Origin of the sequence: Pseudomonas mendocina, assembly GCF_003008615.1 — a bacterium.
Lineage (GTDB): Bacteria > Pseudomonadota > Gammaproteobacteria > Pseudomonadales > Pseudomonadaceae > Aquipseudomonas > Aquipseudomonas mendocina_C.
This window is the reverse complement of record NZ_CP027657.1, coordinates 1016493-1923800: the sequence shown is the minus strand read 5'-3', so window position 1 is coordinate 1923800 and position 907308 is coordinate 1016493. Positions and strand designations below refer to the sequence as shown.

808 protein-coding genes, 7 tRNA genes, 3 rRNA genes, 1 other RNA gene, 5 pseudogenes and 4 riboswitches (2 of these 828 running past the window's edge) are annotated in these 907308 nt (G+C 62.9%); of the genes and pseudogenes, 426 read left to right on the top strand and 398 right to left on the bottom strand.

The genetic code is table 11. The annotated features are described in order from the left end of the window. Positions 1–261, bottom strand: the beginning of a protein-coding gene (locus tag C7A17_RS08885) for an aminotransferase-like domain-containing protein (RefSeq protein WP_106737691.1). It extends 1194 nt beyond the left edge of the window; only the first 261 of its 1455 coding nucleotides appear in the window; the start codon lies at positions 259–261; the stop codon falls past the left edge of the window. A 183-nt stretch (positions 262–444) separates the two neighbouring features. Between C7A17_RS08885 and C7A17_RS08880 the strand changes: the two genes are divergently transcribed. The 3 genes from C7A17_RS08880 (at position 445) to C7A17_RS08870 (ending at position 1983) form a co-directional block, all read left to right on the top strand. Beyond that, on the top strand, positions 445–669 hold the full coding sequence (locus C7A17_RS08880) for a DUF1127 domain-containing protein (RefSeq protein WP_106737690.1): 225 nt from the start codon (positions 445–447) through the stop codon (positions 667–669). Between the two features lie 47 nt (positions 670–716). Continuing rightward, positions 717–1358: a LysE family translocator gene (locus tag C7A17_RS08875; protein ID WP_106737689.1), complete on the top strand. Its 642-nt coding sequence runs from the start codon at positions 717–719 to the stop codon at positions 1356–1358. A 133-nt stretch (positions 1359–1491) separates the two neighbouring features. Then, positions 1492–1983 carry a LysE family translocator gene (locus C7A17_RS08870; protein WP_234035898.1) on the top strand — a complete coding sequence of 164 codons (492 nt, stop codon included), beginning with the start codon at positions 1492–1494 and terminating at the stop codon, positions 1981–1983. Between the two features lie 150 nt (positions 1984–2133). On the opposite strand, the gene C7A17_RS08865 is transcribed toward C7A17_RS08870, so the two are convergent. Then, positions 2134–3447, bottom strand: a complete 1314-nt coding sequence (locus C7A17_RS08865; protein ID WP_106737688.1) for an NAD(P)/FAD-dependent oxidoreductase — start codon at positions 3445–3447, stop codon at positions 2134–2136. 233 nt (positions 3448–3680) lie between these two features. Between C7A17_RS08865 and C7A17_RS08860 the strand changes: the two genes are divergently transcribed. The 4 genes from C7A17_RS08860 (at position 3681) to C7A17_RS08845 (ending at position 8196) form a co-directional block, all read left to right on the top strand. Further along, positions 3681–4034, top strand: coding sequence for a YkgJ family cysteine cluster protein (locus C7A17_RS08860; RefSeq protein WP_013713450.1), 354 nt, complete (start codon positions 3681–3683; stop codon positions 4032–4034). A 60-nt stretch (positions 4035–4094) separates the two neighbouring features. Next, positions 4095–4631 carry an RNA polymerase sigma factor gene (locus C7A17_RS08855; RefSeq protein WP_106737687.1) on the top strand — a complete coding sequence of 179 codons (537 nt, stop codon included), beginning with the start codon at positions 4095–4097 and terminating at the stop codon, positions 4629–4631. A gap of 3 nt (positions 4632–4634) precedes the next feature. Then, entirely contained in the window at positions 4635–5477 is an 843-nt protein-coding gene (locus tag C7A17_RS08850) for a FecR family protein (protein ID WP_106737686.1), read from the top strand. A 205-nt stretch (positions 5478–5682) separates the two neighbouring features. Beyond that, the gene (locus C7A17_RS08845) at positions 5683–8196 is read left to right on the top strand and encodes a TonB-dependent siderophore receptor (protein WP_106737685.1); all 2514 of its coding nucleotides are present in this window, start codon (positions 5683–5685) and stop codon (positions 8194–8196) included. 61 nt (positions 8197–8257) lie between these two features. Here the strand turns inward: C7A17_RS08845 and dadR are convergent, their stop codons facing one another. Then, complete coding sequence (gene dadR / locus C7A17_RS08840; RefSeq protein WP_017678280.1) at positions 8258–8746, bottom strand: transcriptional regulator DadR; 489 nt, start codon at positions 8744–8746, stop codon at positions 8258–8260. 156 nt (positions 8747–8902) lie between these two features. Here dadR and dadA point away from each other — a divergent pair, with 156 nt between their 5' ends. From dadA to C7A17_RS08805, 7 genes are all read left to right on the top strand, one after another. Beyond that, the gene (gene dadA, locus C7A17_RS08835; RefSeq protein ID WP_106737684.1) at positions 8903–10201 is read left to right on the top strand and encodes a D-amino acid dehydrogenase; all 1299 of its coding nucleotides are present in this window, start codon (positions 8903–8905) and stop codon (positions 10199–10201) included. Positions 10202–10240: 39 nt separating this feature from the next. Further along, on the top strand, positions 10241–10588 hold the full coding sequence (locus C7A17_RS08830) for a RidA family protein (RefSeq protein WP_079784941.1): 348 nt from the start codon (positions 10241–10243) through the stop codon (positions 10586–10588). A gap of 164 nt (positions 10589–10752) precedes the next feature. Further along, positions 10753–11826, top strand: a complete 1074-nt coding sequence (gene alr / locus C7A17_RS08825; RefSeq protein ID WP_106737683.1) for an alanine racemase — start codon at positions 10753–10755, stop codon at positions 11824–11826. Between the two features lie 103 nt (positions 11827–11929). After that, complete coding sequence (locus C7A17_RS08820; RefSeq protein ID WP_106737682.1) at positions 11930–12478, top strand: cupin domain-containing protein; 549 nt, start codon at positions 11930–11932, stop codon at positions 12476–12478. Positions 12479–12633: 155 nt separating this feature from the next. Further along, positions 12634–13173 carry a sterol desaturase family protein gene (locus C7A17_RS08815; RefSeq protein WP_106737681.1) on the top strand — a complete coding sequence of 180 codons (540 nt, stop codon included), beginning with the start codon at positions 12634–12636 and terminating at the stop codon, positions 13171–13173. A 138-nt stretch (positions 13174–13311) separates the two neighbouring features. Next, positions 13312–13734 (top strand): c-type cytochrome, encoded by a 423-nt coding sequence (locus tag C7A17_RS08810; protein WP_106737680.1) that lies wholly within the window; start codon positions 13312–13314, stop codon positions 13732–13734. Positions 13735–14098: 364 nt separating this feature from the next. Further along, positions 14099–16234: an acetyl-CoA hydrolase/transferase C-terminal domain-containing protein gene (locus tag C7A17_RS08805; protein WP_106737679.1), complete on the top strand. Its 2136-nt coding sequence runs from the start codon at positions 14099–14101 to the stop codon at positions 16232–16234. Here the strand turns inward: C7A17_RS08805 and C7A17_RS08800 are convergent. After that, the gene (locus tag C7A17_RS08800; protein ID WP_106737678.1) at positions 16231–16803 is read right to left on the bottom strand and encodes a xanthine phosphoribosyltransferase; all 573 of its coding nucleotides are present in this window, start codon (positions 16801–16803) and stop codon (positions 16231–16233) included. The genes C7A17_RS08805 and C7A17_RS08800 overlap by 4 nt on opposite strands. Before the next feature lie 159 nt (positions 16804–16962). Further along, entirely contained in the window at positions 16963–18588 is a 1626-nt protein-coding gene (locus tag C7A17_RS08795; RefSeq protein WP_106737677.1) for an NADP-dependent glyceraldehyde-3-phosphate dehydrogenase, read from the bottom strand. A 572-nt stretch (positions 18589–19160) separates the two neighbouring features. Here C7A17_RS08795 and C7A17_RS08790 point away from each other — a divergent pair. The 3 genes from C7A17_RS08790 to C7A17_RS08780 are packed head-to-tail and all read left to right on the top strand — an operon-like array spanning position 19161 to position 23244. Further along, positions 19161–20576: an NAD(P)/FAD-dependent oxidoreductase gene (locus C7A17_RS08790; RefSeq protein WP_106737676.1), complete on the top strand. Its 1416-nt coding sequence runs from the start codon at positions 19161–19163 to the stop codon at positions 20574–20576. Then, positions 20563–21801, top strand: a complete 1239-nt coding sequence (locus C7A17_RS08785) for an NAD(P)/FAD-dependent oxidoreductase (protein ID WP_106737675.1) — start codon at positions 20563–20565, stop codon at positions 21799–21801. Before C7A17_RS08790 ends, C7A17_RS08785 begins: the two co-directional genes overlap by 14 nt. Positions 21802–21828: 27 nt before the next feature. Next, a complete protein-coding gene (locus tag C7A17_RS08780) occupies positions 21829–23244 on the top strand; it encodes a glycerol kinase (RefSeq protein WP_106737674.1) in 1416 nt (471 codons plus the stop codon). A gap of 8 nt (positions 23245–23252) precedes the next feature. Here the strand turns inward: C7A17_RS08780 and C7A17_RS08775 are convergent, their stop codons facing one another. Next, positions 23253–24059 carry a DeoR/GlpR family DNA-binding transcription regulator gene (locus C7A17_RS08775; RefSeq protein ID WP_106737673.1) on the bottom strand — a complete coding sequence of 269 codons (807 nt, stop codon included), beginning with the start codon at positions 24057–24059 and terminating at the stop codon, positions 23253–23255. Positions 24060–24470: 411 nt separating this feature from the next. Here C7A17_RS08775 and eutH (C7A17_RS08770) point away from each other — a divergent pair, with 411 nt between their 5' ends. Both eutH (C7A17_RS08770) and C7A17_RS08765 read left to right on the top strand, forming a co-directional pair. Then, the gene (gene eutH, locus C7A17_RS08770) at positions 24471–25703 is read left to right on the top strand and encodes an ethanolamine utilization protein EutH (protein ID WP_106742820.1); all 1233 of its coding nucleotides are present in this window, start codon (positions 24471–24473) and stop codon (positions 25701–25703) included. 49 nt (positions 25704–25752) lie between these two features. Beyond that, positions 25753–26109 (top strand): DUF1937 family protein, encoded by a 357-nt coding sequence (locus C7A17_RS08765; protein WP_106737672.1) that lies wholly within the window; start codon positions 25753–25755, stop codon positions 26107–26109. A gap of 111 nt (positions 26110–26220) precedes the next feature. Here C7A17_RS08765 and C7A17_RS08760 read toward each other — a convergent pair whose 3' ends face one another. Together C7A17_RS08760 and rep are read right to left on the bottom strand one after the other, a co-directional pair. Then, positions 26221–26703 carry a UPF0158 family protein gene (locus C7A17_RS08760; RefSeq protein WP_106737671.1) on the bottom strand — a complete coding sequence of 161 codons (483 nt, stop codon included), beginning with the start codon at positions 26701–26703 and terminating at the stop codon, positions 26221–26223. A gap of 153 nt (positions 26704–26856) precedes the next feature. Further along, a complete protein-coding gene (gene rep, locus C7A17_RS08755) occupies positions 26857–28866 on the bottom strand; it encodes a DNA helicase Rep (RefSeq protein ID WP_106737670.1) in 2010 nt (669 codons plus the stop codon). Positions 28867–29140: 274 nt separating this feature from the next. Between rep and C7A17_RS08750 the strand changes: the two genes are divergently transcribed. After that, positions 29141–30814 carry a putative bifunctional diguanylate cyclase/phosphodiesterase gene (locus C7A17_RS08750; protein ID WP_199796406.1) on the top strand — a complete coding sequence of 558 codons (1674 nt, stop codon included), beginning with the start codon at positions 29141–29143 and terminating at the stop codon, positions 30812–30814. Positions 30815–30844: 30 nt separating this feature from the next. On the opposite strand, the gene C7A17_RS08745 is transcribed toward C7A17_RS08750, so the two are convergent. Then, positions 30845–32230: a NorM family multidrug efflux MATE transporter gene (locus C7A17_RS08745; RefSeq protein WP_106737668.1), complete on the bottom strand. Its 1386-nt coding sequence runs from the start codon at positions 32228–32230 to the stop codon at positions 30845–30847. Positions 32231–32369: 139 nt separating this feature from the next. Here C7A17_RS08745 and C7A17_RS08740 point away from each other — a divergent pair, with 139 nt between their 5' ends. Next, positions 32370–33290 carry a LysR substrate-binding domain-containing protein gene (locus tag C7A17_RS08740; RefSeq protein WP_106737667.1) on the top strand — a complete coding sequence of 307 codons (921 nt, stop codon included), beginning with the start codon at positions 32370–32372 and terminating at the stop codon, positions 33288–33290. Positions 33291–33463: 173 nt separating this feature from the next. Further along, positions 33464–35440 carry a methyl-accepting chemotaxis protein gene (locus C7A17_RS08735; RefSeq protein WP_106737666.1) on the top strand — a complete coding sequence of 659 codons (1977 nt, stop codon included), beginning with the start codon at positions 33464–33466 and terminating at the stop codon, positions 35438–35440. A 5-nt stretch (positions 35441–35445) separates the two neighbouring features. On the opposite strand, the gene C7A17_RS08730 is transcribed toward C7A17_RS08735, so the two are convergent. Together C7A17_RS08730 and C7A17_RS08725 are read right to left on the bottom strand one after the other, a co-directional pair. Further along, a complete protein-coding gene (locus tag C7A17_RS08730) occupies positions 35446–36939 on the bottom strand; it encodes a YifB family Mg chelatase-like AAA ATPase (RefSeq protein WP_106737665.1) in 1494 nt (497 codons plus the stop codon). Positions 36940–37029: 90 nt separating this feature from the next. Then, positions 37030–37287, bottom strand: coding sequence for an accessory factor UbiK family protein (locus C7A17_RS08725; protein ID WP_021487638.1), 258 nt, complete (start codon positions 37285–37287; stop codon positions 37030–37032). Positions 37288–37695: 408 nt separating this feature from the next. Between C7A17_RS08725 and glnK the strand changes: the two genes are divergently transcribed. The 5 genes from glnK (at position 37696) to sutA (ending at position 41684) form a co-directional block, all read left to right on the top strand. After that, complete coding sequence (gene glnK / locus C7A17_RS08720; protein ID WP_003096476.1) at positions 37696–38034, top strand: P-II family nitrogen regulator; 339 nt, start codon at positions 37696–37698, stop codon at positions 38032–38034. Between the two features lie 44 nt (positions 38035–38078). After that, positions 38079–39395 carry an ammonium transporter gene (locus tag C7A17_RS08715; protein WP_106737664.1) on the top strand — a complete coding sequence of 439 codons (1317 nt, stop codon included), beginning with the start codon at positions 38079–38081 and terminating at the stop codon, positions 39393–39395. A gap of 111 nt (positions 39396–39506) precedes the next feature. Further along, complete coding sequence (locus C7A17_RS08710; RefSeq protein WP_106737663.1) at positions 39507–40763, top strand: ammonium transporter; 1257 nt, start codon at positions 39507–39509, stop codon at positions 40761–40763. A 97-nt stretch (positions 40764–40860) separates the two neighbouring features. Beyond that, entirely contained in the window at positions 40861–41286 is a 426-nt protein-coding gene (locus C7A17_RS08705; protein ID WP_106737662.1) for a secondary thiamine-phosphate synthase enzyme YjbQ, read from the top strand. Between the two features lie 77 nt (positions 41287–41363). Next, positions 41364–41684, top strand: a complete 321-nt coding sequence (sutA, locus tag C7A17_RS08700; RefSeq protein WP_106737661.1) for a transcriptional regulator SutA — start codon at positions 41364–41366, stop codon at positions 41682–41684. Between the two features lie 209 nt (positions 41685–41893). On the opposite strand, the gene C7A17_RS08695 is transcribed toward sutA, so the two are convergent. The 6 genes from C7A17_RS08695 to lptM form a co-directional block, all read right to left on the bottom strand. Next, positions 41894–42595: an HAD family hydrolase gene (locus C7A17_RS08695; protein ID WP_106737660.1), complete on the bottom strand. Its 702-nt coding sequence runs from the start codon at positions 42593–42595 to the stop codon at positions 41894–41896. After that, positions 42592–43539 (bottom strand): tyrosine recombinase XerC, encoded by a 948-nt coding sequence (gene xerC / locus C7A17_RS08690; protein WP_106737659.1) that lies wholly within the window; start codon positions 43537–43539, stop codon positions 42592–42594. Before xerC ends, C7A17_RS08695 begins: the two co-directional genes overlap by 4 nt. Positions 43540–43618: 79 nt before the next feature. Continuing rightward, the gene (locus C7A17_RS08685) at positions 43619–44317 is read right to left on the bottom strand and encodes a DUF484 family protein (protein WP_106737658.1); all 699 of its coding nucleotides are present in this window, start codon (positions 44315–44317) and stop codon (positions 43619–43621) included. Beyond that, the gene (gene dapF / locus C7A17_RS08680; protein WP_106737657.1) at positions 44314–45144 is read right to left on the bottom strand and encodes a diaminopimelate epimerase; all 831 of its coding nucleotides are present in this window, start codon (positions 45142–45144) and stop codon (positions 44314–44316) included. The genes C7A17_RS08685 and dapF overlap by 4 nt, the downstream gene beginning before the upstream one ends. A 10-nt stretch (positions 45145–45154) precedes the next feature. Next, positions 45155–46402, bottom strand: coding sequence for a diaminopimelate decarboxylase (gene lysA, locus C7A17_RS08675; protein WP_106737656.1), 1248 nt, complete (start codon positions 46400–46402; stop codon positions 45155–45157). A 13-nt stretch (positions 46403–46415) separates the two neighbouring features. Continuing rightward, positions 46416–46541, bottom strand: a complete 126-nt coding sequence (lptM, locus tag C7A17_RS08670) for an LPS translocon maturation chaperone LptM (protein ID WP_017361215.1) — start codon at positions 46539–46541, stop codon at positions 46416–46418. 181 nt (positions 46542–46722) lie between these two features. On the opposite strand from lptM, the gene C7A17_RS08665 reads away from it, so the two are divergent. From C7A17_RS08665 to C7A17_RS08645, 5 genes are all read left to right on the top strand, one after another. After that, positions 46723–47760, top strand: a complete 1038-nt coding sequence (locus C7A17_RS08665; RefSeq protein WP_106737655.1) for an AraC family transcriptional regulator — start codon at positions 46723–46725, stop codon at positions 47758–47760. A 67-nt stretch (positions 47761–47827) separates the two neighbouring features. Further along, positions 47828–48160 (top strand): iron donor protein CyaY, encoded by a 333-nt coding sequence (cyaY, locus tag C7A17_RS08660; RefSeq protein WP_106737654.1) that lies wholly within the window; start codon positions 47828–47830, stop codon positions 48158–48160. Beyond that, positions 48150–48347: a DUF1289 domain-containing protein gene (locus C7A17_RS08655; RefSeq protein ID WP_106737653.1), complete on the top strand. Its 198-nt coding sequence runs from the start codon at positions 48150–48152 to the stop codon at positions 48345–48347. The genes cyaY and C7A17_RS08655 overlap by 11 nt, the downstream gene beginning before the upstream one ends. A gap of 118 nt (positions 48348–48465) precedes the next feature. After that, positions 48466–48873: a nucleoside diphosphate kinase regulator gene (gene rnk, locus C7A17_RS08650; protein WP_106737652.1), complete on the top strand. Its 408-nt coding sequence runs from the start codon at positions 48466–48468 to the stop codon at positions 48871–48873. A gap of 57 nt (positions 48874–48930) precedes the next feature. Next, complete coding sequence (locus C7A17_RS08645) at positions 48931–49731, top strand: lipase family protein (RefSeq protein WP_106737651.1); 801 nt, start codon at positions 48931–48933, stop codon at positions 49729–49731. Positions 49732–49790: 59 nt separating this feature from the next. Here C7A17_RS08645 and C7A17_RS08640 read toward each other — a convergent pair whose 3' ends face one another. From C7A17_RS08640 to argH, 7 genes are all read right to left on the bottom strand, one after another. Beyond that, on the bottom strand, positions 49791–52649 hold the full coding sequence (locus C7A17_RS08640) for a class I adenylate cyclase (protein WP_106737650.1): 2859 nt from the start codon (positions 52647–52649) through the stop codon (positions 49791–49793). A 119-nt stretch (positions 52650–52768) separates the two neighbouring features. Continuing rightward, a complete protein-coding gene (locus C7A17_RS08635; protein WP_106737649.1) occupies positions 52769–53023 on the bottom strand; it encodes a TIGR02647 family protein in 255 nt (84 codons plus the stop codon). Then, positions 53020–53838 carry a substrate-binding periplasmic protein gene (locus C7A17_RS08630; protein WP_106737648.1) on the bottom strand — a complete coding sequence of 273 codons (819 nt, stop codon included), beginning with the start codon at positions 53836–53838 and terminating at the stop codon, positions 53020–53022. Before C7A17_RS08630 ends, C7A17_RS08635 begins: the two co-directional genes overlap by 4 nt. Positions 53839–53924: 86 nt before the next feature. Then, positions 53925–54200, bottom strand: a complete 276-nt coding sequence (locus C7A17_RS08625) for a hypothetical protein (RefSeq protein ID WP_106737647.1) — start codon at positions 54198–54200, stop codon at positions 53925–53927. Between the two features lie 10 nt (positions 54201–54210). Beyond that, entirely contained in the window at positions 54211–54696 is a 486-nt protein-coding gene (locus C7A17_RS08620; RefSeq protein ID WP_106737646.1) for a GNAT family N-acetyltransferase, read from the bottom strand. Between the two features lie 119 nt (positions 54697–54815). Beyond that, entirely contained in the window at positions 54816–55277 is a 462-nt protein-coding gene (locus tag C7A17_RS08615; RefSeq protein WP_106737645.1) for a sn-glycerol-3-phosphate transporter, read from the bottom strand. A gap of 63 nt (positions 55278–55340) precedes the next feature. Beyond that, positions 55341–56735, bottom strand: a complete 1395-nt coding sequence (gene argH, locus C7A17_RS08610; protein ID WP_106737644.1) for an argininosuccinate lyase — start codon at positions 56733–56735, stop codon at positions 55341–55343. A gap of 376 nt (positions 56736–57111) precedes the next feature. Between argH and C7A17_RS08605 the strand changes: the two genes are divergently transcribed. The 8 genes from C7A17_RS08605 to rsd all read left to right on the top strand — a co-directional run bounded on the left by C7A17_RS08605 (position 57112) and on the right by rsd (position 64510). Continuing rightward, entirely contained in the window at positions 57112–58194 is a 1083-nt protein-coding gene (locus C7A17_RS08605) for a sensor histidine kinase (protein ID WP_106737643.1), read from the top strand. After that, positions 58191–58937: a LytR/AlgR family response regulator transcription factor gene (locus C7A17_RS08600; RefSeq protein ID WP_106737642.1), complete on the top strand. Its 747-nt coding sequence runs from the start codon at positions 58191–58193 to the stop codon at positions 58935–58937. Before C7A17_RS08605 ends, C7A17_RS08600 begins: the two co-directional genes overlap by 4 nt. Positions 58938–59032: 95 nt before the next feature. Next, positions 59033–59971 carry a hydroxymethylbilane synthase gene (gene hemC / locus C7A17_RS08595; RefSeq protein ID WP_106737641.1) on the top strand — a complete coding sequence of 313 codons (939 nt, stop codon included), beginning with the start codon at positions 59033–59035 and terminating at the stop codon, positions 59969–59971. Next, positions 59968–60741: a uroporphyrinogen-III synthase gene (locus C7A17_RS08590; RefSeq protein ID WP_106737640.1), complete on the top strand. Its 774-nt coding sequence runs from the start codon at positions 59968–59970 to the stop codon at positions 60739–60741. Before hemC ends, C7A17_RS08590 begins: the two co-directional genes overlap by 4 nt. Positions 60742–60753: 12 nt before the next feature. Further along, the gene (locus C7A17_RS08585; RefSeq protein WP_106737639.1) at positions 60754–61887 is read left to right on the top strand and encodes a uroporphyrinogen-III C-methyltransferase; all 1134 of its coding nucleotides are present in this window, start codon (positions 60754–60756) and stop codon (positions 61885–61887) included. Beyond that, positions 61884–63131, top strand: a complete 1248-nt coding sequence (locus C7A17_RS08580; RefSeq protein ID WP_106737638.1) for a heme biosynthesis HemY N-terminal domain-containing protein — start codon at positions 61884–61886, stop codon at positions 63129–63131. Before C7A17_RS08585 ends, C7A17_RS08580 begins: the two co-directional genes overlap by 4 nt. A gap of 115 nt (positions 63132–63246) precedes the next feature. Beyond that, entirely contained in the window at positions 63247–63738 is a 492-nt protein-coding gene (locus tag C7A17_RS08575; protein ID WP_106737637.1) for a disulfide bond formation protein B, read from the top strand. 298 nt (positions 63739–64036) lie between these two features. After that, positions 64037–64510 carry a sigma D regulator gene (gene rsd / locus C7A17_RS08570; protein ID WP_106737636.1) on the top strand — a complete coding sequence of 158 codons (474 nt, stop codon included), beginning with the start codon at positions 64037–64039 and terminating at the stop codon, positions 64508–64510. 22 nt (positions 64511–64532) lie between these two features. Here rsd and C7A17_RS08565 read toward each other — a convergent pair whose 3' ends face one another. Further along, on the bottom strand, positions 64533–65180 hold the full coding sequence (locus tag C7A17_RS08565; RefSeq protein ID WP_106737635.1) for an FKBP-type peptidyl-prolyl cis-trans isomerase: 648 nt from the start codon (positions 65178–65180) through the stop codon (positions 64533–64535). A gap of 191 nt (positions 65181–65371) precedes the next feature. Here C7A17_RS08565 and C7A17_RS08560 point away from each other — a divergent pair, with 191 nt between their 5' ends. Continuing rightward, positions 65372–66490: an AlgP family protein gene (locus tag C7A17_RS08560; protein WP_106737634.1), complete on the top strand. Its 1119-nt coding sequence runs from the start codon at positions 65372–65374 to the stop codon at positions 66488–66490. Here the strand turns inward: C7A17_RS08560 and C7A17_RS08555 are convergent. Further along, on the bottom strand, positions 66487–66930 hold the full coding sequence (locus C7A17_RS08555) for a TIGR02444 family protein (RefSeq protein ID WP_106737633.1): 444 nt from the start codon (positions 66928–66930) through the stop codon (positions 66487–66489). The two genes, C7A17_RS08560 and C7A17_RS08555, sit on opposite strands and share 4 nt — an antisense overlap. 50 nt (positions 66931–66980) lie before the next feature. Between C7A17_RS08555 and C7A17_RS08550 the strand changes: the two genes are divergently transcribed. The 7 genes from C7A17_RS08550 (at position 66981) to C7A17_RS08520 (ending at position 74070) form a co-directional block, all read left to right on the top strand. Beyond that, positions 66981–68894: an ATP-binding cassette domain-containing protein gene (locus C7A17_RS08550; RefSeq protein WP_106737632.1), complete on the top strand. Its 1914-nt coding sequence runs from the start codon at positions 66981–66983 to the stop codon at positions 68892–68894. Further along, a complete protein-coding gene (locus tag C7A17_RS08545) occupies positions 68894–69433 on the top strand; it encodes a mechanosensitive ion channel family protein (RefSeq protein ID WP_106737631.1) in 540 nt (179 codons plus the stop codon). Before C7A17_RS08550 ends, C7A17_RS08545 begins: the two co-directional genes overlap by 1 nt. A gap of 134 nt (positions 69434–69567) precedes the next feature. Beyond that, positions 69568–70329 (top strand): TerC family protein, encoded by a 762-nt coding sequence (locus C7A17_RS08540; protein ID WP_106737630.1) that lies wholly within the window; start codon positions 69568–69570, stop codon positions 70327–70329. A gap of 59 nt (positions 70330–70388) precedes the next feature. After that, a complete protein-coding gene (gene rhtB, locus C7A17_RS08535; protein WP_106737629.1) occupies positions 70389–71021 on the top strand; it encodes a homoserine/homoserine lactone efflux protein in 633 nt (210 codons plus the stop codon). A gap of 181 nt (positions 71022–71202) precedes the next feature. After that, complete coding sequence (locus tag C7A17_RS08530; RefSeq protein WP_106737628.1) at positions 71203–73092, top strand: FTR1 family protein; 1890 nt, start codon at positions 71203–71205, stop codon at positions 73090–73092. Between the two features lie 114 nt (positions 73093–73206). Then, positions 73207–73542: an enhanced serine sensitivity protein SseB C-terminal domain-containing protein gene (locus tag C7A17_RS08525; protein WP_106737627.1), complete on the top strand. Its 336-nt coding sequence runs from the start codon at positions 73207–73209 to the stop codon at positions 73540–73542. A 78-nt stretch (positions 73543–73620) separates the two neighbouring features. Further along, complete coding sequence (locus tag C7A17_RS08520) at positions 73621–74070, top strand: YaiI/YqxD family protein (RefSeq protein ID WP_106737626.1); 450 nt, start codon at positions 73621–73623, stop codon at positions 74068–74070. Positions 74071–74175: 105 nt separating this feature from the next. Here C7A17_RS08520 and C7A17_RS08515 read toward each other — a convergent pair whose 3' ends face one another. Then, positions 74176–74643, bottom strand: a complete 468-nt coding sequence (locus C7A17_RS08515) for a thioesterase family protein (RefSeq protein WP_106737625.1) — start codon at positions 74641–74643, stop codon at positions 74176–74178. A 211-nt stretch (positions 74644–74854) separates the two neighbouring features. Further along, on the bottom strand, positions 74855–75514 hold the full coding sequence (gene elbB / locus C7A17_RS08510) for an isoprenoid biosynthesis glyoxalase ElbB (protein WP_106737624.1): 660 nt from the start codon (positions 75512–75514) through the stop codon (positions 74855–74857). Between the two features lie 180 nt (positions 75515–75694). Between elbB and C7A17_RS08505 the strand changes: the two genes are divergently transcribed. Then, positions 75695–76945: a sterol desaturase family protein gene (locus C7A17_RS08505; RefSeq protein ID WP_106737623.1), complete on the top strand. Its 1251-nt coding sequence runs from the start codon at positions 75695–75697 to the stop codon at positions 76943–76945. Here the strand turns inward: C7A17_RS08505 and C7A17_RS08500 are convergent. Further along, positions 76913–77467 (bottom strand): DedA family protein, encoded by a 555-nt coding sequence (locus C7A17_RS08500; RefSeq protein WP_106737622.1) that lies wholly within the window; start codon positions 77465–77467, stop codon positions 76913–76915. The genes C7A17_RS08505 and C7A17_RS08500 overlap by 33 nt on opposite strands. Positions 77468–77684: 217 nt before the next feature. Here C7A17_RS08500 and hemB point away from each other — a divergent pair, with 217 nt between their 5' ends. Together hemB and ppk1 are read left to right on the top strand one after the other, a co-directional pair. Further along, positions 77685–78698 (top strand): porphobilinogen synthase, encoded by a 1014-nt coding sequence (hemB, locus tag C7A17_RS08495; protein WP_106737621.1) that lies wholly within the window; start codon positions 77685–77687, stop codon positions 78696–78698. A 19-nt stretch (positions 78699–78717) separates the two neighbouring features. Further along, a complete protein-coding gene (ppk1, locus tag C7A17_RS08490) occupies positions 78718–80919 on the top strand; it encodes a polyphosphate kinase 1 (RefSeq protein ID WP_106737620.1) in 2202 nt (733 codons plus the stop codon). Positions 80920–81171: 252 nt separating this feature from the next. On the opposite strand, the gene ppx is transcribed toward ppk1, so the two are convergent. The 6 genes from ppx to C7A17_RS08460 all read right to left on the bottom strand — a co-directional run bounded on the left by ppx (position 81172) and on the right by C7A17_RS08460 (position 86114). Continuing rightward, complete coding sequence (gene ppx, locus C7A17_RS08485; RefSeq protein WP_106737619.1) at positions 81172–82674, bottom strand: exopolyphosphatase; 1503 nt, start codon at positions 82672–82674, stop codon at positions 81172–81174. A 94-nt stretch (positions 82675–82768) separates the two neighbouring features. Continuing rightward, positions 82769–83272, bottom strand: a complete 504-nt coding sequence (locus C7A17_RS08480; protein ID WP_234035897.1) for an ureidoglycolate lyase — start codon at positions 83270–83272, stop codon at positions 82769–82771. 5 nt (positions 83273–83277) lie between these two features. Further along, positions 83278–84009, bottom strand: a complete 732-nt coding sequence (locus C7A17_RS08475; protein ID WP_106737617.1) for an amino acid ABC transporter ATP-binding protein — start codon at positions 84007–84009, stop codon at positions 83278–83280. After that, positions 83996–84646 (bottom strand): amino acid ABC transporter permease, encoded by a 651-nt coding sequence (locus tag C7A17_RS08470; protein WP_199796442.1) that lies wholly within the window; start codon positions 84644–84646, stop codon positions 83996–83998. Before C7A17_RS08470 ends, C7A17_RS08475 begins: the two co-directional genes overlap by 14 nt. Then, entirely contained in the window at positions 84643–85308 is a 666-nt protein-coding gene (locus tag C7A17_RS08465) for an amino acid ABC transporter permease (RefSeq protein WP_106737615.1), read from the bottom strand. The genes C7A17_RS08470 and C7A17_RS08465 overlap by 4 nt, the downstream gene beginning before the upstream one ends. A 20-nt stretch (positions 85309–85328) precedes the next feature. Next, on the bottom strand, positions 85329–86114 hold the full coding sequence (locus C7A17_RS08460; RefSeq protein ID WP_106737614.1) for a transporter substrate-binding domain-containing protein: 786 nt from the start codon (positions 86112–86114) through the stop codon (positions 85329–85331). A gap of 287 nt (positions 86115–86401) precedes the next feature. On the opposite strand from C7A17_RS08460, the gene C7A17_RS08455 reads away from it, so the two are divergent. The 5 genes from C7A17_RS08455 (at position 86402) to C7A17_RS08435 (ending at position 91690) form a co-directional block, all read left to right on the top strand. Next, positions 86402–87106: a FadR/GntR family transcriptional regulator gene (locus tag C7A17_RS08455; RefSeq protein ID WP_106737613.1), complete on the top strand. Its 705-nt coding sequence runs from the start codon at positions 86402–86404 to the stop codon at positions 87104–87106. 110 nt (positions 87107–87216) lie between these two features. Then, positions 87217–87543, top strand: coding sequence for a thioredoxin TrxA (gene trxA, locus C7A17_RS08450; RefSeq protein WP_003458627.1), 327 nt, complete (start codon positions 87217–87219; stop codon positions 87541–87543). Between the two features lie 319 nt (positions 87544–87862). Then, entirely contained in the window at positions 87863–89122 is a 1260-nt protein-coding gene (gene rho, locus C7A17_RS08445; protein WP_003458629.1) for a transcription termination factor Rho, read from the top strand. Positions 89123–89255: 133 nt separating this feature from the next. Then, complete coding sequence (ubiD, locus tag C7A17_RS08440) at positions 89256–90722, top strand: 4-hydroxy-3-polyprenylbenzoate decarboxylase (RefSeq protein ID WP_106737612.1); 1467 nt, start codon at positions 89256–89258, stop codon at positions 90720–90722. Further along, a complete protein-coding gene (locus C7A17_RS08435; RefSeq protein WP_106737611.1) occupies positions 90722–91690 on the top strand; it encodes a CDP-6-deoxy-delta-3,4-glucoseen reductase in 969 nt (322 codons plus the stop codon). The genes ubiD and C7A17_RS08435 overlap by 1 nt, the downstream gene beginning before the upstream one ends. Positions 91691–91752: 62 nt before the next feature. Here C7A17_RS08435 and C7A17_RS08430 read toward each other — a convergent pair whose 3' ends face one another. Beyond that, the gene (locus C7A17_RS08430; RefSeq protein WP_106742818.1) at positions 91753–92733 is read right to left on the bottom strand and encodes an NADPH:quinone oxidoreductase family protein; all 981 of its coding nucleotides are present in this window, start codon (positions 92731–92733) and stop codon (positions 91753–91755) included. A gap of 155 nt (positions 92734–92888) precedes the next feature. Here C7A17_RS08430 and C7A17_RS08425 point away from each other — a divergent pair, with 155 nt between their 5' ends. Beyond that, positions 92889–93293: a flagellar basal body-associated protein FliL gene (locus C7A17_RS08425; protein WP_106737610.1), complete on the top strand. Its 405-nt coding sequence runs from the start codon at positions 92889–92891 to the stop codon at positions 93291–93293. A gap of 81 nt (positions 93294–93374) precedes the next feature. Here C7A17_RS08425 and C7A17_RS08420 read toward each other — a convergent pair whose 3' ends face one another. From C7A17_RS08420 to C7A17_RS08400, 5 genes are all read right to left on the bottom strand, one after another. Further along, positions 93375–94499, bottom strand: a complete 1125-nt coding sequence (locus tag C7A17_RS08420) for an ABC transporter permease (protein ID WP_106737609.1) — start codon at positions 94497–94499, stop codon at positions 93375–93377. Further along, positions 94499–97204, bottom strand: a complete 2706-nt coding sequence (gene rbbA / locus C7A17_RS08415; RefSeq protein ID WP_106737608.1) for a ribosome-associated ATPase/putative transporter RbbA — start codon at positions 97202–97204, stop codon at positions 94499–94501. Before rbbA ends, C7A17_RS08420 begins: the two co-directional genes overlap by 1 nt. Then, the gene (locus C7A17_RS08410; protein ID WP_106737607.1) at positions 97201–98262 is read right to left on the bottom strand and encodes an HlyD family secretion protein; all 1062 of its coding nucleotides are present in this window, start codon (positions 98260–98262) and stop codon (positions 97201–97203) included. The genes rbbA and C7A17_RS08410 overlap by 4 nt, the downstream gene beginning before the upstream one ends. Positions 98263–98333: 71 nt before the next feature. Next, on the bottom strand, positions 98334–100190 hold the full coding sequence (locus C7A17_RS08405) for a sensor domain-containing diguanylate cyclase (RefSeq protein ID WP_106737606.1): 1857 nt from the start codon (positions 100188–100190) through the stop codon (positions 98334–98336). Between the two features lie 52 nt (positions 100191–100242). Next, complete coding sequence (locus C7A17_RS08400; RefSeq protein ID WP_106737605.1) at positions 100243–100692, bottom strand: EVE domain-containing protein; 450 nt, start codon at positions 100690–100692, stop codon at positions 100243–100245. A 194-nt stretch (positions 100693–100886) separates the two neighbouring features. On the opposite strand from C7A17_RS08400, the gene C7A17_RS27185 reads away from it, so the two are divergent. Continuing rightward, the gene (locus C7A17_RS27185; protein WP_013713530.1) at positions 100887–101018 is read left to right on the top strand and encodes a hypothetical protein; all 132 of its coding nucleotides are present in this window, start codon (positions 100887–100889) and stop codon (positions 101016–101018) included. A 48-nt stretch (positions 101019–101066) separates the two neighbouring features. Here the strand turns inward: C7A17_RS27185 and C7A17_RS08395 are convergent, their stop codons facing one another. The 4 genes from C7A17_RS08395 to C7A17_RS08380 form a co-directional block, all read right to left on the bottom strand. Continuing rightward, the gene (locus C7A17_RS08395) at positions 101067–101663 is read right to left on the bottom strand and encodes a 5-formyltetrahydrofolate cyclo-ligase (protein ID WP_106737604.1); all 597 of its coding nucleotides are present in this window, start codon (positions 101661–101663) and stop codon (positions 101067–101069) included. Positions 101664–101718: 55 nt separating this feature from the next. Then, a non-coding RNA gene (gene ssrS / locus C7A17_RS08390) (6S RNA) lies at positions 101719–101897 on the bottom strand. 67 nt (positions 101898–101964) lie between these two features. Next, a complete protein-coding gene (locus C7A17_RS08385; protein WP_106737603.1) occupies positions 101965–102270 on the bottom strand; it encodes a cell division protein ZapA in 306 nt (101 codons plus the stop codon). Next, the gene (locus C7A17_RS08380; protein ID WP_074857487.1) at positions 102267–102476 is read right to left on the bottom strand and encodes a TIGR02449 family protein; all 210 of its coding nucleotides are present in this window, start codon (positions 102474–102476) and stop codon (positions 102267–102269) included. The genes C7A17_RS08385 and C7A17_RS08380 overlap by 4 nt, the downstream gene beginning before the upstream one ends. Before the next feature lie 193 nt (positions 102477–102669). Between C7A17_RS08380 and C7A17_RS08375 the strand changes: the two genes are divergently transcribed. From C7A17_RS08375 to C7A17_RS08305, 15 genes are all read left to right on the top strand, one after another. After that, positions 102670–103224, top strand: coding sequence for a YecA/YgfB family protein (locus tag C7A17_RS08375; RefSeq protein ID WP_106737602.1), 555 nt, complete (start codon positions 102670–102672; stop codon positions 103222–103224). 19 nt (positions 103225–103243) lie between these two features. Continuing rightward, complete coding sequence (gene pepP, locus C7A17_RS08370; RefSeq protein ID WP_106737601.1) at positions 103244–104578, top strand: Xaa-Pro aminopeptidase; 1335 nt, start codon at positions 103244–103246, stop codon at positions 104576–104578. A gap of 4 nt (positions 104579–104582) precedes the next feature. Then, positions 104583–105767 (top strand): 2-octaprenyl-6-methoxyphenyl hydroxylase, encoded by a 1185-nt coding sequence (ubiH, locus tag C7A17_RS08365; RefSeq protein WP_106737600.1) that lies wholly within the window; start codon positions 104583–104585, stop codon positions 105765–105767. Between the two features lie 75 nt (positions 105768–105842). Then, positions 105843–107060, top strand: a complete 1218-nt coding sequence (locus C7A17_RS08360) for a 2-octaprenyl-3-methyl-6-methoxy-1,4-benzoquinol hydroxylase (protein WP_106737599.1) — start codon at positions 105843–105845, stop codon at positions 107058–107060. Positions 107061–107171: 111 nt separating this feature from the next. Beyond that, positions 107172–108173: an extracellular solute-binding protein gene (locus C7A17_RS08355; protein WP_106737598.1), complete on the top strand. Its 1002-nt coding sequence runs from the start codon at positions 107172–107174 to the stop codon at positions 108171–108173. Between the two features lie 169 nt (positions 108174–108342). Beyond that, the gene (locus tag C7A17_RS08350; protein ID WP_106737597.1) at positions 108343–109959 is read left to right on the top strand and encodes an ABC transporter permease; all 1617 of its coding nucleotides are present in this window, start codon (positions 108343–108345) and stop codon (positions 109957–109959) included. A 411-nt stretch (positions 109960–110370) separates the two neighbouring features. Beyond that, complete coding sequence (gene gcvT / locus C7A17_RS08345; RefSeq protein ID WP_106737596.1) at positions 110371–111453, top strand: glycine cleavage system aminomethyltransferase GcvT; 1083 nt, start codon at positions 110371–110373, stop codon at positions 111451–111453. A gap of 92 nt (positions 111454–111545) precedes the next feature. Then, positions 111546–111935 (top strand): glycine cleavage system protein GcvH, encoded by a 390-nt coding sequence (gcvH, locus tag C7A17_RS08340; protein WP_106737595.1) that lies wholly within the window; start codon positions 111546–111548, stop codon positions 111933–111935. Between the two features lie 199 nt (positions 111936–112134). Beyond that, positions 112135–112449 (top strand): ArsR/SmtB family transcription factor, encoded by a 315-nt coding sequence (locus tag C7A17_RS08335; RefSeq protein ID WP_106737594.1) that lies wholly within the window; start codon positions 112135–112137, stop codon positions 112447–112449. Beyond that, the gene (locus C7A17_RS08330) at positions 112446–112880 is read left to right on the top strand and encodes a YeeE/YedE family protein (protein ID WP_106737593.1); all 435 of its coding nucleotides are present in this window, start codon (positions 112446–112448) and stop codon (positions 112878–112880) included. Before C7A17_RS08335 ends, C7A17_RS08330 begins: the two co-directional genes overlap by 4 nt. A 2-nt stretch (positions 112881–112882) precedes the next feature. Then, a complete protein-coding gene (locus C7A17_RS08325; RefSeq protein ID WP_106737592.1) occupies positions 112883–113320 on the top strand; it encodes a DUF6691 family protein in 438 nt (145 codons plus the stop codon). After that, on the top strand, positions 113317–113463 hold the full coding sequence (locus tag C7A17_RS08320) for a YgaP family membrane protein (RefSeq protein ID WP_106737591.1): 147 nt from the start codon (positions 113317–113319) through the stop codon (positions 113461–113463). Before C7A17_RS08325 ends, C7A17_RS08320 begins: the two co-directional genes overlap by 4 nt. Positions 113464–113479: 16 nt before the next feature. Then, positions 113480–114343: an MBL fold metallo-hydrolase gene (locus tag C7A17_RS08315; RefSeq protein ID WP_106737590.1), complete on the top strand. Its 864-nt coding sequence runs from the start codon at positions 113480–113482 to the stop codon at positions 114341–114343. Next, entirely contained in the window at positions 114333–116036 is a 1704-nt protein-coding gene (locus C7A17_RS08310) for a SulP family inorganic anion transporter (protein WP_106737589.1), read from the top strand. The genes C7A17_RS08315 and C7A17_RS08310 overlap by 11 nt, the downstream gene beginning before the upstream one ends. 122 nt (positions 116037–116158) lie before the next feature. After that, the gene (locus C7A17_RS08305; protein ID WP_106737588.1) at positions 116159–117148 is read left to right on the top strand and encodes a cytochrome-c peroxidase; all 990 of its coding nucleotides are present in this window, start codon (positions 116159–116161) and stop codon (positions 117146–117148) included. A 102-nt stretch (positions 117149–117250) separates the two neighbouring features. Here C7A17_RS08305 and aguA read toward each other — a convergent pair whose 3' ends face one another. From aguA to C7A17_RS08280, 5 genes are all read right to left on the bottom strand, one after another. Then, entirely contained in the window at positions 117251–118357 is a 1107-nt protein-coding gene (gene aguA / locus C7A17_RS08300; protein WP_106737587.1) for an agmatine deiminase, read from the bottom strand. 70 nt (positions 118358–118427) lie between these two features. Then, positions 118428–119312 (bottom strand): N-carbamoylputrescine amidase, encoded by an 885-nt coding sequence (gene aguB / locus C7A17_RS08295; RefSeq protein ID WP_106737586.1) that lies wholly within the window; start codon positions 119310–119312, stop codon positions 118428–118430. A gap of 266 nt (positions 119313–119578) precedes the next feature. Continuing rightward, on the bottom strand, positions 119579–120220 hold the full coding sequence (locus tag C7A17_RS08290) for a TetR/AcrR family transcriptional regulator (protein ID WP_106737585.1): 642 nt from the start codon (positions 120218–120220) through the stop codon (positions 119579–119581). A 69-nt stretch (positions 120221–120289) separates the two neighbouring features. Then, positions 120290–121348, bottom strand: coding sequence for a polyamine ABC transporter substrate-binding protein (locus C7A17_RS08285; RefSeq protein WP_106737584.1), 1059 nt, complete (start codon positions 121346–121348; stop codon positions 120290–120292). A 322-nt stretch (positions 121349–121670) separates the two neighbouring features. Then, complete coding sequence (locus C7A17_RS08280; RefSeq protein ID WP_106737583.1) at positions 121671–123050, bottom strand: glutamine synthetase family protein; 1380 nt, start codon at positions 123048–123050, stop codon at positions 121671–121673. Positions 123051–123847: 797 nt separating this feature from the next. On the opposite strand from C7A17_RS08280, the gene C7A17_RS08275 reads away from it, so the two are divergent. The 8 genes from C7A17_RS08275 to C7A17_RS08240 all read left to right on the top strand — a co-directional run bounded on the left by C7A17_RS08275 (position 123848) and on the right by C7A17_RS08240 (position 133193). Next, the gene (locus C7A17_RS08275) at positions 123848–125206 is read left to right on the top strand and encodes a glutamine synthetase family protein (RefSeq protein ID WP_106737582.1); all 1359 of its coding nucleotides are present in this window, start codon (positions 123848–123850) and stop codon (positions 125204–125206) included. Between the two features lie 85 nt (positions 125207–125291). Beyond that, the gene (locus C7A17_RS08270; protein ID WP_106737581.1) at positions 125292–126665 is read left to right on the top strand and encodes an aspartate aminotransferase family protein; all 1374 of its coding nucleotides are present in this window, start codon (positions 125292–125294) and stop codon (positions 126663–126665) included. A gap of 132 nt (positions 126666–126797) precedes the next feature. Beyond that, complete coding sequence (locus tag C7A17_RS08265) at positions 126798–127895, top strand: polyamine ABC transporter substrate-binding protein (protein WP_106737580.1); 1098 nt, start codon at positions 126798–126800, stop codon at positions 127893–127895. A 67-nt stretch (positions 127896–127962) separates the two neighbouring features. After that, a complete protein-coding gene (locus tag C7A17_RS08260) occupies positions 127963–129057 on the top strand; it encodes a polyamine ABC transporter substrate-binding protein (protein ID WP_106737579.1) in 1095 nt (364 codons plus the stop codon). A 68-nt stretch (positions 129058–129125) separates the two neighbouring features. After that, positions 129126–130217, top strand: a complete 1092-nt coding sequence (locus C7A17_RS08255; RefSeq protein ID WP_106742815.1) for a polyamine ABC transporter substrate-binding protein — start codon at positions 129126–129128, stop codon at positions 130215–130217. A 53-nt stretch (positions 130218–130270) separates the two neighbouring features. Beyond that, positions 130271–131425, top strand: a complete 1155-nt coding sequence (potA, locus tag C7A17_RS08250; protein WP_106737578.1) for a polyamine ABC transporter ATP-binding protein — start codon at positions 130271–130273, stop codon at positions 131423–131425. Next, the gene (locus C7A17_RS08245; RefSeq protein WP_394337064.1) at positions 131422–132330 is read left to right on the top strand and encodes an ABC transporter permease subunit; all 909 of its coding nucleotides are present in this window, start codon (positions 131422–131424) and stop codon (positions 132328–132330) included. Before potA ends, C7A17_RS08245 begins: the two co-directional genes overlap by 4 nt. After that, entirely contained in the window at positions 132327–133193 is an 867-nt protein-coding gene (locus C7A17_RS08240; protein ID WP_106737577.1) for an ABC transporter permease subunit, read from the top strand. Before C7A17_RS08245 ends, C7A17_RS08240 begins: the two co-directional genes overlap by 4 nt. Positions 133194–133304: 111 nt before the next feature. Here the strand turns inward: C7A17_RS08240 and C7A17_RS08235 are convergent, their stop codons facing one another. Beyond that, positions 133305–134666, bottom strand: a complete 1362-nt coding sequence (locus C7A17_RS08235) for a CYTH domain-containing protein (protein ID WP_106737576.1) — start codon at positions 134664–134666, stop codon at positions 133305–133307. 199 nt (positions 134667–134865) lie between these two features. Between C7A17_RS08235 and C7A17_RS08230 the strand changes: the two genes are divergently transcribed. The 4 genes from C7A17_RS08230 (at position 134866) to argA (ending at position 139489) form a co-directional block, all read left to right on the top strand. Continuing rightward, entirely contained in the window at positions 134866–135543 is a 678-nt protein-coding gene (locus tag C7A17_RS08230; protein WP_106737575.1) for a TIGR00153 family protein, read from the top strand. 38 nt (positions 135544–135581) lie between these two features. Then, on the top strand, positions 135582–136847 hold the full coding sequence (locus tag C7A17_RS08225; protein ID WP_106737574.1) for an inorganic phosphate transporter: 1266 nt from the start codon (positions 135582–135584) through the stop codon (positions 136845–136847). A gap of 110 nt (positions 136848–136957) precedes the next feature. Next, positions 136958–138124: an acetylornithine deacetylase gene (gene argE, locus C7A17_RS08220; protein WP_106737573.1), complete on the top strand. Its 1167-nt coding sequence runs from the start codon at positions 136958–136960 to the stop codon at positions 138122–138124. Between the two features lie 66 nt (positions 138125–138190). Then, positions 138191–139489: an amino-acid N-acetyltransferase gene (argA, locus tag C7A17_RS08215; protein ID WP_106737572.1), complete on the top strand. Its 1299-nt coding sequence runs from the start codon at positions 138191–138193 to the stop codon at positions 139487–139489. Positions 139490–139589: 100 nt separating this feature from the next. Here the strand turns inward: argA and rmf are convergent, their stop codons facing one another. From rmf to C7A17_RS08195, 4 genes are all read right to left on the bottom strand, one after another. Next, complete coding sequence (gene rmf / locus C7A17_RS08210) at positions 139590–139781, bottom strand: ribosome modulation factor (protein WP_106737571.1); 192 nt, start codon at positions 139779–139781, stop codon at positions 139590–139592. Between the two features lie 209 nt (positions 139782–139990). Then, on the bottom strand, positions 139991–141571 hold the full coding sequence (gshA, locus tag C7A17_RS08205; protein WP_106737570.1) for a glutamate--cysteine ligase: 1581 nt from the start codon (positions 141569–141571) through the stop codon (positions 139991–139993). 103 nt (positions 141572–141674) lie between these two features. Next, positions 141675–142061, bottom strand: a complete 387-nt coding sequence (locus tag C7A17_RS08200) for a PaaI family thioesterase (protein WP_017678389.1) — start codon at positions 142059–142061, stop codon at positions 141675–141677. Then, positions 142058–144385 (bottom strand): Tex family protein, encoded by a 2328-nt coding sequence (locus C7A17_RS08195; RefSeq protein WP_017678390.1) that lies wholly within the window; start codon positions 144383–144385, stop codon positions 142058–142060. Before C7A17_RS08195 ends, C7A17_RS08200 begins: the two co-directional genes overlap by 4 nt. A gap of 204 nt (positions 144386–144589) precedes the next feature. Between C7A17_RS08195 and ompR the strand changes: the two genes are divergently transcribed. From ompR to C7A17_RS08180, 3 genes are all read left to right on the top strand, one after another. Beyond that, the gene (gene ompR, locus C7A17_RS08190; protein WP_017678391.1) at positions 144590–145324 is read left to right on the top strand and encodes an osmolarity response regulator transcription factor OmpR; all 735 of its coding nucleotides are present in this window, start codon (positions 144590–144592) and stop codon (positions 145322–145324) included. 101 nt (positions 145325–145425) lie between these two features. Next, entirely contained in the window at positions 145426–146742 is a 1317-nt protein-coding gene (locus C7A17_RS08185) for an ATP-binding protein (protein WP_106737569.1), read from the top strand. A 107-nt stretch (positions 146743–146849) separates the two neighbouring features. Then, complete coding sequence (locus tag C7A17_RS08180; RefSeq protein WP_234035896.1) at positions 146850–150614, top strand: bifunctional diguanylate cyclase/phosphodiesterase; 3765 nt, start codon at positions 146850–146852, stop codon at positions 150612–150614. Between the two features lie 7 nt (positions 150615–150621). On the opposite strand, the gene C7A17_RS08175 is transcribed toward C7A17_RS08180, so the two are convergent. The 3 genes from C7A17_RS08175 to rimB are packed head-to-tail and all read right to left on the bottom strand — an operon-like array spanning position 150622 to position 152887. After that, the gene (locus C7A17_RS08175) at positions 150622–151518 is read right to left on the bottom strand and encodes a S66 peptidase family protein (RefSeq protein WP_106737567.1); all 897 of its coding nucleotides are present in this window, start codon (positions 151516–151518) and stop codon (positions 150622–150624) included. Further along, the gene (gene rimK / locus C7A17_RS08170; RefSeq protein ID WP_106737566.1) at positions 151515–152420 is read right to left on the bottom strand and encodes a 30S ribosomal protein S6--L-glutamate ligase; all 906 of its coding nucleotides are present in this window, start codon (positions 152418–152420) and stop codon (positions 151515–151517) included. The genes C7A17_RS08175 and rimK overlap by 4 nt, the downstream gene beginning before the upstream one ends. Then, positions 152417–152887, bottom strand: coding sequence for a retropepsin-like aspartic endopeptidase RimB (gene rimB, locus C7A17_RS08165; protein ID WP_106742810.1), 471 nt, complete (start codon positions 152885–152887; stop codon positions 152417–152419). Before rimB ends, rimK begins: the two co-directional genes overlap by 4 nt. Before the next feature lie 117 nt (positions 152888–153004). Between rimB and C7A17_RS08160 the strand changes: the two genes are divergently transcribed. Then, positions 153005–153433: an RNA-binding S4 domain-containing protein gene (locus C7A17_RS08160; protein WP_106737565.1), complete on the top strand. Its 429-nt coding sequence runs from the start codon at positions 153005–153007 to the stop codon at positions 153431–153433. Between the two features lie 132 nt (positions 153434–153565). Here the strand turns inward: C7A17_RS08160 and C7A17_RS08155 are convergent, their stop codons facing one another. Then, on the bottom strand, positions 153566–154360 hold the full coding sequence (locus C7A17_RS08155) for a phosphatase PAP2 family protein (protein ID WP_106737564.1): 795 nt from the start codon (positions 154358–154360) through the stop codon (positions 153566–153568). Between the two features lie 217 nt (positions 154361–154577). Between C7A17_RS08155 and hslO the strand changes: the two genes are divergently transcribed. The 3 genes from hslO (at position 154578) to C7A17_RS08140 (ending at position 159431) form a co-directional block, all read left to right on the top strand. Then, positions 154578–155465, top strand: coding sequence for an Hsp33 family molecular chaperone HslO (gene hslO, locus C7A17_RS08150; protein ID WP_106737563.1), 888 nt, complete (start codon positions 154578–154580; stop codon positions 155463–155465). Positions 155466–155622: 157 nt separating this feature from the next. Further along, complete coding sequence (locus C7A17_RS08145) at positions 155623–157164, top strand: phosphoenolpyruvate carboxykinase (RefSeq protein ID WP_106737562.1); 1542 nt, start codon at positions 155623–155625, stop codon at positions 157162–157164. Positions 157165–157511: 347 nt separating this feature from the next. Next, on the top strand, positions 157512–159431 hold the full coding sequence (locus tag C7A17_RS08140) for a RecQ family ATP-dependent DNA helicase (RefSeq protein ID WP_106737561.1): 1920 nt from the start codon (positions 157512–157514) through the stop codon (positions 159429–159431). Positions 159432–159533: 102 nt separating this feature from the next. Here C7A17_RS08140 and C7A17_RS08135 read toward each other — a convergent pair whose 3' ends face one another. From C7A17_RS08135 to C7A17_RS08115, 5 genes are read right to left on the bottom strand one after another with little or no spacing between them, the layout of a single operon-like run. Further along, positions 159534–160136, bottom strand: a complete 603-nt coding sequence (locus C7A17_RS08135) for an ABC-type transport auxiliary lipoprotein family protein (RefSeq protein ID WP_106737560.1) — start codon at positions 160134–160136, stop codon at positions 159534–159536. Next, the gene (locus C7A17_RS08130; protein WP_106737559.1) at positions 160133–161050 is read right to left on the bottom strand and encodes an MlaD family protein; all 918 of its coding nucleotides are present in this window, start codon (positions 161048–161050) and stop codon (positions 160133–160135) included. The genes C7A17_RS08135 and C7A17_RS08130 overlap by 4 nt, the downstream gene beginning before the upstream one ends. Continuing rightward, positions 161051–161836 carry an ABC transporter ATP-binding protein gene (locus C7A17_RS08125; RefSeq protein ID WP_106737558.1) on the bottom strand — a complete coding sequence of 262 codons (786 nt, stop codon included), beginning with the start codon at positions 161834–161836 and terminating at the stop codon, positions 161051–161053. It abuts the gene before it with no gap. After that, the gene (locus C7A17_RS08120; protein ID WP_106737557.1) at positions 161833–162972 is read right to left on the bottom strand and encodes an ABC transporter permease; all 1140 of its coding nucleotides are present in this window, start codon (positions 162970–162972) and stop codon (positions 161833–161835) included. Before C7A17_RS08120 ends, C7A17_RS08125 begins: the two co-directional genes overlap by 4 nt. A gap of 46 nt (positions 162973–163018) precedes the next feature. Beyond that, on the bottom strand, positions 163019–163495 hold the full coding sequence (locus tag C7A17_RS08115; protein WP_106737556.1) for a hypothetical protein: 477 nt from the start codon (positions 163493–163495) through the stop codon (positions 163019–163021). A gap of 107 nt (positions 163496–163602) precedes the next feature. Between C7A17_RS08115 and C7A17_RS08110 the strand changes: the two genes are divergently transcribed. The 4 genes from C7A17_RS08110 to C7A17_RS08100 all read left to right on the top strand — a co-directional run bounded on the left by C7A17_RS08110 (position 163603) and on the right by C7A17_RS08100 (position 167849). Continuing rightward, positions 163603–165087, top strand: coding sequence for a flavin-containing monooxygenase (locus tag C7A17_RS08110; RefSeq protein WP_106737555.1), 1485 nt, complete (start codon positions 163603–163605; stop codon positions 165085–165087). Between the two features lie 145 nt (positions 165088–165232). Continuing rightward, complete coding sequence (locus C7A17_RS26900; protein ID WP_199796404.1) at positions 165233–165400, top strand: hypothetical protein; 168 nt, start codon at positions 165233–165235, stop codon at positions 165398–165400. A gap of 243 nt (positions 165401–165643) precedes the next feature. Next, a complete protein-coding gene (locus tag C7A17_RS08105; RefSeq protein WP_106737554.1) occupies positions 165644–166564 on the top strand; it encodes an aldo/keto reductase in 921 nt (306 codons plus the stop codon). Between the two features lies 1 nt (position 166565). After that, positions 166566–167849 (top strand): NTP/NDP exchange transporter, encoded by a 1284-nt coding sequence (locus tag C7A17_RS08100; RefSeq protein ID WP_106737553.1) that lies wholly within the window; start codon positions 166566–166568, stop codon positions 167847–167849. A 10-nt stretch (positions 167850–167859) separates the two neighbouring features. Here the strand turns inward: C7A17_RS08100 and C7A17_RS08095 are convergent, their stop codons facing one another. Continuing rightward, positions 167860–168762, bottom strand: coding sequence for a LysR family transcriptional regulator (locus tag C7A17_RS08095; RefSeq protein ID WP_106737552.1), 903 nt, complete (start codon positions 168760–168762; stop codon positions 167860–167862). Positions 168763–168860: 98 nt separating this feature from the next. Between C7A17_RS08095 and C7A17_RS08090 the strand changes: the two genes are divergently transcribed. The 7 genes from C7A17_RS08090 (at position 168861) to C7A17_RS08060 (ending at position 176717) form a co-directional block, all read left to right on the top strand. After that, entirely contained in the window at positions 168861–170102 is a 1242-nt protein-coding gene (locus C7A17_RS08090) for a 3-hydroxyacyl-CoA dehydrogenase (protein WP_106737551.1), read from the top strand. Next, positions 170099–171889 carry an acyl-CoA dehydrogenase C-terminal domain-containing protein gene (locus C7A17_RS08085; RefSeq protein ID WP_106737550.1) on the top strand — a complete coding sequence of 597 codons (1791 nt, stop codon included), beginning with the start codon at positions 170099–170101 and terminating at the stop codon, positions 171887–171889. Before C7A17_RS08090 ends, C7A17_RS08085 begins: the two co-directional genes overlap by 4 nt. A gap of 197 nt (positions 171890–172086) precedes the next feature. After that, the gene (locus C7A17_RS08080; protein WP_106737549.1) at positions 172087–173079 is read left to right on the top strand and encodes a CE1 family esterase; all 993 of its coding nucleotides are present in this window, start codon (positions 172087–172089) and stop codon (positions 173077–173079) included. Positions 173080–173098: 19 nt separating this feature from the next. Further along, complete coding sequence (locus C7A17_RS08075; RefSeq protein ID WP_106737548.1) at positions 173099–174262, top strand: iron-containing alcohol dehydrogenase; 1164 nt, start codon at positions 173099–173101, stop codon at positions 174260–174262. A gap of 85 nt (positions 174263–174347) precedes the next feature. Then, positions 174348–174782: an acyl-CoA thioesterase gene (locus tag C7A17_RS08070; RefSeq protein WP_106737547.1), complete on the top strand. Its 435-nt coding sequence runs from the start codon at positions 174348–174350 to the stop codon at positions 174780–174782. 106 nt (positions 174783–174888) lie between these two features. Next, the gene (locus C7A17_RS08065) at positions 174889–175953 is read left to right on the top strand and encodes a DUF2157 domain-containing protein (protein WP_106737546.1); all 1065 of its coding nucleotides are present in this window, start codon (positions 174889–174891) and stop codon (positions 175951–175953) included. Next, positions 175950–176717 (top strand): DUF4824 family protein, encoded by a 768-nt coding sequence (locus C7A17_RS08060; protein ID WP_106737545.1) that lies wholly within the window; start codon positions 175950–175952, stop codon positions 176715–176717. Before C7A17_RS08065 ends, C7A17_RS08060 begins: the two co-directional genes overlap by 4 nt. Here the strand turns inward: C7A17_RS08060 and C7A17_RS08055 are convergent. The 4 genes from C7A17_RS08055 to C7A17_RS08040 form a co-directional block, all read right to left on the bottom strand. Next, positions 176711–177154 carry a hypothetical protein gene (locus C7A17_RS08055; protein ID WP_106737544.1) on the bottom strand — a complete coding sequence of 148 codons (444 nt, stop codon included), beginning with the start codon at positions 177152–177154 and terminating at the stop codon, positions 176711–176713. The two genes, C7A17_RS08060 and C7A17_RS08055, sit on opposite strands and share 7 nt — an antisense overlap. Before the next feature lie 83 nt (positions 177155–177237). After that, on the bottom strand, positions 177238–179577 hold the full coding sequence (locus C7A17_RS08050) for an FdhF/YdeP family oxidoreductase (RefSeq protein WP_106737543.1): 2340 nt from the start codon (positions 179575–179577) through the stop codon (positions 177238–177240). Beyond that, positions 179574–180389: a formate dehydrogenase accessory sulfurtransferase FdhD gene (gene fdhD / locus C7A17_RS08045; protein ID WP_106737542.1), complete on the bottom strand. Its 816-nt coding sequence runs from the start codon at positions 180387–180389 to the stop codon at positions 179574–179576. The genes C7A17_RS08050 and fdhD overlap by 4 nt, the downstream gene beginning before the upstream one ends. 94 nt (positions 180390–180483) lie before the next feature. Beyond that, a complete protein-coding gene (locus C7A17_RS08040) occupies positions 180484–181374 on the bottom strand; it encodes a LysR family transcriptional regulator (RefSeq protein WP_106737541.1) in 891 nt (296 codons plus the stop codon). A 119-nt stretch (positions 181375–181493) separates the two neighbouring features. Between C7A17_RS08040 and lysM the strand changes: the two genes are divergently transcribed. After that, entirely contained in the window at positions 181494–181931 is a 438-nt protein-coding gene (gene lysM, locus C7A17_RS08035) for a peptidoglycan-binding protein LysM (RefSeq protein ID WP_106737540.1), read from the top strand. A 56-nt stretch (positions 181932–181987) separates the two neighbouring features. Here the strand turns inward: lysM and yrfG are convergent, their stop codons facing one another. Then, positions 181988–182650, bottom strand: coding sequence for a GMP/IMP nucleotidase (gene yrfG / locus C7A17_RS08030; RefSeq protein WP_106742808.1), 663 nt, complete (start codon positions 182648–182650; stop codon positions 181988–181990). 310 nt (positions 182651–182960) lie between these two features. On the opposite strand from yrfG, the gene nudE reads away from it, so the two are divergent. Further along, the gene (nudE, locus tag C7A17_RS08020) at positions 182961–183527 is read left to right on the top strand and encodes an ADP compounds hydrolase NudE (protein WP_017678423.1); all 567 of its coding nucleotides are present in this window, start codon (positions 182961–182963) and stop codon (positions 183525–183527) included. Then, complete coding sequence (gene cysQ / locus C7A17_RS08015; protein WP_106737539.1) at positions 183524–184345, top strand: 3'(2'),5'-bisphosphate nucleotidase CysQ; 822 nt, start codon at positions 183524–183526, stop codon at positions 184343–184345. Before nudE ends, cysQ begins: the two co-directional genes overlap by 4 nt. Before the next feature lie 63 nt (positions 184346–184408). Here cysQ and C7A17_RS08010 read toward each other — a convergent pair whose 3' ends face one another. From C7A17_RS08010 to gshB, 8 genes are all read right to left on the bottom strand, one after another. After that, positions 184409–186316 (bottom strand): beta-ketoacyl synthase, encoded by a 1908-nt coding sequence (locus tag C7A17_RS08010; protein WP_106737538.1) that lies wholly within the window; start codon positions 186314–186316, stop codon positions 184409–184411. A 284-nt stretch (positions 186317–186600) separates the two neighbouring features. Next, positions 186601–187872 carry a dihydroorotase gene (locus C7A17_RS08005; protein ID WP_106737537.1) on the bottom strand — a complete coding sequence of 424 codons (1272 nt, stop codon included), beginning with the start codon at positions 187870–187872 and terminating at the stop codon, positions 186601–186603. After that, complete coding sequence (locus C7A17_RS08000) at positions 187872–188879, bottom strand: aspartate carbamoyltransferase catalytic subunit (protein WP_106737536.1); 1008 nt, start codon at positions 188877–188879, stop codon at positions 187872–187874. The genes C7A17_RS08005 and C7A17_RS08000 overlap by 1 nt, the downstream gene beginning before the upstream one ends. 11 nt (positions 188880–188890) lie before the next feature. After that, positions 188891–189394 (bottom strand): bifunctional pyr operon transcriptional regulator/uracil phosphoribosyltransferase PyrR, encoded by a 504-nt coding sequence (pyrR, locus tag C7A17_RS07995; protein WP_106737535.1) that lies wholly within the window; start codon positions 189392–189394, stop codon positions 188891–188893. 202 nt (positions 189395–189596) lie between these two features. Further along, positions 189597–190034: a Holliday junction resolvase RuvX gene (gene ruvX, locus C7A17_RS07990; protein WP_106742806.1), complete on the bottom strand. Its 438-nt coding sequence runs from the start codon at positions 190032–190034 to the stop codon at positions 189597–189599. Beyond that, the gene (locus tag C7A17_RS07985; RefSeq protein ID WP_106737534.1) at positions 190031–190600 is read right to left on the bottom strand and encodes a YqgE/AlgH family protein; all 570 of its coding nucleotides are present in this window, start codon (positions 190598–190600) and stop codon (positions 190031–190033) included. Before C7A17_RS07985 ends, ruvX begins: the two co-directional genes overlap by 4 nt. 175 nt (positions 190601–190775) lie before the next feature. Then, positions 190776–191672, bottom strand: a complete 897-nt coding sequence (locus tag C7A17_RS07980; protein ID WP_106737533.1) for an energy transducer TonB — start codon at positions 191670–191672, stop codon at positions 190776–190778. A gap of 207 nt (positions 191673–191879) precedes the next feature. Then, on the bottom strand, positions 191880–192830 hold the full coding sequence (gshB, locus tag C7A17_RS07975; protein WP_106737532.1) for a glutathione synthase: 951 nt from the start codon (positions 192828–192830) through the stop codon (positions 191880–191882). A gap of 241 nt (positions 192831–193071) precedes the next feature. Here gshB and pilG point away from each other — a divergent pair, with 241 nt between their 5' ends. The 8 genes from pilG to C7A17_RS07935 all read left to right on the top strand — a co-directional run bounded on the left by pilG (position 193072) and on the right by C7A17_RS07935 (position 206300). Beyond that, complete coding sequence (gene pilG, locus C7A17_RS07970; RefSeq protein WP_003458788.1) at positions 193072–193479, top strand: twitching motility response regulator PilG; 408 nt, start codon at positions 193072–193074, stop codon at positions 193477–193479. A 47-nt stretch (positions 193480–193526) separates the two neighbouring features. After that, on the top strand, positions 193527–193892 hold the full coding sequence (gene pilH, locus C7A17_RS07965; protein ID WP_013713612.1) for a twitching motility response regulator PilH: 366 nt from the start codon (positions 193527–193529) through the stop codon (positions 193890–193892). 45 nt (positions 193893–193937) lie between these two features. Next, on the top strand, positions 193938–194474 hold the full coding sequence (locus tag C7A17_RS07960; RefSeq protein WP_106737531.1) for a chemotaxis protein CheW: 537 nt from the start codon (positions 193938–193940) through the stop codon (positions 194472–194474). Positions 194475–194558: 84 nt separating this feature from the next. Next, positions 194559–196595: a methyl-accepting chemotaxis protein gene (locus C7A17_RS07955; protein ID WP_106737530.1), complete on the top strand. Its 2037-nt coding sequence runs from the start codon at positions 194559–194561 to the stop codon at positions 196593–196595. A 60-nt stretch (positions 196596–196655) separates the two neighbouring features. Continuing rightward, positions 196656–197516, top strand: a complete 861-nt coding sequence (locus C7A17_RS07950; RefSeq protein WP_106742803.1) for a protein-glutamate O-methyltransferase — start codon at positions 196656–196658, stop codon at positions 197514–197516. Between the two features lie 25 nt (positions 197517–197541). Beyond that, the gene (locus C7A17_RS07945; protein ID WP_106737529.1) at positions 197542–204783 is read left to right on the top strand and encodes an Hpt domain-containing protein; all 7242 of its coding nucleotides are present in this window, start codon (positions 197542–197544) and stop codon (positions 204781–204783) included. Beyond that, positions 204780–205799, top strand: a complete 1020-nt coding sequence (locus tag C7A17_RS07940; protein WP_106737528.1) for a chemotaxis protein CheB — start codon at positions 204780–204782, stop codon at positions 205797–205799. The genes C7A17_RS07945 and C7A17_RS07940 overlap by 4 nt, the downstream gene beginning before the upstream one ends. 30 nt (positions 205800–205829) lie before the next feature. Beyond that, positions 205830–206300, top strand: coding sequence for a chemotaxis protein CheW (locus tag C7A17_RS07935; RefSeq protein WP_106737527.1), 471 nt, complete (start codon positions 205830–205832; stop codon positions 206298–206300). 224 nt (positions 206301–206524) lie between these two features. Here C7A17_RS07935 and C7A17_RS07930 read toward each other — a convergent pair whose 3' ends face one another. The 3 genes from C7A17_RS07930 to C7A17_RS07920 form a co-directional block, all read right to left on the bottom strand. Further along, positions 206525–208024, bottom strand: coding sequence for an alanine/glycine:cation symporter family protein (locus C7A17_RS07930; protein WP_106737526.1), 1500 nt, complete (start codon positions 208022–208024; stop codon positions 206525–206527). Between the two features lie 208 nt (positions 208025–208232). Continuing rightward, on the bottom strand, positions 208233–208958 hold the full coding sequence (locus C7A17_RS07925) for a 16S rRNA (uracil(1498)-N(3))-methyltransferase (RefSeq protein ID WP_106737525.1): 726 nt from the start codon (positions 208956–208958) through the stop codon (positions 208233–208235). A 58-nt stretch (positions 208959–209016) separates the two neighbouring features. Beyond that, a complete protein-coding gene (locus C7A17_RS07920) occupies positions 209017–210420 on the bottom strand; it encodes an adenosylmethionine--8-amino-7-oxononanoate transaminase (RefSeq protein ID WP_106737524.1) in 1404 nt (467 codons plus the stop codon). 258 nt (positions 210421–210678) lie between these two features. Here C7A17_RS07920 and C7A17_RS07915 point away from each other — a divergent pair, with 258 nt between their 5' ends. Both C7A17_RS07915 and C7A17_RS07910 read left to right on the top strand, forming a co-directional pair. Next, positions 210679–211224: a cytochrome b gene (locus C7A17_RS07915; RefSeq protein ID WP_106737523.1), complete on the top strand. Its 546-nt coding sequence runs from the start codon at positions 210679–210681 to the stop codon at positions 211222–211224. 59 nt (positions 211225–211283) lie between these two features. Next, complete coding sequence (locus C7A17_RS07910) at positions 211284–211859, top strand: YceI family protein (protein WP_106737522.1); 576 nt, start codon at positions 211284–211286, stop codon at positions 211857–211859. A gap of 156 nt (positions 211860–212015) precedes the next feature. Here C7A17_RS07910 and C7A17_RS07905 read toward each other — a convergent pair whose 3' ends face one another. The 5 genes from C7A17_RS07905 to ahcY all read right to left on the bottom strand — a co-directional run bounded on the left by C7A17_RS07905 (position 212016) and on the right by ahcY (position 218707). Further along, a complete protein-coding gene (locus tag C7A17_RS07905; protein ID WP_106737521.1) occupies positions 212016–213899 on the bottom strand; it encodes a DEAD/DEAH box helicase in 1884 nt (627 codons plus the stop codon). A gap of 188 nt (positions 213900–214087) precedes the next feature. Further along, positions 214088–214846 (bottom strand): substrate-binding periplasmic protein, encoded by a 759-nt coding sequence (locus C7A17_RS07900; RefSeq protein ID WP_106737520.1) that lies wholly within the window; start codon positions 214844–214846, stop codon positions 214088–214090. Positions 214847–214897: 51 nt separating this feature from the next. Further along, a complete protein-coding gene (gene ppnN, locus C7A17_RS07895) occupies positions 214898–216271 on the bottom strand; it encodes a nucleotide 5'-monophosphate nucleosidase PpnN (RefSeq protein ID WP_106737519.1) in 1374 nt (457 codons plus the stop codon). Positions 216272–216351: 80 nt separating this feature from the next. Then, on the bottom strand, positions 216352–217197 hold the full coding sequence (gene metF / locus C7A17_RS07890) for a methylenetetrahydrofolate reductase [NAD(P)H] (protein WP_106737518.1): 846 nt from the start codon (positions 217195–217197) through the stop codon (positions 216352–216354). Positions 217198–217297: 100 nt separating this feature from the next. After that, positions 217298–218707: an adenosylhomocysteinase gene (ahcY, locus tag C7A17_RS07885; protein WP_106737517.1), complete on the bottom strand. Its 1410-nt coding sequence runs from the start codon at positions 218705–218707 to the stop codon at positions 217298–217300. Between the two features lie 8 nt (positions 218708–218715). Next, positions 218716–218797: riboswitch (S-adenosyl-L-homocysteine riboswitch) on the bottom strand. Between the two features lie 183 nt (positions 218798–218980). Between ahcY and C7A17_RS07880 the strand changes: the two genes are divergently transcribed. From C7A17_RS07880 to C7A17_RS07865, 4 genes are all read left to right on the top strand, one after another. Continuing rightward, positions 218981–219370 carry an acyl-CoA thioesterase gene (locus tag C7A17_RS07880; RefSeq protein WP_106737516.1) on the top strand — a complete coding sequence of 130 codons (390 nt, stop codon included), beginning with the start codon at positions 218981–218983 and terminating at the stop codon, positions 219368–219370. 368 nt (positions 219371–219738) lie between these two features. Continuing rightward, positions 219739–220125 (top strand): MAPEG family protein, encoded by a 387-nt coding sequence (locus C7A17_RS07875; RefSeq protein ID WP_106737515.1) that lies wholly within the window; start codon positions 219739–219741, stop codon positions 220123–220125. 198 nt (positions 220126–220323) lie between these two features. Then, the gene (locus C7A17_RS07870; protein ID WP_106737514.1) at positions 220324–221913 is read left to right on the top strand and encodes a methyl-accepting chemotaxis protein; all 1590 of its coding nucleotides are present in this window, start codon (positions 220324–220326) and stop codon (positions 221911–221913) included. A 111-nt stretch (positions 221914–222024) separates the two neighbouring features. Continuing rightward, on the top strand, positions 222025–222474 hold the full coding sequence (locus C7A17_RS07865; RefSeq protein WP_106737513.1) for a c-type cytochrome: 450 nt from the start codon (positions 222025–222027) through the stop codon (positions 222472–222474). On the opposite strand, the gene C7A17_RS07860 is transcribed toward C7A17_RS07865, so the two are convergent. The 4 genes and pseudogenes from C7A17_RS07860 to C7A17_RS07845 form a co-directional block, all read right to left on the bottom strand. Then, complete coding sequence (locus C7A17_RS07860) at positions 222468–222863, bottom strand: DUF1090 domain-containing protein (protein ID WP_106737512.1); 396 nt, start codon at positions 222861–222863, stop codon at positions 222468–222470. The two genes, C7A17_RS07865 and C7A17_RS07860, sit on opposite strands and share 7 nt — an antisense overlap. A 113-nt stretch (positions 222864–222976) precedes the next feature. Beyond that, a pseudogene (gene ligB, locus C7A17_RS07855) lies at positions 222977–224626 on the bottom strand (NAD-dependent DNA ligase LigB); the annotation flags it as partial. Positions 224627–224764: 138 nt separating this feature from the next. After that, entirely contained in the window at positions 224765–225955 is a 1191-nt protein-coding gene (metK, locus tag C7A17_RS07850; protein ID WP_106737510.1) for a methionine adenosyltransferase, read from the bottom strand. Continuing rightward, a complete protein-coding gene (locus C7A17_RS07845; protein WP_106737509.1) occupies positions 225956–226957 on the bottom strand; it encodes an ArsR/SmtB family transcription factor in 1002 nt (333 codons plus the stop codon). 267 nt (positions 226958–227224) lie between these two features. Between C7A17_RS07845 and tkt the strand changes: the two genes are divergently transcribed. From tkt to C7A17_RS07795, 10 genes are all read left to right on the top strand, one after another. Then, on the top strand, positions 227225–229225 hold the full coding sequence (gene tkt / locus C7A17_RS07840; RefSeq protein WP_106737508.1) for a transketolase: 2001 nt from the start codon (positions 227225–227227) through the stop codon (positions 229223–229225). 117 nt (positions 229226–229342) lie between these two features. Next, positions 229343–230410 (top strand): erythrose-4-phosphate dehydrogenase, encoded by a 1068-nt coding sequence (gene epd / locus C7A17_RS07835; RefSeq protein WP_106737507.1) that lies wholly within the window; start codon positions 229343–229345, stop codon positions 230408–230410. Positions 230411–230413: 3 nt separating this feature from the next. Continuing rightward, complete coding sequence (locus tag C7A17_RS07830; protein ID WP_106737506.1) at positions 230414–231574, top strand: phosphoglycerate kinase; 1161 nt, start codon at positions 230414–230416, stop codon at positions 231572–231574. 104 nt (positions 231575–231678) lie between these two features. Further along, entirely contained in the window at positions 231679–231864 is a 186-nt protein-coding gene (locus C7A17_RS07825; protein WP_106737505.1) for a hypothetical protein, read from the top strand. Positions 231865–231876: 12 nt separating this feature from the next. Next, entirely contained in the window at positions 231877–232203 is a 327-nt protein-coding gene (locus C7A17_RS07820; protein WP_106737504.1) for an MliC family protein, read from the top strand. 123 nt (positions 232204–232326) lie between these two features. Continuing rightward, on the top strand, positions 232327–233391 hold the full coding sequence (fba, locus tag C7A17_RS07815) for a class II fructose-bisphosphate aldolase (protein WP_106737503.1): 1065 nt from the start codon (positions 232327–232329) through the stop codon (positions 233389–233391). 55 nt (positions 233392–233446) lie between these two features. Next, the gene (locus tag C7A17_RS07810; RefSeq protein ID WP_106737502.1) at positions 233447–233881 is read left to right on the top strand and encodes a hypothetical protein; all 435 of its coding nucleotides are present in this window, start codon (positions 233447–233449) and stop codon (positions 233879–233881) included. A gap of 81 nt (positions 233882–233962) precedes the next feature. Next, a complete protein-coding gene (locus C7A17_RS07805) occupies positions 233963–234439 on the top strand; it encodes a hypothetical protein (RefSeq protein ID WP_106737501.1) in 477 nt (158 codons plus the stop codon). A 12-nt stretch (positions 234440–234451) separates the two neighbouring features. Continuing rightward, complete coding sequence (locus tag C7A17_RS07800; RefSeq protein WP_106737500.1) at positions 234452–235552, top strand: PQQ-dependent sugar dehydrogenase; 1101 nt, start codon at positions 234452–234454, stop codon at positions 235550–235552. Positions 235553–235591: 39 nt separating this feature from the next. Beyond that, entirely contained in the window at positions 235592–236086 is a 495-nt protein-coding gene (locus C7A17_RS07795) for a YgjP-like metallopeptidase domain-containing protein (protein ID WP_199796441.1), read from the top strand. A 95-nt stretch (positions 236087–236181) separates the two neighbouring features. On the opposite strand, the gene C7A17_RS07790 is transcribed toward C7A17_RS07795, so the two are convergent. The 4 genes from C7A17_RS07790 to yccS all read right to left on the bottom strand — a co-directional run bounded on the left by C7A17_RS07790 (position 236182) and on the right by yccS (position 241027). After that, positions 236182–236415, bottom strand: a complete 234-nt coding sequence (locus tag C7A17_RS07790) for a DUF2789 domain-containing protein (protein WP_106742801.1) — start codon at positions 236413–236415, stop codon at positions 236182–236184. 61 nt (positions 236416–236476) lie between these two features. After that, positions 236477–236947, bottom strand: a complete 471-nt coding sequence (locus C7A17_RS07785) for a GreA/GreB family elongation factor (RefSeq protein ID WP_106737498.1) — start codon at positions 236945–236947, stop codon at positions 236477–236479. Between the two features lie 54 nt (positions 236948–237001). After that, the gene (locus C7A17_RS07780) at positions 237002–238798 is read right to left on the bottom strand and encodes a diguanylate cyclase (RefSeq protein WP_106737497.1); all 1797 of its coding nucleotides are present in this window, start codon (positions 238796–238798) and stop codon (positions 237002–237004) included. Positions 238799–238855: 57 nt separating this feature from the next. Beyond that, a complete protein-coding gene (yccS, locus tag C7A17_RS07775; protein WP_106737496.1) occupies positions 238856–241027 on the bottom strand; it encodes a YccS family putative transporter in 2172 nt (723 codons plus the stop codon). A gap of 155 nt (positions 241028–241182) precedes the next feature. On the opposite strand from yccS, the gene C7A17_RS07770 reads away from it, so the two are divergent. The 6 genes from C7A17_RS07770 to ald all read left to right on the top strand — a co-directional run bounded on the left by C7A17_RS07770 (position 241183) and on the right by ald (position 246598). Beyond that, positions 241183–242550 carry an NfeD family protein gene (locus C7A17_RS07770; protein WP_106737495.1) on the top strand — a complete coding sequence of 456 codons (1368 nt, stop codon included), beginning with the start codon at positions 241183–241185 and terminating at the stop codon, positions 242548–242550. Next, a complete protein-coding gene (locus C7A17_RS07765; RefSeq protein WP_106737494.1) occupies positions 242550–243311 on the top strand; it encodes a slipin family protein in 762 nt (253 codons plus the stop codon). The genes C7A17_RS07770 and C7A17_RS07765 overlap by 1 nt, the downstream gene beginning before the upstream one ends. A gap of 88 nt (positions 243312–243399) precedes the next feature. Beyond that, positions 243400–243939 (top strand): TetR/AcrR family transcriptional regulator, encoded by a 540-nt coding sequence (locus C7A17_RS07760; protein ID WP_106737493.1) that lies wholly within the window; start codon positions 243400–243402, stop codon positions 243937–243939. A gap of 64 nt (positions 243940–244003) precedes the next feature. Further along, a complete protein-coding gene (locus C7A17_RS07755) occupies positions 244004–244705 on the top strand; it encodes a glutathione S-transferase family protein (protein WP_106737492.1) in 702 nt (233 codons plus the stop codon). Then, on the top strand, positions 244702–245385 hold the full coding sequence (locus tag C7A17_RS07750) for a glutathione S-transferase N-terminal domain-containing protein (RefSeq protein ID WP_106737491.1): 684 nt from the start codon (positions 244702–244704) through the stop codon (positions 245383–245385). The genes C7A17_RS07755 and C7A17_RS07750 overlap by 4 nt, the downstream gene beginning before the upstream one ends. Positions 245386–245476: 91 nt before the next feature. Beyond that, positions 245477–246598, top strand: coding sequence for an alanine dehydrogenase (gene ald / locus C7A17_RS07745; RefSeq protein ID WP_106737490.1), 1122 nt, complete (start codon positions 245477–245479; stop codon positions 246596–246598). Between the two features lie 16 nt (positions 246599–246614). On the opposite strand, the gene C7A17_RS07740 is transcribed toward ald, so the two are convergent. Then, a complete protein-coding gene (locus C7A17_RS07740; RefSeq protein WP_106737489.1) occupies positions 246615–247799 on the bottom strand; it encodes a BaiN/RdsA family NAD(P)/FAD-dependent oxidoreductase in 1185 nt (394 codons plus the stop codon). Positions 247800–248007: 208 nt separating this feature from the next. Here C7A17_RS07740 and C7A17_RS07735 point away from each other — a divergent pair, with 208 nt between their 5' ends. After that, complete coding sequence (locus C7A17_RS07735; RefSeq protein WP_106737488.1) at positions 248008–248739, top strand: substrate-binding periplasmic protein; 732 nt, start codon at positions 248008–248010, stop codon at positions 248737–248739. Here the strand turns inward: C7A17_RS07735 and C7A17_RS07730 are convergent, their stop codons facing one another. The 3 genes from C7A17_RS07730 to mdtD are packed head-to-tail and all read right to left on the bottom strand — an operon-like array spanning position 248740 to position 252864. Continuing rightward, positions 248740–249975: a GGDEF domain-containing response regulator gene (locus tag C7A17_RS07730; RefSeq protein WP_106737487.1), complete on the bottom strand. Its 1236-nt coding sequence runs from the start codon at positions 249973–249975 to the stop codon at positions 248740–248742. A 41-nt stretch (positions 249976–250016) separates the two neighbouring features. Beyond that, a complete protein-coding gene (gene dbpA / locus C7A17_RS07725; RefSeq protein WP_106737486.1) occupies positions 250017–251393 on the bottom strand; it encodes an ATP-dependent RNA helicase DbpA in 1377 nt (458 codons plus the stop codon). A gap of 49 nt (positions 251394–251442) precedes the next feature. Beyond that, positions 251443–252864, bottom strand: a complete 1422-nt coding sequence (mdtD, locus tag C7A17_RS07720; RefSeq protein ID WP_106742798.1) for a multidrug transporter subunit MdtD — start codon at positions 252862–252864, stop codon at positions 251443–251445. Between the two features lie 131 nt (positions 252865–252995). Here mdtD and torT point away from each other — a divergent pair, with 131 nt between their 5' ends. Beyond that, on the top strand, positions 252996–254015 hold the full coding sequence (gene torT / locus C7A17_RS07715; protein ID WP_106737485.1) for a TMAO reductase system periplasmic protein TorT: 1020 nt from the start codon (positions 252996–252998) through the stop codon (positions 254013–254015). Here the strand turns inward: torT and betA are convergent. The 11 genes from betA to C7A17_RS07660 form a co-directional block, all read right to left on the bottom strand. Beyond that, positions 254004–255710, bottom strand: coding sequence for a choline dehydrogenase (betA, locus tag C7A17_RS07710; RefSeq protein ID WP_106737484.1), 1707 nt, complete (start codon positions 255708–255710; stop codon positions 254004–254006). The genes torT and betA overlap by 12 nt on opposite strands. Positions 255711–255876: 166 nt before the next feature. Then, positions 255877–257349 carry a betaine-aldehyde dehydrogenase gene (gene betB, locus C7A17_RS07705; RefSeq protein ID WP_106737483.1) on the bottom strand — a complete coding sequence of 491 codons (1473 nt, stop codon included), beginning with the start codon at positions 257347–257349 and terminating at the stop codon, positions 255877–255879. A gap of 199 nt (positions 257350–257548) precedes the next feature. Next, on the bottom strand, positions 257549–258139 hold the full coding sequence (gene betI, locus C7A17_RS07700; RefSeq protein ID WP_106737482.1) for a transcriptional regulator BetI: 591 nt from the start codon (positions 258137–258139) through the stop codon (positions 257549–257551). Between the two features lie 105 nt (positions 258140–258244). Then, a complete protein-coding gene (locus C7A17_RS07695) occupies positions 258245–258595 on the bottom strand; it encodes a hypothetical protein (protein WP_106737481.1) in 351 nt (116 codons plus the stop codon). Between the two features lie 7 nt (positions 258596–258602). Further along, positions 258603–259007, bottom strand: coding sequence for a hypothetical protein (locus C7A17_RS07690; RefSeq protein WP_199796403.1), 405 nt, complete (start codon positions 259005–259007; stop codon positions 258603–258605). Positions 259008–259254: 247 nt separating this feature from the next. Continuing rightward, positions 259255–259725: a hypothetical protein gene (locus C7A17_RS07685; RefSeq protein ID WP_106737479.1), complete on the bottom strand. Its 471-nt coding sequence runs from the start codon at positions 259723–259725 to the stop codon at positions 259255–259257. A gap of 145 nt (positions 259726–259870) precedes the next feature. Next, positions 259871–260722, bottom strand: coding sequence for a glycine betaine ABC transporter substrate-binding protein (locus tag C7A17_RS07680; protein ID WP_106737478.1), 852 nt, complete (start codon positions 260720–260722; stop codon positions 259871–259873). 348 nt (positions 260723–261070) lie between these two features. Then, entirely contained in the window at positions 261071–262015 is a 945-nt protein-coding gene (locus C7A17_RS07675) for a choline ABC transporter substrate-binding protein (RefSeq protein WP_106737477.1), read from the bottom strand. A gap of 30 nt (positions 262016–262045) precedes the next feature. Next, on the bottom strand, positions 262046–262930 hold the full coding sequence (locus tag C7A17_RS07670) for an ABC transporter permease (RefSeq protein ID WP_106737476.1): 885 nt from the start codon (positions 262928–262930) through the stop codon (positions 262046–262048). Then, entirely contained in the window at positions 262923–264128 is a 1206-nt protein-coding gene (locus C7A17_RS07665; protein ID WP_106737475.1) for a quaternary amine ABC transporter ATP-binding protein, read from the bottom strand. The genes C7A17_RS07670 and C7A17_RS07665 overlap by 8 nt, the downstream gene beginning before the upstream one ends. Positions 264129–265104: 976 nt before the next feature. After that, entirely contained in the window at positions 265105–266049 is a 945-nt protein-coding gene (locus C7A17_RS07660) for an ABC transporter substrate-binding protein (protein ID WP_106737474.1), read from the bottom strand. Between the two features lie 243 nt (positions 266050–266292). Here C7A17_RS07660 and C7A17_RS07655 point away from each other — a divergent pair, with 243 nt between their 5' ends. Together C7A17_RS07655 and gbdR are read left to right on the top strand one after the other, a co-directional pair. Beyond that, positions 266293–267669: an L-serine ammonia-lyase gene (locus tag C7A17_RS07655; RefSeq protein ID WP_106737473.1), complete on the top strand. Its 1377-nt coding sequence runs from the start codon at positions 266293–266295 to the stop codon at positions 267667–267669. A gap of 409 nt (positions 267670–268078) precedes the next feature. Then, positions 268079–269173 (top strand): choline metabolism transcriptional regulator GbdR, encoded by a 1095-nt coding sequence (gbdR, locus tag C7A17_RS07650; RefSeq protein WP_106737472.1) that lies wholly within the window; start codon positions 268079–268081, stop codon positions 269171–269173. Between the two features lie 87 nt (positions 269174–269260). Here the strand turns inward: gbdR and C7A17_RS07645 are convergent, their stop codons facing one another. The 8 genes from C7A17_RS07645 to C7A17_RS07605 form a co-directional block, all read right to left on the bottom strand. Then, entirely contained in the window at positions 269261–269512 is a 252-nt protein-coding gene (locus tag C7A17_RS07645; RefSeq protein WP_106737471.1) for a hypothetical protein, read from the bottom strand. Positions 269513–269537: 25 nt separating this feature from the next. Beyond that, the gene (gene etfB / locus C7A17_RS07640) at positions 269538–270311 is read right to left on the bottom strand and encodes an electron transfer flavoprotein subunit beta (RefSeq protein ID WP_106737470.1); all 774 of its coding nucleotides are present in this window, start codon (positions 270309–270311) and stop codon (positions 269538–269540) included. Between the two features lie 47 nt (positions 270312–270358). Further along, positions 270359–271588, bottom strand: a complete 1230-nt coding sequence (gene etfA / locus C7A17_RS07635) for an electron transfer flavoprotein subunit alpha (protein ID WP_106737469.1) — start codon at positions 271586–271588, stop codon at positions 270359–270361. A gap of 121 nt (positions 271589–271709) precedes the next feature. After that, positions 271710–273671 (bottom strand): dimethylglycine demethylation protein DgcB, encoded by a 1962-nt coding sequence (gene dgcB, locus C7A17_RS07630; RefSeq protein ID WP_106737468.1) that lies wholly within the window; start codon positions 273669–273671, stop codon positions 271710–271712. Positions 273672–273778: 107 nt separating this feature from the next. After that, positions 273779–275839: a dimethylglycine demethylation protein DgcA gene (gene dgcA / locus C7A17_RS07625; protein WP_106737467.1), complete on the bottom strand. Its 2061-nt coding sequence runs from the start codon at positions 275837–275839 to the stop codon at positions 273779–273781. A 92-nt stretch (positions 275840–275931) separates the two neighbouring features. Further along, positions 275932–276462: a DUF5943 domain-containing protein gene (locus C7A17_RS07620; RefSeq protein ID WP_106737466.1), complete on the bottom strand. Its 531-nt coding sequence runs from the start codon at positions 276460–276462 to the stop codon at positions 275932–275934. 121 nt (positions 276463–276583) lie between these two features. Continuing rightward, on the bottom strand, positions 276584–277561 hold the full coding sequence (locus C7A17_RS07615) for a dipeptidase (protein WP_106737465.1): 978 nt from the start codon (positions 277559–277561) through the stop codon (positions 276584–276586). Between the two features lie 253 nt (positions 277562–277814). Continuing rightward, positions 277815–278762: a GlxA family transcriptional regulator gene (locus C7A17_RS07605; protein ID WP_106737463.1), complete on the bottom strand. Its 948-nt coding sequence runs from the start codon at positions 278760–278762 to the stop codon at positions 277815–277817. 318 nt (positions 278763–279080) lie between these two features. Between C7A17_RS07605 and choX the strand changes: the two genes are divergently transcribed. The 4 genes from choX (at position 279081) to C7A17_RS07585 (ending at position 282680) form a co-directional block, all read left to right on the top strand. Then, positions 279081–280013 carry a choline ABC transporter substrate-binding protein gene (choX, locus tag C7A17_RS07600; protein WP_106737462.1) on the top strand — a complete coding sequence of 311 codons (933 nt, stop codon included), beginning with the start codon at positions 279081–279083 and terminating at the stop codon, positions 280011–280013. 96 nt (positions 280014–280109) lie between these two features. Then, entirely contained in the window at positions 280110–280997 is an 888-nt protein-coding gene (gene cdhC / locus C7A17_RS07595) for a 3-dehydrocarnitine:acetyl-CoA trimethylamine transferase CdhC (RefSeq protein ID WP_106737461.1), read from the top strand. Between the two features lie 122 nt (positions 280998–281119). Further along, positions 281120–282085: an L-carnitine dehydrogenase gene (locus tag C7A17_RS07590; RefSeq protein WP_106737460.1), complete on the top strand. Its 966-nt coding sequence runs from the start codon at positions 281120–281122 to the stop codon at positions 282083–282085. 112 nt (positions 282086–282197) lie between these two features. Beyond that, positions 282198–282680 carry a thioesterase family protein gene (locus tag C7A17_RS07585; protein WP_106737459.1) on the top strand — a complete coding sequence of 161 codons (483 nt, stop codon included), beginning with the start codon at positions 282198–282200 and terminating at the stop codon, positions 282678–282680. A 59-nt stretch (positions 282681–282739) separates the two neighbouring features. Here the strand turns inward: C7A17_RS07585 and C7A17_RS07580 are convergent, their stop codons facing one another. Next, positions 282740–283135, bottom strand: coding sequence for a YkgJ family cysteine cluster protein (locus C7A17_RS07580; RefSeq protein WP_106737458.1), 396 nt, complete (start codon positions 283133–283135; stop codon positions 282740–282742). Positions 283136–283395: 260 nt separating this feature from the next. Between C7A17_RS07580 and C7A17_RS07575 the strand changes: the two genes are divergently transcribed. From C7A17_RS07575 to C7A17_RS07545, 7 genes are all read left to right on the top strand, one after another. Then, the gene (locus tag C7A17_RS07575; protein WP_106737457.1) at positions 283396–287010 is read left to right on the top strand and encodes a DUF2339 domain-containing protein; all 3615 of its coding nucleotides are present in this window, start codon (positions 283396–283398) and stop codon (positions 287008–287010) included. A 23-nt stretch (positions 287011–287033) separates the two neighbouring features. Beyond that, the gene (locus C7A17_RS07570; RefSeq protein ID WP_199796440.1) at positions 287034–288356 is read left to right on the top strand and encodes a DUF3999 domain-containing protein; all 1323 of its coding nucleotides are present in this window, start codon (positions 287034–287036) and stop codon (positions 288354–288356) included. 227 nt (positions 288357–288583) lie between these two features. After that, on the top strand, positions 288584–290257 hold the full coding sequence (locus C7A17_RS07565) for a histidine kinase N-terminal 7TM domain-containing diguanylate cyclase (RefSeq protein ID WP_106737455.1): 1674 nt from the start codon (positions 288584–288586) through the stop codon (positions 290255–290257). 62 nt (positions 290258–290319) lie between these two features. Continuing rightward, complete coding sequence (locus C7A17_RS07560) at positions 290320–291327, top strand: class 1 fructose-bisphosphatase (RefSeq protein ID WP_106737454.1); 1008 nt, start codon at positions 290320–290322, stop codon at positions 291325–291327. Continuing rightward, positions 291327–291929 carry a DUF924 family protein gene (locus C7A17_RS07555; RefSeq protein ID WP_106737453.1) on the top strand — a complete coding sequence of 201 codons (603 nt, stop codon included), beginning with the start codon at positions 291327–291329 and terminating at the stop codon, positions 291927–291929. The genes C7A17_RS07560 and C7A17_RS07555 overlap by 1 nt, the downstream gene beginning before the upstream one ends. A 70-nt stretch (positions 291930–291999) precedes the next feature. Continuing rightward, positions 292000–292251 (top strand): outer membrane protein assembly factor BamE domain-containing protein, encoded by a 252-nt coding sequence (gene bamE / locus C7A17_RS07550; protein ID WP_017360545.1) that lies wholly within the window; start codon positions 292000–292002, stop codon positions 292249–292251. Between the two features lie 12 nt (positions 292252–292263). Next, positions 292264–292806 (top strand): lipocalin family protein, encoded by a 543-nt coding sequence (locus tag C7A17_RS07545; protein ID WP_106737452.1) that lies wholly within the window; start codon positions 292264–292266, stop codon positions 292804–292806. 75 nt (positions 292807–292881) lie between these two features. On the opposite strand, the gene C7A17_RS07540 is transcribed toward C7A17_RS07545, so the two are convergent. Beyond that, positions 292882–293319: a hypothetical protein gene (locus C7A17_RS07540; RefSeq protein ID WP_106737451.1), complete on the bottom strand. Its 438-nt coding sequence runs from the start codon at positions 293317–293319 to the stop codon at positions 292882–292884. A gap of 78 nt (positions 293320–293397) precedes the next feature. Here C7A17_RS07540 and pip point away from each other — a divergent pair, with 78 nt between their 5' ends. Together pip and dtd are read left to right on the top strand one after the other, a co-directional pair. Further along, positions 293398–294369, top strand: coding sequence for a prolyl aminopeptidase (gene pip / locus C7A17_RS07535; RefSeq protein ID WP_106737450.1), 972 nt, complete (start codon positions 293398–293400; stop codon positions 294367–294369). Beyond that, positions 294366–294803: a D-aminoacyl-tRNA deacylase gene (dtd, locus tag C7A17_RS07530; protein WP_106737449.1), complete on the top strand. Its 438-nt coding sequence runs from the start codon at positions 294366–294368 to the stop codon at positions 294801–294803. The genes pip and dtd overlap by 4 nt, the downstream gene beginning before the upstream one ends. Before the next feature lie 169 nt (positions 294804–294972). On the opposite strand, the gene C7A17_RS07525 is transcribed toward dtd, so the two are convergent. Genes C7A17_RS07525 through ubiE form a run of 9 tightly spaced genes read right to left on the bottom strand, consistent with a single transcriptional unit; the run spans position 294973 to position 300900 of the window. Beyond that, entirely contained in the window at positions 294973–295683 is a 711-nt protein-coding gene (locus C7A17_RS07525) for a 16S rRNA (uracil(1498)-N(3))-methyltransferase (protein ID WP_106737448.1), read from the bottom strand. After that, positions 295680–296471 carry a twin-arginine translocase subunit TatC gene (gene tatC / locus C7A17_RS07520; RefSeq protein WP_106737447.1) on the bottom strand — a complete coding sequence of 264 codons (792 nt, stop codon included), beginning with the start codon at positions 296469–296471 and terminating at the stop codon, positions 295680–295682. Before tatC ends, C7A17_RS07525 begins: the two co-directional genes overlap by 4 nt. Beyond that, positions 296468–296857: a Sec-independent protein translocase protein TatB gene (tatB, locus tag C7A17_RS07515; RefSeq protein ID WP_106737446.1), complete on the bottom strand. Its 390-nt coding sequence runs from the start codon at positions 296855–296857 to the stop codon at positions 296468–296470. The genes tatC and tatB overlap by 4 nt, the downstream gene beginning before the upstream one ends. Positions 296858–296866: 9 nt before the next feature. Next, a complete protein-coding gene (locus tag C7A17_RS07510; protein ID WP_106737445.1) occupies positions 296867–297130 on the bottom strand; it encodes a twin-arginine translocase TatA/TatE family subunit in 264 nt (87 codons plus the stop codon). A 22-nt stretch (positions 297131–297152) separates the two neighbouring features. After that, positions 297153–297488 (bottom strand): phosphoribosyl-ATP diphosphatase, encoded by a 336-nt coding sequence (locus C7A17_RS07505; protein WP_106737443.1) that lies wholly within the window; start codon positions 297486–297488, stop codon positions 297153–297155. Next, complete coding sequence (gene hisI, locus C7A17_RS07500; protein ID WP_106737441.1) at positions 297481–297882, bottom strand: phosphoribosyl-AMP cyclohydrolase; 402 nt, start codon at positions 297880–297882, stop codon at positions 297481–297483. The genes C7A17_RS07505 and hisI overlap by 8 nt, the downstream gene beginning before the upstream one ends. Before the next feature lie 53 nt (positions 297883–297935). Then, positions 297936–299516, bottom strand: a complete 1581-nt coding sequence (gene ubiB / locus C7A17_RS07495) for a ubiquinone biosynthesis regulatory protein kinase UbiB (RefSeq protein ID WP_106737439.1) — start codon at positions 299514–299516, stop codon at positions 297936–297938. Further along, complete coding sequence (locus tag C7A17_RS07490; protein ID WP_106737437.1) at positions 299513–300130, bottom strand: ubiquinone biosynthesis accessory factor UbiJ; 618 nt, start codon at positions 300128–300130, stop codon at positions 299513–299515. The genes ubiB and C7A17_RS07490 overlap by 4 nt, the downstream gene beginning before the upstream one ends. After that, complete coding sequence (gene ubiE, locus C7A17_RS07485; protein ID WP_106737435.1) at positions 300130–300900, bottom strand: bifunctional demethylmenaquinone methyltransferase/2-methoxy-6-polyprenyl-1,4-benzoquinol methylase UbiE; 771 nt, start codon at positions 300898–300900, stop codon at positions 300130–300132. Before ubiE ends, C7A17_RS07490 begins: the two co-directional genes overlap by 1 nt. Positions 300901–301047: 147 nt before the next feature. On the opposite strand from ubiE, the gene C7A17_RS07480 reads away from it, so the two are divergent. The 3 genes from C7A17_RS07480 (at position 301048) to C7A17_RS07470 (ending at position 302835) form a co-directional block, all read left to right on the top strand. Continuing rightward, the gene (locus tag C7A17_RS07480) at positions 301048–301323 is read left to right on the top strand and encodes a polyhydroxyalkanoic acid system family protein (RefSeq protein ID WP_017678522.1); all 276 of its coding nucleotides are present in this window, start codon (positions 301048–301050) and stop codon (positions 301321–301323) included. A 170-nt stretch (positions 301324–301493) separates the two neighbouring features. Further along, on the top strand, positions 301494–301940 hold the full coding sequence (locus C7A17_RS07475) for a phasin family protein (protein WP_106737433.1): 447 nt from the start codon (positions 301494–301496) through the stop codon (positions 301938–301940). Between the two features lie 10 nt (positions 301941–301950). Next, the gene (locus C7A17_RS07470; protein ID WP_106737431.1) at positions 301951–302835 is read left to right on the top strand and encodes a phasin family protein; all 885 of its coding nucleotides are present in this window, start codon (positions 301951–301953) and stop codon (positions 302833–302835) included. 173 nt (positions 302836–303008) lie between these two features. On the opposite strand, the gene C7A17_RS07465 is transcribed toward C7A17_RS07470, so the two are convergent. The 10 genes from C7A17_RS07465 to C7A17_RS07420 all read right to left on the bottom strand — a co-directional run bounded on the left by C7A17_RS07465 (position 303009) and on the right by C7A17_RS07420 (position 316035). Continuing rightward, the gene (locus C7A17_RS07465; protein ID WP_106737430.1) at positions 303009–303623 is read right to left on the bottom strand and encodes a TetR/AcrR family transcriptional regulator; all 615 of its coding nucleotides are present in this window, start codon (positions 303621–303623) and stop codon (positions 303009–303011) included. Positions 303624–303693: 70 nt separating this feature from the next. Continuing rightward, positions 303694–305376: a class II poly(R)-hydroxyalkanoic acid synthase gene (gene phaC / locus C7A17_RS07460; RefSeq protein ID WP_106737429.1), complete on the bottom strand. Its 1683-nt coding sequence runs from the start codon at positions 305374–305376 to the stop codon at positions 303694–303696. 326 nt (positions 305377–305702) lie between these two features. Next, positions 305703–306560 carry a poly(3-hydroxyalkanoate) depolymerase gene (phaZ, locus tag C7A17_RS07455; protein ID WP_017678527.1) on the bottom strand — a complete coding sequence of 286 codons (858 nt, stop codon included), beginning with the start codon at positions 306558–306560 and terminating at the stop codon, positions 305703–305705. Between the two features lie 139 nt (positions 306561–306699). Continuing rightward, on the bottom strand, positions 306700–308379 hold the full coding sequence (gene phaC, locus C7A17_RS07450) for a class II poly(R)-hydroxyalkanoic acid synthase (RefSeq protein WP_106737428.1): 1680 nt from the start codon (positions 308377–308379) through the stop codon (positions 306700–306702). Positions 308380–308675: 296 nt separating this feature from the next. After that, on the bottom strand, positions 308676–309047 hold the full coding sequence (locus C7A17_RS07445; RefSeq protein ID WP_106737426.1) for a gamma-butyrobetaine hydroxylase family protein: 372 nt from the start codon (positions 309045–309047) through the stop codon (positions 308676–308678). Between the two features lie 161 nt (positions 309048–309208). After that, positions 309209–310549, bottom strand: coding sequence for an HslU--HslV peptidase ATPase subunit (gene hslU, locus C7A17_RS07440; RefSeq protein ID WP_106737425.1), 1341 nt, complete (start codon positions 310547–310549; stop codon positions 309209–309211). A gap of 75 nt (positions 310550–310624) precedes the next feature. Further along, a complete protein-coding gene (hslV, locus tag C7A17_RS07435) occupies positions 310625–311155 on the bottom strand; it encodes an ATP-dependent protease subunit HslV (RefSeq protein ID WP_004372920.1) in 531 nt (176 codons plus the stop codon). 96 nt (positions 311156–311251) lie between these two features. Beyond that, positions 311252–311929 (bottom strand): SPOR domain-containing protein, encoded by a 678-nt coding sequence (locus C7A17_RS07430; protein ID WP_106737423.1) that lies wholly within the window; start codon positions 311927–311929, stop codon positions 311252–311254. Further along, positions 311930–313681, bottom strand: coding sequence for an arginine--tRNA ligase (argS, locus tag C7A17_RS07425; protein ID WP_106737421.1), 1752 nt, complete (start codon positions 313679–313681; stop codon positions 311930–311932). 134 nt (positions 313682–313815) lie between these two features. Beyond that, the gene (locus C7A17_RS07420) at positions 313816–316035 is read right to left on the bottom strand and encodes a primosomal protein N' (protein ID WP_106737420.1); all 2220 of its coding nucleotides are present in this window, start codon (positions 316033–316035) and stop codon (positions 313816–313818) included. Between the two features lie 158 nt (positions 316036–316193). On the opposite strand from C7A17_RS07420, the gene rpmE reads away from it, so the two are divergent. The 4 genes from rpmE to C7A17_RS07400 all read left to right on the top strand — a co-directional run bounded on the left by rpmE (position 316194) and on the right by C7A17_RS07400 (position 320082). Further along, positions 316194–316406: a 50S ribosomal protein L31 gene (rpmE, locus tag C7A17_RS07415; protein WP_003459015.1), complete on the top strand. Its 213-nt coding sequence runs from the start codon at positions 316194–316196 to the stop codon at positions 316404–316406. A 26-nt stretch (positions 316407–316432) separates the two neighbouring features. Then, positions 316433–317233, top strand: coding sequence for a thermonuclease family protein (locus C7A17_RS07410; protein ID WP_106737419.1), 801 nt, complete (start codon positions 316433–316435; stop codon positions 317231–317233). Further along, on the top strand, positions 317230–318666 hold the full coding sequence (locus C7A17_RS07405) for a M48 family metalloprotease (RefSeq protein ID WP_106737418.1): 1437 nt from the start codon (positions 317230–317232) through the stop codon (positions 318664–318666). The genes C7A17_RS07410 and C7A17_RS07405 overlap by 4 nt, the downstream gene beginning before the upstream one ends. A 147-nt stretch (positions 318667–318813) precedes the next feature. Then, complete coding sequence (locus C7A17_RS07400; RefSeq protein ID WP_106737417.1) at positions 318814–320082, top strand: malic enzyme-like NAD(P)-binding protein; 1269 nt, start codon at positions 318814–318816, stop codon at positions 320080–320082. 56 nt (positions 320083–320138) lie between these two features. Here C7A17_RS07400 and C7A17_RS07395 read toward each other — a convergent pair whose 3' ends face one another. After that, a complete protein-coding gene (locus C7A17_RS07395) occupies positions 320139–322550 on the bottom strand; it encodes a penicillin-binding protein 1A (RefSeq protein WP_106737416.1) in 2412 nt (803 codons plus the stop codon). A 181-nt stretch (positions 322551–322731) separates the two neighbouring features. On the opposite strand from C7A17_RS07395, the gene C7A17_RS07390 reads away from it, so the two are divergent. From C7A17_RS07390 to C7A17_RS07345, 10 genes are all read left to right on the top strand, one after another. Continuing rightward, positions 322732–323796 (top strand): pilus assembly protein PilM, encoded by a 1065-nt coding sequence (locus C7A17_RS07390; protein WP_106737415.1) that lies wholly within the window; start codon positions 322732–322734, stop codon positions 323794–323796. After that, positions 323796–324368, top strand: coding sequence for a type 4a pilus biogenesis protein PilN (gene pilN, locus C7A17_RS07385; protein WP_106737414.1), 573 nt, complete (start codon positions 323796–323798; stop codon positions 324366–324368). Before C7A17_RS07390 ends, pilN begins: the two co-directional genes overlap by 1 nt. After that, positions 324365–324985, top strand: coding sequence for a type 4a pilus biogenesis protein PilO (gene pilO, locus C7A17_RS07380; RefSeq protein WP_106737413.1), 621 nt, complete (start codon positions 324365–324367; stop codon positions 324983–324985). The genes pilN and pilO overlap by 4 nt, the downstream gene beginning before the upstream one ends. Continuing rightward, entirely contained in the window at positions 324985–325509 is a 525-nt protein-coding gene (gene pilP / locus C7A17_RS07375; protein ID WP_106737412.1) for a type 4a pilus biogenesis lipoprotein PilP, read from the top strand. Before pilO ends, pilP begins: the two co-directional genes overlap by 1 nt. 57 nt (positions 325510–325566) lie before the next feature. Continuing rightward, positions 325567–327648, top strand: coding sequence for a type IV pilus secretin PilQ family protein (gene pilQ / locus C7A17_RS07370; RefSeq protein ID WP_106742795.1), 2082 nt, complete (start codon positions 325567–325569; stop codon positions 327646–327648). 5 nt (positions 327649–327653) lie between these two features. Then, complete coding sequence (aroK, locus tag C7A17_RS07365) at positions 327654–328172, top strand: shikimate kinase AroK (protein ID WP_106737411.1); 519 nt, start codon at positions 327654–327656, stop codon at positions 328170–328172. Positions 328173–328223: 51 nt separating this feature from the next. Beyond that, positions 328224–329327 carry a 3-dehydroquinate synthase gene (gene aroB, locus C7A17_RS07360; protein ID WP_106737410.1) on the top strand — a complete coding sequence of 368 codons (1104 nt, stop codon included), beginning with the start codon at positions 328224–328226 and terminating at the stop codon, positions 329325–329327. Positions 329328–329337: 10 nt separating this feature from the next. Further along, the gene (locus C7A17_RS07355) at positions 329338–330903 is read left to right on the top strand and encodes an AAA family ATPase (RefSeq protein WP_106737409.1); all 1566 of its coding nucleotides are present in this window, start codon (positions 329338–329340) and stop codon (positions 330901–330903) included. Positions 330904–331143: 240 nt separating this feature from the next. Further along, complete coding sequence (gene gltB / locus C7A17_RS07350) at positions 331144–335592, top strand: glutamate synthase large subunit (protein WP_106737408.1); 4449 nt, start codon at positions 331144–331146, stop codon at positions 335590–335592. A gap of 34 nt (positions 335593–335626) precedes the next feature. Next, entirely contained in the window at positions 335627–337045 is a 1419-nt protein-coding gene (locus C7A17_RS07345) for an FAD-dependent oxidoreductase (RefSeq protein ID WP_106737407.1), read from the top strand. Here the strand turns inward: C7A17_RS07345 and C7A17_RS07340 are convergent. After that, on the bottom strand, positions 337030–338961 hold the full coding sequence (locus C7A17_RS07340) for a sigma 54-interacting transcriptional regulator (protein ID WP_106737406.1): 1932 nt from the start codon (positions 338959–338961) through the stop codon (positions 337030–337032). The genes C7A17_RS07345 and C7A17_RS07340 overlap by 16 nt on opposite strands. A 291-nt stretch (positions 338962–339252) precedes the next feature. On the opposite strand from C7A17_RS07340, the gene C7A17_RS07335 reads away from it, so the two are divergent. The 5 genes from C7A17_RS07335 to hemE all read left to right on the top strand — a co-directional run bounded on the left by C7A17_RS07335 (position 339253) and on the right by hemE (position 343973). Next, complete coding sequence (locus tag C7A17_RS07335; RefSeq protein ID WP_106737405.1) at positions 339253–340620, top strand: CmpA/NrtA family ABC transporter substrate-binding protein; 1368 nt, start codon at positions 339253–339255, stop codon at positions 340618–340620. Further along, positions 340620–341456 (top strand): nitrate ABC transporter permease, encoded by an 837-nt coding sequence (gene ntrB / locus C7A17_RS07330; protein WP_106737404.1) that lies wholly within the window; start codon positions 340620–340622, stop codon positions 341454–341456. Before C7A17_RS07335 ends, ntrB begins: the two co-directional genes overlap by 1 nt. 4 nt (positions 341457–341460) lie before the next feature. Beyond that, positions 341461–342369 (top strand): ABC transporter ATP-binding protein, encoded by a 909-nt coding sequence (locus C7A17_RS07325; protein WP_106737403.1) that lies wholly within the window; start codon positions 341461–341463, stop codon positions 342367–342369. Further along, positions 342362–342802 carry a cyanase gene (gene cynS, locus C7A17_RS07320; RefSeq protein WP_106737402.1) on the top strand — a complete coding sequence of 147 codons (441 nt, stop codon included), beginning with the start codon at positions 342362–342364 and terminating at the stop codon, positions 342800–342802. Before C7A17_RS07325 ends, cynS begins: the two co-directional genes overlap by 8 nt. A gap of 103 nt (positions 342803–342905) precedes the next feature. Then, positions 342906–343973: a uroporphyrinogen decarboxylase gene (gene hemE, locus C7A17_RS07315; protein WP_099522778.1), complete on the top strand. Its 1068-nt coding sequence runs from the start codon at positions 342906–342908 to the stop codon at positions 343971–343973. Between the two features lie 36 nt (positions 343974–344009). Here the strand turns inward: hemE and C7A17_RS07310 are convergent, their stop codons facing one another. Beyond that, on the bottom strand, positions 344010–344492 hold the full coding sequence (locus tag C7A17_RS07310) for a DUF2141 domain-containing protein (RefSeq protein ID WP_234035895.1): 483 nt from the start codon (positions 344490–344492) through the stop codon (positions 344010–344012). A 32-nt stretch (positions 344493–344524) separates the two neighbouring features. On the opposite strand from C7A17_RS07310, the gene C7A17_RS07305 reads away from it, so the two are divergent. From C7A17_RS07305 to darH, 4 genes are read left to right on the top strand one after another with little or no spacing between them, the layout of a single operon-like run. After that, positions 344525–345442, top strand: coding sequence for a hypothetical protein (locus C7A17_RS07305; protein ID WP_106737400.1), 918 nt, complete (start codon positions 344525–344527; stop codon positions 345440–345442). Positions 345443–345461: 19 nt separating this feature from the next. Further along, positions 345462–346619: a beta-ketoacyl-ACP synthase III gene (locus tag C7A17_RS07300; RefSeq protein WP_106742793.1), complete on the top strand. Its 1158-nt coding sequence runs from the start codon at positions 345462–345464 to the stop codon at positions 346617–346619. Continuing rightward, on the top strand, positions 346609–347016 hold the full coding sequence (locus C7A17_RS07295) for a DarG family dialkylresorcinol biosynthesis protein (RefSeq protein WP_106737399.1): 408 nt from the start codon (positions 346609–346611) through the stop codon (positions 347014–347016). The genes C7A17_RS07300 and C7A17_RS07295 overlap by 11 nt, the downstream gene beginning before the upstream one ends. Then, positions 347013–348014: a BtrH-related acyltransferase DarH gene (darH, locus tag C7A17_RS07290; protein ID WP_106737398.1), complete on the top strand. Its 1002-nt coding sequence runs from the start codon at positions 347013–347015 to the stop codon at positions 348012–348014. The genes C7A17_RS07295 and darH overlap by 4 nt, the downstream gene beginning before the upstream one ends. A gap of 111 nt (positions 348015–348125) precedes the next feature. On the opposite strand, the gene C7A17_RS07285 is transcribed toward darH, so the two are convergent. Genes C7A17_RS07285 through C7A17_RS07260 form a run of 6 tightly spaced genes read right to left on the bottom strand, consistent with a single transcriptional unit; the run spans position 348126 to position 352496 of the window. Further along, positions 348126–348677: a hypothetical protein gene (locus tag C7A17_RS07285; RefSeq protein ID WP_106737397.1), complete on the bottom strand. Its 552-nt coding sequence runs from the start codon at positions 348675–348677 to the stop codon at positions 348126–348128. Next, positions 348674–349783 (bottom strand): beta-ketoacyl synthase N-terminal-like domain-containing protein, encoded by a 1110-nt coding sequence (locus tag C7A17_RS07280; protein ID WP_106737396.1) that lies wholly within the window; start codon positions 349781–349783, stop codon positions 348674–348676. The genes C7A17_RS07285 and C7A17_RS07280 overlap by 4 nt, the downstream gene beginning before the upstream one ends. Next, complete coding sequence (locus C7A17_RS07275; protein WP_106737395.1) at positions 349780–350046, bottom strand: acyl carrier protein; 267 nt, start codon at positions 350044–350046, stop codon at positions 349780–349782. Before C7A17_RS07275 ends, C7A17_RS07280 begins: the two co-directional genes overlap by 4 nt. Then, on the bottom strand, positions 350028–351218 hold the full coding sequence (locus C7A17_RS07270) for an ABC transporter permease (protein ID WP_106737394.1): 1191 nt from the start codon (positions 351216–351218) through the stop codon (positions 350028–350030). The genes C7A17_RS07275 and C7A17_RS07270 overlap by 19 nt, the downstream gene beginning before the upstream one ends. Further along, positions 351215–352099 carry an ABC transporter ATP-binding protein gene (locus C7A17_RS07265; RefSeq protein WP_106737393.1) on the bottom strand — a complete coding sequence of 295 codons (885 nt, stop codon included), beginning with the start codon at positions 352097–352099 and terminating at the stop codon, positions 351215–351217. The genes C7A17_RS07270 and C7A17_RS07265 overlap by 4 nt, the downstream gene beginning before the upstream one ends. After that, positions 352092–352496: a hotdog family protein gene (locus C7A17_RS07260; RefSeq protein WP_106737392.1), complete on the bottom strand. Its 405-nt coding sequence runs from the start codon at positions 352494–352496 to the stop codon at positions 352092–352094. The genes C7A17_RS07265 and C7A17_RS07260 overlap by 8 nt, the downstream gene beginning before the upstream one ends. A gap of 63 nt (positions 352497–352559) precedes the next feature. On the opposite strand from C7A17_RS07260, the gene C7A17_RS07255 reads away from it, so the two are divergent. Beyond that, positions 352560–353114: a methyltransferase family protein gene (locus C7A17_RS07255; protein WP_106737391.1), complete on the top strand. Its 555-nt coding sequence runs from the start codon at positions 352560–352562 to the stop codon at positions 353112–353114. A gap of 43 nt (positions 353115–353157) precedes the next feature. Here C7A17_RS07255 and C7A17_RS07250 read toward each other — a convergent pair whose 3' ends face one another. The 22 genes from C7A17_RS07250 to C7A17_RS07145 form a co-directional block, all read right to left on the bottom strand. Beyond that, entirely contained in the window at positions 353158–353598 is a 441-nt protein-coding gene (locus tag C7A17_RS07250; protein WP_106737390.1) for an excinuclease, read from the bottom strand. A 41-nt stretch (positions 353599–353639) separates the two neighbouring features. After that, complete coding sequence (locus C7A17_RS07245) at positions 353640–354032, bottom strand: hypothetical protein (RefSeq protein ID WP_106737389.1); 393 nt, start codon at positions 354030–354032, stop codon at positions 353640–353642. A gap of 23 nt (positions 354033–354055) precedes the next feature. Then, positions 354056–355282, bottom strand: coding sequence for a beta-ketoacyl-ACP synthase (locus C7A17_RS07240; protein ID WP_106737388.1), 1227 nt, complete (start codon positions 355280–355282; stop codon positions 354056–354058). Then, complete coding sequence (gene fabG, locus C7A17_RS07235; RefSeq protein ID WP_106737387.1) at positions 355282–356025, bottom strand: 3-oxoacyl-ACP reductase FabG; 744 nt, start codon at positions 356023–356025, stop codon at positions 355282–355284. Before fabG ends, C7A17_RS07240 begins: the two co-directional genes overlap by 1 nt. Then, positions 356018–356491, bottom strand: coding sequence for a hotdog family protein (locus C7A17_RS07230; RefSeq protein WP_106737386.1), 474 nt, complete (start codon positions 356489–356491; stop codon positions 356018–356020). The genes fabG and C7A17_RS07230 overlap by 8 nt, the downstream gene beginning before the upstream one ends. Continuing rightward, on the bottom strand, positions 356488–357690 hold the full coding sequence (locus tag C7A17_RS07225) for a beta-ketoacyl-[acyl-carrier-protein] synthase family protein (RefSeq protein ID WP_106737385.1): 1203 nt from the start codon (positions 357688–357690) through the stop codon (positions 356488–356490). The genes C7A17_RS07230 and C7A17_RS07225 overlap by 4 nt, the downstream gene beginning before the upstream one ends. Further along, positions 357690–358184 carry a hypothetical protein gene (locus tag C7A17_RS07220; RefSeq protein WP_106737384.1) on the bottom strand — a complete coding sequence of 165 codons (495 nt, stop codon included), beginning with the start codon at positions 358182–358184 and terminating at the stop codon, positions 357690–357692. The genes C7A17_RS07225 and C7A17_RS07220 overlap by 1 nt, the downstream gene beginning before the upstream one ends. Further along, the gene (locus C7A17_RS07215) at positions 358184–358903 is read right to left on the bottom strand and encodes a class I SAM-dependent methyltransferase (RefSeq protein ID WP_199796402.1); all 720 of its coding nucleotides are present in this window, start codon (positions 358901–358903) and stop codon (positions 358184–358186) included. Before C7A17_RS07215 ends, C7A17_RS07220 begins: the two co-directional genes overlap by 1 nt. Positions 358904–359059: 156 nt before the next feature. Further along, a complete protein-coding gene (locus C7A17_RS07210; RefSeq protein WP_106737383.1) occupies positions 359060–360307 on the bottom strand; it encodes an NAD(P)/FAD-dependent oxidoreductase in 1248 nt (415 codons plus the stop codon). Then, positions 360294–361442 (bottom strand): cation:proton antiporter, encoded by a 1149-nt coding sequence (locus C7A17_RS07205; protein WP_106737382.1) that lies wholly within the window; start codon positions 361440–361442, stop codon positions 360294–360296. The genes C7A17_RS07210 and C7A17_RS07205 overlap by 14 nt, the downstream gene beginning before the upstream one ends. Further along, on the bottom strand, positions 361439–363766 hold the full coding sequence (locus C7A17_RS07200; protein ID WP_106737381.1) for an MMPL family transporter: 2328 nt from the start codon (positions 363764–363766) through the stop codon (positions 361439–361441). Before C7A17_RS07200 ends, C7A17_RS07205 begins: the two co-directional genes overlap by 4 nt. Then, positions 363750–364343, bottom strand: a complete 594-nt coding sequence (locus C7A17_RS07195) for an outer membrane lipoprotein carrier protein LolA (protein WP_106737380.1) — start codon at positions 364341–364343, stop codon at positions 363750–363752. Before C7A17_RS07195 ends, C7A17_RS07200 begins: the two co-directional genes overlap by 17 nt. Before the next feature lie 92 nt (positions 364344–364435). Further along, positions 364436–364861, bottom strand: coding sequence for an acyl-CoA thioesterase (locus C7A17_RS07190; protein WP_106737379.1), 426 nt, complete (start codon positions 364859–364861; stop codon positions 364436–364438). A gap of 68 nt (positions 364862–364929) precedes the next feature. Continuing rightward, a complete protein-coding gene (locus tag C7A17_RS07185; RefSeq protein ID WP_106737378.1) occupies positions 364930–366471 on the bottom strand; it encodes an HAL/PAL/TAL family ammonia-lyase in 1542 nt (513 codons plus the stop codon). After that, positions 366452–367399 carry an LpxL/LpxP family acyltransferase gene (locus C7A17_RS07180; RefSeq protein WP_106737377.1) on the bottom strand — a complete coding sequence of 316 codons (948 nt, stop codon included), beginning with the start codon at positions 367397–367399 and terminating at the stop codon, positions 366452–366454. Before C7A17_RS07180 ends, C7A17_RS07185 begins: the two co-directional genes overlap by 20 nt. Further along, entirely contained in the window at positions 367396–368142 is a 747-nt protein-coding gene (locus tag C7A17_RS07175) for a glycosyltransferase family 2 protein (RefSeq protein ID WP_106737376.1), read from the bottom strand. The genes C7A17_RS07180 and C7A17_RS07175 overlap by 4 nt, the downstream gene beginning before the upstream one ends. Further along, positions 368135–369799: an acyl-CoA synthetase family protein gene (locus tag C7A17_RS07170; protein WP_106737375.1), complete on the bottom strand. Its 1665-nt coding sequence runs from the start codon at positions 369797–369799 to the stop codon at positions 368135–368137. The genes C7A17_RS07175 and C7A17_RS07170 overlap by 8 nt, the downstream gene beginning before the upstream one ends. Next, complete coding sequence (locus tag C7A17_RS07165; RefSeq protein ID WP_106737374.1) at positions 369796–370341, bottom strand: COG4648 family protein; 546 nt, start codon at positions 370339–370341, stop codon at positions 369796–369798. Before C7A17_RS07165 ends, C7A17_RS07170 begins: the two co-directional genes overlap by 4 nt. Positions 370342–370345: 4 nt before the next feature. Next, entirely contained in the window at positions 370346–370612 is a 267-nt protein-coding gene (locus tag C7A17_RS07160; protein WP_106737373.1) for an acyl carrier protein, read from the bottom strand. Between the two features lie 11 nt (positions 370613–370623). After that, on the bottom strand, positions 370624–370884 hold the full coding sequence (locus C7A17_RS07155) for a phosphopantetheine-binding protein (RefSeq protein WP_017678587.1): 261 nt from the start codon (positions 370882–370884) through the stop codon (positions 370624–370626). Then, positions 370865–371674 carry a lysophospholipid acyltransferase family protein gene (locus C7A17_RS07150; protein ID WP_199796401.1) on the bottom strand — a complete coding sequence of 270 codons (810 nt, stop codon included), beginning with the start codon at positions 371672–371674 and terminating at the stop codon, positions 370865–370867. Before C7A17_RS07150 ends, C7A17_RS07155 begins: the two co-directional genes overlap by 20 nt. Next, complete coding sequence (locus tag C7A17_RS07145) at positions 371647–372363, bottom strand: beta-ketoacyl synthase chain length factor (protein WP_106737372.1); 717 nt, start codon at positions 372361–372363, stop codon at positions 371647–371649. The genes C7A17_RS07150 and C7A17_RS07145 overlap by 28 nt, the downstream gene beginning before the upstream one ends. Positions 372364–372609: 246 nt before the next feature. Between C7A17_RS07145 and C7A17_RS07140 the strand changes: the two genes are divergently transcribed. Next, entirely contained in the window at positions 372610–373383 is a 774-nt protein-coding gene (locus tag C7A17_RS07140; protein ID WP_106737371.1) for a ParA family protein, read from the top strand. 92 nt (positions 373384–373475) lie between these two features. Here the strand turns inward: C7A17_RS07140 and C7A17_RS07135 are convergent, their stop codons facing one another. From C7A17_RS07135 to C7A17_RS07085, 11 genes are all read right to left on the bottom strand, one after another. Further along, positions 373476–374117, bottom strand: a complete 642-nt coding sequence (locus C7A17_RS07135) for a flagellar biosynthesis protein (protein WP_106737370.1) — start codon at positions 374115–374117, stop codon at positions 373476–373478. Positions 374118–374356: 239 nt separating this feature from the next. Continuing rightward, entirely contained in the window at positions 374357–375154 is a 798-nt protein-coding gene (locus C7A17_RS07130; protein WP_106737369.1) for a universal stress protein, read from the bottom strand. Between the two features lie 122 nt (positions 375155–375276). Further along, complete coding sequence (locus tag C7A17_RS07125; RefSeq protein WP_106737368.1) at positions 375277–375720, bottom strand: YiiD C-terminal domain-containing protein; 444 nt, start codon at positions 375718–375720, stop codon at positions 375277–375279. A gap of 173 nt (positions 375721–375893) precedes the next feature. Continuing rightward, positions 375894–376328, bottom strand: coding sequence for a thioredoxin TrxC (gene trxC / locus C7A17_RS07120; protein WP_106737367.1), 435 nt, complete (start codon positions 376326–376328; stop codon positions 375894–375896). Between the two features lie 55 nt (positions 376329–376383). Beyond that, positions 376384–377661 (bottom strand): bifunctional O-acetylhomoserine aminocarboxypropyltransferase/cysteine synthase, encoded by a 1278-nt coding sequence (locus C7A17_RS07115; RefSeq protein WP_106737366.1) that lies wholly within the window; start codon positions 377659–377661, stop codon positions 376384–376386. 115 nt (positions 377662–377776) lie between these two features. Continuing rightward, complete coding sequence (locus C7A17_RS07110; protein ID WP_106737365.1) at positions 377777–378757, bottom strand: sulfite exporter TauE/SafE family protein; 981 nt, start codon at positions 378755–378757, stop codon at positions 377777–377779. Positions 378758–378947: 190 nt separating this feature from the next. Beyond that, entirely contained in the window at positions 378948–380411 is a 1464-nt protein-coding gene (gene selO, locus C7A17_RS07105; protein ID WP_106737364.1) for a protein adenylyltransferase SelO, read from the bottom strand. Positions 380412–380499: 88 nt separating this feature from the next. Continuing rightward, positions 380500–383790, bottom strand: coding sequence for a mechanosensitive channel MscK (mscK, locus tag C7A17_RS07100; protein ID WP_106737363.1), 3291 nt, complete (start codon positions 383788–383790; stop codon positions 380500–380502). Positions 383791–384079: 289 nt separating this feature from the next. Then, positions 384080–385885 (bottom strand): acyl-CoA dehydrogenase, encoded by a 1806-nt coding sequence (locus tag C7A17_RS07095; protein WP_106742786.1) that lies wholly within the window; start codon positions 385883–385885, stop codon positions 384080–384082. 133 nt (positions 385886–386018) lie between these two features. Next, the gene (locus C7A17_RS07090) at positions 386019–387065 is read right to left on the bottom strand and encodes an NAD(P)H-dependent flavin oxidoreductase (RefSeq protein ID WP_106737362.1); all 1047 of its coding nucleotides are present in this window, start codon (positions 387063–387065) and stop codon (positions 386019–386021) included. Positions 387066–387079: 14 nt separating this feature from the next. After that, positions 387080–388246 carry a YbfB/YjiJ family MFS transporter gene (locus C7A17_RS07085; RefSeq protein WP_106737361.1) on the bottom strand — a complete coding sequence of 389 codons (1167 nt, stop codon included), beginning with the start codon at positions 388244–388246 and terminating at the stop codon, positions 387080–387082. 93 nt (positions 388247–388339) lie between these two features. Here C7A17_RS07085 and C7A17_RS07080 point away from each other — a divergent pair, with 93 nt between their 5' ends. Together C7A17_RS07080 and C7A17_RS07075 are read left to right on the top strand one after the other, a co-directional pair. Then, the gene (locus tag C7A17_RS07080) at positions 388340–389227 is read left to right on the top strand and encodes a LysR family transcriptional regulator (RefSeq protein ID WP_106737360.1); all 888 of its coding nucleotides are present in this window, start codon (positions 388340–388342) and stop codon (positions 389225–389227) included. 26 nt (positions 389228–389253) lie between these two features. Then, the gene (locus C7A17_RS07075) at positions 389254–390102 is read left to right on the top strand and encodes a 23S rRNA (adenine(2030)-N(6))-methyltransferase RlmJ (RefSeq protein WP_106737359.1); all 849 of its coding nucleotides are present in this window, start codon (positions 389254–389256) and stop codon (positions 390100–390102) included. 194 nt (positions 390103–390296) lie between these two features. Here C7A17_RS07075 and C7A17_RS07070 read toward each other — a convergent pair whose 3' ends face one another. The 4 genes from C7A17_RS07070 to C7A17_RS07055 all read right to left on the bottom strand — a co-directional run bounded on the left by C7A17_RS07070 (position 390297) and on the right by C7A17_RS07055 (position 395256). Then, entirely contained in the window at positions 390297–391550 is a 1254-nt protein-coding gene (locus C7A17_RS07070) for an HD-GYP domain-containing protein (protein WP_106737358.1), read from the bottom strand. Between the two features lie 82 nt (positions 391551–391632). Then, positions 391633–391830, bottom strand: coding sequence for a putative motility protein (locus tag C7A17_RS07065; protein WP_106737357.1), 198 nt, complete (start codon positions 391828–391830; stop codon positions 391633–391635). Positions 391831–391846: 16 nt separating this feature from the next. After that, complete coding sequence (gene msrA, locus C7A17_RS07060) at positions 391847–392500, bottom strand: peptide-methionine (S)-S-oxide reductase MsrA (RefSeq protein WP_106737356.1); 654 nt, start codon at positions 392498–392500, stop codon at positions 391847–391849. A 50-nt stretch (positions 392501–392550) separates the two neighbouring features. Beyond that, positions 392551–395256, bottom strand: a complete 2706-nt coding sequence (locus tag C7A17_RS07055) for a putative bifunctional diguanylate cyclase/phosphodiesterase (RefSeq protein ID WP_106742783.1) — start codon at positions 395254–395256, stop codon at positions 392551–392553. A 165-nt stretch (positions 395257–395421) separates the two neighbouring features. On the opposite strand from C7A17_RS07055, the gene C7A17_RS07050 reads away from it, so the two are divergent. Further along, entirely contained in the window at positions 395422–395928 is a 507-nt protein-coding gene (locus C7A17_RS07050; protein WP_106737355.1) for a hypothetical protein, read from the top strand. Between the two features lie 96 nt (positions 395929–396024). Here the strand turns inward: C7A17_RS07050 and aceF are convergent, their stop codons facing one another. After that, on the bottom strand, positions 396025–397995 hold the full coding sequence (gene aceF, locus C7A17_RS07045; RefSeq protein WP_106737354.1) for a dihydrolipoyllysine-residue acetyltransferase: 1971 nt from the start codon (positions 397993–397995) through the stop codon (positions 396025–396027). Between the two features lie 11 nt (positions 397996–398006). Beyond that, positions 398007–400652 (bottom strand): pyruvate dehydrogenase (acetyl-transferring), homodimeric type, encoded by a 2646-nt coding sequence (gene aceE / locus C7A17_RS07040; RefSeq protein ID WP_106737353.1) that lies wholly within the window; start codon positions 400650–400652, stop codon positions 398007–398009. A 272-nt stretch (positions 400653–400924) separates the two neighbouring features. Here aceE and glnE point away from each other — a divergent pair, with 272 nt between their 5' ends. The 15 genes from glnE (at position 400925) to C7A17_RS06965 (ending at position 418898) form a co-directional block, all read left to right on the top strand. After that, positions 400925–403867, top strand: a complete 2943-nt coding sequence (gene glnE, locus C7A17_RS07035; protein WP_106737352.1) for a bifunctional [glutamate--ammonia ligase]-adenylyl-L-tyrosine phosphorylase/[glutamate--ammonia-ligase] adenylyltransferase — start codon at positions 400925–400927, stop codon at positions 403865–403867. A gap of 63 nt (positions 403868–403930) precedes the next feature. Continuing rightward, positions 403931–404854 carry a branched-chain amino acid transaminase gene (locus C7A17_RS07030; protein ID WP_106737351.1) on the top strand — a complete coding sequence of 308 codons (924 nt, stop codon included), beginning with the start codon at positions 403931–403933 and terminating at the stop codon, positions 404852–404854. 60 nt (positions 404855–404914) lie between these two features. Beyond that, positions 404915–405958 (top strand): lipopolysaccharide heptosyltransferase II, encoded by a 1044-nt coding sequence (gene waaF, locus C7A17_RS07025; RefSeq protein ID WP_106737350.1) that lies wholly within the window; start codon positions 404915–404917, stop codon positions 405956–405958. Between the two features lies 1 nt (position 405959). Further along, entirely contained in the window at positions 405960–406964 is a 1005-nt protein-coding gene (gene rfaC / locus C7A17_RS07020; RefSeq protein ID WP_106737349.1) for a lipopolysaccharide heptosyltransferase RfaC, read from the top strand. Between the two features lie 9 nt (positions 406965–406973). Then, entirely contained in the window at positions 406974–408098 is a 1125-nt protein-coding gene (locus C7A17_RS07015; RefSeq protein WP_106737348.1) for a glycosyltransferase family 4 protein, read from the top strand. Continuing rightward, positions 408095–408901 carry a lipopolysaccharide core heptose(I) kinase RfaP gene (rfaP, locus tag C7A17_RS07010; protein ID WP_106737347.1) on the top strand — a complete coding sequence of 269 codons (807 nt, stop codon included), beginning with the start codon at positions 408095–408097 and terminating at the stop codon, positions 408899–408901. The genes C7A17_RS07015 and rfaP overlap by 4 nt, the downstream gene beginning before the upstream one ends. Beyond that, the gene (locus C7A17_RS07005) at positions 408902–409885 is read left to right on the top strand and encodes a glycosyltransferase family 9 protein (RefSeq protein WP_106737346.1); all 984 of its coding nucleotides are present in this window, start codon (positions 408902–408904) and stop codon (positions 409883–409885) included. A gap of 2 nt (positions 409886–409887) precedes the next feature. Continuing rightward, complete coding sequence (locus C7A17_RS07000) at positions 409888–410619, top strand: lipopolysaccharide kinase InaA family protein (protein ID WP_106737345.1); 732 nt, start codon at positions 409888–409890, stop codon at positions 410617–410619. Continuing rightward, on the top strand, positions 410616–411359 hold the full coding sequence (locus C7A17_RS06995) for a lipopolysaccharide kinase InaA family protein (protein WP_106737344.1): 744 nt from the start codon (positions 410616–410618) through the stop codon (positions 411357–411359). Before C7A17_RS07000 ends, C7A17_RS06995 begins: the two co-directional genes overlap by 4 nt. Continuing rightward, on the top strand, positions 411359–412804 hold the full coding sequence (locus C7A17_RS06990) for a lipopolysaccharide kinase InaA family protein (protein WP_106737343.1): 1446 nt from the start codon (positions 411359–411361) through the stop codon (positions 412802–412804). The genes C7A17_RS06995 and C7A17_RS06990 overlap by 1 nt, the downstream gene beginning before the upstream one ends. A 12-nt stretch (positions 412805–412816) precedes the next feature. Beyond that, complete coding sequence (locus tag C7A17_RS06985; RefSeq protein ID WP_106737342.1) at positions 412817–414571, top strand: carbamoyltransferase family protein; 1755 nt, start codon at positions 412817–412819, stop codon at positions 414569–414571. Next, complete coding sequence (locus C7A17_RS06980; RefSeq protein WP_106737341.1) at positions 414558–415694, top strand: glycosyltransferase; 1137 nt, start codon at positions 414558–414560, stop codon at positions 415692–415694. The genes C7A17_RS06985 and C7A17_RS06980 overlap by 14 nt, the downstream gene beginning before the upstream one ends. Then, positions 415640–416734, top strand: coding sequence for a hypothetical protein (locus tag C7A17_RS06975; protein WP_158704646.1), 1095 nt, complete (start codon positions 415640–415642; stop codon positions 416732–416734). The genes C7A17_RS06980 and C7A17_RS06975 overlap by 55 nt, the downstream gene beginning before the upstream one ends. 87 nt (positions 416735–416821) lie before the next feature. After that, entirely contained in the window at positions 416822–417781 is a 960-nt protein-coding gene (locus C7A17_RS06970; RefSeq protein ID WP_106737339.1) for a glycosyltransferase family protein, read from the top strand. A gap of 19 nt (positions 417782–417800) precedes the next feature. Then, positions 417801–418898, top strand: coding sequence for a glycosyltransferase (locus C7A17_RS06965; RefSeq protein WP_106737338.1), 1098 nt, complete (start codon positions 417801–417803; stop codon positions 418896–418898). Here C7A17_RS06965 and C7A17_RS06960 read toward each other — a convergent pair. After that, positions 418895–419503 (bottom strand): BUD32 family EKC/KEOPS complex subunit, encoded by a 609-nt coding sequence (locus tag C7A17_RS06960; protein WP_106737337.1) that lies wholly within the window; start codon positions 419501–419503, stop codon positions 418895–418897. The genes C7A17_RS06965 and C7A17_RS06960 overlap by 4 nt on opposite strands. A gap of 704 nt (positions 419504–420207) precedes the next feature. On the opposite strand from C7A17_RS06960, the gene C7A17_RS06955 reads away from it, so the two are divergent. The 7 genes from C7A17_RS06955 (at position 420208) to C7A17_RS06925 (ending at position 429772) form a co-directional block, all read left to right on the top strand. Then, positions 420208–421389, top strand: coding sequence for an O-antigen ligase family protein (locus C7A17_RS06955; RefSeq protein ID WP_158704645.1), 1182 nt, complete (start codon positions 420208–420210; stop codon positions 421387–421389). A 129-nt stretch (positions 421390–421518) separates the two neighbouring features. Next, on the top strand, positions 421519–423348 hold the full coding sequence (gene msbA / locus C7A17_RS06950; protein WP_106737335.1) for a lipid A export permease/ATP-binding protein MsbA: 1830 nt from the start codon (positions 421519–421521) through the stop codon (positions 423346–423348). Beyond that, positions 423348–424244, top strand: a complete 897-nt coding sequence (locus C7A17_RS06945) for a GNAT family N-acetyltransferase (protein ID WP_106737334.1) — start codon at positions 423348–423350, stop codon at positions 424242–424244. Before msbA ends, C7A17_RS06945 begins: the two co-directional genes overlap by 1 nt. 4 nt (positions 424245–424248) lie before the next feature. Continuing rightward, the gene (locus tag C7A17_RS06940) at positions 424249–425631 is read left to right on the top strand and encodes a PIG-L deacetylase family protein (protein ID WP_106737333.1); all 1383 of its coding nucleotides are present in this window, start codon (positions 424249–424251) and stop codon (positions 425629–425631) included. Positions 425632–425692: 61 nt separating this feature from the next. Continuing rightward, positions 425693–427114: a bifunctional D-glycero-beta-D-manno-heptose-7-phosphate kinase/D-glycero-beta-D-manno-heptose 1-phosphate adenylyltransferase HldE gene (gene hldE, locus C7A17_RS06935; RefSeq protein ID WP_106737332.1), complete on the top strand. Its 1422-nt coding sequence runs from the start codon at positions 425693–425695 to the stop codon at positions 427112–427114. A 152-nt stretch (positions 427115–427266) separates the two neighbouring features. Then, the gene (locus tag C7A17_RS06930) at positions 427267–428547 is read left to right on the top strand and encodes an acyl-CoA dehydrogenase family protein (protein WP_106737331.1); all 1281 of its coding nucleotides are present in this window, start codon (positions 427267–427269) and stop codon (positions 428545–428547) included. Positions 428548–428560: 13 nt separating this feature from the next. After that, on the top strand, positions 428561–429772 hold the full coding sequence (locus C7A17_RS06925) for an acyl-CoA dehydrogenase family protein (protein ID WP_106737330.1): 1212 nt from the start codon (positions 428561–428563) through the stop codon (positions 429770–429772). A gap of 52 nt (positions 429773–429824) precedes the next feature. Here the strand turns inward: C7A17_RS06925 and C7A17_RS06920 are convergent, their stop codons facing one another. From C7A17_RS06920 to C7A17_RS06865, 12 genes are all read right to left on the bottom strand, one after another. Further along, positions 429825–430550: a PqiC family protein gene (locus tag C7A17_RS06920; RefSeq protein ID WP_106737329.1), complete on the bottom strand. Its 726-nt coding sequence runs from the start codon at positions 430548–430550 to the stop codon at positions 429825–429827. A 172-nt stretch (positions 430551–430722) separates the two neighbouring features. Then, positions 430723–432972, bottom strand: a complete 2250-nt coding sequence (parC, locus tag C7A17_RS06915) for a DNA topoisomerase IV subunit A (RefSeq protein ID WP_106737328.1) — start codon at positions 432970–432972, stop codon at positions 430723–430725. A gap of 7 nt (positions 432973–432979) precedes the next feature. Further along, positions 432980–433504 carry a retropepsin-like aspartic protease family protein gene (locus C7A17_RS06910; RefSeq protein ID WP_106737327.1) on the bottom strand — a complete coding sequence of 175 codons (525 nt, stop codon included), beginning with the start codon at positions 433502–433504 and terminating at the stop codon, positions 432980–432982. Next, on the bottom strand, positions 433501–434484 hold the full coding sequence (locus C7A17_RS06905) for an esterase-like activity of phytase family protein (protein ID WP_106737326.1): 984 nt from the start codon (positions 434482–434484) through the stop codon (positions 433501–433503). Before C7A17_RS06905 ends, C7A17_RS06910 begins: the two co-directional genes overlap by 4 nt. Next, complete coding sequence (gene parE, locus C7A17_RS06900) at positions 434484–436382, bottom strand: DNA topoisomerase IV subunit B (protein WP_106737325.1); 1899 nt, start codon at positions 436380–436382, stop codon at positions 434484–434486. Before parE ends, C7A17_RS06905 begins: the two co-directional genes overlap by 1 nt. Before the next feature lie 15 nt (positions 436383–436397). Then, positions 436398–437009 carry a YqiA/YcfP family alpha/beta fold hydrolase gene (locus tag C7A17_RS06895; protein WP_106737324.1) on the bottom strand — a complete coding sequence of 204 codons (612 nt, stop codon included), beginning with the start codon at positions 437007–437009 and terminating at the stop codon, positions 436398–436400. A 61-nt stretch (positions 437010–437070) separates the two neighbouring features. Continuing rightward, positions 437071–437886, bottom strand: coding sequence for a 3',5'-cyclic-AMP phosphodiesterase (gene cpdA, locus C7A17_RS06890; protein ID WP_106742780.1), 816 nt, complete (start codon positions 437884–437886; stop codon positions 437071–437073). Positions 437887–438090: 204 nt separating this feature from the next. Next, positions 438091–438543 carry a DUF1249 domain-containing protein gene (locus tag C7A17_RS06885; protein WP_106737323.1) on the bottom strand — a complete coding sequence of 151 codons (453 nt, stop codon included), beginning with the start codon at positions 438541–438543 and terminating at the stop codon, positions 438091–438093. Beyond that, the gene (locus C7A17_RS06880; RefSeq protein ID WP_106737322.1) at positions 438534–439151 is read right to left on the bottom strand and encodes an NUDIX domain-containing protein; all 618 of its coding nucleotides are present in this window, start codon (positions 439149–439151) and stop codon (positions 438534–438536) included. Before C7A17_RS06880 ends, C7A17_RS06885 begins: the two co-directional genes overlap by 10 nt. 81 nt (positions 439152–439232) lie before the next feature. Continuing rightward, positions 439233–445193, bottom strand: a complete 5961-nt coding sequence (locus C7A17_RS06875) for a hemagglutinin repeat-containing protein (protein ID WP_106737321.1) — start codon at positions 445191–445193, stop codon at positions 439233–439235. Between the two features lie 11 nt (positions 445194–445204). After that, positions 445205–446893, bottom strand: coding sequence for a ShlB/FhaC/HecB family hemolysin secretion/activation protein (locus C7A17_RS06870; protein WP_158704644.1), 1689 nt, complete (start codon positions 446891–446893; stop codon positions 445205–445207). 223 nt (positions 446894–447116) lie between these two features. After that, the gene (locus C7A17_RS06865; protein ID WP_199796400.1) at positions 447117–449126 is read right to left on the bottom strand and encodes a sensor histidine kinase; all 2010 of its coding nucleotides are present in this window, start codon (positions 449124–449126) and stop codon (positions 447117–447119) included. A gap of 80 nt (positions 449127–449206) precedes the next feature. On the opposite strand from C7A17_RS06865, the gene C7A17_RS06860 reads away from it, so the two are divergent. After that, entirely contained in the window at positions 449207–449890 is a 684-nt protein-coding gene (locus C7A17_RS06860) for a response regulator transcription factor (protein WP_106737319.1), read from the top strand. A gap of 45 nt (positions 449891–449935) precedes the next feature. Here the strand turns inward: C7A17_RS06860 and thiC are convergent, their stop codons facing one another. After that, positions 449936–451819 (bottom strand): phosphomethylpyrimidine synthase ThiC, encoded by a 1884-nt coding sequence (gene thiC / locus C7A17_RS06855; RefSeq protein ID WP_106737318.1) that lies wholly within the window; start codon positions 451817–451819, stop codon positions 449936–449938. Positions 451820–451913: 94 nt separating this feature from the next. After that, positions 451914–452020, bottom strand: a riboswitch (TPP riboswitch). Positions 452021–452240: 220 nt separating this feature from the next. On the opposite strand from thiC, the gene C7A17_RS06850 reads away from it, so the two are divergent. Further along, a complete protein-coding gene (locus C7A17_RS06850; protein ID WP_106737317.1) occupies positions 452241–453677 on the top strand; it encodes a TolC family outer membrane protein in 1437 nt (478 codons plus the stop codon). A gap of 161 nt (positions 453678–453838) precedes the next feature. Here C7A17_RS06850 and waaA read toward each other — a convergent pair whose 3' ends face one another. After that, positions 453839–455104, bottom strand: coding sequence for a lipid IV(A) 3-deoxy-D-manno-octulosonic acid transferase (gene waaA / locus C7A17_RS06845; RefSeq protein WP_106737316.1), 1266 nt, complete (start codon positions 455102–455104; stop codon positions 453839–453841). Positions 455105–455147: 43 nt separating this feature from the next. Beyond that, positions 455148–456035: a LysR family transcriptional regulator gene (locus C7A17_RS06840; protein WP_106737315.1), complete on the bottom strand. Its 888-nt coding sequence runs from the start codon at positions 456033–456035 to the stop codon at positions 455148–455150. Between the two features lie 88 nt (positions 456036–456123). On the opposite strand from C7A17_RS06840, the gene C7A17_RS06835 reads away from it, so the two are divergent. The 4 genes from C7A17_RS06835 to C7A17_RS06820 all read left to right on the top strand — a co-directional run bounded on the left by C7A17_RS06835 (position 456124) and on the right by C7A17_RS06820 (position 459553). After that, positions 456124–456456 carry a DMT family transporter gene (locus tag C7A17_RS06835; protein WP_106737314.1) on the top strand — a complete coding sequence of 111 codons (333 nt, stop codon included), beginning with the start codon at positions 456124–456126 and terminating at the stop codon, positions 456454–456456. 63 nt (positions 456457–456519) lie between these two features. After that, positions 456520–457695, top strand: coding sequence for an NAD(P)/FAD-dependent oxidoreductase (locus C7A17_RS06830; protein WP_106737313.1), 1176 nt, complete (start codon positions 456520–456522; stop codon positions 457693–457695). Further along, complete coding sequence (locus tag C7A17_RS06825; RefSeq protein ID WP_106737312.1) at positions 457692–458501, top strand: aldo/keto reductase; 810 nt, start codon at positions 457692–457694, stop codon at positions 458499–458501. The genes C7A17_RS06830 and C7A17_RS06825 overlap by 4 nt, the downstream gene beginning before the upstream one ends. A 146-nt stretch (positions 458502–458647) precedes the next feature. Next, positions 458648–459553 (top strand): metal ABC transporter ATPase, encoded by a 906-nt coding sequence (locus C7A17_RS06820; protein WP_106737311.1) that lies wholly within the window; start codon positions 458648–458650, stop codon positions 459551–459553. Between the two features lie 65 nt (positions 459554–459618). On the opposite strand, the gene C7A17_RS06815 is transcribed toward C7A17_RS06820, so the two are convergent. Beyond that, a complete protein-coding gene (locus C7A17_RS06815; protein ID WP_106737310.1) occupies positions 459619–461145 on the bottom strand; it encodes an AhpA/YtjB family protein in 1527 nt (508 codons plus the stop codon). 174 nt (positions 461146–461319) lie between these two features. Between C7A17_RS06815 and serB the strand changes: the two genes are divergently transcribed. Next, on the top strand, positions 461320–462534 hold the full coding sequence (gene serB, locus C7A17_RS06810) for a phosphoserine phosphatase SerB (protein ID WP_106737309.1): 1215 nt from the start codon (positions 461320–461322) through the stop codon (positions 462532–462534). 63 nt (positions 462535–462597) lie between these two features. Here serB and C7A17_RS06805 read toward each other — a convergent pair whose 3' ends face one another. The 5 genes from C7A17_RS06805 to C7A17_RS06785 form a co-directional block, all read right to left on the bottom strand. Next, positions 462598–464667 carry an EAL domain-containing response regulator gene (locus tag C7A17_RS06805; RefSeq protein ID WP_106737308.1) on the bottom strand — a complete coding sequence of 690 codons (2070 nt, stop codon included), beginning with the start codon at positions 464665–464667 and terminating at the stop codon, positions 462598–462600. A gap of 63 nt (positions 464668–464730) precedes the next feature. Further along, positions 464731–466533, bottom strand: coding sequence for a molecular chaperone (locus C7A17_RS06800; protein ID WP_106737307.1), 1803 nt, complete (start codon positions 466531–466533; stop codon positions 464731–464733). A 162-nt stretch (positions 466534–466695) separates the two neighbouring features. Next, entirely contained in the window at positions 466696–467556 is an 861-nt protein-coding gene (gene asd, locus C7A17_RS06795; RefSeq protein WP_106737306.1) for an archaetidylserine decarboxylase, read from the bottom strand. Positions 467557–467625: 69 nt separating this feature from the next. Beyond that, a complete protein-coding gene (locus C7A17_RS06790) occupies positions 467626–468441 on the bottom strand; it encodes a rhodanese-like domain-containing protein (RefSeq protein WP_106737305.1) in 816 nt (271 codons plus the stop codon). A 50-nt stretch (positions 468442–468491) separates the two neighbouring features. Next, the gene (locus C7A17_RS06785; RefSeq protein WP_106737304.1) at positions 468492–470015 is read right to left on the bottom strand and encodes an HDOD domain-containing protein; all 1524 of its coding nucleotides are present in this window, start codon (positions 470013–470015) and stop codon (positions 468492–468494) included. 119 nt (positions 470016–470134) lie between these two features. Here C7A17_RS06785 and motA point away from each other — a divergent pair, with 119 nt between their 5' ends. Then, positions 470135–470986, top strand: a complete 852-nt coding sequence (motA, locus tag C7A17_RS06780; protein WP_106737303.1) for a flagellar motor stator protein MotA — start codon at positions 470135–470137, stop codon at positions 470984–470986. A gap of 16 nt (positions 470987–471002) precedes the next feature. Then, positions 471003–472034, top strand: a complete 1032-nt coding sequence (motB, locus tag C7A17_RS06775; RefSeq protein ID WP_106737302.1) for a flagellar motor protein MotB — start codon at positions 471003–471005, stop codon at positions 472032–472034. Here the strand turns inward: motB and rsgA are convergent. Then, the gene (gene rsgA, locus C7A17_RS06770; RefSeq protein ID WP_106737301.1) at positions 472028–473059 is read right to left on the bottom strand and encodes a small ribosomal subunit biogenesis GTPase RsgA; all 1032 of its coding nucleotides are present in this window, start codon (positions 473057–473059) and stop codon (positions 472028–472030) included. The two genes, motB and rsgA, sit on opposite strands and share 7 nt — an antisense overlap. An 88-nt stretch (positions 473060–473147) precedes the next feature. Between rsgA and C7A17_RS06765 the strand changes: the two genes are divergently transcribed. Together C7A17_RS06765 and orn are read left to right on the top strand one after the other, a co-directional pair. Beyond that, positions 473148–473942: a class I SAM-dependent methyltransferase gene (locus C7A17_RS06765; RefSeq protein ID WP_106737300.1), complete on the top strand. Its 795-nt coding sequence runs from the start codon at positions 473148–473150 to the stop codon at positions 473940–473942. 31 nt (positions 473943–473973) lie between these two features. Continuing rightward, complete coding sequence (orn, locus tag C7A17_RS06760) at positions 473974–474516, top strand: oligoribonuclease (protein WP_106737299.1); 543 nt, start codon at positions 473974–473976, stop codon at positions 474514–474516. Between the two features lie 89 nt (positions 474517–474605). Here orn and queG read toward each other — a convergent pair whose 3' ends face one another. Beyond that, positions 474606–475670 (bottom strand): tRNA epoxyqueuosine(34) reductase QueG, encoded by a 1065-nt coding sequence (queG, locus tag C7A17_RS06755; RefSeq protein ID WP_106737298.1) that lies wholly within the window; start codon positions 475668–475670, stop codon positions 474606–474608. Positions 475671–475731: 61 nt separating this feature from the next. Here queG and C7A17_RS06750 point away from each other — a divergent pair, with 61 nt between their 5' ends. The 13 genes from C7A17_RS06750 (at position 475732) to C7A17_RS06690 (ending at position 490822) form a co-directional block, all read left to right on the top strand. Continuing rightward, the gene (locus tag C7A17_RS06750; protein ID WP_234035894.1) at positions 475732–477231 is read left to right on the top strand and encodes an NAD(P)H-hydrate dehydratase; all 1500 of its coding nucleotides are present in this window, start codon (positions 475732–475734) and stop codon (positions 477229–477231) included. Next, positions 477219–477686 (top strand): tRNA (adenosine(37)-N6)-threonylcarbamoyltransferase complex ATPase subunit type 1 TsaE, encoded by a 468-nt coding sequence (tsaE, locus tag C7A17_RS06745; RefSeq protein WP_106737296.1) that lies wholly within the window; start codon positions 477219–477221, stop codon positions 477684–477686. Before C7A17_RS06750 ends, tsaE begins: the two co-directional genes overlap by 13 nt. Before the next feature lie 10 nt (positions 477687–477696). Beyond that, complete coding sequence (locus tag C7A17_RS06740) at positions 477697–479121, top strand: N-acetylmuramoyl-L-alanine amidase (protein ID WP_199796399.1); 1425 nt, start codon at positions 477697–477699, stop codon at positions 479119–479121. Between the two features lie 8 nt (positions 479122–479129). Then, entirely contained in the window at positions 479130–481001 is a 1872-nt protein-coding gene (gene mutL, locus C7A17_RS06735; protein ID WP_106737294.1) for a DNA mismatch repair endonuclease MutL, read from the top strand. Continuing rightward, positions 481001–481975, top strand: coding sequence for a tRNA (adenosine(37)-N6)-dimethylallyltransferase MiaA (miaA, locus tag C7A17_RS06730; protein WP_106737293.1), 975 nt, complete (start codon positions 481001–481003; stop codon positions 481973–481975). Before mutL ends, miaA begins: the two co-directional genes overlap by 1 nt. Before the next feature lie 100 nt (positions 481976–482075). After that, a complete protein-coding gene (hfq, locus tag C7A17_RS06725; protein WP_106737292.1) occupies positions 482076–482336 on the top strand; it encodes an RNA chaperone Hfq in 261 nt (86 codons plus the stop codon). 12 nt (positions 482337–482348) lie between these two features. Continuing rightward, positions 482349–483650: a ribosome rescue GTPase HflX gene (hflX, locus tag C7A17_RS06720; RefSeq protein WP_106737291.1), complete on the top strand. Its 1302-nt coding sequence runs from the start codon at positions 482349–482351 to the stop codon at positions 483648–483650. Between the two features lie 97 nt (positions 483651–483747). After that, on the top strand, positions 483748–484917 hold the full coding sequence (hflK, locus tag C7A17_RS06715) for an FtsH protease activity modulator HflK (protein ID WP_106737290.1): 1170 nt from the start codon (positions 483748–483750) through the stop codon (positions 484915–484917). Next, a complete protein-coding gene (gene hflC, locus C7A17_RS06710) occupies positions 484917–485786 on the top strand; it encodes a protease modulator HflC (RefSeq protein WP_106737289.1) in 870 nt (289 codons plus the stop codon). The genes hflK and hflC overlap by 1 nt, the downstream gene beginning before the upstream one ends. 105 nt (positions 485787–485891) lie before the next feature. Beyond that, positions 485892–486077 carry a DUF2065 domain-containing protein gene (locus tag C7A17_RS06705; RefSeq protein ID WP_106737288.1) on the top strand — a complete coding sequence of 62 codons (186 nt, stop codon included), beginning with the start codon at positions 485892–485894 and terminating at the stop codon, positions 486075–486077. A gap of 37 nt (positions 486078–486114) precedes the next feature. Beyond that, positions 486115–487302: an ATP phosphoribosyltransferase regulatory subunit gene (locus C7A17_RS06700; protein WP_106737287.1), complete on the top strand. Its 1188-nt coding sequence runs from the start codon at positions 486115–486117 to the stop codon at positions 487300–487302. 56 nt (positions 487303–487358) lie between these two features. Continuing rightward, the gene (locus C7A17_RS06695) at positions 487359–488654 is read left to right on the top strand and encodes an adenylosuccinate synthase (RefSeq protein ID WP_106737286.1); all 1296 of its coding nucleotides are present in this window, start codon (positions 487359–487361) and stop codon (positions 488652–488654) included. 233 nt (positions 488655–488887) lie between these two features. After that, a complete protein-coding gene (locus C7A17_RS06690; protein ID WP_106737285.1) occupies positions 488888–490822 on the top strand; it encodes a methyl-accepting chemotaxis protein in 1935 nt (644 codons plus the stop codon). A 101-nt stretch (positions 490823–490923) separates the two neighbouring features. On the opposite strand, the gene C7A17_RS06685 is transcribed toward C7A17_RS06690, so the two are convergent. Together C7A17_RS06685 and C7A17_RS06680 are read right to left on the bottom strand one after the other, a co-directional pair. Beyond that, positions 490924–491010: transfer RNA gene (locus C7A17_RS06685), tRNA-Leu, on the bottom strand. Positions 491011–491093: 83 nt separating this feature from the next. Then, positions 491094–491180: transfer RNA gene (locus C7A17_RS06680), tRNA-Leu, on the bottom strand. A 207-nt stretch (positions 491181–491387) separates the two neighbouring features. Between C7A17_RS06680 and rnr the strand changes: the two genes are divergently transcribed. From rnr to alr (C7A17_RS06640), 8 genes are all read left to right on the top strand, one after another. Beyond that, entirely contained in the window at positions 491388–493898 is a 2511-nt protein-coding gene (gene rnr / locus C7A17_RS06675; RefSeq protein ID WP_106737284.1) for a ribonuclease R, read from the top strand. Continuing rightward, the gene (gene rlmB / locus C7A17_RS06670) at positions 493895–494647 is read left to right on the top strand and encodes a 23S rRNA (guanosine(2251)-2'-O)-methyltransferase RlmB (protein ID WP_106737283.1); all 753 of its coding nucleotides are present in this window, start codon (positions 493895–493897) and stop codon (positions 494645–494647) included. The genes rnr and rlmB overlap by 4 nt, the downstream gene beginning before the upstream one ends. A gap of 449 nt (positions 494648–495096) precedes the next feature. Beyond that, positions 495097–495519 (top strand): 30S ribosomal protein S6, encoded by a 423-nt coding sequence (rpsF, locus tag C7A17_RS06665; protein WP_003246846.1) that lies wholly within the window; start codon positions 495097–495099, stop codon positions 495517–495519. Between the two features lie 28 nt (positions 495520–495547). Further along, complete coding sequence (gene rpsR / locus C7A17_RS06660; protein WP_003246847.1) at positions 495548–495778, top strand: 30S ribosomal protein S18; 231 nt, start codon at positions 495548–495550, stop codon at positions 495776–495778. 36 nt (positions 495779–495814) lie between these two features. Then, positions 495815–496702 carry a YybS family protein gene (locus C7A17_RS06655; protein WP_106737282.1) on the top strand — a complete coding sequence of 296 codons (888 nt, stop codon included), beginning with the start codon at positions 495815–495817 and terminating at the stop codon, positions 496700–496702. Between the two features lie 21 nt (positions 496703–496723). Next, positions 496724–497170 carry a 50S ribosomal protein L9 gene (gene rplI, locus C7A17_RS06650; RefSeq protein WP_106737281.1) on the top strand — a complete coding sequence of 149 codons (447 nt, stop codon included), beginning with the start codon at positions 496724–496726 and terminating at the stop codon, positions 497168–497170. 118 nt (positions 497171–497288) lie between these two features. Continuing rightward, positions 497289–498683, top strand: coding sequence for a replicative DNA helicase (dnaB, locus tag C7A17_RS06645; protein ID WP_106737280.1), 1395 nt, complete (start codon positions 497289–497291; stop codon positions 498681–498683). Between the two features lie 176 nt (positions 498684–498859). Beyond that, positions 498860–499936: an alanine racemase gene (gene alr, locus C7A17_RS06640; protein WP_106737279.1), complete on the top strand. Its 1077-nt coding sequence runs from the start codon at positions 498860–498862 to the stop codon at positions 499934–499936. A 39-nt stretch (positions 499937–499975) separates the two neighbouring features. Here the strand turns inward: alr (C7A17_RS06640) and C7A17_RS06635 are convergent, their stop codons facing one another. Next, a complete protein-coding gene (locus C7A17_RS06635) occupies positions 499976–501883 on the bottom strand; it encodes a diguanylate cyclase (RefSeq protein ID WP_106737278.1) in 1908 nt (635 codons plus the stop codon). A gap of 287 nt (positions 501884–502170) precedes the next feature. Here C7A17_RS06635 and C7A17_RS06630 point away from each other — a divergent pair, with 287 nt between their 5' ends. Then, positions 502171–504471, top strand: a complete 2301-nt coding sequence (locus tag C7A17_RS06630) for a YgiQ family radical SAM protein (protein WP_106737277.1) — start codon at positions 502171–502173, stop codon at positions 504469–504471. A gap of 120 nt (positions 504472–504591) precedes the next feature. Here the strand turns inward: C7A17_RS06630 and C7A17_RS06625 are convergent, their stop codons facing one another. Next, complete coding sequence (locus tag C7A17_RS06625; protein WP_106737276.1) at positions 504592–505320, bottom strand: class I SAM-dependent methyltransferase; 729 nt, start codon at positions 505318–505320, stop codon at positions 504592–504594. Positions 505321–505499: 179 nt separating this feature from the next. On the opposite strand from C7A17_RS06625, the gene C7A17_RS06620 reads away from it, so the two are divergent. Together C7A17_RS06620 and C7A17_RS06615 are read left to right on the top strand one after the other, a co-directional pair. After that, on the top strand, positions 505500–506741 hold the full coding sequence (locus tag C7A17_RS06620; protein WP_106737275.1) for a parallel beta-helix domain-containing protein: 1242 nt from the start codon (positions 505500–505502) through the stop codon (positions 506739–506741). 2 nt (positions 506742–506743) lie between these two features. Beyond that, complete coding sequence (locus tag C7A17_RS06615) at positions 506744–507850, top strand: SO2930 family diheme c-type cytochrome (RefSeq protein WP_106737274.1); 1107 nt, start codon at positions 506744–506746, stop codon at positions 507848–507850. 4 nt (positions 507851–507854) lie between these two features. Here the strand turns inward: C7A17_RS06615 and C7A17_RS06610 are convergent. Further along, positions 507855–509082 (bottom strand): annotated as a pseudogene (locus C7A17_RS06610) (TolC family protein); the annotation flags it as partial. Between the two features lie 443 nt (positions 509083–509525). On the opposite strand from C7A17_RS06610, the gene C7A17_RS06605 reads away from it, so the two are divergent. The 3 genes from C7A17_RS06605 (at position 509526) to C7A17_RS06595 (ending at position 516306) form a co-directional block, all read left to right on the top strand. Then, complete coding sequence (locus C7A17_RS06605; RefSeq protein WP_106737273.1) at positions 509526–512822, top strand: transglutaminase family protein; 3297 nt, start codon at positions 509526–509528, stop codon at positions 512820–512822. A 107-nt stretch (positions 512823–512929) separates the two neighbouring features. After that, the gene (locus C7A17_RS06600; protein ID WP_106737272.1) at positions 512930–515416 is read left to right on the top strand and encodes a circularly permuted type 2 ATP-grasp protein; all 2487 of its coding nucleotides are present in this window, start codon (positions 512930–512932) and stop codon (positions 515414–515416) included. Further along, a complete protein-coding gene (locus tag C7A17_RS06595; RefSeq protein WP_106737271.1) occupies positions 515413–516306 on the top strand; it encodes a transglutaminase family protein in 894 nt (297 codons plus the stop codon). The genes C7A17_RS06600 and C7A17_RS06595 overlap by 4 nt, the downstream gene beginning before the upstream one ends. Before the next feature lie 56 nt (positions 516307–516362). On the opposite strand, the gene azu is transcribed toward C7A17_RS06595, so the two are convergent. From azu to C7A17_RS06575, 4 genes are all read right to left on the bottom strand, one after another. Continuing rightward, positions 516363–516812: an azurin gene (gene azu, locus C7A17_RS06590; RefSeq protein ID WP_106742776.1), complete on the bottom strand. Its 450-nt coding sequence runs from the start codon at positions 516810–516812 to the stop codon at positions 516363–516365. 390 nt (positions 516813–517202) lie between these two features. Next, the gene (locus tag C7A17_RS06585) at positions 517203–518129 is read right to left on the bottom strand and encodes a DUF808 domain-containing protein (protein WP_106737270.1); all 927 of its coding nucleotides are present in this window, start codon (positions 518127–518129) and stop codon (positions 517203–517205) included. Positions 518130–518194: 65 nt separating this feature from the next. Continuing rightward, positions 518195–518782: an LOG family protein gene (locus C7A17_RS06580; protein ID WP_106737269.1), complete on the bottom strand. Its 588-nt coding sequence runs from the start codon at positions 518780–518782 to the stop codon at positions 518195–518197. A gap of 236 nt (positions 518783–519018) precedes the next feature. Beyond that, positions 519019–519633 carry a LysE family transporter gene (locus C7A17_RS06575; RefSeq protein ID WP_106737268.1) on the bottom strand — a complete coding sequence of 205 codons (615 nt, stop codon included), beginning with the start codon at positions 519631–519633 and terminating at the stop codon, positions 519019–519021. A 240-nt stretch (positions 519634–519873) separates the two neighbouring features. Here C7A17_RS06575 and C7A17_RS26720 point away from each other — a divergent pair, with 240 nt between their 5' ends. Further along, positions 519874–520098 carry a hypothetical protein gene (locus tag C7A17_RS26720; RefSeq protein ID WP_158704643.1) on the top strand — a complete coding sequence of 75 codons (225 nt, stop codon included), beginning with the start codon at positions 519874–519876 and terminating at the stop codon, positions 520096–520098. A gap of 49 nt (positions 520099–520147) precedes the next feature. Here the strand turns inward: C7A17_RS26720 and C7A17_RS06570 are convergent, their stop codons facing one another. The 6 genes from C7A17_RS06570 to C7A17_RS06545 all read right to left on the bottom strand — a co-directional run bounded on the left by C7A17_RS06570 (position 520148) and on the right by C7A17_RS06545 (position 524493). Then, positions 520148–521062 carry a glycerophosphodiester phosphodiesterase gene (locus tag C7A17_RS06570; RefSeq protein ID WP_106737267.1) on the bottom strand — a complete coding sequence of 305 codons (915 nt, stop codon included), beginning with the start codon at positions 521060–521062 and terminating at the stop codon, positions 520148–520150. 197 nt (positions 521063–521259) lie between these two features. After that, a complete protein-coding gene (locus C7A17_RS06565) occupies positions 521260–521832 on the bottom strand; it encodes a HupE/UreJ family protein (protein WP_106737266.1) in 573 nt (190 codons plus the stop codon). Positions 521833–521852: 20 nt separating this feature from the next. Then, positions 521853–522467 (bottom strand): urease accessory protein UreG, encoded by a 615-nt coding sequence (gene ureG, locus C7A17_RS06560; protein ID WP_013713893.1) that lies wholly within the window; start codon positions 522465–522467, stop codon positions 521853–521855. Positions 522468–522481: 14 nt separating this feature from the next. Beyond that, positions 522482–523156: an urease accessory protein UreF gene (locus C7A17_RS06555; protein ID WP_106737265.1), complete on the bottom strand. Its 675-nt coding sequence runs from the start codon at positions 523154–523156 to the stop codon at positions 522482–522484. Between the two features lie 37 nt (positions 523157–523193). Continuing rightward, the gene (gene ureE / locus C7A17_RS06550) at positions 523194–523694 is read right to left on the bottom strand and encodes an urease accessory protein UreE (protein ID WP_106737264.1); all 501 of its coding nucleotides are present in this window, start codon (positions 523692–523694) and stop codon (positions 523194–523196) included. Between the two features lie 163 nt (positions 523695–523857). Continuing rightward, positions 523858–524493, bottom strand: a complete 636-nt coding sequence (locus C7A17_RS06545) for a TetR family transcriptional regulator (RefSeq protein ID WP_106737263.1) — start codon at positions 524491–524493, stop codon at positions 523858–523860. A gap of 145 nt (positions 524494–524638) precedes the next feature. Here C7A17_RS06545 and C7A17_RS06540 point away from each other — a divergent pair, with 145 nt between their 5' ends. Both C7A17_RS06540 and C7A17_RS06535 read left to right on the top strand, forming a co-directional pair. Further along, the gene (locus tag C7A17_RS06540) at positions 524639–525727 is read left to right on the top strand and encodes a ferredoxin reductase (RefSeq protein WP_106737262.1); all 1089 of its coding nucleotides are present in this window, start codon (positions 524639–524641) and stop codon (positions 525725–525727) included. After that, complete coding sequence (locus C7A17_RS06535; RefSeq protein ID WP_106737261.1) at positions 525724–526800, top strand: fatty acid desaturase family protein; 1077 nt, start codon at positions 525724–525726, stop codon at positions 526798–526800. The genes C7A17_RS06540 and C7A17_RS06535 overlap by 4 nt, the downstream gene beginning before the upstream one ends. A 50-nt stretch (positions 526801–526850) precedes the next feature. Here C7A17_RS06535 and C7A17_RS06530 read toward each other — a convergent pair whose 3' ends face one another. Continuing rightward, positions 526851–527492, bottom strand: coding sequence for a DUF4148 domain-containing protein (locus tag C7A17_RS06530; RefSeq protein WP_106737260.1), 642 nt, complete (start codon positions 527490–527492; stop codon positions 526851–526853). A gap of 276 nt (positions 527493–527768) precedes the next feature. Between C7A17_RS06530 and C7A17_RS06525 the strand changes: the two genes are divergently transcribed. After that, positions 527769–528668 carry an AEC family transporter gene (locus C7A17_RS06525; protein WP_106737259.1) on the top strand — a complete coding sequence of 300 codons (900 nt, stop codon included), beginning with the start codon at positions 527769–527771 and terminating at the stop codon, positions 528666–528668. A 37-nt stretch (positions 528669–528705) separates the two neighbouring features. Here the strand turns inward: C7A17_RS06525 and C7A17_RS06520 are convergent, their stop codons facing one another. The 6 genes from C7A17_RS06520 to C7A17_RS06495 all read right to left on the bottom strand — a co-directional run bounded on the left by C7A17_RS06520 (position 528706) and on the right by C7A17_RS06495 (position 533670). Continuing rightward, the gene (locus tag C7A17_RS06520; protein ID WP_234035893.1) at positions 528706–529092 is read right to left on the bottom strand and encodes a bleomycin resistance protein; all 387 of its coding nucleotides are present in this window, start codon (positions 529090–529092) and stop codon (positions 528706–528708) included. Between the two features lie 43 nt (positions 529093–529135). Continuing rightward, complete coding sequence (locus C7A17_RS06515) at positions 529136–529669, bottom strand: hypothetical protein (protein ID WP_106737257.1); 534 nt, start codon at positions 529667–529669, stop codon at positions 529136–529138. 202 nt (positions 529670–529871) lie between these two features. Then, positions 529872–531137 (bottom strand): Hsp70 family protein, encoded by a 1266-nt coding sequence (locus C7A17_RS06510; RefSeq protein WP_106737256.1) that lies wholly within the window; start codon positions 531135–531137, stop codon positions 529872–529874. A 147-nt stretch (positions 531138–531284) separates the two neighbouring features. Continuing rightward, on the bottom strand, positions 531285–532262 hold the full coding sequence (locus C7A17_RS06505; RefSeq protein ID WP_106737255.1) for a lysylphosphatidylglycerol synthase transmembrane domain-containing protein: 978 nt from the start codon (positions 532260–532262) through the stop codon (positions 531285–531287). Positions 532263–532494: 232 nt separating this feature from the next. Continuing rightward, positions 532495–532932 carry a YqaA family protein gene (locus tag C7A17_RS06500; protein ID WP_106737254.1) on the bottom strand — a complete coding sequence of 146 codons (438 nt, stop codon included), beginning with the start codon at positions 532930–532932 and terminating at the stop codon, positions 532495–532497. A 12-nt stretch (positions 532933–532944) separates the two neighbouring features. After that, the gene (locus tag C7A17_RS06495) at positions 532945–533670 is read right to left on the bottom strand and encodes a VC0807 family protein (RefSeq protein WP_106737253.1); all 726 of its coding nucleotides are present in this window, start codon (positions 533668–533670) and stop codon (positions 532945–532947) included. Between the two features lie 166 nt (positions 533671–533836). Here C7A17_RS06495 and C7A17_RS06490 point away from each other — a divergent pair, with 166 nt between their 5' ends. The 7 genes from C7A17_RS06490 to C7A17_RS06460 all read left to right on the top strand — a co-directional run bounded on the left by C7A17_RS06490 (position 533837) and on the right by C7A17_RS06460 (position 539345). Beyond that, the gene (locus C7A17_RS06490; protein WP_106737252.1) at positions 533837–534760 is read left to right on the top strand and encodes a substrate-binding domain-containing protein; all 924 of its coding nucleotides are present in this window, start codon (positions 533837–533839) and stop codon (positions 534758–534760) included. An 88-nt stretch (positions 534761–534848) separates the two neighbouring features. After that, the gene (locus C7A17_RS06485) at positions 534849–535613 is read left to right on the top strand and encodes a substrate-binding periplasmic protein (protein ID WP_394337069.1); all 765 of its coding nucleotides are present in this window, start codon (positions 534849–534851) and stop codon (positions 535611–535613) included. Between the two features lie 54 nt (positions 535614–535667). Next, positions 535668–536426, top strand: coding sequence for a substrate-binding periplasmic protein (locus C7A17_RS06480; protein WP_106737250.1), 759 nt, complete (start codon positions 535668–535670; stop codon positions 536424–536426). A gap of 55 nt (positions 536427–536481) precedes the next feature. Then, positions 536482–537483, top strand: a complete 1002-nt coding sequence (locus C7A17_RS06475) for a type II secretion system F family protein (RefSeq protein WP_106737249.1) — start codon at positions 536482–536484, stop codon at positions 537481–537483. A gap of 127 nt (positions 537484–537610) precedes the next feature. Then, entirely contained in the window at positions 537611–538483 is an 873-nt protein-coding gene (locus tag C7A17_RS06470) for an isocitrate lyase/PEP mutase family protein (protein WP_106737248.1), read from the top strand. A gap of 76 nt (positions 538484–538559) precedes the next feature. Next, a complete protein-coding gene (locus C7A17_RS06465; RefSeq protein ID WP_106737247.1) occupies positions 538560–538826 on the top strand; it encodes a DksA/TraR family C4-type zinc finger protein in 267 nt (88 codons plus the stop codon). A gap of 75 nt (positions 538827–538901) precedes the next feature. Next, positions 538902–539345, top strand: a complete 444-nt coding sequence (locus C7A17_RS06460; protein WP_106737246.1) for a hemerythrin domain-containing protein — start codon at positions 538902–538904, stop codon at positions 539343–539345. Positions 539346–539461: 116 nt separating this feature from the next. On the opposite strand, the gene ureC is transcribed toward C7A17_RS06460, so the two are convergent. The 5 genes from ureC to C7A17_RS06435 form a co-directional block, all read right to left on the bottom strand. Next, a complete protein-coding gene (gene ureC, locus C7A17_RS06455; protein WP_106737245.1) occupies positions 539462–541162 on the bottom strand; it encodes an urease subunit alpha in 1701 nt (566 codons plus the stop codon). Between the two features lie 77 nt (positions 541163–541239). Continuing rightward, entirely contained in the window at positions 541240–541545 is a 306-nt protein-coding gene (locus C7A17_RS06450) for an urease subunit beta (RefSeq protein ID WP_106737244.1), read from the bottom strand. Between the two features lie 7 nt (positions 541546–541552). Then, the gene (locus C7A17_RS06445; RefSeq protein ID WP_106737243.1) at positions 541553–542053 is read right to left on the bottom strand and encodes a GNAT family N-acetyltransferase; all 501 of its coding nucleotides are present in this window, start codon (positions 542051–542053) and stop codon (positions 541553–541555) included. 3 nt (positions 542054–542056) lie between these two features. Then, on the bottom strand, positions 542057–542359 hold the full coding sequence (gene ureA, locus C7A17_RS06440) for an urease subunit gamma (protein ID WP_106737242.1): 303 nt from the start codon (positions 542357–542359) through the stop codon (positions 542057–542059). Positions 542360–542401: 42 nt separating this feature from the next. Beyond that, entirely contained in the window at positions 542402–543238 is an 837-nt protein-coding gene (locus C7A17_RS06435) for an urease accessory protein UreD (protein ID WP_106737241.1), read from the bottom strand. A gap of 180 nt (positions 543239–543418) precedes the next feature. Here C7A17_RS06435 and C7A17_RS06430 point away from each other — a divergent pair, with 180 nt between their 5' ends. Beyond that, positions 543419–544129, top strand: coding sequence for a sulfite exporter TauE/SafE family protein (locus C7A17_RS06430; RefSeq protein ID WP_106737240.1), 711 nt, complete (start codon positions 543419–543421; stop codon positions 544127–544129). A gap of 111 nt (positions 544130–544240) precedes the next feature. Here the strand turns inward: C7A17_RS06430 and C7A17_RS06425 are convergent, their stop codons facing one another. From C7A17_RS06425 to C7A17_RS06405, 5 genes are all read right to left on the bottom strand, one after another. Continuing rightward, complete coding sequence (locus tag C7A17_RS06425; RefSeq protein ID WP_106737239.1) at positions 544241–544999, bottom strand: SDR family NAD(P)-dependent oxidoreductase; 759 nt, start codon at positions 544997–544999, stop codon at positions 544241–544243. Positions 545000–545137: 138 nt separating this feature from the next. Further along, a complete protein-coding gene (locus tag C7A17_RS06420) occupies positions 545138–545896 on the bottom strand; it encodes an amino acid ABC transporter ATP-binding protein (RefSeq protein ID WP_106737238.1) in 759 nt (252 codons plus the stop codon). After that, positions 545889–546551, bottom strand: coding sequence for an amino acid ABC transporter permease (locus tag C7A17_RS06415; protein ID WP_092379825.1), 663 nt, complete (start codon positions 546549–546551; stop codon positions 545889–545891). The genes C7A17_RS06420 and C7A17_RS06415 overlap by 8 nt, the downstream gene beginning before the upstream one ends. A 10-nt stretch (positions 546552–546561) precedes the next feature. Further along, positions 546562–547203, bottom strand: coding sequence for an amino acid ABC transporter permease (locus tag C7A17_RS06410; protein ID WP_106737237.1), 642 nt, complete (start codon positions 547201–547203; stop codon positions 546562–546564). 189 nt (positions 547204–547392) lie between these two features. Beyond that, positions 547393–548274 (bottom strand): transporter substrate-binding domain-containing protein, encoded by an 882-nt coding sequence (locus tag C7A17_RS06405; protein ID WP_106737236.1) that lies wholly within the window; start codon positions 548272–548274, stop codon positions 547393–547395. Between the two features lie 176 nt (positions 548275–548450). Here C7A17_RS06405 and pdxR point away from each other — a divergent pair, with 176 nt between their 5' ends. Then, a complete protein-coding gene (gene pdxR / locus C7A17_RS06400) occupies positions 548451–549944 on the top strand; it encodes a MocR-like pyridoxine biosynthesis transcription factor PdxR (protein ID WP_106737235.1) in 1494 nt (497 codons plus the stop codon). Between the two features lie 360 nt (positions 549945–550304). On the opposite strand, the gene C7A17_RS06395 is transcribed toward pdxR, so the two are convergent. After that, entirely contained in the window at positions 550305–551624 is a 1320-nt protein-coding gene (locus C7A17_RS06395) for an aspartate aminotransferase family protein (RefSeq protein ID WP_106737234.1), read from the bottom strand. A 182-nt stretch (positions 551625–551806) separates the two neighbouring features. Here C7A17_RS06395 and C7A17_RS06390 point away from each other — a divergent pair, with 182 nt between their 5' ends. Beyond that, positions 551807–552592 carry an aldolase gene (locus tag C7A17_RS06390; protein ID WP_106737233.1) on the top strand — a complete coding sequence of 262 codons (786 nt, stop codon included), beginning with the start codon at positions 551807–551809 and terminating at the stop codon, positions 552590–552592. 164 nt (positions 552593–552756) lie between these two features. Here C7A17_RS06390 and urtE read toward each other — a convergent pair whose 3' ends face one another. The 7 genes from urtE to atzF all read right to left on the bottom strand — a co-directional run bounded on the left by urtE (position 552757) and on the right by atzF (position 561290). Next, on the bottom strand, positions 552757–553455 hold the full coding sequence (gene urtE, locus C7A17_RS06385) for an urea ABC transporter ATP-binding subunit UrtE (RefSeq protein WP_106737232.1): 699 nt from the start codon (positions 553453–553455) through the stop codon (positions 552757–552759). Between the two features lie 107 nt (positions 553456–553562). Continuing rightward, on the bottom strand, positions 553563–554405 hold the full coding sequence (urtD, locus tag C7A17_RS06380) for an urea ABC transporter ATP-binding protein UrtD (protein WP_106737231.1): 843 nt from the start codon (positions 554403–554405) through the stop codon (positions 553563–553565). Then, positions 554402–555490 (bottom strand): urea ABC transporter permease subunit UrtC, encoded by a 1089-nt coding sequence (urtC, locus tag C7A17_RS06375; RefSeq protein WP_106737230.1) that lies wholly within the window; start codon positions 555488–555490, stop codon positions 554402–554404. The genes urtD and urtC overlap by 4 nt, the downstream gene beginning before the upstream one ends. A 126-nt stretch (positions 555491–555616) precedes the next feature. Continuing rightward, positions 555617–557188, bottom strand: a complete 1572-nt coding sequence (gene urtB / locus C7A17_RS06370) for an urea ABC transporter permease subunit UrtB (RefSeq protein ID WP_106737229.1) — start codon at positions 557186–557188, stop codon at positions 555617–555619. A 248-nt stretch (positions 557189–557436) separates the two neighbouring features. After that, positions 557437–558702, bottom strand: a complete 1266-nt coding sequence (urtA, locus tag C7A17_RS06365; RefSeq protein WP_106737228.1) for an urea ABC transporter substrate-binding protein — start codon at positions 558700–558702, stop codon at positions 557437–557439. A gap of 75 nt (positions 558703–558777) precedes the next feature. Beyond that, positions 558778–559482 carry a GntR family transcriptional regulator gene (locus C7A17_RS06360; RefSeq protein ID WP_106737227.1) on the bottom strand — a complete coding sequence of 235 codons (705 nt, stop codon included), beginning with the start codon at positions 559480–559482 and terminating at the stop codon, positions 558778–558780. An 8-nt stretch (positions 559483–559490) separates the two neighbouring features. Further along, positions 559491–561290 carry an allophanate hydrolase gene (atzF, locus tag C7A17_RS06355; protein WP_199796396.1) on the bottom strand — a complete coding sequence of 600 codons (1800 nt, stop codon included), beginning with the start codon at positions 561288–561290 and terminating at the stop codon, positions 559491–559493. A gap of 322 nt (positions 561291–561612) precedes the next feature. Here atzF and C7A17_RS06350 point away from each other — a divergent pair, with 322 nt between their 5' ends. From C7A17_RS06350 to pcaC, 16 genes and pseudogenes are all read left to right on the top strand, one after another. Beyond that, on the top strand, positions 561613–562458 hold the full coding sequence (locus tag C7A17_RS06350) for an IclR family transcriptional regulator (protein ID WP_106737225.1): 846 nt from the start codon (positions 561613–561615) through the stop codon (positions 562456–562458). Positions 562459–562668: 210 nt separating this feature from the next. Then, positions 562669–563613, top strand: coding sequence for an AraC family transcriptional regulator (locus C7A17_RS06345; protein WP_106737224.1), 945 nt, complete (start codon positions 562669–562671; stop codon positions 563611–563613). Positions 563614–563807: 194 nt separating this feature from the next. Continuing rightward, positions 563808–565169, top strand: coding sequence for a benzoate 1,2-dioxygenase large subunit (gene benA / locus C7A17_RS06340; protein WP_106737223.1), 1362 nt, complete (start codon positions 563808–563810; stop codon positions 565167–565169). Next, positions 565170–565658, top strand: coding sequence for a benzoate 1,2-dioxygenase small subunit (benB, locus tag C7A17_RS06335; protein ID WP_106737222.1), 489 nt, complete (start codon positions 565170–565172; stop codon positions 565656–565658). An 81-nt stretch (positions 565659–565739) separates the two neighbouring features. Then, positions 565740–566750 carry a benzoate 1,2-dioxygenase electron transfer component BenC gene (benC, locus tag C7A17_RS06330; RefSeq protein ID WP_106737221.1) on the top strand — a complete coding sequence of 337 codons (1011 nt, stop codon included), beginning with the start codon at positions 565740–565742 and terminating at the stop codon, positions 566748–566750. A 180-nt stretch (positions 566751–566930) separates the two neighbouring features. After that, positions 566931–567695: a 1,6-dihydroxycyclohexa-2,4-diene-1-carboxylate dehydrogenase gene (locus C7A17_RS06325; RefSeq protein WP_106737220.1), complete on the top strand. Its 765-nt coding sequence runs from the start codon at positions 566931–566933 to the stop codon at positions 567693–567695. A gap of 74 nt (positions 567696–567769) precedes the next feature. After that, positions 567770–569110, top strand: a complete 1341-nt coding sequence (locus C7A17_RS06320) for an MFS transporter (RefSeq protein ID WP_106737219.1) — start codon at positions 567770–567772, stop codon at positions 569108–569110. 100 nt (positions 569111–569210) lie between these two features. Then, positions 569211–570425, top strand: a complete 1215-nt coding sequence (locus C7A17_RS06315) for a benzoate/H(+) symporter BenE family transporter (RefSeq protein WP_106737218.1) — start codon at positions 569211–569213, stop codon at positions 570423–570425. A 174-nt stretch (positions 570426–570599) separates the two neighbouring features. After that, positions 570600–571880 (top strand): OprD family porin, encoded by a 1281-nt coding sequence (locus C7A17_RS06310; RefSeq protein WP_106737217.1) that lies wholly within the window; start codon positions 570600–570602, stop codon positions 571878–571880. A 538-nt stretch (positions 571881–572418) separates the two neighbouring features. Then, a pseudogene (locus C7A17_RS27325) lies at positions 572419–572835 on the top strand (methyl-accepting chemotaxis protein); the annotation flags it as partial. 99 nt (positions 572836–572934) lie between these two features. After that, positions 572935–573786 (top strand): CoA transferase subunit A, encoded by an 852-nt coding sequence (locus C7A17_RS06300; RefSeq protein WP_106737215.1) that lies wholly within the window; start codon positions 572935–572937, stop codon positions 573784–573786. After that, complete coding sequence (locus tag C7A17_RS06295; RefSeq protein ID WP_106737214.1) at positions 573786–574568, top strand: CoA-transferase subunit beta; 783 nt, start codon at positions 573786–573788, stop codon at positions 574566–574568. Before C7A17_RS06300 ends, C7A17_RS06295 begins: the two co-directional genes overlap by 1 nt. Next, a complete protein-coding gene (pcaF, locus tag C7A17_RS06290) occupies positions 574565–575770 on the top strand; it encodes a 3-oxoadipyl-CoA thiolase (protein WP_106737213.1) in 1206 nt (401 codons plus the stop codon). Before C7A17_RS06295 ends, pcaF begins: the two co-directional genes overlap by 4 nt. A gap of 238 nt (positions 575771–576008) precedes the next feature. Further along, complete coding sequence (locus C7A17_RS06285) at positions 576009–577361, top strand: 3-carboxy-cis,cis-muconate cycloisomerase (protein WP_106737212.1); 1353 nt, start codon at positions 576009–576011, stop codon at positions 577359–577361. 8 nt (positions 577362–577369) lie between these two features. Continuing rightward, positions 577370–578158 (top strand): 3-oxoadipate enol-lactonase, encoded by a 789-nt coding sequence (gene pcaD / locus C7A17_RS06280; protein WP_106737211.1) that lies wholly within the window; start codon positions 577370–577372, stop codon positions 578156–578158. Positions 578159–578247: 89 nt separating this feature from the next. After that, entirely contained in the window at positions 578248–578643 is a 396-nt protein-coding gene (pcaC, locus tag C7A17_RS06275) for a 4-carboxymuconolactone decarboxylase (RefSeq protein ID WP_106737210.1), read from the top strand. Between the two features lie 57 nt (positions 578644–578700). Here the strand turns inward: pcaC and C7A17_RS06270 are convergent, their stop codons facing one another. Next, positions 578701–582921 (bottom strand): EAL domain-containing protein, encoded by a 4221-nt coding sequence (locus C7A17_RS06270; protein WP_106737209.1) that lies wholly within the window; start codon positions 582919–582921, stop codon positions 578701–578703. A 457-nt stretch (positions 582922–583378) separates the two neighbouring features. Here C7A17_RS06270 and ettA point away from each other — a divergent pair, with 457 nt between their 5' ends. Beyond that, positions 583379–585043 (top strand): energy-dependent translational throttle protein EttA, encoded by a 1665-nt coding sequence (ettA, locus tag C7A17_RS06265; RefSeq protein ID WP_106737208.1) that lies wholly within the window; start codon positions 583379–583381, stop codon positions 585041–585043. Between the two features lie 150 nt (positions 585044–585193). Here the strand turns inward: ettA and C7A17_RS06260 are convergent, their stop codons facing one another. Beyond that, positions 585194–585526, bottom strand: coding sequence for a PilZ domain-containing protein (locus C7A17_RS06260; RefSeq protein ID WP_106737207.1), 333 nt, complete (start codon positions 585524–585526; stop codon positions 585194–585196). A 9-nt stretch (positions 585527–585535) separates the two neighbouring features. Beyond that, positions 585536–587872: a DUF1631 domain-containing protein gene (locus C7A17_RS06255; RefSeq protein ID WP_106737206.1), complete on the bottom strand. Its 2337-nt coding sequence runs from the start codon at positions 587870–587872 to the stop codon at positions 585536–585538. 206 nt (positions 587873–588078) lie between these two features. On the opposite strand from C7A17_RS06255, the gene C7A17_RS06250 reads away from it, so the two are divergent. The 3 genes from C7A17_RS06250 (at position 588079) to C7A17_RS06240 (ending at position 588321) form a co-directional block, all read left to right on the top strand. Further along, a tRNA-Asn gene (locus tag C7A17_RS06250) sits at positions 588079–588154 on the top strand. A gap of 9 nt (positions 588155–588163) precedes the next feature. Next, a tRNA-Pro gene (locus C7A17_RS06245) sits at positions 588164–588240 on the top strand. Between the two features lie 5 nt (positions 588241–588245). After that, positions 588246–588321: transfer RNA gene (locus C7A17_RS06240), tRNA-Lys, on the top strand. 48 nt (positions 588322–588369) lie between these two features. On the opposite strand, the gene C7A17_RS06235 is transcribed toward C7A17_RS06240, so the two are convergent. The 5 genes from C7A17_RS06235 to C7A17_RS06215 form a co-directional block, all read right to left on the bottom strand. Beyond that, complete coding sequence (locus tag C7A17_RS06235; protein ID WP_106737205.1) at positions 588370–590250, bottom strand: potassium transporter Kup; 1881 nt, start codon at positions 590248–590250, stop codon at positions 588370–588372. Positions 590251–590438: 188 nt separating this feature from the next. Then, complete coding sequence (locus tag C7A17_RS06230; protein ID WP_106737204.1) at positions 590439–591740, bottom strand: NAD(P)/FAD-dependent oxidoreductase; 1302 nt, start codon at positions 591738–591740, stop codon at positions 590439–590441. 63 nt (positions 591741–591803) lie between these two features. Further along, a complete protein-coding gene (locus C7A17_RS06225; RefSeq protein ID WP_106737203.1) occupies positions 591804–591977 on the bottom strand; it encodes a DUF3094 family protein in 174 nt (57 codons plus the stop codon). A 207-nt stretch (positions 591978–592184) separates the two neighbouring features. Next, positions 592185–592679 (bottom strand): MOSC domain-containing protein, encoded by a 495-nt coding sequence (locus C7A17_RS06220; protein WP_106737202.1) that lies wholly within the window; start codon positions 592677–592679, stop codon positions 592185–592187. Further along, positions 592676–593305, bottom strand: a complete 630-nt coding sequence (locus C7A17_RS06215; protein ID WP_106737201.1) for a DUF1780 domain-containing protein — start codon at positions 593303–593305, stop codon at positions 592676–592678. The genes C7A17_RS06220 and C7A17_RS06215 overlap by 4 nt, the downstream gene beginning before the upstream one ends. Positions 593306–593778: 473 nt before the next feature. Here C7A17_RS06215 and C7A17_RS06210 point away from each other — a divergent pair, with 473 nt between their 5' ends. Beyond that, complete coding sequence (locus C7A17_RS06210) at positions 593779–594468, top strand: energy-coupling factor ABC transporter permease (RefSeq protein WP_106737200.1); 690 nt, start codon at positions 593779–593781, stop codon at positions 594466–594468. Between the two features lie 103 nt (positions 594469–594571). After that, the gene (locus C7A17_RS06205; protein WP_106737199.1) at positions 594572–594787 is read left to right on the top strand and encodes a hypothetical protein; all 216 of its coding nucleotides are present in this window, start codon (positions 594572–594574) and stop codon (positions 594785–594787) included. A gap of 88 nt (positions 594788–594875) precedes the next feature. Here C7A17_RS06205 and yacG read toward each other — a convergent pair whose 3' ends face one another. The 5 genes from yacG to pilB form a co-directional block, all read right to left on the bottom strand. After that, positions 594876–595070, bottom strand: coding sequence for a DNA gyrase inhibitor YacG (yacG, locus tag C7A17_RS06200; RefSeq protein WP_106737198.1), 195 nt, complete (start codon positions 595068–595070; stop codon positions 594876–594878). Continuing rightward, positions 595067–595675: a dephospho-CoA kinase gene (gene coaE, locus C7A17_RS06195; protein WP_106737197.1), complete on the bottom strand. Its 609-nt coding sequence runs from the start codon at positions 595673–595675 to the stop codon at positions 595067–595069. Before coaE ends, yacG begins: the two co-directional genes overlap by 4 nt. A 177-nt stretch (positions 595676–595852) precedes the next feature. Continuing rightward, positions 595853–596722, bottom strand: a complete 870-nt coding sequence (locus tag C7A17_RS06190; RefSeq protein WP_106737196.1) for a prepilin peptidase — start codon at positions 596720–596722, stop codon at positions 595853–595855. Between the two features lie 6 nt (positions 596723–596728). After that, positions 596729–597958 (bottom strand): type II secretion system F family protein, encoded by a 1230-nt coding sequence (locus C7A17_RS06185; RefSeq protein WP_106737195.1) that lies wholly within the window; start codon positions 597956–597958, stop codon positions 596729–596731. Positions 597959–597961: 3 nt separating this feature from the next. After that, entirely contained in the window at positions 597962–599665 is a 1704-nt protein-coding gene (gene pilB / locus C7A17_RS06180) for a type IV-A pilus assembly ATPase PilB (RefSeq protein ID WP_106737194.1), read from the bottom strand. A gap of 229 nt (positions 599666–599894) precedes the next feature. Here pilB and C7A17_RS27380 point away from each other — a divergent pair, with 229 nt between their 5' ends. Continuing rightward, the gene (locus tag C7A17_RS27380) at positions 599895–600245 is read left to right on the top strand and encodes a type II secretion system protein (protein ID WP_106737193.1); all 351 of its coding nucleotides are present in this window, start codon (positions 599895–599897) and stop codon (positions 600243–600245) included. A gap of 161 nt (positions 600246–600406) precedes the next feature. Here the strand turns inward: C7A17_RS27380 and nadC are convergent, their stop codons facing one another. Further along, on the bottom strand, positions 600407–601255 hold the full coding sequence (nadC, locus tag C7A17_RS06170) for a carboxylating nicotinate-nucleotide diphosphorylase (RefSeq protein WP_106737192.1): 849 nt from the start codon (positions 601253–601255) through the stop codon (positions 600407–600409). Positions 601256–601678: 423 nt separating this feature from the next. Here nadC and C7A17_RS06165 point away from each other — a divergent pair, with 423 nt between their 5' ends. The 4 genes from C7A17_RS06165 (at position 601679) to C7A17_RS06150 (ending at position 608112) form a co-directional block, all read left to right on the top strand. Further along, positions 601679–603985: a DUF1631 domain-containing protein gene (locus tag C7A17_RS06165; protein ID WP_106737191.1), complete on the top strand. Its 2307-nt coding sequence runs from the start codon at positions 601679–601681 to the stop codon at positions 603983–603985. Between the two features lie 214 nt (positions 603986–604199). Then, positions 604200–604751 (top strand): 1,6-anhydro-N-acetylmuramyl-L-alanine amidase AmpD, encoded by a 552-nt coding sequence (gene ampD / locus C7A17_RS06160; protein ID WP_106737190.1) that lies wholly within the window; start codon positions 604200–604202, stop codon positions 604749–604751. A 2-nt stretch (positions 604752–604753) separates the two neighbouring features. Next, positions 604754–605587, top strand: a complete 834-nt coding sequence (gene ampE / locus C7A17_RS06155; RefSeq protein WP_106737189.1) for a regulatory signaling modulator protein AmpE — start codon at positions 604754–604756, stop codon at positions 605585–605587. Between the two features lie 494 nt (positions 605588–606081). After that, positions 606082–608112, top strand: a complete 2031-nt coding sequence (locus C7A17_RS06150) for a methyl-accepting chemotaxis protein (RefSeq protein WP_106737188.1) — start codon at positions 606082–606084, stop codon at positions 608110–608112. A gap of 80 nt (positions 608113–608192) precedes the next feature. Here the strand turns inward: C7A17_RS06150 and C7A17_RS06145 are convergent, their stop codons facing one another. Continuing rightward, complete coding sequence (locus C7A17_RS06145; RefSeq protein WP_106737187.1) at positions 608193–608972, bottom strand: TatD family hydrolase; 780 nt, start codon at positions 608970–608972, stop codon at positions 608193–608195. A 136-nt stretch (positions 608973–609108) separates the two neighbouring features. On the opposite strand from C7A17_RS06145, the gene C7A17_RS06140 reads away from it, so the two are divergent. Further along, complete coding sequence (locus tag C7A17_RS06140; RefSeq protein ID WP_106737186.1) at positions 609109–611163, top strand: AsmA family protein; 2055 nt, start codon at positions 609109–609111, stop codon at positions 611161–611163. Between the two features lie 91 nt (positions 611164–611254). Here the strand turns inward: C7A17_RS06140 and cra are convergent, their stop codons facing one another. Then, positions 611255–612247: a catabolite repressor/activator gene (cra, locus tag C7A17_RS06135; RefSeq protein WP_106737185.1), complete on the bottom strand. Its 993-nt coding sequence runs from the start codon at positions 612245–612247 to the stop codon at positions 611255–611257. A gap of 238 nt (positions 612248–612485) precedes the next feature. Between cra and ptsP the strand changes: the two genes are divergently transcribed. The 4 genes from ptsP to C7A17_RS06115 all read left to right on the top strand — a co-directional run bounded on the left by ptsP (position 612486) and on the right by C7A17_RS06115 (position 620332). Continuing rightward, positions 612486–615347: a phosphoenolpyruvate--protein phosphotransferase gene (ptsP, locus tag C7A17_RS06130; protein WP_106737184.1), complete on the top strand. Its 2862-nt coding sequence runs from the start codon at positions 612486–612488 to the stop codon at positions 615345–615347. Further along, on the top strand, positions 615347–616267 hold the full coding sequence (gene pfkB / locus C7A17_RS06125; protein ID WP_106737183.1) for a 1-phosphofructokinase: 921 nt from the start codon (positions 615347–615349) through the stop codon (positions 616265–616267). Before ptsP ends, pfkB begins: the two co-directional genes overlap by 1 nt. 12 nt (positions 616268–616279) lie before the next feature. Next, complete coding sequence (locus C7A17_RS06120; protein ID WP_106737182.1) at positions 616280–618007, top strand: fructose-specific PTS transporter subunit EIIC; 1728 nt, start codon at positions 616280–616282, stop codon at positions 618005–618007. 147 nt (positions 618008–618154) lie between these two features. Continuing rightward, positions 618155–620332 carry a hypothetical protein gene (locus C7A17_RS06115; protein WP_106737181.1) on the top strand — a complete coding sequence of 726 codons (2178 nt, stop codon included), beginning with the start codon at positions 618155–618157 and terminating at the stop codon, positions 620330–620332. Positions 620333–620520: 188 nt separating this feature from the next. On the opposite strand, the gene cobB is transcribed toward C7A17_RS06115, so the two are convergent. Further along, entirely contained in the window at positions 620521–621228 is a 708-nt protein-coding gene (gene cobB, locus C7A17_RS06110) for a Sir2 family NAD+-dependent deacetylase (protein WP_106737180.1), read from the bottom strand. A gap of 202 nt (positions 621229–621430) precedes the next feature. Here cobB and C7A17_RS06105 point away from each other — a divergent pair, with 202 nt between their 5' ends. Both C7A17_RS06105 and C7A17_RS06100 read left to right on the top strand, forming a co-directional pair. Further along, positions 621431–622774 (top strand): DEAD/DEAH box helicase, encoded by a 1344-nt coding sequence (locus C7A17_RS06105; RefSeq protein WP_106737179.1) that lies wholly within the window; start codon positions 621431–621433, stop codon positions 622772–622774. Positions 622775–622875: 101 nt separating this feature from the next. Beyond that, on the top strand, positions 622876–624018 hold the full coding sequence (locus tag C7A17_RS06100) for an IS481 family transposase (RefSeq protein WP_106742723.1): 1143 nt from the start codon (positions 622876–622878) through the stop codon (positions 624016–624018). A gap of 121 nt (positions 624019–624139) precedes the next feature. Here the strand turns inward: C7A17_RS06100 and C7A17_RS06095 are convergent, their stop codons facing one another. The 3 genes from C7A17_RS06095 to C7A17_RS06085 form a co-directional block, all read right to left on the bottom strand. Beyond that, positions 624140–624565 carry a PAS domain-containing protein gene (locus C7A17_RS06095; protein WP_106737178.1) on the bottom strand — a complete coding sequence of 142 codons (426 nt, stop codon included), beginning with the start codon at positions 624563–624565 and terminating at the stop codon, positions 624140–624142. A 4-nt stretch (positions 624566–624569) separates the two neighbouring features. Beyond that, the gene (locus C7A17_RS06090) at positions 624570–625571 is read right to left on the bottom strand and encodes a response regulator (RefSeq protein ID WP_106737177.1); all 1002 of its coding nucleotides are present in this window, start codon (positions 625569–625571) and stop codon (positions 624570–624572) included. A 175-nt stretch (positions 625572–625746) separates the two neighbouring features. Beyond that, the gene (locus tag C7A17_RS06085) at positions 625747–626985 is read right to left on the bottom strand and encodes a TIGR03862 family flavoprotein (protein WP_106737176.1); all 1239 of its coding nucleotides are present in this window, start codon (positions 626983–626985) and stop codon (positions 625747–625749) included. A 113-nt stretch (positions 626986–627098) separates the two neighbouring features. Between C7A17_RS06085 and C7A17_RS06080 the strand changes: the two genes are divergently transcribed. Next, a complete protein-coding gene (locus C7A17_RS06080; RefSeq protein ID WP_106737175.1) occupies positions 627099–628232 on the top strand; it encodes an aminotransferase class V-fold PLP-dependent enzyme in 1134 nt (377 codons plus the stop codon). 72 nt (positions 628233–628304) lie between these two features. Here the strand turns inward: C7A17_RS06080 and C7A17_RS06075 are convergent, their stop codons facing one another. Further along, complete coding sequence (locus C7A17_RS06075) at positions 628305–629225, bottom strand: histone deacetylase family protein (protein WP_106737174.1); 921 nt, start codon at positions 629223–629225, stop codon at positions 628305–628307. Between the two features lie 58 nt (positions 629226–629283). Between C7A17_RS06075 and C7A17_RS06070 the strand changes: the two genes are divergently transcribed. The 4 genes from C7A17_RS06070 to C7A17_RS06055 are packed head-to-tail and all read left to right on the top strand — an operon-like array spanning position 629284 to position 632898. Beyond that, entirely contained in the window at positions 629284–629844 is a 561-nt protein-coding gene (locus C7A17_RS06070) for a GNAT family N-acetyltransferase (protein WP_106737173.1), read from the top strand. Beyond that, positions 629841–631445 (top strand): SagB/ThcOx family dehydrogenase, encoded by a 1605-nt coding sequence (locus C7A17_RS06065; RefSeq protein ID WP_106737172.1) that lies wholly within the window; start codon positions 629841–629843, stop codon positions 631443–631445. Before C7A17_RS06070 ends, C7A17_RS06065 begins: the two co-directional genes overlap by 4 nt. Continuing rightward, positions 631442–632311, top strand: a complete 870-nt coding sequence (gene tesB / locus C7A17_RS06060; protein ID WP_106737171.1) for an acyl-CoA thioesterase II — start codon at positions 631442–631444, stop codon at positions 632309–632311. The genes C7A17_RS06065 and tesB overlap by 4 nt, the downstream gene beginning before the upstream one ends. Then, positions 632308–632898 (top strand): HAD family hydrolase, encoded by a 591-nt coding sequence (locus C7A17_RS06055; RefSeq protein ID WP_106737170.1) that lies wholly within the window; start codon positions 632308–632310, stop codon positions 632896–632898. Before tesB ends, C7A17_RS06055 begins: the two co-directional genes overlap by 4 nt. 87 nt (positions 632899–632985) lie before the next feature. Here C7A17_RS06055 and ypfJ read toward each other — a convergent pair whose 3' ends face one another. The 3 genes from ypfJ to C7A17_RS06040 form a co-directional block, all read right to left on the bottom strand. After that, a complete protein-coding gene (ypfJ, locus tag C7A17_RS06050) occupies positions 632986–633846 on the bottom strand; it encodes a KPN_02809 family neutral zinc metallopeptidase (RefSeq protein WP_106737169.1) in 861 nt (286 codons plus the stop codon). A 53-nt stretch (positions 633847–633899) separates the two neighbouring features. Further along, positions 633900–634334, bottom strand: coding sequence for a DUF411 domain-containing protein (locus C7A17_RS06045; protein ID WP_106737168.1), 435 nt, complete (start codon positions 634332–634334; stop codon positions 633900–633902). A 103-nt stretch (positions 634335–634437) separates the two neighbouring features. After that, positions 634438–635787 (bottom strand): hypothetical protein, encoded by a 1350-nt coding sequence (locus tag C7A17_RS06040; RefSeq protein ID WP_106737167.1) that lies wholly within the window; start codon positions 635785–635787, stop codon positions 634438–634440. 407 nt (positions 635788–636194) lie between these two features. Between C7A17_RS06040 and C7A17_RS06035 the strand changes: the two genes are divergently transcribed. Then, a complete protein-coding gene (locus tag C7A17_RS06035; RefSeq protein WP_106737166.1) occupies positions 636195–636578 on the top strand; it encodes a DUF4345 family protein in 384 nt (127 codons plus the stop codon). A 96-nt stretch (positions 636579–636674) separates the two neighbouring features. Here C7A17_RS06035 and trmA read toward each other — a convergent pair whose 3' ends face one another. After that, complete coding sequence (trmA, locus tag C7A17_RS06030) at positions 636675–637763, bottom strand: tRNA (uridine(54)-C5)-methyltransferase TrmA (protein ID WP_106737165.1); 1089 nt, start codon at positions 637761–637763, stop codon at positions 636675–636677. A gap of 222 nt (positions 637764–637985) precedes the next feature. After that, positions 637986–639275 (bottom strand): NCS2 family permease, encoded by a 1290-nt coding sequence (locus tag C7A17_RS06025; RefSeq protein ID WP_106737164.1) that lies wholly within the window; start codon positions 639273–639275, stop codon positions 637986–637988. A 177-nt stretch (positions 639276–639452) separates the two neighbouring features. Here C7A17_RS06025 and C7A17_RS06020 point away from each other — a divergent pair, with 177 nt between their 5' ends. Continuing rightward, complete coding sequence (locus C7A17_RS06020) at positions 639453–640004, top strand: DJ-1 family glyoxalase III (RefSeq protein ID WP_106737163.1); 552 nt, start codon at positions 639453–639455, stop codon at positions 640002–640004. A gap of 92 nt (positions 640005–640096) precedes the next feature. Here C7A17_RS06020 and ada read toward each other — a convergent pair whose 3' ends face one another. Continuing rightward, the gene (gene ada / locus C7A17_RS06015) at positions 640097–641119 is read right to left on the bottom strand and encodes a bifunctional DNA-binding transcriptional regulator/O6-methylguanine-DNA methyltransferase Ada (protein ID WP_106737162.1); all 1023 of its coding nucleotides are present in this window, start codon (positions 641117–641119) and stop codon (positions 640097–640099) included. A 172-nt stretch (positions 641120–641291) separates the two neighbouring features. Between ada and C7A17_RS06010 the strand changes: the two genes are divergently transcribed. Then, positions 641292–642464 carry an HD domain-containing phosphohydrolase gene (locus C7A17_RS06010; RefSeq protein ID WP_106737161.1) on the top strand — a complete coding sequence of 391 codons (1173 nt, stop codon included), beginning with the start codon at positions 641292–641294 and terminating at the stop codon, positions 642462–642464. 17 nt (positions 642465–642481) lie between these two features. On the opposite strand, the gene C7A17_RS06005 is transcribed toward C7A17_RS06010, so the two are convergent. From C7A17_RS06005 to C7A17_RS05975, 7 genes are all read right to left on the bottom strand, one after another. Beyond that, a complete protein-coding gene (locus C7A17_RS06005) occupies positions 642482–643453 on the bottom strand; it encodes a peptide ABC transporter ATP-binding protein (protein ID WP_106737160.1) in 972 nt (323 codons plus the stop codon). Beyond that, complete coding sequence (locus C7A17_RS06000; RefSeq protein ID WP_106737159.1) at positions 643453–644415, bottom strand: ABC transporter ATP-binding protein; 963 nt, start codon at positions 644413–644415, stop codon at positions 643453–643455. The genes C7A17_RS06005 and C7A17_RS06000 overlap by 1 nt, the downstream gene beginning before the upstream one ends. Positions 644416–644481: 66 nt before the next feature. Further along, the gene (locus tag C7A17_RS05995) at positions 644482–645384 is read right to left on the bottom strand and encodes an ABC transporter permease subunit (RefSeq protein WP_106737158.1); all 903 of its coding nucleotides are present in this window, start codon (positions 645382–645384) and stop codon (positions 644482–644484) included. Between the two features lie 120 nt (positions 645385–645504). Beyond that, a complete protein-coding gene (locus C7A17_RS05990; protein ID WP_106737157.1) occupies positions 645505–646515 on the bottom strand; it encodes an ABC transporter permease subunit in 1011 nt (336 codons plus the stop codon). Between the two features lie 145 nt (positions 646516–646660). Beyond that, positions 646661–648250: an ABC transporter substrate-binding protein gene (locus C7A17_RS05985; protein ID WP_106737156.1), complete on the bottom strand. Its 1590-nt coding sequence runs from the start codon at positions 648248–648250 to the stop codon at positions 646661–646663. 54 nt (positions 648251–648304) lie between these two features. Then, positions 648305–649903, bottom strand: coding sequence for an ABC transporter substrate-binding protein (locus C7A17_RS05980; protein ID WP_106742773.1), 1599 nt, complete (start codon positions 649901–649903; stop codon positions 648305–648307). A gap of 221 nt (positions 649904–650124) precedes the next feature. Further along, positions 650125–650838: an SIMPL domain-containing protein gene (locus C7A17_RS05975; protein WP_106737155.1), complete on the bottom strand. Its 714-nt coding sequence runs from the start codon at positions 650836–650838 to the stop codon at positions 650125–650127. A 340-nt stretch (positions 650839–651178) separates the two neighbouring features. Here C7A17_RS05975 and C7A17_RS05970 point away from each other — a divergent pair, with 340 nt between their 5' ends. The 3 genes from C7A17_RS05970 (at position 651179) to C7A17_RS05960 (ending at position 654288) form a co-directional block, all read left to right on the top strand. Then, positions 651179–652432 carry an ATP-binding protein gene (locus tag C7A17_RS05970; protein WP_106737154.1) on the top strand — a complete coding sequence of 418 codons (1254 nt, stop codon included), beginning with the start codon at positions 651179–651181 and terminating at the stop codon, positions 652430–652432. 15 nt (positions 652433–652447) lie between these two features. After that, entirely contained in the window at positions 652448–653008 is a 561-nt protein-coding gene (locus C7A17_RS05965; protein WP_106737153.1) for a response regulator transcription factor, read from the top strand. A gap of 338 nt (positions 653009–653346) precedes the next feature. Next, entirely contained in the window at positions 653347–654288 is a 942-nt protein-coding gene (locus tag C7A17_RS05960) for an AEC family transporter (protein WP_106737152.1), read from the top strand. Between the two features lie 63 nt (positions 654289–654351). Here C7A17_RS05960 and C7A17_RS05955 read toward each other — a convergent pair whose 3' ends face one another. From C7A17_RS05955 to gatC, 5 genes are all read right to left on the bottom strand, one after another. Beyond that, a complete protein-coding gene (locus C7A17_RS05955; RefSeq protein WP_106737151.1) occupies positions 654352–654729 on the bottom strand; it encodes a carboxymuconolactone decarboxylase family protein in 378 nt (125 codons plus the stop codon). A gap of 18 nt (positions 654730–654747) precedes the next feature. Next, the gene (locus tag C7A17_RS05950) at positions 654748–655173 is read right to left on the bottom strand and encodes a septal ring lytic transglycosylase RlpA family protein (protein WP_106737150.1); all 426 of its coding nucleotides are present in this window, start codon (positions 655171–655173) and stop codon (positions 654748–654750) included. A gap of 72 nt (positions 655174–655245) precedes the next feature. Beyond that, positions 655246–656694: an Asp-tRNA(Asn)/Glu-tRNA(Gln) amidotransferase subunit GatB gene (gene gatB / locus C7A17_RS05945; RefSeq protein WP_106737149.1), complete on the bottom strand. Its 1449-nt coding sequence runs from the start codon at positions 656692–656694 to the stop codon at positions 655246–655248. Between the two features lie 11 nt (positions 656695–656705). Further along, positions 656706–658157, bottom strand: a complete 1452-nt coding sequence (gene gatA / locus C7A17_RS05940) for an Asp-tRNA(Asn)/Glu-tRNA(Gln) amidotransferase subunit GatA (protein ID WP_106737148.1) — start codon at positions 658155–658157, stop codon at positions 656706–656708. 16 nt (positions 658158–658173) lie between these two features. Continuing rightward, on the bottom strand, positions 658174–658461 hold the full coding sequence (gene gatC / locus C7A17_RS05935; protein ID WP_106737147.1) for an Asp-tRNA(Asn)/Glu-tRNA(Gln) amidotransferase subunit GatC: 288 nt from the start codon (positions 658459–658461) through the stop codon (positions 658174–658176). A gap of 238 nt (positions 658462–658699) precedes the next feature. On the opposite strand from gatC, the gene mreB reads away from it, so the two are divergent. The 9 genes from mreB (at position 658700) to C7A17_RS05890 (ending at position 670040) form a co-directional block, all read left to right on the top strand. Next, the gene (mreB, locus tag C7A17_RS05930; RefSeq protein ID WP_013714086.1) at positions 658700–659737 is read left to right on the top strand and encodes a rod shape-determining protein MreB; all 1038 of its coding nucleotides are present in this window, start codon (positions 658700–658702) and stop codon (positions 659735–659737) included. A 131-nt stretch (positions 659738–659868) separates the two neighbouring features. Beyond that, positions 659869–660870: a rod shape-determining protein MreC gene (gene mreC, locus C7A17_RS05925; protein WP_106737146.1), complete on the top strand. Its 1002-nt coding sequence runs from the start codon at positions 659869–659871 to the stop codon at positions 660868–660870. Further along, on the top strand, positions 660870–661358 hold the full coding sequence (mreD, locus tag C7A17_RS05920) for a rod shape-determining protein MreD (protein ID WP_106737145.1): 489 nt from the start codon (positions 660870–660872) through the stop codon (positions 661356–661358). The genes mreC and mreD overlap by 1 nt, the downstream gene beginning before the upstream one ends. Before the next feature lie 211 nt (positions 661359–661569). Continuing rightward, positions 661570–662163 carry a Maf family protein gene (locus tag C7A17_RS05915; RefSeq protein WP_106737144.1) on the top strand — a complete coding sequence of 198 codons (594 nt, stop codon included), beginning with the start codon at positions 661570–661572 and terminating at the stop codon, positions 662161–662163. Positions 662164–662210: 47 nt separating this feature from the next. Further along, positions 662211–663668, top strand: a complete 1458-nt coding sequence (rng, locus tag C7A17_RS05910; protein WP_106737143.1) for a ribonuclease G — start codon at positions 662211–662213, stop codon at positions 663666–663668. A gap of 17 nt (positions 663669–663685) precedes the next feature. Then, positions 663686–667507: a YhdP family protein gene (locus tag C7A17_RS05905; protein ID WP_106737142.1), complete on the top strand. Its 3822-nt coding sequence runs from the start codon at positions 663686–663688 to the stop codon at positions 667505–667507. Positions 667508–667555: 48 nt separating this feature from the next. Next, complete coding sequence (locus C7A17_RS05900; protein ID WP_106737141.1) at positions 667556–668404, top strand: carbon-nitrogen hydrolase family protein; 849 nt, start codon at positions 667556–667558, stop codon at positions 668402–668404. Positions 668405–668406: 2 nt separating this feature from the next. Then, complete coding sequence (gene tldD, locus C7A17_RS05895; RefSeq protein WP_106737140.1) at positions 668407–669849, top strand: metalloprotease TldD; 1443 nt, start codon at positions 668407–668409, stop codon at positions 669847–669849. Further along, positions 669849–670040, top strand: coding sequence for a hypothetical protein (locus tag C7A17_RS05890; RefSeq protein WP_106737139.1), 192 nt, complete (start codon positions 669849–669851; stop codon positions 670038–670040). The genes tldD and C7A17_RS05890 overlap by 1 nt, the downstream gene beginning before the upstream one ends. A 28-nt stretch (positions 670041–670068) precedes the next feature. Here C7A17_RS05890 and yjgA read toward each other — a convergent pair whose 3' ends face one another. After that, positions 670069–670587 (bottom strand): ribosome biogenesis factor YjgA, encoded by a 519-nt coding sequence (gene yjgA, locus C7A17_RS05885; protein ID WP_106737138.1) that lies wholly within the window; start codon positions 670585–670587, stop codon positions 670069–670071. A gap of 115 nt (positions 670588–670702) precedes the next feature. Between yjgA and pmbA the strand changes: the two genes are divergently transcribed. The 6 genes from pmbA (at position 670703) to C7A17_RS05855 (ending at position 676099) form a co-directional block, all read left to right on the top strand. Then, positions 670703–672049 carry a metalloprotease PmbA gene (gene pmbA / locus C7A17_RS05880; RefSeq protein WP_106737137.1) on the top strand — a complete coding sequence of 449 codons (1347 nt, stop codon included), beginning with the start codon at positions 670703–670705 and terminating at the stop codon, positions 672047–672049. Between the two features lie 158 nt (positions 672050–672207). Further along, complete coding sequence (locus C7A17_RS27055; RefSeq protein ID WP_234035892.1) at positions 672208–672600, top strand: FagA protein; 393 nt, start codon at positions 672208–672210, stop codon at positions 672598–672600. Further along, the gene (locus C7A17_RS05870) at positions 672593–673969 is read left to right on the top strand and encodes a class II fumarate hydratase (RefSeq protein ID WP_106737136.1); all 1377 of its coding nucleotides are present in this window, start codon (positions 672593–672595) and stop codon (positions 673967–673969) included. The genes C7A17_RS27055 and C7A17_RS05870 overlap by 8 nt, the downstream gene beginning before the upstream one ends. 130 nt (positions 673970–674099) lie before the next feature. Next, positions 674100–674552: a hypothetical protein gene (locus tag C7A17_RS05865; RefSeq protein WP_234035891.1), complete on the top strand. Its 453-nt coding sequence runs from the start codon at positions 674100–674102 to the stop codon at positions 674550–674552. A 12-nt stretch (positions 674553–674564) separates the two neighbouring features. Continuing rightward, the gene (locus C7A17_RS05860; RefSeq protein WP_106737135.1) at positions 674565–675176 is read left to right on the top strand and encodes a superoxide dismutase; all 612 of its coding nucleotides are present in this window, start codon (positions 674565–674567) and stop codon (positions 675174–675176) included. A 20-nt stretch (positions 675177–675196) separates the two neighbouring features. Beyond that, positions 675197–676099: a ZIP family metal transporter gene (locus C7A17_RS05855; protein WP_106737134.1), complete on the top strand. Its 903-nt coding sequence runs from the start codon at positions 675197–675199 to the stop codon at positions 676097–676099. A 50-nt stretch (positions 676100–676149) separates the two neighbouring features. On the opposite strand, the gene C7A17_RS05850 is transcribed toward C7A17_RS05855, so the two are convergent. The 10 genes from C7A17_RS05850 to C7A17_RS05805 form a co-directional block, all read right to left on the bottom strand. Then, the gene (locus tag C7A17_RS05850; protein WP_106737133.1) at positions 676150–676422 is read right to left on the bottom strand and encodes an HPr family phosphocarrier protein; all 273 of its coding nucleotides are present in this window, start codon (positions 676420–676422) and stop codon (positions 676150–676152) included. A 15-nt stretch (positions 676423–676437) separates the two neighbouring features. Beyond that, positions 676438–677295 carry an RNase adapter RapZ gene (gene rapZ / locus C7A17_RS05845; protein ID WP_106737132.1) on the bottom strand — a complete coding sequence of 286 codons (858 nt, stop codon included), beginning with the start codon at positions 677293–677295 and terminating at the stop codon, positions 676438–676440. A gap of 2 nt (positions 677296–677297) precedes the next feature. After that, positions 677298–677762, bottom strand: coding sequence for a PTS IIA-like nitrogen regulatory protein PtsN (gene ptsN, locus C7A17_RS05840; protein ID WP_106737131.1), 465 nt, complete (start codon positions 677760–677762; stop codon positions 677298–677300). 12 nt (positions 677763–677774) lie between these two features. Continuing rightward, positions 677775–678083, bottom strand: a complete 309-nt coding sequence (gene hpf, locus C7A17_RS05835) for a ribosome hibernation-promoting factor, HPF/YfiA family (protein WP_106737130.1) — start codon at positions 678081–678083, stop codon at positions 677775–677777. 93 nt (positions 678084–678176) lie between these two features. After that, positions 678177–679673, bottom strand: coding sequence for an RNA polymerase factor sigma-54 (locus tag C7A17_RS05830; protein ID WP_106737129.1), 1497 nt, complete (start codon positions 679671–679673; stop codon positions 678177–678179). A gap of 136 nt (positions 679674–679809) precedes the next feature. Beyond that, entirely contained in the window at positions 679810–680535 is a 726-nt protein-coding gene (gene lptB, locus C7A17_RS05825; RefSeq protein ID WP_106737128.1) for an LPS export ABC transporter ATP-binding protein, read from the bottom strand. Next, complete coding sequence (lptA, locus tag C7A17_RS05820; protein WP_106737127.1) at positions 680535–681074, bottom strand: lipopolysaccharide transport periplasmic protein LptA; 540 nt, start codon at positions 681072–681074, stop codon at positions 680535–680537. Before lptA ends, lptB begins: the two co-directional genes overlap by 1 nt. Further along, entirely contained in the window at positions 681061–681627 is a 567-nt protein-coding gene (lptC, locus tag C7A17_RS05815) for an LPS export ABC transporter periplasmic protein LptC (RefSeq protein WP_106737126.1), read from the bottom strand. Before lptC ends, lptA begins: the two co-directional genes overlap by 14 nt. Before the next feature lie 8 nt (positions 681628–681635). Then, entirely contained in the window at positions 681636–682157 is a 522-nt protein-coding gene (locus tag C7A17_RS05810; RefSeq protein ID WP_106737125.1) for a KdsC family phosphatase, read from the bottom strand. After that, entirely contained in the window at positions 682157–683131 is a 975-nt protein-coding gene (locus tag C7A17_RS05805; protein WP_106737124.1) for a KpsF/GutQ family sugar-phosphate isomerase, read from the bottom strand. The genes C7A17_RS05810 and C7A17_RS05805 overlap by 1 nt, the downstream gene beginning before the upstream one ends. 240 nt (positions 683132–683371) lie before the next feature. On the opposite strand from C7A17_RS05805, the gene C7A17_RS05800 reads away from it, so the two are divergent. The 10 genes from C7A17_RS05800 (at position 683372) to hisC (ending at position 691436) form a co-directional block, all read left to right on the top strand. Continuing rightward, positions 683372–684181 carry an ATP-binding cassette domain-containing protein gene (locus C7A17_RS05800; protein ID WP_106737123.1) on the top strand — a complete coding sequence of 270 codons (810 nt, stop codon included), beginning with the start codon at positions 683372–683374 and terminating at the stop codon, positions 684179–684181. Next, a complete protein-coding gene (mlaE, locus tag C7A17_RS05795; protein ID WP_106737122.1) occupies positions 684181–684978 on the top strand; it encodes a lipid asymmetry maintenance ABC transporter permease subunit MlaE in 798 nt (265 codons plus the stop codon). The genes C7A17_RS05800 and mlaE overlap by 1 nt, the downstream gene beginning before the upstream one ends. Next, positions 684978–685448 carry an outer membrane lipid asymmetry maintenance protein MlaD gene (gene mlaD, locus C7A17_RS05790; protein WP_106737121.1) on the top strand — a complete coding sequence of 157 codons (471 nt, stop codon included), beginning with the start codon at positions 684978–684980 and terminating at the stop codon, positions 685446–685448. Before mlaE ends, mlaD begins: the two co-directional genes overlap by 1 nt. 14 nt (positions 685449–685462) lie before the next feature. After that, positions 685463–686095 (top strand): MlaC/ttg2D family ABC transporter substrate-binding protein, encoded by a 633-nt coding sequence (locus tag C7A17_RS05785; protein ID WP_106737120.1) that lies wholly within the window; start codon positions 685463–685465, stop codon positions 686093–686095. After that, a complete protein-coding gene (locus C7A17_RS05780; protein ID WP_106737119.1) occupies positions 686092–686418 on the top strand; it encodes an STAS domain-containing protein in 327 nt (108 codons plus the stop codon). Before C7A17_RS05785 ends, C7A17_RS05780 begins: the two co-directional genes overlap by 4 nt. A gap of 219 nt (positions 686419–686637) precedes the next feature. After that, positions 686638–686877: a BolA family protein gene (locus C7A17_RS05775; protein ID WP_106742767.1), complete on the top strand. Its 240-nt coding sequence runs from the start codon at positions 686638–686640 to the stop codon at positions 686875–686877. A 22-nt stretch (positions 686878–686899) separates the two neighbouring features. Next, positions 686900–688165, top strand: a complete 1266-nt coding sequence (gene murA, locus C7A17_RS05770) for a UDP-N-acetylglucosamine 1-carboxyvinyltransferase (RefSeq protein WP_106737118.1) — start codon at positions 686900–686902, stop codon at positions 688163–688165. A 69-nt stretch (positions 688166–688234) separates the two neighbouring features. Continuing rightward, a complete protein-coding gene (gene hisG, locus C7A17_RS05765; RefSeq protein ID WP_106737117.1) occupies positions 688235–688870 on the top strand; it encodes an ATP phosphoribosyltransferase in 636 nt (211 codons plus the stop codon). 123 nt (positions 688871–688993) lie between these two features. Continuing rightward, positions 688994–690301, top strand: a complete 1308-nt coding sequence (gene hisD / locus C7A17_RS05760; RefSeq protein ID WP_106737116.1) for a histidinol dehydrogenase — start codon at positions 688994–688996, stop codon at positions 690299–690301. A 79-nt stretch (positions 690302–690380) separates the two neighbouring features. Then, positions 690381–691436 carry a histidinol-phosphate transaminase gene (gene hisC / locus C7A17_RS05755; RefSeq protein WP_106737115.1) on the top strand — a complete coding sequence of 352 codons (1056 nt, stop codon included), beginning with the start codon at positions 690381–690383 and terminating at the stop codon, positions 691434–691436. Positions 691437–691507: 71 nt separating this feature from the next. On the opposite strand, the gene algW is transcribed toward hisC, so the two are convergent. Continuing rightward, complete coding sequence (gene algW / locus C7A17_RS05750; RefSeq protein WP_106737114.1) at positions 691508–692650, bottom strand: Do family serine endopeptidase AlgW; 1143 nt, start codon at positions 692648–692650, stop codon at positions 691508–691510. 109 nt (positions 692651–692759) lie between these two features. Here algW and C7A17_RS05745 point away from each other — a divergent pair, with 109 nt between their 5' ends. The 3 genes from C7A17_RS05745 (at position 692760) to cysN (ending at position 696480) form a co-directional block, all read left to right on the top strand. Then, positions 692760–693518, top strand: coding sequence for a Nif3-like dinuclear metal center hexameric protein (locus tag C7A17_RS05745; RefSeq protein WP_106737113.1), 759 nt, complete (start codon positions 692760–692762; stop codon positions 693516–693518). A gap of 136 nt (positions 693519–693654) precedes the next feature. Continuing rightward, the gene (gene cysD, locus C7A17_RS05740; RefSeq protein WP_106737112.1) at positions 693655–694572 is read left to right on the top strand and encodes a sulfate adenylyltransferase subunit CysD; all 918 of its coding nucleotides are present in this window, start codon (positions 693655–693657) and stop codon (positions 694570–694572) included. 12 nt (positions 694573–694584) lie between these two features. Next, complete coding sequence (gene cysN / locus C7A17_RS05735; protein ID WP_106737111.1) at positions 694585–696480, top strand: sulfate adenylyltransferase subunit CysN; 1896 nt, start codon at positions 694585–694587, stop codon at positions 696478–696480. A gap of 97 nt (positions 696481–696577) precedes the next feature. Here the strand turns inward: cysN and lipA are convergent, their stop codons facing one another. The 3 genes and pseudogenes from lipA to arfA all read right to left on the bottom strand — a co-directional run. Continuing rightward, positions 696578–697630, bottom strand: a complete 1053-nt coding sequence (gene lipA, locus C7A17_RS05730; RefSeq protein WP_106737110.1) for a lipoyl synthase — start codon at positions 697628–697630, stop codon at positions 696578–696580. 169 nt (positions 697631–697799) lie between these two features. Then, positions 697800–699056, bottom strand: a complete 1257-nt coding sequence (locus C7A17_RS05725) for a lytic murein transglycosylase (RefSeq protein ID WP_106737109.1) — start codon at positions 699054–699056, stop codon at positions 697800–697802. 80 nt (positions 699057–699136) lie between these two features. Further along, positions 699137–699283, bottom strand: a pseudogene (gene arfA, locus C7A17_RS05720) (alternative ribosome rescue factor ArfA); the annotation flags it as partial. A gap of 233 nt (positions 699284–699516) precedes the next feature. Here arfA and C7A17_RS05715 point away from each other — a divergent pair. The 4 genes from C7A17_RS05715 (at position 699517) to C7A17_RS05700 (ending at position 703237) form a co-directional block, all read left to right on the top strand. Further along, on the top strand, positions 699517–700158 hold the full coding sequence (locus C7A17_RS05715; protein WP_106737107.1) for a TetR/AcrR family transcriptional regulator: 642 nt from the start codon (positions 699517–699519) through the stop codon (positions 700156–700158). Next, the gene (locus C7A17_RS05710) at positions 700155–701804 is read left to right on the top strand and encodes an acyl-CoA dehydrogenase family protein (RefSeq protein WP_106737106.1); all 1650 of its coding nucleotides are present in this window, start codon (positions 700155–700157) and stop codon (positions 701802–701804) included. The genes C7A17_RS05715 and C7A17_RS05710 overlap by 4 nt, the downstream gene beginning before the upstream one ends. Positions 701805–701817: 13 nt before the next feature. Continuing rightward, positions 701818–702249: a PaaI family thioesterase gene (locus tag C7A17_RS05705; RefSeq protein ID WP_106737105.1), complete on the top strand. Its 432-nt coding sequence runs from the start codon at positions 701818–701820 to the stop codon at positions 702247–702249. A 52-nt stretch (positions 702250–702301) separates the two neighbouring features. Further along, positions 702302–702504: riboswitch (cobalamin riboswitch) on the top strand. Positions 702505–702556: 52 nt separating this feature from the next. Further along, entirely contained in the window at positions 702557–703237 is a 681-nt protein-coding gene (locus C7A17_RS05700) for an energy-coupling factor ABC transporter permease (RefSeq protein ID WP_106737104.1), read from the top strand. Between the two features lie 9 nt (positions 703238–703246). Here the strand turns inward: C7A17_RS05700 and C7A17_RS05695 are convergent, their stop codons facing one another. Continuing rightward, positions 703247–703966, bottom strand: coding sequence for a hypothetical protein (locus C7A17_RS05695; protein WP_106737103.1), 720 nt, complete (start codon positions 703964–703966; stop codon positions 703247–703249). A 127-nt stretch (positions 703967–704093) separates the two neighbouring features. On the opposite strand from C7A17_RS05695, the gene amn reads away from it, so the two are divergent. Further along, on the top strand, positions 704094–705566 hold the full coding sequence (gene amn, locus C7A17_RS05690) for an AMP nucleosidase (RefSeq protein WP_106737102.1): 1473 nt from the start codon (positions 704094–704096) through the stop codon (positions 705564–705566). A 122-nt stretch (positions 705567–705688) separates the two neighbouring features. Here the strand turns inward: amn and C7A17_RS05685 are convergent, their stop codons facing one another. Continuing rightward, the gene (locus C7A17_RS05685; RefSeq protein ID WP_106737101.1) at positions 705689–706660 is read right to left on the bottom strand and encodes a threonine dehydratase; all 972 of its coding nucleotides are present in this window, start codon (positions 706658–706660) and stop codon (positions 705689–705691) included. Positions 706661–706740: 80 nt separating this feature from the next. On the opposite strand from C7A17_RS05685, the gene C7A17_RS05680 reads away from it, so the two are divergent. Then, positions 706741–708084: an aminotransferase-like domain-containing protein gene (locus tag C7A17_RS05680; protein ID WP_106737100.1), complete on the top strand. Its 1344-nt coding sequence runs from the start codon at positions 706741–706743 to the stop codon at positions 708082–708084. A 137-nt stretch (positions 708085–708221) separates the two neighbouring features. Here the strand turns inward: C7A17_RS05680 and C7A17_RS05675 are convergent, their stop codons facing one another. Together C7A17_RS05675 and ahr are read right to left on the bottom strand one after the other, a co-directional pair. Next, positions 708222–708668 carry a GNAT family N-acetyltransferase gene (locus C7A17_RS05675; RefSeq protein WP_106737099.1) on the bottom strand — a complete coding sequence of 149 codons (447 nt, stop codon included), beginning with the start codon at positions 708666–708668 and terminating at the stop codon, positions 708222–708224. Positions 708669–708727: 59 nt separating this feature from the next. Beyond that, entirely contained in the window at positions 708728–709759 is a 1032-nt protein-coding gene (gene ahr, locus C7A17_RS05670; RefSeq protein ID WP_106737098.1) for an NADPH-dependent aldehyde reductase Ahr, read from the bottom strand. Positions 709760–709882: 123 nt separating this feature from the next. On the opposite strand from ahr, the gene C7A17_RS05665 reads away from it, so the two are divergent. After that, complete coding sequence (locus tag C7A17_RS05665; protein WP_106737097.1) at positions 709883–710503, top strand: pseudouridine synthase; 621 nt, start codon at positions 709883–709885, stop codon at positions 710501–710503. Positions 710504–710701: 198 nt separating this feature from the next. Here the strand turns inward: C7A17_RS05665 and C7A17_RS05660 are convergent, their stop codons facing one another. The 5 genes from C7A17_RS05660 to C7A17_RS05640 all read right to left on the bottom strand — a co-directional run bounded on the left by C7A17_RS05660 (position 710702) and on the right by C7A17_RS05640 (position 713641). Next, positions 710702–711094: a globin gene (locus C7A17_RS05660; RefSeq protein WP_106737096.1), complete on the bottom strand. Its 393-nt coding sequence runs from the start codon at positions 711092–711094 to the stop codon at positions 710702–710704. Between the two features lie 75 nt (positions 711095–711169). Then, positions 711170–711388 carry a DUF2788 domain-containing protein gene (locus C7A17_RS05655; RefSeq protein WP_003240295.1) on the bottom strand — a complete coding sequence of 73 codons (219 nt, stop codon included), beginning with the start codon at positions 711386–711388 and terminating at the stop codon, positions 711170–711172. A 90-nt stretch (positions 711389–711478) separates the two neighbouring features. Beyond that, on the bottom strand, positions 711479–711958 hold the full coding sequence (locus C7A17_RS05650; RefSeq protein WP_004424680.1) for an Lrp/AsnC family transcriptional regulator: 480 nt from the start codon (positions 711956–711958) through the stop codon (positions 711479–711481). Between the two features lie 377 nt (positions 711959–712335). Next, a complete protein-coding gene (locus tag C7A17_RS05645; protein WP_106737095.1) occupies positions 712336–713217 on the bottom strand; it encodes a cation diffusion facilitator family transporter in 882 nt (293 codons plus the stop codon). A gap of 4 nt (positions 713218–713221) precedes the next feature. Then, on the bottom strand, positions 713222–713641 hold the full coding sequence (locus tag C7A17_RS05640) for a polyribonucleotide nucleotidyltransferase (protein ID WP_106737094.1): 420 nt from the start codon (positions 713639–713641) through the stop codon (positions 713222–713224). 148 nt (positions 713642–713789) lie between these two features. On the opposite strand from C7A17_RS05640, the gene hrpB reads away from it, so the two are divergent. Next, positions 713790–716324 (top strand): ATP-dependent helicase HrpB, encoded by a 2535-nt coding sequence (gene hrpB / locus C7A17_RS05635; RefSeq protein ID WP_106737093.1) that lies wholly within the window; start codon positions 713790–713792, stop codon positions 716322–716324. Between the two features lie 47 nt (positions 716325–716371). On the opposite strand, the gene C7A17_RS05630 is transcribed toward hrpB, so the two are convergent. Together C7A17_RS05630 and C7A17_RS05625 are read right to left on the bottom strand one after the other, a co-directional pair. Further along, positions 716372–717619 carry an OprD family porin gene (locus C7A17_RS05630; RefSeq protein WP_106737092.1) on the bottom strand — a complete coding sequence of 416 codons (1248 nt, stop codon included), beginning with the start codon at positions 717617–717619 and terminating at the stop codon, positions 716372–716374. 237 nt (positions 717620–717856) lie between these two features. Further along, positions 717857–718834 (bottom strand): hydroxyacid dehydrogenase, encoded by a 978-nt coding sequence (locus C7A17_RS05625; protein WP_106737091.1) that lies wholly within the window; start codon positions 718832–718834, stop codon positions 717857–717859. A 262-nt stretch (positions 718835–719096) separates the two neighbouring features. Between C7A17_RS05625 and C7A17_RS05620 the strand changes: the two genes are divergently transcribed. Both C7A17_RS05620 and C7A17_RS05615 read left to right on the top strand, forming a co-directional pair. Then, positions 719097–720320, top strand: coding sequence for an MFS transporter (locus C7A17_RS05620; RefSeq protein ID WP_234035890.1), 1224 nt, complete (start codon positions 719097–719099; stop codon positions 720318–720320). 157 nt (positions 720321–720477) lie between these two features. Next, the gene (locus C7A17_RS05615; protein ID WP_106737089.1) at positions 720478–721227 is read left to right on the top strand and encodes an IclR family transcriptional regulator; all 750 of its coding nucleotides are present in this window, start codon (positions 720478–720480) and stop codon (positions 721225–721227) included. A 64-nt stretch (positions 721228–721291) separates the two neighbouring features. Here C7A17_RS05615 and C7A17_RS05610 read toward each other — a convergent pair whose 3' ends face one another. Continuing rightward, positions 721292–721966 (bottom strand): RraA family protein, encoded by a 675-nt coding sequence (locus C7A17_RS05610; RefSeq protein WP_106737088.1) that lies wholly within the window; start codon positions 721964–721966, stop codon positions 721292–721294. A gap of 673 nt (positions 721967–722639) precedes the next feature. Here C7A17_RS05610 and C7A17_RS05605 point away from each other — a divergent pair. From C7A17_RS05605 to C7A17_RS05590, 4 genes are all read left to right on the top strand, one after another. Then, a complete protein-coding gene (locus tag C7A17_RS05605; RefSeq protein WP_106742764.1) occupies positions 722640–723614 on the top strand; it encodes a Bug family tripartite tricarboxylate transporter substrate binding protein in 975 nt (324 codons plus the stop codon). A gap of 73 nt (positions 723615–723687) precedes the next feature. Beyond that, entirely contained in the window at positions 723688–724143 is a 456-nt protein-coding gene (locus C7A17_RS05600; protein WP_158704642.1) for a tripartite tricarboxylate transporter TctB family protein, read from the top strand. Continuing rightward, positions 724143–725651 (top strand): tripartite tricarboxylate transporter permease, encoded by a 1509-nt coding sequence (locus C7A17_RS05595; RefSeq protein WP_199796394.1) that lies wholly within the window; start codon positions 724143–724145, stop codon positions 725649–725651. Before C7A17_RS05600 ends, C7A17_RS05595 begins: the two co-directional genes overlap by 1 nt. Positions 725652–725858: 207 nt before the next feature. Then, positions 725859–726665 carry a TlpA disulfide reductase family protein gene (locus C7A17_RS05590; protein ID WP_106737085.1) on the top strand — a complete coding sequence of 269 codons (807 nt, stop codon included), beginning with the start codon at positions 725859–725861 and terminating at the stop codon, positions 726663–726665. A 4-nt stretch (positions 726666–726669) separates the two neighbouring features. On the opposite strand, the gene C7A17_RS05585 is transcribed toward C7A17_RS05590, so the two are convergent. Both C7A17_RS05585 and C7A17_RS05580 read right to left on the bottom strand, forming a co-directional pair. After that, positions 726670–727404, bottom strand: a complete 735-nt coding sequence (locus C7A17_RS05585; RefSeq protein ID WP_106737084.1) for a substrate-binding periplasmic protein — start codon at positions 727402–727404, stop codon at positions 726670–726672. Positions 727405–727497: 93 nt separating this feature from the next. Beyond that, positions 727498–728589 carry an endonuclease/exonuclease/phosphatase family protein gene (locus C7A17_RS05580; RefSeq protein ID WP_106737083.1) on the bottom strand — a complete coding sequence of 364 codons (1092 nt, stop codon included), beginning with the start codon at positions 728587–728589 and terminating at the stop codon, positions 727498–727500. Positions 728590–728792: 203 nt separating this feature from the next. On the opposite strand from C7A17_RS05580, the gene C7A17_RS05575 reads away from it, so the two are divergent. Further along, on the top strand, positions 728793–729536 hold the full coding sequence (locus C7A17_RS05575) for a substrate-binding periplasmic protein (protein ID WP_106742762.1): 744 nt from the start codon (positions 728793–728795) through the stop codon (positions 729534–729536). Between the two features lie 7 nt (positions 729537–729543). Here C7A17_RS05575 and C7A17_RS05570 read toward each other — a convergent pair whose 3' ends face one another. The 3 genes from C7A17_RS05570 to C7A17_RS05560 form a co-directional block, all read right to left on the bottom strand. Then, the gene (locus tag C7A17_RS05570) at positions 729544–729981 is read right to left on the bottom strand and encodes a VOC family protein (RefSeq protein WP_106737082.1); all 438 of its coding nucleotides are present in this window, start codon (positions 729979–729981) and stop codon (positions 729544–729546) included. 58 nt (positions 729982–730039) lie between these two features. After that, on the bottom strand, positions 730040–730705 hold the full coding sequence (locus C7A17_RS05565) for a YciC family protein (RefSeq protein WP_106737081.1): 666 nt from the start codon (positions 730703–730705) through the stop codon (positions 730040–730042). Positions 730706–730768: 63 nt separating this feature from the next. Beyond that, entirely contained in the window at positions 730769–731254 is a 486-nt protein-coding gene (locus tag C7A17_RS05560) for a YbaK/EbsC family protein (protein WP_106737080.1), read from the bottom strand. Positions 731255–731358: 104 nt separating this feature from the next. Between C7A17_RS05560 and C7A17_RS05555 the strand changes: the two genes are divergently transcribed. Next, positions 731359–731838: a LabA-like NYN domain-containing protein gene (locus C7A17_RS05555; RefSeq protein WP_106737079.1), complete on the top strand. Its 480-nt coding sequence runs from the start codon at positions 731359–731361 to the stop codon at positions 731836–731838. Positions 731839–731845: 7 nt separating this feature from the next. Next, entirely contained in the window at positions 731846–732442 is a 597-nt protein-coding gene (locus C7A17_RS05550) for a 3'-5' exonuclease (RefSeq protein ID WP_106737078.1), read from the top strand. A gap of 131 nt (positions 732443–732573) precedes the next feature. On the opposite strand, the gene C7A17_RS05545 is transcribed toward C7A17_RS05550, so the two are convergent. Continuing rightward, positions 732574–734157 (bottom strand): peptide chain release factor 3, encoded by a 1584-nt coding sequence (locus C7A17_RS05545; RefSeq protein WP_106737077.1) that lies wholly within the window; start codon positions 734155–734157, stop codon positions 732574–732576. A gap of 245 nt (positions 734158–734402) precedes the next feature. Here C7A17_RS05545 and C7A17_RS05540 point away from each other — a divergent pair, with 245 nt between their 5' ends. From C7A17_RS05540 to C7A17_RS05520, 5 genes are all read left to right on the top strand, one after another. Then, positions 734403–736934 carry a sulfite reductase flavoprotein subunit alpha gene (locus C7A17_RS05540; RefSeq protein ID WP_106737076.1) on the top strand — a complete coding sequence of 844 codons (2532 nt, stop codon included), beginning with the start codon at positions 734403–734405 and terminating at the stop codon, positions 736932–736934. Positions 736935–737352: 418 nt separating this feature from the next. Next, positions 737353–738516 (top strand): type III PLP-dependent enzyme, encoded by a 1164-nt coding sequence (locus C7A17_RS05535; protein WP_106737075.1) that lies wholly within the window; start codon positions 737353–737355, stop codon positions 738514–738516. Positions 738517–738750: 234 nt separating this feature from the next. Continuing rightward, positions 738751–741054, top strand: coding sequence for a TonB-dependent receptor (locus tag C7A17_RS05530; RefSeq protein ID WP_106737074.1), 2304 nt, complete (start codon positions 738751–738753; stop codon positions 741052–741054). Between the two features lie 133 nt (positions 741055–741187). Continuing rightward, positions 741188–741856 (top strand): Fe2+-dependent dioxygenase, encoded by a 669-nt coding sequence (locus C7A17_RS05525; RefSeq protein ID WP_106737073.1) that lies wholly within the window; start codon positions 741188–741190, stop codon positions 741854–741856. Positions 741857–741934: 78 nt separating this feature from the next. Continuing rightward, positions 741935–743047 (top strand): alpha-hydroxy acid oxidase, encoded by a 1113-nt coding sequence (locus C7A17_RS05520; RefSeq protein WP_106737072.1) that lies wholly within the window; start codon positions 741935–741937, stop codon positions 743045–743047. A 174-nt stretch (positions 743048–743221) separates the two neighbouring features. Here C7A17_RS05520 and C7A17_RS05515 read toward each other — a convergent pair whose 3' ends face one another. Beyond that, positions 743222–745426 (bottom strand): TonB-dependent receptor domain-containing protein, encoded by a 2205-nt coding sequence (locus C7A17_RS05515; RefSeq protein ID WP_106737071.1) that lies wholly within the window; start codon positions 745424–745426, stop codon positions 743222–743224. Positions 745427–745654: 228 nt separating this feature from the next. Here C7A17_RS05515 and C7A17_RS05510 point away from each other — a divergent pair, with 228 nt between their 5' ends. After that, positions 745655–746398: a 5-oxoprolinase subunit PxpA gene (locus tag C7A17_RS05510; protein ID WP_106737070.1), complete on the top strand. Its 744-nt coding sequence runs from the start codon at positions 745655–745657 to the stop codon at positions 746396–746398. A 4-nt stretch (positions 746399–746402) separates the two neighbouring features. Here the strand turns inward: C7A17_RS05510 and C7A17_RS05505 are convergent, their stop codons facing one another. Together C7A17_RS05505 and C7A17_RS05500 are read right to left on the bottom strand one after the other, a co-directional pair. Continuing rightward, positions 746403–746693 (bottom strand): DUF2218 domain-containing protein, encoded by a 291-nt coding sequence (locus C7A17_RS05505; RefSeq protein WP_106737069.1) that lies wholly within the window; start codon positions 746691–746693, stop codon positions 746403–746405. Positions 746694–746752: 59 nt separating this feature from the next. Beyond that, positions 746753–747394 carry an NAD(P)-dependent oxidoreductase gene (locus C7A17_RS05500; RefSeq protein WP_106737068.1) on the bottom strand — a complete coding sequence of 214 codons (642 nt, stop codon included), beginning with the start codon at positions 747392–747394 and terminating at the stop codon, positions 746753–746755. 99 nt (positions 747395–747493) lie between these two features. On the opposite strand from C7A17_RS05500, the gene C7A17_RS05495 reads away from it, so the two are divergent. After that, positions 747494–748381, top strand: coding sequence for a LysR family transcriptional regulator (locus C7A17_RS05495; protein WP_106737067.1), 888 nt, complete (start codon positions 747494–747496; stop codon positions 748379–748381). 86 nt (positions 748382–748467) lie between these two features. Next, entirely contained in the window at positions 748468–749355 is an 888-nt protein-coding gene (locus C7A17_RS05490; protein ID WP_106737066.1) for a PA4780 family RIO1-like protein kinase, read from the top strand. Positions 749356–749454: 99 nt separating this feature from the next. Here the strand turns inward: C7A17_RS05490 and cueR are convergent, their stop codons facing one another. The 10 genes and pseudogenes from cueR to C7A17_RS05435 form a co-directional block, all read right to left on the bottom strand. Beyond that, complete coding sequence (cueR, locus tag C7A17_RS05485; protein ID WP_106737065.1) at positions 749455–749892, bottom strand: Cu(I)-responsive transcriptional regulator; 438 nt, start codon at positions 749890–749892, stop codon at positions 749455–749457. A 39-nt stretch (positions 749893–749931) separates the two neighbouring features. Further along, the gene (locus C7A17_RS05480; protein WP_106737064.1) at positions 749932–750564 is read right to left on the bottom strand and encodes a hypothetical protein; all 633 of its coding nucleotides are present in this window, start codon (positions 750562–750564) and stop codon (positions 749932–749934) included. 328 nt (positions 750565–750892) lie between these two features. Then, positions 750893–751168 (bottom strand): hypothetical protein, encoded by a 276-nt coding sequence (locus tag C7A17_RS05470; RefSeq protein ID WP_106737062.1) that lies wholly within the window; start codon positions 751166–751168, stop codon positions 750893–750895. 10 nt (positions 751169–751178) lie between these two features. Beyond that, on the bottom strand, positions 751179–752123 hold the full coding sequence (locus tag C7A17_RS05465; RefSeq protein ID WP_234035889.1) for a DUF6708 domain-containing protein: 945 nt from the start codon (positions 752121–752123) through the stop codon (positions 751179–751181). A 286-nt stretch (positions 752124–752409) separates the two neighbouring features. Continuing rightward, entirely contained in the window at positions 752410–753030 is a 621-nt protein-coding gene (locus C7A17_RS05460) for a hypothetical protein (protein WP_106737060.1), read from the bottom strand. A 2726-nt stretch (positions 753031–755756) separates the two neighbouring features. Next, a pseudogene (locus C7A17_RS27315) lies at positions 755757–756224 on the bottom strand (toxin VasX); the annotation flags it as partial. Beyond that, positions 756221–756784 carry a DUF4123 domain-containing protein gene (locus C7A17_RS05450; RefSeq protein WP_106737058.1) on the bottom strand — a complete coding sequence of 188 codons (564 nt, stop codon included), beginning with the start codon at positions 756782–756784 and terminating at the stop codon, positions 756221–756223. The pseudogene C7A17_RS27315 and the gene C7A17_RS05450, both read right to left, overlap by 4 nt. Then, positions 756781–758823 carry a type VI secretion system Vgr family protein gene (locus C7A17_RS05445; protein ID WP_106737057.1) on the bottom strand — a complete coding sequence of 681 codons (2043 nt, stop codon included), beginning with the start codon at positions 758821–758823 and terminating at the stop codon, positions 756781–756783. Before C7A17_RS05445 ends, C7A17_RS05450 begins: the two co-directional genes overlap by 4 nt. A gap of 108 nt (positions 758824–758931) precedes the next feature. Next, positions 758932–761301: a heavy metal translocating P-type ATPase gene (locus C7A17_RS05440; protein ID WP_106737056.1), complete on the bottom strand. Its 2370-nt coding sequence runs from the start codon at positions 761299–761301 to the stop codon at positions 758932–758934. A 64-nt stretch (positions 761302–761365) separates the two neighbouring features. Beyond that, the gene (locus C7A17_RS05435) at positions 761366–761740 is read right to left on the bottom strand and encodes a hypothetical protein (protein ID WP_106742759.1); all 375 of its coding nucleotides are present in this window, start codon (positions 761738–761740) and stop codon (positions 761366–761368) included. A 132-nt stretch (positions 761741–761872) separates the two neighbouring features. Between C7A17_RS05435 and C7A17_RS05430 the strand changes: the two genes are divergently transcribed. Continuing rightward, positions 761873–762070 carry a heavy-metal-associated domain-containing protein gene (locus tag C7A17_RS05430; protein ID WP_106737055.1) on the top strand — a complete coding sequence of 66 codons (198 nt, stop codon included), beginning with the start codon at positions 761873–761875 and terminating at the stop codon, positions 762068–762070. A gap of 39 nt (positions 762071–762109) precedes the next feature. Here C7A17_RS05430 and C7A17_RS05425 read toward each other — a convergent pair whose 3' ends face one another. Continuing rightward, positions 762110–762730, bottom strand: coding sequence for a TetR family transcriptional regulator (locus C7A17_RS05425; protein ID WP_106737054.1), 621 nt, complete (start codon positions 762728–762730; stop codon positions 762110–762112). 124 nt (positions 762731–762854) lie between these two features. Between C7A17_RS05425 and C7A17_RS05420 the strand changes: the two genes are divergently transcribed. The 3 genes from C7A17_RS05420 to C7A17_RS05410 all read left to right on the top strand — a co-directional run bounded on the left by C7A17_RS05420 (position 762855) and on the right by C7A17_RS05410 (position 768476). Beyond that, positions 762855–764003: an efflux RND transporter periplasmic adaptor subunit gene (locus tag C7A17_RS05420; protein WP_106737053.1), complete on the top strand. Its 1149-nt coding sequence runs from the start codon at positions 762855–762857 to the stop codon at positions 764001–764003. 5 nt (positions 764004–764008) lie between these two features. Next, a complete protein-coding gene (locus C7A17_RS05415; RefSeq protein ID WP_106737052.1) occupies positions 764009–767155 on the top strand; it encodes an efflux RND transporter permease subunit in 3147 nt (1048 codons plus the stop codon). Between the two features lie 151 nt (positions 767156–767306). After that, positions 767307–768476, top strand: coding sequence for a Bcr/CflA family multidrug efflux MFS transporter (locus tag C7A17_RS05410; RefSeq protein ID WP_106737051.1), 1170 nt, complete (start codon positions 767307–767309; stop codon positions 768474–768476). Positions 768477–768479: 3 nt separating this feature from the next. Here C7A17_RS05410 and C7A17_RS05405 read toward each other — a convergent pair whose 3' ends face one another. Continuing rightward, positions 768480–769574: an alpha/beta hydrolase family protein gene (locus C7A17_RS05405; protein ID WP_106737050.1), complete on the bottom strand. Its 1095-nt coding sequence runs from the start codon at positions 769572–769574 to the stop codon at positions 768480–768482. Positions 769575–769629: 55 nt separating this feature from the next. Then, the gene (locus C7A17_RS05400) at positions 769630–770586 is read right to left on the bottom strand and encodes an SDR family oxidoreductase (RefSeq protein ID WP_106742757.1); all 957 of its coding nucleotides are present in this window, start codon (positions 770584–770586) and stop codon (positions 769630–769632) included. A 106-nt stretch (positions 770587–770692) separates the two neighbouring features. Between C7A17_RS05400 and C7A17_RS05395 the strand changes: the two genes are divergently transcribed. Further along, positions 770693–771304 (top strand): TetR/AcrR family transcriptional regulator, encoded by a 612-nt coding sequence (locus C7A17_RS05395; protein ID WP_106737049.1) that lies wholly within the window; start codon positions 770693–770695, stop codon positions 771302–771304. A 96-nt stretch (positions 771305–771400) separates the two neighbouring features. On the opposite strand, the gene adeC is transcribed toward C7A17_RS05395, so the two are convergent. From adeC to C7A17_RS05380, 3 genes are read right to left on the bottom strand one after another with little or no spacing between them, the layout of a single operon-like run. Further along, the gene (gene adeC / locus C7A17_RS05390; RefSeq protein ID WP_106737048.1) at positions 771401–772834 is read right to left on the bottom strand and encodes an AdeC/AdeK/OprM family multidrug efflux complex outer membrane factor; all 1434 of its coding nucleotides are present in this window, start codon (positions 772832–772834) and stop codon (positions 771401–771403) included. Further along, positions 772831–775974, bottom strand: a complete 3144-nt coding sequence (locus C7A17_RS05385) for an efflux RND transporter permease subunit (protein WP_106737047.1) — start codon at positions 775972–775974, stop codon at positions 772831–772833. Before C7A17_RS05385 ends, adeC begins: the two co-directional genes overlap by 4 nt. A gap of 14 nt (positions 775975–775988) precedes the next feature. After that, on the bottom strand, positions 775989–777137 hold the full coding sequence (locus C7A17_RS05380; protein WP_106737046.1) for an efflux RND transporter periplasmic adaptor subunit: 1149 nt from the start codon (positions 777135–777137) through the stop codon (positions 775989–775991). Positions 777138–777317: 180 nt separating this feature from the next. On the opposite strand from C7A17_RS05380, the gene C7A17_RS05375 reads away from it, so the two are divergent. After that, a complete protein-coding gene (locus C7A17_RS05375) occupies positions 777318–777956 on the top strand; it encodes a TetR family transcriptional regulator (protein WP_106737045.1) in 639 nt (212 codons plus the stop codon). A gap of 71 nt (positions 777957–778027) precedes the next feature. Here the strand turns inward: C7A17_RS05375 and C7A17_RS05370 are convergent, their stop codons facing one another. The 3 genes from C7A17_RS05370 to C7A17_RS05360 form a co-directional block, all read right to left on the bottom strand. Further along, positions 778028–778210, bottom strand: a complete 183-nt coding sequence (locus tag C7A17_RS05370; protein ID WP_106737044.1) for a hypothetical protein — start codon at positions 778208–778210, stop codon at positions 778028–778030. Between the two features lie 209 nt (positions 778211–778419). Next, entirely contained in the window at positions 778420–779436 is a 1017-nt protein-coding gene (locus tag C7A17_RS05365; RefSeq protein ID WP_106737043.1) for a zinc-binding alcohol dehydrogenase family protein, read from the bottom strand. A 22-nt stretch (positions 779437–779458) separates the two neighbouring features. Further along, entirely contained in the window at positions 779459–779752 is a 294-nt protein-coding gene (locus C7A17_RS05360; RefSeq protein ID WP_106737042.1) for a putative quinol monooxygenase, read from the bottom strand. A 105-nt stretch (positions 779753–779857) separates the two neighbouring features. On the opposite strand from C7A17_RS05360, the gene C7A17_RS05355 reads away from it, so the two are divergent. The 9 genes from C7A17_RS05355 (at position 779858) to C7A17_RS05315 (ending at position 789120) form a co-directional block, all read left to right on the top strand. Then, positions 779858–780772, top strand: coding sequence for a LysR family transcriptional regulator (locus tag C7A17_RS05355; RefSeq protein WP_106737041.1), 915 nt, complete (start codon positions 779858–779860; stop codon positions 780770–780772). A 105-nt stretch (positions 780773–780877) separates the two neighbouring features. Then, on the top strand, positions 780878–781273 hold the full coding sequence (locus C7A17_RS05350) for a DUF2946 domain-containing protein (RefSeq protein WP_106737040.1): 396 nt from the start codon (positions 780878–780880) through the stop codon (positions 781271–781273). Positions 781274–781346: 73 nt separating this feature from the next. After that, positions 781347–783503 (top strand): TonB-dependent receptor, encoded by a 2157-nt coding sequence (locus C7A17_RS05345; protein WP_106737039.1) that lies wholly within the window; start codon positions 781347–781349, stop codon positions 783501–783503. Positions 783504–783508: 5 nt separating this feature from the next. Further along, complete coding sequence (locus C7A17_RS05340) at positions 783509–785002, top strand: PepSY domain-containing protein (protein WP_234035928.1); 1494 nt, start codon at positions 783509–783511, stop codon at positions 785000–785002. Between the two features lie 109 nt (positions 785003–785111). Beyond that, the gene (locus tag C7A17_RS05335) at positions 785112–785606 is read left to right on the top strand and encodes a copper chaperone PCu(A)C (protein WP_106737037.1); all 495 of its coding nucleotides are present in this window, start codon (positions 785112–785114) and stop codon (positions 785604–785606) included. After that, positions 785606–785980 (top strand): DUF2946 domain-containing protein, encoded by a 375-nt coding sequence (locus C7A17_RS05330; RefSeq protein ID WP_106737036.1) that lies wholly within the window; start codon positions 785606–785608, stop codon positions 785978–785980. Before C7A17_RS05335 ends, C7A17_RS05330 begins: the two co-directional genes overlap by 1 nt. Positions 785981–786042: 62 nt before the next feature. After that, positions 786043–788133 carry a TonB-dependent copper receptor gene (locus C7A17_RS05325; protein ID WP_106737035.1) on the top strand — a complete coding sequence of 697 codons (2091 nt, stop codon included), beginning with the start codon at positions 786043–786045 and terminating at the stop codon, positions 788131–788133. A 184-nt stretch (positions 788134–788317) separates the two neighbouring features. Continuing rightward, complete coding sequence (locus tag C7A17_RS05320) at positions 788318–788584, top strand: PepSY domain-containing protein (RefSeq protein ID WP_106737034.1); 267 nt, start codon at positions 788318–788320, stop codon at positions 788582–788584. After that, entirely contained in the window at positions 788584–789120 is a 537-nt protein-coding gene (locus tag C7A17_RS05315) for a cytochrome b/b6 domain-containing protein (protein WP_106737033.1), read from the top strand. Before C7A17_RS05320 ends, C7A17_RS05315 begins: the two co-directional genes overlap by 1 nt. 76 nt (positions 789121–789196) lie before the next feature. On the opposite strand, the gene C7A17_RS05310 is transcribed toward C7A17_RS05315, so the two are convergent. The 4 genes from C7A17_RS05310 to acs all read right to left on the bottom strand — a co-directional run bounded on the left by C7A17_RS05310 (position 789197) and on the right by acs (position 794543). Next, entirely contained in the window at positions 789197–790144 is a 948-nt protein-coding gene (locus C7A17_RS05310) for an adenosine deaminase (protein ID WP_106737032.1), read from the bottom strand. A gap of 190 nt (positions 790145–790334) precedes the next feature. Next, positions 790335–791516: an acetyl-CoA C-acetyltransferase gene (locus C7A17_RS05305; RefSeq protein WP_106742754.1), complete on the bottom strand. Its 1182-nt coding sequence runs from the start codon at positions 791514–791516 to the stop codon at positions 790335–790337. 155 nt (positions 791517–791671) lie between these two features. Next, on the bottom strand, positions 791672–792535 hold the full coding sequence (locus C7A17_RS05300) for an oxygenase MpaB family protein (RefSeq protein ID WP_106737031.1): 864 nt from the start codon (positions 792533–792535) through the stop codon (positions 791672–791674). 70 nt (positions 792536–792605) lie between these two features. Beyond that, the gene (gene acs / locus C7A17_RS05295) at positions 792606–794543 is read right to left on the bottom strand and encodes an acetate--CoA ligase (RefSeq protein ID WP_106737030.1); all 1938 of its coding nucleotides are present in this window, start codon (positions 794541–794543) and stop codon (positions 792606–792608) included. Positions 794544–794793: 250 nt separating this feature from the next. On the opposite strand from acs, the gene C7A17_RS27050 reads away from it, so the two are divergent. Next, positions 794794–795108: a helix-turn-helix domain-containing protein gene (locus C7A17_RS27050; protein ID WP_234035888.1), complete on the top strand. Its 315-nt coding sequence runs from the start codon at positions 794794–794796 to the stop codon at positions 795106–795108. Positions 795109–795137: 29 nt separating this feature from the next. Here the strand turns inward: C7A17_RS27050 and pgi are convergent, their stop codons facing one another. The 10 genes from pgi to dksA form a co-directional block, all read right to left on the bottom strand. After that, positions 795138–796802 (bottom strand): glucose-6-phosphate isomerase, encoded by a 1665-nt coding sequence (gene pgi, locus C7A17_RS05280; protein ID WP_106737029.1) that lies wholly within the window; start codon positions 796800–796802, stop codon positions 795138–795140. Positions 796803–796881: 79 nt separating this feature from the next. Further along, positions 796882–797739, bottom strand: coding sequence for a pantoate--beta-alanine ligase (panC, locus tag C7A17_RS05275; protein ID WP_106737028.1), 858 nt, complete (start codon positions 797737–797739; stop codon positions 796882–796884). Next, positions 797736–798536: a 3-methyl-2-oxobutanoate hydroxymethyltransferase gene (gene panB / locus C7A17_RS05270; protein ID WP_106737027.1), complete on the bottom strand. Its 801-nt coding sequence runs from the start codon at positions 798534–798536 to the stop codon at positions 797736–797738. Before panB ends, panC begins: the two co-directional genes overlap by 4 nt. A gap of 268 nt (positions 798537–798804) precedes the next feature. Further along, complete coding sequence (gene folK, locus C7A17_RS05265; protein ID WP_106737026.1) at positions 798805–799293, bottom strand: 2-amino-4-hydroxy-6-hydroxymethyldihydropteridine diphosphokinase; 489 nt, start codon at positions 799291–799293, stop codon at positions 798805–798807. Then, a complete protein-coding gene (locus C7A17_RS05260; RefSeq protein ID WP_106737025.1) occupies positions 799290–800687 on the bottom strand; it encodes a polynucleotide adenylyltransferase PcnB in 1398 nt (465 codons plus the stop codon). The genes folK and C7A17_RS05260 overlap by 4 nt, the downstream gene beginning before the upstream one ends. Before the next feature lie 770 nt (positions 800688–801457). Continuing rightward, positions 801458–802891 carry a sigma-54-dependent transcriptional regulator gene (locus C7A17_RS05255; RefSeq protein WP_106737024.1) on the bottom strand — a complete coding sequence of 478 codons (1434 nt, stop codon included), beginning with the start codon at positions 802889–802891 and terminating at the stop codon, positions 801458–801460. Between the two features lie 53 nt (positions 802892–802944). Beyond that, positions 802945–805899, bottom strand: coding sequence for a sensor histidine kinase (locus tag C7A17_RS05250; RefSeq protein WP_106737023.1), 2955 nt, complete (start codon positions 805897–805899; stop codon positions 802945–802947). Beyond that, positions 805883–806059: a hypothetical protein gene (locus C7A17_RS05245; protein ID WP_106742752.1), complete on the bottom strand. Its 177-nt coding sequence runs from the start codon at positions 806057–806059 to the stop codon at positions 805883–805885. The genes C7A17_RS05250 and C7A17_RS05245 overlap by 17 nt, the downstream gene beginning before the upstream one ends. Positions 806060–806194: 135 nt before the next feature. Then, a complete protein-coding gene (gene gluQRS / locus C7A17_RS05240; RefSeq protein ID WP_106737022.1) occupies positions 806195–807079 on the bottom strand; it encodes a tRNA glutamyl-Q(34) synthetase GluQRS in 885 nt (294 codons plus the stop codon). A gap of 62 nt (positions 807080–807141) precedes the next feature. After that, complete coding sequence (gene dksA / locus C7A17_RS05235) at positions 807142–807588, bottom strand: RNA polymerase-binding protein DksA (protein WP_013716970.1); 447 nt, start codon at positions 807586–807588, stop codon at positions 807142–807144. Between the two features lie 258 nt (positions 807589–807846). Between dksA and C7A17_RS05230 the strand changes: the two genes are divergently transcribed. Together C7A17_RS05230 and sfsA are read left to right on the top strand one after the other, a co-directional pair. After that, positions 807847–809028 (top strand): pyridoxal phosphate-dependent aminotransferase, encoded by a 1182-nt coding sequence (locus tag C7A17_RS05230; protein ID WP_106737021.1) that lies wholly within the window; start codon positions 807847–807849, stop codon positions 809026–809028. Continuing rightward, positions 809018–809725: a DNA/RNA nuclease SfsA gene (gene sfsA / locus C7A17_RS05225; protein WP_106737020.1), complete on the top strand. Its 708-nt coding sequence runs from the start codon at positions 809018–809020 to the stop codon at positions 809723–809725. Before C7A17_RS05230 ends, sfsA begins: the two co-directional genes overlap by 11 nt. A gap of 54 nt (positions 809726–809779) precedes the next feature. On the opposite strand, the gene C7A17_RS05220 is transcribed toward sfsA, so the two are convergent. Next, complete coding sequence (locus tag C7A17_RS05220; RefSeq protein WP_106737019.1) at positions 809780–810097, bottom strand: Rieske (2Fe-2S) protein; 318 nt, start codon at positions 810095–810097, stop codon at positions 809780–809782. Positions 810098–810471: 374 nt separating this feature from the next. Here C7A17_RS05220 and C7A17_RS05215 point away from each other — a divergent pair, with 374 nt between their 5' ends. The 5 genes from C7A17_RS05215 to C7A17_RS05195 are packed head-to-tail and all read left to right on the top strand — an operon-like array spanning position 810472 to position 814543. Next, positions 810472–811371, top strand: coding sequence for a heme/hemin ABC transporter substrate-binding protein (locus tag C7A17_RS05215; protein ID WP_106737018.1), 900 nt, complete (start codon positions 810472–810474; stop codon positions 811369–811371). Then, positions 811368–812408 (top strand): FecCD family ABC transporter permease, encoded by a 1041-nt coding sequence (locus C7A17_RS05210; protein ID WP_106737017.1) that lies wholly within the window; start codon positions 811368–811370, stop codon positions 812406–812408. Before C7A17_RS05215 ends, C7A17_RS05210 begins: the two co-directional genes overlap by 4 nt. Then, positions 812408–813175 (top strand): heme ABC transporter ATP-binding protein, encoded by a 768-nt coding sequence (locus C7A17_RS05205; protein WP_106737016.1) that lies wholly within the window; start codon positions 812408–812410, stop codon positions 813173–813175. Before C7A17_RS05210 ends, C7A17_RS05205 begins: the two co-directional genes overlap by 1 nt. Before the next feature lie 15 nt (positions 813176–813190). Continuing rightward, positions 813191–814075, top strand: a complete 885-nt coding sequence (locus tag C7A17_RS05200; RefSeq protein ID WP_106737015.1) for a ChaN family lipoprotein — start codon at positions 813191–813193, stop codon at positions 814073–814075. A gap of 60 nt (positions 814076–814135) precedes the next feature. Beyond that, entirely contained in the window at positions 814136–814543 is a 408-nt protein-coding gene (locus tag C7A17_RS05195) for a nuclear transport factor 2 family protein (RefSeq protein ID WP_106737014.1), read from the top strand. Between the two features lie 269 nt (positions 814544–814812). Here the strand turns inward: C7A17_RS05195 and C7A17_RS05190 are convergent, their stop codons facing one another. The 4 genes from C7A17_RS05190 to C7A17_RS05175 all read right to left on the bottom strand — a co-directional run bounded on the left by C7A17_RS05190 (position 814813) and on the right by C7A17_RS05175 (position 818079). Further along, on the bottom strand, positions 814813–815610 hold the full coding sequence (locus C7A17_RS05190; protein ID WP_106737013.1) for a cyclic nucleotide-binding domain-containing protein: 798 nt from the start codon (positions 815608–815610) through the stop codon (positions 814813–814815). 105 nt (positions 815611–815715) lie between these two features. Then, complete coding sequence (locus C7A17_RS05185) at positions 815716–815988, bottom strand: TfoX/Sxy family protein (protein WP_106737012.1); 273 nt, start codon at positions 815986–815988, stop codon at positions 815716–815718. A 99-nt stretch (positions 815989–816087) separates the two neighbouring features. Beyond that, entirely contained in the window at positions 816088–816432 is a 345-nt protein-coding gene (locus tag C7A17_RS05180) for a pentapeptide repeat-containing protein (protein ID WP_106737011.1), read from the bottom strand. Positions 816433–816516: 84 nt separating this feature from the next. After that, a complete protein-coding gene (locus tag C7A17_RS05175) occupies positions 816517–818079 on the bottom strand; it encodes a bifunctional aminoglycoside phosphotransferase/ATP-binding protein (protein WP_106737010.1) in 1563 nt (520 codons plus the stop codon). Positions 818080–818193: 114 nt separating this feature from the next. Here C7A17_RS05175 and mrcB point away from each other — a divergent pair, with 114 nt between their 5' ends. From mrcB to C7A17_RS05160, 3 genes are read left to right on the top strand one after another with little or no spacing between them, the layout of a single operon-like run. After that, positions 818194–820512, top strand: a complete 2319-nt coding sequence (mrcB, locus tag C7A17_RS05170; protein WP_158704641.1) for a penicillin-binding protein 1B — start codon at positions 818194–818196, stop codon at positions 820510–820512. Positions 820513–820555: 43 nt separating this feature from the next. Continuing rightward, complete coding sequence (locus C7A17_RS05165) at positions 820556–821260, top strand: tetratricopeptide repeat protein (protein WP_234035887.1); 705 nt, start codon at positions 820556–820558, stop codon at positions 821258–821260. Then, a complete protein-coding gene (locus tag C7A17_RS05160; RefSeq protein ID WP_106737008.1) occupies positions 821260–821589 on the top strand; it encodes a YqcC family protein in 330 nt (109 codons plus the stop codon). Before C7A17_RS05165 ends, C7A17_RS05160 begins: the two co-directional genes overlap by 1 nt. A gap of 18 nt (positions 821590–821607) precedes the next feature. On the opposite strand, the gene C7A17_RS05155 is transcribed toward C7A17_RS05160, so the two are convergent. Continuing rightward, complete coding sequence (locus C7A17_RS05155; protein ID WP_106737007.1) at positions 821608–822042, bottom strand: DUF4124 domain-containing protein; 435 nt, start codon at positions 822040–822042, stop codon at positions 821608–821610. A gap of 401 nt (positions 822043–822443) precedes the next feature. Between C7A17_RS05155 and C7A17_RS05150 the strand changes: the two genes are divergently transcribed. Next, positions 822444–824168 carry an acetolactate synthase 3 large subunit gene (locus C7A17_RS05150; RefSeq protein ID WP_106737006.1) on the top strand — a complete coding sequence of 575 codons (1725 nt, stop codon included), beginning with the start codon at positions 822444–822446 and terminating at the stop codon, positions 824166–824168. Between the two features lie 2 nt (positions 824169–824170). Further along, positions 824171–824662: an acetolactate synthase small subunit gene (gene ilvN, locus C7A17_RS05145; protein ID WP_106737005.1), complete on the top strand. Its 492-nt coding sequence runs from the start codon at positions 824171–824173 to the stop codon at positions 824660–824662. Positions 824663–824716: 54 nt separating this feature from the next. Here the strand turns inward: ilvN and ilvY are convergent, their stop codons facing one another. Further along, positions 824717–825598 carry an HTH-type transcriptional activator IlvY gene (gene ilvY, locus C7A17_RS05140; protein WP_106737004.1) on the bottom strand — a complete coding sequence of 294 codons (882 nt, stop codon included), beginning with the start codon at positions 825596–825598 and terminating at the stop codon, positions 824717–824719. 125 nt (positions 825599–825723) lie between these two features. Here ilvY and ilvC point away from each other — a divergent pair, with 125 nt between their 5' ends. The 12 genes from ilvC to C7A17_RS05075 all read left to right on the top strand — a co-directional run bounded on the left by ilvC (position 825724) and on the right by C7A17_RS05075 (position 839010). Then, the gene (gene ilvC / locus C7A17_RS05135) at positions 825724–826740 is read left to right on the top strand and encodes a ketol-acid reductoisomerase (protein ID WP_106737003.1); all 1017 of its coding nucleotides are present in this window, start codon (positions 825724–825726) and stop codon (positions 826738–826740) included. Positions 826741–826887: 147 nt separating this feature from the next. Then, on the top strand, positions 826888–827703 hold the full coding sequence (gene pssA / locus C7A17_RS05130; protein ID WP_106742747.1) for a CDP-diacylglycerol--serine O-phosphatidyltransferase: 816 nt from the start codon (positions 826888–826890) through the stop codon (positions 827701–827703). Positions 827704–827769: 66 nt separating this feature from the next. Further along, positions 827770–828780 (top strand): protein-methionine-sulfoxide reductase catalytic subunit MsrP, encoded by a 1011-nt coding sequence (gene msrP, locus C7A17_RS05125; RefSeq protein WP_106737002.1) that lies wholly within the window; start codon positions 827770–827772, stop codon positions 828778–828780. Next, complete coding sequence (msrQ, locus tag C7A17_RS05120) at positions 828780–829406, top strand: protein-methionine-sulfoxide reductase heme-binding subunit MsrQ (RefSeq protein ID WP_106737001.1); 627 nt, start codon at positions 828780–828782, stop codon at positions 829404–829406. The genes msrP and msrQ overlap by 1 nt, the downstream gene beginning before the upstream one ends. Before the next feature lie 547 nt (positions 829407–829953). Beyond that, positions 829954–831490 (top strand): 16S ribosomal RNA (locus tag C7A17_RS05110). An 85-nt stretch (positions 831491–831575) separates the two neighbouring features. Next, positions 831576–831652: transfer RNA gene (locus tag C7A17_RS05105), tRNA-Ile, on the top strand. Between the two features lie 20 nt (positions 831653–831672). After that, positions 831673–831748: transfer RNA gene (locus C7A17_RS05100), tRNA-Ala, on the top strand. 253 nt (positions 831749–832001) lie between these two features. Further along, positions 832002–834896: ribosomal RNA gene (locus tag C7A17_RS05095) — 23S ribosomal RNA — on the top strand. A gap of 141 nt (positions 834897–835037) precedes the next feature. Further along, a 5S ribosomal RNA gene (gene rrf, locus C7A17_RS05090) occupies positions 835038–835153 on the top strand. The 16S, 23S and 5S rRNA genes sit together here with 2 tRNA genes alongside, the layout of an rRNA operon. Positions 835154–835450: 297 nt before the next feature. After that, positions 835451–836110 carry a paraquat-inducible protein A gene (locus C7A17_RS05085; protein ID WP_106737000.1) on the top strand — a complete coding sequence of 220 codons (660 nt, stop codon included), beginning with the start codon at positions 835451–835453 and terminating at the stop codon, positions 836108–836110. Beyond that, the gene (locus tag C7A17_RS05080) at positions 836097–836714 is read left to right on the top strand and encodes a paraquat-inducible protein A (protein WP_106736999.1); all 618 of its coding nucleotides are present in this window, start codon (positions 836097–836099) and stop codon (positions 836712–836714) included. The genes C7A17_RS05085 and C7A17_RS05080 overlap by 14 nt, the downstream gene beginning before the upstream one ends. Then, positions 836707–839010, top strand: a complete 2304-nt coding sequence (locus C7A17_RS05075; RefSeq protein ID WP_106736998.1) for a PqiB family protein — start codon at positions 836707–836709, stop codon at positions 839008–839010. Before C7A17_RS05080 ends, C7A17_RS05075 begins: the two co-directional genes overlap by 8 nt. A gap of 126 nt (positions 839011–839136) precedes the next feature. On the opposite strand, the gene mksF is transcribed toward C7A17_RS05075, so the two are convergent. The 3 genes from mksF to mksB all read right to left on the bottom strand — a co-directional run bounded on the left by mksF (position 839137) and on the right by mksB (position 843983). Continuing rightward, complete coding sequence (gene mksF, locus C7A17_RS05070) at positions 839137–841968, bottom strand: Mks condensin complex protein MksF (RefSeq protein WP_106736997.1); 2832 nt, start codon at positions 841966–841968, stop codon at positions 839137–839139. Beyond that, on the bottom strand, positions 841965–842657 hold the full coding sequence (mksE, locus tag C7A17_RS05065; protein WP_106736996.1) for an Mks condensin complex protein MksE: 693 nt from the start codon (positions 842655–842657) through the stop codon (positions 841965–841967). The genes mksF and mksE overlap by 4 nt, the downstream gene beginning before the upstream one ends. A gap of 84 nt (positions 842658–842741) precedes the next feature. Beyond that, the gene (gene mksB / locus C7A17_RS05060) at positions 842742–843983 is read right to left on the bottom strand and encodes an Mks condensin complex protein MksB (protein ID WP_106736995.1); all 1242 of its coding nucleotides are present in this window, start codon (positions 843981–843983) and stop codon (positions 842742–842744) included. A gap of 325 nt (positions 843984–844308) precedes the next feature. On the opposite strand from mksB, the gene C7A17_RS05055 reads away from it, so the two are divergent. The 6 genes from C7A17_RS05055 to C7A17_RS05030 all read left to right on the top strand — a co-directional run bounded on the left by C7A17_RS05055 (position 844309) and on the right by C7A17_RS05030 (position 852068). After that, positions 844309–845337 (top strand): DUF6160 family protein, encoded by a 1029-nt coding sequence (locus tag C7A17_RS05055; RefSeq protein ID WP_106736994.1) that lies wholly within the window; start codon positions 844309–844311, stop codon positions 845335–845337. Positions 845338–845339: 2 nt separating this feature from the next. Then, positions 845340–846395 (top strand): hypothetical protein, encoded by a 1056-nt coding sequence (locus C7A17_RS05050; protein WP_199796393.1) that lies wholly within the window; start codon positions 845340–845342, stop codon positions 846393–846395. Next, a complete protein-coding gene (locus C7A17_RS05045; protein WP_106736993.1) occupies positions 846382–846972 on the top strand; it encodes a DUF6160 family protein in 591 nt (196 codons plus the stop codon). The genes C7A17_RS05050 and C7A17_RS05045 overlap by 14 nt, the downstream gene beginning before the upstream one ends. Before the next feature lie 11 nt (positions 846973–846983). Then, positions 846984–849311: a DUF6160 family protein gene (locus tag C7A17_RS05040; protein ID WP_106736992.1), complete on the top strand. Its 2328-nt coding sequence runs from the start codon at positions 846984–846986 to the stop codon at positions 849309–849311. A 271-nt stretch (positions 849312–849582) separates the two neighbouring features. Next, on the top strand, positions 849583–850680 hold the full coding sequence (locus tag C7A17_RS05035; protein WP_106736991.1) for a carboxynorspermidine decarboxylase: 1098 nt from the start codon (positions 849583–849585) through the stop codon (positions 850678–850680). Between the two features lie 143 nt (positions 850681–850823). After that, positions 850824–852068 (top strand): saccharopine dehydrogenase family protein, encoded by a 1245-nt coding sequence (locus tag C7A17_RS05030; protein ID WP_106736990.1) that lies wholly within the window; start codon positions 850824–850826, stop codon positions 852066–852068. A 42-nt stretch (positions 852069–852110) separates the two neighbouring features. On the opposite strand, the gene C7A17_RS05025 is transcribed toward C7A17_RS05030, so the two are convergent. Beyond that, positions 852111–852935, bottom strand: coding sequence for a dienelactone hydrolase family protein (locus C7A17_RS05025; protein WP_106736989.1), 825 nt, complete (start codon positions 852933–852935; stop codon positions 852111–852113). A gap of 98 nt (positions 852936–853033) precedes the next feature. Between C7A17_RS05025 and C7A17_RS05020 the strand changes: the two genes are divergently transcribed. The 3 genes from C7A17_RS05020 (at position 853034) to rimI (ending at position 855603) form a co-directional block, all read left to right on the top strand. Further along, positions 853034–854029: a GlxA family transcriptional regulator gene (locus tag C7A17_RS05020; RefSeq protein WP_106736988.1), complete on the top strand. Its 996-nt coding sequence runs from the start codon at positions 853034–853036 to the stop codon at positions 854027–854029. A 138-nt stretch (positions 854030–854167) separates the two neighbouring features. Beyond that, complete coding sequence (locus C7A17_RS05015) at positions 854168–854965, top strand: energy transducer TonB (protein WP_106736987.1); 798 nt, start codon at positions 854168–854170, stop codon at positions 854963–854965. Between the two features lie 185 nt (positions 854966–855150). Further along, positions 855151–855603 carry a ribosomal protein S18-alanine N-acetyltransferase gene (rimI, locus tag C7A17_RS05010; protein WP_021488733.1) on the top strand — a complete coding sequence of 151 codons (453 nt, stop codon included), beginning with the start codon at positions 855151–855153 and terminating at the stop codon, positions 855601–855603. Between the two features lie 281 nt (positions 855604–855884). Here rimI and C7A17_RS05005 read toward each other — a convergent pair whose 3' ends face one another. From C7A17_RS05005 to hmpA, 3 genes are read right to left on the bottom strand one after another with little or no spacing between them, the layout of a single operon-like run. Beyond that, positions 855885–857060: an NnrS family protein gene (locus C7A17_RS05005; RefSeq protein WP_106736986.1), complete on the bottom strand. Its 1176-nt coding sequence runs from the start codon at positions 857058–857060 to the stop codon at positions 855885–855887. Next, a complete protein-coding gene (locus C7A17_RS05000) occupies positions 857047–857298 on the bottom strand; it encodes a transmembrane sensor/regulator PpyR (RefSeq protein ID WP_106736985.1) in 252 nt (83 codons plus the stop codon). Before C7A17_RS05000 ends, C7A17_RS05005 begins: the two co-directional genes overlap by 14 nt. An 18-nt stretch (positions 857299–857316) precedes the next feature. After that, entirely contained in the window at positions 857317–858498 is a 1182-nt protein-coding gene (gene hmpA / locus C7A17_RS04995) for an NO-inducible flavohemoprotein (RefSeq protein WP_106736984.1), read from the bottom strand. A 194-nt stretch (positions 858499–858692) separates the two neighbouring features. Between hmpA and norR the strand changes: the two genes are divergently transcribed. Next, on the top strand, positions 858693–860243 hold the full coding sequence (gene norR / locus C7A17_RS04990; protein ID WP_106736983.1) for a nitric oxide reductase transcriptional regulator NorR: 1551 nt from the start codon (positions 858693–858695) through the stop codon (positions 860241–860243). Between the two features lie 65 nt (positions 860244–860308). On the opposite strand, the gene C7A17_RS04985 is transcribed toward norR, so the two are convergent. The 3 genes from C7A17_RS04985 to C7A17_RS04975 are packed head-to-tail and all read right to left on the bottom strand — an operon-like array spanning position 860309 to position 861999. After that, entirely contained in the window at positions 860309–861238 is a 930-nt protein-coding gene (locus tag C7A17_RS04985) for a class I SAM-dependent methyltransferase (RefSeq protein WP_106736982.1), read from the bottom strand. After that, positions 861231–861569, bottom strand: coding sequence for an FKBP-type peptidyl-prolyl cis-trans isomerase (locus C7A17_RS04980; RefSeq protein ID WP_106736981.1), 339 nt, complete (start codon positions 861567–861569; stop codon positions 861231–861233). Before C7A17_RS04980 ends, C7A17_RS04985 begins: the two co-directional genes overlap by 8 nt. A gap of 1 nt (position 861570) precedes the next feature. Further along, complete coding sequence (locus C7A17_RS04975; protein WP_199796392.1) at positions 861571–861999, bottom strand: group II truncated hemoglobin; 429 nt, start codon at positions 861997–861999, stop codon at positions 861571–861573. 168 nt (positions 862000–862167) lie between these two features. Between C7A17_RS04975 and C7A17_RS04970 the strand changes: the two genes are divergently transcribed. From C7A17_RS04970 to C7A17_RS04960, 3 genes are all read left to right on the top strand, one after another. Next, positions 862168–864528, top strand: a complete 2361-nt coding sequence (locus C7A17_RS04970) for a DNA polymerase II (protein ID WP_106742741.1) — start codon at positions 862168–862170, stop codon at positions 864526–864528. Positions 864529–864726: 198 nt separating this feature from the next. Continuing rightward, on the top strand, positions 864727–865713 hold the full coding sequence (locus C7A17_RS04965; protein WP_106736979.1) for a TerC family protein: 987 nt from the start codon (positions 864727–864729) through the stop codon (positions 865711–865713). 64 nt (positions 865714–865777) lie between these two features. Then, positions 865778–866083 (top strand): hypothetical protein, encoded by a 306-nt coding sequence (locus C7A17_RS04960; protein ID WP_106736978.1) that lies wholly within the window; start codon positions 865778–865780, stop codon positions 866081–866083. Positions 866084–866118: 35 nt separating this feature from the next. Here C7A17_RS04960 and C7A17_RS04955 read toward each other — a convergent pair whose 3' ends face one another. Both C7A17_RS04955 and C7A17_RS04950 read right to left on the bottom strand, forming a co-directional pair. Beyond that, the gene (locus tag C7A17_RS04955; protein WP_106736977.1) at positions 866119–866775 is read right to left on the bottom strand and encodes a DsbA family protein; all 657 of its coding nucleotides are present in this window, start codon (positions 866773–866775) and stop codon (positions 866119–866121) included. Then, a complete protein-coding gene (locus C7A17_RS04950) occupies positions 866772–867203 on the bottom strand; it encodes a disulfide bond formation protein B (RefSeq protein ID WP_106736976.1) in 432 nt (143 codons plus the stop codon). Before C7A17_RS04950 ends, C7A17_RS04955 begins: the two co-directional genes overlap by 4 nt. A gap of 154 nt (positions 867204–867357) precedes the next feature. After that, positions 867358–867522: riboswitch (yybP-ykoY riboswitch) on the top strand. A 5-nt stretch (positions 867523–867527) separates the two neighbouring features. On the opposite strand from C7A17_RS04950, the gene mntP reads away from it, so the two are divergent. Next, on the top strand, positions 867528–868097 hold the full coding sequence (gene mntP / locus C7A17_RS04945) for a manganese efflux pump MntP (RefSeq protein ID WP_106736975.1): 570 nt from the start codon (positions 867528–867530) through the stop codon (positions 868095–868097). Between the two features lie 2 nt (positions 868098–868099). Next, the gene (locus C7A17_RS04940; RefSeq protein ID WP_234035885.1) at positions 868100–869017 is read left to right on the top strand and encodes a hypothetical protein; all 918 of its coding nucleotides are present in this window, start codon (positions 868100–868102) and stop codon (positions 869015–869017) included. A 7-nt stretch (positions 869018–869024) separates the two neighbouring features. On the opposite strand, the gene C7A17_RS04935 is transcribed toward C7A17_RS04940, so the two are convergent. The 7 genes from C7A17_RS04935 to C7A17_RS04905 form a co-directional block, all read right to left on the bottom strand. Then, complete coding sequence (locus C7A17_RS04935; protein ID WP_106736974.1) at positions 869025–869462, bottom strand: hypothetical protein; 438 nt, start codon at positions 869460–869462, stop codon at positions 869025–869027. Then, entirely contained in the window at positions 869447–870586 is a 1140-nt protein-coding gene (locus C7A17_RS04930) for an NAD(P)/FAD-dependent oxidoreductase (RefSeq protein WP_106736973.1), read from the bottom strand. The genes C7A17_RS04935 and C7A17_RS04930 overlap by 16 nt, the downstream gene beginning before the upstream one ends. Before the next feature lie 74 nt (positions 870587–870660). Further along, a complete protein-coding gene (rhlB, locus tag C7A17_RS04925; RefSeq protein ID WP_106736972.1) occupies positions 870661–872103 on the bottom strand; it encodes an ATP-dependent RNA helicase RhlB in 1443 nt (480 codons plus the stop codon). Positions 872104–872213: 110 nt separating this feature from the next. Continuing rightward, complete coding sequence (locus C7A17_RS04920) at positions 872214–873377, bottom strand: dipeptidase (RefSeq protein ID WP_106736971.1); 1164 nt, start codon at positions 873375–873377, stop codon at positions 872214–872216. 104 nt (positions 873378–873481) lie between these two features. Then, positions 873482–874420, bottom strand: coding sequence for a GGDEF domain-containing protein (locus C7A17_RS04915; RefSeq protein ID WP_106736970.1), 939 nt, complete (start codon positions 874418–874420; stop codon positions 873482–873484). A gap of 191 nt (positions 874421–874611) precedes the next feature. Beyond that, positions 874612–876513, bottom strand: a complete 1902-nt coding sequence (locus tag C7A17_RS04910; protein WP_106736969.1) for an acyl-CoA synthetase — start codon at positions 876511–876513, stop codon at positions 874612–874614. A 109-nt stretch (positions 876514–876622) separates the two neighbouring features. Continuing rightward, positions 876623–877282 (bottom strand): alpha/beta hydrolase, encoded by a 660-nt coding sequence (locus tag C7A17_RS04905; protein ID WP_106736968.1) that lies wholly within the window; start codon positions 877280–877282, stop codon positions 876623–876625. A 479-nt stretch (positions 877283–877761) separates the two neighbouring features. Between C7A17_RS04905 and C7A17_RS04900 the strand changes: the two genes are divergently transcribed. The 4 genes from C7A17_RS04900 (at position 877762) to C7A17_RS04885 (ending at position 882163) form a co-directional block, all read left to right on the top strand. Next, complete coding sequence (locus C7A17_RS04900) at positions 877762–878790, top strand: amino acid ABC transporter substrate-binding protein (protein WP_106736967.1); 1029 nt, start codon at positions 877762–877764, stop codon at positions 878788–878790. Positions 878791–879030: 240 nt separating this feature from the next. Then, positions 879031–880215, top strand: coding sequence for an amino acid ABC transporter permease (locus C7A17_RS04895; RefSeq protein WP_199796391.1), 1185 nt, complete (start codon positions 879031–879033; stop codon positions 880213–880215). Positions 880216–880224: 9 nt separating this feature from the next. Further along, complete coding sequence (locus C7A17_RS04890) at positions 880225–881322, top strand: amino acid ABC transporter permease (protein WP_106736966.1); 1098 nt, start codon at positions 880225–880227, stop codon at positions 881320–881322. Between the two features lie 79 nt (positions 881323–881401). Continuing rightward, entirely contained in the window at positions 881402–882163 is a 762-nt protein-coding gene (locus tag C7A17_RS04885) for an amino acid ABC transporter ATP-binding protein (RefSeq protein ID WP_106736965.1), read from the top strand. Between the two features lie 108 nt (positions 882164–882271). Here C7A17_RS04885 and C7A17_RS04880 read toward each other — a convergent pair whose 3' ends face one another. From C7A17_RS04880 to C7A17_RS04865, 4 genes are all read right to left on the bottom strand, one after another. After that, positions 882272–883612 (bottom strand): sigma-54-dependent transcriptional regulator, encoded by a 1341-nt coding sequence (locus tag C7A17_RS04880; protein ID WP_106736964.1) that lies wholly within the window; start codon positions 883610–883612, stop codon positions 882272–882274. 2 nt (positions 883613–883614) lie between these two features. Further along, complete coding sequence (locus C7A17_RS04875; protein ID WP_106736963.1) at positions 883615–885207, bottom strand: sensor histidine kinase; 1593 nt, start codon at positions 885205–885207, stop codon at positions 883615–883617. Then, positions 885197–885439 carry a PP0621 family protein gene (locus C7A17_RS04870; RefSeq protein WP_106736962.1) on the bottom strand — a complete coding sequence of 81 codons (243 nt, stop codon included), beginning with the start codon at positions 885437–885439 and terminating at the stop codon, positions 885197–885199. Before C7A17_RS04870 ends, C7A17_RS04875 begins: the two co-directional genes overlap by 11 nt. Positions 885440–885615: 176 nt before the next feature. Then, the gene (locus C7A17_RS04865) at positions 885616–886608 is read right to left on the bottom strand and encodes an outer membrane protein assembly factor BamD (protein ID WP_106736961.1); all 993 of its coding nucleotides are present in this window, start codon (positions 886606–886608) and stop codon (positions 885616–885618) included. Positions 886609–886746: 138 nt separating this feature from the next. Here C7A17_RS04865 and rluD point away from each other — a divergent pair, with 138 nt between their 5' ends. The 4 genes from rluD to C7A17_RS04845 all read left to right on the top strand — a co-directional run bounded on the left by rluD (position 886747) and on the right by C7A17_RS04845 (position 890310). Further along, positions 886747–887721, top strand: coding sequence for a 23S rRNA pseudouridine(1911/1915/1917) synthase RluD (rluD, locus tag C7A17_RS04860; protein ID WP_106736960.1), 975 nt, complete (start codon positions 886747–886749; stop codon positions 887719–887721). Beyond that, the gene (gene pgeF, locus C7A17_RS04855) at positions 887718–888449 is read left to right on the top strand and encodes a peptidoglycan editing factor PgeF (protein ID WP_106736959.1); all 732 of its coding nucleotides are present in this window, start codon (positions 887718–887720) and stop codon (positions 888447–888449) included. Before rluD ends, pgeF begins: the two co-directional genes overlap by 4 nt. A gap of 133 nt (positions 888450–888582) precedes the next feature. Beyond that, entirely contained in the window at positions 888583–889173 is a 591-nt protein-coding gene (locus tag C7A17_RS04850; RefSeq protein WP_234035884.1) for a TetR/AcrR family transcriptional regulator, read from the top strand. Between the two features lie 27 nt (positions 889174–889200). Continuing rightward, entirely contained in the window at positions 889201–890310 is a 1110-nt protein-coding gene (locus C7A17_RS04845; RefSeq protein WP_106736957.1) for an NADH:flavin oxidoreductase, read from the top strand. A 156-nt stretch (positions 890311–890466) separates the two neighbouring features. On the opposite strand, the gene C7A17_RS04840 is transcribed toward C7A17_RS04845, so the two are convergent. Both C7A17_RS04840 and bsrA read right to left on the bottom strand, forming a co-directional pair. Continuing rightward, positions 890467–891696 carry a glycosyltransferase family 4 protein gene (locus C7A17_RS04840; protein ID WP_106736956.1) on the bottom strand — a complete coding sequence of 410 codons (1230 nt, stop codon included), beginning with the start codon at positions 891694–891696 and terminating at the stop codon, positions 890467–890469. 34 nt (positions 891697–891730) lie between these two features. Continuing rightward, a complete protein-coding gene (gene bsrA / locus C7A17_RS04835; RefSeq protein ID WP_106736955.1) occupies positions 891731–892633 on the bottom strand; it encodes a LysR family transcriptional regulator BsrA in 903 nt (300 codons plus the stop codon). 79 nt (positions 892634–892712) lie between these two features. Here bsrA and C7A17_RS04830 point away from each other — a divergent pair, with 79 nt between their 5' ends. After that, complete coding sequence (locus tag C7A17_RS04830; RefSeq protein WP_106736954.1) at positions 892713–893822, top strand: SRPBCC family protein; 1110 nt, start codon at positions 892713–892715, stop codon at positions 893820–893822. Here C7A17_RS04830 and cysZ read toward each other — a convergent pair. Beyond that, positions 893796–894560: a sulfate transporter CysZ gene (gene cysZ, locus C7A17_RS04825; protein WP_106736953.1), complete on the bottom strand. Its 765-nt coding sequence runs from the start codon at positions 894558–894560 to the stop codon at positions 893796–893798. The two genes, C7A17_RS04830 and cysZ, sit on opposite strands and share 27 nt — an antisense overlap. Before the next feature lie 271 nt (positions 894561–894831). On the opposite strand from cysZ, the gene trxB reads away from it, so the two are divergent. Then, the gene (gene trxB / locus C7A17_RS04820) at positions 894832–895779 is read left to right on the top strand and encodes a thioredoxin-disulfide reductase (protein WP_106736952.1); all 948 of its coding nucleotides are present in this window, start codon (positions 894832–894834) and stop codon (positions 895777–895779) included. Between the two features lie 100 nt (positions 895780–895879). Here the strand turns inward: trxB and C7A17_RS04815 are convergent, their stop codons facing one another. Beyond that, complete coding sequence (locus tag C7A17_RS04815; protein WP_106736951.1) at positions 895880–896824, bottom strand: GlxA family transcriptional regulator; 945 nt, start codon at positions 896822–896824, stop codon at positions 895880–895882. 200 nt (positions 896825–897024) lie between these two features. On the opposite strand from C7A17_RS04815, the gene C7A17_RS04810 reads away from it, so the two are divergent. From C7A17_RS04810 to C7A17_RS04795, 4 genes are all read left to right on the top strand, one after another. Then, positions 897025–897495, top strand: coding sequence for a nuclear transport factor 2 family protein (locus tag C7A17_RS04810; protein ID WP_106736950.1), 471 nt, complete (start codon positions 897025–897027; stop codon positions 897493–897495). 100 nt (positions 897496–897595) lie between these two features. Beyond that, positions 897596–898315, top strand: coding sequence for a phosphatidylcholine synthase (gene pcsA, locus C7A17_RS04805; protein WP_106736949.1), 720 nt, complete (start codon positions 897596–897598; stop codon positions 898313–898315). Continuing rightward, complete coding sequence (locus C7A17_RS04800) at positions 898312–898593, top strand: GIY-YIG nuclease family protein (RefSeq protein ID WP_106736948.1); 282 nt, start codon at positions 898312–898314, stop codon at positions 898591–898593. Before pcsA ends, C7A17_RS04800 begins: the two co-directional genes overlap by 4 nt. 64 nt (positions 898594–898657) lie before the next feature. After that, positions 898658–899593, top strand: coding sequence for a glutathione S-transferase family protein (locus C7A17_RS04795; protein WP_106736947.1), 936 nt, complete (start codon positions 898658–898660; stop codon positions 899591–899593). A gap of 6 nt (positions 899594–899599) precedes the next feature. On the opposite strand, the gene eutC is transcribed toward C7A17_RS04795, so the two are convergent. From eutC to exaC, 4 genes are all read right to left on the bottom strand, one after another. Next, entirely contained in the window at positions 899600–900412 is an 813-nt protein-coding gene (gene eutC, locus C7A17_RS04790) for an ethanolamine ammonia-lyase subunit EutC (protein WP_106736946.1), read from the bottom strand. A 15-nt stretch (positions 900413–900427) separates the two neighbouring features. Next, positions 900428–901822 carry an ethanolamine ammonia-lyase subunit EutB gene (locus tag C7A17_RS04785; protein ID WP_106736945.1) on the bottom strand — a complete coding sequence of 465 codons (1395 nt, stop codon included), beginning with the start codon at positions 901820–901822 and terminating at the stop codon, positions 900428–900430. A gap of 75 nt (positions 901823–901897) precedes the next feature. Then, the gene (eutH, locus tag C7A17_RS04780; RefSeq protein ID WP_106736944.1) at positions 901898–903157 is read right to left on the bottom strand and encodes an ethanolamine utilization protein EutH; all 1260 of its coding nucleotides are present in this window, start codon (positions 903155–903157) and stop codon (positions 901898–901900) included. A gap of 160 nt (positions 903158–903317) precedes the next feature. Continuing rightward, positions 903318–904838: an acetaldehyde dehydrogenase ExaC gene (gene exaC, locus C7A17_RS04775; RefSeq protein ID WP_106736943.1), complete on the bottom strand. Its 1521-nt coding sequence runs from the start codon at positions 904836–904838 to the stop codon at positions 903318–903320. A 351-nt stretch (positions 904839–905189) separates the two neighbouring features. Between exaC and qhpR the strand changes: the two genes are divergently transcribed. Beyond that, positions 905190–906260: an AraC-like transcriptional regulator QhpR gene (qhpR, locus tag C7A17_RS04770; protein ID WP_106736942.1), complete on the top strand. Its 1071-nt coding sequence runs from the start codon at positions 905190–905192 to the stop codon at positions 906258–906260. A gap of 4 nt (positions 906261–906264) precedes the next feature. Here the strand turns inward: qhpR and C7A17_RS04765 are convergent, their stop codons facing one another. Together C7A17_RS04765 and yejK are read right to left on the bottom strand one after the other, a co-directional pair. Beyond that, complete coding sequence (locus tag C7A17_RS04765; protein ID WP_106736941.1) at positions 906265–906585, bottom strand: glutaredoxin family protein; 321 nt, start codon at positions 906583–906585, stop codon at positions 906265–906267. A 187-nt stretch (positions 906586–906772) separates the two neighbouring features. Beyond that, positions 906773–907308 carry the 3' portion of a nucleoid-associated protein YejK gene (gene yejK, locus C7A17_RS04760; RefSeq protein ID WP_106736940.1) on the bottom strand. The gene runs 472 nt beyond the window's last position, so only the last 536 of its 1008 coding nucleotides appear in the window; the start codon falls outside the window, past its right edge — the gene reads right to left on this strand; its stop codon occupies positions 906773–906775.

The following is a 907308-nucleotide window of genomic DNA, read 5'->3' as shown; positions in this document are numbered from 1 at the left end:
CTCGACCGGTCTTTGTGCTGCACGGCTGATCTGCGGCAGTGCGGGCACTTGCCGCCCCAGAGGGACGAAGTAGCCGGACTTCGGTCGTGGCGAGGCCAGGCCCATGTCTTCCAGGTGGCGGTAGGCCTGCTGCACCGTGCTGAGGCTGACGCCGTGCTCCTGGCTGAGGCTGCGTACCGACGGCAGGCGGTCGCCGGGGCGGTACAGCCCCTGCTCGATGCGGGTGCCGAGCAGCTCGGCCAGATTCAGATAAAGCGTCATGACAGTCGTCCGGTTCGTACAGGGTGTATTGGCTGAGACCAGTACAGATCAATGCAAAAATTCCCATTCAGGGAAAAATTTGCGAAATCTGTATGGAGTTAATAAGAGTTTTTTGAATCTGTCATGGACTTTCTGTTCTCGGCATTCTGATCACCCATGACAGAAGGCAACGGGAGCGCAAACATGACCGGGTTCAGCAAGACAGATTTTGCCGCAGTGGGCGAGGTTGTACGGGTAGCGGCCGGGAAGGGCGAGGTTCGCTACTTCGGCCGCGACTGGCCGGCTTTCTGGCGGCGTCTTAACACCCGTCGCGTTCTGCTCAAGCTCAATGACCAGCAACTGCGCGATATCGGTCTCAGCCGCGCTCAGGCCGAGCGCGAGGCGAACCTGCCGTTCTGGAAGCTGTGAATGACACCCTGTCGTCGATAGGCGTGCGTTGAAATTCGGAGACACAGATGGTTCCGCTGAACGACTTGCTGCTCTTCGCCGGGGCAGCATTGTTGATGGTGCTGACGCCGGGCCCGAACATGATCTACCTGATCTCGCGTTCCATTTGTCAGGGGCGCAAGGCAGGCGTGATCTCGCTGCTGGGTGTCATCCTGGGCTTTCTCGTGCACATGTTCGCCGCAGCACTGGGCATCACGGCCCTGTTTCTGGCGATTCCCATCGCCTATGACCTGCTCAAATGGGCGGGGGCAGCCTACCTGCTTTACCTCGCCTGGCAGGCTGTCCGGCCCGGTGCACGATCACCTTTCGAAGCCCGGCAATTGCCGGCAGACCCGCCCTCGCGGCTGCTGCTGATGGGGTTTCTGACCAATGTGCTGAACCCGAAGATCGCTGTGTTCTACCTGTCGATCTTCCCGCAGTTCGTATCGCCTGAGCATGGCTCGGTATTCCAGCAGAGCATCCTGCTCGGGCTGACCCAGATCAGCGTCAGCTTCACGGTCAATCTGCTCATCGCCCTGTTCGCCGGCAGCCTGTCGGCGTGGCTGGTGGGCAGGCCACGCTGGCTGGTCGCGCAGCGCTACGTGATGGGCGGCGTGCTGGCCGGGTTGGCGCTGCGTCTGGTTTCCGAGCAACGCAGGGTCTCGTCCTAGCGCCCGACACGGATACATGTCGGTGCTCTGCGCTAGGGTGCGCCGCGTGCACCCGTTTTCGGGCACTGCCGTTCTGGAGGCTGTAAGCCCGGATTGCATTTGAGCCTGGTTAGTGAGACGGCTTTGGTGGGTTATGGATTGGCATTTGCTGTTGTTGTTTTCTGCGGCCTTCACGGCCGCAGTTGCCGTGCCTGGGCCGAACGTTGCGTTTGCGGTTGCGCAGGCGCTCAAGCATGGAGTCAGGGCGACGTTGCCTGGCGCATTCGGCTTCGGACTGGCGACCGCCGTCCACGCGACCGTGGTGCTGTTGGGCGTCGGTTTGCTCATCCATGACAACCGTTGGGTGCTGACTTATTTGCGTTGGGGCGGGGGGATCTATCTTGCCTCCCTGGCGTTCGGCTCCTTCTTCACCACGTCCGGATCAAGCGACGCGAAGACGGAGATGTCGAGCCAAAGGAAGATGTTCGCCGATTCCTTTCTTGTCTCCTTGACCAACCCCAAGGGGTGGTTGGCAAGCCTGCTCATTTACCCCGGCTTCATCAGCCCGCATTTTTCGTACGTCATCCAGGCTGTCGCCCTGAGTCTGACGGCGATGATCATTTCGCTGTCGATCTATGGCGGATAAATGTTTCTCGCCCACAAGGCGCGTGCGGCTTTCGACAACAGAGCCGCACTCAACAAAGTCACCGGTGTGATTTACGCAACGGTCGCGTTGTGTCTGGTGCTACTTCCGTATTGAGCGCCCGCAATCAACGGCGCCTTATCGATCACGGCACTACAGCAGTTCTTTCAACCGATGCCAGGCCATTCCCAGCGCCAGCAGTGGTGAGCGCAGGTGCTTGCCGCCGGGGAAGGTCATGTGCGGCACCTGGGCGAACAGGTCGAAGCCGCGACTTTCCTGGCCGGCAATGGCTTCGGCGAGCAGCTTGCCGGCCAGGTGCGTGGCGTTGACGCCGTGACCCGCATAGGCCTGGGCGTGGAAGACGTTGGCTTGATCCTTGAGTCGGCCGATCTGCGGCAGGCGGTTGGCACCGATGCCGATCATGCCGCCCCACTGGTAGTCGATGCGCACGTCGGCCAACTGCGGGAAGACCTTGAGCATCTTCGGCTTCATGTAGTCGGCGATATCGGCTGGATCACGCCCCGAGTAGTGGCAGGCGCCGCCGAACAGCAGGCGGCGGTCGGCGGAGAGGCGGTAGTAGTCCACGGTCACGCGCTGGTCGCACAGCGCCATGTTCTGCGGGATCAGCTGGCGAGCCTGCTCTTCGGAGAGTGGCTCGGTGGCGATGATGTAGCTGCCGGCCGGTAGCACCTTGCCGCTGAGGGTTGGATTGAGCCCGTTGATATAGGCGTTGCAGGCCAGCACCAGGTTTTTTGCACGCACCTGGCCGTTGGCGGTGTGCACGCGCACCTCGCTGCCGTAGTCAATGCGCGTCACTGGCGACTCTTCGAACAGCTGCACGCCCAGCGACTGGGCGGCGGCGGCTTCACCGAGGGCCAGGTTGAGCGGATGTAGGTGCCCCGAGCCCATGTCGATCATCGCGCCGCAGTAATTGTCCGAGCCGACTACTTCATGGATTCGCTCCGGCGGTACCAGACGGATCTCATGGCGATAGCCGAGACTTTCCAGCTCGGCCTTGTCCTCGGCGAAACCTTCGTAATGAGCAGGCTTGTTGGCCAGGTCGCAGTAACCCCAGGTCAGGTCGCAGTCAATCTGGAACTGTTCGACGCGGTTGCGCACGATCTCCACCGCTTCCAGGCCCATCAGCTTGAACTGACGCACGCCTTCCTTGCCCACCACGGCTTCGAACTGTTCGACATCATGACCGACGCCACGAATCAGCTGTCCGCCGTTGCGTCCGCTGGCGCCCCAACCAATCTTGCGCGCTTCCAGCAGTGCTACCGAGAAGCCTTTCTGGGCCAGCTCGATGGCGGTGTTCAGGCCGCTGAAACCGCCGCCGACGATGCACACGTCCACCTGCAGATCACCTCCCAGGGGCGGGTAGGCCTGCTGGCGATTGACGCTGGCGGCGTAATAGGAGGCGGCATGCTGTGGGCTGTGGACGGGCTGTTGAACGCGGGCGTTCATGTGCGAAATCCTGATTTTGTTGTGTGGAAAATTCAACGCAGCATAAGCGCGTGATCCGTCCTGCGCCAAGTGTCAGTCGGAAAAAACACGCGGGACAGTAGGGTGACGTCGTGCGCTTCGCTCGGGGATCGTTGTGCAGCGCGATGCGCCCTTCAGGGGGGCGGGCCGTCACCCTGCGGGCAGGCGCCTGCACGGCGCGGTAAACTGTCGCCTTCGTTTCCAGGCGCCCGCGCATGAGTTGCACAGACCGCAAGATCGATCACCTGCGTCGACAGATTCCACGCTTCGACTGCGTGCCCGGCTGCCACGACTGCTGTGGGCCGGTCACGGCGTCGTCCGAGGAACTGGCGCGCCTGCCGGTCAAGAGCGATGCCGAACATGATGCGGCGCTGGCCGAATACAACTGCGTGCATCTGGGGCCGAACGGCTGCGAGGTGTATGACCAGCGCCCGCTGATCTGTCGTCTGTTCGGCACGACACCGCGTCTGCCTTGCCCGCATGGCCGCGGGCCGGAGCAGCCGATCGAACCAGCGGTGGAGCGCCAGGTGCACCGGCTGATCGCCACGACGCGACAACGTCTGGTGTAGTGGATTTCTCAGTGCGTGGATATAATGCGACTCAATTTCAATTAGTCGTGTGTCGCCGCCATGACCAAATCCTCCTCCAGCGTCGAGCTGATCGGCGCCCTTGCGCTGCATTACGATGAGCTGGTCGAGTACATTCGTCGGCGTTTCCAGGGCAGCCAGTTCGCCCGTGAGGTGGTGCACGATGTCTGTCTGCAGCTGCTGGAGAAACCGCCGCAGCAGCCGGTGAACCTGCCTTTTTCCTTTCTGCGCCGCGCTTCGTTCAATCGTGCCATCGACCGCCGTCGTGCCGATAACACGCGCAACGCCTACTTCGAAGTGACCGCCGAAGTGCCGGACTGGCACGTGCACGAGCTCGATGGCGCCGCCGCACTGGATTTCGAACAACAGCTCGAAGCCCTGTTGGCCATCATCGACGCTTTGCCGGCCCGCGCCCGCCAGGTATTTCTGCTGCACCGCATCCACGGCATGCCGCAGCGCGAGATCGCCGACGAGCTGGGCATTTCCACCAACATGGTGACCCAGCATTTCTCCCGCGCCATGCGCAGCATCGCCAGCGACTGGGAGCCGGCGCGGCGAGCGCTGGCCGGGCGGGGCTGAGGCATGGCTCAGTCTGATCGTTCCGACGGCGTAGCCGGCAGCGACCCGCTTGCGCCATTCGAGCACGCACTGCGCAACCGCGTGCCCTCGCGCGATGCGCTGCTTGCGGAAGCCAAGGCGCAAAGCGCTCGCCAGCGTCGGCGCAAGCAGGCGCTGGGTGGTGGTCTGGCTACGTTGTTGTTGGGTTTTACCGTATGGAGTTTCGATCCCGCCTGGCATAGCGAAGATGTACGTACCGCCGTCGGCCAGCGTGACAGCCTGCAATTGGCCGATGGCAGTCGGGTAGTGCTCAACAGCGCCACGCATCTGCGCATCGAGCAGCGCCTGCGCAGTCGGCAGATCGAACTGCTGAGCGGCGAGGCGACCTTCACCGTAGAGCATGGCGACAAGCCCTTCATCGTGCGCAGCCAGGATGTCTCGGTGCGTGACATCGGCACCGTGTTCAATGTGCGCAGCGATAGCCGTGGCGTTGCCGTTGCCGTGCTGGAGGGAGAGGTTGAGGTCTCCACCCGGCAGTCAGCGCCTCAGCGTTTGCAGGGTGGTCAGCAGACATTGGCTCATGCGGGCCGGGTTGGTGCCGGCGAGGCGGCGAACATGGAGCGCGTCACTGCCTGGCAGCACGGCAAGCTGCGCTTCGACGGCACGCCGTTGAGTGACGTGATTGCCGATATCCAGCGTTATCGCCAGGCGCCGGTTCGTCTGGCCGACCCGCGTATCGCCAGCCTGCGCGTATCCGGCGAGTTCGACAGCGATGCCGTCGAGTCGCTGCTCGACCTGCTGCCGGCGATCCTGCCGGTGGCGCTCATGCGCAGTGCTGATGGCAGCGTGACGATCAGCGGGCGCTAGCTCTTTCAGCTTCGTTTGGGAGGGGCTTTAGCCGCGAGCTTTTGACTCTGTACCGAGGCAGTCGCGGCTAAAGCCCCTCCCACGATTGCCGATACCAGTCCCGAGAAGGTAACGAGAATTTTTTGCATCTCGACCTCAACATCGCCCGACGCTCATCCGCCACTCCCTGTGAACGTCATTTCTGATCGCGTCACCGGGGAGATTCATGAACACCAAACCATCATCGCGCCGTTCTCGGCTGAGTCGTCTTTCACTGCTGGCGGCTGGCATCGTGCTGGCGTCCACCCTGAATGCGCAGGAGGCCACCTACACCCTGAAACTGCCAGCGCAACCGCTGGATCAGGCACTCAATGCGTTGGCCGGACAGACCGGTAGCCGCATCCTGTTCGCCACCGAGATTGCCGCTGACCAGCAGGCGCCTGCCTTGAGCGGCGAATTGACCCTGCAACAGGCCCTGCAGCGTCTGCTTCAGGGTACTGGGCTTACGGTGCAGGAGACCGGTGATGGCAGTTACGTGATCGCCGAGCTCGCTTCGGCTGGCGCCACGCTGAACCTCGGCGCGATCACCATCCAGGGGCAGGGCATGGGCGAGGCGACCGAGGGATCGGGTTCATACACCACTGGTCTGGTCAGTGTTGGCTCCAAGACCCCGGTCAGTCTCAAGGACACCCCACAGACGGTGTCGATCATCAGTCAGCAGATGATCGAGGATCAGCGCATTACCACCTTGCCGGAGGCTATGAAGCGAGCGCCGGGCATCACCGTGCGCAACAACAACTATCACGTTCAGCAGTTCTATTCGCGTGGCTTCGGCATAGACAACGTGCAGATTGACGGTGCTTCGCCGATGGATATCGGTACCGGACTGGGCACGTTCTATAGCGACCGTCTTTACGACATGGCGCCCTATGACCACGTGGAGGTGCTGCGTGGCGCCAGCGGTCTGTTGGGTGGCACGGGTGATCCGGGTGGCATCGTCAACCTGGTGCGCAAGCGGCCATTGGACAGCTACCAGCTGAAGTTAAATACCTCTGCCGGCTCGTGGGACAACTATCGACACGAGATCGACCTCACCGGCCCGTTGGCTTTCGACGGCAAGCTGCGTGGACGTGTGGTGGCCGCGTACACGGATCGCCAGTACTTCATGGATAACCGCAGTACCGAGAAGCCCTTTCTCTACGGCATCTTCGAGGCCGATCTCAGCGACGACACCATGCTCACGGTGGGCGGCAGCTACGACAAACTCAAGGAGAACGGCACGGGTGACGGCCTGCCGCGTTACAGCACCGGCGGTGATCTGAAGTTGCCTCGCAGAACCTGGTACACCACCGGTCAGGCCTGGTCCGATAGCTACACCCGTGAGTGGTTCATGAAACTCGATCACCACTTCAATGAGGATTGGAAGCTCAACACTTCTTACACGTACTCCTACAACGGCTCCATCACCGAGGGCATCATCCCCTACGGCTCCGTGGACGAGACCACCGGCACTGGCCCGTACTGGTGGGGCAGCTACGTCTCCAGCTGGAGCAAGCAGCAGGTGTTCGATGTGAACCTTTCAGGGTATTTCGATGCCTTCGGACGGCAGCACGAGCTTCTCGTCGGCGGTGATTATCAGAAGGTTACCAGTCGCTGGCGTGCAGCCCAGGGCATGCTGGGTAAGGGTGACCTGATCGACATCTGGAACCCTGGGGCCACACCGCTGCCGCACCACAATACCAACCACAGTTTCTGGCGCGACTACCACCCCAACGGTCGTGAACAGTACGGCCTGTACTCGACGCTACGCCTACAACTGACCGATCCGCTGAAACTGGTGATCGGCGCCCGCGCCCAGCGCTACAAGTTCGAGCAGGCCTACAGCATGCGTGCGCAGGACGGAACCGGGCCGTGGACGCTGCAGGATGATGTGTTCGAGCGCCAGCCGACCACGCTTGTGCCCTACGGTGGCTTGATCTATGCGCTGAACGATGAATGGTCGACCTACGTCAGCTATGCCGAGGTGTTCAAGCCTCAGGCGCAGAAGCTCCAGGGGCCATTGGATGCGAAGAAATCCATCGAACCCATGACCGGCAAGACCTACGAAACCGGTATCAAGGGCGAGCTGCTTGGCGGCAACCTGAATGTCAGCGCCGCGCTGTTCTACACCACGCGTGAGAACCAGGCGGCGGAGGATCCGGCCTACCCGAACCCTCCGTTCAGCTACAGCGCTTCATGCTGTTTCCTGGCTCAGGACAAGATCACCAGCAAGGGCATCGATCTCGAAGCGACCGGGGAAATTGCGCCAGGCTGGGACATCATGGCCGGCTACACCTACAACCAGATCCATAACGACACCGAGGAGAGGCTCTACAGCACCGTTACGCCCAAGCACCTGTTCAAGCTGTGGACGCTGTACAACCTGCCGGGTGAATTGTCCGACTGGCGTATCGGCGGCGGTGTGACCGTGACCAGCCCGACCTATGTGGAAGGCCAGGCATATCGTTTCGACAGCAGTTGGAACGTCATCGACAGCCGCGACTACGATTTCAGTCAGTCGGGCTACGCGGTCTACGATGCGATGGTCGAGTACGACGTCGACCAGAATTGGACGGTCGCTCTCAACGGCAACAACCTGTTCGACCGCCGCTACTACGCCAGCGTCGGTACGTCCGAGTACGGCAACTACTACGGCGAGCCTCGCAATTTCACCCTGACTCTGCGCGGTACCTTCTGGTAAGCCATTTGCGCTGCACAAGAACGCCCGCAGCGATGCGGGCGTTCTTCGTTCTGCCGCTGTTCTACTCCGGCACCGGCAGCGCCAGACTCTCCTTCACCTCTTCCATGACGATATAGCTCTTCGATTCGCGCACGTGCGGTAGCTTGAGCAGGATGTCGCCGAGCAGCTTGCGGTAGCTGGCCATCTCGTTGATGCGCGCCTTCACCAGGTAGTCGAAGTCGCCGGACACCAGGTGGCACTCCAGCACGTGCGGCAGCTTGAGCACGGCGCGACGGAATTCCTCGAAGGTGTCACCGGACTTGTAGTCCAGGCTGATCTCGACGAACACCAGCAGGTTGGCCTTGAGGTTCTGCGGATTGAGGCGGGCGTGGTAGCCCATGATGATGCCTTCGCGCTCCAGGCGGCGTACGCGCTCGGTGCAGGGCGTGGTCGACAGCCCCACCCGCTCGCCCAGTTCGGTGAAGCTGATGCGCCCATCCTCCTGCAGGATACGGAGGATGTTGCGGTCGATCTTGTCCAGTTCACGACGGCTTTGATGCTGGGTTCTCATGGGGAATCCGCCTCTGTAAAACGGCTTTTTGCCAAGAATTCTCGCCAAATATAGCTGTGTATATGGTGAAAAGCACTGCGTTGCTCTTCCTATACTGCGGCCATCGACAACAATGGCCTGTAACGTACGTGCCTTGGGCGCGGCGGGGAGAAAAACATGCGTGTTCTGGTTCTCGGCAGCGGTGTGATTGGTACCGCCAGTGCTTACTACCTCGCCCGTCAGGGTTTCGAGGTGGTGGTGGTCGACCGCCAGAATGGCCCGGCGCTGGAAACCAGCTTCGCCAACGCTGGCCAGGTTTCTCCCGGTTATGCCTCGCCCTGGGCTGCTCCGGGTGTGCCGCTGAAGGCCATCAAGTGGCTGCTGCAGAAGCACGCGCCACTGGCGATAAAGGCCACTGGCGACGTCGACCAGTACCTGTGGATGGCGCAGATGCTGCGCAACTGCACCGCCAGTCGCTACGCGATCAACAAGGAGCGAATGGTGCGTCTGTCCGAGTACAGTCGCGATTGCCTCGACGAGCTGCGTGCCGAGACCGGCATCGCCTACGAAGGTCGCCAGCTCGGTACCACTCAACTGTTCCGCACCCAGGCTCAGGTCGATGCTGCTGCCAAGGATATCGCCGTACTGGAAGCCTCCGGTGTGCCGTTCGAGCTGCTCGACCGTGACGGCATCGCCCGCGTCGAACCGGCCCTGGCTGGCGTCAAGCACAAGCTGGCCGGCGCCCTGCGCCTGCCCAACGACCAGACCGGCGACTGTCAGATGTTCACCACCAAGCTGGCGGACATGGCCAAGGGGCTCGGCGTCGAGTTCCGCTTCGGTCAGAACATCCAGCGTCTGGACGCGGTCGGCGACCGCATCAACGGCGTGTGGATCGACGGCAAGCTGGAAACCGCCGACCGCTACGTGCTGGCTCTGGGCAGCTACAGCCCGCAACTGCTCAAGCCGCTGGGCATCCGCGCACCGGTTTACCCGCTCAAGGGCTACTCGCTGACCGTGCCGATCACCAACCCGAACATGGCGCCGACCTCGACCATTCTCGACGAGACCTACAAGGTCGCCATCACCCGTTTCGATGGCCGTATCCGCGTTGGCGGCATGGCCGAGATCGCCGGTTTCGACCTGTCGCTGAACCCGCGTCGTCGCGAAACCCTGGAGATGATCACCTCCGACCTCTATCCGGAAGGCGGCGACCTGCAGCGCGCCGATTTCTGGACGGGCCTGCGCCCGGCTACGCCCGACGGAACTCCCATCGTTGGCGCCACCGCCTACCGCAACCTGTTCCTCAACACCGGTCACGGCACCCTGGGTTGGACCATGGCTTGCGGCTCCGGTCGTTTGCTCGCCGACCTGATGGCCAACAAGCGTCCGCAGATCAGCGCTGATGGCCTGGATATCTCGCGTTACTCGCGCAAGGCGCGTGAAGTGCACAGTGCACCGCAGCCGCTGCGCACCTGATAGCCTTCGCGCTTTCGCAATCCAAGGAGCTTTACCCCTATGTCGATCCAGCGCCTGCATGTGGCCAAACGCTACAGCGAAGTGGTGATCCACAACGGCACGATTTACCTCGCCGGCCAGCTGGCCGACGACTTCGACGGTGACATCCGCGAGCAGACCCGCCAGACCCTGGCCAACATCGACAAGATGCTGGCCGAGGGTGGCAGCGACAAGAGCAAGATCCTGTCGCTGACCATCTTCCTCAAGGACATGGCGGACTATGACGGCCTCAACGCCGAGTACGACGCCTGGGTCGCCGACGGCAACGCGCCGGCCCGCGCCTGCGTCGAGGCGAAGATGTACAAGCCCGAAGTGCTGGTGGAAATGTGCGTGGTGGCTGCCGTCTGAGGCGGCCATCGTCTGCACGCAGATCTTTTTGTGTTGGCTTTTCACCCGGCTCCCCCGCCGGGTTTTTTTTGAATGACGACGTGCCTGCATGTAGCCCGGATGCAATCCGGGAACTGCCAACGAAAAAACTGTCGCCTCAGTGAATGATTGAGAGATAACGAACCATGCGTCCCGCCCGTGCCCTGATCGACCTCGATGCTCTGCGTCATAACTACCGTCTAGCCCGCGAACTGAGCGGTGCCCGCGCGCTCGCCGTGGTCAAGGCCGATGCCTATGGGCATGGCTCGGTGCGCTGCGCGCAGGCACTCGAAGCTGAGGCCGACGGCTTTGCCGTGGCCTGCATCGAAGAGGCGCTGGTGCTGCGCGAGGCCGGCATTCGTGCGCCGATCCTGTTGCTCGAGGGCTTCTTCGAGGCCGACGAACTGGCGCTGATCGATCAGCATGACCTGTGGTGCGTCGTCCACTCGCAGTGGCAGATCGAGGCTATCGAGCAGGCGCAGTTGAGCAAGCCGCTGACCGTCTGGCTCAAGCTCGACAGCGGCATGCACCGTGTCGGCCTGCACCCGGCGGACTACCAGGCGGCCTATCGGCGTCTGCTGGCCAGCGGCAAGGTCAGCAAGATCGTGCTGATGAGCCACTTCGCCCGCGCTGACGAGCCCGAGTGCGAACGCACCAGTGAGCAACTGGCAGTATTCCAGAAGGCGCGTGAAGGTCTGAGCGCCGAGGTCAGTTTGCGCAATTCGCCGGCCGTGCTCGGCTGGCCGCAGGTGCCGAGTGACTGGGTACGCCCCGGGATCATGCTCTACGGCGCTACGCCATTCGAGCAGGCACAGGCGCAGGCCGCGCGCCTGCAGCCGGTGATGACCCTGGAGTCGAAGATCATCAGCGTGCGCGAGCTGCCGGCCGGTGAGCCGGTGGGGTATGGCGCACGTTTCGTGTCCGAGCGGCCGACCCGCGTCGGTGTGGTCGCCATGGGCTATGCCGACGGTTATCCGCGCCACGCGCCGACCGGTACGCCGGTGGTGGTGGACGGCCGGCCGACCCGCCTGATTGGCCGGGTATCGATGGACATGCTTACCGTCGATCTGACCGACCTGCCGCAGGCCGGCCTTGGCAGTCGCGTCGAGCTGTGGGGCAAGCAGGTGCTGGCCAGCGACGTAGCCGCGGCAGCTGGCAGCATTCCCTATCAGATTTTTTGCAACCTACGCCGCGTGCCGCTGCTCTATCTCGGGACTTAGACCTGCGGTGTAGGCGAAGGGTGAACGGGAGTGTTGTAAATTCCGAACGCTATGCCATGATACGGACACTTTTCCGTCTCATATCCCAAGGGGGATTCCAGCATTGGACGTCGGCGTTCGACTGCAATCGATTCGTAAGCTCAAAGGCCTATCCCAGCGTGAACTCGCCAAGCGGGCGGGCGTGACCAACAGCACCATTTCCATGATCGAGAAAAACAGCGTCAGCCCCTCGATCAGTTCACTGAAAAAGGTGCTCGGCGGCATTCCCATGTCGCTGGTGGAATTCTTCTCGCTGGACATGGAGCAGGAGAACCAGGTTCAGGTGGTTTACCGGGCATCCGAGCTGACTGATATCTGCAGTGGCGCCATCACCATGAAGCTGATCGGCAAGGCCCATCCGAGTCGTGCCATCTCCTTTCTCGACGAGACCTACCCGGCCGGCACCGACACCGGTGACGAGATGTACGCCCACGAAGGCGAAGAGGCCGGCATGCTGGTCGAAGGCCGGCTGGAGCTGACCGTTGGCAACGAGGTGTTCGTCCTCGAGCCGGGCGACAGCTACTACTTCGAGAGCAGCAAGCCGCATCGCTTTCGCAATCCCTTCGACGTTCCGGCGCGCCTGATCAGCGCCACCACTCCGGCGAATTTCTGATCCGGATGGGCGCTCCTTCCTGGTGAAGGGGCGCTCGTCGGCGTGTGCCGATTCGCCAACTCGTCGAGCGTCAGGCTGCTGGCCGAACGCTAGACTGGCGCGCTTTCTCAATGGACTAGCCCGGTTTCGATCCGGCATGGCAAGGAGCCTGCAGCATGGCAGCCAGCAACAAGTGGTTGATGTCGTCGTTCGCCTATTACCTGGATTTTTTTACCGTCCCGCTGCTGGTCGTGGCCGCTTTGCTATGGGGGCCGGTGCTGTTCTGGCAGATCGCGGCCGGGGTGTTGATCTGGAGCTTCGTCGAATATGCCATGCACCGCTTCCTGTTCCATGCGTTGTACCGACGTGAGCACTGGACGCATCATCTCGACGTCCTGGCCCTGATCGGCATATCCAGCTGCAAGACCACAGCGACCTTCATCGTGCTGCTCGCCCTGTTCCAGGCTCTGGGGCTGGCCTCCCTGATCGCCGGGGTGATGCTTGGCTATCTGGCCTACATCTCGCTGCATTACGTCATGCACCGCCCCGAACACCCTCTCTATCGGCTCATGCCCGGCTTGGTGATGAACCACGACCTGCATCATCAGCGCGGTGTGGAAAAGAATTTCGGCGTTTCCTCCCCGCTCTGGGATCATGTTTTCGGAACCTACGTACGGGTGCGAAACGACGCGCTCACGCAAAGCGTGGAGAGCTGAGCGGGCTGTGCTGCTATCGTTGGTGTCAATATCCCTGCGACAATATGGGTTGTTTCGGCCGGGGCTGCTTGCCGTTATACTGTCGCCCGCTCGCGAAACCGTGGCCGCGAGCGTGACTAGCCACGAAGAGGGTTTACCGTGAATCTGATGAAGAAAATGCTGGCAGTACCGGCTGCCGTATTGGCCCTGTGGGCAGTGACTGCTCAGGCCACGACCGATGACGCAATCGCCGAGCGCCTCAAGCCAGTCGGCGAGGTGTGCATCATGGGCGAAGAGTGCAAAGGCGTCGAAACCGTTGCGGCTTCCGCCGGTGGCGGTGCCCGCTCCGCTGACGACATCATCGCCAAGCATTGCAATGCCTGCCATGGCTCTGGCGTCCTGGGCGCACCGAAGATCGGTGACACCGCTGCCTGGAAAGATCGCGCCGATCACCAGGGCGGTCTCGACGGCATCCTCGCCGCCGCCATCTCCGGTATCAACGCCATGCCGCCGAAAGGCACCTGCGCGGACTGCTCGGAAGACGAACTGCGCGAAGCGATCAAGAAGATGTCCGGTCTGTAAGACTCGCCTCTTCCATGAAAAACCGCCCTCTGGGCGGTTTTTTCGTTTAGAGCCTGCTCACGAGCTCGCGAGCTAGAGCCACCGATGGCGGCCCCGCAAAAACAGGCGAGGAGCGGCCGGAGTCGCGCTCGACTTTACGAGCTGTAAATGAGCAGTACTCGCTTCGCTCGCCCCTTCGGGGGGCGCACTAAAGTGCGTTAGCCACAAGCGGCTTCCGACCGGGCTGGCGCGCCAGCCTGTTTTTAACGCAGTAGGGCCGACGCGCAGCAGATCGTGAGCAGGTTCTTAAGGCGATGGCATGCAACCATGCCGGCGGCCATGCAGTCCAAGCAGCATTCGTCATGGATGTCGCGAGGAGCGTCAGATGCCGCACACCTGTACCCTCGAACAAGCTGTAGACCGCGTATTGAGCGAGATCGACGGGCCGATTCATCTGGGCCTGCCGCTCGGCCTGGGCAAGCCCAATCGCTGGGTCAACGCGCTGTACGCGCGGGTGCGCGACATGCCCGAGCGGCAACTGACCATCTACACCGCGCTGTGCCTGGCGCGCCCGCGTGCCGGCCAGGATCTGCAACGGCGCTTTCTCGAACCTTTCGTCGACCGCGTTTATGGTGATTATCCCGAGCTGGCGTTTCTCGCCGATCTGCATAGTGGTGATCTGCCGGCCAACGTGCGGGTCGAGCAGTTTTTCTTCCAGCCTGGAAGCCTGCTCGAATGCGAGCCGGCGCAGCAGGACTACATCAGCAGCAACTACAGCCATGTTGCCCGCGACCTCAATGCCAAGGGCCTGAACCTGGTCGCCCAACTGGTCGCCGCCGATTCCGCACAACCCGAGCACTTCAGCCTGAGCTGCAACCCCGACGTGACGCTCGACCTGTTGCCGCTGCTGAACAAGCGTCGTGAAGCTGGCGAGACCGTGCTCAGCGTGGCCCAGATACACGGCGACCTGCCTTACATGGCGGGCGATGCCCAGGTGCCGCGCGACACCTTCGATATTCATATCGTCGAGGATGAGCGCACCACGCTGTTTTCCACTCCAAATATGCCGGTAACCCTGCAGGATCACTGCATTGGCTTGTTCGCCAGTGCCCTGGTGCGCGACGGTGGCACCTTGCAGATCGGCATTGGCTCCATGGGCGATGCCCTGGCTGCGGCGTTGATGGCCAGGCAAAGCGATAACACTCGTTACCGTGAGCTGATGCAGGCGCTGCAAGCAGGCGAAACCTGGGCGGACGAGATCGCTGCCAGCGGTGGCCTCGCACCTCTCGAGCAGGGCCTGTATGGCTGCAGCGAGATGTTCGTCAATGGTCTGCTGGCCCTGGCCGAGGCAGGCCTGTTGCGGCGTCAGGTGTACGCGGATACACGGTTGCAACGCCTGACATTGGCGGGGGCGCTGGATCAGCAGGGGCGCCTGCAGAGCGTCCAGGCGTTGGTCGATGCCGGGCTGCCGACGATGTTGCAGCCAGGTGATCTGGCCTGGCTATGCGACAGCGGCTTGCTATCAGGCGATATACGGCTGGAGGAGGGTGAGCTGCATCTGCCTGACGGCGGCCGTATCGTGGCGGATCTGAGCGATCCACAGACGCAGGCTCGCCTGCAATCCTGCCTTGGCCGAGCCAGAGGCGGTGTCGTGCTGCATGGTGGCTTCTTCCTCGGCCCGGAAAGCTTCTACCGACGTTTGCGCGAGCTGGATGAGGCCGAGCGCCAGCGCTTCGCCATGACTGGTATCCGCTATATCAACGAGCTGCATGGTCAGGAGGAACTCAAGCGTCTGCAGCGTCGCGATGCGCGCTTCATCAACACGGTGTTCACCATGACCCTGCTCGGCGCGGGTGTCGCCGATCAGCTGGAAGACGGTCGCGTGCTCAGCGGGGTGGGAGGGCAATACAACTTCGTGGCCCAGGCCCATGCGCTGGAGGATGCCCGCTCGATCCTGCTGCTGCGCAGTTGGCGCGAGTCCGGCGGCGAGGTCAGTTCGAACATCGTCTGGGAATATGGCCACACCACCATTCCCCGGCATCTGCGCGACATCGTGGTGACCGAGTACGGCATCGCCGATCTGCGCGGCAAGACCGACGCCCAGGTGATCGAGGCGCTGCTCAATATCAGCGATTCGCGCTTTCAGCCCGGGCTGATCGAGCAGGCGCAGCAGGCCGGCAAGCTGCCTGAGGATTTTCGTCTGGAGGAGCGCTTCACGAACAATCTGCCGGAGCGTCTGCAGCGGCTGCGCGACGAATATCCGACGCTGTTTGCCGAATACCCGCTGGGCAGTGACTTCAGTGCCGTGGAGCAGGATCTGCTGCGGGCGCTGAGCTGGCTCAAGAGCAAGCTGCGCCTGACCGAGGTGCTGGAGCTGGGCAAGGCCACGCTCGATGCGCCTGAGCCGGCCGCCTACCCCGAGCACCTGCGCCGCATGAGCCTGGAAGCGCCGGACGGTGTGCGTGAGGCGCTGTATCAGCGCCTGCTGCTAGGTGGCCTGCAGGCTACCAGCGTGTCTTAATCGAGGAAGCGCACCTGACCATTTTCCAGCGCTGCGACACGGGCCAGCGATTCGACGCGGTAGCCTTCGTTTTCCAGCAGGTTGCGACCGTCCTGGAAGGATTTCTCGATGACGATACCGATACCTGCGACTTGTGCACCGGCCTGCTGGATCAGGTCGATCAGCGCCTTGGCGGCGTGACCGTTGGCGAGGAAGTCATCGATCACCAGCACCTTGTCGGCTGCGGTCAGGTGACGTGCGGAGATGGCGATGGTGCTTTCGGTCTGCTTGGTGAAGGAGAACACCTTGGAGATCAGCAGGTCGTCCTTGAGCGTCAGCGACTGGAACTTGCGTGCGAAGATCACCGGGATACCCAGCTCCAGGCCGGCCATCACCGCCGGGGCGATGCCCGAGGCTTCGATGGTGACGATCTTGGTGATGCCCTGGCCGGCGAAACGTTGGGCGAACTCGTGGCCGATCTCCTGCATCAGGCGCGGATCGATCTGGTGGTTGAGAAAGGCATCCACCTTGAGTACATGCTCGGACAGCACGATGCCTTCGCTGCGAATCTTCTGTTTCAACGACTCCACGGTCGATCCTCTGGTTTGAGCAGAAAAGCTGCGGATTTTCGCTCAAAATGCCCTGCATTGTGTAGTGCAAGCACAGACTGTCCGACGGTCGTAGCGACCGTCGCCAGTGGTGCACGGGGCATCAGCCGTACATGAATAACTGACCGGGTCGGCAAATTTTCAGAAGATATAGTCCGTAGTCAGGAAACTGGACTCCCGATTGCGGATGATCTCGCTGATCAGCGCCTTGTTGTCCTCGTCGAAACGGGTGGCCACGAGCGTGCGGATGGAGAAGACGCGCAAGGCATCGTGCACCGACAGGGTGCCTTCGGCGGAGTCCTTGCGTCCGTTGAACGGGTAGGTGTCCGGGCCGCGTTGGCACTGGGCATTGATGTTGATGCGTCCGACCTGGTTGGCGAAGGCGTCCACCAGCCTGCCCACGGTTGCCGAGTCGTTACCGAAGATGCTCAGTTGCTGGCCGAAGTCCGATTGCAGGACGTAGTCGATCACGGTCTTCAGGTCGCGGTAGGGGACGATGGGGACGACCGGGCCGAACTGCTCTTCCTGGTACACACGCATCTGCGGCGTCACCGGATACAGCACCGCTGGGTAGAAGAACGAGCCACGGACGTCACCGCCCCCTGCGTTGGTGATGCTGGCGCCGTGGGCCACGGCATCGGCTACCAGGTCACTGAGGTAGTCGGTCTTGCCCGGCTCGGGCAGCGGCGTCAGGGCCACGCCGGGCTCCCAGGGCATGCCCGGTTTGAGGCTCGCCAGCTTGCTGTTGAAGCGTTCCAGGAAGGCATCCACCACCGCTTCATGGACGAACAGGATCTTCAGCGCGGTGCAGCGCTGGCCGTTGAACGACAGGGCGCCGGTGATGGCCTCGTTGACCGCGTTGTCCAGATTCACCTCGGGTAGCACGATGCCGGGATTCTTCGCATCCAGGCCCAGGGCCGCGCGCAGGCGGTGCGGTTTGGGGTGCAGCTTCTTCAGTGCGCTGGCCCCCTTGTTGGTGCCGATGAAGGCGAAGACGTCGACCTTGCCGCTGGCCATCAGGGCGCTGACGGTCTCGCGCCCGCTGCCGTAGATGACGTTGATGACGCCGGCGGGGAAGCTGTCGCGAAAGGCTTCGAGCAGGGGGCGGATCAGCAGTACGCCGAACTTGGCGGGCTTGAAGACCACGGTGTTGCCCATGATCAGTGCCGGAATCAGCGTGGTGAAGGTTTCGTTGAGCGGGTAGTTGTAGGGCCCCATGCACAGTGCCACGCCCAGCGGCACCCGGCGGATCTGCCCGAGCGTGCCCTGCTCCAGTTCGAAGCGGCTGGAGCGACGATCCAGCGCCTTGAGCGCTTCGATGGTGTCGAGGATGTAGTCGCAGGTGCGGTCGAACTCCTTTTCCGAGTCCTTGAGGTTCTTGCCGATTTCCCACATCAGCAGCTTGACCACGGCATCGCGCTGCTCGCGCATGCGCCTGAGGAAGGTTTCCACGTGCTGGATACGCTCGGCCACGCGCATGGTTGGCCAGGCGCCCTGGCCGCTGTCGTAGGCGCGCACGGCCGACTCCAGTGCCGCCAGTGAGGTTTGCGCGTCGAGCAGAGGTGTGCTGCCGAGGATGACCTGCTCCTCGCCTGCCTCGGTTCGCAGGTGGATCGGGCTGCGCACGCTGGCCAGTGGCCCAGACCAATGCTGCAGGGTGCCGTCGATCAGGTATTCGCGTTGTACGATCGGTTCGCCCAGGCGGTACTGCTCGGGGATGTCGTCAAGGGAGGGAAAAAGCTGGGCGAGCGAGCAGGTAGCGGTCATGTCTCTTACCTCGTGATGATCAGTGGCAACTACGCACCCGGCATGCCAGCGTTTATTTATTTGTTGGTATCTGTGTTCTGTTTGTGGAATTCACGCAGTTTTGTCAATGAAACCTGGCGATATCGAGCGTGCTGAAATGTGTGGAAGTCGTTTTTGAATTACACAGGATCATCCATGAAGACGTCGGTGTTTTTCGCTAGGTGTCTGAATGAATTGATCTTTGTGAGTCGAAATGTAGCAATGAATGCACCAGTGTGTAGCGCTGTATCAGGCGTAGGCTGCACAGCGGAACCCCCGGAACGGTGACAGTTCCGATAACGTGCCTGAATGAAAACAGCTCTCCTGAAAAGCCTCGACTCGCCCCTGGCAGTGCGCTGCGCTCAGGAGATACGAGGGGACTGGCGACCCGTCGGCCCTGTTGCAGTCTGGCGCCTGACTTGTCGCATGGGCAGTCACCGACTGTTATTGACCGGATAAAACCACATATCCACAAAATTATGCTCGATGGCATGTGCACTGCACTGGCTATCCGTCATCACGGTCGAGATGGCCGAAGTCAAACAGGCAATGCAATGAATGATCTGAATCCCAAGCCCAAGCCGGACAGCGCCTATGATGTCGTCGTCATCGGTGGCGGTGTCGTCGGCTGTGCGATGGCCCGCCGCTTCACGCTGGAGGGTGCCAGGGTGCTGTTGCTCGAGAAAGGTGAGGACATCCTGTCCGGGGCCAGCAAGGGCAACAGTGCGATTCTCCACACGGGTTTCGATGCGCCCTCGGGCAGTGTCGAGCTGGAATGCATGCAGGCCGGTTACCGCGAATACCTCGACATCCATCAGCGGATGAACCTGCCGGTGCTGCGCACCGGCGCGATGGTCGTGGCCTGGACTGACGAGGACATGAGCAAGCTGGACGGTATCGTGCAGCAGGCGCATGCCAATGACGTGAGCAATGTGCGTTTCATCGATGCCGAGACCATTCGCCGGCGTGAACCGCACCTGTCGACGCGTGCCTTGGGCGGCGTCGACGTGCCGGGCGAGTTTCTCATCGACCCCTGGTCCGCGCCGCTGGGTTATCTGCTCCAGGCCATGCTGGCCGGCGCCCAGGCGCGCTTCGGCACGGAAGTGCTGGGCGGCTTCTTCGATGGTGGCCACTGGGTACTGGAAACCTCCACCGGCTATGTCACGGCTACGACGGTGATCAACTGCGCCGGGTTGTTCGGCGACCAGCTGGAGCAGCGTCTGTTGGGTGAGGCGTCCTTCAGCATTCACCCGCGTAAGGGGCAGTTCGTCGTTTTCGACAAGGCCTCGGCGAAGCTGCTCAACGCCATCGTTCTGCCGGTGCCGAACGAGCGCACCAAGGGGATCGTGCTGACCCGGACGATCTTCGGCAACCTGCTGGTCGGTCCGACCGCCGAGGAACAGGACGATCGCCTGCATGCCGGTCTGGAGTCCGAGACGCTGGCGCAACTGGTCGAGGCTGCAGTCGAGCGGGTGCCGGGGTTGGCCGGCATGCCGGTCACGGCGACCTATGCGGGGCTGCGCCCGGCCAGCGACAAGAAGCATTACCGCATTCACCCGGTGCCGGGGCGCAACTGGATCAGCGTCGGCGGCATTCGCTCCACCGGTCTGACGGCTGCACTGGGCATCGCCCAGCATGTATTCCGGCTTTACCAGCGCCGCCATGAGGCGCTCGACGAGCAGACCCTGAAGTGGCCGAGCATGCCGAACCTGGCCGAGCATCAGCCGCGTGATTACCAGCGGCCCGGCTATGGCGAGATCGTCTGCCACTGCGAGATGGTGACCCGCCGCGAGATCGAGAATGCTCTGCAAGGGCTGTTGCCGCCTGGCGACCTTGGCGGGCTCAAGCGCCGTACGCGGGCCTGCATGGGGCGCTGCCAGGGTTTCTATTGTGGGGCGCAGGTCGCCGAACTCAGCGCCGGCCGCCTGGCCGTTCCACTCGCAACAGGTGTTTGCCATGAAAACCACTGATATGCATAACGTCGATGTCGCGATCATCGGTGGTGGTCCGGCGGGCCTGGCCGCCGCCGTGGAGCTGCGGCGCCAGGGTATCGACGATGTGGTGGTGATCGAGCGCGAAGCGGCCGCCGGTGGCATTCCCCGTCACTGCGGGCATCCGCCGTTCGGTTTCCGCGAATACGGCCGAATCTACAGCGGGCCGGACTACGCGCAGCGCAACGTCGAAGAGGCGGAAAAGGCCGGTGTGCGCATCCTGCTCGGGCACAGCGCCACCCGACTGGCTGCTGGCGGATGCATCGAGGGCGTGTCTGCGGAAGGCGCATTCCGTATCCAGGCCCGGCGCGTGCTGCTGGCGACCGGGGCACGCGAGGCGCCGCGCTCCGCACGTCTACTGGGCGGGGATCGGCCGGTCGGCGTGATCAACACCGGCGCGTTGCAGTCCTATCTGTATCTGCAGCACCTGAAACCCTTCGAGCGTCCGCTGATCGTCGGCACCGAGCTGGTCAGCCTGTCAGCCGTACTCAGTTGCCGTCGGGCCGGTATCAAGCCAGTGGCGATGATCGAGCGCAACGCGCGGGCGACTGCGCGCTGGCCCTTGTCGCTGTTCCCGCGGTTGTGTGGCGTGCCGATGCACTATGGCGCCGAGCTGGTGCAGATCAACGGTCTCGGCCGGGTCGAGTCGGCCAGTGTCAGGCTGGCCAGTGGCGAGGTGCGCGAGTTCGAGTGCGATGGCGTGCTGTTGACCGGCGAGTTCACGCCCGAGTCGAGCCTGGCGCGCATGAGCGACCTGCGTATCGACAACAGGAGCGGTGGGCCAGTGATCGACCAGTTCGGGCGTTGCTCGGATCCCGCCTATTTTGCGGCCGGTAATCTGCTGCGCCCGATCGAGACGGCAGGCTGGTCGTTCCGCGAAGGGCGGCGTATCGCGGGGCTCATCGTGCGGGATCTGCATGGCGAGCTGCCGCCCGTCGAAGATGGCGTCGACGTCCGCTGCGGCAGCGCCCTGAAACTCTGCGTGCCCCAGGTGCTGGTGCCGGGGGCCATCGCGGGGCTCAGGCACCTGCAACTGCGGGTCAGCACGGCCACCTCGGGGCAACTGGTGGTGCGGGCCGATGGCCGGGACATCTGGTCAAAACCGCGATCCTGCCTGCCCGAGCGGCGCATGCTGGTGCCCATTGCCGAGCTGGGGATTCCCGAGGGAACCCGGCAACTCGAAGTCGACTTCATCCGCCGTTAACAGCCTCTGCCGAGGGGAGTTAAAACCTTGCGTATCGCAGCTCTAGACCAGGGAACCACCAGCACCCGCGTGCTGGTGGTTTCACCCAACGGCAGCGCCGACATTCAGCTCGCCCTGCGCCATCAGCAGCACCATCCTCACCCGGGCTGGGTCGAGCATGATCCGCTGGAGCTGTTGAACAACCTGCAGCGCTGCCTCGAGGCAACCGGTCGCGTGGATGCCATCGGCCTGGCCAACCAGGGGGAAAGCTGCCTGGCGTGGGATGCCCGCACTGGCGAGCCGTTGTCACCGGTCATCGTCTGGCAGGACAACCGCACCGCCGACGAGATCAACCGCCTGCGCGCGGAGGGTGGCGAGGCCCTGACCCTGGAGCGCGCCGGGCTGCCGCTCGACCCCTATTTCTCTGCATCCAAGCTGGCCTGGATTCTGCGCAACCTGCCCGCTGCAAAGCAGGCCCAGCGTGAAGGTCGGCTGCGCCTGGGCACCACCGATGCGTATTTCCTGGATCGCCTGACCGGGGTCTTCGCCACGGACGTCACCACTGCCTCGCGTACCTCGCTGATGAACCTGGCCACCGCTCAGTGGGATCCCGAGTTGTGCGCGCTGTTCGGCGTGCCGCTCGAAGCCTTGCCGGAGATCCGCGATACCGTGGGGCATTTCGGCGAGGTCGGGGCCACGCCGGTGACCGCCTCGCTGGTCGATCAGCAGGCCTCGCTCTACGGCCACGGCTGCCGCAACCCTGGCGATGCGAAGATCACCTTCGGCACTGGTGCCTTCGCGCTGACGCTGACCGGCGAGGAGATCATCCGTGCACCCGAGAAGGGCCTGCTGGCGACCATCGCCTGGCAGATCGACGGCAAGCCGCAGTACGCCATGGACGGTGGCGTTTACGACGCCAGCGCGGCCGTCGAATGGGCGGGCCGGCTCGGGCTGTTCAGCGACTTTTCCGAGCTGGCGGCATTCGACCAGGCGCCGGCCATCGGTCGGCAACTGGCCTTCGTGCCGGCGCTTTCAGGCCTTGCCTGTCCGCATTGGGATCGTAGCGCGGCCGCGCTGTGGGTCGGCATGAACGCCGCTACCAGCCGGCAGGACATGTGCCAGGCGCTGCTGGAAGGTGTGGCACTGCGCAGTGTCGAGGTGATTTCGGCGATGGACGGCTTTCTCAACGTCACCGACCAGTTGTCCATCGATGGTGGCCTGGCGCGCAGCCCTTACTTCGCCCAGTTCCTCGCCGATGCCCTGCAACGCTGCATCGTGACTCAGCGCTTCGACGAACTGACGGCCTTCGGTTGTGCGGCGTTGGCGGCTCGGGGTGTAGGCGTCGATCTTGCGCCGCCGCGCAACACCAGCACCAGCTTCCGGCCGAAAGTCGAGGCCGGCGTCGCCCGCCAGTGGCGTGAGACGTTCGCCGATGCGGTGACCCGTTGCCGTAGCTGGCGCTGAGGCAGCGCTCAGCGCTTCAGGCCCGCGCCCAGCGGGCCTGACTCCATCCGGTTCAGTGCAGGCGCTTCGTGCACCTCGACGTGGGCAGCCTGCAGGGCCTCGGCCAATGCTCCCAGCGGCTTGCGATCAGTGATCAGTCGGTCGATACGGCTCAGCGGAAAGACCTCGAAAAGCGCCCGACGGCCCATCTTCGACGAGTCGGCGATGACCGTCAGGTAGCGGGTTCTGGCGATCATCGCACGGGTGATCTCGGCCTCTTCGATGGAGAAGTCGAAGGCGCCATCCGGGTTGAGGGCGCCGATGGTGACCACCGCATGCTCGGCGTTGAACCGGGCGATCTGCTCCAGGGCTAGTGCACCGGTGTTCTGCGCGGACTCGGGGCGGTATTCACCACCGATCATGAACACGCGATTGCCGCTGGCGCCGATGCTGGTGGCGATCTGCAGCGAGTTGGTGATCACGGTGATGCGGCTCAGGCGGGCCAGCTCGCGCGCGAAGAACAGCGTCGTGGTGCCCGTGTCGATCAGGATGCTGTCGCCCGGTGCGTAAAGTCCTGCGGCATAGCGGGCTACGGCTTTCTTCTCGCTGGCGAACTCGTTCATCCGTGTCTGGAAGGCGTTTTCATGCTCGCCGCTGGGGGGCAGGGAGGCGCCGCCGTGGTACTTGGTCACCTGGCCACTGTCGGCCAGCTCGGCGAGGTCGCGACGAATGGTTTCCTGCGAGGTGCCCAGGAGTCGGGCCAGTTCATCCACCGAGATCCTCTCGCGCTGGCGAAGCAGTTCGAGAATGTGTTGCCGTCGTTCATTGGGGCGCATATCGCATCCTGAAGCTGTTACCTGACCGCCACATAACGGGGCGAGTGTGTGTTACCTCGGCACACCTTTGAGGCGAAAGAAGAGAACAATGCCGCTGGGCTGGCGTGTGCAAGGACGCCGGTTGCGGGTTTCGTGCTTTCACGCCTCGGCGTCCAGCGCTGTGGTTGCGGGCATTATAGACGGAAATCACAGGAATGATGACTGATTTGGTGGTTATCAACGGTCATTCCCACATTTAAACCTCAAAATGGCATGCATAGTGGTTGATATTCCGCTGTCTCACAGGGCTGGTCGAGATGGCTCGCAAGAGCGACGAGAACGATAGGACACGCCTCTGCGTGAGAGGCGCCATATAGAAAGAACCTTGCGTTGGCGGTCTGGGCGTCAAGTAAGAAGACTAGGGTGAATGTGATGGCTGAGTTCGGAAACTTCGTTATCTACCTGATAATGATTGGCGCAGTGGTGGGGGCCTTCGCTTCGGTGGTTCGACCACAGAGCGGACTGGGGAAGGAGTTCGTCAACGGCATCCATTCCATAGGCCCGGTGTTTCTCGCGCAGGCAGGGATCATGATTTCGATCCCCTATCTGTCGAAACTGATTTCGCTGGTGCTCGGCCCGTACTTCGCGGCCATGGGTTCGGACGTATCCATCGCGGCCCTGTCCATCATCGCCGTGGACATGGGCGGTTATCAGTTGGCCGATGCGCTGACGGCCAACCGTGATATGTGGATCGCCGCGATGATCGTCGGCTACACCTCCGGTGCGACCATCGTTTACCTGATCCCGGTCGGGTTGATGATGCTCGAGCGCAAGGATCACAAGTACCTGGCCCTGGGGGCCATGGCCGGCCTGATCAGCATCCCCTTCGCGGTGCTGGCGGCGCTGATGATGATCACCCTGTTCAACCTGCCGGTGCGCGACATCGTCTCGACCAGTTCGCAGGCCACGCATCTGCTGACCCTCGACTTCGTCGGTGCGCTGAAACTGCTGGCGCCGCTGTTCGTCTTCTGCTTCCTGCTCGCCGCTGGCCTGCGCTACCGCGCGACCATGATGGTCAACGGCTTCCTGATCTTCGGCAAGCTGATGGACGCCTTCATCAAGATGATCCTGGCCTTCGCCATCGTCGAGCATTTCACCGGGTTCTTCTCGAAGACCGTGGGTTGGGGCTTCGACCCGATGTTCGCCGACGAGAAGGAGCTGTTCCGCGCCATCGAGATCGCCGGCTACATTGGCATCATGCTCGCCGGTACCTTCCCGATCTGCTACCTGTTCAACAAGTACTGCCGTCGTCCGATGGAAATGCTCGGCCGCCAGCTGGGTCTTTCCGCGCCGGGTGCCGCAGCCTTCGTCATGGTGCTGGCGAACATCATCGCCGTGTACCACATGTTCAAGAGCATGAATGCCCGCGACAAGGTGCTGTGCGTCGCCATGGGCGTCTGCGCCCAGGCCACCATCGGCGATCACCTGGCCTTCACCGCCAACTTCCAGCCCTCGCTGATCATGCCGATCCTGCTGGCCAAGCTGTTCGGTGGCCTGCTGGCGGTCTTCATCGCCGTGAAGATCTCCGTCCCGGCAGCCAACCGCTATGAGGCTGAGGAGCGCAAAGCCGAGCCTGTCGGCAGCTCCGAGTTGAGCCCTGCCTGATTTACCCGGGGGCTTCGGCCCCCGACTCCCCCGTAGAAAGAGGTTCGTCATGCGTAAGATTTTTCTCGCCTGTCCCTACAGTCATGCCGATGCGGAGGTCGTTTATGAACGCTTCCTGGCATGCAACGTAGTGGCGGCGACCATCATCGAGTCAGGCCACTGCGTGTTCAGCCAGGTGTCCATGTCTCACCCGATCAACCTGGCGTTCGAGAACAGGGACAGCGCCGCTATCGGTAAGCTCTGGGGCCCTGTGGATGCCGTGTTCATGGAAGCCATGGAAGAACTGATCATTCTGGATCTGCCCGGCTGGGATCTGAGCTCCGGCATCAAGCGTGAGATCGCCTTCTTCGAACAGAAGGGGCGTCCGGTAAGCCTGTGGTCGAAGGTGGCCACGCAGTTCGAGTGAGTGGCATCCGGGTTCCATCGCCCGAACCCGGCTCGTCTCCCGTGTTCTTCCAGTGCAGCGGCCTCGCTGTCTGGAAGGCTGTCCCAGCCGCGCGGCGCTCGCCGTCGGCCTTCAGGCGCTCTTGTTGAGCCTGCGCAGGATATCCCTGGGAATGCCCCGGGTATCCAGCGGTATCCTGTCCGGCGCGGGTTCCAGGCCAAGTTCATAGAGCCAGTTGAGTGCGTACTCGCGCAGTTGCTTGAGTTCGTAGGCCTGCCATTGCTCGCGAATGGCTGGAAAAGCCTCGATCTCGTAGTCGAACGAGCGCAGTGGTTTGCGGCTGACCAGCGCGGCGCTGAGCAGTGGATGGGCGTGCAGGTCGTCGAGGGTGAACAGGAAGGACTCGCGCATGGCCACGCGCTGCGGCACGTCGAGGTTGGGTATCTGCGTATAACGATCCGGATCGAGCTCCACCTGCTGGCGCTCGTCGCTGTACTGATCGTCCGGCGACAGGGTCAGAACGCTGCCGCTTTCCAGATCCAGCCAGTTCTCCTGCTGTTCACGGCCATTGATCAGTTGAGTCAGGGCGTCGAGGTCGAGCGTGAAGGTGCGCATGGTTTCAGTCCCTGTTTCTGAACGATGTTTTCTTCTGACTGGCAAATATGACGAGGGTGCCAATGGCATTGAAGTGGTGGGCTTAAGCGGATCGCCGGGTAGGGTGGGCCGGGCGGCGATCCGCTTTAGCCCACCAGACAGCAATACTCGGCTTCAGCGCTTGAGCATCGCCCGCATATTGGCCAGGGCGTCATTGCCGCGTGCGGCCTTGACCTCCACGGGCGCCTCTTCCAGTCCTTCCCACACCAGGTCTTCCGGCGGCAGTTCATCGAGGAAGCGGCTCGGCGAGCAGTCGATCACCTCGCCATATTGCTTGCGCTTGGCGGCGAAGGTCAGCGCCAGGTTGCGCTTGGCGCGGGTGATGCCGACGTAGGCCAGGCGCCGTTCCTCCTCGATGGTATCGGCCTCGATGCTGGAACGGTGGGGGAGAATCTCCTCCTCGAAGCCGATGATGTATACCGAGGGAAACTCCAGGCCCTTGGAGGCATGCATGGTCATCATCTGCACGCCTTCTGCGCCTTCTTCCTCTTCCTGCTGGCGTTCGAGCATGTCACGCAGCACCAGCTTGCCGATGGCGTCCTCGATGGTCATGTCGCCGTCTTCGTCGCGCTCCAGGGTACTTTTCAGTGCGTCGACGAGGAACCAGACGTTGCCCATGCGGGCATCGGCCACCTTGTCGCTGGAGGCGTTCTGGCGCAGCCAGTTCTCGTAGTCGATGTCCATCACCATGCTGCGGATGGCGGCAATCGGGTCGTTCTGCGCGCATTCCTGGCGCACGCGATCCATCCATCTGGTGAAGCGTTGCAGGCGCTCGGTGAAGCGCGCCTCGAGGTGTTCGCCGAGGCCGATCTCGCCAGCGGCGGCGTACATGCTGATCTTGCGCTCGTTGGCGTAGTTGCCGAGTTTTTCCAGGGTGGTGGAGCCAATCTCGCGGCGCGGCACGTTGATCACGCGCAGGAAGGCGTTGTCGTCATCCGGGTTGACCAGCAGGCGGAAGTAGCTCATCAGATCCTTCACTTCCTGGCGAGCGAAGAAGCTGGTGCCGCCTGACAGGCGATAGGGAATCTGGTGGTGCTGCAGTTTCAGCTCCATCAGCTTGGCCTGGTAGTTGCCGCGATAGAGGATGGCGAACTCGCTGTACGGGCGCTGGGTGCGCAGGTGTTCAGTGAGGATTTCCAGGGCCACGCGCTCGCACTCGGCGTCTTCGTTGCGGGTACGGATCACGCGGATCTCGTCGCCCATGCCCATGTCGCTCCATAGCTGCTTTTCGAACACGTGGGGGTTGTTGGCGATCAGCACGTTGGCGCATTTGAGGATGCGGCTGGTGGAGCGATAGTTCTGCTCGAGCATCACCACCTTGAGCGACGGGTAGTCTTCCTTGAGCAGGTTGAGGTTCTCCGGCCGCGCACCGCGCCAGGCGTAGATCGACTGATCGTCGTCGCCAACCACGGTGAACTGGTTGCGCATGCCCACCAGCATCTTCACCAGCAGGTACTGGCTGGCGTTGGTGTCCTGGTATTCGTCGACCAGCAGATAGCGGATGCGGTTCTGCCACTTTTCCAGGATGTCGGCGTGCTCCTGGAACAGCTTCACCGGCAGCAGAATCAGGTCGTTGAAGTCCACCGCGTTGTACGCCTTGAGCGTGCGCTGGTAGTGCAGGTAGACAATGGCGGCGGTCTGCTCCTTGGGCCCGCGGGCACCCGCCAGTGCCTCGTCGGGCAGGATCAGGTCGTTCTTCCAGCTGTCGATGTAGTTCTTGATCTCGTCGGCACCGTCATCGCCGGAATACTCCTTCTGCATGATGTCGGTGAGCAGGGCCTTGATGTCGCCGTCATCGAAGATCGAGAAGCCGGGCTTGTAGCCCAGGCGTGCGTATTCCTTGCGGATGATGTTCATGCCCAGGTTGTGGAAGGTCGACACCGTCAGGCCGCGGGCTTCGGCGCCCTTGAGCAGGGTGCCGACGCGCTCCTTCATCTCGCGCGCGGCCTTGTTGGTAAAGGTCATGGCGACGATGTGCTGGGCACGGATGCCGCAGTTCTGCACCAGGTGGGCGATCTTGCGGGTGATCACGCTGGTCTTGCCGGAGCCTGCACCGGCGAGCACCAAAAGAGGGCCGCCGACGTAGTTCACGGCTTCTTGTTGCCGGGGGTTCAGTCGGGACATGGGATCATCGTTCGCAGGAAAAAGGCCGCGCATTTTAGCAGGCCTGGCAACTTCTGCCGCGACCGTCTGGAACTGTGGCCTGGCGCACGGAATTGAATGTTGGCGCGCTGGGTTATGCGGAGCTATGCAGTACTCTGGTTCCACTTGCCGGTTTTTTGGCAATACCTCAGGATGTGCATCTATTTTCACCCGGATGTGATTGATTAGACGTCGATTACGACGCGTTCAGGCGATGCGATTCGCCATTCTTCTTGTGGTCATTGGGGGAGGTTGCTTGTCCACGCTCGTCGAACCCATGCGCTTGATTCTGCTTGCGAACTCGCCTGACTGGGCCGAATTGTTGCGCGAGCAACTGGGCGCACTGGGCAGCCCCTCCCCGTTGATCACCGCGCCCTCCTGGGAAGCGGCCAGCAACCTGTTCGATGACCACGCCAGTGGCCTGCTGCTGGCGACACCGGATCGGCTTCCTCAGCCCAATCAATGCCCGTTGCCGATGGTGCTGCTGCTCGATGAAGAGCCCAGCGAAGAGCCGGAAGGTGTCAGTGACTGGCTGGTACGCAGTAGCCTCAGCCTCGATATGCTGCGCCGCTGCCTGCGTTATGCGCGCGAGCAGGGCAACCTCAAGCAAACGCTGCAGCGTCTGGCCGAGCAGGATCCATTGACCGGCATCGCCAACCGCCAGGGTTTCCAGACCTTGCTCGCCGTACGTCTGGGGGAGTGCAACGGTCGCGGCCTGGTGCTCGGCCATCTCGATCTGGACAACTTCCGTCATGCCAACGACGCGCTCGGCTATCAGGGCGGAGACCGGCTGATCATGCAGGTGGTGGCGCGGCTCAAGGGTTTGCTGCAGCCCTGTGATCAACTGGCCCGTCTGGGCAGTGACGAGTTCGCCCTGCTCCTCGATGTGCGCCGCGACCCGCAGCGCGTCGAGCGTCTGGCCGAACGCATCACCGAGGTGCTGGCCGAGCCCTATTGGGTGGACGGCGAAAGTCTGTTGGTCGGTTGTAGCCTTGGCCTGGCCCATGCGCGTGCTGGCGAGGGAGCCGACCCATTGCTGTGGCATGCGCATATCGCCATGCAGCAGGCCAAGAATCAGCAGGGCTGCGTCTTTCACGTCTATGACGAACGCCTGAATCGCAGTGCGCGCAGCCAGGCCGACCTGGAGAGCGAACTGCGTCGCGCCCTGCGCCGCGACGAGCTGGAGCTGCACTATCAGCCACGGCTGTGCCTGAAGACTGGGCGCATCGTCGGCCTGGAGGCGCTGGTGCGCTGGCAACACCGCGAGCGTGGCCTGCTTTCGCCCAGCGAATTCGTGCCGCTGGCCGAAGAAACCGGGTTGATCGTACCGCTCGGTTACTGGGTCATTTCCCGTGCCCTGCGCGACATGCAGTGGTTGCGTGGGCGCGGTCTGCCGGCCCTGCATATGGCGGTCAACCTGTCGTTCCGCCAGTTTCAGGACAGCCAGTTGCTGGCCACGCTCAGCCGTCTGATCGAAGAGCGTGGGGTGGATGCACAGTGGCTGGAGTTCGAGTTGACCGAGACCGCGGTGATGCGCCGCAGCGACCAGGTGCAGCAGACCATGCTGGCACTGGGGCGGTTGGGCGTGCGCTTCTCGCTGGATGACTTCGGCACCGGTTTCTCTTCGTTCGTCCACCTCAACAGCCTGCCGATCACCCTGCTGAAGATCGATCGCAGCTTCGTCGGTGGCATGGGTGAGCGCGCCGAGAATCGCCAGTTGGTGCGGGCGATGATCAACCTGGCGCACAACCTCAATCTCGAGGTGGTGGCCGAAGGCGTGGAGAACATCGAGCAGCTCGACATGCTGCGCCAGTTCGGCTGCGATCAGGTGCAGGGCTACCTGATCAGCAAGGCCGTGCCGCTGGCCGAGTTGGCGCGTTTTCTGGTGTTCGGCATGCGCCAGCCGTTGCTGACCGGAGGCCCGGCGTAGGGGGCGCTGTGCGCGCCGGCCGAATGTCGGTTACGGCAGGCAGGCCGCGCCCGCTACCCTGTTCGGCCGTTGCAGGCGCGCGGTCTTCCATTGGAAGCCCAGCACCAGGCCGGTTGCCGTCACCGCCAGTCCCGCCGCCAGTCCCCACCAGACGCCATGTGCACCCCAACCGAGCGGGAAGGCGAACAGCCAGGCCAGTGGCGCGCCAACGCACCAGTAGCCTGCCAGACCGATCACCAGGGTGGTTCGGCCGTCGTTGAGCCCTCGAATCGCGCCCATGGCGATGCTCTGCAGGCCATCGAACAACTCGAACCAGGCGGCTATCGCCAGCAGGCTCACCGCCAGGGCGACGATGTCGGCGAAGGCCGGATCGTGACGGTCGAGGAACAGACCGATGATCCACTCTGGCGCCAGCCAGAACAGCAGGGCGAACAGCAGCATCAGCGACGCGCCCAGGGCCATGCCCAGGTGCCCGGCCAGGCGCGACAGGTGTAGGCGTTCGGCGCCGTAATGCAGGCCTACGCGGAAGGTTACGGCGTAGGACAGCCCCTGCGGCACGATGAACGCCAGTGCCACCGTTTGCATGGCGATCTGATGCGCCGCCAGTTGCACGCTGCCCAGGGCGCCCATGCACAGGGTGGCGAAGGTGAACAGCCCCTGCTCGGCAGCGTAGGTGCCGCCGATGGGCAGGCCAAGGCGCAGCAGTGCACGCATTTCCGCGCGCTGTGGACGACCCAGACCACCCCGCAGTGGGTAGCGCTGATAGGTCGGCGAAAGCAGGATGTACAGCGCCAAGGCCAGGGCCATCGCACTGCTGACCAGCGCAGTGGTCATGCCGATGCCGCTCAGGCCCAGGCTGGGCAAGCCGAACCAGCCCTTGATCAAGGCGTAGTTGATGACGAAGTTGGCAGCGGTGCCGACGATGCTGATGGCCATCACCGGGCCGGGATGGCCGATGGCGCTGGTGAAGCCGCGCAAGGCCATGAAGCACAGGTAACCAGGCAGGGCCAGCGACAGCGGGCGGAGAAACTCCATGGCCTGGCTGGCGGCTGCCGGATCCTGGCCAAGGTGAGGCAGCAGTGGGCCCAGGCCATTCAGGCATAGCGCACTGACGATCCCCAGCGATATGGCCAGCCATAAGCCGTTGCGGAGCAACCGCGTGACGCCGCCAGGGTCACCGGCGCCATGGCGGATGGCGACCAGGCTGCCCACCGCGGCAATCACTCCGGTGCAGAAGATCGAGAAGATGAAATAGCAGGTGGCGCCCAGTGCGCCGCCGGCCAGCTGCTGAGGGCCGAGCATGGCCATCATCAGCGTGTCGGTGAAAATCATCAGTGCGTGGGCCAGCTGGGCGGAGATCAGCGGGCCAGCCAGGCGCAGCAATGCGCCCAGTTCGTGACCAAGGGAATTCTTCATGATGAGTAAAACTTCGGCAGGGTAAGCATCCCCAGGCTGTCGGGGAATGAGCAATGACGGCTATTCTCTGGTTTGTACGGATTACCCACAAAAGGAAAATAGCCATGTCTGGCATGATTAAAACTCATGGTTTGATGCCGTGACCCGGCGACTGCCACCGCTATACGCCCTGCGCGCCTTCGAGGCCGCGGCACGGCATGCCTCGTTCACCCGTGCCGCGGAAGAACTGGCCATCACCCAGAGCGCAGTGAGTCGGCATATCCGCACTCTGGAGGACTACTTCGCCTGCCGCCTGTTCGAGCGTCGTGGCCGCAGCCTGCAACTGACCGACCCTGCCCGCGCCTTGCTGCCAGGGTTGAGCGACGGCTTCGATGCGCTGGAACGCGCCAGCGCCGCCCTGCGTGCAGACGACGAGGTGCTGCGTCTGAAGGCGCCGTCGACCCTGACCATGCGTTGGTTGCTGGCGCGCCTGTCGCACTTTCGTCTGGCCAACCCGGACAGCGAGGTGCAGCTCACCAGCGCCTGGATGGATGTGGACAAGGTCGACTTTCGCCACGAGCCCTTCGACTGTGCGGTACTGCTCTCCGATGGCCAGTTTCCGGAGGAATGGGAAAGCGTGCTGCTGTTCGAGGAATGGCTGATCCCCGTGTGCGCGGCGGCCGATACCGAGGCCGGGCCTTGGTCGTTGGCGCGCCTGCAGGCGGCGGAGCAGTTGCACCCGACCCCGGATCGTCGTGACTGGCGCCGTTGGTTGCAGGCCACGGGCCTGGGTGAGCAGGTGCCGCTGAAGACCGGCCAACTGTTCGACATGCTCGAGCTGGGGATCGTCGCCGCCGCGCGCGGTTACGGCGTATCCATCGGCGATCTGTTGATGGTGGCCGAAGACGTGGGCGCCGGCCGGCTCGGCTTGCCCTGGCCGACAGCGGTGTTCAGTGGCGACAGCTACTATCTGGTATGGCCACGGGGCCATCGCGCACAGGCGCGCTTGCAGCGTTTGCGCGATTACCTGCTGGCGGAAGTGGCAGCGATGCAGCTGCCGTTGGTGCAGCGAATGCTTTGAACGGTAATGCAGATGGGTTTTGATAATAAATGATGGCCATTCGGCAGCCGTCAATTGACCTACCATACTGCTCAGGTATCCTGCCGCGCCTTGACCTGGGTCGTATGATGACTCGGCCCATTCATCCCCTGTTCCGTTCGGCCTGCCACCTGCTCAGGCCTTGAGAGGCCTAGATGACCCCTCCTCGTTCTCGCATCGCCCTGCAGCTGGCTGTGGCCCTGGCGCTGATGCTGGTGTTGCTGATCAGTGTCAGCACGCTGTTCGCCCTGCGCTCACTGAACAATGCCAACCTGGTGACTCGTGCCGAGCACCTGGGCAGTGAGGCGCGCCTGTTGGCCGATCAGCTCGATACCTTCCACGGTAGTCTGCGTGACAGCACACAGCGCCTGGCCGGGCTGTTCGAGCAGCGCTTCAGTGGTGGCTTGCAGGTGCGCAACGACGAGCGTGTCACCGTCGGTAGTCTGCAGACTCCGGCGCTCTATCTGGGCGCGACGCGACTCAATAACGAGTTCAGCGAAGTCGACGATTTCACCCGCATGACTGCAGGTGTTGCCACGGTATTCGTGCGTGATGGCGAAGAATTCGTGCGCATTACCACCTCGCTGACCAAGCAGGACGGTACCCGCGCACTTGGCACCGTGCTCGATCATCAACACCCCGCTTACCAGCGCCTGTTGGCCGGGCAAAGCTATGTGGGGCGCGCGCTGTTGTTCGAGCGCTTCTACATGACCCAGTACACACCGGTGCGCGATAGCGGCGGACGGGTGATCGCGGTGCTGTTCGTCGGCTTTGACTACACCGACGCGCAGAACCTGCAGATGCGTAACCTCTCCGACTTCCGCATCGGCAGCACGGGCTCGCTGGCACTGCTCGACGAGCAGGGCAAGTGGCTGGTGGCGCCAGCCGGTGCGATGGCGATGAGCAGCCTGCCCGATTCGCTCGCCGAGCTGATCGGCAACAGCGGCAAGGGCGGTTTCTGGACTGACGGTCGCGAGGAGTTCTATAGCGTTGCCATGCCCTTTGCTGGTGGCCCCTGGACAGTGCTGGCGAGCATGCCGCGCGAGGAAATCCAGGCCGTCACCTGGCATGTCGGCACCCAGCTCGCCATCGGCAGTGCATTGACCCTGTTGCTGGCGGTGATCGCCGTGGTCTGGTTGTTGCGGCGCAAACTGCGTCCGCTGGGCGATCTGGTGCAGCAGGCCCAGGCGCTCGGTGCCGGTGATCTCGGTGCGCGCATGGCACAGTCCAGCGACGATGAGATCGGTGAACTGGCACGCAGCTTCAACCGCATGGGCGAAGCCCTGGCGAGCATGGTGGCGGGTATTCGCAGCGCGGCCCAGGATGTCAGCGCGCGCTCACAGGCGATGTCCACGCTGTCGCGCGATGCCTATCAGGGTATCGATCAGCAATCGGGCGAGATCAGCAGCATGGCTGGCGCGGTGGAGGAGTTCAGTGCCACCTCGCAGAACATTGCCGACAACATGCGCAGCACCGAGCGCCTGGCCAGCGACAACGCTCAGCAGACCCGTATCGGTCGCACCTCGATGGATCAGGCCTCCGAGGCGCTGGTACAGATTGCCGAGGCGCTGGAGCAGACCTCGAAGGTGGTCAATGGCCTCGGCCAGCGCTCCCAGGAAATCGGCGGCATCGTCAGCGTGATCACGGCGATTGCCGATCAGACCAACCTGCTGGCGCTCAACGCCGCCATCGAGGCCGCGCGAGCTGGTGAGCAGGGCCGTGGTTTTGCTGTGGTCGCCGACGAAGTGCGCAACCTGGCCGGGCGCACCCGCGAGGCGACCAACGAGATTTCCACCATGATTGGCAGCATCCAGAGCGAGACCAGCAGCGCCATCGCTACCATGGAGCAGGGCCGGCAACTGATGCAGGACGGTCTTGAGCGCAACGCCAAGGTGGCGTCAGCGCTGGCGCAGATCAGCGAGCAGAGCGAGGCGGCTGGTGAGCAGTTCGCCGCCATCACCACCGCTACCAGTGAGCAGAGCAGCACCGCGACCGTGCTCAGTTCCAACCTGCAAAGCATCGCCCAGGCCAATGGTGAGCAGCGTGAGGTGGTGGCCAACCTGGCCGAAACCGCGCGCGAGTTGGATCGCCTTGCCGCTCAGCTAAGACAGGAGGTCGAGCGCTTCCGCTGAGCTGCTCAGTTGGTTGAGGGGCGGTATTGCAACGCTTCGGCCAGGTGCGAACGGGCGATGTGCTTCTCCTCCGCCAGGTCGGCCAGGGTGCGCGCGACCTTGAGCACACGATGGGCGGCGCGCAGGGACAGGCCCAGGCGCTCGCAGGCGCTTTCCAGCCACTGGCGGTCCGTATCGCTCAGCGCGCAGTGCTGACGTAGCCCCGGCAAGTCGAGAAAGGCGTTGGCCACGCCCTGGCGCTGCAGTTGCCGCTCACGCGCCCGCGCCACTTTGGCCGCCGCCTGTGCAGTGCTTTCACCATCCTGTGGCGGAGCATTCAAGGCCGTCGTCTCGCGGGCAACCGTCAGGTGCAGGTCGATGCGATCCAGCAGTGGCCCGGACAGTTTGGCGCGATAGCGCTGGATCTGCTCGGGCGTGCAGCGACAGCGATTGCTCGGGTCGCCGAGATAACCGCACGGGCAGGGGTTCATCGCTGCAACGAGCTGAAAACGCGCCGGGAAGCGCACCTTGTCCCGCGCCCGGGCGATGACGATATGACCGCTTTCCAGCGGTTCGCGCAGCACCTCGAGCACTTTTCTATCGAATTCCGGCAGCTCATCGAGAAACAAAATACCCTTGTGGGCCAATGTGATTTCACCAGGCTGTGGGCGACTGCCACCGCCGACCAGTGCTGGCCCGGAAGCGCTATGGTGGGGGGTACGAAAAGGCCGCTGCGGCCAGTGTTGCAGCGGCGTATGACTGGCCACCGAGTGAATCGCGGCGACCTGCAGTGCCTCGTCTTCGTCCAGCGGTGGCAGCAGGCCGGGCAGGCGGCTGGCCAGCAGCGTCTTGCCGGTACCGGGCGGGCCGCTGAGCAACAGGTTGTGCGAGCCCGCGGCGGCCACCAGCAGCGCACGTTTGGCAGCCAGTTGCCCCTGTACTTCGGCCAGATCCGGATAGGGCAGGCTCTGCCGGAGCAGACCTTGTGCCGCATAGGGCTCGAGTGGGGCACTGCCGTTGAGGTGCGCGGCGATCTGCAGCAGATGCTCGATGGCAATCACCTTCAAGCCCGAGGCCAGGCTGGCCTCTTCGGCATTGGCCTGCGGCACCAACAGGGTGCGCCCGGCTGCACGTGCTGCCAGGGCGGCTGGTAATACACCCTGCACTGGGCGCACTGCGCCGGACAGCGCCAGTTCGCCGAGGCACTCGTATTCGTCCAGTGACTGAGCAGGCACCTGGCCGCTGGCGGCGAGGATACCCAAGGCGATGGCGAGGTCGAAGCGACCGCCGTCTTTCGGCAGATCAGCCGGTGCCAGATTCAATGTGATGCGTTTGCTGGGAAACTCGAAAGCGGCATTGAGGATGGCGCTGCGCACGCGATCCTTGCTTTCCTTGACCGCCGTCTCCGGCAGGCCCACCAACGTCAGGGATGGCAGGCCGTTGGCCAGGTGCGCCTCGACGGTGACGGTCGGTGCTTCGACGCCGACCTGGGCGCGGCTGTGGACTATCGCCAGGGACATGATCACTCCTTGATCAGGTGGGGCAGTGCCTGCAGGAGCGGCTTCAGCTTCGAAGCCTGTTCGTGGCTGAAGCCGCTCCTACAACAAACCTTAGTCTGCCGCGGTGAGCTTGGCTTCCAATTCGGCGACCTTGGCTTCCAGCGCCTCGAGGCGGGCGCGAGTGCGGGCCAGAACCACCATCTGGCTATCGAACTCATCCCGGCTGACCAGATCGAGCTTGCTGAAGCCACTCTGCAGCAGGGCCTTGAACTGGGCTTCCAGTTCGGCGCGAGGAAGTGGGCTGTCGCCACTGAACAGGCGCGAGGCGTGGCTACTGAGGGTGTCGAGCAGAGCTTTGGGCGGGAGCATGGGCAGGTTCCAGATACAGACGGCGGGCAGTGTAGCACGCAGGCGAAAACCGCGACCTGGCGCCAAGGCGCACAGTTTTCGAGCGCGTGTGGATGGTTCGTTGCACCAATTCTGTGCGCTGCTTCTGTCATGAATGCCCGGTCACCTCCTCGGCACCGGTGCAAAGTCCTGAAACATCAGGCTTTTGATGTAGCTGGCAAGCTTTCTGCTTAGCCCCTGGTGACGCATGCACCGATGCAGTACCGGTGCGTCAGGCGAAGCGTGGGGAGTGTTTCGCCAGGAGCGGTTGATGGATGTCGACCACGCCAGCTAGGGCGGTCGGTGCATTACAAAAGCCGGACACTGCGCTTAGACTTGTCGAGGGCTGAGAATTCCTGGGGCAAGTCAACCTAATACGGGAGAGAGTTCATGAAGCTAGTCACTGCCATCATCAAGCCGTTCAAGCTGGACGACGTCCGCGAGTCGCTGTCGGAAATCGGCGTGCAAGGCATCACCGTTACCGAAGTCAAAGGCTTCGGTCGCCAGAAAGGTCACACCGAGCTGTATCGCGGTGCTGAATACGTTGTCGACTTCCTGCCCAAGGTGAAGATCGACGTGGCCATCGCTGACGACCAATTGGATCGCGTCATCGAGGCCATCACCAAGGCTGCCAACACCGGCAAGATCGGTGACGGCAAGATTTTCGTGGTCAACCTGGAGCAGGCGATTCGCATCCGTACCGGCGAAACCGATACCGACGCGATCTAAGCCCAACGCCGCCCCACCCCCAGAATCGTCCCAGGAGTTAAATCATGACTCTGCGAAAAATCGCAGGGCTTGGAGCCCTTTTGTCTCTGCTTTCCCCCGGCCTAGCCATGGCTGAGGAAGCGACGCTGAATTCCGGTGACACAGCTTGGATGCTGACCGCCACCGCGCTGGTTCTGTTCATGACCATTCCGGGCCTGGCCCTGTTCTACGCTGGCATGGTGCGTTCCAAGAACGTCCTGTCGGTGATGATGCAGTGCTTCGCCATTACCGCTCTGATGAGCATCCTGTGGTTCGCCTACGGCTACAGCCTGGCCTTCGACACCACCGGAATGGAAGCTGGCGTCACCAACTTCAGTTCCTTCGTGGGCGGCCTGGGCAACATGTTCCTGGGTAATCTGACCAAGGAATCGTTGACGGCGGCGTTCCCGGAAAGCGTGTTCGTCACCTTCCAGATGACTTTCGCCATCATCACTCCGGCCCTGATCGTCGGGGCCTTCGCTGAGCGCATGAAGTTCTCCGCGATGCTGGTGTTCATGGCCGTCTGGTTCACCCTGGTCTATGCACCGATCGCCCACATGGTTTGGGGCGGTGATGGTGCTCTGATGTGGGACTGGGGCGTACTCGACTTCGCCGGTGGCACCGTGGTGCACATCAATGCCGGTATCGCTGGCCTGGTGGCTTGCATCATGCTCGGCAAGCGCAAGGGTTACCCGAGCGTGGCCATGGCGCCGCACAACCTCGGTTACACCCTGATCGGTGCTGCGATGCTCTGGGTCGGCTGGTTCGGCTTCAACGCCGGCTCCGCTGCCGCCGCTGACGGCACCGCTGGCATGGCCATGCTGGTTACCCAGATCGCCACCGCCGCCGCCGCTCTGGGCTGGATGTTCGCCGAGTGGATCAGCCACGGCAAACCGAGCGCCCTGGGTATCGCCTCCGGCGTGGTTGCCGGTCTGGTCGCCATCACCCCGGCTGCCGGCACCGTCGGCCCGGTAGGTGCGCTGGTCATCGGTCTGGCCTCCGGCGTGATCTGCTTCGTCTGCGCCACCAGCCTGAAACGCAAGCTCGGCTACGACGACTCCCTGGACGTCTTCGGCGTGCATGGCGTGGGTGGCATCGTCGGTGCCCTGCTGACCGGCATCTTCGCCGCGCCGGCCCTGGGTGGCTTCGGTGAGGTGGATAACATCGGCCTGCAACTGTGGATTCAGTTCAAGGGCGTGGCCTTCACCGTGATCTACACCACCATCGTCACCTTCGTGATCCTCAAGGTCATCGACGTGGTCATGGGGCTGCGTGTCACCGAAGAAGAAGAGTCGGTCGGCCTCGACCTGGCTCAGCACAACGAGCGTGGCTACATCCTGTAAGTACGTGGGCCTGTCGCTGGCAGGCCTGAAGCACACGGAGTGCGCCCGGAGCCAACCCGGGCGCCTCGACCGAATAGCGCATCAATAAAGCGCTCCGGCAAGAGGTGAAAAATGGATAACACAGCATTGACTGCATTGCAGTACGGCTTCGATACCTTCTACTTTGTAATTTGCGGTGCCCTGGTGATGTGGATGGCGGCAGGCTTCGCCATGCTCGAAGCCGGACTTGTCCGCTCCAAGAACACCACCGAGATTCTGGTCAAGAACGTGGCCCTGTTCGCCACCGCCTGCATCATGTACCTGCTGGTCGGCTACTACATCATGTATTCCAGCCCCGAGGGCGGCATCCTGCCGAGCCTGGGCTTCCTGATTGGCGATGAGAACAGCGTCGATGCCGTTCTGGCCGGTGGTGACGACGCGCCTTACTACGCCGCTCGTGCTGATTTCTTCTTCCAGATCGTGTTCGCCGCGACTTGCATGTCGATCGTCTCCGGTGCCGTCGCCGAGCGCATGAAACTGTGGCCCTTCATCGCCTTCGCGATGGTGATGACTGCCTTCATCTACCCGGTTCAGGGCTACTGGAAATGGGGCAGCGGCTTCCTCAACGAAGCGGGTTTCCTGGACTTTGCCGGTTCCACCGTCGTTCACCTGGCTGGCGCTTCCGCTGCTCTGGCTGGTGTCCTGCTGCTGGGCCCGCGTAAAGGCAAGTACGGTTCCAATGGCCAGGTCAACGCCATTCCCGGCGCCAACCTGCCGCTGGCTACCCTGGGCATGTTCATCCTGTGGATGGGCTGGTTCGGCTTCAACGGCGGTTCGCAGCTGAAGATGAGCACCATCGAAGACGCCAACGCCGTCGCTCAGGTATTCGTCAACACCAACATGGCCGCTGCCGGTGGTCTGGTCGCTGCGCTGATCGTGGCCCGCCTGCTGTTCGGCAAGGCTGACCTGACCATGGCCATCAACGGTGCACTGGCTGGTCTGGTCGCCATCACCGCCGAGCCGCTGACCCCGACTGCCCTGCAAGCCACCCTGATCGGTGGTGTTGGTGGTGTGCTGGTGGTGTTCGCCATCCTCGGCTTCGACAAGATCAAGATCGACGACCCGGTCGGCGCCATCTCGGTACACGGCGTGGTCGGTATCTGGGGCACCCTGGCGGTCTGTCTGACCAATCCTGATGCCAGCCTGGGCGCTCAACTGCTGGGTATCGTCAGCGTATTCGCCTGGGTCTTCGGTGCCAGCCTGATCATCTGGGGCATCATCAAGGCCGTCGTTGGCTTGCGTGTCAGCGAAGAGGAAGAGTACGAAGGCGTGGATCTGGTCGAGTGCGGCATGGAAGCCTACCCGGAGTTCACCAGCAACAAGAAATAAGCGCTGCTGGTAAATGTAAAGGGCGCCTTTTGGCGCCCTTTGCTTTTTCTGATAGCGCGTTAGAATGCGCGCGCTGAAGTCTGCAGGAGATACGACGATGTGGTGGCAACGGACTCTGACCTTGCGTCCACGGAGTCGGGGATTTCATCTGATAACCGAGGAAATCCTCGCCGCACTACCGGAACTGCAACAGGTGCGAGTGGGTCTTTTACACCTCTGGCTCCAGCACACTTCGGCCTCGCTGACGGTCAACGAGAATGCCGATCCTGCGGTGCGACGCGATTTCGAGCGATTCTTCAATCGCTTGGTGCCGCAAGGCGACGCGGGGTACGAACACGATTACGAAGGGCCGGACGATCTGCCGGCACATTTCAAAGGCAGTCTGCTGGGGTTTCAGCTGCAACTGCCGATACAGGATGGACAGTTGGCCCTGGGTACCTGGCAGGGGATTTACCTCGGTGAGCACCGTGATCAAGGCGGCGCTCGGCGAGTGGTGGCGACCCTGCATGGCGAGGCTATTTGAATTTTTTCCGGTCGGGCAGTGAAGCCTGCGCGACTGGTCTATAACTAACCTGCTTTTCGCAAGTCATGAGGTTGAACATGAGCGACGAAGACCTGGAACAAGACGATCTGGAAGGGGCTGACGAGGACGACGGCGAGGAGCTGGCTGCTGCCGACGACGGTGACAGCAGCGACGATGGCGACGGCGAAGTCGTAGCTACTGGCAAGAAGAGCAAGGCAAAAGCGGTCGAAGTCGACGAGTTGCCGAGCATCGAAGCCAAGCAGAAGGAGCGTGATGCGCTGGCCAAGGCGATGGAGGAATTCCTCTCGCGCGGCGGCAAGGTGCAGGAGGTCGAACCCAATGTGGTTGCCGACCCGCCCAAGAAGCCCGATAGCAAATACGGCAGCCGCCCCATCTGAGGACGGTATGCTGCAGAGAACCCGCCAATTTGGCGGGTTTTTTGTGCTCAGCACATCCCTGTGCCTCACCCCTTCGGGGCTTGCGCAAAATCACTCCCGGCGATTTTTTGTGGCCGCGATCAACGCGTATCGCGGTACGGCATAGGGTGCGCCGTGCGCACTGATCTTGTTCGTGTATCAGGCGGTGCGCGCAGCGCACCCTACGGGCGTTAGCGCGTCCAGCTAGCGAGCAGCGCTGGTAGCTCGGCCAGGCTGCCAATCTGCGCGTCGGGCAGCGTATCGGCGTCCCAGGTTCGTCCTTGCGGGTTGAACCAGATCGCGCGCATCCCGGCTGCCTGGGCGCCGGCAATGTCGTCGCTGGGGTGATCGCCGATGTGCACGGCTCGCTCGGCAGCAATGCCGCCTGCGCGGCTGAGCGCTTCGCGAAAGGGTTTCGGGTCGGGTTTGCCGATCCCCAGTTCTTCGGCGCACAGCGCGAACCGGAAATACTCCGACAGGCCCAGACGGCGCACATCGGCATTGCCGTTGGTGATCACGCCGAGCATGAAGCGCTCGGCGAGCGCTTCCAGTGTCGGGTGCACCTCGGCGAACAGTTCGACCTGGTGACGAGCGCTGAGGAAGACCTGAAAGCCGGCTTCGGCCAGTGCCAGTGCCTCGTCATGGGAATAACCCGCGCCCTCCAGAGCATGGAAGAGAATGCGCCGGCGCAGTTCGCTGAGGCGATGCTTGAGCATCGGTTCTGCGTCCAGCAGGCCGCTGCGGATCTGCCACAGGTGCTCGACCGGCACGGCGCCGAGGCGAGGGGCGTGCAGGGCCAGCCAGTTGCGCAGCGCCGCTTCGGCGTCCTGCATCACCGGGCTGACGTCCCACAGGGTGTCATCGAGGTCGAAGGTGATCAGTTCAATGCTCATTCGGAACCGCCTTTGCGCTTGGCACGCGGATGGGCCTGGTCGTAGACGTTGGCCAGGTGCTGGAAATCCAGGTGAGTGTAGATTTGCGTGGTGGCGATATCGGCATGGCCGAGTAACTCCTGCACCGCGCGCAGATCCTGCGAGGACTCCAGCATATGACTGGCGAAGCTGTGCCGCAGCATGTGTGGATGCAGGTGCTGGCCCAGTTCGCGTACGCCGGCCTGGCGCACCCGCAGCTGCACGGCGCGAGGGCCGAGGCGGCGTCCCTGCTGGCTGATGAACACCGCGCCGTCGCCAGGATTGGCCAGCTTGCGCAGCGCCAGCCATTGTTCCAGCGCCTGGCGCGCCATGCTGCCGACTGGCAGTTCGCGCACCTTGTTGCCTTTGCCGCGCACGCGTACCAGGCCGGCGGCGAGGTCGAGGCCGTCGAGGTCGAGGCCGACCAGTTCAGATAGGCGCAGCCCGGAGGAATAGAACAGTTCGAGCATGGCCTGATCGCGGCGGGCGATGAAGTCGTCCTCTACTGCGCCGTCGAGCAGTTGTGCGCTGCGGTCGGCGTCCAGGGTGCGCGGCAGACGTCGTTCGCGTTTCGGTGGGCTGAGGCCGGTAGCCGGGTCATGGCGGCACAGGCCCTCGCGCAGCAGGTACTGATACAGTCCGCGGGTGGCCGAGAGCAGGCGGGCCAGGCTACGGCTGGCCAGGCCTTGCTGATGCAGGCGAGCGACCAGCCGGCGCAGGTTGCGAGTGTCCAGCGCTGCCCAGTCTTTCAATCCTTCCGCCTCGCAGAAGGCCAGCACCTTGCCGAGATCACGCCGATAGCCGTCGAGTGTGTGCGGCGATACCTGGCGCTCGCGGCGCAGGTATTCGATATAGGCTTCAAGGTTGGCTTCAAGTGTCACGTGCCGGGCTCCGCGCGGGCCGATAGTGGATGAGCGTTGCGCCATCCACCCTACACGCTCTGGCAGGCAGTTGGAAAACAGCCTGCGTTGCGATCATGGCGTTAAGAACAGTCTCGGACGGCTTCTAGCGTACCGAGCGCAGCGGCGTGGCGAAGCTCGGCAGCACGCGTGCCAGCACTTCGGCGATGTAACCGAGGAACAGCGTGCCGAGCGAGCTCTTGTAATGCTGTGGATCGGCGCTGCCGATGGCCAGTACGCCATGCAGACCCTGGTGAGTGAGGCTGACGACGGCAGCAGAGCCGACCTTGCCGGCTTCTTCGGCGCCGAACAGGAATTCCAGCTCATGCGGGCGTAATACCCCGCAGATGGTCTTGCCGCCGCTGATCAGGCCGCCGATCTGCTGATGTGCCTCGGCCGAACTGACCGAGCGGCCCACCGGCAACTTGTTGTCGCTGAACAGGATCAAGCCGACGAAGGGCACCTGAAACTCATGGCGCAGGCTGTCTTCCACGGCGCCGACCACCTCTTCCAGGCTGCCTGCATCGAGCAGGTCGAGCACCAGGCGGCGGGTCTTGTCGAACAGGCGGTCGTTGTCACGCGCCACGTCCATCAATTGGCCGAGGCGATGACGCATCTCGATGTTGCGTTCGCGCAGCAGTTTGACCTGACGCTCTACCAGCGACACGGTATCGCCGCGCTGGTGCGGAATGCGCAGCTCGGGAATCAGCTCATCGTGATCGATGAAGAACTCCGGATGCAGGCGCAGATAAGCTGCGACCGTTTCCGAGTCGAGCGGCTTGGGAGAATCCTGCTGGTCGGTCATAGGCGAACCTGTCCTTCGTATACGCGTGCAGCGGGCCCGGTCATCATAACGGGCTGACCTTCGCCTGCCCACTCGATGGACAGTTTGCCGCCCGGCAGCTCCAGTTGCACCGGCGAGTCCATCCAGCCCTGGCGAATCGCCGCGACGGCAGCCGCACAGGCGCCGGTGCCACAGGCCTGGGTTTCGCCCGCGCCACGCTCCCACACACGCAGGCGGGCATGTTTACGATCCTGCACTTGCAGGAAGCCGACGTTGACTCGTTGCGGGAAGCGCGGATGGTGTTCCAGCTTCGGCCCCAGCTCGTGTACCGGCGCGCTGTCGACGTTGTCGACGCGCAGCACGGCATGCGGGTTACCCATCGACAGGGCCGCCAGATCGACGGTCTGCCCGTCGACTTCAACGCGATAGCTCAGTGCAGCCTGCTCGGCCTGGAAGGGCACCTGCGCTGGATCCAGGCGTGGCGGGCCCATGTCGACGCAGACCTGGCCGTCGTTCTGCACGCGCAATTCGATGATGCCGCTCTTGGTTTCGACGCGAATGACCTTCTTGGTGGTCAGGCGCTTGTCCAGCACGAAGCGAGCGAAGCAGCGCGCACCGTTGCCGCATTGCTCCACTTCCGAACCGTCGGAATTGAAAATGCGGTAGCGGAAGTCGACGTCCGGGTGATTCGGCGGCTCGACGATCAGCAACTGGTCGAAGCCCACGCCGGTGTGGCGATCGCCCCACTGTTTGGCATGTTTCGGCTGCACGTGGGCATGCTGACTGATCAGGTCGAGAACCATGAAGTCATTGCCCAGGCCGTGCATCTTGGTAAAGCGCAATAGCATGACGTCGCCCTCAGGCCGGCAGCAGGCTTTCGCCGGCGTAGAGCTCTTGGACGGTCTCGCGGCGCCGCACTTCATACGCCTGCTCGCCATCTACCAGCACCTCGGCGGCTCTGCCGCGGGTGTTGTAGTTGGAACTCATGACGAAGCCATAGGCGCCAGCCGAACGCACGGCCAGCAGGTCGCCTTCGGCCAGCACCAGTTGACGATCCTTGGCCAGGAAGTCGCCGGTCTCGCAGATCGGCCCGACCAGGTCGTAGTTGCGTGCCTCGCCGTCACGCGGCTGCACCGGCGAGACGTCCATCCAGGCCTGGTACAGCGCCGGGCGGATGAGGTCGTTCATTGCCGCGTCGATGATGGCGAAGTCCTTGTGCTCGGTGTGCTTGAGGTATTCGACCTGGGTCAGCAGCACGCCGGCGTTGGCGACGATGAAGCGACCCGGCTCGAACACCAGGGCCAGGTCGCGGCCTTCCAGGCGCTTGCGCACGGCGGCGATGTAGTCGCCGGCCAGCGGCGGTTGTTCGTCGCGATATTGCACGCCGAGGCCGCCGCCGAGATCCAGGTGCTTGATGGTGATACCGCGCGCAGCCAGCTTGTCGACCAGCAGCAGCAGGCGATCCAGCGCATCGAGGAAGGGCTCGAGGGTGGTCAGTTGCGAGCCGATATGGCAATCAACGCCGATCACTTCCAGGTTCGGCAGCTCGGCGGCGCGGGCGTAGACCGCCTCGGCCTGCTCGATGTCGATGCCGAACTTGTTTTCCTTGAGACCGGTGGAAATGTACGGGTGGGTGCCGGCGTCCACGTCGGGGTTGACCCGCAGCGAGACCGGCGCCTTGACGCCCAGTTCGGCTGCCACCTTCTGCAGACGCTCCAGCTCGACGCTGGACTCGACGTTGAAGCAGTGCACGCCGACTTCCAGCGCACGGCGCATGTCGTCACGGCTCTTGCCGACGCCGGAGAAGACGATGTGGTTCGGTTCGCCACCAGCGGCCAGCACACGCTCCAGCTCACCGCTGGAGACGATGTCGAAGCCGGCACCGAGGCGCGCCAGGACATTCAGCACACCGATGTTGGAGTTGGCCTTGACCGCGAAGCAGACCAGGTGCGGCATGCCGGCCAGCGCATCGGCATAGGCGCGATACTGCCCTTCGATGTGGGCGCGGGAATAGACATAGGTGGGCGTGCCGAAGCGCTGGGCCAGCGCGGACAAGGCAACGCCTTCCGCGAACAGTTCACCGTCGCGGTAGTTGAAGGCTTCCATGGGGCAGCTCCTGTCAGAGTTCGAAACGGTCTCGGCTGTTGCCGGCGTTGTCATCGCCCGGCAGGTACAGCGGGCCTTTCTGACCGCAGCCGGCCAGCAGGCAAACGGCGGCGAGGAGCGCGAGGGTCAGTCGCTTCATGGGGCAGTCCTTGAAAATAAGCGTGAATTGCGCCGGAGTATACCGACCCCCCGTCACCTTGCCTATGCGCCCGCCGCCCGCCTGGCGGGGCGCTGGCTCAATTTGCGTCCGTGCCTGGCGTTCGCCTCGGCGGCATTTGTTCTGGCTTGGGTTAGCATGCTGCGAGTAACGAGGAGCCTCGATGGACAATCCCGCGATTCTCGCCGGTTCGGTTTCGGTGGCCTACCTGCAAGGTCTGATCGATCATTTGCAGCGCCAGAGGGTGGCCCCCGAGGTGCTGCTTGCCCATGCCCAGCTGACGCCCGAGGTACTGGCGCAGCGCGATCAGCGCGTGGCTGCCAGCGCTTATCTGGCATTGCTCGGCGAAGGCGTGCGGCTGAGCGGTGACGACTGCCTGGGCCTGCACCTGGGTGAAGCCGTGCGGCCCGGCTACTACGGCGTGCTTGGTTATCTGATCATGAGTTGCGCCACGCTGGCCGATGCCCTGCACCGGCAGGCGCGCTACGCTGCGTTGGTCGGCAATCTGGGCGTGGTCGGTCTCGACGACGAGCCGTCGCGGCCCGGCTGCGAGCCGCTGGTGGCCCACAGCTGGCAACCGCTTTTGCCGCAACAGCAGCGTCAGGTGAGTGAGGAAACCCTGGCCGGTTGGGTCAGCTTCGGGCGCTGGATCAGTGGCCTGGACATTGCGCCGACCGAGGTGCGTTTTCAGCATCCGGCGCCGGCTGACACCTCCGAGCATCAGCGCATCTTTCGTTGCCCTGTGTTGTTCGGTCAGGCTGACAATGCGTTGATCTTCCCCAAACGGCTGCTCGGTGTGCCGCTCGGCCAGGCCGATGCGCAGGTGCAGGGTACGCTCGATGCCTACGCCGATCGCCTGCTCGGTGAGCTCAAGCAGGGACATCACGTGCTCGACCAGGCGCGTATGCAACTGGCCCGGCAGTTGCCCGAGCAGGGGCCTGATCTGGAAGCCATTGCCAGCGCGTTGGCCCTCAGCCCGCGTACCTTGCAGCGGCGTTTACGCGAGGCTGGCCTCTCGTTCAGTCAATTGGTGGATGAAACCCGCCAGCAGCTGGCGTTGCACTATCTGCGTGATCCGGCGCTGGAGCTGGCGGAAATCGCCTTTCTGGTCGGTTTCAGCGAGCCTGGCTCGCTGGCCCGCGCATTTCGTCGCTGGACGGGAACGAGCCCGGGCGAGTACCGTCGCCACCTTTGCAGCTAGGCCTGGCTACACCGGCCTGGCGTTTTCGCCTATTTTTGCAGTCGCTGCACCTTGTGAGGAAAACCCGATGAGCCTGAGCGAAGCCCGCTTCCACGATCTGGTCGATGCCACCCAACAGGCGGTGGAAGACATCTTCGACGACAGCGGTCTGGACGTTGATCTGGAAAACAGCGCCGGTGTGCTCACGGTGCGTTTCGACAACGGCAGCCAGTTGATCTTCAGTCGCCAGGAGCCGATTCGTCAGCTGTGGCTGGCGGCCCGCTCCGGTGGCTTCCACTTCGACTACGACGAGTCCGAAGGGCGCTGGATCTGTGACACCAGCGATGAGCAGTTGGGCGAGATGCTGGTGCGTATCACGCTCGAGCAGTGTGGTACCGAACTGGAGTTCGATGAGCTCTGAGCCCGGCGAGGCGCCGCTGGTCTCGCCATGCCGGCGCCAGTGTTGCCTGGACGAGCGCGACCAGTGCATCGGCTGTGGCCGCACCCTGCAGGAGATTCTCGACTGGGGTTCGGCCGACAATGCCCGGCGCCGGGATATCTGCCAGGCGGCCATCGAGCGTTTGCGCCAGCGCAAGCCAGCCCCCTGACCAGGTGGTCTTGTTTATTTGTCCGGCTGTGTTAGGGTCGACAAAACATTCTGCTGAACCCCGCCTTCGGGCGGGGTTTTGCTTTTTTATGGATTAGGCAAGGAGATCGCCCGGCATCATGAACAACACACCTACCATCACCATTACCCGCCTCGACCTGCAGCGTCTGGAGCGCTTGCTCGACAGTCTGGACGAGTTCGGGCCCGGCGCGGTTGCATTGCAGGCCGAGCTGGATCGTGCCGAGGTGGTGGGGCACGACGAGGTGCCGGCAGGGGTGGTGACCATGAATTCGCGCGTGCACTGCCGTGAAGAGAGCAGCGGCAAGGATTACCACCTGACCCTGGTCTACCCGCAGGACGCTGGCGGCGAAGGCAAGGTCAGCATTCTCGCGCCGGTGGGTTGCGCATTGCTCGGTCTGTCCGTGGGGCAGCATATCGACTGGCCGGCGCCCGGTGGCAAGCAGCTCAAGCTGACTCTGCTGGAAGTCGAATATCAGCCGGAAGCCGCAGGCGAATACGACCGCTGACGCTCCGCTCAAGCTGGACTAGAGTGAGGTTTCCGCCAATGGCAAGGAGGCCTCGCCATGTCCAGTCTGCCCCTGTATTTTCCGCCTACCTACCAGCTCTCGCGCGCCCTGCTCTGCGCTGAACTGGTGATGGCCGCCTACGATCAGTACGCGCAATGGCTGGCGCAGCAGCGCCCACGCAAGCCCGAACAGTTCCAGTGGAAACAGCCGCCTCTGGAGGGCTGGCAGCTTTCTGCGCCGATCTGGAGCGTGCTCAGTGAGTGGCACGTGTTCAATGAGTCCGAGCCTTTCGGCTTCGCCGCCCGTGATCCGCAAGGTGATTGCTACCTGGTGTTTCGTGGCACCGAGTCGGTGCAGGACTGGCTCGATGATCTCGACCTGGATCAGCGCGACTATCCCTGGCAAGCCAATGTCGGCCTGGTGCACGACGGCTTTCTCAAACTCTACACATCCCTGCGCGACCAGGCCCTGCTGGCACTGGATGACCTGCAACCGCAAGCGCGCCTGTGGGCCTGCGGTCACAGCCTGGGCAGTACCCTGAGCACGCTGGCCGTGCCGGATTTGCTTAAGCGCTGGCCTCTGCTGCTGTTGCAGCATTACAACTTCGCCAGCCCGCGCGTGGCCTCACCGGCCTTTGCCAATTACTACAACGCTCTGGCCGTACCGACCTATCGCCTGGTCAACGACAGCGACCTGGTGCCCGAGGTGCCGCCAGCGGACAGTGATCGCTGGTTCTACCAGCACCTGGGCCTGCCTGTGACCTTCACCGCCAGCTATGGGGGCGTTGCCGCCAACCACAGCATGGGCGACTGCTACCTCTATGCGCTGAACAATCCCGATGCGCCAATGAAAAGCTAGGTCGACCTGATGGTAGGGCGGGTGCAACCCGCCACACCGCTATGGATCTATCGTCTGGGCTAAATCTGCTGCAGGGCCGCGTTCAAGGCATCTTCCAGTTCGCTCTTGTAACGCAGGTAATGCACGGTCTGCGCCTGCTGCCCGGCGAGCACGGCGGAAAGATCCAGGTCGGTGATGTAGAAGGGGTAGCGTTCACCACCGGAGCGCTGGGCAAGAATGTGCTGCGCCACGGCGCGATACAGATCGCGGCCGTATTCCAGCTCGGAAAATTCGCGGTGGTTGCAATACAGGGTGACGTGACGCTGACGCCCGTCACCCGGCTCGACGATCGCCTGCACATCGTAGAAGGGATGGCTGAGCGGCGCCTGAGGTGCTGGACGGCGCTCCACGCTCTGCGCGCGCAGTGGCGCATCGGGCAGTAGTTGGTGGTAGAGCACGTCCAGAGGGACGTCGCCGACGGGGTTGTCCAGCGGCAACTGGGCGTTGCGCCGGTATAGCAAAGATTGCAGAAAACGCTGCAACGGCGTGAGCAGGCTCTGCTCGTCGCGGTAGGGCAGGCGCCTGCGCCAGAGCGCGTTGTGCTCGTCGAGCACGGTCAGCTCGGCTTCGCTGTTCTGTTCGTTCAGACGATAGAACACCTGGATCGATTGCGGCTTGCCCATTGGCAGTATCAATGCCAGGTCATTGCCTTCGAGGGCGTAGCGATCCAGATTCAACGGGCTGTACAGCTCCTGCTCGGCGCCGAGGTGATCGAGCAGCGCCGGCAGATCGCCCAATGCGGTGTGGCGGACTTGGCCGGGCACCAACTGCAGAACGTGGTAATGCTGGCGCACCTGGACCAGATAACGTGATGGCTGACCGCTGGCGTAATTGTCGAGTAGGTCGCGCAGTAGCTCTTCGACTCGGGTGGCGATGGCTACCGCGCGGTTGCGGCAGTAGCAGCGCACTTGCACCTCGGGCACGGGGCCGTCCAACGGCAGGCTGTTGAGCAGGTCGCTGAGGCAGTCGAGCAGCGCGTCCTCTCCGTCATAGCGAGCGACCTGTAGCTCGTTCCAGCTATTGAGGCTGACCTGGTCGAGGGTCAGCACCAGGTTCTCCCGTACCCCCGAATAGCCGAGCGCATCGGTGCGCCCGGTGGTCATGTGCACGTTCATCTGGCTGTGCTGCTTGAGCGGGTCGACACCCACGTTGACCAATAACAGCACCCGGCTCGGTACGCTCGCGCGCAGCAACGCGGCCTCTTCCACGGGAGGGGGCGGCAGGGGGAAGCACTGTTGCAGGCTGCCGATCAGGTTGGACAGTTCGAAATCGGTCAGGTCACTGCTGCCAGGGTGTTGCGACAGCCGTGTGCTGGCATCGATGACGCCGTTACGGTGGCACCAGGCAAGCAGTTCGATCAGTTCGCGGGTGCGTTTGATCGGAGCGAAGTCCGGCCATTCCTGAGCGCTGAGGTTGCCGCTGAACAGCGCCCACTGATATTCGTTCGGCGTTTCGCTGCTCGGCTGCTGCACCAGGGTGAGGGTGTCTTCGGCCAGATCCGGGGCGATGCCGGGGTTGATGAATTCCACCTTGCCTGCCTTGCGTTCGAAGGCCGCGTACAGGCGCCGGCCCAACACGTTGAGGTCGCGGTGGTTCAATGAACTGCCGACCTGAGCACTGCGGGCGAACTGGGTGAGGAAGCGGTAGCTGTAGGTCAGCTCATTGACCAGCACGCGGCGTTCGGCGGCGACCTGGCGTACCTTCCACTGGCTGCGGCTGTCGAGCACGGCAAGTTGTCGGGTTTCCCAGCCCCACTCAGCGGTCAGGCGTTCCAGCAGCAGGCGTTGCCAGCTCTTGCTGCGGCCGCGCGCCGGTGGCCGGCTGATCTTCTTGTTCACCTTCAGGTACAGACAGCGTCGCACCAGTTCCAGGCGTTCACGGTCGCCACGATTGCCGAGGTACTCCTCCAGACGGCGGTAGACCACGATATAAGGATCGAGCTCGTCGAGATCGAGACGGCCTTCGAATACGCTCTGCTTGAAACGCAACGCTAGGCATTCGACCTTGGGATGTTCGCTGGCGTAGACCTCGGTGAGCAGCAGCTTGAGCGCGGATTTGTAGGGCGACTCGATGCCCTTGTACAGCTGCCACATGCCGGCACCGACGAACTCCTGCGGCGGAATCTGCGCCAGATGGCCGAGGTCGAGCACATCATCCTCACGTACGAAGCGTTTGCTCAGCAGGGTGCGGCAGTAATCGTGGTAACGGTTTTCCTCGTACACCGGCACCAGCCACCAGATCGGCGTGCGCCCGCCTAGCCAGATGGCGGTGCGGTAGAACTCGTCGAGCAGCAGATAGTGCTGGGTGGTACCGCAGTCGTCCGAGGTCAGCTGCGCTTCGCGCGCGCCCTGGATGAAGCGCTGGGGATCGACCAGAAAGACATGCACCTCGGCGCCCTGAGTGGCGGCCCAGCTTTCCAGCAGGTCGCATTTCTTGCGCAGATCCTGCAACTCCTGCACGGTCAGATTTGACGCGTGACATAGCCACAGATCCATGTCGCTCTGTTCGGCTTGCGCCACGGTGCCCAGGCTGCCCATCAGGAACAGGCCATGCAGCGGTGCGGCGCCCTGGCCACGACGGGGCTTGTAAACGAATGAGCGGGTCAGGCGCTGGACTTCGGCCAGGCTGTCGTCGTCCGGCTCGAAACCGCTGAGGCCTGCCGGGGTGCTGGCGGAAACGTAGCCTGGTAGCAGTGGATGGTTGACGTGCAACAGCAGCGGCAACAGCTTGAGCACCAGTTGCTGGCGTGTGGACAGTGCTTCCATGGCCCGCTGCAGGCGGCCCTGGTTGATTTTCAGAAAGCGCGCGCGCAGTTGTGCGAGCACCTTGCGGTCGATGCCGTCGTCGATGTCCGGGCGGATTTCGTGGTTGCGCGTCATGCTCGAACTCTACTGGTAATGCTGCAAGCCTATCAGCGGCGTGCTCGCCAGTGCAGTGTCTGTGACGCTATATCGCCCGCCGCGCCTTTCCCTGAAGGGCGACGGGCGGGCGCTATGGATTAAGCGGGGGTGGCTTGCCGGGTGGAAAGAATCGTCAGCAGGGCTTGCGCATGTTCGGCGGCATCGATGCCCAGGCTGGTCAGATAGCCGCCATCGGCCTGGCTCACCAAGCCCTTCTCGTAAAGGCGGGTGATGGCGCCCTGAGCCTTGAACGAAGCGTTGTTGTGCACCTTCAGCCCTTCCTGATGGTTGTCCAGGTTGTACAGGGCGAGGATTTCCAGCTCGTCGATCAGGTCGGTATTGAATGACTTCATGGTAACTCCGCTTTTTTATTATGGCGTTCGTTCAGTGTAGAGCCATGCGCCGTGGTTTGCCCGTCGGAAAGCTGCCAGTGCGCGAGAATCCGCTGATAGGTGCCATCCTGGCGGATCTGCCGCATGCCGGTGTCGAAGCGCTGCAGGAGTTCTCTGGCCTGCGGATGGTGGCGGGAAAAGGTCAGGTACAACTGGGGACGGTACACCGTCGCCAATGAGGTGAATTGCCCGACCAGCTCCGGGTTGTCATCCAGGAGTGCCTGGGTGGTGCCACGAAAAGCGACGACATAGTCCACGCGTCCCCGCTGCAGCATGAGAAAACCGTTGAGGTCGCGACGTACCGCGATACGCTGGATGTTCGGGTAGTTGTCGAAGCGTTCGCCATAGGTGTAGCCGATGGTGACGGCCACCCGCTTGCCGACGAGGTCTTCGAGGTCGCTGACCGGAAGCTCGCCGGCGCGGCCCCAGAGGATGATGTCGTCGCTGAACAACATCTCCTGTGGCAGCAGAAACTGCGCTTTGATACGTGAGTCGGGGGTGGTGTTGAAGCAGGCCGCCAGGCTACCTGAACGGGCCAGCTCCATGCAGCGCGAATAGGGGTAGGGCGCCAGCTCGATGGGCGTATCGCTGGCGGCGAAGGCGGCGCGCACGATATCCGCCGACATGCCTTCGACCCGCTCATTGCGCCAGGCGGTGTAGGGATACCAATCGTCCTCGGCACCGATGCGGGGCGTCTCGGCCAGCGGCGCGCGGGCCCAGAGCAATGGCAGCAGCAGGGCGAGCAATGCAGCGATGCGTGGCAACGGACAGGCCATCGAAGGCGGTACCTTCTCGGTCGAGACTGGGGGTGACAGTAGCAATCTGCCTGCCAGTCCGACCAGTGGCCTGGATCAATCCTGGCTCAGTTTTCTTCCGGCAGCTCAGGCAATGCGCGCAGCGCCTGCTCATACCAGGCGCCGTCGAAGGGGCGATCCTCGCGCAGCATGGCGTCGACCTCATGGGCGAGCACCAGTGCCATCAGCTCAAGAATCTCTTCGCGCTCGTAACCAACCAGGGTCAGCTTGTTGAATACCGCTTTGGCAGCGGCGGGTTCGCCGCTTTCCAGCTGGTTCTCGATGGCCTGGATCAGAGTGGCTTCGGCGAAGTCTTCGTCTTCCTGGTCGTTGTTTTGGCTCATGTTCGTTTCCTCATTGATTGCCAGCAGCAAAATCCAAAAGGGCCTGGCCGGTCAGGCGATAGCCGACCCACTCGCTTTGCGGGCGGGCGCCGAAGGATTCGTAGAAGTCGATGGCGGGCTTGTTCCAGTCCAGTACCGACCACTCGAAGCGGCCACAACCGCGTGCCACGGCCAGTTGCGCCAGATGGCGCAGCATGGCCTTGCCTGCGCCCAGGCCACGCGCTTCGGGGCTGATGTAGAGGTCTTCCAGATACAGGCCGTGCTTGCCCAGCCAGGTGGAGTAGTTGAAGAAGTACACCGCGTAGCCTATGGGCTGGCCCTCGTGCTCGCAGATCAGGCCATGAGCGGTGCTGCCTTCGGCGAACAGGCTGTCGCGAATACCGGCAGAATCGGTTTTCACCTCATGCTCGGCCTTCTCATAGATGGCCAGCTCGGTGATGAAGCGCAGGATCAGTTCGGCGTCGTCAGCGGTAGCGGGGCGGATGTGCAGGGACATGGATCTCTCCTGGCGCGACAGGCAGTGCAAGCGCTGCCGCATGGTTGGACGTGTACTGGAAACGGTGGTGTTGTCGATCCGCGGTGTGTTCGCTGATAGCGCTCCGTCGTTCTGATCCGTCAAAGGCGCAGGCCGAGGTTGACCATCAGCGCGGCGTTGCCCAGCAGCACCAGTTCCGCCGCCATGCCGTGGCTTTGCACGCCCAGCGAGGGAATGATGGCGGGTGCCACGCCCAGATGGTTGAGTGGGATCTTGTCGCGGTACTCGCCACGGTAACCGTGCAACAGACCGCCGGTCAGCTTGGCATAGAACGGATGGCGGTCGCTTTCGAAGCGCCGGCCTACGTAGGCGTACTGCGAATTTTGGTCGAACGAGTTGCGAAAAACCGCCCCGCCCCAGAGGTTGCCGGAGGCATAACCACGTTCCAGGCCGATCAGGCGCTGATGATTGTTGTGGTCAGGCTCTGGGTTGTAATGGCGGGTGTAAACGCTGGTCTGCACTTGCCAGTGATCGCCTTCGTTAGCCAATACCGGCGTTGCCAGCAGGCTCAGTAGCAGGGTCGTAGGGAGTGTGTAACGCATGACAACCTCCTGGTCGAATGGCCTGCCTTGGCAGGGGCGACTTAGCGCCGCCCCTTTGCGACCTCAGCGGCTGGCGAGAAGTTCGCGGCCACGCACGACTGCGGCGCGTACCTGATTCGGCGCCGTGCCACCGATATGGTCACGAGCGCCAACCGAGCCTTCCAGGGTCAGTACGGCGAACACGTCGTCGGCGATCTGGTCGCTGAACTGGCGCAGTTCGTCCAGGCTCATCTCGGCCAGATCCTTGCCGCTCTGTACGCCGTACTTCACGGCATGACCGACGATTTCGTGGCAGTCGCGGAAGGGCAGGCCCTTGCGTACCAGGTAATCGGCCAGGTCGGTGGCGGTGGAGAAGCCGCGTAGCGCCGCCTCGCGCATGATTTCGCGCTTGGGCTTGATTGCCGGCACCATGTCGGCGAACGCGCGCAGGCTGTCGCGCAGGGTGTCGGCAGCGTCGAACAGCGGCTCCTTGTCTTCCTGGTTGTCCTTGTTGTACGCCAGCGGCTGGCCTTTCATCAGGGTCAGCAGGCCGGTCAGGGCGCCGAACACACGGCCGGTCTTGCCGCGCACCAGCTCTGGCACGTCCGGGTTCTTCTTCTGCGGCATGATCGAGGAGCCGGTGCAGAAGCGATCCGGCAGGTCGATGAACTGGAACTGCGCGCTGGTCCACAGCACCAGCTCTTCGGAGAAGCGCGACAGGTGCATCATCGCCAGCGAGGCGGCGGCGCAGAATTCGATGGCGAAGTCGCGATCGGAAACACCGTCCAGGGAGTTGCCGCCAACGGCGTCGAAACCCAGCAATTCAGCAGTGATCTCGCGGGCAATCGGGTAGGTGGTGCCGGCCAGTGCGGCCGAACCCAGCGGCATGCGGTTGGTGCGCTTGCGGCAGTCGACCAGGCGCTCGTAGTCACGCGAGAGCATCTCGAACCAGGCCAGCAGATGATGGCCGAAAGTCACCGGCTGCGCGGTCTGCAGGTGGGTGAAGCCGGGCATGATGGTGTCCGCTTCGGCTTCGGCCAGGCCCAGCAGGCCCTGCTGCAGGCGGGTGATCTCGGCAAGGATGATGTCGATCTCGTCGCGCAGCCACAGGCGGATGTCGGTAGCTACCTGGTCGTTGCGCGAGCGGCCGGTGTGCAGCTTCTTGCCTGTGACGCCGATGCGGTCGGTCAGGCGCGCCTCGATGTTCATATGCACGTCTTCCAGATCAACGCGCCAGTCGAACTGACCGGCTTCGATCTCGCCCTGGATCTGCTTGAGGCCGTCGACGATGGCGTCGCGCTCGGCATCGGTGAGCACACCGACCTTGGCCAGCATGGTGGCGTGGGCCATGGAGCCCATGATGTCGTGGCGATAGAGGCGCTTGTCGAATTCCACCGAGGCGGTGAAGCGTGCGACGAAGGCGTCGACGGGCTCGCTGAAGCGGCCGCCCCAGGATTGGTTGGTTTTTTCGCTGCTCATGATGTGGGCTCGGGATCGGGCAAGCCACGTTCTCAGACCATGTGAAAGCTACTGCGCTCGGTCATGCTGCGTTAAAAACAGGTTCAGAATGCTCATTTACCACTTGTAAACAGCGCTTCTTCGCCTGTTTCTGCCTTGCCTGACCTTCGCTCGCTACATTTCACACGGCCTGTTCGGCGGCCGGCATGGCGGACAAAGTGCGTCGATAATAACAGGGTCAGAAGGCGTTTCGCCGGGCTGCGTTAGCCGTCGGGCGCTCAGTGGCGTTGTCGGCTGCTTCACAGTTTTGCCCTCAAGGTGGCATTTCGGTGCTTTATTTTGTCCGGCGGGAGCCGTCTGGCTTGCCGGCCCGTCAGGCGACACGGAAACTGCGTCGATGCACACACAATCCTTTGCCAAGAATAAACACAGCACCGCTATCGACGACTTCTTCGTCCCTGAACTGTGCCAGCCGGAAGCGCTGCTGAGCATGGTACTGCTGGCCGAGCTGCTGGTACTGGTGCTGGTGCTCGCCGAACCGATGACGCCGGGATTCGATTGGGTGCGCCTGGCCCTGACTTCGTTGTTCGTGCAGTGGATCGTGCTGCTTTCGGCCGCCGTGCTGTGTCGTCTGCGGCCTTTGCTGGCGCGCCTGCGCCCCGCGCTGGCGGGCTGCCTGTGCTGCGTGCTGGTGGTGATGCTGACCCTGAGTTGTACGGCGGTGGCCGACTATTACGAACTGGGCGGGCCGCTGCCGCGCAGTGGCGAGGTAAATCTTTATCTGCGCCATGCGCTGATCAGCCTGATCATGTCCGCACTGCTGCTACGCTATTTCTATCTGCAGAGCCAATGGCGTCGGCAGGAGCAGGCCGAGCTGCGCGCGCGCATCGAATCGCTGCAAGCGCGGATCCGACCGCATTTTTTGTTCAACAGCCTCAACAGTATCGCCAGCCTGGTTACGGTTGACCCGTTCAAGGCCGAGCAGGCGGTGCTGGATTTGTCCGATCTGTTTCGCGCCAGCCTGGCCAAACCCGGCAGCCTGGTGCCGTGGAAGGAGGAACTGGAACTGGCGAAACGATATCTATCGATCGAGCACTATCGGCTCGGCGAGCGACTACAGTTGCAGTGGGAGGTCGAAGGTGTGCCGGAGGATCTGCCGATTCCCCAGCTGACCCTGCAACCTCTGTTGGAGAATGCGCTGATCTATGGCATCCAGCCGCGTATAGAAGGTGGCTTGGTGCGGGTCGAAGCGGATTACCAGGATGGAGTGTTCAGCTTGTGTGTCAGCAATCCGTATGAAGAGCGGGGCGAGCAGCACCCGTCACGGGGAACGCACCAAGCGCTGAGTAATATCGATGCGCGCCTGGCGGCACTTTTTGGGCCGCGCGCGAGTCTCAGCGTGGAGCGCCGTGACGGCCGTCATTACAGCTGTCTACGCTATCCTTGTGCGAGACTCACGCAGGAAGCCAGAGCAATATGAATGTCCTGATCGTCGATGACGAACCCCTTGCCCGCGAGCGCCTCAGCCGCATGGTCGGTGAGCTCGAGGGTTACCGGGTACTGGAGCCCGCCGCCAGCAATGGCGAGGAAGCTCTGACCCTGATCGATAGCCTCAAGCCGGACGTAGTCCTGCTCGATATCCGCATGCCTGGTCTGGACGGTCTGCAGGTGGCCGCCAAACTGTGCGAGCGTGAGGCACCCCCTGCGGTGATTTTCTGTACCGCTCATGACGAATTCGCCCTGGAAGCCTTCCAGGTCAGTGCGGTCGGCTATCTGGTCAAACCAGTGCGCTCGGAAAGCCTCAGTGAAGCCTTGAAAAAGGCCGAGCGGCCCAACCGCGTGCAACTGGCTGCCCTGACCCGCCCCGCGGCGGAAACCGGCGGCGGTCCGCGAACCCATATCAGTGCGCGAACCCGCAAGGGCATCGAACTGATCCCGCTGGATCACGTGGTCTATTTCATCGCTGATCACAAGTACGTCACCCTGCGTCACCAGGGCGGTGAAGTCTTGCTGGATGAGCCGTTGAAGGCGCTGGAAGACGAGTTCGGCGATCGCTTCGTGCGTATCCATCGCAATGCTCTGGTCGCCCGCGAACGCATCGAACGTCTGCAGCGCACGCCGTTGGGGCATTTCCAGTTATTCCTCAAGGGGCTCGATGGTGATTCGCTGGTGGTCAGCCGCCGGCATGTGGCTGGAGTTCGCAAGCTGATGCAGTCGCTCTAGGTCATGTGGGGAGCTGCGGCCGATGGCCGCCTCCCGAAGCCCTGGAAAGACGAGCCTGCTATGATTCGCGGCAATTTGTTCTGTGGAATTGCCCCATGTCCCGCGAAATTCGCATCGCCACCCGTAAGAGCGCCCTGGCCCTGTGGCAGGCTGAATACGTCAAAGCCCGTCTGGAAGAGGCTCATCCGGGTCTCAAGGTCAGCCTGGTGCCTATGGTCAGTCGTGGCGACAAGCTGCTCGACGCGCCCTTGGCGAAGATCGGCGGCAAAGGCCTGTTCGTCAAGGAGCTGGAAACCGCGCTGCTGGAGAACGAGGCCGATATCGCCGTGCATTCGATGAAGGATGTGCCGATGGACTTTCCCGAGGGCCTGGGGCTGTTCTGCATCTGCGAGCGCGAAGACCCGCGTGATGCTTTCGTCTCCAACACCTTCGAGAGCCTCGATGCGCTGCCGGTCGGTAGCGTGGTCGGTACCTCCAGCCTGCGTCGCCAGGCCCAGTTGCTGGCGCGCCGGCCTGACCTGAAGATCCAGTTCCTGCGTGGCAACGTGAATACTCGCCTGGCCAAGCTCGATGCCGGCGAGTACGACGCCATCATTCTCGCTGCTGCCGGTCTGATCCGTCTCGGTTTCGAAGATCGTATCCGCAGCTCGATCAGTGCCGAGGACAGCCTGCCGGCCGGCGGCCAGGGCGCCGTGGGTATCGAGTGCCGCAGTGCCGATGCTGACGTGCATGCCCTGCTGGCGCCGTTGCATCACCGCGAGACTGCCCTGCGTGTGACTGCCGAGCGAGCCCTGAACAAGCGCCTCAATGGTGGCTGCCAGGTACCTATCGCCTGCTATGCCCTGCTCGAAGACGATCAGCTGTGGTTGCGCGGTCTGGTCGGCCAGCCCGATGGCGGCCTGCTGCTGCGTGCCGAGGGCCGTGCTGCCAGCGGCGACGCTGAAGCCTTGGGTGTACGTGTGGCCGAGGATCTGCTGGAGCAGGGCGCCGAAGCCATTCTCAAGGCGGTGTATGGTGAGGCCGGTCATTCGTGAGCACCTGGCGCCTGCTGTTGACCCGTCCTGCCGAAGATTGCGCGGTACTGGCGCAGACGCTGGCCGAGCGAGGGATCGTCAGTAGTTGCATGCCGTTGCTGGCCATCGAGGCACTGGATGAGACGCCTGAGCAGCGCCGCACCTTCTCCGAGCTGCAGCGCTACTGCGCTGTGATAGTCGTCAGCAAGCCTGCGGCGCGCTTCGCTCTGGCGCTCCTGGATCGTCGTAGCATGCGAGCCGCGGCGCGGCAACCCTGGTTTGCCGTCGGCGGCGCGACTGCAGCGTTGCTTGCGGAACAGGGGCTGAGCACTCACTACCCGCCGCAGGGTGATGACAGTGAAGCGCTGCTCGCCCTGCCGGCTCTGCAGCAGAGCATTGCTGCCGCTTCTTCCCCGCGGGTACTGATCCTGCGTGGCGAGGGTGGCCGAGAATTCCTGGCCGAGCGCTTGCGCGGCCAAGGTGTGACGGTCGACTATCTGCCACTGTATCGCCGCGTGCTGCCGCATTATGCGGTGGGGGAGCTGAGCCGGCGGCTGCGAGCGGAACGCCTGAACGGCCTGGTTGTCAGCAGTGGACAGGGTTTCGAACACCTGCTGCAGCTGGCAGGCGATGACTGGCCGGCTCTGGCTCGGCTACCCTTGTTCGTACCCAGCCCGCGTGTCGCCGAGCAGGCGCGCAATGCGGGTGCGGAGATCGTTGTGGACTGTCGCGGCGCCAATGCCGCGGCCTTGCAGGCAGCTCTGGAGCAGTTTCCGGCTGCCGCCCTCTAAAAGGACGGATACGTGAGCGAAGCATCCACCCCGAAGACGCCAGAAGAGAAACCGGCCAGCGAAGCCGTGAAAGCCACGCCTACACCTGCACCCGCGAAGGCGCCGCGCAATGGCAGCGGTAACGGCCTTGCCGCGTTCGCCCTGCTGATCGGGCTGGCCGGTGCCGCTGCTGGTGGCTGGAGTCTCTGGCAACTGCACCAAATGCAGAACCGAGATCAGCAGCAGGCTGAGGATCTGCAACGTACGCGTGACGATAGCGCGAAGAAGGTGGAGGAGCTGGCCCAGCGCCTGGACTCGCGTCTTTCAGCCCTGCCCAGTGCGGCCGAACTGGATGAACGACGCCGCCTGCTGGCCAACCTGCAGAATGATCAACAGCGCATGAGCCAGCGCCTGGAGTCGGTGCTCGATGGCAGTCGCCAGGATTGGCGTCTGGATGAGGCCGAGCACTTGCTGCGCCTGGCTACCCTGCGGCTGTCCGCATTGCAGGATGTGGCCACCGCCGAGGCGCTGGTACAGGCTGCCGACGACATTCTCCGTGAGCAGGATGACCCTGCCGCCTTCGCTGCACGCGAGCAACTCAGCCGCAGCCTCGAAGCCCTGCGTACTACGGCGCGTCCGGATCGCGTCGGTTTGTTCCTGCAGTTGGGCGCCCTGCGTGAGCAGGCGGCGACCCTCAATCCGCTTGCGCCCACATTCGACGGTCAGGGCGATGTGCTCTCCGATCTCGCTGCCGAAGGTGATGGCAGTGCCTGGTGGGGCGAGTGGGTGAAGAAACTGTCGGATTACTTCCGTATCGAGTTCGATGCCGATCGCAACGTGCGTCCGTTGTTGTCCGGACAGAGCCTGTCGCAGGTGCGTCTGAGCCTCTCGCTGGCGCTGGAGCAAGCGCAATGGGCTGCACTGCATGGCCAGACCGGTGTGTACCAGCAGTCGCTGAAGCAGGCGGAAGAAATCCTCGACGCTCATTTCAACCTGGATAACCCCGATAGCCGCGCCCTGCGCCAGCGCTTCGGCGAGTTGGCCGACGCCAGTGTCGAGGTCAAGGTGCCGGACCTGAGCGACTCGCTCGACGCGTTGCAGGCTTACCTGCAACGTAAGCAGGCACAACGCCGGCAGGGGGCCGCCGCGGCCGGGGAGGCGCAATGAAACGCCTGATCTGGCTGCTGTTGCTGCTGGCCGTCGCCGCCGGTCTGTACGTGCTCAGTCTGGCCATCGATGCCGACCGCGGTTACGTGCTGTTCGCCTACAAGGGCTTCCGTTACCAGTCCGGTCTTTGGGCTTTCCTCGGTCTGGTACTGGTCGTCGTGCTGCTCTACTACCTGATCAAACTGACGTTGCGCCTGCTGCTCAGCTCGACGCGTCTGGCCAACCCATGGTCGCGATTGCACCGCACTCGTCGTGTCCGCCAGGCCTCCGAGCAGGGCATGCTGGATCTCGCCGAGGGACGCTGGGCGCGTGCTCAGCGCCAGTTGACTCGCGCTGCCGAGGCCGACAGCCAGCCGCTGATGTATTACCTGGGTGCTGCACGTGCGGCGAACAAGCTTGGCCAGCATGAACAGAGCGATGCATTGCTCGAGCGCGCGCTGAACAAGCAGCCGCAAGCGGAGCTGGCCATTGCCCTGACGCATGCCGAACTGCAGCGCAGTCGTGGTGACAGCGACGCCGCCCTGGACACCCTGCAGGCGATGCGTGAACGCCATCCGGGCCATCACTTGGTGTTGCGCCAGTTGCAGCGCTTGTATCTGCAGCGTCAGGACTGGTCTGCCTTGCTCGGGTTGCTGCCGGAGCTGCGCAAGGAAAAAGCCCTGCCTGCCGCCGAACTCGACGAACTGGAGCGCGAAACCTGGCGCGGTCGCCTGGCTGAGGCCGGTCATGCTGGACAGGGCGAGGGTGAAGCTGCATTGCAGCCGTTGACGCAAGCCTGGCAACAGCTTTCCGCGCCGTTGCGTCAGGAGCCGGAGCTGATCGCCACCTATGTCGAGCAGTTGCGTCGCCTGGGGGCGCAGGAGGAGGCCGAAGAGGTGCTACGCAGTGCGCTCAAGCGTGGCTACGACAGCCGCTTGGCACGCTTCTATGGTGTGCTGCGGGGCGCCGATCCGGCGCGCCAGCTACAGACAGCCGAGCTCTGGCTCAAGCAGCACCCGCAGGATCCGGCGTTGCTACTGACCCTTGGCCGGTTGTGCCTGCAGAATCAACTCTGGGGCAAGGCGCGCGATTATTTCGAAACCAGCCTGAAGGTCGAGCGTCACCCGGAAACCTGCGCCGAACTGGCCCGCCTGTTGGCGCAACTGGGTGAGCTGGAACGCAGCAATCAGTTGCTGCTCGAGAGCCACGCTCTGCTGCACCAGGGCTTGCCCAGCCTGCCGCAGCCTCAGAGTGCGAGCATCTGAGCGGACGGAGGGGCATTCCGTTCGGACGAGTAGCCGTTCGCCATGCATGAGGCGCCTTGAAAGGCGCCCATGCTTTCCTCTACCGTACTGCCCTCGATTTCCCTCCGGAGCCATCATGCAATTGGCCAGTCCGCGTCCCCTGTTCTTCCTGGCATTTCTCGGCTGCGTGCTGCTCATGGCAGTGGCTCTTTATCTGGAGCATGCAGTGGGGCTGGAGCCCTGCCCGATGTGCATCGTCCAGCGCATCTGCGTGATCGGGTTTGGTCTCGTCTGCCTGGTGGCCGCGATCCATGGCCCAGGGCGCCTTGGCCAGCGCATCTATGCCGTGCTGGCGTTGTTGTTCGTACTCATCGGTGGCGCTACGGCTGGGCGGCAAATCTATCTGCAGAGCGTTCCGGCCGATCAGCTCGAGGCCTGTCTGCCGAGTCTGGAGTTCATGATGCAGGCCCTGCCGATGCAGGACGTCGTGCGCCTGGTGTTCCAGGGCACGGCGGATTGCGCAGAGGTCAACTGGACCTTGTTCGGCATGAGCATTCCCGAGTGGAGCCTGCTGGCGTTCATCGGCATGTTCGGCTTCTGCCTGTTGCAGCTGCTGCGTCGTCGTTGAAGCGTAGAGGGCACGGCACTCTGGTCGTGCCGATCAAACGCGCGTATTAAATTTCTCGCCAAGGTGCCTTGATGGTGTGTGCCTGCGGGCATAATCTGGCTCGCACGCACCGCCGGAAAAACGCCATTTTGCGGTTTCCTTTCCGTGATCAGCTGGCAATTGACAAAAAAACGGCGTGAGCAGTTTTCTACGTTGCATCGCGACGGTCGAAAGGATAGTGCCCAGGATGGCCGACCCTATAAACGTCTCGGGAGTGGACGTATAACAGGCATTACCGATAAGGGAAGCGAGGTTCATCATGCTTGAGAGTTGTCAGAACGCACAGGAACGTTGGGGTGGTGTGCACCAGCTGATTGACCGTTGGCTGGGTGAGCGCCGTGAGCTGGTGCTGGCCTATACCGATCTGACCAAGGCGCCGCAGGCCCCTACGATCAATGGCGAGACTTTGCAGGGCTTTTGCGAGTTATTGGTGGACTACGTGTCGGCCGGACATTTCGAGGTCTACGAGCAGCTCACCAACGAGGCCAAGGCCTTCAACGATCAGCGCGGCCTGGAACTGGCCAAGCAGATCTATCCACGGATCGAATCCATTACCGAGGTGGCACTGGCATTCAACGATCGTTGCGATAACGGCGACTGCCGTGACAACGCTTCTTTGATGGCCGAACTCAATCGCCTGGGGCAACTGCTGCATGAGCGTTTCGAGTTGGAAGACTGCCTGATCGAGGTGTTGCACAACGCCCATCAGGAGCAGGCCGCGGTATTGGCCTGACTGGTTGGCTCGGCGTGCCGGCTCAGTTGGCGACGTCGAGCAACTCCAGATCGAACACCAGTGGCGCGTGCGGTGGAATCAGGTCCCCCGCGCCTTCTTCGCCGTAGGCCTGAGCCGACGGCACTACCAGCCGCCAATGGGCGCCTTTGGGCATCTGTAGTAGCGCGCTACGCCAGCCGGCGATCAGACTGTCCAGACGAAACCACTGCGGTGAGTTGCTCTCATCGAAGACGCTGCCATCAGCCAGGGTGCCACGGTAGCGAACCTGAACTCGGCTGCTGGCGGTGGGTTTGGCGCCGCTCCCAGCGCGCAGTTCCGTGACCAGTACACCGCTCTCGAGTGCACGCACATTGGGCAGTGCGCGTTGCTCGGCTAGGAAGCGCTGTTCCACTTCGACGGCCCTGGCGTGGTGCTGCGGGCTGGCGGCGATGCTGGCTTCGTGGGCATCGAGCAGTTGCTCGATCCGCGCGTCCGGGAGCCGCAATGGCTTGCCTTCATAGGCCTGGCGCAAGCCTTCGAGCAGATCGTTCAGTGGTAGATCCGGAACTTCGTCCTGCAACCGCTCACCCAGACGTACGCCAAGGCTGTAGGCCAGATCCTGCCTCTGCTGGTCGGCCTGAGCGCCGAGGCTGCAGCAGAGGGCGAGGGCGGCGAATACGGCGCGGCTCATGACGATGTCTCCCGATCAAGATGCTAGGGCTGTTAAGGTTTCGCAGCGACATGAGGTTCGCCGGCGCATCAAAAGGCCTTGGCGATTATGCCAGTGCACGTCGGTATCTGCTCGGATCGCCAAAAGGCCTATGGCGAGGGCTCGCGCCTGCGTCTAGTATGGGCGCATCCACATCCGCCTGGAGGCGCGCCATGTCGGCCAAGAAGAAGTCCATCACTACCCCGCTGCATTTGCTTCATCAACTGTCTGCCAGCCTGCTCGAACATCTGGAAGGCGCTTGTTCGCAAGCGTTGGTCGATGCCGAGAAACTCCTCACCAAGCTTGAGAAACAGCGCGGCAAGGCCCAGGAAAAACTGCACAAGGCCCGCAGCAAGCTGCAGGACGCCGCCGTGGCCGGCAAAGCCAAGGCGCAGGCCAAGGCCAAGGATGCAGTCGCTGAGCTGGAGGAGTTGCTTGATGCGCTCAAGTCCAGCCAGAGCGAGACTCGCACCTATATCGCCCAACTCAAGCGTGATGCTCAGGAAAGCCTGAAGCTGGCTCAGGGTGTCGGTAAGGTCAAGGAAGCAGTAGGCAAGGCACTGTCGGTACGCGAGGCCAAAGTGGTTGCACCTGCCGCCAAACCTGCCAGCAAACCCGCTGCTGCGAAGAAACCGGTAGCTGCCAAGGCTCCGGCTAAGAAGGCTCCGGCCAAGCCTGTGGCTAAAGCACCTGCTGCCAAACCGGCGGCTGCGAAAGTCCCAGCCAAGCCCGCTGCCGCCAAGCCAGCTGCTGCCAAAGCCCCGGCTAAACCCGCTGCTGCCAAGCCAGCTGCTGCCAAAGCCCCGGCTAAACCCGCTGCTGCCAAGCCAACTGCTGCCAAAGCTCCGGCTAAACCCGCTGCTGCCAAGCCAGTTGCTGCCAAAGCTCCGGCTAAACCCGCTGCTGCCAAGCCAGCTGCTGCCAAAGCTCCGGCTAAACCCGCTGCTGCCAAAGCTCCGGCCAAACCCGCTGCCGCCAAGCCAGCTGCTGCGAAAGCTCCGGCCAAACCCGCCGCCGCCAAGCCAGCCGCTGCGAAAGCCCCGGCCAAGCCCGCTGCCGCCAAGCCAGCCGCTGCGAAAGCGCCGGCTAAACCCGCTGCCGCCAAGCCAGCTGCTGCGAAAGCGCCGGCTAAACCCGCTGCTGCCAAGCCTGCCGCTGCCAAAGCCCCCGCTAAGCCGGCACAGCCCAAGGCCGCGGCAGCTCCCGCAGCTCCTACTGCTCCAGCGGTCGCTCCGGCGCCTGCCGCGGCCACCAATGGTGCCGCTGCTCCTGGTGCATCGAGCGCGTCCTAACGAGTGATAACGGCGCCGCGCAGCACTTGCAGCGCGGCGTTGTCATTTCCGGCAAGGTGTCGCAGCCAGTCACTGCCGGCGCTCTCGCTTGGCCAATCCTTGGTCAGCGCTTCCAGCCTTTTCAGTAACAGCCGTTCGGCTTCCAGTTCCATTTGCTTGAGCTGCTCGCGCAGGGTCGTTAATTCGACATCCTGGCTCGCGGCTGTTCGCCATTGCCGGCGTGCTTGCCGCAATGGCATGACGACGTTCTGCTGCCAGGGCTGCGCCAGGTCGCGCAAGGCCTGCAAATAGTCGTCCCGGCAAGGAATGCCACGTTGCTCGAGCCAGGCGCCGGCCAGTAACAGGCAGACGTCACAGCCTGAATCCTGCAGTTCCAGGCAGGCACTTTCCACACCCGGGCGAGCGTAGAGCTGTACGGCGAAATTCCATAGATCCTGCACGCGGCCTCCCAGGCGATTTCGGGGCGAAACTGATAGACTCCGCCGCCATTATGATCCGACTCCAGAACCTCACTCTACAGCGTGGTCCGCAACGCCTGCTCGAAGGCGCCGAGCTGACCCTGCACGCCGGTCACAAGGCCGGCCTGATCGGCGCCAACGGCGCCGGTAAATCCAGCCTGTTCGCCCTGTTGCGCGGCGAGTTGACCCCGGACGCCGGCGATTGCCTGCTGCCCGGCGACTGGCGCATCGCCCATATGCGTCAGGAGGTCGATACCCTCGACCGTCTGGCTGTCGACTACGTGCTCGACGGCGACCACAACCTGCGCCGCGTGCAGGCCGAACTGGCCGCCGCCGAGCAGAGCCATGATGGTGCTGCCATTGCCCGTCTGCACAGCGAGCTGGACAGCGCCGATGGCTATACCGCCGATGCCCGCGCACGCAAATTGCTGGCTGGCCTGGGCTTCGAGAACGCGCAGATGGATCGTCGTGTCGGCGACTTCTCCGGTGGCTGGCGGATGCGTCTGAACCTGGCCCAGGCGCTGATGTGTCCGTCCGATCTGCTGTTGCTCGACGAGCCGACCAACCACCTGGATCTGGACGCGATTCTCTGGTTGGAAGGTTGGCTGCAGAGCTACCCCGGCACCTTGCTGCTGATTTCCCACGACCGCGATTTCCTCGATGCCGTGGTCGATCACGTCGCCCATGTCGAGCAGCGCAAGCTGAACCTGTATCGAGGTGGCTACACGGCCTTCGAGCGCACCCGTGCCGAACGCCTGGCCCAGCAGCAACAGGCCTACGAGAAGCAGCAGGCGCAACGCGCGCACATGGAAAAGTACATCGCCCGCTTTAAGGCCCAGGCTACCAAGGCCCGCCAGGCGCAGAGCCGTATCAAGGCCCTGGAGCGCATGGAAGAGCTGAGAGCGGCGCACGTCGACTCGCCGTTCGATTTCGTGTTCCGCGAGGCCGACAAGATTTCCACGCCGCTGCTCAGCCTCAGCGAAGGGCGCCTGGGTTATGGCGACAAGACCGTGCTGCAGCAGGTCAAGCTGAGCCTGGTGCCCGGTGCGCGCATCGGCCTGCTCGGCCCCAATGGCGCGGGCAAGTCGACGCTGATCAAGAACCTTTCCGCCGAGCTGCAGCCGCTGAGCGGCAGCCTGACCCGCGGCGAAAACCTGGTGATCGGCTATTTCGCCCAGCACCAGCTCGATGCCCTGGACGACAAGGCCAGCCCGCTGCTGCACCTGCAGCGCATCGCGCCGGCCGAGCGCGAGCAGACGCTGCGCGACTTCCTCGGCGGTTTCGACTTCCGCGGCCCGCGTTGTGACGAGCCGGTGGTGAACTTCTCCGGTGGAGAGAAGGCCCGCTTGGCCCTGGCACTGATCGCCTGGGGCAAGCCCAATCTGCTGCTGCTCGATGAGCCGACCAACCACCTCGACCTGGAAATGCGCCTGGCGTTGACCATGGCCCTGCAGGAGTTCGCTGGCGCCGTGGTGGTGGTCTCGCACGATCGCCATCTGCTCAAGAGCACCACCGACGAGTTCCTGCTGGTCGCCGAAGGTCGCGTGGTGCCGTTCGATGGTGACCTCGACGACTACGCGCGCTGGCTGGTGGATTACCGTCAGCGCCAGGCGCCGGTCAGTGCTCCGGTAGAAGGTGCTGCGGACAAGACCGACAAGCGCGCCCAGCGCCAGGCCGCCGCCGCGCTGCGCCAGCAACTCGCCCCGCACAAGAAGCAGGCCGACAAGCTGGAGCAGGAGCTGGGCAAGGTGCAGGAAAAGCTCGCCGCCGTGGAAACCCAACTGGGCGACAGCGGTCTCTACGAGGCTGCGCGCAAGGATGAGTTGCGCGATTGTCTGGCGGAGCAGGCGAAGTTGAAAGCCCGTGAGGCCGAGTTGGAAGAGTCATGGCTGCTGGCGCTGGAAACCCTGGAAGCGCTACAGCAGCAGTTGGAGGAGAGTGAGTGATGGAACAGCTCGAGCTGCTTGCAGCCTGGCGTGACCCCCTGGTGCGTACTGGTCAGGTGCTGCTGATCCTGGCGCTGGCCTGGCTTGCCCAGCGCATCCTGACTCGCGCCATCAGCCGCCTCGGTGCGCGCTACAGCCTGTTGCCGCCAGAGGTTCTGCAGCCGCTGCGTGGCCTGGTGCGCTGGCTGATCATGGGCAGCGCGCTGCTCATGGTGCTGGAGCGCCTGGGCGTGTCAGCGACGGTATTGTGGACGGCCCTGACCGGTTTCACGGCCGTGGCAGCCGTGGCGTTCTTCGCCATCTGGAGCGTGTTGTCGAACATGTTCTGCGCGCTGCTGATCTTCACCATGGGGCCGTTTCGCATCGGCGATACGGTCGAGGTGATCGACAGTGCCGACAAGCCTGGCGTGAAAGGTCGGGTAATCGCCATCAATCTGTTCTATACCACCTTGCAGGATCTCAGCGAGGACGCAGCAGGCGCGGTGTTGCAGGTACCCAACAGCCTGTTCTTCCAGCGATCCGTACGGCGCTGGCGCTGAACTCGGGCGCATCGAGAAAAAATTGCACAACCTAGGGTCTGTACGAAAGGTGCCTGTACGGGACGAGCATTCGTGCCTCGCAGTCGGCAGCCACCTTTCCTACACAACCTAACCCCTCTGTGGAGTAACTCCGAATGGAATGGCTTAGCAACCCGGAAATCTGGGTCGCGTTCCTGACCCTGACCGCCCTGGAAATCGTTCTGGGCATCGACAACATCATCTTCATTTCCATTCTGGTCAGTCGTCTGCCCAAGGAGCAGCAGCCCAAGGCGCGTTTCTTCGGTCTGGCACTGGCCATGGGGACGCGAATCCTGCTGCTGCTGTCGATCGCCTGGGTGATGCGCCTGACGGCCGATCTGTTCCATGTCTTCGGTGAGGGCATCTCGGGGCGAGATCTGATCCTGTTCTTCGGCGGCCTGTTCCTGTTGTTCAAGAGCACGGCGGAGATCTACCACAGCCTCGAAGGTGCGGAAGAGGGTGGGCCGGATGGGCCGAAGAAGACCTACGGTTTCATGGGCATCATCGTGCAGATCGCCATCATCGACATCGTCTTCAGTCTTGACTCGGTCATCACCGCTGTCGGCCTGGTCGAACATGTGCCAGTGATGGTGGCGGCCATCGTCATCTCGGTGATCGTGATGATGCTGTCGGCCAGCACCATCAGCGACTTCATCGACAAGCACCCGAGCCTGAAGATGCTGGCGCTGTCGTTCCTTATCGTGGTCGGCACGGTGCTGATTGCCGAGAGCTTCGATGTGCATGTGCCGAAGGGCTACGTCTACTTCGCCATGGCCTTCTCCCTGGCGGTCGAGGCGATCAACATTCGTTTGCGTGGACGGATGAAAAAGCAACAGCAGGCCGAGCCGGTGCAGCTGCGCAAGGGCTCGCCGGATTGATCGGGCGGGAGTAGGCTTGAGGGCGTGCTCCCGCTTTTTCTTTTCCGAGGTAATTCGCCATGGCTCTCGAAACCTGGCTCGCTTTTCTGGTCGCCTGCTGGGTGATCAGCCTCTCGCCAGGCGCAGGCGCCGTGGCGTCGATGTCTGCCGGCCTGCAATACGGTTTCTGGCGGGGTTACTGGAACGCCTTGGGGCTGCAGATCGGCCTGGCGTTGCAGATCGCCATCGTTGCTGCCGGCGTGGGGGCGATTCTCGCGACGTCGGCGCTGGCATTCAGCGTCATCAAATGGTTTGGCGTGGCGTATCTGGTCTACCTCGGTTACAGGCAGTGGAAAGCCCTGCCTACCGATCTGGATACCGGCGCCGCCGAAAGACCGATTGGTCGACCGCTGACGCTGGTGTTGCGGGGCTTTCTGGTCAACGCCAGTAACCCCAAGGCGATCATCTTCATGCTCGCGGTACTGCCGCAGTTCATCACCCCGCATGCGCCGCTGGTGCCGCAATACCTGGTGATGGGGGTGACCATGATCGTGGTGGATCTGATCGTCATGGCCGGCTACACCGGGTTGGCCTCTCGTGTGCTGCGGGTGCTGCGTACGCCGCGCCAGCAGCGGGTGATGAACCGCAGCTTCGCCGCATTGTTCGTGGCGGCAGCTGGGTTGTTGGCGACGGTCAAACGCGCCGCGGTGTGAACCCTTTGCTGTACTGATCGGCCGCCATCCAGGCGGCCGATTCGTTTTCGGCATAAAGTTCCCGGCGCTTTCTGGAACAGTGCGTTCGTCTGCTTGTTACAAGATATTTCCGATATTCCTTGTGCCCAGGCGTCTGCGCGGCAACAATTTGATGCCACCCATTCGCGTTTGGGATGCATTGATGTCTCGTATTCGTTCTCTTCTTTCCTGGCTGCTGCTGCCCGTTCTGGCTGGCTGCAGTCTTCTCGCCGTCGGCGAACCCCTCGACGGCGCAGCCCAGGCCCTGCATCTGCTGGGCTATATCGGCGCCGACTATCCCGCTACCGTATCGGCCGGCCAAATCGTCGATAGCGGCGAGTATCAGGAGCAGCTGGAGTTTCTCGGCGTGCTGCAGGGGCTGGTCGTGGCCCTGCCGGCACGGGCCGAGCGTAGCGAGCTGGAGCAGGGCGTCAGCGCCTTGCGCGATGCCGTTACGCAGCGCCAGCCTGGCGAGCAGGTCGCAGCCGAGGCGCGTCGTCTGGGCGCCCGCCTGGCTGAGCTGTACGCAATTTCCCAAAGCCCGGTGCTGACCCCCGATCCCGAGCGTGGCGCACCGCTGTATGCGCAGCACTGCTCGGTCTGCCATGGCGATAGCGGCGCGGGTGACGGCCCGGCGGGGATCGGTATGGAGCCCGCACCGGCCAATCTGCGAGATGGCGCGCGCCTTGATCGCTTGAGCCTTTATGACCTGTACAACACGGTTGGGCTGGGCATCGAAGGCACCGACATGCCGGCATTCGCCGATCAGCTGGACGAGCGCCAGCGCTGGGATCTGGCGACCTATATCGCCGGTTTCACGGCCACTGCGGGGCAAGGCAAGGCTACCTTCTCCATGGCGGATCTGGCGGGGCGAACGCCTGCCGAAGTCGCCGCAGCCGGTGGTGACGTTGCCGCGTTTCGCGCTCAGCGAGCCAAACCGCAGATCGAGCAGCGTGGGCCGCAGCAGTTGATCGGTTATACCCGCGACACCCTGGAGCGCAGCCTGGCGGCCTACCGCGCAGGGGATCACGAGCAGGCCTATGACCTGTCCGTGGGCGCCTATCTGGAAGGCTTCGAGCTGGTGGAAAGTGCCCTCGACAACCTCGACGCTGCGCAGCGCAAGACCACCGAGAAAGCGCTTATGGCCTACCGTCAGGCGTTGCAGGATGGCGCCAGTGTCGCTCAGGCAGCCCAGGCGTTGGAGCTGGCCAAGGCCGAGTTGGGCAAGTCGGCGGCGTTGCTGGAGGAAGGTGCGATGGACGACAGCCTGAGCTTCTTCGCCAGCCTGCTGATCCTGCTGCGTGAAGGGCTGGAGGCCATCCTCGTGCTGGCGGCGATCCTTGCCTTCCTGCGCAATACCGGTCAGCAGCAGGCGGTGCGCAGCGTGCACATCGGCTGGGGGCTGGCGCTGTTGGCCGGCGTCGCCACCTGGGCCGTGGCAGCCTATCTGATCGATATCAGCGGCGCTCAGCGTGAATTGCTCGAAGGCGCCACCGCGCTGTTCGCCAGCGTGGTACTGCTGTGGGTCGGTGTGTGGATGCATGACCGGCGCCACGCGGCGGCCTGGCAGGACTACATCAAGAGCAGCCTGGTCGGTGGCGGCGGTCGCTTCGGTTTTGCCGTGCTGGCGTTCTTCTCGGTGTACCGTGAGCTGTTCGAGGTGATCCTGTTCTACGAGACCCTCTGGCTGCAGGCTGGCCCTGCCGGACACGGCGCCGTACTGGCGGGCGCGGCTGCGGCCCTGGTGCTGCTGATTGGCCTGGCCTGGGTGATCCTGCGCGGCTCGCGCAAGCTGCCGTTGACCACCTTCTTCGGTATCAATGCCGTGCTGCTGTGCGTACTGTCGGTGGTGTTCGCCGGCCACGGCGTGGCAGCGCTGCAGGAAGCCGGCGTGCTGGGCACACGACCGGTGGCGTTCTTCGACTTCGACTGGCTGGGCATTCATGCTGATGCCTGGAGCCTGTCAGCTCAAGGACTGGCACTGGCAGGTATCGCGCTGCTCTACGGGCGTAGCCTGTTGGGCGAACGACGCCGGCTGGCCGAGCAGCATTGAGGCGTGACCGGGGGCGGCATTTGCCGCCCTCGTTGCATCAGAGCGTGAACCGCTGCCACGACAGCTGGTCTCAGTGCACCTAGGCTGGTTCCGATCCCTTTGCCGAGTGCGCGCATGTCCTCCACGATTCATTCCACCCATTACGCCGACAGCCCTGATCTGGCGTTGGCCGCGTTGCGTCATCCCACTCTGGAGCAGGCGCTGTCCAGTGCCTGTGCTCAGCTTGCCGTGCGTGAGGCCTACCTGGCGGCCTTGCGCGACCCGGCCATCGGACCGCAACCGCGGCTGTTGCTGGCGATTTCCGGCGCGGATGTCCGTGGTCAGCGCCGGCTGGCCGCACTGGTAGCAGAGCTGCTGCCCGATGAAGTGGAGTTGGATCTGATCGAGCTTGCCGACGATAACCTGTCGCGCGCCGTGCGTGAGCGCTGCCAGGCGTTCTACTGCGCCTGAGCAACGCGCACCCTACCCGCACAGCAGGGCGGCCAGGCATACTGGCGCCCTGTTTGGTCGTCAGGGGCAGCGCTAGTCATGCGTGTCTGGATCGATGCCGACGCCTGCCCCAGGGCAGCGCGGGATCAGGTGGTGAAGTTCGCTCTCAAACGCGGTTTCGAAGTGGTGCTGGTGGCCGGGCAGGCCGTCGCGCGCCCAAACTTTGCCTGTGTGAAACTGATCGTGGTGCCCAGCGGCCCGGATGCGGCCGATGATTATCTGGTCGAACACGCCGTGCCCGGCGAACTGGTGATCTGCAGCGATGTGCCGCTGGCCGACCGCCTGGTGAAAAACGGCGTCGCCGCGCTTGATCCGCGTGGACGCGAGTTCGACGAGCGCAACATGGGCGAGCGCCTGGCCGTGCGCAATCTGTTCACCGATCTGCGTGAGCAGGGTCAGGTGGGTGGCGGTCAGGCGGCTTATTCGGACAAGGATCGCCAGGCTTTCGCCAACTCACTCGATCGGATTCTCACGCGTCTGAGCCGATAACGCTCCAGGTTGATCCGGCTACGGGCTTTGGCATTTTTTGTAGGCGGCGTTTTAGTGGCTACCGACTCAGTGCTCGTCGCGGCTAAAGCCCCTCCCACATCATCCTCACCCGCACAGATAGGTGCCGGTGCCCACGGCAACCAGCACGCCTTCATCGTTGTGCAATTCCATGCGGATCACCGCTACCTTGTTGCCGGCGCGCAGGGGCATGGCGGTGGCGATGAAGCGCTGGCCGCGGCCGGGTCGCAGGTAGTCGATGCGCAGGTCGATGGTGCCGAGTTTGGACAGCTTGCTCATGCGTTCGGCCGCCGGCAGGTGCTGGTGGTTGGCGAAGGCACCGATCAGCGCCATGGCGCCACCGCAGACGTCGAGCAGCGAAGAAATCACCCCGCCATGCAGGATGCCGTGGACGAAGTTGCCGATCAGTTCGGGCTTCATCGGCAGGTGCATGGTCACCCGTTCCTCGCCCAGTTCATCGATCTCGATGCCGAGAAACTGGTTGAACGGGATACGTTGGAAGAAGGCAGTCACCGCCTGTTGCAGGTCGGCGTCCAGGCTGAAGGCTTGCGGCATCGTGGCACTCCGGAAATCACGTACCTGTCACGCTGCCGCAGCCAGGCGTGCTTGGCCAGGGCTGCGGCCGGAGTGCCCTGGCCAATGACCGAAGCGCCGTGTGAACGGCGCCCGACGCCGATCAGCGGGTGGGCCGGGCGGCGTTCCGCTTTAGCCCGCCAATGGCGATCAGCGTGTGCTGAAACGGAACGCCCCTCGTCCGCTCCGACGGTCAGTGGTGCGCCAGTTCCAGCACCCGGTCGACCAGCTTGTTGATGCCCGACGCCGCTTCGGCGATGGACTGGGCGAGCATGTAGGCCGGCGTGGTGACCAGCTTGCGCGCTTCGTCCTCGACGATGTCGCTGACGTCGCACTCGTGGTGCTCGGCGCCCATCTGGGTCAGTGCGCTGGCGGTGTCTGCATCGTTGCCGATGGTGCAGATCACCCCGGCGCCGAAGATTTTCGCGGCCAGCGCCGGGGCGATGCAGATCAGGCCGACCGGTTTGCCGGCGTCGACGAAGGCCTTGCAGGCGGCCAGCACGTCGGGCTGCACGGTGCAGCCCGCGCCGCTGGTGGCGAAGTCGGAGAGGTTCTTCGCCACGCCGAAGCCGCCGGGCAGGATCAGTGCGTCGAAGTCGGCGACGTGCAGCTGTTTGACGTCCTTGATCTGGCCACGCGCGATGCGCGCGGATTCCACCAGCACGTTGCGTGTCTCGTTCATCTCGTCGCCGCTGTAGTGATCGACCACGTGCAACTGCGGCACGTTGGGAGCAAAGCACTGCACTTCGGCACCGCGTTGGTCGAGGCGCAGCAGGGTGATCACGCTTTCGTGGATCTCGGCGCCATCATAGACGCCACAGCCGGACAGAATCACTGCCACTTTTTTGCTCATGCTCGACTCCTGGTGAGGAAAGACGCGTCCGTGAGGCGGGCGCGGTTGTTACCAATTCTTGGGCCTGGCTGTCGTCAAATGCCACTCGGACTGTCATTTGCCGCCGCGAAGCATAACGGGCCGGCGCATAGGATGAATAACAGCTCATTCCCGAGACAAGTACAACGATATGGCGCAGTCATGAATTACATCCTCTATGCGGTGCCCTTCTTCTTTCTCCTGATCGGCCTGGAGTTGTTCGCCGATCGCTGGCGCGGCATGCGCACCTACCGCCTGGCCGATGCCCTCAACAGTCTCAGCGCCGGTGTCCTGTCGCAGGCTACCGGCCTGGTGACCAAGGTCGTTGGCTTGTTGACCTACGCCTTCGCTTGGGAGCATCTGGCGCTGTTCACGCTGGATGCCGGCAGCCTCTGGGTGTGGGTCTTCGCCTTCGTCTTCTACGACTTCTGCTACTACTGGAACCACCGCCTGGGCCATGAGCGCAACGTGCTCTGGGCCGCGCACTCGGTGCACCATCAGAGCGAGGACTACAACCTGTCCACCGCGCTGCGCCAGACCAGCACCGGCTTTATCTTTGGCTGGATCTTCTACCTGCCGATGGCGGTTGCCGGCGTGCCGCCGCTGGTATTTCTCAGCGTGGCGGCACTCAACCTGCTTTATCAGTTCTGGGTACACACCCGGCATATCCCCAAACTGGGCTGGTTCGAGTGGCTGTTCATCACACCCTCCAATCACCGCGTGCACCACGCGCAGAACCCTATTTACATGGATCGTAATTACGGCGGTGTGTTCATTGTCTGGGATCGAATTTTTGGCACCTTTCAGGAGGAGTTGGACGAGGAGCCAGTAGTCTTCGGCGTCACCGTGCCGCTGGCCAGCTGGAACCCGCTGTGGGCGAATCTGCAGGTCTATGCCGGCCTATGGAGCGATGCGCGGCGTAGCGAGTCCTGGTGGGATCGGCTGCGTATCTGGTTCATGCCCACCGGCTGGCGCCCGGCCGACGTGGCTGCGCGTTTTCCACAGGAGAAGGCCGACCTGAGTCGCTTCGTCAAATTCGAGGTGCCGCTGGGCCGTGGTCAGCAGTGCTACGCCGCGCTGCAGTTCGTCGTCTACCTGCTCGGCGGTACCTGGCTGCTGGCGCAGGCCGAGGTGTTGACGCCGGTCGGGATGCTGCTCGGCTGCGCCTGGGTTGCGTTGGGCCTCTACAGCATTGGCGCCTGGCTGGAGAACCGCAGCTGGGCCATGCGTCTGGAGCTGTTGCGCCTGCTGGCCAATCTGCCGCTGCTGGCGCTGGCCGATGTGCTTGGCATGCTCACGGCTGGCACCGGCGCCTGGACGCTGCTGGCAGGCTACCTGCTGCTCAGCCTGATCGGTTTGTGGGGTGTGCGGCGCGGTTCGTCAGTCGGCCCGACGCTGGCGCCGCCGGTATAGCCAACCGAGGGCGATCAGCAGCGCCACGCCAGCGGCCAGGTAGAGCTGGGCGTGACGCACGTCTTCCAGCAAGCCGCTCATGGCATTGCCCAGGCGATAGGCGATCAGGCTCAGACCGCCGGCCCACAGCGCCGCACCGATGCAGTCGAAGAGCAGATAGCGGCGCCAGGAATAGCCGGACAGGCCGATGGTGACCGGCATCACCGTGCGCAAACCGTAAAGGAAGCGAAAGCCCAATACCCACAGGTCGGGATGGCGGCGCAGCAGGGCGCTGGCGCGTTCGCCCAGCGGTTGCCAGCGCGGGTGGCGTTGCAGCAGGGCGCGGCCATGGCGACGGCCGAGGTGGAACCACAGCTGGTCGCTGGCGAAGGTGCCGAGGAAGGCGCACAGCGCCACCAGTTCGATGCTGAGCAGGTTGCGCACAGCCAGGTAGCATGCCACCAGCAACGACACCTCGCCTTCGAGGAAGGTGCCCAGAATCAACGCCGGGTAGCCGAACTGGCGAATCAGGTCTTGCAGCATCGTACGTGCTCATGGTGAAGGTGAGGCAGATTACTCCGACCGTGAAAAAGCCGGAAGGTGGCGTCCCGTGCCACAATGGCCAGGTTTCGTGGCATTGCCGCCGCCGTTTGCGGCTGCGACCCGCAGTCGCATCGCGTCATGCGGCTGTCATCATTTAGTCATAATGCCCGCTTATAACCGTCACACTGGCCCGTCCGTGCGGGCTCTGGAGTCTGCCGTGAGCGTTACCCCCGCCAACCGTCTGTTCCCTGCTACCCGTCTGCGTCGCAACCGCCGCGACGAGTTCTCTCGCCGTCTGGTGCGCGAGAACCGCCTGAGCGTCGATGACCTGATCCTGCCGGTATTCGTCCTCGACGGCGAAAACCGTCGCGAAGCCGTACCGTCCATGCCGGGCGTGGAGCGTCTGTCCATCGACCTGCTGCTCAAGGAAGCCGAACACTGGGTCGCGCTGGGCATTCCGGCGCTGGCGCTGTTCCCGGTCACGCCGCTGGAGAAGAAATCCCTCGACGGCGCCGAGGCCTGGAACCCGGAAGGCATCGCCCAGCGTGCGATCCGCGCCCTGCGCGCGAAATTCCCCGAGCTGGGGGTGATCAGCGACGTGGCCCTCGACCCGTTCACCACCCACGGTCAGGATGGCATCCTCGACGACGACGGCTACGTGCAGAACGACATCACCGTCGATGCGCTGGTCAAACAGGCGCTGTCGCATGCCGAGGCCGGCGCCCAGGTCGTGGCACCGTCGGACATGATGGATGGCCGCATCCAGGCGATCCGCGAGGCGCTGGAGCTGGCTGATCACGTCAACGTGCGCATCATGGCCTACTCGGCCAAGTACGCCAGCGCCTACTACGGTCCATTCCGCGATGCGGTCGGTTCGGCCGCCAACCTCGGCAAGGGCAGCAAGAACACCTACCAGATGGATCCGGCCAATGGTGACGAGGCGCTGCACGAAGTGGCCGCCGATCTCGCCGAAGGCGCCGACATGGTCATGGTCAAGCCGGGCATGCCCTACCTGGACATCGTCTGGCGCGTGAAGGACGCCTACAAGGTGCCGACCTTCGCCTATCAGGTCAGCGGCGAGTACGCCATGCACATGGCCGCGATCCAGAACGGTTGGCTGAGCGAAGCGGTCATACTGGAGTCGCTCACCGCCTTCAAACGTGCCGGTGCCGATGGCATCCTCACCTATTTCGCCGTGCGTGCGGCAGAACTGTTAAAACCGGGGCAATGACGCCCCCAGGAACCCAGCGATGAACACCGAAGGACTCAACAGCGAATTGCTAGACGGATCAGTGGCGCAGGCCGAAACCCAGGCGGAAGTCGCCGCCGAGCCGACTGTCGCGGAGGTACCGGCACCCGCCCCCGTGGTGGTGCCGAGCCTGGATGACAGCAGCCTGTACATCCATCGCGAGCTGTCCCAGCTGCAATTCAACATCCGCGTGCTGGAGCAGGCGCTGGACGAGTCCTATCCGCTGCTCGAACGCCTGAAGTTCCTGCTGATCTTCTCCAGCAACCTCGACGAGTTCTTCGAGATTCGCGTTGCCGGCCTGAAGAAACAGATCAATTTTGCCCGTGAGCAGGCCGGTGCCGACGGCCTGTTGCCGCATCAGGCACTGGCGCGGATTTCCGAGCTGGTGCACGAACAGGTGGATCGCCAGTACGCCATCCTCAACGACACCTTGTTCCCGGCGCTGGCCAAGCACAACATCAACTTCATCCGGCGTCGTTACTGGACGACCAAGCTCAAGACCTGGGTTCGCCGTTACTTCCGCGACGAGATCGCGCCGATCATCACGCCGATCGGCCTCGACCCGACCCACCCGTTCCCGCTGCTGGTCAACAAGAGCCTGAACTTCATCGTCGAGCTGGAAGGCGTCGATGCCTTCGGTCGCGACTCCGGTCTGGCGATCATCCCGGCGCCGCGTCTGCTGCCGCGCATCATCCGCGTACCGGAAGAGGTGGGTGGCCCGGGCGCCAACTACGTGTTCCTGTCGTCGATGATCCACGCGCACGCCGACGACCTGTTCCAGGGCATGAAGGTCAAGGGCTGCTACCAGTTCCGCCTGACCCGTAACGCCGACCTGTCGGTGGACACCGAAGATGTCGAAGACCTGGCGCGTGCACTGCGCGGCGAGCTGTTCAGCCGTCGCTATGGTGATGCGGTGCGCCTGGAGGTGGTCGACACCTGCCCGAAACACCTGACCGATCAGTTGCTCAAGCAATTCGGCCTGGCCGAGAGCGAGTTGTATCAGGTCAATGGCCCGGTCAACTTGACGCGCCTGTTCAGCATCACCGGCCTGGATAGCCACCCGGAGCTGCAGTACACGCCGTTCACCCCGGTGATCCCCAAGCTGCTGCAGAATGCCGAGAACATCTTCAGCGTGGTCAGCAAGCAGGACATCCTGCTGCTGCACCCGTTCGAGTCCTTCACGCCGGTGGTCGACCTGTTGCGCCAGGCCGCGAAAGACCCGCATGTGCTGGCGATCAAGCAGACCCTGTACCGTTCCGGCGCCAACTCGGAGATCGTCGATGCGCTGGTGGAAGCCGCGCGTAACGGCAAGGAAGTCACCGCGGTGATCGAACTGCGTGCACGCTTCGACGAGGAATCCAACCTGCAGCTGGCCAGCCGCCTGCAGGCCGCTGGTGCGGTGGTGATCTACGGAGTGGTCGGCTTCAAGACCCACTCGAAGATGATGCTGATCCTGCGCCGCGAGAACGGTGAGATCCGCCGCTACGCGCATCTCGGTACCGGCAACTACCACGCCGGTAACGCGCGCCTGTACACCGACTACAGCCTGCTCACCGCCGACGTGGCGCTGGGTGAGGATGTGTCCAAGCTGTTCAGCCAGTTGATCGGCATGGGCAAGACGCTGCGCATGAAGAAACTCCTGCACGCGCCGTTCACCCTGAAGAAAACCTTGCTCGACCTGATCGCCAAGGAAACCGCCGCGGCGGCCGAGGGCAAGCCGGCGCAGATCATCGCCAAGTTCAACGCGCTGACCGATCCGAAGATCATCCGCGCGCTGTACAAGGCCAGCCAGACCGGCGTGAAGATCGACCTGGTGGTGCGCGGCATGTGCAGCCTGCGCCCCGGTGTGCCTGGGGTTTCCCACAATATTCAGGTGCGCTCGATCATCGGCCGTTTCCTCGAGCACACGCGGGTGTATTACTTCCTCAACGGCGGCGACGAGATGATCTACCTGTCCAGCGCCGACTGGATGGAGCGCAACCTCGACAAGCGTGTGGAGACTTGCTTCCCGGTAGAGGGCAAGAAGCTCATCACGCGGGTGAAGAAGGAGCTGGAAAGCTACCTGACCGACAACACCCAGGCCTGGGTGCTGCAGCCTGATGGTCGCTACGTGCGCCAGCAGCCGACCGGCAACCAGAACCCGCGCAACGCGCAGGCTGGCCTGCTGGAGAAACTCACCGCCCCGGTAATCGTGACGCGATAAAAAGGCCGCTTGCGGCGATCTGATGACCCTCTCCCATTTATGGGAGAGGGTGCCCGAAGGGCGGGAGAGGGTGTAGAGGTCGCGTGCCGTAGCGCGTAGCCCGGATGCAATCCGGGGCTTTGGCTATTCCCGTATTACAGACTGACGCCACGCAGGGTTTCGCGAGGTCGTCCTGCTTGCGTGCATCAATGAGAGCGACGCGAAACCCCGGTGCGCATGGCGCACCCTACGGGCGGTTGAGTCAGAAGTTGATCAGCGCACGCTCAGGGTCAGGTCGATGCGCTTGAGCCATTCGGCTTCGGCTTCGAAGTCCGCCTGGGTCAGCGGGTTGGCTGCCAGCCAGCCTTCCGGGAAGAGGATTTCCAGGCTGTCGTCGCTGACCTTGAATTGCACTTCCGGCATGCTCTGCGTGCTACGGATGTGATGGAAGAGGATGGCAAAGCGTAGCAGTACGCACAGGCGCATCAGCTTCACGCCTTCCTCGCCGAAGTCGGCGAATTTGTCCTTGGGAATATTGCGCCGATGGCCACGAACCAACAGGGCGAGCATTTGCTGATCCTGGCGCGAGAATCCGGCCAGGTCGGAGTGTTCAATCAGGTAGGCACCGTGCTTGTGGTACTGATAGTGAGCGATATCCAGGCCCACCTCGTGTACCTTGGCGCCCCAACTCAACAGCTCGCGGTGCCAGTCGTCGTTCAGGCCCCAGTCGGCAGCCACCTTGTCCAAGGCTGACAAGGCCTTGGCCTGAACCCGCGCCGCCTGATCCACGTCGACGTGGTAGCGCTCCATGAACGCCGACAGGGTGCGCTCGCGCACGTCCTCATGCTGATGCCGGCCCAGCAGGTCGTACAGTACGCCTTCGCGCAGTGCTCCTTCGGAATGGCTCATGCGCTGAATCTCGCAGGCATCGAAGATCGCTTCGAGAATCGCCAGACCAGCCGGGAAGATGCCGCGGCGATCCGGTTTGATGCCATCGAGATCGAGCTTGTCCACCTCGCCCAGCTTGAACACCTTGCGCTTGAGCCAGGCCAGGCCTTCGGCCGTCACCTCGCCACTGCCCAATCCCGCTGCCTTGATGGTCAGGCCAACCGCCTTGATGGTGCCGGAAGCACCGACAGCGTCTTCCCAGCCGAGGCGGCGCAGGCCCTGCTCGATGCTCATCAGCTCCAGGCGTGCGGCGGTGTAGGCCTGGGCATAACGTGCCGGGGTGATCTTGCCATCCTTGAAGTAGCGCTGGGTGAAGCTCACGCAGCCCATCTGCAGGCTTTCACGCAGCAACGGTTCGAAGCGCTGGCCGATGATGAATTCGGTGCTGCCGCCGCCGATGTCGGCGACCAGGCGCTTGCCGGGCGTGTCGGCGATGCTGTGGGACACGCCCAGATAGATCAGGCGGGCTTCTTCGCGGCCGGAAATCACCTCGACCTGATGACCTAGGATTTCCTCGGCGCGGCGGATGAACACGGCGCGGTTGCGCGCTTCGCGCAGGGCGTTGGTGCCGACGATCCGCACGGCACCTTCCGGCAGGCTGGTGGTGAATTGGGCGAAACGACGCAGGCAATCAAGGCCGCGCTGCATGGCCTCCTCGCTGAGCTGGCGTTCATCGTCCAGGCCTGCCGCCAGTTGCACCTTGTCGCCGATGCGCTCGAGGATGCGAATCTCGTGATTGTCGGCCTTGGCCAGCACCATATGGAAACTGTTCGAGCCCAGATCGATGGCGGCGATCAGGGGAAAACTCTCGGCAGGGGCTTGGGGCATGATTGCGGCATCTCGTTCGATTTCCGCGCATCCTGCCACGACTGAAGCCATGAGCCAACGCATACGGATGTCGCATTTAACTGGTCTAGACCTGTTATTCCGCCAGGTTCAGCATGCTCAGCGGTTGTTTCAGCACCTGTTCATCGCAGTTGTGCCCGGCACCGCCGCGGTCGATCACGAGGAAGCGGCCGGGGTGCTGCAGGCACAGCAACGGGTGGTGCCAGGTGCCGCGGGAGTAGTTCACGCCCTGATCCGGTGCGCTGATGAAGGCGCGGATCTCCGACTCGTCCAGCTCACCGGGCGGTGCGACGACGATCAGCATACGCCCGCCATCCACCGGATAGAAGGCCTGGCTGCCCAGCGGGTGGCGTTCGAGCATGCGGATCTCGATGGGCGCATGCCAGGCCTTGCCCTCGAACAGGTTGACCAGGGTGCGCGGTGCCTCGCCGGCCAGCTCCAACTGCGCCAGGTCGTGATAGCGCGTGGTGGTGCCGGCGTTGATCGGGAAGGCGTTGGCGCCGGCCATCTCGATCACCTCGCCAAAGGGCGCGAAGGCGCTGCGGGTCAGTGGCTCGATACGCAGTGGTTGCGGCGTCATGGCGTTCACAGGTTCACCGAACCGATGAAGTTGCGCAGCTCCTCGGTCTGCGGCGCGGCGAACAGGGCTTTCGGGTCGCCGATCTCGTGCACCTTGCCCTGGTGCATGAACACCAGCTTGTCGCCGACTTCGCGGGCGAAGCGCATCTCGTGGGTGACCATGATCAGGGTCATGCCTTCGCTGGCCAGTTGCTTGACCACCGCTAGCACTTCGTTGACCAGCTCCGGATCGAGCGCCGAGGTGATCTCGTCGCACAGCAGTACCTTGGGCGACATGGCCAGGGCGCGGGCGATGGCCACGCGTTGCTGCTGGCCACCGGACAGGCGCTCGGGGTAGGCGTCGAATTTTTCGCTCAGGCCGACGCGTTCGAGCATCTGTCGGGCGATTTTTTCGGCGTCGGCGCGTGAGGTCTTCTTCACCACCTGCGGCGCCAGCATGACGTTCTCGCCGACGGTCAGGTGCGGGAACAGGTTGAACTGCTGGAACACCATGCCGACTTTCTGCCGCAGGCTACGCAGGTCGGCGCGCGCGGCGTCGATATACTCACCGTCGACCTCGATCACGCCGTCGTTGATCGATTCCAGGCCGTTGAGGGTGCGCAGGAAGGTGCTCTTGCCCGAGCCGCTGCGACCGATGATGGCGACCACTTCGCCTTCCTCGACCTTGAGGTCGATGCCCTTGAGCACGTGGTTTTCGCCGTAGTACTTGTGCAGGGCGGTGACGTTAAGCAGTGACATTCAGCCTCCTTTCCAGGCGGTATGCAGCGAGCGAGAGCGGGTAGCAGAGCAGGAAGTAACCGAGGGCGACGAAGCCGTAGACCATGAACGGTTCGAAGGTGGCGTTGGCCAGCATGCTGCCGGTCTTGGTCAGTTCGGTGAAGCCGATGATCGAGGTCACCGCGGTGCCCTTGACCACCTGCACCGAGAAGCCGACGGTGGGTGCCACGGCGATGCGCAGCGCCTGTGGCAGGATCACGTGGCGCAGGGTTTCCAGGCGGCTCATGGCCAGGCTTTCGGCGGCCTCCCACTGGCCGCGGGTGATTGACTCGACGCAGCCGCGCCAGATTTCGGCGAGAAAGGCGCTGGTGAACAGCGTCAGCGCGGTGGCGGCGGCCAGCCAGGGCGATACGTCGATACCGAGCAGGGCGATACCGAAGAACACCAGGAACAGCTGCATCAACAGTGGCGTGCCCTGGAACAGTTCGATGTAGCCACGGGCGAGGATGCGTGGTGCCGCCAGCGGCGATAGCCGGGCCAGTAACACCAGCAGGCCGGCGATACCGCCGCAGACGAAGGCCACCAGCGACAGCAGCAGTGTCCACTGCAGGCCGGTGAGCAGATTGCGCAGGATGTCCCAGAGAGTGAAGTCCATCAGCGGGCTCCCATGATGAAGCGGCGGCCGATCCAGGCCAGCAGCTGACGAACCAGGATGGCCATGACCAGGTACAGCGCGGTGGTCAGCAGGTAGGTCTCGAAGGCGCGGAAGTTGCGCGACTGAATGAAGTTGGCGGCGAACGACAACTCCTCGGTGGAAATCTGCGAGCACACCGCCGAGCCGAGCATGACGATGATGATCTGGCTCGACAGGGCCGGCCATACCTTGGCCAGAGCCGGGCGCAGCACCACGTAGCGGAAGCTTTCGAAGCGGCTCATGGCCAGTGCCGCTGCAGCTTCCAGCTGGCCATGCGGGATGGCCTGGATGCCGGCGCGGATGATTTCCGTCGAGTAGGCGCCGAGGTTGATCACCATCGCCAGCACCGCGGCTTCCCATTCGTTCAGGCGAAAACCGAGCGAGGGAAGGCCGAAGAAGATGAAGAACAGCTGGACGATGAACGGCGTATTGCGGATCAGCTCCACGTAGGCGCCGAAAATCCGGTCGAACGGGCGAATGCGCCAGGCGCGCAGTATCGCCCCGACGATGCCGAGACCGACGCCCAGCAGGGTGCCGATCGCCGTCAGGCCGAGGGTGAAGGCCGCGCCCTGCAGCAGCAGGTCGCTGTGCTGCAGGACGGCGGCGAAGTCGAACTGGTACGCCATGGCTCAGTGCTCCGTCAGGCTCAGAGGCCGGCCGGCAGAGGCTGCTTCAGCCACTTCTGGCTGATCGCGTCGAGGCTACCGTCGCTCTTGGCGGCGGCGATGATGGTGTTGACCTTGTCTAGCAGGGCGGCCTGATCCTTGTTCACACCCACGTACACCGGCGAGTCCTTGAGCTTGAGTTTCATGCTCGGCACGCGCTTGGGGTTCTTCTCGGAGATGGCCACCATCACCACGTTGCCGCTGGCGATCAGTTCGACCTGGCCGGACAGGTAGGCGGCGATGGTCGAGTTGTTGTCCTCGAAGCGCTTGATGGTGGCGCCTTTCGGGGCGACGTTGCTCAGCTCGATGTCTTCGATGGAGCCGCGGGTGACGCTGATGGTCTTGCCGGCCAGGTCATCGAGGCTGGCGATGGCGGCGTCTTCCGGGCCGAACACGCCGAGGTAGAAGGGGGCATAGGCGGCGGAAAAATCGATCACCGCTTCACGCTCCGGGTTCTTGCCGAGGCTGGAGATCACCAGATCAACCTTGCCGGTGGTGAGAAAAGGAATGCGGTTGGTGCTGTTGACCGGAGTCAGCTCCAGCTTCACTGCCAGCTTGTCAGCCAGCAGCTGTGCGGTATCGATGTCCAGGCCGCGCGGTTTCATATCCGGGCCGACCGAGCCGAATGGTGGGAAATCCTGCGGCACGGCGACTTTCAGCACGCCAGCCTTGCTGATGTCTTCAAGGGCATCGGCATGTGCGGTGGCAGCGCCAAAGGCCAGGGCAGCGAACAGGGTACCCAGCAGGGTGCGGTGAAATTTACGCATGTCGAACTCCCGATGAATGGACGAAAACTGAAGCGTTTTGCGTGATTCGTGCAGTGCATCGCCTGTGCCAAGTTCAATGAAATCAGCACTTGCACCGCTTCAGGCGAGTGAGGACAAGGTCTTACTGGTCTGAACAGTTGGTGTTGCTGACCAATTGGTCAGAAGTTTTTCTGGGCCATCTCGGTGCGTTCGTGAGGTGGGCTGTTCCACAAGGGGGCGTCGCTTGCCTGAAGCGGTCTGATGGCCTTACAAAGGCGACTTCACTGGACTGACCGGCCCGAACAGTCATGAATGCTTCTGCTCCCCGCGCGGTACCCGAATACGCCCTGCAGGCGATCCGTCGTCTGATCGAGGAAGAGGGCTATCGCCCTGGTGATGCCTTGCCCTCGCAGCGTGACCTGGCTGAGCGTCTGGGGGTCAGTCGTGCGTCGTTGCGCGAGGCGCTGTCATCGCTCAGCGCCCTGGGGCTGGTGAACGTGCAAGCCGGCAAGGGCGTATTCGTTCAGGAGACGCCGAAGGCCGAGGCGAATGGTGCTTTCGTCTGGCCTTTCGCTGCACAGGTGTCGGCGGCCGATACTTTCCAGTTGCGTTTTGCCCTGGAGGGTTTCGCCTGTGGCCTGGCCGCCGGGGTGATGACCGCAGAAGAACTGGACATCCTTGAGGACAATGTCGAGCAGATGCGCCGGGAGTTGCGTGCCGAGAATTTCGAGCAGGCGACGCGTCTGGATTTCGAGTTTCACCAACGTATCCTCGCTGCCAGCGGTAACCAGGCGATGTTCACCCTGGTGACCTCCAGTGCCGAGATCTTTCTGGAGAGCCAGAAGCTGCCGTTCATCCGCCCGGAGCGAGCGATGGAAACCTGGCAGGAGCACCGCAAGATCCTCAAGGCCCTGGCCCGGCATGCCGCGGGTTCGGCGCAGAAGGCCATGCAGCAGCATATCCGCGCCGCTGCGCTGCGTACCGGAATCGCTTTCGCCACCTTGGGCGATTGAGGCGTACATTGGCGGCTATTGAAAGGCTCAATCGTCAGTGCCTTTCGGTGTCACTCAAGCCGGGCTATGATGGCGCCACTTTTTTGCTTCCGAATATACGGAGACTCCCCATGAGCGAATTCATCACCAACGTCAGCGACGCCAGCTTCGACCAGGACGTCATCCAGGCTGAAGGTCCGGTTCTGGTCGATTACTGGGCTGAGTGGTGCGGCCCGTGCAAGATGATCGCGCCGGTGCTCGACGAGATCGCCAAGGAATACCAAGGCAAACTGAAGATCTGCAAACTGAACATCGACGAGAACCAGGAAACCCCGCCGAAATACGGTGTGCGCGGTATCCCGACCCTGATGCTGTTCAAGAACGGCAACGTCGAAGCGACCAAGGTTGGCGCACTGTCCAAGTCGCAACTGGCTGCTTTCCTCGACAGCAACATCTGAGGTGCTGAAGAGGTAGAGTGGGCTTTAGCCCACCGAGCTGGTCGCAGTTGGCGTGGTGGTGGGCTGAAGCGGAGCGCCGCACGGCCCACCCTACCGCACTGGAAGAGGCCCTGCTTTTTGCGGGGCTTTTTCGTTTTTAGGGCTAGACGCTGTTTTTTCGCAGTGTTAAATTCGGCCTCGCTGCATCCTCCATGCAGCTCTCTGCATGCCGTCGCCGATTCATACCTATACGAACTCGTTCGCGATCCTGTCGCCTTCTCTGCGGCGCGGCCTCTCAAGCTAACAGCTTTCTTCTCCTCTCGATGATCACGTCATTCCTATGAATCTGACCGAACTCAAGCAAAAGCCGATTGCCGAACTGCTGGACATGGCCGAACAAATGGGCCTGGAAAACATGGCTCGTTCGCGCAAGCAGGACATCATCTTCGCCCTGCTGAAAAAGCATGCCAAAAGCGGCGAGGAAATTTCCGGTGACGGCGTGCTGGAGATCCTCCAGGACGGTTTCGGCTTCCTGCGTAGCGCTGACTCCTCCTACCTGGCCGGCCCGGACGACATCTACGTCTCGCCCAGCCAGATCCGCCGTTTCAACCTGCGTACCGGTGACACCATCGTCGGCAAGATCCGTCCGCCGAAGGAAGGCGAGCGTTACTTCGCCCTGCTCAAGGTCGACAGCATCAACTTCGACCGTCCGGAAAACGCCAAGAACAAGATCCTGTTCGAGAACCTGACGCCGCTGTTCCCCAACAAGCGCCTGACCATGGAAGCCGGTAACGGCTCCACCGAGGACATCACCGGCCGTGTGATCGACCTCTGCGCGCCGATTGGCAAGGGCCAGCGCGGCCTGATCGTCGCCCCGCCGAAAGCGGGCAAGACCATCATGCTGCAGAACATCGCCTCGAACATCACCCGCAACAACCCCGAGTGCCACCTGATCGTTCTGCTGATCGACGAGCGCCCGGAAGAAGTGACCGAAATGCAGCGCACCGTGCGCGGCGAAGTGGTCGCCTCCACCTTCGACGAGCCGCCGACCCGCCACGTGCAGGTCGCCGAGATGGTGATCGAGAAGGCCAAGCGCCTGGTCGAGCACAAGAAGGACGTAGTCATCCTGCTCGACTCCATCACCCGTCTGGCGCGTGCCTACAACACCGTGATCCCGAGCTCTGGCAAGGTACTGACCGGTGGTGTCGACGCCCATGCCCTGGAGAAGCCGAAACGCTTCTTCGGCGCCGCGCGTAACATCGAAGAAGGCGGCTCGCTGACCATCATCGCCACCGCGCTGGTGGAAACCGGCTCGAAGATGGACGAAGTGATCTACGAGGAATTCAAAGGCACTGGCAACATGGAGCTGATCCTTGATCGCCGTGTTTCCGAGAAGCGTGTGTTCCCGGCGATCAACATCAACAAGTCGGGTACTCGTCGTGAAGAGCTGCTGACCGGTGAGGAAGAGCTGTCGCGCATGTGGATTCTGCGCAAGCTGCTGCACCCGATGGACGAAATCGCCGCCATCGAGTTTCTGATCGACAAGCTGAAAGCGACCAAGACGAACGACGAGTTCTTCCTGTCGATGAAGCGCAAATAAGCGGTTCATGTCTTGCCACAAGGCCGGGGAAACCCGGCCTTGTCGTATCTGGAGGCTTTCAAGCCTTCTGAAAGCCTGACTTCGGCGCTAAACTTTGCGGCCGACTCTAGCCTGTCCGACACGAGGCTCCTGCATGCAGTATCGCGACCTGCGCGACTTCATCCGTGAACTGGAAAAGCGCGGCGAACTCAAGCGCATCCAGACTCCGGTATCGCCCGTTCTGGAAATGACCGAAATCTGCGACCGCACCCTGCGCAAGGGCGGCCCGGCGTTGCTGTTCGAAAAGCCCACCGGCTTCGATGTGCCGGTGCTCGGCAACCTGTTCGGCACGCCCAAGCGCGTGGCGCTGGGCATGGGCGCCGAAGAGGTGTCCGAGCTGCGCGAAATCGGCAAGCTGCTGGCCTTTCTCAAGGAGCCCGAACCGCCCAAGGGCCTCAAGGATGCCTGGAGCAAGCTGCCGATCTTCAAGAAGGTCATTTCCATGGCGCCCAAGGTGGTCAAGGATGCGCCTTGCCACGAAGTGATCGAAGAGGGCGACGACGTCGACCTCGGCAAATTGCCGATCCAGCACTGCTGGCCGGGCGACGTGGCGCCGCTGATCACCTGGGGGCTGACCATCACCAAGGGCCCGAACAAGGAGCGGCAGAACCTCGGTATCTATCGTCAGCAGGTGATCGGCCGCAATAAGGTGATCATGCGCTGGCTCAGCCACCGTGGCGGCGCGCTGGATTACCGCGAGTGGTGCCAGAAGCATCCGGACAAGCCCTACCCGGTTTGCGTCGCGCTGGGTGCCGATCCGGCGACCATTCTCGGCGCCGTGACGCCGGTGCCCGATACCCTCTCCGAATACGCCTTCGCCGGCCTGCTGCGCGGTCATCGCACCGAGCTGATCAAGGCGCGTGGTAGCGACCTGCAGGTGCCGGCCAGTGCCGAGATCGTCCTGGAAGGTGTGATCCATCCGGGGGAGACCGCGCCGGAGGGGCCGTACGGCGACCACACCGGCTACTACAACGAGGTCGACACCTTCCCGGTGTTCACCGTCGAGCGCATCACCCGTCGCCGCGATCCGATCTACCACAGCACCTACACCGGCCGGCCGCCGGATGAGCCGGCGATTCTCGGCGTGGCGCTGAACGAAGTGTTCGTGCCGATCCTGCAGAAGCAGTTCCCCGAGATCACCGACTTCTACCTGCCGCCTGAAGGCTGTTCCTACCGCATGGCGGTGGTGACCATGAAGAAGCAGTACCCCGGCCACGCCAAGCGCGTAATGCTCGGTGTGTGGTCGTTTCTGCGACAGTTCATGTACACCAAGTTCGTTATCGTCACCGACGACGATATCAACGCACGGGACTGGAATGACGTGATCTGGGCGATTACCACGCGCATGGATCCCAAGCGCGACACGGTGATGATCGACAATACGCCGATCGACTACCTCGACTTCGCGTCGCCGATTTCCGGCCTGGGTTCGAAGATGGGCCTCGACGCCACCCACAAGTGGCCAGGCGAGACCAATCGCGAATGGGGCCGCGCCATCGAGAAGGATCCGGCGGTGGTGGCGCGTATCGATACGCTGTGGAGCGAGCTGGGAATCGATTGATGAACGTCACCCTGCAACCTTCTGGCGTCACCCTCGCTTTGCAGCCGGGGGAGCGCATTCTCGATGGCGCCCGGCGCCTGGGCTACGAGTGTCCGCAGAGCTGCCGCAATGGCAATTGCCATATCTGCGCCGCTCTGCTGGTGGAGGGCCGGGTCAGGCAGAACGGTATCGAGCTGGATCATGGCGAGTTGTTCACCTGCCTGGCCGAACCGCTGGAAGACTGCGTGCTGCACTGGGACGGTGTGCTGGCGCCGGGGGAGCTGCCGGTGCGCGAGCTGAGCTGCCAGGTGATCGAGTGCCAGGATGTGGGCGGCGAGGTGTGCCGTGTGCGCTTGCGTACGCCAGCGGGTAAGGCGCCGCGTTATCACGCCGGGCAGTACCTGCTGCTGCAGCGCCCGGATGGTGAGATGGCTGCCTTCTCCCTGGCCTCGGCGCCGCACTCGGGGCGTGAGCTGGAGCTGCACATTCTCGCTCGTGAGGACAGCAGTATCACGCTGCTGGAGCATCTGCGCGCCATGGGTATGGTTCGCGTGCAGATGCCCTATGGTGATACCCACCTCGCCGATCTGCCTGATGGCCCGCTGGTGTTGATTGCTGCCGGTACCGGCATGGGCCAGATGCACAGCCTGATCGAGCATTGCCGCGCCGCCGGTTTCGACCATCCGGTGCACCTGTACTGGGGCGCGCGTCGGCCCGAGGATTTTTATGCACTGCCGCACTGGGCCGAGTGGCAGCAGCTGGACAACCTACACCTGCATCAGGTGGTCAGTGACCAGTGCGGCTGGCAGGGCCGTTGCGGCCTGCTGCACGAAGCCGTACGCGAGGACTTTCCCGACCTCAAGGCCTTGCACGTCTACGCCAGCGGTTCACCGGCGATGGTCTATGCCACGCTCGATGCGCTGGTCGAGGCCGGCATGGATGCGCACCAGATGCGCGCCGACGTATTCGCCTACGCGCCGCGTTCATAGTGGTAGGGCGGGTGCAACCCGCCACTGATTGATTCGGCGGGTTGCACCCACCCTGCGCACTGCTATCGCACAGTCACCACCACCTTGCCCACGGCCTTGCGCTGGCCAAGTGCATCGATCGCTTCGCCGCCGCGCTCTAGCGGGAAGGTTTGCGACACCAGGGGCTTGAGCTTGCCTTCGGCATGCCAGGCGAACAGCTGCTGGAAGTTCTCGGCATTGTCCTGCGGCTGGCGCTGGGCGAAGGAGCCCCAGAATACGCCGACCAGGGAGGCACCCTTGAGCAGTGGCAGGTTGGCTGGCAGCGCTGGGATGCCACCGCCGGCGGCGAAGCCCACCACCAGGAAGCGGCCGTTCCAGCCGATGCTGCGGAAGGCTTCCTCGAACAGCGTGCCGCCCACTGGGTCGTAGATCACGTCCACGCCCTGACCGCCGGTGAGCTTCTTCACCTCGTCCTTGAGGCTCTGCTCGCTGTAGTTGATCAGTTCGTCGGCGCCGGCATTGCGCGCCACTTCCAGTTTCTCGGCGCTGCTCGCGGCAGCAATCACCTTGGCGCCCATGGCTTTGCCGATTTCCACAGCGGCCAGGCCGACGCCACCGGAGGCGCCGAGCACCAGCAGGGTTTCGCCCGGTTGCAGGTTGGCGCGCTGCTTGAGGGCGTGCATCGAGGTGCCGTAGGTCATGCCGAAGGCCGCCGCGGTGGTCAGATCCATGCTCTTGGGCACCGGCAGCACGTTGTAGGCCGGCACAGCGACTTCTTCGGCGAAGCCGCCCCAACCGGTCAGCGCCATCACCCGGTCACCGGCGCGCAGGTGGCTGACCTTCTCGCCAACGGCCTTGACCACGCCGGCCACTTCACCGCCCGGGGCGAAGGGGAAGGGTGGCTTGAACTGGTATTTGCCTTCGATGATCAGCGTGTCGGGGAAGTTGACCCCGGCGGCCTGCACCTCGATCAGCACCTCGTTCTTCTTGGGTTCGGGGCTCGGCAGGTCTTCCAGTACCAGGGTGTCGGCGGGGCCGAAGGCTTTGCACAGCAGGGCTTTCATGAAGGTCATTCCTCTTGCAGGGTGCCTTGCAGTGTAGAAAGCGCCCGCCGAGGGTCAACGAGCATGCCGATGCCTGATAGGTCGGCATAAGCGCCGGGCTTGGGTGCTGGCGTGTGGATGGCTATGCTAGGCACATCCCCGATGGAGTGCCGAACGTGAAACTGTTGACCGCCCTGCTGCTGAGTCTGTCGATTTGCCTGCCTGCCCTGGCGTCTTCGGAGAAGAAGGAAGAAGTCCCGACGACGCTCTACTACAACCTGACACCAGCCCTGATCGGTAACCTGGCCGATACCGGTAATCGCCTGAAGTTCTTCAAGGCCGATGTATCGCTGCGCGTGACCGGCACCGAGGCCGAGGACAAGCTCAAACAGCATGAGCCACTGATCCGTCATCAGATGGTGATGCTGTTCTCGGCCCAGACCAGCGAGACCATCAATGCCCCCGATGGCCGCGAGAACCTGCGTCAGCAGGCGCTCAAGCAGGTGCAGGATGCGATCAACGGCGAGGAGGGCAAGCCCATCGTCGAAGACCTGCTGTTCAACAATCTGATCATTCAGTAGCGGCGAATCCCCTTTGCGTTTGGGCTGCTTCTGTGGTGAAGGCCAAAGCGATTCGCGGCTGAAGCCGCTCCTACGGTTTGTTCAGGCCATCTGCGCCAGGGTCTTGCGAAAGCGACTCAGTGCCGCGACGAAGAACAACGTGCCGATGCCGGCGATGGCCAGCATGTAGGGCCAGACGATGGCCAGCCCCGCGCCGCGATAGAGAATGGCCTGGGCCAGCGCGACGAAATGGGTGGTCGGCGCCGCCAGCATGATCTGCTGCACCAGCTCGGGCATGCTCTCGCGCGGCGTGGTGCCGCCGGAGAGGATCTGCAGCGGCAGCAGCACCAGGATGATCAGCAGGCCCAGCTGCGGCATCGAGCGGGCCACCGTGCCGAAGAAGATGCCCATCGAGGTGGTGGCGAACAGGTGCAGCGCCGCTCCGGCCAGGAACAGCGCGATGGAGCCCTCGATCGGTACCTGCAGCCAACCCTGCACCACCAGCAGCAGCGACAGCGCTGCCGCCGTCAGCACCACCAGCCCCATCGACCAGACCTTGGCCAGCATGATCTCCAGCGGCGTTACCGGCATCACCAGCAGGTGCTCCACGGTGCCGTGTTCGCGTTCGCGGATCAGCGCCGCGCCAGTGAGGATGATCGACAGCATGGTGATCTGGTTGATCACCTCCATCACCGAACCGAACCAGGCGCGCGTCAGGTTCGGGTTGAACTGCACGCGTAGCGCCAGTTCCGCCGGCTGCGCCAGGTCGCCACGGTAGCGGCGAACGAACTCGGCCACCTCGCTGGCGCCGATGTTCTGGATGTAGCCGGCACCGGTGAAGGCCATGCTCACCTGAGTGGCGTCGACATTGAGCTGGATCGCCGGGCTGCGGCCGGCGAGCACGTCGCGCTGGAAGTTCGGCGGAATGTTCAGGGTGAAGGTGTAGCGCCCGGAGTCCATGCCGCGATCCATCTCGCTCAGATCGATGCGTTCCGGAGTGCGGAAATAGGGCTCCTGGAAGGCCTGGATCAGCCGTTCGGAGAGTTGCGACTGGTCTTCGTCGACCACGGCAATGGCGGCGTTGTGCAGGCTTTCCGGCATGCTGGTGGCGGCCGAGTAGATGCCCATGCTGAAGGCCCAGACGATCAGCAGTACCAGTGCCAGGTCGTGCTGCAGGCTGCGCAGTTCCTTGATGCCGAGGTGCAGGATGTTGGCCAGGCGTTCCATCAGACCTCCTGTTTGCGCAGCAGGCTGGCGCTGAGCAGCGTCAGGAGCGGGATGGTCAGCGCCAGGGCGAGGAAGTACCCGGCCAGATCATGGAGTTCGAGTGCCTTGGAGAACAGGCCGCGGCTGATCACCAGGAACTGCGAGGTAGGGTAGAGCTGGCCGACCAGCGCGCCGAAGCCTTCCAGCGAGGCGACCGGGTAGATCAGACCAGAGAACTGGATGGCCGGTAGCAGGGTGGCGATGGCGGTGCCGAACACGGCGGCGATCTGGCTCTTGGTGAAGGTCGACATGAGTAGGCCGAGGCCGGTGGCGCAGGCCAGATAGAGCAAGGCACCGGCCAGCAGGGTCAACGGGTTACCCTTGAGCGGCACGTCGAACACAGTGACCGCCAGCAGCACCAGCAGGATGAAGTTGAACAGACCCAGGGCGATGTAGGGCAACTGCTTGCCGAGCAAGAACTCCAGGCGGGTGACCGGGGTGACGTAGAGGTTGATGATCGACCCCAGCTCCTTCTCGCGCACGACGCCGAGTGCCGTGAGCATCGCCGGAATCAGCATCAGCAGCAGCGGGATGACTGCCGGTACCATGGCCTTGAGGCTTTCGACATCTGGGTTGTAGCGGTAGCGCACCTCCAGTTCGGCGGCGTTGGCAGCCTGCGGCTGCGGCGAGCGTCGGGCCAGCTCGCTCAGGTAGTGCTGATGCAGGCCGGTGACGTAGCCCTTGATGGTTTCGGCACGGGTCGGCATGGCGCCGTCGATCCACATGCCGATCTGCGGGCTGGCACCGCGCTTGAGGTCGCGGCCGAAGTGCGGCGGAATCTCCACCGCCAGGCTGATGTCGCCATTGCGCAGGCGTCGCTCCAGCTCGTCGTAATCGTGCAGCGGCGCCTTCTCCAGGAAGTAGCGTGAGCCGGACAGGTTCAGGTGGTATTCCTGACTGGTGGTGGTCTGGTCGCGATCCAGCACGGCGAAGGTCAGGTCTTCCACGTCGAGACTGATGCCATAGCCGATGATGAACAGCAGCAGCACCGTACCGAGCAGGGCCATGCCGCCACGAATCGGGTCGCGCCGCAGCTCCAGCGCTTCGCGTCGGGCGTAGCTGAGCAGACGGCGCAGGCTGAACAACTGGCGTTGCGGTGGCGGTGCCTGCTCCAGTGGCGGCGCCTCGCTGACAGGCTGCTCGCCGACGGCCTCCTGCAGGTAGGCGATAAAGGTGGCTTCCAGGCTGTCCAGGCCGCGTTTGTCCATCAGGCCCTGCGGGGTATCGCTGTCGAGCACCTTGCCGGCGTGCATCAACGAGATACGGTCACAGCGCTGCGCCTCGTTCATGAAGTGGGTGGAGATGAAGATGGTCACGCCGTCCTGGCGCGACAGGTCGAGCATCAGTTGCCAGAAACCGTCGCGGGCCACCGGGTCGACCCCTGAGGTGGGTTCGTCGAGGATCAGGATCTCCGGCTTGTGGATCACCGCCACGGCCAGCGACAGACGCTGGCGGATACCCAGCGGCAGGCGCTCGGGGAGCATGTCCATGACCTCGTCGAGATCGAAGCGCGCGGCCATCTGCGCCACGCGCGGTTCGATCTCGTCTGAAGGGACGTGGAACAGTTGGGCATGCAGCACCAGGTTCTGTCGCACCGTCAGTTCGCCATACAGTGAAAACGCCTGGGACATGTAGCCGACCCGCTTGCGCGTGGCCATGTCGCGTGGGTCGACCGCCTGGCCGAACAACAGTGCCTCGCCTTCGCTGGCCGGCAGCAGGCCGGTGAGCATCTTCATGGTGGTGCTCTTGCCGCAGCCGTTGGAACCGAGGAAGCCGAAGATCTCGCCCCGGCGGATGCGAAACGACACCGAATCGACAGCGACGAAATCACCGAAGCGCATGGTCAGGCCCTTGGCCTCGATGGCGATCTCGTGACTGCCTTGCAGGGGCGGAATCACTACCTGCTGATGGCCGCGGCGGCGCTCTTCGGGCAGCAGGGCGATGAAGGCCTGCTCCAGGCTGTCGCTGCCGGTGCGTGCGCGCAGTTCGGCCGGGCTGCCTTCGGCCAGCACGTGGCCGGCATCCATCGCCACCAGATGATCGAAGCGCTCGGCTTCCTCCATGTAGGCAGTGGCCACCAACACGCTCATCTGCGGACGTTGCGCACGGATGCGGGCGATCAGCTCCCAGAACTGGTTGCGTGACAACGGGTCGACGCCGGTGGTCGGTTCGTCGAGGATCAGCAGATCCGGGTCATGGATCAGTGCGCAGCACAGCCCGAGCTTCTGCTTCATGCCGCCGGACAGCTTGCCTGCCGGGCGTTCGCGGAAAGCGGCCATGCCAGTGCTGCGCAGCAGATCATCGATGCGCCGCTCGCGTTCGGCAGCGTCCTGGCCGAACAGGCGACCGAAGAAGTCCAGGTTCTCGAACACCGACAACGTCGGATACAGGTTCTTGCCCAGGCCCTGAGGCATATAGGCAATGTGAGGACATACATTGCGCCGGTGGCGAGCGTCAGCCATGTCGCCGTCGAGCACTTCGACGCTACCGTCCTGAATCTTGCGCGCCCCGGCGATCAGCGCCAGTAGGCTGGACTTGCCGACACCGTCCGGACCGATCAGGCCGACCATGCAGCGGGCTGGCAGCTCCAGGTCGACCTGTTGCAGGGCGTGGGTCTGGCCGTAGCGCAGGCCGACGCCGCTCAGGCGTGCGACCGGCGCGTTCATTGCGGAACCTTGATCGCCAGATGCGCGGGCCATTCGGCGTCAGGGTCGAGGCGCAGATAGGCCATGCCAGGCACGCCGGTCTTCACCTGCTGCAGGTGCTTGCTCAGGAGATCGGGGTCGATGCGCGCCTTGACCCGGAACATCAGCTTCTCGCGTTCGCTGGCAGTTTCCACGGTCTTCGGAGTGAACTGGGCGACGCTGGCGACATAGCTGACCTTGGCCGGGATCACATATTGCGGCGCCGCATCGATCACCAGGCGTACTTCGCTGCCGAGGGCGACGCGACCGGCCTGGCGCTCGGGCAGGAAGAAGGTCATGTAGACGTCGGTGAGATCCACCAGGTTGAGCAGCTTGCCGCCAGCGCCGAGCACTTCACCCGGCTGGGTCACGCGGTACTGCACGCGACCGGCGCGAGGCGCCTTGAGCTGGCTGTCGTCGATGTCCACCTGCAGTCGTTCGACGCTGGCGCGGGCCGCTTCGGTCGCTGACTGCGCCTCGATGGCTTGCGATTGCGCGGCAGCGATCCCTGCTTCGGCCGAGCTGACCTGGGCCCGCGCTGCGGCTAACGCCGCTTCGGCGCTCTGCAGGCGGGCCAGATCGTCATCCAGCTGCTGCTGGGCCATGGCGTTACGCTTGACCAGCGTGGCGCTACGGGCGTGGCGTTTGCGCGCGGCATCCAGTTCGGCCTGGCGCTGGCGCACCACCGCCTCGGCGGTGAGCTTTTCGCTTTGACGCAGACTGATCTGGCTGGCGGCGGTGTTCTGTCCGTTCTCGGCCTGGCGCAGTTGGGCGCGAGCCTGGGCCAGCTGCGCTTCGAGCACCTGGGTGTCCATGCGTGCGAGGATCTGTCCCGGTTCGACGAAGTCGCCTTCGTCGACTTCGATGCTGGCGATGCGGCCGGCCAGCTTGGTTGCCACGTCCACCTCGGTGGCCTCGATGCGGCCGTTACCACTGGCAAAACCCTCGCCGAGTCCATCCGGGCGCAGTTGCCACCAGGCCACGGCTGCCAGCACGGCGACGCCCGCAGCGATCAGATAGGGCAGAGGTTTTCTGTTCATCGGTCATATCCTTTCGTGAGCCTCGTGACAGAAGCTCCATCAAGAGGTTTCCATTGTCCGTCGCCACCAGTCTAGGTGGTTTGATGCAGGTCAACCGTGGGTTGCTGCCATAGAGCGGTACGGTTGCGCCCCTGATGCTTGGCCTGGTAGAGCGCATGGTCACTGCGGGCGACGAGCTCACCCGATTGCTCGTCCGTGACCGGGTCGACCACGGTCATGCCGATGCTCAGGGTCAGCCGTCCGAACGGGCTGGCGGGATGATGGATCTCGAGGCTGGCGATGGCATCGTGGATGCGAGCGGCGACTTGCTCGGCCCCCTCCAGGCCGGTGTGGGCCAGGATGATGGCGAACTCCTCGCCGCCGTAGCGGCAGGCCGTGTCGCCCTCACGTTGCAGGCTGTCCTGCAGTGCGGAGCTGACTCGGCGCAGCGCATCGTCGCCGGCCAGGTGGCCAAGGGCATCGTTGTAGGCCTTGAAATGGTCGATATCCAGCATCAACAGCGCCAGTGGCGCACCGAGGCGGCGCAGGCGACGCCAGTCGCTCTGCAGTTGCTGATCGAAGTGGCGGCGGTTGTACAAGCCGGTCAGGCCATCGAGTTGCGACAGGCGCTGCAGTTGCGCCTCCAGTTGCAGGCGCTCGCTGTTGTCACGGGAGACGGCGATCAGGTATTCGCGATCATGCAGCTGCACCAGTTGGGTATTGATCTCGGCAGGCTGGCGGCTACCGTCGCGACGAATCAGTTCACGCTGGAATATCCGCGAGAGGTTGGCGCGTTGCGCCTGACGTGCCTGTTCCAGCCAGCGGTGAAAGTCGGGCATCAGCTTTTCCGGGTCGTCACGCAGCAGTTCGGCGAATTGTTCGGGGCGATAGCCGAGCGTGGCGTAGGTGGCCTGGTTCATGTGCAGCAACTCGCGGCTGCTGCTGTCGAAGATGAACAGGCCGTCATGGCTGGAGTCGGTCAGGTCGAGCACCAACTGCAGGCGCTCGCGATTCTCGCGCAGGCGTTGCTCGGTTTCTTCGCGGCGTTCGGCTTCCTGCTTGTGGCGTCGGTTGGCCAGTTGCAGGGCGTGGGCGCGACGACTGTTTTCCAGGGCCAGGGCCAGGGCTGCGACCAGCAGCAGGCTGATTGCCAGGCTGGCGCCGAGCACGACGCCGGGCAGCGGTGAGTCGAGCTGATCGAGCAACTGCTCAGTTGGGCTCAGGCGCAGGCTGAAACCCTGGTTGTTGAGCAGGCTCAGGCCTAGTTGCAAGCTGTGCCACTTGTTGCTGTCCGGCTCGCCGTGGCGAAACAGGCTGTGACCGTTTTCCAGCAGCTCCAGATTGAAGGCATCGCGGTCGATCTGGCTGAGCAACTGCTGCATCAATGGCTCGACGCGAAATACCCCCTGGAGGAATCCGTCGAACACGCGCTCGCCATTCTGCTCGCGGTACAGCGGGGTGTAGAGCACGAAGCCACGGCCACCCTGCACCAGGTCGAAACTGTTGGAGAAGCGCTGTTCTCCGGTCTCGCGAGCCTCCATCGCCAGGGGGTAGTTGGGGTGTTCGGGGTATAGGCGGAAATTCAGCGCTGCTTCGTTACCCGCGACCGGAAGCAGCCAGCGCATGTGCAGGTCGGGGCCGACCCACTGGATCGACTGATAGGCGGGAAAGCCACGTAGCGCGCGTTCCACTTCTTCGTCCCAGGCCGCGCGTGGCAGGCGGCCCAGGCTGTTCCACAAGCGGGCGATGCGCTCGAGGCTGGCAACTTCCAGGTGCAGGGTGCTTTCCAGTTGACGGGCGAGGCTGCGGGCCTGGTAACCCAGTCGCTCGTCAACGCGCTGTTGCTGCACGCCCTCAATCTGACGCCAGAGCAGTACGCTGGCGGCGCTCAGTACCAGCAGGAGTAAGGCCAGCGCCAGGCGCGCGGGCCAGGCGGAAGAGGCTGGCATGGGCGTGCTCCGTAGGCTGTCGCTGTGGTGATAGCACAGCGGTGCGTGGGACTCAACGCATGGCGAGAATCGCCGCCCATTCAGCATCGCTCACCGGCATCACCGACAGTCGACTGCCGCGCTGTACCAAGGCCAGTTCGGCCAGCAGCGGGTTGTTCTTCAGCTGCTGCAGTGCCAGCACCTCGTCGAAGGCTTCGACGAACTCCACGTCCAGCGCACTCCAGGGATTCTTCTCGGTGCTGACTTTGGGGTCGTGATAGTGGCTGTGCGGATCGAGCGCGGTAGGGTCGGGGTAAACCTCGCCAGCGATGCGCGCGATACCGGCGATGCCGGGTTGCGGGCAACTGGAGTGATAGAAGAAGAACAGATCGCCCGGCTTCATCGCCCGCATGAAGTTGCGTGCTTGATAGTTGCGCACGCCGTCCCAGCGTGTTTTGCCCAGCCGTTGCAGGTCGTGGATGGACAATTCATCGGGTTCCGACTTCATCAGCCAATAAGGCATGAACTTTGCTCCTGCAGGTCTGTCCGTAAACGGACGCTCGTTTGAGGGGGATCTCCGACGGCCGGTTGGCGTCGGAAATTGCACAGCGCTCTGCACTGACGGAAAATGCCCGGCTTAACGCTTGGCGTCGCCGTATTGCATACAACAATAACGCGCGACCAACGCGCGCATTGCCTTGAAGGGGGAGGCAATAGATGAAACGCAAACCAGATCTTTTGTGGGTTCTCGTCGTACTGTTCAGTCTGGGCGTGGTTACCACGGGTTACACCCAGAGCTTGTGGGAGCGCCAGAGCGACGCTCCGATCAATGTAACGCAGCAGCCCTGATTCAGCGATTCCAAGCGCCGCAAGGAGCGCGGTGCCGCATCTCTCGACTCAATACCACTTCTTGTCCGTCACCGTAGCCTGCAACGGTACGTCCCAGTTGGCCATCGCCAGTTCATCGACGCGCTGACATTCGTGCGCCAGGCCCAGCAGTGTCGGCATGTGCCAATTTTTGCGCCTATGCAGGTAGGCCAGGCTGCGGTCGTAGAACCCGCCGCCCATGCCCAGGCGCCCGCCGCGGTCATCGAAACCGACCAGTGGCAACAACACCAGATCCAGTGCCCAGACCTTGCGTTGACGCTTGGGCTGCGGGCGTGGCTCAAGGATACGAAAGCGATTGCGCGCCAGCTTTTCGTGCCGGGCAACGTGCTGGAACACCATCTTGGTGCGCGGCCAGGCGCTGAGCACTGGCAGGTAGATACGCTTGCCGCGCTTTTGCGCAGCGGCCAGTAGCGGCTGCGGATCGATCTCGCCGTCGGTGGGCAGATACAGTGCGATATGCCTGGCGCGGCGAAACTGTGGGCTTTGCGCCAGTTGGCGATACAGGTTGCGTGTGGCCAGGCGTTGCTGACTGCGACTGAGCGCACGGCGGCGCTGACGCAGCACGCGGCGCAATTGCGGGCGACTGAGAGTGGCTGGCGTAGTCATGAGATGAGGCTTGGGCGAGGCGGGTAGCAGTGTGGCAGATCACTGCTGGAAAAGATGACTTCCCGGCGTGCCGCTGTCGGTTTAGCCCTTGAACCCGAAAGTTCAAGGTGGAGGTTGCAGGAGGCGTTAAGGCTTTCCGTCAGGCGGACATGCACACCGGCCCCAACTTGCAACCCCCGTGGTTGTGCGTATCGGCTCAGGGACATCACCGACTGGCGCACACCCCAGGAAGTTGCGCCCAGTATACCTGAATAGACCCCCTTGGGGGCGGCCTGCGACGAACTGGCAGGCATGACGGCGCTCAGGAACTCGAGTCGTCGGTCAATGCATGGTCGACGCGATCAAGCAGGTCACGAACCTGCTGGCGGGTGGAGCTGGCGTCCTGATCCAGGCGTTGCTGCTTGTGCAGCAGGTCGTGGGTGATGTTCAGCGCCGCCATCACGGCGACGCGGTCGGCACCGATCACTTTGCCGCTGGTGCGAATCTCACGCATCTTGCCGTCCAGGTAGCGGGCAGCACTTTCCAGGTTGGCGCGTTCGTCCTGCGGGCAGGCGATGCAATATTCTTTGTCCAGAATGTGGACGGTCACGGTGTTCGACTGGGTCATGAGTCCTGCTCCAGGGCTTTAAGGCGCGAAATCATCGATTCGACCTTGTGCCGAGCCAATTCGTTCTTTTCGATCAGATGGGCGCGTTCCTCGCGCCAGGCCTGTTCATTCGCCAGCAGGAGTCGGTTGTGAGCCTTTAGCTGCTCGACACGCTGGATCAGGAGCTCCAGCTTGGCGGTCAATGCGTGCAAATCGGCGTCTTCCATGGGCTCTCGCTATGGGGAGGGAATGGCTGGACTATATAGGCCTGTCCCGGTGAGGGGTCAAACCACGGATGGCAGTGGTGTGATGCAGATGATGTCATCACTCCGGCGGCCTCGGATGGTCTTGCCGCGTCTGCCGGTGCTAGGATACGAGGCCTCCATTCTAGAGATTGCGCCGCCTGGCGCCTAGCTATCTATGTCGATTCCAAGCTCTCCCTACGCCGCCTTCGCCGCTCTTTTGAATAGCGCCGGGCATTCCGTTTCCCCCGCCGAACTGCATGGCCTGCTGCTCGGTCGCAGCTGTGCGGGCGCCGGCTTCGACGCCGATGCCTGGCTGCTCGATGCCGCCGACCTGCTCGGCGGCGAGCCGCAGGACAACGTGCGTCAGGCGCTGATCGGTCTGCAGGAGATGGTCAAGGGCGAGCTGTGCGGTGAAGACATCACCGTGGTGCTGTTGCTGCCGGACGACGAAACCCCGCTGGCGCAGCGTGCAGCAGCTCTGGGCCAGTGGTGCCAGGGCTTTCTCGGTGGTTTCGGTCTGACTGCTCGCGATGGCGCGCTGAGCGCCGAAGCCATGGAAGTGTTGCAGGATCTCTCGGCCATCGCTCAGGTACAGAGCGGCCTGGAGGAGTCCGAGGATGGCGAGAGCGACTACATGGAGGTGATGGAGTATCTGCGGGTCGCGCCGCTGCTGCTGTTCACCGAATGCGCCAAACCCGCTGCGCCTGCCGCCAAACCGTCCCTGCACTGATTCTTCGCCGGAGCCTGCCGTGATCAGCATCCCCAAGTCCGAATATGCCCGTCGGCGCAAGGCGCTGATGGCGCAGATGGAACCCAACAGCATCGCCATCCTGCCGGCGGCGCCGGTGTACATCCGTAACCGCGACGTCGAGCATGTCTACCGTCAGGATAGTGACTTCCAGTACCTCACCGGCTTCCCCGAGCCCGAGGCGGTGATGGCGCTGATCCCCGGCCGTGAGCATGGCGAGTACGTGCTGTTCTGCCGTGAGCGTGACCCGGAGCGCGAGTTGTGGGATGGCCTGCGCGCCGGTCAGGACGGTGCGATCAAGACTTTCGGCGCCGACGATGCCTTTCCCATCGGCGATATCGACGACATTCTTCCTGGACTGATCGAAGGCCGCGAGCGCGTCTATTACGCCATTGGCTGCAACCAGGAGTTCGATCATCGACTCATGGAGTGGGTCAACCACATCCGCGCCAAGGCCCGTCAGGGTGCGACGCCGCCGAACGAATTCGTCGCTCTCAACCACCTGCTGCACGACATGCGCCTGTACAAGTCGGCTGCCGAGGTGAAGGTGATGAAAGAGGCTGCCGAGATCAGTGCGCGCGCCCACATCCGCGCCATGCAGGCGAGCCGCGCCGGCCTGTTCGAGTATCACCTCGAAGCCGAGCTGGATTACGAGTTCCGCAAGGGCGGGGCGAAGATGCCGGCCTATGGCAGCATCGTCGCGGCCGGCCGCAATGCCTGCATCCTGCACTACCGCGAGAACGATGCGGCGCTCAAGGACGGTGACCTGGTGCTGATCGATGCCGGTTGCGAGATCGACTGCTACGCCAGCGACATCACCCGCACCTTCCCGGTCAGCGGCAAGTTCTCGCCCGAGCAGAAGGCCATCTACGAGCTGGTGCTCAAGGCCAACGAGGAGGCGTTCAAGTTCATCGCTCCAGGCAAGCACTGGAACGAAGCCCACGAAGCCACCGTGCGCGTGATCACTGCCGGGCTGGTGGAGCTGGGCCTGCTCGACGGCGATGTCGACGAGCTGATCGCCAGCGAAGCCTACAAACCCTTTTACATGCATCGCGCCGGCCACTGGTTGGGCATGGACGTGCACGATGTCGGCGACTACAAGGTGGGTGGCGAGTGGCGCGTGCTCGAACCGGGCATGGCGATGACGGTCGAGCCGGGCATCTATATCGCCCCCGACAACGACCAGGTCGCCAAGAAGTGGCGCGGCATCGGTGTGCGTATCGAGGACGACGTGGTGGTGACCAAGAAGGGCTGCGAGATTCTTACGGGCGGTGTGCCCAAGTCGGTCGCAGAAATCGAGGCGTTGATGGCTGCCGCGCGTAGCGAGGCGGCTTGAGCCCATGTCACGCGTACAGCTGGCCATAATCGGCGGTGGCCTGGTCGGTGCCAGCCTGGCGTTGGCCCTGCAGGACACGGCACGCCAGCGTGGCTGGCGTATCGCCCTGATCGAGCCCTTCGCGCCGGGCAGCGAATACCAGCCCAGTTATGACGCCCGCTCCACCGCGCTGTCCTATGGCAGCCGGCTGATCTACGAGCGTATGGGCCTTTGGCAAAGCATTGCCCAGCGCGCCGAGCCGATTCAGCAGATCCACGTTTCCGACCGCGGCCGCTTCGGCGCCACGCGCTTGCAAGCCATCGAGGAGGGCGTGCCGGCGCTTGGCTACGTGGTGGAGAACGCCTGGATCGGCCACTGCCTGTGGCAGGCGCTGGATCAGGATGTGATCGAGTGGCGCTGTCCGGCCGAGGTGGTCGCGATGCAGCGTCTGGAGGACGGTTACCGCCTGACGTTGAACGACGAAACCAGTACCGACTGCGACCTGGCGATTCTCGCCGACGGTGGGCGTTCCGGCCTGCGTGAGCAACTGGGTATCGGCGTCAGCATCAAGCCCTATGGACAGAGTGCGCTGATCGCCAACGTGAGCCCGCTCGAGGCGCATCGCGGTCAGGCCTTCGAGCGTTTTACCGATGACGGCCCGATGGCGTTGCTGCCCTTGAGCGACAACCGCTGTGCATTGGTCTGGACACGCGCCGAGGCTGATGCCGAGCGCCTGTTGCGCGTCAGCGAGGCCAGTTTTCTCTGCGAGTTGCAGCAAGCATTCGGCTATCGCCTGGGCGCCTTGCAGCAGGTCGGCGCGCGCCATCTTTACCCGCTGAGCCTGGTCGAGGCGCAGGAGCAGGTGCGACCGCATCTGGTGGTGTTGGGTAATGCCGCGCACAGCTTGCATCCCATCGCCGGTCAGGGCTACAACCTGTCGTTGCGCGATACCCTGGCACTGGCCGAGGTACTGACCGACAGCGATGCGCTCCTGGGCGATTTCGCCACGTTGCAGCGTTATCAGCAGCGGCAGCAGCTCGATCAGCACATGACCGTCGGCTTCTCCGATCAGGTAACGCGCCTGTTCAGCAACGCTCAGCCGCTGCTGACCGCAGGGCGTAATCTTGGCCTGCTCGGACTCGACCTGCTGCCGCCGGCCAAGCGCTGGTTCGCGCGGCAGGCGATGGGCATGGGAACCCGTAATTTATGACCAGCCCAGTAGGGTGCGCTGTGCGCACCAACCGGAAGCCATGGTGCGCAGGCACCCTAGGGTTTAAGGAGTGATATGCGCGCGGATCTGATCATCGTCGGTGCCGGTATGGTCGGCAGTACCTTGGCCCTGGCGCTGGAGCACTGCGGCCTGGACATTCTTATCGTCGACGGCAGTCCGCTGAGCGTGTCGCCGTTCGATGGGCAGGCGCCGTTCGAGCCGCGCGTCAGTGCGTTATCGATGGCCAGTCAGCGCATCCTCGAACGCCTGGGTGCTTGGGATGGCATCGTTGCGCGGCGTGCCAGCCCCTATGGTGAGATGCGTGTGTGGGATGGCTCCGGTACCGGCAGCATCCACTTCGCCGCCGCCAGCGTGCATGCACAGACGCTCGGCCATATCGTCGAGAATCGCGTGGTGCAGGATGCGCTGCTCGAACGCCTGCACGATAGCCAGATCGGCCTGTTGCCCGGTGCGCGCCTGGAGCAGTTGCGCCGCAGTGGCGATGACTGGCTGCTGACTCTCACCTATGGCCGCCAGTTGCGCGCGCCGCTGCTGGTGGCTGCTGACGGCGCCAACTCCGCGGTACGCCGTCTGGCCGGATGCGCCACACGTGAGTGGGATTATCTGCATCACGCCATCGTTACCAGCGTGCGTTGCGAGCGTCCGCATCGGGCCACGGCCTGGCAGCGATTCACTGACGATGGCCCGCTGGCCTTCCTGCCGCTTGATGGCCCGGCGGGTGAGCATTGGTGCTCGATCGTCTGGTCGACCGTGCCGGTCGAGGCTGAACGGTTGATGACACTGGACGACGAAGCCTTTTGCCATGAACTGACCAAGGCTTTCGAGGCGCGCCTCGGCAAGGTGCTGCATGCCGATCGCCGGTTGTGCATTCCGCTGCGCCAACGCCATGCCAAACGCTATGTGGAGCCGGGGCTGGCGCTGGTCGGCGATGCCGCGCACACCATCCATCCGTTGGCCGGGCAGGGCGTCAACCTGGGCTTCCTCGACGCTGCTGTGCTGGCCGAAGTGCTGCTGCATGCTCTGGAGCGTGGCGAGAACCTGAGTGAGGAGCGCGTGCTGAGCCGTTTCGAGCGCCGGCGCATGCCGCATAACCTGGCGATGATGGCGGCGATGGAGGGCTTCCAGCGTCTGTTCCAGGCCGACCCGCTGCCGCTGCGTCTGCTGCGCAACGTCGGCCTCGATCTGGTCGACGGCCAGGCCGAAGCCAAGGCGCTGTTCGTGCGTCAGGCGCTGGGACTTTCCGGTGATCTGCCGGAGCTGGCACGCGCTTGAGCTGACGCAACTTGTAATAACTGGCGCGTTTCGTCTCGCTGTTTACGTTGAGAAGGCAAATAACATTCACTACCATTCAGCCACTTTGCCAATCCGTAAGAGGCTGATCCCATGAAGGCTCGTAACGCGCTCCTCGCTGCATTCACTCTCGGCACCCTGGCCTCCGCCGTTCAGGCCGCTGATGAAGTGGTGGTTTACTCCGCCCGCATCGATGAGCTGATCAAGCCGGTGTTCGATGCCTACACCGAGAAGACCGGGGTCAAGGTGAAGTTCATCACCGACAAGGAAGCCCCGCTGATCGCCCGCCTCAAGGCCGAAGGCGCCAACACCCCGGCCGACCTGCTGATCACCGTCGATGCCGGCAACCTCTGGCAGGCCGAGCAGGAAGGCGTGCTGCAGCCGACCAAGTCCGATGTGATCGATGCCAACATTCCCGCCCAGTATCGTTCCAGCACCGACAGCTGGACTGGCCTGTCGCTGCGTGCGCGCACCATTTTCTACTCCACCGAGCGCGTCAAGCCGGAGGAGCTGTCCACCTACGAAGCGCTGGCCGACAAGAACTGGGAAGGCCGTCTGTGCCTGCGTACCAGTAAGAAGGTTTACAACCAGTCGCTGACCGCCACCCTGATCGAAGCCCATGGCGCGGAAAAGACCGAGGAAATCGTCAAGGGTTGGGTGAACAACCTGGCCACCGACGTGTTTGCCGATGACACCGCATTGCTGCAGGCCATCGATGCGGGCCAATGCGACGTGGGCATCACCAATACCTACTACTACGGTCGTCTGCACAAGCAGAACCCAGGCCTGAAGGTGAAACCGTTCTGGCCGAATCAGGCTGACCGTGGTGTGCACGTCAACCTGGCGGGTGCCGGTGTGACCAAGCATGCGCCGCACGCCGAGCAGGCCAAGAAGCTGCTGGAGTGGATGACCACCCCGGAAGCGCAGAGCATCTTCGCTGGCGTCAACCAGGAATATCCGGCCAACCCTGCGGTGAAACCGTCCGCTGAGGTGGCTTCCTGGGGCACTTTCAAGGCCGACACCGTGGCTACTGAAGTGGCGGGCAAGCGTCAGGCTGAAGCGACCATGCTGATGGATCGCGCCGGCTGGCAGTAAGTCCGTAACGATCTGCTGCGTGTCGACCCTGCTGCGTTGAAAGCAGCAGGGTTCAGCTCGCGCGATCGTATGACTTAAAGGTGTACCTTCGGCGATCCACGCCGCTGCCGTTATACTGCGACGCCCCGCCTAGCCGGGGCGTCGTCATTTCCGTAGTCGAGGAATCCGCGTGCCGCATCCCGTCCAGCGTCGCTGGTATCCCATCGTCCTTGCCGTCGCCGTTCTGGTGCTGATGCCGTTGTCGGTGCTGCTGCTGAGCTGGCATGAGGTGGATCAGCAGATCTGGACGCATCTGTGGCAGACGCAGATGGGCCGCCTGATCGGCAATACCCTGACGCTGGTGATCGGTGTTGGTGTCGGCGTGACCCTGCTCGGCGTCAGCCTGGCCTGGCTCACCAGCCTTTGCGAGTTTCCCGGTCGGCGCTGGCTGGACTGGGCGCTGATGCTGCCCTTCGCCATTCCCGCCTACGTACTGGCTTTCGTCTTCGTCGGCCTGCTGGATTTCGCAGGTCCCGTGCAGACGCTGCTGCGCGAGTGGTTCGGCAGCGGCTTCCGGCTGCCGCGCGTGCGTTCGACCGGTGGCGTGATCATCGTCCTGGTACTGGTGTTCTACCCCTACGTTTACCTGCTTGCCCGTGGTGCCTTTCTGGCTCAGGGCAAGGGCCTGATGGAGGCGGCGCGAGTGCTCGGGCAGAGCCCTTGGCAGGCTTTCTGGCGTGTGGCCTTGCCAATGGCGCGGCCGGCCATCGGTGCCGGTCTGGCGCTGGCGATCATGGAAACCCTGGCCGATTTCGGCGCGGTGTCGGTGTTCAATTTCGACACCTTCACCACGGCCATCTACAAGACCTGGTACAGCTTCTACAGCCTGACCAGCGCCACCCAACTGGCCAGCTTGCTACTGCTCGCCGTCGCGCTGGTGCTTTACGGCGAGCGCCGTGCCCGCGGCGCTGCGCGGCCGGCCAACGAGCGGCCAAGAGGCAAGGCGCTGTATCACCTGCATGGCTGGAAGGCCTTCGCCGCCAGTGCCTGGTGCGGTCTGGTGTTCGCTTGCGCCTTCGTCATCCCGTTGCTGCAACTGCTGGCGTGGTTCTGGCAACGCGGCCGTTTCGATCTCGATGAGCGTTACGCCGGTTTGATCCTGCATACCCTGTACCTGGGCGGCATGGCGGCGCTGATCACCGTCAGCGTGGCGATGCTGCTGGCCTTCGCCCGCCGTCAGGCGCCGAATCGCGGTGTGCGCTTCGGTGTGGCGCTGGGCAACATCGGCTATGCATTGCCGGGCTCGGTGCTGGCGGTAGCGATCATGCTGGCGTTCAGTTTCCTGGATCGCGAGCTGGTGATTCCGCTGTCCACGGCATTGGGGGGCGCCGGTAAGCCGCTGCTGCTGGGCAGCCTGGCGGCGCTGCTGGTGGCCTACCTGATACGTTTCATGGCGGTGGCGTTCGGGCCACTGGAAACCAGCCTGGCGCGGATCCGCCCATCCCTGCCCGAGGCTTCGCGGAGCCTGGGCGTCGGCGGTTTCGGGCTGTTCTTCAAGGTGTACTTGCCACTTTTGCTGCCGGGCACCTTGTCGGCCGCGCTGCTGGTATTCGTCGACGTGCTCAAGGAAATGCCGGCGACCTTGCTGATGCGCCCCTTCGGCTGGGACACCCTGTCCGTGCGGGTATTCGAGATGACCAGCGAGGGTGAGTGGGCGCGCGCTGCGCTGCCTGCCCTTACGCTGGTATTGGTCGGTCTGTTGCCGGTGATTCTGCTGATTCGTCGCTCGGCGCGCAGTTTCGGCTGAGGGTGGTGGTGTCTACTGGCGCTCAGAGCTGGGTGGGTCTCCCTCGCAGGTAGGGTGTACCGGGCGGCGATCCGTTCGCGAAGCAGTACACCATTGGGCTCGATGGCAAGTTGTGGCGCCTTGGCGAATTGTTCGCTGGCGCTCCTGAGCTCGCCCTACGCTCCGCGCGACCTTTGGTCAGATGACCCCCGCCGACCTTGCGGCTACAATGCGCGCCATTCGCGAGCCGGGTAACCCGGCAGACGTGTCGAGAAGCGTAAGCGAGGCCGCCAGTGCAAGGCGCAGACAGGTGAAAAAGCGGAGTGTGCTTTTGCACATGAGCATTTTGAACCTGGTTGCAACGCCGCAATGGCAACGCAGCTAGCTTCTCGGGGGTCTGAATCGCTTCGCCAAGCCCGGAAGGAGATACCCATGGGACAGCGTACCCCCCTCTATGACCTGCACCTGGCGCTGGGGGCCAAGATGGTGGATTTCGGCGGCTGGGACATGCCGCTGCACTACGGTTCGCAAGTGGAGGAGCACCATCAGGTGCGCCGCGAGTGCGGCGTGTTCGACGTCTCGCACATGTGCGTGGTGGACGTCAGCGGCAGCCAGGCGCAGGCCTATCTGCAACGCCTGCTGGCAAACGATGTGGCGCGCCTGCAGGGCATCGGCAAGGCGTTGTACAGCGCCATGCTCAACGAGCAGGGCGGGGTGATCGATGACCTGATCGTTTACCGCAGCGCAGACGGTTATCGCCTGGTGGTCAACGCTGGTACACGCGACAAGGATCTGGCGTGGATGCACGCTCAGGCCGCGGACTTCGACGTGCAACTGCGCGAGCGCCGCGACCTGGCCATGCTCGCCATCCAGGGGCCCAAGGCCCGCGTGCGCACGGCGGAGCTGGTGACCCAGGCTCGCGCTGCCCTGATCCAGGAGCTCAAGCCGTTCGAGGGACTGCCCGAAGGTGACTGGTTCATCGCCCGTACCGGCTACACCGGCGAGGACGGCCTGGAAATCGTGTTGCCGAGCAGTGAGGTGGTGTACTTCCTCAATGAGCTGGTCGGCGCGGGGATCGCCCCCATTGGCCTGGGCGCGCGCGACACCCTGCGGCTGGAGGCCGGCATGAACCTCTATGGCCAGGACATGGACGAGAGCGTATCTCCGCTGGCTGCCAACATGGCCTGGACGCTGGCCTGGGAGCCTGTCGAGCGTGATTTCATCGGCCGAGCCGCTCTGCAGGCGCAGCGCGCTGCCGGTTGCCCGAGCAAGCTGGTTGGTCTGGTGCTGGAGGAGCGTGGCGTGCTGCGTGCCCACCAGGTGGTGCGTGTCGAAGGTGTCGGTGAGGGTGAGATCACCAGTGGCAGCTTCTCGCCGACGCTGAACAAATCCATCGCTCTGGCCCGGGTGCCTGCGGCCACGGGGGATCGCGCCGAGGTGGAAATCCGCGGCAAGTGGTTCCCGGTGCGCGTGGTCAAGCCGAGCTTCGTGCGCCACGGCAAGACGCTGATCTGAACATCGGCTGCGGCGCGAGCTTCCCCTCTCGTCGTGGCCTGCTAAATTGTCCTGACGGCCCACTTGCCGTCATCGCTTACGAGGAATGAGACATGAGCAATATCCCCGCCGATCTGCGTTACGCCGCCAGCCATGAGTGGGCGCGTCTGGAGGCCGATGGCAGCGTGACCGTGGGCATTTCCGACCACGCTCAGGAAGCCCTCGGCGACGTGGTGTTCATCGAGCTGCCGGAAGTCGGCAAGCAACTGAGTGCTGGCCAGGAAGCCGGTGTGGTCGAGTCGGTTAAGGCTGCCTCGGATATCTATGCACCGGTTGGCGGTGAAGTGATCGCCATCAACGAAGCCTTGGCCGACAGCCCGGAAAGCGTCAACAGCGATCCCTACGGCAGCTGGTTCTTCAAGCTCAAGCCGAGCGATGCCAGCGAGCTGGATAAGCTGCTCGATGCCGCTGCCTATCAGGCTGCTGCCGACGCCGACTCCTGATCGCGCCCGCAGCATCGACAAAGACCCGCCTCGGCGGGTTTTTGCTTTTATGGCACTGGCTGGATGTAGCTCGCCAACCACGCTGGCAGTTTTGCCTTCGTCCGCCACCTGGTTTCACTGCGACCGTCGGTCGCCTTGGCTAACGCTCTTCAGAAATACAATATATATTTTTATATATTGTATTGATTGAAGGTGTTCCATGGTCGATTCCCTCGACATCCAGCAACTGCGTGCCAATGCCGATGCCGCCGGGCAGTTGCTCAAGGCGCTGGCCAATCCGGATCGTCTGCTGCTGCTTTGCCAGCTTTCCCAGGGTGAACGCAACGTCAGCGAGCTGGAGGCGCAGCTTGGTATTCAGCAGCCAACGCTGTCGCAGCAACTGGCCGTACTGAGGCGCGAAGGATTGGTCGAGACCCGGCGTGACGGCAAGCAGATCTTCTACCGCATCAGCAGTCCGGCCGCGCTCGCGGTGATCGAGACGCTGTATCGCCTGTTCTGCGAGGGGCAGCAATGAACGTCGATTGGGCCAATTTCACACCTTGGAGCGCCCTGGCTGGTGGCGCGCTGATCGGTTTGGCGGTGGCGCTCTTTGCCCTGGCCAACGGCCGCGTCGCGGGTATCAGCGGCCTGCTGGGTAGTGTGTTGCAGCGCGGTGCCGAGGGGCGTGGCGAGAAAGCCCTGTTTCTCCTTGGCTTGTTGCTGGCGCCCTTGCTCTGGCTGGCGTTCGCCGACCTGCCGCCAGTGCGCTTCGAGGGCGGCACGTTGAGTCTGGTCGTCGCCGGACTGCTGGTGGGCCTTGGTACCCGTTATGGCTCTGGTTGCACCAGTGGTCATGGCGTGTGCGGCGTTTCTCGTCTTTCGCCACGCTCGCTGGTGGCCACGCTGTGTTTCATGGCCAGTGGCTTCGTCACGGTGTTCGTGCTGCGCAACCTGCTGGAGGGCTGATCATGGCCAGGTTCAGTGCATTCGTGGCTGGCTTGCTGTTCGGTTTCGGCTTGCTGTTGGCCGGTATGGCTGACCCGACCAAGGTGCTGGCTTTTCTCGATCTGGCTGGCAACTGGGATCCGTCCCTGGCGCTGGTTATGGCAGGTGCCATCGCTGTTGCAATGCTGCCGTTGAAGCTGGCGGACAAGCGTTCCCGGGCGTTGTTGGGCGGCGCCATGCAGTTGCCGACTCGCCGTGATCTGGATGCCCGGCTGATCGGTGGCAGCCTGCTGTTCGGTGTGGGTTGGGGTATCGCCGGTATCTGTCCGGGCCCTGCGCTCACCTTGTTGCTCGCTGGCCACTGGCAGGCGTTGTTGTTCGTGGCGGCGATGCTGGTGGGGATGCTGATCTTTGCCGCGCTGGAGGGCCTGCGCGGGCGTTGCTCTGGAGGTGCTCGATGAAGAGCAATGTTGGAACCCTCGACCGTAGCCCGCGCATTGCTGTTGGCCTGATCCTCATTGCTCTGAGGTTGGCCACCGGCACTTTCCGCTACTGTCCGGCTTATCCGCTGCCGGGCATCGATACCTGCACGCGCAAATCCTGATCAACCGGGAGTCGCCATGTCCGCCGTCATCACCCCCTTCTTCGATTCGGCCACGTTCACCTACAGCTATGTGGTCAGTGATCCGGCTACGGGCCGTTGCGCCATCATCGATTCGGTGCTCGATTACGACCCCGCTTCGGGGCGTACCTCGCATGCCGGTGCCGAGCGCATCGTCGAACATGTCCGGGCCCAGGGGCTGGCGGTGGACTGGCTGCTGGAAACCCATGTGCACGCCGATCATCTGTCTGCCGCCCCCTATCTCAAGCAGGCGCTGGGCGGTCGTCTGGCCATCGGTGCGCAGATCACCCAGGTGCAGAGCACCTTCGGCAAGCTGTTCAATGCGGGGAGCGCGTTCGCTTGCGACGGCAGTCAGTTCGATCAGCTGTTCAGCGATGGCGAATGCTTTCGCATCGGTGGCCTGGAGGTTCGTGCGTTGCATACGCCAGGGCATACCCCGGCCTGCATGACCTACGTGATCGGCGATGCGGCTTTCGTCGGCGATACGCTCTTCATGCCGGACTACGGCACCGCACGTTGCGACTTCCCCGGCGGCGATGCCCGCGTAATGTATCGCTCGATTCAACGGTTGTTCGGTCTGCCGGATTCGACCCGACTGTTCCTCTGCCACGATTACAAGGCGCCAGGGCGCGAGCATTTTCAGTTCCTGAGCACAGTGGCCGAGCAGCGCGCGCACAACGTGCATGTGCACGAAGGCGTCGGCGAGGACGACTTCGTCGCCATGCGCACCAAGCGTGATGCGACGCTGGGCATGCCGACGTTGATCCTGCCGTCGGTACAGGTGAACATGCGCGGCGGCGAACTGCCCCCGCCGGAAGACAACGGGGTGCGTTATCTCAAGGTGCCCTTGAATGTCCTTTGAGCCCTTGCGCGGCTATTTGCGCAATTCGGCCAGCGCCGATCTGATCGCGGCGCTGCTGGTCTCTCTGCTCCTGGTGCCGCAGGCGCTGGCCTACGCGCAGTTGGCCGGCTTGCCAGCGGTTGCCGGGCTATACGCGAGCATCCTGCCGCTGGCGGTGTATGCCTGGCTCGGTGGCAGTGCCGGTGTGGCGCTGTCGTTGGGGCCGGTGGCGATTCTTTCACTGATGACCGCTGCCGCCCTGCAACCGCTCGGTTTCGCCGGTAGCGCCGCATACATGGCCGGAGCGGTCATGCTGACGGCACTGGTCGGGTTGTTCCTGCTGGCGATGAGCCTCCTGCGCCTGGGTGTGCTGGCCAATTTCCTCAGTCACCCGGTGATTGCCGGGTTCGTCAGCGGCTCGGCGATTTTGATCGCGGCCAGCCAGCTGGGTCATCTGCTCGGTATTCGGGGCGCGGGGCAGAGCCTGCCGGATTTGCTGCCTTCGCTGTGGGCGCAACTCGATCAGGTGCATTTGCCGACCTTGTTGCTGGGGCTGGGCAGTGTCTGCTTCCTGCTGGCCCTCAGGCAGTTGCATTGCTGCGGTTTGCCGGTACGCCTGGCCGGTTGGCTGGTGCGCCTTGGGGCGCTGTTGCTGGTGCTGCTGGGCATTGCCGCCAGTGCTCTGTTTGGCCTGGAGTCGCTGGGCGTACGCGTGGTCGGGACGGTGCCAGCGGGGTTGCCGCCGTTGACCCTGCCGCCGCTCGATCTGCAATTGCTGCGCGAGCTATGGCCGGCGGCGTTGCTGATCGCACTGGTTGGCTTCGTCGAGTCGGTTTCCATCGCTCAGAGCCTTGAGGCGCGCCGGCGGCGTTCGGTCAATCCCGACCGGGAGTTGCGCGGCCAGGCTGGGGCCAACCTGGCGGCGGCCTTCACCGGCGGCTTTCCGGTGGCAGCCAGTTTCTCGCGTTCTGCACTGGCGCTGGAAACGCCGGTAGCCACGCCGCGGGTCGGCTTGTGGGTCGCGGCCCTGATGCTCGGCGCCGCGCTGGGCCTGGCGCCACTGTTGCAGCACCTGCCACAGGCAGTGCTGGCGGCGAGCATCCTGGTTGCGATTCTCGGTCTGATCGACCTGCGTACGCTGCGTCGAACCTGGCGCTACTCGCGGCAGGACGGCGTGGCGCAACTGGTCACCCTGGTCGGTGTGCTCGCCCATGGCGTCGAGGCTGGCATCGTTCTCGGCGTCGGTCTGTCGCTGTTGCTGTTTCTCTGGCGCACCAGCCGGCCGCATATCGCGGTGATCGGTTTGTTGCCCGGCAGCGAGCATTTCCGCAACGTCGAGCGTTTCGACACGCTCGACAGTGCCACGGTGTTGTCGCTTCGGGTCGACGAGAGCCTGTATTTCCCCAATGCCCGTTATCTGGAGGAGCGCATTGCCGAACTGGTTGCGGCACGGCCGCAGGCGCGGCATGTGGTGCTGCAGTGCTCGGGGGTCAACCTGATCGATGCCAGCGCCCTGGACTCGCTGGAGACCATCGGCGCTCGCCTGGCCAGCGCCGGTTTGCAGTTGCACTTCTCCGAGGTCAAGGGCCCGGTGATGGACAGGCTCAAGCGTTCGGACTTTCTCGAGCGCTTCGGCGGGCAGGTGTTCGTCAGCCAGTACCAGGCGCTGGCGACGCTCGATCCTGAGTTGATCGCCCGAAGTAGAGCGCTCTAAGCGGATTTGTTGCAAATTCTTAACGTGCCGGGTGGGGCTTGATCTGGGTCAAGCCCAGGGCAGTGGTTGGCGCGCATGGTCGAGGCATAACCAGATAAGCCAACACCTGAGGAGATATCACCATGCGCACGCTGAGCCTGCTGGCCGGTATGTGTCTGGGCGCCAGCGCCTGGGCCAATGTACCGGTCAACGAACCCGTGGAGCCCATCGCCCCCGCCGAGATCACCGACCCCGCCAAGGTCGAGCTGGGCAAGCAGCTGTTCTTCGATCCGCGCCTGTCGCGCTCGGGCTTCATTTCCTGCAACTCCTGTCACAACCTGTCGATGGGCGGCAGCGACAACCTGCCCAGCTCCATCGGTCACAACTGGCAGCAGGGGCCGATCAACTCGCCTACCGTACTCAACTCCAGCCTCAACCTGGCGCAGTTCTGGGACGGTCGCGCCGCCGATCTCAAGGAGCAGGCCGCCGGCCCCATCGCCAACCCGAAGGAGATGGCCTTCACCCACATTCTCGCCATCGACGTGCTGCGCTCGATCCCGCAATACCGCGAGTCGTTCAAGGCGGTGTACCAGACCGACGAAATCACCCTGGACGAAGTGACCGATGCCATCGCCGAGTTCGAGAAGACCCTGGTCACGCCCAACTCGCGCTTCGACCTGTGGCTCAAGGGCGATGCCAAGGCCATCACCCAGACCGAGCGGGAGGGCTATGAGTTGTTCAAGTCCATTGGCTGTGTGGCCTGCCACAATGGGCCGGCGCTGGGCGGCAACTCGTTCCAGAAGATGGGACTGGTCGCACCCTATGAAACCAGCAACCCCGCCGAGGGCGTGGCCGGCCTGACCGGCAAGGACGCCGACCGCTTCAAGTTCAAGGTGCCGACCCTACGCAACGTAGAGCTGACCTATCCCTACTTCCACGACGGTGCCTACTGGAAGCTGGAGGAGTCGGTGGACATCATGGCGCGCCTGCAGCTGGGTCGACAGCTGAGCGAGGACGAGATCGGCAAGATCACCGCCTTCCTCAAGACCCTGACCGGTGAGCAACCAAGCTTTGCCCTGCCGATCCTGCCGCCGTCGAACAACGATACGCCGCGTCCGCAGCCGTTCGAGTGAGTTGATTGGTAATGAAAACGCCCGGCATGTGCCGGGCGTTCATAGATGTAGGGCGGGTGAAAGCCGCCAGCAGCGGTACGGGTTGCGCCCGCCCTACATGGTTCAGCGCCCTTGCGGCGCCGGCTGCTGCTGGGTGATGCAGTGGATATTGCCGCCACCGAGCAGAATCTCGCGGCCCGGCACCATCACCACGCGATGCTCGGGGAAGATGCGCTGGAGAATGGCGCGGGCCTCTTCGTCCTTCGGGTCATCGAAGCTCGGCGCGACGATGCCGCCGTTGACGATGAGGAAGTTGACATAGGAACCGGCCAGGCGAACCTCCGGGCTGCGCTCCTGGCTGCCATCGACGATATCGACGCCCGCGCACTCTTCGGCCGTGGCGTGGATCGGGCCGGGAATCGGCATCTTGTGCACGGTCAGTTGGCGGCCCTTGGCGTCGCGAGCGCTTTCCAGCACGCTCATGGCGGCCTGGCAGCGTGGGTAGTTGGGGTCATTCTGATCCTCGGTCCAGGCCAGCAGCACTTCGCCGGGGCGTACGTAGCAGCAGAAGTTGTCGACGTGGCCATCGGTTTCGTCGTTGAACAGGCCGTCCGGTAGCCAGATCACCGTGTCGACGGCCAGGTGTTCGCGCAGCACGGTTTCGATCTCTTCACGTGACAGGTGCGGGTTGCGGTTTCTGTTCAGCAGGCACTCTTCGGTGGTGATCAGAGTGCCTTCGCCATCGACATGGATCGAGCCACCTTCGAGTACGAAGCCCTCGGTGCGGTAACGCTTGCAGCCTTCGATTTCGAGAACCTTGCGTGCCACCTGGTCGTCACGCAGCCAGGGCCAGTACAGGCCACCGTCGAAGCCGCCCCAGGCGTTGAACGCCCAGTCCACGCCGCGCACTTCGCCGCTGGCGCTGGTGACGAAGGTCGGGCCGGTGTCGCGCACCCAGGCGTCGTCGGTGGTGATTTCAACCAGGCGGATATTGGCGTCGTCCAGGCGCGCGCGGGCGTTTTCATACTGCGCTGCGGACACGCAGACGGTCACCGGCTCGAACTGGGCAATGGCCTTGGCCACCGCGGCGAAGGCGGCCTGTGCCGGCTTGCCGCCGTTGCGCCAGTTGTCCGGGCGCTCGGGCCAGACCATCCAGGTCTTGCTGTGGGTTTCCCATTCCGCCGGCATGCGGAAGCCATCGGCGCGTGGAGTCGTGGTCAGAGTGGTCATATTTCGCTTCCGTAGAGTGCGCCATGCGCACCGGCAAAGTGTTTGTAGGGCTAGGTGCGCACAGCGCACCCTACGGGATCGAGGGTGTTTCACCGTCGAGCGTGGAAAGCGGCCAGTATAGGTTCGGCCGGCGGTCGCGGAACACACCCCAGGCGGTGCGGATCTTCTCCAGCGCGTCCAGATCGAAGCTGTGTAGCGCAATGCCTTCCTCGGTCTGGTTCAGCTCCTTGACCTTCTCGCCGTACTGATCGGCAATGAACGAGCTGCCATAGAAGGTGATGTCGTAGCCGTCCTGTTCTTCGCGTCCGATGCGATTGCTGGCTACCAGCGGCATCACGTTGGCGCCGGCATGGCCTTGCTGTACACGCTGCCAGTGCTCACGCGAGGTGATGTTGGCATCGTGCGGTTCGCTGCCGATGGCGGTGGGGTAGAAGAGGATTTCCGCACCCATCAGCGCCATGCTGCGTGCGCACTCCGGGAACCACTGATCCCAGCAGATACCTACGCCGATGCGTGCATAGGCGGTGTCCCAGACCTTGAAGCCGGTATCGCCTGGGTTGAAGTAGTACTTCTCGTGGTAGCCAGGGCCGTCCGGGATATGGCTTTTTCGATAAATCCCGAGATTCGTGCCGTCGGCATCGAGGATGGCGATGCTGTTGAAGCGGGCCCGTCCGGCGCGCTCGAAGAAGCTGATCGGCAGCACTACCTTCAGCTCCGCGGCGACCTTCCGGAAGTGCGCGATGGCCGGGTTTTCCTCCACCGTGGTGGCCAACTGGGTGTAGTCGGCGTTGGGCTTCTGGCAGAAGTAGGGGGCCTCGAACAGCTCCTGGATCAGGATGATCTGGGCACCCTGGGCTGCCGCCTGGCGCACCAGTTTCTCGGCATTGGCGATGTTGGCGGGGGTATCCCAGGAGCAGGCCATCTGGGTCGCAGCGACGGTAACGATACGGGACATGGAGCACCTCTTGGCTCGTTCGCAGGCCGCTCCGGCGGCCCATTCAGAGTGCCATGGCTGAACATCGACCAGGGCGGGATGCTCGATTTATATCCGATAAATATCGGCATTAGAAGGTGCTTTTGGTCGGATGAGTGAAATTAATACGATTTTTATCGAATTTATATTGGCTCGGGCCGTGGGTGTCGCTGGTGCGCCTAGAGTGCGTGCAGCGATCGGCCACGCCGTCAGATGCCATCGGTGCGCACGCCGCACCCTACGGGGGATTACGCCAGTGGTGCAGGTCTTTTCGGCAGCGCGGCCGGCAGATACAGGCCCAGGTAGGCGTCGAATACGCGCATGCCTTCTTCGGCCAGGCGCGGGGTGATCTCCCCGTGCAGTTGCACCGAGCGGGCGTAAACACGATCCCCCAGGGACATGGCTAGGGTGAATACGTCGATATCCATCGGCAATTGCGGCAGTGGGAAGTGCCGCTCGAACAGCGCCCGCATCAAGCGGCCCAGCTCCAGATCGTGCTGGTGATCCGCCTGGGTCACCTCGGCCAGACCATGCTGGGCGAGGATCAGCTGCCGTGCGGCGGCATCCTTGGCGTAGATGGCCAGCATGCGTTGCTCGACCAGGCGTGACAGGTCATGCCAGCTATGCAGGTTGGCGTGATCGACCGGTTCGAGCAGGCTGCCACGGAAGGCTGCGTGCACATCCGCAGTCAGCCCTTCGAGCAGGGCCGGCACGCTGGCGAAGAAGTGATACACCGAAGACGGCGGAATACCGGCTCGTTCGGCCACCGTATAGACCGACAGGTTGGCCATGCCCTGCTCGGCCAGCAGTTCGCGGGCAGCCGCGAGGATCACGGCGATACGGGCCTGGCTGCTGGCGCGCGGCTTGCGGGGGCTGGCGGGGCGCGACATGGCGAGTTCCTCGGTGGGCGAGGCGCTATTGGACGTCAGCTGGCGCCGGCGAGGCAAGCCTCGCGGCCGTCAACTGCCTTCGCGGAAACGCTGCCAGACGTTGCTGCGTACCTGCGCGTGTTTTTCCGAGAGCACTTCCAGCGGATACAGGCGGCGTTTGGTGTCCTGATCCGGATACAGGCCGGGTTGTTCCAGCAGTGCGCTGTCGATGAACTGCATGGAATCGGCATTGCCGTTGGGGTAGAGCGTCTCGGCGGTGATCTGGGCGATCACCTGAGGCTGCATCAGGTAGTCGATGAAGCGGTGGGCGAGATCCGGGCGGCTGGCATTGGCGGGAATCACCAGGTTGTCGATGAACAGCACCGAGCCTTCGTCCGGCACCACGAAACGTACCGGCTGACCCGCCTGCGCGGCGGCGAGGGCATCGCCGACCCAGGCCATGGCCAGGCACAGGCGGCCATTGTTGAGGTCTTCGATATAGCGTTCGCTGTCGACGTAGCGCAGGTTCGGGCGCAGTGTGTCGAGCACACCACCTGCGCGCTCGATGCGGCTCGGGGCGCTGCGAGCGAGGCTGCGTCCCTGGTAGTTGAGCAGCAGCGACAGGGTTTCATCCGGCGCATCCAGCACGCTGATGCCGCAACTGGCCAGGCGCTTGCTCTGTTCGGCGTCGAACAGCAGGCTCCAGCTGTCCGGCAGCGGCCCGCCATAGGCGGCTTCGGCTTTGGGTGTATTGATCGCCAGGCCGACCGCGCCCCACAGGTAGGGCACGGCATGACGGTTCTGGGGGTCGACCGCCGCCAGCTTGCTCAGCAGCTGTTTGTCCAGGTGCGTACGGTTGGGGAGCAGGTTGAAATCCAGTGGGCGAATGCGGCCGCCTGCGATCAGCCCTGGCAGGTCATTGTGCGAGGGCACGGCGATGTCGATGGGCTGGCCGCTGCTCAGCGCTGCGCCCAGCTCTTCGGCGCTGGCGAAGGTGTGGTACTCGACCTCGATACCGGTGTCGCGGGTGAAGTTTTCCAGCACCTGCGGCGCGATGTAATCGTTCCAGTTGTAGACACGGATGCTGTCGGCGGCCTGAGCCAGGCCACAGATCAGGCCCAGCAGGACGGCGGCAATAGCGCGTTGCATGAGTAGCTCCCCGATGGATGAAGGCAACAGTATCCGGCGGCCTTGGTCGCCGGAGGTTGATTCATGTCAGCGGAGTCGCCGTGCGGCGAACCGCTGGCCCCGGTGCAGAGCACCGGAGCAGGCAGTTGGCAGTTAGCAGGCAAAAAGAAGCCGGCTCTATTCAGGCCGTGTGAAAACTACTGCGCTCGGTCGTGCTGCGTTAAAAACAGGCTCAGAATGCTCATTTACTGCTTGTAAACTGCGCTTCTTCGCCTGTTTTTGCCTTGCCTGACCTTCGCTCGCTACGTTTTCACATGGCCTTCTACGGCCGGCTTTCTCGGTTTTACACGGTATGCAGGTACCAGTTGTACTCGAGGTCGGAGATGGTGGTCTCGAACTCCTGCAGTTCGGCTTCCTTGCACGCGACGAAGATGTCGATGTACTTGGAGTCGATGTATTTGTTCATCACCTCACTGTCGTCCAGCTCGCGCAGCGCGTCACGCAGGTTGTTCGGCAGGCTGGGTTCGAGCTGCTCGTAGGAGTTGCCTTCGATCGGCTCGCCCGGTTCGATCTGGTTGGTCAGGCCGTGGTGGATACCGGCGAGGATCGAGGCCAGCATCAGGTAGGGGTTGGCATCGGCGCCGGCCACGCGGTGTTCGATGCGCACGGCATCCGGGCTGCCGGTGGGGATGCGAACGGCCACGGTGCGGTTGTCCAGTGCCCAGCTTGGTGCGTTGGGAACGTAGAACTGCGCGCCGAAGCGGCGATAGGAGTTGACGTTGGGGCAGAGGAACGCCATCGACGCGGACATGGTGTCGAGAATGCCGCCGACGGCATGGCGCAACGAAGAGTTCTCCAGCGGATCTTCGGCAGCGAAGATGTTCTTGCCGGTCTTCTTGTCCAGCAGCGAGATGTGCACGTGCAGACCGTTGCCCGCCTGGCCCGGATAGGGCTTGGCCATGAAGGTGGAATCCATTTCATGGTCGTAGGCGATGTTCTTGATCAGGCGCTTGAGCAGCAGGGCGTAGTCGCAGGCCTTGATCGCGTCTTCGACGTGATGCAGGTTGACTTCGAACTGCGCCGGGGCGCTTTCCTTGACGATGGCGTCGGCCGGGATGTCCTGCTCCTTGGCCGCTTCGAGCATGTCCTGCAGGCAGTCGACGTATTCGTCGAGGTCGTCGATCAGGTAGACCTGGGTGGAGTGCGGGCGCTTGCCGGAGATCGGCGAGCGTGGCGGCTGCGGGCGGCCGTTCACGTTCTCCTGGTCGATCAGATAGAACTCCAGTTCGAAAGCTGCGCAGATACGCAGGCCCAGTTCGTCGAACTTCTGCACCACCTGGCGCAATACCTCGCGTGGGTCGGCGAAGAAAGGCGTGCCGTCCAGCTCGTGCATGGTCATCAACAGTTGCGCGGTCGGACGCTTCTGCCAGGGTTCGTTGCACAGGGTATTGGGGATGGGGAAGCAGATACGGTCGGCGTCACCGATGTCCAGGCCAAGGCCAGTGCTTTCGACGGTGGAGCCGTTGATGTCGAGCGCGAAGAGTGAGGCGGGCAGGTTGATGCCTTTCTCGTACACCTTGTGAAGAGCGTTCCGGTCGATGCGCTTGCCGCGCACCACGCCATTCATATCTGCAATAAGAAGGTCGACGAACTGGACCTCGGGATGTTCCTTGAGGAACGCGTTCGCTTCGTTAAGCTGAACGGCACGCGGGGGTACCGACATGATGCAACACCTTTTTGTTAAATATATCAATCATGCGACTGCATGGGTGTGAGTCAATCCGAAACGCACTTTACTGTCAAGCTGGCCCCATGATGCCCTGTAGTGGGGCGTGATGGCCATTTTTGGGGCATTTCAAGGCCTTTCAGAGGGCCTCAGCCGGCGATCTTTCTGGGTGCTCAACGGGGTGTGTTCAATTTTTTACAGAGCTATTGTGTAAAAAAATGAACAAGGCTAAGCTCGGTTCAAACCCATAACAGCAATAATACGGGTGTCTCATGTTTCGCCTGCCGATTATCGGCGTCAGCGCTTGTGCCAGAACCACCGGTCACGCCCTTTCTCCCCTCACTGACGAGGTGAGCATTTGTTTCATGCGAGTTGGCGTGGGTGGCATGTCCCCTATCGTCGAGGCGTGGCAGCGTCCTTCTCCGGCGGCTTCAGCGCCGTTCAGCGTATTTTCTCGAGTCTTCCAGTTACCCGCTACCCTGCACCATAGCGCAGGTGACGCTTCGCTGCTGCGTGGCGCACGAGCTGGCGCGTGCTATGCAACACGCAAGCGTCGTGAACGATTGATATTGTCTGCGCTAGACCGCGAGCTAGACACGTCGTGCTTTGTTCGCGAAGGCGAAGGCTTTTCTTTCGATGGAGTGAAAAGCCAGGTGCCGGAGGTGCTGCGCCCCTAGTAGCATCCACTCGAATATCTCGCCTTCTTCCAGGCCTTTGGTGAGGCTTGCAGGGAGAGGGCGGGGCAACGCTGAACCAGCTATAACCCTAGTTGGTTCTACAACCCTGAGGTCTCTATGAGTACCAAGTTAGACCAGCTCACGAGCTGGCTGAAAGAACGCAAAATCACCGAAGTCGAATGCCTGATCAGCGATCTGACCGGCATTGCCCGCGGCAAGATCTCGCCGACCAACAAGTTCCTCGACGAGAAGGGCATGCGCCTCCCCGAGAGCGTGCTGCTGCAGACCGTGACCGGCGACTACGTCGAGGACGACATCTATTACGACCTGCTGGACGAGGCGGACATCGACATGTTCTGCCGTCCGGACGCCAACGCTGTTTTCGTCGTGCCCTGGGCCATCGAGCCCACCGCGATGGTGATCCATGACACCTTCGACAAGCAGGGCAACCCCATCGAGCTGTCGCCGCGCAACATCCTCAAGAAGGTGTTGCAGATGTATGCCGATAAAGGCTGGAAACCCATCGTCGCGCCAGAGATGGAGTTCTACCTGACCAAGCGCAACAGTGACCCGGACTTCCCGCTGGTGGCGCCGGTAGGCCGCTCCGGCCGCCCGGAAACCGGCCGTCAGAGCTTCTCCATCGACGCGGCGAACGAATTCGACCCGCTGTTCGAAGACATGTACGACTGGTGCGAACTGCAAGGCCTGGATCTGGACACCCTGATCCACGAAGAAGGCCCGGCGCAGATGGAAATCAATTTCCGTCATGGCGACGCGCTGCATCTGGCCGACCAGATTCTGGTGTTCAAGCGCACCATGCGCGAGGCTGCACTCAAGCACGACGTGGCGGCGACCTTCATGGCCAAGCCGATCACCGACGAGCCAGGCAGTGCCATGCACATCCACCAGAGCGTGGTCGACCTGAAGACCGGCAAGAACATCTTCTCCAACGAAGACGGGACGATGAGCGAGCTGTTCCTGCACCACATCGGCGGCTTGCAGAAGTACATCCCCGAGCTGCTGCCGCTGTTCGCGCCGAACGTCAACTCGTTCCGCCGCTTCCTGCCCGATACCTCGGCGCCAGTGAACGTGGAGTGGGGCGAGGAAAACCGCACCGTTGGCCTGCGCGTGCCGGAAGCCAGCCCACAGAACCGCCGTGTGGAAAACCGCCTGGCCGGTGCCGATGCCAACCCCTATCTGGTGCTGGCCGCGACTCTGCTGTGCGGCTACATGGGCATGGTCGGCAACGTCAAACCGGGCGCCCCGGTGAAAGGTCGCGGTTACGAGCGTCGCAACCTGCGCCTGCCGGTGACCATCGAAAGCGCGCTGGAGCGGATGGAAGCCTGCAAGGACGCCGAGAAATTCCTCGGCGAGAAGTTCATCCGCGGCTATGTCGCGGTCAAGCGTGCCGAGCACGAGAACTTCAAGCGCGTGATCAGCTCCTGGGAACGCGAGTTCCTCCTGCTGTCGGTGTAACGGGTTGCCGGCCGCGTGTATCGCGGCCGGCACCACGAATCTCAGCGTAGCGCCGATGGCGTTGCGTGTTAGCAAGGTGTTGGCAATGAACAAGCAAGCGAACAACCCCAAGACTGCCCAGTGGCAGGCCCTGAGCAAGGCCCACCACCTGGCGCCGTTCAGTGATTACAAGCAGCTGGCCGAAAAGGGCCCACGCATCATCACCGAGGCCAAGGGTGTGCATCTGTGGGATAGCGAGGGCAACAAGATCCTCGATGGCATGGCCGGCTTGTGGTGCGTGGCCGTTGGCTATGGCCGCGAGGAGCTGGTCGAAGCTGCCAGCGCGCAGATGCGTCAATTGCCGTTCTACAACACCTTCTTCCAGACCGCCCACCCGCCGGTGCTGGAGCTGGCCCATGCCATTTCCCAACTGGCTCCGGCCGGGATGAACCACGTGTTCTTCACCGGTTCAGGCTCCGAAGGCAACGACACCATGCTGCGCCTGGTTCGCCACTACTGGGCGTGCAAGGGCCAGCCGAATAAGAAAATCATCATCGGTCGCGACAACGGTTACCACGGCTCCACCGTGGCCGGCGCCAGCCTCGGCGGCATGAAGTTCATGCACGAGCAGGGCGACCTGCCGATCCCTGGCATCGCGCATATTCCGCAGCCGTACTGGTTCGGTGAGGGCGGCGAGCAGTCACCGGAAGAGTTCGGCATCTGGGCGGCCGACCAGCTGGAGAAGAAGATTCTCGAACTGGGTGAGGAAAATGTTGCAGCGTTTATCGCCGAGCCGATCCAGGGCGCTGGTGGCGTGATCATTCCGCCGGACAGCTACTGGCCGCGTATCAAGGAAATTCTCGGCAAATACGACATCTTGTTTGTGGCCGACGAGGTGATCTGCGGTTTCGGCCGTACCGGCGAATGGTTCGGCAGCCAGTATTACGGCCTCAAGCCTGACCTGATGACCATCGCCAAGGGCCTCACCAGCGGTTATGTGCCGATGGGTGGCCTGATCGTCAGCGACAAGGTGTTCGAGGTGATCGAGGCGCATGGTGATTTCAACCACGGCTTCACCTATTCCGGGCACCCGGTGGCGGCAGCGGTGGGGCTGGAGAACCTGCGCATTCTCAAGGAAGAAGGCATCGTCGAACGGGTGAAAGCAGAAACGGCACCGTATTTGCAGCGTCGTCTACGTGAGCTGGCTGATCATCCCTTGGTAGGTGAAGTGCGTGGCGTCGGCATGCTCGGTGCGATCGAGCTGGTACAGGACAAAACGACGCGCAAGCGTTATCCGGGTGATGTGGGAGTGGGCATGATCTGCCGTGGCCACTGCTTTAATAACGGTCTGATCATGCGCGCCGTGGGCGACACCATGATCATCGCCCCGCCACTGGTGATCAGCCAGGCGGAAGTAGACGAACTGGTAGAGAAAGCACGCAAGTGCCTGGATCTGACCTTGCGCGACCTGTCGGCCTGAAAAGCCCGCAGTCACGGAAAGTTGTCAGCGGTGCCATGACCTTGCCAGACTGCGCCAGAGTGCGTGAGCCCGTCTGATTCGAGCGGCTCGCGCGTCCTCTGGAATATCGACACAACAACAGGAGCTGTACGCATGAAAACATTCGGCAAGACCCTTCTCGCGTTGTCCCTGACCGCGGCCGTAGCCGGCGCGGCTCAGGCTGACGACAAGGTGCTGCATGTCTACAACTGGAGCGATTACATCGCCGAAGACACGCTGGCCAACTTCGAGAAGGAAACCGGCATCAAGGTCGTCTACGACGTCTTCGACAGCAACGAAGTGCTGGAAGCGAAGTTGCTGGCCGGCAGCTCCGGCTATGACGTAGTGGTACCGTCCAACCCCTTCCTGGCCAAGCAGATCAAGGCTGGCGTATTCCAGAAACTGGACAAGTCCAAGCTGCCGAACTGGTCGAACCTGGACAAGGATCTGCTGCATGCACTGGAACCGAGCGACCCGGGCAACCAGTACTCGATCCCTTACATGTGGGGCACCATCGGCATCGGTTACAACGTCGAGAAGGTCAAGGCCGTACTCGGTGAGAATGCTCCAGTCGACTCCTGGGATCTGGTGTTCAAACCGGAAAACATCGAGAAGCTGAAGTCCTGTGGCGTGTCCTTCCTCGACTCGCCGACCGAGATCTTGCCAGCCGCTCTGCACTACCTGGGCTATGCCCCGGACAGCAGCAAGGCCGACGAACTGAAGAAAGCTGAAGAGCTGTTCCTCAAGGTACGTCCGTCGATCTCCTACTTCCACAGCTCCAAGTACATCTCCGACCTGGCCAACGGCAACATCTGCGTCGCTATCGGTTACTCGGGCGATATCTACCAGAGCAAGGCTCGCGCCGAAGAAGCCAAGAACGGCGTGCAGGTCGGCTACAACATTCCGAAGGAAGGTGCCGGTTCGTTCTTCGACATGCTGGCCGTACCGGCCGATGCCAAGAACGTCGAGGCTGCTCACGTATTCCTCAACTACCTGATGAAGCCCGAGGTGATGGCCAACATCACCAACTACGTGCAGTTCCCCAACGGCAACGCTGCTGCCACCCCCTTGGTGGATGAAGCGCTGCGCACCGACCCGGGCGTATACCCGACTCCGGAAGTGCTGAAGAAGATCTACACCTTCCCGGATCTGCCCCCAGCGGTGCAGCGCAACATGACCCGCAGCTGGACCAAGATCAAGTCCGGTCGCTAAGTAACGAAGCAACGCCGCCTGGCGGGTTCACCCGCCAGGTACCCAAATCGCAAGAAGAGGAAACGTCATGCGTCGTTCTACCCTGCTGGCTGGCCTGATCGCCGCTGCCATTGGCATGTCCCTGGCTCAGGCTGCTGATCGTGTGGTCAAGGTCTACAATTGGTCCGACTACATTGCGCCGGACACCATCGCCGATTTCGAGAAGGAAACCGGCATCAAGGTGGTGTATGACGTTTTCGACTCCAACGACACCCTCGATGGCAAGCTGGCTACCGGTCAGAGCGGCTACGACGTGGTGGTGCCGACCAACCACTTCCTGGCCAAGCAGGTACGTGCCGGTACCTACCAGAAGCTGGACAAATCCAAGTTGCCGAACCTGGTCAACCTCGACCCGACCATCATGGACAACCTGGCCGCGGGCGACCCCGGCAACGATTACTCGGTGCCCTATCTGTGGGGCACCAACGGCATCGGCCTTAACGCCACCAAGGCGCGCGCCGTGCTGGGCGACGATGCGCCGCTGGATTCCTGGGCGCTGCTGTTCGACCCGAAATACGCCGAGAAGCTCGCCTCCTGCGGTATCGCCCTGCTCGACTCGGGCGACGAAGTGCTGCCGCAGGTCGTCAACTACCTGGGCATGTCGCCGCACACCACCAAGCGCGAAGATTACGAGAAGGCCTTCGATCAGGTGATGAAGGTGCGCCCGTACATCACCTATTTCCACAGTTCCAAGTTCATCGGTGACCTGGCCAATGGCGACATCTGCGCCGCCTTCGGCTACTCCGGTGACGTACTGCAGGCCGCCGATCGCGCCGAAGAGGCCGGCCGCACCGATGAGATCATCTACATCATTCCCAAGGAAGGCACCGCCATGTGGGCCGACCTGCTGGCCATCCCCAAGGACTCCAAGAACGTCGACGAAGCGCACGCTTTCATCAACTACCTGCTGCGCCCCGAGGTGATCGCCAAAATCAGCAATTACGTGGCGTACGCCAACCCGAATCTCAAGGCCACCGAGCTGGTCGACGAAAACGTGCGCAACAACCCGGGCGTTTATCCCGGCAAGGACGTGATGGCCAAGCTCTATGTGGCCGAAGAGCGCCCACGTGACGTGCAGCGCTGGCTGACGCGCGATTGGACACGAATCAAGAGCGGTCGCTGATCGACAGACGATTTTCCTATAAAGTGCCGCGCCTTTTTCGGGTGGCACACAAGAACGAGGATGAAACTGTGCGAGTTACCCTGCCCAAGTCTCTGATCGCCCTGGCGGCCTCCGCCTTCTGTGGGGCCGCCCTGGCCCAGTCCACGGTGCATATCTACAACTGGAGCGACTACATCGGCGAAGAGACCCTGGCCAAGTTCGAGGCCAAGACCGGCATCAAGCCGATCTATGACGTCTTCGACTCCAATGAAACCCTCGAAGGCAAACTGCTCGCCGGCCGCAGTGGCTACGACGTGGTGGTGCCGTCCAACCACTTCCTTGGCAAGCAGATTCGCGCCGGCGCGTTCCAGGCACTCGATCGCAGCAAGTTGCCGAACTGGGACAACCTCGACCCGGCCCTGCTCAAACAACTGGAAACCAACGACCCTGGCAACCAGTATTCCGTGCCCTACCTGTGGGGCACCAACGGCATCGGTTACAACGTCGAGAAGGTCAAGGCTGCACTTGGCGTCGACGAAATCGACTCCTGGGCCGTGCTGTTCGAGGCCGAGAACATCAAGAAGCTGAGCCAGTGCGGCGTCGCCTTCCTCGATTCCGGCGACGAGATGATCCCGGCGATGCTCAACTACCTGGGTCTGGATCCCAACAGCACCAACCCTGACGACTACGCCAAGGCCGAGGCCAAGCTGCTGGAGGTACGCCCTTACGTCACCTACTTCCACAGCTCCAAGTACATCGGTGATCTGGCCAACGGCAACATCTGCGTGGCCGCCGGCTTCTCCGGCGACATCCTGCAGGCCGCCGACCGTGCCGAAGAGGCCGGTAAAGGCATCGAAATCGCCTACAGCATCCCGAAGGAAGGCGCCAACCTCTGGTTCGACATGATGGCCATCCCGGTTGACGCGGCGAACCCGGAGCAGGCGCATGCCTTCATCAACTTCCTCCTCGAGCCCGAGGTGATCGCCGAAGTCAGTGACTACGTCGGTTATGCCAACCCCAATACCAAGGCGGGCGAGCTCATGGATCAGGAGGTACGTAACGACCCGTCCGTTTATCCGCCACAAGCGGTGCTGGACAAGCTGTACATCTCCGCCGAGCTGCCGGTTCGCGTGCAGCGCCTGATGACCCGCAGTTGGACCAAGGTCAAATCGGGTCAGTAATCGTTCCTGCCCGGCCGCGGCGGTCGGGCACAATCTTCCGGGAGTTTTCCTAAATGGCTGTTGCCTCCAGCGCCTACAAAAAAGCCCTCGAGGGGGATCAGACACCGAAAGAGGTGCTGGTCAAAATCGATCGGGTGACCAAGAAGTTCGATGAGACCGTGGCCGTCGACGATGTCTCGCTGACCATCAACAAGGGCGAAATCTTCGCCTTGCTCGGTGGTTCGGGGTCGGGCAAGTCGACCCTGCTGCGCATGCTCGCCGGCTTTGAGAAACCCACCGAGGGACGCATCATCCTCGATGGCGTCGACATCACCGACATGCCGCCCTATCAGCGTCCGATCAACATGATGTTCCAGTCCTATGCGTTGTTCCCGCACATGACCGTGGCGCAGAACATCGCTTTCGGTCTGCAGCAGGACAAGATGCCCAAGGCCGAGATCGACGAGCGCGTGTCGGAGATGCTCAAGCTGGTGCACATGACCCAGTACGCCAAGCGTAAGCCGCACCAGCTTTCCGGCGGCCAGCGTCAGCGCGTGGCCCTGGCTCGCTCGCTGGCCAAGCGCCCCAAGCTGCTGCTGCTCGACGAGCCGATGGGAGCGCTGGACAAGAAGCTGCGCTCGCAGATGCAGCTGGAGCTGGTGGAAATCATCGAGCGTGTCGGCGTGACCTGCGTGATGGTGACCCACGACCAGGAAGAGGCCATGACCATGGCCCAGCGTATCGCCATCATGCACCTGGGCTGGATCGCTCAGACCGGTAGCCCGGTGGACATCTACGAGACCCCGGCCAGCCGCCTGGTCTGCGAGTTCATCGGCAACGTCAATCTGTTCGAGGGCACGATCACTACCGATGATGCCGACCACGCCATCATCAGTTGCCCGCAGCTGGACAAGCCGATCTACATCGGTCACGGCATCAGTACCCGTGCCGAGGAGAAAAAGGTCAGCTACGCCCTGCGTCCAGAAAAGCTGCTGATGGCTACCGCCTTGCCGGCCGATCATGAGCATCCCGAGTACAACTGGAGCAATGGGCACGTCCACGATATCGCCTACCTGGGCGGTCACTCGGTGTACCACGTCAAGCTCACGTCCGGGCAGATCGTGCAGTGCTTCATCGCCAACGCCGAGCGCCGCGGCAAGCGTCCGACCTGGGACGATCCGGTCGTGGTGTACTGGGAAGACGACAGCGGCGTGGTACTGCAATCATGAAACTGGCCAAACTCTCGCGCTATCTGCCGAGTGGCCGGCATGCCGTGATCGGTATTCCGTTCCTCTGGCTGTTCCTGTTCTTCCTGCTGCCGTTCGTCATCGTGCTGAAGATCAGCTTCGCCGAGGCCGACGTAGCCATTCCGCCCTACACGGAAATCTACGAATGGGCGGACAACAAGCTGACCATTCTGCTGAACCTGGGCAACTACATCTTCCTCACTGAAGATGCACTGTATTTGTCGGCCTACCTGGGCTCGTTGCAGATCGCCACTTTAAGCACTTTGCTGTGCCTGGTGATCGGCTACCCGATGGCCTATGCCATCGCCCGTGCGCCGAAGGAAAAGCAGACCGTCCTGCTGCTGCTGATCATGATGCCGACCTGGACCGCGATCCTGATCCGCGTCTACGCCTGGATGGGCATCCTCGGCAACAACGGCCTGCTCAACAGCCTGCTGATGGGCATCGGCCTGATCGACTCGCCGCTGCAGATACTCAACACCAACACCGCGGTGTACATCGGCATCGTCTATTCCTACCTGCCGTTCATGATCCTGCCGCTCTACGCCAACCTGGTGAAGCATGATCTGAGCCTGCTGGAAGCAGCTTCCGACCTCGGTTCGAGCAACTTCAACAGCTTCTGGAAGATCACCGTGCCGCTTTCCAAGAACGGCATCATCGCCGGCTGCATGCTGGTGTTCATCCCGGTGGTGGGTGAGTTCGTCATCCCCGAACTGCTCGGCGGGCCGGAGACCCTGATGATCGGCAAGGTGCTGTGGCAGGAGTTCTTCAACAACCGCGACTGGCCGGTGGCGTCCGCCCTGGCGGTGGTCATGCTGGCGATCCTGATCGTGCCCATCATTCTCTTTAACCGTAACCAAGCCAAAGAGCTGGAGGGCCGCCCATGAAACGCTGGAGCTTCTCCAACATCATGCTTTGGGCAGGGTTGCTGTTCATCTACCTGCCGATGGTCATCCTGGTCATCTACTCGTTCAACGCCTCGCGCCTGGTGACGGTATGGGGCGGTTGGTCGGTGAAGTGGTACGTCGGCCTGCTGGACAACACCCAGCTGATGAACGCCGTGATGCGTTCGCTGGAGATCGCCCTGTACACCGCCATCGCGGCGACTGCACTGGGCACTCTGGCAGCCTTCGTGCTGACCCGTATCACCCACTTCAAGGGGCGCACGCTGTTCGGTGGCCTGGTCACCGCGCCGCTGGTAATGCCCGAGGTGATCACCGGTCTGTCGCTGCTGTTGCTGTTCGTGTTGATGGCGCAGCTGATCGGCTGGCCGGCGCAACGCGGCATGACCACCATCTGGATCGCCCACACCACCTTCTGCTCGGCCTACGTGGCGGTAGTGGTGTCGTCGCGCCTGCGTGAGCTGGACATGTCCATCGAAGAGGCGGCCATGGATTTGGGGGCGCGGCCGTGGAAGGTGTTCTTCCTGATCACCGTGCCGATGATCGCGCCATCGCTGGCAGCGGGGGCAATGATGTCCTTCGCCCTGTCGCTGGACGATCTGGTGCTGGCCAGCTTCGTGTCCGGTCCTGGTTCCACCACGTTGCCGATGGAGATCTTCTCCGCCGTGCGACTGGGGGTTAAGCCGGAGATCAACGCCGTGGCCAGCCTGATCCTGCTGGTGGTGTCGTTCGCCACCTTCCTGGCCTGGTTCTTCGCCCATCGCGCCGAGGAGAAACGCAAGAAAGCGCTGCAGCAGGCCATGGACGAGACCACCAACCCGTCCAGCACCAGTCCCCGCGCCAGCTGAGTGACGAAATGCTGAAACGAAAACGGGCCCTGCGGGGCCCGTTTTTCATGGTGTCACTGATGGTAGGGGGCGCCGTGCGTACCAACTTCTTCGCAGGCGCTCGGCTAGCGGTTATACCAGTGCTTTCCAGGCCTTCAGGCTGTTCACGATCTGCGCCTGAGTAGCCCGCAACTGGCGCTGCTCATCGTCCAGCGGTTGCTGAGCGAGAAGGTTCAGCTTGTTCAACTCGCCATACAGGCGGTCGACCTCGGGCACTTCCAGCACACCACGGGCCAGACGCAGCCAGACCAGCAAGCGCTCCAGACGCGGCAGTTGCTCGGCGAGATCCTCCGGCTGCTGCTGATAGCGGCGCAGTTGCAGCGCTGCGCCTTCTTCGCCGAGCAGCGTTGGCAGCCAGTTGCCCAGCGGCGCGTTGCCCTGGCGATTGCCACGGTTGTTGCGTTCCAGCGTCCAGCCACGTTGCAGCAACCAGCGCGACAGTTGCAGTGACAACAAGCCCCAACGGCAGCCATCCAGCTCGGCAGCGAAAAGCGCAGGGGCGTTGCGCCGCATGCTTTCGTCGGTCTGGCCCGCGGCCAGGCGTGGGCGCCAGTCGCCGAGCAGGGCGTCGAGCCCTTCACGCAACTCCCGCGAGCTGGCGCGAGGAGCGGCCTGGCCAAGGCTGGCGAGCAGGGCGCGAAGGTCGATCAGTTGCTGCAACCAGTCTTGCAGCAGGCTCCAGTGACCGCTCCAGCGATACTGTTCGGCCAGGCGCTGGCTGCTGCCCAGCAGGTGCCAGGCGAGGGTGGCGAAGGCATCGTCCAGCACCTGTTCGGCCTGCACTGTCGGCGCGGCCAGGCTCAGGCTGTAACTGCCGGAGTCGAACAGGCGATAGCCGCGTTCGGCCTTGCTGATGTCACAGGGCATCAGCGGCAGCTCGGCGGCCAGTTCGCAGGCCAGCTCCAGCAGGGCTGCGGGGTCTCCCTGGCGCAGTTCCAGCTCCAGCTCGCAGATTTCTTCCTCGCCTTCACCGGCGACTACCTTGCCAAGATCCAGCGCAGCCTCGATGACAACCTTGGCCTTGCCACGACCCCAGGCGATCTCGGCTTTCTCGCGGACGAAATCGGTGGTGAACAGCGGTTGCAGGGTTTTCTTGTCCAGTTCGGCGAGGCTGGCTGGCCAGCAACTGTCATCGAGCTTCTTCAGGTCGAGCTTGGCCTTGCTCAGGTACCAGTCCCACTCGTTGCGCTCGGACAGGCCGGCAACGCTCTGGCCACGGCTCTTGAGCGTCTGGATGAACTGCTCGCCATCACGGCGGATACGCAGGGCGACCTTGGCGCCAGCCAGCTCGCGATCCGGCGTGTCGTAGTACTGGTTGAACAGTTCCACGCGCTGCCAGCCGCTTTTATTGCGTTTCTTCAGCAGCGGGTGCTCACGCAGCGCAGCCAGAGTGGCGCGGCTGGCGCGCAGTTTGATTTCGGTTTCTTTGTTCATCGCGATGACGGGCTCGCAGCGGCGGTGGAAGGCGGAGTTCGGCGGGCGAGGCTCCGGGCGCACAAGGGTAGTGCAAAGGGCGTGCGCTGTCAGGTCGCAGCGTCGGACGTACAGAAATGTGACGAACTGATGACATGCGCTGGCAGGCGCTGGGGACGGCCCGTATACTTGCCGCCTCTTTTCAACCAGGGGCAACCCTATGCCTACCAATCCCTTCGTCAGTCTGTTCGGCCGTTCTCCCATCGGCCCTATGCAACAGCACATCACCAAGGCGCACGAATGCGCGGCCAATCTGGTGCCGTTCTTCGAGGCGGTGATGGCCGAAGACTGGGTTCGTGTCGAGCAGGTGCAGCAGGAAATGGTGCGCCTGGAGCGCGAAGCCGACAAGCTCAAGAAAAGCGTGCGCATGCACCTGCCCAAGAGCCTGTTCCTGCCGGTACCGCGCTCCGATCTGCTGGAACTGCTCAGCGTGCAGGACAAGGTGGCCAACCGCGCCAAGGACATCGCCGGCCTGATGCTCGGCCGTCAGATGGCCATTCCCACTGCTCTGCAACCGCTGATGCTGGCGTATGTGCAGCGTTGTGTGGACGCCAGCGCCCAGGCGCTGAAGGCAATGAACGAATTGGACGAGTTGCTGGAAACCGGTTTCGGTGGTCGTGAAGCCACCCTGGTTCAGCACATGGTCGAAGAGCTCGAGGAGATCGAGCACGATACCGACCGTCAGCAGATCGAGGTGCGTCGCACCCTGTTCAAGCTGGAAAAGGAATTACCCGCCGTTGATGTGATGTTCCTCTACCGGATCATCGACTGGGTTGGCGATGTCGCCGACCGTGCCGAGCGTGTCGGCAACCGACTGGAACAACTGCTGGCGCGCTAGTCGCCAGCTGCCATTCAGGAATCCACAGGTAATCTTTTATGACTCTTGTCGCGGAATACGGCTTCGTACTCCTCGTGCTCGCCTGCTGCTTTGGTTTTTTCATGGCATGGGGCGTGGGCGCCAACGATGTATCCAATGCCATGGGCACCTCGGTTGGCTCCAAGGCGCTGACCATCAAGCAGGCGATTCTGATCGCCATGGTGTTCGAATTCTGTGGTGCCTACCTGGCCGGTGGCCAGGTCACCGAAACCATCAAGAACGGCATCGTCGACAGTACGGCTATCCCGCCTGATCTGTTCGTGCTGGGCATGATGTCGGCGCTGCTCTCCGCCGGTACCTGGCTGCTAATCGCCTCACTGCGTGGCTGGCCGGTCTCCACCACGCACTCCATCGTCGGCGCCCTGATCGGCTTCGCCTCTGTTGGCGTATCGATGGATGCGGTCAACTGGGGTGGTCTGGTGCCGATCGTTTCCAGCTGGGTGGTGACGCCCTTCCTTGCAGGTCTGATCGCCTTCGGCCTGTTCAAGAGCGTGCAGTGGCTGATCATGGATACCGAGGATCCGTTCCGCAACGCCAAGCGCTGGGTGCCGGTGTACATGTTCCTGACCGGCTTCATGCTGGCTCTGATGACTTTCACCAAGGGCCTCAAGCACGTTGGCTTGCACTTCACCACCATGGATGCCGTGATGCTCTCGTGCCTGGTCGGCTTCATCGTCGCCGGTATCGGTATCGCCCTGCTGACTCGCATCAAGGTCGACGCCGAAGCGGACAAGAGCTTCCACTTCGCCAGCGTGGAGAAGGTCTTTGCGGTACTGATGATTTTCACCGCCTGCGCCATGGCCTTCGCCCACGGTGCCAGCGACGTGTCCAACGCCGTCGGGCCGCTGGCTGCGGTGGTCGGTGTGATCGAGGCCGGTGGCGACATGGTCATCGGCGGCAAGTCATCGGTGCCGGGCTGGGTGCTGCTGCTGGGCGCCGTCGGTATCGTGGTCGGTCTGGCCACCTACGGCTGGAAAGTGATCGCCACCATTGGCAAGGGCATCACCGAGCTGACCCCGAGCCGTGGTTTCGCCGCCGAGCTGGCCACCGCCGGCACCGTGGTTGCAGCTTCAGGTATCGGCCTGCCGATCTCCACCACGCACACGCTGGTTGGCGCGGTGCTGGGTATCGGCCTGGCGCGTGGTATCGGTGCGCTGAACCTGTCGGTGGTGGGCAAGATCTTCACCTCCTGGGTGATCACCCTGCCGGTCGGCGCTGTGCTGGCGATCATCTACTTCGAGATCATGATGCTGATCTTCCTTTGATCGTCATCGTTCTCTGATGGAGCCCGGCTTATGCCGGGCTTCATCGTTCTGGGGCTCGCCCTGCGGAATCTTGTTGTTATGATGGGCCGCCGCACCGAGAGAGCCGAGCCATGCCATTACCTTCCCTACGCGAGCAATTCTCGGCGCTGATCGCCGCGCCTTCGGTCAGCTGTACCCAGCCCTCGCTGGATATGTCCAATCGCGCCGTGATCGACCTGCTCGCCAACTGGCTGGGCGAGCTGGGCTTCACCTGCGAGATTCAGCAGGTCAGCCCCGGCAAGTTCAACCTGCTGGCCAGCCGTGGCACAGGGCCGGGCGGCTTGGTGCTGGCCGGGCACAGCGATACCGTGCCTTACGACGAGTCGCTGTGGCGCAGCGATCCGTTGCGCTTGAGCGAGCAGGGGGATCGCTGGGTGGGGTTGGGTGTGTGCGACATGAAGGGCTTCTTCGCGTTGGTGATCGAAGCCGTGTTGCCCCTGCTCGATCAGCCCTTCCAGCAGCCGTTGCTGATCCTCGCCACCTGCGATGAAGAAAGCTCGATGGCGGGCGCGCGTGCGCTGGCCGATGCGGGTCGTCCGCTCGGCCGTGCCGCGGTGATCGGTGAGCCGACCGGGCTCAAGCCGATCCGCCTGCACAAGGGCGTGATGATGGAGCGCATCGACATTCTCGGTCAGAGTGGCCACTCCTCCGATCCAGCGCTGGGTCATAGTGCCCTGGAGGCCATGCAGGACGTGATGGGCGAACTGCGTGGCCTGCGTGCGCAGTGGCAACGAGAGTTCAACAACCCGCAGTTCAGCGTGCCGCAGCCGACCCTCAACCTTGGCTGCATCCATGGCGGCGACAACCCCAACCGTATCTGTGGCCAGTGCGCGCTGGAGTTCGACCTGCGTCCGCTACCGGGCATGGATCCGGAGCAGCTGCGTGCAGCCATTCGCGGCAAGCTGCAGCCGCTGGCGCTCAAGCACCAGGTGCGCATCGATTACGGCCCGCTGTTCCCTGCGGTACCGCCCTTCGAGCAGAAGGCCGATGCGGAACTGGTGCGCCTGGCCGAGCGCCTGACCGGGCATACCGCGCAGGCGGTGGCATTCGGCACCGAAGCGCCTTATCTTCAGCAGCTTGGCTGCGAAACCCTGGTGCTTGGCCCCGGCGACATCGACTGCGCGCACCAGCCTGGCGAGTACTTGGAACTCGCCCGTATCGAGCCGACCGTGGCCATATTGCGCCAGCTGATCCAACACTATTGCCTGACCCGGAGTGAAGACGTGCAGCGACGATGAGACAGACTCTCCAACCGAACATGGCGGGTCGCACCCGCCTACCGTCTCGACGCTAATGGATTGCTCATGCACGACTACGTCACCTGGTTACGCCACGCTTCGCCCTACATCAACGCCCACCGCGACTGCACCTTCGTGGTCATGCTGCCGGGCGAGGGCGTTGCCCACCCGAACTTCGCCAACATCGTCCACGATCTGGTGCTGTTGCACAGCCTCGGCGTGCGCCTGGTGCTGGTGCATGGCTCGCGCCCGCAGATCGAGGCGCGCCTCGCTGCTCGTGGCCTGACCCCGCATTATCACCGCGACCTGCGCATCACCGACGCACCAACCCTGGAGTGCGTGATCGACGCGGTTGGCCAACTGCGCATCGCTATCGAGGCACGCCTGTCGATGGACATGGCCGCCTCGCCGATGCAGGGCTCGCGCCTGCGCCTGACCAGCGGCAACTTCGTCACTGCGCGGCCGATAGGCGTGCTCGATGGTGTCGACTACCACCATACCGGCGAGGTGCGGCGCATCGACCGCAAGGGCATCAATCGTCAGCTCGACGAGCGCAGCATCGTGCTGTTGTCGCCACTGGGTTATTCACCCACCGGGGAGATCTTCAACCTGGCCTGTGAGGACGTTGCCACTCGCGCCGCCATCGACCTGGGGGCGGACAAGCTGCTGCTGTTCGGCGCCGAGGACGGCCTGCTCGACGACAACGGCAAGCTGGTACGCGAGCTGCGTCCGCAACAGGTGCCGGCGCACCTGGCGCGTCTGGGCGGTAACTATCAGGGCGAACTGCTCGATGCGGCCGCACAGGCCTGCCGTGGCGGTGTGAAGCGCAGCCATATCGTCAGTTACGCCACCGACGGTGCACTGCTCAGCGAGCTGTTCACCCGTACTGGTAACGGCACCCTGGTGGCGCAGGAGCAGTTCGAGTCGTTGCGTGAGGCAACCATCGAGGATGTGGGTGGCCTGATCGAGCTGATCAGCCCGCTGGAAGAGCAGGGCATCCTGGTGCGTCGTTCGCGCGAGGTGCTGGAGCGTGAGATCGAGCAGTTCAGCATCGTCGAGCGCGAGGGGCTGATCATCGCCTGTGCGGCGCTGTATCCCATCGCCGATTCCGACTGTGGCGAGCTGGCGTGTCTGGCGGTCAATCCCGACTATCGCCACGGCGGCCGCGGCGATGAACTGCTGGAGCGTATTGAAGCCAGGGCGCGGGCACAGGGCATCAAGACGCTGTTCGTGCTTACCACGCGTACGGCGCACTGGTTCCAGGAGCGGGGCTTCGAGGCGAGCAGTGTCGAGCGCATGCCGGCCGCTCGGGCGTCGCTGTACAACTACCAGCGCAACTCGAAGGTGTTCGAGAAGACGTTGTAAGCGAGGGGTATGAATTGCAGCGAACTGTAGGAGCGAATTTATCCGTGAGCTTCGCGGCTGAAGCCGCTCCTACGGAGCGGATGCTAACCGTAATTGCTCGTCAGGCGCTGTGTTGCTGCAGGCGCATCTGCTCGAAGCCGTCGTCCCAGCCAGCCTCCCAGGCAGCCGCGGGTATTTCGTCAGGGTAGGGCTGGCGGGTTCTGAGCTGGCCAGTAAGGCCGGCCATATAGCCTTGCTGGTAGGCCTTGGTCAGGCTTTCCAGGCTCCATTGCGGCGTGGCGTCTTCGGCCATGGGCGCTGCTCGTCTATCGTCCTTTACCCGGCAATGCTAGCTGGCCGGGCGACCCTGGGTATGGCCGCCCATCCTGGCTTTTGCTCCGCTGGTTGGCTTTGTGACGCAGTCGACGCTTCGTCGCCCGTACGGCGAGCCACGTAGGGTGCGCCGCGCACACCGCGTTTACCTCGATCCGCACGGGGGCGGTGTCCGAACTCCGGCGCGACCTACACGGCCAGAGCCAGGATGCTCGCCTGATAGGCGGCGACGAAGGCGTCGAAGTCACCCTTGGGCTGCGCTTCCAGTTCGGCCTGTCCGGCCAGCGAGTCGTGCGCGGCCTGCTCGAAGCTTTGTTGCAACTCGGCACTGAGCGGTTGGGCACGGAAGTACTCGGCATGCAGCAGGCTCTGCTGCAGGGCGAACTCGGTGAAGCTCTTGCCCTGACGCAGAATCGCCAGCACCTGGGCCGATGGCGTCATCTCCACATCCGCAACCTTGGCTTGCTGCTGTGCCAATGCTTCGACATGCGCACTGCTGCCCTGGCTGCGGTCGAGCAACTCGGCCAGCGGCAGGATACGTTCGAGCAGTTCGCTGGCCCAGACCTTGAGCTCTACCTGCTGACTGCCTTTCTGCAGGTGCAGGCCGGGACGCCGCCCCTCTTTGACCACCTTGAGGAAATTGCTGGTGCAACTGCTGCACTCGCCGTTCTCCAGCAGCGGGCTGTCTTCCAGCGCGCAGAACAGCAGGAAGGCGTCGATGAAGCGCGCCTGGGCCAGGTCGATGCCCAGTGGCAGGAAGGGGTTGATGTCCAGGCAGCGCACTTCCACGTACTGCACGCCACGGCTCATCAGCGCCTGGATCGGTCGCTCGCCGCTGTAGGTGACACGCTTCGGGCGGATGCTCGAGTAGTACTCGTTCTCGATCTGCAGGATGTTGGTGTTCAGTTGCAGCCATTCGTCGCCACGCTTGGTGCCGGCTTCGACGTAGGCCGGGTAGGGCGTGGCCACGGCCAGGCGCAGGCTGTCGGTATAGCTGGCCAGGTCGTTGTAGCAGGGCGTCAGGCCGGACTGCGCGCTGCTCTGGTAGCCCAGGTCGCTCATGCGCAGGCTGGTGGCATACGGCAGGTACAGGGTGCTGGCGTCCAGTTCCTGCAACTGGTGGGGCCGTTCACGCATGAAGCCCTTGTCCAGTGCTGGCGAGGCGCCGAACAGGTACATCAGCAGCCAGCTGTAACGGCGGAAATTGCGGATCAGGGCGATATAGCGCGCCGACTGATAGTCGCGCGCGCTCTGCGTGTCGCCTTCGGCCTGTTGCTGCAGCTGCCACAGCGCTTCAGGCAGGGAGAAGTTGTAGTGGATGCCGGCGATGCACTGCATGGTCTTGCCGTAGCGCAGCGCCAGACCCTTGCGGTACACGTACTTGAGGCGGCCGATGTTGGAGCTGCCGTAGCGGGCGATGGGAATCGTCTCCTCGTCCGGCAGTGCACAGGGCATGGAGGGGCTCCACAGCAGTTCGTCAGCCAGCTTTTCGTAGGCGAAGCGGTGGATGTTCTCCAGCTCGCCCAGCGTCGCGGCCGGGTCGGTAGCCGTGCCGGTGATGAACTCCAGCAGCGACTCGGAGTAATCGGTGGTGATCTGCGCATGGGTCAGCGCCGAGCCCAGCGCCTGCGGATGCGGAGTCAGCGCCAACTGGCCGTCGCGATCAACGCGCAGGCATTCGCGCTCGATGCCATGCAGGCACTCGCCCAGCAGGGACAGGTGAGCCGGCTCGCCGAGCAGGGCCAGGCGGCGGGAGAGAATATCGCTCAAGATGCAATTCCTAACTGGGCAGTCGCCACAATATGGGGATCGCCCCCGCACTCTGCAAGGGGGCGAACGGTTGCCCAGATTAGATCAGCTAGCCTGGTGCTTATTACACGCAGGCGAAGGTGCCTTGTGCCTTGGCGACCAGCTTGTCGCCCTGCAGTACTTCGGCTTCGACCACCTGGGTGCGGCGCCCGGCGTGCAGCACCTTGGCGTGGCATAGCACGCTACCTTCGGAAACCGGGCGGATGTAGTTGATCTTGCACTCCAGGGTCACGCTGCTCGGGCCGCCATCGCCCAGGCTATGGCTGGCCTGGCCCATGGCGGTGTCGATCAGCGAGAACAGTGCGCCGCCGTGCAACTTGCCGTGCAGGTTACGCAGTTCGTCGGTGAGGGTCAGGCGCACGCGCGCCTCTCCGCCGCCGACCTGGAGAATCTCCAGGCCGAGCAGGCGGGAAAAGGCGCTGCTGGCGCCCACGTTGTCGGTCGTACTCATTTCTTCAACTGCTTGGCGTTGGCGAACAGGGCGGCCATGCCGCCAGTGGCGGGGGCCGGTTTGTCCTGGCTGGAATGACGCTCGCTGCGCGGGGCGTTGCCGCCACGGTTGCCACCGCGCGATTGTCCGCCGCGCGGTCCGTCGACCTTCTCGCCGGGAGTGTCGCCCATGCGCATGGACAGGGCGATGCGGTTACGCGGGATGTCCACTTCCATCACCTTGACCTTGACCACGTCGCCGGCCTTGACCGCCTCGTGCGGATCCTTGATGAACTTCTCCGACAGCGCGCTGATATGCACCAGGCCGTCCTGGTGCACGCCGATGTCGACGAAGGCGCCGAAGTTGGTGACGTTGGTCACCACGCCTTCGAGCACCATGCCCAGTTCGAGATCCTTGAGGGTTTCCACGCCTTCCTGGAACTCGGCGGTCTTGAATTCCGGACGCGGGTCGCGGCCAGGCTTGTCCAGTTCCTTGAGGATGTCGCCGACGGTGACCAGACCGAAGCGTTCATCGGTGAACTTGGCTGGGTCGAGGCGCTTGAGGAAGGCCGAGTCGCCGATCAGCGAGCGGATGTCGCGGCTGGTGTCCTGGGCGATGCGCTCCACTAGCGGGTAGGTTTCCGGGTGCACCGCGGAGGCGTCCAGCGGGTTGTCGCCGTTCATCACGCGGAGGAAGCCGGCGGCCTGCTCGAAGGTCTTCTCGCCCAGACGCGGTACCTTCTTCAGGTCGGCGCGCGAGGCGAAGGCGCCGTTGGCATCGCGATAGCTGACGATATTCTGCGCCAGGGTCGCGTTGAGGCCGGAGATGCGCGCCAGCAGGGCGGCGGAGGCGGTGTTCACGTCCACGCCGACGGCGTTCACGCAGTCCTCGACGACGGCGTCCAGGCTGCGCGCCAGCTTGAGCTGCGACACGTCGTGCTGGTACTGGCCGACGCCGATGGATTTCGGGTCGATCTTCACCAGTTCGGCCAGCGGATCCTGCAGGCGGCGGGCGATGCTTACTGCGCCGCGTAGCGATACGTCGAGGTCGGGGAATTCGCGGGCGGCCAGTTCCGAGGCCGAGTACACCGAGGCGCCGGCCTCGGAGACCATCACCTTGGTCAGCTTCAGGCCCGGCACTTTCTTGATCAGCTCGGCGGCCAGCTTGTCGGTCTCGCGGCTGGCGGTGCCGTTGCCGATGGAGATCAGGTCGACGCCGTGCTTGGCGCACAGCTTGGCAAGGATCGCCAGGGTGCCGTCCCAGTCGTTGCGCGGGGCGTGCGGGTAAACGGTAGCGGTTTCCAGCACCTTGCCGGTGGCATCGACCACTGCCACCTTGCAGCCGGTACGCAGGCCCGGGTCGAGCGCCAGTGTGGCGCGCGGGCCGGCCGGTGCAGCCAGCAGCAGATCGTGCAGGTTGCGAGCGAATACGCTGATGGCCTCGTCCTCGGCCTTCTCGCGCAGTTCGCCGAGCAGGTCGGTTTCCAGGTGGTTGTACAGCTTGACCTTCCAGGTCCAGCGCACCACCTCGGCCAGCCATTTGTCCGCCGGGCGGTTGTTCTGGCTGATGCCGAAGCGCTCGCCGATCATCAGTTCGCACGGATGCAGGGCGCCCGGCAGCTCTTCGCCGACTTTCAGGCTGGAGCTGAGAATGCCTTCGTTGCGCCCGCGGAAGATCGCCAGCGCGCGGTGCGACGGCACGCCCTTGAGCGCTTCGTCATGTTCGAAGTAGTCGCTGAACTTGGCGCCTTCGTTTTCCTTGCCCGGTACCACGCGGGCGCTGAGGGTGGCGTTGTCCTTGAGGAAGCTGCGCAGCTTGTCGAGCAGTGCGGCGTCTTCGGCGAAGCGCTCCATGAGGATGTACTTGGCGCCTTCGAGCACGGCCTTGACGTCGGCGAAGCCCTTTTCGGCGTCGATGAAGCGCTCGGCTTCCTGCTCGGGCGTCAGGCTCGGATCATTGAACAGCGCATCGGCCAGCTCGCCGAGACCGGCTTCCAGGGCAATCTGGCCCTTGGTGCGGCGCTTCTGCTTGTAGGGCAAATACAAGTCTTCGAGGCGTGTCTTGGTGTCGGCGAGGTTGATCTCGCGCTTGAGTTCCGGGGTCAGCTTGCCCTGTTCCTCGATGCTGGCGAGGATCGCCACGCGGCGTTCGTCCAGCTCGCGCAGGTAGCGCAGGCGCTCTTCGAGGTGGCGCAGCTGGGTGTCGTCGAGACTGCCGGTCACTTCTTTACGGTAACGGGCGATGAAGGGCACGGTGGAACCTTCGTCGAGCAGGGCCACGGCGGCGGCGACCTGCTGCGGGCGCACGCCCAGTTCTTCAGCGATGCGGTTGTTGATGCTGTCCATAATATAAAGCTACCCACTGGAGCGACAGGGTGGCCGCAAGAATGCAGGCCAGACACGAAAGCGGCGCATTATAAACACCGCACTCGCCCATGCTGGGAACCGTTCGGGGAAAAATCTGCTAACAATGGCTGAAGCGCCCACCCCGGCGCCTGAGTGATAATGCCGCCACTTGCCGTCCTGCGACGGTCTGCCCAAGGAGACGCCATGACCCAGTCCAGCACTACCGCCGAAGGCGAGAAGATTCTCATCGTCGATGACGACGCCCGCCTGCGCCGCCTGCTCGAGCGCTTCTTTGACGAACAGGGCTACCGGGTGCGCGCGGTGGAAAACGTCGAACAGATGGATCGCCTGCTGGCGCGCGAGCTGTTCAACCTGGTGGTGCTGGATCTGATGCTGCCGGGCGAGGATGGCCTTTCTGCCTGCCGTCGTCTGCGTGAGGCGGGCAACCAGATGCCGATCATCATGCTTACCGCCAAGGGCGATGAATCCAGCCGGATTCAGGGCCTGGAGCTGGGCGCCGACGACTACCTGGCAAAACCGTTCAACCCGCGTGAGCTGCTGGCGCGGATCAAGGCCGTGCTGCGCCGCCAGGCTCCGGTGGTACCGGGCGCGCCGGGCAGCGAGGACGAAAGCGTCAGCTTCGGTGAGTACGAACTGTCGCTGGCCACGCGCGAGCTGAAGAAGGGCGAGGAAGTGCACATGCTCACCACGGGTGAGTTTGCCGTGCTCAAGGCGCTGGTGCAGCACGCCCGCGAGCCGCTGACCCGCGACAAGCTGATGAATCTGGCCCGTGGCCGCGAGTGGGACGCGCTGGAGCGCTCCATCGACGTACAGATCAGTCGCCTGCGTCGCCTGATCGAGCCCGATCCATCCAAGCCACGCTATATCCAGACCGTCTGGGGCGTGGGCTACGTGTTCGTTCCCGACGGCAACAAGTAACCGCGCAGTGCGGATGAAGCCACTTCATCCGCCTGGTCGTCTGCTGGAACGTCACCTGGTGGGTTGCCGAGCGCGACCTGCCCCAAGTCTCCCGAGTATCGATGAAAACCCCTTACTGGTTCCCGCAAAGCTTCTTCGCCCGCACCCTCTGGCTGGTGCTGATCGTCGTCCTGTTCTCCAAGGCGCTGACCCTGGTGTACCTGATGATGAACGAAGACGTGCTGGTCGACCGTCAGTACAGCCACGGTGCTGCCCTGACGTTGCGCGCCTATTGGGCGGCCAGTCCCGAGGATCGCGATCATATCGCCGAGGCCGCCGGTCTCAAGCGTATTCCGCGTGACAAGGTGCCGGCCAGCGAGCAGCACTGGCCCTACAGCGAAATCTTCCAGCGGCAGATGCAGACCGAACTGGGGCCTGATACCGAAACGCGGGTACGCGCCACCTCGCCACCGGCACTTTGGGTGCATGCGCCCAGCCTGGGCGATGGCTGGGTGAGGGTGCCTATGTACCCGCATCCGCTGCGTGGTCAGCGTATCTGGAGTGTACTCGGCTGGTTCCTCGGTATCGGCCTGCTGTCCACCGCGGCGGCCTGGATCTTCGTGCGTCAGCTCAACGCACCGCTCAAGCGCCTGGTCTACGCCGCTCGCCAGCTCGGCCAGGGACGCAGCGTGCGCCTGCCGATCAGCGATACGCCGAGCGAGATGACCGAGGTGTACCGCGCCTTCAATCAGATGGCCGAGGACGTCGAACAGGCTGCCCGCGAGCGAGAGCTGATGCTCGCCGGTGTCTCCCATGACCTGCGCACACCGCTGACTCGTCTGCGTCTGGCGCTGGAGTTCATGGAGAACGACACCGAGCTGACCGATGACATGGTGCGTGACATCGAGGACATGGACGCCATCCTCGATCAGTTCCTCGCCTTCATCCGCGACGGGCGTGGTGAGCCAGTGGAGGAGGCCGACTTCTGCGAACTGGTGCGCGAGACACTAGCACCCTACAACCAGGGTGAAGAGCGCGTACGCCTGTGTCTGGAGCCGATCCCGCCCTTCCCATTGCGCCGCGTCTCGACCAAGCGCCTGCTCACCAACCTGGTGGAGAACGCTCTCAATCATGGCGGTGGCGATGCCGTCGAGGTGGTCGCCAGCCTGGCCGGCGATCATGCCGCCCCCTATGTGGTGCTCAGCGTGCTGGATCGCGGCGCGGGTATCGATCCGGGCGAGCTGGATAGCATCTTCAACCCCTTCATCCGTGGCGACCGTGCCCGTGGTGGGCGTGGTACCGGCCTGGGCCTGGCCATCGTCAAGCGCATCGCTGCGTTGCATGGCGGTAGCGTGGAGCTGCGCAACCGCAGCGGTGGTGGACTCGAAGCGAGAGTCAGGCTGCCTTTGGGTCTGCTGTTACCACGCGACGCGGTGTAGCCGGCTGGGCACCGGCCGTCCAGTAGGTCTCTCTGAGTGCTGGCAATATGCTGCCAAGGGCTCTGGCGCTAGGCTATGCTTTGCCAGCGCATCCATTCGAGGCCTGCATGTCCGCCGCGTTGCCCAATCGCTTACCCAAGTGGACATGGTGGCTGCCGCTGCCTCTTTTCCATCTGGGCACCTGGATTTCTCTGAGCACCCGCCTGAATGACGGGGTAGCGCTGTGCTATCTGCCATTGGTACTCGGCCTGGCGCTTTGCCTGTGGTGGGGGCCGCGGGTGCTGCCTGCGCTTTATCTCAATGCCTTGTTCAGCGTGCCATTGTGGGGCCTGCCCTGGCAGTGGGCGCCGCTGTATGCCTTGCCCGAGACGGCTTCCGTTGCCCTGGGCTGGTGGCTATTGCGGCGCGGAGATTTCGATCCGGCGCTGGGGCGGCTGGTCGATCTGCTGCGTTTTCTCGCCTTTGGCGTGCTGGTGCCGGTGACCGTGGTAGCGCTCGGTCTGCAGAGCAACCTGTGGCTGACCGGTTTTCAGAGTGCTGAGCAGTGGGCGCAGGCCAGTTTGTCAGTCTGGTTGACCGACGGCATCAATCTGCTCGCGCTGAGCGCACCACTGCTGGCATTCGCTACCCCATTGCTGCGAGCGCGTGGCTGGTTGCAGGCGCGAGGTGAGAGTTCGGCGCCGACACTGATTGTCAGCCGTTCACTGTTCGGCTGGTTGTTCGCCGTGGGCGCTTTCCTGTTGCTGATGCTGCTGCTCGGCAGCCTGCCGTCACTGCTCGCTCTGCCGTTGCTGGGTATCAGCATGCTGGTGCTGGCGCTGCGACATGCCTTCGCCGGCGCCTTGTACGGCGTGATGCTGGGTTATTGCGCCACCTTGTTGCTGCCGTTGCTGCGCACCGGTCTGAGCCAGGGCGATCTGGATCTGCAGCGCAATCACCTGCAACTCGCCGTGCTGTTGCTGATGGGCGCTGCCTTGCTGGTTGGCCGGGCGCTGAGCGACCTGCGTCAAACTCTGGCGCTCAGTGCGCAGATGCAACAGCAGTTGGCGCGCGCCAACCTGGCGATGGAAGCCAGCCCGCTGGGTGTGACCATTGCCGATGCGCGTCAGGGCGACATGCCCTTGGTCTACTGCAACCCCGCCTTTACTCAAATCACGGGCTATTCCGTGGCGGAGGCCCTGGGGCGCGATTGCCTGTTCCTGGCCAATGATGAGGCCAGTCAGCATGGTCTTCAAAAGCTGCGTAGCGCCCTGCGCGAGGGGCGTGCGGCGCAGGCCGTGGTGCGTAACGTACGCAAGGATGGTAGCCGCTTCTGGAACGAAGTGGTACTGGCGCCGATGCGCGATGAGCGGGGCATCAGCCATTTCGTCGGCTTGCAGCACGATGTCAGCGAGCGCGAGGAGCTGGCCGCGCAGGTCGAGCGGCAGCGCGCGGAAATGCTGCGCCAGAGCCACCTGTTCAGTCAGACCGAAGACATCGCCAATCTGGGCGGCTGGGTGCTGGAGATCAGCGACTACAGCATGTTCTGGAGCGATGGCTGCTATCGCATCGTCGAGCGCGACATCCATCAGGGGCCGCCGACGCTCGAGCAGGTGCTCGATTACTACGACACGCCCAGCCAGGCGCTGATCATGCAGACGTTGCAGGCCGCACAGAACGGGCTCGAAGACCTGGATATCGAGGTGCGTCTGGTGGCGCGGCTGGGCGCTCGCCTGGTGCGCCTGCGCGGTATGGTCGAGCGTGATGACGACGGTAGCCTGGTGCGCCTTTACGGCGTGGTGCAGGACATCAGTGAGCGCAAGCGTGCCGAGTCGCAGTTGCGCGAGCGCGACGAGCGTCTGCGCCTGTTCTTCGAGGCGCCGTTGATCGGCATGGCGCTGACCACCCAGGCCTTTGGCTGGGAGGAGATCAACCAGAAGCTCTGCAGCATTCTTAGTCGTAGCCGCGAGGAGCTGCTGGCCAGTACCTGGCACCAGTTGTCGCACCCGGGCGACATGGCAGCCGAGAAGGCGCGACTGGAACCGGTGTTGCTGGGTAGCAGCGACGGTTTCGAGATGGACAAGCGCTTCCTGCGTGGCGATGGCCAGGTGGTCTACACCCGCGTCAGCCTAAGCGTCGTGCGTGGTAGCGCTGGTCGGCCGACGTTGTTCCTGCTGCTGGTCGAAGACATCAGTGCGCGGCGCGAGGCCGAGGCACGCTACCAAACGCTGGTCGAGCACGCCCCCGAGGCGATCCTGCTGTTCAGTCCGGAGGGTGGCATCGTCGAGTTCAACGAAAACGCTCTGAGGCTGTTCCGCTATCGGCGCGAGGAGTTGCGAGGCCGTTCGATCCAGAGCATCAGCCCGCTGCGCCAGGCCGATGGCCGCCTCTCGTCACGTGCCGGCAAGGAATACCTGCGCCGCGCCATCAAGGGCGAGGCGCCGGTCTTCGAATGGAACCACCGTGACAGTGCCGGCCGTCAGTTGCCATGCGAAGTGCGTCTGGTGCGCATGCCGGGCGAGGAGCTGCTGATTCGTGCCAGCGTTACCGATATTTCCGAGCGTCAGCGCTACCAGCGCGAGATCGAACGCCTGGCCTACAGCGACGAACTCACCGGCTTGCCCAACCGCCGCCTGCTGCTTGACCGACTGCAGCACGCGATGGATCGCGAGAATCGTGAGGGCAGCCTGGGCGCCTTGCTGTTCATCGATCTGGATCACTTCAAGACGGTCAACGACAGCCTCGGGCATCTGGTCGGCGATGCCCTGCTGTGCGAGGTGACCACTCGACTGGCTGCGGAACTGCGCACCGAAGATACCCTGGCGCGTCTGGGCGGCGATGAGTTCGTGGTACTGCTCGAAGCCCTCGGGCACGAGCCGCAAGCGGTCGCCGAGCACGCCGCGGCGGTGGGCGAGAAGCTGCTGCGTGGCTTGCAAGGCAGTTGCCTGATCGATGGTCATGAGCTGGCGATCAGCGCCAGTATCGGGATCGCCCTGCACCCCATGGGTCTGCAGCAGGCTTCGGACATTCTCAAGCAGGCCGATACCGCCATGTACCGAGCCAAGCACGCCGGGCGCAACGCGCTGCACTTCTTCGCCCCGGAGATGCAGGCCGCCATCGACCAGCGTCTGCAACTGCAGAGCGAACTGCGCCAGGCCATCGCGCGACAGCAACTGCAGCTGGTATTCCAGCCGCAGCTGAGGCTGGCCGACGACTCGGTCGCCGGCGCTGAGGTGCTGCTGCGCTGGCGACACCCCGAGCGCGGCGAGATCGGGCCGGATCAATTCATCCCCCTGGCTGAGGAAACCGGGCTGATCCAGGACATCGGCCAGTGGGTGCTGGAGCAGGCCTGCGCGGCGCTGGCTCGCTGGCAGATGCAGTGGCCGCACCTGGTGCTGGCGGTGAACCTCAGCCCGCGCGAGCTGCGCCATGCCGCCTGCGTCGAGCGGGTCGAAGACTGCCTGCGGCGTCACGGGGTGCCGGCGCAGGCGCTGGAACTGGAAATCACCGAAGGCGTGCTGCTGGAGGACGTCGACCGCTGCATTGGCAACATGCAGCAGCTCAAGGCACAGGGCGTGCGTTTCGCCATCGACGATTTCGGCACGGGTTATTCGTCGCTGACCTACCTCAAGCGTCTGCCGCTGGATCGCTTGAAGATCGATCGCAGTTTCGTCTCTGACCTCGATGGAGAGGCCAGCGGGCAGATGCTGGTGCAGACCATCCTGATGATCGCCCGCAACCTGGGTCTTGAGTGCGTGGCCGAAGGCGTCGAGCGTGACAGCCAACTGGCGCTGCTGCGTGAACAGAACTGTGCCCTGGGTCAGGGCTATCTGTTTGGCCGGCCGATGGCCGAGGCGGAGTTTCTGGCCTGGATGCAGGCGCGCCAGGGTTGAGCTGGGTTTACCAGCTCAGGCTGCTGCCGCTCAGCCGCGCCTTTTGGCCATAGGGCCAGGGATAGTTGCTGTCGCCATGGCCGCTGGGGAGATCGCCGTATAGAGGAATGCCTAGCGGGGCGAGGTATTCGCCGATGATCTGCTCCAGGCTGTGATGCACGCCGCGTCGTGGACAATCGGTGAAGCTGCCCAGGCAGACGGCACGCGGCCGCTGACCGGCGAAGCTGTTGAGCAGTTGCCAGAGGCTGCGCTCCAGGCGGTAGTACGGTTCACCGACGTCTTCCAGAATCAGGATCGAGTCCTCTACCAGGCGCAGCTCGGCGCCGGTGCCGCAGACGCTGGCCAGTGCCGTGAGGTTGCCGCCCTGCAGCTGACCGTCTATGGCATGCGCAGGCCCGCTGATATGGCGCACCGGCAACGGCTGGTGCTGACCTTTGAGCAAGGCCCAAAGCGCCTGAGTCGAGGTCAGGCGTTCGCGCTGGCCACCAGGCGCCGACAGCGCCTGATGACCGAGCGCCGTGGCGACCGGGCCATGAATGGCGGGGAGCCCATGCTGTTGGAAGGCGCTGAGCAGGATCGACAGATCGGAAAAGCCGATCAGCGGACGCGGGCTGGCCTGTTGGAGCAGCGGCCAGTCGATCGCCTCCACCAACTGCGCGCAGCCATAACCGCCGCGCAGGCACCAGACGGCGCTGATGTCCGGCAGGCTGAAGGCCCGGTGCAGGTCTTCCAGGCGTTGTTCAGGCGTACCGGCCAGGTAGCGGTGGCGCGCACGCACGTGCTGGCCCAGGTGATAGCGAATGCCGAGTACATCGAGCTGCGCCAGGGTCGCCTCGAGCACGTCTTCGGCGATGGCTGATGCTGGAGTGATCAGCGCCAGGCGGCCGTCGAACAGCGCGCTCATCCGCGACCCTTGGTACGCGTCTGACCTGGCTCGGCATGTTTTTCCAGGTGCTCGATGATCATCCCGGCGACGTCCTTGCCGGTGGTCACCTCGATGCCTTCCAGGCCAGGCGAGGAATTCACCTCCATCACCAGCGGGCCGTGATTGGAGCGCAGAATGTCGACGCCGGCCACGTTCAGGCCCATCACCCGCGCGGCACGCACGGCGGTCATGCGCTCCTCCGGGGTGATCTTTATCAGGCTGGCGGAGCCACCGCGGTGCAGGTTGGAGCGGAACTCGCCGGCCTTGGCCTGGCGCTTCATTGCCGCGATCACCTTGTCACCGACCACGAAGCAGCGGATGTCGGCGCCGCCGGCTTCGCTGATGTATTCCTGCACCATGATGTCCTGCTTGAGACCGAGGAAGGCCTCGATCACCGACTCGGCGGCCTTGTGCGTTTCTGCCAGCACCACGCCCATGCCCTGGGTACCTTCCAGCACCTTGATCACCAGCGGCGCGCCGCCGACCATCTGGATCAGATCCGGAATGTCGTCCGGCGAGTGGGCGAAGCCGGTCACCGGCAGACCGATGCCCTTGCGCGAGAGCAACTGCAGCGCGCGCAACTTGTCGCGCGAGCGACTGATGGCCACCGACTCGTTGAGCGGGAACACGCCCATCATTTCGAACTGGCGCAGTACCGCGCAGCCATAGAAGGTCACCGAGGCGCCGATGCGCGGGATCACCGCATCGAAACCTTCCATGGCCTGGCCGCGATAGTGAATCTGCGGCTTGTGGCTGGCGATGTTCATATAGGCGCGCAGGGTGTCGATCACCACCATTTCATGGCCGCGCTGCTGGCCAGCCTCCACCAGACGGCGGGTGGAATAGAGGCGCGGGTTGCGCGACAGCACGGCGATCTTCATTGGACACCTGGGAGTGAGGGAGGCAGGGCGGGTTTGTCTTGTACGTAGCTGAGCGCCGGGTTGACCAGCAGATGACCGGTGACCAGCGCCTTGGAACCGAGCAATACGCGGTAGCGCATGGTCTTGCGGCAGGCCAGGGTGAATTCCACCGGCCACAGGCGATCGCCCAGGGCCAGCTCGGTACGGATCACGTAGCGGTTCTGCACCTGGCCATTGGAACTCTTGATGCGCTTGACCGACACCAGTGGCGCCTCGCAGCGATGACGGCGTTGCACCTGGGTACCGAGGTAGGCGGTGAACCGCACCCAGTCCTCGCCGTCACGCTGGAACGGCTGGATGTCGCTCGCGTGCAGGCTGGAGGTGCTGGCGCCGGTGTCGATCTTGGCGCGCAGGCCAACGATGCCGAGTTGCGGCAGGTTGATCCATTCGCGCAGGCCGATCACGCTGAGTGGGTCGATGCTGTTCAAGGTGGCGGTGTTCCCGATGGCCGACAAGGCCTATGATTCCGCGCATTCTAGATGCGCCGTGTGACAACTGCATCAGCCAGTACGCAAGCGCAAGGGATGAAACCAACAGAGTGTGAAATGAGCGAGAAAGACGACGACAGGATTCGCCTGGACAAATGGCTGTGGGCCGCACGCTTCTACAAGACTCGCGCCCTGTGCAAGGCGGCTATAGAAGGTGGCAAGGTGCACCACCGCGGCGAGCGTTGCAAGCCGGGCAAGGAGCCGAAGATCGGTGATGAGTACGTGCTGCGTACCGGTTTCGATGAGCGCACGGTGGTCGTGCTGGCATTGTCCAGCGTCCGCCGTGGCGCTCCCGAGGCGCAGTTGCTCTATCGCGAGACCGAGGAGAGCATCGCCCGTCGCGAACAGGCTGCGGCGATGCGCAAGGCTGGCGCCCTCGGCGTGCAGACCGATGGCCGGCCGAGCAAGAAGCAGCGCCGGCAGATCCATCAGTTCAACGAACAGCAGGGCGGTGGCCTGCGTCACCCCTGGGCGGATGAAGACTAGGGGATCGTGGGGCCACCTCGTGTGACGCCACGGAGCAACTGTCGGTCGGACGATTTTTCATAGGGTGCGTCGTGCGCACCAGGCAAGCACTGCGGTCTTCGCGGTGCGCACGGCGCACCCACGGTCTATCGTTCAACGCCCGCTGACGATGCTCAGGCGGCCCAGCAGCGGTAGCTTGGCCAGGCGTGAGGTGATCGGCAGGGTGATTTTCTCCAGCCATTCGCTGGCGTGGTAGCCGAGCGGGGTATAGCAAGCCCAGGCCAGCGCCAGCAGGCTGAGGAACATGCCGCCGACGAAGGCATCCGAGCCCCAGTGAGCACCGGCTACCAGGCGCGGCAGCATGCCGATCACGGCAATCACCCAGACCAGCAGCAGACGCCAGTTACGCGCGAAGAAGGTCATGAAGAATGCCCAGATCAACAGTACCGAGGCATGATCGCCAGGGAAGCTGCGGCTGGCGCTGTCCTTCAGATCCCAGCGCTCCTCCCAGTCAGGGAACAGCTCGGTCAGGCGCGCGCTGCCTTCGACCACCAGTGAAGCGCTGGGGCGCTGCCAGCCCATGGCCTTGACCAGCTCGGCGAAACCTACGCGCAGCAGCAGCAGGGTGACCAGGGCGGTGAGGAAGGCGTACAGCGCTCGGCGCACCTGTGGGCCTTCGAAGACCAGGCCGGCCTTGAGCATCACCGCCAGCATCACCACGCCAACACCGGCATCGACGGGTCGCATGCTACCAATGGCCCAGATCTTGGCCCACAGCCCGGCGGCATGCACAGGGTCGTTGAGCAGCTTGAACAGCCATAGATCGGCGGCGTCCCACAGATCACGAGTGGGCTGCCACACCCAGCTGACGAGCAGCACGATGGCCACGATATGGCAGACCAGCATGGCCCGCGGATGCCAGTGGCGATTGATGAACGTGCTCGACATGGAAGATCCCTTCGCAAATTGATGACAGGCCTACTCCAGGCGCGCGGATGATAGGCAGTGCTAGCGCCAGCACAAGGGCAGCAGCACGGTCGTTCAGTCGGCGTTCAGCGGTTGTTCTGGGTTGCGTGACGAAGGTCACATGACGTTCGGGCCTTGGTTGTGCTGGCATTTGTGCATAAAATCGCCAGCCTTTTTTACAGACCCTGGGCCTGCCGCCATGAACGACTTCAGTCAACGCTTTCTCTTCGACGACACCGATGTGCGTGGTGAGATGGTCGCTCTGCGCGAGAGCTACGCTCATGTGCTGGCCAAGCACGCCTACCCGCAGCCGGTGGCGCAACTGCTTGGCGAGATGATGGCTGCCGCTGCGCTGCTGGTCGGCACCCTCAAGTTCGACGGCCTGCTGGTGTTGCAGGCGCGCTCCGAAGGTCCGTTGTCGTTGCTGATGGTCGAGTGCTCCAGCGCCCGCGAGTTGCGTGGTATCGCCCGTTACGACGCCGAGCGCATCGGTGCCGATGCCGATCTGCAGAGCCTGATGCCTCACGGCGTGCTGGCGATCACCATCGATCCGAGCCGAGGCCAGCGTTACCAGGGCATCGTCGACCTCGATGGCGTCGACCTGGCCGAGTGCCTGTCCAACTACTTCGCCAGCTCCGAGCAATTGCCGACTCGCTTCTGGCTCAAGGCCGATGGCCAGCGTGCGCGCGGCCTGTTGTTGCAGCAATTGCCGGTCCACCACCAGACCGAGCCCGAGGCGCGCCAGGAAAGTTGGAACCACGTGCTGACCCTGGCCGATACCCTGACTGCCGAAGAGTTGCTCGGCCTGGACAACTCGACCCTGCTGCACCGCCTCTACCACGAAGAGAACGTGCGCCTGTTCGACGAGCAGGCACTGCAGTTCCGTTGCAGCTGCTCGCGTGAGCGCTCGGCCAGCGCTCTTGCCAGCCTGGGCCAGGCTGATGCCGAACTGCTGCTGGCCGAGCAGGGGGGGAACGTGGTGATCGACTGTCAGTTCTGCAACGAGCGTTATGCATTCGACGCCGCCGATATCGCCCAGTTGTTTGCGGGTGCTGGCAGCGAGGCGCCATCGCAGACGCGTCATTGACGCTTTTTTCTAAACGATAGGCGTTCTCTATCAGATCGGAGGCTGCCAAGCAGTTCGCTTTTCTGGCATACTCCCGCGACTTTTTTACCGTGTAGCGTAGTTGCCCCTACGCTACACAACGTTCGGAAGACTCGGCCAGCGGCCGACGGGGACCCTCATGACGCAAGCCAACAACGCCGTGTACACCGACATCAGCGCCGCGCAACTGGTCGAAGAAGCCATTCGCCGTGGTGAAGGGGAACTGGCCGCCAATGGCGCGCTGGTCGTACGTACCGGTCATCGCACTGGCCGCTCGCCGGCTGATCGCTTCATCGTTCAAGAGCCGAGCACCGAGGCGCAGATCGCCTGGGGCAACATCAACCGTCCGTTCCCGGCCGACAAGTTCGACGCCCTGTGGGATCGTGTCGAAGCCTTCAACGCCGCCCAGGATCACTTCGTATCCTATGTGCACGTCGGCTCGGCCGAAGAGCACTACTTGCCGGTCAAGATGACCACCGCGACCGCCTGGCAAAACCTGTTCGGCCGTCAGCTGTTCATCAACCCGCCAGCCTACAACCCGGCTGGCCGTACCGAGTGGCAAGTGCTCAACGTCGCCAACTTCGAGTGCGTGCCGGAGCGCGATGGCACCAATTCCGATGGCTGCGTGATCATCAACTTCGCTGCCAAGAAAGTGCTGATCGCCGGCATGCGTTATGCCGGTGAAATGAAGAAAGCCATGTTCTCCGTGCAGAACTTCCTGCTGCCGGAAAAAGACGTGCTGCCGATGCACTGCGCCGCCAACATCGGCGAAGAAGGCGACGTGACCCTGTTCTTCGGCCTGTCGGGCACCGGCAAGACCACTCTGTCCGCCGACGAGTCGCGTTACCTGATCGGTGACGACGAGCACGGTTGGGGCGAAGGCGTGGTGTTCAACGTCGAAGGCGGCTGCTACGCCAAGTGCATCGACCTGTCCGAGAAGAACGAACCGGTGATCTGGAAAGCTATCCAGTTCGGCACCGTGCTGGAAAACGTCGTGCTGGACGAAGAGCGCGTCCCGGACTACGCCGACGACAGCCTGACCCAGAACAGCCGCGCGGCCTACCCGCTGGAGTACGTCGAGAAGCGCAGCGAGAAGAACCTGGGCGGCGAGCCGAATGCCGTGATCTTCCTGACCTGCGACCTGACCGGTGTACTGCCGCCGGTGTCGATCCTCAACAACGAGCAGGCGGCCTACCACTTCCTGTCCGGCTACACCGCGCTGGTCGGCTCCACCGAAATGGGCTCCGGCGGCGGCATCAAGTCGACCTTCTCCACCTGCTTCGGCGCGCCGTTCTTCCCGCGTCCGGCCGGCGTTTACGCCGAGCTGCTGATCAAGCGCATCAATGCCTTCGGCTCCAAGGTCTACCTGGTCAACACCGGTTGGACCGGCGGCGGCTACGGCGTCGGCAAGCGTTTCAACATCCCGACCACCCGCGGCGTGATTGCCGCCATCCAGAGTGGCGCGCTGATCGGTACCGAAACCGAGCACCTACCGATCATCAACCTGGATGTGCCGAAGTCGGTACCGGGCGTCGAGACAAACCTGCTGAACCCGCGCAATACCTGGGCTGACAAGAACGCCTACGACGAAGCCGCCAAAGGCCTGGCCAAGCTGTTCATCGACAACTTCACCAAGTTCGATGTCAGCGACGCCATCAAGAACGCCGGCCCGCAGCTGTAAGCTGAGCCGCGCTCTCTGACAAAGCCGCCTTCGGGCGGCTTTGTCATTTTCGAAGTAGGGTGCACCGTGCCCACCGGCTTCATGCGGCAATATATCGGTGCGCATGGCGCACCCTACGCGACCGCGTTATGGTCAGCGAAGTAGGGCGTACTCGCCGTAGGCAGTACGCCATTGCTGCACTAGGCGTAGGTTATGTGCCGAACCTGGCATGGCCTGGCATGTCGGCGGGCTGTTCGCTGGCGCTCCTGAGCCCGCCCTACGCACTGCAACACGTCGCTGCGCATGACGCACCCTAGCGAACCGCGTTATGGTCTGGGGCCATTCAGCGGTCAATGGAGTGACAGCTCATGTCCACCCTCAAGCGTGTCTTCGGTTTCGATCACCTGCGCCCTGGCCAGGAAACGGTGATCAGTGCCGTGCTTGCCGGTCGTTCGGCAGCGGCGATCTTTCCAACCGGCTCCGGCAAGTCGCTGTGCTACCAGTTGCCGGCCCTGCACCTGCCGCACCTGACCCTGGTGATCTCGCCGCTGCTGGCGCTGATGCAGGATCAGTTGGCGTTTCTGCATGCCCACGGCATTGCGGCGGCCAGCATCGATTCGGCACAGAGCCGCGAGCAGACGGCCGAGGTGATGAATCGGGCGCGATCCGGCGAGCTGAAGATCCTGATGATCTCGGTGGAACGCCTGAAGAACGAGCGCTTTCGCAATTTCATCGCCCAGGTGCCGATCTCCCTGCTGGTGGTCGACGAGGCGCACTGCATTTCCGAGTGGGGCCACAACTTCCGCCCGGATTACCTCAAGCTGCCCGACTATCAGCGCCAGTTCGGCATCGCTCAGGTGCTGCTGCTGACCGCCACGGCGACGCCCAAGGTGATCGCCGACATGCGCGAAAAATTCGCCATTGCCGAAGCAGATGTGGTCACCACCGGCTTCTATCGGCCCAACCTCAATCTGCTGGTCGAGCCGGTGCCTGGCGGCGCCAAGGCGCAGCGCCTGCAGCAATGGCTGGCGCCACGTCGCGGTCAGGCGAGCATCGTCTACGTCACCCAGCAGAAGACTGCCGAGCAGGTGGCCGAGCGCCTGCAAGGCCAGGGGCTGGCAGTCAGTGCCTATCATGCCGGCATGGCCCATGACGTGCGTGAGTCGATCCAGCGCCGGTTTATGGCTGGCGAGCTGGAATGCATCGTCGCCACCATCGCCTTCGGCATGGGCATCGACAAGCGCGACATCCGCAACGTGGTGCACTTCGACCTGCCCAAGTCGGTGGAGAACTACAGTCAGGAAATCGGCCGTGCCGGGCGTGACGGCCAGGCCTCGGACTGCCTGGTGTTGGCAAGCCGTGACGGCCTCAGTGTGCTGGAGAACTTCGTCTACGGTGATACGCCCGAGCTCAGCGGCATTCGCGCCGTGCTCGACGACTTGCAGGCGGTCGGCACGGGCGGGCAGTGGGAACTGATGCTTGGACAACTGGCGGAATTGAGCAATATCCGCGCGCTACCCCTGAAGACCCTGCTGGTGCAGTTGGAGCTGCGCGGTGTCATCGCCCCGCGCTACGCCTACTTCGCCGAGTATCGCTTCAAGTTGCTGCTGGATGACGAGGCGTTGCTGGCAAAGTTCGAAGGTGAGCGGCGTCAGTTCGTCGAATCCATCCTGTCCAGCTCACGCCGCGCGCGGACGTGGAATACCCTGGATTTCGATGTGCTGTATCGCGATCACGGTGCCGAGCGTGCGCGGGTGGTCAAGGCGCTGGACTACTTCCAGGAGAAGGGCTGGCTGGAGTTGGAAAGCAAGCAGATGACCGAGGTCTACGCCGTGCTCGATGGCGGTTTTGACGTCGAAGCCCTGGCCAATGATTTGCACGCCCATTTTCGCGCCCACGAGACCAGCGAGATCGCCCGTATCCAGGCCATGCTCGGCTTGTTCGAGAGCCGCGAATGCCTGAGTCGGCGCCTGGCGCTGTATTTCGGTGACGTAGAGGCGCCCGAACGTTGCGGGCATTGCTCGGTGTGCCAGGGCCGTGTCGCCAATTTGCCGCAACCGCCGGAGCTGCCGCCGTTGAGCGGCCGTGATGCGCAGGCGCTGTGCGCGGCCTTCGTCGAGAAGCACCTGCAGCATGCCGGCCACAAACCAAGCCATGAGTGCCTGACGCGTTTTCTCTGCGGTGTGACCACGCCGCTGTTGACCAAGCTCAAGGCGCGTCAGCTGGCCGGCTTCGCCGCGCTGGAGGATTACCCCTACGCCGAGGTGCGCGAGTGGTTGGCTGTGTAGGGGCAGATAAGGATTGGTGCGCACGGGGCAACCTACGGTAGCTGCATCCATCGCGTAGGGTGTGCTGTGCGCACCGATGATCACGTGTGCGCTGCCATGCGCTTATGGCCGGCGACTGCGTTGCCCTTCGGCCAGCGTCCAGTCCACCAGCTCGCGGGACAATCGATCGCCAGCCTGACCGAAGGCTTTCACTACTGACGCAATCGACGTGTCGCTCGCCGGCTGGCTGACGCTGAAACGGCGGCTGGCCAGGATGCGCTGATCGCGCGCGTCGACCAGGCGCGCGTCGAGCTGGATCAACGCCTCGGGAACGCCATCACGATACTGGCTATGGAAGCTGCGCAGGTCGCTGACCAGCTCCAGGTCGGCCTGCAGGCGTTGCTCTTCGTTACTCAGCGCCTGAATCCGACCATCGTCGTGGAAGGCATCGAGCAGGCGACCGCGCAGCAGTTGCGGTGTGCGCTCGCTCCAACGCACGCCCTGATAGGTGTTGATCCGATCCGGTTCTGGCAACACGACGATGCGCGTGCCATCGAGCAACTGGTTGCTGACCGGGCTGTTGACCCGTAATGACCAGTCGACGCGCTGGGTTTCTGTAGGCAGTGCGGTGCTTGGCAGCAGGTAGATATCCAGCGGTTCGCTCTGTGGCAGGATCGAGCAGGCGCTGAGCAGGCCCGCGGCCAGCAGCAGGGACAGACGCTTCATGGTTGGAACTCCTTGATGCTGTCGTTGCGCAGCAGGTAGCCAGTCGGATCCTGCTCCAGGCGGCGGGAGAAGCCGCGCAGGGCGCCAAGGGTGTCGCGCAGTTCGCCAATCGCGGGGCCCAGCTCGCCCAGGCCCTGCATGCCGCTATCCAATGCGCTGCGGTTGCTCTGCAATAACTCTTCGATATTGCGGCTGCTGCGCTCCAGCGAGGCCATCAGGCGTTCGGCGTTTGCCAGTACCTGGCTGCCTTGACCATCGAGCAGGCGGTTGGCCGTGCGCATCAGTTCGGCCGCTTCACGCGTCGCAGCGCCGGCTTGTTGCAGGGCGGCGCTGAGATCGTCGCGCTGTGCGGCGATGCCGGCGGTGGCCTGCTCCAGATTTTCCAGCGTGCGCGACACGCGGTCGGCGTTCTCGCGCGAGAGCATGCGGTTGGCACGGTTGAGCAGGCGGGTGATGTTGACCACCAGGTCTTCGCCGTTGGCCATCAGTCGTGACAGTGGCGAGCGGTCGGCGATGATGACGCCCGGTTGGCCGTCCTGGCCTTCCAGAGGCAGGCTCTCCGGGCTGCCGCCGTGCAGCTGGATCACCGCCAGGCCGGTGATGCCGGTGATCGCCAGACGGGCTCGCGTGTCCTGTTTGATTGGCGTGTGGCCGACGATGCGAATGCGTGCCCGCACGGTGCGTGGATCGTTGGGATCGAGCCCCAGGCTGATCACGTCGCCGACCTTGATCCCGCTGTATTGCACGGCGCTGCCCTGCGACAGGCCGGTGACCGCCTCGTTGAAGATCACCTCGTAATCGGTGAAGGCGCGATCAGCCCCGGCCTTGTTCAGCCACAGGCCGAACAGCAGCGCAGCGCCCACCGTGAGCACGGTGAACAGGCCGATCAGCACGTGATGGGCTCTGGGTTCCATTCATTGACTCCCTGCCGCTGTGGCGGCCTGTGCAGCCGCGCGTCCACGCGGGCCGTGAAAATATTCCTGAATCCAGGCGTCGTCGGTGGCAGCCACCACATCCAGGCGGTCGGCCACCAGTACCTTCTTCTGCGCCAGCACCGCGACTCGGTCGCAGATGCTGTAGAGCGTGTCCAGGTCGTGAGTCACCAGAAATACACTCAGACCCAGGCTGTCGCTGAGGGTGCGGATCAATTGGTCGAAGGCCGCTGCGCCAATCGGGTCGAGGCCGGCAGTGGGCTCGTCGAGAAACAGGATGTCCGGGTCGAGCGCCAGGGCGCGGGCCAGGGCAGCGCGCTTGACCATGCCGCCGGACAGCGAGCTGGGGTACTTGCTACCTGCATCCTGCGGCAGGCCGGCCAGGGCGATCTTGACCCTGGCCAGGCGTTCGGCGGCGGCGCGCGACAGGCCGGCATGCTCGATCAGTGGCAGGGCGATGTTCTCGCTGACGGTCAGCGAGGAGAACAGCGCACCGCGCTGATAGAGCACGCCGAAGCGTCGCTCCAGCTGAGAGCGGCGTTCGGCTGGCAGGCTCAGCAGCTCTTCGCCGAAAACACGCACGGTGCCGGCATTGGGCTGGCGCAGGCCCACGATGCTGCGCAGCAGCACCGACTTGCCGGTGCCGGAGCCGCCGACCACGCCGAGGATCTCGCCGCGATACAGGTCGAAGTCCAGGTGCTCGTGCACCACCTGACTACCGAAGCGGTTGCTCAGGTCGCGCACCTCGATGATGGTCTCCTGGCTCACCAGCCCATCTCCATCAGGAACAACGCCGCCAGGGCGTCGAGCAGAATCACCACGAAGATCGACTGCACCACCGCCGAGGTAGTGTGTTCGCCCACCGATTGCGCGCTGCCGCTGACCTTGAAGCCCTCCAGGCAGCCGATCAGGGCGATCAGGAAGGCGAAGATCGGTGCCTTGAGCAGGCCCACCAGAAAGTGTCGCAGCAGGTCGCTGTCCTGCAGGATCGACAGGTACATGGTCGCCGGAATATCCAGCGACAGGGCGCACACCAGGGCGCCGCCGAGCATGCCGCTGAGCATGGCGATGAAGGTCAGGATCGGCAGGGCGATGAGCATGGCGAATACGCGCGGCAGCACCAGCAACTCGATCGGGCTCAAGCCCAGAGTGCGGATGGCGTCGATTTCCTCGTTGGCCTTCATCGAACCGATCTGCGCGGTGAAGGCACTGGCGGTGCGGCCGGCCATGAGAATGGCGGTGAGCAGCACGCCGAATTCGCGCAGGAAGGAAAAGGCCACCAGGTTCACCGTGTAGATGCTGGCGCCGAAGTCGGCGAGGATGGTCGCGCCGAGGAAGGCCACCACGGCGCCGACCAGGAAGGTCAACAGGGCGACGATGGGCACGGCATTGAGCCCGCATTGCTCCAGATGCGCGGTCAGCGACGTCAGCCGCCAGCGCACCGGGCGTACGGTTATCGCCAGCATGCTGGTCAGGGTCAGGCCCATGAAGCCGAGCAGGGCACGGCTCTGGTGCCACAGGCTTTCGACCACTTCACCGATATGCCCAAGCACCTCGCGCAGTACCGACGGCTCCGCTGCTGCCGGCGCCTCGCGGCTGCCGGCCATGGCATCAGCCACGGTCAGTAGCAACGCCCGACGTTGCTCGCTGAGTTCGGCCTGCTGGCTAAGCTGGCGCAGGCGTTCACTGCCGAACAGCTCCACGAGCAGCGCCGCGCCGGCGGTATCCAGGGCGGCCAGTTCGCTGAGGTCGACGGTTTCTCCACCCTGCAGGCGTTCGCGCAGGGCCAGCACCTGGGGTTCGAGCTGGCTGTAGTGGGCCAGCGTCCAGTCGCCACCCAGTGTCAGGTCACCGGCGGCTTCCGTGCTGCGGGTCTGCTGGCAGGTCAGGTAGGGTGTGGTCATCGTCACAGCTTAGCGCCGCACGGGCGCATCCGGCCAGTCGCGCTGTTCACTCTGCGTTACCCGCCTCTTCCAGGGCCAACTGCTGGATATAGGCGGCGAAGCCTGGATCCTCACCCCGCAGCAGTTGCGGCAGGCGCTCGCGGAAATCTTCGCGACGGCTCCATTCGCGCATGTAGTCCTCCCAGGAGTGCCAGCGGCGGCGGCGTTTTTCGTCCATCTTCGGCTCGTAGAGCAGCAGGTAGGCGCGCTCGAACAGCGACACCAGCATGTCGAAGATCACCAGCATGCGCTCCTGCTGCTCCTCACTCATGTCGGTCGTGGCGTGCTGGCTGCGCAGACGCAGATCGGGGTTGGCCAGCACCACTTCGAGAAAGTCGATGTAGGCGTCGGACACCTGCTGCCAGGTGGCGTCTTCCTCGTTCTGCCGTTCCTTGCGCTGCTCGAAGAGAAATACGGCGATGGCGAACGGCAACGCCACCACGGTGACGATGTAGGACAGCAGTTCCCAGGTGGCCGTGTTCATGAGCGCTCCCGCTGGTTGTTCATGGCCACTCTAGCCACACTAAAGAACGGATGACAGCGCTCTCGACTAAGGTGAAGCTCAGCATTCATCTCTAGCGAGTGTGTCTCATGTCTGTGGAGCACCTGGATGTCCTGATCATCGGCGCTGGCCTGTCCGGTGTCGGTGCTGCCTGCCACCTCAAGCGTCTGTGCCCGGGCAAGCGTTTCGCCATTCTGGAAGGGCGCGAGGCCATGGGCGGCACCTGGGATCTGTTTCGCTATCCAGGCATCCGTTCCGACTCGGACATGTATACCCTCGGCTACAACTTCAAACCCTGGAGCGACCCGCAGGCCATCGCCGATGGCCCGTCGATCCGCCGCTATATTGTGCAGACCGCCGCCGAGCATGGTGTCGACCGGCTGATCCGTTATCGGCACAAGGTGCTCAAGGCCGATTGGTGCAGCACCAGCGCCACCTGGCAACTGCTGGTGCAGCGTGGCGACGACAGCGAGCCGCTGCGCATGAGCTGCCAGTTTCTGATGATGTGCACCGGCTACTACCGCTACGAGGCCGGCTATACGCCGGAATTCCCCGGCCGCGAGGCGTATCAGGGCACCTTCATTCACCCGCAGCTGTGGCCGGAGGGCTTCGATTGCAGCGGCAAGCGCGTGCTGGTGATTGGCAGTGGCGCGACCGCCGTGACCCTGGTGCCGGCGCTGGCCGAACAGGGTGCGCAGGTCACCATGCTGCAGCGCTCGCCCAGCTACGTGATCAACCTGCCGCAGCGTGATGCGCTGTCCAACGCGCTACGTCGCGTCCTGCCCGAAACCTGGGTGTATCGCCTGGCACGCGGACGCAACGTGACCCTGCAACTGGTCTTCTACAAACTGGCCAAGCGTTTTCCCAATCTGGTGCGCCGGGTGCTGCTGGGGTTGGTGCGGCGACAGTTGGGCGGCGTCGACCTGCGCCACTTCAGCCCCCACTACAAGCCCTGGGATCAACGCGTCTGCGCGGTGCCGGACGGTGACCTGTTCCGCGTGCTGCGTCAGGGCAAGGCGCAAGTGGTGACGGCCGAGATCGAGCGTTTTACCGCGCAGGGGGTTCGCCTGAAGAGTGGCGAGGAACTGACCGCCGATGTCATCGTCAGTGCCACCGGCCTGCAACTGCAGCTGTTTGGCGGTATCGCCGTGAGCGTCGATGGTGCGCCTTTCGAGGCGCCGAAGAGCATGGGCTACCGTGGCATCATGCTGCGCGACTTGCCCAACCTGGCGGTGGTGATGGGTTACACCAACGCCAGCTGGACACTCAAGGCCGACCTCTCCAGCGAATACTTCTGCCGTCTGATCAATCATCTGGATGCTATCGGCATGCGCCAGGTGACGCCGCGTGATCGCCATGGCGAGGTGCGCCCGGAACCTTTTCTCGACCTGCAATCGGGCTATATCGAGCGCGCCTCGCATCTGCTGCCGACGCAGGGCGACCGCGTGCCCTGGAAGCTGCACCAGAACTATCTGCTTGATCTGGCATTGCTGCGCTACGGCAAGCTGGAGGACGACTACCTGGTGTTTTCCGTGCCGCAGAGCGCAGAGCAAACGGCGTTGGTGCAGCCCTGATTGTTAGACAGGTATAGCGAATGTCCTACAAAAAAATGCACAATCGCGCCGCTTACTTTCCTGGCATTGCGCCACTACACTTTTGCGATCTGTATCACGGATGAACCAGCGCGTGCTGCGTCACCCTTTCAACGAGAGGTCGGCTATGAAGGAACAGCGCCATCTACCCGCTCTGCGGGCTCATATCGAGCAATTGCTGAGCAAAGGCTGGATCATCGCCAGCCGCAGCCCTCTGACCCTGCAGAATGGTCATCGCTGTTATCTCGTCTCCCACGGCATGTTGATTAGCGACTCTGGTTCGCGCGCTGCCTGATCAGGGTTTCCCGACCGCTGCGTCGTTCCCCGCCTGACGCAGCGGCGTTTTTGGTTACCGGATATTGCGTTGGTAACCCTCCCCATTTCCCCCTTCCTCCCGTCATAGCGGGTTTGTAGCCATTTGGCTGCATGACTCTCGTTCCCTATCGTCGACTCCGCAGTGGATGTAACGCCTTGGTCTGGGCGCGGTCTGTGCCTATAACGAACCGACCCCCTTCGTCGTTCCCAAAGGAGCCAAGCCATGCCCAGTCGTCGTCGATTCCTGCACGGCAGCGCCAGCCTGGCGGCATTCGCCGCCCTGATGCCCTGGTTGCCGCCATCCGCTTTCGCCGCGGCGCCCTTGTTGAAAAGGGCGATACCCAGTAGCGGTGAAATGTTGCCGGCCATTGGTCTGGGAACCTCGCGAACGCATGATGTGCCGATGGACGACAAGGCGCTGAACCCGCTGCGAGCGGTGCTGCGCAATCTGGTCAATGGCGGTGCCAGCCTGGTCGACACCGCACCCAGTTATGGTCGGGCCGAGGCGGTGTGCGGCGCGTTGGCCGCCGAGGATGGCATGCGCAAGCGGTTGTTCCTGGCCAGCAAGGTTTCCTCCACGGGGCGCGAGGCAGGTGAGCGGCAGGTCGAGGCGAGCTTCGCTGCCCTGCGCACCGACACCGTCGACCTGATGCAGGTGCACAACCTGCAGGACACCAGCACTCAGCTCGGCCTGCTGCGCGAGCTCAAGGAGCAGGGCAGGGTACGTTACATCGGTGTGACCCACTACCTGGACTCCGCTCATGAGCGCCTGCTCGAGGTGCTGCGCAAGGAACCGGTGGATTTCGTCCAGTTCAACTACTCCATCGGCGAGCGCAACGCCGAGCGCGAGCTGTTGCCCTACTGCGCCGACAAGGGTATCGCGGTGCTGATCAACCGGCCGTTCCAGCGTTCTGCGCTGTTCGACCGGGTGCGCGGCAAGAGCCTGCCCGACTGGGCCACGGTGGATCTGGATGCCACGTCCTGGGCGCAGCTGATGCTCAAGTACATTCTCGCCAACCCGGCGGTGACGGCGGTGATTCCGGCCACCTCCAACCCGCGTTACATGGCCGATAACATCCTCGCCGGCCAGGGACGTCTGCCAGACGCGGCGCAGCGCCAGCGCATCATCGAGCTGTTCGCCTGAGATGCAGGCGCTCACGCGGCGCCTGGCGCGGGCGATCAATGCCGAAGGTGAAGAACTGGGCGCGGTGCTGGCCGGCTTCGCCCTGTTCTTCTGTCTGTTCGCCGGTTACTTCATGCTGCGGCCGATCCGCGAGGCGATGGGCATCACCGGCGGGGTGAACAACCTGCAGTGGCTGTTCACCGCCACCTTCGTCGTCATGTTGCTGGCCGTGCCGATGTTCGCCTGGCTCAACTCGAAAGTCCCACGCATCCATTTCATCGACTGGGTGTACGGCTTCTTCTGTCTCAACCTGCTCGCCTTCGTCCTGCTGTTTCGCGTCGATCACGACAGCGTGTGGCTGGCGCGGGTGTTCTACGTGTGGATCTCGGTCTACAACCTGTTCGTCGTTTCCGTGGCCTGGAGCCTGATGGCCGACGTGTTCGATGGTGCCCAGGCGCGCCGGCTGTTCGCCTTCATCGCGGCAGGAGCCAGTGTCGGCGGGCTCTGTGGGCCGCTGTTGAGTGCGCTGCTGATCGGGGCTGTCGGCGAGTCCGGATTGATGTTGATGGCCGCCGTATTGTTGGGTGTGGCCATGGCGCTCAAGGGTTACCTGATGGGCTGGCGCGAGCAGCAAGGTGCTGGCCGCCCTGGGGCGGTGAGCAGCGAGAGCCCGCGACGTCCGGTGCCGGGCAATCCCTTCAGCGGCCTGACGCGCATGCTGGGTTCGCGCTACCTGCTGGGGATTGGCGCGTTCATCCTGCTGCTGACGTCGGTCAGCACCTTTCTCTACTTCGAGCAGGCTCGGCTTGTCGCAGAGTTGTTTCCGGATCGCGCCGCGCAGGTGAAGGTATTTGGTGTGATCGACTTCGTCGTGCAGGCCGGTGCGTTGGCTGCGCAGTTGTTCATCACCGGGCGGGTGGCGCAGAAGCTGGGCGTACGCGTGTTGCTGTCGATCGTGCCTGCGCTGGTGTGCCTGGGCTTTATCGGCCTGGCGCTGGCGCCGACTTTCGCCATGCTGGCGGGGCTGATGATCGTGCGCCGCATTGGCGAATACGCCTTCGTCCGGCCGGGGCGGGAAATGCTCTTCGCCCCGCTGGATGCCGAGAGCAAGTACAAGGCGAAGAACTTCATCGACACCGTGGTCTATCGCGGTGGTGATGCCCTCAGCGGTTGGGCCAAGGCCGGGCTGGACATGCTCGGCCACGGCGCCTGGCTGGTGGCCATGGTCGGTGCGCTCTGTGCTGCGCTATGGGGCGTACTCGGCTGGTATCTGGGCGGCCGCGCCGATAGGCAAGTCGAGAGGTAGGGTGCGCACCCTACGGGTTGGCCACCGCGACGATTTCCTCGATCAGCCACTGCAGCGCGGCATCGCGCTGGCGCTGCGCCAGGCTGACCATCTCCAGGTGGAAGGGGCCGAGGGTAAAGGGCAGGTCGAACAGCTGCAGCGGCAACAGCGTGGCGAAGTGTCGGGCCAGGGCGGTGGGCAGTACGGCGGTTAGCTCGCTGCCAGCGACGATATGCGCCGCCTGCAGGTAGTTCGGTGTGGTGTAGAGAATCTGCCGCGACAGGCCCTGTTCGCCCAGCCATTGATCGACCATGCCGCGGGTCTGCCCACCATGCACCCAGAGGTGCCGCAGGCGCAGGAAGGTGTCCAGATCCATGTTGCCCTGGCGCAGCAGCGGATGATCGCGGCGTGCCGCCAACTTGAGCGTCTCGCTCATCCAGTGGCGACGGGCGAAGCGCGCGGGCATCTCATCGAAGCGGCCCAGCACCAGATCCAGCTCGCCCTTGTCCAGCGCCTCCATCGGCAGGCTCGGGCTGAGGTGGCGAATGTCGATGCCAATGCCCGGCGCCTTCTGGCTCAGGCGGTCGAGCAGGCGCGGCATGCACACCAGCTCCACGTAGTCGGTGACGGCGATGCAAAAGCGCTGGCGGCTTTCTCCCGGCTCGAAGGTCTCGCCAGCACTCAGGCTCTGTTCCAGTTGGCGCAGGGCGCTGCGGATCGGGGCTTCCAGCGCCAGTGCTCGTGGCGTCGGTTGCATGCGCCGGCCCACGCGCACCAGCAGCGGGTCGTCCAGCAGCTCGCGCAGGCGACCCAGCGCATTGCTGACCGCCGGCTGGCTCAGGGCCAGGCGTTCGGCGGCGCGCGAGACGTTCTGTTCGCGCAGCAGAGCGTCCAGCACCCGCAGCAGGTTGAGGTCGAAATTTATGAAATTCATTTGCTGAATACGTCGTATCACAAGACTAAATTTCAAAAATAGTAGCGGCTTGCTTATCGTGACCCAAGCTTTTCTGTTCGTGCACGAGAGGAACAACAATGAATAAAGTCGTCTCGCCGCTTCGCTGTGCCGCCGTGATCGGCGCCGGCACCATGGGCCGCGGCATCGTCATCAGTCTGGCCAATGCCGGCCTGCGCGTGTTGTGGCTGGACAACAACCCGCAGATGGTCGAGCAGGGCCTGGCGATGGCCGAGGAAACCTGGGCGCATAACGTCGCCAAGGGGCGTATCGATGCGGCGCAAGCGGCTGCGCGACGGGCACGTATCGAGGCGGTGGACAGCTACGCGGCCCTGGCCGACGCCGATCTGGTGATCGAGGCGGTGTACGAGAACCTCGACCTCAAGCAACGCATCTTCCGCGAGCTGGACGCGGTGATGAAGCCTGGTGCGATCCTGGCCAGCAACACCTCGGCGCTGGATATCGATGCCATCGCTGCTGTTACTGCCAGGCCGCAAGACGTGCTGGGTCTGCACTTCTTCAGTCCGGCGCACATCATGAAATTGCTGGAAATCGTCCGGGGCGCCGAAACCGCGCCTGCCGTATTGCAGGCCGCTCGGGAGCTGGGCGAGCGCATGGGCAAGGTGGCGGTGGTGGCTGGTAATTGCCATGGCTTCATCGGCAACCGCATGCTGCACACCTACGTGCGCGAGGCGCGCATGCTGCTGCTCGAAGGCGCCTCGCCGCATCAGGTGGATGCGGCGCTACAGGGTTTCGGCTTCGCCATGGGGCCGTTTCGCATGTATGACGTGGTCGGCATCGACCTGGAATGGCGTGCCCGTGAGCTGGCCGGCCAGGGCCAGGACGACCCGGCGGTGCAGGTGGATAACCGCCTGTGCGAACTGGGCCGCTTTGGCCAGAAGAGCGGCAAGGGTTACTACCTGTACGCGCCCGGCAGTCGCCAGGCCGAGCATGATCCGCAGGTGGACGCGCTGGTGCAGGCCGAGTCCGAGCGCCTGGGCTTCAGTCGCCGTGATATCGGTAACGAGGAAATTCTCGAGCGCTGCCTGCTGGCACTGGTCAACGAAGGGGCGAAGATTCTCGAAGAGAACATCGCCGCCAACAGCCACGATATCGATCTGGTCTATCTCAATGGCTATGGTTTCCCTGCCGAGCGCGGTGGCCCGATGGCTTGGGCCGACGGCGAGGGCGTCGGCGCCATTCGTCAGCGTCTGCTGCAACTGGCCGAGCGCTTTGGCAGCCATTGGCAACCGGCGGCGCTGATCGAGCGTCTGGCCGCCGAGAACAAGCGCTTCAGCGACGTACAGGAGGGCCGGGTATGAGCTATCAGGCGCCATTGCGCGATATGCGTTTCGTGCTGCACGAGCTGTTCGATGCTGCCGGCCACTGCGAGCGCCTGGGCAACGGCCTGGATCGTGAGCTGATCGACGGTGTGCTGGAGGAAGCGGCGGCCTTCGCCGCCGGTGAAGTCGCGCCGCTCAATCGCAACAGCGATGAGGAAGGATGCCATCTGGAAAACGGCCAGGTTAGTACGCCCAAGGGTTTTGCCGAGGCTTACCGGCAATACGTGGACAACGGCTGGGCGAGCATGACCGGGCCGGTGGAATACGGTGGCCAGGGCTTTCCACAACTGGTGGCCTTCGCCTTTCACGAGATGCTGATGGGCGCGTCGTTGTCGTTCCGTGTCTACTCCGGGCTGACCGAGGGCGCCGTGCTGGCGCTGCACAAGCACGGCAGCGAAACGCTGAAACAGCAGTACCTGGGCAAGCTGGTCAGCGGTCAGTGGACGGGCACCATGTGCCTGACAGAGCCCCAGGCCGGAACCGACCTGGCGCTGCTGCGCACCCGCGCCGAGCCGCAGGCCGATGGCAGCTACCGCGTCAGCGGCAGCAAGATCTTCATCAGTGGCGGCGAACAGGATCTGTCGGAGAACATCATCCACCTGGTGCTGGCCCGTCTGCCGGATGCACCAGCGGGGGTGAAGGGCATCAGCCTGCTGCTGGTGCCGAAGTTCATTGCCGCTGCCGATGGCACACCGGGTGAACGCAACACGCTGTCGTGCGGTGCCATCGAGCACAAGATGGGCATCAAGGGCGCCTCCACCTGCGTGATGAACTTCGACGGTGCCACCGGTTGGCTGGTGGGCGAGGCCAACCAGGGCCTGGCCTGCATGTTCACCATGATGAACGACGCGCGCTTTCAGGTCGGCCTGCAGGGCCTGGGGATCGGCGAGGCGGCGTTCCAGGGCGCGCTGCGTTATGCCCGCGAGCGCTTGCAATCGCGGGGGCTGACAGGGGCGCAAGCGCCGGAAAAAGCGGCCGATCCGATTATCGTTCACCCCGACGTGCGACGCATGCTGCTGACCCAGAAGACTCTGGTCGAGGGTTGTCGCATGCTGGCCGCCTACACCGCGCGTCAGCTCGACCTGGAGCACGGCGCCGACTCGACCGGGGCGCGCAAGGCCGCTGGCAAGCGTGCGGCGCTGCTGATCCCCATCGTCAAGGCGTTCTTCACCGACATGGGCCAGGAAGTGGCCAGCCATGGTGTGCAGGTTTACGGCGGGCACGGCTTTATTCGCGAATGGGGCATGGAGCAGTTGATGCGCGACAGCCGCATTACTCAGCTCTACGAGGGCACCAACGGCATCCAGGCGCTGGACTATATTCGCCGCAAGCTGCTCGGCGATGGCGGTGCCGAACTGTCCGCGTTGCAGGCCGAGTTCAGCGAGTTGTGCGACGCCCAGACCGGTCGCCCGGCCCTGGCGGAGATGGCGGCTGTCGTGCAGACCCGTCTGGGCGAATGGCGCGATCTGGCTGCTTCTGTGCTCGCGGCCTGCCAGCGTGATCCGCAGGAGATTGGCGCTACCTCGGTGGATTTCCTCCAGTATTCGGCTTATCTGCTGCTGGCCGGTTTCTGGTTGCAGGCCGCGGCGCGAGCGCAGGATGCCCTTGAGGCTGGCAGCGGCGAGGTGGATTTCTATCAGGCCAAGCTGCACAGCGCGCAGTTCTACCTGCGCCGCGTGCTGCCGCGTGCCAGTGCCCATCGCGAGTCTCTGTTAGGCGGTGCTCAGTGCCTGATGGCCATGGCCGAGGAGAGCTTCGCGCTGTAAGAACCTGTTCACGATCTGCTGCGCGTCGGCGCTACTGCGTTAAAAACAAGCTCGGAATGCTCATTTACCACTCGTAAACTCCGCTTCCTCGCTTGTTTTTGCCTTGTATCGCTCTAGCTCGCTAGATCGTGAACAGGTTCTAAAGCGAAGGTGAATCGCAGGGCGGACAATCTCGCCCTGCCAACCCAGAGGCACAGATGAAAACAACAAGAATCGTGCTGAGTGTCGTGTCGCTGATCGGTGTCCTCATCGCCGGCCTGTACGGCTATTACCTCTACACGCCCGCACCAGCGCAGCCGACTCTGAGCGCCACCCTACAGCACGCTCGGATCACCGTCGGTGAGCGTCAGCGTGACTACGCCTACTACATTCCCGCCCAGCGACCGGCCAAGGCGCCGCTGCTGTTCGTTCTGCATGGTTCGCTGCAGACCATCGATGACATCCGTCGTTACAGCGCCTACGAGTTCGAGCGTCTGGCCGACGAGCACGGTTTCATCGTCGTCTACCCGCAGGGCTTCGAGCGCAACTGGAACGACTGCCGGCGCGCCGCTGACTATCCGGCGCGGGCGCAGAACATCGACGACAAGGGACTGATTGCTGCGCTGATCCAGCGCTTCGCCAGCGACCACGACGGCGATGCCCGCCGTGCCTTCCTGACAGGTTATTCCAACGGGGGCCAACTGGGCCTGCGCATCGCCCTCGAGCAACCGCAACTGCTGGCCGGGGTGGCTGCCTTCGCCGCGAACCTGCCGACCGATGACAACCTGGAGTGCAGCCCCAGCGGTCAGCCCGTGCCGGTGCTGTTGATGAACGGCACCCGCGATCCGATCAACCCCTACCAAGGCGGTGTGGTCACCCTGTTCGGCGTGGGCAATCGTGGCACCGTGCGTTCGGCCTACGACTCGGCGAGCTATTTCGCCGAACTCGCCGGCTACCCCCGTGACGCCGGCATCAGCAGCACAACCTGGCAGAACCCGGACGATCCGGCGCAACGCGCCCAACTCGTGCAATGGCAGGCGACAGGCCGCCCCGAGGTGGCGCTGTACAGCCTGATCGGCGGCGGTCACCTGCTACCTCAGGCCGGCTTCCGCGCCCCACGCCTGCTCGGCCCGACTCTGTCTAGTTTCAACGGCCCCCGGGTCATCTGGGACTTCTTCGCCCGCCAGCATCCGACGCCGGCCCCGCTCTGATCCATTGGGAGGAATCACCATGCATCCCTTCAGCTTCGCCACCACTGCGCAGATCCTCTGCGAATCCGGCGCCAGCCTACGCCTGGCCGAACTCTGCCGTGAACGCGGTGCTCGCCGCGTGCTGATCGTCACCGACCCCGGCATCACCCGGCTCGGCCTTCTGGAACCGTTGCTGCCGGGCTTCATCCGTGCCGGCATGGCGGTGCAGGTGTTCGACCAGGTGCTGGCCGACCCGCCCGAAGCGGTGGTGCTGGCCGCTGTGGCCCGGGCCTGTGAGTTGCAGGCGGAACTGGTGGTCGGTTTTGGCGGTGGCAGTTCGATGGATGTGGCCAAACTGGTGGCATTGCTGGCGCAGCCCGAGTGCAGCCAGGCGCTGGGTGACATCTATGGCGTGGGCAATGCGCGTGGTCGGCGTCTGCCGCTAATTCAGGTGCCGACCACCGCCGGCACCGGCTCCGAGGTCACGCCAATCGCCATCGTCACCACCGGCGAGACCACCAAGATGGGCGTGGTCTCGCCGCTGCTGTTGCCGGATCTGGCTCTGCTCGATGCCGACCTGACCCTCGGTCTGCCTGCGGCGGTCACGGCTGCCACCGGCATCGATGCCATGGTGCATGCCATCGAGGCTTACACCAGTGCCTTGAAGAAGAACCCCATCTCCGACCTGCTGGCGCGTGAGGCGCTGCGCCTGCTGGCGGCCAACCTTGATGAGGTGGTGCGCAACGGCAGCAATCGCCAGGCGCGCCAGGCCATGCTGCTCGGTGCTTGCCTGGCCGGTCAGGCGTTCGCCAATGCCCCGGTGGCGGCGGTGCATGCGCTGGCTTATCCCCTGGGTGGCCACTTCCATATTCCTCATGGGTTGTCCAACGCCCTGGTACTGCCGCAAGTGCTGGCCTTCAATGCACCCGCCGCCGCGTCGCTGTATGCCGAGTTGGCGCCGCTGGTAGTGGGAGATCGTTTACGGGCAGGCAGTGCGGCCCTGCAGACCGAGCAACTGATTGAGGCGCTGGCCGGCTTCAGTCAGCGCAGCGGCCTGCCGACGCGGCTGCGCGATGCGGGTGTGAGTGAGGCGATGTTGCCCACGTTGGCGGCGGACGCCATGCTGCAGCAACGTCTGCTGGTGAACAATCCGCGCGAAATGAACGAGCAGCAAGCCCTGGCCATTTATCAGGCTGCTTACTGATTTAGGTCGCGGCTAAAGCCCTTCCCACAGATCCGCAAGCTTTGTGGGAGGGGCTTTAGCCGCGATTCCAACCCAAGGATCATCGATGAACCAACCCCAACACCTGCGTGGCGATTACCGCCACTTCCAGCCGGTCACCACGCGCTGGCACGACAACGACATCTATGGCCACGTCAACAACGTGACCTACTACAGCTACTTCGACAGTGCGGTGAATGCCTACCTGATCGCCGAAGGCGGCCTGGATATCCATGACGGTACGGTGGTGGGGTTCGTGGTCAGCTCCAGTTGCGATTACTTCGCCTCCATTGCCTTCCCCGATGCTATTGAGGTCGGCCTGCGGGTTGGCAAGCTGGGCAACAGTTCGGTGCAGTACGAGCTGGCGATTTTCAAGGCCGGCGAGGATCAGGCATGCGCCGCTGGGCGTTTCGTCCATGTGTTCGTCGACCGGGCGAGCAATCGTCCCGTCGCGATACCCGAGACCTTGCGTGAGGCGTTGGCGGCATTGCTGATGGATTGAAGGTGGTGCGCACGGCCTATCCAATGGCTCACCGGCGTAGGGTGCGCCGTGCGCACCTCTGGATCGGCCTGCTAGGCTGAGGGCAGTCATCCGCCAGGGAGTGCCCATGTCCAATCTCGAGCGCGAACAGGCGCAGCAGCGCGCCGCGCGTATCGCCGCCTTCCGCGAGGAACTGGCCGAATTGCGCCAGGAGCAGGTGTTGCAACTGAGCGAGGCGCAGGAGCAGGCCGTCGCCAACCATCATCGCCAATTGCTGGCGCACTTTCGCCAGACGCTGGATATCGACGCCGATGACCGCGCGCGCCAGTTGTCGTTGGGGATGCGCCTGGCCTCGCTGTTCGGCGCGCTGGCCCTGGCGGCCGGGCTGTTCTTCCTGTTCTATCAGTTCTGGGGGCTGTTCGACGCCTTCGCACAGGTCGCCATCCTTCTCTGCAGCAGCCTGGGCAGCCTGCTGCTGTGCTTCTGGCTGCAGGCGAGTGATGCTTCTGGCTACTACGCCAAGCTGGCCGCCGTGCTGGCGTTCGTCTGCTTCGTACTGAACCTGTCGATGCTTGGGCAGATCTTCAACATCACCCCTTCGGACAAGGCTTTGCTGCCCTGGGGAGCATTGGCCCTGCTGCTGGCCTACCAATGCCGCCAGCGCCTGCTGCTGGTGGTGGCATTGCTCTGCTTCGGCCTGTTCGTCGCGGCTCGCCTGGGCGACTGGGCGGGCTGGCACTGGTGGTCACTGGGCGAACGACCGGAGCTGTTCATGCCGCTCGTGGTACTGCTGTTCGTGCCGCAGTGGCTCGAACAGCGGCGTTATCCAGGGTTCGCGGCCTGTTATCGGGTGGTCGGCCTGCTTTACCTGCTTGGTCCGGTACTGGTGCTGTCCTACTGGGGCGAGGGCAGCTACCTCGGCTGGCCGACGGGCTGGATCGAGGCGTTCTACCAAGCGCTTGGCTTCGCCCTGGTGGGCGCAACGATCTGGTTGGGCATTCGTCGTGGCTGGGGCGATGTGGTCAATACCGGCGTGGTCTTCGCCCTGGTCATGCTCTTCGTCAAGCTGTTCGACTGGTGGTGGCAACTGCTGCCGCGCTACCTGTTCTTCCTTCTGCTCGGGGTGATCGCTGTGCTGCTGTTGGTGGTGCTGCAACGCTGGCGGCGCAGCGCGCCTGGAGGTGAGCAATGAAGCGGGCTGCGTGGTTGGGGCTTGGCGTCGTGCTGCTGAGCAATGCCGTCGCCCTCGGCGGCGTCTGGTACAACCGCAGCGGCGAGCCCGAGGCGCAACTGATGCTCAGCGAGCGCGAATTGCAGCGTGCGTCTGGTGGTTGGTTGCGTGATGAGGATGATGGCGTATTGCGCCTGCAATTGAGCTGGCAGCGCCCCGGCGATGGCTGGCAACTATCCTGGCTGGACGAGGCCAAGCTGCACGAGCTGGGCTTCTCGGCGACTGACGAGTACGCCCTGAACCGGCAGCCAGCGCGTGAGGTCTGGTGGGTGCTGGAGCTGGATGGGCCGTTGTACCGCAGTCAGGTCGAGCAGGCGCGCCAGGCGCTGAGCCTCGCTGAGGCCGAGTTGCAGGCCAAGCCAGAGAGCACGGTATTGCAGCAGGAGCGCGATGATCGTCAGCGCCGCCTGCAATTCGTCGAGCAGCAGGCCAGCCGTCTGATGCTGGTGGATGCGGGGGGGGATGAGCAGGTGCTGCGCCAGCGTTGGCCGGATCGACGACGCCAGGTGCTATTGGCTGGGCGTATCGAACCCTATCGCCACGGTGCGGAGGCTGGTTATGGCGCGACTATTCGGCTGGAGAACGACCGCCTGAGCGTACCCTTCGCCTACCGCGAGCTGGCGCGTGGCTGGGAACGTAGCTACGAACAGACAGGGTTCAAGGCGCAGGTAGAAGTGGCCTTCGGCCGTCGCCATGAACCCTGGGTGCTCAGCATCCGTCAGTGACGGCGCCAGTGTTTGCCGTGCTTCTTGTGTTTCTTGCCGTGGTGGCGGTGGTGCTTGCCGCGGCGATCATCGTCGTAGCTGGCGTTGCCCATGTAGTTGCCTAGCGCGCCACCCGCGCCGCCACCGACTGCTGCACCGACTACACCGCCGGTGTTGCCACCGACCTGCTGACCGACCACGTTGCCGCCAGCTGCGCCCAGCGCGCCGCCAATGGCGGCTTCGGTACGACTGCGGCGGTCGGCACCGACCATGCTGCCGGCTGCTCCACCGAGACCCGCGCCGACTGCTGCGCCGGTGTTGCCTCCAACCTGCTGGCCAACCATCGCCCCCACGGCACCACCCAGAGCGCCGCCCAGGCCAGCCTCGGTATTGCCGGCAAAGGCAAAACCGCCGCTGGTCAGGCCAAGGGAAAGAAAGAAGAGTTGCAGAGACTTCATGGACACCTCGATTACAGAAACCGCCAGATGGCGAGCGTTACGCCATTGACCGGCGATTCCTGTACGAGGTTCCTGGCCGCCGGTCAGCTCGCTGCGCTGCTACCCAGCAGATTGCCGCCGCTGGCCGCCTGCAGGCGGATGGCGACGAACTTGCTGGTCGGCGTGCTGCTGCCGACACCAGCGCTTTCCAGCGGCACCAGCGGGTTGGCCTCGGGGAAGTAGGCCGCTGCCTGACCTGCCGGGATATCGAAGGCGAGCAGGGTGAAACTGCTCACCCGGCGCTCGATGCCATCGTTCCACAGTGAGCGGATGTCCACCTTCTGCCCCGGCTTGAAGCCCAGGCGCAGGATGTCCGCCTCGTTGGCGAAGAGTACGTCGCGCTGGCCGCGCACGCCGCGGTAGCGGTCGTCGAGGCCGTACACCGTGGTGTTGTACTGGTCGTGCGAGCGCAGGGTCTGCAGGATCAGATCCGGTGTTTCGCCGCTCTCGCGCACTTGCGGTGGCAGCAGGTCGGCGAGCAGGGCGTTGGCCTTGAAGTTGGCCTTGCCGGATGCCGTTTTCCACTGCCGCGCGCCGGCCGAGTTGCCAAGGTAGAAACCGCCTGGATGGGCGACGCGCTGGTTGAAGTCGTGGAAGCCGGGGATGGTGTCGGCGATCAGGTCGCGGATGCGGTCGTAATCGGCGATCAGCGCGTCCCAGTCCACAGGGTGGTTGCCCAGGGTGGCCTTGGCGATCCCGGCGACGATGGCTGGCTCCGAACGCATCTCGCTGCCGGAGAGCGGTTCGAGCTGGCCATACGAGGCGTGGATCATGCTGAACGAGTCTTCCACCGTCACCGCCTGCGGGCCGCCGGCCTGGTGGTCGATGTCGGTACGGCCCAGGCACGGCAGGATCAGCGCATCTTGGCCCACGGTGAGGTGGCTGCGGTTGAGTTTGGTGCTGATCTGCACGGTGAGGTCGCAGCTCTGCAGCGCCTTGTGCGTACGCGGACTGTCCGGGGTGGCCTGGGCGAAGTTGCCGCCGAGGCCGATGAATACCTTGGCCTGGCCGTCGATCATGGCGTTGATCGCCTCGACCGTGTTGTGGCCATTCTCGCGCGGCACCTTGAACTGGAAGCGCTTTTCCAGGGCGTCGAGCAGCGTGACCGGTGGGCGGTCGTTGATGCCCATGGTGCGGTCGCCCTGCACGTTGCTGTGGCCGCGCACTGGGCACAGGCCGGCACCGGGGCGGCCGAGGTTGCCGCGCAGCAGTTGCAGGTTGACGATTTCCTGGATGGTGGCCACCGAATGGTGGTGCTGGGTGATGCCCATGGCCCAGCAGATGATGACCCGCTCGGCGCGGCGGTACATGCGCGCCGCCTGTTCGATCTCCATCAGGCTCAGGCCGGACTGGGTTTCCAGCGCTTGCCAACTGGTGTCGTCGAGCAACTGCAGATAGGCCTCGACACCGTCGGTGTGCTCGGCGATGAAGGCATGGTCGAAGACTGCCGGCTCACCTTTAGCCTGCGCCTCGCGCTCCCACAGCAGGAGGAACTTGGCGATGCCGCGCATGGCCGCCATGTCGCCGCCCAGGGCCGGGCGGAAGAACGCGGTATTCAGCGGCTCGGAGCCGTTGGTGAGCATCTCCAGCGCGTGCTGTGGATGCTGGAAACGCTCCAGACCACGCTCCTTCAGCGGGTTGAAGCAGACCACCTGGGCGCCGCGTTTCACCGCCTCGCGCAGCGGTTCGAGCATGCGCGGGTGGTTGGTGCCGGGGTTCTGGCCGAGCACGAAGATGGCGTCGGCATGTTCGAAGTCGGCGAAGGTCACGCTGCCCTTGCCGATACCCACGCTCTGGCCGAGGGCAACGCCGCTGGCCTCGTGGCACATGTTCGAGCAGTCGGGGAAGTTGTTGGTGCCGTAGGCGCGCACGAACAGCTGATAGAGAAACGCTGCTTCGTTGCTGGCGCGGCCGGAGGTGTAGAACTCGGCGTGATCCGGACTTGGCAGTGCCTTGAGGTGCTGGGCGATCAGGGCGAACGCTTCGTCCCAGCTGGTCTGTACGTAGCGGTCGGTGCTGGCGTCGTAGCGCATCGGGTGGGTCAGGCGACCCTGGTATTCGAGCCAGTAGTCACTCTGCTCGCGCAGCTGGCTGACCGTGTAACGGGCGAAGAAGGCAGCATCCACGCGGCGTTTGGTGGCTTCCCAGTTGACCGCCTTGGCACCGTTCTCGCAGAACTTGATATGGCCGTCCTCGGGCGAATCGCCCCAGGCGCAACCGGGGCAGTCGAAGCCGCCGTTCTGGTTGGTTTTGAGCAGCGCGCGCAGGTTCTTGAACGGCTGTTTGCTGTCCAGCCAGAAACGGGTGACGCTCTTCAACGCGCCCCAGCCGGCGGCCGGGCCGCTATAGGGTTTGTAACGCGGGTCGATGGGTTGCAGGCTCATGGTCGTTCTTCTTCGTCAGGCGCAGGGCTGTAGACCCGCGGCGTGCTGTGATGAGGCAGGTGGATCAGGTTGAGGCGATGGCGCCGCGCCCATTCCACGGTCAGGGCGGTGGGTGCGGACAGGCTCACCAGAGTGCCGATACCGGCGCGTACCGCCTTGTGCAGCAGCTCCAGGCTGCAGCGGCTGGTGACCAGGGCGAAGCCACCGTGAATATCGATACGTTCGCGGGCGATGGCGCCGATCAGCTTGTCCAGGGCGTTGTGGCGACCGATGTCTTCGCGGCACAGACGAATCTCGCCGCTGGCGTCAATGAACAGAGCGGCATGCAGCGCGCCGCTGTGGCGTGCCAGCTGTTGCTGATCGCCGATACGTTCGCGCAGGCCTTGCAGGTGTTCGAGCGGCGGCAAGGCTGCGCCAGGCAGTGCCGTCAACGCCGGCAGTGCCTGCTCCAGGGCATCTACGCCGCACAGGCCACAACCGCTGGTGCCAGCCATCTGCCGGCGTTGCTGCTTGAGCGCCCAGAAGGCACGACTGCTGACTTGCAGGCGCGCTTCGCGGCTGTCGCCGATACCGCGCAGCTGGATGTCATAGATGTCGTCGATTGACTTGATCAGGTCGTTGCCAAGACTGAAACCTACGGCAAAATCTTCCAGGTGATGTGGCGAAACCATCATCACCGCCTGGTTCAGGTCGTTGTAGCTGATCGCCAAGGCACATTCTTCGGCCAGAGCAGCGTGCTGCGCGCGACCGTCACCGAGTTCGGCGTAGGCATAGGCACTGGCGATGTGCGGCTGGGCGGCTGGCTTGGCCATCGAGGCACGCTCTGTGACAGATTGACACAGCTAAGCCTAGGCCCATGGGCGGTGAGCGTCTAATCGTTGGCTTTGATGTTCTGATCGATGGGCTCTATCGGTTGTTGGCCAACCACTCCCGCGCTTCTTCGAAGCAGGCTTGCGCGAGCGGCGAGGCAGGGGCGCTGCGCCGCAGGATCAGGCCCTGCGGCGCCAGCGTATGGGCATCTTCTATCGGCAGCAGGCGTAGGTGACCGTCGGTCGGTGAGCCATCCGCCGGCAGTGGCATGACGCTGCAGCATAGGCCGGCACTGACGGCCTGGGTCAGGTGGTGGACGGCATCGGCCTCCAGGCGCACCAGCGGGCTGAGACCGCGAGCACGGAAGCTGTGGTCGATGGACTGGCGAAAGTGCATGCCGGTGGAGAGCAGGCCCAGAGGCAGACTGGCCAGCTGTTCCCAGCGCAGGCTGCTGCTGGTGAAGTGGAAATGGCGCTGGTCGTAGAGCAGCCCCATGCGCGCTTCGGCCAGTTCCAGACTGGTGAAATGCTCACGGTCTAGGCGGTCGAGGTAGGACAGGCCGAGGTCGAGCTGGTTGCGGACCAGGCGCTCGAGAATCTGGTCACTGCTCAGCGCGTGTAGTTGAAAGCGCAGCCCTGGATGACGTTCGGCGAACAGGCTGACCAGGCGCATGGGGTCGAAGCTGGCCAACGGCACTACGCCCAGGCGCAGCGTGCCCACCAGGTGACCGCGGCAGGCGGCTGCTTCGGCGAGCAGGCCATCCTGTGCGGCCAGTACGCTGCGCGCCCAGGCCAGGATGCGTTCACCCTCGGCACTGAAGCCCTCGAAACGTTGCCCACGGCGCACCAGCTCCAGGCCTAGCTCGTCTTCCAGCTGGCGCAGGCGCATGGACAGCGTCGGCTGGGTCACGTGGCAGCGTGCAGCGGCCTGGCCGAAGTGGCGGGTTTCGTCGAGGGCGACGAGAAATTTCAGCTGCTTGATATCCATGGGCGCTCCTGGTCTGCCCGGATTCTAATGCGCGAACGCTAAGCAGGGGTGTTTCCTGAACTAGACTTTGGTCTCCGGGCGGTTTGCCCGGTTATTCACAAGGAACGAGAGGAATTGCCATGAGTCTGTTTGCCTTTGTCAAAGACGCCGGGGTCAAGCTCTGGGAGTCACTGGTGGGTCAGGAGGCGCAGGCCGCCGAATCGCTCAAGGAACATGTCGCCAAGGTTGGCCTGGGCAACCCGAACATCGAGGTCAGCGTCGAGGGCGACAAGGTCATCGCGCGCGGCGAAGTGGCCAGCCAGGAGGAGAAGGAAAAGATTCTCCTGGCGCTGGGCAACGTCGCCGGTGTCGGTGAGGTCGATGATCAGATCAGCGTGACCACCCCCGCGCCCGAAGCGCGCTTCGTCACGGTGAAGAAGGGCGACACGTTGAGCGCCATTGCCAAGGCCGAGTACGGCAATGCCAATGCCTATATGAAGATATTCGAGGCCAACAAGCCGATGCTCAGTCACCCGGACAAGATCTATCCGGGGCAGGTGCTGCGCATTCCCGAATAGGCCTTGGCTCGGCTGCAATCCGGGGCGCTATGTCAGATTGCCCTGATTGCAGCTGGCTACAGGTCTTGCAACAGCTCCTGGTAGTTTTCCACCGCAGCGAATTCTTCGGTGTCCTTCGGGCCGGCCTGGCTGTCCGGCTGACGCACGGCGAGCAGATGAGCGACGCCAAAGCGTCCGGCGCTACGCAGGATTGGCAGGCTGTCGTCGATGAACAGGGCGCGCGCCGGATCGAAGTCGACATCCTGGCGCAGGGCGAACCAGAACTGCTGATCCTCTTTGGGGAAGCCGTAGTCGTGGGAGCTGATCAGACGTTCGAACCAGGGCGCCAGCTCGACGCGCTCCAGCTTCAGCGACAGCGAATCGCGGTGTGCGTTGGTGATCAGCACCACGCGCTTGCCAGCCTCGCGCAGGGCGCGCAGGAACAGCTCGGCATCCGGGCGCAGGGCAATCAGGTGGGCGACCTCGCGCTTGAGGTCGCGGATCGACAGGCGCAGCTCGCGACTCCAGAAATCGGTGCAGTACCAGTTCAGGGTACCGGCGTGTTGGCGAAACAGCGGCAGCAGTTCGGCCTGCGCCAGCGCCAGGCTGACACCATGCTGCTCGGCATAGCGCTGCGGCAGGTGGGTGAGCCAGAAGTGGTTGTCGAAGTGCAGGTCGAGCAACGTGCCGTCCATATCCAGCAGGACGGTGTCGATCTGCTGCCAAGGTAGTACGGGCATGCTCATCTCTCTGATCGGACACCTTAAAAACTAGCTGCGTTGAGAACAGGCTCGGAGGCCGCTTGCGGCTAACACACTTCAGTGCGGCCCCGAAGGGGTGAGCGAAGCGAGTCATGCTCACGTACAAAAGTACACTCCGCGTTCTCGCTTCTGTTCTCGCCTTGCGCTGACTGCCTCGCCTACGTTTTAAAGTTGTCCTATGGGGTAAGGGGCAATCCGTGGCCTGTTTCGCCTTGATGCAATCTCGGCCACGGATAATGGCGAAAGCCGCTGTATGATAACCCGCTCGGTCCCGCCAAGGAGTCGCCTCATGCGCCAAAAGCCCACGGTTCTCGCTCGCGAAATTGTCGCCAGCAGCCGTCTGTTTCGTGTCGAGGAAGTGCAATTGCGCTTCTCCAACGGCACGGAGCGCACCTATGAGCGACTGGTCGGCAAGGGCTCGGGCTATGGCGCGGTGATGGTCGTGGCGATGCTCGACGCCGAGCACGCGGTACTGATCGAGGAGTACTGCGGCGGCACCGATGACTACCAGCTGTCGCTGCCCAAGGGCCTGATCGAGCCGGGTGAGGACGTATTGGTGGCGGCCAACCGTGAACTCAAGGAAGAGGCCGGTTTCGGCGCGCACGAGCTGGAGTACATCACCGAACTGAGCCTGTCGCCCGGTTACATGAGCCAGAAGATTCAGGTGGTGCTGGCGCGCAACCTCTACGAAGAGCGCCTGCCCGGCGACGAGCCCGAGCCGATGCGGGTCGACCGCATCAGCCTGCGCGAGCTGTCCAGCCTGGCCCAGCACGAGCAGTTCAGCGAAGGCCGTGCGTTGGCGGCGCTGTACCTGGTACGCGACCTGCTGACCCAGCGCGGGGAGTTCTGCCCGTGAGTCATCCCTTTATTCCCCAGGTGATCGAGCTGGTTCGCGCTGCGGGCGCGGCGACCCTGCCGTACTGGCGCAACGGTGTAGCGGTGACGGAAAAGGCTGATGCTTCGCCGGTAACCGCCGCCGACCTGGCCGCGCACCATATCCTGCTCGATGGCTTGCAGGCGTTGGCGCCGGATGTGCCGGTGCTGTCGGAGGAGGCTGCCGATATCCCGCTGGCCGAGCGTGCCGCCTGGACACGCTGGTGGTTGGTCGATCCGCTCGATGGCACCAAGGAGTTCATCGCCGGCTCCGAAGAGTTCACCGTTAACGTCGCCTTGATCGAGCAGGGCCGCGTGGTTTTCGGCGTGGTCGGTATTCCCGCCAATGGCCGTTGCTATTACGGCGGTGCCGACCTCGGTGCTTGGTGCAGCGACGCGCCGGGTCTCGAACGATCAATCAGGGTGCGCCTGGCGTCTGCGCAGGGTTTCACCCTGGTAGCCAGCAAGCGCCACTCCAGCCCGGAGCAGGAGCGTTTGCTCAGCGGCTTGGCCACGCGTATCGGTGAGCCGACACTGGCCAATATCGGCAGCTCGCTGAAGTTCTGTCTGCTGGCCGAAGGCAATGCCGATTGCTACCCACGCCTGGCGCCTACATCGCAGTGGGATACCGCAGCCGCGCAGGGCGTGCTGGAAGGGGCGGGGGGCGAAGTGCTGGATCTGGCCGGCGCACCGCTCGCCTACGAAGCGCGCGAATCCTTCCTCAATCCTTCGTTCCTGGCGCTACCGGCTGCCGCTGAATGGCGTGGTGAGCTGATCGAGCTGGCGCGCGGTTTGGCATAAACCTGTGGGAGGCGCTTTAGCGGCGACTGTCGCGGCTAAAGCCCCTCCCACAGTGCAACACGCTCAATCGAGCATATCGCTGTAACGCGCGTCCTTCTTGAATACCAGCGGCTGGTCGAAGCCCGGCACCTTCACTTCTTCGGTGGTGATGGAGATCGCCTGGTCGTCGATCATGTCGTTGCCGAAGTTGTAGATGATGTCCAGCTTGCCCTGTAGCGCTTGGCTGTCATAGGCGGCTGCAGCGGCGCGTGTACCTTCACGGCGCGCCAGGTAGGCGTCGAAAGCGGCCTGGCCATGGCGCTTGCGCAGCATGCGCTCGGCTACGTGCGGAGCCAGCACCAGGGCGCTGGCGTTGTTGCCGCCGAAGCCCTTTGAGTTGATGAAGGCCACGTCCAGCGCTTGCTCGCCGACCTTGCGGTCGTCGGTGGACAGGCTCAGGTGTTCCTGATGCACGTCACCGGCGACGGCGTCGATGGTTTTCAGGCCTGGCACGATGCCGTACTTGAAGGCGCCGAGTGCGCCGATCACCTGGTCGCCGCTGGCGGTGGCCAGGGAATGGCCGACGAAGGCCTTCACCGCGGTGACCGGCCATTGCTCGATGCCGAAGGCTGCCGCGACGCGGTCGAGGATTTCCGACTCGGTGACGCGGTTGGCCGGCGTGCTGGAACCGTGGGCGTGGACGAAGCTGCGGTTGCGCACGGCGTCCAGGCCGAGCAGTTGCACGGCGCTGGCCACGGCCTTGGCCACGGTCAGGTAGTTGCCCGGGCCAGGGGCGGAAATGGATTTCTTGAAGCCATCGGCATTGATGAACACGTCCGGTACGGCGCCGTGAATGTCGGCGCCCAGCTCCAGGGCCAGCTCGTCGTCCATCAGCACCACGAACTGGCAGGCTTCGGCCAGGGTGAAACCGCAGTTGTCGCCGAACGGGCGGCTGGCGCGGCGGAAGTCCACCTCGCTCTTGCCTTCGATCTGGCGCAGACCTTCCTCGGTGGCCAGTGCGCCCATGGCGCCGTAGCCCTCGATGCACTCCTGGTTGATTGGTGCCTCGCTGCTGCCGACGATGACCACGCGCGCCTTGCCGGCGGCGATCTGCTCGATGCCCTTCTGCAGGTTGTAGAGGAAGGTGGCGCAGGCGCCGGTGATGCTGCCGGTGGTGCCAACGCTGCCCAGCACGTAGGCGTTGATGAAGTCCGCCGGCATGGTGTTCAGGCCCAGGGCCAGCTGCTTGGCGGTGACGCGGCCGCCTTTGAGGCGTGACTGCATCATGCCGCCGAAACCGTTCTCGTCGAGCTGGCTCATGATGCAGCTGGCGAATACGGCGATCTCGTCCGGGGCCACGTGCTGGACGATGCGTTGCCAGTCGATGCCCACCGAACGCAGCGCGTCGGTGACGCCGACCACGGTCATGGCCAGGCCGCGTGGGTGGAAACGGGCGTTGTACAGCTCGCTCGGCTCGAAGCCGGTGGGCAACTGGCCGGCGGATTTCACCGCCAGCGGACGATAGCTGTCGACCTTGAATTCGCAGCTGTCGTGCAGGGTGACACGCACTTCGTTGCCTTCGAGCTCTTCGATCGACCAGTTGCTCGGCAGCGGCTCGGGCAACTGCTTGCGCTGGGTAATGAAGCTCAGGCTGGTGCCATCGGCAGGGGCGACGCCGATGTTCTTCTGCCAGTGGGCCGCGTCCGGATCCAGGTGCTGTTTCTCGATACGGCGCACCAGGGTGCCGGCGAGGATCTGCTTGGCGTAGCGGCTCTCGATCTCGGCCAGGCTCAGCGGCTGGCCGTCCTGATCCTGGTACTGGCCATCGACCACGCGCACCAGTTTCATCATCTGCGCCAGACCGGCCAGGGTTTCCTGGCGCGCCTGGGGTTCCAGCGACTCCTGCACGGTGCGACGGAAGCCATGGTGGAAGGAGCTGCGCCCGGCTGCGTTGTAACCCCCAAAACCCACGATCACAGGTAAGCGCGACATAACTCAAAAGCTCCTGAACAAGGCCAGCGCGACGCCAGGCCGGCGCCTCTGGGCGCGAGCAGGGTCATAGGGCGGTGGCATTTGGAAAATTTCGGCTGCCTAACCTGACGTGGATCATGACCGTCGAGTCACTCATTCGTCCAATGTCGTGGCAGGTGAAAGGCGTGTCGCAGGTGGGAGGGGGTTCCGAGTAGGGTGCGCCGTGCGCACCAAGAACCTTCTAGTAGAGGCTGGTGCGCATAGCGCACCCTACGCGAGCCCGCCGATTGGCGGGCTCGAAGGGCTCAGCTCTGGTAGCTGATATGTCCGTCGACCAGCGTGTAGCGCACTGCGCCGGGCAGGCAGTGGCCGATGAACGGGCAGTTGCTGCCTTTGGAGTACCACTGCTCGCCAGCGATGGTGGACGCTTGTGCATCGAACAGTACGATATCGGCAGCGCCGCCGACGCTCAGCTTGCCGGCCGGCAGGCGCAATGCGGCGGCTGGGCCACTGGTCAAACGTGCCAGCAGTGTCGGCAGATCCAGCAGGCCGTCCTGCACCAGGCTCAGGGCTAGCGGCAGCAGTAACTGTACGCTGCTGATGCCCGGTTCGGTGGCGGCGAAGGGCGCCAGCTTGGCATCGCGCTCGTGCGGCTGGTGGTGGCTGGCGATGGTGGAGATGACGCCGGCTTTCACTGCCTCGCGCAGACCATCGCGGTCGGCGCGCGAACGCAGAGGTGGCTGCACGTGGTAGAGGCTGGAGAAGTCGATCAGCGCTTCGTCGGTGAGGATCAACTGATACAGGGCAACGTCAGCGGTCACCGGCAGGCCACGGGCCTGGGCATTGGCGATCAGCTCGGCACCGCGGGCGCTGGTGATCTGGCTGAAGTGCGCGCGTACGCCGCTCTGTTCCACCAACAGCAGGTCACGGGCCAGGGCCACGGTTTCGGCGGTTTCCGGAATGCCGGCCAGGCCGAGGAAGCTGGCGGTCGGCCCTTCATGGGCCAGACCGCCTTCGGCCAGGTCGGCGTCCTGCGAGTGGAAGATCACCTGCAGGTCGAAGGTGGCCGCATATTCCAGCGCGCGGCGCAGGGTGCGGCTGCTGCGGAAGTTGTCGAGGCCGTTGCCGAAGGCGACGCAGCCGGCATCACGCAGCGCAACGAGTTCTGCAAGCTGCTCGCCAGCCAGGCCCTTGCTCAGCGCGCCGATGGGGAAGACCTTGGTGTGCCCGGCTTCGCGGGCGCGGTCGAGGATCAGCTCGGCCACGGCCGAGGTATCCAGCACCGGCTTGGTAATCGGTGGGCAGCACAGGCTGGTGACCCCGCCAGCAGCGGCGGCCAGGGTTTCCGTGGCGATGCTGCCTTTGCGGCTGTAGCCTGGCTCGCGTAGCGCCACCGACAGGTCGACCAGGCCGGGAGCGGCAATCAGGCCCTGAGCGTCGAGAGTCTTGTCGGCAGTGAAGCCGGCAGGTGCCTGGCCGGTGGCGACCAGTTTGGTTCCGTCGATATAGAGGTCGGTGACCTGATCCAGTCCGCTGGCTGGGTCGATTACGCGGGCGCCGAGGATTGCGGTACGCATCAGTTGGCCTCCTCGGCGTTGAGTTGACGTTGGGCGTTCTGCCCGCTCATGGCCATCGACAGTACGGCCATGCGGATGGCGATGCCGTAGGTGACCTGGTTGAGGATCACCGACTGCGGGCCGTCGGCCACCGCCGACTCGATCTCCACGCCACGGTTGATCGGGCCTGGGTGCATCACCAGGGCATCCGGCTTGGCCAGCTTGAGGCGTTGCTCGGTGAGGCCGAACAGGCGGTAGAACTCACCCTCGCTGGGCAACAGGCCGCCCTGCATGCGCTCACGTTGCAGACGCAGCATGATCACCACGTCGACGTCCTTGAGGCCTTCATTGGCATCGCTGAATACGCGCACGCCGTAAGCCTGCTCCAGACCGATCGGCAGCAAGGTCTTCGGCGCGATCACGCGGATGTCCGGGCAGCCCAGGGTTTTCAGCGCCAGCATGTTCGAGCGTGCCACCCGCGAATGCAGGATGTCGCCGACGATGGCCACCGAGAGGTTCTCGAAGTCGCCCTTGTGGCGGCGGATGGTGAGCATGTCGAGCATGCCCTGGGTCGGGTGTGCGTGGCGGCCGTCGCCACCGTTGATGATCGCTAGGTTCGGGCAGACGTGCTCGGCGATGAAGTGCGCGGCGCCGGAGTCGGCATGGCGCACGACGAAGATATCGGCGGCCATGGCTTCGAGGTTGCGCAGGGTGTCGAACAGCGTCTCGCCCTTGCTGGTGGAGCTGGTCGATACGTTGAGACTGATGACGTCGGCCGACAGGCGCTGGGCTGCCAGTTCGAAGGTGGTGCGGGTGCGGGTGGAGTTCTCGAAGAACACGTTGCACACGGTCTTGCCGCGCAGCAGCGGGACTTTCTTCACCGCGCGTGCGCCGACTTCAAGGAAGGAGTCAGCGGTGTCGAGGATTTCGGTCAACAGCTCGCGGGGCAGGCCGTCGAGTGAGAGGAAGTGGCGCAGCTGACCTTGGTCGTTCAGCTGCAGCGGGCGCTTGGCGGCGAGTGGCGTCATCGCAGGGAGTCTCAGTTGGCGAGCGTCTGGAGTTCGAGGGTCAGCGGCGTGGGGCCGGACAATTTTACCCGCTCGTTGGCCGCCAGCGACAGGGTGGCACCGACCACGTCGGGGCGGATCGGCAACTCGCGAGCGTTAAGGTCGAGCAGGCTGACCAGGGTCACACTGGCCGGACGGCCGTAGTCGAACAGTTCGTTCAATGCTGCGCGGATGGTGCGGCCGCTCATCAGTACATCGTCAATCAGCACCAGGTGCTGGCCTTCGATCTCGAACGGCAGCTCGGACGGTTGCACCTGTGGATGCAGGCCGTTCTGAGTGAAATCGTCGCGATAGAACGACACATCGAGGATGCCCAGTGCGTCATCGCGCCCCAGGGCTTGCAGCAGGGCCTGGGCGACCCAGACGCCGCCGGTGCGAATGCCGATGAATCGTGGCTCGCTGATCTGCCGTTGGTTCAGGTGCTGAGTCAGGGTGCTGGCCATGGCCGGCAGCAGATCGTTGGGATTGGGTAGCATGGCGAAACTCCATATATGAACAGCTTCTGAGAGCGTAAGCGAGGCCGCCGAGGCAAGGCAAAAACAGGCGAGGAAGCGCAGTTTACGAGTTGTAAATGAGCATTGCTCGTTTCACTCGTCCTTCGGACCGCGCTGAAGCGCGTCAGCCTCTAACGGCTTTCCGAGCCTGTTTTTAACGCAGCATCGGCAACGCAGGTAGCTCTCAGCCCGTGCAGTTTTCCTCTAGCCAGCCCTGTAGCAATAAGGCGGCGGCAATGGCATCGACCGGGCGCTCGCGATAGCCGCCACTCTGGCCTTCGCGCAGGCGCTGGCCCTTGGCCTCGAAGGTGGTCAGGCGTTCGTCGTGGGTGTAGGCCGGCAGGTTGAAGCGACCGTTGAGGCGGCGGGCGAATTTCTCGGCGCGGGCGCTCATCTCGCTGGGCGTACCGTCCATGTTCAGCGGCAGGCCGACCACCACGGCGTCCGGCTGCCATTCCTTGATCAGTGCTTCGACGCGATTCCAGTCCGGTACACCGTTCTGCGCTTTGAGCACACACAACTCGCGGGCATGGCCGGTGATCACCTGGCCGACGGCGACGCCGATCTGCTTGGTGCCATAGTCGAAGCCCAGCAGCAGGCGTAGTGGCTTGTCGCTCATCAGGCGTGCCCGACCTGCGAACTCAGCAGGCTGAGGTTGACCCCCAGGCGTGCGGCTGCGGCATTGAGTCGCTGGTCGAACGGCAGGTCGAACAGAATACTGCTGTCGGCGGGGCAAGTTAGCCAGGCGTTGTCGGCCAGTTCGGCTTCCAGTTGCCCCGCGTCCCAGCCGGCGTAGCCGAGGGTGATCAGGTAGCGATCCGGGCCGCTGCCATCGGCGATGGCGAAGAGCACATCCTGCGAAGTGGACAGACCCAGCTCACCCAGCTCCAGGGTCGCCTGGAACTGCGCGCCGGCCGGGTGCAGGACGAAGCCACGGTCGGTCTGCACCGGGCCGCCAGCGAAGATCGGCAGGCTGTGGCACAGCGCCGCAGGTTCTTCATCGGGGCGTAATTGTTCGAGCACATCGGCCAGGTTCAGGCCATTTGGCTTGTTGATCACCAGGCCCATCGCACCCTGTTCGTTATGTTCGACCAGGTAGGTGACGGTCTGCGCGAAGTTCGGATCGGCCATGTGCGGCATGGCGATCAGGAAATGGTGCTTGAGCGAGATGGGGGCTGAATTCTTCATGGCCGCTAGTTTCGGCTTTAAGCAGCTGGGCTTCAAGCCATAGGGCTGTTCAGCTGTGGGGCTGGCCGACCCGATGATCGTTCCTGGTGCCAGCACGTAGCCCGGATGAAATCCGGGTGCGGTGAGGGAATTCCCGGATTTCAAGAGCGCCGTAAGGTGCGCCGCGTGTACCGGACTAGTTGCTCGACAACCGATCGCCGCGCTCGAAGCGCCAGGTGCGGATGATTTCCAGGCGGTCGATGTCGGCCAGGTCACCGGTAAAGGGGGCGTAGGGGGCGGCCAGGCGCACGATGCGTTGTGCGGCCTGGTCGAGAACCGCCTGGCCGGAGGATTCAAGCACCTGCACTTCGTACAGAGAACCATCGCGGTTGATCGACACCAGCAGGCGCAGGCTGCCGTAGATGCGCTGGCGACGGGCATCGTCCGGGTAATTGAGGTTGCCGATACGCTCGACCTTCTTGCGCCACTCGTCCTTGTACCAGGCGCCCTTGTCGCGCATGGTCGACGCGGCGTTGAGGCGATGGATCTTCGGGCGTTTGGCGTAGGCCTGAACTTCCTGGGCCAGCTCGGCTTCCAGGCTGGCGATCTCCGCCGAGAGTTGCGCTGAGTCGAATACCGGGGCTGGCCGGGCTTGCGGCACGGGCTTGGTCTCTTCCCGTTTTACCGGGGTCTTCTGCTGTTGCGGGGCGCGGGTAGCGACTGCAGCCTTCGGTGCTTCCGGCTTGGTGGCCGGTTGCTGCGGTGTGGCGGGCGGGGTGACCTTGCGCACCTCGCTGTCCTGGAACAGTGCCTGCTCGGTGGTCTTGGGCGCCGCCGCGTGCTCCAGGGTACCGCTGCCTTGCTGATTGTCCTGGGCGAGGAAGTCAGCCTCCTTGGGCTTTTCTTCGCTCTTGAAGGTAGACAGGGTGATTTCCAGCGTCTTGCTGATTTCCGGCGGTGGCTCGAGGGTGAAGCCGACGCCCAGTATCAGGGCAATATGCAGCGCTGTGGCCAGGAAAAGCGTAAACCCCAGGCGATCCGCCGGACGAACGTCGGCGGTGGAGATGGCGGGAGGGGTGGCTGCTGCGTTCATGACGTATCGAGTCTGCTTTCGAATGACGCGCAGTCTGCGGCGCGGCGCTTCAGGCTGCAAGCCTGAAGCGCCAGGCTGCCACTTGCGTCAAGCTTTATGGCAAGTTTGCTGGTGATGCTGGTGATGCTGGTGATGCTGGTGATGCTGGTGATGCTGGCGTAGGGCGGGTGCAACCCGCCGGCCAGGCAGTGGCGGGTTGCACCCGCCCTACGATCCGCGCTTTGCCGCGATGCAATCCATCAGGCGCTCACCGATACGGGTGTCGAAGGCGGCATCGATTTCGCGAATGCAGGTCGGGCTGGTGACGTTGATTTCCGTCAGGTGCTCGCCGATCACATCGAGTCCGACGAAGATCAGTCCTTTTTCGCGCAGAGTCGGGCCGACGGCGGCGGCGATCTCGCGGTCGCGCTCGGTCAGTGGTCGAGCTTCGCCGCGCCCGCCGGCGGCGAGGTTGCCGCGGGTCTCGCCGGCTGCGGGAATACGCGCCAGGCAGTAGGGGATCGGTTCGCCGTCTATCATCAGAATGCGCTTGTCGCCGTCCTTGATGGCCGGCAGGTAACCCTGCGCCATGATCTGCTGCTGGCCGTGCTGAGTCAGCGTTTCCAGAATCACCGAGAGGTTGGGGTCGCCCTCGCGGTGACGAAAGATCATCGAACCACCCATGCCATCCAGGGGTTTGAGAATGATGTCACGGTGCTCATCGGCAAACTGGCGCAGAATGTCGGGGCGCCGACTGACCAGGGTCGGAGGTGTGTATTGGGGAAACTGGGTGGCGAAGAACTTTTCATTGCAGTCGCGCAGACTCTGCGGCCGATTGACCACCAGTACGCCGTCGCGCTCAGCCTGCTCGAGCAGGTAGGTGGAGTAGACGAATTCGTTATCGAAGGGCGGATCCTTGCGCATCAGGATCACGTCGAGTTCGGCGAGCGGCGTGTCCTGCTCGGGGCCAAGGGCGAACCAGCGTTGAGGATCGTTGAACACCTCCAAAGGCCGCAGGCGAGCACGAGCTCGGCCGCGGGCTTGGTAGAGATCCTGCTGTTCCATGTAGAACAGCGACCAGCCGCGTGCTTGAGCGGCCAGCAGCATGGCCAGCGAACTGTCCTTCTTGAAGGAAATGCTGGCAATCGGATCCATGACGATCCCGAGACGAAGGCTCATGGGGGTAACTCTCCGCGAGATAGAGGGCAAAGGCCCGGTAGTTGCACCGAACGAGGCTTGTCAGGGTGGCGTCGACCGGGGTCTTGGTCAAGGGCTGGAGCTGCTCTGGCGGGCTTATAGCTTGCATGTGGAGAGTGTGCTAAAAAGGCCCGACGATTGGGTCAAGACCCATCGGCGACTGGGCCTCAGGCATACTGATAACGCGAAAATAACGACTCACCGAGGCGATGGTAGGGCGAAAATGGAACAGCATTCCGAGGGTTTGAAAGTGATGGTGATCGACGATTCGAAAACGATTCGTCGCACCGCGGAAACTCTGCTGAAAAAAGTGGGTTGTGACGTCATCACCGCGGTCGATGGCTTCGATGCCCTGGCCAAGATTGCCGACACTCACCCCAGCATCATCTTTGTCGACATCATGATGCCGCGTCTCGATGGGTATCAGACCTGTGCCCTGATCAAGAACAACAGTGCTTTCAAATCCACTCCGGTGATCATGCTGTCCTCCAAGGATGGCCTGTTCGATAAAGCCAAGGGACGCATCGTCGGTTCCGATCAATACCTGACCAAACCTTTCAGCAAGGAAGAGTTGCTCGGTGCGATCAAAGCCCACGTGCCTGACTTCACTCCGGTGGAACAAGCCTCCTGACGTGATGGCCTCAGGGCCTGCGCGCCACTTCTGTATTGGGAAACACCATGGCTCGAATTCTGATTGTTGATGACTCCCCGACCGAGATGTACAAGCTGACCGCCATGCTGGAAAAGCACGGCCATCAGGTACTGAAAGCGGAAAACGGCGCCGACGGCGTGGCCCTGGCCCGCCAGGAGAAGCCGGACGCGGTTCTGATGGACATCGTCATGCCCGGCCTCAATGGTTTCCAGGCGACTCGTCAACTGACCAAGGACGCCGAAACCAGCCACATCCCGGTGATCATCGTCACCACCAAGGATCAGGAAACCGACAAGGTCTGGGGCAAGCGCCAGGGCGCCAAGGACTACCTGACCAAGCCGGTCGACGAAGATACCTTGCTGAAAACCCTCAATGCGGTTCTGGCCGGCTGATGCCGTGCCGTCCGCGTATTAAATAAGAAGAAGGCCACGGCTGGCATGTCGGACGCGCAGACTCCTTTCCAGATCCTCTTCGAGATCGACCAGCGTTGCCGAGCCCTGGCGGCCGGTTTGCCGTCGCAACAGGCGGCGGTGCAAACCTGGAGCGGTATCGGTTTTCGCATGGGCGAGCGATTCTTCGTCGCGCCGATGGGGGAAGTGGGTGAAGTCCTGCATGAACCACGCTACACCCTGCTGCCGGGGGTGAAGGGTTGGGTCAAAGGGGTGGCCAACGTGCGTGGCCGCCTGCTGCCGATCATGGATCTGTGTGGATTCTTCGGCAATGAACTGTCGCCGCTGCGCAAGCTGCGGCGAATTCTGGTGGTCGACCACCAGGAAATCTTCGCTGGCCTGACGGTCGACGAAGTTTTCGGCATGCAACATTTCCCCGTGGATGCATTTTCAGAACAACTGCCGCCTCTCGAGGCGAGCATTGCGCCGTTTATCCACGGAGTCTTTCAACGGGAACAGCCCTGGTTGGTGTTCAGCCCTCATGCGTTGACGGCGGATCCGGGCTTTCTCGATGTTGCCTATTAATAGATTTTCGGTTGGGTCGGTTCTTCCGACCCTTTGGCGTTACATGGGAACCGTAGTGCGGTCGGTCCAGGCGGGGGCCAGATAATGAAAAAATTCAATGCAGGCAATTTGTTGGTCGGGGCACGCAGTAGCACGCTGATCGCGGCGCTGTTCGTCGTGCTCATCGTTTCCATCGTGCTGTTGTTCGCGAACTTCGCCTACATCAACACCCAGTCCAACTACGATACCGAGTACATCAGCCACTCCGGTGAGCTGCGCGTACTGTCCCAGCGTATCGCCAAGAACGCCACCGAGGCCGCGGCGGGTACCGCCGAAGCTTTCGGCCTGCTGCGCGATGCCCGTAACGACTTCCAGCAGCGCTGGGGTTACCTGACCGACGGCGATGCCAGCAGCGGCTTGCCGCCGGCACCCGAGTCGGTGCAGGCGCAGATGGCCGCCGTGCAACAGGACTGGGACAGCCTGAGGCAGAACACCGACGCCATTCTCGCCAGCGAGCAGACCGTACTGTCGTTGCACCAGGTAGCCGCCACCCTGGCGGAAACCATTCCGCAGCTGCAGGTCGAGTACGAGGAAGTGGTCGACATCCTGCTGGAAAGCGGCGCACCGGCTGCCCAGGTATCGGTCGCCCAGCGGCAGTCGCTGCTGGCCGAACGTATCCTTGGCTCGGTGAACAAGGTGCTGGCCGGTGACGAGGACTCGGTACAGGCCGCCGACATGTTCGGCCGCGACGCCAGCCTGTTCGGTCGTGTACTGGCGGCGATGCTCGAAGGCAACGCGGCGATGGAAATCAGCCAGGTGACCGACGAGGAAGCCCTCGAGCGTCTGGCCGAGATTTCCGAGCTGTTCGAATTCGTATCCGGTTCGGTGGACGAGATTCTCGAGACCTCGCCGGAACTGTTCCAGGTGCGTGAATCGGCGAACTCCATCTTCACCGTGTCGCAGACCCTGCTGGACAAGGCATCCGAGTTGGCCAGCGGCTTCGAAGACCTGGCCGACGGTCGTGCCCTCAACACCCTGTTCGGCTACGTGCTGGGCGGCCTGGCGCTGGGTTCGATCATCCTCATCGGCCTGGTGATGGTGCGCGAGACCAACCGTCGTCTGGCCGAAACCGCCGAGAAGAACGAGCGTAACCAGGCGGCGATTCTGCGTCTGCTCGACGAAATCGCCGACCTCGCCGACGGTGACCTGACCGTGGCCGCGACGGTAACCGAAGATTTCACCGGTGCCATCGCTGACTCCATCAACTACTCCATCGACCAGCTGCGTGACCTGGTAGCGACCATCAACCTGACCGCCGTTCAGGTAGCCGGTGCAGCCCAGGAAACCCAGGCCACGGCGATGCACCTGGCCGAGGCTTCCGAGCACCAGGCGCAGGAAATTGCCGGCGCCTCCGCGGCGATCAACGAAATGGCCGTGTCGATTGACCAGGTATCGGCGAACGCCTCGGAATCCTCCGCGGTAGCGGAACGTTCCGTAGCGATCGCCAACAAGGGCAACGAAGTCGTACACAACACCATCACCGGCATGGATAACATCCGTGAGCAGATTCAGGACACCTCGAAGCGGATCAAGCGCCTCGGTGAGTCGTCCCAGGAGATCGGTGACATCGTTAGCCTGATCAACGACATTGCCGACCAGACCAACATCCTCGCACTGAACGCCGCGATCCAGGCGTCCATGGCCGGTGATGCGGGCCGCGGCTTCGCCGTGGTAGCGGACGAGGTACAACGCCTCGCAGAACGTTCCTCGGCGGCGACCAAGCAGATCGAGGCGCTGGTAAAAACCATTCAGACCGACACCAACGAAGCCGTTATCTCCATGGAGCAGACGACTTCCGAAGTGGTGCGCGGTGCCCGCCTGGCGCAGGACGCCGGGGTGGCACTGGAAGAGATCGAGAAGGTATCGAAAACCCTCGCGGCCCTCATCCAGAACATCTCCAACGCCGCCCGTCAGCAGGCCTCTTCGGCCGGCCACATTTCCAACACCATGAACGTGATCCAGGAGATCACCTCGCAGACGTCCTCGGGTACCACCGCCACCGCCAAGAGCATTGGTAACCTGGCCAAGATGGCCAGTGAGATGCGCAAGTCGGTGTCCGGCTTCACCCTGCCAGACGCCTGATAAAGGAGCGCGGTGGCTGGCTGCAGCTACCGCAACACAGCCATGACCCAGGGCGAAGGTATGCAGTCAGCGGGCGTGTGGGCGTTGCGCCCGGTGGCCGATATGTCGCAAGCCGATTTCCACGACTGGCAGACGCTGCTCGAAGCGCGAACCGGTGTGGTGATCAGCGAGCAACGGCGCGCGTTTCTGCAGACCAACCTGAGTGCGCGCATGCGCGAACTGGGCGTCACGGACTACGCCAGCTACTACCGTCAGGTCACCGATGGCCCGCGAGGCGCGGTGGAGTGGTCGACCCTGCTGGATCGTCTGACCGTGCAGGAAACCCGCTTCTTCCGTCATCCGCCCTCCTTCGAGGTGCTGACGCAGTACCTGCAGGAGCGGCTGGCCGCCGGCTTGGGTAAACCCTGGGAATTGTGGAGCGTGGGTTGCTCCAGTGGTGAAGAGCCCTATTCGCTGGCGATCCTGGCGGCCGAGGCATTGCAGGGCAGTGAGTTGCCCGAGCATTTCGCCGTGACGGGTACCGATATCAGCCAGGGGGCGTTGAGCAAGGCGCGTGAGGCCTGCTACTCGCAACGCCGCCTGGAGCAGGTAAGTGACGATCTGCGCGAGCGCTATTTTCTCGCTCAGGCCGATGGACGTTTCAAGGTGGTATCGAGCCTGGCTGCGCGGGTGTGCTGCGCCCGGCTCAACGTGCTGGAACTGGCTAAGGCGCCGATGTCCGGCATGGACGTGATTTTCTGTCAGAACTTGCTGATCTATTTCCGCCGCTGGCGTCGCCGCGACATCCTCAACCGCCTGGCCGAGAGCCTGGCGCCAGGAGGGTTGCTGGTGGTGGGTGTGGGTGAAGTAGCCGGTTGGCAGCATCCGGAGCTGGTACCGGTTGCCGACGAGCGAGTTCTGGCGTTTACCCGCAAGGGATAAGGCCAAGTTTATGAGTGGAGTGGCTATGGGTGATCGGCATGATTATGTCGCCCTGGAGTGGGTCAAAGGCGAAATCGCGGAAACCCTGAAGCAGGCGCGACAGGCCCTGGAGGCGTTCGTCGAGAACCCGCAGGATCCGACGCGTATGCGTTTCTGCCTGACTTACGTGCACCAGGTTCACGGCACCTTGCAGATGGTCGAATTCTACGGCGCCGCTCTGCTCGCCGAGGAAATGGAGCAGCTGGCCAAGGCGCTGATGGAAGGTCGCGTGGCCAATCAGGGCGAGGCCCTGGAAGTGCTGATGCAGGCCATCCTGCAGTTGCCTGTGTACCTTGACCGTATCCAGACCGCCCGCCGCGACCTGCCGATGGTCGTGTTGCCGCTGCTCAACGATCTGCGCGCCGCTCGCGGCGAGAAGCTGCTGTCGGAAACCAGCCTGTTCTCCCCTGACATGTCCGTCCGTCTGCCGGCGTTGTCCGAAGGTGGCCTGGCACACCTGCGTACCGCCGAGCTGCCGGTACTGTTGCGCAAGCTGCGGCAGATGCTGCAGATGGCACTGGTCGGCATCATTCGTAATCAGGATCTGGCCACCAACCTTGGCTACATGGCGCGCGTCTTCGCCCGCCTGGAAAACCTGTGCAAGGAAGCCCCGCTGGGCAGCCTGTGGCAGATCGCCTCCGGTATGGTCGAAGGCCTGGCCAATGGCAGCGTGGTCAACGGCACGTCGGTGCGCACCCTGCTGCGTCAGGTCGACAAGGAGCTCAAGCGTCTGGTCGAGCAGGGCGCCGATGGCATCAACCAGGCCGCTCCCGATGAACTGACCAAGAACCTGCTGTTCTACGTGGCCAAGGCGCCGGCGCAATCGCCACGCATCCGTGCCCTGAAGGAACAATACCGCCTCGACGAAGCCCTGCCGGACACCGAAGTGGTGGACGAGGAGCGGGCCCGCCTGGCCGGCCCTGATCGCGATGCCATGCGCTCGGTGGTGGCGGCGCTGTGCGAAGAACTGGTGCGGGTCAAGGACAGCCTCGATCTGTTCGTACGCAGTGATCGTAGCCAGGCCAGTGAGCTGGACGGTTTGCTCGCGCCACTCAAGCAGATCGCCGACACCCTCGCGGTACTGGGCTTCGGCCAGCCGCGCAAAGTGATTCTCGACCAGATCGACGTGATTCATGGCCTGTCTCTTGGCCAGCGCGAGCCGAGCGATGCGGTACTGATGGATGTCGCCGGTGCGCTGCTCTATGTCGAAGCCACGCTGGCCGGCATGGTCGGCCCGAGCGACGACAACCAGAACGAGCAGAGCCACCTGCCGACCACCGACGTGGCGCAGATTCACCAGTTGGTGATTAAAGAGGCGCGCAATGGCCTGGAACAGGCCAAGGACGCGATCATCGAGTTCATCGCCTCGCAGTGGAACCATGAGCACCTGGCCCGCGTGCCCGAGTTGCTCACCCAGGTGCGTGGCGGATTGGCGATGATCCCGCTGCAGCGCGCGGCCGATCTGCTCAACGCCTGCAACCGCTATATTCAGGAACAGCTGCTGGCGCGCAAGGCCGTGCCCAACTGGCAGAGCCTGGACACCCTGGCCGACGCCATCACCAGCGTCGAGTACTACCTCGAGCGTCTGGCCGAAGATCATGGCACCCAGGGTGACCTGATCCTCGATGTCGCCGAAGAAAGCCTGGAGACCCTGGGCTATCCACTCAAGGAAAAACCGTCGGTCCTCGATCGCGTCGAGCCGCAGCAAGAATCCCTGGCGCCGTTGGCCGATCCGCTTCAGGAAATCGAACTGCTGGGCGCCGAGGACGATCAACTCGGAGAGCCGCTGGCCTTCGAACCGGACGCATTACCGCTGGAAGCCGGTAGTGATCTGGAGTTGCTCGACGCCGAGCCGCAACTGGGCGATATGCCGTCGCTGGGCGAGCCGGCGGACGAGCTCACCTTCGACCTGGGTGAACTCGAAGAGCTGCCGCCTTTGCAGGCTGACGCCGAACTGCCGTCGCTGACAGTCGAAGCCGTACCCGATCTGGAATTCGAAGAGCTGAGCCTGGAGCAACTGGACGCCGCGCCGCAGTGGGATGAGTTGGAGTTGGCCGAGCTGGAGTTGCCGGAGGTCGAGCTACCCAGCTTGCCCGAAGCCACTCTGGAGCTCGAAGAGCCGACCGCGGAGAAACCTCTGTCGATGGCTGACGTGATGGCCGCCCCCGTGCAGGCGATCAACCCACCTGCCGCCGATGTACCGCCAAGCCTGCTACCGCCGCCGGCCGATGAGGAACCGGTTGACGAAGAGTTGCTGGAAGTCTTTATCGAAGAAGCCGGTGAAGTGCTGGAAACCATCGCCGAGTACCTGCCGCAGTGGCAGGCCGACACTGGCAACAAGGACGCGCTGATCGAAGTGCGTCGTGCCTTCCACACCCTCAAGGGGAGTGGGCGCATGGTGCGCGCGCTGATCATCGGCGAGTTGGCCTGGTCGATCGAGAACCTGCTCAATCGCGTGCTGGATCGCAGCATCGAGCCGAACGAGCCCGTGCAGCAGGTGGTGCTCGACGTGGTGGCGCTGATGCCGGCGCTGGTCGACGAGTTCGCCGCCAAGGCGCAGCGCCAGCGTGACGATGTCGATCTGCTGGCTGCCACCGCGCATGCATTGGCCAAGGGGCTGACGCCCCCAAAATCTGACGCCCCGGCCGCCCCACAGGTAGCCGAGCCCGCGGGCGTTATCGACGCTACCGACACCGTCGAGGATCCCTTGTCGCCTGGCGATGAGCTGCTCGATGGCGAGCCCCTCGATCCGCAGTTGCTGGAGATTTTCCGTAACGAGGCGGAAACCCATCTGGATACGCTGGTGGGTTTCCTCGCCGACTGCGCGCAGGAGCTACCACAGCCGGTCACCGACGACCTGCAGCGAGCTTTGCACACGCTCAAGGGCAGTGCCTACATGGCCGGTATCCTGCCGGTGGCGGAAATTGCCGCGCCGTTGGAGAAGCTGGTCAAGGAGTTCAAAACCAACCTGATTCAGGTGGATCTGAGCGCCGCAGAGTTGCTCAGCCGCGCTGAACAGCTTTTCCGTGTTGGTCTGGAAAACCTGGAGAGCCAACCGCTGGCGCCCATCGACGGGGCAGGGGCGTTTCTCGCTCGTGTGCAGGCGCTGCATCATGAGCGTCTGGCCAGTGCAGAGGGCGAGCGCCTGGCGCAGAGCGGCGAAAGCCGCGATCCCCAACTGATCAGCATTTTCCTTGCCGAGGGCATGGATATCCTGCTTGATGCCGAGGATCTGCTGCGCAAATGGCGCGAGCATCCGTCCGAGCGTCAGGAGCTGTCCGCGTTGCTGGAGGAGCTGACCACCCTCGGCCGTGGTGCCGAGATGGCCGAGCTGCCGCAGATCGACGAGCTGTGCGAGGCGCTACTGGATCTGTACGGTGCCGTCGAAGAGGGCAGCCTGGCCGTCAGTGAACGCTTCTTCGACGAGGCGGAAAAAGCTCACGAAGCGCTGATCGACATGATGGATCAGGTTGCCGCGGCGCTGCAGGTTACGGCTCAGCCCGAACGCGTGCAGGCGCTACGCGACCTGCTGAGTGAGGCCATCGATCCCGATACCCTGGCCCTGCTCGCGCCTGGCGCACAGGGGCTTGAAGTGGTCGAGTTGGATCATGCCACTGCCGAGCTGGAACAGTTCGAGGCATTGTCGAGCGAACCGGAAACGGCAGAGCCGAGCGCAGCCCTTGCTTCCTCTGAGCGGGCCGAAGAGCTTGCCGTGGAGCCCGAGGCGCCAATCGGTTTCAGCCCTGCGGAGGCCGATCTCGACGAGGAAATGGTCGAAATCTTCCTCGAAGAAGCTGTCGATATTCTGGAAAGTGCCGGTCAGGCGCTGGAGCGCTGGTTGAGCGAGCCGGACAACACCCTGCCGCTGTCCTCGCTGCAGCGTGATTTGCACACCCTCAAGGGTGGTGCGCGAATGGCTGCTATCCGCCCGATCGGCGACCTGGGCCATGAGCTCGAATCGCTCTACGAAGGGCTGGTTGACCGTCGTTACAACCACTCCGCTGAACTGGGCAGTCTGCTGCAGCAGAGCCATGATCGCCTGGCACTGATGCTCGACCAGTTGCAGGCTCGTCAGCCGTTGGTCTCCGGTGATGACCTGATCCAGGCGATTCGCCAGTTCCGCCAGGGCGGTAGCCCGCAAAGTCTGTCGGCCGCGGCGGTTCAGTTTGAGCCGGCATTCGATGATGCGCCTGAGGAGGTGCTCGACGTCCAGCTGGACGAGGACGAGCTGCCGCCACTGGCGTTGGTCGAAGATGAGAGCGGGCTTGATCAGGTCGCGGAAATCCCGCTCGATGAAGAGCAGGGCTCATCCGATGACGCCCTGTCGATGCCCATTGCTGAAGAACTGCCGGCACTGAGCGAAGCCGTCGCCGAGCCCGAGCCGCCAGCCGTTGCGTCGACGAGCTGGCATGAGGATCGCGATCCCGAGTTGGTGGAAATCTTCCTGGAAGAAGGTTTCGACATCATCGATAGCGCCGGCTCTGCCTTGCAGCGCTGGATGGCCGACGTAGACAACAGCCTGGAACTGGAAGCCCTGCAGCGTGACCTGCATACCCTCAAGGGTGGTGCACGCATGGCCGAGATTCGCGAGATCGGCGATCTGGCACACGAGCTGGAATTCCTTTACGAAGGGCTCGGTGGCGGCCGCCTGCGCGCCAGTCCCGAACTGTTCACCTTGTTGCAGGCCTGCCATGACCGCCTGGCGGAGATGCTCGAAGCCGTTCGCGGCCAGCGTCCGGTGCCCTCGGGTGATGCGCTGATCGAGACCATCAAGCGCTTTCGCGCCAACCCCGATGAGCAGTTGAGCATGCCCTCGGCAGTGCAGCTCAAGGCTGTGGTCGAGAGCGATGAAACCGAGGAGGCTGACAGCGACATCCTCGACATCTTCCTGGAGGAAGGTGATGACCTGCTCGAAGCGATGGAAGCGGCCATCGGCCGTTGGGAAGAACATCGTGACGACGGTAATGCCATCGACGAGATGCTGCGCATCCTGCACACCCTCAAGGGCGGTGCGCGCTTGGCCGGGCAGAAACGTCTGGGCGACATGAGTCATGACTTCGAACAGCATCTCAGCGAGGCCCTGCAACAGGGGGCTCCGTGGCCGGAAAGTCTGTTCCTCGACGTACAGTCCGGTTTCGAGGGGCTGCAACAGGAACTCGATCTGTTGCGTCAGCGGCTCAGTGACAGCCTCGCCGATGAGCCGCCTGCAGCTGCTGAGCCTGTCGAGCCTGAAGCCGCTGTGCCGAGTCTGGTCACTCCGATTGTCGCGGCCAGTGAGCTGCCGTCGCAGGTGCAGGCGCCCAAGGTGTTGCCATTCGTGCAGCGTGCGCAGGAGGCCGCTCAGGAAGCGGCTGCCCGCCGCGCTCCGCAGGAGCTGGTCAAGGTACCGGCCGAGCTGCTCGAAGGCCTGGTCAACCTGGCCGGTGAGACCTCGATCTTCCGTGGCCGCGTCGAGCAGCAGGTCAGTGACGTCAGCTTCACCCTGAGTGAGATGGAAGCCACCATCGACCGGGTACGCGACCAACTGCGTCGTCTCGACACCGAAACCCAGGCGCAGATTCTCAGCCGCTATCAGGCCGAGGCCGAGCGCGCGGGTTATGAGGATTTCGACCCGCTGGAAATGGATCGCCATTCGCAGCTGCAACAGCTTTCCCGTGCGCTGTTCGAATCGGCCTCCGACTTGCTCGACCTGAAAGAAACCCTGGCGGCGAAGAACCGCGACGCCGAGACCCTGCTGTTGCAACAGGCGCGGGTCAACACCGAACTGCAGGAAGGCCTGATGCGCACCCGCATGGTGCCATTCGACCGCCTGGTGCCGCGTTTGCGGCGTATCGTCCGGCAGGTGGCTGGCGAGTTGGGCAAGCAGGTCGAGTTCGTCGTCGGCAACGCCGAAGGGGAAATGGATCGCACGGTGCTTGAACGTATCGTCGCGCCGCTGGAGCACATGCTACGCAACGCCGTCGACCATGGCATCGAATCTGTCGAGGCGCGCCGCGCCGCAGGTAAGTCGGACACCGGCACCATTCGCCTGAACCTCGGTCGTGAGGGCGGCGATATCGTCCTGACGCTGGATGATGACGGCGGCGGTATTCGCCTGGAGGCCGTGCGGCGCAAGGCCATCGAACGTGGCCTGATGGATGTCGACAGCGACCTCAGTGACCACGAGGTGCTGCAGTTCATCCTCGAGGCCGGCTTCTCCACGGCGGAGAAGGTCACGCAGATTTCCGGCCGCGGCGTCGGCATGGACGTGGTGCACTCGGAGGTCAAGCAGCTCGGTGGCTCGATGAGCATCGATTCGGCTGTAGGCCAAGGCACGCGCTTCACCATTCGTCTGCCGTTCACCGTGTCTGTGAACCGCGCGTTGATGGTGTACTCGGGCGAAGACCTCTACGCCATCCCGCTGAATACCATCGAAGGTATCGTGCGCGTTTCGCCCTACGAGCTTGAGGCATACTACGCCCCCGATGCGCCGCGCTTCGAATACGCCGGGCAGGCCTACGAGCTGAAGTACCTGGGGGATCTGCTGAACAATGGTCAGCACCCGAAACTGGTGGGCCAGAGCCTGCCGCTGCCGGTGATCCTGGTGCGTTCCAGCGAACACGCCGTGGCGGTACAGGTGGACAGCCTGGCCGGTTCGCGCGAGATCGTGGTGAAAAGCCTCGGCCCGCAGTTCGCCGGGGTGCACGGTATCTCCGGTGCGACCATCCTCGGTGACGGCCGCGTGGTGGTGATTCTCGATCTGCTCGCCACCATTCGCGTGCTGCACGCGCACCTGCTGACCCAGCTGACTCCACGTCTGGCCTCGCGCCAGGTGGCGATCAGCGAAGAGGTGGAAATCGACCGGCCGACCCTGGTCATGGTGGTGGACGACTCGGTCACCGTGCGCAAGGTCACCAGCCGTCTGCTCGAGCGTAACGGCATGAACGTGATGACCGCCAAGGACGGGGTGGATGCCATTGCCCAACTGCAGGAGCACAAGCCCGACATCATGCTGCTGGACATCGAGATGCCGCGCATGGATGGCTTCGAGGTGGCCACCCTGGTGCGCCACGACGATGGCTTGAAGGATCTGCCGATCATCATGATCACCTCGCGTACCGGTGAAAAACACCGCGAGCGCGCCATGGCCATCGGCGTCAACGAATACCTCGGCAAGCCCTATCAGGAGTCCTTGCTGCTCGACACCATTGCACAGTTGGTGGATAGCCACCGGGTCAAACGGACATGACAGAGAAAACCGCGGCACGTATTGCAGTGATCGCCGACACCTCGCTGCAGCGCCATGTGTTGCAGCAGGCGCTGGCCGGCAGTGGTTATCAGGTGGTGCTCAATAGCGACCCGGCACGTCTCGACGAGGACGCCCTGGCCGCCTGCGAGACCGACCTGTGGCTGGTGGATCTGGCTCAGTCGGAAGATTCGCCACTGGTTGACAGCCTGCTGGAGCATGCCAGCGCGCCGGTGCTGTTCGGCGAAGGCCATGCGCCCGAACGTCATTCTGAAAATTATCCGCGCTGGGAGCGACGCCTGTTCGGCAAGCTCAAGCGTCTGGTCGGCGATCCGGCGGAGGCGGTTGGCCCGAGCCTGCAGGCATTGTTTGACGAGGCGCAGCGTCCAGCTCGCCTGGAATTGCCACAGGCCTTGGCAGACACACCGCTCAAGGCCGGCGAGCCGGCGCGCCAAGTCTGGTTGCTGGCGGCTTCGCTGGGTGGCCCGGCGGCGGTCAAGGCGTTTCTCGACGCCCTGCCGGGTGGACTGCCCATCGGCTTCATCTATGCCCAGCATATCGATGCCAGCTTCGAAGCCGTGCTGCCGCAGGCGGTTGGCCGGCATAGCCAGTGGCGCGTCAATCCGGCGCGCCAGGGGGATCCGGTACGTTGCGGCGAAGTGGTGATTGCGCCCATCGCACGTGAACTGGGATTCGCCGAGGACGGTGCCATGCAGGTCGCTGAACGCGGCTGGCCGGAGCCCTACAGCCCGTCCATCGACCAGATGATGCTCAATCTGGCGCAGCAGTTCGGTGCCCAGTGTGGGGTAATTGCCTTCAGCGGCATGGGCAGTGATGGCAGTGCTGCGGCCGCCTACGTCAAGCGCCAGGGTGGGGTGATCTGGACTCAGCGCGCCGACAGCTGTGCCAGTCCGAGTATGCCAGACAGCCTGCGCGAGGGCGGCTACAGCAGCTTCAGCGCCGACCCGCGTGAACTGGCCGTAGCCCTGGTCAATCATCTTGCGGAAAACTGCAGCTGACAGGGCCGTTGGCCCGTATAGGACATTCTCATGAGCCAAGCCGTCGCCACCCAGAACAGCGCTACCAGCCTCACCAGCTTGCTAGTGCCTCTGGCCGACCGCACCCTGCTGTTGCCCAACGTCGCGGTAGCCGAGCTGATTCCCTACCGCGCCCCGCAGGTCAGTGAAGGCACGCCAGACTGGTTTCTCGGCCAGATCGCCTGGCGTGATCTGCGTCTGCCACTGTTGTCCTTCGAAGCTGCCAGTGGTGGGCAGGCGAAGGTTGCCAGCGGCGCGCGGGTGGCGGTGATCAACGCATTGGGCGGGCGGCCCAAGGTCAAGTTCATCGCCCTGTTGGTACAGGGGATTCCGCGTTCCTTGAAGGTCGGCAACGATCTGGCTGCGGCCGATGTCGATCTGGCGCCGCTGGAATTGGGCGCCGCGCGCGTTGGTGAGGATGTCGTGCGGATTCCCGACCTGGTCGGGCTGGAGCAGTTGCTGGCGGATGCCGGGTTGATCTGACGGTTTGAGTACCCGTCGCTGCCTGATCCAATTCGACATGCCTGCCGGTCATTCGTCAGACGGCTATTGCCGCGACGATTCATTCCCCTGAAAGGGTTGTTGGCTTGGCCGCGCCGAGTACGATTCTGGCCACTATGAAGTGAAAAATCCTGCAAGGGCGAGGCCCTTACAGGATGCGGATGGCCCCGGTGCATACCGGGGCTCACTTGCCTGCGCGCAGACGATCAGTTACGTGGTTGCTGGGCCTCATTGCCTTGCAGGCTGTCGTTCTGCTCGATCCGCAGGTTGATCGCGGCCGGGTCGTTGGTCCAGTAGTCGGCGTTCTTGATGCCGAGCTTCACCGGATCGAACACCGGATCCTTACCTTGCGCCTGCTGCTCCTCATAATCCTTGAGGCACTTGTAGGCAATCTTGTGCATCAGCACGATGGCGATGATGTTCAGCCAGGCCATCAGGCCTACACCGAGGTCACCCAGATCCCAGGCGACGGTGGCGCTGCGCACGGTGCCATAGACGGTCGCGACGATGATGCCGAGTTTCAGCAGCAGGGTCAGAATGGGGCGTTTTACCTTGCGGTTGATATAGGCGATGTTGGTTTCGGCGATGTAGTAGTACGCCAAGATGGTGGTGAAGGCGAAGAAGAACAGAGCGATGGCGACGAAGATGTTACCGAAGCCTGGCATCACGTTCTCCATGGCCGTCTGGACGTAACCAGGGCCGGCTGCGACGCCGGCAATGCCGGTGAACAGCGGAGTACCGTCAGGTGCCTGCACGTTGTACTGGCCGGTGATCAGCAGCATGAACGCCGTGGCGGAGCAGACGAATAGGGTGTCGATATAGACCGAGAAGCCTTGCACCAGGCCTTGCTTGACCGGGTGGCTGACGGCTGCAGCTGAGGAGGCGTGCGGACCGGTTCCCTGGCCGGCTTCGTTGGAATAAACGCCACGCTTGACTCCCCACTGAATGGCCAGGCCAACGATTGCGCCGAAACCGGCCTCGAGGCCGAAGGCGCTCTTGAAGATCAGCGCCATTACGCCCGGCAACTGCTCGATGTGCAGAAGAATGATGACCAGTGCGACCAGGATGTAGCCCAGCGCCATGAACGGCACCACCACCTGGGTGAAGTGGGCGATACGCTTCACGCCACCGAAGATGATCATGCCAAGCAGGATGGCCAGCAGGGCGGCGGTGACGGTGGGTTCCATGCCGAATGCGGTATGCGCACTAGAGGCGATGGAGTTGGCCTGTACGCCTGGCAGCAAGAGGCCGCAGGCGAATACGGTAACGATGGCAAACAGCCAGGCATACCACTTCATGCCGAGGCCGCGCTCGATGTAGAAGGCTGGGCCACCGCGGTACTCGCCGTTGAGTTTCTCCTTGTACACCTGGCCAAGAGTGGATTCGATGAAGGCTGAACTGGCGCCCAGGAAGGCCACCATCCACATCCAGAACACTGCGCCGGGGCCGCCAAAGGTGATGGCCGTGGCCACGCCCGCGATATTGCCGGTACCCACACGTCCAGCGAGGGTCATGGTCAGGGCCTGGAAGGAGGTGATGCCATGTTCATCGGTTTTGCCGCTGAACATCAGGCGGATCATTTCTTTGAAGTGGCGAACCTGGAGGAAGCGGCCGCGCAAGGAGAAGTAGAGTCCGACGCCGAGGCACAGGTAAATCAGCGCAGAGCTCCAGACATACCCATTGAGGGTAGAGACCAGTTCGTTCATGCAATGCTCCTGGGCATGAGGTCGCCTTTTGAGCGAGACTCAAGCCTCTTGATTGTTATTCGAAGGGAGAACGACACCATTAGAGTGCCGAACTTGGTCGAGCACGGTTTGCCGGTAAGACTGTCGTGCATCGGGCGCGCAGAGAATGACAAAGACTTCTTTTCTTGCAATCTTCCAAGGTCGCATTTTGTTACGTCAACGCGACATCCTAGGCCTGCAGGTCGCCCCAGAGCTGTTGGGCGATGCTAAGGGCGACCACGGGAGCAGTTTCCGTGCGCAGTACACGCGATCCCAGGCGTGCTGCCTGGAAACCACTGTTGAGCGCCTGGGTCACCTCATCCTCGCTCAGGCCGCCCTCTGGGCCGATCAGGATCGCTAGGGCGCTTGGTTTCGCGTGGCTCTGCAGGGGGGCTGCGACGGGGTGCAAGACCAGTTTCAGATCCGCCTCGGCCCGCTGCAGCCACGCGTCCATTTCCAGCGGCGGATGGATCACAGGCAGTACCGAGCGCCCGCATTGCTCGCAGGCACTGATGGCCACCTGGCGCCAATGGGCCATGCGCTTGTCGGCGCGTTCGTCCTTCAGGCGCACCTCGCAGCGGGCAGAGACGATCGGGGTGATTTCCGCTGCGCCCAGTTCGGTGGCCTTCTGGATCGCCCAATCCATGCGCTCGCCACGTGACAGGCCCTGGCCGAGGTGAATACGCAGCGGTGATTCGGCCAGGCCGTCGATGGCTTCACGCAACTCGACGCGTACGTTCTTCTTGCCCACCTCGATCAGCTCGCCCAGGTATTCCCGACCGCTGCCGTCGAACAGCTGCACGGCATCGCCTACCGCATGGCGCAGTACGCGGCCGATGTAATGGGCCTGCGCCTCGGGCAGCTCGTGCTGGCCGAGGGAGAGCGGGGCATCGATAAAGAAGCGGGAGAGGCGCATGACGTATCAACCTTGAACAGAGGCGCGAATTCTAGCCGTAGGGTGTGCTGTGCGCACCTCACCCCGGATCGCGATGATCGGGGTAACGGTTGTCCACCGCCACGCTGACGGACGAGCGTGTGGCGATATCGATGCCTTCACTGGCCACCTCGGCGAGGAAGTCGATCTCTTCTGGAGTGATCACGTAGGGCGGCAGGAAATACACCACACTGCCCAGCGGGCGCAGCAGCGCACCGCGCTCCAGTGCGTGCTGGTACACGCGCAGGCCACGCCGCTCCTGCCAGGGGTAGGCCGCCTTGCTGGATTTGTCCTGCACCATCTCGATGGCCAGGGCCATGCCGGTCTGGCGCACTTCGGCGACGTTAGGGTGATCGATCAGGTGTGTGGTGGCGCTGGCCATGCGCGCGGCCAGGGCCTTGTTGCGCTCGATCACGTGGTCATCGCGGAAGATGTCCAGCGTCGCCAGGGCGGCGGCGCAGGCTAGCGGGTTGCCGGTGTAGGTGTGCGAGTGCAGGAAGGCGCGGAGGGTGGTGTAATCGTCATAGAAGGCGCCATAGACCTCATCGGTGGTCAGCACCGCAGCCATCGGCAGGTAGCCGCCGGTCAGCGCCTTGGACAGCACCAGGAAGTCAGGGGTGATGCCGGCCTGCTCGCAGGCGAACATCGTGCCGGTGCGGCCGAAGCCAACGGCGATTTCGTCATGGATGAGGTGCACGCCGTAGCGGTCGCAGGCGTCGCGCAGCAGCCTGAGGTAGATCGGGTGATACATGCGCATGCCGCCAGCGCCCTGGATCAGTGGTTCGACGATCACCGCTGCGACCTCATGATGATGGTCGGCCAGCGTATGCTCCATATGGGCGAACATCGCGCGCGAATGCTCTTCCCAGCTCATGCCCTCCGGGCGCAGATAACAGTCGGGACTCGGCACCTTGAGCGTGTCGAGTAGCAAGGGTTTGTAGGTGTCGGTGAACAGCGACACGTCGCCCACCGACATCGCGGCTACCGTTTCCCCGTGGTAGCTGTTGCTCAACGTGACGAAGCGCTTCTTGCTCGCCTGGCCGCTGTTGAGCCAGTAGTGAAAGCTCATCTTCAGCGCTACTTCGATGCCCGAGGAGCCGTTGTCGGCATAGAACACCTTGTTCAGGCCGGCCGGGGTGATCTGCACCAGGCGCTCGGACAGCTCGATGACCGGTTGATGGGTGAAGCCGGCGAGCATCACGTGTTCGAGATTTTCCAGCTGATCACGGATGCGCGCGTTGATGCGTGGGTTGGCGTGGCCGAAGACGTTGACCCACCAGGAGCTGACTGCATCCAGATAGCGTTTGCCGTCGAAGTCCTCCAGCCATACGCCGGAGGCCTTGCGGATCGCGACCAGCGGCAGGCGCTCGTGATCCTTCATCTGAGTGCAGGGGTGCCACAACACGTCGAGGTCGCGTTGCATCCAGTGGTCATTGAGGCTCATGAGAAATCTCCCTGTGTTCGGCGGCACAGCCTACCAGAAGCGGCCTGTGGGACGCGGTCGATACCGTTGGTCTGCCGCAATATGCCGTCTGCTCCAGAGGTGACGAACTTTGCCACGCAGGCTTCGTACTAAGCTCATCGACTTGAATGCGTCGGGATGAGATATCGCATTTCTCGATGTTTCATAGCAAAATTTTCCGCTTTAAATCGATATATTTGCCGTTAGTCTTGCTCGGACACTGAATTAGGGAAGCCCTCCATGCAATGGCGCAATACCTCTGCTCGTTATGGTCTGGTCAGCGTCGTGCTGCACTGGCTGGTGGCGTTGGCCGTGTTCGGTCTGTTCGCCCTCGGCTTCTGGATGGTGGGGCTCAGCTACTACGACCCGTGGCGTCAGAGCGCGCCTGATCTGCACAAGAGCATCGGCATCGTGCTGTTTGTCGTGATGCTGCTGCGGGTGCTATGGCGCCTGTTCAATCCGGCTCCGGCGGCCCTGGCCAGCCATAGTCAGCTCACTCGCCTGGCCTCCAAGCTGGGTCATGGCGTTCTCTATTTCGGCCTGTTCGGCGTGATGATCTCCGGTTACCTGATTTCCACCGCCGATGGTCGTGGTATCGAAGTATTTGGCCTGTTCAGCGTGCCGGCGACCCTGAGCGGTATCGCGCAACAGGAAGACATTGCCGGTGCGATCCACGAATACCTGGCCTGGGGCCTGGTGATCTTTGCCGGGCTGCATGGCCTGGCGGCGATCAAACACCATTTCATCGACCGCGACAGCACCCTGCTGCGGATGTTCGGGCGCTGACGCATTAATAACCGGGCCAATGCCCACCTAGATCGACAACCTCGCAAGGAGAACACCCCATGTTGAAGAACGCCCTCGCTGCACTGGTTCTGGGCTCCGCTCTGATCGGCGGCCAGGCCATGGCGGCCGACTACGCCATCGACAAGCAAGGCCAGCATGCCTTCGTCAACTTCAAGATCAGCCACCTGGGTTACAGCTGGCTCTACGGTACCTTCAAGGATTTCGACGGCAAGTTCAGCTTCGACGCCGCCAATCCTGAAGCCAGCAAGGTCAGCGTGAGCCTGAAGACCGCCAGCGTCGACACCAACCACGCTGAGCGTGACAAGCACATCCGCAGTGCCGACTTCCTCAATGCGAGCAAGCATGACACGGCCACCTTCGAGTCCACCTCGGTCAAGTCCACTGGCGAAGGCACTGCCGACGTTACCGGTAACCTGACCCTCAATGGCGTGACCAAGCCGGTGGTGATCGCTGCCAAGTTCATCGGCGAAGGCAAGGATCCGTGGGGCGGCTACCGTGCCGGCTTCGAAGGCACCACCACCCTGAAGCTGAAGGATTTCGATATCTCCATGGATCTCGGCCCGGCTTCGGAAACCGTCGAGCTGATTATCTCGATCGAAGGTGTTCGTCAGTAAAGAAAGCGACCGCTTGCGGCCCGCTGATAACCCTCTCCCATTTATGGGAGAGGGTGCCCGCAGGGTGGGAGAGGGCTATTGAGCCGTTTATCCTAACTCTGCCGGCACAAACAAAAACGCCGCCCAATGGGCGGCGTTTTTCATTGGCGTGGCTGCTTACTCTTCGCGGTTGCGCGTCAGCAGTGCGGGTTTTTCACTGCGCGGCCGGCTGCTGTTGCTCAGCTCGTCTAGCTGCTCGGCGCTGGGGAAACGATCCAGGCGGGAGCCTTTGTGCACGATGATCGGCTGCTTTTCACGCGGGTTGCGCACGGCCGCTTCGGCACGTGGCAGTTCGTCACGATCCAGCGAGGTGATGCGCCCATCATGCGCTGGTCGGCCGCGACCACCGCCGTTACGGCCTTGACCGCCCTGGCCACCCTGACGTCGATTCTTGCCGGGGGTGCCTGGGTTGCCGCCTGCGTTGTTGCGCGGTTGCCGGTTGTTACTGTTGGCTTTCTGGCCCGTAGCAGCGCCGTTGCCGGCTGCACCGCCTGAACGACGACCGCGACCTTGCGGCTTGTTTTGCACCGGTACGTAGTCGGCACGGTTACCGAAATTGTCGATTTCGTCGTCGAGGAACTCTTCCGGGTCACGATCCGGCGGCAGTGCAGGAACGGCCGGGGCAGCACCGCGATTCTGGTTGCGAGGCTGCTGGCCACGGCGGTTCTGGCCCTGGCCTTGCTGTTGCGGCTTGGCTTTCTGATCCTTGCCGCCGTCCTTGCCCTTGTCTCTGCGGCCGCCGTTGTTGCGCTCGCCCTTGGGCTTGTCGCCGCCTTCGGCTTTCTGCTTCTTCTGCCCGGCATTGCGCGGTTGACGCGGCTCACGTACTTCCGGGCGTTCCGCTTCCACGGCACTGGCGTCGAAGCCCAGCAGATCACCGTCGGGGATCTTCTGCTTGGTCATCCGCTCGATGCCCTTGAGCAGCTTCTCTTCGTCCGGGGCGACCAGCGAGATGGCCTCACCGCTACGACCGGCGCGGCCGGTACGGCCGATACGGTGAACGTAGTCTTCCTCGACGTTGGGCAGTTCGAAGTTGACCACGTGCGGCAGTTGGTCGATGTCCAGGCCGCGGGCGGCGATATCGGTGGCGACCAGGATGCGTACCTTGTTCGCCTTGAAATCGGCCAGGGCCTTGGTGCGGGCGTTCTGGCTCTTGTTGCCATGGATCGCGGCAGCCGACAGACCGTGCTTGTCGAGGTACTCAGCCAGGCGGTTGGCGCCATGCTTGGTGCGGGTGAAAACCAGCACCTGTTCCCAGGCTCCCTGGGTGACCAGGTGAGCGAGTAGGGCGCGCTTGTGGCTGGCAGCCAGGCGGAACACGCGTTGTTCGATGCGCTCGACCGTGGTGTTCGGCGGCGTGACCTCGATGCGCTCGGGGTTGTGCAGCAGCTTGCCGGCCAGGTCGGTGATGTCTTTGGAGAAGGTGGCCGAGAACAGCAGGTTCTGGCGTTGTGTCGGCAGCTTGGCCAGCACCTTCTTGACGTCGTGGATGAAGCCCATGTCGAGCATGCGGTCGGCTTCATCGAGTACGAGAATTTCCACGTGCGACAGGTCGATGGCTTTCTGGTTGGCCAGGTCGAGCAGGCGACCCGGGCAGGCCACCAGAACATCGACGCCTTTGGCTACAGCCTGAACCTGTGGGTTCATGCCAACGCCGCCGAAGATGCAGGCGCTGACGAATTTCAAATCGCGGGCATAGACCTTGAAGCTGTCATGCACCTGGGCGGCCAGTTCGCGGGTGGGGGTCAGCACCAGCACACGCGGTTGTTTCGGGCCGTGGCGTTGTTCGCGATCCGGATGACCACCTGGGAACAGGCGCTCGAGGATCGGCAGGGCGAAACCGCCCGTCTTACCTGTACCCGTCTGGGCCGCCACCATCAGGTCGCGACCTTGCAACACGGCGGGAATGGCCCGCTGTTGCACCGGAGTGGGTTGGGTGTAGCCGGCGGATTCGACCGCACGGACTAAAGCCTCGGAGAGACCGAGGGAGGCAAAGGACATGAGCAATCCTGTACTAATTGAGGGCGTGGCCCTAGGGGTGTAGAGCCTGGCTTGAATCACGCTTTGGGGGGCATGATCCCGTCCGGTACTGCTGGCTTCTGAGCACCAGCATCCGGGCGCAAGCCTGGCGGGAAGGCCCGAGTATAACAGAGCGTGCGGCTTGCGCACCTATCAGCCTGTCGGTTGGTTCACGGCTTTGGTTGTTGGGGCTTGGCATAGCGTTGTTGCAAGCGGGCATAGGCCGGTTCGCGTTGGAAACGGCGCAATTCGCGAGTGAAGTCGCGGGCCAGCTGTTGCAAGGCCGGATCGCGGCGCAGGGCCAGGTACATATGATCATGACCGACCGCTTTGCGGTTGTAGTCGACTTGCTGCTGCAGGCCCATCTGCGTGCTCAGATAGAGGCCTGCGCGACGGTCGTTGACCACCAGATCGACCCGGTGACGCACCAGCTTGCCCAGGTTGGCCTCGTGAGTTGGCGCCTCCTCGCGGCTGAACAGGGCGGAAGTGCGGAATGTCTCGTCGTTATACCAGTAGCCGGGTGAGATACCGATCACCAGGTCGCGCAGGTCTTCCAGGCGGCGATAGGGATAAGGGCGGTTGCGCGCGTAGAACAGCACGAACTCGACTTCGCTCAGCGGTTCTTCGACGAACAGCATCTGCGCTTCGCGTTCAGGCAGGTGGAAAATGTCGAGAATGCCGTCGGCGTGCCCCTGCTCCAGGGCCAGCAGACAGCGCTTCCACGGTAGGAATTGCAGCTCCAGGTCGATACCCAGGCGGCGCAGAACCTCGCGGCTGATATCGTAGTCGAGGCCGGTGGCTTGGCCGTTTTCTTCATAGACGTAGGGCGCCCAGGCGTCCGTGACCAGGCGCAGCGTTTCACCGCGGGCAGTGAAGGCGAGACAGCACAGCAATAGGGTGGCGATAATCTGGCGCTGGAGTAATGGCATCGCGCCAGATTAGCTACTTTACCTATGCCGTAAAAGGGCGGGGGGATGGCTTTAGTCGATCACCTGATAGCAGGGCTCATAGGCGCTACCACCCGGCAGTTTCATTCGGTGTTGTTCGACGAAGGCCTGTAGCAGGCGATCCAGCGGACGCATGATGGTCGCTTCGCCGCGAATCTCGTAGGGGCCGTGCTCCTCGATCAGGCGAATGCCATTCTCCTTGACGTTGCCTGCGACGATGCCCGAGAAGGCGCGGCGCAGATTGGCAGCCAAATGGTGCAATGGCTGCTCGCGGGTCAGGTTGAGGCTGGCCATCGCTTCGTGAGTGGGCTCGAACGGGTGCTGGAAGCTTTCGTCGATCTTCAGCAGCCAGTTGAAGTGGAAGGCGTCGTTGCGTTCGCGGCGGAAGCGCTCCACCTCGCGAATGCCGATGTGCATCTGGCGCGCGACTTCGGAGGGGTCGTTGACGATCATGCTGTAGCGTTGCTGTGCGGCTTCACCCAGAGTCGCGCCGATGAAGTCGTGCAACTGCTGCAGGTAGGTGCTGGCGCTCTTCGGTCCGGTGAGGATGACCGGGAAGGGCAGATCCTGGTTGTCCGGGTGGGTGAGAATGCCCAGCAGATAGAGGAACTCTTCTGCGGTGCCGGCGCCGCCCGGGAAGATGATGATGCCGTGGCCGACGCGAACGAAGGCCTCCAGGCGTTTCTCGATGTCCGGCAGGATCACCAGTTCGTTGACGATCGGGTTCGGCGCCTCGGCGGCGATGATGCCGGGCTCGGTCAGCCCCAGATAGCGGCCTTTGAGGTTGCGCTGCTTGGCGTGGCTGATGGTGGCACCCTTCATCGGTCCCTTCATCACGCCCGGCCCGCAGCCGGTGCAGATGTCCAGGCCACGCAGGCCCAGCTCGTGGCCGACCTTCTTGGTGTACTTGTATTCCTCGGTACTGATCGAGTGGCCGCCCCAGCACACCACCATCTTCGGTTCGACCCCGGTACGCAGGGTGCGTGCGTTGCGCAGCAGGTGGAAGACGTAGTCGGTGATGCCTTCTGAGCTGTCCAGATCGATGCGTTTGTTCTCCAGCTCGCTCTGCGTGTAGACGATGTCGCGCAGGGCGCTGAACAGCATCTCGCGGGTGCTGGCGATCATTTCGCCGTCGACGAAGGCATCGGCCGGTGCGTTGAGCAGTTCCAGGCGGATGCCACGATCCTGCTGGTGAATCTTCACTTCGAAGTCCGGGTAGGCTTCGAGAATGGTCTTGGCGTTGTCGCTATGCGAGCCGGTATTGAGGATCGCCAGCGCGCATTGACGGAACAGGCGATAAACGCTGCCAGAGCCAGTTTCGCGCAGTTGCTGCACTTCACGTTGCGAGAGGGTTTCCAGGCTGCCCTTGGGGCTGACGGAGGCGTTGATCTTGGAGCGTTTGAGCATGACGGGCGATCCTTCGGCGGCAAGGCGGGAGGGTAAAGCGAGCAGGCTGCCCGTGGCGGACAGCCTGTGAGTAAGCGGCCTTAGCGTGGCAGCTTGAGATTGTTCCAGATGGCCAGGCTGGGGTCGGCCTGGTTCAGGGTATAGAAGTGCAGGCCAGGTGCGCCACCCGCGAGCAGGCGTTCGCACATTTCGCTGATCACCTGTTCACCGAAGGCCTGGATGCTGTCGATGTCATCGCCGTAGGCTTCCAGCTGCTTGCGTACCCAGCGCGGAATTTCCGCGCCGCAGGCGTCGGAGAAGCGTGCCAGCTTGCTGTAGTTGGTGATCGGCATGATGCCCGGCACCACCGGGATATCCACACCTAGTTTCTGTACACGCTCGACGAAGTAGAAGTAGCTGTCGGCGTTGAAGAAGTACTGGGTGATGGCGCTGTTGGCCCCGGCCTTGGCCTTGCGCACGAAGTTGGCGATGTCGTCCTCGAAGTTGCGTGCCTGCGGATGCATTTCCGGATAGGCGGCGATTTCGATATGGAAGTGCTCACCGGTCTCGGTGCGGATGAATTCGACCAGCTCGTTGGCATAACGCAGCTCGCCGCTGGCCATGCCCATGCCCGACGGCAGGTCGCCGCGCAGGGCGACGATGCGCTTGATGCCGGCGTTGCGATACAGGTTGAGCAGCTCGCGCAGTTCGACCTTGCTGTCACCGACGCAGGACAGGTGCGGTGCGGTCGGCACCTTCACGTCGCCATCGAGTTGCAGCACGGTATTGACGGTGCGGTCACGAGTGGAGCCTCCGGCACCGTAGGTGCAGGAGAAGAAGTCTGGGTTGTAGCTCGCCAGCTGGCGCGCCACGTTGAGCAGTTTTTCGTGCCCGGCTTCGGTCTTGGTCGGGAAGAACTCGAAGCTGTAACGGCGTTCTTGTGACATGGGAAAGCCCCGTAGGGTGGGTTGGCCGTAGGCGTAACCCACCTGTGAAATGGCTGGTGGGTTACGCCGCTGCGCGGCTAACCCACCCTACGGTTGTGGATCAGTAGCGGTAGGTGTCCGGCTTGAACGGGCCTTCCACGGTCACGCCGATGTAATCGGCCTGCTGCTTGGTCAGTTGGGTGACCACGCCACCGAAACCCTTGACCATCTCCAGCGCCACTTCTTCGTCCAGCTTCTTCGGCAGCACTTCGACGGTCAGACGCTCGGCCTTCTTCTCGGCGGAGAGGTCGGCGAACTTCTGTTCGAACAGGAAGATCTGCGCCAGTACCTGGTTGGCGAACGAGCCGTCCATGATGCGGCTCGGGTGGCCGGTGGCGTTGCCCAGGTTCACCAGGCGGCCTTCGGCCAGCAGGATCAGGTAGTCGTCGTTGGTCGGATCGAAGCTGCCGGCGCCGGTGCGGTGGATCTTGTGCACCTGCGGCTTGACCTCTTCCCAGGCCCAGTTCTTGCGCATGAAGGCGGTGTCGATTTCGTTGTCGAAGTGACCGATGTTGCACACCACAGCACGTTTCTTCAGCGCCTTGAGCATGCCGGCGTCGCACACGTTGACGTTGCCGGTGGTGGTGACGATCAGGTCGATCTTGCCCAGCAGTGCGGCGTCGATGCTGGCTTCGGTGCCGTCATTGATGCCGTTCTTGTACGGGGAAACCAGCTCGAAGCCGTCCATGCAGGCCTGCATGGCGCAGATCGGGTCGACTTCGGAAACCTTGACGATCATGCCTTCCTGACGCAGCGACTGGGCTGACCCCTTGCCCACGTCACCGTAGCCGATGACCAGCGCCTGCTTGCCGGACAGCAGGTGGTCGGTGCCGCGCTTGATGGCATCGTTGAGGCTGTGGCGGCAGCCGTACTTGTTGTCGTTCTTGCTCTTGGTGACCGCGTCGTTGACGTTGATCGCCGGGACTTTCAAGGTGCCGGCCTTGAGCATGTCGAGCAGGCGGTGCACGCCGGTGGTGGTCTCTTCGGTGACACCGTGGATGCGCTCGAGCATCTGCGGGTATTTCTTGTGCAGGATTTCGGTCAGGTCACCGCCGTCGTCCAGCACCATGTTGGCGTCCCACGGCTGACCGTCCTTGAGGATGGTCTGCTCGATGCACCACTCGTACTCTTCTTCGGTCTCGCCTTTCCAGGCGAATACTGGAATACCGGCGGCGGCGATGGCGGCAGCGGCCTGATCCTGGGTAGAGAAGATGTTGCAGGACGACCAGCGCACTTCGGCGCCCAGAGCGGTCAGCGTCTCGATCAGTACGCCAGTCTGGATGGTCATGTGGATGCAGCCGAGGATCTTCGCGCCTTTCAGCGGCTGGCTGGCAGCGTACTTGCGGCGCAGGCCCATCAGTGCCGGCATCTCCGACTCGGCAATGATCAGTTCTTTGCGGCCCCAATCGGCCAGGGAAATATCGGCGACCTTATAGTCGTTAAAAGCAGCGCTCATACAGAAGCTCTCCATTCGTTGTCTGCGAATGGGCGCCGTTGATGCGTATGGTTAACGCTCCATCCGAGCCTGACAGGTTGCCCTGCTGCAGCGCCCCTCGGACAGGTGGCGGGCGCAACCGGAGCGGTGCCGGTTGCGTGAAACCGGCGAATTATAGCCGTGTGCGCAGCACAGCCCAAGGCTTTCCGTCGCATTTGCCTGACTATGATCGTCATAGCCAGCCTTGTCACGACAAGCGCAGCGTTGCGGGCGCATCATGGGCGCCCAATCTGGCACGGAGGACACTGCATGAATTTCCATACTCGCAAGTGGATCAAGCCCGAGGATCTCAACCCCAACGGCACCCTGTTCGGCGGCAGCCTGCTGAAATGGATCGACGAAGAAGCGGCGATCTACGCCATCGTCCAGCTCGACAATCAGCGCGTGGTCACCAAGTTCATCTCCGAGATCAATTTCGTCAGCTCGGCGCGCCAAAGTGACATCATCGAGCTGGGCATCACTGCCACCGAGTTCGGTCGTACCTCGCTCACCCTGCGCTGCGAAGTGCGCAACAAGGTGACCCGCAAAAGCATTCTGACCATCGACAAGCTGGTGTTCGTCAACCTTGGCGAGGATGGCCAGCCGGCGCCACATGGCAAGACTGCGATCACCTATGCCAAGGATCGCTTCCAGGAGTAAGAACCTGTTCACGATCTGCTGCACGTCGGCTCTACTGCGTTAAAAACAGGCTGGAGCGCCAGCCCGGTCGGAAGCCGCTTGCGGCTAACGCACTTTAGTGCGGCCCCAAAAGGGCGAACGAAATGAGTACTGCTCATTTACAACTCGTAAAATCGAGCGCGACTCCGAGCGTTCCTCGCCTGTTTGCGGGGCCGCCATCGGTATTGCATGGCTCTAGCTCGCGAGATCGTGAACTGGTTCTAAGCGGTGCTGGCCGGGATCGCCGCAGACTTGGCCGAAGCGCCGGCATGATCGGCGGACGCGGCCATGGACGCAGCGGCGCTGCTCGCCCAGGCTTGGCTCCCCGACCTTTCGAGTGAAGCCAAGCCATGACCCTCGCCTACTGGTGCGTTCTGATCGCCATCCTGTTGCCTTATCTGGGCACCGCCAGTGCCAAGTTCCTCGGCCCTGGCTACGGCCCGCGTGCCAATCAGGATCCGCGCGCCTTTCTCGGCACGTTGGAGGGCTGGCGCAAGCGGGCCAACAACGCCCAGCTCAACGGTTTCGAGGTCACCCCGGCATTCGCTGCGGCAGTGATCATTGCCCACCAGGCCGGTGGTGCCGAGCAGGCGTTGCTCGATCAGTTGGCCGTGGCATTCATCGTCAGCCGTGTGCTGTATTTCATCTGCTACCTGGCCGATTGGGGGCCGCTGCGCTCGCTGGTATGGTTTGCCGGCATGGGGCTGATCGTGTCCTTGTTCGTGGTCTCCGCTTGACCGGCTCGGCTGAGAGCTGGCGTGTCGCAAGCCTGTTGTAGGCGATGAGTCAAAGCGGCGCGTGACCGTTTGCTCGTTGCGCCGTTCAGGTGCGTTTGTCGCGGGCAATCGGCCTGCAGTGCGCCTGGCGCCTGGCCATGTTCTTGCTTGCTCCTCATCATTTAGCGGGGATTTCCGCCAACTGCCAGGGAGCCAGCCATGTTCGTCAGCACTTTCTTCGACCGTCTGCTCAGCGCCATTGGCCTGCGCACGCTGAATCAGCAGTTCCTGTTCTCCTACGCGCTGATGTTCCTGCTCGCCGTGGTCGCATCGGTGGCGCTGTACCTGAGCATGTCGGTGTCGCCGGAGACCATCAACGTGGCCGGCGCACAGCGCATGCTCAGCCAGAAGATGACCAAGGAGGCGCTGCTGCTGCGCGAGGGTGTGCTGCCCGCTGCGACCCTGGAGGCGACCATGGCGCAGTTCGATGCGGCCCATCGTGACCTGCTGAGCGGCAACGCAACACGCAATATCAGCGCCATCGCCGAGCCGAGCGTGCAGGCGCAGATGAACAAGGTCGGCGGTCTCTGGCAGGGTTTTCGCGGCCAATTGCAGCGCATGGTCTCCGGCGATACGGCCGTCGACCTCAAGGTGCTCGAGCAGCAGTCGGTCGAGTTGTTGCGGGAGATGAACCAGGCCGTCGGCCTGATGGCCGCCCACGCCGAAGGCAGCCAGCGCCGGCAGATGTGGCTGGCGTTCGGCTGCGTGCTGGGCATCCTGGCGTTGGTGGTACTGGGCCGTCAGTTCGGCCTGCGGCCGCTGATGCACAACCTCAAGGCGGTAGAAGGTGCGCTGACGCGAGTCGGCTCTGGCGATTTCACCCGTAGCCTGGATGGCCATCAGGGCGACAACGAGATCGGCCGCATCTTTGCCGGCTACAACCGTATGCAGGAGCAGGTACGAGGCTTGCTGGCGGAGGTCAAGCGCAGTGGCGAGCGCACCGGCGAGCATGTCGGCAGCGTGGTCGGTGCAGCTCAGTCCGCGGGTGATGGCGTGCGTCGCCAGTACGAGGATCTCGATCAGGTGGCTACGGCGATGAACGAGATGAGTGCCACCGTGGCCGAGGTGGCGCGTCACGCCGCCCATGCCGCCGAGGCGGCACGCAACGCCGATGATCGCGCGCAGAACGGCCGGCAGGTTGTGCAGCGCAGTTCCGCGCAGATAGCCGAGCTGGTCGAGCAACTGCGGCGCAGCGGCGAACAGGTGCAGCGTCTGGAGGCTGAAACCAGTGGTGTGGGCAAGGTGCTTGAGGTGATTACCGGGATTGCCGAGCAGACCAACCTGCTGGCGCTCAATGCGGCCATTGAGGCCGCGCGTGCAGGCGAGGCGGGTCGCGGCTTCGCTGTGGTCGCCGATGAGGTGCGCACGCTGGCCAGTCGTACCCAGCAGTCCACCGGCGAAATCCAGACGATCATTCAGCGCCTGCAAGGCGGGGCGCGCGATGCGGTGCTGGCGATGCAGCACAGTGCGGCCCTGGCTGATGACAACCTGAGCCATATCCGCCAGGCCAGCGAAGTGCTGGAAACCATCGTCGGTGCGGTCGATGGTATCAATGCGCTCAATGCACAGATTGCCACTGCGGCCGAACAGCAGAGCCAGGTGGCACAGGAGATCGACCAGCGGGTGACGAATATCTCCAGCCTGGCCGAACGCAGCCAGGGCGAAACCGAGAGCGTGGTACGCGTCAGTGCGCAGATTCAGGGCGAGGTACAGCAGCTCAACAGCCAGTTGGGACGCTTTCGTACCTGAACCCCGGCTGACTGGTGCGGGTGAAAGATCGCTGTTGTGACAAGAGGTCGCTTGGCCAGGTGGGGGCGAGCCGCGATACTGGCGGCCCTTTGTCGCCCGGAAGTCGTGTCGATGACCCTGAAGAAACTCCTGATGCTTACCTGCGTCTGCCTGGCCCTGGCTGCCTGTGGCGGAGTCGATCCCAACTCGCCACTGGGTAAACGTCAGGCGCTGTTCAAGGAAATGCTCAAGGTCAGCGAGGATCTGGGGGGGATGCTGCGTGGTCGGATTCCCTACGACGAAGCCGGCTTCGTCAGCGGCGCTGCCGAGCTCAATCGCCTGTCACGCGAGCCTTGGCAGCATTTCCCGTCGGTGGCGGATGATGAGCGCAGCAAGGCCAGCCCTGAAGTCTGGCAGCGTCAGGAGCAGTTCCAGAAGATGGCGCGCGACCTGGAGCAGGCCACCGCTGCGCTGGTGCTGGTCACGACCGCTTCGCCGCTGCGTCGCTCTGCGCTCGAACCCGCCGTGCAGGCCGTCGAGGACAGTTGCGAGGCCTGCCACAAGGCTTTCCGCGCTTACTGATCGGCGCGCGCTTCAGCCTCGGCCTGTTCCAGTTCGGCGCGCGACTCGGCCAGTTTGGCCTGACGCTTGGCGATCTTCTCCTGGTCGCCCTTGCCCATCGCTTCGCGCAGATCCATCTCGCGCTCTTGCACTTCCTGGCGAGCCTCTTCCACGCTGGCCAGGCGCTCCTTGTGCAGGGTGGCGTCATCGCAGTGGGCTTCGACGTTGCCCAGCGCCTTTTGTAGCCCTTCCAGCTCGCGCGAGTTGCCGCTCTGGCGGGCGGCCTCGATCTTCTCTTCGATGACCTGACGTTTGGTCGCACAGCCACTGGCGGGTTCGGCGGCCAGGATCGGCACGGCATTCAGATTGGCGGCCAGCAGCAGGCCGAGTAGGGCGGTTTGACGAATCATGGTGTCTCCTCGTGGGTACCTATTTCGAACTGACCCTGGTCGGTGCGCGAGGTTCGACCTGAGTGACCGATCTGCTGGTCTGGGTCAGCCAGGCGGCGATTTCCCCCTGCCTGAAAACTGGCCACGCCGGCATGCTGCAACTGCCTGCCCAGGCGAAGGATCTCGGGGTGGCTGAAGAATGCCAGTAGCCGCTCCGCGCTCTTCTGGCCAATGCCAGGCTGGCGTAGCCAGTCATCTCGCTGGCGTTCGATCAACTTGGCCCAGTCATCCAGCTCGCCATTGTCGAAGCCCGGTGGCGCACCGAGGGCGCGCAGCCATTGTTGCAGCGATCGGTCATGAGCCTGGTTGAATGCCTGCTGCAATTGCCCGGCGCGACGCGGGCCGATACCTGGCAGGCTCCTCAGTTGTTCGGCGTCCAGCTCCAGCCAATCGAGCAGCCCGTCGAGGGGCAGGCGGCTCCACGTGCCTGGGCCGACGCCGGCCAGGGCCAGTCCTTGCTTGCCACTGAGCCAGGCCAGGCGGGCCTGGAACTGTTGTTGGCATTGTGGGCTGCTGCGCCAGCAGCTCAGCGCGTGGTAGTCCGTCGCTCGCGGCACCGCCACCGAGGGACGCTGTGGGCTGCGCCAGATGACCTGGTCGAGTCGGGGGATGGTCAGTCCGGCCAGGCGGATCGCCACCTGGTCGCCCGGGCGTATATCCAGCTTTTCCCAGGTTTGCAGCGAACCAAGAGCTACGCGGCTGATGCGGCGCTCGTCGAGGTCGACCGGCTGTAAGCGCAGCACCGGCGTGATACGCCCGCTGCGGCCAATGTTGAAGTCCACCGCCTGCACCACGGCCAGCGCCTGGCTGGCCGGATATTTCCAGGCAATCGCCCAGTGCGGCGCTTCGGCCTGCCAACGCTGGCCCGGCGGCCGTGTGCCCTGGCGCAGTACCACCCCATCGCTGGCAAATGGCTGTGGCTCGCTGAACCAGCGCTGACGCCAGCGGCGGGCGTCCTCCGCATCCGTGAGTGGCTGGGTGTACTGCAGGCTGTCGCTGAAGCCCAGCGTGTGCAGCGCTTTCAGGCGTTCGGGCATTTGCGCCGGGCCGTCGGGCCAGTCCCAGACGAACAGACCGATGGCGGTGGCCTCCTGCTCGTTCAAGGTCTGTCGGGCTATCATCCCGGCTACTTTGCCGCGGGCTCCGGCGCCGCCAGCATGCACTTGCACGTGGCCTTCCATGCGCCAGTAGAGTTCACCCTGCAGGATCAGGTCGCGCGCCTCGGGCAGGCGTGACGGGACAGCGGGTAGTTGCCGGGCACGTGCTGTCCAGTCCTGCCCGTGGCGTCCATCGCCGCGGCTGATGGCCTGCTGCAAGAAGCCTTCACGGTATACCAGGGTGACGGCGACACCGTCGACCTTGGGCTGAATCCACAGGTCGTCGCGGCTGGCGACCCACTCGCTCACGGCAGCATCGTTCAACTTGCGTAGCCCGGTCTGGGCAACCGGATGTGCGAGCGCGCCGGTGCTGCCAGTCAGTGGCTCTGGCATCGTCTTGCCGGTAGTCGGGAAGCAGCGGTGCCAGGTCTGCAGACGCTCGCGCGCTTGATCGTAGAGTTCGTCGGCGACCAGCGAATGGCCCTGGTTGTGGTAGGCGTCGTCCCATTGAGCGATCTGCTGGCCAAGGGCGTCGAGCTCGGCTCTGGCGCGATCCAGCGGCCAGTCGGGGCAGGAGGTGGCTTGGGCGGTCAGCGGGAAAAGAAGCAGCGCAATCCAACGTTTCATGGCAAGCGTCCGTGCTTGAGGGGATGAAGTCAGCCTAGACGAATTGCTGGCCTGCGCTGGGAGGATGGTGTTCCGTTCGTCAGCCGCTGCAATGAAAAGCCCCGCACTGGGCGGGGCTTTTCGTGTCGCGACTGAACCTTACAGGCCGGCAGCGGCGCGCAGGTCGGCAGCCTTGTCGGTGCGTTCCCAGGTGAAGGTGGTGAAGCTGTCGTCGCCGACGGTCTTGGATTGCGGCGTGCGGCCGAAGTGGCCGTAGGCAGCGGTTTCCTGATACATCGGGTGCAGCAGGTCGAGCATCTTGGTGATGGCGTACGGACGCAGGTCGAAGACTTCACGCACCAGCTGGATGATCTTCTCTTCGGCGATCTTGTGGGTACCGAAGGTGTTGATCGAGATGGAGGTCGGCTGGGCCACGCCGATGGCGTAGGACACCTGGATCTCGCAGCGTTCGGCCAGGCCGGCGGCAACGATGTTCTTGGCCACGTAGCGGCCGGCGTAGGCTGCCGAGCGGTCGACCTTGGACGGATCCTTGCCGGAGAAGGCACCACCGCCGTGACGGGCCATGCCGCCGTAGCTGTCGACGATGATCTTGCGACCGGTCAGGCCGCAGTCGCCCACCGGGCCGCCGATGATGAACTGGCCGGTCGGGTTGATGTGGAACTGGGTGTCCTTATGCAGCAGTTCGGCTGGCAGCACGTGCTTGACGATCAGCTCCATCACGCCATCGCGCAGGTCGTCGTATTTCACTTCCGGGTTGTGCTGGGTGGACAGCACGACTGCGTCGATGGCCGCGACCTTGCCATTCTCGTAGCGGCAGGTGACCTGGGATTTGGCATCCGGGCGCAGCCACGGCAGCAGACCGGACTTGCGCGCTTCGGCCTGGCGCTCGACCAGACGGTGCGAGAGCACGATGGGAGCCGGCATCAGCACGTCGGTTTCGTTGCTGGCGTAGCCGAACATCAGGCCCTGGTCGCCGGCACCCTGATCTTCCGGCTTGGCACGGTCGACGCCCTGGTTGATGTCCGGGGATTGCTTGCCGATGATGTTGAGCACGCCGCAGGTGACGCCGTCGAAGCCGACGTCGGAGCTGGTGTAGCCAATGTCGCAGATGACGTCGCGAACGATCTGCTCCAGATCGACCCAGGCGCTGGTGGTGACTTCACCGGCAACGATGGCTACGCCGGTCTTGACCAGGGTTTCCACGGCCACGCGGGCATGCTTGTCCTGGGCGATGATGGCGTCGAGCACCGCATCGGAGATCTGGTCGGCGATCTTGTCCGGATGCCCTTCGGACACGGACTCGGAGGTAAACAGGGAATATTCGCTCATCTATCGGTTCCTTTCTTGCCGGAGGCTGAAGGCGCTATGCGCATCGGGTTTGGCAAAGTGCCGTAATTGAATCTGAAAGCCGTTTTTCAGGCCTATGTAGAGGCTTTCGCCGGGCGTCAGGCCGGCGGCCGTCGCCCAGCGCGCCAGGTCTTCCTGTTCGAAGCCGAGCCACAAGTCGCCACAGGCTTCGCGCGCCCAGCTCTGGTCGTGGCTGCACAGTTCGCTGAGCAGCAGGCTGCCGCCCGGTGCGACCAGGTCGGCAAGCTTGCGAAAGGCTTCGGCCGGCGTGGCGAAGTGGTGCAGCACCATGTTCAACACCACGCAGTCAGCGGCAAGTTGCTCATCCTGCAGCGCATCGGCCAGCTTCAACTCGACGTTATGCAGGCCGATGGCCGCGCAGCGTTGGCTGGTCAGTTCGAGCATAGCCGGGCTGTTGTCCAGCGCCGTGACGTGGGCGAAGCGACTCGCCAGCTCGGGCAGGAAGGCTCCGTCACCCGGGCCGATCTCCAGTGCTGTGGCGCTTGGGGCGAAGCCCAGCGCATCGAGCAGTGCCAACAGGCTGTCGCGGTACTGCGGCAGGCCGGCGATCAGATCCTGCTGGGCCTGGAAACTGCTGGCCATGCGCGCGAAGAAATCGCGGCTGACGGTAGCGCGCTGCTGGTGCACGGTGGCGATACGTGCCTGCACCTCGCCGGGCAGCGACAGTTCGTCGATGTCCTCCAGCAGGGCGGCGTGCAGGCGGCCGTTGGGCAGGGCACGGCGATAGAAGATCGCGTTGCCCTCGCGGCGCGTGGCCACCAGGCCGACCTGGGACAGTACCTTGAGGTGATGGCTCATGCCCGACTGGCCAATGGCGAAGATCTGCGCCAGCTCCAGTACGCCGAACGAGTCGTTGCTCAAGGCGCGCAGAACGTTCAGACGCAGCGGATCGCCGCCGGCCTTGCACAGGGCGGCGAGCTCGTCGCAGGGGTCGAATTCCAGCTGGGATGCACGCAGGGTCATGGGGCGCAGTCTAGCCGGTCATTTTTCATACAGCAATGCCAATATCAAAAAGTTTTGATATTGGTGCTGTGGCTATTCAGGCGTCTGGCTCTGCTCCAGAAACACTGCAGGCGCCGGGCAGTCCAGCGGTGAGCGTTCTGACCGAGCTGGCAGGTTGATTTAGCCTCTACGACCATCTGTCATTGCCCCGCGGGGCCCGGCTGGGCGAAAATGGCCCCCTTTTTTCGCCCCCTTCATTCAGAAGCAGCCCCCGTAGGAGATTCAGCGATGCCCAGCCGTCGTGAGCGAGCCAATGCCATTCGTGCCCTCAGCATGGATGCAGTGCAGAAAGCCAACAGCGGCCACCCCGGTGCCCCCATGGGTATGGCGGATATCGCCGAAGTGCTGTGGCGCGACTACCTCAAGCACAACCCGAGCAACCCGAACTTCGCCGATCGCGACCGCTTCGTGCTGTCCAACGGCCACGGTTCGATGCTGATCTATTCGCTGTTGCACCTGACCGGCTACGACCTGTCCATCGACGACCTGAAAAACTTCCGTCAACTGCACAGCAAGACTCCGGGTCACCCGGAATACGGCTACACCCCGGGCGTCGAGACCACCACCGGCCCGCTCGGCCAGGGCATCGCCAACGCCGTCGGTTTCGCCATTGCCGAGAAGGTACTGGGCGCGCAGTTCAACCGTGAAGGCCACGAGATCGTCGACCACAACACCTACGTGTTCCTCGGCGACGGCTGCATGATGGAAGGCATTTCCCACGAAGTCTGTTCGCTGGCCGGCACCCTGGGCCTGGGCAAGCTGATCGCCTTCTACGACGACAACGGCATCTCCATCGACGGCGAAGTCGAAGGCTGGTTTACCGACGACACGCCGAAGCGCTTCGAAGCCTACGGCTGGCAGGTGATCCGCAACGTCGACGGCCATGATGCCGAAGAGATCAAGATGGCCATCGAGACCGCGCGCAAGAGCGTGGACCAGCCAACCCTGATCTGCTGCAAGACCACCATCGGCTTCGGTTCGCCGAACAAGCAGGGCAAGGAAGAGTGCCACGGTGCCCCGCTGGGCAACGATGAAATCGCCCTGACCCGCGCCAACCTGGGCTGGAACCATGGCCCGTTCGAAGTCCCGGCCGAGATCTACGCCGAGTGGGACGCCAAGGCCGCCGGTGCTGCCGCCGAAGCCGCCTGGAATGACAAGTTTGCTGCCTACGCCGCCGCCCATCCCGAGCTGGCTGCCGAGTTCAAACGCCGCATCGCTGGTGAGCTGCCGGCCGACTTCGCCGAGAAGGCCGCTGCCTACATCAAGGACGTTGCCGAGAAGGGCGAGACCATCGCCAGCCGTAAGGCCAGCCAGAACGCACTGAATGCCTTCGGCCCGCTGCTGCCGGAGTTCCTCGGTGGTTCGGCCGACCTGGCCGGCTCCAACCTGACCTTGTGGAAGGGCTGCAAGGGCGTCTCCGCTGAAGACGCATCCGGCAACTACATGTTCTACGGCGTGCGCGAGTTCGGCATGAGCGCGATCATGAACGGCATCGCCCTGCACGGCGGCTTCGTGCCCTACGGTGCGACCTTCCTGATCTTCATGGAATACGCGCGCAATGCCGTGCGCATGTCCGCGCTGATGAAGAAGCGCGTCCTCTACGTGTTCACCCACGACTCCATCGGTCTCGGCGAAGACGGCCCGACCCACCAGCCGATCGAGCAACTGGCCAGCCTGCGTGGCACGCCGAACCTCGACACCTGGCGCCCGGCCGATGCCGTGGAATCCGCCGTGGCCTGGAAATACGCCATCGAGCGCGCCGACGGCCCCAGCGCCCTGGTGTTCAGTCGTCAGAACCTGCCGCACCAGAGCCGCGATGCCCAGCAACTGGCTGACGTCGCGCGCGGCGGCTATGTGCTCAAGGACAGCGCTGGCGAGCCGGAGCTGATCCTGATCGCTACCGGTTCGGAAGTCGGCCTGGCCGTGGCTGCTTACGACAAACTGACCGCTGCAGGCCGCAAGGTGCGCGTGGTGTCGATGCCGTCCACCAGCGTGTTCGACCAGCAGGACGCCGCTTACAAGCAGGACGTGCTGCCGCTGCAGGTCGGTGCGCGCATCGCCATCGAGGCCTCGCACGCCGACTACTGGTACAAGTACGTGGGCCTGGAAGGTCGCATCATCGGCATGACCAGCTTCGGTGAGTCGGCCCCGGCCCCAGCGCTGTTCGAGCACTTCGGTTTCACCGTCGACAATATCGTCGCCACTGCCGAAGAACTGCTGGACGCCTGAGTTGAGAACGACGCAGTAACGGTGGTTCGGGGCGCGTAGCTGGCGCCCCGATTCACCGCTACAGCGCCCGGTGGTTCGATAAAGCGCGATCCACCTTACGTTCATCCGAGACCTCTTATGTCCAATCGCCCCTATCGTGTCGCCCTCAACGGCTATGGCCGCATCGGCCGTTGCGTGCTGCGCGCGCTGCACGAGCGTGGCAATTCAGCGAGCCTGGAAATCGTCGCGCTGAACGACCTGGCCGATCAGGCCAGCATCGAATACCTGACCCGCTTCGACTCCACTCACGGACGTTTTCCCGGCGAGGTGAAGGTCGATGGCGACTGCCTGCATATCAACGGCGTTTGCGTGAAGGTGCTGCGCCAGAGCGAGCCCGAGGCCATCGACTGGGCGGCGCTGGACATCGACCTGCTACTGGAGTGTTCCGGGCAGTACGTCACCCGCGATCAGGCGCAGCGTTTCATCGACGCTGGCGCTCCGCGGGTGTTGCTGTCGCAGCCGATGGCCAGCGAGGCGGATATCGACGCCACGGTGGTTTATGGCGTCAATCAGCAATGCCTCAGTGGTGCCGAACAACTGGTATCCAATGCCTCCTGCACCACCAACTGCGGTGTGCCGCTGCTGAAACTTCTCGATGAGGTGGTGGGTCTGGAGTACGTCTCCATTACCACCATCCACTCGGCGATGAATGACCAGCCCGTGATCGATGCCTACCACCACGAAGACCTGCGCCGCACGCGCTCGGCCTTCCAGTCGGTGATTCCGGTGTCCACCGGCCTGGCCCGCGGTATCGAACGTCTGCTGCCGGAGCTTGCCGGGCGTATCCAGGCCAAGGCCATTCGCGTGCCGACGGTCAACGTTTCCTGCCTGGACATCACCCTGCAGACTGCCCGCGACACCTCTGCCGAAGAGATCAACCGCGTGCTGTGTCAGGCCGCAGAAAGTGGCCCGCTCAAGGGGCTGCTGGCCTACACCGAACTGCCGCACGCCAGCTGCGATTTCAACCATGATCCGCACTCGGCCATCGTCGACGGCAGCCAGACCCGCGTGTCCGGCCCGCGCCTGGTCAACCTGCTGGCCTGGTTCGACAACGAGTGGGGGTTTGCCAACCGTATGCTCGATGTTGCCGAACATTTTCTCGCTGTATCCACTTCCTCCGTACAACCAGCCTTTGTGAAGGACTGATCCATGACCGTTCTGAAGATGACCGACCTCGACCTCGCTGGTAAGCGCGTGTTGATCCGCGAAGACCTCAACGTCCCGGTGAAGGACGGTGTGGTCAAGAGCGACGCGCGTATCCTCGCCTCCTTGCCGACCATCAAGCTGGCGCTGGAGAAGGGCGCTGCCGTGCTGGTCTGCTCGCACCTGGGGCGCCCGGAAGAGGGCATCTACAGTGAGGAAGACAGCCTGGCGCCGGTCGCCGCCTACCTGAGCAAGGCGCTCGGCCGCGACGTGCCGCTGGTCAAGGACTATCTCGGTGGTGTCGAGGTCAAGGCCGGTGAGCTGGTGCTGCTGGAGAACGTGCGCTTCAACAAGGGCGAGAAGAAGAACACCGACGAGCTGGCCCAGCAGTACGCCGCCCTGTGCGACGTATTCGTGATGGACGCCTTCGGCACCGCCCACCGCGCTCAGGGTTCGACCCACGGTGTGGCCAAGTTCGCCAAGGTCGCCTGCGCCGGCCCGCTGCTGGCTGCCGAGCTGGACGCGCTGGGCAAGGCCCTGGACAAGCCGGCGCGGCCGATGCTGGCTATCGTCGCCGGCTCCAAGGTGTCGACCAAGCTGGACGTGCTCAATTCCCTGGCCGATATCTGCGACTCGCTGATCGTCGGCGGCGGCATCGCCAACACCTTCCTCGCCGCTGCCGGCCTGCCGGTGGGCAAATCGCTGTACGAGGCCGATCTGGTCGAGACTGCCAAGGCTATCGCGGCCAAGGTCAGCGTACCGCTGCCGGTCGATGTGGTGGTGGCCAAGGAATTCGCCGAATCGGCCTCCGCCACCGTCAAGGCGGTCAAGGACGTGGCCGAGGACGACATGATCCTCGACATCGGCCCGCAAACCGCAGCGATGTTCGCCGAGATGCTCAAGGCCTCGCAGACCATTCTGTGGAACGGCCCGGTCGGCGTGTTCGAGTTCGATCAGTTCGGCAACGGAACCAAGGCCCTGGCCCTGGCCATCGCCGAAAGCCCGGCGTTCTCCATCGCAGGCGGCGGCGATACTCTGGCTGCCATCGACAAGTACGGCGTGGCGGACAAGATTTCCTACATTTCCACCGGTGGCGGCGCGTTCCTCGAGTTCGTCGAGGGCAAAGTGCTGCCAGCCGTGGAAGTGCTGGAACAACGCGCACAATAAACACCAGCTAGGGTGAATGGAGTCACCCTGCGCCACGGCGGATAAAACCCTGACGTGAACGGGTGGTCTGTAGAAGACCGGATCATCGAACAAGGAGTCATGTCATGGACAAGTTAGCCGCTTTGAGCGTCATTGGTATGTTGCTGGCCGGTTGCACCAGCGGTGGTCGGGAGGCGGCCTGCGAGGTATTCAGTCCTGCGCAGATCGAAACCCCGACCACTCAGGATGATCAGCGTGTCGAGGAGAGCACCGGGCAGCCTACTGGCCCGGCGCCGGAACAGCGTTGCTGACGAGGAGAAGCAATGAGCGGGATTAAACTGGCGGGTTTTGCCGCCGTCGCACTGCTGCTTGCGGCGTGCAGCAGCCAGCCGGCGGCGCCGGATCACTGGAATCGCTGGGTTTGCGATAGCCAGACCGAGGTGCAATGGCGTTTCGCCAATGGCGGTTTCGATCAGGTAGATGTACGCCTGGGCGGTGATGACATCGTCTACCGCCTGACCCAGGAGCCGGCGGCATCCGGCGCGCTGTACAGCGACGGACGTCTGTCCTTCCACACCAAGGGTGAGGAAGGCCTGGTCTACTGGACGGCGACCGATGACCTGATCGGCCGCGGCTGCAAGGCGCCGTAACATTCTCGGCGACGCCGAGGCGAGAACTGCGGGCATGCCCGAGCTTCACGAAACTTGAACAACGCCTGCCCCTGCGGCAGGCTTGCACGATTAACGACCTCCAAACCGGGAGACAGAAACACCATGGCACTTATCAGCATGCGCCAGATGCTCGACCACGCCGCCGAATTCGGCTACGGCGTGCCGGCCTTCAACGTCAACAACCTCGAGCAGATGCGCGCCATCATGGAAGCCGCCGACAAGACCGATTCGCCGGTCATCGTCCAGGCCTCCGCTGGTGCCCGCAAGTACGCCGGTGCGCCGTTCCTGCGCCACCTGATCCTGGCTGCCATCGAAGAATTTCCGCATATCCCGGTGTGCATGCACCAGGATCACGGCACCAGCCCGGACGTTTGCCAGCGCTCCATCCAACTGGGTTTCAGCTCGGTGATGATGGACGGTTCGCTGAAGGAAGACGGCAAGACCCCGGCCGACTACGACTACAACGTCCGCGTGACTCAGCAGACCGTGGCGTTCGCCCATGCCTGCGGTGTGTCCGTGGAAGGCGAACTGGGTTGCCTGGGCAGCCTGGAAACCGGTATGGCCGGTGAAGAAGATGGCGTCGGCGCCGAAGGCGTACTGGATCACAGCCAACTGCTGACTGATCCGGAAGAAGCCGCCGACTTCGTCAAGAAGACCCAGGTCGATGCCCTGGCCATCGCCATCGGCACCAGCCACGGCGCCTACAAGTTCACCAAGCCGCCAACCGGCGATGTGCTGTCGATCCAGCGCATCAAGGAAATCCACGCGCGCATCCCCAACACCCACCTGGTGATGCATGGCTCCTCCTCCGTTCCGCAGGAATGGCTGAAGGTGATCAACGAGTTCGGCGGCGACATCAAGGAAACCTACGGTGTGCCGGTCGAGGAAATCGTCGAGGGCATCAAGCACGGCGTGCGCAAGGTCAACATCGACACCGACCTTCGCCTGGCCTCCACCGGTGCCATCCGCCGCATGATGGCCGAGCACCCGAGCGAGTTCGACCCGCGCAAGTTCTTCGCCAAGACCATCGTCGCCATGCGTGACATCTGCATCGCCCGCTACGAAGCCTTTGGCACCGCTGGCAATGCCTCCAAGATCAAGCCGATCTCCCTGGAAGGCATGTACCAGCGTTACGCCAGCGGCGAGCTGAACGCCAAGGTCAACTGAGCCTGATGCGTTACCCGGAGCCCCGCTTTTGCGGGGCTTTTTCATGGAGCAGCCGATGAAGAAGCTGGCGCTTGCCTGGCTAACCATTGCGGCGCTGGCCGGTTGCGCCGTCGCCCCGCCAGTACCCGCACCCAGTCCGGAAGTGGGCGCGTACGCCATCGACCCGTTGCGTTGTGACACTCGTTCCGAGTGCACCACCAAGGTGTCGCGTACCCTGCTGTTCGTGTTCGACTACTCTGCTGCCGGTGCACCGCTGGTGCAGCGAGATGGGCGCCTGCTGTTCACGCCCGAGGATGCCCCCGCGAGCGACTGGCCGGCATTGCGGATTGAGCTGGCCAAGCCGGTCGACGGCCGCTTTTCCCTCCAGAGCGAATGCCGTCAGACGCCCTGCCGAACCTCCCCGGCAGCCCTGCAGGAGGCCTACCAGCATTACCTTATGGGCAAAGGCTGTACCTGGCGGGGTGGTCTGTGCCTGCCGGCGCAGAGGTAAAACCCTGTAAAACTCCCGAAGCATGACGGCGGGCGTGGTACGCCATAATTCGTGGACTGTCGTTCCGGGAAACTGCCACCCATGTCCAGCAAGCCGCGCCTGTTGCTCGCTTTCATCCTCGCCGTGTTGCTGGCCTCGCTGCTTGCCTCGATCTTCCAGACCCAGACCAATCTTGCCGCCTTGCAGGCTCTCGGTGCGCCCATGCCAATGGATGTGCGCCTCGGCACTACCTGCCTCGACCTGCTTGGCTTCGCTCCGACCTTCGCTCTGCTCAGCACATTGGGCTTCATTTTCGCCCTGCCACTGGCTGCCTGGTGCGCAAGGCGCATGCCGACATTGCGTTGGGCGATCTTCCTGCTGGCTGGCGCCATCGCTATCTGGTGTGCGTTGGCGTTGGCCAACACGCTAGCGCCCATGCCGACGTTGATTGCGGCTGATCGCAGCTCGCTCGGCACGCTTGGCCTGATGTTCTGCGGCAGCGTCGGCGCCTTGCTGTTCGGCTTGCTCGGCCGGCGTGCCGGTCGCCCTGCGTCATCGACCTCTTCCGACTCCCTCTGACAAGGCGTGCCCATGTTGAGATTCTCCCGTGCGCTGCTGCTTGGCGCCCTGTTCGGCAGTGCTCCGCTGCTGGCTCAGGACTACCGCATCGAAACCTTCAGCGAGGGACTGGAACATCCCTGGGCAATGGCCTTCCTGCCGGACGGGCGCATGCTGGTCACCGAGCGTGTCGGCCGCCTGCGTATCGTCGAGGCCGACGGTAGCCTCGATCCGGAGCCGGTAGCTGGCGTGCCCGAGGCGTTTATCGCCGCACAGGCGGGGTTGATGGAAGTGGCGCTGGATCCTGACTACACCGATAACCGCTGGCTCTACCTGAGCTATGCGCACGGTTCGCTGGAGGCCAACAACACGCGTCTGGCCCGTGCCCGACTGGTGGATGGTGAACTGCACGACTTCGAAGTGCTGTTCACCGCGCAGCCGCTCAAGGAAGGCGCTGCGCACTACGGCGGGCGCATTGCCTTTCTCGCCGACAAGACCCTGGTGTTGACCCTGGGCGACGGATTCGACTGGCGCGAAGAAGCGCAGAATCCGGCCAATCACCTGGGCAAGATCGTGCGGCTGAATCGCGACGGCAGCGTGCCGCAGGACAACCCGCTGCTGGGCAAGGAGGGCGCGGCCCCGGAGATCTACAGCCTGGGTCACCGTAACGTGCAGGGCATCTTCTTCGACGCCGAGAATGATCGCCTGTATAGCCACGAGCACGGCCCACGCGGTGGCGACGAGCTCAACCTGATCGAGGCCGGCAACAACTACGGCTGGCCGCTGGCGACCTTTGGCGTCGACTACACCGGCGCGCGTATCAGCCCCTACACCGAGCTGCCGGGTCTGAGCGCACCGCTGTTGCACTGGACGCCTTCGGTGGCGCCTTCGAGCCTGACCCTGTATCGCGGCGAGCTGTTTCCCAACTGGCGGGGCGATTTGTTCGCGGCCACGCTGGCCGAGCGCAGCGTCCGGCGCATCCGCGTGCTCGACGGCATGCTGGCGGGGGAAGAGGTGCTATTCGAAGAGCTGGACGAACGTATTCGCGACGTGCGTAGTGGGCCCGATGGCGCGCTCTATCTGCTTAGCGACAGTGCCGAAGGGCGCGTGCTGCGGGTGGTGCCGAGCGAATAGCGCAGCATCCGTTACACTGGCGGCCCTGATGATTGTGGGATCGTATCGGTGAAGTACCTCCAGGGTTATCCCGTTGCCTTGCAGCAGCAAGTCCGCCAACTGATCGCCGATGACCGGCTGGGCGATTACCTGGCGCAGCGCTATCCAGGTCGGCATGAGGTACAGAGCGACAAGGCCCTGTACGGCTATGTGATGGCGCTCAAGCAGGAGCATCTGAAGAATGCGCCGGCCATCGACAAGGTGCTCTACGATAACCGCCTCGACCTTACCCACCGTGCACTGGGGCTGCACACGGCGATCTCGCGGGTACAGGGCGGCAAGCTCAAGGCGAAGAAGGAAATTCGTGTCGCGTCTTTGTTTCGCGACGCGGCGCCGGCCTTTCTGCAGATGATCGTGGTGCATGAGCTGGCGCATCTGAAAGAGAGCGATCACAACAAGGCGTTCTACAAGCTGTGCGACCACATGCTGCCGGGCTATGCGCAGATCGAGTTCGACCTGCGCATGTACCTGACCTGGCGCGAGATGAGTTCGTAGGGGGTGTCGCGCGCACCGATGCCTCGGTGATAGGGAAAAACGGCGCGCACGGCTCACCTACCCGTCCGACCCGGTATTTGATGCCAGGCGCGGTATCAGCTGTGCAGGCGCAGGTTGAGTTGGTCGATCACCTCGGCCCAGTCGGCGTCCTCGAGTATCTCCTCGCGCAGCAGGGCGGCCTGGGCCGGGCTCCAGAACGCGACATCGGCCAGCGAGCGCCCGGCCGGCAGGGGCGAGTGGGTGCTGATGAAGGCGTTGATGCTGGCGGCATCGTTGGGCAGGCCGAGTTGCTTGAACAGGGCGGGCAGGTCGTGAACCGGGGTTTCCATGGCAGCCTCCAGGCGCTGAACGATCACTACTGATTACCAACCCTAGCTCAGATAGTTCCGCTCATTCGACTGCCAGTACCTCGAAGCACTGCTCGCCGAAACGTACTTCGTCGCCCACTGCCTTGCCCAGCAGGGCGTGCCCCAGTGGCGCGGCACTGCCGAGCACCTGGATGGTGTGACCGGCCTGTTGCAGCTTCATGCTCGCGCCCTGTGGGCCGAGGAACAGCCAACGCTCTTCGTCTTGCTCGTCGAGTAGCTGGATCAGCGCGCCCAATTCGATGCCTTGCACGTCATCGAACGGCCGTGGCCTCAACTGCCGCCAGGTGATCAGCGTCTGGCGCAGCTCCTCGACCCGTCGGGCCTGGCCGCTGGCCAGGTAGGCCGCCTCCAGGCCCAGGGTGTCGTACTTGTTCTCGGCGACGTTCTCTTCGTGGGTGGCCGCTTCGTGCGCGCTGAGGGCGGCGAGGGTGGCTTGTTCGAGGTCGGCCTGCAGGTGGGCGAGCACGTCTTGCAACAGCAGATTCTTGTCCATGGTGCGCTTTCGATTACGAGGTGAGGAGCTGGGCCGTGGCCCAGCTTCAAAGGTCTAGGGGGCTAGCTGCACGCGGTTGCGACCTTCGGCCTTGGCCCGGTACATGGCCGCATCGGCCCGGCGAATCAGCGTGGTGGCATCGTCGCTACCATGACTCAGGACGATGCCGATGCTGGCACCGACGCGCACGGTACGATCTTCCAGGTACATGGGCGTGTCCAGCCCTTCCAGCAGGCGCTTGGCCAGATCGCGCGCATGTTCGGCCGATTGCACGTTCTCGCAGATCACCACGAATTCGTCACCGCCCAGGCGGGCGGGAAGGTCGGCGTCGCGCAGGTACTGGCGCAAGCGCTGAGCCACTTCGGCCAGTACCCGATCACCGAATTCGTGGCCATGCTGATCGTTGATCGGTTTGAAGCCGTCCAGATCGATCAGCATCACCGCCAGCAGTTCATTGCGCCTGACGCTGCGCGCCAGTGCCTGATCCAGATGCTGTTGTAGTGCGGTGCGGTTGGCCAGGCCCGTGAGCGGGTCTTGCAGGGCCAGTTCGCTGAGGCGCTGATTGGCCTGTTCCAGCGCCTGGGTGCGTTCGGTCACCCGTTTGGCGAGGATCTGCTCGTTGAGCTGCAGCGCTGCCTCGCGCTGGCGTTTGAGCTCGTTGAAGCGCGCCGCCAGGGCGAAGGACAGCAGGATCATTTCCAGTCCGGAGCCGATCTGCATGGCATACAGGGTGAGGAAGTTCGACGGGATAAGCGCGAAGTTGCGCAGCGCTAACAGTACCGCACCGGTCAGCAGCATCAGCCAGGCCAGGGCGAACAGGCGGGCGCCGGGCACTCGATAGCCGACGCAGACGAAGCTGGTGAGTAGCAGCGTCAGGGTGGCGATCAGGCCGGTCAGCGACATCAACTGCAAGGCACGCTGCACGGGCAGCAGGACGGTGGCCAGTACCGCAGCACCGATGGCGATGCACAGGGCCAGCAGGCCCTTGTCCCAGCGTGGCAGCCACTGGCGGGTGTCGAGGAAGCTGCGGGCGAATACCACCGACAGCAGTGCCGCCGAGGTCAGGCTGACCGGCAACATCCGATTGCTCCAGGGCGCTGCCTGAGGCCACAGGTACTGCGCGCCGAGGCCGTTGAGCGAGAGGACGCTGAGGGCGAAGGCGAACATGAACAGTACGTAGTTGAGGAAGGGGCGTTCGCGCAGGGCGAGGAACAGCAGCAGGTTGTACAGGCCCAAAGCGATCAGCACACCGAAGTAGATGGCGTGTACCAGGTAGCCGTTCTGGCTGTGCTGCTCGAAATCGCGCAGCGACATCAGCCCGCCGCTCAGGGTCATGCTGCCGCGCGAGTCGACGTGCAGGTACAGCGTGCGCTGTTCGCCCGGTTGCAGGACGATTTCGAACACCGGGTAACGATGGCCGATGCTGCGTTCGGCGTAAGGCACGGTATCGCCACTGCGTGACTCGCGCACGCCATCGGCGCCGATGTCATACAGGCGTACTTCATCGAGCGAGGCGTAGTTCAGCTCCAGGCGCCAGATGCGCGTTTCGCTGGCTTCGGACTGCAACGGCAGGCGCAGCCAGATCACGCCTTGCACGTAGCCGAAGCTGAGATCACGACGGGTCAGCGAGGTGCTGAACGGTGCATCGGCGGCCCGCACGTCATCCAGCGTCAACGTGCCTTGCGGGTCGGCAAGAAAATCGACCAGGCCGTAGAGATCCTGCGGTGCACTGCTGTCACCCAGGCGGGTGTTTGCCTCAGTCAGCTGGCTGTTCAGCGACAGACAAAGCATCAGCAGCAGGCCCGGCAACGAGGCCAGGAAGGCGGAGACAGTATGTCGGCTGGTTGGCATGGGGAAAGCCTGGGAGGTAGGCGTGCCTAGATAGTGGCAGAAAGCCCTGTCGTGCAGCTAGTGCCTGTCCTTGTGCAGATGTGCACCCAGGGTGCGCAACGGCGCAAGTTGGCGGCAAATCAGCGCCAGTTGCGTCTGTACCAGGCGCTGACGCTCATCGGCGTCATCGGCGATCTGTTCCAGTTCCTGCGCCAGTGCCTGCTCCTCGTCGCTGTGAATGGCCAGTGGGCGTTCGCCACGCAGGCCTGCGGCGATGTCATCGAGGCTGCGTGCGAGAACCTCGGCCTGCTCCAGCAACTGCGCCTGAGCGGCGTGCGGCAGTTGTTCGCCGCGGTGCGCACCAAGCCCGGAGAGGTAGCTGAGCAGGGTGTGCGACAGCACCAGAAAGCGAAACCCCTGATCCGCGTCCTTACGGAAGTGGCCGGGCTCCATCAGCATGTTGCCGAGGGTGGTGGACAGCGCTGCGTCGGCATTGTGTGCGTTGCGGCGGGCCAGGCGGTAGCCCAGATCGTCGCGCTTGCCATTGGCGTACTGGGCGATGATCTGTCGCAGGTAGGCGCTGTTGCAACTCAGCGTGCCGGCCAGCATGCGGCCCAGGCGCCGGCCCTGCCAGTCCGGCAGGATCAGGAACACTGCCAGGCCGGCGATCAGGCCGCCGAGCAGGGTATCGACCAGACGTGGCAGGAACAGGCCGTAGCCATCGCCGATCTGGTTGAAGCAGAACAGCACCAGCAGGGTGATCGCCGCCGTGGCCAGGGTGTAGCGCGTGGTTCGGGTGGCGAAGAAGGCGACGCCGGCGACCACGGCGAACAGCGCTTGTACGCGTGGATCAGGAAACAGGTTGAACAGCGCCCAGCCGATACCCAGCCCAAGCAGGGTGCCGGTGATGCGCTGCACCAGTTTGAGACGGGTAGCGCCGTAGTTCGGTTGGCAGACGAACAGGGTGGTCAGCAGAATCCAGTAGCCCTGAGCCGGGTGGATCAGGTGCAGCAGACCGTAGCCGGCGGCCAGGGCGATGGACAAGCGTAGGGCGTGGCGAAACAGCAGTGAGGTGGGCGTCAGTTGCTGGCCGATGCGCTCCATCACTTCGCGTAGTGAATGTGGTTCGCGATCGAGCAGGCTGCTGTCCTGTTCATCGGCCAGGGCGTCAGGGTTGCTGGCGTTGCCAAGCAGCAGGTCGAGGCTGGCCAGGTTACCGGCCAAGGCGCCGAGCGAGCGCAGCAGGCGGCGCCAGGCTGGATTGCTCTGCAGATGCAGGTGGTCGAGCGAGGCGTGCAGGTCTTCCAGGGCCTGGCTGCACAGCTCGCGGTACTCGAACGGCTGGCGTAGCTCGATGGCGCTGCCCAGGCGCTCACAGGCCTCGCCGTGCAGGCGCAGCAGGCGCTGGCAGCGAAACAGTACATCGCTGTGGAAGAAGGCTTCGGCCAGTTCGTTGTAGGGGTAATGCGAGGAACTGGCGCGCTCGTGGATGTCCTGAGCGAGGAAATACAGCTTCAGGTAGCGATTGACCTTGGGGCCGGGGCGGCCATTGCCGACCCGGTGCAGGATTATCTCCTTGGCCGCATTGAGCGCCGACACCACCCGTCCGTTCTGCTGTGCCAGGGCCAGGCGCCGCTGCTCCACGTCCAGTTGGCGCAGGGGTTCGAACAGCGCCGCCTTGAGCTTGAGGTACTTGCCCAACTCGCGAAACAGCCGGGCCAGGCTCTGTTGCACCGGTTGGTGGGCGAACAGGCCGTGCCAGATCACCGAGAGCAGGCCATACCAGGCCGCGCCGGCCACCAGCAGCAGTGGTTCTAGCCAGAGACCGGCAACGCCGCCGCGCTGCTCGACGCCGATCATGCTGTACACGGCGAGAATCAGCGTGCCCGAGCCCAGCGTGGCGAAGCGCTCGCCGAGCGCGCCGAGCATACTCAGGAGGAAGGCCGACAGCGCCAGGGCGACGACGAACAGCCAGGGGTAAGGGAAGAGGAATTCGACCGCATAGGCCGCTGCACTGAAGCAGAGCAGGGTGACCAATACCGTGCCTAAGCGGCCTTGCCAACTGTCGTCGGTTTCGGTCAGCGCACTGGCGATGATGCCGAGAAACAGCGGGATCAACCCATGCACCCAGCCTTGCCACCAGCACAGCGCCAATGCGCCGGCCAGGGCGATGAACACCCGCAGACTGGCACTGAACTTGTCCAGCGCCCAGAGACGGCGCAGTGATTGGCGAAGGCGAGGGCGGGGCATGGAAGGTCTGGCGAGAAAAGGATGTGAGAAGCCTACCGGAACTCATTGGTCACTGGATATGCAATTGACCGCAACAGGCATGCCGCAGGGCTGTCCACATGGAGTGACGGGCCAGAATCATTCTCACCCTTCTGGCCCCCGAGGAGTCGAGCGTCATGTCTGTCTGGCTGCGAGCGTGTCTGTGTGCCCTGTTCTTCGCTGTGTCGCTGCAGCTGAGTGCGGCGCCGGGGGCGGTGGTGCAGTTGCAGGTCGATGGCGTGATCGGTCCGGCCAATGCCGACTACCTGGTGCGTGGCCTGAGCAAGGCTATCGATGAAGGCGCGCAATTGGTGGTGATCGAGATGGACACGCCTGGCGGGCTGGATAGCTCCATGCGCTCGATCATCAAGGCCATTCTCGCCAGCCCGGTGCCGGTCGCCACCTACGTCACCCCAGGCGGCGCGCGTGCAGCCAGCGCCGGCACCTACATCCTCTACGCCAGTCATGTCGCAGCCATGACGCCGGGCACCAACCTCGGCGCGGCGACGCCGGTGGCCATCGGCATGCCGGGGGCTGCGGACAAGCCCCAGGCGGGAAATGAGCCAAGCGAAGAGCGGCAGACCCCCTCCGATCCCATGGTGGCCAAGCAGGTCAACGATGCCGCTGCCTACATCCGTGGCCTGGCCAACCTGCATGGGCGCAACGCCGAATGGGCCGAGCGTGCAGTGCGCGAGGCGGTCAGCCTGTCCGCCGAGGAAGCCAAGGCGCAGAGCGTGATCGATTATCTGGCCGATGACTTGCCTGAGCTGTTGCGCCAGCTCGATGGCAATACCCTGCAGGTCGCAGGTCGTCCGGTGACGCTGAGCACGACCGATGCACCATTGCTCAGCCATGCGCCGGATTGGCGTACCCGCTTGCTGGCGGTGATCACCAATCCCAGCGTGGCCCTGGTGCTGATGATGATCGGTATCTACGGCCTGATCTTCGAATTCACCAGCCCCGGCAGTGGTGTCGGCGGAGTGATCGGTGGCATCAGCCTGATCATCGCGCTCTACGCCCTGCAATTGTTGCCCGTGAGCTACGCCGGAGTAGTACTGATTCTGCTGGGCATCGCCTTCATGGTGGCCGAAGCCTTCCTACCCAGTTTCGGCGTGCTCGGTATCGGTGGCGTGGCGTCATTCATTTTGGGTGCGTTGATCCTGATCGATACCGATGTGCCGGGCTTCGGCATTCCGCTGGCCTTGATCGTCACCCTGGCGCTGGTCAGTGCCGGGATGATCCTGGCGATTCTCGGCATGGCGTTGAAGGCCCGGCGACGCCAGCAGGTGGCTGGCGACAGCGGCCTGGTGGGTAGCCTGACCGCGATACAGGCCGTGCAACCGGATAATCCCATTACTGGCTGGGTCGTGCTGCAGGGTGAGCGTTGGCAGGTAACGGCCGCAGCGCCGTTGCAACCTGGCCAGCAGGTTCGAGTAACCGAGCGGCAAGGGTTGCGACTGCGCGTCAGTGCAGTCGACGAAGTGCCGCATGACGGAGGTGGATGATGGGTTTCGAATTGAGTTTTATCGCTTTGGCGATACTGATCCTGGCGCTGCTTGCCTCAACGTTTCGCATCCTGCGTGAGTACGAGCGAGGAGTAGTGTTCCAGTTGGGACGTTTCTGGCGAGTGAAGGGGCCGGGGTTGGTGATGGTGATACCCGGTGTACAGCAGATGGTGCGGGTTGATCTGCGCACCCTTGTCTTCGATGTTCCTGCCCAGGACGTGATCTCCAGGGACAACGTTTCGGTCAAGGTCAACGCGGTGGTCTACTTTCGCGTGCTCGACCCACAGAAGGCGATCATCCAGGTCGAGGACTACATGGTCGCCACCAGCCAGTTGGCCCAGACCACCTTGCGCGCGGTGCTCGGCAAGCATGAACTGGATCAGATGCTCGCCGAGCGCGAGCGGCTCAATGGCGACATCCAGCAGGTGTTGGACGCGCAGACCGATGCCTGGGGCATCAAGGTGGCCAACGTCGAGATCAAGCATGTCGACATCAACGAATCCATGGTGCGCGCCATCGCCCGCCAGGCCGAAGCCGAGCGTGAGCGACGGGCCAAGGTGATCCATGCCGAAGGTGAATTACAGGCATCGGAGAAACTGATGCAGGCGGCCGAAGTGCTCGGTCGGCAGAAGGGGGCCATGCAACTGCGTTATATGCAGACGCTGAGCAATATTGCCAACGACAAGAGTTCGACCATCGTCTTTCCATTGCCGGTAGATCTGTTGAGCGGGATCGTGGATATGAAGGAGCCCAAGGCTTGAGTTTGGAACTGATCGGTTCTAAATTCGCGGCATGACGACACGTGGACGCCCCAAAAGCTTCTGCCCGGATCGGGCGCTGGAAAATGCCATGCAGCTGTTCTGGCAGCGCGGCTATGAGGCCGCTTCGCTGCAGGATCTGCAGGCAGTTACCGGCCTGTCCAAGAGCAGCCTGTACCAGACCTACCCGAGCAAGCAGGCCTGGTTCGCCGCTGCGTTCGGCCGCTACGTGGAGCAGCGTCGCGCCCTGTTGCTGGAACAGCTGGAGGCCAGCGCTTCGCCGCTCGGTTTCATTCGTGGCCGCTTGCTCAGTGTGCTCGATGACGGGGGCTCGAATGGCGTGCCGCGTGGCTGCATGTTGGTCAACGTAGCCAACGAATTCTCGCTGTCGGAGCCCGTGCTGGTGCCTGTGCTGCAGCACGCCACGGCGGGTATCTGCCAGGTGTTCGAGCAGGCGCTGCTACGCGCCGTCGCCTGTGGCGAGCTGCCGGCAAGGGACGATTTGCAAGCTTGCGCCGGTTATCTGCAATGCGTGATGAGTGGGCTGCGTACCCAGGTCAAGTCCGGGCTGCCGGCTGAATCGATCCGCGCCACCGTCGCTGTGGTGATGAAAAGCCTGGACGGGGCCTGAGTTTCGCTGCGGGTTGTTTGTTCGTTTATTTGTGGACTGATTGGTTCTTAATTGGGGAGTGGATATGCGAGAGTTGTTCGAGCTGTGCGGGGCTGATCGCGAGCTGGTGTTTTCGCCATACTGCTGGCGTGTGCGCCTCGCTCTGGCGCACAAGGGATTGGATTACCAGAGCCGGCCGACACGCTTCACCGATAAGGAGCTGATCGCCTTTTCCGGGCAGAAACTGGTGCCGGTGCTGACCGATGACGGCGAAACGCTGCATGACAGCATGGCCATCTTCGCCTACCTGGATCGACGCTACCCGCAGCATCCGCTGCTCGGCGACGCGCTGGCCGCCGAGCGGGCGCGACTGTTCGAGCGCCTGAGCTTTCACATGGTGCGCGTGCCGTTGTTGAAGATTCTGATTCCGCGGGTCTGGCAGGTCATCGATCCGGCTGACCGTGAGTATTTCCGCAGCAGCCGTGAAAAGGCCTTGGGCATGAGCCTGGAGGATTTCGCTGATCCGCAGGGCGGTGAGCGGCTGTTCCGGGAGGCAGTGGCGCCGCTGGAAATGTGGCTGCGTGAACAACCCTTCTTCGAGGGCCAGGCGCCCGGCGGTTGCGACTACCTGCTGGCCGGCATGCTGTTCTGGGCCTGGTGCCTGGGCGCGCAGCCATGGGCTGATGATTCGGCACTCGGCGCTTGGTTCGCCCGCATTGTGCAGACTTACGAAGCGACTCACGGCCCGGTCAAACGGGCCTCGACCCAGGCGGAGATGAGCAGATGATCGACCTGTATTACTGGACTACCCCGAACGGCCACAAGGTCAGCATTTTTCTCGAAGAGGCTGGCCTGGAGTATCGCGTCATCCCGGTACACATCGGCAAGGGTGAGCAGTTCGAACCCGAATTTCTCAAGATCGCGCCGAACAACCGCATCCCGGCAATCGTCGATCAGGCGCCTGCAGACGGAGGCGAGCCCATCGCCCTGTTCGAGTCCGGGGCGATTCTCGAATACCTGGCCGACAAGAGCGGGCTGTTCCTGCCACGCGAGACCCGTGCACGCTTCAGCGTGCTGCAATGGCTGTACTGGCAGATGGGCGGCGTCGGACCGATGGCCGGGCAGAACCATCATTTCGTGCGTTACGCGCCGGAGCCAATTCCCTACGCCATCGAGCGTTACGTGAGGGAAACTGCCCGACTCTACGGCGTGCTGGATCGCCAGTTGGCCGAGCACGAATATGTGGCCGGCGACTATTCCATCGCCGACATGGCCATCTACCCCTGGGCCACATTGTGGCAAGCCCAGCAACAGAAGATCGAAGACTTCCCGCACATGGCTGCCTGGCTCGAGCGCATTGCCGCGCGTCCTGCCGTACAGCGTGCCTACGCACTGGTGGCCCAGGTGAACGAAGATCCGAAGGCCCTGCTGACCGCCGAGGCGCGGCGCCTGCTGTTCGGACAGTGACGGACGGACAGGTTTTCTCGCGGATTTCCCGGTGAGGCGCGTGACGCTTTCCTAGACTTCAGGTGTTGATCCTGAACGCTGGGAGAGAGTCATGCGAATCGGCGTACCCAAGGAAATCAAAAATCACGAGTACCGTGTCGGCCTTACGCCTGCGTCCGTGGCAGAACTGAGCGCACAGGGGCACGAGGTCTGGATCGAGACTCGTGCCGGTGCCGCCATCGGCTTTGCCGACGAGGATTACCGTGAGGCGGGCGCGCAGATCGCCAGGAGCGCCGGCGAGGTGTTTCAGCTGGCGCAGCTGATCGTCAAGGTCAAGGAGCCGCTCGCCGTGGAGCGGGCCCGGCTGCGCGAGCACCATACCTTGTTCACCTACCTGCACCTGGCGCCGGATCGGCCGCAGACCGAGGAATTGATGGCGAGCGGCGCCACCTGTATCGCCTACGAGACGGTGACCGATGCTCAGGGCCGCCTGCCATTGCTGGCGCCGATGTCGGAGGTCGCAGGGCGCATGTCGATCCAGGCCGGTGCCGGTTGCCTGGAGAAGGCGCGCGGTGGGCGTGGCGTGCTGCTGGGCGGGGTACCTGGCGTGGCGCCGGGCAAGGTGGCGATTCTCGGCGGCGGTGTGGTCGGTAGCCATGCGCTGGCGATGGCGGTCGGCCTCGGTGCCGATGTGACGGTGCTGGACAAAAGCGTCGATGCCCTGCGCCGGCTCGATGCCCGGTATGGCAACCGCATCACCACGCTCTATTCCACGCGCACTGCGCTACAGGAGCAGGTGCTGGCGGCCGATCTGGTCATCGGCGGCGTGCTGATCCCCGGGGCAGCAGCGCCCAAGCTGATCACGGCGGACATGGTGCGGCAGATGAAGGCCGGCGCGGTGCTGGTGGATGTGGCCATCGATCAGGGTGGCTGCGCCGAGACCTCGCGCGCCACCACCCATGCCGAGCCCACCTATGTTGTCGACGAGGTGGTTCATTACTGCGTGGCCAACATGCCGGGGGCGGTGGCGCGTACCTCGACCCAGGCGCTGAACAACGCCACGCTGCCGTTCGTCGTCGCCTTGGCGCAGAAAGGCACGCGTCGTGCGCTGGAGGAAGACCCGCACTTGCTGGCCGGCCTCAATGTGGCTGGCGGAGTGGTTACCTGCGAAAGCGTCGCGCAGGCGCACGGACTGGCTTTCCAGCCTGCTGCCAGTGTTATCGAGCGGTTGTAGCGCTCTTGCGCCGTGCTCAGGCGTACTGCGCGGCGGCGTAGCCCGAGGCCCAGGCCCACTGGAAGTTGAAGCCGCCGAGATGGCCGGTGACGTCCAGTACCTCGCCAATGAAATACAGTCCCGGCACCTTGAGCGACTCCAGGGTCTTGGACGACACCTCGTCGGTATTCACCCCGCCCAGGGTGACTTCGGCCGTGCGGTAGCCCTCGGTGCCGGCGGGCACCAGTTGCCAGTCGGACAGGCGCTCGGCAATCGCCTTCAGTTCGCCCGGCGTGTACTGCTTCAACGGCTTGTTGGTGAACCAGTTGTCCACCAGCAGGGTCGCCATCTTCTTGGTGAACAGCTCGGCCAGCAAGGTCTTCAGCTCGCTGTTACCGCGCTCGCGCTGTTGGGTCGCCAACCACTCGGGCAGGTCGATATGCGGCAGCAGGTCGATGTGCACGGTGTCGCCTGGTTGCCAGTAGGAGGAAATCTGCAGGATCGCCGGCCCGGACAGGCCGCGATGGGTGAACAGGATGTTCTCGACGAAGCTCTGGCCATTGCAGCTCACCCGGCAGTCCTCGACCGAGGTGCCGGAAAGCTCGGTGCACAACGTCTTGAGCTGCGGATCGGTGAGAGTGAAGGGCACCAGCCCGGCGCGGGTCGGCAGTACTTCATGGCCGAACTGCTTGGCCACCTGGTAACCGAAGCCGGTGGCGCCGAGGGTGGGAATCGACAGCCCGCCAGTGGCGATCACCAGCGACTGGCAGGCCACGGTGCCGAGATCGGTTTGCAGCAGGAAACCGCCTTCGGTTTTCTCGATGCTTTGCACGGCGGTATCCAGGCGAATCTGCGCGCCCGTTTCGGCACATTCGGTCAGCAGAAGTTCGAGAATATCGCTGGACTTGTTGTCGCAGAACAGTTGGCCGAGTTTCTTCTCGTGATATGGCACACCATGCTTGGCTACCAGGCCGATGAAATCCCACTGGGTGAAGCGCGCCAGGGCGGATTTGCAGAAGTGCGGGTTGCCGGAGAGGAAGTTGGCCGGCTCGCAGTACATATTGGTGAAGTTGCAGCGCCCACCGCCGGACATGAGGATTTTCTTGCCGGCCTTGTTGGCGTGGTCGAGTACCAACACGCGGCGGCCACGGGTAGCGGCAGTGGCTGCGCACATCAGTCCGGCAGCGCCTGCGCCAATGATCAGTACGTCGGTTTGCAACACGAAATGTCCCCAAGGTGAATCGCTGGCACAAATGGTGCTGCGAGAAAACCGGTGAAGTTTACCCGAAGCCGCTCTGGGTCGCCGATTCTGCCCAGCGTGTTGCCGACGAATGCGGAGTGCGCCAATGCTTGTCTCAGATTTGAGACAGTGACGAGTGGCGTTGCGCCTGCTATCACTAGAACTGATCAATTCGGATGGATCGCCACCAATGCTCGCAGTGCGTGCCTGGCTATTGCTCTTGCTGCTGTCGCCGGCACTGGCCTCGGCCGAGTTGTTGCGCCTGGTGGCTGATCCCTGGCCGCCTTTCAATGATCGGGACTTACCTGGCAATGGTCTGGCCAGTGATCTGGTGGAGCAGGCGCTGAAGCGTGCCGGCTACACCACCAGCTACGCCGAGGTTCCCTGGGAGCGAGCGGTGCTGGGGCTCAAACGCGGTGATTACGATGTGTTGATCAACGCCTGGTACAGTGCGGATCGTGCCGAGTACGGCTATTTCTCTCGCCCTTATCTGGTCAATCGTCTGCGTTTCATGCAGCGCAAGGGCAGCAATATTCGCTTCGAAACCCTGGCCGATCTCTACCCGCACAGCATCGCCGTGGTGCGTGGTTATGCCTATTCCAAGGAGTTCGACAGCGACCCCAACCTGCTCAAGGTGGGTGTTGGCAGCTTCGAGATCGCTGCGCGCATGTTGCATGCCGGGCGGGTGCAGCTGGCGCTGGAAGATGAACTGGTGGCGCGGTATCACATGGGGCGGGAGTTGAGCTCCATTCGCGGCGAGCTGGAGTTCCTGCCGCTGCCGTTGACCGAGAACGGCCTGCATATTCTGGTTCGTCGCAGTCGTGCCGATCACGAGGAAATCGCCAGTCGTTTCGACAAGGCGATCCAGGAGATGAGCGACGATGGTAGCTATGCCGCGACGCTGCAGCGCCACGGCCCTTGATCAGGCCAGCACCGTACGGGCGCGGCCCTGCTGCTTGGCCCGGTATAGCCGGATGTCAGCCTCGTGCAGAAGGCTTTCCAGGTCTTCTGGTTCGCCCTGGTACAGCCCCGCGCTGAACGACAAGGCCGGCGCGCCCACCGCGTAGTACAGGCTAGCGCATTGCCGCCGTAGCTTGTCCAGTGCCTGCACCACCTGCTCCGCATCATGCAGCGTGAGCAGGGCGAATTCCTCGCCCCCGAGTCGGCCCAGCAGCATATCGGGGAAGGCCGCACTCATTGCCCGGGCGAACACCACCAGGGCGCTGTCGCCGCTGGCATGACCGAAACCATCGTTGATCTGCTTGAAGTGGTCGAGGTCGAGCATCGCCACGCACACTTCGCGACGCTCGCGTTGTGCCTGTTGCAGCATCTGCAGTCCCTGCTCGTAGAAAGCGCGGCGGTTGTTCAGGCCGGTCAGGGCATCGAACTGTGCGGCTTTCTTCAGCGCGCGCAGCAGGTCGCGACGCTCCAGGGTGGACATCACCCGGCAATTCAGCTCTTCGGGGCAGAATGGTTTGCGCAGGAAGTCATCGGCACCATGCTTGATGAACTGCGCGCTGAGCGAGCCCTTGGGGTCGGCGGACACACCGATGATGATCAGGTCGTTGAGGCGCAGCTTTTGCCGCAGCAGCTTGACCAGCTCGAAACCGCTGACGCCGGGCATGGCATGGTCGAGTACCAGCAGGTCGAGATCCGGGTGCTCGCCCAGCTGGCGCAGGGTCTCCTTGCCGTCGCTGGCCTCGATGATCTGGTAGTGGTGCGGCTCGAGAATGTGGCGAATGTAGTGACGCTGCGCCGTGGAGTCGTCGGCGATGAGAATCTTGATATGGCTGTTGTGGTCGAGCCGGTGCAGTAGGCGGAAGGCGTACTCGTAGGAGTGCTGGCTTTCCTTGAGCACATAGTCGACCACGCCCTTCATCAGCAGGTCGTCACGGCGTTGCTCGTTGTAACTGCCGCTGAGGACGATGCACGGCAGGTGATAGCGCATCACCAGGTCGACGCTCTCGCCATCTGGCGCATCCGGCAGGTGCAGGTCGACGATGGCGGCGAAGAACAGCGCGGCCGAGGTCTCCAGCATCACTTCGGCTTCTGCCAGCGAGGCACAGAAGATCGGCTCCAGATCGGTTTCCTGGCGGAACAGATGTTCGAGGATCTTCAGAACCAGTGGACTGTCTTCAATGACCAGAATATTGCGCATGGGTAACTCCGGCCCAGGCCGTTTGATTCTTTATATCAACCTTACAATAGACGTACACGCAGAGTTCTACCCTTGATCTTGCCTTCGCTCAGGCGCTTCAGCGCCTGGCGCGCCACATCGCGGTGCACGGCAACGTAGGCCTGGTAATCGAACAGGGCGATCTTGCCGACCTGATCGCCAGGGATGCCGGCATCGCCGGTCAGGGCACCGAGGATGTCGCCAGGGCGCAGTTTCTCCTTGCGTCCGGCACCGATGCACAGCGTGTGCATCGGCGGCAGCAGCGGCTCGCCAGTCGCCTTGGCCGCAGGCAGCGGATACCAGGCCAGTTCCTTGCCCTGAAGCGCTTCGATGGCTTGGGCGCGACCGGCTTCGGCGGGCGCCACCAGGCTCAGCGCCAGGCCTTTTTCACCGGCGCGACCACTGCGACCGATGCGGTGGATATGCACCTCGGCATCACGCGACAGCTCGACGTTGATCACCATCTCCAGCCCGGCGATATCCAGGCCGCGCGCGGCAACGTCAGTGGCCACCAGCACGCTGAGGCTGCGGTTGGCGAACAGGGCGAGGATCTGATCGCGATCACGTTGCTCCAGATCGCCATGCAGTGCGGCGGCGGAAATCTTCTCGGCCTCTAGCTGCGCGGCCAGCTCGTCGCATTGCTGGCGCGTGGCGCAGAAGGCAACCACCGGTTGTTTGCGAAAATGCCGCAGCAGCGTGCTGACCGCTTCCATGCGTTGGCCTGGAGCAATTTCGTAGAAGCGTTGTTCGATCTGCCCGTCGTCATGCTGCGCCTCGACCTCGACCCGCTCGGGGCTGCGCAGGAAGCGCGCGGCGAGTTGTTCGATGCCGGTCGGATAGGTGGCGGAGAACAGCAGGGTCTGCCGGCGCGCCGGGGTTTGTTCGATGATGTCGCTGATACTGTCGACGAAGCCCATGTCGAGCATGCGATCCGCCTCGTCGAGCACCAGGGTATTGAGGCCATCGACCTTCAACGTGCCTTTGCGCAGGTGTTCCTGTACGCGGCCGGGAGTGCCGACGATCACGTGCGCGCCGTGCTCCAGCGAGCCGATCTGCGGGCCGAAGGGCACGCCGCCGCACAGGGTGAGCACCTTGATGTTGTCGGCCGCGCGGGCCAGGCGACGAATCTCTTTGGCTACCTGATCGGCCAGCTCGCGCGTCGGGCACAGCACCATGGCCTGGCAGCCGAAGTAGCGTGGGTTGAGCGGATGCAGCAGGCCGATGCCGAACGCTGCAGTCTTGCCGCTGCCGGTCTTGGCCTGGGCGATCAGGTCGCGGCCCTTGAGAATCAGCGGCAGGCTGGCGGCCTGGATGGGCGTCATCTCGGCATAGCCGATGGCGGCGAGATTGGCCTGCATGGCGGCGGAAAGGGGCAGGCTGGCGAAGGCGGTAGCGGTCACGGCAAGGGCTCGGGGCTGGTGAAACAGGGCGGCAGTGTATCAGGCCACGTCAGTCGTCGGTCGGAACCTCGATATTGCGGCCGCTACGGCCCGCTTTCGTATCCAGTTGCAGGAAGATCGCCGCTGCCAGCATCGACAGCAGGCCGACGCACAGGTAGGTGGCCTGAAACGCCTGCAACACGTGGTCACTGCCGCCAAGGTCGCGGCTGAAGCCACTGAGCAGCGCCGCTGCCGAGGCGACGCCCAGGCCCATTGCCAGCTGCACCACCACCGACAGCAGGCTGTTGCCGCTGCTGGCGTCGCGGTTGTCCAGGTCGATCAGCGTTACCGTGTTCATCGCGGTGAACTGCAGCGAGTTGCAGGCGCCGATCAGGCTCAGCTGGATGATCAACTGCAACGTCGACGTCTCGGCATCGACCAGCGCCAGGCTGGCGATCAGGGCGCCAAGCAGCAGGGTGTTGCTGGTGAGGATGTTGCGGTAGCCGAGGCGCTCGATCAGCGGCTTGGCCAGGGGCTTGGCTGCCATGGCTGCCAGTGCCAGCGGGATCAGGCTCATGCCGGCCTGGGCCGGCGAATAGCCCATCGCCAGTTGCAGCAGGAGGGGCGTGAGGAAGGGCAACGCGCCGCTGCCGAGACGCGCGAACAGGTTGCCGATGATGCCCACGGCGAAGCTGCGGGTATGGAACAGCGCTGGCGAGAACAGCGGATGTTCGATACGCCCGGCGCGTAACCAGTAAGCGGCCAGGCAGGCCATGCCGCCGAGCAACAGCAGCACCACACGCATGGTCGGCAGGTGCAACTCGCCGAGCCCTTCCAGCGCCACGGTGATCAGCAACATGGCGGCGCCGAACAGCAGGAAACCCACGGTATCGAAGCGGCTACGCTCTGGCCCGCGCAGGTCCGGCATATACCGTCGCGCCGCCCAGCAACCGAGCAGCCCCACGGGCAGGTTGATCAGGAAGATCCAGTGCCAGCTGGCGACTTCCACCAGCCAGCCGCCGAGGGTCGGGCCGATCAGCGGGCCGAGCAGGCCGGGCAGGGTGATGAAACTCATGATCCGCACGAGCTCGGAGCGCGGATAGGCGCGCAGCACCACCAGGCGTCCGACCGGCATCATCAAGGCACCGCCGAGGCCCTGAATGACCCGCGCGCCGATCAGCATGCTGAGCGATTCCGATAGTGCGCACAGCAGCGAGCCGAGGCTGAACAGGGCGATGGCGCCGAAGAAGATGCGCCGGGTGCCGAAGCGGTCGGCGATCCAGCCCGATGCCGGAATCAGCAACGCCACGGTGAGCATGTAGGCGATCACCACCGACTGCATGCGCAGCGGGTCTTCGTTGAGATCGCCGGCCATGGCGGGCAGGGCGGTATTGAGGATGGTGCCGTCCAGCGTCTGCATGAAGAAGGCGATGGCGACTATCCATGGCAGCAGGCGGGCGGTGCGTGGGTCGAGCGGTGCGGGGATGGTCATGCTGTTCTCGTGGTCTTCGCGCTTCACTCTAGGCTGCTGGTGCGGGTCGGGCAAATCCTCATGAGCCAGGACGGTAAGTGCTACGCTGGAGCTACCGGCATATCGCCCTGCTCTGGGCTAAGGATGGCTTCATGCGCTGGTTACCTGTCTGGTTCTGCCTGTTCAGCCAGTCACTGCTGGCTGCCGAATGGTTTCCCTATCCGGTAGAAGCCGATGGCCGCATGCGGGATTACCGCCCTTTGCCTGTGGCCGACAAGCCCTGGCGCATCTGCGCGCTGTTGCCCCACGGTAAGGATCGTTACTGGTGGGGCGTGGCCTGGGGTCTGGATCAGGAGGCGAATCGACTCGGTGTACGCCTGGGCATCTACGAGGCCGGTGGCTACGAGCATGCGGCGGTGCAACTGGAGCAGTTCGACCACTGTGTGGCCGAGGGCGCCAATGCCTTCGTCGTGGCCAGCATCAACACCTATGACCTGTGCCACGCGGTAGAAGTGCAGACGAAGGCTGGCCGGCCGGTGATCGATCTGGTCAATCGCCTGGATTGCCCAGGTATCAGTGCCCATTCCCGGGTCGACTTCGCCGATATGGCGCGCGCAACCCTCGAATACGTGGTGAAGCTCAGCGCAGGTCGCCCGATTCAGGTCGGCTGGCTGCCCGGGCCGGCGGATGCCGGCTGGGTGCAGGATGCCGAACGCGGCTTGCGCGAAGCCATGTCGGGTAGCGCGGTAACGCTGGCTCATGGTGGCTACGGCCCGGTCGATCGCAGCCGTCAGGCGCAACTGGTGCGGGAGCTGCTCAAGCAGCATCCGCAGCTCGATTACCTGATCGGCAACGCCGAGGCGGCGGCGTTCGCGGCGCAGTTGGTGCGTAATGTCGGTTCGCAGGCGCAGGTGCTGTCGTTCTATGCCACTGAACGGGTGCTGGAACAGATTCACGAAGGCCAGGTGCTGGCAGCGCCGACCGACTCGCCGGTGATTCAAGCGCGCGTCGCGCTGGATCTTGCCGTGCGTGCTCTACAGGGCGAGAAGGTACCGCAGCTGATCAGCCCAAAGATCGAGATGCTCGATGTCGCCGCATTGGAGCGCTTTGACCTCGGGCGGCTGATGCCACCCGAGGGGCACTGGATGATCCGTCAGGAATTACCCGACTAGCCTGTCGTTCTGGCTGCGCAGCGGCACACCCCGCACGGGGCGGTCGCCCGCGACGAAGTACGGCGCATTGCTGCGCGGCAATGGCTGACGCCCTCGGATTCGATCGGCGATCTTCTCGGCCATCATGATGGTGGTGGCGTTGAGGTTGCCGGTGATGATCTCCGGCATGATCGACGCATCCACCACGCGCAAGCCCTGCACGCCGTGCACGCGGCCTTGCCCATCGACCACCGCCATGTCGTCTTCGCCCATCTTGCACGAGCACGACGGATGGAACGCTGTCTCCGCGTGTTCGCGGATGAAGGTATCCAGCTCGGCGTCAGTCTGTACGTCGGCGCCCGGGCTGATCTCGCGGCCTCGGTAAGGGTCGAGTGCTGGCTGCGCCATGATCTCGCGAGTGAGACGAATGCCGTCACGGAATTCCTGCCAGTCCTGCTCGTGACTCATGTAGTTGAACAGGATGCTCGGGTGCTGGCGCGGATCCTTGGACTTGAGCTGGATGCGACCGCGGCTGGGCGAGCGCATCGAACCGACGTGAGCCTGGAAACCGTGCTCGTTGACCGCATTGCTGCCGTTGTAGTTGATCGCCACCGGGAGGAAATGGAACTGGATATTGGGCCAGGCGAATTCCGGGCGCGTACGGATGAACCCACCCGCCTCGAACTGGTTGCTGGCGCCGATGCCGTTGCCGGCGAACAGCCATTGCGCGCCGATGCCCGGCTGGTTGAGCAGTTTGAGCGCCGGGTACAGCGACACCGGCTGTGTGCAGGCGTACTGCAGGTACATCTCCAGGTGATCCTGCAGGTTCTGGCCGACGCCAGGCAGTTCATGCACCAGCGGGATATCCAGCTTGCGCAGTAGCGCTGCAGGGCCAACGCCGGAGCGCTGGAGAATCTGCGGCGAGGCGATGGCGCCGGCGCACAGCAGCACCTCGCGACGGGCGCGGGCTTCGGTGGCGTTGTTCGAGTTGCCGATCAGGTAGCTCACGCCGCTGGCGCGCTTGCCGTCGAACAGGATGCGATCGGTAGTGGCGTGGGTGACGATGGTCAGGTTCGGCCGTGCCCGTGCCTGGTCCAGATAACCGCGTGCGGTGCTGGCGCGACGGCCTTCCGGGGTCACGGTGCGATCCATCGGGCCGAAGCCTTCCTGCTGGTAGCCGTTGAGGTCATCGGTACGCGGATAACCTGCTTGTACGCCGGCCTCGACCATGGCGTGGAACAGCGGGTTGTTGCCGGCCTTGGGCGTGGTTACGCTCACCGGGCCGTCGCCGCCGTGGTAATCGTTGGGGCCGATGTCGCGGGTTTCCGCCTTGCGGAAATACGGCAGGCAGTCCAGATACGTCCAGTCCTCCAGGCCTTTGGCAGTGGCCCAGTTGTCGAAGTCCAGGGCATTGCCGCGGATGTAGCACATGCCGTTGATCAGCGATGAGCCGCCCAGGCCCTTGCCGCGCCCGCATTCCATGCGGCGGTTGTTCATGTACGGCTCGGGGTCGGTCTCGTAGGCCCAGTTGTAGCGTCGGCCCTGTAGCGGAAAGGCCAGGGCGGCGGGCATCTGCGTGCGGAAGTCGAGGCGGTAATCCGGGCCGCCGGCTTCGAGCAGCAGCACGCTGACACCTTCGTCCTCGGTCAGACGGGTGGCCAGGACGTTACCGGCTGAACCGGCACCGATGATGATGTAGTCGAATTCCTGGGGCATGACATCCTCCTGCTGCCCGGACGCAGTCCGGGAAAACACGGTGACTGTTCCCGGATGGCATCCGGGCTACGGGACGGCGGTTTTTGTAGGAGCGGATTTGTCCGCGATGCTTTTCGCAGCTAAAGCGGTGCGCCGCCCGGCCGCTCCTACAAGCTTGGCGCGACGATCAGAACACCGAGCTGTAGCCGCCGAGTTCGACCTGTACCGACTTGATGCGGGTGTAGTGGCCGAGGGTGACCAGACCGTTCTCGCGGCCGACACCGGACTGCTTGTAGCCGCCCACCGGCATTTCGGCCGGCGATTCGCCCCAGGTATTGATCCAGCAGATGCCGGCTTCCAGCTTGTGGATCACTCGGTGCGCGCGGTTTAGGTCGCGGGTGACCACGCCTGCGGCCAGGCCGTAGTCGGTGTCGTTGGCGCGGCGGATCACTTCCTCTTCGCTGTCGTAGATGAGGATGCTCATCACCGGGCCGAAGATTTCCTCGCGCACGATGGTCATGTCGTCACGGCAATCGGTGAACACGGTGGGGGCGACGTAGGCGCCCTTGGCGTACTCGCCGTCGCTGACGCGCGCGCCGCCGACCAGCAGGCGTGCGCCTTCGCTGCGGCCCTGCTCGATGTAGCCGAGCACACTCTCCATGTGCGCGTAGCTGACCAGCGGGCCGAAGTTGGTAGCGTCATCCAGTGGATCGCCGAGGCGGATACGCTTGACCCGCTCCAGCACCTTGGCCTCGAAGCGCGCCTGCAGCATGCGTGGCACGAACACGCGGGTGCCGTTGGTGCACACCTGGCCGGAGCTGTAGAAGTTGGCCATCACCGCGATGTCGGCGGCGCGATCCAGGTCGGCGTCCTCGAACACGATCAGCGGCGACTTTCCCCCCAGCTCCATGGTCACTTCCTTGAGGCTGGAGCTGGAGGCGCTGGCCATCACCTTCTTGCCGGTGACGGTGCCGCCGGTGAAGGACACCTTCTCGATACCCGGATGCTCAGTCAGCCACTGGCCAACCTCGCGACCACTACCGGTGAGCACGTTGAATACGCCGTCAGGCAGGCCAGCTTCGGTGTATATCTCAGCGAGCTTCAGCGCAGTCAGCGAGGTGACTTCGCTGGGTTTGAAGATCATCGCGTTGCCGGCAGCCAGAGCCGGCGCGGATTTCCACAGGGCGATCTGGATCGGGTAGTTCCACGCGCCGATGCCGGCGACCACGCCCAGCGGCTCGCGGCGGGTGTAGACGAAGGAGGATTCGCGCAGCGGGATCTGCTCGCCCTCGATGGCCGGGATCAGGCCGGCGTAATACTCCAGCACGTCGGCGCCGGTGACGATGTCGACGTAGCGGGTTTCGGACAGTGGCTTGCCGGTATCGAGGGTTTCCAGTTCGGCCAGCTCGTCGTTGCGCTCACGCAGGATGTCCACGGCCTTGCGCAGGATGCGCGAACGCTGCATGGCGGTCATTGCTGCCCACACCTTCTGCCCTTCGGTGGCGCTGGCCACGGCCCGCTCGACATCGGCCTGGCTGGCACGCTGCACCTTGGCCAGCACCTCGCCGGTGGCCGGGTTGATGCTGTCGAAGGTTTCTCCACTGCTGGCGGCGACGTACTGGCCACCGATGTAGAGCTGCTGTTCGGCGAAACGGGGCATGGGCTGTCCTCTGAACTCGGTCAATCTGCTTAGAGAACAGCCTATTTTATTTAAATTGAACGATCAATCAACAAAAACGACAGCGCGCAGCCAAACGCGACATGCACGCAGGCGAACGGTCGTCCGTAGGGTGCGCTGTGCGCACCGAGTGATCTAGATGATCAGAGAAAGGAGTTGTACGTGGTGCACGCAGCGCACCCTACGAAGCCTTGGCCAACTGCAGGTCGAGGTAGTCGTAGGCGATGCGGCGCGCCTGCTCGGTGTCGAAGGCTTCGCCGGAGAGGGCGCCGCGCAGCCACAGGCCATCGATCAGCGAGGCCAGACCGCGGGCGGCGAAACGCGCCTGGTCTTGCGGCAGCACGCGATGGAACTGGCCGCACAGGTTGGAGTAGAGGCGGTGGTCGTTGACCCGTTGCAGGCGGCGCAGGGCAGGCTGGTGCATGCTGCTGGCCCAGAACGCCAGCCAGGTCTTCATCGCCGGGCCACTGACCTGGCTGTCATCGAAGTTGCCATCGATCATCGCCTTCAGGTGGGCGCGCGGGCTGTCCTCGCGCAGCGCCCGACGGCGCTCGCCCACGGCCTTGCTGAGTGCCTGCATCAGGTGACGCATGGTGGCTTCGAGCAGGCCGTTCTTGTCGTTGAAATAGTGGCTGATGATGCCGTTCGACACCCCTGCCAGGCGCGCGATATAGGCGATGCTGGCATCGGCCATGCCGACCTGGTCGACAGCTTCCAGGGTGGCAGCGATCAATTGCGAACGACGAATGGGCTGCATGCCGACCTTGGGCATGGGGGTCTCCACGGGGAACGAGTGGGGCGCAGTCTAGGCGGATTTTGATCGATCGATCAATCAATGCCAGGGGATGGCATGCCGTTGTCGGCCCTGGCGTCAGCGTCACACGAAGAAGGCATTTGCCGTGAACAACGCGCTGCTCAGCGCGATACCCAGGATCAGATGGCGAGCCAATAAACCGCTCACGCTGCGTCCGTCGTCGCCGTACTTCAAGGCAACGAGCACACCTTCGTTACGGCGAATGGAGAACAGCGCGATCAGCACAGCGGTCGCGACGATCAGCAGGGTGCCACCAAGGCTGCCCCAGAGATTCCAGGTCGCTGGTGCGAGCCAGGCGGGAAGGTAAGGCAACAGCAGCAGCTTGTAGCCTTCCGGGCTGTCGGCAATGGCCTGTATCCGTCGCTCAAGGCTGTTGTGAGCGGGGCGTCTACGGCGGTCTGGCTGTTTTCTCATCGTTGCATCAGGGCTGAGGGGGTTCGGCTGTATCCGAGGGCAGCGAGGCCAATTCGATAAACGCTGCGACATAGAGCAGCCCGACGGCCATTACGGTGTAGAGATCGAAGCCGAACAGGCACTGGGTGAGCACTGCCGTCAGCAGCAGGACGGCGATGGCCACGCCAGACGTTGCGGGTTTACCGGGCGCAAGCAGGGCCGTTCCGATGGCGGCGGCGATCATCAAGCCGGCGCAGGTGGCCAGGTAGCCGTCAGCTTTCGCGTCCCAGATGGCAAGGGCATTGATGGACTTGGTGTAGACGAACAGGAAGGTCAGCAGTGCGAGGCAACCGCTGAAGGCGAAGACGATGGAGGTATTTTTCATCTCGTATGCGGGGTGGTTCATGGCAGGAGGCGAGAGTCTAAGGGCCATGCCCGGCAAGCCCCAGCAGAAATGTCCAAAAAATTGATAGAGGCTGCATCTCGAGGTCGTCAGAAACGACAAAGCGGGCCAGTGCCCTACTCAGAGTTCTTGGCAGTCGCTTTATTCGGTTTGGCGCATCTGGCTGGAGCTTGTTTTGCTGTCAAAGCCCAAGGTGTATTTCCCTAGAACCCTGATGCCCCTGCTATCTGCATAGTGGGCTTCGAGTGTTCAGGCCATGCCTTGATCTTCGTGCCCATCAGTAAAGCCACCATGGAACTGGTGTACCGGGAGGCTGGCCGCACATCCCGATGGAGCAGAGCCGATTGAGGCCGGCTTCTGTCGGCAGAATACTTGCCTGAGCCTTCGAGTCGAAGGCGATGCGAAATCTTGCCGCTGAGCTACTCAAGATTGATGCCTGCAACCGATCCTTTCCGCACTCACCAGCATCTACGGACAGGGTGTAATTGCCCAGGGGCAGCTTAAAAATGGCTGACTCTTCAGGGTTGAGCTGCACGCTTAGCTGGTCGTCAATGTAGATTGCGGCATCACAGCTAATTCCCGTTAACCCTTTATCCCGGTTAATCACCAGGTATTGAAAGGGCTCGGATGGTATCTCCTGATAGCTTAACAATCGCTCGGGGGATACCGGTATTGCGCGATTTGCTGGAACTGGCTGCGTTGCGCATCCGGCAAACAGGGGAATGATGATTAGGGGCAGCAGGCGCATTCATGTCGTCCTTGAACTTGAGTTGGGCTCCAGCTTATCGAGGTGATCTGCAGAAAGCACTCAGGTTTTAAGAAGGACAAAGTCGGTTCTGTAGCTGAACGAAAAAGCGGGCCGAAGCCCGCTTTGTGATGTGACCGGAGGAGGCTTACTTCAGCCACTCGGCCACGCGATCCGGGTTCTTGGCGATCCAGTCCTTGGCGGCCTGATCCGGTTTGGCGCCTTCGCGAATGGCCAGCATCACCGAACCGACTTCTTCGCCGCTCCAGGAAATCTTGCTGAGGAAGGCGGCAGCGTCGGCGGCTTTTTCTTTCAGTGCCGGGTTGGCTACGGTGTCGACGCGCTCGTCATCGCCGAAGACTTTCTTCGGATCTTCGAGGAAGCGCAGTTTCCATTTGGCGAACATCCAGTGCGGAATCCAGCCGGTGACCACGATCGGTTTCTGCGCTTTCTCGGCGCGGGTCAGGGCGGTGGCCATGGCCGGGCCAGAGCTGGGCATCAGCTTGATGCTGGCCAGGTTGTATTCCTTGATGGCCTCTTCAGTGCGACGCATCACGCCGGCACCTGCGTCGATACCGGTGATCTTGCCGTCGAAGTCCTTGGCGTACTTTTCCAGATCCTCGATGGTCTTGGCCTCGACGTAGTCGGGCACGATCAGGCCGATCTTGGCGCCGGAGTAGTTGGTGCCGAGTATTTCGACCTTGTCCTTGAGTTTCTCGTAGTACTCGCCGTGGGTCGCCGGCAGCCAGGCGGAGAGGGTGGCATCGAGGTCGCCGCGGGAGATGCCCTGCCACATGATGGCCGGCTCCACGGGCTTCAATTCGACCTTGTAGCCGAGCTTGCTTTGCAGGATTTCACCGGCGACGTGAGTCACGGCGACGCTGTCGTCCCAACCGTTGACGTAGCCGATCTTCAGGGTGGGTTTTTCGGCAGCCAGGGCGCTGCCCATTCCGATGGCCAGGGCGGCGGCGCCGAGGCAGAGATTTTTCAATACGCGCATATCGTGGTGCTCCGTCAGTTGAGAGAAGGACTGCAAACCGCTGCATGTGGTCATTCAGCGTTGAGGTCGACCGCGAGACGCTCATGTACGGCTCGTACACTCCGTGCTCTGAGTCGATTTCGCCATGCCTGGCCACGCTCGCTAGGTTGCTGATCCTCCTGGAGTGGCAGTTGCAGAATCGTTGACTGGCTCGTTCTCATTGCGGGCCTTGCGAAACCGTGTTGCGCAGCAGGTTGCCGGTTCGCGGGCAAAGTCTCCCCGTCACGGCCGCAAAGCGGCCGCTGGTATTTTTCGAGGAGATTTCAAGCCCGAACCTTCGGTTGCGGGCCTGAATCGGGTCGTGGCCTGTTACAGCCCGACGTGTTTCTTGACGGCGGCTACGCCATCCTGGCCGTCGAAGGTGGTCACGCCGCTCAGCCACTGGTCGAGGATCGCCGGGTTGGCCTTGATCCACTCCTTGGCGACGTTCTGCGGGTTTTCCTTCTCCAGTACCTTTTCCATCAGCTGGCTTTCGATTTCGACGGTGAACTGCAGGTTGTTCAGCAGTTTGCCGACGTTGGCGCAGCGCGCTTCGTAGTCTGGCGGTACCACGGTGTAGACCTTGGCAGCGCCGTAGTCGGGGCCGAACACGTCATCACCGCCGGAGAGGTAGGTGATGTCGTATTGGGTGTTCATCGGGTGCGGCGCCCAGCCAAGGAAGACCACGGGCTCTTTCTTCCTGATCGCGCGTGACACCTGTACCAGCATGCCGGCTTCGCTGGACTCGACCATGCGGAAGTCGCCGAGGTCGAACTGGTTGTTCTTGATCATGCCGTCGATCAGCAGGTTGCCGTCGTTACCCGGTTCGATGCCGTAGATCTTGCCGCCCAGCTGATCCTTGAACTTGGCGATGTCCTGAAAGCTCTTCAGGCCGGCTTCGGCGGCGTAGCTCGGCACGGCCAGGGTGTACTTGGCGCCTTCGAGGTTGGCTTTTTCCAACACCTTGACGCCGTTGTCCTTGAGGAAGGGCTCGATCACCGAGTCCATGGACGGCGCCCAGTAACCGAGGAAAACATCGATCTGGCCGCTTTTGACGCCGGTGAAGGCGATGGGAACCGAGGCCATGATCTTGCGTGGCTGGTAGCCCAGGCCTTCGGCCAGTGTCATGGCCACGCCGGTGGTGGCGGCGATGTCGGCCCAGCCGATCTCGGCAAAGCGAACCTGTTTGCAGCTAGCCGGTTCGGCGGCCATTGCGCCCTGCATCAGTGCGCAGGACAACAGGCCGATGGCGGCGGTGGTCTTGATCGTTTTCATCTGCGGTTCCCTGTGAAGTGAAAAAACGGATTAGCTGGACTGGCGCTGCAGCTTGCCACTGAACCAGGCGAATATGCCGCGTTTGGCTGTCTGCTTGGTTCCGAAACTTTCGGTGATGCGGTCGAGGATGATCGCCAGCAGCACCACGGCCATGCCGCTCTCGAAGCCTAGACCGATGTCGAGACGTTGGATGCTCGCCAGTACATCGTTACCCAGGCCGCCGGCGCCGACCATCGAGGCGATGATCACCATCGACAGGGCCATCATGATGGTCTGGTTGACCCCGGCCATGATCGAGGGCATGGCGTTGGGCAGTTGCACCTTGAACAGCAACTGGGAACTGGTGCAGCCGAAGGACTGGCCGGCTTCGACGATTTCCTTGTTCACCTGGCGGATGCCCAGGCTGGTCAGGCGCACGGCCGGCGGCATGGCGAAAATCACCGTGGCGATGATGCCGGGCACACGACCCAGGCCGAAGAGCATGGCTGCCGGGATCAGGTAGACGAACGCCGGCATGGTCTGCATGAAGTCGAGGATCGGCCGGATGATGGTCGCCACGCGCTCGCTCTTGGCCGCCCAGATACCCAGCGGGATGCCCAGCAGCAGGCTGATCAGCGTCGAGGAGAAGGTCAGGCCGAGCGTCACCACGGTCTGTTCCCAGAAACCGGTCATGACGATGAGGATGAAGGCCACCGCGGTGAAGATTGCGAAGCGTGCGCCGATGCGCCACAGGCCGAGGGCGACGAAAATGGCGATCAGCAGCCAGGCTGGCGGCAGCATGAGCAGGGCTTCGATGCCTTCGGAAAAGCCGCTGACCAGTTTGCCGATGCTGTCGAAGGCGCCGCTGTAGTTGTCCAGCAGATGCTGGACGACGTCGTTGACCCAGCTACCGAGGTCGAGTTTCTTGTCACTCATGGGATTCCCCCTGCAGTCGGGTCAGCAGGCGGCCCTTGCTGATGGCGCCGCAGTAATGGCCGTCGGCGTCCACCACCGGGATCGGCCCTTCGTTGTCCACCAGGCGGCTGATGACGTCTTCCAGCGGCATGTCCTCGGGCACCGGAACGACCTGTTTGAGGGCATTGGTTTCCAGTGGCTTGGGTTCGTCGCCGTCGACCATCAGGGCGATCTTCTCCAGGCTGATGGAGCCCTGGAAGTTGTTCTGTTCGTCGACGATGAAAGCATAGTGCTTGTCCAGCGCCTGCAGCTCCTTGCAGATTTTCGCTGCGTCCGGCGCCTTGCCGTTGTGCACGTAGGTCGGCACGCTGTCGGCCTTGAGCTGGCCGGCGGTGAGGTAACGGCTGGTATCGACGGTATCGAAGAAGTTGCGCACGTATTCGTTGGCCGGCTTCTCGATCAGCTCCTGCGGGGTGCCGACCTGGATCAGCTTACCGCCTTCCATGATGCCGATGCGGGTGCCGATGCGCATGGCTTCTTCGATATCGTGGGAGACGAAGATAATGGTGCGGCGATGGGTCTTCTGCAGCTCCAGCAGCACGTCCTGCATTTCACGGCGCTTGAGCGGGTCGAGCGCCGAGAAGGCCTCGTCCATGATGATCATCGAGGGGTTGACCGTCAGCGCGCGGGCCAGACCGACGCGCTGCTGCATGCCACCGGAAAGCTCATGCGGATACTTGTGAGCGAAGGTGTCCAGGCCAACCTGCTTGAGCACTTCCATGGCGCGCTTCTCGCGCTCCTTGCGCCCGGTGCCGGCCACTTCCAGACCGAAGGCGGCGTTATCCAGTACGCTGCGCGAAGGCATCAGGGCGAAGGACTGAAAGACCATGCTCATGTCGCGGCGACGCAGGTCGATCAGTTGCGACTGCGGCAGCTTGGCCACGTTCTGCCCGTCGATGTAGACATCGCCGCCGCTGGGTTCGACCAAACGGTTGATCAGGCGGATCAGGGTGGATTTGCCGGAGCCGGACAGGCCCATGAGAACGAAGATCTCGCCCTCCTCGACACTGAACGACACATCGCTGACGCCGATCACGGCGCCTTTCTCGGCCAGAATCCTCTCCTTGCTCCAGCCTTCCTTGAGCAGGTCGATGGCTTCTTGTGGGTTTGAGCCGAAAACCTTGTACAGGTGTTCGACCACGATCTTTCCAGACTGCATGGGACGTTTCCCCTTCAATCGGTATCCAGTTCGCGCTGGCACAGCCGGGCACGCATCGTCGAAGCGTAGATCAGCTGTGTCAGGCCTCTGATACCTGTGTGGGTGTTTGCTGAGTTTCGGGGCTGGCGAGCGCTTCGCTGCAGGTGTCGGTCTTGGCGCTCGGGCACACCGCAGCGCACGCAGCTGATGGCGATGCTTGCCCGCTGCGTCGTTGCGTCGTGTTCATGAGTGTCCATTGCCTTGCCGTGTTGCAAACCGCTTTCCAAACCCTCTGGCAGTGTTTCGAAGCCCATTCCCTTGGGGTTTCATACGCCGTCCTGGCGCATGCGTACATCCGAAATTTCTTGTTGGACTGGCGCCCTATCGATGGTGGGCCAGCGCTTGTCTGTTCTTCGGTCCGGGGCGGTGGGCCCCGGTCTGCCGTTCCCCTCGGGGTGTGGCAGCGACGTTATCGGCTGACTCAACGATATAGTCTTGGGGTCTGCGCAATTATCGGTTTGCGACCCTGACGTGTTGGGCGACGACATGGCCCGCTACGCCGTGTGTTTTCACCTGTTTTCGCCGTTTTCCGGGCTCCTGAAAGCACTGCTCCGATGTCGTTTCGAATAGGCCTCGGCGTGAGCACCGAGGTGGGGTATCGAGAACGCACTTTAAAAACCTTAACAGACTTTTTTGCCCCTTGGCCAAGCCTGCAAGCCGCGCCGGGCTTGGTTTTCAGCTCTGCAAGCGAGACGCAGGCGGCGTACCGCGGGGGCTGTGGCGATGTTGAAAAAAATTTACAGAAATGTGGAAGTGGCGCACTTCTAGCGACGCAGGAAGAGGGAGCAGCAGACTGTGACTGGCGAGTCGTGGCAGCGTTCGTTTCGCATGGCATTCGACGCGTTCTGCTCAGTGGGTGAATGCTCTCGAGGATCGTCGAGGATCCTTTTTCTTTTGCCATTTTTATCGTTATTTCTTGGCTGTTTCGTCGAATTTATCAGTCATTTGCGGATAGCGGTATGTCGAAGACCTTGGTAATGGGCGCGCCCTGATAGCGGGTCACGCCATCGAGCCAGGCCGCGATCATCTGCGGGTTGTTCTCGATCCAGTCCTTGGCCACACGGCGCCGGTTGGTATTGCCTTCCAGTACGGCGCTCATCAGCTGGTTTTCTGCGGCAATGGTGAAGGTCATGTTGCGAAATAGCCGAGCCAGATTGGGACACTGCTGGCTGAAGTTGCCACGCGCCACTGTATTGACCTGAGCCGCTCCGTAGTTGGGGCCGAAATAATCGTCGCCACCGGCCAGGTAGTTCATCTTCAGACGCTCGTTCATCGGGTGCGGTTCCCAACCGAGGAAAACCGCCCATTTACCCAGGCGCTGGGCACGCTCGACATGGTTGAGCATGCCGCTTTCGCTGGACTCCACCAGGGTGAAGCCGCGCAAACCGAAGACGTTGTCGCGGATCATGCCCTTGATCATCTCGTTGCCTTCGTTGCCCGGCTCGATACCGAAGATCTGTCCGCCCAGCTCGTCCTTGAAACGATGGATGTCGGCGAAGTCCTTGAGTCCGGCGTCATAGCCGGGTGTGAGCACTGCGAGGGTGTAACGCACCGTTGGCAGGTTGGTGTGCAGTTTCTCGATCTTGCCGCTGTCCAGGTGGGGCTGTACCTGCTCGCTCTGCGCCGGCATCCAGTTACCGAGGAAGACATCCAGTTGACCTTCGGACAGGCTGCGGTAGGTATCGGGTAGCGACATGCGTTTGATCTGCGTGCGGTAGCCGATTTCGCCCAGAACCAGGCGCGCCACGGCGGTGGTCATGGTGATGTCGGTCCAGCCGACATCGCTCAGGCGTACCAGCTCGCAGCGTTCGGCTTCGGCGGCCTGCAGGCCGGTGGTGCAGACAAGGGAGATTGCGAGCAGCCAGCGGGTGAGTCTGTTCATGAATCGTACCTGTGTCGATTGGCCAGTGGATTGAGTTCCTGCACAACGTGCGAGCGCGCTATTTCATAGCAAGAGGTGGGCCGCCCCAGGGCTGGGAAAACGACGCGGGCATGTCGAAACGAGACGTGCTCGTCAGATCCGTTGACGACGACGTGAATGGGCACGCACTGGTCGGTGTCAGACGCGGCTGCAATGGTGAAATCCCGATGATGAGCGGCGACTCATCCAGCGAGGTTTTCCAGCGTGGCTATCAGCGTTTTCGACCTGTTCAAGATCGGCATCGGACCGTCCAGCTCTCACACCGTGGGGCCGATGCGTGCGGCTGCATTGTTCGTCGCGGCGCTGCGCGAGCGGGAACTGCTGGAGCGAGTGCAGCGCATCGAAGTGCGTCTGTATGGCTCGCTGTCAGCCACCGGTGTAGGCCATGGCAGCGACCGTGCAGTGATCATGGGTTTGATGGGGGAATGGCCTGACAGCATCGACCCGGTGCAGATCGCCCCGCGCATGGCCACGTTGCTGGAGTACGGTGAGCTGCTGCTCGACGGTCGTCTGCCTATCGCTTTCGACTGGGTGCGTGACATGCGTCTGCTGGACGAGAACCTGCCCTATCACCCGAATGCCATGACCCTGATTGCAGAGGGTGAGGGCGGAGAGCTGCATAGCGATACCTATTACTCGGTTGGTGGCGGTTTCGTGGTCGACGCGGCGCAAGCCGCCGGCGGTCGACTCGATCAGGATCACACCGAGCTGCCTTACGATTTTTCCAGTGGCGCCGAGCTGTTGCGCCTGTGCCGCCAGCATGGTCTGCGCGTGTCGCAACTGATGTTGGTCAACGAAAAAGCCTGGCGCAGTGAGGCGGAGATTCGTGCCGGGCTGCTGAAACTGTGGCAGGCCATGCAGGATTGCGTGACCAACGGTTTGCGCGAGGAGGGCATTCTGCCTGGCGGACTGAGCGTACGGCGGCGCGCCGCCAAGCTGCACCGCAGCCTGCAGGAACTGGGCAAGCCCAACGTGATCGGTAGCACCATGAGCGCCATGGAGTGGGTCAACCTCTACGCATTGGCGGTCAACGAGGAAAATGCCGCCGGTGGGCGCATGGTTACCGCGCCTACCAATGGCGCTGCCGGGATCATCCCCGCGGTGCTGCATTACTACATGCGCTTCAACCCCGATGCCAACGATGCCGATGTGGTCGACTTCCTGCTGGCGGCTGCGGCAATCGGCATTCTGTGCAAGAAGAATGCATCGATTTCCGGCGCCGAAGTGGGTTGTCAGGGGGAGGTCGGCTCGGCCTGCGCCATGGCGGCAGCTGGGCTTGCCGAGGTGCTCGGCGCCACGCCCGAACAACTTGAGAACGCTGCCGAGATCGGCCTGGAACACAATCTCGGACTGACCTGCGACCCGGTCGGTGGCCTGGTGCAGGTGCCCTGCATCGAGCGCAACGCAATTGCTGCGGTGAAGGCGATCAATGCGGCGCAGATGGCGCTGCGTGGCGATGGCGAACATCACATCTCGCTGGATCGGGTGATCCGCACCATGCGCGATACCGGTGCCGACATGCATGACAAGTACAAGGAAACCTCACGCGGTGGTCTGGCCGTCAGCGCCATCGAGTGCTGACCTTTGCTGGTGCAACATCCGATCCGTGACGGCCGGTTCGCGAGCTTTTGGTGCGGCCAGAAATGGTCTTGTCCATGCTCGTGGTGACCGGTCGGTCGAGGTTGTTACCGTCCGTCCGTTACTGCCGCTGTTGGGCGTCGTAGCACGCCCCTCAGGCAGTGCTACCGAAATGCTCAAGCCCGCGTGATACATGGGCTCGTGAGCGGTTCGCCGGCTTCTTCCTCATCCCTCGGAGCCCCGCCTGGTGCGCCACGCACCGATGGTCTATTTTTATTGAACGTGTATTCAATTTAGGCATGACCTTTGCCTGAAATATGGATAGCGGCCCGGTTGCCGAAACCCGGGCGAGAACAAAACAGAGGCCCATTTCAAATGGGCTCATACCGTGCTTAGCGTGAGGGTTTCATCGATGTCGCAGTTCACTCAAGGGGCACAACCCCAGAACCGTGTCGCCCAGTCCATCGGCTTTCTCCTGCTGGACAACTTCACCCTGATTTCCCTTGCTTCGGCGGTGGAACCCCTGCGCATGGCCAACCAGCTTTCCGGCAAGGAGCTGTATCGCTGGCACACCCTCACTCATGATGGTCTACCGGTCTGCGCCAGCGATGGCTTGCAGATCACCCCGGACGCCGCGATGCAGAATGCCCCGGCCCTGGATGCGGTGATCGTCTGTGGCGGCGTGGATATCCAGCACAGCGTCAAGCGTGAGCATGTCAGCTGGCTGCAACTGCAGGCGCGCCAGGGCCGTCAGCTGGGTGCGGTGTGCACCGGCAGCTGGGCGCTGGCCAAGGCTGGTCTGCTCGATGGTTATGACTGCAGCGTGCACTGGGAATGTCTGGCCTCGATGCAGGAAGCCTTCCCACGCGCCGCCATCACCACTCGCCTGTTCTCCATCGACCGTAACCGCAACACCAGCTCTGGTGGCACCGCGCCGATGGACATGATGCTGCACCTGATCGGCCAGCTGCATGGCCGTGAACTGGCTGCCGGTATCTCTGAGATGTTCATCTACGAGCGCATCCGCAACGAGCAGGATCACCAGCGCGTACCGCTCAAGCACATGCTTGGCAGCAACCAGCCGAAGCTGCAGGAAATCGTCGCGCTGATGGAGGCCAATCTGGAAGAGCCGATCGATCTCGACGAGCTGGCCTGCTTCGTCGACATCTCGCGTCGTCAGCTCGAGCGCCTGTTCCAGAAGTACCTGCACTGCTCGCCGTCGCGCTATTACCTGAAGCTACGCCTGATCCGTGCGCGCCAACTGCTCAAGCAGACCAGCATGTCGATCATCGAAGTGGCCTCGGTCTGTGGCTTCGTGTCCACCCCGCATTTCTCCAAGTGCTATCGCGAGTACTTCGGCATTCCGCCACGTGACGAGCGTGCTGGTCAGTCGGGTTCCAACCTGGTGGTGTTGCTGCCGATCCCCGAGCATCAGGTCAACTCCAGTGCCGTGCTGGCGCTCAATCGCGCTCAGGGGGAGTCGACCTTCGCCAGCGTGCGGATCTGAGTCGAGTCGCAATGAAAACGGGGCGCCAATGGCGCCCCGTTTCGTTGTGTGCCGCGATCCATCTCGTTCTTACGTTGATCGCTGGCGTCACACAGGTTTCGGCACCAGAGCTGGCAGCAGATGCCGGCTGATTGCTTCACGCACGTTGGGCAGCAGGGTTGCGCTGCCGCCGAGCAACTCCTCGACCAGGCGACGCAAGGCGACGGCGCGTTCGGGGCTGAGGCCGCTGACGGCCAGCTCGCAGGCCTGTTCCGGCGAGGCGCCCGATGGAATGCTCAGGCCCAGTGATACCAGGCGCTCGCGAAAGTCTTCCTGGTCGATCAGATCGGCATGCATCATGGTCGTGACTCCTTGGCTTGGGGCGTCAACGTAAGACGCCTTCCTCGATAAGTAGTTTGAAGATAGCTTCAGCGCCGTCTTGTGGCGAGACGTCCTTGAGTACCTGGCCGCCGCCACCACTGGCTTTGGCCGTGGCCGCCTTCATACGTTCCGCTCCCGTCTTGGCCTTGATCACCTTGAGGCGCTTGGGCCGTGGCTTGCCCGGTTGCAAGGTAGCGCTGGCCAGCAGCGGGTCATCTACCACCGTGACTTCATGAGCTTCGATCAGACCGCGCCGGGCCGGGCCAAAGGCGCTCTGCCGTGCGACTGGCGCGGCGTTGTCGACACTGGCAACGCAGGGCAGGCGTACCTTGAGCCGGCGCCGCTGACCCCGTGGCAAAGCCTGCAATACCTGAGCCACGCCGTTTTCCACTTTCTCCACTTCGGCCAGACCGACGACCATCGGCCAGCCCAGGCGCTCGGCCAGCAGGAACGGCAGCATGCCAGAGCCCTCGCCGGTTTCCGCCTGGCTGCCCGTTAGCACGAGCTGCGTGCGGCTGCCTTGCAGGTAGTCGACCAGCAGTGGCAGTGCATCGGCACCTTCGGGTTGCTCCAGCACATCGAGCTGTTCCAGGCCCATGCCCAGGTAACCGCGCAGGGCTTCGGCCTGTGGGTCGCCGGCGTGCAGCAGTTGCAGGTTCTGACCGCCCAGGCGCAGACCAAGCTCCACTGCGCGGGCGTCCTGCTCGGCGCGGCGTGGGCGGCCGGAGGTCGGGTGGGCGCCGACCGAGACCAGAGCGACGATATTCAGATCAGTCATGGTGTCCCCGTAGCCCGGATGCAATCCGGGAAAAATGGTGGTGCCCCTTACGCCGCATCACGTTTGCCCTCTTGGCGCCAGGCTGCGACGCGCTCGATCAGCGCTTGCAGGATCGCTGCCGAGTCGCCGATCACCGAGAGGTCAGCACGCTTGATCATGTCGCAGCCGGGATCCATGTTCACCGCTACCACCTTGTCGCAGGCACCGATGCCCTGCAGGTGCTGGATCGCACCGGAAATACCGACTGCCAGGTAGACACGGGCGGTGACCCAGGTGCCGGTGGCACCGACCTGACGGTTACGCGGCATGAAGCCATCGTCCACCGCCACGCGTGAAGCGCCTTCGGTGGCGCCGAGGGCGACGGCGGCCTGGTGGAACAGGTTCCAGTCCTTCACGCCGTTGCCGCCGGAGAGAATGAACTCGGCTTCGGCCATGGGAATTTGCGCAGGATCCACGGCCACCGGGCCGAGATCTTCGATACGCGGCAGGCTGTGGGCGACCTTTTCGCCCAGTTCCAGCACACGAGCTTCGTGGCGAGTTTCGCTGACCGGCTCGGCGCATTCGGCGGCGGCCAGGATCAGCCGTGGCAATGCGCGCTGAATGTCCTGCAGGCCGGCACCGGCGCGGCCAGTGGCTTGTTCGCCGGCGACCTGCCATACGCGCGTGGCCGGACGCTCACCGAGTTTGGCGGCCAGGCGCCGGCCCAGCTCGCCGCCACCGGTGCGGCTGTCAGGCAGCAGCCAGTGACGCGGCGCCAGCTGGCTTTCCACGGCGCTCAGTGCCAGTACGCGGGCTTCCGGGGCATAGCCGTCGAAGGCGTTGCCCTCGATGCGCAACAGGCGGTCGACGCCGGCTGTGTCGAAGGCACTTTCCTTGTCCTCACCGAATACCACGGCTACGACGACACCGCTGTCTCCGGCAAGCTTGCGGGCCAGACCGAGCAGGTCCTTGTCGTGGTTGGACAGGCGTCCACCGACCATGTCCGGCACCACGCAGATGTGGAACGCTGGCTGTTCGACGACGTGCAGCGGCAGTTGCACCTCGACGCTGGCGCTGCTGCGCTTGCCGCTGGTGCCCTGCTGGGCACCGCTGCGGTCGATGCGCTTGAGCCCGGCGGGGCCGATAAAACCGGCGGCAATGGCGTGCGGGTTCTTGCGGATGATGCCGCCCGGGCCCATCCAGCTGGTTTCGGCCTTCTGCATCGACGCATGCAACGGATGCAGTCGGTTACGGGCGATCCACTCGGCGCGTGGGTCGCGGCGGATGATGTCGCTCATTGCATAGCCTCCAGAGTGAGCCTGGGAGCGGCTGGGCGGTACTCCGCTTCAACCGCGCACAAGAACATCGCGGCTGAAGCCGCTCCTACGGTACAGGGGGTATGGCTGGCTGGCTGAGTCATCACTGCACCTCCGCCACTTCGCGCTTGGCGGCGGGCCGCTTGGCCGGCACCTCGGTGGCTTCGATCAGCACCTCGGCTACCAGCTCGGCGATGTCCTTGATCTCCGGGCGCGGTGCGACCACGCCTTCGAGCATTGCGGTGCACTGCGGGCAGCCGACGGCGACCAGTTCGGCACCGGTCTCCTTGATGTCGACCATGCGCATGTCGGGGATACGCTGCTTGCCAGGAATATCGGTGATCGGTGCGCCACCGCCGCCGCCGCAGCAGCGCGAGCGGAAGCCCGAGCGTTCCATTTCCTTCACTTCGATGCCGATGGCTTTCAGTACCGAACGTGGCGCTTCGTACTCGCCGTTGTAGCGACCGAGGTAGCAGGGATCGTGGTAGGTCACGCTGGCCGCTTTACTCTGGCCGAGGTTGAGCGAGCCCTTGCGCACCAGTTCGTCGATGAAGGTGCTGTGGTGCAGCACCTGGTAATTACCGCCAAGCGCGCCGTATTCGTTCTTCAGCACGTGGAAGCTGTGTGGGTCGCAGCTGACGATGCGCTTGAAGCGGTACTTGGCCAGGGTAGCGATGTTGCGCTTGGCCAGACTCTGGAAGGTCGCCTCATCGCCCAGGCGACGGGCCACGTCGCCGCTGTCGCGTTCTTCCAGGCCGAGCACGGCGAAGTCGACGTCGGCAGCCTTGAGGATCTTCACGAAGGCGCGCAGGGTGCGCTGGTTGCGCATGTCGAAGGCGCCGTCACCGACCCAGAACAACACATCGGTTTCGCCCTTGTCGGCGAGCAGCGGCAGGTTCAGGTCGGCGGCCCAGTTCAGGCGGCCGCCAGGGTTGAAGCCGCCAGGGTTGTCGGTGGCGATCAGGTTGTCCAATACCTCGGCGCCCTTGTTGGGCGTCGCCCCCTTCTCAAGCGTGAGATGACGGCGCATATCGACGATGGCGTCGACGTGCTCGATCATCATCGGACACTCTTCGACGCAGGCGCGGCAGGTGGTGCACGACCACAGGGTGTCGGCATCGACCAGCGCCTTGCCTTCAAGAGCGACGATTGGCTGGTGTGGGCCGCCACTGTGTTCGCCCAGCGGCTTGCCAGGGTAGGGCGAGCCAGCGAACTTGGCGTCGCTGCCGCCGGCCAGGCCAATGACCATGTCCTGGATCAGCTTCTTCGGGTTCAGCGGCTGGCCGGCGGCGAAGGCCGGGCACATCGCTTCGCACTTGCCGCACTGCACGCAGGCGTCGAAACCGAGCAGTTGATTCCAGGTGAAATCGGTGGGTTTTTCCACGCCCAGCGGGGCTTTGTGGTCGTCCAGGTCGAGGGCTTTCAAACCGGTGGAGCGACCACCGCCGAAGCGTTCGCTGCGACGGTGCCAGGCCAGGTGCAGGGCACCGGCGAAGGCGTGCTTCATCGGCCCGCCCCAGGTCATGCCCAGGAACAACTCGGACACGCCCCAGGCCACGCCCACTGCGAGGATGGCGGCGAGAATCCATCCACCAAAACCAGCGGGAAGAATCCCAGCAACCGGCAACGTGGCGATAAAGAAGCTGACGGCGAACATCAGCAGGCTTTTCGGCAGGCGCATCCACGGGCCTTTCGACAGCCGCGACGGCGGGTCGAGGCGACGTTTGGCGACGAACAGCGCGCCGACGAACATCAGCACCGTGGCGGCCAGCAGGGCAAAACCGAGGATGCGGTTATGCAGGCCGAAGCCGTGCACGAGGATGGCCAGCACGGCGGCCAGAATGAAGCCGCCGGCGGTGGCGACGTGGGTCTTGGACATGTATTTGTCGCGCTCGACCACGTGGTGCAGATCCACCAGGTAGCGACGCGGCATCTTCAGCAGGCCGCCGATCCAGTCGACCTTCGCCGGTCGGCCGCGGCGCCACATGAAGAAGCGCTTGGCCGCGCCGATGACCGCAAGGGCCAGGGCGGCGAAGAGCAGGATGGGGAGAATGGTGTTTAGCATCGAGGACATCCTCAGGCCCGAGGGTGGGGCTGGTGGGAGGGGCTTTAGCCGCGATGTTTTTTACCTTGTCGCGGCTAAAGCCCCTCCCACGCCGGGTCAGCGTTAGATCAGAAGTCCTTGCACAGGCGCAAGGCGTCGTAGATCGCCGCGTGGGTGTTGCGCTGGGCCACGCAGTCGCCGATACGGAACAGCAGGTAACCATCGCCCGGCTCGCTCAGACACGGCTGCGGCTTGATCGCGAACAGTGCGTCGACGTCGATCTGACCCTTGTTGCGCGAGCCTTCCTTGAGGGCGTAGTACAGTGATTCGTCAGGACGCACGCCGTTCTCCACCACCACCTGGTCGACCACACGCTCTTCCTTGGCACCGGTGTATTCGTTCTCCAGCACGGCGACCAGCTTGTCGCCTTCGCGGTAGACCTTCTCCAGCATCAGGTCGCCGGTCATGATCACTTCTTTCGGATACAGGCTGCGGTAGTAGGTCGGGAAGCTGGTGCCGCCGATGGCCACGCCTGGCTTGATGTCGTCGGTGACGATCTCTACCTGTGAACCCTTGTCGGCCAGGTAGTCAGCCACGGACATGCCGGTGAATTCGCAGATGGTGTCGTACACCAGAACATTCTTGCCCGGTGCGACCTTGCCCGAGAGCACGTCCCAACTGCTCACCACCAGGCCTTCGTCGGCGCCCCAGTGCTCGTTTTGTTCGAGGAACGGATGGCCGCCGTTGGCCAGCACTATGACGTCCGGTCGCAGGTCGAGGAGGGTCGCCTCGTCGGCCGCGGTGCCCAGGCGCAGGTCGATGCCCAGGCGTGCCAGTTCCAGCTGGTACCAGCGGGTGATGCCGGCGATCTGGTCGCGCTGCGGAGCGCGGGCGGCGATGGTGATCTGCCCGCCGAGGCTGTCCTGCTTCTCGAACAAGGTCACGTCGTGGCCACGCTCGGCTGCGACACGTGCCGCCTCCATGCCGGCCGGGCCACCACCGACGACCACCACCTTGCGTTTCACGCCGGTGGTTTTCTCGATGATGTGCGGCACACCCATGTACTCGCGACTGGTCGCGGCGTTCTGGATGCACAGCACGTCCAGGCCCTGGTACTGGCGGTCGATGCAGTAGTTGGCGCCGACGCACTGCTTGATCTGGTCGATCTGGCCCATCTTGATCTTGGCGATCAGGTGCGGATCGGCGATGTGCGCACGGGTCATGCCGACCATGTCCACGTAGCCGCCTTCGAGAATGCGCGTGGCCTGGTTCGGATCCTTGATGTTCTGCGCGTGCAGCACCGGTACCTTGACCACTTCCTTGATGCCGGCCGCCAGGTGCAGGAACGGCTCCGGCGGGAAGCTCATGTTGGGGATGACGTTGGCCAGGGTGTTGTGGGTGTCGCAACCTGATCCAACGACACCAATAAAGTCGAGCATGCCGGTGGCGTCGTAGTAGGCGGCGATCTGTTTCATGTCCTCGTGGGACAGGCCGTCCGGATGGAATTCGTCGCCGGTGATGCGCATGCCGACGCAGAAGTCGTCGCCGACTTCCTTGCGCACGGCCTTGAGCACTTCCAGGCCGAACTTCATGCGGCCCTCGAAGGTACCGCCCCACTCGTCGGTGCGCTTGTTCACGCGCGGCGACCAGAACTGGTCGATCAGGTGCTGGTGCACGGCGGACAGCTCGACGCCGTCGAGACCGCCTTCCTTCGCGCGGCGTGCGGCCTGGGCGTAGTTGCCGATGATGCGCCAGATTTCCTCGATCTCGATGGTCTTGCAGGTGGCGCGGTGCACCGGCTCGCGGATGCCGGACGGCGACATCAGGGTCGGCCAGTGGTAGCCGTCCCAACGCGAGCGGCGGCCCATGTGGGTAATCTGGATCATGATCTTGGCGCCGTGCTTGTGCATGGCGTCAGCGAGATTCTGGAAGTGCGGAATGATGCGGTCGGTGGACAGGTTCACCGAACTCCACCATTGCTGCGGGCTGTCGATGGCCACCACCGACGAACCGCCGCAGATGGCCAGACCGATGCCGCCCTTGGCCTTCTCCTCGTAGTACTTCACGTAGCGCTCGGTGGTCATGCCGCCGTCGGTGGCATAGACCTCGGCGTGCGCGGTGGAGAGCACGCGGTTGCGGATGGTCAGCTTGCCGATCTGGATCGGCTGGAACATTGCTTCGAAGGCCATGACCTTCTCCTCGATTCGGCTGCTACGCGCTCACGGTGCGCGGTGTTCTTTCGTGGGGTGGATGGCTTTCGCCACCCACCGTGGCGTTCTGCTTAGAGCGGGCGAGTGACGAACAGGCCGTCGTCGTGACCCTCTTCGGAGCCGCTGTATTCCTGCACGGTGACGGTGCGGATCGGGCTACCCTTGGCGGCCAGGATCTGGTCGATGGCACCGGAGAACCAGCCGGTGAACATGTAATCCACCTTGCGATTCACCTTGCCGTAGACGTAAACGAAGGCCGAATGCTTGAGCTTGACCTCGGCATGGCCGGTTTCCAGGTCGAGCTTCTGCGTTTCGAACAGCCCCCAGCCACGCTGCGACAGGCGCTTCATGTAGTGCTCGAATACGGCGGCACCTTCAAGGCCGTGGCACTCGGCTTCCTTCTCGCACCAGTGCCAGGCGGACTTGTAGCCGGCCTTGTAGAGAATCTCGGCGTATTTCTCGGCGCCGAGCACTTCCTCGATGCCCATGTGGTTGTTGACGAAGAAGTGGCGCGGCACGTACAGCATCGGCAGCGCGTCGGTAGTCCAGACGCCGGTTTCATCGTCGACCTGGATGGGCATTTCGGGGGCGTGGGTGGCCATGTACGCAAACTCCTGAGTTCGAACCGTAGGAGCGGCTTTAGCCGCGAAGCTTCAGGGCATACCGTCCCTTCGGGACGGCTCGCGGCTGAAGCCGCTCCGACAGAAATTGGGGTGGAAGGGCTTACTCGCCCCAGACGTCTTTCAGTACGCGTACCCAGTTCTCGCCCATGACCTTGCGCACCACGCGCTCGGGCATGCCGCGTTTGAGCAGGGTCTCGGTGAGGTTGGGGAACTCGCCCACGGTGCGGATGCCCAGTGGGTTGACGATCTTGCCGAAGCTGGTCAGGCGGCGGGCGTAACCCTTGTCGTGGGTCAGCCACTCGAAGAATTCCTTGCCGTGGCCCTGGGTGAAGTCGGTGCCGATGCCGATGGCGTCTTCGCCCACGAGGTTCATCACGTACTCGATGGCTTCGGCGTAATCGTCGATGGTCGAGTCGATACCCTTGGCCAGGAACGGCGCGAACATGGTCACGCCGACGAAGCCGCCGTGGTCGGCGATGAACTTCAGCTCTTCATCGGACTTGTTGCGCGGGTGTTCTTTCAGGCCGGACGGCAGGCAGTGCGAGTAGCAGACCGGCTTCTGGGATTCGAGGATGACCTCTTCGGAGGTCTTGGAACCGACGTGGGACAGATCGCACATGATGCCGACGCGGTTCATCTCCGCGACGATCTCGCGGCCGAAGCCGGACAGGCCGCCGTCGCGCTCGTAGCAACCGGTGCCGACCAGGTTCTGGGTGTTGTAGCACATCTGCACGATGCCCACGCCGAGCTGCTTGAACACCTCGACGTAGCCGATCTGATCCTCGAACGCGTGGGCGTTCTGGAAGCCATAGAGAATGCCGGTCTTGCCTTGTTCCTTGGCCCTGCGGATGTCGGCGGTGGTGCGCACCGGAATGACCAGGTCGCTGTTCTCGCGGATCAGGTTATTGCTGGTGACGATATTGTTCACCGTGGCCTGGAAGCCTTCCCACACCGACACGGTGCAGTTGGCCGCAGTCAGGCCGCCCTTGCGCATGTCTTCGAACAGTTCGCGATTCCACTTGGCGATGATCAGACCGTCGATGACGATGCTGTCGGCGTGTAATTCGGCTGGGCTCATCAGGCTTGTCCCCTAAACGGATGCACCGAGTCGGTTGTCGGTGCTTTGGGGAGAGCTTATCCCTGGGGGGCAGGGCGACCCGGTGCAAAAACGACTGGGGGTTTGCCGAAAGCGTCAAGCCGAGGTCGTGGACGGATATGTCGTCGTTCCGACCGCTTATACGCAACTTGGATTGGACGGTAGGGTGCGCCGTGCGCACCGCGAATTGCACGGTATTGAGTTGTGTACACGATATGGGCAGCCCAGCGGCATCCTACGAAGCCGGCCGCTCGTGGCGATCCTGGCTGGGGCTGGCGGTGAAGCGCTTACGGTAACTGCGTGAGAAATACGAGGCCGAGTCGAAGCCGCAGGCCAGGCTCACCTCCAGTACGCTGAGATCGCTCTGGCGCAGCAACTGGCGTGCCTTGTCCAGACGCAGGCCGAGGTAGAAGGCTGACGGCGTGGTATCCAGATGATGGCGAAACAGCCGCTCCAATTGACGTACGGTAATGCCTACCCGTTCGGCCAGCTCTTCGCAGGGCAGGGGCTGTTCGCATTGGCGCTCCATCTCGCCGATCACCCGCACCAGTTTCTTGTTGTGCAGGTCATAGCGGCTGGCGATCTGCATGCGCTGGTGATCCAGGCGGGTACGGATGCGGCTGACCACGAACTGTTCCGACACCTGTACGGCCAGCGGCTCGCCGTATTCCTGGCCGATCAGGCCGAGCATCAGATCGAGGCTGCTGGTGCCGCCTGCGCTGGTGATGCGTTTGCCGTCGATCTCGAACAGTTCCTGGGTGACCAGCAGTGCCGGGTAGCGTTCACGAAAGGCGTCGATGGCCTCCCAGTGCAAGGTCAGGCGCTGGTGCTGGAACAGCCCGGCTTCGGCCAGCACGAAGCTGCCGGTGTCGATGCCGCCAAGGATCGCCAGTTCAGGCTCGCGCCGTTGCAGCCAGTGCGCCAGATGCGCGTCGTAATGGGCCAGTGGCTCGAAACCGGCGATCACGAACAGCGCGCGCGCCTCCTCTGGCAGCTCCAGGCCGCCATCGACGTTGAGCGACATGCCGTTGCTGGCCTGCACGGCGTTGCCGTCCTGGCTGAGCAGGCGCCAGCGGTAGAGTTCGCCACGAAAGCGATTGGCCACCCGCAGCGGTTCGATGGCCGACATCAGGCCCATCATGGAGAAGCCGGGTAGCAGCAGGAAGCAGAAGGTCTGGGGCATACGATTATTGCGCCAGTACTGGAGTGGTAGGTAGCCCGGATGCAATCCGGGAGCTGGATTCCCGGATTGCATCCGGGCTACGGCGTGTTCGATCCAAATAGGAGCGGCCAGACATTAATACGCCAGTACGGCCCCTGTGCAAACAAGTGGTCGGTATAGGTCAATCAAGCGTCGTCCAAGTGCGAATAACCCATTGGAGCGAAGCGTAAGGTGGTTTCATCGGGAGACAAGGTTCCCGAGCACGGTGGGGGTTCTGTCTGTAGGCAGGCCTCTAGAAGAACGAAATAAAACCGCTGTGACACGATGAGGAGCACCCAGATGAAAGGTCTTACCGCGCTGGCCGCGTGCTGCACCCTGAGCCTGTTCAGTACCTCCCTGCTGGCCGATGATGCCAGTTGTAAAACCGTTCGAATCGGCGCCGTTGGCTGGACCGACGTGGTTGCCACCACCGCTGTCGCCAGCGAGTTGCTGCAGGGGCTCGGCTACGAAACCAAGCAGACCCAGGCATCGCAACAGATCATCTTCGCCGGTATCCAGAAGGGGCAGATCGACGCCTTCCTCGGCTACTGGAAGCCGATTATGGATGACAACATCAAGCCCTTCCTCGACGCTGGCGCAGTCAAGGTCGCCGCCGAGCCGTCGTTGAACGATGCCGTGGCGGTACTCGCCGTACCGAGCTACACCGCTGACAAGGGCCTCAAGACCCTGGCCGATATCGCCAAGTTCAAGGACGAGTTGGACGGCAAGATCTATGGCATCGAAGCCGGTTCGGGCGCCAATACGGCGATCCAGAAGATGATCGACTCCAACCAGTTCGGTCTGGGTGGCTTCAAGCTGGTGGAGTCCAGCGAGGCTGGCATGCTCGCCGCCGTCGGCCGCGCCGCGCGTAACGAGAAACCCGTGGTGTTCTTTGGCTGGAAGCCGCACCCGATGAACCTGTCGATGCAGATCACCTACCTGACCGGAACCGAGGACGTATTCGGTCCCAATGACGGCGCCGCCACCGTGTCCACCGTCACTGCGCCGGATTATGCCGAGCGTTGCCCCAACGCCAACCGTCTGCTCACCAGCCTGCGCTTTACCAGCGAGCAGGAGGCCGAGCTGATGCAGCCGATCATGGATCGCAAGGCGCCAGCGCAGGTGGCGCGTGACTGGATCAAGGCCAATCCGCAGGTGGTCGAAGCCTGGCTCGATGGCGTCACCACCCTCGACGGCAAGCCGGCCAATACGGCACTGGTCGCCGGCAACTGACACCAGGGCGCCGGGCTGTCCGGCGCCAATTTCCCCTATTCAAGGTCTGCGGCCATGCCGTCGGCCCCCGTTCGCCCCCGGAAAGGACAGTCGAAGATGAATTACGAAGTTATCGTCACCTGCGCGGTGACTGGCGCTGGCGATACTGTCGGCAAGCACCCCGCGATCCCGGTGACGCCCAAGGAAATCGCCGCCGCCGCCATCGAGGCAGCCAAGGCCGGCGCCACTGTCGCCCACTGCCATGTGCGTGATCCGCAGACTGGCAAGCCGAGCCGCGACGTGGCGCTGTACCGCGAGTTGGTCGAGCGCATCCGCGAAAGCGACACCGACGTGATCATCAACCTCACCGCCGGCATGGGTGGCGACCTGGAAATCGGCAAGGGCGAGCAGCCGCTGGAGTTCGGCACTGGCACCGATCTGGTCGGACCGATCACCCGCCTGGCGCATGTCGAGGAACTGCTGCCGGAAATCTGCACTCTGGACTGCGGCACACTGAATTTCGGCGACGGCGACTTCATCTACGTCTCCACCCCGGCGCAGCTGCGCGCCGGTGCCAAGCGCATCACCGAACTGGGGGTGAAGGCCGAACTGGAAATCTTCGACACCGGCCACCTGTGGTTCGCCAAGCAGATGATCAAGGAAGGCCTGCTGGACGACCCGCTGATCCAGCTGTGCCTGGGCATCCCCTGGGGTGCGCCAGCCGACACCACGACCATGAAGGCCATGGCCGACAACCTGCCGCCGGGCATCACCTGGGCCGGCTTCGGCATCGGCCGTATGCAGATGCCGATGGTCGCCCAGGCCATGCTGCTTGGCGGCCACGTGCGGGTGGGGTTGGAAGACAACATCTGGCTGGATCGCGGCGTGCACGCCAGCAACGGTCAGTTGGTCGAGCGCGCCGTCGAGATCATCGAACGCCTCGGCGGCCGCGTCCTGACTCCGGCCGAAGGGCGGGAAAAGATGAAGCTCAAGCGTCGCGGCTAACGCACAGCGCTCCCCGTGGGAGGGGCTTTAGCCGCGACAACCCTAGCCCGGATGCAGTCCGGTGCATTCCCTGACGCCAATTCCCCGGATTGCATCCGGGCTACATCAGCAAGGAATCCGAGATGACCTTCGTTACCGCTATCAAGACCTTCGCCGCCCTCGGCACCGGCGTCATCGGCGCCGGATGGATCGCCCGCGCCCTGGCCCATGGCCTCGACGTGATCGCCTGGGATCCGGCGCCCGGCGCCGAGGCTGCGCTGCGCACGCGTCTGGCCAATGCCTGGCCGGCGCTGGAAAAACAGGGCCTGGCGCCCGGTGCTTCGCTGGCTCGCCTGCGCTTCGTCGACAGCATCGAGGAATGTGTGCGTGACGCTGATTTCATCCAGGAAAGCGCGCCCGAGCGGCTCGAACTCAAGTGCGAACTACACACCAAGATCAGCGCTGCAGCCCGCCCCAATGTGTTGATCGGCTCCAGCACCTCGGGCCTGTTGCCCAGCGAATTCTACGAAGGCGCCACTCATCCTGAGCGCTGCGTGGTCGGCCATCCCTTCAACCCGGTGTACCTGCTGCCGCTGGTGGAAGTGGTGGGCGGGGCCAAGACTGCACCCGCAGCGGTGCAGGCGGCGATCACGGTGTACGAGTCGCTGGGTATGCGCCCGCTGCATGTGCGCAAGGAAGTACCGGGTTTCATCGCCGACCGCCTGCTCGAAGCGTTGTGGCGTGAGGCGCTGCATCTGGTCAACGACGGCGTGGCGACCACCGGCGAGATCGACGACGCGATCCGCTTTGGCGCCGGCCTGCGCTGGTCGTTCATGGGCAGCTTCCTGACCTACACCCTGGCCGGTGGGCCGGCCGGCATGCGTCACTTCATGGCCCAGTTCGGCCCGGCGCTGAAGCTGCCCTGGACGTACCTGGAAGCGCCGGAACTGACCGAGGGGCTGATCGATGCGGTGGTCGAAGGCACTGCCGAACAGCAGGGCGAACGCAGCCTGGATGCCCTCGAACGCTACCGCGACGATTGCCTCTTGGCTGTGCTGGAGGCTATTCGCCAGACCAAGGCCAAGCATGGCTTTGAATTCGCCGAGTAACCGAGTCATTCCCGGTGCGCACGGCGCACCCTACAGGCCGCCTCCTATCTAGCTACCCTCTCCCGCTTGCGGGAGGGGCAGGAGGAGAGGGGGCGTTCTAGGAGTCGCATGTATGCCAGCCAAGCCGCTGACCAGCTACCAAACCACCATTGTCCCCGAGTGGGTCGACTACAACGGCCACCTGCGTGATGCCTTCTACCTGCTGATCTTCAGCCATGCCACCGATGCGCTGATGGACGTGCTGGGCCTGGACGAAGCCGGTCGCGCCCGCACGGGGCATACCCTGTACACCATGGAGTGCCACCTGAACTTCCTGGCGGAGGTGAAGGAGGGAGAATGGGTGGAAGTCCGTACCCAACTGTTGGCACACGACGCCAAACGCCTGCATATCCACCATGGCCTTTATCGACCGGGCGAAGACGCCAGTCTGGCGGAAAGCGAACAGATGCTGATGAATATCGACAGCGCTGCAGGCCGCGCCGCGCCTTTCGATGAGCAGGTGGCCGAGCGGGTGGCGCACCTGGCTGCTGAGCAGCAGAACCTGCAACGCCCTACCTGTGTCGGGCGTGTCATCGGCCTGCGGCGCGCTTCGTAGGGTGTCGCGGGGCCGCCCAGGTTGCGCGCACCTGAGTCGCTACCCGCACAGCACAACCCTTATTTGGGCTTATACGCGCAATACCCCGGCCGTGGGCCGACCTTGGGGTGATGGCGGCAGGTATCCGGGCGTTTGTCGTAGACGGTGCACAGGCGGGTCTTGCGGTCGAGGAACAGGCAGTCGTTGTTGGACATGCGGATCAGGGTGAAGATGCCTGACTTCTGATTGAAGCGCTCGACGATACCGTCCTTCTGCAGGCGCTTGGCGATGTTCTTCGGCGGTTCGCTGCGCTCGAATTCGTCCACCAGCTCCAGGCGGATCAGGTCATTCAGGCGCACCTCCACCGGCATGGTGCAGCAGCTGGACATGCAGCTGTGGCACATGTCGGCGGTGTATTTGGCCCAGGTTTCCAGGCGGTCGATCTCTGCTGCGGCTATCAGGCGGGGCTTTATCATGATGCTCGGGTAGGCCTGTCTTTTGCGGCGGACTGTTCGCTTCGCGCCCGAGTCCGCCCTACGGTCACGGGGCGGCGATAATAGCGGGCGCGTGGCGATTGTGAAGCACCGGCTGGCGGCTGATCGCTTTCCGTTGTGCCTGTGAACGGTTTGGCAGTCGTCTCTCTGGGTGTTGGTTGGTGCGACTCCTATACTGGTGCCCGTCTCGGGCAACAGCAGGAACGCGAGGCGACCTCTTTCTCAGGGTTGGGACATAACGCATGCAATGGATCTTCATGCTGGTCGGTTTGGTGCTCGGTGCGGGCGTCAGCGAATCGGTCACCGGCGCACTTCTCGGTGGGTTGATCGGCCTCAGCCTGGGCCAGGCGATACGCCTGCAAGGAGTGGAGGCACGCAATACGCAATTGGCCGCGCAGCTCAAGGATTTCGCCGAGCGTTTCGAGCGCGGTACCCGTGCCATGCACGAGCGCCTGGTCAAGGTGGAGCAGGGCGAGCGAAGCGAGCCGGAGCCGGAGCCAGCCCCGGCTCCCGCGCCTGCCGAACCTGTCGCCTCTTACGCGTCCGACGCACAGCCCGAGCCGGTCGTTGCCGAAGAACCCCTGCCGGAACTGGATTGGACGCTCGAACCGTTGCCGGAGGTCGAAACGCCAGCGCCTGTCGATGAACCAGCACCGCTGGCCGCTCAGGTCGCTCACCAGCCCCAACCGACCGCGCAGAAAAGCCCCTGGCGCGAGCAAACGCCGCGTGAGCCGAACCTTATCGAGCGCGGTATCGCGGCGGCCAAGGCCTGGCTGTTTGGCGGCAACACCGTGCTGCGGGTCGGCGTGGTGCTGCTGTTCCTGGGCCTGGCCTTCCTTCTGCGTTATGCCACCGAAGGCGTCGAGGTGCCGGTAGAGTTGCGCTATATGGGCGTAGCCGCCAGTGCTCTGGCGTTGCTTGGCCTGGGTTGGTGGCTGCGCCGGCGCAACCGCAGTTATGCCCTGGTGTTGCAGGGCACCGGCATCGCCGTGCTGTACCTGACGGTGTTCGCCGCCATGCGCCTGCATCCTTTGCTCGATCCGGGCATGGCGCTCGGTCTGCTGGTGGCGGTGACGCTGTTCTCGGCGATTCTCGCCGTGCAGCAGAATGCCCTCGGCCTGGCGGCTGCGGCGGCACTCGGCGGCTTTGCCGCGCCGATCCTCACCTCCACCGGCAGCGGCAACCATGTCGCGCTGTTCTCCTATTTCGCCCTGCTCAACGCCGGCATCTTCGCCATCGCCTGGTTCAAGGCCTGGCGCCTGCTCAACCTGATCGGTTTCGTCGGCACCTTCGGTATTGGTTTCGCCTGGGGTTTGCGCTCCTATACCCCCGAACTGTTGAGCAGCACTCAGCCGTTCCTGATCCTGTTCTTGCTGATGTACGTGGCCATCGGCCTGTTGTTCGCCCGCCGCACCCTGCGTGACGCCGCGGATGCGCCCGAGGCGCGTGGCGAGTTGCTGCGCTGGTCGCTGCGCCGTGGTGACTATGTCGATGCCACCACGCTGTTCGGCCCGCCGCTGGTCGGCTTCGGCCTGCAGGTCGCGTTGGTGCGACATATCGAATTCGCCGCCGCGTTCAGTGCTCTTGGTCTGGGGCTTTTCTATCTGCTGCTGGCGCGGGTGCTCAAGGCACGTGCCGGTGAACGTGCGCTGTTGCTGGTGGAAACCTGCCTGGCGCTCGGCGTGGTGTTCGCCAGCCTGGCCATCCCGCTCGGTCTCGATGCGCGCTGGACGGCAGCGGCCTGGGCCGTGGAGGGCGCCGGCATCTTCTGGCTGGGCCTGCGTCAGGGGCGGCCGCTGGCGCGTGCGTTCGCTCTGTTGCTGCAGGTGGGCGCAGCGCTGGCGTTCGCCAGTGGCCTGGATTTCGGCTACGACAGCCTGCTTGATGGCTCGCCACTGGGCGCGCTGATGCTCGGTATGGCGCTGCTGTTCAGCTATTGGCAGCTACGCCAGGCGCCGCAGGCGGCCAACGCCTGGGAAAACCGCCTGCTGCCCTGGCTGGGGTTGGCCGGGCTGGCATTCATCTACCTGATTGCGCCGCTGCTGTTCGAGGTGCCCGGCACCGCCATCGCCTGGACGCTGGCCGGGCTGGCGACCTTGTTCATCGGTCTGCGGATCGCCGCACCGAGCTTCGTCTACAGCGCCTTCGCCATCCAGTTGCTCGGCGGCTTGCTGTTCCTCGGGCAGATGGCGCTGGATTCGCTGTTCGGCAGTGGCGGCTTCAGCGCCGGCTGGTTCGGTCTGCTGGCGGCCTCGATGGTGGGGTTCGGCTTGATCGCCGGCATGCTGCTGGCGGCACGCGATCCGCATATTCGTGAGAATCGCCGACTGCTCGGCGCACTGTCCATGCTGATGCTGGTGGGCCTGGTGTTCATCAACCTGGCGGTGCTGTTCGTGCTGCCCTGGGTGACGGCTGCCGCGGTCTGGGGCGGTACGGGATTGCTGATTCTCTGGCTGGCGCTTTATCTACAGCAGCGCGCGGCTTTCCTGTTCAGCCTGGTATTGCAAGTCTTCGCCGGCCTGGCATTCCTCGCGGCGGGGCCGTTGCTGCTGTCGGGCATCAGTGGCGAGGGCTTGTCGCCGTTGGCGCACACAGGCTTCTGGACGCCCGCTGTGCTGGGCCTGGCCGCGCAGATCGGCGCCTGGCGCCTGCACAGCCTGGCGCGCAGCGGGCGGGAAACCGGGCTCGATGGCGTCAGTCTGCAGCGCCTTGGCCAGCTCTTGCTGGCCTGGGGCGCAGCCTGGTGGGCGCTGGCCTTGGCCAGTGAGGTGATGCGCTTCGTCAGTGCTGATCTGCAGGCCAGTGTACTGTTGGTACTGGCCGCCCTGTCGAGCCTGGCCTGGATGCTGCTGACGCTGCGCACGGGTTGGCGCGACCTGGCCATGCTGTGCAGCCTGCTGGCGCCGGTAGCAGGCCTGATCCTGGCTTATGCCTGGCATCCGCTGTATCACCCGGCGGCGAACTTCGGTTGGTTGGGTTGGCTCGCCGTGATCGCCACGCATCTGTTGATGCTGAGGCGCTTGGGCGGGCTGCTACCGAACAACGCGGCCAGCGTCGCCCATGTGTTCGGCTGCTGGTTGCTGCTCGGCGTGTTGGCGCTGGAGTTGCGCTATCTGTTGCTGAGCCTGTCCGATCACTACAACGCCTGGCGCTGGCTGGGCTGGGCGCTGCTGCCGATCGCCTACCTGTGGGCCATGGCCCAGGCACGTCGCCTGCCCTGGCCGGTGGACAGCTTCGACCGTGAGTACCGGCTGTGGGCGGCGGCGCCGCTGGCGGCATTGATGCTCACCTGGTTCTGGCTGGCCAATGCCAACAGCGCTGGCGACAGCGATCCGCTGCCCTACCTGCCGCTCATCAACCCGCTGGAGTTGGGCCTGCTGCTGTGCCTGGGCGCGCTGTTCGTCTGGGCACGCGATGCGCTGCCGCGCTTTGGTCTGGAGCCCGTGCGTGCACAGCAATTGGTGCAGGGCGTGGCAGGGCTGTCGCTGTTCGCCCTGCTAACCGTGATGGTGATGCGTACGGCGCACCATTGGGGTGGCGTGCCCTGGCACAGCTCGGCGCTGTTCGATTCGATGCTGGTGCAGGCCGGCTTGTCCATCGTCTGGACGTTGATCGCCCTGGCGCTGATGCTGTTCGGTCACCTGCGCGTGCGCCGCGAGCTGTGGCTGGTCGGCGCTGCGCTGATCGCCCTGGTGGTGGCCAAGCTGTTCTTCGTCGAACTGGGCAACCGGGGCGGCCTGGAGCGTATCGTGTCGTTCATCGGCGTCGGGGTGTTGCTCTTGGTGGTGGGCTATTTCGCCCCGCTGCCGCCACGCAAGGCTGAAGAAACCTCCCCGAGCAAGGAGTCGTTGTCGTGAGAATCATCACTGCGGTTGTGGCCATGAGCCTGGCGCTGGTTGCCGTTGTACAAGCCGAAGAGCGGCCTCAGGACTATCGCCAGCAAATGCCGCTGACACTGGAAGGGGGCGGTCCCTGGTATCGCGTGGAACTGCCCATGGCCGTGCATTACGCCGCGCAGCATGGTGATCTGCGCGACCTGCGTATCTTCAACGCTCAGGGCCAGGCGCAGGCGTATGCGCTGCTGGCTGGCCAGCGTGAGTCACGTGACGAAGAGCAGGAGCATGGCGTGCGCTGGTTTCCGTTACATGCCGACGCGCAGCAGAGCGGCGTGCCACGGCTGCGCGTGCAGCGTAGTACCGACGGTACGCTGATCGAACTGACGGATGACGAGCCGGCGGCAGCGCAGCGCCAACTGCGTGGCTGGCTACTCGATGCCAGCGCCATCGGCGCGCCGCTGGTGCGCCTGAATCTGAGCTGGAGCGGTGGTGAGGAGGGCTTTCAGCGCTTTTCCATCGAGGCCAGCGACGATTTGCAGCACTGGCGGAGCTGGGGCGAAGGGCAGGTGGCGCGTCTGAGCTTCGGTGACGAGCGTATCGACCAGCGTCAGGTGGAACTGCCGGCCCAGCCTGCGCGTTACCTGCGCCTGCTCTGGCACAGTCCGCAACAGGCACCACAGCTGGACGCGGTGACGCTGCGTAGTCGCCGCCAGTCCAGCAGCCCGGCACCTTTGGTCTGGTCGGAGCCCATGCCCGCACAAGCGGTGGGTGATGGTCGTTATGAATGGCAATTACCGCAGGCACTGCCGCTGGAGCGCCTGCGCATCAGTCTGGATGAGCCCAACACGCTGGCGCCGGTCTGGTTCGAAGCGCGTTCGCGTGAACAGGATCCCTGGCGGGCGTTGACCAGCGGTGTGCTCTACCGCCTGCCGCAGGATGGCCGTGAAGTGCGTCTGGACGAGCTAGCCTTGCCTGGCTCGCCAGTGCGTCAGTTGCGGCTGAAGGTCGATGCACGTGGTGGGGGCCTGGGCCAACAGCCGCCGACGGCAGCCTTCGCGGTGCGAGCCACCCAGTTGGTATTCCTCGCCCGTGGCGAGCCGCCTTACCTATTGGCAGTAGGGCGTGGAGATGCCTCTTCGGCTGCCTTGCCCATCAGCACACTGATTCCCGACTATTCGGCCGAACGCCTGGCTTCGCTGGCGCGTGCCGAGGTCGACGTCAGCGCCGCTCAGACTGCGATCGCGAATGCGCCGGCTGCCCCGAACGCGGACTGGAAGCGTTGGGGGCTCTGGGCCGTTTTGCTACTGGGCGTGGCCTTGTTGGCGGTGATGGCGGCAAGCCTGTTGCGGCGACCTGAAAAAGGCTGAACGCGAGTCGAGAATGCACGTCATTACTGTCTAAGCGGATCTTTTGCAGTATCGTATGCAACGTTCACGGTTTTGTCGGTCGGGAAGTATCGCCGCGTTGTGAGTCGTGGGCAGTTTCGGGTGCTCCGCGCCCTCTACTCTGGTCAGGAAGGCCCGTCCCGCTTGCGTACCTCGACTCGCTTCGTTGCCCCCTCCGCCCAGGGCGCTTGCCGACGGAGGCTCCGTTGATGCAAGCCTGCCTGGCGCCGGGATGGTCGCCTTCACCTCCCGTTCTCGTCACCTTGCTGGTGTGCTTCGGGGTTATCCTGCTCGCTCACTGGATGACTCGCCAGCGCGACTTTCCAGGGCGTGACAGCTTTATCCTGCTGCACCTCTCCAGCCTTTGGTGGATGGCCTGTGCTTCGCTGGAACTGAGCGTGACGTCGGCCGAGTGCAAGATGTTTCTCTCCGGCATGGCCTGGCTGGGCATCCTGTTCACGCCGACGTTCTGGGCCGTGTTTCTCTGGCAGTACGTCAACAGCGTGCGTACGCCGGTGCCGCGCGCTGCTGTCCTGGCGCTGAGCCTGATGCCGCTGCTGGTGTGGATCATCGCGATGAGCAATCCCTGGCATGGCCTTTTCTACCTGGCCAGCAGCGGCCCGATCGACGACAGCCCAGGGGCTCCGGTGCGTTATCGGCATGGCCCGCTGTTCTATGCCACTGCGGTGTACGTCTACCTGTTGATGGCCTTCTGCATGGGGGTAGTGGTGCGGGCAGCGGTACTCAGCCAGGGGCTGCATCGACGCCACTATCTGGGGTTCGTCCTGGTCACAGCGGCACCCTGGACGGCCAACGTCGCCTACGTCGTGTTTGGCTGGACGGTCTTTGGCGTCGATCCCACACCCTTCTGTTTCGCCTTCACGCTGGTCGCTTTCGCCTGGTTGATCCTTGGTGTGCGCTTGTTCGACCTGTTGCCAGTGGCTCGTCACCTGCTGCTGGAGGCGTTGATCGATCCGGTGCTGGTGGTCGACCCGCGTGGTCGGGTGATCGAGGCCAACCCAGCGGCGCTGAAACTGGCTGGTCTGCAACAGGGCTGGCAGGGGCGAGCGCTGATCGACTGGCCGGTGTTCGGCGCCGATTTGCAGCGGTTGCTCGAGCAGCACGAAGGTGATGCGAGCGAGCAAATGCTCACCCTGACCAGCGCCGCACGTTATTACGAAGTGCGCGTGCGCGGGATCGAGCGCACCACGCGCAATGGCCCGGTGCTGCTTGGGCGCATGCTCTACATCCGCGATGTCACGCTGCGACACTTGGCCGAACTCAAGCTGGCCGAGGCGTTGGCGCTCAGCGAAGAGCGCCTGAGCACCATCTCCAGCCTGCATGAGCAACTGCGCGAGCAGGCGCTGTGCGACCCGCTCACCGGGCTTTATAACCGGCGCTACTTGGACGAATTCTTCGCCCGTGAACTGGCGCGGGCCCAGCGCGAGAAGCTCCCGTTGGCCCTGGCGTTGATCGATCTCGACCACTTCAAGCGACTCAACGACGAGTGCGGTCACCTGGTAGGTGACGATGTGCTCAAGGCCGTGGCTCAACACCTGCTGGACAACCTGCGCAGCACGGATGCGGTGTTCCGCATTGGTGGCGAGGAGTTTCTGCTGATATTGCCGGGTGCCGATTCCGAAGAGGCTCGGCATCGCTTGCAGAACATCTGCTCGCAATTGGCGGATCAGGAGATCGCTACCCGTGGCGGGCATCAGCGCGTGACGCTGTCGGCTGGTCTGGCCCATTGGCCTCAGCAAGGGCAGGCGCTGGATGAGTTGTTGCAGGCCGCCGATGCGGCGCTCTACCAGGCCAAGCGTGGTGGGCGTAACCGGGTCTGTTGTCTGGCCTCGAACGTTGAGGTCGGCCATCCATCCCGCTAGGCAGCATTCAGCGACAACTCGGGTTAAACTGCGCGCGTTTTTTCCCCTTTCCGGAGCCGTCCATGTCCCGCGTCACCCTGAGCCGCTACCTGATCGAGCAGACTCGCAGCCATAACACCCCGGCCGACCTGCGCTTCCTTATCGAAGTCGTGGCGCGGGCCTGCAAGGCGATCAGCCATCAGGTTTCCAAGGGCGCCCTTGGCGGCGTGTTGGGCAGCCTGGACAGCGAGAACGTGCAGGGTGAAGTGCAGAAGAAACTCGACGTGATCTCCAATGAAATCCTGCTCGAGGCCAACGAGTGGGGCGGCCACCTGGCCGGCATGGCTTCCGAGGAAATGGACAACGCCTACCAGATCCCCGGCAAGTACCCGAAAGGTGCCTACCTGCTGGTATTCGATCCGCTGGACGGCTCCAGCAATATCGACGTCAACGTCTCAGTAGGCACCATCTTTTCCGTGTTGCGCTGCCCTGATCGTAACGGCCAGACCGGCGACCTGGGCGAGGAGGCCTTCCTTCAGCCGGGTACCCAGCAGGTCGCTGCCGGTTACGCCATCTACGGCCCGCAGACCATGTTGATGCTGACCATGGGCGATGGCGTGAAGGGCTTCACCCTGGATCGTGAGCTCGGCAGCTTCGTGCTCACCCACGACAACATCAAGGTGCCTGAGTCGACCAAGGAATTCGCCATCAACATGTCCAACCAGCGCCACTGGGAAGCCCCGGTGCAGCGCTACGTTTCCGAGCTGCTGGCTGGTGAGACCGGGCCGCTGGGGCGTAACTACAACATGCGCTGGATCGCCTCGATGGTGGCTGACGTGCACCGCATCCTCACCCGCGGTGGCGTGTTCATGTACCCGCGTGACGCCCGTGAGCCGGACAAGCCGGGCAAGCTGCGCCTGATGTACGAGGCCAATCCGATGTCGATGATCATCGAGCAGGCTGGCGGTGCCGCCACCGACGGCAGCCAGCGTATTCTCGATATCCAGCCCACTTCCCTGCACCAGCGCGTGCCTGTATTCCTCGGTTCGAAGGAAGAAGTACTGCGCATCACTGCCTACCACCGCAACTGATGCAACCCTGGCAGCCGCTGCTCGACTGGTGGTTCGGTGCTGATCACGGCACTGCCTCCGAGGTGGCAGCGGCGCGCCAGCAACTCTGGTTCGGCAAGCGCGAAAGTCAGGATCGTGAAGCCAGCGAGCGTTTTGGCGCGTTGGTCGAACTGGCTCTGGCTGGTGAGCTGCAAGGCTGGAGAGAAAGCCCTCAGGGCTGGCTGGCGTTGCTGATCCTGCTCGATCAGTTGCCGCGTATGATCTTTCGCGATACGCCGCGCGCCTTCGCTGGCGACGTCTTGGCACGGCCGTTGTTGCACGATGGACTGGTGAGTGGTGTGGATCGTGTGCTGATGCCGATCCAGCGAGTGTTCGTCTATCTGATCTTCGAGCATGCCGAAGAGCTGGCGCTGCAGGATCGCGCGGTCGAGCTTTTTCGCCAATTGCTGGACGAAGCCGATGACGATGAACACGCGCTGTTCGCCAACTATCTCGACTTTGCCGAGCGTCATCGGCAGGTGATCGCCCGCTTTGGTCGTTTCCCCCATCGCAATGTCATTCTCGGTCGCGTTTCCTCTGCGCAAGAACGGGCCTTCCTGCGGGAACCTGGCTCGCGTTTCTGAACTCCAAGCGGGCAAGTCGTCGCCGGCTATGCCAAGCTTGCTGGCACCTTCCAATCAGGAGTTTCACGTCATGTCGATGCGTATCGTCGCGTTGCTTGCCTGCTGTCTGTTGGCCGCCTGCAGCAAGATCAATCAGGAAAACTACTCCAAGCTCAAGGCCGGTATGAGTAAGCAGGAGGTGGAAAGCCTGCTCGGTGCGCCGGGTGAATGTGCCGGGGCGCTGGGAATGACCAGTTGTACCTGGGGCGACGACAAGGCTTATATCAGCGTTCAGTATGCCGGGGACAAGGTGATGCTGTTCTCCGGCAAAGGGCTCAAATAAACGGGAGATCCCATGCGTTCGATCCTTATTGCCAGTGCCTTTCTCGCACTGGCTGGCTGTGCCAATTCCGGTACCGGCCGTATTCCGATGGAGCCGCCGCAAACCATGCAGGTCGACCTGCAGCGTTATCAGGGCACCTGGTACGAGTTGGCGCGTTTGCCGATGTTCTTCCAGCGCAACTGCGTGCAGTCCGAAGCGCACTATGGTCTGCGTGACGATGGCCGTATCGATGTGACCAACCGTTGCCGTGACGAGGACGGCGAGTGGCAGGAGGCCAAGGGCACCGCCGAGCCTCAGGTCGAGGGCCGAACCGACAAACTCTGGGTGCGCTTCGACAACTGGGCCAGCAAGCTGCTGCCGATCAAGGGCGACTATTGGGTGATCTACCACGACGAGGATTACCGTGTGGCGTTGGTCGGCCATCCAGAGCGCAAGTACCTCTGGCTGCTATCGCGCACGCCGGAGGTGGATCAGGAAACCCGTGACAAACTGCTGTCGGTCGCCCGTGAGCAGGGGTACACCACCAGCGACCTGATTTGGCGCAAAGCCGATTGAGAACCTAGTTTGCCATAGCCCAGATGCAATCCGGGACAACTTGGATGTACATCCCGGATTGCATACGGTCACGCTTCACTGCCAGTCCAGACGCGCCAGCTTCCATTCGTCGCCGTTCAGCCACCACTCCAGTTTCACCGAGTAATGCCGCGCACTGTCGGGAAGCAGCCCCTCGGCACCGGTCAGGCCTACTTGCGCCTCGGTATAGCCCTTGCTACTGATGGCTGGATCGATCCAGCTGTTCTTGCCCAGGGCGATGACCTTGATGTTCTTGTGACGCAGAAATAGCAGGGTCATGGTGCGCTGCGCCCAGTCTCGATCCAGCTCCTGGCGGGCGAGGAACTCGGTATGCAGTTGATCCATCACCGCACTGGTGCTTTTCGCTTCGATATTGTCCTGCAGTTTTTGTACCGCGGCCTCCAGTGCCGCTTGCGGGTCGTCACGGCCACCGCAGCCGGTGAGCAACAGCGTGAAAGACAGAAACAGCGACCAGAGCAGATGACGCATCGACATGCTGAACTTCCTTTTCATGGTTATGATGCCGGGCAGAGTGGAACACGGCAGTTGTAGCCCAGCCAACAGGAGCCAACCATGCAGACTTTGTATCCGGAGATCAAACCCTACGCCCGCCATGAGCTGGCGGTCGAGCCGCCGCACGTGCTCTACGTCGACGAGAGCGGCTCGGCGGATGGATTGCCGGTACTGTTCATCCATGGTGGCCCTGGCGCAGGTTGCGATGCGGCCAGCCGTCGCTATTTCGATCCGGCCCTGTATCGTATCGTCACCTTCGACCAGCGTGGTTGCGGTCGTTCCACTCCGCACGCCAGCCTGGAGAACAACACCACACAGGCCTTGATCGCTGATATCGAACGTATCCGCGAGTACCTGGGCATCGACAAGTTCGTGCTGTTCGGCGGCTCCTGGGGCTCTACCCTGGCGTTGGCGTATGCCCAGACGCATCCGCAGCGCGTGCATGGGCTGATCCTGCGCGGCATCTTCCTGTGCCGGCCGCAGGAGCTCAGCTGGTTCTATCAGGAAGGCGCCAGCCGCCTGTTCCCAGATTATTGGGAGGACTACGTCGCGCCTATCCCGGTAGAAGAGCGCGGCGATCTGATGCAGGCCTTCTACAAGCGTCTGACCGGCGCCGACCAGATCGCCCAGATGCACGCTGCCAAGGCCTGGTCCACCTGGGAAGGGCGCACGGCCACGCTGCGGCCCAACAGCCAGGTGGTCGATCGCTTCAGTGACGCCCATCGCGCATTGTCCATTGCCCGTATCGAATGCCACTACTTCGTCAATGACGCCTTTCTCGAGCCCAACCAACTGCTGCGGGACATGCCCAAGATCGCCCATTTGCCCGGGATCATCGTGCATGGCCGCTACGACGTCATCTGTCCGCTGGACAACGCCTGGGCCCTGCACCACGCCTGGCCGAACAGCGAGCTGCAGATCATCCGCGATGCGGGCCACTCGGCGGCCGAGCCGGGCATCACCGATGCACTGGTGCGTGCGGCTGATGTACTGGCGCGACGCTTGCTCGATCTCCCCCTGGAGGATGCATGAAACTGCTGATCCAGCGTGTCAGTAGCGCGTGGGTCGAGGTGGCAGGTGAGGTGGTTGGCAGCATCGATCAGGGCTTGTTGGCGCTGGTCGGTATCGAGCCGCAGGACGACCAGGCTAGCCTGATCCGCGCCCTGCACAGGTTGCTGAACTATCGGGTATTCAGCGATGACGCCGGCAAGATGAATCGGTCGCTGAAAGATGTTGGCGGTGGTCTGCTATTGGTGTCGCAGTTCACCCTGGCTGCTGATACCAAGAGCGGTATGCGCCCCAGTTTCTCCAGTGCTGCGCCGCCGGCTCAGGGTGCCGAGTTGTTCGAAGCGTTGGTCGAGCAGGCCAGAACCCAGCATCCGCAGGTAGCCTGTGGTCGCTTCGGCGCCGACATGCAGGTGCACCTGGTCAACGACGGGCCGGTGACTTTCCTGCTGGAAGTTTGAGGTGTGGCCTGCGGGTATGCGTAGGGCGTAGTCGCCGCAGGCAATACGCCGTTACGGCCTGATGGAATGCACGGAGTACTAGTCGTGCCCTAGGCGGACTGTTCGCTGACGCTACGAGCGGCAGGCGCTCCGGGCCGCCCCACAGCGGCCGGCGTCCCGGTTCGTACTCCTAGAACAGCCGCGCCAACAGCACCGGCACGGCGGTTTCCACGCGCAGGATACGTTCGCCGAGCTGCACGGGCTGCAGCCCTGCCGCCTGTTTCAGCAACTCCACTTCGTAGGGAATCCAGCCACCTTCCGGGCCAATGGCCAGGGTCACGGGCTGCTCGACGGCGCGTGGGCAGGTAGGGTAATCGCCAGGGTGGCCGACCAGGCCCAATGTGTTCGTTGCCAGTGCCGGCAGTCGATCCTCGACGAAGGGTTTGAAGCGTTTCTCGATGCTTACCTCAGGCAGCACGGTATCGCGCGCCTGTTCGAGGCCGAGGATCAGCTGTTCGCGAATGGCGTCGACCTCGAGGAACGGTGTCTGCCAGAAGCTCTTTTCCACCCGATAGCTATTGACCAGCACCAGCCGTGGTACGCCCATGGCGGCTACGGTCTGCAGCACGCGCTTGAGCATCTTCGGTCGTGGCAGGGCGAGCACCAGGGTCAGCGGCAGCTTGGAGGGTGGCGCCTGGTTCAGCTCGACCTCGAGCTCTGCGTGCTCATCATCTAGTCTGAGCAGACGACCTTGACCCATCTGGCCGCCCAGCAGCCCGACGCGCAGGCTGTCGCCAGCTTGTGCGCGATGGACTTCATTGAGGTGTTTGAGCCGGCGCCCGCTAAGACGGGCGCGGCCAGCGCTGACGAAGTCAGCGTCTTCCAGCAGCAACAGGTTCAAGACAGCGGTGCAGGCGGCTGGTCGGATGGGGTTTCGTCTTCATCATCCTGCTCGCGCTGGCGCTTGCGGATCAGGCTGCCGGCCAGGATGCCCAATTCGAACAGCAACCACATGGGCACGGCCAGCAGGGTCTGCGAGAAGATGTCCGGCGGAGTGAGGATCATGCCGACCACGAAGCAGCCGATAATGACATAGGGGCGGATCTTGCGCAGGTACTCGACGTCGACCACGCCGATCCAGATCAGCAGCACGACCGCCACCGGGATCTCGAACGCCACGCCGAAGGCGAAGAACAGCGTCATCACGAAGTCGAGGTAGCTGGCGATATCGGTCATCATCGACACGCCTTCGGGCGTTACGCTGGCGAAGAAGTGGAAGATGATCGGGAACACCAGGAAGTAGGCGAAGGCCATGCCGCTGTAGAACAGGATGATGCTCGATACCAGCAGCGGTACGGCGATGCGCTTTTCGTGCTTGTACAGGCCGGGCGCGATGAAGCCCCAGACCTGGTGCAGGATCACCGGCATGGCCAGGAACAGCGCCACGATCATGGTCAGCTTGAATGGCGTCAGGAACGGAGAGGCCACGTCGGTGGCGATCATCGTTGCGCCTTCCGGCAGGTACTTGCGCAGCGGCGCGGAGACCAGGGTGTAGATGGTCTGAGCGAAGTAGAACAGGCTGAAGAAGATCAGGAATATCGCACCCACGCAGCGTAGCAATCGGGTACGCAGTTCGGTCAGGTGCGAGACCAGGGGCATCTCCTGGTCGTTTTCAGGCAGGCGGCTCATGGTTTCGGCGTATTGTCCTGGCTGGACGCAGTGGTCGGCTGCTGCTGGGATGGGGCGGGCTGCGGTTCGGCTGGCGGCTGTTCAGCGGCTTGCGCCTGTGCGGTTGCAGGCTGCTCACTGTCGGCCGGCTTCTGTCCCATCAAGTCGTTCTTGGTGGCCTGCATTTCCCGCTCCAGTTGCAGGATCTGCTCGTTGTGCAACTGGCGACGAATCTCGTCGGCACCGATTTCCCTTTCGACTTCCGTCTTGATCGCGTTGAAGCTGCGTTTGATGCGGCCTATCCACAGACCAGCCGTACGCGCAGCACCCGGCAGGCGCTCGGGACCAAGCACCAGCAGGGCGATCAGGGCGACCAGCAGCAGTTCGCTGAAACTGATACCGAACATGGCGCTATGTCAGTCCTTGCGGGAGGGCTCTTCGACCTTGGTCGCCTGAACGTCCACGGTGTGAGGCTGGTTCAGCGGCTGTTGCGTTTGCGGCTGAGGTTGAGCCTGGGTTTGCGGCTCGGCCGGCTTGCCTTCTTCCTCGTTCATCGCCTTGCGGAAGCCCTTGATGGTTTCGCCGAGGTCGGAGCCGAGGTTCTTCAGTTTCTTGGTGCCGAACACCAGCACCACGACGATCAGGATGACTACCCAGTGTTTCCAGTCGAAAATACCCATGAAGCGAAATCCTCGCGATGATTCAGTTGTTGTCTTGGCGCGCGGCTTTTTCCGTGTGCCCGGAAAGGCCGAAGCGACGATCCAGTTCGTCCAGCACGGCCTGCGGATGCTGACCGAGGGCGGCGAGCATGACCAGGCTGTGGAACCACAGGTCGGCAGTTTCGTAAATCAGGTCGGCGCAGTCGCCACTGACGGCGGCGTCCTTCGCCGCGAGGATGGTTTCCACTGACTCCTCACCGACCTTCTCCAGGATCTTGTTCAGTCCCTTGTGGTAGAGGCTGGCGACGTAGGAGCTGTCGGGCGCTGCGCCTTTGCGGGCCTCCAGCACTTCGGCCAGCCGGCTCAGGGTATCAGTCATGGCGCTGCTCCGCGGAATAGATTGCTGCCGGATCTTTCAGAACGGCTTCGACGGTTTTCCAGGTACCATCTTCCAGCACCCGGTAGAAGCAACTCTCGCGGCCGGTATGGCAGGCGATGCCACCCAACTGCTCGACCATCAGCACAATGACGTCGGCGTCGCAGTCCAGGCGCAGCTCGTGCAGCTTCTGCACATGGCCGGATTCCTCGCCCTTACGCCACAGCTTGCCGCGTGAGCGCGACCAGTAGATGGCGCGGTTCTCGGCAACGGTGAGGGCGAGGGATTCGCGGTTCATCCAGGCCATCATCAGGATGCGGCCGCTCTGGTGATCCTGGGCTATCGCTGGCACCAGGCCGTCTTCGTTCCAGCGAATGTCGTCGAGCCAATCGTTCATCGGGATTCCGTGTCAGTTTCTCTGCCAAGTGTGCCAGTGCGTGTCGCCACTGGCTATCGGCGTACGACCAGATAGAGGCCGCCTGCAAGCATCAGCCAGGCTGGCCAGGCGACCAGCAAGGGCGCCAGCCCCTGCACGGCACCGCCGGCGATCAGGGCTGCGCCGAGCAGGCGCAACGGCCATTGGCCGCTCGTCGATTGCTGGCGTTGTTCGGGTTGCTGCAGGCGTTCGAGGGTTTCGCGGGCAATCTGCGACAGGTGTGGCACCTGCTCGGCCTGTTGTTGCAGGTTGCGCAGCAGGTGCAGCGGGCTGACGCGCTCGCGCATCCAGCGCTCGAGGAAGGGCTGGGCAGTGCTCCACAGATCCAGATCCGGATACAGCTGGCGGCCGAGGCCTTCGATGTTGAGCAGGGTCTTTTGCAGCAAAACGAGTTGTGGCTGGACTTCCATGTTGAAGCGCCGGGCAGTCTGGAACAGGCGCAGTAGCAGCTGGCCGAAGGAAATATCTTTCAGGGGACGCTCGAAAATCGGCTCGCACACGGTACGGATGGCCGCTTCGAACTCGTTGACCTTGGTATCGGCCGGCACCCAACCCGAGTCGATGTGCAACTGCGCAACCTTGCGGTAGTCACGCTTGAAAAAGGCCAGCAGGTTGCGCGCCAGGTAGTCCTGGTCTTCGTCGGTGAGGCTGCCGACGATGCCGCAGTCGATGGCGATGTACTGCGGGCTCCAGGGCGTGCGGGTGCTGACGAAGATGTTGCCGGGGTGCATGTCGGCATGGAAGAAACTGTCGCGAAATACCTGGGTGAAGAAAATCTCCACGCCACGTTCAGCCAGGAGTTTCATGTCGGTGCGCTGGTCGGCCAGGGTGGTCAGGTCGGTGACCGGGATGCCGTAGATGCGCTCCATCACCAGTACCTGCGGGCGGCACAGATCCCAGTACACCTGGGGCACGTAGAGCAGCGGCGAGCCTTCGAAATTGCGCCGCAGCTGGCTGGCGTTGGCCGCTTCGCGCAGCAGATCGAGTTCGTCGAAGATGGTCTTCTCGTAGTCGCTGACCACTTCCACCGGGCGTAGACGACGGGCGTCGGCCGAGGCTTTCTCGGCTACGCGGGCGATCAGGAACAGCCAGGCCAGATCCTGGCGGATCACCGGCTTGAGGCCGGGGCGTACCACCTTGACTACCACTTCCTCGCCGCTCTTGAGTTGCGCGGCATGTACCTGGGCCACTGAAGCAGAGGCCAGCGGCTGGCTGTCGAAGCGGGCGAAAAGCTCACCCACCGGAGCGCCGAGCTGACGCTCGATCAGGGCGATGGCCTGCGCTTCGGGGAACGGCGGCACCTGATCCTGCAGGCGCGCCAGTTCGTCGGCGATGTCCGGCGGCATCAGGTCGCGTCGGGTGGACAGCAACTGGCCGAACTTGATGAAGATCGGCCCCAGGTCTTCCAGAGCCAGGCGCAGGCGTGCGCCACGTGACAATTGCGAAGGCTTGCGTGGCAGCCAGCGCCACGGCAGCAGCCAGGACAGGGCGCGCAGCCACACTGGCAACGGGAGTTCCAGCAACAGGTCGTCCAGCTGATAGCGGACGATCACGCGCTGGATGCGCAGCAGGCGGCGAACGGCGAGTAGTTTCATGCGTGGGGCTTAGGTCGTTGGCTCAGGCGCTCAATGCGTGCTTCGAGGCGGTCGAGGGCGAGTTTGAGTTGATCGAGTTCGGCGAAGCGGGCGTCGGCCTCGCGTTGGCCGACCAGCGTACGGGATTCTTCGCTCAGGTAGTCGGCCAGATCCTGGCGCAGGCTACTGGCCGCACCGGCGGCGAGGCCCACGCGTACGCGAAGGTGACCCGCTAGCAGAGTACTGGCTACCGGGCCGAGCCAACGGGAGAGTTCGTACTCCCAGTCCAGCTCCAGATCCTGGAGGATGCCGGCCAGTTGCAGCAGCACCGCACTGTCGCCATCGAGTGAGACTTCCGGGCGATGTAGCACTGCAGTCTTGTCGCGACTCAGTGCCAGGCGCGCCAGGCTGGCGGCCGGAGCGGTGAGCGTGCAGTCGGCCGGTGCATGCCACTGCGATGCCAACTGCAGGCCATCGCCGCTGGGCAGGATGAACAGCTCCATGGCGGGGCTCTGGCAGTGCACGGCGATGACCTTGCCGCTCAGTGCCTGCAGGCGTGGCAAAGCCGTGCCATCGAGGCCGAGAACCCGGTTGAGGCCCGTTTCGACGCCTGCCAGCAGCCCTGTTATGAGCATTAAGGCTTGATGCCGCGGTGCAGGGCGACGATGCCGCCGGTCATGTTGTGATAGGTCACGCGCTCGAAGCCGGCATCGACCATCATCGCCTTGAGGGTTTCCTGATCCGGGTGCATGCGGATCGACTCGGCGAGGTAGCGGTAGCTTTCCGAGTCGTTGGTGATCAGCTTGCCGGCCAGCGGCATGAAGCTGAACGAGTACGTGTCGTAGACCTTGGCCAGCAGCGGGTTGCCAGGCTTGGAGAACTCCAGCACCAGCAGGCGGCCGCCGGGCTTGAGTACACGTAGCATCGAGCGCAGGGCGTCTTCCTTGTGGGTGACGTTGCGCAGACCGAAGGCGATGGTAACCACGTCGAAGTGGTTGTCGGGGAAGGGCAGCTTCTCGGCATCAGCCTGGACGAACTGCACGTTGCCGGCCACACCCTTGTCCAGCAGGCGGTCGCGGCCGACCTTGAGCATGGAGTCGTTGATATCGGCCAGTACCACTTCGCCGGTCGGCCCGACGATGCTGGCGAACTTGCGGGTCAGATCACCGGTGCCGCCGGCGATGTCCAGCACGCGATTACCTGGGCGCACGCCGGAAAGCTCGATGGTGAAACGCTTCCACAGGCGATGCAGACCGCCGGACAGCACGTCGTTCATCAGATCGTACTTGGCCGCCACCGAGTGGAAGACTTCGGCTACCTTCTCCGCCTTCTGGCTTTCCGGTACGTCCTGGAAACCGAAGTGGGTGGTGGGTTCCTGCTCCTGGGCCTTGCGTGGATCGCTCATGTCGCTCTCACCGGATAGAAAACCGCACCATTCTAAAGGCGCCTGGCGCCTTTGTCTTGCCTGGGTGCCCGCTCGCCCGATGGGCTGGTAGAGTGATGTGACCTCATGCCGCAGCCGTGCGGCACGCCGCCAGTTCAAGGAGTTGCCATGTCCCGTATTCGTGTCGAACGATCCCATTCCCTCGGTCGCGAGGCCGCCCGCGAAAAGGCCGAGCGCCTGGCCGAGCGTCTGGCCAGCGAATACGACGTGCGCTATCGGTGGAACGGCGACACCTTGGAGTTCAAGCGCAGCGGTGCCGACGGTAGCATCGCAGTGGGTGAAGACACCGTGCGTGTCGAGCTCAAGCTCGGCCTGTTGCTGTCGCCCATGGGCGGCATGATCCAGCGTGAGATCGAGCAGGTGCTGGACAAGTCGCTGGCCTGAGAACGGTTGCCAGCCGGTAGGGTGCGCTGTGCGCACAGCCGCTGGTTCGCTTGAACAGGCGTGCTGTTGCCGGCGCCTAGTATGCGATTTCTAATTTTTCTCCTTAGGGTGTACCCAAGCCTGCATTCCGTGGGCGTTTCCGCTAACTGTCAAAGCGCGTGAGGTGCACCATGTCGAAAGTTGCCGTGAAGAAAAAAGTAGAAACCGTGGTCGAAGACAAAGCCGGTCTGTTCGACGACGTGAAGGGTTATGCCCGCAAGATCTACCTCGCTGGCCTGGGCGCTTACGCCAAGGCGGGTGTCGAGGGGGCTGAATACTTCAAGGAACTGGTCAAGGCCGGTGAAGGCGTCGAGAGTAAAGGCAAGAAACTGGTTGACGAGCAGGTAGAAGCCGCCAATAGCCAGATCGAATCGGTCAAGCAGTCGGTCAACAGCAATGTCACCAGTGTTAAAGGCAAAGTCGAAGTTCAACTCGACAAGATCGAGAAGGCTTTCGATACTCGTGTGGCTTCCGCTCTGAACCGTATCGGCATTCCATCCAAGCAGGATGTTGAAGCACTCTCTGCTAAGCTGGATGAGCTGAGCGCGTTGCTCGAGCATGTCGCGCGTACCAAATAAGGAGATCAGGATGGCTGTTAAGAAGAAAACCGAGAAACAGACCAGCTCCTGGATCGGCGAGGTCGAGAAATACTCGCGTCAGATCTGGTTGGCAGGCTTGGGCGCTTATTCCAAGGTCAGCAAGGACGGCACCAAGCTGTTCGATACGCTGGTCAAGGACGGCGAGAAGGCTGAAAAGCTGGCCAAGAGCGAAGTCGACAAACAGGTTGGCGCGGTGAAAGCCGGCGTCGGTTCCAAGGTCGGTTCCGCCAAGTCCAAGGTCGATGAGGTCAAGGACAAGGCAATCGGCAAATGGGGTGAGCTGGAAGAGGCCTTCGACAAGCGTCTGAACAATGCCATCTCGCGTCTGGGCGTGCCCAGCCGCAACGAGGTCAAGGCATTGAATGACAAGGTCGACAGCCTGACCAAGCAGCTGGAGAAAATCACTGGCGTGTCAGCCAAGTCGGTTGCCAAACCTGCTGCCAAAGTTGCGCCGAAGCCCGCTGCCAAAGCCGCCGCCAAGCCGGCTGCGAAAACCGCTGCCAAACCCGCTGCTAAACCTGCGGCCAAGCCAGCAGCGAAAGCAGCCGCTAAGCCCGCAGCCAAACCTGCCGCGAAACCGGCAGTTGCAGCCAAACCTGCAGCCAAGCCCGCTGCTAAACCTGCTGCGAAGCCGGCAGCCAAGGCCGCAGCGAAACCCGCTGCCAAGCCAGCGGCAGCCGCCAAACCAGCAGCTAAGCCAGCAGCTAAGCCAGCAGCCAAACCTGCAGTGGCGAAGAAGCCGGCCGCGAAGAAAGCTGCTGCGCCCAAGGCAGCTGCGCCAAAACCGGCAGCACCGGCACCTGCAACCGCTGCTACCCCGGCCGCTGCACCGGCTCCGGCTGCCACTCCGGCGCCCCCAGCCACTCCATCCTGAGTTTCTCGGGATCACAAGCGCCCGGCCTAGTGCCGGGCGTTTGCGTTTCAGGTCGCAGGGAGCGCCATGCGCATCAACCGTGCATGCGTCTCAGCTTTGTAGGGCGGGTGTACCCCGCCATTTGCGCTCTGGCAGGTTGCACCCGGACTACATTCCGTGCGCACGGCTGCGCATCAGGCTTCCAGATAGCGCTGCGCCAGATGCTCGACGGTGCCGCGTGACGGCTGATTCAGATGGGGCGCGACCAGCATCATGATCTGGTACACCACCAGGCGTACTTCACCCTCCTGGCCAAGAATGCGTTGGTAGTCGAGGGAGAACAGCAGGGTCAGGGTGATCTGTTCGACCAGTTGACCGAGTGACTGCGTGTCACTGCCCAACTGCCCATCGGCCATCAGGCGGGCGAGCAAGGCAGCCAGGGTACGTTTGAGTGCGTTCAGCCAGTGGCGAATGCCACGCGCCAGTTTCGGCAGGCGCCCGGCCAGGTTTGACATGTCCTGGAAGAGAAAGTGGTACTGCGACAGGCGCTCGACGATCAGGTGCAGGAACAGCCAGTAGTCTTCGACGTCGAGCTGGGCTTCGGCGGGCGGGTCGAGCAATGGCGCCATCTCGCTTTGGAAGCGTTCGAACAGTTCCAGTACCAGCGGTTCCTTGCCATGGAAGTGGTAGTAGAGATTGCCCGGGCTGATGTCCAGCTCGTTTGCTATCTCCAGGGTCGAAACGTTGGGTTCGCCCTGCTCGTTGAACAGCAGCAGGGCGGTTTGCAGAATGCGCTCGCGGGTTTTCATCCTTGGCTTCTTGTTCGACTGGACGCGAAGGGCTGACGATAACCGGCAGACGTGCCATCGGCCACCGCTTTCAGCGGATATGTACGTAGGTGCCGGGCGCCGCCTCCATGGCCGGATACTTCTGGTTGCCCTGGGCCATCAGGGTGGCGCGTTGCTCGCCGGAGCGCGCCTGAATCCACTCCAGCCACTGCGGCCACCAGCTGCCCTGCTGGTGCTGGGCGTCGTGGTACCAGGCGCGTGGGTCAGAGGTGAGCTTGGCATTCTCGTAGTAGTTGGCCTTGGGGTTGCCCGGTGGGTTGAGAATGCTCTGGATATGGCCGCTGTTGGACAGGATGAAGCGGCGGTTGCCACCGAGCAGCAGGGTCGAGCGGTAGACCGCGTCCCAGGGCGTGATGTGATCATTGATGCCGGCCACGCTGAAACTGTCGACGTTGACCTTGGCCAGATCCACCGGCGTGCCACAGACTTCCAGCCCGCCAGCGCGGCTGAGCGGGTTGTGCTTGAAGAAGTCGATCAGGTCGCCATGCAGTGCGGCGGGCAGGCGGGTGTTGTCGTTGTTCCAGTAGAGGATGTCGAAGGCCGGCGGCTGCTTGCCGAGCAGGTAGTTGTTGACCCAGTAGTTCCATATCAGGTCGTTGGGGCGCATCCAGGCGAACACCCTGGCCATGTCGCGACCGTCCAGCACGCCTTGTTGGTAGGAGCGGCGCTTGGCCGACTCCAGGGTTTCCTCGTCGGCGAAGAGCATCGCCGGGCTGTCTATCTGGCTATCGAGCAGGCTGACCATGTAGGTGGAACTGGCGACTTTGCGCAACTGCCGGCGCGCCTGCAGGTGACCTTGCAAGGCCGCGATGGTCAGGCCGCCAGCGCAGGCGCCGAGCAGGTTGACGTCCTTGCTGCCGGTGATCGCACGGCAGGCGTCGATGGCTTCCTCGACCGCCTGCACGTAGCTCGACAGGCCCCATTCGCGATGCCGTGGGTCGGGGTTGCGCCAACTGATCATGAAGGTCTGCAGACCGTTCTTCAGTGCGTACTGGACGAAGCTCTTGTCGTTGGACAGGTCGAATATGTAGTACTTGTTGATCTGCGGCGGCACGATCAGCAGCGGGCGCAGGTACTGCTTTTCGCTCATCGGCTTGTACTGGATCAGTTCCAGTAGTTCGTTGCGAAACACCACCGCGCCGGGGGTGCAGGCCAGGTTGCGGCCGACCTCGAAGGCATGCTTGGTGACTTGGCTGGGCAGGCCATCGTTGTGTAGCAGGTCGTCGAGCAGATGGCGCAGGCCCTTGAAGGCGCTGCTGCCACCGGTATTGAACAGCTCCTTGAGCGCCTGCGGGTTGAGCGGGCTGTTGGAGGGCGACAACGCGTCGCTCATCAGCACGGCGAGAAAGCGGGCGCGGGCGCGGTCATCGGCTGACAGGCCGCTGTCGTCGATCCAGGCCGCCAATTGTTTCTGCCACGCCAGATAGGCCTGCAGGCTGCGGCGATAGAAGGGGTTGAGGTGCCAGGTCGGATCGGCGAAACGGGCATCCTGCGGATTGACCTTGTGCAGCGTGTCGCCGAGCAGCACACGGCCGAGCTGGCCGCCGAAGGCCAGCAGGTGACGTCCACTGCGCACCGGGTTCTTCAGCCCCTGGGCGGCCAGCAGGCGCATGGTGGACAACAGATCACGACCGCGTACGCCCACTACTGCGCTTTGGGCGTTCATGAAACTGGCAGGTGCCGGCAGTGAGGCCGGGTTCGACTTGTCTCGCATGGTGTAACACTCCATCGTCAAACCGTCTGGCAGGGCGTTGAGCACGACCTGCAAGAGACTTTAATGGCGCGGACTGCCTGACGCGCACCTTGTGCTTGTGCACGATGTGCAGCAAGCCCTGTACCAGGCGCGCGGGAAGTGCATTCCAGAGCGCCGCGTCGAAAATCGAAGGGGCCGTTATCGGCCCCTTCGTCGAGCATGCCCAACATTGCGCACTAAGCTGGTGCGGGTCAACAAGCCGTTAGAAAACTACCTCGGCTTTGGCTTCCTGCGTCGCTCTACCTCCTGCATCCATGCAGTCGTCGTCTACGTTTTCGAGCGGTTTGCTAGTGCTGGCGTACGGGGGTTGGCTGCGGGTGCATCACCGCGCGGTGCCGTTCCTCTTCGAGAAACTTCATGATGATCGGTGCCACCGCTTCGGCGCGGGTCACCAGGAACAGGTGGCCATCGTCGATCACGTGCAGTTCGGCGTTGGGAATGCGCCAGGCCAGCAGGCGCATGTTGATCAGCGGGATCAGTGGGTCGTCGTCGCCGGCCATCACCAGCGTCGGTTGTCGGATCTTGTGCAGCCAGTGGATGCTGGTCCAGCCGAGGCCGGCGAACAGTTGCCAGTAGTAGCCCATTTTGCCGCCCGAGCGCACCTTGCTGGCATGCGCCATGGCCAGCTTGGGATCGCGGCGGAAGGCGCCGCCGTAAATGTCCGGGGCGATGCGCACGCCGTAGGACGGTTGCACGTAGCGCCGTGGGCTGGCCATGCGCCAGAGTACCTTGGGCTTGCCCGGCACCATCACCGCGCCGGCCGAGGTGGCGGCGAGGATCAGCTTCTTGCAGCGCTCGGGATAGTCATGCGCGAACTGCTGGGCCAGGGCACCGCCCCAGGACACGCCGATGGCATTGACCTGCCCGTAGTCGAGGTAGTCCAGCATGCGCGCCGCCAGTTTGGCCAGGCCGGGAAACCGGTAGGGCGTGGCCGGAGTCGATGAGCCACCAACGCCGGGGACGTCGAAGGCGATGATTTCCAGCTCCGGGTCGAGGGCGGCGACGAAGGGCATCACCAGTTCCAGGTTGGCGCCGATGCCGTTGAAGATCAGCAGCGGTACCAACTGGCTGTTGCCCGGCCGCACTGCCGTGCGGATGGTCTGCCCATCGAGATCGATGGTGCGGAATACGAATGGTTGCGGCATGGGCGCAGCCCCTATGGAGTTGAGCGCTGGAGAGGGCCGTCCGGGCCGCCTCCAGGGTTACCAGGGGTCACCTGGTTCCACGCCGGTTTCCCGCCGTGGTGTGCGGCACTTCCCGGTGCCGCTGCGGTTTAGGCTGAAATCAGCGTTCGTGTACGTAGGTGCCTGGGGCGGCTTCGCCGGCCGGGAATTTCTTGTTGCCCAGTGTGGTGGACGCGTTCTTGGTTTTACCCGAACGCTCGGCCAGCCAGGTCTGCCAGTGCAGCCACCAGGAGTCGGCATGCTTGGTCGAGCTTTCCTGCCAGGCCTTCGGATCCAGTGGCATCTCGCTGTTGGTCATGTAGCGCGCCTTGGGGTTGCCCGGCGGGTTGAGGATGCTTTGGATATGGCCGCTGTTGGACAGCACGAACTCGCATTTGCCGCCGAACAGGTGGGCCGACTTGTAGCAGGAGTCCCACGGCGTGATGTGGTCGGTGGTGCCGGCGACGACGAAGAAGTCACAGGTGACCTGCTTGAGGTCAATCGGCGTGCCGCAGACTTCCAGCGCGCCCGGACGGGTCAGCGGGTTGGTCTGAAACATCTCGATGAACTCGCCGTGCAGCGCAGCCGGCAGACGTGTGGTGTCGTTGTTCCAGTAGAGAATGTCGAACACTGGTGGCTCGTTGCCGAGCAGGTAGTTGTTGACCCAGTAGTTCCAGATCAGGTCGTTGGGGCGCATCCAGGCGAACACCTTGGCCATGTCGCTGCCTTCCAGCACGCCGGCCTGGTAGGAGCGGCGCTTGGCAGCCTCCAGGGTCTTTTCGTCGGCGAACAGGGCGACCTGGGTGTCGAGCTGGGTGTCGAGCACGCTGACCAGCAGGGTCAGGGCGTTGACCTTCTGCTGGCCAAGCGCTGCATAGTGACCGAGCAGCGAGGCAGTGGTCAGGCCGCCGGAGCAGGCACCGAGCATGTTGACGTCCTTGCTGCCGGTGATGGCGCAGATCACGTCGATGGCTTCCTTGAGCGCCTCGATGTAGGTGGACAGGCCCCACTCGCGCTGCGCCTTGGTCGGGTTGCGCCAACTGACCACGAAGGTCTGCACCTGGCTGCGCAGGAGGAAGCGCGCCAGGCTCTTTTCCGGCGACAGGTCGAAGACGTAGAACTTGTTGATCTGCGGCGGCACCACCAGCAGCGGGCGTTCGTGCACGCTCTCGGTGATCGGCTTGTACTGGATCAGCTCCAGCACGTCGTTGCGAAACACCACGGCACCGTCGGTGGTGGCCAGGTTCTTGCCGACCTCGAAGGCTTCCATGTTCACCTGGCTGGGCATGCCGCCGTTGTGCACCATGTCCTTGGCCAGGTGGGAGAGACCATCGAGCAGGCTTTTGCCGCCGGTTTCGAAGAAGCGTTTGACCGCCGCCGGGTTGGCCATGCTGTTGGAGGGGGCCATGGTTTCGGTCATCAGGTTGATCACGAAGTGGCCGCGACTGGCGTCCTGCTCGGACAGCGAGCTGTGTTCGATCCAGTCATGCAACTCCTTGCGCCAGGCCAGGTAGGTCTGCAGGTAGCGGCGATACAGCGGATTCTGGCTCCAGGCCGGATCGGCAAAACGGCGATCACCGTCTTCAGGCTTGAGCGCGGACTGGCCGAGCATGACGTTCTTCAGCTCCAGGCCGAAGTGGGCGACGTGCTTGGCGCTGTGAAAGGGTTGCTTGAGTGCCTGGGTGAGCACCATGCGGGCAGATGTCAGGAGATCCTTGCCGCGGATGCCAATCACTGGGTTGAGCCCCAGGGTGTTTTCCGAGGCCTGGCGTTTCAGGTCTTCGTTATTCTTATCACTCATCTACGACGCTCCATTGTCCTGAGACGAATACCGGCCTGCGGGGGCGCGCGGCGACACAGGGCCTGGTACTGCTCGGGTTAACCGGGGGCGGATCGAGTCCGCATCTTTCGTTGCACCTGGCACAGCCAAATGCAGGGAACCTGCCAGTTCCTTGGTTACCCGAGTTTTTGAAGTTAAGCAAGCTGGTCAGTGGGGCACGAGTATGCCGCGATAGATTAGAAAACGCGCTCTAACTGTCGCTAACGTGACTCTATGTGATGGGCGCGAACGCTCTGCGTCGAGGCTTTTGCCAGCGCTCAGAGCATCAGGCGGACGACCGACTCGCTGGGGTCGCGAGATTTTCCGGCGGCGCTGAGTTCGGCCAGGTAGTCGGCCCACAGTGCGTCCTGGCGCGTGGCCAGTTCGTACAGGTATTCCCAGGTGAACAGGCCGCTGTCATGGCCATCGTCGAAGCACAGTTTCAGTGCGTAGTTGCCGGCCGGTTCGATGCGCTCGAGACCGACGTTGAGCTTGCCGGTCTGCAGGATCGGTTTGCCATGCCCCTGCACTTCGGCCGAGGGCGAATGCACGCGCAGGAACTCGGCGCTGAGCGCATAGCGCTGCTCGCCATAACGCAGCTCCAGGGTTTTCGACGCCTTGTGCAGTTTGATTGCGCTGGGAATGGGCATGGCTGATTTCCATGATCTTTTTAGGCGCTACGCCCGGTTGAGTGATTGCAGCGTCCTGTAGGAGCGGATTTATCCGCGAATTTCGCGGCTGAAGCGGAATGCCGCCCAGCCGCTCCTACAGAATGACGCCGGCCATCAGCGGCAGGAACGTGATCCTGGATCTACAGGATGTAGCGCGACAGGTCTTCGTCCTGCGCCAGTTCGCCGAGGTGGCCGTTGACGTAGGCGGCGTCGATGCGGATCGGCTCGCCGTTCTGCTGGCCGGCCAGGTCACCGGCGCTGAAGGAAACTTCCTCCAGCAGGCGTTCGAGCAGGGTGTGCAGGCGGCGCGCACCGATGTTCTCGGTCTTCTCGTTGACCTGCCAGGCGATCTCGGCCAGACGCTTGATGCCATCTTCGGTGAACGCGATGTTCAGGCCTTCGGTCTGCAGCAGCGCGCTGTACTGCTCGGTGAGCGAAGCGTGCGGCTCGGTTAGGATGCGCTCGAAATCCTGCGGGCTCAGCGCCTTGAGTTCAACACGGATCGGCAGGCGGCCTTGCAGTTCCGGCACCAGGTCGCTCGGCTTGGCCAGGTGGAAGGCGCCCGATGCGATGAACAGGATGTGGTCGGTCTTGACCATGCCCAGCTTGGTGTTGACCGTGCAACCCTCGATCAGCGGCAGCAGGTCGCGCTGCACGCCCTCGCGGGATACGTCGGCGCCACCGGTATTGCCGCGCTTGGCCACCTTGTCGATCTCATCGATGAACACGATGCCGTGCTGCTCGACCGCTTCCAGGGCGCGGGCCTTGAGTTCTTCCTCGTTGACCAGGCGTGCGGCTTCTTCGTCGCGCACCAGTTTGAGGGCGTCGGCGACCTTGAGCTTGCGGGATTTCTTCTTGCCCTTGCCCATGCTGGAGAACAGGTTTTGCAGCTGGTTGGTCATCTCTTCCATGCCCGGCGGGGTCATGATTTCCACGCCCATGGGCGACTCGGCGACTTCGATGTCGATTTCCTTGTCGTCCAGCTGACCTTCACGCAGGCGCTTGCGGAACAGTTGGCGGGTGTTGGAATCCTCGCTGCGCACCGGCTCGTCGCCAAAGCCCTGGCGGGCTGGCGGCAGCAGGGCGTCGAGGATGCGCTCCTCGGCGGCATCTTCGGCGCGATGACGCACCTTGGTGATTTCCTGCTCGCGCAGCATCTTCACCGCAGCATCGGCCAGGTCGCGGATGATCGACTCGACGTCACGGCCGACATAGCCGACCTCGGTGAACTTGGTCGCCTCCACTTTGAGGAAGGGCGCGTTGGCCAGCTTGGCCAGGCGACGGGCGATCTCGGTCTTGCCGACGCCGGTCGGGCCGATCATCAGGATGTTCTTCGGCGTCACTTCCTGGCGCAGGTCGGCAGGCAGTTGCATGCGCCGCCAGCGGTTGCGCAGTGCGATGGCGACGGCGCGTTTGGCGTCGTCCTGGCCGATGATATGGCGGTTGAGTTCGTGGACGATCTCGCGGGGCGTCATGGACATGGAATTTGGCTCGCTATCGGAAAACTGTAAGAACCTGTTCTGCCGCATCGGGAACAGGTTCTGAGGCAGTGGACGCTACTCGGCAGCGTCCAGTTCCTCGATGGTCTGATGGTGGTTGGTGAACACGCAGATGTCGCCAGCGATGCCCAGTGCGGTTTGTGCCACTTCGAGGGCGGACAGATCCGTCTTCATCAGCAGGGCGCGCGCCGCGGCCTGGGCGAAGTTGCCGCCGGAACCCATGGCGATCAGGCCTTCTTCGGGTTCGACCACGTCGCCGTTGCCGGTGATGATCAGCGAGGCGTCCTTGTTGGCCACTGCCAGCATGGCTTCCAGGCGGCTCAGGCTGCGATCGGTACGCCAGTCCTTGGCCAGTTCGACCGCAGCACGCACCAGGTGGCCCTGATGTTTCTCAAGCTGGCCTTCGAAGCGCTCGAACAGGGTGAAGGCATCGGCGGTGGCACCGGCAAAACCGGCCAGTACCTGACCGTGGTACAGGCGACGGACTTTCTTGGCGTTGCCTTTCATCACGGTGTTGCCGAGGGAAACCTGGCCGTCACCGGCCATGACGACCTTGCCGTGGCGGCGGACTGAAACGATGGTGGTCAAGGGGAGAGTCTCCACGCAGCGGGGCGAATTGCCCGGATGAACTCTCAGATGGGGTGCCCGCCGCGGCTTTTCAACCGACGGCGGGGAAAACGCCGATCAGCGGACCTGGCGCTGCTGTAACAGCAGGTTGCTGAAGCCGCTGGCGGCCAGGGTCTTCTGCGCGCTGGACAACTGCTCGCGGCTGGCGTAAGGGCCGACCAATACGCGGTGCCAGGTTTCGTCGCGCACCTTGCCGGTTTCCACGCGCACGTTCTGCCCGAGCAGGATAATCTGCGCGCGCAGGCCGTCGGCGTCGTCACGCTTGCGGAACGAGCCAGCCTGCAGGAAGAACTGCGTGGTGACCGGTGCGGTGGCGACTGTCACTGGTGGCGCGGGCGGCGGCGTTTCACCGTTGAGCGCGGCTTCGGCGCGAGCGGTGTCGATCTTCGCGGCCTCTTCCGGCGTGACCGGTTTCTGCTCGGGGGCTGGCGGTGGCGTTTCTTCCAGCGCTTGCGGCAGGATCACCTCGGATTCCGGCAGCAGCGTGTAGAAATCGTACTTGGGCCTGGCCGGCTCGGGCTGCGTCGGCTTTGGTTCGGGTTTGGTGCTGCGCACCTGCTCGGTCTTGTCGCGCTTGATCTCGTCACGGCCGGGCTCAAGGCTGAACAGAAACACGAAAAAGCCACCTATCACCAGGCCACAGGCGAGCCAGATCCAGCCCGGTACCGGCTTTTTCGCCGGAGCCTGATAGCGACTGGCGCCGCGTTTTGGCGCCGGCTTCTTGCGCGCTGCCATTTACATCCGCTCCAGGGTTTCCAGGCCGAGCAGTTCCAGGCCCAGCTTGAGCGTGCGTCCGGTCAGGGCGGCCAGGCGCAGGCGGCTCTGCTGGGTGGCTTGCTCTTCGGCAGTGAGGATCGGGCAGTTCTCGTAAAAGCTGGAGAACAGCCCGGCCAGGTCATAGAGGTAAGTGCACAGGGTGTGCGGCGTACCTTTGTCGGCAACGTTGCCGAGCACTTCGCCGAATTGGGCGAGCTTTGCGGCCAGGGCCTGCTCCTGTTCGGCGGCCAGCTGGATTTCGCCACCGATTTCGTCGACGCCCTTGCCCAGCTTGCGGAACACGCCGGCCACGCGGGTGTAGGCGTACAGCAGGTAGGGTGCGGTGTTGCCCTCGAAGCTGAGCATCAGCTCGAAATTGAAGCTGTAGTCGCTGGTGCGGTGCTTGGACAGGTCGGCGTATTTCACCGCGCCGATGCCCACGGCGCGGGCGATCTGGCGCAGCTCGTTTTCTTCGAGGACGATGCCTTTGCTTTCGTTGAGCGCCTTGACCAGCGCATAGGCACGCTGTTCGGCTTCGTCGAGCAGATCGATCAGCTTAACCGTGCCGCCGTCGCGGGTCTTGAACGGGCGGCCGTCGGCGCCGTTCATGGTACCGAAGCCCATGTGCTCCAGTTGCATGCCGGCATGGACGAAGCCGGCGCGGCGCGCCACTTCGAAGGCCATCTGGAAGTGCAGGGCCTGGCGCTGGTCGACGAAGTACAGCACGCGGTCGGCCTTCAGCACTTCGCTGCGGTAACGCATGGCGGCCAGGTCGGTGGTGGCGTAGAGGTAGCCGCCGCCGGCTTTCTGCACGATCACCGGCAGCGGGTTGCCTTCGGCGTTCTGGTATTCGTCGAGGAAGACGCACTGCGCGCCGTTGTCCTCGGTCAGCAGGCCCTTGTCGCGCAGGGCCTGGACGATGCCCGGCAACTCGGCGTTGTAGGCGCTTTCGCCCTTGACGTCGGCCATGCCCAGCTTGACGCCGAGGCGGTCGTAGACCTTCTGGCAGTGCGACAGGGAAATGTCGTTGAAGCGGTGCCAGAGTTTCAGGCACTGGGCGTCGCCGGCCTGCAGCTGAACGACCAGCTCGCGGGCGCGGTCGGCGAATTCGGGGGAGTCGTCGAAACGCTTCTTGGCGGCGCGGTAGAAACCTTCGAGGTCGGCCAGCTCGCTTTCGGCGGCAGCCGGATTCTCTTCCATGAAGGCCAGCAGCATGCCGAACTGGGTACCCCAGTCGCCCACGTGGTTCTGGCGGATTACCTCGTCGCCGAGGAACTCCAGCACGCGTGCCACGCCGTCGCCGATGATGGTGGAGCGCAGGTGGCCGACGTGCATTTCCTTGGCCAGGTTCGGCGAGGACAGGTCGATGACCACGCGCTGCTTGGCGCCGGCCTTGCGCACGCCGAGGTGTTCGTCGGCCAGGGCCGCTTCCAGGCGTTGAGCCAGGGCATCACTGTTCTGGAAGAAGTTGAGGAAGCCAGGGCCGGCGATCTCGACCTTGCTGATCTGCGCGTCGGCCGGTAGTGCCGCGATCAGTTTCTCGGCCAGGTCACGTGGTTTCATGCCGGCCGGCTTGGCCAGCATCATGGCGATGTTGCTGGCGAAGTCGCCGTGGCTCTTGTCCTTGGTGTTCTCCACCTGGATGGCCGGCGTCAGGCCGGCAGGCAGCACGCCATCGGCGGCGAGGCGGTCGAGGGCTTGCTGGATCAGGTGGCGAATACTGTCTTTCATGGTCGGCTCGGTTGGCCCTGAGGCTTTGGTCGAAAACTGCGCATTATAAAAGCAGCGGCAAGCCGCAGGCCATAACTTGTGGGATGCACAGTGCGCCCTGATGGCTTTTGGAGTCTGTGCGCACGGCGCACTCCCTAGAACAGGTCGATCGGGTCGACATCCAGCGACCAGCGCACTGCACGACCGCTGGGCATTTGTTCCAGGGCGTGCAGCCATGGTGTGAGCAGGCGATGCAGCGGTGCACGGGCATTGCCCTGTACCAGTAGTTGCGCGCGGAAGCGGCCGGCGCGGCGTTCCATCGGTGCTGGCACGGGCCCGAGTAGTTCGATGCCGGAAAGGCCAAGTTCGTTCAGCAGCAACTCGGCCTCATGGCAGGCTTCGTCGAGAAAACCTTCGGCCTGGCCCGGCTTGTGCGCCTCGGCGCGCAGCAATGCCAGGTGACAGAATGGTGGCAAGCCAGCAGCCCTGCGTTCGCTCAGGGCTTGCTCGGCAAAGGCGAAGTAGCCTTGTTCGGTGAGTTGAACCAATAGGGGGTGGTCGGCCAGGTGACTCTGGATTATCACCTTGCCCGGCTCTTCGGCGCGGCCGGCGCGGCCAGCGACCTGGACGATCAGCTGCGCCATGCGCTCGCTGGCGCGAAAGTCCGCGGAGAACAGCCCGCCGTCGGCATCGAGAATCGACACCAGCGTCACCCGGGGGAAATGGTGACCTTTGGCGAGCATCTGGGTGCCGACCAGGATGCACGGTTCACCCTTGTTGATGGTGGCGAACAGGCGATCCATCGCGCCCTTGCGCGAGGTGCTGTCGCGGTCGATGCGCAGCACCGGGTAATCGGGGAACAGCACCGCCAGGCGCTCTTCGGCGCGCTCGGTGCCAGCACCGACTGGACGCAGGTCGACATGCTGGCATTTGGGGCAGTTGCTCGGCTGGCGTTCGACATGGCCGCAGTGGTGGCAGCGCAGTTCCTGGTAGCGCTGGTGCACGGTCATGCGCGCATCGCAACGCGGGCATTCCGACAGCCAGCCGCAGTCGTGGCAGAGCAGGGTTGGGGCGAAGCCACGGCGGTTGAGGAACACCAGCACCTGCTGGCCGGCCGCCAGGGTCTGGGCGATGGCCTGCTGCATCGGCCCGGATATGCCCGAGTCCAGCGGCCGGCTCTTCACGTCCAGGCGCAGGAAACGCGGCTGGCTGGCACCGCCGGCGCGCTGGGTCAGTTTGAGCAGGGCGTAGCGGCCGCTGTGGGCGTTGTGCAGGCTTTCCAGCGAGGGGGTTGCGGAGCCGAGCACGATCGGCACGTCTTCCTGGTGAGCGCGTACGAGGGCCAGGTCGCGGGCGTGATAGCGCAGACCTTCCTGCTGTTTATAGGAGGCGTCGTGTTCTTCGTCGACGATGATCAGCCCCGGATTCTTCATCGGCGTGAACAGCGCCGAGCGCGTCCCGATGATGATGTCGGCCTCGCCATCGCGTGCTGCCAGCCAGGCGTCCAGACGTTCGCGGTCGTTCACTGCCGAGTGCAGCAGGGCGATGCGTGCATTGAAACGGCGGGCGAAACGGTCGAAGGTCTGCGGGCCGAGGTTGATCTCTGGGATCAGTACCAGTGCCTGCTTGCCGGCTTCCAGGCACTGGTGGATCAGTTGCAGGTAAACCTCGGTCTTGCCGCTGCCGGTGACCCCCGCCAGTAGAAAGGCATTGAACTGATCCCAGCCCGACGCTACGGCATTCACCGCGGCACGTTGTTCGGCGTTCAGTGGTAGTTCCGGTTGCGCCAGCCAGTGCGCAGGTTTGGCATGAGGTTGGGTGCGGCGCACCTCGACCCGTACCAGACCCTTTTCATGTAGCAGCTGCAGGCTGTCGCGGTTGAGTTGCAGCTGGCTGAGCAGGCTGTGGGCCACGCCATGAGGATGTTGCGCCAGCGCCTTGAGGGCGTCGCGTTGGCGCGGTGCGCGGGCCAGTCTTGGGTCGTCGACGCTGGCACCCTTGCTGGCCAGCCAGTAACGCTCCTGGCGGGTTTCGGCTGGCTCACCCTGGCGCAGCATTACCGGCAAGGCCCAGCTCAGGGTGTCGCCGAGGCTGTGCTGGTAGTACTGCGCTGTCCATAGGCATAGCTTGAACAACGGCGCCGGCAGCGGTGGGCGGGCGTCAAGCAGTTCCAGGGCTGGCTTGAGCTTGTCCATCGGAACTTCGCTCTGGCTGTCGACTTCCACCAGCACGCCGATCATCTCGCGCCGGCCGAACGGCACGCGCAGTCGCACGCCTGGCTGCAAGGCACTGCGCGACACGCCAGCGGGGGCGAGGTAGTCGAACAGGCGGCGCAGCGGCGAGGGCAGGGCGAGGCGCAGGATCAGGTTGGGCAAGCCAGAAGCTCCATTGACAGGCCCGCGATGTTAGCACGCGACGACCGGCGCCTTGCGTGGCTTGCATCGACTCGCGCGTCTGGTAAGATGCGCGGCCTATTTCTGTGCGGTGCCTGACATTGGTCGGGTGGCGGCACGACTACCCTGAGGAAAGCACAATGAAAGCCGATATCCATCCGAACTACGTCGAAATCGACGCTACCTGCTCCTGCGGTAACGTGATCAAGACCCGCTCCACCCTGGGCAAGAACCTGAGCCTCGACGTTTGCTCCGAGTGCCACCCGTTCTACACCGGTAAGCAGAAAGTACTGGACACCGGCGGCCGTATCGATCGCTTCAAGCAGCGCTTCGGCGTATTCGGCGCCAAGTAAGCGACCGAACGAAAACGGAATCTGGCATGCGCCACTCCGTGCTACTGAAAAAGGCGTCCCTGGTGGGCGCCTTTTTCGTTTCTCTGCTGTGTGTCGACCTGGCCCAGGCATTCTGCCCGCTGCGCGCAGATCTCGCCCAGGCCGCCGTACGCCAGGTGGTCGATGGCGACACGGTGCGTCTGGCCGACGGGCGCAGCATTCGCCTGATCGGCATCAACGCACCCGAGCTGGGGCGCAAGGGGCGCAGCGACGAGCCTTATGCGGTGCAGGCCAAGCGCCGCCTACAGGCGCTGGTCGATGCCAGTGACGGACGTGTCGGTCTGTTGTACGGCGAGCAGCGCAAGGATCGTTACGGGCGCACTCTGGCCCATCTTCATGATCGTCAGGGGCGTAACCTCGAAGCGCAGCTGCTGGCCGAAGGGCTGGGCTTTATGGTGGCCGTGGCTCCCAATAGCGAGCTGGTGCGCTGCCACACGGCGGCCGAGCGCCAGGCCCGCAGCAAGCAGCTCGGCTTGTGGCGCGACGAGCAGGTGAGGACGGCTGGTCAGCTACGCAGTGGTGGCTTCGCTTTGCTCGGCGGGCGCGTTGCCAGCGTGCAGCGCAACCGGGGCGGTCTCTGGATTGATCTCGATGGCGGCCGGGTGCTACGGGTGGCGCCTGAGTTGCTCGGTGAGTTCGATGTGCGCGCTTTGCAGCAGCTCAAAGGGCGGCAAGTGGAAGCGCGTGGCTGGGTCATCGATCGCCAGCGTCGCGGTGGCTTGAAATCCGGACAGGCACGCTGGATGCTGCCGATTACCCATCCGGCGATGTTGGAGGTGGTTCGATGATGCGTGTTCTCGTGGCCGGCCTGGTGCTCTCGTGGTTGGCCGGTTGTGCGGTCAATCCGGCTACTGGCCGCAACGACTTCGTGATGATGAGCGAGCGCCAGGAGCTGGATCTCGGTGCCCGCTACAACCAGGAAATCGCCAAGGAAAATCCGCGCTACAACGACGCCAAGTTGCAGGCTTATATCCAGCGCGTTGGCGAGCGGGTGGCGCGCGCCAGTCACCGCAATCAACTGAACTACGTGTTCACCCTGGTCGACAGCCCTGACGTCAACGCCTTCGCATTGCCCGGGGGCTACATTTATATCCACCGTGGCCTGCTGGCCTATCTGAATTCCGAGGCCGAACTGGCGGCGGTGCTCGGTCATGAGGTCGGCCACGTCACGGCGCGCCACAGCGTGCGCCAGCAAAGCCAATCCACGGCCTGGGGCTTGCTGGGACAAGCGGCGGCCATTGGCACCGGCGTGGGTGCGCTCGGTGATCTGACCAGTGTGATGGGCAACGCTTTCGTCCGTGGCTACGGCCGCGACATGGAGCTGGAAGCCGACGGCCTCGGCGCTCAGTACCTGGCGCGTGGTGGCTATGACCCGCAGGCGATGATCGAGGTGGTGCGCGTCCTGAAAAATCAGGAAGACTTCGCTCGTGATCAGGCAGCCAAGCGCGGCGAGGCGCAGCCTGCGGGCGGTTACCACGGCCTGTTCGATACCCACCCGGACAACGACCGGCGCCTGAAAGAGGTAATCGGCCCGGCTCAGGCGCTGGTCGGCGGTTCCCAGGAAGTGGGGCGCGATACCTTCATGCAGATGATCGACGGCTTGGTGTTCGGCGACTCGGCTGACAGTGGCATTCGTCGTGGACGGCATTTCTATCACGGGCCGCTGGATTTCACCCTGAGCTATCCGCAGGGCTGGCAGTTGGTAAATCGCCCTGATGTGCTGATTGGTCACACCGAGGACGAACAGGCATTCATCGCCATGACCCTGGAGGCGGCCGACAAGGCACTGACGCCGGCTGAGTACCTGCGCAAGCGAGCTGGCAACCAGCGTCTGGTGGCGGGCGAAGAGCTACGCCTGGGATCGCTGCAGGGCTACACCGCGGTTTTGCAGGGACAGTCGGCCCGGCGAGTGGCGGTGATCTATCGTGGCGACGGTGCGTACCTGTTCGTGGCCGGTTTGAAAGGGCAGGCGTCGCTGGAAACCGAAGACGAGCGCTTCCTGTCGGTCATCCGCAGTTTCCGTCCGCTCAAGGCCGAGGAGCGCAAGCTGGCTGAGCCGGTGCGTTTGCACACGGCGCGCGCAAAGAACGGGCAAACCATGGCCGCGCTGGCCAAGGAAAGTCCGTTGCAAAGTGGTGCGGAGGGGCAGCTGCGACTGCTCAATAATCTCTACCCAAGCGGCGAGCCGAAGGCGGGTGAGTGGCTGAAAGTCCTCCGCTAATGACTTGTAGTAAAACTACAAAATTGGCTATAAGCGGCTCTGGCCGCGCAGTCCGATCGCGACCAAGCTGTCTTGTGCAGCTGTATACAAGTTGCGTATCCTCGGCCGCGCCCGTTCAACAAGCCTCATAAAAGCGGAAATGCCACTATGTCCGATCTAAAAACAGCCGCTCTCGAATATCACGCTCAGCCCCGTCCCGGTAAGTTGAGTGTCGAGCTGACCAAAGCCACTGCCACTGCCCGCGACCTGTCCCTCGCATACAGCCCAGGCGTAGCCGAACCGGTACGCGAGATCGCTCGCGATGCCGAACTGGCCTACCGCTATACCGGTAAGGGCAACCTGGTCGCCGTAATTTCCGACGGTACTGCCATCCTCGGTCTGGGTAACCTCGGCCCACTGGCTTCCAAGCCGGTAATGGAAGGTAAAGGTGTACTGTTCAAGCGCTTCGCTGGCATCGACGTGTTCGACATCGAAGTCGACGCTGAAAGCCCGCAGGCCTTCATTGACACCGTCAAGCGCATCTCCATCACCTTCGGTGGCATCAACCTGGAAGATATCAAGGCGCCTGAGTGCTTCGAGATCGAGCGCGCGCTGATCGAACAGTGCGACATCCCGGTATTCCACGATGACCAGCACGGTACCGCCATCGTCACCGCGGCCGGCATGCTCAATGCCCTGGAAATCGCCGGCAAGACTCTGGAAGAGGCGAAGATCGTCTGCCTGGGCGCCGGTGCAGCTGCTATCTCCTGCATGAAACTGCTGGTGAGCATGGGTGCCAAGGTCGAGAACATCTTCATGATCGACCGCAAGGGCGTGATCCACGCCGGCCGTGACGACCTGAACCAGTACAAGGCCGTGTTCGCTAGCGAAACCGACAAACGCAGCCTGTCCGACGCCTTGGACGGTGCCGATGTATTCGTCGGTCTGTCTGGTGCCAACCTGCTGAGCGCTGAAGACCTCAAGCGCATGGCGGCCAACCCGATCGTCTTCGCGTGCTCCAACCCGGATCCGGAAATCAGCCCCGAGCTGGCGCATGCCACCCGTAATGACGTGATCATGGCCACCGGTCGTTCCGACTATCCGAACCAGGTCAACAACGTACTGGGCTTCCCCTTCATCTTCCGTGGGGCGCTGGATGTTCGCGCTACTCGCATCAACGAAGAAATGAAGATTGCTGCAGCCCTGGCCCTGCGTGACCTGGCCAAGCTGCCGGTGCCGCAGGACGTCTGCGACGCTTACGGCGGTATCAAGCTGGAGTTCGGTCGTGAGTACATCATTCCGAAACCGATGGATCAGCGCCTGATCAACGTCGTTTGCGATGCCGTGGCCAAGGCTGCCATCGAATCCGGCGTGGCGACTCTGCCGTATCCGAAGCACTATCCGCTGAATTCGGTGGATGAGGTGTTCAACGGCTAAGCTGCTGGATGCAATAAAAAACCCGCCTAGGCGGGTTTTTTATTGTCTGCGCTAAGTCAGAAAAGATCGATCGGTGCCATCTCGTCAGCAGGCAGTGGGCTGCCGGGTGCCCCCATGCCGGGTTCGAACTCGCTCATGGGCGGTGGTGAATCCTCGCTCTTGAACAGCTCGAAATAGGCATCTGGAGTGCCGGGACTGGCAGCGCGGCCGCTGACCGGGTCGACTCGCAGCGTCAGCAAGCCCTTGGGTTCTTTCGGCAGGTGGTTAGGACGATCCTTGAGTGCAGCCCCCATGTAGCTCATCCAGATCGGCAGTGCCACGGTGCCACCATACTCATGGCGGCCCAGGCTTTCTGGTTGATCGAAGCCCGCCCAGACAGTGGTCACATAATCGGCGTTGTAGCCAGAGAACCAGCTGTCCTTCGACTCGTTGGTGGTGCCGGTCTTGCCTGCCAGATCATTACGGCCAAGGGCGAGGGCGCGTCGGCCGGTACCACGCTTGATCACGTCCTGCAGCATGCTGGTCATGATGTAGGCGGTGCGCTCGTCGATGATCTGCTCGGCGACCTTGGGTTCCTCCAGCGGCAATTCATCGGTCGCGTTGACGGCGAGGTTGGCGTTCTCCTCGATCGGCGCACTGCCTGGCACGCGAGCCGGGTTGGCGCGGAACAGCGGTTTGCCATTGCGATCGTCGATACGCTCGATCAGATACGGCTCGATCTTGTAGCCGCCATTGGCGAACGTGGCCCAGCCTTCGGCAATTTCCATCGGGGTCAGGCTGGCGGTGCCCAGAGCCAGCGAGAGGTTGCGCGGCAGGTCTTGCGGGGCGAAGCCGAAGCGCTCGATATAGCGCAGGCTGCGGTCGATGCCCATGTCTTGCAGCAGACGTATCGAGACCAGGTTGCGCGATTTGTACAGGGCTTCGCGCAGGCGGATCGGACCGAGGAAGGTGTTGTTATCGTTCTTCGGACGCCATTTCTGCGACAGGTAATCGTCGGAGAGGATGATCGGCGCATCGTTGACCAGCGTCGACGCCGTGTAACCGTTATCCAGCGCGGCGCTATAGACGAAGGGCTTGAAGCTGGAGCCGGGTTGGCGCTTGGCCTGTACGGCACGGTTGTAGTTGCTCTGGTCGAAGGAGAAACCGCCAACCAGTGCCTGGATCGCACCGCTGTAAGGGTCGAGTGAGACCAGAGCGCTTTGCGCGGCCGGCACCTGCATGAAGCGCAGGCTGCCATCTTCCTGGCGTTGCACACGTACGATGTCGCCGACTTGAGCGACGTCCGCCGGTTGTTGCGGACGAGGCCCCAGGCTATTGGTGTTGAGGAAAGGGCGCGCCCATTTCATGCTGTCCCAGGACACGGCTTGTTCTTCGCCGTTACGAGTCAGTACCAGAATGCCGCTTTTCTCTACCTGAGAGACGACTGCGGGCTCCAATCCGCCTATGGAGCGGAACTTGCTCAACTCGCTGAGCCAGGTCTCGCGCGTCATGCCCGGCAAGCGGCTCTCCGGGCCGCGATAGCCGTGGCGCTGGTCGTAGCTGATTAGTCCTTCGCGTAGCGCGACATTGGCCACTTCCTGCAAGTGGCTGGGAACCGTCGTGGTGACATTGAAACCTTCGGTGTATGCCTCGCTGCCGTAGCGGCCGACCATTTCGGCGCGTGCCATCTCGGCTATATAAGGTGCGCTGAGTTCTGGGGCTGGAACATGGTGGCGGGCGTCAACAACCTCGGCCAGTGCGGTCTCGTAGGTGGCTTGGTCGATGCGGCCAAGGCGATACAGGCGACCGAGGATCCAGTCGCGGCGCTCTTTGGCGCGTGTCGGGTTGACCAGCGGGTTGTAGCGCGAGGGGGCTTTCGGCAGACCGGCGATCATCGCCATCTGCGCCAGGTTCAGGTCGCGGATCGATTTGCCGTAATACACCTGAGCGGCAGCTTCGATGCCGTAGGCGCGGTTGCCCAGGTAAATCTTGTTGACGTAGAGCTCGAGGATTTCATCCTTGCTCAATTCACGTTCGATCTGCAGAGCCAGGAGAATTTCGGTGGCCTTGCGCGAGAAGCTGCGCTCGCTGGTGAGGAAGAAGTTCTTCGCTACCTGCATGGTGATGGTACTACCGCCGCTCTGAATCTGGCCGCTTTTCAATAATTGCGTGGCAGCGCGCATCAGGCTGGTCACATCGACGCCATAATGATTGGCGAAATTATCGTCTTCGGCTGCCAGTAGGGCGCTGATGAATTCCTTGGGAATTTCGTCGAAGCGGATGGGGGAGCGACGCATTTCGCCGAATTCAGCGATCAGCTTGGCATCGCTGCTGTAGACGCGCAGGGGGATCTGTAGCTGTACCTGGCGCAGCGACTCGACGGAAGGAAGGGTCGGGCTAAGATAAAGAAACGCGCCGCTCAAACTGAGCAATAGCCCACAGAAAACGGCAACGCAAGACCACCAGAAGAACTTCAGCAGGCGTATCAAAATGTTCGGAATTCCAAGTAAAAGAATGAGTTAAGCAGGAGCCGAGGCTAAAAGGGAAAAGCTGATCACATTATAAGCGTTTTTTTTCCCAGGGAGCCATTTGCGCTTCTGTCAAGACTGATATTTAATGTGGAAAAACATAAATAGTCCGTAAGTCGCGGATGCCAATAGGAAAACGGTCGTGCTAGGGCTCTTCACTAAGAAAGCGAATACGCTGCTGGGGATCGATATCAGCTCGACTTCGGTCAAGCTCCTGGAATTGAGTCGCTCGGGAAGCCGCTACAAGGTAGAGGCTTACGCAGTCGAACCGCTTCCGCCGAATGCAGTGGTCGAGAAGAACATCGCCGAGCTCGAGGGGGTCGGGCAGGCGCTGTCACGGGTTCTGGCCAAGGCTAAATCTGGCGTCAAGACCGCGGCCGTTGCTGTGGCTGGATCTGCGGTAATCACCAAGACCATCGAGATGGAGGCCGGGCTTTCCGACGATGATCTGGAAAACCAGCTGAAGATCGAAGCCGACCAGTACATCCCTTATCCGCTTGAAGAAGTCGCCATCGATTTCGAAGTGCAGGGGCCTGCTCCGCGCAATCCTGAGCGCGTCGAGGTTCTGCTGGCTGCCTGCCGTAAGGAAAACGTCGAAGTGCGCGAGGCTGCGCTGGCACTTGCGGGGCTCACTGCCAAAGTTGTCGACGTTGAAGCCTATGCGCTCGAGCGTGCCTACGGTCTGCTGGAAGCCCAGTTGGGTGCCGGTCATGATGAGCTGACGGTTGCGGTGGTCGATATCGGAGCCACCATGACCACGCTGAGCGTGCTGCACAATGGCCGCACCATCTATACCCGCGAGCAGCTTTTTGGCGGTAAGCAATTGACAGAAGAGATTCAGCGTCGCTATGGCCTGTCCGTAGAAGAAGCTGGGCTTGCCAAGAAGCAAGGTGGTCTTCCAGATGACTACGACAGTGAGGTTTTGCAGCCGTTCAAAGAAGCTGTCGTTCAGCAGGTTTCTCGCTCACTACAGTTCTTCTTCGCCGCCGGACAATTCAATGATGTTGACTACATCCTGCTGGCTGGAGGTACCGCATCCATTCCTGATCTCGATCGGCTGATTCAGCAGAAGATTGGTACGCAGACACTTGTGGCCAACCCCTTCGCCGACATGGCGCTTAGCAGCAAGGTCAACGCTGGTGCGCTGGCCAGCGATGCGCCGGCATTGATGATTGCCTGTGGTCTGGCGATGAGGAGTTTCGACTGATGGCGCGGATCAATCTACTTCCTTGGCGCGAACAGCTGCGCGAAGAGCGTAAACAGCGTTTTCTGGTCAGTCTCGTCGGTGTTCTCGTTGTTGCCGCAGGCCTCGTATTTCTCGGCGATCAGATGCTTAGCGCGGCGATTGATAATCAAACTGCACGCAATGACTTCGTTAAGAAGGAGATTGCTGTTCTTGATGCTCGAATTCAGGAGATTAGCGAGCTGCGCACGCGTAGGCAGCAATTGCTAGAGCGTATGAAAATCATCCAGGACTTGCAGGGTAACCGGCCAATCATCGGTCGGGTATTTGATCAGTTAGTGAGAACGCTGCCGGATGGTGTGTATTTCACCAGCGTCAAAATGACTGATAAAAATATCGCTATTGTTGGCGCTGCAGAGTCGAATAATCGCGTTTCGAACCTTATGCGTAACTTGGATAGTTCGGAGTGGTTAACCGCTCCTAATTTGACTGAAGTGAAGGCTGTCACGGCAGGCGCCTTGGATCAGGCAAACGTGTTTCAGCTGAGCGTTCAGCAGACTCAGCCTGATCACGAGCAAGCGGAGGCCGGGAAATGAGCATTCGAGACTCTCTGGAAAGCTTGCGTAGTGTCGATCTGAATGAGTTGGATCTTAATAATGTGGGGTCGTGGCCAGGCTCGGTCAAGTTCATTGCAGGGCTATTGTTGCTGATAGTTGTTTTAGGGCTTGGCTACAATTTTCACCTGAAAGATATGCAAAGTATTTTGGAGCAACGCCAGCAGGAAGAGCAGAATCTTAAGGAGCAGTTTTCTAGTAAAGCTTTTCAAGCCGCGAACCTGGAAGCCTACAAAGAGCAGATGAAGGAAATGGAGGTTTCCTTTGGTGCTCTTCTTCGTCAGTTGCCAAGTGATACGGAAGTTCCAGGACTGCTGGAAGATATTACCCGCACTGGTTTGGGTAGTGGTTTGGAATTTGAGGAAATTAAACTTCTTCCTGAGGTCGTGCAGCAATTTTATATAGAGTTGCCAATTGAGATAAAGGTTACTGGTGCATACCATGATCTAGCGACTTTTGTGAGTGGGGTCGCCAGTTTGCCTCGAATTGTGACTTTGCATGACTTTGAGTTGGCTCCTGTCAAATCTGAGGGTGGGAGTGCTCTCAGCATGCATATTTTGGCCAAAACTTATAGATATAATGACAAGGGTGTTCAGTAATGATGCGATCTCCTTTGCTCTTTATTTTTAGTCTTTTTGTTCTGTCAGGGTGCGGCTCAGATAATGGATTTTCGGATCTGCAGTCTTACATGGACGAGGTGCGCGCGCGCCCCAAGGGCTCCATAGAACCTTTGCCCAAATTTCAGCCGTATGAAAGTTTTACTTACCGCGCCGCGTCGTTGCGCAGTCCATTTCAGCCACCAGTTAAGATTGATATGGTAAGCCGACAGAAAGGTTCTCAGGAGGTTAAGCCTGATGAGGGTCGAATTAAGCAATTTTTAGAAGGTTTCAATATCGAGACTTTTGAAATGGTGGGGACTCTGGGGAACGCTTCAGGCCTTTCTGCTCTTGTCAGTGGTGCGGGAGGAGTTCATCGAGTGAAGGTCGGTGACTATCTTGGGCGGAATCATGGTCGAATTACATCTATTGATGGTTCGAAAGTGGATGTAGTGGAAATTGTTCCTGATGGTGAGGGGGGGTGGCTTGAACGGCCGCGAAGCCTCTCCATTAAGGAGCGCTCTTGAAGGGGCGGTATGTATATAATGAATATAACTACTCAGTCTGTCCGGCGGAATATGAGAATGAATAGCTCCCTGTCGCGTTTCAGCGTTGCATTGTTGATTTCGCTATCTTCTCCTTTTTTATTGGCTGCAAGCCTACAGTCGCTAGATGTAGCAAGTTTGCCGGGGGATAGGGTTGAGCTCAAGCTTGCCTTTGATGAGCCAGTTGTGGCGCCGCGCGGCTATACAATTGAGCAGCCTGCACGCATCGCTATCGACTTGCCAGGCGTATCCAATAAACTTGGTACTAAGAATAGAGAGCTTGGAGTGGGTAATGCGCGAAGTGTTACCTTTGTGGAGGCTAAGGATAGAACCCGTCTAATTGTCAACTTGATGAGTCTTGTGCCATATGCGACGCGAGTCGAGGGCAACAATCTTTATGTTCTTATCGGTGTTGCAGAGGCGGCAAGTTCTGTGGCATCTGCTTCGACTCCAGTGGTGCAACCTTTGTCTGCTCTTCGTCAGCCTTTAGGAGTGTCCACTGGTAAATCGGTAAGTAATATCGATTTTCAGCGTGGCGAGCAGGGGGAGGGGAATGTAGTTATTACTCTATCCGACTCTTCTGTGAGCCCAAATATTCAAGAGCAGGGCGGGAAGATTCGTCTTGACTTCGCTAAAACTCAGCTGCCCGAGTCCCTACGTGTGAGACTGGATGTAAAAGATTTTGCCACCCCCGTGCAATTTGTCAGTGCTAGTAGCATAGGGGGCGGGGCGAGTGTGGTGATTGAGCCGGTTGGGCTCTATGATTATCTCGCCTACCAAACAGAGAATAAGTTGACTTTGAGTGTGAAGCCTCTGAGTCAGGATGATGCTGAGCGCCGAAAGATTGAGCGTTTTTCGTACGCAGGTGAGAAACTGTCGCTGAACTTTCAGGATATTGACGTTCGGTCGGTTTTGCAATTAATTGCAGATTTTACCGATTTGAATCTTGTGGCTAGCGATACAGTATCTGGGAGTATTACGCTGCGGCTGCAGAATGTGCCGTGGGATCAGGCCCTGGATCTTGTGTTGAAGACTAAGGGTTTGGATCAGAGAAAAATTGGTAATGTTTTGCTCGTTGCTCCAGCGGATGAAATAGCTGCGCGTGAGCGTCAAGAGTTAGAGTCGCAAAAGCAGATTGCAGAATTGGCTCCGTTGCGTAGAGAGTTAATTCAAGTTAACTACGCTAAAGCTTCTGATATGGCTACTCTCTTCCAGTCTGTTGCTAATATTGAGGAGGGCGGCGGGGATCGGGGGTCTATTACTGTTGATGATCGCACTAATAGTATTATTGCTTATCAAACTCAAGATCGATTGGATGAGTTGAGGCGAATTGTTGCTCAGCTGGATATACCTGTGCGTCAAGTTATGATTGAAGCTCGAATTGTCGAGGCCAACGTCGATTATGATAAGGCCTTGGGTGTGCGTTGGGGTGGGACAAAGGTATTTGGTGGTGGTAAGTGGGTCGGTTATGGGAATGATGATAACGGTGATGAGGGTGGAAATTCAGGTGAGGACTCGAATGGTAATTTCCCCTTTGTTGACCTTGGTGTGGCTAATCGAACTTCTGGCATAGGCATCGGTTTTGTTACTGATAATACCATTCTCGATCTTGAGCTTTCTGCAATGGAGAAGACCGGTAATGGTGAAATTGTCTCTCAGCCCAAGGTTGTGACTGCGGACAAAGAAACAGCCAAGATTCTCAAAGGCACTGAGGTTCCATACCAAGAGGCAAGCTCAAGTGGCGCGACCACTGTTTCCTTCAAGGAGGCTGCTTTGGCTCTTGAAGTAACCCCGCAAATTACGCCTGATAACCGAATTATTATTGAGGTAAAAGTCAATAAGGATGAGCCTGATTACAATAATGCAGTTTTAGGTGTTCCGCCAATTAAGAAGAATGAGGTTAATGCTAAGGTTCTTGTTTCGGATGGTGAGACGATTGTTATTGGTGGTGTTTATTCCAATACCCAGTCGAAGACAGTTGATAAGGTTCCGTTCTTGGGCGATTTACCGTACGTCGGGAGAGTATTTCGTCGAGATTCGGTCACCGATCAAAAATCGGAGCTGCTTATCTTTCTGACGCCGCGTATCCTAAATACTCAAGCCATTGCCGTGAATCGATGACCTAAGTGCGGAATGTAATCCTCATTGGCCCGATGGGAGCTGGAAAGAGCACCATCGGGCGTTTGCTTGCAAAAGAACTGCGTTTGCCTTTCAAGGACTCCGACAAGGAGATCGAGCAGCGTACGGGTGCTGATATCCCCTGGATCTTCGATGTCGAGGGGGAGCAGGGTTTTCGTGAGCGGGAGCAGGCGGTGATCGCCGAGCTTTCTGCGCAGGACGGCCTGGTATTGGCCACCGGTGGCGGTGTGGTGATGCGTGAAGCGAATCGTCAGGCGTTGCACGCTGGCGGGCGTGTTGTGTATCTGCATACGTCCGTTGAGCAGCAGATCGATCGGACTTCGCGTGATCGTAATCGGCCCTTGCTGCGCACTGCCAATCCGGCGCAGGTGCTGCGAGATCTGATGGCGATGCGTGATCCTCTGTATCGAGAGGTCGCCGATGTCGTGATCGAAACGGACGAGCGTCCGCCGCGGATGGTCGTTCAAGAAATTCTCTCGCGCCTGGAAGCCTTGTCGCCCCGTTAAAGCACGGGGCGAACTGCGTTATCCTAGAGCCCTTTTTATCCTGGGGGCCTCATGCAGACTCTTCACGTTGAACTCGGCGAGCGCAGTTATCCCATCTATATCGGTAGTGGGTTGCTCGCGCGCCCTGAGTTGCTGGCTCGGCACATAGCCGGTCGACAGGTGGCGATAGTGACCAATGAAACTGTCGCGCCTCTCTATCTGGAGCCTCTGAAGCAGGCGCTGGAGGGTTTTAATATCGCCACGGTGGTGTTGCCCGACGGTGAGGCCTTCAAAAACTGGGAAACGCTACAGCTGATCTTCGACGGCCTTCTATCCGCTCGTCATGATAGGCGTACCACTGTGATTGCGCTTGGCGGTGGTGTCATTGGCGACATGGCTGGTTTTGCGGCGGCCTGCTACCAGCGAGGCGTCGACTTCATTCAGGTGCCGACGACGCTGTTGTCGCAAGTCGACTCCTCTGTAGGTGGCAAGACCGGCATCAACCACCCGCTGGGCAAGAACATGGTCGGTGCGTTCTACCAGCCCAAGGCGGTGCTGATCGATACTGCGAGCCTGCAAACCTTGCCCGCTCGGGAGTTGTCCGCCGGTTTGGCCGAGGTGATCAAGTACGGCCTGATCTGCGATGAGCCATTTCTCGGCTGGCTCGAAACCAACATGGTGGCATTGCTCAGCCTTGATCAGGCGGCATTGACCTATGCAATCGAGCGTTCGTGTGTAGCCAAGGCGCGTGTGGTCGGGGCTGATGAGCGCGAGTCAGGTGTGCGTGCGACGCTCAATCTTGGTCATACCTTCGGCCATGCGATCGAGACCGAGCAGGGCTATGGTGTCTGGCTACATGGAGAGGCTGTCGCCGCTGGAACGGTGATGGCGTTGGAAATGTCCTATCGTCTTGGCTGGCTGTCGGCTGCCGAGCGTGATCGAGGTGCTCGCCTTCTGCAGGATGCCGGTTTGCCAATCGTCCCTCCGCAGGACATGACGCCCGAGCAATTTCTCGAGCACATGGCAGTAGATAAAAAAGTGCTGGACGGGCAATTGCGCCTGGTGCTGCTAAAACGCCTGGGTGAGGCCGTGGTAACTGCCGATTACCCGCGTGAAATTCTCGACGCCACGCTACGTAGTGATTACGTGGCTCTGGCTCAGTCGTTCAACTCTTGAAGAGTGATCCATGACCAGTTTGCATGCTGACGAAGCTTTTCTGGCGCATTACCAGTTCAGTCACGACCCCTTTGCGCCGCGAGTGCCCGGTTTCAAGTTTTTCCCTGCGCAGCGTAAGCCGGTGCTGGGGCAGCTGCATCACCTTGCGCGCTATAGCCAGTTGCTGCTAGCGGTGGTTGGCCCGCATGGTAGCGGCAAGACCTTGCTGCGTCAGGCGCTGGTCGCCAGCACCAACAAGCAGGCGGTGCAGAGCATCGTTATTGCTCAGGGCGTAAGTGGTAGCGAGGCATTGCTGCGTCAGGTGGCTCAGGGGCTTTCCGTTGCGAATGCTGACGTGCGTTCGGTTCTGGCGCAGGTCGGGCAGTTGGCGTTGACCGGGCAGGAGGTGTATCTGCTGATCGATGATGCCGATCAACTGGACGACTCTGCGCTGAAGAGCGTTCTGGCTCTGGCTGCCGGTAACTCCGAGGGGCGGCCTCATGTGTTTCTTTTCGCCGAGCATGAGTTGCTCGATCGTCTCGAGGCGTTGAGTGGTGGCGAGGAGTCCTACCATGCCATCGAATTGCAGCCCTACGGTGAGGATGAGACTCGCGAGTACCTTGCGCAGCGCCTCGACGGTGCGGGCCAGGACATCGAGGTGCTGACGGAGGAGCAGATCGATGATATCCATCAGCGCTCTGGCGGTTGGCCGGGCTCCATTAATACCGAGGCGCGTGAGTTATTGGTTGAGCAGATGCTGGCACAGCGTTCCGTGGGGCGTGCGGGTGGCTTTTCGTTCGCGCTGCCGAAAAAGCATGTGCTCGCGCTGGGTGTGGTGTTGATTGGTGTTGCGGCTGCGTGGCTGATGCAGGGCCGTGATTCGCAGCCTTCGACTGAGGTGCCGACTGGCTCATCACTGCCGTTGCAGTCTGCTGCGCCTGCCGCTGAGCAGGAGAAGGCTGCCGGGGCCCAAGAGCCGGCGCAGACGCCAGCTATTGAATTTGCCGGTAGCAGCCAGCCTCTGCCGTTACCCTTGGTTGGTGAGTCGCAGGCGGTCATTCGACAGCCGCTGGCTGAGGCTGCGGGCGAGGAACTGGATAATTTCGAGCCGCCGGCCTCGCCTGCGCCCTCGACCGTTACCGCGCCAACGGCTCCAATTACTCCTGCACCTGCACCTGCACCTGCACCTGCACCTGCACCTGCACCTGCAGTCAAGCAGCCTGAGCCTGCGGCAGCCAAGCCGCCGGTTTCTAGTCCGGCCCCTACCCCGGCCCCTACCCCGGCGCCTGCCAAGCCCGTGGCGTCGAGTGCGTCTGGTGGTAACTGGTATGCGCAGCAGCCAGCCTCGCGTTTTGCTTTGCAGATCGCCGGATCGCGTTCTGAGGCCAACATTCAAGCGCTGGTGCGCGAGGGCGGTAGCGAGTATCGCTACTTCAAGAAGGTTCACCAGGGGCAGCCGTTGTATGTGCTGACCTACGGTAGCTTTGCTAGTCGCGATGCAGCTCAGGCAGCGGTGAAAACCCTGCCGGCCAAGCTGCAGGCGGGTAAGCCCTGGCCGCGTACGCTGGGCAGCATTCAGCAGGAGATGAGCCGCTAGAAGTCCCCTTCCTCAGCATGACTGCATGGTCGTTAGCACGACCTTGCAGTCTTATCCTTCGTTTTTGCGACATAAATTTTCACCCCCTCGCCACTAAAATTTGTGACGGGATGGGGGGATATGTACAATGACCTCCCTTTTGCCTTGTGCAAAGCTGGCCCGTGCCCGCTTTTCAGGTTTAAGTCATTGAATTAGAAAGTAATTTGCCTGAAGTCTAGGCAGCCTGGTGAGAGTTCCCCTATGAAAGCAGGTTTGTACCGTCCTGATGAGTTCAAGGATAACTGCGGCTTCGGCTTGATCGCCCATATGCAAGGTGAGCCTAGTCATCACCTGCTCAAGACCGCTATTGAGGCCCTCACCTGCATGACTCACCGCGGCGGTATCAACGCCGACGGCAAGACCGGTGATGGCTGCGGCCTGCTGATCCAGAAGCCCGATCAATTCCTGCGCGCGATCGCCCAGGAGCAATTCGGCGTCGAATTGCCTGCGCAATATGCCGTGGGCATGGTGTTCTTCAATCAGGATTCGGCGAAGGCCGAAGCCGCGCGCGAGAACATGAACCGCGAAATCCTCGCGGCCGGTCTGCAACTGGTGGGCTGGCGCAAGGTGCCGATCGACACCAGCGTGCTGGGCCGGCTGGCGCTGGAACGTCTGCCGCAGATCGAGCAGGTGTTCATCGGTGGCGAAGGTCTATCCGACCAGGAGTTCGCCATCAAGCTGTTCAGCGCCCGTCGCCGCTCGTCGGTGGCCAATGCCGACGACAGCGACCACTACATCTGCAGCTTTTCGCACAAGACCATCATCTATAAAGGCCTGATGATGCCGGCGGATCTGCAGCAGTTCTACCCGGATCTGGGTGACGAGCGCCTGCAGACCGCCATCGCGGTCTTCCACCAGCGTTTCTCGACCAACACCCTGCCGAAGTGGCCGCTGGCGCAGCCGTTCCGTTATCTCGCGCACAACGGCGAGATCAACACCATCACCGGCAACCGCAACTGGGCGCAGGCCCGTCGCACCAAGTTCGCCAACGAGTTGATTCCGGATCTCGACGAGCTGGGCCCGTTGGTCAACCGCGTCGGCTCCGACTCCTCGAGCATGGACAACATGCTCGAGCTGATGGTCACCGGAGGCATCGACCTGTTCCGTGGTCTGCGCATGATCATTCCGCCGGCCTGGCAGAACGTCGAGACCATGGACGCCGACCTGCGCGCGTTCTACGAATACAACTCCATGCACATGGAGCCCTGGGATGGCCCGGCCGGCGTGGTACTGACCGATGGTCGCCATGCCGTGTGCCTGCTCGACCGTAACGGTCTGCGCCCGGCGCGTTGGGTCACCACCAAGAACGGCTACATCACCCTGGCGTCGGAAATCGGCGTGTGGGATTACCAGCCCGAGGACGTCATCGCCAAGGGTCGTGTCGGCCCTGGGCAGATTCTCGCCGTCGACACCGAAACGGGTCAGGTGCTGGATACCGAGTCCATCGACAGCCGCCTGAAGTCGCGCCACCCCTACAAGCTGTGGCTGCGCAAGCATGCTCAGCGCATCAAGGCGACGCTGGAAGACCGCGACCACGGTTCGGCCTTCTACGACCCGGATCAGCTCAAGCAGTACATGAAGATGTTCCAGGTCACCTTCGAGGAGCGTGACCAGGTGCTGCGTCCGCTCGGTGAGCAGGGCCAGGAAGCGGTCGGCTCCATGGGGGACGATACGCCGATGGCCGTGCTCAGCCAGCGCGTGCGTTCGCCCTACGATTACTTCCGTCAGCAGTTCGCGCAGGTTACCAACCCGCCGATCGATCCGCTGCGCGAAGCGATCGTCATGTCCCTGGAGATCTGCCTGGGCGCCGAGCGCAATATCTTCAGCGAGTCGCCGGAGCACGCCACCCGCGTGATTCTCAGCAGCCCGGTAATCTCGCCGGCCAAGTGGCGCGCGCTGATGAACCTGGATCGCCCCGGCTTCGACCGTCATATCATCGACATGAACTACGATGAGTCGCTGGGTCTGGAAGCGGCTGTGCGTAACATGGCTGACCAGGCCGAGGAAGCCGTGCGTGCCGGCAAGGTGCTGCTGGTGCTGACCGACCGCCACATCGCCCCGGGCAAGCTGCCGGCGCATGCCGCGCTGGTTACCGGCGCCGTGCATCACCGCCTGACCGAGAAGGGCATGCGCTGCGACTGCAACATCCTGGTGGAAACCGCCACCGCGCGTGACCCGCACCACTACGCCGTGCTGCTGGGCTTCGGTGCCTCGGCGGTGTACCCGTTCCTGGCCTACGAAGTGCTGGGCGACCTGATCCGCACCGGCGAAGTGCTGGGCGATCTGTACGAAGTCTTCAAGTACTACCGCAAGGGCATCTCCAAAGGCCTGCTGAAGATCCTGTCGAAGATGGGCATCTCCACGGTCGCGTCCTACCGCGGTGCGCAACTGTTCGAGGCGGTCGGCCTGGCCGATGAAGTCACCGAACTGTGCTTCCGGGGTGTGGCCAGCCGCATCCAGGGCGCGCGTTTCGTCGACATCGAAAGCGAGCAGAAGCTGCTGTCCTTCGAGGCCTGGAACAACCGCAAGTCGATCCAGCAGGGCGGCCTGCTCAAGTTCGTCTACGGCGGCGAGTACCACGCCTACAACCCGGATGTGGTGCGCACGCTGCAGGAGGCCGTGCAGCAGGGCAACTACGAGAAGTACAAGGCATACTCGACGTTGGTCGACACCCGCCCGGTGTCGATGATCCGCGACCTGCTCAAGGTCAAGGAATCCGCCACGCCGATCAGCCTCGACGAAGTCGAGCCGCTGCAGTCGATCTTCAAGCGTTTTGATGCCGCCGGTATCTCCCTCGGCGCGCTGTCGCCGGAGGCGCACGAGGCGTTGGCCGAGGCGATGAACCGCCTGGGTGGTCGTTCCAACTCCGGTGAGGGCGGCGAAGACCCGGCCCGCTACGGCACCATCAAGAGCTCGAAGATCAAGCAGGTGGCTACCGGCCGTTTCGGTGTGACTCCGGAATACCTGGTCAACGCCGAAGTGCTGCAGATCAAGGTGGCCCAGGGCGCCAAGCCCGGTGAGGGCGGCCAACTGCCGGGCGGCAAGGTCAACGGTCTGATCGCCAAGCTGCGCTACGCGGTGCCGGGCGTGACCCTGATTTCGCCGCCGCCGCACCACGACATCTACTCGATCGAAGACCTGGCGCAGCTGATCTATGACCTCAAGCAGGTCAACCCGAAGGCGCTGGTGTCTGTCAAGCTGGTGGCGGAAGCCGGTGTCGGCACCATCGCAGCCGGTGTGGCCAAGGCCTACGCCGACCTGATCACCATCTCCGGTTACGACGGTGGTACCGGCGCATCGCCGCTGACCTCCATCCGCTATGCCGGCGCGCCGTGGGAGCTGGGCCTGGCCGAAACCCACCAGACCCTGCGCGGCAACGACCTGCGCGGCAAGGTTCGGGTGCAGACCGACGGTGGTCTGAAAACCGGCCTGGACGTGATCAAGGCCGCCATCCTCGGCGCCGAGAGCTTCGGCTTCGGTACCGCGCCGATGGTGGCCCTGGGCTGCAAATACCTGCGTATCTGCCACCTGAACAACTGCGCCACCGGCGTGGCCACGCAGAACGACAAGCTGCGCAAGGATCACTTCATCGGCACCGTCGAGATGGTGATGAACTTCTTCACCTACGTCGCCGAGGAAACCCGCGAGTGGTTGGCCAAGCTGGGCGTGCGCAGCCTGGAAGAGCTGATCGGGCGTACCGACCTGCTCGAAGTGCTGCCGGGCGAAACCGCCAAGCAGGGCAACCTGGATCTGTCGCCGCTGCTGGCCAGCGCGCATATCCCGGCTGACAAGCCGCAGTTCTGCCAAGTGCCGAAGAACCCGCCGTTCGACGAAGGCCTGCTGGCCGAGAAGATGGTGGAAATGGCCAAGGACGCCATCGCCGGCAAGACCGGTGGCGAGTTCGAGCTGAACATCGGCAACTGCGACCGCTCCATCGGTGCGCGCATTTCCGGTGAGATCGCCCGCGTGCATGGCAACCAGGGCATGGTTGATGCGCCGATCACCTTCCGCTTCAAGGGCACTGCCGGGCAGAGCTTCGGCGTGTGGAATGCCGGTGGTCTGCACCTGCGTCTGGAAGGTGATGCCAACGACTACGTCGGCAAAGGCATGACCGCAGGCAAGATCGTCATCACCCCGCCTGCCGGCAGCCCGTTCGCCACCGAGGACAGCGCCATCATCGGCAACACCTGCCTGTACGGCGCCACCGGCGGCAAGCTGTTCGCCACCGGCACCGCAGGTGAGCGTTTCGCCGTGCGCAACTCCGGCGCCCATGCCGTGGTGGAAGGCACTGGCGATCACTGCTGCGAGTACATGACCGGCGGTTTCGTCTGCGTACTGGGCAAGACCGGCTACAACTTCGGCTCGGGCATGACCGGCGGTTTCGCCTACGTGCTCGATCTGGACAACGGCTTCTACGACCGCGTCAACCACGAACTGGTGGAGATCCAGCGCATCAACAACGAAGCGATGGAGGCCTACCGCAGCCACCTGGAAAGCGTGCTCGCCGAGTACGTTGAAGAGACCGGCAGCGAGTGGGGCCAGAACCTGCTGGAAAACCTGGACGATTACCTGCGCAAGTTCTGGCTGGTGAAACCGAAAGCGGCCAGTCTGAAGTCGCTGCTGTCCAGCACCCGTGCCAACCCGCAATAAGAATGCGCCTGAAGTGGTTTGATGAGGTAATGCAATGACTGAACGTCTGAATAACGACTTCCAGTTCATCGAAGTCGGGCGCAAAGACCCGAAGAAGAAACTGCTGCGTCAGCGCAAGAAGGAATTCGTCGAGATCTACGACAACTTCAAGCCGGCGCAAGCTGCCGATCAGGCGCACCGCTGCCTGGGCTGCGGCAACCCGTATTGCGAGTGGAAGTGCCCGGTGCACAACTTCATTCCGAACTGGCTGAAGCTGGTCTCGGAAGGCAACATCCTGGCCGCCGCCGAACTCTCGCATCAGACCAACACCCTGCCTGAAGTCTGCGGCCGCGTGTGCCCGCAGGATCGCCTCTGCGAAGGTGCCTGCACCCTCAATGACGGCTTCGGTGCGGTGACCATCGGTTCGGTGGAGAAGTACATCACCGACACCGCTTTCGCCATGGGCTGGCGCCCGGACATGTCCAAGGTCAAACCGACCGGCAAGCGTGTCGCGGTGATCGGCGCCGGCCCTGCCGGCCTGGGCTGCGCCGATGTGTTGGTGCGCAACGGCGTGACCCCAGTGGTGTTCGACAAGAACCCGGAAATCGGTGGCCTGCTGACCTTCGGCATCCCCGAGTTCAAGCTGGAAAAGACCGTGCTCAGCCGCCGCCGTGAAGTCTTCACCGGCATGGGCATCGAGTTCCGCCTGAACACCGAGATCGGCAAAGACGTGACCATGCAGCAACTGCTGGATGAGTACGATGCCGTGTTCATGGGCATGGGCACCTACACCTACATGAAGGGTGGCTTCCCGGGTGAGGATCTGCCGGGCGTCTATGACGCGCTGGACTTCCTCATCGCCAACGTCAATCGCAACCTCGGTTTCGAGAAGGCGCCGGAAGACTTCATCGACATGAAGGGCAAGCGCGTCGTGGTACTGGGTGGTGGCGACACCGCGATGGACTGCAACCGCACCTCGATCCGTCAGGGCGCCAAGGCCGTGACCTGCGCCTACCGCCGTGACGAAGAGAACATGCCGGGCTCGCGCAAGGAAGTGAAGAACGCCAAGGAAGAGGGCGTGAAGTTCCTCTTCAACCGCCAGCCCATCGCCATCGTCGGCGACGGCAAGGTGGAAGGCATCAAGGTGGTCGAGACCCGTCTCGGCGAACCGGATGCCCGTGGCCGCCGTAGCCCCGAGCCGATTCCGGGCTCCGAGGAAGTCATCCCGGCCGAGGCCGTGCTGATCGCCTTCGGCTTCCGCCCGAGCCCGGCGCCCTGGTTCGAGCAGTTCGAGATCCAGACCGACAGCCAGGGCCGCGTCGTGGCGCCCGAGCAGTCGCAGTTCAAGCACCAGACCAGCAACCCGAAGATCTTCGCCGGTGGCGACATGGTGCGCGGTTCTGACTTGGTGGTGACGGCGATCTTCGAAGGCCGCAACGCCGCAGAAGGCATCCTCGACTACCTCGGCGTCTGATTCGTCTCGTACCTGCGCGGCTGCGACCTGCCTGGTCGATAGTCGCGCGGGTCGATGGCGAAACTCTCCAGGCGTGAGCGCAGGGTCGTTGGCTTCAGCTCCAGCAACCGTGCCGCGCCGTCCTTCCCCGATATCCTGCCTGCGCAGGCCGTCAGCGCCGCGATCAGGTTTTCGCGCATCTGCCGGCGTTGCTCGCCCTGGGTGAAAATCCGCATTTCCTGTTCGACCGGTGGCTGTGATGGCGCGTCGTTGCCATAGTCGTTGGGCAGATCCAGACGTAGCCGGGTGCCGGGTGAAATGATCACCGCGCGCTCGATCAGGTTCTCCAATTCACGAATGTTGCCCGGCCAGGAATAGGCTTGCAGGCGCTGGATGTCGGCCAGGCGCAGGCTGGGCTCAGGGCGGTTGAGCTGGCGACAGGCGCGGCTGAGAAAGTGCTGGGCCAGGGGTGGAATGTCTTCCGGGCGCTGACGCAGCGGCGCCGACTCGATGGGGAAGACGTTGAGACGAAAGTACAGGTCTTCGCGGAAGCGGCCGGCGCGTACTTCCTGGCGCAGGTCACGGTTGGTGGCAGCGATCACGCGCACATCGACCTGACGGGTGCGGGTATCACCGACCCGTTCCAGTTGCTGTTCCTGCAGCACGCGCAGCAGCTTGCTCTGCAGCTCCAGGGGAATTTCGCCGACCTCGTCGAGAAACAGCGTGCCGCCGTCGGCCAGTTCGAAACGCCCGACACGGTCGTTCAGCGCGCCGGTGAAGGCGCCGCGGATATGGCCGAAGAACTCGCTTTCGAACAGTTCACGCGGCACCGCCGCGCAGTTCACCCGGATCAGTGGGCGGCGGCTGCGTCCGCTGTTGTCATGAATGGCGCGGGCGATCAGCTCCTTGCCGGTGCCTGACTCGCCGGTGATCAGCACGTTGGCGCCGGTGGGGGCGACCAGTTCGATCTGGTGGATTACCTGCTGCATGGCAGCGCTGCGTCCGACCAGATCATGCTGGGCGTACTCGCCGCGAATTTCCTCCTGCAGGTAGGCATTCTCCAGTTCCAGGCGTTGCTTGAGCTGCTGTACCTCGCTCAGGGCCTGGCGCAGCCGGCGCTCGGTTTCCAGGCGCTCGCTGATGTCGCGAAACACCACCACGGCGCCGACCAGTTCGCCGTCGTCGCGCAGCGGCGTACTGGTGTAATCCACCGGGATCGGCTTGCCGTCCTTGTTCCAGAACACCTCGTCGGCCACCTGATGCACTTCGCCATCATTGAAGGCGGCATAGATCGGACAGGTGTGGCCGTCGTAGGTGCTGCCGTCGGGATGATGGTGGTGGATCAGGTCGTGAATGTTGTGGCCGATCAGGTCATCGGCACGCCAGCCGAGAATGCGCTCGGCCGCCGGATTGACGAAGGTGGTCTCGCCATTGCGGTTGACGCCGTAGATGCCCTCGCCAGCGGCACCGAGGATCAGCTGATTCTGCCGCTCGAACTGGCGGAAGATGCGTTCCACGCCCTGCCATTCGAGCAGCCCCTGGCGTTGATAGCGCTCGGCTTCGGCCAGCCCGCGCAGGGCGTCGAGGCGGCGGCGCTGCTGGATCAGCAGGCCGAGCAGGTTAGCGCCGCCATGTTCCAGTCGGCTGCCGTCGATTTCCACCTCCAGGCGCTCGCCGTCGCGACGCAGCAGCCCGAGGCCGTCGCGCCAGGCAGCGCCGCGCACCTGCACTTCTTCGGTGAAGGTGACCAGTGCTCCCAGGTCATACGCCCAGAGGCGGCTGGCGCGCAGTACGAGCAGTTCATCCAGCGACCAGCCGAGCAGGGCGCAACAGGCCGGATTGGCATGCAGGATGCGGTCGTGGATTGGGTCGATGACCAGGCTGGCGCTTTGCATGTGTTGCAGCAACAACTGGCTGGCGGCATTGGGATCGGGCATCGCGGCGCTCTCGGGATTGACCTTTCAGGTCGTTATCCAAAGGGCGTGCCAGTTGACGAAATCTCGTTTTTCAAGTTGACGAAATCTCGTTTTTCAAGTTGACGAAATCTCGTGAATAACGAGATTTCGTATTTGTTGATTCTGTTGAAAGTCTTTGTTTTTCAATTATTTATATGGATTTTTGAACTGGTACAGCTCCTGCAATAGCTGACATGAACCGGCCGGCAACGGCCCAGCCCAGTCAGCGCCAGCCTCACCAATTTGGGGCAGGCCATCGCAGGAGTGATCACGATGAGCGTCAACAGCCTGGACGATCCATTCAGCCCCGACAGCGAGCTGTCCCATGCCGCCGGGTGTGCCTGTCAGCGTTGCACGCCCAGTACCGCTGCGCTGCCCGATAGCAGCGAGGCGATGCTCGACCGCGCCGTGGAGAACGCCATCGTGCGCGGTGTGTTCGGCCATAACGATTTCTCCCGGCGCAGTTTTATGGGAATGATCGGTGGCGGTGTCGCGGCGGCGATTCTGGGCAGCATGATCCCGCTGGACGCGGTCAAGGCAGCGGTCAAGGACAGCCTTGGCCCGTTGGAGAAGACCAAGCTGAAGATCGGCTTCGTGCCCATCACCTGCGCCACGCCGATCATCATGGCCGAGCCGATGGGCTTCTACGCCAAGTACGGACTGGAGGTGGAAACGGTGAAGACCGCCGGCTGGGCGGTGGCGCGCGACAAGTCGCTGGCCGGCGAATACGACGCCTCGCACATGCTCTCGCCGATGCCGCTGGCCATCAGCCTGGGGTTGGGTTCGACGCAGACGCCTTTCGTCATGCCAGCGCTGGAAAACGTCAACGGCCAGGCCATCGTGCTCGGCATGCAGCATCAGGACAAACGTGATCCGAAGCTGTGGAAGGGCATGCGCTTCGGTGTGCCGTTCGAATACTCGATGCACAACTTCCTGTTGCGTTATTACGTCGCCGAACACGGCCTGGACCCGGATCGCGACATCCAGATTCGTGTGGTGCCGCCACCGGAGATGGTCGCCAACCTGCGCGCCGGCAACCTCGATGGCTTCCTCTCGCCGGATCCGTTCAACCAGCGCGCGGTATGGGAGAAGGTCGGCTTCATCCACCTGCTGACCAAGGAGTTGTGGCCGGGCCACCCGTGCTGCGCCTTCGCCTGCAGCCAACGCTTCGCCAGTGAGAATCCCAATACCTATGGCGCGCTGCTGCATGCACTGATCGACGCCACGCAATACTCCTCCAAGGCTGAGAACCGCAAGGCGGTGGCCGAGGCGATCTCCACCCGCAACTACCTCAACCAGCCGGTGCCGGTGGTGCAGCAGGTGCTCAGCGGGCGCTATGCCGACGGCCTGGGCAACATCCATGACGAGCCGCAGCGCATCGACTTCGATCCGTTCCCCTGGCAGTCGATGGCGGTGTGGATACTCACCCAGATGAAACGCTGGGGCTATCTGCAGGGGGATGTCGACTACCGCAGCATCGCCGAGCGGGTGTTCCTCGCGGCTGACGCCGGCAAGGTGATGAACGATCTCGGCCTGCCGGTGCCGGCCGATGCCTACAAGTCCTTCAGCGTGATGGGCAAACCCTTCGATCCGGCCGATCCGGACGGTTACCTGGCCAGCTTCGCCATGCGGAGGTCGTGATGAAAGCGTCCATTTCCCTGCGCGCGGCGGTTCTCTCCGCGGTGTTGCTGGTGCTGCTGCTCGCCATCTGGGAGGTACTCTGCCGCGTGCCCGCCAGCGCCGCAGTCAGTGCCGATGACGAATACGCCCTGCTCATGGGCGAAACCGAGCAGGAGGCCCGCGTGCCGCCGCCCTCGGTGGTGCTGGCACATGCCTACGCCGAACTGAGCCAGCCGTTCTATGACAACGGGCCGAACGACAAGGGTATCGGTATCCAGCTCGCGCACTCGCTGTACCGGGTGTTGACCGGCTACCTGCTGGCGGCGCTCGTAGCGATCCCCATCGGTTTCGTCATCGGCATGTCGCCACTGATGTACCGCGCGCTCAACCCCTTCATCCAGATCCTACGGCCGATCTCGCCGCTGGCCTGGATGCCGTTGGCGCTGTTCGTGATCAAGGATTCGCAGACCTCGGCGATCTTCGTGATCTTCATCTGCTCGGTGTGGCCGATGCTGCTCAACACCGCCTTCGGAGTAGCGGGCGTGCGTCGCGACTGGATCAACGTCGCCCGTACTCATGAGCTGAGCCCGCTGCGCACGGCGTTCAACGTGATCCTGCCCGCCGCGATGCCGACCATCCTCACCGGCATGCGCATCTCGGTCGGCATCGCCTGGCTGGTGATCGTCGCCGCCGAGATGCTCGTCGGTGGCACCGGGATTGGCTACTACGTGTGGAACGAGTGGAACAACCTCAACCTGGCCAGCGTGATCTTCTCGATCCTGATGATCGGCGTGGTCGGCATGCTGCTCGACCTTCTGCTGGGCAGCGTCGCCCGTCTCGTCAGCTACCAGGAGTAATGTCATGTCCCGCTATTTTCTCGACGCCCGCCGCCTGGCCAAACGCTTCCCGCAACCCGGCAGCGAGCCGCTGACGGTCTTCGAAGACGTCAGCTTCGGCCTCGACCAGGGCGAGTTCGTCTGCATCATCGGCCACTCCGGCTGCGGCAAGTCGACCATCCTCAATGCACTGGCCGGCCTGGACAGCTTCAGTGAAGGCACGCTGGAAATGGCCGGCAAGGAGGTCGCCGGGCCCAGCCTCGAACGCGGCGTGGTGTTCCAGAACTACAGCCTGCTGCCCTGGCTCAGCGCGCTGGAGAACGTCGAGTTCGGCGTGCGGGCGCGTTTTCCCCAGTGGTCGAAGGAGCAGCGCCGTGCACACAGCCGCAAGTACCTGGAAATGGTCGGTCTGGGCGGCTCCGAGGCGCGCAAACCGGCGCAACTATCCGGCGGCATGCGCCAGCGCGTGAGCATCGCCCGCGCCTTCGCCACCCAGCCGCAGTTGTTGTTGCTCGATGAGCCCTTCGGCGCGCTGGATGCCCTGACCCGCGGGGTGATCCAGGACGAGCTGATCAAGATCTGGAGCGCCACCAAGCAGACGGTGTTCATGATCACCCATGACGTCGACGAAGCGATCCTGCTTTCCGACCGCATCCTGCTGATGACCAACGGCCCGCAGGCGCGTATCGCCGAGTCGGTGCGCATCGACCTGCCACGGCCACGGCAGCGCGACCAGGTGATTCATCACCCGGCGTACTACCGCATCCGTAACCACCTCGTGGACTTTCTGGTGAACCGCTCGCACGAGCTGCGCGGCCGCACGGTGGCCGATGAGCAAGGCTTCCCACCCGAAATCAACCCCGCCCTGGACGAGCCGGCACCTGCCGCCAGGGTCGTACCTCTGACCCCCGTGAAGGAGTTTCACCATGGATAAGCAACAGATGCGCACCACCATCACCGCCGCCAAGGAGCGCCTGGGCCTGGACTGGGCTGCGCTTGGCCAGGGCATCGGCATGTCGCCGGTGTGGACGACATCGGCCTGCCTGGGCATGAACAGCATGCCCAAGGCGCAGGCCGATGCCTTGTGCGAGATGCTCGAATTGCCGGATGAGGTGTCCACTGCACTGCAGGCGTTCCCGCATAAGCACTGGGACAAGGCCGTGCCCACCGACCCGTTGATCTACCGCTTCTACGAGATGATCAACGTCTACGGCGAGACCATCAAGGAACTAATCCACGAGGAGTTCGGCGACGGCATCATGAGCGCCATCGACTTCAGCATGGACATTTCCCGCGTCGCCGACCCCAAGGGTGACCGCGTGCAGATCGTGCTCAACGGCAAGTTCCTGCCCTATCGCAGTTGGTGAATCGTCGCGGCATATCGTCGCGAAGGACAAAAGGCACGGCACCCGCCGTGCCTTTTGTTTTGCGGTCTGCGAAAATGCCCGCACTTTTTTCTAGGACTCTGCCATGACCGCCCTGAAGAACGACCGTTTCCTGCGTGCCCTGCTCAAGCAACCCGTGGATGTCACGCCGATCTGGATGATGCGCCAGGCCGGCCGCTATCTGCCGGAGTACCGCGCGACCCGGGCCAAGGCCGGCGACTTCGTGAGCCTGATGAAGAACCCGGAGCTGGCCTGCGAGGTCACCATCCAGCCGCTGGATCGTTACCCGCAGCTGGATGCGGCGATCCTGTTCTCCGACATCCTCACCATCCCCGATGCCATGGGCCAGGGCCTGTACTTCGAGACGGGCGAAGGCCCGCGTTTCAAGAAAGTGGTCAGCAGCCTGGCCGACATCGAGGCGCTACCGGTGCCGGATCCGGAGAAGGATCTGGGCTATGTGATGGACGCCGTGCGTACCATTCGCCGTGAACTCAATGGCCGCGTACCGCTGATCGGCTTCTCCGGCAGCCCATGGACGCTGGCCACCTATATGGTCGAAGGCGGCTCGTCGAAGGACTTCCGCAAGACCAAGGCCATGCTCTACGACAACCCGCAAGCCCTGCACGCGCTGCTCGACAAGCTGGCGCAGTCGGTCACTGCCTACCTCAACGGGCAGATCCTGGCCGGTGCGCAGGCGGTACAGATCTTCGATTCCTGGGGCGGCGCGCTGTCGGCGGCGGCCTATCAGGAATTCTCCCTGGCCTACATGAAGAAGATCGTCGACGGTCTGATCCGCGAGCACGATGGTCGTCGTGTGCCGGTGATCCTGTTCACCAAGGGCGGTGGCCTGTGGCTCGAATCCCTGGCCGACACCGGCGCCGAAGCACTGGGCCTGGACTGGACGTGCGACATCGGCAGCGCTCGCGCCCGTGTCGGTGCCAAGGTCGCCCTGCAGGGCAACATGGATCCGGCGGTGCTTTACGCCAAGCCGGCGGCAATTCGTGCGGAGGTGGCGCGCATCCTGGCCGCCTACGGTGCTGGCAGCGGCCATGTGTTCAACCTTGGCCATGGCATCACCCCGGAAGTCGACCCGGCTCATGCTGGCGCCTTCTTCGAGGCCGTGCACGAGCTGTCCGCGCAGTATCACCAGTAAGCCGCAGCCGGGTGGCCAGGCCTTTCCGCCTGGCCGCTAGCGATCCCCGGCGCGTGGTGCAACGGGGGCTAGGCGTTCCTTGTTCTTGCGCGGTGCAATCAGGCGCACACTGATCACGCTGTCCGCCGTGCCATGCTCGAACAGGCTGTCGCTGGGTTTGGGTTTGCCGCCGAAGAGCGACGGATTGCCGGAGAAGCCGACCGGCTCCAGCGGGATGCCACGCGGGCTGAGATCCAGCTGGCCGTTACCGTTGCTGTCCTGGAACACCTGTACGGCATAGCGACCGGGCGGCAGATCGCTCAGGCGCAGTGGTGTTTGCGTACCCTGCAGTTCGTGCAGGCTGGGCTGCCAGTCCTGCTGGTCGGCAGGTACCAGTGCCAGGTACAGATTTGCCTGATCCTGCTTGCCTTCTACCCTGATCAGCAGGTCGCCTGCCTGGATCGACTGGCAAGCGAGTAGCGGAACCAATAGGCAAAGTTGGCACAGGCGGGTTACGGTTTGAAGAAGTCTCTGTGGCATAATTTGCACATTTTGCAGGGAATGCGCCGCGAATGCGTCATGTTTTAGTCGTCCACTTCTCACAGACTGGCCAATTAGACCGCTTGGCGCAATCGGTCTGTGCGCCCCTGCGCGAGTGCGACGGCATCGAAGTGGATTTCCTGGCGCTGCAACCTGCCCAGCCTTTCCCCTTTCCCTGGCCCTTTCTCGGCTTCTTTCGCATCTTTCCGGAAACCGTGCTGATGAAGCCGCAGCCCTTGCGGCCGCTGGCCGTGGATGCCGACAAGCGCTACGACCTGGTAATCCTGGCCTATCAGGTCTGGTTCCTCTCGCCCTCGCTGCCCTGCACCAGCTTTCTCGCCTCGCCCGAAGCCGCTAGTCTGCTCAAGGACACACCGGTGGTCACGCTGATCGGTTGCCGCAACATGTGGCTGATGGCCCAGGAGAAGGTCAAGGCGCGTCTGCAGGCGTTGGGCGCGAAGCTGGTGGACAACGTCGTGCTGACCGATGCCTGCGGCACGGCCGCGAGTTTCCTGGCCACGCCGCTGTGGATGTTCACCGGCCGGCAGAAGCCCTATAGCTGGGTACCACGCGCCGGCATCGACGAGCGGGAATTGGCGGCTGCCAGCCGTTTCGGCGACGCTATGGCGCGCCGGCTGCTCGCTGACCAACAGCCCATCGAGACACCGATGCTCGCTGGCTTGGGCGCCGTGAAAGTGGATGAAAAACTGATCGCCAGCGAGAAGGTCGGCAATCGCAGCTTCACCCTGTGGAGCCGCCTGCTGTCTGCGCTCGGCCCGCAACAGAGCCGCCGACGTGGCGCCGGGCTGGTGCTGTACATCGTATTCCTGATTTGCCTGATCCTGACCGTGGTGCCGATCACCGCGCTATTGAAAAAATTGCTGGCGCCGCTGTTCAAGGCGCGTATCCAGCGAGAGAAGGCCTACTTTGCCGGCCCGTCCGGCGAGTGAAGTGACCCGAGGTAAGACCGTGGTAACCCCTGTATTCATCAACCGGATCAGCGCCTGCCTGCCGCACGAGCCCGTGGACAACGAGCAGATGGAAGCGCGCCTGGGCATGGTCGGCGGCAAACCGTCGCGTGCACGCAAGCTGGTGCTGCGCCGCAATGGCATCGTGCAGCGTCACTACGTGATCGACCCGCGCACCGGCGAGCCGAGCATGAGCAACGCCCAGCTCAGCGCCGAGGCCATTCGCGGCCTGCAGGGCGACGGCTTCGCGCTGAGCCAGCTCGACTGTCTGGTGGCCAGCACATCGTCGCCGGATCAGGTGATGCCGGGCCATGCCGTGATGGTGCATGGCGAGTTGGGTAATCCGTCCTGCGAGGTGGCGACCACCGCCGGCATCTGCCTGTGCGGAATGACGGCGCTGAAATATGCCTGGATGAGCGTCGCCAGTGGCGAGAGTCGCCATGCCGTGGCCTGTGGCTCTGAGGTCGCTTCGACGTTGATGCAGGCGCGCAACTTCAACGCCGAGTACGAGAGCCGTGTCGATGAGCTGGAAAAGCACCCGGAGATCGCTTTCGAGAAGGATTTCCTGCGCTGGATGCTTTCCGATGGTGCTGGTGCGGTGTTGTTGCAGGATCGCCCGAATTCGAACGGCCTGAGCCTGCGCATCGATTGGCTGGATATCTACTCCTTCGCCGATCAGATGCCGCCCTGCATGTATGCCGGTGCCGACATGCAGGACGATGCCCTGCGTGGCTGGAGCCGTTACGACGCCGACGAGCGTGCCAAGCAGTCGGTGATGGCGATCAAGCAGAACGTCAAACTGCTCAACGAGAACATCGTCAAGTTCACCGTGGAAGAGGCGCTCAAGCGCATCATGGCGCGCCGTGAGTTGCGCGTGGCGGATATCGACTGGTTCCTGCCGCACTATTCCTCGGAGTTCTTCCGCGAGCCGCTGGCCGTGGGCCTAGCCAATGTCGATCTGCCGATCCCAATGGAACGCTGGTTCACCAACCTGACCAGCAAGGGCAACACCGGCGCGGCGTCGATCTTCATCATCCTCGAAGAGCTGTTCAATGGCGGGCGCCTGCGCAGCGGCCAGAGGTTGCTCTGCTACGTGCCCGAAAGCGGGCGCTTTTCCAGTGCGTTCATGCACCTGACGGTGGTTGGCGATGAAGCTTGACGAAGTCCCGCAGGATCCCGGCTCCGCCTATGGCGGGCACAGCAAGCTGCTTTACGCGGTCGATGAAAGCGGTCACTACCAGGGCGCGCAGAGCGTCGGCTGGGATCCTGAGTCCTACGCTACGCAACTGGCCGTCGCCGAGTTGGAGGAACAGGAAGCCGAGGCCCTGGCACTCTGGCAGCGTGGCGAGCTGTCGCCGCTCAAGTGCCTGATGTACCGCTACCGCATGGACGAGCCGGCGCTGTCGCAGATCACCGGCCTGTGGCAGTGGCGGGTACGCCGGCACTTTCGCCCGGAAATCTATCGCCGCCTGAGCGCCTCCGTGCTGGCGCGCTACGCCGAAGCCTTCGGCCTGACCGTCGACGAGTTGCGTCGCTACCAGAGAGAGTTGCCATGACCGCGTTCCAGCACCGCCAGAGCGCCCACTGCGAAAGTGGCGTCATGGCCAGCCTACTCACCCATGCCGGTTTGCCGATGAGCGAGCCGATGGCCTTCGGCCTGGCGTCTGGTCTGGCCTTCGCCTACTTGCCCATCGTCAAGATCGGCGGCATGCCGCTGATTGCCTATCGTATGCCGCCGCGCCACCTGATCAAGACGCTGAGTAAACGCCTGGGCGTACGTCTGACCAGCCGCACCTTCGCCAATCCCGAGCAGGGCCGGGTCGAACTCGACCGGGTGCTTGATAGTGGTCGGCTGGCTGGCCTGCAAAGCTCGGTGTTCTGGCTGCCGTACTTCCCGCCGGAGATGCGTTTCCACTTCAATGCGCACAACCTGCTGGCCTACGGCCGCGAGGGTGACGAGTACCTGCTCAGCGACCCGGTGTTCGAGGAGCCGGTGCGCTGCGCCAGCGCCGATCTGCAAAAGGCGCGCTTCGCCAAGGGCGCGCTGGCGGCCAAGGGCCTGATGTACTACCTCGACGACGTGTCTCCGGAGCAGGACTGGGAACGCCTGATTCGGCAGAGCGTGCTGTCCACCTCGCGCATTCTCGACGGCATGCCGCTGCCGTGGATCGGCATTCGCGGCATCCAGCACCTGGCCAAATGCGTCGAGGCGCTCGACCCGGCGCAGAGCAAGTACAACCGCCTGTACCTCACCCATATCGTGCGCATGCAGGAAGAGATCGGTACTGGCGGTGCAGGCTTCCGCTTCATGTACGCCAGTTTCTTGCAGGAGGCCGGCGAGAAGATCGGTGACGCCAGTCTGCAGGAGGCATCGTCGCGCCTGACCGCGGTGGGCGATGACTGGCGCCAGTTCGCCTCGGCCTGCGTTCGCGCCAGCCGCAGCAAGGGCGAGGCGCCGGACTTCCGGCCGATCGCCGAGATGCTCAGGGGTATCGCCGGGCAGGAGCGGGTGCTGATGAAAGAGTTGGGCGCCTGGGCCAAGCGCAAGGCGTGAGGTGGGGGCTCTTGGTTGTGGTGGGCTGAAGCGGATCGCCGCCCGGTCCACCCTACAACTACCAGCACCGTAGGGTGGGCTTCAGCCCACCAATGCCATCGATAAGTCAGGCTAGAGCTGTATATGCAGCACTTCGATGCCTGCCGTCAGCTCGGCAAAGTCCTGTGCTTTCGTTGGCGCCTCGACCAACACCGCCTGCGCCTGAAAATCCCCGTTCTCGTCGATCACCACCAGCAACGCCTGGCTGATGGCTCCATCGGCCAGATCCAGGGCAGCCAGCATTTGTAGCTGTTTCCACACGTTGGCCCCGGCGCCGATAAACAGGTTCGGCCCCTCCAGCCCCAACTGGGCGGCGACATGGAAGCCGGCGGCGTTGCTCACGCTGTTGACGAATTCGAAGGGCTTGGGCTGGCGCTTATGTACGCAGACCGCATCGAGCAGTGCGCCCATGGTGGCGCGGGCCGGGTGGCGCGAGGCCAGATAGAGGCCGCAGTCGCTACGTACCTGCGCCTTGAGAGGGGCGCTACACAGCAGTGCCTGCAGGATCATGCGGTCGATACGTCGTGGCGGCGCGGCCAGCCATTGGCCCAGAGCAGCCTTGAGATCCTTGTCGGAGCAGCTCGCATTTCCGCGAACGCTGCAGGCGGCGATGACCGTCTTCATACCTGGCTCTCCGCGCAGCGTTGCAGTACCAGGCTGGCGTTGTTGCCACCGAAACCGAAGAAGTTGGCCAGCAGCAGGCTGTCCGCTGCCACGCAGGTTGGCTCTGCGCTGAGCGGCAGCAGGGCTTCGGCGGCATAGTCCAGACCTGGCAGGTTGGCGAGGTTCTCCACCAGCAGCAGGGTCTCGCTGAGACCGCAGGCGCCCAGGGTATGGCCGAGCCAGGGCTTGAGCACGCAAAGTGGCGGCAGGGCGTCGCCGAACAGCAGGCGCACGCCATTGCTCTCGGCGCGGTCGTTGGCACCGGTGGCGGTGCCGTGCAGTTTCACCAGGCCGATCTGCCCGGCGTCGACGCCAGCGCTGCGCAGTGCCTCGCGCATCACCCAGTCGATATGGCTGCCGTCTTCGCGGGTGGTGGTCAGGTTGCTGGTGTCGCAGGCGCTGAAGCCGCCGAGCAGCTTCGCCAGTGGCGCCGTACCCGGTTCGCGCGAGAGCAGGGTGGCGGCATAGGCTTCACCGAGGATCAGACCATCGCGCTCCGGATGGAAGGGGCGGTAGGCGCCGCTCGGGCTGGTCAGGTCGAGGGCGCCGAAGCCTTGTTGGGCGATGGCACTGGGTGTCTCGAACGCCAGAACCAGAACGCGCTGGTAGAGGTCGGCCGCCAGCATCCGTGCGCCATACAGCAGGCCATTGGCCGCGCTGGTGCAGGCGGTGTTGAGGGTGAAGGCGGCGGCGAAGCCCCAGCGCTGACGCAGGTCTTCGGCCAGCAGGTCGAGTGGGGTCGAATCTTCCGGGCGAAAGCCGCCTTCTGCGGCGATCAGCTGTTCCAGGTCGTCGATATCCAGGCTGGTGCTGGCGATGATCAGCAGGCAATCATCCAGCTCGCCCGGCTGTTCGCCTAGGGTTTCGCCGAGCAGTCGGTCGCAGCGCTGCTGGCGGCTTTCACCGCTGCCGCTGACGGCCAGATAAGGGCGCGGCTGACGCAGTTCATGCAGCAGGAACGAGTCGGGCGCAGGCAGTCGGCCACTTTGCAGGGCAGCGCGGGCGGCGCGCAGGTCAGCACTCAGGGCGCTGTGCAGGGCGCCGCGCTGGATGTAAATGGGCGTCACTGCTTCTGCCTGATAAAGGCCGCGATGCTGGCGATGCTGCCGAGGATACGCCGTCCGTCCTTGGCCCCTTCGATGCGCACGCCATAGTGCTGTTGCAACGCCAGGGAGACCTGCAGGGCATCGAGGCTGTCCATGGCGATACGGCTCTGTTGGCCGAACAATGGCTCGTCATCGGTGATGCTCTGCCAGTCGATATCGTCTTCCTTGTCGCACTCACGGATCAGCAATTGCTTGAGTTCTTGTTCTAGTAGTGTGTCGTCCATTGCGTTTGCTGTACTCGTTTGCGGAACAGGTAAAGCCCGCCACCGCCCAGCACCAGGGCGAACAGCAGAAGACGGGCACAGTCAGGGGCGATGTCGGCCAGGCTGCCCTGGCCTACCAGCAGGGTCAGGAAGGCGTCCAGCGCCCAGCTCATCGGTGAGATTTCCGCCAGTTGGCTCATGGCCTCGGGCATCACGCTCTTGGGCACCATGATGCCGCCAATGGCGGCGAGGATGATATTGAGACCGCCGCCGAGCAGCAACGCCTGTTCGCCGCTACGGGCCAGGGCGGCCAGCAGCAGACCCAGGCTGCAGGCAGCCAGGCTCAGGCTCAGCGCCAGCAGCACGTAGCCCAGTGGCGAACCGGGCAGGCTCAGGCCGCTGAGCCCGAGCAGCGGTAGCACGTATACGCCGATGGCCAGCAGCAGGGCGAACTGCAACAGATTGATTGCCAGGTAGGGCAGCAGCTTGCTCAGCACCAGGGTCGTGGGGCTCAGGCCCAGCGCGCGAAAGCGCAGCAGGGCGCCGCTCTGCTGTTCACGCTGGAAGCCGCCGGCCATCGGCAGGGCGACGAAGAACATGCCGAAGATCAGCCAGGCCGGTACGCTCAGTTGGCTGGCGTTGGCCTTGCCGCTGAGTTCGCCGCTGGCCAGCATCTGCCGTTCGCTGATCTCGCTCTGGGTGCGCTGGCGGATCAGTTGCCAGCGTTGTTCGGTGCTCATGTCCGCGTCCAGCGCGTCGCTGTCTTCCAGGTAGGCCAGCAGGCGAGTCTGCGCCAGGGCGATGTTCAGCGCTGCACGCAGGCGCTGGCGCGTCTGGCCATCGGTACGTGGGGGAAAGCTCAGCGTGGGGCCGATGTGAGGCGTTTCCAGCAAGGTCTCGGAGAAGTTCCTGGCCAGGCTGATGCGGGGCAAGGGCTCTTCGCTGCTGGCGAGCAGATTGCTGCCAGGCAACTGTTCCTGCAGCGCGTGCTGGAAGAACGCGCTGGCTTCGCTGCCTTGTTCGATCTCCAGCACCAGGCTCAAGGGCGGCGGCTGGTCACGCAGGTAATTGGACAGCGCGGCGGCCATCAGCACGAGAAACAGGATCGGCATGATGAACAGCACGGCCAGTGCATGCGGGTCGCGCAGCAGCAGCAGGCATTCCTTGCGCACCAGTGTCAGCGTCGGGCTCACAGGCGGCCTCCGTTGAGGCTCAGGTAGAGCTGTTCCAGTGATGGTCGGCCGAAGCGCAGCAGGCTCGGTGGGGTCGGCTGCGCGGCGATGAACTGGGTGATCGCCAGCAATTGTCGGCTGTCCAGATTGCCGATGCGCAGGCCGTCGGGCAGCGTCTCGGCGTTCAGTTGCAGCTGGTCGAGCAGCTCCTGAAAACCAGTGGGAACCTGCTCCGGCCATTCCAGCAACAGGCCGTGGCCGCCATCGAGTAGTTGCTGCTTGTCCACATCGAGGCGCACCTTGCCTTCGTGCAGCAGCAGGATGCGCCCGGCCACACGCTCGACCTCGTCCAGGTAGTGGCTGGTGTAGATCACCCCATGGCCTTCAGCGGTGAGCCGCTCGACCGCATCTAGCAGCATCTGCCTGCTGGCGGCATCGACGCCGACGGTGGCTTCATCGAAGAGGTACAGGCGCGCGGGCTGGAGCAGGCCGATGGCGAAGTTCAGGCGGCGCTGCTCGCCACCGGACAGGCGCGCGGCGCGGCGTTGCAGCTTGTCTTCGAGAGCGCTGCTGGCGATGCACAACTCCAGACGCTGGCGGCGCTGTGCACCGTGCAGACGGTAGAGATCGGCGAACAGCGCAAGGTTCTCGGCCACCGTGAGTTCGCCGTAGAACGCCAGTTGCTGTGGCACCAGGCCCAGGCTGCGCGGGCCGTGCCAGCGGATTTCACCCTGTTGCAGGGGCAGCGTATCGCTGAGCAGGGCCAGCAGCGTGGTCTTGCCGGCGCCGTTGCTGCCAAGCAAGCCCAGGCATTGGCCTTCCTGCAGTTGCAGGTCGATGTTGTGCAGGGCGAAGGTATCTGCGCCCGGGTAGCGGAAGCTGACGTCACGTAGCTCAAGCACGGACGAGTACCAGCAGCAGTTTGCCATCCAGCAGCGGCTGCGCACCGGCATGGATGGCGAAGGCATAGAGTGCGCCGGCCGGGCTCAGCGCCTCCTGTTGGGCGCTGACCAGCAGCGGTTCTGCACTGCGTGTGACCGGGTGCAGATTGAGCTGGGAAAGTTTGCCGACCAGGGCCATTTCAATGGCATCCGCTTCGCCGTATAGGGCACCATGTGCGGCGCAAAGTTGGGCCGCGGCTTCGAACAGCAGGCAAGGCGAGGCATTTTCGCCAAGCTTGTCGAGGTGATGCCAGGCGCTGAGACCGCGGATAGTGAGGTTGTCGTGATCGACCAATGCATCCAGCCAGAGAGCATCGCCCTGGTGCGGCAGCAGTGTGTGCAGTTGGGTGCGATCCATGGCAGGCGGTCAGGAATTACGGGCGACGCAGTGTAACAGAGGCAGGGATAGAGGGAGGATGCAGTGACGATCTGGCAGTTGGTGGCTTTTGTGATGCTCAGCGCAGTGCTGGTGGGAATTTCCTGGCGCACACTGGGCAATCCGCGCAGTCACGGTTTCTATCGTTTCTTCGCCTGGGAAGCGATGGCGGTGATGCTGGTGTTCAATGCGCCGTCCTGGTTCGGCGACCGTGGTGAGTTGAATCAGCGCATATCCTGGGTACTGTTGAGTCTTTCCCTGTTGGTGCTGTTCGCTGGCGTGTACCAGATGCGCCGTTTCGGACAGGCCGGTACGCAACGTCAGGATGATGAGCTATTCGCCTTCGAGCGCACGTCGCAGCTGGTGACGGGCGGTATCTTCCGCTACATCCGTCATCCCATGTACTGCTCGTTGCTGTTGCTGGCCTGGGGCATCGCGTTCAAGCGCATCGATGCGCTGATCGTGCTGCTGGCGGTGCTTTCCAGTGTGCTGCTGTGGTGTGCGGCGCGCTGCGAGGAACGCGAGTGCCTGGACTATTTTGGCGATGCCTATCGCCAGTACATGGGCCGTAGCTGGATGTTCCTGCCACTCGTGCTCTGAGTGGCTGCCGAGAGCAGGAACTGCTCTCGGCCATGCCCTTTGCTTACTTGACCTTGGCGTACTTGGCCTTCAGCGCGACACCGGCCATGATGGCGCCGGCGTGGCATTCGTATTTGCTGTCGTCGCGGTATTCCTTGTTCTTGTAGTTGCTGGCCAGATCGACCACGGCATTGGCGCCTGCGGCCTTGGCCGAGTTCTGCAGTTTGATCAGCGCCGATTGCAGTGCCCAGCTGCAGGCTGCTTCATCGGTCTTGTTGAAGGCGTTGGTCTTCTGGCTGGTGGTGACGTTGGCGTTGATGATCTGTGCGCCAGCCGGAGTCTTGTTCAGGAAGAACTTCACCGAACCGTCGAGACGACCGGCCTGGGTGGCTTCGTTGACCACCGATTGGAAGTCTAGGAAGTGAGCGGTGTCGCGTGCCTGGCTGAGGCCGGGCAGCAGGGCGACGGATAGAAGTGCGGCAGTGGTCCAGACTTTTGCTTTCATGGTTATCTCCTTGAATATCACTGTTGCAGGGATGTCAGGTTCTAGAACGAGGGCTTGCTCAATTCCTGCTGGATGCTGCGATCCAGATTATGGATCCACTTGTTGTAATTGCGATGGATCTTGCCGTTCTTGTAGCCGAGGTTCTGGCTGTCGCGATAGCGGATCGAATAGCTTGATGCGCTATAGGGAATGGTGATCTCGGCCTGGTGGCTACGGCGCTCGATCAACGCCATGATGTTCCCCGGATCGGCCCGCTCGACTGTCCATTGGCGGCTGTGCAGCGCAGCGAGGATAGCTCGGCGCATATCATCCTCACTCCTGACCGCCGAAGCTGGTGTCCGGTTCTCAATGTTCATCACCGGTTTCGACGTACAGGCCGCGACGCCCAGCAGCAGGGCAGCGATAAGACCAAATCGAGTGAAGCGAGACATCATCCGTGTTCCTTGTCTGTTGAAGATCAGCGCCAGCGCTTGAAGATCAGCGAGGTGTTGACGCCGCCGAAGGCGAAGTTGTTGTTCATCACGTACTCATGGCTCATCTGGCGGAACTCGCCGCGCAGATAATCCAGCTCACCGCAGGCCGGGTCGATCTCGTCCAGGTTCAGGGTGTAGACGTAGCTGTCCGAGTTCATCATCTCGATGCTGAACCAGGACTCCAGCGCCCCGCAGGCGCCCAGGGTGTGGCCGAGGTAGCTCTTCTGCGAGCTGATCGGCATCTGCGGGCCGAACAGGCTGCTGGTGGCCAGAGTCTCGGCGACGTCGCCCTGCTCGGTGGCAGTGCCATGGCCGTTGACGTAACCGATGGCGGAAGGTTCCAGGCCGGCGTCATCGAGCGCCAGCTGCATGGCGCCGCGCATGGTCTCCTGCACCGGCTTGGTGGCGTGCTGGCCGTCCGAGTTGCAGCCGAAACCAACGATCTCGGCATGGATGGTGGCGCCACGGGCGAGGGCGTGCTCCAGCTCCTCGAGCACCAGGATGCCGGCGCCTTCGCCGATCACCAGGCCATCACGACCGCTGTCGTAAGGGCGTGGACTGGTGTGCGGGGCGTCGTTCTTCAGACTGGTGGCGTAGAGCGCATCGAAGACCATGGCCTCGGTCGGGCACAGCTCCTCGGCGCCGCCCGCGAGCATCATCTTCAGGCGGCCGAACTTGATCGCCTCGTAGGCATAGCCGATGCCCTGGCTGCCGCTGGTGCAGGCGCTGGAGGTGGGGATCAGACGACCCTTGAGGCCGAAGAAGATGCTGATGTTGGCCGCCGTGGTGTGCGGCATCATGCGGATGTAGGAGTTGGCGTTGAGGCCGTCCGCTACCGAGTTCAGCAGCATGTTGCCGAAGGCCTTGACCTCCTCGGTGCTGCCGGTGGACGAGCCGCAGGCCACGCCCATGCGTCCGTCTGAAATGCATGGGTCGCCGAGCAGGCCGGCGTGCTCCAGGGCGCGTTCAGCCGCGAACACCGCCAGCTTGGACACCCGGCCCATGCTGCGGGTCTGCTTGCGATTCCAGTGTTTGGGCTGGACGAAATCGTCCACCGGGCCGCCCAGGCGGGTGTTCAGCTCGGTGAAGCGATCCCATTCATCCATGCGGCGGATACCACTCTGGCCAGCCTTGAACGCGGCCGAGATGGTTGGCCAGTCGCTACCCAGCGAGGTGATACCGGCCATACCGGTGACGACGACACGTTTCATCAGCACAAACCACCATTCACCGCGAGAACCTGGCGCGTAATGTACGCCGCCTCGCTGGACATCAGGAAGTTCACCGCTCCGGCCACTTCCTCCGGCGTGCCCATGCGGGCTGCCGGAATCATCTTGAGAATCTCGTCCACCGGTACCAGCTCGTCGAGAATTTCGGTATCGATCAGGCCGGGCGCGACGCAGTTGACGGTGATCTTGCGCTTGGCCAACTCGATTGCCAGGGCCTTGGCGGCGCCGATCACGCCAGCCTTGGAGGCGCTGTAGTTGACCTGGCCGCGGTTGCCGACCAGCCCCGACACCGAAGTGATGCAGACGATACGCCCAGGCGCACGACGGCGGATCATCGGCATGGTCAGCGGATGCAGTACGTTGTAGAAACCGTCCAGGTTGGTGCGCAGCACCTGATCCCAGTCTTCCTCGGACAGCGCCGGGAAGGCGCCGTCGCGGGTCAGGCCGGCGTTGCACACCACGCCGTAGTAGGCGCCGTGTTGCTCGACATCGGCTTCCAGGGCGGCGCGGCACGCGGCGCGGTCGGACACGTCGAATTGCAGGATGCGCGCCTGGCGACCCAGCTCGACGATCTGCGCCTGCACGGCTTCAGCCTCATCGCGGCGCGAGCGGCAGTGCAGTACGAGGTCGTAACCGGAGCGCGCCAGGCGCAGGGCGATGGCGCGGCCGATGCCTCGGCTGGAACCGGTGACCAGAATGGTGGCGGCGGTGGAGGTGTCAGTCATGGGATTGTTCTTGCGGTTCTTGTGGCTCTTGTAAATAGACCGCCGGTTCTGGTGGGCGGAAAACGTTGAGGCGGGCTTCGGCCTGGATGTCCGGGCCAGTCAGGTGGCATTCGAACACGCCCATGCCGTTGTCGTCCTGCAGCGAGCACAGGGCGCGGATGTGCAGTTCGCTGCCGGCGGGGAAGCGCTCGACGTTGCAGGCGTACTTGCGCGTGCCGAGGAGAAAGCCCAGCTCCACCGGCAAACCGGCGCGCCTGGCCTGGATGCCGGCGAAGGCGGCAATGGCCTGGGCCATCAACTCGACTCCGCTCCAGGCCGGCAGGCTGCCGTCGGCGGCGCTGAGCAGGCCGTCGGGGCGCACGACCAGGCGTACCTCGATCGCCTCCGTATCGCAGCTCAGCACTTCATCGAGCAGCACCATGTTGCCGGCATGGGGCACCAGCTCTGCAACGGGCCACAGGCTCATGATGCATCCCCCAGGATCAACGCGACGTTGTTACCGCCGAAGGCAAAGGAGTTGCTCATCAGGTAGCGATCATGGTCGCGGGTGAGACGCGCACCCGGCGGGACGAGTTCAAGGGGCGCCAGCTCGGGATCGTGCTGGCCATCCCAGAGGTGCGGTGGCAGCAGGCCGTCACGGTTGTATTCGCTCAGGGTCAACCAGCAGAAGGCGGCTTCCAACGCGCCAGCGGCGCCCAGGGTGTGGCCGGTCATGGGTTTGCTCGAGGAGCAGGGCAGACCATCGGGGAACAGGGCGCGCACGGCCTTGCTTTCCATCGAGTCGTTATGCCGGGTGGCGGTGCCGTGCAGGTTGAGGTAGACGATTTCGCTGGCGGCGATGCCGGCGCTGGTCAACGCCTTTTCCATGGCCGCACGGGCGCCGAGGCCTTCCGGGTGCGGTGCGGAGATATGGTGGGCGTCGGACGTGGCGCCGCCGCCGAAGAAGGCGATGGGGGCAGGCTCGCGGGTCATCAGGAACAGGGCCGCGGCTTCACCGATGTTGATGCCGTGGCGATTCACCGAGAACGGGTTGCAGGGCTCGGCGGAAACCGCCTCCAGTGACGAGAAACCGTTCAGGGTCAGGCGGCACAGGCTGTCGACGCCGCCGCAGATCACCGCATCGCACAGGCCCTGATTGAGCAAACGATGGGCGCTGAGCAGGGCGCGGGCGCTGGAGGTGCAGGCCGTGGACTGGCAGTACACCGGGCCGCTCAGGCCCAGCCAGTCGGCGAGGAAGGAGGCAGGGGCGGCCATCTCCTGCTGGGCGTAATCGTATGTGGCGGGCAGTTCGCCCTCGTTGATATGGCGGGCAATACTGTCGCCGGCCTCGCGAATGCCCGAGGTGCTGGTGCCCAGTACCAGGCCGACGCGATGGGCGCCGTAACGGGCGATGGCCGCATGCAATTCAGCTTCGATCTGTTGCGCGGCGGCCAGTAGCAACTGGTTGTTGCGGCTGTGCGATGCCTCGAAACCGGCCGGCATGGCGGGCAGATCTGCATGCACGGCGCCTACCGTCAGGCTGCGCTCGGGTACCCAGCCGGCTTCAGCGCGCATACCGCTGTTGTTACCGGCAAACAGCGCATCGGCCACGGCCTGCTTGCCTTCACCGAGGGCGCAGAGCAGGCCGAGTGCATTGAGGTAGCCGGGGGGGGTTGAGCGGGGCATCAGTCGCTTTCTTCCAGGTTCAGTGCGCGTATCCGGTAGTTCAAGCCGGTCTTGCCAAGGGTGAAATCCAGGGGAGCCTGGTAATGGATGTTCCAGTCCGGGGCCAGGCGGCGCTGGTTTGCGCCGTCCTGCTGCCAACTGCCTGCCGGGTAGTCATGCAGTGCATCGGCGCGGGCCAGGGCGAACAGCAGTGCAGCGAACAGCTCACGCGCCTCGGTATTCGGTGGCAGCAGCCCGTCGCCGCGCCACTCACCGGCTTCCAGCAACTGGCGAGCCAGGGGAATACCGAGCGGGTCAAGCAGCGACCAGCGCAGGGCTGGGCCTTCCTGCTGGATCACCAGTAGCCAGTCCTGACGCACGTCCGCCTGCTCACGCTGGATCTGCAGGGTGAGCGGCAGCGCTGCGACCAATGCCGGGGCCGTTTGCGGCACGGGGGTGCGTGCGGCGCAGGCGCCCAGCAGCAGGCTGGCGACGAGCAGGAGTATGCGTGGCATCACGGCTTGCGCGCCACCACGTTGAGCAGCGTTTCGTCGCGTTGTCCGACCGGCTTGGGTCGCATCAGCCCCCAGCGTTCCAGCAGGCCGAAGTCCTTGGCGCGGCTCCACCACAGGTAGGGGTAGGAAATACTGCTCTCTTCGAACTGGAAGCCCTGCGCACTGAGCATGTCCAGATACTGCTCGGCGCTGCGTTGCACGTGCATCGGGTGGCGGAACAGCCAACGTATCACCCAGGTGTCGATGTAGTACTTGGTCGATTCGGCCAGCAACAGTCGACCACCGGGTTTGAGCACGCGCCAGAACTCGGCGAGCGCCTGCTCCTGCTCCACCAGGTGGTGAAGGGTCTGGTGGCAGAACAGCAGGTCGACGCTGGCGTCGGGCAGGTCGATGGAGGCGCAGTCACTGGCGATCAGTTCGACCTCCAGGCCCAGGCGCTCGGCCTCGCGGCGCGAGCATTCGAGGCTGTGCGGGTCGGCGTCGAGACCGATCATCCGCGCCGGTGCGAAGGCTGCGTTGAGCAGGCCGAAGGAACGGCCCTGGCCACAGCCGGCATCGAGCAGCACCGGCGCTTGCGGCAGCGGGCTGCCGCTCAGGCGCACCAGGTCGTTGATCGCGACCCGCAGTACATGGTGTTGCCAGACATGGCTCTGCAGGAACCAGAAGCCGAAGCGGGTTTCTTCGACGTAGGTAGGCGAGACGGGGCGCAGGGCGTTCATCGACGATCCTTGTTTAGAACCTATTTACGAGCTAGCGAGCTAGAGCCATACAAGGCAGAAATAGGCGAGGAAGCGGAGTTTACGAGTTGTAAATGAGCATTCCGAGCCTGTTTCTAACGCCGTAGGGCCGACGCGCAGCTGATCGTAAGTAGGTTCTCAGGGTTGGGAACACAGCTCGGCCAGTACACGCAGGCGCCGGCGAGGTTCGGAAACATAGGGATTCTTACCGTCCCAGGCGTAGCCGGCAAGGATCGAGCTGATCATGCGGCGAATCTCCGGCGAGGCGTTCTCGTAATAGATCACGTCCTGGAAGGAGCCCTCGTACCAACCTTCGACGTAGACGCGGAAGGTGTCCACGCCACGCTTGAGCGGGATGGCGAACTCGGTTTCCCAGTCCACCGTTTCGCCACCCAGCTGACGATGCAGCAGCCCGGCGGCCATGCTCGCCGAGCGCATGGCGATGGTCACGCCCGAGCTGAACACCGGGTCGAGGAATTCGGCGGCGTTGCCCAGCAGGGCGAAGCCCGGGCCGTGCAGGCTCTTGACGTTGGCCGAGTAACCGTTGATCTCGCGTGCCGGGGTATCCCACACGGCATTGCCCAGTACCTTGCTCAGCGACGGGGTTTCGGCGACGAACTGCTTGAGGCAGGCATCGAGATCCTTCGGGTAGTTCTCGTAATGCTCGGCCGCGGCGACCACGCCCAGCGAGCAGCGGCCGTTGCTGAACGGAATCGTCCAGAACCACACGTCGCGCAGGGTCGGGTGAGTGGTGATGAGGATCATCTCGCGGTTGAAACCGGAGGCCGGATCGATGTTGTCCTCGATGTGGGTGAAGACCGCGCGGCGAACCGGGAAGGCCGACGGCGTGTCGAGGTCGAGCAGGCGCGGTAGCACGCGGCCATAACCGCTGCCGTCGAGAACGAAGGCGCACTCGACCTGGTATTCATGACCGTCGGCCAGGCGGCGTACCGACAGGCGCGGGCAGTCGCCGCTGAAATCGGCGGCGAATATTTCTTCCTCGTAGCGGATTTCTACGCCCTGGCGCTCGGCCTCGTCGGCCAGCAGCTTGTCGAAGTCGGCACGGATGACCTGATAGGTCGAACCCTTGCCCTCGGTGAATTTGTCGCGGAAGTCGAAGCTGGTGTAACGCTCGCCCCAGGCGAATGCGGCGCCGTGCTTGGTCTGGAAACCGGCGGCCTGAACCGCTTCGAGCATGCCGGCCTCTTCGACGAAGTCCAGGCAGTGCGACAGCAGGCTCTCGCCGATGGAGAAACGCGGGAAACGCTGGCGCTCCAGCAGCAGCACATCATGGCCCTGGCGCTTGAGAATGGCGGCGGCGATGGCGCCGGAGGGGCCGGCACCGATGACGACGATCTGACGTTGTTCGAGTTCAGGAGATTTCATAGCGGGCTTTCGCTTCATGATTGGCCACGTGCCGGCCCAGCAGGGCAGGCAACAGAGTAGAGAACAGACTCATCAGCAGCAGGCCGAAGTACACCGTTGAATCAATCAGCTGGAGCTGCAGGAGGAGGTTGAGGAACACGATTTCAGTCAGGCCACGGATGTTCAGCAGCAGGCTTTCGCGCCACTTTATCCGTGCCGACGCGGCCGGGTCTGCCCAATGCAGGCCCAGCCAGCTGCCAAGCACCTTGCTGATGACCGGCAGCGCCAGCAGGGTACCCAAGACCAGCCAGGAGAGATGTTGATCCAGGCCATGGAAATCAACGCGCAGCACGCCGTAAGTGAGAATCAGCGGAACCGCGATGCCATTCATCAACAGCTTCCAGTGACGCTGCGCCAACGGCAGGACGAAAGGCTGTTTCAGGTAGCCCAGGCAGAGCATATAGGCGATGCCGAACACCAGTGCGTTGAGCCCCAGTTGCTGGAACAGCAGCATCAGGACGAAGAACGGCAGGCTATAGAACGACGGGTGATGCAGTCTGACGGCGCGCAGCAACAGAGGCAGCAGTGCGGCCAGCAGCGGCCAGAGCAGGGTCGCGGGCTGGCTGCTGCCCTGGGCCAGGCCGAACAGGCTCCAGCACATGAAATCCATCAGGATCGCTGCGTGCAGCAGGCGTTTGGTAGCGGCCGCTGGGTAGCCGATGCTCTGCAGGAACAGATAGAGCACCGGAATGGCGGTGATGGAGAACAGCAGGCCGATACCCACCGCACTCAGCCAGCCACGCTCGCCGGGCAGCAGCCAGAGCGAGCAGGCCAGGCCCGCCAGCATCGGCACGAGAAAGCTCGGCAGGGCGATCTTCACGCAGGCCGGGCTGAGATCGAGGTCGATCACGTCGCTGAGGATGTAGCCCAGTAGCAGCGCAAAGCACAGGCCGTAGGCGAGGTTCAGCCAGTCGGGCGCAAGCAGGTCGCTGGCGCTCAGTTGCCAGTGCGGCTCGGCCCATAGCAACAACAACGCCGGAATGGCCAGCGCGGCCACCAGCAATTGGCCGACGATGGGAATCAGACGACGCCCGCCGATGACCGCGACCAGTGCGTAAATGGCCAGGGCCAGCAACCAGAACAGGACGACGGTCATGGATGCTGCTCCTTCGTTTGCGCGTCACCCGCCCAGGGCGCGAGGAGGAAACTGAAGGCCAGGCCGATGCTGATGGTCAGGCCGAAATTGCTCACTGCCGGTGTGCTCGACACGGCCAGCAGACCGAACGACAGCCAGGTAGTGAGGGCCGACAGCAGGGTACCGAGCAGGCTGGTGGCGGCGCCGCCGACCCGCTCGCGGATCAGGATGGCGTAGTCGACGCCGATGGCGGTAACCAACAGCAGACCGAATAGGCTGAACAGGGTCAGCGGCTGACCGAGCCAGCCGAGGCTGGCCAGGCTGGCCAGCGCGGCCAGCAGCGATACCGCCAATATGCGAGCGGCCCCGCGGGCGCCGAAGGAGATGCACAGCACGGCGAAGATCAGCAAGCAGGAGGCCAGCTTGAGTTCGGCGGCGCTGACCTGCGTGGCGGCGAACAGGCGATTGAGCTCGCCGAGGCGGTCGACCAGTTTCACCCCGTCTAGCCCCTCGACCTGGGCGGCCAGCAGATCGCTGTTGGTCAATCCTTGCAGGCTGATCAGCCCGGCGACCTGGCCGTCATCGGCGTTGCCCAGCCAGAGCGGGCGCCAGGGTTCGCTCAGCGGCGCGGCGAGCACCTGCTCGATGTTCAGGGTGGGCAGGGTTTGCAGGCGTTGCGCCTCTTGCTCGATGGCCTCTGCAGGGATGCCCAGCTCGGCGAGCGCCGCACTGTGGCGTGGGAGTTGTGCCACCGCCTGGCGCAGTGTGTCCTGTTGTGTGGCCGGTGCGATCAACTGGCTCAGTGCCAGATAGCTCTTCAGTTGGCCTTGTTCTACCAGCGTGTCCAGGCGCTGGCTCAGCACCTGCTGGCGTTGCAGCAGTTGCTCCTCATCGTCACCACGCACGAGGAAGAACTGACTGGTCGGTTGCATGCCGACGATCTGGCTGATGGCTTTCGATTGCTCCAGCAATTGCGGCGGCACGCTGGCCCACTGACGCAGGTCGTCCTTGTGCGAGAGCTGCAGCAGGCCGCCTGCGCAGAATAGGGCGAAGATCAACAGCAGCCTGGGGGTTGGCAGTTTGCGCAGCAAGGCTTCGCGCCAGTCGAGCAGGCGTTGCGCCAGAGCGTGAGGCGGCTGCCAGGGACGTATCTCGGCCTTGCCGAGCAGGGTTGGCAACAGGAACAGCGTGCTCAGGTAGGCGCCGAGCAGGCCCGCAGCGGAGAAGATCGCCACTTGTTTCAGCGCCGGGAACGGCGTGAAGGCCAGGGCCAGGTAGCCGATGACATTGGTCACCAGACCGAGGCTCAGGCCGAGCAGCGTCGCGCGCAGGGCACGCCAGCTATCCCAGGGCTGCAGCGTCCAGCTCTTCGACAGCAGGTGCAGGGGATAGTCGATGGCCACGCCGATCAGGCTGGCGCCCAGTACCAGAGTCATCACATGTATATGGCCGAACACCGCGACGCAAGCCGTGAGCCCGGCGAACACGCCGATGGCGGCGGGGATGAAGGCCAGCAATACGCGTACCCGACGAAATACCAGCAGCATCAGCAGCAGGGCGCCGGCACTGGCGATGCCGCCCATCAGGCTGATTTCGCGAGTGGCTTCGCGCTGGCCGTGGGCGGAATACAGCAGCCCGCTGCTGGCGAGCAATTGGCCGCCGCGTGTCTGCACCTCGTCGCGGGCCTGGGTGACCAGATCGTCCACGGCCAGTGCCAGGTTGCCGTCGAAGGCGTCGGCATTGGTGCGGGCGCGCAGCAGTGCCCAGGTGGTGCCTGCGCTTTCGGCGATCAGGGCGCCGCTCAGATCGACCTGGACATTGTGGTGATGGGGAAGGCTCTTCTCCACCAGGGTGCTGAGGCCGAGCAGGTCATCATTGGTGGCGACCACGCCCTGGCTGCGGAAGGGGTCGAACAGATCCTGAACGCGTCTTTCGATGAAGGCGGCCGGGTTGTCGATCAGCAACTGACGATCGGTAGCCGGCAGTAGTGCCAGACGTTGATCCTGCAATTGCTGGCGTATGCTGGACAGGTCGGCCTGCGGATTCCACTGCACCTTCTCGAACAGCGCCTGCTGCTGCCAGCGCGCGCCCAGCTCGGCGGCCAGCGCCAGGGCTTGCTCGCGCTGCGGGTGGCTGATCAATACCAGCAGTTCGCGGTTGAGTGGCTCCTGCATGCGTTGCACGGCCTGCTGCTCGAGCGCGTCCGGCTTGCCGCTGGGCACCAGCTCCAGCAGGTTGGCCGAGACAGGCGCACCCCCGCGCCACTGCCAGGCAGCAACGAAAACGAGCAGAAGTAGGGCGAGCGGGAAAAGCCGTGAACCCCAGTATTCAACTCTGGAAGTCATGTCGCTCCGCATCGCTCAGGGACTGATCGGCCTGATTGTCTTCCAGGCGCAGCACGGTGCTGTCGCCCTGGGTTTCCTGCAGTTCGATGCGCTGCACCAGTTCACCGCCACTGATGACGATGGTCGTGAACACCTGCTTGAGCAGCACGCTGCGAGGCGTCAGATCGAGCTGCCAGGCCTCGGCGCTGCCGCTCAGGCTGAGTTCGAAGTCCTGGCGCAGGCCGCTGCTGTCGCCCTTGAGTACGGCGAGAAACAGGCGATTCTGCTGTGCGGTGGCGCTTTGCTGGGCGACGAACTGCCAGCCTTGCTCGCTACGCCGGGCGATGCCTTGCGCGTCGATACGGTAATCCTGCTGCAGCGGACGTTCGAGCAGCCAGAGCAGGCCATAGTCCTTGGCCAGGACGAAGTGGCCGCGGCTGGTCAGCGGTTGTGGCAGGGCGCGCAGGTGCTTTTCCTGGATGAAACTGCCGCGCACTACCTCGGGTTTACCGAGCTGCTCGCTGAGCTGGTCGAGGTCGAAGGCCATCGCCAACTGGGCAATGCCCGCCAGCAGTAGCCCGGATGCAATCCGGGACATGTAGCGGGTAATGGGGTGCTTCCCGGATTTCATCCGGGCTACGCATTGACCTTGTCCTTCCGCTTGGCGGTGGGCGCCCGGATGCATGCTGTTCACGCGATGGCCCTCTGCACGGCATCGAGGAAGACCTGTGGCGAGGCAAACTGCATTTCCCGCGTGGCGATTTCCACGGCGACCTGCACGGTGCTGCCGCGGGTCATGCGTTCGCCCGTCTCGGCATCGCTGATCAGGTAATTGATCTTCAGGCGGCTTTCCCACTCCACCAGGTCGGCACGCACGATGATGCGCTGGCCGAACTGGGCGCCGCGCACGTAGCGCACCTGCAGGTCGATCACTGGCCAGGCATAGCCGGAGTCGCGCATCTGCCTGTAGTTGTGGTCGAGCTTGTCGAGCAGGGCACAGCGCGCCTGCTCGAAGTACTTGACGTAGTGGCCATGCCAGACGATCTCCATCATGTCGACGTCATAGAACTGCACCTGCAGTTCGATTTCCGCCTGCAACACGCCTGACTTACGCATGGATGGCTCCTGAGCCGATGGTGCGCATGGCGCGGGTCGTGGGGTGCGCCGTGCGCAGCAGAACAGCCTCAGGCATACAGCCTCCAGTGCTGAGTGCGGATGCGCTCCAGGCACAGGCGCAGTTCGCCTTCCAGGGCGCGGTCTTCGATCACTGGCGGGAAGTCGCTGGCCAGTTGCTTGCGCATGGTAGCCAGTGGTGCGGGAATGTCCTGCTTGCCGGCGCGCTCGCGCAGCCAGACGCCCTGGTTGGCGGCCAGCAGGGTGGCGGCGGCGACCTGTTCGGTCAGTTCCAGGCTGCGCAGGGCATCGCGCGCGGCGATGGTGCCCATGCTCACCTTGTCCTGGTTATGGCATTCGGTGGAACGCGAGAACACGCTGGCTGGCATGGTGTTCTTCAGCGCTTCGGCGGTCCAGGCGCTGGCGCCGATCTGCACGGCCTTGAAGCCATGGTTGATCATCGCCGTTTCGACCGGGGCGCCGGACAGGTTGCTCGGCAGGCCGTGGTTGTAGCGGGTGTCCACCAGCAGGGCGAGCTGGCGGTCGAGCAGGTCGGCGACGTTGCCGACCAGGTTCTTCAGGCTGTCCATGGCGAAGGCGATATGCCCGCCGTAGAAGTGGCCGCCGTGCAGGGTGCGCTCGGTCTCGGCATCGAACAGCGGGTTGTCGTTGGCGCTGTTGAGCTCGGTTTCGATGAACTGGCGCAGCAGACCCAGGCTGTCGGCCAGCACCCCGAGCACGTGCGGTGCGCAACGGATCGAGTAGCGATCCTGCAGGCGGTGCAGCGGTGGCAGTGGCGCTTCGACGGCCAGATCCTGGCGAATCCAGGCGGCGACCTGGGTCTGGCCCGGGTGCGGCTTGGCGGCGAACAGGCGTTCGTCGAAGTGCTCCGGGTTGCCTTCCAGGGCGATGACGTTAAGTGCGGTGATGCGCGTCGCCAGTTTCAGCAGGTAGTCGGCGCGGGCGTAGGCCAGGCAGGCCAGGGCGGTCATCACGGCAGTGCCGTTCATCAGCGCCAAGGCTTCTTTCGGACGCAGGGTCAGCGGTGTCCAGCCGAGCTCCGCATGCACGTCGGCAGCGCTGCGGCGCTCGCCCTTGTACAGCACCTCGCGTTCGCCGCTGAGGGTGGCGGCGACGTAGGACAGCGGGGTGAGGTCGCCGCTGGCGCCAACCGAGCCTTCTTCCGGGATCAAGGGCAGCACGTCGTGATCGATGAATGCCTGGATACGCTCCAGCAGTTCAACTCGTACCCCGGACACACCGTGGCACAGTGACTGCAAGCGGGCAGCGAGCACGGCGCGGGTACTTGGCGCGTCGAGCAGTTTGCCCAGGCCGCAGCCGTGGAAGGTGAACAGGTGCTTGGGCAGCGCTTCGACCTGATGCAGCGGCACGGCTACCACGCAGGAGTCGCCGTAGCCGGTGGTGACGCCATAGATCACGCCTTCCTTGTCCAGCAGGGTGTCGAGAAAGCGTGCGCCCTTGGCGATCTTTTCCCGGTAGGCGGCATCGTCCTGCAACTGTGCGCGGGCCTGGCGCTGCGACAGGGCTACGATGTTCTCGATGGTCAGGGCGCGCTCGCCGAAGATCACCGGCTCAGGCTGGTATGTCGTCATCTCGCTTCCAGAAAGGGTAGAAGTTGAACCATTGTTGCGGTGCGTCCAGGCAGTGTTCGCCCAGGCGCTGCGCGTAACGTTGTGCCCAGCCGTGAACCACCTGGTCGCGCTCGCTGCGCTTCCAGCTCACGGCATCGGCGAAATGTTCCAGGCGCACCTGGTAGCGCCCGTCGATCTTCAGGCAGTGCATCAGCCCGACCGGGCATTGCAGCAGGCCGGCCAGCAACCAGGGGCCTTGCGGAAACGCCGCCGGCAGGCCGAGGAAGTCGACCACCACGCTGCGCCCGCCATGCAGGGGCACGCGGTCGCCGGCGATGGCCAGCCACTCGCCGCGCTCCAGACGTTCGGCCAACTGCAGCATGATCGCCGGATCCAGTTCGCTGACCTGAATCAGGCGCAGGTGGCTGGCGCCGGACTCGCCCAGCAGGCGGTTGAAGCGCTCGGCATGCTTGGTGTGCACCAGCACGTTCATGCACACCTGCTCGCCGAGTTCGGCCAGGGCGCGGCAGACCTCCAGATTGCCCAGGTGCGCGCCGACCAGCAGGCGCCCGCGACCACCTCTATGCAGTTGCCCGCGGATGTCGTCGGGATCGTCCAGTTGCAACTGCTGCAGTGGCAGGCGGCCGTTCCACACATCGAGCTTGTCCAGCAGGCTGTCGGCGAACGCCAGGAACTGACGCAGTACCGAACCGCGGCTGGGACGCAACTCTGGGCGTGCGCTCCAGGCTGCCAGGTTGTGCTGATACTGATGGATGCTGGTGCGCGCGCTGCGGCCAAAAACATAGAAATACAGCACGATCAGATACAGCAGCGGCACCAGAGGGCGACGGCCGAGCAGGCGCGCGGCCGCGACGGTGAAACGCATCAGCAGGAAACTGCCGCGCTCCTTCTGCCGGGCCCAGTGCTCGTTGTGTTCGGCAGCGCTCATGCGGCCAGCCTGCGCCAGAGAATGCGCGGTGCGCGCAGCAGCATGCCGAAGAACAGTCGCGCATGCATGCCGGAGATCAGCAGGTTGTCGTGCCACAGACGAAAGTGCGAAAGCCCATCGGCCGGGTAGTGCACGCGGGTCGGCAGCCAGTGCATCGGCTGTTCGCGCCAGGCCATGCGCACCAGAATCTCGGTGTCGAAATCCATGCGCCGGCCGAGTTTCACCGTATCGAGCAGCGCCAGGGTGGCCGGCAGTGGATAGACGCGGAAGCCACACATGGAATCGCGGATCTGCAGCGACAGGCAGTTGATCCAGACCCAGACATGGGTCAGGTAGCGGGCATACAGGCGCGACTTGGGCACGCTCGCATCGTATTGCGGATAACCGCAGACCAAGGCCTGCGGATGTGCGCGGGCGGTGGCGATGAAGCGATCCAGGGTGCTCAGGTCGTGCTGACCGTCAGCGTCTACCTGCAATGCATGGCTATAGCCGAGGCGTGCCGCTTCGCGCAGGCCGGCCATCACCGCTCCACCTTTGCCCAGGTTGGCGGGCAGGCGCAGCAGATGGACGCCCGCTTGTTGCGCCAGCTCGTCCATGACCGCGGCACAGGTGGCGCTCGAACCGTCATCCACCAGCAGACAAGGCAACCCGGCGCTGCGCAGCTCCCCGACCACGCCAGGCAATGGCCGCTCGTGGTTGTACACCGGAATCACCGCGCAGGGATTGAAGTCAGACTCAGCCATGCGCCTGCTCCAGCAGAACTCGCCCGGAAGAGCAGGCGGCCTCGCCATTGCGGTAGGCGAAGTAGAGCTTGCCGCGTTCGGCATCGAAGCGCAGCGATAGCTGCAGGGTGTCGCCGGGGCGCACCAGCTGCTGGAACTTCAGCACTTCCATGCCGGCGAAACGTGGCGGCAGCTGGGCGATCAGCTGGCGAGCCAGTTGCTGCGCCCAGTCGATCTGCACCACGCCCGGCAGCACCGGGGTCTGCGGGAAATGGCCGGTGAAATGGGCCAGATCCAGTGGTACCTGCAACTGCAGCAGCCATTCGCCGTCGCGTTCTTCGGCGCTGATGGGCTCCACCCGTGTTGGCCGCGGTTCTGCCAGCAGGGCTTCGACCTGACTTTGCGCCAGCTTGCCCTGGCTGCTGTAGGGCAACTCCAGCAGCAGACGCCAGCGGCGCGGCAGGGCGATGGCTTCGCAGTGTTCGGCCAGGTGCCGGCGCAGAGTTTCGGTCACGCTGCGGCGGCCCTGATTGCGCAGGGCATGTACGCCACTGGGGCTCAGCGCCAGCAAGGCACCGAGGAAGGCACGGCCTTCCTGAATGACGCCAAGGCGTGCATCGGCAACCCAGTCATGGCTGATCAGCGCCTGCTCGAGCATGGGCAGGGAGATGCGTTTTTCTTCCAGCTTGACGATGCGGTCGAGACGTCCACGCAGGACGAAACGACCATCGTCACCGATCTCGGCGGCGTCCGCGCTCTGTTCGACATGTCCGGCTGGCAAGTACGGCGAGGCGATGCGCAGGGCGCCGGCCTCATCGAGGCTCAGTTCGACGCCGGGGAATGGCTGCCAAGGCGTGTCGCCCTGACGCCAACCGATACCGCCGGTTTCCGAGCTGCCATAGATTTCCGTCGGCCACTGGCCCAGGCGTTCGTGCAGGGATTCGGCTGCTTCACCGGGCAGCGCGCCACCGGAGGAAAATACCTGCTTCACGCGACTCAGCGCCGGCCAGTCCAGGTTGTCGCCCATGCGCTTGAGCAAGGCTGGGCTGGCTATCCAGGTGAAGTCGGTCTGGCCGAGGCTTACCTGCTGCAGGTCTTCAGGAAAGGGCAGAGCGCGGCGATACAGCGATCGTCCTGCGCACAGCGGCCACAGCAGGCGGAACAGCAGGCCATAGATATGCTGGCAGGCGACGCTGCCGAGGATGGTCGCTTGGCCGAGGTGCGCTCCCCACAAGCGCTCCAGCGCCTCGACCTCATTGGCCAGTTGCGCCAGGCTCTTGTCGATCAGCTTGGGCTCGCCGCTGGAACCCGAGGTGCACAGGGTCAGGCGGCACTGTTCGGGCAGCAGGCGGGCGCCAGGCAGCGGGGCTGCATCCAGCCTGGCCAGGTCATCCAGCCACAGATCGATCTGGGCCGCCAGACGCTGGCGGGTCTGCGTCTGGGCATCGGCCGGCAGCAGCACCTGCACCCCGGCGCGCCAGGCGCCAAGCAGGGCAATGGCCAGTTCAGCGGCATCTTCCAGATACAGCGCCACGCGTTGTACGCCGCGCGTCTGTAGGGCTGCAGCCAGGCGCAAGGCGCGCTCACGCAGCTCTGGATGATGCAGCGCTGGTTCCAGAGCAACCTGGCGCTCATGGTGAGTCTCGAGCAACAGATCGGTGAGGGGCAGCCAGGTCATTCGTGTTTCCTTACCTGCTGGCGAATCAACCATTCGCCAGCGAACAACAGGCCAATCAGGCCGTAAGAGATGAAGCCGGTGTACAGCGTCCACCAGGAGAGCGGAGCCCACATCGCCAGCGCCATCAGCAAGAACGTGTTGCTGAGGAAAAACAGCGTCCAGACCAGGGTCACCTTGCGCGTGTAGCGCACGGCGACTTCCGGCAACTGCGGTTCTCGCAGGCGAGCCATGCGTTCCACCAGCGGCGGGCCGAATTTCAGACTGAGGCCGAACAGCGCCAGCAGCATCAGGTTGAGCAGCACCGGATACCAGCGCAGTAGCGCTGGCTCGTTCGCGACGCCGAGTAGCAAGCAGAACGCCAACGCCGCCACGGCCAGCCACAGCCCACCCGGTCGGCGACGTGCCGTCAGCACACGGGCCAGCCAGAGTCCGCCCAGCAATGCGGCGAACAAACGTGGTGACCAATGCTCCATGCCGTAGTAGACGGCGAAGGGATAGAGCACGCCGGCTATCAGTAACAGCAGGCCAAACAGGCGAGCCATCGGGTCAGTCTTGAGTCTGAGGGACGTCGTTGATCAGGCGGTAGACGGCCTCGACCACATCGCCGACGCTACGCACGCTCTTGAACTCTTCGGCGGCGAGCTTGCGCCCGGTCTGGCGCTTGATGTGGTCGATCAGGTCGACGGCATCGATGCTGTCGATCTCCAGGTCTTCATACAGGCTGGCGTCCAGGGTCACACGCTCGGCATCCAGCTCGAACAGTTCCACCAGGGCGCTACGCAGGGTGACGAAGATTTCTTCACGGCTTTGCATCGGTGAAATCCTCAAGCGGCTTTCTGAGCAGAAACGAATGCAGCCAGGCTCGCGACGTTGGCGAAGTGCTTGCGCGTGTCCTTGGCTTCGGCGTCGATCTTGATGCCGAAACGCTTCTGGATCGCCAGGCCCAGTTCGAGCGCGTCTACCGAGTCCAGGCCGAGCCCTTCGCCAAACAGCGTCTGCTCAGCGCCAATGTCGTCGGCGCTCATGTCCTCCAGGCCGAGGGCATCGATGATCAGGTTCTTGATTTCAAGTTGCAGATCGCTCATCTGAGGCGAGCTCCTTCATAAAGTGTTGATGCAGATGGTCGTTGAGCTTGCGCGAGGCAATCGGCAAAGGGGCCTGCTCGGTGAATTGCCGCGGATCGATATCCTCACCGACCCGCAGGCGAAAGTGGAAACGACGCGACGGAATGCTGTACCAGGGTTCGGCCTTGGTCAGGGTGGTGGGGGTCACGCTGATGACCACCGGGGTCACCACGCTGGCGCCGCGTACTGCAATCGCCGCTGCACCCCGATGAAACTCCGGGTTGGTGCCGGGTACGGTGCGGGTGCCTTCGGGGAAAATGATCAGGGTTTCGCCGCTTTGCAGGGCGCCGGCTGCTTCGTCGAGCATGTCCATGCTGCCGCTGTTGCTGATGTATTGGGCGGCGCGAATCGGCCCGCGCATGCAGGGGTTTTCCCACAGGCTCTGTTTGACCACGCAGTTGGCATCGCGGATGAAGGCGATCAGCACCACCACATCGATCAGCGAGGGATGATTGGCGATGACCACTTGTCCAGGGCGACCCAGGCGTTCCGCACCCTCGACTTCATAGGTGAGCACACCGGTGCGGTACATGAATTCGACGAATACGCGAAACGTCCAGCTGACTACTGCGCGCGCCCGGGTTCGTCGGCGCAGGGTATCGCCGGGTAACAGGCTGAGCAGCGGGAATACCAGCACGCGCAGCAATACACCGCCGATGCCGAACAGGGCGAAGCTCAGTGCGGTGGCGACAAGCCTCCATGCATAAGGCGGGCTGTAAGGGCTCAGGCCTCGTTGCGTGACCAGGTCCATTGACGGTCTTTCCAGTAGTGAATCAGCGTTCGTTGCCCGCCATGCAAGGCGCGCAACAGGTTCAGGGGGTGTGGCCAGGCGGCGGGTAAGCCGGATTCGGCGGGCGCGAGGCTCAAGGTCCAGGTTTTGCCCGGTTTCAGCAGCAGAGCCAGCGCGTAGGAGAAGGGTACGTCATCTATATAGGGCGTGTAGAGGTCAGGCGGTAATTCTTCTGCAATAACCAGTAACACTGCGGGAGCGCCTTCGGCAAGCAGGCCACTGGCTTCGAGCATGGCCTGTTCCAGACCGTCGCCGGCAGCGGCCATGGCGGTCATCTCGCTGTTGTCTTCGCGCAGGATCGACCACAGACCGATGATGGCGTTATGCACCGACAGGCTGAACTGGGTGGGCGACAGGGCTTCACCCTTGGCCAATTCGCTGAGGATGGCCAGCGTGCGCGGGGTTTCGCCATGACGTGAGGCGAATACCAGTGGCAGTGGGCCTTGCCCCTCAGCCAGCGGCCAGGCGACATGGAACAGCATTCGCGCCAACCGACTGAGGCGACGCCGTTGCATGGCGGGGAGAAAACTTACGTCCGGCTGCTGTTGGTCGTCGGGCACGACCACGGGGGCGTTGCACCAGGCACGCCAATCATCCTCTGACTCTAGGCCGGGGGCCCAGGCGCGCAATCCTTCGATCTGGAAATTCATAGCACGAGGCTTTCGCCACTCCGGGCATACAGGTCGGCATGACGAGACGCCTGAAAGAGACGCTAGTCAGTGCCATGGCATAGTGCCGGTACTTATTCGGTCGGGCATTATCTAGATGCACGCGGTACTGTGCAAATGTTGCGCAGCTTCTTCTGATGGGCGGATGATGGCGTTGTGGCCTACGTCTCGTGCTTGTCATGGGCTTTGCATAGAATTCGGAATATTCGAGATCCAGGGAGACCGGCGATGCGACGTGTGGTGTTCAACCAGAAGGGGGGCGTGGGCAAGTCCAGCATCGCCTGCAATCTTGCGGCAGTGAGTGCGGCCCAGGGGTATCGGACGCTGTTGATCGACCTGGATGCTCAGGCCAACTCGACCCACTACCTCACCGGTCTGACTGGCGAGGAAATCCCCATGGGAATCGCCGATTTCTTCAAGCAGACCCTGGCGTCCGGGCCGTTCGCCAAGAAGGGCAAGGTGGACATCTACGAAACGCCGTTCGACAACCTGCACGTGATCACTGCCACGGCCGAGCTGGCCGAGCTGCAGCCGAAGCTGGAGCAGAAACACAAGATCAACAAACTGCGCAAATTGCTCGACGAGTTGGCCGAAGACTACGACCACATCTACCTGGATACGCCGCCTGCGCTGAATTTCTATACGGTATCGGCCTTGATCGCGGCCGATCGCGTGCTGATCCCCTTCGACTGCGACAGCTTCTCGCGCAATGCCCTGTACGGCCTGCTGGCCGAGATCGAAGAATTGAAGGAAGACCACAACGATGGCCTGGAGGTGGAAGGTATCGTGGTCAACCAGTTCCAACCGCGCGCCACCTTGCCGCAGCAACTGCTGGATGAGCTGGTCGCCGAAGGATTGCCGGTGCTGCCGGTGAATCTGATGAGTTCGGTGAAGATGCGTGAGTCGCACCAGGTGTGCACGCCGCTGATCTATCTGGATGCACGGCACAAGCTAACGCAGCAGTTCGTTGAGCTGCACGATCTGCTGAACGCTGCTGATTGAGACCAGCCTGGGCAGCCTGGATGCAAGCTTTCAGCTCTTGCCAAACAAGAACGCCCCGATGATGTCGGGGCGTTCTTGCTTCAGTTGACGCGTCAGAGTTTGTTGGCGGCTTCCTGAGCGATTTCCCGTAGGCCGGCTTCGGTGATGGCTTTCCAGTCGCTATCGGTAACGGCTTGCATGCCATCGCTTTTCAGCGTGACGATCTCCATGTTCGGTTGGCCAGCAGCTTCGATGTTCAGGCGCGACTTGTTGTTGACCGTCACATAGAAGAAGCCGGGCGAAAACCATGACCAGAACTCCTTGACGCGAACCTTCACCTCGGTAGCGCCGGCGGCGTTGGGTGCTGTCACCACGTCATAGCCGGCTTGCCGGTAGGCAGAGGCCACGGACTCTTCGACCAGGGCAGACACGGTGCGGCCAGAGGGCAGCAAAACGTCTCCGAGCGCTTTGCCATAGCCATTTCTCTTACGGCCAAAGGCCCGCTCGGTGATCGAGCGATCAGCGGTTTCCGCATTCTTCAGCGACGGAATGTCGGCCTGGCTCGGCTTGATTTCGAAAACGCGTTCATCGACTGCGCTGATGTACACCTTCTTGCCGTTGCCGGCTTCAGGTTTACCGGCAAACTCCAGCGGAGGAACCTTCACATCGATCTCTGAACGGCTCGTTGCGCAGCCAACGCAAAGCGCTAGCAGGAAGGTAACGGCGGCCAGCCTGAAGGTCTTTTCCATACTCATAGAACTACTCCTTGTATGCATCGGTTTGGCCCTTAGGCGGGGCGATTCTACAAGGGTGATGGCGAATTGGAATCTTCGCTGCCGTGCCCAGGCATCGAATAGGCGCCTGGATGCCGGCCATGGAGCTTCCAGGTCTCTGGTTAGCAGGCGGGCTTGTTGCCGCAATGTACAGGGCGGCCGATGGGCCGTCCTGAGTGAGAGTAATGAGGTGTTCGGTGGCGGTGATCTGACGGCGCTGATTAGCGCACCACGAACACGTCGCATGGCGCCTTGTGCAGGAAGTGCTGCGCCAGGCTGCCCAGTAGCGCCTGGGAGAAGGCGCTGCGGCCGTGGCTACCGAGTACCAGCAGTTCACCACGACGTGTCTTGATTTGCTCCTGCAGGCTGCGCAGGATGCCGCCTTGCAGCACTTCATGGCTCAGTTTCGGGCCGCTGGCCGGAAGCTTCTGCGCTTCGTCGTGCAGTAGCTGATCGATCAGGCCTTGCTGGGTCTGCAACTGCAGTTCGACCTGCTGCGGTGTGCCCTTGTCCGGTTCGAATACATGCAGGGCGTGCAGCTCGGCATTGCCAGGCAGCAGTTGATACGCCTGGCCGAGCGCACTGCAGGCGCACAGGGAAAAATCGATGGCGGCCAAGGCCCGCTGGTACGGTTGGAAGTCGTTGCGTGCGACCAGCAGCAGCGGCACGGTGCAGCGACGGGCGATACGGTCGAGGCTGGTGCCGGAGAAGAAATCGTGGCGCTTGTGGTGCCCGCCCAGTACCAGCAAATCGCAACCGCTGTCCTGAACCTGTTGCAGCACCACCTCGGACGGTTTGCCGCTGAGCATGCGCAGTTCGGTGCCGGGCGGCGCGTACTGGGTCAGGCTGCGATCCAGCGCCTGGCGCGCTTTCTCGTGCTGGTCGCTGTTCTGGCTCGGATCGAGGACATGGAGGATGGTCAGGCGGGCGTTGTGCTGCTGGGCCAGCTGGGTGGCGCGGCACAGCGCCATGTCAGCGGTGTCGCGCAGGTCATGGGCGATGAGAATGTGCTTGAACATGGTGACGGCTCTCCTGCCGATACCCCTCGGCAATTTTATTGTGCCTGTTCAGATAGCCGCTCTTTTGACTTGTGGCAAGGTCAGAGACTGTTACCGATAGGGAATGCAGGCAGCGGCGCCATTCAGCGTAAACGCAATTGGTAATGGCCGCGACTTTCTGCGACCACTTCGCCGCTGCCGTCGGTCAGTTGCAGTTCCAGCAGGTACTCGGCCTTGCCCTGCTGGTTCGCTTGTTCTTCCAGGCGAGCGATTTCCTCGGGGGACAGGCGCGCTTCGACCTGGATGTCGCCCGTGGCGGGGCGACGAAAACGCAGGTTCATTTCCTTGATGATGGGATAGAAGCGTTGCGCATCGAAGCTGGTCAGGAACAAGGCGCCACCCGGAATTTCCGCCAGGGTGAACAAGGCGCCGGCGTACATGCTGCCGATATGGTTCTGGTTGCCTTGCAGCGGCATGCGCAGGCGTACGAAACCAGGCTCCAGCACCTCGGCCTTGAGGCCGCTGCGTTTGACGAAGGCGATCTGTTCCTCGGTGAGTTGGCGGGCGATTTCCACTGGTAGCGGCATGGCGGGACTCCTTGATCGGGTGTTACGCCAGACTAAGAGTTGCTCGTTGCCGTGCAATTGACCGTAGTGACCGCCGTGACTGACTGAAACGCTCAGGCGGCGTAGCCCGGATGCAATCCGGGAATGGCTGGAACCCCGGTTTCCCCGGATTGCATCCGGGCTACAGAAGCGCTCTAGATACCCTGCCCGCGCAGCCAGGCCTGCAGTTGTGGCAGTGGCATGGCACCGCTCTGGCGTGCGACTTCGACGCCGCCTTTGAACAGAATCAGGCTGGGAATGGAGCGGATGCCCAGTTGTGCGGAAAGGTTCGGGTTGGCCTCGCTGTCCAGTTTGCCCAGTCGGCAGCGCCCTTGCAGTTGTGCGGCAGCTTGCTGGAAGGTCGGTGCGAAGGCCTGGCAGGGGCCGCACCAACTGGCCCATACATCCACCAACAACGGCAGGTCGCCCTTGAGCTGGCTGGGGAAGTTGGCTTGCGTGAGAGTGATCGGCGCGCCAGGCAGCACCTCGCTCTTGCAGCGGCCACAGCGTGGGGCATCGCCCAGGCGTTCGGCGGGAATGCGGTTGAGCCCGTTGCAGTGCGGGCAGGGAATCAGCAGAGAGTCACTCATCGTCGGCTCCAGTGTCGGTAGTCACTATCTGGAGCCGACGATGGTTTTTTCAAGCTCAGCCGCGCGAGGCGTCGAGTGCCTGGCTCAGGTCGGCGAGGATATCGTCGATATGCTCGATGCCGATGGACAGGCGCACCATGTCGCGCGGCACGCCGGCCTTCTGCAATTCCTCGTCGCTGAGCTGGCGGTGCGTGGTGGACGCCGGATGGCAGGCCAGCGACTTGGCATCGCCGATGTTGACCAGACGTACCACCAGTTGCAGCGCATCGATGAAGCGTGCGCCAGCTTCCTGACCGCCCTGAATGCCGAAGGACAGGATCGCCGCCGGCTTGCCGCCGAAGTAGCGCTGGGCCAGTTCGTGCTCGGGGTGATCGACCAGGCCGGCGTATTTGACCCAGGCCACTTGCGGGTGGCTTTGCAGGTACTGCGCGACCTTCAGGGCGTTCTCGGTGTGCCGCTCCATGCGCAGGGCCAGGGTTTCCAGGCCTTGCAGGATGAGGAAGGCGTTGAACGGCGACAGCGCTGCGCCGGTGTTGCGCAGCGGAACTACGCGGCAGCGGCCGATGAAGGCAGCGGGGCCGAAGGCTTCGGTGTAGGTGACGCCGTGGTAGGACGGATCCGGAGTGTTGAGCAGCGGGAAGCGCGCCTTGTTGTCGGCCCAGGGGAACTGGCCTGAATCGACCACGATGCCGCCGATGCTGGTGCCATGACCGCCGATGTACTTGGTCAGCGAGTGCACGACGATGTCCGCGCCATGTTCGAAGGGGCGGCAGAGGATCGGCGTGGCCACGGTGTTGTCGACGATCAGCGGCACGCCATGGCGGTGCGCGGCGTCGGCCAGAGCCTTGAGGTCGACGATATTGCCGGCCGGGTTGCCGATGGATTCGCAGAACACCGCCTTGGTGCGCTCGTCGATCAGCGCCTCCAGCGCGGCGATATCATCGTGCGGGGCGAAGCGGGTCTGGATACCGAAACGCGGCAGGGTGTGGGCCAGCAGGTTGTAGGTGCCGCCGTAGAGCTTGGCCACCGAGACGATGTTGTCGCCAGCTTCGGCCACGGTCTGGATTGCATAGGTGATGGCGGCCATGCCGGATGCCACAGCCAGGGCGCCGACGCCACCTTCCAGCGCCGCCACGCGTTCCTCGAGCACGGCGTTGGTCGGGTTCATGATGCGTGAATAGATGTTGCCGGCCACCTTGAGGTCGAACAGATCGGCGCCGTGCTGGGTGTCATCGAAGGCGAAGGAGCTGGTCTGGTAGATCGGCACCGCCACGGCCTTGGTGGTGGGATCCGGGTCGTAGCCAGCGTGAATGGCCAATGTTTCCAATTTCATGCGCGCGTTCCTTCTGGGCAGATTCAAAGGATCGCAGCATGGAGAATGCAGCAAGGCCCGGTCAATGCGCTGGAGCAATGAAACGGGCCTTGGCCTAGATCGAAGCGTTAGAAGCTTATGCCAGCGCCTTGTACAGGTTGTAGGCGCTGATCAGGGTGATCAGGCAGCCGACGATGGTCAGCAGGGTCTTGGCCGAGAGTTTCTTGCACAGCAGCGCGGCGAACGGTGCAGCGAACATGCCGCCGAAGACCAGGCCAGCCACCAGCATCCAGGTACCCGGATCACCTGCCAGCAGGATGAAGGAGGTGGCGCTGGCGATGGTCAGGAAGAACTCGGCGAAGTTGACCGAGCCGATGGTGGTGCGTGGATCCGATCCCGAGCCCAGCAGGCTGGTGGTGACCACCGGGCCCCAGCCGCCGCCGCCGGCGGCATCGACGAAACCACCAAATACGGCCAGCTTGGCCACGTGCTTCGGCTCTCGGGTCTTGAGTATGCGCTGACGGTAGGCCTTGCTCAGGATGTACAGGCCCATCAACAGCAGGTAAGCGGAAATGAATGGCTTGAACACTTCACCATCGACCTGGGTGACCAGGATCGCACCGAGTACGGCACCGATGATGCCGGGCAGCAGCAAGCGCAGGAACAGCGCCTTGCGCACGTTACCCAGCTTGACGTGGGAGATACCCGACAGACCGGTGGTGAACACTTCGGCGATATGCACGCTGGCACTGGCCGCAGCGGGCGACGCGCCTGCTCCCAGCAGAAAGGTCGTCGCGGTGATGCCGTAGGCCATGCCCAGCGCACCATCGATCATCTGCGCGAAGAAGCCTACGGCGACCGCGCTCCAGAATACCGGGCTGGACAGCGTGTCCTCGACGATCTGCATGCCGGTGACACCGTCGTGGTCGCCGAAGAACAGGCGCCAGGCGAGAAACAGCAGCAGACTGACCAGCGTTGCCACGGCGAACCACATGGCGGCGCGCAGGACAGGATGGTTATCGGGGTGGCTGACGTAATCTTCTACAGGGGGCAACCCCAGCGCCTGGTGTTCGGAGTTGACCGGGCTCTGGCTGAGGTCGAGATCGCGGATTTTCATTAAAAAGCAGGCCTGACAGTCGGTGGTAGAACAGGCTGGAATAAGCAGGAGGGCGAAGATAATCGGCTTTTCTTATGCCGTCTAAGAACGTTTGGGCAGATCGATATGCCTTTTCGGTTTTACTGATAGGTTTCGAGTGCGTCGGCACTCTGACTTTGGCGGATCGAACCTAAGCCCTATACAGCAGCCCTCAGGATGAACAACTGATCTCCAGATGCTTGCCCCACTCCGGCGGACGCTCTGCATAGCGTTCGAATCCCGGCTGTTCGTCGAACGGCCGTGACAGCACCGAATGCAGCTCGCGCACCGGAGCGTAGTCGCCTCGCTCCGCCGCTTCGATGGCGTGCTGGGCCAGGTAGTTACGCAGGATGTACTTGGGATTGACCGCGTGCATGCGCGCCTGGCGTTCGCTTTGTTCCCCACCCTCCAGCTCGCAGCGAGCCAGGTAATCGCGTCCCCAGGCATCGAAGCCTGCGAGGTCGACGAAATCATCGCGTACGACCTTCAGCGCCTCGGCGGGGGCTTGTTCGCCGAGGCGACGGAAGAACAGGGTGTAATCGGTGGCCTTGCCTTGCTGCATCAGCTGCAGCAGGCGTTGAATCAGTGTTTCGTCATCGTCTTGCGCGCTAGTGAAGCCCAGGCGCTTGCGCATCAGGTCGAGGTAATGCGTCTGATACAGCGGCAGGAACAGTTCCAGCGCCTCGCGCAGCTTCTCGACGGAGGCGAAAGGGGTCAGTGCCTGGGCCAAGGCGGCGAGGTTCCAGTGGGCGATGGGCACCTGGTTGCTGAAGCTGTAGCGGCCGGTGTCGTCGGAGTGGTTACAGATGTGGTTGGCGTCGAAGTCGTCGAGGAAGGCGTAGGGGCCGTAGTCGAAGGTGATGCCGAGGATCGACATGTTGTCGGTATTCATCACGCCATGGCAGAAGCCGTAGGCCTGCCAGTGGGCGATCATCCCAGCAGTGCGTTCGATGACCTCGCCAAGCATCGCCAGCCAGGGCTCGTCCTGTTCCAGCGCTGCCGGGAAGTGGCAGGCCATGACATGTTCGCCGAGGGTTTTCAATTGCTCGTGCTGGCGCGTGTAGTAGAAGTATTCGAAGTGGCCGAAGCGCACATGGCTCTGTGCCAGGCGCAGCACCATGGCGGCGCTTTCCTGTTTCTCGCGCCATACCGGCGTGCTCGAGCCGGTGACGCACAGCGCGCGTGAAGAGGGGATGCCGAGTGCGTGCAGATGCTCGCTGGCGAGGAATTCGCGGATCGATGAGCGCAGCACTGCGCGGCCGTCGCCCATGCGCGAGTAAGGCGTCATGCCGGCGCCCTTGAGGTGCAGATCCCAATGCTCGCCGGCATCGTTCACCACCTCGCCAAGCAGCAGACCACGGCCATCGCCCAGGCGTGGCGTGTAGCCGCCGAACTGGTGCCCGGAGTAGACCATGGCGCGCGGCTCGGCCTGTTCCCAGAGTTTGTGCCCGGCGAAGAGTTCGGCGAATTCCGCACGTTGTGCTTCGTCCGGTGCCAGGTCGAGCAGGGCCATGGCCGCTGGACTCGCTACCACCAGGCGCGGCTCCTCGATGGGGTCAGGCAGCACTTCGGTGGAGAAGGCGTCGCCCAGGCGCGCGAAGCGGTTGTCGAATTCGAGATCAGCGAGGCTTTTCACGGCAAACTCCGGGATACATATCCGAGCATTCTGCTAGGAATAGGCCGGGGCCGCCAGCCGCGAGTTCCCTCTTTCGAGAGCGCGCGGCTCATTGTTCCGGTTCGGCTTCGATCTTCACTTCACCTTTGCCGTCGCGGCGTTGCAGGAAAATATCCATCTTCGGTACGCCGGAAATGTTGATGCTATGTTCGCTGAACAGTTGGTCGACACGGCGGTTGAGTTCATCGGTCGCCGGGCCGCGGTCACCCAGTTCACGCACGAACACCTTCAGCTCGAAGGTCAGGGTGCTGGCGCCGTACAGGGTCAGTTGCGAGCTGGGCAGTGGATCACGCATCACCCGCGAGTTTTCCTGGGCGGCCTGTAGCAACAGTTCACGCACCTGCTCCAGATCAGCGCCGCGATTGACCACGAAGGTCAGTACGACGCGGGTGACGCTGTCGACCAGCGTCCAGTTGATCAACTGTGTGGTGATGAAGATCTGGTTCGGCACGATGACCGCTTTGCGGTCGCCATCGATGATGTGCGTGGCGCGGATATGGATGCGCTTGACCGTGCCGGTGACGCCACCGACCGTGACCAGGTCGCCGATACGTACCGGGCGCTCGAAGAGAATGATCAGGCCGGAAACGAAGTTGGCGAAGATCGCCTGCAGGCCAAAGCCCAGACCCACCGAGAGGGCTGCGACCAGCCATTGCAGCTTGTCCCAGCTGACGCCCAGTATGCCCAGCGTGGTAACCGTGCCGATGCCGATCAGCACGTAGGAGAGCAGGGTGGTGGTGGCATAGGCGCTGCCTTGTGCCAGGTTCAGGCGTGACAGCACCAGGACTTCCAGCAGACCTGGCAGGTTGCGCGCCAGGGCGACGGTCAGGGCGACGATGAGCAGGGCGCCGAGTACGTCGAGCAGGCTGATGGGGAGCAGGCCGGTAGCGCTGGTGTATTCGTACAGGGTGATGTTGTTGAGATAGGTGAAGACGCTGAGCAGGTCGGCCCAGACCCAGTAGAGGCCGACCAGGAAACCACCGAACAACGCCAGGCGGATCAAGCGCAGCGACTGCTGGTTGACCTGCTGCATGTCGAGGATCGGTGATTCCACCACCATTTCACTGTCGCCGTGCTCGCGGTTCTCGGCTTCCGCTTCGGCTTGACGCTGCGCCTGGGCGCGTTGGTAGGCCAGGCGGCGTGCGGCCACGGCCAGGCCGCGAATGAGACTGGCCTCCGCCAACAGCCAGATCAGCAGCAGGTAAAGCGTTTCGATCAGGCGGTCGGTGAGCTTCAGGGCCGTGTAGTAGTAGCCGAAGAATAGCGCCGCGATCAGTACCAGCGGCAGCAGGCTGAAGGCGATGCCGGCCGTCGAGCGCAGCGCGGTGAGGCTTTCCCGCTCGGGATTCTTGAGCAGCAGGCGCAGCATCAGCCAGGCGACCAGCGCGTAGCAGATGATCACGACGACGATGCCGATCACGTCCTCGGCCAGGTTGGCCGGCTGATGTTCGGCGAAGCTGACCACCGCCACCAGTGCCATCACCACCAGGCCCAGGTAGCGCACCTGGGTACGCAGGAAGGTGACGGTCGGACGTGCCCAGCGGAAATGCAATTCGGCCACGCCACTTGGCGCCAGCACGCGATACAGGGTGTAGAACACCAGCCAGGCCTGAGCCATCTGGAACAGCGCCGCCGAGAGGTTGGCGTTGTGCCCACGCAGATCCTGTTGCAGGGCGTAGCCGCACAGCGCCAGGAACAGCGTGCCGGGTAGGGCGAGCAGCAGGGTCAGCAGCAGCGCCAGTGGCGTGTGCAACTGGCTGTCGAGTTTGTAGTGGCCGATATCGGCGTGCAGCGCCGAGAGTTTTTCGAACATGTAGCGGCGTTGCCAGAGCAGTGCCGCGATCATCAGCAGCAGCGGCAGGAACAGCAGGGGACGTTGCAGCAGGCTGGCACCGATTTCCTGTATCGCCGTGCCCCAGGGGATGTCGTGCAACTGTTGGCTGACGCGTTGTGGCGCGGCTTTGAGCCATTGCAGATCCAGCGGACGGTTGCTGGGTAGCCAGAACATCTGCTCGTCCAGCGTGGCGCGCAGAGTGGCGGCAGTCGTTTCCAGTTCCGTGCGGTTGAGCTGCAGGGTAATGGATTCGCCGAGCAGGGCGTCTAGCTCGCGATTCAGGCGGTCGAGCAGTTCACGGCGGGTGGTCAGTTGCGCCTGCAGCGCGCTGCGCAATTCGGCGTCGGCCTCTTCGCTGGGGCGGTTGGCGAGCAGTTGATCGATGTAGCGCTCGGGCTGGGCGACGGCGTCGCGCTGCTGGCCAATCTCGAACTGGTTCAGCCGCAGGTCGGCGATTTCGTTGGTCAGGTTGCTGCGATCCTGGGGAACATTGGGCAGCGCCTGTTTCTGCTGGTAGAGAATCTTCGAGAGCAGCAGGCTGCCCTGCAGCACGCTGATCTGTTCATCCAGAGCCTGGCTGGTCTGGTTCAGGCTATCGAGCTGCTGCTGGGTCTGCAGGTTCTGCTGGGTGCGCTTGTTGAGGCGTTCGGTAACTTCCAGCAGGTAGTCGGAGAGTTTGAGGTTGAGTGCGCTTTCCTGGGCCAGCAGGCTACCGCCGGAGGTGGTGCGTCGGACTTCCTGCGATTGTTCGTCGACCGCTTGCTGCGACTCGGCGCGGCGCTTGTCGTTGATCAGGTTCTGCAGCTCCAGGCGCTCCTGCTCGACCCGGCGGATGCGTTCGTCGAGCAGCTCGCGACGGCTGTTGCCGAGATCCTGCAGCAGGCTGTTGCCGGCCAGTTCCTGGCGACGCAGGTTGGTCTGTGCGGCGAGCAGGGCCAGTTCGGCATTCAACTGATCACGCAGCTCAGGCGTCAGGGGCTTATCGTCCAGGCGATCACTCTTCAACGCGAGGTTGATCTGCTGGGTACGAACCTGGTTATTGCCGATTTCCGTCTGGGCGCGCTCAGGGCGGGTCTGTGCGTTGATCACCAGGCTGTTGGCCTCGATGATCTGCTGCTGCCAGTCATTCAGTTGGCGGCTGCGCTCGCCGAGCAGCTGATCCAGCTCCTGCGGCGCGCTTCTGGCATAGACCTTGGCCACGTCGGTCGATGCACTGCCTTGCAGGCGCGCCAGTTGGCTGCGGGCTTCTGCGATTTGCCGTGGCGCCTCCTCGAGTTGCTGGTTCAGTTGCTTGAGGCGCTGCTCGCTGGCGTCGCGATCCTGCAGCAGGCGCAGGGTCTGTTCCAGCGTCTTCTGTATCGCCGTTTGCTCGGGCTCGGCTAGCTTGCGTTCGGCCAGGGTATCGATGCTGCGCTGTACGGCATCGATCTTGGGCGGCTCGCCCGCGTGCAGCGGCAGGTTGAAGGCAAGCAGGGTGACAGCGAGAAGGAGGCGCAGCAGGGGCATGGTCGAGGGTCTGTGATTGGACGGGCAGGCGGCGGTGACGAATGTCGAACCGCCGGTTGGACGTTACTCCCGGCAGTTGGTTTCCTGCAAGGCTGATGCATTGCACGTCAGCTTCGGGATCGATTGGGCCCGGGAAAACCAGTGCGTAGGGCGGATCGGGGCGCCGACCGGGAGTAGCGCCAGCGAACAGTCCGCCGTGTTTGGGCGCAGCACAAATCCAACGGCGTACTGCTTCGCGAACGGATCACCGCCCGATACGCCCAGTGCACCGCGCCCTACCGCTCCCTATCTAGAACCACTCGTCCTGCATGCCCAGGCAGGTGTCGTCGCGGGCTTCGAGGATGGCCAGATCATGATGGCAGCTCGGTACTTCCCAGGTCAGGAAGTAGCGCGCCGCCTGCAGCTTGCCGCGATAGAAGGCCTGCTCCTCGGCATCGCTCGTGCGTGCCAGGCCCTGCTCGGCGCGAATTGCCTGTTCCAGCCAGCGCCAGCCGATCACCGTGTGGCCGAATACCTTCAGGTACAGCGCCGAGTTGGCCAGGCCCTGATTGACCTTGCCGCTCATCAGATCGCCGAGCAGCGCCAGGGTCACTGCCTGCAGGCGTGCTAGCAGTTGCTCCAACGGCTGGCGCAGGGCGGTGAGCGATTCGTGAGCGCTGGCGCACTGGCAACAGTCGTTGATCAGCTTGAGCAGTTGCTTGAGCGCGGCGCCGCCGTTCTGCGAAACCTTGCGCCCGAGCAGGTCGAGCGACTGGATGCCGTGGGTGCCTTCGTGGATCGGGTTGAGGCGGTTGTCGCGGTAGTACTGCTCCACCGGATATTCACGGGTGTAACCGTGGCCGCCGAGGATCTGGATGGCCAGTTCGTTGGCCTTGAGGCAGAACTCTGAAGGCCAGGACTTGACGATGGGCGTGAGCAGGTCGAGCAGTTCCAGGGCGCGGGTGCGCTCTTCGGCGGTTTCCAGGGTATGGGTGTCGTCGAACAGGCGTGCGGCGTACAGCCCGAGGTCGAAGGCGCCTTCGACGTAGGCCTTCTGCGTCAGCAGCATGCGCCGTACGTCGGCGTGCTCGACGATGGAAATCTGCGGGCTGCTCGGATCCTTGCCGTCGGGCTGGCGGCCCTGCGGGCGGTTGCGCGCGTAGTCCAGCGAATACAGGTAACCGGCGTAGCCGAGCATGATCGCGCCCATACCGACGCCGATGCGCGCCTCGTTCATCATCTGGAACATGTAGGACAGGCCAGCGTGCGGTTTGCCCACCAGGTAGCCGACGCACTCGCCGTTGTCGCCGAAATTGAGCGCGGTGGAGGTGGTGCCGCGCCAGCCCATCTTGTGGAACAGGCCGGCCAGGGTCACGTCGTTGCGCGTGCCGAGGCTGCCGTCATCGTTGACGTGGAACTTGGGCACCAGGAACAGGCTGATGCCTTTTACTCCGGGCGGGGCGTCCGGCAGCTTGGCCAGCACCATGTGCACGATGTTCTCGGAGATCGGCTGGTCACCGCCGGAGATGAAGATCTTGTTGCCCTTGATCCGGTAGCTGCCGTCGGCGTGCGGCTCGGCCTTGGTGCGGATGTCCGACAGCGACGAGCCGGCATGTGGCTCGGTCAGCGCCATGGTGCCGAAGAAGCGGCCATCGATGATTGGCTGCAGGTAGCGGGCCTTCTGTTCTTCGTTGCCGAAGGCTTCGATCAGGTTGGCCACGCCCATGGTCAGCATCGAGTAGGAGCTGGTGGCGATGTTGGCCGACTGGAAATGCGCGAAGCAGGCCTGTGACAGCAGGTTGGGCAGTTGCATGCCGCCGTGCTCGAAATCGCGGGTGGCATTGAGGAAACCGGCTTCGTGGAAGGCGCGTAGCGCCGGCTCGATCTCCGGGATCAGCACTGCACCACCGTCGACGTACTTCGGTTCGTGTTCGTCGTTCTTGCGGTTGTGCGGGGCGAACAGCTCTTCGGCGATGCCGCGCGCGGTGCTGACCGCTGCGTCGAAGGTCTCGCGGTTGTGATCGGCGAAGCGCGGACGTTGGGTCAGGGCTTCGGCGTCGAGCACTTCATAGAGTTCGAACGCCAGGTTGCGGGAGCTGAGCAGGGTCTCGGACATGGAACGGGCCTCCAGATGATCAATCGAGTCTAGGCAGCCAGCACCCTGGCTGCCCAGTACCATCATCGGCCGTGATAAAGCGCTAAATCCTGCCGCCAATGTCCGCTTGTAGGAGCGGCTTCAGCCGCGAAGCTCAACCTCGAGTAAAGCCCTGTGCCAGTTCGCGGGTCAGCTCGGCGGCGGGCATCGGCCGGCAATTGGCGGCATTTTGTCCCGCCCACAGCGGTGAGAAATCACCGCTACCCTGGGCTTCGGCCGCCGCACGCAGCGGTGCGATGGCCGCAGTAGCCAGGGGGAAGGCGGGTGCCTGTTCGCTGAGTGGGCCCAGTTCTCGCATAAGGCGGTTGACGATGCCGCGCGCCGGGCGCCCGCTGAACAGGTTGGTCAGCGCCGTGTGGCGCGCCGCAGGGCTTTGTAGGGCGGCTCGATGCACGGCGCTGGTATTGGCCTCGGGGCAAAGCAGGTACGCGCTACCCACCTGCACGCCCGCCGCGCCGAGAGCCATGGCGGCTGCCACGCCGCGCGCATCGCTGATGCCGCCTGCAGCGATCACCGGCACCGAGAGGGCATCGACCAGTTGCGGCAGCAGGGCGAAGGTGCCGAGCTGGCGGCTCAGGTCGTGATCGAGAAAATGCCCGCGATGGCCACCGGCTTCCAGGCCCTGCGCGATCACTGCATCGACGCCACGTTCCTGCAGCCACAGCGCTTCGTCCAGGGTGGTGGCGCTGGAGAGAATCTTCGCCCCGCTGCGCCTTACCCGCTGCAGCAGCGCATCTTCCGGCAGGCCGAAGTGAAAGCTCACGACCGCTGGGCGAAATTCCTCCACCAGCGCGGCGGTCTCCTCGTTGAACGGCAGACGTCCAGGGCCGCCAGCGATGCTGGCCTGCTCCGCACCCAGTTCGCGGTAGTAGGGGGCCAGGGCCTCGCGCCAGATCGTTTCGCGCGTCGCGTCCGCCACTGGTGGTACATGGCTGAAGAAATTCAGGTTGAACGGGCGCTCGGTCAGGCCACGCATGGCCTCCAGTTCCTGGCGCAGGGCGGCGGGCGTGAGCATGGCGCAGGGAATCGAACCGAGACCGCCGGCCTGGCACACGGCAGCAGCCAGGCGATGATTCTGCGAGCCGGCCATCGGCGCCTGGATCAGGGGGAGTTCGCTGCCGAGCAGGACGGTGAGAGGCATGGGATGGCTCCGTTTCAGCGGTTGGGTTGCGGCTCGGCTACGCGCCAGGCCCAAAACAGGGCCCAGAGCAGTGCAGCCGCACCAATGGAAAAACTGCTTGTGAGGCTATGCCCGGCGGCAGTCCAGTGTTCCACCAGCCAGGGGCCGAGCAATTGGCTGCCGCCATAGAGACTGATCAGCAGCGCCGCCAGGCGCAAGCCCTGGCCGGGGTTGAGCGTGCGAGCCAGGCGTTGGGTCAGCAGCACGGTACCGAGAAAAGTGCCGCCTACCAGTAGGGCGCAGGCCATCACGCCAATGGGGCCGGGCAGCAGGATGGGCATGGCCACGCCGAGCAGTTGCAGCAGGTAGTTGGCCAACAGGGCGCGACGATCACCCAGCCAGGCGCCTGCGTGGTTCCATAGGGTGGCCGAGACCAGGCAGGCAAGCGCTGTCCACCACCAGTTGCCGATCAGCAGCGGATGGTCGGCGGGCAACTGCTCCCGAGCCAGTGCCGGAAGGAAGGTCAGCGGCAGGATGTAGCCCAGACCGGCGCCGAGATAGGCCATCAACAACGGTAGATTGCGCCTGTCGAACAGCGGCGCTTGAGTGCTGGCGTGGGGCTTTTCAGGTAGATCCAGCGCCAGGCGTCGCAGCATGGGGGCGCAGAGCAGCGCCAAAGGCAGAGCGCAGAGGGCCATTGGCAGCCAGCGCATCGGCCCTTGCCAGGGCGTGATGGTTACCAGCACGCCGCACAACAGCATGCCGCCGCCCAACCCCAGGTACACCAGGCCGCTGAGTGCCGTCGCTTGGCGCAAGGCCAGCCACTCCAGAACCAGTGCCGGTGCGAGTACGAAGACAATGCCGTTGCTGATGCCATTGAACAGGCGCAGCGCCGCGAGGCCGGCGAAGTCATGAACGAACACCTGCCCCAGGGTCAGGCTAGCGTTGATCAGCAGGGCCGCTGGCAGGCCCAGGCGCAAGCCGCGCGGATTGGCCATAGGCAGTGCGAGCAGGGTGCCGAGCAGATAGCCCAGGTAGTTCCAGGTCGCCAATTGGGCGCCTTCGGCCAGGTTGAACAAACCGTCATCGAGCAACAGGGGTAACAGCGGGGTATAGGCGAAGCGGCCGAGAGCATGCACGACCACCAGCGCCAGGGCGGCGGCGAGCAGGGCGGTGAAGTGGCTGCGGTCGAATCTGGGCATCTGGCCTCCGGTCGTGCCGCGCACCTTAGCCGTTGTAGCAAACTGATCGTTAGTGAAAAATACTGCGGTCAGTTTTCACTTTTGGTGAAGTTCATGGGTGCCTGGCAGCGACTCAATCCTCAGTTGTTTCGTTACTTCCTCGCTGTAGCGCGTGAGGGCTCGTTGAGCGCCGCAGGCTTGCGCCTGAGCTGCGTGCCGTCGAATGTCTCGGCGCGCTTGCGGCAACTGGAGCAGCAGCTCGATACGCGACTGTTCCTGCGTCAGGGCCAGCGCTTGCGGCTGACGCCAGCGGGTGAACGCCTGTTGCCCCATGCCGAACACCTGGAGCAGCTGTGCCAGACGGCCTGGCGCAGCGTGCAGGAAGATATCTGGAGTGGCGATCTGCGCCTGGGCTCGATGGAAACCACCGCGGCTGTGCGCTTGCCGGAGCTGCTTGCGGCGTTCCACCAGCGGGCACCGCGGGTCAACCTGCAACTCAGTACCGGGCCGAGCCGGCGCCTGGTCGAGGGTGTGCTATCCGGAGCGCTGGACGGCGGATTGATCGGCGGGCCGTTCGAGCATCCCCTGCTCGACTGTCTGCCTATCTGGCAGGAGGAACTGATGCTGGTGCTGCCGCCCGCACAGGATGCCTCCAGCCTGGAGAGCCGACCGCAGACCTTGCTGGGTTTCCCCGAGGGCTGCCATTACCGCGAGCGCCTCGAGCGCTGGGCGATCAGTCGTGGTTTGCAGGTGGCGGCGCGGCAGAGCTATGGCTCCATCGACGCTATCTTTGCTGGCATCGCTGCTGGCATGGGTATCGGCCTGTTGCCGCGCAGCCTGCTCGAGAGTCACCCGCGTGTGCATCTGGTGCAGTATCAGGCCATTACCCCTGAGCTGGGGGCGACCACCACGCTGCTGGCACGTCGTCGCGATGCCGGCGAGCACCCGGCGCTGGCGTTGCTGCTGGAGCTGATGCGCGCGCAAAGCCCGCTCAGCGGGTAAACTTGGCGACCGCTTCGGAGACCTCAATGAATTACCGCCACGCCTTCCATGCCGGCAACCACGCCGATGTGCTCAAGCACCTGGTGTTGACCCGCCTGATCGCCCTGTTGTCACGCAAAGAGGCGCCTTTCGCCTATCTCGATAGCCACGCCGGACTCGGCCTGTACGATTTACAGGGCGACCAGGCCAGCCGTACCGGCGAGTACCTGGAAGGCATCGCTCGCCTGTGGCAGGCCGAGCAGTTGCCAGATGCGGTGGAGGCCTACCTGGAGGTGGTGCGGGCGATGAACCCGGACGGTGAGCTGCGCTATTACCCCGGCTCGCCCGAGCTGGCGCGTCTGCTCAGCCGTGAACAGGATCGCCTGCAGCTCAACGAGAAACATCCGGAAGACGGCCGATTGCTCAAGGACAACATGCGCGGTGACCGTCGCGTGGCCGTGCACCTGGGCGAGGGCTGGTACGTGCCACGGGCGCTGATGCCGACTCGCGAGAAGCGCGTGTTGCTGCTGATCGACCCGCCATTCGAGAAAGCCGATGAACTGCAGCGCTGCGTCGAGGCGCTGAACGAGGCGCATGGGCGCATGCGTCAGGCCATCGTGGCGATCTGGTACCCGATCAAGGACGAGCGTCAGTTGACGCGCTTCTACCGCGACTTGCAAAAGAGCGCGGCGCCCAAGCTGCTGCGCGCCGAACTCTATGTGCATGCACCGGACGATGCCACGCGTCTGTCGGGTTCGGGGCTGGTGATCAGCAATCCGCCATGGGGGCTGGAGGACGAACTCAAGCAGCTTCTGCCCTGGCTGGCCGATGCGCTTGGCCAGAGCAAGGGCGGCTGGCGTCTGGACTGGTTGATCGAGGAGAAACCGGCGGGTTGAGCGTGCCCTGAGGGAGTGTTACGCACGACGCCCCCTGCAGTGAGTAGCCCGGATGAAATCCGGGAACCGTAGTCCCGATCCCCGGATTGCATCCGGGCTACCAGTGTGTAGGGCGTACCGGGCGGCGATCCGTTCGCGAAGCAGTACGCCGTATGCCGTACACGCGGCTTGCCACTGCCATGGAGACAGGCTGTTCAACCCGGCTTGTGGTTGGGCTCGATGTGATAGCTCAGGTTGCGCCGCGGGCTGAGGTATTCCAGCACCTCCAGCGGTAGCTGCGAAGGGCGCAGACTGCGTGCGATGGCCAGTTTCGGCTCCTCGGCGAGGTCGACGATCAGGGCCTCCTGCTTGGGCGTATCGGCATCGTAGAGAATCAGTGTCGGTTTCAGCGCCTGGGTCGGGTTGATGCCCAGCACCAGCGCATAACGCTCATCTTCCAGCTGCACCATGCTGCCCGGCGGGTAGACGCCCATGACGCGGACGAAGGCCTTCAGCGCCACGTCATCGAAGCGTTCACGCTGTTGCTTGAACATCAACGCTAGGGCCTCGTGCGGGCTCAGGGCCTGGCGCGGATCGAGCGGGTTGCACAGGCCATCAAAATGGTTGGTGATGGCCACCAGGCGGCTCAGGCGCGCGATGCCGGCTTCGCGCAGGCCGCGTGGGTAGCCACTGCCGTCGCAGTATTCATGGTGCTCGTGAATGATGCGCAGCACTTCGTCGTCGAGCATCAGCTTTTGCCCCATGCGCAGGCCGAAGTCGGTGTGCATCTGCAGCAGCTGTTGCTCCGGGCGGGTCAGCGGCTCGGGCTTGAGCAGCACCTTGCTGGGCACTTCCAGCTTGCCGATGTCATGCAGCAGGGCACCGAGGCCCAGGCTATGGCAGGCCTCGCTGTCGAGGCCAAGCTGACGGCCGAGCAGCAGGGACAATACGGTGACATTGAGGGCATGGAAGTAACTGTCCTCAGCCGCTTTGCCGGTAATGCCATGCAGCACCACGCCGGGGGCGCCGAGCAATGTCTCGACCATCTCGCCGACGATGGCGCCGGCCTGGCGCATGGCATCCTCCGGTCGACTGCGCAGAGTCTGGTTGAGCGCTTTGATACGCTGGCTGGCCTCGATGAAGCGCCGATCCACATCGGCCAGCCGGGTTCGCAGGTGGCGCAGCTTCTGCGCACGTTCCTGGCGGGCCTGGTTCTCTGGATCGACGGGCGGCTCTTCTGGAGTCGGCGCGGGTGTATCGTCGGCCAGCTCCAGTGGCGGACAGTCGCTACGCGCCGGGTCGTAGCGCAGTTGTTTCAGCTTCAGGGCGCGCAAGGCGCGAATCTGCGCTTCGTCCTTGATCTTGAAGTTGCTGAAGGCGAAGTCATGCTCCCACCAGCTCAGATCCAGATGAACGTAGAGACCGACGCAGAGCTGCTCGGGCGTGATGTAGAGAGTGTTGGCGGGCATGCCGAGTCCGCTGGCTGATAGCTAATGGCCTGCAGTTTAGTCCGGGTTGAGCCCTTACGGCACCTGTTCTTCGGACAGGTCTTCAGGCCATCACGTCGACGCTGTTGCCCAGGTTTGGCGGATTGTTCGGCGCACTGGCCGGTGCAGCGGACTGCACCAGGCCGGTGATGTTGGCGGCCTGCAGCTCCAGCGTCTTGCGCAGCAGCAGGAGCGACATCTGCGCGGAGATCTGCGCCGACGCCTGACTCGATACCTGGCTGGAAATGCTGCTCAGCTCCACGACTGTCTACCCGTGCTCAAGATTCAGGGGGTAGACATACGCCTGTTCCGCCCAGGCCGCAATAGCCGCCCGGGTTCTTCGCCAGGTATTGCTGGTGATAGGTCTCGGCGTAGTAGAAGGTCGGCGCTTCGCTGATTTCAGTGGTGATGCTGCCCATTGCAGCCTTGTCCAGCTCGGCCTGGAAGCGAGCCTGGCTGGCCTGCGCTGCATTCAGCTGCGCTTCGTCCTGGCAGTAGATCGCCGAGCGGTACTGGGTGCCCTGGTCGTTGCCCTGGCGCATGCCCTGGGTCGGGTTGTGCACTTCCCAGAACACCTTGAGCAAGGCTTCGAAGCTGGTCTGTTGCGGATCGAATACCACCAATACCACTTCGGTGTGCCCGGTCAGACCGGAACAGACCTCCTCGTAGGTCGGGTTGGGGGTGAAACCACCGGCATAGCCAACGGCGGTGCTGAACACGCCGGGCTGCTGCCAGAAGCGCCGCTCGGCACCCCAGAAACAGCCCAGGCCGAACACCGCCTGCTGCAGGCCGGCCGGGAAGGGCGGCTTGATCGGGTTGCCGTTGACGTAATGAGTGTCGGCCACCGGCATCGCTTCGGCACGGCCGGGCAACGCTTGCTCGGCGGTAGGCAGTGCATGTTTGTTTACGAGAATCTGGGAGCGCAGAACCATGGCGGTCTCCTGAAAGTGGGTCAATTGTGGACTATGCGCAGGGCGGCGTATTACGTCCGTTGGTCGGCCTGTGGCCGGCAGGGGTAGCGGCGCAGGCTGTCGATCAGGTCGCGGCCAGAAATCGGCTTGTCGAACAGATAGCCCTGGCCGACATCACATTGCTGGCGGCGCAGGAACCCAAGCTGGGCGCCGGTCTCGATGCCTTCGGCAACCACTTTGAGCTTGAGATTGTGGGCCATGGCGATCACGGCGGAGGTGATTTCCATGTCGTCCTGATTATCCGGAATGTCCTTGATGAAGCTGCGATCGATCTTGATCACGTCGATGGGGAATTTCTTCAGGTAGCTGAGCGATGAATAGCCGGTGCCGAAGTCGTCCATGGCCAGGGTCAGGCCCAGGCTCTTCAGGCGGCCGAGTTGGTGGCGGGTGTCATCGGTGGCCTCCAGCAGCAGGCTTTCGGTCAGTTCCAGCTCCAGCAGCCTGGGGTCGAGTTGTTCTTCGTGCAGGATGGCGGCGATGGAGCCAACCAGATCGGGATCGGAGAACTGCTTGGGTGACAGGTTGATCGCCACCTGCAATTCACCCAGGCCGATGGCTGCAATCTGCTTGCTCATGCGGCAGGCCTGGCGCACCACCCATTTGCCGATGGGGATGATCAGTCCGGTTTCCTCGGCGACGCCGATGAACTGATCCGGGCGAATCATGCCCTTTTCCGGATGCTGCCAGCGCAGCAGCGCTTCCATGCCCAGCAGTTGCCCGCTCTTGAGGCACAGCTTGGGTTGGTAGAAAACTTCCAGCTCGTTCTGGGTCAGCGCGCGGCGCAGGTTGTTCTCGACGAACAGCTTGTAGTTGGCCTCGGCGTTCAGCGCCTCGGTGAACAGTTGCACCTGGTGCTTACCGTTGGCCTTGGCCTTGTGCAGGGCGAGACCGGCGTGCTTCATCAGCGTCTGTGGATCGTCGCCATGTTCGGGGGCGATGGCCAGGCCGACCGAGCCGGTGATGCTGATCAACTGATTGTCGACGAACAGGGGCTTGTCCAGGGTCTGCAGTATTTGCTGGGCAGTACGCTGGCCAATCTCCTGGTCGCAGCCATCGAGCAGGATGGCGAACTCGTTGCTGGCGAAACGCGCCAGACTGCCCTTGGCGCCAAGGCTGTTACGCAGGCGCCTGGCCAGTGCCGAGAGCAGCTTGTCACCGGTCTGGTGGCCGAGGCTGTCGTTGATCCGCTTGAAGTTGTCGATGTCCACCAGAAGCAGGCCCATGGGCTGTTGGGTGGTGCGAGCGAAGCGTTCTTCGAGGCTGCGGATGAAGGCTGGGCGATTGCCGAGGTTGGTCAGGTTATCGGTGTAAGCCAGGCGCTCGATGCGTTGTTGCGCCAGCTTGGTTTCGGTGATGTCTTCATAGATGCCGATGTAGTGAGTCAGCTCGCCATCGTCGCCATATACCTTGGAGATCGACAGGTGGCCCCAGTAGGGCTCCTGATTCTTGCGCCGACTGCGGAATTCACCCTGCCAACTGCTATGTTCGGCCAGGCTGGAGTGAGCATCGAACAGCAGATCACTGAGGTTGGCCATTGCCGGTAGTTCGGACAGGCGATGACCGCAGACCTCGTCACTGCTGTAGAGGGTAATGGCGGTGAAGCTGGGGTTGACGTATTCCACTCGGCCGTCGCGGTCTACCAGCAGGAAAGCACTGGCACTCTGCTCCACGGCGCGTTGGAACAGATAGAGCGCGTGGGTGGCGCTGCGCTTCTGCTGATTGATCAGTACCTGGGCGAATTGATCGGCCAGCTCGCCGGCGAAGGCAATCTCATCGGCCTGCCAGGTGCGTTTGGGGCCAATATGTTCGAGGCAGAGAATGCCCACCACCTCGCCTTCGATACGAATGCTGGCATCGAGCATCGAAGTGATGCCCTGTGGCTCCATGTAGGCTTGCGCCAATTCACGGGTGCGCAGGTCATGCTGGGCATCGTGCGCATCGATCGAGCGACCGCTGTGCAGGGCTTCGAGGTAGTGCGGAAAATTGTGCACGTCTATCGAAGGTAACTTCTCGTGCCGCCCGAGGTCGCGGCGATACAGTGAAACGCATTCGAGGCGCTGGCTATCCAGCCTCCAGATGCCGGCGCGGGCCACGCCGTAGACTTCGCAGGCGGCCTGGGTGATGAGTTCGGCGGCTTCCTGTTGCGGGTCGCTGGACACGTAGCGCTGACGCGCCAGGCGCACGATCAACTGCTGCTGGGTGCGTGAGCGCGCCAGGTGTTGCAGGTGATCTTCCTGAGCACGCTGGTATTGCAGCAACGTCGTGTTCAACTGTTGGTTCTGGGTCTGCAGTTCGAACTCGGTCGTTGTGTGCTGGGCGAGACTCTCGTCCGTGATCAGCAGATAGCCGCGCAGCAATTGGCGGTTGCGCTGTTTGAACGGCTCGCCCACCTCCAGCAGGTTTAGCGGCCCTTGTGGTGTGTGCAGGGTATAGCGAACCAGATACTGCGGCCCTTGCACCAGTTGCTGCTGGATGGCGTCATGCAGTCGGTAGCGTGCTTCGGGCTCCATCAGGCTGGCGTAGGGAGCATCGACCAGTGCGCACAAGTCGGCGGCGCTGATACCGAGCTTGCGCTCGCAGGCTGGATCGAGAAACAACAAAGCCCAGCTCGGCTCATTCAAGCGCTCGAAACGCAGCATGCCGAGCCGCGAGGGCACTGGCAACTGCGTCACAACCTCGGCTGCCGAGCGGGTGCTGGCATCGGGATGGCTTTTCATTGGGCGTTGGGCTTCCAGTATGCTGACCAGGCGAGGCATCCGTTCTCGGTACAGGGCCAATGCGCCAGAAGGCGTATCGGCTTGGACGGAGGCTAGGGCTCAGGCCTACTTCACTATAGCGTTCGGCAAGGGTGCATCATGCAAGCGATACTGACAAGGAAACTGATGGCCATGCTGTTGGCCGGGACGCTCCTGGCCTGCGGATCGGCTGTCTCCAGTGCCGGTGATGCCATGGCACTTCAGGGGGCCGAACAGCGTACCTATCTCGATGGGCTCAAGCGTTTGTACCTGACCGACAACGAACGTCAGGCACTGCTGGCTCACAACAATGCCCTGCTCGAAACCTACGCCCTGCGTGCCGGTTACCAGGTGGGGCAGGCGCAGCGACAAGACCTGCTGTACCGCTTCAGTACCGGCAATAGCGGCGAGCTGATTCTGCGCGAGGAAAGCCGCGGCACTCAGGGCACCGCCATTGCTGTGCGCAATCAGCGTGTTCCGGTATTCGGCATCGATCCGTTCATTCGCTATGAATGTCCGACCGGTGGTATCCGTTGCGTGTTGTTCAACCCGGCTGACAGCAGCCCGCTGCTAAGTATCGTTCGTGATCATGCAGCCGCTGGCGAACTGGCCAAGGCGTTGAGCTTCCTTATCCGTAACGTGCAGAAGGGCTGACGCACTGCGTTCTGGCACCCGCTCAGGAGACAGGCAAAAAAAACCCCACCCAAATGGGCGGGGTTGAGGATGCGAGCGTGGCGTGCTCGAAACGATTTACAGCAGGATGGTGCGGATATCCGCCAGCAGCTGCGACAGGCGCTGGGTGAAGCGTGCGGCAGCAGCGCCGTTGATCACCCGATGGTCATACGACAGCGACAGCGGCAGCATCAGCTTGGGCTGGAAGGCCTTGCCATCCCAGACTGGCTGGATGGTCGCCTTGCTCACACCGAGGATCGCCACTTCCGGCGCGTTGACGATCGGCGTGAAGCCGGTGCCGCCAATGTGGCCGAGGCTGGAGATGGTGAAGCAGGCGCCCTGCATGTCGTCAGCCGAGAGCTTTTTGGTGCGCGCCTTTTCCGCCAGGGCGGCGGCTTCGGCAGCCAGTTGCAGCAGGCTCTTCTGATCGACGTTCTTGATCACCGGCACCAGCAGGCCGTCCGGCGTATCGACGGCGAAGCCGATATGCACGTACTTCTTGCGGATGATCGCCTTGCCGCTCGGGGCCAGCGAACTGTTGAAGTCCGGCAGCTCCTTGAGCAGATGGGCGCAGGCCTTGAGCAGCAGCGGCAGCACGGTCAGCTTGACGCCGGCTTTCTCGGCCACGGCTTTCTGTGCGACGCGGAAGGCTTCCAGATCGGTGATGTCGGCCGAGTCGAACTGAGTCACGTGCGGCACGTTGAGCCAGCTGCGATGCAGGTTGGCAGCGCCGACCTGCATCAGGCGGGTCATCGGTACTTCTTCGATTTCGCCGAACTTGCTGAAGTCCACGGTCGGAATCGGCGGGATGCCAGCGCCACCGGTGGTGGCAGCGGCAGCCTGCGGTGCAGTCTTGGCCTTCTGCATCATCGCCTTGACGTGCACCTGCACGTCTTCCTTGAGGATGCGACCCTTCGGACCGGTACCGGCGATATCGGCCAGTTCCACGCCGAAATCACGAGCCAGCTGGCGCACGGCAGGGCCGGCGTGAACCTTGGCACCGTCGCGCTTGGGCGCGGAGGCGGAGGCTGCAGCGGCGGCTGATAGCGACGCGATGGCGCGTACTTCGGCAGCCACTTCAGGTGCCGCGCCTTCCGGTACGCGGTGTACTTCCTGGCTGGCCTGAGCTGGCGCAGCGGCCGGAGCTGCGCCGGCTACCTTGAGCTTGAGAATCAGGTCGCCGGTGCCGACTTCGGCGTCCAGCTTGACCAGCACTTCTTCCACCACGCCGGCAGCCGGCGAAGGGATTTCCATGGAAGCCTTGTCGGACTCCAGGGTGATCAGCGACTGATCGGCTTCGATGGTGTCGCCGGCCTTGACCATGACCTCGATGACCTTGACCTTGCCGTCGGTACCGATATCCGGCACGTGCACTTCCTGTACCGAAGCAGCAGCCGGGGCTGTGGCAGCGGGAGCAGGTGCGGCGGCTGGCGCGGCAGCGGGTGCAGCAGCTTGAGCCGGAGCAGCACTGGCGGTTGCACCGCCAGCGGTACGCAGCTTGAGGATCAGGTCACCGGTGCCGACTTCGGCGTCCAGCTTGACCAGCACTTCTTCCACCACGCCGGCAGCCGGCGAAGGGATTTCCATGGAGGCCTTGTCGGACTCCAGGGTGATCAGCGACTGATCGGCTTCGATGGTGTCACCCACCTTGACCATGACTTCGATGACCTTGACCTTGCCATCGGTGCCGATATCCGGCACGTGCACGTCTTGCACACTGCTGCTGGCTGCAGCAGCGGGTGCCGCTGCCGGAGCGGCTGCTTTCGGTGCTTGGGCAGGGGCAGCTTCGGCTTTCGGCGCAGGCGCTGCTTCGGCGGCACCTTCGACTTCCAGTACCAGCAGCTCGTCGCCTTCTTTCAGGCGGTCACCGATCTTGACCTTGATTTCCTTGATCACGCCGGCTTTGGGCGAGGGCACTTCCATGGAGGCCTTGTCGGACTCCAGGGTCAGTACACTCTGGTCGGCTTCGACACGGTCGCCGACCTTCACCAGCAGTTCAATGACCTCGCCTTCACCGCCGAGGTCGGGTACGCGAATCAATTCACTCATCGCTACGCTCCTTAGCAGTCCAGGGGGTTGGCTTTGTCGGCGTCGATGCCGAACTTGGCGATGGCATCAGCCAGCACCTTGGCTTCGATTTCGCCACGGTCTACCAGGGCTTCCAGGGCGGCGAGCACGACCCAGTTGCGATCCACTTCGAAGAAGTGACGCAGCTGCTTGCGGCTGTCGCTGCGGCCGAAGCCGTCGGTGCCCAGCACCTTGTATTCCTTGCTCGGTACCCACTGACGAACCTGTTCGGCGAACAGCTTCATGTAGTCGGTAGAGGCGATGACCGGCCCCTTGCGACCGTTCAGGCACTCTTCGATGTAGGTCTGCTTGGGCTTCTGGCCCGGATGCAGGCGATTGCTGCGCTCCACGGCCAGGCCGTCACGACGCAGTTCGTTGAAGCTGGTAACGCTCCACACATCGGCGCCGATGTTGTACTCGTCGCGCAGGATCTTCGCCGCCTCGCGCACTTCACGCAGGATGGTGCCGGAACCCAGCAGTTGCACGTGGTGCGCGGCTTCCTTCTTGTCTTCCTCGAGCAGGTACATGCCCTTGATGATGCCGTCCTCGATACCCTCCGGCATGGCCGGCTGCTGGTACGACTCGTTCATCACGGTGATGTAGTAGAAGATGTCCTGCTGCTCTTCGGTCATCTGGCGAATGCCTTCGCGGATGATCACGGCGAGCTCGTAGCCGTAGGTCGGATCGTAGGTGCGGCAGTTGGGGATGGTCGCTGCCAGCATGTGGCTGTGACCGTCTTCGTGCTGCAGGCCTTCACCGTTGAGGGTGGTACGGCCGGCGGTGCCGCCGATCAGGAAACCACGGGTGCGGCTGTCGCCAGCAGCCCAGGCCAGGTCGCCGATACGCTGGAAGCCGAACATCGAGTAGAAGATGTAGAACGGCAGCATCGGCTGGTTGTGGCAGGAGTACGAAGTACCAGCGGCGATGAAGGAACTCATGGCGCCAGCTTCGTTGATGCCTTCTTCGAGGATCTGACCTTTCTTGTCCTCTTTGTAGAACATCACCTGGTCTTTATCGACCGGCTCGTAGAGCTGACCGACCGAGGAGTAGATGCCGAGCTGACGGAACATGCCTTCCATACCGAAGGTACGGGCTTCGTCCGGAATGATCGGAACGATGCGCTGGCCGAGTTCCTTGTCCTTGACCAGCTGCGCGAGGATGCGCACGAAAGCCATGGTGGTGGAGATTTCGCGGTCGCCGGAACCATCGAGGATGGCCTTGAGGGTATCCAGCGGCGGAGTCGGGATGCTGAAGCTCTGCTGACGACGCTGCGGTACGAAACCACCCAGCGCGTTGCGGCGCTCGTGCAGGTACTTGTACTCGGCGCTGCCTTCTTCCGGACGTACGAACGGCAGGTTTTCCAGCTCTTCGTCTTTTACCGGGATGTCGAAGCGGTCGCGGAACTGACGCAGGCTGTCGACATCGACCTTCTTGGTGTTGTGCGCGGTGTTCTTCGCTTCACCGGCGCCGGTACCGTAGCCCTTGATGGTCTTGGCCAGGATCACGGTCGGCTGGCCGCTGTGGTTCACGGCCTGGTGGTAGGCCGCGTAGACCTTGTACGGGTCGTGGCCGCCACGGTTGAGCTTCCAGATCTCGTCGTCGGACAGGTCTTTGACCATTTCCTTGAGTTCTGGGGTGTTGAAGAAGTTTTCGCGAACGTAGGCGCCGTCTTTGGCCTTGTAGTTCTGGTATTCACCGTCGACCACTTCGTCCATGCGACGCTGCAGCGCGCCGTCCTTGTCCTTGGCGAACAGCGGATCCCAGAAGCGACCCCAGACCACCTTGTTGACGTTCCACTGAGCACCGCGGAACACGCCTTCGAGTTCCTGGATGATCTTGCCGTTGCCGCGAACCGGGCCGTCGAGGCGCTGCAGGTTGCAGTTGATGACGAAGATCAGGTTGTCCAGCTTCTCGCGGCCAGCCAGGGAAATGGCACCGAGGGATTCCGGCTCGTCGCACTCGCCGTCGCCCATGAAGCACCAGACCTTCTGCTTGCCAGCGGGGATGAAACCGCGGGCTTCCAGGTACTTCATGAAGCGTGCCTGGTAGATCGCCTGGATCGGGCCCAGGCCCATGGAAACGGTCGGGAACTGCCAGAAGTCCGGCATCAGCCAGGGGTGCGGGTAGGAGGACAGACCTTTGCCATCCACTTCGCGGCGGAAGTTCTTCATCTGGTCTTCGCTGATGCGGCCTTCCATGAAGGCGCGGGCGTAGACGCCAGGGCTGGCGTGACCCTGATAGAACACCAGGTCGCCGCCGTGTTCTTCGGTCGGGGCCTGGAAGAAGTAGTTGAAGCCGATGTCGTACAGCGTCGCCGAGGAAGCGAAGCTGGAAATGTGGCCGCCCAGATCCGGGTCGTCCAGGTTGGTGCGCATCACCATCGCCAGGGCGTTCCAGCGTACCAGCGAGCGGATGCGGCGCTCCATGAACAGGTCGCCGGGCATGCGAGCTTCATGGGTGACCGGAATGCTGTTGCGGTACGGCGTGGTGATCGCGTAGGGCAATTGCGCACCGCTACGGGTGGCCAGCTCGCCCAGACGGGTCATCAGGTAATGGGCACGGTCTTCACCCTCACGGTCGAGGACGGATTCAAGGGCGTCCAGCCATTCCTGGGTTTCGATCGGATCGAGGTCTTGCATGGCTTGCTCCAGGGCGGAAAGGCTTCCAGAATCGGAGGCCAGTTGGGGCTCGCCGGCTTTTTGAGCGGGCGAGTTGAAATTCTTGGATTTACCGGGGATAGGTCCGGCGCCTTGTAGTTTTACTACATTTCGACGACGGATTCAGCCCTCTGGATACAATTCTTCAGTAGTAAAACTACAATTCGCGGCACTGCCGGCCGCGCGCACCCTGCCGCTGCGGGGTTCCGGGCGATTGCACCGTGCGTCTGGCAGTCCGCCAAAAAGGATAGACCATGAGCCTGCCGTCGCTGGTCGAGTTGCCCGCCTCCCTGATTTCCCTCGCCGAGCGAGCCGAACAATCCTTGCAGATGGCCCTGATCGGGCATCAGGGCCTCGCCGAGTGTGTGGCGGCCTGGCCGGCGGCTCGTCGTGAGAGCTGGCGCCAAGTGACAGCGTTGAGCGATTTCGTCGCCGAGCAGTCTCAGCGTGATCCACAGATGTTCGTCGAGCTTGGCGAGTCTGGCGAGCTCGAGCGCAGCCTGGCGCCGGGCGAATTGCGGGAGCAGCTGGGGGCCTGGCTGGCCGACTGCACCGATGAGGACGCCCTTGGGCGCTGCCTGCGGCGTTTCCGCAATCGTCAGCAATTGCGCATCATCTGGCGTGACTTCAGTCGCCAGGCCGCGCTGGCGGAAACCTGTCGCGACCTCTCCGATCTGGCTGATGCCTGCATCGACCTAGCCTATCACTGGCTTTATCCGCGTTACTGCGCGCAGTTTGGGACGCCCATCGGTCGACGCAGCGGCCAGCCGCAGCACATGGTCATCCTCGGCATGGGCAAGCTCGGCGCGCACGAGCTCAACCTGTCTTCGGACATCGATCTGATCTTCGGTTACCCGGAGGGGGGCGAGACCGAGGGGGTCAAGCGCCCCCTGGATAACCAGGAGTTTTTCATCCGTCTGGGACAGAAGCTGATCAAGGCACTGGACGCGATCACCGTCGACGGTTTCGTGTTCCGTACCGACATGCGTCTGCGCCCGTATGGCTCGAGCGGCGCACTGGTGTTCAGCTTCAATGCACTGGAGCAGTACTACCAGGATCAAGGCCGCGACTGGGAGCGTTACGCCATGATCAAGGCGCGCGTGGTCGGCGGTGATCAGGCTGCGGGTGCCGAACTGTTGGAAATGCTGCGGCCCTTCGTCTATCGCCGCTACCTGGATTTTTCTGCCATCGAGGCGTTGCGCGCGATGAAGCTGCTGATCCAGCAGGAGGTGCGTCGCAAGGGCATGAGCGAGAACATCAAGCTCGGCGCTGGTGGTATTCGCGAGATCGAGTTCATCGCCCAGGCCTTCCAGCTGATCCATGGCGGACGCGACCTCAGCCTGCAACAACGGCCGCTGCTCAAGGTACTGACCACGCTGGAGGGGCAGGGCTACCTGCCGTCGGCGGTCGTCACGGAAATGAAGGAAGGCTACGAGTTTCTGCGCTACACCGAACACGCCCTGCAGGGTATCGGTGATCGCCAGACGCAGATGCTGCCGGCCGATCTGCAGGATCAGGCGCGGGTCGCGGCAATCATGGGCTTTGCCGATTGGGCGAGTTTCCACGAGCGGCTGATGCATTGGCGCGGGCGCATCGAGTGGCACTTCCAGCAGGTGATCGCTGATCCCGATGAGGATGAGGCGCAGAGTGGAGAGACCTGTGTCGGTGCTGAATGGCTGCCGCTTTGGGAAGGCGCGCTGGACGAGGAGGCTGCGGTGCAGCAGCTGCAAGAGGCGGGCTTCAGCGAGCCGGAAACAGCGTTCAAGCGTCTCGTCGATCTGCGTAATGGCCCGCAGGTGCGGGCCATGCAGCGTCTCGGCCGGGAACGGCTGGATGCCTTCGTTCCACGCCTGCTGGCGCAAACCATCGAGCACGATAAGCCTGACCTGGTGCTTGAGCGAGTATTGCCGCTGGTGGAGAAGGTGGCGCGGCGCTCGGCCTATCTGGTGTTGTTGAGCGAGAACCCCGGAGCCTTGTCGCGACTGACCACGTTGTGTGCGGCCAGCCCGTGGATCGCCGAACAAATCGCTCGCTTCCCGCTGTTGCTCGATGAGCTGCTCAATGAAGGGCGTCTTTATTCTCCGCCGCAGGCGCCGGAGCTGGTGGCCGAGTTGCACGAGCGCCTGATCCGCATTCCCGAAGAGGATCTGGAGCAGCAGATGGAGGCGCTGCGTCACTTCAAGCTGGCGCACGGCCTGCGTGTAGCCGCTTCGGAGATCGCCGGCACCTTGCCGTTGATGAAGGTCTCGGACTATCTGACCTGGCTGGCTGAGGCGATCCTCGACCAGGTGCTGGCGCTCGCCTGGCAGCACACGGTGCAACGCCATGGGCGGCCGCGCCGTGCCGACGGCTCTCCGTGCGATCCTGATTTCATCATCGTCGGTTATGGCAAGGTAGGCGGTCTGGAGTTCGGCCATGGCTCGGATCTGGATCTGGTATTCATCCATGGTGGTGACCCGCAAGCGGAGACCGATGGCGCCAAGCCTATCGATGGCGCGCAGTTCTTCACCCGCCTGGGGCAGCGCATTATTCACCTGCTGACCACTCAGACCACCTCCGGTGCGCTCTATGAGGTGGACATGCGGCTGCGTCCCTCAGGCGCAGCCGGGCTTTTGGTCAGCTCGCTGGGCGCCTTCCAGCGCTATCAGGAAACCGAGGCCTGGACCTGGGAGCACCAGGCGTTGGTACGGGCGCGGGTGTTGGTGGGGGCCCCGCGCCTGGCCGGCGAATTCGCTCGCGTTCGCGCCGAGGTACTTGGCCGCCAGCGCGATATCGAGGCGCTGCGCGTCGAGGTCAGCGAGATGCGCGCGAAGATGCGTGACAACCTTGGCAACAAAAATACCGCGGCCGGGACGGCGCCGAATGCCTTCGAGGCCACGTCCTCCTTCGATCTGAAGCAGGATGCCGGTGGTATCGTCGATATCGAATTTATGGTGCAATACGCGGCTCTGGCCTGGTCGTGGCAACACCCGCAGCTACTCGAGTTCACCGATAACATCCGTATTCTGGAAGGTCTGGAGCGGGTCGGTCTGATGGGCGCCGAGGATGCCGCGTTGCTGCGTGAGGTCTACAAGAATTACCGCTCGGCGGCCCATCGCCAGGCGCTGCAGAAGCAGCCTGGCGTGGTGCCAGGGGATCAGTTCCAGGACGAGCGCCGCGCCGTGATGCGCCTGTGGCGTGAGTTGGGGCTGAGTTGAATGACGGGGCTGCAGCCCCACCTAATTGTTCGAACCGTGAAGCGAATTTGAGGAGCAGGCAAGATGTCGATGTCCGACCGTGATGGCGTGATCTGGTACGACGGCAAACTGGTGCCGTGGCGCGAAGCCAACACCCATGTGCTGACTCACACCCTGCACTACGGCATGGGCGTGTTCGAGGGCGTGCGTGCCTACAACACCCCGGATGGCACCGCGATCTTCCGTCTGCAGGCGCACACTGACCGCCTGTTCGACTCCGCACACATCTTCAACATGCAGATCCCTTTCACCAAGGAAGAGATCAACGACGCCCAGCGCGCCGCTGTGCGTGAGAACGGCCTGGAAAGCGCCTACCTGCGCCCGATGGTGTTCTTCGGCAGCGAAGGCATGGGCCTGCGTGCCGCTGGTCTGAAGGTGCACGTGATCGTTGCAGCCTGGCACTGGGGCGCCTACATGGGCGAAGCGGCGCTGGAGAACGGCATCAAGGTGCGCACCAGCTCCTACACCCGTCACCACGTCAACATCTCTATGACGCGCGCCAAGGCCAACGGCAACTACATCAACTCGATGCTGGCCCTGCAGGAAGCCATTTCCGGTGGCGCTGATGAGGCCATGCTGCTGGATCCGGAAGGCTACGTGGCCGAAGGCTCGGGCGAGAACATCTTCCTGGTCAAGGGCGGCGTGGTGTACACCCCGGAAGTGACCTCCTGCCTCAACGGCATCACCCGCAGCACCATCCTGACCCTGGCCGAAGAGCACGGCATCAAGGTGGTCGAGAAGCGCATCACCCGCGACGAGGTGTATATCTGCGACGAGGCCTTCTTCACCGGTACTGCCGCTGAGGTCACGCCGATCCGTGAGGTCGACGGTCGTCAGATCGGCATCGGGCGCCGCGGGCCGATCACCGAGAAGCTGCAGAAAGCCTACTTCGACCTGGTCACCGGCAAGACCAGTGGCCACGCCGAATGGCGTACTCTGGTTAAATAAGCGATTCCTCGAAGGCTCGACGGGGAGGCGAAAGCCTCCCCGGTCGTTTCTGGAAAAGACATGAAGATACTGATCATCGGCCCCAGCTGGGTAGGCGACATGGTGATGGCGCAGACGCTGTTCCAGTGCCTGAAACAGCGCCACCCGGCGTGCGAGATCGACGTCCTGGCGCCGGACTGGAGCCGGCCGATCCTCGAGCGCATGCCCGAGGTGCGCGCCGCGCTGAGCCTGCCGCTGGGCCACGGTGTGCTCGACCTGGCCACGCGCCGGCGCATCGGCAAGTCGCTGGCTGGTCAGTACGACCAGGCGATCCTGCTGCCCAACTCGCTGAAGTCCGCCTTGGTGCCCTGGTTCGCCGGGATCCCCACGCGTACGGGCTGGAAGGGCGAGATGCGCTATGGCCTGCTCAACGACATGCGCACGCTGGATAAAGACCGCTATCCGTTGATGATCGAACGCTTCATGGCGCTGGCCTATGAGCCCGGTGCCGCACTACCGCAGCCTTATCCGCAGCCGCGCTTGCAGATCGACGAGGCCAGCCGTGAAGCGGCCCTGAACAAGTTCGGTCTGCAGCTGGATCGTCCGGTGCTGGCGCTGTGCCCTGGCGCTGAGTTCGGCGAAGCCAAGCGCTGGCCGGCCGAGCATTACGCCAAGGTGGCCGAGGTCAAGATCCGCGAGGGCTGGCAGGTCTGGTTGTTCGGGTCGAAGAACGATCATGCCTGTGGTGAAGACATTCGCATGCGTCTGATTCCCGGGCTGCGCGAGGAAGTCAGCAACCTGTCCGGGCAGACCAGTCTGGCCGAGGCCATCGACCTGATGTCGGCGGCCACTGCCGTGGTGTCCAACGATTCCGGGCTGATGCACGTAGCCGCGGCGCTGAACCGTCCGCTGGTCGCGGTCTATGGCTCCACGTCGCCGGGTTTCACCCCGCCGTTGGCTGATCGCGTCGAGATCGTTCGCCTGGGGCTGGAGTGCAGTCCCTGTTTCGAACGCACCTGCCGCTATGGTCACTACAACTGCCTGCGCGAGCTCAAACCGCGCCCGGTGATCGAGGCGCTGGATCGGCTGGTCGGTGAAACCTTGACTCTGGTCGAGGGCGACTGATTTGCGGGTGCTGATCATCAAGACCTCGTCGCTGGGCGATGTGGTGCATACCCTGCCGGCATTGACCGACGCGGCTCGCGCCATTCCCGGTATCCGTTTCGATTGGGTGGTGGAAGAAGGCTTCGCCGAAATTCCGTCCTGGCATCCGGCGGTGTCCCAGGTTATTCCGGTGGCCATTCGCCGCTGGCGTAAGCATCCACTGCGCACCTGGCGTAGTGGCGAGTGGGCGCGTTTCAAGCAACGCCTGCGGGAAACCCGCTATGACCTGGTGATCGACGCCCAGGGCCTGCTCAAGAGTGCCTGGCTGACGCGCTACGTGTCGGCACCGGTGGCGGGGCTGGATCGCGATTCGGCGCGTGAGCCGCTGGCCAGTCGTTTCTACGACCGCCGCTACGCAGTTGCCAAGGATCAGCACGCGCTGGAGCGTGTGCGCCAGCTGTTCGCCAAGGCGCTCGGTTATATGCTGCCGTCCGGCGCCGGTGACTACGGCCTCAACCGTGCGGCGATGATGGATGTCGCCGCGCAGCCGTATCTGGTGTTCCTGCATGGCACCACCTGGGCCAGCAAGCACTGGCCTGAAGCCGATTGGCGTGCCCTGGCTGAACGCATGGATGAGCTGGGTTGGGCCGTGCGCCTGCCCTGGGGTAACGAGACAGAGAAGGCGCGTGCCGAGCGCATCGCTGCCGGCCTGACTCATGCCGCCGTGCTGCCGAAGCTGAACCTGGCCGGCGTGGCCAAGGTGATCGCTGGTGCCAGCGCCTGTGTTTCCGTCGACACCGGGCTCGGCCACCTGGCCGCTGCGCTGGATGTACCCAATATTTCTCTGTATGGCCCGACGTTGCCCGGCAAGGTGGGCGCCTATGGCCGTAGCCAGATTCACCTGTGTGCCAGTGGCCCGGGCGCCGGCAGCGGTGGCCGTGACAAGCCCTGCTTCGATGGTCTCGGCGCCGAGCGCGTCGGGCTGGAACTGGAGGCGCTGCTGCTCGCGCCTCCCGGCACCTTTTAAGGAGCGGCTATGCAACTGGCCTTCGTTCTCTACAAATACTTCCCGTTCGGCGGACTACAGCGCGATTTCATGCGCATCGCCCTCGAATGCCAGGCGCGTGGTCATGCCATTCGTGTTTACACGCCGATCTGGGAAGGGGAAAACCCCGGCGGCTTCGACGTGCGCGTGGTGCCGGTGCGGGCGCTGTTCAACCATCGCCGCAACGAGAAGTTCAGTGCCTGGCTGCAGGCCGACTTGAAGCGCGACCCGGTCGACCGGGTCATCGGCTTCAACAAGATGCCGGGCCTGGATGTCTACTACGCGGCCGACGGCTGTTTCGAGGACAAGGCGCAGACCCTGCGCAACCCGATTTACCGTCGTTGGGGGCGCTACAAGCACTTCGCCGAGTACGAGCGCGCGGTGTTCGCGCCGGAGTCGAAGACCGAGATTCTGATGATCTCCGAAGTGCAGCAGCCGCTATTCGTCAAACACTACAAGACTCCGCTGCAGCGCTTCCACCTGCTGCCGCCGGGCATCGCCCAGGATCGTCGCGCACCGGCCAATGCTGCCGAAATTCGCGCCGAGTTCCGTCGCGAGTTCGATCTGGCCGAGAATGACCTGCTGCTGGTGCAGATCGGCTCCGGCTTCAAGACCAAGGGCCTGGATCGCAGCCTCAAGGCGCTGGCCTCTCTACCGCGCGAACTGCGCAAGCGCACCCGGCTGATCACCATCGGCCAGGACGACCCCAAGCCCTTCCTGCTGCAGATCAAGGCGTTGGGCCTGTCCGATCAGGTGCAGATACTCAAGGGTCGCAGCGACATCCCGCGTTTCCTGCTCGGCGCCGACCTGCTGATCCATCCGGCCTACAACGAGAACACCGGTACGGTGTTGCTGGAGGCGCTGGTGTCCGGCCTGCCGGTACTGGTCACCGATGTGTGTGGCTACGCGCACTACATCGCCGATGCCGACTGCGGTCGCGTGCTGCCCAGTCCCTTCGAGCAGGAGCAGCTCAACCGTACTCTGGCCGAGATGCTGGCCGACCCGCAGCAGCGCGCTTTCTGGGGGCGCAATGGGCTGGCCTACGCCGACAGTGCTGACTTGTATTCGATGCCGAAGAAGGCTGCCGATGTGATCCTCGCGGAGAGGCGCACGTGAAGCTGATCCTCGCCGAACCTTTCAAGCACCTGTGGGCGGGGCGCGATGCCTTCGAGGCCGTCGAGGCGCTGCAAGGCCAGGTCTACCGTGAGCTGGAAGGCCGCCGTACCCTGCGCACCGAAGTCGATGGGCGTGGCTACTTCGTCAAGATCCACCGCGGCATCGGCTGGGGCGAGATCGTCAAGAACCTGCTGACCGCCAAGGCTCCGGTGCTTGGTGCTGCGCAGGAGTGGCAAGCGATCCAGCGCTTGACTAAGGCCGGTGTGCCGACCATGACTGCGGTGGCTTATGGCGAGCGCGGCTCCAATCCAGCGCGTCAGCACTCGTTCATCGTCACCGAAGAGCTGGCGCCGACCGTCGACCTGGAGCAACTCAGCCTGAGCTGGGCTCAACAGCCGCCCAAACCGGCGCTCAAATGGTCGCTGATCCGTGAAGTGGCGCAGATGACCGGCGGCATGCACCGTGCCGGAGTCAATCACCGTGACTGCTACATCTGCCACTTCCTGCTGCATACCGACCGGCCGATCCAGGCCAGTGACCTGCGCCTGTCGGTGATCGACCTGCATCGTGCCCAGGTACGAGACGCAGTGCCCCGCCGCTGGCGTGACAAGGATCTGGCCGGTCTGTACTTCTCGGCACTGGACATCGGCCTGACCCGCCGCGACAAGCTGCGCTTTCTGCGCACCTACTTCCAACGTCCGCTGCGCCAGGTACTGCGCGAGGAGGCGAGCCTGCTCGCCTGGCTGGAGCGCAAGGCGGCGAAACTGTATGAGCGTAAGCAGCGTTATGGAGATCGACTGTAAATGTTGGAAAACAAGGCATTGATTCGCGCGGGTATGAAGGTGGCGCTTGTGCCTTGTCCGGCACTTGGAGATACCACGTTGTTTCTCTGGCTCGCCTGGCGTTTGCAGGCCGTCGGGGCTCAGGTTGTGTTGGCGTCTGGGTCGTTGTTTGCTCTGCGTGATTACCTCCCAGGGTTAGACGTTATCGGGGGGGCCAAGCCTGATGTGCCAGCGTTGGCTGAACGCCATGATCTGGTGATCTGTGCCATCGACTGGTACGTGGAAAACCCAGGTTCTGCAAGCGATCCAGCCCTCGATAACGTTGCCTACCTGGCGGGCAAGAAATTGCCTGCCCGATACCAGCTTGACCATCGTGCCGTATTGCTGGAGGGGCGCCCCGTTCCGGGGGGGCATAATGTGATCTGTCGTGATCCCAAGGCCGGCAAAACCATGGTGCAATGGATTGATCTCTATGCCGCCGAGGTACTTGGGCTTGATGTGTCCACGACGCCTGCCGGTTTCCAATCATTGCCGGACGCGGCAAAGGATGCCGATCGGCGCGTGGTAATCTTTCCAACCACACCCCATGCCAGCAAGAACTACTCAGCCCGAGGTTTCAGGCGCCTTGCCGCTAGCCTGGTGGCGAGAGGCTGGCTGGTGGAGTTCGTGGGAACTTTGCCAGAACAGGGAGCACTGCAATCGCAGTATCCCGGTTTTATCGTGCACGCCTTTGCAGACCTCAAGGGCTTGGTCGACTACTTGCGGACCTGCTCGGTCGTCATCAGTAACGATTCGGGGGGCGGCCATCTAGGATCACTGCTTGGCTTGCGCACGTTCACCATCACCCGGCGCCGTCCAGATTTTACCTGGCGTCCGGGTTTTAATACGTTGAACCAGGTCGTTCGTCCTGTTTTCACATTCAAGTGGATGGGTAAAACGATCTGGCGTCCCTTCATTCCGCTCGGGCGTGTTCTGCGCGAGTTCCCCGCCGTGGCGAGGCCTTAGCCATGTCGGCGTGGAAACATGACGTCAGCGGTTCCTTGTTGAGCGCTTTCGGTAGCCTTGAGTCCGTCTTCCAATTGCAAGGTGAGCGGTTGACCTCCGATCCTCTGTCCGAAGTCATCCGGGTGGAAATCGATGGGGTTCGCTATTACGTCAAGCGTTACTGGGGGGCTGGTAAAGGTCTGCGCCGCTACCTGGGGCGGCCACGGGTCAAGGCCGAGTGGCAGAACCTCAAGTTGTTCGCCAAGTGGGGCATCCCGACAGCACCGATCGTCGCTCATGGTCTTGAGCGCAAGGCCGGAGCATTCGTGCGTGGTGCGCTGGTAACGCGCGAGCTGGAAGATACCGTCGATCTAGCTGAAATCGCCAACCGTCAGGATCTGCGTTTGGCAGATCGGGGATGGGTTCAGGTCATCAGCCAGCAGTTGGCCAAGGGCACGCGAGCGATGCATGACCACCACTTCACCCATAATGATCTGAAGTGGCGCAATCTGCTTGTCAATGAAAAGGCCGAGCTGTTTTTCATCGATTGCCCCACCGGCAGTTTCTGGTGGGGGGCGCTACTGCGCTACCGCATCGTCAAGGATCTGGCCTGTCTCGACAAGGTGGCCAAGCGCGTGCTGTCGAGGACGCAGCGCCTGCGTTTCTATCTGCAGTATCGGGGGCGTAGCCGCTTGAGTAACGGTGACAAACGACGTGTTCTGCAGATACTTAAATTTTTCGAGGGCCGCGAATGAGTGACTTCATCGCGGAGCAGGATCGCGCCCTGCTCGAGCGTCACGGGCTCGCCAGTTTCGATGCGCTGTGGGCACTGAAACTGGAAGCAGTGGATGAGCCCAACACCGAGCGTGGCGGTTGGAGCAGTGTCTATCGCCTGGAGTTGGGCGAGCGCGCCTTCTACCTGAAGCGGCAAAGCAATCACCTGACGCGCAGCCTGCTGCATCCATTCGGTGAACCGACCTTCGCGCGCGAGTTTCGCAATATTCGCCGTTATGCCGAGCTGAACATACCGGCCCTGCAGGCGGCGTTCTTTGCCGAGCGCCGTTTACCGGGCGAGCGTCGTGCCGTCCTGCTGACTCGTGCGCTGGACGGGTGGCAGGATCTGGAACACTGGCTGACGCAATGGTCTGTACTCGACGGTGCTGCGCATGTGTCCATCCTTCGTGCCTGCGGTGGTCTTGCACGTTGCTTGCACCAGGCTGGGCAGATGCACGGCTGTTTCTATCCCAAGCATATCTTCCTACGTGAGCAGGGAGGTGCGTTCGAGGCGCAACTGATCGATCTGGAGAAAACCCGTCCATTGCTGTTGGGGCGGCGTGATCGGATCAAAGACCTGGAGCCTCTGCTGCGCCGCGCCAGAATCTGGAGCGAGGCCGAGGTGCGCGAACTGCTGGTGGCTTACCTCGGGGATGGGGGCGACGTTGATGCCTGGTGGCGGCAACTTGGCGTTCGGCAGCGTAACAAGGAGGCGCGCTGATGCAACTGGGCGAATTGAGCCAGGCCGGTCGCACGCCGGAGATGCCACTGACACTGCTTATGGCAGGCGATCCGCTTGTGTTGGAGCGCCTGCTGCGCGTGCTGCCTGGGCAGCGTTACGTTGCACTCGCGCGTTGGCAGGGCCGTCCGGTGCTGGCCAAGTTGCTGGTCGGCGACAAGGCACAGCGGCACTTTCAGCGCGAGCGTGAAGGCGCCGAGTATCTGGCTTCCCAGGGGCTCGTCACGCCCGAACTGCTGACTCAAGGTTTCATCGACGGGCAGGGCGGCTGGTTGCTGTTCGAGTTTTTGGAAAACTCGCAGAGCCTCTGGTATGCCTGGCACGAGGCAGCTCGCGAACCATTACTGAGCGACGCCCAGCAGAGCGTGTTGGCCGAAGCGCTGGTGGCCATTGGGCAGATGCATACTCGGGGCCTCTGGCAGGCCGACCTGCACCTGGACAACCTGCTTCGGCATGAGGGCCGTCTATACCTGATTGACGGAGGAGGCGTGTGCTGTGAAACGGCCGGGCAGCCGCTGTCGCGGGCAAGAGTGCTGGAAAACCTCGGGGTCTTTTTCGCCCAGTTGCCGGCCGAGCTGGATCCCTACCTGGAAGAGCTGCTGATCCACTACCTGCTGGCCAATGGCGAGCACGCATTGCCGCTGGAAATGCTCCAGGCCGAAATAGCCAAGGTGCGTCGTTGGCGTCTGCGTGATTACCTGAAGAAAACAGCCCGTGACTGCAGCCTGTTCGCGGCGCGTATCAGTGCCTTCGGCCTGCGCGTGGTGCGTCGTGAGCGTGAGCCAGAGCTGCAGCTGCTATTGGCCGACCTGGATGCCCGGATCGACGCCGGGCATATCTACAAGACCGGTGGCGCGGCCACGGTGGCTCGCGTCGAGGTGGAAGGTCGGCCTCTGGTGGTCAAGCGTTACAACGTGAAGAACCTGCTGCACTGGTTCAAGCGCTTCTGGCGGCCCAGTCGTGCCTGGCATAGCTGGCGCGAAGGCAATCGCCTGCAACTTCTGGGCATCGTCACGCCAACGCCGTTGGCTGTGATCGAGCGGCGTTGGTGCTGGCTGCGTGGACGTGCGTACCTGATTACCGACTATTGCGGCGGGCAGGATATAATTGCGCGTTTTGAGGCATACAAACAGGCGACACCCCCGGAAAACGAGTTGTTGGCGCTGGATCGTCTGTTCGCTGCCCTGCTGCGCGAACGCATCAGCCACGGTGATTTCAAGGGGCACAACCTGTTCTGGGATGACGCACAGGATGCCTGGTCGTTGATCGACCTGGATGCCATGCAGCAGCATCGCAGTGCGCGCAGTTTCGCTCGGGCCTATGCCCGCGACCGTGCCCGTTTTCTACGCAACTGGCCGGCGGACTCGGCTCTGCACCAGTTGCTCGACCAACGTTTACCGCAGGTGCCTGGCACCTGCCCGAATTAGAGGCTTACACCTGTGGCACTGACCATTCTTGGCCTGTCCGGCGCCCTCAGTCACGATCCGTCCGCCGCGCTGTATATCGACGGCAAACTGATCGCGGCCGTGGAAGAGGAGCGCTTCGTGCGCGACAAGCACGCGAAGAACCGCATGCCCTACGAGTCGGCCAAATTCTGCCTGGAACAAGCCGGCATCAAGCCCTCGGATGTCGACGTGGTCGCCATTCCCTTCGCGCCCATCAGCATCTTCGAGAAGGCCCGCTGGCAGTACGCCAAGCGTTACGCCTACGCGCCGGATCGCGCTCTCGATGCGATCCTGTTCGGCAACCGCCGTTACAAGCGCTACAAGAAGCGTATCGAATGGTGCCTTGTGCAACTGGGCTTCGACCTGAAGAAGGTCAAGATCGAGCCGGTCGAACATCACTTGGCCCACGCCTCCAGTGCCTATCATTGCTCGGGCTTCAAGGAGAAGACCGCGATCCTTGGTATCGACGGCAAGGGTGAGTATGCCACCACCTTCTTCGGCTACGGCGAGAACGGCAAGATCCACAAGATCAAGGAGTTCTACGACCCGGATTCGCTCGGTGGCCTGTATGGCGCGATCACCGAGTACCTGGGGTTCGAGATGCTCGATGGCGAGTTCAAGGTCATGGGGATGGCGCCCTACGGTGACGCCGCCAAGTACGATTTCTCGCGCCTGGCCAAGTTCGAGAACGGCGAGCTGATCATCAATACCGAGTACGCCAACGTCATCGGTTTCCGTCGCTACAAGGAAAACGGCAAGGGCTACTACTTCTCGCCCAAGCTGATCGAATGGCTGGGCCCGAAGCGTGAAGGCGACATCGCCGACGATCCCTATATCCATTACGCGGCCAGCATGCAGGCGCTGTTCGAGAAGCTGGCGCTGCAGATGATGGAGTACTACCTCGGCGACATCTTGCGCGAGACCGGCAAGATCGCTTTCGCCGGCGGCTGCGCGCTGAATGTCAAGCTCAACCAGAAGATCATCGCCCGCGACGATGTGAAGGAGTTGTTCGTGCAACCGGCCTCTGGCGATGCGGGCACTGCCGTGGGCGCCGCCGCCTACGTCTCGCACCAGCGTGGCGTGCCGGTCGAGAAGATGGAACACGTCTACCTCGGCCCGTCCTATTCCAACGAAGACGTCATCGCTGCTTGTGCCAAGCACCCGAACCAGCCGGTGTTCAAGCGCATCGACAACACGCCTGAGCGTATCGCCAGGATCATGGTCGACGGCAATCCTGTGGCCTGGTTCCAGGGGCGGATGGAGTTCGGCCCGCGTGCCTTGGGCGGACGTTCGATCATCGGCTGTCCGAGCGTGCCGGGTGTGGCTGACCGGATCAACGAGCAGATCAAGTTTCGTGAGCGCTGGAGACCTTTCTGTCCGTCGATGCTCGACACCGTGGCGCCGAAGATGCTCAAGGTGGATCACCCGAGCCCGTTCATGACCTTCACCTTCGAGGTTACCGATGAGTGGAAGGAGCGTGTGGGCGAAGTGGTGCATGAGGACGGTACCTCGCGTGCCCAGGTGCTGGAGCGTCGCTTCAATCCGCGCTGGTACGACCTGATGCTGGAGCTGGAGAAGTTGACCGGCAATGGCGTGTCGCTGAACACATCGCTCAACCGCCGTGGCGAACCAATGATCTGCTCGCCAACCGATGCGCTGAACATGTTCTACGGCTCGGATCTGCAATACCTGATCATGGAAGACGTTCTCGTGGTCAAGGACGGCAAGGATTGGTATGACAGCCTCTGAGCAGCCCTCTGGCCAGGCACAGCGCTGGGTTCTGCAGTTCTGCCATGGCTATGACGGCCCCTTTCTGGATTGCGCACGGCAGTATGCCGTGCTGTTCAAGGGGACGCCCTACAAGGTTTGCACGGTCTATCTGACTGGTGCTCCTTCGTCGGAGGTCGAGCGCGGTTCGGCCTCCGACGAGGTGATATTTCTCGACTACTCCAGCGCCCAGGTGCGCGGCCTGAAACTGGGGGCGATCCGCGATTTTCGCCGCATCGCCGCATCGCGTAACTTTGCCTTGTGCATCGCGCATCGCTTCAAGCCGATATACGTCGCCCTGCTGGGCAGCAACCTGCCGGTAATTGGCGTGCACCACGCCTTCGGCGACTACAAGCGCCGTTCGCGGCAAATGTTCGCCAACTTCTTTCGCAAGCGGCTGATGCTGCTCGGTGTTTCCAATGCCGTGCGCGACGACATGCGTGCCTGTTTACCTGGCTGGCCTGCCGAGCGTATCGAAACCCTCTACAACCGTATCGATGTAGAGGCGGTGCAAGTCGAGCAGGTTTCCCGCGAGGCGGCTCGTGAGCACCTGGGGCTGCCTCAGGACGTCTGGGTGGTTGGCAATGTAGGGCGTCTACACCCTGACAAGGATCAGGCCACACTGGTTCGCGGCTTCGCTCAGGCGCTACCGCAACTGCCTGTGGGCAGCTTGCTAGTGATCATGGGTACTGGTCGTCTGGAATCCTCACTTAAGGCGCTGGCAGTAGAGCTGGGAGTGAGTAAGTCGGTGCGTTTTCTCGGCCAGGTGCCGAATGGACGGCGTTACTTCAAAGCGTTCGACGTATTCGCTCTGACTTCCGACCACGAGCCGTTCGGCATGGTATTACTGGAGGCGATGGTGGCTGGGTTACCTGTTCTGGCGAGTGACTGTGGTGGGGCGCCTGAGGTGATTGGCGAACCTGACGCCCTATACCCGTTGGGTGACGATAAAGCCCTCGCCATTCGTTTGCAGGCATCATCGACCTCTGGGGCCGGGCAGGAAGGATTGCCGCGTGTGCAGGCTTATTTTTCGGATGAGAAGGGGTATGCATGCTTCTGGTCGTTGCCAGGCGTTTTGCGCATCATGCCGTCGAGTGTGTCGTGATGCCTGAGCGCGTATCCAGGCAGTTGGTCTATCTGGTCTACGGGGGAAAGCCCGATTATCACAGGGAGGCCAAGTACAGCATCCTTTCCGCGCTGTACCATTCGCATGGCACCTGCCCTCGAATCCTGCTCTACACCGATGAGCCAGCACAGTTCAGCGATTGGCCGGTCGATCTGGTGCGGCTCGACGAGGAAACCCTGTCAGCCTGGACAGGCCCCGCAGCCTACTTGCATCGGCGCAAGGCAGCCGCTATTCGCGATGCATTGGCCTACGCAGATCAGAGCATCTTCGTCGATACGGATACCTTCTTTCTGGATGCTCCAGCGAAGCTCTTCGAGCGTCTTGCAAATGCTCCTTGGCTTGTCGACGAAATCGAAGGCGTCTGGAAAGAGTACGAGGGCGATGAATTGCATACAGTACTCTCTGCATATCTGGCCGAACAGCATGGGGTCGATCAACAGATGCTGCTGATCAACTCAGGGGTTCTGGGCTTTCAGGAAGATGCCTCTCGGTTGATGGATGACACCCTGGCCTTGATCGATGTGATGCATCCGATGGTTCCCAAGATCCACATCATCGAGCAGTTCGCAGTCGGCATCGCCGCCAGGCATTTGGGGCGGCCCGCGCAAGCACAAGGTATCGTCAAGCATTACTTCTCGGGGAAGAACTACTGGCGTCATATGATCGCGGCATTCTTTCTGCGTCATGGAGAGGCGTTTTCGCCCGAGGCAGTACAAGCCGTTCGCGAGTTACCAACGGTTAAACCCAGGCCTACCTGGTGGCATCGTCTGAATTTTCACTTACGAAGTCTTTTCTTGCCTTCCCGAGTTCGCTCGCATGCCAAGCTGGCGTATTACGCCGCCGTCATGCTGGACGATCCTTACACCCAGGCCTGCGGTCGGGCGTATGCCGAGGAGTTGAGGCGTAAAGCCATCCCGCAAGGTGAGGATCTAAATGCTCAGCTCTGGAGCCGGGTGTTGAGTGATATTCATCGACAGCGTTTGGCGGAGCTGCTTGGGATGCCGGATAGTAAGCCTTGAACTCAGTATTTCAATGACGTCCGGCGGAGTCTTAATGCTCTGTGGCTATGGCTCAGAGGGGGTTTCTATCGTATTCGAGGTGTGTGATTGAAAGTGCTTTTTCTGGTTCAAGCCGAACAGAGAGCGATACTGGATCGACTATATGATGGCATTGCCGATGCGTGCGATAGCTGCGATATCCGTTGGCTAAGCGGTGATGAGCAGGCCGACCTGAAACGTTATTTCCACGAGCACGTCGATATCTCGAAGTACGATAGGATTCTTTTCTTTCTGCGATTCAAGAAGGAAATGCGCCAGTGGCGATTCATTCGCACCCTGCCTAATCTGGTGATTCTGGAGCACGATGCCTATCAGAACTACATCCCGTGCAAGTACACGGGGAAGTTCAGTGCCCACTACCGTCGCATGCCTTGGGTGCGCATCATCAGTTCTGGGGCCGGGGTCAGTCAGCGCCTTCGCGATGAGGGCTTCGACGCCTGCTTCGTTCCCAAGGGGTATGACCAGGCTTTGTTGTCCTATCAGGGGCGGGAGCGTGACATTGAGCTGGCCTTCGTCGGTAGCACGAAGAGCGTGGCTTACAGTGGTCGCAAGGCTTTCCTGGATGAGTTGGGGCGCCATGAAAACTTGCTTGTGACCAAGACCAAGTCGGGCGAGGAGTATTGCGACACCTTGAACCGTATTCGTTTCTTCGTGAGTGCGGATGTGGGAATGGGCGAATACATGATCAAGAACTTCGAGGCGATGGCCTGTGGCTGTGTGTTGTTGGCCTACGATCACGGGGCTCTGGAAAATTCTGCTTTGGGCTTCGTCGATATGGAAAATCTGGTTCTGTATCGTAATGTCGCCGAATTGCGTGAGAAGCTCGACGCGCTGCGTGGCGCTCCGGAAAGAGCAACTGCAATTGCGGAATCAGGTCGGCGCCTCGTCGAGCAGCGCTATGGTTTTAGTGCAATCGGGCAGCAGATCGTCGAGGCCATGCGCCCTCCGTTATCTCAAGGGCAAACACTCTCCTGGCTGCAGCGAATGCTACGCACAGTCGGCCTCTAGTGATTGATACAAGGCTCACATGGATATCCTGAACGTCATGTGGAGCGGTGGCTCTGCCTTCGGCTCCGTGCATAAGGTGCATCGTGAAGTTCTTCGACTCAGAGAGGCGGAGGCTACCGTCAGTACCTTGATACTGCAGGATGGCGAGGCTCGTCCGCTCCTCGATGTTGGTGATGTTTCTAAGCTCGGGCTTTCCTCTAAACGCCTCAAGGGGCGTGGTATGGCTGCATGTCAGCGGTGGTTTGATCGGCGTCGATTGGCCAAATGGATAGCCGGTCAGAATCCGAGACTGGCAATACTTGATGGTATCGGTGTTGCGTTCTACCTCCTTCCGTTGTTGCTTGAGCAAACGTCCACTCGCGTCATTGTTTTGTTCCATGGCAACAAGCAGTTCAAGCCTGATGAGGCCAAGATGCTGCAGTGCTTTCCCTCCGACAGGCTGGAGCTGGTTGCGGTATCCGAAACCTTGGCGGCTGATCTCGAACGGCAAATCGGTCGTAAAGTTCTCGGAGGGCGCATGGCCCTGGAGCCCGATGCGCTGCGTGCTTCGCTGCTGAGTCGAGAGGATGCGCAGGCTGTACTTGGACTTCTGCTGCCCATGCAGGGGCGTGTTCTCGGTGCAGTCGGGCGGTTGGTGGTCGAGAAGGGTTTCGACCTGTTGATCGAAGCCGTTTCTGGTTGGCTGAAGGAGCACCCTCGTGATCATCTAGTTCTTGTAGGCGAGGGATCAGAACGTGAGGCGCTGGTCGCTTTGACGAGACGCCTGGATGTTGCAGGTCAAGTCCACCTGGTTGGGTACCAGCCGGATGCCTCTCGTCTTTACCGGGCGTTCGACCTGCTTTGCATTCCTTCTCAGCAGGAGGGGCTGGGCCTTGTGCTGCCGGAAGCACTGATCGCCGGGGTGCCGGTTCTGGCGACAGATTTGCCGGTTTTTCGTGAGCAGTTGTCTGGCGGGGCTGGGCTGGTGGAAGCAGGTAATAAAGCAGCGTGGGAGGTCGCCCTGAGCCACTATCTGCAAGGAGATCTCGGCGCTCTGCTTGAGACCCAGCAGGCGGGTATGGCGCCTGAACGCACATGGCAGCATTTTATAGGCTTTTATCGGGCCCTACTGCGCTAGTCTGCCAGCACTCCCGAGGTCAGCGCTGCGAGCGGGAACTGTTCGGCAATACCCAGGTTTTCCAGCAAGCGAGAGAAATGCGCGAGATTGCGTCTGGCTTTCGCTTTCGAGAGTCTCCGGTGCTGAAAACGCAGGTCTGCAATATCTATTAGGCCCAGCGTGCCTTGGGGAGTGAGTACGATATTGCCCAAGTGAAGTGAGCGGAAGTAGATGCCATTGCGATGTAGATGGCGGATGAATTTGACTAGGCCAGGCAAATATTTTTCGAAGTTACTGGGATTGCTCAGATAGATATCCTTGAGCGTTTTCCCTTCTAGAGGACGGTATAGGACAGCACTCAACGAGCTATCTGCCAGCTTGTAGAGCTCTAGTGGCGTCAGTGTGGGAATACCCAGCTCTGTAAGGCGGATGGCATTGCGCCAGAACCGATACGAGTATGGATTGATCAGGGCCGATGAGAGCAGTCGCTTGCGCCTGAAGAGCTTGAGGAAGCTCCCATTCGATAGCTTGTAGACCTTGGGGCCTAGGCTGTCCTCTTCCAGTACGTTCGCACCGTCTATGAGGATGGCGAGCTGGTCATTGCTCAGTTTGGTCTTGATGGGCATGAATTCGTGAGCGGTTCAGTTGGCTTGGCGAGCGATGAGTATATGAGAGTGCATTGCCGAATAGTGCTGGCCGGTCAATGTTTCAAACGTGGGCTGTTGAGACAGGTTCCCTGCTCGTTCGTTAAGAGCATGTGCCCGAGATGTTCTTGAGCATTCGTTAGCGTCTGATCGCTCCACATGCTTTCGCATGGCTGATCGAACTAATTTCCCTCGGTATGGTAGCCGCAAAGAGGTTCGCGGCAAAATTGTCGAGGGTCATGGGTCATGGGTCATGGGTCATGGGTCATGGGTCATGGGTCGTCAGGCCGTTCAGTAGTTTGGTCTGCCCCGATAGGGTAGTCGTGATAGATGATCAATCAGGAACTGCATAGCCCAAATTGCCTCGTCACTTAGCGGGGACTGTCAATGTTTGGTGAGCCAGGCGTCGACCGCTTTAAATGGTGTGGGTTGAGTCTGCTAGGGTCGATAGCTTGGCGACGACACTGAAACCAGGATTTGGAGTGGTTGAGGGAGTCGGCATCGCGATCATCGGGGTGCTTGCAGAGCTGCACATGGCTTCACGTTGGTCGATCGCCGCACTAAAAGCCAGATAAATCAATTGTGTAGCGTTAGTCATTGCAGGCAGGCCAACATCGTTAAGCGATGTAGAATAGCTCCCTCCCAATATATGGCCGTGCGAGATGGCCCATCTTAATGGAGTAAGAATGGTAGGCGTTCGTAGCGTATGGCTGGTCAGTCTCCTTTGTCTTGGCTATCTGTGGTTTCTGTTCGGCATCGCTTGGATGCCCAGTAACAAGCTCTACCAGCAAGGTCTGGTCGTTTTTCTCTGGTTGCCCGCTCTCGCAGCAGTGGTGGTGATGGGCAAGCCTCTGCTGCAGTCCTGGCAGCACAATAAGGTTTTCCTGGGCTTGGTGCTGATGTTGCTGGTCTGGGCTGCATTTAGCGTAACTTGGACCGCGGCCGAGGAGCCGCTCAAAGAGATCAAGCGAGTCCTTTATGTAGGCCTGTTTCTGGCGCTTTTTCTGGTGTTGGGGGCGGTGCGCCCGTCTTTTGTTTGGAAAGGTCTGGGGTTGGGTTTTGTGGCCTTGGCACTATCTTGTCCGGTCAGCTTCTACCTGTTCTACGTTCACGACATGAATCCAATACAGGCGCGGCTATTAGGGGTGGGGGAGGCCGGTCACCCCATTCTGGGTGCCTATGTTATGGCTTTGGCTCTCCTGTGGGGGGTGCAATTTATGCCTCACACTGCTTTGGCTCGTGTCGCATGGGGAGCCCTGATTATTTTTCTGATGATGTTTGTCGCTTTGGGGCAAAGCCGTGGCGCCATGCTGGCACTTGGGTTGTCCGCACTTTCTATGCCGCTGTGGAGTGGGGGGCGTGTCGCCTGGCTGGTCGCTTTGGTGACGTCTGTCTTGGCTGTCATCGGGGCAGTCATGTTCATGCCCTTCATTCTTGAGCGCGGCCTTTCCTTTCGACCGGAAATATTCGCCTCAAGTGTGCAGATGATCTTGCAGCATCCGTGGTTGGGACTCGGGATCGGTTCGGAGTATCGTGTATTTACCTACAACTTCCCTGAAGGATTCGATCATTCCCATAATGCCTTCACCCATGCTGCGATTGAGCTCGGATTGCCGGGGTTGCTGCTTTGGGTTGGGTTATGGGGTGCGGCATTCAGGGTCGCTTTGCGTGAGAGGCGAACCTGGGAGGGGCGTATCCTGTTGAGTAGCCTGTTGGTTTCTTTTGTTGCGTCGCAGTTTGATGCGGCCAGTCTCTGGGGCAGCCCGCGAGCAGAGTGGTTTGTGACTTGGTTGCCGATCGGGCTGGCCGTGGCGCTTGCTACCCAGCGTGCATGCACCTCGCCGGATCAGCTGCGAGCAAGCTGCTGAGTTCACCGTTTTGTTCCTGGTGCTTCGCATGGCAGGGCTGGAAAAACCTAGATGCGCTGAGGTGCGTAACGAGAGTGTGCTGGTACAATCCGCCGCTTGCTAATCCTGCCAGTGTACGAGGCAAGCCGAATGGCCAATTCCGACCAGCAATCCAGCATGAAGGTGTATCTGCGATTGCTGCGCTACGTGATCCCCTATTGGGGTCTGTTCACCATCAGTATCGTTGGGTTCCTGATCTTCGCCTCCACCCAGCCGATGCTGGGCTACATCCTCAAGTATTTCGTCGACGGGCTGTCCAATCCGGAAGCCAGCCTGTTCGCGGGTGTGCCCTGGATGCTGGAATATGCGCCATGGCTGGCCCACCTCAAGCTACTGCAAGCCGTACCACTACTGATCGTACTGATCGCGTTGTGGCAGGGTATCGGTTCTTTTTTGGGTAACTACTACCTGGCAAAGGTTTCCATGGGGCTGGTGCAGGATCTGCGCATCGCACTGTTCAACAACCTGCTGACGTTGCCTAATCGCTACTTCGACAACCACAACTCCGGCCATCTGATCTCGCGCATTACCTACAACGTGACTATGGTCACCGGTGCGGCGACCGATGCGATCAAGGTCGTGGTGCGTGAAGGCATGACGGTAGTGTTTCTGTTCGCCACGCTGCTTTGGATGAACTGGAAGTTGACCTTGGTAATGGTGGCGATCCTGCCGGTCATCGGGCTGATGGTGACCAGTACCAGCAAGAAATTCCGCAAGCAGAGCAAAAAGATCCAGACCAGCATGGGCGATGTCACCCATGTTACCTCCGAGAGTATCCAGGGCTATCGTGTGGTGCGCAGCTTTGGTGGCGAGGATTACGAGAAGCAGCGATTCCTCGATGCCAGCGAGGAGAACAAGAACAAGCAACTGAAGATGGTGCGCACCGGTGCGGTCTATACGCCATCGTTGCAGTTGGTGATCTACAGCGCCATGGCGGTGTTGATGTTCCTCGTGCTCTGGCTGCGTGGTGATTCGTCGGCAGGTGATCTGGTGGCCTACATCACGCTGGCCGGTCTGCTGCCCAAGCCGATCCGTCAGTTGTCCGAGGTCAGCTCGACGATTCAGAAGGGTGTCGCCGGTGCCGAAAGCATTTTCGAGCAACTCGACGAGGAGCCGGAGGTCGATCATGGCACTCAGGAGCGCAAGCGCATCAGTGGCCGGTTGGAGGTGAAGAATCTGAGCTTTAGCTACCCCGGCTCGGAAAAACCTGTCCTGAACAACATTTCTTTCGTCGCCGAGCCCGGGCAGATGGTGGCGCTGGTTGGACGTTCCGGTAGTGGCAAGTCGACCCTGGCTAACTTGATTCCGCGTTTCTATCACCATGAGCAGGGTCAGATTCTGCTCGATGGGCTGGATGTCGAGGACTACACCCTGCGTAACCTGCGCAGGCATATTGCCCTGGTGACCCAGCACGTCACCCTGTTCAACGACACCGTACGCAACAACATCGCCTACGGCGATCTGGCCGGCGCGCCGCTCGAAGCGGTACAGCAGGCAGCCAGTGATGCTTATGCCGCCGAATTCATCGAGAAGATGCCGCAAGGCTACGACACTCTGGTCGGTGAGAACGGTGTATTGCTTTCTGGCGGTCAGCGTCAGCGCCTGGCCATCGCCCGCGCCTTGCTCAAGGATGCGCCATTGCTGATTCTCGACGAGGCCACTTCGGCGCTGGACACCGAGTCCGAGCGGCATATCCAGGCCGCACTGGATCAAGTCATGCAAGGGCGTACCACCCTGGTCATCGCCCACCGCCTGACCACTATCGAGAAGGCCGACCTGATTCTGGTGATGGATCAGGGGCAGATCGTCGAGCGCGGCAGCCATGCCGAGTTGCTGGCGCAGAACGGCTACTATGCGCGCCTGCATGCCAAGCAGTTCGAGGACGGTGACGAGTCGGTAGTGGCTGAGCAGAGCGTCTGATGCTGAGCCGTCTACGATTCTGGCGTGAACGCGGCTGGACGCCGATTACCGCTGCTGACTACGCCGAGGCCTGGACTCGTTTCGGCGGCAGTGTCGCGACTCATCCCGAGGTGGTGGCGCGGCTGGCCGATCTGGCCGGCATTCCCGTGCGCTACCTCGGCTGGCAGGTCGATGGCCAGCTCCAGGCCGCCATGCCGACCTGGGGCCGGCATCTGGCCCTGTCCAAGGATGTGCTCAAGCAGCAAGGCAAACGCGGTCTGTTCGATCTGGGCAATGCCGAGATCATCCTGCCGCTGGCTGCCGATGCGCACGTACCGCTGCGCCATCGCGTGCGCTATCTGTCCGAACTCCATGCAGCCCGACTCATCGGCGTCAGCGAGCAGCCCGAGGGGCTGGCGCTGGCGCGTGAACCCGAGCAGTACAGCAAGAAATTCCGCTACAACCAGCGCCGTGAGCAGCGTTTGCTGGAGGAGGCGGGGGGGATTATCCGGCCGATGCTGGAGCTGGCGCCGCAGGAACAGGCGCGCATATACGCCGACCTGTTCCTGCGCCGTTGGGGCTTCGAGGCGACCGGTAAGGATCACCTGGGTGAGGTATTCGGCTTGTTGCGCGAGTTCATGACCGGCTCGCTGATCTACCTCAACGACGAGCCTGTAGCGATCCAGGTGCTCTATCGCGTCGAGGCGCCGCAGTGGGTCAGCCTGGAGTACATCAACGGCGGCGTCGACCCGCAACAACGCGAGTTCAGCCCCGGCAGCGTACTCAGTTTCGTCAACACGCAAAGCGAATGGGAGCAGGCGCGGGCGCTGGGCAAACCGCTGCGTTATTCGTTCGGCCGCGCCGACCGCGAATACAAGGATCGCTGGTGTAACCGGGTACCGGTCTATCAGGTGTGAACGCATGAACGGACGCAAGCAACAACTGCTCAAACGCCATCGGCGCCACAAGCGCATCGCCTTGCTGCTGGGCTTGCTGGCACTGCTGATGTCGGGTCTGTTCGTCGCCTGGTGGCTGCCGCCAGTGTTGCTGGTGCTGGGGTGGGTGGCCCACGAGGCGTGGTTCGCCGATCATCTGTTCTATTCGCCGCGCGATAATTACTGCTACGACTTCCCGGAGGACTGCCTCAGTGTGCCGGGTCGTATCGAGCAGGGTGTGCTGCAGATCGAGGCCGATCTGGATGGTTACGATACCCTGATCCTCGAGCTGCAGCTAAAAGCCACTTGGCTGGGGCGCTGGTTCGACCCCTATGTGCAACTTGGCAACGATCGCCAGGATTTCGAACGCGGTGTTTCAGGGCGCCGCTACCTCAACCTCTCCGGGCTGCAGGCGGACGGTTTGAGCGTCGTACCGCGCTTCTGCCGTATCGAGGGCGAGTTGCGTCTGCATGCCATGCGCAACCCCGATTTCGCCGCTCAGCGCATGTTGATCATCGCGCCGCATGCCGATGACGCCGAGCTGGCAGCCTTTGGCCAGTACAGCCGTTCGCCCGGCGCGGCCATCGTCACCCTCACTCAGGGCGAGATTGAAGCCGAGAACTACCAGCACTTGGGCCTGGACAAGGCCGCAGCCGCTCGTCTGAAGGGCCGTCTGCGGGCCTGGGACAGTCTGGCAGCGCCGCTCTGGGGCGGGGTCACGCAGCAGCGCTGCGTACAGCTCGGATACTACTGCCTGCAATTGCCGGCGATGGCTGAGCAGCCACAAACACCGTTCGGCTCGCGTGAGTCGGGGGAGTGCGACGTGCGCAGCGTGCGCCGCCACAATCCGTTCACCTTGCCGTCCGACGTCGATGGCCAGCCGACCTGGGATAACCTGGTCGCTGATCTGGTCGCCGTGATCGAACATTACCGCCCCGAGGTGCTGTTGACTCCGCACCCGGAGCTGGATCCGCATCACGACCATGTCGCCAGCACTCGTGCACTGCTCGAGGCCTGCGAACGCGCACAGTGGCAGCCGGATACGCTGCTGCTCTATGCCAACCACCTGCATGACAACGACCGTTGGCCGATGGGCCCGGCAGGCAACGGCATCGCCCTGCCACCGGCGATCACGGCGTTGCCAGCTGATCGCCTGTGGAGCCCGACGCTGGATGCCGAGCGGCAACTGGACAAGGCCATGGCCCTTGGGTTACAGCATGATCTGCAGGGGCCGTTGCCATTGAAGAAGCGCCTGCGCCGGCTGATCCAGCGGATCCTGGCGGGACGCCGTTGGCCCTCCACCGGCCAGGATGAATTCTTCCGCAAGGCGGTGCGCCGCCATGAGCTGTTCTGGGTGCGCCGGCGTTGAGCGGTGCAGTGAATGCGTCATGCTATGATTTTTCCCGTTTTTCTCCCCTTCTGGAGCTGCCATGAAACTGACCATGCCCCGCTATGACCAAGCCGCCGTTCTGGTGGTGGGCGACGTGATGCTCGATCGCTACTGGCATGGTGGAACTTCGCGGATTTCCCCGGAGGCGCCGGTACCGGTGGTGCGTGTCGACCAGATCGAGGATCGCCCGGGCGGCGCTGCCAACGTGGCACTGAATATTGCGGCGCTCGGCGCGCGAGCGCTGCTGGTTGGTGTCACGGGTGCGGATGAAGCCGCCGACAGCCTCAGCGCCAGCCTGCAGGGTGTGGGGGTGGAAACCCATTTCCAACGTATCGATGATCAACCCACCATCGTCAAGCTGCGGGTGATGAGCCGTCACCAGCAACTGTTGCGCATGGACTTCGAGGAACCGTTCAACACCGACACCGCCGCTCTGGCGCGTGAGGTCGATGCCTTGCTCGACGGGGTCAAGGTGTTGGTGTTGTCGGACTACGGCAAGGGCGCGTTGCAGAACCATCAGGCGCTGATCCAGGCGGCGCGTAACAAGGGCATTCCGGTGCTGGCCGATCCCAAGGGCAAGGACTTCTCCATCTACCGTGGCGCCAGCCTGATCACGCCCAACCTGCACGAGTTCGAGTTGATCGTCGGTGGTTGTGCCGACGAGGCCGAGCTGGTCAGCAAGGGCGCCAAGTTGATGCGTGAGCTGGAACTGGGTGCCCTGCTGGTGACCCGTGGCGAGCACGGCATGACCCTGCTGCGCCCGGAGCATGCGCCGCTGCACCTGCCGGCCCGTGCCCGTGAAGTGTTCGATGTGACCGGTGCCGGCGATACGGTGATCTCCACCCTGGCCGCCTCAATCGCGGCGGGCGAGGAGCTGCCGCTGGCGGTGGCCCTGGCCAACCTGGCCGCCGGCATCGTCGTCGGCAAGCTGGGTACTGCAGCCATCAGCGCGCCGGAGCTGCGGCGTGCGGTACAGCGCGAAGAAGGTTCCGAGCGCGGCGTACTGAGCCTGGATCAATTGCTGATCGCCATCGAAGACGCCCGCGCCCATGGCGAGAAGATCGTCTTCACCAATGGCTGTTTCGACATCCTCCATGCCGGCCATGTGACCTACCTGGAGCAGGCGCGTGCACAGGGTGACCGATTGATCGTGGCGATCAACGATGATGTCTCGGTGAGTCGCCTGAAAGGCCCAGGCCGCCCCATCAACGCCGTTGACCGCCGCATGGCGGTGCTCGCCGGCCTCGGTGCGGTGGATTGGGTGGTAAGTTTCAGTGAAGACACCCCCGAGCGTCTGCTCAAGCAGGTGCAGCCGGACGTGCTGGTCAAGGGTGGTGACTATGGTATCGGCCAGGTGGTGGGCGCCGATATCGTCCAGGCCTACGGTGGTGAGGTGCGTGTGCTTGGCCTGGTGGCAAACAGCTCCACCACGGCGATCGTCGAGAAAATCCGCAGCAAGTGACAGAAGGCAGGGCAAGTCACGAGTCCTGCTCAGCCTGCTCGTTTCCTGCCCTGGCTTGACCCGATTGCCGCTGCGACGCGTCTTGAGGGTCATAGGCGCTCGTCAGCGGGCGGCGCATCATCGACGGCATCCCCCATGTGGAGCGAGATGCCATGACCGTCGATGTACAGGGCCAGGCCCTGAGCGTACTGAGCAAACTGGCCCAGGCCGACTGGCCGGATCGCCTCAAGGTACGCAAATCCTTCGAAAAACTCGTCTACAGCGGTAGCCGTGCCAGCTTTCGCCTGGCTGCAGGACGGGCAGCTAGCAAGCCGCGCGAGGCCCGCCCGGCGGCGGATGATCTGTTCGACCTGTCCCTGACCGATGAACAGCAGATGCTGGTGGACATGCTCCAGGGCTTCGCTCTGGAGGTTCTGCGTCCCGCTGCACACGAGGCAGACGCTCAGGCGCGCGTGCCTGCTGCATTGATCAATCAGGCGCGTGAACTGGGCTTGGCCCACTATGGCGTGGGTGAGGCGCATGGTGGGCTGGCCGGAGAGCGCACTGTACTCAGTAATGCGCTGATCGCCGAAAGCTTGGCGCAAGGAGATTTTTCCCTGGCTGCAGCGCTGCTGGTGCCGCTTTCCGCCGCCAACTGCATCCGTCGCTGGGGATCACCTGAGCAACAGGCTGCCTGGCTGCCGTCTTTCGTCAGCGAGGAGGGGGGCCAGCCCTTCGCCCTGGCTGTGAGCGAACCGGGCGTGTTGAGCGACACGCGTCAGCCAGCCACGCGAGCACGCAAGCGCGGCAGACATTATCTGCTCGATGGTGAAAAGGCGCTGGTCATTGCCGGTCTAAGTGCCAGTCAGCTGATTGTCAGTGCTCAGGCCGGTGATGGCTCGGCGTTGTTCATCGTCGATGCGGCGAGCAAGGGGGTCACCCGCCGTGCCGAGCCTGCGATGGGGCTGAAGGCCTGCGCTCTGGCGCGCATTCAGCTTAAAGGTGTGAAGGTACCGCGCGAGTCTCGGCTGGCTGGCGAGGGCTTCGACTTTCAGGCCTTTCTCGATTGCAGCGCGCTGGCGCTGTGCTCGCTGGCTGTCGGTTCGGCGCAGGCGGCGCTGGACTACGTGACGACCTACTGCAATGAGCGCCAAGCCTTCGGTGAGCCGATCAGCCATCGTCAGGGTGTGGCCTTCATGGTCGCCGACATCGCCATCGAACTGGATGCCATGCGCTTGCTGGTGTGGCGTGCCTGCGCACGTGCCGAGGCCGGCTTGCCATTTCGCCGTGAGGCGTACCTGGCGCGCCTGCTCTGTGCGGAGAAGGCGATGAAGATTGGCTCCGACGCGGTGCAACTGCTCGGCGGCCATGGCTTTACCCAGGAGCACCCGGTCGAGCGCTGGTATCGCGACTTGCGCAGCGTTGCCGTGCTCGCTGGCGGCCTTCATCTCTGAACAGGTGGCAACGATGAATCTGGAAACCCCGAAGAAATTCCGCGGCCTGCAACACCAGGCTGGACAGGTGGCCAAGCACTATTTCCGGCCGATCTCGCGCAAGTATGACAAGGCCGAGCACGCCTATCCCAAGGAGCTGGATCTGCTTGCCGCGCTGCTCGACGGCATGAACGAAGGATCTCCCGAGGTCGTCGGCGCTGGTTCGGCGAGCAAGCGTGGTGCCGCCCGCGAGCAGCAGGACGGTATCAAGAATGGCGGCAACATGGCGGCGCTGCTCGGTGTAATGGAGCTGTGCTGGGGTGATGTCGGCCTATTGCTGGCCATGCCTCGCCAGGGCCTGGGTAATGCCGCCATAGCGGCGGTGGCCAATGATGAGCAACTGACACGCTTCGGCAGAACCTGGGCGGCCATGGCCATCACCGAGCCGGGATGCGGCTCCGACTCGGCGGCGATTCGCACCACCGCAGTGAAGGATGGTGATGATTACATCCTCAATGGTGAAAAGATTTTCGTCACTTCTGGAGAGCGTGCGGATTCGGTAGTGGTCTGGGCCAGCCTGGACAAGAGCCTCGGACGTGCTGCGATCAAGTCCTTCGTGGTGGAGAAGGGCACGCCCGGCATGACGGTCACCCGTCTGGAAAAGAAGCTGGGCATCAAGGCATCGGACACCGCCTCGATCAGTTTCAGCGATTGCCGTGTGCCTGCGGCCAATTTGCTGGGCAACGCCGAAATCGATGTGCAGAAAGGATTTGCCGGGGTCATGGAGACCTTCGACAACACCCGGCCACTGGTCGCAGGCATGGCCGTCGGCGTGGCCCGTGCCGCGCTGGAGCGTACCCGCGAGCTGCTGGTCAAGGCGGGTTGCCGTTTCGACTACGCCAAGCCGCTGCTGGCCGTGACCCATGCCGAGGCGACGCTGTATCGGTTGGAGGCGGAGTGGGAAGCGGCGCGCCTGTTGACGCTGAAGGCTGCATGGATGGCTGACAACAAGCTGCCCAACTCGAAGGAGGCTTCCATCGCCAAGGCCAAGGCTGGACGCGTGGCCAGCGAGGTAACGCTCAAATGTGTCGAGTTGGCCGGTGCGATGGGATACGGCGAGGACGAGTTGCTGGAGAAGTGGGCGCGTGATTCGAAGATTCTCGACATCTTCGAAGGCACCCAGCAGATCCAGTTGCTGATCGTCGCTCGGCGGTTGTTGGGCAAGAGCTCCAGCGAGCTCAAGTAAGGCAAGCGAGTTCCACCCCACAAGCAAAAAGCCCGCATTGCGGGCTTTTTGCTTAGAAGCGGAAGACTTCCGTATCAATCTTGATGGGTTCTGCCACCGGAATCTTCGGCCCGGCCGAGGCCGGTTCCTGCGGTTTGGCTCTGGCCACCGGGGGTTTCTTGCGTGCTGGTTCGGGTGTCGGGTCTGTGGCCGCAGCCACTGGCTGGATGGCTGTCGCCAGTTGCGCTGCCAGGCGCTGTACCAACGCGCTCTGTGCCTTGACTTGTTCTGCCAGGGAGCCGCTGTGAGGCTCTTCCAGTCGAATCAGACGACTATCGCGCAGTTGCCCGCGACGGTCGAGCAGGCGCCACTGTGCTTCCAGAACGGCGGGTTGGGTCGGGCCCGAGTCCAGTCGGGTAATGGTCAGCATGACTTGGGCGTCGGCGCTGAAGCCTGGTGCTGCCGGTGCCAGGACCAGGCGCTGGCTGTCGAGACGCCAGGCCAGCTGGCGCAGCATCTGTTGGTCGATGTCATTGGCCAGACCGCTGGCCCAGCGCGCATCCTGGGCAGCGACCAGGCTGCCGTCAGCCTGACGTTGCAGCAGATTCTGCTGGCGCAGGTAGTCGGCCACGCTGATCGGGCCTACCAGCACGGTGACACCGTTATCCTGAGTTGGCGTCACGGCACTGCCGCTATCCAGTTGGTAGAGGGGCACTGGCTTCTGCTGCAGCAGGCTGCAACCGCTCAGCACGAGCAGCGTGGTCAGAAGTAGGGCCGCAGGGCGTACTACAGTCATCATTCGTTCCCGGCAGCTGCTTATGGGGCAACCGCACATCGATCCCATATCATGCAGTGGGGTCACTTGCGCATGACCCAGGGCGCGTATCATCCGTCAAACCGCGCTACGACTCCAGCCTTGACTGCCTGCCGGTAGCGCGGATATCCCGGAAGAACGGGGCGTGTTGCCGGCGCTATTCCACCAAAAGCTGGTCGACACGTTGGAAGCCGCGCGGCAGCTTGTTGCCGCGCCGGCCGCGTTCGCCCTTGTAGTGCTCCAGGTCGTCGGCTTTGAGTGTCAGGGTACGCTTCCCGGCCTGCAAAACCAAACTGGCGCCGCTGGGCAGTACGGCCAGATCGGTCAGATACTCCTCACGTGAAGCGACGCGCTCGCCGGGAATTCCGATGATCTTGTTGCCCTTGCCTTTACCCAGTTGTGGCAGATCCGTGACCTTGAACAGCAGCAGGCGACCTTCGGTGGTCACCGCGGCCAGCCAATCGTCTTCCAGATTCGTTACAGGTTTGGGGGCAACGACCTTGGCGCCGTTGGGCAGGGTCAGCAGCGCCTTGCCCGCCTTGTTCTTGGCCTGCAGATCCTCGCCCTTGACCACGAAGCCGTAGCCGGCGTCCGAGGCGATCACATACAGCGCGCTGTCTTCCGGCAGCATCACGCACTCGAAGCTGGCGCCCGGCGGCGGCGTCAGGCGGCCGGTCAGCGGTTCGCCCTGGCCGCGGGCAGACGGCAGCGAGTGCGCGGCGAGGGAGTAACTCCTGCCGGTCGAGTCGATAAACACCGCGTACTGGTTCGAGCGGCCCGGTGCGGCCGCCTTGAAGCCGTCGCCGGCCTTGTAGGACAGGCCGGTGGCGTCGATGTCATGGCCCTTGGCGCAGCGCACCCAGCCTTTTTCCGAGAGCACCACGGTGACCGGCTCGGTCGGCATCAGCTCGGTTTCGGACAGGGCCTTGGCTTCGGCGCGAGCGACGATCGGCGAGCGGCGGTCATCGCCGTACTTCTCGGCGTCCTCGATGATTTCCTTGCGCACCAGCTTCTTCAGCTTGGCTTCGCTGCCGAGCAGGGCCAGCAGTTTCTCGCGTTCCTTGGCCAGTTCGTCCTGTTCGCCGCGGATCTTCATTTCTTCCAGGCGAGCCAGTTGGCGCAGGCGGGTGTCGAGGATGTAGTCGGCCTGCACATCGGTGAGGCCGAAGGTTTCCATCAGCACCGGCTTGGGCGAATCCTCGGTGCGAATGATGCGAATGACTTCATCGAGGTTGAGGAAGGCGATCAGCAAGCCTTCCAACAGGTGCAGGCGGCGTTCGACCTTGTCCAGGCGGAACTGCAGGCGACGGCGCACGGTACCGACGCGGTACACCAGCCATTCGCTGAGCAGGGTGCGCAGATCCTTGACCTGCGGCTTGCCGTCGAGGCCGATGACGTTGGTGTTGACCCGGTAGCTGGACTCCAGGTCGGTGGTGGCGAACAGGTGGGTCATCAGCTCGTCGGCATCGACGCGGTTGGAGCGCGGGATGATGACGATGCGGGTCGGGTTCTCATGATCCGACTCGTCACGCAGGTCGGCGACCATTGGCAGCTTCTTGGCCTGCATCTGTGCGGCGATCTGCTCCAGCACCTTGGCGCCGGAAACCTGATGGGGCAACGCAGTGACGACGATATCGCCGTCCTCGACGCGATAGACGGCGCGCATGCGCACCGAGCCGCGGCCGGTCTCATAGATCTTCAGCAGATCGGCCTTGGGGGTGATGACCTCGGCTTCAGTAGGGAAGTCCGGCCCCTGGATATGTTCGCAGAGCTGCTCGACGGTGGCGCCGGGCTCGTCCAGCAGGCGCACGCAGGCGGCGGCGACTTCGCGCAGGTTATGCGGCGGCACATCGGTGGCCATACCCACGGCGATACCGGTGGTGCCGTTGAGCAGCAGGTTGGGCAGGCGTGCCGGCAGGGTCGCCGGCTCGTTCATCGTGCCGTCGAAGTTCGGTACCCAGTCGACGGTACCCTGGCCGAGTTCGGTGAGCAGCACTTCCGAGTAACGCGACAGACGCGCCTCGGTATAGCGCATGGCAGCGAAGGATTTGGGATCGTCCGGTGCACCCCAGTTGCCCTGGCCATCGACCAGCGTGTAGCGGTAACTGAACGGCTGCGCCATCAGCACCATGGCTTCGTAGCAGGCGCTGTCGCCGTGTGGGTGAAACTTGCCGAGCACGTCACCGACGGTACGGGCGGATTTCTTGTGCTTGGAGTCGGCGTCCAGGCCCAATTCGCTCATGGCATAGACGATGCGGCGCTGCACGGGTTTCAGGCCATCGCCGATGTGCGGCAGGGCGCGATCCATGATCACGTACATGGAGTAATTGAGATAAGCCTGCTCGGTGAAATCGGCGAGTGACCGGCGTTCAACGCCTTCCAGGCTCAAATCGAGGGATTCGCTCATGCGGGCCTCATTGCAAGGTTGATTGGCGCAGCACCAGGGTGCCGCCCTTTTGACTGAATTCGAGTTGTTTCAGGGCGCTCATACCCAGCAGCACTTCGTCGCCGTCCATGCCGGGGGCGATCAATGCTGCGACATCACGTAGTTCGATATCGCCCAGGCGCAGGCTGTCCAGACGTGTGCGGTGCCCGGTGGCACGGCCGTTGGCGGTGCTGATGATGATCGGCGCACCACGTTGCAGACCGAGTCGTTCGGCCGCCGCGCTCGGTATCGCGACCTGAGTGGCGCCGGTATCGAGCAGGAAGGTCACGTCATGACCATCGATCTGGCCATTGACCACGTAATGCCCCTGCCGACTGCTGGCCAGGCTCACTTCGACGAAACCGTCACCATGCACCGACTGCGGCATCTGGTTGGGGTTGCGCTGGCTATCTTCCCAGTTGCCGAAGAAGTGCGTGGCCAACAGCAAGCCGGCGCCCCAGGCGAGCACCAGCATGACTCGTCCGGCACGACGGCCAGGCGCCTGTTCGCTCACGGACGCCGGCTCCAGCCGCCCTTGGGCGCCGCGAAACGCCAGACGATGGGACGCTCTTCGCCATCGGCGCGGGTCTGGCTGCCATTGTCGACGCCAATCCAGGCGCCTTCCTTGTCGACCCACAGCGCTTCGGCCATGCCGTAGTTCGGCGTGTAGCGGCGCTGTTCCGTCAAGGCTTCGGCTGCGAATGACCAGCAGATTTCTACTACGCCATCGCTCAGCGTGCGTCGGCAGACGCGATGAGCCTGACGCTCGAGGGTAAAGAGTTTCTCGTCGAAGTAGGCCAGGCCGGAAAAGTCGCGCGGTGCCATATGGCCGCCCAGCGCTTCTGGAGAGGACTCGGTACCGCCTTCGCTGTTCAGCACGCAGCCACCGGTGCAGCGCCAGCTACTGCCGCGACGATGCAATACGGTGAGGCCGCGGCGGCGCTGCTCGGCGGCTAGCCACAGGCGATCACCTGTCGGGTCGATGGCGATGCCCTCGAACCCCTGATTGAAGTGCAGCAGCATACCGCTGGCGCGGGCCTGACGAACCAGTCCGCTGGGCAGGTTGAGCCACTGTGCGCTGCCATTGCTGGCGACTTGCAGCACGGTGGCGCGGGTTTCGCTGACCAGATAGCGATTGCCCTGCGCGTCGCAGGATATGCCCTCGAAATCCAGCTTGCCGCCACGCACCAGGCCGGCAGCCCAGTTACGCATGCGCAGGCCCCAGGGCAGGGCGCTCTCGGGCGGTTCGGGGGCGACGAAGGTTTCCGCTTCGGCGCGTAGCAGGCCCTCTTCGCGATGCAGTTGATAGATGCGATCGTCATCGCGGTCGGAGACCGTCCACAGCGTTTCGCCGCACATGGCCAGGCCTGACAGGTTGCCACTGGGCATTTCCGTCACCGGGTATTCCGCCTGCAGCTTCAGCTCTTCCAGCACTACTGGCTCGGCGTTCGCGACGCCAGCCAACAGACCGAGTGCGAGGAGGTGATTGCGCATCAGGCCAGTACCTCGGCCAGGTTACCCTTGGTTTCCAGCCAGCTCTTGCGGTCGCCAGCGCGTTTTTTCGCCAGCAGCATGTCCATCACTTCGCGGGTGCCTTCGAAGTCTTCCAGCGTGAGTTGCACCAGGCGCCGCGTGTTGGGATCCATGGTGGTTTCGCGCAGTTGCGGCGGGTTCATCTCGCCGAGACCTTTGAAGCGGGTGACCTGCGGTTTGCCGCGGCGCTTTTCGGCTACCAGGCGATCGAGGATACCGTCGCGTTCGGCATCGTCCAGGGCGTAGAAGATCTCCTTGCCCAGGTCGATGCGGTACAGCGGCGGCATCGCTACGTAGACGTGGCCGGCATCCACCAGGGGACGGAAGTGACGGACGAACAGGGCGCAGAGCAAAGTGGCGATATGCAGGCCGTCGGAGTCGGCATCGGCGAGGATGCAGATCTTGCCGTAGCGCAACTGGGTGAGGTCGTTGGAGCCCGGATCGATGCCGATGGCCACGGCGATGTCGTGGACTTCCTGGCTGGCCAGTACTTCGCTGCCGTCCACTTCCCAGGTGTTCAGGATCTTGCCGCGTAGCGGCATGATGGCCTGGAATTCCTTGTCGCGCGCCTGCTTGGCCGAACCACCGGCGGAGTCACCCTCTACCAGGAACAGCTCGCAGCGCAGCGGGTTCTGTCCGGCGCAGTCGGCCAGTTTGCCGGGCAGTGCCGGGCCCTGGGTGATTTTCTTGCGCTCGACCTTCTTGCCGGCCTTGAGGCGGCGGCCAGCGTTGCTGATGGCCAGCTCGGCCAGGGCCAGGCCAGTCTCCGGATTGGCGTTGAGCCACAGGCTGAAGGCATCTTTGACGACGCCGGAGACGAACGCGGCCGCCTCGCGCGAGGACAGGCGCTCCTTGGTCTGCCCGGAGAACTGCGCGTCCTGCATCTTCATCGAGAGGACGAAGGCGATGCGCTCCCAGACGTCTTCCGGCGCCAGCTTGACGCCGCGCGGCAGCAGGTTGCGGAACTCGCAGAACTCGCGCATGGCATCCAGCAGGCCCTGGCGCAGGCCGTTGACGTGGGTGCCGCCCTGCGCGGTGGGGATCAGGTTTACGTAGCTTTCCTGTACCGCGTCGCCGCCTTCGGGCAGCCACAGCAGGGCCCAGTCCACCGCTTCCTTGTTGCCGGCCAACGCGCCGCAAAATGGCTCGGCAGGCAGGCGCTCGAATTCGCTGACGGCATCGACTAGGTAGGAACGCAGGCCGTCCTCGTAGTGCCATTCGACCTTCTCGCCGGAGGCCTTGTCTTCGAAGCTGACATTCAGACCCGGGCACAATACGGCCTTGGCCTTGAGCACGTGCTTGAGGCGGCTGATGGAGAACTTGAAGGAGTCGAAGTACTTGGCGTCCGGCCAGAAGTGCACGCTGGTACCGGTGTTGCGTTTGCCGACGGTACCGATGACTTCCAGCTCGCTGGCCTTGAAGCCATCGGCAAAGCTCATCTGGTATTCGTTGCCGTCACGCTTGACGGTGACCACCACGCGGGTCGACAGGGCGTTGACCACGCTGATGCCGACGCCGTGCAGACCGCCGGAGAACTGGTAGTTCTTGTTGCTGAACTTGCCGCCAGCGTGCAGCTTGGTGAGGATCAACTCGACCCCGGGGACACCTTCTTCCGGGTGGATGTCCACCGGCATGCCACGGCCGTCGTCGAGCACTTCCAGCGAGTTGTCCTCGTGGAGGATCACCTGGATCGACTTGGCGTGGCCGGCCAGGGCTTCGTCGACGCTGTTGTCGATGACTTCCTGGGCCAGGTGGTTGGGGCGCGTGGTGTCGGTGTACATGCCCGGGCGCTTGCGCACCGGGTCGAGGCCGGAAAGGACTTCGATGGCGTCTGCGTTATAGGCGTTCTGCTGGGCCATAGGGTCTCTTGTTCATCAATTGAATGCGGAAAAGTCGGTATCGCGCCAGAGCGTGGCGTTGATGCCGGCAAAAGCGAAGAGTATCGGAAGGCGTTCCACGAAGCCCTGAAAACTGTGGTCGCCACCCGCCTGGATGCGCAGGGCGCAGGCGCGGTAGTAACGCTCGGCGTCGCGGTAGTCGAGGGTCTCGTCGGCAGTCTGTAGCCAGACCTGATAGCGCACCGTGTCGGTGGGGGGCGCAACCTCGAATTCGGCCAGGGCATCGACGTGATCCTGGGTGAGCTCCCAGGTTTCGTCGCTGTAGTAGTTCTTCTGCGGCCCCAGGTAACCGTCGAAACGCAGGTGCGGTCGTACGGCAGGGTTGATCAACAGTGCCTTGAGGCCGTGTTGCTCAGCCAGGTAGGTAGCGTAATAACCGCCCAGGGAGCTGCCCACCAGAAGTGGCGAATCCAGCTCGCTGACGAGCGTTTGCAACTGGGCCATGGCCTGGCGTGGATGGTGATGCAGGGCCGGCACGCGTAATTGGTCTTCCAGGCCCAGGTGGGCCATGGCGCGGCTTAACTGGCTGGCCTTGTGCGAGGCTGGCGAGCTGTTCAGGCCGTGTATATAGAGGATGGATGCGGTCATGGAGCGGGAGGCTACTCGTCCGGGGCCTCAAGCTGCAAGCTTCAAGCTGATTGGGGGTATGTCAGTAACCCTTGACGCTGTAATCCACTTCGAAATGGATGCCGGTGACACGGGATACGCCGGTCTCCAGCGTACCGGTGGCATGCAGGCGCAGCCAGCGGTAGCCAGGGGCTTCGTTGCTGACCTGGAAGTCTTCGCTGCCCGGTGCGAACTGCACGCAGGTCGAGGGTGAAGCGAGCAGGCGCAGGTTGCCGCGCATCTGATCGAACTCCTGATGGATATGCCCCCAGAGCACCGCGCGCGCCTGTGGGTGGCGGCCTAAGATGGCGAACAACGCATCGGCGTTGCGCAGGCCAATAGGCTCCATCCACTTGCAGCCGATGGACACCGGGTGATGGTGCAGGCAGATCAGGTGATGGCGTTGCGGGGCTTCGCTTAGGGCGCGTTCGAGCAGTTCGAGTTGGTTGTCGGCGAGGAAGCCGGGCACTGCGCCAGGGATTGAGGAATCGAGCATGACGATGCGCCAGGCACCGAGGTCGATCACCGGCTCCAGTAGCTCGCTGTCCTTGCAGGCCGACTGCATGGGCGGTGTTTCATCATGGTTGCCGGCCAGCCAGCGACTAGGCGCGCCGATGGCGGCGGTGAGCTGACGAAAGCGTTGATAGGAGGTTTCGCTGCCATCCTGCGAAAGATCGCCCGTGGCCAGGATCAGGTCGATCTGCGGTTGTTCCTGCAGCACCTGTTCGATCACTCGCTGCAGGCTGTCGCAGGTATCCATGCCCAGCAGCTTACCGTCCGCTTCGGCGAACAGATGACTGTCGGATAGCTGCACCAGCAGAACCGAGGAATCCGTGGATGGGGTGGGCAGGCTCGGCAAGACCATCTCCTAAGGCATTATCGAGTGAATTATGGTGGTTGCCGCGGCAAAGGGAAAACCCGGCAAGCGGACGCAGATCACAGAAAAAAACGCCGAGGGCATTTTTTGCGCACCTTAGTGCTGATCCTTGTGAGTTGGAGGCAAGAACAGCTACGGGGCGCTATCGGCAGGGCGGGAGAAAGCTTGATCGCTTGTCGTAAGGTGTTACATCACTGGCTGGGGTTCGTGACCGCAGGCCAGGCAATGGCTGAGCCATTCGCCGAGGAACAGGTTGAGCTGGTTCTTTTCGTCTGGCTGATGCATGGCGGCGTTGGGGTAGGGGTAGCGAATGTGCAGGCGTCGGGTGTTCTCGGCGCTCACCACCTCGGCCATGCGGGCGTCGTGGTACACCCGTACCTCCAGCTGCGGCACGGGCAGCCAGGGCAGGCTGTGCTCCTGGCGTACGCGCAATGTCGTGGTATACGGGCAGCTCTCCAGCACATCCAGGGCCAGCACGCCGAGCAGGTGCTCGCCCTGGCTCAGGGCGACGCGGCGGCTCTCACTATGTTCACGCATGCGCGGCAACAGGCGCATCAGACGCGCATAATTGGCCTCGCAGGCCGCTTGCAGCTCGACCAGGTCGACCCGATAGCGCTCGCGCAGCAGATTCACGACCACATTCCTCGCACCTCGTCGCGGTTTAGGGCCAGCCACTGCAGCGCGATGATGCTGGCTGCATTGTCGATTCTGCCGTCGCGCACAGCGGCCAGCGCATCTTCCACTGGCATCACATGGACACGGATATCCTCGCCTTCTTCGGGCAGACCGTGCACACCGCCGGCGCCCTCGCTGTTGCAGCGGCCGACGAACAGGTGCACGCGCTCGTTGGAACCGCCCGGCGATGGGAAGTACTGGGTGATCGGCCACAGCGAGGTGAGCGTCAGGTCGGCTTCCTCGATGGCTTCGCGGCGCGCAACCTCCTCAGGCTCTTCGTCCTTGTCGATCAGGCCTGCCACCAGTTCCAGCAACCAGGGATTGGCGACCTTCTCCATGGCACCGACGCGGAACTGCTCGATCAGCACCACCTCGTCACGCTGCGGATCGTAGGGCAGCACGCAGACGGCATCGTGGCGCACGAACAGCTCACGGGTCAGTTGCGGGCCCATGCCTCCAGCGTACTGACGATGACGCAGCTTGATCCGATCGAGGCGATAGAACCCGCGGAAGCAGGTCTCGCGCTCGATGATGTCGACCGCATCGGCGTCGGGCTTGAAGGTTTCGCTCATTGTGTTTCCCCCACTGCAGGCGCGCTGGAATACGCGCCTTACAACATCCTAGCGCGCCTGCGGCGTGGAAACAGCCCCTGATCAGCGCCCCTGTTCGATACGCGTCTCGCCACCGGAGCGAATCGTCGCGGCACTGCTGCCCTTCTGGCTGCTACCGATCACCGAGGCCGCTGCCGAGCTGCCGCCGCTTTCTTCGCCGTCCTTGTCCTTGCTGGCCTTGGCCGAGAAGCCTGCCTGTACGCCCACTTCGGACGAGCTGCTTTCGGCTGACTCCATGCGCACCTGGCCGCCTGCCGACAGGTTGGTATCGCCTGCCGACTGCACCTGAGTTCCTTGCAGAGTAGTGTCGCCGCCGGAGGTTACCGTGACGTTGCCACCGGAGTTGATCGAGCCTGTGCGTGCCTGGTTCGAATTGCTGCGGCTCAGGCCGCCACCGATGGAACCTTCGCCGCTCTGCGCGCCCTCGTTGTCTTCCGACGCCGAGACGCTGAGCGAGAGGTTGTTCGACGAACTGCTGGACGTATCACGCGCCGCCGCGAACTCGACGTTGCCGCCGGCTCCGATGGTCGTGTCGCCACCGCTATTGAGTTCCGTGCCTTCGAAGCGTGCATCGCCCGTGGTGCTGATGTTCAGCTTGCCGCCGGCGTTGAGGCTGGCGGTGCGAGCAGTGGACGCATTTTCCTTGGCGTTCTCTGCCTCGAAGCCTGCTTCGACGCTGGCGCCGTCGGTACCGACCTTCACCTCCGCGTTCAGCGACTTGCTGCTGCTCGAGCTGCTGCTGGTGTCGCGAGCGGCCTGGATATCCAGCGAACCGGCCTGGATGTTGATGTCCTCGCCGGCCTCGAAGCTGGTACCGACCAGCGTGGTTTTCTCCGTGGAGGTGGAGGAGATGCTGCCACCGGCCTTGAAGCGGCTGGTGACGGCTGTGCTGGACTGTTCAGAAGCCTTGCTGTCCTCGCCCTCGACCGACGCCTTGGCGCCGTAACCAGTGCCGGCGCTGGCGCCTTCATCGGTGCTGGCCTTGGCCTCGGCACCGACGTAGGCACCCACGCGGGCGTCGTGGCTGTACGAGCTTTCCGACGAGTAACTCTGGTCTGACACTGCCTCGTCGCGAATCTCGCGGGCGGACTGGCTGATGTTGCCAGCCGCCTCGACCAGGGTGCCCTGGTCGACGATGGTGTTCTGCGCGGTGCGGTTGAAGTTGCCGCCAGAGGTGAAGCTGTTGGTCACCTGGGTGATCGAGGTGCTGCTGTTGTTGGACTTCTCTGTCGCCTGACGCACACCGGCGCTGGCTTCGGCACTGGCGCTGGCCGAAGCCTTGGCTTGGCCGTTCTTGTCGACGCTGGCTTCGGTACTGGCCTCGGCACTGGCGCCGACATAAAGACCCGCGGTATGGGTCTCGGCACTGCTGCTGCTGGTGCTGATGTCCTGCGCGGCGACGTTGCGGATGTCCTGCGCCTCGATGTTCATGTCGCCGCCGGACGATACCTGGGCACCCTGGAAGGTTGCGGTGTCGCTGGCCTTGAGGTTCATGTTGCCGCCGGACTTCAGGGTCGAGGCGCTATTGACCAGGTCATAGCTGGAAGACTGCTCACGCTCGTGGCGTGCGCCCGCGGTTGCGGTGGTCTCTGCCTTGACCTCGGCCTTGGCGCCACCGGTGCCGTGGGCACTGGCATTGGCGGATGCCTCGGCGCCAGCCTCGGAGTCGACGTAGATGCCGATCGAGGTGCGGGTGGTGTTGCTCTCGCTCCAGCTTTCGTTGCGCCCGGTGAGGACGTTGATGTCCTTGGCGTCGACATTCAGGTCGCCACCGGCTTCGACATTGGAGCCTTGCACGGTCACGTCGCCGTCACTGCGCATCGACAGGTTGCCCCCTACGTTGAGGTTGGAGGCGACGCTGGTGTTGCTGCCGGTGTTGGTCACCGTGGTACTGACCTCAGCCAGCTTCACGTTGGTGCTGTTGCTGGCGCTGGCCTTGGCACTGGCGCTGGCACCCTGACGGTTGGCCTCGGTTTCGGTGCCGGCTGACGCGCCTGAAGAACTGTCGATTTTGAGGAACGTGGTGGTCTCGACCTTGGTGTCGGTACGGCGTTCGTCGAGGCCGTCGAGGATGGCGATGCCTTGCTTGCCATCGAGGCTGGCATCACCGCCAATATTGACGTCAGAGCCTTGCACAACGATCTGTTCGCCCGCCTTGACGTTGGCATTGCCGCCGACGTTGAGGGTGGAGCCCACGTTGGTGCCGGTGAAGTCGTTGACGGTGGTCTTCTGGCTGCCATACAGGCCGCCACCAACGCCAATGCCGGACTTCGAGGTCTGGGTGTCGACGGTCAGCTTGTCCTGACGGGCAACGACGTTGAAGCTGCCGTCGGCCTCGGCATCCAGGTCGCCGCCAACATTGACTTCGCTGCCAGCGATGGTGGTGTCGCCACCGCTGCGGGTCTTCAGGTCGCCTTTGATGTTCAGGCCAGAGCCGATGTTGGTCTCGCTGCTGACCGAGGTGCGGGTGCTGCTGGAACTGAGGAAACCGCCGCTCTCGGTGTAGCTGGTGGTGGTGTTCTTGTCGACGATGGTGTCGACGGTGATGTCGCCACCTGCATTCAGTGAGGCATTGCCTTCCGAGCTGATATCGGCACCGATCACTTCGATATTGCGTGCAGCGTCCAGGCTCAGGTCACCGGTGGACTGGATGCTGCCGGTCTTGCCGATGGCGGTAGTGTAGGTGGTACCGTCGCCCTGGCCGACGGCCAGGGTTTCGTTGCGGATGCTGCCCTCGGTGGACTTCAGATCGACATTGCCGCCCTTGATGGTGCCGCTGGTATTGGTGATGTCGCCACGGGTTTCCACCGTCAGGCTGCCGCTGCCGGAGATGGTGCCGCCGGTGTTGCTCAGGCCTTCGCCGCTGATGCGGGTGTCGCGTGCGGCGATCACCGCGCCTGCCTCGAGTGCTGCCACAGTGCTGGCGGCCAGGTAGACCTTGGGTACGAGAACTTTCTGACCTTCGACGACGGACTCTTCCATCCATACGATGTCTTCGGTCAAACCTGCCAATTGCACGGCGGTCGGGGGTTTGCCGAATTCCAGGCCGAGTGACTTGCCCTGAGCATAGGCTTGATCCATCAGGCGTTTCATCTGGTCGACTTCGTTGTCATAGCCGGCGATCACATTGTTGTTGGTCTGTTGGATCAATTGCTGGCGGATCAGGTAGGCCTCGTAGTTGGCATCGCCCAGGCGCGTTTGCACGGTGTCCGGGTTGAAGCCGTAGCGCTCGGCCAGGTAATCGGAGCCGACGAAGTTCGAGCCCACTGCGAAGTTCGGGTTGGTTTCCACCAGGTATTTGGCGCCTGGTGTCTTGCTGGGGACGTAGTAGCCGTTGGGGTTGGTCGGCAGCGTGATGCTGGGGGCGCCGATGCCAGGGGTGTTGACGCTGGTGCCCAGTTGGCTGCCGAGGCGGGCCTTGCCCTCATCCTCCGGCCAGGGTGAGCCGACGTTCTCCAGCGTGCCGCTGGTGAAGTTCAGGCTGGTGGCGTAGATACCGGCACCGCTGCGGCCGATGACCTCGGCGTCACTGAAGACGCCTCCGCGGATGCCCTCTGCATAGGCTTGGCTATCAGGTACGCGTTCCCAGCCCCAGCCGGGATTCCAGTCGCCCCAACTGGTGCCGTCGTCGTCAGGACTGTTGGGCAGCCCGTCGTCACGACCAGCGCAGTTTGCCGGGCCGCCGTCATAGCAGAAGCGATCGGGGTCGACACGAACCCAGCCAACACTGCCGTCATCGTTATCGATCCAGCGCAGCACCTTGGTGTAGTGGTAGAGCGCCAGTTCTTCGTTGCGGAAGGTGCCGGTGCCGCCGATCTCGACGTTGGCTGCGGAGATGACGCCGACCTTGTTCTGGCCGCTGTTGCCATAGTCGATGGTCAGCTTGCTGCCAGCGCCATTGGAGATGATCTGGGCTTTCTGCAGCGCCTGCAGCTGGGCCAGGGTCAGGCCGACCAGTTGCTCGTTGTAGGTGTACTGGACGTCATACATCCAGGCATCGATGCCCTTGCAGATGCCCAGAAAACACCCGGAGTTGGCGATCTTGTCTGAGCTGATGACGTTGCCATAAGTCGGCGAGCCATCCTGCTTGGTCAGGCTGCCGCCGCTCCACAGGGTTTCGTTGACGAACGACTGGCTGGCCTTGATGTGGATATCGCCTACGCCGACGACGGCACCGTTGTTGATGAAGCGTGCACTGTCCGTGGCCATGCTGCCATTGCTGTCGACGGTGCCGCTGCTGTGGTTCTGTACCTTGTCACCGGCTTTCAGCGACAGGTGTTCGCCGGCATACAGGGCGCCCGAGTTGTCGATGCTGGTGGTGGCCTGGATATCGAGCGTCTTGAGTGACGACAGACCCGCAGTATTGGTGTTGACGAGCGAGTTGGCCTTGACGTTGAGGTTACCGCTGGCGTGCAGCACGTTGCTGTTGGTCAGGCGCCCTCCGGCCTGCACCTGGCCATCCGCGGCGCCGAGGAGCTTGCCGGCATGATCGATGGCGCCCGTTGCCTTCACGTCGAAATCGCTGACGCTCTTGATCTCGGTGTTGCTGCCGGTGGCGAGTACGGTGGCGGAATCCAGCTTCAGTTCGCCCGCACTCTGCACGGTCGCCTGGTTCAGGCGCAGGTCGCCACTGGTGGTGGTCAGCGTCAGGGATTTGCCGGTGGCCTGGGCATCGGCACCACTGTATAGGTTGGCTGCGTCGTTCACCGTAAGGCTGGCTGCACGGATGGACAGATCGTCGCCCGCGCCCCAGGCGCTGCCGGCAATCTGCGTGCTGCCGGTGGTCTGGATTCGCGCATCACGCCCGGCGTAGCGCTTGTCGCCCGTACTGTTGTCACTGAGGCTGGCGGCGGTCAGGGTGAGATCGCGACTGGCAGTCAGGGTCGACTCGTCCAGCGCCACTTGGCCAGCCTGGGCAGTGATGGCGATGTCGCGCTTGGCGGTCAGCTGGGTGCTCTCGCCTTCGACGCGAATCGATTCGCCTGCGGTCGAGCTGCTCAGTGCGATATCACGCTCGGCGCTGATGCGCGTGTTGATTTCGATCTTGCCCGATGCGCTGAGCACGAAGTCATCGGCGCTGGCCGCCGCTTCGCCGCGCATGCGCACGCCGACGCCGTTTTCGGTGGCCAGCAACTGAATACGATTGGCGTACATGCCGCCCAGGGCGGTGGAGTCGATGGCATACAGCGGCGTATCGCCGGTTGGGGCCTGGGCCGTGGTGCTGCGGTCGGCATATCCGTAAGTGTTGCTGCCGGCCACCACGGCCACATCCTGGCCGTTGATCTGGCCATCAATCTTCACCGAGCGTGCCACCAGATCCAGTACTTTCTGGTTGCGGCCGTCGAGGCCGGTGCCTTCGATCAGGATGTCACCCCGGTTGACGTTGAAGCCGGCCACGCGGCCGTCGCCGCCAATGGTGGGTACGCCGGTGGTCAGGGTGGCACGGTCGGTGTTGATGAAGCCACAGCCCGAGCAGGTGATGCCGTAGGGGTTGGCTACGATCACGTCGGCCTTGCCGCCGACCACCTCGGTATAACCCTTGAGCGAAGAGCGATTGGGCGCGACCACTTCGTTGAGGATCACCCGTGCTTCGTTGGTCAGGTTGACGTTGGGCACGATCTGTCCGCCGAGCTGCGATTGCAGCGCGCCGGCACGCGTAAGCGCCGAGTTGTTGTTGAGAATCTGGCCACTCGGGTCGACGTTGTAGTGGATGTAGCGGTTGTGCGAAACACCGGCCTTGTTGGCCGTGGCGATATCGATGACCTGGACGCCGTTCGGCGCCTGGAAGACCTGGGTGTTGCCGCTGGCAACTTCGACGCCTGCTGCATGCACCGAGCCGACGAAGATCGAGGCTCCGAGTACGCTCAGTGCGAACAGGCCAACCGAGCCCATCGGGCCACGGCCCGAGCCGCTGGCGCTGCGGCCGCCGCTGCCGACGTTCTCCGCCACCACCATGAAGGCGTTGCGAACCCTGTTCCAGACGATGCGATAGATATGGTTCATGTCATCTTCCTTCAGAGGGAAAGGCTGAGGCTGAAGGCCAGGGTGTCGCCCTGATCCGTTTCATATTTGGGGGAGTCGAGCGGGTGTGCCAGCGTCAGGTTGAGATTGACCGGGCCGGTCATCACGCCCACGCCGAGCGACGCGCTGCTGAGGTCGCCAGCGGATTCGTCCTCCCGGTTCCAGGCCTTGCCGTAGTCGAGTCCGACGAAGGGGCGCAGTAGGGCAGGACGGCCATTGGGCAGGCTGAAACGATGGGTCAGGGCCAACTCGTTGCGCCAGTAGTAGCCGTGATCGCCGGCAATCGACTCCTCGTTGAAGCCGCGCACCGTGTAGAGGCTGCCGAGGGAGATGCGCTCCGAGCCATAGAGCACGTCGCGAGCATGCTGGCCGCTGAACTGGCTGTTGAAGCTCAGTTCCTGGTTCAGCAACTCGAAGGGGCGGTAGTAGCCGAAGCCGTACTTGTACTTGGTGAATTGTGCGCGTGGTGCCCAGTCGGGCAGGTTGGAGGCGTCCTTGAGCGAGCCGAACAGGTGCAGGCCACGGGCCACACCAAGGTTCAGACTGAAGGCGCCGCCGAGTACGCGCGTGGTGTAACTGGAGTCGAGGTCGAACACACTCAGGCGACGGCTGCTGACCTCCAGCAGGATGTCTTCGAGGTAGTTGCCCTGTTCTTTCTGGGTCAGGGCGCCGGACAGGTTCCATTGGCCGGACTGGCCGCGCCAGAGCACGCGATCCATTTGCAGGGTGTAGGTCTGCGAATCGCCGTTGGTTTTCAGCTTGGCACCACTGGGCGCCTTCAACAGGCTGGCATATTCGGAGTCGGAGAGGCTCAGGCTGAAGGTGTTGTAGCCCCAGGGCAGCACGTAGGTCAGGTTGTTGAAATAGGACGAACGCTTGCCGCTCTCGTAAGGCTGGGCGCGGCGGTGGGTTAGGCTGAGGAAATCGTTGAAGCCCAGTGGGTTGTCGAGTCCCAGGTTGACCCCGAGTTGATTGCGGCCGGTGGCTTTCTGGCCGTTGTTGTCATAAGTGAGATTCAGGTGGTACGGCTGCCCCGGCTCGTTGTTGAAGCGCACCAGGCTGTCGCCCGCTTCGGTGCCTGGAAGGATTTCCATGGTGGCGTTGTTCGACGACAGGCGATTGATCTGATCCAGCGCCTGCTCCAGGTCACGCAGGTTGAGTGGTTCACCGACCTTGCCGGGAAATACGTTGCCGGGGGAAATGGAGCGTTTGTCGCCATCGTTGATGTCGATGCGCTCGAGCTGACCTTCTTCGACTTCGATGATCAGGGTGCCCTGACTCAGATCCTGGCCAGGCAGGTAGGCACGTGCGGTCACGTAGCCACGTGTCATGTATGCGGCGGTGATGTCGGCCAGCAGTTGCTCGATCTCGGCGACGCCCAGGCAGCGGCCTTGATAGCTCTCCTGAATGTCGCGGCGAACGCGTTCGGGCAGCAGTTCGGCATTCTGAATCTCGACCGTGCTGATGTCCCGGCAGGCCGCCGAATCGCGTGGTCGGGGTGTTGGCGGCACCACTTGCAGGCGAGTGGGGGGCTGATCCGATTGCAGATCCTGCAGGCGCTGCTGCTGGATGCGCTGGTTCATCTCGTTCTGCAGACGTTCTGCCTGACGTGCGGCTGCCTCCAGGTCGCTCGGCGTCTGTGCCATGGCGGCGACGCTTGCCGAGCCGAGCAGCAGGATCATCAGGACATTCAGCAGGGGATATCGGCGTATGTTCGGGGCGCTATCGACAGGAGAAGACGCTGTGGACGGCATGCCGGAGGAACGGCATGAGAGTGCATGGAGATTCGGCATGGCAGACCCGCTCGCTCGTACTGCATGAGTGATGGCAATTTGCGATGAGTCTATTGGTCTTTGGTAGCGGGGGGCTGAGCAAATCTGAGCGGTAGTTGAGTGATTGACTCGGTTATTGTGGTGCTGGGTTTTTCGGTATGCGCAGGCGCAAGCACACGCCCTGTTCACCACCTGCAGAGAGCAGGGTCACGTCGCCGCCGAGCATTTCGCTGATGCGCTTCACCAGATACAGACCCAACCCTGCGCCTGCGGCGTGTTTGGCGTTCTGTCCGCGAAAGTACTTGCGGAACAGACGTTCTCGCTCATGTGCGGGAATCTGGCTGGATACGTTGCAGATGTCGATGAGAAGGAAGTCGCCGTCTTCGTTGACATCGACCTCCACCGTTTCGTTGGTGGGGGAGTGACGGTCGGCATTGGCCAGCAGGTTTCGCAGGGCGATATGCAACAGCCCCACGTCGGTGATCAGGCGTTCGGGCTTGCAGCGGAAATGGTTGCGAATACGCCCCGGTGCGAAGTCGCCGCTGAGATCCTCCAGCAGGGCTGGCAGGTCGTAGGGCGCGTGCTTCAACTCGACTGGCGACTCGCTCATGCGGTCGTCGCTCAGGTATTCGTCGACCAGTGCAAGCAGTCGAGAGGCGGCGTCGCGTATCTGCTGGCAACGCTCCGCATTCCTCGGTGTCTGCGGTGGTGTGCTCTGCTCGATACGCTGTGACAGAGTGGTGATGATCGCCAATGGGGTGCGGAATTCGTGAGACACCATGGCGACGAAATCCTGTTGTTCGGTGCGTACACGCTGCTCGAGCTCCAGCGCATTGCGCAGCTCCTGTTCGAGCAGTTCGCGACGGTGTATCTCCTTGCGCAGGTCAGCGGTACGCTGTTCCACTTCGTGGGTCAGTTCCTGGCTGTGTTGCTGGGCCATGTTGGCGGCGCGGTTGGCCTGCCAGCGTTCGCGCGAGCGGCGCTTGCGCTCGTAGCGAGCGATCAGCCACAGGCTCAGCAGGATCATGTGCAGCATGGTGGCGATCGTCGTCGCCAGTTCGGTCCAGGGATTGACCGGCAGGTAGCCAAGGTTGCGCAGGAAACCGATCAGCAATCCCGCATAGAAGATGCCGAAGGCCAGGGCAAAGAACCTGGCATGTCGATAACCCCGTATCAGCAGCCGGATGCACATACCGCTGAACCCGACCATCATCACCATGCCCAGCAGGAGCACTGGCACCACGCTCAGGGAATAGTTGTTGAGCAAGGCCATGCTCAGACAGTAGAGCGCCGCGACCTTGATGAAGTGATCCATCCACCGGCTGCTTCGTGGATAGAGTATTGGCATGCCCAACTGCTGCATCGATACGCGGAATCCGACCAGCAGGTTGCAGGCAAAACCGGCCCCGAGGAGACGATCGCTCCAGGTCACGGGCAGGCCGCTGATCTGCTGAATCAGCCCCAGGCTCAGGACTTCGTTGAGCAGACTGAGGCTGATGTACAGGAGAAACAGGCCACTCATCTGGCTGCGGGTCGCTGCCCAGAAGATCGCGTGCAGGCCGATCAGTAGCAGGTAGAATCCGAAATGCAGGCCAAAGAACAGGCCCTCGCGCCGCGAGTTGTCGTCGAAGGCCAGGCGCTGCCAGATCTCCACGCGCGTCGCCAGCGAGTTCTTGCTTTCAAGCCTGATTAGCAACGCATGTTGGCCCGCTTCTGTCGGCTCGAACGGGATCACCGCACTGCGGTAGTCGACAGGCCACTCGCTGCGTGACACGTTCTCGCCGCTGAGACCAAGCAACTGCCAGCCGCTGGGGCGCCAGATGTAGATGCGTACATCGTCCAGTAGCGCATTGCTCAGGTGGAGCATCCACCCACCGGGCCGGGGTTGCGGCACGTCCAGCCGCAAGCGCAGCCAGTAGGTATCCGGGGTATAGCCAGCATTGAGGTTGCTGGGCAGTTTCTGCCACCCTTGCGCGGCATTGGCCTGTGCGACATCGAACTGTCCGCCGGGGTCTGCCAGACCCTCGAGATAGCCTGCGGTACTGAACATCGGTTTGGTATCGTCCAGGTACAACGCGGCGGCATGCAGCGTCGACGGCAACAGCAGGATGAGCAGCAATAGCAAAGGAGGGAGTCTGAACATGCCTGGGGTGAGGAGTCTCAAGGCTTGAAGATCATGGGCGGCAGGGCTATGAAAGCCGCCAGTGAATGAGTTTGGCAAGTATGATCGATCTGATTTTTCTCGAAGACGACCCCGTACTGGGGGCGGAGCTGGCCGACTTTCTCGGAGAGATCGGCTATCGCGTGACCTTCGTGACCAACCTGGCGGAATTCGATGCGGCCTTCGAGGCCGGGCGTCATCGCCTGGCGGTAATCGATATTGGCCTGCCTGATGGCAGTGGTCTGGCGCTGATCCAGAATCTGCGCCAGGCGGGTGATCGGCTGGGCATCGTTGTATTCAGTGCACGCAGCACCGCGACCGACAAGATAGAAGGGTTGTGCATCGGCGCCGATCATTATCTCGGCAAGGGCTGCGACCTTGGCGAGCTCTCTGCCACGCTGGAGGCGCTGAGTCGCCGTTTGGAGCTGAACCGCAGTCAGTTGGAATGGTGCCTGGAAATCGGCCCGCGCCGCCTGCGTTTGCCTGATGGCACGCAAGTCTCACTGTCGCAACAGGATATGCTGGTGCTGCGTTGTCTGATGGCGGCACCCGGTGAAAGTATCAGTCGTCGGCAGATTATCCAGGTACTGGGCGGCGATTACCTGAGCTACGACCAACGGCGCCTGGATACCCAGATGAGGCGACTGAGACGCAAGGTGCTGGACAACGGCGGAACGGAGTTGCCCATCAAGACCCTGCGTAACAGTGGTTACTGCTTCTATGACGGGGCGTCGGTACGCTCCTGAAAGAAAAAGCCCCTTTCATGGAAAGGGGCTTTGGCAGGCTGATCGTCAGACTTGCCGGTAGATCACCGCACCTTCTTCCTTGAAGCGCTCGGACTGTTCGGCGAAGCCAGCCTCGATGGCCTTCTGTTCGTCAGTCAGGCCATTCTCCTTGGCGTACTCACGCACTTCCTGGGTGATCTTCATCGAGCAGAACTTCGGCCCGCACATGGAGCAGAAGTGCGCCACCTTGGCCGACTCCTTGGGCAGCGTCTCGTCGTGGAAGGCGCGCGCAGTGTCCGGATCAAGGCCGAGGTTGAACTGGTCTTCCCAGCGGAACTCGAAGCGCGCCTTGGACAGTGCGTTGTCGCGGATCTGTGCGCCCGGATGCCCCTTGGCCAAGTCGGCGGCATGCGCGGCGATCTTGTAGGTGATGATGCCGGTCTTCACGTCATCCTTGTTCGGCAGGCCCAGGTGTTCCTTGGGCGTGACGTAGCAGAGCATGGCGCAACCGAACCAGCCGATCATCGCCGCACCGATGCCGCTGGTGATGTGGTCATAGCCTGGCGCGATGTCGGTGGTCAGCGGGCCGAGGGTGTAGAACGGCGCCTCGTCGCAGCACTCCAGCTGCTTGTCCATGTTTTCCTTGATCAGTTGCATCGGCACATGGCCGGGGCCTTCGATCATGCACTGCACGTCGTGCTTCCAGGCGATCTTGGTCAGCTCGCCGAGGGTTTCCAGTTCGCCGAACTGCGCGGCGTCGTTGGCATCGGCAATCGAACCGGGGCGCAGGCCATCACCCAGGGAGAAGGACACGTCGTAGGCCTTCATGATTTCGCAGATGTCTTCGAAATGGGTGTAGAGGAAGTTTTCCTTGTGATGCGCCAGGCACCACTTGGCCATGATCGAGCCGCCACGGCTGACGATGCCGGTGACGCGCTTGGCGGTCAGCGGTACATAGCGCAGCAGCACGCCGGCGTGGATGGTGAAGTAGTCGACGCCTTGTTCGGCCTGCTCGATCAGGGTGTCGCGGAACAGCTCCCAGGTTAGGTCTTCGGCGATGCCGCCGACCTTCTCCAGTGCCTGGTAGATCGGCACGGTGCCGATTGGTACCGGCGAGTTGCGGATGATCCACTCGCGGGTTTCGTGGATGTGCTTGCCGGTGGACAGATCCATCACGGTGTCAGAGCCCCAGCGAATGCCCCAGGTCAGCTTGGCTACTTCTTCCTCGATGGAGGAACCCAGCGCCGAGTTGCCGATATTGCCGTTGATCTTCACCAGGAAGTTGCGGCCGATGATCATCGGCTCCAGCTCCACGTGGTTGATGTTGGCCGGGATGATGGCGCGGCCACGGGCGACTTCGCTGCGCACGAACTCGGGGGTGATCTCTTTCGGGATGGCGGCGCCGAAGCTGTGGCCGGCGTGTTGTTCGTTCAGCAGGCCGGCTTCACGCGCCTCGGCCAGCTTCATGTTCTCGCGGATGGCGATGTATTCCATCTCGGGCGTGATGATGCCCTTCTTGGCGTAGTGCATCTGGCTGACGTTATGCCCGGCCTTGGCCCGGCGCGGATTGCGCACGTGAGCGAAGCGCATCTTGGTCAGCTCGGCATCGTTCAGGCGGCGTTGGCCGAACTCGGATGACAGGCCCGGCAGTTTCTCGGTGTCACCGCGATCTTCGATCCAGGCGCTGCGTACGTCGGCCAGGCCCTTGCGCACGTCGATGGTGACGTTCGGGTCGGTATAGGGGCCGGAGGTGTCGTAGACGGTAACCGGAGCGTTGATCTCGCCACCGAAATCCGTCGGGGTGACGTCCAGACTGATCTCGCGCATCGGCACGCGAATGTCCGGGCGCGAGCCCTGTACATAGACTTTCTGCGAACGGGGGAAGGGCTTTACCGACTGTTGGTCGACCTGTGCAGATTCACTCAGGTTCTTTTGTTGTTGTGCGCTCATCAAGGCTCTCCGGGATGGTTGTCGGAGCAGAACCTGAAAAGAGGAGGAGCGAAGGCGCACCACTGGCGGTGCCGAGAGGACTCGCCGGGTGCACTGGCGAGGACATCTTGTTCCCTACGCAGGCCTTAACCTGATCAGGTTCAACGGGATCCGGCAGCTGCCAATCTCAGCCCCGCATTTGGGGCACCCCGACAAGAACTCGGGCAGTCTAAACAAGCTGATGAGAGAAAACCAACTCGACGGTCAATAAAGTTCGACCCGTGCGTCGGAAAGCGACTAATGCCGCTGCTGATGGCGGATTGTTCCCAACGAGCAACATAGCTTGCCGCCAGCTAGACTGATGCCGTCCATGGCGCGCTTGACCCCCGCCTGTGGCGCCCCGTAGCCTTGCCGATTACCGCCTATTCAAGGATCGACATCCATGTTGCGCAGACTTTCCCTGGCCATCGCCGTGGCCGCCGCTTCGGTCGGCCTGGTTCAGGCCGAAGAGGCCCCGCTGTCCAGCAAGACCGACCTGGTCACCGTGTATCAGGAAGCGGCGAAGAACAATGCTGATATCGCCGCCGCGCGCGCCGATTATCAGGCCCGTCGCGAAGTGGTGCCGCAGGCGCGTGCCGGCTTGCTGCCCAACCTGTCGGCTGGCGCCAACTATGGTGATACGCGCACCGAACTCGACTCCCCCAGCGCGACCCTTTCGCGCAGTGGCCTGGTGTATCAGGCCAACCTCAGCCAGCCGCTGTTCCGCGCCGACCGCTGGTTCCAGTTGCAGGCGGCCGAGGCCACCAGTGAACAGGCCGCGCTGGAGTTGTCCGCCACTGAGCAGAACCTGATCCTGCAGAGCGCCGAAACCTACTTCGCCGTGTTGCGTGCCCAGGACAACCTGGCCTCGACCAAGGCCGAAGAAGCCGCATTCAAGCGTCAGCTGGATCAAGCCAATGAGCGTTTCGACGTCGGTCTCTCCGACAAGACCGACGTGCTCGAAGCCCAGGCCGGTTTCGATACTGCACGCGCCAACCGCCTGCTCGCCGAACGGGCGGTGGATGATGCTTTCGAAGCCCTGGTGACCCTGACCAATCGCGACTACGTGGCTGTCGAAGGGATCGTCCATACCCTGCCGGTGTTGGCGCCGACGCCGAATGACGCCAAGTCCTGGGTCGATACCGCCGCCGCGCAGAACCTCAATCTGCAGGCCAGCCTGTATGCAGTCACCGCTGCCGAGGAGAATCTGCGTCAGCGCAAGGCCGGCCATGCGCCTACCCTGGATGCGGTGGCCAGCTATCAGCAGGGCGACAACGACAGCCTGGGTTTCACCAACTCCGGCGGGCTCCCTCGTTACAGCGGTGACGTGTCGCAGCGCTCCATCGGCCTGCAACTGAATATCCCGATCTACAGCGGTGGCCTGACCAGCTCGCAGGTGCGCGAGGCCTACCAGCGTCTGGGTCAGACCGAGCAGCTGCGCGAGAGCCTGCGTCGCCAGGTGGTGCAGAACACGCGCAACCTGTTCCGTGCGGTGAACACCGATGTGGAGACCGTGCAGGCGCGTCGCCAGTCGATCATCTCCAACCAGAGCGCGCTGGAGGCCACCGAGATCGGCTATCAGGTCGGTACCCGCAACATCGTCGACGTGCTCGATGCCCAGCGTCAGCTGTACAGCGCCGTGCGCAACTACAACGATGCGCGCTACGACTACATCCTCAACAACCTGCGCCTGAAGCAGGCCGCCGGTACCCTCAGCCCGGCTGATCTGGACGCGCTGGGCAGTTTCCTCAAACCGGACTACAACCCGGACAAGGACTTCCTGCCGCCGGATCTGGCATCTGCCGCCGAGGAACGCCTGAAGAACAATCAGGATTTCTGAGTCGCCCGCAGTAAACAAAAAAGCCCGACGCAAGTCGGGTTTTTTGTTTTGGGCTACTTGGGTTGCTACCCGTAGGGTGCGCCGTGCGCACCGGCGATATTAGGGGGCGGCCGTGGTGCGCGGTGTTCAGCCGCGAATGCTCCTCCCGGATTGCATCCGGGCTACATTAGGCGGCGCAATCCATTCAGCAGCCGCTCCAGCGCACCCTGGTTGGCCTTGAGCACGGCAAGGCCAGCCTTGCTCATGCGCTGCACCTCGCCAGGTGTGCTCAACAAGTGCGCAACGCTGTCCGCCAGCTGCGTTTGGCTTTCGACCACGTCCAGCGCTCCGGCTTCCCGCAGCTGCGTGGCGATTTCCAGGAAGTTGAACAGGTGTGGCCCGCTCAGTACCGGTTTGCCCAATGCGGCAGGCTCCAGCAGGTTATGCCCGCCATTGGCCACCAGGCTGCCGCCGACGAAGGCGATATCCGCCAGCGCGTAGAGAAACAGCAGCTCACCCATGGTGTCGCCCAGCAGCACCTGGTCACTGGCTTGCACTGCTTCACCCGTGGAGCGGCGGCGTGTCGTCAGTCCTTCACTGATGCAGAGCTCATGGATCGAGTTGAAGCGCTCGGGGTGACGCGGCACCAGGATCAGCAGTGTGTCTGGTCGCGTCTTCAGCAACTGGCGATGGGCGGCGAGAACGATCTCGTCTTCGCCCGCGTGGGTGCTGGCCGCTATCCACACCGGGCGCTGTTCGGCCTGCCACTGACGGCGCAACTCGACGGCACGTTGCAACAGTTCGGCATCGATCTTCAGGTCGAACTTGATCGAGCCGGTGACTTCCACGCAGGCAGGGCGTGCACCCAGATCGAGAAAGCGTTGCGCCTCGGCCTGGGTCTGCACCGCAATCAGCGACAGCTCGGCGAGCATCGGGGCGGTGAGCGTGGCAAAGCGCGCATAGCCGCGTGCCGAGCGCTCGGACAGGCGTGCGTTGGCCAGGGCAACCGGAATGCTGCGCTTGGCGCACTGGTGGATGTGGTTTGGCCACAGCTCGGTTTCCATCACCACGGCCAGGCGTGGCTGTACGCGGTCGAGAAAACGTGCGGCGGCCCAGGGCAGGTCATAGGGCAGGTAGCAGTGCTGCACGCTGCTGCCGAACATGGCCTGGATGCGCTCGGAGCCTGTCGGCGTCATGCAGGTCACGGTGATCGGCAGCTCGGGATAGTGCGTCTGCAGTGCGCGGATCATCGGCGCGGCGGCGATGCTCTCCCCGACCGATACCGCATGCACCCAGATGCCGCCGGGTTTCATTGTCGGCAGGCCGAGGGAGAGGCGTTCGTTGATACGCCGAGCGTACGCCGGCGCCTTGCGTGCGCGCAGCGCCAGACGCAGGGCGATCAGGGGCAGGGCCAGGTGCAGCAGCAGGGTGTAGAGGAGTCTGTTCATGGGGGCGCAGCTTATCGCCGCCCGCCATCGCCTGGAAGCGTGATCACGCTTGCGGGCGCAGCAGTTCGCGCGCGAGGCAGTCGGCCAGCCAGTTGGCGGCGGGGCCGAGCGCGCCGTCGCGACGGCAGACCAGCTCCACCACCAGCGGCAGCGGCGCCCAGTCGCTGCGCAGTTCCTGCAGGTGGCCCTGGTAGGTCGGATACTGCGCTACATGGCGGGGGAGCCAGGCCCAGCCAACGCCGCGTATCACCAGCTCGGCCATCACGTAGAAACTGTCGGCGCGCCACACCAGCGGACTGATCTGCTCACCGCCTGGGTAGTGGCTGTCTTGCGGTGCCATCAGCAGTTGGCGATGTTCGGCCAGGTCGCGGCGTTCTACGCTGGCGAGTTCTGCCAGCGGGTGTTGCGGGCTGCACACCGTGACCATCTCGATGGTGCCCAGGCGCTGGCTTTCCAGCTCTCTGGGCATTTGCTCGTGATGAAACAGCAGGCCCAGGTCGGCCTGGCGTTGCAGCAGCTTGCGCGCAACGTCGCCCTGCGCGCCGCTGGAAAGCTGTACTTCGAGCAAGGGAAAGGCGTCGGCCAGGGCTTCCAGGCTGGCCAGCACCGGCTGGTAGGGCATGGCTTCGTCCTGGGCCAGGCGCAGACGTGCCTCTTCGCCACGTGCCAGGCCGAGCGCGCGGCCATCCAGTCGCTCACATTGTTGCAACACGCTGCGGGCCTGCTCCAGCAGCGCGCCCCCCGCCTCGGTCAGACGCGGCTGGCGCCCGCTGCTGCGTTCGAAGAGGGTGACCCCGAGATCGCTTTCGAGCAGGGCGATGGCGGTGCTGACCGCTGATTGCGCGCGTCCGGTTTGTCGGGCTGCGGCGGAGAAGGATCGGCTCTCGGCGGTGCGGACGAATAATTGAAGCTGATCGAGATTCCAGTTCATGGTTGCCTATCTTAGAAATAGATAGGTAATGACTTTATCCCATCATGGCGAGACTTAGAATTGCGACCATCTTTCAGGAGTCACCATCATGCCCGGATACCTCTATCTCGCCATTGCCATCGCGGCCGAAGTGGTCGCCACTACCTCGATGAAGGCTATCGATGGTTTCAGCAAGCCGCTGCCGTTGCTGTTGGTTATTGGTGGCTACGGTATCGCCTTCTGGATGCTGACTCTGGTGGTGCGCACCATCCCGGTGGGTATCGCTTACGCCATTTGGGCCGGACTGGGCATCGTCCTGGTCAGCATCGCTGCGCTGGTCATCTATCAACAAAAGCTCGACCTGCCAGCGGTGCTCGGCATGGGCCTGATCGTCAGTGGCGTGGTGGTGATACAGCTGTTCTCGCAATCGACCGGGCACTGATGGGCCGCGGGCGAGGAAGTTGACGGGTTATACTGCGCGCCTGTTTTTCGCCGAGGCCCGTTCATGTCCCAGTCTCTCAGCACCGATGTCCTGATCGTCGGCGGCGGTATCGCCGGCCTCTGGCTCAATGCGCGCCTGCGCCAGCAGGGCTTCGCCACTGTTCTGGTGGAGCGCGGCAGCCTGGGTGGCGGGCAGAGCCTGAAGTCGCAGGGCATCATCCACGGCGGTGCCAAGTACGCTCTGCATGGGGCGCTGACCGGCGCCTCCGAGGCTATTGCCGATATGCCGCGTCGCTGGCGCGAGGCGCTGGCTGGCACGGGCGAGCTGGATCTCTCCGGTGTGCGCATCCTGTCCGATGCCCATTACCTGTGGTCGCCCGGTACCCTGGCGGGCAACCTCACCAGCTTCTTCGCCAGCAAGGCGGTGCGTGGGCGTGTCGATCAGGTCAAGGGCGAGCAGTTGCCGCCGGCGCTGCAGCATCCGAAATTCAAGGGCAAGGTCTACCGACTTGCCGAGTTGGTGCTCGATGTGCCGAGCCTGATCGCCCGTCTGGCCGAACTCGCCGGTGATAGCCTGCTGGCCGCCGAACGTATCGAACCGCTGCAGGACAACGGTGAGCTGTGCGGACTTATCGTCGACGGTCGCGAGATTCACGCGCAGCGCATTGTGCTTAGCGCCGGCGCCGGCAATGCCGAGCTGCTCGCGGCGCTGGGTATCGAACAGCCCGCTCAGCAATTGCGTCCTTTGCATATGGTGTTGGCCAAGGGGCCGGCGCTGAAACCGCTGTACGCGCACTGCCTGGGTGGCGGGCCAAAGCCGCGGGTGACCGTTACCACGCATCCGGCGGCCGATGGCCAGTGGGTCTGGTACCTCGGTGGCGATCTGGCCGAGGCCGATGGCGTGGCACGCGATGAAGCGGCGCAGATTCAGGCCGCGCAGAAGGAAATGGCGGCGCTGCTGCCCTGGGTCGATCAGAGCCAGACGCGCTGGGCGACATTGCGCGTCGATCGCGCCGAGCCCGCGCAGTCGGGGCTGGTGCGTCCGGACAACGCCTTCCTTGCCGAGCAGCAGCGTCTGCTGGTGGGTTGGCCGACCAAGCTGGCGCTGGCGCCGGACTTCGCCGACCGTGTACTGGCCACGCTGCAACGGGACAAACTGCAGCCGGCCAAGCATGCCGCGTTGCCCGAACTGCCGCGCCCCGCGCTGGGCCAGCCGGTGTGGGAGGCGTTGCTGCCATGAGTACCCTGCACGATCTGCATCGCCCGCTGGGCTCCACCGGCTTGCGGGTTTCGCCGCTGGGCTTGGGAACGGTCAAGCTCGGCCGCGACCAGGGCGTAAAATACCCTAACGGCTTCACCATCCCTGACGATGCGCAGGCCCTGGCCTTGCTGCAGCAGGCGCGCGAGCTGGGCATCAACCTGATCGATACCGCGCCGGCCTACGGCGTCAGCGAGCAGCGCCTCGGCCCGCTGCTGCGCGGTCAGCGCGATGAGTGGGTGATAGTCAGCAAGACCGGCGAGGAGTTCGAGCAGGGACAGTCGTTCTTCGACTTTTCCGCCGCGCACACTCGCCTGTCGGTGGAGCGTAGTCTCAAGCGCCTGGAGACCGATCGCATCGACCTGCTACTGGTGCATTCCGACGGTAACGATCTGGCGGTGCTGCGTGATACCGGCGTGTACGAGACTCTCGCAGCGCTCAAGCGTGAGGGCAAGATCCTTGGCTACGGGATTTCCGGCAAGACCGTTGAGGGCGGTCTCCTGGCGCTGGAACAAGGTGACTGTGCCATGGTCACCTATAACCTGAGTGAGCAAGGCGAAAAACCGGTGCTGGACTACGCTGCCAGTCACGCCAAGGGAATTCTGATCAAGAAGGCGCTGGCCAGTGGGCACGCCTGCCTGGCTCCGGGTGTCGATCCGGTACGCGCCAGTTTCGAGCTGATCTTCGATCATCCTGGTGTCAGCAGCGCCATCGTCGGCACCATAACCCCCGCCCACCTGGCGGCCAATGTCGCGACCGTAGCGGCGGTGTTGCAGGGTATCCGCTAAGGCTCTTGGTCACGTCCTCTTACAGGCTTGGGTTGTGTTGGACGGTCGGCTTGGGGCAGCCTTGAGCGGTTTTCGCTTCAACCTGATCCTCGCGTGGATGCCGGCGGCCGAGTCGGCTTCATGCCCAGCTGGAACAAGGAGTCGAGATGCCGCGTACGCTGATCCGCAAGGACCCGAGTAACTTCAAGACCCTGCCGCTATTCGTCGAGGCTGGCCCTGATGGCCTGAGATACCAGAGTCTCGGGCAGCCGCTGAATTTTCGTCAGATGCTCGAGCGGCGTCGGCCAGTGGAGATCACCGATAGTTCACGTTTCGCGGTGGAGCTCGCCAATCTCGGCGTTTCCGTGCGTCTGACCCTGCGCCTGCACGGACGCGACTACTGGCTGCTGGTACGCCAGCGTCGCCCGGATCGTGGTGACACCGTACTCAAGCTGATTTCTGGCTATGTGCCCGCGCATGAGCTGAACCTGCCCCTGCTCACCGCCATTCAGGAAGTGGCCGAGGAGTGTCTGCTGGAGAGTGCGGAAGGCTGGCTGGGCGGGCGTTTTGCCGACACCTGGCTGCCCACGCCTTATCAGGGGACGTTGCGCTATCGCGAATCGAGTCATTTTCGCCTCAGTCCGTTGTCCGGCGCTGCGCGTCCGGTGCAGTGTGGCAACCTGACCTTGCTCGAGCGGCCGCGTGCCTACGTGCATCTGCCCACGGCATCCTTGCAACTGGTCTACGACTTGAGCCTGGAGCTGCCGCGCGATGCCCGTCAGTTGAGCCTGTTCCATGTCGATGAGTGTCTGGAGGATGGACATTTGGTCGCACGACTGGAGCGTCGTCGCCCGGACATCTACCTGCTGGCATTGCAGCGCGGTGTACCCAGCGGTGGTCTGTTCACGCTGCGCAAGGGTGAATTGCTGGCGGCCAGTACCCGAGGGGTGTGGCTATCGGAGAGTTTCGCCGAGCAGGACGGCTGGCTGGTACGTGACGAGCGAATTCGCTGGAAGGACTGGCTGGGTCGCTTCGCGGCATCGACGCCGCAGCGCGTCTCGGTTGGCGCGTAGGGCGGGTGCAACCCGCCGTTGGCCGTCTGGCGGGTTGCACCCGCCCTACATGGGCTGCGTCGCTTTCACACTCGGTTGTCGTGCATGCGCGTCAGTTGCCGTTCCAGCAGGGCTGGATACGGATCGAGCAGGCGCTCCACGCAGCTTGCACCTTCCGGGCTGGCAATCGGGCGGATGCGAGCACGCTGGCGCACCAGCGCATCTTGGGCGACCCGCTGTTCGACCAGCAGCAGGTTGCGGCTGTGCTGCGATAGGGCCAAGGCATCCAGGGCGCTGTCACTGAGCAGCAACTCGGTTTGGCTCATTGCCTCCAGGTCGCTGCCCAGGGTCAGTCCCAACTGCAGTTGCAGGGTGATGCCACTGTCCGCCACTTCGATCTGCAAGGCATGGCCCAGAGCGCGCATCAGCTCGCCGCAGCAGATGGCGTGGGTCAGGTAGTCCTCGCCGCATTCACGCTGATGGAACAGGATCAGGCTGCTGCCGTCCTTGAGCGTGTGCAGTTGGCCCTGATAAAGCGCGGCAGCCTGTTCCATGCATGCTCGGTAGCGTTCCAGCAGATCCAGCAGGCGCGTGCGCGGCAGGCGCCGCAACTGTTCCTGTGCGCCAAGCTGGATCGCCAGAACGGCACTGGTCTGCGATGGACGCGGCGGTTTGACGGCCGGGGCAGGGGCTTCAGACTCGTCACGCAGATCGGAGAAGGGATCATCCGGCTCTATGGACTCGGGCCACGGCTTGAGCGGCTCTTCGTTGTCCTCGCCGAGATCGTGCTCGTCGAATGCATGCTCCGCAGTGGCCACTTCTTCATCATCGCCCAGGTCGGAGAAGGCGTTTTCATCCTGCTCGTGGGGATAGTTTTCGGCATCATCGAAGACGGAGTCGTCGTGCTCTGGCTCCGGCTTCTCGGGCACCAGGCGCGATTGCAGCTGGCGCGCCAGGTCACCGATTTCATCGTTGCGGCCTGCGCCCGGTGCAGGATCGTCCGGGTCGCGCAGCCATAAACGCAATTGCAGCAGTGGCGTGGAGATATGCCTGCCGAGACGCATGCTCAGCGATAGCGTCAGCGCCAACAGAATCAGGCTGAGAATGCCCATGCTCTGCAGGCTGATGGTCATCGGTTGCTGGAATTGGCGCATGTCCAGGCTGATGCGCAGTTGCCCGGCGATCACCTCCTGGAAGGTAATGGGGGTGGAATACAGTCCCTCGGTTTCGCCCAGTACGCTGCGTGTCGGGCGTGCGCCTGCTTCGGCAAGGATGCGGTTATCGACGCTGTAGATGGCCGCATGCGCCACCAGCGGATTCTTCGCCAGGTTATTGAGCAGTACGTTGAGGCTGAGGATGTCGTTGGACACCAGCAGTTCGGTGGCCGAAGCCGCCGTCTGGGTGATCAGCGCCTGGCCCAGTGCATCGGCCTGCTGCTGCATGGCCTGCTTGAACTGCATGCCCATGACCCAGGCGTAGATGACCATGGCCAGCGCCACCAGCAACAGGCTGTGGCTGGCGATGCGCAGCACCAAGGGCACCCGCCGCTGACGCAGCGCGTGGAAGATCATGATGAAGAAATTATCGGGTTTGACGGGCGCAGGCCGGTTCACAGAGCACGGCTCTTGTCGACTGAAGTTGCCGCGCAGTATAGCGAGCGGTCTGGAGCGGGCAAAGCGCGTGGCTGCACGGATCGGAGGGAAACTGGGTAGAATGTGCGCCTTTTCGTCGGCCTGTGGTCAATTCGCCGCTTGCCTGCCTCAATCGTTTGCCTTGGAGGGTGCGTCTTGCGCGAAATCGTCCTGATCAATATCACTGGCGAAGATCGCCCCGGACTCACCGCAGCCATCACCGGCGTACTGGCGCAAGGGGGGGTAAATATCCTCGACATCGGCCAGGCGGTGATCCACGACACCTTGTCGTTCGGCATCCTTATCGAGATTCCAGACAACGGCCGCTCCCAGGCCGTACTCAAGGATCTGCTGTTCACCGCCTACGAGCTCGATCAGCAGGTACGTTTCACCCCGGTATCCGAAGACGACTATCGCCAGTGGGTCGGCGGCCAGGGCAAGGCCCGCCATATCGTGACGCTACTGACGCGCAAGGTCAGTGCCGAGCAGTTGCAGCGGGTCAGCGCGATCACCGCCAAGTACGACCTGAACATCGACCATATCGACCGTCTTTCCGGACGCATGCCGCTGGATATGCCGGCCGAGCAGGGCAAGGGCTGCATCGAGTTTTCCGTGCGTGGCGAGCCGGCCGATCCTGCGGCCTTGCGTGCCGAGTTCCTCAGCGTGGCGCAGGAGTTGAACGTCGATATCGCCTTCCAGCGTGACTCGGTGTTTCGCCGCAACCGCCGCCTGGCCGTGTTCGATATGGATTCGACGCTGATCGAGGCCGAGGTGATCGATGAGCTGGCCAAGGCGGCTGGAGTCGGCGAGCAGGTGGCGGAAATTACCGAGCGCGCCATGCGTGGCGAGCTGGACTTCCGCGCCAGCTTCAAGGAACGCTTGGGTCTGTTGCAGGGTTTGTCGGAAGACGTGCTGGAGGAGATCGGCGCCTCGCTGCGTTTGACCGAGGGTGCAGAGGTGCTGTTTGCCGAGCTCAAGCGTCTGGGCTACAAGACCGCGATTCTTTCCGGCGGCTTCACCTACTTCGCCAAGCAGCTGCAGGCCAAGCTGGGTATCGATTACGTGTTCGCCAACGAGCTGCAGATCGAGAACGGCAAGGTCACCGGTGTCGCGGTCGAACCTATCGTCGATGCCCAGCGCAAGGCGGACTTGCTGCGCGAACTGGCGCAGAAGGAAGGCTTGCAGCTGGAGCAGACCATCGCCGTCGGCGACGGTGCCAACGATTTGCCGATGCTCGGGCTGGCCGGCCTTGGTGTGGCGTTTCGTGCCAAACCGCTGGTCAAACAATCGGCAAAGCAGGCCATATCCACCCTGGGCCTGGATGGCATTCTCTATTTGCTGGGCTTCCGTGATCGCGAGGGACAGGACTGAATCTCGGTTCCTCGGCAATGAAAAAGCCGCCTGTTCAGGCGGCTTTTTCGTTTCTGCGGCGGATTATTCGTCGCCGGCGGAGAAGTCGTAGTCCATCGACTGACTCGGGCCTTGCAGGTAGTAACCCTGGATAAAGTTGACCCCGGCCTGCCACAGCGTGGCCAGTACGCTGGCGCTTTCGACGAAGGGTACGATGGTCAGCTTGGCCTGGGCGTGCAGGCTGCTGAGCAGGGTTTTCAGCGCTTCCTGATTATCGGCGTTGCTCAGATCCTGGGAGAAGGAACCGTCGATTTTGACGAAGTCCACCTGCAGGTGCTTGAGCGTGTTGAACGGGTTCAGCGCGCAGCCGAATTGGCTCAGGGCGATCTTGCAGTGCAGCTCGGCAAGGCCCTGGGTCAGGGTTTTGGCCTGTTTCAGGTAGGCAATGGCATCCGGTTCACTGAACTGGAATACCAGCGAGTCCGATGGTAGGCGAGCGGCCTTGAGTGCCACGCTGAGCCAGGGCAGCAGGGTCTGATCTTGCAGGCTGGCGCTGGACAGGTGCACGAACAGGCGCGTGTTATGGCCTTTGGAGCGGTGGTCGGCCAGAATCTTGATCGAGTTGAGGATCACCCAGCGGTCGATCTTCTCACCCAGGCCGGCATCCTTGGCTGCCGCGAGGAACTGGGCGGGCGGTACTTCTTCGCCCTGGGGGCTGAGCAGGCGCAGCAGCACTTCATAGTGTTCGTGGGCGTCGCCGCGCAGGCTGATGATCGGTTGGAACAGCAGGCGGAAACTGTTGTTTTCCAATGCCTGTTGCACCATCGCCAGCAGGTTGCCGCGGTTAGCGGCGGCGGCCAGTTCGTCGGCCGGATTGAACAGTTTCAGCGCATTGCCATCGGCTAACTCGTCGGCACAACGGTGGGCGCGGTCGATGACTTCCTGGGCCTTGGCGGTCTTCTCGCTGAGGCCGGCAACGCCGATCGACAGGGTGGTTTGCGCTGTGCGCCCGCTGACGTCGAACAGATGGCCTTCGACTTTCTTCAGCAGTGTGGCCAGGTTGGCCTCGCACTGCTCGGGCGTCTGTCCTGGCAGCAGGGCGGCGAACACGTCGTCGCCGAAACGGGCCAGTTGGGTTTCGGCCGGGAAGTGCGCGCGCAGCAGGCCGCCAAGGTCGGCAAGCAACAGATCGACGCCGGCCAGACCGATTTCGCCTTGCATGCTGGCGTAACGGTCGACGCGCACATAAGCCAGCGTCGACGGTTGCCCGGTGCTGACTGCACGCTCGGCAGCGCTATCCATCAGTTCGAGGAAGTGGTTGCGGTTGAACAGGCCGGTGACCAGATCCTGACTGCTGATCTCGCGAAGTTTCTCTTCCAGCTCTGCATTGGAGGTTTCCGCGCGGATCACCACCTGAATGCAGGGTTCGCCGTCATAGGTGGCGGGCGAGAAGCTCATTTGCGCGGCGAAACTGCTGCCATCGGCACGAATGCCCTGGCAGCTCAGCTCGGCATTGCCTTCGGCGCTCTGATAGTTCTTCAGGAAGTCCTTGAATGCGCTCTGATCGGCACTGGCGATCAGGTCGATCATCGGCATGCCTTCGAGCTCTTCGCCATCTTCGTAGCGAAACAGTTCGAGATAGGCGCGGTTGGCATAGATATGCATGCCGTCGTGGACGTAGGTAATGGCGTCTACCGAACTTTCCAGCAGCAGCTGACAGCGTTTCTCTGCCTCACGCAGGGCCACTTCGGCGGCGCGCCGGGCACGGCGCTCTTCGAGGTTGGCCAGTTCGCGTTTAGCCACCAGCACCAGGCGCTCGTCCTCGCCTTGAGGTAATGCATCCTGGGCACCAAACAGCAGGGCTTCGGTGATGATCTCGGGATCGTTGCCATCGACCAGCTGGATGACCGGAATGTCCTTGGCCTGACGGCGGATGGCGGTGATCGCTTCGCTGGGGTCGAGCTGTTCGCTGCTCGGCGCGCAGATCAGCAGATCCCAGGTCTGTTGCAGGGTTTCTGCCAGGTCATCGCTGGAGGTCAGTCGATGGACGCGCGTGGCATGCCCGGCGTTGCGGAACAGACTGACCAGGCGCTCGGCTTCGTTCTGCGAATCCTCGAGAATCAGCAGGCGGATGGTTTTTTTTTCGATAGCCATAGGATGAATCAATACCGCGCCGAACGTGCGCGAAAAGGCGACAAATGGTGAGTTGGCCGCAGCCTACAGCGACTTCCAGAGTGAGTCAAAATCTTCCTCCCCAGCAGGCTTTTGGCTTTGCGAGGCTGTGACCGGCTTCCCGGCAGCGCCTTCTTCATCGCCCACACGGCGATACTCGAACTGGCTGAAACTACCGGTGCTGACCTGCTTGCGAGTCAGCACCGCGCGGTGCTCTTCGCCATGGTCGTTGATCAGTACCTTGCTGCCTTCCTGGAAGGGCAGGCGCGGCGTGATGAGGCTGGCAGGACGGGAGATGGCGCTGATTTCCGGCAGCAGCAGGGCACGTAGATACTGGCTGTTCTGCTCGGCCTTGCGCAGCAACTGCAGGCCACAAGGGCGGGCATGCGGTGCGATCAGTTCGATGCCCATTTGCGTGCCGCCACCACGAACCTGGCGAATCCAGCGCACGATGGCCACGCTCCAGCCCTGGCTGGGGCTGTCCTGTACGCCCAATAGTTCACCCGCTTGTAACTGGCTGGGGACATCCTTGGGCCAGGACAGGCAGTAGCCGCCGGGGCTGTGGTTGACGATCGCCAGTGGATAGGTGGGATAGGTCTCGCCACTGGTTTCCGGCGGGGCCTGCTCACCAGGCGTCACTTTGGTGTACTGAATTTCTTCGAAGTGGATCTCGTCGGCTGCGCTACGTTGAGCATCGAAGGCATTCGACCAGATGTCCGGTTCGCCAGTGGATGGCTTGAACACAGCGGCGCCGATTTCAACCGGGCGCTTGAGCACTTCTGCAAAGGAGCGGCGGCCGGAGAGGAAGAAATGCAGTGCGGTCATGCCAATGCACAGGGTCAGATTGCCCTGGCCTGCAGTGCGCTGGAAGGTGCGTTCGGCGATATCGCCCCAGGCCGCTGCCACGTGTTGCAGCAAGTCCAGGCTGATGCCGTCGGGAATCATCAGGTGCGATTTGCTGCGCTCTTCTTCAGGGAGCTCCAGGTATTCCTTGATCGCATCGACCAGTGGCTGGGTGTCGATACCCAGCAGGTTATGCAGTTCGCTGCTTTGGTATAGCGACTTGTAGCGCGGTGGGCCGTCGACCTGAGGCGCGAGAACGAACAGGCTATTGGGGTGATCGCCGGGTTGCAGTTTGACCAACGTGCTCCAGGGTTCCAGGGCTTCTGCCAGGCGGGCAATGCCGTTCTGACGCATCTGGTTGGTGCGCGCGCAACCGAGCAGAAGCGCGGTCACGTAGGTTTGTTCGAGGCTCAGTCCGGGAGTATGGCGTGCCAGCGGGTCGCGGATGACCTGACGTTGCAGGCGCTGCTCGCAGGCGATCTGGTACAGCTGGTGCAGCTCCAGCCAGAGTCCCTCGGGAACCGGGCAATACAGCTGGCTGGCGCGGATCAGGGGGCTGCACAGACTGTGGCTGGCGCGCTGCAGAGCAACGGCGAGCAACTGCTCGCGCTCTTTGCCGCTGCGCGTCATGGCGCGCGAGATGATCAGCTTGTAACCGACGGCCAGGTGATTCTGCAGGGCCTGGCACAGGTTGGCGACCTTGCGCGGGCGTTCATCGAGGACGATGGCCTGATTGAGGAAATGGCGCTCCAGGTGCTGGCAGACGAAGCTGACTTCCGGGCGCAGCAGTTCCAGAAGTTGCAGGCGGTTTTCCGAGGGCGTCAGGAGTTGGTTGAGTTCCACCAGGCTCTGGTACAGCTGGCGCGCAGTTTCACCGATGTTCGCTTTGGGCAGGCCAGCGATCCAGCGCTTGAGGTCGCGGGGGCTGCCGTCGCAGAAGCTGAGGCTTTGCTTGCTCGGTGTGGGAACGCGTAACAACTGTAGGTGGGGACTCTGCTTATCCATCAAACTCGGATACTCCGGCCACACGGACCAGCGGCTCTAGTAATAGTCTTTCGAACTCTAGCAGCATCTCGCCGCGCTGGCAGCCGTTCTATGGAACGGCTGCCATGTGAGCGTTCGGTTCTATGACCAGATGGTCGATGTTCGGGTTCAGGCTGCCCAGTCTCAGGCTTGGGCATTACCGAGCAACTGACCCATGCGCACGGGGCTGCCAGCGCCCAGCTCTTCGGCCCACTGCACCTGCTCCGGGCCGAACAGAACGATGGCGGTTGAACCCAGCTTGAAACGTCCCAGCTCGGCACCCTTGGCCAGCTCGATGGGGCCGCGCGACTCTGCGTCGTAACGAGTGCTCTTCAGTTCGCGTTTGGGTGGCGTAACCAGGCCGGCCCATACGGTTTCCACGCTGGCCACGATCATTGCACCGACCAGAACCACGGCCATCGGGCCGCGCTCGGTGTCGAACAGACAGACCACGCGCTCGTTGCGGGCAAAGAGTTCCGGTACGTTTTCCGCCGTGGTCTGGTTGACCGAGAACAGGCGGCCCGGCACGTAGACCATCTCCTTCAGCGTGCCTGCCAGCGGCATATGGACGCGGTGGTAGTCCTTGGGGGAAAGGTACACGGTGGCGAACTGGCCACCCATGAAGGGGGCGGCGCGGCTGGCATCGCCGCCGAGCAGTTCGGTGGCGCTGAAGCTGTGTCCCTTGGCCTGGAAGATACGACCATGCTCGATGGCACCCAGTTGGCTGATCGCACCATCGGCCGGGCTGAGAATTGCACCTGGGGTTTCATCCAGTGGGCGGGCGCCGTCTTTCAGTGCGCGGGTGAAGAAGGCATTGAAGTGTTCGTATGCGCTCAGCTCTTCGACCTGGGCTTCGCTCATGTTGACCTGGTACTGCTTGGCGAACCAGGCGATCAGGCGATTCTTCAGCCAGCCGATGCGGCATTCGGCCACGCAGCCGATCAGGCGCGAGAGCAGATGGTGAGGCAGCAGGTACTGGCTGAGGATAAAAAGACGTTGTTTCATCGTGTTTCCTTGAAGGTTCGAACCAGGCTGGCATGGCCAGGCCGGGGTGCAACGGATTGTCGATCAGGCTCAGCGTTCGATCGGCGTGTCGGGCAGATTGCCCCACTCGGCCCAGGAGCCGGCATAGGCCTTCACTCGCGGATAGCCCAGTGACTTGGCCACCACGTAGGTGAAGCCTGAGCGGCGATGGGTCTGGCAGTGAGTGATGATTTCCTTGTCCGGGGTGATGCCCAGATGGTGCAGGACATCGGCAATGTCCGTACGGATACGCATTCCGCGCTGCGGATCCATGCCAGCCGTCCATTCGAAATTGATCGCGCCGGGAATATGGCCACCGCGTGCTGAACTGAGCTTCTCGCCGCGGTATTCATCTGCGCCGCGTACGTCCCAGATTGCCACGTCGGCATCCCCAAGGCGTGTCTGGAGGTAGTCGCGCGTTGCCGTGGGTTCGTCGTGCAGCGTCAGTGATACCTGTGTGGGGTGTCGCGCTGGCGTGTCCTGGCTCAGCTCGCGTCCTTCGCTGATCCAGGCTTGCAGGCCGCCGTTGAGGAAGTGATGGCGGCTGTGGCCGATTACGTCGAGAAGCCAGATGAATCGTCCGGCCCAGGGGCCGCCTTCATCGTCGTACAGCACGTAGGTCGCGTCCGGGCGATGGCCGATATCGGCGAACAGCGCCTCCAGTTGAGTGCGCTCGGGCAGCAGGCCGGGGGCGGGCGGCTGGCCCAGTTGCGTGCGCTTGGCATCGACCCACTGGGCGCCGGGAATATGGCCGGCGGCATAACGTGCAGCGCTACTGAGATCGATCAGGATCAGATCGGCTGCATCCAGGCGCTCGGCCAGTTCGGCGGGCTCGATCACCAGCGGCAGGTTGGCGAAGGCGGACATGACGGCCTCCCTATATGAAAAGAGGTCGATTGTAGCGGAATCCGAGTGGTTCAGCGCCCGCGGCGGGAAAAGCTGGCCAGGGCGCGTTCGATGCACTGTACGGTCTTGCCGAACGCTTGCAGGCAAACATCGTTCAGCGGCTGGCCGCCTTGGTCGGCGACCACCAGCATTACCACGCGACCGTTGCTGGCGATGGAGCGCAGCAGAATATGCTCGCTGGGGAACAGGGCTTTCAGGTTGCCTGGCAACAGTGCGGAAAATTGGGCCACGTTGGCGGGCGTCAGGCGCAGTTGGCCGGGCTGGCTGAGCAGACGGCGCAATACCTGGCTCTGTGCCGGGTCGAGTGCCAGGGTAAGCGCGCCAGCGTCGAGCCCGAACTGTTGCTGGGTTTGCAGTCGGCTATGCAGGCGATCGGCAAGCAGCAACAGGATGCGCCTGAGGCCGCAAGCTTGCAGGGCATCGCGCGCGCATGCAGTCAATTGCGGGACGTTGGTGAAGCTGCTGGGCTCTTCGAGCAGACGAGCACAGTGCTGGCGCCAGGCGGCGAGGTCATCGCGTTTGGGCGGCGGCGCCACGTTAACGGCAGGCGTCAGACGATGGGCGTCCCATGGCCAGATCAGGGCCTGCGCTGGATGCCAGAGTGCGTTGTCATGGATCAGGCGGGCGCTGCTGACCGCGTGTTGGTGGACTTCCTGTTGTAGCTCGCTCAAGGGGAGCTGCAGGTAGAGGCCGGTGAGTCTTTGCCAGCGCAGGCTGTGGTCGGTATTCCAGGCATGGTGGGCGGACACGGCCAGGCCGTTGGCCAGCAATACGCAGTTGCTCGGTTGTGTCAGCCAGTGGCGCAGCGGTGTATCGGCATCGAGCATCTGCTGCTGATGCAGCGGGTGTTCGTTGTCGCGGGCGATGTGCAGCGCCTTGACCAACTGGCGACGATCACGCTCCAGCAGGCGGTAGCCTCGCACGATCCATTCCGGTAGGCGCCAACGCTCGGCCAGCTTGACGCACAGTTGGATCAGCGGAACGCCGAGCAACTCCTTTTCGACCTTCGCCGGGCGTTCACCCTTGAGCAGAACGCGCTGCTCCCATGCCTCGAAAAGCTGAGGGTGTGCGCACAGTAGCGGCCAGATCGGCGCGAGAAACAGCAGGCTACAACCGTGCAGCTCATTCCACAGGCGTGCCAGGCGTGCTCCAAACAGGCCACGGGCCTGTTGGCTGGCATGCTGGCTGATCAACAGGATTTGCCGGAATGCCAGGGGGATTTCGTGCTCGGGCAGGGCTGGCGCCTGGTTCAGTAGCGCCTCGCAACGGCTCAGCCCTAGGCGCGACAAGGCTGTTTCGACGCTTTCGGCCGGGTCGCTGAGGCTATTGCCTGACTGATTGGCTTCGCGCAATACCTGCAGGGCGAAGGAGGGGCTCAGTTCGATCGCCTCGGCAATTTCGCGCCAGGTGCGGCGGCTGTCGGCAAGGATGCGACGCAGGCGCAAGTGTTGTTGCTGCTCGATTGGCAGTGGCAACTTGCCCAGTTGTTGTAACCAGGCATCCAGAGTGCGTGGTAGAGACTTTGACGTCGACATATTGGCTCGAGTCGAACTGGCTTTTGACCATAACTGGCTATAGTCTGGCGTATAAGTTCCGATAATTAGAAGGGTTGTTTTTAATAACCCATCCTCTAGGCTCTGCAAGCGTCTCTTTCATGGCAAAAATCATAGGCATCATTGTCGTCTTTGGCTGCGTATTCGGCGGGTTCATGCTTTCGGGCGGAAAGCTGATGGCATTGGTGCACCCCTTCGAAGTGATGATTATCGGCGGTGCGGCGCTGGGTGCATTCCTGCAGGCAAACCCCGGCAGCATGTTCATGACGGTATTTAAAAAGTCGCTGAGCATGTTTGGCAGTCGTTTCACCCATGCTTATTACCTCGAAGTGCTCAAGCTTCTGTACGAAATCCTCAACAAGAGTCGCCGCGAAGGCATGATGGCCATCGAGGCAGATGTCGAGGATCCTAACGCCAGTCCGATCTTCAGCAAGTATCCAGGCGTACTCAAAGATGCGCGAATGACCGCGTTCATCTGTGATTACCTGCGCATCATGTCGTCCGGCAACATGGCACCGCATGAACTGGAAGGGCTGTTCGACATGGAGCTAGCCAGCCTCAAGGAGGAAGTCGAGCACCCGGCTCATGCGGTCGCCAAGGTCGCCGACGGCATGCCGGCGATGGGTATCGTTGCGGCGGTACTGGGCATCGTGATCACCATGTCGATTCTGGCCGAGGCGGACAACGCGCAGATCGGTGAGAAAGTGGGTACCGCACTGGTCGGTACCTTCCTCGGGATTCTCGCCTCTTATGGCTTCTTCGGCCCGCTGTCGGGCGCGCTGGAGCATGATGCCAAGGAGGAACTGAACCTCTATGAAGCGATCAAGGCGACCCTGGTCGCTTCGGCCTCGGGCATGCCGCCGAGCCTGGCGGTGGAGTTCGGCCGCAAGGTGCTCTATCCGGCGCACCGGCCGAGCTTCAGCGAGCTCGAGCAGGCCATGCGTGGCAACTGAGCCGAGTCGCTGAATCATGGAAAACAACCAACCCATCATCGTCAAGCGGGTCAAGAAGAGCGCTGGCGGGCATCATGGCGGTGCCTGGAAGATCGCGTTCGCCGACTTTGCCACCGCGATGATGGCGTTCTTCCTGGTGATGTGGCTGATGTCTTCGGCTACGCCGGAGCAGAAACGCGCCATTTCCGGTTATTTCCAGGATCCCGTTGGTTTTACCGAAAGTGCCAGCCCCTATGCCATCGATCTGGGCGGCACGCCGACGCCGGCTCCCGAGCGCACGCTGAACCCGGATATGTCGGAAACGCCTGAAAGCCAGCCGGATGAAGTCAACATCAGCTCCGACATGGTCGAGACCCTGGCGGACAAGATGGAGCGCGAACGCCTGGAGTTGCTGCTGCAGGAGTTGCAGAACAAGGTCGAGGAGAATCCGCAACTGCAGCGTTTCAAGGACCAGATCCTGTTCGAGATCACCCAGGATGGTTTGCGCATCCAGATCATGGATGCCGAGAACCGACCGATGTTCGCCCTCGGCAGCGCCGAGTTGCAGCCTTATTTCGAAGACATCCTGCTGGCCATGGCCGATACCATTCGCGCGGTGCCGAACAAGATCAGCATCAGCGGCCATACCGATGCCAAGCCCTTCGTGGGGCGCGGTGATTTCGGCAACTGGGAGTTGTCGGCCAACCGCGCCAATGCGGCGCGGCGTACGCTGATCGCGGGCGGCTATTCCGAAGACCAGGTGGCGCGGGTAGTGGGCTATGCCTCGTCGGCGCTGTTCGATCGCGAAGACCCGCTCAATCCGGTCAATCGGCGTATCGACATCATCGTGCTGACCAAGAAGGCCCAGCGCGCCATCGAGGGTGAACAGGGAGCTGACGAAGGTGCGGCCGCTCCGGCTGCATCGGATGCGCCGCCTGCCGCCCAGGCGCCGAACGGTCAGGCACCGAACGGTGCGCCAGGCGACCCGCTACCAGCCGACCAGGTGCGCCAGCGTCTGAATATCTTCGAAGATGGCGCTCTGCAGCTCGATCAACTGAACAATCAGTAATCGTCTTCCGGCAGGCTGGCGAGGATGTGCCGGTAGCTGGCCATGCGTTGAGGCTGCACGCGGCCATCTTCCAGAGCTTGTAGCAGCGCACAGCCAGGCTCGCGGTCGTGCTTGCAGTCGCGAAAGCGGCAGCGACCGAGCAGGTCGTGGAACTCGATGAAACCCGCCTCCACATCATCACGGCTGACATGGCCCAGGCCGAATTCGCGGATGCCGGGCGAATCGATCAACTGGCCGCCGCCCGGGAAGTGGAATAGTCGCGCCGTGGTGGTGGTGTGCGTGCCCTTGCCGGTCAGCTCCGACAGGGCGCCGACGCGGGTATCGACGCCGGGCAGCAACCCGTTGACCAGCGATGACTTGCCCACGCCGGACTGGCCAACGAATACGCTGACATTGCCGTCCAGGCGTTGCTTCAACTGCTCCATGCCATCGCCCTGATGGGCCGAAACCTCCAGCAGTGGATAGCCCAGTTGGCGATAGACCTTGAGCAGCGCATCGAGCGCCCCCTGATTCTGTTCGTCGATCAGGTCGGCTTTGTTCAGCAGCAGCAAGGGATGAATACCGGCGTGCTCGGCGGCCACCAGATAACGGTCGATCAGATTGGCGTGCGGTTCGGGCAGTGGGGCAAAGACAATGACGATCTGGTCGACGTTGGCGGCGACCGGTTTGAGCTGGCCACGCATGTCGGGCCGACATAGCTCGCTGGTTCTCGGCAGTTGCGCGACGATCACACCGTCGCCCTGATTGCCGGGACGCCAGACCACCTGATCACCAGTGACCAGCGCCGGCAGGTTGGCGCGCAAATGGCAGCGGAATATCTGCCCGGCCAGTTCGCCCTGCAGGCCTTCGATTTCAACCTGGACGCCGAAGTGAGCGATCACCAGGCCGGTCTGCTCCGGCCCCAGGTCTCCGCCTTCCAATGCTTCCATCGCCCGTGACTCGCGCTTGGCGGCGCGGGCGGCGCGCTCGCCCTGAATCTTTTCGATCCGCCAGTTCTGGCGGCGATTGAGTTGGCGTTTGGCCATGGGGTTTCCGGGGTGGTGGAGAGTTGATCGCGGCGAGTTTAGCATGAGCGCTCGGCGGCCATTCGGCTGCCAGCAGCAGAGACTGGGAATGGCGATAAGCGAGGAAAGAGCGGTACTGCGGTTACCGGTGTTGCGTGCCTTGTTGGCACAAGGCCTGGCCGTGGCCCTGGTGGTGGTGCTGGTGTATTTGCTGGCATTGCTGCCCTGGCGCATGTCGTTGCTGTCGGTGGCTCTCTTGCAGGGCGTTCTGGCTGCGGGGATTGGCTGGCGGCTTGGCCTGTCGCGCTGGTGGTTGTGGATCAACCTGGCTTTTCTGCCGGCTCTGCTCGTGGTGCAGCGCGCCGAATTGCCTGGCTGGCTGTTCCTCTTGGGCTTCGTGCTGTTGCTCCTGGTCAACTGGAACAGCCTGCGCGAACAGGTTCCCCTCTATTTGAGTGGTCGCAAAGCGCAGCAACGCCTGCAGCAGTGCTTGAGCGAGCGCGAGTTGCCACTGCGTTTCGTTGATCTGGGGTGCGGGACGGCAGGCACGCTGCTGCAACTCGCACGACGTTTTCCGCGTGGGCAGTTCGTCGGGGTCGAAACGGCGCCATTGCTCTTTGTCTTCGCCTGGTTGCGCTGCTTGCTGCAGGAAAATTGCAGCATTCGCTATCAGAGCCTGTGGCAGGTCGATCTGGCGACCTTCGATGTCGTCTACTGCTTTCTCTCGCCGGTGCCGATGCCGCGGCTCTGGGCCAAGGCACACACTGAGATGCGTGCAGGTAGCTGGTTGATCAGTAATACCTTCGAGATTCCGGAAGTGCCTGCCGACCAGATGTTCGAGGTCAACGAAGGGCGCCAGACCCGATTGTTGCTCTGGCAGATGAAGGGGGCGGATATCCGCTAGACTTGGCGCCTGAGCCAAGGAGCCCTTCATCATGCAGAACCCCAACAACCTGATCTGGATCGACCTGGAAATGACCGGTCTGGAGCCAGAGCGCGATGTGATCATCGAAATGGCCACTATCGTCACCGATAGCGAGTTGAACGTGTTGGCCGAAGGCCCGGTCATCGCCGTTCACCAGAGCGATGAGGCCCTGGCTGGCATGGATGAGTGGAATACCCGCACCCATGGCCAGAGTGGCCTGACCCAACGCGTGCGTGAGAGTCGTATCGACACGGCAGCGGCCGAAGCGCAGACCATCGCCTTCCTCGAGCAGTGGGTGCCGAAGGGCAAATCGCCGATCTGCGGTAACAGCATCGGCCAGGATCGTCGTTTCCTCTACAAGTACATGCCAGCTCTGGAAGCTTATTTCCACTATCGCTATCTGGATGTGTCGACGCTGAAGATTCTCGCCGGCATGTGGGCGCCAGAGGTCAAGGACAGCTTCCAGAAAACCGCCACGCACCAGGCGCTGGACGACATTCGTGAGTCCATCGCCGAGCTTCGCCACTACCGCGAGCACTTCCTCAAGGTCTGAACGGCCGATAAAAGAGCGCTGGAGGCTGAACGGGTAGCCCGGATGGAATCCGGGGCCACGGCTCACCTAATCCCCGGATTGCATCCGGGCTACGGGGCGCCATGCCGATCCAGCGCCCATTCGACGTGCTCTCGCACCAGTGCTGAGGGGTGTTCGCGTCGCGCCCGCAAGGCCTCCAGCACCGGGATCGTCGAGGGCGCATTGCCAAGCCCGACCGCCAGATTGCGCAGCCAGCGCTCGTAGCCGGCGCGGCGCAGCGGCGAGCCTTCGGTGCGGCTGAGAAACTCCTCTTCCGTCCACAGGAACAGCTCGGCCAGGCCGCTGTTGTCCAGGCCATGGCGTGGCTGGAAATCGCCCTGTTCGGTGGGGCGGGCGAAGCGATTCCAGGGACAGACGATCTGGCAATCATCGCAGCCGAACACCCGGTTGCCGATGGGGGCGCGCAATTCCTCCGGGATCGAGCCTTTGAGCTCGATGGTCAGGTAGGAGATACAGCGCCGCGCATCCAGTACATAAGGGCCGACGAAGGCGGCGGTGGGGCAGATGTCCATGCAGGCGCTGCAGCGCCCGCAATGTTCACTGCCGTGCGGGGCATCGACCGGCAGCGGCAGGTCGACGAACAGTTCGCCGAGAAAGAAATAGCTGCCGGCCTTGCGGTTGAGCACCAGCGTGTTCTTGCCAATCCAGCCCAGTCCGGCCTGCTCGGCGATGGCCTTTTCCAGTACCGGGGCGCTGTCGACGAAGGCACGGTAGCCGAATGGGCCGATCTGCTGCTGGATGCGCTCGGCCAGTTGCTGCAAGCGCTTGCGGATCAGTTTGTGATAGTCGCGGCCAAGGGCGTAGCGCGACACATAGGCCTGCTCTGGTTCCCTCAGGCGCTGAGCCATCTGTGTATCACCGGGCAGGTAATCCATGCGCAGCGACACCACACGTAGAGTGCCCGGCACCAGTTCCTGCGGGCGCGAGCGCTTGTCGCCGTGCGCGGCCATATAGTCCATCTCGCCCTGATAGCCTGCGGCCAGCCAGCGCTTGAGGTGCGCTTCGTGCTCGCCCAACTCGACATCGGCAATGCCAACTTGCTGGAAGCCCAACTCGCGCCCCCAGTCCTTGATGGACAGGGCGAGGGCATTGAGGTCGAGGGCGTGGTCGGACATGGGGCGGGCGCTGGCGTTGGACGTGCGTATAATTCTGCCAGACATCTGCCCTGAGCGAGCCATGCATCGACTTCCTGCTTCTTTGCCCTTGAGCCTGCACAGCGCCGAGCAAGTGCGTGCGCTGGATGCACAACTGATCGCAGCCGGTACGCCGGGCTTCGAGCTGATGCAGCGTGCGGCCCATGCGGCCTGGCGCGTTTTGCGCCGGAAGTGGCCGGAGGCCGGCGAGATCACCGTGCTGGCCGGGCGCGGCAACAATGCCGGGGATGGTTATCTGATTGCTGCCCTTGCGCTGCGCGCGGGTTGGCGTGTGAGGGTGCTGGCAGTGGGTGACGCGGCAGCCCTGGTCGGGGATGCCGCTCAGGCGTGCACGGAGGCCCGCAGTGCACAGGTGGCTATACAGCCATGGAGCGAGTGCGCGCCGTTGTCCGGCGTGCTGGTCGATGCCTTGCTCGGCACCGGCCTGGCTGGCGATGTGCGTGAGCCTTATGCCCAGGCGATACGCCTGATCAATCACAGCGGCCTGCCGGTGCTGGCGGTGGATATCCCTTCTGGGTTGCATGCCGAGACGGGGGCGCAGCTTGGTGTGGCGGTGCGTGCCGATCTGACCGTGACCTTCATCGCTCTCAAGTTGGGTCTGTTCACCGGGCTAGGGCCGGAGCTATGCGGGGAATTGCAGTTCGACGACCTGCTGGGCGATGCGTCCTTGCTGGCACAGGCCCCCAGCCTGGCGCAGCGCCTCGATCCTGCCAACCTGCCGCGCCTGGCTGCCCGCTCACCCGTCGCGCACAAGGGCCAGTTTGGCCATGTGCTGGTGGTGGGCGGCGACCTGGGCATGGGCGGTGCGGCGCTGTTATGTGCCGACAGCGCCTTGCGTGCTGGCGCTGGCCTGGTGTCGTTAGCCACGCGCGCGGAGCATGTCACGGCGGCCCTGGTGCGCCGGCCGGAAGTCATGTGTGCGGCGGTGAACTCGGCCAATCAGCTGATCGCACTGATCGAGCGTGCCGGTGTCTGCGTAGTGGGCCCTGGACTGGGGCAGAGTGCCTGGTCGCGCAGTGTGCTGTCTGCCGTCGTTGGTCTTGATCTGCCGCAGGTCTGGGATGCCGATGCGCTGAATCTTCTGGCCGCCGGCCAGGTGTCAGCACCGCTTCAGGGCGTGCTGACGCCGCATCCGGGCGAAGCGGCGCGGTTGCTGGGCATCGATAGCGCTGCGTTGCAGGCGGATCGTCCTGCTGCGGCGCGTGCGCTGGCAGCGCGTTTCGGCCTGGTCGTGGTGCTCAAGGGCGCCGGCAGTCTTGTTGCGGCGCCGGATGGGCGCCTGGTGTTGTGTGATCGCGGGCATCCAGCCATGGCTGGCGCTGGCCTGGGCGATGTGCTTGCGGGGCTGATAGGCGCTTTGCTGGCGCAGGGCATGGAGGCATTCGAGGCAGCCAGCCTGGCGGTCTGGCTGCATGCGCGGGCCGGTGAGGTGCTCGCCGCGCAGGGGCGTGGTCTGGCGGCGGGTGATCTACCCTGCGCCATTCGTCTGTTACTGGAGGAGTTGTGTCCTTGTGTGAATTGAAACTCGAAGCCGCCGACGAAGCGGCTATGCTGGTTCTCGGTGCACGTATCGCTGCGGTCAGCGGTGGTGTGGGCGTCATCTACCTGCATGGCGATCTGGGGGCGGGCAAGACTACGTTGTCACGCGGTATTCTGCGTGGCCTGGGCCATGCAGGGGCCGTGAAAAGCCCGACCTTCACCCTGGTCGAGCCCTACGAGATCGGCGCACTGCGGGCGTTTCATTTCGACCTTTATCGCCTGGTCGATCCGGAGGAGTTGGAGTTTCTCGGCATTCGCGACTACTTCGAAGGCGACGCGTTATGCCTGATCGAGTGGCCGCAGCGTGGCGAGGGCGTTTTGCCAAAGCCTGACCTGGACATTACCATTAGCCCCCAAGCGAGCGGCCGTTCGCTGTTGCTGCAAGGGCATGGGACTCGAGGGGATGCCTGGTGCAAGGCCCTGAGCGGCAAGGTTTAGATAAGAATCGATGGGGTTGGGTATGCGCATAGGCGCGCTGGTTACCGCAGTGGCAGTGTTGTGGGCTGCCCTGGCTGCCGAGGTGCTGGCTGCCTCCGATGTACGTGGCGTGCGTTTGTGGCGCGCCCCGGACAACACTCGCCTGGTTTTCGATCTGTCCGGCCCGGTACAGCACAGTGTATTTACCCTGGCAGCACCTGATCGCATCGTTATCGACGTCAGTGGCGCCAAGCTGTCGACCAATCTCGAGCAGCTTTCGCTCGCCAATACTCCGATCACCGGTGTCCGCTCCGCGCAGCGTAGTGCCGAGGATTTGCGCGTAGTCATCGACCTGTCGGCCCCGGTGACGCCAAAGAGTTTCACCCTGGCCCCCAATCAGCAGTACGGGCACCGCCTGGTGGTCGATCTGTTCGACCAAGGCAGTGCGCCGCCTGCTCAGACGCCCAGTGTCGCTGCCACTGCACCGCCGGTGCCGGTGACGCCAACCCAGCCACCACCCAAGCTGACGCCGGTGCCCAACGGCAAGCGTGAGATCGTCATCGCCATCGACGCCGGTCACGGCGGCGAAGACCCGGGCGCGCTTTCGCCGGTCAAGGGACAGTACGAAAAGAACGTGACCCTGGCCATTTCCAAGGAGCTGCAGCGGCAGATCAATGCCGAGAAGGGCTTCCGTGCCGAACTGGTGCGTACGGGGGATTACTTCATTCCGCTGCGCAAGCGTACCGAGATCGCCCGCAAGAAGGGCGCCGATCTATTCGTCTCCATTCATGCCGATGCCGCGCCGCGTTCTTCGGCGTTCGGTGCCTCGGTGTATGCGCTGTCCGAGCGCGGTGCCACGTCGGAAACCGCGCGCTGGCTGGCCGATGCCGAGAACCAGTCGGATCTGATCGGTGGGGCCGGCAACGTCAGTCTCGACGACAAGGACAAGATGCTGGCTGGCGTGTTGCTGGATCTGTCGATGACCGCTTCGCTGTCCTCCAGCCTCAATGTCGGGCAGAAAGTCCTGTCGAACATGGGCAGCATTACCCCGCTGCACAAGCGCCGTGTCGAGCAGGCAGGGTTCATGGTGCTGAAATCGCCGGATATTCCCTCGATCCTGGTGGAAACCGGGTTCATCTCCAACCCCAACGAGGCGAAGAAGCTGCACACTGCCAGCCATCAGCAGGCTCTGGCGCGCTCGATCACCTCCGGGGTTCGGCAGTTCTTCCACGAAAATCCGCCGCCTGGTACGTACGTGGCCTGGCTGCGTGACGAGGGCAAGATCGCCGCCGGCCCGCGTGAGCACGTGGTGGCTCGTGGTGAAAGCCTGGCGCTGATCGCTCAGCGCTACCAGATCAGCCTTGCCTCCCTGCGCAGCGCCAACAAGCTCAATGGCGATGTGATCAAGGTTGGCCAGACATTGCAGATACCCGCCACAGCGCTGGCGGCCCAGTAGTGAGTGTCATGTCCCGTATTCATTTGCTCAGCCCGCGCCTGGCCAACCAGATCGCCGCGGGCGAGGTGGTCGAGCGTCCGGCTTCGGTGGCCAAGGAGCTGCTGGAAAACAGCCTGGACTCCGGCGCTCGGCGCATCGATGTCGAAGTGGAGCAGGGCGGCATCAAACTGCTCAAGGTACGTGACGACGGTGGCGGCATCGCGGCCGACGACCTGCCGCTGGCCCTGGCGCGCCACGCCACCAGCAAGATTCGTGAGTTGGAAGATCTCGAAGCCGTGCTCAGCATGGGCTTTCGCGGCGAGGCGCTGGCATCGATCAGTTCGGTCTCGCGTCTGACCCTGACCTCGCGCACCACCGATGCTGAACAGGCCTGGCAGGTGGAGACCGAGGGGCGTGACATGGAACCGCGTGTGCAGCCAGCTGCGCACCCGGTGGGCACTTCGGTGGAAGTGCGTGATCTGTTCTTCAACACCCCGGCGCGGCGCAAGTTCCTGCGTGCCGAGAAGACCGAGTTCGATCATCTGCAGGAAGTGATCAAGCGCCTGGCGTTGGCGCGTTTCGATGTCGGCTTCCATCTGCGTCACAACGGCAAGACCGTGCTCAGCCTGCATGAGGCGGGCGATGAGATCAGTCGTGCGCGGCGAGTGGCTTCGGTCTGCGGGCCGGCCTTCCTGGAGCAGGCATTGCCGATCGAGATCGAGCGCGGTGGCCTGCGGCTATGGGGCTGGGTTGGTCTGCCGACCTTCTCCCGCAGTCAGGCGGATTTGCAGTATTTCTACGTCAATGGGCGCATGGTGCGCGACAAGCTGGTGGCCCATGCGGTGCGCCAGGCTTATCGCGATGTGTTGTTCAACGGCCGTCATCCGACCTTCGTGCTGTTTCTGGAAATCGATCCGGCTACGGTGGACGTCAACGTCCACCCGACCAAGCACGAGGTGCGTTTTCGCGACAGTCGCATGGTGCATGACTTCCTCTATGGCACTCTGCACCGTGCCCTGGCCGATGTGCGCCCGGAAGACCAGGTCGCTGCTCCAGCGGCCGTATCGCCCATGGTACGCCCGACAGGGCTGGCTGCCGGTGAGTTCGGTCCGCAAGGGGAAATGGGCCTGGCAGCCAGCATTCTTGAAACGCCAGCGCCCAGCGTGCAGCCGGCTTGGCGCGGCAGTGGCGCTGGCTACCAGCAGTCTGTAGGTAGCCCTGGCGTATCGACTGGCGAAGCCCGGGCTGCTTACCGCGAATATTTTTCGCCGTTGCCGGCGGCGCAGTCTCAATCCCTGCCGCAGGAGCAGGGCGACATTCCCCCGCTGGGTTACGCAGTGGCGCAGCTCAAGGGCGTATACATCATCGCCGAGAATGCGCAGGGCATGGTCGTGGTGGATATGCATGCCGCCCATGAGCGCATCACTTACGAGCGCCTGAAACAGGCCATGGCCAGCGAAGGGCTGCGCGGGCAGCCACTGCTGGTGCCGGAGTCCATTGCTCTCAGTCAGCGCGAAGCGGACTGTGCTGAGGAGCACGGTGATTGGTTCCAGCGCCTGGGCTTCGAGCTGCAGCGTCTCGGTGAAGAAACCGTGGCGATTCGCCAGATTCCGGCCCTGCTCAAACAGGCCGAGGCCACTCAGTTGGTGCGTGATGTATTGGCCGATTTGTTGGAGTACGGCACCAGTGACCGCATTCAGGCGCATCTGAACGAGTTGCTGGCGACCATGGCCTGCCATGGCGCGGTGCGTGCCAATCGGCGTCTGACCCTTCCCGAGATGAATGCTCTGCTGCGTGATATGGAACAGACCGAGCGTAGTGGTCAGTGCAACCATGGTCGCCCGACCTGGACGCAATTGGGCATGGACGACCTCGACAAATTGTTCCTGCGGGGGCGCTGATGACCGCCGGTCTGCCACCCGCCATCTTCCTGATGGGGCCTACCGCTGCCGGCAAGACCGACCTGGCGCTCGAACTCGCCCGTCTGCTGCCCTGCGACCTGATTAGCGTCGACTCGGCATTGGTCTACCGCGGCATGGATATCGGCACGGCCAAGCCTGAGCGCGCCATTCTCGACGAATTTCCCCATGCCTTGATCGATATTCGCGACCCGGCCGAGAGCTATTCGGCAGCGGAGTTTCGCGCCGATGCGCTGGCGGCCATGGCGCAAAGTGCTGAACAGGGGCGCATCCCGCTGTTGGTGGGCGGCACCATGCTGTACTACAAGGCCCTGCTGCAGGGGTTGGCCGATATGCCCAGCGCCGACCCGGTCGTGCGCGCCGAGCTGGAAGCGCGTGCCGCCGCCGAAGGATGGGAGGCTTTGCATCGAGAGCTGGGCGAGGTCGACCCTGAGTCCGCTGCGCGTATTCACCCCAATGATCCGCAGCGTCTGACGCGGGCGCTCGAGGTCTATCGGGTCAGCGGTTTGAGCATGACCGAGCACCGTCGTCGTCAGGCAGAAGGAAATCCCGACGCGGGCACATCGGCCACCGGGCAATTACCCTATACTGTTGCTCAGCTTGCTATCGCACCGGCGCAGCGTCAGATTCTGCATGAGCGCATCGCACAACGATTTCGAGTGATGTTGGAACAGGGTTTTGTCGAAGAGGTCGAAGCTCTGCGCAGTCGAAGTGACTTGCACGCGGGATTGCCGTCTATACGGGCAGTGGGTTATCGCCAGGTCTGGGAATACCTGGATGGCGATCTGACCCGCGACGAGATGGTCGAACGCGGCATCATTGCCACTCGGCAATTGGCCAAGCGTCAATTCACCTGGTTGCGCGGTTGGGACGATTTGCACTGGCTGGACAGTCTGGCCTGCGACAATCTGTCTCGCGTCTTGAAATACCTGGAAAGCGTCTCCATATTGAACTGAGACCTTGCCGCTGGCCGTCTATCCTTGGGGGTAAGGCGGTCTGAAGCCATTGTTTACTTACTAAAATTATTGAAATTGATCCTCGAAAGGAGTGCGGCACATGTCAAAAGGGCATTCGCTACAAGACCCTTACCTGAATACCCTGCGTAAGGAACGCGTCCCTGTTTCCATCTATCTGGTCAACGGCATCAAGCTGCAGGGCCAGATCGAGTCTTTCGACCAGTTTGTCATTCTGCTGAAGAACACTGTCAGCCAGATGGTCTACAAACACGCCATTTCTACCGTCGTGCCTAGCCGTCCGGTACGCCTGCCTAGCGCTGGTGATGCCGAGCAAGGTGATGCCGAGCCGGGTAACGCCTAATAGGGGGCTGCATTGTTCTTCGAGCGTCATGAGGGCGGTGAGCGGGCCATCCTGGTTCATCTGGACGGCCAAGACTCCGAGGCGAGCGAAGATCCCCAGGAGTTCCAAGAGCTGGCCATGTCGGCAGGTGCTGACATGGTCGCTTTCTTTAGCGTGCCCAGCAGTCGCCTGACTGCCAAGTACCTTATCGGTAGTGGCAAGGTCGAGGAGCTACGCGACCAGGTCAAGGCTGAAGAGGCCGATCTGGTCATCTTCAACCACACCCTGACACCGAGCCAGGAGCGCAACCTCGAGCGTGCGTTCGAATGCCGCGTGCTCGATCGTACCGGGTTGATCCTCGATATCTTCGCTCAGCGTGCGCGTACCCACGAAGGCAAGCTGCAGGTCGAACTGGCTCAGCTCGACCACATGAGTACGCGTCTGGTGCGGGGCTGGACTCACCTCGAGCGGCAGAAGGGCGGTATCGGTCTGCGTGGCCCGGGTGAAACCCAGCTGGAAACCGACCGTCGCCTGCTGCGTGTGCGCATTCGCCAGATCAAGCAAAAGCTCGAGAAGGTGCGTAGCCAGCGTGAACAGGCTCGGCGCGGGCGCAAGCGGGCGGATATTCCTTCGGTTTCCCTGGTCGGTTACACCAACGCCGGCAAGTCCACGCTGTTCAATGCGTTGACCACCTCCGAGGTCTATGCGGCCGACCAGCTCTTCGCCACGCTTGATCCGACCCTGCGTCGTCTGGAGCTCGATGATCTCGGCCCCATCGTGCTGGCCGATACCGTGGGTTTCATTCGTCACCTGCCGCACAAGCTGGTCGAGGCCTTCCGCGCTACGCTGGAAGAGTCGAGCAATTCCGATCTGCTGCTGCACGTGATCGATGCCCATGAGCCTGAGCGCATGGCGCAGATCGAACAGGTGCAGGCGGTGCTCAAGGAGATCGGCGCGCACGAATTACCGATGCTCGAGGTATACAACAAGCTGGATTTGTTGGATGGTGTCGAGCCGCAGATTCAACGCGATGCAGATGGCAGGCCGCAACGAGTCTGGTTGTCGGCCCGTGAGGGGCGCGGCCTGGAGTTGTTGCGTCAGGCTGTGGCAGAGCTGCTTGGCGATGATTTGTTCGTCGGTACTCTGCAATTGCCGCAACGTCTCGGGCGGCTTCGTGCACAGTTTTTCGCCTTGGGCGCAGTGCAGAACGAAGGACATGATGAGCTGGGGCAGAGTCTGCTGTCGGTGCGACTGCCGCGAGTCGAACTCAATCGACTGGTGTCCCGAGAGGGCTTGGAGCCTCAGGCGTTCATCGAGCAACATACTTTGCAATAAAGCCTGGGACAGTGGCTTTGCTGTCTCCATAGGGCTTTGGGTAGCATTGGCCGGCGCGCCGTGGGCGCGCCTTTGCTTTATCAGTACGGAGAACGCTATGGCTTGGAATGAGCCGGGTGGAAACTCGAACAATCAAGACCCTTGGGGCGGCCGCAAAGGCGGTGGGCGCCAGGGCCCGCCGGATCTCGACGAAGCGTTCCGCAAGCTGCAAGAAAGCCTCAATGGCTTGTTCGGTGGCGGTAAGAAACGTGGTGACGACGATTCCGGGCGCAGCAGTGGTGGCGGTGGCTTCGGTCTGCTGTTCGTTGGTCTCGGCCTGTTGGCGGTGATCTGGCTTTACAGTGCGATCTATGTGGTGGACGAGCAGGAGCAGGCTGTGGTGCTGCGCTTCGGCAAATACCACGAGACCGTCGGGCCGGGCCTGAACATCTACTTCCCGCCGATCGATCGCAAGTTTCAGGAGAACGTCACTCGTGAGCGTGCCTATAGCAAGCAAGGCGCAATGCTGACCGAGGACGAGAACATCATCGAAGTGCCGCTAACCGTGCAGTACCGCGTGAGCAACCTGCAGGACTTCGTGCTTAACGTCGATCAGCCGGAAGTCAGTCTGCAGCATGCGACCGATAGCGCTGTGCGTCACGTCGTGGGATCCACCGAGATGGATCAGGTTCTGACCGAGGGTCGTGAGCTGATGGCCAGTGAGGTGCGTGAGCGTCTGCAGCGTTTCCTCGACAACTACCGTACCGGTATCACCATCACTCAGGTGAACATCCAGAGCGCCGCTGCGCCGCGTGAGGTGCAGGAGGCATTCGATGACGTGATTCGTGCGCGTGAGGATGAGCAGCGTGAGAAGAACCAGGCCGAGTCCTACGCCAACGGCGTGATCCCGGAAGCCCGTGGTCAGGCCCAGCGTTTGCTGGAAGAGGCCAATGGTTATCGTGATGAGATCATCGCCCGTGCCCAAGGTGAGGCGGATCGTTTCACCAAGCTGGTGACCGAGTACCGCAAGGCACCGGAAATCACCCGCGAGCGTCTTTATCTGGACACCATGCAGGAGCTGATGAGCAACACCAGCAAGGTTCTGGTCACTGGCGACAAGGGGCAGAACAACCTGCTCTATCTGCCGCTGGACAAGATGATCGACAGCCGTGGCGGTTCTACTTCCTCCAGTTCTGCCAACAGCAGCAATACGACAACGCGTGATCCGGCTGTGCCGCTGAGCAGCGACCTGTCGCAGCGTAACCTGCGTACCCGGGAGGGCCGTTGATGAGCAACAAGTCCCTGATCGGCCTGATCGTGGCCGTGGTTCTGGCCCTGGTGGCATGGAATAGCTTCTACATCGTGGCGCAAACCGAACGTGCGGTACTGCTGCAGTTCGGTCGTGTGGTCAATCCGGACGTGCAGCCTGGTCTGCATGTGAAGATTCCTTACGTCAACCAGGTGCGCATCTTCGATGGTCGCCTGCTGACCCTGGATTCGACCTCCTCGCGCTTCCTCACGCTGGAGAAGAAAGCGCTGATGGTCGACGCCTATGCCAAGTGGCGGGTGAAGGATGCCGAGCGCTTCTATCAGTCCACCTCCGGTATGAAGCAGGTCGCCGACGAGCGTCTGGCGCGTCGTCTGGAAGCGTCGCTGCGTGACCAGTTCGGTAAGCGCACCCTGCATGAGTCGGTGTCCGGTGAGCGTGATGCGCTGATGGCCGATGTGACCGCGACCCTCAACCGCGCTGCCGAGCGTGAGCTGGGTATCGAAGTGGTCGATGTGCGGGTCAAGGCTATCGATCTGCCGCGTGAGGTGAACCGCAGCGTGTTCGAGCGGATGAGCACCGAGCGTGAGCGTGAGGCACGCGAGCACCGCGCCAAGGGGCGTGAGCTGGCCGAGGGTATTCGCGCCGATGCTGACCGTCAGCGCCGCGTGTTGCTGGCAGAAGCCTATCGTGAGGCTGAAGAGCTGCGCGGTGATGGTGATGCCCAGGCTGCTGCGATCTACTCCAAGGCTTACGGCCAGGATCAGGAGTTCTACTCCTTCTACCGTAGCCTGCGCGCCTACCGTGAAAGCTTCGCGGACAAGCGCGATGTACTGGTACTGGATCCGAGTAGCGATTTCTTCCGCTACCTGGAAAAGTCCAAGCCTTGACCGGCAACCCTGACGACGCGATGCGTCGTCAGGGTGACCGCAAGGTAAAACGTGGTATCATGCGGCAGCCGGGAAAATCCCGGCTTTTTTGCGTCTGTGGGAATCATGTGGCAGGAACTTGGCATCGCACTGTGTCTGGTACTGGTGCTGGAAGGCATCCTGCCCTTCCTCTATCCGCGTCATTGGCGCGGAGCGGTATTGCAGGCAATTCGCCTGTCCGACCACCGACTGCGCCTGATGGGGCTGGCCAGCATGCTGCTGGGAACAGCTCTTCTTTATCTGCTTCACTGAAGGCTTGTGCCGCCCGGTTCAAGAGGGGAATGGCGAAATGGCAACGGTAGACCGCTGGCTGCTGCCAGATGGCATCGAAGAAGTACTGCCGCCGGAAGCGGCACGCATCGAGGCGGCACGCCGCCAGGTGCTGGATCTGTTCCAACGCTGGGGTTACGAGTTCGTCGTTACCCCTCATATCGAGTACCTGGAATCCCTGCTGACTGGCGCTGGCCAGGATCTCGACCTGCGCACCTTCAAGGTCACCGATCCGTTGTCCGGTCGGCAGATGGGCTTTCGCGCCGACATTACGCCACAGGTGGCGCGCATCGACGCGCACACCCTGCGCCGCGAAGGGCCGAGCCGTCTGTGCTATGCCGGTAGCGTGCTGCACGCCAAGCCGCGTGCGTTGACCACCTCGCGCAGCCCGATCCAGTTGGGCGCCGAGCTCTATGGTGACGCCAGCCCGGCCAGCGATATCGAGGTGATCAGTCTGCTGGTCGAGACCCTCGAGTTGGCCGCGGTGCCGGACGTGCACATGGATCTCGGTCATGTCGGCATCTACCGCGGGCTGGCGCGTGCTGCCGGTCTGTCTGGTGAGGCCGAGCAGCAGCTGTTCGACGCGTTGCAGCGCAAGGCAATGGACGAAATCGAGACCCTGACCACCGCACTGCCGGTGGGATTGGGCAACATGCTGCGCTCGCTAGCCGAGCTGTGCGGTGGGCGTGACGTACTGGATCTGGCTCAGGCTGCATTGGTCGAGGCGCCCGATGAGGTGCATGCTGCGCTCGATGAGCTGGTGGCCATCGCCGATGCCCTGGAGCTGCGCTATCCGGAGCTACCACTGTACTTCGATCTGGGCGAGCTGCGCGGCTACAACTATCACACCGGGGTGGTATTCGCTGCTTTCGTACCTGGTGAGGGCGGTGCCATTGCTCAAGGTGGCCGTTACGACGATACCGGCGCGGTATTTGGTCGGGCGCGCCCGGCTACTGGCTTTTCCACCGATCTGAAGACTCTGGTGACCCTGGGTGATATGCGCCTGGACGAGGCAGTCAGCGGTGTCTGGGCGCCGGACAATCATGACCTCTATCTGTGGCAGGCCGTTCGTCGTCTGCGTGGTGAGGGCGAGCGCGTGGTACAGGCGCTGCCCGGGCAGAGTGAGGCGGATGCGCGCGAGGCAGGCTGTGACCGCCTGCTGGCGCTGCGCGATGGACGTTGGCAGGTGGCGCCCCTGGCGTCCTGAATTCATTTTCGCCGGCCCGCGGCCGGCATCGAAGCTTGCGCGAAGAGGACAAGTTTATGGGTAAGAATGTCGTCGTCCTGGGCACCCAGTGGGGTGATGAGGGCAAGGGCAAGATCGTCGATCTGCTCACCGAACAGGCCGCTGCAGTCGTGCGTTACCAGGGAGGCCACAATGCTGGCCACACCCTGGTGATCGATGGTGAGAAGACCGTCCTGCACCTGATTCCGTCCGGCATCCTGCGTGAAGGCGTCGAGTGCCTGATCGGCAATGGCGTGGTCGTCGCGCCTGATGCGCTGATGCGTGAAATCACCAAGCTGGAAGAGAAGGGCGTACCGGTGCGCGAGCGACTGCGTATCAGCCCGGCCTGCCCGCTGATCCTGTCCTATCACGTGGCCCTGGATCAGGCGCGCGAGAAGGCGCGTGGCGATGCCAAGATCGGCACCACCGGTCGCGGTATTGGCCCGGCCTATGAAGACAAGGTTGCGCGTCGCGGTCTGCGCGTCGGTGACCTGTTCCATCGCGAGCGTTTCGCCGCCAAGCTGGGTGAGCTGCTGGATTATCACAACTTCCAGCTGGTCAACTTCTACAAAGAGCCGGCCATCGACTTCCAGAAGACTCTGGATGAGTGCATGGAGTACGCCGAGCTGCTCAAGCCGATGATGGCCGACGTCACCGCGGTGCTGCATGACCTGCGCCGTGAAGGTAAGGACATCATGTTCGAAGGTGCTCAGGGCTCGTTGCTGGACATCGACCACGGCACCTACCCTTACGTCACCAGCTCCAACACCACCGCTGGCGGCATTGCCACTGGCTCCGGTTTCGGTCCGCTGTACCTGGATTACATCCTCGGTATCACCAAGGCCTACACCACCCGTGTTGGTTCCGGCCCGTTCCCGACCGAACTGTTCGACGATATTGGCGCCTTCCTCGCCAAGCGTGGCCATGAGTTCGGTGCCACCACCGGCCGTGCCCGTCGCTGTGGTTGGTTCGATGCCGTGATCCTGCGTCGTGCCATCGAGATCAACAGCATCTCCGGCCTGTGCCTGACCAAGCTGGACGTGCTCGACGGTCTGGAAACCATCCGCATCTGCACCGGCTACAAGGACGCCAATGGTCAGGTGCTGATCGATGCGCCGACCGATGCTGACAGCTACATTGGCCTGCAGCCGGTCTACGAGGAGATGCCGGGCTGGAGCGAGTCCACTCTGGGTGCCAAGAGTCTGGAAGAGCTGCCGGAAGCCGCTCGCGCCTACATCAGGCGTGTGGAAGAGCTGGTCGGTGCGCCGATCGACATCATTTCCACGGGCCCGGATCGCAACGAAACCATCGTGCTGCGTCATCCGTTCGCCTGATCGACGTCTGTCTAGCTGAAAGAGCCGCCTTCGGGCGGCTTTTTTATTGCCTGCTTGCTTATGGCGACTGTTTTGCTGGGCGGTGCTGCTGACACGTTTTTGCGCCCATACTGCTGGCTATTGGTTGGTTTATCGCCGTTTTTCAGTGCAAACCTGGGCATGCGCTTTGCTTGTGCTCAACAAATCCCGGAAGTCGCCGTTATAGCTGATACGGTCGTTGAGGAGTGTCCCCAGTGTTCGCCATCCTTTCCATGTTGCGCAGCCGCCTGCTGCGTCCTGTATTCGTCGCGCTCGGCTTGGCCATGCTGGTGCAGGTCGGGCTGGCGGTGTGGTTGATGCGTGCCTCGGTCGACGGCATGGTCGAGGATCTGGCGCAGCGCCTGGGGGGCGAGAGTCGCCGTCTGGGCGAAGAGCTGAACATGGCTGAGCGCGAGATGAGCCAGGGCCTTGCTGCGTTGGCTGGCAGTACCCGAACTCGTCTTGGTGAGGGGCTTTCCGGGCAGTTGAAGGATGAGCAGCAGCAGCTTCGTGTCGTACTCGAAGGCAATCTCAAACAATCCGGTCAGGCGCTTGCGCAATTGCTCGCCGGTGTGGCGCCGAAATCCATTTGGGATCTGGATATTCCGGCGCTGACTGCGCTCACTCGTATCGCTCAACAGGATCCGGCCGTGCTGTTCGCCATTATCTATGACGGCGAGGGCAAGCGACTGACGCGCAACTTCAATCGTAGCAGCGCACAGGTGCGCGAACTGATCGCGGCAGGACAGGGTGACTCGCCGTTGGACAAGTTGGTCGATGCGGCATCGCGTGACGCGCGTGTCTATGTGGTTGAGGCCAGTATCAATCCGATGGGGGCGCAGATCGGCAGGGTGCAGATGGGGTTGTCGCTGGATGTGGTCGAAAAGGAGCTGGCAGCGCTGGATGGTCGCTTCACGGCTCTGGTCGGCGGTGCGGGTGAGTTGGTCGATAGTAGTCTGGCTGGGGCTTCCGAAGAGGCTACTCGTGCGCTGCGTGAGCGCTTGCAGTCGGCCGAGCGCTACACCCAGGAAATGGCGCGCAATGGTGGGGACTCGGTGCGGGTGGCGGCTGACGCGCTGCGTTGGAATATTGCCTTGGGGCTGCTGATCGTTGGTGCGTTGGCTCTGGTGGTGGTCGCACTGGTGCTGGGCTGGCGCGTGCTCAGTCGCTTGCGTCTGCTCAGTGCCGCACTGAACGACCTGGCCGCTGGCGAGGGCGATCTGACCCGACGTGTGAGTATCGACAGCCAGGACGAAGTGGGGGAGATGGCAGATGCGGTCAACCGCTTTATCGCCAAGCTGCAGCCTATCGTTCGTGAGTCTGGAGAGGTGGCGCTGCGTACTGGTGAGCAGATTCGCAGCCTGACCCAGCGTGGTGTGGCGGCCGAAGCAGCTGCCGGGCGGCAGCGCGATGAGGTGGCGGGCAGTTTGCAGGCCCTGGAGCAAATGGCCGACGAGGCTCAGGCGGAAAGCCAGGCCATGCAGGAGGCGTTGCAGCGCGTCGATACTATCCGGCAGGCGGCGCATGAGAACGCTGCTATTGCCCAGCGCTTGTCGTCATTGATCGAGGGTTTGGTGGCGCGCGTGGCTGACGGCTCGGCGGTAATTGAGCGTTTGGCCAAGCAGAGCGAGCAGATCGAAGTGGTGTTGACGGTGATTCAGTCCATTGCCGAGCAGACCAACCTGCTTGCGCTCAACGCAGCCATTGAGGCGGCGCGCGCGGGTGAGAGTGGGCGTGGCTTTGCGGTGGTGGCGGACGAGGTGCGGGCCCTGGCCAGCAAGACTCAGCAATCCACTGGTGATATCCAGACCCATATCGCTGCTCTGCAGCGTGGGGCGCGGGAGGCGGTGGCGGCTATCGCCCAGGCTGGCGCGCAGGGTGGCGAAGGGTTGGAGGTGCTGCGCGACAGTGCGCGCCTGCAGCAGTCGGTGCAGCAGTCTGTCGACGAAGTGCATGGTGCAATCAATGCTGCTACCCAGGCCGCGGCGCATCAGGCGCAGGGGGCGGGTGCCGTGCGCGGGAGAGTCGAGGTCATTCACGCAGAGGCGCAGCATGCGGCCGAGGCCGTGGCGGCGATTGCCGGCAACGTGCGAGCGCTCGATGAGCTGGCATCGCAGCTCAAGGCCAGTCTGGGGCAGTTCAAAGTGTAGGGTGCGCTGCAGTCTTGGCGATGCGCACAGCGCGCCCTACGAGGTGGTGCGTTTTTTTGCGGGCAATAAAAAACCGAGCCTTAGCTCGGTTTTTTGAAATTTGGTGCCCAGGAGAAGACTCGAACTTCCACGACCGTTAAGTCACTGATACCTGAAACCAGCGCGTCTACCAATTCCGCCACCTGGGCACTGCAGCAATGTTCGTCGTTACCGACACGGAGCGTTGCATCCGTTATTTGCAAAGCAGGTTATCAAGCTGCTTCACGAAATTTGGTGCCCAGGAGAAGACTCGAACTTCCACGACCGTTAAGTCACTGATACCTGAAACCAGCGCGTCTACCAATTCCGCCACCTGGGCACTGAAACCGATGATTCCTCATCTGCTTCGTGTTACAACGTCTGCTCGACGCTGTGGGCGCGAACTATACGGGCGGGCATTTACCTTGTAAACCCCTGACCCTGAAAAAATTATTGTCGCCGGAAAAGCTGCCGCGAAAGTCGTTTTCGCGCTTCAATAGGCAAATGGCATACACCTTTATACATAAGCATAGGTAATCCTTCCTACATGGCCGATTGGCAATCCCTCGATCCCGAGGCCGCCCGCGAGGCGGAAAAATACGAGAATCCCATCCCCAGCCGTGAGCTGATTCTTTCGCACCTGGCCGAGCGCGGCGCGCCGGCCAGTCGTGAACAACTGGTCGAAGAGTTCGGCCTGCATACAGAAGATCAGCTGGAGGCCTTGCGCCGCCGTCTGCGCGCCATGGAGCGCGACGGCCAGCTCATCTATACCCGCCGTGGTACATACGCGCCGGTGGACAAGCTTGATCTGATCTGCGGTCGCATCAGCGGTCACCGCGATGGCTTCGGCTTCCTCGTGCCCGACGACGGCAGTGACGACCTGTTCCTCAGTCCGGCGCAGATGCGTCTGGTTTTCGACCGTGATCGCGCGTTGGTGCGGGTTGCCGGTTTCGATCGCCGTGGTCGCCGCGAAGGCGGCATCGTCGAGGTGATCGAGCGCGCTCATGAGAGCATCGTTGGCCGTTACTACGAAGAGAACGGCATCGGTTTCGTGGTCGCCGACAACCCGAAGATCCAGCAGGAAGTACTGGTCACCCCGGGGCGTACCAAGAACGCCCGCGTTGGCCAGTTCGTCGAAATCAAGATCACCCACTGGCCCACTTCGCGCTTTCAGCCGCAGGGTGACATCGTCGAGGTGATCGGTAACTACATGGCACCGGGCATGGAAATCGACGTTGCCCTGCGCAGCTACGATATTCCGCACGTCTGGCCCGAAGCGGTGATCAAGGAAGCTCGCAAGCTCAAGCCCGAGGTGGAAGAGAAGGACAAGGAGAAGCGCATCGATCTGCGCCATCTGCCGTTCGTCACCATCGACGGTGAAGACGCGCGCGACTTCGATGACGCGGTCTACTGCGAGAAGAACAGCAGTCGCTGGAAGCTGTTCTCCGGTGGCTGGAAGCTCTACGTGGCGATTGCCGATGTGTCGCACTACGTCAAGGTCGGCTCGGCGCTGGACGCCGAAGCCACCGAACGCGGCAACTCGGTGTATTTCCCCGAGCGGGTGGTGCCGATGCTACCGGAAGAGCTGTCCAATGGCCTGTGCTCGCTCAACCCGCATGTCGATCGCCTGGCCATGGTCTGCGAAATGAGCATGTCCAAGAGTGGGCAACTGGTCGACTACCAGTTCTACGAGGCAGTGATCCACTCTCATGCGCGCCTGACCTACAACAAGGTCAGCTACATGCTGGAAGATCCGAAGGGCAGCGAAGGCAAGGCCTTGCGCAGCGAGTACAAGGAAATCCTGCCGCACCTCAAGCAGCTCTATGCGCTGTACCAGGTGTTGCTGGCCGCTCGGCATGAGCGTGGCGCCATCGATTTCGAAACGCAGGAGACGCGCATCATCTTCGGAGAGGATCGTAAGATCGACGAGATCCGCCCGACCCAGCGTAACGACGCGCACAAGCTGATCGAGGAATGCATGCTGGCCGCCAACGTGGCCACTGCGCAGTTCATGCAGAAGCACGAGGTTCCGTCGCTTTACCGTGTGCATGATGGTCCGCCATTGGAGCGCCTGGAGAAGCTCAAGGCCTTCCTCGGCGAACTCGGTCTGTCGCTGCAGCGTGGCAAGTCCAAGGATGGCCCGTCGCCCAAGGACTACCAGAAACTGCTGGAGAGCATTCGTGAGCGTCCGGACTACCACCTGATCCAGACCGTGATGCTGCGCTCGCTCAGTCAGGCGGTTTACAGCTCCGATAACAACGGCCACTTCGGCCTGAACTACGAGGCGTACACCCACTTTACCTCGCCGATTCGTCGTTATCCGGATCTGCTGGTGCACCGTGCGATTCGCAGCGTGATCCGCTCCAAGGCCGATACCCCGCATGTGCGCCGTGCCGGTGCGACGATCATGCCGCGCGCACGTATTTATCCCTACGACGAAGCTGCGCTGGAGAAACTCGGCGAGCAGTGCTCGATGACCGAGCGCCGTGCCGACGAAGCCACGCGCGATGTGGTCAACTGGCTCAAGTGCGAGTTCATGCAGGATCGTGTCGGCGAGACCTTCGCCGGGGTGATCACCGCCGTGACCGGCTTCGGCATCTTCGTCGAACTGCGCGATATCTATGTCGAAGGTCTGGTGCATGTCACCGCGCTGCCGGCGGATTACTACCACTTCGACCCTGTTCACCATCGTCTGTCCGGCGAGCGCAGTGGGCGCAGCTTCCGTCTGGGCGACAGCGTCGAGGTCAAGGTCATGCGTGTCGATCTCGACGAGCGCAAGATCGACTTCGAACTGTCCCAGGCCGCTGAGCGTGAGGCCGTTGGCCGTGCCGGTCGCGCTGGCAAGACGCCGAGCATGGGCAATACCGACGTGCAGAAGAGCCGAGATGTGAAGAAGGCGCTGCTGGCTGGTGCCAAGGCTGGCAAGGGCGCGACTGGCAAAGGCGTTGCCGGCAAGGCAGCGAGCAAGCCGGCCGGTGGCTCGCGCAAGGGCTCCGGACGTGGCGACAGTGCGCCGCCGCCTGCCAGCAAGCCGCGCAAGCGTAAGGCCAAGTCATGAGTGATCTGGAAAAGATCTACGGTGTACATGCCGTAGAAGCCTTGCTGCGTCATCATCCCAAGCGGGTGAAGCAGGTCTGGCTGGCCGATGGTCGCAGCGATCCTCGGGTGCAGCCTTTGCTGGAGCTGGCTGCGCAGTCTCGCGTAAAGGTGGGGCAGTGCGAGCGCCGTGAGATGGATGCCTGGGTCGAGGGCGTGCATCAGGGCGTGGTTGCCGATGTCAGCCCCAGCCAGGTCTGGGGCGAGGCGATGCTCGAAGAGTTGCTCGACCGCTGCGAGGGCCCGCCTTTGCTGCTGGTTCTCGATGGCGTGACCGATCCACACAACCTGGGGGCCTGCCTGCGTACGGCGGATGCTGCCGGCGCGTTGGCGGTGATCGTACCCAAGGACAAATCGGCAACCCTCAACGCCACGGTGCGCAAGGTGGCCTGCGGCGCTGCCGAGGTGATTCCGTTGGTGGCGGTGACCAATCTGGCGCGCAGTCTGGAGAAGTTGCAGCAGCGCGGCCTGTGGGTGGTCGGCACGGCCGGCGAGGCTGAGCAAGAGGTCTATCAACAGGACATGACCGGGCCAACGGTGCTGATCATGGGCGCCGAGGGCAAGGGCATGCGACGCCTGACTCGCGAACATTGTGATTACCTGGTCAAGCTGCCAATGGCTGGCAGTGTCAGCAGTCTCAACGTCTCGGTCGCCACCGGTGTCTGCCTGTTCGAGGCAGTACGTCAGCGTCAGGCCAAGCGCAAGGCGTAGAGCGTATTGCGTGAGCTGAACAAAGCACTGCGGTAGGGCGTACTCGGCTTTGGCATCCTGCGTCGCTCTACCTCCTGCATCTATGCAGTCGTCGCGAAGCAGTACGCCTGGTGTCCTGATGGTGCGTATGCTGGACTCGCTATGCCTTGGCGGACTGTTCGCTGCGCTCCTGAGTCCGCCCTACGTCCTAGCTTTACGCTCTGCCCTATGAGCGTTCGGCGTCCCGATCCGTCTTTCGCTCTGGGCCTGCTGCGCATGGATGCGCTCACGACTGGTTGTTCAAATAATCGCCAATTCGCCTTGCGTGCGGGGAGGGGCTTCTCTAGAATGGCGCCCCTTGCCGCGACGGTAGGCCTTTTCGCGCCCACCGCCTGGCAAGCTCATCACGAGAAAACCCACTCCTTGCCTGACCACCTTTGTTGGCAGGCTACAACCCGTAAGGAGCATTTATGCGTCATTACGAAATCATCTTTCTGGTTCACCCGGATCAGAGCGAGCAAGTCGGCGGCATGGTCGAGCGTTACACCAAGCTGATCGAAGAAGACGGTGGCAAAATCCACCGCCTGGAAGACTGGGGTCGTCGTCAGCTGGCTTACGCCATCAACAACGTCCACAAAGCCCACTACGTGATGCTCAACGTAGAGTGCACCGGCAAGGCCCTGGCCGAGCTGGAAGACAACTTCCGCTACAACGACGCCGTGATCCGTAACCTGGTCATCCGTCGCGACGAGGCCGTCACTGGCCAGTCCGAGATGCTGAAGGCCGAAGAAAACCGCAGTGAGCGCCGCGAGCGTCGTGAACGTCCTGAAAACGCCGAGTCCAACGACGGCGATGACAGCGACAGCAACGACAGCGACAACGCTGACGAGTAATCCACGGATCTATTGAGGAGCCAATCACATGGCACGTTTCTTCCGTCGTCGTAAATTCTGCCGCTTCACCGCTGAAGACGTGAAAGAGATCGATTTCAAAGATCTCAACACTCTGAAGGCCTACATCTCGGAAACCGGCAAAATCGTTCCTAGCCGTATCACCGGTACCAAGGCTCGTTATCAGCGTCAGCTGGCCACCGCTATCAAGCGCGCCCGCTTCCTGGCCCTGCTGCCCTACACCGACAGCCACGGCCGCTGAGACCGGACGGTCGACAAGAGTTAAGGAATAGATCGCATGCGCGCCCTTGCTGAATACATCATGCGCGGCCGTATGCAGGCCACCCTCGTGGTGGTCGGGTCGGCAGCGATGCCGCTGTTGTTCTGGTTGAGTGCCGCCGCCGGTAGCCTGGTGCTGCTGCGGCGCGGAGCCAACGATGCCATTGGCATTCTGGCGTGGGCCATGCTGCCGGCGCTTGTCTGGTGGTATTTCGGCGAACCCCGCACCTTGCTGGTGCTTGGTGGCGCGCTGGGGCTGGCGTTGTTTTTGCGCGCTGGCTGGTCGTGGAACCGCATACTGTTGTGCAGTGTGGTGCTGGGCCTGGTGTATGGGCTTATTCTTGGGGCGGTTTTCCGCGAACCCATCGAGGCCATGGCCGGTGAGCTGAAAAAGCTCCTGCCGACCATGCTCGACGGGGTTCACCAACAGATGTCGGTGGACGAACGCGCGCGCCTTGAGGGCCTGATCACACCAGTGCTGATCGGACTGATGGCGTCCTTGCTGCAGATCGTCAGCCTGCTGAGCCTGATGCTTGGGCGTTACTGGCAGGCAGCGTTGTACAACCCGGGTGGTTTCGGTCGCGAATTCCGTGCGCTGAGACTATCTCTGCCGCAGGCGCTTGTGCTGCTGGCGGGCATGCTGATCGGTCCCAATCTTGGGCCGGAGATGGGCATGCTGACGCCGCTGTGCAGTGTGCCGCTGCTGGTCGCTGGGGTCGCCCTGGTGCACGGCCTGGTGGAAAAGGGTGGGCTCGGCCGCTTCTGGCTGGTCGGGCTGTACGTGACGCTGCTGGTGGTAATGCACCTGATCTATCCGCTGCTGGTTGTCCTGGCTCTGGTCGATAGTCTGTTTGATTTTCGTGGTCGCCTCGCTCGCAAGAGTGGCCCCACGAACGGTGAAGGTTAAAAGTTAAGAGGTAAGACCCAAATGGAAGTCATCCTGCTGGAAAAAATCGCCAATCTGGGCAACCTGGGCGACAAAGTGAACGTTAAGGCTGGTTACGGCCGTAACTTCCTGCTGCCGCAAGGCAAAGCTACCGCTGCCACCGAAGCCAACGTCGCTGCTTTCGAAGCACGTCGCGCCGAGCTGGAAAAAGCCGCTGCCGAGAAGAAAGCTTCCGCTGAATCTCGCGCTGCTCAACTGGCTGAACTGGAAGTCACCATCACCGCCACCGCTGGCGATGAAGGCAAGCTGTTCGGTTCCATCGGTACCCACGACATCGCTGATGCCCTGACCGCCTCCGGCGTTGAAGTGGCCAAAGCTGAAGTGCGTCTGCCGAACGGCACCATTCGCCAGGTTGGCGAATACGACGTAGCTGTGCACCTGCACACCGACGTCGAAGCCACCGTCAAGGTGATCGTGGTTGCCGCTTAATTAAGCAGCCGCCAAGCGGGCTTGCACTCTGCTGCAGGTCTGCTGACAATCGGGCACGGCATCGCTATGCGATCCGTGCCCTTTGTTTTTTCTACCGCTGTATTTTCTTCCCGAGCCTATGAACGACATCACCATTCCCGAGCAATACGACCTGCAGACCGCTGCCTTGAAAGTGCCACCGCACTCCATCGAGGCGGAACAGGCGGTATTGGGTGGCCTGATGCTCGACAACAATGCCTGGGAGCGCGTACTCGATGGGGTATCCGATGTCGATTTCTACCGTCACGATCATCGGTTGATCTTTCGCGCCATCTTCAAGCTGGCCGAGCGTAACGAACCCTTCGACGTGGTGACCCTGTCCGAGCAGTTGGACAAGGAAGGGCAGTTGTCGCAGGTCGGCGGCCTGGCTTATCTCGCCGAGTTGGCCAAGAACACGCCGTCGGTCGCCAACATCAAGGCCTATGCGCAGATCATTCGCGAGCGAGCCACCTTGCGAAAACTGATCGGCATCAGCAATGAGATCGCCGACAGTGCCTACGCCCCGGAAGGCCGTACCGGCGAGGAGATTCTCGACGAAGCTGAGCGCTTGATCTTCCAGATCGCCGAAGATCGACCGAAAACCGGTGGCCCGGTGGGCATCAATGACATTCTGGTCAAGGCCATCGACCGTATCGACACACTGTTCAACAACGGCGATGCGATTACCGGTTTGTCTACCGGCTTCGACGACCTGGACAACCTGACCAGCGGCCTGCAACCGGCCGATATGATCATCGTCGCCGGTCGCCCGTCGATGGGTAAGACCACCTTCGCCATGAACCTGGTGGAAAACGCGCTGATGCGCAGCGACAAGGCGATTCTGGTGTACTCCCTGGAGATGCCTTCGGAGTCCATCGTCATTCGTATGCTCGCCTCGCTGGGGCGTATCGACCAGACCAAGGTGCGTGCCGGCCAACTGGATGACGACGATTGGCCGCGGCTGACCAGCGCGGTCAACCTGCTCAACGACCGCAAGCTGTTCATCGACGATACCGCCGGTATTTCCCCGAGCGAGATGCGTGCGCGTACCCGCCGGTTGGCCCGTGAGCATGGCGAGATCGGCCTGATCATGGTCGACTACCTGCAGCTGATGCAGATTCCGGGTTCCAGTGGCGACAGCCGGGTCAACGAAATCTCCGAGATTTCGCGCTCGCTCAAAGGCCTGGCCAAGGAATTCAACTGTCCGGTCATCGCCCTGTCGCAGCTCAACCGGGGTCTGGAGCAGCGTCCCAACAAGCGCCCGATCAACTCCGACTTGCGTGAATCCGGTGCGATCGAGCAGGACGCCGATATCATCCTGTTCGTATACCGCGACGAGGTGTACCACCCGGAGACCGAGTACAAGGGTGTGGCGGAAATCATCATTGGCAAGCAGCGTAACGGTCCGTTGGGTACGGCGCGTCTGGCTTTCCTCGGCAAGTACTCGCGCTTCGAGAACCTGGCGCCGGGCAGTTATCAGTTCGACGACGAATAGATCCAGACCTCCTGTAGTCACTCTCACGAGCACAGGGCCACTTCGCTGGCTGTGTGCTCCTTGCATCCTGCCCACCCCGCGATGGTTTTCGCAGCCATGAGGGCGTGGCACAGATCAATGAAAACGGGCGTCCAGCGGTTAAGATGGGCGCCCGTTTTTCGTTCAGGCCTTCTGTCATGCGTCCGCTTGCTGCCATCGTTGACCTTTCCGCCATCGCCCACAATTACGCTGTCGCCAAGCGCTGCGCGCCAGGGCGCCAGGCGTTCGCCGTGGTCAAGGCCAACGCCTATGGCCATGGTGTGCGTGAAGTGGTCACGGCGCTGCATGAAGTGGCTGACGGTTTCGCCGTGGCCAGCCTGGAGGAGGCGGCAGAGGTGCGTGCGATGCATGGCGAGGCGCGCATCCTGCTGCTTGAAGGCTGCTTCGAGGCCGGTGAATATGCCATCGCCGCCCAACTCGGTCTGGACGTGGTGGTGCAGAGTGCGGTGCAGGCTGCGGCATTGCTTGGCAGCGAGCTATCGCGACCGCTCAACGTCTGGCTCAAGCTGGACTCCGGGATGCATCGTCTGGGTTTCGATGCTGCCGGCTTGCGTCAGTGGCATGCACACCTGCAAGGCACTGCACAGCTGGCCGAGCTCAATCTGATCAGCCACTTCGCTTGCGCCGACGAGCGCGGTCACCCGTTGACCGAACAGCAGGTCGAACGCTTTCTCGATGTGCTGGATCTCGATTTCGATCACCGCTCATTGGCCAATTCGGCTGCCGTGCTCACTATTCCCGCTGCGCATATGGATTGGTTGCGTCCCGGCATCATGCTTTACGGCGCCACGCCTTTTGCCGATCTTGGCGTCTCTGAGCTCGGTCTGAAACCGGCGATGACCCTGGCTGCACGGGTCATCGCCGTGCGTGAAGTCGCGGTGGGCGACAGTGTTGGCTATGGCGCGACCTGGGTGGCCGAGCGCCCATCGCGAATCGCCACGGTCAGTTGTGGCTACGCCGACGGTTACCCGCGCCACGCACCGAGCGGTACACCAGTACTGGTGGCTGGCCAGCGTGCAGCGCTGGTTGGGCGGGTATCGATGGACATGCTGGCGGTGGATATCACCGACTTGCCAGAGGCCGATATCGATTCGTCGGTGGAGCTATGGGGAACGAACCTGCTGGTGGACGAGGTAGCAGCAGCCTGCGGCACCATTGGCTACGAGCTGCTGACCAAGGTCACCGCTCGTGTGCCCCGTCGTTATATCGGCTAACGGGATCTATGCCAGTGCGGTGCAACCCGCCCTGCGTGGCTAGACCAGCCCGCTCGGTACTTTCAGTACGTCGAGTTGCAGGCAGGCCTGTTCGCTCAGCTCACCATCGTCGCCGTGCACGCGTGCCCCTGAGCGGCCCAGTTCCTTGACGCGGTAAAGCGCCTGATCGGCGATCTTGTACAGGCCGGTGAAATTGCTCGCGTGCGATGGGTAGAGTGCGACGCCGATGCTGATGGTGACCCGCAGGCGTTCGGCGCCGTAGTGCACAGGCTCCGACAACTCGGCCAGCAGGCGTGCGGCAATCTCGCGAGCCTGGCCTTCGGCATCGCTGCCGCAGATCAGTGCGGCGAACTCATCGCCACCCAGGCGTGCCACTGCATCACCCGCGCGGACGTGTTCACGCAGGCGTTTGGCGATCACCTGCAGCATCAGATCGCCTGCCGCGTGGCCAAAGCGGTCATTGATCGGTTTGAAGTGATCCAGGTCGATCAGCATCAACGCCACGCTTTCGTTGTGCCGCTGCGCATGGGCCAGAGCCGACTCGCAGCGTTCGACGAGATAGCGGCGGTTGGGCAGTTCGGTCAGCAGATCATGGAAGGCGGCATGTTTGAGTTCACGCTCGCGTTCGCGAAGCTGGTCATTGGTGGCGGCCAGCTCGGCAGTGCGGGCGGTGACCGCAGCTTGCAGCTCGTCCGCGCTCGCCTGCAGTTGCGCCAGGCGTGCAGTCTTCTCGCGATCCGCCTGCTGCAGGGCGACCGCGCGTTCCTGCTTGAGTATCTGGATGCGGTAGGCCAGGGCGAAGGAGAAGAGTATCGACTCGGCAGCTACCGCTAGCGGGAACACATAGGCGTTCCATTCGGCCGGCTGCAATACGCCTGTGGTGCGTAGCAGCAGGATGCCGACGCTGCCGAGCACCAGGCCATAGCCGTAAAGATACAGCTGCGCAGGGAAGAAACCCTGACGCCAGCGGATCAGTGCGCTGCCGAGCGCGGCGGGGATACTGGTCAGTGACAGCAGGGCGATGGCCCAGGCGGCCAGGTAGCGCTGGCCGAACAGGTTCAGCGCGATGGCGACGATGTAGATGACGCAAGCCATGCTCAGCAGATGGTGCGCCCAGCGCACGTAGACGCGAGTCTGTAGCAGGGTCTGAGTGAAGCGGCAGGCGAACAGCCCCCACAGCGAGGGCAGCGTGACGCGGTCGAGCCAGGGCGGCACAGCGCCGTTGGGCCACAGGTACTGGGCGCCATGACCGGTCATGCTGATGATGAACACCAGGGCGAAAGCGGTGGTGAGCACGTACCAGAAGTAGGCCTTGTCGCGCAGGGAAATGAGGATGAACAGGTTGTACAGCAGCAGCGCGAGAATAACGCCGTAGATGGTGCCGAGGCCGAGATTCTCGTGGGTGGCCAGTTGGGTGAGGTCGTCAAGCTGCCAAATGCGCATCGGAAAGGAGTTGCCGGCCGGATCGAAGACGCGCAGATAGAGGGTCAGTGGTTGCTCGTCCAGAGCGGGAAGCTTGAACAACATGCGCCGATACGGATGATCGCGGCTTTCTGCGAAGGCAACGCGCTCGCCGGACTGGCGTACCTGCCAGCCGCCCTGGCCGTCGGGCAGATACAGCTGCAGATCCAGTTGCGTGACCGACCCCACTTCCAGCGCCCATTGCTTGGGAGCATCGGCCTCGCGCTGCAAGGTGAGCTTGATCCACCAGGGCGTCAGGCTCTGGCCGACGCTGGCGCGACCATTGGCTGGCTGAAAGCGCGCCTGTATCTCGGCTGAATCCAGGTTGGCTGCATTGATCTCGCCTCGTGTGTCCTCCAGCAACTCAATGTTTCCATTCAGTGCAAGGCCGCTGCTGTTCGGCGTCAGCGCGAATGGAGTTGCAGCCAGGCTCATGGCGCATGGCCCCAACAGAAGAAGGATCGATAAGACGAGGCGCTGCAGCATAGGCATCCAGAAATGCAGTGTTCGAGTGATTGAGTATATGCACAGCTTTGTTATTGATCTAAAACAAATATGGCTCATGGCTATTGCGAGTAAATGGCGGTTTTTTCTCCTGTTTCATTCGGTTTCGAAGCCGATTGCGCTGGATGTGAAAAGGTGCATTTTTGAGCGGTTGGGCAGGATGCATGACGCGTGCGGAGGAGGGCTTTAAACCCCAGTGCAGTAGTCTGGTTTGGTCAAAATTTGTGCTATAGTCCGCGCCCCTCGTGACCGTCCTCTGATCAAAAAATATGCAAGCCGCCAAGCCGCTGTTCGACTATCCCAAATACTGGGCCGAGTGTTTCGGGCCTGCGCCCTTCCTGCCGATGAGCCGGGAAGAGATGGATCAGCTCGGCTGGGACAGCTGCGACATCATCATCGTGACCGGTGATGCTTACGTCGATCATCCTTCGTTCGGCATGGCCATCATCGGCCGCCTGCTCGAAGCTCAGGGCTTCCGCGTGGGCATCATCGCCCAGCCGGATTGGCGCTCGAAGGACGACTTCATGAAGCTTGGCGAGCCGAATCTGTTCTTCGGCGTGGCAGCGGGCAACATGGACTCGATGATCAACCGCTACACCGCGGACAAGAAGATCCGCTCCGACGACGCCTATACGCCTGGTGGTCTGGCCGGCAAGCGCCCGGATCGTGCCAGCCTGGTCTACAGCCAGCGCTGCAAGGAAGCCTATAGCCACGTGCCGGTGATCCTTGGCGGCATCGAAGCCTCGTTGCGCCGCATCGCCCACTACGACTACTGGCAGGACAAGGTGCGTCGCTCGATCCTGATGGACGCTACCGCCGACATCCTGCTCTATGGCAATGCCGAGCGCGCGGTGGTGGAGATCGCCCAACGCCTGTCGCGTGGTGAACGTGTCGAGGCGATCAGCGATGTGCGTGGCACGGCCTTCATTCGCCGTGACACCCCGGAAGGCTGGTTCGAGGTCGATTCCACCCGTATCGACCGCCCGGGCCGTGTCGACAAGATCATCAACCCCTACGTCAATACGCAGGACACCGAGGCCTGTGCCATCGAGCAGGCCAAAGGCGAGATCGAAGACCCCAACGAAGCCAAGGTGGTGCAGATTCTCGACAGTCCGCGCATGACCCGCGACAAGACGGTGATCCGCCTGCCGTCGTTCGAGAAGGTGCGCAACGACCCGGTTCTCTATGCCCATGCCAACCGCGTGCTGCACCTGGAAACCAACCCGGGCAACGCCCGTGCGCTGGTGCAGAAGCACGGCGAGGTGGACGTGTGGTTCAACCCGCCACCCATTCCCATGACCACCGAGGAAATGGACTACGTATTCGGCATGCCCTATGCGCGTGTGCCACACCCGGCGTATGGCAAGGAGAAGATTCCGGCCTACGAGATGATTCGCTTCTCGGTGAACATCATGCGTGGCTGCTTCGGTGGTTGTACCTTCTGCTCGATCACCGAGCACGAGGGCCGCATCATCCAGAACCGTTCGCACGAGTCGATCATCCGCGAGATCGAGGAAATGCGCGACAAGGTGCCGGGCTTCACCGGCGTGGTCTCCGACCTCGGTGGGCCGACCGCCAACATGTACCGCATCGCCTGCAAGGATCCGGAGATCGAGCGCCACTGCCGCAAGCCGTCGTGCGTATTCCCCGGCATCTGTGAAAATCTCAACACCGACCACTCGTCCTTGATCGAGCTGTACCGCAAGGCGCGCGCGCTGCCGGGCGTGAAGAAGATCCTGATCGCCTCCGGCCTGCGCTACGACCTGGCTGTCGAGTCGCCGGAGTACGTCAAGGAACTGGTCACCCACCACGTCGGTGGCTACCTGAAGATCGCCCCGGAGCACACCGAGCGTGGCCCGCTGGACAAGATGATGAAGCCGGGGATCGGTAGCTACGACCGCTTCAAGCAGATGTTCGAGAAGTTCTCGAAGGAGGCGGGCAAGGAGCAGTACCTGATCCCGTACTTCATCGCCGCGCACCCCGGCACCACCGACGAGGACATGATGAACCTCGCCCTGTGGCTCAAGCGCAATGGCTTCCGCGCCGATCAGGTGCAAGCGTTCTACCCGTCGCCGATGGCTACGGCGACCGCCATGTATCACTCGGGCAAGAACCCGCTGCGCAAGGTGACCTACAAGAGCGACGGCGTCGAGATCGTCAAAAGCGATCAGCAACGTCGCCTGCACAAAGCCTTCCTGCGCTATCACGATCCGAAAGGGTGGCCGCTGCTGCGTGAGGCTCTGGAGCGCATGGGCCGCAGTGATCTGATCGGCCCGGCCAAACATCAGTTGATTCCGGCCAATCAGCCGGCTGCTGATGATGGCTACCAGAGTGCACGGCGCAAGAACTCCACGCCGGTTGGCAGCAAGAAGGCGGGTAATGCGGGCAAGATTCTCACGCAGCACACGGGGCTGCCGCCGCGTGGCAGTGATGGCAGCAAGCCCTGGGACAAGCGCGAGCAGGCCAAAGCGGCGGCTGAGGCGCGTAACCAGCAAGCGGCGCGTGAGCGCGCAGGCGCCGGTAAAGGCAAGGGCAAGAAACCGTCGAAGAAGCCAGCAGTACCGCGCTGAATCATCGGCAGCGCTCACGAAAACGCCAGCACCACGCTGGCGTTTTCGTTTCAGAAGCCCTGGCCTGCACTCGGTAGGGTGAGCTTCAGCCCACCGTTGTCATCGTGAGGTGCGACAGTTTCAGTCAGCGCTGAACCGGCAGGTCAGGTAGCGGTTGCTGGGGCCGTAGCGCAGGATCGACCACAAGCGCCTGAACAGGTACAGCGGGTGGCTGAGGTAGTACGCCAGCACGGCGTTGCCGACGCCTTCCGAGCGGTGCTGGCGGGCTTCTTTCTTCTCTGACTTCTTGAACAGCCCCGAAAACTCCCAGCGTTGGATCTGCTCGAAGCGCTCATGTGGGCGCAAGCCATGGCGGCGGAACAGGCGGGCGAAGCTGGTTGGGCTGAAGTCGTGAAGATGGTGCGGGTTGCCGTCGAGCGTTGGCGTGGTCGGCACCGAGGCAATGATGCGGCCACCCTCGGCCAGCAGTCGCGTGAGGTTTTCTATCAGGCGTACCGGGTCTGGCAGGTGCTCGATGGTTTCCAGACTGACGATGCTGTCGAAGCCTTCGCTGTCGGCGAAGGTTTCGGCATTGGCGCACTGATAGCGCAGATTCGGCCGCTGGTAGTGGGCCTGAGCGTAGGCGATAGCTTCCGGGTCGATGTCGATACCGGTGATTTGCTTGTCCGGATTTCGTTCGGCCAACAACGCACTGCCGTAACCGCAACCGCATGCCATGTCGAGCACCCGCGAGCCTGCTAGCGAGTCGCTGGCGAATTCGTAGCGTTGCATGTGCAGGTCGAGAGTGGCCTGGTCGGCGGCCAGACGCTCATCCATCTTCAACGGATAGATGCGTTCGAGGGTGTGCATGGCGGCCTGTCCTTGGGCTGTGGAAGGAAGATATGGCGGGCGTAGTCTGTTGTTTCCCGGCAAGGGCTGCAAGCGTCTCGCCTGGTTTCATGGCTCGGCTGGTGATGCATGGCGGGCTTGGTTTGCTTTTATTTTGGTACTATAGTTCCAATATATAAAAACAACATCGGAGTCCTGCCATGCGCCTTGCCGCTCCCTCTGCTATTGCTCTGTCCTTATTGCTGACTGCGTGTGGGGAGAGCGACGCGCCGCCCGTGGCCAGCCTCGACTTTCAAAAGCAACTGCAGACGCAGTTGATCAAGGCCAAGCCGGGTGAGGTGATCGATATTCCCGCTGGCACCTGGCAGCTCGACCGTAGCCTGAGCCTCAAGGTCAGTGGTGTGACGTTGCGTGGCGCCGGCATGGATCAGACCATCCTCAATTTCAAGGGGCAGAAGTCCGGTGCCGAAGGGCTGCTGGTGAACGCTTCCGACTTCACCATCGAGGATCTGGCGCTGGAGGACACCAAGGGTGATGCGCTCAAGATCGTGGGCGGTCAGAACATCATCATCCGCCGTGTACGCACCGAGTGGACGAATGGCCCGGCTACCGAGAATGGTGCCTATGGCATCTATCCGGTGCAGACCGAGAACGTGCTGATCGACGGCGTGGTAGCCATCGCTGCTTCGGATGCTGGCATCTATGTGGGCCAGTCGCGCAACGTGGTGGTGCGCAACAGCCGTGCCGAGCGTAATGTCGCCGGTATCGAAATCGAGAACACCATCGGTGCCGACGTTTACGACAACGTCGCCACCGGCAACACCGGCGGCATTCTGGTATTCAACATGCCCAACCTGCCGCAGCCAGGACACACCACGCGGGTCTACCGCAACAAGGTCGAGGGCAACAACCACAAGAACTTCGGTCACAAGGGCACGCCGGTCGCCAGTGTGCCGGCGGGCTCTGGAGTGCTGATCAACTCCAACGACAAGGTGGAAATCTTCGACAACGATATTGGCGATCACCGCACTGCCAACGTCATCGTCAGCAGTTACTTCAGCACCGGTTATACCGATCTTTCCACGACCGAGGATTTCGATCCCTACCCGGAAGCCATTCATATTCATGGCAATCGTTTCGGCCCTGGCGGTGACAGCCCTGACAATCTCGAGCTCAAGGCCCTGAGGCTGGCCAAGTTCGGGCTCAATGGGCGCCTGCCCGATATCCTCTGGGATGGCTACGTGAACCCCGAAAAACTGGTCGACGGCAAGCTACCGGCGGAGCTGGCCATCTGCATCGACAATGGCGAGGCGGGTATCGTCAACGTCGATGGGCCAGGCGGCTACAAGAACATCAGCACCGACATCGAGCCCCATCGTTGCGCGCTGCCCCGTCTTCCCGCCGTCGAGCTGCGTGCAGCCCTGGCCGAGACGGGTGAGTGAGCATGAAGCACGCTTGGCTATTGATTGCCGCGGTACTGCTCGCTGCCTGCGAGCAGGCACGCACGCCCCTGTATCTGCCCAGCGGTGAGGACTATCCGCAGAAGCTTAGTGCCTGGGGCGTGCTGCAGCAGCGCAATGGCCAGTTGCAGCCAGCCGATGGTGTACTGCCCTACGACCTGAACACGCCACTGTTCACCGATTACGCGCACAAACTGCGTACCGTCTGGATGCCGGAGGGGAGCCAGGCTCGCTATGCCGACATGCGTTTCGATTACCCTGTCGGCACCGTGCTGAGCAAGACCTTCTACTATCCGCTCGATGCCCAGGGCCGGCTGCTGCGTAGCGAGCAGCACGCTGCCGAGGCGGTGGAGCTGAAGCGGGTGCGACTGATCGAGACGCGCATTCTGCTGCGCCAGGAGCAGGGCTGGGTCGCGTTGCCCTATGTCTGGGACGAGGCGCAACGCGAGGCCACCCTGGACTGGGCAGGTGCCAGTTTCGATCTGGCGCTTCATGATGAAGCGGGTGAGGTGCTGGCGGTCGACTACCAGGTTCCCGACGCCAACCAGTGCGCGGGTTGTCATGAGGAGCAGGCAGGCAAGGGTGTGCAGCCGCTGGGGCCGAAGGCGCGTCATCTGAACAAGGATTTCGCCTACGCCGATGGCACTGTCAACCAGTTGCAGCATTGGCAGAGCATTGGTTTCCTGCAAGGTGTTCCGGCTGACATGGCCAGCGTTCCGCGAAATGCTCTGTGGAGCGCGCCGCGTGAAGGGGAGAGTCTGGAGCACCAGGCGCGCAGTTATCTGGATGCCAATTGCGCGCATTGCCATAACCCTGAGGGGCCGGGGCGGACGTCGGGTTTGTATCTCGATCCAGCTACGCCGTTGAGCATCGCCTATGGGCTATGTAAGCAGCCGGTCGCTGCGGGCAAGGGTTCTGGCGACCGGTTGGTGGACATCCACCCCGGTGTGCCGGAGAAATCGGTGCTGAGCTTCCGCCTGCACAGCACCGATCCCAGCATCATGATGCCCGAGCTGGGTCGTTCCACCTCCCACCGCGAAGGGCTGGAGGTGATCGACCGTTGGATCGCCAGTCTCGATGGCGAGTGCTGACAGACTAGAGCTGACCTGCCTGCCACTGCGCTTCGCGAGTGGAGAGCGCGGCGGCGATGTCCGCAAAGCTGTCGGACGCGACGCTCTCCGGCAGCGGGTCGAGGCCGACGCTGGCAAATAGCTGGCCATAGCTGTTACGCAGCTCGGCGTAGGCCAGGTCGCAGCGCAGATCCGCCTGCAGCGTGTTCAGCTCGCCCTGGATCAGTTCCAGTTCGCCAATGCCCTGGGCCTGGTAGCGATTACGCAGTTGCTCGACGATCTGCCCGTCCAAGCCGGCCAGTTGCTGGCTGGTCTGGAACTGACGCTGGGCTTCGCGGAAGTTGGCGTTGGCCACGTGCAATTGAGCGAGGATGGCCATCGACATGGCCTGGCGCCGCGCATCGGCGACTTCCTGGCCGGCTTTGGCGACATCGATGGCGGCTGGCGCGGAGAGCACGTTGAACAGGTTCCAGGTGACTTTCACGCCGTAGTCGGCCCAGCTCTGGTTCACCAGAAACGAGTTGCTGTCGTAGTGGCCGCCGGCGGAAAACTCCAGGCCCGGCAGCAGACGGAGCATGGCTTTGCGTGTTTCTGCGGCACTGATGCGCGCCTGGTAGTCCTGCTCGCGCAGTTCGGGACGGCTGGCCAGAGCCTCCTGCTCCAGCGTGTCCAGCTCCACCTTGAGTTCCGGTTATCAGTGGCAGGTTGATCAGCGTGGCCAGTTCGGTCTTGGCCAGCGACAGGGCGCGGCGTTGTTCTTCCAGCTGGCGGGTGGCCTCGATCAACGCGCGTTGATAGCTCAGGGCCTGGATCGGGTCGCCGATACGCTGCTCGCTCAGGCTTTGGCTGTTGTCGCGGGCCTGGGCGACGCGCGCCATAAGGCTATCGATCTGGGTCAGCAGACGATCCGCGGCCACCGCGCGCCAATAAGCGGAGCGCACGTCCTGGATGATGGTATGTACCACCTTGCGTCGGCGTTCCTGCACGATCAGGCGCTGGTCGCCCTGTTGCTTGGCGCTGACGTTGTTTCGCCCGGCATAGCCGGCGGACAGTGCCATGCGTGGCAGCATGTCGAAGGTGGCCAAGTCGACCTGGCGTTGGGCCATGGCTTCCTCCATGACCTTCAGGCGTGCCTCGAGGTTGTACTTCACCGCGCGGGCCATGGCGTCTTGCAGGGTCAGTGGGCCGCTGAGCGGTTCCTGATCCTTGAACATGATCGCCAGAGCCTGCTGCGTGCGTTGCTCGGTGACGCTGCAGTCGAAGCGCACCAGAACATCGTTCTTGTTGAAGTCCTGACCATCGCTGAACGGCATCTCGATGATGCGGCCAGGCAGCACCCCGCGCACCTGGCGCTCGCCGGATTGCGTGGTGACTGGGGTCAGTGACTCGAGTAATGGGTCGTCGGCCCAGACGAACGAGGTGAATGCAAAGACCAGCAAGCCAAATAGGGAGGATAGAGGGCTGTGCGCGGCATGGCATACGTCCTTGCATGAAGTCAGCGCAGTCTACGGTAGACGTCGATCCCGGCAAATTGGCCGTAACGGCGCATCCATATGGTGCATGATGTCGACTCTGGTGCGTGCGTGGCCTGCTTCTGGTGCGCAGGGTGTCTGGCCGGCCTAGCTGGTGCGTGGCCTGGGCCCTGGCATAAGTCTTGCGCTGCACTGGGTATCGTCCAGGCTAGCAGGAGGCCGCCGTGTCGATTCATGTCGCGCTGCATCATGTCACCCACTACCGCTACGACCGTGCGGTCAACCTTGGGCCACAGGTCGTTCGTCTGCGGCCTGCTCCCCACAGCCGCACACGTATCCTGTCCTACTCTCTGAAGGTCGAGCCCGGCGAGCATTTCATCAACTGGCAGCAGGATCCGCAGGGCAACTACCTGGCGCGCCTGGTCTTCCCGGAGAAGACCCGCGAGCTCAAGGTCGAGGTGGATCTGGTCGCCGAGATGGCGGTGTTCAACCCCTTCGATTTCTTTCTCGAGCCCTATGCCGAGCGTATTCCCTTCACCTACACCGAAGGCGAGCAGCGCGAGCTGGCGCCTTATCTGGTCAAGCTGCCGGCCACCCCGCTGTTTGCCAAATACCTGGCCAGCATCTCCCGCGAACCGGTGCCCAGCATCGATTTCCTGGTGGCGCTGAATCAGCGTCTGTCGACCGATATCCGTTACCTGATTCGCATGGAGCCCGGTGTGCAGACGCCCGAGGAAAGCCTGGACAAGGCGTCCGGCTCCTGCCGCGATTCGGCCTGGTTGCTGGTGCAGCTGATGCGCCACATGGGCCTGGCTGCACGCTTCGTCTCCGGCTACCTGATCCAGCTCACCGCCGACGTCAAATCCCTCGATGGCCCCAGCGGCACCGAACAGGACTTCACCGACCTGCACGCCTGGTGCGAGGTGTACCTGCCGGGTGCCGGCTGGATCGGCCTCGATCCGACTTCGGGGCTGTTCGCCGGCGAAGGCCACATCCCGCTGGCGTGCAGCCCCGAGCCGTCTTCGGCGGCGCCGATCACCGGCGGGCTGGACGAGTGCGAGGTGGAGTTCGAGCATCTGATGAGCGTCGAGCGCGTGTGGGAGGCGCCGCGAGTCACCAAGCCCTACAGCGAGTCGCAATGGCAGGCGATCCTGGCGCTGGGGCAGCAGATCGACGATGACCTGCACAAGCACGACGTGCGCCTGACCATGGGCGGCGAGCCAACCTTCGTCGCCCTCGACTATCCCGATGACGATGAGTGGAACACCGCTGCGCTGGGGCCGAACAAGCGTCGCCTGGCAGCCGATCTGTTCTATCGCCTGCGCAACCACTATGCGCCCAAAGCGCTGGTGCATTTCGGCCAGGGCAAGTGGTACCCGGGTGAGCAGTTGCCGCGCTGGTCGCTGAACTGCTTCTGGCGTCGCGACGGTGAGCCGCTGTGGCAGGATCCCAAGCTGCTGGCCGACGAGAAACGTGGCTACGGCGCCACCGCCGAAACCGCCGCGCGCTTTCTCGCCGCCTTGGCGGCGCGCCTGGATGTGGATGTCGGTAACGTCTTCCCGGCCTATGAGGACTGGTTCTACTACCTGTGGCGCGAACGCAAGCTGCCGGACAACGTCACCCCAGACGATCCGCGCCTGAGCGACCCACTGGAGCGTGAGCGCCTGCGCAAGGTGTTCGAGCAGGGCCTCGACGCCGTGGTCGGCCATGTGCTGCCGCTGGCGCGCCAGGTGGTCGGCGAGGGCTGGCAGAGTGGGCGCTGGTTCCTGCGTGACGAACACTGCCGCCTGCTGCCAGGCGACTCGGCATTGGGTTACCGCCTGCCGCTGGATTCGCTGCCCTGGGTCAGCCAGGCCGACTACCCTTACATCAACCCGGTCGACCCTAGCCAGGCGTTGCCGCCGTTGCCCCGTCCGGCGCAGATCCAGCGCCAGTTGCGTGGCGTCTGGCGCGGCGCCCCCGCCAGCGGCCCGCAGAGCGTGCGCCCGGCCAGCGGGCAATCGGCTGCCGGCATCGTGCGCACCGCGCTATGCGCCGAGCCGCGTGAGGGCCGCCTGTACCTGTTCATGCCGCCGCTGAGCCATCTCGAGGATTACCTGGAGCTGGTCGCGGCCATTGAGGCGGTGGCCGCCGAGCTCAATTGCCCGGTGCTGCTGGAGGGCTACGAGCCACCGCTTGACCCGCGCCTGCAGTATTTCCGCGTCACCCCTGATCCGGGCGTGATCGAGGTGAACATCCACCCGGCCGGCAACTGGGAAGAGCTGGTCGAACGCTGCGAATTTCTCTACGAGGCCGCGCGCCAATCACGCCTGTCCAGCGAGAAATTCATGATCGACGGGCGCCACACCGGCACCGGCGGCGGCAACCACTTCGTCCTCGGCGGGGCGACGCCGGGGGATTCGCCGTTCCTGCGCCGCCCCGATCTGCTGCGTAGCCTGATCAGCTACTGGCACAACCACCCGTCGTTGTCCTACCTGTTCAGCGGTTTGTTCATCGGTCCGACCTCGCAGGCGCCGCGCGTGGATGAGGCGCGCAACGACGCCTTGTACGAGCTGGAGATCGCCTTTGCGCAGATGCCCGAGCCGGGCCGCGACTGCCCACCGTGGCTGGTCGACCGGCTGTTGCGCAACCTGCTGGTGGACGTCACCGGCAACACCCACCGCGCCGAGTTCTGCATCGACAAGCTGTACTCGCCGGATTCGGCCAGCGGCCGCCTTGGCCTGCTCGAGTTGCGCGCCTTCGAGATGCCGCCGCACGCGCAGATGAGCCTGGCCCAGCAACTTCTGTTGCGTGCGCTGATCGCCCGCTTCTGGCAAGAGCCCTATCGGCCGGCGAAGCTGGTGCGCTGGGGTACCGAGTTGCACGACCGCTTCCTGCTGCCGCATTTCGTCGAACAGGATTTCGCCGACGTGTTGCAGGAACTGGGCAGTTTCGGCTATCGCCTGCGCAATGAGTGGTTCGCCCCGCATTTCGAGTTTCGCTTCCCCAAGGCCGGCGACTTCACGGTCAAGGGCATCGATCTGGAAGTGCGTCAGGCGCTGGAACCCTGGCACGTACTGGGCGAGGAGGGCGCGGTCGGTGGCACCGTGCGTTACGTCGACTCGTCCCTGGAGCGGCTGCAGGTGAAGGTGGGCGGCATGGCGCCGGATCGCTACGTGCTGACCTGCAACGGCGTGCAGGTGCCGCTGCGGCCGTCCGGCAAGGTCGGCGAATTCGTCGGTGGTGTGCGCTTCCGCGCTTGGCAGCCGGCCAGTTGCCTGCAACCGACCATCGGCGTGCATGCGCCGCTGGTGTTCGACCTCATCGACACCTGGATGCAGCGCTCGCTGGGTGGTTGCCAGTACCATGTCGCGCATCCGGGCGGTCGCAACTATGACAGCCTGCCGGTCAATGCCTACGAGGCGGAAAGCCGGCGTCTGGCGCGCTTCTTCCGCCTGGGCCACAGCCCAGGCAAGCGCCCAGTCATGCAGCCGATAGACAATAATGAGCTGCCAATGACCCTGGATATGCGTCGCGTCTGACGCAATCCAGCAATGTGTGGGAGGCGCTTTAGCGGCGACGGTCGCGGCTAAAGCCCCTCCCACGGTGCTTCAAGGATTTGCACCGCCTTGCCACTGCCGAGCCTGCCATGCACGACCTGCTAGCCGATTACCCGTCCCCCGCCGGGGCCTATCACGAACTGCTCGATGCCAAGGGTGGCGTGCGCCCGCACTGGCGCCGCCTATACGAGCAACTGGCACGCAGCCGCCCGGAGCACCTGGCGCAGCGCGAGGCCATGCTGGCTCGGCAGATCCAGGAGAACGGCGTCACCTACAACGTCTACGCCGACCCGGACGGCGCGGATCGCCCGTGGGAACTCGACCTGCTGCCCAACCTGATCCCGGCTGACGAGTGGCAGCAGATCGCCGCTGGCGTGGCGCAGCGCGCGACCCTGCTCAACCGTGTGCTGGCTGATCTCTATGGCCCGCAGAAACTGATCGCCGAAGGCCTGCTGCCGACCGAGCTGGTGTTCGGCCACAACAACTTCCTCTGGCCCTGCCAGGGCATGCAGGCGCCTGGCGGCACCTGGCTGCACCTGTATGCGGTGGATCTGGCCCGCGCGCCGGACGGTCGCTGGTGGGTCACCGCCGACCGCACCCAGGCACCCTCCGGCGCCGGTTATGCACTGGAGAATCGGCAGATCGTCTCGCGTGCCTTCCCCGAGCTTTACCGCGACCTGCGCGTGCAGTACCTGGCCGGCTTCTTCCGCACCCTGCAGGACACTCTGGCGCGTCAGGCGCCGAGTGGCGGCGAGACACCGCTGGTGGTGCTGCTGACGCCGGGACGCTTCAACGAGAGCTACTTCGAGCACCTGTACCTGGCGCGCCAGCTCGGTTATCCACTGGTCGAAGGCAGCGACCTGACCGTGCGCGACGCCACCCTCTACCTCAAGACCCTGGCCGGTCTGCGTCGCGTGCATGCGGTGCTGCGCCGCCTCGACGACGACTACTGCGACCCACTGGAGCTGCGCACCGACTCTGCTCTCGGTGTGCCCGGCCTGCTCGAGGCCGTGCGCCGTGGCCGCGTGCTGGTGGCCAATGCCCTGGGCAGCGGCGTGCTGGAATCGCCCGGTCTGCCCGGTTTCCTGCCGGCGATCAGCGAGCACCTGCTCGGCGAGGAACTGCTGTTGCCGTCCATTGCCAGTTGGTGGTGCGGCGAGCCGCCTGTACTGGACGAGGCGCTGGAAAAACTCGATGAGCTGCTGGTGCGCCCGGCCTTTCCCTCGCAAAGCTTTACCCCGGTGTTCGGCCGCGACCTGGACGAGACGCAGCGTACCAAGCTGGCCGCACGCCTCAAGCTGCGCCCCTACGCCTACGTGGCGCAGGCGCGGGCCAAGCTGTCACAGGCACCGGTGTGGGACGGCAGCGGCCTGCAACCGCGCGCCATTGGCATGCGCGTGTTCGCCGTGGCCAGCGCCGAGGGTTACCGGGTGATGCCCGGCGGCCTGACCCGTGTGGCCGGCGAAGCCGACGCCGAGGTGGTGTCGATGCAGCGGGGCGGGGCGAGCAAGGACACCTGGGTACTCGGCACCCGTCAGAGTGGCGGTGAGCCCTGGCAGACGCAGCGCACCCTGGGCACTGCCGACCTGGTGCGCAGTGACCCCTTCCTGCCCTCGCGGGTGGTGGAGAACCTGTTCTGGTTCGGTCGCTATGCCGAGCGCTGCGAGGGCAGCGCGCGGCTGCTGCGTATCATGCTGGCGCGCTACGTCGACGATGACGACGACCCGCAGGCACTACAGAGTGCGCTGGCATTGGCCGAGGAGCTGGGTCTGCTGGCCGGGGCGGAGGAGGGCGAGCTGGAGGCGCGCCTGCTGCAGGCGCTACTTGGCGGTGACTGGCCGGCCAGCCTGCGGGCCAACCTGCAGCGTCTGCAGTGGGCCGCTGGCAGCGTGCGCGGCAAGCTGTCCCAGGCCAACTGGCAGGCGCTGGTCGAGCTGCAGCGCGAGGCGCAGCTGCTCGAAGGCCAGCCGGCCGATTTTGGCGAGTTGCTGGATTTCCTCAACCGCCTGCTGATGTCACTGGCGGCGCTGTCGGGCTTCGCCCTCGACGACATGACCCGCGACGACGGCTGGCGCTTCCTCATGCTCGGCCGCTACATCGAGCGCCTGCAGTTTCTCTGCGACAGCTTCGCCGGCTTCCTGCGCAGCGGCTCGGCCACCGATCAGTCGGCGCTGGAGTGGCTGCTGGAGCTGGGCAACAGCAGCATCACCTACCGCACCCGCTACCTGGCCTCGGCGCAACTGATCCCGGTACTCGACCTGCTGCTGCTGGACGAGCAGAACCCGCATGCGGTGATCTTCCAGATGCGCACCCTGCTGCATTCGTTGCAAGGCCTTCACGAGCGCTTCGAACTGCCGGCCGAACGCTACCTGGTCTATCTGGAGCAACAGTTGAGCGCCTTCAGCCTGGCCAGCCTGGAAAACCCGCTGTTCGGCCCCGGCAGCACTCGCGCGGTGCTCGAAGGCCTGGCCGATCTGCTGGTGGCCATCAGCGAAGCCGCCGGTGCGGTATCCGATCACCTTGGGCTGCGCTTCTTCGTCCATGTCGACGTCAGCCAGCGGACGCAATCCTCATGAGCAGTGCGCTGTATCAGGTTCTTCACGACACCTATTACCGTTACTCGGCGCCGGTTTCCCTGGCCCAGCAACTGGCGCACCTGTGGCCGCGCGAATGCCCCTGGCAGCGCTGCCACGAACATGAACTGCGCATCGATCCGCAGCCCTGCCAGCGCCGCGACGGCCTGGACGTATTCGGCAATCCGCTGACACGGCTGGTGTTCGAGCGCCCGCACGAGGCACTGAGCGTCAGTGCGCGGTTGCGCGTCGAGGTGCTGGCGCGGCCAGCGCTGGAACTGGATGATTCACCGAACTGGGAAGCTGCCTGCGCCGCCCTCAGCTACAGCGGCAAGCCCATGGCGCCGGCACTGCTGGAGGCGGCGCGCTATCGCTTCGAGTCACCCTATGTGCGCCTGAAGCAGGTGTTCGCCGAGTACGCCGATGACTGCTTCACGCCGGGGCGCCCGTTGTTGCAGGCCGGCCAGGCGCTGATGCAAAAGATCTTCGACGAGTTCAGCTTCGATGCCGAAGCCACTCAGGTGGCCACACCGCTGTTGCAAGTGTTGGAGGAGAAGCGTGGGGTTTGCCAGGACTTCGCCCACCTGATGCTTGCCTGCCTGCGCTCACGCGGTCTGGCGGCGCGTTACGTCAGCGGCTACCTGCTGACTCAGCCGCCACCCGGTCAGCCGCGACTGATAGGAGCGGATGCTTCGCATGCCTGGGTGTCGCTGTATTGCCCGCGTCAGGGCTGGGTGGACTTCGATCCGACCAACAACGTGCGTCCAGCGCTGGAGCACATCACCCTGGCTTGGGGGCGGGATTTCTCCGATGTCTCACCGCTGCGTGGGGTGATTCTGGGCGGTGGCAGTCACGACCCGGAAGTGCAGGTCACGGTATTGCCACTGGGGTGAGGAGATCCCAGCCATGGCGATGAAGGCCATGGCTGGGACTTGGCCGCGCTGGAGCGTCAGTCGGCCAGTTTCAGGCTGCCTTTCATCATCGAGTAGTGGCCGGGGAAGGAGCAGAAGAAGCTGTAATCCTCGCCCGCTGCCAGCTTGCTCACGTCGAAGGTCACCGAGGTGCTCTCGCCGCCGCCGATCAGGTCGGTGTGAGCGACGACACGCTCGTCGCCGGCCTTGAGGTAGCTGGCATCGGGGCCGGCGGGGATGCCATCGGTGGCGATACCGGGCATGTCGGCGGTCTTGCTCAGCACCCAGTTATGGCCCATGGCCGTCTTGGGCAGGGAGCCCGTGTGCTTGAGGTTGACGGTGAAGGTCTTGCAGCTCTTGCTTACGGAGATGGCCTGGGTGTTGAAGGTCATCTGATCCGTCGACTCGACGTCTACCGAACATTCGGCGGCCAGCAGAGGTGTGCTGGCCAGTCCGAGCAGAGCCATCAGTGCCACGTTACGCAACATCATGTTTCCTCCAGATTCCATTGAGTCGGTCAGGTTTTTCGAGAGTGGCACAGCCGCGGCCTCTGTAGAGTGCGACCGAAGGTCACGGTGGTTATCCAGAGAAACTGTGGATAAGTGTGTGCGCAAGGTCTGAAAAGCTGCGATCAGGCCGCTGGTTTCGGGCTTTCTGGGCGGTTGGTCAGCTTTCGCGCAGGGCGCTTGGCGCACCTCACGTCAGACAAAAAGTCCTTTGTAATGAAATGCTTCGCTTAGGCCAGCGACGGTTCATCAAGGTGCATGCAGGCTTCTGGCGCTATCCCCAGAAGCTGTGGAGGAGCCTGTGGACAAGGTTGGGGAAAGTCGCGCTGACTGGCGCCCCTTGGGAGGCGCCAGGTGCTGGTTGAAAAATGATCAGTTACCGCGCAGGGCCTGCCAGATACGCTGCCCCAGGCTGACCAGCGGCAGTGTCAGCAAGCCTGCCAGTACGCCGAACAGCGCATTGAGCAGCGTGGGAACCAGCAGCGACAGCAACTGCCCGGCATCGCGCGCTACCCACTCGGCGGTGTGGTGTACGGCCGCCTCTACTGGCGGCAGGCCATGGCTGAGGATGCCGCCGCCAACCATGAACATGGCGGCGGTACCGACTACCGACAGGGTCTTCATCAACCAGGGCGCCAGGCGCAGGATGCCGCGACCGCAAGCCTGGGCGAAGGCATTGGTGCGCTGGCTGAGGTAAAGCCCGGCGTCGTCCAGCTTGACGATACCGGCGACCAGGCCATAGACGCCAATGGTCATCACCAAGGCGATGCCACTGAGCACCAGCACCTGATTGAGGAAACTGGCGGCGGCGACGGTGCCGAGGGTGATGGCGATGATTTCCGCCGAGAGGATGAAGTCGGTGCGTACGGCGCCGCGAATCTTATCGCGCTCGAATGCCACCAGGTCGACCTCGGGGTTGGCGATGGCCTGCAGACGCGCTTGCTTGTCGTCTTCCTCATGGCGGTGCAGCAGCTTGTGCACGAGTTTTTCGGCGCCCTCGTAGCAGAGGAACAGGCCGCCGAGCATCAGTAGCGGCACGACCAGCCAGGGCGCGATGGCGCTGATCAGCAGAGCGGCGGGAACCAGGATCGCTTTGTTGAGCAGCGAGCCCTTGGCCACCGCCCAGACCACCGGCAGTTCGCGGTCGGCACGTACGCCCGTGACCTGCTGGGCGTTAAGCGCGAGGTCGTCACCCAAGACGCCAGCGGTCTTGCGCGCGGCGATCTTGGTCATGGTGGCGACGTCGTCGAGTACGGTGCTGATATCGTCTATCAGGGCGAGCAGGCTGCTTCCGGCCATGTTGCGGCTTCCGTGGGGAGAGAAGCCGCAGAGCGTAGCATTGTGTTACATCCCTGCGTACAGGCTCAGACGGGCGAGCGATCCACCCATTTCGGCGCTACGCTGGGGCGCCATTCGCTCAGGGCATCGAGCAGGTGCTGGGGGCTGCCTGCGATCTGCAACATCTCGCGGTGTTGCGGGCGGACGAAGCGCTCGGTGACCAGATGATCGAGGAAATCGCCGAGTTTGCTGTAGAAGCCGTTCACTTCCAGCAGGCCCAGCGGCTTGGCGTGGTAGCCGAGCTGGCCCCAGGTCCAGACCTCGAACAGCTCTTCCAGGGTGCCGAGGCCGCCGGGCAGGGCGATGAAGGCGTCGGCCAGTTCGGCCATGCGCGCCTTGCGCGCGTGCATGCCGTCCACCACTTCCAGGCAGGTCAGGCCGCGGTGGCCGATCTCGGCACGCTCCAGACTCTGCGGGATGATGCCGATTACCTCGCCACCGGCATTGAGCGCCGCGTCGGCAACCACGCCCATCAGGCCGACGGCGCCGCCGCCGTAGATCAGGCGAATGCCGCGCTCGGCCAGGTGCTGACCCAGCGCTTCGGCAGCTTCGCGGTAGATGGGACTGGCACCGGGGCTGGCACCACAGAAGACGCAGAGGCTACGCAGGGACATGGACGGACTCCTTGGCTGAATGCGCCAAGGGTAACCAGCCGCTGCGCTGCCACCAAGTGTCAGTGCAGCGTATCAATGCCGCAGGTGGCACAGGCGTAGCTGGCGAGCAGTTGCTTGAGCAGGTCGTTGAGGTGCATGGCGCGGCTTCCTGACGCAGGGACATGCTGTTCAGGCTAGTCCCGTTGCGGACTCTGCGCCGTTAGATTGTTTCGATGATGGCGATAGCCCCAGTGCGATCAGACCAGCTCCATCGCACTCATGCCGGCCAGACCCAGCAGCACCACGCCACAGGCAGCGTAGGTCAGGCGGTGCCAGAGTAGCGAAGCGGCGCGGCGGAACCAGTCCACCAGGCCGGCGCAGATGAAGCACCAGAGTATCGACGACACCATGAAGCCGGCGAAGAACACCGCCAGGTGCATGGGCGTTGGCTGAGCGACGCCGATGGCGGCCATCGCACCCCCCATGGCGGCCCAGTAGACGATGTTCTGCGGGTTGGTCAGCGACAAGGCCGCGCCGGCGGCGAAGGCACTACTGGCGGCGACCTGCCCATCGTCACTGGGTTGCGGCGGGCGATGGGCATCGCGCAGTGACTGATAGCCGAGCCAGGCCAGATAGAGGGCGCTGGCCAGCGTCAGCGGATAGCGAATCTGCGCGCTGTCGAGCAACAGGGCCAGACCGGTGAGGCCGAGTGCGGCCCAGGTGGCGTCGCCCACCAGCGAACCGATCTGCACCAGCAGCGCAGGTCTGTAGCCGTCACGCAGACCGCGGCGCAGGGTTTCACTGAACACGGCACCGGGCGCGGCATTGAACACGAAGCCGAGCAGCATGGCGGCGAGGAAGAAGCTGAACATGGAGCGTCCTTACTAGGCAGAGAAAAGAAGGCTAATTCGCTTAGCAGGCAACATGCCAGCCTGGAAAATAAAGTTTTCCACGAAGCCTGTGGGAATAGTTGTGGATAAGCTGGTAGCGGCTGTCTACCGGGCCGTATTGATGCCGTTCTCAGCATTCTGGTGAAGTTTTGAGCAGTGGTGTTTTTCCTTTATGCACAAAGGGTTGACAGAAATTATCAGGGCTGTTGATGAGTCGTCAGCTTGTCCACGGTAGCTGTGGGTGATGCTGTTGATAACTTCTGTACGCCTCGTTGTAGCCCTTTATTATCAGGCGATTCAGCGGTTTGGCGTTTTTTTGATCAAGCCGTTGGGGGCGCTGCGCAGGTGGTGGATGACGCGCGTTTGTCCAGTATTTTTTCTGGCAGTGCAGCGCTGGGCGCAGATTATCCCCTGAATCTGTTGATGATCCTGTTGATAACCTGGTGATGGTGTCCGCTGGGGGGGCGTCGTGATCAGCTTTGGCCGCGCAGTGTGCCTACTCTTCAGTCAGGGCGCCGAGCTGGGTGGAGCGCCCGAGCAACTGCAGCGCGCGATCCGGATAATCGGTGATCAGGCCATTGACGCCCATCTCCAGCAGCTGACGCATGCTGGGTTGCTCGTTGATCGTCCACAGGTGTACCCGCAGGCCGCGTGCCTGGGCATTGCGAACCAGACGAGGCGTCGCCAGGTTCAGGCCGCTATGCTGCTGCGGAATCTGCAGCACGGGGTAGGACGGCGATAGCAGGTCGCTCAGCCCCAGCCAGTTGAGGGCCAACAGCAGGCGCACCGAAACCGGCCCGCCAGCAGTCGCGACCTCTGGGCAGAGTTGGCGAAAACGCTGCAGGCTGCGTTCATGAAAACTGGCCACGATGACGCGGTCGAGCTGGTCGTAGGCCGCCAGCATCTCGCAGAGCACTGCCTCCATGCCGACATCGGGCACCTTGATTTCGAGCGCCTTGGGGATCAATGGAAAGCGCTCGAACACCTCTGCCAGCGTAGCGATGCGTGTGCCCTGGCCACGATAGGGATAGCTCTGGCCGCCATCAGCTGTCCATTTGTAGCCGGCGTCGAGCGCTTGCAGTTCGGCGAGGCTGAAGTGCGCGACCGGCCCCTGGCCGTTGGTCGTGCGTTCCAGCGTGTCATCGTGAATCACCACCAGCCGGGCGTCCTGGCTCAGGTGTAGATCCATTTCCAGCATGTCGACGCCGAGGGCGGCGGCCCGTTCGAAGGCGAACAGGGTGTTCTCGGGCCACAGGCCCATGCCGCCGCGATGGGCGATCACCAGAGGGCGTTCGCCCAGATCCTTCAATACCGCGGGCATGCTCGCTGGGCGGCTGGTCAGCGCCAGTACCAGTGCGACGATGCCGATCAGCAACAGTGGAACGATCAGAAATCGGGTGAGGCGCAGCATGGGCAGAGTCTCGAAACCGGTTCGGGACTTTGTGCCCCACTACAGATGCATTGGCAAGCATTGCGGCTGAAGGAGGAGGGCACGACGCGCCCAGCGCAGTATTGGCGGTGGGCGAGTCGGGGGCGGTGCGCATGGCGCACCCTACGGGGGTAGGGTGCGCTACGCGCACCACGGCGGCCGCGATGGGCTGCGAGTCTTCAGCTGGCCAGCAACCAGACGCCAGTCGCTGCCGAGGCCGCACCAGCGATACGCACCAGCGGCGCCGCCGCTTGCGGCAGGAAACGCACCAAGGCGAAGCCGATAGCGTGCAGCGCCGTGGTGGCGACGATGAAGCCGACGGCGTAACCGAAGGGGCTGGCCAGATCTGGCAGCTCCAGGCCATGGGCGACGCCATGGGTAAGGGCGAAGAGGGCGGTCAGCGCCATGGACACCGTCATCGGCAGGCGCGCTGCCACGGCCACCAGCAGGCCGAAGGCCAGAACCGAGCCGGCGATACCGGTTTCCATCAGCGGGATTTCCACGCCGGCGAAGCCGAGAAGGCCACCGACCAGCATGGTGCCGACGAAGGTCACTGGCAGCGCCCAGCGCGCCGCACCGCTCTGCTGCGCGGCCCACAGGCCGACGGCGAACATCGCCAGCAGGTGATCCAGGCCGAACACTGGGTGGGCCAGGCCGGCCATGATCCCGGAATCGCCATGTCCTGGGTGGGCGAAGGCCAGTGCCGGGGTGCAGAACAGAGCGATGGCGTAGAGGGTTTTGCGCAGATTCATAGAGGTCTCCTTGAGGGGAATCAGGCCGCGGTGAGCATGCCCTGGCGTTCGATGAAGGCGATGATCTCGTCGAGACCCTGACCGACTTTCTGGTTGCTGAAGACGAAGGGCTTGTCGCCGCGCATCTTCAGGGTGTCGCGTTCCATGACCTCCAGCGAGGCGCCGACCATGGGTGCCAGGTCGACCTTGTTGATCACCAGCAGGTCGGATTTGCAGATACCGGGGCCGCCCTTGCGTGGCAGTTTGTCGCCGGCCGATACGTCGATCACGTAGAGGGTCAGGTCGGACAGCTCGGGGCTGAAGGTGGCGGACAGGTTGTCACCGCCGGACTCGACGATGATCAGGTCGAGGCCGGGGAAACGACGGTTGAGCTGTTCCACCGCTTCCAGGTTGATCGAGGCGTCTTCGCGGATGGCGGTGTGCGGGCAACCACCGGTTTCCACGCCGATGATGCGCTCGGGCTCCAGCGCCTCGTTGCGTACCAGGAATTGGGCGTCTTCCTGGGTGTAGATGTCGTTGGTGACCACGGCGATGTTGTAGCGCTCGCGCAGGGCGCGGCACAGGGCCAGGGTCAGGGCGGTCTTGCCGGAGCCGACCGGGCCACCGATGCCGACACGCAGGGGTTGGCTGTTCATTTTCAGGTTCCTCGTCAGGAGCGGAAGAGACGTGAGTACTGGCGCTCGTGCGCCATGCTCGCCAGGGCCAGGCCGAAAGCGGCGCTGCCCCAGTGTTCGGGGGATAGGGTGGCGGCCTGACGCTGGGCCGCATCGAGCTGCGGCAGCAGCCGGCTGGTCAGGCGTTGGGCGGCTTGCTGGCCCAGCGGCAGCACCTTCATCAGCACCGCGAGCTGGTTTTCCAGCCAGCCCCAGAGCCAGGCAGCGAGGGCGTCGTCCGGGGTGATCTGCCAGGCACGCGCGGCCAGTGCCCAGGCCAGCGCCAGGCCAGGTTCGTCCTGGGCTGCAAGTGCTTCACGCGCCGCCTCGTCCAGTTCGGGCAGACCTGCGAGCAGTTGCCTGAGCGAATAGCCCATCTGCCGGCTTTCCAGCGCCAGTTCGCGTGTCTCGCGGCTGGCGCGGTGTTGTTCGGCAAGCTCCTGCAGGCGTGTCCAGTCGCATTCGTCCGCTGCACGGCAATGCGCAAGCAGCAGCGGTGCTTCGAAACGGGCGAGGTTCAGCTGCAACTGATCGACCAACCAACGTTCGGCGCTGCTTTCGTCATGCACCAGGCCGCTGTCGATGGCCCACTCCAGGCCTTGCGAGTAGCTGTAGCCGCCAATGGGCAGCTGCGGGCTGGCCAGGCGCAGCAATGCCCAGGCCGGTTTCATGCCCAGGCCTTGGTGCGTGCAGTCGACGTGGTTCGGCTCACTTGCGCACACCGAACTGGTGCAGGCGCGGGCCGTAGTTGAATTCCTCGTCGCCATGATGGGAGTGGTGATGACCACCGCCATAGGCGCCCTGCTCGGGCTGGTAGGGGGCCTCGACGGCTTCGACCGTGGCGCCGAGTTGTTCGAGCATGGCCTTGAGCACGTAGTCGTCGGGCAGGCGCAGCCAGCCGTCGCCCAACTGCAGGGCGACGTGGCGGTTACCCAAGTGATAGGCAGCGCGCATCAGCTCGAAGGGGCTGGCGCAGGTGACGTGCAACAGGGGTTCGGGCTTGGCGCGCACGCGCACGACACGGCCGTCCTTGGCTTGCAGGCATTCGCCATCGGCCAACGCGGCCTGACCGCGTTCGAGGAACAGGCCGACCTCCTCGCCATCGATGGTGAAGCAGCGCAGGCGACTTTTGCTGCGCGCCTCGAAGGTCAGTTCCAGTTCGGTATCGAAGGCGGCCTGTGGCGCGATTCGGGAGTGGATCACCAGCATGCGTATCTATTCCGGAGCAATATGCCCGGAAATAGTGCAAGTGGCTTGCCAAGGCGCAAGCGTGCCGCAGCGCGGCGCATTTCGGCGGCCTGTGGATAACTTGGCGGGATGGTCAGGATTTATTTGGTGCGTTTCTGTTGGTGATGCACGATTGTGGTGCGCTTTAGCTGGGAGGCTTACCCAGACCCAGCCAATGCTTGCCACCCACCATGATGAAGCGCAACTGCTGGATGATCTTGGCTTCGGCGCTGAGATGCGCGGGCAGGGATTCGGCGGGCGGGTCGATCAGTTCGGGCAGGGTGGCGAACACGGTCTTGACCACCAGATCCGAAACCACATCGAGCGCTGCATCATCGAGGTGCGGCATGCGGTTCATCAACTTGAGGTCGGCGGTCAGATCGCTGGTGATGCGCTCGCGCAGAGCTGCGATGGCCTGGCGTACGGGTTGTGAACCGCCGTACTGCTCGCGGGCGAGGAACAGAAACTGGCCGTGGTTGGCGGCGACCTCGGCCAGGAAGATGCGCACCGAGGCGTCGATCATGCCGCGCATCTCGAACTCGTGGCGGCGCACCTGGCGAATCGCCGCGCGGAAGGTCTCGCCGACTTCCGCCACCAGTGCCAGGCCCAGTTCGTCCATGTCGGCGAAGTGGCGATAGAAGCCGGTCGGCACGATGCCGGCGACGCGCGTCACTTCACGCAGGCTCAGGCTGCCGAAGCCGCGTCCACTCTCCATCAGGGTGAGCGCGGCGTCCATCAGGGCCTGGCGGGTCTGCTGCTTCTGTTCGGAGCGTGGTGTCATGCGAAATCGGGTCATTGAGTGAAGGCGCACTCTAGCAAATGCGGGCAGAGAGCGTCGAACCGCAGCATGTATTTCAGTGAACAAGTGTTGACTGAGTGTCGGGTGCCTGCGAGCATTGTGAACACTTGTTCACTGGAGATTGGCGATGGCCTTGCTTCCTCTGTCTCTTGCTCGGCGTCTAGACGCTTTGCTGCAGCCTTTGCGCTATCTGTGCAGAAATGGCTGGCTGCGCGAGGGCGATGTCGATTTCTTCCTGCGGCTCATTCATCCGGTATTGCGCCTGAACCGGATATTGGCGCATGTCGAGGCGCGGCGCTGGGTCGCCGAAGACATGCTGGCGCTGACCCTGCGCTGCAATGGCAATGCCCGTGGCTGGCGCGCCGGACAGCATGTGCAGCTCTATCTGGAGCTGGATGGTGTAAGGCATGGGCGCAGTTACAGCCTGACTGCGGTGAGGCACGATGGTTGTATCGAGCTGGCGATCAAGCGCCATCCCGGCGGCCGTATGTCCAATACCTTGCTCGATCGGCTCGAGGTGGGCCAGGTGCTGGAGTTGGCGGCGGCCTTTGGCGAGTTGCAGTGGCCGAGCGATGCCCGGCCGGTGTTGCTGGTCGCCGCCGGTAGCGGCATTACGCCGCTGCTTGGCCTACTCCGCGATGCCCTGGCGCGTGGTTTCAGTGCGCCGGTGATGTTGCTGCATCAGGTGCGTTATCGCGCCCAGCGTGCCTATGTCGAGGAGTTGCAGACGCTGGCTGAACGTCATCCCAATCTGCAACTGCGCTGGGCATTGAGTGGAGAGGGCGGTGAACGGCTCAGCGCGACGGGCCTGGCGCAACTGCCGGGTGCTCATCTGCTGGGCTGTGGCCCTCAGGGTTTCGTCGAGCAGTTGCGGCAGTGGTGGTTGGCGGGCGAGCGGGACGGCAGCCTGCAACTGGAAAGTTTCACCCCCCTGCGTGCGGTGCCTGTCGAGGAGGGCGGTGAGGTTCGTCTTGGCTTCGCTCGCAGCCGCCAGCAGGTATCGGGCAACAGCGCCTTGAGTCTGCTGGAGCAGGCCGAGGCCAACGGCCTGCGCCCTGCGCATGGTTGTCGGCAGGGCATTTGCGCCAGCTGCACCTGCACGTTGCTGGCGGGCACCGTGCGCGATCTGCGCAGCGGCGCGTTGTTTGCCGAGCCTGAGCAGCCCATTCGTCTGTGCGTCAGCGCCCCGCATGGGGATGTGGAGATCGACCTGTGAATACCCGTCCTGATCGTGAGTTGAATGCCGCCGAGCTCGACGCATTCGGTAGGGAACTGGACACGCTGCGCCAGCGCACTCTGGCCAATCTGGGCGAGGCCGATGCCCGCTACATCCGCCGAGTGCGAGGTGTTGTGCGGCTGTGCTGCTGGAGTGGCCGTGCGCTGTTGATGCTGGGCTGGTTCCCGCCAACCTGGCTGCTCGGCACCTTGCTGCTAGGCCTGGGCAAGATTCTCGAGAACATGGAGCTGGGCCATAACGTGATGCATGGCCAGTACGACTGGATGAACGACCCGGAATTCACCGGGCGCCAGTATGAGTGGGACATCGTTGGGCCGGCCGATTTCTGGCGGCACACCCACAACCACATCCATCACACCTACACCAATGTGCTGGGTATGGATGACGACGTCGGCTATGGCGTGGTGCGTTTGTTCCCGGAACAGCGCTGGAAACCCTTCTATCGCTGGCAGCCACTGTGGGTAACGATCCAGGCACTGCTGTTCCAGTACGCCGTGGCGATCCAGCATCTGCGTCTGGACAAGCTGGTCAAGGGGCGTATCAGCAAGGAAGAAGTGCGGCCACTGGTGCGTCAGTTCGGCGCCAAACTGGCGCGGCAATGGGTGAAGGATTATCTGGTATTTCCGTTGCTCGCCCTGCTACTCGGTGCCAATGCTCTGGCCGTGCTGACAGGTAATCTGGTGGCTAACCTGCTGCGTAACCTGTGGACGTTTCTGGTGATCTTCTGCGGGCATTTCACCGAAAAGGCGGCGGTGTTTGCGCCCGAAATTCTCGAAGGGGAAACGCGTGGGCACTGGTACCTGCGCCAGTTGCGCGGCTCGAGCAACCTCTCCGGCGGGCCGCTGCTGCATGTTCTCACCGGCAACCTCAGCCATCAGATCGAGCATCACCTGTTCCCGGATCTGCCGGCGCGGCGTTATGCCGAGTTGGCGCGCGAGGTACGTCTGATTGCCGAGCGTTATGGCCAGCACTACAACTGCGGGACATTACGGGGTCAGTTCTGGACGGTGCTGCGGCGGGTCTGGATCTATCGTTTGCCGGTTGCTGGGTAACAGAAATGAAAAAGCCCAGCTCGTGCTGGGCTTTGGAGATGGGTCTGGCTTCAGACCACTTTGTTACGCTCGATCATGCGATCGATGACACGGTCAGAACCGCCGTCAGCAACGAGGTTGGCGTTGTTGCGCTCGATCATGTGTTCGATGACACGATCAGAACCACCGTCAGCAACGAGGCTGGCGTTGTTGCGTTCGATCATGCGCTCGATGACGCGATCAGAACCACCGTCAGCAACCAGGCTGGCGTTGTTGCGCTCGATCATGCGTTCGATAACGCGGTCGGAACCGCCATCAGCGACGACGTTGCTCTTGTTGCGGTCGATCATGCGATCGATGACGCGATCAGAACCACCGTCAGCAACCAGGCTGGCGTTGTTGCGCTCGATCATGCGTTCGATGACGCGGTCGGAACCGCCATCGGCGACGACGTTGCTCTTGTTACGGTCGATCATGCGATCGATGACACGATCAGAACCACCGTCAGCAACCAGGCTGGCGTTGTTGCGCTCGATCATGCGCTCGATAACGCGGTCGGAACCACCATCGGCAACCGTGCTAAGGATGCTGGATTGCTGGCTGTTGTCTTTGGCTTCACCAGCCAGAGGTGCCGGTGCGCTGCTTGGCAGGGCAAAAGCGCTGGTGGTCAGGATGCTCAGGGCCAGGGCGGTCAGGGTCAGTTTGGTTTTCATGTCGGTGTCTCCCGTGTGGAGTCAGAAAGTGGCTACGGGATGAATTGTTGAGGACATGGCCGCAGATAAGAACTTGACTGACCTGATAGTGAACATCGATGCCCTCAATACTTGATTAGAGGGCTCTAGGACGTGGCTTCTGGTGAGCCATCAAGCACGCATCGGGGCGTTCTCATGGTGTCGCGCAGGGGCTCGGGCGCGCGTATGCTTGGCGACTTTTGCTGGGGCGTCATCGATTCGTGCCCTTTTTGCAGTACACCGGAGGCTGGTTCACCGATGCTCGCGGCACAGGCAATTCTGCCGATTTTCGCTCTGATCGTTCTTGGCTACCTGTTGGGTTGGCGCCAGTGGCTCACGGCTGAGTCGGCGTCTGGGCTGGCCAATATCACCTTCAAGCTGTTCATGCCGACGCTGCTGTTCGCCGGCATCGCCAAGGCTTCGCTGGCCGAAGGCCTTTCGCCGATGTTGCTGTTGGCCTACTACCTGCCGGTGCTGCTGGTATTCACTCTGGTCAACGTGCTGGCCCATTGGCGTCGAGGCAGTGCTTCACCGCTGGGGCTGGTTGCGGCGTTCTCCAACAACGTGCTGGTGGGCATCCCGCTGATTGCCAGCCTGATGGGGGCCGATGGGCTGGTCTATGTCTTTGCCATCCTGGTGCTGCACAGCCTGACACTGTTCTCCCTGCACAGTTTCTATGCCGCCTTCGGCAGCCAGGAGCGCGTCGACGGCCGCGCATTGCTGAAGAACCTGGCCAACCCGATGATCATCGGCCTGCTACTGGGCGCGCTGCTCAATATCTCTGGGCTGGTGGTGCCGGACAGTCTCTGGCGTGTGGTCACCTGGCTGGGACAGGCGGCCTTGCCCTGTGCACTGATCGTGCTCGGCGCGAGTCTGTCGCGCTATCGCCTGCGTCCGACGACCGAGGCCTGGGGGCTGACTTTCGCCAAGCTGGCGCTGTTCCCGAGCTTGGTCTGGCTGTTGAGCGGTCTGCTGCCAGGATTGAACGACTCCGCGCGTACGGTGCTGGTGCTGCTGGCAGCCTGCCCCAGCGGAGTCAATGTCATGGCGTTCTGCCGCACGGCTGAGGACAACCGCAGCGTCAGCGCCGCGATATCGCTGTCGACCCTGTTGTCGGCGCTGACGCTGCCGTTGTGGATGACGGGGATGGGCCTCTGAAGGCCCGCGCTTTGCGACCCTGAACGGGGGAGAGGGATCAGTCTGAGATGATCTGGCTGAAGCGCAGCAGATAACCATCCGGATCCTGCAGCATGAACTGGCGCACTTTCAGCAGTTGGGCCCCTGCCTGGTAGGACACGTCTTCCAGCGGCAGCCTCGGGCGCTGGTCTGACTGCAGCAGCCGCTGGTGCAGCCGTTCAATGTCATCCACGGTTATTTGCAGATTGATGCCCCTGCCTAATGGTGCATCGAGTGGGCCGACGACCCAGGGATCATCGCTGTCCAGGTTGTCGGCAATCTGCTCCAGCATGAGCGCCGCCTCTCCCAGGCCAATCGCGACGAACCCCTGCTCTACACGCTCGAACAGAACCTTGAAGCCCAGCAAGTCGCAATAGAAACCAAGGCTGGTGGACAGGTTGTGCACCAGTAACTCCGGGGTCAATGCAGGCAAGGGCCGGGACATGGCTTTACTCGTCAGCCTCAGCTGCTTTCAGCGCTTCGAGCGACGGTGCGGCGTAGATACCCACCTCGACCGCCAGTTCCATCACCCGTTGCAGGTCGTTGGCATACACCAATACGGCTTGCAGCTCGTCATCCAGCGGCTCGCTTAGATCCACCAGTACATAGCCGCCGGTTTCCGGTGACAGCGCCGAGAGCTGTACCTGGATGCGATTGAGTGCCTTGAGTGGTTCGGTCTTGGCCAACTGCTTGGGCTTGAGCACGAACTGCACCTGTGGGCCGAAGGACTCGGTGATGTGCTGGAACAGCTCTTCATAGCTGTCGGCCTGGAACAGCACGGTTTCCGGCAGGCTGCCGATGACCACCCATTCGCCCAGAGGAATGGGGAAGTCGTCGTCGTAGTTGATATCCGGGTTGGCAGCCAGGAAGGCGGTCGGATCGGCATAAGCCTGCGCGGCCTCGTCAGCGATGCGCGCGATTTCGTCCTCGGGCAGGCAGCCGGAGCTTATCTTGGCGATCAGTTCTTCCAGCTGGGCTTTCATCGGGTGGTTCCTCGGGATGGACTTGGGGCAAGAATATTATCGCCTGGGTAGGGTGCGCTGTGCGCACCAGAGCATCGGTAATCGGTGCGCATGGCGCACCCTGCGCTCTGAACAATCATTCACCGTCACTCCCGCACAGGCGGGAGTCCAGTGTTGTTATCGTTTTGGGTTCCCGCCTGCGCGGGAACGACGAAAGAATACATCAGCCGTAGCGCTTCTTGGCTTCGATGGCCAGACCGCTGCCAATACTGCCGAAGGTGTTGCCTTCCACGCTGCGGGCATTCGGCAGCATGGCCGCCACGCTCTGGCGCAGCGCGGGTACGCCGCTGGACCCGCCGGTGAAGAACAGGGTGTCGACCTGGTCGGCACTGATACCGGCATCGGCCAGTAGCTGATTCAGGCTGGCGCGGATGCGTTCCAGCAGTGGCTCGATGGCGTTCTCGAACAGGGGGCGGGTCAGCTCGGCGACCAGGCCCGGTTCGACGCGCGACAGATCAATCGGGCGTGCGTCCTGTTCACTGAGGGCGATCTTGCTTTCTTCCACCTGCATCGCCAGCCAATGCCCGGCGCGCTGTTCGATCAAACCGAACAGGCGGTCGATGCCGGTGGCGTCGACGATGTCGTAACGCATGTTCTGCAGGGCGAGCTGGGTCTTCTGCGCGTAGAGCGCGTTGATGGTGTGCCAGGTAGCCAGGTTGAGGTGGTAGCTGGTGGGCATGAAGGCGTCGCTCTTCATCCGGCTGCCGTAGCCGAACAGCGGCATCACTCCTGCCAGCGACAACTGCTTGTCGAAGTCGGTACCGCCGATGTGTACGCCGCCGGTGGCGAGAATATCGCCCTGGCGCTCGGCCAAGTGATGGCGCTCAGGCGCCAGGCGCACCAGGGAGAAGTCCGAGGTACCGCCGCCGATGTCGACGATCAGCACCAGCTCCTCGCGATCCAGCCCCGACTCGTAGTCGAAGGCCGCGGCGATGGGTTCGTACTGGAACGATACGTCCTTGAAACCAAGCTTGTGTGCGACGGCCACCAGGGTGTTCTGCGCCTCCTGATCGGCCACCGGGTCATCATCGACGAAGAATACCGGGCGGCCCAGTACCACTTCCTCGAAGGGCCGTTCGGCCTGGGCCTCGGCGCGCTTCTTCAACTCGCCGATGAAGAAACCGAGCAGATCCTTGAACGGCAGGGCGCTGCCCAGCACGGTGGTCTCGCTCTTCAGTAGCTTGGAGCCCAGCAGGCTTTTCAGCGAGCGCATCAGGCGGCCTTCGTAGCCTTCCAGATACTCGTGCAGGGCCAGACGACCATAGACCGGGCGGCGCTCTTCGGTATTGAAGAAGATCACCGAGGGCAGGGTGATCTTGCCGTCTTCGAGTACCAGCAGACTGTCCTCGCCGGGGCGCAACCAGCCAACGGTGGAGTTGGAGGTACCGAAGTCGATGCCGCAGGCGCGGGCGGGAGTGGAAAAGGACATGGTGCAGGCCGCCAGAAAAATTACCGGGAAAAATGACGACGTCGCATCGCGACGACCCGGAAGGTGACGGCCCGTTACAGGCGGCCGGCAAAAACGGCCGCGTATTCTATGTCAGAGCGACGGTTTGCGCCGCTCTTTCGCGCAGGATCAGGATGGTAGGTCGATGTTCTCTTCGCGCTTCTGTTTCCACTGCGACCACTCAAAGCCCAGTACCACCAGCAACGACAGGGCGAAGGGCAGCAACAGGTAGAAGACGCGGAACACGATCAGTGCGGCGAGTACGTCGGCTGCGGGAATTTCCGGCAGGGCGGCGAGGAAGGTCACTTCCAGTACGCCAAGACCTCCTGGCGCATGTGACAGCAGAGCCAGGGAGAAGGAGGCGAGGAACACGCCGAGCACCACCAGGTAGCCCGGATGATTATCGGCCGGCAGGGCGAAATAGATGATCGCCGCAGCGCACAGCAGCTCCAGCGGGCCTGCCAGCAACTGGCGGCCAACGATGGGCAGGCGTGGGTATTCAACGTGCAGCTTGCCCAGTGTCCAGGGTTTGAACTGGCGCCAGGAGCCGAGTACGTAGAGGGCGACCAGTGTCAGCAGGGTCGAACCGATGATCATGGAAATCAGCGGTGTGACGTCGATCACGCGGTGGATCAGGTCGGGTTGGGCGATCAGTACGCAACCACTGGCGAAGATGGTGCCAAGTGCGAAAGTGAAGGAGCAGAACACGATCAGGATACCGATTTCCTGCGGTGTCAGTCCTTTGGTGCGATAGGCCCGATAGCGCACCACAGCACCGGAAAATACCGAGGCGCCGATATTGTGGGCCAGGGCGTAGGTGGTAAAGGAACAGAGGGTGATGAAGCGCCAGGAAATCTTTCGGCCCAGGTGGGCGACGGCGATGCGGTCGTACCAGGCCAGTGCCCAATAGGCACCGAGCGTGGCGCTGGCTGCCAGCAACCAATTGGTGTGGCTGATCGCGCGCAGGCTGTCAGCAATCTCGTCGAGGGAGATGTTGCGCAATTCGCGGTAGAGCAGGAAGCAGGACAGCACTACGGCGCCAAGACCAATCAGCGACCAGATCAGATCGCTGCGTTTCAGTTTGGGTTTGGCTTCAACAACGGACACTGCAACTCCTCACTCGATAGGCCCATGAGGCGGTGAAGACGGGCCGTACGCCCCTATCGAGGCTACTGTTCATCGGCTTTGTGGGCCGGTTATGCGGGCGCGCGGACGTGTCATGCCCGCTCAGCGCGCTGCGCAGTATCACGGAGGCGCGGCAGATGCTCAACCGCTATGCGCATTTGCGGCGTTACCGAGTATGTCCTCGCAGGGGGTGTGGATATCCGCGAGCGAGGATTCACACCCAGGCCAGTGTGATTGCGGCCAGTACGGCATAGCGTCCGGCCTTGGCCAGGGTGACGATCAGCAGAAAGCGCCATAGGGGTTCGCGCATCACGCCGGCCACAAGGGTCAGCGGATCGCCGATCACTGGCATCCAGCTTAGCAGCAGTGACCAGCGGCCATAGCGGGCATACCAGGCCTGCGCCTGTTGCAGGCGTGCGTCGCTGACAGGAAACCAACGACGCTGACGATAGTGTTCGAGGGAGCGCCCGAGCAGCCAATTGACCCAGGAGCCCAGTACGTTGCCGGCGGTGGCGACCGTGAGCAGCGTCCAGGTGGCATGAGCGCCGCCGAGCAGCAGCGCCACCAGCACGGCCTCCGATTGCAGGGGCAGCAGGGTGGCGGCGAAGAACGCGGAAAGGAACAGGCCCAGGTAGGCGGAGGTGGCCAGCATGGGGTCAGTCGGTCAGGACTGGCGTTCCTGGGGATTGGCCATGATCTCTTCCAGGCTGAGTCCGGTCAGGCCGTTAATGGTTTTCCACAGGTAGTAGAAGATGGTCATCAGCATGATCATCGACGGAATGGCGATCATCGGATAACTGAGCAAGGTCATGCGCCCGAGTTCGTCGTTGAAGGCCTCGGTGCCGGCCGGGCTGATCACGATCCATTTGGCCAGCACGTAGTTCATGAACGAGGAGAAGAAGAAGGTGCCGCTGAGCCAGTAGGTGGCGCGCATCAGCCGTGTTTCGAAGTGCTCGACATGGCCGCCCTGTTCCAGACGTTCGTGAATCTTGTCGACATTGAGCACCGATTTGTTGAACAGCAAAGTACGAATCAGCGGATAACGGGTTCGAGTCGAGACCAGCACGGCGATGCCGATCAGGCCGGGGATCAGTGCTTCCTTGACGGCCAGCCACTGGGTATCGAGTTTGAGCAGACCGATACCGCCGGTCAGCGCGACGCTGATCAGGCCGAGCAGTGCGATGAAGTTGAACTTGCGGTACTTGATCAATTCGAACGCGCCCCAGGCCAGGGGGAAGGCCAGTGCCAGGATCAGCGCGCCGTCGGCCCCCAGGCGGTGCTCGCCACTGAGCTTCATCAGGATGAAGGAGGGAATCAGGATGCTGATGGCCAGATCGATCAGAGGGCGGGGCTTGTGCGTCGGGGTACGGCTGTCTGTAGTGGCGGTCATAGCGGCTGGAGTCTGCGTAGGAGGCCAGATGATCGCCTGCCTGGCGCGCCAGAGCTAGTCCGACCGTCGGCGTCGAGTGTGAAAAAGTATGAGTCGACAGCTTGGCGACAGGCGCCATGGCCTTGTGGGGTGATGCTAAAGTGATGGCGTGGAGTGGGAGTTCAGCATGCCAAGAGTCATCTCCTTTTTCTGCCTGCTGTTGGGCGTGGCTGCACTGACACCAGTGCCGGGCTGGGCGCGTGACTGTGTCGGCCTGGTGCCGGCTGGCGCTTCGGCGTTCTGGACTGAACTGGAGGCTGGTGCGCGCCGGGCTGTGGAAACGCTCGAGTTGGATCTATACACCCGTGGCCCCAGCCAGGAGGGTAGCGTCGAGGTTCAGTTGCAACTGATCGAGCGGGTCGTCGCGCGTGGTTGCAAGGCGCTGGTCATCGCGCCAGCCGGTGAGGCTATTGCGGGGCGAGTCGCCGCGTTGCGCGAGCAGGGTATCGCCACGGTTTACGTTGACCGTGATATCGGCGGTGAAGGGGCCTACGCCCTGGTGGCTACCGACAACTTCCTCGCCGGGCAACTGGCCGCAATGCAGTTGGCAGAACTGCTGGGTGGTCAGGGCCGGGTCGCCTTGTTGCGTCTGCGGCAGAATCTGCACTCGACGCAAGAGCGCGAGCGTGGATTTCTCATGGCGGCAGAGGCTGCTGGTTTGCAGGTGGTATTGGATGCCTACCTGGGCGATGACCGGCAGAGCATTGCCGATGCTCTCGGTGAGCGGCTATCGCAGCTCGATGGTCTGTTCAGCCCCAACGGCACCAGCACCCGCGCTACGCTGGCAGCCTTGCGCCAACTGGGCAAGGCTGGACAACTGAAATTTGTCGGCTTCGATGGCGGTGACCTGTTATTCGAAGCGCTGCAGGAGGGGCAGATTCAGGCTCTGTTGCTGCAGCAACCACAGGCCATGGGTGAACAGGCGGTGCGCCTGGCCTACAGGGCCTTGCGCGGTGAGCCCGCGGCCTCGCGTTTTGAATTGCTGTTGGAGCCGAAGGTGTTGCAAGGCACGGATCAGGCAGGGCACGCCGTGCCAGAGCGGTCTTGGTGATGGACGAGTCAGCCATTTATGATCACTGCCGTGGGCGTCCTGAATGGGCTGTAGGGTGCGCTGTAGACGGTGGCGAGCGATGATCAGGATGTGCTGGGCCGGTGTTCTGTGGCTGCTTTGCAGCCTGAGCATGACCCTGTGCGCCAGCGAGTTGCGCCTGTATACCGAAGACTACCGACCATTGAGCTACTTCGAAGAGGGCAAGCCGGGCGGCATGGCTGTGGCAGTGGTCGACGAGCTGATCCGGCGTACGGGCGAGTCCGCACGTATTGAAATGGTGCCCTGGACGCGTGGCTATCATCAGGTGCGCCAGCAAGCCGATACGGCACTGTTCGCTACCGTGCGCACGCCACCGCGCGAGGCTTTGTTCCAGTGGGTCGGGCCGATTACACGCGGTCAGACGCGTTTCTATAGCCTCAAGGATTCTGCTGTCAGCATCGGCAGTCTGGAGGAGCTGCGGCAGGTCGGGGTTCTGGCGGTGCCCAAGCAGTGGTACAGCTACGAGTTGCTGGCCGAGCAGGGGCTGGACAATCTCTATGGTGTACCGACTCCGCAGGACATGCTGCGCATGTTCCGCCATGGCCGGGTCAAGCTGCTGCTCGCCGACACCCTGATGCTTGACGGCATGCTGGCGGAACAGGGCATGCGCGCCGAGCAGCTGCAGGAGCAGTTCGACCTGATGCCCAGTGATTCCTATATCGCCTTCTCCCCCCAGACCGACCCCGAGCGCGTGGCGCGCTGGCAGCAGGCATTGCAGCAGATGCGTCAGGACGGCAGCCTGGAGCGACTTTATCGGTACTGGTTTCCGACTGCCGACGAGCAGACCATTGCTGATTTGCTCAATGTCGATTGAGCGGCCTGCGGATCGCCTACGTGCTTGCTAGTCTGCACTGATGGGAGGGGGTGGATGAAGCATCAGGTGCTGTGCTCGTTGTTGTCCTGCTGGCTGGTCGCGCTGTGTCCGCCGGTGCTGGCCGAGTTGCGCCTGTTCACCGAAGCAGCACCGCCCATGAGTTTCATGCGCGATGGTGAACTGAGCGGTCTGTCGGTGGAGGTCGTCAGAGCCCTGCTGGCGCGAACCGGTGACAGCGCCAGTATCGAGTTGCTGCCCTGGACGCGCGCAATGCATCTGGTTCAACAGCAGGCCGACACGGCTTTGTTTTCCACCGTGCGTACGCCGGAGCGTGAAGGAAAATTCCAATGGGTGGGGCCCATCGTGGTTGGCACTACCAGCTTCTACTCGCTGAAATCTCACGGTCTGAGTATCGATAGCATGGCGCAGGCAGCTGCCACCGGGCCGCTGGCGCTGCCCAAACAGTGGTATACCTTCGAGATTCTTGGCGCCCATGGATTCGACAATCTCTACGGTGTGCCCAGCTCCAAGCAGATGATGACCATGCTCAAGCATGGTCGGGTGCAACTGATTGCCACCGAAGATCTGACGCTGGCCGGCGAGTTGGCCAGTGTCGGATTGAGGCCCGCCGATGTCACCGCGCACTTGCCGTTCATGCGTTCGGCCTATTACATCGCCTTCTCGCTGCCCACTTCGGCCGAGCGGGTCGCGCGCTGGCAACAGGCGTTACGGCAGATACACGAGGACGGCAGCCTGGCTGCCATTCTCCAGCGCTGGCTACCGCAAGCCGAATTGCCGCCGCTGCAGCCGTAGCGAGTGATCCTGCTGATCGCTAACCTGTGACCTTCCTCCTCGTCGAATTTCCTCCATGCCTCGCACGCCACCCTCACTCGATCTTGCCAGCCGCGCCCGCTTCTTCGAGCACCTGTGCGTGATGGAGCGGGCAGGTGTGCCGGTGGAGCAGGCATTGGCCAGTATTCAGTTGGGGGCTCGTCACGAGCAGGCACTCAGGCGCTTGCGGCAGTCGGTGGCAGCGGGGCGTGACCTGGCGAGTTCTGGCCAGTTGAGTGGCGTATTCACGCCACTGGAAACCGCCCTGCTGCGCGCAGGCCAGGAGGCCGGAAACCTGGCACTCATACACGAGCAATTGGCGCAGCGATACGCTGTCCAAGCACGGCAAACCAGTGAACTCAAGGCGCGCTTGCTGATGCCGGCTGGCGTGCTGATTCTGGCGCTGATGGTCGAACCGCTCCCGGCGCTGGTCGGTGGTGCGCTTGGGTTGGGTGGATACCTGGCTGCTGTGCTGCTGCCGTTGTTCTGCCTGCTGATCGTGTATGTCGCTACCCGTGGTCTGTGGCGTCGCTGGCAGTTGCGGCGGGGTGCCGAACCAGGGTGGATCGATGATCTGCTGCTGTCCCTGCCGCTACTCGGCAGCCTGCAGCGCCGTGCGGATCTGCGCAATTTCTGCGACAGTCTGGGGTTGTTGCTGGAGGCGGGCATGCCGGTGCTCGATGCGTTGCCGCGCGCTTGCAGTACCTTGAGCAACCCTCGTCTGCGGCGGGATTTCGCCAATCTGGCGCCGCGGGTCGCCGCCGGACAGTCACTGACGCGTGCCTTCGATGCCCTGCCTCTGCCGGGGAAAGCCATGCTCGTCGCGGTTCTCAATACCGGTGAGGCGACCGGCCGACCAGGAGAGGCGCTGCTACGTTTCGCCCGGATACAGGCGCAGCAGCTGGCCGCGAGCCAGCAACTGCTGGCGACCTGGCTGCCGCGCCTATTCTACCTGGCGGTAGCCGGGTGGATGGCGCATAGCCTGCTCACAGGGGCTGGGTTCTTTCCCATGCTGCCCGAGGGGCTGGCTGGCCGATAATTTGCTGGTCATCGATCACGTCGATGAGCTGAAAGCTGGGCGCAAGTGCCTTGCGCTAGGATTCGCCACGTCTACGCCATTACTAAAAAGAGAAAAAAGCGATTCAACTGACTTTGGAATACGCCCCATGCCCATCCTTCAACGTGCATCCCATCATGAGTTGCGCAGTGCCTTTCGTGCTCTGCTGGCTTCCAACCGCTGTTATCACACCGCTTCGGTTTTCGACCCGATGTCGGCCCGCATCGCTGCCGATCTCGACTTCGAGGTCGGCATCCTCGGGGGCTCCGTCGCTTCCCTGCAGGTGCTCGGTGCGCCTGATTTCGCCCTGATCACCCTGAGCGAGTTCGTCGAGCAGGCCGCGCGCATTGGCCGCGTGGCGCGTCTGCCGGTGATCGCCGATGCCGACCACGGCTACGGCAACGCGCTCAACGTGATGCGCACCGTGGTCGAGCTGGAACGCGCCGGCGTCGCCGCACTGACCATCGAAGATACGTTGCTGCCAGCACAATTCGGCCGCAAGTCCACCGACCTGATCTCCATCGAGGAAGGCGTCGGCAAGATCCTCGCTGCGCTGGAAGCACGCGTCGATCCGGATCTGGCGATCATCGCCCGTACCCATGCCGGCGTGCTTGAGGTGGATGAAGTGATCCGCCGCACCCGTGCCTACGAGGCTGCTGGTGCCGATGGCATCTGCCTGGTCGGGGTCAAGGACTTCGCCCACCTGGAGCAGATCGCCGAAGGCCTCAAGGTGCCGCTGATGCTGGTCACCTACGGTAACCCGGAGCTGCGCGACAACGAGCGCCTGGCGCGCCTGGGCGTGCGTATCGTGGTCAACGGTCATGCCGCCTATTTCGCTGCGATCAAGGCCACCTACGACTGCCTGCGCGAGCAGCGCGGCGCTCAGCCGTGCGACCTCAATGCCACCGAGCTGACCCACAAGTACACCATGCCCGAGGATTACATTCTCTGGGCCAAGGAGTTCATGGAAGTCCGCGAATAGCCTCCCTCGACGGGCAGCACTTGCACTTCGCATTCCCCGGGCGCATATCTGTCCGGTGAGTGCGAGGAGGTTGAGCATGGCCAGCGGTTGGGCGAACGACGACGCGGTACAGGAGCAGATCGACAGCAGCATCGAGGACGCCGTCGCGCGTGCTCGTAGCCAGTTGCCGAAAGGTGAGAGCCTGCGTCACTGCGAGGAGTGCGATGCTGTCATTCCCGAGGCGCGTCGCCAGGCCATTCCCGGCGTGCGCCTGTGCGTCAACTGTCAGGCCGAGCACGACCGGGAGAATGCTGCTTTCACCGGATACAACCGTCGCGGTAGCAAGGACAGCCAATTGCGTTGATCCGCCAGCGGGGCACCTATCCATGAACTGACGGTCTAGTGCTACTACGACCGTGACTCAGGAAGAGGTGCCTGCATGACGATTTTCGAAGCCCTACGCATCAGCCACGACATCCAGCGCGACCTGGCGCAGAAACTGGTCGCCACCCGTGGCGACAGTGCCGAGCGCCACGCCTTGTTCTCTCAGCTCAAGCAGGAGCTGGCCGTGCATTCGGTGGCCGAAGAGCGGCATTTCTACATCACCCTGATGCAGCAGGACGCAGGTGTCGACCTGTCGCGCCATGCAATTGCCGAGCATCACGAGATGGACGAAATGATCGAAGATCTGGAGGAGACCGACCCCAGCAGTCCGAGCTGGCTGGCGCAAGCCAAAGCGCTGGCGGAGAAGGTCGAGCATCATCTCAAGGAAGAGGAGCGCACCTTCTTTCAGATGGCCGGGAAGCTGCTCAGCGACAAGCAGAAAGAGCGCTTGGCCGGTGATTACCTGAGTGCCTACGACGAGATGAAGCAGGCCTCCTGAATGAGCTAGCCTGAATGGTAATGGCGTTTTTCACCCGCCCTACAGGTTTGCGCAGGCGAGCAATCGCCTTCCCGTAGGGCGGGTGAAACCGGCCATTGTTGTCTCAGCCAGTCATTTCAGAACAGGAAATACCGCTGCGCCATCGGCAGCACTTCGGCCGGCTCGCACCAGAGCAGCTGGCCGTCGGCCTTGACCTGGTAGTTCTGCGGGTCGACCTCGATATCCGGCAGGTAGCCGTTGTGGATCAGGTCGGTCTTCTGCACCTCGCGGCAGCCTTTGACCACACCGATCTTCTTCTTCAGCCCAAGCTGCTCGGGCACGCCTGCGTCGAACGCCGCCTGGCTGATAAAGGTGATGCTGGTGGCATGACGGCTGCCGGCGTAGCTGGCGAACATCGGCCGGTAGTGCACCGGTTGCGGCGTTGGGATCGAGGCGTTGGCGTCGCCCATCAGGCTGGCGGCAATCGCCCCGCCTTTTAGGATCAGCGTCGGCTTGACGCCGAAGAAAGCCGGGCGCCACAACACCAGATCGGCCCACTTGCCCACTTCGATGGAGCCCACTTCATGGCTGATGCCGTGGGTGATGGCCGGGTTGATGGTGTATTTGGCGATGTAGCGCTTGGCGCGGAAGTTGTCGTTGCCGGGGGCGTCCTCGGGCAGGGCGCCGCGCTGCTTCTTCATCTTGTCGGCGGTCTGCCAGGTGCGTGTGATGACCTCGCCGACACGGCCCATGGCCTGGCTGTCGGAACTGATCATGGAGAATGCGCCGAGGTCGTGGAGGATGTCCTCAGCCGCAATCGTTTCGCGGCGGATGCGGCTCTCGGCAAAGGCCACGTCCTCAGCGATGCTCGGGTCGAGGTGGTGGCAGACCATGAGCATGTCCAGATGCTCGTCGATGGTATTGCGGGTGAACGGGCGTGTCGGGTTGGTCGAGGACGGCAGCACATTGGGGAAGCCGCAGGCCTTGATGATGTCCGGGGCGTGGCCGCCGCCAGCACCCTCGGTGTGATAGGTGTGGATGGTGCGGCCCTTGAACGCGCCGAGGGTGGTCTCGACAAAGCCGGACTCGTTCAGCGTGTCGGTGTGGATCGCCACCTGCACGTCGTATTCATCGGCGACCGACAGGCAGTTGTCGATGGCCGCCGGGGTGGTGCCCCAGTCCTCGTGCAGCTTCAGGCCGATGGCGCCGGCCTTGACCTGCTCGATCAACGGCTCCGGCAGCGAGGCGTTGCCCTTGCCGGTGAAGCCCAGGTTCATCGGGAAGGCGTCGGCGGCCTGGAGCATGCGCGCCATGTGCCACGGCCCGGAGGTGCAGGTGGTGGCGTTGGTGCCGGTGGCCGGGCCGGTGCCGCCGCCGATCATGGTGGTGACGCCGCTCATCAACGCTTCTTCGATCTGCTGCGGGCAGATGAAGTGGATGTGGGTGTCGATGCCGCCCGCGGTGAGGATCATGCCTTCACCGGCGATCACCTCGGTGCCCGCGCCGATGGCGATGGTCACGTCCGGCTGGATATCCGGGTTGCCGGCCTTGCCGATGGCGGCGATACGACCGTCCTTGAGGCCGACGTCAGCCTTGACGATGCCCCAGTGGTCGATGATCAGCGCGTTGGTGATCAGCGTGTCGACCACGTCGGCGGCGCACAGTTGGCCCTGGCCCATGCCGTCGCGGATCACCTTGCCGCCGCCGAATTTCACTTCTTCGCCGTAGGTGGTGAAGTCCTTTTCGACTTCGATCCACAGGTCGGTATCGGCCAGGCGCACCTTGTCGCCGACGGTGGGGCCGAACATGTCGGCGTAGGCTTGGCGGGAAATCTTCATTGGAAGTCCTCGTAGGGTGCGCTGTGCGCACCGTTGCTATCTCTGTCGTTGCTGGTGCGCACGGCGCACCCTACGGGCTATAGATCGCCCATCACCCGGCCGGCGAAGCCGAATACGCGGCGTGCGCCGGCCAGATCGACCAGTTCGACCTCACGGCTCTGCCCCGGCTCGAAACGCACGGCGGTGCCGGCCGGGATATTCAGGCGCATGCCACGGGTGCTGGCGCGGTCGAACAGCAGGGCGTCATTGGTTTCGAAGAAGTGGTAGTGCGAGCCGACCTGAATCGGTCGGTCGCCGCTGTTGGCCACGGAAAGGGTCAGGGTACGGCGACCGGCATTGAGCTCGATCTCGCCGTCGGCAATCTGGTATTCGCCGGGAATCATGGGCTGCTCACTCCAGAATCAGTTGCATGAAGGTCAGATCCAGCCAGCGGCCGAACTTGCGGCCGACCTGGGGCATCTGCCCTGTGGTAACGAAGCCGAGGCGCTGGTGCAGGCGGATCGAGGCGGTGTTCTGCGACTCGATGGCGGCGACCATGACGTGCAGGTTGGCGGCGCGAGCGTGCTCGATCAGCGCCTGCATCAGCGCCGGGCCGAGGCCGAGGCCGCGCTGGTCGGCGCGTACGTAGACCGAATGCTCGACGGTCTGGCGAAAGCCTTCGATGGTGCGCCAGGTGCCATAGCTGGCGTAGCCGAGCACCAGGCCTGCGGCGTCACGCGCTACCAGCACCGGAAAGCCGGCTGCCGTGCGTTCGACCAGCCAGGCACGGCGGTTGGCGAGATCCACCAGGGTCTCGTTCCAGATCGCCGTAGTGAACTCCACCGCGTCGTTATAGATGGCCAGGATGCCGGGCAGGTCGGCTTCACCGGCGTCTTGAATCGAATAGGTCATGACTTAAGCAATCGGCTGGTGGACGGTCACCAGCTTGGTGCCGTCGGGGAAGGTGGCTTCGATCTGGATTTCCGGGATCATCTCCGGCACGCCTTCCATCACCTGATTACGACTCAGCAGGGTGGTGCCGAAGTGCATCAACTCGGCGACGGTCTGGCCGTCGCGCGCACTTTCGAGCAGGGCGGCGGAGATATAGGCCATGGCCTCCGGGTAGTTCAGCTTCACCCCGCGCGCCAGGCGGCGTTCGGCCACCAGGCCGGCGGTGAAGATCAGCAGCTTGTCTTTCTCGCGTGGACTCAGATCCATCGTTCGCTCCAGTTCATGGGGTGGCTGCAGGCAGCCTCCGCCTCAGGTATTCCAGATTCGGGGTGGCACCGCTTCGCGACCCAGCAGCGTCGGGCGTAGCAGACGCCAGAGTTCGATCAGCCAGGCTCGTGCCTTGAGCGCTTCGCTGGCCAGGCAGCGCGCGATCAGCAGGCCCGACAGTTGGCTGAGATCACCGCGCACGCCGTCGATTTTCAATTCACGGCAGCGCTCCAGCAGCTCGCTGTCCACTTCGCCGCTGACCAGCAGGGTGGCGAACACCGGCTGTCCGTCGAGGCCGATGGGCGAGTCGAGCAGGCCGTCGCCACCGGTCACGCGCTGGCGTTCATGCCAGAGCAGCTTGCCATCGCGGCGGACGTCCAGCGCGGCCTGGAAATGGCCGCTGGTAAAGCGCTCGTCGGCAGCAGGGCGGCCAAGGGCGACGATGTCCCAGTAGAACAGGCGGGCGTCACCGCACAGGTCGATCTGTGTGTGCAGTTCGGCCTGGGCGCCGGCATAGATGATGGTTTCCTGCGGCAGCCATTCCAGGGTGGCGCCGGCGTCGACGCGCAGATGTAGATCCTGATGGGCGACACCTGCGGCGCGATACCACTTGGCCGCGCCGGGGCTGGTGAGCTGTACCCAGGTGTGTTCGCCGGCGTGGGCCGATATGTCGAGGCGGTCACCACCGGCAATGCCGCCGGGTGGGTGGACGATGATGTGCTGGCAGACTTCGGGCCCTTCTGCGTACAGGTGCTTCTGCACTCTAAGAGGGCCGAGGTGGCGCCTGCGCACCGGTGTGGTGCGCTCACCGTGGCGCGCGTAGGCCAGCTCCAGCTCGGCGGGCCAGCTTGGCGTGAACAGGGTGGCAGGCAGATTCATGTTGAGGCAGCGGTTCCGCAGGATAGTTGACCGAGTGGGCAAGCAAGAGGCGTGCCCTGAACCAATTCGGTGCGCCTATGCACCTGCTTGCACCTGTGGCCAGTCGCGGTGCTGCATCTGGCTCTGCCTTATCGCGCCTGGCCAGCTCTAGAGTCGGGCGTCGATTCGTGCGGAGTGCTCATGTTCATTCTTATCGCCTTCGCTGCGGGCCTGGTGCGCGGCTACAGCGGCTTCGGTTTCGCCATGCTGATGGCGCTCGGGCTGATGCTGCAGTTGCCGCCTGCCGAGGCGGTGCCGGTGGCGCTGATTCTCGACGTGGCCTGCAGTGTGACGCTATGGCCGGCGGCGTTGCGCGCCGTGCATGGGCGCGTGCTGGGGCGTCTGTTGGTTGGCATGCTGCTGGCGGTGCCGCTGGGCGCCTGGCTGCTGCTGTGGCTGCCGGCGCACATCATGGCGCCGCTGGTGGCGGTGCTGTGTTTGTGTGGGGGCATGCTGGTGTTGTGGCGGCCCTCCGTTGCCACGCCGGTGAGCCAGGGCATGGCCTGGTTGGCGGGGCTGGCATCCGGCCTGGCGACCACCTTGGCCTCGGCTGGCGGCCCGCCCTTGATGATCTACCTGCTGCGCAGCGGCCTCGACGCAGGTCAGTTGCGCGGTACAGCGGTGCTGTTCTTCCTGGCCAGCAGTGGCGCTGCGCTGATCGGGCTGGGTGTCGCGGGTGTGCTGAGCGGCGGGCAGTGGCGGCTGGCGCTGGAGCTGGCACTGCCGGCGTTGGCCGGCAACCTGCTCGGCCAGTGGTTGCATCCACGCTGGCAGCCCTTGTCGTTGCGGGTGTTGGTCGGAGGGTTGCTGGTGCTGTTGTCGTTGGGCAGCCTGCTGAAGGCGATCATGTAGGGTGCGCTGCGCACACCGAGAAGTATCCGTTGCTGCGGGATCACGGCGGTGCGCACGGCGCACCCTACGGGCGGGTTCGGAGTCGATGACCCGCCCTGAGAGGCTCGTCCTTCAATCGCGGTCGATGGCGAAGGGCGACCAGGCCTGGCGGCTCGGCATGATTTCCAGGCGGTTGATGTTGATATGGTCGGGCAGGGTGGCGACGTAGAAGATCTGCTCGGCGATATCTTCGGCGGTCAGCGGTGTGGTAGTGCCGTACAGCGCGTCGGAGGCAGCCTGGTTGCCCTTGGTGCGCACCAGGGTGAACTCGGTCTCGGCCATGCCCGGTGCGATGTCGGTGACGCGCACGCCGGTGGACACCAGGTCGCAACGCAGGTTGAAGCTGAACTGTTTGACGAAGGCCTTGGTGGCACCGTACACATGGCCGCCCGGGTAGGGCCATTCGCCGGCCACCGAACCGATGTTGATGATGCTGGTGCCCTTGCCGATTTCCAGCAGCTTCGGCAGCACCGCGTGGGTGACGTTGACCAGGCCGGTGACGTTGGTGTCGATCATGGTGTGCCAGTCTTCCAGGGCGACCTTCTGCGCGGCTTCCGGGGCCAGCGCCAGACCTGCGTTGTTGACCAGCACGTCGATACGGTTGAAGGGTGCCTGGAGGCTGTCGACCAGCGCCTTCACTGCCGCCGCATCGCGCACGTCGAGCGCGGCGATATGCACCGGTACCTTGTCCTGCAGTTCGGCCTTCAGTTCTTCCAGGCGCTCCAGGCGTCGGCCGCTGAGCACCAGGGCCCAGCCGGCCTCGGCGAAGCGTCGTGCCGTGGCGCGGCCGAAACCGGATGTCGCGCCTGTGATGAATGCCACCTTGCTCATGGATAACCTCGTTTTGCTATCAGGGTTCATGGCCTGCTCCTGCATCCGCTATCGGGCGCAGCTAGAGCAGTCCTACTGGGGCGGGGCGCCAGTGTAAGGCGTTCGGCTAAAGGCCGCGCTCCACAGCTGGCCGCGGATTCATGCGGACAGTTCGAGGAACTTGCGCACGCGTTCGGTTTCCGGGTTGGTGAAGAACTTCTCCGGCGCGGATTTCTCGATCAGCAGGCCCTTTTCCAGGAACACCACCTGATCCGACACCGCGCGGGCGAATTCCATTTCGTGGGTGACCACGATCATGGTGTAGCCCTCGCTGGAGAGGTTCTTCATCACCGTCAGCACTTCGCCGACCCGCTCCGGGTCGAGTGCCGAGGTCGGCTCGTCGAACAGGATCACTTCCGGGCTCATGGCCAGGGCGCGGGCAATCGCCACGCGCTGCTTCTGCCCACCGGAGAGGGTGTAGGGAAAGGCCTCGGCCTTCTGTTCCATGCCGACCTTTTCCAGCAGCGTCTGGGCGATGGCGCGGGCTTCGTCCTTGCGCATCTTCTTCACCTGCATCGGTGCTTCCATGACGTTCTGCAGCACGTTCAGGTGTGGCCACAGGTTGAAGCTCTGGAACACCATACCGGTGCGGGCGCGAATCGCCGCCAGGTCGCGGTTGTTCATGCGCTTGCCCTGGACGTCGACGCCGATGCGCTGGCCGGCGATGTGAATACTGCCGCGATCCGGCTCTTCGAGCCAGTTGATGCAGCGCAGCAGGGTGGATTTGCCCGAGCCGGACGAGCCCAGCACGCTGACCACCTCGCCCTTGTTCACGGTCAGCGAGATGTCGCGCAGCACCTCGACGCCGTCGAAGCTCTTGGAAAGATTGTCGATCTGTACCGCAGGTGCCTCAGGCATGTTCGAAACCTCGTTTGGCGCCGAACCGGCTCGCCCACTTGAGCGCCAGTTCCAGGCAGATGCTGATGATCCAGTACAGGGCGATGACCACGATGAATGCCTCGCTGGGAATGAAGTAGGTGGCCTGCACCGAGTTGGCCGCTGCGGTCAGCTCCTGCACGGTGATGATGGTGAGAAAGGCGGTGTCCTTCAGTGCGTAGATCAACTGATTGCCGAGCAGCGGACGGGTGCGGATCACCAGTTGCGGCAGGATGATCCGCCAGTACAGGCGACCGGGGCGAAAGCCATGGGCCTTGGCCGCCTCGACCTGGCCGAGCGGCAGCACCAGGCGCGCGCCACGCAGGATCTCGGCGAAGTAGGCCGCGTGATAGATGGCCAGCGCCACCAAGCCCGCGCCCCAGGCGCTGGGCTTGATGCCCAGGGCCGGCAGGCCGTAGTAGAGCAGGTAGGCCAGCACCAGGAAGGGCAGCATGCGCATCAGGTTGATCGCCCCGCGCAGCAAGGTCGACAGCCAGTTGCGGCCCTCCAGCAGGTAGACGCTGAAGCAGCCGATGACGAAGGCCGCCAGCACCGACAGGGCGAACAGGATCAGCGTGTTGAGTGCGCCGTTGAGGAAGGCGCCGCGCGCTTCCCAGATGATGCTCCATTCGGTCATGGTCGCGTCCTCACATGGCCAGTCGGTTGGCTTTCTTCTCGGCGATGGCCTGCACCTTGAGCAGCACGCCGATGATCAGCATGTACAGCAGGGCGGCGGCGAGAATCGGTGGCAGCGGCTCGTAGGTCACGGCGCTGATGCGGTTGGTCACGCGGGTCAGGTCGACGATGCCGATCACCGCGATGGCCGGGCTGCTCTTGATCAAAAAGGACATCTCGTTGACCAGGCCGGGCAGGCTGCTGGTGATCATCTGTGGCAGCATGATGCGGCGGAAGAACACGCCATTGGTCATGCCGCAGGCCAGCGCCGCCTCCTTCTGCTCGCGGGAGAAACTGATGAAGGCCGTGCGCCACACCTCGGCGTTGAAGGCTGCGGTGTTCAGGGTGAGGGCGAGAATCGCCGCCGTGTTGCGATCCATGGCCAGGCCGAAGGTGGGTGCCGAGAGGAAGATGAACAGCACCAGAGTGACCAGCGGCGTGGCGCGCGCCAGGCTCACGTAGAGGATCAGCGCCTGTTCCACGAAGGGGATGCGTGCCATGCGCAGGAGCGCAATGCCCAGGCCGATGACCACGCCCAGTGCGATGGCGATCGAGGAGATCCACAGAGTCGTCCAGGCGCCTTCGAGCAGCAATAACCAGGCTTGTCCGTTCATGTCGGGCTCCTAGAAAAATGGTGGGGTGTTGCAAGCAAGGTCAGGGCCAGGGCTGGCCCTGATAGACGGCATTGCGTTGACGATGTGCATGTAGGGTGCGCCGTGCGCACCGAAGCGCTGGCACCGTTAATGCTGGTGCGCGCGGCGCACCCTACGGCCATCACTCAGTCGGCCGCCGGCCTGCTGTCATTACATGCCGGCGAGCTTGTGGAATTGCTCGACGTTGCTGATCGGCTCCTTGGGCATGGCCGGGAAGGCCTCGCCGAACCACTTGGTCTGCAACTCGGCCAGGCGGCCGTTATCGCGCACCTCGGTCATGAAAGCGGTGAGGAATTTCAGTAGCTCGGGGCTGCTCTTGGGCACCGGCCAGGCGGCAAAGCCGTCACCGGAGACTGCGATGCCCTTGGCGAAGGTGTCGCCACGGGTCTTGACCAGGTCGTTGACCGAAATCAGCGCGTTGATCACGTAGTCCAGACGGCCGTTAGCCAGGTCGGCGTAGGCCTCCGGGTAGGACGGGTACTCGGTCACGGTGCCGATCTCGCAGCCTTCGTCGGCCATCATCTTCTTCAGCTCCGGCAGGCGTGCGAGCAGGGCGCTGCCGGCCTGAAGGCCGACGGTCTTACCACACAGACTGGCGATGTCGCTGAGGCGGTCGTCACCGGCGCGCTTGACGTAGAAGTGCTGCGCGGAGGCGAAGGGCGGGGCGAAATTGAACACGCGCAGGCGGTCGTCGGTGACCAGGGCGCCGGTGAAGGCCATGTCGTACTGGCCGGCCGAGACCGAGGCGAGCAGGCCGGTCCAGGGCAGGATTTCCTGCTTCACGTCGAAGCCCTGGGCCTTGGCGTAGGACTTCAGGTCTTCCAGCAGCTCCTTGTGAAACCCTTCCGGCTTGCCGTCGACGATGAAGTTGAACGGCGCGTAGTCATCCTCGGTGGCGACGGTCATCACGCCCTTGGACTTGATATCGTCGAGGTCGGCATGGGCGCTCAGCGAGGCGCCGACCAGGCAACTGGCCAGGGCCAGCTTGCGCAGCAGGCCGAAGGATTTGGAATCGGTGTTCGATGGCTTCATGGGCGTGCTCCAGAGGTGTCGACAAGGGTTGTCCAGGCCGCTCGGCGGCGGTTTCGTTTTCACCTTAGAGACGCCTGTCGAGCCGGCGATAGGGGCAGTTCCGGCCTTTGTTCTGGCCAGTGACAGTGGCGCGCTACTTGCTACATCACAGGGTTGTTTGGATGTTGGAGGGCGCCATGATCGATCACTTCTACCACCTCGATTTCGACCGTCAGCGCGGCCTTCAGGAGCAGCTTCGCGAGTCGCTGGTGTCGGCCATTCTCGGTGGCGGTTTCCCGGCCGACGAGCCGCTACCTTCGTGTCGCAAGCTGTCCCAGCAGTTGTCTGTGTCGCGCAATACCGTGGCGCTGGTGTACGAGAGCCTGCTCGACAACGGCTACCTGGTCAGCCGCCCGCGCAGTGGCTATTACCTGCATCCCGATTACTGCGGGCAGACCGATGCCGTCCTGCGCATGACGCCACTGCGCAAGCCGGAACCGTCCGATGACAGCAGCGCCGCCACTGCCCCGGATTGGGCCACGCGCTTTCGCATGCAGCCCAGTTTGAAGCACGGCGTATTGCGCCCGAGCAACTGGAGCCGCTTCACCTACCCGTTCATCTACGGCCAGCCGATCAGCGAGCTGTTCCCGCTGGAGCGCTGGCGCGAGGTGTCGCGCAAGAACCTCAGCGGCGAGCGCGACCAGGGCTGGCTGGGCGACCGCTTCGACAGGGACGACGAGCAACTGATCGAGCAACTGCGTACCCGCGTGCTGCCTAAGCGCGGTATCTGGGCGCGTGCCGATGAGATCCTGGTGACCCTGGGCTCGCAGAATGCGCTGTATCTGCTGGCCAGTCTGCTGATGGCGCGCGGGGTGCGCGTGGGTGTGGAGAACCCCGGCTTTCGTGATGCCGCGAGTATCTTCGACCTGCATGGCGCCAAAGTGCACCTTCAGGATGTCGACGACCAGGGCCTGGTGGTGGATCGGCGCCTGGATGACTGCCAGTACCTTTACGTGACGCCAGGGCACCAGGTGCCCACCGGCGTAGCGATGAGCGCGGCGCGGCGCGAGCAACTGCTGCGGCAGATTCGCGAGCACGACCAAGTGCTGATCGAGGACGACTACGACGCCGAATTCAATCTCGACAACCACCCGCTGCCGGCGCTCAAGGCCAGCGACAGCAGCGGCCGGGTGATCTACCTGAGCAGCTTGTCCAAGGCCTTCTCGCCGGGGCTGCGGATCGGCTACATGGTGGCCGACGCCGAGCTGATTGACGAGCTGAGGGCACTGCGCCGGCTGATGTACCGCCACCCGCCGCTGAACAACCAGCGCATGCTCGCCGATTTCCTCGCTCAGGGACATTACGATGCTCACCTGCGGCGTTTTCGCGAGGAGCATTGCCGCCGCCGCGAGCTGCTTTACCAGGCGCTGCGCAGCGACCTGAGCGACTGCCAGCCGATGGGCAGCCCCGGTGCCAGCGCCTGCTGGCTGGCCGCGCCTGCGGGCGTCGATACCCAGCGCCTGGCCTGGGCAGCAGCGCAGCAGAGCGTGCTCATCGAATCCGGGGCGCAGTTCTTCCTCGGCGACGGCACGGCACCGACCAACTTCATGCGCCTGGGGTTTCACGCCATCGATGCCGAACGCATTCGGCCGGGCGTGCAGAAACTGGGTGAGGTGTTGGCGGGGTTGTGAAGAGCGGTCGCGGCTGAAGCCCCTCCCACAAGACGTCGCTTCATATGTGAGAGCAAGGCCACTGCGGTGACTGGTTTTCCGGATGTCGCAGAGCTGTGGGAGCGGCTTCAGCCGCGATGTTGTTTCGATCGTAGGGCGGATTTCACGATCCACCATTTGCGGGGCCGTGCGCGATGTCGGTCCGCGATCTGGGCCCCCAGTACCACCCTCTCCCCAGCCCTCTCCCATAAATGAGAGAGGGGGCAGTTTGCGGCGTGGCTGGCGCCGGAGGCAGAACCGCAGTCCCCGGATTGCATCCGTGCTACGCAGCCTTCCCGAGTTTCGCAGACCTTGTGGGAGCGGCTTCAGCCGCGACGGTTCTCAGGCAAAGCGCGGCGCGAACAGGACGAACACCTCGTCGAAGATCGCCAGCGCCTCGTTCACCTGCGCGGCGCTGACGATGCACGGCGGCACCACATGGATGCGGTTTTCCACCACGAAGCTGAGCAGCCCGCGGGAGGTCAGCGCCGCTTTCATTTCCTGCATAACCGGCGCCGGCATCGGCGTCTTCTTCTGCACGTCGCTGACGAACTCCAGTGCCCAGAACAGGCCAATACCACGCGCTTCGCCGATCATCGGGTAGCGCTCGGCCAGCTTCTGCAGGCCTGGGCCGAGCACCTGGGCGCCAATGTCCCGGGCGTTCTCCACCATGCCTTCTTCGGCCATCGCATCCAGGGTGGCGACGATGGCGGCCATGGCCAGCGGGTGGCCGGAATAGGTCAGCCCGCCGGGGAAGAAGTGCGTGTCGAAGTGCTTGCAGATCGGCTTGGAGATCATCACCCCGCCCGCTGGCACGTAGCCGGAGTTGACGCCCTTGGCGAAGACGATCAGATCCGGCACCACGCCGAAATGCTCCAGCGCCAGCCAGGCACCGGTGCGGCCGAAGCCGGCCATCACTTCATCGCAGATCAGCAGAATGCCGAACTCGTCGGCCAGCTTGCGTACGCCCTGCATGTAGCCTTTGGGTGGCACCAGGATGCCGGCGGTGCCGGGGATGCTTTCCAGCAGGATGGCGGCGATGGCGCCCGGCCCCTCGCACTCGATAACCCGGCGCAAGTGCTGCAGGGCACGCGCACATTCTTCTTCTTCGTTCGCCGCGTTGAACTCGCTGCGGTACAGGTAGGGATTGAAGAAGTGCACGTGGCCACGGGCGTATTCGTTGGGTATGCGGCGTGGGTCGCCAGTGGCGACGATGGCCGCGCCGGTGCTGCCATGGTAGGAACGGTAGGCGGAGAGGATCTTGTCGCGGCCGGTGTACAGGCGCGCCATACGCATGGCGTTCTCGTTGGCATCGGCGCCGGCGTTGGTGAAGAACACCTTGGAGAAGCCAGCCGGTGCGCGGGCGAGGATGCGCTTGGCCGCCTCGCCGCGCATCAGGTTGGCGGTGGCCGGGGCGATGGTCACCAGGCTGCCGGCCTGTGCCTGGATGGCGGCGATGACCTTCGGGTGCTGGTGGCCGATGTTGGTGTTGACCAGTTGGCTGCTGAAGTCGAGGTAGCGTTTGCCGTCGTAGTCCCACAGCGTGCAGCCCTCGCCACCGGCGATCACCAGCGGGTTGAGGGCGCCCTGGGTCGACCAGGAGTGGAAGACGTGCTGGCGATCCAGATCGTGGACGTACTGGTTGTTGATCGGTGTGCTCATGATGACCTCGGGCTGGCCGTTGCGGATGGCTGCACCATAGGAACAAAGCTGCCGGGTGCCGTAGGGCCAGATGCCGGAAGTGGCCGGGTCAGCGCGTCTGGCTCGCCGACGTCGGGCAACTGTCCCTAGGCGCTTTGTGTGCACAGGCTAGGCTGGAGGCATCCGTTTTCAGGAGTGAAACCATGGCCCATGCATTCGAGATCAACACCGCCCCGCTGGCGTCCACCGAAGGCCTTGATAGCCCCGCAATCGCCCAGGCGCGTATCGACCTGGCCGCCTGTTTTCGCATGGCTGCCAGGCTCGGCATGGGCGAGGGCATCTGCAATCACTTTTCCGTGGTGGTGCCGGGGCGGCCCGAGCTGTTTCTGGTCAACCCTTATGGCCTGGCTTTCGCCGAGGTCACGGCCTCGTCGCTGCTGATCTGCGACTTCGAGGGGCGCGTGGTGTTGGGCGAGGGGCGCCCGGAGGCCACGGCGTTCTTCATCCATGCCCAGTTGCACCGCCTCAACCCGCGTGCCACGGCGGCGTTTCACACCCATATGCCCAACGCCACGGCGCTGTGCATGCTGGAGGGCGAGCCCTTCATCTGGGCCGGACAGACGGCGTTGAAGTTCTATGAGCGTCTGGCGGTGGATGAGGATTATCAGGGCCTTGCCCTGAACTACGCAGAGGGCGAGCGCATCGCCCGTGCGGCAGGTGATGCCGATGTGGTGATGCTGAAGAACCATGGCCCGCTGGTGCTGGGGCCGAGCATTGCCGAGGCCTGGGACGACCTCTACTACCTGGAGCGTGCCGCCGAGGTGCAGCTCAAGGCCATGGCCAGCGGTCGTCCGTTGAAAGCGGTGGCGCCGGCGATTGCCAGTGCGGCGTGCCGGCAGATGCTGCAGGGCAACGCCGAAAGTGCGTACCTGCATCTGGAGAGCGTGAAGCGTCAGTTGCTGCGCGAGGGGGCGGATTTCGCCGAGTGAAGGGCTGAATTGAGGCCGTAGCAACCATTCGATTTCGGTGGGCTAAAGCGGGGCGCCGCCCGGCCCACCCTACAAATCGCTCGCCTGCCGTAGGGTGGGCTTTAGCCCACCAATTGACGCTTCCTGGATGGATCTGGCGGGTTACACCCGCCCTACGTTCCGCATCAGATCGCCACCAACCCGCGTACGCCTTCGGCTTCCATGTTCGCGCCACGGCCCTGCTGGACGATCTCGCCACGGCTCATCACCAGATACTGGTCGGCCAGCTCGGCGGCGAAGTCGTAGAACTGCTCGACCAACAGGATGGCCATGTCGCCACGGGCGGCGAGCTTCTTGATCACCGCGCCGATCTCCTTGATCACCGAGGGCTGGATGCCTTCGGTGGGCTCGTCGAGGATCAGCAGGCGCGGCTGACTGGCCAGAGCGCGGCCGATGGCCAACTGTTGTTGCTGGCCGCCGGACAGGTCGCCGCCACGGCGATGTTTCATCTCACGCAGTACCGGGAACAGCTCGTAGATGAACTCGGGTACGGTCTTGGCCTGGCTGCCGGGGAAGCGCGACAGGCCCATCAGCAGGTTTTCCTCGACCGTCAGGCGGCCGAAGATCTCGCGCCCCTGCGGCACGTAGGCGATGCCGGCATGCACGCGCTGGTGCGGTTTGAAGCCGGTGATGGCCTTGCCTTCCCACTGCACGCTGCCGTCTTTGGCCGGGATCAGGCCCATCAGGCATTTGAGCAGGGTGGTCTTGCCCACGCCGTTGCGGCCGAGCAGGCAGGTGACTTCGCCGACCTTCACGTCGAACGACAGGCCACGGAGGATGTGGCTGCCGCCGTAATACTGGTGGAGTTGTTGGACTTGCAGCATATCGATGTCCTTTTCATTTTGTGGGAGGGGCCGGGCGGCGATCCGCTTTAGCCGCAACGCTTTTGATCTTTGAGAGCTCGGGGCTAAAGCCCCTCCCACGGTTGGTGTCAGCGCCCCAGATAAACCTCGATCACCCGCTCGTCGTTCTGCACCTTCTCCAGCGAGCCTTCGGCCAGCACGCTGCCTTGGTGCAGCACGGTGACGTGGTCGGCGATGGAGCCGACGAAGCCCATGTCGTGCTCGACCACCATCAGCGAGTGCTTGCGCGCCAGGGACTTGAACAGCTCGGCGGTGAACTCGGTCTCGGCGTCGGTCATGCCCGCCACCGGTTCGTCGAGCAGCAGCAGGTGTGGCTCCTGCATCAGCAGCATGCCGATCTCGAGGAACTGCTTCTGGCCGTGGGAGAGCAGGCCGGCCGGGCGGTGGCGCGAGGATTCCAGGCGAATGGTTCCCAGCACTTCGTCGATACGGTCGCGTTGTTCGCCCGTGAGCCTGGCACGCAGGCTGGCCCACACCGATTTGTTGGTCTTCTGCGCCAGTTCCAGGTTCTCGAACACCGACAGCGCTTCGAACACCGTGGGCTTCTGGAACTTGCGGCCGATGCCAGCCTGGGCGATTTCCACTTCGCTCATGCGGGTCAGGTCGAACTGCTCGCCGAAGTAGGCCACACCGCTGTCCGGGCGGGTCTTGCCGGTGATCACGTCCATCATGGTGGTCTTGCCGGCGCCGTTGGGGCCGATGATGCAGCGCAGCTCGCCGACGCCGATGTACAGGGTCAGGTTGGTCAGCGCCTTGAAGCCATCGAAGCTGACGTTGATGTCTTCCAGGGTGAGGATGGTGCCGTGACGGACGTTGACGCCCTTGCCCAGCAGGTTGCCGGTGTCCAGCGCCAGGCCGGTGGGGTCGAAGGCAGCTTCGAGCATGGTTTCGGGTACCGGAGTGGCTCTCATTGATCCTTCTCCTTCTTCAGCAGGCCGACGACGCCTCTGGGTAAGAAGAGCGTGACGACGATGAACAGTGCGCCCAGGGCGAACAGCCAGTATTCCGGGAAGGCCACGGTGAACCAGCTCTTCATGCCGTTGACCAGGCCGGCGCCGAGCAGTGGGCCGATCAGCGTGCCGCGGCCGCCCAGGGCGACCCAGACGGCGGCCTCGATGGACTGGGTCGGCGCCATTTCGCTGGGGTTGATGATGCCCACTTGCGGTACGTACAGCGCACCGGCCAGGCCGCACAACACTGCGCTCAATACCCAGATGAACAGCTTGTAACCGCGCGGATCGTAGCCGCAGAACATCAGGCGGTTCTCGGCATCACGCAGTGCGGTGAGCACCCGGCCGAACTTGCTGCGCGCCAGGCGAAAACCCAGGTACAGGCTGCCCACCAGCAGCATCACGGTGGCGAAGAACAGCACGGCACGGGTGCCCTGCGCAGTGATGTCGAAGCCGAGGATGCGGGTGAACCCGGTAAAGCCGTTGTTGCCGCCGAAGCCGGTTTCGTTGCGGAAGAACAGCAACATGCCGGCGAAGGTCAGTGCCTGGGTCATGATCGAGAAGTACACGCCCTTGATTCGCGAGCGGAAGGCGAAGAAGCCGAACACCAGGGCCAGCAGGCCGGGGGCCAGCACCACCAGGCACAGCGCCCAGAGGAAGCTGGAGGTGCCGTACCAGTACCAGGGCAGCTCGCTCCAGGCGAGAAAGCTCATGAACGCCGGCAGGCCGTCACCGGCGCTCTGGCGCATCAAATACATGCCCATGGCGTAGCCGCCGAGGGCGAAGAACAGGCCGTGGCCGAGCGACAGCATGCCGGCGTAGCCCCAGACCAGATCCAGCGCCAGGGCGACGATGGCGTAGCAGAGGATCTTGCCCACCAGCGTCAGGCTGTAGGCCGAGACGTGCAGGGCGTGGTCGGCCGGTAGCATGTGCAGCAGCGGCATGGCGAGCAGGATCGCCAGCACCACCAGGCCGATGGCCAGCGAGATCCGTGGGCCGAGCTTGGCGCTGGCGCGCGCCAGCAGCGTTTGGTTTATCGCATTCATCAGTCGGTCACTCGTCCTTCAAGTCCGTAGGGCGGTGCAACCCGCCGCAGCAGTGATGGCGTTTGGTCTGTCTCTGGCGGTTTTCACCCGCCCTACGCGTGATGGCGCAATAACGGTCTCTGGTCATCAGTCGATCACCCGTCCTTTGAGCGCGAAGAGGCCTTGCGGGCGTTTCTGGATGAACAGGATGATCAGCGCGAGGATGAGGATCTTGCCCAGCACGGCGCCGATCTGCGGCTCGAGGAATTTGTTCACCACGCCCAGGCCGAAGGCCGCCAGCACGCTACCGGCCAACTGGCCGACGCCGCCGAGCACCACCACCAGGAAGGAGTCGATGATGTAGCTCTGGCCGAGATCCGGGCCGACGTTGCCGATCTGGCTCAGGGCCACGCCGCCGAGGCCGGCGATCCCCGAACCCAGACCGAAGGCCAGCATGTCCACGCGGCCGGTGGGCACGCCGCAGCAGGCGGCCATGTTGCGATTCTGCGTCACGGCGCGCACGTTCAGGCCCAGGCGCGTCTTGTTCAGCAGCAGCCAGGTCAGGACAACGACGAACAGGGCGAAGCCGATGATGACGATACGGTTGTACGGCAGCACCAGGTTCGGCAGCACCTGGATGCCGCCGGACAGCCAGGCCGGGTTGGCCACTTCGACGTTCTGTGCGCCGAAGGTGACGCGTACCAGCTGGATCAGGATCAGGCTGATGCCCCAGGTGGCCAGCAGGGTTTCCAGCGGGCGGCCGTAGAGGTGGCGGATCACCGTGCGTTCCAGGGCCATGCCGATGCAAGCGGTGACCAGGAAGGCAATCGGCAGTGCGGCCAACGGGTAGAGCGTGAGGTATTCGGGGGCCAGGCGCTGGAAGCTGAGCTGCACCACATAGGTGGTGTAGGCACCGAGCATCAGCATCTCGCCATGGGCCATGTTGATCACCCCGAGCAGGCCGAAGGTGATGGCCAGACCGAGGGCGGCGAGCAGCAGGATCGAGCCGAGCGACAGGCCGCTGAAGGCCTGACCGAGCACTTCGCCGATCATCAGCTTGTTCTTCACCTGGGCCAGGCTCTTCTGCGCGGCGGCGCGTACCTCGGCATCGCTTTCCTGCGCTGGATCAAGCAGGGCTTCCAGGCGCACGCGGGCCAGCGGATCGCCGGTCTGGCCCAGGCGCTGCACGGCAGCCAGGCGCACGGTCGGGTTGGTATCCGCCAGCTGCAGGTTGGCCAGTGCCAGGGTCAGTGCGTCACGCACGTTCTCGTCGGCCTCGGCGCTCATGCGGCTTTCCAGCAGCGGCAGCAAGGCCGGCGGTGTATTGCGTTGCAGCTGCTTGGCGGCGGCCAGGCGTGCAGCGACATCGTGTTCGAGCAACTGGTGGCTGGCGACGGCGACCGCCACCAGACCGCGCAGGCGGTTGTTCAGACGCAGTTTGCGCGGCGTTCCATTGGCTTCGGCTGCACCATCGGCGGCTTGCCAGGTGCCGTCCTGTTCGATGAAGGCGCGCTTGTCGCTGTCACCGGCGACGCGGCCTTGCTGCAGCGCTTGCAGCAAGGGCATGCGCGCGGTGTTGGGCGCTGCGGCCCAGTCCTGCAGCAGGCTGGCCTGCTGGCCGGCATTGGCGGCGACGAAGTCGTCGGCCTCGCCAGCGCTCGCGATCAGCGGCAGCAACAGCAGCAGGCTCAGAAGAATTCGGGTAAGGGCAGTGGGCATAAGGGGTGTCCTTGGCGTAGCCCGGATGCAATCCGGGGTGAGCGTCCCGGATTGCATCCGGGTTAGGGCTGCCCTCTCCCACTGCCCCTGCGCCCTGAATGGGAGAAGGGGCTGGGGGAGAGGGGCTTTTGCCTTATGGATGCTCTGAAATTACCGTCATTCCCGCGCAGGCGGGAATCCAGAGGCCACGAAACGCCTGGGCTCTCGCCTGCGCGGGAGTGACGATAAACAGTTCTTTCAGGGCATCCTCAGTTCGACTTCACCGGGGTGTCGGCTTTCTTGTCGTTGCCTTCGATGAAGGGGCTCCACGGCTGGGCACGGATCGGGCCTTCGGTTTCCCAGACCACGGAGAACTGACCGTCTTCCTGGATCTCGCCGATCATCACCGGCTTGTGCAGGTGGTGGTTCTTCTCGTCCATTTTCAGGGTGAAGCCGCTCGGCGCTGCGAATTCCTGGCCGGCCATGGCTTCACGCACCTTGTCGACGTCGGTGGTGCCGGCCTTCTCGACCGCCTGCGCCCACATGTGGATGCCGACGTAGGTGGCTTCCATCGGGTCGTTGGTTACCACGGTGTCGGCGTTCGGCAGCTTCTTGGCCTTGGCGTAGGCTTTCCAGTCGGCGACGAACTTCTCGTTGACCGGGTTCTCCACGGACTGGAAGTAGTTCCAGGCCGCCAGGTGGCCGACCAGCGGTTTGGTGTCGATGCCGCGCAGTTCTTCCTCACCCACGGAGAAGGCCACCACCGGTACTTCGGTGGCTTCCAGGCCCTGGTTGGCCAGTTCCTTGTAGAACGGCACGTTGGAGTCGCCGTTGACGGTGGAAACCACGGCGGTCTTGCCGCCAGCGGAGAACTTCTTGATGTTGGCGACGATGGTTTGATAGTCGCTGTGGCCGAAGGGGGTGTAGACCTCTTCGATGTCCTTGTCGGCGATGCCCTTGCTGTGCAGGAAGGCGCGCAGGATCTTGTTGGTGGTGCGCGGGTAGACGTAGTCAGTGCCGAGTAGGAAGAAGCGCTTGGCGCCGCCGCCGTCTTCGCTGAGCAGGTATTCCACCGCCGGGATGGCCTGCTGGTTTGGCGCCGCACCGGTGTAGAACACGTTCGGCGACATTTCTTCACCCTCGTACTGCACCGGGTAGAACAGCAGGCCGTTGAGTTCCTCATAGACCGGCAGCACGGATTTGCGCGATACGCTGGTCCAGCAGCCGAAGGTCACCGCGACCTTGTCCTGGGTCAGTAGCTGGCGGCCGCGCTCGGCGAACAGCGGCCAGTTCGATGCGGGGTCGACCACCACCGGCTCCAGTTGCTTGCCGAGCACGCCGCCCTTGGCGTTGATCTCGTCGATGGTCATCAGCGCCATGTCTTTCAGCGAGGTTTCGGAAATGGCCATGGTGCCGGACAACGAGTGCAGGATGCCGACCTTGATGGTCTCGGCGGCCTGGATGGACCAGGACAGGCCCATGGCGGCGATGGAAGCGGAAAGGGTGAAGGCCTTGATCAGGCTGCGACGTTGCATGGTGCGATCTCCATTCACAAGTGTGAGTAAGCGGACAGCGTTGTTATTGGTCATGCAGTGAAGGTCATGGCCCGGTTATTCCGGCATCGGCTCTACGCGCTGACGAGCGCCGTACAGCTTGTGCAAGGTGATCGAATGCACCTCTGCCTTGCTGACCTCTATATGGCCCTTGAGCAATTGCTGTGCCTCTTCTGAGCGACGGGTCAGGATTGCCTCGAGAATTTGCTGGTGTTCGGCATAGGTCAGGTCGATGCGCTGCGCCTGAGTGAAATCCAGCCGCCTTAGAATGCGGATCTTCTCGCTGACCTCGCGGTGGACGCGGGCCATCTCCTGGTTGCCGGCCGCGTCCAGCAACTGGCAATGGAAGGCCTCGTCGAGGCGCGAAACCGCGACGCCGCCCTGCAGTTGCTCGTCCTTTCGCACCATCCAGGTGCGCGCGAGTGCCTGCAGTGCAGCTGGGTGTTCGTCCGTGGGGCGCAGGCAAAGTCGGCGTACAGCTTCGAGTTCGAGGACGATGCGCAGCTCGTACAACTCATCGAATTGGGCGAAGTCCAGCGGGCGAACCTGCCAGCCGCTGCGAAAGTGCACGTCGAGAAAACCCTCGCGCTGTAGGCGATGCAGCGCCTGACGCACGGGCGTGCGGCTGGCTGCCATGCGCTCGGCGACCTCGCCTTCGGAGAAGCGGTCGCCGGGCATCAGGCGGAACTCGAAGATGTCGTCCTTGAGCTGGGCGTAGATACGCTCGGCCAGGCTCTGCGGGCGCTCGGTAGAACGTGGCATCAGTGTGCTCAGGCCCTGGTGCTGGCAATGAACGCGCGCCAGCCACCGAAGCTGGTGATGTCGCGCGCGCCGTCCAGGGCGTAGGGCTCGCAGATGAAGCCCTTGACCCAGCGGCCGTCGGCCAGCTCCAGATTGCCGATACCCAAAGGTGGCGGGATCTCCGCGACGAACTCACCGAAGCGCGCCTGCGGCACGTCCCACAGCTCGACGATTATCTCGGCGCCGTCCTCGGCGACCCGCGCCAGGCCCGGCTTGGGCGGCACGGTGCCGGGCAGGGCGTACAGGCGGTAATGCGCGGCGCTGGTGGTCTGCTCCACCAGCACGGCATCGCGGCTGGTCAGCTGGAAGTTCAGCGGCATGCCGGTCAGGTGCGCACCGACCACGGCGACGCGGATACTGCCCGGTGCTGGCTTGTCGCTGGCGCTTTGTGTTGGCAGCGGCTTGCCGGTGGCACCCAGCGGCAGGGCGAGGGCCTGCTGCCAGCGTTGGCCGAAGGCGGCCAGCGCCTGGTCATGCCAGGCCGGGGCGAGCAGGGTGATGCCGGCCGGCAGTCCGTCGGTACGCAGACCCGCCGGGACTGCCAGGGCGGACAGGTCGGCGAGGTTGGTGAAGTTGGTGTAGGTGCCGAACTGGCTGTTGAATAGCACCGGTTCGACTTCCATCTCGGCCAGGGTGCGAATGGTTGGTGAGGTGGGCACCACCAGGGCATCGAAGCCGGCCAGGGCGTCGTTGATCTTCCGGCTCAATTCGGCGCGAATGTATTCGGCCTTGTAGGCATCGCAAGCACTGTACTTGTGGCCGTTTTCGACGATACCGCGCACCACCGGGTTGATATGTGCTGGATCGACACCCTCCACCGCGACGGTGCGCTCTGCAACCCAGGAGCCGTAATAGAGCTGCTCGGCCAGTTGCTGGAAGGGGGTGAAATCGATCTCCACCAGCTCGGCGCCGAGTTCGCGCAGCTTGCCCAGGGCGCTGGCATAGACGGCCTGGTTCTGGCAGTCGCCGAAGAACTCGGGGTTGGCCGGCACCGCCAGGCGCGGTTGGGCTGGCATGCCGACCTTGGCGCTGGCCGGGTTCTGGCGGCTGTAAGCATCGGCGGCGTCGTAGCCGCCAGCGATGTTGGCCACGGCCAGGGCATCGCTGACGGTCAGGGCGAACACCGAGATGCAGTCCAGGGTGCGGCAGGCCGGAACCAGGCCGGTATTGGGCAGCCAGCCCTTGGTCGGCTTGAGCCCGACGATATTGTTGAAGCCTGCCGGTACACGGCCGGAGCCGGCGGTATCGGTGCCGAGGGAGAAGGGCACCAGGCCACGCGCGACCACGCTGGCCGAACCCGAGCTGGAGCCGCCGCTGACGTAAGCCGGATTGAAGCTGTTGGGCACCGCACCATGAGGCGAACGGGTACCGACCAGGCCGGTGGCGAACTGATCGAGGTTGGTCTTGCCGATCAGGATCGCGCCAGCGGCGCGCAGGCGGGCGACCACAGTGGCATCGGCCCCGGCCTGGTAGGCGAATTCGGGGCATGCAGCGGTGGTGGGCCAGCCGGCGGCGTCGATATTGTCCTTGATGGCGAAGGGCACACCGTACAGTGGCAGCCTGCTCAGGTCGCCGCCTGCGCCTTGCAGTGCGCTGGTCAGGGCGTCGAGTTGAGTGTCCAGTTGGGCTTCGCTGGCCAGGGCGATCCAGGCGGTGTCGTCAGCGCGCAGTTCTCGGCGCAGGGCGTGCAGCAGTTCGGCAGGCGATTGGCCGTCACGGTAGGCCTGTTGCCATTGCGCGAGGGTGAAAGCGATCGGTGTGTGGTTCATGCGTTTAGATCCCATCTTGTATCCAAGTTGGGATCAGCAGAGCAATGACGGTGCCAGCTCTAATAAAGTCCTTTATTTCATGTGCTTAGTCTTATTTGAATGGCGCAAAAGATTGGTCTGTTGGCTGAGATGCACCGAGCTGGAGCAATCTTGCATGGTCATGGTGCAAAGACAGACCTCTAGGTAATGGGGGGAATGGTGCTGCTCTGGATTTTGGTGAAATCTGATCCGGTCGATAATGTTCACCTAATCGTTAATTTGCGATTACCGCACAATGGTTCGATAATCGCCTGACGCTGTCCATCCTGTTTTCGGAGGCATCATGAGCGAAACCCGTCCGCCGCTTACCAGCCTTGCGCCGCCCCCCTACGTATCACCGGCCAAGCGTATCGAGGAGTTCGCTGGCGACCCCAACTTCATGACCTCCCTGGCTCGTGGTCTGGCAGTGATCAACGCCTTCCAGGAGCGCAAGCGCCACCTGACCATTGCGCAGATCAGCCATCGCACCGAGATCCCTCGCGCCGCCGTGCGCCGCTGCCTCTACAGTCTGATGAAGCTGGGCTACGTGACTACCGACGGGCGTACTTACTCGCTGCTGCCCAAGGTGCTGACTCTGGGTCATGCCTATCTGTCGTCGACACCGCTGGCGGTGTCTGCACAGCCGTTTCTCGACCGTCTCAGCGAGCAGCTGCATGAGGCCTGCAACCTGGCCACGCTGGAAGGCGAACAGGTGTTGTACCTGGCGCGTTCGGCGATTCCGCAGCGGTTGATCTCGGTGGACTTGAGCGTTGGCAGCCGCTTGCCGGCCTACTGCACCTCCATGGGCCGTATCCTGCTGGCTGCACTGGACGATGACCAGTTGCAGGACTATCTGGCCCATGCCGAACTGCAGGCCAAGACCAGTCGTACCCTGCACACGCCCGACGCGTTGTGGGAGTGCCTGCAGCGCGTGCGCCATCAGGGCTGGTGCATCGTCGACCAGGAGTTGGAGCAGGGCCTGCGCTCGCTGGCGGTGCCGGTCTACGACTCGGCCGGTCACGTGCTGGCGGCGATGAACATCAGCACCCATGCCGGCCGCGTGCCAGTCGCCGAACTGGAGAAACGCTATCTGCCGTTGATGCTCAGTGCCAGTCGCGAGTTGAGTGGGCAGCTGTTCCGTCCAGCCTGATCGCGCGAAACAGGGCGATTATCGACCGCTTCGATGTTCGCCGAAGGTGCGATTGCCTAAGCTCGGCCACTGAATAAGCTGGTGGACGAGGCGACCGCTGATCGCCTCGTCTGCACAGCGGGCGATTTGCCTGTATTCATGGTTCGAGCGAGGAGGGCAGCCTTGGCCCGTCAGCACTCGCCACCTCATAACAATGATAAGAGTGCCGTGATGCTCAACGAGAAGAGTCGGCTGTTCGCCAATGCCGATCCCTATGCGGTGTCCGATTACGTCAACCAGCATGTGGGGTCGCATTGCATTCGTCTGCCCAATAGCGGCCGCCCGTCGGCCAGCCTCAGCCATCGCAGCTTTGGTAGCGTCGACCTGTGCCGCATCAGCTATGGCGGCAGCGTGCGGGTCACCTCGCCAGCGCTGGAAACCATCTATCACCTGCAGGTGCTGCTGCAAGGCCATTGCCTCTGGCGCGGCCATGGTGAGGAGCACTACTTCACCCCTGGCGAACTGCTGCTGATCAACCCGGACGACCCGGTCGACCTGACCTACTCCGACGACTGCGAGAAGTTCATCGTCAAGCTGCCGGCTCACCTGATCGAGCGTGCCTGCGTCGATAACCACTGGCAGCGGCCGGGTGATGGCGTGCGTTTCGCCTCGCGTCATCAGTTGCCGCAACTGGAGGGTTTCACCAACCTGCTCGGTCTGGTTTGCGAGGAGGCCGAGAGCGAGCAGTCGCTGCCGCTGGTGCAGGAGCACTACACGCGCATCATCGCCAGCAAGCTGCTGGGGCTGCTGAGCAACAACGTGCAGCGTCAGGAGCTGTCGGAAAGTAGCCCGTCGTTCGAGCGCCTGGTGCAGTTCATCGAAGAGAACCTCAAGCAGGACATCAGCGTCGAGCAACTGGCTCAGCTCGCGCACATGAGCCCGCGCTCGCTCTACGCGCTGTTCGAGAAATACCTGCGCACCACGCCCAAGCACTACATCCGCCAGCGCAAGCTCGAGCGCGTGCATGCCTGTCTGAAGGATCCGACGTCCAAGGTGCGCAACGTCACCGAGGTGGCGCTGGACTACGGCTTCCTGCATCTCGGGCGCTTCTCCGAGAGCTACAAGAGTGCCTTCGGCGAGTTGCCCTCCGATACCCTGCGACGCCGCGAATCCTGATCCCACGCGTTTTCGGTGCGCACGGCGCACCCTACGTGCCGGCGCCCTCGCAAGCGGCGTAGGGGTATAGGTCGTAGGCTCCGTCATTCGCACCCTGCAGAAAACGGATAGGGTTCTGCACGAACTGGATATTGGTCGCGGGAATCAGTCCCTAGCCTTGGAACCGTTGAAACAATAACAACGGAGCCATGGCCATGACCCTGGGACTCGACTACCTCAACAGCCTGCTTGAAGAAGACAAGGACAAGGGCATCTTCCGCTGCAAGCGCGAGATGTTCACCGACCCGCGCCTGTTCGACCTGGAGATGCAGCACATCTTCGAAGGCAACTGGCTGTATCTGGCCCACGAGAGCCAGATCCCCAACGTCAACGATTACTACACCACCTACATGGGGCGCCAGCCGATCTTCATCGCGCGCAACAAGGACGGTGAACTCAACGCCTTCATCAACGCCTGTAGCCACCGTGGCGCCATGCTCTGCCGCTTCAAGAGTGGTAACAAGGCCAGCTACACCTGCCCGTTCCACGGCTGGACCTTCAACAACAGCGGCAAGCTGCTCAAGGTCAAGGATCCCAAGGACGCCGGCTACCCGGACAGCTTCAACTGCGACGGCTCCCACGACCTGAAGAAGGTCGCCCGCTTCGAGTCCTACCGAGGCTTCCTGTTCGGTAGCCTGCGCGAGGACGTGGCGCCGCTGGAGGATTTCCTCGGCGAGTCGAAGAAGATCATCGACATGGTCTGCGACCAGTCCACCGAGGGCCTGGAAGTGCTGCGCGGCTCCAGCACCTACGTCTACGAGGGCAACTGGAAACTGCAGGCGGAGAACGGCGCCGATGGCTACCACGTCTCCGCCGTGCACTGGAACTACGCCGCCACTCAGCAACAGCGCAAGCTCAAGGAAGCCGGCGATGACATCCGCGCCATGAGCGCCGGCGGCTGGGGCAAGAAGGGCGGTGGTTTCTACTCCTTCGAGAACGGCCACCTGCTGCTCTGGACGCGCTGGGACAACCCCGAGGATCGCCCGCTGTTCGCCGACCGCGAGCGCCTGGCCGCCGAGTTCGGCGAGGCACGCGCCGACTGGATGATCGGCCATTCGCGCAACCTCTGCCTGTACCCCAATCTGTACCTGATGGATCAGTTCGGCTCGCAACTGCGCGTCGCCCGCCCGCTGTCGGTGGACAAGACCGAAGTGACCATCTACTGCATCGCGCCCAAGGGCGAGAGTGCCGAAGCGCGCGCTCGGCGCATCCGCCAGTACGAAGACTTCTTCAACGTCTCCGGCATGGCCACGCCGGATGATCTGGAAGAATTCCGCGCCTGCCAGCAGGGCTTCGCCGGCCGCGCCATGGAGTGGAACGATATGTCGCGCGGCGCCAAGCACTGGATCGACGGCGCCGACGACTCGGCCAGGGAGATCGACCTGCAGCCGCTGCTGTCCGGTGCGCGTACCGAGGACGAAGGCCTGTTCGTGCTGCAGCATCACTACTGGCAGCAGCAGATGATCGAGGCGGTGAAGAAAGAACAGGAACACCTGATCCACGTGGAGGGTGCGTGAATGAGCCTTTCCTATGATGCCGTGCGCGATTTCCTCTACCGCGAGGCGCGCTACCTGGACGACAAGCAGTGGGACGAGTGGCTGGAGCTGTATGCCCCGGACGCCGAGTTCTGGATGCCGGCCTGGGATGACCGTGACCAGTTGGTGGAGAACCCGCAGACCGAGATCTCGCTGATCTGGTACGGCAACCGCAGCGGTCTGGAGGATCGGGTGTTCCGCATCCGCACCGAGCGTTCCAGTGCCACCATCCCGGATACCCGGACGTCGCACAACATCAACAACATCGAGCTCGTCGAGCAGGGCGACGGGGTGGCCAAGGTGCGCTTCAACTGGCACACCCTGAGCTTCCGCTACAAGACCGTCGACCACTTCTACGGCACCAGCTTCTACACCCTCGATACACGCGGGCCGAACCCGCTGATCAAGGCCAAGAAGGTGGTGCTGAAGAACGACTACGTCAGGCAGATCATCGACGTCTATCACATCTGAATCCGCTGCAGCCTTGCCGGTGGGGCCATTGGCTCCCGCCTCGGGGCGCTGCACGCCAAAAACTGCATAGCGAGGTGCGCCATGAGCCACAAGATCGCACTGAATTTCGAAGACGGGGTGACCCGCTTCATCGACGCCCAGACCGGCGAAACCGTCGCCGATGCCGCCTATCGCCAGGGCATCAACATTCCGCTGGACTGCCGCGACGGTGCCTGCGGTGCCTGCAAGTGCTTCGCCGAGGCGGGGCAGTACGACCTCGGCGAGGAATACATCGAGGATGCTCTGAGCGAGGCCGAGGCTGAGCAGGGTTATGTGCTGACCTGCCAGATGCGCGCCGAGAGCGACTGCGTGATCCGCGTGCCGGCGTCGTCGCAGGTGTGCAAGACCCAGCAGGCCAGTTTCGAGGCCGCCATCAGCGCCGTGCGCAAGCTCTCCGACAGCACCATCGCGCTGTCGATCAAGGGCGAGGCGCTCAGCCAACTGGCGTTCCTGCCGGGACAGTACGTCAATCTCAAGGTGCCGGGTAGCGAACAGACGCGCGCCTACTCCTTCAGCAGCCTGCCGAAGGACGGCGAGGTCAGCTTCCTGATCCGCAACGTGCCGGGCGGGCTGATGAGCAGTTTCCTGAATAACCTGGCCAAGGCTGGCGACAGCATCAGTCTGGCCGGCCCGCTGGGCAGCTTCTACCTGCGCGAGATCAGGCGCCCGCTGCTGTTGCTGGCTGGTGGTACCGGCCTGGCGCCGTTCACCGCGATGCTGGAGAAGATCGCCGCCGAAGGCTGCGCGCACCCGCTGCACCTGATCTACGGTGTGACCCACGACCATGACCTGGTCGAGCTGGACAGGCTGGAAGCCTTCGCCGCGAACATTCCCGGTTTCACCTTCAGCGCCTGCGTGGCCAGCGAAGGCAGCAGCTACCCGCACAAGGGCTACGTGACCCAGCACATCGAACCCAGTCACCTCAACGACGGCGAGGTAGACATCTACCTGTGCGGCCCGCCGCCGATGGTCGAGGCAGTCAGCGCCTACATCCGCGAGCAGGGCATCGCCCCGGCGAATTTCTACTACGAGAAATTCGCCGCCAGCGCCTAGGTGCGAGCGGGCATGCGTAGCCCGGATGAAATCCGGGGAAGGCCACGCACCAGTCCCGGATTGCATCCGGGCTACAGGCTGTAGGAGCGGCCGGGTGGCGTACCGCTTTAGCCGCGATGCGCTTGGCGGGTCGATTCGCGGCTGAGGCCGCTCCCACGAGTCATGATCGAGGTGTAACAGATGAACAAGCGTTTCCAAGACAAGGTTGCCGTGGTCACTGGCGCCGCCCAGGGCATCGGCCGTCGCGTGGCCGAGCGGCTGCTGGAGGAGGGCGCGCAGGTGCTGGCGGTGGATCGCTCCGAGCTGGTGTTCGAACTGGCCGAGCATGAAGGCGTGCTGTGCCTGACCGCCGACCTGGAGCAGGCCGGCGACTGCCAGCGCGTGATGCAGGCGGCGGTCGAGCGTTTCGGCCGGCTCGACATCCTGATCAACAACGTCGGCGGCACCATCTGGGCCAAGCCGTTCGAGCACTACGAAACGGCGCAGATCGAGGCCGAAGTGCGTCGCTCGCTGTTCCCCACCCTGTGGTGCTGCCATGCGGCGCTGCCGCAGATGCTGGCGCAGGGCAGTGGCGCCATCGTCAACGTCTCGTCCATCGCCACCCGTAGCGTCAACCGCGTGCCTTACGGCGCGGCCAAGGGCGGTGTCAACGCGCTGACCGCTTGCCTGGCCTTCGAGACCGCCGAGCGCGGTATCCGCGTCAACGCCACCGCCCCCGGCGGTACCGAGGCGCCGCCGCGGCGTATCCCGCGCAACAGTGCCGAGCAGAGCGAGCAGGAGAAGGTCTGGTACCAGCAGATCGTCGACCAGACCGTACACAGCAGCCTGATGAAGCGCTACGGCACGCTCGACGAGCAGGTTGGCGCGATCCTCTTCCTCGCCTCGGACGAGGCCTCCTACATCACCGGCGTGACCCTGCCGGTAGGCGGTGGCGACCTGGGCTGAATCACCCTCCCGGCCGCTGCCACGGCCGTGGAACACAACGCAGTTTCGACAACAAAAACAAGAGTATCGATGCCATGCGACAGATCGACGTTCACACCGTCATAGACGGTGCCCGTTTCACCCGTTTCCACTGGATGGTCATGGCGCTGTGCGCGCTGCTGCTGATCTTCGATGGTTACGACCTGTTCATCTACGGTGTGGTGCTGCCCTCGATCATGCAGCAGTGGAACCTGACGCCACTGGAAGCCGGTGCACTGGGTAGCTACGCGCTGTTCGGCATGATGTTCGGTGCCCTGGCGTTCGGCACCCTGGCCGACCGGATCGGGCGCAAGAAGGGCATCGCCATCTGCTTCGTGCTGTTCTCCTCGGCGACCATCCTCAACGGCTTCGCCAGCAGCCCTACTGAATTCGGCATCTTCCGCTTCCTCGCCGGCCTCGGTTGCGGCGGCCTGATGCCCAATGCCGTGGCGCTGATGAACGAGTACGCGCCCAAGCGCCTGCGTAGCACGCTGGTGGCGGTGATGTTCAGCGGCTACTCGCTGGGCGGCATGCTCGCCGCCGGGGTGGGCATCTACATGCTGCCGCGCTTCGGCTGGGAATCGATGTTCTTCGCCGCCGCCATTCCCTTGCTGTTGCTGCCGCTGATCCTCTGGAAGCTGCCGGAGTCGGTGGGCTTTCTGGTGCGCCAGGGCCGTCATGAGCAGGCTCGCGCGATATTGGCCAAGATCGATCCGGAGTTGCGCATCGACGCGGCCGATCAATTGCAGATGACCGATGCCAAGGGCCAGGGCGTGGCGGTGCTGGAGCTGTTCCGCGAAGGCCGCGCACTGCGCACCCTGTGCCTGTGGCTGGCGTTTTTCTGCTGCCTGCTGATGGTCTACGCACTCAGCTCCTGGCTGCCCAAGCTGATGGCCGGCGCCGGCTACAGCCTGGGGTCGAGCCTGTCGTTCCTGCTGGCGCTGAACTTCGGCGGCATGGCCGGGGCCATCCTCGGCGGCTGGCTGGGCGACCGCTTCAACCTGGGCAAGGTGATGGTGGCGTTCTTCGTCGCTGCCGCCGTGTCGATTAGCCTGCTCGGCTTCAAGAGCCCGACGCCGCTGCTCTACGGCCTGATCTTCATCGCCGGGGCCACCACCATCGGCACGCAGATCCTGCTGTATGCCGGTGCCGCGCAGTTCTATGGCTTGTCGATTCGCTCCACCGGCCTGGGCTGGGCCTCCGGTATCGGCCGCAATGGCGCCATCGTCGGCCCGCTGCTCGGCGGCGCACTGATGGCCATCAACCTGCCGCTGCAACTGAACTTCATCGCCTTCGCCGTACCGGGGGCCATCGCCGCACTGGCCATGGCGGTGTTCACCCTCAGTGGCCAGCGGCGCCAGGCCGCCGACGCCGCGTTGCTCGCCGCCAAGGCTTGATCCGCACGCCGTGCTCCTGCCCGCTGCTGGGCAGGGGACGGCCGTTCCGACACCGAGCGCCTTCCGCTGCCGGAAGGCCACACTGACTTGCGAGGCTGACATGCACGCTTTGCTGCGCGACTGTTCGCTGCCTGCCCTGGTGGCCGGTCTGCTCGCCACCACCATCTCCTACGCCGGGCCGCTGGTGCTGATCTTCCATGCGGCCGAAAGCGCCGGCCTGTCACAGGCTTTGCTGTCGTCCTGGGTCTGGGCCATCTCCATCGGCAGCGGCGTGCTGGGCATCGTGCTCAGCCTGCGCTATCGCACGCCGGTAGTAATTGCCTGGTCGATCCCCGGTAGCGCGCTGCTGGTGGGGGCGCTACCCACGCTGGGGCTGAACCAGGCCATCGGCGCCTATCTGGTGGCCAACCTGATCCTGCTGCTGATCGCCTTCAGCGGCAGCTTCGACCGCCTGTTGGCGCGCCTGCCGGGTTCCATCGCGGCGGGGTTGCAGGCCGGCATCCTGTTCGCCTTCGGCATCGAGGTGTTCAAGGCGCTGCCCGAGCAGCCGCTGCTGATCGCCTGCATGTTCGTCACCTACCTGCTGTTGCGCCGCGCGGCGCCACGTTATGCGGTGGCCGGGGTGCTGCTGGTGGGCGCGGTGCTGACCCTGTTTGGCGGGCAACTGCGCAGCGAGGCACTGGTGCTGGAGCTGGCCACGCCACAGTGGATCGCCCCCGAGTTCAGCCTGGCCGCCACCCTCAACCTGGCGCTGCCGCTGGTGCTGGTGGCGCTGACCGGGCAGTTCATGCCGGGCATGGCGGTGCTGCGCAACGCCGGCTACGACACCCCGGCCAGCCCGATCATTGGCGCCAGCGCCATCGGTGGGGCGCTGCTGGCGCCCTTCGGCTGCCATGGCCTGAACCTGGCGGCGGTCACCGCCAGTCTGTGCACCGGGCGCGAAGCCCATGAAGATCCACGGCGACGCTATATCGCCGCGCTGTCCGGCAGCCTTGCCTACCTGGTGTTCGGCATCGCCGGGGCCACGCTGGTGTCGCTGTTCGCCGCTTTTCCCGCCGCGCTGATCGCTGCCCTGGCCGGGCTGGCGCTGTACGGCGCGTTCAGCGAGGCGCTGGCGCGCAGCCTGAGCGAGCCGCAGGAGCGTGATGCCGGGCTGTTCACCTTCCTGGTGACGGCTTCCGGGGTGACCTTCCTCGGCCTGTCGGCCGCCTTCTGGGGGCTGCTGTTCGGCCTGGCCGCGCATCTGCTGCTACGTGCAAGGCGGCAAGCGCCAAGTGCCACGAATAACTCGCGGGCCGCGCCGATGCGCGAGTGAAACGCCGCGTCAGCTGACAGGCGCCGTGCGTATCGCTGCGAGCTGCAATGCCTGGTGCGCACAGCGCACCCTACCGAGACCTGATTCAACCTCCCAACCGGCCGCTTCCAGGCTGCCGGGCGGGTTTCTGCAACCTCGATAACAACAATCCGAACAACAAAGAGTACGAGAGCCATGACGCACACCCCACGCCTTTGCCTGCTGTCCTCCGCCATCGCCGCCTGTCTGCCGGGCCTTAGCCTGGCCGGCGAGGGCGGTTTCATCGAAGACACCACTGCCACCCTCACGGCGCGCAACTATTACTTCAGCCGCGACTTCTCCGACATCGTCGGGCCGAACCGGCAGTCCAAGGCCGAGGAGTGGGCGCAGGGCTTCATCCTCAACGTCAAATCTGGCTATACGCCAGGCACGGTGGGCTTCGGTGTGGATGCCATCGGCCTGCTCGGCATCAAGCTCGACAGCAGCCCGGATCGGGTCAACACTGGTCTGCTGCCGACCCGCGAGAGCGGCAAGGCGGCGGACGACTACAGCCGTCTGGGCGTGGCGGCCAAGGTGCGGGTGTCCAAGACCGAGCTGAAGGTGGGCGAACTGCAACCCAACCTGCCGGTGCTGACCTTCTCCGACATCCGCCTGCTGCCGCCCAGCTATCAGGGCGTGAGCCTGGTTTCCAACGAGTTCGCCGGCCTCACCCTGCAGGCGGGCCACCTCAATTCCACCAGCCTGCGCAACGAGGCTGGCGACGACAAGATGCTCGCCATGCTCGGGCACCTGCCGCAGCGCGGCGCGACCAGCGATGCCTTCAACTATGCCGGCGGCGACTATGCCTTCAATGCCGCGCGCAGCTCGCTGAGCGCCTGGTACGGCCAGCTCGAGGACATCTATCAGCAGCGTTTCCTCGGTTTCAAGCACAGCGAGCCGCTAGGCGCCTGGACGTTGGGCGCCAACCTCGGCTTCTACGACTCCAGCGAGGACGGCAAGGGCCTGCTCGGCGACATCGACAACCAGGCGCTGTTCGCCCTGCTCTCGGCCAGGCATGGCGGGCATACCCTCTATGTCGGTTATCAGGCGATGTTCGGTGACACGGCTTTTCCCCGCGTGTTCGCCAACGTCACGCCGCTGGGCAACGAGGTGCCCACCTTCGAGTTCGCCTCCGCCGACGAGCGCTCCTGGCAACTGCGCTACGACTACGACTTCGCCGCCATGGGCGTACCGGGCCTGGTGGCCGGGGTGCGCTACATTCGTGGCGACAGCGTCGATGTACAGGCCACCAATCGCAGCGGCCCGCGCTACGAGGGCAAGGACTGGGAGCGTGACCTGGACATCGGCTACGTGGTGCAGAGCGGTTCGCTCAAGGGCCTCGGCGTGCGTGTGCGCAATGTCGTCGCGCGCTCCAACTACCGCAGCGATATCGACGAGAACCGGCTGATCCTCAGCTACACCTGGAACCTGCTGTAACGGCAGGCGGAGCCGGCTGTGCGGCCGGCTCCGCAACCTGTGGAGAGCCTCCATGTTCGCAATTTCGTGCGCGGTGCTCGCCGCCCTCTGCTCGCTCGTGTTGCTGACCCAGGTCAGCGAGTCGCTGACGCAGGGCGCCGCCGCGCTGGCTATGCTCGCCAGCCTGGGTGCTTGCTGGCGACGACCAGCCACGCCCACACCGCCGACCCTGAACGTCTTGCCGCCATTGCCTGAACCGATGCTGCTGGTTCCGGCCGAACCGCTGATCGAGCTCGTACCGCCCGCGCCGGCCTTGGATCTTGCCCCGGTGCTGGCGCGGTTGGACGAACTGGAACAGGCCATTGCCGCCAGCCGTGACGACATGCAGTACGCCGACCAGTTGGCGCGCGGGGCGGGGGAGAAAGTGCAGGCCAGCGCCGAGAGCATTCGCGCCGCCACGGCCACCATCGAGCGCCTGGCCGGACACATGGAGCCAGTGACGCGGGTGTTCGACGACCTCGGTGTACAGACCGAGCGCATCGGCAGCATCGTCGGCAGCATTCAGGACATCGCCAAGCAGACCAACCTGTTGGCCCTCAACGCAGCCATCGAGGCGGCGCGGGCAGGCGAGCAGGGCAGGGGCTTCGCCGTGGTCGCCGACGAGGTGCGTCAACTGGCGCAGCGGGCCAACGCGGCCAGCGAGCAGATCCGCCAGATCGTCACCAGCCTGCAATTGGCCGCAGCCGATGCGCGGGGCGGTCTGGGTCAGGTGCAGGCTGACAGCCGCACCGGCCTCGGGCAGTCGGCCGACGCTCTGCAGGCCATGGCCGAGATGCGTGAAGGGGCCAGCGCGCGGCTGGTGATCGTGCAGCGCATCGTCGAGCGCCTGGCCACTCAGCAAGCGCTGGCCCTGGCCATGCGTACCGCGCTGGATGATGAACCTGTTGTCAGGAATGGTTCGATAATCGCACGATAAGGCGATTATCGGATTGTTCGGCCGAGAGCCCCGCCCTAACCTCACACTCATTCGTCACCTTTGTGCCGGTGGCGCCTGCAACCTGAAGAGAACAATACGATGGCCGACATCATTACGCTGCGCGACGCCATTTCGCGCCATGTCCACGACGGCGATTGCGTCGCCCTCGAAGGCTTCACCCACCTGATTCCCACTGCCGCTGCTCATGAGATCATCCGCCAGGGCAAGAAAGACCTGCATCTGGTGCGCATGACCCCGGATCTGGTCTATGACCTGCTGATCGGCGCCGGTTGCGCGCGCAAGCTGACCTTCTCCTGGGGCGGCAACCCCGGCGTCGGTTCGCTGCACCGCCTGCGCGACGCGGTCGAGAAGCACTGGCCGCACAAGCTGGAAATCAGCGAGCACAGCCACGCCGCCATGGCCAACGCTTACGTCTCCGGTGCCTCCAACCTGCCGTTCGCCGTGCTGCGTGGCTACCAGGGTTCCGACCTGGTCAAGGTCAACCCGGACATCAAGTTCATCGAATGCCCGTTCACCGGCGAGAAGCTGGCGGCGATCCCCAGCGTGCGCCCGGACGTCACCGTGATCCACGCGCAGAAGGCCGACCGCAAGGGCAACGTGCTGATCCAGGGCATCCTCGGCGTGCAGAAGGAAGCCGCCCTGGCCGCCAAGCGCTGCATCGTCACCGTCGAGGAAATCGTCGACGACCTGCAGGCGCCGATGAACGCCTGCGTCCTGCCGACCTGGGCCATCAGCGCGGTCTGCGTGGTGCCCGGTGGCGCCCATCCGTCCTATGCCCATGGCTACTACGAGCGTGACAACCGCTTCTACCAGGACTGGGATCCGATCGCCCGCAACCGCGACACCTTCACCGCCTGGATCGACGAGTACATCCGCGGCACCGAGGATTTTGCGCAGTACCAGGCGAAAGTGAATGGGGAGGCCAAGTGATGAGCGAGTTCAACACCAATGAAATGATGACCGTGGCCGCCGCGCGCCGCCTCGGCAATGGCACCGTCTGCTTCGTCGGCATCGGCCTGCCGTCCAAGGCTGCCAACCTGGCGCGCCTGACCCACGCCCCGGAAGTGGTGCTGATCTATGAATCCGGCCCCATCGGCGCCAAGCCGAGCGTATTGCCGCTGTCCATCGGTGACGGCGAGCTGGCCGAAACCGCCGACACCGTGGTACCGACCGGCGAGATTTTCCGCTACTGGCTGCAGGGCGGGCGCATCGACATCGGCTTCCTCGGCGCCGCCCAGGTCGACAAGTACGGCAACATCAACACCACTGTGATCGGCGATTACCACGCGCCGAAAGTGCGTCTGCCGGGCGCTGGTGGCGCGCCGGAAATCGCCGGTTCTGCCAAGAAGGTTCTGATCATCCTCAAGCAGGGTCATCGCACCTTCGTCGACAAGCTGGCCTTCATCACCTCGGTCGGTCACGGCGAGGGCGGTGACCATCGCAAGCGCCTGGGCCTGCCGGGCGACGGGCCGGTGGCGATCATCACCGATCTGTGCATCATGGAGCCGGAAGCCGGCACCAACGAATTCATCGTAACCTCGCTGCATCCGGGCGTGACCCGCGAACAGGTGATCGAGAACACCGGCTGGCAGATCCGCTTCGCTGACAGCGTGGGCACCACCGAGGCGCCGACCGCAGCGGAACTGGCCGCACTGCGTGACCTGGAAGCGCGCACCGCCACTGCCCACGGTCAGGCTGGAGGTGAAGAATGAGCCGCGACGTATTCATCTGCGACGCCGTGCGCACGCCGATTGGCCGCCTCAATGGCGCGCTGTCGGCGGTGCGCGCCGACGACCTGGCGGCGATTCCGCTCAAGGCACTCATCGAGCGTAACCCGCAAGTCGACTGGTCTGCCGTCGATGAAGTGTTCATGGGCTGCGCCAACCAGTCCGGCGAGGACAACCGCAACGTCGCGCGTATGGCGCTGCTGCTTGCCGGCCTGCCGGAAACGGTGCCGGGCGTGACCCTCAACCGCCTGTGCGCTTCGGGCATGGAAGCGGTGGGCGCTGCCTTCCGCGCCATCGCCACGGGTGAGATGGAGCTGGCCATCGCTGCTGGCGTCGAGTCCATGACCCGCGCGCCTTACGTGATGGGTAAGGCCGACAGTGCCTTTGGCCGTGGCCAGAAGCTGGAAGACACCACCTTGGGCTGGCGCTTCGTCAATCCGCTGATGAAAGAGCAGTATGGCGTCGACCCGATGCCGGTCACCGGTGACAACGTCGCCGAGGATTACGGCGTCAGCCGCGCCGACCAGGACGCCTTCGGCCTGCGCAGCCAGCAGCGTGCGGCGGCGGCTCAGGAGAGCGGTTACTACGCCGAGGAAATTGTCCCGGTGGTGATCAAGACCAAGAAGGGCGAGATCGTCGTCGACCGTGACGAGCACCCGCGTGCCGACACCACCGCCGAAGGCCTGGCCAAGCTCAAACCGGTCAATGGCGAAGGCAAGACCGTCACCGCCGGCAACGCCTCGGGGCTCAATGATGGTGCCTCGGCGATGATCCTGGCCTCGGCTGAAGCTGTTAAGAAATACGGCCTCAAGCCCCGCGCCAAGGTACTGGGTATGGCCAGCGGCGGCGTCGCCCCGCGCATCATGGGCGTCGGCCCGGTGCCGGCGGTGCGCAAGCTGCTGACCCGCCTGAGTTTGGACATCAATGCCTTCGACGTGATCGAGCTGAACGAAGCTTTCGCCGCTCAAGGCCTGGCCGTTACCCGCGACCTCGGTCTGCCGGACGACAGCGACAAGGTCAACCCCAACGGCGGCGCCATCGCCCTCGGCCACCCGCTGGGCATGAGCGGCAACCGCCTGGTACTGACCGCCGTGCATCACCTGGAAAAGACCGGCGGCAAACTCGGCCTGGCGACCATGTGCGTGGGCGTCGGCCAGGGTCTGGCGCTGGCCATCGAGCGGGTGTGACCCGAAGCTGATTCGGGCGCGTAGGGTGGGCTTCAGCCCACCATGTTCACTACGGCTATTGGTGGGCTGAAACGGACGCCGCCCGGCCCACCCTACGGCCTGAAACTTGTGGGAGGCGCTTCAGCGGCGACGCTTTTAATCTGTCGCGGCTAAAGCCCCTCCCACAGGCACCCTCCGTGCGCGGCGCCGCCGGTTGATGCCACACTAGCCGTACATTTTTCCCAGGAGCGTTGCGCGCGTGAGCAACCAACTTTTCGATGCCTATTTCACCGCGCCGGCCATGCGCGCGATCTTCTGCGACGCCGGCCGGGTGCAGGGCATGCTCGACTTCGAGGCCGCCCTGGCGCGGGCCGAGGCGCGCGTGGGGCTGATCCCCACCGAGGCCGTGGCTCCCATCGAGGCCGCCTGCAAGGCCGAACTCTACGATTACCCGGCGCTGGCCCAGGCCATCGCCACCGCTGGCAATTCCGCCATCCCGCTGGTCAAGGCACTGGGCAAGCGCATCGCCGCGAGCAATCCCGAAGCCGAGCGCTACGTGCACCTCGGTGCCACCAGCCAGGACGCCATGGACAGCGGCCTGGTGCTGCAACTGCGCGCGGCCATTGGCCTGCTGCAAAGCGATCTGGCGAAGTTGGCCGAGGCCCTGGCGACGCAGGCCGAGCGCTATATCGACACCCCACTGGCAGGGCGCACCTGGTTGCAGCAGGCGACGCCCGTCACCCTCGGTATGAAGCTGGCCGGCGTACTCGGCGCGGTCACCCGTCATCGTCAGCGTCTGCATGAACTCAAACCACGGCTGCTGAGCCTACAGTTCGGCGGCGCCTCCGGCAGCCTGGCGGCACTCGGCGATGTCGGCTGGGCAGTCAGCGGTGCGCTGGCGCAAGAATTGGAACTGGCCCTACCGGAGCAGCCCTGGCACACCCAGCGTGATCGACTGGTGGAGTTTGCCAGCCTGCTGGGCATGATCGCCGGCAGCTTGGGCAAGCTGGGTCGTGATCTCAGTCTGCTGATGCAAACCGAGGCCGGTGAAGTCTTCGAGCCATCGGCGCCCGGCAAGGGCGGCTCGTCCACCATGCCGCACAAGCGCAACCCGGTCAGCGCCGCCGTGCTGATCGGCGCCGCCACGCGCGCTCCGGGCCTGGTGACGACGATGTTTGCCGCCATGCCACAGGAGCACGAGCGCAGTCTCGGCCTGTGGCACGCCGAGTGGGACACCCTGCCGGAGCTGTGCTGTCTGGTCTCCGGCGCCCTGCAGCAGGCGCTGCTGGTGGTGCCGGGGCTGGAGGTGGATGCCGCACGTATGCGCGCCAACCTGGAGCTGACCCAGGGCCTGGTGCTGGCCGAGGCGGTGAGCATCGCCCTGGCGCAGAAGATCGGCCGCGATGCGGCTCATCACCTGATCGAACAATGCTGCAAACAGGCGGTGCGCGAGGGCGCCCACCTGCGCTCCGTGCTCGGCGCCAACACCGAAGTCAGCGCACAACTGTCGGCCACCGAGCTGGATCGCCTGCTCGATGCGGCGCATTACCTGGGGCAGGCCCGCCGCTGGGTCGAGCGGGCCATTGCCGAACACACGCAATTTTCCTCTTAGGAGTTTCCATGCCTGCCGTACGTCTCGCCGATGGCGATCTGAATTACCTGCTCGAAGGCCCGGCTGGTGCGCCGGTGCTGGTACTGTCCAATTCACTGGGTACCGACCTGCACATGTGGGACGCGCAGATTGAGGCCTTCACCCAGCATTTCCAGGTGCTGCGCTACGACACCCGTGGCCATGGCGCCTCGCTGGTGAGCGAAGGCCCGTACAGCATCGAACAGAACGGCCGCGACGTGCTGGCCCTGCTCGATGCGCTGGGCATTGCCAAGGCGCATTTCTGCGGGCTGTCCATGGGCGGCCTGATCGGCCAGTGGCTGGGCATCAACGCGCCCGAGCGCATCGAGCGCCTGGTGCTGTGCAACACCGCCGCCAAGATCGGTACGCCCGAGGTGTGGAACCCGCGCATCGAGATGGTGCTGGCCGAAGGCGAGCAGGCCATGCGCGGTCTGCGTGATGCGTCGATCTCGCGCTGGTTCACCGCCGACTTCGCCGAGGCCAATCCGGGCAAGGTCGAGCCCATCGTCGGCATGCTGGCGCAGACTTCGCCCGAAGGCTACGCGGCCAACTGCGCGGCGGTGCGTGATGCCGATTACCGCGAGCAGTTGGGCGCCATTCGCGCGCCGTCGCTGATCGTCTGCGGCAGTGGCGACCCGGTGACCACCACCGAGAATGGCCGCTTCATGCAGGAGCGCATCGCTGGCGCCGAACTGGTGGAGTTCTACGCCGCGCACCTGTCCAACGTGCAGGCCGGCGATGAATTCAGCCAGCGGGTGCTGGATTTTCTGCGCGCCTGAACCTGTCATGGTGCGCACGGCGCAGTCTACGGCTCCACGCACGCCGTAGGGTGCTCCGTGCGCACCGCTTCTTTTTTCGGAGTGATGCTATGGACGAGAAACAACGCTACGAAGCCGGCATGCAGGTGCGCCGCGCGGTGCTGGGCGATGCCCACGTCGACCGCAGCCTGCAGAACCTGACGCCGTTCAACGAAGAGTTCCAGGAGATGATCACCCGTCACGCCTGGGGCGATATCTGGACGCGCCCAGGCCTGCCTCGCCACACCCGCAGCCTGATCACCATAGCCATGCTGATCGGCATGAATCGCGAGGGTGAGCTGAAGTTGCACCTGCGTGCGGCGAAGAACAACGGGGTGAGCCGCGAAGAGATCAAGGAAGTGATCATGCAGAGCGCCATCTACTGCGGCATCCCGGCTGCCAACGCCACCTTCCACCTCGCCGAAGCGGTGTGGGACGAGCTGGGTATCGAGTCCCAGCAGGAGTGACGCACGCGCGGCGTTGCGCCGCGCTGCTGCAACCGCCTGACCCTCGGCAAGCGAGGGTCAGTTCAGCATGAACAAGGCCTCACCATTGAACTCTGCGCTGATCTGCGCGGCCCGCATCGGCCGTCCCAGCAGATAGCCTTGCACTTCGTCGCAGTCGTGCTCGCGCAGGAAGTTCAGCTGCTCCTGGGTTTCCACCCCTTCGGCAATCACCGCCAGGTTCAGGCTATGGGCCATGGCAATGATGGCGCGGGCGATCTGTGCGTCCTGCTCGCCTTCCGGCAGGCCGTCGACGAAGCTGCGGTCGATCTTCAGTACATCGATGGGGAACTGCTTGAGGTAGTTGAGTGACGAGTAACCGGTGCCGAAATCGTCTACCGCGATGCACAGCCCGAGGCGCTTGAGGTCTGCCAGGGTCTGCATCGCACTGGCCACGTCGCGCATCAGGATGCTTTCGGTCAGTTCCACTTCCAGGCAGGCCGGGGGGATGCCGGTGCGCTCGATGATGGCGGCGATACGCGTACTCAGGTTGCCCTCGGTGAACTGGCGTGCCGACAGGTTGACCGACACCTTGGGGATGCGGATCTTCTCGCCGTGCCAGAGCTTCAATTGGCGACAGGCCTCTTCCAGTACCCATTCGCCGACCTGAACCACCAGCCCGAGTTCTTCCAGCACCGGGATGAAATCGCCGGGCGGAACCAGACCACGCGTCGGGTGGTTCCAGCGCAGCAGCGCTTCCACGCCGGTCAGGCGGCTGCCATCGCCGGAGAACTGCGGCTGGTAATAGAGCACGAACTGACCCTGCTCCTGGGCGTGGCGCAAGTCGCTTTCCAGTTCCAGGCGTTCCAGGGCGCTGGCATTCATGTCCGCCTGGTAGAACTGGAAGTTGTTCTTGCCGCGTTCCTTGGCGTGATACATGGCGGTGTCGGCGTTCTTCATCAGTTGGCTCAACTCCTCGCCATCCTGTGGGGCGAGGGCGATGCCGATACTGGCAGTGACAAAGAACTCGCGACCCTCGAGGACGAAGGGGCGAGCCAGGCTGGAGAGAATCTGCTCGGCCACATGAATGGCGCGGTTCAGCGAGCCCTCGCGCGTCGCGCGCGGTTGCAGCAGCAGGGTGAATTCGTCGCCACCCATGCGCGCCACGGTGTCGTCGCCATCGACGCAGGCCGACAGGCGCACGGCCACGTCCTTGAGCATGCGGTCGCCGGCAGCGTGGCCGAGCGAGTCGTTGATCGGCTTGAAGCGGTCGAGGTCGAGGAACATCAGCACGACCCATTCGTCATGCCGGTCGGCATGTTGCAGGGCACTGTGCAGGCGATCCTGGAACAGCGTGCGGTTGGGCAGGTGAGTCAGGGCGTCGTAATAGGCCAGGCGGTGGATGCGCTGCTCGCTGGCCTTGCGCTCGCTGATATCGCTGAAGAAGCACACGTAGCTGACTAGGTCGCCTTCTTCGTCATGCACGGCGGTGATACCAACCCAGGCTGGGAAGTTCTCGCCGCCCTTGCGCTTGAGCCAGACCTCGCCCTCCCAGCTGCCGCGCTGGTTGAGCTGGCCGAGAATGTACTGCAGGTGGCTGGCCTGCTGGCGGTCGGCGGTGAGCATGCCGGGCAGCTGGTCGAGTACCTGCCCGGCTGAATAGCCACTGACCCGGCTGAATGCCTTGTTGACCTGGACGATGTAACCGGCCGGGTCAGTGACCAGAATCGCTGCGGTGGAGTGTTCGAATACCGTGGCTGCCATGCGCAGGTCTTTCTCCGCGCGGCGTTGCTGACTGATGTCGCGGCCCACGCCGAGGATGCCCTCGAAGCGACCGTTCTCGTCCCACATCAGCACCAGGCGCAGTTCCACCGGAATCTTGTGACCGTCGGCGCGCAGGCAGTCGAAGACGAACAGCTGATCCGGCAATTCTTCGCGCAGGCGCTCCAGGCGGTCGCGTTCGTCCAGCGAGTCGCGGATGCGTTCGATCAGCAGGTTGAGGCCCTGCAGTTGCTGCGGATTGGCCGCCAGGCTGTAGAAACTGTTGGCCATGACCCAGTCCACGGAGTAGCCGAGTACTGGCTCCACCGACGGGCTGACGTAGTTGAGCGCCAGAGTGCAATCGGTGGAGAAGATCACGTCACTGATGCTCTCGGCCAGCAGGCGGTAGCGTTGTTCGCTGTCACGCAGTGACTGATTGCGTTCGATCTGTTCGGTGATGTCCTTGGCCACACCGATCAGGCGGCTGACCCGGCCGCGCTCGTCGCGCGCCAGGGCCTGTTCACGGATGCTGAACCAGCGCCACTGTCCGTCGCGGTGACGCCAGCGCAGCACCGACTCCAGCAGCAGGCCGTCGCCGACCACCTTCTGCAGGTTGCGGATGCGCCAGTAGTACTCGCTGTCGTCCGGGTGCAGCACCAGCTCCCAGAAGTCCTCGTGCATGGCTTTGAGCTCGGACTTGCTGTAGCCCAGTTGCAGGCCGAGGCTGTGGTTGCTGAACAGCACCCGCTTGTTCTGCATGTCGTGCACGTAGAGCAGATCTGGCACCGAGCGAACCACCTCGGACCAGAAACGTTCGCGCTCGATCAGTGACAGCTCGATGCGCTTGCGGCTGGTGATGTCGCTGATACTCAGGGTGACCGCCTGGTAATCCTGGATCATCTCCGGCAGGCGCAGAACCAGCCAGACGTGGCGTTGCAGGCCCTGTGCGGTGACCAGCTGGGTTTCCAGCTCCACCAGGTTGGGGCCTTCCAGCACGGCGACGGCCAGGCGGTAACGCAGGTCATCAGGCTGCACCGGGCCATTGTCGAGCAACTGCTGCCAGGCCTGGTCGGTGGACTTCACACCCAACAGGTTGAGAGCGACCTGGTTGGCTTCGGTGATGTGCATCTGCTCCAGCAACTGTTGCTGATGGCTGTCGTCAGCCTCCAGCCAGCGCCCCAGCCCGGCGGCATCACGCAGCTTGTGTTGCAACAGCAGGCTGCGCAGGCCGGACAGATCGAGCACGCACAGGGCCACGCCGGTGCCTTCGAAGATGTCCTGGTAGCGGCGGCGGGTTTCCTGCAATACGCGCATGGCTTGCTGCTCGTCAGTCACGTCGCGTAACACCCACACATAGCCGGCCTGGCGCCCGACTTCGCTGATATCACTGCGGGTGACGGCGAACAGTCGCGCCCGGCCATCCTGCTCCACGCGCACCAGTTCCGGGCCGAGCTCGTTGACCGGCTGGGGGCTGTTCAGGAGCAGTGGATCAAGGTCAGGCAGCAGGTCGAGCAGATGACGATCCCAGGCCGCCTGGCTGGTGAGGCCGAACAAGGCTTCGGCTTGCGGGTTGAGGTAGCGCAGTTTGCCATCGGCCTGGGTCACCAGGATGCGTTCTTCGACCGCGCCCAGAGCACTTGCGGCCTGGCGCAGAGAGCGACGGGACTCATTGTTCAGACGCTGCAGTCTGCGTTGTTCGCGCTGCAGGCCGTGCAGGGCGAGCAACGCCAGCAGGCTGCAGAGAGCAAACAGTAGAAACTTGCCGGCCAGAGGGGGCATCAGTTCGCTGCTGGCATTGTCGGCGTCGAACAGCGCGCGCAACTGCCAGTCGCTGCCTTCGAGCGGGATCATGTGCAGGCTCTGCGCCTGCTCTGCGGCGGTGACCGGGGCGATGACCTTGCCGGCTTGTGCGAGGTCGTCGGCGCGGGCGATCACGCGTTGGCTCTGCATGTCTTCGAGCAGCCAGCGATATTCGCTCTGATGCTGCTCGCGCAGCCAGGCAAGCAGTGCACTGGCACGCATGCGCAGCACCCGATGGCTGCCGTCGCTCTGTCGCAGCAACAGGTAGAGCACACCGCCGTCATGGGCACTGAAGGAAAAGTGGTAAGCGGCAGCAGCGTTGCGTTGCTGCAGGGCGCGGATAAAGGTCAGATCCTGTGGTTCGCTGGCGGTATCGCTGAGCAGTTGTCCATGCTCGTCGAACCAGGCCATGCTGCTCAGCGTCGGGAACAGGCTGCGCAATGCTTCGATCAGTTCGCGTTGCCTGCCGTCTGTCCGCTTGGCCTCCTGTAGCATGGCCTGGCCCGCTTGAGCCTTCAGGCGCATGTTCAGGCTCAGGTGCTTGGCCAGTTGCTCACCGTAGCTGCGGCTGAGCTGCTTCTGGTTGTTCAGCAACTGACGGTATTCCTGTGTCAGTTGCCAGGCCAGCAGTCCCAGTATCGCCAGTACCAGTACTACCAGAGAGCGCCGGAGCAATTCGCGGCGGCCTGGCGCGTGTGACTCACCCGATGGTAGGGAAGGCAGTGATGGGGAGCTCGACACGTTTTAGGAACCTGCAGCTACTGCGGATCTATATAGTAGAACGCGCGAGCATGCCTATGCGCGCGCGGTCGGCTAGGATGCCTGCAAATGTGGCCAAGTGCCAGCCGCGCCGACGAGCGTAGGTTTGCCCTGTGTCAGACATTGCGGTAGCTTTGCGCCGCGCGCGTGATCTGTCCGCGCGGTACTTGGCGTTCGCCTTCGCAGGGGCTAAGGTCTCTGCACATTGCGTACGCGCAGGTGGTGTGAAAACTGATGGCTACCCCGCGTTAGCGATCCGGCCTCTGGGTAGGAGCGGCTTCAGCCGCGAATTTCGCGGATAAATCCGCTCCTACAGGGTGTACAACAGCTAACGCGAACATAGCCAAGAGATTGCGCCCTCGACGCATTCATCATGTTTTTCACGCGACCTGCATGGCGCGCCGTTTCCAGCTCCCAATTCTCACAAGTCAGGTTATCCATGGCTCAGTACGTCTACAGCATGCATCGGGTCAGCAAGGTTGTCCCGCCGAAGCGTGAAATTCTCAAGAACATCTCCCTGTCGTTCTTCCCGGGCGCCAAGATTGGCGTGCTGGGCCTCAACGGCGCCGGTAAGTCGACCCTGCTGCGCATCATGGCCGGTGTCGATACCGAGATCGATGGTGAAGCCCGTCCGATGCCTGGGATCAAGGTCGGCTACCTGCCGCAGGAGCCGCAGCTGGATCCGGACAAGACCGTGCGCGACATCGTCGAAGAGGCCGTAGGCGAAATCAAGCAGGCCCAGGCCCGCCTCGATGAGGTGTACGCCGCTTACGCCGAGCCGGATGCCGACTTCGATGCCCTGGCCGCCGAACAGGCCAAGCTGGAAGCGATTCTGCAGGCCTCCGACGGCCACAACCTGGAGCGCCAGCTGGAAGTCGCCGCTGACGCTCTGCGCCTGCCTGCGTGGGACGCGAAGATCGAGCACCTGTCCGGTGGTGAAAAGCGCCGTGTAGCCCTGTGCCGCCTGCTGCTGTCGGCCCCCGACATGCTGTTGCTGGACGAACCGACCAACCACCTGGATGCCGACTCGGTAGCCTGGCTGGAGCGCTTCCTCCACGACTTCCCCGGTACCGTGGTGGCCATCACCCACGACCGTTACTTCCTTGACAACGTCGCTGGCTGGATTCTCGAACTCGACCGTGGCCATGGCATCCCCTACGAGGGCAATTATTCCGGCTGGCTGGAGTCGAAGGCCAACCGTCTGGCCCAGGAAGCCAAGGCCGAGGCATCGCACGCCAAGGCGATGAAAGCCGAACTTGAATGGGTACGCCAGGGCGCCAAGGCACGTCAGTCCAAGTCCAAGGCGCGCCTGCAGCGTTTCGAGGAAATGCAATCGCAGGAATTCCAGAAACGCAGCGAGACCAACGAGATCTACATCCCGGCTGGCCCGCGCCTGGGCGACAAGGTCATCGATTTCGTCAACGTGTCGAAGTCCTTCGGTGACCGCGTACTGATCGACGATCTGTCCTTCAGCATTCCGAAAGGCGCCATCGTCGGTGTGATCGGCGGTAACGGTGCGGGTAAATCGACCCTGCTGCGCATGATCACCGGCAAGGAGCAACCGGACTCAGGCCGGATCGAGATCGGTGAAACCGTGCAGATCGCCAGCGTCGAGCAGAGCCGTGAGGCGCTCGAAGGCAACAAGACCGTGTGGGAGCAGATCTCCGACGGCTTCGACATGATCAAGGTCGGCAACTACGAGGTACCGTCGCGCGGTTATGTCGGTCGCTTCAACTTCAAGGGCGCCGACCAGCAGAAGTTCGTCAAGGATCTCTCCGGTGGTGAGCGCGGTCGTCTGCACATGGCGCTGACCCTTAAGCAGGGCGGCAACGTGTTGCTGCTCGACGAACCGTCCAACGACCTCGACGTGGAAACCCTGCGCGCGCTGGAAGAGGCGCTGCTGGACTTCCCTGGCGCCGCGGTGGTGATCTCCCACGATCGCTGGTTCCTCGACCGTATCGCCACGCACATCCTCTCCTACGAGGACGATGGCAAGGTCAACTTCTTCGAAGGCAACTACACCGAGTTCGAAGCGGATCGCAAGAAACGCCTCGGCGACGCCGCTGCCCAGCCGCACCGCGTGCGTTACAAGAAGCTGGCGTAGGGTGGGTTAGCGGCGCCAATCGCCGAACGTTCAGGTGCCGCTATCGCAGTGCGCGGCGTAACCCAGTACCAGGTGTTGTGCCTGGATGAAAAACGGAGCCTTCGGGCTCCGTTTTTCGTTTCAGCATGCCTACGATGTCACCCTACGGCTTCAGAGCTTCGCCAGCAGGCTGTCCAGTGCTGTGGCCTGGTCTTCGGCCAGATCGATGATGTGAAAACCCGCCCAGCAGTGCTGGCCATCGGCGCCGGGGCGGCTCCATAGGCAGTCGGCGCCCAGGCGCACCTCCTGAACCGCATCGCTGCCCGAGGTGCAGACCAGCCGGCATTGCAGCACGGCATCGGCTGTATGCGGCGTGTCGCTGAACAGCATGAAGCCATCGGCAGAAAGGTCGACGATGCGGCCCAGGCGCTGCCCGCTGTTCAGGTCGAAGACCTCCAGCTGCATCTCGGTGCCATGGCGGCTGTGTTGACGACGCTCTTCCATGGAAATTCCTCAGCGGGGTTCGGCTGTGCGCCCAGTGAAGCGCTGCAGCACACGGTAGATGGCGGTCAGTGCGCGGTCGACCAGTGGAGTCGCGCGTTCGGGAGTGACGATGCGGGCCAGGCCCTTTTCCATTTCGCTGGCCAGCAGGGTCAGTGGTTTGATTGCCACGCGTTGGCCGCTGTTGTCGACGAACATGTAGTTGTGGGTGGTGGGGCTGAACCATGAGAGCTTGAGTATGCGGCTCTGGTCGCCTTCGACGAATTCGAACCAGGTGCCGAACTCGACGTTGGCCAGCTCCTTGGTCAGTGCCTGGGCGCGGCTCGAGAGCTTGGTACGCGGCGGAGCCTGGCGCGCCAGGTCGGCATCTTCGCCGAGCATGGCGCCGAGCGGGCTTTCCGGTAGCGTCGGTTTGAGCTGGGCCGCCAGCTGTGGTTGCTTGGCCTGCACCGCGTGCTGGCAGGCCACCAGATCCTGCAACAGGCGGCGGATACCGTCCTCGTGGTAACCACCAAGTAGCTCCAGACCTTTGCGCAGGTCGCTTAGCAGAGGTACGCGCAGCTCCTGCAAACGCTTTTTGTCCTCTTCGCTCAGCGGCATGCCGCTCCAGGCCAGTTGTTCGGCGACTTCGCAGTGGCGACGCCATTCGGCGCTGTTGTCGCCATGGCGCAGCAGGGCAAAGACCAGCACGTCGGCCCAGGTCAGTTCGAGGAAGTTGCGGATGATTGCGGGCAGATCACGCTGCTCGACGCAGCGCTGAATCACTTCCAGCGCCTGCTCGCGGGCTCCGAGCAGGCGATCCCGACCCTTGGCGGCCTCCACGGCGCGGCGTTCTCGCAGCTCCACCTTGTGGCGCAGGGTTTCGACGTATTCGTTGAATTCGTCGATAAGGCCGTCGAACAGGCTCAGATCACCGCTGAAACCGTTGATCACTCGTTCTACTACCCACTGCATCTTCGCCAGCAGGCCGCGTTCGTCGCCTTCGTTGCCATACATTACACCGGCCTGGGCCATGGTATTGAGCAGGCGGCGAGCAGGGTGGTGGTGCTGGGTGAACAGCGCCTTGTCCAGCAGAGCGATTTTCAGATAGGGCGTGTGCAGGTGTGACAGTGCTGTCTTGCAACTGTCCGGCAGGTTCTCGTCGTCGAGGATGAAGTCGAACAGCATCCCGACCAGGTCGATCACGTCGGCTTCCTGGTCGGACACCTTGCTGTCGCCTGGCAGGCTGCTGTGCGATTCCAGTTGCTGCTGCAGGTCGGCCTTGAGGCCTTCCACGGGCTGTGGCTTGTGCAGGCGCTGGGCCAGTTCGTGCGCCGATTGCTGCTGCATACGGTTGAGCGCAGCGAGCAGCTCGTTGGCGCTGTAGGTACGGCTGGCCTCACGTGGCGAAAAGCTGACGATGCTGCGTGTGCCGCCGAGCAGCGGCGTATCCGGATGACTCTGGCGGTTTTCGCCGAGCAGGCTGGAGAGGCCGCTGAACAGGGCGCCTGGGTCGCTCGGCGGTGGTGCGCTGAGATCCAGGTCGAGAAGTGGCATGTCAGCGACTGGCTGGCCGGATTTGCCCTGTGTCTGGCCCTGATTCTGAGCGCTCGCCTGAACCGTCTGGGTTTCTACCTTGGGCGTCTGCGGGCGGCTGACGCTCGGGTTGACCTGCGCGCTGTACTTGAGGTTGGGCAGCACGCCGGCATCGATCAGGCGCTGGTTGAGCGCGCCGTAGAGCGAATCCAGGCTCTGCATCACATGGCGATCGAAGAGCATGTAGAGGATGGTCTTGATCTGCAGCGGGAAAGGGCAGGGCGCCAGCGCGTCGCGAAACGCCTGGGCGATGGCCTGTGGGCCGAAGGGGTTGCTGTCTTCGCCGAGCTTCTGGCCATTATTGAGCAGGGCCAGGCGTTGCTCCAGGGCGAACAGCGGCTGAGTACAACGCGCCTTGACCCGGCTGACCATATTGGTGACCTGCAGGGTCTCTTCGTAATCCTCGTTCTGTACCAGGGCCAGATGCTCCGGGTCGAGTTCGGTCTGGGACTGGTTCTGCAGCTTGCCGTCGAGGAAATCGGAGAAGTTGTTGGCGATCGTCTGGTGGTAGCTGCGCTCGATTTGCGGACGCTGGCGGCGAATCTCGCGCATGCTGTCGAAGAACAGCGTCTGTACCTTGTTGTTCTCGGCCTTCTCGGCACATTCGAACAGGGTATCGTCGACCTGGCCGAAGACGCCGCTCAGGTGTTCCGCCAGGCGGTTCATCACCAGCTTGCGGCAGGCCTGCACCAGGTCGCTGAAGCGCGGCTGGATGCCGCGGCTGGCGAGGCTGACCACCTTCGGATGGCTGGGGGGCTTGCCCTGGTTACTCATGGACTATCCTGGCTGGCGTCGTCGGCTGGCGCGTCCTGCGTCGTGCCGCTGTGCGATGAAACATATAGTAGTCCATGCTCGCGCTGCAAAGCATTGTCGTAAAAGCAGTTTGCAGGGGTTGACAGGGAAGTTTTGCTACGTAAAATGGCGCGCCTCTGAAGCGGGAAAGCGAAAGCTGAAACGCAACGGAGCTGGAAGACCGAAGTTCCGCGATAGCTCAGTCGGTAGAGCAAATGACTGTTAATCATTGGGTCCCTGGTTCGAGTCCAGGTCGCGGAGCCAACTTCCTATCGGGGTATAGCGCAGTCCGGTAGCGCGCTTGCTTTGGGAGCAAGATGTCGGGAGTTCGAATCCCCCTACCCCGACCATTTTTGGGTCGTTAGCTCAGTTGGTAGAGCAGTTGGCTTTTAACCAATTGGTCGTAGGTTCGAATCCTACACGACCCACCATAGTCAACGATGAAGCCCGCCAAGTGCGGGCTTCATCGTTTCTGCGTTTCAGATTTCCACCTGAGTACCCAGCTCGATCACCCGGTTCAGGGGCAAGTTGAAAAAGCGCAGGCTGCTGTTGGCGTTCTTCAACATGAAGGCGAACAGCACCTCGCGCCAGCGCGCCATGCCGATACGGCGCGTCGAAACCACCGTTTCCCGGCTGAGGAAGTACGTGGTGTGCATCGGCTCGAAGCTCAGCCCCTCGACATGGCATTGGCTCAGGGCTTCTGGTACGTCGGGTCGCTCGATGAAGCCGAAGTGCAGCACTACCCGATAGAAATCCTCGCCATGTTCCTGCACCTCCACGCGCTTGTTCAGGGCTACGCGCGGGGTGTCTTCGCTGACCACGGTCAGTAGCACCACCTTCTCGTGCAGTACCTGGTTGTGCAGCAGGTTATGCAGCAGCGCATGCGGCACCGTGTCGGTACGCGCGGTGAGAAATACCGCCGTGCCTTTGACGCGGTGTGGTGGCTGGCGGCTGATGCTGTCGCTGAACACGCTCAGCGGCAGGGCATTCTCGCCCAGACGCTCGAAAACGATTTCCTTGCCGCGCTTCCAGGTGGTCATCAGCACGAACAGGACGATGCCGGCGACCAGTGGGAAGGCGCCTCCTGCCAGTACCTTGGGCAGGTTGGCGATGAAGAACAGGCTGTCGACCAGCAGGAACCCCCCAAGAATAGGCAGTGACAGCCACTTGGGCAGGTTCCACAACAGCAGCATCACGGCGGCCGCCAGCAGTGTGGTGATCAGCATGGTTCCCGTCACGGCCACGCCATAGGCCGAAGCCAGGGCGCTGGATGAGCCGAAGCTGAGTACCAGCAACACGACGCCGATCATCAGCATCCAGTTCACCGTGCCGATGTAGATCTGCCCCTGCTCGGTGTCCGATGTGTGCTGGATGAACATACGTGGGATATAACCCAGCTGGATGGCCTGGTGGGTCAGCGAGAATGCTCCGGAGATGACTGCCTGGGAGGCGATCACCGTGGCCAGGGTGGATAGTGCGACCATCGGCAGCAGCGCCCAGCTTGGCGTCAACAGGAAGAACGGGTTGTGTGCGGCAGCAGGGTTGGCGAGGATCAAGGCGCCCTGACCCAGGTAGTTCAGCAGCAGGCCGGGGAGTACCAGAAAGAACCAGGCGCGAGCGATAGGTTTGCGGCCAAAGTGACCCATGTCGGCATACAGCGCTTCGGCACCGGTCAGGGCCAGTACCACGGCGCCGAGGATGGCCACGCCTATGCCGGGGTGGACGATGAAGAAGTGGATGCACCAGTAAGGATTCAGCGCCTTGAGCACTTCTGGATACTGGCTGATGCCGTGGATACCCAGCAGCGCGAGCACGCTGAACCACAGCAGCATGACCGGCCCGAACAGCGTGCCGAGGCGTGCCGTACCGTGTTTCTGGATAAGGAACAGGCTGACCAGGATCACCAGCGCCAGTGGCACGACCCAGTATTCGATGCCATCGAAGGCGATCTGCAGGCCTTCGACGGCGGATAGCACCGAGATCGCCGGGGTGATCATGCTGTCGCCGAAGAACAGCGCCGCGCCGAACAAGCCGATCAGCAAAAGCACCTTGCGCAGGCGCGGATGGTTGCGTGCGGCGCGTTGTGCCAGTGAGGTCAGGGCCATTACGCCGCCTTCACCGTCGTTGTCCGCGCGCAGAATGAACAGCACGTACTTGACCGATACCACCCAGATCAGTGACCAGATGATCAGCGAGAGAATCCCCAGCACGCCTTCGTGATTGGGAGCCACGCCATAGTTGAAGACTTCTTTCAGGGTGTAGAGCGGGCTGGTACCGATGTCGCCGTAGACAACCCCGGTCGCGGCTACCAGTAAGGCCAGTGCTGAGGGTTTGGCGGCAGAGGTGTTGCTTGGGTGCATCTGCGATGCTCCGTTGCGGGCGGATTTTTTGAATGGAGGTGTCAGGCTGTTGCCGAAAGCGGGAGGCGGTCGGGGTGAGGTCGTTGCACGGTCATAATGTCGTCATGCCGGGGGCCTCGAGAAGGCTGACGTCGCCGAGCAGGATACTGGCGATCAAGTGGGGCGTCCGTGCCCCAGTATAGACAGCTTCAGTGCAGCTTGAGGCGCGGCTCGGTGCTGCGCCCGATGCGGTCGCTGAGCATCAGTAGCAGGGTGCGTGGCACGCCGTACAGCGCCATCTGGTGCATGCGGTAGAGCGACACGTAGAACACCCGCGCCAACCAGCCTTCGAGCATTACACTGCCGGTCAGATTGCCCATCAAGTTGCCGACTGCGGAAAAGCTCGACAGTGAGATCAGCGAGCCGTAGTCGCGATAGCGGTATTCCGGCAGCGGTTGGCCGGTGATCCTCAGGCGCAGTGATTTGGCCAGCAGGGATGCCTGCTGGTGCGCGGCTTGCGCGCGTGGCGGTACGTTACGGCCGTCGCTACCCGGCTGTGGACAGGCTGCGCAGTCGCCGAAGGCGAAAATGTCGTCGTCCAACGTCGTCTGCAGGGTCGGGCGCACCTGCAACTGGTTGATGCGGTTGCTCTCCAGCCCGTCCAGATCCTTGAGAAAACCGGGGGCGCGGATGCCGGCGGCCCAGACTTTCAGGCTGGCCGGGATGACGTTGCCGTCAGCCGTCTTCAGGCCGTCGGCGGTCACTTCACTGACGGCCGCGCCGGTCAGCACGGTGACGCCAAGCTTCTCCAGGGTCTGATGCACCGGGCGGGCAATGCGCTCGGGCAGTGCTGGCAGCACGCGTGGGCCTGCCTCGATCAGGGTGATGCGCATGTCTTCGGGGCGAATGCGGTTAAGACCATAGGCCGCCAGCTGCTGCGCCGCGTGATGCAGTTCGGCGGCCAGCTCGACGCCAGTGGCACCTGCACCGACGATGGCGATGTCGATCTGCGTGCCCTGCTCGTGCTCGCTGGCGTGCGCGCGCAGGTAATGGCTGAGCATGCGCCGGTGGAAGCGTTCGGCCTGCTCACGGGTATCGAGGAAAATACAGTGCTCGGCAGCGCCCAGCGTGCCGAAATCATTGGTGGTACTGCCGACCGCGATCACCAGGCTGTCGTAGGCGATGCGGCGTTCGGGCATGAGCACCTGGCCATCGTCGTCCAGAGTAGGCGCGAGGGTGATGCACTTGCCGGCGCGGTCGAGACCGGACATGCGGCCGAGCTGGAATTCGAAATGATTCCACTTGGCCTGGGCCACGTAGTTCAGTTCGTCTTCCGAGGAGTTCAGCGAGCCGGCGGCCACTTCGTGCAGCAGGGGCTTCCAGATGTGGGTGAGGTTGGCGTCGACTAGGATGACTCGGGCTGCGCCGCTCTTGCCCAGTTTTCTACCCAGACGGGTGGCCAGCTCCAAACCGCCGGCGCCGCCGCCGACAATCACGATACGATGGGACATGGATAATGCTCACAAGGCTTTGAAAAAGGCGGTGTGAGTGCGAAAGGGCGAGCGCGAGGCAGCTCATAGCACCAGTCGACTCAGAAAGCGGCTCAGCAGGCCAAGGCCGACGACCACGACCAGGACGACCACCAGCAGGCGCCAAACGCGAAAGGGCTGGCGCTCAACCTGATGCTGCGGTGCACTCAGGTACTGGTCGACTTTCTGCTGGTCTTCGGGGCTCAGGCGGCTGGTCATCGGTAGGCCTCTGCTTGATTGCGACTATTCTAGCAGGCTGTTGAAGAACGTAGGCGAGGCAGGCAAGACCAGGCAAAAACGACCGAAAAAGCGGAGTTTACTGCTGTAAATGAGCATTTTTAGGTCGTTTTTAACGCAGTATTGCCAACGCAGGTAGTTTTTCAATGGCCTGCTCGTCAGCCTTGGCGTGCAGGCCTGGCTTGTGCGTCAGGTATCCAGTGGCTCTACCTGCACGACATCGTCCAGGCGAATGATGCCGCCCTGGATTACTCGCGCGGTAATTCCGCCGTGTCCGCGCATGGCTTGGAAGGTGCCAGGGCCCAGGCGTTCTTCTAGGCGGGCGCACGGCTGGCACCAGCCGGTGGTCTCCAGCAAAGCCTGGCCAATGCGAAAGCGTCGGCCCTTGAGGCTGAACAGGTTGATTCCGGCGATCGCGATATTGCGCCTCAGCTCGCTGGGCTGCATAGGCGCATCGCGGCCAAGCAGGGCGGCAACCACCGCCAGGTGTTCCCATTGAATCAACGTGACCTGGCGTGCATTACGTGGGCCGGGGCGGCTGTGATCGCCGGTCAGCCCAGCCTCGCGGCGCGCTTCCACAGCCTCTACTTCGAGCATGGCTTCGCGCGCTTTCGGGCGTACACCCATCCAGCGTACACGGCCGACCTGTGGTACCTCGGCAAGCAATTCCTGCAATGGGCTCACAGGCCGATACCAACGTCGAACAGTAAGCTGCGGCCCAGGTTATGGCGCAGGAAGTCCGGCGCATCCGGGTGGGCAAAGAGCACGCGGGCGAAGCGTGGCCCGACCAGTGACAGCGAACGCCAGCCCTGACGCAGGTACTCGGTGGGCGGCGGGAAATGGCTGTTGCAGTCCAGCACGGCACGTTTGAGGCTGACGAACGCGATCAGGTCAAGTTCACCCACATCGATACCGCGCTCGCGATAGTTGTGGGCCTTCTTGCGCAGGGTCGGCCCCAATCGTGCCTGCATCTCGCTGGCAGGGATACGCTTGGGGCGGGCTTCGCGCCTGACCAGTTGGCTGAGGGAAAAGGCACTACGCCGACGCTCCAGCTCGGCGCGCCATTCGTCGTTGAGACGGCGTCCTTCATCGAGGACGAAGAACACCTCGAAGTTGGCATCACGAAACAGCACGTCTGGCGGCTCCTGCCCACTGGAGGTGAAGTCGTCGGTGTGATGGCGCACGTTCAACGCCTGCAGCAGGCGCTGACAGACCCAGCGCTCGCGCTCCCATTTCTTCGCGTTGGAGAGAAAGGCGTTGGCCTGTTCGGCTTGGTGCGTGAGTAAGCGCAGATAATCGGAGTCGTCCATGTCCAGAGCTTAGCCGCAGCGCAGGTTGGCTTGCTAGCGCTTGCTGTGTAACGAGCAGGGTAATCGCATGAAGGCTCCGAGTATGAGGGCTGCATAGAAGACAACCACCCCCGCACGCAGGCAGGGGCGCGGCTTCGTCGCTGAACAGCGTTTGCGCTGGCCCGAAGGGGGAGTCATCCAGCGCTGGACTTGACGCCGGGCACCTGGATCCCCGCCTGCGCGGGGATCCAGGTGTGTGATAGACCGCTGAGCCATCCAGGCGCTTTGGTTTTAGGCCAAGCTAGAGGTTCTCTGTATTCGCTTGGTTCTGGCGGAGGTAAAACAGCTTCTTCGGTTGTGCCGCTTGCGTAGGGGATGATGGGAAACAGCAGTAATACGCATCTTGTAGTTCTTGCCCAATTGCCCAGGCCCGGCAAGTGCCGGTGTAGACTGCGCAGCATGAGTGCGACGAACGAAAGAGAGGGTGTCTACGCATGATCGCTTCCAACCTGCTGGCATTCGGCACCTTGCTCGCTGGCTGGCTGATCTACGGGGTGGCGTTGCTCTGGGCGGTGATGCGAGCGCCGTGGTTGGAGCTGTTCAGCGATCTGCGCCGCCAGCACCTGTTGTTCGGCACTATGCTGGCCTTGTTTCTGCTCTGGTTGGTGCGTCGCGATTTCGACTCGGGGCTGTCCTATCACTTCATCGGCATGACGGCGGTCACCTTGCTGCTGGACTGGCCGCTGGCGGTGCTGGCAGGGCTTGCGGCGCAGCTCGGTCTACTGGCCATCGGTCGTCTGGATCTGGCTGCGCTCGGGGTCAACGGCGTGCTGCTGGTGCTGATCCCGGTGCTGGTGACCGAAGTGTGTGCACTTCGCGTAGAGCGCGCGCAGCCACGCAATCTGTTTGTCTACATCTTCTGCTGTGGCTTCTTCCCGGCTGCACTGGCGACCCTGCTGACCTTGCTGGGTGGCCTTGGGCTGCTCTGGCTGGATGGGCTATTCCCCATGCCGCCCTGGTTGGACGACTTCGCCGGCTATCTCTGGCTGGTGATGTTCCCCGAGGCCTTCATCAACGGCATGGTGGTGACTGCCCTGGTGGTGTTCTACCCGGACTGGCTGGAGACCTTCAACCGCAGCCGTTACCTGCAAGCGCCTTGGAAAGAAGGTGATCGAGACGAGTGAATAGCTCCGTATCGGCCTGCTGAATGGCGCAGCGAGACTTGATCCGGATCAAGTCCATGCTGCGAGCAGACGGCAAGCTGAGGCAAACACGGAGGGCAACAGGATGAGCGTTCATCAATGGGCCAGAGCCGCGGTGCAGGCGGATCTGCACAACGCCGAAGCACAGGGTATCGATTCACTGATGGCAATGCGTGCATTGCTCGCCGAGGTGGTCGAGCGCAACAGGCGACTGCGAGAGCCGCAGGAACTGGCGCACGAGCTGCAGTTTCTCGCCGACAACCTCGACGATGATCGCGACTACGCCTTTATGCGTCCATAGCCGGGTAGGGTGCGCCATGCGCAGGCTGATTTGTGTAGAGGCTGTTCCTGTCGTTGGCATCAACATCCCGCTCAGGTAAGGGCTCGAATCAATGCGGCCGCGTCGGCAGATCACCGCTGAACAGCTCGTCTTCGAGGTCATTTCCGGGAATGGCATGCTCTTCGGCGGCCCAGGCGCCGAGGTCGATCAGCTTGCAGCGTTCGCAACAGAAGGGGCGGTAGGTGCTTTCCACCTTCCATTCGACAGGTGCGCCACAGGTTGGGCATTGGACGATAGTGGTCATGACTGGCCTCCGCGCAGGGTTAGATAGAAGTTGTGCAGGCGTTCGACCTCCGCATCCAGCCAGGCCAGATCGCGGTCGTTGACCAACACATCGTGCGCATGACGCAAGCGTTCTTCGCGGCTGGCCTGAGCCTGCATGATGGCGCGCACCTGCTCTTCGGAGCTCTGGTCGCGGCTGATGGTGCGCTGCACCTGTAGCTCTGCCGCCGTGTCCACGACCAGCACGCGTTGCGTCATGCGGTGTTGGCCGGACTCGACCAGCAAGGGTGAAACGAGGATGGCGTAGGGCGACTCGGCGCGAGCCAGCACCTGAGCGATCTCCTGGCCGATCAACGGATGCAGCAGACTCTCCAGCCAACGGCGCTGCTCGGGGTCGGCAAAGATCAGCTTGCGCAGTGCGGTGCGGTCGAGTTGACCATCCGCCTGCAGTACGCCGTCGCCGAAGTGTTCAACGATCTTGGCCAGCGCTGGTCGTCCAGGCTCGACGACCCAGCGGGCGGCATGATCGGCATCCACGACATGCACGCCGCGCTCGATAAAGCCTTGCGCCACTGCGCTCTTGCCGCTGCCAATGCCGCCAGTCAGGCCGAGTATCCAGGGTTTCATAGCGCCAATGCGGTCTCGTTATTGCTCAAGGCCGCGATTGTAGGGGGGATTGCTTGATGATGCGAACCGCGTGTGCCGCAATCCGTCATCCCCGCGAAGGCGGGGATCCGGCTTGTGGCGTCACGACTACTCCTGGGCTCCCGCTTTCGCGGGAGTGACGAGTGTTGCCGGGTTAGCTCAAAATCCAGCGAATTTCAGATAACTACCGGTAATCACATCGCCCCAGAGCAGCGCGATCCACCCGGCTATGGCCAGATAAGGCCCGAAGGGAATAGGCGTGCTGGAGTCGCTACCACGCAGGCGCAGCAAAATTACCCCAAGCACTGCGCCAACCAGGGACGACAACAGAATGGTCAGCGGCAGAATCTGCCAGCCGCCCCAGGCGCCAAGCATGGCCAGCAGCTTGAAGTCCCCATAGCCCATGCCTTCCTTGCCGGTGATCAACTTGAACAGCCAGTACACCGACCACAGGCTCAGATAGCCAGCAATCGCCCCCCACAGCGCGTCTTCCAGGCTGGTAAACAGCCCGAAGTAGTTGACGATCAAGCCCAGCCACAACAGCGGCAAAGCCAGTACGTCCGGCAGAATCTGGTGATCGGCATCGATCAGACTCATCGCCAGCAACCCCCAGGCCAACACCAGCATCGCGCCAGTCTGCCAGGTAAAGCCGAAATGCCAGGCGACATAACCGGAAAGCAGCCCGCAGGCCAGTTCGACGATGGGGTAGCGTTTGCTGATCGGCGTTTTGCAGTTCGAGCATTTACCGCGAAGGAATAAATAGCTGATGACAGGGATATTTTCCCAAGGCCTGATCTCATGGCCACAGTTTGGGCAGGAGGAGTTGGGTAGAACCAGATTGAAGGTTTGTGCCGGAGGTGCTGGCGGTAGCTCCAACACCTCACGCGCCTGGCTTTGCCAGTCACGCTGCAGCATCAGCGGAACGCGGTAGACCACCACATTGAGAAAGCTGCCAATCAGCAGGCCAAATATGCAAGCACAAAAAGTAAAGAACACGGTGTGGGTGGCTAGGAAAATAACGAAGGACATAAAAGTTTAGCCAGTAACAACGGTGCCCAATTGGAATATTGGTAGATACATGGCAATAACCAATCCGCCCACGAGTACTCCAAGCACTGCCATAATCATAGGTTCCATCAGGCTAGTCAGGTTATCAACCATGTTGTCAACTTCGTCTTCGTAAAAGGTGGCTACTTTCCCGAGCATTTCATCTAGCGCCCCTGACTCCTCTCCAATAGCAGTCATTTGAATAGCTAATGAGGGAAATATGTTTGCGGCTCGCATAGAGAAATTCAGTTGTGTGCCGCTAGAAACATCGTTCTTTATCTGTTTGACCGCATTGCGGAATTTTACATTTCCTGTGGCGCCTGAAACAGAGTCAAGAGCATCAACCAGCGGAACGCCGGCTGCAAAAGTAGTAGATAGAGTTCTTGCGTAACGAGCTACTGCCGATTTATAAAGGATTTGACCGACAATTGGAATCTTCAGAAGGATTTTATCTTTAGTGTCGCGAAATTTCTCTGAGCGGGTGTTTGCTTCTTTTAGCCCAAAAGCTGTTATGAAAAGAGCGAGTATAACAATTAGCCACCATTCTCGTAGCAGATCCGAGAGGCCTACGACCATTTGAGTGAAAGCAGGCAACTCGGCTCCAAATCCTGCAAAGACTCCTTCAAAAGCAGGAACAACTTTGATCAGAAGGATTGAGGAGACAATGATTGCAACTACTACGACAGCAATGGGGTATGTCATTGCTTTTTTGATTTTTGCTTTCAATGCCTCCGTCTTCTCCTTGTAGGTTGCCACTCGTTCGAGAAGAGTTTCTAGGGCCCCGGATTGTTCGCCGGAATCAACCAAGTTACAGTATAGATCGTCGAAATACTTAGGCTGTTTGCGTAGCGCGGATGCAAAACTATTGCCGGCTGCTACTTCCTGTTTGAGGTCGTCAACCAATTTGCGCATGTTCGGGTTTTCGAATCCCTCAGAGATAATATCAAAGCTCTGAAGTAGCGGGACGCCTGCTTTCATCATTGTTGCCATTTGTCGAGTGAAAAGGGCAATGTCTAACGGTTTTATCGATTTTCCCTTGCTTAATATAGAAATATTAGACTTTGCTCGGACTTTTATTGGGTTGATACCTTGTTTTCGCAGTTGTGCTTTGATTAGGGCGGCGTTTTGGCCGCTCAATTCCCCTTTGACTTTTCCACCGCGTTTATCTGTGCCTTCCCAAGCGAAAGTGCTTGTTTTCAGAGCTTTTGTCGTCGCCATGGGTTAGTCCTTGGTCACGCGGTTGATTTCCTCGAGGCTGGTCACGCCTTGCATGGCTTTGAGCAGGCCGGAGGTACGCAAGTCATTAAAGCCATCTTTGCGCATCTGTGCTGCGATATCGATGGAGTTACCTTCCTCCATGATAATCCGTTGTAGGTTGGGCGTGTTTTTAACTACTTCATAAATCCCGACACGCCCTTTGTAGCCATTCTTGCAGTTGTCGCAACCGGCTGGGCCGTAGAGCTTGAAGGTGCCTATTTTTTCTTCGGGGAAACCTTCTGCCAGCAAGGTTTCCCGCGGTACGTCCACTTCCTTTTTGCAGCTATTGCACAGTTTGCGTGCCAAGCGCTGAGCAATGATTAAATTGACCGAGGTGGCGATGTTGAAGGACGGCACGCCCATGTTCTGCAAGCGAGTGAGGGTTTCTGCCGCGCTATTGGTGTGTAGAGTAGACATCACCATATGCCCTGTCTGTGCGGCTTTGACTGCAATAGAGGCAGTATCCAGGTCTCGGATCTCGCCGACCATGATGATATCTGGATCCTGGCGCAGGAAGGCGCGTAGCGCCTGAGTAAAATCCATACCCTGCTTGGGATTGACATTGACTTGGTTGATGCCCTCCAGGTTTATTTCCACTGGGTCTTCGGCGGTAGAGATATTCACGTCTGGGGTATTGAGGATGTTTAGGCCGGTATAGAGCGATACAGTCTTGCCTGAGCCTGTGGGCCCGGTCACCAGAATCATCCCCTGTGGCTGCTTGAGGGCGGCCATATATAGGTTCTTTTGACTTTCCTCATAGCCTAGGGCATCGATACCCATTTGTGCGCTGGTTGGGTCAAGAATTCGCATAACGATCTTCTCGCCCCATAGTGTAGGCAGGGTGTTGACCCTGAAATCGATGGCCTTGTTCTTGGATATTTTCATCTTTATCCGGCCATCTTGCGGCTTTCGCCGCTCGGAAATATCGAGTGCAGCCATGACCTTTAGACGTGCAGCAATTCGTGGGGAGAGTTGGATGGGCGGCCGGGCCACCTCATGGAGGATACCGTCTGTACGGAAACGTACACGATAGGCTTTTTCGTAAGGCTCAAAGTGTAAGTCGGATGACCCCAGGCGAATGGCATCTAGTAGCATTTTATTTACGAAACGCACTACTGGTGCATCATCGGCATCACTACTGTTTGTGTTGTCCGCTTTGTCATCGTCGACGGCTTCCACATCTAGGCCGTCCAAGTCGACATCGGCTAGATCCTCCATCCCGCTGCCTGCGCCATCGAAGAATTTCTCTATGGCATCACCCAGCTTGTCGTCTTCTACCAGAACCGCTTCGGTATTGAGTCCCGTGCTGAACTGGATGTCTGTAATGGCTTGATGGTTGGTCGGGTCAGAAACGGCTATGAAAAGCTTGTTGCCGCGTCGCCAAAGCGGGAGGGCTCTATGCTGGCGAATGAGCTTTTCACTGATCAGCTCCTTGGGCTGTCCTTCCTTGTCGATTGCAGAGATGTCAATGAATGCTATGCCGAACTGTTCGGCCGCCAGTTCAGCTAGGTCGCGGCTTTTAACAAGCTTGCTCTGTACGAGGTAGGTTACCAATGGGACTTGGTTGCGTTTTGCTTGCGTTTGGGCTTGCTGGGCGCTTTTCTCGTCTAGGAGCTGAGCAACCACCATCTGCTTGGCCAAGCCCGAAAGGGAAGCTACATCATTCATTTCATCAAAATCCATGTCGGGTGTGGATATTCGAGCCTTATAGCTTAGTTAGCCAGTGCTGCCAAACACCTCAACGGAGAGTGACAAAAAACGTCGCAAGTTGCTTGGTTATGCCGTGTGCCGAGTATGGTTGGGGTGATTGCAAGCTCTAGGCAAGGGGCATGGTGTCTGGCACGAGAAATGCTAGGGTCTTCGTAGGCTTCTGCCTACTCAGCCAAAGGAGAAATGTATGAAGGCTCAAATGCAAAAAGGCTTTACTTTAATCGAACTGATGATCGTGGTAGCGATCATTGGTATCCTGGCCGCTATCGCTATCCCGGCCTACACTAACTACACCCAAACCTCTGCTAACAACTCCTGCCTAATCGAGGCTAAGGCCTACGCTAACACTGCCATTGCTGAGTTGAACCTGGGCAACGCTGCAGGTGAGCCTCGTGCGGGTGGTGCGTGTGATAGCTACAATGGCGCGGGCGCTGCTATGACTCTGGCTAGCACTTTCACTGCTGTGCCTGTTGCTCCTGGCGGTGGTACTGTGACTTGCGATCTGTCGACTGGTGGTCAGTGCTCTCACGCTCCGTAATTCGGTGGATGGAACTCTATCGAGCGTGTCTCGGATGACCCTGTTTCGATGGTGTAGTAGTTAAATTCATGCTTTGTATGGCACCCCGCTTTTGCGGGGTGTTTTTTGTGGAGGCATAGGCTGATTACTTTAGTGTCTTGCGCCTCTACAGGTTGGATGGATCACAGCGCCAACCGCATCGACAAATCCACTGCATTCACATCCTTGGTCAGCGTCCCCAGCGAGATGTAATCCACGCCTGTCTCAGCGACCGTGCGCAATGTGCTGTCGTTAATCCCGCCCGACGCTTCGAGCTTGGCGCGGCCGGCGGTAAGTTTCACGGCTTCACGCATATCTTCCAGTGACAGCTCGTCGAGCATGACGATATCGGCGCCGGCTTCCAGCGCTTCGCGCAGTTCTTCCAGGCTCTCTACTTCGACTTCCACCGGTTTGCCGGGCGCGATCTGGTGGGCGGCGGAAACTGCCTGTTCGATGCCGCCGCAAGCGGCGATATGGTTTTCCTTTATAAGGAAGGCGTCGAACAGGCCGATACGGTGGTTATGGCAGCCGCCGCAGGTCACGGCATATTTCTGCGCCAGGCGCAGGCCGGGCAGGGTCTTGCGGGTGTCCAGCAGCTTTACCTGAGTGCCTTCGACCAGGTCGGCATACTGGCGGCAGCGGGTGGCAACGGCAGAAAGCGTCTGCAGGAAGTTCAGTGCGCTGCGTTCGCCGCTGAGCAGGGCGCGAGCCGGGCCTTCGAGGGTGAACAGGGTTTGGTCGGCGTGAACTCGGTCGCCGTCCTGCACCTGCCAATGCACCGCTACGCGTGGGTCGAGCTGACGAAATACTGCGTCCACCCAGGCCGTGCCGCAAATCACAGCGTCTTCGCGGGTGATCACGCGGGCGCTGGCCAGGCGCTCGGCCGGGATCAGCTGGGCGGTGATGTCGCCGCTGCCGATGTCTTCGGCCAGGGCGCGGCGGACATTGGCTTCGATTTCGCTGCTGAGATCGGCGAGGGTCAGGTTGGGCATGGTCGGCTCCGGTGTAGACGAGCGGCGATTATAGAGGCAGGTGGTTGCAGGGCAATGCTCCATCGCGTCGTTAGGTCTTGCGTCGTTCTGCAAAATTGACCAGGCACTTTTATAAGTGACCGCAGCTCTTAATGAAGAATACGTACCCTATGCACTGACAGCCGGCGCAGCGTTACCAGGCTGTCAGCGTTAGGCTGTAGAGGTGCGGCGGTGGTGTATTGGCTACCGCCTGGAGATGGCGTGTGGCTATCTGTGATCTGGATCATGTCTGTAGGAAAAATTGGCTTGGTATGGCGCGCAGCCTCCCTATAATGCCTTTACTTTTTTCATTATTGACGCCAGGCCTTTGACGTTACGGACGACGCTCGGTTGACGCTGTGCAGACCAGGAGGCCCGAGTTCGGGCAGTCTGCGGGAGACTAGAATGAAGACCGACGCGAATGTGGTGCACCTGAACAAGGCCGCCACAGAGCAATCGCCAACTTCGCCGGTAGGAAGACTGCCCGTGGCGCTGATCCAGGTGCGTGACAAAGCTGCGCAACAGCTCAAGCAGAGTCTGCAGAGTCTGTTCGACAATGCCGACGATACCCTCTTCGAGATGGCGGATCGGGCGACCAGCAATGCCGAGCAGAATGCCTTTTTCGAGGCGATGCGCGACCTGCGCCTGAAGCGCAAGAGCATCGAGCGCGGTTTCCTGCAGAAGGTGTTCGAGGCCTTCTCCAATCTCAATCAATATGAAATCGGCAAACCGCAGCCAGCGCTGGATGCGGTGTCGTTCGATAGCCTGAGCCTGGTGCAGAACGACGAGCTGGAAGAAACCGTGGCGCTGGATGCCATGGTCGCCAAGGTGATGAGCCGCGACGCGATAGCGCTAGGCCACCTCACCACTCGCCTCAATGCGGTGATCAGCAAGAAGCTCGATGACAAGAGCAACCCGCTTGGCCCGACCCTGCTCAGCGAGTACTTCCTCGACGCATGCAGCAGTCTGGGGGTGGAGATCAAGGTCAAGCTGATCATCCTCAAGCTGTTCGAGAAATACGTTCTGGGCGGTTGCGACAACCTGTATGCAGAGGCCAACCAAGCGCTGGTCAGTGCTGGTGTATTGCCTGAGCTGAAGTCTGCCCCGCCTCGCCGTCAACAGCGTTCTGCGACGTCTTCGCATGCTCAAATCTCTGCCGAGGAGGGCATTCCGCTGCTGGAGGGCGCGGATCAGGGCGTGCAGGAAGTATTCGGCGCTCTGCAGGATCTCCTCTCGCAAGTACGCGGTACGGCGATGTCGCGCCGTGCGCAGGTGGCTGATGCGCTGCCGATCACCAGCAATGATCTGATGCGCCTGCTGTCGCACATGCAGCAGCGTGCACCGGCGCAGGTCAGCATCGAGGATTTCGATCTGCGTGAGCAGCTCGAACAGTTGCTCGCACGTGCCAGCGCCAAGAGTGGCAAGGCGCGTGTGGTCGGTGAAGTTGACGAGGACGTGATCAACCTGGTGTCGATGCTCTTCGAGTTCATTCTCGATGACCGCACTTTGCCCGATTCGCTCAAGGCGCTGATCGGCCGCTTGCAGATTCCCATGCTCAAGGTCGCGGTGCTGGACAAGACCTTCTTCAGTCGCGGCAGCCACCCGGCTCGCCGTTTGCTCAACGAGATCGCCTCCGCTGCACTGGGCTGGGTCGATCAGGACGACGCACAGCGCGACAGCCTGTACCAGAAGATCGAGCAGGTAGTTCAGCGCCTGTTGAATGATTTCGTCGACGATCCAGCGATCTTCTCCGAGTTGTTGGCCGAGTTCATGGCCTTTACCGGGGATGAGCGCCGTCGTAGCGAGTTGCTGGAACAGCGTACCCGTGACGCCGAGGAGGGCAGTGCCAAGGCCGAGCTGGCTCGCCGTCAGGTCGAGCAGGCATTGAACGAGCGTCTGTTGGGCAAGACCCTGCCGGAAGTGGTGGTGCGTCTGCTGCAGGAGGCCTGGAGTAAGGTGCTGATGCTGACTTGCCTCAAGCATGGGGTCGAGTCGGACGAGTGGCATGCTGCACTGCAGACCATGGATGATCTGGTGTGGAGCGTCGCTCCGCATGAAGATCCCGAAGCGCGCTTGCGCTTGCTGGAACTGGTACCCGGGCTGCTCAAGGCGCTACGTGAAGGCATGACCAGCGCGGCGTTCGACCCGTTCTCCACCAGTGAATTCTTCAGCCAATTGGAAGCGCTGCATGTGCAGGCCTTCCAGCGTTTCAAACGTGCCGCACCCGAGCCTGATTCGGCGTTTGTCGAAGCCGATGGGGGCGTGCAGACGGATGTGAACGAGTCGGGTATCGAACTTCCGCTACTGGAACTGCCGGTTGCCGAGGAAATCGATGACGCGCCGACGATGGTCGAGGTAGTCGAAGAAATCATCCTGCTGGCTCCGGGCCAGACTCGCCCGCAAGAGCCGGATGTAGCTGCACCGGATGATGACGAAGCGCTGCTGCAGGTAGACAGCCTGCGAGTGGGCAGTTGGGTCGAGTTTCAGGAAGATGAAGAGCACAAGCTGCGTTGCAAGCTGGCAGCGATCATCAAGCCCACTGGCAAGTTCGTGTTCGTCAATCGCACCGGCATGAAGGTGCTGGAGAAGACTCGCAATGCGCTGGCCGTGGAGTTTCGTCGTAACTCCATCCGTTTGCTCGATGATGCGCTGTTGTTCGATCGGGCGCTGGAGTCGGTGATCGGTAATCTGCGCAAGCTGAAGAACGCCTGATTCTTCAGCACGCGCTGCGTTTATATGCGGCTTCGCGGTGCGCATGGCGCACTCTGCGAGAAGCTGTTGAGCCGGCAGGAATATTCTCCACTCAGTTGCTTTGCCTTAGCGTCCCTCAAGGGGGTATTTCTCGCTGCTGCACATCCTGTTGCGGCCTCGCTCTTGGCCGTTGTAGCCCACTGCTCTAGAGTGGTGGCTCGTTCAGGAGCATTCCATGCAGCTTGACCCTTCCTCTGGTTGGTTTCAGGGCGTCAGCCACTGTCCTTCGCCGAACTTCAATGCCCGTCCCGATGGCGAAATTTCGTTGTTGGTGGTGCATAACATCAGTCTTCCGCCAGGACAGTTCGGTACTGGCAAGGTGCAGGCCTTCTTCCAGAACCGTCTGCCGTTGCACGAGCATCCCTTCTTTGCCGAAATTGCCTCCCTACAGGTCTCTGCGCATTTCTTCATCGAGCGTGATGGCGCGCTGACTCAGTTCGTCTCCTGTCTCGATCGTGCCTGGCATGCCGGTGTGTCCTGCTTCGATGGGCGTGACAACTGCAACGATTTTTCTCTCGGCGTGGAACTGGAAGGCACGGACGATCAGCCCTATACCGATGAACAGTACGCCCGGCTGGCCGAGCTCACTCGGCAGTTACTGGACGCTTATCCTGCGTTGTCGGCGCAGCGTATCCGTGGCCACAGCGATATCGCGCCGGGCCGCAAGACCGACCCCGGGCCTGCGTTCGACTGGTCGCGTCTGCATGCAGAATTGAAGGAGAGGTAGCGATGAGTTTTCTGGTGATTCTGTTGGTGCTCTGGGTCGAGAAGTTCTCGGCCGGACGCCTACGTATCCAGCAGGACGGTTTCTGGCTCGGCCTGTTGCAGCGTGTGCAACAAGGCAGCCTGCAGCAGGCGCCCTGGCTGTGCCTGGCGGCGCTGGTGCTGATGCCTGTGCTGGCATTGGGACTCGTATTGTTGATTCTCGAACCGCTGGCCTACGGCTGGCTCGCGCTGCCTGTACACCTGCTGGTGCTGATCTACAGCCTGGGGCGAGGCGATGTGTTGGCAGCATTGGGCCCATTTCGCGATGCCTGGCGTCGTGGCGACGCTCAGGCTGCCTACCACGTGGCAGAGCGTGATCTGGGACTCCAGCCCGAGGAGGGTGTGGCGCTGTTGCCGCAGGTTCAGGGGCACTTGCTATGGCAGGCCTACCAGAGTTTCTTTGCGGTGATCTTCTGGTACCTCCTGCTCGGCCCGATGGCTGCCCTGGCTTATCGCCTGCTGGCGCTCAGCGCAGAGCATGCCGAGCAGCCGGCACTGCGCGAGCGTGCCGTGCAACTGCGTCATGCCTTCGACTGGTTGCCCGCGCGCGTGCTCGCCTCCAGCTTCGCTCTGGTCGGCAATTTCGTCGCCGTCAGCCGCGCCTTGCTGCATGAGTTGCTCAGTTGGGATATCTCGGCGATGCAACTGGTGGCCAAGGCGGGACGAGCTGCCGGGGAAATGCCGGCTCCGGTCATGGGCGAAGAGGGCGTCGAGACGCTGGATCAGCTGTGGCAGTTGCTGATTCGTGCTGCCGTGGTGTGGTACGCCGGTTATGCGCTGTGGGTGCTGCTGGTCTAGAAACCTGTTTACGCTCCCGTAGGGCGGATCGGGACGCTGACCGCTCGTAGCGCCAGCGCGTAGGGGGGACTCAGGAGCGCCAGCGAACAGTCCACAACACATCTAACGGCGTACTGCTTCGCGAACGGATTGCCACCCGGTATGCCCTATCGCGCTCTCTGTAGGGCGGGTGCAACCCGCCATTACGCAAATTGGCGGGTTGCACCCGCCCTACGTTTTTCTGCAATCCCGTTCGCGAGCCACGTTTGTCCCGGTAAAGGGGCGAGGAGCGCCGCGCGCTTAACCTTAAGTTACAGAGAAGGCTGTCGATAAGGGGTATAAGGAGGCCGTAGCCGACCCTGTTTGGTGGTTTTCGTTACATTTATCTGCCTGTATTCGCTGCGCCTATCCGCATGCCACAGGTCGGGCTGCGCAGGACGCCGTTGTCAGCCCGTGAGAGGCTTTGCGGCCGTTCTAGCGACACTAATAACAATAATGGCAACTGGAGACGTCTAGTGAAGACCGTGTTGTATCCGGCCATCGCGCTGATGAACCGCCTCAGCTTCGGCATGAAGTTCAGCCTGATCAGCGTTCTATTCTTCCTGCCCATGCTGGTGACCAACTTCTACCTGGTGCGTGATTCCTATCGCCAGTTCGTTGGAACCCAAACCGCTCTGGAAAGCCTCGAACTGCTCGGCAGTAGCCTGCAGTTACGCCGCGATCTGGAGAGCCTCAACGATCTCGTACAGATCAACTCGATGATTGGTCAGTCCGGTCAGGCGGGGGATCTGGAGGGGCGCATCGACCAGTTGCAGGCGTCGCTGACCTCCGGTTTGCAAGGCCTCGACCCGGTCACCTACGATGCCGAGCAGAGTGCCGAGTTCATCGCCAAACGCGATGAACTGCTGGCCGAATTGAAGAACGCCGAATCCGAGACCTCATTGCAGAGCAAGGCGGTGATCGTCGAGAAGCTGCTTGGCTCTTCCCAGGTGTTCATCAAGCTGGTGGCCAGCCAGGCGGGTCTTAGCCAGGATCCGCAGCGTCAGGTGCGGCAGATCACCGAGCTGATCACCAATGTCACCCCGCAGATTACCGAGACCCTGAGCCAGGGCCGCGCCATTGGCGCTTATTCCCTGGGCCAGGGTTTTCTCAATTCCTCGGCCAGCACCAAGTTCGATGAGCTATTGCTGCTGCTGGAAAAACTCCACGCCGAATATGGCCTGAACCTGCAGGATGCGCTGGCTGGCAACGTCGCCGCGCAAAATGGCCTGGGCAGCCTGGCCGAGGCCAGCCGCCAGACACTCAAGGACAGCGCCGTGTTGTTCGAGGATCAGGTGATCATCGCCGACAGCCTGGATACGCCGTGGACGCAGTTCTACGACCAGGTCAGCCAGGAAATGGCCAAGACCTACGCCTTCAACGATGGCCTGCTGGCATTCCTCGACAGCCAGTTGAGCGAGCGCCTGGTCGAGAACCGCGCTCAGATGGTGTTGCTGGTGGTGGCGCTGGTGGTGGTGTTCCTGCTGATCGTCTACCTCTACAGCGGTTTCTACGTGTCCACCCGCTCGACCCTGAAGAACCTCGGCCAGGTGATGGACAAGGTGGCGGCCGGCGACATGACGGCCAACTTCCAGGCACAGAGCCGCGACGAGCTGGGTGAGCTGGGGCAAGTGTTCAACCAGACCGTGGTGCGTATCCACGACCTGATCGAGCGCGTTGGGCACACGGTGGGTGAAGTGGGTGGCCAGGCGGATCGTGTCGAGCTGGTCTCCGGTGAGAGTAACCAGGCAGTTGCCAGCCAGCGTGCGCAGATCGAGCAGGTAGCGACGGCGATGAACCAGATGGCTGCCACCGCGCAGGAGGTGGCGCGCAGTGCTGCCGCGGCGGTGGGCAGTGCGCAGAGCGTGAATCAGGAGACGGTCACGGGACGTGCGCTGGTCGAGGCGCAGGTCGGTGCGATTCAGCGTCTGGCCGGCGAGATCGATCAATCGGTGGCGGTGATCAACCAACTGGCCAGTGACAGTGCGGCCATCAGCCAGGTGCTGGACGTGATCAAGGGCATCGCCGAGCAGACCAACCTGCTGGCACTCAATGCTGCCATCGAGGCGGCGCGTGCGGGTGAGCAGGGCCGGGGGTTTGCCGTGGTGGCCGACGAGGTGCGTAACCTGGCCAAGCGCACGCAGCAGTCCACCGAAGAAATCGAGACGATGATCGTCAAGCTGCAGGGCGGCGTTGGTGCGGCGGTCAAGGCGATGAACGCCAGTCACCAGATGGCTGACGGCACGGTGAGCGAGTCGGCCAAGGTGCAGCTGGCCCTGGAGAACATCCTTGGCGCGGTGGGCATGATCGTCGATCAGAACCAGCAGATCGCGGCAGCGGCCGAGCAACAGACCGCCGTGGCGCACGATATCGATCAGAACATCGTCGAGATCAACCACGCGGGTGAGCGCACCGCTGCCGGGGCCAGCCAGACCGAGCAGGCCAGCCGCGAGCTGAGCGAACTGGTTTCGCGTCTCAAGCAGCTGATCAGCGCCTTCCGGGTTTAACTGCTCTGTGGGAGGCGCTTCAGCGGCGATGCGTTTGTAGTCGTCGCGGCTGAAGCCCCTCCCACAGAGGCGACCTGACTTTAGTTCCAGCCGAACAACTCATCCGCATTACGGCTGCTGGCCGCTGCCAGTTCTTCGTCCGTCACGCCACGCAGTGTTGCCAGTTCGCTGCAGATGTCTGCCAGGTATTCCGGGCTGTTGCGCTGATTCGCGTGCATGGCGGGCGCCATGTCCGGGGAGTCGGTTTCAAGCACGATGGCTTCCAGTGGTAGTTGTGCGACTACCTTGCGCAGTCGATTGGCCTGCGGCCAGGTAGCGGCGCCGCCAAGGCCAAGACGAAAACCCAGCTTGATGTACTCGCGTGCTTCCTCGTAGCTGCCAGCGAAGGCGTGGATGATGCCGCCGCGTGCCAGGCGAAAGCGCTTGAGCGTAGCGATGGTCGCGGCATGGGCGCGGCGCACGTGCAGCAACGCTGGCAGTTCGAACTCGGCGGCCAGTTTTAACTGTGCCTCGAACAAGGTTTGCTGCCGTTGCCGATCCAGATGCTCCAGGTAATAGTCCAGGCCGAATTCACCGACGGCGCACAGCTTGTGGTGTCCGGCCAGTTTGTCCAGCCAGTCGCGCAGCTCGTCGAGATGCTGCGGGCTATGGTCGTCCAGATAGACCGGATGCAGGCCGAAGGCGGCGTACAGGCCTTCGTCTTCCTCGACCAGCTGCCACAGCCGCTGCCAGTTGGCCTGGTAGACCCCAAGTACAACCATGCGCTGCACTCCGAGCGCGCGGCTGCGCGTGAGCACGTCGTCGCGATCTGCATCGAAGTCGGGGAAATCGAGATGGGTGTGGGTATCGATCAGGCGCATCGGTCGGCTCACGAACTAGTGTTCAGAGTCGGCTATTTTCCCCTTTCCTGCCAGAGCAAGGGAGCGTTGGCTAATCTTTTCAGTCGTATGGACATGGACGGATTTCACTCGGGCAGTGAAGTAAGGAGGTCGCTGGGTGCGCCAAGTACGCAATTTGTTGGGCGCGTTGCTCGCCGTTTTTCTGCTGTTGGTGGCCGCGGTGATGCTGTTTCTGGTGTTGTTCGACTGGAATCGTGCACGGCCGCTGATCAACGAGCAGGTTTCTGCGGCCTTGAATCGGCCGTTCGCCATCGAGGGCGACCTGCGTGTGGTCTGGCAGCGTGAGGTGGGCCAGCAGGGCTTGAGTGCCTGGGTGCCCTGGCCGCACTTCGCCGCCGAGCAGCTGCGCCTGGGCAACCCTGATTGGGCGCAGGGCGATGCCTTCGTGAGCCTCGACAGCGTGCGTTTTCGTCTGTCTCCGCTGCCGCTTTTGTGGAAGACGGTGAGCATCCCCAGTATCGAGCTTGGGGCGCCAGTCGCCGATTTGCAGCGCCTGGCCGATGGACGAGCCAACTGGGTGTTCGATCTGGGCAAGGAGCAGCCGGACGACACCGATCAGCCCAGCCCCTGGACGTTGGATATCGGCACCATCGGCTTCGACAAGGGGCAGGTGAAGCTGGATGACAATGTCAGCAATACCCGTCTGGAGGCAACCATCCAGCCGCTGGGCGAGCCGATCCCGTTCGCCGACATCGTTGGCAAGAGCGCTGCCGAGCGTCTGGCGCAGAGCAATGCCAGCGCCCAGGATTACGCCTTCGCCTGGCAGACCAAGGGCAGCTTCCGCGGCCAGCCGTTGACCGGTAACGGCAAGGTCGGTGGTCTGCTGGCGTTGCACGATGCGTCGCAGCCGTTCCCGTTGCAGGCCGATCTGCGCATCGGCGCGACCCGCATCGTGCTGGCCGGCAGCCTGACCGATCCGCAGAATCTGGGGGCTCTGGATCTGCGTTTGCGGCTGTCCGGTGCCAGCTTGGGTCAGCTGTATCCGCTGACCGGCGTGACCTTGCCGGATACCCCGCCGTACAGCACCGATGGTCGCCTGCAGGCCGACTTGCACGATGCCGATGGAGCGATCTTTCGCTACCTCGGTTTCAATGGCCAGATTGGGGAGAGCGATATTTACGGCGACCTGACTTTCGTGGCCCGCGAGCCGCGGCCGAAGTTGTCCGGCCGCCTGACCTCCAATCAACTGCTGTTCAGTGACCTGGCGCCATTGATCGGTGCCGACTCCAGCGAGGACAAGCGCGAGCGCGGCGAGCGGGACGTGCAGCCGGCGAACAAGGTGCTGCCTGTCTCGGAATTCCGTACCGACCGCTGGCGTGCGATGGACGCCGATGTGCGCTTCGTCGGCAAGCGCATCGTGCACAGCGAGCAGTTACCGATCACCGATCTCGACACCCATGTGGTGCTCAATGACGGCACGCTGAGTCTGGAGCCGCTGCGTTTCGGCATGGCCGGAGGTGTGCTCGACTCGCAGATCCGCCTCAATGGCGCGACCGCGCCGCTGCAGGGGCAGATGCGTCTGCGCGCCCGTGACCTCAAGCTCAAGCAGCTGTTTCCCACCTTCGCGCCGATGCAGACCAGCTTCGGCGAGCTCAACGGTGATGCGCGCATCAGCGGTCGCGGCAACTCGGTGGCGGCCTTGCTTGGCGGTGCCGATGGCGAGCTGAAGATGCTGATCAACGACGGCGCGGTGAGCCGCGGGCTGATGGAGATCGCCGGGCTGAACGTCGGCAACTACTTGGTAGGCAGGCTGTTCGGTGACGAGGATGTGAAGATCCACTGCGCGGCGGCCGATCTCGGCATCAAGCAGGGGCTGATGAGTACGCGGCTGTTCGTCATCGATACCGACAATGCGGTGATCAAGGTCGACGGCAGCGCCAACTTCGCCAGTGAGCGGCTGGACTTCACCATCACGCCGTCGACCAAGGGCTTTCGCATATTCTCCCTGCGCTCGCCGCTGTACGTGCGCGGCACGTTCAAGGAGCCCGCGCCGGGCGTGCAGGCCACGCCGCTGGCGCTGCGTGGTGTCGGCCTGGTGGCGCTGGGTGTCGCGGTGGCGCCGGCGGCCGGCTTGCTGGCGCTGGTGGCGCCCAGCGCTGGCGACGAGCCAAGCCAATGCGAGCCGCTGCTGCAGAAGATTCAAGGTGGTTAGCAGGAGGCATCAGAACTACATGTAGGGTGTCGTGGGGCCGCCTAGGCTGCGCGCACCGACCTTTTCCGACAGTTGGTGCGCATGGCGCACCCTACCCTTGGGTTCGGGCCTTGAAGCTGCGGCCAATGGCCTCGATACCGGGCTGATAGTCGTTGTGTTCAACCGCTCGTAGCGTCCAGGCCAGCACGCGCTCGGCGATACGTTCGTGCTGCTGGCTCATGGCATTGACCCGCAGCGGCAGAAAATCCAGCAACTGGGTATCGCCGAAGGTTGCCAGGCGCACCGCCGGCCATTGCTCGTTGCCCTGCTCACGTAGCGCATCGAATACACCTTCGAGCAGCACGTAGGCGGTGGTCAGCAAGGCATCCGGCGGACCGACTTCATTCATCAGCGTCTGCATCTCCCGGTAACCGCAGGCGCGGCTGAACAGCTCGCCGTGATAGACGCTGATGCGTCCGTCGAAACCAGCCAGCGCGGCATGGAAACCACGCTCGCGCGCCTGGCTGATGACCAGTTCCGCACGGGCGCCGAGCAGGGCGATATGCCGGGGCTTGGGTTTCAGCAGGCTTTCGGTCAGGGTGCGCCCGGCCTGCTCGTCATCGCTGACCACCGAGCGGATATGCGTAGGCGACAGGGCCCGATCCACCGCCACGACCGGCAGGCCGGCAGCGACGATGGCGGGATACAGCGGATCATCGGCAGGTAGGCAACTGGCGACGATCAATGCTTCGCAGCGGCGCGAGCGGAACAGTTCGAGCAACTGCCGCTCGCTGCTCGGGTCATCGTCGGAGCTGGCGATCAGCAACTGATAGCCGGCGGCGCGGGCCTTCTGTTCGAGCAGCTTGGCCAGGCGCGCGTAACTGGGGTTCTCCAGATCCGGCAGGATGAAGCCCAGGCAGCGGCTTTGCCCGCGGCGCAGACTGGCGGCCTGCTGATCCGGGCGATAGCCATGTTCTTCTACCACCGCCAGCACCTTGGCCACAGTCGCAGGGCTGATGCGCCGGCGTTCGGCCTGACCGTTGATCACGTAGCTGGCGGTGGTCACCGAGACCTGCGCCAGGCGGGCGATGTCGCTGAGTTTCACGGGCGCAGCACCATGCAGAGAAGAGGTTTCGAGCGTGTGAGCGCGGCGAGTCTACACCGACTCGACGACGACCGGGCTTCAAGGATTACCCATTATCGGATAAGGTGCCAGCGTTTGATGAATCGTTTCAGCAACTTGATTCATCAGCTAGTCTTGAAGGTGTTTGCGGGGCGTAAGTGAGCGCCGAGCCCGTGAACACTCTTCTCAATCAGAACAAGAATCCAAGCCGGAGGCACCCATGCTCGAACTCGATGCCAGCCAAATCCAGATGGGCCGGGCGGCGGCGAACAAGGGCGAAGCCCTGGCCATGCTTGGCGATGCGTTGGCCAGTGCCGGCCTGGCTACTGCGGCTTACCTCGACGGCTTGCAGGCTCGCGAAGCCCAGGGCTCGACCTTTCTCGGCCAGGGCATCGCCATTCCCCATGGCACGCCACAGACCCGCGATCAGGTACTGCGCACCGGCGTCAGCCTGATTCAGTTTCCGGCTGGAGTGGATTGGGGCAATGGCCAGCAGGTTTATCTGGCCATCGCCATCGCTGCCCAGTCCGATGAGCACCTGCATCTGCTGCAACTGCTGACCCGCGCCCTGGGCGAGGGTGACCTGAGCCAGGCGCTGCGTGAAGCTCGCGAGCCGGCGCAGATACTCGAGTTGCTGCAGGGCGCACCGCAGGCGTTGGCATTGGACGGCCAACTGGTGGCGCTGGCGCAGCCTGCCGAAGATTTCGACGAATTGCTCTGGCAGGGGGCACGCCTGTTGCGTCAGTCCGGCTGCGCCCGTAGCGGTTTCGCCCTCGGGCTGGCGCGTGGTGAGCCGCTGCCGCTGGGCGATGGCCTGTGGTGGCTGCACAGCGAGGCCAGCGTCGAGCGCCCTGGCTTGGCCTTCGTCACCCCGGCGCAACCGCTGACGTTCCGCGGCGAAGCGCTGCGTGGTCTGTTCTGCCTGGCCAGCCAGGGCGAGGCGCACAGACAGGCGCTGGAGCGCCTGTGCGATGTGCTGATCGGTGGCCGAGCCGCAGCGTTCAGCGACGCCAGCGATAGCCGCCAGGTGATCGAGGCGCTGGGCGGTGAGGTGCCGCCGGACTGGCCCAGTCTCAGCGTGCCGTTGCTCAATGCCCATGGTCTGCACGCGCGTCCGGCAAAGGCACTGAGCGAACTGGCGCAGGGCTTCGCCGGTGAGATCCGCGTGCGCCTGCTCGGCGACACGGGCGCCGGGGTTTCGGCCAAGAGCCTCAGTCGCCTGCTGGCGCTGGGCGCGCGGCGTGGCCAGACGCTCGAATTCAGCGCCGAAGCGGTGATTGCCGACAGCGCGCTGCCGGCCATTCGCGCCGCAGTGGAAAGTGGTTTGGGCGAAACGGTCGAACCACTCAGCGAAGCGCTGCCCGAGGTGGCGGCGCAGCTTGAGCTGATCGAGGCCGTCGCCCCCGTCGCCGGTAGTCGCTTGCTGGCCGTTGGCGCCTCGCCCGGTATCGCCATGGGGCCGGCACTGGTACGTACGCCGCCGACCTTTGATTTCGCCGAGCAAGGTCAGGGTGTCGAGACGGAGCGTGCGCGTCTGGATGCAGCCCTGGCCGCCGTTGCCGCGCAGATTCAGCGCCTGGTCGATGGCGCCGGCGTGGCGAGCATTCGTGAGATATTCAGCGCCCACCTGGCCATGCTCGCTGATCCCGCGCTGCGTGAAGATGTCGAGGCCCGCCTGGGCAAGGGCGCGAGCGCTGAGGCGGCCTGGCAGGTCGAAGTCGAGGCGGCGGCCAAGCGTCAGGAGGCCCTGCATGATCCATTGCTGGCCGAACGTGCGGCTGATCTACGTGATATTGGCAATCGTGTGCTGGCGCACCTCTGCGGTGTCGAGCTGCCCAGCGAGCCGAATGAACCTTACATATTGGTGATGGCCGAAGTCGTGCCGTCGGACGTGGCTGGCCTCGACCGTCAACGTGTCGCTGGCATCCTGACCGCGCGCGGTGGTGCTACCGCGCACAGCGCGATCATCGCTCGCGCACTGGGAATCCCCGCTGTGGTCGGGGCCGGTGATGGCGTGCTGGCGTTGGCGCAAGGCACGCCGCTGTTGCTCGATGGCGACAGCGGCCTGCTGCGTATCGCGCCGGATACCGCCGAGCGCGATCAGGCGTTGCATGAGCGTGAGGTGGCGCAGCAGCGGCGTGAGCAGGCGCATGCCGAGCGCTTCAGCGACGCAAAGACCCGTGACGGTGTGCGTGTGGAAGTGGCGGCCAATATCGGCGCCAGTGGCGAAACCGCTGATGCGGTGGAACTGGGCGCGGAAGCGGTGGGCCTGCTGCGCACCGAGCTGGTGTTCATGGAGCATGCTCAGGCGCCGGATCACGCTGCGCAGGAGCGCGAGTATCGGCGTGTGCTCGATGCATTGGGTGGCCGCCCGTTGGTGGTGCGCACACTGGATGTCGGCGGCGACAAACCCCTGCCTTACTGGCCGATGCCGGCTGAGGAGAACCCTTTCCTTGGTGTACGTGGCATTCGCCTGAGCCTGCAGCGCCCGGAGATTCTGGAAACCCAGTTGCGCGCCTTGCTCGCCTCGGCCGATGGCCGCCCGCTGCGGATCATGTTCCCCATGGTCGGTTCGGTGGAGGAGTGGCGTGCGGCGCGTGACATGGTGCAGCGCCTGCGCGAAGAGATCGATGTGCGCGACCTGCAGGTCGGCATCATGATCGAAGTGCCCTCGGCCGCACTGCTGGCGCCGGTGCTGGCGCGTGAGGTGGACTTCTTCAGCATCGGCACCAATGACCTGACCCAGTACTGCCTGGCCATCGACCGCGGCCATCCGCAGCTGTCGGTGCAGGCCGATGGACTGCACCCGGCCGTGTTGCGCCTGATCGAGATGACCGTGACCGCTGCTCATACGCAGGGCAAGTGGGTCGGCGTCTGTGGCGAACTGGCCAGCGACCGCCTGGCCGTGCCGCTGCTGGTGGGGCTTGGCGTGGACGAACTGAGCGTGACGCCACGCTCGATTGCCCTGGTCAAGGCGCGCGTGCGCGAGCTGGACAGCCGCCAGGCACGCACCCTGGCAGATCGCGCCCTGACCCTGGACAGTGCCAGCGCCGTGCGCGCGCTGGTCGCGGAGATGCATTGATGGCCCGAATCCTGACCCTGACCCTGAACCCGGCACTGGATCTGACCCTGCGTCTCGACCGCCTGCAGCCCGGCGCGATCAACCGCTGCCATGAGCTGCGCAGCCATGCGGCCGGCAAGGGCCTGAACGTCGCCCAGGTGCTGGCCGACCTTGGTCACAATCTGAGCGTCGGCGGCTTTCTCGGGCGCGCCAATGCCGCGCCGTTCGAAAGCCTGATGCACAAGCGCGGCTTTCACGACCTGTTCGTCCGTGTGCCGGGCGAGACGCGCAGCAACATCAAGCTGGCCGAAGCCGACGGCTGCATCACCGACCTCAACGGCCCCGGCCCGCAGGTCGAGGCCGAACACCTGCAACGCCTGGAAGAGGAGCTGGAGCCGCTGCTAGCCGGGCATGACGCCGTGGTGGTGGCCGGCAGCCTGCCGCGTGGCATCACCCCGCAGTGGTTCGCCGGTTTGCTGCGGCGCATCAAGGCCAGTGGCGTACCACTGATTGTAGATAGCAGCGGTGCTGCCCTGCAGGCGGCCCTCGGCGTCGCCCCCTGGCTGATCAAACCCAATGAGGAAGAGCTTACCGAAGTATGCGGCAGCGATCTGTCTGCCGCCGTGCAGACGCTGCGCGCACAGGGTATCGAGCACGTGCTGCTGTCACGTGGCGCAGAAGGCGTCGAATGGCACGGCCCGGACATTGCCCTGCGCGCCATTCCGCCGCGTGTCGAGGTCGCCAGTACGGTCGGTGCTGGTGACTCGCTGCTGGCGGCCAGCCTGCACGGCCTGCTCGAGGGCTGGCCAGCCGAACGCACCTTGCGCCTGGCCACGGCGGTGGCGGCGCAGGCGGTCACCCAGATCGGCTTCGGCATCCATGATCGCGAGCAGCTGGCCCGTCTTGAAGCGGCCGTGCAATTGCACTCCATAGAAGAATAAGAGGCACCCACCATGAATCTGCTGATCGTCACCGCCTGCCCCAATGGCCAGGTCACCAGCGTGCTGTGTTCGCGCCTGTTGCAGGCTGCAGCCGAGCGCCTGGGCTGGCAAACCCGTGTCGAGGTGCATGACGCGCGCGCGATTGGTTCGCCATTGAGCGAGGCGCAGATTGCCGCGGCCGACTGGGTGCTGGTGGTCAAGACCGGTGAGCTGCCGCTGAGCCGCTTCGTCGGCAAGCGCCTGTTTCAGGCCACGCCGGCCGAGGCATTGGCCGACCCGCAGCGTTTTCTGCGCGAGGCCGCCGAGCGTGCTCAGACCTATGGCGACAGCAGCGAGCCTGCCTCAGGCGGGCGTCGTCGGCTGGTCGCGGTCACTGCTTGCCCGACCGGTGTGGCGCATACCTTCATGGCCGCTGAAGCGCTGCAACAGGCGGCGCTGCGCATGGGCATCGAATTGCAGGTGGAAACCCGCGGCTCGGTCGGTGCGCGCAACCTGCTCGACGATGCGGCAATCGATGCGGCCGATGCCGTGCTGCTGGCCACCGATATCGAGGTCGACACCAGCCGCTTCGCCGGCAAGAAGGTCTACCGCTGCGGCACTGGTGTGGCGCTCAAGCAGCCGCAACAGACGCTGGAGCGCGCCTTGAGCGAGGCGCGCCCGTTGAGCGAGGCCAAGCCGGCCGAGGGCAACGCTGCTGCCCCCAGTGGTGAGAAATCCGGCCCCTACAAGCACCTGCTCACCGGCGTTTCTTACATGTTGCCGATGGTGGTGGCGGGTGGCCTGCTGATCGCGCTGTCGTTCGTCTTCGGCATCAAGGCGTATGAGCAGGAGGGCACCTTGGCGGCTACGTTGATGCAGATCGGTGGCGACGCCGCATTCAAGCTGATGGTGCCGGTACTGGCCGGCTACATCGCCTACTCCATCGCCGACCGTCCGGGGCTGGCACCAGGGATGATCGGTGGATTGCTCGCCAGTTCGCTGGGCGCCGGTTTTATCGGCGGCATTGTCGCCGGCTTCATCGCCGGCTATTCGGCCAAGGCCATTGCCCGCTGGGTGCGTTTGCCGGACAGTCTGGAGGCGCTCAAGCCGATCCTGATCATCCCGCTGTTGGCCAGCCTGATCACTGGTCTGACGATGATCTATATCGTCGGCAGCCCCGTGGCTGGTGTGTTGCTGGCGCTCACCCAGTTCCTCGACAGCATGGGCAGCACCAATGCCATCCTCCTGGGCGCGCTGCTTGGCGGCATGATGTGCGTGGATCTCGGGGGGCCGATCAACAAGGCGGCCTATGCCTTCTCGGTCGGCCTGCTGGCTTCGAGCAGCTACGCGCCAATGGCCGCGACCATGGCCGGTGGCATGGTGCCGCCGATTGCCATGGCCATCGCCACCGTGCTGGCGCGGCGCAAGTTCGCCCAGAGCGAGCGTCAGGCAGGCAAGGCGGCCGGGGTGCTGGGTTTGTGCTTCATCTCCGAGGGGGCGATTCCCTTCGCTGCGAAGGATCCGTTGCGGGTGATCCCGGCCAGTATTGCCGGTGGTGCGCTGACCGGCGCACTGTCGATGTACTTCGGTTGCAAGCTGATGGCACCGCACGGAGGCCTGTTCGTGCTGCTGATCCCCAACGCCATGAACCACGCGCTGCTATACCTGCTGGCCATCGTCGCCGGCAGCCTGCTTACCGGCGTGCTCTACGCGTTGATCAAACAGCCCGAGGCGCAGCCGTTGGCAGTCGAGGCGCGATAAGCGCACGCCCTTGTTGCTCGGTTACACTGGGTTGAACAGCGCCTGGGAAGTAGGAGTCTGTTGAGTGATCCACGCGCCGATGCGCAGCGCTGGATCATCATCGACTCCTTGGCGCAGTCGCCCTCACAAAGAAAGGATCTTTTGTAGATGACTCAAGCTCTCGCGCATCGCTGGCGCTTCTTCCGTGCCGGCGGCTTCGATCAGGTGCAACTGGAAACCCCCGCCGACCTCGCCGCCCTGCGTGGTCTGGATCAGAAACTCTGGGCCAGCCTGGCCTGCCCGGTGAACAATCTGGAACTGGATCGGCGCATGCTGCAGTACATCGACCTGAACAAGGACGGTCGTATTCGCGCGCCGGAAGTGCTCGATGTGGTCGACTGGACGCTGGCGCGCCTGCGTGATCCCGCTGTGCTGTTTCAGGACGGCCCGCTGCTGCTGGCCTCACTTACCGATGACGCCGAAGGCGTGCGCCTGTGCCTGGCTGCACAGCGTCTGCTGGGCGTGCTCGGGCGTCCTGACGCCGAGAGCCTGACGCCGGCCGATACTGTTGATCTGGCGTTGCTGTTTCCGCCCTACGAATCCAATGGCGACGGCCTGGTGCCGGCCAGTATGACCGATGATGCCGAGCTCAAGGCCGCCATCGCCGACATCATCGCCTGCCTGGGTGCGCAGACCGATCGCAGTGGCGAGCCTGCCGTCGGTGTCGAACAGATCACCGCCTTCTTCGATCAGGCGCGTCAGTTGCACGCTTGGCATGCGCGCGCTGCCGAGCAGGGGCTGGATGCTTTCGGTGAAGGCACCGTGGCGGCGGTCGAGGCGCTGAGTGCCGTGCGCGCCAAGATCGACGATTACTTCACCCGCGTGGCCATGGCCGAGTTCGACCCGCGCGCCGCGGCCTTGATGAACGCCAAGGAAGAAGAACTGGTGCGCCTGGCATCGTTGTCCCTGGCCGATGCCCGCGAGGTGGCCGACCTGCCGCTGGCGGTGGTGCAGCATGGCGACGAGCTGCCGCTGCACAAGGGCCTCAACCCGGCTTGGCAGAGTGCCGTCGACGAGTTCCGCCAGCGTGTGGTGGTGCCTGTGTATGGCGAGCTGGACAGCCTGTCGCGCGAGCAGTGGCAGCACCTGGTTGCACTGTGCGGCAACTACCTGGCCTGGCGCGCCGAGACGCCGGCCGTGGCGATTGCCGAGGTGCTGGAGCGAGGACGCATTCTCGAACTGGTGGAGCAGGGTGCCGAGGCGCGCCTGCTGGCCCTGGTCGAGGAAGACAAGGCGGTGGCCGAGGCTGCCGATGGCCTGGTCGAGCTGGACAAGCTGATTCGCCTGCGCCACGGCCTGGTCAAGCTGCTGCGCAACTTCGTGTCCTTCCAGTGCTTCTATGCCCGCCAGGAGAAAGCGGTATTCCAGGCTGGCGTGCTCTACATCGACGGCAAGAGCTGCGAGCTGGCGGTGGAAGTCGGCGATGTCGAGGCCCATGCCAAGGTGGCGGCGGCCAGCGACTGTTTCCTGCTCTACTGCGCCTGCACCCGCCGCGGTGAGCCGGTGCGCGGCAAGGAGACGCTGAACATCGTGGTGGCGGTGACGGCCGGTAGCGAGGGCGATCTGCAGGCCGGCCGCCATGGCCTGTTCTACGACCGCGACGGTAATGACTGGGATGCCACCGTGGTCAAGGTGGTGCAGAACGCCATCAGTATCCGTGAGGCGTTCTGGTCGCCTTATCGGCGTATCTCCAGCCTAGTTTCCGATCAGGTACAGAAATTGGCAGCCAGCCGTGACGCTGACATGGTCAGCAAGACCGCCGCCAAAGTTGGTGAAACCGGGGCTGCGCCTGCGGCAACGCCGGCACCAGCGTTCGATATCGCCAAGTTCGCCGGTATCTTCGCGGCCATCGGCCTGGCAGTCGGCGCTTTGGGTACGGCACTGGCGGCGGTGGTCACGGGGATTCTCTCGTTGGCCTGGTGGCAGGTTCCGCTGCTGCTGCTCTGCGTGCTGCTGGCCATCTCCGGGCCGGCCATGCTGCTGGCCTGGTTCAAGCTGCGTCGCCGTAGCCTGGGGCCGATCCTCGACGGCAACGGCTGGGCGGTGAATGCCCAGGCTCGTATCAGCATTCCCTTCGGCACCGCGCTCACGCAGATGGCGGAGCTGCCCAAGGGCAGCGACCGCGCGCTGCGCGATCCCTACGCCGAGAAACCGCTGGTATGGCCGTGGATACTGGCGCTGCTGCTGGCGCTGGGCCTGGGCTACTACGCCTGGAACCAGGGTGTGTTCAGCCCGCAGCCAGAGGCGCCGGCCGAAGCGGCGGCGCCCGTTCAGGACGCCGGGTAGGGCGTACTCGGCTTTGGCGTTCCGGCACGGCCTGCAGTTCGGTAGGGCGTACTGGAACGCCGGCCGCTCGGAAGCAGTACGCTGCTGGATGTGTGGGCCGCTGAAAAACGGCGGACTGTTCGCTGGCGTTCCTGAGTCCGCCTACATGCTGAATCCGCCCTACGGTGGTCGGCTTACCGTTACATGTATCAATTGGCCAGTTGCTCCGCCACCCAGCGGGGCAACTGCTCGGTGGCCGGGCCGTAGCGTTTTTCCGCGAACAGCGAGTGACCCAGACTCGGCTCCAGATTGATCTCCAGCGTATGCGCGCCGGCCCGACGGGCCTGCTCGACGAAACCCGCCGCCGGGTAGACATGGCCCGAGGTGCCGATGCTGACGAACAGCTCGCATTGCTCCAGCGCGTCATGGATGCGCTCCATGTGATAGGGCATCTCGCCGAACCAGACGATATCCGGTCGCAGCGTGCCCTTCAGACCGCAGCAGGCGCACGCCTGTTCGACCGGCATGTCCTCCAGCAGCTGAAAACGCTGCTGGCTGTTGCTGCACAGCATCGACTGCAACTCGCCGTGCATGTGCAGCAAGCGCCTGGAGCCGGCGCGTTCGTGCAGGTTGTCGACGTTCTGCGTGACCAGCATGAACTCACCTTGCCAGCCGGCCTCCAGTTCGGCCAGGGCCAGGTGCCCGGCATTCGGTGCGATGGCCGGATCGCGCAACTGGGCGCGACGCATGTCGTAGAAGCGCTGCACCAGCGCCGGATCACGGGCGAAACCTTCGGGCGTAGCCACCTCTTCGATGCGGTGGTTCTCCCAGAGTCCGTCAGCGGCGCGGAAGGTGCGGATGCCGCTTTCGGCAGAGATACCGGCGCCGGTGAGAATGACGATATTGGGATGAGGCATGCTTGAGTGCTCGACGCATTTGCTATGTCCCCCATCCTAGACGATTCATTGTCCTTTGTAGGCTGTGCCAGTAACGGCCATGCGGTGCGGAAAAGCCTGCCTGCGCAAGGATCTACTGTTCGTCGCGAGTCAATGTCCGCAGCCGACGCGGGGGCTTGTTCAGGTAAACTGCGCGCCTGTTTCCCTCTGATTCGGTTACCCCATGACCTTCGCCTCCCTTGGCCTGATCGAGCCGCTGCTGCGCACCCTTGCTGACCTCGATTACCAGACTCCGACTCCGGTGCAGAGCCAGGCGATTCCCGCCGTGCTCAAGGGCCGCGACCTGATGGCCGCAGCGCAGACCGGAACCGGCAAAACGGCCGGTTTCGCCCTGCCGTTGTTGCAACGTCTGACCCTGGAGGGGCCGCAGGTGGCGAGCAACTCGGTACGCACGCTGGTGCTGGTGCCGACCCGTGAGCTGGCCGAGCAGGTGCTGCAGAGCTTTCTGAGCTACGGCCAGAACCTGCCGCTCTCCAGCTATGCGGTGTATGGCGGGGTCAGCATCAACCCGCAGATGATGAAGCTGCGCAAGGGTGTCGATGTGCTGGTGGCCACGCCGGGCCGGTTGCTCGACTTGTACCGGCAGAACGCGGTGAAGTTCAGCCAGTTGCAGACCTTGGTGCTCGACGAGGCGGATCGCATGCTCGACCTCGGTTTCGCCCGTGAGCTGGACGAGCTGTTCAGCGCGTTGCCGAAAAAGCGCCAGACCCTGCTGTTCTCTGCCACTTTCTCCGACGCCATCCGGCAGATGGCCGGCGAACTGCTGCGCGACCCGCTGTCGGTGGAAGTCAGCCCGCGCAACGCGGCGGCCAAGAGCGTCAAGCAGTGGCTGATCCCGGTGGACAAGAAGCGCAAGGGCGAACTGTTCCTGTACCTGCTGCAGGAAAAACGCTGGGGGCAGGTGCTGGTGTTCGCCAAGACCCGCAAGGGTGTCGATCAGCTCGAACAGGAACTGCTGGCCATCGGCGTCAGTGCTGACTCGATCCACGGTGACAAGCCGCAGCCGAGCCGCTTGCGCGCCCTGGAGCGTTTCAAGGCCGGCGAGGTGCAGGTGTTGGTCGCTACCGACGTAGCCGCACGGGGGCTGGATATCGATGACCTGCCATTGGTGGTCAACCTCGACCTGCCGATCAACGCCGAGGACTACGTGCACCGCATTGGCCGAACCGGTCGCGCGGGCAGCAAGGGCGAGGCGATCTCGCTGGTCTGCGCCGACGAGGTCGACCAGTTGGCGGCTATCGAGAACCTCACTCAGCAGTTGATCAAGCGTGTCGACGAGCCCGATTTTATTCCGGATCACCGCGTACCACTGACGGCGGTCGGCGGTCAGGTACTGAAGAAACCGAAGAAGCCCAAGCAGAAGCTGATTCCCGGTGCGGGCAAGGCGGGCGGCAAGGGCAATATCCACCTCGGTCGCTGGTTCGAGGAAGAGGATGCCAAGCCCAAAGCCAAGGCGGTACGCAAGGTGCCGAGCTTCGGCAGCAAGCCCAAGGGCGGAAAAAAGTAGGGTGCGCCATGTGTTCAGCCGGGGGACATAGGTAACGGGTGTCGGGAGACATAGGTAACGCATTTAGGCTTACGGTGTTCATCGGATCGGGAGATCGAATGATGCCGTGGCTGGAGCGCAGCACTATGTCGATAAGGCGAGAGTTTGTTCTGCTGGCAGGGCAGCCCCAAAGTAATGTGCGGGAGCTCTGTCGGCGGTATGGCATCAGTCCCAGAACTGGCTACAAATGGCTGGATCGGTACCGTGAGCAAGGCGATGCAGGCTTACAGGATCGATCCCGCCGTCCCCTGAGCAGTCCAGGGCGCAGCGATCCGACGTTGGAACAAACGGTTGTGCAATTGCACCACCGCTATCCCTATTGGGGCGCTCGCAAACTGCGAAGCTTGTTGATGACTGCGGCTGTTGATCCGCCTCACCACAGCACTATCGACGCCATCCTCAAGCGCCACGATTGTCATGTCCTTTACCACAATGAGCAGGCGCAAGCGCCGGCTAACCATCGTTTCGAGCATCCCAATCCGAACGACCTCTGGCAGATCGACTTCAAGGGTAGCGTCCCCCTAAACGATCGCCGTTCGCCTCGTTGTCATCCCTTGACCCTGCTGGACGATCACTCACGCTTTTCGCTCTGCCTGCAAGCCTGTGAGGGGGAGCGGCTGGAGCTGGTCAAACCGCATCTGATCGAGGTTTTCCGTCAGTACGGTTTGCCGCTGCGTATCACCGCCGACAACGGGCCGCCTTGGGGTTCTAATATTGCCGGTGGACTATCAAAATTGGAGGTTTGGCTGATGCGGCTGGGGATCGAGGTCAGCCATAGTCGGCCTCATCATCCACAGACTCAGGGCAAGCTGGAGCGCTTCCACCAGACACTCAAACGCGAAGTGCTGCATCGCGCGTTCAGCGACTTGCAGCATTGTCAGCAAGTGATGAGCCGCTGGCGAGACGAGTACAACCATTACCGTCCGCACGAAGCACTTGATCAACGGCCCCCTATAGAGCGCTATAGGCCCAGTCCACGAAGCTACCCGGAGCAACTGCCAGCCATCGAATATGAACCGGGTGATCACGTGGTGAATGTACGTCAGACCGGGCAGGTGTATTTCAAAGGGCTCAACGTCTTCGTAAGTGGAGGTCTATATGGGGAGAAGGTCGCCATCCGACCAACTGCCGAAGAGGGTGTCTACGATGTGGTATTCATCCGCAAAACGCTGCGTCAGATAGACCTGAGGCAACGGGCAACATGATCATCAACCTGTTACCCATGTCTCCCGACAGGTGTTTACCATGTCCCCCGGCTGAACACCATGCGCACCGAACTCAGAAGAGGTTGGCTGGTGCGCACGGCGCACCCTACGGCTTAGCGGATCAAGCCTGTGCCGCCACTGCCGCCGCGGTCATGTCATAGATCACCAGGCACACATGTTCCACCGGCTGGCCAGCCAGCGGCAGCACGGTGACGTTCTGGTACATGAAGTCGGCCTGGCCGGTGATCGGCTGATAGCTCTTGAAGCGCATCAGGTACGGGCGCTGCTGCCACAGGCTGAAGGCGCGCGTGCCCAGCTGCACCACGCTTTCCACCTTGCGCTCCAGCCAGGGGCGGTCGATGTCGGGGAAGAGTTCGAACAGCGAGCGCCCCTGTACCTGATCCGGCCCCAACCCGGAGTGATTTTCCATGAAGGCGTTCCACACCTCGACGCGGTACTGGCGGTCGAGCACCACCACGCCGACGTCGATGCACTGCACGATGTCGAGCAGCCAGTGAACTTCCTTGATATCGATCTGCGCGGGCATCGCCTTACTCCATCAGGTAGCCGATCTTGGCGGTCAGGCGCTTGATCGAGTCTTCGGTGAACAACAGCAGCAGGTCGAAATGAATCGCGTGGCCTTCCAGGCTGTAGCTGATTTCCACGGCCAGGGTCTTGCGCCAGCGCTGGCGGTTGACCTGGATGATCTGGTCGAGACTGGCATGCTGGCCGAGCAGTTGCGGATGGCCCTGGGAGAAACGCAGGTCGAGTTGCTCGGCGACGCCGGCCAGGCAGGCGCCGATCAGGATGCTGGCCAGATCCAGGAGCATTTCCGATGTTTCTGCCTCGTTCTTCGGTTGCCAGCCGAGCAGACGCGCCATGTCGTCCACTTCCGAGTCGTGGAACAGCAGCAGCGCTTCGCCGGCGATGGCCTCGCCAATGAAGCCCTGGCAGATGGCGCTGAAGCGTTCGCCGCGCTGGGCGTCGAGCAGGGTCATGTGCAGTTCGCTGACTTCGAAGATGTTCACCTGCGGCACCGGCAACTGCACGAATACCCCGAGCACCTTGGCCAGCAGCGCGGCGGCGCGGCCCATGGCGACGTTGCTGACCTCGCGCAGGGCGTCGCGGAAGCTCACCTTCAGCTCCGAGAGCGCCGCTGCCTGAGCCTGCGCCGTTGGTGTGCCCTGTGGATTGAACAGGCCCAGTTCGATCAGGGTCTGGCGCAGGATATCGGGATCGGCGGGTTTCTTGATGAACGCCAGGGCACCGAGCTCGCGGACGCGGCGCACCGCTTCGTCCTGCACGTCACCGGACACCACGATGACCTGGCTGTTGAGGCCTTCGGCGCGTAGCGCGGCCAGTGTCTGGTAGCCATCGAGCACGGGCATGGTCAGGTCGAGCAGCATGACCTGGCCTTGGCCCTGACGGATCAAGGCCAGTGCTTCCTCGCCGTTGCTGGCCTGGCTGAGGGTGACCGGCCATTCAGCCGGCAAGGCGCGGATCAGTTGCTTGCGCGCCATATTGGAGTCGTCGCAGACCAGCAGAGGGATCACGGCGGGAGGTTACCTGTGTGTGGAGCGCTGAGACTGAGCATAGCCGCAGCCTGCGTGGCGTCACAGCGTTTTTCGGCGGTAGTGGGCTGTGCACGTCCGTAGGGTGGGCTTCAGCCCACCAACAGCGGCCAGCCTTGGTGGGTTGAAGCGGAGCGCCGCCCGGTTCACCCTACAACTACACGGCATGCAACCAGTCGAGTACGCCCTGTGCCGCGACCCGGCCACTGGCGAAACACGCAGTGAGTAGATAGCCACCGGTGGGGGCTTCCCAGTCGAGCATTTCGCCGGCACAGAACATGCCGGGCAGGGCCTTTAGCATCAGGCCTTGATCCAGAGCCTCGAAAGGCACGCCACCGGCGCTGCTGATCGCTTCGTCCAGCGGCCGGGCGCGCAGCAGGGTGATCGGCAGCGCCTTGATCCAGCGCGCCAGCGTGGTTGCCTCGGCGAAGGCCGCGGCCGGTGCCAGCTCGCGCAGCAGCGCAGCTTTCACGCCATCGAGGCCGGCCTGGCGGTGCAGGTGCTTGGCCATCGAATGCTTGCCGCGTGGTTTGGCCAGCGCCTGTTGCAGTTTGGCCAGCGGCATCTGCGGCTGCAGGTCGAGGTGGATCAGCGCCTGGCTGTCGGTCTCGATGGCGCGGCGGATATCGGCGGAAAAGGCATACACCAGGCTGCCTTCGATGCCGCCTGCGGTGAGTACGAACTCACCGATGCGGGCGGGCTGACCGGGCAGGCTGAGGGCGACGTTCTTCAGCGGCGCGCCGGCGAATTTCTCGCACAGGTAGTCGCTCCAGCCGGCCACCTCGAAACCGCAGTTGCTCGGCTTCAGTGCTGCCACCTCGATACCGCGTGCCTGCAGCAGGGGCACCCAGGCACCGTCGGAGCCCAGTCGCGCCCAACTGCCGCCGCCCAGTGCCAGCAGGCAGGCAGCAGCGGACAGCGCGCGTTCGCCGTCCGCGCTGGCGATACGCAGGCTGCCGTCATCGTTCCAGCCCAGCCAGCGGCTGCGCGTATGGATGACCACGCCCAGTTCGCGCAAGCGCCGCAGCCAGGCTCTCAGCAACGGCGCAGCCTTCATGTCGGTGGGGAATACGCGGCCGGAGGTGCCGACGAAGGTGTCGATGCCCAGTCCATGAATCCAGGCGCGCAGGGCGTCGGCATCGAACTCCTGCAACAGTGCCGCGACCTCGGTCTGGCGCTCGCCATAACGTCCGAGGAATGCCGGCTTGGCTTCGGAGTGGGTGATGTTCATGCCGCCGACGCCGGCCAGCAGGAACTTGCGTCCCACCGAGGGCATGGCGTCGAACAGCTCCACGTGCACACCGCCTTGTACCAGCATTTCGGCAGCCATCAACCCGGCGGGGCCGCCGCCGATGATGGCGACGTGATGAGCGGTGGGCTGGGCGGCAGTGGTCATGATGGCGGGACAGTCGGCGGAAGGTTGCGCATTCTACCCGAGTGCTCCCTGGCCTTGTCATTTGCCCGGGGTTAGGGCAGGTTCTGGTCGAACCTTTTCGGCTGGAGTCCGCTATGTCCCATATCTGCCCCGACATCGATCCCGATGGCCTGATCGAATATTCGGTGGTCTACACCGACCGCTCGCTGAACCATATGTCGCAGTCGTTCCAGGGCGTGATGCGCGATATTTCGGCCACCCTGAAGCAGGTCTACAACGCCCATGCCGTGGCGGTGGTGCCTGGCAGCGGCACCTATGGCATGGAGGCGGTGGCGCGGCAGTTGGCGACCGATCAGAAGTGTCTGGTGATCCGCAACGGCTGGTTCAGCTACCGCTGGACGCAGATTTTCGAGATGGGCCGGATTCCCGCCCAGTCCTTGGTACTGAAGGCACGCCCGGTGGCAGAGGGTAGCCAGGCCGCCTTCGCCCCGGCACCACTGGACGAGGTGCTGGCGACTATCGCTGCCGAGAAACCGCAGGTGGTATTTGCCCCGCACGTCGAAACCTCCTCGGGCATGATCCTGCCGGACGACTACCTGCGCGCGGTGAGCGACGCGGTGCACGCCGTTGGTGGCCTGTTCGTGCTCGACTGCATCGCCTCCGGCACCCTCTGGGTGGACATGCAGGCCTGTGGCATCGACGTGCTGATCAGCGCACCGCAGAAAGGCTGGAGCGCTTCGCCGTGCTGCGCCCTGGTGATGCTCAGCGAGGCCGCCCAGGCGCGCGTCGAGGCCACCCAGAGCACCAGCTTCGCCTGTGACCTAAAGAAGTGGCTGCAGATCATGCAGGCCTATGAGCAGGGCGGCCACGCCTACCACGCCACCATGCCCAGCGATGCGCTGGCGCATTTCCGTGATGCCATGTTCGAGGCCAAGGCCCTCGGTTTCGACCGGGTGCGCCAGCAACAGCAGGAACTCGGCGACCGGGTGCGTGCACTGCTGGCGGCGCGTGGCTTCAAGAGCGTCGCGGCCAAGGGTTTCGAGGCACCGGGCGTGGTGGTCTGCTACACGGATGACGCGCAGATCAAGACCGGCGCCAAGTTCTCCGCCATCGGCCTGCAGATTGCCGCCGGCGTACCACTGCAATGCGACGAGCCCGCCGACTTCCAGACCTTCCGCCTCGGCCTGTTCGGGCTGGACAAGCTGGGCCATATCGAGCGCACGGTGAAGACGCTGGAGCAGGCGTTGGACAAGGTGCAGGCCGGCTGATCAACGCTCTGTCGTAGGGCGGGTGAAACCCGCCACCGGTGAATTGGCGGGTTGCACCCGCCCTACGAGGGGCTAGCCCAACCCGCGCGCAGCCCAAACCTTGGCCGCGCTGTGATGCAGGATGCCGTGGCGGCGGGCGAGGGCGGCGTGATCCTTGGAGTAGCCGCCGCCGATTACGCCCATTACTGGAATGTCGCGACCCAGGCAGTGCTGCAGCACGGCTTCGTCGCGAGCGGCGAGTCCGGCGTCGGTGAGTTGCAGGTAGCCCAGAGCATCGTCCTTGTGCACGTCGACGCCCGCGTCGTAGAGCACCAGATCCGGCTGGTAGAGCGGCAGCAGGTAGTCGAGCGTGCTGTCCACAACCTTGAGGTAGTCCTCGTCACCCATACCGCGTGGCAGTGGAATGTCCCAGTCGCTTTCGGCCTTGCGTGCCGGGAAGTTCTGTTCGCAATGCAACGATACGGTGACGGCATCCGGTACGTCCGTCAGCAGGCGTGCGGTGCCGTCGCCCTGGTGCACATCGCAGTCGAAGATCAACACGCGCTGCACGCGGCCGGCCTCCAATAGGTAGCGAGCGATCACTGCCAGGTCGTTGAAGATGCAGAAACCGGAAGGAAAGTCGTAGTGCGCGTGGTGCGTGCCGCCGGCCAGGTGGCAGGCCAGGCCATGGCTGAGCGCCAGTTCGGCAGTCAGCAGCGAACCGCCCACGGCACGTACGGTGCGTTGCGCCAGGGCTGCGCTCCAGGGCAGGCCAAGGCGACGCTGATCCTCATGCGACAGCTCGCCGGCCATATAGCGGGCGATGTAGTCCGGGCAGTGGGCCAGGGTGAGAATCTGCGCCGGGCACAGCTCGGGGCGTTGCAGCCCGGCATCGGTGGTCAGACCGCTGTCGATCAGGTGATCGCGCAACAGGCGGAATTTCTCCATGGGGAAACGGTGCCCGGCCGGAAAGGGTGGGCTGTAATCCTCGTGGTAGACCAGCGGTAGCGGCATACAATAAAGGTCTCATCGAATTGACGACTCATGGTCGCAGCCAATCGAGACAATCGCCATGCCCCTGATCGAAACCTCTTCCGAGCGGCTCTTGCTGCGTACCTGGCGCGACAATGACCTGCCGGCGCTGATAGCACTCAATGCCGATGCGGAGGTTATGCGTCATTTTCCTGCCCCTCTGGACGCCGAGCAGAGCGCGCAATTGCTGGCGCGCATCCGTGCGCATTTCGATGAGCACGGTTTTGGCTTCTGGGCGCTGGAGCGGCGCGACACTGGCGAGCTGATCGGTGTCACCGGCCTGGCGCAGGTCAGCTTCGAGGCGCCTTTCGTGCCTGCCGTGGAGATTGGCTGGCGCTTGGCTCGGTCCCACTGGCGTCATGGCTACGCCAGTGAGGCAGCGCGCGCTTCATTGATCGTGGCCTTCGAGCAGCTTGGGCTGGATGAGGTATTGAGCTTCACCGTGCCGGCCAACCTGCCGTCGCAAGCGGTAATGCGCAGCATCGGTATGCAGCGTGACGAGAGCGGCGATTTCCTCCACCCACGGGTGCCGGATGGTCATCCCCTGCAGCCGCACGTGCTCTATCGCATCCGCCGCGAGCACTGGGAGGCGCGGCGATGACGGATGTGCTCGCCTATCATCAGCTCAGCAAACACGCGCCCGAGCGCTTCGCGCCGGGGCCGGGGCAACTGGACTGGTCGACCCAACCTGCGCCGTTTCGCCGCTACGAGGGCGCCCGGTTGATTGAGTTGTACCACCGCCCACTGGAAGAGGGGCCGGTGTACGACGCGGCTTTCGCCGGGCTGCAGACGCCGCCTGCACCGCTCGACCGAGCCAGCATCTCGCAACTGCTGTACGACAGCCTGGCCATTTCCGCCTGGAAGGAGGCCGGGGGCAGTCGCTGGGCGCTGCGGGTCAACCCGTCATCCGGCAACCTGCACCCAACCGAGGCTTATCTGCTGTTGCCGCCGGGCGTGGTGGGCGACGACGGCGTGCTGGCCCACTATGCCCCGGATATCCATGCCCTGGAGGTGCGCAGTGACTTGCCGGCGCCGCTGGGCCAGCGGCTTGCGAACAGCCTACCGCCGGGTGGTTTTCTCCTCGGTCTGAGCAGCATCGCCTGGCGCGAGGCCTGGAAGTACGGCGAGCGCGCCTATCGCTATTGTCAGCATGATCTGGGGCATGCCCTGGCAGCGCTGGCCATCGCCGCCAGTGTGCAGGGCTGGCAAGTACGGATGCTGCAGGGCGTGGACGAAGCACGTCTGGACGGCTTGCTGGGGTTGGATTGCGAGGGTTTCTACGAAGCCGAACACGGCGACTGCCTGCTATGGATCGGCCCGGCGCAGGCGATGGAGTTCCCGCTGCCCGAGAAGCTATTGATGGGGTTGGCGCAGTTGGAGCGTATCGGCACGCCGAATCGTCTGTCGCGCGAGTATCGGCAGTGGCCGGAACTGCAGCGCGTGCATGACCTGTGCCGCGCGCCGGCCCGCCCGCGCGGCCCATGGAAGCTGGATACCGCCAGCGTGCGCGCCGACAACCCCGGCCTGCCCTTGAGACCCATCCTGCATCGCCGGCGCAGTGCGCAGAGCATGGATGGTCGCAGCGGCATTCAGGCCGAGCTGTTGCTGGCCTGGCTGCGCCGTCTGATGCCGGCGCAATCGCCAGTGCCGTTCGCCGTCACCGGTGAACCGAGCGAGATCGACCTGTTGCTGTTCGTCCATCGTGTGCAGGGGCTGACGCCTGGCCTGTACTGGCTGGATCGCAGCGGCAGCGGTGTGCAGCCGCTGCGCGAGGATTATCTGTGGCTGCGGGTGGACGATGACCTGCCGCTGTATCGCCTGCTCGAAGGCGATACCCGTGGTCTGGCGGGTTTTCTCAGTTGCGGCCAGGACATCGCTGCCGACGGCTGCGTGGCCTTGGCCATGCTGGCGCAGGTGGGGCGCGCCGTTGCCAATGGCAACTGGCGTTATCCCAGGCTCTACTGGGAATGCGGTCAGGTCGGCCAGTTGTTGTATCTGGAGGCCGAGGCAGCGGGGCTTTCCGGTACCGGCATCGGCTGCTACTTCGACGATGCGTTAAGGGAATTGCTCGGAGATGCCGACAGCGGCTGGCAAAGTCTTTACCATTTCACCCTTGGCCGCGCCGTATGGGACGAGCGCCTGACCTCCCTGCCGGCCTATTCACAACCGCGATTACCCCCTGCCCGAGGAGACAATCCATGACCCAGGTGCTCGACGATCTGGTGGCGCTGCTCAGCCTGGAGCAGATCGAGGAAAACCTGTTCCGTGGCCGCAGCCAGGATCTGGGTTTCCGCCAGCTGTTCGGCGGCCAGGTGCTTGGCCAATGCATATCCGCTGGCAGTCAGACGGTCGAGGAGGCACGCCACGTGCACTCCATGCACGGCTACTTCCTGCGCCCCGGTGACGCCAGCCTGCCAGTGGTGTACCAGGTCGAGCGCACTCGTGATGGTGGCAGCTTCAGCACCCGTCGCGTGGTGGCGGTGCAGAAGGGCAAACCGATCTTCTTCTGCAGTGCGTCGTTTCAATATGACGAAGAGGGGTTCCACCACCAGAGCCAGATGCCGGACGTACCCGGCCCCGAGGGTCTGAAGTCGGAAACCGAACTGGCGCGCATGGTCGCACCGATGATTCCCGAGCGTCTGCGCGAGCGTGCGATCAGCGACAAACCGATCGAGATCCGCCCGGTCACGTTGATCAATCCCTTCGCGCCGCAACCCTGCGAGCCGGTCAAGTACGTCTGGTTCCGTGCCGCCGGCGAGTTGCCGGACGACCCGCAACTGCACAAGTACCTGTTGGCTTATGCCAGTGACTTCAACCTGCTGACCACCTCGATGCAGCCCCATGGCGTGTCGGTGTTCCAGAAGTTCATGCAGGTGGCCAGCCTCGACCATTCGCTATGGTTCCACCGCAACCTGCGCATGGATGACTGGCTGTTGTACGCCATGGACAGCCCCTGGGCCGGTAATGCGCGCGGCTTTTCCCGTGCGAGCATCTACAACCGCCAGGGCGAGCTGGTGGCCTCGGTCGCTCAGGAAGGTCTGACCCGCGTGCGTGAGGACTGGAAGTGAACGCATTGCGCGACGCGCGCCACTGGGTGTTCGACATGGACGGCACCCTGACCCTGGCGGTGCATGATTTTCCGGCAATCAAGCGGATGCTGGGCATTCCCCAGGACGACGACATCCTCCATCACCTGGCGGCGCTGCCGTCAGAGGAAGCGGCGCAGAAGCATGCCTGGCTGCTCGAGCACGAGCGCGAGCTGGCGCTGGTCTCACGTCCGGCGCCGGGCGCCATCGAGTTGGTGCGTGCGCTGTGCGAGCGGGGTTGCCAGCTCGGCATCCTCACGCGCAATGCGCATGAGTTGGCGCTGCTGACGCTGCAGGCCATCGGGCTGGATGACTGTTTCTCCATCGCCGACATTCTCGGCCGCGACGAAGCGCCGCCCAAGCCGCACCCGGGCGGCCTTTTGCATCTGGCTGAGCGCTGGGCGGTAACGCCGCAGGAGCTGGTGATGGTCGGCGATTATCGCTTCGATCTGGAATGTGCCCAGGCCGCTGGCGCACGTGGCGTGCTGGTCAACCTACCGGACAACCCCTGGCCGGAGCTGACCGAGCTGCATGCGCGCGATTGCGGGGAGCTGCTGGCGCTTCTGTAGGGCGTAATCGCCGTAGGCAGTACGCCGTGGGCGCAGGCGGACTGTTCGCTGCGCTACGAACGGCCGGCGTCCCGATCCGCCCTACGGTTACAACCGAGTTGCCTTGAAGGTATCGCAACGCCCGGGCTGGCCGTTCTCGAATCCGTTCTTGAACCAGCGCACGCGCTGCTCTGAGGTGCCGTGGGTGAAGGCGTCCGGAACCACCTGACCACGGGCCTGTTTCTGCAGGCGGTCGTCACCGATGGCGCTGGCGGCGTTCAGGGCTTCTTCCAGGTCGCCGGCTTCGAGCCAGTCGTGGCGGCGTTGGGCATGATGTGCCCAGACGCCTGCCAGGCAGTCGGCCTGTAGCTCCTGGCGAACCAGCAGGCCACCGTCGCCTTCGACCCGCTCGCCCCGCTGACGTGCGGCATTGACCTTGGCCGAGACGCCGAGCAGCGTTTGCACGTGGTGGCCTACTTCATGGGCAATCACGTAGGCCTGGGCGAAGTCGCCCGCTGCCGAAAAGCGTTGCTCCATCTCGCGGAAGAATGCCATGTCGAGGTACACGCGCTGGTCGCCGGGGCAGTAGAAGGGGCCGACGGCCGAGCTGGCGAAGCCGCAGGCCGAGTTGACACCATCCGAGAACAGCACCAGTTTCGGGTCGCGATATTGCTGGCCGGCCTGTTGGAACAGCTCGCGCCAGGTGTCTTCGGTGTCACCGAGGATGGCGCGGACGAACTCGCTCTGTTGATCGTTGGCCGGTGGTGCGCTCTGGGGTTGGCTGACCTGCGGCTGGGTGGCCTGGCCGGCGATCTGGCCAAGAATCTGCAGCGGATCCTGGCCCATCAGCAGGCCGACGATGACGATCACTGCCACCCCGGCCAGGCTCAGCCCGCCACCGACGCGCCTGCCCGATCGGCCGCGCGCATCCACCACGTTGTCACTGCGTCTGCCGCGTTGCCAGCGCATGGCCTCACTCCCTGGATTGATTTCTGTGCAGTGTAGCTGCGCGATGGTGGCGATCAGTTGCCGGGATAGTCGGCCAGTACCTGATCCTGGCGCTCACGATCCAGACCAATCACCTGGTAGGCATCGACGCGGTCACCGTATTCCATGCCGGGCGAGCCCATGGGCATGCCTGGCACCGCCGCGCCGAGCAGATCGGGGCGTTCACGCAACTTGAGAATGTCGGCGGCCGGTACATGGCCCTCGACGAATTTGCCGTCGATCACCCCGGTATGACAGGAGGCCAGGCGTGGCGGCACACCAAGGCGCTGTTTGACCGCGCTCATGTCGGCTTCGACATGGTCGTTGACGGTAAAGCCGTTGTCCTGCAGATGGCTGATCCAGGCCTTGCAGCAGCCGCAGTTGGCGTCGCGGTGGACGTCGATGGTCAGCGCTTCGCTGGCCTGGGCCAGGCTGGTGAAGAGACAGAGGGCGAGCAGCGAGTGGCGCATGATGGGGCTCCAATGGGCGATGGCGTAGAGGATAGCGCCATGTCCGGTGATGCCCAAGGATCATGATGCGGCTCCGAAGGGAGACTCCGGAGCCGCAGTCGGGTTATTCCAGTTCCATCAGGCTCGGATCGCGCTGTACGGGCTGGATCTGCTCAGGCTTGATCCCACTCTTGAGCATCAGTTTCAGCTGGCTGGACTTCTGGCAAGCATTGTTGCCATCGGCGAAAACGCCGCCCTGATTGCACTTCCAGTCATAGAAGTTGGCCAGGCCGCCAGCCAGTTGCAGGCTGTAATCGGTGCTCTTGGTGCCGGGGCTGAAGGGTTGGCCAGCAGGAATGTTCTGGAACCAGCGCATCCATTCTGGCGAGCCTACGGCAGGTGGGTTGGCTTGGAACGTTGGGTTCATGATCGCCAGTTGTGGGTATTCGCCGGTCATGTGGCAGCTCAGGCAGGAGCTTACCGGGTTGTCCACCGGGCCGTTGAGGCGGCCGTTCCAGCCCAGGTGGGTCGGCGGCAACTCGCTGGTTTTGGCGTTGATCGCGGTTTCCTTGAGGTTGGGGTTGATACGGGTCTGGCTCGGTTGAGGGTTACTGTAATCGTTGCCGTTATCCTCAGGGTCGTTGCCCCACATGATGCCCACTGGCACCAGGTTGTCCCAGCCAGCTTTGCCGGTAATGGCGCCGTTGTACTGGAAGGTGCCGAAGATCCAACCGGTTTCGTTGATACGGGTGTCGCGAATGGCGATGTCCATCTGAATCAGCGCAACCTCTTTCACCTCGCGGTCAGCCGAGTCGAAGGTCTTGGTGATGTAGCCCTGCCAGAGCACCGGATTCTGCAGGAAGGGCACCTGGCTGCGGTCGACATCGGCGAACAGCGGTTTGCACACCACGGTGCCATCCGCAAAGCTGTTGGGCTTGGAGGTGAATTCCGGATTGGGGTTTTGCGGATCCTTCCATATCTGGCCAATGGTGTAGGCGCCGATGTCGTTGTAGATGCCGACCGCGTAGGTCTGGCCCGTGGTGGTCTGGGTCGGCGCGAGTTGCTTGGCCTGAATCTGCGCTTCCTTGGTCAGGCCGTGAATGCCTTCGCGGCCCAGGGGGCCGTAGTGCTGCCAGGGCATGTGGAACCAGTCGCGCACCTTGTTTTTCTGCACGTCCCAGTCGTTTTCCACGTTGCCTTCCAGGCAGTAGTCCTTCACTGCATCCATGTAGGCGCGCCAGGTCTCGAAGTCGTTGCTCCGTTCCTTTGGCAGCAGCTTGAAGAAGGCCGGCAAGGCGGATGCCGGTGGGGCGGAGCTTGGGTAGGACTGACTGAGTTGGAAAAGCGGGCCACTGTACTCGGCGGTAGGCGGCTTGTAGCCGAAGTCGGGGTAGGTACCGGCGTGGGCCGCTGTAGTGAGCAGGGGAGCGGCAAGCGCCAGTGTGCAGATCAGAGTTCCTTGTGACTTACGCATGGATCATCTCCTTATGTGGCTACGCCTGCCAGGCGAGGTATTCGCGTAGGGGCAGGGTGTCCGTTATGGTTCTATCGGCTGTGGCGCGGCATCCGTCGCGCCGATTCACGGTATTGCGCGGGGCTCCTGGGATGGCATTGGCGGGAAGGCACTCGGACATGGCTGCGCTGCCGTGCCGGCGAGCGGTACGACGAGAACGACGCAAGAGGAATGGCGGGCATGTCGACCTCCTTGTCGAGTACGGTGGGGTGTCGCAGTTGCAAGGATAGTTGTAGATCATTCTGGTGAAAGTGCCATCAGCCTCTGCTGGCAGCGCTCCACACCATGGTCTTAGATTGGAACGGGCGGGTTTGTGGCGATGAAACAACCGGGCCCACGCCGCCACTCACTGCGCGAGGAGTCATACGATGCTGTTTGCCCGAATCGTTCTGCTGATCCAGATCGCGGCGCTGAGTCTGCTGGGGCTGGCCTATTTCATTCGCCCTGAGGAAATGGCCAGTTTCAGTGGTGCCCTGCTGATGGGGAGTGCCGCCGTGACCGAGGTTCGAGCCTACTACGGCGGCCTGCAACTGGGGCTGGCGGCTTATCTGGCGATGGCCTTGACGCGCCTGGATCTGCTGCGCCCGGCGCTGATGCTGCTGGTGTTGCTGTATGCCGCGCTGGCCTTGGCACGTATCGCCGGACTGTGGCTGGATGGCGGGGCGCAGCAGACCTTCAATCTTTATGCGCTGCTGCTTGAGGTGATGTCGGCCGTGCTGGCCTGGTGGGCGTTACGCGGGCTCGCACGCTAGCGCCGCGTACCCCTGCAGATCGTAGCCCGGATGCAATCCGGGGGATTCTGCGTCATCCAGTTCACGGATTGCATCCGGGCCACGGCGAGCGGCAGCTTAGCGCCTTTCCAGCAAAACACCCGATTCCATGTGATGGGTGTAGGGGAACTGGTCGAACAGTGCGCAACGCGTGACCTTGTGGGTGTCATCGAGCTGGGCGATGTTGGCGGCCAGGGTTTCCGGGTTGCAGGAGATATACAGGATGCGTTCGAAGCGTCGAGTCAGCTCGCAGGTGTCCGGATCCATGCCGGCGCGTGGCGGGTCGACGAAGACGCTGCCGAATTCGTAGCTTTTCAGGTCGATACCGGCCAGGCGGCGGAACGGGCGCACCTCGTTGAGCGCCTGGGTCAGCTCTTCGGCGGACAAACGCACCAGTTCGACGTTGTTCACGCCGTTGTCAGCCAGGTTGGCCAGAGCGGCGTTGACCGAGGTCTTGCTGATCTCGGTGGCGAGCACCTTGTGTACACGGGTCGCCAGCGGCAGGGTGAAGTTGCCGTTGCCGCAGTACAGCTCCAGCAGGTCGTCGTTGCGCTGGCCCAGTACGTCGTAGGCCCAGCCGAGCATCTTCTGGCACACCGCGCCGTTGGGCTGGGTAAAGGCGCCTTCCGGCTGGCGGTAGCGAAAGCTACGCCCGGCCACGATCAACTCCTCGTCGACATAATCACGGCCGATTACCAGGCGCTGGCCACGTGAGCGGCCGACCAGGCTGACGTTCAGCTCGGCGGCCAGGCGCTCGGCCTCGGCTTGCCAGGCGGCGTCCAGGGGCCGGTGGTAGGCCAGGGTGATCAGCGCATCGCCGGTCAGGGTGGTGAGGAATTCGACCTGGAACAACTTGAACGACAGCGTCTCGCTGGCCTGCCAGGCGGCGCGCAGGCGCGGCATCAGGTCGTTGATACGCAGGCTGGCGATGGGGAAGTCGTCGATCAGAATCGGCGTGTGCTTGTCGCCAGGGGCGAACATCGCGTAGTGACGCTGGCCGTCCTCACGCCACAGGCGAAACTCGGCGCGTAGGCGGTAGTGCTCACGCGGCGAGTCGAAAACCTCTGGCTCCGGAGCCGAGAAGGGCGCCAGCAATTCGACCAGGCGAGCCTTCTTCTCGGCGAGTTGGGCGTCGTAGCTGGCGGGGTCGAATGCGGGGCGGCTCATCGGTCACTCATGGGGCAGGAAAACGGGGCGCCATTGTAGCGATTCCGTGGCCGGCGTGCCGTGGTCGTCGATCATTGGTGGGGCGTGGCTAGGGGACGCTTGAGCGGAAGGGGATGGTCAGGGGGAGAGGTGGGCTGAAGCCCACCCTACATGATCGGGCGCCGCGTAGGGTGGGCCGGGCGGCGATCCGCTTCAGCCCACCAATGACAAGAACGCCTGCTCTCAGAACAGCGACAGCTTGATCACGCAGAACACGGCCAGCGCTACCAGCATGCCGTTCAGCTCACGGGCACGTCCGGCCAGGGTCTTGGCCGCGACCCAGGTGATGAAGCCGAAGGCGATGCCGGTGGCGATGGAGTAGGTCAGCGGCATGGCCAGCGCGGTGACTACCACCGGGGCGGCGACGGTGATGTCGTCCCACTCGATCTCGGCCATGCCCGAGGCCATCAGTACGGCGACGAACAGTAGCGCCGGGGCGGTGGCGAAGGCTGGCACGCTGCCGGCCAGCGGCGCGAAGAACAGGGCGAAGAGAAACAGCACGGCGACCACGATGGCGGTCAGGCCGGTGCGCCCGCCAGCGCTGACGCCCGCCGCCGATTCGATGTAGCTGGTGGTAGTGCTGGTGCCCAGCAGCGAGCCGCCCAATGCTGCGGTACTGTCGGCGATCAGGGCGCGGCCCATTTTCGGCAGGTGGCCGTCCTTGCGCATCAGGCCGGCTTTCTTGGCCACGGCGATAAGGGTGCCGGAGTTGTCGAACAGGTCGACGAACAGAAAGGCGAAGATCACGCTGATCAGGCCCACGTCCAGCGCGCCGGCGATATCCAGTTGCATGAAGGTCGGCGCCAGCGATGGCGGCATCGACACCACGCCACCGAACTCGCTGACGCCGAGCAGGATGCTCAGGCCGGTGACCACCAGGATGCTGATCAACACCGCGCCGGTGATGCGCAGCGCCTCCATGCCGATGATCAGGAAGAAACCGAGGATCGCCAGCAGCGCCTGCGGGCTGCCCAGGTCACCCATGCCGACCATGGTGGCCGGGTTGGCGACGACGATACCGGCGTTCTGCAGGGCGATCAGCGCGAGGAACAGGCCGATGCCGGCGGCGATGGCCGAGCGCAGCTCCAGCGGGATGCTGTTGATGATCCACTCGCGGATCTTGAAGATCGACAGCAGGAAGAACAGGCACGCAGAGAGGAACACGGCACCCAGTGCCACCTGCCAGGTGTGGCCCATGCCCAGCACCACGGTGTAGGTGAAGAAGGCGTTCAGACCCATGCCCGGTGCCAGGGCGATCGGGTAGTTGGCGATCATGCCCATCACCGCCGAGCCGAATGCTGCGGCCAGGCAGGTGGCGACGAACACCGCGCCCTTGTCCATACCGGTTTCGCCGAGGATGCTCGGGTTGACGAAGAGGATGTAGGCCATGGTCAGGAAAGTGGTGACCCCGGCCAGCACCTCGGTACGCACATTGGTGTTGTGGGCTTGGAGTTGGAACAGTCTTTCCAGCATGGCGGGGCTCCCCAGAGGCGCAAGCGGCGCCGGCAATGTTCAGCAAAGCACATCTGCCCGAATCGGCAGATAACGTGCTGGATTCTGCGAAAGGGGCGCATCATAGCAGCAAGATTTTGCCTGGTGAATTTATGACCTTGTGGTCAGTTTTCGTCCATTTCAGCGAGGATTTCAGACATGAGTAAACGCGCCCTGATTGCCGTGGCCGACGGCAGTGAAGACCTTGAATGCGTGACCTTGATCGACGTGCTGCGCCGCGCGGAAATCGAGGTGGTGCTGGCCAGTGCCGAGGATCGCCGGATGATCACCTGTGCCCGCGGTACCCGGCTGACTGCCGATGCCATGTTGCTCGATGTCCTGGCGCAGGATTTCGACCTCATCGTATTGCCCGGCGGTATGCCAGGTGCGCAGCGCCTGGCTGATTTCGAACCGCTGGCCGAGCGGGTACGCAAGCAGGCCAAGGCCGGTGAGCTGTTCGCTGCCATCTGCGCGGCGCCAGCTGTTGCACTGCAGCACTACGGCGTGCTGCGGCAGCGACGGATGACCTGCTACCCGAGTTTCAGTGATCGGCTCAGTGGTTGCAGCTTCGTCGATGAGCCTGTGGTGGTGGACGGCAATTGCATCACCAGCCAGGGGCCGGGCACGGCTCTGGCTTTTGCGCTGACGCTGGTTGAGCAACTGGTGGGTCGCAGCACGCGCAACGAAGTGGCCAAGGCGATGTTGGTGTAGGGCAGCGAGCAGGGCGGAGCGATTGGTGCGCACGGCGCACCCTACCCGTGTGTCCGTAAGGTGCGCCGTGTGCACCGGACAACCGCGATGGCTTATGACTGTTCCCGTTCCAGCAGCTGTCGCTTGCGAGCCAGCCCCCAGCGGTAGCCGCTGAGGCTTCCATCGCTGGCGACCACCCGATGGCACGGCAGCAGCAGGCCGATGGCGTTGCTGGCGCAGGCGCGAGCAATCGCGCGGGGATGGCTGTCCAGTTGCCCAGCCAGTTGCGCGTAGCTGCGGGTTTCGCCTCTGGGAATGCTCTGCAAGGCTTGCCACACGCGCTGCTGGAAGGCGGTACCACGAATATCCAGTGGCAGATGGGCGGCCCGCTCCGGTTCCTCCAGTTGCGCCAGCACCTGTTCCAACGAGGCTCGTAGGCCTTCTTCATCCTCCTCCAGCTGGGCGGCGGCGAAACGCTGTTGCAACTCCTCACGCAGGGCTGCCGGCTCATCGCCGAACAGCAGAGCGCAGATGCCCTTGTCGCTGGTCGCCAGCAACATGTGCCCGAGCGGGCAGGGGGCGATGGCATAGCGCAGATGTTCGCCAGCACCACGCTGGCGGCGTTGGGCGGGGCTCATCGCCTGGGGCTTTTCATACAGTGCGCGGGTGCCGGAGTAGCCGGCGGCCAGGGCTGCATCGAGCACGCTGTCGGCTAGCAGCAGGTGATCGTCCAGGCGCCGGCGTCGTTCGGCGGCGGCCCAGGCGTTGGGCGTCATTCCGGTACGGGCCTTGAAAGCACGTGCCAGGTGGGAAGGTGACAAACCGATTCGGGCGGCCAGTTGTGGCAGGGTGAAGCGCTGCGCCCCGCGCAGCAGTTCGCAAGCCGCCGCGACCAAGGCATCAAGCTGCTGCGCCGGGCTCTGTCCTTGTGGCGAGCAGCGTTTGCACGGGCGAAAACCAGCGGCTTCGGCACTGGCGGCATCGTGGTGGAAGCTGACGTTGTCACGCCTAGGCCGTCGGGCCGGGCAGCTCGGTCGACAGTAGATACCGGTGCTGCGCACGGCGAAGACGAAACGCCCGTCCTGCGCAGCATCGCGTTCGCACACGGCCTGCCAGCAGCGTTCTTGGTCGAGCATCGATTGTGTGCCTCTGGGCGGGAGTTTGCTGACGATTGTCGGTTGCCCTCGACTCCATGCCAATCCGCATTGCACTTTCAAACCCCGTGCAAGGTCAGTTGTATGACGAGGCGAGCACAAATGCAGCTCAGCGCCTTTAATGATCGGTAGGCAGCCGCCGAGGGAGATCGCCATGCGGGGAATGCTCGATAGGTCGGAACAGGAACTGATTCTGGTGGTGGATGACGCCGTGGACTCCCGCCAACGCCTGGGGGCTTTGCTGGTCGACCGCTATCAGGTCAAGCTGGTTGGCAGTGACGAGGCGCTGCAGGCGGCAAGGAGCAAGCCGCAGCCCGACCTGATCCTGCTTGGCTGGCAGGATGACTACGCGCTCTGCCGCCAGATCAAGATCGATGCGCGTACCCGGCATATTCCACTGATCCTGGTGACGGCCAGGAGCGAGGTCGCCGACGAACAACTGGGTTTCGATCTTGGCGCCGCCGATTACATCACCAAGCCGGTCAGCCCGCCCATCGTCCTTGCCCGGGTCAAGGCGCAACTGCAGCTCAAGGCCGCCACCGACTACCTGCGCGACAAGAGCGAGTACCTGGAACTCGAGGTCAAGCGGCGCACCCGCGTCATCCAGAGCCTGCAGGATGTCATCATCGAGGCCATGGCCAGCCTGGCGGTGATGCGCGACAACCCTTGTAGCCGTCGTCTCGTGCGTACCGAACGTTACATGACCTGCCTGGCTGCGGCGCTGGCGCGTCAGCAGCCGGCCTTGTCGGACGAATTGGACGAGGAGCGCATCGCCCAGCTGGGCAAGTCAGCCATGCTGCATGTGATCGACCGACTGACCTTGCCTGACCGCGTGCTGCTCAACCACGGTGAACCGGACGAGGCTGACCTGCGCCTGCTCAAGGAGGGCGTGATCGCTGGGCGCGATGCGCTGGAGCGGGCCGAGCGCCGGCTGGGCAGCATCACCGACTTTCTTTCCGACGCCAAGGACATCGTCTACGGCCAGCACGAGCGTTGGGATGGCAAGGGCTACCCGCAAGGCCTGCATGGCGAGCAGATTCCGTTGTCGGCGCGGTTGATGGCGCTGGTCGGCCACTTCGAGGCACTGACCTGCCCACACCCCTATCTACCGCTGCTCAGCCTGGATCAGGCAGTGGCACAGATCAGCGCGGCCAGTGGTACACGCTTCGACCCGATGGTAGTGCTGGCATTCGTCGAGGCGACGCCTGAGTTCTTGCATATCGCGCAAACCCTTGCCGACGATGCCGCTGCGGTCGGCGTCGAGTTGCAGCGGCTGGAGGACTCGCTTGCCGAAAGCATCGAACTGACGTTGCCGTCGGCACCTTGAGAGATTTACTGCATTCGTCAGCTAGCGAGGCGCTCCACATGGTGGCAGGCCACCTGCCGTGCATCGATCAGCCGCAGCTCGGGGCGCTCCTCCCGACAGCGTTGATCGGCATGCGGGCAACGTTTGTGAAAGGCGCAGCCGGACGGTGGATCGAGCGGATTGGGTAGCTCGCCGCTGACACGTAATCGCGGTTTGTCCGGATTGGGGTGGATGGTCGGCGTCGCTGACAGCAACACCTGCGTATAAGGATGTAGCGGGCGCTCATAGAGCACTTCGGCCGGGCCCATTTCCACTGGGCGACCGAGGTACATCACCAGCACGTCGTCGGCGACATGGCGCACCACCGCGAGGTTATGCGAGATGAACACGTAGCCGGTGCCGAACTGCTCCTGCAGATCCATGAACAGATTGAGCACCTGCGCCTGGATCGACACGTCCAGCGCCGAGGTCGGTTCATCCGCCACCAGCACCTTGGGCTGCAGCATCATCGCGCGAGCCAGGGCGATGCGCTGGCGCTGGCCGCCAGAGAACATGTGCGGATAGCGGTGGTAATGCTCGGGACGCAGGCCGACCTGCTGCATCATCGCCTGCACCTTCTCGCGGCGTTCGGCCGCGCTCAGGCGGGTGTTGATCAGCAGCGGCTCGGCCAATTGGTCGCCGACCTTCTGCCGCGGGTTGAGTGAGGCATAGGGGTTCTGGAACACCATTTGTACGTCACGGCGCAGTTGCCGACGTTCGGCCTTGCTGGCGCCGGCCACCTCACGCCCGGCGATCTGCAGGCTGCCGGAGCTGGGCTGCTCGATCAGGGTCAGGGCGCGGGCCAGGGTCGACTTGCCGCAGCCGGACTCGCCGACCACGGCCAGGGTCTTGCCGGCCTCCAGGTTAAAGGACACACCGTTGAGCGCCTGCACCGTCGCTGCCGGTTTGAACAGGCCGCGCGAGACGCTGTAGTGACGGGTCAGCTCATGGGCCTCGAGTACGTTGCTCATCAGGCCACCTCCAGGGGAAAGAAGCAGCGGGCGGCGCCACGGGCATGTTCGTCCAGCGTCGGTCGTTGCTGGCGGCAGCGCTCCTGCACGTAAGGACAGCGTGGTGACAGCAGGCAGCCCTGCGGGCGGTCATAGCGGCCAGGCACGATGCCGGGCAGGGTGGCCAGGCGGTTGGCCACCGCGCCGTGTTCAGGAAGTGCCTTGAGCAAGGCTTCGGTATAGGGATGACTGGGCGCATCGAACAGGCTCGGTACCTGGCCCAGCTCCACTGCCTGCCCGGCGTACATCACGCAGACGCGCTGGGCGGTTTCGGCGACCACCGCCAGGTCATGCGTGATCAGCACCAGGGCCATGCCCTGGTCGCGCTGCAGGTTCAGCAGCAGCTCCATGATCTGTGCCTGGATGGTCACGTCCAGCGCCGTGGTGGGTTCGTCGGCGATCAGCAGCTTGGGCTCGGCAGCGATCGCCATGGCGATCGCCACGCGCTGGCTCATGCCACCGGAGAGTTGATGTGGATAGGCATCGAGGCGGCTGGCCGCGCCGGGAATCTCCACCCGCTCCAGCAGCTCGAGGGCACGTGCGCGGGCGGCCTTGCCTTTCAGGCCCATGTGCTGGCGCAGCACTTCCTCGATCTGGAAACCCACGGTGTAACTGGGATTGAGGGCGGTCATCGGATCCTGGAAAACCATGGCCAGATCCTTGCCGACGATATGCCGGCGCTGCCTGCCTTTCAGGCGCAACATGTCGGTGCCGTCGAACTGCAGGCAATCGGCATGGACGATGCCGGGAGCGTCGATCAGCCCCATCAGCGCCATCATGGTCACCGACTTGCCGGAGCCGGACTCACCGACGATGGCCAGCACCTCGCCCTTTTTCACCGAGAGGTCGAGGCCATCGACTACGGGTACGGCGTCGGCGCCGCCGAAGCGCACGGACAGATTGTGGATATCCAGCAGGCTCATGCGCAGGCCCTCGCAGGGAGGCGGTGCGCCGTGCGCACCGAATCGAAGTCGTGCATGCAGGCCTCCTCAGATGGCGTTCTTGAGTTTCGGGTCGAGCGCATCGCGCAGGCCATCACCCATCAGGTTGATCGCCAGCACGCTGAGCAGAATGGCCAGGCCGGGCAGAGTGACCACCCACCAGGCGCGCTCGATGTAGTCGCGAGCCGAGGCCAGCATGGTGCCCCACTCGGGCGTTGGTGGCTGCACACCGAGGCCGAGAAAACCCAGTGCGGCGGCGTCGAGAATCGCCGAGGAGAAGCTCAGGGTGGCCTGCACGATCAGCGGCGCCATGCAGTTGGGCAACACGGTGACGAACATCAGTCGCGGCAGGCTGGCGCCGGCCAGTTGCGCGGCAGTGACGTAGTCGCGATTCAGCTCGCCCATCACCGCAGCGCGAGTCAGGCGCACATAGGACGGCAGCGAGACGATGGCGATGGCGAAGATGGTGTTGATCAGCCCGGGGCCGAGAATGGCGACGATGGCCACGGCCAGCAGCAGCGAGGGCAGTGCCAGCATGATATCCATCAGGCGCATGATGCCGGGGCCGAGCAGGCGCGGGAAAAAGCCGGCACAGAGTCCCAGCAGGATGCCGGGAACCAGCGACAACACCACCGAGGCCAGACCGATCAGCAGCGACAGTCGCGCGCCATGGATGATCCGCGAGAGCAGGTCACGGCCCAGTTCGTCGGTGCCAAGCAGGAATTGCCACTGGCCACCTTCCAACCACACCGGCGGGGTGAGCAGGAAGTCGCGGTATTGCTCGCTGGGATGGTGTGGGGCGATCCAGGGTGCGAACAGCGCGCAGAACACGACCAGCAGTATGAACGCCAGGCCGCAGACGGCGCCCTTGTTGTGCTTGAAGGCATGCCAGAACTCCTTCAGTGGCGAAGGGTAGAGCAGGCTCTGGTCGAGGCTGGTGGAGGTGGTCATCGGTATGTCGCCTCCAGGGTAGGGTACGCCGTGCGCACCGATCGTTCGTCACCAATGGTGGTGCGCATGGCCTGGGCGGCCCCGCGACACCCTACGGTCTGTCGATTCATCGTGCCGTCCTTATTTCTGATGGCGAATGCGTGGGTTGGCCAGGCCATAGAGAATGTCCACGATGAAGTTGACCAGTATCACCAGGCAGGCGATCAGCAGGATGCCGTTCTGCACCACCGGGTAGTCACGGGCGCCGATGGCCTCGATCAGCCACTTGCCGATGCCAGGCCAGGCGAAAATGGTTTCGGTCAGCACGGCGCCACCGAGCAGGCTGCCGATCTGCAGACCGAACACGGTCAGTACCGGGATCAGCGCGTTGCGCAGGCCGTGGACGAACACCACCCGTGTCGGTGACAGCCCCTTGGCCCGCGCGGTGCGAATGTAGTCCTCGCGCAGCACTTCGAGCATGGCCGAGCGGGTCATGCGTGCGATCACCGCCAAGGGGATGGTGCCGAGCACGATGGCCGGCAGGATCAGGTGATGCAGGGCGTCGACGAAGGCGCCTGGCTCGTCGGAGAGCAGGGTATCGATGAGCATGAAGCCGGTGACGGGCGGTATATCGAAGAGCAGGTCATTGCGCCCGGACACCGGTGTCCAGCCCAGGCCGGTGGAGAAGAACATGATCAGCAGCAGGCCCCACCAGAAAATCGGCATGGAATAGCCGGTCAGCGAGATGCCCATTATCCCGTGATCGAACAGCGAGCCACGCTTGAGCGCGGCGATGACGCCTGCGATGACGCCCAGCGTACCGGCGAACAGCAGGGCCGCCAGGGCCAGTTCGACGGTAGCCGGAAACAGGGTGATGAACTCGCTCCACACGCCGTCGTTGGAACGCAGGGACTTGCCCAGGTCGCCGGTGGCGAGCTGGCCGATGTAGTCGAGGTACTGGGCGTACAGCGGTTTGTTCAGGCCCAGGCGCTCCATGGCCTGGGCATGCAGTTCGGGGTCGACGCGGCGTTCGCCCATCATCACCTCCACCGGATCACCGGGGATCAGGCGGATCAGCGAGAAGGTCAGCAACGTGACGCCGAAAAAGGTGGGGATCAGCAGCCCCAGGCGTCGGGCGATGAATGACAGCATCAGGCGGTTCTACTCCATGGCTGGAAGCGGGCGCCGGACTGCGTGGCCTGGCGCTGTTGTAGTGATTGCGTAGCCCGGATGTAATCCGGGGATTGGTTGAAGGACGTGGCAAAGAAGTCCCGGATTGCATCCGGGCTACGACGACTCATGGCACTTTAACCCTGGCGAAATTGTTCGAGCCCATGGGACTGAGGACGAAGCCTTCCACGTCCTTGCGCAGGGCGACGAACTGCTTTGGATGCGCCAAGGCGATCCAGGGAGCCTGCTCATGGAAGATCGCCAGTGCCTGACGATACAACGCGGCGCGTTTGCCCTGCTCGGATTCCTGACGTGCCTGGGTGATCAGTCTGTCGAAGTTTTCATCGCACCAGCCGGCCTGGTTCTCGCCGCTTCTGGCGGCGGCGCAGGACAGGTTGGGCGTGAGGAAATTATCCGGGTCGCCGTTGTCGCCGGCCCAGCCCATGAATACCAGGTCGTGCTCGCCATTCTTGGCGCGCTTGATCAGTTCGCCCCATTCGAACACGCGGATGTCGCTTTGAATGCCGATGGCGGCGAGATCAGCCTGCAGCATCTGTGCGCCGATACCCGGGTTGGGATTGGTCGGGCCGCCGCCGGGGCGCGTCCAGATCGACAGCTTGAAACCATCGCCATGGCCCGCTTCGGCCAGCAACTGGCGGGCGCGCTCAGGGTCGTGAGGCCAGTCCTTCAGCGTGTCGTCATGCCCCCACAAGGTTGCCGGGTAGGGCGCAACGGCAGGTGTCGCGTTGCCTTCGCCGTATTGCGCGCGAATGTAGGCAGCCTTGTCGAACGCCAGGTTCAGGGCCTGGCGCACACGCATGTCATCCAGCGGTGGGTGACGGGTGTTGATGCCGATATAGGCGGTCAGCAGCGAGTCCAGCTCCAGTACCTGCAGCTTCGTATCGGCCTTCAGGGCGGGAATGTCCACGGGGCGTGGGAACAGGCTGATCTGGCAGTCGCCGGCCTTCAGGCGTTGCTGGCGCACGTTGGGCTCGGGGGTGATGGCCAGCACCATGCGCTCGATTGCAGGCGGCTCGCCCCAGTAATCGGGGTTGCCGCGAAAGCGTACCTGGGCATCCTTGGTGTAGCGTTCGAAGACGAAGGGGCCGGTGCCGATGGGCTCTGCATTCAATCGTTCAGGCGTGTTCGCGGCAAGCAGGTGATCGGCGTACTCGGCGGAATAAATCGAGGCGAAGCCCATGGCCAGGTTGGCCAGGAAGGGCGCCTCGGGGTGTTTGAGAACGAAGCGCACGCGATGCTCGTCGAGTTTTTCCACGCGTTCGATCAACTGCGCCAGGCCCATCGACTCGGCATAGGGAAAGCCGCGCGGCGACAGTTTGTGCCAGGGGTGAGCCGGGTCGAGCTGGCGCTGGAAGCTCCACAGCACATCGTCGGCATTGAATTCTCTGCGTGGAGTGAAGCCCTTGTTAGCGTGGAACTTCACGCCCTGGCGCAGGGTGAAGGTGTAGCTCAGGCTGTCGTCGGCGATTTCCCAGCTCTTTGCCAGTGCGGGCACGATCTGAGTGCTGCCGGGGGCGAAGTCCACCAGGCGTTCGAACAGCGTCTCGGCGCTGGCGTCGGCCGTGGTCGCCGCCGTGTACTGAACGATGTCGAAGCCTTCCGGACTGGCCTCGGTGCAGACCACCAGATTGTTCGCGGCCTGCGCGTGCACGGTGAGCAGTGCGGCCAACAACAGGCCGCCTCGGAGAAAGGGCATGGGTAACTCCTGTCCAGGGTAGAGGCGGCGTGCCCTGGGCCACGCCGCCTGCCATCACTTGGATATTCCTACACCATAGAAGGAGTTGAGTGCGAACGGACTGATGCGGAAGTCCTGCACTTCCTTGCGCATCGGCTGGTACACGGTGGAGTGTGCCAGCGGGGTGATCGGCACTTCGCGCTTGAGGATCACCTGTGCCTGCTTGTACAGCTCGGTGCGTTCGCCCACGTCGGTGGTGCGCTTGGCGGCCTTGACCAGCTTGTCATAGTCCTCGAAGCACCATTTGGAGAAGTTGTTGCCGTCGACCGCGTCGCAGCCGTAGAGGGTACCTAGCCAGTTGTCCGGGTCGCCATTGTCGCCGCTCCAGCCGATCAACATGGCATCGTGTTCGCCGGCCTTGGCGCGCTTGAGGTACTCGCCCCATTCGTAGCTGACGATGCGGGCCTTGATGCCGATCTTGGCCCAGTCGGCCTGCAGCATCTCGGCGATCAGCTTGGCATTGGGGTTGTACGGCCTTTGCACCGGCATGGCCCAGAGCGTGATCTCGGTGCCTTCCTTGACGCCAGCCGCCTTGAGCAATTCCTTGGCCTTCTCCGGGTCGAAGGCCGGATCCTTGATGTCCTGGTTATACGACCATTGGGTCGGCGGCATGCCGTTTACGGCCAACTGGCCAGCCTTCTGATACACCGCATCGAGGATCGCCTGCTTGTTCACCGCCATGTCCAGCGCCTGGCGCACTTGCAGCTTGTCGAACGGCGGGTGAGTGACGTTGTAGGCGATGTAGCCGACGTTGAAACCGGCCTGCTCGGGCATCTGCAGTTTGGCGTCCTTCTGCAGCGCGTCGATATCGGCCGGGCGCGGGAACAGGGTGACGTGGCATTCGCCCGCGCGCAGCTTCTGCATGCGCACCGAGGCGTCGGTATTGATGGCGAAGATCAGGTTGTCGATCTTCACGTCCTCGGGTTTCCAGTAATCGGTATTGCCCTTGTAACGAATCACCGCGTCCTTCTGGTAGCGGCTGAAGACGAAGGGGCCGGTGCCGATGGGCTTCTGGTTGATATCGGCGGCCTTGCCGGCCTTGAGCAACTGGTCGGCATACTCGGCAGACTGGATCGAGGCAAAGCTCATCGCCAGGTTCTGCACGAAGGCGGCGTCCACCTCGTTGAGGGTGAAGCGCACGCTGTGATCGTCCAGCTTCTCCAGTTTGGCGATGTTGCTATCCATGCCCATGTCGGTGAAGTAGGGGAACTCGGTTGGGTATGCCTTGCGGAACGGGTGATCCTTGTCGAGCATGCGTTCGAAGGTGAACAGCACGTCGTCAGCGTTGAACTCGCGGCTGGGCTTGAAGTACTCGGTGGTGTGAAACTTCACCCCCGGTCGCAGTTTGAAGGTGTAGCTGAGGCCATCGTCGGAGACCTCCCAGCTTTCGGCCAGGCCGGGTTCGACCTTGGTGCCGCCCCGCTCGAACTGGGTCAGACGGTTGAAGATGGTTTCCGCTGCGGCATCGAAATCGGTACCGGTGGTGTACAGGCCCGGGTCGAAACCGGCGGGGCTGCCTTCGGAACAGAACACCAGGTTGGCGGCGCTGGCGAGAGGAGCGCTGGCGATCAGCCCAGCGGTAAGCAAAGCCTGGATAAGGGCGTTCTTGCGCATCATGACCTCTTCATTTTTGTGCTTTTTGTCGAGGAGCTCCTTATGGGAGCCTCCTGGCAAGCTATGCAGGGCATGTGCCTGAGGCAAGCGCGTTTTCGAGGCAAACAAGGTTAGCGCTACAGCGTTATAAGTCGCTGTCGCATTTATGAAAGTGTGCAGGGAAAAGATGGCAAAACGCCGTTATCTGTCGACAACGGCGCTGCTTTGTTGCGGGGCGTGAATCAGGGCATTTGCACTTCGATGACGCCATCGGCGCTTACCGTGACCTGGCTGGTGCCGGCTTCGATTTCCGGTGTGGGCGCTGCATCCATCATCGCCATGCCTTTGGCCTCGAAGTTGCGCATGGCCATCTGCGGCTGAAAGCCGCCGGTGTTCAGGCTCAGGCTGACCAGTTTGTAGCCCTTGCCACCCAGGGCTTCGGTCGCCAGTTGCGCGCGGGCCTTGAAGGCATTCACGGCGTCCTTGAGCATGGCGTCCTCGCGGGTCTTGCGGGTGTCACCGGCGATGCTGAAATCCATACCACCCATCTTCATCTTCTGCAGCAGCTCACCGGTCAGGGTGGACAGGCGGGCGAAGTCTGCACTCTCCAGGCGCACCTCGGCACGCTCGCGCCAGGCAGTGATCTTCTGACCCTTGTCGTCATACACCGGGTAGCTGTTGCGGCTGCCCAGCTTGACCGCCACACCATTCACCTGACGAACCTGCTCCAGGGTCTGGTTCAGGGTATTGGTGATCTCCGCGGCCAGCTTGGCCGGATCGCTGCTCTGCGATTCGGTATAGAGAGTGACGTGCATCAGGTCATGGGCGACCTCCTGATTGACCTCGGCGCGCAGGGCAATCTGGTTGTAGCGAGCCTCGTCCGCCAGCAGACCGGTGCTGGCCAGGCTGGCGATGGTCAGGGCGAGGGCGGAGGCGATACGGGGCATGGTGCGCATGTGCAGTTCCTTTTCTGATGGCCTTGTGGCCGTTTCCCGAGGGTAGACGAAGCCTAGTGACCATTCGGGTTAAATGCGGTTCATCTTTTTATGGTTTGGCGTACAAACGCTAGTCATGCGGCTGTGCGTCCGGTTGACGCAGCGGCGGAAGGCCGCGTCGGGCTTGGTTATACTCGCCTCCAGCCAAGGGCATCTCTGAAAACTACCTGCGTTGTCATCGCAGCGTTAAAACAGGCTAAAAATGCTCATTTACAGCTCGTAAACTGCGCTTTTTCGCCTGTTTTTGCCTTGCGCTGACTGCCTCGCCTACGTTTTCAGAGGCGCCCTCAATGGAGTCTTCATGCTCGAACCCGTGCAGTTATTGTCCGCCAGCCGCCAGAATCTCTGGCGGCTCACCCTGATTCGTATCCTCGTACTGGCCGCCCAGGCTGGCTCGGTGGGGCTCGCCTACAAGTCGGGCATATTGCCGCTGCCCTGGATGCAGTTGTCGGTCACCCTCGGCATATCCCTGCTGCTGTGCTTGGGCACGGCGTTGCGCCTGCGCGGCCCATGGCCGGTCACCGAAGTGGAATACGCGGTGCAGCTGGGGTGCGATCTGATCATTCACAGTGTGCTGTTGTACTACTCGGGCGGTTCGACCAACCCCTTCGTTTCCTACTATCTGGTGCCGCTGACCATCGCTGCGGCGACCCTGCCATGGATGTTCACCATCGTCCTCTCCGGCATGGCGCTGACTGGCTATACCCTGCTGCTGGTGTGGACGCACCCGATGGAGCTGCCCGCCGCGCGCGAGAGTCTGCTGGTCTATGGCATGTGGCTGAGCTTCGCTCTGGCCGCGTCGTTGATCACCTTCTTCGTCGCCAAGATGGCCGAAGAGCTGCGCCGCCAGGACGAGCTGCGCGCCGAGCGTCGTGAGGAAAGCCTGCGTGATCAGCAGTTGCTGGCCGTGGCCACCCAGGCTGCCGGCGCCGCCCATGAACTGGGCACGCCATTGGCGACCATGAGCGTGCTGCTCAAGGAACTGCGTCAGGAATACCGTGACAAACCGGCTCTGCAGGACGACCTGGCGTTGCTGCAGGAGCAGGTCAAGCTGTGCAAGTACACCCTGCAGCAACTGGTGCGTGCTGCCGAGAATGATCGGCGTCAGGCGGTGGTGGAGCAGTCCTGTGTCGAATGGCTGGAAACGACCTTGAATCGCTGGCACCTGATGCGACCCGAGGCCAGCTATCGCTACCAGTGCCTGGGGCGCGGTACGCCGCCCAAGCTGATGCCGCCCGCCGATCTCACCCAGGCGCTGCTCAACCTGTTGAACAATGCTGCCGACGCCTGTCCGGACAAGCTCGACATTCGTTTGGACTGGGATCATCAGTGGGTGCGTCTGAGCATCCGTGATCATGGCGCTGGCGTGCCGCTGGCCATCGCCGAGCAGCTTGGCCGGCCGTTCTTCACCACCAAGGGCAAGGGTTTCGGCCTGGGATTGTTCCTCAGCCAGGCCAGCGTGACCCGCGCCGGTGGTACGGTTAAGTTGTATAACCATGAAGAAGGCGGCACCCTCACCGAATTGAAGTTGCCGCGAGCCTATGGCGTGGCCTGAGAAGGAAAAACCAGCATGAGCGAAGAATCCCTGTTCGAAGGCGAAGAGCAGCCCCACCTGCTGCTGGTGGACGATGATCCGACCTTTACCCGCGTCATGGCGCGCGCCATGAGCCGTCGCGGTCTGCGCGTGTCCACCGCGTCCAGCGCCGAAGAAGGCCTGGCGCTGGCCAAGGAGGATCTGCCCGATTACGCGGTGGTGGATCTTAAGATGGAGGGCGACTCTGGCCTGGTGCTGCTGCCCAAGCTGCTGGAGCTGGACGCCGAAATGCGCGTGGTGCTTCTCACTGGCTATTCCAGCATTGCCACTGCGGTTGAGGCGATCAAGCGCGGGGCCGCCAACTACCTGTGCAAGCCGGCCGATGCCGATGATGTGCTGACTGCACTGCTCTCCGAGCATGCCGATCTGGATAGCCTGGTACCGGAAAACCCGATGTCGGTGGATCGCCTGCAGTGGGAACATATCCAGCGTGTTCTGGCCGAGCACGAAGGCAATATCTCTGCGACAGCCCGCGCCCTGGGCATGCACCGCCGTACCCTGCAGCGCAAGTTGCAGAAGCGCCCGGTTCGCCGCTGAGGCTTTTGGCGAGCGGCTCATAACGAGTAGGGCGTGCTCGGCTTTGGTTGCCTGCGTCGTTCCACCTCCCGCATGCATGTCGTCGTCACGAAGCAGTACGCTGCTGGTGTTGCGCTGGCACGCTGTGACCTGAGCTGCGAGGACTCGGTGGACTGTTCGCTACGCTACGAGCGGCCGGCGACCCGGTTCACCCTACTTGCGCTACGAGCGGCTGGCGATGCGCGCTGAGTCCACCATAGCCCAGAGCGCCTGAATCCTGGGCCGCCGCGATGATTGCCCATAGCCGGAAAATGCTTAGCCGGCTAACATAGGTTGTCAGACGACCTTTCGGTGCCGTGATGTTCGCCGTCATCCAGCAAACCCTCGCCATTACTGCACCCGTATTCGCCATGCTGTTTCTCGGCGTGGCTCTCAAGCGCCTGCACTGGATCGACAACGCCTTCATCGAAACCGCGTCCAGCCTGGTGTTTCGCGGCACCATGCCGACCCTGCTGTTCATCGGCATCGTCAAGGCCGACCTGAGTGCGGCGCTGCAACCCGAGTTGCTGCTGTTCTTCGTGATCGCCACGCTGGTGTGCTTCGCCATCGCCTGGGCATGGGCGATCTGGCGAGTGCCGCACGTCGACCGCGGTATCTACACCCAAGGCGCGTTTCGCGGTAACAACGGTATCGTCGGTCTGGCGCTGGCCACTAGCATGTACGGCGACTACGGCCTGTCGCTGGGCGCGGTGCTCGGTGGCGTGGTGATCCTCTGTTACAACGTGCTCTCGGCCATCGTCCTGGCCATCTACAGCCCGGGTGCGAAGACCGGTGTGCTGGCCATCAGCAAGAGCATTGTGACCAATCCGCTGATCATCGGTGTGCTGGCGGCGATTCCCTTCGCCTACTGGCAGATTCCGCTGCCAGCCTGGCTGATGACCTCAGGGCAGTATTTCGCGCAGATGACCCTACCGCTGGCGCTGATCTGTATCGGCGGTACGCTCAGCCTCAACTCGTTGCGCCGCAGCAGTGGCGTCGCCGTCGGCTCCAGCCTGATGAAAATGGTCTGGCTGCCGCTGATCTCGACGCTGGGGGCCTGGTTGTGGGGCTTTCGTGATGCCGACCTGGCGATTCTCTTCCTCTATTTCGCCAGCCCGACGGCAGCGGCCAGTTTCGTCATGGCGCGTGCCGTCGGTGCCAACCATGAGCTGGCTGCGGCGATCATCGTGATCACCACGCTGGCGGCGGTGGTCACCACCAATATCGGCCTGCTGATCCTGCAGTGGGGCGGGTGGATCTAGGATCGGGCGTAGGGCAGGGGTAACCCGCCAGCGTGCTAATGGCGGTCGTACCTGCCCTGCGTTTCATTTGCTCTGATATTCCTCGATGACTTCCTGGGCGGCGCGGAAGGCGTCGATGCTGGCTGGCACGCCAGCGTAAACGGCGCAGTGCAGCAGGGTTTCGCGGATTTCCTCGACGGTGCAGCCGTTGTTCAGGGCGCCACGCACGTGGCCTTTTAGCTCCTGCGGGCACTTCAACGCGGTCAGTGCGGCCAGGGTGATCAGGCTGCGGGTCGCGCGCGGCAGGCCGCTGCGCGTCCACACGCCACCCCAGGCATGCTCGTTGACGAAATCCTGCAACGGCTGAGTGAATTCGGTGGCATTACCCAGGGCGCGGTCGACGAAGGCGTCGCCCATCACCTCGCGGCGGACTTTCAAGCCTTGGTCATGTGTGTCGCTCATTGCGTTTGCATCCTCGTATCAGTCCAGTGCTTCGATGCGTACCGGCACCACGCCGGCGCGCAGCATGTCCAGGCGCTCAGCGGCGGCGCGAGAGACATCGATGACGCGCCCGCGCACGAACGGGCCGCGGTCGTTGATGCGCACCACCACACTGCGCTCGTTGTTCAGATTGGTGACGCGCACTCGGGTGCCGAAGGGCAGGCTGCGGTGTGCGGCGGTCAGCGCATTCTGGTTGAAGCGCTCGCCGCTGGCGGTCTTCTGTCCATGATGGCGATCACCATAGTAGGACGCCTTGCCACTTTCGCTGGCGCCACTGCCACCGCCGCCAAAGGTAGAGCAGCCGGTGAGCAGGGCGAGTACGCCGAGCAGAGCGTATGTCTGTAGCCCGGAGGCTATCCGGGGTAGTGAGAATTCCCGGATTGCATCCGGGCTACGGGTGGCCATCGCGGGGTTCTCCTGATGGAAAGACGCCGGGCAAGCCCGGCGTCGTTTCGTAAGCAAGCGAGACGGTTCGACTCAGCCTTCGAGCTTCTTCTTCAGCAGTTCGTTCACTTGCCCGGGGTTGGCCTTGCCCTTGGAGGCTTTCATGGCCTGACCGACGAAGAAGCCGAACATCTTGCCGCGCTTGGCTTCGTCGCTGGCGCGGTACTGCTCGACCTGCTCGGCGTTGGCGGCCAGCACCTCGTCGAGCATCGCCTCGATGGCGCCGGAGTCGGTGACCTGCTTGAGGCCCTTCTTCTCGATGATCTCGTCGGCGCTGGCGCCTTCACCGGCGGCCAGGGCTTCGAAGACCATCTTGGCGATCTTGCCGCTGATGGTGTTGTCCTTGATGCGCAGGATCATGCCGCCCAGTTGCTCGGCGGACACCGGCGACTGCTCGATCTCCAGGCCTTCCTTGTTGAGCAGGCTGGACAGCTCGCCCATCACCCAGTTGGCCGACAGCTTGGCGTCGCCGCAGGTCTTCTCGACCGCTTCGAAATAGTCGGCCATCTCGCGGCTGGCAGACAGTACGCTGGCGTCGTAGGTGGACAGGCCGAACTGGCTTTCGAAACGCTCGCGCTTCTGCGGCGGCAGCTCGGGCAGCTCGGCGCGCAGTGCGTCGAGGAAGCTGCGCTCGATGACCACCGGCAACAGGTCGGGGCAGGGGAAGTAACGGTAGTCGTTGGCTTCTTCCTTGCTGCGCATGGAGCGGGTCTGATCCTTGTTCGGATCGTACAGGCGGGTTTCCTGCACCACCTTGCCGCCGTCCTCGATCAGCTCGATCTGGCGCTGCACTTCATGGTTGATGGCCTTTTCGATGAAGCGGAAGGAGTTGACGTTCTTGATCTCGGCGCGGGTGCCGAACTCGGCCTGGCCCTTGGGGCGCACCGAGACGTTGCAGTCGCAACGCAGCGAGCCTTCGGCCATGTTGCCGTCGCAGATGCCCAGGTAACGCACCAGTGCGTGGATGGCCTTCACATAAGCCACCGCTTCCTTGGCGGAACGAATGTCCGGCTCGGAAACGATTTCCAGCAGCGGTGTGCCGGCGCGGTTCAGGTCGATGCCGCTCATGCCCTGGAAGTCTTCGTGCAGGCTTTTGCCGGCGTCTTCTTCCAGGTGCGCGCGGGTGATGCCGATGCGCTTGACGGTACCGTCTTCCAGAGTGATGTCGAGGAAGCCCTTGCCGACGATGGGGTGATCCATCTGGCTGGTCTGGTAGCCCTTCGGCAGATCCGGGTAGAAGTAGTTCTTGCGCGCGAAGACGTTACGCTCGGCGATCTCGGCGTCAATGGCCAGGCCGAACTGGCAGGCCATGCGCACGGCTTCGGCGTTGAGCACCGGCAGAGTGCCGGGCATGCCGAGGTCGACCAGGCTGGCCTGGGTGTTGGGCTCGGCGCCGAAGGTGGTGGCGCTGGCCGAGAAAATCTTCGATTGGGTGCTGAGCTGAGCGTGAATCTCGAGCCCGATGACTGTTTCCCACTGCATCTTTATCGTCCTCAGAAGCCGCTCGGTGCTTGTTTATGCCAGTCGCTGACCTGCTGGTACTGGTGCGCGACATTGAGCAGACGACCTTCCTGGAAGTAGTTGCCGAGCAACTGCACGCCCACCGGCAGGCCATCGACGAAGCCGGCCGGCATCGACAGACCGGGGATGCCGGCCAGGTTGGCGGTGATGGTGTAGATGTCTTCCAGGTAGGCGGAAACCGGGTCGGCGTTCTTCTCGCCGAGTTTCCAGGCCAGGTTCGGCGTGGTCGGGCCGAGGATCACGTCGACGTCCTTGAAGGCGGCGACGAAGTCGTTCTTGATCAGCCGGCGGATCTGCTGAGCCTTGATGTAGTAGGCATCGTAGTAACCGGCGGACAGCGCGTAGGTGCCGACCATGATACGGCGCTTCACTTCGGCGCCGAAGCCTTCGCCACGCGAGCGCTTGTACAGATCCTGGAGGTCTTTCGGGTTCTCGCAGCGGTAGCCGAAGCGCACGCCGTCGAAGCGCGACAGGTTGGAGCTGGCTTCCGCCGGAGCGATCACGTAGTAGGCCGGGATGGCGTGCTGCATGTTCGGCAGGCTGATTTCCTTGACAGTGGCGCCGAGCTTTTTCAGCTCTTCGACCACGGCCAGCACCTTCTCGCCGATACGCGGATCGAGGCCGGCGCCGAAGTATTCCTTCGGCAGGCCGATGCGCAGGCCGGCCAGTGGCTGGGCGAGGGCGGCCAGATAGTCATCGACTGGCTGATCGACGCTGGTCGAATCCTTCGGGTCGAAACCGGCGATGGCGCCGAGCAGCAGGGCGCAGTCCTCGGCGGTGCGGGCCAGCGGGCCGCCCTGATCGAGGCTGGAGGCGTAGGCGATCATGCCCCAGCGCGAAACACGGCCGTAGGTCGGTTTGATGCCTGTGAGGTTGGTCAGTGCGGCCGGCTGGCGGATCGAGCCGCCGGTGTCGGTGCCAGTGGCGGCCGGCAGCAGGCGTGCAGCGACCGCCGCCGCCGAGCCGCCCGAGGAACCGCCAGGCACGCGAGTCAGATCCCAGGGGTTCTTGACCGGGCCGTAGTGGCTGGATTCGTTGGCCGAGCCCATGGCGAACTCGTCCATGTTCAGTTTGCCGAGCGTTACGGCACCGGCAGTGGCGAGTTTCTCGACCACGGTGGCGTCATAGGGGGCCTTGAAACCGGTGAGGATCTTCGAGCCGCAACTGGTCAGCACGCCGTTGGTGCAGAACAGATCCTTGTGGGCGATCGGCGCGCCGAGCAGGGCGCCGTTCTCGCCGGCGGCACGGCGGGCGTCGGCGGCCTTGGCCTGGCCAATGGCCAGATCTTCGGTAACGGTGATGAAGCTGTTGAGCTGCGGGTCGAGCTGAGCGATGCGCGCCAGCAGGTTGCGGGTCAGCTCTTCGGCGGAAAACTGCTTGGCGGCGAGGCCTTGGGCAATCTCGGCGAGGGTCAGTTGATGCATGGGAACCCTTTTCCTTTTATTCGATGACTTTCGGCACGAGGTACAGGCCGCTTTCCACGGCCGGGGCGATGGCCTGGTAGGCGTCGCGCTGGTTGCTCTCGGTAACCACGTCGGCGCGCAGGCGCTGGGTGGCTTCCAGCGGGTGAGCCAGGGGTTCGATGCCCTGGGTATCGACGGCCTGCATCTGGTCGATCAGGCCGAGGATGTTGTTCAGGGTTTCGGTGGTTTGCGGAATATCGCTTTCGTTCAGACCCAGGCGGGCCAGGTGGGCGATTTTTTCCACCTCGGAGCGTTCAAGCGCCATCGGGGTTCTCCAGTGGAAGAGTGAAAGGTGGGCTTCGGTATGCAGGTCGCAGGGAACAGATGTCGCGAGCAGGCGGTCAAAGGCCGCGATGTGCGGCTGCAAGGCCCGGAAAAACAGGCAATCTACCATATTGCCGCCTTGCTCAAAATCCCTGCCGTTGTTAGAGTTTGCCGCACTTTTTACCTGCGCGTTTTGCGCGCCTGGCCTTCACCCACGCGTTGCCTAGGGTCCCTTCCTAATGTTCAAGAAACTGCGTGGCATGTTTTCCAGCGATCTGTCGATCGACCTGGGCACTGCCAATACCCTTATTTATGTGCGCGAGCGCGGTATCGTCCTGAATGAGCCGTCCGTGGTCGCTATCCGTACCCACGGCAACCAGAAGAGCGTCGTGGCCGTCGGTACCGAAGCCAAACGCATGCTCGGCCGTACGCCGGGCAACATTTCTGCCATCCGCCCGATGAAGGACGGCGTCATCGCCGACTTCAGCGTCTGCGAGAAGATGCTGCAGTACTTCATCAACAAGGTTCATGAGAACAGCTTCCTGCAGCCATCGCCGCGCGTACTGATCTGCGTGCCGTGCAAATCGACCCAGGTCGAGCGCCGTGCCATCCGCGAATCCGCTCTGGGCGCTGGTGCACGTGAAGTGTTCCTGATCGAAGAACCGATGGCCGCAGCTATCGGTGCCGGGCTGCCGGTCGAGGAAGCCCGTGGTTCGATGGTCGTCGACATCGGCGGCGGCACCACCGAGATCGCCCTGATCTCCCTCAACGGTGTGGTCTATGCCGAGTCCGTCCGTGTTGGTGGCGACCGTTTCGACGAAGCCATCATCACCTACGTGCGCCGCAACTACGGCTCGCTGATCGGTGAAGGCACCGCCGAGCGTATCAAGCAGGAAATCGGCACCGCCTACCCGGGCGGCGAGATCCGTGAAGTCGACGTACGTGGCCGTAACCTGGCCGAAGGCGTACCGCGCAGCTTCACCCTGAACTCCAATGAAGTGCTCGAAGCGCTGCAGGAATCCCTGGCAACCATCGTTCAGGCGGTCAAGAGCGCGCTGGAGCAATCGCCTCCCGAGCTGGCCTCGGACATCGCTGAGCGCGGTCTGGTGCTGACTGGCGGTGGTGCGTTGCTGCGTGACCTGGACAAGCTGCTGAGCCAGGAAACCGGCCTGCCGGTGATCGTCGCCGAAGACCCGCTGACCTGCGTCGCCCGTGGCGGCGGCAAGGCGCTGGAAATGATGGATCGCCATGCGATGGATCTACTCTCCACCGAGTAAGCCTTCCATCCGTGGCTCGCTGTCGTGCCGCCTCCGGGCGGCACTCGCATATTCGAGCATTGCAGTACACTCGGCCCAACCTTCGCCTGACCGGTTTGCCTTTCGCATGAATTCGCGCGCTTTCCGCCCTCGTGGCACACAAGGAGTCGGCCATTAAGCCGCTCTTCGCCAAAGGTCCTTCGCTGGGCATCCGCCTGCTGGTGCTGGCCGTGCTTTCGGCTGTGTTGATGGTGGTGGATGCGCGTTTCGATGCGCTCAAGTCGGCGCGCAGTCAGATGGGCCTGGTACTCACGCCCTTCTATTGGTTGGCCGATCTGCCGGTGCGTGCCTGGGATGGCGCCACGCAGCAGATTTCCTCGCGCAGTGAGCTGATGGCCGAGAACGAGAAGCTCAAGGCCGAAGCGTTGCTGTTGCAGCGCCGGCTGCAGAAACTCGCCACTCTCACCGAGCAGAACGTGCGCTTGCGCGAATTGCTCAACTCGTCGGCGCTGGTGGATGAGGAAGTCCTGGTCGGTGAACTGATTGGTGTCGATCCCAATCCCTATACCCATCGCATTCTCATCGACAAGGGCGAGAAGGACGGAGTGTTCCTCGGTCAGCCGGTGCTCGATGCCCGCGGCCTGATGGGCCAGGTGGTCGAGATCATGCCCTACACCTCGCGGGTGCTGCTGCTGACCGATACCACCCACAGCATTCCGGTGCAGGTCAACCGCAATGGCCTGCGTGCCATCGCTGTCGGCACTGGCAACCCGGAACGTCTGGAGTTGCGTCACGTGGCCGACACGGCCGATATCAAGGAAGGCGATCTGCTGGTCAGCTCCGGAATGGGTCAGCGTTTCCCGGCGGGTTATCCGGTGGCCACGGTCAAGGAAGTGATCCACGACTCCGGGCAGCCCTTCGCCATCGTCCGGGCCGTACCGACTGCGGCGTTGAACCGCAGTCGCTACCTGCTGCTGGTGTTTTCCGACCGGCGCACACCGGAGCAGCGTGCCAATGACTCGGCCGAAGCCCAGGAAGCGGCGGATCGCGAAGCCGAACAGGTGCAGCAGGGCGAGCAGGCTTCAGGTACTACGCCTGCTCCCGCCGAGCCGGCAGCACCGGTTGAAGCGGCCCCCGTACAGGAGGCCAATTGATGGTCGGCATACAGGCGCGTAATGGTTGGGTGATCTGGCTGACCCTGGCCCTTGGGCTGCTGCTCAGTGTTTCGCCACTACCCGAGTTCATGCAGATCGGTAGGCCGCTCTGGGTGGCACTGGTGTTGACCTACTGGGTATTGGCATTGCCGCACCGTGTCGGCATGACCACCGCCTGGGTGCTGGGGCTGGCGCAGGATGTACTGTTCGGTACGCTGCTTGGGCAGCATGCGTTGATCCTGACCCTGATCACCTTTCTGGTGCTGAGCCTGCATCAGCGCCTGCGCATGTTCCCCATGTGGCAGCAGAGCATGGTGCTGATGGTGGTGTTCGGCCTGGCTCAGCTGGTACAGCTATGGCTCAATGCCCTGACCGGCAGCCGTCCGCCCACGCTGGCCTTCGTCTTACCTGCGCTGGTCAGCGCACTGCTCTGGCCGTGGATCTGCGGTTTCCTGCGCGGGCTGCATCGCCGCCTGAACGTCAACTGAGATCGGCCACGGGGTACGCCGGGCCGAGACTCGTCCGATAACAGGCCGTTGAAAAACGTAGGCGAGACAGGCAAGACAAGGCAAAAACAGCCGAAAAAGCGCAGTTTAGGTGTGCTAAATGAGCATTTTGACTGGGCTCGCACGCGAGGCTGTTTTTAACGCAGTATTGCCAACGTAGGTAGTTTTTCAACGGCCTGTAGGGAGAATTCTCATGGCCACGCTCTTCCTGGCCTCCGCTTCGCCCCGTCGTCGTGAACTGTTGGCTCAGATCGCTGTGCCATGCGTCACGCAAATCGCTTCGATAGATGAAACCCCCTTGCCTGATGAGCCCGCCGCAGCCTATGTAGAACGTCTGGCGCTGGAAAAGGCACGCGCTGGCCTGGCTGCGCTGGGGGCGGACGATGCGGTGGTGCTGGGGGCCGATACGGCTGTGGTGCTCGATGGCCGAATTCTCGGCAAGCCGCTGGATTACGAGGATTTTCGCCGCACGCTGAGCGGCCTTTCTGGTCGTAGTCATCAGGTGATGACAGCTGTGGCGCTGGTCAGTCGCCAGGCCGAAGCCGCTCAGGTGGTATGCAGTGAGGTTACTTTCCGTGATCTCAGTGAGGCGGAAATCGCTGCCTACTGGGCCAGCGGAGAACCCTGCGACAAGGCGGGCGGTTATGGTATTCAAGGGCTGGCGGCGGTGTTCGTCAGCCGTATAGAGGGCAGCTATTCGGCGGTAGTCGGGCTGCCATTGTGTGAAACGGCGCAGATGCTGGGCGACTTCGGCATTGCCTGCTGGCAATCGGAAACCGCGAACTAATTGAAATTGCCGCCCGCGGCTGGCAACGAATCCATCAGGACGGATGCATGAGCGAAGAGATTCTGATCAATATCACGCCGATGGAGTCGCGCGTGGCCGTGGTGGAAAACGGCGTGCTGCAGGAAGTGCACGTCGAGCGCACGCAAAAGCGCGGCATCGTCGGCAACATCTATAAAGGCAAGGTGGTGCGCGTACTGCCGGGCATGCAGGCGGCGTTCGTCGACATCGGCCTGGAACGCGCCGCGTTCATCCATGCTTCGGAAATCTCCACCCGTGAAGGTGCTGCGGTCGAGCCGATCAGTGCGCTGGTGCACGAAGGGCAGAGCCTGGTAGTGCAGGTGACCAAGGATCCGATCGGCAGCAAGGGCGCGCGCCTGACCACGCAGCTGTCGATTCCTTCGCGTTACCTCGTGTACATGCCGCGTACCAGCCATGTCGGCATTTCCCTGAAGATCGAGGACGAGGCCGAGCGCGACCGCCTCAAGCAGGTGGTGGCCGATTGCGTGGCAGCCGAGGGAATCGAGGAGGCCGGAGGCTTCATTCTGCGCACTGCGGCCGAAGGCGCTGGTGCCGACGAGATTCTCATCGACATTCGTTATCTGCGCCGCCTGTGGGATCAGATCGCCGCGCAGATCCAGAACGCCAAGGCGCCGGTGGTGATCTACGAGGATCTGTCGCTGGCGCTGCGTACCCTGCGTGATCTGGTCAGCCTGCGCACCGAGAAGATTCGCGTGGATTCGCGGGAAACCTTCCAGAAAATCACGCAGTTCGTCGCTGAACTGATGCCAGAAATCGCCGACCGACTGGAGCACTACCCGGGCGAACGGCCAATCTTCGACCTGTATGGCGTCGAGGATGAAATCCAGCGCGCACTGGAGCGCAAGGTGCCGCTCAAGTCCGGCGGCTACCTGGTGGTCGATCCGGCCGAGGCGATGACCACCATCGACGTCAACACCGGCGCCTTCGTCGGCCATCGCACCCTGGAAGAAACCATCTTCAAGACCAATCTGGAGGCGGCCACGGCCATCGCGCGGCAGATGCGCCTGCGCAACCTGGGCGGGATCATCATCATCGATTTCATCGACATGGAAGACGAGGAGCACCAGCGCCAGGTGCTGCGCACCCTGGAGAAACAGCTCGAACGCGACCACGCCAAGACCAACATCATCGGCATTACCGAACTCGGCCTGGTGCAGATGACCCGCAAGCGCACGCGCGAGAGCCTCGAGCAGATTCTCTGCGAGCCATGCAGCGCCTGCCAGGGGCGCGGTAAGTTGAAAACCCCGGAAACCATCTGCTACGAGATCTTCCGCGAGATCCTGCGTGAGGCTCGCGCCTATCAGGCCGAGAGCTACCGCGTGCTGGCCAACCAGAAGGTGGTCGACCGTCTGCTCGATGAAGAGTCAGGGAACGTCGCCGATCTTGAAGCCTTCATCGGGCGAACCATCAAGTTCCAGGTGGAAAGCATGTATTCCCAGGAACAGTACGATGTGGTGCTGCTCTGAGTGCGGGAAGCCCTGAAGTGGGCGTGATCGGCCGCTTTACCCTGAGCCTGCTGCGCTGGGGCCTGGGGTGCTGCGCCGCATTGCTGGTTCTGGCTGCGCTGTATGTCAGTCTGGGGCGTGAACTCGTACCGCTGGTCGCCGAATACCGGTTGGAACTGGAGGATCGGGCTAGCGAGGCGCTGGGCATGCCGCTGCGCATCGGTCGTCTGGAGGGACGCTGGCAGGGCTTCGCTCCGCTGCTGGTGGCGCATGATGTGCAGCTCGGTGAGGAAGGCGAGGGCCTCAGCCTGGAGCGTGTGCAACTGATGCCGGACATGCTGGGCAGCCTGCTGCAATGGCAGCCTCGCATCGCCCATCTGCAATTCGACGGCCTGCAACTGAACCTGCAGGAAGACGAAGAGGGCGCCTGGCACCTGCAGGGCTTGCCGCAGCGCAACAGCCCCGAGCTGGATGTCGCCAAGGTGCTGGAGCAGGCACGTGTGCTGCACCGGGTCAGCCTGCTCGACAGCCGTGTCGTGCTGCAGCCGCATGACGGTGAACCGCTGCTGCTCAGCTACGTCAATCTGAGCCTGCGTTATGGCGCCAATAGTCAGCGTCTGGACGGCCGCCTGCTGCTGCCGGACGGCCAACCGGTTGCCCTGCTTCTGCGTACCCGGATGCAGCCGCAGACCTGGCGTGAAGCCAAATCGGAGCTGTACCTGAGCCTGCCACAGAGTGATTGGGCTACCTGGTTGCCACAACGTCTGCTCGGCGATTGGCAGTTGCAGCGCCTGCAAGCAGGCGGTGAGCTCTGGCTCGAGGGGCAAGGGTTGGCCCTGCGCAAGGGCGCTCTGCGTCTGCATGCGCCCGAGCTGATTGGTGGTCAGGCCAGGCGCGAGGCCGTGACGCTGAAGGATCTGGCTTTCAATGCCTATTTCAGCCAGGACGACCAAGGTGTACGCGCACAGATCGACTCACTGGCGCTGACTCATGGCGAGCAGCGTATCGGTGAAGTGCACATGACCCTGGCGCAGAAGGATCGGGAGAGTGCCGACGAGCGCTGGGCGCTAACGGCCGATCGCCTCGATCTGGACGCCTGGGCACCGCTGGTTGAGGCATTGGCGCCGATGCCGGAGCGGGCCCGTGAGGTTCTGGTGGCGCTGGCGCCGGTCGGCGCAGTGAGCAATCTGTTGCTCGACTATTACCCGCAGCGCGAAGGCGCCGAGCGCCTGCAGTTCGCCGCCAACCTGACCAAGGTGGGGATTCAGGCCTATCACGGTGCTCCGGCGGCGGAGAACGTCAGTGGCAGTGTGTCCGGCAATATGTTTCAGGGTGAGCTACGCCTGAATACCGAAGATTTTGCCCTGCACCTGGATCAGCTGTTCCCCGAACCCTGGCGCTACCGTCATGCCCAGGCGCGACTGAGCTGGGCGTGGAATGAAGAAGGGTTGACCCTGGTCAGCCCCTACATGCGTCTGGATGGCGAAGAAGGGCAGATTGCCGGCGACATGCTCATCCGCCTGCTGCGCGATCCCGAGGCCGAGGACTACATGGACTTGCGCGTGGGCCTGCGCGATGGTGACGCGGCCTACACCGAGAAGTATCTGCCGAGCCGCTCGCCGGGTATGAGTGCCGAACTCGACCACTGGCTGAAGATCGCGATCCATGCTGGCCAGGTCGAGGAGGGCTATTTCCAGTATCAGGGCTCGCTGAACAAGGGCGCGCCTCTCGGTGCGCGCAGTCTCAGCCTGTTCTTCCTGGTCAAGGACGCCGAGCTGGCCTTCCAGCCAGGTTGGCCGTCGCTGCGCGAGGGGCGTGGCGAGGTGCTGATCGAGGACGATGCCGTGCGTGTGCGTCTCAAGCAGGGCCGCCTGCTGGATAGCCAGGTCAATGACGTCACCGCGACCATCCCACTGTTGCACGATGGCAAACCGCCGCGACTGCAACTCGATGGCGAGGTGCAAAGCAGCCTCGGTGATGCCATCAAGCTGTTGCAGGAAGCACCCTTGGGCACCGGTGAGATCTTCGCCGGTTGGCAGGGGGAAGGCCCTCTGAGCGGGCGCCTGCAACTGGATATCCCGCTGCAGAAAGGGCAGAAACCGGGTGTCGTGGTGGATTTCGCCACCGAGGGCGCCAACCTCAAACTGGCCAATCCTGACCTGCAATTGAATCAAGTGCAGGGCGCGTTTCGTTTCGACAGCGCCACCGGCCTGAGCGCTCCGGATGTGCGGGCGCAGGTATTCGGTCGTCAGGTACGCGGCAAGATCAGCGCCGAGGGGGCACGTGGGCGCGCACGCACATTGTTCGATCTGAACGGCCAGGTTCAGGTCGATACGCTCAGCCAGTGGCTGGGTGGCCCGCAGAGCTTGCCAGTCAGTGGGCTGTTGCCTTATCGCCTGCGTCTGACTCTTGATGGTGATGACAGTCAGTTGCGCGTCGACTCCAACCTGAACGGCGTCGCCATCGACCTGCCAGCACCCTTCGGCAAGGCAGCGACGCAGGAGCGTCAGGCCTACTGGCGCATGACTCTCTCCGGGCGTGAACGTCGTTATTGGGCCGACTATGGCGATGTGGCCAGCCTGAGTCTGGCAGCGCCTGCCGCGGCTCTGGCTGATGGGCGTGGCGAAGTGGTGCTGGGTGGTGGCGCAGCCGGGCTGCCACCCGGACAGGGCCTGCGTGTGCGCGGGCGTCTCGATGAACTGGATCTGGACGCCTGGCAGCAGGCTGGCAAGAGCCACAAGGTCAGCGTCGATGCCGACAGCCAGCGTCTGTTCAGAGGCGGCCAGCTCGAGATCGGGCGCTTCCGCGGTTTTGGCCAGCAGGTCGAGCAGGTAAATGTGGGGCTGGCCCGCGAAGGCCAGGCCTGGGCACTGCAGCTCGACAGTGCGCTGGCCGCCGGGCGGGTGGTGGTGGCTGACGCCGAGGGTGTGCCGATTCGTGTCGACCTGCAGCATGTACGACTGCCTGCGCCTGATCCGGACGCCGAAAAGTCAGCCGATGCGCCCGATCCGTTGGCTGATTTCGACCCCCGCCAGATTCCACCGCTGGATATTCGTATCGAGCGCGTGCAGCGCGGCGACAAGGTGCTCGGCGCCTGGTCGCTGAAAGTGCGTCCGGAGGCGCAGGGCGTGCGTTTCGACGAGCTCGATCTCGACCTGCAAGGGCTCAGGATCGGTGGCTCTGCTGGCTGGTCTGGTGATCCTGGCAATACCCGTAGTTGGTACAAGGGGCGTTTGCAGGGCAAGGATCTGGGCGAGGTACTCAAGGCCTGGGGCTATGCGCCCAGCGTGACCAGCGAGAGCTTCCGCCTGGATGCTGACGGCAACTGGCCGGGTTCACCGGCGTGGTTCTCGCTCAAACGCTTCAGTGGCAATCTCGACCCTTCGCTGCGCAACGGTCAGTTCGTCGAGGTGCAGGGCTCGGCCCAGGCGCTGCGGGTGTTCGGGGTGCTCAACTTCAACTCCATCGGTCGCCGGCTGCGTCTGGACTTCTCCGACCTGCTAGGCAAGGGCCTGAGCTACGACCGGGTCAAAGGCAACCTGCAGGCCACCAATGGTTTGCTCGTCACCAATGAGCCGATCACCATGACCGGGCCTTCGAGCAACCTCGAGCTCAAGGGCAATCTCGATGTGCGCAACGAGCGGGTCGATGCCAAGCTACTGGTTACTCTGCCGGTGACCAACAACCTGCCCTTGGCGGCGCTGATCGTCGGTGCTCCTGCCATCGGTGGTGCGTTGTTCGTCGTCGACAAGCTGCTCGGCGACAGGGTGGCGCGTTTTGCCAGCGTGCAGTACGACGTCAAGGGCTCGATGCAGGATCCGGAGATCAGCTTCGACAAACCCTTCGAAAAACCGCAATGACGTGGCGACATGGCGTAGCCTGTGCAGAACGCTACCAATGAGGTGTCCATGAATCTCGCCGTCATTCAGATGGTCAGCCAGGATGATGTGCAGACCAATCTCAGGCTGGCTCGGCGCATGCTGGAGCGTGCCGCCCAGGGCGGTGCGCGCCTGGCCGTGCTGCCGGAAAACTTCGCCGCAATGGGGCGCCGTGACCTGGCGGCCATCGGCCGGGCCGAGGCGCTGGGCGAAGGGCCAATCCTGCCCTGGTTGAAACAGGCCGCGCGCGACCTCAGCTTATGGATAGTGGCGGGTACCTTGCCGCTGCCGCCTGACGATGATGCCGAGGGCAAGCCGCGGGCCTGTTCCTTGCTGATAGACGAGCAGGGTGAGCGCGCTGCGCGTTATGACAAGCTGCATCTGTTCGATGTGGACGTGAGCGACAATCGAGGTCGCTACCGTGAGTCCGATGATTTCGCGCATGGTGAGCGCGTGGTGGTGGCCGATACCCCGGTCGGGCGTTTGGGCCTGACGGTGTGCTACGACCTGCGTTTTCCCGAGTTGTACTCGGCGTTGCGCCAGGCGGGCGCCGAGCTGATCAGTGCGCCGTCAGCCTTCACCGGCGTTACCGGCGCCGCGCACTGGCAGGTGCTGATTCGTGCGCGCGCCATCGAAACTCAGTGCTACCTGCTGGCGGCCGGACAGGGCGGAGAGCACCCAGGGTCACGGCAGACTTTTGGCCATTCGGCCATCGTCGACCCCTGGGGTGTGGTACTGGCCGAGCAGGATCAGGGCGAGACCGTTTTGCTGGCCTCACGCGATGCCGCTGAGCAGGCGGCGATTCGCCAACGCATGCCGGTGCAGCAGCACCGCCGATTCTTTCCATCGGACGTAGCACGTCCGATCGTTGTGGAGTGACCATGAATACGATGTTGCAATCCGTCAGCGAGCATCTGCTCGCCCCCGGTAACCTGACGCTGGACAGTCTCGCTTCTGTCTTGGGCGAGGTCGCCGGCCCGGGAATCGATGCAGCCGATCTGTATTTCCAGAGTCAGGTTTCGGAGACCTGGGCGCTTGAAGACGGCATCGTCAAGGAAGGCAGCTTCAACCTCGACCAAGGTGTCGGGGTGCGTGCGCAGTCCGGTGAGAAGACCGGCTTCGCCTACAGCAACGCGATCAGCCTCGATGCATTGGGCCAGGCCGCCCGTGCCGCGCGCTCGATTTCCCGTGCTGGCCAGCAGGGCCGCGTGCAGGCCTTCGTCAGCCCGCAGGTGACCCAGTTGTATGCCGAAGGCAATCCGCTGGACGTCATGAGCCGCGCCGAGAAGGTCGAGTTGCTGCAGCGCATCGACCGCGCCACGCGTGCCTTGGATCCGCGTATCAAACAGGTGACTGTGAGCCTGGCCGGGGTCTGGGATCGCATCCTGGTCGCCGCTCATGACGGCAGCCTGAGTGCCGATATCCGCCCGCTGGTGCGCTTCAACGTCAGCGTCATCGTCGAGCAGAACGGTCGTCGCGAGCGCGGTGGTCACGGCGGTGGTGGGCGAACCGACTACCGCTATTTTCTCGATGAAGACCGGGCCATGGGCTACGCCCGTGAAGCGCTGCGCCAGGCGTTGGTCAACCTGGAGGCCATCCCGGCGCCAGCCGGCACGCTGCCGGTGGTGATGGGGGCCGGCTGGTCCGGCGTGCTGTTGCACGAAGCCGTTGGCCATGGCCTGGAAGGCGACTTCAACCGCAAGGGCAGTTCGGCCTACAGCGGCAAGGTGGGTGAGAGGGTCGCTTCCAGTCTGTGCACCATCGTCGATGACGGCACCCTGGCTGGGCGCCGCGGCTCGCTCAGCGTCGATGACGAAGGCACGCCGACCCAGTGCACCACGCTAATCGAGAATGGCGTGCTCAAAGGCTACATGCAGGACAAGCTCAACGCCCGCCTGATGGGCGTGGCCGCTACCGGTAACGGTCGTCGTGAATCCTACGCGCACCTGCCGATGCCGCGCATGACCAACACCTACATGCTGGCGGGCGAGAGCGACCCGGAAGAGATCATCCGCTCGGTGAAGAAGGGCATCTACTGCGCCAATCTCGGTGGCGGTCAGGTCGATATCACCAGTGGCAAGTTCGTGTTCTCCACCAGCGAGGCCTACCTGATCGAGGACGGCAAGATCACCGCGCCGGTCAAGGGCGCGACACTGATCGGCAATGGCCCGGAGGCGATGAGCAAAGTATCGATGGTCGGTAACGACCTGGCTCTGGACAGTGGTGTCGGTACTTGCGGCAAGGACGGCCAGTCGGTGCCGGTTGGCGTCGGCCAGCCGACGTTGAAGATCGATGCGATCACCGTCGGTGGTACGGGAGCCTGATGCTGGAGGCGCTGTTCAGCTTCGTGTTCGAAGTGGTGCTGTACGGCAAGGGCTACTGGACGTTACGGCTGGTGTCCGCGGGGCGGATCCAGCCAAGGCGCTGGAATGACAGCCTGGTCGCACTGGTCGGTTTACTGGTCACGTTGGCCTGGTGCGTGCCACTGCTGCTGTGGCTGGCAAGCTCGAGGTGAGTGCGTGGACGCATCCCCCCGAGCTGGTTCAACGCAAGCCGCGCTGGATTTCGTCGAGCTCGCGGATGTACTTGAACACCTTGCGCGCAGCGGCTGGTGGTTTGTTATGCGCCGCTTCGTGCTGGGCATGACGGATCAGTCCACGGAGATGCTGGCGGTCGGCGTCCGGGTAGAGCTCGACGAGGCTTTCCAGGGCGCTGTCGCCTTCGCTGATCAGGCGGTCACGCCAGCGCTCGAGGGCATGGAAGCGTTCGTTGTATTCGCGAGTGGAGCTGTCTACCTGGTCGAGCATGGCAAGGATCGCGTCGACATCCTGTTCACGCATCAACTTGCCGATGAACTGGATATGACGTTTGCGCGCGGCGTTGGCGGTATGTTTCGGCGCTTCGGCGAGGGCGCGGCGCAGGGCATCGGTCAGCGGCATCTTGGCCAGCAGATCAGCTTTGAGCGTGGTCAATCGCTCGCCGAGCTCCTGCAGGGCATGCAGTTCGCGTTTGACCTGGGATTTGCTCTTCTCCAGGGAGAAGTCGTCGTAGGAATCAGACATGGGGTGGGTCCAAAGGGAAACGCCGCCATGATAGCAGTAACCGTGACTGCCGGCCTGTGGGCGGGCAGTCGAGAGCGAGCCATTGGCGTTCGCGACAAGAGAATCGGGAGAGGTTATGAGTGAAGTAGAACGGATCGGGCCGCAGGCTTTGCCAGCGCTGCAGCAACAGGTCGAGGCGATTCTCGCCGAGGCTGCTCGTCAGGGCGCCAGCGCCTGTGAAGTGGCCGTTTCTGCTGGCCAGGGCCTGTCTACCACGGTGCGCCAGGGCGAGGTAGAAACCGTCGAGTTCAATCGCGACCAGGGCTTTGGCATCACCCTCTACGTGGGGCAGCGCAAGGGTTCTGCGAGTACTTCGGCGACGGGGGAGGCTGCCATTCGCGAGACGGTGGCGGCTGCGCTGGCCATTGCCAAGCATGCCAGCGAAGACGAGTGCGCGGGTCTGGCCGATGCTGCGCTGATGGCGCGCGAGTTGCCGGAGCTGGATCTCTATCACCCCTGGTCGATTACCCCGGAACAAGCCGTAGAACAGGCGCTGGCTTGTGAGGCGGCGGCATTCGCAGCTGATCAGCGGATCAAGAATGCCGATGGCACCAGCCTCAATACGCACCAGGGCTGCCGCATCTATGGCAATAGCCACGGTTTCATCGGTGGCTACGCCTGCACCCGTCACAGCCTGAGTTGCGTGATGATCGCCGAGGGTGAAGGGCAGATGCAGCGTGACTACTGGTATGACGTCAATCGCCAGGGCGAATTGTTGGCCGATGCTGCGGACATCGGTCAGCGCGCGGCAGTGCGTGCGGTCAGCCGTCTCGGCGCGCGCCCGGTGCCGACCTGCGAAGTGCCGGTGCTGTTCGCCGCGGAGCTTGCCGGTGGGTTGTTCAGCCACCTGCTGGCGGCCATTTCCGGTGGCAACCTGTATCGCCATTCTTCCTTTCTCGAAGGTGCGCTCGGTCAGCGTCTGTTCCCTGAGTGGTTGAGTCTCGATGAGCGTCCGCATCTGCCGCGAGCCCTGGGTAGTGCAACCTTCGATGGCGACGGCCTGGCCACTTATGCCAAACCGTTCGTCGAGAAGGGTGAGCTGGTTTCCTACGTGCTCGGCACCTATTCCGGGCGCAAGCTGGGGCTGCCGAGCACGGCCAACTCCGGTGGTGTGCACAACCTGTTCGTGACCCATGGCGACGAAGACCAGCAGGCGCTGATACGCCGAATGGGCCGAGGACTGCTGGTGACCGAACTGATGGGGCAGGGGCTGAATCTGGTGACTGGCGATTATTCGCGAGGGGCGGCTGGCTTCTGGGTCGAGAACGGTGAAATCCAGTTCCCGGTGCAGGAGGTGACCATCGCCGGCAACCTGCGCGACATGTTCCGCCAGATCGTCGCGGTCGGCCGTGACCTGGAACGTCGCGGCAACATCTGCACCGGCTCGGTACTGATCGAGAAGATGACTGTCGCCGGGAGTTGAGTCCCGCTGAAATCAGATAAGCATGGCCGTTCGGGCCATGCTTGTCTGTCATCCCCAGAGGCTGTGAGTCGCTCTCTGTGGGAAAGTCCACATAGATTCTGTATTGATTATTTTTCTCAAAAGAGAATAAATATCATTACATGATCAGGTGGATGTCCATGCTCTATCCCTTCTTCACACCTTGCGTGAACTGCTGGCACTGGCAGGGCTTTCTCGTGCGCTGCGCACTGCGTCCCGATGAACCGCGCCTGCTCGAGTTCCACGAGTGGCACGCCCGGCAACTGTTGGATCGTGGCCTGCTGGATGCCTGGCGCGCCTCGCGCATCACGCTCGAATTGTTGCTCGACACTGCCTGTGACCCGGCATTGCCCTGGCATTGGCGCACCCTCTGCCTGGATCGCGCCTACCGACCTCTGCGAGTCATGCAGCAACAGGCACACGACCTCCCCCGTCAGCGCAGCCTGAACGTGCTGCTCAATCGCCTGGCGACGCTGCGCCTGGAACCCTCCCTCTCATTCAACGAACCGGCACAAGGACATCCCTATGAATGACACCCGCATCGAACGCGACAGCATGGGCGAACTGGAGGTGCCGGGCGCGGCGCTGTATGGCGCGCAGACCCAGCGAGCGGTCAACAATTTCCCGGTATCCGGGCAGCGCATGCCGGCACCCTTCATCCGTGCGTTGATTCTGGTCAAAGCCGCTGCCGCCCGGGCCAACGTCGAATTGCAGCAGATCGAGCCGGCCATGGGCGATGCCATCGTCGGTGCCTGCCAGCAACTGCTCGACGGTGACTTCATGGCGCATTTCCCGGTCGACGTGTTCCAGACCGGCTCCGGTACCAGCTCCAACATGAACGCCAACGAGGTGATCGCTACGCTGGCCAGCCGCATTCTCGGTAGTCCGGTCAGCGCCAACGATCATGTTAATTGTGGGCAAAGCAGTAACGACATCATCCCTACCACCATCCATGCCAGTGCTGCCATCGAGTTGCATGAGCGTTTGCTGCCGGCGCTCGGTCATCTGCTCAAGGTGCTGTGCGAGAAATCGCTGGAGGTGCAGCCTTACGTCAAGACTGGCCGTACCCACCTGATGGATGCCATGCCGGTACGCATGAGCCAGGTGCTGGACGGCTGGGGGCAGCAGATTCAGGCCAACATCGAGCACCTGCGTGCGCTACAGCCCAGCCTGCAGGCGCTGGCGCAGGGCGGTACCGCGGTTGGTACCGGGGTCAATGCCCATCCGCGTTTTGCCGAACAGTTCTGCCGGGAGTTGAGTGGTCTGAGCGGTGTGCCGTTCACCTCCGGCAGCAACTTCTTCGCGCTGATCGGTTCGCAGGACACTGCCGTTGCGGTTTCCGGGCAGCTCAAGACCACTGCTGTGTCGCTGATGAAGATCGCCAATGACCTGCGCTGGATGAACTCGGGGCCTTTGGCGGGGCTGGCCGAGATCGAGCTGGAAGCGCTGCAGCCTGGCTCGTCGATTATGCCGGGCAAGGTCAATCCGGTCATCCCCGAAGCGGCGGCCATGGTCGCTGCGCAGGTGATCGGCAACGACTCAGCCATCGCCATCGCCGGGCAGTCCGGCAACTTCGAGCTGAACGTGATGCTGCCGCTGATCGCTGACAACCTGCTGTACAGCATGCAGCTGCTGACCAATGTCAGCCATCTACTGGCCGACCGCGCCATCGCCAGTTTCAAGGTCAACCAGCCCAAGCTCAAGGAAGCGCTGGAGCGCAACCCGATCCTGGTCACGGCGCTTAACCCGATCATCGGCTATCTCAAGGCCGCCGAGATCGCCAAGCAGGCCTACCGCGAAGGGCGGCCGATCATCGAGGTGGCACTGGAGCACACCGATCTGTCGCGGGCGCAGCTCGAGCAACTGCTGAATCCGGAAAAACTCACCGAAGGCGGCCTCTGAGCCGTTTTCCCTTCAGTTCCGGTCATGTCGCTGGGGTGCTTTGCCCATCTCGAACGCGCGATAGCAGGCGCTTTCGAGATGGGCTCGGCATGCCGCATGGCGTGGCTCGGTTCCTATCAGGAGGTCTGTCATGGAGCACTGGAAAACCATCATCGAAACGGGCAATCGCTGTTTCTCCCAGGGCGATTGGGTGCAGGCTCGCGAGCTTTATCTGCAGGCCCTGGCTGAGGCGCAGGTGATGTTCGGGCGCTGGTCCGATCACAACATGGCGGTTGCCGCCTTCGTCATTTCGCACCACAACCTGGCCGACCTGCATCTGACACTGGGTCAGCCGGAGGAGGCTGCGGAGAACCTCTGTGCAAGCCATGAGCGCCTTCTGCAGACCCTGGCCGACATGCAGCAGCCGCAGGCCCTGCGTGAGGTTGCCCTGCATCACAGCCGTCGCACCTACCTGGAGCTGTTGCAGTTCATCAGCGAGCACGGTGCCTTTCCGCGTACCGATCGTCTGCTTGGCGCCTCGCAGCGTCATGCCTGGCAGCGCCCAGCGAACAATCAGGCCAGTCATGGCCGCCACTACCACTGAAGGAGACCGCTCATGCCTCATAGCCTGCCAGTACTGCCATACGCCTACGATGCTCTGGAGCCGCACATCGATGCGCAGACCATGGAAATCCACTACAGCAAGCATCATCAAACGTATATCAACAACCTGAATGCAGCACTGGAGGGAACGCCCTACGCCGAGGTGCCGGTCGAGGAACTGCTCGGTCAGTTGAGCGCCTTGCCGCAGAGCCTGCATGCGGCACTGATCAACCAGGGTGGCGGGCACGCCAACCACAGCCTGTTCTGGACGGTGATGTCGCCCGGCGGTGGCGGGCTCCCAGCGGGTGAACTGGCGGCGGCTATCGATGCCGAACTAGGTGGGTTCGCGGCTTTCAAGGATTTGTTCACCAAGGCTGCACTGACCCGCTTCGGTAGCGGCTGGGCCTGGCTCAGCGTGACGCCGGAGAAGAAGCTGGTAGTGGAAAGCAGTGCCAATCAGGACAGCCCGCTGATGCATGGCAATACGCCGATTCTCGGTCTCGATGTCTGGGAGCATGCCTACTACCTGCGTTATCAGAACCGCCGGCCGGAATACATCGGCGCGTTCTTCAATGTAATCGAATGGCGTGAAGTGGCGCGCCGATATCGACAGGCCCTGAGCTGAACAGGCGGATTGTGAACAGGATGCGAACCTTGCTGACGTCCTTGCCCGACCTCCATGGCCGGGTTTTTCGCTATCTGCTCGGTGGCGCGATTCTGCTGTGCGGCGGCTTGTTGTTGCTCATCCAGGCGCTCGTAATGCTCGACCAGAACGCGCAGCCTGAACTGTTGCGGGCGCTGCGTGGTGGCCTGCTATGCGCAACAGGGACTGCTCTCGGTGCCTTGCCGGTGTTGTTCATGGGCGAGTTGTCTGAGCGTTGGCACGGCCGGTTGCTGGGCTTCGGCGGGGGTGTGATGCTCGCAGCGACAGTGTTTTCGCTGTTGGTACCTGCGCTCGAGGTCGCCGGCGAGCAGGGCTTCAGTCCCTGGAGTGCGGGCATGCTCACCAGTATCGGTGTGTTGCTGGGGGCTGCGGCGCTGTTGGGGCTGGGACGACTGCTGGCGCAGCGACAGCGTCACGACGAGTCTGATCGAGCGCAGGACGGCCTGGCCTCCGGGGTTTTGCTGTTCGTCATTGCCATCATGCTGCACAACGTGCCCGAAGGCATGGCCGTTGGCGTAGCGGCAGGGGCGGGACTGAGTGGCGCCGATAGTTTGGCTATCGGCATCGCCCTGCAGGACGTACCGGAGGGGCTGATCGTCGCCCTGGTGCTGGCCAGCGCGGGAATGGGGCGGGGCCAGGCAGTCCTGATCGGTGCAGCGTCAGGCCTGGTGGAACCTGTGTTCGCCGTGCTCTGCGCCTGGCTGGTAGGTGTGTCGCACGTGCTGCTGCCATGGGGCTTGGCGCTGGCTGCCGGGGCCATGCTGTTCGCCGTGATCCACGAGATCATTCCCGAAGCTCATGCCAATGGACACCGCGCCGATGCCAGTCTGGCTGTGGCGGCCGGCTTTTGTCTGATGATGGTGCTGGATACCGCGTTGGTGTAGGCGATTGCCATCAGAACGGGGAGGATGTGCGTATTGCGCGCCAGGCGGCGCTACTCGCCTTCGTCGAAGTAGTTTTCGATCAGCCCGATCAGCGCATCCATCGCCTCTTGCTCCTGGGCACCTTCGGTATGCAGGTGTACTGGCGTGCCTTTGCCGGCGGCGAGCATCATGACCGCCATGATGCTCTTGCCATCCACCAGGCTTTCTGGGGCGCGCCCTATACGCACCTGGCATGGATAGGTGCTCGCAACGCCGACGAACTTGGCCGCCGCGCGGGCATGCAGGCCGAGCTTGTTGATGATGGTGATTTCACGGGCTGGCATCGCGGCTGTGGTTCCTTAACTGAGGTCGCGGTGACGAACCTGGACGTTTTGCAATGACTGTTTCAGGGCCTCGCTCAGGCGGCTTGCCAGGTAGACCGAGCGGTGATGGCCTCCCGTGCAGCCAATGGCGATAGTCACGTAGGCGCGGTTACTGGCAGCGAAACGCGGCAGCCACTTGTCCAGGTAGGCGTGGATATCCTGGTACATCTCCTCCACTTCCGGCTGTGCGGCGAGGTAGTCGATGACCGGTTGATCGAGCCCGGAAAAATCCCGCAGCTCGGGTTTCCAGTAGGGGTTGGGCAGGCAACGCGCATCGAATACCAGATCGGCGTCTACCGGCATGCCGCGTTTGAAACCGAAGGATTCGACGAGAAAGGCGGTGCCCGTCTGGGTCTGGCCGAGCAGGCGCAATTTTAGCGTATCGCGTAGCTGGTAGAGGTTCAGGCGGGTGGTGTCGATCTTCAGGTCGGCACGATCGGTGATCGGCGCCAGCAACTGGCTTTCGTAGGCGATGGCTTCGGCCAATGAGCGATTGTCATTGGTCAGTGGGTGGCGACGGCGGGTTTCCGAGAAACGCTTGAGCAGGGTCTCGTCTTCGGCATCCAGGTACAGCACGTCGCAGCGAATGTTGCGTTTGCGTACTTCATCGAGCAGTTCGGGGAAGCGGCGCAACTGGCTCAGCAGGTTACGCGCATCGATGGAGACCGCGACCTGCGGCAGCAGCATGTCGCTATGCGGGAGAAAACGTTCGGCTAGATCCGGTAGCAGACCGGCCGGCAGGTTGTCGATGCAGTAAAAGCCATTGTCCTCGAGTACATCGAGGGCGGTGCTCTTGCCCGAGCCGGAGCGACCGCTGACGATGATCAGGCGCATGCTCATTGACCGTTCTGAATCTCGACTATCAGTCGATAGAGTTCTTCGCCGCTTGGTGCCTGGCGCAGGCGTTCACAGACCTGCTGGCTTTCGAGCATGCCGGCGATCTGGCGTAGCAGTTCGAGGTGAGCGTCGGTTGCCGCCTGCGGTACCAGCAGGACGAACAGTAGATCGACCGGGGCGCCATCGATGGCGTCGAAGTCCACGGCCGTTTCCAGGTGCAGCACTGCGCTGATCGGTGCGTCGCAACCCTCCAGGCGGCAGTGAGGAATGGCAATGCCGTTGCCGAAGCCAGTGGAACCGAGCTTTTCGCGGGCAATCAGGCTTTCGAAGATATCCTGGGCATCCAGGTCTGACAGGTCGCGCGCGATCAGGTTGGCGATCTGTTCGAGCACGCGCTTTTTGCTGCCGCCCGGCGCGTTCACTAGGGAACGGCCGGGGGTCAGGATGTTTTCAAGTCGGATCATGAAGGATGGATGTTAGCGGGCTGTGGCGCCTTGCAGGCGGTCGAGCTGCTTTTCCTTGTGCTTGATGAGTTGGCGGTCGAGCTTATCGGCCAGCAGGTCGATAGCTGCATACATGTCCGAGTGCTCGGCGTTGGCGACGACTTCGCCGCCAGCGATGTGCAGGGTGGCTTCGATCTTTTGCTTGAGCTTTTCGACCTCCATGGTCACCTGAACGTTGGTGATCTTGTCGAAGTGACGTTCCAGTCGGCCGAGTTTCTCGCCGATATAGTCACGCAGGGCGTCGGTCACATCCAGCTGATGTCCACTGATGTTGACTTGCATACCGCTTTCTCCTTGTTGCCTTGTGTAAGAGACGGATTCCATGAGAATCCGCCACCGGAACACGTTGGCTTGGAGGCATGTCGCCCCCTTGGCCTACATCAGTCGCTTGCGTTCGCTGGAGGGCGCTATACCGAGGGATTCACGGTATTTGGCAACCGTCCTGCGGGCGACTTGGATGCCTTGTGCCTCCAGTAAACCAGCGATCTTGCTGTCGCTCAACGGCTTTTTCGCGTTTTCTGCTGCAACCAGTTTTTTGATGATCGCGCGTATCGCGGTGGACGAGCATTCACCGCCTTCGGAGGTGCTGACGTGGCTGGAGAAGAAATATTTCAGCTCGTAAATACCACGCGGGGTATGCATGAATTTCTGCGTGGTAACGCGTGAAATGGTCGACTCGTGCATGCCTACCGCTTCGGCGATGTCATGCAGTACCAGCGGTTTCATCGCCTCGTCGCCGTAGTCTAGGAAGCCGCGCTGGTGCTCGACGATCTGCGTGGCGACCTTCATCAGGGTTTCGTTGCGGCTCTGCAGACTCTTGATGAACCAGCGTGCTTCCTGCAGCTGGTTGCGCATGAAGGTGTTGTCGGCGCTGGAGTCGGCGCGTTTGACGAAGCCGGCATACTGCGGGTTGACGCGCAGGCGTGGCATGGCTTCCTGATTCAGCTCAACCAGCCAGCGGTCGTTGTGCTTGCGCACGATGACGTCCGGCACGACGTATTCCGGTTCGCTGGATTCGATCTGCGAACCCGGACGCGGGTTGAGGCGCTGGATCAGGTCGATGACCTGCTTGAGCTCGTCTTCCTTGAGCTTCATGCGGCGCAGCAGCTGGGCATAGTCACGGCTGCCGAGCACTTCCAGGTAGTCGCTGACGACACGCTGGGTTTCGTTCAGCCACGGGGTGTTGGCAGGCAACTGGCGCAGTTGCAGCAGCAGGCACTCGCGCAGGTCGCGGGCACCGATGCCCGCTGGTTCGAACTGCTGGATGCGGTGCAGCACCACTTCCACTTCATCGAGCTCGATATCCAGTTCGGGGTCGAATGATTCGGTGACTTCCTCGAGGGTTTCCTCCAGATAGCCATCGTTGTTGATGCAGTCGATCAGGGTGGCAGCGATCAGCCGATCCTTGTCCGACATGGGCGCCAGGTTGAGTTGCCAGAGCAGGTGGCTCTGCAGGCTTTCACCGCTGGAGGTGCGGGTGGTGAAATCCCACTCATCGTCGTCATTGCTCGGCAGGCTGCTGGCGCTGGTCTGGTAGACGTCTTCCCAGGCCGTATCGACCGGCAACTCATTGGGAATGCGCTCGCCCCATTCGCCTTCCTCCAGGTTATCTACCGTTGGAGTGGTTTCCTGATAGCTCTCTTCTTTGCTCTGAGGGCTGGGAGTGGCGCTTTCGGCGCCATCGGCCATCGGGTCGCTGTTGTCGAAATCGTCGCCGTCTTCCTGGCGCTCGAGCATGGGGTTGGACTCCAGCGCCTCCTGGATTTCCTGCTGCAGATCCAGGGTGGACAGTTGGAGGAGGCGGATAGCCTGTTGCAGCTGCGGGGTCATCGTCAGCTGCTGGCCCATCTTGAGGACTAGCGATGGTTTCATTGCAGACCTTAATTTACCGGCGAGTTACGCCTTCCACATCAGGGCGCCGAAGCGCCGCCAGGAAGCAAATTATATGCCTGATGTTCTCGATTTTGCCTAGGGGGTGCCATATTTCTGTAGTGAAATATCCGCAGGCCTACAGGCGGAACTCGTGCCCCAGGTAAACCTCTTTCACCGTCTGGTTGGCGAGGATGGTCTCGGCATCGCCTTCGGCGATCAGCTGACCGTCGTTGACGATGTAAGCCGTTTCGCAGATATCCAGGGTTTCGCGCACATTGTGATCGGTGATCAGGATGCCGATACCCTTGGTCTTGAGGTGGTGGATTATCTGCTTGATGTCGCCCACGGAGATCGGGTCGACGCCGGCGAAGGGTTCGTCGAGCAGGATGAACTTGGGGTTGGTCGCCAGGGCGCGGGCGATTTCCACGCGGCGGCGTTCACCGCCGGACAGGCTCATGCCAAGGCTGTCGGCGATGTGGTGGATGTGGAATTCCTGCAGCAGGCTTTCCAGCTCCGTCTGACGGCCGGCGCGATCAAGATCCTTGCGTGTCTCGAGAATGGCCATGATGTTGTCGGCCACCGAGAGCTTGCGGAAGATCGAGGCTTCCTGGGGTAGATAACCGATACCAGCACGAGCGCGGCCGTGCATCGGTTGATGGCTGACATCGAGGTCGTCGATCAGTACGCGGCCCTGATCGGCGCGCACCAGGCCGACGATCATGTAGAAGCATGTGGTCTTGCCGGCGCCGTTGGGGCCGAGCAGGCCGACGATCTGGCCGCTTTCGATGCTCAGGCTGACGTCGCGCACGACCTGGCGGCTTTTGTAGCTTTTAGCCAGGTGTTGGGCTTTGAGTATGGCCATTACTGCTGCTGATCCGCGGGTTTGTTCTTCGGTTGGATGACCATGTCGATGCGCGGGCGCGGCGTGCCGACATTGGTGCCAGTGGCGCGGCCAGCGTTGACGATCTGGCGGCGGGTGTCGTAGACGATCTTCTCGCCTTCGAAGGTATTGCCTTCCTGGATCACCTTGGCCTGGTCGATCAGTACGATGCGCTCATTGCTGGCGAAATACTGGATGGTGCGGCCATAGGCCTTGACGATGTCCTTGTCCACGGCGGGCTTCTGCTCGTAGTAGGCGAGATTGCCCACCGAGGTGAAGACGTCGATGTCACCACTGTTGGTCTGGGTGATGGTCACGGTATCGCCGGTGATCTTCAGGGTGCCCTGAGTGATGATCACGTCGCCGCGATAGACAGCTACACCTTGCTTGTCATCCAGTTCGGCACTGTCGGCCTGGATGCGGATTGGCTGGTCGCGATCCGATGGCAGAGCCCAGGCAGCCGCGCTTCCCAATGCGGCGCCGAGGCTGAGAATCAGGGGGAGGGTATTAACGAACCTCATGCTGGCCTCTTACGTTGGACGGCAGGATCATCCGGCCGTCATTCAAGTACGCTTTCATTCCTTGTGCCGTGGTCACCCCGTTGGCGGCCTCGATTCTAACGGCTTGCTCGGTCTGCGCATATTCCTTGTCAGGAATCACGGTCATGCGGCTGCTGGTGATGACCGTCGGGCGACCCTTGGCATCGGTGCGGGCGATGCGTACGTCGTCGATCAGCTCTACTTCGACACCGCCAGGAGAAACCTCGGCGCGCTGACTGGTGACCTTCCAAGGCAGCTCGGTGCCGCGGTACAGATCCAGTTTGGGTGTGTCGATCAAGGTGATGTCGGTGCTTTTGATGTGCTCGAGCTTATCGGCGGTCATGCGGTAGTGCAGCTTGCCGTCATCCTGATACTGCACGGTGTGTGCACCAAGGACGTAGAAGTCCACGGCATCGTCATCACTGGCCTGTTGAGTCTGTCGGGCGCTGTCTGGTGCGATGTTCCAGTAGCCGAGCGCCGCCACGGCGCCAGCGATCAGAACGAAGATCAGGGTGTTGAGGGCTTTACGCAGCATGCTGTGCTCTACAGGTAAGCGGCTTGGGCCGCATCCAGCGTGCCTTGGGCACGCATGATCAGTTCGCAGAATTCCCGTGCCGCACCGTCACCGCCACGAGCCTGGGTCACGCCGTGGGCGTGCTGGCGGACGAAGCTGTCGGCGCTGGCTACGGCCATGCCCAATCCGACCCGGCGAATAACTGGAAGATCCGGCAGGTCGTCGCCGAGATAGGCGACCTGCTCATAGCTTAGGCCGAGTTCGGCAAGCAGGCCGTCGAGAACGACGAGCTTGTCTTCGCGGCCCTGGAACAGGTGCTGGATGCCGAGGTTGTTGGCACGGCGCTCGACTACGGGTGTCTTGCGGCCGCTGATGATGGCGGTGCGTACGCCCGAGCCGATCAGCATCTTGATGCCATGGCCGTCGAGGGTGTTGAACGTCTTGAATTCGCTGCCGTCTTCGAGAAAGTACAGGCGACCATCGGTGAGTACGCCATCGACATCGAAGATAGCCAGTTTGACAGCACGGGCGCGTTGCAGAAGGTCGTTCATCACATTACCCCTGCGCGCAGCAGATCGCCGAGGTTGAAGGCACCGACAGGGTAATCATCGCCGTCGACCACCACCAGCGCGCTGATCTTGTTGTCTTCCATGATCTTCAAAGCCTCGGCGGCGAGCATTTCGGCGTGAACGGTCTTGCCATGAGGCGTCATCACTTCATCGATCTGCGCATGGCGTACATCGATACCCTTGTCCAGTGCGCGGCGCAGGTCACCGTCGGTGAATATTCCGGCCAGGTGACCGTCGCTCTCTATGACGGTGGTCATGCCCAGGCCTTTCTGGGTCATCTCCAGCAACGCGTCCCGCAGGCTGGTTCCGCGTTTGACCTGGGGCAGGCTTTCGCCACTGTGCATGACGTTCTCTACCTTGAGCAGCAAGCGACGGCCCAGTGCTCCGCCTGGGTGAGAGAAGGCGAAGTCTTCGGCGGTAAAGCCGCGGGCTTCAAGCAGGGCAATGGCAAGCGCGTCACCGAGAACCAGGCTGGCAGTCGTCGAGGACGTCGGGGCCAGGTTCAGCGGACAGGCTTCCTCGGAGACGCGGGCATCGAGATTGACCTCGGCGGCCTTGGCCAGCGTCGACTCGGGGTTGCCGGTCATGCTGATCAGACGGATTCCCAGGCGCTTGATCAGTGGTAGCAGGGTGACGATTTCGGCGGTTGTGCCGGAATTGGACAGGGCCAGGACGATGTCATCCTTGGTGATCATGCCCATGTCGCCATGACTGGCCTCGGCGGGGTGAACGAAGAAGGCCGTGGTGCCGGTACTGGCAAGCGTTGCGGCGATCTTGTTGCCGATATGGCCCGACTTGCCCATGCCAACCACAACTACACGCCCCTTGCAGCTCAGGATCAACTCGCATGCCTTGACGAAATCCGCGTTGATACGGGGCAAAAGCTCCTGCACCGCTTCGATTTCGAGGCGGATGGTGCGTTGGGCGGAGGCAATCAGGTCGCGAGTCTGGTTCATTGAGCTGAGCTGTTAGGCGAAAAAAGACGGGGATTATAACGAGAAAAGACGGCAGTGCTCACCTTTGCTGAGTCGCTCCAGTGATGAAGCTGTCGCAAGTCTGAACGCTGCGATGGGCCGCTATTGGGCGGCATGTCCAGCAAATGCTATAGTCCGCGGCCATTTCGGCCCTCTACTGGTGCGTGTCCTCGCTTGTGGAGGCGGCGTCTGCCAGGATGGCCTGATTTTCAAGGAGTTCAGATGAGCGCCGAGCACGAGTACGCGATCGAGTTGCAGGGCGTCAGTTTTCAGCGTGGCGCGCGGGCGATTTTCGACCAGGTCGACATCCGCATTCCGCGCGGCAAGGTGACCGGCATCATGGGGCCTTCCGGCTGCGGTAAGACCACCTTGCTGCGCCTGATCGCTGCCGAGTTGCGACCTTTGGCAGGTAACGTTCTGGTCAATGGCGTCAACCTGCCGCAATTGTCGCGCGACGCGTTGTTCGACATGCGCAAGCAAATGGGCGTGTTGTTCCAGAGCGGTGCGCTGTTCACCGATCTCGATGTGTTCGAGAACGTCGCCTTCCCCTTGCGCGTACACACTCAACTGCCTGAAGAAATGATTCGTGACATTGTCCTGCTCAAACTGCAGGCGGTGGGCTTGCGTGGTGCCATCGAACTGATGCCCGATGAGTTGTCAGGCGGCATGAAGCGTCGCGTGGCGTTGGCGCGGGCGATTGCCCTGGATCCGCAGATTCTGCTGTATGACGAGCCGTTCGTCGGCCAGGATCCGATTGCCATGGGGGTTCTGGTGCGGCTGATTCGCCTGCTCAACGACGCGCTGGGGATCACCAGCGTGGTGGTGTCACATGACCTGGCAGAAACTGCCAGCATTGCCGACTACATCTATGTCGTCGGGGATGCGCAGGTGTTGGGGCAAGGCACGCCTGCCGAGCTGATGGAGTCGGATAACCCGCGCATTCGCCAGTTCATGAAAGGTATACCGGATGGCCCGGTGCCTTTCCATTTTCCGGCGCCTGACTACCGCGAAGATCTGTTGGGGAGAGGTTGATGCGCAGAATTTCACCGCTCGAACGGCTACGTCTGTTCGGTCGTGCGGGTATCGATGTGGTGGCGACGCTGGGGCGCTCGGTGCTGTTCCTGGTGAGGGCGCTGTTCGGCCGCAGCCGTGCCGGCAAGCCACTGCAACTGCTGATCAAGCAGTTGTTCGCCGTCGGGGTCATGTCGTTGGCGATCATCGTCGTTTCCGGCATCTTCATCGGCATGGTGCTGGCGTTGCAGGGCTACAACATCCTAGTCAGCTACGGCTCCGAGCAGGCGGTCGGGCAGATGGTCGCGCTGACCCTGTTACGTGAGCTCGGCCCGGTGGTGACCGCGCTGCTGTTCGCCGGTCGTGCCGGTTCGGCGCTGACGGCCGAGATCGGCAACATGAAGTCCACCGAGCAGCTTTCCAGCCTGGAAATGATTGGTGTCGACCCGCTCAAGTACATCGTTGCGCCACGTTTGTGGGCGGGCTTCATTTCCATGCCGCTGCTGTCGATGATCTTCTGCGTGGTCGGCATCTGGGGGGGCGCCATGGTCGCGGTCGACTGGCTGGGCGTCTACGAAGGCTCGTTCTGGGCCAATATGCAGAACAGTGTTTCCTTCTACGACGATGTGCTCAACGGGATCATCAAGAGCGTCGTCTTCGCCTTCGTGGTGACCTGGATCGCCGTGTTCCAGGGCTATGACTGCGAGCCTACATCCGAAGGCATCAGCCGTGCGACCACGCGCACCGTGGTGTATGCCTCGCTGGCCGTGCTTGGCCTGGATTTCATTCTGACCGCTTTGATGTTTGGAGACTTCTGATGCAAAACCGCACGCTGGAGATTGGTGTCGGCCTGTTTCTCATGGCCGGTGTGCTGGCCCTGCTGCTGTTGGCCCTGCGCGTCAGTGGCCTGAGCGTCGGCAGCGCTGGCGATACTTACAAGGTCTACGCCTATTTCGACAACATCGCCGGGCTGACCGTGCGCTCCAAGGTGACCATGGCCGGAGTGACGATTGGCAAGGTCACGGCCATCGACCTGGATCGCGACAGCTACATGGGGCGGGTGACCCTGGAGCTCGATGGTAGCGTCAATAACCTGCCTGATGATTCCACTGCGTCGATCCTGACTGCGGGTCTGCTTGGCGAAAAATACATCGGCATCAGCGTCGGTGGTGACGAGGAGGTGCTCAAGGACGGCAGTACCATCCACGACACGCAGTCCTCGCTGGTGCTGGAAGACCTGATTGGCAAATTCCTGCTCAATTCGGTCAATAAAGATGAAGCCAATTGATGAGGGCTCCTGACATGTTCAAGACCGTGCGTAACTCCCTGCTGGCGCTCCTGGCCACCATGCCGCTGCTGGCCATGGCCGCGCCGAGCGCCCATGAAGTGGTGCAGCAGACCACCGATACCCTGCTGGCTGACCTCAAGGCCAACAAGGATCGCTACCGCAGCGACCCCAATGCCTTTTACGACTCGCTCAACGAGATTCTCGGCCCGGTGGTCGATGTCGATGGCATCGCCCGCGGCGTGATGACCGTGCGTTATTCGCGCCAGGCCTCGCCCGAGCAGATGACGCGCTTTCAGGAGAATTTCAAGCGCAGCCTGATGCAGTTCTACGGCAACGCCCTGCTTGAGTACAACAACCAGGACATTCGCGTGCTGTCGGGCAGTGGCAAGGCGGAGGGTGATCGTACTTCGGTCGGCATGGAGATCCGTGACGGCAAGGGCGCCGTCTATCCGCTGTCCTACACCATGGTGTCGATCGATGGCACCTGGAAGCTGCGTAACGTGGTGATCAACGGCATCAACATCGGCAAGCTGTTCCGTGACCAGTTCGCCCAGTCGATGCAGAGCAATCGCAACGATCTGGACAAGGTCATCGATACCTGGGCCGATACCGTGGCCAGGGCGCGTCAGGCTCGGGGCGAGTCGTGAGCCGGGCGAGCATCACCGAGCGCGCGCCTGGGCAGTTGCAGCTCGCTGGCGTGCTGGATTACAGCACCGGCCCGTTGCTGCGTGAACAGGGGGCGCGGCTGATTGCCGCCAGCCGTATGACGCGTCTGGCGCTCGACTGCAGCGCTGTGGAAAAGTCCAGCAGCGTTGGTCTGGCGTTGCTGCTGGCGTTCACGCGGGATGCGCACAAGGCTGGGCGGGAACTGTCGATCAGTGCGTTGCCCGAAGACATGCGCCAAATTGCCCAGGTCAGTGGTTTGCTGGACGTGTTGCCGCTGGAATCACCTCAAGAACGAAGAGAGTAGTGCGTGCTCGCGAAGCAGTACGCCGCAGGTATTCCAATGGAACCCTGCATGACAAAGCGGACGTTCGCCTCGCTCCTGAGTCTGCCCTAGCGTCGATGTGTCGATTTTTCCTGGTGTTCCGTCAGCGCCGCTATGTACGGGGTTCGCAGGCGGGGGGCTTTTTTGTATGATGGCCGACCCGCGGGCTCAGGTGCCCGAATGCGTCAGTCGAGGTCGAGCATGCAGGCTGCAGAAGTAAAAAGCCTCCTAGAGGAAAAACTACCGAATACCCAGGTGGAAGTCGAAGGCGAAGGCTGCAACTTCCAGCTCAACCTGATCAGCGACGAACTGGCAGCTTTGAGTCCAGTCAAAAGATCTCAGATGGCTCTTGCTCCCTTGAGCCACTTGATCGCTGACGGCACCATTCACGCAGTAACTCCGAAATTCTTCAGCCGGGCCGATTGGGCCGCGCGCTCCTGAGCCTGCGGGCGACGAGATTCCTATGGATAAACTGATCATTACCGGCGGCGCTCGCCTCGATGGCGAAATCCGCATTTCCGGTGCGAAGAACTCTGCCCTGCCGATTCTTGCAGCGACATTGCTGGGCGATGCGCCTGTCACCATCTGCAACCTGCCGCACCTGCACGACATCACCACCATGATCGAGCTGTTCGGTCGTATGGGCATCGAGCCGGTGATCGACGAGAAGCTGGCGGTGGAAGTGGATGCGCGTGCGATCAAGACTCTGGTCGCACCTTACGAACTGGTCAAGACCATGCGCGCTTCGATCCTGGTACTCGGCCCGATGGTCGCTCGCTTCGGTGAAGCCGAAGTGGCGCTGCCTGGCGGTTGCGCCATCGGTTCGCGCCCGGTCGATCTGCACATCCGTGGCCTTGAAGCCATGGGTGCGATCATCGATGTCGAGGGCGGCTACATCAAGGCCAAAGCCCCGGAAGGCGGTCTGCGCGGCGCGCACTTCTTCTTCGACGTGGTCAGTGTGACCGGTACCGAGAACATCATGATGGCTGCTGCCCTGGCCAAGGGACGCTCCGTTCTGGAAAACGCCGCGCGCGAGCCTGAGGTCGTCGATCTGGCCAACTGCCTGATCGCCATGGGTGCGAAGATCCAGGGCGCTGGTACCGACACCATCATCATCGACGGCGTCGAGCGTCTGCACGGTGCTCGCTTCAACGTCATGCCGGATCGTATCGAGACCGGTACCTATCTGGTTGCTGCTGCCGTCACCGGTGGTCGGGTCAAGCTGAAGGACGTCGACCCGAGCACGTTGGAAGCCGTTCTGGTCAAGCTTCAGGAAGCAGGTGCTGAAATCACCACCGGCCCTGACTGGATCGAACTGGACATGAAGGGCAAGCGTCCCAAGGCCGTCAACCTGCGTACTGCTCCCTATCCGGCGTTCCCCACTGACATGCAGGCGCAGTTCATCGCGCTGAACGCCATTGCCGAGGGCACTGGTACCATCATCGAGACCGTTTTCGAAAACCGTTTCATGCACGTCTACGAAATGCTGCGCATGGGCGCCAACATCCTGGTCGAAGGCAACACCGCCATCGTTACCGGCGTGGAAAAGCTCAAGGGGGCCCCGGTCATGGCGACCGATCTGCGTGCCTCCGCCAGCCTGGTGCTGGCGGCGCTGGTGGCCGAGGGCGACACCCTGATCGACCGCATCTACCACATCGACCGTGGTTACGAGTGCATCGAAGAGAAGCTGCAGCTGCTCGGCGCCAAGATTCGCCGTGTGCCGGGCTGATTACCTGCGTTCGTTGCCGTAGGGCCGCTCCCTGTCGGAGCGGCCGCTTCCGTTCAAGGAAACCGTTTCATGCTGACCATCGCCCTGTCCAAAGGCCGTATTCTCGATGACACTCTGCCGTTGCTGGCGGCTGCAGGCATCGAGCCGACCGAGAACCCGGACAAGAGCCGCAAGCTGATCATCCCGACTACTCAGGATGACGTGCGCCTGTTGATCGTGCGGGCCACCGACGTGCCGACCTACGTCGAGCACGGCGCTGCTGACCTCGGCGTGGCGGGCAAGGATGTGCTGATGGAATACGGCGGTCAGGGGATCTACGAGCCGCTGGATCTGCAGATCGCCAAGTGCAAGCTGATGACCGCCGGCAAGGTTGGTGCGCCGGAGCCGAAAGGCCGTCTGCGCGTGGCCACCAAGTTCGTCAACGTCGCCAAGCGCTACTACGCCGAGCAGGGTCGTCAGGTCGACATCATCAAGCTGTACGGCTCGATGGAGCTGGCGCCGCTGGTGGGGCTGGCCGACAAGATCATCGACGTGGTCGACACCGGTAACACCTTGCGTGCCAACGGTCTGGAACCGCAGGAACTGATCGCTACGATCAGCTCGCGCTTGATCGTCAACAAGGCGTCGATGAAGATGCAGCACGCGCGCATTCAGTCGCTGATCGAAACCCTGCGTGGCGCCGTCGAGGCGCGACATTCGCACTGATACCTTTCGCGCGGCGAAATGCCGCGCGCGCCTATCCGTGTCATAGCCAAATTCTCAGGTGCCCGCACGGTGGGCTTGCTACTCTAGCGGCGCCTGAGATTTGCCATTACACGAGGCTTTGCCATGACCGCTCCCATTGCTGTTCGCCGACTCAACGCCGCTGACCAGGATTTCGCCCGACACCTGGATCATCTGCTGAGCTGGGAGAGTGTGTCCGACGATGGCGTCAACCAGCGTGTACTGGAAATCATCCAGGCCGTGCGTGAGCGTGGCGACGCCGCTCTGGTCGAATACACCCAGCGTTTCGATGGTCTGGAAGTCGCCAGCATGGCCGACCTGATCCTGCCGCGTGAGCGTCTGGAGTTGGCCCTGACCCGCATCAGTGTCGAGCAACGCCAGTCTCTTGAAGTGGCAGCCGAGCGCGTGCGCATTTATCACGAAAGGCAGAAGCAGGATTCCTGGCGCTACACCGAAGCTGACGGCACCGTGCTGGGGCAGAAGGTTACCCCGCTGGATCGTGCCGGCCTGTATGTGCCGGGTGGTAAGGCATCCTACCCGTCGTCGGTGCTGATGAACGCCATCCCTGCCAAGGTTGCCGGCGTGCCCGAGGTGGTGATGGTGGTACCGACCCCGCGTGGCGAGATCAACGAAATCGTCCTGGCCGCTGCGGCCATCGCCGGGGTCGACCGCGTATTCACCATCGGTGGTGCTCAGGCCGTGGCTGCGTTGGCCTATGGCACCGAAAGTGTGCCGCCGGTGGACAAGATCGTCGGCCCCGGCAACATCTACGTGGCCACCGCCAAGCGTCACGTGTTCGGCAAGGTCGGCATCGACATGATCGCCGGGCCTTCCGAGATTCTCGTGGTTTGCGATGGCCAGACCGATCCGGACTGGATCGCCATGGATCTGTTCTCCCAGGCGGAGCACGACGAGGACGCCCAGTCGATCCTGGTCAGCCCGGATGCCGCTTTCCTCGACCGCGTCGCTGAAAGCATCGCCAAGCTGCTGCCGACCATGGAGCGTGCCGAGATCATCCGCACCTCGCTGGAAGGCCGTGGCGCGCTGATCCAGGTGGCCGACATGGCACAGGCCATCGAAGTGGCCAATCGTATCGCCCCGGAACACCTGGAGCTGTCGGTGGCCGACCCGGAAGCCTGGCTGCCGCAGATTCGCCATGCTGGCGCAGTCTTCATGGGGCGCTACACCGCTGAGGCGCTGGGCGACTACGTGGCCGGCCCCAACCATGTGCTGCCGACCTCCGGTACTGCGCGCTTTTCCTCGCCACTGGGTGTTTATGACTTCCAGAAGCGGTCTTCGATCATTTTCTGCTCGCCGGATGGGGCGTCGGAGCTGGGCAAAAGCGCCTCGGTGCTGGCACGTGGCGAGTCGCTGACTGCGCATGCGCGCAGCGCCGAGTACCGAATCAAGTGATGTAGGGCGCGTCACGCGCGCCTATTGATTATTCGCGGTGCGCACAGCGCACCCTACGCATTCGAGGAGAGAAGGGCAGATGAGCAAATTCTGGAGCCCCTTCGTCAAAGACCTGGTGCCCTACGTGCCGGGTGAGCAGCCCAAGTTGAGCAAGCTGGTCAAGCTCAACACCAATGAGAACCCCTATGGCCCGTCGCCGAAGGCCATCGCGGCTATGCAGGCCGAGCTGAACGACAACCTGCGCTTGTACCCGGATCCCAACGGCGATCGCCTGAAGCAGGCGGTGGCCGACTATTACGGGGTGCAGACTGGCCAGGTCTTCGTCGGCAATGGTTCCGACGAGGTGCTGGCGCATGCCTTCCACGGCCTGTTCCAGCACGATGGCAAGCCGCTGTTGTTCCCGGATGTCACCTACAGCTTCTACCCGGTTTACTGTGGGCTGTATGGCATCGACTACGAGGCGCTGCCGCTGGATGACGCCTTCCAGATTCGTGTCGAGGATTACGCGCGGCCGAATGCCGGCATCATCTTCCCCAACCCCAACGCGCCGACCGGCTGCCTGTTGCCGCTCGATGCCGTCGAGCGGTTGCTGCAAGGCAGCCCGGATTCCGTAGTATTGGTGGACGAGGCGTACATCGACTTCGGCGGCCAGACGGCCATCAGCCTGGTCGACAAGTATCCGAACCTGCTGGTCACCCAGACCCTGTCCAAGTCGCGTTCGCTGGCTGGTCTGCGCGTCGGCATCGCGGTCGGCCACCCGGATCTGATCGAGGCACTGGAGCGGATCAAGAACAGTTTCAACTCCTATCCGCTCGACCGCATGGCCATCGTGGGCGCGGCTGCGGCGTTCGAGGATCGTGACTACTTCGAGAAGACTTGCAAGCAGGTGATCGACAGTCGCGAGGTAGTGATTGCCGGTTTACAGGCCCTGGGGTTCGAGGTGCTGCCCTCGGCGGCGAATTTTGTCTTCGCTCGTCATCCGGGCAAGGATGCTGCCACGCTGGCGGCTGGTCTGCGTGAGCAGGGCGTGATCGTGCGCCACTTCAAGCAGCAGCGCATCGCCCAGTTCTTGCGTATCACCATTGGTACGCCGGAGCAGAATCAGGCGCTGCTGGACGCGCTGCAGGGGCTCTGATGGCGCCCGACTGATTGAGTAGCAGAGAACGAAAAAGCCGGCATGATGCCGGCTTTTTCGTTGCGTAGATATCAGTTGTCGTTGACTGGTGGGCGGATGCCGATTTCTGCGGTCAGTTGCAGTTGTTTGCCATTGCGCAGTACTTCGATGCGGATCTTGTCGCCTGGTTTGGTGCGCGCCACCTGGTTCATCGAACGGCGGCCATCGCTGGCGGCTTCGCCGTCAATGCTGAGGATCAGGTCGCCCGGTTGCAGGCCGGCACGTTGTGCTGGGCCGTCGCGATAGACGCCAGCCACGACGATGCCTGGGCGGCCATCGAGGCCGAAGGACTCGGCCAGTTCGGGCGTCAGCGGTTGTACTTCGACGCCCAGGTAGCCGCGGATCACCTGGCCGTGCTCGATGATCGCCTGCATCACTTCCATCGCCAGTTTGACCGGGATGGCAAAACCGATGCCCTGTGAGCCACCGGACTTGGAGAAAATCGCGGTATTGATCCCGACCAGATTGCCGTGGGCATCGACCAGCGCACCACCGGAGTTACCGGGGTTGATCGCGGCGTCGGTCTGGATGAAGTCTTCGTAGGTGTTGAGGCCCAGCTGGTTACGCCCGGTCGCGCTGATGATGCCCATGGTCACGGTCTGGCCGACGCCGAAGGGGTTGCCGATGGCCAGGGTGACGTCACCGATACGGATGTTGTCGGAGCGACCCAGAGTGATTGCCTGCAGGTTCGGCAGGTCGATCTTGAGCACCGCCAGATCGGTCTCCGGGTCGTTGCCGATCACTCGCGCCAGGGTTTCGCGGCCGTCCTTCAGCGCTACGACGATCTGGTCGGCGCCGCTGACCACGTGATTGTTGGTCAGCAGGTAGCCTTCGCGGCTCATCAGTACCGCCGAGCCAAGGCTCGATTCCATGCGTTGCTGGCGGGGCAGGTTGTCGCCGAAGAAGCGGCGGAAGGTGGGGTCTTCGAACAGCGGGTGAGTGGGTTTACTCACCAGCTTGGTGGTGTACAGGTTGGCGACGGCTGGCGACGCGGTGTCCACGGCTTCGGCATAGGACACCGGGCCTTCCTGCAAGCGACTATAGAGGGGGGCCTGCACCAGTTGCACTTCCTGCCGCGGCAGGCCGACCCATTCAGGGTATTGCTGGATCAGCAACAGGGCCAGCAGCACGCCGACCAGCAAGGGCCAACCGAGAAAACGCAGTGCCTGGGGCATCGAGACAATCCTGAGGGTTGCGAGGGCCAAAGGTGACCCTTAAGGTGGCGCATTATAGTGAGGTGCTCGCCAATAAGGCAGCGGCCGCAACAGCTTGAGAGGAATCTTCATGGCCATTGCTCTGACCACTTTAGTGGAAGAAGCTGACGCTTTTCTGAACGCGTCGCGCATCAGTGATTACTGCCCGAATGGGTTGCAGGTCGAAGGCCGCCCGCAGGTGAGCCGGATCGTCACTGGTGTTACTGCGAGCCAGGAACTGATCGAGGCAGCCATAGAGGCTGAAGCCGATGTGCTGCTGGTTCATCACGGCTATTTCTGGAAAGGCGAGAACCCTTGCGTTACCGGCATGAAACAGCGTCGGCTCAAGGCGTTGCTGACCAACGAGATCAGTCTGCTGGCCTACCACCTGCCACTGGACGTGCATCCCGAGGTGGGCAACAACGTGCAGTTGGCGCGCCAGCTCGGCATCGTCGTCGAAGGACCGCTGGAGCCGGAGAATCCACGCACCGTAGTGCTTGTGGGGTCGCTGGAGGAGCCAATGAGTGCGGTGGATTTCGCTCGCCATGTGCAACAGGTACTGGGGCGTGAGCCCTTGTTGATCGAAGGTGAGGGGCTGATCCGTCGTGTCGGCTGGTGCACCGGCGGTGGCCAGGGTTACATCGACACCGCCATTGCTGCTGGCGTCGATCTGTACCTGACCGGTGAAGCCTCCGAGCAGACCTTCCATAGCGCACGCGAGAACGGTGTGAGCTTCATCGCTGCCGGCCACCACGCTACCGAACGCTACGGTGTGCAAGCACTGGGGGATTATCTGGCACGCCGCTTTGCTCTGGAGCACGTCTTCATAGACTGTCCGAACCCGGTCTGAGCGGGGCTTTTCTCCTGGCATAAAGCTAGATCGTTTCGATCTAAGTGCCGTCCTGAATAGAAGAGGGCGCTGTGCTAGAGTGCGCGCTCGTCCAAGGCCCGCCGGCCTGAATAATATCGTTATCCCGTGAGTAGCCATGCTCGACAAACTGACGCACTTGAAACAGCTCGAGGCGGAAAGTATCCACATCATTCGTGAAGTGGCCGCCGAATTCGACAACCCGGTGATGCTCTATTCCATCGGCAAGGATTCCGCCGTGATGCTGCATCTGGCACGCAAGGCGTTCTTTCCCGGCAAGCTGCCGTTTCCGGTGATGCACGTCGATACGCGTTGGAAATTCCAGGAAATGTACAGCTTTCGCGACAAGATGGTCAGCGAGATGGGCCTGGATCTGATCACCCACATCAACCCCGATGGTGTGGCGCAGGACATGAACCCCTTCACCTACGGCAGTGCCAAGCACACCGATGTGATGAAGACCGAAGGTCTCAAGCAGGCACTGGACAAATACGGCTTCGACGCCGCCTTCGGTGGTGCGCGTCGCGACGAAGAGAAGTCGCGCGCCAAGGAGCGTGTCTACTCCTTCCGCGACAGCAAGCACCGCTGGGATCCGAAGAACCAGCGCCCCGAGCTGTGGAACGTGTACAACGGCAAGGTGAAGAAGGGCGAGTCGATCCGCGTCTTCCCGCTGTCGAACTGGACCGAGCTGGATATCTGGCAGTACATCTACCTGGAACAGATTCCAATCGTGCCGCTGTACTTCGCCGCCGAGCGTGAAGTGATCGAGAAGAACGGCACGCTGATCATGATCGACGACGAGCGCATCCTCGAACACCTGTCCGATGAAGAGAAAGCGCGCATCACCAAGAAGATGGTGCGTTTCCGCACCCTGGGCTGCTACCCGCTGACTGGCGCGGTCGAGTCCACGGCTGCCACCTTGCCGGACATCATCCAGGAAATGCTCCTGACCCGTACTTCCGAACGACAGGGCCGCGTGATCGATCACGACGCCGCCGGGTCGATGGAAGAAAAGAAACGTCAGGGCTATTTCTAAGGATCGCGCACCATGAGTCATCAATCCGATTTGATCAGCGAGGACATCCTCGCGTATCTGGCCCAGCACGAACGTAAAGAGCTGCTGCGCTTTCTCACCTGTGGCAACGTCGACGACGGCAAGAGCACGCTGATCGGCCGGCTGCTGCACGACTCCAAGATGATCTACGAAGATCACCTGGAAGCAATCACCAAGGACTCCAAGAAGGTCGGCACCACCGGTGACGAAGTGGATCTGGCTCTGCTGGTCGACGGTCTGCAGGCCGAGCGCGAGCAGGGCATCACCATCGACGTGGCCTACCGCTACTTCTCCACCGCCAAGCGCAAGTTCATCATCGCCGACACCCCCGGCCATGAGCAGTACACGCGCAACATGGCCACTGGTGCTTCGACCTGCGACCTGGCGATCATCCTCATCGACGCGCGTTACGGTGTGCAGACCCAGACCCGTCGACACAGCTTCATCGCCTCCTTGCTGGGCATCAAGCACATCGTCGTCGCCATCAACAAGATGGATCTGAAGAACTTCGATCAGGCCGTCTTTGAGCAGATCAAGGCTGATTACCTGGCGTTCGCCGAGAAGATCAACCTGCGTCCGACCACCCTGGAGTTCGTGCCCATGTCGGCGCTCAAGGGTGACAACGTGGTCAACAAGTCCGAGCGCTCGCCCTGGTACACCGGCCAGTCGCTGATGGAAATCCTCGAGACCGTCGAGGTTTCCGGTGACCGCAATTTCGATGACCTGCGCTTCCCGGTGCAGTACGTCAACCGGCCGAACCTCAACTTCCGTGGCTTCGCTGGCACCCTGGCCAGCGGCATCGTACGCAAGGGCGATGAAGTTGTGGCACTGCCCTCGGGCAAGAGCAGTCGGGTCAAGTCTATCGTCACTTTCGAAGGTGAACTGGAGCAGGCCGGCCCGGGTCAGGCGGTCACCCTGACCCTTGAGGACGAGATCGATGTGTCGCGTGGCGACATGCTGGTTCATGCCGACAACCGTCCGCAGGTCACCGATGGTTTCGAAGCGATGCTGGTGTGGATGGGCGAAGAGCCGATGCTGCCGGGCAAGAAGTACGACATCAAGCGTGCTACTAGCTACGTGCCCGGTTCGATTCCCAGCATCGTTCACCGCGTGGATGTAAACACCCTGGAGCAGGGCGCCGCCAGTGAGCTGAAACTCAACGAGATCGGTCGGGTCAAGGTCGCGCTGGATGCATCGATCGCGCTGGATGGCTACGAATACAACCGCACCACGGGTGCCTTCATCGTCATCGATCGTCTGACCAATGGCACCGTCGGTGCGGGCATGATCATCGCTGATCCGGTCGCTCATGGCGGCGGTCAGCATGGTCGCCTGGCTCATGTGTCTACCGAGGAGCGCTCCCTGCGTTTTGGCCAGCAGCCGGCTACCGTGCTGTTCTCCGGCTTGTCCGGTGCGGGCAAGAGCACCCTGGCTTATGCCGTCGAGCGCAAGCTGTTCGACATGGGCCGCGCCGTGTACGTGCTCGATGGCCAGAACCTGCGCCACGACCTGAACAAAGGGTTGCCGCAGGATCGTGCCGGGCGCACTGAGAACTGGCGTCGTGCCGCCCACGTGGCGCGTCAGTTCAACGAAGCCGGCTTGCTGACTCTGGCTGCGTTCGTCGCTCCAGATGCTGAAGGCCGCGAGCAGGCCAAGGTGCTGATCGGTAACGAACGTCTGATCACTGTCTACGTGCAGGCTTCGCCGCAGATCTGCGCCGAGCGCGACCCGCAGGGGTTGTACGCCGCCGGTGGCGACAACATTCCTGGTGAAGGTTTCCCCTATGACGTGCCGCTGGACGCCGATCTGGTGATCGATACCCAGTCGCAGTCGGTCGAAGAGGGCGTGAAAGCGGTGCTGGATCTGCTGCGTCAGCGCGGCGCGATCTGAGTTACTGCAATGCCGTTCTCGCCAGCCAGGTCTGGCGAGAACGGTGAACGAAAAAACGGGGCATATAGCCCCGTTTTTTTGTGCCTGACGGTGAGGGTCAGTTCAGATTCAGCGCCGGGATCAGGCTGTTGTTGATGTCCTGGCCAGGCACCGGTACCGGGGCTGCAAGACCCAGGTTGTTCTTCTCGAACACACGGTCAGCACGGTAGCTGGAGCGCACCAGCGGGCCCGCCGCGACCTCCATGAAGCCCTTTTCCAGGCCGATGTCGCGCAAGCGGTTGAACTCTTCCGGGCTGACCCAGCGCTGCACCTTCAGATGGTTGCGTGTCGGTTGCAGGTATTGACCGAGGGTAAGGATGTCCACGCCGATGGCGCGCAGGTCATCCATGGTTTCCAGAATTTCCTCGTCTGTTTCACCCAGACCCAGCATCAGGCTGGTCTTGGTCAGCACCTGCGGACGGTGGCGCTTGGCGTGAGCCAGCACGTTCAGCGTTTTTTCGTAGCCGGCGCGTGGATCGCGCACGACATGAGTCAGACGCTTGACGGTTTCGACGTTCTGCGCAAAGACTTCGAGGCCAGAGTCCACCACGCGTTCGATGGCCTGATGATCGCCATCGAAGTCGGGAGTCAGGGCCTCGACCACTACCTGCGGCGTGTTTTCCTTGATCGCTCGTACGCAGGCTGCATAGTGGCTCGCGCCGCCGTCATCGAGGTCGTCGCGATCCACCGAGGTCAGCACGATGTAGCGCAGCGCCATCAACTCCACCGACTTGGCGGTGTTCTGCGGCTCTTCCAGATCCAGCCAGCCATTGGGGTTACCGGTGTCCACGGCGCAGAAACGGCATGCACGGGTGCATACCGAGCCCATCAGCATGATAGTGGCCGTGCCGTTGGACCAGCACTCGCCCATGTTCGGGCAATGCGATTCCTGGCACACGGTGCTCAGGCGATGTTCGCCGACGTTGCGTTTGACTGCTTCGAAGCGGCTGCCGCCAGGGGCTTTTACCCGCAACCACTTGGGCTTGGGTTCGAAAACCTGAGGTTCGGCCGAGGCGCGGCGCTTCTGGCCGTCCTTGATCGCAGTGATGCCCTGGGCAGTGCGGAATTTTTCGCCGCTGGCAACGGTTTTAGGCGAGGACGTGTCTGACATCGGAAATCTGGACTCCGGTAGAGGCTCCATTGGCGGGGGCTTGTGGCCGCCCGGCAGTCTACCACAGAAGGTGTATGCAGGCGCCGGGGCCGCTTGTCGACAAAAGCCGGCCCCATAGTGCCGCGGTGCGCGTGGCGCATCCTACGGCTGAGCGATCTGCGATCTGCGGTCAGCGGCCGCGCAGCTGCAGCAGCAGTTGTTGGGTGGGGTAGCCGTCCGCCGGCCAGTTCAACTGCAATTGCAGGGCACGAATGGCCTTGCGTGTATTGGCGCCGATGATGCCGTCGGCTGGGCCGGGATCGAAACCATTCACCGCTAGCAGCTCCTGCAACTCGATACGCTCGCTGCGGCCTAATTGGTGCTCGTCACGTGGCCAGCTTCCCTGAACTGTCGTTGGACGTACCAGGTTGTCGGCGAGCAGCCCGATGGCCAGGGCGTAGGAGGTAGAGTTGTTGTACTTGAGAATGCTGCGGAAGTTGTCCAGCAAGAGGAAGGCCGGGCCGCGGTGACCTGCAGGCAGTGACAGGTTGGCACGGGCATTGGCGGCAGCACCGGTAGGCGACAGCGGGCGTACGCCAAGCTCGGCCCATTCGGTCAGGGTGCGGCGTTGTTCCGGATCGGCCAGGGAGTAGTCGAAGCCGGACGGCAGGCGTACTTCGAAACCCCAGGGTTGGCCGCGCTGCCAGCCCGAGGATTGCAGGTAATGAGCGGCAGATGCCAGGGCATCGCTGGAGGAACTCCACAGATCGCGCTTGCCATCGCCATCGAAATCGACGGCGTGCTGATTGTAAGTGGTGGGCATGAACTGGGTCTGGCCCATGGCGCCGGCCCAGGAGCCGATCATGCGCTCGCTGGGGATGTCGCCATGCTGCAGAATCTGCAGGGCGGCCAGCAGTTGGGTGCGCCAGAAGGCCTGGCGACGGCCTTCGAAAGCCAGCGTGGAAAGCGAGCGGATCACACTGTGGCTGCCAATGTTGCTGCCGAAGTTGCTTTCCAGGCCCCAGATCGCCACCAGTATCCGGGCTTCTACTCCGTATTGCTGCTCGATGCGCTGTAGCACGCTGTTGTGCTGCGCCAGCAGAACACGCCCGCGGCCGATGCGGCTGGAAGACACGGCGCCATCAAGGTATTCCCACACCGGTCGCGTGAATTCCGGTTGGCTACTGTCGGCCTTGAGTACGGCGGGGTCAGGGCTGATTCCGGCAAATGCTCGGTCGAACACGGCTGCATCGATGCCATTGGCCAGCGCTTCATTGCGCAATGCTTGCTGCCATTCGAAGAAGCTTGGCGCTGGAGCCGTAGGCGTCGTCTGCGTGACGGCGGGGCTGGGTGTCGCCGGCAGGCTTTCAGCGGGAGCCTGAGCGCAGGCTGCCAGCAGGAGGATAGGGAGCAGGGCCAGAGTGCGGCGAGGTAGCTGAGGTGGCATGTCTATCTCAAAGCGTTTAGCAGGTCGCTACCTTAGCATGCCCGTGCTGTAGACAGGGCTATCAGCATGTTTACGCCGCCCATAAAGCAAGAAGCCTCCCAATTGTGGGAGGCTTCGCGGCGGTAACTGCCTTTGCCTTTCTGCGGTCGTTCCTGGCGGGAGCGAAACAGTGGCTGGGCGACGATGGATTTGGCCTTGTTCGGCCGCTTTGCGGCTTTCTTGCTCATACGGTGATCCTCGGTTGAGCCTGCTCCCATGCAGGCGCGCGAAAAAATATGCGCCGCTGTACAGAAAATGTCCAGACCGTAGAGGCGGGCGACTCGAACCGGTGTGTCGGCAGGTGTTCTCGCCCCCCCCCCCCCCGCTTGGCGCTTTTTCGGCCGCAGTTTTGGCCGGATCGTCCCTTTAGCCGTGGTCTGAATCCTGATTCACTACATGCAGGTGAATCAGGATTCAGACCATGGCTTATCGCATCACTGAAGCTCGACTCGACCGCGATCAGACGCAGCGCCAGCGCATCCTCGATTGCGCCTTGCTACGGGTGGCCGAGGGCGGTTTCGCTGCCCTGACCATGCAGGCGCTGGCCGAGCATGTCGGTATCGCCACTGGCAGCCTATACCGCCATTTTCGCAGCAAGGGCGAACTGGCCGCCGAGGTTTTCGCCAGCGCCAGCCAACGTGAGGTTGATGCCCTGGCCACCGCCTTGCGCGGGCCGGGCAGTGCCCGTGAGCGGCTGCGTATCGGCCTCGAACAGTTCGCCGCCCGCGCCTGGCACAGCCGCCGCCTGGCCTTTGCGCTGATCGCCGAGCCGGTCGATCCGGAGGTCGACGAGCAGCGCCTGCTCTACCGTGAAGCCTATGCCGAACTGTTCATCGATTTGCTGGAGGAAGGCGCCGCTGCCGGCGAATTTCGCGTCGAGCAGATCGCTCTGACGTCGGCTTGCCTGGTCGGCGCGATTGCCGAGGCGCTGGTCGGTCCCCTGTCACCACCTGCTCGCGCCGCTCGCGAGGCCGGTCAACCCACCCTGGAGCTGGCTCAGGTCAGCGCCAGCCTTGCCACCTTCTGTCTGCGCGCCGTCGGCGCCGAGGAGCCCTCGCGATGAGACCCAGCCTGCATGCCGAAACACATGAAGTGTTCAACCAGGTGCCGAGCCTGGACGGCACCAACCTCTACCGCCTCGATCTGCCGCTGCAGGAGTGGACTCGTCGTTATGATGGGGCCTGGGCCGACGAGCGTCTGAGCGCCTATGGCGCGCTGGCCGGCGGCGCCTTGATGCAGGCAGGCTTTCTCGCCAACGAGAACAAGCCGGTGTTCAAGAGTCATGATCGCTACGGCAATCGCATCGATCTGGTGGAGTTTCACCCGGCCTACCACGAGCTGATGCGCACGGCCGTCGAGCATGGCCTGCCGTCGCTGCCCTGGACAGACCCACGCGCTGGCGCGCATGTCGCCCGTGCCGGCCTGACCTATATGCACAGTCAGGCCGAAGCGGCCAGCGGCTGCCCGCTGACCATGACCTTCGCTGCGGTGCCTGCCATTCGCCTGCAGCCCAACGTGGCCGAGCAGTGGCTGCCGAAGATCCTCGCCACCGAGTACGACCCGCGCAATTTACCGATGGAGCAGAAAACCGGCGTCACCATCGGTATGGCCATGACCGAGAAGCAGGGCGGCACCGACGTACGTGCCAACACCACCCGCGCCTATCCCATCGGCCTCGGCGGGCCGGGGCAGGGCTACGAGCTGGTTGGCCACAAATGGTTCTGCTCGGCGCCGATGTGTGATGCCTTCCTTACCCTGGCCTACACAGACAAGGGCCTGTCATGTTTCCTGCTGCCGCGTCACCGCCCTGACGGCACGCGCAACGCGTTCTACATCCAGCGCCTGAAGAACAAGCTGGGTAACTGGGCCAACGCCTCCAGCGAGGTGGAGTACCGCGGTGCCTTCGCCTGGATGCTTGGCGAGGAAGGACGCGGCGTGCCCACCATCATCGAGATGGTGGCGATGACGCGCTTCGATTGCATGGTCGGCTCCAGCAGCTTGATGCGTCAGGCGCTGACCCAGGCCGCGCACCACTGCGCACACCGCCAGGTCGGCGGCAAGCTGCTCGCAGACCAGCCGCTGATGCAGAACGTGCTGGCCGACCTGGCGCTGGAGAGCGAAGCCGCGCTGGCGCTGTGCATGCGCATGGGGCGTGCGCTCGACCACTCGCATGACGCGCAGGAAGACAAGTTCGCCCGCCTCGTCACTGCCGTGGGCAAGTACTGGATCTGCAAGCGTGCGCCGGAAATGATCTACGAGGCCAGCGAGTGCATGGGCGGCGCCGGTTACGTCGAGGAAACCATCCTGCCGCGCCTGTACCGCGAAGCGCCGGTCAACTCGATCTGGGAAGGTTCGGGCAACGTGCAGTGTCTGGACGTGCTGCGCGCCTTGTCCAAGGAACCGGGCGTGCTCGATGCGCTGTTCGCCGAGCTGGGCGACGGCCACGGTGATGCCCGTCTGAAGGCGCACATCCAGCGTTTGAAGGCCGACTTCAGCGATACCGCCGATATCCAGTACCGCGCCCGCCAGCTCACCGAAGACATGGCCGTGGCGCTGCAGGCCAAGCTGCTGCTGGAAGCGGGCAACGCCACCGTCTCCGATGCCTTTATCGCCAGCCGTCTGGAGGGCCGTGGCCGGGTCTACGGCACCTTGCCGCGTGGTGTCGACGTCGAGGCGCTGCTGGCGCGTAGCACGCCGCACCTGGCCTGATCGGAGGTTCGCCATGCACGCTCATCCGCGTTATCGGGAGCTGGTTGAGCAAGGCTTCGCCGACGCCAATTTCATCCAGGATCTCGGCATTCGTGCCACCGACTGCGGCCCAGGGTGGGTCGAGGCGGCGCTGGATATCCTGCCGCGCCACCTGCAGCAGAACGGTTTCATCCATGCTGGTGTGCAGACCACTCTGGCCGATCATGCTGCCGGTGCCGCCGCCGCGACGTTGGTGGCCGAAGGGCAGACGGTGCTGACCCTGGAATTCAAGGTCAACCTCCTGCGCCCGGCGCGTAGCACGCGCCTGTTCTGCCGCGCCGAGGTGCTCAAGGCCGGGCGCCAGGCCACGGTGGTTGAGGCCGAGGTGTTCGGCGAGGAGAGCGGCCAGAAGCGCCTGTACAGCAAGGCTTCGGTGACCATGGCGGTGGTGACGTTGCCGGCCTGAGCGAGAGCCGAGAGCGGATGGCCAGGCACGCTGTTTTTTAGCCGAGCAGGCGAGTAATCTTGCGCTCGATGGTTCTGCGTGCACGCATGTGACGCGGATGAAAAGGGAACAGGGTGCGGCGAATCTCGCCAATGCCCTGGCTGCCCCCGCAACTGTAAGCGGCGAACGATGCCCTCATGCCACTGACTTCGGTCGGGAAGGCGGGCGGAGTGCCAAGCCGTGAGCCAGGAGACCTGCCATCGACAACGGGCGTTTCGCCCAACCTTCATCCGAATCGTCGCGCGGTGGGCGCGAACAAGGAACTCGCATGCATATCGAACCCGGTGTCGTCGAAGGCGCCAAGATCCTCCTCAGCTACGCAACGGCCGTCACCGCTTTCGGCCTGACCGCCAAACTCGCCCTGGACAGCGTCCGCAGCAACGGTGGTGTCGCCGCCCTGGCTTTGCGCAGCCTGCTGACCACCGCCCTGGTGTTCTGCTTCTTCGAAGTATTCCCGCATCACCCGGTGGGTGTTTCCGAGGTGCATCTGATCCTCGGTTCTACCCTGTTGTTGCTGTTCGGTGCCGGTGCTGCTGCCATCGGCCTGGCCGCGGGGCTGTTGCTGCAGGGGCTGCTGTTCGCCCAGTTCGACCTGCCGCAGTACGGCATGAACGTCACCACGCTGTTGATCCCGTTGTGGGGCATCAGCCTGCTGGCCAAGCGCATCGTTGCGCCGGGTACCGCCTACGTCGATCTTTCCTATAAGCAGGCACTGGCACTGTCGACTGCCTACCAGGGTGGCATCGTCGCCTGGGTCGCGTTCTGGGCCTTCTACGGTCACGGCTTTTCCAGCGAAAACCTGGCAGCAGTGGGCAGCTTCGGCCTGGCTTACATGAGCGTGATCCTGATCGAGCCGCTGATCGACCTGGGCGTGCTGGCCGGTGCCAAGGCGTTGTCGCGTTTCAGCCAGGGGCCGCTGTTCAACGTGCGCCTGCACCAGGCGGCCTGACCCAGTCGTTTAGCGGCGGCGCTGCCAGATCATCTTGCCGGTATTGCTCTCGGTGACCAGATACTGGTCGCTGAAGCGGTAATAGGCAGCGGGTTGATAATCGGCGGCGCCTGCCAGGCGCACCATCAGCATGCCGTCCTGGCTGCGCCATTGGCCGCTGTACTGCACCTCGCCGGGGCTGTCGTAGCTCCAGTCGCTGCCGCCGCCGGCCGAGCGGCTCCACTGCGTGACGCTGCCATCGGCGTTCAACTGCAGGGTCATCACGGTGTTGAACGAAGCGAAGTTGGCGCCGCCACTGTTGATGATCTTCTCGTGCACCCAGGTGCCGACCAGTGCCGAATCCTGAACGCCTGCTGCAGGTGGGGGGGCTGCTGCTTCGCGCTGGAATAGTGTCTGACGTTCCAGTACCTCGCCGTTGCGTGGGTTGCGAGCCGCGATGCTGGTGTTGAGCATGGCATTGGCGTAGGTGGCGTTCATGTTGGCCAGCAGCAGGCCGGACTGTGGATCGCTGATCTCGGCGCGCAGCACCTGTCCATCGTAGTGGCCCTTCAGATTCAGGCGCAGGGTCTGATTCTCAACGTATTGCCCCTCAACCTGATTGCCCTGCTGGCGCAGAATCAGCACGGTCGGCAGGCCGTCGAGCGTGGCGCGGTAGTGACCGTCCAGCTCACCTGCCTGAACGCTGAAGCAGGAAACGACAGCCAGCAGCAGAAGGATTGGACGAACCATGGTAATGACCTCCGACGAGTAGCTCCAAGTCTAGTCTCGGCCGTCGGGTGGTGAGTCCTGTCGCGCTATGTTTTCGTCACCGTATGCAGGCAAGATAGGCGCGTACGTTCAGTCAGGAAGATGCACAGTGAAAGCCTGCTCAGATGATTTCATCGTTGCCCTCACGCCCGAAGAGGCCGTCGATCGCCTCGCCGCGTTGCACCAGGAGGCCACTGGCGCCCTGAGCCACGCGCTCAAACGCTACCTCAAGGAGCGCATCCGTCCCGATGCCAGCGAGCACTGCCTGTTCCGCTACCCCGAATTGCGCCTGACCTACCTGTGCCAGGGCGAGGTGCCGACCACCGTGCGCGCCTACGCCAAGGTGCAGGTGCCTGGCACCTACGCCATCACCGTGACCCAGCCGGCGGCCTTCCGCAAATACCTGCTGGAGCAACTGCGTCCGCTGATGAACGATTTCACCCTGCGCGTGGAAGTCGGCCGCAGCCAGCAGAACATTCCTTACCCGTACGTGGTCGAGGGCGGCGATGAGCTGGCCGGCAGTGGTGTGACCGCCGCCGAGCTGGCGCGCGTATTCCCCAGCACCGACCTGTCCGCCGCCACCGACGGCACCGCCGATGGCCTGTACGACTGGGAGAACATCGACCCGCTGCCGCTGGCGCTGTTCGACGCGGCGCGCACCGATTTTTCGCTCAAGCGCATCCAGCACTACACCGGCAGCGACTGGCGCCATGTGCAGCCTTGGATCCTGTTGACCAACTACCATCGTTATGTCGACCAGTTCATCCGTCACGGCCTGGACATGCTGGTGGGCGACTCGCGCTTCACCCGCATGGTGCTGCCGGGCAATGTGGTGGTCGAGCGTGGCATGGCCGAAGGCGAGATGCAGGCAATCATCGAGAATGTGGTCTGGCACCGCTATCAGATGCCGGCCTACCACCTGCAGGCCGAGGATGGCCACGGCATCACCCTGGTCAATATCGGCGTCGGCCCGTCCAACGCCAAGAACATCACCGACCACCTGGCCGTGCTGCGCCCCCACTGCTGGTTGATGATCGGCCACTGTGGCGGCCTGCGTCAGTCGCAGACCATCGGCGACTATGTGCTGGCCCACGCCTACATGCGCCGTGACGGCATTCTCGACCGCGTGCTGCCGCCGAACATTCCCCTGCCGGCGCTGGCCGAAGTGCAGCAGGCGCTGCAAGAGGCGGCCAAGCTGGTCACTGGCGAGCAGGGCGACGAGCTGAAGAAGCGCCTGCGCACCGGCACCGTGCTGACCTACGACGACCGCAACTGGGAACTGCGCTGGGCCCAGGAGCGCCCGCTGATCAACCTGTCGCGCGCGGTGGCGGTGGACATGGAAAGCGGCACCATCGCAGCCCAGGGCTATCGCCTGCGGGTGCCCTACGGCACCCTGCTGTGTGTGTCGGACAAGCCGCTGCACAGCGAGATCAAGCTGCCCGGCGCCGCCGGCGCCTTTTACGAGCGCGCGGTGACTCAGCACCTGCACATCGGCATCGCCGCGCTGGAACTGATGCGCAGCCAGCTCAACTCGCTGCATTCGCGCAAGCTGCGCAGCTTCGACGAGCCGCCGTTCCGTTGAGGTGCAATCCGGCGCTGAAGGCTTGAGCGCGGCCAGCAGGCTGTTGTCGCGCTCAAGTATCTGTTTGCCAGCGGTGCGCACAGCGCACCCTACGCCATTCAGCCATCGCTGGTCGGGGCATTTCAGGCCGCAACCGGCGCCTCGTCACGTAGCAGTTCGGCCAGCGCTGCGCGGTCGATGTTGGCGCCGCTGAGTACCACGGCCACGCGCTGGCCGGCATTGAGTTCACGCTCCTGCATCAGAGCAGCCAACGCCGCAGCGCCGGCACCTTCGGCGAGGTTGTGGGTGTCCTCGTGATAGGTGCGGATGGCGGCGCGAATTTCCTCGTCGTCGACCCGTACGATGCGCGAGGCGCCGACGCGGATCATGTCCAGCGCCAATTCTTGCGGCTGGCGGCAGGCCATGCCGTCGGCCAGCGTATCGGCGCGTTCGGTCTGCACCAGGCGGCCTTGCTCGAAACTCTGCGCATAGGCGTCGGCGCCGCTGGCGACGACGCCGACGATTTCGGTGTCGAGACCAAGCAGGTCGCGGGTGCGGATCATCCCGCAGATGCCCGAGCCGAGGCCGATAGGCACATACACCCGGCGCAGATTCGGTACCGCCTCCAGCAGTTCCAGGGCATAGGTAGCCACGCCGCGCACCAGATCCTCGTGCAGTGACGGCACCCAGTGCAGGTCGTCGCGTTCGGCGATACGCGCGGCTTCGGCACGGGCTTCGTCGAAGTCGCGGCCATGTTCGATCACCTCGGCGCCGAGGGCGCGCATCGCGGCGTTCTTCTCGCGGGCATTGCCATGTGGCACCAGGATGCGAATCGCCAGGCCCGCGGCGCGCGCCGCCAGCGCCAGGCTCTGGCCATGGTTGCCGCGCGTGGCGGTGACCAGCCCGCGCACCTGCGGCTCGCGGCGCAGCAGGGCGTCGATATAGACCAGCCCGCCGCGCACCTTGAAGGCGGCAGTCGGGGCGTGGTTCTCGTGCTTGACCCAGACCTCGCAGCCCGTGCGCTGCGCCAGCAACGGCCAGCTCAGTTGCGGCGTGGCCGCCATATGGCGGTGAACCAGTTGCGCGCTCTGGCGCAGTTGGGCGAGGTCGAACATGGCGGATGCTCCGGGTGGCGTTGACCTCGATGCTAGTGCGGCGCATTGTATGGGTAAATCTTTATATTGCATGGCAAGCAATGTGGCTTCCTGACCTTCAAGACAGCGCCTTACCCACATACCTGGCATTGGTCGAGGCCATCGCTGCGGCCATCGGCCGGGGTGAACTCAAGCCCGGCGAGCGCCTGCCGCCTCAGCGGCGCCTGGCCTGGACGCTGGGCATCAATCCGAGCACGGTGATGCTCGCCTACCGCGAAGCGGCGCGGCGGCACCTGGTCTCTGGTGAGGTCGGGCGCGGCACCTACGTGCTGGCCGGCAGCCGCGAAGCGAGCCTGTTCCGCCTCAAGCAACCGACCGCGCAGGGCGAGCTGATCGACCTGTCGACCAATGTGCCGGTGCATGATCCGGACAATCATGACCTCTCCGCCAGCCTCGCCGCACTGGCTGCACGTGGCGAGCTGGACGCGTTGCAGGCCTACCCGTCGGCGGCGCTGGTCGAGCGTGCGCATCTGGCGGGTGCGACCTGGCTGCGCCGACGCGGCCTGGAGCTGGCGCCAGGCGGCCTGCTGCTCTGCGCCGGTGCCCAGCAGGGCGTGTCGGCGGCGCTGCTGGCGCTCTGCGAAGCGGGCGAGCCGATCCTGGTGGAGCGCTATACCGCGCCGGGAATCAAGGCCGCTGCACGCCAATTGCGCCTGCCGTTGCACGGTGTGGCGATGGACGAGCACGGCATTCTGCCCGATGACCTCGATCGCCTGGCTCGTGCCACCGGGGCGCGCGTGGCGGTGTTCACGCCCTGTTTGCAGAATCCCACTGGCGCCAGCCTGGACGCCGAGCGCCGCGCGGCCATCGCCGAGGTGGCGCGACGCCGTGGCTTATGGATACTCGAGGACGATGTCTACGGCGTACTCGGCAGCGAGGCGCCGCTTGCGGTAAAGGCGCCGGAACGTTGCCTGCTGATCAGTAGCCTGTCCAAGAGCGTTGCACCGGGCTTGCGCCTGGGCTTTATCGCGGGGGCGCCGGAGTTGCTCGAACGCATTGACCCCGAGGCCCAGGCCACGCGCTGGGCGGTGACGCCGCTGAGCCTGGCGCTGGGTTGTGAATGGATCGAAAGTGGCATCGCCGAACAGCGTCTGGCCTGGCAGATCGACGAGCTGCAACAGCGCTGGCGCTTGGCCGCGCGCGTGCTCGGGCCGCGCATGCCGCAGGGCCGGGCGGTAGCGCCGCATCTGTGGCTGGACGCTGCAGCGCCTGCCGGCCTGGCCGAGGCGTGCCGGCAGAATGGCGTGGAGGTGGTGCCGGCAGAAGTGTTTGCGGTAGAGGCCAATCCGGGACATGCCGTGCGCGTCAGCCTCGCGGCGGCAGCCAGTCGGGTCGAACTCAAGCGGGCGCTGGAAGCGATCGTGGCGGCCTGGCCTATCGGTTGAGTTCGCCGTAGAGTGCGCTCGGCTTTGGCTTCCTGCGTCGCCGAGGGCGTTTTTGGGGGGGCGTGTGCGGTGCAAGCCTTTGCAAGGGGGCGGGCTGTTCGCTGGCGCTCCTGAGCCCGCCCTACGACTGGCCCGCGTTATGAGGTTGCGAGTTGCATATGCAGGATCGGGAAGGGGCGCCCGCCGCCGTCCAGGCGTGAGCGATCGGTCACCACGAAACCCAGGTGCTGGTAGAAGCCGACGGCCTGCGGGTTCTGTTCGTTGACGTCGACCCGCGTGGCGCCCAACTCGTCGATGGCGTGAAGCATCAACCGTTTGCCCACGCCTTGGCCGTGGCAGGTAGGGTCGACGAAGAGCATTTCCACCATGCCTTCGCTGGTACCGAGAAAACCCAGGATTCGCCCCGACTCATCGCGTGCACAGGTCAGCTGTACGGCCGGGAAATACTGCTCGCGCAGCAAGGGCTTGATCACCTGTAGGTCGCTTTCCGGCAGGAAGTGATGGGTGGCACGCACGGCGGCCTCCCAGACTTCCACCAGGGTGGGCAGTTCAGTGTCGGTGGGGGTGTCGAGAGTCAGCGGCATGTCAGTAGGTATCGAAGATCAAACAGGGCGCAGAGCATGCCAGCTCTGCGCCCGTGCTGTCATTTGCTGGCGTCGAGTACCACGCGATAGCGTGCCTTGCCGCTGCGCAGATGGTCGATGGCCGCGTTCACCTGGCTCATGGGGAACTGCTCGACCTGCGGCAGGATCTGGTGCCGCGCGCAGAACTCGAGCATGGTCGCCATGGTTTTGGGGGAGCCGACTGGCGAGCCGGACAGGCTCTTCTGCTGTGGGATCAGATTGAACACATGCACCGGGATGGCGCTTGGCACGATGCCGACGAAGTGCAGGCGGCCCTTGCCGCGCAGGGTGCCGAGCAGGGCAATCCAGTCGAGGTCGGCGCTGGCAGTGACCAGGAGGAAATCCAGCGTGCCGGCAATCGCCTTCATCGCCGCGCTGTCGGTGGAGGCCACCACCTTGTGCGCGCCCAGGCGTTTGGCTTCGTCCTGCTTGTTCAGCGACGAGGTGAAGGCGGTCACCTCGCAGCCCCAGGCGTTGAGGAAACGCAGCGCCAGGTGACCGAGGCCGCCGATGCCGACCACGCCGACGCGATCCGTCGGCTTGATATCGAACTCCAGCAGCGGGCTGAATACCGTGGAACCGGCGCAGAACAGCGGGCCGACCAGTGCCGGGTCGAGGCCATCTGGCAGCGGTACGGCCCAGGCCCAGTGCGAGCGCAGGCGGTCGGCGAAACCACCGTGGCTGCCGACGATGGTCGGCTTCACCGAGCGGCACAGCTGATGCGAGCCTTCCATGCACGAGCCACAGTGCATGCAACTGCCCTTGTACCAGCCGATGCCGACCCGTTGACCCAGCTTGAGGCCACGCGCCTGCTCGCCGAGACGGACGATGGTGCCGACCACCTCATGGCCGGGGATGAAAGGGTAGCGCGCATTGCCCCATTCGTTGTCGATCATCGACTGGTCGGAGTGGCAGATGCCGCAGTATTCCACCGCCACTTCCACCTCTTCGGCGCCGAGCGGGCCGGGGTCGTAGCTCAGGCGCTCCAGTGGCGCCTTGGGCGCCGTGGCGGCCCAGCCAGTGAAGGTGGCGAGTTCGTCGTTGTTGCTCATTGGTGGCACCTGATCGCAGGGGGTGAATCAGCAGCTTAGCCGCTCTGGCAGGACGTGGAAGCACCATCAGCGCCGCTTATCGTGGGTTACACTGCGCTGCCCAGCTCCACTGAAGCCTGTCGCATGTCACGCCCTCGTCCTCCCGCCAATCGCCGTCCTGCCGCCCCGCGCCGAGTGGCCAAGGTGCCGCCCGCGCAGCCGCGCCTGCTGGTTCTGAACAAGCCGTTCGACGTGCTCACTCAGTTCAACGACGAGCAGGGCCGCGCCACCCTCAAGGATTTCGTCGAAGTACCCGGCGTCTACCCGGCCGGGCGTCTGGATCGTGACAGCGAAGGCTTGCTGCTGCTGACCAACGATGGCCGCCTGCAGGCGCGTATCGCCGACCCAAAACACAAGTTGCCGAAGACCTACTGGGTGCAGGTGGAGGGCGAGCCGAGCGAGGCACAATTGCAGCAGTTACGCGAGGGGGTGACGCTCAATGACGGCCCGACCCTGCCGGCCGAGGCGCGACGGCTGGACGAGCCCGAGCTGTGGCAACGCAACCCGCCGGTACGCTTTCGCAAGAGCGTGCCGACGGCCTGGCTGGAGTTGGTGATTCGCGAGGGGCGCAACCGTCAGGTACGGCGCATGACCGCCGCTGTCGGCTTGCCAACCTTGCGCCTGGTGCGCGTGGCCATCGGCCCCTGGCGGCTGGACGGCTTGCAGCCCGGGCAATGGCGTGAGGTTCCGGCGTTATTGCCATAGGGCGCGTCATTGCAGGCGAAGTTGGTGCGCACGGCGCACCCTACGGCCGGCGGTGTCTCTGTAGGGTGCGCCGATTGTTCCCGTGTCGTTGCTGGGCGGGTATAGGTGGAGAACGGCGGCGGCCGCAGTGATCAGTAAGGTGCACCGCGCAGCGGGCGATTTGTCGCAGCACCTAGGCGCTGGCGAACATGACCTGGATCAATAACCGGCCTTGATCACGGCGATACCTTTGTTCAGCACTTCACGCCATGCCTGGCGCACGTCTGCATCGCACTCCTTGTCGTGTTCGCCGATGGTCGCCAGCAGCGCATCGAGCCACAGGTCGTAGAGTTCCGGGCGGATGTCCAGACGCTCACGCGAGTGCGATTCGCCGAGGGCGCGCAGCTTGGTGTCGGGCATGCCACGGGCGTGCATCACCAGGTTGAGAATGCCCTGGCGCAGCAGCTGTTTCTGCGCGCTCATGTCGGTGTCGACGAACTTCTCGCGGATCAGTGGTGAGCTGGCGAGGAAGTGGCGGTAGAAACTGTCGAAGAAATCCGGGCTGGCGCAGCAGCGCCCATAGCTCTGCATCACCAGATTGGCGGCGCTCATGTGTCACTCCTTGAGTGGGCTGCAGGCCGCGTGTGCGGCGGCCTGGTATCGATCAGAGGTATCGCGCTGGCTGGGTCAGCCGTGAATGCCGCGCGCGGTCTCGATGATGTAGGTGATGATCGGCTTGGCGAGGAAGGCGAACAGGCACAGGCCCAGGCCGAGGAATAGGATGGCGGTGCCGAGGCGACCGGCCTTGGACTTCTTCGCAAGGTCCCAGATGATGAAGAACATGAACAGCATCAGGCCGCCCACCAGGACGTACATCATCAGGGCTTCAAATTGTTCGGTTTCCATGGTGCCTCGTGATTCGGACGGAAAACGCAGGGCGAAAATTATACGCGCCCTGACCTAGGGCGCGGCATGATCTGCTTCACCCTGCGACTTTCAGTCGCGCAGGTGCTGCAATGGCAACTGCGTACTGGACAGAATCTGCTGCAGCACGAAGCTCGAACGTACGCTGGATACCCCGTCGATACGGGTCAGGGTACCGAGCAGCAGCTTCTGGTAATGATCCATGTCCGGCACCACCACCTTGAGCTGGTAATCAGCGTCCATCCCGGTCACCAGGCAGCATTCCAGCACTTCCGGGCATTTGCGGATTTCATCCTGAAAGTGTTCGAAGCGCTCGGGTGTGTGTCGGTCCATGCCTATCAGCACATAGGCGGTCAGGCTGAGACCGAGCTTCTTGCGGTCGAGCAGGGCGACCTGGCCAGTGATGTAGCCATCGTCTTCTAGTTGCTTGACCCGGCGCGAACAGGGTGACGGCGAGAGACCGATACGTTCGGCGAGTTCCTGGTTGGACAGGGCAGCGTTGCGCTGTAATTCGGCGAGAATGTTCAGGTCGTAACGGTCGAGTTTGTCCATTTCTAATCGGGCTCATCATTTGATTGCGTTAGATAGTGCTCCTTTAGCTGTAAATTGCGCAATTGGTAAATTTGTAAGCAATATTAGCAATCTTATTTCGGTGCGGCAGGCGTAAGCTTTCTCTCAGTTTCACGGCCCGGACGACAAGTCCTACCGGCCTCGCCCAACCAGGTGAGCCGGCGCCGACGATCCTACCGGATCGCACCGGCACCCGGGTCCGCACTGCCCAACCAGGCGGGCGACGAAAGCGGCGACAATATCGCCAGCACCGGACAGATATCCCGAGGGGGCCGCAAGGCCCCTTTTTAATGCCTGGAATTTGTGTGCGGAATCTGCGGTGGGCCGCGACTTTCGAGGGGGAGTCGTAGGTCTGGCTGTCAGTGCTGCACAACTTCCTGCGGGTCGGCGTGTACCAGCACTTCCGCACGTGGGTAATGCTCATGGATCGACTTTTCCACAGCCTCGCAGTGCGTATGGGCCTCGGACAGGCTCATCTCGCCCGGCAGCTCCAGGTGCAACTGGACGAACCAGCGCGTACCGGAAATGCGTGTGCGCAGGTCGTGGGAACCCAGCACGCCAGGTACGGCATTGGCCAGGTCGTACATGTGCTGGGAGGTTTCGCTGGGCAGCTCCTCGTCCATCAGCACGGCGACCGCGCCGCGCACGATGCTGATGGCGCTCCAGAAGATGTAGAAGGCGATGCCGATGGCGAAGATCGCATCCATCTGCTGCCAGCCGAAGCGGGTCAGCAGCAGGGCGAGGAGAATGCTGCTGTTGAGCAGGATGTCGGAGCGGTAGTGCAGCGAGTCGGCGTGAATCGCGGTGGAGCCGGTTTCGCGCACCACCTTGCGTTGGAAGGTCAGCAGAGCGACGGTCAATGCCAGCGACAGCAGCATGACGGCGATGCCGACGGCTTCGGCCTCCAGCGGCTGTGGCGACTGCAGGCGTTCGATGCCCTGCAGGCCAATGAGGATGGCACTGACGCCGATGAACAGCGCCTGGCCCAGTCCGGCCAGAGCCTCGGCCTTGCCGTGGCCGTAGCGGTGATCTTCGTCCGCAGGACGCAGCGCGAAATGCACGGCGATCAGGTTGATCAGCGAGGCGGCACTATCGAGCAACGAATCGGTGAGGCCGGCCAGCAGGCTGACCGAGCCGCTCAGCCACCAGGCAATCGCCTTGGCCAGCACCAGGGTCAGCGCAACTGCCAGCGCTGCCCGGGTGGCCAGGCGCATCAGCCTGGCGTGCTGCGGGGTGTGCATCGGTTCAGGCTGCCGGACGCAGGCCGTAGGCGGCCAGTTGTTCGGCACTGCCGCTATGTTGGATCAGGCGCGGATCGTCGAGCGGCAACTGGTGGCCGGTACGGGTTTCGATCAAGGCCTTGAGGGCGTACTGGTCGACCTTGCCGTCTTCGCCGATCAGGTGCTTGAGCTGCTGCGGGTCGACCTGGACGGTCTGGCCTTCGGGCAGGTAGATGGCACCAGTGGCGAAGTCCACGGCGAAGGCGATCAGGCCCGGAATCACGTAGAACAGGATGCCAATGGCGTTGGCCCCGGCGATCACAGGGTCGATTCGGCCTTCGATCTGGCCACGGCGATCCGGGTAGAAGATCGATCCACAGGCGGTCAGTTGAGCGAGCAGGGCAGCGGCGATAACGCCGGTGATGACACGGGATTTCGTGCGCATGAGCACCTCCTGAAAAAGTGGCGCAACTATAGCAGTTCGCCATTGCAAAGCCGCTAGTTGAAGGCGGTTGTCAATAAGACCGACGGCGGCGCTGGCGGTTCGCCGCATCGCGGCTGCTCTATAATCGCCGGCCTGCTGTGGAGAAATGATGAACACCCTGCCGATCGATTCGCTGCTGCCTGATTTGCGCGATGCACTGAGTGCCCACCATGAAGTGGTGCTGGAGGCGCCGCCTGGCGCCGGCAAGACAACCCGCGTACCACTGGCGCTGCTCGATGCGCCCTGGCTGGCCGGGCAAACCATCCTCATGCTCGAGCCGCGCCGCCTGGCCGCGCGTGCTGCCGCCGAGCGTTTGGCCAGCGAATTAGGCGAACGGGTGGGTGAGACGGTTGGCTATCGCATTCGCCTGGACAGCAAGGTCGGGCCGAACACACGCATCGAGGTGGTCACCGAAGGCATCCTCGCTCGCCGCCTGCAGGACGATCCAGCATTGGATGGCGTTGGCCTGGTGATTTTCGACGAATTCCATGAGCGCAGCCTGGACGCCGACCTTGCCCTGGCGCTGACGCTCAACGGCCGCGCCATGTTCCGTGCTACGGACAGTGGTGAGATGCCGCTCAAGGTGCTGCTGATGTCGGCCACCCTAGAAGGCGAGCGCCTGTCAGCACTGCTTGGCGAGGCGCCGGTGCTGCGCAGTGAGGGCCGCATGTTCCCGGTGGATATCCGCTGGGGCGCGCCCTTTCAGCCCGGCGAGTGGATCGAGCCGCGTGTGCTGCAGACGGTGCAGCAGGCGCTGGCCGACGAGCCGGGCAGCCTGCTGGTGTTCCTGCCGGGTCAGGCCGAGATTCGCCGTGTGACCGAGCAACTGGGCGAGGCGCTGAGCGGCCGTGACGACATCCTGCTCTGCCCGCTGTATGGCGAGCTGGAGCTGTCCGCTCAGCGCGCCGCCATCGAGCAGGCACCCGCGGGTATGCGCAAGGTGGTGCTGGCGACCAACATCGCCGAGACCAGCCTGACCATCGACGGCGTGCGGGTGGTGGTCGACGCTGGCCTTGCGCGGGTACCGCGCTTCGACCCGGCCAGCGGCATGACGCGTCTCGACACGCAGCGCATTTCCCGCGCTTCGGCCACTCAGCGCGCTGGGCGTGCTGGTCGCCTGGAACCCGGTGCCTGCTACCGCTTGTGGTCGCAAGCGCAGCACGAGCAGCTCAGTGCCTATTCGGGCGCGGAAATCCTTCAGGCCGATCTGTCCGGGCTGGCCCTGCAGCTGCTGCGCTGGGGCGTGACACCACAGGAGCTGTGCTGGCTCGACGTTCCACCACCTGCCGCCTACGCCCAGGCGCTGGATCTGCTCGGCCGCCTTGGTGCGTTGGACGAGCGCGATGCACTCAATGCCCATGGCCAGGCCATGGCCGAGCTGCCCTGCCACCCACGTATTGCTCACCTGCTATTGCGTGGTCAGGCGCTTGGGTTAGGTGCTCTGGCCTGTGATCTGGCGGCGCTACTGTCGGAGCGCGACATCCTTCGAGGTGGCGGCGCTGATCTGCACAGCCGCCTCGCCCTGCTGTCTGGTGAAAACCGCGCCGCGCGTAGTGCCCAGGGTGGTGTGCAGCGCGCGCGGCAACTGGCTAGGCAGTTTTCGGGGCTGCTCAAAGGCCGGCCGGTCAATCAGGCCGTGAGCGATCCCGAGAACCCGCGCTGGTTGGGTTGCCTGTTGGCCTTCGCCTACCCCGACCGCATCGCCCAGCAGCGCCGCGCCGGTGGTGCCGACTATCGCCTGGCCAATGGCCGCGCCGCGCAGTTCGGTGAGGCCGATGCCCTGATGAAGCACGAATGGCTGGTGATCGCAGACCTGGGCAGCCGCCAGGGGCAGCGCGAAGAACGCATCTACCTGGCTGCCGATCTCGACCCGGCGCTGTTCGCCAGCGAGTTGGCCGAGCAGGTGCAGACGCTGGAGGTGCTCGACTGGGACGAACGCGAGGGCGTGCTGCGTGCCGAGCGCCAGCGCAAGGTCGGTGAACTGGTGCTGGAACGCCAGGCGCTGGCTGCGCTGGACGAGGACGCGCGCGGCCGCGCATTGGTCGGCCTGGTGCGACGCAAGGGCCTGGAGTTGCTGCCGTGGACGCCCGAGCTGCGCCAGTGGCAGGCGCGCGTGGCGTTGTTGCGCGAGCTGGACATGCAGCAACAGGGGCAGAGCGAATGGCCGGATCTGTCCGATGCTGCCCTGCTGGCCTGCTTGGAGCAGTGGCTGACGCCTTACCTGGGCAAGGTCAACCGCCTCAGCCACTTCGCCAATCTCGACTTGCCTTCGATTCTGCAGGCGCTGCTGCCCTGGCCGTTGCCACAACGCCTCGACGAGCTGGCGCCGCGCGCATTGAGCGTGCCGTCCGGCTCACGCATCGCCATCGACTACACGGACAATCCGCCGGTGCTCGCCGTGCGCCTGCAGGAGCTGTTCGGCCTGGCCGCGACGCCGCGTATCGCCGGTGGTCGCCTGGGGCTCAAGCTGCACCTGCTGTCACCGGCGCGCAGGCCGGTGCAGGTGACTCAGGATCTGGCCAGCTTCTGGGCCAATACCTACCTGGAGGTGAAGAAGGATCTCAAGGGCCGCTACCCCAAGCACTACTGGCCGGACGACCCGTTGATCGCCGAGCCCACCGCGCGGGCCAAGCCGCGCAGGTGAGCGTGGATGAGGGCAATTCCCGAATGTGGGTTCCTCGGGCAGTGGCTTTATAGCAGGGGGAGGGTGTAGCTCAGGATCAGGCGATTCTGATCCAGGTCGTTGCCTCCGTTGCTGCGGGAGATCGCGTTGCGCCAGCGCAGCCCCAGGTTTTTCAATGGCCCGCTCTGGATGGTGTAGCGAAGATCGAGATTGCGCTCCCATTCCCGGCCATTACTGCCGTCGGCCCACTCGAAGCCATCGCCCTTGACATAGCGTACGGAGAACAGCAATCCGGGCGCGCCAAGACTGCTGAAGTCATAGTCATAACGCGCTTGCCAGGATTTTTCGTTGGGGTTGGCGAAGTCGGGCGACAGCATCGAATAGTTGACGAGGAAGGCATCGGTGCCATTCACATAGGGGTAACCGCTGCCCCCGCTCATCTTCTGGTAGGCCAGCGTGAAGGCATGCGCCGAGAGGTTGTAGGTGAACATGGCACCGAATGCGCCATTGTCGACATTGGTATTGCCATCATCCGTGGAGTGGGCATAGCGAATGTCGCTTGCCAGCGACTGGCCCTCGGCTATGGGCAACAGATGAGTGATGTTGACGATGTGCTGTCGATAGTTTCGTTCGAGTTGAGCGTAGTCATAGGACGTTGCAAGGCCTGAACCCCAGTCGTAACGAACACCGCCAAAATCGAACCGATCGGACGGTTGTCCGCCCCTGATGCCTTTGCCTGTGACCGACATGTCGTCGCTGCTGGCGTAATTACGCAGGCTGTTCTGGGTCATGCGGCCCAGATTGAAGCGCAACCCGCTGATTTCTTCGGAAACCAGATGGGCGCCGCGAAAGGTCTGCGGCAACAGGCGGGAGTCACTGGGGCGAAGTGTCGGTAACTTTGGCATCAACGTACCCACATGCAGGGTACTTTTCGACAGCCGTGCTTTGGCGGTCAAGCCTAACTGGCTGTACTCGTCGGGTGCCCGACCATCGTTATCAATCGGAAGCAGCCCGGTGTTGGTGCGGTCTGGGCTGGAGTCCAGCTTGACGCCGAGCAGGCCTATCGCGTCCACACCGAAGCCGATAGCGCCTTCGGTGTAACCCGATTTGACGTCGAGAATGAAGCCTTGCGCCCATTCCTCGCGTTTGGATTGCCGCGCTCCCGGCTGACGATAATCACTGTTGAAATAGAAGTTCCTCATCTGCAGAGAGGCTTTGCTGTCGGCGATGAAGTCGGCATGTGCATGGCCCGACAATGCCATTGCGGCTGTGACGGGGGCGAGCATGAGGGCCGGTGTGTTGCGGGTGATGGACATGTATTTCTCCGATTTCCGATTGTTGTTATGGGTTCGGTATGGCGGATCACTGAGTACTGCGGTGATTTCCCAGAGATTCCTTTCTGTGAGGTATCCCTGCGGGCGAGCGACCGTCAGCAGCGGTTGCGACTGACGGGTGTTTGAAAGAAGCGGTGTTGCGCCAATCGGCAGCAGCCGGCCCGGCCCCGTCCCTTGGGGGCTGACAGGAGTGGCTTTGGGATGGCTGTTGCCGAGGGTTCAGCTGTTCAGCAGATGCCGGTTGACGATGCAGCGTGGCTCGAGCGGTACGCCGTTCCACAGGCCCAGGATCTGTTGCACGGCAAGCAGGCCGACGCGATCACGGGCTTCGCTGGTATTGGCGCCTACGTGGGGAGTGGCAACCAGGTTTGGCAGGCCCCACAGCGAGCTGTCCGCTGGCGGCGGCTCTGGGCTGAAGGTGTCCAGGCCGGCACCGCCGATCTGCCCTTGGCTGAGTGCGCTGACCAGCGCTTCGCTGTCTATCAGCTCGCCGCGAGCGGTATTGATCAGGATGCTGCGTGGGCGCATCCGGGCCAATTGTGCGGTGCCGATCAGATGGCGGTTGGTCTCGGTGAGTGGGCAGTGCAGGCTGATGATGTCGCAGTCGGCGAGCAGTCTGTCGAAGTCGTCCTCCCGTTCTACATGAGCACGATCCGGCAACTGCGTGAGGTAGGGGTCGTACACCTTGACCTTCATCTGCAAGGGCGCCACCAGATCCATGAGTATGCTGCCGATGGAGCCCAGGCCAATCAGGCCCAGCGTCTTGCCGAACAACTCGACCCCATTGGCTGTGGCTTTGTCCCAGTGGCCATCGCGCATGCGCGCGTCCAGCAGTGCAATTTGCCGCGCCACGCTGAACATCAGGGCGAAGGCATGTTCGGCAACCGATTGTGCATTGGCACCCAGAGCAATGCTGACCGGAATACTGCGCTCGGCGGCGGCCTGGATATCGATGCTGTCGTAACCGACGCCGTGTTTGGCGATGACCGTGAGCTTGGCCGATGCCTCGATCATTTCGCGGGTCAGCTTGCCCTGTCGCACGATGATGGCGTCGGGTTGCTCAGCGCGAATGACGGCCACTAATTCGTCCGCCGGGGCATACGGCGTGGTGGGGATGATCCTGACACCGTTGGTCGCTGCGTAATTCATGGCATCGGGTGTCAACGCCGGGCCTGTCAGGAGGATGGTACGGGTCATGGTGGTTGCCTTGTTCTTGTCATGAAAAAAACGGCCGCAGCAACAACGGTGAGGCCGGGCTCGAACCTTATCATAATGAAATGGCATTTCAATATTTGTTCTTGAGATCGATTTCCCTGCTGGCTCCGTTTTCAATGGTTAAAAACGAAATAATGTTCTATTTTATTTGGCGAAAATGAACCGCGCGGTGCAAGGAGTGGCAGCGCCACGGCTGTCGAGTGAGCGCCGAGTCCTAGCCCCAGAGAGGTAGCTGCAGTTGCCCGTGCCCCGAACATCCAGCACGCGCTGGCCCACGCCTTTGAGGGCACTGGCTCATCGTGACTTTCGGATCTACTTCACGGGGCAAGGTATCTCCACGTTAGGCAAGTGGGTGCAGCAGGTTGCGCTGTCCTGGCTGACCTATCAGCTGACGGGGTCTGCCTTCCTGCTCGGTGTTATCACCTTCCTGGTACTGGTGCCGCAGTTGCTGGTCGGGCCGCTGGCCGGTGCCTGGATCGACCGGCATGACAAGCGCAAGCTGTTGATCGGCGTGCAATGCGCGCTGGTGATGCAGTCGTTGAGCCTGGCGCTACTCACCTGGTGTGGCGCGATGGACAGCACCATCCTGGTTCTGATGGCGTTGCTGCTGGGGATACTCAACGCATTCGAGGTGCCGTTGCGTCAGGCATTGATCGGTAGCTTCGTCGCCAGCCCGGCGGATTTGCCCAATGCACTGGTACTCAATGCCATGCTGGTCAATGCGGCACGCTTCATGGGGCCTCCCCTGGCCGGAGCGCTCATCGCAGTGAGCGGGGAAGCCGGATGTTTCCTGCTTACGGCTTTGGCGTTCATGGCATTGCTGGCTGGCCTGATGAACACGCAGGCAGCCCCTTCTGCCCGTGCCTTGGGCTCGACGGCGGAGGTCTTGCGCGAGGGGTTGCACTACATATGGCGTACTTGGCGGGTGAGACGGCTGATGATCAGCGTCGTCGTGGTCAACCTGCTGGCGTCCTGCTACACGGTGCTTCTGCCGATCCTGGCCGCCGATACCTATGCCGGTAATGCCAGGACGCTGGGCTGGCTATGGGGGGCAGCAGGGGCGGGTGCATTCATCGCCACGCTGTTTCTGATGTTCAATGGCGCACTGCGGCAACTGAACAGGTTCATCGTTGCGAGTATCTGGCTGTGTGTTCTGGCCCTGCTGGTTCTGGCGATGCACGCACCTCTTGTCGTCGCGCTGCTGGCACTGGCGTTGCTGGGGTTTGGCATTACGGTGAACAACGTAAGCAGCAATATGCTGCTGCAGAGTGACGCACCCGCCGAGTTGCGGGGGCGTATCGTGGCGTTCTATATCTCCATGCGTTTCGGCTTCGAGGCGGTCGGTGGGCTGTTGGTCGGGGGATTGGCTGCATGGAGCGGCGCTACTGCCACCTTTGCGGTGTTAGGGGGAGGTCTGTTGGTCTATCTGGCGTGCAGTCGTCTGCTGGCCCGCTGTGATGACAGATAGGCAGGGTGGTCGCCATGACGGCCGCGATTAAAGCGCAGCAGCATGACTCCGGACGCGGCTGCTGAAGAGACATTGATAGCGCTGGCGCTGACGTGGAAAGCAACACGATAATGCCGGCATTCACGCTTGACTTACATGTAACCAACGAGGTTTTTCGATGATCAAGACGCGTCCACGTCCTGCGGTGAGTGGCGTGGCATCTGCAGATCGAGTGCTCACGGTGCTGACGGCTTTTCAGTTGGGTGACATCTCCCTGGGATTGGTCGAGTTGGCTGAGCGGACGGGGCTGAACAAGAGCACCATCATGCGCCTGGTGGTCTCGCTGGAAACCTTCGGTCTCATCAATCGGATGTCCGATGGCCGTTATCAGCTTGCCAGTGAGGTCATGCGCCTGAATGCGGTGTATCAGGACGCCCTGGATCTTGAGCGCCACGTCATGCCCGTTCTGCAGGCGCTGACCGACGAGACCGGCGAGACCGCCTCGCTTTACGTTCGGCATGGCGCCTACCGTTTGTGCCAGTTCCGGGTCAACTCGCCGCATCGTCTGCGCATGCACCTGCAGCCGGGTGATATGCGTCCAATGGACGACGCTGCCGGTGCCCAGGCGCTCAGAACGCCTTTCGAAAAAGCCAGAACGCTGCGTGATCCGTACTACTCGTGTGCAGCTACCGATCCCCATGCCTCCTCGATGGCCTTGCCGATATTCGGGGCACAGGAGGAGTTGGTGGGGGCCATGGTTATCTCCGGGCCTGCAAGCCGACTGACGCTGGAGCGTGTCCAGTCACTGCGCGAGTCGTTCTGTTCGGCCGCTTCTCGGCTGGCACGCAGCCTGGGCAGCAAGACGCTTTTCTTGTGGGAGCAGAGTGCCACGCCTGAGGCGGCCGATCAGAGCAAGCATTCGCTTTGAGGGGGAAGAGCCGCTGCACGCGCTGAGCCATGACAGGCGCTTTGCAGCGGCGAACGGGTTGGCTTCAGGCCAACTGGCAGCCTTTTTCGCGCAGGGTATTCAGTACCCAGGAGCGATCATTCTCGCCTTTGGCGATCTGTTCGAGTTGCTTCTGCTCAGCTACGTGCTTGGCGTGGGCACGTTCATAGACGTCCTTTACGTGGTCATAGGGGATGCACAGCAAGCCATCGTCGTCGCCAATGATCAGATCGCCTGGTTCGACGACCATTCCGTCGATTGAAATCGGCACGTTGATCTCACCCGGTCCGTCCTTGTACGGGCCGCGGTGCGTTATGCCGGCCGCGAACATGGGGAAGTCCTCGGCGCCGATGCTGGCCGCATCGCGGATGGCGCCATTGATCACGATGCCTGCCACGCCTCGCTTGATGGCGTAGGCCACCATCATTTCCCCGATCAGCGCGTTGCTCAGGTCGCCGCCTGCGTCCACCACGATCACATCACCTGGCTCTGCGATATCGATGGCGTAGTGCAGCATCAAATTATCGCCAGGGCGTGATTTCACCGTAAGCGCTACCCCGGACAGCACGCCCTGACGGTGCATCGGGCGCAGTCGAGCGCCACCAGCCGTCATGCGATTCATCGAGTCGCTGGCATTGGCGACTGGAACGCTGCGGTACAGCTCGACCCATTCAGGGCTGACTTTGCGGGCGCGGTTCAGGACTCTGAAACCGATGGACATACGCGACTCCTCGTGTGAGTTTTGTTTTGCTTTTTGATTTATTGAAATGGAGTTTCAAAAAATCTATCACTCAAAACTGCTCACATCAACCATGCATGCGTCAGGCATGAGCCATGATCGATAAACGCAAGGAGCTTCAACTTCATGATTGGTGAGAGAACTGGCTGATACACGGGGACGGGCTGGTACCTGCCATTTAGCGGGCATTGGTGCTGCATTATTTAATTATTGAAATGGCGTTCCGTTATGCTAGGCTCGGTTCATTCGCTGCCATCCGATGGCTCGGCAGACGGGTAAAAATAAGAATGAAGGTACCTACCATGAATCGAAGCCCCTCCTTGATCGCGTCACTCCACGCTAGTCGATCCCATCTCCTGAGCGCCGATCAGCCTCCCTTTGTGCGAGGCTGTCTGACCCTTCGCCCGAACAGCACTTCTCGGATTTGAATGCCGGGTGATCGTGGTGCATGGCTTGCGCGTCGAGCCATCCAACCACCTACAAAAGGCTGGGGGCGTGCCTCCAATCAGCATGGCCGTCGGCAAGATCGATGTGAGCCGGTAAGACGGCACGCAGGCTTTCTACGCGGCAATACAGCGAGCAATGTGAAAACAAAAAGTGCGGTGCGGACATGCTTCCGTGACTCCGCCAGAGATAGGATCAATCAGCAATGCCCATGAAAATGACGAAAAAAATCCTGGTGTCGGCCGTGTTCGCAGTCGCTGCCGCCATATCGCCGGCCCATGCGCAGGACTACCCGCAAGGCAACATCAATTTCGTGGTGCCGTTCCCGCCGGGCGGCGGTACCGACATTCCGGCGCGCCTGCTGCTTCAACAGATCAGCCAGGACAGTGGATGGAATTTCGTGGTCGAGAATCGTCCGGGCGCTGGCGGCAACATCGGACTGGCACAGTTGGCCCGTTCTGCGGCCAACGGGCAGTACCTCGGGATGGGGCAGACCTCGAACCTGGCCGTCAATCCCTCGCTCTACAGCGATATCCCCTATGACTCGATCAAGGACTTCAGGCACATCGCGGTCATCTCGACCCAGCCGATGGTGCTGGTCACGCATGCGAAATCGCCCATAGAGAACATGGATGGCTTCCTGGCTGCGGCCAAGAAAGCACCGGGTAGCATTCTGTTCGGTACGCCGGGTTCGGGCACCGTCGCGCATCTGTCGATGGAGCTGCTGTCGGGGGAAGGGGGCATCGAATTGACCCACGTTCCGTATCCGGGCATCGCTCAGGCGATTTCCGATGTCATGAGCGGTGTGGTCGACGTCTATATCGGCAGCCTGCCGAGCGTCCTTCCCCATATTCGCTCCGGCTCCATCCGTGCTTTGGCCGTTACCTCGCAGGAGCGTAATGCCGTATTGCCCGATGTCCCCACCGTGGCGGAGTCCGGTTTCGCGGGTTTCGATACGGCCGACTGGAAAGGCGTCGTGGGGCCGGCCGGCATGTCCGATGAGCTGGTGACGAAGCTCAATGCGGCGATCAATACCGCGTTGCAGTCCGAGTCGCTACGCCAGGCCATCGAGGCCGAGGGCAGTACCGTCATATTGGAGGACAGCCAGTGGTTCTCCGACCTCCTGGCCAACGAGTTGGAGCGCTGGGCGGAGGTCGTCAAGGTTTCGGGAGCGACGGTCAACTGACGCCTGACTGCGCTCCCGGATTTCCCTGGGGCGCAGGCACGCAATGGAACCAAGCAGAGCTGGGGAGGCTGATATGCCGGTTCGCAATTACCAGGATGCCGTCGTGGGCATTCTTATCGCCTTGTGCGGCCTCGCCGTGGCGATTTACTCATCCAACGCATTCAACGCCGGCACTTTGCAGCGCATGGGGCCTGGCATGTTTCCTCTGGCCATGGGGGGGCTGATCACCTTTCTCGGGGTGTTGCTCTGCGTCGTTTCGCTCCTGAAAACCGGCATCGTCAAACCTGTCGAAGTGCAATGGCGTGCCGCCGTGATGGTGCTGGTCTCGGTCACGCTGTTCGCCGTATGCGTGAAACCACTCGGTTTGGTGCCGGCGGTATTGAGTGTGGTGATCGTTTCTTCCTTCGCCGAGAGCAAGGTGCGCATTCTTCAGGTGGCGATCCTGGGGGTCGTGCTCTGCTTGCTGTCCTACCTGATCTTTCAGGTTGGCCTGGGCATGAACTTCGTCTTCATCAGGTGGGGGTTCTGATGTCTTTTTCCGAAAACATACTCCTGGGTCTCGAGACAGCGTTCTCGCTGTACAACCTGTTCTACTGCTTTCTGGGGGTATTCCTCGGCACCTTGCTCGGTGTGATTCCGGGTATCGGTGTGCTGGCGGCCATCTCCATGTTGTTCCCCATGACCTTCCACCTGGAGCCGACCGCTGCATTGATCATGCTGGCTGGCATTTGGTACGGCACCTCGTATGGCGGCAACACGGCCTCTATCCTGCTGAATGTGCCCGGTTCTCCATCGAATGCGGTGACGTGCCTGGACGGTTACCCGATGACCCTGCAAGGGCGCGGCGGCATCGCCTTGCTGATGACGACCGTGGCGTCGTTCTGTGGCGGCTCGGTGGGCATCATCCTGTTGATGAGTTTCGCCTCCACCATCAGCTCCTACGCGCTGAATTTCTCCTCGGCCGAGTACTTCTCGCTGATGCTGCTCGGGCTGGTCGCTGCCTCCAATATTTCCGGTGGTTCGGTGATCAAGGGCTTGATCATGGTCGCCTTCGGTATTCTGTTCGGGACTGTCGGCAGTGACATCTACACGGGAACTCGACGCTTCGATTTCGGCATCCTCGATCTGGCGGACGGCATCAACCTCGTGGCATTGGCGATGGGGTTGTTCGGTGTCGCGGAGGTCATTTCCAGTATTGGCAAGGTCGACGGCAGCCGTGTCGATCGCAGTACCCTCAAGCTGTCGGCGATGAAGCCCACGCGCGACGACGTGAAGCGATCCTGGATGCCGATGGTGCGTGGTTCCTCCATCGGGTCTTTCTTCGGCACCCTGCCGGGAACCGGCCCTTCGATTGCCGCCTTCATGGCCTATGCTGTCGAGCGGCGCGTGGCGAAGCAGCCCGAGCGCTTCGGCAAGGGAGCCATTGAGGGCATCATGGCGCCGGAGTCGGCCAACAATGCGGCAGACCAGACTTCGTTCATCCCGACACTGGCTCTGGGCATTCCTGGCAGTGCGACCATGGCTTTGATGCTGGGTGCGCTGATGATCCATGGCATCGCTCCCGGCCCGCAGCTGATGACCGAGCAGCCATCGCTGTTCTGGGGGCTGGTGATGAGCTTCTGGATTGGCAATGTGTTGTTGGTGATCCTCAACGTCCCGCTGATCGGGCTGTGGGTACGCCTGTTGATGGTGCCCTACAAACTGCTGTTCCCGGCGGTTCTGATGTTCATCTGCATTGGCACATTCAGCGTCAATAACAGCTACTTCGATGTGCTCCTGGTGGTGCTATTCGGTGCGATCGGCTACGGCATGCGTGTACTCGGGTTCCCGGCCGCGCCGATGCTGCTGGGATTCGTGCTGGGACCAATGATGGAGGAGCATTTCAGAAGGGCCATGCTGCTTTCGCGCGGTGACTTCAGCACCTTCATTGATCGCCCGATCAGTGCGGCCGTGCTGGGGCTCACGGTACTCGTGCTGCTGTTGGGCCTGCGTCCGTTGTTCAAACGCAAACCCAGTGTGCAGACCGGCACTGCCTGATCTGCCATCGATTGCCCTGCGACATTCGCAGCAACTCGCATGAGCGAGTGTCGCAGGTGCTCTTATTCCTACTCGCTTGAGTGTTCGCGTGGCTAACGACTAGGATCTTCTCTTCGTTTGCCGCGCGTTTCCTCTTCCGATGCTTCCATACCTGGCTTTCGCCTCCCCTGCGTACTTCTCTCTCCGTTTACGCGCCTCGGTGCGCACATGCTGACGCTGAATATCGGCCCGCTGGCCCTTGGCGTTTCCCATGTGCTGCTGTTCGGCAGCCTGCTGCTGGCCACACTGGTTGGCTGGTTGATCGGCCGCCGGCATGGCTGCAATCCGGAGCGGCAGCTGTTTCGCATGTTGCTGCTGGCGCTGGTGGTGGCGCGCCTGGCCTTCGTGCTGGTGTATGCCGAGTACTACCGTGACGAGCCGTGGCGGGTGGTGGATATACGCGATGGCGGTTTTATCGCCTGGCCAGGCGTTCTTGCCGGATTGATGCTGGGTGCCTGGATCATCTGGCGCCAGATACCGCTGCGTCGACCCTTGGGCATTGCGATGAGCGTCGGTCTGGCGCTGTGGCTGGGCGGCAACCTGCTGCTGCAAGCATTGGAGCAGGGTACGCGACTGCCCGACCTGCAGGTTCAGGACGCCCAGGGCCGCACGGTGAACCTGCGCGATTACGCTGGTCAGCCACTGGTGGTGAACCTCTGGGCCACCTGGTGTCCGCCGTGCCGCCGCGAGATGCCGGTGCTGATGCAGGCCCAGCAGAGTGAGGCAGGAGTGACCTTCTTGTTCGTCAATCAGGGCGAGAGTGCGGAGCGGGTAGCCGATTTCCTGGCCGAGCAGAACCTGACGCTCGACAACCTGCTGCTTGATGGTTCGGTGCAACTGGGACAGATGGTCGGTTCGCGGGCCTTGCCCACCACGTTGTTCTACGACGCCGCAGGGCGTCAGGTCGGCAGCCACCTGGGCGAGTTGTCGCATGCCAGCCTGGCGCGGGCGCTGGTAGCGTTACAGCCGGAGTGAGGCGTCAATATAGCCACAGATCCTCGCCGGCGTCCTTGAGCTGTTGATAGACGCGATCCAGGTCGTCACGCAGGCGTTCGGCGTTGGGAGCGTGGCGGGAGAAGATCAGTCGCAGTGGCAGGCGCTGCACTTCGACGAACGGTAGATCGCCCATGGCCAAGGCGCGTTTGGCTTGTTCGACGGGAGTCTGATAGTCCAGCAGGTAGTCGCCGCGTCGACGTTCCAGCATTTCCAGGGCCGAGGTATGGCTGGACGTGCGATGACGGGTGATCTGGCGGGCCGGATCTTCCAGCCACTGATTGACGTCCTGCCAGTAGCTGTAACCGGTAATCAGGATCACCCCACGCCCCTGCAGATCGTCCGGCAGGTGCGGTGGTGGAGTGTCGGGGCGAAAGTACAGGTTGAGGGTGATTTCGCCCAGCAGATGGCGGCCTTCCAGGGTGTGATCGGCCAGCTCAGTCTTGCCGGGGGCGCCGGGCCATATCTGCACGCTGCCATCCTGCAGGCCGCTGTACAGACGAGCGCCGGGGTAGGAGCGAAACTCGGCCTGGTAGCCGGCCTGCTCCAGCAGGCGTGCAGTCAGCTCCAGGCCAGAGCCGCTAGGTTGGCCCTGGGCGTCCGTATAGGAATAGGGGGGGAATTCGTAATAGCCGACATGAATGCGTTGCTTGGCTTCGGCCGTGTGAGCAACGGGCAGCCATAGCAGGGTGATGAGTATCAGGCAGAAGCGTCTTGGCATCCGGGTATCGCGGCTCTTCGCCGTCTTGTCGTTATTGGGTCGTGCCCTTCGAGCATGGACAAGTCTTGGCGGGCTTGTCCAGTCCGGTTCCGCTTATTCGTGGCTGGGCAGGAAAAAGCGGCCGATGACCGGCAGGTGATCGGAAATGCCCAACGTGTCGTGCTGGCGTACCTGGCTGGCGAGCGGGGTGAGGCGTGGGCTGTAGAACAGGTAGTCGAGGGTGCGATCCGGACCTTTGGCGGCGGGGTCGTTGGGGTAGTGGGTGTACCAGTCTGCCTGCCGCGTTCCGCTGGATTGTTGCAGGCTGGGAATCATCGGGTAGCGTCTGGCGAGATCCTGCAGCTCGCTGTCGGAGGCATACCAGCCACGCTGATCCTCGGGCAGATGCTGGAACTGACCAGGCGGCAGCAGGTTGAGGTCGCCGCCCAGCACCCACGGTGTTCCTGCGCTCTGCAATTGCTGCAGCAGGCCGTCGGTCATGGCCACCTGGCGCTGCATGGTGTCATCGCCTTGGGCGAAGGCATCGAAGTGGGTATTGATCATGACCAGTTCGCCGCTGCCACGAATCGGCAGATAGCTGATCAGCAAGGCGCGCTTGAGTTGGAACTGGCGGCTCAGCGGGTCGCTGCCGGGAATCGGCAATTGCACTCGCTCGGCGCGGGCTATCTGGAAGCGGCTGAGGGTTGCGAGCTTCATGCCGACGCTACCGAGAATACGCGGGTGTGGCACGAAGCCGGATTTCCAGTAGAAGGCCTGGCTGGCGCAGGGGTAAAGGTCGGCCAGGCGTTCCTGCAGCAGCGCCAGTTGATCCTGGTAGTCGCTGGCCCTGGCGCCGTCATGCAGCTCCTGTAGCAGTACCACGTCGGGCTGCTCGTCACGCAGGACGCGCACCACTTCATCGAGCGTGGTCGCCAGGTCTTCGCGGCTGGGGCGTTCGTCCGGGCCATCGCCGCCAGGCAAGTCGTACCAGAACACGTAGCGCTTGCCGGCCAGGTACTGCACGTTCCAGGTCATCACCTTCAGTGCCTGGCCCGGTTGCAGCTTGGCGGTCTGGGCGTTGCAGCTCAGCACTGCGTCCTCACGCGCGGCCGGGCGCCAGGTCAGCGTGTAGAGCAGGATGAGAAGAATGCCGAAAAGCACCGCGAGGGTGAGCAGGAACAGGCGCAGCGGACGGGACAGGGACATGGCGACGCGGGCGACTATGCTGGGAGGAGGCGAGGATACCCCAGTGCGTTGCATCGGCCCAGGCATGTTGAGCCCCACTTCCCAGAGGTTCGCGGCGCCTGGGGACAGTCCCGAAGTGCTGAAGTACCATGCCGCAATACGCGAAAAGCAAGGTGTTCCTGTCGTGTGGTGGCTCGGTAAACCATGAGGTTCTGGAGATTCTGATGCGTGTCTGGCTGTTGATCCTAGCGCTGCTCGCGCCGTTGTGCCGGGCAGGCGAGGGCGAGTCGCTGAAGGTAATGACGGATCTGTGGCCGCCGTTTCGCATGGAGGACGAGGCCGGCCAACTGCGCGGGCTGGACATCGACCTGTTGAATGAGTTGTCGCGTCGTACCGGCATACGCTTCGATGTGCAGCGTGCGCCCTGGGCGCGCGGTTTGGCGGCATTGGATCAGGGCACGGCCGATTTGATGACCGGCCTGGCGAAAACGCCGGATCGCGAGCGTTACATCCATTACCTGGATATGCCGTATTACGCGTGCTCGCCACGTTTCTACGCCAGCCCTTCGGTGGCGGTGCGCTTGAATGACTACTCGACATTGCGCGGGCTGCGCATCGGCTATGTGCTGGAGTCGGTTTACTTCCAGCCGTTCGACGGCGATGAGCAACTGAACAAGGTCGGCGTGAGTAACGAAAGCCAGTTGCTCGAGATGTTGGCGCGTGGCCGTATCGATGCCCTGGTGGGAACCGATTGCCAGGTCGACTATGCCTTGCTCGATCCCGAACTGGCGGGGCGCATCGTCAAGGCCGCCTATCAACCGGATGCCCGCACCGAGCTCTATATCGGGTTCTCGCGCCAGCGCCTGGCGCGCATGCCGCAGCTGGCTGCTGCCATCGAGAATCTGCTGCGCGAGGGCTGGATTGCCCGCGCAGCCCTGCGCTACCAGGCGGTGGTGGCGGGTCAGTAATGACGCGCTATGAGTGATCGTGTGGTTCGCTGTACAGCGCCTGTGCCAGCGCCATATCCCAGTAGGCAGCCTCGACCTTGTGGCCGTCCAGATCACACACGAAACAGCCGTAATAGGGCTCGCCATAGTCCAGGCGTGGGCCGGGCAGGCCTTCGTCGGTCGCTCCAGCTTCGAGAGCCGCCTGATGGAAGGCGTGTACCGAGGCCTTGTCCGGTGCGACGAAGCCAAAGTGGCTGCCATTGCCCTGGGTCGCGGGCTGGCCGTTGATCGGGGTTTGCACCCAGAACTCCGGGTACTCGCGGCCGAATGCCACAGCGCCAGGGTGGCGTATGATTTCCTTGCAGCCCAGCGTTGCCAAGACCTTGGCATAAAAGGCGCTGGCCTCCTCGAAACGATTGGTACCGATGGACACGTGAGACAGGATGCTCGGGTTGTAGTCGCTCATTGCACTCATTCCTCCTTTGCCGAAGAGGCAAGCCTAGCAGTTGGTTTCCAGCGGCCTGTCAGTCGTCATCATTATTGTGCGCCGCCTGTGGCGCAAGCAGCATGAACAGACGGAACAGCACCACCACGGCAAACAGCTGGATGAATCCATTGCCTACCTGATGCAGTACCCAGAGCAGGGTGTCGCTCTGCTTCGGCAGTGTCCACCAGTCCAGCAGCCAGAGTGGCAGCAGCACGTTGATCAGGCAGGTGAACACCGGCCAGAAACGCCCTTTGGTCAGTTCGAAGCTGCTCTGCAATGCACGCAGTGGCGGCTCCTGCTGCAGCACCAGGATCAGCTCCGAGAACGCCAGGCGAATCATGATCCAGATCCCCGGTACGATCAGCAGCGACAGACCGAGCATGATCGCCAGCGTGCTCAGGCCGACCATCAGGGCGAAAGCTGGCCACAGCTGTAAACCGGCTGCGAACAGTTGGCCATTGCCTGGCGTCTGCCCATTACTGCGCGCATGCAGGAAGAGGATCAGTGGCGCGGCGTACAGAGGATAGAACAGCACGCCGAGCAAGATGGCATAGGCCGGGTTGGCGCCCTCGCCGAGCTGCGCCGCCAGCAATGCCTGGCAGATGGCTTCGAGCAGCAATAGCGGCAGGCACAAGCGGGCAATGGCGGGCAGGTTGTGACTGAAGAAAAACCAGGCGTCGCGCAGGACGGACAAAGGACTCATCGGCAGGCTACCAGGTATCGAGGCGTGGGCGCTGATGGCCGTTCGCCAGGGTGATTGAAAGATTCAAGAGTACTCCAGCTGCGGGTTGGGCAGGGCCGCGAGCAGGCGTGGCAAATGAGCGCCCGCGACCTCCAGGGTCAGCTGCGGTGGGCCGGGTGAGTAAAGCAGGAAGTCGCAGGCGAGCACTGCGCGGTCGATCAGCAAGCTGATCCGCGCGTCATGGCCGAACGGGCAGGCGCACATCGGCACGCAGCCGGTGAGTTCGGTCAGCTCTTCGTCACTGGCGATGCGTGGGCGGCTGCCGAGCAACTGTTTGAGGTGTGCCCAGTCGGCGCGGGCACCTTCGACGCTGACCAGCATGGCGTAGCGTTGCTCGCCGATACGCAGGAACAGGCTCTTGCTCTCCACACCACGCAGGGCGAAGCGCTGGCGCACGGCATGTGCGGTCGAGTAGTCCAGTACCGGCTCGTGCTCGACCAGGCGATGGGCGATGTCCAGGCTCTGGAGCAGATCGAGATTGCGCTGGCAGAGGCGCTCTAGAGGTGTCATGGCGGCAAGGATAGGGGCTGTGAATCAGCCATGCCAGCACCGGCGAGCGCGCAGGCAGTTGGCTCTGGCATACTGGCGCGCTTAAAGCCCCATGAGGACTCCCGGTGAAGAAGATCGCCGTATTCGCCGATGTGCAGAACCTCTATTACACGGTGCGCCAGGTCTATGGCTGCCACTTCGACTACAGCGTGCTGTGGGCCGAGGTCAGTCGCCGTGGCGTGATCGTCGAGGCCTACGCTTATGCCATCGACCGGGGGGACGCCAAGCAGCAGCAGTTCCAGCAGATCCTGCGCAAGCTGGGCTTCACCGTGAAGCTCAAACCCTACATCCAGCGCAGCGATGGCTCGGCCAAGGGCGATTGGGACGTGGGCATCACCATCGATGTGCTCGATGCCGCTGCGCGGGTCGACGAGGTCGTGCTTGCGTCCGGCGATGGCGATTTCGATCTGTTGCTCGAGCGGGTGCGCAGCCAGGGTGTCGAGGCGATTGCCTTCGGCGTGCCAGGGCTGACGGCGCAGTCACTGATTCGCGCCGCCAGTTTGTACGTGCCCATCGAGGGCGACCTTCTGCTTCGTAATCATTGAGGCCAGCGTGGAATCCATCGCCGTCATCGACTTCGAAACCACTGGCGTCTCGCCGGATCAGGCCCGCGCCACCGAGATCGGCGTGGCGATCATCGAGGACGGTCGCATCGTCGACCGTTACCAGAGCCTGATGAACAGTGGCGCCTGGGTGCCGCCTTTCATCGAGCAACTCACCGGTATCAGCAACGCCATGTTGCGCAGTGCGCCGCCGTCGGATCAGGTGATGAACGAGGTGGCCGACTTCATCGGCGAGCGCCCAATGCTGGCGCACAACGCTGCGTTCGATCAGAAGTTCTGGGATGCCGAACTGGCACGCATACGCCGTCGTCGGTCGCAGCCGTTCGCCTGTTCGCTGTTGTTGTCGCGGCGCCTGCTACCCGAGGCGCCGAGCCACAAGCTGGGCAATCTAAATGTCTGGGCCGGACTGCCGGATACCGGTCGCGCCCACCGCGCCCTGGCCGATGCGGAGATGGCCGCCAACCTGACCCTGCACCTGCAGCGCCTGTTGCTCGAACGCCACGCTATCCGCGCCAGCCATGAATACCTGTGCGGCTTGCAGAAACTCTCGGCCGCCAAGGTGCGCGCGTTGCTGCGTGCCGGGTAGGGTGCGCTGCGCGCACCGCGCACCGCGCATCGGAATGGGTTCGAGGCTCGTAGTGCAATGGCTGCTTTATGGTGCGCACGGCGCACCCTACAACAGCTTGACCGCCCCGGTTTGGCCGGGGCGTTACTGCATCAGTGGTGCTCGCGGGTCGCGCGGAATTTGATATCCGGCCAGCGCTCTTCCATCAGGCTGAGGTTGACGCGGGTCGGGGCCAGGTAGGTGAGGTGGCCACCGCCGTCGACGGCGAGGTTCTCGTAGGCCTTGTCCTTGAACTCCTTGAGCTTCTTCTCGTCGCTGCATTCGATCCAGCGCGCCGACCAGACGTTGATCGCCTCGTAGGCACATTCCACCTTGTATTCCTCCTTCAGGCGGCTGGCGACCACATCGAACTGCAGCACGCCGACCGCGCCGAGAATGATGTCGTTGTTGCGCTCTGGGAAGAACACCTGGGTCGCGCCTTCCTCGGCCAGCTCCTGCAGGCCCTGGCGCAGTTGCTTGGATTTCAGCGGGTCTTTCAGGCGTACGCGGCGGAACAGCTCCGGCGCGAAGTGCGGGATACCGGTGAAGCCCAGTACTTCACCTTCGGTGAAGGTGTCGCCGATCTGGATGGTGCCGTGGTTGTGCAGGCCGATGATGTCGCCGGCGAAGGCTTCGTCCAGGTGCTCGCGCTCGCTGGAGAAGAAGGTCAGCGCGTCGGCGATCTTCAGATCCTTCTTGATGCGCACATGGCGCATCTTCATGCCTTTCTCGTAGCGCCCGGAGCAGATGCGCATGAAAGCGATACGGTCGCGGTGCTTGGGATCCATGTTCGCCTGGATCTTGAACACGAAGCCGGAGAACTTCTCCTCGGTCGGTTCGACGTTACGCTCGTGCGCGGCGCGCGGCAGCGGACGCGGCGCCCAGTCGACCACGGCGTCGAGCACCTGGTCGACGCCGAAGTTGCCCAGCGCGGTGCCGAAGAACACCGGAGTCATCTCGCCCTTGAGGAAAGCCTCGGCGTCGAACTCGTGGCAGGCGCCCTGCACCAGTTCGAGTTGGTCGACGAAGTTGTCGTAGAGGTCGCCCAGGTGTGCGCGGGCTTCGTCCGAGTCGAGCTTGTCGATGATCTTGGCTTCGGTACGCTCGTGGCCGTGACCCGGCGTGTAGACGATGATCTTGTCCTGCGACAGGTGGTACACGCCCTTGAAGTCGCGGTAACAACCGATCGGCCAGGTGATGGGGGCGGCCTTGATGTTGAGTACGGCCTCGATCTCGTCGAGCAGCTCGATGGGGTCGCGGATATCGCGGTCGAGCTTGTTGATGAAGCTGACGATGGGCGTATCACGCAGGCGGCAGACGTCCATCAGGGCGATGGTGCGTGGCTCGACGCCTTTACCGCCGTCGAGCACCATCAGCGCACTGTCCACCGCGGTCAGGGTGCGGTAGGTGTCTTCGGAGAAGTCTTCGTGGCCGGGGGTGTCGAGCAGGTTGATCATGTGCTCGCGATAGGGGAACTGCATCACCGAGGTGGTGATGGAGATGCCGCGCTGTTTCTCCATCTCCATCCAGTCGGAGGTGGCATGGCGGTCGGATTTACGCGATTTCACCGTACCGGCGACCTCGATGGCCTTGCCCATCAACAGCAGCTTTTCGGTGATGGTGGTCTTACCGGCGTCCGGGTGGGAAATGATGGCGAAGGTACGGCGCTTGGCGACTTCGGCGGCCTGGGTGGTCATGAATGCGTGCCTGGATTGAATCGTTGAGGGCACCTTGGTACCCGGAAAACTGCCGATTATACCGATAACTGCATACTCTGGCCGAGGGGCGCTGATCGGCTTTGGGGCCGCTGTGGGGCGTGCTCGAGGTTGGCCCGGAGGTGATTTGCGGATGCGTAAAAAACGCGTAAATGAATGGTTATGAAAATTATTCCCATATAGAGTAGCCGCCCGTCGCAGAGGGTCAGGGTAAGGGTGGCTCCGTCGTGTTCAAGAAAATCATCTTCCAGTTGCACTGGTTCTTCGGTATCAGCGCCGGGCTGGTGCTGGCCATCATGGGTATCACCGGCGCCCTTTATAGCTTCGAGGGCGAGATAACCCGTGCGTTGAACGCCGAGCGTTGGCAGATCCAGCCCAGCGCACAAGGGCACCTGACGCCGGGCGAGCTGGCCTCGCGAATCGAGGCCGCCACCGCTGATCGCGTTACCGGATTGTGGGTCGATGGCCGACATGATGGGCCAGGCACCGCTTTTCTCGCCCCGCCACCAGGGGAGCGGCGCGGGCCGCGCATCGTGTTCGATCCCTACACCGGCGAAGTCCTGGCTGAACCCATTGGCCAGGATTTCTTCCACCTGATGCTGATGCTGCACCGCTTCCTATCCATGGGCGAGGTCGGCAAGCAGATCACAGCCGCCAGCACCGTGGCGTTGCTGTTCTTCTGCCTGTCCGGTATCTACCTGCGCTGGCCGCGCAAGGCATTGAGCTGGCGCACCTGGTTGACCCTGGACTGGAAGAAGAAGGGCCGCAGTTTCAACTGGGATCTGCACGCGGTCGCCGGCACCTGGGCGTTGCTGTTCTATCTCTGCGCGGGGCTCACCGGCTTGTATTGGTCGTACGACTGGTACCGCGAAGGCCTGACACGCATGCTTTCCGACACGCCACCCGAGCAACGCGGGGAAGGTCGTGGCCGGGGTGGTCGCCAGGCGCCCAGCGGCCCAGCGCCGGAGGTTGACTACGACGCCGTATGGCAAGGCATCCAGCAGGCTGCCGGGCCCAAGATGATCGCCTGGAACCTGCGCCTGCCGCCCGTGGCCGGACAGCCGGCGACGGTCTTCTACATGCTCGACGATGCCGAGCATGTACGTGCTTTCAACCAGTTCCAGATCGACCCGAAAAGTGGCGAAATCAGCCGCCATGAGCGCTATGCGGAGAAGAGCTTCAAGGCGCAATTGCTGACCAGCGTCTATGCACTACATGTTGGCGAGTACTTCGGCATGCCGGGGCGCATCCTGATGATGCTGGCCACCGGGGCCATGCCGTTGTTCTTTATCACCGGCTGGCTGTTGTATCTGGATCGCCGCCGCAAGCAACGTGCCGCGCTGGCGGCGCGCGGCAAGCTGAAGGCCGACGATTCGGGCGAGGGCTGGCTGGTCGGTTTCGCCAGCCAGAGTGGTTTCGCCGAGCAACTGGCCTGGCAGAGTGCCGGACAGTTGCAGGCCGCTGGTATTCCAGTGCGGGTCGAGCCGTTGTCGCGCCTCGATGCCGACAGTCTGAGCCGCACGCAGAAGGCTCTGTTCGTGGTCAGCACCTTTGGCGACGGCGAGGCGCCTGACGCCGCCCAGGGGTTCGAGCGCAAGGTGCTTGGTGGTTCCGTGCCGCTCGGCCAACTGAGTTACGCCGTGCTGGCACTGGGTGACCGGCAGTACGAGCATTTCTGTGGTTTCGCCCGCCGCATCAACGACTGGCTGGGGTTGCAGGGCGCGCATCGCCTGTTCGACAGCGTCGAGGTCGATGCTGACGACCAGGCCGCGCTGCAACGCTGGCAACAGAATCTCAGCGAACTGACCGGTGCCGCGCCGATTCGCTTCGAGGAAGCGCCGTGGCAGAACTGGACGCTGGCCGAGCGTCGCCTGCTCAACCCTGGCAGCCAGGGCGCTGCGGTGTTCTTCATCGGCCTGACGCCGCCTGCGCAAAGCACCTGGCAGGCTGGCGACATCCTGGAGATTCGTCCGCGCCATGCACCGGCACGAGTGCAGGCCTGGTTGCAGCACTCCGGGTTTGCGGGCAACGAGGCGGTGATGCAGGACGGGCAGGCGAGCAGCCTGCTGGAGGCGTTGGCCGAACGACAATTGCCGGATAGTTTCGCTCACCTGGTCGGCCTGCACGCCCAGGCACTGGTCGATGCGTTGGTGCCGTTGGGCTCGCGTGAGTACTCCATCGCCTCGGTCGCGGCCGACGGCGTGCTGCAACTGATCGTGCGTCAGGCGGTGCAGGCCGATGGCAGCCTGGGGCTGGGTTCCGGCTGGTTGACCGAGCACCTGCCTGAAGGCGGTCAGCTGTTGGCGCGGGTGCGACGCAACAGCGGTTTCCATCTGCCGGCTGACGATCGTCCGTTGATCCTGATTGGCAATGGCACCGGCCTGGCTGGCCTGCGTTCACTGCTGCGGGCACGCACGCTGGCGGGGCAGGGGCGCAACTGGCTGCTGTTCGGCGAGCGCAACCGCGCCCAGGACTTCTTCTGTGGTGATGAGTTGCAAGCAGCGCTGAGTGCGGGCGATCTGCAGCACCTGGATCTGGCCTTCTCCCGCGATCAGGCGCAGAAGCGCTACGTGCAGGATCTGCTGAGCGAACAGGGTGAGCGTTTGCATGTCTGGCTGGCCGAAGGGGCCGCCATCTATGTCTGCGGCAGTCTGCAGGGCATGGCGGGTGGCGTCGATGCGGTGCTGCGCGAACTGCTCGGCGATGAGGCGGTGCAGGAACTGGTCGAGGAAGGACGTTACCGCCGTGATGTGTATTGATTGGGCGCGGCATTCGATGCGCTGCAACGGCGCTGAAACATGCCCGCGGCAAACTGCCTGAAAGCCCCGGCTGTTCAGCATTTCAGGACGTTTTGTGTGATATCCGGAACGAGATGAAATTAGGACGAATTTCCGGTTGATCTGAGTGGCGCATGGTCTTAAAGTCCGCGCCCGAACGTCCATGCTGGAAACGATCCATCCGGCTCAAGTACTGACGACGAGAGGTTGCCGGCCGGCTTATGGTCGGTACCGGTGATGCTCGGCGACATGCCTTGGGAAGTAGGCGAACCAAAGTGGGGAAACTGTCAGACGTTCAGGCCAGCGCGATGCGCTGCCAGCCCCGACACGTGGCGGAACCTGTAAGCGGTTCTGCTGCCCGAATCAATGTGTTCCCGGTTTTGCCATTGGAGTCCCCAGCATGTCGATCAAGGTCGAAGACTACTACGCACCCGCTACTTTCCAACGCATGAAGGCATTCGCCGATCAGCACGAAACCCCGTTCGTGGTGATCGATCGGCAGATCATCGCCGACGCCTATGACCAACTGGGCAACTGTTTCCCGTTTGCCAAGATCTATTACGCGGTCAAGGCCAACCCGGCCACCGAGATCATCGAACTGCTGCGTGACAAGGGCTCGAGCTTCGACATCGCCTCGATCTACGAGCTGGACAAGGTGATGGCCACCGGTGTTGGCCCGGAGCGCATCAGCTACGGCAACACCATCAAGAAATCCCGTGATATCCGTTACTTCTTCGAGAAGGGCGTGCGCCTGTTCGCCACCGACTCCGAGGCTGACCTGCGCAACATCGCCAAGGCGGCGCCGGGCTCGAAGATCTATGTGCGTATCCTCACCGAGGGTTCCACCAGCGCCGACTGGCCGCTGTCGCGCAAGTTCGGCTGCCAGCCGGACATGGCCCTGGATCTGCTGATCCTGGCCAAGCAACTGGGCCTGGTGCCTTACGGCATTTCCTTCCATGTTGGTTCGCAGCAGCGCGACATCGACGTGTGGGACGCGGCCATCGCCAAGGTCAAGGTGATCTTCGAGCGCCTGAAGGAAGAAGACGGCATCACCCTGAAGATGATCAACATGGGTGGCGGCTTCCCGGCCAACTACATCCAGCGCACCAATGACCTGGAAACCTACGCCGAGGAAATCACCCGTTTCCTCAAGGAAGACTTCGGTGACGAGCTGCCGGAAATCATCCTCGAGCCGGGCCGTTCGCTGATCGCCAACGCTGGCGTGCTGGTATCGGAAGTGGTACTGGTGGCGCGCAAGTCGCGTACCGCCGTCGAGCGCTGGGTGTATGCCGATGTGGGCAAGTTCAGCGGCCTGATCGAAACCATGGACGAAGCCATCAAGTTCCCGATCTGGACCGAGAAGAAGGGCGAGATGGAAGAGGTGGTGATCGCTGGCCCGACCTGCGACAGCGCCGACATCATGTACGAGAACTACAAGTACGGGCTGCCGCTGAACCTGGCCAGCGGTGACCGTCTGTACTGGCTGTCCACCGGTGCCTACACCACCAGCTACAGCGCCGTGGAGTTCAATGGCTTCCCGCCGCTGAAGTCCTACTACCTGTAAGCGCCACTGCAGGTCATCAACGCCCACCTCGTGTGGGCGTTTGCATTTCTGGCGCCATATTTTCATAACTCTCTGTATTTACAGGTGAAATACCGAGGCAGAGCCTTGCGTGAGTAGCCAATAAAGAGAGCCGACATTTTTGTTACAAAGAAGTTCATGTAAATCATTCGTAAAGATTGATTAAGACTGAGTCTCATCTACTATCGCGCGCAGTCTCAATCAGGAGTGATTCTCGTGAGCAAAAACGATAACAAGCGTGCCACCCTCCCACCACGTCGTCTGCTGGCCTCAGCCGTCAGCCTGGCCCTGTTGTCCGGCTTCGCCGTGGCCCAGGAGTCGTCAGTCGAACTGGATGACATCACCGTCCAGGGGCAAGCGGACAAAGGCTTCAAGGTCGACAAGGCATCCTCGCCGAAGCAGACCGCTGCGCTGCTCGATACACCGCAGACGGTCAACATCATTCCTGAGACCCTGTTCCGTCAGCAGAACGCCCGGACTCTGACCGATGTGCTGAAGAACACCCCCGGTATCAGCTTCGAGGCCGGTGAAAACGGTTTTGCCACCGGCACCAACAACTTCAGCCTGCGTGGGTTCAACACCAGCGGCAGCCTATTCATCGACGGCGCCCGTGACAACGGCAGCTATGCCCGTGATGTGTTCAACGTCGAACAGGTCGAGGTATTCAAGGGCCCGGCAGCCGACAATGGCCGCGGCGGTGCGGGTGGTTACGTCAATCAGGTGACCAAGACTCCGACTCTGGAAAGCTTCATCGCCGGTGGTGCCAGCTTCGGCTTCGACCAGTACGACTCCGAGCCGCGTCGTCGTGCCACCGTCGATACCAATCAGTTGATCAACGATCACGCGGCCTTCCGCCTCAACCTGCTGGTCGAGGATAGCGGTGTCGCAGGTCGTGAACATGCCGAGAAGAACAGCTGGGGCATCGCGCCGTCGGTCGCCTTCGGCCTGGGTACCGACACGCGTACCATCTTCGCCTACGAACACGTCGAGGTGAACGACCGTCCGGATCTGGGCGTGGCCGGTGTGACCCTGCGTGACAAGCTCAAGGGTGCCAATACGCCGCTCGATCCGTCGGTGTGGTCGGCTGATCGTGACAAGTACTTCGGCCTCAAGTCCGACTTCGATGACACCACCAGCGATGCGCTGATGTTCCGTATCGAGCATGACCTGGCCTCGGGGGCGGCGATCAGCAACCAGACCCGCTGGGCGCGTGTCGACCGTCAGGCGCGTTACACCCATGTGCTGGATGACGACAACAACGCCAATGCCGCGTTGGTCAACGTGCAGCGTCAGCAGTACGACCGCGTCAACACCTCGCTGAGCAACCTCACCAATTTCTCCACCCAGTTCAGCACCGGTGGTTTGCGTCACAACCTCTCGGCGGGCTTGGAGCTGAGTCGCGAGAAGTCCGAGTCTTTGGGCTTCGCGTCGCAGACGTTGCCGGGCCTGGTCGACGTGTTCGACCCGGACTGGGAGCGCAGCGCACCGGCAGCACTGGCACCGCGTGATCGCACCAAAGTGGACGTGGATACGGCCGCGCTCTACGTCTACGACACCATCGAGATCAACCCGCAGTGGCAGGTGACCGGTGGTCTGCGCCTGGAGCAGTACGAGGCGAGCATCAGCAACAAGCGCCTGGCCGGTGGTACCGCACCGGGTGACGACTTCGACGACACCGAGCTGAGCCTCGGCGGCAAGCTGGGCGTGGTGTACAAGCCGCTGCCCAACGGCAGCGTCTACGCGGCCTACGGTGTGTCCACCCAACCACCGGGTTCGTACCTGTCCAACTCGGATATCTCGCGTACCGACCAGGGCCTGCCGGCGCTGATCAAGGGCGCCGATCCGGTGCGTGCGCACAACTACGAGATCGGTACCAAGTGGGACTTCTTCGACAGCCGCCTGTCCACCACAGCCGCGCTGTTCTACACGGTGAAGAAGAAGGTGGCGATCACCGGGCTGGACGTCGGCCAAACCGGCCCGGCCACGCTCAAGGGCTACGGCGAGCAGGTGGTCAAAGGCCTGGAGCTTGGGGCCAGCGGCAAGATCACCGAGAACTGGGATGTCTTCGCCGGCATCGTCTTCATGGACAGCGAGCGCAAGCACAGCGCCTACCTGGATGACGTCCGTCGTCGTGCCAATGGCGGCGACTACGGTACCGAACTGCGCACCGATGGCGATGAACTGGCCTTCACACCCAAGGTCTCCGGCAACCTGTGGACGACCTACCGTCTGCCGGTCGGCCTGACCCTCGGGCTGGGCGCGCAACATGTCGGCTCGTCCTACCTGGGGCGTCCGGATGACGTCGAGCGTATCGTCGCCAATGGTCGCTACGGTCGTGTGCCGAGCTACACCACCTTCGCTGCCATGGCCAGTTACGAGGTCAATGCCAATGTGGATGTCAGCCTGAACGTCGACAACCTCACCAACGAGGAGTACGTCAGCTCGGCCAACTGGCAGGGCCGTCGTGCGCTGCTGGGTGACCCGCGTACCTTCACGCTGAGCACCAATTTCCGCTTCTAAGCGAGATTGGATGCTTCAGCGCCCCGGCTGTATGGCAGCCGGGGCGTTTTCATTTGCACATCAGGCTTCTGCCCGAGTGCCGCAGCCCCTTAGAATCATTCGCGATGGCGAATGGCCTTGGAGACTCCCCGATATGATGCTGAGCATTCCCGATGTGCTGAGCGCCGAACAACTGCAGCAGTGCCGCACGGCGCTGGAGGCCGGCAACTGGCAGGATGGTCGGCTCACGGCCGGGCATCAGGCGGTGAGCGTCAAGGCCAACCAGCAGCTTGCTCAGGATGATCCGCTGACCCAGCAGCTGGGGGATTTCATTCTTGCGCGACTCGCCCAGCACCCACGTTTCATGGCCGCCGCGCTGCCGCTGAAAGTGGTGCCGCCGCGCTTCAATCGCTACGCTGGCGGCGGTGCCTATGGCGATCACATCGACAATGCCGTATTCAGCGTGCCAGGCACGCCACATCGGATTCGTGCCGACCTCTCGGCCACCTTGTTCTTCAGCGAGCCGGATGAGTACGAAGGTGGCGAGCTGGTGGTGCAGGACACACGCATCAAATTGCCCGCTGGCCACCTGATCCTTTATTCCAGCGGCAGCCTGCATCGGGTCGAACCGGTGACCCGTGGTGCACGCCTGGCTTCGTTCTTCTGGGTACAGAGCCTGGTGCGTCAGGATGACCAGCGCGGCGTGTTGCTGGAGCTCGATGACAGCATCCAGGCGCTGCGTCAGCAGGTGCCGGATAGCCCTGAGCTGGTGCGCCTGACCGGGATCTACCACAACCTGTTGCGGCAATGGTCGCAGACCTGAGTTTGACCTGTGGCCCTGATGCAATCCTGGCCACGAATTCAACGATGTCTTCCACGCACCAATGTGCCGAGAAATGCCATGCCCTTGCCCACGCTGCAGCAGATCCCGTCGACCATCGCTGCCGTCGCCGACTACGAGCCCTACGCCCGTGAGCGTATGAGCGAGCAGGCCTGGGCCTACCTCGCCGGTGGCGCTGCCGATGAACTGACTCTGGCGGACAACCGGGCGGCGTTCGAGCGTCTGCGTCTGCGCGGTCGGGTGCTGCAGGATCTCAGTGGCGGTAATACGCGTCTGCGCCTGTTTGGGCAGGACTTCGCTCATCCAATCTTTCTCGCCCCGGTGGCCTATCAGCAACTCGCCCATCCCGAGGGCGAACTGGCCAGCGCCCTGGCCGCCTCTGCGCTGGGTGCCGGGATGGTGGTCAGCACCCAGGCCAGCGTCGGGCTGGAAGCCATCGCCGCGCAGGCCCAGTCGCCGTTATGGTTCCAGCTGTATATCCAGCCTGATCGTGATTTCACTGCCACCTTGATCCGGCGTGCAGAAAGCGCCGGCTACCAAGCCCTGGTGCTGACGGTGGACGCGCCGGTCAACGGCGTGCGCAACCGCGAACAGCGTGCGGGTTTCGCCCTGCCGGCAGGTGTGGAGGCGGTCAACCTGCGGGGCATACGGCCTTTGCAGGCCCAGGCTGATCCACAGAGCAGCAGCCTGCTGCTGGGCGGCCCGCTATTGGCCGCAGCGCCGACCTGGAGCGACCTGGTTTGGCTGCGTGCCCAGACGCGCTTGCCGATCCTGCTCAAGGGCATCATGAATGGCGTCGACGCCGAACAGGCTCTGGCAGCGGGGATGGATGGCGTGATCGTTTCCAACCATGGCGGCCGCACCCTGGATGGCCTGCCAGCAACCATCGATGTGCTGCCAGAGGTGGCTGCCGCAGTGCGGGGGAGGGTGCCGTTGTTGCTCGATGGCGGCATTCGTCGGGGCAGCGACGTCCTCAAGGCGCTGGCTTTGGGCGCGGATGCGGTGTTGGTCGGTAGGCCCTATGTATTTGCTCTGGCTGCTGCGGGAGCCGTCGGTGTCGCGCATGTGCTGCAATTGCTGCGCGCCGAACTGGAAGTGGCCATGGCCCTGACCGGGTGCGCCGATCTGGCCAGCATCGGCCCGGATGTGATCTGGCGCCCTGCTGCTCGCTAGACAACCGTTCTCTCACATGGCCAACGTACGTGCCTTGTCGAGTCGGCTACGGCATGACGATGCATGATCTGTCGCTTATGTGTGCAGTGATGTAGCGTCCACCTGCAAGGTCGACAGTCGCTAGAAAGCAGAACGCCAGCCCGAGGGCTGGCGTTTTGCTTGATGTGGCAGGGGTCAGAATTCGATGACCGCCGACAGCCACAGGCGGCGACCTTCCTCCATTACACCCGTGGTGGACTGGGTGCTCTGGATGTAGTCCGTACCGTATGCCGTGCCGTTGGCTGCACCACTGTTGGCATAGGTGGTATAGGCCTTGCCTTTGACGAAGTCCTTGTCGAGCAGGTTGTAGATCGCTGCGTTGAGCGTCACGTTCTCCGAGGCTTTGAACGAGCCACCCAGGTGGAACAGGGTATAGGCCTTGGTGTTCTTGCCGAGGGTGTCGTAGATCGACTGGTTGGTGGAATAGCTGCCGTTGGTGTTGGCCAGGTTTTCGTACTTCGAGGTAAAGCGAGCACGTTCGCCACGGTATTCGCTCTTCAGCCAGAGGTTGAGGCGATCGGTGGTCTGCCAGGCCAGTTTGGCATTGGCCAGGTGTTCCGGCGTATTGGTCAGCGGCTCACCCTTGTTGTCGCCGCTCTTCTGCTCGCTGTCGGTGTAGGTGTAGTTGGCACTCAGTGTCCAGGCCGGCGCAAAGTTCCAGCTGGCAGCCAGCTCCAGACCTTGGGTCACCGCCTCGTCGATGTTGATCTGCTGGGCACAGGTGCCACCGTTGTTGCCGGCGCACAGAGGGTTGGACACCGGGTCACCGGTTGCGATCTTGTCCTTGAACTTGTTGTGGAACAGCGTGGCGTTGGCGTTGAATCCCTCCAGGCTGTCGAAGTAGACACCGAACTCGGTGCTGGTGGTGGTCTCGGGCTCCAGGTTCGGGTTGCCGATGGTGATGACAGTACCCTGGCCGGTGACACCGTTGATGCCGCCATGCAGGTCGTTCAGATCTGGGGTTTTGTAGCCACGGCTGATACCACCTTTCATGGTCCAGTTGTCGGTGGTGTTCCATACCAGATAGGCGCGTGGGCTGACGTGGCCGCCGAAGGCCTCGTGATCGTCATAGCGAGCGCCCAAGGTCAGTGCCAGATCATCACGCAAACGCCATTCGTCCTCGGCGAACAACGCCCAGGTCTTCTGTTCGAATGTGGTCTGAGCAATACCGTCGGTCATTTCGGCTTTCCACCATTGACCGCCGACAGTCGCTATGTGGGATTCGCCAATCGGTGCTACGAACTTGCTGTCGAGAACCAGGTTGGTGGTTTCCAGCTCCCGGTCATCGCCGCCGATTGCGCCCGGAACTGCAGTTGGGACTCCGATAGTACCGGGGATGGTGCGCCCGATGGTTTCGGTGGTGTTGTGCATCAGGCTCGATTCGAGCGTTCCGGCTTGGAAGCGTGCGGTGTGCGTGAGCGCGATCTGTTCACGTTCGAAGCGCAACTCGTCGTCGTAGCCGGCAGCATTGGTGCTCGGGGCGGTACAGGCATTGTTGAGACCATCGAGTGTGCCTAGCTGGCACTCGTCGTTGTTGTAAACCTGACGGCCACGTTCGACATCCAGCGCGAAGTCATGATCCTCGTGAGGCGTGAGGGTGAGGCGCGCACCCAGGGTATTGTTGCGACCTTCCACGGGAGAGGGGCCGCGCTTGCTGACTTCTACGCCGTTGCCATAGCTCAGATCCGACTCTTCGCGGTTGAACAGGCTGCCGCGAACCTGCAAGCCCAGCAGGTTATCGACCAACGGGCCGCTGGCGTAGAGGCTGGTGTTGCTGGTTTCGCCGAAGTCGCGGTTTTCCTGGAAGGTGTGATCCAGGGTCAGCGAGCCCGTCCATTCCTTGCCCACTTTGCGGGTGATGATGTTGATCACGCCGCCCATGGCGTCGGAACCATAGAGGGTCGACATTGGGCCACGAATTACCTCGATCCGCTCGATGGCCGACATCGGCGGCATGAAGCTGGTGGAGGTTTCGTTGAAGCCGTTTGGGGTGACGTTGCCGGCTGCATTCTGGCGGCGGCCATCGATCAGAATCAGGGTGTACTGGCTGGGCATACCGCGGATGCTGATGTTCAGGCCGCCGGTCTTGCCGGTGCCCTGGCCGATGTCGATACCTTCCACATCCCCCAGCGCTTGCGCCAAGTTGTTGTAGCGCTTCTGCTGCAGTTCCTCACGGCTGATTACGCTGATGCTGGCGGGGGCTTCGGTGATCTTCTGCTCGAAGCCGGAGGCACTGACAACCACGTCGCCGAGGGCGATGGGCTCGTTGGCCTGGGCGCCAAAACTGGCGGCCAAGGCAATGGCACTAGCCAAGGCGGTGCGGGAATTGAGGGCGGACATCGATCTACTCCTGGCGGTAAGAGGGTGCAGTCGGAACGGTTGCGAACGGCCGGGATGATAGTGATTTGCATATAAGGTTCAATTGCGGATGATATTGAGACCTGCGCTATGTGGCTGGAGAGCCCGCAGTGACTGGGCTGCAGGCAGGTGTAAATTTTGTAAATACGATTAATTCTCGAATGTGAGAAGGGCTTTGCGGATGCATGTCGGGCACTCTAAGCTGCCGGCATGAACCGCATTCTTCTCAACTGCGACATGGGCGAAGGCTTCGGTGCCTGGCGCATGGGCGATGATGAATTGGCCATGCCGCTGATCGATCAGGCCAATCTGGCCTGTGGTTTCCATGCGGGTGATCCACTGATCATGGCGCGTAGCGTCGAGCTGGCCGTAGCGCACGGCGTGAGCGTGGGCGCGCATCCCTCCTATCCCGATCTGCAAGGTTTCGGTAGGCGCCATCTGCAGTGCTCGCCAGAGGAGGTTCGCGCTCTGGTGCTGTACCAGATAGGCGCACTGGATGCCTTCTGTCGTGCTGCCGGCTGCCAACTGGCGTACGTCAAACCGCACGGTGCGCTGTATAACGATCTGGTGCGTGACGATGCGCTACTGCGAGCGGTACTCGATGCTTGTGCGAGTTACCGCAAGGGTCTGCCGCTGATGGTGTTGGCGCTTGCTGACAATGATCGGGAACTGCGCCTGGCCGATGAAGCCGATGTACCGCTGATGTTCGAGGCCTTCGCGGATCGGGCCTATCTGGCCGATGGGCAACTGGCTCCGCGCCGGCTCAGTGCCGCGGTGCACCAGGATCCTGAGCGCATCCTGAGTCAGGCGTTGGCCATCGCCCGAGGCGAAGCCTTCGATGATATCGATGGCAAACCGCTGCTCTTGCGAGCCGACAGCCTTTGCGTGCATGGCGACAACCCCGAGTCGCTAGCGGTGTTGCGCCGTTTGCGCGCCCGCCTGGATGCACTCTGAACGCCTAATCAGGCTGCCAGTCCAGGCTCAGCTCTTCCTGCCAGGCGAAGCGTTCGAAGTGACTGCCGACAACGCCCTGCAGGCGTTGCAGGTCATCGCTGCTTGCACTTTCCACCTGCAGACGCAGCCCCTGATTTTCTGCCTTCAAGGTGGCCAGGCCAGAGGTGAACTCGATGCGCCCCTGCTGTTCGTCGAAGCTGACCGGAATCTTGTGCGCGAAGTGCTTGCACAGTCGGCTGATGTAGCGGGCCGGGGTATCGGTAGCGACGAAGGCGCTGCTGCTGAATGTACGCATGGGAGTTCCTTTTTCGTGTGATTCATGCCCAGCCCTACCGCGGTAGGGCGCGGCAAGGCTCAGTAAGCCAGGGTGAAGCGTTGACGGATATGTTGCGGCTGCTCTGCTTCGTCGATCAGCGCCACGGCCAGGTCGGCAACCGAAACACTGCCTGGTTCATCGCCATTCATCAGCAACTCATCCTGGCCGAGACGGAACTTGCCGGTGCGTGGGCCTGGAACGAGCAGGGCCGCTGGCGAGAGAAAAGTCCACTCCAGCTCTTGCTCACCGCGCAGGATTTCCAGCGCCTGGCGCGCGCCTTCGGCGCCTTCCTTGTACTCGGCTGGGAAGTCCGGTGTATCGATCAATTGCACGCCGGGCGCAACGTACAGACTTCCGGCGCCACCGACCACCAGCAGGCGCTTGACTCCGGCCAGCTTGCTGGCGGCAATAATCGCGCGGCTGCCGGCGATGAACTGCTCGCGAATATCCGCAATACCCCAGCCTGGGTTGAAGGCGCTGATAACCACGTCATGTCCACGCAACTGCTCGGCCAGCGCTACGCTGTCGTGCACGTCTGCCTGCACGGTAGTCAACTGAGGGTGTACGGCCAGTTTTTGCGGGTGGCGTACCAGCGCCGTGACCTGATGGCCGCGGTTCAGTGCTTCCTGCAGCAATGGCGCACCGACATAGCCGGTGGCGCCGATCAGAGCGATCTTCATGGGGAAACCTCGAATAGTGACGGTGAACACATCATCGCTGCTGGATAAACACGAGAAAAAGTGGCCTGATGCACTTGAATAATTAAGTAGAGCTTCATAATGGAACAGCTCAAGCGCATGGCGCTGTTCGCCACGGTGGTTGCAAAGGGGTCGATGGTCGGTGCTGCCGAAGTGCTGGGCATGACGGCGTCCGCCGTCAGCCAGCAGATCCGTCGACTGGAAGAGGCTACGGGCGTCACGTTGCTGCACCGCACGACGCGCAAGCTGACCCTGACCGAGGCGGGGGCGACTTTTTACGAGAGCTGCCAACAGATCGTCGAGTTGGCGCAGCAGGCCGAGCAGCGTCTTGCCGAGCAGCGCGATGCGCCGGTGGGGGAGTTGCGTGTCGCCGCGCCGGTCGGGTTTTCCGGGCCATTGCTGTGCGAGGCGTTGGCGCCGCTGCTCAGTGCTCATCCAGGGTTGAGCCTGAGCCTGTTCTTTCAGGATGAGCAGATCGATCTGATCGAATCACGCATCGACCTCGCCATTCGTGTCGGTCGTCAGGAGGACTCCAGCCTGGTTGCCCGCTACGTGACGGATTGGCGGATGTTGCTATGTGCTGCTCCGGCCTATCTGGCACGTGCCGGCTGGCCCAGCGAGCCGCAGCAATTGTTGAAGCTGGACTGGATCGGCCTGCACCTCGAGCGCAGTCAGCATCTGACGCTGCATGGTCCTGCCGGGGCGCAGCAGCGCCTGCGTCTGGAGACGCGGATCAGCTGCAACAACATTCTCGCGGCACGCCAGTTCACCCTGGCGGGTATGGGCGTGTCGTTGCAGCCTGAGCCGGAAGTCCGTGATCTGCTGGCCAGCGGTGAGCTGCTGCCGTTGCTGCCGGACTGGCAACTGGAACCCATCGGCTTGCATATCGTGACGCCGCGGCGCGATGCGCAACCGGCAAAGGTGCGCTACGCCATCGAGGCGCTCCGGCGTCATCTGGTCAGTGCATGACGATCAACAGTCGGCATCCGCCTCAGGCTGTGCGAGGATGGGCCGCAATTATTCCCTCGGCCAGAAAGGACCCGTGATCCACACCGATGAAGACGCCCAAACGTATTGAACCCCTGGTCGAGGACGGCCTGGTGGACGAGGTGCTGCGACCGCTGATGAGCGGCAAGGAAGCAGCGGTCTATGTGGTGCGCTGCGGCGATGAGCTGCGTTGCGCCAAGGTCTACAAGGAGGCCAACAAACGTAGTTTCCGCCAGGCGTCCGAGTATCAGGAGGGGCGCAAGGTGCGCGGTAGCCGTCAGGCTCGCGCCATGGCCAAGGGCAGCAAGTACGGCCGCAAGGAGCAGGAGCAGGCCTGGCAGAATGCCGAAGTCGCCGCACTGTTCCGCTTGGCAAGCGCTGGCGTGCGAGTGCCCAAACCCTATGACTTTCTCGATGGCGTATTGCTGATGGAGCTGGTGGGTGACGGTGAAGGTGACGTTGCGCCACGGCTCAATGACGTCGACCTGCATCCGGATGACGCGCGTGAGTTCCACGCCTTCATGATCCAGGAAATCGTCAAGATGCTCTGCGCCGGCCTGGTGCATGGTGACCTGTCCGAGTTCAACGTGCTGCTCGGCCCTGAAGGCCCGGTGATCATCGATCTGCCACAAGCCGTGGATGCGGCTGCCAACAACCATGCCTTCAGCATGCTCGAGCGGGATGTGCGCAACATGGCCGAGTACTTCGGTCAATTTGCACCCGAATTGAGGTTCACCAAATACGCCAAGGAAATGTGGGCGCTCTACGAGGCCGGCAAACTGCAGCCAGATACACAGTTGACCGGTGAGTTCGCCGAGCCTGAGGACGCCGCCGATATCGACGCGGTTATGCGCGAGATCAAGGCCGCGCTGGCCGAGGAAGCGAAGAAGCAGGCCCTGCTCAACGCCGAAGACGAACCCAAGGATGCCGAACCGATCCCGCCCTGGATGCGTTGATCAGGTATTTGCCGAGGGCTCCGATCCGTAGGGTGCACTGTGCGCACCTGTGAACGGTGAAATCCGGGGATGCGTTTGCATCCCCGGATTGCATCCGGGCTACGGGGTGTCTTTACTGCGATGCGAACACATCGGCTCGCCGCAGCCTACACCCTGTTCAAGCCCTTTCAGGATCGGACAGTCCGGCCGGTTGTCACCCTGACAACTGGCCGCCAGCTCCACCAACGTATCGCGCAGCGCACTCATCTCGGTGATCTTGCGTTCCAACTCGGCGATATGCCCCTCGGCCAGCGCCTTCACATCGGCACTGGCACGCTGCTTGTCCTGCCACAGCGCCAGCAGCTTACCGACTTCCTCCAGCGAAAAGCCCAGATCCCGCGCCCGCTTGATAAAGGCCAGGCGGTGCACATCGCCCGCGCTGTACTGCCGATAGCCACTTTCCGACCGCCCAGCATGGGGCAGCAGGTCGATGGACTCGTAGTAGCGAATCATCTTGGCGCTAAGGCCGGTGTGTTTGGCGGCTTGGCCGATGTTCATATGAAAACTCTCGCCATTGAGTCGTTGCGCAGGATAACGCTAGACGCCTGTGTTGGAGCTTGTTGACTCCAAATCAACCAGTCGGTTGGTTGGGCCATTTGCCTGTAGGCGCTCACGGATTATCTGAGGCCACTGGCTACGCGAGCGGCGTTTGGCCATGGCGTAGGTGAAGTTCTGAAAGGCATTGAGTGGCGCTAAAAAGAGGCTGCCGACCAACAGCACGAAGTCAGAACCACTCAGGAAGTTACGGCCATCATTGGCTTGGTACTGTTCCTTGATGTCACGCCACTGCAGGCGCGTCCAGTGGCCACGACGCTTGCGTACGGCCAGCAGGCTCTGATTGAACTCGGGCGAGTCACTGGGCTGCCCTTGCTGATCGAACCATGGGCCATTGTCCATATAGGCCCGAAGGTATTCCCAGAACCCCAATTGCATCTCCAGGCTCTTGCCAATGGGCGAGCCTAGGTTTATCACCACCTGATCCTGAGGATGGCCATAGCGATGCAACAGGGCTTCGAGTGCGGCATGTCGCATGCCAGCCGTGTAGGGGCCCACTGTTCCATAGCCGTAGGTGGCAGCGGCAATACCATCCCAGGGGGCGTGATAAATCTCGCCTTCTTGCTCGAAGTACAGCTCGCGGGTGCGGCGATTGAACAGGATGGGGAGTGGCATGGGGCGTAGGACTTCCCAAAAGAAAGCTATCAATGTGATGGAAAAGACAATAGTAAATAACTTGAGAGCCCATTGAAGATCACCCTCAACTAACAAGGGAAGGATGGCTAACAGGCTAAAAAATACCCCCCCCCTCCTAATACTCCCGTTAGCATTCCGCGATCAGCGCTATCCCCATGTTCGATGGCAAGATAGTGCTCCGTCTGTTCCTCTACTTCCGGCATACACATCAAGGGGGCGCCGGTAGGTTGATCGGCACGGAGTAGGCGGCTGTCCGGTAGCTGGGCGAGCCGTTGGGCAAAAGGGTGGTCGGTCGCGGTGTTCATGATCAGCTCAGGTCGATATCGATAGGCGCCAGATACAGTCCTTCGATGGGTTGGTAGGTCAGGCTGCCGCGGATGGCGATGAGTTTCTCGACGTCCTCGTGGTAGGCACGGCGCAGGCGTGCGCTGCCATCGGCTTCGGGTTGTACGCGGGTGACAACGTCGAGATCGAGTGGAATAGGGTCGTCCTCCCCCCCCCAGACCAGTGGTATGCAACGTTTGGCAGAACCAGTGAGACCGGCGGAACGTTGCCACTCCTCGTAACCGTCGAAACTGACCATGCCTTGCCATCTAGGCTCGGCCTTGCTCCAGATCCACCAGCCGAGTGGTCGGGCCATCGCCACGCAAGCGCTCACGAATCATTTGCGGCCACTGGCTACGCGAGCGGCGTTTGGCCATGGCGTAGGTGAAGTTCTGAAAGGCATTGAGTGGCGCTAAAAAGAGGCTGCCGACCAACAGCACGAAGTCAGAACCACTCAGGAAATTGCGACCGTCGTTGGCTTGATATTGCTCCTTGATGTCGCGCCATTGCAGGCGCGTCCATTGTCCACGGCGTTTGCGCACGGCCAGCAGGCTCTGATTGAACTCAGGCGAGTCACTGGGTTGCCCTTGCTGATCGAACCATGGGCCATTGTCCATATAGGTGCGCAGGTATTCCCAGAACCCCAACTGCATCTCCAAGCTCTTGCCAATAGGCGAGCCAAGGTTGATCACCACCTGCTCCTGAGGGTGGCCATAGCGATGCAGCAGGGCTTCGAGTGCAGCATGGCGCATGCCAGCCGTATAAGGGCCGACCGTGCCATAGGCATAGGTGGCGGCGGCAATGTCGTCCCAAGGGGTGTGGTAAATCTCGCCTTCTTGCTCGAAGTACAGCTCGCGGGTGCGGCGGTTGAGCAAGATGGGAAGTGGCATGGGGCGCAGGATTTCTAGTAGAAAAGGAATCACTGTGCATGTTATGGCAACAAAGAATGCCTGGGCAGCACTTTGAGTATGTCCGTTTAATAAGGCAATCATGGCCATAATGAAAAGAAAGCATCCCAGCCCCCCCAGCGCCCCCGTCCACATCCCTCGATCAGCACTATCACCATGCTCGATAGCCAGATAGTGCTCCGTCTGTTCTTCCACTTCCGGCATGCACATCAAGGGGGCGCCGGTAGGTTGATCGGCACGGAGTTGGCGGCTGTCCGGTAGCTGGGCCAGGCGTTGGGCAAAAGGGTGGTCGGTCGCGGTGGTCATGATCAGCTCAGGTCGATATCGATAGGCGCCAGATACAGCCCTTCGATGGGTTGGTAGGTCAGGCTGCCACGGATGGCGACAAGATCCTCTACGTCCTCGTGGTAGGCACGGCGCAAGCGCACGCTGCCATCGGCTTCGGGTTGTACGCGGGTGACAACGTCGAGATCGAGTGGAATAGGGTCGTCCTCCCCCCCAGACCAGCGGTATGCAACGTTTGGCAGAACCAGTGAGACCGGCGGAACGTTGCCACTCCTCGTAACCGTCGAAACTGACCATGCCTTGCCACCTAGGCTCGGCCTTGCTCCAGATCCACCAGCCGACTGGTGGGGCCATCTGCACGCAAGCGCTCACGAATCATCTGCGGCCACTGGCTGCGTGCACGGCGTTTGGCCATGGCGTAGGTGAAGTTTTGAATGGCGTTGAGTGGTGCCAAAAAGAGACTGCCGACCAACAGCACGAAGTCAGAGCCACTCAGGAAGTTACGGCCATCATTGGCTTGATACTGTTCCTTGATGTCACGCCACTGCAGGCGCGTCCAGTGGCCACGGCGCTTGCGTGCGGCCAGCAGGCTATGGTTGAACTCGGGCGAGTCACTGGACTGCCCTTTCTGATCGAACCATGGGCCATTGTCCATATAGGTGCGCAGGTATTCCCAGAACCCCAATTGCATCTCCAGGCTCTTGCCTGTAGGCGAGCCTAGGTTGATCACTACCTGCTCCTGAGGATGGCCATAGCGGTGCAGCAGGGCTTCGAGTGCGGCATGGCGCATGCCAGCCGTATAAGGGCCGACCGTGCCATAGGCATAGGTGGCTGCGGCGATAACGTCCCAGGGTGTGTGGTAAATCTCGCCTTCTTGCTCGAAGTACAGCTCGCGGGTGCGGCGGTTAAGCAGGATGGGGAGTGGCATGGGACGTAGGACTTCCCATACGAATGGAATGGTAAAGAGGGCAAGTGCAAATAACAGGGTGGTTAGAGCTGGTTCAGGTCGATGATCCAAGTAGAAAGCCAGGGAAAAGGCGCTACAAAAAAGACCGGCTACCCCCCCCAACGCTCCAGTTAGCATCCCTCGATCAGCACTATCACCATGCTCGATAGCCAGATAGTGCTCCGTCTGTTCTTCCACTTCCGGCATGCACATCAAGGGGGCGCCGGTAGGTTGATCGGCACGGAGTAGGCGGCTGTCCGGTAGCTGGGCCAGGCGTTGGGCAAAAGGGTGGTCGGTCGCGGTGGTCATGATCAGCTCAGGTCGATATCGATAGGCGCCAGATACAGCCCTTCGATGGGTTGGTAGGTCAGGCTGCCGCGGATGGCGATGAGTTTCTCGACGTCCTCGTGGTAGGCACGGCGCAAGCGCACGCTGCCATCGGCTTCGGGTTGTACGCGAGTGCCGATGTCCAGATCGAGTGGAATAGGGTCATCTTCCCCCCAGACTAGGGGCACGCAACGGGTGGAAAGGCCTCTAAGGCCCAACGAGCGTTGCCATTCTTCATGGCCGTCGAAGCTGACCATACCTTGCTTGTACTCACGCTGGCCAGGCAGGCGCAGCACCAGGCGCAGTTCATTGATCAGGCCCGAGCGCGGGTTGATGTCGTTCCAGCGTTCGAGCTTGAGGCTGACCGGCAAGACGATGCGGTAGAACTCGCGCATGCTCTGGTTGAAGTCGCCAGACCAGTCCGCCGGGCGCGTGCCGAAGCGGGTCTTTTTGAGCCACTGTTCCAGCGGCGTATCTTCGGTGTAGATCAGCGAGATCAGCCCGATAAAGATGGTGATGGTCAGCCCTACCAGGCTCAGACGCAGCGGCAGGGAGAGCACGCGAATACCCGTGGCCAGCGCTTCTGCCTCGCCTGCGAGGGCAGCGCTACGGGCAACGCGCATGGCACGCATGGCCTGGAGCGATATACGGGCGTAGCCCAGTTGAGCACCGGCCAGGCTGGTGCTGACAACCGCCGTATCCAGATCCCCGTTTCGATAGGCGTCCAGCGCATGCCAGCCATAATAGAACACGTCGATGCCAGCGGTGATGGACTGCAAAAGCATGGCGGCAGCGCCTAGCCCCAGCGCCCTTGCCAAATACTCTTGGGCTTTGCCGTCAAGATGACTCGCTTGGGCGACATGATGTTCCCAGCTAGAATCTGCAAGTTGTTGCAAGACTGCTGTTGCAGCAGTTGCTGTAGCCATGAGCGCACTTAATGACGATACAAAGCTCTTAGTTGAAAAGTCCTTCCAAGTTTGTGTTCCAACTTCCGCCAAATTCCAAATCGCCACCGCCGTAATCAGCGCCTTTAACGGCGCCTCATCCAGCAAGTTACGGATATTGCGCGGCATTTGCACCTTGGCCTCTTCGCCGCTCAAAGGCGGCAATGCCGTTGCCGGCTTGCTCGGCGCCGGGTACGGCACATCACTGCCATACCCTGGCTGAGGATGTGCGGGCGCAGGCTGCGGAGCAGGGACGACGCGCAGATGCGGTATGGCTTCCTCGACCTGGGTAGCGGTAGGGCTTTTGGTTGGCGCGGATGTACCCGCCTTACGGGCTGCTCGCGCCTCTTCACGCTCCAGTTGTTCGATGCGTTTCTTGAGGCTACGCACTTGCCCCTTGTTATGGGCCTGTTCCATTTGTTCCGTCAGCCAACGCCGGGCCTCGACAGGGCTCAGTTTGACCAGCTCCAACTGTTGCTGGGAGCGAGCCAGCATGGCGGTCATCAGGTTATAGGCCAGCTCATTGATTTGCTGGGCCAGGCTCAAGCGCAGATTACCCATGAGAACAGGGGACAATGCGGCATACAAGGCCTCGCCGCCGCCGGCTAGGGACAGGCCTCGCAACCGTTCAGCCCCCAAGTTGAGGGCAAGGGTAAGCGTCGTTGCGCGGGAGAGGTTGGCGGCGGCTGCGCTGGCATCGGCGGCGACCTCGGCGGTTCCCTGCTGCATATCCAGCAATTGCTTGAGGTTGCCTGGTTCGAGCTTTCTGGTAACACCCAATACAGCCAACAGCAGCCACATGTCGCCTCTGGGTTTCTGCATGCTCAGCGCCTCGCCAATCGCCTTCACGCCAGGTGGCGTAGCCGCTGGCCCCAGGCAGACAGCCGCGAAGCTGGCCTCCAGCATGTCGCGCTGGGAGGGTTGGCTGAGATCGAAGTTGTGGCAGGCCGACTCCAGATCGGAAGGCTTGCAGCCGCCCAGGGTGGAGAACCAGGCCGCCCACAACTCGGCAAAGCGCAGCCGATCCTGATCCAGTGACTCCTGCTCGCGTTCCTGCTCCTGCAATACCCGCTGCACACGCGGAACATCGACGATTGAAGCCAAGCGAGCGCGTATCTCCTGGTCGCCTTCACCGACGGACTTGACCGTGGCGGCCATCGACCACTCATCGAAGCGGTGCTTGTTGAGCTTGTCGAACGCCTGGTTACGGGCGCGCAACAGGCAAGCGATGTCGATCAATATGCCCCAGGGGTCATCGATCAAGGCGAAATGTTGCTGCTCACAGCGGCGCATATTTTTTAGCGCGGGTTCTTCCAGCAGCCAGTATTGAGCCTCCTTGGCACAACTCCAGTTGTAGTTTTCCGGCCTCACATCACCGATCTGTGGATGCAGGGACTTGATTGTGCCGCTGAAAGGCGAAACGCCAGGGGTGACCTTGCGCATCATGCGCTCACGCATTTCAGCCTGTTGCTCGACCTCGGCATAGATGTCCGCACTCCATTCGACGGGCGACCAGACCAGGGATATTGGCGCACCAGCCTCCTGCAGCAGATAGGGTCTGGCGGTTTTATCCCGAGACTGGCCACCGCGAGCCGTTGGCGTGAGCATGGACGACTCGACCCGGTATTCGTTCAGCTCCTGCAGACTGTCGTCCCAGACATACAGCCAGCCATCACGAAGCATGCGCGGCACATAGCCGAACGGGCGTTCATGTAGTTGAGGATGATCAGGCCCCAAGTCTGGAAACAGGCCCTCGATATTCGGTACACCCAGGCTGGCAGCATCCAGGCTAGACGGGTTGCGTGGATCGATGGGGCCAATGGCATAGCGAACCGGCAGAATCGCTGCCAGCAGTGGGCAAGCGGTAGGCTTAAGGCGTTCAGGTTGGGCGATGGGTTGATTCATGCCGTTGCATCCTGCAAGTGAGGTTGGTGTTGCGCCAAAGCTTCCAGCAATGGCCAATCCAGGGTGAGCTGGGCGTCAAGCGTGTCCTGTGGGTGGGTGGTATCCAGCTCGGGATTGCCGTTGCTCCAGGCCAGCACGGGGGTATCGTGGTTACGCAGCCAGACTTGCTGCACGCCGTACCAGAAACCATCAGGCCACAGGGCATGGTCACGCCAGGCGTTCAAGAGCGGCCTGCCGTCGGCCAGTCGCAACCAGAACTCCCGGCCATCAGGTGAGAAGATGCGCAAGCGACGCTGCAGGGCATCACGCAAGTCAGGCAGGCTGAAGTCGCTCTTTAGCCAAACGGCGGTGAGCAATTCATCTCGGCCCTGAGCCCAGGCCTCATGCAGCGCGCTGCCAGCATTCGCCTCCAGCAGGATGGGGCCAATTTCCGCCAATCCCTCATAAGCTGTTCCTTGCAACAAGGGCCGTGGGCTGTGCTCCGGGAAGGTCTGGCACAGCCATGCCAATGCCTGCTTGTGTGAGGCGCCATCGAAGAGCAGAAATCCTCTATCGATCATTTCGCCTCCTTGGCTTGCTTGGCGGCTTCACACACCTCGCAGACACCACTGGTGGCCTGCAAGAACACTCGGCGCTGCTTGGCTAGCGCTTCCAGGGGCATACCGGCCTTGTCGGCATCCGCCGGTTTCACCTTGCCTGGCAAAATAGGCTTGGCGCCGGAGCCACTCCCCGGCGCCCCACCAGTATTCATCTTGATATTCGCGCCACTCAGGGTCACACCACTCGGGTCGAGTTTGAGGAAGCTGCCGCCGCCTGCGGCAGTGAGTTCCATGCCGGCGTCGATCACCACTTTGCTACCGGCGTTGTAGTGAATCTCGTTGCCGGCTTCGATAAACAGGCCAGTGCCGACTTTCACGTGCTGAGTGGTACCAACGGTGAGGTGGTCGTTGCTGCGCAGTTCCACCTTGCGGTCGAGGTCGGTGGTGCGGTGTTCCTCGGCGCGCAGTTCGGTGTGGGTGTTGGCTTCGACCGTATCGTGGCGCTCGTTGCCGACGCGGATCTTCTGGTTGTTCTCGATGTTCTCGTCCCAGTCGCGCTGGGCGTGGATGTAGATCTGCTCGGCGCCCTTGCGGTCTTCGATACGGAACTCGTTGTAGCCACCACCGCCTGGGCTGCTCAGGGTCTTGAACAGACTGCGGGTCTTGTTCGCCGGCAGGTCGTAGGGCACCACATGCTCGGCGTGATAGAGGCAGCCGGTGATCAGGGGCTGGTCGGGGTCGCCTTCGAGGAAGGTGACCAGCACTTCCATACCCACCCGTGGGATGGCCACACCGCCATAGGCGTCGCCGGCCCAGTTGGAGGCTACGCGCAGCCAGCAACTGGTAGTGTCGTTGCCCAGGCCTTCGCGATCCCAGTGGAACTGCACTTTCACCCGGCCGTACTGGTCGCAGTGAATTTCCTCGCCGGCCGGGCCCGTGACGACGGCGGTCTGGCTACCGAGTACCTTGGGCTTGGGGTGTTCGAGAGCAGGGCGGTAGGGTATGTCCCACGGTGTGGCGGTGAAGCGGTTGCGGTAACCTTGCTGGAAGCCGTCGCTGGCTTTGGCATTGCTGGTCACCGACTCTTCCAGCACCTGTGGCTGCTTGCCTTCGTGGATGACTTCACCCAGTAACCAGAGGTCGTTCCATTGCTCACGTGGGTGCCCGGCCAGGGCGAGGAAGTGGCCGCAGATCAGGTAGGCGTCGCTCTGGCCTTCGGCCAGTTCGTAGTCACTGCGCAGTCGCTCCAGGCTGCGCTTGGCCAGGTGCTTGCCGCGCGTGCGGTCGGTGAAGCGGCCGGGGTAGTCGTACACCTCCAGCGCCGGAGTGAATTCGCTGCGGTAGTCCGCCTCCATCTGCAGCTTGGGCTGCTCGAAGTCATAGTCGCGCCAGGTGGCCTGGGTGCTGCGGGTTTCCAGGCGCACGCCGAAGGCGCGTACCACTTCGTTGTCAGCGGAAAGGCCGCTGTCTTGCTGGTAATTCAGCGGATCGAGCTTGGGGAAGACGCTGGCGCCGTCGCCAAACACCAGGCGATGACTGTCTTCGCTGTGCTGGAAGTGGAAGCTGATGCCTTCTTCCTCGCACAGGCGCTGAATGAAGTGCAGGTCGCTTTCGTCGTACTGCACGCAGTAGTCGCGCTCGGGGTAGATGTAACCGAGCTGGAATTGATAGGCGTCGCTCTGGATGCCGTGGTCTTCGAGGATCTGCCCGATGATCTGCGGCACCGTCAGGTGCTGGAAGATACGCTGGTTGTAGCGATGGGCCAGGTAGGCGAGCTGTGGGCGCAGGCTGATGCGGTAGCGCGTCAAGCGCTTGCCTGAGTCACCTTGCTCGATGGCGTAGACCACACCGTGCACGCCTTTGCCGGAGGGGCCGAAGGTCAGGTAGGCGGTCTGGTTGATCAGAGCGTCGAGATCGAGTTCGGCGCTCTGGCTGACCAGTTCGATTTCGAAGCGGTAGGGCTTGTTGAGCGTTTCGCGCCCCTCGAAGCTCAGAACCTGCAGGTCGTTCTCGACCGCAGGAATGGCGAGGGTGATATGCGCCTGATTGGCATCCAGCATGCCTTGGCCTCCATCCATGAGTTGGGCGAAGCCTGAAGGGTGCCGGACACCGGGCGCAGGTTCAATGATGGCATTCCCATACCATGCGCCGGTTCAAGAAAATGCCGGCTACGATCCTTTCGGTCGCCAGCGGTTGAGCAGCAGCGCGTTGCTCACCACGCTGACGCTGGACAGGGCCATGGCAGCCCCCGCGAACATCGGGTTGAGCAGCCCGGCGGCAGCCAGCGGGATGCCGATCAGGTTATAGATGAAGGCCCAGAACAGGTTCTGGCGAATCTTGGCGTAGGTGCGGCGGCTGATCTCCAGTGCGGCCGGTACCAGACGCGGGTCGCCGCGCATCAGAGTGATGCCGGCCGCGTGCATGGCGGCATCGGTGCCGCCGCCCATGGCGATGCCGACGTCCGCAGCCGCCAGGGCCGGCGCATCGTTGATGCCATCGCCGACCATGGCCACGGTGCCGTGTTGGCGCAGTTCACCAACCAGGCGTGCCTTGTCCGCCGGCAGTACCTGGGCGTGCGGTTCGTCGATGCCCAGCACGCTGGCCACGGCAGCGACACTGCCCTGGTTGTCGCCACTGATCAGGTGGCTGGTGATGCCCTGTTCACGCAGTTCGGCGATGGCGTCGGCGGCGCCGTCCTTGAGTTGATCGCCGAAGGCCAGCAGGCCGAGCAGGCGAGGTGCGCTGCCGGTTTCGATCAGCCAGGACAGCGTGCGGCCCTCGGCCTCCCAGGTGCGTGCGGATTCGGCCAGCGCGCCGGCCTGTAGCTGGTTTTCCTCCAGCAGGCGGCTACTGCCCAGTTGCAGGGCGTGCCCTTCGACGCTACCAGCGATGCCGCGCCCGGCCAGGGCATGGCTGTCACTCAGTGCTGGCAAGGGAATGTGCTGTTCGGCGCAACGCTGCAGCACAGCCTTGGCCAGTGGATGTTCGCTGCCCTGTTGCAGGCCGCCGGCCAGTCTCAGCAGCTCCGCTTCGCTGGCGTCGGCCAGGCCGATATGGACGATGCGCGGCTTACCTTCGGTGAGTGTGCCGGTCTTGTCGAAGGCGATGTGCTGGATCGCATGCGCCACCTCCAGTGCTTCGGCGTCCTTGATCAGGATGCCATGGCGCGCAGCCACGCCGGTGCCCGCCATGATCGCGGTCGGCGTGGCCAGGCCGAGGGCGCAGGGGCAGGCGATCACCAGCACGGCCACGGCGTTGAGCAAAGCGTTTTCCAGCGGCGCGCCGAATGCCAGCCAGCCGAGCAGCGTGGCCAGGGCAATCAGCAGCACGGCTGGGACGAACACCTGGCTGACCTTGTCCACCAGCTTCTGGATCGGCGCCTTCGCCGCCTGGGCGTCTTCGACCAGGCGGATGATGCGCGACAGCACGGTCTCCGCACCCAGGGCGGTGGTTTCCACCAGCAAACGTCCCTCGCCGTTGATGGCTCCGGCCGTGACCTTATCGCCGGGTTGCTTGGCCACTGGCAGGCTTTCACCACTGATCAGCGCCTCGTCGGCGTGGCTGTTACCCTCCAGCACCTGGCCATCGACCGGGAAACGCTCACCCGGCTTGACCAGGATGCGATCCCCCAGCACCAGGGCCTCAAGGCCGACGCGCTCCTCACGTCCCTCCACCAGGCGTACCGCGTGATCCGGACGCAGTGCCTGCAGGGCGCGGATGGCACTGGCGGTCTGGCGTTTGGCGCGGCTTTCCAGGTACTTGCCGAGCAGGATCAGGCTGACGATCACCGCCGAGGCCTCGAAATACAGGTGCGGCATATGCCCCGGCGGCGTCACCGCCCACTGGTACAGGCTCAGGCCGTAGCCGGCGCTGGTGCCGATGGCGACCAGTTGATCCATATTGCCGGCACCGGCCTTCAGGGCGCGCCAGGCCGCACGGTAGAAACGTGCGCCGAAGATGAACTGCACCGGCGTAGCGAGTAGGAACTGCGCCCAGGCCGGCAGCATCCAGTGCAGGCCGAAGGGTTCGGCCAGCATCGGCACGACCAGTGGCAGGGTCAGGACGATGGCCGCCAGCAACGTCAGTCGCTCACGACGCAGGCGGTTGTCGGCTTCATCCGTGGCAGGGCGACCATCGAGCAGGCAGGCCTTGTAGCCGGCGGTGGATACGGCTTTCAGCGCCTGCTGTGGATCGAAACCAGCGAGCACCTGCAGGCGCGCCTTCTCGTCGGCCAGGTTAACGGCCACCTGACTGACGCCTGGCAGCTTGCCCAGTGCTCGTTCGATACGGCCGACGCAGCTGGCGCAGGTCATGCCCTCGATGCCGAGCTCCAGCGGCTGGTTGGGGACGCTGTAGCCGGCGCCCTCGATGGCGCTGATCAGTTGCGGCAGGCTGCCGGCAGTTGCCTCGACGCGCGCCTGCTCGCTGGCCAGGTTGACGCTGACGTTGGATACCTCCGGCAACTTGTTCAGCACGCGTTCGACACGGCCGGCACAACTGGCGCAGGTCATGCCCTCAATGGGTAGGTCGAAGATCATGGTGCAGCTCCCTGTAGCATCGTGGCTACAGGATCAACCTTGACCCCGTGGCAAGGTCAAGCCTTCAGTTCAACGCAGGCGCGGCATGCAGTCGCAGGCCATCGCTGCCCATGGCGATACGGTAGCGACGCACTTCGCCAGCCTGCAGCTCCAGCGATTGCCCCGCGAGCTGGTTGATGCCGTCCTGACACGGGCCAGTGCCGGTCAGACCGAGGCGCAGAGAAACCGGGCCCGGTGGCAAATTGAAGGACACCGACTGGCCCTGATGCAAGCGTGCGGCCATCTGGTCGTGCAGATACAGCGCGACTTCGCAGGTGGTGGCCACCTCCAGGCGCTCGCGCGAGACGATCAGCACCGCGTAGCCCTCGCCTTGCGTAGTCGCTGGCAGAGGGGCGAGTGGTTGGGCAAGGGCTTGGGATGCCAGCAGCGGGAAGAGCATCAGATAGAACAGGCGCATGGTGGCGACCCTCATACTGAAAACGAAGCGGATGACATGACGCAAGGGCTTGACCTTGCCATCGTGGCAAGGTCGAGACTACACCCATCGACCAGCGGTTCAAGGAGTCAACAGATGCAACAGTTCAAGGTTAGTGGAATGTCTTGCGGTCATTGCGTGCGGGCCATCACCCAGGCGATCCAGATGCTGGATCAGGCGGCCAAGGTCGAGGTCGACCTCGCCGCCGGGCTGGTACGTGTAGAAAGTAGTCTGAACGCTGAGCAGGTACAGGCGGCGATTCGCGAAGAGGGCTACCAGGCCGAACTCACCTAGGGTGCGCCGCGCGTCTCGGCAGAGTGGCCCCGATTCATTCTAGGGCCACTGACGCAGCAAGCCGCGGAAGCAGCTGTCGATCATGGCCGGGGTATCGGTCTGGGCATCGAACAGATTGGGGTCGCGCAACCAGTCACTGAACAGGCCGACGATCAGCGCGTGCAGCGTGCGTGAGGCCAGGCGCGGTGTGATGCCAGGCTGCAGGTAAGGCTGTACCGCTGGCAGGGCGAACTGTTGTTCGCACAAGTCGATGAACTGATTGACGAAGGCTTCGTGACGCTCCTCGGCTTCGCGCAAATCCTCGGTGAATTCGCAGCGGCGCAGTAGCACGGTGAGGATGCGTCGGCGTTGCTCATCCAGCACCAGGTTGGCCATGGCCTCTATGCACAGGTCGCGCAACAACTGCAGCGATGACAAACCGTCGACTTCAGCCAGTTGCTGAGCCAGCGGCTCCAGCGGCAAGCGCACCTGGTTGAGCATCTCGTGGAACAGGTGCGCCTTGTTCTGGAAGTGCCAATAGACCGCACCGCGCGTGACCCCAGCATGCCGGGCGATATGCTCCAGACTGGTGTGGGCGACCCCCCGCTCGAGGAACAGTTGTTCAGCAGCGGCGAGGATGGCGCAGCGGGTTTTCTCCGCGTCTTCTTTGGTTCTACGCATGGCGATCCGGTTAATTGAAGCTAGGCTCTGGTTGTGCCGAGTGTACCGATTATCCCTGTCTGCTGGGGGCACGCTTCGTTGTGCCGCCTCTGCGATGCGTTTCGCCCAAGGAGAGGAATGCCTCATGCCGCTCGTTCGCCTGATTCGTTTCTGCCTGTTCGCAAGTCTTGCCCTAGCGCTCGGTGCGCAGGCCGCCGATGCACCGTCAACGGCGGTGACAGTAGAGCGGATCGAAGTGGGTGAGCTGCCCGTGGTGCTGGAGTACCCGGCCCGTACGACGGGCTATCGCGAGGTGCAGGTGCGGGCGCAGGTCGGCGGCATCCTGCAGGAGCGCACTTATCAGGAAGGCAGCCGGGTGCAGAAGGATCAGGTGCTGTTTCGCATCGACGCGCGACCATATGAAGCCGCCCTGGCGCGTGCCAAGGGAGCGCTGGCGCAGGAGCAGGCGCGTTTTCGGCAGACCGATCGTGACCTCAAGCGCATCCGCGAATTGCAGAAGAAGGGCTTTGCCAGCGAGAGTGAGCTGGACAACGCCATCTCCAATTTCGAGCAGAGCAAGGCCAATATCGAGGCGGCTCAAGCCGAGGTGCAGTCGCGCCAGATCGACCTTGACTACACCACGGTAAAGGCGCCGATCACCGGCATGACCAGCAAGGAAAGCGTCTCCGAAGGTAGCTTGATCGTCGCTGGTGATCCCAGCGCCAGCCTGCTGACGCAGATCACTCAGCTCGATCCGATCTTCGCCAACTTCGCTTACCCGGATGCCGAGGCCGAACGCCTGCGTCGGGAGTTGTCCGAAGGCAGTTTGGTACCGCCGAGCGGCGGCAAGCTGAGCGTCGAGGTCTACTTTGGCGATGGCTCGGCCTATCCGATGGTGGGCGAGGTGGATTTCACCGACAGCTTGATCGACCGAGGCACCGGTACCGTCAGTGCGCGTGGTGTGGTGCCCAACCCTGAACAAAAGCTGCTGCCGGGCCAGTTCGTGCGGGTGAAGGTCAAGGGTCTGACGCGTCCGCGGGCGATCACCGTGCCGGAACGTGCCGTCGCTCAGGGGCCGCGCGGTACGTTCGTCTACGTGGTGGATGAACAGAGCATCGCGCGTATGCGCCAGGTCTCTACGGGCGATACGGCAGGCGGGCGCTGGTTGATTCTCTCCGGGGTCAGCGATGGCGAACGGGTGATCGTCGATGGCCTGGCCAAGGTGCGGCCTGACAGTCCGGTCAAGGTCGAGGAGGCGAAGGCAGACACGCCTGCAAGTCCGGCGCAGGAGTAACGCTCATGATCTCGCGCTTCTTTATCGATCGTCCGGTTTTTGCCACCGTCATTTCCATCGTCATCGTGCTCGCCGGCCTGGCTGCGATGCGCGCGTTGCCTATTGCCCAGTACCCGGAAATCCTGCCGCCGCAGGTGTCGGTAAGTGCCGCTTATCCGGGGGCCAGCTCGCAGGTGATCGCCGAAACCGTAGCGGCGCCGCTGGAGCAGGAGATCAATGGCGTCGAGAACATGATCTACCAGCTGTCCAATTCCTCCAGCAGCGGAGCGATGAGCCTGACGGTGTACTTCGAGGTTGGCACCGACCCGGATCAGGCCACCATCAACGTCAACAACAAGGTGCAGGCCGCGCTGGCCAAGCTGCCGGAAGAGGTGCGCCGACAAGGCGTGAAGGTGGAGAAGAAGTCCTCGGACATTCTGCAGGTGATCACCCTTTATTCGCCGGACGGTTCGCGTGACCCGATCTTCATCAGCAACTACGCGCTGATCAACGTCATCGATGAACTGAAACGCCTCAAGGGCGTTGGCGATGCCAGCCAGTTCGGCTCCAAGGACTACTCCATGCGCATCTGGCTTCGCCCGGACAAGCTGGCGCAGTACGACCTGACGCCGACCGATGTGGTCAACGCCATTCGCGAACAGAATTCGCAGTTCGCCGCCGGCAGCTTCGGCCAGCAGCCGCTCAAGGAGCCGCAGGACTTCACTTATACCGTCACCACTCAGGGGCGCTTCACCGATCCGAAGGAGTTCGAGAGCGTCATCCTGCGCACCGATGCCACCGGCGCCAGCCTGCTGCTCAAGGACGTCGCGCGGGTCGAGCTGGGTGCGCAGGACTACTCGCTGGTCACCACCCTCAATGGCCAGCAGAACGCCGCCTTCGGCATCTACCTGCAGCCCGGCGCCAATGCCCTGGATACCGCCGAAGCGGTCGAACGCACCATGCAGCGCCTGAGCAAGCGCTTCCCCGAAGGCATCGCCTACAAGATCCCCTACGACACCACCAAGTTCGTGCAGGTCTCCATCGACGAGGTGATCAAGACCTTCTTCGAAGCGCTGGTGCTGGTGGTGCTGGTGGTGTTCGTGTTCCTGCAGAACTGGCGCGCCACGCTGATTCCGGTGCTGGCGATCCCAGTGTCGCTGGTCGGCACCTTCGCCGGCATGTACCTGCTGGGCTTTTCCATCAACCTGCTGACCCTGTTCGGCATGGTGCTGGCCATCGGCATTGTGGTCGACGACGCCATCGTGGTGATCGAGAACGTCGAGCGGGTGATGCGCACTCAGGGCCTCAATGCTCGCGACGCCTCGATCAAGGCGATGGAGGAGGTCACCGGGCCGATCATCGCTATCGTGCTGGTGCTTTGCGCGGTGTTCGTTCCAGTGGGGTTTCTCGGTGGTTTGGCGGGGCAGATGTACAAGCAATTCGCGATCACCATCGCGGTATCGGTGGTGATTTCCGGCATCGTCGCGTTGACCCTCTCACCCGCGCTGTGCGCCTTGTTACTCAAGCCCGGCCATCATGAGCCGGCCGCGCCATTTCGCCTGTTCAACCGTTTCTTCGACAAGGCCACCGCCGGCTATGGCGCGGGTGTGCGTTTCTTCCTCAAGCGTTCGCTGGTCGGCCTGCTGCTGTTCGGCGGGATGATCGCGCTGATCATGCTGCTGTTCGCGCGGGTGCCCGGTTCGCTGGTGCCTGATGAGGATCAGGGCTACGTGATCAATGCCTATTACCTGCCCCCAGCAGCTTCGCTCAATCGCACCGAGGCACTGAGTGGTGCGGTGAGTGAGCAACTGATGGTGCACCCGGCGGTGCAGGACGTGGTGACCTTCGCGGGTTTCGACGTGCTCACCTTCGGCGTACGCAGCAATGCCGGGGTGTCCTTCGTACCGCTCAAGGACTGGAGCGAGCGCACCACCCCCGAGCTCGATGCGCGTAACCTGACGCACGAGTTCATGGGCATGGGCGCCGCGCAGAAGGATGGTCTGGTGCTGTCGTTCAATCCGCCGCCGATCACCGGCATGAGCACCACCGGCGGCTTCGAGTCCTTCATTCAGGATCGCTCCGGGGGCAGTGTCGAGCAGCTTGGCGAGAAGGTGCAGGCCTTTGTCGCTGCCGCGAGCAAGCGACCGGAACTGGCAGGCGTGCAGAGCACCTTCAGTGCCAACGTGCCGCAATATTACATCGACCTGGATCGCACCAAGACACGAGCCCTGGGCGTCAGCGTCAGCGACGTGTTCACCGCGATGCAGGCGACCTTCGGCAGCTACTACGTCAACGACTTCACCCTCTACGGGCGCACCTGGCAGGTCAGCCTGCAATCGGAGTCGGAGTTCCGCCGCAAACCGGAGGATCTCGGCCAGGTCTACGTTCGCTCCAGCAGCGGCGATCTGGTGCCACTGTCGACCCTGCTGCGCGTGCGGCGCATCCTCGGGCCGGATTCTTACGACCGCTTCAACGTCTACCCCTCGGCCAAGGTGCTGGGCGGGCCGGCCCCTGGCTACAGTTCCGGGCAGGCGCTGGCGGCGATGCAGGAGGTGGCCGACGAGGTGCTCGGCGAGGACTACAGCCTGGGTTGGATCGGCTCGGCCTATCAGGAGCTGGCCACGCAAGGTTCGGGGGCGCAGGCCTTCGTCTTCGGACTGATTCTGGTGTTCCTGATTCTGGCCGCGCAGTACGAGCGCTGGACGTTGCCTCTGGCGGTGGTCACGGCCGTGCCCTTCGCGGTGTTCGGGGCGATTCTCGCGGTATGGCTGCGTGGCATCCAGAACGACGTGTACTTCCAGGTGGGGCTGGTCACGCTGATCGGTCTGGCGGCGAAGAACGCCATCCTCATCGTCGAGTTCGCCGTGTTGCTGCGCGCCGAGGGCAAGGGCATCTTCGACTCGGCGCTGGAGGCGGCCAAGCTGCGTTTCCGCCCTATCGTGATGACCTCGCTGGCCTTCATTCTCGGCTGCGTGCCGTTGGCCATCAGCTCCGGCGCCGGTTCAGCCAGCCGCCACTCCATCGGCACCGGGGTGATCGGTGGCATGCTGGCGGCCACGCTGCTGGCCACCTTCCTGATTCCGATGTTCTACCTGCTGGTGGAGTCGGCGGCGCAGCGTTTCGGCCGGGGTAAGCATGAGCCCGAGGCGCAAGAGCCCGGACACGGCGCTTGATGCCGTTCCACTGGTACTGACTGGAGGCCTGTAGCCGGATGCCACCCATGTCGAAATCGAACACGCCAGGTCGTCTTCTGGCGACCTGGCTCTTTCGTCGTCGAGGCCAAGAGTGAGACGATTAGCAGGCTAATAAAATTTCGGACTGCCCATGCCTCTGCGTATTCTGCTGATCCTCGGCGCGCTCAGCGCCTTCGGCCCGCTTGCCATCGACTTCTACCTGCCCAGCTTCCCGACATTGGCACATCAGTTCGCCACCGATGTGGAGCACGTGCAGTTGTCGCTGGCCGCCTATTTTGTCGGTATCGCTCTCGGCCAGTTGTTCTACGGGCCGCTGGCTGACCGCTTTGGCCGGCGTGTGCCGCTGTTGATCGGGGTGACCCTGTTTGCGCTCGCGTCATTGGCCTGCGCGCTGGCGCCCAGCCTGGAGTGGCTGATCGGTGCGCGCTTCGTGCAAGCTCTCGGCGGCTGCGCCGGTATGGTTATCACCCGTGCTGTGGTGCGCGACCTGTGCGATCCGCTGACCTCGGCCAAGGTGTTCTCGCAACTGGTGCTGGTGATGGGGCTTGCACCGATTCTCGCCCCGCTGGGGGGCGGCCTGCTGCTCAATACGCTGGGTTGGCCTTGGATCTTCCATAGCCTGGCGCTGTTCGCCGGCCTTTGCCTGCTGGCCGTGCTGCTGTGGTTACCGGAGACGCGACCGCAGCATCTGCAGCCGGCTCCACTCAGCGGTGCCTTCGGCCAGTACCGTGCGTTGTTGGGCAATGCGCCCTTCATGGGCTACAGCCTGGCGGGCGGCGTGGCGATGGCCGGTATGTTCGCCTATATCGCGGGCTCGCCCTTCGTTTTCATCGAGCTTTACGGGGTGCCGGCCGAGCACTACGGCTGGTTGTTCGGTAGCAATGCGGCGGGTTTCGTGATCATGGCGCAGGTCAATGCGCGGCTGGTGCGGGTGGGTGGCCCGGCCTTGTGGTTGCGGCGCATGGTGCTGGTGTATCTGGCCAGCGGGCTTTGCCTGCTGGCGCTGGCGGCGTGGCAGCCGGCGAGCCTCTGGGCGCTGATGATTCCACTGTTCATCTGCGTGGCCAGTCTCGGCTGCGTATTGCCCAACGCCACCGCCTGCGCCATGGCAGGGCAGGGGCAGCATGCCGGTAGCGCCTCAGGCCTGCTCGGCAGCTTGCAGTTCACTGTGGCGGCCGGGGCCTCGGCATTGGTGGCGTCTCTTCACGACGGCTCGGCGCTGCCCATGGCGCTGGTGATCGCGCTGTGCGGAGCGGCAGCGAGTGCCTTTGCCTGGTGGAGCCGACGTTTCACGGTCTGAGGCTCAATGGCTGCGGTGTGGCTGGGCGATGCTCAGCGATGCCGAACCGATGCCGGGGGCCTGAGCCAGGATCGGTTGCCAGTTCGTGCGCCATTGCGTCAAGGCGGCTTCATCGCCTTCGAACACCAGGTCGAGGAAGGCCAGGGTCAGATCGGCCGTCGCTGCCTTGGTCTGGGCATTGAGCGATGGGCCGCCGGTGAACGAACGGTCGGTGAAGATGCTGTGGGAGCCGTCGCGAAACACCGCCAGCAGCTTTTGTGGGTTGGCCAGCGCATCGTAGATGGCCAGGCGATCATCCGCGCCTGAGCGATAGCCGGGAATCTGGATCACGTCATCGGTGGCGGTCACGTGCAGCGTAGGCACCGAGACGTTGCCCAGCACTGCTGGCAAATTGCTTTCACCGTAGAACGGTGGCGCCGAGATGATCACTGCCGCGGAGAAACGCTCGTCCTGATAATCGATGGTCTTGCCGTCGCGGATTACCTGTGCTCCCGCTGCGAGCAAGGCCGTATTGGCGCCGTAGGAGTGACCGGCGACGATGACGCGTTGGCGATCCACCGCGGCACCTCTGTGATCCGTTGTGCCGGAGAGCATCTGGTCGAGGGCGAAGCTCACGTCGGCCGCCCGGGCCATGGCCTCGCTCTCCTTTGCGGCATCGTGCAGGCGGGTGACCACGCTGAACGGATTGCCCCGCCATAAGGCCGAGTCGCTGCCGACATGCTGCACATGCAGGCTGGCGACGCCATGGCTCGACCAGTGCTTGCCGAGATAGCTGTAGCCTTTGCGTGAGCCGCCGATGCCGTGGGAGAACACCACCAGAGGTACCGTGCTGCCTGGCTGTACGTTGGCCGGCCAGTACAGGCGTACTGGCACCGGGCGCGAACGGGACTGGTCGACCCAATCGAAATCGACGATTTCGTAGGACGGAGCCTCTGCTTCGTCCTCAGTAGCCTGAGTTGGGGTGGAGACTGCCAAGCTGGCCAACAACGCCGTTGCCAACATTTTCCAGCCTTTGCTCAGTGCTTTTGGCAACAGGGTGTCGACTTCGGAGGCGACACTTTCGCCGGTTGCTGTTGTGTATTTCAGAGTCGTATTCATCGCTGGACAGGTTCCTGGCGGCAGAGAGTTCTGGTGATTGGGCGCATCGATCCGGTCATTGAAATAGCTGGTAGGGCTTTTGCGCCCGTAGCGCAGGAAGGGGAAAGGCCATGCCCGTGAGACGCTCGGATTCCTTCCAGAGTCGTCTGGCCATGCCTTGATCCAGCGCTTGCAGCGGTGTCTTGGCCAGCGTTGGCTGACCACGGGTTTCGCCGAGCTGGTCGGGGCCGTAATAGGCGCCGCCTTCTGCGTGTTGCGAGGTGGCTGCGAACAGCGTCGGCAGCGCCCCCTGCGCGACGGGCTGGAACAGAAACCAGAGAAAGCGCCGCGCGCTGCCAGCCGCACTCCATTTACCGGCGCCATTGGGCAGCAGCTCGGTGCGTGCAATACCCGGATGCGCTGCAATGCTCTGAATCCCCCAGCCAGCCGCATGGCTGCGCCGGTGCAGTTCCAGAGCAAACATCAGGCAGGCCAGTTTGGATTGGCTGTAGGCAACCATCGGCTTGTAGCTGCGCGCCGACTGCAGGTCGTTCAGGTCGATGGCGCCCTGTCTGGCGGCGATGCTCGAGACGCTGACGACGCGAGGCTGGTCGCCCTTGCGCAGCAGTGGCAACAGTTGTGCGGTCAGGGCGAAGTGGCCGAGGTGGTTGGTGCCGAACTGCAGCTCGAAACCATCCGCGGTCTCCTGGCGTTGCGGCGGTGTCATCACCCCGGCGTTATTGATCAGCAGGTCGAGGCTGTTGTGTGAGTCGCCAAGCCGCTTGGCGAAAGCCCGGATGGAGTCGAGGCTGGCGAGATCCAGTTCGGCAAAGCTGACATCGGCTCCCGCAGCGCTTTGGCGGATGCGTTCGACGGCGGCAGCTCCCCTGGAGGGATTGCGGCCAGCGATGATCACCGTTGCGCCTGCATGAGCCAGGGCCAGGGCACCCTCGAAACCAAGGCCGCCGGTGCCAGTGATGACGGCCGTGCGACCGTGTTGGGAGGGAATGTCGGAAACTGTCCAGTTGGCCATGGTCATTGCCTTGCCTCAGAATGGGGCGTTAATCTGAGTGCATCAATAATTGCACCGAGTGCAAACATTAGTGCACTGAGTGCAATTTCTGCAATAGGCTATTGGAATGTCCGAACCTCTCCCTCCCCAGGGCAGCACACCCGTCGAAGGCCTGCGAGAGCGCAAGCGCCGGGAGACTCGCCAGCGTATCGCCGAAGTGGGGCAGCGCCTGTTTCTCACAAATGGTTACGAAAGCACCACGCTCGATGCGATTGCCGCGGAGGCTGGCATCTCGCGGCGTACCTTCTTTTCCTATTTCAAATCGAAGGATGACGTCATCCTGTCCTGGCAGGAGGCTGGCTGGGCCGGCATCCACGCCGAGTTGCTGCAGGTGTCGCCCGATACATCGCCACTGGACGCCGTGCGTGATGTGCTGGTGAGCCATATCTCCCGGTACACCACCGAGGAGATGGCGGCAATCGACCGGCTGATGCGTTCCAGCGAATCGTTGCTGGCGCGTAAGCAGGCATATTACGCGGAGCAGGAGAAACTGCTGTTCGCCACGCTCTGCGAGGTCTGGCGTCAACCCGAGCGGCGTATGACCCTGCGCGTGGTGGCCATGGCAGCGCTTGGTGCGATGCGCTTGGCGATTCTCGCCTGGCAGGAGCAGACGGGTCAGCCCAAGCCGGTAGCCAGTTTCCTCGAAGAGGCGTTCGAGATTCTCAAGTCGGAGCTCTGACCGACAGCCGTGCGCTAAGCTAGAAAAAAACGCCCCCGCAAAGACTGCGGGGGCGGCGCGTTGGATAAGGTCGTCCTTGAAGCGGGTTACGCGCGATCAACCTTGTGGGGCGTTGCTCCCCGTATTGCTCCAGCCACCACCCAGGGCCTTGTACAGCTCCACTTCGCTGCTGAGCTGGGCCAGGCGGTCGGCGATCAGTTGCTGGCGCACGCTGAACAGCTGACGCTGGGCGTCGAGCAGGGTCAGGTAGCTGTCCACGCCGGTGCGGTAGCGGCGTTCGGCCAGGTCGTAATAGGTTTCGGTGGTTTCCAGCAGGGCGCGCTGGGCGTCCAGTTGCTGGCGGTAGGTGGTGCGCGCAGCCAGGCGGTCGGCAACTTCCTGGAACGCCACCTGAATGGCTTTCTCGTATTGCGCGACCTGGATATCGCTCTGCAGCTCGGCGTAGTCGAGGTTGGCGCGCAGCCGGCCGGCATTGAAGATCGGCAGGCTGATCTGCGGCTGGAACAGCCAGGTGCCCGAGCCGCTGTCGAACAGACCGGACAACTGGCTGCTGGCGGTGCCGGCATTGGCCGTCAGGCTGATGCTGGGGAAGAACGCAGCGCGCGCCGCGCCGATGTTGGCGTTGGCCGCTTTCAACTGGTACTCGGCCTGCAGCAGGTCGGGGCGACGCTGCAGCAGGTCGGCAGGCAAACCGGCAGGCACCTGTTCCAGCAACTCGGCGCTCAGCGCCAGGCCCTGTGGCAGATCGACTGGCAGGCCGGTGCCGACCAGCTGGATCAGTGCGTTGCGATCCTGGGCGACCAGGCGCTTGTACTGCGCCAGACTCACTCGTGCGCTGTCCACCGAGCTGCGTGCCTGGCTCAGTGCCAGGGCATCGGCTACGCCAACGTCGAAGCTGCGTTGGGTCAGCTTGTAGCTTTCCTCGAAGGTCTTCAGGGTGTCCTGGGTCAGTTGCAGCAGTGCCTGATCCGCCTGCCACTGCAGGTAGGCGTTGGCGACGCTGGCTACCAGGCTGATCTGCGTGCTGCGCTGGGCCTGTTCGGTCGCCAGGTACTGCTGCAGGGCCTGCTCGCTGAGGCTGCGGATGCGGCCGAAGAAGTCCAGCTCCCAGGCGTTGACGCCCAGGGTCGCGCTGTACTGGCCGCTGGTGCGCGCCTCACCGGTCTGGCTCAGGTCAGCTGGCAGGCGTTGGCGGGTGCCGGCGCCATCGGCGGAAACCGAGGGCAACAGGTCGGCGCGCTGGATACGGTACAGCGCGCGATAGGCTTCGACGTTCAGCGCGGCGACACGCAGGTCACGGTTGTTCTCCAGCGCCAGCTGCACCAGTTGCTGCAGCGCCGGGTCGCGGAAGAATTCGCGCCATTGCAGGTCGGCTGCGGCGCGGCTGCCTTCGCTGGCGGCGCTGCCGTAGGCCTCGCCTTGCGGCCAGTCGGCCGCCACCGGAGCCTCCGGGCGCTCATAGTCGGGAATCAGGCTGCAGCCGCTGAGCAAAGCGGTGGCCACGGCCAGGGACAACAGGGACTGCCTCATTGCAGTACCTCCTTCTCTTTTTCACTGGCCGGCTCGGGGCGCTTTTTCTCGAACAGCGAGCAGACCACCACGTAGAACAATGGAATCCAGAAGATCGCCAGGATCATCGCGCTGAGCATGCCGCCGATCACCCCGGTGCCGATGGCGTGCTTGCTGCCCGCCCCGGCACCACTGGCGATGGCCAGCGGCAGACAGCCGAGGATGAACGCCAGCGAGGTCATGATGATCGGGCGCAAACGCATGCGGCAGGCTTCGATGGCCGCCTCGGCGAAGGTCATGCCCTGTTCGTACTGCGCCTTGGCGAACTCGACGATGAGGATCGCGTTACGCGCCGAGAGGCCGATGGTGGTGAGCAGACCGACCTTGAAGAACACGTCGTTGGATAGCCCGCGCAGCTCGGTGAATAGCAAGGCGCCGATGATCCCCAGTGGCACCACCAGCATCACCGAGAACGGGATCGACCAGCTCTCGTACAGCGCTGCCAGGCAGAGGAACACGACGATGGCCGAGATCACGAACAGTGCGGTGGTTTGCGAGCCGGCCAGGCGTTCCTCATAAGACAGTCCGGTCCAGGAGTAGCCGACACCCTGCGGCAACTGCGAGGCGATTTCCTCGACGGCAGCCATGGCATCGCCGGTACTGTAGCCGGGGGCCGGGGCGCCGAGGATTTCCACCGCCGAGACGCCGTTGTAGCGCGCCAGCTTCGGTGCACCATAGGTCCACTCGCCACTGGCGAAGGCACTGAATGGCACCATCTGGCCCTGGTCGTTGCGCACGTACCACTTGTTCAGGTCTTCCGGGCTCATGCGTGCTTCGGACGCACCTTGCAGGTAGACCTTCTTCACCCGACCGCGATCGATGAAGTCGTTGACGTAACTGGCGCCCCAGGCGATCGACAGGGTGCTGTTGATGTCCGCCAGCGACAGGCCCAGTGCACGAGCGCGCTCGTCATCGATCAACAACTGGTACTGCGCCTCGTCACGCAGGCCGTTGGCGCGCACGCTGTCGAGCACGGGATGCTGGTTGGCCAACTGGATGAACTTGTCACGTGCCTCGTTCATCACCTGGTGACCGACGCCTGCCTGATCCTGCAGGAAGAAGTTGAAACCAGTGGCGTTCCCCATCTCCATCACGGCCGGTGGGGCGAAGGCGAATACCATCGCATCGCGGAAGCTGAAGAAGTGCATCTGCGCACGTTGCGCCAGCGCGGCGACGCCGTTCTCGGCACCGGGGCGTTCTCCCCAGGGCTTGAGCATGATGAAGGCCATACCGGAGCTCTGACCACGGCCGGCGAAGTTGAAGCCGGTGACGGTGAACACCGATTTGACCGTGCTCGCTTCGTCTTCCAGCAGGTATTGGCGCATCTCGTCGACCACCACCTGGGTACGCTCGGCACTGGAGCCGGAAGGCGTCTGCACCTGGGCGAAGAGCACGCCCTGGTCTTCCTCGGGTAGGAAGGCGGTAGGGATGCGGGTGAACATGAAGACCATGACGCCGACGATCACCAGATACAGCAGCAGGTAAGGCGTCTTGCGCTTGAGCATGCCGGCGACGCCGCGCTGATAGGCGTTGCTGCTGCGCTCGAACGTGCGGTTGAACCAGCCGAAGAAGCCACGCTTGGCCTCGTGGTGGTCGCCATCGATAGGCTTGAGCAGAGTGGCGCACAGCGCCGGGGTGAAGATCAGCGCGACCAGCACCGACAGGGCCATGGCCGAGACGATGGTGATGGAGAACTGCCGGTAGATCACCCCCGTGGAGCCGCCGAAGAAGGCCATCGGCAGGAACACCGCGGACAGCACCAGGGCAATACCGATCAGCGCGCCCTGGATCTGGCCCATGGACTTGCGTGTCGCTTCCTTCGGCGAAAGTCCCTCTTCACGCATCACCCGCTCGACGTTCTCCACCACCACGATGGCATCGTCCACCAGCAGGCCGATGGCCAGAACCATGGCGAACATGGTCAGGGTATTGATGGAGAAGCCGAACGCAGCGAGTACGCCGAAGGTGCCGAGCAGTACCACCGGCACTGCCATGGTTGGGATGATGGTGGCGCGCAGGTTCTGCAGGAACAGGAACATCACCAGGAACACCAGCACGATCGCCTCGAACAGGGTTTGTACCACCCCTTCGATGGAGGCCGAGATCACCGGCGTGGTGTCGTAGGGGAAGACCACTTCCATTCCGGCAGGGAAGAACGGCTCCAGGTTGGAGATGGTCTCGCGTACCGCTTTGGCGGTGTCCAGGGCGTTGGCACCGGTGGCCAGGCGAATCGCCAGACCGGAAGCCGGCAGGCCGTTGAACTGCGCATTGATGGCGTAGTTCTCGCCGCCCAGCTCGACCTTGGCAATATCACCCAGGCGTACCTGGGAGCCGTCGGCCTGAACCTTGAGCAGTATCTTGCGGAACTCTTCCGGGGTCTGCAGACGCGTCTTGCCGATGATGGTGGCGTTGAGCTGGTTGCCCGGCGCCGCAGGCAGGCCGCCGAACTGGCCGGAGGAAATCTGCACGTTCTGCGCCTGGATGGCGCTGCGCACATCCACCGGTGTCAGCTGGAAGCTGTTGAGCTTGGCCGGGTCGAGCCAGATACGCATGGCGTACTGCGCGCCGAATACCTGGAAGTCACCGACGCCCTTGGTACGCGAGATCGGATCCTGCAGGTTGGAGACGATGTAGTCCGACAGGTCTTCACGGGTCATGCTGCCGTCTTTCGACACCACGCCGATGACCATGAGGAAGTTACGCACCGACTTGGTCACGCGGATGCCCTGTTGCTGGACTTCCTGTGGCAGCAGCGGTGTCGCCAGTTGCAGCTTGTTCTGCACCTGAACCTGGGCGATGTCCGGGTTCACTCCCTGTTCGAAGGTAACGATGATCTCCATGCTGCCGTCGGAGTTGCTCGACGAGCTTACATAGCGCAGGCCGTCGATACCGTTGAGCTGCTGCTCGATCACCTGAACCACGGTGTCCTGCACCGTCTGCGCCGAGGCGCCAGGGTAGGAGACCTGGATGGAAACGGCGGGCGGCGCGATGCTTGGATACTGGTTGATCGGCAGCTTGAGGATGGACAGGCCGCCGGCCAGCATGATCACCAAGGCGATCACCCAGGCGAAGATCGGCCGGTCGATAAAGAATCTGGACATTCAGTACTTCTCCGTTAGTCCTGGCCGTTGGCTGGTTCGGCGTCTTGAGCAGGCTGCTCGGTCTTGACGTTGCCAGCCGGCACGGCCTTGACCTCGACGCCAGGCTGCACGAACTGCAAGCCCTCGGTGATCAGGCGGTCGCCTTCGTTCAGGCCGTCTTCCACCAGCCAGGCACTGCCAGCGGTGCGATCGGCCTTGAGTACGCGCAGTTCAACCTTGTTCTCGGCATTGACCACCATTGCTGTGGGTTCGCCGCGCTGGTTGCGCGTCACGCCCTGCTGCGGGGCGAGAATGGCGTTCTGCTTGACCCCGGAGAGCAGCTCGGCATGTACGAACATGCCCGGCAGCAGCAGGTGATCCGGATTGGGGAATACGGCGCGCAGGGTTACCGAGCCGGTGCCTTCGTCCACGGCGACCTCGGAGAATTCCAGGGTGCCTTCATGGGCGTAACGGCTACCGTCTTCCAGTTTCAGCGCAACCTTGGCGGCGCTGTCGCCGGCTTTCTGCAAGCGGCCTTCGGCCAGATCGCGGCGCAGGCGCAGCAACTCCTTGCTCGATTGGGTGACGTCGACGTAGATCGGGTCGAGCTGCTGGATGATGGCCATGGCGCTCGCCTGACCGTTGCTGACCAGTGCGCCCTCGGTCACGGCGGAGCGGCCGATGCGGCCGCTGATCGGCGCCAGCACCTTGGTGTAGCGCAGATCGATACGTGCCTGCTCCAGTGCCGCGTCGGCTTGCAGGCCGGCGGCACGGGCTTCGTCGTAAGCCTGCTGACTGACGGCCTTGTCGGCGACCAGCAGCTTGTAGCGATCAGCCAGGGCCTTGGTCGAGATCTGTGTGGCCTGGGCGCTCTTGAAGGTGGCTTCATAAGTCGCCGGGTCGATCTGATACAGCTGCTGACCGGCCTTGACCTCGCTACCTTCGGTGAACAGGCGCTTCTGGATGATGCCATTGACCTGCGGGCGAACCTCGGCGATGCGATAGGCGCTGGTGCGCCCCGGCACTTCACTGGTCAGGGTAAAGGGCTTGGCCTCAAGCGTGACCACTCCGACTTGCGGTGTTTGTTGGGCCTGTGGGGCGCTGGACTCCTGGCAGCCGGTGAGACTGAGCAGCGCCACGGCGACGGCAGAAACCAAGGCGGCGAAGGCTGGCTTCGAATGCATCTGAGAACCTCGTTTTATCGAATCTGAGCCCGACGGGCGAAGGGTACTAAGGCAGGGGGAAAAAATGATGGCCGAATATACTTACGTACGTGAATGTTTGTAAATGCCTAAAACTGCCCTCATACTCTCGCCCCGTCTCCCTTACGGGAGGGTTACAGGCAACGCGCATACGGGGGCTACATGGCCAGACGAACCAAAGAGGAAGCCCAGGCAACACGCGTGCAGATACTCGATGCTGCCGAGCAGGTGTTTCATTCCCAGGGTGTTTCCCGCGCCTCTCTGGCAGAGGTGGCCAAGGAGGCCGGCGTTAGCCGTGGTGCCATTTACTGGCACTTCGAGAACAAGATAGACCTGTTTCAGGCCATGCTCGATCGCCTGCGCCTGCCGCTGGAGGAACTGGCGCGTGCCAGTGAGAGCGAGGATGAGCCGGATCCGCTCGGCTGCATGCGCGAATTGCTGGTCAAGGCGCTGACCCGTCTGGCGCAGGATTCGCAGAGTCGGCGTATTCACGACATCCTGCGTTACAAATGTGAATACACCGGCGAGCTGCTGGGCCTGCGTGAACGCATGCAGGAACTTAGCCTCGACTGCGACCTGCGCATCGCCAAGGCGCTGGGCAATGCAGTCAGCAAGGGGCAGCTACCGAGCGACCTCGACTGCTCCCGCGCCGCTGTCTGCCTGCATGCCTATATGGAGGGCATCGAAACCAACTGGCTGCTGGTGCCCAACTTCGATCTGGCCGCCCAGGCGCCAGCTTTGGTCGATGCCGTACTGGACATGCTGCGCAGCAGCACGGCGTTGCGCCAGGCTAGGGAGTAGGGTGCGCTATGCGCACCAGGGGCTTCCGGTGAGCGCCGCGCACCCTACGACGTGGCTGTAAAGGCTGGGCCTCAGCTCGCGCGTCGTTGTTCTGCTCGCTCCGGCAGGCGATGCGGTGCTCGCAGTCGCGCTTCCAGTGTGGCGACGAATTGCCGGGCTTCTTCTTCACTGCGGAAACTTACGCAATGTTGATCCAGGCGTACTTGCCATAGGCTTTCGCCACCTTGCTTTTGCGGTTGGACGACAATCTTCATGCTGACCACCTCCTTGAGCTGCGACGAGTTGTCGGCGCTGGTTGGGAAAGTCAGGATAGTCCGCTTGCATGATCTTTTTCTGACGTGGGTCAAACGGGTGGGCAGCGTTAAGAACGCTTTGCGATAAGCGATGCCGCGAAGAGCGTGTGACCAGGTCGGGCGTAGGGTGGGCTTCAGCCCACCCCATTCGGGCAGCCCACCATTGCGCCTCAAAAACCTTCGAGCACGATCTTGCCTTTCGCCTTGCCGCTTTCCAGCAGCGCATGGGCGCGGCGCAGGTTGGCGGCATCGATACGGCCGAAATGCTCGCCCAGGGTCGTCTTCAGTACACCGCTGTCGACCAGCCCCGATACCCGATCCAGCAGGCGGTGCTGCTCGATCATGTCCGCGGTCTGGTACAGCGAGCGGGTGAACATCAGCTCCCAGTGCAGCGACAGGCTCTTGCGCTTGAGTTGCATGATATCCAGCGGTTGTTCCGGGTCGTCGATCAGTGCCAGGCGCCCCTGCGGTTGCAGGGCCTCGACCAGTTGCGTGAAGTGCTGGTCGGTCTGCGTCAGGCTGGCGACGTGGGTGACCTGGCCGATACCGATACGTGCCAGCTCCTCGCTCAGCGGCTGGTTGTGATCGATCACATGATGCGCACCCAGTTCGCGAACCCAGGCCTGGGTTTCCGGGCGCGACGCGGTACCGATCACCGTCAGTCCGGTCAGGCGGCGTGCCAACTGAGTCAGGATCGAGCCGACGCCGCCGGCAGCGCCGACGATCAGCAGGCTCTGGCCCTGGTCATGCGAGCCTTCGGCGATCTGCAGGCGCTCGAACAGCAGCTCCCAGGCGGTGATGGCGGTCAACGGCAGTGCGGCGGCCTCGGCGAATGACAGGCTCTTCGGCATGTGGCCGACGATGCGTTCATCGACCAGATGTAGCTCGCTGTTGGCACCGGCGCGGTCGATGGCGCCGGCGTAGAAAACCTTGTCGCCCGGTTTGAACAGGCTGACCTCGCTGCCTACCGCCTTGACGATGCCGGCCGCATCCCAGCCGAGTACCTTGGCGGCGCCGTTCTCCGGGGTGACGCCACGACGGATCTTGGTGTCGACCGGGTTCACCGAAATAGCCCGCACCATGACCAGCAGATCGTGCGGGCCCGGTGTCGGATCGGCCAGTTGTAGATCCTGCAGGGCTTCGGCGTGGTCGGCAGGCAGGGATTGGTAATAGGCGACGGCTTTCATTGCGGGGCTCCTGGTCAGTCGGTCAGGCGATGCGTTGCAGCGGGAGCAGATCGATCCCGGTCACGCGTTCACCGAAAGCATGGGTGAAGTGCTGGAAGTGCGATGTGTTGCGGTGTTCGTTCAATGCCTGGGCATCGCGCCATTGCTCGATCATCACGAACTGCTCGGGACGCGCCTGGTGCTGGTGCAAGTCGTATTGCAGGCAGCCGGGTTCGGCGCGGCTGGCAGTGACCAGGCGGCGCAGGCCTTCTGTCACGGCAGCACTCTGGCCGGGCAGGGCGGTAATGGTGGCGATCAGGGTCAGTGGGTGGCTCATGGCGGGCTCCTGCATGGGGTGAATCCATGCTCGTTTATTTGCATGGCAAGAAAAAGAAGCTGGATATAGAGTCTCTTTCACTATTTTTTTGAAAGTGAGTTCGCCATGCTGCGTTTCGATGACCTGCAGCTCTTCGTACGCACCGCTGAAACCGGCAGTCTTTCCGCCGCCGCCCGGATGCTGGATGTCTCACCAGCCGTGGCCAGCGCTGCACTCAAGCGCCTGGAACAGCAACTGCAGGTGCGCTTGCTGGCGCGTTCGACGCGCAGCCTGCGCCTGACGCCCGAGGGCGAGTTGTATCTGGTGCACGCGCGCCTGGCGCTGCAGAGCCTGGAGGAGGGACGTCAGCAGTTGGTTGGCAGTCAGGAAGGCATTCGCGGTGCCTTGCAGCTTTCGGCGCCTTCGGATTTCGGTCGCAACACGCTGCTGCCCTGGCTCGATGAATTCCAGAGTGAGCATCCGCAACTGCAACTGCGCCTGCTGTTGGCCGACCGCGTGGCCGACCTGTTTCGCGAGCCGGTGGACATCGCCCTGCGCTACGGCGCTCCGGAGGACTCCAGCCTGGTGGCCCTGCCGGTGGCGCAGAGCAATCGACGGGTGCTCTGCGCCTCGCCTGCTTACCTCGCGCGGCACGGGGCGCCGCAGACCGTGGACGATCTCACCCGCCACAATTGCCTGCTCTACATGTTGCATGGCCGTGTGCACGACCGCTGGCGCTTTCACGATGGCAAGCGCGAAATTGCCTTGAGCGTCCGGGGGGATCGGATCTGTGATGATGCCGATGTCACCCGTCGCTGGGCGGTGGCCGGGCAGGGCGTGGTGTACAAGTCCTGGCTGGATGTCGCCGACGATGTCTGCGAGGGTCGACTTCAGGTACTGCTGCCCGAGTGGTCGGGTGAGCCGACGCCGCTGTATCTGGTGTGCGCCCACCGTGCCCAATTGAGCAAGGCGGTGCACCTGCTGCGTGAGTTCGTGCAACAGCGTTGCCAGCGCCTGCTGGATGCCGCGCCATGGCATTAGTCGCCATGCGGTAAAGCCTTGAGCCTCTGCTAGACTCCTGCATCGAACGACTGCGGCAACGTACCGCAGTGTCGCGCCGCCATCCTCTGTTTAGAGTCGCGCCCCATGAAACTGGCCCGCCAAGACCGCTCGCTGACTGCCTGGTTGCTGTACTTCAGCATCCTGTTCAGTGCGTTTGTCTGTGCGATCAGCCACGGGCAGATGGCCGGCATGCAGCTCAGCGGCCTGGACGGACAGTACTGTTCCTTCGAGGGCAACTTCGGCGCCGGTGCTGACCTCGACGGTTCCGGCATCGTCGCGCCGAACCCGGCCACCGGTTCCAACTGCGCCCTGGCCAGCCTGTTCAGCGCGATCATCCTGGCGGCGTTCTTCGGCCTTCTCGGTTTGCTCGCTGCCGAGCGTGTACGCCCGCTGTTCACGCTGCACATCCCGCGTCTTGCCCGCTATCGCTGGCCACCCGCCAATCCCCGCGCTTCTCCCTTCCTGCTTCCTGCGCTCTAGAAGTCGCCCGTTCCACCTGGCTTTGACGCCAGGTCACGTGCGGGCTTATCGAAAAAAAGCCTGGAAGCCTTACATGTTTCGCATGACCATCCTGGCGCTGCTCGCTTGCAGCGCCTCCCTTGCCTGGGCGCAAGATGACGCCCTGACGCTGCCTGCCAGCACCGTATCCGCCGTTGCCGCCAAGCCCGACGAGGCCACCGGCATCGACCTGGATAAAACCATCGAGAGCGGCTCGCGCCTCAATCTGAGCGTTCGTGAGAACCCTGCCTCGGTCAGCGTGGCTGACCGCGCGACCATGGAGCGTCTGGGCGTGCGCAACTTCCAGGATGCCGCCAATGCCTTGCCTGGCGTGAACGCCTCGGCACCACCCGGCTGGGGTGGCTACGTGGCCTATCGCGGCTTCAATGGCGCGCAGATCGGCCAACTGTTCAATGGCATCAACCTGCAGTACGGCGGTTCGGCGCGCCCAGTCGGCGCCTGGATCTACGAGCGGGTCGAACTGCTTGGCGGGCCATCTTCCTTCCTCAATGGCAGCGGTGCGGTCGGTGGCAGTCTGAACTACATCACCAAGCTGGCCAGCCGTGACCGGGACAGCCTGGAAGGGCGTGTCAGCTACTCGCGCTACGACACCTGGGAAACCGCCATCGGCGTCAATCAGGCGCTCAACGAGGGCGACGGGCCACGGCATTACGCGCGCCTGGATTACAGCCGTACCCACACCAACGGCTACATCGATCGCCAGGAGAACGGGGCGGGCAACCTGGCCTTTTCCCTGCTCAGCGACATCAACGACCAGCTTTCCCACACCCTGGCCATCGAGTATCTGGAAGAGCAGGAAGATAGCCCGTACTGGGGCTCGCCCGTGTTGCAGCCACTGAGTGGCAAGCTGCGTATCGACAAGCACAACCGCTTCAACAACTACAACGTCGAGGACGGCCGTTACGAGCAGCGCACCCGTTGGTTGCGTTCGATCACCGACTACCGTCTCGATGACGCCACCCAACTGCGCAACACCTTCTATCACTACAAGGGCCAGCGCGATTACCGCAACCTCGAGCGCTACCGCTACAACGCCGACAACACCCTGGTGACACGCTCTGCCGCCTACCGGCAGCGGCATGATCAGGAGGTCAATGGCGACCGCTTCGAGCTGACCCACGCCGGCGAGCTGTTCGGCCTGGCCAGCGATTGGGCCTTCGGTCTGGAGTACAGCCGTAACCAGCAGACCAACTACCCGCTTTCGATCTCGGCGAACTTCGACACGGTCGACCCCAACGGTTTCGATCCAGGCGAGTTTCTCGACATCCCCGGCATGGATGCCCCGCGCACCAAGGGCCGCAGTACCTGGACCGATACCTCTTCTGCCTTCGTCGAGAACCGTACCCGCCTGACCGAGCGCCTGGCGCTGATCACCGCGCTGCGTTACGACCACATCGACTTCGAGGTGGTCGAGCACGCGACCCGCGTGGAGTTGGATCGCCGTTGGGATGCCTTCACCGGGCGCGTCGGCCTGGTTTATGACCTCACCGATGCCGTCAGCCTCTACACCCAATACAGCACCTCGGCCGAGCCGCCCGGCGGCACGCTGACCAGCGCCTCGGTCGCCCAGGTTGCCGATTTTGACCTGAGTACCGGCCGGCAGATCGAGGTGGGTAGCAAGTTCGACTTCCTCGATGGGCGCGGCTCGGCGACGGCGGCGGCCTATCGTATCGTGCGCAAGAACATCTCGGTGCCGTCGACTTCTGCGCCCAATACCACCGAGCAAGCCGGGCAGCAGACCTCCACCGGTGTCGAACTGGCGGCCTCGTTCAAGGTCACTCCGCAGTTGTTGGCCGCCGGTAACGTCGCGTGGGTACGCGCCGAGTACGACGAGTTCAACGAAAACGTCGGCGGTGTGGCGGTCTCGCGCAAGGGCAGGAACCCGGTGAACATCCCCGAGCGCTTGGCCAACCTCTGGCTGACCTACGACGTCGCGCCGGACTGGCAGGTGGGTGCCGATGCGCGTTACGTCTCCTCGGTCTACGCCAACACCGCCAACACCATGTGGGTACCGTCGTACACGGTCTACGGGCTGTTCCTCAAGCACGATCTGGATGCCCACACCGAGCTCAGCGCGCGGTTGCGCAACCTCACCGACGAGACCTACGCCCGCTTCATCCACCAGAGCAACACCCAGTATTACCTGGGTGAGCCGCGCAGCCTGGAAGTGGCTGTGCAGTGGCGTTACTGATGATGCTGAAACGACAGCTGTATCTCTGGCATCGCTGGCTGGGCATTGGCCTGTGCCTGCTGATGGCGCTGTGGTTCGTCTCCGGGGTGGTGATGCTCTATGTCGGTTACCCCAAGCTGACCAGCAGCGAACGCCTCGGGCATCTGCCGGCGCTGCCCGCAACCTGTTGCGCCGAGGTGCCGGCGCAGTGGGCGCAGCTGCCGTTGCAGCGGCTGCGCCTGAGCAGCCTGGGCGGCCGGCCGTTCTATCTGTTGGAGTTGGCCGACGGGCGCCGGGTGACCCTCGATGCGCGCAGCGGTGAGCCACTGGAAGGTGCCGACGAAACCTGGGCGCTGGCTGGCGCCCGGCAATATGCCGGCGACGTGCCCCTGCGCTATCGCGGCCAGTTCGACGAGGACGTCTGGACGCACTCGCGTGCACTGGATGCCGAGCGTCCGTTGCATCTGGTCGAGCTGGGCGATGCCGAGCGAACCTGGCTCTACCTATCCGGCAGAACCGGCGAAGTGGTGCGTGACGCCAGCCAGCAGGAGCGGCGCTGGAACTGGCTGGGCGCCTGGCTGCACTGGCTCTATCCGCTGCGTGGTGGTTTCGGCTTCGACAATGGCTGGCGCGTGCTGGTGATCGGCCTGTCCCTGCTGGGCACGGCCATGGCCTTGCTGGGCATGGTGGTTGGCGTGATGCGCTGGCGTTTTCGCCGGCCCTATCGCAACGGCTCCCGCAGCCCGTACTCGGGGGGCTGGTTGCGTTGGCACCATGTCGGCGGCCTGCTGTTCGGCGTCGTACTGGTGGCGTGGATCTTCAGTGGCCTGATGTCCATGCGGCCCTGGGGCACCACCGACAGCCGTTCACGCCTCGACACCGCGTTGATGCAAGGCGGCGCGCTGCGGGCGGCGGATGTGTCGCTCTCGGTCAGTCATGCGCTGCAACGGTTGCGCACGGAACTGGAGGTGGTCGAGCTGGAATGGCGCCGCCTGGATGGCCGCACCTATCTGGTGGCGCGCGACGCGAGTGGCGCGAGCCGTCTACTGCACGGTGAGACCGTGCTGCGTCAGTTGCCTCGTGAGCAGTTGCTCGATACGGCCCGCCTCATGGCGCCGGATGCAGCGCTGCAAAGCGACTGGCTGGAGCGCTTCGATGCTTACTACTACGCCCGCGATGCGCAGAGCATGTACGGCTTTCAGAGCCGGCCGCTGCCGGTGCTGCGGGTGCGCTTCGATGACCCGGAGCAGACCTGGGTCTACCTCGACCCCGCCAGCGGCGAGATGGTCGCGCGGCATGACCAGCGCCAGCGCGTCGGCCGCTGGCTGTTCAACCTGCTGCATAGCTGGGACTGGCCGCCGCTGCTGGAGCGTCCGCTGTTGCGCGAAGCGCTGATCATCGCCTTCAGCCTTGGCGGCCTGGTGATCTGTCTCAGTGGCACGGTGCTGGGCTGGCGCCGCCTGCGCCGTGGGCGCAGCCGGCGACGCAAGGAGGTCGTGCAAAAGATGCTGGAATCTTGAGTGGTTCATTGCGCCCATCGGACGCAGTATTTGCGAGTTGCCCTTTTCCGTGGTGTATCGACCTGCCAATGGCTATACACCGAGATGTTTCACAACCAGGAGGTTCACCATGAGTCTGAAGAAAACCCTGCTTGGCCTGACCCTGTTGCTGCCGGCCCTGCTGGCTCAAGCCCACGAGTATGAGGCCGGCCAGCTGCATATCGACCATCCCTGGTCGCGCGAGATGCCGCCGGTGGCGCCGACCGCTGCCGCTTATTTCGTCATCCATAACAAGGGCAGCGAAGCCGATCGCTTGCTGGGTGTCAGCACCCCGGTGGCTGGCAAGGCCGAGCTGCACGAACATGTGCACGCGGGGGGCGTGATGAAAATGCAGCAGGTGCAGGATGTGGCCATCCCCGCCGGCAGAGAGGTGAAGTTCGAGCCCATGGGTTACCACGTCATGCTGTTCAACCTGAAGCAGCAGGCCAAGGACGGTGAGCGCTTCCCGCTGACCCTCGACTTCGAGAAAGCGGGCAAGGTCGAAGTCGAAGTCGCGGTGCAGAAAGATGCGCCGGCGGGACATGACCATGCTGCCGGTCATGACGCAGGCAAGCACAAGCACTGATGATGTTCACGGCACGCAGACGAACCCTTGCCGCCCAGCTTGGGCTGCTGGCGTTCGTCCTTATCGTTCTGGCGCCACTGGCGTCGCAGCTGCGTGCCGAGCCGGCTGACTGGCGCTGGCTGAACGAACTCAGCTGTCATGATGGGGCTGGTAGCGTGCCGGCCCCAACGGGCAGTACCGACCCTGTGTTGCAGGTGGATGCCTGCGGCTACTGTTCGCTGCTCTCGCAATGCCCCGCGCTGGCCGACAATGGCTCGATGGCCGCGAGTCGACGGGAGTCGTCTCGCGGCGCCGCCCTGGCGTTACCGGCGCAGCCGCTGGCGGGTGCCCACTTTCCTCATGCGCTATCACGCGCACCACCCATGCGCACCTGAAGTCAGCATTCCCACGAGGCCGTTACCAAGCCTCTTCGCAAATCGACTTTTCAGGTATCCGCATGTCCGTTTCCTTCGTTTCGGGCGCCGCTTCCGTGCGCTCGCGTTTTCCGTTGTCCGCCCTGGCCGTCGCCTGCGGCCTGTGTTCCATGACTGCACTGCAGGCCGCTGAGGAGCATGTGCACGAACTGCCGCCCAGCGTGATCACGGCGATCCAGCAAAGCTCGCCGCTGACCGTGGTGGCCGATCCCAAGGATGCGCGCCAGCCTGTGCCGGCCAGTGATGCAGCCGACTACCTCAAGACCATTCCCGGTTTTTCCGCGATCCGCAGCGGCGGCAGCAACAGCGATCCGGTGCTGCGTGGCCTGTTCGGCTCGCGCTTGCTACTGCTCACCGATGGTGGGCAGATGATCGGCGCCTGCCCGGGGCGGATGGACGCGCCCAGTTCCTACATCTCCCCGGAAACCTATGACCTGCTGACCGTGACCAAGGGCCCGCAGACGGTGATCTGGGGACCAGGCGCTTCGGCGGGCGTGGTGCGTTTCGAGCGTGAGCCGGAACGTTTCGGCGAGCTGGGCGCGCGCCTGCATGCCAGCGTGCTGGCGGGTTCCAATGGCCGTTTCGATCAGGTACTGGATGGTGCCGTCGGCAGCGAGCAGGGTTACCTGCGGGTCATGGGCAACCGCTCGCACTCGGACGATTACGACAACGGTGACGGCGACACCATCGCCTCGCGCTGGGACAAGTGGAACGGCGACGTGGCCCTGGGCTGGACGCCGGATGCCGATACCCTGATCGAACTCAGCGCCGGCCGTGGCGATGGCGAAGCGCGCTACGGCGGCCGTGGCATGGATGGCACCCAGTTCAAGCGCGAAAGCCTCGGCCTGCGCATCGAGCGCAGTAACCTCGGCGGCGTGCTGGATAAGGTCGAGGCCAAGGTCTACTACAACTACGCCGACCACATCATGGACAACTTCCGCCTGCGCGTGCCCGATCCGACCAGCATGATGGCCGGGCCGATGGCGGCGCAGGTCGACCGTCGCACCCTCGGTGCACGCCTGGCCGCGACCTGGAAGTGGGATGACGTCGAGCTGATCACCGGCATCGATGCGCAGCGCAGCGAACACCGCCAGCGCAGTTCCAGCGGCGGCATGATGGGCATGCCCTATGTCGACGCTGATCGCTTCCCCTGGGACAAGGACGCGCTGATGCATAACTACGGTGTGTTCGCCGAAGCCACCTGGAGCCTGGCCGAGCGTGATCGGCTGATTTCCGGCGCACGCCTGGATCGCGCCTCGGCCAAGGACTCCCGGCAGAACTTCACTAACATGATGGGCATGTCGACGCCCAACCCGACGGCGGGCGAGACTCGTGCCGAGACCCTGCCCAGTGGTTTCGTGCGCTACGAGCACGATCTGTCCGGCTCGCCGACCACCGTCTATGCCGGCATCGGCCATGTGCAGCGCTTCCCGGATTACTGGGAGCTGTTCTCCGCCGGCCTCAACGGCCCGGCTGGTGCGGACAACGCCTTCGACGGCATCGAGCCAGAGAAGACCACCCAGCTCGATATCGGCATCCAGTATCAGGACGACAAGCTGCAGGCCTGGGCCTCGGCCTATGCCGGGCAGATCCGCGACTACATCCTGTTCGACTATCGTGGTATGAGCACGCAGGCCGACAACGTCGACGCGCGCATCATGGGCGGCGAGCTGGGCGTGGCTTACGTCCTCGATTCCAACTGGAAGGCCGACGCGACGCTGGCCTACGCCTGGGGCAAGAACAGCAGCGATGGCGAGGCATTGCCGCAGATGCCGCCGCTGGAAGCGCGCCTGGGGCTGACCTACCAGCGCGACGACTGGAGCGTCGGCGCCTTGTGGCGTGTGGTCGACGGCCAGGGTCGTATCGCCGAAGGGCGCGGCAACGTCGTCGGGCAGGACTTCGGCGATAGCGCCGGCTTCGGCGTGCTTTCGCTCAATAGCGCCTACCGCCTCAGCCAGCAGGTCAAGCTCAGCGCCGGTGTGGATAACCTGCTCGACAAGAACTACGCCGAGCACCTCAACCTTGCCGGCGACGCCGGTTTCGGCTTCCCGGCCGAGACCCGCATCGACGAGCCGGGGCGTACCTTCTGGGCCAAGGTCGATTTCGACTTCTAAAGCTTCGGTGTTTTTGCTCCCCTCTCCCATTCATGGGAGAGGGGCTGGGGGAGAGGGGCGGCCCTAACCATCTCTCCAACGGCGCGAGGGAACTACGATTTTGCGCGCGCTAATACAGCCTTAAGCTTTACCCGCGAGAGTAGTCACCGCAGACACACCTCCCTGCACCGAAGAGGACTACATCATGCGCAAACTGCTTCTGCTGTCCCTGGTTCTGGCTAGCCCGCTGACCTTTGCAGCCACCCAATGCACCACCGCCGACAAGTCGCAGTGGCAGGATCAGGACAAGTTCCAGGCCGATCTCAAGGCTCAGGGCTACGAGATCAAGAAGTTCAAGGTCACCGGTGGCAACTGCTACGAAATCTACGGTTTCAACAAGGAAGGCAAGAAGGTCGAGATCTACTTCGACCCGGTCAGTGGTGATGCCGTCAAGAGCAACGTGGAAAGCTGATGAGCGCCGCGACCGTGCGTCTGTGGGATCCAGTGGTGCGCCTGTTCCACTGGTCCCTGGCCGGCGCTTTTCTGGCCAATTACTTCTTCACCGAAGAAGGTGAGAGCTGGCACCGCTGGTTCGGTTACTACGCCGTGGCCTGGCTGGTGGTTCGCCTGCTGTGGGGTTTCGTCGGTACGCCGGCGGCGCGCTGGGCGGATTTCTGGCCGAGCCGTGCCCGTTTGAGCGAACACCTGCGCGCGCTGATTTCCGGGCAGCCGTATCACCGCCTGGGGCATTCGCCGTTGGGCGCATTGGTGATGATCCTGATGATGCTGCTGATGCTTGGCCTGGGGGTGACCGGCTTTCTGATGGAGGAGGTCGATTATTTCTGGGGCGCGGATTTACCGCTGGAGATCCACGAACTCTGTGCCAACGGCTTGATGGCGCTGGTCGGCCTGCATATCGCCGCGGCCTTGGTCGAGAGCTATCGGCTGCGCGAGAACCTGCCGCTGTCGATGGTGACTGGCAAGCGGCGCAAGTTGCAGGAGCACTGAGTGTACAGTCGCGGCTGAAGCCCCTCCCACAGTACCCACGCTCTGTGGGAGGGGCTTTAGCCGCGATGAGCCTTGCTCAGGCCAGGCGCGCGTCGAGGCTGTTCTGCGCCAGGCGCTTGGCCTGTGCTTCGGTCATGCCGAGGTGCTCGTGCAGGGCGGCGAAGTTCTCGCCGACGTAGCCGCCGAAATAGGCCGGATCGTCCGAGTTCACCGTCACCTTCACACCACGCTCGAGCATCTCGAGGATGTTGTGCTGACCCATGTGCTCGAACACGCAGAGCCTGATGTTGGACAGCGGACAGACGGTCAGCGGAATCTGCTCGTCGATGATGCGTTGCATCAGCCGCTCGTCCTCGATGGCGCGTACGCCATGGTCGATGCGCTTGATCTTGAGCAGATCCAGCGCCTCCCAGATGTACTCGGGCGGGCCTTCCTCACCAGCATGGGCGACCGCATGCAAGCCTTCGCTGCGCGCCTTGGCGAACACGTGCTCGAACAGCCGTGGCGGAAAGCCTTTCTCCGAACTGTCGAGACCGACGCCGATGAAGGCATCGCGGAACGGCATGGCCTGCTCCAGGGTCTTGAACGCTTCTTCCTCGGGCAGGTGACGCAGGAAACTGAGGATCAGCCCATGGCTGATGCCCAGTTGCTTCTCGCCATCGACCAGCGCCTGCTGGATGCCGCGCAGCACCACCTCGAAGGGAATGCCGCGGTCGGTATGGGTCTGCGGGTCGAAGAAGGGCTCGACATGAATGACGTTCTGCGCCTTGCAGCGTTGCAGGTAAGCCCAGGTCAGGTCATAGAAGTCCTGCTCGCTGTGCAGCACGTTGGCGCCGGCGTAATACAGGTCGAGAAATTCCTGCAGATTGTTGAAGGCGTAGGCGGCGCGCAGGGTTTCGACATCGGCCCAGGGCAGGGCGATCTGGTTGCGTTCGGCCAGGGCAAACAGCAATTCGGGCTCCAGGGAGCCCTCCAGGTGTAGGTGCAGTTCAGCCTTGGGCAGGGCGTTGAGCCATTCGGGCATGGTGATTTCTCGTTATCAGACTTCGGTTGATGCAAAGTCTAACCGTTGAGACAGGAATCTGCTGTTTCGTCAGCACGGCTTCTGCCTTGCATTGCTCTAGCTCGCTAGGCTTTACAACGTGGTGGTCGCGAACGGGCAACGGCAGGGGAACCGTAGGGCGGGTGTAACCCGCCCTACGGTTTCTTGCGCCTTACTCGCGCTCGATGGCCAGCGCGACGCCCTGGCCGCCGCCGATGCACAGGGTGGCCAGGCCCTTCTTGGCATCACGACGAATCATCTCGTGCAGCAGGCTGACCAGCACGCGGCAGCCCGAGGCACCGATGGGGTGGCCGAGGGCGATGGCGCCGCCGTTGACGTTGACCTTGTCGGCGTCCCAGCCCAGTTCCTGGCCGACCGACAGCGCTTGAGCGGCGAAAGCCTCGTTGGCTTCGATCAGATCCAGATCGGCCAGGCTCCAGCCGGCTTTCTCCAGACAGCGGCGGGTGGCCGAGACCGGGCCGATGCCCATGATCGCCGGGTCGACGCCGGCATTGGCGTAACCGGCGATCTTCGCCAGCACCGGCAGGCCCAGCGCCTGGGCCTTGGCTGCGCTCATCAGCAGCACGGCAGCGGCGCCGTCGTTGAGGCTGGAAGCGTTGCCGGCGGTGACGCTGCCGTCCTTCTTGAACGCCGGCTTCAGTTTGGCCAGGGATTCGGCGGTGGTGCCGGCACGCGGTTGCTCGTCACGGGCGAAGGCGACGGGATCGCCCTTGCGCTGCGGGATCAGCACCGGGGTGATCTCGGCATCGAAACGACCGGCCTCGATGGCGGCCACGGCCTTTTGCTGCGAGGCGGCGGCGAAGGCGTCCTGGGCTTCGCGGGAAATCCCATACTTTTCCACTAGGTTCTCGGCGGTGATGCCCATGTGGTAGTCGTTGAAGGCATCCCACAGGCCGTCGACGATCATGCTGTCGAGCATCTGAGCATGGCCCATGCGCAGGCCGGTGCGTGCCTTGGGCAGCACGTAGGGCGACAGGCTCATGTTCTCCATGCCGCCAGCGATGATCACCTCGGCATCGCCGCAGCGGATGGCCTGGGCAGCCAGGTGCAGAGCCTTGAGGCCCGAGCCGCAGACCTTGTTCAGGGTCATGGCCGGTACGGCATGCGGCAGGCCGGCGCGGATCACGGCCTGGCGTGCGGGGTTCTGACCACTGCCTGCGGTAAGCACCTGGCCGAGGATCACTTCATCGACCAGGGCGCCGTCGATACCGGTCTGTTCCAGCAGGCGCTTGATGACGATGGCGCCGAGTTCCGGCGCGGGGATGTCGGCCAGGCTGCCCTGGAAGCTGCCGATGGCGGTGCGGGTGGCGGCAACGATGACGACGTCTTGCATGTACATGTCCTCGACTCGGTTCAGACAGTGACCGGAAAGGCCTCGATGGTCGCATAGCCAAATGTGACCGGCCAGCCACGTCATGTGGTGAGCATGGCGGTCAGGGGCGTAGCGTCGCGTCGCGCGTAGGGCGGGTGCAACCCGCCACATACTGCCTAAGCCAGTCGACGGCGAGCCCGTTGCGCGGCGCTGTTGCGGATTGCCCAGCGCAGCAGGGTGGCGGTGCGCTGCACGCTGCTGCGAATCAGTGGGCGGCGCCAGGCAGCCTGGTGTTCGCCGAGCAGGTCGCTGGCCCAGTCTGGCAGCAGGTCGACACCCGCCTGCATCACCAGGCTGCCAAAGGGTTTGGCCAGAATGTTCGGCATGGGCGCGGCGTAGAGTAGCCGCACCACCTCACGGGTTCGCTCGTCGCAAAGCAACTGCGAGCGCATGTGCTCAAGGTATGCCTCGATTGCCTGACGCGACTTGGGCACGTTCTTCGCGCCCAGGCGTTCGGCGATCAAGGCGACTTCGCGGTAGTAGCGATCCTGCTCGCTAACCGGCAGTTGCGGGTCGACGTAACGCAGATAGCCGGCGAGAAACTGGCTGACCTCGGAAACGTGCACCCAGGTCAGCAATTCGGGATCGCTGGCGGCATAAGGTCGGCCATCCGGGGCATGGCCGACCACTTGCAGGTGAATGGTGCGCACCTTTTCGAGCAACTGCTCGGCGTCATGTGCGCCGCCATAGGTGGTGCCGGCGATGAACAGGCTGGTGCGGCGCAGGCGGCCGAGCATGTCCTGACGAAAGGTGGAGTGATCCCACACGCCAGCTAGTGCCAGCGGGTGCAGCATCTGCAGGAGCAGGGCGGAAACGCCGCCCACCATCATCGAGGTGAAATCGGCATGCACCTCCCACACCATCGATTCGGGGCCGAACAGGCCAGCGTCGCCACGCGGCTGGTCGAGGTCGAGCACACCGAGCGAGGCGCCAGTGAGGCTGTGTACCTGTTTTTCGATTTGTCTGCGTAAGGTTTCCATGGCGCGCAGTTTCGGCGCTTGGCTGACGCAAGACAAGATGAGCCCGGCCCTTTCGGGCCGGGCGCGAGGCTCAGCGGTTGAGGCGCTGTTCGATCAGGCTGTCGACCACGCTGGGGTCGGCCAGGGTGGAGGTGTCGCCCATGTTCTCCAACTCGTTACAGGCGATCTTGCGCAGGATGCGCCGCATGATCTTGCCCGAGCGGGTCTTGGGCAGGCCGGGCGCCCATTGCATCAGTTCCGGCTTGGCGAAACTGCCGATCTCCTTGCCTACGAGGGTGAGCAATTCTTTCTTCAGCTCGTCCGAGGGCTCCTGGCCTTTCATCAGGGTGACGTAGGCGTAGATACCCTGGCCCTTGAGGTCGTGAGGGTAGCCGACCACCGCTGCCTCTGCGACGGCGTCGTGCAGCACCAGCGCGCTTTCCACCTCGGCGGTGCCGATACGGTGGCCGGAGACGTTGATCACATCGTCCACGCGGCCGGTGATCCAGTAGTAGCCGTCCTCGTCGCGGCGTGCGCCGTCGCCGGTGAAGTAGTAGCCGGGGTAGGGCTTGAAGTAGGTGTCGATCATGCGCTGGTGGTCGCCATAGACGCTGCGGATCTGGCTTGGCCAGCTCGCTTTGATCGCGAGTACGCCGCTGCCGGGGCCGTCGATTTCCTTGCCCTGTTCATCCAGTAGTACTGGTTGCACGCCGAAGAACGGGCGGGTAGCCGAGCCCGGCTTGAGGTCGGTGGCGCCGGGCAGCGGGGTGATCAGGATGGAGCCGGTCTCGGTCTGCCACCAGGTATCGACGATCGGGCAACGGCGTTCGCCAACCACGTTGAAGTACCACTCCCAGGCTTCCGGGTTGATCGGCTCGCCCACCGAACCGAGCAGGCGCAGGCTGCTGCGTGAAGTGGCCTTGACCGGGCCTTCGCCTTCACGCATCAGCGCGCGCAGGGCGGTCGGCGCGGTGTAGAAGATGTTCACCTGGTGCTTGTCGATCACTTGCCAGAAGCGCGAGGCGTCCGGGTAGTTGGGCACGCCTTCGAACATCAGCGAGATGGCGCCATTGGCCAGCGGGCCGTAGACGATGTAGCTGTGCCCGGTGACCCAGCCGACATCGGCAGTGCACCAGTAGACGTCGCCCTCGTGGTAGTCGAACACGTACTTGTGGGTCATCGCGGCACCGAGCAGGTAACCGCCGGTGGTGTGCAGCACGCCCTTGGGTTTGCCGGTAGAACCCGAGGTGTAGAGGATGAACAGCGGGTCTTCGGCATCCATTGGCTCGGCTGGGCAGTCCGCGCTGACGTCCTTGAGCGCCTGGTGATACCAGAGGTCGCGACCTTCGACCCAGGCGACATCGCCCTGCGTGCGCTCGACCACCACCACGGTGGAGACGTTCGGGCAGCTCTGCAGGGCCTTGTCGACGTTGTTCTTCAGCGGGATGTACTTGCCGCCGCGCACGCCTTCGTCGGCAGTGATCACGGTGCGGCAGTCGGCATCGAGGATGCGGTCGCGCAGGGCGTCCGGGGAGAAGCCGCCGAACACCACCGAGTGCACGGCGCCGATGCGTGTGCAGGCGAGCATGGCGTAGGCTGCTTCGGGGATCATCGGCATGTAGATGCACACGCGATCGCCTTTCTTCACGCCACGGCTTTTCAGCACGTTGGCCAGGCGGCTGACGTTGTGGTGCAGCTTGTTGTAGGTGATGTGCGCGGATTCGGCGGGGTTGTCGCCTTCCCAGATGATGGCGATCTGTTCGCCGCGCTTTTCCAGGTGACGGTCGATGCAGTTGTAGGCGACGTTGAGCTGGCCACCCTTGAACCATTCGGCGCGGCCCTGTTTCAGGTCGCTGCTGTGCACCTGATCCCAGGGCTTGAACCAGTTCAGAAAGGTCTTGGCCTGCTCGCCCCAGAAGGTTTCGGGCTGCTCGATGGACTGCTGGTAGAGGCGCAGGTAGGCGTCGTTATCCAGGTGCGCGCGCTGGCGCACCGCGTCTGGCACGGGATGGCGAGTGATCTCGAACATGGCGGGGTCCTTGTAATTGTTTGTCCGCAACAGCCACAAGGGTGCACCCAAGCAGGTGCTTGGTTCAAGGCTTGTGCGTGTCGAGATGCTGCCGGGCCTGCTCGCTGTGCCGATATTCCAGTTGTGCTGCGACCAGGCTCCGGGTCGAGGCACCGTAGCGTGTAGCGATTTCGACGAGTGCCTCGTCGAGGGCCTGCCCGGCGGGCATCGTGCTTCCCGGGAGTCTTGGCAACCCGGAGGCGTCTGTCCGTTGCGCTACGAACTCCAGTCCGCTGGCGCTGAATACGGGGTGATGGGCCACACCCTGTACCTCCGTGCGAAAGGTACGCGCCCAAGCATCCACCCGCAGGGCCAGGCTGACTTCGTCCATGCCGGGGTGACACCGGCTCGGCTGCTGCTGCACCTGCGCCTGGAAAGCGCCTGTCAATCGCTGGAGGCGGGTGAGGCGTCGCTCAAGCGCGTGGCGCAGCGCAGTGGCTTCGTCAATGTGTACAACCTCAGGCAGGCCTTTGCGCGGGCGCTGGGTGTGACGCCTGGAGAGTATCGCCAGCGTTTCTGTCGTTGAGGTGCGCCGTTGGACGCACCCCATATCCATCAGCCGCGATGGTGGGCGCGGAAGTGTTCGATCAGCCCCTGCGTCGAGGCATCTGCAGCGCTGCTGTCGAGCTGGCCGGTCAGGCGTTGGTAAACCTCCTTGCCCATTTCCTTGCCCAGCTCCACCCCCCACTGGTCAAAGGCATTGATGCCCCAGATGGCGCTCTGCACGAACACCTTGTGCTCATACAGCGCCACTAGCGCGCCGAGGGTGAAGGGGGCGATACGGTTCATCACCAGGATGTTGCTCGGGCGGTTGCCGGGGATGACCTTGTGCGGCGCCAGGCGCTGCACTTCGGCTTCCGGCAGGCCTTTGGCACGCAATTCGGCTTCGGCTTCCTCGCGGCTCTTGCCCTGCATCAGCGCCTGGGCCTGCGACAGGCAATTGGCGAACAGCCACTGGTGATGATCCGAGAGTGGGTTGTAACTGTTGACCGGGACGATGAAGTCCGCCGGTACCAGCAGGCGGCCCTGGTGCAGCAACTGGTGGTAGGCGTGCTGGCCGTTGCAGCCGACGCCGCCCCAGATCACCGGGCCGGTGGCTATGTCCAGCGAGCTGCCGTCCTGGCGCACACTCTTGCCGTTGGACTCCATGTCCAGCTGTTGCAGGTGCTTGGTGAAGTTACGCAGGTAATGGTCGTAAGGCAGGATCGCGTGGCTCTGCGAATCCCAGAAATTGGTGTACCAGATGCCCAGCAGGGCCATCAGTACCGGCATGTTCTGGGCCAGCGGAGCCTGGGTGAAGTGCTGATCCATGGCGTAGGCGCCGGCCAGCAGTTCCTTGAAGTTGGATACCCCGATGGCCAGGGCGATGGGCAGGCCGATGGCAGACCACAGCGAGTAGCGTCCGCCGACCCAGTCCCACATCGGGAAGATGTTCTCTTCGCGGATGCCGAACTCGATGGCCGCCTTGCGGTTGCTGGTCACGGCAATGAAGTGGCGGTGCAGCTCCTCTTCCGGGCCGCCCATGGCCAGGTACCAGTCGCGTGCGGCCAGGGTGTTCTTCAGGGTTTCCAGGGTGCCGAAGGACTTGCTGGAGACAATGAACAGAGTGGTTTCCGGATCCAGTCGCGCAGTCAGCTCACGGAATTCGCTGCCGTCGATATTGGCCAGGTAGTGACAGCGCACACCGCGTTGAGTGAACGGGCGCAGCGCTTCGGACACCAGTTGCGGGCCGAGGAAGGAGCCACCGATGCCGATGTTGACCACTTCCTTGATCGGCTTTTCGCTGTAGCCACGCCAGAGGCCGCTGTGCACGCGGCTGACCAGCTCGGTCAGTTGATGCAGCACGCGGTGCACTTCGGGAATGATGTCGGCGCCATCGACCACCAGGCGGCGGCCGATCGGGCTGCGCAGGGCGGTGTGCAGCGCGGCGCGTTGCTCCGAGGCGTTGACCTGTTCCCCCTGGTACAACGCATGGATGGACTGCGGCAGACCGGCTTGCTCGGCCAGTTGGATCAGCAATGCCAGACTGTCTTCGTTGATCAGGTTTTTCGAGTAGTCCAGCAGCAGGCCGCAGCTGTTCAGGGAGAAGCTTTGGAAGCGGGTAGCGTCCTCTGCGAAAGCCTCGCGCATGCTGAATCCGGCCATCGCTTGGCGATGCTGGCGCAGGGCCTGCCAGGCGGGCAGGGTGGTGACGTCGTGAGGCTGCTGGTAGTAGGCCATCGGAGCTCCTGATCCGCGAAAGCAAAAGGCCCGGGGGTGACCCGGGCCTAAGAGTGTAACCGTCCGTGTTTGGACGCTGCTACTGGCCAGGCAGTTCAACGACCAGATTGTCGATCAGGCGGGTTTTCCCCAGCTGTGCTGCGGTCAGCACCACCAGGTGGCGATCGTCGATGGCCGCCGGACGCAGGCTGATGGCATTGCGGATTTCCAGGTAGTCGGGGACGAAGCCGGCTTCGCGTTGCTGCGCCTGGGCGTTCTCGATCAATCTGGCGTAATCGCGCGCGCCGCGTTTCAGTTCGTCAGCGATACCCTGCAAGCCGCGGTAGAGCACGGGCGCGGTGGCGCGCTGCTCGGCGCTGAGGTAACCGTTGCGCGAAGACAGCGCCAGGCCGTCCTCGGCGCGCTGAGTGGGCGCGCCGATGATCTGGATCGGCATGTTCAGGTCGCGCACCAGCGTGCGAATCACCGCCAGTTGCTGGTAGTCCTTTTCGCCGAACACGGCCAGATCCGGCTGCACCATGTGAAACAGCTTGGTGACGACCGTGGCCACACCCTCGAAATGGCCAGGGCGGCTGGCGCCGCACAGCCCTTCGGACACACCCTGTACGGTGACGCGCGTCTGACTGTCCATGCCGTGCGGATACATTTCCGCGACGTCCGGGTGGAACAGCAGGTGGCAACCCGCGGCGAAGAGCTTCTCCTGGTCAGCAGCCAGAGTGCGCGGATAGTTGTCGAGATCCTCACCAGCACCGAACTGCAGCGGGTTGACGAAGATGCTGGCAACCACGAAGTCGGCGCGTTGTGATGCGATCTCGACCAGGGAAACGTGACCGGCGTGCAGGTTACCCATGGTCGGTACGAAACCGATCTGCTTGCCCTCGGCGCGTGCCTGGGCCACTGCGGCGCGCAGCTCGCGCAGGGTCTTGACCGTGTTCATGCCGAGAAACCGTGTTCGGCAGCGGGGAAGCTGCCATCCTTGACCGCTTTCACGTAAGCGCTCAGGGCGCCCTGAATGCTGTCCGCACCGATCATGAAGTTGCGTACGAACTTGGCGACGCGGCCCGAGAGCGACAGGCCGAGCATGTCGTGCAGCACCAGCACCTGGCCATCGGTGCCTGGGCCGGCGCCGATACCGATAACCGGAATCTTCACCGCCTGAGCGATCTCGGCAGCCAGCTCGCTGGGCACGCATTCGAGCAGCAGCATGGCTGCACCGGCCTGCTCCAGCGCCATGGCATCAGCGCGCATCTGGCGGGCCTGCGCTTCCTGGCGGCCCTGTACCTTGTAGCCGCCAAGGATGTTCACGGCTTGTGGCGTGAGGCCGAGGTGGGCGCAGACCGGCACACCGCGTTCAGCCAGCAGGCGGATCGGCTCGGCCAGCCAGCCGGCACCTTCCAGTTTGACCATGTGCGCACCGGCCTGCATCAGCTTGGCGCTATTGAGCAGAGTCTGTTCGGTGGTGGCATAGGCCATGAACGGCAGGTCGCTGATGATCAGCGCGCCCTGGTTACCGCGTTTGACGCTGGCGGTGTGGTAGGCCATCTCATCGACGCTGACCGGCAAGGTACTGTCGTGGCCCTGTAGCACCATGCCCAGGGAGTCGCCGACCAGTAGCACCTCGGCACCGGCCTGGCAGCAGGCTTGGGCGAAGGTGGCGTCATAAGCGGTCAGCATGGCGATCTTTTCACCGTTCTGCTTCAGGCTTTGCAGGGTGGTCAGGGTAACGTCAGGCATTTCAAGGATCCTCGCTCAGGCTCGGTGTACGGCTTCTATCTGGCTGCAATCCGGCCTGGATTGGCATAAAGGTGCGCCCGGCGCTGGGCGACGGGACGCCTATAGTCCTGATGGGGGGGCTTGAAGTCAATTGCGGGTGTTACCGCTCTGTTACTGGCGTTACCGCCAATGTGGGCGGCCAGGCTTCAGGCTAGAGCGGCTGCGCCATGGCGCCAGGCGTTACGCAGGGGGGTGTTGCCCGGAAGCTGGGCCACGCAACAGCGCAGGGTCACTCGGGCAGACGCTCCAGCCCGGTGAACGGGCAGGCGGCCAGTAGTTCGCACAGGTGGCGTCCATCTGGCAGCTCCAGCTCGGGGTCGAGTTCAGCCAGTGGGTAGAGTACGAAAGGGCGAGCGTGCATATGGTAGTGCGGTACGGTCAGGCGCTCATCGGAAATCACCCGCTTGCCGAACAGCAGAATGTCCAGATCCAGAGTGCGCGGTCCCCAACGTTCGGCCTTGCGTACGCGGCCCTGCTCCTGCTCGATGCGTTGCAGGGCATCGAGCAACTGCCAGGGCTCCAGTTCGGTATCCAGCGCTGCCACGGCGTTGACGTAGCGCGGTTGATCCGCTGGGCCCAGCGGGTCACTGGCGTATAACGAGGAACGGCCTGCCAGCTGGCTGTGCGGCAGACGGGCAAGAGCGCCGAGAGCTTCCTGCAACTGCTGACGGGGCGTTTCCAGGTTACTGCCCAGGCCGATGTAAACCCGTTCCATCATTCTGCGGCGGTGCTGCCGTCGTCACTGCGCTTGCGCCGATTGTTGTTGCGCCGGCGTTTGCGTGGGGCGTTGCCCGCGGCCTCGGGCTTGCCGGCCAAATCGCGGATCATCTGCCGGCGCTGGCTGTCATTGGCATCCTGGTACTCGGTCCACCACTCGCCCAGGCCGCCGGTGTCTTCGCCGGCCAGTTCGCGCAGCAGAAGGAAGTCGTAACCGGCGCGGAAGCGTGGGTTCTCCAGCAGCAGGTCGGCGCGTTTGCCACTGCGTCTTGGCAGGCGCTCCTGCATATCCCAGATCTCGCGGATCGGGATGGTGAAGCGCTTGGGCACGGCGATGCGCTGGCACTGCTCGGTGATCAACTCGTGAGCGGCTTCCTGCATGGCGGGGATCGGTGGCATGCCCTTGCCCTGCAAGTGCAGCACGCGGGCCGGAAGGGCTGGCCAGAGCATGGCCGCGAAGAGGAAGGCGGGGGTGACCGACTTGCCCTCATGGACGCGATCATCGGTGTTGATCAGCGCCTGACGGATCAGCTTCTCGGTGTACTCGGGATTGCGCTTGAGCGCTTCACCGCTGGCCGGGAACAGTTGCGCGAACAGGTCATGTTCGAGCAGCAGATCGAAGGTGTACTCGGCGTAACCGGTGAGAAACAGCTTGAGTACTTCGTCGAACAGACGCGCCGAGGGTATGTCGCGCAACATCGGTGCCAGGCGGCGTATCGGTTCGGCGCTGTGCTTCTCGATATCGAAATCGAGCTTGGCGGCGAAACGCACTGCCCGGAGCATGCGCACCGGATCTTCCAGATAACGCTGCTCGGGGTCGCCGATCAGTCGCACCAGGTGGTTACGCACGTCATGCATGCCGCGGGCGTAATCGAGAATGTGCTCCTGAGTCGGGTCGTAATACAGCGCATTGATGGTGAAGTCACGGCGCTGGGCGTCGTCTTCCAGGGTGCCGTAGACGTTATCGCGCAGGATACGACCACTTTCGTTGCGCGCGGCCAGGTTGCTGTTTTCCTCTTCCTCACCCTGTGGATGATTGGCGCGGAAGGTGGCGACTTCGATGATCTCGCGACCGAAGTGCACGTGAACCAGCTTGAAGCGGCGACCGATCACTCGTGCATTACGGAACTCGGCGCGCACTTGCTCGGGGGTAGCGCTGGTGGCGACGTCGAAATCCTTCGGATCGATATCCAGCAGCAGGTCGCGCACGCAGCCGCCGACCAGGTAGGCCTGATAACCGGCTTTCTGCAGGCGTTCGACCACACTGATGGCGTGGCGGCTGATCTCGTTACGATTGAGCGGATGTTGTCGACTGCCCAGCACTTCAGGGGTGCTGCGTGGACGAGCGGCGCGGCGCAGAGGTGAGCGGAAAGACTTGAACAGCTTTTTCAGCATGGGATGCACTGTTTGGAGTAGTGGTCGGTCAGCCCCGCATGCTGTTGAAAAACTACCGGCACGGGCGTCGTAGCGCTAAAAGCAGCTCGCCTCGGCAATGATTTTTTCAACGGCATGCGAAACGATGACCGCATGATTGCTGCGGATTCTAGCATCGTGTAGGGAGAAGGTGTGTAGAGAGGCGGCAGGCGGGGATCCGAGAACCGGAAGCTACTGGGGGAGCCGAAGCTCCCCCCCAAGTTGGTGCGTGCTTTGTTTTTATTGTTATTGAGGGCCTGTTGTTTTTGTTGTTTGGCCCTTCCCGGCTCGCCGTGGCTTACCGGGTGCTCCCTAGAGAGGGGAGCCAATAGCAAACGGATTTCTTTGGACGCTGATGCTGCCATGTTCCAACCAGTTCCGGCGCTGCCTTGGGGCAGTTTTATTGTTCTCAGCCTGGTCGTAAGGGGCGAACCCCTGAGGCAACTCCTCTCCAAAAGAATCAGTTAGCTGCGCCTCCGTCCTTATTGTTTTTGTTGTTCTGGAGTCGTTTCGTCTTGTTCTTATTGTGTAGGGCATTGCTTGTTATTGTTGTTGTGCCAGAGATAAAGCAGTTGCCGTGCCAGTTTTGGCGATTCCTTGTAAATCAAGGGTTTGCGCGTTTTTTGGGGTGGTGTGTGGCGGGGGGGAGGCCGGGTTTTCGTTACCGATAGACCCGACCTTTGTTACGAGATATTGAACCGGTAACAACCTGTGGAACCTGCGCGCAGGTCGGTTGTCACCGGGGCGCAAGGTCAAGAACCGCTGGTCACACCGGATTTGCGGCGTGGGATGCCCAGGCGCTGACGGCGTTCCCACAGGCATTTGCGACTGATGCCCAGCTTGCGGGCCAGCTCGGTCTCGGTCATGTGATCCTGATGCTCGAGCACGAAGTGCTGGAAGTAGTCCTCCAGGGATAGATCCTCGGTCGGCTCATGGCTGCTGTTACCCGGCTGACTGGGGAGGCCGGGCAGGCCGAAGATTTCGTCGTCCAGATCGTCCAGCTCGATATCGATACCCAGCAGGTCAGCGGAAATCTCCGTGCCTTCACACAGGATCACCGCACGCTCGATGGCGTTCTCCAGCTCACGAACGTTACCGGGCCAGGAATAGTGACGGATGGCCTGTTCCGCATCGTGGGCGAAATGCAGCGGCTCGCGGCCCATGCGGGTGTATTGGCGCACCAGAAACGCCTGGGCGATTTCGCTCACGTCGGCGCCGCGCTCGCGGAGTGCTGGGAGCTTGAGGGCGATCACGTGCAGGCGGTAATAGAGGTCTTCACGGAATTGGCCGGTCTTGGCCAGAGTCTTGAGGTCGCGGTGGGTCGCGGCGATCAAGCGCACATCGACCTTTTGCGACTGTACCGAGCCGACCCGGCGAATCTCGCCTTCCTGCAATACGCGCAGCAGGCGCGCCTGGGCTTCCAGTGGCAGCTCGCCGATCTCATCAAGGAACAATGTGCCGCCATCGGCCGCTTCCACCAGACCGGCGCGACCAGCGCTGGCGCCGGTAAATGCGCCTTTCTCGTGGCCGAACAGCTCGGACTCGATCAGGGTTTCCGGAATCGCCGCGCAGTTCACCGAAATCAGTGGCGCCTTGGCGCGACGCGATAGGTTGTGCAGGGCACGCGCGACCAGTTCCTTGCCGGTGCCGGATTCGCCTTGCACCAGTACATTGGAGTCGGTGGGGGCGACCTTGCGAATCTTGCTATAGAGCTCCTGCATGGCGGCGCAAGAGCCGATGATGCCGATTTCGCCATTGGCGTTATCGGCGGCTTTTTCGCCGTTACCGCTACGTGAGGGGCTGCTGCTTGCGCTGGCCGGGGAGTTCTTGGCTTCCTGACGGTCACGCAGGATGCGGGCGACGGCCTGCAACATCTCATCGTGATCAAAGGGCTTGGCGATGTAGTCGACCGCGCCCATCTTCATCGAGTCCACTGCCGAGCGCAGGCTGGCATAGCTGGTCATGATCAGCACCGGGGTGCCTTCGGCCAGTTTGATCAGTTCGGTACCGGGCGCGCCGGGCAGGCGCAGGTCACTGACGATCAGGTCGAAGGTCGGAATGCTGTAGCGCTCCTGAGCTTCCTGTACCGAGCCAGCTTCGCTGACCTGGTACTGGTTACGTTCGAGCAGGCGGCGCAAGGCAGAGCGGATAATGGTTTCGTCTTCGACGATAAGAATATGTGGCATCAATTCGGTCTCTCGACGGTCACGGAGGTGCCGCAGGCACCCTCTGTCGCTGTTTACATCGCTACGGACGTCGCCTCGACATGCCTCGGCAGGGTGACCCGAATTCGAGTGCCCAATTGGCGCTCGGGGTCGGCCGGGCTGTCGATTGTTATCTGTCCATAATGCTCTTCCACGATCGAATAGACCAGCGCAAGGCCCAGACCGGTGCCTTCGCCTGGATCCTTGGTAGTGAAGAAGGGTTCGAACAGGCGGTCGATGATCGCCTTGGGAATGCCACTGCCCTCGTCTTCCACGATCAGATCGACGGTATGTTCGCTGGCCTCGCTGCGCACGCGGATGGCGCCACCGGGCGGTGAGGCGTCGCGGGCGTTGGACAGCAGGTTGATCAGCACCTGCGCCAGGCGTTGTGGGTCGCCACAGGCCCAGTGTTGTGGATCGCAGAGGTTATAGAAGTGGATGTCGAAGTTGCGCTTGTTCAGGGACAGCAGGCCGATGGCGTCCTGCGCCACGTCGGCCAGGCATACCGGTTCGTCGCTGCGCTGGTGGCTGCCGGAGTGAGCAAAGCTCATCAGGGACTGGACGATGCGTGACACGCGCTTGGTCTGCTCGAGAATCTGCCCACTGATCTCGGTCAGCTCGCCGTCGTGCTCGCGTTCCTCGCGCAGGTTCTGCGCCAGGCAGGCGATGCCGGTGATCGGGTTACCGATCTCGTGCGCGACGCCGGCCGCCAGGCGGCCGATGGAGGCCAGGCGTTCGGAGTGCACCAGCTTGTCTTCGAGCATCTGCGTGTCGGTCTGATCCTCGACCAGCAGCACCAGGCCGCTGTTACCCGGCGCCAGGGGCTCGTTGATGGCGGCCTTGTGCAGGTTCAGCCAGCGGGTTTGTCCATCGAGCGCCAGGTGCTGTTTGTGCAGGTGTTCGTCGGGCAGTTCGATGAAGTTCTGCAGCAGGCTCTGCCAGGGTTCGGCCAGGGCGGACAGGCGCGAGCCGACGATGCGCTGCGCGGGAATCTCGGTGAGTTCCTCCATGGCGCGGTTCCACATCAGGATCTCCTGATCCTTGGCCAGTGAGCACACGCCCATTGGCAATTCCTGCAAGGTCTGGCGGTGGTAACGACGCAGTGCATCGAGTTCGGCGGCCAGGCCGGTGAGGCGTGACTGATAATCTTCCAGCCGGCTTTCGATGAAGTGGATGTCCTCGGTGACATAGCCCTCGCTGCCGGACTTATAGGGCAGGAAGGTTTCCACGATGTCTTGTGCCACGCTCGGCCCCATCAGGCCGGATAGGTTGGCTTCGATGCGGTCGCGCAGGCGGCGCAGCGCATAAGGGCGTCCCTCGTCGAACGGTAGATGGAGGTCGCGCAGGGCCTGCTCCACTTCACGCTGAGCGGTCTTGGCGCCGAGCGGTTTGGCCAGTTGCGCGGCGAAGTCCTGTGGTGAGATGGCCACCAGTTCGCGTCGTTGTGGGCGACGCACGTTGTCTACTGCGCAGGCCTCGGCGGCGCTCTTTTCTTCAGGACTGGCCTCGGTGAACAGTGACACCAGAGTGAATACCAGCACGTTGGCGGCCAGCGAGGCGATGGCTGCCAGGTGCCAGCTGGCATCGTCGAGCACATAGATGACGTTGAACAGCGGCAGGTATAGACCTTCCAGGTTGCCCAGCAGCGGCAGCAGCATGGTCAGCGCCCAGACGCTGATCCCTGCCATCAGCCCGGCGAGGAAGCCGCGGCGATTGGCCGTTTGCCAATACAGCACCGAGAGCACGCCGGGCAGGAACTGCAAGGTGGCGACGAAGGCGACAATGCCCAGGTTGGCCAGATCTTGCTGGGCGCCGAGCAGCAGGTAGAAGCCGTAACCGGCCATGATGATGAAGGCGATCAGCGCGCGGCGCGTCCACTTCAGCCAGCGGTAGATGTTGCCCTCGGCCGGCGGTTGATACAGCGGCAGCACCAGATGGTTGAGTGCCATTCCTGACAGTGCCAGGGTCGAGACGATGATCAGGCCGCTGGAGGCCGAAAGACCTCCAATATAGGCAAGCAGCGCCAGCGTTTCGCTGTTCACCGCGATGCCCAGGCCGAGCGTGAAATATTCAGGGTTGGTGGTGGCGCCGAGCTTGAGGCCGGCCCAGAGGATCAGCGGCACGGCCAGGCTCATCAGCAGCAGGAACAGCGGTAGGCCCCAGCTGGCGCTGACCATGGCGCGTGGGTTGAGATTCTCGGTGAAGGTCATGTGGTACATGTGCGGCATGACGATGGCCGAGGCGAAGAACACCAGCAGCAGGGTGCGCCACGGGCCTTCCTGCAGTGGTGTGTGCAGCGTCGACAGCGCCGCCTGGTTCTGTACCAGCCACAGCTCCAGCTCACGCGGGCCGCCGAATACGCCATACAGTGCATAGAGGCCGATGGTGCCGAGGGCGATCAGCTTGACCAGCGACTCGAAGGCGATGGCGAACACCAGGCCTTCGTGTTTCTCGCGGGTGGCGATATGGCGTGCACCGAACAGGATGGTGAAGAGGATGATCAGGCCGCAGTAGCTCAGCGCCACTTTCTCCTGCAGCGGCTCGCGGCTGAGGATGCCGATGGAGTCGGCCACCGCCTGGATCTGCAGGGCCAGCAGCGGCAGCACGCCGATCAGCATGAACAGCGTGGTCAGTGCGCCAGCCCAGGTGCTGCGAAAACGGAAGGCGAACAGATCGGCCAGCGATGACAGCTGATAGGTGCGGGTGATGCGCAGGATCGGATAGAGCAGCACCGGCGCCAGCAGGAACGCGCCGGACACCCCCAGGTAACTGGCGAGGAAGCCATAACCGTACTGGTAGGCCAGGCCCACCGTGCCATAGAAAGCCCAGGCGCTGGCGTAGACGCCCAGCGACAGGGTGTAGGTCAGCGGGTGGCGAATGATCCGACGCGGGATCAAGCCATGTTCACTGAGCCAGGCAACGCCGAACAGAACCAGAAGGTAGCCGGCGCTGATCAGGATCAGCTCGCTCAGGCTAAAGCTCGTCAGCATCGCGTTGGCTCTGAAGAATGAAGGTCACGACGATGAGGATCAGCCACAGCAGGTAGGGCCGGTACCAGGCACCATTGTGATCGATCCACCAGTCCATGATGGCCGGGGAGAACAGGTAGATCCCCACTACCAGGATCAAAACCAGTCGGTAGATATACATGTGACATCTCGTCGATAGATGCCGCGATGGTAAAGGATGCCGCGCATCCCAAGCCACAAACTTGAGGCTTGCATCTAGGGGGCGCCGTGCGCACCGAGACCGTACAGGGTTCCGGAATAGCGGGTTTGGCGCACCCTACCTCAATTGCGCTTCGGCCAGGGTGCGGCTGCGCGGAATGCGTGTGGCATCCCAGTTGGCGATGCCCCAGGCCAGTAACTCGGCGGGGGCGGCACCTTGCAGCTCGGCTGGCGGCTGCTGGCCGAGCGCACGCAGGGCGCGCAGCAGCAGCGGCCCTGCCTGATCGGAAGGGAGCGGTGGCGAACGGTAGCTTTTGCCCAGCTTGTGGCCGTCCGGCTGGATGATCAGCGGCACGTGCAGGTAACGCGGCTGCGGCAATCCCAGCAATTCCTGCAGGTAGAGCTGGCGCGGCGTGGAATCGAGCAGGTCGGCGCCGCGTACCACATCGGTAACACCCTGCCAGGCATCGTCGAGCACCACTGCGAGTTGGTAGGCGAACAGGCCGTCGCGACGGCGAATCACGAAATCGCCCACCTCGCGACCCAGATGCTGGCGGAATTCGCCCTGCACGCGGTCGACGAAGTGATAGTCCAGTTCTGGTACGCGCAGACGGATGGCCGCGTCATGATCAGGGTGGCAGGCGTTACGGCAGAAACCCGGATAGATACCGGCGTAACCTTCGAGTTGCTTGCGCGAGCAGATGCAGGCATAGGCCAGTCCCTGGCTGAACAGCCGGGCTATCACGGCGGCATATTCTGCGTGTCGCTCGCTCTGGCGCACCATTTCCCCATCCCATTCGAAACCGTAGGCTTCCAGGGTCTGCAGGATCGCATCCTGAGCGCCGGGCACTTCCCGTGGTGGGTCGAGATCCTCCATGCGCAGCAGCCAGCGGCCGCCAACGGCACGGGCATCGAGGTAGGAGGCGAGTGCGGCGACCAGCGAGCCGAAGTGCAGGTAGCCGCTTGGAGTGGGGGCGAAGCGCCCGATATAGGCAGTGTTCATCAAGGCGCGTCAGGAGCGAAGGCCAGAAACAGAGCGGGGCGCCTAAGCGCCCCGTCGTCAGATCAGGAACCGATCTGCTTTTCCTTGATTTCCGCCAGCGTCTTGCAATCGATGCACAGCGTGGCGGTCGGGCGGGCTTCGAGGCGGCGAATGCCGATCTCAACGCCGCAAGAGTCGCACCAGCCGTAATCGTTGTCTTCGATCAGCTGCAGGGTCTCGTCGATTTTCTTGATCAGCTTGCGCTCGCGGTCACGGGCACGCAGTTCCAGGCTGAATTCTTCTTCCTGGCTGGCGCGGTCGGCCGGATCCGGGAAGTTGGCCGCTTCGTCCTGCATGTGGTGCACGGTACGGTCGACTTCCTGCATCAGCTCCAGCTTCCACTTATTGAGGATGCTGGTGAAGTGAGCGCGCATCGGCTCGCTCATGTATTCCTCGCCCTTCTTCTCTGGATAAGGCTCGAAACCACGAATCAGCTGGCTGGTGCTTTTGGCTTTTTCTTTTGTGGGCATGGATGACGCCTCTCACTCTTTCAAATCCATCGCGCAGGGTATTCCATTGCCAGGCATTTGTCCTGGCCCTGCGGCTGCAAGCGGGCGAACTTACCAGATCGAATCGGGGCGCGCTACTCCCGGTTGTCTCCGGCTTGTCCGGGGTGTGAAGGAAATCTGCATGGGACTGGGCGCCAAGCGCGGCGGCGCTTCGTGTCCTTGCCGCGGCCTGAAGCAGCCCTGCTAGAATCCGCGCCTCGCAACCGTGAAGACAGACCCATGGCTCAGCTCTACAGCGCGCGCAGTCGCGCCATCGAACCCTTTCATGTGATGGCCCTGTTGGCGCGTGCCAACGAGCTGCAGGCCGCCGGCCACGACGTCATCCACCTGGAGATCGGCGAGCCGGATTTCACCACTGCCGAGCCGATCATTCGTGCCGGTCAGGCCGCCTTGGCCGCGGGGCATACCCGCTACACCGCTGCGCGGGGACTGCCGCAACTGCGGGAGGCCATCGCCGGTTTCTACGCTGAGCGCTACCGGCTGAATATCGATCCCCAGCGCATCCTTATTACGCCGGGCGGCTCGGGTGCGCTGTTGCTGGCCGCCAGCCTGCTGGTCGACCCAGGCAAACACTGGCTGCTGGCCGACCCCGGCTATCCGTGCAACCGCCATTTCCTGCGCCTGGTGGAAGGCGCCGCTCAACTGGTGCCGGTCGGCCCGGACGTGCGTTACCAACTGACGCCGCAACTGGTCGAGCGGCACTGGGATGGCGACAGCGTCGGTGCGCTGGTCGCCTCGCCGGCCAACCCGACCGGCACGCTGCTGCACAAGGACGAGCTGGGGGCCTTGGCCGACTGCATCAAACAACGTGGCGGTCATCTGGTGGTGGACGAGATCTACCACGGCCTGACCTACGGCTGTGATGCGGCCAGCGTGCTGGAGGTGGATGACGACGCCTTCGTCCTCAACAGTTTCTCCAAATATTTCGGCATGACTGGCTGGCGCCTCGGTTGGCTGGTCGCCCCCGACAATGCCGTACCGGAACTGGAAAAACTGGCGCAGAACCTCTACATCAGTGCACCGAGCATGGCCCAGCATGCCGCGCTGGCCTGCTTCGAGCCGGCTACACTGGCGATCCTCGAAGAACGCCGTCACGAATTCCAGCGTCGTCGCGACTATCTGCTGCCGGCGCTGCGCGAGCTGGGCTTCGGCATCGCCGTGGAGCCCGAAGGGGCCTTCTATCTATATGCCGATATCAGTGCCTTCGGTGGCGATGCGTTCGCCTTTTGTCGCCATTTCATCGAGACCGAGCATGTGGCGTTCACTCCGGGCCTGGACTTCGGTCGCTACCAGGCGGGACACCATGTGCGCTTCGCCTACACGCAGAATGTCGAGCGTCTGGAGCAGGCGGTCGAACGTATCGCGCGTGGCTTGAAGAGCTGGAACCCCGATGCGCTTTGATCCGCCGCTGGAAGAGGGACGTCTGCTGCGCCGCTACAAGCGCTTTCTTGCCGATATCGAGACTGCCAGTGGCGAGCAGATGACCATTCACTGCGCCAACACGGGCTCGATGCTCAACTGCATGAGCGAGGGCTGCCGCGTCTGGTTCAGCCGCAGCAACGATCCCAAGCGCAAACTGCCGGGGAGTTGGGAAATCAGCGAGACCCCTCAGGGGCGTCTGGCCTGCATCAATACCGCGCGGGCCAATGGGCTGGTGGAGGAAGCGCTGCGCGCCGGGTTTATCAGTGAACTGGCCGGCTTCACCGCGCTCAAGCGCGAGGTGGCTTACGGCGTGGAGAATAGCCGTGCCGACTTTCGCCTGGACTACCCCGATGGGCCGGCCTACGTCGAGGTCAAGAGTGTCACTCTGGGCTTTGCAGACTCCGACGTGGCGGCTTTCCCTGATGCCGTGACCCTGCGTGGCGCCAAGCATCTGCGTGAACTGGCTGCGCTGGCGCGTGCTGGTGTGCGTACCGTGCAGCTGTATTGCGTGAACCTGTCCGGCATTCGCGCTGTACGTGCGGCCGAGGAAATTGACCCGACTTACGCCGCCGGTCTGCGCGAAGCCAAGTCTGCGGGTGTAGAGGTGCTGGCCTACGGCGCCGAGATCAGTCCTGAAGGGATCGCCCTGGTTCGTCGCCTGGAAGTCCTGGTGTAGGGTGCGCCGTGCGCACCGGCTTCTGCTTTGGGAGAACGGTGCGCACAGCGCGCCCTACGGCACGATCCAGATCCCATTCGCGTCCTCCAGGCACTCCAGCATCTGCAATGCCTGCCCCTCGCAGGGGCCTGCGACGCATTCGCCACTATCGATGAGAAACAGTGCGCCATGCCTCGCGCAGCGGATCAGGCTGCCACTGTCGTCGAGAAAGTCGTCTTTCACCCATTCCAGCGCGATGCCGCGATGCGGGCAGCGGTTGAGGTAGGCATGTACCTGGCCGTGGCTGCGTACGGCGAGCAGGTTCAATTGGTCGATTAGGAAGCCCCGGCTCTGGCCTTCGGTCAGTTCGTCTGGGGCGCACAGGCGGATCATCGCGGTCTCCGTTTCAGATGGCGCGATTATCCCGCAGGAAGGAGGAGGGCGCATCCATGCGCCAAGTGGAACTTGCAACTGCCAGGGCGTAGATGTCGGGAGGCTGGGCCAGGCTCGCGGTGGACACGAGCGGGACAGAGGCGCGTAGCGCGTTGTTCGACGGTGGAGTGGGCGGGATATTATCGAGACTATTTATCTGCTGCAAATAATTATCAGGTGAATTATGTTCTCTTCAATTGCATCGCTGTCTCGGTATGCGTGTGCGCGTCGAATGCTGAGCACTGACCGAAGCGCTGCCTGTTCTGGCCTGAAGCACGAGCGCCGACCATTCGAAGTACTGAGTCGGCCTATCTCACGTTCGAGGAGTCGAGACCATGCGTCTTGCACATATTCTGGGCGGCTTGACCGCCGTCCTGCTCTTTCCCAACCTGGTTCTGGCGCAGGAGTCGTTGCCGCAGCGCTGGGTCAGTTCCGGTGGTGCGCTCAGCGAGTGGGTCGTGCAGCTCGGTGGTGAAGACAAACTGGTGGGCGTCGATACCACCAGTCGTCATCCGGTAGCGCTGAGCAAACTGCCCAGTATTGGCTATCAGCGGCAACTGGCTGCCGAAGGCATTCTTGCGTTGCAGCCGGATCTGTTGCTCGGCAGCGAAGAAATGGGGCCGCCTCCAGTGCTCGAGCAACTGGCGGCTGCCGGCGTGCGTATCGAGCGCCTGAGTGCACGGGCCGAGCTGGACAGCCTGCAGGCCAACCTGCAACGCCTGGGGCAATTACTCGGTGATGAGGTGGCAGCGCAGCGCGCCTACGCTGACTACCTGGCGCGCCTGCAGGCGCAGCGGCAATGGGTTGAGCGGGCGCAGCACGACCAAGCGGCGCCAGGCGTTTTGCTGCTGATCGGGCATGCAGGCGGCAGTCCGTTGGTCGGCGGTGTCGATACGGCAGCGGATTGGTTGATCAGCCATGCGGGAGGTCGCAATCTGGCCACTCACAGTGGCTACAAGGCACTGTCCAGTGAAGCATTGCTGGCACTCGATCCGCAGGTCGTGGTGGTTGCCGATCGCGCGCTGGAAGGGGAGGCGGCCAGGCAGGCATTGCTGCAGCAGAACCCGGCGTTGGCGGGTACCCGTGCCGCGCGTGAGGGGCGCCTGTTGGCGCTCGATCCAACGCTGCTGGTAGGTGGCCTTGGGCCTCGTGTGCCGGATGGGCTGGCGATGCTTGCCGCAGGCTTTTATCCTGCCAGCCAATCCCGAGCCGCCGAAGCCCTGCGCCAGCCATGATTCCCCCTCTTCAGGCACGCCCACTGTTCATCGCATTGGGCCTGTTGCTCATGTTCGTGTTGTGGCTCTCGCTGGCGCTGGGGCCTGTCAGCCTGCCGTTGGGCGATACCCTGCGTGCTGCGTTGCGCTTGCTCGGTGTGCCGCTGGCAGCCGATGCATCGGTGCAACAGGCAGAGCTGATCCTGGCGCAGATCCGCGTGCCTCGCACCTTGCTCGGGTTGGCTGTGGGCATGGTGTTGGCGCTCTGCGGTGTGGCGATGCAGGGCTTGTTTCGCAATCCGCTGGCAGACCCGGGTTTGGTCGGGGTTTCCAGTGGTGCTGCGCTCGGCGCGGCAGTGGTCATCGTCGCTGGTGCCGCCTTCGGCGGTTTGCCTGAGGCATTCGCTCCCTATCTGTTATCGGCTTTTGCTTTCATCGGAGGCTTGCTGGTGACGGCTCTGGTCTATCGCCTGGGTCGGCGCGACGGGCAGACCAACGTAGCGACCATGTTGCTGGCCGGTATCGCACTCACGGCGCTCGCCGGCGCAGCCATCGGCCTGTTCACCTACCTGGCTGACGATGCGACTCTGCGCACCCTGACCTTCTGGAACCTGGGCAGCCTCAACGGTGCCAGCTATGCCCGGCTCTGGCCGCTGTTGTTGGCCACGCTGGCTGTCGCACTGTGGCTGCCGCGACGTGCGCGGGCGCTGAATGCATTATTACTGGGCGAGTCGGAAGCGCGGCATCTGGGCTTCGATGTGGAACGGCTCAAGCGTGAACTGGTGTTCTGCACGGCGCTGGGAGTGGGCGCTGCGGTGGCAGCTGCCGGCCTTATCGGATTCATAGGGCTGGTAGTGCCGCACCTGATGCGCTTGCTGGTGGGGCCTGATCATCGCCTGCTGCTGCCGGCCTCGGCACTGGCTGGAGCGAGCCTGCTGTTGCTGGCCGACCTGGTTGCGCGGTTGGCACTGGCACCCGCCGAATTGCCGATCGGGATCGTCACGGCGCTTATCGGTGCCCCGTTCTTTCTGTACCTGCTGGTGCGGGGGAGAAGCTGATGCTGCAGGTCGAACAGCTGGAAATTCGCCGTGGCCAGTGCGTCGTGCTCAGTGGTATCGATCTGCAACTGCGCCCAGGAGAGGTGCTGGGTGTGCTGGGGCCGAACGGTGCCGGCAAGAGCACCTTGCTCGCGGCCATGACCGGTGAGCTGCCCGCCAGTGCCGGTCAGGTAACACTGGATCGGCGTGCGCTCGATGACTGGCCCGGGCCGGCGCGCGCTCGGCGTCTGGCTGTGTTACCGCAGAGTTCTAGCCTCAATTTCGCCTTTCGTGTGGAAGATGTGGTCGCCATGGGGCGCTTGCCCCATGACAGTGGTCGTGTGCGCGATGCGCAGATCGTACAGGAGGCGCTGCACGCTGCAGATGCTGCGCACTTGGCCGGCCGCAGCTATCTCGCGCTGTCTGGCGGAGAGCGCCAGCGTGTGCACTTGGCGCGAGTGCTGGCGCAATTATGGCCGGGTGGTGAGGAGCAGATTCTGCTGCTCGACGAGCCGACGTCGATGCTCGATCCGCTGCACCAGCACACCTGCTTACAGGCGGTCAGGCGCCTGGCTGAAGCTGGCGCGGCAGTGCTGGTGATCCTCCACGACCTCAACCTGGCAGCGCGCTATTGTGATCGACTGCTGTTACTGCAGCAGGGCAGGATGCATGCTCTGGGTACGCCAGCCGAGGTGCTGCGAGCCGAACCGCTACAGGCAGTGTTTGGCCTGGAAGTGCTGGTACAAACTCATCCCGAGCGTGGTCATCCTCTAATCGTCGCACGCTGATCGCTGGAGCCTGTCATGCGAGTCGTTCTGCTGAGCTGTCTGATCTTTCTCGCTGCCTGTCAGAGCCAGCATGTGTTACCGCCGCCTGCGCCCATCGCGCCGTTGGGGCGCGAGCATGTCGACCTTGGCCGCATCGTCGATCTGAACAGTGGGCAGACACTCAGTCCGCAGCAGCTCCTCTCGCGGTTGGCGGAGGCCGAGCGGCTGCTGGTCGGCGAGCAGCATGACAATCCCGATCACCATGCCCTGCAACTGTGGCTGTCACGTGAGTTGTCGAAGCGGCGAGCGCAGGGCAGCGTGTTGATGGAAATGCTCAACCGCGATCAGCAGGCGAAGGTCGACCAGGCCCAGGCGGCCGTCCATGAAGGACAGGTAATGGCCGATCCATTCGACACGCTGGCCTGGCAGCCGGGGTGGGACTGGTCGCTCTACGGGCCATTGGTATTGCATCAGCTGCGTCAGCCCTATCCCTTGCTCGCCGCCAATCTGGATCGTGCCGAGATCATGCAGATATACCGTCAACGGCCGCTGCTGCAAGGCGAGCGTTCCAGCGCGGCGGGCGTTCAGGAGAGGCTGTTGAGCGACATCCGTGACTCGCACTGCGGCCTGCTGCCGGACAGCCAGTTACCGGCGATGCTCGCCGTGCAACAGCAGCGTGACCGGCGCATGGCCGAGGCGTTGTTGGCAGCGCCGCAGCCGAGTCTGTTATTGGCGGGCGCTTTCCATGTGCGCAAGGATCTTGGCGTACCGCTGCACCTGATCGACCTTGGGGCGCGGAACGCCACTGCCGTGCTGATTCTTGCCGAGGTCGGTCGTTCAGTGGATGCGTCCATGGCCGACTACGTCTGGTACACAGCGGCCCAGCCTGAGCAGGATCACTGCGCCAAACTGCGACCATAAGCGCCTTTCACGAGCGAGCAGGGAGGTATCCTCGGCGCTTTGCCGATCTGGAGCCTGCTCATGTCTGCCGCCGTTCGCGACCTGCTGCAACGTTACTTTCACGCCCTCAACGACCGCGATATCCGCACTTGCCTGACGCTGGTCAGTGCTGACCTGATCCTGGAACCCAATCAGGGTTTCACCGAGCACGGGCACGACGCTTTCGCGGCTTATCTCGAGCGGCAACTGCACTGCTACCGTGAAACTGCCGAAAAACTGGTGATTCTGGCTGAACCGCAAGGGCGCCACGCGGCCTGTGAATACCAGCTCGTCGGTGAGTACCTGGCAACCGACGATGGGCTGCCGGAGGCCTGCGGGCAGCGCTACGCATTGCGTGTAGGGGCTTTCTTCGAGATACGTGATGGGCTGATCAGCCGTATCACCCTGCATTTCAACCTGCCGGACTGGCTGGCGCAGGTCGACGATTGAGGCGGGCCACCGAGGCTTTCGAGCGGGCAAAAAAAGACCCGGCAAGAGCCGGGTCAATAACCGTGATTAGCCTGATGAGGAGATAATCTGAAGAGTCCGACTGAATGGTCTCTTTAGCTTATCGGCTGATCTCGCGACCAGTTGAGATAATAATAACAATTCTCATTTCATAGTCAACGCCCTTTTGAGAATTTTTCTCAGAAAGTTTTCCCAGGGCTCAGAAATGCAAAACCCCGACCTTTGCCGGGGTTCGTGGAGTCTTTCCTGTTTCAGGAAGTGGTAGGTACGCGCAACTGAGTGACTTCCTTGTTCAGCAGGTCGATGCGCCGCGCCATGCTCTCGATCAGGCTATGGGCGATGCGCGGGTTGCTTTGCATCAGGCTGAGGAATTGCTCCTTGGGGATCACCATGACTGTGCAGGGTTCGCTGGCGACGACCGTGGCGCTGCGCTTCTCGCGGGTGAATACCGCCATGGCACCGAAGATCTCGTCTTTCTGCACGTCACCGACTTTCTGCCCATCGACCAACGCTTCGGCGTGCCCCTCGATGATGATGAACACGTGGTCGGCGTCATCACCCTGGTGGATCAGTTCCTCGCCGGCGGCGAAGTGCTGGAAACCGGTAGCAGGACGGATCTCCGGCTGTTTCAGGCGCGCTAGTGCGTCGGAGAGCAGGGCGGTGTGGCCGATCAGGTAGTGAATGAACTGCTCCTGACGTTGCTCGCTGGCATAGATGTGCTGGAACACTTCGCTGCGCGAATAGGGAAGCAGGCTGATGGGTTCTTCGCTGCTGTAGCGGCAACTGGGCAGATCGATGCCCTGGCGCAGGCCGACCAGGTCGCCTTCCTGCAGGTAGAACAGCGGGCGTTCGTCGACTATTGCATGCAGCAAGCCATTTTCGATGATGAACAGTTGGTTGCCTGGTAGGACCTGAGCCAGATCATCGACTCGTTCCAGACGCAGCGGTTCACCAGCGGGTTGCAGCCCTTCCAGCAACTGAGTGGGGATACTCTGCAGGCGATTGATCAGCTGATCGGCGTAGGCCGGTTGCTCCCCGAGTAAATACATAACCGTAATTCCTTGAACTGGCTGGGCTGACTGACCACACGAACGTCCCTGAAACAATAGGCTGCGGCGCGTCCTGAGTAAATCTCCACGCACTGGTGTTGTGAGCTAGCTCTTGTTGTAACCCTGCACTTCGCCGAGTTTGCCGTTCAGTTCTGCCTTGTGCGCTTCCGGCAGTTCGCTCCAATGTACGTCGAGCAGTGCGCCTTCTATCGCATAGAGCAGAACCTTGGAAGCACGAAAACCCCGAGCACGTACGGCGCGGTAGGCCCCGACAGCGCCATAGCGGCGCAGGTCGTTGGCGCTGTGAATGCCTACGGCATGCAGCCACTGGGCTGAGGTTTTTCCGAGGTTCTTCAGGTGTTGCAGTTCGTCGTTCATCGGGCCTCCATGCGTGCGAGTGAGTGTTTCGCGTTGGCGTGCCTGCCAGGAAGTGTAGCGGTCAATGAGGCGAGTGCTTTGTCGGCTCCGTTCGCTGGGTTACTTGGTGCGATAACGCAGGCGAGTGCCGAAATTCACTGACATGAGAATTTCGTCGGCGGTCAGTTCGACCGGGAAGTAGGCGCCAGAGATCTGTGCGTGGGCCAGGCTGGCCCCTTCGATCTTGGCGTTACGGAAATCCAGGCCGCGCAGATCGGCACCACGGAAATAGGCATCCGTGAAATTGACGGCGTCGGTGTCCATGCTACGCAGGTCGAGCCCGCGGAAATCGCCGCCGGAAAGGTCGACCTCGACGCCTTGGGGCTTCTGCGCATTGAAGCCTTTCACATCGTCGTTATGCAGCAGGTGGTAGAGCGGATGGTCAAGCTGGCGTGGCTGGCTCATGGCAGATACCGGTGGTGGTCTCACCGGCAGTATAGAACCCCTGCCAGGCTTTGCCTGGCAGGGGGCGCCAACCAGTAATGAGGCTCAGATTCCCGGCAGGCGCTGGCGGATACGCTCGACCAGGCTATCCAGGCTGGCGCTGTCATGGGTGTCGACGCGCTTGCTGTGGATCACTTCTTCATCGTCGAGTGGTTCGCGAGCAGCTTGCTGCGCCTGGATCACCTCGAGCGTCGCATCGGAAGGATCTGTACCGTCTTGCTGGCGTTGCGCCAACCAGCTGGCGATCACGGCTTCCGGTGCGTGGCAGTCGAGGATCAGGAAGGGAGCGCCAGTCTGCTCGGCGACCTCGCTCGCGGCCTGACGTTGCCCGGCTTTGAGATAGGTGGCGTCGATGACTACCGGGAAACCGGCCAGCAACGTCTCGCGTGCGAGTTGGTGCAGGCGATCGTAGGTCGCTTGACTGGCTTCGGCGCTGTAGATGCCTTTGGCAAGCTGATCCTTGGAGGCGTCGGTCTGCTCACCGAACAGGCGCTTGCGCTCGATATCGGAGCGCAGACGGATGGTGCCGAGGGCTTCGACCAGGCGCATGGCGACATGGCTCTTGCCCACGGCAGAGACGCCGTGAGTGATGGCTAGGAAGGGGGAGGGAATGGCGCTGTAGCTCTCGGCCAGCGCGGCATAGCCGCGGTACTGACGCAGGATCACGGCACGCTGCACCGGATCCTGTTCCTGGCCCAGGCGGAACAGGGCGACCTTGCCGCGCACCATCGCACGATAGGCCTTGTAGAAATTCAGCAGTTGCAGCGCGGCATAGTCACCGGTGTGTTCCAGCCAGGCGCTGATGAAGCGTCGTGCCAGGCACTTGAGGCCGCGGTCTTCGAGATCCATCGCGAGGAAGGCGATGTCGGCGGTGACGTCGGTCAGGCGGAAGGGCTCGTTGAACTCGATGCAATCGAACAGCATCACGCGGCCATCGATCTGCGCTGCGTTGCCTAGGTGAATGTCGCCATGGCATTCGCGGATGAAACCCTGTTTCTTACGCTCGCTCAGCAGTGGGTACAGGCGCTCATAGCTGGACTGGGCCCAGGCTTCGAGGGCGTCGAGTTGCAGCAGATCGGCCTTGTCGCTGAGCATCGGACGAATCTGGTCGAAGTTCTGTTGCACCGGCGTCATTACCGCTTCGGCGGTACCCAGCGGATGTTCCTGCGCCACTCGCGGAGCGCTCAGGTGAAAGGCAGCGATTTGCTCGGCCAGTGCATCGATATGCGTATTGCCCAGCTCGCCACGTGCCTGCACGGCACTGAGCAACTGATCCTGCGGAAACTGGCGCATTTTCAGCGCGTACTCGATGGCGGGTGTGCTGCCGTCGAGGCTGGGAGCGTCTTCACTGCCACCGATCGGCAACACTTCCAGATACAAATCCTGGGTCAGGCGCTGATTTAGACGCAGCTCTTCAGCACAAAAATGTCGACGTGCGTCGAGCTCGGTGAAATCGAGAAAGCCGAAATTGACTGGTTTTTTAATCTTGTAGGCGTAGGGGCCAGTGAGCAAAACCCAGGAAATGTGGGTCTCAATCACCTGAAATCCATCCACAGGATGCGGATACAGGGCCGGGTTCTGCAATGCGGCAATCAGGGCTTGGCTCACGTTCGATCCTTGTTCTAGACGCTGTTCGAGCTCGGCATTATGGCCGCTGTGAGCGGCTCTGCAAACCATCCGGGCGGCCTGCTGGCTCCTATGTAAAGTGCGTATAATCCCGCCATGACTCGAAAACGCTCCCCCCGCTCAAACAAGAAACCCCGCTCGTCCGGTATGCGTCCCTGGCTTGGCTGGGGGCTCAAGCTCGGCCTTGTCGGCCTGGTGATCCTTGCCGTTTTTGCCGTTTACCTCGATGCCGTGGTGCAGGAGAAATTCTCCGGCAAGCGCTGGACGGTGCCGGCCAAGGTCTATGCCAGACCGCTGGAACTGTTCGTCGGCCAGAAGCTGGCCAAGGACGACTTCCTGCGCGAGCTCGATGCGCTGGGCTATCGCCGTGAGAGTACGGTTCAGGGGCCGGGTGCGGTATCGGTGGCCGGTAACAATATCGAGCTGCACAGCCGCGGCTTCCAGTTCTATGAGGGCGCCGAGCCTTCGCAGAAAGTACGAGTGCGTTTCTCCGGCGATTATGTAGCCGGACTGACGCAGGCTGACGGCGGTAACCTGGCGGTGGCGCGACTGGAACCGCTGCTGATCGGTGGGCTTTATCCGGCGCATCAGGAAGATCGCATCCTGATCAAGCTGGATCAGGTGCCGGCCTACCTGATCGATGCGTTGGTGGCGGTCGAGGATCGCGATTACTTCGATCATTTCGGTGTGTCGCCCAAGGGCATCGCTCGCGCGCTCTGGATCAACGCCTCATCGGGGCGGCTGGTTCAAGGCGGCAGTACCCTGACCCAGCAATTGGTGAAGAACTTCTATCTGACCAACGAACGCACCCTGCTGCGCAAGGCCACCGAGGCCATGATGGCGGTGCTGCTCGAACTGCACTACGACAAGCGCGAGATTCTCGAGGCTTACATGAACGAGGTATTCCTCGGTCAGGATGGTCAGCGCGCAGTGCACGGCTTTGGTCTGGCCAGTCAGTATTTCTTCAGTCAGCCGGTTTCCGAGCTCAAGTTGGAGCAGGTGGCGCTGCTGGTAGGTATGGTCAAGGGGCCGACCTATTTCAATCCGCGGCGCAATCCTGAGCGCGCGCTGGCTCGCCGCAACCTGGTGCTCGATCTGCTGGCCGAGCAGGGCTCGATCACTGCCGAGGAGGCCGCCGCCGCCAAGCAAAAGCCGCTGGGTGTCACTTCTCGCGGGAGCATGGCTGACAGTTCCTTCCCCGCGTTCCTCGATCTGGTCAAACGCCAGTTGCGTGAAGACTACCGTGAGCAGGATCTGACTGAAGAAGGCCTGCGTATCTTCACCAGTTTCGATCCGGTGCTGCAGCTCAAGGCCGAGGAGGCGTTGGCCGAGACGCTCAAACGCCTGGCCGGCCGCAAGGGTGTGGATGAGGTGCAGGCGGGGATGGTCGTGACCAACCCGGAAACCGGTGAGATCCAGGCGCTGATCGGCAGTCGCCAGCCGCGTTTCGCCGGCTTCAACCGGGCGCTGGACGCGGTACGGCCGATTGGCTCGCTGATCAAACCGGCGATTTACCTGTCGGCGCTGGAACGCCCGAGCCAGTACACCCTGACCAGTTGGCTGGAGGACGAGCCATTCTCTATCAAGGGGCAGGATGGCCAGGTCTGGACGCCACAGAACTACGACCGCAAGGCCCACGGCACCATCTATCTGTACCAGGGGCTGGCGCAATCCTACAACCTGTCCACGGCCAAGCTCGGCCTGGAAATCGGTGTGCCCAACGTGCTCAAGACCCTCGAGCGACTGGGCGTCGAGCGCAAATGGCCGGCCTACCCGTCGATGCTGCTGGGTGCTGGCGCACTGACACCGATGGAAGTGGCAGGTATGTACCAGACCCTGGCCAATGGCGGTTTCAATACGCCGCTACGCGGGATTCGCAGCGTGCTGACTGCCGAAGGCGAGCCGCTCGGGCGTTATCCATTCCAGATCCAGCAGCGCTTCGATCCGGGCGCCATCTATCTGGTGCAGAACGCCATGCAGCGCACCATGCGCGAAGGCACTGGGCGCTCGGTGTACAGCCAATTGCCCAGTTCGCTGAATCTGGCCGGCAAGACCGGTACCAGTAATGACTCGCGCGACAGCTGGTTCGCCGGTTTCAGTCAGGATCTGTTGTCGGTGGTCTGGCTCGGTCGCGACGACAATGGCCCCACTCCGCTGACGGGGGCGACTGGCGCTCTGCAGGTGTGGACCGGTTTCATGCGCAAGGCCGACCCGCTACCCCTGGATATGCCTATGCCGGACAATATTACCCAGGCTTGGGTGGATCGTCAGACCGGTCTCGGCTCGGCGTCGGGCTGCCCGAACGCGGTACAGATGCCTTATATTCGCGGCAGTGAACCTGCCCCGGGCTCCGCCTGCGGTATCCAGGCACCGGTCGAGTCGGTGATGGACTGGGTACGTGGCTGGTTGGATTGACGGCCGAGCCGAATGGCTCGGTGTTACCTGAAGAGGATTGGATGTGAACAAGAAGTGGCTTGCCACGATGCTGGCGACGGTAGTTCTGGGTGGTTGCAGTACGGTGCCGCAGGGTTCGATTCCGGTGATCGATGCCGGCTCTCCGCTCTCGTCCGGTGGCTCTGGTTCGGCGAGTACGCCTAGCCCGGCCGCCACGCCGCAGCGCATCGAAGAGGATTCCGGCGTGGTGGTGATGGTGCCGCAAGGCGCCGTTTCGACTCCATTGCAGACCGGCTCGCAGCCAATCACTTCCAGTGGTGGCCTGACGTTCGATCCGCCCGTGAGCAGCCAGCCCTCTGCGCCGACTCAAGGTAGTTTTGGCTCCTCGGCTCCGAGCATGCCCAGCGGCATTCCCAGCGGTGGTGGTCTGGCTGCTGACGAACAGCTGGACGGGCCAGTGCTGGCGCTGCTGACCACCGCTCAGCAACAGCAGGGCGGTGGTGATCTCAATGGCGCCGCATCCAGCCTCGAGCGTGCTCAGCGCATTGCTCCGCGTGAGCCGCAAGTGCTCTATCGCCTGGCTGAGGTGCGTCTGGCTCAGGGTGATGCGGCCCAGGCCGAGCAATTCGCCCGCCGCGGTCTGACTTATGCTTCCGGGCGTCCGGCGCTACAGGCCAGCTTGTGGGATTTGATCGCCCAGGCGCGTGAACGTCAGGGCGATCCAGCCGGCGCTGCTCAGGCGCGTGAGCGTGCCAGGGTCAATCTGTGATGGAAAGCCGGGTTGCTCTGCTGGCCGAGCAGTTGCTACTGATCGAGCGCGAATTGCGCGTTCTCGGTTGGTGGCAGGACGAGGCGCCGAGCGCCGAGGCGTTGGCCAGTCAGGAGCCGTTCTGCGTCGATACGCTGTCCTTCGAACAATGGCTGCAGTGGATTTTTCTGCCGCGGATGAAGCAGCTGTTGGAGGCCGGGGCAACATTGCCGTCGGTGTCAGGAATCCAGGCGATGGCTGAGATGGTCTATCAGCAGCAGGCGGGCATTGCGCGCCGCTTGCAGGAATTGCTTGGCGAGTTCGATCAACTGATCACGCGCACGTCCTGACGGCGTGCGCGCTCTGCATCACTTGCAGTTTTCCGCGATGGATTTCTTCAGCTCGGTGATGCGTTCCTGGCGTTCGTTCTCGTCGATACGGCGCACTTCGCCAGCATCTTCGATGCGCAGGCGTGGATTGTTTTCCAGCTGAGCCAGGTTGGTGCGGGCGTTCTCGCAGTACTGCTTGCGTTCGGCCTCTTGCTTCGCCACATCTTCCTTGACCTTCTTGTCGATGGCCGCCTGCTCGGGGTCGAGCTGCTCCTCTACGGTTGGCGGCGGCTCGCCGCTGGCAGGGCGGGGAGGTGGGGCGGAGGTGTTGACCGTCGTCGCCTGCTGACCCTGCGGGGGCTGCGCGCCGAAGTGAGTGACGCCTTGTTCGTCCACCCACTTGTAAATCTGGCTGGCCATGGCAGTTGTGCTCAGGGCGAGCATCAAGGTGCCAGTAAGGATCATGTGGCGCATGCTGTTTCCTTTGTCGAGAGCTGCGGTGCTGCTGGTTACTATAACCAAAAGCCAACAATCTTCATCCTGCGCTGCGTCACAGCAGAAGATCGAATAATAGGTTACACATCTCTTGACTTGCCTCTGCCGAACCCGAACAATCCAGCCTTCCTCGTAGTGGAGTCCGCCGCAAGCGTCCTGCAGCTCGGGGAAAAGAGGCGCTACCCGCGCCGAACCGTGACACCCGCAACGCGTTACCTCGCGCTGGGAGGGCCAGCCCCGCAAGACCATGGGCTGCTCCGTTACTCGTCAAGCTGATGTTCTGAATCCACGATCACCGTCGTGCATGTCCGCTGACAGTAAGAACCTACTTAGGGCTACCCGTTCGTGGGTGGCATACTGGCGTTCAAGAGGTGAACAACGTGGAGCTTTTATCTGGCGCTGAAATGGTCGTCCGCTTCCTGCGTGACGAAGGCGTTAAGCACATCTATGGGTACCCTGGTGGTGCTCTTCTGCACATTTACGATGCCCTGTTCAAAGAGCCGGAAGTGACTCACATTCTGGTGCGTCATGAACAGGCCGCGACCCATATGGCTGACGGCTATGCCCGCGCCACCGGCAAGGCCGGTGTGGTGCTGGTGACCTCCGGCCCTGGTGCGACCAATGCCATCACTGGTATTGCGACTGCCTATATGGACTCCATTCCAATGGTGGTGATCTCCGGCCAGGTGCCGAGCGCCATGGTCGGTACCGATGCCTTCCAGGAAACCGACATGGTCGGTATCTCCCGTCCTATCGTGAAGCACAGCTTCATCATCAAGCACCCAGCAGAAATCCCTGAGGTGCTGAAGAAGGCGTTCTATCTCGCCGAATCCGGCCGCCCCGGTCCGGTCGTGGTCGATATTCCGAAAGATATGGGCGACCCGACTCAGAAGTTCGAGTACGTCTACCCGAAGAAGGTCAAGCTGCGCTCCTACAGCCCGGCGGTACGTGGCCACTCCGGTCAGATTCGCAAGGCTGCCGAGATGCTCCTGGCCGCCAAGCGTCCGGTCATGTATTCCGGCGGTGGCGTGATCATGGGCAATGCCTCCGCGCCGCTGACCGAATTGGCGCAGATGCTCAATTTGCCGGTTACCAATACCCTGATGGGGCTTGGTGGCTACCCGGGTACCGATCGCCAGTTCCTCGGCATGCTCGGTATGCACGGCAGCTACACCGCCAACCTGGCCATGCACCATGCCGACGTGATCCTGGCCGTTGGTGCGCGATTCGATGACCGCGTGATCAATGGCGCGGCGAAGTTCTGCCCGAACGCCAAGATCATTCACATCGACATCGACCCGGCTTCGATCTCCAAGACCATCAAGGCCGACATTCCGATCGTCGGTCCGGTGGACAGCGTGCTGACCGAGATGGTCGCCATCCTCAAGGAAATCGGTGAAACCCCGAACAAGGACACCGTTGCCAGTTGGTGGAAGCAGATCGACGAGTGGCGCGGTGGCGGCCGTCTGTTCCCCTACAACGAGGGCGACGGTTCCGTCATCAAGCCGCAGGCTGTGATCGAAACCTTGTGCGAAGTGACTCACGGCGATGCCTTCGTCACCTCCGACGTAGGTCAGCACCAGATGTTCGCGGCGCAGTACTACAGGTTCAACAAGCCCAATCGCTGGATCAACTCCGGTGGCCTGGGCACCATGGGCTTTGGCTTCCCGGCTGCGATGGGCGTCAAGATGAACTTCCCGGATGCCGACGTGGCCTGCGTGACCGGTGAAGGCAGCATCCAGATGAACATCCAGGAGCTGTCGACCTGCCTGCAGTACGACCTGCCGGTTAAGATCGTCAACCTGAACAACGGCGCGCTGGGCATGGTTCGCCAGTGGCAGGACATGCAGTACAACAGCCGTTATTCGCATTCCTACATGGAGTCGCTGCCGGACTTCGTCAAGTTGGCTGAGGCCTATGGTCATGTGGGCATGCGCATCACTGCGCTGAAAGACCTCAAGCCCGGACTTGAAGAAGCCTTCGCATTGAAAAATCGACTGGTGTTCCTCGACATTGCTGTGGATACCAGCGAGCACGTCTACCCGATGCAGATCAGGGACGGCGCTATGCGTGACATGTGGTTGAGCAAGACGGAGCGGACCTGAGCATGCGACACATCATTTCCCTGCTGCTGGAAAACGAGCCGGGCGCACTGTCCCGTGTGGTCGGTCTGTTCTCCCAGCGTAACTACAACATCGAAAGCCTCACCGTAGCGCCGACCGAGGATCCGACGCTGTCGCGTCTGACTCTCACCACCGTGGGCCAGGATGAGGTGATCGAGCAGATTACCAAGAACCTCAACAAGCTGGTCGAGGTGGTCAAGCTGGTCAACCTGTCGGAGAGTGCTCACATCGAGCGCGAGCTGATGCTGGTGAAGATCAAGGCCACCGGTGCCCAGCGTGCCGAGGTCAAGCGTACCACCGACATCTTCCGCGGTCAGATCGTGGACGTGACCAGTAGCGTCTATACCGTGCAACTGACCGGTACCAGCGACAAGCTGGATAGCTTCATCCAGGCCATTGGCACGGCGTCGATCCTGGAAACCGTGCGCAGTGGCGTTACCGGTATCGCGCGCGGCGACAAGGTACTGAGTGTCTGATCGCAACGCTCAAATGAAGCCCCGCCAAGTGCGGGGCTTTTTTTTCGTCGACGGTTATTGCTGGCGGTTCCAGAAGGCTGCGATCAACGGATCCTTGAGGCGTTTTTCCAGGGCGAACAGGCCGATGTCGTAGGCGGTCAACGGCGGTTGAATGTCGTAGATGCGAATGCGCGCGGTCAGAGGGCTGTTGTCGAGAACGATCTGCGGTACCACTCCGATGCCGAAGCCCAGGCTCACCATGCTGACGATGGCTTCGTTGCCGCTCACCTGGGCATAGATGCGTGGTTTGATGCTATGACTTTTCAGCCAGCGGTCGGTGCGAACCCGGGCGAGGCCTTCTTCCGAGAGGATCATCGGCACGTCCTTCCAGCTCTCCGCTGTCGGGTGCTTGAGTTGCTCTTCGGTAAGTAGCTGAGGCGACTGCGGCCCGATGAAGCGTAGCTCCGAGCGTGTGATCGACTGAAAGTCGATGCCAGCTGGCAGATGGTCGGGGCGGGCGCCGATAGCCAGGTCTTCCAGTCCCTGTTGTACGCGCTCGACGGCCTTGGCTGGATCGCCAGTGTGCAGCTTCATTTCGATGCGCGGATAGTCCTGCCGGAAGCTGCTGAGAATGTCGTAGAGGAAGCTGTAGCTCGCCGTTACCGAGCAGTACAGGGAAAGCTCGCCATGCAGGATGGACTGATCCTCCATGAACGTCTGGCGAATGGCCTGCCAGCCGTTCATGACCTCGCTCGCGTACTCGCGGAATTTCTGCCCTTCACGGGTCAGGCGAACCGAGCGGTTGTCGCGGACGAAGAGTGGGACGCCGAGTTCGTCTTCGAGTTGTTTGATGCTGCGACTGAGCGCGGACGGGCTGACATGCTGCTCGCGGCTGGTTCTGCCGAAGTGCAGGTTGTCTGCAAGGGAAAGAAAGAGGCGAAGTGCGTGGCTATCCATCGGCGTTTCATATATCGGCATGTTGTGTTGCAAATATATCATTTTACGCAATGGGGCGGATCACTTAAGGTGCCTGTGTCGCGGTGCTAGCACCCCATCCTTTTCGATACATAAGAGCCAAGAACATGAAAGTTTATTACGACAAAGATTGCGACCTCTCCATCATCCAGGGCAAGAAAGTCGCCATCATCGGTTACGGCTCCCAGGGCCATGCCCAGGCCTGCAACCTGAAAGATTCCGGTGTGGATGTCACCGTTGGCCTGCGTAAAGGCTCTGCCACCGTTGCCAAGGCAGAAGCCCATGGCTTGAAAGTGACTGACGTTGCCAGCGCCGTTGCTGCTGCCGACCTGGTGATGATCCTGACCCCGGACGAATTCCAGGGCCAGCTGTACAAGAACGAGATCGAGCCGAACATCAAGAAGGGCGCTACCCTGGCCTTCTCCCACGGCTTCTCGATCCACTACAACCAGGTCGTTCCGCGTGCTGACCTCGACGTGATCATGATCGCGCCGAAGGCTCCGGGTCACACCGTACGCACCGAATTCGTCAAGGGCGGCGGTATTCCTGATCTGATCGCCGTTTACCAGGATGCTTCCGGCAACGCCAAGAATGTTGCTCTGTCCTACGCTTCGGGCGTTGGCGGCGGCCGTACCGGTATCATCGAAACCACCTTCAAGGACGAGACTGAAACCGACCTGTTCGGTGAGCAGGCTGTTCTGTGTGGCGGCACCGTCGAGCTGGTCAAGGCCGGTTTCGAAACCCTGGTCGAAGCTGGCTACGCGCCGGAAATGGCCTACTTCGAGTGCCTGCACGAGCTGAAGCTGATCGTCGACCTGATGTTCGAAGGCGGCATCGCCAACATGAACTACTCGATCTCCAACAACGCCGAGTACGGTGAGTACGTGACTGGTCCGGAAGTGATCAACGAGCAGTCGCGCCAAGCCATGCGCAATGCGCTGAAGCGCATCCAGGACGGCGAGTACGCCAAGATGTTCATCACCGAAGGCGCTGCCAACTACCCGTCGATGACTGCTTATCGCCGCAACAATGCTGCTCACGGCATCGAAGTGGTTGGCGAGAAACTGCGTGCGATGATGCCGTGGATTTCAGCCAACAAGATCGTCGACAAGACCAAGAACTAAGGTCTGCGATGTGTGAAAAGACGCGGCTCTATGCCGCGTTTTTTCATTCTGGGGCAAGGGTTCTGGTATAAAGCCAGCTCGCTGGCTGGCGAACTGAGCTCAGTCGTCCCGGTCGAAATCTGTCAAACCCGTTGCAAGGTGCTGTTCATGAGTGAAGGTTCCGAAGATCAAAAGCCTGCAGGCGAAAATACCGAAAGCCTGCTGCCGATCGATGAGCATATAGAGGAAGGGCAGGACGCCGAGGGGCGCAAGGTTCGTCACCGTGGCATCTATCTGCTGCCTAACCTGTTCACCACGGCCAACCTGTTCGCCGGTTTCTACTCCATCATCAATGCCATGAACGGCAACTTCTATGTCGCCGCCGCTGCTGTTTTCGTGGCTATGGTGCTCGACAGTCTGGATGGCCGTGTTGCTCGCCTGACCAACACGCAAAGCGCCTTCGGCGCCGAATACGACTCGCTCTCCGATATGGTCGCATTTGGTGTCGCGCCGGCACTGCTTGCCTTCGAGTGGGCATTGGGCAGCATGGGCAAGGTCGGCTGGATGGTCGCCTTCATCTATGTGGCGGGCGCCGCCTTGCGCCTAGCCCGTTTCAATACGCAGATCGGTAGTGTCGATAAACGCTACTTCATCGGTCTCGCCAGTCCGGCTGCTGCGGGGGTGGTGGCTGGTGTCGTCTGGGCATTCAGCGATTTCGGTATCAAAGGCTCGAACATGGCCTTTGCCGTGGCGTTGCTGGTTGCCGCCGCAGGCTGCCTGATGGTCAGCAACATCAAGTACTACAGCTTCAAGGATCTGGATCTGAAAGGGCGCGTGCCGTTCGTGGCCATCCTGGCTGTGGTGCTGGTCTTCGCGGTGGTGTTCAGTGATCCGCCCCGTATCCTGCTACTGATTTTCCTGGCTTATGCCGCTTCCGGTCCGGTTCAGTACCTGCTGCAACTGCGTCGTCGTAAATCTGCGTGACTCTGTAATTTCTTTCGCGCTCCGTGGTCTACAGTTCGTTTCTCGAACTGTCGTCGCGGAGTCGCCATGCTCATCCGAGTTCCTCCCCCCTCCCGGGCTTTAGAGTCCGAAGTCACCCCTGAGTCCGTTTATCTCTCCCGTCGCAAGCTGATGCAGGCTTCGCTGGCTTTGGCTGCAGTGGGGGCCATGCCGGGGTGGGCGCGTGCCGATACCCTGGGTACGTATGCTGATGCGGAGCCGGCCAAGGCGCCGGGCTGGTTCGAAGAGAAATTAGCGGGAACCCGCTGGCAGGCAGTCGTCGCTGAAGGTGAGAGCATTACGCCCTTCAAGGATGCGACGCACTACAACAACTTCTACGAATTTGGTACGGGCAAGGGCGATCCAGCTGCCAATGCTGGCAAGTTGCAGGTCGAGCCTTGGAGCGTCATGGTCGATGGCGAAGTTGCCAAGCCCGGGCGCTATGCCATCGAGGATCTGATCAAGCCGCATGCGTTCGAGGAGCGCATCTACCGGCTGCGATGTGTAGAGGCGTGGTCCATGGTGATTCCCTGGTTGGGCTTTCCTCTGGCTGATCTGCTCAAGCAGGTTCAGCCGACATCAGCGGCTCGTTATGTGCGTTTCGAAACTCTGGTCGATGCCGAGCATATGCCGGGACAGCGCTCGGGTTTCTCTTTGATCGATTGGCCATATGTGGAAGGGCTGCGTCTGGATGAAGCCATGCATCCGCTGGCGTTCATGGCGGTTGGCATGTACGGGCGAGTATTGCCCGCTCAGAACGGTGCGCCGCTGCGTCTGGTCGTACCTTGGAAGTATGGCTTCAAGAGCATCAAGTCCATTGTGCGCATCAGTCTCGTCGATCAGGCGCCGAAAACCACTTGGGAGCGCATTGCGCCGAACGAGTACGGCTTCTATGCCAACGTCAATCCTCAAGTCGATCACCCGCGCTGGTCACAGGCGACGGAGCGACGCCTGCCCAGTGGGTTGTTCAGTCCCAACGTTGTCGATACGCGGATGTTCAATGGCTACGAAGAAGTGGCCGAGCTTTATACGGGCATGGATCTGAGGAAGTATTACTGATGCGGTATCGGCTCTGGCGCATTGCGATCTTCGTGGTTGCGATGGTGTCGCCTCTCTATTGGTTGTACTGCGCGGTGCTCGGACTGCTCGGGCCTGATCCTGGCAAGGTACTGGTGGATAACCTGGGCCTTGGGGCGCTGATCCTGTTGTTGATCACCCTGGCGATGACACCGCTGCAGCAGCTCACTCGCTGGGGTGGCTGGATTGCCGTACGGCGTCAGGTGGGTTTATGGAGCTTCACCTATGCCGTTCTGCATCTTTCGGGCTATGTGCTATTCATCGCAGGCTTGAGGTTGGAGCTGGTGCTGCGAGATCTCACCGAGCGTCCTTACATAATCGTCGGTGCGCTGGCTTTCTCCGGGTTGTTGGTTCTGGCGGCCACTTCCAACCGACTCAGTATCAGAAGGCTGGGACGTCAATGGAAAGCGCTGCATCGACTGGTCTACGTCGTTCTACTATTGGCTCTGCTGCACATGTTGTGGGTGGTGCGTGCTGATCTGTCCGAGTGGCTTGCCTATGCTCTCGCGGGGGGCGTGCTGCTGTTGATGCGCTTGCCCTATATAGCTGCTTTGTTGCGGAAGGCGGGTACGACATGGGGAGAGAATCCGAAGAAAATTGAAATATAAGCTTGACGTGCCGTTCCCTGGCGGTAGAATGCGCGCCACTTCAGCGATGAAGCTCTTCAAAAACTTCTTGTTAATCAATAAGTTAAGTTTAAAAGAGGGGTTGCAAAGCTGGAGGTGGTGTGTAGAATGCGCACGGGTCGACGGGGTGGTGGTTTGATCCTGTTGATGCTTCGGTCGAATGGATCGAAAGCGGTTTGAAAGAGGTGGTTGACAGCGGTTTTGAACGCTGTAGAATGCGCCTCCCGCTGGAGAGAAGAAGTTCTGATCGAAAGCGCAAGTGGTTGAGTAGAAAGAAGTTTCTCCGGAAACAAATTCGAAAAACAGCTTGACAGATAGAGAGGCTGCTGTAGAATGCGCGGCCTTGGTTGAGGCGAAAGACTTAACCGAATGTTCTTTAACAACTGAATCAAGCAATTCGTGTGGGTGCTTGTGAGGTAAGACTGATAGTCGACTGATTATCAGCATCACAAGTAACACTCGTGAATTCGAGAGTTTATTTGCGATTGCTGAGCCAAGTTTAGGGTTTTCTCAAAACCCAAGCAGTATTGAACTGAAGAGTTTGATCATGGCTCAGATTGAACGCTGGCGGCAGGCCTAACACATGCAAGTCGAGCGGATGAAGAGAGCTTGCTCTCTGATTTAGCGGCGGACGGGTGAGTAATGCCTAGGAATCTGCCTGGTAGTGGGGGATAACGTCCGGAAACGGGCGCTAATACCGCATACGTCCTACGGGAGAAAGCAGGGGACCTTCGGGCCTTGCGCTATCAGATGAGCCTAGGTCGGATTAGCTAGTTGGTGAGGTAATGGCTCACCAAGGCTACGATCCGTAACTGGTCTGAGAGGATGATCAGTCACACTGGAACTGAGACACGGTCCAGACTCCTACGGGAGGCAGCAGTGGGGAATATTGGACAATGGGCGAAAGCCTGATCCAGCCATGCCGCGTGTGTGAAGAAGGTCTTCGGATTGTAAAGCACTTTAAGTTGGGAGGAAGGGTTGTAGATTAATACTCTGCAATTTTGACGTTACCGACAGAATAAGCACCGGCTAACTTCGTGCCAGCAGCCGCGGTAATACGAAGGGTGCAAGCGTTAATCGGAATTACTGGGCGTAAAGCGCGCGTAGGTGGTTCGTTAAGTTGGATGTGAAAGCCCCGGGCTCAACCTGGGAACTGCATCCAAAACTGGCGAGCTAGAGTACGGTAGAGGGTGGTGGAATTTCCTGTGTAGCGGTGAAATGCGTAGATATAGGAAGGAACACCAGTGGCGAAGGCGACCACCTGGACTGATACTGACACTGAGGTGCGAAAGCGTGGGGAGCAAACAGGATTAGATACCCTGGTAGTCCACGCCGTAAACGATGTCAACTAGCCGTTGGGTACCTTGAGTACTTAGTGGCGCAGCTAACGCATTAAGTTGACCGCCTGGGGAGTACGGCCGCAAGGTTAAAACTCAAATGAATTGACGGGGGCCCGCACAAGCGGTGGAGCATGTGGTTTAATTCGAAGCAACGCGAAGAACCTTACCTGGCCTTGACATGCTGAGAACTTTCCAGAGATGGATTGGTGCCTTCGGGAACTCAGACACAGGTGCTGCATGGCTGTCGTCAGCTCGTGTCGTGAGATGTTGGGTTAAGTCCCGTAACGAGCGCAACCCTTGTCCTTAGTTACCAGCACGTTATGGTGGGCACTCTAAGGAGACTGCCGGTGACAAACCGGAGGAAGGTGGGGATGACGTCAAGTCATCATGGCCCTTACGGCCAGGGCTACACACGTGCTACAATGGTCGGTACAAAGGGTTGCCAAGCCGCGAGGTGGAGCTAATCCCATAAAACCGATCGTAGTCCGGATCGCAGTCTGCAACTCGACTGCGTGAAGTCGGAATCGCTAGTAATCGTGAATCAGAATGTCACGGTGAATACGTTCCCGGGCCTTGTACACACCGCCCGTCACACCATGGGAGTGGGTTGCTCCAGAAGTAGCTAGTCTAACCTTCGGGGGGACGGTTACCACGGAGTGATTCATGACTGGGGTGAAGTCGTAACAAGGTAGCCGTAGGGGAACCTGCGGCTGGATCACCTCCTTAATCGAAGACTTCAGCTTTCTCATAAGCTCCCACACGAATTGCTTGATTCATTGTAGAAGACGATGCTGTAACGCGACCCTGTTATAGGTCTGTAGCTCAGTTGGTTAGAGCGCACCCCTGATAAGGGTGAGGTCGGCAGTTCAAATCTGCCCAGACCTACCAATTCAGGTGCAGATGCTTACGGGGCCATAGCTCAGCTGGGAGAGCGCCTGCCTTGCACGCAGGAGGTCAGCGGTTCGATCCCGCTTGGCTCCACCACTTACAGTTTGATCGTAGCGTAAGAGTTCAGAAATGAGCATTCCTGCAGAAGCAGAAGAGTGTTGATTTCTGGTCTTTTGATCAGTCGAAACATCGTTCTTTAAAAATTTGGGTATGTGATAGAAGTGACTGATTAATTGCTTTCACTGGCAATTGATCTGGTCAAGGTAAAATTTGTAGTTCTCAAGACGCAAATTTTCGGCGAATGTCGTCTTCACGATTGAGACAGTAACCAGATTGCTTGGGGTTATATGGTCAAGTGAAGAAGCGCATACGGTGGATGCCTTGGCAGTCAGAGGCGATGAAAGACGTGGTAGCCTGCGATAAGCTCCGGTTAGGTGGCAAACAACCGTTATGACCCGGAGATCTCTGAATGGGGGAACCCAGCCAGCATAAGCTGGTTATCTTGTACTGAATCCATAGGTGCAAGAGGCGAACCAGGGGAACTGAAACATCTAAGTACCCTGAGGAATAGAAATCAACCGAGATTCCCTAAGTAGTGGCGAGCGAACGGGGACTAGCCCTTAAGTTGATTTGAGATTAGTGGAAGGTTCTGGAAAGTTCCGCCGTAGTGGGTGATAGCCCCGTACACGAAAATCTCTTATCAATGAAATCGAGTAGGACGGAGCACGAGAAACTTTGTCTGAACATGGGGGGACCATCCTCCAAGGCTAAATACTACTGACTGACCGATAGTGAACCAGTACCGTGAGGGAAAGGCGAAAAGAACCCCGGAGAGGGGAGTGAAATAGAACCTGAAACCGTATGCGTACAAGCAGTGGGAGCCTACTTTGTTGGGTGACTGCGTACCTTTTGTATAATGGGTCAGCGACTTATATTCAGTGGCGAGCTTAACCGAATAGGGGAGGCGTAGCGAAAGCGAGTCTTAATAGGGCGCTTTAGTCGCTGGGTATAGACCCGAAACCGGGCGATCTATCCATGGGCAGGTTGAAGGTTAGGTAACACTGACTGGAGGACCGAACCGACTACCGTTGAAAAGTTAGCGGATGACCTGTGGATCGGAGTGAAAGGCTAATCAAGCTCGGAGATAGCTGGTTCTCCTCGAAAGCTATTTAGGTAGCGCCTCGTGTATCACTGCTGGGGGTAGAGCACTGTTTCGGCTAGGGGGTCATCCCGACTTACCAAACCGATGCAAACTCCGAATACCAGCAAGTGTCAGCACGGGAGACACACGGCGGGTGCTAACGTCCGTCGTGAAAAGGGAAACAACCCAGACCGTCAGCTAAGGTCCCAAAGTTATGGTTAAGTGGGAAACGATGTGGGAAGGCTTAGACAGCTAGGAGGTTGGCTTAGAAGCAGCCACCCTTTAAAGAAAGCGTAATAGCTCACTAGTCGAGTCGGCCTGCGCGGAAGATGTAACGGGGCTCAAACCATACACCGAAGCTACGGGTTCATCCTTTGGATGAGCGGTAGAGGAGCGTTCTGTAAGCCTGTGAAGGTGAGTTGAGAAGCTTGCTGGAGGTATCAGAAGTGCGAATGCTGACATGAGTAACGACAATGCGAGTGAAAAACTCGCACGCCGAAAGACCAAGGTTTCCTGCGCAACGTTAATCGACGCAGGGTTAGTCGGCCCCTAAGGCGAGGCAGAAATGCGTAGTCGATGGGAAACGGGTTAATATTCCCGTACTTCTAGTTACTGCGATGGAGGGACGGAGAAGGCTAGGCCAGCACGGCGTTGGTTGTCCGTGTTTAAGGTGGTAGGCTGAGATCTTAGGTAAATCCGGGATCTTAAGGCCGAGAGCTGATGACGAGCGTTCTTTTAGAATGCGAAGTGGTTGATGCCATGCTTCCAGGAAAAGCTTCTAAGCTTCAGGTAACTAGGAACCGTACCCCAAACCGACACAGGTGGTTAGGTAGAGAATACCAAGGCGCTTGAGAGAACTCGGGTGAAGGAACTAGGCAAAATGGCACCGTAACTTCGGGAGAAGGTGCGCCGGTGAGGGTGAAGTATTTACTACGTAAGCCCATGCCGGTCGAAGATACCAGGCCGCTGCGACTGTTTATTAAAAACACAGCACTCTGCAAACACGAAAGTGGACGTATAGGGTGTGACGCCTGCCCGGTGCCGGAAGGTTAATTGATGGGGTTAGCGCAAGCGAAGCTCTTGATCGAAGCCCCGGTAAACGGCGGCCGTAACTATAACGGTCCTAAGGTAGCGAAATTCCTTGTCGGGTAAGTTCCGACCTGCACGAATGGCGTAACGATGGCGGCGCTGTCTCCACCCGAGACTCAGTGAAATTGAAATCGCTGTGAAGATGCAGTGTATCCGCGGCTAGACGGAAAGACCCCGTGAACCTTTACTATAGCTTTGCACTGGACTTTGAGCTTGCTTGTGTAGGATAGGTGGGAGGCTTTGAAGTGGGGACGCCAGTTCTCATGGAGCCATCCTTGAAATACCACCCTGGCAACCTTGAGGTTCTAACTCTGGTCCGTTATCCGGATCGAGGACAGTGTATGGTGGGTAGTTTGACTGGGGCGGTCTCCTCCCAAAGAGTAACGGAGGAGTACGAAGGTGCGCTCAGACCGGTCGGAAATCGGTCGTAGAGTATAAAGGCAAAAGCGCGCTTGACTGCGAGACAGACACGTCGAGCAGGTACGAAAGTAGGTCTTAGTGATCCGGTGGTTCTGTATGGAAGGGCCATCGCTCAACGGATAAAAGGTACTCCGGGGATAACAGGCTGATACCGCCCAAGAGTTCATATCGACGGCGGTGTTTGGCACCTCGATGTCGGCTCATCACATCCTGGGGCTGAAGCCGGTCCCAAGGGTATGGCTGTTCGCCATTTAAAGTGGTACGCGAGCTGGGTTTAGAACGTCGTGAGACAGTTCGGTCCCTATCTGCCGTGGACGTTTGAGATTTGAGAGGGGCTGACCTTAGTACGAGAGGACCGGGTTGGACGAACCTCTGGTGTTCCGGTTGTCACGCCAGTGGCATTGCCGGGTAGCTATGTTCGGAAAAGATAACCGCTGAAAGCATCTAAGCGGGAAACTTGCCTCAAGATGAGATCTCACTGGAGCCTTGAGCTCCCTAAAGGGCCGTCGAAGACTACGACGTTGATAGGTTGGGTGTGTAAGCGCTGTGAGGCGTTGAGCTAACCAATACTAATTGCCCGTGAGGCTTGACCATATAACACCCAAACAATCTGCCCTCAAAGCAGAGGGTGTCGATGGTGAAGTCGACAGAAAGCCGAAAGTTTGCAAGAACTACAAATTACGAATCACATACCCAATTCGCTGTAACGGTTAAACCCGAGACAGCAACAAATTGCTTGACGACCATAGAGCGTTGGAACCACCTGATCCCATCCCGAACTCAGTAGTGAAACGACGCATCGCCGATGGTAGTGTGGTGCTTCACCATGTGAGAGTAGGTCATCGTCAAGCTCCTATACGAACGCCCTGATCAGGTAACTGGTCAGGGCGTTCTTCTATGTGCGCAAAAGCGCGTGGCGGTGAGAGTCCCGGAGCGCCGGCCGGATCATCGTCAAGCTCCTATACGAAACCCCAGATCGCCTAGCGGTCTGGGGTTTCTTCTTTGTGGCAAGGAAAATAGCGCTTCGCGTGGGGTGCGCTGCGCGCACCGCCAATCACGCCGACAGGCCGCTGCGCGCGGCGCACCCTACGATATGTCGGCGTTTGGTGCCGCTCGGGTAGAATGCGTGAATTCTGCAGGGGACTTTCATGTCTGACTCGCCGCCCGAACCGTCCTTGTCATCTTTGCCGCTCGAACAGTTGATTGCCTGTCATGAGTGCGACCTGCTGATGCGCAAACCGGTGCTGCAGGATGGAGAAAGCGCCGAGTGTCCACAGTGTGGGTATGAGTTGTTCAGCCATCGCCACCATGTCGTGCGACGTAGTCTGGCGTTGGTGCTGACTGCTCTATTGCTTTATATCCCCGCTAACTTCCTGCCAATCATGCAGCTCAATCTACTGGGCCAGACCTCGCAAGATACGGTCTGGAGCGGCGTGATCGGCTTGTATGACAGCGGTATGCAGGGCATCGCTGTGGTGGTGTTCCTCTGCAGCATGGCCGTACCACTGCTCAAGCTGCTTTGCCAGCTACTGGTGTTGCTCAGCATTCGTCTCGATTTTGGCCGTAGCTACGGTCTGCTGCTCTATCGTATCTATCACCATCTGCGTGAGTGGGGGATGCTCGAGGTCTATCTGATGGGCATCCTGGTGGCGATGGTGAAGCTGATGGATCTGGCTGATTTGAGTATCGGCCTGGGGCTGTTCTGTTTTATCGCGCTGTTGCTGGTGCAGGTCTGGCTGGAGGTGACCATGTCGCCGCATCAGATCTGGCAAGCCTTGTCCGGGGAGGACATCCATGCGGGCGATTGAAGCTGGATTGCTGGTCTGCCATGAGTGTCATCAGCTCAATCCGGTCGATACCGAGGCCGAGCATCAGTACTGCAGTCGCTGCGGTGGCAGGGTTCATGAGCGTCGGCCAGGCAGTCTGGTGCGTACCTGGGCGCTGTTGCTGACATCGGCGATTCTTTATATTCCAGCCAACCTGCTACCCATCATGACGGTCAACAGCCTGGGCAAGGGCTCGCCGGCAACCATCATGGGTGGGGTGGTGGAACTCATCCACTTGGGCATGCTGCCGATCGCTGCGGTGGTGTTCATCGCCAGTATTCTGGTGCCGACGTTCAAGCTGGTGGGTATCGCGCTGCTGCTGTACTCGGTTCAGCGCCATCAGCCGATGTCGGCGCGTCAGCGTATTCTGATGTACCGCTTTATCGAATGGATCGGCCGCTGGTCGATGCTGGATATATTCGTCATCGCCATTCTGGTGGCGATAGTGAATTTTGGCAGCCTGGCCAGTATCGAAGCTGGAGCCGGAGCGGCCGCCTTTGCCAGTGTGGTCATCCTGACCATGTTGGCTGCACTGACTTTCGACCCTCGCCTTATCTGGGACAACACGGAAACCGACCATGACTGACCTTCCTCTGGCCAAGACGCGTCCTGCTTCGAATTGGTCGGCCATCTGGGTTTTGCCCCTGATTGCACTCATGATTGGTGGGTGGCTGGCCTGGCGTGCCTACAGTGACGCCGGTATTCAGGTGGAATTGGTATTCGCCAGTGGCGAGGGCATCCAGGCCGGCAAGACCGAGCTGATGTACAAGGGCATGGCGGTTGGCAAGGTGACGGCCATCAGTCTCGATAGCAGCGAGAAGAACAGGGGCGTCATCGCCACGCTTGAGGTCAACAAGGAGCTCGAACAGTATCTGCGCAGCGGTACGCGTTTCTGGTTGGTCAAACCGAATGTAAGCCTGGCAGGGATCAGTGGTCTGGAAACGCTGGTGTCAGGTAACTACATCACCTTCAGCCCAGGCGATGGCGAGCCGAGCAAGAGTTTCACCGCTCTGACCCAGGAACCGCCGATGGGCGATGACGTGCCAGGCTTGCACCTGACGCTGAAGGCCGATCGGCTCGGCTCGCTCAATCGCGACAGCCCTGTGTTCTATCGGCAGATTCAAGTCGGTCGGGTGAAAAGCTACACCTTGGGTGAAGATCAGAGCACCGTCGAGGTGAAAGTCTTCATCGAACCTGCCTATGCCAATCTGGTGCGCAAACATACGCGTTTCTGGAATGCCAGCGGGATCAGCGTCGATGCCGACCTGTCCGGCTTCAAGCTGCGCAGCGAGTCGCTGGCCAGTATCGTTGCCGGCGGTATCGCGTTCGCCACGCCGGAGCACCGCAAGGACAGTCCGCCTACCGATCCGGCGCTACCATTCCGCCTGTACGAGGACTATGACGAGGCGCAGGCCGGGATCAAGGTCGTGGTGAGGTTGACCGACTTCGAGGGTTTGCAGGAAGGCCGTACGCCGGTTATGTACAAGGGTATCCAGGTGGGCTCGCTGAAAACCATGAAGGTCGACCGCGATCTCAATAGTGCCACGGCGGAGCTGACCATCAACCCATTGGCCGAGGAGTACCTGGTCGAAGGCTCTGAGTTCTGGGTGGTCAAACCGTCCATCTCGCTGGCTGGAATCACCGGCCTGGAAGCGCTGGTCAAGGGGAACTACATCGCTGTGCGACCGGGCGAGAAGGGCAAGCCGCCGGCACGCAGCTTCGTCGCGCGCAGCAAGGCTCCGCCTCTGGATCTGGGGGCGCCGGGTCTGCACCTGGTGCTGTTCACCGACCAGCTCGGTTCCATCGAGGTCGGCAGCCCGGTGCTCTACCGGCAGATCAAGGTCGGCTCGGTGCAGAGTTACCAACTGGGGCGTGATAACAATCAGGTGGTACTGGGTGTGCATATCGAGCCGGATTATGTGCATTTGGTGAATACCACCACACGTTTCTGGAACGCCAGCGGCATCACCCTCAAGGGTGGACTGTCTGGTGTCGAGGTCAAGAGCGAGTCGCTGCAGACCCTGCTTGCAGGCGGTATCGCTTTCGAGACGCCTGATCTGCAGGCGGCCAGGTCGGATCGCCAGGTGCAACGCTTTGCCCTGCACGCCGATCGCGACAGCGCCTTGCAGTTGGGTCAGCAGATCACCATACGCGTCGCCGATGGCGATGGCCTGCAACCGGGTACGCTGGTGCGCTACAAAGGTCTGGAGGTCGGCAAGGTCGAGAACCTCAGCCTCACGGATGACCTGCAAGCAGTGATTCTCAATGTCCGCATCACTCAGGCCGCCGAGCAGATTGCCCGTGACGGCACGCGCTTCTGGGTCGTGAAACCGGAGTTGAGTCTGACCCGTGCCGCGAATCTCGGAACGCTGGTCAGCGGCCAGTATCTGGAAGTGCAGCCCTCGGCGCAAAAGGGCGCGCGCCGTACCGAGTTCACCGCGCTCGCCAGTGCGCCGAATCAGGCCGTACGCGAGGAGGGCCTGCGCCTGGTGTTGAGCGCGCCGCGGCGTGGTTCGATCAAGCCGGGCGTGATCGTCAGTTACCGTGAGGTGCCGGTGGGCAAGGTGGTGGATTTCGAGCTTGGACCGACTTCGGATCGCGTGTTGATCCATGTGCTGATCGAACCACGTTACGCGCCCTTGGTACGCTCAGGCAGCCGCTTCTGGAACGCCAGCGGTATTGGTGTCGATGCCGGGCTGTTCAAGGGCCTGAAGGTGCGTACCGAGTCGCTGGAGGCGTTGATCGAGGGCGGTATCGCTTTCGCCACACCGAACAATCCGGAGATGGGCGGGCCGGCGCAACCTGGGCAGACCTTCGCGCTATTCGATGAACCGCAGGAACCCTGGATGCAGTGGGCGCCGAAGATCGTGCTGGAGCAGTGAGCAAACCTTGGAAATGAAAGGGGCTGCATCGAGCGGCCCTTTTCATTTGTGCGGATGTAGAAGCTCGCGGCTGAAGCCGCTCCCACGAATCACATACTCGTAGGAGCGGCTTCAGCCGCGATGTGGTCAGGCCGGCTCGGTGGCTTCCTCCTGCACAGGCGCCTGGGCCTTGGCTTCCTCGCGCGGCTTGATGAACTTCCAGTCCGCCTCGTCGATGTAGATGCCGTTGGGGCCGCTGCCACCTTCCAGGTCGATGGCTACATGAGCCGAGACCTGCGGTTTCACCGAGGCCAGGATCGGTACGAACCCGAGCTGCAGGCTGGTTTCTATCAGTGCCTGCTGGTTGCGTTCGTCGATGTCTGCGGCCTCGTCGAGGTAGTAGGGCAGACGCACGCGCCCCGCCTGCTCGCGATCCATCAGGTGCAGCAGCAGGTACATGTTGGTCAGCGCCTTGATGGTCATGGTGGTGCCGTTGGAGGCGGCACCATCGATGTCCGTGTGGATGATCGGCTGACCGTGCACCTTGGTGATCTCGAAGGCCAGTTCAAACAGATCCTTCAGGCCCAGCTGGTTGCCGTTGGCCGCCACCAGGCGTGACAGGTAGTCCTTGGCTTCCTCGTTCTTCGCGTCCTGATCGGCTGATTGCGACAGGTCGAAGACCGACAGGGTCTCGCCTTCCTCATACTGACCGGCGCTGTGGATGATCTGGTCGATATGGCGCAGCGCTTCCTTGTTCGGCGCCAGGACGATACGGAAGCTTTGCAGGTTGGAGACCTGGCGCTTGTTGATCTCGCGGTTGAACAGCGCCAGCTGGTGTTCCAGGTTATCGTAGTCGCTGCGGATATTGCGCAGGGTGCGGGCGATATCAGTGACCGCCGCGCGACGCGCCTTGGCCAGGGTGAGGGCTTCGTCCTGGCGGTGGGCGTAGGCGTTGACCAGTAGTTGCAGGCGGCGCTCGACATCATCTTCGCTGTCGAACTTGGCCACGCCTTTCAGGCGGACCTGGGCGTAGAGCGCCTCGATCTGACCGTCGATGCGTTGCAGCGCCTGCCAGGTGTCCTGGTAGTCGTTGAGCAGCGGCAGCAGGTTGTCCAGCGAGTCGTCCACCGGCTCCATGAACGGCGTGCCGAAGGGCAGGTCGGCCGGCAGTAGCTGGCGACGACGCAGGGCATCTTCCAGGGTGCGCTCCTTGGCTTCCAGGTCGGCCAGTTGACGACCGACCAGTTGCAATTTGGCGGACAGTTGCTGCACGCGCTCGGCGAAGGCATCGCTGGCACGCTTGAGTTCGTCCTGAGCGCCTTCCAGCTCTGCCAGGCGCTCCAGCTTCTGTGGTTCTTCGGCGGCCAGAGTCTGGCTCTTGCGGAAGTCTTCCAGCGCTTTCTGCGCATCCAGCACGGCCTGGTACAGCTGCTCGGCCTGGGCCTTGCTGGCGGCGCGGTCGGCGGCCACCGACTGCTGGGTCTTGAGCTGCTTGAGCTCGCGCTCCAGGCGATCCTTCTGGTCGCGCAGGGCGGCGCGGTCGGCCAGTGCCTGCAGCGCCGGCGGCTCGATATGGCTGAGATCGATGGACAGGCCCGGTACGGCGAAGGTATCGCCCTTGAAGCGATCCAGCACTGCTTCGACGGCCTTGACCCAGTCGTCGCCCTCGGCCTGGATGCCTTTCTCACCCAGCGGCAGGCTGAACAGTTGGCCGTTGAACAGGCGCATCAGGCGATCGACATCGGCCTGGCTGAATTCTTCGCGCAGGCGCGAGTAGCTGTTGTTGTCGGCATGGTCGAGCTGCTGCTTGACCGACTTGAGGCGTTTTTCCAGGTCGCGCAGCCGCTCGTCCAGATCTTCGCTGGAGAACTGCCGCGACTGCGCCAGGGCGCCGGCCAGTTCGTCGTGGGCGTCTTTGGCGGCGAGCAACTGGGCTTCCAGCACCTTGACATCGTCGACCAGGGCGAAGCGGTTTTTCAGTACGGATAGCTCGCCGAGCCAGCGCTGGATTTCGCTGATCTCGCGTTCCAGGCGCATCAGCTCACTGGTTCCGCCGCGTTGTTCGTTCTGCAGGCCGTCTTGCTCGTTGCGGTAGTGCTCGGCCTGGATCACCAGTTCCTCCTTGCGAGCATCGGCGTAGTCGTGCCAGGTGCCGAGCAGGTTGTCGAGCAGCGGGGAGAGGCGATGCAGCTTGCCGCGTAGCAGTTCGCGCTGGCTAACGCCGGCGGCGAGTGCCTCGATCTGCGGACCGGCGGTCACCAGGGCCTGGTAGTCCTGCTCCATGCGGCGCACGTCGCGGAAGGCTTCTTCGGTGGCGGCGATGTAGTCGACGCTGCCCGAACGCAGGCTGTGCTCGAAGGCATCGAGGAACAGCTGCTTCAATTTCGCCGCAGTGATCTCCCTCATATGCAAGAGGTTGATGAACAGTGCGCGGAAGGTCTTCAGGCTCTGCTCGCTGGTCGAGCGCAGCGGAATCAGGGTCAGATCCAGCGGGATACTGGTGTGGCCGCCGACCAGCAGGCGACGCAGTTCGTCTGGCTTCAGCTCGTAGGCAGTGATGCCGGCCTGGCCGAGGTTCTTGAACAGTTCGCGCTGACGCAGGCATGTGCCGTTCTGCTGGTAATGCTCCAGATCCAGCTCGCCGGCGTAGGCGAAGAACTGGTGGCCGAAGCCGCCGCCCGGGCCGCGACCGGCCACACCAATTACATGGGGGCCATGGGGCAGGGCGACTTCGACGAGGATGTAGCTGGTGTCGCTGGCGAAGTAGAACTTGCGCGAGGCTTCCAGGCTGTACTTGCCGAAGCTCATGTCCGACATGCGTGCCAGGATGGGGAACTGCAAGGCGTTGATCGAGGCGGATTTGCCCAGGTTGTTGGCGCCGTAGACCGACAGCGGGTTTTCCAGCGGGAACAGGCCGAGGCTGTAGCCGGCAGTGTTCAGCAGGGCGAAGCGGCGGATGCCGTAGCGTTCCTGGCTCATGCGTCCATCTCCTGTGCGGCGCGTTCGTCGGCCATGGCGCGAGCCAGGGCGTCTTCCTCGGATTCTTCAGCGTCCACGGCTTTGACCGGGTCGGCGTCGCCGTCATCGTCCAGCAGTACCGGCGCCGGCAGCGGCAGGTCGCTGCTGTGCAGGCTGGCGGCCAGGTCACGGTCGTGCTGCACCGCCAGGCACACGTCGAGGAAACGGTGCATCGGCGGCAGGAAGCGGTACACGCCATTGCTGTCCTCGGCGAAGCCGAGTTGGGTAAGGCGGCGGATGATCTTGTCTTCCAGTTCCTCGAAGGTGGTCACTTCGGCTTGCAGGAACAGGTCGCGGTACTTGTCCAGCAGTGCTGGCAGCTCATCACGGCCGATGCTGCCGCCGTCCAGTACGGAGAGCGGGTCGCGTCCCTGGTCGGCCAGGTGTTCGACGAGGATGAAGGTGAACAGCGCCAGACGCTGAGCGGTCTTGTTCACCTGCGGTGCGACCTGCTCGGGGACGAAGTAGTAGAAACCGCGCGGGTCGCACACCAGCTCGAAACCGAGCGCGCGGAACAGCGCGCGATACTGATCCTGCATGCTGGACAACTGGGCGTAGCACTCCGGCTCGCTGCGCGAGATGTGGTAGCCCTTGAACAGGTCGCGGAAGGCGGCCGCGAGCTGGGTCATTTCTTTCAGGTCGATATTCATACGCAATGCTCACGGGCAGTCGTAGGGTGCGCTGTGCGCACCATGTCGTCGGTTGCGGTGCGCACAGCGCACCCTACGGGCAGCTCAGCCATTGGGCTGGCCTACCAGGGCAAAGGAGGCAAGGCTGACCTCATGGTCTCGGGTCAGGTACTGGCGGCGCTCCAGGCGTTCACGCTGGAAGCGCGATTCACGCGACAGGCGTGAGAACCAGTAGAGCAGCTCGTCGGTAGCGCCTTCCGGTTCCTGCTCCAGCAGCCAGGTCATGAGATCCGGCAGCGGCAGGGCCTGTTCGCAGCGTTCGATCATTTCCCGCGCGGTCTTCGGCGCCTTGGGCGTGCCGCCCTTGCGGCTGCCACTGGCCTTGGGGAAGTGCGCCGGCTTGGCTTCGAAGCGTGCCAGGGCATAGACGTAGGCCTCGACCTGGCTGGCCGAACCGAGGAAGTTGCTCTGTGGCCGGGTGAACATCGGCATGGCCGCCTGCGGTACGGCGTCGATGCCCTTCTTGCGGATCACCGACAGCGCCAGCGCCGCGCCGCGGGTCACCGCGTTGTGTCGGCGTGCTTCCTCGCGCAGTGGCAGCAGCAGTTCGCGGGCCTTGCGCAGGGTCAGCTGGGCAGTGGTCTGCATCTCCAGGATGCGCGCGTGGGTACGCAGCAGCAGGTCGTCGTCGACCAACTGGCCGAGGCGCTGTTGGTCGCCGAGCAGGCGCAGCAACACCTGTTCGACGCGGCGCACGCCCTGTTCGAAGGCGCCGTCGGCGGCGACCAACTGGATCATCGGCTCGACGTATTCGTCCCAGGTGGCGAGCACTTCGGCATAGCGTTGACGCAGAGGAATCTGCCGGTCGCTGGTCTTGGCCCGGTCGGCCACGCCGACCAGTGCCTGTTCGTCGTTGGCCAGCTTTTTGAGGACGTCCCTGACGCGCATATCGAGCAGGCGCAGTTGGCGCGCCAGGTCGTTGGCGTCGCGTACCTCGAAGGCGTCCTGAATATAGCCGGCCAGGCGTTCCAGGTGGCGCAGGTAGGCTTCGATCTCCAGGCACAGGCCGAGGCGATGCTCGCGGCGCAGGTAGGCGAGGAAGTCATGGATCTGCGCGTTGAGCTCGAAGCGGTTGGGGCTCTTGGCCACCGGCACGAGAATGTCCAGGCGAATCCAGGTGTCGAGCAGGGCGGTGGTGTCGCTGGGCGTGGCGTCGGGCAGTTGCGCGGCAAGCTGGCCACGCAGCTCGACCAGGCTCAGGGTGCCGGCGTCGAAACGCTCGCAGAGCGGTTCGAGCAACGTCCAGTGTTCGGCGAGGGCGCGCAATACGCGCTTGGGATCGATCATCGAGGCGCCGGGTTCCAGGCAAGTGAAAAGGGGAGATTGTACTGCAAGGTGGATGCCGGGTTTGAGTCCGAATCGATCAGAGGCAAGCGACTCGATGTACGTGATGACGAGGCGCCTGTTGATGGTTCTTCAGCGGTGAATGAAGAGGTGTTACGCCGCTGTTGCCACTGGTAACACTCGTCCCGCTTCGGCCAAGCGGTTGACGGCCATTTGCCGGCCCTTTCTCGACTATGGGTCGGGCCGCTCTGGCGCTGCTGTCCCTATAGTGGCCATAAGGATTCGAGTCGGAGTGCTCGACAGCACTAATAAGAACAGGGGTTTCGCCATGCGCCAGTCCTTTCGCTTCGCCAAACATGCTCTGGCACTGGTATGCGCCGCGGTCTTGAGTACCACGGCCCAGGCCAAGATGGTCGAGCTGGAGGACGGAGAGCTGTCGGATATCACCGGCCAGGCCTTCATCAACCTGACCACCGACAGCAATGCCGGCGTCAACTACACCCGGGTCAATTTCGGGGTGAACGTCGATACCCAGCTGAATATCAAGAAACTGCAGCTTGGTCAGTACAATCGGCCCGGTGAGGCGACGGGCTCTTCCGATATCCTGATCAACAACTTCGCGCTGGGCACCGTGGGCGCCAACGACAGCATTAGCCCCTTCAAGATTGCCAATCCTTTCCTTGAACTGGCCTATGACGGCAATCGCGTGGTTGGGGTGCGTATCGGCTTCGGTGAGGCGAAAGGCGTGCTGTCCGGTGATATTCAGAGCCTGACTGGCAATATCCCCGTGCACATCAAGGGCACTGGCGATGCCATCTACAACAAGTCGAATTTCCTGCAGCAGAGCGCCTTGTTCCTGGCTGGTGTGTACCGCACTAGCATCGTCGAGGCCGATGCGACACTGGTCAGCTCCGGCGGTACGAGCGATCCGGTCAGGGGCACCATGTCCGGTATCAAGAACGGTGACGGGCTGACCTGCACGTCAGGCTGCGCAGGGGGCTGGACCGATGCGCTGCTGGGTGCCTTCGCCTCCAGCAACTGCGCCATTCTGGGGATCCAGACCTGCTTCAACCTCTCTCAATTCCAGTCGCTGCCAGTGGGCAATACCAGCGACATGTCCAACATGCAGAACGCGGCCAAGGGTTTCTTCATCTCGCTGCAGACCCAGGACGTGGCCTGGCGTGACATGGACAGCAACGCCTTCGTTACCGCGCTGCAGGGGGCTTTCATGAACCTGCCCAAGTACCGTGACGCCAACGGCAACCTGGTTTCGCCGATCAATATCGATTTCAATCAGGCTTTCAACGGTATTCCCCGGCAGGACACCTGCCTCGGCACTGCTACTGCGGGGTGCTGAGCATGAGCCGCTACCTGCTGCTGGCGGCCGCACTTCCGGCCGCTCTGGCCGGCGCCATGGAGCCCCTGAGCGATGCTGAGCTGTCCGACGTGCAGGGCGCCGGCCTTGGTTTCGTGCTGGATCAGGTACTGCTCGACGGCTCCGGTGCGCAGATCGTGATCAACGACATCACCGACGGCCAGGGCCGCAACGTGCCCATCTCCATGAAGAATCTCTACCTTGGCGCCGCCGGCAGCAACAAGGGCGCCAACCTCAATCCGGTGACCATCGGCAGTCTCGACCATCCGTTCGAGCTGGAACTGGCCAAGGGCGAGGAGCTGCGCTCCCTGCGCGATGATGGGCAGTGGGTGCAGACCACCCCGAGCAATATCACGGTGCTGTCGTTCAAGTTTCCCGAGCGCCTGGTCGCCGGTGGCAACCCCTGTATCGATGGCTATGCGGCCGCGGGCTCGAATTGCTCGACAGCCGCCAGTGGTCGAGCCGACCTCGGCGTACGCTTCGACTTCCAGGTGGCGGCCGGGCGCACCGAAATGCTCGCGCTGGATTTTCACCAACTGGTGATGGACGGCTCCTACCTGCGCCTATGGGGCGACCGTGGGCAGAACGGCAACGGTGAACTGGTGGGCGAAGCGCGCATCAACCTCTTCGCCAAGACTTTGGAGGTGATGTCCTGCGCCCAGGCCAATTGCAATACAGCCGGTGAGACAGCCGCGCAGCGCGGCGCACGCACGCTGTATATCACCAACGGTTACGCCAACATCGCCCTGGGCTATGGCAAGTCGCAGCCGTTGCGTCTGCGCTCCAGCGCCGATGGCCAGTTCGTCCTGGAGCTGCAGAACCCCACCAGCGGCGCCACCACGGCGGCGCAACGCCAGGCTTTGGCCAGTGACTTCTACGCCAATGCGCCGCGCACCAACCTGGTGTTCGAGAACCTGACCGTTGGCGGCACGCGCAGCAGCCCCACTGCGGTGCCCACCGGTGGCTACAACTTTGGCCGCAACGAGATTTCCGGGCTGAGCTTCAACTACCTGAAGGTAAGCAGCTATGACCTGCGCTAGAACGGCTGTAGCGCTGCTATCGCTGCTGCCGGTGCTGGCGCTGGCAGAAATGCAGGCGCTGGACGACAGCACCCTCAGCGAGATGAGCGGGCAGGGCGGGGTTTACCTGTCCGGCGAGTTCAGCATCAACAAGGACGGTGGTGTGCTCTGGGGCACGCCGGCGACCAACAACCCGGCGCAGTGGACGGCCAACCAGCGCAGTTGTGCTCTGGCCGGCGCGGCCAGCCCGGAGAGCTGCGGCATGCGTGTGGCCGTGCGCTCCGGTGCCAATGCCGGCTGGTACGTGCTGGACAATCTCAAGGGCATCTTCAGTTTCGAAGGCCTGACCCTGGACACCCGCACGCTCACCAGCGCCACTGGTGAGCGCGAAGTGCTGGCACTGGGCTTGCCCAACGAGATCCGCTTCAAGGACGGCAACTTCTCCTTCGGCGTGGCCAGTCAGGGCGGTTGGAAGAACAAGGCGCTGAGCGCGGCCAATGGTGGTGATCCGAGCTATCAGCAGACCAACATCTTCTCGGCCAAGATCGACGGCAGCATCCGCATGCAAGGCAGCGTGCTGGTGTTCCCCACGAACTGAGGAAGCGGATCATGCAGCGTTACGGATGGCTTTCGGCGCTCGTTCTCGGCAGTTCACCGGTCTGGGCCATGCAGGCGCTGGATGATGATGGCCTGGCCAATGTCAGTGGTCGTGGCGGTATCAGCATCGAAACCGCCGGTGGTGGCTGGTCGGCAGAGAGCCTCGAGTACCGCGAGGACGGCCAGAGCCTGCGCCTCGAGGGCGTTTCCAGCCGGCCGCAGCAGGCCGGCAGTGTCTCCACTACGAAGGTCGATGTGATCGATGATCGCCTGCATGTGGAGCACCAGGGGCGTCCGAACGAACTGGCAGTGAACGCCATCGGTTTTGCCGGCAGCGACAAGAGTTTTGGTGCCTTTCGCACTTTCTATACCCTTGGCGCCAGCCTCAAGTTGAGCGGCGGTGGGGCCAGCGGTGTGGCCGGCTTCAGCGTCGATGACAGCCGGCTGAGCCTGGATGCGGTGACCTTCTATTACCGCGACAACGGTTTCGACCTGATCGTGCGCGATGCCTCGTTCGATGCCTACCTGAACAACGCCTACCTGGACATCGTCAGCGGCGGCAATGGCTCGGCGGTGCGCCTCGACCTGGGCGATACGCGCTTCGTCGCGCATATCGGCGGTATCGGCCTGGATCTGGCTCATGGCGATCCGCAGGCCGGCGTTGCGGTAACGCCTGGCGCCCCGGATACGCGGCACCCTGACCACGCGCGCAGCTTCGGTCAACTGGATATGGATCTGCGCCTTGGTGGCAGTATTCGTATCGCCGGTGGGGGCGCCAGCGGTCAGGGGCTGCGCCTGATTCCGCAGATCACCATCGCCAGCAGTCTGTTCCAGTACAAGGACGACGGCGTGCTGCGCGCCGAGAACTTCGCCGGCGTACTCAGTAGCCAAAACGGCATCACCCTTGACCTGGGCGAGGACGGCAGCGGGCGTTATGCCCAGTTGGCCTTTCAGGATCTCAAGCTCAACGCCAGCCTGGGTGGCCTGATCATCGGCAACCCCAGTAATCAGAAGATCGGCAGCCTGGCGCTGGATCTCAATTTCCAGGATCAGGGCGCGCGGCAGAACTGGTTCAAGCTGCGTCCGGGCGGCGATCCCAACTCCGGGCTCAAGGGCATTACCGCGGATGTGTCATGGAACATGGTCAGCAGTTCGGTTTCGCTCACCGATAACGGCAACAGCATGTGGTTCAGTGGCCTGCGTACCCATGGCAGCGGTCAGCTGACGGTCGACCTGACCAAGAGCTGCGCGGGCGGTAGCAGTGCCGGCTGCTACGCCGGCAGTGCCAATACCCAGCCCGGCAGCAGCGGTTATGACGGCCATTTCGACGGCCTGCGCCTGGGCCTGAAGAACGTCAAGGGTAGCTACAGCTTCGATGGCTTGCGGGTCGGTCGCGCCGATGCGCCGCTGCAGGGTGGCACCGAGTTGCTGGTGCTGCTGGAAATCTTCCCGGCCTACGATTTCACCCTCAACGGCCAACTGACCCTGCGTCCCGGTGGGGCGAGCGGCGATGGCGTGCGCTACAACGCCGACTTCGTCGTCACCGATGCCAATGCTGCGATCACCGTCGACGAGGCCGGCAAGGGCTTGTGGCTGGCCGGCACCCGCTACGACATGCACTTTCGCGACGGTTCGCTGGACGTGACCCAGAATGGCGTGCAACTGAGCAAGGGCACCTACTGGTCGACGCTGGATGTGCACGATGTGCGCTGGGGCGACCGCAGCAGCGGGCAGAGCCTCGGTCGTATCGTGCTGCGTCGCTACGAGCAGGGTTCGACCCTCAGCCTCAGTTCCGGTGGCGCGGGGGCTCTGTGCGTCGGTGGCAGTGGCGCCAGTGCATCGGCCTGTACCGCCAGTGGTGGGCGCTGGGAGGATCGCGGTAACGAAGGGCTGACAGCGGGGCTGAAGAACGTCTTCGTGCGCGATACCTCGGGCAATCCTGCGGACAGCGTGTCGACCAGCGAGAAGCGCAACCAGCTGATCATCGAGACGGATCGGGTGGGTGGCGTCAACGGCACTGGGGCGCAACTGGTGGTGGATAACTTCCATACATCCGATGCCAATCCGAGCGATGCCAATGCCAACAGCTACGGTGTGCGTGTCGACCTCAATCTGGACGTGGCGCCGACCAAGGTCTGCAACAAGGGCGCCAGCGGCTGTCCGCCGGTGTCGCCCGACCCGCTGGGGTTCGCCGTCAACGGCCGGGTGCATTTCAAGGAGATCAACATCGACCGCATCCAGAACGTCCACCCCACGGGCGGGGCGGTCACCTCCATGTACGGCATGAAACTGCAGAATGCCGATATCCGCGCCAACCTGACCGCGACGCCGATCAACTGACTGCCGTGGTCACGGGGTTGTCATCGCGGTTCGCTAAGGTGTCCCTGCTGGCTGTATGAGGGGAGCGGCTGCTGGCGAAAGGTCTTCGCTGCCTGTGGTGCGCATGGCGCACCCTACCTGTAACCGCGTTCTTCGGGGCGCTGGCAATTACCGGTTGTACAAAAAATCCCCAATGCCCTTTCGATATGCGTCGGTTATCGGCACAATTCGCGTCCACTTTTTTCCGGGGGGCTGAAAGTCCTCCCTAAGCCGACCTTGCTGGGGCGACGACATGATCCAGACGCCGTACTACCTCATCGACAAACAGAAGCTTCTGGTCAACCTGGAGAAGATCGCCTACGTGCGCGAGAACTCCGGTGCCAAAGCGTTGCTGGCGCTGAAATGCTTCGCCACCTGGTCGGTGTTCGACCTGATGCAGCAATACATGGACGGCACCACGTCGTCTTCGCTGTATGAGCTGAAACTGGGCCGGCAGAAGTTCGCTGGCGAAACCCATGCCTACAGCGTGGCTTGGGCCGACGACGAGATCGAAGAGATGGTCGCCAACTGCGACAAGATCATCTTCAACTCCATCGGCCAGCTCGAACGCTTCGCCGAGCGTACCCAGGGCACCATCCGCGGCCTGCGCGTCAACCCGCAGGTGAGCAGCTCCGACTACCTGCTGGCCGACCCGGCGCGCCCGTTCAGCCGCCTGGGCGAGTGGGATCCGGCGAAGATCGAGCCGGTCATGGGGCAGATTTCCGGCTTCATGTTCCACAACAACTGCGAGAACGGCAGCTTCGAGCTGTTCGACAAGATGCTGACCACCATCGAGGAGCGCTTCGGCCACCTGATCGCTCAGGTCGAGTGGGTCAGCCTCGGCGGCGGCATCCACTTCACTGGCGAGGGCTATCCGATCGATGCCTTCTGCGCGCGCCTGAAAGCCTTCTCCGAGAAGTACGGCGTGCAGGTGTACCTGGAGCCGGGCGAAGCGGCGATCACCCTCAGCGCCTCGCTGGAAGTCACCGTGCTCGATACCCTGTACAACGGCAAGCATCTGGCCGTGGTCGACAGCTCCATCGAAGCGCACATGCTCGACCTGCTTATCTACCGCCTCAACGCCAAGATGGCGCCGAACGATGGCGAGCACACCTACATGGTCTGCGGCAAATCCTGCCTGGCCGGCGATATCTTCGGCGAGTACCAGTTCGACAAGCCGCTGCAGATTGGTGATCGCCTGTCGTTCATCGACGCGGCCGGTTACACCATGGTCAAGAAGAACTGGTTCAACGGTCTGAAAATGCCATCCATCGTGGTCAAGCAGCTCGACGGCAGCGTCGAGGTAGCTCGCCAGTTCGAGTTCGACGACTACCTGTCCAGCTTGTCCTGACATTGCTGCGGTGGGCTCAAGCGGAACGCCGCCCGGCCCACCCTACGGCTTACGCCTTGCATGACTGGTAGGGTGGGCTTCAGCCCACCTTCACGACACGCATCAAACGCTTTCAACAACGCAGTACCCTGGAGGTGAAACAATTGAAGAAGAATGTTCTGATCATTGGTGCAGGAGGTGTTGCCAAGGTGGTGGCCCACAAGTGTGCGCAGCATAACGACGAGCTGGGTCGTATTTCGATTGCGTCACGGAACATCTCCAAATGCCAGGCCATCATCGACAGCGTGCAGGCAAAGGGCGGTCTCAAGCAGCCCGGCGAGATCAAGGCCTATGCGCTGAACGCCCTGGACGTGGAAGCGACCAAGGCACTGATCCGCGAAACCGAATCGCAGATCGTCATCAACGTCGGTTCGGCGTTCCTCAACATGTCCGTGCTGCGCGCCTGCATCGACACCGGCGTCGCCTACCTGGACACCGCCATCCACGAAGACCCGAGCAAGATCTGTGAAACCCCGCCGTGGTACGGCAACTACGAGTGGAAGCACCTGGCCGAATGCCAGGACAAGGGCGTGACCGCCATCCTCGGTGTCGGCTTCGACCCGGGCGTGGTCAACTCCTATGCTGCTCTGGCGCAACAGCAGTACTTCGACACGATCGAGTCGATCGACATCCTCGACGTCAACGCCGGTTCGCACGGCAAGTACTTCGCCACCAATTTCGACCCGGAAATCAATTTCCGCGAATTCACCGGTACGGTCTACAGCTGGCAGAACAGCCAGTGGATCAGCAACACCATGTTCGAGGTCAAGCGCACCGACGACCTGCCCGTGGTGGGCGTACAGAACCTGTACCTGACCGGCCATGACGAGGTGCACTCGCTGTCCAAGCACCTCGACGTACCGAACGTCCGCTTCTGGATGAGCTTCGGCGACCACTACATCAACGTGTTCACCGTGCTGAAGAACCTTGGCCTGCTCTCCGAGCAGCCGCTCAAGACCGCTGAAGGCCTCGAAGTCGTTCCGCTCAAGGTGGTCAAGGCCGTGCTGCCCGACCCTGCGTCGCTGGCACCCGGCTACACCGGCAAGACCTGCATCGGCGACCTGGTCAAGGGCACCAAGGATGGCCAGCCGCGTGAGCTGTTCATCTACAACGTGGCCGACCACGAAGACGCCTTCGCCGAGACCGACAGCCAGGGCATCTCCTACACCGCCGGCGTGCCGCCGGTTGCCGCCGCGCTGCTGGTCGCGCGTGGTGAGTGGGATGCCAAGCGCATGGTCAACGTCGAAGAGCTGCCGGCCGAGCCGTTCCTCAAGCTGCTGGACGTAATGGGCCTGCCGACGCGCATCAAGGATGAGCACGGTGATCGCCCCTGGGATCAGGCACTCTGACCCCGAACGAGGCCCGCCAATCGGCGGGCCTCGCCTTTTCTGCTAGGCGCCGGGCGCCAGCTTCTGCCTGAAGAAGGCGAGAATCTCGTCGCGTGCGGCGCGGGTCGGTTGCCCGGCCTCGTCGATCAGGTGCACGGTCACCACGCTGTGCGGCGTCTGCACCACCTTCTCGAAGAACTCAGGTACCTCTGGATTGGCCGCGCTATCGGGCAACTCGCGGGCGATGAAGCGCTCGCCCAGGGCGCGCTGGTAAGCGGCGAAGCGCTGCGCCTGGCAGATGCGGTCGCCGGCGAAGCGGTAGGCCAGCACGTCCAGCCCGTCGCGGTCGAGGCGTGCCTTGATCCGGGCCAGTTCTTCGTCGCTGCTCTCCAGCCCCGCCGGGTCGTCGATTGGCAACGACGGCTGGGCCAGTACGGGAGCCAGCATCACCGGTTCGAGCATCATGCTCAGGGCGAAGTTGCCGGAAAAGCACATGCCGATCGCGCCCACGCCGGCGCCGCCGCATTCGGCGTGAGCTTGCCGCGCCAGGGCGCGCAGCCATTGCGTCACGGGGCTCGAGCCGTTGCCGGCGAAGGCGTGGAACTCGGCGCTGACGCAGATCTTGCGGAAGATTTCCTGGGTGGCCTCCAGGCTGGAGGGATCACCGTCGCGACCGTACAGCGACGGCATGTAGACGGTGAAGCCGGCCTCGCGCACCCAGCGGGCGAAGCGCGCCATGTACGGGCTGATGCCGGGCAGCTCCGGCATCACGATGACCGCCGGGCCGCTGCCGCTGACCTGCACCACCTTGGTGATGCCGTCGAGGGTGATGGTGCGCGGAGTGAAGTCATCGAGTGGATCGAACTCATCGAGCGTTCTGGACGTCATGGTCGGGTCTCCTGGGGTGGGCAGCTGGCTTGCATTTGGCGCTGAAATGTCGCTTGCTTGAAGTGTCTTGAGCGACATCTTTCGAGCGTTATCGGTCAATGTACGACTTCACTCTCATCGTCCTGCCGGGGGCGTTCGCCACGGCGGTCAGCGGCACCCTGGACATCCTGGCCTGCGCAGCACGCCTGTCGCGCCAGGTCGGCTGCGCCGTCCCGCGCTGGCGGGTGTGTTCGACGGTCACCAGCGTGGCCTTGAGCAGCGGTTTGCGCATCGACGCACAGCCGCTGCCTGGGGCCGGCGAGCCCGACGGTTCGGTCTGGCTGTTGCCGGGGCTTGGTGTGACCGATGCGCAAAGCATAGACACGCGTTTGGCGCAGGAGGACGCCCGGAGGGTCGGTGCCGGCCTGCGTGCGCATGCCGCCAGCGGTGGCGCCCTGGCTGCGGCCTGCACAGCGGTGTTCCTGCTGCACGAAGCTGGATTGCTGGCGCGGCGAAGGGTGACCACCACCTGGTGGCTGGGCAGCCTGTTGCAGAGCCGCGCGCCCGATTGCCAGGTGGATGTCGCACAGGTGCTGGTGGCCGATGGCGAGTTGCTGACGGCGGGCGCAGCCTTCGCCCATGTCGACCTGATCATGCACCTGTTGCGTTACCGCTTCAGCCCCGCGCTGGCGGAGGCGGTCTCGCGGGTGCTGCTGATCGATGGCCGGCAGTCGCAGGCACGCTACATCGATCCGGCATTGCTGGCCGCTGGCAATGAACTGGTGGCAGATCTGGTCGCGCGTTTCGAGGCGGCGCTGCCGAATCCGCCGAGCGTTGCAGAACTGGCGGCGGAGCGGGCGATGTCCAGTCGCACGCTGGCGCGGCATGTGCGCAAGGCCACCGGAGGCAGCGTTTCCGCTCTGTTGCAGGGTGTGCGCATCAACCGTGCGCGCATGTTGCTGGAAAATTCCCGCCTGTCGGTCGAACAGGTGGCGGAGCAGGTTGGTTATGCCGACACCTCGGCGTTGCGCCGGCTGATGCGCAAGCTGGCGCGTGGCACACCGAGCCAGTTCCGCCAGGCGGTTGGCCGGGTACAAGGTCATGAAGGCGGCTAGTGGCCGTTCGTGCTTCCCGCGCGGGGTATTTCACGCGACAATTGCCGCCATCTTGCGATGCCCCAGGCATCGCGATCCTCATCCAGTTGCCGTGCCCGACGCCTGTCGGAGCGGCGCATCCTTGCAAGTGGAGGCCGTGTGATCCCCGAGCTGCGCCGACGTGCCTACCTCGACGCCATGCAGGTTGCCAGTTGGCTACCGCGCACCGTCTTGCCTTTCGCGGCCCCGTCACGTCCCGAGTTGCTCGAACCACTGCAGGCTGAAGTCGATGCAGGTGTGGTCGAAACGCCGGTCGAGCCGAGTGCTCCGGCACCGGTCGCCGTGCGCGAAGCCCCGGTGGCAGCGGTTGTCGAGCGGCCTAAGATCGAAGTGCCGCGCCCAGGCAGCCAAGCGCGCCAGGCGGTTGTCGAGACACCTGCGGCAGAACCAGTCGAGGAAAAGCCGGCCCGCGTCAGCGCGCCACCGCCGCGATTTTCCCTGCAATTGCTGCGCGCCGGCGATTGTGCCCTGCTGGTGGAGCTGCCCACCGGCCAGCCGTTCCAGAGTCGCGACCCGGCCTACATCCTGCTCAAGGATCTGCTGCGCGCCGCCGGCTTGCCGGACAGCCCGCAACTGCTCGGCGAGCCGGTGCGCTGGCCGCTGCTGGTGCGCGGCAATATGGATCAGGGCCCGCAAGAGGCGCTGGAGTTCGTGCAGAGTTTCGTTGCCGCGCGGCTGGAAGAGCAGCCCAGCACTTGTCTGTGGCTGATCGGCCTGCCGGCCATTCGCTTCGCTGGCGAGGGCGACGAGCACAGCTACAACCGCGAGTTGCAGGTCGAGGGGCTGGGTACCTGCTGGGCCTTGCCGGGCCTTGAGCTGCTGATGGAAGAGCCGGCACGCAAGCGCGAGCTGTGGCAGGCCATGCGGCGTGTTCGTCAGCGCTGGCTAGCTCCGTGACACGATCAGCTGCGCGTCGGCCCTGCTGTGTTGAAAACAATCTGGAACGCCAGCCCGGTCGAAATGCCCATGCACAAGAGTACAGTCGCCCGCGACTCCGACCGTTTCTCACTTGCTTTTGCGGGGCCGCCATCGGTATTGCATGGCTCTAGCTCGCAAGATCGTAGATATTTTTGAGTATTCCAATGAGCGATGCGATTTCCTTCCGCCCGATGACCGAGGCGGATCTCGATGCCGTGCTGAAGATCGAATACGCCGCCTTCAGTCATCCGTGGACGCGCGGTATCTTCACCGACAGCCTCAAGTCCTATAACTGCTGGCTGATGTTCGAGGGCAATCAGCAGGTTGGTCACGGCGTGATCAACCTGATCCTCGACGAAGCGCATCTGCTCAATATCACCGTCAAGCCGGAAAGCCAGGGCCGCGGCCTCGGCCTGCGCCTGCTCGAACACCTGATGAAAGAGGCTTACGAGTTGGGCGGGCGCGAGTGCTTCCTAGAAGTGCGCGCCAGCAACCAGAGTGCCTATCGCCTGTATGAGCGTTTCGGCTTCAACGAGGTGGGGCGTCGCCGTGACTACTACCCGGCGGTCGGTGGGCGCGAAGATGCGCTGGTGATGGCCTGTACGCTGGTCGATTGAGGCTTTGGGGTAGCAGGCGACGATCCGTTCGCGAAGCGACGGCAGGCGATGACGAAGGTAATTGGCGGACTGTTCGCTTGCGCTCCTGAGGCCGACCTACGGTGCTGGTCGATTGAGATGAAGCTCGGTTGCTTCGTCTTGGGTGGTGCGCACGGCGCACCCTACCCGTAGCTCCTGAGTCCGCCCTGGGGCGTTGGTCGATTGGGATGAAGTCGGATACTGCGTCCTGGACAGTGCACCCTCCCCATAGGGTGCGCCGTGCGCACCGAAATTTCCGCCACTCACCCCAGATGCCCGTCTACCCGCGCCTGGCACAGCATCGGCGCGTAATACCAGGCGAACAGCGCGAAGGCCACGCCCCAGCATACTGCTGCCAGCCATAGCCAGCCGCTGCCGGCGGCGACCCGAATCAGCGCGCCCAGATTGAGCAGGCCGAAGGCCCAGGCCATCGCTTTGGGCGGTTGCAGGGCGCGGCCGGTATGGCCAAGGCTGACCCGCGCCATCATCGCCAGGATCAGTCCGCCCATCGCACCCACCGCCAGCGCGTGGCTGGCCAGGCTGGGTTGTGCCAGCCAGCCCATGTGCCAGGCGGCCATGCCGAGTGTGGCGAGCAACAGCCAGGCGTAGCCCAGGTGCAGTGACCACAGCAGCGGTACGCGCCAAATGCCGCGCAGGTACCAGCGCCACAGGCGCAGACCATGCAGCACGCTCAGCGCGATGAAGGGCGTTGCCAACCATGGGCTGGCCCGCAGGTTATGTCCGCTGGCGAACAGCGCCGCGACCAGCACGCCGCAGACCAGTAGCAAGCGATCCAGCCAGGGATGGGCGGCGAAGGCCTCGGCCCGGCCCAGGCCACGCTGGGTGAAGAAGGGAATGACCCGCCCACCGATCAGGCTCAGCATGACTGCAATCAACCACAGTGCGGCCAACGCTCCGCGGCGTTGCAGGTCGTCGTTGCCCTGCAACAGGCCGGCGAGGTTGAGCGACTGGCACAGCGCAAGCAGGCTCAGCACCAGCAGAATCGGGTAGTTGTTGCGCTGCCTCGCTGCGATCAACTGGCGTGCCATCTGCGCGATGAACAGGCCGATAAAGGCCAGTTGCAGCCCGGTCAGCACCGCCAGCGGTACGGACACGAACCAGGCCAGGCGTGCCGCCAACCACACGCCGAACAGGCTGATCAGAGGCCATCCGCTCAGGCCTGGGCGGCCTGTCCAGTTCTGCACGGCAGTGAGCAAGAAACCGGCGATGATCGCCAGGCCGAAGCCGAAGGGCATCTCGTGCCGGTGCCAGGCCAGCATGCCGCCGGGCACCGCCAGGCCTGGTACGCCATGCAGCACCGCCGCCCAGAGGGCAACGGCGAGCAGGGCGAACAGGGCGCCAGCGAGAAAGAACGGGCGAAAGCCCAGGCGCCATACCGGCGGGATGCTTAGTGCCTGTTTGCGATCAAGCAATTGCATGAACACCGCCCCTCTCTTTCAGACGCTCCTGCGCGATCAGGCGCAGCACATAGCCGATCTTCAGCAGGCTCGGGCCGATCAGCGTCAGGCCGTGCGCCAACACCAGTGTCGGCACATTCAGGTAGCGTTCCAGGCCATAGGCCGCCAGCAGTCCCAGAAGTAGCAGAAAAAGACCACTCCAGAGCAGTTGGCTGGACAGGTGCAGAATGTGCGCGGGTGGAAGGTTCAGCGGGTACATGGTTCACCCCCTCATCGATCAGCTATCCAGGGCCGAAGCCGGGCCGAAGAATTCGTAGCGGCTCTGCTCGTCCGGTACGCCCAGCGCCTGCAGGTGGCGTTTGACCTGAGCCATGAAAGGTTTCGGGCCGAGGAAGTAGGCGTCCAGATCGCGATCAGCCGGCAGCCATTGCGCCAGCAGATCGCGGCTCAGCAAGCCGGTGGCGTCGGCTGCATCGCCCTCACGTGGTTCGCTGTAACAGACGTAGTGGCGAATCTGCGGATGCTCGGAGGCATGGGCATCGACCCAGTCGCGGAAGGCATGTACCTCGGCATTGCGCGCGCAGTGGATGAAGTGGATCGGCCGGCCGCTGTGCCGTGCCGCGTCGAGCATGGCCAGTGCCGGGGTGATGCCGACGCCGGCGCTGATCAGGGCCAGCGGCTTGTCCGACGCGCTCAGGGTGAACTCTCCTGCCGGTGGGAACAGCTCCAGCTCGTCGTCGACCTGGACATTGTCGTGCAGGTGTTTGGAGACCCGGCCGCCCGGCTCGCGCTTGACGCTGATGCGGTACTCGCGACCGTTGGCCAGGGCTGACAGCGAGTAGTTACGGCGCACTTCCTCGCCGTCCAGCAGCAGGCGCAGGCCGATGTACTGTCCAGGTTGGTAGTCGAGCAGGGCACCACCATCGACAGGTACCAGATGGAAGGAGGTGATCTCGGCGCTCTCGATGACCTTGCGTGCTACGCGGAAGGCCCGCGCGCCGCGCCAGCCACCAGGCGCCGTAGCGTTGTCCTGATAGAGCTGTTCCTCGGCACCGATGAAGATATCGGCCAGTTGCTGGTAGGCCACGGCCCAGGCCTCGATCACCGCATCGGTGGCGATCTCGGCGCCCAGCACTTCGCGGATTGCGCGCAGCAGGCAACTGCCGACGATGGGGTAGTGCTCGGGGAGAATCTGCAGGGCGACGTGCTTGTTCACCACCTGGCGCACCAGCGGGCCGAGGGCTTCGAGGCGGTCGATATGGCGGGCGTACATCAGCACACCGTTGGCCAGAGCGCGTGGCTGATCACCACTGGCCTGATGTGCCTGGTTGAACAGCGGGCGCACCTCGGGGTACTCGCCGAGCATCATCCGGTAGAAGTGCGTGGTCAGCGCTTCTCCACCGCTTTCCAGCAGGGGCACGGTGGCTTTGATCAGGTCGCGTTGAGCGTGGGTCAGCATATGGGGTATCTCCGCAAGGCAAGTAAAAGACGCCGGTGTGGCTCGTATGGCCAGTTGTGGCGTGCTAGCGTTAGCGGTAGATACCTTTCAGAAAGCGTGCCATTTAAATAATCTTTAAATATCAATGGTTTGCTTATTTTGCTGTGTTAATGACTCGCCTTGCATGTGGGTCATAAAGACAAAGAGTAGTCTTAATGACCGCTAATCCTCTGCTGGAAACTCTGATTCCCCTGGTCGCCGATCTGTCCCGTGAGCTGGATGACGGTGAGCGTTACCGCCGCCTGCTCGCCGCCTTGCGCCATCTATTCCCCTGCGATGCCGTGGCGCTGCTGCGGTTGGATGGCGAAATTCTGGTGCCGCTGGCGGTCGAGGGGTTGAGCGCCGATACCCTGGGGCGACGTTTCAAGGTCAGCGAGCATCCGCGTCTGGCGGCGTTGCTGGAGCACACCGGGCCGACCCGTTTCGCTGCTGATTGCGGCCTGCCCGACCCCTATGACGGCCTGGTCGATGGGCTGCATGGCCACCTGGAGGTGCACGACTGCCTCGGTTGCCCGCTGTACCTGGACGAGCAGCTCTGGGGCCTGCTGACTCTGGACTCGCTCGATCCGGCCAGCTTCGGTCGCTTCGAGCTGGACAATCTGGAGGCTTTCGCCAGCCTGGCTGCGGCCACGGTCAAGGTCAGCCAGCGTATCAGCGGCCTGGCGCAGCGAGTGGAAGCCGAACGCCAGCTCACCGAGTTGTACAAGCAGACGCGTCAGCAACCGCGCGAGTTGGTGGGGCAGAGCGCGGCGCTGCGCAAGTTACAGGACGAGATTCGTCTGGTCGGCGATAGCCCGCTGACCGTGCTGATTACCGGCGAGACCGGTGTGGGCAAGGAGTTGGTGGCCGAGGCGATTCATGCCGCTTCGCCGCGTGCGCAGCGGCCGCTGGTCAGCATCAACTGCGCGGCGCTGCCCGATGCGCTGGTGGAGAGCGAGCTGTTCGGCCATGTGCGCGGCGCCTTCTCCGGGGCGATGAGCGAGCGCAGCGGCAAGTTCGAGTTGGCCGATGGCGGTAGCCTGTTCCTTGACGAGGTGGGCGAGCTGCCGTTGGCGATCCAGGCCAAGCTGCTGCGTGTGCTGCAGAGTGGTCAGCTGCAGCGGGTCGGTTCGGATCGCGAGCACCGCGTCGATGTGCGGGTGATCGCCGCCACCAACCGCGACCTGGCGGCCGAAGTGCGTGCCGGACGTTTTCGCGCCGACCTCTATCACCGCCTGAGCGTCTATCCGCTGCCGGTGCCGCCGCTGCGCGAACGCGGTCGCGATGTGTTGTTGCTGGCCGGCTACTTCCTCGAAGAGAACCGCGCCCGGCTCGGGCTGCGCAGCCTGCGCCTGAGCCCTGAAGCGCAGAAGGCCTTGGTCGGCCACGACTGGCCGGGCAACGTGCGCGAGCTGGAACACCTGGTTGGTCGTGCGTCCATCAAGGCGCTGGCGCGTCATGGCGAGCGACCGCGAATCCTCAGCTTGGACGTGCAGGATCTGGACTTGCCGAGCAGTGAGGCGAGCGCAGCCGTCGAGGCCGTGTTGGCGTCCGGCGAGCCGGTACCGGAAGGCGTGGAGCTGCGTCCGGCTGTGGATGCTTTCCAGCGCCAGTTGATCGAACAGTGCCTGGCGCGTCATCAGGGCAAGTGGGCCGATGCCGCGCGGGAGCTGGGCGTGGATCGCGCCAACCTCAGCCGCTTGGCCAGGCGGCTGGGCATTCGGTAATCGGATGGTGGGAGGGGCTTCAGCCGCGACTCGCTCAGGTCGCGGCTAAAGCCCCTCCCACAGGTTTATCCCTGCTGAAACACTAGGGCCTTCAATCCGCTTTCGGGCGAGATGTCTGGAAACTCCGGTGGGTTGTTCAGGCGTTCGATGAAGCGTAGTTGCGATGCTTCGGCGGCCATGCCCTCAATGAGAAAGTCCGGGCCGATATCCGGGTCATTGACGCAGGCCAGCACGATGCCGTGCTCGGTCAGCAACTCGGGTAGGCGACGGAGAATCTTGGCGTAGTCCTGGGTGAGGGCGAAGCTGCCTTTCTGAAAACTCGGCGGGTCGATGATCACCAGATCGTATGGCCCGCTTTTGCGCACTTTGCCCCAGGACTTGAACAGCTCGTGACCGAGAAATTCCACTCGGCTCAGGTCATGCCCGTTCAGGCGGTGGTTTTCACGCCCGCGTGACAGGGCTGCGCGCGCCATGTCCAGGTTGACCACGTGCGCGGCACCGCCGGCGATGGCCGCGATGGAGAAGCCGCAGGTGTAGGCGAACAGGTTGAGCACGCGCTTGCCGGCGGCCTGTTCGCGCACCCACTGGCGGCCCAGGCGCATATCGAGGAACAGCCCGCTGTTCTGCTTGCTGCCCAGGTCGAGCAGGTAGTGCAGGCTGTCCTCGATGATGGGCCAATGCGCCTGCGGCTCGCCGGCCAACCATTCGCTCTCGCTGCCGTGTACATAGCGGTGCTGCAGCAGCAGGCCGCGCGCACCGCTGGCCTGCCATAGCGGCGTCTCCAGCAGTTCCATGAGCAGCGGTCGCAGCGCCGGCGACGGCTCGCGGAACAGCATCACCAGCACCATGCCGGACAACCAGTCGATGGTGATCTGCTCCAGTCCTGGCCAGCAGCGGCCACGGCCATGGAACAGGCGGCGCGTTTCGGTGCCGGGGTGGTTTTCCAGTGCCTGCAGCAGGTGCTCGCGCAGGACGGCGAGTGGCGTGTCAGTCATCGCGGGTCAGCACTTCCAGCAGTTCGATCTCGAAGGTCAGGTCGGAGTTGGGCGGAATCGCGCCCATGCTGCGCTCGCCATAACCCAGATGCGCCGGCACCTGCAGCTTGCGCTTGCCGCCGACCTGCATGCCCATCAGGCCCTGATCCCAGCCCTTGATCACCCGGCCAGTGCCTATCACGCACTGGAACGGCTTGCCGCGCGACCAGGACGAGTCGAACTCGCTGCCGTCGGCCAGCCAGCCGCGATATTGGGTGGTGATCAGGGCGCCCTTGACCACGGCCTTGCCGTTGCCGGGTTGCAGGTCTTCGATGATCAGTTCGTCAGTCATGTCAGGTTTCCTTGCGGTGACGGTTTTGGCTGGCCTGCACGGAGCGTTCGGCGGGTACGCGCAGCTGAGTCAGCAGGTAGTCGGCGAAGGTCGGCGCATAACTCTGTAGAGCGATGGCGCCGGCCATGCAGCTCAGCCAGCTTTCCGCCAGCGCCTGGTCGATTGGCCATTGGGCATGGAAGGCCGGGATGCTGATGCTGCCGTATTTTTCGGCAAACAGGCGTGGGCCGCCCAGCCAGCCGCTGAGAAAGCACGCCAGCTTGTCGCGTGAGGCGCTCAGGTCGGCCGGGTGCAGGGCTCGCAGGGCGGCAGCCTCGGGGCGTTCGTTCATCAGCCGGTAGAAGTCGTCGACCAGATGGCGCAGGCCGTCGATGCCGCCGGCGGCCTGGTAGGAGGCATCGCCGGTGCCGTAGGGAGGTGTGTGGCTCATCGCGTTGTTCCGCGGAAAAGGCGCCATTGTAACCGCTGGCGTAGAATGGCCGGCCAGTTTGAAGTACATGCCCTGTGGGAGGGGCTTTAGCAGCGACGGTCGCGGCTAAAGCCCCTCCCACAAGTAGCCCATAAGCACCGAGTTTGAATCCGTAGCCCAATCCCGATGATGCAACCCCAGCAAGGCTTCGTGCTCAGCCGCCATTGGCGCGATACGCCGGAGGGCACCGAGGTGGCCTTCTGGCTGGCGACCGATGCTGGCCCGCGTCAGATACGCCTGCCGTGCCAGGAGACGGTGGCCTTTATCCCCGCCGAGCAGCGCGCCTGGGCCGAGCCGTTGTTGCGTAATGAGAAGGGCGTCGAGCTGCGCGAGCTGGCCTTGCGCGACTTCAAGCGCCGCCCGGTGCTGGGTCTGTATTGCCGCCAGTACCGCCAGTTGCTGCAGTTGGAGAAGAAGCTGCGCCAGGTCGGCGTCGACGTCTACGAGGCCGATATTCGCCCGCCGGATCGCTACCTGATGGAGCGCTTTATCACCGCCAGCGTGCTCTTTGACGGTATCGAGCAGCCGGACGGCAGCCTACTGTGCAAGTCGCTCAAGCCCGCCGCCGATTACCGTCCGACGCTGCGCCTGGTGTCGCTGGATATCGAGACCAGCGCCCGTGGCGAGCTGTATTCCATCGCCCTGGAGGGCTGCGGCCAGCGCCAGGTGTACATGCTCGGCCCGGCCAATGGCGACGCCAGCATCGTCGACTTCGACCTGGAGTACTGCGACAGCCGCAAGGCGCTGCTCGAGCGCCTGAATGCCTGGCTGCAGCGGCATGATCCGGACGCCATCATCGGTTGGAACCTGGTGCAATTCGACCTGCGGGTGCTGCGCGATCACGCTGAGCAACTGAAGGTGCCGCTGCTGCTGGGGCGTGGTGGCGACGTGATGGGCTGGCGCCAGCACAACAGTAGCCAGCACTACTTCGCCGAGGCGGCCGGACGGTTGATCATCGATGGCATCGAGGCGCTACGCTCGGCGACCTGGAGCTTCCCTTCGTTCAGCCTGGAATCGGTGGCGCAAACCCTGCTCGGCGAGGGCAAGGCCATCGACACGCCCTATGCGCGGATGGACGAGATCCAGCGCATGTTCGACGAGGACAAGCCGGCGCTGGCGCTCTACAACCTCAAGGACTGCGAGCTGGTCACGCGCATCTTCGCCCACACCGATCTGCTCGCTTTCCTGCTGGAACGCTCCAGCGTCACCGGCCTGGCCGCCGACCGCAGCGGTGGCTCGGTGGCGGCCTTCACCCACCTGTACCTGCCGCCCATGCACCGCTTGGGCTACGTCGCGCCGAACCTCGGCGATATTCGTGGCGAGAACAGCCCCGGCGGTTTCGTCATGGACTCGCACCCCGGCCTGTACGACTCGGTGTTGGTACTGGACTACAAGAGCCTGTATCCGTCGATCATCCGCAGCTTTTTGATCGATCCGCTGGGCCTGGTCGAAGGGCTGCACCAGCCGGATGACGAACACTCGGTGGAAGGCTTTCGCGGCGCGCGTTTCTCGCGTACCCGGCATTGCCTGCCGGCCATCGTCGAGCGCGTCTGGCAGGGCCGTGAAGTGGCCAAGCGCGAGGGCAACGCGGCCTTGTCGCAGGCACTGAAGATCATCATGAACGCCTTCTATGGTGTGCTCGGTTCCAGTGGCTGCCGCTTCTTCGACCCGCGCCTGGCCTCGTCGATCACCCTGCGCGGGCATCAGATCATGAAACGCACGCGCGAGCTGATCGAAGCCGAGGGGCATGCGGTGATTTACGGCGATACCGACTCCACCTTCGTCTGGCTCGGCCGCGCCCATGACGAGGATGAGGCGACGCGCATCGGTCGTGTGCTGGTGGCGCGCGTCAACGCCTGGTGGCGAGAACATCTGCAGCACGAGTACGGTCTGACCAGCGCCCTGGAGCTGCAATTCGAGACCCATTACCGGCGCTTTCTGATGCCCACCATTCGCGGCACCGAGGAGGGCAGCAAGAAGCGCTATGCCGGCTTGGTACTCAGCGCCGATGGTAGTGAGCGCATGGTGTTCAAAGGGCTGGAAACGGTACGCACCGATTGGTCGCCGCTGGCCCAGCGCTTTCAGCAGGAACTGTACCGACTGGTGTTCGCTGACCAGCCCTACGAGGACTACGTGCGCGACTACGTGAAGCGCACCCTGGCCGGTGAGCTGGACGAGCTGCTGGTCTATCGCAAGCGTTTGCGTCGGCGCCTCGACGACTACCAGCGCAACGTGCCGCCGCACGTACGCGCCGCGCGCCTGGCCGACGAGCACAATCAGCGCCTGGGCCGGCCCTTGCAGTACCAGCGCGGCGGCTGGATCAGCTACCTGATCACCACCTGCGGGCCGCAACCGCTGGAGCGCCTGCTGTCACCGGTGGACTACGAGCACTACATAAGCCGCCAGTTGAAACCGGTGGCCGATGCCATCCTGCCGTTCGTCGGCGGTGAGTTCGAGCGGTTGGTCGACGGGCAACTCGGGCTGTTCTGAAAAACTCCGGCCGCCGCTCTGGGCAGAACCTCCGCGTCGAGAAACGGGCGACTTGCCGTGAAATACTTTGCAAAATTCGCCCCATTGAGCGGCGTTCGCGGCCTGAGTATCTTTGCGCCCGTGATGCCGGGCCCCTCTGGCGGTTAATACCGCGATGTCGGAATCACAGTCTGTTCAATCTGACTGTAGGAGGGGCTCATGACTGCCCTAGAACCGTTCCTCTTCGCCGACTTCCTCGGCACGGCCACCTGGTTGTGGCTGGTCTTCATCGCTGTCGTCATCTCCCTGCTGGCCTTCGACCTTGGCGTGCTGCATCGCGATAACCGCGAAATCGGCGTGCGCGAGAGTCTGTTGCTGTCCGCCGGTTACATCACCGCAGGCCTGCTGTTCGGTGTCTGGGTGTTCTTCCAGAAAGGCGGCGACGCCAGCATGGATTACGTCACCGGCTTTCTGATCGAGAAATCGCTGTCGATGGACAACGTGTTTCTCATGGCCATGATCTTCAGCTTCCTCGCCATCCCGCGGCAGTACCAGCACAAGGTGCTGTTCTGGGGAATCATGGGCGTGCTGGTGCTGCGGGCGATCATGATCGGCCTGGGCGCTGCGCTGATCCACGAGTTCGCCTGGATCCTCTACGTGTTCGGCGCCTTCCTGTTCTTCACCGGTGTGAAGATGCTGTTCTCCAAGCTGGACGCCGAGCCTGACCTGGAAAGCAACGTGCTGGTGAAATTCCTGCGCAAGCACCTGCGCGTGACCGACGACCTGCACGGCGAGCGCTTCTTCATCCGTCAGGACGACGGCAAGGGGCGCAGCGTGCTGTGGGTGACGCCGCTGTTCCTGGCGTTGATCCTGATCGAGTGCGCCGATCTGATGTTCGCCATCGACAGCGTACCGGCGATCTTCGCCATCACCCAGGATCCGTTCATCGTCTACACCTCGAACATCTTCGCCATCCTTGGCTTGCGCGCCCTGTACTTCGCCCTGGCGGCACTGATCCACCGTTTCGCCTACCTCAAGTACGCGTTGGCGCTGGTGCTGGTGTTCATCGGCGCCAAGATCTTCCTGGTCGGCATCATCGGCAAGATCCCGGCCGTGGTGTCGCTGAGCGTGACCCTGGGCCTGTTGATCGGCGGCGTGCTGCTGTCGCTGTACAAGACCCGTGGTCAGCCGCCCGCCAAGCTCTGACGGACAAGCTTTTCGCCCGGCCACGCCCCACGCGTGGCCGGGCTTTCGACACTGGAGAAACCTGATGTACAAACCTTGGAAACACCGCCTAGCGCCTGCCGCACTGGGCCTGGCACTGATCGCCCTGGTCGGCTGCGATGCTGCCGAGCAGTCCGCGCAGAAATTGGCCGAAGAGGCGAAAAAGGAAGCCCAGGCGCTGATCAGTGACTCGGTTGGCGAGGTGGTCGATGAGGTCAATCGCCAGGTGGATTCCCTGCAGGAATCCACCAACCGCGCCCTGGGTAAAGAAGGCGAGGAGCAGGCCGAGAAGGACGATGAAGCCGAGCCACAGAAGGCGGATCAGCTCGAGGCCCAGGGCGTCGAGACCTGAGGTCGCAACGCCCTGTATCGAGACGGCGGGGTGGGCTAGTTGCCTGCCCGCGCGACTTCCTCCATCACCAGTGCCCGCAATGGGGCTGGGCCGAATTCACGCAGCGGCTGGCCATTGACGAAGAAGGTCGGCGTGCCGCGTACACCTACGGTCTGCACATCCTGCATGTCGGTCTTCAAGATGGCGTCGATAGCCGGTGAATGCATCTCCTCGCGTGCCTTGGCTACGTCCAGACCGACTTTCTCGGCTGCCTCCCAGGCCTTGGCGGCGCTGGCGTCGTCATGCCATTGCGGCTGGGCCTGAAGGATAGCGTCGAGCACCGGCAGATAGATATCCTGCTTGCGCGCGGCCTCCAGCAGGCGCGCGGCTTGCTCCGAGGCCTGGTGGAACAGGGTGTAGCGGATCACCAGACGCACGCTTTGTGGATTCTCGGCGAGTATCTGTTTGACGTAGGGGTGGAATGCCCGGCATGCCTCGCAGGACGGATCGAAGAACTCGACGATGGTGACCGGGGCCTTGGCCGGCCCGACCACGGGGGAGTGGAAACGTACCAGGTTGCTGCTGTCCTGAACCGGATGTGGGGCTTCGGTGTGCTGCTCCGAGGGCGCCAGCCCCTGGTAAAGCAGGGCCGCACCAGCGAATACGGCAAGAATCAGCAGGCTGAGGGTGACGACCAGGGTTTTGCGGGTCATTGCAGGGTTCTCCGGCGAACGATGAGCAGCAGGATGGTGATCAGGGCGAAAGTGGCCAGGGCCAGCAAAGGCAGCGGCAGGCCGAGGATGGTCATGTTGGCATCGGTACAGGATGGGCCGCTGGCGCTGCACGGCTGGATGCGCTGCGGGATGATGCCGAAGTACAGCAGGCTGTGGCCGAGGGCGATCAGTCCGCCAATGACCGACAGCGGCAGGGCGTAGTGCCAGACGGCGAAGTCCGCGCGGTAGCAGGCCACGGCGAGAATCAGGGCCAGCGGGAACATGAAGATGCGCTGGAACCAGCACAGTACGCAGGGCGCCTGCCCCATGACCTCGCCGATGAACAGGGCGGCGAGGGTGGCGGACAAGGCCAATAGCCAGGCCAGCAGTAAAGGTGTCCAGGCAGGAGAGGGTGGTGTGGTACTCATCGACGGGGCTCGTGGTTGAGGGCAGGCAACCCCGTTGAGGTCGCCAATCGGGCGCCGAGTGAACACCCTGAAGCGGCTACAGGGTCAAGCCGCGAAAGCGAATGGCGGCTGACGGCCGGTACGCCTTCTCGCCGGGGTTCTGCTATTCTGCGCGCCTCTTTGGGGAGTAGCCTGCCGTCGCGTTAGCCTCGGCGCGTTGGTCAACATTCTCGGCAACCTGCCGTGGCCAACGCATCCGCTGGGATTGGTGAGACCAACGACAGTCCTGTGCCAGGTCGGGCGCGCAGTGGCTTGTCGTTGACTCAGGCCCGGCTGGAGTTTCCCTTGAATCCTCTCTCGCTGCTTCTTCTGTCCTTCGCCATGTCGACGGATGCCTTCGCGGCTGCCATCGGCAAGGGCTCGGGCCTGCACAAGCCACGCTTTGCCGAAGCCCTGCGCGCAGGGTTGATCTTCGGCACCATCGAAGCCATCACGCCGATCATCGGTTGGCTGATCGGCCAGGCGGCCAGCCGCTTCGTCCTCGAGTGGGATCACTGGATCGCCTTCATCCTGCTGGTCGGGCTCGGCCTGCATATGATCCATGCCGGGCTCAGCACCGATGAGGACGAGCCAGAAGATCGACCCGCGCGCCATTCCTTCTGGGTACTGGCCATCACCGCCGTGGCCACCAGCATCGATGCGCTGGCTGTCGGTGTGAGCCTGGCGTTCGTCGAGGTGAACATCCTGGTTGCAGCACTTTGTATCGGTCTGGCCACCTCCCTCATGGTGACATTGGGCATGTTGCTCGGTCGTATGCTCGGTCAATTGGTTGGCAAGCGCGCCGAGATACTCGGCGGCGTGGTGCTGATGCTGGTTGGCGCGACGATTCTCTACGAACACTTTGCGAGTCTGTAAACATGAACATGTCTCTGCGTTTGCTGAAAAACGCACTGCTGGCTGCTGCCGCGCTAGTCGCCGCCGCCCTGGTGTTCTTCGCCTGGCAGTATTTCTTTCCCGTGCAGGCCGCCAATGGCTGGTCATATCGCGTTGCCTACGACAGCGTGCAGAAGGCTGCCGGGCTAGCGCGGGCTCCGGGCGGCGGCATCCTGGTCAGCCAGGAGCTGCAGGATGGCCGCGGCAGCATCCTGCTGATGCAGCCTGATGGCGAGCGCGAGGTGGTGGTTCAGGGCCTGTCCAAGCCCGATGGTCTGCTCAGCGCCCGTGGTGGTCTGGTCTTCAGCCAGGAGGCGGGCGACAAGCCAGTTAGCTTCCTGTTGGGCGAACGCGTCTCGGCGCTGTTCGAAGGCGACCAGGTGCAGGGGCTGTGGGACGATGGCCACTACCTGTATGCCATCGAGGATCGCAAGGGCAACGGCCGGCTGTGGCGCTATCGCTGGGATGACCAGCAACTGAGCGTGGTGCGCGACAACCTGTCGGAAACCGAGTCGATCACCCGCTGCACGGACGGGCGTATGCTCTACAGCGAAAAGGAAACCGGGGTGATTCGCGAGTTGCGCGAGGATGGCCGCGATCCCGTGGTGATCGATGGCCTGCGTAACCCGACGTTCCTGTTGTGCGACGAGCAGGGCTTGTGGATCAGCGAGGACTCGACCCATCGCGCCCGTTTGCTGCTGGTCGATGCGCAGGGCGAGCAGACCACCGTGCTGTCCTTCCTCAAGGCGCCGCAGACGATCCTGCCGCTGGACGACGGTCGTTACCTGATCGCCGAAGGTGGGCGTGATCGGGTGCTGGAATTGAGCCTGAACAAGGATGACGGTTTCCGTCACGAGCTAGACAGCTCGGCCAAGCACGAAGAAGCGGCCGAGGAGGAGTAGAACGTACTCAAAGGCGCGGGTGGTTGAGCCATTCCAGCAGTACCAGCAGCCCCAGACCTGGCGACAGCGCCAGTACAAGCAAGTCCAGGTTGCTTAGGAATAACTCGTGGAAAATCTCGCCTGGTGTCCAGGTGTTGCCGTAGGCGCTGGCGAGCAGGTTGACGGCGCAGTACGCCGCAAACGCAGCGCACAGAGCGAAGACCAGCAGCACCGTCACGGGTTGAGCGCGCCGCAACAGACCGCAGGCGGCCAGCAGAAACAGCGCGAATGCGGGTAAGCAGGCCAGCACCAGCTCGATGGCGAGATGGCCGTCTGGCTCCGTCAACAGCGGCCAGGCCAGTACCTGGCACGCTTGCTGTAACTGGCAGGTCAGCAGACCGATGAACAGGGCGGTGCCTGGCAGCAGGCACAGCCCCTGTAGCAGCCGAATCAGCGTGGTTCGCATGTGGATAACCGTGCTGGGCTGAGCAGCGCTTCGCTGAGGCCGAGCTGCTGTAGCGACGGCGGCAGTGGCTGCCGACGGATCAGTGCTGCGCAGGCGTGGCCCATGGCGGCACTGGTCTGGATGCCGTAGCCGCCCTGAGCCGCGATCCAGAAGAAATCATCCGCCTGGGTGTCGAAGCCGCCGACCAGATCGCCGTCGGCGACGAAACTGCGCAGGCCTGCCCAGGTATGCGCCGGGCGGCGAATCCGTAGCGTGGTGTGGCACTCGATCTGATGGATGCCCAGAGCGATGTCCAGCTCTTCCGGTTGCACGTCATGCGCTGTCACCGGGTCGGCATTGGCTGGCGAGCCCAGCAGCAGGCCGGCATCGGGCTTGAAGTAGAAGGATTCTTCGAGGCTGACCAGGGCTGGCCAGGCTTGGCAGTCGACGCCCGCCGGGCCATCGAAGGTGAATGCTGCACGGCGTTTGGGTTGCAGGCCGATACCGGGCAGGCCGGCCAGATGTGCGATCTCATCGCACCAGGCGCCTGCCGCGTTGATCAGCACGGCCGCGCGGTAGCGTTGCCCTGCGCAATCCACTTGCCAGCCGCCTGCCTGGCGGCTGATCGTCAGCACCTCGCGGTTGCAATGAATCTCCCCGCCTTGCTGGCGGATGCCGCGCAGGTAGCCCTGGTGTAGCGCCGCGGTATCGATATCGGCGGCGCTGGGGTCGAACAGAGCGCCATGCACGAGTTCACGGCGCAGCACCGGAACCAGTGCGCAGGCTTCGTCAGCGCTGAACAGGCGAGCCTCGGCGACATGTTCCCGGGCCTGCTCGTACTGGCGCTGCAACTCGCTGGCGTCACCGCTGAAATCCACCACCAGCTCGCCACGCGGCGTGAGGAGGGGATGTTCGGCAAAACCGGCTGGTGGCGCGTCGAAAAAGGCGCGGCTGGCGGCGGTCAGCGCGCGTACCTGCGGCGTGCCGTAGGCCACGGTATACAGTGCCGCCGAGCGCCCTGTGGAGTGATAGCCGGGCTGCGCTTCGCGTTCGAGCAGGAGTGTCTTGCCGTGGCTGGCGAGGAAATAACCGGTGGAGGCGCCAGCAATGCCGGCGCCGATGATCAGGTAATCGCAGTGCTGCATGGCGTATCGAATCAACTGGATCAAATGAAAAAGGCGAAGCCGGAGGGCTTCGCCTTTGTTCTGTCTGCGCCGCCTCAGTGCTTGCGCGGTACCGGTTTGAGCAATTCGTCCGGCGGCATTTCGCACTGGATCTTGCGGCCGATCAACTCCTCGATCGGCGGCAGGGCGAAGGCGTCGTCTTCACCGGCGAAGCTGATCGAGGTGCCGCTGGTGCCGGCACGGCCGGTACGGCCGATGCGGTGCACGTAGTCGTCCGGGTCTTCCGGCAGGGTGAAGTTGATCACGTGGCTGATGGCGTCGACGTGAATGCCGCGGCCGGCCACGTCGGTGGCGACCATGACGCGGATCTTGCCTTCACGGAAGCCTTCCAGCGCGCGGATGCGCTTGTGCTGCGGAATGTCACCGGACATCTGCACGGCGCTGATGCCGTCGCGGGTCAGACGCTCTTCGATACGGCGCACTTCGTCCTTGCGGTTGGCGAAGACCATCACCCGCGTCCAGTCGTTCTGGCTGATCAGGTTGTACAGCAGCTTGTACTTGTCGGCCGAGGCCACGGCGTAGACGTGCTGCTCGACGGTGTCGCTGGCGACGTTCTCCGGCTCGATCTCGACGATGGCCGGGTTGACCGTCCACTGCTTTGCCAGGTTCATCACGTCTTCGGTGAAGGTGGCAGAGAACAGCAGGGTCTGGCGCTCGCCCTTCATCGGCGTCTGGCGGATGATTTGGCGCACCTGCGGGATGAAGCCCATGTCGAGCATGCGGTCGGCTTCGTCGAGCACCATCACCTCGACCATGTCCAGGTGCACCTCGCCGCGCTGGTTGAAGTCAAGCAGGCGGCCGGGGGTGGCCACGAGGATGTCGCAGAAGCGCGATTCCAGCTGCTTGAGCTGCTTGTCGAAGTCCATGCCGCCAACGAATTGCATGACGTTGAGGCCGGTGTACTTGGTCAGCTCGGCGGCGTCCTTGGCGATCTGCACCACCAGTTCACGGGTCGGCGCGATGATCAGTGCACGTGGCTCACCCATGTAGCGTTCTTTCGGCGGCGGGGTCTGCAGCAACTGGGTGATGATCGAGATGAGGAACGCGGCAGTCTTGCCGGTTCCGGTCTGGGCGCGACCGATGGCGTCCTGGCCCTTGAGGGTGTAGCCCAGTACGCCCGCCTGAATCGGCGTGCAGTAGGGGAAGCCGAGGTCGTGAATGGCATGCATCAGCTCGGGAGCGAGCTTGAAGTCATGGAAGCGCGTCTTGCCTTCGGCCGGTTCGACCACGAAGTCTTCCAGTTTCCAGGTGTTTACTGGCTTGGCCGGGCGCTCGCGGCGGGGTTTGTCGGCCTTGGGCGGACGGGCCTGGCCTTCCTGAGCGGCAGCGCTTGTCTCAGGTTTGCGTGATGGTTTGTCTTTGCGGCCAGGCTTTTCCTGGTCGCCGGCCTTGGCCTGGACGGGTGTTACGGGCGTAGGTGCCGGTTGTGGCTGCTCGCCTTCGGCTTTGCCGAACATTTTCTTGAGTGCTTTGAGCACGGGCTTCTCATCGATTGGTTAAGGAGTCAACGCCCGCCAGTGTAATGCAAGACGCGGGCGTGGCGAAGTGCTTCGCTCGCGTCTGTCAAGAGGGCAGCGCGTCGCGCGTCTCATTTCTCCGGCAGGCTGGCCAGCAACAGGCGCTGCACGTTACCACCCATGATCGCGGCGATGGCCGTATCGTCGAAGCCTGCTTTCTGCAGGCCTTCGGTAATCTGCGCAAGGCCGGTGACATCGAATGGCGTATGCACGGTGCCGTTGAAATCCGAGCCCAGGGCAACGTGTTCGACGCCAACCTTGTCGGCGGTGTAGCGGATGGCTTTGACGATGGCGGCGACCGAGGTGTCGCACACGGCTGTGCTCCAGTAACCGATGCCGATCACTCCGCCCGTGGCAGCGATGGCCTGCATGTGCTGGTCACTGAGGTTGCGCGTGCCGGCGCAGGTGCCTTCGACGCCGGTATGAGAGACCAGCACCGGGCGCTTGGCCATGGCCAGTACGTCGTCGATCAGCGGGCGTGAGGCGTGGGCCAGATCCACCAGCATGGATTTCTCTTCCAGGCGTGCGATGACCTGGCGACCCAATGGGGTCAGGCCACCTTTCTTCAGGCCATGGGCGGAGCCGCCGACTTCGTTGTCGAAGAAGTGGGTGAGGCCGGCGATGCGAAAGCCGGCGTCATACAGCATGTCGATGTTCTCCAGTTTGCCTTCGATGGGTTGCAGGCCTTCGGTGGCGAGCAGACCGGCGACGCGGCGCGGATCCTGTTGCCAGGCTTCGACGAAGCGGGCGAGGTCGCCACGCGTGCGGATCAACACCAAGCGGCCGTCGCTGTCGGCCGCGGCGTCCTTGAGCTTCTGCGCCTGATACAGCGCACGTTGCAGCAGGCTGCTCCAGGTTTCCCGCGGCCAGCGCTGGGCCATGGCCAGCAGGGTGATGTTGTCGCTGTCGGCGCCGTTGCTCTCCATGTTCAGGCCGCGTGGGGTTTTGGTCACGGTGGAGAACACCTGCAGGCCGAGTCGGCCCTCGAGCATGCGTGGCAGATCGGAGTGGCCGTAGTCGTAGCGCTTGAGCAGGTCTCGCTCCCAGAGCAGGGCGTCGTCGTGCAGGTCGGCGACGAACAATCCCTGGTGCAACTTCTGCGCGCTGGCGCTGGCTGGATAGGGTGGCGGGCTGGCCACACTGTTCATCTGTGCGTCGAGTATCTGGGGCAGGCCCAGAAAGGCGAGGGCGGAAAGAGGGACGAGCAGAAGCACAGCGATCAGCAGTTTGCGCATGAGAAGCCATCCGGGCGTGTTGTTATGCCGGGCACTCTAGCAGGGAAGCGGCGTGCACGGCGCACCCTACGGTAGGGCGTGTCGTGCGCACCAAACAAGACGGCTCAACCGCAGAGGCAGTTACGCCCTTGCTGCTTGGCCTGGTACAGCGCGGCATCGGCGCGGGCGATCAGGCTTTGCAGGCTGTCCTGGTGCTGCATCTGTGCCAGGCCGATGGAGATGGTCACGCCGGGCAGGACGCCGACCGGTGAGTAGAAGGAGGCGATCTGCTCCAGGCTCACGCGCAGACGCTCACCGATGCTGCGTGCCTCCAGATCACTGATCTCGGGCAGCACGATGACGAACTCTTCACCGCCGAAACGCACCAGGCTGTCCTTGGGTCGCAGTTGACTGCGCAGCGTGTGTGCCACCAGGCACAGGGCATAGTCGCCGGCCAGGTGGCCGTGCTGGTCGTTGTAGGCCTTGAAGTGATCGACATCCAGCATCAGCAACGACATCGGTTCGTCATTGAAGGCGCAGCGGGTGCTCTCGCGCTCGAACACGTGCTCGAGCCAGCGCCGGTTGAAGCAGCTGGTGAGGGTGTCGACGTTGGCGTTCTGTTCGCTATCGAGGATCAGCCGGTTGCCCTGGCGCACTCGCTCGCACAGCAACTCCAGCAGGTTCTGCATCATTTGTGGCGATTGCTGGAACAGTGCGACCAGCGATTCACGGTGCAGGCGCAGCACCGTGGAGGGGCACTCGGCTACCACGTAGGCAGAGGGATGCTCATTGTCGATGAAGCTGATCTCGCCGGCGCAGTCACCGACTTCCAGGGTACTGACGGCCTGGTTATCCAGCGAGCCGAGGTAGACCCGGAGCTGGCCTTCTATCAGCAGGTAGAGGTGTTGGTTGCGGTTGAAGGGGGATAGCAGGACTTCGCCGGCCTCCAGCTCGCAGGCACGAAACTCTCGCAGCAACTGATCCAGGCTGCTGACTGCGACTTTCTGGAACAGTCGCAACTCTCGAACTTGTTGCAGGTCTGCCTGCCAATGCGCCGGTTTCATCGCGGTCTTGTCGGGCCTGTCTGGGCGTCGAGGCCGGATGGCATCGCAAACGCTCCGTGTCGTGGTCATGAACGAGTTTCGACATTATTCCCGCGCTGAAGGCGTGGCAATGCTTGCCCAAAGTTGGGCCGACCAGTGGTGCGGTGTTGATGCCAGGCTGTTAACTGGCGCGCGTCCTTGCGCGCTCGGCGTCACGATACAAGGTGGATGCGGTGCCCTACGGCATAGCCTGCCAGGCGCTCGCCAATGGCAGGCACAAGTGCCTGTTCCTGGCTGGGCAGGTGGATATGGGCCAGTTGCCCGGCCTTGTCGTCGCTCAGTACCTCGACCTGAATGGCTGGATGCAGATCGATCAGTGCGGCCTGGTAGACACGGGTAATGGCATCGAAGCGCAGCGCCGGTTTGAATGTCTTGCCTACCGCGGTCAGCGGAATGGCGTCGATGATCCAGGCGTCTTTGGGCACGGCGGCGCGCTCGGGGATATGCGCGGCGGCATGCTCGAGCAGTTCGGCTTCGCTGACCTCGGTGCCGGGCTTGAGCTGGATGTAGACCACCGGCAGTTCACCGGCTTTCTCGTCGGGTTTGCCGACGGCGGCGGCCATGGCCACGGCGGGATGCTTGTGCAGGGCCTCCTCGATCATCTGCGGGTCGATGTTGTGACCGCCGCGAATGATCAGATCCTTGCTGCGTCCGGTCAGCCAGATGTAACCCTCCGCATCGACACGGCCGAGGTCGCCGGTGTTGAACCAGTCGCCATCGACCCAGATGCCGGCATTCTTGCTCGCCTGCAGGTAGCCCTTGAACACCGTGGCGCCACGGATGCACAGGTTGCCGATTTCGTTGGGCGCGGCCTCGCGCAGGTACTGTCCCTGTTCGTCGAGCACCTTGATGCTGACTGCGCAGTAAGGCATCGGCAGACCGATGGAGCCAGGACGGCGCTCGCCCGCCGGCGGGTTGGCACAACTGCCGCAGGTGCCTTCGGTCAGCCCATAGCCTTCGAGCAGGGCCAGGCCGGTCTTGGTCTCGAACTGGCGAATCAGCTCCACCGGCATCGGCGCGGCGCCGCACAGGGCGTACTTCAGCGAGGACAGGTCATAGCCTTCGCTGGGGATCTGCAGCAGGCCGGCATAGATAGTCGGTACGCCGCTGAAGAAACTCACCTTGTGGCGCTCGATGACCTTCCAGAAATTGCTGATCAGCGTGGTATTGCGATAACCCTGCGGTGTGGCCAGCAACACTTCCGCACCACCGATAAAGGCCGTAAGGCCGGTGACGATGACGCCATTGACGTGAAACAGCGGCAGGCCGCACAGCGTCACGTCGCCTGAACCGAAACGGGTGACCAGGTTCATGCTGTAGGCCATCGCCACTTCGTTGCCATGGCTATGCGGCGCCAGTTTCGGTGTACCGGTGGTGCCGCCGGTATGGAAGTAGCTGGCGATGTCGTCTGCTGCGATCACACGGCCGCTTTCCAGATGGTCGGCGGGGCAGTCTGCGATGGTCGCGTCGAAGTCCAGTACGCCCTCAGGCAACGGCCCGCGTTGCGCCTTGATGGCGCTGCGCTGAGGTTCAGGCAGCAGGTTGGCCATGTCCACACAGAGAATCGCCTTCAGCTCCGGCAGTTGTTCACGCAGGGCGTCGACCTTGGCCCACAGGTCGGTGCCGGGGAAGGGCGCCAGGGTGACCAGCAGTTCGGAGTCGGATGCATGGATCAGCTCGGCGATATGTTCTTGATCGAGCAGCGGGTTGATCGCGTTGACGATGCCCGCCGCTTCGCCGCCCCAGATGGTGTAGTGGGTCTGCGGCAGATTGGGCAACAGGAACGACACGGCCTTGCCCGGTTGCAAGCCCAGGCGGTGGAAGGCATTGGCGGTTTGGGTGATCTTGCCCAGCAGTTCGCGGTAGTTCAGGCGCAGTGGGGTTTCTTCGCCCGTGCCCTGGAGGATGAACGACAGGGCTGGAGCGTCGGGGTGGGCCTGTGCCGTGCGGCGGATCAGCTCATAGGTGCTCGGTGGCAGGTCGCGTTCGGCGAGCGGGGTGCGCTCGATCGTTTCGATGTCCTGCTTTGTGCGGATCAGGGGCGCTGTGCTCATTCGTGCTTCTTCTCCGGGGCGGGTTGCCAGCATGTAGGGTATCGCCGTGCGCACCGGGTCGAATCCGGTGCCGGCTCTGTGGTGCGCAGGGCGCACCCTACGGCACTGTTCAGCTGGTGAGCAGTTGGCTCAGCCAGTCGGCGATGTCGCGAATCTCTTCCGGAATGACCTCGTGGGCCATCGGGTAGTCGCGCCACTGTACCGGTACAGATCGAGCGTGCAGACGGTCGAAAGCGGCGCGTCCCATATCGGGGGTTACGACGTCGTCGAATCTGCCATGCAAACAAAGCACCGGCAGTTGTCTTTTTGTATCTGCCAGACTCATTTCATCGCTGAAAGTCGGGGCGTAGGTGGACAGTGCCAGCACACCGCCGAGCGCCTCGGTGCAGCGCAGGAAGGCGGTATGCAGCACCACCGCGCCGCCCTGGGAAAAGCCTGCAAGCACGATGCGGCGGGCCTCGATGCCACTGTCCAGTTCGGCCTGGATCAGATCCAGTACCTGCTGAGCTGACGCCTCCATCTGCTGCTCGTCGATGGCGCGGGCCGGGGTCATGGCCAGGATGTCGTACCAGCTTGGCATGCTCCAGCCGCCGTTGATGGTCACCGGGCGGGTTGGTGCCTGCGGCAACACGAAGCGTGTACTGGGCAGACGCTCCTGCAGGGCCTCGGCCACCGGCAGAAAATCATAGCGATCGGCGCCCAGGCCATGCAGCCAGATCACGCAGGCATCAGCGGTGTGTGGGGGCTGCAGAATCATGGGTGGGGTCATTGGTAGCTCCAGGGTGGTGCGCCTGCTCGAAAATGGGGCGGCGCCTTTTTTCAGGCTTGGCTAATCTGTGAATAAGTTGTCGCACGGGTGCAACTTTTGCTCTTGACCGGCAGCTATGCTGCATTTCGCATGACGCTGGTACGGCGCTTGCTATGGCTGAGACGGACTGACGAGGTAGCGCGGTAACGGTAACACTGTGCCATTGCCCGCTGCTCAACAGGCAGGAATCTGCTGTGTGGGGTTCCTTGACTCAAGCCACCGGGGCACTACCGTCCTGGTGGACGACGATCCGTCTCTAGCCCGTTCAACCAATGGGCAGGGTGAGAGTCGGTTGGCCAGCAGAGGGCATCGCCGACTAGACTCATGCCTGACGTCCGATCTTCTCGTCGTCGCCGTTGCTGCCAGCGGCGCGCAGGCCTCAAAAGGGTGGGGAAGTAGGACGGAGACTCCAACACAACAAGAGCAACTGGAGGTTTTTGATGAAGATGGTGAAATCCACCCTGGCAATGCTGACCACCGCAGCTGTGCTTGGTGTCAGCGGCTTCGCGCAAGCCGGTGCCACCCTGGACGCGGTACAGAAAAAAGGCTTCGTGCAGTGCGGCATCAGCGATGGTCTGCCGGGCTTCTCCTACGCCGATGAAAAAGGCAATTACCTGGGGCTGGACGTTGATGTCTGCCGCGCTGTTGCTGCTGCGGTATTCGGTGACGCCACCAAGGTCAAGTACAGCCCGCTGACCGCCAAGGAGCGCTTCACCGCTCTGCAATCCGGCGAAGTCGACATTCTGTCGCGCAACACCACCTGGACCAGCTCGCGTGATGCGGCTCTGGGCCTGAACTTCACCGGCGTGACCTACTACGACGGCCAAGGCTTCCTGGTGAACAAGAAGCTGGGCGTTTCCAGCGCCAAGGAACTGGACGGCGCCACCGTGTGCATCCAGGCCGGTACCACTACCGAGCTGAACCTCTCCGACTACTTCCGTGCCAATGGCCTGAAGTACACCCCCATCACCTACGATACCTCCGACGAGAGCGCCAAATCGGTCGAAGCTGGCCGTTGTGACGTACTGACCTCCGACCAGTCTCAGCTGTACGCACAGCGCATCAAGCTGGCCAACCCGGACGACTACGTCGTACTGCCGGAAGTCATCTCCAAGGAACCGCTCGGCCCATCCGTTCGTCAGGGTGACGAGGAGTGGTTCGACATCGTGCGCTGGACCCTGTTCGCCATGCTCAACGCCGAAGAACTGGGCGTGACCTCGGCCAACGTCGAAGAAACTGCCAAAACCACCAAGAACCCGGACGTCGCTCGTCTGCTGGGTACCGAAGGTGAGTTCGGCAAGGATCTGAAACTGCCGAAAGACTGGGCTGTTCAGATCGTCAAGCAAGTGGGTAACTACGGCGAATCCTTCGATCGCAACGTCGGTGCCGGCAGCGAGCTGAAGATCGAGCGTGGTCTCAACGCCCTGTGGAACAAGGGTGGTCTGCAATACGCACCGCCAGTGCGCTGACCATCCACAACGGCAGGCGAGAATCTGTTCAAAGGCTCGCGAGCTAGAGGCATGCAAGGAAAAAACAGGCGAAGAAGCGCAGTTTACGAGTTGTAAATGAGCATTCTGAGCCTGTTTTTGACACAGCAGGCCCGACGCGCAGCAGGCTTTGGACGGGTTCTCGGGAGCCTGCCGTTGTCGTTTCCGACTACATGAATCCCCGACCCGCTGCAGCGGGCCGGAGGTTCAACGAGGGCTGTTATGCAAACGACCGCTAATGCCCCGCGCCCGCGAGGATCGTTATTGACCGATCCGCAGGTGCGCGCGTGGCTGTTCCAGATCATTGCCGTAGTTGCCGTTGTGGCGCTCGGCTGGTTTCTATTCCAGAACACCCAGGCCAACCTGGAGAAGCGCGGAATCATCTCCGGCTTCAGTTTTCTCAACAACAGTGCCGGTTTCGGCATCGCTCAGCACCTGATCGATTACTCCGAGAGCAACTCCTACGGGCGTGTGTTCATCATCGGTCTGCTCAACACCTTGCTGGTGTCGGTCATCGGTATCGTGCTGGCGTCCATTCTCGGCTTCCTGCTCGGTATCGCGCGGCTGTCGCCGAACTGGCTGATCAGCAAGATGGCGACGGTCTACATCGAGATTTTCCGCAACATTCCGCCATTGCTGCAGATTCTCTTCTGGTACTTCGCGGTATTCCTGACCCTGCCCGGTCCGCGGCAAAGCCTGGACGTCGGCGAAGTCTTCTTCCTCAACAGCCGCGGCCTGTACATGCCGGCACCGGCTCCATCGGAGAGCTTTGGTTTCTTCGCCGTGGTGCTGCTGGCAACCATCGCAGCCATCATCGTGCTCGGCCGTTGGGCCAAGGCGCGGCGTGAGGCCACCGGCAAGATCTTCCCGCTGCTGTGGACGTCGCTGGCGATGATCGTCGGCATCCCGGCATTGGCTGTGTTGATCGGCGGTAACCCGTTGGTGTGGAGCGTGCCGGAACTGACCGGTTTCAACTTCCGCGGCGGCTGGGTGCTGATCCCCGAACTGATGGCGTTGACGCTGGCTTTGACCATCTATACCGCAGCCTTCATCGCCGAGAACGTGCGTTCCGGGATCATGGCCGTGAGCCATGGCCAGACCGAGGCGTCGCGCTCGCTGGGTTTGCGCCCGGGTATCACGCTGCGTCTGGTGATCATTCCGCAGTCGCTGCGCGTGATCATTCCACCGCTGACCAGTCAGTACCTCAACCTGGCCAAGAACTCCTCGCTCGCCGCCGGCATCGGTTATCCCGACATGGTTTCGTTGTTCGCCGGAACGGTACTCAACCAGACCGGGCAGGCCATCGAGGTGATCGCCATCACCATGAGCGTGTACCTGGCCATCAGCATCAGCATTTCTCTGTTGATGAACTGGTACAACAAGCGCATTGCGCTGACTGAGCGGTAAGGAGCAGCCATGCAAAGTCATATTTTCAAACCGGATCTGCCGCCGCCGCGCATGAGCGTCGGTGTGCTGGCTTGGCTGCGGGCCAACCTGTTTTCCAACTGGTTCAACACCCTGTTGACCTTTTTCGCCATCTACCTGATCTGGCTGATCGTGCCGCCTTTGCTGCAGTGGGCGATCATCGATGCCAACTGGGTCGGTAGCACGCGCGCCGACTGCACCAAGGAGGGCGCCTGCTGGGTGTTCATTCAGCAGCGCTTTGGTCAGTTCATGTACGGTTTCTACCCCACCGAGCTGCGCTGGCGGGTAGATACCACGCTGTGGTTGGCGATCATCGGCGCTGCGCCGCTGTTCGTCCCGCAGATGCCGCGCAAGGCGCTGTATGGCCTGGCTTTCCTGGTGATCTATCCGGTCATCGCCTGGTGCCTGTTGCACGGTGGCGTGTTTGGTCTGAGCGTGGTTTCCACCAGTCAGTGGGGCGGCCTGATGCTGACCCTGGTGATCGCCGCTGTCGGTATCACCGGTGCGTTGCCGCTGGGCATCCTGCTGGCATTGGGGCGTCGCTCCAACCTGCCGGCGATCAAGGTCATCTGCGTCACCTTCATCGAGTTCTGGCGCGGCGTGCCGCTGATCACCGTGCTGTTCATGTCCTCGGTGATGCTGCCGTTGTTCCTGCCCGAAGGCATGCACTTCGACAAGCTGATGCGTGCGCTGATCGGGGTGATCCTGTTCCAGTCCGCCTACATCGCCGAAGTGGTGCGCGGTGGCCTGCAGGCCATCCCCAAGGGCCAGTACGAGGCAGCAGCTGCCATGGGCCTGGGCTACTGGCGGATGATGGGGCTGGTGATCCTGCCGCAAGCGCTGAAGCTGGTGATTCCCGGCATCGTCAACGTGTTCATCGCCCTGTTCAAGGACACCAGCCTGGTGATCATCATCGGTCTGTTCGACCTGCTCAACAGCATCAAGCAGGCGACTACCGACCCAGCCTGGCTGGGGATGGCGACCGAGGGTTATGTATTCGCCGCGTTGGTTTTCTGGGTTTTCTGTTTTGGTATGTCCCGCTACTCCCTGCATCTGGAGAGAAAGCTGGATACCGGCCACAAGCGTTAGGAACCGTTCAGTCGCTGAGGCGCGCCTGCCCGTGATGCGGCGCGCCAGAACCTGAATGAGTCCCTTGGAGGAATGAATAATGAGTGAAGCAATCAAGCAACCCAGCGCTGAGCCGATGATCCTGCTGCAAGGCGTGAACAAGTGGTACGGCCAGTTCCACGTGCTCAAGGACATCAACCTCAGCGTGCAACAGGGCGAGCGTATCGTGCTCTGCGGCCCTTCCGGCTCGGGCAAGTCCACCACCATCCGCTGCATCAACCGTCTGGAAGAACACCAGCAGGGGCGCATCGTGGTTGATGGCACCGAGCTGACCAGCGACCTCAAGCACATCGAGGCGATCCGCCGCGAAGTGGGCATGGTGTTCCAGCACTTCAACCTGTTCCCGCACCTCACCGTGCTGCAGAACTGCACCCTGGCGCCGATGTGGGTACGCAAGATGCCCAAGCGTCAGGCCGAGGAAATCGCCATGCATTTCCTCGAGCGCGTGCGCATTCCGGAGCAGGCCAACAAGTTTCCGGGGCAGCTCTCCGGTGGGCAGCAGCAGCGTGTGGCGATTGCCCGTGCGCTGTGCATGAAACCGAAGATCATGCTGTTCGACGAGCCGACCTCGGCACTCGACCCGGAGATGGTGAAAGAGGTTCTGGACACCATGATCGGCCTGGCCGAAGACGGCATGACCATGCTCTGCGTGACCCATGAAATGGGCTTCGCTCGCACCGTGGCCAACCGGGTGATCTTCATGGACAAGGGTGAGATCGTCGAACAGGCCGAACCCAACAGCTTCTTCACCAACCCGCAGAACGAGCGCACCAAGCTGTTCCTCAGTCAGATCATTCACTGAGTCATCGTTGCGTTATCAAAAAGGGAGCCTTCGGGCTCCCTTTTTCGTTGTGGGGTCTAATTCGTAGAGTGCGCTGTGCGCACCGATGTGAAGGTGTCATGGTGGGCATCAGTCGATGCCCAGCTTCTTCAGCCGGTAGCGCATCGAGCGGAAGGTCAGGCCCAGGCGCTGGGCGGCGGCCGTGCGGTTCCAGCGTGTCTCTTCCAAGGCCTGCATGATCAGCTTGCGTTCGATGTCTTCGAGGTAATCCTCGAGGTTATCGATCTGCGCGAGACTCGCTTCGCCACCTTCATTGTTGGGGCCGCTGGCGTCGGCCAGGCGTAGGTCGCTGGGGGTGATCTGGTCGTCTTCGCACAGGGTATAGGCGCGCTCGAGCATGTTCTCCAGCTCGCGCACGTTGCCGGGGAAGCGGTAGTTCTTCAGTTTTTCCAACGCATCGGGATGCAGCTTGGCAGCGGCAAGGCCGGTGCTGTCGGCCAGGCGCGTGAGCATGACACTGGCCAGTTGGGCGATGTCTTCGCGGCGCTCACGCAGCGGCGGTACGCGCAGCTCGATGACGTTGAGGCGGTAGTAGAGATCCTGGCGGAAGCGGCCGGCGGCGACTTCGGCGGCGAGATCCTTGTGGGTGGCGCAGAGTATGCGTACGTCGACTACCATTTCCTGCTGACCGCCGACGGCGCGCACGGCTTTTTCCTGAATCGCACGCAGCAGTTTCACCTGCATTGGCAGTGGTAGATCGGCAACTTCATCGAGGAACAACGTGCCGCCATTGGCCGCCTGGAACAGGCCCTGTTTGTCTTCGATGGCACCGGTGAAGCTGCCTTTCTTGTGGCCGAAGAACTCGCTTTCCATCAACTCCGAGGGGATGGCGCCGCAGTTGACCGGGACGAAGGGCTGTTCGACGCGCGGGCCCTGCTCGTGGATCAGGCGGGCGACCAGTTCCTTGCCGCTGCCTGACTCACCGCTGATATAGACCGGTGCCTGGCTGCGCGAGAGTTTCTGGATCTGCTTGCGCAGCGATTTCATGGGCGGCGAGTCGCCGAGCAGGCGGCTGTCGACCGGGGTTTCCTCGCCCTCGGGGGAGCGGATGCGCAGGGCGGTGGCGACCAGTTCGCGCAGGCGGCCGAGATCCACCGGTTTGGTGAGGAAGTCGAAGGCGCCGGCCTTGAGCGAGTTGATCGCGGTGTCCAGGCTGCCGTAGGCAGTGATCATCGCCACCGGCACTTGCGGGTAGCGCTGCTGGATGTGCTGCACCAGTTCCAGGCCGGTGCCATCGGGCAGGCGCATGTCGGTCAGGCACAGGTCGAAGGGTTCACGCGCCAGCCACTCGCGTGCCTCCTTGACGTTGCGGGCGCTGCGGGTGTCCAGCTTCATGCGTCCGAGGGTGATTTCCAGCAGTTCGCGGATATCGGGTTCGTCGTCGACGATCAGGGCTCTCTGACGGTTCATGCTCAGCTCAGTTTGCGCGGATGGGCGAAGGTGATGCGGAAGCAGCTGCCGCCCCCTTCACGAGGTTTATAGTCGAGGCGGGCCTGGTTGCCTTGGCACAGCTCGCGGGAGATATACAGGCCCAGGCCGGTGCCCTTGTTTTCGGTGGTGTAGAAGGGCTCGAAGATATGCTGCTCCAGCTCGGGCGGCACGCCGGGACCGTCGTCGAGAATCTCCAGCACCGGCAGGTCACTGGCTTCGTCGCGGAACAGGCGTAGCCACACCTGGCCGAGCCGGTGTTTCTGTGCGCTGTAGCGAAGGCCGTTCTGCACCAGGTTGGTCAGCACCTGGGTCAGCTGATGCGGATCCATGCGCGTCTGCAGGCTGCCGCCCTGGGTTTCCAGATGAATCTGCCGGTCGTTCGGCGCCGAGTTGCGAAATTCGCTGGCGAAGCGGTGCAACCAGTATTTCAGGTCGAGCAACTGAGGTTCGGCCTGGCGTCTGCGTGAGAGCTGCAGGACGTTCTCGATCACCAGGTTCATGCGCTTGGAGTGATCCTGAATGATCTGCGCCAGGCGCTGATCCGGGCCTTGCAGGTCTTCCGACTCCTGCAGCAGCTGTGCGGCGTGGCTGATTGCACCGAGTGGGTTGCGGATCTCGTGGGCGATGCCGGCGGTCAGGCGGCCGAGCGAAGCCAGCTTGAGCTGCTGCGCTTGTTGGGCAATCTGCGAGATGTCGTCGAGAAACACCAGGGTGTGCTGCTGGTCGCCGCGTTGCAGGGAAATGAAACTGGGTTGCAGCACCGGGCCGTCGACCTGCGCCTGCAGGCTGTCCGGACGCAGGGTCGGGTTGTGCAGCCACTGTTGTAGGCGCTTGACCAGCTCGGGGCAGTGCGGGTCGATGATCTTGCCACTGAGCTCGCCGCGTCCGAGCAGTTGCGTCGCCCCTTGGTTGGCCAGCAACACGCGATGCTGGGTATCGAGCACCAGAATGCCGGTACGCATGCGTTGCAGGATCTGTTCGTTGAGTTCTTCCAGGTTGGCGACGTCGGCCGCGCGTTGCTCGGCCAGGCTTTCGCTGACTTGCAGGCGGCGGGTGATGCCCTGGATGAACAGGGCGCCGGCGAAGCACAGCGCACCGAGGGCACCTGCCTGGACGTACTGCGCGGCGGCGGCGGGTCGGCTGAGGCTGAGGTAGAAAGTCAGGTAGATCATTGCAATCGCTGCGATGGCAGCGATCAGTAGGCCGATGCGCCCACGCAGCAGGATGTTGGCGATGGCCACGGCGACCACCAGCAGGTTGCCGATACCGCTGGGCGTGCCGCCGGCGGCATAGAACAGGGCGGAGAGGAAGATCACGTCGACCAGTGCCAGGCTGAACAGCTGCATCAGGTGCTTGGGCCTTTGCACCAGCACGGCGATGAGGATATTGAGGATCAGGTAGACCCAACTGCCGGTGCGAAACAGCTCGATATGCACGACATCCAGCAACTGCTCGTCGAGGTTGCTGGAGATCAGCAGGATCAGTGCGAGGCCAATGCTCAGGCGATAGAAATGATAGAGCCTGAGGATGCGCCGCCCCTGGGGGCTGCCTTGAACGCTGAGATCAGCGGTCACCGGTCTGCGGGCCTTGCTCGAGGTGTTTCTGGCTGCAGTACCAGCGCTGATCCTGGGTCAACGCCTGGCTTTGAGGAATGTGCACGCCGCAGTGCGCGCAGCGCACCATCGGTGCAGGCTCATCTTCGCGCTGCGTTTGGCTGGGGCGCTTGGGGGCGCTGATATAGCGGCGCCAAACCCAGATCGCGGCGAAGATGATGGCGATCCAGAACAGCAGGCGAAACAAACCCATGGTGCACTCTTTCTTCTGGTTGACGCCGCCAGTTTAGCCAAGGTGAGGCCGGCGGCACAGTGGCGTGGTGACAAGCTGTGCGCTGTTTCCAAACGGGAGGGTGGGGCTGATGTTGCATGATCGCGCAGGCCATAAAAAAGGAGGCCGAAGCCTCCTTTTGTCGATTACTGCTGGGATCAGTCGAACAGACCGAAGGTCAGGTAGCTCCAGATCGATCGCTTCTTGGCTGTTTCGCCGGTCTTGGCGTCCTGCTGCAGTTCGGCCGGGATCTGTTGCTCGGCGTCTTCGTACTGGCGGATCACGTCCTGGCTGGCGCGGGTTTCGCCTGGCGGCAGCGGCGTGTCGGTTTCGATCAGGCCCAGGGTGGCCTTGGCCAGCCAGGAACGGTTGTCGGCTTCTTCTTCGAGCGGGACGAACTCGCCGCTTTCCAGACTCGGATGATCCGGGTAGTTGAGCTTGAGGGTTTCCAGGCTGGTGGCTGCCAGGTCGTCCAGCGACAGGCGCTGATAGGCTTCGGTCATGATCGCCAGGCCGTCACCGACCGACGGGGTCTCCTGGAAGTTTTCCACCACGTAGCGGCCGCGGTTGGCTGCAGCGACATAGGCCTGGCGGGTCAGGTAATAGTGGCCAACGTGTACTTCGTAGGCGGCCAGCAGGTTGCGCAGGTAGATCATGCGCTGCTTGGCGTCCGGCGCGTAGCGGCTGGTCGGGTAACGGCTGGTGAGCTGGGCGAACTCGTTGTAGGAGTCGCGCGCGGCGCCCGGGTCACGCTTGGTCATGTCCAGCGGCAGGAAGCGCGCCAGCAGGCCGCGATCCTGGTCGAACGAGGCCAGGCCCTTGAGGTAGTAGGCGTAGTCGACGTTGGCGTGCTGCGGATGCAGGCGGATGAAGCGCTCAGCCGAGGATTTGGCGGCTTCCGGCTCGGCATTCTTGTAGTAGGCGAAGATCAGTTCCAGCTGCGCCTGCTCGGCGTAGCGCCCGAACGGATAGCGCGACTCCAGTGCTTTCAGTTTGGAGATAGCCTGGGTGTAGCTGCGGTTGTCCAGGTCGGCCTGGGCCTGCTGGTACAGCTCCACCTCGCTGAGGTTTTCATCGACCTCCGGCTGCTTGGAAGAGCAGGCGGCGGTAAGGGCGAGGATGGCGATCAGCAGCAGGTGTTTCACTTGCATGGCGGCTTGCGTCCCTGTGACGGCCGCGCGGCCGTCCTGTTATGATGAGCGCCCCCGGAAAACCCTGGGGCAAAGACGCCGTATTTAACCACAAGCCTGTCGCCGAAACCAAAGGCCAGGCTCCCGCCGTTGCCTAAGATGACTTCTATAAACAAACAGCTGATCCAACTCCAGGCCGTCGTCCCCTTTGAACAGGGCGGTCAACGTCTCGACCAGGTGGCTGCGCAGCTGTTTGGCGAGTACTCCCGTTCGCGCCTCTCCACCTGGATCAAGGAAGGCCGTCTGACCGTGGATGGCACCGTGGCGCGCCCGCGCGACACCGTGCATGCCGGCTCGACGCTGGTGCTCGATGCCGAGCAGGAAGCGCAGGGCGAATGGATCGCGCAGGACATCGAACTGAATATCGTCTATGAGGACGAACACCTGCTGGTGATCGACAAACCCGCAGGCCTGGTGGTGCACCCGGCTGCCGGACATGCCGACGGCACGCTGCTCAATGCTCTGCTGCACCACGTGCCGGACATCATCAACGTGCCGCGTGCCGGTATTGTCCATCGGCTGGACAAGGACACCACCGGCCTGATGGTGGTGGCTAAGACCCTGCAGGCGCAGACCAATCTGGTCGAGCAGTTGCAGAAGCGCACCGTCAGCCGCATATATGAATGCATCTGTATCGGTGTGATCACCGCTGGCGGCACCATCGATGCGCCGATTGGCCGCAGTTCCAGCCAGCGTCAGCGCATGGCGGTGACTGATGGCGGTAAACCGGCGATCAGTCACTACCGGGTACTCGAACGTTATCGCTCGCACACCCATGTGCGGGTCAAGCTGGAAACCGGGCGTACCCACCAGATTCGCGTGCACATGACCCACGTTGGCTACCCGCTGGTGGGCGATCCGGTCTATGCCGGGCGTTTCCGCATCCCGCCGGCGGCGAGCCCGACCCTGGTGCAGAGCCTCAAGGAGTTCCCGCGTCAGGCGTTGCATGCGCGTTTCCTCGAACTGGATCACCCGGCCACAGGCAAGCGCATGAAGTGGGAGTCGGAGCTGCCGGATGATCTGGTCTGGCTGCTGACCCTGCTGCGTCAGGATCGCGAGGCCTTCGTCGGGTGAGCACCCACGATTGGCTCATTCCCGATTGGCCAGCGCCGGCCAACGTGCGCGCTTGCGTCACCACGCGCAGTGGCGGCATCAGCGCCGCGCCGTTCGATAGTTTCAACCTGGGCGATCATGTCGATGACGACCCAGCGGCGGTGGCTAGCAATCGTCAGCATCTGGTCGAGGCTCTGGGTTGCCAGCCAGCCTGGCTACGTCAGGTGCATGGCATCGTCGTGGCGCAGGCTGATCCTGCCGTGGTCATCGAAGCCGATGGCAACTGGACGGCCACGGCTGGTATCGCCTGCACGGCAATGACCGCCGACTGCCTGCCGGCGCTGTTCTGCGACCGCGCCGGTACCCGTGTGGCGGCGGCCCATGCCGGTTGGCGCGGGCTGGCCGGTGGTGTGCTGGAGGCGACCGTCAAGGCGCTGGACGTTGCACCGCAAGAGCTGCTGGTCTGGCTCGGCCCGGCCATCGGCCCGGCTGCGTTCGAAGTCGGGAGCGAGGTGCGCGAGGCCTTCGTGCAACAGCATGCCGAGGCTGTCAGCGCATTCGCAGCCAGCGTCAATGCCGGCAAGTTCATGGCCGATATCTACCAACTGGCGCGCATTCGGCTGGCCGCCATCGGCGTGACCGCGGTCAGCGGCGGTGGGCTGTGCACCTACAACGACCCGCGTTTCTACTCCTATCGCCGCAGTGCCCGCACCGGGCGTTTTGCTTCGCTGATCTGGCTGCAGCGCTGAGCGTGAAGTCTGGCGGGTGAAACCCGCCAGACTGGCTAGCGGCGGGCTACACCCGCCCTGCGTTTTCTAGCCCTTAATCACCAATATCAATAGTGCTGTCGCGAGCGAGACGACCGGTCATATGCTCGGTGCCATGAACAGCATTCGACTCGACAAGCGCGACCTGATCCTGAGCAAGGGCTCGGCGGTGATGACGCGTCGCGGCTACCACGGCACGGGTGTTCTGGAGATCGTCCTGGCGGCTGGGATTCCCAAGGGCAGCTTCTACCACTACTTCGCCAGCAAGGAAGACTTCGCCCTGCAGGCGCTGGCTTTCATCTATCGGCCGCGGCTGGCGCGTTATGCCCAGGCGCTGAATGAGCCGGCGTTAAGCCCACGTACACGTATCCTCGCTTACTACCGTGATCTGCTGGCGCACTTCGCCCGCCAGGACACGCCGCAGTACCACTGCTTCATCGGCAGCCTGAGTTTCGAGATGAGCGAGATGCTGCCGGCGATCGGCGCCGAAGTCGCCGCTATCCAGCAGGCCTCGGTGGACATCCTGCGCGCCTGCCTGGAGCAGGCGCAGGCCGCCGGTGAACTGCCGGCCGACGAGGACTGCGGCAACCTCGCCACCTTCATCAGCGACGCCTGGCAGGGCGTGTTGGCTCGCCTCAAGGTGGGGCGCAACCTGCAGCCGCTGGAAGCTTTCGTCACCCGCCTGGAGCGTTTGCTGCAGGCCTGATTACCGTTCAACCCCAGAGGAAAGATGATGAGCGCCCCCGTTCAAGCCCTGTTCGCTCCGTTCCGCCTCGGTAACCTAGAGTTACCGACCCGTGTGGTCATGGCGCCGATGACTCGCTCCTTCTCGCCCGGTGGCGTGCCCAACGCCAAGGTCGTCGAGTATTACCGTCGCCGCGCGGCTGCGGGCGTGGGCCTGATCGTCACCGAAGGCACCACCGTCGGCCACAAGGCGGCCAACGGCTACCCGAACGTGCCGCGTTTCTACGGCGAAGATGCGCTGGCCGGCTGGAAGCAAGTGGTCGACGCCGTGCATGCCGAAGGCGGCAAGATCGTTCCGCAGCTCTGGCATGTGGGTAATGTGCGCAAGTTGGGCACCGAACCGGATGCCAGCGTGCCCGGTTATGGCCCGATGGAGAAGGTCAAGGATGGCCAGGTGGTCGTACACGGTATGACCCAGGCCGATATCGATGAGGTGATCGCCGCCTTCGCCCAGGCCGCGCGCGATGCCAAGGCCATCGGCATGGACGGCGTGGAAATCCACGGCGCCCACGGTTACCTGATCGACCAGTTCTTCTGGGAAGGCAGCAACCAGCGCACCGATGGCTACGGTGGCGACCTGGCGGCACGTTCGCGTTTCGCCATCGAGCTGATTCATGCCGTGCGCGCTGCCGTTGGCCCGGACTTCCCGATCATCCTGCGTTACTCGCAGTGGAAGCAGCAGGACTACACCGCACGCCTGGTGCAGACCCCGGAGCAACTGGAAGCCTTCCTCAAGCCGCTGTCCGATGCCGGCGTGGACATCTTCCATTGCTCGACCCGTCGCTTCTGGGAGCCGGAGTTCGAAGGCAGCGACCTCAACCTGGCCGGCTGGACGCGCAAGCTGACCGGCAAGCCGACCATCACTGTCGGCAGCGTCGGCCTGGATGGCGAGTTCCTACAATTCATGGTCAAGACCGACAAGGTGGCCGAACCGGCCAGCCTGGAAAATCTGCTCGAGCGCCTGAACAAGGAGGAGTTCGATCTGGTGGCCGTGGGCCGTGCGCTGCTGGTCGACCCGGATTGGGCGCTGAAGGTGCGCGAAGGCCGCGAACAGGACATCTTGCCGTTCAGTCGCGAGGCACTGACCACGCTGGTCTGAGTCCCTTTCTATCGGGCGTCGCGATCCGGCGCCCCGTTTTCAGCCCCGGCACATCGGGGCTTTTTTACGCCTGTATGTTTTGAGCGGATGTGCTGGCGTAGGGCGGGTTAAACCCGCCAGCCCTTTACCAATGGCGGGTTTCACCCGCCCTACGTTTTAGCCATCTTGCATCCCGCCCCGGATTTCATCCGGGCTACTGACATGGACGATCTTTGGGCGTGGCTGCATGGCACTGCGCAGGTGCTGTTCGAACAACGCGACGATGCCGTCCCAGCTCAGGTGGCTGGCATGTCGGCGGGCATTGAGGCGGATGCGGCGCAGCACCTCTGCATCTTCCAACAGCTCACAGGCAGCTTCGCAGAAGCCGGTCTCGTCGCCAGGGCGGGCAAGCATGCCGTTGTGCCCGTGATGGATATGCTGAGCGGCTGCAGCCTGGTCGAATGCCACCACGCCGAGGCTCGAAGCGAGTGCTTCCAGCACCACGTTGCCGAAGGTTTCCGAGAGGCTGGGGAACAGGAACAGATCGCCAGAGGCATAGTGTGTGGCCAGCGTCTCACCGCGCTGCAGGCCGCAGAACAGCGCGTCTGGGAGTTGCGTCTGCAGGTTGGCGCGCAGTGGCCCGTCGCCGACCATAATCAACCGCATACGGCGCTGTGGGTGGGCTGTCTGCAGGGCGTGGAAGGCTTTCACCAGCAGACCGAGGTTCTTCTCTGCTGCCAGGCGACCGACATGCAGAACGGCCAGATCATCCGGCCCCAGGCCCCAGCTTTCGCGCAGGATGTCGCTGCGTCGGCGTGGGTGGAACAGCTGGCTGTCGACACCCCGTGCGAGCAGGGCCAGGCGTTCGAAATCACGGCGTTCGAGGTCGACCTTCTGGCCGATGCTCGGCACCAACGTGAGCTGCGTGCGGTTATGGAACCAGCGCAGGTAGTTGGTCATCGCCCGCGTCAGCAGGCCGATGCCGTAGTGTCCGGTGTACTGCTGGAAGTTGGTGTGAAAACCGCTGACCACCGGGATCGCCAGGCGCCTGGCGGCGCGCAGTGCGGACAGCCCCAGCGGGCCTTCGGTGGCTATATAGAGTACATCCGGGCGTCGCCGCTGCCAGCGCCTGAGCAGTTTGTGCAATGACGACTGGCCCCATTGCAGGCCCGGATAACCGGGTAGCGGCCAGCCGCGGGTCAGCAGCAGATCATTGCCCGTGTCCTGCTCCTGGTCGACCTCCTGGCGTGGTCGTACCAGCTGCACGTGATGACCACGACCACGCAGGCCGTCGACCAGGCGGCCGAGGGTATTGGCTACGCCGTTGATTTCCGGCGGGAAGGTTTCGCTGATCAGCGCGATATGCAGAGAGGATGCGTTCATGCATGCAGTCTCTGCCCAGGTCATGTAGTGAACATGACGTTTCGATTGCGGTTATGTGTCAGGCGAGCAGGCCGTGCAGTTGTTCACGCAGCCAGGCATGTGCCGGGTCGTGGTGCTGCTGACGGTGCCAGATCAGGCTGATCTGCACGGCCGGCATGTCGAAGGGCAGCGGCGCCACCTGCAGGGCGAATAGCGGGGCGAAGGCGTCGGCCAGGCGCGCCGGCACGGTGCCGAGCAGATCGGTCTGGGCGACGATGGCGGGAATCGGCAGGTAGTTGGGCAGGTGCAGCGCCGCCTGGCGCCTGACCTTGGCCGAGCCCAGAACGATTTCCAGCGGCGAACCGCGCCCGGCGCGCGGCGTCACGATTACGTGGCGGGCCTGCTGGTAATCCATGAGACTCAGGCCACCGACGAATGCCGGATGATCCTTGCGTCCGATTACCACCAGCGCCTCTTCACGCAGGGGCGAATAGCGCAGGTCAGGCGAGTCGAAATGCAGGTAGTCGATGGCAATGTCCAGGGCGCCGCTCTCCAGGCGTTGTAGCAGGTTGTCGGCGTCGTCGTGCTGCGCCACCAGCTCCACCTGCGGCGCGACGCGAGCCATATGCGCCTGCAGCATCGGCAGCAGCGCAGTCTGGGCGTAGTCGTTGAGCGACAGGTTGAACACGTGCGGCGCCTGCGCATCGAAGGGTTCCGCGGGGCCGAGGCCCGCCAGCAGCAGCTGCAGCGCCTGGCGCACGGGCGGGTAAAGCGCCTGGGCGCGCGCGGTCGGGGTCATGCCGCGCGCGGTGCGCTGGAACAATTCCTCGCCCAGTTGCTGACGCAGGCGGGCGAGGGCGTTGCTCACGGTCGACTGGCTCAGGTGCAGGCGCTGGGCTGCGCGGGTCAGATTGCCTTCCTGCATCAGAGCATCGAAGACCAGCAGCAGATTGAGGTCGAGCTGGCGCAAATTCGTTATCACGGATAATGCTCTTTTCAACTATCCATTATTCGAATGATGTGGCCAGGCCTAGACTGCTGTCAATCCACAGGAGAGCGCCATGGCCTATAACAACGACAATGCCCAGGCTTTTCGCAGCGATTACCGGGCTGCCATCCATCCGCTCTACAACCCCTGGCTGCACGCCGCCTTCGTGCTGGCCTATGGGCTGCTCTGCATCGGCTTGCTCTGGAGCACATTGGAGGCCGTGGCGCCCTGGCAATGGCTACTGGTGCCGGCCACGCTGGTGTTCTTCAGTTGGGGCGAATACCAGGTGCACAAACGGCTCGGCCACAATAAGACGCGCTTCGGCAAACTCTTCTACAAACGTCACACCGGCGACCACCACAGCTTCTTCGTCGAGATGCTGATGCCCTACGAAACGGCGCGCGATTGGCGCGTGATCCTGTTCCCTGCCTGGCTCATCGTGCTGTTCAGTCTGCCTACCTTCGCCGCCTGGTGGCTGCTGTCTCAGTTCGACGGCAACCTCGGCGCACTGTTCGCCGGCAGCATGCTGCTGGGCTACATGAGTTACGAAGTGGTGCATGCCTGCGAGCACCTGCCGGATGAGCACCCGGTGTCGCGCCTGCCGTGGATTCGCCAGATGCGCCGCCTGCACGCGCTGCACCATCGTCGTGAGCTGATGCATTCGCGCAACTTCGGCATCGTCCATCCGCTGATGGACTGGTTGTACGGCACCCTGCACTGGGAGCCTGAGGCGATTCATCAGCAGAACCGCCAGCTGCACCGAATCCGCATCGCCCTGCCTGCCGAGCGCGTGCTGGAATACGCCGCGGCGCCGAGCCACTGGCCGCAGTGGCACCCGTCGTCACTGCGTATCTATGGTCGCGAGGGTGCATTGTTCGCGGGCGAGCGATTCGAAGAAGACATCCATGCAGGTGGCCGTGCCGGGCATCTGCGCTGGGACGTGCTCGACTATCAGCCCGGCCAGCGTTGGCAGGCCAGCGCGCGTGGCGATCATGGCCTGCAATTGCTGTTGACCTACGAGTGCGTGTCGCTCGAGGACGGCTGCGAGTTCGTGCGCACCCTCGAGTATGGTTTCGACGGCTGGCTGATGCGCGTGGTAAACGCCTTGTTCATGCGCCGCCGCATCGAGCGTGAGTCGCAGGCGTCGATGCGGGCGTTACACGATGTGCTTGTGCGAACCTAGCGCCTGCTCGCCGCGCTCGCGCACCCAGAACAAGGTCGCGCCGGCGACGGCGGCGGGCATCATCAGAATGTTCAGCCCCGGCACCAGCAGCGCGGCGTAGGTGATGCCGCCGAAGCTCAGGCTCTGCCAGCGCTTTTCGCGCAGCCAGGCGAGCATGTCCTGCCAGCTCATCTTGTTGTTGTCCGCCGGGTAGTCGATGTACTGCACGGCCATCATCCACACGCCGAACAGTAGCCACAGTGGCGCAGCGATCAGGTTCACCACCGGGATGAAGCTGAGGATCAGCAGGCCGATGGCGCGTGGCAGAAAATACGCCAGCTTGCGCATCTCGCGGCCCATGGTGCGCGGCACCATGGCGGCCAGTTCGCCCCAGCTGAATGGTGGAAAGTGATCTTCACCACGCGCTACCACCTCGACCTTCTCCGCGAGAAAACCGTTGAACGGCGCGGCGATGATGTTGGCCAGCATGGTGAAGGTGAAAAACACCATCAGCAGCACCAGCACCACGAACAGTGGCCAGAGGATGTATTGGAGAAAGCTCAGCCAACTCGGCAGGGTGGGCATGAAGGTGTCGACCCAACCACTGAACTGCTGCACGGCAAAGCTGATCATGGCAACGAATAGAATCAGATTGACTGCTAGCGGCAACAGCACGAACAGGCGCAGGCCTGGGCTGAGTACCAGCTTCAGGCCTTCCCGCAGGTATTGCGGGCCGGACAGGACGGGAGCGGCAGGCATGGCGGTCTCCTGAGTGGTTGATGCGCGCGACCATACCGACTTCGCCGGCGCGGTGAAAGTTCAGCCATGGGCAAGGTTCAATGCCAGTGACAATAGGCGAATTCTATTCGCGAAATTGGCAATGGATATTTCCGCTTCGTCAGCAGCATCGATAGCCTTGCGCACAGTTTCCCTTTTGCGGGGCTCTCATCCTTCCAAGCCTTCCCCTAGCGCTTCGAGAGTCCCTTTTTATTCTGGCCTGCTGGTTCTGTGGGCCTGCGAGGAGATAGCGATGTCTGCCGTTCGTCACGCCCGCGTCATCATCCTGGGTTCCGGCCCTGCCGGTTATAGCGCCGCGGTCTATGCTGCGCGCGCCAACCTGAAGCCGCTCCTGATCACCGGCATTCAGGCGGGTGGTCAGCTCACCACCACTACCGAGGTGGACAACTGGCCGGGCGATGCTCATGGCCTTACCGGCCCGGCGCTGATGCAGCGTATGCAGGAGCACGCCGAGCGCTTCGATACCCAGATCGTCTTCGACCATATCAACGCCGTGGATCTGGCCGGCAAACCCTTTACCCTGGTCGGTGACAGTGGCACCTATCACTGCGACGCGCTGATCATCGCCACCGGTGCAAGCGCCCGTTACCTGGGACTGCCCAGCGAAGAGGCGTTCATGGGCCGTGGCGTTTCGGCGTGCGCAACCTGCGACGGTTTCTTCTACCGCGGTCGTGAGGTGGCTGTGGTCGGTGGTGGTAACACAGCAGTGGAGGAGGCGCTGTACCTGGCCAATATCGCCAGCAAGGTGACCCTGATTCACCGCCGTAATGGCTTCCGTGCCGAGAAGATCCTGCAGAACAAGCTGCAAGAGCGCGTGGCCGAGGGCAAGATCGAGCTGCAACTGAATGCCGAGGTGGACGAGGTGTTGGGTGATGCCAGTGGCGTCACTGGCGTGCGTTTGAAACAGTACGGCGGCGCCTACCGCGAACTGAGCGTCGAAGGGCTGTTCGTCGCCATCGGCCACACCCCCAATACCAGTCTGTTCGAAGGTCAGCTGGCGTTGAAAGACGGCTACCTGGTAGTCAATGGCGGGCGCGAAGGCAATGCCACTGCGACCAGTATTCCTGGCGTGTTCGCTGCCGGCGACGTGGCCGATTCGGTCTATCGCCAGGCGATTACCTCGGCCGGTGCTGGCTGCATGGCGGCGCTGGATGTCGAGCGTTATTTAGACGGGCATTGATCGAATAGTGCATCTAGCCGGCCCGCCACTTGGCGGGCCTTATTTATGTTGTAGAGGGATGTCACTGCGCAACGCTTTTAGTTGGAAGGGTTGTCGCGGCCTAAACGCTACGCTGCATTCGTTTGCGAAAGGCCCCAGGTGTTTCGCCGCAAAGCTGTTTGAAGCGCTTGGCGAAGGTGGCGCGGTCGGCGAAGCCGATCTGGCTGGCGATCTGTTCCAGTGACTGGCTCGAGCTTGCCAGCGCCTGCTGCGCCAGGCTGATGCGCAGGCGTTGCAGGTAGTCACCTGGCGTCAGTCCGGTGGTGTGTTTGAAGCGGCGCAGCAGGGTGCGAGGTGAGCAGTGTGCCTGTTGCGCAAGGCGGTTAAGGTCGATCGCTTCGGCGTGGTGCTCGCGTAGCCAGGTCAGTACGGGCTGCAGCGTGCTGTCATCGGTGGCGGGTAACAACGGCGCGAAACGCGTCTGCGTGCCGCGCTGACGTTCGATCACCATGGCGCTGGCCACCTGCTGGGCCAACCATTCGCCCGCATGCAGGGCAATCAGGTGCAGGCACAGATCGAGCCCGGCCTGGGCACCGCCGGAGCAGAACCGCGGGCCGTCTTCGGTCAGCAGCAGGTCGCTGCGCAGGTTCACCTGCGGATAGTGTCGGGTGAAGGCTTCTGCCAGCGCCCAATGAGTGGTCGCCTGGCGCCCATCGAGCAGGCCGGCGGCTGCCAGCAGGAAGGCGCTGCTGCACAGGCTCGCCACCTGTTGCTCACCACGTTGGGCCAACCAGGGCAGCAGCCTGGCGTTGTTCTCCAGCGTGCGGCTGATGGCACTGCCGGTGGCAGGCACGATCAGCAGGTCGGCCTGCTCGGCCAGCGGTAGGCCGCCATCGACCTGTATCTGGGCGAACTCCAGTTGCACCGGTTCTCCGTCCAGGCTGAAGCGCTGAACCAGAAAACATGCCGTGCCCGCCAGGCGATTGGCCAGGCTGAAGGCATCCTGCGCCATGCTCAGGCTGGAGCAGACGGTTTGCGGGCAGACGTATAGCGCAATGCGCAGCATGGGAGTGCTCTCGATTGAGGTTGGCGATTATTGACACAAAGTTGTCGTTATAGCCAATCGCCACGTCCCCGCCGGACGAACAGACTGGAGTGAACCATCCTTGCGAACGTGTAGGGTGTGCTGTGCGCATCAGTGAGCGACGCCGTGACAGCGGTGCGCGCGTCGTACCCTACGTAATGAAAAGCCTGTAGGAGCCCTTCATGAGCCACCCCAATGCCGAGCTGATCCAGCGCTTCTACAGCGCTTTCCAGAAGCTCGACGCCGAGGCCATGGCCGCCTGTTATGCGGCGGATGTGCGTTTCTCCGACCCGGTTTTCGTCGGTCTGCAGGGCGCGGAGGCAGGGGACATGTGGCGCATGCTGTGCAGCCGTGCCGAGGACTTCTCGCTGACCTTCGACTCGGTGCATGCCGATGACCATGCCGGTAGCGCCCGCTGGGTCGCCACCTACCGTTTCAGCGCCACGGGGCGGCAGGTGGTCAACCATATCCATGCGCGCTTCGTCTTCCGTGACGGCTTGATCGTCGAGCATCGTGATCATTTCGATCTGTGGCGTTGGAGTCGCCAGGCGCTAGGAGCCAAAGGGCTGTTGCTGGGCTGGGCTCCACCGGTTCAGGCTGCCATTCGTCGGCAAGCGGCCCGTGGCTTGGCCCAGTTTCGGACGGCGCGCTAAGGCGGGCGAAGGAACGCAGTGGTAGGCTAGCCGGTCATAGCCTTCAATAAGAGAGTGCGCACATGGGGTGCCGCATCTCCACTGCCAATCGAGACTTATCGTGACCGAACTGATCGTAGCCGTAAAACAGGCCAAGGCCTGGGGGGTGCATGCCGTCACTGCCAGTGGGGTGATCCTTGCCCTGCTGGCGCTGCTCGCCGTGCTCGACGGCCAGCCCAAGCAATGCCTGATGTGGTTGGGGCTGGCGCTGCTGGTCGACGGTCTGGATGGCTCTCTGGCGCGACGTTACGACGTCAAGGGTGTGCTACCGCATTTCGACGGCTCGACCCTGGATCTGGTCATCGACTACCTCACCTATGTGTTCATCCCGGCGATCTTCCTTTACCGCTTCATTCCGTTGCCCGAATACACCCCGCTGTTCGCCGTCGGCCTGATTCTGGTGTCGTCGCTGTTCTGCTTCTGCAACCTGAACATGAAGAGCAAGGACAACTACTTCGTTGGCTTCCCGGCGGCCTGGAACGTGGTGGTGCTGTATTTCTACATCCTTGACATCCATCCCTGGGTGACGCTGGCGATGATCGTGCTGCTGGCGGGCCTGACCCTGACGAAGATGAAATTCCTGCACCCGTTCCGCGTGCGTCAGTTCATGCCGCTGAACATTCTGGTGACCTTCGTCTGGATGCTCAGCAGCGCCCTGCTGATCCTGCAGTACCCCGTTAGTCAGCCTTGGCTGCTGGCGCTCTGGTGGCTGGCTTCGGCCTATTTCGTCGGTATGTGCCTGTGGCGCTCGGCGCGTGAGTGGTTCCCGGCGCGCGGATGACGGCAGCACTCGACAAGCCCTGGTTCGTCTATCTGGTGCGCACCGCCAATGGTGCGCTGTATTGCGGCATCAGCGATGACCCGCAGCGGCGTTTCGCGCAGCACCAGAGTGGCAAGGGCGCACGTTTCTTTCACACCAGTCCAGCGCTTGCATTGGCCTATGTCGAGGCCTGTGCCGGCAAGGGCGATGCCCTGCGTCGTGAGCGTGCGATCAAACGCCTGAGTAAAACCGCCAAAGAAGCGCTCATTCTGGCCGTTGATGGCGATTCATCAGCCTGAGGCGGTGTGCGCGTCTCGGCCGCGCGGGTAAGCTGGGCGCTTTCGAATCGACGCGGAGCGCGCCATGCACGAGCTGATCCTTCATCACTATCCGACCTCGCCGTTTGCCGAGAAGGCCCGCCTGCTGCTGGGCTTCAAGCAACTGTCCTGGCGCTCGGTGATGATTCCGCCGGTGATGCCCAAACCCGACCTGACCGCGTTGACTGGCGGTTACCGTAAAACCCCGGTGCTGCAGATCGGCGCTGACATCTACTGCGATACAGCACTGATCGCCCGTCGTCTGGAAGCGGAGAAGAGCACGCCGTCACTGTTCCCGGAAGGGCAGGGTTTCAATGCCGCCACACTCGCGCAGTGGGCTGACTCGGTGCTGTTCCAGCATGCGGTATCGCTGGTGTTCGCCCCCGAGTCCATGGCTGTGCGCTTCGCCAAGGTGCCGCCGGAATTCGCCAAGGCTTTCGCCGCCGATCGTGCAGCGCTGTTCTCGGGTGGCACGGCCAGCCGTTTGCCGCTGGAGCAGGCGCGCCACCAATGGCCGGTGCTGATGGAGCGTTTGCAGCAGCAACTGCAGCAGGGCGGGGGGGATTTTCTGTTTGGCGAGCCCTCGATTGCCGACTTCGCCGTTGCCCATCCGCTGTGGTTCCTGCGTGCTACGCCGGTCACCGCGCCGCTGGTCGACGATTATCCGGACGTGGCGGCCTGGTTGGCGCGGGTACTGGGTTTCGGCCATGGTGCGCTCAGCGAGATGAGCAGTGAGCAGGCCATCGCTACTGCCCGCGACGCTCAGCCGGCAGCCTTGCCGGACGAGGCGTTCAGCGAGCCCAACGGTTTCAGCGCTGGTCAGCGCGTGGCCATTGCAGCCATCGACTATGGCGTCGATCCGGTCGAGGGCGAATTGGTATTCGCCGGGCGCGAAGAGTTGATCCTGCGGCGTGAGGACGAGCGTGCCGGCGTGGTGCACGTGCATTTCCCTCGCCTGGGCTTTCGCATCGAGGCGCGTTGAAGCGCCTCAGTCATGCAGCGGTGGCAGCAGGAAGTTTCCTGGGCCGCCGCCTTCAAGGGTAGGGACTTGCGCCTCGTCCTTGAGATCCACTCCGGACAGTTGCCGGCGACAGGCCTCACGCATCAGGTACATCAGGCGGAAGGTGGCCATACCGTAGCTGAGCCCTTCCAGGCGCACGTTGGAGATGCAGTTGCGGTAGGCGTCGTTGAGGCCGACTCGCGGCGCGTAGGTGAAGTACAGGCCGAGGCTGTCCGGCGAACTGAGGCCGGGGCGTTCGCCGATCAGGATCACCGTCATTTTCGCGCCCAGGCGTTCGCCGACTTCGTCAGCCACGGCGACCCGGCCCTGCTCGACGATGGCGATGGGCGCCAGTGACCAACCTTCCTCCAGCACCTGCTCCAGCAAGCGATCGAGAAACGGCAGGCTGTGCCGTTGTACCGCCAGCGACGACAGACCGTCGGCGATGACAATGGCTAGGTCGTAGCCACGCCCGTGTTTCTCGGTGTAGTCATCGAGCTGGCGCGCCGCGTCTTCGTGCAGGCGCCGGCCCAGATCCGGGCGTTGCAGGTAGGTATGACGATCCGCGGCGGCGCTACGCAGCACCAGTGTCGGGAGTTGGCGGTCGTGCAGCGCCTCACGCAGGGACGTGTGCTCGAAGGGCAGGTGCACGGCGTCACGGGCCTGAGCGTGGGCGAACTGGAAATCAAGCTGCGCGGCGGTCGGCAGGCTGGTGCCGGCGCGGCCCAGGGCGATGCGCGCGGGGGTCAGCTGGCGCAGTTGCCGCCAGGGGTTTTCGGTTGCGGGGGATTTGTCTGTCATGGCTATCTCGAATACTCAGGTGAGCTGAGCCAGGGCCTGGCGAAAGGCGGGGGGCAGTTCCTCGCCCATGTGCAGGCGACCACCCTGTTGCTGGAAGATGCCCATACGCGCCAACCAGGCCTCGAACTCTGGCGCGGCGTGCAGGCCGAGCACCTTGCGCGCATAGAGCGCATCGTGGAACGAGGTGGTCTGGTAGTTGAGCATCACGTCGTCGGAGCCGGGGATGCCCATGATGAAGTTGATGCCGGCCGCCCCCAGCAGGGTCAGCAGCATGTCCATGTCGTCCTGGTCGGCTTCGGCATGGTTGGTGTAGCAGATGTCGCAGCCCATGGGCACGCCCAGCAGCTTGCCGCAGAAGTGATCTTCCAGGCCGGCGCGGATGATCTGCTTGCCGTTGTACAGGTATTCCGGGCCGATGAAGCCGACCACGGTGTTGACCAGGAACGGGTTGTAGTGGCGCGCCACGGCGTAGGCGCGGGCCTCGCAGGTCTGCTGGTCGACGCCATGGTGGGCGTTGGCCGACAGCGCGCTGCCCTGGCCGGTCTCGAAATACATCAGGTTGTTGCCGAGGGTGCCACGGCCCAGGCTCAGCCCGGCTTCATAGCCTTCCTGCAGGATCTTGAGGCTGACACCGAAGCTGGCATTGGCCGCCTCGGTGCCGGCGATGGACTGAAACACCAGATCCAGCGGTGCGCCGCGCTCGATGGCGGCGATGGAGTTGGTGACGTGAGTCAGCACGCAGGATTGCGTGGGAATTTCATAGCGCTGGATCACGGCGTCGAGCATGTCCAGCAGGGTGCAGATCGCACTCATGCTGTCGGTGGCCGGGTTGATGCCGATCATGGCATCGCCATTGCCGTAGAGCAGGCCGTCGACCACGCTGGCAGCGATGCCGGCCGGGTCGTCGGTGGGGTGATTGGGTTGCAGGCGCGTGGACATGCGTCCGCGCAGGCCCATGGTGTTGCGAAAGCGGGTGACCACGCGAATCTTCTGCGCCACCAGCACCAGATCCTGCACGCGCATGATCTTCGATACCGCTGCTGCCATTTCCGGCGTCATGCCCGGCGCCAGGGTGCGCAGGCTGGTTTCGTCGGCGGCGTCGCTGAGCAGCCAGTCGCGAAGCCCGCCCACGGTCAGGTGGCTGACCGGTGCGAAGGCCTGGGCGTCGTGGGTATCGATGATCAGGCGGGTGACTTCGTCGCTTTCGTACGGAATCAGCGCCTCATGCAGGAAGTTCTTCAGCGGCACGTCGGCCAGGGTCATCTGCGCGGCTGCCCGTTCGGCATCGCTGCTTGCCGCGACGCCGGCGAGGTAGTCGCCGGAGCGTGCCGGCGTGGCCTTGGCCATCAGCTCGCGCAAGTCGTCGAAGCGCCAGGTCTGGCCGCCGATGCTGTGGGAGTAGCTTGCCATGTATTTCTCCTGAACCAGTCTTTCATCTTCGCCCACGGCGCCCGCCAGGGCAGGCGCCGGGCGTTACGGCAAGTGTCAGGCCGGGCTGACCTGCGGCTTACCGGCGACCGGGTACTCGTCCTTGTCGATGATGCCGACGGCGCGATCCTGTTTCTCCAGTTCCAGTGCCTTGGGCACCGACAGCCAGTAGGCCAGGCCGATGGCGACGAAACCGGCGATCAACTTGCCGACCAGTACCGGCAGGATGATGGTCGGCTGGAAGTTGGCGGTGAAGGACAGGTGATCCCCGAGCAGGAAGGCCGCGCAGACGGCGAAGGCAATGTTGATCACCTTGTCTTTCGGCGGCATGAAGCGCACCAGACGGAACATGGCCAGGATGTTGGCGATGGTGGCGAGCATGCCGGCACTGCCGACGGCGCTCAGGCCGACCTTTCTACCCAGGCTCTCCAGCGGGCCGCCGAAGTATTTGCGCAGCATATAGACCATCGGGAAGGCGCCAGCCAGCATGATGCCGATGTAGCCGGCGGTCTCCAAGGCGCGGGTTTGATCCTCGGCGTCGGCGATGATCGGGTGAAAGCCCCAGCCGCCGAAGACGATGGTGAACACGCCGGTGAAGTATTCGACGATGGAGAACACCAGCACCAGCTTGATCATCGCATCCAGGCCACGACCGAAACCGATGAAACCCTTGATCATCATATCCGGCAGAAAGCGCAGGCCGGCGGCCAGCGCCACGACGAAGACGAAGATCGGCAGCAGATTGGTGAAGATGCTGCCCAGACCCAGTGCCAACTGGTAGGTGGCCTCGCCGTTGGTGGCGACCACTTCACGCACCATCGGATCACTGACCACCAGCAGCACGCTGGCGATCAGTACGCCGACTGGAATGGTCAGGATGCCGGACATGATGCCCAGCGCCATGTACTTGTGGTCGCGCTTGTCGAGCATCGCCAGGCCCATCGGAATGGAGAAGACGATGGTGGCGCCGCCCATGAAGCCCGTGATCAGCGCCATGATCAGCGCTTCCTTGCTGGAGGCCAGGGCCGAGGCCAGGTGATAGCCGCCCATGTCCGAAGCGATGATCATCGTCGCGGCCAGTGCCGGGTCGGCGCCCAGGGCATCGAAGAACGGTCCGCAGGCCTTCTCGATGAGTACCGTGAGATAGGGGATGGAGGCCATGATGCCGGCCGCCGGTACGAAGATGTAACCGGTGGCGTGGATGCCTTCCATGAACTCCTTGCCCAGGCCTTTCTCGCTGTCGTAGATGGCTGCGAAAGCCCCCACCACGGCGCAAGCCATGATGATGTAGAGAACGTAATTACCTATCTGATCCATTGCTGTGCCCTGACTGTTTTATTGGATGGCGGGCGGCTGGGTTCGCTCGAACGGAGCGCTGCCCGGCCACTCTCCCGGAGATGGGAAAGGGCGGGCATGCGGGCTGTTCGATGGCGCGAGGGCCGCTCCTTATGCATGGCAGACCGTTGAAAACGGTGGGTTAAAAGAAGCCCAGCGGATTGATGTCATAGCTCACCAGCAGGTTCTTGGTCTGCTGGTAGTGGTCGAGCATCATCTTGTGGGTTTCACGCCCGACCCCGGACTTCTTGTAGCCGCCGAAGGCAGCATGCGCCGGGTACAGGTGGTAGCAGTTGGTCCATACGCGGCCAGCCTTGATCGCACGGCCCATGCGGTAGGCGACGTTCATGTCGCGGCTCCACACGCCGGCGCCCAGGCCGAACTCGGTGTCGTTGGCGATGGCCAGGGCTTCGGCTTCGTCCTTGAAGGTGGTCACACCGATCACCGGGCCGAAGATTTCTTCCTGGAACACGCGCATCTTGTTGGTGCCCTTGAGCAGCGTCGGCTGGATGTAATAGCCGCTGGCCAGATCACCTTGCAGCTGCTCGGCAGCGCCGCCGGTGAGCACCTGGGCGCCTTCCTGCTGAGCGATTTCGAGGTAGCTGAGGATCTTGTCGTACTGCTGCTGCGAAGCCTGGGCGCCGACCATCGTCTCGGTGTCCAGCGGGTTGCCACGCTTGATCTGTTTGACCTTCTTCAGCACTTCGACCATGAAGGCGTCGTAGATCGACTCCTGCACCAGTGCGCGCGACGGGCAGGTGCACACCTCGCCCTGGTTGAAGAAGCCCAGCACCAGACCTTCGGCGGCTTTCTCGATGAAGGCCGGCTCGGCGTTCATGATGTCGGCGAAGAAGATGTTCGGCGATTTGCCGCCCAGCTCGACGGTGCTCGGGATGATGTTCTCGGCGGCGCACTTCATGATGTGCGAGCCCACCGGGGTGGAGCCGGTGAAGGCGATCTTGGCGATGCGCTTGCTAGTGGCCAGCGACTCACCGGCTTCGCGGCCGAAGCCCTGGACGATGTTGAGCACGCCCGGCGGCAGCAGGTCGCCGATCAGCTCGACGAAGAGCGTGATCGACAGCGGCGTCTGCTCGGCCGGCTTGAGCACGACGGCGTTGCCGGCAGCCAGCGCCGGGGCCAGTTTCCAGGCGGCCATCAGCAGCGGGAAGTTCCACGGGATGATCTGCCCGACCACGCCCAGCGGCTCGTGGAAGTGATAGGCCACGGTGCCTTCGTTGATCTCGGCGGTGCTGCCTTCCTGGGCGCGGATGCAGCCAGCGAAGTAGCGGAAATGGTCAGCGGCCAGCGGCACGTCGGCGTTCAGCGTCTCACGCACAGCCTTGCCGTTGTCCCAGGTTTCGGCCACGGCCAGCAGTTCGAGGTTGGCTTCGATGCGGTCGGCGATCTTCAGCAGAATGTGCGAGCGCTCCTGCACCGAGGTCTTGCCCCAGGCATCGGCGGCGGCGTGCGCGGCGTCCAGCGCCTTGTCGATGTCGGCGGCGTTGGAACGGGGGAATTCGGCGATCACCGAGCCATCGACCGGGCTGGTGTTGGTGAAGTACTGACCACTGAGCGGGGCGACGAACTCACCACCGATGTAGTTGCCGTAGCGCGGCTTGAGGGTAACGACGGCGCCTGGGGTACCGGGTTTGGCATAAATCATGAGATGTCTCTCCGTAACGACGATTGTTGTAGTTATGTGCAACGAGGGCTGTGCAAAGAACACTCATCTCGATCATGAAACGATTTCATGTGGCGAACTTGACGCTGCAGCTGAGCGCTTGTCGTCTGAAGTCAAGTTTCCGCGTCTGGGCATGAGCGTGTCGTAAAGGGATAAATTTCCCTGCCTCGATTGAGGGCAAGTGTTTCCTTATGACCCGTTTTGGGGCGTGACCGGGCTGGCGTATGCACCGAGAGGGACGCCGGATGCTGGTGTGCTGGGCGGTTGCTGGTGATCATGGGCGGCCGGTGTGTTTCTTGCTTCAACTGCAGGCTTGTCACCGAGGAGGCATCGATGAGTTCCCTTACCGCCCAGAGCCCGGGTTTGTCTTCGCTGCCGGGTACGCAGAGCAATACCGGCGTGTTGGCTGCGGCCGCCAGCGGACTATGCGGCTTCATCGAAAAGCATGGCGGCGACGCCGACCGTATTCTCGGCGTTTCGGGCATCGACCCCGAATTGCTGCGTCATCCCACCCTGAGCCTGGCGCTGCCGAACTACTGCCAGGTACTGGAAGAGGCCGCGCGACAGTCCGGCTGCGACAACTTCGGTCTGTATTACGGGCAGCAGTTCAAGCCGCAGGCGCTCGGCCTGCTGGGCTACATCGGCCTGTGTTCGGCGACGCTGGAACAGGCGCTGATCAACTTCGCCCGCGCCTTCCCGCTGCACCAGCGCAACAGCCTGATTCGGCTGGTCGATGCGGGCGAGTGTTACCGCTTCGATTATCAGATTCGCCACGGCGCGATTCTCAGCCGCCGTCAGGATGCCGAGTTGACCCTGGGCATGGCGCTCAACCTGATCCGTCACGTGCTGGGCAGCCAATGGGCGCCGCGTGCAGTGCATTTCGAGCATCCGCGCCCGGAACACTGGCATGAGCACTGTAAGGTGTTCGATGCGCCGGTGTACTTCGAGCAGCCGTTCAATTCTCTGCTAATTCCCAAGCGCGGTCTGAACCGGGCAATGCCGGAGCACGATCCGGTGCTGCTGTTGGTGATGCAGGATTCGCTGCGGCAGCTCAGCCAGCAGAGTGTGCGCAGTGAGCAGGACATCGCCGACGATACCCGCGCACAGATTCGCCAGCAGTTGCTGGCGGGGGAGCCGACACTCGAAGGCGTGGCCGAGCAGCTGGGGATGACCAGTTGGTCCTTGCAGCGGCGTCTGCGTGAGCAGGGACTGAGCTTCTCGGTGGTTGTGGACAAGCTGCGTTGCGAGCTGGCCACCCATTACCTGAGCCAGCAGCAGTTGCCGATCACTGCCTTGGCACCGTTGCTCGGCTATTCCGAGGCCAGCGCCTTCTCCCGCGCGTTTCGCCGCTGGTTTGGCGTCAGCCCGCGGCAGTGGCGGCGCGAGGGTGACGTTTCACATTGAAGCGTCAGTAGGCCGCTCGAATGGCACGCACGTCGTAGCCGTGGATGACCTGGCCACGCATATCGATCACCGGTACGCCGCGCCCGCCCAGGGCCTGATACTGGCTGCGGCCGGCGGCATCGGTCTCGATATTCACTTCGCGATAGGCGATGCCGTCCTTGGCGAACAACTCGCGCGTCTTGGCGCAATAGCCGCACCACTGGGTGGCGTAGAGCACCACTTCACCGCTGACATTGCCGGCCTGCGGCGGATCGATCCAGCGCTCGATCTTGTCCCAGTGCTGGAACAGGGCCAGGGCGGCCAGGATCAGCAGGATTGTCTTCATCGTTTCACGTCCTTGTGCAGTGGCGCGATCATCTCAGCCTAAACCGCGCGAGGTCATACCGCCATATCAGCCCGTGCTTCATAGGGGGCGTAGGGTGGGCTTCAGCCCACCAAAAACGCTCTCTGCGTCGTGAGGAAAGCCGGGCACCTTCTTCGGTGGGCTAAAGCGGATCGCCGCCCGAAATGCCTCAATCCTGACGGCGTTTGAGCTGATCCTTCAACTGGGTCGGCAGTTGACGAATGATCAGCATGTCGCGGCCCTCATCGTATTCGATCTTCGAGCCCAGCAGGTGCGCCTCGAAGCTGATCGACAGGCCTTCGGCGCGACCGGTGAAACGCTGGAACTGGCTGAGGGTGCGTTTGTCCGCCGGAAATTCCGGGGCCATGCCGTAGTCCTTGTTGCGAATGTGCTCGTAGAAGGCCTTGGGGCGCTCTTCGTCGATCAAGCCAGAGAGTTCTTCCAGGGTGATCGGCTCGCCCAGCTTGGCCTGGCTGGTGGCGTAGCCGACCAGGGTCTTGGTCTTCTCGCGGGCGGAGTCTTCCGGCAGATCTTCGCTTTCCACGAAATCGCTGAAGGCCTTGAGCAGGGTGCGGGTCTCGCCCGGGCCGTCGACGCCTTCCTGGCAGCCGATGAAGTCGCGGAAGTAGTCGGAGACCTTCTTGCCGTTCTTGCCCTTGATGAACGAGATGTACTGCTTGGACTGCTTGTTGTTCTGCCACTCGC

Excerpts from the sequence above, each read along its gene's own strand:
- C7A17_RS08880 (WP_106737690.1), top strand. The coding sequence starts at position 445 with ATGACCGGGTTCAGCAAGACAGATTTTGCCGCAGTGGGCGAGGTTGTA.
- C7A17_RS08875 (WP_106737689.1), top strand. The coding sequence starts at position 717 with ATGGTTCCGCTGAACGACTTGCTGCTCTTCGCCGGGGCAGCATTGTTG.
- C7A17_RS08870 (WP_234035898.1), top strand. The coding sequence starts at position 1,492 with ATGGATTGGCATTTGCTGTTGTTGTTTTCTGCGGCCTTCACGGCCGCA.
- C7A17_RS08865 (WP_106737688.1), bottom strand. The coding sequence starts at position 3,447 with ATGAACGCCCGCGTTCAACAGCCCGTCCACAGCCCACAGCATGCCGCC.
- C7A17_RS08860 (WP_013713450.1), top strand. The coding sequence starts at position 3,681 with ATGAGTTGCACAGACCGCAAGATCGATCACCTGCGTCGACAGATTCCA.
- C7A17_RS08855 (WP_106737687.1), top strand. The coding sequence starts at position 4,095 with ATGACCAAATCCTCCTCCAGCGTCGAGCTGATCGGCGCCCTTGCGCTG.
- C7A17_RS08850 (WP_106737686.1), top strand. The coding sequence starts at position 4,635 with ATGGCTCAGTCTGATCGTTCCGACGGCGTAGCCGGCAGCGACCCGCTT.
- C7A17_RS08845 (WP_106737685.1), top strand. The coding sequence starts at position 5,683 with ATGAACACCAAACCATCATCGCGCCGTTCTCGGCTGAGTCGTCTTTCA.
- dadR (WP_017678280.1), bottom strand. The coding sequence starts at position 8,746 with ATGAGAACCCAGCATCAAAGCCGTCGTGAACTGGACAAGATCGACCGC.
- dadA (WP_106737684.1), top strand. The coding sequence starts at position 8,903 with ATGCGTGTTCTGGTTCTCGGCAGCGGTGTGATTGGTACCGCCAGTGCT.
- C7A17_RS08830 (WP_079784941.1), top strand. The coding sequence starts at position 10,241 with ATGTCGATCCAGCGCCTGCATGTGGCCAAACGCTACAGCGAAGTGGTG.
- alr (WP_106737683.1), top strand. The coding sequence starts at position 10,753 with ATGCGTCCCGCCCGTGCCCTGATCGACCTCGATGCTCTGCGTCATAAC.
- C7A17_RS08815 (WP_106737681.1), top strand. The coding sequence starts at position 12,634 with ATGGCAGCCAGCAACAAGTGGTTGATGTCGTCGTTCGCCTATTACCTG.
- C7A17_RS08805 (WP_106737679.1), top strand. The coding sequence starts at position 14,099 with ATGCCGCACACCTGTACCCTCGAACAAGCTGTAGACCGCGTATTGAGC.
- C7A17_RS08795 (WP_106737677.1), bottom strand. The coding sequence starts at position 18,588 with ATGACCGCTACCTGCTCGCTCGCCCAGCTTTTTCCCTCCCTTGACGAC.
- C7A17_RS08790 (WP_106737676.1), top strand. The coding sequence starts at position 19,161 with ATGAATGATCTGAATCCCAAGCCCAAGCCGGACAGCGCCTATGATGTC.
- C7A17_RS08785 (WP_106737675.1), top strand. The coding sequence starts at position 20,563 with ATGAAAACCACTGATATGCATAACGTCGATGTCGCGATCATCGGTGGT.
- C7A17_RS08775 (WP_106737673.1), bottom strand. The coding sequence starts at position 24,059 with ATGCGCCCCAATGAACGACGGCAACACATTCTCGAACTGCTTCGCCAG.
- eutH (WP_106742820.1), top strand. The coding sequence starts at position 24,471 with ATGGCTGAGTTCGGAAACTTCGTTATCTACCTGATAATGATTGGCGCA.
- C7A17_RS08765 (WP_106737672.1), top strand. The coding sequence starts at position 25,753 with ATGCGTAAGATTTTTCTCGCCTGTCCCTACAGTCATGCCGATGCGGAG.
- C7A17_RS08760 (WP_106737671.1), bottom strand. The coding sequence starts at position 26,703 with ATGCGCACCTTCACGCTCGACCTCGACGCCCTGACTCAACTGATCAAT.
- rep (WP_106737670.1), bottom strand. The coding sequence starts at position 28,866 with ATGTCCCGACTGAACCCCCGGCAACAAGAAGCCGTGAACTACGTCGGC.
- C7A17_RS08745 (WP_106737668.1), bottom strand. The coding sequence starts at position 32,230 with ATGAAGAATTCCCTTGGTCACGAACTGGGCGCATTGCTGCGCCTGGCT.
- C7A17_RS08735 (WP_106737666.1), top strand. The coding sequence starts at position 33,464 with ATGACCCCTCCTCGTTCTCGCATCGCCCTGCAGCTGGCTGTGGCCCTG.
- C7A17_RS08730 (WP_106737665.1), bottom strand. The coding sequence starts at position 36,939 with ATGTCCCTGGCGATAGTCCACAGCCGCGCCCAGGTCGGCGTCGAAGCA.
- C7A17_RS08725 (WP_021487638.1), bottom strand. The coding sequence starts at position 37,287 with ATGCTCCCGCCCAAAGCTCTGCTCGACACCCTCAGTAGCCACGCCTCG.
- glnK (WP_003096476.1), top strand. The coding sequence starts at position 37,696 with ATGAAGCTAGTCACTGCCATCATCAAGCCGTTCAAGCTGGACGACGTC.
- C7A17_RS08715 (WP_106737664.1), top strand. The coding sequence starts at position 38,079 with ATGACTCTGCGAAAAATCGCAGGGCTTGGAGCCCTTTTGTCTCTGCTT.
- C7A17_RS08710 (WP_106737663.1), top strand. The coding sequence starts at position 39,507 with ATGGATAACACAGCATTGACTGCATTGCAGTACGGCTTCGATACCTTC.
- C7A17_RS08705 (WP_106737662.1), top strand. The coding sequence starts at position 40,861 with ATGTGGTGGCAACGGACTCTGACCTTGCGTCCACGGAGTCGGGGATTT.
- sutA (WP_106737661.1), top strand. The coding sequence starts at position 41,364 with ATGAGCGACGAAGACCTGGAACAAGACGATCTGGAAGGGGCTGACGAG.
- C7A17_RS08695 (WP_106737660.1), bottom strand. The coding sequence starts at position 42,595 with ATGAGCATTGAACTGATCACCTTCGACCTCGATGACACCCTGTGGGAC.
- xerC (WP_106737659.1), bottom strand. The coding sequence starts at position 43,539 with ATGGCGCAACGCTCATCCACTATCGGCCCGCGCGGAGCCCGGCACGTG.
- C7A17_RS08685 (WP_106737658.1), bottom strand. The coding sequence starts at position 44,317 with ATGACCGACCAGCAGGATTCTCCCAAGCCGCTCGACTCGGAAACGGTC.
- dapF (WP_106737657.1), bottom strand. The coding sequence starts at position 45,144 with ATGCTATTGCGCTTTACCAAGATGCACGGCCTGGGCAATGACTTCATG.
- lysA (WP_106737656.1), bottom strand. The coding sequence starts at position 46,402 with ATGGAAGCCTTCAACTACCGCGACGGTGAACTGTTCGCGGAAGGCGTT.
- lptM (WP_017361215.1), bottom strand. The coding sequence starts at position 46,541 with ATGAAGCGACTGACCCTCGCGCTCCTCGCCGCCGTTTGCCTGCTGGCC.
- C7A17_RS08665 (WP_106737655.1), top strand. The coding sequence starts at position 46,723 with ATGGACAATCCCGCGATTCTCGCCGGTTCGGTTTCGGTGGCCTACCTG.
- cyaY (WP_106737654.1), top strand. The coding sequence starts at position 47,828 with ATGAGCCTGAGCGAAGCCCGCTTCCACGATCTGGTCGATGCCACCCAA.
- C7A17_RS08655 (WP_106737653.1), top strand. The coding sequence starts at position 48,150 with ATGAGCTCTGAGCCCGGCGAGGCGCCGCTGGTCTCGCCATGCCGGCGC.
- rnk (WP_106737652.1), top strand. The coding sequence starts at position 48,466 with ATGAACAACACACCTACCATCACCATTACCCGCCTCGACCTGCAGCGT.
- C7A17_RS08645 (WP_106737651.1), top strand. The coding sequence starts at position 48,931 with ATGTCCAGTCTGCCCCTGTATTTTCCGCCTACCTACCAGCTCTCGCGC.
- C7A17_RS08640 (WP_106737650.1), bottom strand. The coding sequence starts at position 52,649 with ATGACGCGCAACCACGAAATCCGCCCGGACATCGACGACGGCATCGAC.
- C7A17_RS08635 (WP_106737649.1), bottom strand. The coding sequence starts at position 53,023 with ATGAAGTCATTCAATACCGACCTGATCGACGAGCTGGAAATCCTCGCC.
- C7A17_RS08630 (WP_106737648.1), bottom strand. The coding sequence starts at position 53,838 with ATGGCCTGTCCGTTGCCACGCATCGCTGCATTGCTCGCCCTGCTGCTG.
- C7A17_RS08625 (WP_106737647.1), bottom strand. The coding sequence starts at position 54,200 with ATGAGCCAAAACAACGACCAGGAAGACGAAGACTTCGCCGAAGCCACT.
- C7A17_RS08620 (WP_106737646.1), bottom strand. The coding sequence starts at position 54,696 with ATGTCCCTGCACATCCGCCCCGCTACCGCTGACGACGCCGAACTGATC.
- C7A17_RS08615 (WP_106737645.1), bottom strand. The coding sequence starts at position 55,277 with ATGCGTTACACACTCCCTACGACCCTGCTACTGAGCCTGCTGGCAACG.
- argH (WP_106737644.1), bottom strand. The coding sequence starts at position 56,735 with ATGAGCAGCGAAAAAACCAACCAATCCTGGGGCGGCCGCTTCAGCGAG.
- C7A17_RS08605 (WP_106737643.1), top strand. The coding sequence starts at position 57,112 with ATGCACACACAATCCTTTGCCAAGAATAAACACAGCACCGCTATCGAC.
- C7A17_RS08600 (WP_106737642.1), top strand. The coding sequence starts at position 58,191 with ATGAATGTCCTGATCGTCGATGACGAACCCCTTGCCCGCGAGCGCCTC.
- hemC (WP_106737641.1), top strand. The coding sequence starts at position 59,033 with ATGTCCCGCGAAATTCGCATCGCCACCCGTAAGAGCGCCCTGGCCCTG.
- C7A17_RS08580 (WP_106737638.1), top strand. The coding sequence starts at position 61,884 with ATGAAACGCCTGATCTGGCTGCTGTTGCTGCTGGCCGTCGCCGCCGGT.
- C7A17_RS08575 (WP_106737637.1), top strand. The coding sequence starts at position 63,247 with ATGCAATTGGCCAGTCCGCGTCCCCTGTTCTTCCTGGCATTTCTCGGC.
- rsd (WP_106737636.1), top strand. The coding sequence starts at position 64,037 with ATGCTTGAGAGTTGTCAGAACGCACAGGAACGTTGGGGTGGTGTGCAC.
- C7A17_RS08565 (WP_106737635.1), bottom strand. The coding sequence starts at position 65,180 with ATGAGCCGCGCCGTATTCGCCGCCCTCGCCCTCTGCTGCAGCCTCGGC.
- C7A17_RS08560 (WP_106737634.1), top strand. The coding sequence starts at position 65,372 with ATGTCGGCCAAGAAGAAGTCCATCACTACCCCGCTGCATTTGCTTCAT.
- C7A17_RS08550 (WP_106737632.1), top strand. The coding sequence starts at position 66,981 with ATGATCCGACTCCAGAACCTCACTCTACAGCGTGGTCCGCAACGCCTG.
- C7A17_RS08545 (WP_106737631.1), top strand. The coding sequence starts at position 68,894 with ATGGAACAGCTCGAGCTGCTTGCAGCCTGGCGTGACCCCCTGGTGCGT.
- C7A17_RS08540 (WP_106737630.1), top strand. The coding sequence starts at position 69,568 with ATGGAATGGCTTAGCAACCCGGAAATCTGGGTCGCGTTCCTGACCCTG.
- rhtB (WP_106737629.1), top strand. The coding sequence starts at position 70,389 with ATGGCTCTCGAAACCTGGCTCGCTTTTCTGGTCGCCTGCTGGGTGATC.
- C7A17_RS08530 (WP_106737628.1), top strand. The coding sequence starts at position 71,203 with ATGTCTCGTATTCGTTCTCTTCTTTCCTGGCTGCTGCTGCCCGTTCTG.
- C7A17_RS08525 (WP_106737627.1), top strand. The coding sequence starts at position 73,207 with ATGTCCTCCACGATTCATTCCACCCATTACGCCGACAGCCCTGATCTG.
- C7A17_RS08520 (WP_106737626.1), top strand. The coding sequence starts at position 73,621 with ATGCGTGTCTGGATCGATGCCGACGCCTGCCCCAGGGCAGCGCGGGAT.
- C7A17_RS08515 (WP_106737625.1), bottom strand. The coding sequence starts at position 74,643 with ATGCCGCAAGCCTTCAGCCTGGACGCCGACCTGCAACAGGCGGTGACT.
- elbB (WP_106737624.1), bottom strand. The coding sequence starts at position 75,514 with ATGAGCAAAAAAGTGGCAGTGATTCTGTCCGGCTGTGGCGTCTATGAT.
- C7A17_RS08505 (WP_106737623.1), top strand. The coding sequence starts at position 75,695 with ATGAATTACATCCTCTATGCGGTGCCCTTCTTCTTTCTCCTGATCGGC.
- C7A17_RS08500 (WP_106737622.1), bottom strand. The coding sequence starts at position 77,467 with ATGCTGCAAGACCTGATTCGCCAGTTCGGCTACCCGGCGTTGATTCTG.
- ppk1 (WP_106737620.1), top strand. The coding sequence starts at position 78,718 with ATGAACACCGAAGGACTCAACAGCGAATTGCTAGACGGATCAGTGGCG.
- ppx (WP_106737619.1), bottom strand. The coding sequence starts at position 82,674 with ATGCCCCAAGCCCCTGCCGAGAGTTTTCCCCTGATCGCCGCCATCGAT.
- C7A17_RS08480 (WP_234035897.1), bottom strand. The coding sequence starts at position 83,272 with ATGACGCCGCAACCACTGCGTATCGAGCCACTGACCCGCAGCGCCTTC.
- C7A17_RS08475 (WP_106737617.1), bottom strand. The coding sequence starts at position 84,009 with ATGTCACTGCTTAACGTCACCGCCCTGCACAAGTACTACGGCGAAAAC.
- C7A17_RS08465 (WP_106737615.1), bottom strand. The coding sequence starts at position 85,308 with ATGGCGTACCAGTTCGACTTCGCCGCCGTCCTGCAGCACAGCGACCTG.
- C7A17_RS08460 (WP_106737614.1), bottom strand. The coding sequence starts at position 86,114 with ATGCGTAAATTTCACCGCACCCTGCTGGGTACCCTGTTCGCTGCCCTG.
- C7A17_RS08455 (WP_106737613.1), top strand. The coding sequence starts at position 86,402 with ATGAATGCTTCTGCTCCCCGCGCGGTACCCGAATACGCCCTGCAGGCG.
- trxA (WP_003458627.1), top strand. The coding sequence starts at position 87,217 with ATGAGCGAATTCATCACCAACGTCAGCGACGCCAGCTTCGACCAGGAC.
- rho (WP_003458629.1), top strand. The coding sequence starts at position 87,863 with ATGAATCTGACCGAACTCAAGCAAAAGCCGATTGCCGAACTGCTGGAC.
- ubiD (WP_106737612.1), top strand. The coding sequence starts at position 89,256 with ATGCAGTATCGCGACCTGCGCGACTTCATCCGTGAACTGGAAAAGCGC.
- C7A17_RS08435 (WP_106737611.1), top strand. The coding sequence starts at position 90,722 with ATGAACGTCACCCTGCAACCTTCTGGCGTCACCCTCGCTTTGCAGCCG.
- C7A17_RS08430 (WP_106742818.1), bottom strand. The coding sequence starts at position 92,733 with ATGAAAGCCCTGCTGTGCAAAGCCTTCGGCCCCGCCGACACCCTGGTA.
- C7A17_RS08420 (WP_106737609.1), bottom strand. The coding sequence starts at position 94,499 with ATGGAACGCCTGGCCAACATCCTGCACCTCGGCATCAAGGAACTGCGC.
- rbbA (WP_106737608.1), bottom strand. The coding sequence starts at position 97,204 with ATGAACGCGCCGGTCGCACGCCTGAGCGGCGTCGGCCTGCGCTACGGC.
- C7A17_RS08410 (WP_106737607.1), bottom strand. The coding sequence starts at position 98,262 with ATGAACAGAAAACCTCTGCCCTATCTGATCGCTGCGGGCGTCGCCGTG.
- C7A17_RS08405 (WP_106737606.1), bottom strand. The coding sequence starts at position 100,190 with ATGCCAGCCTCTTCCGCCTGGCCCGCGCGCCTGGCGCTGGCCTTACTC.
- C7A17_RS08400 (WP_106737605.1), bottom strand. The coding sequence starts at position 100,692 with ATGCCTTATTGGCTGATGAAGTCGGAACCCGATGAATTGTCCATCCAC.
- C7A17_RS27185 (WP_013713530.1), top strand. The coding sequence starts at position 100,887 with ATGAAACGCAAACCAGATCTTTTGTGGGTTCTCGTCGTACTGTTCAGT.
- C7A17_RS08395 (WP_106737604.1), bottom strand. The coding sequence starts at position 101,663 with ATGACTACGCCAGCCACTCTCAGTCGCCCGCAATTGCGCCGCGTGCTG.
- C7A17_RS08385 (WP_106737603.1), bottom strand. The coding sequence starts at position 102,270 with ATGACCCAGTCGAACACCGTGACCGTCCACATTCTGGACAAAGAATAT.
- C7A17_RS08380 (WP_074857487.1), bottom strand. The coding sequence starts at position 102,476 with ATGGAAGACGCCGATTTGCACGCATTGACCGCCAAGCTGGAGCTCCTG.
- C7A17_RS08375 (WP_106737602.1), top strand. The coding sequence starts at position 102,670 with ATGTCGATTCCAAGCTCTCCCTACGCCGCCTTCGCCGCTCTTTTGAAT.
- ubiH (WP_106737600.1), top strand. The coding sequence starts at position 104,583 with ATGTCACGCGTACAGCTGGCCATAATCGGCGGTGGCCTGGTCGGTGCC.
- C7A17_RS08360 (WP_106737599.1), top strand. The coding sequence starts at position 105,843 with ATGCGCGCGGATCTGATCATCGTCGGTGCCGGTATGGTCGGCAGTACC.
- C7A17_RS08355 (WP_106737598.1), top strand. The coding sequence starts at position 107,172 with ATGAAGGCTCGTAACGCGCTCCTCGCTGCATTCACTCTCGGCACCCTG.
- gcvT (WP_106737596.1), top strand. The coding sequence starts at position 110,371 with ATGGGACAGCGTACCCCCCTCTATGACCTGCACCTGGCGCTGGGGGCC.
- gcvH (WP_106737595.1), top strand. The coding sequence starts at position 111,546 with ATGAGCAATATCCCCGCCGATCTGCGTTACGCCGCCAGCCATGAGTGG.
- C7A17_RS08335 (WP_106737594.1), top strand. The coding sequence starts at position 112,135 with ATGGTCGATTCCCTCGACATCCAGCAACTGCGTGCCAATGCCGATGCC.
- C7A17_RS08330 (WP_106737593.1), top strand. The coding sequence starts at position 112,446 with ATGAACGTCGATTGGGCCAATTTCACACCTTGGAGCGCCCTGGCTGGT.
- C7A17_RS08325 (WP_106737592.1), top strand. The coding sequence starts at position 112,883 with ATGGCCAGGTTCAGTGCATTCGTGGCTGGCTTGCTGTTCGGTTTCGGC.
- C7A17_RS08320 (WP_106737591.1), top strand. The coding sequence starts at position 113,317 with ATGAAGAGCAATGTTGGAACCCTCGACCGTAGCCCGCGCATTGCTGTT.
- C7A17_RS08315 (WP_106737590.1), top strand. The coding sequence starts at position 113,480 with ATGTCCGCCGTCATCACCCCCTTCTTCGATTCGGCCACGTTCACCTAC.
- C7A17_RS08310 (WP_106737589.1), top strand. The coding sequence starts at position 114,333 with ATGTCCTTTGAGCCCTTGCGCGGCTATTTGCGCAATTCGGCCAGCGCC.
- C7A17_RS08305 (WP_106737588.1), top strand. The coding sequence starts at position 116,159 with ATGCGCACGCTGAGCCTGCTGGCCGGTATGTGTCTGGGCGCCAGCGCC.
- aguA (WP_106737587.1), bottom strand. The coding sequence starts at position 118,357 with ATGACCACTCTGACCACGACTCCACGCGCCGATGGCTTCCGCATGCCG.
- aguB (WP_106737586.1), bottom strand. The coding sequence starts at position 119,312 with ATGTCCCGTATCGTTACCGTCGCTGCGACCCAGATGGCCTGCTCCTGG.
- C7A17_RS08290 (WP_106737585.1), bottom strand. The coding sequence starts at position 120,220 with ATGTCGCGCCCCGCCAGCCCCCGCAAGCCGCGCGCCAGCAGCCAGGCC.
- C7A17_RS08285 (WP_106737584.1), bottom strand. The coding sequence starts at position 121,348 with ATGCAACGCGCTATTGCCGCCGTCCTGCTGGGCCTGATCTGTGGCCTG.
- C7A17_RS08280 (WP_106737583.1), bottom strand. The coding sequence starts at position 123,050 with ATGTCGGTACCCCCGCGTGCCGTTCAGCTTAACGAAGCGAACGCGTTC.
- C7A17_RS08275 (WP_106737582.1), top strand. The coding sequence starts at position 123,848 with ATGAGTACCAAGTTAGACCAGCTCACGAGCTGGCTGAAAGAACGCAAA.
- C7A17_RS08270 (WP_106737581.1), top strand. The coding sequence starts at position 125,292 with ATGAACAAGCAAGCGAACAACCCCAAGACTGCCCAGTGGCAGGCCCTG.
- C7A17_RS08265 (WP_106737580.1), top strand. The coding sequence starts at position 126,798 with ATGAAAACATTCGGCAAGACCCTTCTCGCGTTGTCCCTGACCGCGGCC.
- C7A17_RS08260 (WP_106737579.1), top strand. The coding sequence starts at position 127,963 with ATGCGTCGTTCTACCCTGCTGGCTGGCCTGATCGCCGCTGCCATTGGC.
- potA (WP_106737578.1), top strand. The coding sequence starts at position 130,271 with ATGGCTGTTGCCTCCAGCGCCTACAAAAAAGCCCTCGAGGGGGATCAG.
- C7A17_RS08245 (WP_394337064.1), top strand. The coding sequence starts at position 131,422 with ATGAAACTGGCCAAACTCTCGCGCTATCTGCCGAGTGGCCGGCATGCC.
- C7A17_RS08240 (WP_106737577.1), top strand. The coding sequence starts at position 132,327 with ATGAAACGCTGGAGCTTCTCCAACATCATGCTTTGGGCAGGGTTGCTG.
- C7A17_RS08235 (WP_106737576.1), bottom strand. The coding sequence starts at position 134,666 with ATGAACAAAGAAACCGAAATCAAACTGCGCGCCAGCCGCGCCACTCTG.
- C7A17_RS08230 (WP_106737575.1), top strand. The coding sequence starts at position 134,866 with ATGCCTACCAATCCCTTCGTCAGTCTGTTCGGCCGTTCTCCCATCGGC.
- C7A17_RS08225 (WP_106737574.1), top strand. The coding sequence starts at position 135,582 with ATGACTCTTGTCGCGGAATACGGCTTCGTACTCCTCGTGCTCGCCTGC.
- argE (WP_106737573.1), top strand. The coding sequence starts at position 136,958 with ATGCCATTACCTTCCCTACGCGAGCAATTCTCGGCGCTGATCGCCGCG.
- argA (WP_106737572.1), top strand. The coding sequence starts at position 138,191 with ATGCACGACTACGTCACCTGGTTACGCCACGCTTCGCCCTACATCAAC.
- rmf (WP_106737571.1), bottom strand. The coding sequence starts at position 139,781 with ATGGCCGAAGACGCCACGCCGCAATGGAGCCTGGAAAGCCTGACCAAG.
- C7A17_RS08200 (WP_017678389.1), bottom strand. The coding sequence starts at position 142,061 with ATGAGTACGACCGACAACGTGGGCGCCAGCAGCGCCTTTTCCCGCCTG.
- C7A17_RS08195 (WP_017678390.1), bottom strand. The coding sequence starts at position 144,385 with ATGGACAGCATCAACAACCGCATCGCTGAAGAACTGGGCGTGCGCCCG.
- ompR (WP_017678391.1), top strand. The coding sequence starts at position 144,590 with ATGACCCAGTCCAGCACTACCGCCGAAGGCGAGAAGATTCTCATCGTC.
- C7A17_RS08185 (WP_106737569.1), top strand. The coding sequence starts at position 145,426 with ATGAAAACCCCTTACTGGTTCCCGCAAAGCTTCTTCGCCCGCACCCTC.
- C7A17_RS08180 (WP_234035896.1), top strand. The coding sequence starts at position 146,850 with ATGTCCGCCGCGTTGCCCAATCGCTTACCCAAGTGGACATGGTGGCTG.
- C7A17_RS08175 (WP_106737567.1), bottom strand. The coding sequence starts at position 151,518 with ATGAGCGCGCTGTTCGACGGCCGCCTGGCGCTGATCACTCCAGCATCA.
- rimK (WP_106737566.1), bottom strand. The coding sequence starts at position 152,420 with ATGAAGATCGCCGTGCTGTCGCGCAACCCGCGCCTCTATTCCACCCGC.
- C7A17_RS08160 (WP_106737565.1), top strand. The coding sequence starts at position 153,005 with ATGAGCGAGAAAGACGACGACAGGATTCGCCTGGACAAATGGCTGTGG.
- C7A17_RS08155 (WP_106737564.1), bottom strand. The coding sequence starts at position 154,360 with ATGTCGAGCACGTTCATCAATCGCCACTGGCATCCGCGGGCCATGCTG.
- hslO (WP_106737563.1), top strand. The coding sequence starts at position 154,578 with ATGAACGACTTCAGTCAACGCTTTCTCTTCGACGACACCGATGTGCGT.
- C7A17_RS08145 (WP_106737562.1), top strand. The coding sequence starts at position 155,623 with ATGACGCAAGCCAACAACGCCGTGTACACCGACATCAGCGCCGCGCAA.
- C7A17_RS08140 (WP_106737561.1), top strand. The coding sequence starts at position 157,512 with ATGTCCACCCTCAAGCGTGTCTTCGGTTTCGATCACCTGCGCCCTGGC.
- C7A17_RS08135 (WP_106737560.1), bottom strand. The coding sequence starts at position 160,136 with ATGAAGCGTCTGTCCCTGCTGCTGGCCGCGGGCCTGCTCAGCGCCTGC.
- C7A17_RS08130 (WP_106737559.1), bottom strand. The coding sequence starts at position 161,050 with ATGGAACCCAGAGCCCATCACGTGCTGATCGGCCTGTTCACCGTGCTC.
- C7A17_RS08120 (WP_106737557.1), bottom strand. The coding sequence starts at position 162,972 with ATGACCACACCCTACCTGACCTGCCAGCAGACCCGCAGCACGGAAGCC.
- C7A17_RS08115 (WP_106737556.1), bottom strand. The coding sequence starts at position 163,495 with ATGAACACGGCCACCTGGGAACTGCTGTCCTACATCGTCACCGTGGTG.
- C7A17_RS08110 (WP_106737555.1), top strand. The coding sequence starts at position 163,603 with ATGTCTGTGGAGCACCTGGATGTCCTGATCATCGGCGCTGGCCTGTCC.
- C7A17_RS26900 (WP_199796404.1), top strand. The coding sequence starts at position 165,233 with ATGAAGGAACAGCGCCATCTACCCGCTCTGCGGGCTCATATCGAGCAA.
- C7A17_RS08105 (WP_106737554.1), top strand. The coding sequence starts at position 165,644 with ATGCCCAGTCGTCGTCGATTCCTGCACGGCAGCGCCAGCCTGGCGGCA.
- C7A17_RS08100 (WP_106737553.1), top strand. The coding sequence starts at position 166,566 with ATGCAGGCGCTCACGCGGCGCCTGGCGCGGGCGATCAATGCCGAAGGT.
- C7A17_RS08095 (WP_106737552.1), bottom strand. The coding sequence starts at position 168,762 with ATGAATTTCATAAATTTCGACCTCAACCTGCTGCGGGTGCTGGACGCT.
- C7A17_RS08090 (WP_106737551.1), top strand. The coding sequence starts at position 168,861 with ATGAATAAAGTCGTCTCGCCGCTTCGCTGTGCCGCCGTGATCGGCGCC.
- C7A17_RS08085 (WP_106737550.1), top strand. The coding sequence starts at position 170,099 with ATGAGCTATCAGGCGCCATTGCGCGATATGCGTTTCGTGCTGCACGAG.
- C7A17_RS08080 (WP_106737549.1), top strand. The coding sequence starts at position 172,087 with ATGAAAACAACAAGAATCGTGCTGAGTGTCGTGTCGCTGATCGGTGTC.
- C7A17_RS08075 (WP_106737548.1), top strand. The coding sequence starts at position 173,099 with ATGCATCCCTTCAGCTTCGCCACCACTGCGCAGATCCTCTGCGAATCC.
- C7A17_RS08070 (WP_106737547.1), top strand. The coding sequence starts at position 174,348 with ATGAACCAACCCCAACACCTGCGTGGCGATTACCGCCACTTCCAGCCG.
- C7A17_RS08065 (WP_106737546.1), top strand. The coding sequence starts at position 174,889 with ATGTCCAATCTCGAGCGCGAACAGGCGCAGCAGCGCGCCGCGCGTATC.
- C7A17_RS08060 (WP_106737545.1), top strand. The coding sequence starts at position 175,950 with ATGAAGCGGGCTGCGTGGTTGGGGCTTGGCGTCGTGCTGCTGAGCAAT.
- C7A17_RS08055 (WP_106737544.1), bottom strand. The coding sequence starts at position 177,154 with ATGAAGTCTCTGCAACTCTTCTTTCTTTCCCTTGGCCTGACCAGCGGC.
- C7A17_RS08050 (WP_106737543.1), bottom strand. The coding sequence starts at position 179,577 with ATGAGCCTGCAACCCATCGACCCGCGTTACAAACCCTATAGCGGCCCG.
- fdhD (WP_106737542.1), bottom strand. The coding sequence starts at position 180,389 with ATGGCCAAGCCAGCCGCCCAGCCGCACATCGCCAGTGCCTATGCCTAC.
- C7A17_RS08040 (WP_106737541.1), bottom strand. The coding sequence starts at position 181,374 with ATGGATATCAAGCAGCTGAAATTTCTCGTCGCCCTCGACGAAACCCGC.
- lysM (WP_106737540.1), top strand. The coding sequence starts at position 181,494 with ATGAGTCTGTTTGCCTTTGTCAAAGACGCCGGGGTCAAGCTCTGGGAG.
- yrfG (WP_106742808.1), bottom strand. The coding sequence starts at position 182,650 with ATGCCCGTACTACCTTGGCAGCAGATCGACACCGTCCTGCTGGATATG.
- nudE (WP_017678423.1), top strand. The coding sequence starts at position 182,961 with ATGCGCCAAAAGCCCACGGTTCTCGCTCGCGAAATTGTCGCCAGCAGC.
- C7A17_RS08010 (WP_106737538.1), bottom strand. The coding sequence starts at position 186,316 with ATGTCGCGCTTACCTGTGATCGTGGGTTTTGGGGGTTACAACGCAGCC.
- C7A17_RS08005 (WP_106737537.1), bottom strand. The coding sequence starts at position 187,872 with ATGCGTACCGCAATCCTCGGCGCCCGCGTAATCGACCCAGCCAGCGGA.
- C7A17_RS08000 (WP_106737536.1), bottom strand. The coding sequence starts at position 188,879 with ATGACGCCACTCGCCGCCAAGCGCCCGCTGCAGCTGAACGACCAAGGT.
- pyrR (WP_106737535.1), bottom strand. The coding sequence starts at position 189,394 with ATGCTACCCAATCCCAACGATCTGCTGCCGGCCATGGCCAGCACCCTG.
- C7A17_RS07985 (WP_106737534.1), bottom strand. The coding sequence starts at position 190,600 with ATGAAGAATTCAGCCCCCATCTCGCTCAAGCACCATTTCCTGATCGCC.
- C7A17_RS07980 (WP_106737533.1), bottom strand. The coding sequence starts at position 191,672 with ATGAACGCAGCAGCCACCCCTCCCGCCATCTCCACCGCCGACGTTCGT.
- gshB (WP_106737532.1), bottom strand. The coding sequence starts at position 192,830 with ATGAGCCTTCGTCTCGGGATCGTCATGGATCCGATTGCCAGCATTTCC.
- pilG (WP_003458788.1), top strand. The coding sequence starts at position 193,072 with ATGGAACAGCATTCCGAGGGTTTGAAAGTGATGGTGATCGACGATTCG.
- pilH (WP_013713612.1), top strand. The coding sequence starts at position 193,527 with ATGGCTCGAATTCTGATTGTTGATGACTCCCCGACCGAGATGTACAAG.
- C7A17_RS07960 (WP_106737531.1), top strand. The coding sequence starts at position 193,938 with ATGTCGGACGCGCAGACTCCTTTCCAGATCCTCTTCGAGATCGACCAG.
- C7A17_RS07955 (WP_106737530.1), top strand. The coding sequence starts at position 194,559 with ATGAAAAAATTCAATGCAGGCAATTTGTTGGTCGGGGCACGCAGTAGC.
- C7A17_RS07950 (WP_106742803.1), top strand. The coding sequence starts at position 196,656 with ATGCAGTCAGCGGGCGTGTGGGCGTTGCGCCCGGTGGCCGATATGTCG.
- C7A17_RS07945 (WP_106737529.1), top strand. The coding sequence starts at position 197,542 with ATGGGTGATCGGCATGATTATGTCGCCCTGGAGTGGGTCAAAGGCGAA.
- C7A17_RS07940 (WP_106737528.1), top strand. The coding sequence starts at position 204,780 with ATGACAGAGAAAACCGCGGCACGTATTGCAGTGATCGCCGACACCTCG.
- C7A17_RS07935 (WP_106737527.1), top strand. The coding sequence starts at position 205,830 with ATGAGCCAAGCCGTCGCCACCCAGAACAGCGCTACCAGCCTCACCAGC.
- C7A17_RS07930 (WP_106737526.1), bottom strand. The coding sequence starts at position 208,024 with ATGAACGAACTGGTCTCTACCCTCAATGGGTATGTCTGGAGCTCTGCG.
- C7A17_RS07925 (WP_106737525.1), bottom strand. The coding sequence starts at position 208,958 with ATGCGCCTCTCCCGCTTCTTTATCGATGCCCCGCTCTCCCTCGGCCAG.
- C7A17_RS07920 (WP_106737524.1), bottom strand. The coding sequence starts at position 210,420 with ATGAGCCTCAATGACCACTGGATGCAACGCGACCTCGACGTGTTGTGG.
- C7A17_RS07915 (WP_106737523.1), top strand. The coding sequence starts at position 210,679 with ATGCAATGGCGCAATACCTCTGCTCGTTATGGTCTGGTCAGCGTCGTG.
- C7A17_RS07910 (WP_106737522.1), top strand. The coding sequence starts at position 211,284 with ATGTTGAAGAACGCCCTCGCTGCACTGGTTCTGGGCTCCGCTCTGATC.
- C7A17_RS07905 (WP_106737521.1), bottom strand. The coding sequence starts at position 213,899 with ATGTCCTTTGCCTCCCTCGGTCTCTCCGAGGCTTTAGTCCGTGCGGTC.
- C7A17_RS07900 (WP_106737520.1), bottom strand. The coding sequence starts at position 214,846 with ATGCCATTACTCCAGCGCCAGATTATCGCCACCCTATTGCTGTGCTGT.
- ppnN (WP_106737519.1), bottom strand. The coding sequence starts at position 216,271 with ATGCTCAAACGCTCCAAGATCAACGCCTCCGTCAGCCCCAAGGGCAGC.
- metF (WP_106737518.1), bottom strand. The coding sequence starts at position 217,197 with ATGTCACAAGAACGCCGTTACAGCTTCGAGTTCTTCCCGACCAAGACC.
- ahcY (WP_106737517.1), bottom strand. The coding sequence starts at position 218,707 with ATGGAGAGCTTCTGTATGAGCGCTGCTTTTAACGACTATAAGGTCGCC.
- C7A17_RS07880 (WP_106737516.1), top strand. The coding sequence starts at position 218,981 with ATGAATTTCCATACTCGCAAGTGGATCAAGCCCGAGGATCTCAACCCC.
- C7A17_RS07875 (WP_106737515.1), top strand. The coding sequence starts at position 219,739 with ATGACCCTCGCCTACTGGTGCGTTCTGATCGCCATCCTGTTGCCTTAT.
- C7A17_RS07870 (WP_106737514.1), top strand. The coding sequence starts at position 220,324 with ATGTTCGTCAGCACTTTCTTCGACCGTCTGCTCAGCGCCATTGGCCTG.
- C7A17_RS07865 (WP_106737513.1), top strand. The coding sequence starts at position 222,025 with ATGACCCTGAAGAAACTCCTGATGCTTACCTGCGTCTGCCTGGCCCTG.
- C7A17_RS07860 (WP_106737512.1), bottom strand. The coding sequence starts at position 222,863 with ATGATTCGTCAAACCGCCCTACTCGGCCTGCTGCTGGCCGCCAATCTG.
- metK (WP_106737510.1), bottom strand. The coding sequence starts at position 225,955 with ATGAGCGAATATTCCCTGTTTACCTCCGAGTCCGTGTCCGAAGGGCAT.
- C7A17_RS07845 (WP_106737509.1), bottom strand. The coding sequence starts at position 226,957 with ATGACCCTGCGTGCATCCCAGCTGGAATTCGACCCCTGCGACGAGCTC.
- tkt (WP_106737508.1), top strand. The coding sequence starts at position 227,225 with ATGCCCAGCCGTCGTGAGCGAGCCAATGCCATTCGTGCCCTCAGCATG.
- epd (WP_106737507.1), top strand. The coding sequence starts at position 229,343 with ATGTCCAATCGCCCCTATCGTGTCGCCCTCAACGGCTATGGCCGCATC.
- C7A17_RS07830 (WP_106737506.1), top strand. The coding sequence starts at position 230,414 with ATGACCGTTCTGAAGATGACCGACCTCGACCTCGCTGGTAAGCGCGTG.
- C7A17_RS07825 (WP_106737505.1), top strand. The coding sequence starts at position 231,679 with ATGGACAAGTTAGCCGCTTTGAGCGTCATTGGTATGTTGCTGGCCGGT.
- C7A17_RS07820 (WP_106737504.1), top strand. The coding sequence starts at position 231,877 with ATGAGCGGGATTAAACTGGCGGGTTTTGCCGCCGTCGCACTGCTGCTT.
- fba (WP_106737503.1), top strand. The coding sequence starts at position 232,327 with ATGGCACTTATCAGCATGCGCCAGATGCTCGACCACGCCGCCGAATTC.
- C7A17_RS07810 (WP_106737502.1), top strand. The coding sequence starts at position 233,447 with ATGAAGAAGCTGGCGCTTGCCTGGCTAACCATTGCGGCGCTGGCCGGT.
- C7A17_RS07805 (WP_106737501.1), top strand. The coding sequence starts at position 233,963 with ATGTCCAGCAAGCCGCGCCTGTTGCTCGCTTTCATCCTCGCCGTGTTG.
- C7A17_RS07800 (WP_106737500.1), top strand. The coding sequence starts at position 234,452 with ATGTTGAGATTCTCCCGTGCGCTGCTGCTTGGCGCCCTGTTCGGCAGT.
- C7A17_RS07790 (WP_106742801.1), bottom strand. The coding sequence starts at position 236,415 with ATGGAAACCCCGGTTCACGACCTGCCCGCCCTGTTCAAGCAACTCGGC.
- C7A17_RS07785 (WP_106737498.1), bottom strand. The coding sequence starts at position 236,947 with ATGGACAAGAATCTGCTGTTGCAAGACGTGCTCGCCCACCTGCAGGCC.
- C7A17_RS07780 (WP_106737497.1), bottom strand. The coding sequence starts at position 238,798 with ATGCCAACCAGCCGACATACTGTCTCCGCCTTCCTGGCCTCGTTGCCG.
- yccS (WP_106737496.1), bottom strand. The coding sequence starts at position 241,027 with ATGCCCCGCCCTCGCCTTCGCCAATCACTGCGCCGTCTCTGGGCGCTG.
- C7A17_RS07770 (WP_106737495.1), top strand. The coding sequence starts at position 241,183 with ATGTCTGTCTGGCTGCGAGCGTGTCTGTGTGCCCTGTTCTTCGCTGTG.
- C7A17_RS07765 (WP_106737494.1), top strand. The coding sequence starts at position 242,550 with ATGGGTTTCGAATTGAGTTTTATCGCTTTGGCGATACTGATCCTGGCG.
- C7A17_RS07760 (WP_106737493.1), top strand. The coding sequence starts at position 243,400 with ATGCAGCTGTTCTGGCAGCGCGGCTATGAGGCCGCTTCGCTGCAGGAT.
- C7A17_RS07755 (WP_106737492.1), top strand. The coding sequence starts at position 244,004 with ATGCGAGAGTTGTTCGAGCTGTGCGGGGCTGATCGCGAGCTGGTGTTT.
- C7A17_RS07750 (WP_106737491.1), top strand. The coding sequence starts at position 244,702 with ATGATCGACCTGTATTACTGGACTACCCCGAACGGCCACAAGGTCAGC.
- ald (WP_106737490.1), top strand. The coding sequence starts at position 245,477 with ATGCGAATCGGCGTACCCAAGGAAATCAAAAATCACGAGTACCGTGTC.
- C7A17_RS07735 (WP_106737488.1), top strand. The coding sequence starts at position 248,008 with ATGCTCGCAGTGCGTGCCTGGCTATTGCTCTTGCTGCTGTCGCCGGCA.
- C7A17_RS07730 (WP_106737487.1), bottom strand. The coding sequence starts at position 249,975 with ATGCGCAATATTCTGGTCATTGAAGACAGTCCACTGGTTCTGAAGATC.
- mdtD (WP_106742798.1), bottom strand. The coding sequence starts at position 252,864 with ATGACCATCCCCGCACCGCTCGACCCACGCACCGCCCGCCTGCTGCCA.
- torT (WP_106737485.1), top strand. The coding sequence starts at position 252,996 with ATGCGCTGGTTACCTGTCTGGTTCTGCCTGTTCAGCCAGTCACTGCTG.
- betA (WP_106737484.1), bottom strand. The coding sequence starts at position 255,710 with ATGCCCCAGGAATTCGACTACATCATCATCGGTGCCGGTTCAGCCGGT.
- betB (WP_106737483.1), bottom strand. The coding sequence starts at position 257,349 with ATGCCCCGTTTCGCCGAACAGCAGCTCTACATCGGTGGCCAGTACGTC.
- betI (WP_106737482.1), bottom strand. The coding sequence starts at position 258,139 with ATGCCCAAGGTCGGCATGCAGCCCATTCGTCGTTCGCAATTGATCGCT.
- C7A17_RS07695 (WP_106737481.1), bottom strand. The coding sequence starts at position 258,595 with ATGAGAAAACAGCCAGACCGCCGTAGACGCCCCGCTCACAACAGCCTT.
- C7A17_RS07690 (WP_199796403.1), bottom strand. The coding sequence starts at position 259,007 with ATGGCCCTTAGACTCTCGCCTCCTGCCATGAACCACCCCGCATACGAG.
- C7A17_RS07685 (WP_106737479.1), bottom strand. The coding sequence starts at position 259,725 with ATGCGCCTGCTGCCCCTAATCATCATTCCCCTGTTTGCCGGATGCGCA.
- C7A17_RS07680 (WP_106737478.1), bottom strand. The coding sequence starts at position 260,722 with ATGCGCGTATTGAAAAATCTCTGCCTCGGCGCCGCCGCCCTGGCCATC.
- C7A17_RS07675 (WP_106737477.1), bottom strand. The coding sequence starts at position 262,015 with ATGAAAACGATCAAGACCACCGCCGCCATCGGCCTGTTGTCCTGCGCA.
- C7A17_RS07670 (WP_106737476.1), bottom strand. The coding sequence starts at position 262,930 with ATGAGTGACAAGAAACTCGACCTCGGTAGCTGGGTCAACGACGTCGTC.
- C7A17_RS07665 (WP_106737475.1), bottom strand. The coding sequence starts at position 264,128 with ATGCAGTCTGGAAAGATCGTGGTCGAACACCTGTACAAGGTTTTCGGC.
- C7A17_RS07660 (WP_106737474.1), bottom strand. The coding sequence starts at position 266,049 with ATGAACAGACTCACCCGCTGGCTGCTCGCAATCTCCCTTGTCTGCACC.
- gbdR (WP_106737472.1), top strand. The coding sequence starts at position 268,079 with ATGTCGCAGTTCACTCAAGGGGCACAACCCCAGAACCGTGTCGCCCAG.
- C7A17_RS07645 (WP_106737471.1), bottom strand. The coding sequence starts at position 269,512 with ATGATGCATGCCGATCTGATCGACCAGGAAGACTTTCGCGAGCGCCTG.
- etfB (WP_106737470.1), bottom strand. The coding sequence starts at position 270,311 with ATGACTGATCTGAATATCGTCGCTCTGGTCTCGGTCGGCGCCCACCCG.
- etfA (WP_106737469.1), bottom strand. The coding sequence starts at position 271,588 with ATGAGCGACATCATCCGCCGCGACCCACGCGCCGAGTGGATCGCCCGT.
- dgcB (WP_106737468.1), bottom strand. The coding sequence starts at position 273,671 with ATGCTAAACACCATTCTCCCCATCCTGCTCTTCGCCGCCCTGGCCCTT.
- dgcA (WP_106737467.1), bottom strand. The coding sequence starts at position 275,839 with ATGGCCTTCGAAGCAATGTTCCAGCCGATCCAGATCGGCAAGCTGACC.
- C7A17_RS07620 (WP_106737466.1), bottom strand. The coding sequence starts at position 276,462 with ATGGCCACCCACGCCCCCGAAATGCCCATCCAGGTCGACGATGAAACC.
- C7A17_RS07615 (WP_106737465.1), bottom strand. The coding sequence starts at position 277,561 with ATGAGCCCAGCCGAATTACACGCCGACAGCATCGTCATCGACGGTCTG.
- C7A17_RS07605 (WP_106737463.1), bottom strand. The coding sequence starts at position 278,762 with ATGCCCCAGACCTTCTGCTTCCTGCTGCTACCCGGCTTCTCCATGATG.
- choX (WP_106737462.1), top strand. The coding sequence starts at position 279,081 with ATGAAAGGTCTTACCGCGCTGGCCGCGTGCTGCACCCTGAGCCTGTTC.
- cdhC (WP_106737461.1), top strand. The coding sequence starts at position 280,110 with ATGAATTACGAAGTTATCGTCACCTGCGCGGTGACTGGCGCTGGCGAT.
- C7A17_RS07590 (WP_106737460.1), top strand. The coding sequence starts at position 281,120 with ATGACCTTCGTTACCGCTATCAAGACCTTCGCCGCCCTCGGCACCGGC.
- C7A17_RS07585 (WP_106737459.1), top strand. The coding sequence starts at position 282,198 with ATGCCAGCCAAGCCGCTGACCAGCTACCAAACCACCATTGTCCCCGAG.
- C7A17_RS07580 (WP_106737458.1), bottom strand. The coding sequence starts at position 283,135 with ATGATAAAGCCCCGCCTGATAGCCGCAGCAGAGATCGACCGCCTGGAA.
- C7A17_RS07575 (WP_106737457.1), top strand. The coding sequence starts at position 283,396 with ATGCAATGGATCTTCATGCTGGTCGGTTTGGTGCTCGGTGCGGGCGTC.
- C7A17_RS07570 (WP_199796440.1), top strand. The coding sequence starts at position 287,034 with ATGAGCCTGGCGCTGGTTGCCGTTGTACAAGCCGAAGAGCGGCCTCAG.
- C7A17_RS07565 (WP_106737455.1), top strand. The coding sequence starts at position 288,584 with ATGCAAGCCTGCCTGGCGCCGGGATGGTCGCCTTCACCTCCCGTTCTC.
- C7A17_RS07560 (WP_106737454.1), top strand. The coding sequence starts at position 290,320 with ATGTCCCGCGTCACCCTGAGCCGCTACCTGATCGAGCAGACTCGCAGC.
- C7A17_RS07555 (WP_106737453.1), top strand. The coding sequence starts at position 291,327 with ATGCAACCCTGGCAGCCGCTGCTCGACTGGTGGTTCGGTGCTGATCAC.
- bamE (WP_017360545.1), top strand. The coding sequence starts at position 292,000 with ATGTCGATGCGTATCGTCGCGTTGCTTGCCTGCTGTCTGTTGGCCGCC.
- C7A17_RS07545 (WP_106737452.1), top strand. The coding sequence starts at position 292,264 with ATGCGTTCGATCCTTATTGCCAGTGCCTTTCTCGCACTGGCTGGCTGT.
- C7A17_RS07540 (WP_106737451.1), bottom strand. The coding sequence starts at position 293,319 with ATGTCGATGCGTCATCTGCTCTGGTCGCTGTTTCTGTCTTTCACGCTG.
- pip (WP_106737450.1), top strand. The coding sequence starts at position 293,398 with ATGCAGACTTTGTATCCGGAGATCAAACCCTACGCCCGCCATGAGCTG.
- dtd (WP_106737449.1), top strand. The coding sequence starts at position 294,366 with ATGAAACTGCTGATCCAGCGTGTCAGTAGCGCGTGGGTCGAGGTGGCA.
- tatC (WP_106737447.1), bottom strand. The coding sequence starts at position 296,471 with ATGAGCCGCCTGCCTGAAAACGACCAGGAGATGCCCCTGGTCTCGCAC.
- tatB (WP_106737446.1), bottom strand. The coding sequence starts at position 296,857 with ATGTTCGGTATCAGTTTCAGCGAACTGCTGCTGGTCGCCCTGATCGCC.
- C7A17_RS07510 (WP_106737445.1), bottom strand. The coding sequence starts at position 297,130 with ATGGGTATTTTCGACTGGAAACACTGGGTAGTCATCCTGATCGTCGTG.
- C7A17_RS07505 (WP_106737443.1), bottom strand. The coding sequence starts at position 297,488 with ATGACTGATACCCTGAGCCGGCTGGCCGAAGTGCTGGAGGCCCGCAAA.
- hisI (WP_106737441.1), bottom strand. The coding sequence starts at position 297,882 with ATGAACGATTGGCTCGACGACATTCGCTGGAACGAAGACGGCCTGGTG.
- ubiB (WP_106737439.1), bottom strand. The coding sequence starts at position 299,516 with ATGAAACTACTCGCCGTTCGCCGCCTGCTGCGCATCCAGCGCGTGATC.
- C7A17_RS07490 (WP_106737437.1), bottom strand. The coding sequence starts at position 300,130 with ATGCTCATAACAGGGCTGCTGGCAGGCGTCGAAACGGGCCTCAACCGG.
- ubiE (WP_106737435.1), bottom strand. The coding sequence starts at position 300,900 with ATGAGCGATCCACGCAAGGCCCAGGAGCAGGAACCCACCACCCACTTC.
- C7A17_RS07480 (WP_017678522.1), top strand. The coding sequence starts at position 301,048 with ATGTCCCGTATTCGTGTCGAACGATCCCATTCCCTCGGTCGCGAGGCC.
- C7A17_RS07475 (WP_106737433.1), top strand. The coding sequence starts at position 301,494 with ATGTCGAAAGTTGCCGTGAAGAAAAAAGTAGAAACCGTGGTCGAAGAC.
- C7A17_RS07470 (WP_106737431.1), top strand. The coding sequence starts at position 301,951 with ATGGCTGTTAAGAAGAAAACCGAGAAACAGACCAGCTCCTGGATCGGC.
- C7A17_RS07465 (WP_106737430.1), bottom strand. The coding sequence starts at position 303,623 with ATGAAAACCCGCGAGCGCATTCTGCAAACCGCCCTGCTGCTGTTCAAC.
- phaC (WP_106737429.1), bottom strand. The coding sequence starts at position 305,376 with ATGCGAGACAAGTCGAACCCGGCCTCACTGCCGGCACCTGCCAGTTTC.
- phaZ (WP_017678527.1), bottom strand. The coding sequence starts at position 306,560 with ATGCCGCAACCATTCGTATTCCGCACCATCGATCTCGATGGGCAGACC.
- phaC (WP_106737428.1), bottom strand. The coding sequence starts at position 308,379 with ATGAGTGATAAGAATAACGAAGACCTGAAACGCCAGGCCTCGGAAAAC.
- C7A17_RS07445 (WP_106737426.1), bottom strand. The coding sequence starts at position 309,047 with ATGCCCATTCCCAGCGCAATCAAACTGCACAAGGCGTCGAAAACCCTG.
- hslU (WP_106737425.1), bottom strand. The coding sequence starts at position 310,549 with ATGTCCATGACGCCCCGCGAGATCGTCCACGAACTCAACCGCCATATC.
- C7A17_RS07430 (WP_106737423.1), bottom strand. The coding sequence starts at position 311,929 with ATGGCAGCGCGCAAGAAGCCGGCGCCAAAACGCGGCGCCAGTCGCTAT.
- argS (WP_106737421.1), bottom strand. The coding sequence starts at position 313,681 with ATGAAAGACAGTATTCGCCACCTGATCCAGCAAGCCCTCGACCGCCTC.
- rpmE (WP_003459015.1), top strand. The coding sequence starts at position 316,194 with ATGAAAGCCGATATCCATCCGAACTACGTCGAAATCGACGCTACCTGC.
- C7A17_RS07410 (WP_106737419.1), top strand. The coding sequence starts at position 316,433 with ATGCGCCACTCCGTGCTACTGAAAAAGGCGTCCCTGGTGGGCGCCTTT.
- C7A17_RS07405 (WP_106737418.1), top strand. The coding sequence starts at position 317,230 with ATGATGCGTGTTCTCGTGGCCGGCCTGGTGCTCTCGTGGTTGGCCGGT.
- C7A17_RS07400 (WP_106737417.1), top strand. The coding sequence starts at position 318,814 with ATGTCCGATCTAAAAACAGCCGCTCTCGAATATCACGCTCAGCCCCGT.
- pilN (WP_106737414.1), top strand. The coding sequence starts at position 323,796 with ATGGCGCGGATCAATCTACTTCCTTGGCGCGAACAGCTGCGCGAAGAG.
- pilO (WP_106737413.1), top strand. The coding sequence starts at position 324,365 with ATGAGCATTCGAGACTCTCTGGAAAGCTTGCGTAGTGTCGATCTGAAT.
- pilP (WP_106737412.1), top strand. The coding sequence starts at position 324,985 with ATGATGCGATCTCCTTTGCTCTTTATTTTTAGTCTTTTTGTTCTGTCA.
- pilQ (WP_106742795.1), top strand. The coding sequence starts at position 325,567 with ATGAATAGCTCCCTGTCGCGTTTCAGCGTTGCATTGTTGATTTCGCTA.
- aroB (WP_106737410.1), top strand. The coding sequence starts at position 328,224 with ATGCAGACTCTTCACGTTGAACTCGGCGAGCGCAGTTATCCCATCTAT.
- C7A17_RS07355 (WP_106737409.1), top strand. The coding sequence starts at position 329,338 with ATGACCAGTTTGCATGCTGACGAAGCTTTTCTGGCGCATTACCAGTTC.
- gltB (WP_106737408.1), top strand. The coding sequence starts at position 331,144 with ATGAAAGCAGGTTTGTACCGTCCTGATGAGTTCAAGGATAACTGCGGC.
- C7A17_RS07345 (WP_106737407.1), top strand. The coding sequence starts at position 335,627 with ATGACTGAACGTCTGAATAACGACTTCCAGTTCATCGAAGTCGGGCGC.
- C7A17_RS07340 (WP_106737406.1), bottom strand. The coding sequence starts at position 338,961 with ATGCCCGATCCCAATGCCGCCAGCCAGTTGTTGCTGCAACACATGCAA.
- C7A17_RS07335 (WP_106737405.1), top strand. The coding sequence starts at position 339,253 with ATGAGCGTCAACAGCCTGGACGATCCATTCAGCCCCGACAGCGAGCTG.
- ntrB (WP_106737404.1), top strand. The coding sequence starts at position 340,620 with ATGAAAGCGTCCATTTCCCTGCGCGCGGCGGTTCTCTCCGCGGTGTTG.
- C7A17_RS07325 (WP_106737403.1), top strand. The coding sequence starts at position 341,461 with ATGTCCCGCTATTTTCTCGACGCCCGCCGCCTGGCCAAACGCTTCCCG.
- cynS (WP_106737402.1), top strand. The coding sequence starts at position 342,362 with ATGGATAAGCAACAGATGCGCACCACCATCACCGCCGCCAAGGAGCGC.
- hemE (WP_099522778.1), top strand. The coding sequence starts at position 342,906 with ATGACCGCCCTGAAGAACGACCGTTTCCTGCGTGCCCTGCTCAAGCAA.
- C7A17_RS07310 (WP_234035895.1), bottom strand. The coding sequence starts at position 344,492 with ATGCCACAGAGACTTCTTCAAACCGTAACCCGCCTGTGCCAACTTTGC.
- C7A17_RS07305 (WP_106737400.1), top strand. The coding sequence starts at position 344,525 with ATGCGTCATGTTTTAGTCGTCCACTTCTCACAGACTGGCCAATTAGAC.
- C7A17_RS07295 (WP_106737399.1), top strand. The coding sequence starts at position 346,609 with ATGAAGCTTGACGAAGTCCCGCAGGATCCCGGCTCCGCCTATGGCGGG.
- darH (WP_106737398.1), top strand. The coding sequence starts at position 347,013 with ATGACCGCGTTCCAGCACCGCCAGAGCGCCCACTGCGAAAGTGGCGTC.
- C7A17_RS07285 (WP_106737397.1), bottom strand. The coding sequence starts at position 348,677 with ATGAAGACGGTCATCGCCGCCTGCAGCGTTCGCGGAAATGCGAGCTGC.
- C7A17_RS07275 (WP_106737395.1), bottom strand. The coding sequence starts at position 350,046 with ATGGACGACACACTACTAGAACAAGAACTCAAGCAATTGCTGATCCGT.
- C7A17_RS07260 (WP_106737392.1), bottom strand. The coding sequence starts at position 352,496 with ATGGATCGCACCCAACTGCACACACTGCTGCCGCACCAGGGCGATGCT.
- C7A17_RS07250 (WP_106737390.1), bottom strand. The coding sequence starts at position 353,598 with ATGAAAGCAAAAGTCTGGACCACTGCCGCACTTCTATCCGTCGCCCTG.
- C7A17_RS07245 (WP_106737389.1), bottom strand. The coding sequence starts at position 354,032 with ATGATGTCTCGCTTCACTCGATTTGGTCTTATCGCTGCCCTGCTGCTG.
- C7A17_RS07240 (WP_106737388.1), bottom strand. The coding sequence starts at position 355,282 with ATGAAACGTGTCGTCGTCACCGGTATGGCCGGTATCACCTCGCTGGGT.
- fabG (WP_106737387.1), bottom strand. The coding sequence starts at position 356,025 with ATGACTGACACCTCCACCGCCGCCACCATTCTGGTCACCGGTTCCAGC.
- C7A17_RS07230 (WP_106737386.1), bottom strand. The coding sequence starts at position 356,491 with ATGAGCCTGTGGCCCGTTGCAGAGCTGGTGCCCCATGCCGGCAACATG.
- C7A17_RS07225 (WP_106737385.1), bottom strand. The coding sequence starts at position 357,690 with ATGCCCCGCTCAACCCCCCCCGGCTACCTCAATGCACTCGGCCTGCTC.
- C7A17_RS07220 (WP_106737384.1), bottom strand. The coding sequence starts at position 358,184 with ATGCCACGCATACTCCTGCTCGTCGCCAGCCTGCTGCTGGGCGCCTGC.
- C7A17_RS07215 (WP_199796402.1), bottom strand. The coding sequence starts at position 358,903 with ATGAACGCCCTGCGCCCCGTCTCGCCTACCTACGTCGAAGAAACCCGC.
- C7A17_RS07210 (WP_106737383.1), bottom strand. The coding sequence starts at position 360,307 with ATGAAATCTCCTGAACTCGAACAACGTCAGATCGTCGTCATCGGTGCC.
- C7A17_RS07205 (WP_106737382.1), bottom strand. The coding sequence starts at position 361,442 with ATGACCGTCGTCCTGTTCTGGTTGCTGGCCCTGGCCATTTACGCACTG.
- C7A17_RS07200 (WP_106737381.1), bottom strand. The coding sequence starts at position 363,766 with ATGACTTCCAGAGTTGAATACTGGGGTTCACGGCTTTTCCCGCTCGCC.
- C7A17_RS07195 (WP_106737380.1), bottom strand. The coding sequence starts at position 364,343 with ATGTCCCGGATTGCATCCGGGCTACTGCTGGCGGGCATTGCCCAGTTG.
- C7A17_RS07190 (WP_106737379.1), bottom strand. The coding sequence starts at position 364,861 with ATGCGTAAGTCAGGCGTGTTGCAGGCGGAAATCGAACTGCAGGTGCAG.
- C7A17_RS07185 (WP_106737378.1), bottom strand. The coding sequence starts at position 366,471 with ATGACGACATACCAGCCTGAGCCGGTGATCTTCGGCGAGCGCGCCCTG.
- C7A17_RS07180 (WP_106737377.1), bottom strand. The coding sequence starts at position 367,399 with ATGAGCGCTGCCGAACACAACGAGCACTGGGCCCGGCAGAAGGAGCGC.
- C7A17_RS07175 (WP_106737376.1), bottom strand. The coding sequence starts at position 368,142 with ATGGCTGAGTCTGACTTCAATCCCTGCGCGGTGATTCCGGTGTACAAC.
- C7A17_RS07170 (WP_106737375.1), bottom strand. The coding sequence starts at position 369,799 with ATGACCTGGCTGCCCCTCACCGATCTGTTGCTCGAGACTCACCATGAG.
- C7A17_RS07165 (WP_106737374.1), bottom strand. The coding sequence starts at position 370,341 with ATGGCTCGCCTGTTTGGCCTGCTGTTACTGATAGCCGGCGTGCTCTAT.
- C7A17_RS07160 (WP_106737373.1), bottom strand. The coding sequence starts at position 370,612 with ATGCAAAGCCGTGAAGAAATCTTCGTCACCCTGCGTAGCGCCCTGGTG.
- C7A17_RS07155 (WP_017678587.1), bottom strand. The coding sequence starts at position 370,884 with ATGAGCGATCTGCAACTTGAAATCAAGAACCTGATCATCGATGCCCTC.
- C7A17_RS07150 (WP_199796401.1), bottom strand. The coding sequence starts at position 371,674 with ATGGACCTGGTCACGCAACGAGGCCTGAGCCCTTACAGCCCGCCTTAT.
- C7A17_RS07145 (WP_106737372.1), bottom strand. The coding sequence starts at position 372,363 with ATGAATTTCCAGATCGAAGGATTGCGCGCCTGGGCCCCCGGCCTAGAG.
- C7A17_RS07140 (WP_106737371.1), top strand. The coding sequence starts at position 372,610 with ATGCGACGTGTGGTGTTCAACCAGAAGGGGGGCGTGGGCAAGTCCAGC.
- C7A17_RS07135 (WP_106737370.1), bottom strand. The coding sequence starts at position 374,117 with ATGAGTATGGAAAAGACCTTCAGGCTGGCCGCCGTTACCTTCCTGCTA.
- C7A17_RS07130 (WP_106737369.1), bottom strand. The coding sequence starts at position 375,154 with ATGTTCAAGCACATTCTCATCGCCCATGACCTGCGCGACACCGCTGAC.
- C7A17_RS07125 (WP_106737368.1), bottom strand. The coding sequence starts at position 375,720 with ATGCCGCTACCAGTGGAAATCGCCCGCCAACTCACCGAGGAACAGATC.
- trxC (WP_106737367.1), bottom strand. The coding sequence starts at position 376,328 with ATGAGTGACTCTCTGCTGATTCCCTGCCCGCACTGCAACGGGCTCAAC.
- C7A17_RS07115 (WP_106737366.1), bottom strand. The coding sequence starts at position 377,661 with ATGAAATTGGAAACATTGGCCATTCACGCTGGCTACGACCCGGATCCC.
- C7A17_RS07110 (WP_106737365.1), bottom strand. The coding sequence starts at position 378,757 with ATGAAAATCCGCGATCTCGACCTCAGCCAGAGCCCGGTCAACTCCGAA.
- mscK (WP_106737363.1), bottom strand. The coding sequence starts at position 383,790 with ATGCCCCTGCTGCGCCTCCTTCTCGCTGTCACCCTGCTTGCCTTCAAC.
- C7A17_RS07095 (WP_106742786.1), bottom strand. The coding sequence starts at position 385,885 with ATGTCCGAGACCCTGCTCAGCTCCCGCAACCTGGCGTTCGAACTCTAT.
- C7A17_RS07090 (WP_106737362.1), bottom strand. The coding sequence starts at position 387,065 with ATGCCTCTCACCGTCCTGCTCGGCAGCGAACTCCCCCTGATCCAGGCG.
- C7A17_RS07085 (WP_106737361.1), bottom strand. The coding sequence starts at position 388,246 with ATGCCCAGATTCGACCGCAGCCACTTCACCGCCCTGCTCGCCGCCGCC.
- C7A17_RS07080 (WP_106737360.1), top strand. The coding sequence starts at position 388,340 with ATGGGTGCCTGGCAGCGACTCAATCCTCAGTTGTTTCGTTACTTCCTC.
- C7A17_RS07075 (WP_106737359.1), top strand. The coding sequence starts at position 389,254 with ATGAATTACCGCCACGCCTTCCATGCCGGCAACCACGCCGATGTGCTC.
- C7A17_RS07070 (WP_106737358.1), bottom strand. The coding sequence starts at position 391,550 with ATGCCCGCCAACACTCTCTACATCACGCCCGAGCAGCTCTGCGTCGGT.
- msrA (WP_106737356.1), bottom strand. The coding sequence starts at position 392,500 with ATGGTTCTGCGCTCCCAGATTCTCGTAAACAAACATGCACTGCCTACC.
- C7A17_RS07055 (WP_106742783.1), bottom strand. The coding sequence starts at position 395,256 with ATGAAAAGCCATCCCGATGCCAGCACCCGCTCGGCAGCCGAGGTTGTG.
- C7A17_RS07050 (WP_106737355.1), top strand. The coding sequence starts at position 395,422 with ATGGCCATGCTGTTGGCCGGGACGCTCCTGGCCTGCGGATCGGCTGTC.
- aceF (WP_106737354.1), bottom strand. The coding sequence starts at position 397,995 with ATGAGTGAATTGATTCGCGTACCCGACCTCGGCGGTGAAGGCGAGGTC.
- aceE (WP_106737353.1), bottom strand. The coding sequence starts at position 400,652 with ATGCAAGACCTCGATCCGATCGAAACCCAGGAATGGCTGGACGCCCTT.
- glnE (WP_106737352.1), top strand. The coding sequence starts at position 400,925 with ATGAGCCTGCCGTCGCTGGTCGAGTTGCCCGCCTCCCTGATTTCCCTC.
- C7A17_RS07030 (WP_106737351.1), top strand. The coding sequence starts at position 403,931 with ATGTCGATGTCCGACCGTGATGGCGTGATCTGGTACGACGGCAAACTG.
- waaF (WP_106737350.1), top strand. The coding sequence starts at position 404,915 with ATGAAGATACTGATCATCGGCCCCAGCTGGGTAGGCGACATGGTGATG.
- C7A17_RS07015 (WP_106737348.1), top strand. The coding sequence starts at position 406,974 with ATGCAACTGGCCTTCGTTCTCTACAAATACTTCCCGTTCGGCGGACTA.
- C7A17_RS07005 (WP_106737346.1), top strand. The coding sequence starts at position 408,902 with ATGTTGGAAAACAAGGCATTGATTCGCGCGGGTATGAAGGTGGCGCTT.
- C7A17_RS07000 (WP_106737345.1), top strand. The coding sequence starts at position 409,888 with ATGTCGGCGTGGAAACATGACGTCAGCGGTTCCTTGTTGAGCGCTTTC.
- C7A17_RS06995 (WP_106737344.1), top strand. The coding sequence starts at position 410,616 with ATGAGTGACTTCATCGCGGAGCAGGATCGCGCCCTGCTCGAGCGTCAC.
- C7A17_RS06990 (WP_106737343.1), top strand. The coding sequence starts at position 411,359 with ATGCAACTGGGCGAATTGAGCCAGGCCGGTCGCACGCCGGAGATGCCA.
- C7A17_RS06980 (WP_106737341.1), top strand. The coding sequence starts at position 414,558 with ATGACAGCCTCTGAGCAGCCCTCTGGCCAGGCACAGCGCTGGGTTCTG.
- C7A17_RS06975 (WP_158704646.1), top strand. The coding sequence starts at position 415,640 with ATGCTTCTGGTCGTTGCCAGGCGTTTTGCGCATCATGCCGTCGAGTGT.
- C7A17_RS06965 (WP_106737338.1), top strand. The coding sequence starts at position 417,801 with ATGGATATCCTGAACGTCATGTGGAGCGGTGGCTCTGCCTTCGGCTCC.
- C7A17_RS06960 (WP_106737337.1), bottom strand. The coding sequence starts at position 419,503 with ATGCCCATCAAGACCAAACTGAGCAATGACCAGCTCGCCATCCTCATA.
- C7A17_RS06955 (WP_158704645.1), top strand. The coding sequence starts at position 420,208 with ATGGTAGGCGTTCGTAGCGTATGGCTGGTCAGTCTCCTTTGTCTTGGC.
- msbA (WP_106737335.1), top strand. The coding sequence starts at position 421,519 with ATGGCCAATTCCGACCAGCAATCCAGCATGAAGGTGTATCTGCGATTG.
- C7A17_RS06945 (WP_106737334.1), top strand. The coding sequence starts at position 423,348 with ATGCTGAGCCGTCTACGATTCTGGCGTGAACGCGGCTGGACGCCGATT.
- C7A17_RS06940 (WP_106737333.1), top strand. The coding sequence starts at position 424,249 with ATGAACGGACGCAAGCAACAACTGCTCAAACGCCATCGGCGCCACAAG.
- hldE (WP_106737332.1), top strand. The coding sequence starts at position 425,693 with ATGAAACTGACCATGCCCCGCTATGACCAAGCCGCCGTTCTGGTGGTG.
- C7A17_RS06930 (WP_106737331.1), top strand. The coding sequence starts at position 427,267 with ATGACCGTCGATGTACAGGGCCAGGCCCTGAGCGTACTGAGCAAACTG.
- C7A17_RS06925 (WP_106737330.1), top strand. The coding sequence starts at position 428,561 with ATGAATCTGGAAACCCCGAAGAAATTCCGCGGCCTGCAACACCAGGCT.
- C7A17_RS06920 (WP_106737329.1), bottom strand. The coding sequence starts at position 430,550 with ATGATGACTGTAGTACGCCCTGCGGCCCTACTTCTGACCACGCTGCTC.
- parC (WP_106737328.1), bottom strand. The coding sequence starts at position 432,972 with ATGAGCGAATCCCTCGATTTGAGCCTGGAAGGCGTTGAACGCCGGTCA.
- C7A17_RS06905 (WP_106737326.1), bottom strand. The coding sequence starts at position 434,484 with ATGCGCAATCACCTCCTCGCACTCGGTCTGTTGGCTGGCGTCGCGAAC.
- parE (WP_106737325.1), bottom strand. The coding sequence starts at position 436,382 with ATGGCCCAGCAGAACGCCTATAACGCAGACGCCATCGAAGTCCTTTCC.
- C7A17_RS06895 (WP_106737324.1), bottom strand. The coding sequence starts at position 437,009 with ATGACCGCATCCATCCTCTATATACACGGCCTGAACAGCTCGCCAGCC.
- C7A17_RS06880 (WP_106737322.1), bottom strand. The coding sequence starts at position 439,151 with ATGAGCGAAACCTTCAAGCCCGACGCCGATGCGGTCGACATCATCGAG.
- C7A17_RS06875 (WP_106737321.1), bottom strand. The coding sequence starts at position 445,193 with ATGAACCATATCTATCGCATCGTCTGGAACAGGGTTCGCAACGCCTTC.
- C7A17_RS06870 (WP_158704644.1), bottom strand. The coding sequence starts at position 446,893 with ATGATCCTGCTGCTCGGCTCGGCAAGCGTCGCCGCCATGGCACAGACG.
- C7A17_RS06865 (WP_199796400.1), bottom strand. The coding sequence starts at position 449,126 with ATGTTCAGACTCCCTCCTTTGCTATTGCTGCTCATCCTGCTGTTGCCG.
- C7A17_RS06860 (WP_106737319.1), top strand. The coding sequence starts at position 449,207 with ATGATCGATCTGATTTTTCTCGAAGACGACCCCGTACTGGGGGCGGAG.
- thiC (WP_106737318.1), bottom strand. The coding sequence starts at position 451,819 with ATGAGCGCACAACAACAAAAGAACCTGAGTGAATCTGCACAGGTCGAC.
- C7A17_RS06850 (WP_106737317.1), top strand. The coding sequence starts at position 452,241 with ATGTTGCGCAGACTTTCCCTGGCCATCGCCGTGGCCGCCGCTTCGGTC.
- waaA (WP_106737316.1), bottom strand. The coding sequence starts at position 455,104 with ATGAACAGACTCCTCTACACCCTGCTGCTGCACCTGGCCCTGCCCCTG.
- C7A17_RS06840 (WP_106737315.1), bottom strand. The coding sequence starts at position 456,035 with ATGAACTGGAATCTCGATCAGCTTCAATTATTCGTCCGCACCGCCGAG.
- C7A17_RS06835 (WP_106737314.1), top strand. The coding sequence starts at position 456,124 with ATGCCCGGATACCTCTATCTCGCCATTGCCATCGCGGCCGAAGTGGTC.
- C7A17_RS06830 (WP_106737313.1), top strand. The coding sequence starts at position 456,520 with ATGTCCCAGTCTCTCAGCACCGATGTCCTGATCGTCGGCGGCGGTATC.
- C7A17_RS06825 (WP_106737312.1), top strand. The coding sequence starts at position 457,692 with ATGAGTACCCTGCACGATCTGCATCGCCCGCTGGGCTCCACCGGCTTG.
- C7A17_RS06820 (WP_106737311.1), top strand. The coding sequence starts at position 458,648 with ATGCCGCGTACGCTGATCCGCAAGGACCCGAGTAACTTCAAGACCCTG.
- C7A17_RS06805 (WP_106737308.1), bottom strand. The coding sequence starts at position 464,667 with ATGGCTATCGAAAAAAAAACCATCCGCCTGCTGATTCTCGAGGATTCG.
- C7A17_RS06800 (WP_106737307.1), bottom strand. The coding sequence starts at position 466,533 with ATGGATAAGCAGAGTCCCCACCTACAGTTGTTACGCGTTCCCACACCG.
- asd (WP_106737306.1), bottom strand. The coding sequence starts at position 467,556 with ATGAAACAACGTCTTTTTATCCTCAGCCAGTACCTGCTGCCTCACCAT.
- C7A17_RS06790 (WP_106737305.1), bottom strand. The coding sequence starts at position 468,441 with ATGTCCGCCTTCGCCAACCTGCCGCTGGTGATCGAGCCCGCCGAACTG.
- C7A17_RS06785 (WP_106737304.1), bottom strand. The coding sequence starts at position 470,015 with ATGTCGACGTCAAAGTCTCTACCACGCACTCTGGATGCCTGGTTACAA.
- motA (WP_106737303.1), top strand. The coding sequence starts at position 470,135 with ATGGCAAAAATCATAGGCATCATTGTCGTCTTTGGCTGCGTATTCGGC.
- motB (WP_106737302.1), top strand. The coding sequence starts at position 471,003 with ATGGAAAACAACCAACCCATCATCGTCAAGCGGGTCAAGAAGAGCGCT.
- rsgA (WP_106737301.1), bottom strand. The coding sequence starts at position 473,059 with ATGGCCAAACGCCAACTCAATCGCCGCCAGAACTGGCGGATCGAAAAG.
- C7A17_RS06765 (WP_106737300.1), top strand. The coding sequence starts at position 473,148 with ATGGCGATAAGCGAGGAAAGAGCGGTACTGCGGTTACCGGTGTTGCGT.
- orn (WP_106737299.1), top strand. The coding sequence starts at position 473,974 with ATGCAGAACCCCAACAACCTGATCTGGATCGACCTGGAAATGACCGGT.
- queG (WP_106737298.1), bottom strand. The coding sequence starts at position 475,670 with ATGTCCGACCACGCCCTCGACCTCAATGCCCTCGCCCTGTCCATCAAG.
- C7A17_RS06750 (WP_234035894.1), top strand. The coding sequence starts at position 475,732 with ATGCATCGACTTCCTGCTTCTTTGCCCTTGAGCCTGCACAGCGCCGAG.
- C7A17_RS06740 (WP_199796399.1), top strand. The coding sequence starts at position 477,697 with ATGGGGTTGGGTATGCGCATAGGCGCGCTGGTTACCGCAGTGGCAGTG.
- mutL (WP_106737294.1), top strand. The coding sequence starts at position 479,130 with ATGTCCCGTATTCATTTGCTCAGCCCGCGCCTGGCCAACCAGATCGCC.
- miaA (WP_106737293.1), top strand. The coding sequence starts at position 481,001 with ATGACCGCCGGTCTGCCACCCGCCATCTTCCTGATGGGGCCTACCGCT.
- hfq (WP_106737292.1), top strand. The coding sequence starts at position 482,076 with ATGTCAAAAGGGCATTCGCTACAAGACCCTTACCTGAATACCCTGCGT.
- hflK (WP_106737290.1), top strand. The coding sequence starts at position 483,748 with ATGGCTTGGAATGAGCCGGGTGGAAACTCGAACAATCAAGACCCTTGG.
- hflC (WP_106737289.1), top strand. The coding sequence starts at position 484,917 with ATGAGCAACAAGTCCCTGATCGGCCTGATCGTGGCCGTGGTTCTGGCC.
- C7A17_RS06705 (WP_106737288.1), top strand. The coding sequence starts at position 485,892 with ATGTGGCAGGAACTTGGCATCGCACTGTGTCTGGTACTGGTGCTGGAA.
- C7A17_RS06700 (WP_106737287.1), top strand. The coding sequence starts at position 486,115 with ATGGCAACGGTAGACCGCTGGCTGCTGCCAGATGGCATCGAAGAAGTA.
- C7A17_RS06695 (WP_106737286.1), top strand. The coding sequence starts at position 487,359 with ATGGGTAAGAATGTCGTCGTCCTGGGCACCCAGTGGGGTGATGAGGGC.
- rnr (WP_106737284.1), top strand. The coding sequence starts at position 491,388 with ATGGCCGATTGGCAATCCCTCGATCCCGAGGCCGCCCGCGAGGCGGAA.
- rlmB (WP_106737283.1), top strand. The coding sequence starts at position 493,895 with ATGAGTGATCTGGAAAAGATCTACGGTGTACATGCCGTAGAAGCCTTG.
- rpsF (WP_003246846.1), top strand. The coding sequence starts at position 495,097 with ATGCGTCATTACGAAATCATCTTTCTGGTTCACCCGGATCAGAGCGAG.
- rpsR (WP_003246847.1), top strand. The coding sequence starts at position 495,548 with ATGGCACGTTTCTTCCGTCGTCGTAAATTCTGCCGCTTCACCGCTGAA.
- C7A17_RS06655 (WP_106737282.1), top strand. The coding sequence starts at position 495,815 with ATGCGCGCCCTTGCTGAATACATCATGCGCGGCCGTATGCAGGCCACC.
- rplI (WP_106737281.1), top strand. The coding sequence starts at position 496,724 with ATGGAAGTCATCCTGCTGGAAAAAATCGCCAATCTGGGCAACCTGGGC.
- dnaB (WP_106737280.1), top strand. The coding sequence starts at position 497,289 with ATGAACGACATCACCATTCCCGAGCAATACGACCTGCAGACCGCTGCC.
- alr (WP_106737279.1), top strand. The coding sequence starts at position 498,860 with ATGCGTCCGCTTGCTGCCATCGTTGACCTTTCCGCCATCGCCCACAAT.
- C7A17_RS06635 (WP_106737278.1), bottom strand. The coding sequence starts at position 501,883 with ATGCTGCAGCGCCTCGTCTTATCGATCCTTCTTCTGTTGGGGCCATGC.
- C7A17_RS06630 (WP_106737277.1), top strand. The coding sequence starts at position 502,171 with ATGCAAGCCGCCAAGCCGCTGTTCGACTATCCCAAATACTGGGCCGAG.
- C7A17_RS06625 (WP_106737276.1), bottom strand. The coding sequence starts at position 505,320 with ATGCACACCCTCGAACGCATCTATCCGTTGAAGATGGATGAGCGTCTG.
- C7A17_RS06620 (WP_106737275.1), top strand. The coding sequence starts at position 505,500 with ATGCGCCTTGCCGCTCCCTCTGCTATTGCTCTGTCCTTATTGCTGACT.
- C7A17_RS06615 (WP_106737274.1), top strand. The coding sequence starts at position 506,744 with ATGAAGCACGCTTGGCTATTGATTGCCGCGGTACTGCTCGCTGCCTGC.
- C7A17_RS06600 (WP_106737272.1), top strand. The coding sequence starts at position 512,930 with ATGCACGACCTGCTAGCCGATTACCCGTCCCCCGCCGGGGCCTATCAC.
- C7A17_RS06595 (WP_106737271.1), top strand. The coding sequence starts at position 515,413 with ATGAGCAGTGCGCTGTATCAGGTTCTTCACGACACCTATTACCGTTAC.
- azu (WP_106742776.1), bottom strand. The coding sequence starts at position 516,812 with ATGTTGCGTAACGTGGCACTGATGGCTCTGCTCGGACTGGCCAGCACA.
- C7A17_RS06585 (WP_106737270.1), bottom strand. The coding sequence starts at position 518,129 with ATGGCCGGAAGCAGCCTGCTCGCCCTGATAGACGATATCAGCACCGTA.
- C7A17_RS06580 (WP_106737269.1), bottom strand. The coding sequence starts at position 518,782 with ATGTCCCTGCGTAGCCTCTGCGTCTTCTGTGGTGCCAGCCCCGGTGCC.
- C7A17_RS06575 (WP_106737268.1), bottom strand. The coding sequence starts at position 519,633 with ATGTTCAGCTTCTTCCTCGCCGCCATGCTGCTCGGCTTCGTGTTCAAT.
- C7A17_RS06570 (WP_106737267.1), bottom strand. The coding sequence starts at position 521,062 with ATGCTGCGCCTCACCCGATTTCTGATCGTTCCACTGTTGCTGATCGGC.
- C7A17_RS06565 (WP_106737266.1), bottom strand. The coding sequence starts at position 521,832 with ATGAATCTGCGCAAAACCCTCTACGCCATCGCTCTGTTCTGCACCCCG.
- ureG (WP_013713893.1), bottom strand. The coding sequence starts at position 522,467 with ATGAACAGCCAACCCCTGCGTGTCGGCATCGGTGGCCCGGTCGGCTCC.
- C7A17_RS06555 (WP_106737265.1), bottom strand. The coding sequence starts at position 523,156 with ATGAAACCGGCCTGGGCATTGCTGCGCCTGGCCAGCCCGCAGCTGCCC.
- ureE (WP_106737264.1), bottom strand. The coding sequence starts at position 523,694 with ATGCTGGTGATCCACTCCCGAATCGCGCCACAGGCCGCCTTCGATACC.
- C7A17_RS06545 (WP_106737263.1), bottom strand. The coding sequence starts at position 524,493 with ATGACACCACGCTCCGAACAGAAGCAGCAGACCCGCCAGGCCCTGATG.
- C7A17_RS06540 (WP_106737262.1), top strand. The coding sequence starts at position 524,639 with ATGGCCTTGCTTCCTCTGTCTCTTGCTCGGCGTCTAGACGCTTTGCTG.
- C7A17_RS06530 (WP_106737260.1), bottom strand. The coding sequence starts at position 527,492 with ATGAAAACCAAACTGACCCTGACCGCCCTGGCCCTGAGCATCCTGACC.
- C7A17_RS06525 (WP_106737259.1), top strand. The coding sequence starts at position 527,769 with ATGCTCGCGGCACAGGCAATTCTGCCGATTTTCGCTCTGATCGTTCTT.
- C7A17_RS06515 (WP_106737257.1), bottom strand. The coding sequence starts at position 529,669 with ATGAAAGCCCAGCTGGAAGAACTGATCGCCAAGATAAGCTCCGGCTGC.
- C7A17_RS06510 (WP_106737256.1), bottom strand. The coding sequence starts at position 531,137 with ATGTCCTTTTCCACTCCCGCCCGCGCCTGCGGCATCGACTTCGGTACC.
- C7A17_RS06500 (WP_106737254.1), bottom strand. The coding sequence starts at position 532,932 with ATGCTGGCCACCTCCGCCTACCTGGGCCTGTTCCTTTCCGCGTTCTTC.
- C7A17_RS06495 (WP_106737253.1), bottom strand. The coding sequence starts at position 533,670 with ATGACCGCCACTACAGACAGCCGTACCCCGACGCACAAGCCCCGCCCT.
- C7A17_RS06490 (WP_106737252.1), top strand. The coding sequence starts at position 533,837 with ATGCCAAGAGTCATCTCCTTTTTCTGCCTGCTGTTGGGCGTGGCTGCA.
- C7A17_RS06485 (WP_394337069.1), top strand. The coding sequence starts at position 534,849 with ATGTGCTGGGCCGGTGTTCTGTGGCTGCTTTGCAGCCTGAGCATGACC.
- C7A17_RS06480 (WP_106737250.1), top strand. The coding sequence starts at position 535,668 with ATGAAGCATCAGGTGCTGTGCTCGTTGTTGTCCTGCTGGCTGGTCGCG.
- C7A17_RS06475 (WP_106737249.1), top strand. The coding sequence starts at position 536,482 with ATGCCTCGCACGCCACCCTCACTCGATCTTGCCAGCCGCGCCCGCTTC.
- C7A17_RS06470 (WP_106737248.1), top strand. The coding sequence starts at position 537,611 with ATGCCCATCCTTCAACGTGCATCCCATCATGAGTTGCGCAGTGCCTTT.
- C7A17_RS06465 (WP_106737247.1), top strand. The coding sequence starts at position 538,560 with ATGGCCAGCGGTTGGGCGAACGACGACGCGGTACAGGAGCAGATCGAC.
- C7A17_RS06460 (WP_106737246.1), top strand. The coding sequence starts at position 538,902 with ATGACGATTTTCGAAGCCCTACGCATCAGCCACGACATCCAGCGCGAC.
- ureC (WP_106737245.1), bottom strand. The coding sequence starts at position 541,162 with ATGAAGATTTCCCGCCAAGCCTACGCCGACATGTTCGGCCCCACCGTC.
- C7A17_RS06450 (WP_106737244.1), bottom strand. The coding sequence starts at position 541,545 with ATGATTCCCGGCGAATACCAGATTGCCGACGGCGAGATCGAGCTCAAT.
- C7A17_RS06445 (WP_106737243.1), bottom strand. The coding sequence starts at position 542,053 with ATGACCTATTCGATTCAAGACGCCGGTGAAGCCGACCTGCCCGGCATC.
- ureA (WP_106737242.1), bottom strand. The coding sequence starts at position 542,359 with ATGGATCTGAGTCCACGCGAGAAAGACAAGCTGCTGATCTTCACCGCC.
- C7A17_RS06435 (WP_106737241.1), bottom strand. The coding sequence starts at position 543,238 with ATGAATCTGCCTGCCACCCTGTTCACGCCAAGCTGGCCCGCCGAGCTG.
- C7A17_RS06430 (WP_106737240.1), top strand. The coding sequence starts at position 543,419 with ATGTTCATTCTTATCGCCTTCGCTGCGGGCCTGGTGCGCGGCTACAGC.
- C7A17_RS06425 (WP_106737239.1), bottom strand. The coding sequence starts at position 544,999 with ATGAGCAAGGTGGCATTCATCACAGGCGCGACATCCGGTTTCGGCCGC.
- C7A17_RS06420 (WP_106737238.1), bottom strand. The coding sequence starts at position 545,896 with ATGCCTGAGGCACCTGCGGTACAGATCGACAATCTTTCCAAGAGCTTC.
- C7A17_RS06415 (WP_092379825.1), bottom strand. The coding sequence starts at position 546,551 with ATGACCGAATGGAGCATCATCTGGGAAGCGCGCGGCGCCTTCCTCAAC.
- C7A17_RS06410 (WP_106737237.1), bottom strand. The coding sequence starts at position 547,203 with ATGAACGGACAAGCCTGGTTATTGCTGCTCGAAGGCGCCTGGACGACT.
- C7A17_RS06405 (WP_106737236.1), bottom strand. The coding sequence starts at position 548,274 with ATGAAGCCATCGAACACCGATTCCAAATCCTTCGGCCTGCTGCGCAAG.
- pdxR (WP_106737235.1), top strand. The coding sequence starts at position 548,451 with ATGATCGATCACTTCTACCACCTCGATTTCGACCGTCAGCGCGGCCTT.
- C7A17_RS06395 (WP_106737234.1), bottom strand. The coding sequence starts at position 551,624 with ATGAGCACACCGATCAACAACCAGTACGTCCACGATCTGGATCGCCAG.
- C7A17_RS06390 (WP_106737233.1), top strand. The coding sequence starts at position 551,807 with ATGGCCCATGCATTCGAGATCAACACCGCCCCGCTGGCGTCCACCGAA.
- urtE (WP_106737232.1), bottom strand. The coding sequence starts at position 553,455 with ATGCTGCAAGTCCAACAACTCCACCAGTATTACGGCGGCAGCCACATC.
- urtD (WP_106737231.1), bottom strand. The coding sequence starts at position 554,405 with ATGAGAGCCACTCCGGTACCCGAAACCATGCTCGAAGCTGCCTTCGAC.
- urtC (WP_106737230.1), bottom strand. The coding sequence starts at position 555,490 with ATGAATGCGATAAACCAAACGCTGCTGGCGCGCGCCAGCGCCAAGCTC.
- urtB (WP_106737229.1), bottom strand. The coding sequence starts at position 557,188 with ATGCCCACTGCCCTTACCCGAATTCTTCTGAGCCTGCTGCTGTTGCTG.
- urtA (WP_106737228.1), bottom strand. The coding sequence starts at position 558,702 with ATGCAACGTCGCAGCCTGATCAAGGCCTTCACCCTTTCCGCTTCCATC.
- C7A17_RS06360 (WP_106737227.1), bottom strand. The coding sequence starts at position 559,482 with ATGCCACGTTCTACCGAGCGCCCGCAGAGCCTGGCCGAGCGTATCTAC.
- atzF (WP_199796396.1), bottom strand. The coding sequence starts at position 561,290 with ATGAACCACACACCGATCGCTTTCACCCTCGCGCAATGGCAACAGGCC.
- C7A17_RS06350 (WP_106737225.1), top strand. The coding sequence starts at position 561,613 with ATGAGCGAAACCCGTCCGCCGCTTACCAGCCTTGCGCCGCCCCCCTAC.
- C7A17_RS06345 (WP_106737224.1), top strand. The coding sequence starts at position 562,669 with ATGCTCAACGAGAAGAGTCGGCTGTTCGCCAATGCCGATCCCTATGCG.
- benA (WP_106737223.1), top strand. The coding sequence starts at position 563,808 with ATGACCCTGGGACTCGACTACCTCAACAGCCTGCTTGAAGAAGACAAG.
- benB (WP_106737222.1), top strand. The coding sequence starts at position 565,170 with ATGAGCCTTTCCTATGATGCCGTGCGCGATTTCCTCTACCGCGAGGCG.
- benC (WP_106737221.1), top strand. The coding sequence starts at position 565,740 with ATGAGCCACAAGATCGCACTGAATTTCGAAGACGGGGTGACCCGCTTC.
- C7A17_RS06325 (WP_106737220.1), top strand. The coding sequence starts at position 566,931 with ATGAACAAGCGTTTCCAAGACAAGGTTGCCGTGGTCACTGGCGCCGCC.
- C7A17_RS06320 (WP_106737219.1), top strand. The coding sequence starts at position 567,770 with ATGCGACAGATCGACGTTCACACCGTCATAGACGGTGCCCGTTTCACC.
- C7A17_RS06315 (WP_106737218.1), top strand. The coding sequence starts at position 569,211 with ATGCACGCTTTGCTGCGCGACTGTTCGCTGCCTGCCCTGGTGGCCGGT.
- C7A17_RS06310 (WP_106737217.1), top strand. The coding sequence starts at position 570,600 with ATGACGCACACCCCACGCCTTTGCCTGCTGTCCTCCGCCATCGCCGCC.
- C7A17_RS06300 (WP_106737215.1), top strand. The coding sequence starts at position 572,935 with ATGGCCGACATCATTACGCTGCGCGACGCCATTTCGCGCCATGTCCAC.
- C7A17_RS06295 (WP_106737214.1), top strand. The coding sequence starts at position 573,786 with ATGAGCGAGTTCAACACCAATGAAATGATGACCGTGGCCGCCGCGCGC.
- pcaF (WP_106737213.1), top strand. The coding sequence starts at position 574,565 with ATGAGCCGCGACGTATTCATCTGCGACGCCGTGCGCACGCCGATTGGC.
- pcaD (WP_106737211.1), top strand. The coding sequence starts at position 577,370 with ATGCCTGCCGTACGTCTCGCCGATGGCGATCTGAATTACCTGCTCGAA.
- pcaC (WP_106737210.1), top strand. The coding sequence starts at position 578,248 with ATGGACGAGAAACAACGCTACGAAGCCGGCATGCAGGTGCGCCGCGCG.
- ettA (WP_106737208.1), top strand. The coding sequence starts at position 583,379 with ATGGCTCAGTACGTCTACAGCATGCATCGGGTCAGCAAGGTTGTCCCG.
- C7A17_RS06260 (WP_106737207.1), bottom strand. The coding sequence starts at position 585,526 with ATGGAAGAGCGTCGTCAACACAGCCGCCATGGCACCGAGATGCAGCTG.
- C7A17_RS06255 (WP_106737206.1), bottom strand. The coding sequence starts at position 587,872 with ATGAGTAACCAGGGCAAGCCCCCCAGCCATCCGAAGGTGGTCAGCCTC.
- C7A17_RS06235 (WP_106737205.1), bottom strand. The coding sequence starts at position 590,250 with ATGCACCCAAGCAACACCTCTGCCGCCAAACCCTCAGCACTGGCCTTA.
- C7A17_RS06230 (WP_106737204.1), bottom strand. The coding sequence starts at position 591,740 with ATGTCCCATCGTATCGTGATTGTCGGCGGCGGCGCCGGCGGTTTGGAG.
- C7A17_RS06225 (WP_106737203.1), bottom strand. The coding sequence starts at position 591,977 with ATGACCAGCCGCCTGAGCCCCGAAGACCAGCAGAAAGTCGACCAGTAC.
- C7A17_RS06215 (WP_106737201.1), bottom strand. The coding sequence starts at position 593,305 with ATGGACGACTCCGATTATCTGCGCTTACTCACGCACCAAGCCGAACAG.
- C7A17_RS06210 (WP_106737200.1), top strand. The coding sequence starts at position 593,779 with ATGATCGCTTCCAACCTGCTGGCATTCGGCACCTTGCTCGCTGGCTGG.
- C7A17_RS06205 (WP_106737199.1), top strand. The coding sequence starts at position 594,572 with ATGAGCGTTCATCAATGGGCCAGAGCCGCGGTGCAGGCGGATCTGCAC.
- yacG (WP_106737198.1), bottom strand. The coding sequence starts at position 595,070 with ATGACCACTATCGTCCAATGCCCAACCTGTGGCGCACCTGTCGAATGG.
- coaE (WP_106737197.1), bottom strand. The coding sequence starts at position 595,675 with ATGAAACCCTGGATACTCGGCCTGACTGGCGGCATTGGCAGCGGCAAG.
- C7A17_RS06190 (WP_106737196.1), bottom strand. The coding sequence starts at position 596,722 with ATGTCCTTCGTTATTTTCCTAGCCACCCACACCGTGTTCTTTACTTTT.
- C7A17_RS06185 (WP_106737195.1), bottom strand. The coding sequence starts at position 597,958 with ATGGCGACGACAAAAGCTCTGAAAACAAGCACTTTCGCTTGGGAAGGC.
- pilB (WP_106737194.1), bottom strand. The coding sequence starts at position 599,665 with ATGAATGATGTAGCTTCCCTTTCGGGCTTGGCCAAGCAGATGGTGGTT.
- C7A17_RS27380 (WP_106737193.1), top strand. The coding sequence starts at position 599,895 with ATGAAGGCTCAAATGCAAAAAGGCTTTACTTTAATCGAACTGATGATC.
- nadC (WP_106737192.1), bottom strand. The coding sequence starts at position 601,255 with ATGCCCAACCTGACCCTCGCCGATCTCAGCAGCGAAATCGAAGCCAAT.
- C7A17_RS06165 (WP_106737191.1), top strand. The coding sequence starts at position 601,679 with ATGAAGACCGACGCGAATGTGGTGCACCTGAACAAGGCCGCCACAGAG.
- ampD (WP_106737190.1), top strand. The coding sequence starts at position 604,200 with ATGCAGCTTGACCCTTCCTCTGGTTGGTTTCAGGGCGTCAGCCACTGT.
- ampE (WP_106737189.1), top strand. The coding sequence starts at position 604,754 with ATGAGTTTTCTGGTGATTCTGTTGGTGCTCTGGGTCGAGAAGTTCTCG.
- C7A17_RS06145 (WP_106737187.1), bottom strand. The coding sequence starts at position 608,972 with ATGCGCCTGATCGATACCCACACCCATCTCGATTTCCCCGACTTCGAT.
- ptsP (WP_106737184.1), top strand. The coding sequence starts at position 612,486 with ATGCTCGAACTCGATGCCAGCCAAATCCAGATGGGCCGGGCGGCGGCG.
- pfkB (WP_106737183.1), top strand. The coding sequence starts at position 615,347 with ATGGCCCGAATCCTGACCCTGACCCTGAACCCGGCACTGGATCTGACC.
- C7A17_RS06120 (WP_106737182.1), top strand. The coding sequence starts at position 616,280 with ATGAATCTGCTGATCGTCACCGCCTGCCCCAATGGCCAGGTCACCAGC.
- C7A17_RS06115 (WP_106737181.1), top strand. The coding sequence starts at position 618,155 with ATGACTCAAGCTCTCGCGCATCGCTGGCGCTTCTTCCGTGCCGGCGGC.
- cobB (WP_106737180.1), bottom strand. The coding sequence starts at position 621,228 with ATGCCTCATCCCAATATCGTCATTCTCACCGGCGCCGGTATCTCTGCC.
- C7A17_RS06105 (WP_106737179.1), top strand. The coding sequence starts at position 621,431 with ATGACCTTCGCCTCCCTTGGCCTGATCGAGCCGCTGCTGCGCACCCTT.
- C7A17_RS06100 (WP_106742723.1), top strand. The coding sequence starts at position 622,876 with ATGCCGTGGCTGGAGCGCAGCACTATGTCGATAAGGCGAGAGTTTGTT.
- C7A17_RS06095 (WP_106737178.1), bottom strand. The coding sequence starts at position 624,565 with ATGCCCGCGCAGATCGATATCAAGGAAGTTCACTGGCTGCTCGACATC.
- C7A17_RS06085 (WP_106737176.1), bottom strand. The coding sequence starts at position 626,985 with ATGACCACTGCCGCCCAGCCCACCGCTCATCACGTCGCCATCATCGGC.
- C7A17_RS06080 (WP_106737175.1), top strand. The coding sequence starts at position 627,099 with ATGTCCCATATCTGCCCCGACATCGATCCCGATGGCCTGATCGAATAT.
- C7A17_RS06075 (WP_106737174.1), bottom strand. The coding sequence starts at position 629,225 with ATGCCGCTACCGCTGGTCTACCACGAGGATTACAGCCCACCCTTTCCG.
- C7A17_RS06070 (WP_106737173.1), top strand. The coding sequence starts at position 629,284 with ATGCCCCTGATCGAAACCTCTTCCGAGCGGCTCTTGCTGCGTACCTGG.
- C7A17_RS06065 (WP_106737172.1), top strand. The coding sequence starts at position 629,841 with ATGACGGATGTGCTCGCCTATCATCAGCTCAGCAAACACGCGCCCGAG.
- tesB (WP_106737171.1), top strand. The coding sequence starts at position 631,442 with ATGACCCAGGTGCTCGACGATCTGGTGGCGCTGCTCAGCCTGGAGCAG.
- ypfJ (WP_106737169.1), bottom strand. The coding sequence starts at position 633,846 with ATGCGCTGGCAACGCGGCAGACGCAGTGACAACGTGGTGGATGCGCGC.
- C7A17_RS06045 (WP_106737168.1), bottom strand. The coding sequence starts at position 634,334 with ATGCGCCACTCGCTGCTCGCCCTCTGTCTCTTCACCAGCCTGGCCCAG.
- C7A17_RS06040 (WP_106737167.1), bottom strand. The coding sequence starts at position 635,787 with ATGCGTAAGTCACAAGGAACTCTGATCTGCACACTGGCGCTTGCCGCT.
- C7A17_RS06035 (WP_106737166.1), top strand. The coding sequence starts at position 636,195 with ATGCTGTTTGCCCGAATCGTTCTGCTGATCCAGATCGCGGCGCTGAGT.
- trmA (WP_106737165.1), bottom strand. The coding sequence starts at position 637,763 with ATGAGCCGCCCCGCATTCGACCCCGCCAGCTACGACGCCCAACTCGCC.
- C7A17_RS06025 (WP_106737164.1), bottom strand. The coding sequence starts at position 639,275 with ATGCTGGAAAGACTGTTCCAACTCCAAGCCCACAACACCAATGTGCGT.
- C7A17_RS06020 (WP_106737163.1), top strand. The coding sequence starts at position 639,453 with ATGAGTAAACGCGCCCTGATTGCCGTGGCCGACGGCAGTGAAGACCTT.
- ada (WP_106737162.1), bottom strand. The coding sequence starts at position 641,119 with ATGCTCGACCAAGAACGCTGCTGGCAGGCCGTGTGCGAACGCGATGCT.
- C7A17_RS06010 (WP_106737161.1), top strand. The coding sequence starts at position 641,292 with ATGCGGGGAATGCTCGATAGGTCGGAACAGGAACTGATTCTGGTGGTG.
- C7A17_RS06005 (WP_106737160.1), bottom strand. The coding sequence starts at position 643,453 with ATGAGCAACGTACTCGAGGCCCATGAGCTGACCCGTCACTACAGCGTC.
- C7A17_RS06000 (WP_106737159.1), bottom strand. The coding sequence starts at position 644,415 with ATGAGCCTGCTGGATATCCACAATCTGTCCGTGCGCTTCGGCGGCGCC.
- C7A17_RS05995 (WP_106737158.1), bottom strand. The coding sequence starts at position 645,384 with ATGACCACCTCCACCAGCCTCGACCAGAGCCTGCTCTACCCTTCGCCA.
- C7A17_RS05990 (WP_106737157.1), bottom strand. The coding sequence starts at position 646,515 with ATGCTGTCATTCATCGCCCGACGCCTGGGGCTGCTGATCCCCACCTTT.
- C7A17_RS05985 (WP_106737156.1), bottom strand. The coding sequence starts at position 648,250 with ATGCCCTTTCTCCGAGGCGGCCTGTTGTTGGCCGCACTGCTCACCGTG.
- C7A17_RS05980 (WP_106742773.1), bottom strand. The coding sequence starts at position 649,903 with ATGCGCAAGAACGCCCTTATCCAGGCTTTGCTTACCGCTGGGCTGATC.
- C7A17_RS05975 (WP_106737155.1), bottom strand. The coding sequence starts at position 650,838 with ATGCGCACCATGCCCCGTATCGCCTCCGCCCTCGCCCTGACCATCGCC.
- C7A17_RS05970 (WP_106737154.1), top strand. The coding sequence starts at position 651,179 with ATGCTCGAACCCGTGCAGTTATTGTCCGCCAGCCGCCAGAATCTCTGG.
- C7A17_RS05965 (WP_106737153.1), top strand. The coding sequence starts at position 652,448 with ATGAGCGAAGAATCCCTGTTCGAAGGCGAAGAGCAGCCCCACCTGCTG.
- C7A17_RS05960 (WP_106737152.1), top strand. The coding sequence starts at position 653,347 with ATGTTCGCCGTCATCCAGCAAACCCTCGCCATTACTGCACCCGTATTC.
- C7A17_RS05955 (WP_106737151.1), bottom strand. The coding sequence starts at position 654,729 with ATGAGCGACACACATGACCAAGGCTTGAAAGTCCGCCGCGAGGTGATG.
- C7A17_RS05950 (WP_106737150.1), bottom strand. The coding sequence starts at position 655,173 with ATGGCCACCCGTAGCCCGGATGCAATCCGGGAATTCTCACTACCCCGG.
- gatB (WP_106737149.1), bottom strand. The coding sequence starts at position 656,694 with ATGCAGTGGGAAACAGTCATCGGGCTCGAGATTCACGCTCAGCTCAGC.
- gatA (WP_106737148.1), bottom strand. The coding sequence starts at position 658,157 with ATGCATCAACTGACCCTCGCCGAGATTGCCCAAGGCCTCGCCGCCAAG.
- gatC (WP_106737147.1), bottom strand. The coding sequence starts at position 658,461 with ATGGCGCTTGAACGCTCCGAGGTGGAAAAAATCGCCCACCTGGCCCGC.
- mreB (WP_013714086.1), top strand. The coding sequence starts at position 658,700 with ATGTTCAAGAAACTGCGTGGCATGTTTTCCAGCGATCTGTCGATCGAC.
- mreD (WP_106737145.1), top strand. The coding sequence starts at position 660,870 with ATGGTCGGCATACAGGCGCGTAATGGTTGGGTGATCTGGCTGACCCTG.
- C7A17_RS05915 (WP_106737144.1), top strand. The coding sequence starts at position 661,570 with ATGGCCACGCTCTTCCTGGCCTCCGCTTCGCCCCGTCGTCGTGAACTG.
- rng (WP_106737143.1), top strand. The coding sequence starts at position 662,211 with ATGAGCGAAGAGATTCTGATCAATATCACGCCGATGGAGTCGCGCGTG.
- C7A17_RS05900 (WP_106737141.1), top strand. The coding sequence starts at position 667,556 with ATGAATCTCGCCGTCATTCAGATGGTCAGCCAGGATGATGTGCAGACC.
- tldD (WP_106737140.1), top strand. The coding sequence starts at position 668,407 with ATGAATACGATGTTGCAATCCGTCAGCGAGCATCTGCTCGCCCCCGGT.
- C7A17_RS05890 (WP_106737139.1), top strand. The coding sequence starts at position 669,849 with ATGCTGGAGGCGCTGTTCAGCTTCGTGTTCGAAGTGGTGCTGTACGGC.
- yjgA (WP_106737138.1), bottom strand. The coding sequence starts at position 670,587 with ATGTCTGATTCCTACGACGACTTCTCCCTGGAGAAGAGCAAATCCCAG.
- pmbA (WP_106737137.1), top strand. The coding sequence starts at position 670,703 with ATGAGTGAAGTAGAACGGATCGGGCCGCAGGCTTTGCCAGCGCTGCAG.
- C7A17_RS27055 (WP_234035892.1), top strand. The coding sequence starts at position 672,208 with ATGCTCTATCCCTTCTTCACACCTTGCGTGAACTGCTGGCACTGGCAG.
- C7A17_RS05870 (WP_106737136.1), top strand. The coding sequence starts at position 672,593 with ATGAATGACACCCGCATCGAACGCGACAGCATGGGCGAACTGGAGGTG.
- C7A17_RS05865 (WP_234035891.1), top strand. The coding sequence starts at position 674,100 with ATGGAGCACTGGAAAACCATCATCGAAACGGGCAATCGCTGTTTCTCC.
- C7A17_RS05860 (WP_106737135.1), top strand. The coding sequence starts at position 674,565 with ATGCCTCATAGCCTGCCAGTACTGCCATACGCCTACGATGCTCTGGAG.
- C7A17_RS05855 (WP_106737134.1), top strand. The coding sequence starts at position 675,197 with ATGCGAACCTTGCTGACGTCCTTGCCCGACCTCCATGGCCGGGTTTTT.
- C7A17_RS05850 (WP_106737133.1), bottom strand. The coding sequence starts at position 676,422 with ATGCCAGCCCGTGAAATCACCATCATCAACAAGCTCGGCCTGCATGCC.
- rapZ (WP_106737132.1), bottom strand. The coding sequence starts at position 677,295 with ATGCGCCTGATCATCGTCAGCGGTCGCTCCGGCTCGGGCAAGAGCACC.
- ptsN (WP_106737131.1), bottom strand. The coding sequence starts at position 677,762 with ATGATCCGACTTGAAAACATCCTGACCCCCGGCCGTTCCCTAGTGAAC.
- hpf (WP_106737130.1), bottom strand. The coding sequence starts at position 678,083 with ATGCAAGTCAACATCAGTGGACATCAGCTGGATGTGACCGACGCCCTG.
- C7A17_RS05830 (WP_106737129.1), bottom strand. The coding sequence starts at position 679,673 with ATGAAACCATCGCTAGTCCTCAAGATGGGCCAGCAGCTGACGATGACC.
- lptB (WP_106737128.1), bottom strand. The coding sequence starts at position 680,535 with ATGGCCATACTCAAAGCCCAACACCTGGCTAAAAGCTACAAAAGCCGC.
- lptA (WP_106737127.1), bottom strand. The coding sequence starts at position 681,074 with ATGAGGTTCGTTAATACCCTCCCCCTGATTCTCAGCCTCGGCGCCGCA.
- lptC (WP_106737126.1), bottom strand. The coding sequence starts at position 681,627 with ATGCTGCGTAAAGCCCTCAACACCCTGATCTTCGTTCTGATCGCTGGC.
- C7A17_RS05810 (WP_106737125.1), bottom strand. The coding sequence starts at position 682,157 with ATGAACGACCTTCTGCAACGCGCCCGTGCTGTCAAACTGGCTATCTTC.
- C7A17_RS05805 (WP_106737124.1), bottom strand. The coding sequence starts at position 683,131 with ATGAACCAGACTCGCGACCTGATTGCCTCCGCCCAACGCACCATCCGC.
- C7A17_RS05800 (WP_106737123.1), top strand. The coding sequence starts at position 683,372 with ATGAGCGCCGAGCACGAGTACGCGATCGAGTTGCAGGGCGTCAGTTTT.
- mlaE (WP_106737122.1), top strand. The coding sequence starts at position 684,181 with ATGCGCAGAATTTCACCGCTCGAACGGCTACGTCTGTTCGGTCGTGCG.
- mlaD (WP_106737121.1), top strand. The coding sequence starts at position 684,978 with ATGCAAAACCGCACGCTGGAGATTGGTGTCGGCCTGTTTCTCATGGCC.
- C7A17_RS05785 (WP_106737120.1), top strand. The coding sequence starts at position 685,463 with ATGTTCAAGACCGTGCGTAACTCCCTGCTGGCGCTCCTGGCCACCATG.
- C7A17_RS05775 (WP_106742767.1), top strand. The coding sequence starts at position 686,638 with ATGCAGGCTGCAGAAGTAAAAAGCCTCCTAGAGGAAAAACTACCGAAT.
- murA (WP_106737118.1), top strand. The coding sequence starts at position 686,900 with ATGGATAAACTGATCATTACCGGCGGCGCTCGCCTCGATGGCGAAATC.
- hisG (WP_106737117.1), top strand. The coding sequence starts at position 688,235 with ATGCTGACCATCGCCCTGTCCAAAGGCCGTATTCTCGATGACACTCTG.
- hisD (WP_106737116.1), top strand. The coding sequence starts at position 688,994 with ATGACCGCTCCCATTGCTGTTCGCCGACTCAACGCCGCTGACCAGGAT.
- hisC (WP_106737115.1), top strand. The coding sequence starts at position 690,381 with ATGAGCAAATTCTGGAGCCCCTTCGTCAAAGACCTGGTGCCCTACGTG.
- algW (WP_106737114.1), bottom strand. The coding sequence starts at position 692,650 with ATGCCCCAGGCACTGCGTTTTCTCGGTTGGCCCTTGCTGGTCGGCGTG.
- C7A17_RS05745 (WP_106737113.1), top strand. The coding sequence starts at position 692,760 with ATGGCCATTGCTCTGACCACTTTAGTGGAAGAAGCTGACGCTTTTCTG.
- cysD (WP_106737112.1), top strand. The coding sequence starts at position 693,655 with ATGCTCGACAAACTGACGCACTTGAAACAGCTCGAGGCGGAAAGTATC.
- cysN (WP_106737111.1), top strand. The coding sequence starts at position 694,585 with ATGAGTCATCAATCCGATTTGATCAGCGAGGACATCCTCGCGTATCTG.
- lipA (WP_106737110.1), bottom strand. The coding sequence starts at position 697,630 with ATGTCAGACACGTCCTCGCCTAAAACCGTTGCCAGCGGCGAAAAATTC.
- C7A17_RS05725 (WP_106737109.1), bottom strand. The coding sequence starts at position 699,056 with ATGCCACCTCAGCTACCTCGCCGCACTCTGGCCCTGCTCCCTATCCTC.
- C7A17_RS05715 (WP_106737107.1), top strand. The coding sequence starts at position 699,517 with ATGGCTTATCGCATCACTGAAGCTCGACTCGACCGCGATCAGACGCAG.
- C7A17_RS05710 (WP_106737106.1), top strand. The coding sequence starts at position 700,155 with ATGAGACCCAGCCTGCATGCCGAAACACATGAAGTGTTCAACCAGGTG.
- C7A17_RS05705 (WP_106737105.1), top strand. The coding sequence starts at position 701,818 with ATGCACGCTCATCCGCGTTATCGGGAGCTGGTTGAGCAAGGCTTCGCC.
- C7A17_RS05700 (WP_106737104.1), top strand. The coding sequence starts at position 702,557 with ATGCATATCGAACCCGGTGTCGTCGAAGGCGCCAAGATCCTCCTCAGC.
- C7A17_RS05695 (WP_106737103.1), bottom strand. The coding sequence starts at position 703,966 with ATGGTTCGTCCAATCCTTCTGCTGCTGGCTGTCGTTTCCTGCTTCAGC.
- C7A17_RS05685 (WP_106737101.1), bottom strand. The coding sequence starts at position 706,660 with ATGTTCGACCTCGCCCAACTGCGCCAGAGCGCGCAACTGGTTCACCGC.
- C7A17_RS05680 (WP_106737100.1), top strand. The coding sequence starts at position 706,741 with ATGTGGCTTCCTGACCTTCAAGACAGCGCCTTACCCACATACCTGGCA.
- C7A17_RS05675 (WP_106737099.1), bottom strand. The coding sequence starts at position 708,668 with ATGCCGCTGACTCTCGACACCCCCACCGACACTGAACTGCCCACCCTG.
- ahr (WP_106737098.1), bottom strand. The coding sequence starts at position 709,759 with ATGAGCAACAACGACGAACTCGCCACCTTCACTGGCTGGGCCGCCACG.
- C7A17_RS05665 (WP_106737097.1), top strand. The coding sequence starts at position 709,883 with ATGTCACGCCCTCGTCCTCCCGCCAATCGCCGTCCTGCCGCCCCGCGC.
- C7A17_RS05660 (WP_106737096.1), bottom strand. The coding sequence starts at position 711,094 with ATGAGCGCCGCCAATCTGGTGATGCAGAGCTATGGGCGCTGCTGCGCC.
- C7A17_RS05655 (WP_003240295.1), bottom strand. The coding sequence starts at position 711,388 with ATGGAAACCGAACAATTTGAAGCCCTGATGATGTACGTCCTGGTGGGC.
- C7A17_RS05650 (WP_004424680.1), bottom strand. The coding sequence starts at position 711,958 with ATGGACAAACTCGACCGTTACGACCTGAACATTCTCGCCGAATTACAG.
- C7A17_RS05645 (WP_106737095.1), bottom strand. The coding sequence starts at position 713,217 with ATGCACACCCCGCAGCACGCCAGGCTGATGCGCCTGGCCACCCGGGCA.
- C7A17_RS05640 (WP_106737094.1), bottom strand. The coding sequence starts at position 713,641 with ATGCGCACGAAATCCCGTGTCATCACCGGCGTTATCGCCGCTGCCCTG.
- hrpB (WP_106737093.1), top strand. The coding sequence starts at position 713,790 with ATGAACACCCTGCCGATCGATTCGCTGCTGCCTGATTTGCGCGATGCA.
- C7A17_RS05630 (WP_106737092.1), bottom strand. The coding sequence starts at position 717,619 with ATGTCCATCACCCGCAACACACCGGCCCTCATGCTCGCCCCCGTCACA.
- C7A17_RS05625 (WP_106737091.1), bottom strand. The coding sequence starts at position 718,834 with ATGACCCGTACCATCCTCCTGACAGGCCCGGCGTTGACACCCGATGCC.
- C7A17_RS05615 (WP_106737089.1), top strand. The coding sequence starts at position 720,478 with ATGATCAAGACGCGTCCACGTCCTGCGGTGAGTGGCGTGGCATCTGCA.
- C7A17_RS05610 (WP_106737088.1), bottom strand. The coding sequence starts at position 721,966 with ATGTCCATCGGTTTCAGAGTCCTGAACCGCGCCCGCAAAGTCAGCCCT.
- C7A17_RS05605 (WP_106742764.1), top strand. The coding sequence starts at position 722,640 with ATGAAAATGACGAAAAAAATCCTGGTGTCGGCCGTGTTCGCAGTCGCT.
- C7A17_RS05600 (WP_158704642.1), top strand. The coding sequence starts at position 723,688 with ATGCCGGTTCGCAATTACCAGGATGCCGTCGTGGGCATTCTTATCGCC.
- C7A17_RS05595 (WP_199796394.1), top strand. The coding sequence starts at position 724,143 with ATGTCTTTTTCCGAAAACATACTCCTGGGTCTCGAGACAGCGTTCTCG.
- C7A17_RS05590 (WP_106737085.1), top strand. The coding sequence starts at position 725,859 with ATGCTGACGCTGAATATCGGCCCGCTGGCCCTTGGCGTTTCCCATGTG.
- C7A17_RS05585 (WP_106737084.1), bottom strand. The coding sequence starts at position 727,404 with ATGCCAAGACGCTTCTGCCTGATACTCATCACCCTGCTATGGCTGCCC.
- C7A17_RS05580 (WP_106737083.1), bottom strand. The coding sequence starts at position 728,589 with ATGTCCCTGTCCCGTCCGCTGCGCCTGTTCCTGCTCACCCTCGCGGTG.
- C7A17_RS05575 (WP_106742762.1), top strand. The coding sequence starts at position 728,793 with ATGCGTGTCTGGCTGTTGATCCTAGCGCTGCTCGCGCCGTTGTGCCGG.
- C7A17_RS05570 (WP_106737082.1), bottom strand. The coding sequence starts at position 729,981 with ATGAGCGACTACAACCCGAGCATCCTGTCTCACGTGTCCATCGGTACC.
- C7A17_RS05565 (WP_106737081.1), bottom strand. The coding sequence starts at position 730,705 with ATGAGTCCTTTGTCCGTCCTGCGCGACGCCTGGTTTTTCTTCAGTCAC.
- C7A17_RS05560 (WP_106737080.1), bottom strand. The coding sequence starts at position 731,254 with ATGACACCTCTAGAGCGCCTCTGCCAGCGCAATCTCGATCTGCTCCAG.
- C7A17_RS05545 (WP_106737077.1), bottom strand. The coding sequence starts at position 734,157 with ATGACCACCCAGGCCGCCGAAGTCGCCAAGCGCCGTACCTTCGCCATC.
- C7A17_RS05535 (WP_106737075.1), top strand. The coding sequence starts at position 737,353 with ATGTCGATCAAGGTCGAAGACTACTACGCACCCGCTACTTTCCAACGC.
- C7A17_RS05525 (WP_106737073.1), top strand. The coding sequence starts at position 741,188 with ATGATGCTGAGCATTCCCGATGTGCTGAGCGCCGAACAACTGCAGCAG.
- C7A17_RS05520 (WP_106737072.1), top strand. The coding sequence starts at position 741,935 with ATGCCCTTGCCCACGCTGCAGCAGATCCCGTCGACCATCGCTGCCGTC.
- C7A17_RS05515 (WP_106737071.1), bottom strand. The coding sequence starts at position 745,426 with ATGTCCGCCCTCAATTCCCGCACCGCCTTGGCTAGTGCCATTGCCTTG.
- C7A17_RS05510 (WP_106737070.1), top strand. The coding sequence starts at position 745,655 with ATGAACCGCATTCTTCTCAACTGCGACATGGGCGAAGGCTTCGGTGCC.
- C7A17_RS05505 (WP_106737069.1), bottom strand. The coding sequence starts at position 746,693 with ATGCGTACATTCAGCAGCAGCGCCTTCGTCGCTACCGATACCCCGGCC.
- C7A17_RS05500 (WP_106737068.1), bottom strand. The coding sequence starts at position 747,394 with ATGAAGATCGCTCTGATCGGCGCCACCGGCTATGTCGGTGCGCCATTG.
- C7A17_RS05495 (WP_106737067.1), top strand. The coding sequence starts at position 747,494 with ATGGAACAGCTCAAGCGCATGGCGCTGTTCGCCACGGTGGTTGCAAAG.
- C7A17_RS05490 (WP_106737066.1), top strand. The coding sequence starts at position 748,468 with ATGAAGACGCCCAAACGTATTGAACCCCTGGTCGAGGACGGCCTGGTG.
- cueR (WP_106737065.1), bottom strand. The coding sequence starts at position 749,892 with ATGAACATCGGCCAAGCCGCCAAACACACCGGCCTTAGCGCCAAGATG.
- C7A17_RS05480 (WP_106737064.1), bottom strand. The coding sequence starts at position 750,564 with ATGCCACTCCCCATCCTGTTCAATCGCCGCACCCGCGAGCTGTACTTC.
- C7A17_RS05470 (WP_106737062.1), bottom strand. The coding sequence starts at position 751,168 with ATGGTCAGTTTCGACGGTTACGAGGAGTGGCAACGTTCCGCCGGTCTC.
- C7A17_RS05465 (WP_234035889.1), bottom strand. The coding sequence starts at position 752,123 with ATGACCACCGCGACCGACCACCCTTTTGCCCAACGCCTGGCCCAGCTA.
- C7A17_RS05460 (WP_106737060.1), bottom strand. The coding sequence starts at position 753,030 with ATGCCACTCCCCATCCTGCTTAACCGCCGCACCCGCGAGCTGTACTTC.
- C7A17_RS05450 (WP_106737058.1), bottom strand. The coding sequence starts at position 756,784 with ATGATCGATAGAGGATTTCTGCTCTTCGATGGCGCCTCACACAAGCAG.
- C7A17_RS05445 (WP_106737057.1), bottom strand. The coding sequence starts at position 758,823 with ATGCTGGATGCCAATCAGGCGCATATCACCCTCGCCATTCCTGCGGTC.
- C7A17_RS05440 (WP_106737056.1), bottom strand. The coding sequence starts at position 761,301 with ATGATCTTCGACCTACCCATTGAGGGCATGACCTGCGCCAGTTGTGCC.
- C7A17_RS05435 (WP_106742759.1), bottom strand. The coding sequence starts at position 761,740 with ATGCTCTTCCCGCTGCTGGCATCCCAAGCCCTTGCCCAACCACTCGCC.
- C7A17_RS05430 (WP_106737055.1), top strand. The coding sequence starts at position 761,873 with ATGCAACAGTTCAAGGTTAGTGGAATGTCTTGCGGTCATTGCGTGCGG.
- C7A17_RS05425 (WP_106737054.1), bottom strand. The coding sequence starts at position 762,730 with ATGCGTAGAACCAAAGAAGACGCGGAGAAAACCCGCTGCGCCATCCTC.
- C7A17_RS05420 (WP_106737053.1), top strand. The coding sequence starts at position 762,855 with ATGCCGCTCGTTCGCCTGATTCGTTTCTGCCTGTTCGCAAGTCTTGCC.
- C7A17_RS05415 (WP_106737052.1), top strand. The coding sequence starts at position 764,009 with ATGATCTCGCGCTTCTTTATCGATCGTCCGGTTTTTGCCACCGTCATT.
- C7A17_RS05410 (WP_106737051.1), top strand. The coding sequence starts at position 767,307 with ATGCCTCTGCGTATTCTGCTGATCCTCGGCGCGCTCAGCGCCTTCGGC.
- C7A17_RS05405 (WP_106737050.1), bottom strand. The coding sequence starts at position 769,574 with ATGAATACGACTCTGAAATACACAACAGCAACCGGCGAAAGTGTCGCC.
- C7A17_RS05400 (WP_106742757.1), bottom strand. The coding sequence starts at position 770,586 with ATGGCCAACTGGACAGTTTCCGACATTCCCTCCCAACACGGTCGCACG.
- C7A17_RS05395 (WP_106737049.1), top strand. The coding sequence starts at position 770,693 with ATGTCCGAACCTCTCCCTCCCCAGGGCAGCACACCCGTCGAAGGCCTG.
- adeC (WP_106737048.1), bottom strand. The coding sequence starts at position 772,834 with ATGAGGCAGTCCCTGTTGTCCCTGGCCGTGGCCACCGCTTTGCTCAGC.
- C7A17_RS05385 (WP_106737047.1), bottom strand. The coding sequence starts at position 775,974 with ATGTCCAGATTCTTTATCGACCGGCCGATCTTCGCCTGGGTGATCGCC.
- C7A17_RS05380 (WP_106737046.1), bottom strand. The coding sequence starts at position 777,137 with ATGCATTCGAAGCCAGCCTTCGCCGCCTTGGTTTCTGCCGTCGCCGTG.
- C7A17_RS05375 (WP_106737045.1), top strand. The coding sequence starts at position 777,318 with ATGGCCAGACGAACCAAAGAGGAAGCCCAGGCAACACGCGTGCAGATA.
- C7A17_RS05370 (WP_106737044.1), bottom strand. The coding sequence starts at position 778,210 with ATGAAGATTGTCGTCCAACCGCAAAAGCAAGGTGGCGAAAGCCTATGG.
- C7A17_RS05365 (WP_106737043.1), bottom strand. The coding sequence starts at position 779,436 with ATGAAAGCCGTCGCCTATTACCAATCCCTGCCTGCCGACCACGCCGAA.
- C7A17_RS05360 (WP_106737042.1), bottom strand. The coding sequence starts at position 779,752 with ATGAGCCACCCACTGACCCTGATCGCCACCATTACCGCCCTGCCCGGC.
- C7A17_RS05355 (WP_106737041.1), top strand. The coding sequence starts at position 779,858 with ATGCTGCGTTTCGATGACCTGCAGCTCTTCGTACGCACCGCTGAAACC.
- C7A17_RS05350 (WP_106737040.1), top strand. The coding sequence starts at position 780,878 with ATGAAACTGGCCCGCCAAGACCGCTCGCTGACTGCCTGGTTGCTGTAC.
- C7A17_RS05345 (WP_106737039.1), top strand. The coding sequence starts at position 781,347 with ATGTTTCGCATGACCATCCTGGCGCTGCTCGCTTGCAGCGCCTCCCTT.
- C7A17_RS05335 (WP_106737037.1), top strand. The coding sequence starts at position 785,112 with ATGAGTCTGAAGAAAACCCTGCTTGGCCTGACCCTGTTGCTGCCGGCC.
- C7A17_RS05330 (WP_106737036.1), top strand. The coding sequence starts at position 785,606 with ATGATGTTCACGGCACGCAGACGAACCCTTGCCGCCCAGCTTGGGCTG.
- C7A17_RS05325 (WP_106737035.1), top strand. The coding sequence starts at position 786,043 with ATGTCCGTTTCCTTCGTTTCGGGCGCCGCTTCCGTGCGCTCGCGTTTT.
- C7A17_RS05320 (WP_106737034.1), top strand. The coding sequence starts at position 788,318 with ATGCGCAAACTGCTTCTGCTGTCCCTGGTTCTGGCTAGCCCGCTGACC.
- C7A17_RS05315 (WP_106737033.1), top strand. The coding sequence starts at position 788,584 with ATGAGCGCCGCGACCGTGCGTCTGTGGGATCCAGTGGTGCGCCTGTTC.
- C7A17_RS05310 (WP_106737032.1), bottom strand. The coding sequence starts at position 790,144 with ATGCCCGAATGGCTCAACGCCCTGCCCAAGGCTGAACTGCACCTACAC.
- C7A17_RS05305 (WP_106742754.1), bottom strand. The coding sequence starts at position 791,516 with ATGCAAGACGTCGTCATCGTTGCCGCCACCCGCACCGCCATCGGCAGC.
- C7A17_RS05300 (WP_106737031.1), bottom strand. The coding sequence starts at position 792,535 with ATGGAAACCTTACGCAGACAAATCGAAAAACAGGTACACAGCCTCACT.
- acs (WP_106737030.1), bottom strand. The coding sequence starts at position 794,543 with ATGTTCGAGATCACTCGCCATCCCGTGCCAGACGCGGTGCGCCAGCGC.
- pgi (WP_106737029.1), bottom strand. The coding sequence starts at position 796,802 with ATGGCCTACTACCAGCAGCCTCACGACGTCACCACCCTGCCCGCCTGG.
- panC (WP_106737028.1), bottom strand. The coding sequence starts at position 797,739 with ATGAACACGGTCAAGACCCTGCGCGAGCTGCGCGCCGCAGTGGCCCAG.
- panB (WP_106737027.1), bottom strand. The coding sequence starts at position 798,536 with ATGCCTGACGTTACCCTGACCACCCTGCAAAGCCTGAAGCAGAACGGT.
- folK (WP_106737026.1), bottom strand. The coding sequence starts at position 799,293 with ATGATGGAACGGGTTTACATCGGCCTGGGCAGTAACCTGGAAACGCCC.
- C7A17_RS05260 (WP_106737025.1), bottom strand. The coding sequence starts at position 800,687 with ATGCTGAAAAAGCTGTTCAAGTCTTTCCGCTCACCTCTGCGCCGCGCC.
- C7A17_RS05255 (WP_106737024.1), bottom strand. The coding sequence starts at position 802,891 with ATGCCACATATTCTTATCGTCGAAGACGAAACCATTATCCGCTCTGCC.
- C7A17_RS05250 (WP_106737023.1), bottom strand. The coding sequence starts at position 805,899 with ATGCTGACGAGCTTTAGCCTGAGCGAGCTGATCCTGATCAGCGCCGGC.
- C7A17_RS05245 (WP_106742752.1), bottom strand. The coding sequence starts at position 806,059 with ATGTATATCTACCGACTGGTTTTGATCCTGGTAGTGGGGATCTACCTG.
- gluQRS (WP_106737022.1), bottom strand. The coding sequence starts at position 807,079 with ATGAACACTGCCTATATCGGGCGCTTCGCCCCCACTCCAAGCGGCTAC.
- dksA (WP_013716970.1), bottom strand. The coding sequence starts at position 807,588 with ATGCCCACAAAAGAAAAAGCCAAAAGCACCAGCCAGCTGATTCGTGGT.
- C7A17_RS05230 (WP_106737021.1), top strand. The coding sequence starts at position 807,847 with ATGGCTCAGCTCTACAGCGCGCGCAGTCGCGCCATCGAACCCTTTCAT.
- sfsA (WP_106737020.1), top strand. The coding sequence starts at position 809,018 with ATGCGCTTTGATCCGCCGCTGGAAGAGGGACGTCTGCTGCGCCGCTAC.
- C7A17_RS05220 (WP_106737019.1), bottom strand. The coding sequence starts at position 810,097 with ATGATCCGCCTGTGCGCCCCAGACGAACTGACCGAAGGCCAGAGCCGG.
- C7A17_RS05215 (WP_106737018.1), top strand. The coding sequence starts at position 810,472 with ATGCGTCTTGCACATATTCTGGGCGGCTTGACCGCCGTCCTGCTCTTT.
- C7A17_RS05210 (WP_106737017.1), top strand. The coding sequence starts at position 811,368 with ATGATTCCCCCTCTTCAGGCACGCCCACTGTTCATCGCATTGGGCCTG.
- C7A17_RS05205 (WP_106737016.1), top strand. The coding sequence starts at position 812,408 with ATGCTGCAGGTCGAACAGCTGGAAATTCGCCGTGGCCAGTGCGTCGTG.
- C7A17_RS05200 (WP_106737015.1), top strand. The coding sequence starts at position 813,191 with ATGCGAGTCGTTCTGCTGAGCTGTCTGATCTTTCTCGCTGCCTGTCAG.
- C7A17_RS05195 (WP_106737014.1), top strand. The coding sequence starts at position 814,136 with ATGTCTGCCGCCGTTCGCGACCTGCTGCAACGTTACTTTCACGCCCTC.
- C7A17_RS05190 (WP_106737013.1), bottom strand. The coding sequence starts at position 815,610 with ATGTATTTACTCGGGGAGCAACCGGCCTACGCCGATCAGCTGATCAAT.
- C7A17_RS05185 (WP_106737012.1), bottom strand. The coding sequence starts at position 815,988 with ATGAACGACGAACTGCAACACCTGAAGAACCTCGGAAAAACCTCAGCC.
- C7A17_RS05180 (WP_106737011.1), bottom strand. The coding sequence starts at position 816,432 with ATGAGCCAGCCACGCCAGCTTGACCATCCGCTCTACCACCTGCTGCAT.
- mrcB (WP_158704641.1), top strand. The coding sequence starts at position 818,194 with ATGACTCGAAAACGCTCCCCCCGCTCAAACAAGAAACCCCGCTCGTCC.
- C7A17_RS05160 (WP_106737008.1), top strand. The coding sequence starts at position 821,260 with ATGGAAAGCCGGGTTGCTCTGCTGGCCGAGCAGTTGCTACTGATCGAG.
- C7A17_RS05155 (WP_106737007.1), bottom strand. The coding sequence starts at position 822,042 with ATGCGCCACATGATCCTTACTGGCACCTTGATGCTCGCCCTGAGCACA.
- ilvN (WP_106737005.1), top strand. The coding sequence starts at position 824,171 with ATGCGACACATCATTTCCCTGCTGCTGGAAAACGAGCCGGGCGCACTG.
- ilvY (WP_106737004.1), bottom strand. The coding sequence starts at position 825,598 with ATGGATAGCCACGCACTTCGCCTCTTTCTTTCCCTTGCAGACAACCTG.
- ilvC (WP_106737003.1), top strand. The coding sequence starts at position 825,724 with ATGAAAGTTTATTACGACAAAGATTGCGACCTCTCCATCATCCAGGGC.
- pssA (WP_106742747.1), top strand. The coding sequence starts at position 826,888 with ATGAGTGAAGGTTCCGAAGATCAAAAGCCTGCAGGCGAAAATACCGAA.
- msrP (WP_106737002.1), top strand. The coding sequence starts at position 827,770 with ATGCTCATCCGAGTTCCTCCCCCCTCCCGGGCTTTAGAGTCCGAAGTC.
- msrQ (WP_106737001.1), top strand. The coding sequence starts at position 828,780 with ATGCGGTATCGGCTCTGGCGCATTGCGATCTTCGTGGTTGCGATGGTG.
- C7A17_RS05085 (WP_106737000.1), top strand. The coding sequence starts at position 835,451 with ATGTCTGACTCGCCGCCCGAACCGTCCTTGTCATCTTTGCCGCTCGAA.
- C7A17_RS05080 (WP_106736999.1), top strand. The coding sequence starts at position 836,097 with ATGCGGGCGATTGAAGCTGGATTGCTGGTCTGCCATGAGTGTCATCAG.
- C7A17_RS05075 (WP_106736998.1), top strand. The coding sequence starts at position 836,707 with ATGACTGACCTTCCTCTGGCCAAGACGCGTCCTGCTTCGAATTGGTCG.
- mksF (WP_106736997.1), bottom strand. The coding sequence starts at position 841,968 with ATGAGCCAGGAACGCTACGGCATCCGCCGCTTCGCCCTGCTGAACACT.
- mksE (WP_106736996.1), bottom strand. The coding sequence starts at position 842,657 with ATGAATATCGACCTGAAAGAAATGACCCAGCTCGCGGCCGCCTTCCGC.
- mksB (WP_106736995.1), bottom strand. The coding sequence starts at position 843,983 with ATGATCGATCCCAAGCGCGTATTGCGCGCCCTCGCCGAACACTGGACG.
- C7A17_RS05055 (WP_106736994.1), top strand. The coding sequence starts at position 844,309 with ATGCGCCAGTCCTTTCGCTTCGCCAAACATGCTCTGGCACTGGTATGC.
- C7A17_RS05050 (WP_199796393.1), top strand. The coding sequence starts at position 845,340 with ATGAGCCGCTACCTGCTGCTGGCGGCCGCACTTCCGGCCGCTCTGGCC.
- C7A17_RS05045 (WP_106736993.1), top strand. The coding sequence starts at position 846,382 with ATGACCTGCGCTAGAACGGCTGTAGCGCTGCTATCGCTGCTGCCGGTG.
- C7A17_RS05040 (WP_106736992.1), top strand. The coding sequence starts at position 846,984 with ATGCAGCGTTACGGATGGCTTTCGGCGCTCGTTCTCGGCAGTTCACCG.
- C7A17_RS05035 (WP_106736991.1), top strand. The coding sequence starts at position 849,583 with ATGATCCAGACGCCGTACTACCTCATCGACAAACAGAAGCTTCTGGTC.
- C7A17_RS05025 (WP_106736989.1), bottom strand. The coding sequence starts at position 852,935 with ATGACGTCCAGAACGCTCGATGAGTTCGATCCACTCGATGACTTCACT.
- C7A17_RS05020 (WP_106736988.1), top strand. The coding sequence starts at position 853,034 with ATGTACGACTTCACTCTCATCGTCCTGCCGGGGGCGTTCGCCACGGCG.
- rimI (WP_021488733.1), top strand. The coding sequence starts at position 855,151 with ATGAGCGATGCGATTTCCTTCCGCCCGATGACCGAGGCGGATCTCGAT.
- C7A17_RS05005 (WP_106736986.1), bottom strand. The coding sequence starts at position 857,060 with ATGCAATTGCTTGATCGCAAACAGGCACTAAGCATCCCGCCGGTATGG.
- C7A17_RS05000 (WP_106736985.1), bottom strand. The coding sequence starts at position 857,298 with ATGTACCCGCTGAACCTTCCACCCGCGCACATTCTGCACCTGTCCAGC.
- hmpA (WP_106736984.1), bottom strand. The coding sequence starts at position 858,498 with ATGCTGACCCACGCTCAACGCGACCTGATCAAAGCCACCGTGCCCCTG.
- norR (WP_106736983.1), top strand. The coding sequence starts at position 858,693 with ATGACCGCTAATCCTCTGCTGGAAACTCTGATTCCCCTGGTCGCCGAT.
- C7A17_RS04985 (WP_106736982.1), bottom strand. The coding sequence starts at position 861,238 with ATGACTGACACGCCACTCGCCGTCCTGCGCGAGCACCTGCTGCAGGCA.
- C7A17_RS04980 (WP_106736981.1), bottom strand. The coding sequence starts at position 861,569 with ATGACTGACGAACTGATCATCGAAGACCTGCAACCCGGCAACGGCAAG.
- C7A17_RS04975 (WP_199796392.1), bottom strand. The coding sequence starts at position 861,999 with ATGAGCCACACACCTCCCTACGGCACCGGCGATGCCTCCTACCAGGCC.
- C7A17_RS04970 (WP_106742741.1), top strand. The coding sequence starts at position 862,168 with ATGCAACCCCAGCAAGGCTTCGTGCTCAGCCGCCATTGGCGCGATACG.
- C7A17_RS04965 (WP_106736979.1), top strand. The coding sequence starts at position 864,727 with ATGACTGCCCTAGAACCGTTCCTCTTCGCCGACTTCCTCGGCACGGCC.
- C7A17_RS04960 (WP_106736978.1), top strand. The coding sequence starts at position 865,778 with ATGTACAAACCTTGGAAACACCGCCTAGCGCCTGCCGCACTGGGCCTG.
- C7A17_RS04955 (WP_106736977.1), bottom strand. The coding sequence starts at position 866,775 with ATGACCCGCAAAACCCTGGTCGTCACCCTCAGCCTGCTGATTCTTGCC.
- C7A17_RS04950 (WP_106736976.1), bottom strand. The coding sequence starts at position 867,203 with ATGAGTACCACACCACCCTCTCCTGCCTGGACACCTTTACTGCTGGCC.
- C7A17_RS04940 (WP_234035885.1), top strand. The coding sequence starts at position 868,100 with ATGAACATGTCTCTGCGTTTGCTGAAAAACGCACTGCTGGCTGCTGCC.
- C7A17_RS04935 (WP_106736974.1), bottom strand. The coding sequence starts at position 869,462 with ATGCGAACCACGCTGATTCGGCTGCTACAGGGGCTGTGCCTGCTGCCA.
- C7A17_RS04930 (WP_106736973.1), bottom strand. The coding sequence starts at position 870,586 with ATGCAGCACTGCGATTACCTGATCATCGGCGCCGGCATTGCTGGCGCC.
- C7A17_RS04920 (WP_106736971.1), bottom strand. The coding sequence starts at position 873,377 with ATGCGCAAACTGCTGATCGCTGTGCTTCTGCTCGTCCCTCTTTCCGCC.
- C7A17_RS04915 (WP_106736970.1), bottom strand. The coding sequence starts at position 874,420 with ATGAAACCGGCGCATTGGCAGGCAGACCTGCAACAAGTTCGAGAGTTG.
- C7A17_RS04910 (WP_106736969.1), bottom strand. The coding sequence starts at position 876,513 with ATGAGCACAGCGCCCCTGATCCGCACAAAGCAGGACATCGAAACGATC.
- C7A17_RS04905 (WP_106736968.1), bottom strand. The coding sequence starts at position 877,282 with ATGACCCCACCCATGATTCTGCAGCCCCCACACACCGCTGATGCCTGC.
- C7A17_RS04900 (WP_106736967.1), top strand. The coding sequence starts at position 877,762 with ATGAAGATGGTGAAATCCACCCTGGCAATGCTGACCACCGCAGCTGTG.
- C7A17_RS04895 (WP_199796391.1), top strand. The coding sequence starts at position 879,031 with ATGCAAACGACCGCTAATGCCCCGCGCCCGCGAGGATCGTTATTGACC.
- C7A17_RS04890 (WP_106736966.1), top strand. The coding sequence starts at position 880,225 with ATGCAAAGTCATATTTTCAAACCGGATCTGCCGCCGCCGCGCATGAGC.
- C7A17_RS04885 (WP_106736965.1), top strand. The coding sequence starts at position 881,402 with ATGAGTGAAGCAATCAAGCAACCCAGCGCTGAGCCGATGATCCTGCTG.
- C7A17_RS04880 (WP_106736964.1), bottom strand. The coding sequence starts at position 883,612 with ATGAACCGTCAGAGAGCCCTGATCGTCGACGACGAACCCGATATCCGC.
- C7A17_RS04870 (WP_106736962.1), bottom strand. The coding sequence starts at position 885,439 with ATGGGTTTGTTTCGCCTGCTGTTCTGGATCGCCATCATCTTCGCCGCG.
- C7A17_RS04865 (WP_106736961.1), bottom strand. The coding sequence starts at position 886,608 with ATGCAAGTGAAACACCTGCTGCTGATCGCCATCCTCGCCCTTACCGCC.
- rluD (WP_106736960.1), top strand. The coding sequence starts at position 886,747 with ATGACTTCTATAAACAAACAGCTGATCCAACTCCAGGCCGTCGTCCCC.
- C7A17_RS04850 (WP_234035884.1), top strand. The coding sequence starts at position 888,583 with ATGAACAGCATTCGACTCGACAAGCGCGACCTGATCCTGAGCAAGGGC.
- C7A17_RS04845 (WP_106736957.1), top strand. The coding sequence starts at position 889,201 with ATGAGCGCCCCCGTTCAAGCCCTGTTCGCTCCGTTCCGCCTCGGTAAC.
- C7A17_RS04840 (WP_106736956.1), bottom strand. The coding sequence starts at position 891,696 with ATGACCTGGGCAGAGACTGCATGCATGAACGCATCCTCTCTGCATATC.
- C7A17_RS04830 (WP_106736954.1), top strand. The coding sequence starts at position 892,713 with ATGGCCTATAACAACGACAATGCCCAGGCTTTTCGCAGCGATTACCGG.
- cysZ (WP_106736953.1), bottom strand. The coding sequence starts at position 894,560 with ATGCCTGCCGCTCCCGTCCTGTCCGGCCCGCAATACCTGCGGGAAGGC.
- trxB (WP_106736952.1), top strand. The coding sequence starts at position 894,832 with ATGTCTGCCGTTCGTCACGCCCGCGTCATCATCCTGGGTTCCGGCCCT.
- C7A17_RS04815 (WP_106736951.1), bottom strand. The coding sequence starts at position 896,824 with ATGCTGCGCATTGCGCTATACGTCTGCCCGCAAACCGTCTGCTCCAGC.
- C7A17_RS04810 (WP_106736950.1), top strand. The coding sequence starts at position 897,025 with ATGAGCCACCCCAATGCCGAGCTGATCCAGCGCTTCTACAGCGCTTTC.
- C7A17_RS04800 (WP_106736948.1), top strand. The coding sequence starts at position 898,312 with ATGACGGCAGCACTCGACAAGCCCTGGTTCGTCTATCTGGTGCGCACC.
- C7A17_RS04795 (WP_106736947.1), top strand. The coding sequence starts at position 898,658 with ATGCACGAGCTGATCCTTCATCACTATCCGACCTCGCCGTTTGCCGAG.
- eutC (WP_106736946.1), bottom strand. The coding sequence starts at position 900,412 with ATGACAGACAAATCCCCCGCAACCGAAAACCCCTGGCGGCAACTGCGC.
- C7A17_RS04785 (WP_106736945.1), bottom strand. The coding sequence starts at position 901,822 with ATGGCAAGCTACTCCCACAGCATCGGCGGCCAGACCTGGCGCTTCGAC.
- eutH (WP_106736944.1), bottom strand. The coding sequence starts at position 903,157 with ATGGATCAGATAGGTAATTACGTTCTCTACATCATCATGGCTTGCGCC.
- exaC (WP_106736943.1), bottom strand. The coding sequence starts at position 904,838 with ATGATTTATGCCAAACCCGGTACCCCAGGCGCCGTCGTTACCCTCAAG.
- qhpR (WP_106736942.1), top strand. The coding sequence starts at position 905,190 with ATGAGTTCCCTTACCGCCCAGAGCCCGGGTTTGTCTTCGCTGCCGGGT.
- C7A17_RS04765 (WP_106736941.1), bottom strand. The coding sequence starts at position 906,585 with ATGAAGACAATCCTGCTGATCCTGGCCGCCCTGGCCCTGTTCCAGCAC.